A 922,746-nucleotide genomic window follows, 5' to 3' on the forward strand; every position below is an offset into this window, starting at 1 on the left:
AAACCTGTGAAAATGGGAAAGCTTAGCGAATTTATTAATCTTGGATAATGGGAAGTCTAAAATAAACAAAACATGAAAATTGGATTAGTATTATCAGGAGGGGGAGCACGAGGGTTTGTGCATTTAGGAGTATTAAAAGCCATGAACGAACTCCACATAGCTCCAAATCTAATTTCGGGCTCAAGTGCTGGGGCTCTGATAGGTGCATTGTACGCTGCCGGATATAGCCCCGAATATATTTATGATTTGATATTACAAAAAGGAATAAAAGGAAACCTAAGATTTGCACTCAACAGATTTGGGCTTTTTTCTATGACAAAGATCGAAAAGCTACTGACCGAATATATCCCCCACAATTCATTTGAACAATTAAAAGTTAAACTAACGGTTTGTGCTACAGATATAAAAAGAGGCGAGCCCAAATATTTCAATTCAGGCGAGCTAAATAAAGTGGTTTTAGCATCTTGTAGCATTCCTGGAGTATTTGCACCTATTATAATTGATGGAAAAACTTATATTGACGGCGGTGTTACAAACAATCTTCCACTAGAACCCATTGAAGAAGAATCCGACTTTTTGATCGGTGTAAATGTGATGCCACCCGAAAAAAACATGCCCATCTCTTCTGCAAAAGACATTTTGGTTAAGTGCTTATTATTATCAGTTGGACAGCAGGCTCTTGCCAAGGTAGACAAATTTGACATAATGATTCAACCCAAAGGTATTAGCCATTTTGATGGCCTCAGCCTTTCTAAATCTCAACAACTGTTTGACATTGGTTATAAAACCGCCAAAGAACAACTGCTTTGGGGCATAGAAAAACTAAACTAACACTTCGTTTTTACCATATTTTTGTTCTAATTTTGATTTTTGCCTAATCCCTAATAAAAAAACTGGCACTAAATTAGATAATTAAAGGTAAATCATCCGTTTTAAGGGTGTACCTAAAACCATCAATTACAAGTGAAATTTCTTTCTATTATTAGTACTTTCATCTTAATATGCACATCTTGCTCGCAATACTCAAATAGCCCAACGAGTAAAGCTTGGCATAATATGAATGCAAAATATAATGCTTTGCTGATAGCCAAAGATGAATACAAATTGTCAAAAGAAATAATTCGAAACATTAACAAAGATAACTTCGGCACTATTTTACCGATTTACTACAAAATAGATTCAACAAAGTTAGACTCCGCAAACCTTTTCTTAGTAGACGCCATCAAAAAATCCTCGATTGTAGCAGAGAGGCACTCAAATTCTAGATATTTAGATGAAGCCTATTTGGTTTTAGCAGATGCTCGCTTGCTCAAACAAGAATTTTATAATGCGATAGAAACCTACAAATACGTAAATACAACTGCTAAGACTAATACCGCTAAAAACTCCGCATTAATCGGACTTTTAAGAGCATACACCGAAAACGAAGACTACATTACGGCCAATCAAGTAGCTGGAATATTGAAAGGCCAAAAATTAAATAAAGAAAACAAAGCTCGCTTTTTGATTAATAAAGCATATTATCATCAAAAACTTAAAGAAGATGCCTTAGCTGTGGTATTTTTAGAAGAAGGAATTAAATATCTAAAAAAAGGCAACGAAAAAGCGAGACTACATTATATAGTGGGTCAATATTATGACAAACTAAATCAACCAGTTATGGCTAGAAAAAATTACATTTCTAGTAAAAAAAATAAACCTGGATATGATATTGAATTTAATGCCAATTTAGGGTTGCTTATGAATCAGTCTTTGGCTAAAAATACCGTGGTAGAGTTCGAAACCATGCTTTCGGATAGGAAAAACCAAGATCTGAAAGATAAGATTTATTTTAAAATGGGTGAATTAGAAGCTCAAAAGAGAAATTATTCCAAAGCGTTTGAATATTATGCAGCATCTGTATATAATGCAAATGACGACAAAGTACAAAAGGCATTTGCCTATAAGGCTATTGCAGACATCTATTTTGATCAATTAAATGACTTCGAAACTGCCGCAGTTTATTACGACAGTACGCTCATCACTATTCCAAAAGAGTTTGAGGACTATAAGAGCATAAGCCAGCGAGCACTTTCTTTAAATGACTTTATTCGTTACAAAAAATCTCTTGAACTCGAAGACAGCCTCCAGTATTTAGCCTCATTGAACCCACTAGAACTGGATTATAAAATAGAAAAGTATGTCGTAGAGAAACACCAAAAAGAGAAGCAAGTTCAGAATGCAAACGCTATACAGGCAAATGCCAACAGCTCGAGCTACAATGCATCTGGAGGCAAACGATGGACGTTATATGATCCACTAGAAATTGTAAAGCAAAAAAATGACTTTGTAAGAACTTGGGGGAGTAGACCCTTAGAAGACAACTGGAGAAGGGCAGAGAAAGAATTAGGCAGTTTTAGCCTAAAAATAGAGAGAGAGACTATCACAAATGCAAACCCTGAAGAGAAACCCAAAACTGAGGTAAAAGAAGAAGATTCGCCTGAGATAAAGGAAATGGAAAGGGAAAAACAAGAAATAATTCAGAAAATCCCTAAAACTCCTATCCAAATAGCGGCTTCAAAAAGAAAGCAAGAAGAGTCGTATTTTCAACTTGCAAAAATATATAAGCTGCAGTTTAATGAAAATGAAAAATCGGCTGCTACATTTAAAACTCTTATAGAAAAATTCCCTAACTCTGTATTTGAACCTGAAGCATTATATTTTTTAACCATACTAGAACCAAATGTAAGCTCATACTCTGCTAAATTGCTCGAAAAATACCCGTATTCATCGTTTTCAAGACAAATAAAGAAAGGGTCAACAAAAATAACAGCGAGCGGTGAAATAGAAGCGAATGCCTTATACAGCAACGCATTTAAAGTTTATGAAAGCGGACGATACAACGAAACCCTTAAAGCTTTAGACAACGGCCTTAATAACTTTTTGGGAAGCCAAATAGAAGACAAAATGGCATTTTTACGTATATTAACACTTAGCAAACTCAGCCTTAAAGACCAATACTTAATATCCTTAAACGATTTTGTTAGAAGTTACCCAACTTCGGACTTATTACCCAAAGCCAAAAAACTATTAGAAACATTAAATTAATGGATGAAAACAACCCTAATATCGACGAAAAACCGCCTTTTTTAAAAACTTGGAAGCGTGTATACTTTATGATTGTGCTTTTCTTAATTAGTCTTATTTGTTTGTTTTATTTTTTAACAAAATATTTCTCATGACACAAATAGACTGGATTTTATTATCAATTACCCTACTTTCAATCATTTGTTTCGGAATATTTAAAAACCGAAAAGATACCAATATCGATGGCTATTTACTTGGAAACAAATCGTTACCGTGGTACCACGTAGGTTTTTCGCTTATGGCCACCCAGGCGAGTGCCATTACTTTCTTATCGGCACCCGGCCAAGGCTTTACCGATGGTATGCGTTTCGTTCAGTTTTACTTCGGACTTCCGCTTGCCATGATAGTGCTAAGTATTACCTTTATTCCGATATTCCATAGATTAAAAGTATACACTGCATACGAGTATCTTGAGTCACGTTTTGATTCCAAAGTTAGAATATTTACCGCCATCTTGTTTTTAGTATCAAGAGGCTTAGCAACTGGAATCTCAATATATGCACCTTCTATAATCCTTTCTACTATTTTTGGTTGGAACATTACGGTTACAAACATTATCATGGGAGGCATAGTGCTAACCTATACGGTCATTGGTGGTACAAAGGCCATTTCCTACACGCATTTGCAACAAATGGTATTCGTTACGTTTGCCATGTTTTTTGCAGGGTATATGGTTGTAAAACTCCTACCAGGAGATATTAGTACCTTAGACGCTCTTAAAATTGCGGGTAAATCAAACCGACTAAACATTATTGATTTAGAATTTAACCCAAAAGAAAGGTATAATTTATGGTCAGGTCTAATCGGAGGTTTTTTCTTACAACTTTCGTATTTTGGTACGGATCAGTCGCAAGTAGGAAGGTATCTTACTGGAAAGTCAATAAAAGAGAGTAGAATTGGCCTCTTGCTAAATGGGGTAATCAAAATTCCAATGCAGTTTGGAATCCTACTTATTGGGGTACTGGTTTTTGTTTTTTATTCATTTAACCCTACACCGGTATTCTTTAATAAAGTAGAAACCGAAAAGATTCAGAACAGTAAATATGCTTCGGAATTTGAAATTATTGAAAAGAAAAACGAAGAAGTAAATTTCGAAAAATCAAAAGAAACTAGAGCTCTTATAACTGCAATAGACGCCAAAGATGAAGCCGAAATAACAAGAAGCCAAGGAAAGATTAAAGAGATATTAGAAGAGCAGAAAGACTTAAAAGTAGAAGTTTCTTCTCTTATTAAAAAAAATAACCCAAGTGGTGACACCAACGACGTTAATTATATTTTCTTAAGATTTATTCTCGATCACCTTCCGCATGGTTTTATAGGATTATTGGTGGCCATCATTTTTTCTGCTTCTATGGGCTCAGTGGCTTCTGCCTATAATTCGCTAGCAGCCACTACATTAATAGACGTAATAAGCAAAACCAAGTTTAAACCTGCAGATAAGCAGAAAGAACTAAAACTATCAAAGTATCTCACTATTTTTTGGGGTTTATTTTGTATTTTAGTAGCATCATTTGCCCAAAAACTAGGCAGCAGCATGATAGAACTTGTCAATATTCTAGGTTCTTGGTTTTATGGTGTCATATTAGGGATTTTCTTAGTCGCCTTTTATGTTCCCAAAATCAAAGCGAAATCGATTTTGATTGGGTCTATTTTAAGTGAAATCTTGATAATCATAATTTGGTACAACGAATGGGTTGCGTTTTTATGGTTAAACTTAATAGGCGTAGTTCTTGTCTTTATATTGAGTTGGCTGTTTCAAGCGATTCTAAAAAACAACACGATTAATGCAGAGCAATAAAAATATATTAATAATAGAAGATGACCTTCGTATAGCCCAAAACATCAGTAAAGGCTTGCAAGAAAAAGGTTATACCACAGAAGTGGCTTACGACGGCAAAATAGGCTTAAAACTCGCCTTAGGCAATGATTACGATTTGATCTTATTAGACTTAAACCTTCCCGGTTTAAACGGCTACGAAGTTTGTGAAGAAGTAAGAAAAAAGAAAAGCTCAACGCCCATAATAATGCTTACGGCATTGGGAGAAACTGAAGACAAAATTGAAGGATTTGAAAAAGGAGCGGATGATTATTTAGTAAAACCATTTGATTTTCGAGAGCTGTTAGCTCGTATCAATGTTTTTATAAAACGAAACGGAAATATTGCTCCTGAAAACCGAAATACTTTAAAGGTGGCCAATCTAGAATTAGATCCTGATTCAAAAATAGTAACGCGAAACGGTCAAAACATAGAACTCACACCAAAAGAATTCCTTTTGTTGGAGTTTTTATTGAAAAATAAAGGTAAAATTATTTCTAAAGCAGAAATCTCAGATAGCCTTTGGGAATCAAATGCTCAACAGAGCTTAAATGTGGTGGAAGTGTATATTAATTTCCTCCGTAAAAAAATAGACAAAGATTATATCCCCAAATTGATTCACACCAAAACCGGTATGGGGTATGTTTTAAAAGAAGATTCTAACAGTTAATTATGAAAATTCGGACTAAAATAGCCCTTCAATTTACTTTGATAGTGGCTACTATCTTGGTGATATTTTCAGTGTCACTGTATTATTTATTGGAGTCTTACACCAGAAAAGAATTCAATAACTACCTGGTAGATAGAGCTAAAACTACCGCCCAACTTTTAATCAAGGAAAAAAATATAGATAATAAACTACTCAAAATTTTCGATAGAAACACCCTCTCTACCCTCTATGCAGCTGATGTATTGGTTTTTAATGATAACAACGAAGTAGCCTATTCTAATTATGAAGCAGATACGATTTATTATAACCCGCAACTTCTTGAAAAAGTAAGGAAAGAGAAATTCTATGAGTCTACTTACAAAGACAAAGAAGTAGTTGGTTTAATGTATAAAAACGAAGAAAGTCAAAATTATTTGATTTTGGCTCAATCAGAGGATGTTTATGGAAAGCAAAAGCTCGAAAATATTCGAGATGCCATGACAATTGGATTACTTTCAGCTATATTATTAACCATTGTTTTCGGATTTATATTTTCGGGGCAATCGCTAAAGCCAATTTCGAGAATTAATCAGGAAGTATCAAAAATTACGGCATATAACCTTACTAAAAAGCTAAGTACCAGCAATAACAAAGACGAGATAGCCCAACTAGCGAGAAACTTCAACGAAATGCTTTCCAGAATTGAAAGATCGTTTGAGCTTCAAAAAAGTTTTGTAAGTAATGCCTCCCACGAACTTAGAACCCCACTCGCTGCCATCAAATCTGAGATTCAGGTGGCATTAGAAAAAGAAAGAAATAGCACAGAATATCAGAACATTTTAAAAACTCTGTATATTGACAACCAAAGGTTGATTCAGTTGACCAATGGGTTACTTCAGCTTGCAAAGTCAGAAAAAGGCGATGAATCAGTACAGTTGAGTCCAATCAGAATAGATGAAGTATTATTTGAAGTTCAAGATGAACTAATGCATCAACATACCAATTATCAGATTGCGATTGATTTTGAGGAAATTCCAGAAGATGACAATTGGGTGACGGTTTTGGGCAATAAACCTCTCTTAAAGACGGTTTTTAACAATCTTTTTGATAATGCTTGTAAATATTCTGAAGATAAATTAGCAACGGTAAACATTCGATTTAATCGCAGAAATTGTATAGTAATGGTTTCTGACAAAGGTATCGGAATCCCGAATGACGAATTAGATAAAGTTTTTGAGCCCTTTTACAGAACCAAAAATGCCTCAAGTTTTAAAGGCCACGGCATAGGCCTTTCGATCTGTAAGCGGATAATAGACATGCATAAAGGTAGAATAGTGGTCAAAAGTGAAGTAGGGGAAGGGAGCACGTTTAATATTATTCTTCCTCATATCTAATAATTGCATCTAACTAAGCCCTTTCATTAGGAATTAAAAGTGCATGCTCTGTTTTCCTTTTCCACACTTCTATTAGATTTGCCCTCTACATTTCTGAAAAAACTCGAAATTTAAAACACGTTCTATATTTACTTTTGAGCTATTTTTAGAAAGGATTTAATCAAGTAAATTAAACATACATAATACTGATTATCCGAGTTTTAAATAAAAAATCTAGTAAAATAATTCGCTAGATAATTGATTATTTCGGGAAAATTTTGGCACAAAAAAAAGTGCCTTAAAATAAGACACTTAATTGAGTAGCGGGAAGGGGAATCGAACCCCTGACCTCCGGGTTATGAATCCGACGCTCTAACCATCTGAGCTACCCCGCCGACTAATGAGGGTGCAAAACTATGAAACCTTTTCATAACTTCCAAAAACTTTTCGAAACTTATTAAAAAAATAAATAAATATTTTTTTTTACTTGTTTTAATTGAGCGAATCCTTTAAATCGTAAGAAAAAGTTCAAGCATATGCCAAAACATAAATATACCCAAGAATTCCCTTTTAAAACTTCGCCTAAAGTTTTATTTAACTATATAAGCACTCCTGGTGGTTTACAGCAGTGGTTTTCAGACAAAGTGGTTGTAGATAGTAATCACCTTTATAACTTTTATTGGGATGAAGAAAAACACTCGGCTGAACTAACGTCTTCTAGGCTAAATAAATCTACAAGATTCGACTTTACTGGAGAAGACGAAGGTAATTTTTTAGAATTCAAATTAATCACTTCGGAAATTGACAATTCTACTTATTTAAAAATAACGGACTGCTCAGACAATGACGACGAAGAAGATTTAGAATATCTTTGGAAAGGACTAATAGCAGATTTGAAAGAAATAGTAGGTGGCTAATTTCTTAATTAATCTTAAAGAATTTTGATTCATAGTTTTTGATATCGACTTTTGTAATTGAAAATTATTTTAATGAAGAAAATCGATAAACTTTTCGTAAAAGCATTTATAGGGCCTTTCGTATTAACCACAGCTATTGTGGTTTTTATTTTTTTGCTTAGGTTTTTGATGATGTATTTCGAAGATTTTATAGGAAAAGACCTTGGCCTTGATGTATTCGGTAAGCTTTTCTTATATTTTTCTTTAATTACCGTACCTACCGCACTTCCTTTAGCTACGCTGCTCGCCACTTTAATGTGTTTTGGCAATATGGGCGAACACTCCGAACTCACTGCTATGAAATCAGCAGGAATTCCACTAAGTAGACTAATTTTACCCACTCTGTATTTTTCAATAGTTGTCAGTATTTTTTCTTTTTTTTATAACAACTACGTTAATCCTTGGGCTAACCTGAAAGGATACTCCCTTCTTTGGGATGTAAAAAATGCGAAATTGACATTAAATATTCAGCCGGGCATATTCTACAAAGAACTACCCGGGTATCGTTTAAAGGTTCAAGAGAAGATGCCAGATGGCAATTCTATGAAAAATGTTATTATCTATGACCACACCTCTAACAATGGAAACAGAAACGTAACAATCGCAGATTCAGGTCGAATGTATTTCATGAATAATGGCTATTATTTGGTGTTTGAGCTTTTTAATGGCAAAAACTACGTAGAAAACCAGAATAATTTTAACAAATATGATGAATCGCAATTTGTAAGAAATAGCTTCAAAAAAAATAAAATAGTGTTTTCGATGGAAACCTTCGGAATTAAAAGAACAAACGAAGACCAGTTTAAATACCATGAATACATGAAAAACACGAGCGAACTATCTGCTCAAATTGATACTGTAAGAAGAGATATTCGTGCAAAAACCAAAGATCAGACGAGGCAACTGAAAAGCCAAAACGCATATTTGTTCCGAACAAACTATGGTAAAGTAGATTCAACTAAAAAAGCAGTACCCATAAAAGCAGGTAATTGGATTCAAGAAAAATTGAAGGCCTCGGAAACAAGCTATAGAGAAATGGAAATTTTAGAAACTTCTATTTCGCAGTTGAAAAATTTTATATCGACTCTAGAAACCGACAGAACTATCATTTTAAATAGGAATAAAGAGGTTTGGAGAGCAGACATAGAGCGTTGGCACAAAATAACTATGGCTTTCTCATGCATGGTCATGTTTCTAATCGGTTCGTCATTGGGCTCCATCATTAAAAAAGGGGGATTCGGAATGCCAGTTTTGGTTTCCATCAGTTTCTTTATTTTACTATATGTACTCATGCAGCTTGGAGACAAATATGCCAAAGAAGGCATAATTCCTGTGCTAGTAGGGGTTTGGATACCTAATACGGTTTTGTTACTTATAGGCATTTACCTTATGAGTAAGGCTTCTAATGACTCACGTTTATTTGAAAACGATACTTTTGTGAAATTCCAAAATACACTCTCTAATCTAAAAAGCATTTTTAGAAAGAAAAAAGCAAACACACACACCGTGTAATAATATTTTTTTGAATATTTAAATAATTTATTTTAAAATATAAGTTATCTTTGCATCTGTTTTATTTTTTAACAATTAATCTAGGTTACAATACATGTATTTAACTCCGGAAAAGAAAGAAGAAATTTTTTCAGAAAAAGGTCTTCTTAGAAAAGCAAGCGATACAGGTTCTGCGGAATCACAAATCGCATTATTTACTTATAGAATCGCTCATTTAACTGAGCATCTAAAAGCCCACAAACACGATTACTCTACACGTTCTGGACTACTTAAATTAGTAGGAAAGCGTCGTAGATTGTTGGATTACTTAGTAAAAGTTGACATCAATCGTTACAGAGCAATTATTGCCGAGCTTGGAATTCGTAAATAAATTAAATGGGAATCTAACTATGTTAGATTCCCGTTTTTGTGTGTTTTAAATTAGCAAATTATAATAAACATCCCCGCGGAATTAAAGGATTTACAAGTTGTATAGAAAGCGGAAATACAACACAAATACATTTAAATGTTTAATATTCATTCACAAACCATCCAAATGCCGGATGGTCTAGAGATATCTCTAGAAACAGGCAAATTAGCTCGCCAAGCAGATGGTTCAATTGTCTTGAGATGTGGCAATTTAGTAATGTTAGCTACTGTTTGTGCAGCAAAAGAACACAGAGAAGGTACTGACTTTTTACCTTTATCAGTTGATTACCAAGAAAAATTCGCATCAGCCGGAAAAATCCCAGGAAGTTTTCAAAGAAGAGAAGGAAGACTTTCAGACAATGAGATCTTAATCTCACGTCTAATAGACAGAGCTTTAAGACCAATATTTCCTGAAGATTACCATGCAGAGGTTCAAGTAATGGTAACTTTACAATCAGCAGACGAAAATATCCAACCAGATGCTTTAGCTGCTCTTGCCGCTTCAGCTGCAATCATGGTTTCTGATATTCCTTTTAATGGACCAATCTCCGAAGTTCGAGTATGTAAAATTGGTGGTAAATATGTAATAAACCCTCCAGTTGATCAATTAGACACCGCTGACCTTGATCTAATTATTGCAGGTTCTGCAGAAAGCATCATCATGGTAGAAGGTGAATCAAACGAGGTTTCTGAATTAGAAATGATTGAGGCTATTAAAGTAGCCCACGATGCTATAAAACTACAAGTGGCAGCTCAGAAAGAGCTAGAAGCCAAAGTAGGTAAAACAGAAAAAAGAACATACTGTCACGAAATTCATGACGAAGATCTTAAGAAAAAGATGTACGATGCACTTTTTGAAAAGGTTTATGCAGTATGTTTAGAAGGAAATGACAACAAGAGCGTAAGAAGCGAAGGCTTCTCAGCTATCTTAATAGAATATAAGGAAAGTCTTCCAGAAGAAGAAAGAGAGAATGCTCTTTTCAAAGTATATTTTGGAGATATCCAATACGATGCTTCTAGAAAAATGGTGCTTGAAGAAAGCAAAAGACTAGATGGTAGAAAACTTAACGAAATCAGACCAATCACGTGTGAGGTAAATTATTTACCTTCAGCTCACGGCTCTGCTTTGTTTACAAGAGGCGAAACACAATCGTTGTCAACTACTACTTTAGGAACAAAACTTGACGAGCAAATTGTAGATCAACCGATGTACAAAGGTTTCTCTAAGTTTTATTTACACTACAACTTCCCTGGTTTCTCTACTGGCGAGGTTAGACCAAACAGAGGTGTAGGTAGAAGAGAGGTAGGTCACGGAAACTTGGCTCAGCGTACGCTTAAAAAAGTAATGCCGAAAGAAGAAGAGAATCCATATACTATCAGAATAGTTAGTGATATTCTTGAATCTAACGGTTCATCTTCTATGGCCACTGTTTGTGCGGGTTGTTTGTCACTAATGGATGCCGGTATCCAAATCAAAGCTCCAGTTTCTGGAATCGCGATGGGATTAATCACCGATACTACTACTGGAAAATACGCGGTACTTTCAGATATATTAGGAGACGAAGATCACCTTGGAGACATGGACTTTAAAGTTACAGGTACAGCAAAAGGTATTGTCGCTTGTCAAATGGACATCAAAATAGGTGGTTTATCGTACGAAATACTTGAAAAAGCATTAATTCAAGCAAAAGAAGGACGTTTACATATCCTTTCTAAAATGACTGAAGTTTTAGATAAACCTAAAGATGAGCTTAAGCCATTTGCTCCAAGAGCACACACCATTATTATCGACAGAGAACTAATAGGTGCGGTTATAGGACCAGGCGGTAAAGTAGTTCAAGAGATTCAAAGGGAGTCAGGAGCAACTGTAAACATCGAAGAGAAAGACAATAAAGGTTATATCTCGATTTTCGCTACAAATGGTGAAAGCATGAGTGCAGCAAGAAAAAGAATAGAAGGAATAGTGAAGATGCCTGACGTAGGTGAAGTATACGAAGCCAAAGTAAAATCTATTCAAGCATTTGGGGCATTCTGCGAATTTTTACCAGGAAAAGAAGGATTACTTCATATCTCTGAAATCAGCTGGGATAGACTTCCTAGTATGGACGGAGTACTTCAAGAAGGTGAAGTTATTCAGGTGAAATTAACAGAAATAGATAAGAAAACAGGAAAATATAGACTGTCTAGAAAAATATTATTACCAAGACCTCCGAGAGAAGAAAAACCAACACAAGAACAATAATTAACAATTTTTTGTTGTTTATTAGTACCTTGTAATATCCCTTTAGTCAGGTCATTATTATTTTAGAATCTATCTTAAAAAAAGCAATATGAGACAACTCAAAATAAGTAAACAAATCACCAATAGAGAGAGTCAATCTCTAGATAAATATCTTCAGGAAATAGGTAAAGTTGACCTATTAACTCCGGATGAAGAGGTGATTTTGGCACAAAAAATTCGTGATGGAGACCAGTTATCATTAGAAAGACTTACGAAAGCCAATTTAAGATTTGTGGTCTCAGTAGCTAAACAATATCAAAACCAAGGCCTTTCGCTAGGTGACCTTATAAATGAAGGAAATCTAGGTTTGATCAAAGCCGCTCAAAGGTTTGACGAAACAAGAGGATTTAAATTTATCTCATATGCGGTTTGGTGGATACGTCAAAGTATACTTCAAGCATTGGCTGAGCAGTCTAGAATAGTAAGACTACCTCTTAACAGAGTAGGTTCACTAAACAAGATTTCCAAAACATTTTCTGAGCTTGAGCAAAAGTTTGAAAGAGAGCCATCTCCAGAAGAACTTGCTGAAGTACTTGAGATATCAGCAAACGAGGTCGTAGATACCATGAAAATATCGGGTAGACACGTATCTGTTGATGCTCCGTTTGTACAAGGTGAAGAAAACAGCCTTTTGGATGTATTGGAAAACGATACAGAAATCAGACCCGATCAGGAGTTAATGAATGACTCACTAAGAAGAGAAGTTCTTAGAGCACTTTCTACGCTAACTCAAAGAGAAGCTGAAGTAATTATGTTTTACTTTGGACTAAACGGAGAGCAAGCAATGACGCTTGAAGAAATAGGTGAGAAGTTTAACCTGACAAGAGAAAGAGTAAGACAAATTAAAGAAAAAGCGATACGAAGGCTAAGACAAACCTCCCGTAGTAAAGCTTTAAAAGCATATTTAGGATAACAGAAAAGAGGTTCAAAAATTTGAACCTCTTTTTTTTTGTTCCGTGAAACTTTTTCGTGGAACATTAATTTGAAGTTTGAAAGTTTTAAACCAAATTTGTATTTATTATAAATTATGGCAAAAAAGATAGGAATATATAGTTTGGAAGTTAGTTCAGGTAAAACCATTACCACAGCATTTTTAGCAGAAGCTTTGACCACATTAGGCAAAAAAGTATTGTGTGTAGATTTGTCTCCCAATCAGAATTTAGGAAAATATTTAAATTTGACAATTAACGATTTATTGAGTTTAGATAATTCTAGGCCTGCTGAAAGAGTTAAAAAAATTACCCAAGGTCAGTTTTCGTGGGATTACCTCAGCATTAGTACTTCAGATAATATAGAAGGAAGCTTAGGTGTTTTTGAAGGTTATAATTACGTTTTATTAGACTTCCCTAGTTTTAATACTGAAACGTCATTAGTATATTTAGAAAAAATTGACAGTGTAATTGTTCCAATAGAAAGTGAATTTTATGGTCTAGACAAAGTAAGTGAAACACTTGAATCAGTCATTAAAAATAACCTGCTAATAGATGGTTTGCTGCTTACAAAGTATGACACAAACAATGAACTTTTACAAAAATTTGAAATTCAAATAAGAGAGAACTTTAAAGACATGGTTTTCGATTCTATCATCAATAGAAGTTATTATTTGGGATTAGAAAAATTTAATATTGAAAGTTTAAATCAGGCTTCCACACATTTTGGGTTTACTGATTATTTAAAATTAGCCAACGAATTAGTTTAAAAAGTAAAAATGAGTAAGAAAAGAATGGGTCTGGGAAGAGGGTTAGGTGCATTATTGTCAGACAATAATGAGGAATCTATCGTGGTTTCCCAAAATCTAGATACAAAAGAAGAGTTCAATGAAATTTTCATTGAAAATATTGAAACAAACCCTTTCCAACCAAGAACTAGTTTTGATCCTGTAAGTTTAAATGAACTAAAAGAATCGATTCAAACTCAAGGGATTATTCAGCCGATAACGGTAAGAAGGATTTCGGGAGGATATCAACTTATTTCTGGAGAAAGAAGGTTACAAGCTTCAAAATTAGCCGGTTTAACGAGTATACCTGCCTATATAATTGAAGCTACCGACACTCAGATGTTGGAAATGGGTCTCATTGAAAATATTCAAAGAGAAAACCTAAACCCAATTGAAGTTGCATTGGCGTATCAAAGGCTAATTACTGACTGTAATCTTAAACATGAAGAGCTAGGTGGCAGAGTGGGGAAAGATAGAAGTACGGTAAATAACTACTTGAGGTTGCTTAACCTTCCGAGTCAAGTTCAAGATGGCGTTAAAGAAAAGAAAATTAGTATGGGGCATGCTAGAGCACTCCTGGGTTTGCCGTCACAAGAGTTAATGATCAAGGTATTTGGCGATGTGGTGGCTCAAGAACTTTCGGTTAGAAAAGTAGAAGAAATTGTTAGAAATTATTCAGCTGATTCAAAACCAAAACAGAAGAAAACATCTGCTGCTGAACCGAAACAAATTATTTTTCCACTACAAGAGTCGCTGAGCCAATATTTTGGAAAAAAAGTAGCTGTTACAGCAAATGACAAAAGCAAAGGAGAAATAAAAATACCATTTGCAAGTAAAATTGAACTTGAAGAAATATTAGATAAACTCAAGAAATAAGTTGAAAAACCAAAGTATTGTAATTTTACTTATTTTCCTTTTTAAACTTTCTATATCAAATGCTCAGGATAGTTTAAAAGTGAAGTTGGACTCCTTAAAAGTACCAAGCGAATCTAAGTTTGATACCTTACGAGGTCAAAAGCTTAAATCGACGCTTAGTTCTACAAAAAAAACGCTTGGTCAAGCTTTTGGAACAATTGATACAAAGCCTGAAGAAGTGCCAAAGATTGCATTTGTAAGGTCACTACTTTTGCCTGGATGGGGACAAATAACCAATAAGCAATATTATAAGTTGCCTTTTATATATGGAAGTGCAGCAGCTGGTATTTATTTTATTCATACAAATAACCAAAAGTTCAAAGAATTTAAGGGTTATCTAGTTACAATGAATGACTCAAAAACTACCGAAATACTTATAAATGAAAGGGGGCCTTATTCGTATTCGATTGTAAATACAGCAGCAAAACAATATCGACGATGGAAACAAGGCACTGTGATTGGATTTTCTTTGGGTTGGTTATTGTTTGCTGTAGAATCTAACGTGTCGGCACATTTGAAAACTTTTGATATTTCAGATGATATATCACTAAAAATGAAACCTACAGTTTTTTCTGTGGGCGGTAAAAACGCATTGGGACTAAATTTAAATATAAATATTAAATAATGAAGATCACCTTACTTGGCTATGGGAAAATGGGAAAAGCCATAGAAAAAGTTGCTTTAGAAAGAGGCCATGAAATAGTAAATACTATTGATTTAAACAATATTGCAGACCGTGAGAAAATTGGCGAGTCAGAAGCTGAAGTTGTGATTGAATTCAGTTCACCGCATGCCGCCTACGAAAACCTAAAGTCTTGTATGGCTCAGGGAGTAAAAACAGTTTCTGGCACTACCGGCTGGTTAGACCACAAAGAAGAAATAGAAAAACTTTGCGTAGAGAATGACGCGGCGTTCTTTTATGCAAGTAATTACAGCATTGGCGTAAATTTATTTTTTAAATTAAACGAAGTTTTGGCAAAAATGATGTCGAAACACAAGCAATACGAAATATTTACGAGTGAAATTCATCACACAGAAAAGCTAGATTCGCCAAGTGGAACAGCCATAACACTGGCTGAAGGAATTATGAATAACAACATTCAAAAAAGTAAGTGGGTAAACAATGAAATTCCAAAAGAAGATGAAGTGGCGATTTGGTCATCGAGAGAAGGAAAAGTACCTGGGACGCATAATGTAAAATATATTTCAGAAATCGACGAAATCGAAATCAAACATACTGCCTATAGCAGACTGGGCTTTGCTCAAGGAGCCGTGATAGCTGCAGAATGGTTGGTTGATAAAAAAGGAGTACTTGGCATGGACGATATGCTAAAACTCTAAATAATTAAGCTCATAATAAAAATGCCTTGCTGATCAATTTGACTAGCAAGGCATTTTATTTTTCCGGTGCTTATATTTATTTCTTAACGCTGTACGGAATAACTAATTTCTCACCTCTAGATGCCATGTTCTTAGTTTTACCATTTGCAGACATAAGCAAATCTACCGAAACATTATATTTTTCACCAACTACTCGCAATATATCGCCAGGTCCTACGGTGTGATAACCTTGAATCGGTATAGTGATTTTGGTTACGCCAACTTTAATTCCATTCGGATCAACTCCAGGATTTAGCTTCTTTAGGGTAGCCGCAGTTACATTAAACTTATTTCCTATTCCAAAAAATGTCTCACCTTCTTTAACTGTGTGAACGACACTCTCTCCTGAAAGCTTTACAGGCTCTGCAGCTTTAGTTTCTGCAGGTTTTGGCGTTTCAACCTTAATTTCAGGTTCTGGCGTAGGCGTAGCAGTGGCAACTTCAGTTTCTACTGGCATTTCAGTTTGTTGAGCATATTCCATGTTTTGACTAGAGTCTGCTTCTAAATATTCCTTACCATCAATACCTTCTGAGGTTGCTTCTTTTAAGTCTCCCACTTTAGAGGCATCGTCTGACATCATGTGCCAGCCAGCATATAAAAGAAGACAAATGATTCCTATTAAAATAAAAAGAACTACAGTGGGCAATCCACTGGTTTTTTCTTCAGGTTTGGGGTTTCTTTCTTCAAATTCCATTTTAATTCTGCACGTTTTTTAGTTCAATACTCATTTTATTTACTTTATCAATCAACTCGCTTTTGTAAGCGTGTAATTTTTGATTTATTTCTTTATCTGCTGTTCCTAAAATCTGAATCGCTAACAATCCAGCATTTAAAGACGCATTTAGGGCCACAGTAGCTACAGGAACACCGTTAGGCATTTGTAAAATAGACAAAACCGAATCCCATCCATCTATAGAATTGCTTGACTTTACTGGAACGCCAATAACAGGCAATACCGTACAAGAGGCAACCATTCCTGGTAAATGAGCGGCACCACCTGCACCGGCTATTATCACTTTTATTCCTCTGCTTTCGGCACCAGACGCATAATCCATCATTTTTTGAGGTGTTCTATGAGCCGAAACAATGTCGGTTTCCACCGAAACCCCAAACTCCTTCAATATATCTATAGCTCCTTGCATCACTTTCAAATCTGAGATGCTTCCCATTATGATTCCAACCATTTACTTTATTTTGAAATTACTTTTAAATTTTCTTTTACAAAATTGACCTTTTCTGTCAATTTATCAAAATCTGAATCTAAAATAGTTACATGTCCCATTTTTCTATATGGCTTGGTTATTTTTTTTCCATAAAAGAAAGGAAAAATATTTTCAACGCTTAGAATACGCTCAAGCCCTTTGTATTTCACCACACCCTCATAACCTGCTTCGCCCAAAAGATTAACCATGGCAGAAGGCATTATATTTTGTGTATTTCCAAAAGGTAAATCTAAAATGGCTCTCAGGTGTTGGTCAAACTGCGAAGTAAAGTTTCCTTTTTGAGTTTGGTGGCCACTATTATGAGGTCGAGGAGCTACTTCATTTACCAATACTTCGCCATCTTTTGTTAAAAACAACTCCACAGCTAACAAACCCACAATACCGATTTTTTCGGCGGTCATTTTAGCTAATTCTATTGCTTTAGTTTCTATTTCTGGAGAAATACTAGCAGGTGAAAATAAATACTCAACCAAATTTGCCTCTGGATGAAACACCATTTCTACTACTGGGAAAGCACTGATTTTGCCGGATTCGCTACGTGCAATTATCACAGCAAGCTCTTTTTCAAAATCAATTAGTTTTTCTAAAATCCCTCTGCCTTCAAAACCCTTTTCGATATCGGCTTCGTTTCTCAAAATCTGAACTCCTTTTCCATCATATCCGCCTACACCAAGCTTATTTACAGCGGGTAAAAATGAAATATGATTCGAGATTTCTGTATGATTATTTACTATTACAAAATCAGCCGTAGCAATACCGTTATCTTTGAAAAACTGTTTTTGAATAACTTTATCCTTAATAATTTCGATAACCTCAGGTTGAGGAAAAATCTTTTTACCTAGTTTTTGTAGGTCATGAAGAGCTTCTACGCTCACATTCTCAATTTCGATCGTAATTACATCAAGGTCTTTGCCCCAATTATAAACCGTTTGATAGTCCGTTATGCTTCCTTGTGTAAAATAGTGTGCGATTTTACTACATGGGCTTTCACCGTCGCCATCTAAACTGTGGATTTCAAGGTCTAAGTCTAGTGCTGACTGAATCAACATTTTCCCCAATTGGCCACCACCTAATATCCCTATTTTTAGGGAGTTATCAAATTCCGTCATTATTTAATTTCGAAGTCTTTTTCTTTAATTCCTTTATTAATTTTTACTGATTGCAATTCCGAAACAATCTCACCCATTTGTGTTCCTTGTTTTTTTATGGCAGGAAACAAAATTTCAGAGCCTTTAAATGTTTTGTAGTTTTCATACAGCACATTAGATTCCATTTTTCCTCTTGGGCTCTCATTTACAAAAGATGATTTTACTTTAAATCCTGTTTTAACATCAAAATAGTCTTTCCAAGTTTTTTGATTTTCATCCGTAAGTTGTACCACGTATACATCCATGTCTCCGATTTTTTCAGAAGGTAGGAGCGAAGAGGTAATATTTGCTTTTGCATATTCTAGTTCAAGAAAAGGGTGCATCCTTATGGCTTCGTTGTAGGCTTCTTTGCCAACTTTAGGCTCTTGGTTGCCATTTCCACCAAAGGAACTCTTTCTTTTTAACTTTTCTCCATCATAAATCATCCCCATTATTTCCATTCCGTTGCTGAAAACGCCCATGCTTACTTTGTAAGGAAACGCAAATTTCATCTCGGTTTCTGCCACGCCTCTTTGCGACTCAGAAGTGTAGCTCAAAACAATATCTTTGATATCCGGTGCCAAGGTTTTTATTTTAGTAACTTCCAAATATTTGTCAATTACTTGAGCAGATTCGGTAAATTCTTGGCCAAAAGAAACCTTTGTTAATAATACTGAGATAAGTATTAGATATTTTTTCATTTTTTTGTGATTTTTAAACATAAAAACATATCTCAAAGTTAAACTAAAAATACTTATTTATGAAACAACCCATTTCCATATTTTGGTTTAGAAGAGATTTAAGAATTGAGGATAACGCAGGTTTATTTCATGCCTTAAAATCAGAATATCCAACACTACCCATTTTTATTTTTGATACTGAAATACTAAGCAAGCTTCCTTCTAAACAAGATCGTAGAGTAGACTTTATTCATCAGGCTATATTAAGAATTGATAGTCAACTTTCTAAATCAGATTCTGGTGTAGAAGTGCACATCGGTAAGCCATCAGAAATATTCAAATCCCTCTTTGAAAAATATGAAATCAAAGAAATATTTACCAACAAAGACTATGAAAAATATGGGATAAAAAGAGACGAAGAAATAGCAGAATTTGCCAAGATCCATGGAGCGAAATTTCATTCATTTAAAGACCAAACCATTTTTGAGAAAAATGAAATACTGAGTGGTGCAGGAACCCCATATACGGTTTTTACGCCCTACTCTAGAAAATGGAAAGAAAAGCTTAATGATTTCTATGTAAAAGCATACCCCACCGAAAAATATTTTAAAAATTTATTATGCTTCAAATCCGAAATTCCAAGCCTTGAAAGGGTTGGCTTTGAGAAAACTGATTTAATATTTGACAAACCCGATTATAATTTAAAAATAATAGAAAACTATACTGAAAAAAGAGATTTCCCAGCGATTAATGGTACAACAAAACTAAGCATCCATCTCAGATTTGGAACGCTGAGTATAAGAGAGGCCGTAAAAGTAGCCATGCAGCATAACGACACTTGGCTCAATGAGTTGATTTGGAGAGATTTTTACATGAATATACTTGCGAATTTTCCCCAAATCGGAGAAAACAGGTCTTTCAGGCCTGAATACGACAATATAAAGTGGAGAAATAACGAGGCTGAATTTGAAAAATGGTGTAGTGGCAATACAGGTTTCCCAATTGTTGATGCCGGAATGCGAGAATTAAATGAGACAGGATTTATGCACAACAGAGTTAGAATGATAGTAGCGAGTTTTCTGTGTAAAGACTTGCTGATAGACTGGCGATGGGGCGAAGCATATTTTGCCCAAAAACTCAACGATTACGATTTTTCAGCAAATAACGGAGGTTGGCAATGGGCCTCGGGTAGCGGCTGCGATGCTGCTCCCTATTTCAGAGTTTTCAACCCTGACGCACAAGCCCTTAAGTTTGATAAGGAATTAAAATACATAAAAAAATGGATTCCAGAATTGAACTCTTTTTCGTATCCAAAGCCTATGTTAGACCACAAAATGGCCAGAGAAAGAGCTTTGAAAGTTTACAAAGAAGGACTCGCGAAAATATAAAATTTTAGATTTGGAAGTTTTGATGTTAGTTTTAGCTATTAATATAATAGTATGGATTCATTCTTAAAACTAGCATCAAAACAAATTTTCGACAGCCACAACTTAGAAGACCTTCGAAAGGTTCAGGTGATATTACCTTCACGAAGAGCAGTGTATTTTTTCAAAAAATCTCTTTCTGAAAACTCAGATAGGCCGTTTCTTTCGCCCTCGGTTATTTCTATTGATGACTTTGTGTTAGGTTTATCCAAACTTACGCCTTTAGACTCCATTGACCTGTATTACCGAATATTTGAGATATTTAAGAGACTCGACGAAAAAGCGAGTTTTGATAATTTTGTATCTATTGCACCCGTAATCCTAAATGATTTTGAGAATATTGATCAAGCATTAATTGAGCATCCACACGAGCTATTTAGATATATGAGCGAAGCCGAAGCCATAGCCCGCTGGAACCTTGAAGAAGATTTTAACTTTACCGAAAATGCACAAAGTTATTTTAGTTTTTTTGACAAAGTGGCTTTGGTTTATGAAATGCTCGGCAAAGAACTACTTGACGAAGCCAACTGCTACAAAGGCATGGCCTACAGAATAGTGGCCAACCAAGTTTTAGATTTGGTAGATACCAATTTTAATAAGATATATTTCGTTGGCTTAAATGCCCTTTCCAAAGCTGAAGAAAAAATAGTTTCTACTTTGGTTAAAAGTAATGCTGCGGTTACTCTTTGGGACACTGACAATTACTATATGGAATCCGACAATAAGGCGGGTAAAAAACTTCGTTCTTATAAAAAATCTGGAAAATATGGTGAGTGGAATTTTCAAAGTAATTTACTAAAAGAAAGTACCAAAAATGTAAATATTATTGCCGTAAATAATGAATCAGAACAAGCTAGGCTAGTTTCTACACTAATTCAAACACAAAGCGATGATCATGTTATTGTGGTATTAAACGAGAGAATGTTTCTGCCGCTTTATCTGAACCTACCAAAAGTAACGGCTTCCTATAACATAACGATGGGCCTCAAAATAAACCGTTCGGTGTTTTATGGCCTAATAGAAATACTTTTTGATAACCAAATCTCATCTTTCGGAGACAATAATGGCAACCTGAAACTTCATAATAAACGTTTTTTGAAAATAATAGAACATCCATTTATTTCTCAAATTCTGAAAAATGAATCAAAAGATGAGCTGATTATTGAAAAAATGAAAAATGAAATAAATTCTAAAAATATTGTTTTCGTAAGCCTAGCTAACCTGAATAGGATTGGTTATTCAAGTACATTTTTACATTTATTCTTTGTAGATTTCACGAATGACGTATTTCGTTTTTTTGAAATAATAGAAAAGATAAAGTCCAAAATTCATGCAGAAGTAGAGTTGCAAAGCCTTGAATATGAGTTTTTAGAAGCGTTAAATACAAAAACACTTATTCTAAAAACTATCGCGAGCAAAATCACGGATGTTACAGTAAAAAACTTGATGTACTTGTTTAAAGAGCTATTTAAGTCTGAAAGCATTCCTTTTTCGGGAAGTCCAGAAGCCTCGATTCAGATAATGAGTATGCTAGAGACCCGATGTCTGGATTACAAAAACGTAACTTTTTTAAACCTTAATGAGGGGGAGTTGCCCTCTAGCAGCAAAAACAAAACATTTATTCCTCTAGACGCAGCCGTTTATTTTGGCTTACCCATTTATTCTGACCAAGACGCCATCATGGCCTATCACTTTTTTAGAATAATGCAGCGGGCCGAAAACATCAACCTCATATATTTGACAAGTGGCAAAAGTAGCATAGGTTCAACAGAAAAAAGTAGGTTTATTACCCAAATAGAAGAAGAGCTAAGCACTTACAACAAAAACTTGGTTTTGAAGTACCCTGAGGTTATCCAAGATACGGATGAGCATATCATTGACCATGAAATCGAAATTGAAAAGTCAGATGAAACGATTGCCGATATAAAAAACTATTTGTCTAACAAAGGTCTTTATCCTTCTTCTATCAACGATTTCTTTGAATGCCAGCTAAGATTCTATTGGGCTAAAATAAAAGACATAAGAAAGCAAAATGAAATAAATGATAAGTTTGGAAATGATGTGTTTGGAACGCTCGTGCACGAAACTTTGGAGACAATTTTTAAACCTTTTCAGAAAAACAAACAAAAACTCTTTGCTGATGATTTCAAAGAAATAAAAAGTACACTGCCTGTAATAATTGAGAGCCTATTGATTGATAAATATGCAGGCTATGAAACCAAAACAGGCTTAAACTCAGTATTAAAAAAAGTAGCAGAGCGGATTTTAGAGCAATATTTTGATTCATTAGTAGAAAGTAACAGTAGTTTCGAAATAGTAGGGCTAGAAATTTTCTTAACGAACGAATTCTACGTAAACGTTAATCAAGAAGAAGTAAATGTAAAACTGTCTGGAATAGCAGATAATATTTCACTTAAAAATGACATTTTAGAGATTATAGATTATAAAACAGGAAAAGTAACGAGTGGTGATATTTCAAACACTATAAAAAACAACGAAGACCCACTGCTAAAGCCTGAAAAAGGAAAGTTAAGACAATTACTAATTTATAAATACCTTTTAGAAAAAAGCATCTCCAATAAAAAAATAGAAATTGGAAATTACAAGGGCCAAGAAGTGGTACCGAGAATAGTTTCTTTCAAAAACCTCGGAGAAAACCTTTCCTTAAATCATATTAGCGAAAATACAGAGACCATCATTAAAGAATTGACCACAGAAATAGTAGGGGACCTACTTAATAAAAATAAAAAAATAGTAAAAACACAAGATCTACTCTTGTGCACCTACTGCGATTTTAAAGAAATCTGTGGTCGTTAGATTTTTTTTCAGTCTTAAAATCTAATTTTTCAAAACCAAGGACCGAACAGACAAAAAAAGTTAGATTTTTTTTTCGAATTTACTTATCTGATAATAAAGGAGTTTGAAATTTTATTAAAAAATAAATGAGGAAAGTTTGAAATTAAACTTGACAACTAAAAAAAAGCTAGTATATTTGCATCCGAATTAAGGCCGAACATACAGAGAGATGGCAGAGCGGTCGAATGCGGCGGTCTTGAAAACCGTTGACTGTCAAAGGTCCGGGGGTTCGAATCCCTCTCTCTCTGCAAAAACCCAGATTATTCTGGGTTTTTTTTTTACCAAAATTTCAACTTAAAACTAATCAACTGAATATCAATATGTTAATAATATGTGGAAATTAGATTAGTTAAACACTTCCATATTTATCATTTAGAAAGCCACAAAACAGGATAAAAACTTCTCAATTATCTGATTATATTTATTTATGGCTAAAAAAATAATGATTACTTTTATTTTACTAATTAAAAGATATTAACAATTTGATTTTCAATAATTTGTAGACCTTGGCCTATTTCTCAACATAGAAATATACTCTTTCGGAAAAACATCATCTTTTCTATTTCCCCTTTTAATCACATAAGAAACTATAAAAGGAGACACGAAGGCTAGAAGAATTATAAAGATTATCATACTTAAATTTGGTTAGATTGAATAGCTAATTAACTAATTATAAAATAGTTGATAAAAAATATCAAAATTATTTTATTTTTTATTTTTACATTAATCGTAAATCTTGAAAAATGTCACTTGTTTTAGTACCAACACCCATAGGAAACCTCAGAGACATCACGCTTAGAGCACTTGATGAACTCAAAGCTGCCGACCTCATTTTGGCAGAAGACACCCGAAATACGGGGCTATTACTTAAGCACTTAGAGATATCAAAACCACTACAAAGTCATCATATCTTTAATGAACATAAGACTATTTTAAGGATTATTGATCAGCTAAAAGAAGGCAAAAAAATAGTTTTGGTATCAGATGCTGGTACTCCGGCTATTTCAGACCCTGGATATTTGTTGGTTAGAGAAGCCATAAAAAACGACATAGAAATTACGTGCTTGCCAGGTGCTACTGCATTTGTGCCAGCTTTGGTGGTTTCAGGACTCCCAACCGAAAGTTTTGTATTTGAGGGTTTCTTGCCAGTGAAAAAAGGCAGACAAACCAAATTAAAAGAACTCCAAGAAGAAACCAGAACCATGATTTTTTATGAATCGCCACATAGAGTACTTCGTACACTAGAGGATTTTAAAAACAATTTTGGCGAAAACAGAAGAGTTTCGGTTTCAAGAGAAATTTCTAAGCTATATGAAGAAACCCTGAGGGGCGAATTATCAGAAATTCTTACTATTTTTGCCACCAAGCTAATAAAAGGCGAATTTGTAATCATTTTAGAAGGAAAATCTAATAAGAAATTAAAGGATGAAAAATAAAAACGTATTAATCACAGGTGCATCGAGAGGTATTGGAAAGGCCATTGCCGAAGAATTTGCGAAAGCAGGGGCAAACGTAGCCTTTACCTATTTATCATCAGTAGAAAAAGGTACAGCCTTAGAAACTGAACTCTCGGCATTTGGTACAAAAATAAAAGGATATAGGTCTGATGCTTCAGATTACACAGCCGCCGAAGAGCTGATTAATCAAGTTGTGGCTGATTTCGGTAGTATCGAAGTATTAATAAATAATGCAGGCATAACCAAAGACACGCTTTTGATGAGAATGTCAGAAGAGCAGTGGGACGACGTATTGAGAATAAACTTAAAATCAATATTCAACCTAACAAAAGCCGCTACAAAACCAATGATGCGAGCAAAAACAGGCTCAATCATTAATATCTCTTCGGTAGTAGGATTGATGGGAAATGCCGGCCAAGCAAATTATGCGGCATCAAAAGCAGGTATGATTGGTTTTTCTAAGTCGATAGCGAAAGAACTAGGCTCTAGAAATATAAGATGCAACGTGGTAGCTCCAGGATTTATAGAAACCGAAATGACAGGAGAGTTAAACGAGGAGCAACTAAAAGAGTGGACCAAGTCTATTCCACTAAAAAGAGCGGGCCAAGGTAAAGATATTGCCGATGCATGTTTATTCTTAGGATCTGATAACTCAGCCTATATTACAGGCCAAGTCTTGGTAGTAGATGGCGGAATGTTAATGTAAAATAAATTCACAACTAATAAATGGCACCTGAAATCGTATTTCAAACTCCCGTTGGATATTTCTTCCTTTGTTTACTAACTGGTTTAGTTTTTTCGGGAATTTTTTATTTCAGAACCACTACATTTAACAAGAATCAAAAGGTATTATTAGCGATAATTAGAGGGGCATTGGTTACAACCATTGCCTTTTTATTGTTAAATCCCCTCCTAAAGACCATCAATAGCATCATACTAAAACCGAAGGTAGTATTGGTTTTAGATAATTCAACTTCGATGCTTTCGGCAGGCAAAAAAAATGCCGAGGAGCTTTTAAATAGCATCAAAGCACTTTCTAAGTCTCTAACCGACAAGGGCTTTGAGATGGAAGTCAATACCTTAGACGGCACCACATTAGCCAACGACATAGATTTCAACACCCAAATATTTAATCAGAAAAAAACCAACTTCTCCAATTCAATTTCAGAAATAGAAAATAACTATGAGGGCCAAAACCTAACGGACTTGATTTTGGTTTCTGATGGAATCATAAATGACGGTATTACGCCAAAACTTAGAAATGCCAATTTTAGAATTCACACCGTTGGCTTTGGTGACTCCACTATCAAAAAAGATGTTCGAATTTATGGCCTTACAGCCAATAAGTTAGCGTACTTAGGCAATAAATTTACCGTTTCAGCAGATATAAGTGCATTTGAGTTTAGTGGAAAAACAACTTCAGTTTCTATTAAAAACGGAGCAGGAAAAATCTTGAACAAGCAAAACATTACATTTAAAAGTAAAGACGATTTTCAGACCATAAATTTTGAAATTCAAGCAGACAAAATAGGAAAACAAAGATATACCGTAGAAATAGCGAGCCTTGAAGGAGAATTTACAACCAAAAATAACCGTCGCGATTTTGTAATAGAAGTTATCAACGGTAAAGAAAAGGTATTGTTTTTTGCTTTTGCCCCACATCCAGATATAAAAGCTCTGAAAGATATTATCGAGAAAAATGACCTTTTCGAGGTTAAAGTCGAGATTTTACAATCAATGGAGCCAAGCAAAATCGGTCTTGAGCCATTTGATATTCTGATTTTACACCAAGTGCCAGACGTTTATGGCTCTTCGGCCGGAATAGTAAGTACTTTACTTGCTAAACAAAAACCTACTTTCTTTTTTGTAGGGGGCAAAACCAACTTGCCTACTTTTAATGGCATGCAAAACGTAATGGGAGTGAGTTCAGATTTAAATAGATTGGATAAAGCAAACGCTTATATCAATACCTCATTTAATAGATTTACTATCGATGAGCAGTTTAAAGATGTGATAGAAAAATTACCGCCTCTATCGCTTCCTTTTGGCGATTATAAAAACCAGGTAGGTTCAGAAACGATCCTTTTCCAAAGTCTTTCAAACATCAAAACACCAAGACCTTTATTAGCACTAAACCTCAATGGCCCAAGAAAATCTGCGGTTTGGGTAGGCGAAGGCATTTTTCAATGGCGTATGGAAGAATTTGCACTTTCCGGAGCACATTTTTACGTAGATGAAGTTTTCACCAAGACTTTACAGCTAATATCTATCAAAGAAGACAAAAACAAACTTCGGGTATATCCGCTGAGTGATACTTACGGCATCGATGAAAAAGTGAGTTTTGAGGCAGAAGCTTACAATGATATTTTCGAGAAAATTTATGACCAAAAAGTTACTTTAAATATCATTGATGAAGAAAAAAAGGTAAAAACCTATAATTTCGAAATCACGAAAGATAGAAGTAGAATCGAAATTTCAGGTCTTAAAGGTGGTCTGTATACCTATAATGCCACAAGTAATATACAAGGTAAAAACCAAACGAGCTCTGGTCAGTTTTTGGTTACCGAACAAGACCTTGAAAGTTTAAATACAGTAGCAGATTTCAATTTTCTTAGAACACTCTCAAACGACCATAACGGTAAGTTTTTTAAAAACTCTGAAATTCTAGAAATAAGAAATCATCTTAAAAAAGATAATTTAGTAGATAAAATAATAAGTAACGAGGATCTTAAAGATTTCATAAACCTTAGATGGTTATTGGCTCTATTGGTGCTTTTGGCAGCCGCTGAATGGATTATTAGAAAATACTTAGGCTCGTACTAAAAAAAATGGCTGAACATTACGCTCAGCCATTTTTCTTCTTTCATTTTTTACTTATACTTTCTCAGCCTTTCTTAGTTCTTTTGGGCTAAATGCCTTTTTGACTTTCTCTCTATCAAGTTTTCCTTGAGCCTCTAATATAGTCATGGCCAAGTTCATGTTCTCAAGAAGGTTATCAATGTCCGCATACGTAATAAACCTCGACAAAGTCATTCGTAATCCCGTGTTTTTCATCGGTACGCTCGGATATGAGCACACATTAACAAACGATCCGGTTTCAATCAAATGAGCGGCTATGTTTATGATGTTTTCGGTAGTTCCGGCACCGATAAAAAATATAGGCGTTTTAAAATTACCACTTATAGGTAAGTTAAGCTGTGTGGCTTTTTTCCAGAAATATTCTATTTTCCTTTTTAAATCTAATTGTAAATCAGCAAACTGCGGCCGCATTTGAATTTCCGCAGCTTTTATTGCAGACATAACCACACTTGGGTGGGGTGGACCCGAAAAAATCATGGTTTTTCCTAAGTTCTTCACCAGCTCCTTAGTTTCTTTGTCAGGGTAAATCATAAGACCACCACCGATCCCAAAACCTTTTGACATAGATAAGCCCATAAATAATTTTGCATGATATTTGATTTCGTTCATCACATATCCAGAGCCATTTTTGCCTGTCCAGCTGGTGCCGTGGGCGTCGTCAGCATACACATAAAACTGCTCGTATGTATTCATCAATTGTTCCAATTCTTTCATTGGTGCTCCGTCGCCCATCATAGAATAAACACCATCTATCATGTACCAAATTCTATGGTGCGTTTCTTTCAAGGCTTTAATTCTATCTTCAAGCAAATCTAATCTACTGTGTCTAATTATTTCAGTGTGAATACCATCTGCGGTGCAGATCTTAAGTGCAGTTTGTAAGCTACTGTGCACCAAATGGTCGATGATAACGACATCTTTTTTACCTATCAATAAAGGCAAATTAGAGATATGTGCGAAAGTAGTGGATGTAGTTACATTGACAGGTTGCTCAAACATCTGCTCAAGTTTCTCCTCCATTTGTTCGAAAATGTCAAGTCCCATAAAAGACCTTGAAGATGAAAAATAGCAGCCGTACTTGTCAATTGCATCTTTTGCTGCTTGCCTCACTTCCATATCTTGGTCAAGGCCCATGTAGCTACAATTGCCAAAAAAGACTACTTCTTTGCCATTTAAAACTAGCTTATGTCCATCATAAGACCCATCTTCAGCTACTGCTTTAAATACACCAGATGATTTAGCAGTATTAAAGGTATCATTTACCCATTCTAATTCTTTACTAATCTCAAACATGTTAATTATAGTTTATTTTACCAATAATTAATCAATTGGCATACCACATTTTAAGAAAAACCTAGAAATTGACTTACATCAATGAAATACCCCCTTTAGTTCTTTTTTTAATTTAAATTAATATTTTTTACGAAATTGAAAATGTTAACTCCTTTTTTGACAAATAATTAACAATTGAAGAGGGAATAAATCCTTAATTTTGTAGTTAGTATTTATTGAAATAAACAAAGCAAAAAAATTGAAAAAGAATCTGATATTTTTTATCCTTTACATGGCCTTTTTTAAGGTTTCAGCTCAAAAAAAAGGGGATTATGCGGTAGAACAAAGCTATAAAACCGAGCACGTGGTTTTTGAAAAAAAACCTTCTATTATAAGTATTCCTTTTGACATTTCGATAGATGATATCCAGAAACAAATAAATCAAAATATGCCCGATTTGATTTATGAAGACAAAAGTTTTGAGGATAATAATAATGACGAATTTAAAGTAAAAGTGTGGCGAAAAGGAAACCTAGAGTTCACCGGAATTCAGAATAACGTACTCTCTTATGAAGTTCCTTTAAAAATTTGGGCTCAAAAAAGGATTTCAGCATTTGGAGTATCGCAGGCACCCGATACCCAGTTTGAAATTAAACTGAGATTCTCATCTAAGTTTTTTGTCAATAACGACTACGCCATTCAAACTTCTACAAATTCTACAGGTTTTGAGTGGATTACCAAACCTGTTATGAAAGCCGGTTTTTTAGAAATACCAGTAGCACCTATCATCGGAAAACTGATAGCAAACAACCAAACGATGTTTGCAAATCAAATAGATCAAGCCATTAATTCAAGTTTTAGCCTTAAACCATATATTTTAGAAGCGTGGAATACCACCAGAAAACCATTTATAGCCTCAGAAGAATATAATACTTGGGTAAAAATTGAGCCGCAAGAAGTTTTTTTGACCCCATTTAAAACAAATGGGAAAAGCTTAAAAGCTACAGTTGGTATCAAAATAGTAGCCGAAACCTTGGTAGGAGTAATAGACCAACAGTTTGAGGAAACCAAAAGTATACCAAAACTTAAAATTGTAGAGAGTATTCCAGAGATTTTCGAACTGTCTTTATATAATGTAATAACCTACGCTGAAGCTACCAAAATAAGCAAATCAATGCTGGTAGGTGAAAAATTTGAATTTAAGAAAGGGAAATACAAAATAGAACTTACCGATATGGACATTTACGGTGCAGAGGAAAATTTAGTACTAAAAATAACTACCAAAGGAAGTTTCAAAGGTGATATTTATGTAAAAGGCATACCTTATTATGACCAAGACAAGAAAATGGTTCTTTTGAAAAACACCGATTTAGACATAAAAACTAAGAACTTTTTACACAAAGCAGGAGCTTGGCTTTTAGAAGGTACTCTAGAGAAAAAAATTGAACAAGACTTTGGTTTACCTGTAGAAGACATAATAACTGCCGCTAAAGAAAGTACGCTAAAGGCACTAAACACAGAAGTTACCAAAGGAGTAATGATGAAAGCCGAAATATTGGCAATAGAACCGAAAGAGATATTTGTAAACCCACTTGGCTTGCTTGCAGTAGTAAATACCAAAGCCAAAGTAGAGCTAAATGTAAAAGGCCTTTAATTTTTAATTACCTTTGCAAAAGAAATAAGCTAACCTATCGCTGTATTGTAAAATGCAGAGGAAAGTCCGAACAGCACAGAGCATCATGCTACTTAACGGGTAGGGGAACTTCGGTTCTACAGCAAGTGCCACAGAAAATTACCGCCAAGGGCAACTTTGGTAAGGGTGAAAAGGAGGTGTAAGAGACCACCGCTTGTGCAGCAATGTATCAGGGTCAAGGTAAACCTCATGAGCTGAAAGACCAAATATACTGGCGATTAGAACTGCTCGTTCGATGCCAGAGGGTAGGTTGAAAGATGTTTTGAGCGATCAAAACACGAGATAAATGATAGGTTAGATACAGAATTCGGCTTATTAGCTTATTTCTTTTTTTAAGGAAAATGCATTATTTGCTTTTTTAGAGAAAAAAGTATAATTTTGCACTCCAATTTTTTAAAACCAGGGACGGGTTCCCTAAAACAAATTTTTAACAATGGCTGTAAAAATCAGATTAGCAAGAAAGGGTCGTAACAAAATGCCAATTTACGACATCGTAGTTGCAGATGCTAGAGCACCACGTGATGGTAAATTCATCGAAAAACTAGGGCAGTACAATCCTCACGCTACACCAGCAATCATCACTCTGAAAGATGATAGAGCATTATACTGGCTACAAGTAGGGGCTCAACCTACAGACACCACTAGAAAAATATTATCTGTAAAAGGAGTAATGTTCAAAAAACACCTTCAAATTGGTGTTGACAAAGGAGCAGTTACACAAGAACAAGCAGATGCTAGATTTGAAAGCTGGTTGGCTGAAAAAGCACAAGCTAGAGAGCAAAAAATTGCGAAATTGAATTCAGCGGCATCTTCTGTTAAATCTGCAGCGTTAGATGCAGAGCGTAAGAAAAAAGAAGATAAAGAAGCTGCAAGAAAGAAGATTGAAGATGACCTTATCGCGGCGGCTACTGCTGCTGATGAGGCTGCTGCAGCTCCGGCTGAAGAATCGGCTCCTGAAGCTGAAGTAGAAGCAGATACTACATCTGAAGCTCCTGCAGTTGAATCAACTGAAGAATAATTTTAATTCATTCTAAAGAAATCCTCGCTTAATGAGCGGGGATTTTTTGTATAAAAAGCATGCAAAAATCAGATTGTTATTTTTTAGGAAAAATCACTAAACCTCATGCACTCAAAGGCGAGGTTATTATATGGTTGGATGTAGACAATCCCGAGGACTACACCAATATGGATTCTGTTTTTGTGGAAATCAAAAACGAACTCGTACCTTTTATGATAGAAGAAATTCAAATAAGGGGTAAGAAATCAATTGCTAAATTTGAAGATATCAACACTATAGAAGCCACTGAACCCTTCATTGGCCTTGATTTATATCTACCTACCTCAGTATTACCAAAACTAAAAGGAACTCAGTTTTATTATCACGAAATAATAGGCTATACACTTTTTGACCAAACTTCACAGAAAGTAATTGGTGAAATTTTGGCGGTGTATGATAGTACAGGAAACGACCTATTTGCAGTAATGGTAAATGAAATAGAGGTACTTATACCCATAGTTGACGATTTTATCGTAGAACTCAAAAGAGAAGAAAAACAAATCATATTGAGACTTCCAGACGGATTAGTAGAGGTTTACACCAATCCTTAAAACTATGAGAATCGACATTATTACTTGCCAACCAGGACTAGTGGATGGTTTTTTGTCTCAGTCAATTGTAAAAAGAGCAATTGACAATAAACATGTAGAAATAAACCTGCACGATATAAAAGAGCAAGGCAAAGGAAAATACAGACAAATAGACGATTACCCTTTTGGAGGAGGAGCTGGCATGGTACTCATGATAGAACCAATCTCAAATATCATAAAAATCCTTCAAGCTGAACGAAAATACGACGAGGTAATCTACCTTACTCCAGACGGCACAACTTTAAAACAAGGGCTCGTAAATACACTTTCATTAAAGCAAAATTTAATCTTAATCTGTGGCCACTATAAAGGCATAGATGAACGCATAAGAGAGAAATACGTAACCCTAGAAATCTCAATAGGTGACTATGTATTATCTGGCGGAGAAATAGCCGCAGCCGTATTAACAGATGCTTTGGTTCGTCTAATACCTGGCGTCTTAAACGACGAAACCTCAGCACTTACAGATTCTTTTCAAGACAATCTTTTAGCCCCCCCAGTTTATTCTCGCCCAGCCGAGTTTGAAGGAATGAAAGTTCCTGATGTATTACTGTCTGGTAATGAGAAACTTATAAACGATTGGAGGCTAGAAAAATCGATAGAAAGAACCGAAAAAAGACGCCCTGATTTATTAAAAAAATGATTTGAATCATTTCTAATAATTTTGTATTTTTGTTAAAAAATAAATAACCTTATTACTCAAAATATTTAGAGAAATCTTCACTATAGTATGGCAGAAGAAAACGAAAATCTTGATCTTAGTTCTCCAAACAGAGGAACAATTATCCCAATAAACATAGAAGATGAAATGAGAAGTGCTTACATTGATTATTCAATGTCAGTGATTGTCTCAAGAGCATTACCAGATGTACGAGATGGTTTTAAACCCGTACACAGAAGAGTACTTTATGGTATGTCAGAATTAGGCGTTTACCATAACCGTGCTCACAAAAAATCGGCTCGTATAGTAGGAGAGGTCTTAGGTAAGTATCACCCACACGGTGATTCTTCAGTATACGATACCATGGTTAGAATGGCCCAAGAGTGGTCTTTGAGATATCCATTAGTAGATGGCCAAGGTAACTTTGGGTCTATTGACGGTGACTCACCTGCAGCCATGAGGTATACAGAAGCAAGACTGAAGCGTATAGCAGAAGAAATGCTTGCTGATATTAACAAAGAAACGGTTGATTTCCAACCCAACTTTGATGATTCATTAAATGAGCCTTCAGTTCTTCCGGCCAGAATCCCAAACCTTTTACTTAACGGTACTTCAGGAATTGCAGTAGGTATGGCCACTAACATGGCCCCTCACAATTTGACCGAAGTAGTTGACGGAATCACCGCATACATCGCAAATCCAGAAATTGAGATTGACGAACTAATGCAACATATTAAAGCTCCCGATTTTCCTACAGGAGGAATTATCTATGGGTATAGTGGTGTTAAAGCTGCTTTTGAAACTGGTAGAGGGAGGATAGTTTTAAGGTCTGTTGCAAATTTTGAAGTTTCTAAAACAGGAAAAGAGCAGATTGTAGTTACCGAAATTCCATATATGGTCAACAAGGCCAATATGATTGAAAAAACTGCTGGTTTAATCAATGAGAAAAAAATTGAAGGAATCTCTGATTTAAGAGACGAATCAGATAGAGACGGATTAAGAATTGTATATGATCTTAAAAGAGACGCAGTTCCTAATGTAGTTCTTAACAACTTATATAAATATACGCAACTTCAGTCTTCGTTTAGTATCAATAACGTAGCCTTGGTAAAAGGTAGACCATTGACCCTAAACCTTAAAGAACTTATCAAATACTATGTTGAGCATAGAATTGAAGTTATTACCAGAAAAACACAATTCGAACTTAAAGAAGCAGAAAAAAGAGCTCACATACTAGAAGGTTTACTTATCGCGTTAGACCACCTAGATGAGGTTATTGCATTAATCAGAGGCTCTAAAGACCCTGAGGAAGCTAAGCTAGGTTTGATTACTAAATTCGAACTTTCGGAACTTCAAGCAAGAGCCATCCTCGACATGAGACTTCAGCGATTAACTGGTCTTGAAAGAGACAAGATAGTAGCTGAATACAAAGAGCTAATGGCATTAATCGAAGAACTAAATTCAATATTAGCTTCCGAAGAAAAGAAAAAAGAAATAATAAAAGCAGACCTTCAAGATCTAAAAACCAAATATGGTGACGAAAGAAGATCTAAAATAGAAATGGTAGGAGCAGAGTTTAACATCGAGGATATGATCCCAGATGACGAAATGCTCGTGACAGTTTCTAACCAGGGTTATATAAAACGAACCAACTTAGCTGAATATAGAGCTCAATCTAGAGGTGGTACTGGCTCAAGAGGTGTAAAAACCAAAGATGAAGATTACACAGAGCATCTATTTATGGCTACTAACCATAACTACCTGTTGTTCTTTACTGAAAAAGGCAGATTGTATTGGTTAAGAGTATTTGAAGTTCCTGAGGGCAACAAAACTTCTAAAGGAAGAGCTATTCAAAACCTAATTAATATAGAATCAGATGATAATGTTAAAGCGGTGCTCAATGTTAAAACTTTAGTAGACGAAGACTATATCAAGAATAACTATATCGTAATGTGTACCAAAAATGGTACTGTTAAGAAAACACTTCTTGAGTTATATTCTAGACCAAGAGTTAACGGTATCATAGCAATCAACATCAACGAAGGAGATACTCTAATAGATGTAGCCCTAACAAATGGTGATGATTACATAATAATTGCAGCTAACCAAGGAAAAGCCGTAAGATTCCATGAATCTGGAATCAGGCCAATGGGTAGGGGAGCTACAGGAGTCAGAGGAATAAACTTGGCTGAATCAGATCATGTAATAGGTATGATTTGTGTTAATAGGGAAGATGCTCAACTTTTAGTGGTAACCGAAAAAGGATATGGTAAACGCTCAGATATAGGCGATTACAGAATTACCTCAAGAGGAGCCAAAGGTGTTAAGTCATTAAATATTACAGATAAAATCGGTAATCTAGTTGCAATCAAAGAAGTTACGGATGATGATGATTTAATGATTATCACCACAAGAGGAATCTTGATTAGAATGCACGTTGCAGACTTAAGAATAATGGGAAGAAACACACAAGGTGTTAAACTTATTAAATTGAGCGACAAAGACGGCATTGCTTCTGTAACCAGAATAGTAAGAGACGAAGAAGAAGAGGCATTAGAAGGAGCAGAGCTAGTAGAGGGTGCAGTGGCAATAGAGCCTAACACCGAAACTACAAGTGAAACTACTGAGCCATCGGTTGACACTGAAGAAACACCAGAAGAAGACACCGATTCTAATGAAGACGAATCTTAATAAAATGTTAAAGTATTCAAAATAAGTAAACCAATAATAAATTATCAGTCTAATAATTAAATCAATCAAAAAAAACCTCAAATGAAGAAATTATTTGTATTGGCCATTTTAGGAGCATATACCTTAAACGCCAACGCCCAAACAGACCCAATAAAAGAACTAGCATGTAAAGGATTTACAGATGCAGTTTCTAAAGCAGAATCAAATACCCAGCATGCCAAAAAAGGCCTTAAAAGTGCTACATGGGTAAGTTTAGCAGATGCATACATCGACCATGCAGGTAAATGTGGTAGCGACTCAACGGCATCTATCAAAGCGTATGAAACTCTAAAGAAAGCTTTAGAAATAGAAAACGCTGCTGGTGGAAAAAAATCTAAGTCAATCGAAGAAGAATTAGTAAGTGATAAACTATACAGTGCTTTAATGAGCCAAGGAGCTACACACTATAACACTAAAAACTTAAAGTTGGCAAGTGAAATGTTTGAATTAAGCGGTAAAGTAAAGCCAGCTGATTCAACTTCTCAATTGTATGCAGGTATTGTAAACCAATCTCTTGGTAACAATGACGGAGCAATAGAAAACTTCAAAAAGTATTTAGATAACAAAGGACAAGATCCTGCGGTGTTTTATTCTTTAGCTCAGATTTATAAAATCGAAAAGAAATACGACAAAGCGATAGAAGTACTTAGAAAAGGAACAGCTATTCACCCAAATGATAAAGACTTAAAGTCAGAAATCATCAACACATATTTGACATCAAATAACCTAGATGCCGCTATTGTTGATTTGGAAAAAATGACAATTTCTGATCCTAAAAATGTAACTAACTTAAGCAACTTAGGCCTTCTTTATGATAATAAAGCTCAAGAGTTTACTAACGAAATTTCAGACATCAAAGAAGAAGTTGAGAAAAACAACATTCAAGATTTCCAGAAAAAACTTTCTAACGAAAAAGAGAAATTAGCAATTTTTGAGAATGAACTTCAGAATCTTACCAATAACTTGAAGAAGTATCCAAAAAATGCTACTGAAACTAAGAGAAGAATAGCAGATGTAACAAGCCAAAAAATAGCTCAAGAAGAAGCTGTAGCTGAAGCAGCTAAGTCTCTTGCAAAAAAAGAAGCAGCACAAAATGGTTTAGCTGCTAAAAAAGAAAAAATGAATGAGCTAATTGCTAAACAAAAGGGTTACAAAGCGAAGGCGTTTGAATCATACAAAAAAGTTCTAGCATTAGACCCTGACAATTATGACGTTAACTTTAACATGGCCGTTATTCATTTTAACGAGGCAGTTGAAACTAAGAAAGTAATTGATGCAATGGATATGCAAGAATACCAAAAATCAGGTAAAGACATTGAGAAAAAAGCTTGTGCTCAATTCAATGTAGCGAAACCGTTTTTTGATAAGTGTAAAAGCTTAAATCCAAATGACGAGGTTGTATTAGAAAACCTTGTTAACCTTGAGAGAATATTAGAGCAGTGTAAAAACTAATCATAATAAGATATCAGAGTAAAGCCATTCCAAACAGAATGGCTTTACTTTTGAACATCTTATTTAACATAATATAAATTATACAACAAAAGGATTTCTTAATATTTTCAGAAAAAAATGAAAGTTAATTACTGTAATTGGGGAATATAGAATAGTAACTTGAGAAAAAAATCTTGTATTAAAATATAGCATTAAATTATTTCAAAGTTATTGTTGGGAAAATCCGATGAAATGAAAAACTCATAAACTAAATTACTATATGTATGCAGAGAAAATTTTTGTCAAAAGAATTCTATGATTCAAATTAACTAGTTGGGTTAAATTGCTCGAAGGTATTATCCGAATAAAAAACCAATATTTTCTGTATAGTCTTTGTTTTTCCTTGATTTGATTCAGCCTGAGAATTGTTTTTTTCCTTACCATTGCTAACAGAATTATTTTCATCCAATTCTCGAGCGTTATGAGAACCAGAGAAAAGGTAGCTAAACTCCTCTTTATGTGAAAGTTGTTCTACCACATCCATATCCAAATCTTCGTCGTCTGAGATCCAATTATAGCCCAATTCAGGAAACTTTGCCACAATCTTCTGAATAATCTCCAAGCTAGGCTTATTTCTACCTGTAAGTATATGACTTATAATAGGCCTATTAACCTCTATATAATCCGCAAAGCGTGTAGAGGTTAAACCCAAGCCAAGAATTAACTTTTCTATTTTATTATTCAATACATTAGTCACAATTGTAAACAGTAAGATTTATCTATTCACAAATGTAATTACAACTATTTACATTTGCAAATTATCTTAAAATAACAAATGTTAACTTGTAACTAATTGTAAATGTGAAAGATACAGACTACTTGGATTATTCTAAGTTTTGAAAATTTGATGAAAAAAATCTTAAAAAAATATTTAAAGAAAAATTTGGAGAAACAAAATAAAGGTGTTTACATTTGTGACAGACTTATGTGCCTTCTATAATATATCGACTCACCAAGAGTGAATCAAAAAAGAAAAGAGCCAGGATTAATATCTTGGCTCTTTTTGCATTTAAAACTATACTTATACACTAACCCAACTGACCTTTTAAATCAATAAAGATGCATTTGCTGAGAAGCCTAATTTTTAAAAGATAAGTCCTTATACCTGCAAATCTATAAATTGCTTTAAAGAGCATAAACATAAATCTTTTTCTAAATCTCCCAAAAATGATAAATTTTAAATTAATCAAATTGATATTTTTAAGGTTTCAAACAAAAAAATCATGGTAGACCTTCAGGTTGAATCTTTTATATACTGAATATTTTAGAACTTACATAAAAAACTCAAATTGGATATCCTCCTCAATGCGGATTTCTAGGTTTCAACTTTAGATTAAAATGCACAAAAAAACAGCAAAGATTTACATCAATGCTGCTAATTTGTCTTTAAAAATAAACGGGATTTAAGATTAAAACCTTAAATCAAAACACGAAAGTTACACTGTAACATTATTTTCTCTTAAAGCTTCATTTAGAGAAGTCTTTAAATCTGTAGATGCTTTTCTTTTACCAATTATTAAGGCACATGGTACGCCATATTCACCAGCAGGGAAACTTTTTGTCAATGTACCTGGAATAACTACCGAGTTTGCAGGTACTTTACCAATATATTGGATAGGTTCTGGACCTGTCACATCTATTATTTTTGAGCTTCCTGTGATCGTTACACCGGCCCCCAAAACCGCTCTTTCTCCGATATGAGCACCTTCAACCACAATACACCTTGAACCGATAAATGCACCGTCTTCGATAATTACTGGCGAGGCTTGAGCAGGCTCTAAAACTCCTCCTATGCCAACGCCACCGCTAAGGTGTACATTCTTGCCAATTTGAGCACAACTTCCTACTGTAGCCCATGTATCTACCATAGTACCTTCATCTACATAAGCACCAATATTTACGTAACTAGGCATTAAGATAACTCCTGGAGCTAAATATGCTCCAAATCTGGCAACCGCTGGAGGAACAACCCTAACACCTATTTTATCGTAATTATTTTTTAATTGCATTTTATCGTGAAACTGGAATATTCCAACTTCTTCTACAATCATTTTTCTCAAAGGGAAATATAATATAATCGCTTTCTTAATCCATTCGTTAGTAACCCACTCTCCGTTGCTACTCTTATTAGCAACACGTAATACTCCATCGTTTACTAATGAGATTATTTCATTTATTGTTTCAACTGTTTTAGCATCTTTTAGCAATTCTCTGTTTTCCCATGCTGCTAAAATTAACTCTTCTTTTTCTTTCATTTGCAATTAACTTATATATTTACAATTAACTATTACTTTTTTAATTAACCATTAAATAACTGATTTACAACTTAGTTATGTTATTAAAACCATTAAAGATTCCTAATTCGTAAATTATGTTATTTAAAGCCGAATATTATTTGGCTCGAATACTGCAATACAAAATTACTACATTTTAAGTAGTAATCAATTAGTATTTCGGGTTAAATTATGCTACTTATCTTAGTATTTAAGCGGAATTATGCTATTTTTATTAGTATTGTTTTTAATGAGGTATCCACTATTTACTAATGCATTTATTTGGAATTTCATAATTTGGCTTTAAAATTCATATCGCCTGAGAATTGAATATTTGAAACCATTCTGACCTTTGATAGGAAATATTGAAATTTCAGACGTAATAGAATTTGTAAATTATTGCCTACTAAATTGTTTATAGCCTTAATTATTTTTAATTTTGCATTTCAAATACAAATAAATATAACGCATGAAAGACATTAAAGTTGCTATTAATGGTTTCGGCCGTATCGGTCGCTTAGTTTATCGTCAAATCTACAATATGGAAGGTATTGATATTGTAGCCATCAATGATTTGACAGATCCAAAAACTTTAGCACACCTGCTTAAGTATGACACTGCTCAAGGAAGATTCGAGGAGAAAGTAGAATCTACTGAAAACTCAATTATCGTTAATGGTGATGTAATTAACATCTATGCACAAAGAGACCCTTCTCAAATTCCATGGGGAAGTCATGATGTTGATGTAGTATTAGAATGTACAGGATTTTTTGCTGATAAAGAAAAAGCTTCAGCTCATATTACTGCGGGTGCCAAGAAAGTTGTAATTTCTGCTCCTGCTACTGGTGACCTTAAGACTATCGTGTTTAATGTAAACCACGAAATTCTTGACGGTACTGAAACAATTGTTAGTGCAGCATCTTGTACTACAAACTGTTTAGCTCCAATGGCTCAAGTATTAGAGAATGAGTTTGAGATTATCAACGGTTTGATGACAACCGTTCACGCTTATACAAATGATCAAAACACACAAGATGCTCCTCACGCTAAAAGTGATTTAAGAAGAGCTAGAGCTGCTGCTCAAAATATTGTGCCGAATAGTACTGGTGCTGCAAAAGCTATTGGCTTAGTATTACCAAGCTTAAAAGGTAAATTAGATGGTTCAGCTCAACGTGTACCTACATTGACTGGTTCATTAACTGAAGTTACGGCTATCTTAGGAAAGAAAACTACAGTTGAAGAAATTAACGCAGCAATGAAAAAAGCTTCAAACGAAAGTTTCGGTTATACTGAAGATGAAATCGTAAGTAGCGACGTAATCGGTATCAGCTATGGTTCACTTTTTGATGCAACTCAAACGAAAGTTCAAAACGTTGGAGATTCTCAATTAGTAAGAGTAGTTAGCTGGTATGATAACGAAATGTCATACGTTTCTCAATTGGTTAGAACTGTAAAACATTTCGCTTCTCTTATTAAATAAGAATTGCAAAATACTAATAACAAAAAAAGCTCCTTTTTCAAGGAGCTTTTTTTATGTGTTTTGCTTTTATGTAGTGGATAGTACTGCCCTTTTCTACAAAGAGTTTTTCATAATGTGTCTTAATTTCAAAGTGCTCCTCATTTAGAGGGGAATTATATAAATCGTCTGTATAATCTAAAATTTCAAGAGCTGGATCATTCTTGATTACTTCTAAAGAGTATTCATATAAAAACGCAGAATCTGTTTTTAGGTGAAACATCCCTTCGTTTTTTAAGTAAATTTTATATATATCCAGAAACCTTTGATTGGTTAATCTTCTTTTCTCTTCTTTGTCTCTTGGTTGAGGATCAGGGTGAATCAGCCAAATTTCGTCAACTTCATCAACTTCAAAAAACTCATCTAAGAACTGAATTCCGGTCCTTAAAAAGGCGACATTTGTTAAATTTAAATTCTCGGCATTCTTACTACCTCTCGCAATACGATCGCCTTTAATATCAATCCCAATAAAATTTTTATCCGGAAAATTTTTACCTAGCCCTACAGTATATTCTCCTTTTCCGCAAGCAAGTTCTAATACCAATGGATTTTGATTTTGGAAAAATACGCTATTCCATTTCCCTTTTATTTGGGTGTATAATTCTTTACCCCTTTCTATTACATTATGGGCATTTTGATTATGTTCGAACCTATGTAATTTTTTTCTTGACAATTTTATAATTTTTTTAATTCTGCTACTAAATACGTGCTTCCACCAATAAAAATGAAATCCTCGGCTGATGCATTTTTTAATGCTGATTCTAAAGCCTCATTTACATCTTCAAAAATAGCTGCATTTAAATTATTTTCTTGGGAAAGCGTCTCCAGCTCTGAAACGTTAAGCGATCTAAAAGAATCAAAGGTGCACAAAATGTACTTGGCGTTTCTTGGAAAGTAACTTAAAATTGCTTTGGAATCTTTGTCTTTTACAAAACCCAAAATAAAAACTTTCTCTCTAGCATTTTGTGCTAATATCCTTTTGGAGGTAATTGCTATCGCGTGCTCATTGTGACCCGTATCGCAAATTACTAAAGGTTTTGAGTTCAAAGACTGCCATCTGCCTTTCAAATTAGTATTTTGAATGACACACTTAACTCCTACTAATATGTCATTTTTTGTTATCTCCCAACCTTGTTTCTGTAATTCCAAAACTGTCAAAATTACGCCTTGAATATTATGAATTTGATATTCCCCTATTAAGCCTGAATCGATATTAAAAACTTCTTTTGTTGAATTTAAAGACAAAGAAAACTTTAAGCTATCAGGTTGCATATCAATAGATTGAACTGATAATTCTTGACTTACAAATTGAATATTTGCGTTTTTCAGTTCGGCTTCTTTAATAAAAACATCTTTGGTTTCTGGATGATATTCAGAGATTATTACGGGTGTATTTTCTTTGATAATCCCTGCTTTTTCAAAGGCTATTTTTGCTAAAGTATCACCTAAAATATCCTGATGATCAAATCCAATATTTGTAATTAAACAGACCTCAGGCAAAATTACATTAGTAGAATCATATCTTCCACCCAACCCTACTTCAATAACCGCAATATCGACTTTTTCAACTGCAAAATAGCTAAACGCCAAAGCAACCGTCATCTCGAAAAACGAAGGTTTGATTTCTTCTAGTAAAGGTTTGATTTTTTCTACAAAGTCAATTACGTATGATTCGCTTACATCGAGACCGTTTATCTTAAATCTCTCTCTAAAATCTCTCAAATGAGGCGAGGTATACAAACCTACCTTGTAGCCGCTTTGCTGCAATACAGAGGCTAATAAATGTGAACTACTACCCTTTCCGTTAGTACCGGCTACATGTATTGTTTTAAAACTTTTTTGGGGATTATCTAGCCTCTCACAAAGCTCAATAATGTTGGTCATTTTGGGCTTAAGTGCCTTAGACCCAATTTTTTGAAATGCAGGAAGTTTAGAATATAGAAATTCTATAGTTTCAGCGTAAGTCATCGGTGATTAAGCTCCTCTGGTAATATTGATTGTAATGGTACCGTTAGATCGAGGCGGCGGCGTACCTTCAGGCACAAGGTTTGATTTTAACTGCCTTGTAATCTGACTTTTATAATAATTTGTAACCGAAGGACTTACTGAGGTTTCTAAAACGTCAATTTTTACTACATCGCCGTAATCGTCTATAACCACTTTAAATCTGATACGTCCAGTCTCGTTTGAATTATCTTTTGGAATATTTAATGGTCCTCTATTTTTCCAGCCCGAAATACTTACCGAAGCTCCACTGCTACCACCACCTTTACCTGGGTTCCCATAAAGGCTTTTTCCATCTAAAGTTCCTCTTGGGTCACCTTTGTCACCAACTTCACCAGGCTTTCCGTCTCCATTGTTATTTCCGCCAACTCCACTCCTAGTTCCTACAGTTCCATTAGAACTTGAACCTGAGTTTGAGCTTTTCTTAAAAATAGAGCCTTGGTCCACAGTTGGTTGTGGCTTTGGAGGTGTAGGCGTAGGACTTGATTTCGTTGAATTTGAAGAATTCGAAGTAGTTTTGGCTGGCTCAGTGGCTTTCTTATACGTAACCTTTGTGTCCTCATCAGAAGTAAGTACTGCTGCAGGTTTAGATACCGACTTTTGAGGTGTTGGTCTGCTAACTTCTGGTTTAGTATATTGGGCTTTCTGAGGTTTTGTCTCTGGTGTTTTTTCAGCTGGTTTTACATCGTAATTGTTTTTTGAGGCATTGGCTTTATTCAAGGTTTGAATATCCCCTGACCCAACTAGGTCAACTCCATAATTAAGGTCTACACCCAATGCAATCGGTTCCTCAACAGGCTCGTAAGCAATTTTAATAAAATATAATGCAGCCAAAAAAGCAGCATATATCGAAAGGCTAATTATCCAAGCCTTGGGTTTGTGATCTTTGATTTCGCTATTTTGAGAAACAGTCATTTATTGTTTTTATTTTTCAAAATCTGGCCTTACTCCTGTTAGAGCCTCAATTTTATCCATGTATTCAATTGCTTGGCTTTCAGATTTAGCATTTAAATACACTTTATACTTTCCTTTGGTAATTTCCACTTTAGCGGGCATTCCGTTTTCTGTTAAAAAAGAAGTCAGATTGTCCACATTTTCTTTATTTTTAAAAACGCCTATTTTTACTAAATATTGAGCGTTCTTAATATTATCTGAATATTTTTCAACCGGTGCTGCCTCTTTTTTTGGTGCTTTAACTTCAGGCTTTATTTCTTTTAAAGGCTCAGCTTGGCTCTCTACCTTAGGTTCTGGTATTGACTGGGCTTTGCTAGGTGTATAGTCCTGAGCTTTAGTTACCACCTCCGGCTTTTCGGTTTCTGGCAAAATATCCATATCTAACTGCACTTGGTTCAATGAATCTATTTCAGCAAAAACATCTGACGATTGATTATCGCTTGTAGCTGAATTAAGAAAAATGAGATAATATAAAGCCGCGGATAAAATCAACACCGGACTTAAATAAAGTATGGTTTTAAACAAACCTCTTTTATTGCTATACTGAATTTTTGAATATTGAGATTTAAAATCTTCTTCAATTTCAGGTTCTATTACTTCTTCGTCGTTACCCACAAAAGTAGTTGTATACGCTAGTTTTGAGGCTTCAATTACCTGAGGCTTAAAGGGTTCTACTGTTTTAGGTCTTCTTTTTTCTTCAAAAAACTGAAGTTCTTGGTCATTTTTATTGAAAAACAAACCCAAACCATCCCAGTCATACTTTTTCTGAACAATCAGAGCTTCTTTAACTTCTTTAAAAAGTTCCTTGTATTCGAGGTGAATCAGTTCTATAGGATGCCCAAGCTTTTGTGATAGAAGTTTAAAAAGCTTACCATCTATGTCTTTTTTAAACAAGCCAATAAATTCAATGCTTTTGGTCGCCTCGACTATGTCTCCATTTTTGCCAAAATGAGGCATAGAGTAGTTAGTTTGAAACGCACCCAAACCAGGGAGGACGATAAAATCCACCGAATATATGATTTGACTTATTTCATTCTTGAGGTTAATCATTAAATTTTTAGAAGTTATAGGGCCACATTTATTCCAGCTACAAAATTAAGCCCCATTTGCGGATAATTATAATATCTTTGATAATTTTGACCAAATATATTATTTAATTTAACAAAAGCAGAGAATTGTGGACTAAATAAATAAGTTATTTCTGCATTTAAGTCAGCGATATCCTTTAATTTCTTTGGCTCACCAAACTCAATGGCTTGAGCATAAATGCCCCCCATGTAATAGAAGTCGAGGCTTGACACTAATTTATTAGTCACCAAAAAAGTATTTCCCCATCTACCAGTAAATGCCGGCTTGTGATATGGTTTTGCGTATTTAATAGTTTGATAATAGTTGTAATCCATTTTGATATTTGGCTTCCAACTTTCAAAATTCATATAGCTAAATTCCGTTGAAACATTAAAGAAGTTAGTCTGAACTCCGTCATTCTCATATGAAATCGCATATTTCGTGGTATTAATTGGCTTCCCTGCTGAAGAAAGTGGCGTACCATCATAAGGCGTAAAGAAATACAAATTCTGATATTTACCGTAGCTAAACTTGGCATTATATTTTACTCCATTAAACATATCTCCACGGCTACCAATATAAAAATCTTGGTTTTTATATGTATTTCTTAAATTTACAATGTCACCCAAATATGGATTTTCATTAACAAAAGAATACAAGGTATTCCTGATCATGTCTCCATCAAAACCAGCAAAGAAGTAAATCATAGAAGGCAACTTATAAGATAAATTCACCGTCGGATAGCCTTTGGTTTCATTTATCTGTTGTTGCTGATCATATTGGTTAACTGCTTTAAATCCAACTTTTGCAGAGAATTGCTGAATATCAAACCTAAACATAGGCTCAACTCTAAAAAGATTACGCTTCACTATCTGATTTTCTCTAAAGCTGTCGTCCCACTGTGTCAAATACGATTCTGCATTTAAAATAGCCGTTACTTTATCTTCTATTATTGGGAAGAAAGCAGTGAAAGTTGTTCCCCAGTCTAATTCATAGGCACGGTAATAATCATCCATTTTTCTGATGCCCGTCACTAATTTGTAGTCAACCTTAGGTTTTGGTTTGGTGTTTTCAAACGTCGCATTGAAATTATAGATATTTATCAACTGTCTCAAATCCGCCTGACTATATTCGCCTTTAAATTGGGCCGTGTCATACCCATAAAAATAATAGTTACGTCTTTCGTAACCCATATCTAGTTTTAGCTCGTAATTTTCTTGGTGGTACTTTCCGTCAAGCTTAATTTTATTTAAACTCGAAGCAGAATTTTCCCCTTCTACAGGACCTCTTTTTGTAGAGTTATGAAGGCCCGATATGCCCCAAACCAGTTTGCTGTCTTGATTTGAGTTTATGAAAGTTTCAGCATAGAATCTACCAAAATTTCCAACTCCAATTTTAAAATAATTTTTATAACCTACCAAATCGTCCATACTCGATTTTTTAGAAACCGGGCTGACCACATTTGGCTCAAACTTGGTTTCTTCTACGGCCGTTGGTTTTCTGTCATAAAACGAATACGTCATTTTTTTGTCTGACTTTTCATTTATAACGGGAGGTATTTTATCAAAAATCCTATTGGCTTTCTGAAGTTCTATCTGTCTTTCTTTTGTAATATTTATTTCTTCGTTTACCACTTCTTTTTGTGCCAAAGCATTTGTAGCGATGGTCGAAAGGGCCGCTAAAATAATCTGTTTTTTTATGCTCATTACTTAATTCCTTTTAATTTTTGCTTAGCTGCTTCTACAGTTTGTGGGTTATCCGAATTTTCTATTATTGAATTCAATGTCGCTTTTGCCATGAAAATATCTTTTTTTGCGATATAATTATCTACAATCAACATAAAGCTTTTCTCATACCAATACACAAAGTCTGAAAAATCATTAGCAAGGCTTTGAAGAGTTTTAATAGACTCGTCATAAGCACCAGACTTATATTCCATGTCTGCAATAAAATACTTTGCTTCGGCACCATTTACGTCTTTGGCCATACTTATCACTTTCTCAAATTCCTCTTTGGCCTTTACATTATTTTTCTTTTGCATGTATGACTTTCCGATGTAAAGCGTAGCCCTATTCGCCGCACCTATTACGGTGCTTCCGCCTTCGGTTTTTATCTTTTCGGCGTATTCTATGCACTTATCATAGTTTCCAGTGAAATAATACGACTTAACCAAACCTTCCCATGCCAACAAAATCTCTCTTTGATTTGAGGTAGAACTCAACACGTTCAAGTAGTTTTTGATTGCGTCATTATATTGTTCATTTTCAACTTGAATACCTGCAGACCTTGCAGCTGATTTTGATAAATAATCAATCTGATTATTTTCAATAATAATTTGATAATACTTTAAGGCTTCATTTAGGTTTTTCAAAATATAATTAGACTCCGCTATCAAGAAGTTTGCCTCTGGAAGGTTTGATGAAGTTGGGTATGTTTTGATATAGTTTTTAAATGCCGAAATAGCCTTTTCGTATTTTTCAGCATAATAAAGGTCTTTTGCCGAGTCAAACTGCAGGTTCACAACAGAATTGGCACCCGGGTTACTTTTTCTAAACTGCTCTGCAATCTCAAAAAACTCTTCACTCCTATTTTCAGAATTCAAAGATTCTCTTAGTCCCAATAGTGCTTCTTCGGCATAACTGGTGTTGCTAAACTTGTTGATAATCAATTTGTAGTCGCCAATGGCCCTGTCGTTACTGCCTACATTGGCAAAAGATAAAGCCCTTTTAAGCAATACTTGAGGCACTAATGGGCTATTTGGCTTTTTACGAAGCAAATCTGTTAAAATGGCAATCGCATTCTCATATTTGCTTTTGTCCATTTCCATCACTGCGTTTTGGTATAAAGCATCATCTATTAGTCTTGATGAGCCATATTGTTTTACAAACTGCTCAAAAACTGCCTGTGCTTCGCTGTCTCTATCCAAATACTTTAAACAAAGGCCTTTTTGGTATAAAGCATAATCTTTGTCCGTTTTGTTTTGGCTCAACGCTTGGTTGTAATATTTCAAAGCGAGCGTGTAATCTTTTTCTATTAGGGCACAGTCGGCAAGCCTTACTAAAGCATCTTCACTATTTTGTCTTAATTTTGAATAAGAACTACTTGCAGTTATAAATTCTTGAAAATATGTCCTTGCTTTTTTATAATTCTTTTGGTTGTAAAACAAATACCCTAGGTTATATTGACTTTTAAGACGATATTCTGTATTTGAAGAACCTAGCAATTCTCTATATAGCTCTTCAGTCTCAGGTTTTTCTAATTGATAAGATGCTTCAGCTTTCCAAAATTTAGCATCTTGTTCAAGTGATTTGTCTAACGGTTTATTAATTGACTTATTGAAATAATTGATCGCACTTTCAAACTTTTCAGTATTAAAATCTACCACACCTTGGTTAAACGTAAGTTTTTGGTAGGCTGCTTCTATTTTGGGTGTTCTACGATTCAGCCCTTCTATGTATGTAATAGCTGAGAGGTAATTATTAGTTTCAAACAAAATCTCTGACAAAAGTTCGTTTGACTCATCTACGTATTTGCCTGAAGGGTATTTTTTCAAATACGCTTGAAGTTCTAATATTGCTTGTTGATTATTGGCTTTTTCCACTAAAACCTTTATTAAGTTATAAGCAGCTTCTTCTTGTATGTCTTTATCGAATTCTAGTTTTTTTGCAACCTCAAACGCAGCTAAAGCAGAGTTTAAGTCAGCACTACGCAATGATGCAATTCCCAGATAATAAGCAGATTGCTGACCTAATTCAGAGTTTTGGGAAGCAATTAGCTTAAACAACTCGGCCGACTTTGTGTAGCTTTCAACTTTATATAAACTGTATGCATGTCTAAATGTAACTTGGTCAGAAACCGACCCTCTTCTAAAACCTTTAAACTTTTCGTAATAGGCAGCTGCTCTTTCAAATCTATTTTCAAAGAAATTAACTTCTGCGGTTAATAATGTAAGCTCGTCTATCTTTCTACCATTTGGATTGGCGATAATAGGCTCAGTGTATTCCAATAAATCCGCGTATTTTTTCTGACGATACAAAATCTGTGCTATCCAGTTGGGCACCTCAATTTTGTATGGGTTTACATTTTCTACTCTTTTTAGGTCAGAAAGGGCTACATCATAGTTTTCGTTTTGAAAATTTATAACTGCCGAATAATAGGCCGCATTAATGGAGTTTGGAGCTACAGTAGACTTTACATAATCAAATTCTTTAAGGGCTTTTTTGAAATCATTGCTTAAATAATAAGCCAAACCTAACTGATACCTAAGTTCGTAAGTGTCTATGTTATCATTTCTAAACTGAAGCGACTTTTCATAATACTTGATGGCATTTGCGTAGTCTTTTTTATCAAAAAAACTTTGAGCTAAATCAGCAAAAATCAATTGTGATTTGGGATGATCGGGATTTTTTATAACAAACCTCTCTACTTCTATGTCCGCATCTTTTGATTTTGAATACAAAGAAGACAAAGCCGAGTAATACTCCGCATTGGCAATATTAAATTTGTTGGGGTTAAGAGATTTCTCTGATTTAGAGATATAATCCCTAAACTCCTTTCTGGATGCAGCGTAGGCCTTTTTTTCAAACAATTCCACACCATTGTTATAATATGCTTCGAGAGCCGTATAACTGAGGGTGTTTTGAGAAAATGATAAAAAAGGGAGAAAAACTAGGTGTAAGATTAATATTTTGATTTTCATATAAGTCTTAAGAAAGAAAAATTTCTCAAATTTAGAAAAATGTCCGGTTTTTATCCCAAACAATGAGGTGTATTTACTGTTAAAGATATTTTTTTGCTTGAAAACGTCCTATTTAAAGAAAAATTGTAGTTTTGTGCTAAATCAATAAACTTATCAAATATGAGATCAACCCCCAAAATTTTAGTTTTAATCACGGCCATTTTCCTATTCACCGGATGTGCCGTAAACAAAGTAAAAAGCCAAATGAGCACGCATCCTCTCACTTACACACTTTCAATGTCAAACCCAAACACCCACCTGTTTGAGGTTAAAATGAATTTGGATTTAAACCTAACCAAGCCCGGTCAAATAAAAAATGACTACATTGATGTCAAAATGGCAGCTTGGACTCCTGGCTCGTATTTAATGAGAGAATACGCAAAAAACGTAGAAGGATTCAGTGCAAAAGGAGCAAATGGTGCTCTGAAAAGCAAGAAAATTTCAAAAAACACTTGGAGAATAGAATTAAATGGCCAAAAGAAAGTAGAAGTAAACTATGAAGTTTATGCCTATGAGCTTACCGTTAGAACTTCGCATTTAGACGATTCGCATGGGTATGTAAACGGAGCCGCCGTCTTTATGTTTATTTCAGAACTTATGAACGAAGCCTCTACCTTAAAAATAGAACCTCACAAAAGCTTCAAAACTGTTTCTACGGCACTTCCCGAAACTACCAAAAACACCTATATTGTTGAAGATTTTGACACATTGGTAGACAGTCCAATAGAAATTGGCAACCAAGAGATTCTAAACTTTGAAGCCGAAGGCGTTAAATACACAATTGCAAACTATTCGCTTGACAGATTGGATTACAACAGAGAAAAAGTAATCGAAGATTATAAAAAAGTGGTTACCAATGCTCACAAAGTTATTGGAGGCACGCACCCTTGCAAAGAATACTTATTTATTGTTCACCACTTACCAAACATTGGCGGTGGTTTGGAGCATTTGTATTCAACTACTTGCCAGACAAGTCCTGAAACCTACACCAATCCGGCGAGATATCAGGGCTTTTTGGGTCTTTTGGCTCATGAATATTTCCACCTTTGGAACGTAAAAAGAATCAGACCAGAAGCACTTGGGCCATTTGACTATGAAGTAGAAAACTACACCAACATGCTTTGGGTTTCAGAAGGCTTTACGAGTTTTTATCAGGACGATATTTTGAGAAGAGCAGGTTTAATAGACGAAGAAACTTTCTTGAAATCGTGCCAAAACAGAATTGGAACCATCGAAAACTTACCTGGCAATTCGGTTCAGTCGGTTACGGAGTCGTCGTGGGATGCTTGGATAAAATATTACAGACCTAACGAAAATTCAAACAATTCAACTGTTTCTTACTATACCAAAGGGGGCGTTTTGGGCAGTGTTTTAAATCTAATTATAATAGGTGAAACTAAAGGCGAAAAGTCATTAGATGATGTAATGAGCTCACTTTACAATAATATTTATCTGAAAGAAAACAGAGGATATTCTGATGAGGAATTTAGAAAAACTTGTGAAAAAATATCGGGAGTTGACCTAAGTTCATTCTTTGAAAATCAAATATATGGTGTTCAACCAATAGACTATGCTAAGTATTTTGATAAAGCAGGAATCACTTTTACTGTAGAAGAAGACGCAAACGCAGGCCCATGGATGGGTGTAAGCACTAGAGGAAACCGAGTTACACGTGTAGAAAAAGGCTCTGGTGCATATTTACAAGGGATATATGTAACAGACGAAATATTGACCGTAAATGGCAAAAAGTTTACTTCTGATGATGATTTTACCGATGGTAAAAAAGTTGGAGACAAAATAAAAGTAGGCCTACTTAGATCTGGAAAGACTTTTGAATACGAAATAGATTTGGTTAAAAACCCAAAACTAAGACGGACATTAGTAAAAAGAGATAAGCTAAGCGAGGTAGAAACTAAGTGCTACAATAAGTTTATGCACTTATAAGCCTATCGCCTTGGAACAAAAAAAACTCTAGTTTACACTGGAGTTTTTTTTGTATTGTGGTTAATTTAAATATTATCTCCACATATATAATAGCATTACAAAAATGGCTACAATAGCCAATATTATATTTAAAACTAGGTTTTTTCGCTCACTTTTAAAAGTAGATATAATTGCCAAACATATCAAAGATAGCATTAAACAAAATACTCTTACACTGTTTCTGAGACTGTAAGAGGGGATTTGATAAGCAAAAAACAAAGCAAAAAAAACAGATAAAACCAGAATGGTAATTATTATTGTTTTTTTATTCCTACTAATCATATTTATTGTTGGTTATCTTCTTTCGTTGATTCATCTTCTTCTCCAATGACTTCATCTGTAAGTTCTTTTACTATTTCATCATCCATTGGTTTCATTTCTAAAAAACTCTTTTGAAATAATAAAATAGCTACTACACCACAGAATATACAAGCATCAGCAAAGTTAAATATCGGTGTTGAGTGATAGTTTCCACCAATAATTGGAATCCAATTTGGCCAAAACCCATCTGCAAAATAGAAGTAAAACATATCGATTACCTGCCCATGAAACCAAGGATAAGGAGCATCAAAAGGAGCGTTTCCTTCTATAAAAACCCCATAAAATATACTGTCAATCACATTTCCAATAGCTCCAGCTAAAATAGCTGCAATGGCCCATAACAAGCCGTTGCTTGGAGCCTTGTTAGCCTGATAGTTTAAATACCACGCGATGGCCACCATGGCTACAAGCCTAAAGGATGTCAACAATAATTTTCCGTAATCACCTCCAAGTTCTATACCAAAGGCCATGCCTTTGTTTGTCACATAATGCAGTTTAAATACTCCATTTATAATGTCAATATTGCCAAAATGCTGAGGTACAACTACATAATGCATCCAAAGCTTAATAATTTGGTCAATTATGATTAAAAGCAATGCGAATAAAAAATACTTATAGGATTTGCTCATTTACGTCTTCTTCTTTTTAATTCTTTTTTTATTAATAAAAACTCCCTACTGCTTTGACCAGCCATTGCAGTGTTTTCTTGAGCACGCCTAAACAAGTATGGCATCACGGACTCAATCGGGCCATATGGTACATATTTGGCCACATTATAATTTTCTTTTGCCAAATTAAACGAAATATTGTCACTCATACCCAATAATTGAGCAAAGTAAATACGTGAGTCGTCAACATCCAAACCTTTTTTGTTCATTTGAATTAAACATTTATTGCAGCTGAGCTCATTATGTGTACCTAAACAAAAATGCACAGTATCGATATTTTCAATACAAAACTCCATAGCGGCATCAAATTCATCGTCGGTTATTTGCTTAGTAGCATTTATTGGGCTTTCATAATTTTCGCTAAGTGCTCTTTTACGCTCTTTTTCCATATATGCACCTCTAACTAGCTTCGCTCCTATTTTAAAGCCTTGGCTTTGGGCAATCTCCACGTGATTTTTCAAAATCCCCAAAGCTGCCACTCGGTATAATTGATAAGTGTTGTGTATGATAGCAAGGTCGCCAAAATTATATTTTCGCATCATATCCAGACATAACTCGTCAATTATATCCTGAATCCAAGTTTCTTCTGCATCAAAAAATAATCTTACTTTTTTTTCATTAGCTGCTTCGCAAAGATCTTCCAATCTTGCTTTAATTCTTTCAAAGGCCTCAAGCTCTGCCACAGTAAGGCTATTAGGATTTTTCTGATATTTTTCAAGCAAATCAACAGAACCTAAGCCTGAAACTTTAAATACACAAAATGGGATTTTTTCCTCTTGTTTATCTGAATAAATAACCGTTCTAATCAATTCTTCCTTAGTTTTATCAAAATCTACCTCCGAATCTTCTCCTTCCACCGAGTAATCAAGAATGGTACCTACCTTAAAATGATAAAGCTCATTCATAGTATTTTCACAGTCATCAATGTCCTCGCCGCCACAAAAGTGTTGAAAAATAGTACCTTTGATAATTTTTTTTACGGGTAGATTTAAATTTAAAGCCATTTTAATTAAAAAAGTACCTATCTTTACGACCCAATTTAGGTTCATCAGAGCAAAAATAGCGTAAGTCTTTTTTAACCGATTGGAATCATAATGTTTAAAGGCTATTTCGGTGTTAGAAAAGTCCAAGGCTTTGTGACTTTTATTTGTTGACATATATTAATGAAGTTTTGTTTGTTAATGAGAGCACAAATTTAAGGTAAACTGATTGAGATTTTATAATGTTTAGGGATATAGTTGGGTTTTTACATACCCAGGTTTAATTAATTTAAAAATGAAAGCAAATTTAGATGTTTTACCCTTAAATAATTGGGTTGAAACCAATGGAAAACCGCTAATAATAGCTGGACCATGTAGTGCGGAGTCTGAAGAGCAGGTTCTAGAAACAGCAAGAGGCATAGCTCAAAATGGATATGCACATGTGCTAAGGGCTGGAGTATGGAAACCAAGAACTAGACCAGGTAGTTTTGAAGGAAAAGGCGAAGAAGCTCTGCCTTGGCTACAAAAAGCTAAAGCTGAAACGGGTCTTAAAACCGCCGTAGAAGTAGCAACTCCTCAACATGTTGAGCTTGCACTTAAATACGGAGTAGATATACTTTGGATTGGTGCTAGAACTACTGTTAACCCTTTTAACGTACAAGACCTTGCAGATTCACTTAAAGGTGTAGATGTACCTGTATTGATTAAAAACCCTGTAAATCCCGACCTTGCACTATGGGTAGGTGCATTTGAAAGAATAGCGGGTGCAGGTATAAACAAAATGGGAGCTATCCACAGAGGGTTCTCAAATGCTCAAGAGACAAAATATAGAAATTCGCCAATGTGGCAATTAGCGGTTGAGTTTAAAACACTCTTCCCTCAAATACCAATGATAGGTGACCCAAGTCACATGGCCGGTAAGCGTGCATACCTTGCAGAACTTACGCAAAGAGCGATGGACTTAAATTACGATGGACTTATCATAGAATCTCACCGCAATCCTGACGAAGCATGGTCTGACGCTTCGCAGCAGCTTACACCAGATGCTTTAGGCGAAATGCTTAAAAATATCGAAGTAAGAAAAGCGACTTACGGAACAGACTTCCAAAATCAATTAGACAACCTTAGAGGACGTTTAGACAATCTCGATAGAGAACTTCTTGAGGTTTTGGCTAGCAGAATGTCTGTAGTAGAGCAACTAGGCGAATACAAAAGAGACAATAACGTAGCTGTACTTCAATTAGACAGATGGAAGCAAGTTCACAATTCTCGTGCGGATTGGGCAAAAAGCTTAAACCTTTACCCAGAAGTGGTAGAAGAATTATTTAAATTGATCCACATGGAATCAATCAGAAAACAAACAGAAGTAATGAATCAGCAAAATGCTTAAATTCAGATTCTTATAAATTAAAACACCTGTTATGAAAATTTCAGGTGTTTTTTTTGTGCCAAGTTTAATTTAACTTAGTCACTTATTCAATTTTAAAAAATAAAGGACGTACCAAATTATATGCAAAAAGAGCTCGAATTCTACGAAAACAAATTTAAACATCTTTTTGAAAAAGAGCTACTTGTAGAAATGCAAGCACACGGAAACTACATGGAGATAGAGCCAGGCGGATACTTAATGCGACCGGGGGGATATATTAGATATGTGCCCATAATACTAGAAGGTAGTGTAAAAATAATGCGACAAGACAAAGACGGTAAAGAAATGCTTCTGTATTATTTGGGAGGAATGGATTCTTGTGCTATGTCTTTGACTTGCTGTTTACAGTCCAAAATCTCAGATATTTCAGCTTATGTTGAAGATAAAACCAAAGTGATCTCTATACCTTTCGAAAAGGTGGACGAATGGATGTGTAAATACACTTCATGGAAACAATATGTGTTTCAAACCTACCAAAAACGTTTTGAAGATTTATTAGAAACCATAGACTGTATTGCATTTAACAAACTAGACCAAAGACTATTATCTTTAATTAAGAAAAAAATAGCGGCATCAGGAGGCACCAAAAATTTGTATACGACTCACGAAGAACTCGCAAATGAATTGGCTACCTCGCGAGAAGTGGTCTCTAGGTTGCTAAAACAATTAGAAAAAATTGGCAAATTGAATCTTTCAAGAAATAAAATTGAGCTGATTTAAAATTTCGGAAATTGATTTTCGGCCAAAATAGCCTGCTATATTGCAAAATTTTATAAAAATAATTATACCAAATACCCGTATTCTATAAATTTTGTAACCAATATCACATACCTATATAGGGATTTAATCTTAACTTTAATTTTTAAGGTTTAAACAAAATAAATGGATATAACAAAAATACTCGCCAGGTCAATAAAATTGATATATGTTCTTTTAGGACTTTCTATAGTTACTATACTTCTTTTTCTTTTTCCTTCAATTACCGGATTGTTCACCTCTGAAAATATCAAAATAGATCCAGAAACAGAGCAAGCGAAGCAAACATTGGACTCGGCATTTACCAACCTTTGGACTGCCCCTGCTGAATGGAGACTATCTACTAAGCCAAACAAAGCTGAAATATTATACGGAAAAGAATTGATTGCTCATACTGCTCGATACTTAGGTCCAAACGGAAGTGTAATGTCTATCTCAAACGGTTTAAACTGTCAGAATTGTCACTTAGATGCGGGTTCAAAACCTTTTGGTAATAACTATTTTGCAGTAAATTCTACTTATCCAAAAATGAGAGCCCGCTCAGGTAAAATAGAAGATAAAGTAAAAAGAATAAACGATTGCTTCGAGAGGAGCTTAAATGGAAGTGGATTGGCGGCCGATTCAAAAGAAATGAAAGCCATGATAGCCTATATTGATTATTTGGGCGAAGATGTACCTAAAAAGGAGAAACCAAGAGGTACAGGTTTGTTCAAAATAAAAGAACTTAATAGAGCATTGAGTAAAACCAATGGAGAGAAAATCTACTTAGAAAAATGTCAGAGTTGCCATGGAGCTGAGGGTCAAGGAGTATTAACTGCAGACGGCAAAGAATATACTTACCCGCCATTGTGGGGAGCACATAGCTATAACGACGGTGCAGGACTATACAGAATGTCAAATTTCGCATCCTATGTAAAATATAACATGCCATTTGGCGTAAGTTATGAAAACCCACAGCTTACTGACGAAGAAGCTTGGGACTTAGCTGGATATGTAAATCAAATGCCACGACCAAGTAAAGATTTAAGCCAAGACTGGCCAGACATCAGCAAAAAGCCGTTTGATCATCCATTTGGACCGTATAAAGATCCATTTCCTGAAACTCAACATAAAATAGGACCATACAAACCAATTAAAGATTGGTACAAAAATAATTCAAAATGACAAATTCAATAAACATGAAAAAAATCGTATTTCTATTCGCATTCTTACTAAGTCTAAGTACTGTTTTTGGTCAAACAAAAACACACAAAATTGTATTTCAACTTGCAACCGGCGATACGCTGGTGCACAAAGGACTGATTAGACAGCTTAACAATGTGTTAGAATACTGGCCCACGGCCAAAATCGAAGTAGTAATACACAACGACGCCATTGGCTTTATGAGAAATACCGAAAGTGTGGTGGCCAAAGAAGTAAAAGAAATGCAGGAAAGAGGAATCACTTTTGCCGTCTGTAAAAACACGATGAAAAGAAAGAAATTAACGGAAGCCGATATATTGCCAGCGGCAGTATTTGTACCAGTTGGGATAGCCGAAATTGTTGAAAAACAAGAAGACGGTTACGCCTATATAAAGGCAGGATATTAAAAAAATCAACAAAACCCCTTAAATATGAATACTAGAAGAGATTTTATTCAAAAAACTATAGCTTCAATGACCGCAGTAGCGGTGCCTTTCGAAGAAAAAAGTATTTTTAAAGAAACGGAGAGTCAAACTGATAAACCGACTACTTCTGGTACACTTACACTTTTACAAACTACTGATATTCACTGCCAAATACACCCTCATGATGAGCTTTTTTGGGAGAATGAACAAATAACTTTTCGTAAAACTGGCGGCTATCCACAAATAGCCACTTACATTAAAAAGGAAAAAAAGAAAAACCCCAACACCATCGCCATTGACACCGGCGACATGTTTCAGGGAAGTGAGCTTTCAGTAAAAACCCAAGGGGAGGCCTTAGTTCCGATTTTAAATTACATAGACTACGACCTCTACACACCCGGAAACTGGGAAGTATTTTTCTATAAAAAAGGAATGCAACAACTATTGGGATCGCTAAATGCACCTAAAGTATGTGCAAATTTATTTCACCAAAATGAAGACGGCAGTAGAGGCGAATTGGTATTCCAACCTTATGCTATAATTAACCGCCTGGGTGTCAAAATTGGCTTTTTAGGTTACACAGACCACTTAGTACCACGAAGACAACCACCGGCACTCTCAAAGGGTTTGATGTATACAAAACCCGATGAAAACCTGAAATACTATGTAAACTTGCTTAAATCTCAAGAAAAGTGTGATTTCATAATCTTACTTTCACATTTGGGGCTTTCTCAGCAGCTAGCCCTTGGAAATAACCCCGACATAGAAGGTGTCGATTATATTTTTGGAGGTGATACCCATGAACGAGTTAGAAAACCAATCCAAACGAAGTACTGTAAAGTAGTTGAGCCTGGAGCGTTCGGTTCATTTATTGGCCGTCTAGATTTAGATATAAAAGACGGCAAAATAGTTTCGGAATCATATAAATTAATAGAAGTTGACCCAGATAAGATTAAACCAGACGCGGTAGTTTCGAAATTGATAACGGAATCTGAAAAACCGTACAGAGCTCATCTAGACAAGGTTTTGGGGTATTCTAAACTGCCTTTATACAGGTATTTTGTAGTAGAAAACACCATTGATACACTCATTGTGGACGCACTTAAGTGGAAAGTAAAAACTGACATTATAATCAGTAATGGATTCAGATTTTGCCCTCCTAAAAACATAGAGAAAAATGGCCTCGCTCCTATTACAGAGGGCTATTTATATGACATGCTTCCTATTGATGCCCTAGTAAGAACCGGTGAAGTAACGGGTGAGCAGATTTTGGCTTGGCTTGAAAGAGAATTAGAAAATGTATTTGCCAAAGAAGCCGCTAAAAGATTTGGAGGTTGGCTTATTAGGTTTAAAGGTATGGAAATAGCGTTTAAAGCTTTCGCTCCAGAGGGAGAAAAACTACAAAAAGCGACCATAAATGGCCAACCAATCGATATTAATCGAACCTATACTATCGCTGCGTGCGAAAGAGAAGGCGATCCTGAAGATGTTATTTGCAGACTAAAAGGCGTTAAAAACCCAAATTCATTAGATTTTACCTTACATCAAGCGGTTACCGACTATTTAAAAGAATTTTCTCCTGTAAATCCGGCTCCAAGACAATCAGCTAAAATACTTGATGGTCCACAAACTTTACTTTCGCAAGTGTGGGGCATTGACTATCAGTTCGTTTAAAGTAGATACACTATTTGCTGTGACAAATATCACAGTAATTCGAGACTCAAGGGTGTAAATTTGTGTTAGAACAAATAATATCCTTAAGTTGAGAAAAGTATTCCTTATCGCTTTCTTATTTATTATAAATGTAGGTTTTGGGCAATCTCAAAAAGATTCAGTCAAAACATATACCTCTATAAAATCGTATTTTCAATCTGGAAAATTTTCAGGTAGAAGCAGGCTATATTTTATGGCCACAGATAATCAAAAAGGTCTTTCAGATTATCAAGGGTTAGGCTATGGAGCAGGTTTGAATTACGAAAGCCCTGAAATCAAAGGATTTTCGTTAAAAATGGGCGGATATTTTATATTAAATCTGTTAGGAAAAGATGTAACTAAAATTGACTCAACCACTTTAAGTCCGAGTAGATATGAACTTGGCTTATTTGACATTGAAAATCCCAGTAACCCAAATCTGGTAAGGTTAGAAAATTTAAGTATCAAATATAGATACAAAAACAGCAGTGCTGAGTTGGGTCAGTTTACACCAAATTTTGCTTTTTTAAATGGACAAGATGGTCGAATGACGCCAACTATGGTAAAGGGATTGAGCATTAACACAAAGCCCGCAAAAGGCTTAAATCTTGGTCTAAATATGATAACCAAAATATCTCCACGCTCAAGTTTAAAATGGTACAGCATTGGAGAATCTATGTCATTGTATCCACAAGGTAGAAACGAAGAAGGCACCAAAAGCAATTATGTCGCAAGTATCACCTCTAAAAACTTATTAATCGTAAATGCTGATTATTCGTTTCGAAATAAAATCAATATTTCAGCAGAAAATTACTATGCCAAAAGCTTAATGAACTTAGCTCACTTAAAAGCCGAGTATAAAGACAATAGTTGGTTTTTGGGAAGTATGATTTCCTTCGAAAAAAGCTTACAACCTAATGTTACAGGCTCCTATATTCGTCATAATGCCTTGGCTTGGTCTAGTCAAATCTCAAAGAATTTCAGCAAAAATAACCTGAGTTTAAGTTATACTAATATAGGAAAACAAGGCCGCTTTCTGTTTCCGCGAGAATGGGGACGCGAACCCTTTTATACGTTTATGCCAAGAGAGCGTGTGGAAGGGAATGGTGATGTAAAAGCCATAAAAATAGGGTTAGCTAGAAGCTTAAATAAATATCAAGATCTAGACTTTTCATACGGAAGGTTCTATTTAACTTCGCCTTCTAACCCAATTCTAAACAAATATGGAATGCCGAGTTATGACCAACTAAATATTAGCTATAAACAAAAACTGCATGGTGTTTTGGATGGTTTTGATTATCAAATCCTATTTGTTAGGAAAAACAACATCTCAGGTGAAACCTTGGAGGCCAGGTATATCTTTAACAAAGTGAACTTAAACCTCCTCAATGTGATTATTAATTTCAAGTTTTAACGTAAATATCAACAATGAATTTTATCGAGTTAATTAAAAACCCATGGCCCTGGTATGTAGCTGGTCCATTTATCGGACTTACAGTTCCTGCATTATTAATTTTAGGGAACAAATCTTTCGGAATTTCATCGTCTTTAAGGCATATTTGCTCAATGTGCATGCCCGCAAATATTCCTTTTTTCAACTACAACTGGAGAAAAGAAATGTGGAATTTAGTGTTTGTATTAGGTGTTACTATTGGCGGATTTTTAGCCACATTTTTTTTAACCAACCCAAATGAAATAGAGATTTCGGAGGCTACCATTAATGACCTTAAAGGCTTAGGACTTCATAATTTTTCAGGTTTAATGCCAGTAGAGTTGTTTAGTTTTGATGCACTACTTTCCATCAAAGGACTTATCTTTTTTGTAATAGGAGGTTTATTAGTTGGTTTTGGAACAAGATACGGAGGCGGATGTACCTCTGGCCACGCAATCATGGGAATATCCAGCCTTCAATGGCCTTCTTTGGTTGCAACCTGTTGTTTTATGTTAGGCGGCTTTTTTATGACGCACCTACTTTTCCCAATTATCTTTAAATTATTTTAAATCATGGTAGAAAAAACAAATAATCAAAATTATATAGAGCCATTAGAGTGTGTGGCTCCTAATTCTCAAAAGTCTACAGAATCACCTTTGGGATATTCAAAATATCTTATTTTAGGTATATTATTCGGAATTATATTCGTAAAAGCCGAAATTATATCTTGGTTTAGAATCCAGGAGATGTTTAGATTCCAAAGTTTTCATATGTATGGTGTCATCGGAAGTGCCATCTTAACTGCAATGATTTCTATTCAAATCATTAAAAGATTCGGAATTAAATCAATAAGTGGCGAAAAAATAGTAATTCCAACTAAAGAGTTCCACAAAGGGAATGTGTATGGAGGATTTATTTTTGGATTAGGCTGGGCCATTACTGGAGCATGTCCAGGTCCATTGTTCGCTCAAATCGGCAGTGGATTCTTAACTATTATCGTAACTTTTTTGAGTGCGGTAGCAGGAACTTGGCTTTATGGATTTTTTAGAGAAAAATTACCTCATTAAGTAGTTTTGAGGTAACATTTATCACAGACAAGAGCAAACAATAACCCTAAATTTGTATAAAAAAAAGAGTAGATGACAGAGATAGTAGGTTACATTTTTTCGATCTTAATTGGAGTTAGTTTAGGACTAATAGGTGGTGGTGGAAGTATACTCACCCTTCCGGTTTTAGTGTATTTATTAGGTATTAGTCCCGTGCTTTCTACAGCATATTCATTGTTTATTGTAGGTTCCACCTCATTGGTTGGTTCATTTAGCTACATGAAAAAAGGACTAGTGAATTACAAAGCCGCCGTTATTTTTGCGATTCCTTCGTTTGTGGCAGTTTTCTTAACCAGAAAATATTTGGTACCTTCCATACCAGACCACATCATGAGTTTTGGCACGTTTGATTTGACTAAAAATATTGCCATCATGGTATTTTTTGCGGTCATAATGCTTGCGGCTTCTTATTCAATGATAAAAGACAAGAAAAAAGAAGTTGAAACTAATGAAGGTTTAAAGTTTAATTTTCCATTAATCGCTTTAGAAGGATTAGTGGTAGGAACTTTAACAGGTTTAGTTGGTGCGGGCGGCGGATTTTTAATTATTCCGGCTTTGGTCCTACTGGTTAAATTACCAATGAAAATGGCAGTCGGAACTTCATTGCTGATTATTGCAGCAAAATCACTCGTTGGATTTTTGGGCGACGTGGCCAATCAACCGATAGATTGGATGTTTTTAACAAAATTCACAGCGTTCTCTATATTGGGTATTTTTATAGGCTCATATTTGACTAAATATATACCAGGAGAAAAATTAAAAAAATCATTTGGCTGGTTTGTATTGGCCATGGCAGTATACATAATAATAAAAGAAATCGTATTGTAACATGAAAATCGAACAAATTTATACAGGATGTTTAGCACAAGGTGCTTATTTTATCCAAAGCAAAGGAGAAGCAGTAGTAATAGACCCACTGAGAGAAGTTGGTCCTTACCTAGAAAAAGCTCAAAAAGAAAGTGTGAAAATCAAATATGTATTTGAAACTCACTTTCATGCAGACTTCGTTTCAGGTCACTTGGACTTATCTTCAAAATCAGGTGCTCCAATAGTTTATGGACCAAATGCCGTAACGGGCTTTGATGCAATCATTGCCGAAGACGGACAAATATTTGAAGTTGGTGATATCAAAATCAAAGTTTTGCACACACCGGGTCACACTATGGAGTCTACATGTTTTTTACTTTTTGATGAAAATGGCAAAGAAAACGCTCTTTTCAGTGGCGATACCCTATTTATAGGTGATGTAGGTAGACCAGACCTTGCTCAAAAATCAGACATTACGATGGACGACCTTGCCGGTTTCTTATACGATTCATTAAGAAATAAAATTATGACTTTGCCAGATGATGTTACCGTTTATCCGGCACACGGTGCAGGTTCGGCTTGTGGCAAAAACATGAGTAAAGAGACCACTGACAGCCTCGGAAACCAGAAAGCAACAAACTATGCATTGAGAGCCGACATGACTAAGGAGGAGTTCATTAAAGAGGTTACTGATGGACTTGCTCCACCACCAAATTATTTCCCTCAAAACGTAATGATGAACAAGCAGGGCTATGAAAGTTTTGATGAAGTTATGGCCAGAGGTGCCCAAGCTTTGAGCCCAATTGCATTTGAAGCTGCCGCAAACGAAACAGGTGCCATAATGTTAGATACCAGAAACCCACAGGTTTTTGCCAAAGGATTTGTACCAAATTCAATCAATATTGGCTTGAATGGTCAATTTGCCCCTTGGGTTGGAGCTTTAATTCCGGATTTGAAACAAGAAATTTTACTTATTACCGAAGAAGGACAAGAAGAAGAAACTATCACAAGATTAGCCAGAGTGGGTTATGACAACTCTATCGGCTATCTAAAAGGGGGAATTGACGCTTGGAAAAACGCTGGAAACGAACTTGACACCATCGAGTCGATTTCGCCAGAAGAACTAAGCGAAAGAATGAAAAAAGACCCTGAAATGCATGTAATAGATGTAAGAAAGCCAGGTGAATACATTTCTGAGCACGTAGAAAACGTTCCTAATTTTCCTTTAGATTTTATAAATGAAAATTTTGCAGAAATAAATAAAGCAAATACCTATACTATTCATTGTGCAGGTGGCTATAGATCAATGATAGCGGCTTCAATTCTTAAGTCAAGAGGAATTGACGTAGTTGATGTAAACGGTGGATTTGCGGCTATTAAAAGCTCTGAGAAATTCACTTTGACAGACTATGTTTGTCCGAGTACAATCAAATAATTACTACTTATTGCTCTTTCGAAAAGGTTATCTTATTTTTAGGATAACCTTTTTTGTTTATATAGACCGCCGATATAGTCTAAGTCCTCCGAAATTTTATTAATTTTGAGAAATTTCAAATTTTAAGAATGGAAAACGAATTCATACCCAAAATAGGGATTACGATAGGAGATGTAAATGGAATAGGCCCTGAGGTACTACTAAAAGCCTTAGCTACAGGAAGAGTAAACAAAATTTGTATTCCGATCATATATGGTTCCGGAAAGCATCTAAGTAAATATAAGCACTTTGTGGACCAAGCCCAATGGCAATACACAGGCATAAATGACCCAAAGACAGCACTTCAGAAAAACTCAAATCTGATTAACTGCCTAAAAGGAGAGTATTTTGAAATGGAATTGGGTACTTCTGACAAAAAAGCGGGAGAATTAGCTTTTAACTCTTTAGAAAAGGCGGTAGCTGATCTAAAAGAAGGATTAATAGATGCCTTGGTAACGGCACCTATTTCGAAAGATAACATTCAATCTGAAAACTTTAAATTTCCAGGTCATACTGAATATTTAGCAGCAGCATATGATAAAAAAGACGTGCTAATGTTTATGATTTCGGAAGGACTACGCGTAGGCGTGGTTACAGGACATATTCCTTTAGAAGAAGTAAAATCAAAGTTAAGCAAAGAGATAATCACCTCTAAACTTAACATCATGATAGAATCTTTAAAAATTGATTTCGGAATTAAAAAACCCAAAATAGCGGTTTTAGGACTAAATCCTCATGCGGGTGAAAATGGTTTACTTGGGAAAGAAGAGAAAGAAATAATAGAGCCTGTTTTAGAAAAATTTAAAAACAAAGGCGAATTGGTGTTCGGTCCATTTCCTACGGATGGCTTTTTTGCAAACGGACAGTTTAAAAACTATGATGGCATATTGGCCATGTATCATGACCAAGGCTTGACACCTTTCAAGCTTTTGGCTTTCGAAACTGGTGTAAACTTTACAGCTGGACTGATGGGAATTAGGACTTCGCCCGATCATGGTACAGGATATAACATTGCGGGCAAAAACGAAGCAGACCCCACCTCAATGTTGCACGCAATTTACGCTGCTGTAGATATTTCAAAAACAAGAAATGAATACATAGAGCTTGAGAAAAACTCTATTAAGCATCAAAAAATAGATATTGATAGTTTAAGAAAAGAGAAACATTAAAGTGGAATTTCTAAATCTAATTTTTCCAGAGGAGAAATTATTTGTTCTGTTTTAATTTTCACAAACTGGTTATAAACCGAAGTCGTCTGGATATTTGTATGCCCCAACATTTGTTGAAGTATATGAATATCCAGTCCCATTTCTAAGCTATGTACTGCAAAACTGTGCCTTAGCGTGTTAAGTGTGGCTTGCTTATTTAAGCCCGACTCAGTTAATGCTTTCTGAAAAAACATCTGAATATTTCGAGAAGAATAAAAACCTTCGCCACCTGACCCAGGAAAAAGCACATCTACAGGTTCGTATTTTTTAATATATTTTTCTATAAAAACTACAATATTAGGAGACAATCTCAGCAACCTGTCTTTCTTTGAGTTTTTATGTTTTAGAGTAATCGTATATTTTTTAAAATCAATATCCGAAATCCTTAGTTTTATAACCTCGCTTATCTTCATTCCAGAATTGTATACCAAAATAAGTAAAGCCTTGTGTTTGATATTTTTTACAGTATCTATCAAAAGCTTTATCTCGGTCTGAGACAAAACATCGATAGTCTGAATCTCTTTTTCCTTGCCTGTGGCTTTTATGCTAAGCTTTCTATTGAAAATTACTTCATAAAATAATTTAATGGCCTTTCCAGCCTGAATAACCTCATGTCTCGACGATTTTTTTTCGTCTAAAAGTTTCAAATATTCAGCGATAAGCTCATCGGTAATTTTGCTTTGGGGGTAATCTCTAAAGTGGTTGTAAAACACAAAAATATCGTTTCGATACGAAGCGATAGTTGCAGAATTATATTTTCCTTTTTTTAAAAATTCAGTAAATCTTTCAATAAGATGGGTCACGGCGATAAATAGAGTTAAATAAAATCTTATTTTTGGTCTCCAAATCTACAATATTTTTTAGAGATATAAGCGTTAAATTACCGCATGTTAGTATTTTTTATCTGTATTTATCTACTTATTACCATTTTGATAGGCTGGTTCTCTTCAAAACTGGTAAAATCCTCTATAGATTATGTATTAGCAGGAAGAAAAATGCCCGTTTATATGGTTGCCTCTGGTTTGTTTGCCACTTGGTTTGGCTCCGAAACTATCCTTGGGGCTTCTTCAGAATTTTTAGAGGGGGGCATTTTAGGTATCATCGAAGACCCATTTGGAGCGGCACTTTGTTTGTTTTTAATAGGGTTATTTTACGCCAAACCACTTTACAAACTTAACCTCTATACTTTCTCAGACTATTTCAGAATCAGATTTGGCAAAAAAGTTGAATTCATTTCTGTTCTTTTTATGGTTCCCTCCTATTTTGGTTGGATTGCGGCCCAATTGGTGGCTATGGCGGTTATTTTGCAAAGTATCGCGGCTATTCCTTTCACCATAGGCATTGTGTTTTGTGGAGCTATCGTTTTGTTTTATACGTACCTGGGCGGCATGTGGTCTATTTCTATTACAGATACTATTCAAACGGTTTTGATTATTGTCGGTTTGGCTTATATTGCCTTTCAGCTATGGTCGGCTATCCCTGACCCAAATAAACTAATTTCGGATCTGCCAGCTGGCTTTTTTGATTTTACTCCAAAAAACAAAACAGGAATAGACTGGATGATATATTTTGGTGCTTGGATTACAATTGGCTTAGGTTCTATACCGCAACAAGATGTTTTCCAGCGTGTACTTTCGGCCGAATCGGAAAAAACTGCGGTACGAGGCTCCTTCATTTCGGCGTTTATGTATTTAACCGTGGCTATTTTCCCTCTAATTATCGTGCTTTGCGGAGTCTATTTATATCCCGAGGTCAAAACTGGCGACCTACAAATGATGATACCAAAGCTTATATTGACACACAGCAGCCTTTTTGTTCAAGTTATTTTCTTTGGAGCTTTGCTATCTGCCATCATGAGTACTTGTAGTGCAGCTATTTTGGCTCCATCTACAGTTATTGCTGAAAACTTAATAAAGCCATTGTTTAAAAATGAGCTTTCAGATGCCTCTCTATTACGCATTATGCGTTATTCTACTGTTTTGATTACAGTAGCTGCGATAGTGCTTTCGCTAAACCAAAGAGACATTTACGAACTTGTAGGAAGCTCATCGGTTTTAAGTTTGGTTGCGTTATTTGTTCCGCTCACTGCCGGTTTATTTCTAAAGAAAGCAAATAGCACCGGAGCCATATTGTCTATGATTTTAGGAACCGCGGTATGGATAATATGTGAATATTTTGAAACCGAATATCCAGCAAATGTTTTGGGTCTTTTGGCCTCATCTTTTGGATTAGTCCTAGGATATATTTTTCCTAATTTGATTGAAAATTCTTTTGATAAAAAGTAGTTCGTTTTTCTCTAATCAAAGTAGCCAACTCTTTTATTTCAGAAGGATAATTGCCAAACTCAAACGTAACTCTCTTTTTGGTATCATTTGCAAATACTATCTCAATCCATTCAGAACCGCCGTCTGCACAGTCTGGACAGCCATATACGTCATTGAGTTTCTTAAATGAATCAATGTTTAGCAAAGAGTTAATTTTTTGGGCATCTACTGCATCAAGCATTTCCTCGAAATTATACTCTTTATCCGCTTCGTTTGACCCTCTATTTCCTCTTTCTATTACCAAAAGCTTCATTTTATTATCAATAAACGTTAGTTCTCGATAACATTTACCTATACAAAAACCAAAACTTTGCCCACCACTGATGCTCTTTATATCGTTGCTCAATTGTTGTGGCTCAGTTTCAATTTTACTACATGAGCTTAAACCAAAGGTGTTTATTGAAATTATCACTATTACGAACTTAAATAGATAATTTTCTACATTTTTTTTAATATTATTTCTCATATCTGTAAGCATTTCTTGAAATATTTATTTTAAAAAATAGAAGCTTTTTTTTACCCTTTTTAAGGTTTTTCTTCTGATTTTTGTATCAATAAGACTACAAAAAAAACTAAAAGGTTGGAAATGACTTCGAAACAATTACAAATAATAGCTCAGACTTTAAATATTTCTCAAAATCAAGTAAAAAACACTGCTCAGCTACTGACCGAAGGTGCTACGGTTCCTTTTGTGGCTAGGTATAGAAAAGAAGTCACTGGCAGTTTGGATGAAGTGCAGATTTTAGACATAAAAAAAAGCCTTGAAAAGTTTATTGAAGCCGATAAGCGTAGAGAAGCAATCATAAAATCGATAGAAGAACAAGGCAAGATGACGCCCGAGTTAAATCAGAAACTTCAAAACGCCATGTTTTTGGCAGAATTGGAAGATTTGTATTTACCTTATAAACAAAAAAGAAAAACTCGAGCAAGTATAGCCATAGAACTTGGTTTAGAGCCTTTGGCACAGTTACTATTTAAGCAGTCTGAGAAGTCAATAGAGCCTTTAGCGGCGAAATTTATTACAGACAAAGTACACAACATAGAAGAAGCATTAGCGGGTGCTAGAGATATAATAGCCGAATGGATTAATGAAGACTTGGAAGCTAGAAATAAAGTAAGGGCTATATTTCAAAGAGAGTCGGTAGTTGAGTGCAAAGTAAAAAAAGGAAAAGAAAAAGAAGGTGAAAAATTCAAAGATTACTTTGAACATAATGAATCTTTAAAAAACATGCCCTCCCATCGCTTTTTAGCTATAAAACGAGGAGAAGACGAAGGTTTCCTTCAAGTGAAAATTGATATAGATACAGACAGAGCATATGATAGCCTAGAAAGAATTTATTTAAAAGGATTTAATGAACCGAAAGAACAAGTAGGTTTAGCCATAAAAGATTGCCTAAAAAGGCTATTGATTCCGAGTGTGGAAAAAGAATTTAATAATTCAGCAAAAGAAAAAGCCGATTTAGCCGCGATAGAGATATTTTCTACCAATTTAAGACAACTTTTGTTGGCCTCGCCTTTGGGCCAAAAACGTATACTTGCACTTGATCCAGGGTTTAGAACTGGGTGTAAAACAGTCGTATTAGACGAAACAGGCACACTTTTGAAAGATACCGTAGTGTACCCGACTTTTAAAGTTCAGGAAGCTGAGGCTACAGTTAGGCAGCTTTTAGAAAAATACAAAATAGAAGCAGTAGCTATTGGAAACGGAACGGCAAGTAGAGAAACCGAAAGTTTCATAAAGTCTACTATTGGCAGTATGCCCGAATATAAAAGTATTCCTGTTTTTGTAGTTTCAGAGCAAGGTGCTTCTATTTATTCGGCGAGCGAAATAGCCAGAGAAGAGTTTCCAGACAAAGACATCACGGTCAGAGGTGCAGTTTCAATCGGCAGACGTTTGATGGATCCATTGGCGGAATTAGTAAAACTAGACCCGAAGTCTATAGGTGTAGGGCAATATCAGCACGATGTAGACCAGAAACTACTTAAAGAAACTTTAGATGCTACAGTGGAGCTTTGCGTAAACTCTGTAGGGGTAGAAATAAATACCTCAAGCAAACATTTGCTTTCTTATGTTTCGGGCATTGGGCCTTCCATAGCCGCCAATATTGTAGCGTATAGAAACCAAAATGGCAAAATAAAAACCAGAAACGAACTTAAAAAAATACCACGACTTGGAGACAAAGCATTTGAGCAAGCAGCAGGTTTTTTAAGAATCAGAGGAGCCAAAAACCCTTTGGATAACACGGCCGTACACCCAGAAAGCTATGAAATAGTGGAACTTATGGCCAAAGATTTAGGCGTGAGTTTAGCAGAATTAATAGAAAAAAAAGAACTTAGAAAAAGTATAAATATCCAAAAATACGTAACAGCTAAAGTGGGAATACCGACGCTAAAAGACATTTTGGAAGAACTAGAAAAACCAGGTCGTGACCCAAGAGAAACCATTGAGCAGTTTGAATTTGGCAACGTAAACAGCATAGAAGACTTACGAGAAGGAATGGAATTACTAGGAATCGTGACAAATATCACTGCTTTTGGTTGTTTTGTAGACATTGGCGTTCATCAAGACGGCTTGGTGCACGTATCTCAGCTAGCCAACAAATTTGTAAAAGACCCTAACGAAATAGTTAAGGTCCACCAAAAAGTTAAAGTGCGTGTTGTGGAAATTGAAAGTAGCAGAAAAAGGATTGCTCTTAGTATGAAATTCTAATTATTAAAGAAAAAACTGAACGCCCATATATAAGTTTCTGAGGCTGACGATTATTACTAAAATACCAACAATAAGAAACATGGGCTTAATAGGAATTTTGCTGACTATGTAGGCCGCTATTGGAGCGGCTACCACTCCCCCTAACACTAGGCCTAAGATAACTTGCCAATGCGAAAAGCCTAAGAATATTATGAATGTGATAGAACTAGCGAAAGAAACAAAAAACTCGGTTAAGTTAACCGAACCTACGGTATAAATGGGATTTCGGCCATTGGCTATTAAAGTTGAACTCACAATTGGGCCCCAACCTCCCCCGCCGATGGAGTCCAAAAAACCACCTGTAGCTGCCAAGAGACCCAACTTTTTAATGGGTTTCTTTCTGATTATTTTGCCTAAACATTTTTGTAGAATTCTAATACCAAGATATAAGGTATAAGCTGCTACCACAGGTTTTATGTATACATTGTATTGCTCAAAAGATGAAAGAACATAAGCCCCTGTTATAGCCCCAAGCACACCAGGAATCAATAAAGTCTTGAAGAGCTTTTTGTTTACATTACCAAACTTTAAGTGACTCAAACCTGACACCCCACTAGTGAAGATCTCAGAAGCATGCACGCTGGCACTAGCAGCAGCGGGCGAAATACCAAATGAAAGCAAAAAAGAGGTAGCACTGACGCCATAGGCCATCCCTAGGGCACCATCGATAAGTTGTGCAATGAAGCCCGCAGCCATAAAAATAAGTATTTCGGAGTCTAGCGATGCAAATAACACTTGTGCTTGATTTCCAAAATACCTTAGAGGTAAAAAGCTAAACAATATGTAACCAGCCACCATCCATGCCAATCTACTTAGCCCAAAATAGAGATAGTTTCTAATTTTCATAGTGGTAGAGACCGCTCCAATGTCTTCCGTGGCTATGATTTTCTCTTCTATTACCGTGTCCTCTATCTTCATTTGCATTAATTTGCCTCAAAGATATAAAAGTTAATTACTCTACCAAATAGATAGACTTTGTATTTTTAATATTTTAGCATAAAAAAAAGGCGAAATTCACATTTCGCCTTTAAATATTTACATTTAATAGATTTTAATCATCCGAAAATTCACCTAAACCTTCTCTCACGAGCTCCACTTGGTCATTATCTGTACAAGCTATTACCGTAGAAGGTATAATGCCACACCAACCGCTGTCAATTATTATATCGACTTTATCTTGATTTTGATCAAAAATAACCTCAATCTCGTTTGGGTATTCCTGAATATCATCAATATCATCTTTTAAGGAAGTCGTGATAATGGGGCTACCGAGTGCTTTCACTATTTGCTGCGGAATATTATGATCAGGCACTCTAATTCCTATAGTTTTCCTATTTGTTTGCAATATTTTGGGCAAGTCGCCGGTGGTAGGAAGAATAAAAGTATAAGGCCCGGGAAGTAGCTTTTTCATTAATCTAAAGGCCACATTGGGTACTTTGGCATAAACCGAAATATCAGATAAGTCTGAACAGACAATAGAAAAGCGATTTTGGGAGGGCTTTACATTCTTCAATTTACATAGTTTCTCCACCGCCTTTACGTTTCTAGAGTCGCACCCCATAGAATAAACTGTATCTGTAGGATATATAATTACTCCCCCGTTTTTAAGGCAATCCACCACTTGTTGGATTTTCCTATCGTCGGGATTATCTGGAAATATTTCGATTATCTCTGCTTTCATTTACTTTTTTTGCCTTTTTTAGCTGATTTTGTATCTATTGGCTGGCTCATGTTTCCATAATCTACCACCATATTAGACAACGTTTTTACTCCTAATACAAATCCTGTTTCATCCAAATAAAAATCTGGTGTATGGTGCGGTGCTACTTGAGAAGGAGATTTCTTTGGATCCATTCCTCCTAAAAAGAAAAACACACCTGGCACTTTTTCTTGAAAATAACTAAAATCTTCAGCACCCATAGTTGGCGGCACTTCTACAATATTAGCCTTGCCGGCAGACATTTCTAAAGTTGGAAGCATTTGCTTCGTCAAATTCACATCATTTATGGTAACAGGATATCCATTTACAATCTCAACGTCTACATCAACACCAAGGGCCTTGCCTGTGTTTTCGGCTATTTCTTTGATTCTCCTATGAACCATTACACGTTGCTCTTTTCCTAATGTACGAATAGTTCCTATCATTTTCACCTCTTCCGGAATAATATTATGTCTTATTCCTCCATGAATTGCCCCAACTGTTACTACTGCGGGTGCTTCTGTAAGTTTTACATTTCGCGAAACTATCGTTTGTAAGCTTGTCACAATCTGACTTGCCGCCACTATTGGGTCAGCTCCTTCCCAAGGATATGCCCCATGGGTTTGTTTACCTTTAATCACGAAATTCATTTCGTCTACTGCCGCCATTATCGGGCCTGCTTTGTATGCGATTACACCTGAAGGCGTTTGCGAATTTATGTGTAAGCCAAAAATTACATCTACCTTTGGATTTTCCAATGCTCCGGCCTTTATCATACCGTCAGCACCAAAAGCTTGTCCTTTATCTGAAACACCCTCTTCAGCCGGTTGGAAAATAAACTTAACGGTACCCTGTAGTTCGTTTTTCATACCAGCAAGCACTTCTGCTACACCCATCAATATAGCTACGTGACTGTCATGTCCACAAGCATGCATTACACCCGTTTCTTGCTCATTGTATACGGTTCTCACTTTAGATTTAAACGGAACATCTACTCGTTCAGTAACAGGCAAACCGTCCATATCTGCTCTAAGAGCTATCACAGGACCCGGTTTTCCACCTTTTAAAACCCCTACCACACCCGTAAAGGAAACTTTTTCTTGAACTTCTATTCCGAGACTTCTTAAATGGTTAGCTATAATACCAGCAGTTCTCACTTCTTGATTTCCCAGCTCTGGATGTTCGTGAAAATCACGTCTCCAAGAAATAACTTTACTCTCAATTTTTTTTGACTCATCCTCAATTTTTTGATGCAAATCAGTTTGAGAAAAGGAAGCAGTTGAAACACCCAAAAGCAAGGCCGTCAAATACAGATTTTTTTTCATAGTTTGTTTTTTAGTTCGGTTAGAAAATATCCTTAAATATAAGCTTATTTCTTAAATATCCTTTAAACTATTGTTTGATTTCCTTATAAACATCAAAAGGCCTGTCAGTAGCAAAAATATCAACTCCTAATGAAGCCCAGGTAGTATAAAGCGTATTATTAGCGGCTTCTGCTTTTTTATCTAAATTGCCCAATACACCCAAAATTGTCTTGATATTTTTAGTATGTAAAAAATCAATCAATTCTTTTTTGGGCTCTCTAGTACCAATAAATGCCACCATGTTTTTATCGGGAATTCCGGCTCCGTGCAATCGTTCGTAATCTGCAACCTGCATTAAACTGACAGAAATCAACACTTTAGGATCTAACTTGTAAACCTCAACGGCTTCTTTGAGATTATAAGTGATTACAGCTGCGTAGCTGTATGCGTTTTTTTCCTTGATTTGGGCAGTCACCATTCTAAATGGCGTAGTTTTTTTTACATCTAAAGTGTAAATCACATTGTTTTTCCCCCAAGTCAAAATCGCATTTAGAGTCGGTATTTTATAAGTTGTAATATTGCCGAAATTGTCTTTAAGCGAATAGTTCAATAGATTTTTATATTCCAAAGCACTTACTTTACCTTTTCCGGTAGAAGTTCTATCTAATGTCTGATCATGCATCAATACCAAAACACTGTCTTTGCTCATTTCAATGTCACATTCAATTATACATGGCATTTTTGAGGAAACATACTGAAATGATTCTAAACAGTTCTCCGGCCACATAGGCATGTAACCTCCCCCACGGTGTACCGAAACCCTTGGCAATTTGTACTCCGGTTTTGAAAATTGATCTACCAAAGATTCCTTAGAGTTGCCTTTATTCTGATTGACAGACTTGCATGAAAACGCAAAAGAAAGAGCAATTACGCCCAAAACATATTTTTTCATTCGTATATTTGTTGATGACTTTATTGAAATGACAAAGGTGCATTTTTTGGAGAATATTGGCGAAACTGAATTGTTATTTTTTTTCGAATGTGCGTTTTTTTTAGTAAAAAAAACAAATAATCACATAAAATGAACTTAAAATCAAACCCAAGTCACTTTTTTAAGTTTTTTTCTATTAAATATTTGCATAAAGAATAGAAATACCTATCTTTGCAACCCGAATCAGAAACATAGAATTTTAGACAATATTTATATCAATGGCAAATCATAAGTCAGCGTTAAAAAGAATCAGATCAAACGAGGCAAAACGTTTGAGAAATCGTTATCAGCATAAAACTGCAAGAACTGCGATTAGAAAATTGCGTTCTCTTAAAGATGTAACAGAAGCATCTGAATTACTTAAAACTATCTCATCTATGGTAGACAAACTTGCTCGCAAGAATGTAATTCACAAAAACAAAGCTTCAAACCTTAAGTCTTCATTGACTAAGTTTGTTACTTCGTTAGCTGCATAATTATTACAATTATAATATTTTAGGCTGAACCCAAAAGGTTCAGCCTTTTTTAGTATATTCATATTTGTGATTATATTGCAAACAAAACCCATATGAACTACGACATCAAATCCAACATAAAATCTTGGGCAGAAGAAGACAGGCCAAGAGAAAAACTTCTATTAAAAGGGAAAGGCCAACTTACAGATGCCGAACATTTGGCGATTCTGATAGGATCAGGCACAAAAGAACTCTCCGCGGTTGACCTATCTAAACTCATACTCAGTCACGCAGGAAATAATTTAAATAACCTGGCAAAGCTCAGCATAAAAGACCTGATGAAATTTAAAGGAATAGGCGAAGCAAAAGCCATAACAATAGTTTCAGCTTTGGAACTCGGCAGGAGAAGAAAAGAAAGTGAAGAAGAAAAGCGTACTAAAATAACCTCTAGCTATGTGGCTTACCAATATTTTTCCAAATATCTATTGGATCTCGATCATGAAGAATTCTGGATTTTACTTTTAAATCGAAACCTCGAAATTATTAAGCCTATTCAAATTAGTACTGGCGGCGTTTCAGGAACTGTGGCAGACCCTAAAATAATTTTCAAAAACGCTATAGAGCACTTGGCAAGTGCGGTAATTTTAACTCATAATCATCCCTCAGGAAATCTTAATCCAAGTAACGCAGACATTCAGCTTACAAAACGAATAGTAGAATTAGGCACAATGCTAGAAATTACTATTTCTGACCATATTATCTTTACGAATAACGGTTTTTACAGCTTTGCAGACGACAACAAACTATGAGTGAATTAAAAGAAATAAGTATTAAGGAATTGCCTGAGTTTTTAAAACAAGACGAATGTCAACTTATTGATATTAGAGAAGTAGAAGAATTTGCTGATTTTAATATTGGAGGAATAAATGTGCCAAGTCACAAGCTAAAAGAGTTCTATGAAGATCTTTCAAAATTTAAGACCCTAATAGTTGCTTGTTCAAACGGAACTAGAAGCTATATAATAGCAAAGGTATTAGAAAAGAAGCTTCCTAATACCTTAATTTTGCACCTTCGAGAAGGAATATTTTAAATTCGAATTACTTTTTAATTATTCCTTTGTAATTTTTATCGTTTTTAACTAACCATCTGCCAACAATAGCAGCAGTAACTAGCAAAATAACAAAAAAAGCGATTGGCAAGTAAGTAGGAAATTGATGTCCGAACATTTTGTTTTGATTTAATTTTACGCAAATTTATTATAATTGACTTTAGAAACCTTATTTTTTCAGAAAACTTTTAATTTATTAAGCTTAAAACAGCAAAAATCAACAATCCAGCTACCAAAAACCATCCCAAATAGTAATAAATACTTGCTAATTTAAAATCTCCCACTATCGTCGGCCTCCTACTTGCCACCAAAACAAGCGACAAAGCGAAGGGAAGTATGAAACCATTGATATATCCAGCAAATACTAATAACCAAACCGGCTTACCAAAAGCATACAAGATTATAGCTGAGCATATTACAAATAATAAAGGAAGCACATTTGGATTTTTAAACTTAAATATCTGAAAATTCTTCACAAAACTAACGGAGGTAAATGTTGCTCCTAAAACAGATGAAAATGATGCAACCCAAATAATAATACCGAACATGATTTTCCCATACTTTCCGAAAACCGTCTCAAAAACAGAAGAGGTAGGGTTGTTTTCGTTTAAAATAGCCCCACTAAGTATCACACCAAGAATGCTAATAAAAAACATATAGCGAAAAATACCTGTAACTAATATTCCCGAATATGCACTTTTTGTTACTTTTTTGAGATTCTCAATTCCATTAATATTACTCTCTAGAAGTCTGTGTGCACCAGCAAAACTAATGTACCCTCCTACCGTGCCGCCCACCAATGTTATTGTAGATTTAAAGTCTATTTGATCTGGCATAAAAGTGCCGAATGCTAATTTATCCGTAGGTAACTTCACATTAAATGCCATATATACAATACAAAAAACCATGACAATCGCGAGAATTTTAACTAAAAAGTCAATGATTTTTAAATTTTGATTAGAAATAAAAATTATGGCTACTATTAGCCCTGAAATTAAACCTCCAAAGGAAACTTCAATTCCGAAAATTGCATTTAGGCCAAGCCCTGCTCCTGCCAAATTTCCAATATTAAAAACCAGTCCGCCAATAAAAACCACCAATGATAATATTACACCGGCACCTTTAAAAACTTCATCGGCTAACTCATGGGCACGTTTGTTGCTTACTGTTAATACCTGCCAAATGCTAATCTGAGCTACCAAATCCATTAGGATGGAAAGTACGATAACGAAGCCAAAATTGAACAATAATTGGTTGGTAAAAACAGTAGTTTGCGTTAAAAATCCGGGCCCAATAGCAGATGTTGCCATCAACAATGCAGCGGCCCAAAAATTCGATTTATTTTTTTGCATTTGATATAGGATATTTCGGTCAAAAATAGGTGTATTAAACTACATTTGAATAACAATTTCGATGTTTTTGAGTTAATTTGCCTAGGTTTCTTAAATATAGAATTTTGTCTATTCAATTCATAGTGTCATCCATTAGGGTGAACCATATAGGGCTTAAAAGTATTATTTTCATGTATTATTATTAAATAAACCTCAACAAACACATGCGTCCATTAATTATTGCGGGAATTATTTTGGTAGGTCTGATTTTAGGGAAGATTTTCTTCTGGAGCAATGACCCTGCTGATGGTTCTAAAGGTGGGGATTCAAAAGACCCAAAAGGAGCCCAAAATGCCAAGCCGATTCCAGTAAATACAATTTTGGTAGGAATCGACCAATCAAATCAAATCGTTTTTTCTTCTGGTAGTACGGTTGCCAACGAAGAAGTAGAAATAAAAAGTGAGATTTCGGGAAAAATAGTAAAACTTGTTATCCCAGAAGGAGCAGTAGTTTCTAAAGGAACTTTGATAGCTAAAATAAAGGATGATGATATTTTAGCCCAATTGAAAAAAATAGAAATCGAAGAAAAATTAGCAAATCAGATAGAAGCTAGACAAAAGAAGCTTCTTGACATCAATGCTATTTCGAGAGAAGAATACGAAATTTCTCAGAACAAGGTCTTCACACTAAATGCAGATAAAGAAATATTAAAAGTTCAGCTTTCGAGAACAGAAATAAGAGCTCCATTCTCAGGAAAGTTAGGATTAAAAAATATATCACTTGGTGCATATGTAACTCCTGCAAATGTGATTACAACTTTAGTGCAATACAATCCGATTAAAATAGATTTTTCTGTTCCTGAAAAATATTTACCTCAAATAAAACCAGGAAGAAACATCGAGTTTCAAATAGATGGCGAAAATGACAAATTCAGTGCTAGAATTTTGGCCATTGACCCACAAATAGACAACAAACTAAGAACGCTTACCGTTAGGGCTATCGCTCCAAATGCAAGTAACAGGTTATTGCCAGGTATGTTTATCAAAGTATTACTTAACCTTGGCAGCCAACAATCGATAATGATACCAAGTGAAACCGTTATACCTACTATGGAAGGTAAAAAGGTTTTTGTGAAAAGAAATGGCAAAGCCGAAGAAGTAAATGTAGTTTCTGGCCTAAGAAACGAAAGTAAATTACAGATTTTATCAGGTTTAAATGTAGGTGACTCACTTATTACGAGTGGATTAATGACTTTGAAAACAGGTACAAGCGTATTTACTAAACCCAAATAAAAATTATGTCAATTTCAACTTTATCAATAAAAAGACCCGTATTAGCAATCGTAATGAATTTGCTGATACTCCTTTTCGGGTTTATTGGATTTCAGTTTTTAGGTGTTAGGGAATACCCTTCTATTGACCCACCAATAGTTAGTGTAAGCACAAGCTATCCTGGTGCCAATGCCGACATCGTGGAATCTCAGATTACGGAGCCTCTAGAAAAAGCACTTAATAGTGTTGAAGGTATTCGTTCGATAAACTCATCGTCAAACCAAGGAAATTCAAGCATATCCATCGAATTTAATATCGGTGTTGATATGGAAAAAGCTGCTAACGACGTAAGAGACAAAGTTTCTACGGCGGTTTCTCAACTTCCGAAAGACATCGACGGCCTTCCTACGGTAAGAAAAGCAGATGCAAACGCCGAAACCATTATTTCTCTATCGCTACAAAGTGATACCAGAAGTATCTTAGAGGTGTCAGATTATGCAGAAAATGTAATTTCACCTCGTATGGAAACCATTGAGGGCGTCAGTGAAATCAGAATTTGGGGTTTTAAAAGATACTCAATGCGACTTTGGATGGATCCTGAGAAGATGGTTTCTCTTAGTGTTACCACTCAAGACGTAAAAACAGCTCTAGATAGAGAAAATGTTGAATTGCCTTCTGGAAAACTTCAAGGCGATAATACAGAGTTAGTAGTTAAAACCATCGGTAGGTTTACAAATGCCGAAGACTTTAACAACATGATTGTTAGAAACGTGGGCGAACAAATCGTTAGATTTAAAGATGTGGGTTATGCCGAGATTGAATCTGAAAATCAAGAGACTATATTACGCTGGAATGGAATTCCGATGTGTGGAATCGCGATACAACCACAACCAGGAGCCAATTATTTAGATATTGCAAAAGAAGTTTACATCAGAAAAGCAGAGATAGAAAAAACTCTTCCTCCTGATTATAAACTAGGTACTATTTTAGATTACACGGTATTTGTGAAACAATCGGTTGAAGAAGTAGCGGAAACACTAATTATAGCAATTATCCTGGTAGTAATCATCATCTTCTTATTCTTCAGAGACTGGATAGTGGCTTTCAGACCACTTATTGATATTCCGGTTTCGTTAGTAGGTACATTTTTTATCATGTATCTATTTGGATTCTCCATAAATGTATTGACACTATTGGCTATAGTTTTGGCTACAGGACTAGTGGTGGATGACGGTATAGTTGTAACTGAAAACATTTATAAAAAAATAGAAGAAGGTATGAATCCTATTGAAGCAGCTGTAAAAGGCTCGAATGAGATCATATTTGCAGTTCTTTCTACTTCCATTACACTAGCGGCGGTGTTTTTACCCGTAATCTTTATGGAAGGTTTCGTTGGTAAATTATTTAGAGAGTTTGGTGTGGTATTATCTGCTGCGGTTTTGATTTCAGCATTTGTTTCTCTTACGTTAACACCTATGCTAAATGCTTATTTAAATAGAAAAACAACCAAGAAAACCAAGTTTTATATCGCTACGGAGCCATTTTTCGAAAAAATGGAATCAAGCTATATGAATAGTTTAAAAAACTTCATTTCTAAAAAATGGCTGGTTGCACCTATTTTGGTAGTAGTATTTGGTATGGTTTATTATTTTGGTTCTGAATTAAAATCAGAGTTAGCACCTTTAGACGACAGGAGTAACCTCCAAATAAGCTTTTTAGGGCCAGAGGGCTCTTCATACGAGTATATGGATAACTATATTCAGAAAGCCGCTAAGATAACCACTGACTCCGTTCCTGAACTAAACGGTATGCTTACAGTAACTGCTCCTGGTTTTGCAGGTTCTGGCGGTGCCAATACGGGTTTTGGTAGAGTTACCCTAAAACCAAAAGACAAAAGAAAAAGATCTCAAGAGGAAGTAGCCGATTATATGACAGGTTTACTGAAAAAACTGCCTGAAGCAAGAGCATTTGTAAACCAACAACAAACTATTGCCGTAAACAAAAGAGGTGGCTTACCAGTAGGCTATGTTATTCAAGCTCCAGATTTTGCAAAACTTAGAGAATACCTTCCAAAATTTGTAGAAGAAGTTCAAAAAAACCCAACTTTTACTATTTCAGATGTGAATCTAAAATTCAGCAAACCTGAACTTTCTATTCAAATTGACAGAGAAAAAGCAAAAAGTATGGGCGTGGCTGTTGCAGACGTAGCACAAACCATGCAATTAGCCTTTGCAGGTCAACGATTTAGTTATTTCACAATGAATGGAAGACAATATCAGGTTATCGGTCAGTTTGCAAGAAACGACCGAAATGAGCCTTTTGACTTAAAAAGTATGTCCGTTAAAAACAATGTTGGCGAACTAGTGCAATTAGATAACATTGTGACAGTTGTAGAAAACAGTAGCCCACCTCAGCTTTATCACTTTGATAGATATATGAGTGCCACAGTTTCTGCCGGATTAGCTCCTGGAAAAACCATCTCAGACGGAATAGACGCAATGAATAGCATTAGAGACAAACTTAACGACGAAAAAATAAAGACGGCGTTAACAGGCTCTTCAAGAGACTTTGCTGAGAGTTCTTCAAATACCTTATTCTCTTTTGGATTAGCCCTGATTTTGGTATTTTTAATTTTGGCAGCACAGTTTGAAAGCTTCGTAGATCCATTTATAATCATGATTACGGTTCCATTAGCCATTGCAGGTGCATTGTTATCGCTTTGGTTATTTGACCAAACACTTAATATATTCAGTCAAATTGGGATGATTATGTTAATTGGCTTGGTTACTAAAAACGGTATCTTGATTGTAGAGTTTGCAAACCAACTTCGCGAAAAAGGCTTGGAAAAAGTAGACGCGGCCATAGAAGCGGCAACGCTTCGTCTTCGTCCTATTTTGATGACTACCCTTGCTACCACATTTGGTGCAATGCCTATCGCACTAGCTTTGGGGGCTGCAGGTTCAAGCAGACGCTCAATGGGAATCGTGGTGATTGGCGGGTTGTTATTATCCTTAATATTGACCCTTTACGTGATACCAGCCATGTATATTTATTTAAGTAAAAAGAAAAACTTTGAAAGAATGAAAGCCATAGACGAAATGGTGGAAATATAAGATAAACCCAAATGAAAAAAATACCTATTTTAATTATATTATTACTGAATAGTCCACTCATTTTTTCTCAGACTATGCTTTCTTTAGAGGAAGCACAGTCTATCGCAATGGAAAACAACTGGGGACTAAAAGTTTCGCAAAAACAAATAGAAGCAGCAGATAACCGAATATTTAAAGCAAATGCTGGCTATTCGCCGGTCATAGACTGGAATACAAGTTACAGTGGCTCCTTTAATCAGGTAAACCAAAAGTTCTTTGATGGCCGAAGTGTTCAAAGATTTGGTACCTCCATTACACCGAACACTAATTTGAGCTTAGCCTGGACTTTATATGATGGTAGAAGAATGCAAGCAGTGTATTCGAGATTAAACTCTCAGGGCCAACAAAGTAGAATTCAGAATCAACTATTGGTTCAAAATACGCTTAGTAATGTTATGCAAGCCTATTACGATATTCAAAGACTTCAGCAGTCCAAATCATATTTAGAAGTAATAATCGGATATTACGAAGAAAGGCTAAAAATAACGGAGGAGCGTTGGCAAATTGGTAGAGGGTCTAAGTTAGACTTTTTACAATCCAAAACTGATTATAGCACCCAAAAAGCGAATTTGGTAAATACGCTTAATGAATTAAAAGGAGCTAAAATCCGATTGAACGGTTTGTTGGCAAGAGACCCAAAAACAGAATTTGAAGTAAATGATCTTTCGGGATACACGAATTCAGATAACCTAGAAATTCTACTTGAAAATGCTCGTATGAAAAATCAAGAGTATTTATTATTAAAGAAAAGCGAAGAAATCAATTTATTGAACCAGAAAGAAGCAAAGTCATTTAAACTTCCAAGAGTCGGTCTTACTTCTTCGTTTGGATATAATTTTAATACCAACAACGCAGGCTTAATCACTTTTAATCAAAGTGTTGGGCTTAATACTGGTATAACGGCAACTTGGCGGGTATTTGATGGGCAATTGAATAATCGGAACATTCAATTGGCAAAAATCAATGGTGAAATTATTAAAGTTCAAAAAGAAGAATGGTTAAATAATATTGAGATGGACATAACAACTGCATATTATCAAAACCAAAACGATGAAACTTTACTTAAACTTGAACTTGAAAACAAGGCACTAGCTGAAGAAAACTTAGAAATATCGCTTGAAAAGTTTAAACTTGGAGCATCTACCATTTTAGAATTGAACGATGCTCAAACCAGGTTTAACAACGCCCTAAGTAGACTTGTAAACGCACAATATAACGTAAAAATATCAGCACTAGAATTGCTTAGACTAAGTGGTCAACTGGCCCAATAATTAGTTTTTTAGGGTTTGCCATATAACTTTGGCAAACTCTAAAGCATTTGGCGTATCTCCATGAATGCACAAAGTATCTACATTAAGTTTTATTTTTTGACCAGTTAAACTAATAACTGAGCTCTCATTTTTCAAAAGCAAAATCTGCTTTTTCAATTTTTCTTCAGATTCAATTACAGCTCCCTTAATATGCCTTGGAGACAAATTTCCATCAGACAAATAAGTTCTATCTGCGAAACCTTCTTGACAAACAGTTAGGCCCATATTTTGAGCTATCGAAACACTCAAACTTCCGCTTAAAGTAAACAGTTTCAGTTTTGGATTTATCGAAAGCAAAGCCTCGCATATGGCTTCGGAATAATCCACTCTATTTGCGGCCATGTTATACAATGCACCGTGAGGTTTTACGTGATTTACAACTAAACCTTGATTTTCTACCACCTCTTGCAAAGTCAATACTTGTTTTTTGACCAAATCGAAAACTGCTTTCTTTGAAAGTTCCATATTTTTTCTTCCAAAATTCGCTTTGTCTTCAAATCCAGGATGTGCCCCTATTTTTAGGCCTTTCATACCGGCTTTTTTTACTATTTCGGTCATTATGTGGGCATCACCTGCATGTCCGCCACAGGCTACGTTAATCACGTCTACAAATTCCATTAACTCAAAATCCAAACCTGAATTTAGAGCTTCAATATTTTCTCCTAAGTCGCAGTTTATTTCTATCATTTCACATTAATTTTCAAACTAGCTTCTACTTGCTTCAAAAAAAGATTTTGATCATTTATTAAATCAAATGCCTGATCTAAAGTTATTATCTCAAAATAAAAGCTTTGACCAGAACCCATCTGAGCTAAGTAAGGTAAATCAGCTTGTGCCACAAAACCAATTACTGGATAACCGCCTGTGGTTTGAGAATCCGCCATTAATACGATCAGTTGCCCATTAGGAAGGCATTGAATAGAACCAAAACCTACCCCAAACGAAATTTTTTCCTTTAGATTTAAAAAACTAAGCGATGGCCCAGAAAGCTTATATCCCATTCTATTGCTTTCGTTTTGAATTACAAAATTATTCTTACAAAAAACAGCTTCTAAACTATTATTTGATATTGATTCAGCAAGCACAATTCTAATTATTTTTCTAAAGAAAGAATCATTTCTAAAAATACCTAAATTACTATTTTTTCTACTATCATGCTTATTTAGCAAAATCGCCGATTCCATTTTTTGAAATCCAATTTGTAAATTAGTGGCTGCAGAATTTTGCCATTTAGGCAAATCAAAACCACCTTTTACACCCAAATAGCATCTTTGACCAAAACTCCACTTCGAAAAACTTAAAACATCTCCCTTTTGAGCACCATATTGTTTTAAATGTAAAATCTCTTTCCCATTGAGTAAACAACCAAAATCAGCTCCAGAGATAGCAAAAACACATGTTTCTTCAAATTCAAAGACTGGAGCAGGAAAATGCATTTCTATAGCCGTCTCATTCTCGGTATTTTGTAAAATCAGATTTAATAACTTAAAACTATACACATCCATTGCTCCACCCACATTTACACCTTTTGACCTAGAATTTGCCCTTCCTAGATCTTGAAATGTAGATAAAACTCCTTTTTTAATGACTTTCATACCCTATTTGCAACAAATGTTAGCGTATCTCCTACTTCCAATACAGCCGGGTTTTCAAATGAAAAAAGCTCAAAGTCGGTATGACCAATAATTTGCCACCCACCCGGACTATTATGTGGATAAATACCCGTTTGGTAGCCACCAATGCCAACACTTCCTTTATTTATGATAGTTGGCACAGTGCTTTTTCGAGGCACAAAAAGGCGAGTATCCATTCCTAACAAATATGGAAAACCCGGTAAAAAACCGATTGCAGCAACTGTGTAAATGGGCTTTGTATGAAATTCTATTATCTGTTGGATAGACAATTTGGTGTAGGCAGAAACAAACTTTAAATCATCCCCTCTATAGTCCACTAATACTGAATGATGTTTGGTTTTACTTACTGCTTCGGAATGGTTTATATTTCCCCAAATTTCCTTTAAATAATTCTGAATAGCTAAAAGGTCATTTTTTGTTTGAATAAACTCTTTTTTTAAATAAAAACTAATCGAATTATAAGAAACAACCGTATCTCTTAGCCATTTTGGCTTTAATTCTTGAATACTTTGGTGGAAACCAATTACCTTTTTATGGGTTTCTAAGTCTAATTTCTCTTCAAAAAACACCCCAAAACTATACTCAGATAAAATTAAAAACGTAAAAGGCTCAGTTTGAAAATCCATGGCTATTTCAAAATTAGTTTTTTTGTCTGCCTTTTAGTGTTGTTTAATATTTCAACTATAAGCAGTTGACTATTCTGATTTTTCTCAAGGTAAATGGTCTTCTCTAATTCTTTTACCTTTATTTGCTGATTTTCAGAATACATCGTTTTTCCATCCACCGTTTTTATTGAAATTTCTAAATTCCCAGACTCCAAATTGCTTAGAGATAAATTAATTAGCCCTTCACTTGGATTAGGATAAACTTGCAGTGTTTCAGGTTCTTTTTCTGTAGCTGTGGCTAAGTTTACATCATACATACACATATAAATCTCATAGCCTTTCAGCGAAATTTCCTTTGAAAAATTATTATAATTCATTTTCAGAGTTACCACATCGTCTGCTGATTTGGCATGGGGATTTTGTGCAGCTACTAGCATTTTGCCATCTTTATAAACTCCCCTCCAAATTGGTAATTTGTTTTCGTTATAATCACGAGCCGAAATAGCCTCAACTAGCTGATAATTGCCTTCAAACATCTGTTTGTATTGCGAAACTCTGTAAAGGCCTTTCGTGAAATATTCATAATTGGAAAGATCTTCTTTTTCGGTTAAAATTCCGGTTTGCTCCCATAACCAAATGCCTTTAGCACCTCCAAAAAATGGAAAAATACCACAAGCCTCAGCCATCCATGGTTTTATGGGTTTATGAATAAAGTCTTTGTTATAGCTATATTTCAGCCAAACAAAAAGTATCAATTCTTTATCTGTCCATGCCCTGTTAGCTTCACATTGAAACAAAAGGTAAGACAAATATTCAGGAGCAAATATATGCGGATAATCATAGTAAAAATATGCCGAAGGCGTCATGTGTGTTTGCAAATTATACACCTCACCTCCTATTTTATTATTGGCAAAATCAAAAGTTAAATAATTAGTCTCTGCTATTTCAGTTTTCCATTCTTCCCACGAGTTTCCTTGAATATTTATAAATGTATTCAATATTGGGCTATCCGTATACGAACTTATTATTGAGGTATTTGCCGATAATTCTTTAGTGGCATATCTCATGGCTTCCGCGTATCGGTTTTGAAGCTCTTTTTTATATGCTAAAATAAAGTTCTGATCGCTAAGTGCTTTTATATCAGCAGGAATGGTGCTACTTGTTTTTAAAAGTAAAATAGAGTCATTTGATTTTATTTGCCTTTCTATATCAAAAACAAGCATATCAGTCTCTATTTTATCTGGACTTTGAGTATCCGATCTCATTTTGCCCAAATTCCAATCCCAGTGGTTTTTATATACTTGCAAATCATTCCCCCACGGATTCTTTTGTGTTTCCCAAGGCTGATTATTACCCGGAAAAGCGACTCCATAGTAAATATATGCCCTGTTTTTGACAGGCAAAAGCCATAGGTAATTTGGATTTGAAAAATGCGTGTATCCCCTTTTTAACATTGTCTGGTAGTCAGAAAACTGAGGTCCGCCACCATAAATCACTTTAAAAGGTAAAGTAAACTCCGGAAATTGTTTCCAATTAATATATCCCAATTGGCTCGGAGTTTGAAAAATAAAGTCGGGGTTTGGCCCACAAATTTGTGAATTTGCTAACTTCGAAGAAAAAATAAAAAAAGTGGCAATGAGAATCACATTAAAAATCATTCCTGAGCTAAACTTTCTTATTTTTGCAATCATATTATATATTCTTAAGCGTTAGATACAAAAATAATTTATTATTAATGAAAAATATCATCCTTATATTGTGTATTTCGGTTTTCATATTTTCTTGCAAAGACAAATCTGGTGTTACACCTACCAAAACCACTGCCGAAGTTTTAGTACAAAACAGCTGGCAATTAGATAGATATTCAGATGAAAATGGAAAAACGATCTCAAATTCGTCTTTGAATATTCAGGCTTTAGCACTTTATGGTCTTATTTTCGAATTTAGGGCCAATCAGGAAACTAGAGCGTCGGATAAACTGACCAAAAATATAGTTAACAAAGGCACTTGGGCGTTAAATGCTGACAGCACTCAAATGAAAATCAATATCGATGGCTTTAATGGTAACTTTGGAATAGTGTCTGCTGTTCAGGGAAAGTTAATTTTAAATTCTGGAACTGATGGTTTTTTAAGTGGTGTAGGCTCAAATATTAGATTAGAGTTTTCAGAATCTAAGTAATTTGAAATAGTTTTCAGTCCAAAAGAAAAAAACATTTTGTAGTGGTTTCGAAAAGGTTCATTTTTCGAGTAAAATTTCAGTATATTTATACCTAAATTGTTGAATAAAATACTTAATGAGCCTTAATACCGACCATATAAAATTAATTTTTGGACTAAAACTTAAACAACTTAGACAAGAAAAAGAACTATCTCTTAATGACTTATCTCAAAAATCGGGGCTTTCAATATCCTATATAAATGAGATAGAAAAAGGGAAAAAGTACCCAAAAGCAGATAAAATCTCAGCATTAGCAGATGCATTAGAAATTGAGTACGATAGTCTTGTTTCACTTAAGCTTAGCCGAAAACTTGAGCCAATTTCAAATCTTCTAAAATCAAATTTCTTGACCGAAATACCGTTTGATTTTTTTGGAATTGACCCTGCAAATCTATTAGAAATGTTATCTGATGCACCCACCAAATTGAGTGCATTCATAAATACCATCATTAAGATAGGAAGAAGTTACAGCATGAGTGTTGAGCAATTCTATTTTGCTGTGATGCGTTCGTACCAGGAAATGTACAATAACTATTTCCCCGAATTAGAAGAAATAGCCGAACGGTTTTTAGCAGAAAACAGCATACAATCTGATATTCAAATAGATGAATTTTATTTAAGCAACTATCTTTCAGACAAATACGGAATCACTATTGAGTATTTTGACGAGATTGACAATCCTACTTTGGCTACGATAAGGTCTATTTATATTCCTAAAACAAAAAAGATAAAAATCAACAAAAGGATCTCGTCTGACCAAAGGGCGTTTACTTTGGCACGCGAACTTGGATTTTTATATATGGGTATTAAAGAAAGACCATTGACTTCTTCTTGGATTCAGGTAAACTCATTTGACGAAGTATTTAATAACTTTCAGGCTTCGTATTTTGCAGGAGCCATCTTAATCAGAAAAGATAGACTAATTGAAAAGTTAACCAAGTTCTTTGCGTCTGAGACTTTTGAGTCTAAAACGCTAAAAGAAATGATTGATGGATTTCAAACTACTCCAGAAACACTTTTACATCGAATATTCAGTCTTTTACCTGAGCATTTCGGAATAGACAAACTATTTTTCTTACGTTTTGAAGCCCCTATTGGCTCAAAAAACTATAGCCTCACAAAAGAGCTACACTTAACCAAGCAACACGACCCGCAAGAAAGTAAAAACGAAAACTATTGTAGACGCTGGATTTCATTGAATATCCTAAATTCACTTTCGCTTATACAAAAGCCAGGCGAATTAGATAAACTCTTGATTGAATCTCAAATATCAAACTACATAGACGCTGGTAATCAATACTTTGTATTATCCATTGCAAGGCCAATAAATATTTTAGAAAATACAAATGTGAGTATCACAATTGGTTTTGAGATTGACGAAACGCTGAAATCAAAGATTAGATTTTTGAACGATCCAAAACTAAAAACTAGAGACGTAAATCAGACATGCGAAAAATGCTCGCTTTTTGATTGTAAAGATAGAGTTGCTGCACCAGTTATAATGCAGCAAAGAAGACATACGCAAGCAATGATAAAAGCAATAGAGGAGTTTAGTTAAACTCCTTCTGCTTCTACAAGTTTTACTTCGGGTATCATATTTGTCAGGAGACGCTCAATTCCGTCTTTGAGAGTTACAGTAGCAGATGGGCACCCACTGCATGAACCTTGTAAAAATACTTTTACTTTTCCGGTTTCCTCATCAAATGATGCGAAGTTAATAGCACCTCCATCAGATTCTACAGCCGGTCTGACGTATTGATCCAATGCTGACTTAATCTTAGAAACTATAGGACCATCGTTTTCATCTACAATTAATGTATTTGCTGTTATGGTTTTTTCTTCAAAAACCGGATGATTTTCATCAAAGTAGATTTTTATAAATTTTTTAAAATCAAAAAGCACCTCTTCCCATTCAGTATCGTCGGATTTTGTTATAGTCACAAAATTTGAAGAAATAAATACCCTTTGTACAAAAGGAAATTGAAAACAATCAGCCGCAAGTGGTGATGCTTTTCCTTCTTGTAAGGCTGAATTCATATCAGGGTAATCAAAAGACAAACCGTCAGGAACAATTTCAAAATTAAGAACGAATTTCATTGAGTTGGGATTTGGGCTCAACTCTGTATATATCATTGTATTTCTCTTCAGCATGTTATTTTCTCTTGTTTGTTTTAAAACAATATACAAATACTTTAAGTTTGGATAAATCAAAAAAAAAGAGGCAAATGCCTCTTTTAATTTTCTTTACTGTATTAAATCTTAAGCTTCAGCAGCTTCAGGCAATACGTGAACGAAAGATTTTCCATCACGACCTTTTTTGAAAGTTACAACACCAGGCTGCATAGCAAACAAAGTGTGATCACGTCCAACACCTACATTTAAACCTGGATTATGCTTAGTTCCACGCTGACGAACAATAATGTTTCCAGCAATTGCAACCTGACCTCCAAATAATTTAACTCCCAATCGCTTACTTTCCGACTCACGACCGTTTCTAGAACTACCTACACCTTTCTTATGTGCCATCGTTATGAAATTTTAAGTTTTTTCTAAATAAATAATTTAATTAAGCAACAATCTCTTCGATTTGGATTTTAGTCAATGCTTGACGGTGTCCGTTTTGCTTTTGGTAACCTTTACGTCTTTTCTTTTTAAAGACGATTACTTTCTCACCTTTAAGGTGCTCAAGTATAGTAACTTTTACAGAAGCACCAGCCACTGTAGGAGCCCCTATAGAAACTGTACCTTCATTATCAACAAGGAGCACCTTGTCAAATACAAGCTCAGCGTTCGCTTCACCAGCCAAACGGTTGGTATAAATGAAACGACCCTTTTCAACTTTAAATTGCTGGCCTGCTATCTCTACGATTGCATACATGGTTTTTGAATTTTAATTTTATTCCTAAAAAATTGGAGTGCAAAAGTAACAAATTAAAATTATTTTTAAAAGCTATGATTGAAAATTTATTTATTATACAAACATATATTTAAATGCTAATTCTAAAGAGTCCTTTTTTTTGAACCGCTAATGCGTTAAATTTGCATAAAAAAAATTAAATGTCTCCATTTAATAATCATTTAGAAGTTGCTGGATTTGAAAAAATCTTACTCCTAAAGTTTTCCATTTGTGTCCTCTTTTCAGTAGGAGTTTGGGTGATTTACACTCAAAAAGCGAGATTATCATCAATTCCTAACTCGAAAAAAGCATTATTTTTCCTGTTATCATTTATAATATTACGCATTCTCCCCTTCCTTATTATTTATGTCATTTTAGATTTCTCAGCCAGATCAGATGTGCGGATGTTTTACGACTCGGCTTTAGGAGCATTAAAACTAGGTTTTGTATATAGAGATTTTGAAACAGCCTACTCTCCTATTTTTCCTTATTTGACTGCACTGCCACTTTTAATTTGGGACTCCGCAAAAGCGATAGTATTAGAGATGGTATTAGTAGAAGGAATTATACTTTGGTTTACATATAAATATTATAAAAACTCCCTTGGTAACTATTATCTACTCTTATACCTCATGCTTCCTGCTCCTTTTGTTTTCTCTATATTAGGAGGGCAAGAAGACATTTGGATGTGGGCTTTTGTGCTTTGGACATGTTTTATATTAAGAAAAAACAGCAATTGGCTGCTTGCTGGATTAATAATGGGTCTGGGTCTATTGACCACCAAGGCATTGCTTGTGTTATATTTACCCGCACTTTTTATTTTTGCTAAAAAGCCATGGCAGTTTATGCTAGGTTTATTGATAGTAGGTATACCAAGTTTAGCGTTTATGTATTACCACAGCGAACTCTTGTTTTTATCACCAATTCAGCAAGCAAACGACCCCCGAACTCCAAATATCTGGTCGGTACTACATCCATTAACCAACGGCTTTGTGCCAATCGGTCCGAAAATATTGAACTGGGTAGGCTTGGTAAGCATTCAGGCTTTGGGGATATTTTTTGCCATCAAATCAAAAAAAACAAGCAAACCGCACTATTTTTTAGTATTTCTGTTTTTGATAATCTCTGTTTGGCTCATGATTATCCAACAAAGCTCACTATCTAATTATGCCTATGTATTTTTAATGCCTATGGTGTTTTTCTTTGGTGAACAAACTAACAAAAAATGGTTGATACTATTGCTTTTACTCAACCTGTTTGTGGTCATTCAACCGCCTATTTGGTGGGGAATAGGTATGCCAATATTTCATAGTCTTTCAGATCTAAATAGTGGATATAAAGTTTTAGAATACATCACTGAAATAGGCGTTGTGGTACTTCTATTTGCTTTTTTGAGAATAATTATTAAAAATTTTAAAACTACTAACAATAGTAACGTATGATTAATGTAGGAATGGTAGGATATGGTTATTGGGGAAATAACCTTTTGAGAAATTTCATGAATACACCCGGGTGTACATTGAAAACCGTGTGTGACTTAAGATTAGAAAGATTAAAAATTGCTCAAAAACAATTTCCTAGTATTGAAATTACGGATAAAATAGAAGACTTAATTAATGATGCTAAGATTGATGCCGTTATAGTAGCTACACCTGTTTTTTTACATTTCAAATTTGCAAAAATGGCCCTTTTAGCGGGCAAGCACGTATTGGTTGAAAAACCTCTTACGGCGTCTGTAGATGAAGCAACGGAACTCGTGAATTTAGCGAAAGATAAAAACTTAATTTTAGCAGTAGATCATACTTTTTTGTTTACAGGATCGGTTCAGAAAATCAAAAGTATGGTAGATGAAGGCTCTTTTGGTAAACTTCAATATTTTGACTCAACCAGAATAAATTTGGGATTATTTCAACCAGACATAAATGTAATTTGGGATTTGGCACCTCATGATATTTCGATATTGAACTATTTGATAGACGAAAAACCTGTGAGTGTTTCTTGTACTGGTCAATCGCATACCTCAAATAAACTTGAGAATATCGCTTACTTAACGCTGCAATACCAATCAGACTTTATCGCTCATTTTAGTTGTTCATGGGTTTCTCCTGTTAAAATCAGAAGAATATTGATAGGTGGCGACCAAAAAATGTGTTTGTACGACGATGTAGAACCAACGGAAAAAGTAAAAATTTATGATACCGGTTTTGATGTTAAAAACGAAGAAGAAAAGCATAAAATGCTAATTGACTACAGGGCTGGTGATATTTATATTCCAAAAATTGCTCAAAAAGAGGCACTTTCAGAAATGGCTAAAGACTTCATAAATGCAATTGATAAAAATCAAAGACCTTTGGTAGATGGGGAATCTGGATTAGAGGTGGTAAAAATCTTAGATGCGGCACAAAAATCTATCAATAACAAAGGCCAAGAGATAAAACTTTAAAATGTTTTAGAGCGAATTCACTTTCGACTGAGTTATATATTGAAATAATCCCTAATTTTGGGCTGAATAATTAACATTGCATGCAAATATTGACCGTAGATTCTCCAAAACAATCCCTTAATCAGGTGAAAGTGGGTGAAAATGTAAAAATTTATGACTTTGTAAATGCTTACCACTGTAGCATAGACGATGGTTCAAAAGTAGGAACATTTGTAGAAATACAGAAAGGGGTAACAATAGGTAAAAACTGTAAAATCTCTAGCCACAGTTTTATCTGCGAAGGCGTAGTAATAGAAGATGAAGTCTTTATTGGTCATAATGTCACATTCATAAACGATAGATTTCCAAGAGCAACCAATGCTGACGGCAGTTCACAAACTGAAGCTGACTGGAAATTGGAATTAACTACTATCAAAAAAAGAGCGTCTATTGGTTCAAGCGTAACCATTTTATGCGGGGTCACTGTAGGTGAAGGAGCAATTATTGGAGCTGGATCGGTAGTAACCAAAGATGTAGCTCCACACACAATAGTGGCAGGAAATCCAGCGAAATTTATTAAAAACTGTAACGAAATCTAATGGAAAATAGCATCAACATCCCTTGTCTGGATTTAAAAAAGCAATACTTAACAATCAAAGACGAAGTTCTTAAAATAACAGAGGAAGTATTTAGTCAAACGGCTTTTTCAGGAGGGCCTTTCGTTGAAAAATTTGAGAATAGTTTTGCTACTTTTTGCGATACAAAATATGCTTTAGGTTGCAATAACGGAACTACAGCTTTACACTTGGCTATGTTAGCCTTGGATATTAAACCAGGCGACGAAGTTATCATACCAGCCAATACATTTATAGCAACAGCTTGGGGTGTATCCTATGTAGGAGCTACGCCAGTTTTTGTTGATTGTGACCCAAATACTTGGGAAATAGATGTTAAAGCAGCCGAGAAGGCAATTACGCCAAAAACTAAAGCCATCATTGGCGTACATTTGTATGGCCAACCATTTGACATTGCCCCTTTAAAGGCAATATGTGACAAACACAAAATATTTTTAGTAGAAGATGCTGCTCAAGCCCAAGGAGCAAAATATAACGGAAAGCCCGTTGGAGGATTCGGAGAACTTGCCACTTTTAGTTTTTATCCAGGTAAAAACCTTGGAGCATTTGGAGAAGCCGGCGGATTAACTACAAATAATGAAGCATATCTAAAACATATGCAGAGGCTTAGAAACCACGGCATGACAGTTAGGTACTATCACGAAGAAATCGGTTATAACTACAGAATGGATGGTCTTCAAGGTGGTATTCTTGAATTTAAGCTTGGTAAACTTGAAGGCTGGAATAACCGCAGGAGAGAAATTGCAAAAATGTACCAAAACGGAATCAAAAACGAAAAAATAAAACTTCAGACACAGCCCGAAAACACCGAATCTATTTACCATTTATTTGTAGTAACCACAGAAGACAGAGACGGTTTTATGAGTTATTTGAATTCGAAAAATATATTCCCTGGACTTCATTATCCGGTTCCTTGTCACTTACAAGATGCATATAAATACTTGGGTTACAAAAAAGGGGATTTCCCGCATACAGAATACCTTTCAGAGCATTGTCTGTCATTACCGATGTTTCCTGAGCTAACAGACGAGGAAGTTAACATCGTAATAGATGCAGTAAATCTATACTAATTTAGATATAAATGACTGATAATAAACAGAGTTGGAGTATCGTAGTTTTTTGTTATAACGAAGAAGGTTCGGTTCAAAAAGTACTTTCTGATGTAGAAAATACCCTATCTCAAATGGATATCGCAGCTTATGAAGTTGTGGTAGTAGACGATGGTAGTTCGGACGGTTCTCAAACCAAAATTCAAGAATATATAAAAGGAAAAAGCCACTTTAGCTTTTTGCCTCATAGTGTAAATAAAGGCATTGGTCAAGCACTAAGAACGGGTTATTTCAATTCAAAATTCGAAAACATTTGTGCAGTTCCGGCCGATGGCCAATTCGATATTTCAGAGCTGCTTCCCTTCTCTTTTGTTCCTGATAAGACCTTTGTTTCGTTCTACAGAAAAGAAAATACAACTTATTCGATAGCCCGAAATATCCTTTCACAGGCAAATAAAGTAATCAATAAAGTCTTTAATGGCTTTTATATGTTGGATGTCAATTGGGTGAAAATCTACAAACGAAAAGCGATAGTAAACCTAAACTTAGAACTTCAAAGTTCTTTGGTAGAAAGCGAAATTTGTGCTAAGCTGATACTTTCTGGGCATGAATGTAAAGAAGTAGTTTCAAAATACTTAAGTAGAACATCGGGCGTAAGCAAAGGTGCTAGTGGTAAAATAGTAATTCAAGCAGTAAAAGACACCTATCAACTTTATAAAGTCCTAAGAAAGTTCAGAAAGAAACTTTAATTTTTTTTGTAAAGCTTCAGCATCTCTGAAAATATTTTCTTAGGAACATATTCCTTTTCCAACATTTTTTGGGCGTTTGAATTCATTATTTGGGCACTTTTTGAATTAGTCAAAATATCTATTATGGCATTTTTGATATCCATAATGTCTAATTTTACCACCTTACCAGCCTTATATTTATTTATCATTTCATCAATTCGAGTTTGATCAGAAACGACCACGGGCAAATTAGCTTCTATAGCCTCTAAAACTGCCATAGGGAAACCCTCAGAATAAGATGTAAGGCAGAACATGTCAGAAGCTTCATAAAGGGCCTTTTTGACACTCCCAGATACAGACCCGGTAAATATAATTTGATCATTAATGCCTAATTGATTAATAATAGTTTGCAGTTCCTCCTGATAATGTTCATCTGGCCCGGCAATTATTAGTTTTATAGGCACTGTTATTTCTTTAAGCACCAAAGCAAAAGCTTTAACTAAAAGATCTAAGCCTTTCTTTTTATGAATTCTTGATAAAAAAAGTATTTTTTTAGAATCATCATTTAATCCAAACTTATCCTTTACAAACTTTATCTCTTTAGGAGAAGCGGGGAGTGTTTTTTCAATGGTGTTGGGAATCACCATTATTTTTTTTGGATTTACTTTTTGGTAATCCAACACCTCTTGCTTTTCGGCTTCGGTCAAAGCAACTATTCCCGCAGCATTTTTAAGGGCCTTATTTTGAATTAAAAAACCAAAAATCTTCTTTTTTAAAGAACCTTGCTGAAGGGTCCATTTGGCCAACATGCCGTGTATTGTGATGTATTTTCGAGGTTTTTTATTAAAAATAAACGGTGCCACACTTCCCCAAAACCAAATACCGTGTACATGGATAACATCAAAAGTGTCTCCTTTTAGTTTCAGATAATCATTTAATTCAGTTGAGAAATTAGAAACATATTTAGACAAAAAGTGAGGCTTTACTAATATCAACTTCACTCCTTCTGGTGTAGGATAAACCTCCTCGCCCGGGAACTCCAAAGACAATATGGTCACTTTGTGTCCATGATGGGTTTGATAGCCAGAATGGTCAAAAACTACTTTTGCGGTTCCGCCTCTTTCGACCGTATATCCTGTAATATGTAATATTTTCATAAATTCATAAACCCATTTAAAACACGTGCACCAACATTTTCAACCTTAAATTCCGAAATAACCTCTAAAGAATTTAAGCCACATTTTTCTCTAAAGTCCGCATCTCTTGCCATCTTTTCTAAATGAGCCTCTAACGTATTTTCATCTCCAGATTGAAATATTAAACCATTATTTTTCAATAAATCACTTGAGCAGCCACATTTGTCAGAAATAATAATTGGCAAGCCACAAATCATGGCTTCGTTTACCACTAAACCCCAGGTTTCTGACTTACTTGGCAAAACAAAAACATCAGCTAAGGTGAAATATTTAGGAACCTCTTCCCACGAAACAGAAGGTAAAAAATAAACATCCGAAATATGTTTATCTGCAACATACTTTTGAAAACCCACTTTTAATTCGCCATCTCCAAGTATTATCAAACCCCAATCGTCAAATTGGATATTGTTTCTTTTAAAACTATCGAATGAATTAAAAAGCGAACCTAAATTCTTTTCTTCGATTATTCTTCCTACATAAATAAAATTCTTGGAAGTTTTAATATCTGAAACTGCAAAGTTATTTCTTTTTGCTTCTTCAAACGATTCGAGAATACGAATATCATCTACAACCGCTGCCTTATCTTCTATAATTTGGTATGGTTTTGCTCCTAGTTGAATCATATAATCTTTGGCTAATTTACCAAAACATATAAATCCACTTGAGCTTTTTACCAATATCTTTTTTATGGTTTCTTTTATGAAATTATTATTCGATTCTAAGGCTGTAGATTCATTTGAAATTACGACTTTAATACCCAATAAACGACAAAAAAGAATTATAAAAGTTATGGAAATATCCGCAGCATAACCCGTGGCATTAACTAAATCGGGTTTAAACTTCAAGATAAAACTAGCGAGGGCTTTGAACTTCTTAAATGTGCTAAGATTATCAATATAATCATCAAACAAAACTTTAAAATTATACGAATAAGGAAACTCCGTGGTTTCCATATTTTTTCTTGAAAGCTCATTCTTGGCAATTTGTAGCACCAAAACTTCATCCTCTTTGCCGGCGGCTTTTTCAATCTGCTCAAACAAAGCAGATTTATAATGAGCCCACAAAATATTATGTATAATTAAAATCTTCATTTTTCTTTTTAGGTGCCAAAATGCTTGGCAAATTTACCAATTATGATTTTTAAACTTGAATAACCTTTAAATAATAATTCGTTTTTTAATTAATAATTGGAGCAATATCTCAAAATGAAGCTTATTTTTGTGCGAATTGAAAAATATGAACATCACCGCCCTAATATTAACCTTCAACGAGTCTCAGCATATAGAACGCTGCATAAAAAGCCTTTTGCCTTTTTGTGATCGGATTTGTGTAGTAGATAGCTTTTCAACTGATGATACAGTAGAAAAAGTAAAAGCACTAGGTGCTGAAGTTTTCTCAAATAAATGGGAGAATAATTACGCCAAACAATTAAACTGGGGTCTACAAAACTGCAACATTTCGACTGATTGGACCATGCGAATTGATGCAGATGAATATATTCTGCCAGAACTTCAACAAGAAATTACTGAAAAGTTAGACAGTATACCTGAAAACGTGAGTGGCATTGAGCTCAAACGCAGGATGATTTTTAAAGGAAAATGGGTCAAAAGAGGTGGGTATTATCCAATAAGACTACTACGGATATTTAGAACTGGGATGGGAATTTGTGAGGAAAGGCTCATGGATGAGCACATCGTATTAGAAAGTGGAGACGTGATTCAGTTTGACCATGATGTGGTGGATGAGAACCTAAACTCAATTCATTGGTGGGTAGCCAAACACAATAATTATGCAAGAAGAGAAGCCACTGACATATTAAATCAAAAATATGACTTGGTATATTCAACCGACATTAATAGCACTTCTAGCGTGAAACAGGCTGTTTTAAAACGAAAAATCAAAAATAACTTCTACAACAACCTTCCACTTGGCGTACGACCTATATTATATTTTACCATTAGAATGATCCCACTTTTAGGCATTTTGGATGGTCCAAGAGGATGGATTTTTCACTTTATGCAAGGGCTATGGTACAGAATGTTGGTAGACATTAACGTGATGGAAATGGAGGAAAAATGTAAAGGAGATAAAGCTTTGATGACGGACATCATCAAAAATGATTGGAAAATAGAGTTTTAAACACCTATTATTTGTGGTTCGCTGTCTGTTTTCTTAGTTTCTACTTTTGATTTCACATAGAGCAAGCCTCCAGGTATAAACCGGGCAACTACTGCATAATAGCCCCATCGAGTATAATCCATCACGTATCCTCCTGTGAGATTGAGTATCATAAAATAAATATATCCATAAGCGATAAATTCAGCCGCTATGGAACTCGGATTTCTCATTTCGAGAATGCAGATTTTTGTGAGATAAAAATAAATGACCATGTAGAAAATGAACATAATGATACCAAAAGAGTCTAAAACCTCAAAAATAGGCACATCAACGTATAAGTTTTTATATCCATTTCCCCAAAAAACATAGCGAAGTTTACCATCCTCTACGTTTTCGGTTAAATTTTCAAAAACAGCAGAAATCAAGGATACACGCATACTAGCTGAAACGTCCACGTCCTTTTCTTTGGTAGATTCTTCTCCTGAAAGAGCACCAGTTAAAGTTCCAATTAGTTTTTCCACCCTATTAGATACAAAAATGGTCACTGGAGCAAGTGCGTCTTCATTTTCATTTATTAACACCACCACTTTATAAACTCCAAAACCTAAAACTAACAACACATACCACTTTGTCAGTAAGCTTCTTACTGATTTAAAAAGTGACTTAAAACTAAAATTAAAGATGAAGAATAACCAAAGGAAAATCGCTGAGGTTATAAAGGTTATCATGGTTTGAGTAAGAAACAAAACCACAATAAAAAGAAGCATTGTAGCTAAAGTAAATATCATTCCGGTTTTATACTTTTTTTGATATTTAAGCAACATTGTACTTAGAATTAAACCAAAAAAAGCCACTTTAGAAAAAATATGTGGATTCCCAGTATTGCCTTCTTCTTCCTCACGAAATTTGATTGCAGCCCGCTGCCCTATCACATATAGTGGGTCTTTGTAAACCGAATAAATCAACAATAAAGAACCAATTATACAAATAGTGAGTGCTATTGGCAGAAAATTATTATTGAGCGAGTCGGCACTCATCATCACGAATGCGTAGAAAATGAAAAATATAAAGGAATAAGAAAGAAGTTCATACGTACCACTAATGGGAGAGTATTTATCTCTAAAAAGTAGATATAGAAAAGTAATGATAACAAACCACATCGTAAGAAAATAAGCGAGTGGATTGGGCACATAAAGTTTTTTTAGATTTTTAAAAGGGATCGTCATAATCAAAGGCCCCAATGCACCTGCAACCGTAAAAGCTGCACTGTTTGGAGCTAATTTTAGACCATCCCTAAAAAAGTAAACGATAGGCAAGCCGCAGAATAGCATAGCCACAGCGAAAACGTCTCTATAATCTAAAAATTTCCTTATTAAAAATCTCATTCCTGTACTTTAGGATTCAAAGTTACAATATTCTTGAATTATTAAAGTACACTTGGCACCAAAATCCATTTATCTATTTAATTTCAATATCAAAATCGATATTTACATCGTCGCTTCCTGGAGTAATAGTGCCGTTTTTACTGATCATTCCATTGATAGGTGGCTGATGTCTAAGTTGCACTTTTAATTTTCCCGAACCAGCTGTAGCCAAAGTTTCAAAAGTCCCTTTTAAACCAATATTGAAACCATTTTTATCTTTATCACTGTACGTATACTTTCCTAAAGTACTAGGAGTTAATGTAAAAGCAACCAAATGTTCGTCAGCTGCATCTAAAATTTCGTCGGTAATATTAAGTACTGGCGACTTTGATTCATCGAAAAACTCAAGGGTTAAATTATACGTTTTACTTTTATCCAGCACTATCTTATCTAAAGTGGGTGATGCTCCCCCGTCTCCGTCTGGATCTTTAAAAGAAAAAGTCTTAACCACTCCCCCATTCTCAAAATTCATTTTTACGGTTGTAATCAACTCATTTTCTTCTAAAGGCTCTACGCTGGTTTTACATGACCAAGCAAACACCACTACTACAAGCAATATTTTTTTCATTAAATTTAAATATTAGTTTCTAAATGCAACAACGTTGCAAATATAAAACAAATTCTGATTTAAAAGAAAAATTGTGTCCTTAAAATGACGTTTCGACCGATTTCGTCGGCATAATACCTAAATCTATTTAAATAGTCTCGATATGCGGTATTAAGTACGTTTTTACATTCTAAGCCAAGGTTTAGCGACTTCCCTTTTTTAAACAAAAACGTTTTTTGAGAACTAATATTGAAAGTATGGTAGGCCAATGGAGTTGGTGCATAATCTCCACCGATTAGCGTAATATCTGAGGTTTGGCCTTCTAAGCTAAATACTGATTTGTCTGGCGTCCTGTTTTGCCGTGCTACATATTGCCATTCAAATTTTATTTCATCAAAAAATAGTTTCTTGTTGGCAATTAGCATTGCGTTGGTGGTTCTATTGGCAGGTATAAAAATCAAAGGTTGTTTAAAAACTAAATCATTTGCTCTAAGTAGAGAAACTTGGCTATTAAGCGTAATAAACCTGTTAAAATGTAACGATTGGCTATAATCTACTCCTGAAAACAGAGCGTTTGTCTGGGTATATCTAAACTCAGGAAATGCACCTCGAACACTCAAAACACTTAGTCCTGTAGGAGCTGCGTAGATATAATTATTAATTCTATTTAAGTAAAATTGTAAGTCAACATCTATCATTTTATGATTAAAAGCTAAACCCAAACTATTGTTTAGAGCTTTTTCTATCGTCAAGTTTTCGTCACCGACTTCATAACTAGCTGCACCGTGGTGCACTCCGTCGCTGTATAGTTCGTTTACTGTTGGTGGTTTCCAAGCCGTGGCTATATTGTATGTTATTTTAGTGGATTTGCTCAGTGTTTTTTCAAAACCTAAAGAGCCTGAAAAGTTAAAGTTTTCTTTAACGTTGTTTTTTATTTCATTCGGACTTAAAAGCCTGTAAACTGAAAGTTTTCGATAGTCTATTCTAACACCAAACTCAAAGTCTCCCCAAGAATTTAAAAGTCTTTCAACCAAAAATACCCCATTTGTGAAATTTGAAAAATTAGGGATAAGAACTTTAGAGCGTATGGGATTGAGGATAGTTCCTGTGGCTATATTTTGTTGAACAAGTCCATTAGAGCCAACATAGCCCGTTATTCTATCGAAAATAGGCAAGTGATTATAAAGCAACTCGTAGGTTTCTGAGTGAATCTTAAATACTTGGGAGGTGTTTCTATCCCCACGCAAAACATCTACTTCAGACCTGAAATTGTATTGATAACCCAACTTGGCTTCAAGTGAAGAATTGTTTTTTAGCCTTAATTTCCCTTTGTAAGAAGTCAAATTATGTTGAATATCTTGGTAAGGCCGGCCAATTTCGTAGGTAAATGCTTCCGGAGTATAAATACTCAATGGGCGTTCTGCTTCAATGGCTTTTTTAAGATCGGTGGTATTGCCAATATGAGAACCTGAAAAAATCCCAATTTTAGAGTTTACTTGTGAAAACAAAATTTTATGTTCTATTCTGTTGAGAATTACCGCCATTTCTAAAGAAAAATTAAATTCCTGAAAACCGGTATTGGCTAAATTATAGTTAGGTGTAGACAAGTTTCCTGCCTTTTTACCGGTCATTTGGGCTCTCCAACCAATTTTATTGCCTAAACCACCTTCTACAATTGCCGAAAGGGCAACATTGCGACCATTAGTCATAATGGTTTGATTTATTTCAGTTGAAATACTGTCTTTGGGAGCCAAAGGATTACTTTCTACCATTATGACACCGCCTATTGCATCTGAGCCATACCTAACGCCTTTGGCACCTTTTATTACACTTACTTTTTTGGCCATAAATGGGTCAATCTCAGGAGCATGCTCGTTTCCCCATTGTTGCCCTTCGTGTCTAACGCCGTTGTTCAAAATCAAAATCCTATTGGAATGTAAACCATGAATAACAGGCTTAGAAATAGTAGCTCCGTTTTGGAGCATCGTGAGTCCATTTATTTGACTAAGGCTAGATGCCAAAGATTCGCCTGACTTACTAAATATCGCTTTATCAGATAGTTCTTCTTTCTTGTCGCCTATGCTCTCTATTTTTTTAGCTGTAACATTTACTTCTTTGAGGTGCAATTGATTTTCATTTAAAGAAAAATCATGTTCTGTTTCATGCGTAAGGTCAATATCTATGATTTGTTCAGAATAACCCAATATCGTAACCTTCATTTTAAACTTACCCTCACACAATCCGGTGATTTTATAATTTCCATTTTCATCAGAAAAAATAGCCTTATTTTGTTCTGGTATCAATATTAATGCACCCGGAATCCCTTCTTTAGAAGTATTGTCTTTGATTATTCCTTTCACGAAACATCCACAATTCGTTTTTTGAGCGAATGCGATATTTTGAAAAATAGAAAAAACGATGAGAAGTATTATTTTAGTTTTCAATTTGTTTCCTTTTTGCAACATTATTGCAAAAGTAAAAAAAAAGCCCCTTTAAAAAATTTTAAAGGGGCTTTTTGCGAAAATTTAACGACTTATCTTAGTTGAGCCATATGGTCTTCATAAATCTTCTTATATTTTTCGGCCAAAGGTTTGTCATGTTGCTCAGCAGCTGTGTATAACAACTGAATAAGCCTCATGTCAGACTGAATGATATTTTCTATGTTTCTATCACCCCACTGCTTATCACCTTGAACTTTATTTTTCTTTATAAAATACTTCAATTCTTCATCTGCTCTGTTTACTATCACTTCCGAAATCGCCTTGGCTTTTTCTTTATTTCCTATTTCATAATAGAAAATCGGATAGTTAGCAACCAATTGATCAAATGGTATCGACTTGTCAGGCATTAGTGCCAAAGATTTGTCCAAAATAGCTTCTGCTTCTTCTTTTTTACCTTCTCTAACTAACTGATCAGCTAAACGAATAAACGCAAAACGAGCTGTTATAATAGGTACTTTAAGGTAAGTTTCGCTATCATAGTAGATATTTGCATTATCTAAACCGGTCCAAGACATTTTATTCAACAATCTGTCTTTCATTAAGTCCGTATTAGCAAAACCATCTCTTGCTCCTTCTACTTTAAACGGCATCAATCTGTACGCATAGCCTTCTAATTGGCAGTATTCTTTGAGGTTCATATATGAACTTGGAGACAACGTGCCAGAGAAATAAATTGGTCTCTTCCAGTCATTTTGTGCAATTATATCTAAAACCAAAAGGTCATTTTTCAAGATATCACGCTCTCCAAAATTCCACTCAAATCTATTTTTTATTAATGGCTTATATTGCTCGGGAATGTAAGACATTTTGCTTACTGCCTCAGCATCCATATCCAAATAGAAGTTAGCTGAAGGTAAGACATTAATCATATCACCCGAACTCACTTGCATCTGAATAGCAGGATCATTTTTTCTAACCAAATTCAAGTACTCTTTTAAGTTAATACCTGCCTGTACTTGAGGATTTGGATTTTTAACAAAAGGAATTTGATCGTTTATCCCTTTGTTATAAGAATTCATATCAAATGAAATCGGCAAAGGACTAGACTCGTAGGTTTTACGTTTCATTTGGTCGATATACCATTCGGTACCCAACAAGCTCAAATTACATACTCTTACGTCAGTTCTGAACCCTTCCACTTCTTGAACATACCAAAGTGGGAAGGTATCGTTATCTCCACCAGTAAATAATATGGCGTCTTTATCGCAAGAGTTAAGCAAGTTTTTGGCAAAGTCCATTTGGTGAACTCTTTCTGATCTGTCATGACCCGCCCAAGCTTGTTTGGCCATTATTATGGGAACTATTAAACCTAAAGCGGTAGCCAATGCAGAATTTACGGTATTGTTTTTAATAAACTTAAACACATAGTCTGTCAGAGCCATAACACCCAAACCAACCCACATGGCAAAGAAATAAAAGGATCCCACATAAATGTAGTCTCTTTCACGCGGTTCTATTGGAGGAGAGTTAAGGTAAATCACCAAACCTAAACCCGTGAAGAAAAACAGCAAGAACATTACAAATGCATCTCTTTCGCTTTTCATGTATAGATAAAACAAACCTAAGATTCCTAAAATAATAGGCAAACCATAGTAGTTTGTTCTTCCTTTGTTTGAAGCGTATAATTGCGGCAGGTCAGAAGTTTTTTCGAAAATATTAGTGGCCTTTGCCCCTTCTATATCTGAGGCTCTTCCCCAGAAATTCCAGATGAAATACCTCCAATACATATGCCCAAACTGATGTGAAAACATAAACGAAAGGTTATCGCCTAAACTAGGTCTTTGGCCTTCAGCAATATTAAGTTTGCTTCTGTAAAGCGAAATATGATTCGGATCTTGCGACCAAACCCTTGGTAACAACATTTTGCCGGCATTGTCCCACACATACTCAGGGCTGTAATCGTATATTTCGTAGCTATTTGGACCTATTTTATAGTTAGGCTCTCCTTTATTTATCGCAGTAAGCTGAGCGGTATAAATCGGACCATAAAGCAACGGTCTACTTCCGTACTGCTCTCTTTTAAGATAGTAAGTAAAGTTCATTACATTACTCGGGTTGTTCTCGTTAATCGGTGGATTGTAGTTAGAACGAATCAACGCGATTGTGTATGTAGAATAACCAATAAGAACGAAAGCAAACGATAATAAAACCGTGTTTAAAACTTCTTTCTGATGTTTTTGAGAATAATAAATACCATAAACCAATGCACCGATAAGTAAAATTACAAAGAATATCATACCTGATGAGAATGGCAATCCAAATGTATTTACGAACAGTTTATCAAAACCAAAACCAAGCGTAGGAAGTCCAGTAATAAGGCCCACCATGATAATTCCCAATACCACTAAGCCTCCCAAAAAGGCAATAAAGCCACCTTTGAAAGTAATATTTTTTGATTTTTTGAAATAATATAAAAGTGCCAAAGCTGGTAAAGCTACCAAGTTTAATAAATGGACCCCTATAGAAAGACCTACTAAGTATGCTATGAAAATCAACCATTTATTTTGAGCTGCTCCGTCTTCGATGACTTCCCATCTGAACGCCGCCCAAACTACTATTGCAGTAAAAAACGATGACATACCATAAACCTCAGCTTCGACTGCCGAAAACCAGAATGAATCTGAAAAAGTATATACCAAAGAACCCACCATAGCAGCTCCCAAAATTTTAATGGTATCCGCTAATTCAAGGTTTTCATCTTTAACTTTTACTATTTTTCTGGCTACCAAAGTGATGGTCCAAAACATAAATAGAATGGTAAAAGCACTTGCAAGTACTGAAACCATATTGACCATTAAAGCCACTTTGGTAACATCAGAACCTGCAAAAAGAGAGGCTATTCTACCAATAAGTAAGAAAAATGGTGCACCTGATGGGTGAGGTACTTCAAGTTTGTATGCACAAGCAATAAACTCGCCACAGTCCCAGAAACTTGCCGTAGGTTCTACTGTGAGCGTGTAGGTCACCAAAGCAATTAAGAAAGCGAGCCAGCCTCCAATGTTGTTTAAACTTTTAAATTTCATAAATTTTTATTAATCAGTTATATATGTGTTTATTGTTTGGGATAATTTTTAAATTCTACGTCAAAATAACAAAATTCGATTCAAAGCATTGTAATTTAAAATTATAAATAAAGTTAAATCTTCAATTGCTTCCCTATGTTTACCTGCTTTTCAAGGGTATTTCTTATAAAATCAAAGTCTTCGGGGTTTTTAACGAAGTCAATATCGTTGACATCAATCTCAATGAACTTACCGTGGTTATATTGATTTTTAAAGTCTTCATAAAGACCATTAAGGCTCACCAAATACTGCGGATCTATATTTTGCTCAAAGCCTCTATTTCTAAGTTTTATTTGCTTAACCAGTTTATTTACATCCGCTTTTAAATATATCATTAGGTCTGGCGGCGAAATAGCTTTCATGATAGTATTGAACAAACTATGATAGGTATTAAAGTCTATTTCATTCATTTTTCCACTCTCATACAAGTTTTTTGCGAATATATACGCATCTTCATAGATAGTACGATCTTGGATAATAGTGAGCTCTTGCTGCTCCTGAATTTTGAGAACTTGCTCAAATCTGCTGTTAAGAAAATAAATTTGGAGGTGAAACGACCATTGCTCCATATCGTCATAAAAAGGAGCCAAATAAGGGTTACCATCTACTGCTTCGTAAAATACCTCCCAACCATAGTAAGCGGCTAGTTTTTCGGCTAAAGTGGTTTTCCCTGCTCCTATGTTGCCCGTGATGGCGATGTGCATGCTTGTTTTTTTTTATTTAATTGGGCAAAAATAGTAGATATTGAAGCAAAAAACACAATTTTATTTAGCAGGTTTCGTAATTTTGCACGAAAGTTATAAAGTAGGCTTTAAATCGAATCTAAAAAAAGCAATGAACTTAATCCTTAATAGGTTTTGTTTTCAAAAATACTTCTTACAAAAATGAACGCATACTCAGTACTCTTATATTACATCTATAGCCCAATTGATAATGTCCTAGAATACAGAGACATCCATCACGAATATTGTGTTAAAAACAATCTGTTAGGAAGAATAATTATCTCTCCAGAAGGTCTAAATGGAACCGTTTCGGGAACGGTAGAAGCATGTGAAAATTACATGAAATGGGTAAAATCTGACCCTAGATTTCAATCGATAGACTTTAAAGTAGAAACCTATGACAAAGTAGCATTTAATAAACTTTATGTTAAAATAAAGAAAGAAATCGTGCATTCGGAGTTACCAGTAGACCCTTTGGTAAAAACAGGTAAGCATCTTGAGCCGCAACAGCTGAAAGAGATGCTCAATGACCCAAATGTAGTTTTGGTAGACATGCGGTCAAATTATGAACATGCGGTTGGCAAGTTTAAAGGTGCTGTTACCTTTGATATGGAAAACCTGAGAGATTTACCCAAACACGTATCTGAAATAGCCCATTTAAAAGATAAAACTATAGTAACCTACTGCACAGGTGGGATCAAATGCGAAAAAGCAAGTGCGTATTTATTAGATCAAGGTTTTACCGATGTGTATCAATTACATGGCGGTATCATCAAATACGGACTTGAAGTAGGTGGCGAAAATTTTGACGGGAAATGCTACGTTTTTGATGGAAGAGTTACTACTGATGTAAATAAAGTTAACCCAGAAGTGATTTCAAAATGCCATATTTGCGAAACCCCTTCTGACAGAATGGTAAACTGCTCAAATCCCGTTTGTAATGCACACTTGGCTATTTGTGAGGCATGTGGCACCGAATATGAAGGAGCATGCTCCACAGCATGTAAAGTGCACCCAAAAAAGCGTCCTTATGATGGAACGGGTGCTTATTCTAAACCCAAAGACGGATATAGACCTGACTTAGCTTTTAAAACCCGATTAAATACTAAAAAACTTGAGATTGTTGAAAATCTCGGACTTTGTGAATAACACTAAAAACTATTACTTAAATATAAATAATGAGCAAACCACTTATAGTAGTAACAAACGATGACGGTATAACTTCGAAAGGCATACGGGTTTTAATAGAAGAAATGGAAAAAATCGGGGAAGTATTTGTTGTAGCTCCTGATAGTCCAAACTCAGGAATGGGGCATGCCATAACCGTAGACTCTACCATTCATATTAAAAAATCGCCTATTTTTGGTGATATCCAATCTTACGAATGCTCAGGCACGCCCGCTGATTGTGTAAAATTAGCAAAACATGAACTATTAAAAGGAAAAACCATAGACCTTGTGGTAAGTGGCATTAACCATGGAAACAATGCATCGATCTCTGTAATATACTCTGGTACAATGTCAGCAGCCATAGAAGGTGCCATAGAAGGCATCCCTGCAGTAGGGTTTTCATTAAATGATTTTAGATACGATGCTGATTTTGAACACACAAGACCGTTTATTCAAAAAATAGTTAAAGAGGTGTTAGCTAAGGGTTTACCTAAACATGTGGCACTGAACGTTAATTTTCCAGCGGTTTCTGATAAACCTTTGGCTGGGATAAAAGTAACACGCCAAACTAATGGCTACTGGAAAGAAGAATTTGATTCGAGAAAAGACCCCCACGGAAGGCCGTATTTTTGGATGGGAGGAGCATTTGTAAATCGAGAGCCCGAATCTATGGATAACGATATAGCTCAGTTAGATCAAAACTTTGTAACTGTGGTACCTTGTAAATATGATTTAACTGACTATGAGGCATTAGAAACAATTATGAAGTGGGATTTAAACTAATTGTAAGGCATACATACGTTCTTATTTTCTAAATAATTAATAGATATGGCAGTACTTAGTAATGTTCTCAAAGGTAGTGTGAAAATTACCAGTAGAATTAAGAAATTAAATATAACAAAACCCCAAAATCAGCAAAAAAGAGTTCTAATAAAACTGTTGACTAAAGCTAGGTCTACCAAGTTTGGTGAAGCCTATGGTTTTGATGATATTTTGAATCAATTACTTTTTGAAAAGGGCAACAATCGTTTTTCGGCATTTAAAGAAAATGTACCAATTTTCGATTATAATTCCTTATATGAGCAATGGTGGCAAAGATGCCACAAAGGCGAAGAAAACATCTGCTGGCCCGGTAAAATCAAGTATTTTGCTTTAAGTTCTGGAACATCAGGAAGTCCTTCGAAGCATATTCCGGTTTCTAAGGAAATGATAAAAGCTATAAACCGAGCAGGAGTAAATCAAATAATAGCATTGGGCAATTATGACAATTTACCAGAAAACTTGTTTGACAAAAGCTACTTAATGCTCGGCGGCAGTACACAACTTGCCGAATCCGAAGGCAGATTTGAGGGCGACCTAAGTGGAATAACCACAGGAAACATACCTTTTTGGTTTGAAAACTTCTTTAAACCAGGCAGAGAAATAGCTCAGGTTAAAGATTGGGAACAAAAACTTCAAGAAATCACAAATAATGCTCCAAATTGGGATATTGGCTTTTTGGCTGGTGTACCTGCTTGGATTCAAATATTGTGCGAACGCGTTATTGAGAAATATAACTTGAAGAATATTCACGAAATATGGCCAAACTTATCAGTTTATGGCTGGGGAGGAGTTTCTTTTGAACCCTATAAAAACGGTTTTGAAAAATTGATGGGAAAACCCATGATTTACATAGAAACATATTTGGCTTCTGAAGGTTTTATTGCGTATCAGGCAAGACCTAATGCAAACCTTCAATTAATTCTAAACAATGGAATTTTCTTTGAATTTGTACCTTTTAACGAAGATAATTTTGATGAAAACGGAGATATTAAGCAAGACGCCCAAACCCTATTAATAACTGAAGTAGAACCTGATGTAGATTATGCCCTATTAATATCGACTTGCTCGGGTGCTTGGAGGTACCTTATTGGAGATACCGTTAAGTTTACAGATGTGGCTAAATGTGAGATCAAAATTACGGGTAGAACCAAACAATTCCTTAGCCTTTGTGGCGAGCACATTTCGGTAGATAACCTTAATAATGCTGTAGATGCAGCGTCTAAGCATTTTAATATTACGATTAAAGAGTTTACTGTGACGGGAATCCCACATTCGCCGCTTTTTGCACATCAATGGTACATCGGCACTGATGATGAGATTGACGAAAACGAACTAGGAAGGTTTATCGATAAAAAACTCCATGAACTAAACGACGATTATGCCGTGGAGCGTAGACATGCACTAAAAAACGTATTCTGCAAAGTATTGCCTACTGCTTCATTTTTAGACTATATGAAATCTAAAGGAAAAGTAGGTGGGCAAAACAAGTTTCCTCGTGTGTTAAAAGGTGCTCGCCAAGCAGAATGGGAAAGTTATATTTTTGAAAAAACTCTTTTAGTTTAAAAGAGTTTTTTCAATACCCCTACTTTTAGCAAACCTGCTACAGATATTGAGTCCGTTATTTTGTTTTCCATCACCATTTTTATGGCGTCTTTGATGTGTACTTTCTTTACTTGAAGGTCTTCAGTTTCTTCGGGTTTAGCTTCTGTAAATTCTAAGTCTTCGGCCAAAAAGATAAACCCTACCTCATTACAAACAGAATTAGAAGTATGAATCTTCGAAATCATCGTCCATTTTTTTGCCAAAATGCCCGCCTCTTCTTGTAATTCTCTTTTGGCAGCAACCAAAACATCCTCTGTAAACGGACAACCACCCTCTGGTATTTCCCACGAATATTCATCTAATGGAAATCTGTGCTGACCAATTAACCAGGTAAAACCATCCTTATCGAGCGGAATAATGCCCGTTGCAATGTTTTTAAAGTTAACTTGACCATAAATCCCTTCTCCTCCAGATGGATTAATCACATCGTGGTGCTCAACTTTTATCCATGGGTTTTCGTAAGCAACTTCTGTTTTAACCTTTATCCAATTCTTTTTATTTGAACTCATTTTCTATATAAATACAAAAAAATGACCTCAATAAATGAGGCCATTTCTATTTATTAATAATTTTGATAACTGCTATATGCTTTTACACTTACCATAGAATCGTAAAGCTTAATTTCGGTATCTTTGTCGCTCAAGTTTTCAAGTGAAACCCCACTTTTATTTACTTTTACTTCTAATAAAACACCGTTTATACCTATTCTAAATGCTAGTCCCTCCCAATTTGCAGGCAATTTCGGGTTTAAATGAAGTTGAGTATCTTCTACTCGCATTCCACCAAAACCCTTCACTACAGACATCCAAGTTCCTGCCATAGAAGTAATGTGTAACCCATCTTCAGTGTCGTTATTATAATCGTCGAGATCAAGTCTGGCCGTACGCACATACATTTCGTATGCCTTCTCGATTTTATCTAATTTGCAAGCCAAAATAGTATGCACACATGGCGAAAGCGATGATTCATGAACGGTCATTGGCTCATAAAAATCAAAGTTTCTTCTGTGGGCGTCGAGATCAAAGTCATTTTCGAAAAAGTAAAAACCTTGCAAAACATCCGCTTGCTTTATAAAACACGAACGTAATATTCTATCCCACGACCATTTTTGGTTGATAGGTCTATGTTCGGTAATCTGATCAACAGAAAGCAACTCTTTGTCTAAAAAACCATCTTGCTGTAAATAAACGCCTCTTTCTGAATCATACGGAAAGTACATTTTTTCAATAATATCGTTCCATAGCTTTGTTTCTTCCTCAAAATCAAAACTTAATTTGTTCGAAATTTCGGCAAATCTACTTGCGTTTTCTTTACAATATTGGATAGACTCTAACGTATATTTTAACGTCCAAACCGCCAAATAGTTGGTATAAAAATTATTATTTACATTGTTTTCGTACTCGTTTGGACCTGTTACGCCAAGCATCACATACTTATTCAAGTTTGCTGACCAATTTACCCTTTGTGCCCAGAACCTCGAAATAGAAATCAATACATCCAGCCCAAACTCATTTAGGTAGTTTTTATCTCCAGTGTAGTTTATATAATCAAAGATTGCATAGGCTATTGCACCGTTTCGGTGAATTTCTTCAAACGTAATTTCCCACTCATTATGGCATTCTTCACCATTCATGGTTACCATCGGATATAAAGCTGCACCGTTGCTAAATCCGAGCTTTTGAGCATTTTCTATGGCTTTTTGCAAATGATTATGTCTGTATACCAACAGATTGCGAGAAACTTCTGGCTCAGCTACTGACAAGTAAAAAGGCAAGCAATAGGCTTCTGTATCCCAATAGGTTACACCCCCATACTTTTCTCCTGTAAATCCTTTAGGTCCAATATTTAGTCTAGCATCTTTGCCCGTATAGGTTTGCTGCAAGTGAAATATGTTGAATCTAATACCTTGCTGAGCAGCTTTGTCACCTTCTATTTTTATGTCATTTCTGTTCCATTTTTCGGCCCAAACTTCTTTATGAAGGGTAAGCATCTTTTCAAAACCAATTTCAGAAATGTTTTTAATATAATTTTTAGCCTCTTTGGTTAATAGTGAGGTGGCGTAGTTTTCAGAAGAAATATTTACTGCATATTTGATTAAGGTAAGGGTTTCTCCCAAAATCACATGCGATTTGATTTCAGCACCGATAAACTTCTCTGCTTTTAGAGGCAAAGCTGTTACTTCTTCAGGTAGCCCATTTTTTATAACTTCATACTTCATACCCGTACAAACCTGAAAAGTAGGCACGCTCTCCCAAGTAGATTTTTTAGTTTCCATGGTCAAATATGCCTCGCCAAAAGTACTTTCTTTGGCTAATTCGTTCCAAAACACTTCTCCGTGGTTTGCATCTTTGTTTTTCACGTCGCCATCCAAAGCCGGCTTTATGCATATTTCACCCGAAAAGTTAACCGGTGTAATCGTCATTTTAAGTGCCCCAGACTCGTCATGAGCCATGCTACAAAACCTTAGTGAAGTTACTTTTACAATATTTCCAGATGGAAACTCCACCTCGCATTCGCGGCTAAGTGTACCTTCTTTCATATTAAGTACTCTTCTGAAGTTCAAAATTTTGACCTTCGCCAAATCGAACTCCTCTCCTTCCACATTAATTTCTACACTTGTCCAATCACAGGCATTTATTACTTTGGCAAAATAGTCCGGATAGCCGTTTTTCCACCAACCCACTCGTGTTTTGTCAGGAAACCATACGCCTGCTACGTAGTTACCTTGCAAGCTTTTACCTGAATAGTTCTCTTCAAAATTACCACGCTGACCCATACGGCCGTTTCCAAGGCTCATTAAGCTTTCGGTAATTTCGTTATGTTCGCTATGAAATTTGTCTTCTATAACGCACCATTCGTCGTGCACTAAATAATCTTTCATTGATTTTGTATTTATAAAAAAAGGATAAAGTATTACAATTTGGCTATCAATTCTTTGGGGTCAATCCCCACTAAGTTTTCAAAAATAATATCGGCATTTGGCAAAGCATCTGATTTACCAATTCCAACTGCTTTCATATTGGCTGCGTGAGCAGCTTCTATTCCTGCAAATGCATCTTCAAAAACCAAGCAAGTTTCTGGCTCAACATTTAAGGCTGTAGCACCATTTAAAAACACCTCCGGGTGTGGTTTGCTTTTAGAAACCTTATTTCCATCTACTATTGCATCAAAAAAGTGCATCAAATTTATTTTCTCTAAAATAATTCCAGCGTTTTTACTTGCCGAACCCAAGGCTATTTTAATACCTGCATTTCTTGTATTTTCTAAAAAATCTAAAACCCCAGGCAGGATGTCTTTCTCGGTCATTTGATTCACAAACTCCAAATACCAAACATTCTTTAGAGCCGCTAGCTCATTCTTTTTCTCATCGCTGAGTTCAACTCCTCCTTTCTCAAGAATTCTGTTTAATGAATCTACCCTACTTATGCCTTTTAAAGTTTCATTAAATTCATGGTCTATATCAAACCCAAGGGTTTGGCTCAACTTTCTCCAAGCTTGAAAGTGATATACTGCAGTGTCTACAATGACACCATCTAAGTCAAATAAAAATGCGTTTATCATTTTTTTAGGTTAATTATAAATGTTTCTTTGGTTCTTATTTTTAGTTCTTTGGCTTCTTTAAATTCTATATTTTTAACGATTTCTGTACCAGACAGGCTATTACCAATAATTTCGCTAAATCTATCCAAATTAATCGTTTTGTCAACTTTCGAGGTATTTGCAGCCACCATAACCACTTCTTTATCCGATATTCTGAAATATACATAAACACCTTCATCAAATGGTAAAAACTGTACAAGCTTTCCAAATTTTATAGCTTCTGAGTTTTTTCTAAAATTAGCTACTTTTTTAACGAAATTAAAGGCTTCATTCTCTTTTTCTGTTCTGCCTGCGGCAACAAACTTGTTTACTGAATCTCCTTCAAAACCACCTGGAAAGTCTTTTCTGACCTCAGCATCAGTCGGGTTTTTAAAGTTTTTCATCAAAAACTCAGTTCCGTAATACAACTGAGGAATACCTCTTGTCGTCAAAAGCCAAGCCAAACCCATTTTATAATTATCAAAATCTTCGCCAATTACAGAATAATACCGGTCCATATCATGATTATCCAAAAACGTCACCAACTTACTTGCGTCTTCGTATAAATAATCCTGACCAAGTACCTGATATAGTTTTTGAACACCTTCATTCCAACCATAACTTTCATTTAAAGCGGCGTTCATTGCAAATTCTAACTGAAAATCTACAGTGCCGGGCTGATTACACTTAAAAGGAACCTCAAGCTTGTTTCTTGTAAAATAAGCTTGATTTGGCACAGAATTAACCCACGATTCTCCAAAAATATGAATGTTTGGATATTCATCTAAAATGGCTTGATTACAACGATTCATAAACTCCAAATCGTTATATATATAAGTATCTATTCGCCAAGCATCCAATTTAAAATACTCGGTAAGCCAAAGTGCATTTTGGATTAAATAATTGGCCACGTATTCGTTTTGCTGGTTTAAGTCTGGCAAAAATGGCACAAACCATCCGTTTTGAACCATCTTATAATCGTATGCTGAAGCATGAGGATCAAGTAAAGGCTGGTCTTTATACGAAGTATTGGTGTAGGAGTCCCATTGATTTAACCACGATTTCATAGGTAAATCTTTTAAAATCCAATGATTAACCCCAACATGATTATATACTGCGTCGTGAATGATTTTTAAATTATTCTTATGCGACTCTTCTACTAAATCTAGGTATGCTTTATTGCCACCTAAACGTTTGTCTACTTCATAGTGGTTTGTGATTCCATAACCGTGGTACGCACTTCTCATTTGACCTCCCTCATCCGTTAGTGGCTGGTTATTTTCTAAAACCGGATTAAGCCAAAGAGCTGTAACTCCTAATTCTTTGAAATAATCTAAATGATTCTGAATGCCTTTTAAATCGCCACCGTGTCTTTGCCATGGGTTTTTCCTATCCGAATTTGGGTCCGCCATATCATCAAACTTATCATTTGAAGGGTCTCCATTCGCAAACCTGTCTGGCATTAGCAAGTATATAAAATCACTCGAATTTACCCCAGCGGTTTGATATCCTGATTTTTCTTTGATTTCAAAAGGTTGCTCAAAGGCCCCTTTGTCATTAGAAAATATTAGATTTATGTTTCCTGGCTTAGTTTTAGAACTAATAGTGAGGTCTAAAAATAGGTAATTGGGGTTTTCAACTTTGTTAATTTTTGAAAGCTTTACTCCTTTGTATTTTTTTAGTCTAACATCAGATTTAGAAATATTAGGACCGTAGACTAACAATTGGAGTTTACCACCATTCATGCCAATGTACCAGTGACTTGGCTCAAGTCTTTGGATTTCAATGTTTTGACAAAAAGCAAATGAGCTTAAGCTAAGGTATACAAACAGTACACCCAAAATACGTAAAGGAAGTTTCATTAGGTTTAAAGTATTTATTGATACAAAATAAAGCATTAAGAGTGTTTTTTCATAAAAAAAACCTATTTACCTTTGAAAACCTATACTTTAAACCTATGAATAAGATTCTTCTTATTATTTTATCTATAACTTTAGTAATGAACAAAAGCCAAGCTCAAAAAACCAAAGAGGACAAAATTGCAATTTATCAATTATTTACCCGAATTTTCGCCAACCAAAACACCACTAATAAGTTTAATGGTACTAAGGAAGAAAACGGAGTTACCAAGTTTAATGATATCAACAATGCCGCTCTAAAGTCTATAAAGTCATTGGGAATTACCCATGTGTGGTACACCGGCGTAATAGAACACGCCACCATGACCGACTACTCGGCTTTTGGAATAAAAAAAGACCATCCAGAAACTGTGAAAGGAATAGCGGGCTCTCCATACGCCATCAAAGACTATTATGATGTAAATCCTGATTATGCCGTAAATGTGGAAAACCGAATGGCGGAATTTGAGGCTTTACTGGAGCGTACGCACAAACAAAAAATGAAAGTGCTCATTGATTTCATTCCGAATCATGTAGCGAGAGAATACAATTCTGATGCTAAGCCAAAAGGTGTTAAAGACTTTGGGGCAAAAGACCAAAAAGACGGTTCTTTTCAAAATCAAAATAACTTTTACTACATAGCAAACTCAAGTTTTAAAATACCAGAGGGTGTAAAAGTGCCCATAAGTTTTGAGGGGGAATATATCGAAACACCGGCAAAGGCTACTGGAAATGATGTTTTCAATGCCAATCCAAGTATTAATGACTGGTTTGAAACTATAAAACTAAATTATGGAGTCGATTATTTAAATGGCAAAAACAAAGTCTTTGAGCCTTTGCCAGACACTTGGAAGAAAATGACGGACATCTTGTTGTTTTGGTCCGCAAAAGGTGTGGATGGTTTTAGGTGTGACATGGCCGAAATGGTGCCCGTAGAGTTTTGGGCTTACGCCATTCCGAAAGTAAAGGCTAAGTATCCCGAAGTGATATTTATTGCCGAAGTTTATAATCCTGCCGAATACAGAAATTATATATTTAATGGAAAATTTGACTACTTGTACGATAAAGTTGGCCTCTATGATGCACTTAGAAGACTAATAGAAGGACATGGAAATGCGATGGATATCTCAAGGGTTTGGCAAAATGAATCGGGAGATTTCAGTAATCACATGCTTCGTTTTTTAGAAAACCACGACGAACAAAGAATAGCTTCAGAACCTTTTGGTAAAACACCAGAAAGTGCTTTTGCGGCAATGATGCTTTCCGCTACCTTACATACGGGCCCCATTATGGTTTATTATGGACAGGAATTAGGTGTGAAACCAGTAATGGCAGAAGGATTCCAAGGAAATGACGGTAGAACTACTATTTTTGATTATTGGGGATTACCCGAATTACAAAACTGGATAAAAGGTGGAGAATTTAATGTTAAAAATTTAAGCAATGAGGAGCTGAAAATACGTTCGTTTTATGAGGCCACTTTAAAGTTTGCCCAAAAACAAGAGGCTATAAAGAATGGTGGTTTCCATGATTTACAATATCTAAATTTTGAATCTCAAGGATATGACACTACTAAATGCTACAGTTATTTAAGGTTTTCGGGGAAAGAAGTCTTACTTTTTGTGTATAATTTTGATTTACAAAACAATACCTTTTTAAAGGTAAAACTTCCTGAAAGCGTATTAAATGAAGTTCTAAACAAAAAATCTGACAAAGTACTAACCGCAGAAGAGGCGTTTGAAGGAAATGAGAAATTCAAAATTTCGGTTTCTGGAATCGTGAATGAAGGACTTCCGCTTGAAGTAAATCCAAACTCTTTTAGAATATTTAGAATAAAGTAATTTAACCTATAAATATAAAAAAATGGCCAATTCAGGTGGAATGAGTACTCAAAGTAGTACTTCAAAACCAAACTTATCCAATATCTCGATTTGGAATATGAGTTTAGGATTTCTTGGAATCCAAATGGGGTTCGCACTTCAAAACGGTAACGCAAGTCGGATTTTAATGAATTTTGGAGCAGACGTGCATGAACTTTCATGGTTTTGGATAGTAGCACCACTAACCGGAATGATTGTGCAACCGATTATCGGTAAAATGAGCGACAATACTTGGACTAAACTCGGACGAAGAAGGCCGTTTTTTCTAGTGGGAGCCATACTCGCAGCTATTGGACTTTTCTTAATGCCAAATGCAGGAAGTTTTACTGCATATTTACCAGCATTGTGGGTTGGTGCAGGCTTCCTAATGATTATGGATGCATCGTTTAATGTAGCTATGGAGCCGTTTAGGGCCTTAGTTGGCGATAAACTAAACTCAGACCAGCGTACCAAAGGTTTTGCGATTCAAACTGTATTAATAGGAATAGGTGCTGTAATTGGTTCTTGGCTACCTTATATTTTGGCCGAATGGTTTGGAATAAGCAAATCAGCTGAGGCAGGAAGTGTGCCCATGAATGTTATTTTATCATTTATTATAGGAGGCGTGACTTTATTGGTAACTATTATTTGGACCATTACTACTACGCCTGAGTACAGCCCTGAAGTGCTAAAGTCTTTCGAAACTGAAACGGTAATAGAAGAGAAAACCAATATCCTGCATGACATAGTCAATATGCCCAAAACCATGAAGCAACTTGGCTTGGTACAGTTCTTTTCTTGGTTTGCGTTGTTTTCTATGTGGGTGTATACCACTTCTGCCGTAGCTCAGCACATTTATGGACTTGACCCAACTGACAATTCTTCGGATAAATTTAACGAAGCCAGCAACTGGGTAGGCATTATTTTTGGGGTTTATAATGCCGTATCGGCCGTTTATGCATTTTTGCTTCCAAAAATCTCAAAAGCAATTGGCAGAAAAAAGACCCACGCTTTTTCGCTTCTTTGTGGTGCAGCTGGTTTAATTTCAATCTACTTTATTACAAACCCTAACTACTTAATATTTTCAATGGTGGGCGTAGGAATTGCTTGGGGAAGTATACTTGCCATGCCATACGCAATACTTGGTGGAGCTATTGCTCCAAACAAAATGGGGGTTTATATGGGGATTTTCAACCTATTCATAACCATTCCTCAAATATTCAATGCCTTAGTTGGAGGTTTATTTGTAAGGTACTTTTTTAATGACAATACAGTTTACAGTTTGATTCTTGGCGGTATTTGTTTCATTTTAGCAGCAATTTTCGTGAATTTCGTGGATGACAAAGACGAACTAATATCCGCTTAAAAACTATGTCTGAAATATGCTATCAAATTGAACCAAACCTAACAGTTGAAGAATTTAAAGAAGTTTTAATAAAATCAACTTTGGGAGAAAGAAGACCCATTGACGATGAGAATATACTCTTGAAAATGCTCGCAGGGGCTCAGTTAATTTATACAGCAAGACACAATCAGACATTGGTAGGTGTGGCTAGAAGTATCTCAGACGGGGCTTATTGTACTTATTTATCTGATTTGGCTGTGGACGAAGAATTTCAACACCGAGGAATTGGCAAAGAACTGATACGATTGTCAAAACTTGCGTTCCCTACTGCTAATTTGATTTTACTATCAGCACCAAAAGCTGTTGATTATTACCCAAAAATAGGCATGACAAGGCATGAACATGCTTTTATGTTAAAAAATACCGATGATTTAATTTAGAAAAACGATAAGAACTCTTTAACTTTTAAATTGTTCTTCCAAATAATAGAAAATAGAAATACAAAAAAAAGAGAAGTATAAAATAAGGAGTGAAATAGCGGTAAGATATTTTTTCATTCAACATGCAGTTCAAATGCCTTATATTTCTCATTTTTGTAAATATTTATGAAAACATGAATTTATTAGAAAAAATAACTGAAAATTTAGATACTGTATTTAGAGGAGATGCTTGGCATGGACCTTCAGTAATGGAGATCCTTAACAGTATTCCTGCTGAAAAAGTAGCTCAAAAGCATCAACTTTCAAAACAAACCATTACCCAGCATGTTTACCACCTTACCGCTTGGAGAAAATTTGCTCTTGAAAAACTAAACGACAACATTCACTACAGCCTCGAAACCGAGGATGATAATTGGGGAAAAGACTCGGAAACCACTCCGGAATGTTTTCCAAAATTAGTAGACGACTTAAAGAAATATCACGGTTTGTTGCTCGACGAACTTGAAAAATACAACGACGACTTGTTAACCAAACAAGTACCTGGAGAATATTATGATTACTATAAACTATTGAATGGCATAATACAACACGACACTTATCACTTAGGAATGATTTGGGTTATTTGGGAATAAACTATTATAAAAATGGCAAAAAAAGCAACTGAAAATTTATTAGTAGAGCGTATTAAGGACTTATTAAATGCTTCATTTCATGGAGGTGCATGGCATGGACCTTCGGTTTTAGAACTCACCAAAGGTATATCGGCAAAAGAAGCCGCTTTTAAAGTAGCGGATGCCCATACTATTGCAGAATTAATTTATCACATCACAAGTTGGAGAATCTTTGTATTGAAGCGTCTTCAAGGAGATTCTACTTACAATATTGAAGATGATAAGAAAAACTGGGGAAACTTTGACAAAATAGACCAGTTTGAGCTTGAAACCTTGATGATGGAAATGACCCTCAGCCAAGATGAACTAATCAAAGAACTAGAATCTAAGACCGATGCATTCTTAGAAGAGATAGTGCCAGGAAGTGAATACACATACTATACGTTAATTCACGGTATTATTCACCACGACTTATACCACAGCGGTCAAATTGCGATATTAAAGAAAATTGCAAAAAAGAGCAGAAATGATGACGATGATTTTGAAGGAAGTAGATATTTTGAAGATGGCTTCGGAGATAATCTTATCTGAAGCTATGGTCTAAAAAAGGCAAAAGCCGATGTTAATCGGCTTTTGTAAATTTTGAAGTTCTTCCAATCAAGGAAATCCCTATATATCCCCTTACGTTTAATTGTTTCGAATTTACAAGTGTCATTTCACTCGAGTATGTTTTCCCATTTTTAGGATCATAGATTTCTCCATCTTCCCACTTATTTTCTCCATCTTTTTCAAAGCCTTTTAAAAACACAAGACCCATAAGTGGGTTATTTTTTAGCTTTGCGTTTGGATTAAATTCATCCGTTCTAGGTTTTCCATCTTTTAATGGATCTTTGAGCCAAACTATTTTACCATAGATTTTATTGCCTTGCTCGTAAAATTGCACGCGGGCTGTTTTTTCTTCATTATACCAAGTTCCGCTCGTTATAGATTGAGCTTTGGCGGCTAAGGTTAATACAAAAAGTGATAATACTAAAAATACTTTCTTATTCATATATATTTAATTGGTTAATAGATTTGTTTGCGATAAATATAACTAAATAACTTAAAAAGCACCCAATTATTGCTCCGAAAAATATATCTAAAGGATAATGCACACCCACATAAATCCTACTATATGCTACAATAAAGGCCCAAATCCACAAAAAAACATTTAGCAAACGGTATTTTTTTATTAAAGCCGTAAAACTAAAAGCTAAAGCAAATGAAGTAGAGGCATGAGAAGAAACAAAACCAAATTGCCCACCACAGTCTTTGACCATATGCATTTGTATACTAACCAAAGGTTCGTAACACGGCCTCAAACGCATAAAGAAGGGTTTCATAATACCTGAAGCCACAAAGTCAGCCAAGCCAACCGAAATCAAGATAACAACCACCAGCCAAAGACCTGTTTTCACCTTGTTATTTTTAAAAATAATATAAATTAAAAACAGGTAAAAAGGTATCCAAGTACGTGAAGTGGTAATCAACAGCATGATTTTATCCCAAAATGGGCTATGAATACCATTTAAGAACAAAAAAAACTTTTGGTCGATATCTATAAAGTACTCTATCAAGGTTAATATTTATGAAAAGCCCAATAATTTTCTAGCATTTGCAATCGTCTCTTCAGCCACTACCCTAGCCTTTTTCTCACCTATAAGTAGCTTTTCTTCCAAGGCATCATTGTTATTCATATAAAAATTAAATACCTCACGCTGCTTTTCATATTTATTCCATAAAACATCAAACAGGTCTTTTTTAGCATGCCCATATCCATATCCGCCATCCAAATATTTTTTTCTTAAATCTGCAATTTGAGATTCAGTGGCCACAAGGGCATACAATTTAAACACCAAACACGTGTCTGGATTTTTGGGCTCCTCGAGCGGCGTAGCGTCTGTAACTATTTTTTTTACTTGTTTCAAAAGTTCTTTTTCACCTAAAAAAACATCAATATAGTTATTATACGACTTTGACATCTTATTTCCATCCACACCCGGAATCACCATAAGCGACTCATTAATCATAGGCTCTGGTAATACAAAACAATCTCCATAAGTACGATTAAACGCCGCCCCAATATCTTTGGACATTTCGAGGTGCTGTTTTTGATCTTTTCCGACTGGGACCAAATTAGCCTGATAAAGTAAAATGTCAGCTGCCTGAAGCACCGGATAAGTAAATAGACCCGCATTTACATCCGAAAGCTTGTCTGACTTGTCTTTAAATGAGTGTGCGTTTGCAAGCATTGGATAAGGCGTAAGGCATGATAAGTACCAAAGTAACTCCGTATGTAAACCTGCCAAACGAGACTGACGGTAGAAAAAATTACTATCCGTATCAAAACCACAAGCTAGCCATGCAGAGGCAACAGCTTTGGTATTTTCAACCAAAACCTCGGTGTTTTTTATGGTGGTCATTGAATGTAAATCTGCAATGAACAGAAATGATTCGTTTTCTTTTTTTTGTGATAACGCTACTGCGGGCTCAATAGCCCCCAAAATATTTCCTAAGTGAGGTCTTCCGCTTGCTTGTATGCCGGTTAAGATTCTTGCCATATATTTGATGAAAATTTAATCTTTACAAAATTAGGCATTAAAAGATGATACAAGAAACTACATTTCAATTTTTACGGAATTTAGAAAAAAACAATACCCGAGAATGGTTTAATGATAACAAAAACACGTACGAATATGAAAAAGCAAATTTCGTGGATTTTTGTAGCGAGCTTTTAGAAGGCCTGAAACTCATTCAAGAAAACCTATTATATACAGATGTAAAAAGTTGTATTTTCAGAATAAACCGAGACATTCGTTTTTCGAAAGACAAAAGTCCTTACAAAACCTATTTTTCGGCGGCTTTTGGACCAGGTGGAAGGAGTTCTGGACAAATAGACTTCTATATTCAACTACAAGACAACGAAACCATGCTTGGCGGTGGCATGTGGCAGCCCACTGCAGAAAACTTAGGAAAATTTAGACAAGAAATAGACTATAACCCCGAAGAACTTAAAAATATCATAAACTCTGATAATTTCAGAAATCATTTCCCGGAGGTTCATGGGCAAGAGTTAGTAACTAGTCCTAAAGGATACTCAAAAGACCATCCTGAAATAGAATTACTCAGAAAAAAAGAAATGTTCTTTGTTAAGAAATTTACCAATGGAGAAGTGCTAAAAAAAGACTTTACAGAAATAATGCTAACACACTGTAAAGTTTTAAAACCTTACCTTGATTATTTAAATGAGCTATTTGAGCCAACAAAATAAAATTTTGAATAATACAAGAATTGCAAAATATCTTAACAAAAACACAAAAAACTCATTTTTTAGAGAAAAGAGAGAAAAACGAACACCTATAAAAGCTATTTTCTACAATTATTTCTAAAATGACAAAAATACTTATTGTACTATTCTAATTTTTTTCTTTAATCTTCTAATTTAAACACATTTATAAACTTCTTTTTTTCATTTTAATCAAAATTATATTCTGATTTATTTGACAATTACAAAATAAGCATGTTATATTTGTCTTAATAAAACGAACAACAAAATGAGAAATAGCATAGACAAGCAAACTTACAGATGGTTATTTAACATACTTCACTTTTTCGGTGCTGTATTAATTCTAATTACTGGTTTATTAATGATTGACTTGAAAGGTTTTGCTCCAGTTACTTTAACTGTAACTTCAGTGCTACTTTTAATGTTACTTGCTACATATGTTTGGTTAAAAATTGACTACGCAAAACAATTCAAAAGAAAAACTTCTACCATTGGAGATTTAGCATCTGCTAAGTAATTAGAGGTCTTTGATAAGAGATATCGAAAGGAGTATTTTGCTCCTTTTTTTTGTTTTACACAATTCAAAATATTGAAAGTATCTAGACTAAATCCATAAAAAAAGGAGCTCGAAGCTCCTTTTTTTATTTATGACAAATATTATTAGTTTGAACCATTAATGGCTTGCTTAAAATCTTCGATTATATCCTCAATATCCTCTAAACCTACCGAAATACGCATTGACCCTTCAAAAATACCCAAAAGTTCTTTGTCTTGCTTTGAGACTTTAGCGTGCGTGGTGGTATCCGGATTTGTAATAGTGGTTCTACTATCGCCCAAATTTGAAGTCAAAGATGGGATGGTCAAAAGTTTCGTAAACTTAATTACTCTTTCAAATCCACCTTCTAACTCTATAGTTACCAAAGCTCCACCAGCCGACATTTGCTTTTTAGCAAGATCATACTGTGGATGCGAAGGCAAAAATGGATAATTTACTTTTTTAACGCCAGGCAGACCTTCTAATGCCAAGGCAAGTTTTTCGGCATTTTCGCAATGTTTGTCTACACGAAGCGTAAGCGTTTCAAGACTTTTAGATAGTACCCAAGCATTAAATGGAGAAAGCGATGGACCCGTTTGTCTACAAAAAAACCTTACCGGTTCTATCATCTCTTTAGTACCAACTATTATTCCACCTAAAACACGACCTTGCCCGTCCATAAACTTTGTAGCTGAATGTACCACTAAGTTGGCTCCATACGTAGCCGGCACCTGAAGCACAGGCGTGGCAAAACAATTGTCTACAAAGTATATTAAATTATGAGCTTTGGCTATTTGACCGGCCATTTCCATGTCTACTAACTCCAAACCTGGGTTTGAGGGAGTTTCAAGGTAAATCATTTTGGTATTTGGCTGGATAGCCGCTTCCCAAACCTCTTTGGGCTCACTGGCATTTACATAGGTATGGCTTATACCCCACTTGGGCAATATTTGCGTAATAATCTGATGGGCAGAACCAAAAAGAGCTTTTGAAGAAACTATATGGTCGCCGCTTTGAAGATGAGCAGCAAAACCCGCATATACTGCCGCCATACCTGTAGAGGTAGCTATACCGTCTTCCATTTCTTCGAGCATGCAAACTTTATCCACAAACTCCTGAACCGTAGGATTTGAAAATCTTGAATAAATATTTCCCTCAAGAGAATTGTCAAATAAGTCTTTTCCCATTTGGGCGTCTTCAAAACAAAAACTACTGGTCATATAAAGAGGCGTAGAATGCTCTCTAAACTGTGTTTTTTCGGTTTGAATACGAATAAGCTTGGTCTGTTTTTTCATTAAATATCAACAATTAAAAAAAACTCAATTGCGTAATTGGCTCTTTTATTATACCTTAAAAATAAAGCACAAAGGTAATGAAAATTGATATGAAACTGATAATGCGAAGGATACGAAAGTTAAAAAACTTGAATTAAAATTTCCCCGCTTTATAATTTTTAATCCAGTCTTTTTGCGGACCTTGAATTTTATCAAAGAAGTTAACGAAATATTTCTGCATATCGGCCTCAAAATCGCCAGAGGGGATAAAAGGCTCGCCTATTACCACTACTTTTCTTTTTAAATCAAAGCCAACCCTCACTATCGGGATTTGGGCCCCATTTGCCATAAAGTAAAAACCTGAACGCAATTTATCCACGTTTTTACGAGTTCCTTCAGGAGCTAAGGCAAACAGCATTTCATCTTTAGATTTAATAGCTGCCACATAGCTATCTACCATATTGTTTGAGCTCGTTCTGTAAGCAGGAGTGCCACCGAGCCACCTAAAAATAAAGCCAAACGGAGGCTTAAACAGTTCAGCTTTTCCTATATAGCCAATATTCATTCCCATTTTTGCTCGAAGGCCCAATCCTACAAAGAAATCTTTCCACGTATTGTGTGGACAAACCACAAAAGCCGCCTTTGAAAGATGGGTAGGTACATTACCTTCGATTTTCCAGCCTGAGATATCGAAAAAAAACTTAAAAATAGCGTTCATATTATATTATGGGGTTGGGCGAAAAACATAGCACAAAAATCACCAGTGCTAACCACCCAAGAATTTTCCGGGTCAAATTTAAGGGTTTGTTGTCTTCCACAGGTGGGTGATACACGCCCAATATACGACCAATTAAGAAACCAAATGCAAGAAATCCTGAATATCCTTCGATAGTAGGAAAAAACTTACTGAGTAGCAATTGGGTGAAAACCACAAAAAGAGCTAAAATCCAGTTATTCCGCTTATCATCAAATATTTTAGAAAAACAGAGATAGTTGAAGTAAATGAAAAGACCGAAGTTTAAAATTAAGGTAGTTTGTTCTTCTTGATAAACCGAAAATTCGGCAACTTTAAATAAGCCTAATCCCGAATAAAATACCAAAATCACCAATAAAACAGGCGACACTATATCAAAAGCTTTTTTGCCGATTAGTGCAAAAAGTATATGACCTCCGTCTAGCTGACCAATCGGAATAAGATTTAAGCTTGTAAATAACAAGCCCAAAAAACCCGCCACTATAATTGGATAATGCGTTAATTCGTAAGGATGAGGAATACGACTTGGATCAGCAAAAGTGGTTTCAAAAAACGAATAGAGTAAACTTTTACCCAAAACCACCACTTCGCCTGAGTTTGAAACTGTATTTAGATAATCTCTATAGTTACCTTTAAAATTGGCATATTCGGGGTGAATAGTAAAAATATATTCGTCGCCGGGTAGTGCATAAAAACCATATGCCAAAACCACACAAGCTACCACAAAACCAGCCAAAGGCCCAGCAATACCAATATCGAAATAATCAAACTTGGTTTTTATTTTTTCTTTAATTCGAATAAAAGCACCAAACGTACCGATGGTAGTGAAAACAACCAGCCAAACCGGTATATAATAAGGAAGAGAAACATCAATTTTACGGAGTTTTGCCATAAAATAATGACCAAACTCATGCGTAGTCAAAAAAGCTAAGAAGGGTATAGAAAAATAAAACCCTTGTTTAAACTCCTCAAACCCCATGGAGTCATGATGAAAGAAAAATGACCTCCCAAAAACCCACTCGGCACCTGCTACAGTGGTTGTGAGCAAGGTCAATAAAAACAGCCAAATGTGGATATAAGGAGATTTAAACATCTAAATATATTTTAGAGAGAACGTCAGTGAAACATTCGGGTGGGTTTATCTTGATAGTTTGAATACCCAAGTCACTCGCTGCTTGAATATTATCGGCATTGTCATCTAAAAAAAGCACCTCAGAAGCGTCAAGTTTTATAGATTTCAATACGTAATCATAAATTTTATAATCCGGTTTCCAAAGCTCAATTTCATAAGAAAGAAAGCTCTCTCTAAAAAGCTGTGTAAAATCAGAAATACCAAATTTAAGCCTGAAATAGCTTTTGCACTTTTTAATATGGATGCTATTGGTATTACTCAGCAAATAGATGGGCATTTTGGTTCGCAAACGCTCTAAATAATCGAACCTGTGCGAAGGAACTTCTAATAAGAGACTATTCCATGCCAAATCTATTTCATTGTCATTTAGTGGAAACCCTAATATTTGTCTAACTACATCTCTAAACTCATTCTCGTCAAAATGCCCGGTTTCAAATTTTTCAAAAAGGCTATTCTCTTCAAAAATAGCCTTTATTTTCTCCGGTTTTTTAAACGTTAGTTCAGCAAACTTTTTATAGGTAAGATTTAAATCAATATCGATTATTACATTTCCAAAATCAAAAACAATGGCCTTATAGTTATTTTCCATAATTATGAATTACTCAACCACAACACCCATTGAACAAAACTTCTCTATTCTACTATTAATCCTATCATGTGCTGATATTTTCTTAAGAGCAGTTATCTCTGATATAATCGTATTTTTTAGTTTAAGAGACATTTTGTCCCAATCTAAATGTGCTCCGCCCATAGGCTCTGCAATAATATCATCAACTAATCCATTGCCTTTCATATCTAGGGCAGTTAGTTTTAATGCTTCTGCAGCTTGCTCTTTATATTCCCAAGTTCTCCAAAGGATAGTAGAACAGTTTTCTGGTGAAATTACCGAATACCACGAATTTTCTAACATAAGTACACGGTCACCAATACCGATACCCAATGCTCCGCCTGAAGCACCTTCACCTATAATGACACAGATTACAGGAACTTTCAACCGCATCATTTCCCTAAGATTTCTTGCAATTGCTTCTCCTTGGCCTCTTTCTTCCGCTTCTAAACCAGGAAACGCACCAGGAGTATCAATAAGTGTAACGATTGGCATTCCAAATTTCTCTGCCATTTTCATTAAACGCAAAGCTTTACGGTATCCTTCAGGATTTGGCATTCCAAAGTTGCGGTATTGCCTTTCTTTGGTTTTTCTACCTTTTTGTTGCCCAATAACCATTACAGGTTGGCCATCTATATTGGCTATGCCGCCTACAATTGCTGGATCGTCTTTTACTGTTCGGTCTCCGTGAAGTTCGTGAAACTCCGAGCAAATTCTTTCTATATAATCTAACGTATACGGTCTATCTGGATGTCTTGATAGCTGAACTCTTTGCCATCTCGTCAAATTAGAAAATGTTTCTTTTCTAAGTGTTTCAATTGCCGAACTTAAGTTTCTTACTGCATCACTTACGTCCACATTGTTCTCATTAGCTAGATCTTTCATGTCTTGAAGTTTAGCTTCTAGTTCAGCAATTGGTTTTTCAAATTCTAATAAAGTTCTCATTTAAAATTGTTTACAATTCAAAAGTTTGATTTTCTTTAGGCATTTCCACATTAGGAAAACCTTTTTCGGTCAAAATATTTTTAAAATTAAGCATTGCATCCTTATCTCCGTGCACCAAAAATAGATTTTTTAATTTTTGTTTGCTTTGATTTTCTGCAAAATTTAATAAATCATCCAAATCTCCATGTCCCGAAAACACATCTATTTTCTTTAAATTTGCCCTAACTTGGAGGTTTTTGTTATTAATTTTTAGCTCTTTAACATCACCAGAAAGCAGTTTTGAACCAAGCGAATCTTCGGTTGCATACCCAATCATCAAAATGGTGGCATAGGTATTTTCTATGTTTTTTTCGATATGATGCTCTACCCTACCACCCTTGACCATGCCCGACGAAGAAATGATAATACAAGGCTCTGAATGATTGGAGACCGCCTTTGAAGCTAAATCTGACTCTAAATAATACAGATTTTCGAAGTCAAACAACGTATCGGTTTCTTCGTAAAACTCTTTTGCTTCTTTATTTAACAGTGACTTGTATTTTTCATACACTTTAGTACTTGCTCGGGCTAATGGACTATCCGTAAATACTTTGATTGGCTTAACGTTGTAGTTTTCATATAGCCTATTTAGCATATAAAGCATACACTGCGTCCTTCCCACACTAAATGCGGGAACAATCAGCCTACCAGACTTATTTACACAGGCTTCTTCTATTATCTCTTTTAAAAGTTCCTCGGGAGTTTCAGTATTGTAGTGTTTTCTGTTTCCATAGGTTGACTCCATCACCAGGTAGTCGACTTGAGGCAGAGGCTCAGGATCAACCAAAAGTGGGAAGTTTTTGCGGCCAATGTCACCCGAAAAGGCAATTTTCTTCATTTCGCCTTTGTCCATAACTTCTACCACAATGTGAGCAGCACCCAAAAGGTGGCCCGCTGGGTAAAAAGTAACATACCCATTTTCTTTGAACTTAAACCTGTGATTGAAGCTAATCGGCACAAAATTAGACAAGGCCTCGTCTACTTGTTTTCTCAAATAAAGACCCTGGGTTTCTATCGATTTCCACTTTTTAGACCTTTTGTAGCTTTTTTCAATACGCTTTATTTGTCTGGCATTCAAAGACGCAGAGTCATGTAAAAGCAAATCTGCAAGCTCTAAGGTTGGGCTTGTGCAAAGTACCTGGCCTTCAAAGCCATCTAAATATAAATTGGGTATTTGACCCGAATGATCAATGTGTGCATGTGTTAATAATACTAGGTTTATCAATGAAGCGTCGAATGGAAAATTTCCATACGGTGAGCTATGGTCTTCGGTTTTAGAACCGTCTAATACCGAACCACAGTCGATTAGAATTTTATATTCATCCTCTAATTCTAAAACTATCTTGCTTCCTGTAACTTTCTGAGCGGCTCCGTAAAAGGTAATCCTCATTAAATTTTGTATTTTTGGATAAAATTTTCAAAAGGACCACAAAGATAGCACAAAGTCCATACTATTGACCCAAATAGATAAATACTCATGAAATTATTTTGTTTTATACTTCTCCAAGTTCAAAGTTTATACTCTAATTCTTTGCAAAGTTTCGTTTCTGATTTTCAGAAAAATATGCACCCTGAGGTCCAAATTAGTGTTTTCGTGAAGAAAACATCCAACGACAGCACTATGTTTTCATATAATTCAGACTTGAATCTGCCTCCTGCTTCCACACTAAAACTTTTGAGCACCGGTTTGGCCTTTCAAAAACTAGGATCTCAATTTAGATTTAAATCAAACATTATACTTAACGGGCAATTAAATGAGGGGATTTTCACCGGCAAAATTATTATCGACACCCAAAGCGACCCAAGTTTTGGTTCGAAGAGGTTTAACCTGAATCCAGAAAGAGAAATAATTTTAGCTTTAAAAAACAAAGAAATAAAAGCCGTCAAAGGCGATATAGAAATAATTACCGACAACAATACTTTTAAGGTACCCTTATCGTGGCAAATTGGAGATATTGGCAACTATTTTGGGGCATTTCCTATGCGGTTTAATTTCGATGAAAACATCGTCAGCTATTATTTTGATGCCAAAAATATGGAAGGCCAGTCCGCCGATTTAGTTAAAACAGAGCCTTTGGCCTCAAACTGGGAAATAATAAATCAAGTAAAAATAGGGCCTAGAAATAGTGGTGACCAAGTAAATGTCATCAGCATTCCTGGTAATAATACTATAATTTTAATCGGCTCGATTCCAGCGGGAGCTCGTTCTTTCAAAATAAAAGGGGCAAATCCCACCCCAGCTTTAACCTTTAAAGAAAACCTAAAAACGGAGCTTCTAAAAAATCAGATTAGCTTCAATCAAGAAATCCCAAACGATTCTTTACTTTCAAAATTTGACACTTTAACGGTTTTAGAATCTCCAAAATTAGAGGATATAATAACCGAGTGTAATCACAAAAGCGTGAATTTTTTCGCTGATGGTTTGGGTGTTTATTTGACAGAATTAGAAAATTCAGATTTCGAATCATTTTATAGGTTAAAAGCCAAAGAAAGGGATATTAATTTTTCTAAAACTCATCTTATAGACGGAAGTGGCCTTTCGGCCTCAAATCTGATTTCTACTAGGAATATGTGTGATTTTTTACAAAAACTATCCACGATGTCAGACTTTAATTCTTTTTTGAAAACTATACCTATTGTGGGAAAGTCAGGAACCGTAAAATACCTAGATCCACGGAATAAAACGAATGGAAAAATCTATGCAAAGAGTGGCACTATTTCAGGGGTAAAGAACTATTCAGGCTATTTTTTTGACGACAAAAACGAAATTTATTCTTTTGCTTTTTATTGCTCGGGTATAAATGATACCGCACAATCAGATTTGAGAAATTTTACCAAAGATTTCTTTTCAAAATTGGTAGAAATAAAATAGATATTAGTTTTATTTGTGTTGATCATTATTTGTCCCAAAAAATAATAATTAAGACGTTCCGATGCTTTTTGCCCTTTTAATTTAAGTATTAAAAGGCTGAAAATCTTATGTGAAAATTTATAAAGAAGCTCTATGGTTTTATTTAACTTAAACAAAATAACTCCATGGCAAAATCTATTTTTGACAAAATTAAAGAAAACAAAAGCCCACTTGGGGCAGTGTCTGGCGTAGGCCATCATTATTTTACGTTTCCTGTGCTAGAGGGTGAAACAGGTCCATACATGAAATTTAATGGAAAAACCGTATTAAACTGGTCGTTAAACAACTATTTGGGCTTATCAAACCACCCGGAAGTTAGAGAGGCTGACGCAAACGCCATTATTAATTATGGTTTAAGCTACCCTATGGGCTCACGTATGATGAGTGCTAACTCGTACCAACACGAAGAATTTGAAAGGCAACTCGCCGATTTTTCTGAAAAAGAAGCTGCATTTTTAATGAATTTTGGCTACCAAGGAATCATGTCAGTGATAGAATCCGTAGTAGATCATAGAGACGTAATTGTTTACGATGCTGAATCGCATGCATGTTTAATAGACGGCATCCGACTTCATAAAGCAAAAGGTGGAATATACTACAAGTACAATCACAATGACATGGCTAGCCTAGAGCTAAATCTGAAAAGAGCAAGCAAATATGTGTCACAAACTGGAGGCGGAATATTGGTTATTACCGAAGGCGTTTTTGGTATGACAGGCCAAGTTGGTAAACTAGATGAGATAGCAAACCTGAAAGAATCGTATAATTTTAGCCTATTAGTAGACGATGCTCACGGTTTTGGAGTTTTAGGACCGAATGGCAAAGGAACTGGCGAGTTTTTTGATGTACAAGATAAGATAGATATTTACTTTGCTACTTTTACAAAAGCAATGTCTTCGATGGGAGCCTTTGTAGGTGCTAAAGAGGAAGTAATTTTATATTTAAAATACAGTGCTCGTTCTCAAATTTATGCAAAAGCCCTACCGATGGGTTATGTATTAGGCGGTATGAAAAGATTAGAAATGATCAGAACTCAGCCACATTTGAGAGAAAAATTATGGAATATTGCGAATAAGTTACAAGCAGGACTAATAAAAGAAGGGTTTAACCTCGAAACTACCAACTGTCATGTAACTCCGGTATATTTCCATCAAAATTTCACTCGTGACGAGGTTTGTAATATGGTGATTGACTTAAGAGAAAACATGAACATTTTTTGTTCGGTGGTAATTTACCCCGTAGTGGCAAAAGGCGTAATAATGTTAAGATTGATACCCACTGCAACCCATTCAGAAGCTGATGTGGAATACACTATTTTATGTTTTAAAAAGATAAGATCTAAATTAAACGCAGGATTGTATAATCATGAAATACCTTCTAGAGAGGTTTTTGCTTAAACAAAATTTTTAAAAATGCCATTTCTCGATTTAAAAAACGCTAATTATTATTACGAAACACACGGTTCAGGTTCTACCACGTTTGTACTGACGCACTGTTTGTTATGGAACAGTTTTATGTTTAAAGACCTCGTAGAATATTATAAAAATAAGTACAAAGTCATCATTTTTGATTTTCCTGGTCACGGTAAGTCTGTGTCTAAAACTGGAAAATACGACATGGAAACGCTGACTGAAGACACTATCGAAATAATAGAGACCTTAACTGACACAAATGTGATTTTGCTTGGCGTAGCTATGGGTGGCAATGTGTGCTTGAGAGTGGCAGCAAGAATGCCAGAAAAAGTAGAGAAAATGTTTATTTTGGGCACTTCTATTATGGAAGAAACCCCCGAAGATAAACTAAGGTTTAAGATGCTAAACAACCTGGCTAGAACTGTCGGTTTTTGGCCTGTTGAAAAAAACATCATGGATATGATGTTTGGAAAGACATTTCTCGAAAACAAAGAGCGAAAAGCTGACTACGACTACTTTTTAAAAAAATTGAGAGAAAACGATAGATTTAGCATAGTAAAAGCTACAGAAGGTTTAATAATGCGTGAACCTATACCAGAAGACTTAAAAAAGATAACTTGCAAAACACTAGTTATAGCTGGCGACGAAGATAAAACTTCGCCCATAGCTATATCACAGGAATTGGCAGACGACCTTGCTCATGGAGAGCTGGTGGTACTTGAAAAAACCGGACTATCTGGCATATTGGAATCCCCAGATAAATATATCCATGAGATAGATATGTTTTTAGAAGCCTAAGTTTTATTTTTGTTAAAAAAAATGTTCGGCCTTTGTTTATTTTATGTAAACAAAGGCTTTATTTATTCTTTAATGTTTTTGAGGCAAATAAAATCTCTGTTTTCGTGGTTATACCTGGCTAGTTTTCACGTTGTGTTGGCTGTTTCGGTCTGTACAATCGCTTTTTTCAAACTTCCTGATGGCCACGCTCCTATCAATTGGTGGCTGGTTTTGTTAACCTCAAACTCGGCTTGGATCATCTATATTTTAGACAGAATAATAGATAACTATTCGGCTGAAACCCAAAACACCAATCGGCATGTTTTTCATCAAAAACATCAGTATACCCTTCAAACTGCAGTTGTTTCCTTAATTATTATCAATATTTCTGTCTTGTTTTTTGTTTCTTTCGAAATAATAAAACTAGGAATTGGTACCTTACTTTTGGTAGGCTTTTACTTTTTGATTGTTCAAAAAACCAAGAAAGGAAAGTACTACAAAGAATTTATGATGCCAATTGTCTTTTGTGTGGCAATTTGTGGCGTTCCTTTTACCAATAGCTCTAGTATCAATTTGAGTTCTTGGTACTTAGCTTTTATGTTTTTTCTGATAGTAATTCAAAATTTACTGGCATTTTCATATTTTGAAAACATTGAAAATCCTGAAATTGATAACGTAACGAAAGTGATTTCACCTCAAAAAGTGAGAAAATACATTTTCAGACTTAGTGGAATCATTATTTTTATAAGTATAATCTTTTTTACGGGAGGCATTGAGTATTCAAATAAGATGGCCTTGATACTCGCTTCAATCTCGATATTGGTTTCAATAATAGTTTCAAACCCAAAATATTTTTCTTTAAACGAAAGATACCGATGGGTGATAGACTTTACTTTATTTCTTTTTCTTCTCATTTTTTGAGTCTTTCTTTTCAGAATCCTCATTCATTTTCTGAAGCCCTCTTCTGTAGGTATAATACAGAAACCCACTCACCGAAAACATTAAAAAAAAATAACTGTCTTTGAGGTCTACTCCTTTATAGATAAACTGATCAACCCACATTACCAATAAGCCGAGACTAGCAAAAAGTATTAGCGTATTTACGATTTTCATTTAAATTATATATTTTTAACGAAGTTTTCCTACAATTTCAAATTTCTCAAAAACCTTTTCAGTATGTGGAGCATCTTTAAGTTCATCGCTAAGGTCCTGCCCTGCCCAATGCTCGTAGTGTTTCCCGTTTTTCCAAAGTCTGGAAGCTGACACATCATAAATGACGCCATTTAGTGCCACCCAAATCTCCTCTTTGTCTGTACCGTTTCGCAAGGCCAATTGATTTTTGGAATATAATTTCTCATCCATAAAGGTGCTACACTTGTTATTTTAAAAAAACAAAAATACGAATAGATAGTTTTATTTTTGCTTTAGCCTAGTTTAAAAACACGTATCCATTGTAATTAAGTTATAGATATTTAAAGAAAATTATGGCATTTTTTTTGTCTTATACAACGAACTGAGATATATTCGCGTTATTATATAAAAAGAAAAATCTAATGAACAAAAAAGTCCTAACCTTTTCCTTTGCAACTCTATTAGCTCTAGTTGTTACAAGCTGCGGAACTAAAGTTGCTCCTGTTTCAGAAAGAATAGCTAAAATCTGGACTGCTTCATCTGTCAAAGAAAACAGTGTTGAAGTTTATAAATTAGGAGGAAATAGTAACACAAAACCCGGATACGCTACTTACAAACTTGATCTTTCTACACCTCCTACGGTTATATTGAGAGAAGTAGATGGTGGTACTTATACCGGTAAATATAGTATTTCGGGTGATACCAAATTGTCAATAACGGGTTTAATACCTGAGCCAACTGGAACTGGCGGAACGCTTGATTTCACCATAACCTCAATCGGTGACACCGAATTAGTTTTAACAGCAAACCAGAGCTACCCTAAAACTGGAAACACCAAAAACGTATACACATTAGCTTCTGCGAATTAATTTCTCAGAAACAACTTATTAATATTTAAGCGAGCATTGGCTCGCTTTTTTTGTTTATCCTTATTCTAAATACTACTTTTGCGAAATGGAAACACTACAAGACCTAGGGGAGTTTGGTTTGATTAACAGAATCAAGAACAACACCCAAATAAAACAAGCAAGCACTGTATATGGCATCGGAGACGATGCGGCGGTATTTGACATGGGAAGAAACTACGGTTTGATCTCAACCGACATGCTGCTTGAAGGAATTCACTTTGACTTGACGTACTGCCCGCTCAGGCACCTAGGCTACAAAGCAGTGGCCGTAAACGTGTCTGACATAGCCGCAATGAATGGAATTCCAAAGCAAATAACCGTCAGTATTGGTGTATCTAGCAAGTTTGATTTACCCGCCATAGACGAACTTTATGAAGGAATAAAAGCAGCTTGCGAGGCATATAACATCGACCTAATTGGAGGCGATACTTGCAGCAGCAGACAGGGGCTAATTATTTCTATCTCGGTACTGGGCGAAGTTGAAAAAGACAAAATTGCGTATCGGTCTGGTGCAAAGCCAAATGATATTTTATGCGTAACAGGTGACCTTGGAGCAGCTTATTTAGGTTTACAGATTTTGGAGAGAGAAAAAAGAGAATTTCTTGAAAATCCAAATATGCAGCCGAAAATTGAAGACAAAAATTACATAATTGGTCGTCAACTAAAACCTGAAGGACGAACAGACATTATCCATGATTTGAGAGAAATAAATGTGGTGCCGACATCGATGATAGACATTTCAGACGGCTTGGCATCTGAAGTTTTACATTTAAGTGCCAATTCGGGTATGGGATTCAATCTGTTCTTTGATAATATCCCGGTAGAAAATCAGACTCTTGAAACCTCTGCAGAGTTTAACCTGAATCCGATCAACTGCGTAATGAATGGCGGCGAAGACTATGAGCTTCTGATGACTTTTAGTCAGCAAGATTTTGAAAAAGTAAAAGGTATTACGGAAATCACACCGATTGGTTTTGTAACACAAGAAAAAAACAATATTTTAGTTCTTAATTCGGGCGAAAGAACTAACATTACAGCTCAAGGCTGGAACCATATAAATAAATCATGAAAAGCAAAATCCTAATTTCTTTTAGTTTACTATTATTAATTAGGATTTCTGTTTTTTCACAGAGTCAAAATATCCTCTATAAAGTAAAATCTGAGTTTGCCCCTGATAGCCGAACTGCTATTTTCGAAATAAAATATGACTCAGTTTCTGGTACTTTAAAAGGTAAAACAAATATCATAAAAGCCAAAGAGAAGTTGATTTTTGAATTTTCGAAAGCAAGCGTCAACCTTATAGATTCTGTTGAAACACTTCCAAATAAAACACTTTCAGACAATCGTTTTGGAATAGTAAATGTGTCGGTAGCAAACCTTAGAACCACGCCAAACGAATCAGCAGAACTTGCTTCACAACTGCTGCTCGGCATGCCACTCCGCCTTTTAGAAAAACACCGAGGTTGGTATCGAGTTCAATCTCCCGACCAATACATAGGTTGGGTAGACGGCAGCACAATAGAAGTATTTACTCAAAAAGCTTTCGAAAATCAGACGTCAATTCCAAAAGTAGTTTATGTACAGACATCGGGGTTCGCTCTTTCAGACTCTTTAAATTCAAATTCTCGCATTAGAGATCTATCATTTGGCAATCTTAATTCTTACAAAAAAGTTGGAGCAAACTATACTGAATTAATACTTCCTGATGGCAAGTTGGGCTTTGTAAAAAATGCAGATGTTGTTGATTCAAAACTTTGGTTAAAAAACCTCAATTCAGACATTACAAACATTAAAGAAATTACGAATACTTTTTTAGGAATCCCCTATCTATGGGGTGGCACTTCTTATAAAGGCGTAGATTGTAGTGGTTTTACCAGAATGGCGTATTTTTCGAAAGGCCTATTACTTCCCAGAGATGCCTCTCAACAGGTTTTGTTGGGAAAAGAGATTTCTATTGAAAACAATTTCAAAAACTTACAAGAAGGCGATTTACTATTTTTTGGAAATACTACCACTAAAAAAGTAACGCACGTGGCTATATGGCTAGGAGACTTAAAATTTGTACATTCGTCAGGAATGGTTAAAATCAATAGTTTCGATAAAAACGATCCTGACTTTGACTCTTATAATTTAGAAAGACTAATTGTAGTAAAACGCCTTTCAGAAAATTTACCTAAATTAGGCTGCAACAACCTATATATTTTGGATTAAATTCCAAAAAAACTATTCAACCCCTTATGAAAAAAATAATTATACTTTGCCTAAGCATAACTTTTGGCTTTATTTCAGACCAAAATCTTAGTGTAGAAGCGTATAACAAACTCAGCGAAGCCGAAAAAAGAGATCCTTCACACGCCATTGATGGACTTGACCTGCTTGACCCTGAATTAGAAATTACGCTTTTTGCGTCAGAACCTATGATGTCAAATCCAACAAACATGGATATCGACGACAAAGGCCGAATTTGGATTTGTGAAGCTTACAACTATCGAAATGCCCTTAATCCAAGAAATCCATATAACAAAAAAGGCGATAGGATTTTAATACTAGAAGACACAGATCACGATGGTAAGGCAGACAAGAGCACAGTATTTTATCAAGGAGAAGACATAAATGCAGCTCTGGGAATAGCTGTGTTAGGAAATAAAGTATATGTATCGTGCAGTCCGAATGTTTTAGTTTTTACAGATGAAAACCAAGATGATGTACCAGACTCAAAAGAAGTGATGTTTACAGGAATTGGCGGTATTCAACACGACCATGGCATGCATGCGTTTGTTTTTGGACCTGATGGAAAACTATACTTCAATTACGGTAACGAAGGTAAAGGCCTATTAACTCGTAATAAAGAACCACTAAAAGATGAATTAGGAAATATAATAAAAGGTGATGGAAAACCATATAGAGAAGGAATGGTGTACCGTTCAGAACTTGATGGAAGCAATGTTGAAATTTTAGCTTGGAATTTTAGAAACAATTATGAATTAACCTTGGATTCATACGGTACTATGTGGCAGTCTGACAATGACGATGATGGAAACCGAAGTACCCGCATAAACTATGTAATGCCACATGGCAATTACGGTTACAAAGACGAGATGACAGGAGCAGATTGGCGAGTAAGGAGAACAAACTTAGAAGATTCAGTTTATCAGCAGCATTGGCACCTAAATGACCCTGGAGTTGTACCTAATTTATTACAAACTTATGCGGGCTCACCTACCGGAATAGTATTATACGAAGGTAACCTTTTGCCTCAAATGTACCGAAATCAAATTATTCATTGTGACGCCGGCCCAAACATAGTTCGAGCATATCCTGCACAGAAAAGTGGTGCGGGTTATAAGGCCGAAATTCTTCCAATAGTAGATGGATCGAAAAAAGACAAATGGTTTAGACCTTCTGATGTAACCGTGGCTCCCGATGGCTCAATTTATATTTCGGATTGGTATGACCCCGGTGTGGGTGGACACGCCATGGGAGACTCACTTAGAGGCCGAGTTTTTAGAATTGCTCCCAAAAATCATCGCCCTACTGTTCCTAATTTCATTTACTCAGATCCGTCAGAAGCTATTGTGGCTTTACAAAATCCAAATCAGGCTGTGAGGTTCAAGGCTTTTATGGCATTGAAAAGTTTAGGCAAAGCAGCTGAAAACAATCTGAAAGAATTAGCCAAAAATCAAAACCCACGTATGGCAGCAAGAGCCTATTGGCTATTGGCACAGATAGACAATAAATACATAACTGAAGCCTCAAATAGCAAAAATGAAGACGTAAGAATACAAGCAATAAGGATGGCTTCTGAATTGATAAAAAACCCGCATGCATTTTATTTGAAAATGAGCAACGATGCCTCCATTCAGGTAAAAAGAGAAATAGCTGTTGAAATTAGACACAAAAAGTATTCGGACGTATGGTTAAAATTGGCAGAAGCTTATGATGGTGGTGACCGTTGGTATTTAGAAGCTTTAGGAATTGGAGCCGATTTAGACTGGGATAATTGTTTGAAATTATTAAAAGAAAATAACGAATCCAATTGGTTAAAAACTGACAAAACCAAAGACTTGGTATGGAGAAGTAGAGGATTAAAAACAAAGGTACTTTTGGCAGAAATAATCAAAAATAGTCCAGAAAGCCAAAAAGGAAAATATTATCGAGCTTTTGACTTTCAAGACAATACAGACAAAAATGATATTTTACTCGGTTTAATAAAAAATGCCAAAAGCACAGAAGAAAAAGTAACGATTTTCAAGCATTTCGACCAGGCTACTATACATGGCAACCCTACTTTTAATAAAGAATTACCGCTTCTGATGGCAGGAATAAAAAGTGAATTAGATTTTTTAGAAATAGTAGATAAATACAGTATTAAAAGTCAATATAGCAGACTACATAAATTAGCGATGACAAATTCAAACTCTAACATATCTACCTCTGCTGCTACCATTTGTGTGAAAAATCACGGTACTTTAGGACTTGAAACAGAACTAAAAAACAAAACAAACGCAAAAAAAGCAATTGATGTATACGGGGAAGTAGACAAGGCTAATGTTACGGCTATTTTGATTAAAACATTTACAAACAAAAAACTTAGTCATTCTTTAAGAGAGCAAGCCATTGAAGAAATGATTGGGTGGGAAAGTGAAGAAACACTATGGAAATTGACACAAGCTGGCAAAATTCCTAATGAGTTTTTACCTATAGTTGAAAACATTTTAAAACAAACCTGGCATTCGGACATACGTGTGGCGGCTTCCAAGTATTTTGTAAATGGTGAGGAGGAACAAAAAATAAACACCACCAATGTTCTCAGCCAAAGTGGAAATTTGAGCTCAGGAAAACAACTTTTTGAAACTTATTGTACCACCTGCCATGTAGCCAATAATAAGGGCACGGACTTTGGTCCGGGCTTAAGCCAAATTGGCAAAAAACTAAGTAAAGAGGGTTTGCTTAATGCGATAATAAATCCAAGTGAAGGTATTAGTTTTGGATATGAGGGTCAAAACATTACGCTTTTTGACGGCTCCATGTATCAAGGAATATTAACGTCAAAAACTGAAAATGATTTTATGATTAAATATCCGGGACAAAGCAAAGTTAATATTGTAAAAAGAAAAGATGTGAAGCAGATTTTGGCAATGGAAGAGTCAATAATGCCAAAATTTCCTTTAAAAGAGCAAGAATTAGCAGATTTGGTTGGATATCTAGAAACTCTAAAATAATAAAATTAGGTGAAAAAATTTAAGATAACGGTGGAATACTGCCCCAAATGCAAATGGATGCTGAGAGCAGCTTGGATAGCCCAAGAGTTATTGATAACTTTCGAAGAAGAGATAGACGAAATCAGTTTAAAACCCTCTGGCATTTCTGGTATTTTTAGACTTTATGTAGACGATAAAGTTGCATTTGATAGGAAAGAAAATGGCGGTTTTGCAGAACCGAAAAGATACAAACAACTAATTAGAGACCACGTAAACCCTTTGAAATCATTGGGACACAGTGAACACTAAAACTTAATAGGCTTGGAAAAATACAATTTTGATACTTTTGCTCATTTTTGGAATACTAAAGTAAAAAACCTAAGTATTGTAAAAAAAATATCAAAAAAAATACCTCAAAAATACATCGCTCGCTTTTCTGGTGAAGCTCTGCCTTTAATTGTGGGTTCAGTTTTAGTCGGTCTAATTTCTGTTTTATATGAAGAACTTTTTAAGCACGTAGAAGGCTGGTCTATTAATTTATTCAATTATTCTCCTTATTACTTTTTCATTCTATCGCCTTTGTGTTTTTTCTTGACACAATTTATCGTTACAAAATATTCAAAATACGCAAGTGGAAGCGGTATTCCGCAACTTTTAGCTGCCATAGAAATATCGGAGACCTCATTCGGCAACAAGGTGATGCACAAACTTTTGGGAATAAAAATTATCCTTTTCAAAATTCTCTCCAGCTTAATTTTGCTGTTTGGAGGTGGAAGTATAGGTAGAGAGGGGCCTACCTTGCATATTTCTGGGTCTATTTTTAAAATTATCAGTGATTTTATGCCCAAAACTAGAGCAAAAATCACGCAACAAACACTATTGATAACAGGTGGTGCTTCTGGGCTTGCGGCTGCTTTTAATACACCTTTGGGCGGAATAGTTTATGTAGTAGAGGAGCTTACCAAAGCTCACATTAACAAACTCAGAACCCCTATCTTTTCTGCGGTTATTATTGCGGGTTTCACAGCTCAGTTTTTCACGGGCTCATATCTATTTTTAGGGTTTCCAAAAATTAAAAGCTTACCCTATAACTTAATACCGATGGCAATATTAGTGTCGGTTTTAGGGGGACTTATGGCAGGTGTGTTTTGTAAAGTTGTTTTGGCGGTTATTGCTTATAGAAAAACCATCAAAAACAAAAACCTTTTTGCAATTGGGTTAGGACTAGCTTTCGCCACACTTTTATTTTTTACGGACAGTTATAGCATTGGCTCGGGCAAGCCTCTCATTAATAAAATTCTTTTTGACAAAACCGAAGCTCTCTCTTACTATTCGTTCCCGGCGAGGTTTTTCGGTAGTATACTTTCGTTTGTGACCGGAGGTGCCGGAGGTATTTTTGCTACCTCGCTTGCTTCAGGAGCCGCTTTGGGCCAGTTTGTATTGAGCTTTTTTGAATTCGCGGAAGTCCATCAAAATCTTTTGATACTTATGACCATGATTGCCTTTTTGACTGGAGTAACCCGTACCCCTTTTACCTCTGCAGTTTTGGTATTAGAGATGACAGACAGACATTCGGCTATATTTTATTTTCTAATGGCAGGTATTATTGCTCAATATTTGAGCGAATATATCCAAAAGAAACCTATCTACGAAGTCATAAAAGATGACATAATGGAGGAATTAAAAGCGAAACCTAAAACCCAAGATCCAGCCTAGACTGTTTGTCATTATTTGGAAATGCTAAGCCAGAAGGCAGCGACTTTGGTGCATACCTCTCAAGATCATGATCGTAGAGTCCATTTTTTATAAAAGCCTCTAATGCTAGTATTTCATCATCTGAAAGATTGAGCGGCTTAAATTTATCCGAAATTTTGTTGGCAGGAACTTTAACGTTTTGAGGTACTCCCTTATTTTTATAATCTAAAACCTCCTTTATGTTTGTAAAACTTGCACCATGCCCATAAAAAGGCGAGTCCTTAAGGTTATATAGTTGCGGTACTTTAAATCTGTACAAATCCTCTTGCCTTCCCGTAAAACCGCCTCTACCTTTGTGCTCAGGGTTAGCATCCGAAATATTTTGTACAGTATTGGCTCCGTAGCTTCCATTTTTAAGATCATTCATACCAAGTGCATGAAACTCCATATTGGCCAAAGATGGCCCATTATGACAACTGTAACAATTCCCTTTCGAAAAAAACACTTTAGCTCCTTCTTTCTCTTGATCAGTCATAGCATTTGCATTTCCCCTTAACCATTGCTGAAATGGCGATCTATTGGCAAGTAAAGTTCGTTCATAAGCCGCTATAGCCAAGGCTCCATTAAGAGCAAGAAGTTTGGGATTATTAAACGACTCAGCACCAAAGGCTTTTTCATACATACTTTTGTAAGTAGAAAAATGACTCATAAAAATTCGATCTATTAACAACCTGTGCACATCTCTACCCGCAATGGCCTGAGTTTCTACACCCGAATACCCAAGTTCATTTACAGCTTTGGGGGTTCCTTTTGTCCAGTTACTTTCAGTACCGATATTAAGATCTTTTCCTCCAAATTGACCATTCCAAAGTATGTTTGACTGATAAGCGATATTAAGAGCCGATGGCGTTCGGATTGGTTGAACATCTATCTGAGCTGTTTTATATAGTATATCTACAATTCTTTTTTCACCTTGAATTCCATACCCAATCCCTCCTTCACCTATCCCTTGAGGCACACAAGCCTGAAAACCCGCTTTAGCATGGTGACAACTAGCACAAGAGTAAGTTTGTACACTAGAAGAAATTATGGGATTTTGACCTAAGCCAGTTTCATGAAACAAGAGTTTACCTAACTCTACCTTTTCGACTGTTAAGGGATTTTTTAAATCTTGAGGGATTTTCTGAAAATCAGTCTCATCGGGTAAAATATAATATTCAAAACCTTTACCACCAGAGGCTTCGGCAAGGAGGTTTTGTAGTTCTAAGTCAGAATCAGAAAAAGCGGGGAGGTCTGTATTTTTGTTACAAGAACTTAAAAAATAGCAAAAACCACCAACTACCGTTAGCTTAAGTAAAATTTTTAGATTCATATTCGACAAAATTAGCATTCAAAGGAAACCACAAATCAATAAAAAAAGTGTGGAACCAAAAATGACACAAATCAATTTTTAGGTCTTTAATTTTTTCTTTTTAGCAGCAGGAAATAGCACATTATTAAGTATTAACCTATACCCAGCTGAGTTTGGATGCAGATTTAAATCTGTTGGCTCTTCATTTACAAAATGCTGGTAATCTTCGGGATCGTGGCCACCGTAATACGTCCAAAACCCTTTTCCCATAGTTCCATGTATGTACCTAGCCTCATTTGAAAGTCTATTTTCTGCTAAAACAATAACTTCTGGCTTAACCAACTCTTTTTTAAAGGCGGTAGTTTGACCCAAGAAACCCTTAATCAAATTTTGATGATTTTGAGTTAACATAGTTGGTATTGGGTCATATTTGGCCGAAAACTCAAACAATGTAAAATAATCATTTGATTCATTAACCCCTCTTTCGTTTGGCTGATTGTCTATGTTAGAAAATTCAACTTCATAGGGATCATTAACTAGCGTAAAGTCTTTAAAAGCAAATGCATTATCATAGTTTAGTTTACTTTGGGCATTTGGATCGCTTCCATCTCCGTCATAAATAGCCTCTACTATATCTACACCTTGGGCAGCCATAGAAATATCGAAGGTATCAGTAGCATTACACATAGCAAACATATAACCTCCTCCAATCACAAAATCACTTATTTTTTTGGCTACTGCACCTTTTAATTCTGAAGCCTTGGTAAACCCATATTTTCGAGCTATTACCTCCACCTCTCTTTTTTGTTCCTGATACCAAGCCGAACTTTTCATTCTGATAAACTTACCATATTGGCCTGTAAAGTCTTCGTGGTGCAGGTGTAACCAATCATACTCAGGCAGTTTGCCTTCCATCACTTCATCATCGTAAACTTTATCAAACTCTATCTCGGCATAGGTAAGTGCTAACGTAACGGCATCGTCCCATGGCATCGCACTTTTGGGTGTATACACCGCTATTTTAGGAGCTTTTTGTAGTTTAACGGCATCCATGTTCGCATCTGGATTTTTCACCAAAGTCAATATACTGGCAGCAGATGCATCCGAAATAACCTCGTAACTTATTCCTCTAATCACGCATTCGTTAATAAATGTTTGATTTACAGGAATCAAAAAACTTCCTCCCTTATAATTTAATAGCCAATCAATTTCGGTATCGTATTTTTTTAAAACCCAATAAGCCAATCCATATGCTTTTAGATGATTCTTTTGGGTTTCATCCATAGTTATTAGCAGTTGATTTGCTCTAGTTTTTAGGCATAAAGCAAAAAAAATGATAAACGGCAAAATGACCTTCTTCATTGGTTTGTTTGATTAAGATTGTATCCTCAAATTTGTATTAGAAACAAAAATACCCATAAATTATTGTATTTAATGATATATTGGGAGCTATATGGAGTAATTATATGCAAAAATGATTCCATTTTTATAACTAAAGGAGAAACATGAATTTAAAAGAAAATATACTTGAAGGACTAAGGTCTATAAAATCAAATCTACTGAGAACTGTACTTACGGCCACCATTATCATGTTTGGTATAACTGCTTTGGTAGGAATACTGACGGCCATAGAAGGCATGCAAGGTTCTGTAAACAAAAGTTTTGAAGGCCTAGGGGCAAATTCCTTCGACATAAAAATAGAAGAACAAAATGGAAGACGAATGCGGGGTTTACAAGCCAAAAGACAAAACCCAATCTATTTTAGACAAGCCATTAAGTTTAAAGATAATTTCTCAGAAAAAAATAATGCGATTGTAAGTATTTACACCTATGCTTCGCAAAATGAAACTATAAAATTTGAATCGCAAAAATCTAACCCAAATATAGTAGTAACCGGAATTGACGAAAATTTTTTAGGGCTAAAAGGTTATAAACTATTAAATGGCCGAAACATTTCTAAAATAGATAGGAACTATTCAAATCGAGTAGTGATAATAGGAAATGAAGTGGCACAGAAGTTTTTCCCAAATTCGTCTCCAGAGGGAAACATATTAACCTTAATGGGAGAAAAATATAAAATTGTAGGCGTTTTAGACAAAAAAGGAAGTATTACAGGCGGTGGCGACGACCGAGTAGTTTTAATCCCTCTGGAATCGGCCAGAAATTACGACACGCAAGGAAGATTTTCTTATGAAATATCTACTTCGGTTCCAGACGCCACAGATCTAGAGTATATAATAGGAGAAGCTACCTCTATAATGAGGGGAGTTAGAGAAGACAAAGTGACAGATGATAATTCATTTAAAATTGAACGCTCTGATGCATTATTGAAAGACCTAGAAGAAGTTACAGGCTATTTGAGAATTGGAGGCTTCGGAATTTCTTTTGTTACATTATTGGGTGCGTCTATCGCATTAATGAATATCATGATGGTATCAGTAACAGAGCGAACCCGGGAAATAGGAGTTAGAAAAGCATTAGGGGCCTCTCCTACTAAAATCAGACTTCAGTTTTTGATTGAAGCCATTGTAATCTGTCTTTTAGGCGGAATTGCAGGAATCATTTTGGGAATTGGAGCTGGTAATGTAGTATCTTACTTTTTCTCAGACGGCAAGGGCTCTTTTGTTATTCCATGGAACTGGATAAGCTTAGGTTTTTCTGTCTGTGTGATTGTAGGCCTTTTTTCGGGATATTACCCTGCTTATAAGGCTTCAAAATTTGATCCGATAGAATCTTTGAGATATGAATAATAATTAATATTCTAGTATTCAATACTTTACTGAAAATATTAAAAAAAAGTAAAAAAAATGCTTGTAGCAAAGGCAATCTTATCATACTTTTGCACTCCCAACACGAAAGAACGCCCGGATGGCGGAATTGGTAGACGCGTTGGTCTCAAACACCAATGAGGTTACACTCGTGCCGGTTCGACTCCGGCTCCGGGTACAAAGAGTTCTCCTAACAGAGAGCTCTTTTTTTATGCCTAAAAATTAGATTTTGGGCAAAAAAAAAGGACTGGAATAAAATACTCCAGCCTTTCCCGCTACTAAATCCACACAACTTTTATCTTTGATGCCTTTTGAAAGGCGAATCTTCCTTATCGATTACAATACAAAAATACGGCTGATTTTTGAATTAATAAAATTTTTCGGAGAGTTTTTTTTAAAAAAAATTATTAACTCAATTTCTCTTACCTACTTTAAATTTCCTTATTGACTAATAATTAGACAATAGCATTAAAATGAAATCCTAAATGAAAGATTAAAAGTTTGAAACTTTCTTAAACCTAACCTTCAAATAATATTGACTTAACATTGGCTTAACATTGGGTTGGTAATTTTGCATCGAAATAAAAATAACCAATTTAATGAACAAGTTTAAAATTACTTTATTACTAATCTTAATAGGCCTTGCGAGTTATGCTCAATCAGGAGCAATCAAAGGAAATGTTAAAGAAAAAACTACAAACGAAGGAGCAATCGGTGCTACTGTAAAGATTTTTGGAACCACTACCGCTGTAATGACCGACATAGAAGGTAACTTCGAAATACCCCGTGTTGCGGCAGGAAGTTACAAAATTATTATTACAAGTATCGGATTTGCTGTAAAAGAAATAGAAAACGTTAGAGTTGAAGCTGACAAATCAACACTAATCAATGTAACATTAGAGGAAGACTCAAAAATGTTAGAAGGAGTTGTGATTAAAGCTCAAAGAATGACAGGAACTGAAGTTTCGGTTATTTCAGAAATCAAGCAAGTGCAAAACATTGCAGTGGGTGTTTCGTCGCAACAAATTACCAAAACACAAGACAGAGACGCATCTCAAGTAGTAAGAAGAGTACCTGGTGTTTCTATTTTTGACGATAGATTCATAATAATCAGAGGCCTTAATGAAAGATACAATACTGTATTGTTAAATGACATTATCACACCTTCTACAGAAGTAGATGTAAAATCTTTCTCTTTTGACCTAATTCCTAGTAGTGCTATAGACAGAATGATGGTGTACAAATCGCCTTCATCTGACCTTCCAGGAGATATAGCGGGTGGAGCAATCAAAATTTACACGAAAACTGTTCCAGACGGGAAAAATATCTCTGTAGGTTTTGGAGTAGGATATAGAGCCAACGCTACTGGAACTCAAACAAATGACTACTCTGGTAGCTCAATGGATGTATTAGGGTTTGGAGCTGGTTTCAGAAGTTTACCTTCTAATTTTCCCTCTACAAAAACTGTAATTAACAATGCAAGTTCAGACGGAGTTATCAATAGTTTTAAAAGCTTAAATGACTACTACCCTGCAACTGTGAAAACGGTTAATCCTGACTACAGAGGAAATATCAATTATTCAAACCGTTTTTATATTGGTTCAAAAGAGCTGACAAACATCAGTTACATAAACTATTCAAACACCAACACTTCATTTGAATCAGATCAGTTCCGTTACCTATATGATGGTTCTGTTCAAAACGATTTTCATGATGTTAGCTATTCAAACAATATCAGATTGGGAGCTATGTCAAACTGGGCATTGATTCTTAATCCGAAAAACAAAATAGAATTTAGAAATTTATTTAACCAAATAGCTTCTAAAGAAACAGTAGTAAGAAGAGGCAGACTTTACGAAAACAATCTTGAGACTTCGAATGAGTCATTTAGATATGAGCAAAAGAGTATCTTATCGAGTCAACTTGGCGGAACTCACGAGCTAACAGAAACCTCAAAACTTAAGTGGATTGCAGGATTAGGTTATACAGTAAGAAAAGAGCCTGATTACAGAAGATTTACATCATCAAGAGTATTGGGATCTAATGACCCTTTCAAAATGGACCTTCAGCAGTTTGAGTCTCCTACCCTTACACAAGCAGCGAGATTTTTCTCTAACATGGACGAATACGTTTTAACAGGTTCGGTTAACTACGAAAGAGCTTTCGGAAAAATAAACAAAGAAAAATCAGAGCTTAACAAAGTATTTAAAGTAGGAGCATATACAGAATATAAAGATAGGTATTTTGCAGCAAGATGGTTTGGAGTTGTAAACCCTAATAGAGTTACTAATGAAGTACTTAATCTTTCTCCAAGTAAGTTTTTTGATACTGCCAATTTAGCAGCCGACAAAGTGTACTACAGCGAAGGAACCAACACAGATGATAAATACGCAGCTCAAAACTTCTTAACTGCAGGTTATGTAAACTTTAACCTTCCATTTGGAGAGAAGTTTTTAGTAAACGTAGGTATCAGAGAAGAGTTTAACCGTCAGCAACTACAAAGCCAAGAGCGTGGTGGTGGAGCACCGGTAACTGTTGACAATCCTGTATTGAGCACATTGCCTTCATTAAACTCTTACTATAAGTTCAACAACAAAAATATAATCAGATTTGCGTTTGGTTCAACTGTAAATAGACCTGAATTTAGAGAACTTGCTCCATTTACATACTATGACTTCGTGTTTGATGTATCTAAAAGAGGTGAGAAAAATATCAAGACTGCCACTATTCAAAACTTAGATTTGAGATATGACTATTACCCTTCTGAAGGCGAAATAATCACTTTTGGAGCATTTTACAAAAGCTTTAAAAACCCTATAGAATCTTCAATATTTTATAACGGTAGTGCTTTAGCCTTTACTGTTGCTAATGCAAAATCAGCTTTCTCTACAGGTATTGAGTTTGAATTTAGAAAAGAAATCTCAAGAAGTTTAATGGCCATATTTAACGCTTCACTTATTAACTCAAGTGTAACCGTAAGTGGACTCTCTGACCAATCGAGATACTTACAAGGACAGTCGCCTTACTTAATTAATGCTGGTTTATTCTACAACCACAGCAAGTCGGGTATACAAGCAAACTTACTTTATAACACAGTTGGAAAGCGTATTTATGTAATCGGTGATAACGTATTGAGTTCAAATGTTTACGAAATGCCAAGACAAATTGTAGACATGAACGTTCAGAAGTCATTTGGTAAAATAGAATGCAAACTAGGTGTACAAGATATCTTAAATCAAGCATTTAGATTGATTCAAGATACAAACAGAGATAATAAGATCACAAGTGCAGACGGTATGTTCCAGACGTACAAAAGAGGATCAAATTATACAGCGTCAGTAATTTACAAATTTTAATATACTTTTTTTACTTAAACTAAATTTTTATGAAAACGCCTTTTAGGTTAATCGTACTACTTACCCTCTCTTTAGGAATTACTATTACAAGTTGCGACAGAACAACAACAACTGAAGATCCTACACCAGTTGGCACAAGTAAAACAATCAAAGGGTCAATTACAACCAATACTACTTGGAGAGCAATTGACAAAAATCTATTAGAAGGATTTGTATATGTAGAAGCTGGTGCAACTTTGACCATAGAGCCAGGTACAATTATTAAAGGTGACAAAGCGTCTAAAGCTACTCTTATTGTGAAGCCAGGTGCTAAAATTATCGCTGAAGGAACTGTGGACAAGCCTATCGTATTTACTTCAAACCAACCAAAAGGTTCAAGAAATTACGGTGACTGGGGTGGTGTAGTTATACTTGGTAAAGCACCGGTAAACAAAACTCCCGCTACAGTAGAAGGAGAAAATGTTTCTACTTTTGGAGGAACTGACGTAAACGATAATTCAGGAATTTTGAAATATGTAAGAATTGAATTTGGTGGAATTGCATTTGAAACTGACAAAGAAATTAACGGTTTGACACTTGGTGGAGTTGGTGCTGGTACCCAAATTGATTACGTACAAGTTTCATACAGTGGAGATGACTCTTACGAGTGGTTTGGTGGTACAGTAAATATGAAACACCTAATTGCTTACAAAGGTCTTGACGATGATTTTGATACAGACTGGGGATATGCTGGAAACGTTCAATATGGATACGCTTTAAGAGACCCTAAAGTTGCCGATCAGTGTTCGTGCTCTGATTCAAACGGTTTCGAATCAGATAACGACGGAACTGGATCTGACGCTACGCCTCAAACATCAGCTAAGTTCGCAAACATTTCAATCATAATCGGAAATGGTACGCCAGATGCTAAATATAGATCAGGTTTTAGATTAAGAAGAAATTCTGCACTTTCAGCTTATAACTCTTTAGTTGTAGGAGCTTATCCAAAAGGTGGTTTTGAACTAGGTGATGCTGCTACTCAAGCAAACTTTGTAAGTGGAAAAAGTGAATTTAAAGGTTTAATTTTCGCAGGTATGTCAAAAGGAATAGTAGCTGGAGATGAAGCTAAACTTAATGACGTATCAAGAAAAAATAAATTTGGAGTTGACCCAAGTACATTAGGATTAAACTCTGTTTATAATGGAATCACTGGAAAGCCTGGTTTACTTCCTGCCACAGGTTCTATTTTATTGACAAGCGGGGCTACTCTTCCTTCTGGTTTAGAAAACACTGCTTATGTAGGTGCATTCAGCTCTACTGACTGGACAGACAAATGGGCAAATTTTGACCCTCAAAACACAGAATATTAAGATTTTGAATTTCAAGTAAAAACTTGATTCATATTGGTTAAATCACATAAAAACCGAAGCGATGCTTCGGTTTTTTGTTTTTTTATTGTTTCTTTACTAAATCCATTAAAACAAATGTATTTTTATGAAGATAGCCCTACACTGGAAAATATTGATCGGATTAGTACTTGGATTACTTTTTGGTTTTTTAATGAAATCACTCAATGCCCAAGTTTTCGTAGTTGATTGGATAAAACCCTTTGGTACTATTTTCATAAACTTACTCAAAATGATTGCGGTACCACTGATTGTGGTTTCACTCATTACTGGCCTTGCAGACCTTCAAGACATTTCCAAACTGTCTAAACTTGGCGGAAGGACAGTAGCTCTTTATCTTTTCACCACATTTATGGCTGTCTCCACAGGTTTAATTTTAGCCAATATCATTAGTCCAGGAAAATACATTAAAGAAGAATCGAGAATAGCTTTATTAGAAAATTTCGCTGGTGAAGCTAGTCAAAAAATTCAAATAGCGGAATCACAAAAAAACCTTGGTCCGCTACAACCACTATTAGATTTAGTACCCGACAATATATTTGGAGCCCTATCAAACAATGGCTCTATGCTGCAAGTAATATTATTTGTAATCTTGATAGGTATTGGGCTGATTTTGATAGAACCACACAAAGCAAAACCGGTGGTAGATTTCTTTAAAGGAATGAATGATGTAATACTTAAAATCATTGACCTAATAATGCTTATGGCCCCTATTGGAGTATTCGCACTCATGGCGGCTTTGATAGTGGAAATACCAGACTTTACAGTTTTGCAAGCCCTTTTAGTTTATGCTTTTACAGTAGTATTGGGCCTAGGCTTAATGACATTAGTGGTATACCCTACTTTGTTAAAAATATTTACAAAAATCTCTATCAAAAACTTTTTCAAAGCTTTATCTCCAGCACAAATACTTGCCTTTTCAACTAGTTCAAGTGCAGCCACTTTGCCCGTAACCATGGAACGCGTTATAGAGCACGTGGGGGTTGAAGAAGAAGTAGCAAGTTTTGTTTTGCCTTTAGGAGCAACTGTTAATATGGATGGCACCAGCCTTTACCAAGCGGTGGCAGCTATTTTTATAGCCCAAGCTTTTTCAATGGATCTCAGTTTTGGTCAGCAAGCCATGATCGTACTTACAGCCACTATGGCGTCTATAGGTACCGCAGCTGTGCCAAGTGCAGGCATGGTGATGCTAGTTATTATATTAGGACAAGCCGGTATTCCTGAAGCAGGCTTAGCGTTAATATTTGCTATTGACAGACCATTAGATATGTTTAGGACTATTACCAATGTAACTTCTGATGCTACTGTGGCTACTATAGTCGCAAATTCGGTTGGAAAGCTACACGACCCAAAACCCGTAGATTGGGATGAAAGCTATAAGCATTAAGCTATCACTATTTCGTCCCCAATTTTGATTAATCCGGTTTTGTGGACCACCACATTTTGACCAAATAAAATCTTGTTGCCTACTTTTCTATAAGTTGAAAGCGTTTTAAGCGGCTCAGCTGTTTTTACTAAATCATCTGGATTTATAGTAGTAACGATACACCTGGCACACGGTTTTACTCCATATAGTTCTACCGAACCAATAGAAAAACCTTTTAGATCATCTTCAAAGTGCGGAGTTTGTTCATCAATGACGATATTTGGCCTAAAACGCTCCATGACCATAGTTTCGGGACAATGCTCATTTAGTTTATTTAAGCTTCCTTGACTTATTATCAATATCGGATAGCCATCAGAAAGGCTCGTTTCTTCGGTTTGGTTAACTGCATATTTAAAATCAATTGGACGAATAGATACTTCAGGTTGAAAAAAAAGCCTAACCTCCATACCTGTTTCTTTACTAAACCAATCATTAAAAAATGCCCCCATATTTAAAGCATTGATTTCATCATTCCAAATTTTGATTATTTCAGAATCGCTAACTGTTGGAGATTTCGGAATTTCAATTTCGTTGTTAGTCTTTTTATTTTTAACCAAAAAACTAGTTTCTAATTCTTTGACTAAAAAGTTACCTAAAACTGGCACTGTTCTTTGAGAAAGAAAGACATTATCAGGCCCTACCAAAGTCCACCTTCTATCAAAAGCTAAGCCTTTCATACCTACCTCTGCACTATTTTTCGAAATTCCCCCTAAAGATTTAATAGGATAAATAAATAAATTAGTAATTTTCATTTCGGATTTTAACTCTTGGTTTTAGAGATTTTGATAGTGAAAGTAATTCGGTAAATATAAATATTAAAAATATGATAAACTGGGAAGATTTCGAAAAAATTGACATGCGAGTGGGCACCATTCAAAAGGCGGAGGTTTTTGAAAAAGCGAGAAAACCCGCTTATAAACTATGGATTGATTTTGGAAATGAAATAGGCGTAAAAAAAACGTCCGCCCAAATAACCAACCTTTATTCTCCCGAAGAATTAATAAACAAACAGATTATTGCAGTTGTTAATTTTCCTCCAAAACAAATTGCGGATTTTATGAGCGAGTGCCTTGTGATGGGAGTTTATAACAAAAATGGAGACGTAATTTTGATAAATCCCAACCTGCCGACAGAAAATGGAAACAAAATTGGGTAGAAAACTCGCCCATTTACTTAAATATTGATATATTAACCAATAAAAGCACCTACATACCATTTTAGGTTAAAAATAGATTTCGCAAATTAAGATTCTGATGCTATTTTTGTGGGGATTTTGAATTATATAAAAATTAAAAAAGATATAAGCCAATAATAATGAGAGAAATTCAATTTAGAGATGCTGTAAAAGAAGCCATGTCGGAAGAAATGCGTCGTGATGAGACAATATTTTTGATGGGCGAAGAAGTGGCAGAGTATAATGGTGCTTACAAAGCCAGCCAAGGAATGTTGGATGAGTTTGGACCAAAAAGAGTTATTGACACCCCAATCGCAGAATTAGGTTTTGCAGGTATTGGTGTTGGTGCAGCTATAAACGGCTGTAGACCAATTATTGAATTTATGACTTTCAATTTCTCATTAGTAGCTATTGACCAAATCATAAACAGTGCAGCCAAAATAATGGCAATGTCTGCAGGACAATACTCATGTCCGATAGTATTTAGAGGACCGACTGGTAATGCTGGTCAATTAGGTGCTCAGCACTCACAAAACTTCGAAAACTGGTTTGCTAACACACCTGGACTTAAAGTGGTGGTTCCATCTAGTCCATACGAGTGTAAAGGTTTATTGAAATCTTCGATTCGTGACAATGACCCTGTGATCTTTATGGAGTCTGAGCAAATGTATGGCGACAAAGGTATGGTTCCAGATGGTGAGTACATTATTCCGTTGGGACAAGCCAATGTAATACAAGAAGGAACGGATGTTACGATAGTTTCTTTCGGAAAAATGATTCCAAGAGTGGTATTGCCTGCTATTGAAGAATTGACTAAGCAAGGAATAAGCGTTGAGCTAATCGACCTTAGAACCGTTAGACCGATCGATTACAAAACTGTAGTGGAGTCTGTAAAGAAAACCAACAGATGTGTGGTAGTAGAGGAAGCATGGCCACTAGCCGCTATTTCTTCTGAAATTACATATCACCTCCAAAGAAATGCATTTGACTATTTAGATGCACCTGTTATTCGTGTAAACAACATGGATATACCATTGCACTATGCTCCTTCACTAATTGAAGTTACTTTGCCAAGTGTGGCTCGTACTATCAGTGCAGTAAAGGAAGTGATGTACAAAAAATAATAGATACAATAAGATCTGTGTAATAAAAAAGGAGCCCAAAAGCTCCTTTTTTTTATATCTAATATCTTAATTTATTAACCTTTCTTTGGGCTAAAAATCAAATCTTTGTAATCATCCATTGATTTTTTGATAACTACTTTTGCCATTTCTTTACCATACTCGTAGGCAATCTCACAGTGCTGAGGTTCACCGGGTAGGTTTTTGTAAGTCAAAAAGTAATGCTTCAGTCTTTCTACAACTGCCTCTGGCATTTCCGAAATATCATTAAACTTACCATAGATTTGGTCTCCTAACAATACCGCGATGATTTTATCATCAGCTTCGCCTTTGTCGATAAAGCAAAAACCTCCTATTGGTCTGGCTTGAAGTAAAATATCACCATGAGAAATATGATGGCTTGAAAGCACACAAATATCTAAAGGATCGCCGTCTCCACACTCAACTTTATCAGCACCGTTTTCTCTTGCAAATGTTGCCACAGATTCACCGCAGTACGTTTGTGGAATAAACCCATAAAGAGAAGGGATAATGTTAGAATATTTTTGTGGTCTATCTATTTTAAGAAAACCTGAATCTTTGTCTATTTCATATTTTATTGTGTCAGAAGGCACAATTTCAATGAAAGTGGTAATGATATCTGGGGCATCCTCTCCAACTGGAATTCCATGCCAAGGGTGTGCTTTATAAACTGGTTTCATTCTATATTTTTATTTCGAGTGGCAAATATAATGGTAGAAATGTTAAGTTGACATTTTCACAATAATTCATAGTTCTTATTCTAATTTTGTATTGGTATACTTATGTTTTTTATTCTAATTATTAAATTATTTTTTAAGTAATTCTCAATAAATCTTTACAATATTTTTAAACTAAAAGACCAAAACGTGTGTTACGAGCATGATTGAAAAAAAAATATTCAGTTTTATTACAATTTTAATATCTTTCGCACGATTTTAGTAATACCAATAAACGAAAGACAAAACACTTAATAACATGAGCAAACCAAAGGTTATAAAAGACTACGAAAAACTTACTGAAGAACTTCAAGAAAGAATAAAATTATTTTATCCAAACGGCTTTGCAGATAATCTTATAAGATTTACTGACAAAGACGGAAAATATGTAAGTGCTTTGCCTTTTGAAGATGAGGATAAATATTATCTTTTGAGAATGACCAACGCTCAGGCTGATAAAATAATCAAAGATGATACTGACTATGACGACGATGGCAACTTGAGAGACGAAATTAAAGACGACTACGAAGACAAATACAACGACCTAGATAGTATGCATATAGGCGGAGACAAAAAAGATGACGACGATGATGAGGACTACGATTAATGTTAATTAAACGTTAAGCAAGCTTCTGAATTTAGTTTTTAACAGTTTAGAACGTTAGAATTAGAATTACAAACAATAAATAAATAGATGAAAAAATTTCTTTTTTTGTTCCTTCTTGGACTTTCTTTTATTTCCAAAGGACAACAAACAGGTATAGAGTTTGAACATACGTCTTGGAATCAGATTATTCAAAAAGCAAAGGCAGAGAAAAAATTAATATTCATGGATGCATATACAAGCTGGTGTGGGCCTTGCAAGTCTATGACGGCAAGAGTTTTCCCTGACCCTAAAGTTGGTGAGTTTTTTAACGCCAATTTTGTAAATGCCAAAATAGACATGGAACAAGGCGAAGGTCCGGCTCTCGGCTCAAAATACCCAGTGAGAGGATACCCGACATTGATGTTTATTGACCCAAATACTGGTAAAATTGTAAACCAAGCCTTGGGATACCGAACAGCGGAGCAATTGCTACAGATTGGTGAGCAAACTGCCAAGAAGAAATCTTCTTCGATATAAAATATCAGAACCTAGGAATACGTAAGAGTAGGTTGAATTACATCAACCTACTTTTTTTTGTTCTTAGTGTTCAAAAATATCTTTCTTTTTAATAAACCTCCACGCTCCCACTTGTAAATTATCAATAGAAACACCACCCATTCTTATTCGTTTCAAAACCTTCACTTCATAACCTAGCTTATAGCACATTCGCCTTATTTGGCGATTCAAGCCTTGAACCAGTATTATTTTAAACCAAAAATCACTTTCAATATGCACTTTACAAGGCAATGTTTTTTTACCCATAATGGTAATGCCATTTTGCATATTTTCCACAAAATCTGAATCAATACACTTATCAACTTTAACTAAATATTCTTTCTCAGTTTTAAATTCCTTTCGAAGGGTTTTATCATATAGCCTACCATCGTCTGTGAGTAGCATTAGTCCCTCTGAAGCCTTGTCGAGCCTTCCTACTGGGAAGATGCCTTCGAAAGGCAACAAGCTTTTTAAACTATCGGCAATGTCCTCATTGAGTGTAGTTTCTATTCCCGCAGGTTTATAAAAAGCGATATATTTAAATTCTTTTGATGCCTGAATAATAGTATTATCAAGCATAACTTCGTCTTCGGGCTCAATCGCCACATTTGCCGAGGTCACTTTCCCATTGACTTTAATTCTTTTGGCTATCAAAAGCTCCATCACTTCCTTATTAGAAATGCCTAGTTTTTTAACTAAAAAATGGGGTAATTTATTCCTAAAGCTCAAACCAAAATATGTTTACAAAATTCAAATATTACGAAACAGCAAATGTTGAAAACGCAGTTTTTCTATTAATCAAATGCAAAATTAGAGAATTATCAACCAATAACTAACCAAGACTTTTTTGTAATGATTAAGCCAAAAATGGCGTACCCGAAAGTGCCTGAAGCAATGTAAAGCTAATAAAAGCAAAGTATGCGATTGCAAATAGCCAAACCCATAATTTTGCTGAACTAATGCCTTTTTTACTAATCAAATACCCGAAAAGGGGAATTATCTGTAATGAGTGGATTCCAAAAAAATGAGCCACTCTGATATCTCCATACAAAACACTCCAATTGACAACAGGTAGCCCCTTCTCTCCTATTTGACCGCCCACTTGATGCGAGTTAATCACACTCATATAGCCACCCAAAAAGCTAAATATCACAAAAAATACAAGACCCAACTGAATAGAAAGAGAAAAAGAAGAAGAAATATCGTATTTTTTTTGAGCAATAAACCTTACGGCCAAAACCAAAGTTGCAGTGGTAAGCCATACTATCATGATTCCCATAATGCTATAGAGGATACCTCCCACAAGCTCAGTTTGGTTAAAATGCGACAACTTGCCTCGGAATGCCTGAACTGAAATAACCGCGTTTTCGTATAGCATCACCACCATGGCCAAGTACGTATAGCTTCTCACTTTTTTTTGATATTCAACAAAAGAAAGTAGATACGCCATGCTCCAAGCATATATCCAAGTACTGAGGGCAAACTTTAGAGGTTTTATCATGGAGTTTATCCCTAAAACCTCTTGAGAATTAAATGGTATGTAGAATATCAAAAGTAATGAAAACGCTAAAAATACAGTACCTAAATTGGCGAATAGTCGATTTTTAACATAAATGACTCTTAGAAATTCCAGGTTTTCGTCTTTATGGTTTTAACAATAAGGAAAATCAAATAACCCATTGGCCCGAACATAAAAGTAAACGGCAAAGCCAAACTATACAACCACCTTGAAATACCTAACGCTTTGCTTTTTCTGACGATATAAGCCCCCACAAACAGGTCGAAAGCCAAATAATGAATCCAACCAAGAGCCACGGCTTGGTCTTCGCTAAAAAGCCTCTTTACGTTTTCTAGTGTACTGAAACTATCTAAGCTAAAACTTCCGAGCCCACTAATGAGCACAAATGCATAAATGATAGATAAAACAAATACCACTCCACCTAGCACTATGGTTTGTGTATGTTTCCAATTTGGAATGGCCAATAACAATATCCAGCCGATTAAGACGAAAGAATTTCCGAAGGAGAAAATAGCAGAAGGATTCATATAAAAAGGGTTTAGTTTAAAGGTTAATTTCTTACATAAAAGTAAGCATAAGCCTATGATATAAAAAACCCGAATCGGTGAGTGGACGAATACTGCCGTTAAACTAGTCCATTTTGTAAGGCAAGCCTAATGGCTTCATTTGCAGAGTTTACGTGAAGTTTCTTGTATATATTTTTGAGGTGGAAGTTAACAGTCGGAAAACTAACCGAAAGCTCGGCAGCTATTAGTTTATAGCTGTAGCCTTTTACCAATAAGTCCAATACTTTTTTTTCGCTTGGCGTTAATTCCACAAAATCTTTGATTGCCACATTTTGATTTTGAAACATCTGCAGTACTTTCCGAGCTATCCCTGGCGACATAGGCGAACCTCCCTGAAAAGTATCTACTATGGCATTTATGTATTTTTCGGGAGAAGATGCTTTTAATATATAACCATTTGCTCCAGCACAAATAGCCGCAAAAATCCGCTCGTTGTCTTCAAAAACTGTTTGAATGCAAATTTCAACCAAAGGGTATTTTTGTTTAATCAGAATCACAGCTTCTATTCCCGAAATTCCGGGCATTTGAATATCCATCAAAACCACATTGGGTTTATCTTTTCTTACGTCTTCTAAAATGTTATTGGCGTTCGAATATGCATTTACAAATAGCAAATCCTCGGCAGACTTTACGGTATCCACCAAAAGCTCCCTGATATCTGCCACATCTTCATAAATACTTACTCGAATCATCTTTTCTTTTTTTACAAATCTCAGTTAAAATTAAGAAACCGCTACCTACTAATATTAATAGGTTTACCATTTAAGTGTTATTTCTGTGCCTTTTTCAGTTTCCAAAATAAAATCAGCCTGAATTTTAGCAGCCCTGTCTTTTATGTTTCGAATACCGTTGCCATCTTCTTCTGGGGTTGTCATAAACCCAATGCCATCGTCTTTTAGACTTATTATTAGCTTTCCATCTTTCTTGTGGGCAAATAAAACTACGGTATTGGCTTCTGAATACTTCGCAGCATTGTTCATGGCTTCCTTAAAAATCAAAAATATATCTCGTCTAAACTGGGGTGGAATTTTATTCGCATTAAAATCATCGGAGACTTCCGCTCTAAAATCAATGTTTTTTATTTCAAAAATCTCTCTCCCAAAAGCCACAACCCGCTCAAACCATGCATTGTCTTCATCGTTTTTAGGATTAATATCATACACGGCTTCTCTAACTTTAGAAAGTATATCGCGAGCCCTTAGTGCAACCACATCAAACCTTTCTATTAAATCTTCTTTGGTGTTTTTTCGCTTACTTAGTTCCGAATACATCGTCAAACTACTTAGGGAAGCCGCCAAATCGTCATGTAAGTTACTTGAAATCTCATTTCTCAACTTTTGTTGTCTTTCTTTCTCCAAATAATTCACCCTAAACTTATAGCCCAATGCAAGCGAGAAAAATACGATTTCCAACATGGAACCTACCATTATAATGTATTCTTGATAGTTTGAACCAATAATACCTGTATTTTGAATACTGACAATAAAAGTTGAAAGTGTTAAAAAAGAAATGGATATCAAATAAATGAGAAAGAGTTGGGAGCGATTTTTTAAATAGGCTAAAAGAATAAAAACAAAACAAAGAGTAAACAAAAAACCAGTAAAAATAGCCACATAATTAAGCAAAAAGTGCATATAAAACAAAGAGACTAATACGAAAAAAGTGCACCAAATCACCAAGCCGAGTTTAATCCGTTTCCAAGCTTTTTTCCATGCATTTGTGAAATCTAAAAAGCGGTCTGTGAAGAATAAAAGGAAAATATTTGAAACAAACAAAAACACTAAAAAGGCCCGCTCGTTAAATGCATTATTTGACCAAAAATACTCGTACCCAAACCCATAAACGGTAGTTTGGAATAAACCGAAAAACAGAATATACAGCGAATAATACAAATACATGATGTCTTTTATGGTAGTCCATAAAAAGATATTAAAAAGGCTTATTAATATCACAAAACCAAAATAAATCCCCCAAATGAGTTTTCGGTCACTCAGGTGTTTGATTAAGACAGATTCTTCCCAGAGAGAAATAGGCACTTTAAGGTCGCGGCTGGTGCTGGCACGCATATAAAGATCATAATCTTGATTTTCTATTAAGTCTAATTTAAAAACTGGATTGGCATTCCTTATCTCAGAAATACTCAATGGAAGCCCGTCGCCCGATTTCTTGTGCCACACAAGTTGATTCCTTTCGTATAGCCACAGGTCTAAGTCTTTTATCCGCGGATTTTCAACCTCCAAATACCATTTCCCGTTTGATAGATTCCTAAGCGGAACTCTCACCCAAATTGCATTTTCGCCGTATCCAAAATTGGGAACATTGCCATTAAATGACCTAAACTTGGCATTAAACTTTTCATTCCGCTTTTCAGGCTTTTTGTATTCATCTTTCAGTTTTTCCTCAAATGCATACTGAACCTTTGGTCTAAAAGTTAAATCATTACTCCTAATGGTATTTGATACAGAGTTTGCTAATGTGTAAATTTGATTGGGCACAAAGTAGTTCAAGCCGTTTATTCCGCCAAAAAACAATCTCCCCTCGTGATCTCTCCACGAACTATAACCGTTAAACTCAAGACCTTGCAAACCGTCGTTTAAATTAAACGGAAATACATTGCCACTCTTTGGTTCATATTTTACGATTCCCTTATTCGTGCTCATCCATACGTTGTGCTCTTTGTCTAGTTCTAAAGCATAAATAAAGTTATTCGGCAGGCCGTCTTCATTGTCAATCCAAGTATAAGAAAAATCTATAATATTTAACCTCACCAAACCTCTAGAAGTGCCAATCCACAATAAATCGCCTTGTTTTTGACTCGAAATGGGAATAGCATTAGGAAAAACTAACTTAGACTTAAAGGTTTTAAAACCATCATTTGAGGATAAAACTTGTAAGCCTTCGTTATATACCCCAACCAACATTTTATTTTCAGATAAAAAACGAATCATTGATATCCTTTTACCCGGAAGAATGACTTTCGAAGAAAAAGATTTAGTTTTTTTATCGACTTCAAAAACTCCATCTTCAGTACCTACATATATTTTTTTATTGAGCTCCGAAATAACCCGAATGAAGTTTCCTAAGGCTTGTTGTTTTGATACTTTATTTATGACTTTTTCAAACTTAGCACCATTCAATATTGCGAGACCTTCGGTGGTTCCTACCCAGAGTTTTTGCTCCGAATCATTAAATAAAAACCGTATGGTATTTGACGGCAATTCTCCGCTATAAAACCCTTGTTTAACATCAAAAGTGTTGGCGTCTAGCCTCCAAAGGCCTGTTTGCTGCGTACCTAGCCATAACTCATTTTTGATCGAATCTCCAATAATACACCGAATAGAAGAATTTATCATATCGGCACTAAAGTCATTGGATTGGTTTAGTTTAAAATAACCGAAATTTTCAGGCAATACCTGTATTTTATCAATGCCATAAGGATCCACGTTGGCCCAAATAATATCGTTATTGTCTATATAAATTTGACTGACCTCATTTACGGTAATAGTATGTGTAGAAAAATTATTAGTTTTCGAAATTTGGTTAAAAGACTGGTCTGTTGGGTTGAAAATCAGGATACCGTTTTTCTCTGTTGCAAGCCACACTTGGCCTTTTGAGTCCACATCAATGTCATAAATAAGGCCTATTTTTTTATTTTTATTAAAAAACGCCCATTCTTTTATCTCTCCCGAACTTGGATTTAAAAGAATCAACTTGTCAATACTTGCCAGCCAAATTTTATTATTAACACTCAGTACTTTTATGATTTCAATTGGTTTTCCGGCTATATTATTAGGCTGATTAGAAAAAAAATACCTAAGCTTTTTTGTTTTTAAATTATACTGAATTAGAAATGCATTGTTGTGTATCCAAATATTGTCGTTTTTGTCTATTTGGGTTGAGTTAATGTTGCTAAAATAATTGGTTTTTAAACCGTCAAAAGAAAGAATTATTCGTTGGGTATTTTTTAAAACATCGTAAGAAACCAAACCCACACCGCCTATCCAAACCAACAAGCTATCACCTGCTAATTTCAACGGAAAAACCTCCGACTTAATGACGCGACTTTTTTTGTCTCTAAAAAATATTTTATGGAAAGTTTCGCTGCTGTAATCGTATTTATTTAGACAAGTTTCAGTCCCTATCCACAGCGTCTCATTTTTATCCGAATAAATTTTCTTTATCTCAATGCCCCCAATATGTCCTTTTTTGTTTTTTGATGGCCTAAAGACCTTCATCGTTTGACCATTCCATCGGTTAAGTCCGTCTTGTGTGCCAAACCACATAAAACCTTTGGCATCGCTGTGCATCGCATAAACCGAACCTTGAGAAAGTCCATTTTCGGTGCCAATATGGGTGATACGGTACTTTAAATTTTGAGCATTAGTGGTGAAACTAGTGTAAAAGACCAGTAAAAAAAGTACGTAGGTGTGTCGTGTTTTCATTCTTAATTTACTTTCAAAGTGACACTTTGTCAGAATTTATGTCAATGGTCTAAAAATTGTAAACAAATCTAAGAAAAAAAATAAGACAAGTACTATGGCAGATAATAAGGATATGTTAGAAGAAGAACCACAAAATGAGGCACAAAACGAAGTAACCGAAGAAGTAAAAGGCGAAAACGTGGAACCACAAGAAGTTGAGCCAGAACTTTCGGAGCTTGACAAATTAAAAAAAGAAGTAGCTGAGTCAAAAGATAAGTACATCAGACTTTACTCTGAGTTTGAAAACTTCAGACGCAGAACTGCTAAAGAAAAGATAGAAACTATCATGAATGCCTCAGAAGGCCTTATTAAGGATCTAATACCAGTTCTTGATGATTTTGAAAGAGCTCAAAAATCTATAGAAACTACGGAAGATGTAAGTGCAATTAAAGAAGGCATTGATTTGATTTTTAACAAATTCCAGAAAACACTAGTTTCTAAAGGATTAAAAGCTATGGAATCGAAAGGTGAAGTCTTTGATGTTGAAAAACATGAGTGTATCACGCAGTTTGCAGCTGGCGATGACAAAAAAGGCCTCGTTATAGACGAAGTAGAGAAAGGATATTATCTAAACGAAAAAGTAGTTCGCTACGCCAAAGTAGTAGTAGGTTCATAATTTATTTTACCTTGATTGGTTATCCCTTAAAAAATTAAATATTGACTATCAGCACTATATAGCATGTTTCATGACATATGATAGTCTAAATTATAAGCAATGGCAAAAAAAGATTATTACGAGTTATTGGGTGTTTCGAAATCTGCAACTCCCGAAGAACTTAAAAAAGAATACCGAAAATTAGCTATCAAATATCACCCTGACAAAAACCCTGGTGATGCAGAAGCTGAAGCAAAGTTTAAAGAAATCGCTGAGGCCTATAGCGTTTTGTCAGACCCTGACAAAAAGGCAAGATATGACAGATTTGGTCATGAAGGCATGGGCGGTGCTAGCGGCTTTGGCGGTGGTGGTGTAAACATGGAAGATATCTTCAGCCAATTTGGAGATATTTTTGGTGACGGAAGCCCATTTGGCAGTTTCTTTGGTGGCGGTGGCAGAAGTGGCGGTGGCCGCAAAGCCGTTAGAAAAGGTTCAGACCTTAGAATTAAGCTCAAACTCAATATTGAAGAAATAGCCAACGGAGTTGAAAAGAAAATAAAAGTTAAGCGTTATGTTTCATGCAAGACATGCTCAGGAAATGGCTCAAAACATGGCACTTCGCTACAAACTTGTGGTACATGTAATGGCACAGGGCAGCTGAGACGTGTGCAGCAAACTATGCTTGGCCAAATGGTTACAACCAATACCTGTCATACATGTAATGGAGAAGGAAAAATAGTGATGGACCGCTGCGAAACTTGTTTCGGAGAAGGGCGTACACTAGAGGAAGATTTAATCTCAATCAAAATACCAGCAGGTGTAGCCGAAGGTATGCAACTCTCTATGTCTGGTAAAGGTAACGTGCCGAGTCGCGGAGGTGTGGCCGGTGACCTTTTAATTCAAATAGAAGAGGAAGAGCACCCAACACTAAAAAGAGATGGAAACAATATTATTTTTGACCTTCCATTAAACTTTGTAGATGCAATTCTAGGTAAAGAAGTAGAGATTCCGGTTATATCGGGAAAAGTGAAAATTAACATCAAAGCAGGTACACAGGGCGGCGAGGTGTTAAGACTCAAAGGAAAAGGCCTAAAAGACATAAATGGTTACGGCATAGGTGACCAATTGATATATGTGAACCTTTACACGCCCAAGTCTGTAAGTTCAGAAGAGAGAACAATTCTTGAGAAGTTAAGAGACTCTCCTAATTTTGAACCGAAACCAGGAAATGACTCTAAAAGTATTTTTGATAAAATGAAAGACTTCTTTAACTAAAAGTCTTTTTTAATCAAAACAAATAAAAAATGGCCCTTTTCGGGCCATTTTTGTTTACCAACGCTCCCAAGGGAATTTCTTTCGCATCTTTTTCTGCTTTCTGCTTTCTGCTCCTTCAAACTTAGCATCAGGATTTAAAGTACCTTTTTTAGAATCCCACAAAAAATGGATTCTCGGTGGGTACAAATATCTACCAGAAAATACTCCAGTAACTAAGTCGCCGTGCTGATGCTCGTGCCTTACGTGGCAGGTTTTTATTGGGCAGCGAGGTGCCCAACATGAGCTCATGCTTATTGCCAAAAAGAATCCTATTATTATTTTTTTCATAACGGTAATGCTAATCTAAAACCCGCTGTAGTGCTCAAATAGTAGCCACTTGTGCCTGGATTTCTTAGGTTTTTATTTGTCAAAAAGGAATAATGCAGAGGCATACTATCCGCCTCTAAATCTTGAGGTGCATCGCTCGAAAACTTGCCAAGACCCGCTCCAGCAAACACATCTAAAAACAAATAGCGATGTATGTGAATGTGTTTTCCAATTTTTAGGTGGACGGCCTGGGTTTTTTCAGAATATTTTACCTGATTAAACTTAGCAAAAGAAGGCAAAAATGCCCCTCCAACGCCAGTGGCCATTTGCAAATCTTTGTCAGATTGACTTTGAGCGTATTCTATTGCGTAATATCTACCAAATGGCTTTTTATCTAATACATAGAAAGGATACCAGTCAGAAAAATACATTCTAATTTCGCCGCGAATCATTTTATTCTGATTCCCACTTTGATTCTGTCTGATATATTTGCTTACATTTTGACTTCCTTTGCCTTTTCCGTAATCAAAAGAAAAACTAAACTTCCCGAAAGGAGGCACTATTTCTCCTCCGTATTGAAATACATTATTATAACCCAGCATTGCCGAAGGCGTAATTTTTAAAAGCAAAAAAGGAACATGTGTAAAAGTTACAGGATCCCTTAAAGTTTTCTCTGTAGCATCTATTTCTTCAATACCTGCATTCTTTTGTGAAAAACTGGTAATTGAAACCAAAGTCAGCACTATTAGTATTCTAAATATCTTCATGTAAAGCTCAGATTTCATTTAGTTTTTGAAACGTATAATCTGCGTTAATTTTATACTGCAGATACTTATTTTTGGCCAATATCATGAGTTTATTTTTTGACCTTATTATTTTAAAATCCTCAACTCCAATACCGCTTAACTCACTCAACTGTGAAAGGCTTCCCTCTTTTGTAATCTCAAATACTTTCAAATCGCCGTTTTGTAGCTGCATGATTAGTTTATTCTTAATCACTTCTATTTTAAGAATGGCATCAAAATTTATTTGTGAAAGATATATAAGGTCGTTTGACTTTCCCAAACTAAAAACCGAAGCGGTGTTGTTTCCTAATGAGTTACAACCGCCAGAAGTTTGCGAAACCACTACAAACGTATCCACAACCGCAATTTGGTCGCAAACAGAGAAATCAAAATTCTTAAGTTTCTTCAATGTTCCATTTTTATAAGAAACTAAACCCGCATTTGTCTGTAACACTAAAGATTCGGCTGTGCCACTTAGGTTTTCTATTTCTACCGAATCAAGATTTATAGTTTTCAGCGAAAGATTAGATACCGTAGAGTTATTTAAGAAATTGACTTTTTTCTTGGTAAAAAACAACGAAGAACCGTCATTTAGTTCTTTAAAATCATGCAGTTCTGTATTACTTCCTACTATCCTTACCGAAGCCACTTCCTCAACTTTAGAGCAAGCAAAAAGAGAGAAGCAAGCCAATATTATTAATATATTTTTCATAAAATTATCTGTAACAGTTTAGCAGTTGGGTATTGGGTTTTGTCTCCCACTTAGTTACAAATCCAACCGAATCAGGGCATTGAAAATACACATTACGTACCTCCGGATAGTTTGGAAAAGTGAAGACATTGGCTTTTCTGTTGATGATACCAAAGCTACTTGGATTAGTCAATAGCGGATCTGAAAGACTAAACCCAACATTGAGATTTACCAAACCACGAACTCTGTAAGCAATCAAGTCATTGCCATTATCACTAATTATATGGCCGTCTTCTACCCTGAAGTTTCGCATGGCAGGAATATGAATAAAAGCCAAAGGAACAGGAACTGCACCTTCTGGATTTTTAAAAACATGCACACCTTGCATTTTTTCTCCGATATATAGAAAACTAGAATCTACATAGGCATCTCCTCTTTCCTCTATGGCCTTTGGTGAATCCACAAAAATATTTCCTAATTGGGCATCAGAAATAGACGCTTTGATAAAATAGGCATCTCCTGCATAGCTCGGGTCATTTGCACGAAAATCCTCATATTTTTGACAGGACAAAAGTCCGAATAATGAAAAACAAAAAATCAGGTTATGAATACGCATGTAAAGCAGTTTGGTTTTAATATGTCAAAATCAATAAACGTTCCAAAAAGATATAATCTTATGTAGGAACACAAAAAGCCTGATTATTTCTAAACAATCAGGCTTTTTATCAAATATTTAGCAGAAATTATTTATTTCCGTAGGCATAATAATATTTCATTGCTTTATCCATGTTTTTAGACAAATCCGCAATTCTAGTAGCATCCGCAGGGTGAGTAGATAACAACTGAGGCGGCTTCTGACTGTTTTTACCAGCTTCTTCCATTCTTTGCCAAAATGCAACAGCTTCGTTAGGATTGTATCCGGCCATTGCCATAAATATCAAGCCCAATTTATCTGCCTCAGACTCTTGTTTGCGGCTATTTGGCAAAACTCCACCTAGCTGAGTTCCTATACCTAATACCTGGCCAGCAGTTTGCATCACACGCTCGTCTCCTGTGGCCACACCCGCCGCAATGGCACCCACTTGGGTAAAACCTTGGGCCAACATGGCTCTGCTCATTCGCTCTCTTCCGTGTTCGGCAATGGCGTGGGCTACTTCATGCCCCATAACTACCGCTACACCCGATTCTCCTTGGCAAATAGGAAGAATTCCGGTATAAAAACACACTTTACCTCCTGGCATACACCAAGCGTTGAGCTCTTTGTTTTCAACTGTTCTAAACTCCCATTGGTAACCGTCTAAAAGATGTCCTAGATTGTTTTGAATCAAATAGTCTTCCACCGATTTTTTAATTCTATCCCCTACTCTAGAAACCATTTGGGCATTAACGTTATTGGCGTTAAGAACTTTTACTGTATCAGTAAAACCTTTATATTGTTGAAAACTCAAAGCCATCATTTGTTCGCCCGATACTAGGCCAACCAATTGTTTTCTTCCTGTTAATGGCACACGCTGACAAGATAAGCCGGCCATTAGAATTGCCAAACCTAATGTCAATAGTTTAAGATTCTTATTCATTTTATATTATTTTTGTGAAATTGTTGCTTTAAGAAACGCTAAAGTAACCGATAGCGTTTAAAGCTTAGACTCAAATTTTAAAAAAAGTTTTAAAAATAATGAAAATAATTGCGGTAGGAAGAAATTATGTAGAGCATATTCAGGAGTTAAACAACGAAAGACCAGACCAGCCGGTCATATTTTCAAAGCCTGAAACAGCCATTTTAAAAAACAACGAACCCTTTTACATTCCTTCTTTTAGTTCGGATATTCATCACGAGGTTGAGATAGTTTTGAAAATATCAAAAATAGGTAAAAACATCGAAGAGAAGTTTGCTCATAAATACTATGACGAAATAGCCCTTGGGGTTGATTTTACGGCGAGGGATGTTCAGTCTAAACTAAAAGAAAAAGGCCTCCCATGGGATTTGGCTAAAGGGTTTGATGGATCTGCCCCTATTTCAAACTTTGTTTCAAAAACAGATTTTGACTTAACTAATCTAAATTTTTCTATGGACAAAAACGGTCAAAGACAGCAGACAGGCAATACGAGCCACATGCTGTATTCGTTTGACTATTTGGTGAGCTTTATATCTCGCTATTTTACTTTAAAAACCGGCGATCTGATTTTTACAGGTACTCCAAGTGGCGTCTCTGCTGTAAAAATTGGTGACCAGCTGACAGGTAGAATAGAAGACAAAGTGATGTTTGATTTTGAGGTGAAATAAATAATAAATGAATTCTAGATTAATTACGTTTTTTTTAATAATACTTTCCTATTCAGTTTTTGGACAAAACAAAATTCCACAAGGTTACTTCATAATGCCGATTGCTCCCGGACAAATCAGTTCGCTGTCAGGTTGCTTTGGCGATATAAGAATTAACCATTTCCATGCAGGTCTAGACGTACGCACGGGCGGAGTAGAAGGCAAACCTGTTTATGCAGCCGCCGATGGCTACATTTCGAGAATAAAAATAATGAATGGTGGCTACGGAAATGCCCTGTATGTAACCCATCCAAATGGATACACTACGGCATATGCCCATTTAAAAGTATTTTCGGAAGAAATACAAGCTTATTTGGTTAGCAAACAATACGAACAAAAAACTTGGGAAATAGATTTAAGTCTTTCGCCCAATGAACTTCCGGTTACACAAAGACAAATCATAGCACTATCGGGCAATACAGGCGGTTCTGGTGGCCCGCATTTACATTTCGAGATTAGAGATCAGGCAGAAAACGTCCTTGACCCTGCACTTTTTGGTTTTAGCGAAATAACCGACAATGTATCGCCAATCATAGAGTTTATTTCTTTGAAATGCGTGTCAAAAGACGCTTCGATAAATGGCAAATTTGGCATATTTAATTTTCCAGTCATAAAATCAAAGTCAGGTTTGTATACCGTTCCCGCTAAAATTACGGCTAAAGGCAAAATAGGCCTTGAAATTTTAACGTATGACAAGACAAGTGGCAGTCCTTTTAGGCAAGGTGTAAACCAGATAAACCTCAATGTGAACCACGAAAATGTGTATAATTTCAGGTTAGAAAAAATGGCTTTTTATAATAAGCTGGACATGAATGTACATGTTAACTACGAAAAGTTAATAACCAAAAATCAGAAAATACATAAATGCTATGTAGAACCAGGCAATACCTTCGATTTTTACAAAACGAATGAACATGGCGGAGCATTTGACATAATAGATGGCGAAAACTTAGTTGAAATCAGAGTAAATGATGTTGCAGCAAATAATACAGCACTCATATTTAACATAAACAAAGAAGCTGACCAAGACGAAAAACCAGCAGTTGGCCCCTTAGATTATGATTTAAAAGTGCTCGACAATTTTGTTTATCTCAAAATTCAAAAAGCCCCAGAGGAAATTAAAAACATAATAGTCATAAAAGAAAATGAAGAGCTTGTGCTCTCTCCAAGAGCCAATGGCGACTTTGTTTATGATTTATCAGATGGTTTACCACAAAACATCAAAGTTGGAAACGCAGAAATCAAACTTCCAATCAATTACCGTTTGACTAAAAACCAGGCAACCATCAATACGAAATATTTATCGGCAGATTTTGGAAATGCCCTTTATGGTGATGCCAATGTTAAAATAGAAGCTGACGGTTCAGTTTTAGACTTATATGAAGACATTATCCCTTTAAAAAGCCCTGCAGATATCACTTGGCAAAAATCAGGTTCGGTAGATCAAAAAGAAAAGTACAAAGTATATCTGGAAGCAGGTAAACCAAAGTTTATCGGTGGGGAATGGGACGGAAACAAAATAATATTTAAAGCAAAAGAATTTGGTAAATACCAAACCAGATATGATTTTGACGCTCCTTATATCAGTGCCCGAACTGTAAACAAAGACATGCTAAGTTTTAGAATAAGCGACGCACTTTCGGGCATTAAAGAAATCAGATGCCACGTAAACGAAGAATGGACCTTGATGAACTATGAATACAAAAGCGGCTTAATTTGGTCTGAAAAACTAGATAAAACTAAACCTTTTACAGGAAAAGTTGTTTTAGAAGTGATAGACAATTGTAATAATATTCAAACATTCGAAACCAATCTACCAGAATTATGAGACCAGAAGTAGGAATGCCAGCCCCTGATTTTTCAGCCTTAAATCAAAAAGGAGAAACTATAACTTTAAGCGGCTTAAAAGGTAAAAAAGTTGTCATTTATTTTTATCCCAAAGACAATACTCCCGGATGTACAACCCAGGCATGTAATTTGAAGGATAATTACGACGCTCTTTTGGCAAAAGGTTATGTGGTTTTGGGAGTTAGCATCGACAATGCAAAATCTCATCAAAAATTCATAGACAAGTATGAATTACCGTTTGACCTTTTAGTAGATACTGAGAAAGAATTGGTTGAGAAATATGGAGTATGGGTAGAAAAAAGTATGTACGGAAAACAATACATGGGCACGGCACGCGTGACCTTTGTAATAGATGAAAACGGAATTATAACCGACGTGATAGACAAGGTGGTTACGAAAGATCATGCTGCTCAAATAGCATAAATATATTATTTAGAAGTAAAAAAGGCGGCTTGTCCGCCTTTTTTTATGCCATAAATCTTAAGTATTAACCAAAAAATAATTTTATGGAATTTTAACTCAATATTTCTTCAGGCCTTCAATCTTCCAATTGGTTTTTTATTTAAATTCACACTTTTATTCTAAAAATTTGAATTTAAGCTTTCTTAGTGGCCTATTTTTAAGAATAAAAAGACTTAAATTAATTAGGAAATAGCCGTTTATGAATCAGAAACAACAAAAAATCCTCCTTGCACTTTTTTTACTTTCTTTCACTTTTTTATCGTCCTTGTATCTCTCGAAGCCGGGCCTACAAATGGACGAAATTCTATTTGCCAATGTCTCCTTAGGCGAAATCAGCCCGACAACCTACATTGCCAAAAAATTCGGTGGAATTACCTTTTTTGTATTGTATTACATTGGGGCCTTGAAGTCATGGATATATATCCCGATTTTTAAATTATTTGGGTTTAATTATTACAGCATTCGCTTTCCTATGATTTTGCTTACCCTGGTGAGCATTACGCTATTTTTCAAGTCATTTAGATTGGCCTTTAAGCTCAAACATTTCGCTTGGCTTGCACTTTCATGTATAGTTTTTGAAGTTACCCTAATAGGTATGATCCGAACCGACGTAGCACCTATGGCGTTCGAGTATTTTTTCAAAGCGTTATCTATTTATTTACTCTTTAAATATCTAAAAGAAGAAAAGAAACTCTACTTATTTCTAATTCCAATACCCTTATTGCTAGGCATTTTCAATAAATTCAACTTTATCTGGTATTCCAATGCCTTTATTTTCAGTGCGTTCTTATTAGCTTTTTTTAACAAAAAACTAAAAAGTAAACGTCATCTTTACACTACGTTAACAGTCTCGCTTGGCTTAGTTTTCGGAATGTTATTTTTAATTCGATATTTAAATCCAGGAATGCTGGGTTCTAAAATACTAAAAGACCCAAAGCAGTTAATCGAAAAAACGAAGATGTTTTACAGTTTCTGGAAGTCCATTTTCGATGGAAATGGATTTTACGAACTTCAATATTTAAAAACCTATTTCATCACCGACCAATCTGACTTTAGGTACTATATTGACAGTGTTTTTTCATATTTTTTCGAATTAAGTTTTGTCCTCTTTTTATTGGGTATGTTTGTTGTTTTCAAGGCATTTTTACAGAAAAAAGCAGAATCAAAACACATCTACTATTTATTTTTCCTTGGTTTAATAGTTATTCAGAGCCTCCAAGTGCTCATAGTATCTAATGCCACAAACATTTGGCATTTTTATATGATATTTCCTTTTTACAGCATTTGTGTACTGTTAGGAATTTATTTTTTAACCGAAAAAAAATACCAATCTCTGAGATTTTTGTATGTAGGTCTTTTTGTGATTTATAACTTATATGGATATTCAAAATATGTAGATGCATTTATAAACAAAAAACCAACCAACCTTTGGACCAATAAAATAGAAGACTTAGCAACATATGTTAAGCCTATAAAAGGTGAATTTATTGAGCTCGAATGGGGCATGGATTCACAATTGGTATGCTTAACTAAGCAAAACAAATTCAGATTAGGTTTTCAAATGCCAGACGGATACTATATTACCGATTTAGAAAACCCCTCAAAGCTGTTTTATGATAGATTTATTAAAGATAAAAATTTAAATGAATTGTATTTTATTGGTGTGGAATCTGTTGGAAAAAATCCAAAAATGATTGCTTTATTAAAACAATTAGAAACAGAGCGGAACTTTAAAAAGAAGGTAATCAAAGAGATTCTCGAAGATGATGGCACTGTAATATTTTCTATTTTTCAATTTGTGCCAACCAATTAAGCATTTTGAGAATTCGCTGTTAACTAACCTAAAAGTAATTGTAATCAAATAAATTCAAAACTTTATACCTTTAGTAGCATCGTTAAAATTCTATTTTTATTCCATTTTCCTTATATATTTTGGTTAATGCAATAATATTCGGAATATAATGTAGTTATTTTCAGTTATTTTGCAATTAATTTAGAATTAAGTGTAACAATGACACTAAAAATATTATTTTTGCAAATGCTTAGAAATTTATAGGCTAAGCATCAATAATTTAATAAATTTGAGCTGATTTTTTAACAAAATTTTATTTTCTAAATGCAAACCCAAGAACTTCAGGACATTGCCTCACAAGTAAGACGAGATATCGTAAGAATGGTGCACGGCTGTAAGTCTGGCCACCCAGGTGGATCGTTAGGTTGTACCGACATTGTCGTTGCCCTTTATTTTCAACACATGAAAACCAACAACCGTAAAGGTAAAGGAGGTTACATTTCATTTAAGATGGATGGCACTGACGAGGACCTTTTCTTCCTTTCTAACGGACACATCTCTCCTCTTTTTTACTCCGTATTGGCTAGAAAAGGATATTTTGGGGTAGAAGAACTTTCTACGTTTAGAAAATTAAATTCAAGATTACAAGGGCATCCTACCACGCACGAAGGCTTGCCAGGAATCAGAGTTGCCTCTGGCTCACTTGGCCAAGGAATGTCGGTTGCTATAGGAGCTGCAATGGCTAAAAAGTTAAATGGTGACAAGCAGTCTGTATATGTTTTGATGGGCGACGGCGAGCAACAAGAAGGACAGGTTTGGGAAGCAGCACAGTTTGCCCCTCACCACAAAGTAGACAATCTTATAGCTATTATTGACCTTAACGGTCAGCAGATAGACGGCTCTACTGAAGAAGTAATGTCGAACAGAGACCTTAAAGCAAAATATAAGGCTTTCGGTTGGAATGTTATGGAAATCAAAGAAGGTAATAACGTAGAAGAATGTGTGAAAGGCCTTAGAAAAGCTAAGAGACTTTCGGGTAAAGGTCAACCAATTATGATCCTACTACACACTGACATGGGTGCTGGAGTAGACTTTATGATGGGAAGCCACAAATGGCATGGAATAGCTCCTAACGACGAGCAACTTGCTGCGGCATTGGCTCAGCTTCCATCTTCATTAGGTGACTATTAATCTTTAACATTATTTTAGAAATGAAAAAATATACATATACAGAATCAAAAGATACACGTTCGGGTTTTGGCGATGCCATGACTGAACTTGGCGAAAGCCATCCAAATGTAGTAGCTTTATGTGCTGACTTAGTAGGTTCACTTAAAATAGCTCCTTTCATTAAAAATCACCCTGAGCGTTTTATCCAAGTGGGTATAGCAGAAGCTAACATGATGGGTATAGCCGCTGGTTTAACTATCGGAGGCAAAATTCCTTTTGCAAGTACGTTTGCAAACTTTGGGTCAGGAAGAGTGTATGACCAAATCCGTCAGTCGATAGCTTATTCTGACAAAAACGTTAAAATAGCTGTTTCGCATGCAGGTTTAACACTTGGAGAAGACGGTGCTACTCACCAGATACTTGAAGACCTAGCCATGATGCGTTCTATGCCAAACATGACCGTCATAAACCCATGTGACTACAACCAAACCAAAGCTGCTACAAAAGCTGTGGCTGACTATGAAGGTCCAGTTTACCTAAGATTTGGTAGACCTGTAGTTCCAGTTTTTACGGATGCTGATCAAAAGTTTGAGATTGGAAAAGCTTGGATGGTAAACGAAGGAAAAGACGTAACGATTATAGCGACTGGCCACTTGGTATGGGAAGCCATAAAAGCTGGTGAAAAACTTGAAGCTCAAGGAATTGATGCTGAAATAATAAACATACATACTATTAAGCCACTTGACACTGCTGCTATACTGAAGTCTGTTAAAAAGACGAAATGTGTGGTAACATGCGAAGAGCATCAGGCAAATGGCGGACTAGGCGATGCCGTAGCTCAAACATTATCTCAAAACTTTTTAGCTCCTCAGGAATATGTAGCTGTAAATGATTCATTTGGTGAATCAGGTACACCTGAGCAACTTATGGTTAAATATGGTCTAACATCTGACGATATTGTAGCCAAAGTGTTAAAAGTTATAGCAAGAAAATAACTCAAAACTTTAAATCTCGGTTGCGGCTTCGTAACCGAGATTTTTTTTATATGGAAGATCAACAAATTATAGAACTTTTAAAAGACCCGAGTACTTACGAACAAGCATTTAGGGGAATTCTGAAAGCGTATAAAGAAAGAATCTATTTCCAGATTCGTAAAATCGTGATTGACCATGACGATGCAGATGATGTAACGCAAGAAGCATTCATTAAAATCTGGAAAAACCTTGACAAATTTAGAGGCGACTCAAAACTCTACACTTGGCTCTATAGAATAGCCACTAATGAAGCCCTAACTTTCTTACAGAAAAAGCGAAGAGACCGCTCAGTGTCCATGGATGACAACGAAATGCTACTTAATACGTTTGAATCCTCAAAAAGTGACACCTACCTCGATGGAGAAGAAATAGAAATGAAACTCCAAAAAGCAATATTACAATTAACTGACAAGCAAAGAATAGTATTTAACCTAAAATATTTTGAGGATTTAAAATACGAGGAGATATCAGAAATAACTGAGACTACAGTAGGTGGTCTAAAAGCCACATATCATTTTGCAGTAAAGAAAATTGAAGAATTTTTAAGTAAAAGTTAAACCATTTGGATTTGAGATAGTCTAAACACAAGAGCTTAAAAATCATGAATATAGAAGAAAATAAAATAAAGCACCCGTTCAAAACTCCCGAAGGATATTTCGATAACCTGGAGGATCAAATTTTGTCTGAAATAAACCTCGCCAAGATTAGTAAAAAAGAGGTTTTCAAAACCCCCGATGACTTTTTCAGTAAGTTAGAATCTGAGATACTTTCTAAAACTGTAGAAAAGCCCACACTAACTGTTACACACAGAAATTATTCTTGGAAATATATTAGAGTTGCTGCTGCAAGTTTGGTTTTTGCGGGTATGGGCTATTTGTTTTACGCAAATACGCAAGAACCTAAAAATGACTTGGCAGAAATTAGTTCTGACGATATCGTGCTATATTTGGCTACTCAGCCTATCAGTATGACAGACATAGCTCAAAATTTAGATGACAAGACTGTAGAGAATCTAGATTTAAATATGATTCCGAATTCAATAGAAATCACAGAAAATGATTTAATATTATTAACCGATGAAAATGAAATTTAAAATTACATTAAGCATAATACTAGGGGTGTTTATAAGCCTATCGTCTCTTGCCCAAGGTCCTCAACATGGTGGAAACGAACGCCTCAGAGCAATGAAAGTGGGAATGATAACCCAAGACATTAACCTTACCGAAAGCCAAGCAGAAAAGTTTTGGCCAGTTTATAATAATTTCGAAGATGAGAGAAGTCAAATTTTCAGAAAAATAAGACAGCTTTCGAGAAAAGATGAAACACTGACAAACGAAGATTTGGTAAAAAGACAAGATCAAATAATGGCATTGAGACAGCAGGAGTTAGACTTAACAAAAAGCTATAAAGAATCCTTTCTTAAAGTAATATCGATTCAGCAATACGCTAAACTGATGGATACCGAAAGGCGATTTAATCAAATGCTCTTAGAAAAACTAAAGGAAAGAAAAGGACGAAACTAAGTAAGCAATTACTTAGTTTTTTTTTATTCCTAGTCATAAAATACATTACTTTGTTTTAGAAATACGATATTATTTGGAAAAATACCCTACAATAGATTTAAAAATAGAAGCAGCAAAAATTGCAGCACAGCACAAGGGCTACAATCACACCGAATTTGCATTAAAAAATCCGCTAAATCTCGAGAAAGAACTTTTATTATTAGTATCTAATCAACTTTTATTTTTAGAAAAGCTACCAAATAAAATGCCTCAGTGGGAAGTATTTACGGGTTTGTTAGCACCTTCACGTGTTTCGTTTGAGCAAAGCTCATCTGAGTTTACAGGAAATTTCAAAAGAAGTATTTTAAATGGTAAAAAAGGAATTGACCTAACCGGTGGTTTTGGTATTGACAGTTTTCACCTTTCTCAAAACCTCGATTCATTTCTATATATAGAACAAAACACCGAATTGTCGGAAGTTGTAGACTATAACTTCAAGCTCCTTGGATTAAAAAATATAGAAATAAAAAACACGACAGCGGAAGAATTTCTATCTTCATCGACAGGTAAGTTTGATTTCGTTTTTTTAGACCCTGCCAGAAGAAATGACCAAAATAAAAAAATGGTGGGAATAGAAGATTGCCAACCAAATCTTTTGGAAATAAAAGACCAACTTTTGTCCATTTCACCTGTAATTCTAATAAAATATTCTCCTTTGTTAGACCTGAGTATTTCTATTCATCAACTAAAAAACATACACAAAATGTTCATTTTAGCGGAAAAAAACGAAGTAAAAGAAGTTTTGTTTCTTATTAAAAACAACGAAGAATTTAATCCTGAAATAGAATGTATTAATCTAAATTCTAAAAATATAGTAGAGCGATTCAATTATTATTATGAAGAAGAAAAAACTGCCATTTCAAACTTAAGTGAACCAAAAGCTTTTTTATACGAACCCAATGCAGCTATATTAAAAGCAGGTGCTTTTAAACAAATTGGCACAAAACTAAACCTAAACAAGCTGGGTGTCCACAGTCATTTGTATACCTCTGATACCGAAATAGAAGACTTTCCTGGAAGGAGTTTCAAAATAATAAATGTTATGAATTTCGATAAAAAGAAAATAACAGAGGCACTATCTGAAGGCAAAGCAAATATCACGTGTAGGAACTTTCCACTTAAACCAGAAGAAATAAGAAAAAAGATAGGAATTAAAGATGGCGGGGACCAATATCTTTTTTTTACCGAAGAAAAAAACAAGCAAAAAGTCGTAATTTTATGTGACAAATTGCATTAAAAATAATCTCAATAATAAAAATAAAACCTATGAAAAATAAACTAAGCATATTCGTACTATTAATGATCAGTACAGTTCTGGCTTTTGGCCAAACCAAAGTATTTAAGGGAGCAAACCTTTACGAAGGAAAAGCTCAAACATCTTTTTACTTATTAAGCACAAAAAGCTCAAAAGAACTTAAACGGGATTTGGAGAAATATTTCGAAAAGTCTACCAAAATTAAAGACGTTTCAAAAGAAGTATTCAGAATAGAAGACCCAAAAGGGTTGGGGATTTCGCAAGACTTATCTTATATCGATATACATATTCCAGCTACAAAAGGGGAAGGAAAGGTGATTTTTTATTTTTTAGACAAAAATCACACTGCTATGAGCTCGTTTGAGGTAAGTGACAGACTTGCGTCAAAAATGGTAAGTGAATTTGGCGACTTTAGCAGAAATGAACTTCTGAGAGAATTAGCTGAAAAAGAAGCTGATTCGGCTAGTGACGACCTTGGAAACGCCGAAAAGGAAGTTTCTAAAATTGAAAGAAAACTTGAAAAGAACTTAAAAGAGCAAGAGAAACTAGGCAAAAAACTTGATGCAAGCCCGGAAATGTTAACCAAGGCACTTTCTGAAAAAGAAGAACTTGTGAGTCAAATTTACAATACAGACACAACAACTGTATCGACTTTAAACGAAGAAGAGCTAAAAAAAGCTTCTTTGAAGAAAGAAAAAGAGATTGCCAAAATCCAGAAAGAGAAAGACAAAAACAGCTCACGATTAGAAAAGAAAGAATCTGAATTTGATTTACTTAAAAAAGAATTATTTGACGCTAAAAACTTGGTTAAAAACCTCATAATAGTAGCCAAAGATGCATCTGAGAACTTTAAAAACTTTGAGTAAGATTAAGAAAAAGGGGCGATCAAAATGTTCGCCCCTTTATTAATTATTAAACTATTACTCCACTAAAGTCATCTTCTAGGTCTATAAAAATCCCTATCGTTTGTTTCTCTTGCAATCATTCTGTTCAAAATATCCAGATCTCTTCTCAATTCCATCGCTTCACTTTTAGATATACGGCCATTTCTTAGAAAACGATTCTCCTTACGTTCAATTTGTTCGTAAAACTTCATTAATTTATTTGCTTCCGTAGCCGTTATGGTGCCTTTGGCAATACCGAAACCAATTTTTTCGCGGGCTTCTTTTTGAAAAGAATTCACCATGCCTGCTCCCGATCTAACTTCTACTCTATTCCAATGCGAATCATACGACCAATCGTTACGAGTGGCACGGCTATTATAGTCATTGCTAGACTTAATGCTTTTTGAGTTATAGGCATAATCATTATTTCCATACTTATTACCTTGAGCATTTGCACCCAATACACTCATTCCCAACACTCCTAATACTACCATTAACTTTTTCATGATTATTAATATTTAAGTTTTAAATCCAAATTTGGTAATTAGAGTATGTTTCTATCAAAAGGTTTATAAAAGCTCATTGTTAATAATTGTTAACGTTTTTTTGAGAGTTTATGCAACAAAAAAAGCTTACAAGACGTTATAATCTTATAAATGCATTTTAGTAGTTTATTAATACTTAAGAGAAATTAAGACATTTATTATAGTGGTTTATTTTAGGGGTTAGATTAAAGCTCTCGGATTTTCCGGGAGCTTTTCTTTTAGTTACTAAATGCCTATTTTTGCGAAACATTTATTCAAAAAAAATACAAACTAATAAAAATGAGAAAATTACTCATTGCTGCCCTTTTACTTCATATTGTCAATATAGGAATAGCCCAAACAAAAGAACTCCCAAAAATTTTCATTAATTGTCAGCAAACAAGGTGCTACACAGACTATATTAAAATCGAGCTTCCTGCTTTTACATTTGTGAGAGACCTTGACCAATCTGATGTAAATATTTTAATTACTTCAAATGGAAATGCATCTGGTGGTCGTACTTATCAGTTATATTTTTCTTCTAAAACCAGACCTCAAATAAAAAAAGATACAATCTCATTTTTTGTGAGACAAGATGACACCGAAGATCTAGCCAGAAAAAAGCTTTTAAATACCATCAGTTATGGCTTACTTCCTTATTTAAAAGGAACTGAATTAGAGCAAAACACCAAAATATCTTTTGCAAAAATAAAACCTGCAGCTATTGTAGAAGAAAAAGACCAATGGAATAGGTGGATATTTGGACTTGGAGCAAACGGAAGGCTAGAAGGCGAAAGCAATAGAAAAGAAGTAAGACTTGACGCTAATGTACGAGGTGGCCAAACCACCGAAAAATCTAAGTTTAGTTTTTATACTTATTTTAGCCAGAAGTCAAACAGCGTAAATGTAGACTCGGTATTAAATACAGTAAAAACCAACAATTACGGCTTCAACTCCTTGTATGTTAGGTCATTTTCTGACCATTGGTCATTAGGTGGCTTTATGAAAGGCTACCATTCTGTTTATCAAAACATTAAATTTTCAAAGAGCATCGCCCCTGCCCTAGAGTTTTCGGTATTTCCTGTAAAAGACTTTAACAGTAAGCAACTAAGGTGGATATATCAGGCTGGAGTTTTAGACCTTGATTATATAGAAACTACTATTTATGATAAAATAGAAGAAACCCTGCCTTACCAACAAGTTACTGGCATTTTGGGTTTTACCCAGCCTTGGGGGAATTTCAGTGCTGAACTAAGTGGATTCCAATACTTACATGACCTCGAACGCTACAGATTAAGTTTGGAGCTGGATCTATCACTTCGCGTAGCTCAGGGACTTTCTGTTCGATTTTATGGCAATGGCTCTCAAATTAATAATCAAATTTCTCTTGCTAAGTCAAGTGGAGACGCCTCAAGTGTACTTTTAGGCGGGAGGCAGTTGGCCACGACATTTTCGTTTAATACCTCATTTGGCCTAAACTATACCTTTGGTTCCTTAAATAACAGCATAGTGAACCCACGTTTTTCAGGTGTAAACTAAAGCCTTTAGAATTTAATTTCCATAAATATTATTTTTTTACGTATAAGTATCTTAGCTTTTTTGGTTTTAAAACACAAATGGTTTAATTTGAATTGTGATACAACAATTTCAACTTCTAGAAACTAATACAATCAAATAATGAATAATATTCAAGAGTTAATTAAGCTTATTGAGCTTGAAAAACTCAGTGAAAATATATTTTTGGGCCAAAATTATCAAGCACCTTGGAAACGTGTATTCGGAGGACAAGTATTGGCACAATCCTTAAGTGCTGCTACCCAAACCGTAGACCCAGATAGAATGGCACACTCTATGCACGCCTACTTTCTTTTGGCAGGCGACATCTCAATTCCTATTGTTTTTGAAGTAGAAAAAATCAGAGACGGCGGTAGTTTTTCAACCAGAAGAGTGGTAGCCAAGCAAAATGGAATCGCGATATTTTTTATGTCGGTTTCCTATCAAAAAGCCCAAGAAGGCTTTGACCACCAAATAGACATGCCCAAAGTGGAAGGTCCCGAAAACCTACCTTCAGACGAAGACGTAGTCAAAAAGTACAAGCTCTTTGTGCCCAATCACCTCTTTGAAGTTATAAAAACACGGCCGTTTGAATTTAGAATGGTTGAGAAAATCAATATTTTCGACCTAAAGACTAAATTGCCATTTAGGCATTTTTGGTTTAAAGCAAACGAGGCATTTGAAGCCACTCCTGCGGTTCATCAGCAGCTGTTAACGTATGTGTCTGACTACAATCTTTTGACTACTTCCATATTGCCGCATACCAAAGGTCCATTGCCGCCTAAAGGCCTCTTTATGGCTAGCCTTGACCATGGCTTGTGGTTTCATCGAGACTTTAAAATTGACGAATGGCTCCTATATGCTATCGATAGCCCTAGTGCCTCAAATTCAAGAGGTTTTAACCGAGGCAACATATTTACTCAAGATGGCGTTTTGGTAGCCTCTGTGGTACAAGAAGGCGTAATAAGAGCTGGCAAATAATTACAATCAACCTAAAAATCAATAAAAATGAATCCTTTCGAAAATTTAAAGCTGCCTTTAGTGGTAGCACCCATGTTTCTAATTTCTGGACCCGAACTCGTTATCGAATGTTGTAAAAATGGTGTAGTGGGTACATTTCCTGCTCTAAACCAACGCTCAACCGAGGGTTTTGAAGAATGGGTAATTCAAATAAAAACAGAACTAGAAAAATTTGAAAAAGAAACAGGTAAAAAACCTGCACCGTTTGGAGTAAACTTGATAGTGCATCAAAGTAATCCACGCGTGATGGCAGACATGCAAATCATAGTAAAACATCAGGTTCCTTTAGTAATAACTTCGCTGGGAGCAGTTACGCAAGTAGTGGATGCTGTGCACAGCTATGGCGGGCTGGTTTTTCATGATGTGATAAAAAAACGTCATGCAGAAAAAGCAGCAGAAGCAGGCGTAGACGGCTTAATATTAGTAACAGCAGGTGCAGGCGGTCATGCAGGCTTGCTTAATCCTATACCGTTTATTCAAGAAGTTAGAAGCTTTTATAAGAAAACCATTTTGTTGTCAGGCTGCATGAGTAGCGGACATGACATAGCTTCTGCTATGCAAATGGGAGCCGACTTGGCTTATTTGGGAACTCGTTTTATAAATACTACCGAAGCTAGAGTAGATAAAGCCTATCAAGATATGATCAGCGATAGCGGCACCACAGACATTGTTTACACAGCCGCGGTTTCTGGAGTATATGCCAATTTCATGAAGAAAAGTCTAGAAAATAACGAGATTCCACCTGAAATGTGGGAAGGAAAAGCCAAAATTGACTTTGGAAAAGAACTAGATGCAGAAAAAGCTGAAACAAAAGCTTGGAAAACGATCTGGTCAGCTGGACAGGGTGTGGCCACTATTCATGATGTAAAACCAACTGGGGAATTAATTTCAGAAATGAAAAAAGACTTCAGACACGCAATAGAAGAGCAAGCCAAACTATTGGACAAATATTAAAAAGACAAGGCATGTTATTTTGCAAAAATAAAAGGCCTCCGAAATCGAAGGCCTTTTGTTTTTTTCCTATTCTTCTTCTCCCGAATTTACTACAAAATTAACTCCCTTAGTTACTATTTTACCTTTGAGCACTTCAGGATTTAGTATTTCTACATAGCCATTTGCAGTGCCTCCCGTTTTTAGTTCCACTTGATGAAAAACCGCTCCATCTTTGGTATCTACTTTATAAATTCCATATTTACCTTCGCTATTGATCAAAATCGCAGATTCTTTTATGGCAGTAACAGGTTTACTTTTTATAAGAATTGCTCCTGACAAAAACTGACCTGGTTTCAGTGAACTTTCATAACGTTCGTCTTCGATATGTACATGAATATTCAAAGACTTTTGTGCAACATCCACCATTTTATCAATTAAATATACTTTCCCAATCACATCTTTATTGGTCTCTTTGTCTTTAAACACCACATTTTGACCTTCTTTTACGCTGTTCATGTCATCTCCAAAAACTTTTAGTTCAACATGAACGTGCTCCGTATTAATAATTTCAAAAAGTATATCTTCGGGTCTAAAGTTTTTCCCACTTGCTACATTTACAGATTTAATGAAACCACTATTTCTGGCATAAATTTGATGCGAGGCACTTATTTTAGAAGGAGTTAAACTACTGGGATTAATTCCTAGAATTTTAAGTTTTTCTTCAAAAGACCTAATTTTTATTTGATTTAACTTAAGGTTACTTTCCACCTCTTGTAATTTCCTTTTAGCAGTGGCATCGTCAGCCAAAAGAGCCTTTTGCCTGTTATATTCTAAAACTTGAAATTCTCTTTGCGTGGTTTCATTCAGATAATTTTCTTCTAGCTGAAGTAACTCCATACTTTGAATTACGGCAAGCACCTCCCCTTTTTTTACCAATCTACCTGGCAAAAGATTATGACTAATACTTGAAATATAGCCACTTACTGGATAACTTATCATAAAAACATGGTCAGGCGGCACGTCTACAATTCCGTTTGCAACTATTTGATGATCAATAGAAACTTGTTCAAGATCACCGTATTCCACCGGAAGGTTTGCCAATTGTGTTTTAGTAAAAGTAAAACCTGAAGTTTTCTCACTTGGATTTTCTTCTTCGGCTTTTTTTTCTGTCTGACATGAAAACACAGTTCCAAGCAAAACAAAAGCTATTATATATTTTAAATTATTCATTTTCTGTCAAAAATTTTAAAAGTGAAACTCTTTGATTCAAATCACGCAAAAGTTGAATTTGCTCGGTTTTATAACCCAAAAACTGATTATAGTACAAGTACCAATCGAGGTATTCGATGGCTCCGGCTTTGTATTTTTTATTAGAAATATCCATCAAAGTTTCTGACTTTGGAAGTATCTCAGTTTCTAACTCGCTTACTTTTTCTCTGTCAGAAGCAATCCATTTTAAAGTCAAATCTACCTCGTTTTTTATTTGATTTTCTAAAGAAACATACTCAGTTTCCAGGATATCTTTTTGGATTTTAGCCCCATCTACTCTAGCCTGCATAGCTTTTCTGAAAATTGGAATTTCTACACCCGCAATACCAATAAACTGATTTCTGTAGCCAAACATACTTTGGTTTATTGCTCCAAGTTTAAGACTTGGCATAAGTTTCGATTTTTCAACCAACATATTATTTTCGGCCGTAATTACCTGTGAGTTTAATATTTCAAGTCTACTGTTTGAAATTTTTGAAGAAGCAATTGTTTTAGAAAAATCAGCATCAATAAAACTCAGTTGGGGTAAACTAGTTGTAAATGTGAGAACTTTGAGTTTGCTTTTTTGCTCTTCTTCTAACTGCTCCAAAGTCTTGATTTTAATTCCAAATTCTTTAATTTTCAAACCAATTGCCAAAACATTCGCCAAATCAGACTCTCCCTCCTCAAACCTCCGTTGATATACTTTTTCTAAATCATAGAGTTTACTGGTCTCTTGTTTATATAAGCCTTTTAACCGCTCAAAATAGCCTAATTCGAAATACGCAAGACTAATTCTGTATTTTAAGTCCGTGATTGCCAATTTGCTAAACGCTTCAGACTCACTAACCAAGGCTTGCTGGTATTGCTTTTTTAACTGATAGACTTTGGGAAGTTCAAAAAACTGAGCTGCAGACAGTGAATAATCTACGATTCCTGGATTTTGAATACTTCCGACCTGCAACTCAATGTTGGTTTTAGGAACCTCGTAGGCGGTATTTATCAAAGTTTTTTGAAGGTCTATTTTTTTAATAGAAGCTTCTATGTCTTTGTTATTTTTTATTCCAATGTCTATCAATTTTTCTAAACTAAGGTCTTGAGCCTTTAGTCCAAATGATAAACATATCAAAACTATAAGTTTACTTATTTTATACATTTTCATTTTTTTTAACGCGTTTCATGAAAATTAGATAAATGATCGGTAGCACAAAAAGAGTCAGCAAAGTAGCCGAAACCAAGCCGCCTATTACCACTGTGGCCAAGGGTTTTTGAACTTCTGCCCCTGCTGAAGTTGAAATTGCCATTGGCATAAAGCCTAATGAAGCCACAAAAGCAGTTACCAAAACAGGCCTAAACCTTGCCGAAACTCCTTCTTTTATTCGGAGTAAAAGATCAGGTTCAGTAGACTGATTAAAATAGGAAATAAGCACGAGGCCATTTAATACTGCGACACCAAAAAGTGCGATAAACCCTACTCCTGCTGAGATACTGAAAGGCATGCCGCGAATTAGCAGTGCGAAAACACCACCTATAGCAGAAAAAGGTATTGCACTAAAAACCAAAGCCGCTTGTCCGAAAGATTTTAATGAGAAATAGAGCATAAAAAAGATCAAAAGCATCGCTCCCGGCACCGCAATAATTAACCTTGCTTTGGCTCTAATAAGGTTTTCGAATGAACCACCGTATTCAAAATAATATCCAGTTGGTAATTTTACTTTTGCTTCAAGTGTTTTAGCCACTTCATTTGCATAGCTTTCTACATCTCTATCAGGCGAAATTCCCACTCCAATAATTATCCTACGGTTTGACTTTTCTCTAGAAATTTGGGGAGGTGCGTTTTGATAGCCGATATCCGCTACATCTTCAAATTTTAATAATGCCCCACTTCCTGCATGAATACTTAGGTTTTTTATATGGTCTACATCGTCTCTGTTTTCAATATTGTTCCTAACTACGATATCAAATCTTTTTTCTTTTTCAAAAACTACCCCTGCTGTTTCTCCAGCAAAAGACGACTTCAATATGAAATTTAGCTCTTCCACAGTCAATCCAAATTCAGCTAACTTATCCATTCGGTATTTCACATTTATCTGTGGCATGCCTGCTATACGCTCTACTTTCACAGACTTGGTACCTGCTATTTTTGAAAGTACTTTCTCTACTTCTTGGCCTTTTTTATTCAAAAGTTCTAAATCATTTCCGAAAATCTTAATTGCAAACTCTGATTTAGAACCAGCGATCATCTCATTGAATCGCATTTGAATAGGTTGGGTAAATTCAAAGTTGGTCCCTGGCACTTCTTCAGCAAGTACTGCCGCCATTTTTTCAGAAAGTTCGCTAGGCGAACTGGCACTTGTCCATTCGCTGTGGTCTTTGAGATTAATCATTAAATCCGACATTTCTGGCGGCATTGGGTCTGTGGGCACTTCCGAAGAGCCAATTCTACCCACAATCTGGTCTATTTCAGGGAAATTTTTCATTAAAGCTTTCTGAGCTCTGGTGGTGGCATCTATGGTGGTGCTCAATGAAGAACCTTGTGGAGTTTGAAAATCTACTGCAAAATCACCTTCATCTAAACTCGGAATAAATTCGCCTCCCATATTTAAAAACAAAAGTAAACTAACCACAAAAAGACCCAAGGCTGAAAGCAGAACAACCTTATAGTTTTTGATTGCTTTTTCGAAAGCAGGAAAATAAACTGAAAACAACTTATTGATTATAGTTGAAGATAATTTAAACTCTTTCTTCCCTTCCTTTTTTAACAATAAAGAAGTAGCAGCAGGAACATAGGTGAGCGAAAGTAAAATTGCAATAACCAACGCTATGCTGACGGTCATGGCCATTGGTTTAAACATTTTCCCTTCTATACCACCTAGAGAAAGAATTGGCAGATATACGATTAAAATGATAATACCGCCAAACAATGCAGCCGATAGCACCTTGGATGAGGATCTGTAGACTAATGAATTAAACTCATCTTCGGGGATTTTGTCTACATGATATTTTTTGTTAGAATGCATTTGAAACAAAACTGACTCAACCACTATAACTGAGCAGTCTACCAATAAACCAAAATCAATAGCACCCAGAGACATCAAATTAGCAGAGATACCAAAAACCTGCATTAGCCCAAAGGTAATTAACATGGTAATCGGAATAACGGATGCCACTATCAACCCAGCCTTGATACTTCCCATGAGTAGCACCAAAACAAAAATCACGATTAAACCACCCTCTATTAGGTTATTTCGAACTGTTTTAATTGACTTATCGATTAATTTAGTTCTATCTATAAATGGTTTTACTTCTAAACCGGCTGGCAAATTCTTATTAATTTTTTCAATTCTTGCTTTTACTTGTTTGATGGTTTTCTCTGAATCCGCACCTTTAAGCATCAGCACTATGCCACCCACGGCTTCGCCATTGCCATTTTTGGTCATCGCACCAAATCTTTTGGCATGTCCAAAGTTGACACTTGCCACATCTTTGACTAACACTGGAACTCCACCACGAGACTTCACTACGATTTGACCTAAATCTTCTAAATTGGTAGCTACGCCTTCACCTCTTATGAAATAAGTTTGGTCATTTTTTTCTATGTAGCTACCGCCCGTATTGGCATTGTTCTTACTAACTGCATCAAATACCTCTGCAATTGACAAATCTAAATTTGCAAGTTTGAGTGGATCTACCGAAACCTCATATTGTTTTACAAAACCGCCGAAGCTACTTATTTCAGTAACACCTTCAATACCAAACAATTGCTTTTTTACAATCCAATCTTGGATGGTTCTCAGCTCAGTCAAGTCATATTTTAAGGGAGAATTTACAACCGGGTCTATGGTGTATTGGTATATTTCACCGAGCCCAGTAGTAATTGGGGCTAGTTCGGGTTTACCAAAATTAGATGGAATCTTTCCTTCGGCCATCTTAATTTGCTCAGCCACTAGTTGACGAGCCAAATTGATGTCAAAATCGTCTTCAAAAACTAAGGTAATGACCGAAAGGCCTTGCCTTGAAATAGAGCGAACGTCTACTATTTTTTGAATATTAACAAACTGCATTTCTAAAGGAGCTGTGATATATTGCTCCACTTCTTGAGTAGCCAAAGTGGGCGACTGCGTAAGCACCACCACTTGGTTATTTGTAACATCGGGCACAGCATCAACAGGAAGGGTTTGTAGCGAATAACCACCTGCTATAACACTCAACCCAATTATAATACCCACAACTAACTTATTATGGATACTATATTTGATTAAACTATCAAACATAATATTAATGAGAAAATAAAATAATGAATAAAATAAACCTAAGAGACTAGGCTATTCGAGGCGGATTAAGAAGGTAACTTAGATACTGAAAATTATACAAATTGGTATAATTAAAATCAATTTTAAATTCGTTGAAATTTGGAACGGAATTGCTCAAAACCGGAGTTGCCCCATCAAAAGTTGGAATACTCAAAAAAGTAGATTGGCTTTCAACAGAAGGAAGCTTTTTGTGCTCGCTGTTTTTTTTGTGTTTTGAATCCGACGAATAATGCATCCATAAAAACTTCTCAAATGAGATACCTTTTTGGTTATGCTCTAAAAAATGGCTGTAGAGTTCTCCCATTTTTGATGCTTGTGAAATACCCATACCTTTAGGCAACAGACTCTCGAGGAGAATCGTGAAAGACAGAAAAGATATCAGTATAACTTTAAACATAATGCAAATCTAAACATTAAATGAATACCAAAATGGCAATCTTATAATTTAGAAAAATTCTAAGCTATGAGTCTTTTTTTTCAATTACTCTAAACGAATACTGCATACTTAAAAAAATATTGAATGAATTAAACATTCATAATTAATTTAATATTAAGTAATTAAAAATATTACAAAAGAAATCCAGAAAAAATTACAAAAAATACATTGATTTTTAAAATCTAAACCTCTACCTTTGCATTGCTTTTTAGGAGAAAGGGTTTCAAAACACCAATTTTTAACTAGCTACGGGCCTATAGCTCATTCGGTTAGAGCAACTGACTCATAATCAGTAGGTGCCTGGTTCGATCCCAGGTGGGCCCACAAAAAAGGAGGTTTTCCTCCTTTTTTTTTTACCCGGGTTTTACTTTTTGAGACTTTTGTTTTAATCTATATCTCAAGAAATCAAATTACAATTGTGACCAACAAACGTAAAATTTTCAATGACCCAGTTTATGGTTTCGTAACCATCCCCTCTGATTTAATTTTCGAACTGGTACAGCATCCTTATTTTCAACGACTCCGTAGAGTTAAGCAACTTGGTATGTCTGAACTTGTATACCCTGGAGCCATTCATTCGCGTTTTCAGCATGCTTTAGGTGCCATGCACCTCATGAATCAAGCACTTGATACACTTCAGTTAAAAGGTATCATGATTATGGATATTGAGCGTGAAGCTGCCCAAATAGCCATACTTTTGCACGATATAGGCCACGGACCATTTTCTCATGCTCTTGAATATTCAATATTAGACAAAGTTGACCATGAAACAATTTCTTCTTTACTGATGGAGAAATTAAATAAAGAATTTAATGGAAACCTGAGCCTGGCACTAGATATGTTTAAAGGCTCTTACCATCGAAAATTCTTCAATCAACTTATATCAAGTCAGCTTGATATGGACCGAATGGATTACTTAAACCGTGATAGTTTTTTTACGGGTGTAGCCGAAGGAACTGTGGGGGTAGATCGTATCATAAAAATGCTCAATGTAGTTGACAACGAACTCGTTGTAGAAGAAAAAGGACTATTAAGTGTAGAAAACTTCCTTGTGGCACGCAGGTTAATGTATTGGCAAGTTTATTTACACAAAACGTGTATTTCCGCCGAATGTATGTTGATTAATACCATAAAAAGAGCTCGTTTTTTAATAAAGAATAATACAAAACTTGAGGTTCCTAAGCATCTATTGCCATTTTTTGAAAAATCAGTTGGAGCTGGAGATTTCAAAAACAACCCCAATATATTAGAAGCGTTTGTCAAGTTAGATGACCATGACATATGGTACATGTTAAAATCTTGGCAATATCACCCAGACAAAATCCTATCATATTTAAGCGAAAGTATACTCAATAGAAAACTTTTCAAGATAAAAATAGGAACCAATCTAGACTTTGCGGAATTAAAACAAGAAGTATTTAATGATTTCACTAAAGCGGGAATCGATTCTTCGGACTTTGAGTTTCTATATTCACAAAATGAAATAAGTAACAGCGGGTACATACCAAAATCTTCAAATATAAAAATTTTGATGAAAAATGGTACAATTCAAGAGGTATCTGAGGCATCTGACCTACCGACCATCAAGGCTTTGGGTAATATTGTCAAAAAAAATTATTTATGTTATGCCAAAGATGTATATTTACAATTTAATTAATTCGTAGGTGCGAAGTTTATAAATGGAGTTTACGATAAAACAAATTGCTCAGTTAATAGGAGGCGAAGTTAAAGGAAACGAAAACTTAAAAATCCACAATTTTGCAAAGATTGAAGAAGGAGTACCTGGAAGTATTTCATTCTTGGCAAATCCTAAATACGAAGCATACTTATATTCTACAGAATCAAGTGCTGTAATAGTTTCGAATGATTTTGTGCCAAAAAAAGACACTAAATCTACACTGATAAGTGTTCCTAATCCTTATCTGTCTATCAGTCAATTAATGGCTGAATATCAAAAGCTGAGCAAACAAAAAAAAATAGGAAGAGAGGAGTTTGTTAAAGTTGCTGAAAATGCAATTATTGGCGACAATACTTACCTGGGGTCATTTTCATATATATCCGAAGGTGTAACTGTAGAAATCGGCTCTCAGATATATCCAAATACTTTTTTAGGAAAAAACGTAAAAATTGGAAAGAATACTATCATTTATGCAGGAGTAAAGATTTACGATGAATGTGTTATTGGTGACAATTGCATCATTCACTCTGGTGCAGTTATAGGTGCTGATGGTTTCGGTTTTGCTCCAGATGAGCACGGAATTTTCCAAGATATTCCACAGCTAGGAAACGTTGTGATAAACGACAACGTAAGTATAGGTGCAAACTGTACGATAGACAGAGCCACAATGGGCTCAACACTGATAGGAAAAGGAACCAAACTAGATAATTCGGTTCAGATTGGACATAATGTAGAAATTGGCCAAAACACCATTATTGCCTCGCAAACCGGTGTGGCGGGTTCTACTAAGATTGGAAATAACTGTATGATTGGCGGCCAAGTAGGTTTCGCGGGTCATTTAAAAATAGCCGACGGCACTAAGATTGGAGCACAGTCTGGCGTAGGAAAAAACATTATTCAAGAGAACCAAACCTTAGCAGGAAGGCCTCTTTTACCTTTAAAACAACACCTTAAGCTTTTGGTTAACCTCCGAAAATTAAGTGTTCAACAATAAACTTATCACTTTTTAGAATAGCGTGAAATGAATTTAAAGCAGCATACAATAAAAGAAGCAGTTTCTGTTTCTGGCAAAGGCTTACACACGGGAGAGGAAGTTACCATAACTTTAAAACCTGCGAATACAAATGCAGGTATCGTATTTCAAAGAATTGACCTTGAGAACAAACCGTTGATACCCGCTTTGGTAGAAAACGTTACGGATACATCTCGTAGTACAGTTATTGAGAAAGACGGTGGCCGAGTGGGTACTATTGAGCATTTGATGGCTGCTTTTGCTGGTTTACAAATAGATAATATTCTAATTGAAATAAATGGACCAGAAGTTCCAATATTAGACGGAAGTGCGTGGCCATTTGTAGAGCTTTTAGAAAAAGCCGAAGTTATAGAGCAAAATGCTTTGAGAAATTTCTTTGAAATTCCGGAAGCAGTTCATTTTAAAAACGAAGAAAAAAATATAGAGCTAGCAGCATTACCGCTTGACGATTATAGACTTACCGTAATGGTAGACTTTAACTCGAAAGTGTTAAATAGCCAACATGCACAGCTTCACGACCTTTCACTATTTAAAGAGCACATATCGCCTTGTAGAACATTTGTTTTTGTTCATGAGTTAGAGTTTTTAGCTAAAAATGGTCTTATCAAAGGTGGTGATTTAAACAATGCGGTAGTAATTTCAGAATCTGAACTTACACAAGAAAAAGTAGACACTTTAGGAGCACTATTAAACAAAAAAGTTGAAGCAACTGGCAAAGTAGGCATCATAAATGATGAGCCGCTTAAGTTTACAAACGAGCCTGCTAGGCACAAGCTGCTTGACTTAATGGGCGATCTTCTTTTGGTTGGAAGGCCACTTAAAGCTCATATTTTGGCTGCGAGACCGGGTCATGCTTCTAACGTAGAATTGGCCAAATTAATACAAAAGCAAATCACAGCAGCAAGCAAATCTGCTCCTTCTTTTGATGCCAACGCTGAGCCTGTTTTTAATGTTACAGAAATAGCAAAACTATTGCCTCATAGATATCCATTCCAGCTAGTAGACAAAATAATGACGCTTGATGGCACTACAGTAGTAGGTATTAAAAATATCACCATGAACGAGCCTCAGTTCACGGGCCATTTTCCTGAAAACCCTGTAATGCCGGGTGTATTACAAATAGAAAGTATAGCTCAAACAGGTGGTGTTTTGGTTTTAACATCCACAGGAGAACCTGAAAAATACTGGCCTTATCTTGTAGGAATAGATAATTGTAGATTTTATAAAAATGTTTTACCGGGAGACTCGTTAGTTATGAGATGCTCACTATTAGCTCCTATTAGGTTGGGAGTTGCCAAAATGCACGGAGAGGCGTGGGTTGGCAAAAACTTAGTGTGCTCTGTAGACATGACTGCTCGTTTAGTTAAGAAATCCCAATAAATAAAAAAATATGAATCAGCCATTGGCTTATGTTCATCCAGGAGCAAAAATTGCTCAGAATGTTGTAATTGAACCTTTTTCAACTATACAAAATGATGTAGAAATAGGAGAAGGAACTTGGATTGGACCCAACGTAACTATTTTTGAAGGTGCTAGAATTGGAAAAAATTGCAAGATTTTCCCTGGTGCTGTTATTTCTGCTGTACCTCAAGACCTTAAGTTTAATGGCGAATACACAACTACCGAAATTGGCGACAATTCTGTGATAAGAGAATGTGTAACCATAAACAGAGGAACTGTAGATAAAAACAAAACTGTAGTTGGTAAAAACTGTTTGATAATGGCCTACGTACACATCGCTCACGATTGTATATTAGGAGATAATGTTATTTTAGCAAATGGCGTACAGTTAGCCGGTCACATCACATTGGGTAACTTTGTCTTCATTGGAGGTACTTCTGCTGTTCATCAATTTGTTAATATCGGGCAGCACGCTATGATAGCAGGTGGGTCACTGGTAAGAAAAGACGTTCCTCCGTTTATCAAAGCTGCCAGAGAGCCTATTTCTTATGCAGGCGTAAATTCAATTGGCTTGCGAAGACGCGGTTTTTCAAATGAAAAAATCGAAGAAATACAGGAGATTTACAGAATGTTGTATTTAGGTGGCCTTAATAATGCCGCTGCAGTAGACAAAATAGAACTGGAATTGCCAGCGACTGCCGAAAGAGATGAGATTATTCATTTTGTAAGAAATTCTGAGAGAGGAATAGTTAAAACAGGAGTTTCGTCTAAATCAATAGATTAAATTTGTTACAGATAAAAGCAGAAGAAATTGGGAAGAAGTTTAAAAACGAATGGATTTTTAAAAATCTTTCTTTAGAAATGCAAACCGGGGTGCCAATTGCTATTGTTGGCCCTAACGGTTCTGGCAAATCAACTCTTATGCAATCTTTGTCGGGTATTATTCCTACTAATTCTGGAAAGGTATTCTATACCGAAAATAATCAAATTCTCGAAGAAGATAAATGGCATACTAAAATCTCATATGCCGCTCCCTACCTAGAACTTATTGAAGAATTCACGCTGATAGAAGCTTTAAAATTCCACATAAAATTTAAACCTTTCGTCAACAATCTCAGTATTGAAGAGTTTTTGGTGAATGTTGAACTTGAAAAACACAAAAATAAGCAGATTAAGAACTTTTCTTCGGGAATGAAACAAAAGCTCAAGTTAGGCTTGGTTTTCATGAGTCAATCTGACGTTTTCTTTTTGGATGAGCCAAGCTCTAATTTAGACCAAAATGCTTTTAATTGGTATTTTGAAAATGTCCAATTACATCTAAAGGATAAATTAGTTATTATTTCTTCTAACGAACCACGCGAATATTCTTTTTGTGAAAACCACATTAATATTCTAAATTACAAGTCCTAAACCACTTTGGGGCATGTTAAGATATGGTTTATTTTTACTAATCTTTTTTTCTAATTTGCTAAATACTTTTGGTGCTAATCCAGGAGTAAATTTTCTATTTATAGAAAACATAGGACAATGGCCTCAAAATATTTTTTACAGAGCCCATATACCGGGTGGCATAGCTTGGGTACATTCAGAAGGCATTTCTTATCAACTTTTCTCTAATATTAACCACGGCGAGCCTACTTCAAAAAATGCTAAAATCTCTCCTACCACACCCTTTGAGACTATACACTATAATTTTGGCAAAGCTTTTTCTAAAGCTGAAATAAATGCGAGTGATGATTCGGGTCAAATATTTAACTTTTATTTAGACAGCAATCCCAAAAACTGGAAGTCAGGAGTAAAGGCATTTAAAGAAATAAAAATAAGTAACATTTACCCTCAGGTTGATTTTAGGCTGTATAGCTCTGGTGAAAGTTTAAAATATGAATACATAATTAAACCTGGCGGTAAGCCCAATGATATAGCATTTACTTACGCAGGAATCAATAAAATAGAAGTTCAAAACAAGGAGCTATTAATTCACTCAACTCAGGGATTAATAAAAGAATTTGAGCCTTTTACTTTCCAGAAAAATGGAAACACAAAACAAAAAATCAATTCAAATTTTAAGATTGTAGACTCAAAAGTAAGGTTTGAGATTGGCAATTATGACACCTCCAAAGAACTAATAATTGATCCTGAATTGGTATTTTCCTCGTTTTCTGGCTCTGTATCAGACAATTGGTCGCATTCGGCCACTTATGACTCAAAAGGGAATTTATACGCCGGCGGCACCGTTTTTGGCGGTAACTACCCAATTGTGGGAGATGTCTTTCAGCCAAAAGTCGGGGGAACTACTGGCCCAAATGACCTTGCCTATAAAACGGACATCGTGATTACAAAATTCGCCTCTGAAGGTTCCAAAATCTTGTATTCTACTTTTTTAGGAGGAAATGGTTCAGAAGTACCTCACAGCTTAATCGTAAACTCAAAAGACGAATTGGTGATTTTTGGCACCACTTCGTCTAGCAACTTCCCGATAGGCACAAATGCCTACCAAAATACCTTTAAAGGCGGTCATTCCTTAGTCGGATATCCGATTACAACCGGAATTGGCTTCGAGGCTGGTTCTGATATTTTCGTGACAGTTTTGAGCGAAAATGGATCCAAACTTATTGGAAGTACCTACATTGGAGGTTCAGAAAATGATGGAATTCATGATTTTAGAGAGCTCCAAATCAGCAACTACGGCGATGAATTTAGAGGGGAGGTTTATGTAGACTCAAAAGACAACATTTATGTAGCTTCTGTAAGTAATTCCGACGACTTCCCTATCGTGAATTCTGACATAAAAAGAGGTGGCTCATCAGACGGCGTGGCCTTTCAGCTCAATAGCGATGCGAGTAAACTGGTTTTTAGTACGTATTTAAGTGGAAAAGCATATGATGCTGCTTACGGCATACGTGTGAATAGCATAGGTGAAATTTTCGTTTGTGGTTCCACCAAAAGTGAAGACTTCATTAAAAATGGTATTGGATTAAATAAATCGTTTCAAGGGATTTCCGATGGTTTTCTTCTAAAGTTTGTAAATTATAAATTAGTCGCCTCCACTTTTGTAGGCACCAAGGACGCCGATTTGGCCATGTTTTTGGACTTAGACAAAGAGAACAATCCTTATATTTTCGGGCTTACGGCAGGTGTGTACCCAATTACCGAATTAGTTTATGCCAATGCTAAAAGTGGACAATTCATTCACTCTTTTTCTAACGATTTAAGCAAAACTAGATTTTCGAGTATTTTCGGTACAGGAAGGCAAACTGGACGAATTGATTTAACACCTACTGCATTTTTAGTAAACGATTGTGGAAATATCTATATTAGTGGCTGGGGCGGAATAATTAATACCAAAAATGGGTTTAACCAAAATAGCACCACAAAAAACCTCCCGATAACCGAAAATGCCTATCAAAAAACCACAACTGGAAGTAATTATTACTTCGCAATTTTTGAAAAAGGAATGAAATCTTTGATTTATGCTACGTATTTTGGTTCTGCAGCACCACCAAATCCTGATAATGAAAGAGGAGACCACCTCGATGGAGGAACCTGTAGGTTTGATAAAAACGGTATCATCTATCATTCTGCTTGCGTTTGCAAAGCCTCTGGTGGTTATGTTTCTTTCCCTATAGAAAAAGCAGCCCAACCCACTAGCAACAACAGCAATTGCAATATGGCCGGCTTTAAGTTTAATTTAGACGCTCTTGTGGCCAAATTTGACTTAACAGACGGGAAGTCAATAACCAATCCCGAAGAAGTTTGTGCTCCAATAGACCTAAAGTTTAAAAATACCTCGGTGGGTGGTGATACATACAGATGGTACGTAAACGATGCCTTCCTTTCCTCTATAAAAGAACCCACATATCCATTTTTAAAAGATGGAATTGTAAAAATTACCCTAGTAGCTTATAATAGTTTAAACTGCAAAGCAGTGGACTCTACTTCCAGATTCATTAAAGTTACGGCATTTAATTATACCATTACAAACGATACTACGGTTTGCCAAGGCACCAAATTAAAGCTAAAAGCAAGTGGAGGTTTAGAATACTTTTGGACCGCTAACAGCAGTATCCTCAACCCGAAATCGGCACAAATAGAAATAGAAGCCAAAGAAAGCGATATCTATCAGGTTTTAATTTCAAATTCAAAATGCTCAATCAGAGTTCCTGTAAAAGTTACTGTTGACGAAAATTTAACTGATTTTCAGATTTCAAAAAATCAAACTATTTGTAAGGACCAAAGTATAGAACTAAAAGCTACAGCCTCCACAAGTAACATTACGTGGGCTCCTAATGGATTGTCAGGTCCTACCCAAAATAGTATTATAGTTAAACCCCAAACCTCCACAAGCTATACTGCAACGGCGATTTACACAAATGGATGCAAACCTCAGAAAACCGTAACTGTAAATATAGAACCTCAACCCGTTTTAAGCTTTGAACCAATTTATCAATATGCATGCAATACGCCTGTTTTTATTTCTTTTGAAACAAAAAGCGAAAATTTAGTCAGTTTTGAATGGAAACTAAATAATATTTCTTTGGCCAAAACTTTAAACTATGAAACCTCTGGATATACAGAAATAGCCGTAAACGAAGTAAAATTAATAGGAAAAAGCGAAGCCGGTTGCCTATACGAAACGAGTAAAACTTTGAACTTAAAATATTGGGATGGCATTATTCCGAATGTGATTACGCCAAACGGAGATTTAAAAAATGACACATTTGTGGTTGGGTATCCTGATTCTAAACTTGAAATATTTAATGCCTTCGGAAAAAAAATATTTGCTTCTGAAAAATATTTAAACGATTTTGGCGGTAACATTGAAACAGGTTCATATTATTATTCATTAACAATCCCTAATGGCCAAACCTGCAAAGGCTGGCTAGAAGTTTTAAAATAACAACAAACATGAAAAAATTAGTATTTGCAGTAGCCTTAAGTTTAACTGCCACATTTGCATTTGCACAAAAGTATGACTCTTTTGGTGAAAAAATTAAGCCTGCTGGAGCTGCAGAAGTATCTGTTCTAAACAATGTATCAGAAACAAAACAAAGCGATATAAAAGTAGAAGCTGAAGTAGAGTCTGTATGCCAAGCCAAAGGCTGCTGGATGAAAGTAAAATTAGCGGATGGAAACACCATGCGAGTAACCTTTAAGGATTATGGATTCTTTGTACCGAAAGATATTTCTGGCAAAAAAATCATATTTGAGGGTACTCCTGAAGTGACCACTACTTCTGTAGATGAGCAAAGACACTACGCTCAAGATGCTGGAAAGTCAAAAGAAGAAATCGCTAAAATAACGGAACCAAAGCGTGAGTTAACTTTTGTAGCTACAGGGGTGTTGGTGCCCAAAAAATAAGAAAACTAAGACTATATTAAATCAAAAAGAGCCAACAAAATTGGCTCTTTTTTTTATACTTTTTCCATTCGCTCTTTTATCTGATTCATCTCGTCTCTATATCGGGCAGCTTGTAAGAAATCTAAATCTGCTGCTGCTTCCTCCATTTTCTTTTGGGTTGATTTAAGCAATTCATCTAATTGGCCTTTGTTCATATATGCTACTACAGGATCTGCTGCAATATTTAGTCTCTCAGACTCCACAAAGTATCCTTTGGTAGTTGGTTTGAAATCCGCAATAGAAGTCTGCTCCATAATAGCCTCCTTACTTTTCAGAATAGTTGTTGGCGTAATTCCGTGTTCAAGGTTATATTCTATTTGCTTTTGCCTTCTTCTTGCTGTTTCGTCAATCGCTTTTTGCATAGAACCAGTAATTCTATCTGCATACATGATAACTTTTCCGTTTGAGTTTCTGGCTGCCCTACCAATTGTCTGAATCAATGATCGAATATCTCTAAGAAAACCTTCTTTGTCGGCATCCATTATAGCAACGAGCGATACTTCAGGCAAATCAAGACCTTCTCTTAATAAATTTACTCCAACCAAAACATCAAAAACACCTAGCCTCAATTCACGCAAAATCTCAACCCTTTCCATGGTTTTCACCTCCGAGTGAATGTATCTTCCTTTAATACCAACTCTGTCTAAATACTTACTTAGCTCCTCCGCCATACGCTTGGTTAAAGTCGTAATCAGAACTCGCTCATTTTTCTTAATTCTATCATTAATTTCTTCTAATAAATCATCTATTTGATTAAGAGAAGGCCTTACGTCTATTTCAGGATCGAGAAGTCCTGTTGGTCTAATGATTTGTTCTACCACAACACCGTCTGCCATGTTTAACTCATAGTCAGAAGGAGTAGCACTTACATATACTGTCTGTTTTGTGAGGGACTCATATTCTTGGAAGGTAAGTGGCCTGTTGTCCATCGCTGAAGGCAACCTAAAGCCATACTCTACTAAAGCGGTTTTACGCGATCTATCACCTCCATACATGGCCCTTATTTGCGGAATACTTACGTGGCTTTCGTCTACCACCATTAAGAAATCTTCTGGAAAATAATCAATCAAACAGAATGGTCTTTCACCAGGTTTTCTTTTGTCAAAATATCTCGAATAGTTTTCAATTCCACTACAGTAGCCTAACTCTCGCATCATTTCAAGGTCAAACTCCGTTCTTTCTTGAATTCTTTGTGCTTCTAATACTCTCCCTTCGCTTTCAAAATATTTGATTTGAGCCACCATGTCGTCTTGAATCTGTGTGATAGATTCTTTCATCACATCTTTACCAGTTACAAACAAATTGGCAGGAAAAATAACGACATTTTTTTCGTTTTGTATTTTCTTTCCCGAATTAGGATCAATCATTTGAATCTCTTCAATCTCATCTCCCCAAAAAATCAATCTATATGCAAAATCAGCATAGCCTGGAAAAATATCTACCGTGTCGCCTTTTACACGAAATGTTCCTCTTGTAAAGTCCATTTCGGTACGTGAATACAAGATTTCAACCAAACGATATAAAAACTGATTTCTACTTACAGTTTCTCCTACGTCCGCTTTTACTATGCTTTGTTTAAATTCATTGGGATTACCCGCACCATAAATACACGAAATAGAAGAAATTACAATTACGTCTCTCCTACCCGACATCAAACTAGAAACCGTATGTAGCCTCAGTTTATCAATCTCCTGATTTATCATCAGGTCTTTTTCTATATACGTATTAGTAGAAGCAATAAACGCTTCCGGCTGATAATAGTCATAGTATGAAATAAAATATTCAACCAAGTTATCCGGAAAAAACTGCTTAAACTCACCGTAAAGCTGAGCTGCCAAGGTTTTATTATGACTCAGTATTAAGGTTGGCCTATCAAGTTGTTGAATTACATTGGCAACTGTAAAGGTTTTTCCACTACCAGTAACCCCCAAAAGCACATTGGCTTTGTCTCCTTTATTAATAGAAGTAACCAATTCTTTTATGGCCTGAGGCTGATCTCCAGTTGGTTTATAATTTGATACTAGCTTAAAACTCATCTTTTCTATTTGACTATTTATTGCAATTTAAGACAAAAAACACACATCTAAATTATTTAGCTAAAAAGGCTATAATATTTAGAAATTTATAAGGCCATTATAATATTCAAATCTTAAACCACTAAATGGTAAGAATCATAATTAATCATAATTAATAGCCGTACCTTTACGTTATAAAACAAAATCCCTTAAAAAACGGTCTCTGAACATGAAAAATAAATATCTCCTTTTTTTATTATTATTTGGTGTCAAAACGGCTTTTAGTCAAGAAACCAAAAAAGAACAAATTTTCAAATTTCACCCATTTAGCCTTACTACAGGTGCATTGGGATTTAGTAATGAGTTTTTAAACGAAGAAAAAACCAGAAGTTTGGTCATATCGTATGCATTTCGTTATAAAAATAACTCAAGTGACCAAGTTGATTACAATGCCTCTGGAAGTAGTTATGAACAGTTTAACAACTGGAAAGGTTTAGCTTTGGGTATAGACAGGAGATTTTATGTACCTGCCTTCCAAACTGGCGACAAACTTGGTTTTATGCCAGACAAATCTAAACTTGGTGTTTACCTTTCTGCTGGTATTAAAGCAGAATACAACCACAATGATTTTGATAAAAGTTATTTTTCTCAAATTTACAACAATACGCAAGGAACTCCCACTTCGGTATTTATAAAAAACAAAGAGACTAATAGTTATTTGAGTGCCATGCCTAACGTAAACCTAGGTATTCAATTCACTTTATTTCAAAATCTGTATTTAGATGCATTTGCTGGTGGTGGGATACGGTTTATTTCTAAAAAACAGCTAGCTAGCGATAAATCAAATAGCTCAGTTGGAGGCTCATATTATAACTTAGGAAATGGATTAATAGAAAGCTTTACGCTAAAAGAAGGTGTTGTGCCAAATTTTGGATTTTCTTTGGGATTGAATTTTTAAAAGCTCTTGTTTCTAATCTATGGGGTTCTTAAATTTACTTTTAAGAACCCTATTTAGTTTATGCTTATAAAACTATCCGATTATTTTTATAATAATTTAAAGCCAAAGACATTGTTTGTGGCCGTAATAGCTCAACTTATTTTTGGTTTTTTCATTTTGCCACAAGCAGCTCATTTTATTGACCCATTCGACAAAAACGTAGTTTTAGACCTTCGTTTTGGCTTTAGTGTCGAAAAAGCCTACCAAGTATTGTCGTCTTATTCAGCTTCAGGAAGGAACATTTATTTATTTACTGAAATCATAATAGATACGCTCTATATTGCAGTATATACGGTAGCCTTCTCCTTTTTATTGAGCCTTTTCTTTCAAAAATCTTTTAGCAAAAATCACTATTTTCATAGGTTCAATATTTTCCCATTTTTACTTGGCATTTCTGATTTAGTGGAAAATTTTGGGATTGTGGCTATGTTAATAAAGTTTCCCGAAAAGTTGATTTGGGCGGCCAAACTGGCATCTGCCGCAAGTTTAACAAAATGGAGTTGTACACTGTTTAACCTGCTTTTACTATTCACCGGAATTATAGCTTGGGGATTACTTTCCCTTGTTCGTAAAAAGAGATAAGGCTACTTAAGTTTAAACTTCTTTCCGGGGCTTTGCACCACCAAATCTTGAAATTCTAAGTTTAGAAGAATAGAGGCCAATTTGTTAAGAGGTACCTGAGATTGCCAACTCAATTCGTCAATCATTACTTCTCCTTTTTGCATTAAAACACTCAGCACTTTACTTTCATCAAGTGTAAAAGAGGCTAAATCGATTTCTCTCTCAAGTTTTGGTGCTTTTTTACCTTCATCGTTTAAACCCCACTGCATCCAAGCGGCTAGGTCTTCTGTATTAGAAAAAATCTGAGCTTTATTGGTTTGAACCAGGTAATTTGGTCCTTCAGAAAACTTCTGATAGACCGAACCAGGAATTGCGAAAACGTCTCTGTTATAATTATTAGCAAACTCCGCGGTAACCATTGAACCGCCTTTTTTAGCAGATTCTACAACTAAAACCACATCACTCAGGCCTGCAATGATTCTGTTTCTTGATATAAAATATGCAGGAGCGAGTTTGCTCCCGTAGGGATTTTCAGACATGAGTAATCCATCTTCGAGTATTTCCTGAGCATATTTTTTGTGCATTGCTGGATAAACAGAATCCAAGCTGTTGGCCAATACGGCCACCGTAGAAACTTTATGCTTCAGAGCAGCTTTATGTGCTGCAATGTCTATCCCATATGCCAAACCAGAAATCACCTGAATATTTAACCCAGCTAAACCTTCAATTATCTCCTCTGTAACTTTTTTGCCGTAGTCGCTCGCTTCGCGGGTACCTACTATTGCTAAAGTTTTCTCATATTCAAGTTTACCATTTCCTTTGGTATAAAGTATTGGAGGAGCTTCATAGATTTGCTTGAGTCTCTTTGGATAGTCATCGTCTTTAAAAGTGATGGTTCTGATATTTTCCTTTTCAGATTTTTCTAAAATCACCTTTGCTTCGGCAAAAGCCTGGGTGTTTTGTTTTAATCTGTCATAGGTGGCTTTACCAAAATTCGGGATTTTCAATAGTTTTTGTGAACTGGCATTAAAAACTTCCTCTGCCGTACCAAACATATTGATTAATTGACGAAACATTATGCCTCCAATTCCATCTACCCTACTTAATGCTATTGTATAAAGTTTTTCCTCTTCTTGCATGAATTATTCTATATTTTCCTGAATTATGACCAAAGCTTTCCGGATATCTTTTAGTTTTTCTATTACCTCTTGATTACTTTTAGCCGTTGAGGTTTTTGATTTTAGTTTTGCTTTTGCACCTTCTATGGTGAAGCCTTCTTCGTTTAATAATTTTAGGATATCACCAATTTTCTCGAAGTCTTTATGCGAGAATTTACGCACACCACTAACCTTTTTTACGTTAATTCTAAACTCTTTTATATAGAAACCAAGTTTAGAAATAGGAATATCAAAATGGCCTGCTACTTCTTCTGTGGTGTAAAATAATTTCATTTTACTTTAATAGATTTTTTCTCCAAATCTACAATTAATTGTTCAAGTTCTGAAAGTTTATGTTCTTCACTTTCAAAAATATTAGGCGTGATATATGCCGTTTTAAGGTTATTTAGTTGTTTAATTTTAACCGGAACAGCCGTTAGGGCATTATTAGAAATATCAAGTTCTTGTAAGTTATTCAGTAAAAAAACATGCTCATTAATGCTTTCAAAAAGGTTATAACCTAAGTCAAGATGCCTTAAACTAGTTGGCAATATCGGAATATCTTGGAGCTTATTGTGATGGACATACAACTCTTCTAAGTTTTTTAGCATTTTTATTTCCTCGGGCATATTCCACAATGAATTGTATGCTAAAGCCAGAATTTTCAGGTTTTCTAGCTTAGAGATATCTTTATCTAAAAACTTAATATTATTGTGGTACAAATCTAAAATTTCTAGTTTTTTAAGGCGGCCGTATTTAGGTTTAAACTCCGAAATGTCATTTTGATATAGATTTAAAATTTTCAGATTCTTATTGGACTTAAATTTATTTACAGATTGAATGGCGTTATTGGCTAACAATATCTCCTCCAGATTCTTAGCTTTTCTAATTGATTTCGGAATAGCCTCAAAGTCGTTATCCATAAGATTGATAACTTTTAACTTTTTGTTTCGAGAAACTTTAAAAGTCTTTTCATTTAATACATTCCCAGTCAAAATAATACGTTCAAGTTTGGGAAACTGTTTCTTTGATATTTTGAGGTTTTTAATTTTGTTTTCGGATAAATCAAGTAAGGTTAAATTTTTGAAAGTAAACGCTTCAATTGGTATTTCTCTTAATCCATAATTGGATAAGTTTAATTTCGTTGCATTTTTATCAAGTCCATTCAAATATTTTGTTAACTCATCTTTGGTTTTAACAACTTTTCTTTCTGAAAAATAGCCTCTGAGTTTATACTTGGATATATTCTCTATTCGTGGTTTAAAATCAGCTAATAAAGTTTTAATGAAAGTTTCTAAAATATCGCGTTGTGTTGCATTCAACTCCTCCATTTTCGTATTCACAATCGTTTTACCTTTTACATTCGAACTGTTTAATTCCGGATAGGAAACCGAATATCGAACCGAATCTAGATTTTTAAAATTGTTATAAAAAAACTCTAATTCTATAGTCCTGGAGGGTTTTAACTGCAAAACTGGATAGGTATCATTTCTTTTGAACTGGTTTTTAATTGTCCTGTTTAACCTAAAGTTTTCAGTTGCTAACTGACTAAAATTAGCTTCATTTTGAAGTACATTTTTATTTTTAAGAGGTGCAGGCTCCTCTTTTTCCTTCAAAATTATCTTTTGAGAAAACCCAAAAAATAAGATGTTATTGAGAACTAGAATGAGTATTATCTTTTTCATGTTTATTTAGTTTTGAAATAAATATATAACTAAATACTTAGTTTAACTAAAAAATGTATTTTATTTTCAAATAGCAGTAAAAAAAACTAATTTTGCACCTCTTTTTTTGGTAAACAATTCTCCCAAAAACACGAATAACATACTAATTATGACATCGCATCAGATACGCAAATCATTTCTAGATTTTTTCATATCAAAAGGTCACCTAATTGTGCCTTCGGCACCCTTAGTTGCCAAAAACGACCCTACCTTGATGTTCAACAATTCGGGGATGGCACAGTTTAAAGACTTTTTTCTAGGAAATGGTACCCCTCCAAGCACTCGAATAGCCGATACTCAAAAGTGTTTGAGAGTAAGCGGAAAGCATAATGACCTCGAGGAAGTAGGTTTTGACACCTACCACCACACCATGTTTGAGATGTTGGGAAACTGGTCTTTTGGTGATTATTTTAAAAAAGAAGCTTTGCAGTGGTCATGGGAACTACTAACTGAGGTTTTTCAACTTCCAAAAGACAGAATCTATGTATCGGTATTTGAAGGAGACACTAAAGACAACGTACCTTTCGACCAAGAAGCATTTGATATTTGGAAAAGTATATTAGGCGATGATTCTAAGATAATTTTAGGAAACAAAAAAGACAACTTCTGGGAAATGGGAGACATTGGTCCATGTGGTCCCTGTTCTGAAATCCATATTGACCTCAGAGATCAAGCCGAAGTAGATTTAATATCGGGTAAAGAACTTGTTAATAAAGACCACCCACAAGTTGTTGAGATTTGGAACAACGTATTTATGCAGTTTGAACGCAAAGCAGATGGTTCACTCCTACCGCTTCCGTCAAAACACGTGGATACGGGTATGGGTTTTGAGCGTCTTTGTATGGCCATACAAGGCAAAAAATCAAATTACGATACTGATATTTTCCAAAACACGATTGAGGTTATTGAGAAAATGTCCAACAAAAAATATGGTGTAAACGGCACTTTAGGTTCAGACGACTACGTAGATGTAGCCATGAGGGTAATTTCAGACCACATTAGAGCCGTAAGTTTCGCTATATCAGATGGACAATTGCCATCTAATGCCAAAGCGGGTTATGTAATCAGAAGAATTCTTAGAAGAGCCGTAAGATACGGATATTCATATTTGGACTTTAGAGAGCCATTTATGTGTAAACTTGTTCCGGTTTTGGCTGAGCAGTTTAAAAATGTATTTCCAGAACTTCAAACTCAAGTAGAATTCGTAACACGAGTGGTAGAAGAAGAAGAAAAAACTTTTTTGAGAACACTAGAATTAGGACTTAAAAGATTAGACCATATTTTTGAAAACAATACAAGTAAAACTTTAGACGGCCAAACTGTCTTTGAACTTTCGGACACTTTCGGTTTTCCAGTAGATTTGACTGCATTGATTGCCAAAGAAAAAGGATTTGAAATAGACGAAGAAGGCTTTAAAGCTGCACTTGCAGAGCAAAAAGCACGTAGTAGAAAAGACGCTACTAAAGAAGCTGCAGATTGGATTGAATTGGGAGAAATAGATGGCGTAGAGTTTCTAGGCTATGATTTTTCTGAATCTGAAGCTCAATTGGTAAAATATAGAGTTGTAAAAACTAAGACTGGCCAAGAAGTTCATTTGGTTTTAGACAGAACTCCCTTCTATGCCGAAATGGGTGGGCAAGTAGGTGACCAAGGCACCATAAGTGTTTTGGACGAAAAACATCCTTTTAACATCAATATCAAAGATACTAAAAAGGAGAACGACCTTTTCATTCATATTAGTACGGATAAAAACTTGGTAGATCGACTAGAATCTTTTGATGGTCCCATAGCTGTTTTTGCTAAAATCAATACTGAAAGACACGAAAATATCAAGAAAAACCATACCGCAACTCACTTAATGTTGGCCGCAATGCGTGAAGTTTTGGGTAGCCATATTGTACAAAGAGGTTCTTATCAAAATGATGAAGTAACGCGTTTTGACTTTTCGCATTTTTCTAAAGTTACAGACGAAGAGCTTACTAAGATAGAAGATGTGGTCAATGAGAAAATCAGAGAAAACATTAAGTTAGACGAAAAACGTAATGTGCCGATAGACGAAGCTATGAGTCTTGGTGCAACAGCCACTTTCGGGGAAAAATACGGTGACTTTGTTAGAGTTATTACGTTTGACCCTAAGTTTTCGGTGGAACTTTGCGGTGGTAGTCACGTTCAAGGCACAGGCGAAATTGGATTATTTAAATTTACCTCCGAAGGCTCGGTTTCTGCAGGAGTTAGAAGAGTGGAGGCCGTAACTGGTCTAAAAGCCCTTGAGTTACTAAGAAGCCAAACAGCTACTTTAGACAAAATCAAAGAATTGCTTAAAGGAGCTATAGATTTACCAAAAGCCATAGAAAGTTTGATAGAAGAAAAATCTTCGCTTCAAAAGAAAATAGAAGCATTGGAAAACGAAAAAGTACAAGCATTAAAAGGTGATTTATTAAAATCTGTAAAATCTATAAGTGGTGTAAGTGTAATTTCGGCCAAAGTAGAAGTGCCTAATGCCGATTCTCTAAAGCAACTTGCATTTGAACTTAAAAACCAATTAGAAAACCCCTTTATTGTATTAGGGGCAATAGTTGGAGACAAACCACAGTTGGCGGTATTGATAGATGAAAACTTGGTGAAAGAGAAAAGTTTACACGCCGGAAATATTGTAAAAGAAGCCGCAAAACTAATGAAAGGTGGCGGTGGTGGTCAGCCTCACTTTGCCACCGCAGGTGGGAGCGATATTTCAGGATTGTCAGATGCGATATCAAAAGCGGAGAGTTTCCTTCAATAAATAGGATAATAAAAATTTAATATAAGGCTCAAGTAACATTGAGCCTTTTTTTTAGTTATTTTACACAGAAATATGCATTTGGTCGATTAACGCTTTGTATCAAACCGAATACTTATTATTTTTAAGTACGAGTTTTATTTTTCAACCTTTAAAAATATCAAATTGAACAGAAGAAATGCCTTACAAAGAGTAGCCTACCTTATGGGTGGAGCACTTTCAGCCCCGACATTAGTGGCCATGCTTGATGGTTGCAAATCGAGCAGTTCAGAAACTGGTTCGGTTTTCAGTTTAACCCCTGAATACAAATCTTTATTAGCCGAAATAGCCGAAGTAATTATCCCAAAAACAGATACACCAGGTGCCAAAGAAGCAGGTGTAGGCCCTTTTATAGAGTTAATGCTACGCGATTGTTATTCTGAACTTCAGCAAGCCCACTTCAAAGCTGGTCTTGACAAAGTAGAAGAAGAAGCCAAAAAAGTAGGTGGAAGCTTCGTAAGCCTAGCCGAAGACAAAAAAATAGAAGTTATAAAAATCATGCAAGGTTTGGCTAAAGCTGAAAACGAAGCTAATAACCAAAAGAAAAAAGCCAAAGAAGTAGATATCGAAAGTGGTTTGGTAAAAGAAAACCAAAAGAAAAAAGATGAAGCGGAAATACCTACACCATTTTTTACACTTGCGAAAGAACTAACCCTTTTCGGATACTTTACATCTGAGCCAGGTGCTACTCAGGCCCTTGACTTTGTGCCGATTCCAGGAAGATTTGATGCATGTATCAAAATAGAGCCGGGTACAAAAGCGTATGCAATTTAATTTTATTTAACCTATTCAATCTAGAAAAAATTCAACATGAATATACAAGCAAAAGGAAAGGAATCAGTTACGTATGACGCCATTGTCGTTGGATCTGGTATTTCGGGTGGTTGGGCCGCCAAAGAATTAACCCAAAAAGGCTTAAAAGTAGCCATGATAGAAAGAGGTAGAGATGTAGAACATATATCGGGTTATACTACTGCAATGCAAGAGTCGTGGGAATTTGAACACCGCGGAAGAGTAGATAACCAAGCACGCAAAGACTATTGGGCGGGCGTTAGAACAGGTTACACAGCAAACGAAGAGCACCGTCACTTTTTTGAGAAAGATATAGATAATCCGTATGAAGAAACACGTAGATTCGACTGGATCCGTGGATATCATACAGGAGGTAGATCATTATTATGGGGCCGTCAGTCATATAGATGGAATGAAAAAGATTTTACAGCAAACCTTGAAGACGGAATAGGCATCGATTGGCCAGTTAGATACAAAGAAATTGAGCCTTGGTATGCATACGTTGAAAAATTTGCTGGTATTTCTGGTTCAAAAGAGGGTTTAGATGTTTTGCCTGATTCTGAATTTCAACCAGCTATGGAACTAAACTGTGTAGAAAGGGAGGTAAAAAAAGGAATTGAGTCTAAATTTCCAGACCGTAAAATGATTATTGGAAGAGTGGCTCACCTAACTAATCCTACCGAGGAGCAAAAGGAGTTAGGACGCTCGCAGTGTCAGTTCAGAAACAGATGTATGAGAGGATGCCCTTACGGAGCCTATTTCAGTACACAAGCTGCAACTTTGCCAGCAGCTAAAAAAACAGGAAACCTAACGCTTATCAATGATAAAATCGTGTATCAAGTAATATTTGATGACGAAAAAAAGAAAGCAATTGGTGTAAAGGCAATCGATCAAAACACAAAAGAAGAAGTAGAGTTTTTCGCTAAGGTTATATTTTTAAATGCAAGTGCGGTTAACTCTGCTTGGATTTTAATGCAGTCTAAATCAAAAACTCATCCGAATGGATTAGGAAATGCTTCTGACCAATTGGGAAGAAACATCATGGATCACCACTTAGGAGTAGGTGCTGGTGGAAAATGGGACGGTTTTAAAGATATGTATTATTTTGGAAGAAGACCAAACGGTATATATATTCCAAGATTTACAAACTGGGGTAAAGACAAACGTGATTTCGTAAGAGGGTTTGGTTACCAAGGTGGTGCAAGCCGCGGAAGGGCTTCTTCTGACGGTTTTGGAAAAGAACTAAAAGATGCAAACACGCAGGTTGGAGACTGGGGTATAAATTTAGGTGGTTTTGGAGAAACTCTACCAGATCCATCAAACAGATTTACACTTACCGAAAACAAAGATAAATGGGGACTTCCTATCATTAACTTTGATGCAGCTTGGGGTAAAAACGAGTGGAAAATGCGTGAAGCAATGGAAGCAGAAGCTGCAAATATGTTGGAGGCTGCCGGAGTAAAAGATGTGCATACCTTCCATGATAAAGAAAAAGCTCCAGGTATTGGTATCCATGAAATGGGAACTGCAAGAATGGGACACGATCCAAAAACTTCAGTACTAAACAAACACAATCAAGTTTGGGGTGCTGAAAACGTTTATGTAACAGATGGAGCATTTATGGTTTCTTCTTCTTGCGTAAACCCATCGCTTACCTATATGGCCTTTACAGCACGTGCTGCAGACCATGCCGTAAACGAATTAAAGAAAATGAATCTGTAAGTTTCAAAGTTCATATAGTTTGAAAGCCATCCGAAAGGGTGGCTTTTTTGTTTTTTATAGCATCCTAAATCTTACAAAAAGTAGATACAACATACTTTTGTAAAATATTTTTATATCTATTAAAATATAAAAATTAAATAAATTTAAAAAATATACCTAATTGTATATAATTTTTCTATAATTTTGAAAATTATATTTAAATGAATATAAAAATGACAGAAAAAACACCTTTAATTAATTTTGTAAAAGACAAAAGGAAACTTACCGGAATAACACAGATAGAATTAGCCGAAAAAGCAGATGTAGGGTTAAAGTCGGTTAGAGACTTAGAACAAGGAAAAAAAACATTAAGAATGGACACTGTAAACAAAATACTAGCACTTTTTGGAGCCGAACTAGGCCCAATAGAAACCAAAAGGAAGAATGAATAGAATAGCTAAAATATGGTTTCATAGTGCATTAGCAGGACAGTTAGAAGAAACAGAAAGTGGATATAAATTCACGTATGACACAGATTATATATCTAGTAATGAAGCATTTCCAATAAGCCAAACACTAAAACTTCAAGTCCAACCTTATCAAAGTAAAGTTTTGTTTCCTTTTTTTGATGGATTAATACCAGAAGGCTGGCTACTAGATATAGCGATCGATAACTGGAAAGTAAAAGCAAATGATCGATTTGGATTATTGCTAGCATGCTGCAAAAATAGTATTGGAGCTGTGAGCGTAATTTCTGAAGAAAATGAAGAATTATAAAAACAAAAACCCACTTTATAAAACAACTGTTGGATTTGAAGTCCGAGAGCCGGAAACTCCATATCATAACTCTAGAAAAAGATGCCTTTACTGTTACAATAAATTAGAAGAAAAAGAAGAACTCTTTCATCAAGCTTGCAGCAAACGTTTTTTCGGCCAAGGGTATTTGCCTCGATTTGAATATAACAAAGAAGACTTGGCAAATTTGGCACAGCAATTTTTGAACGCAAACATGGCTGTTACTGGCGTTCAGGCAAAGGTAAGTTTAAGTTGGCACCGAAAACAAGAAAGAAATGCTTTGAAAAAACTGACAATAGTAGGACTATATGGCGACTACATACTAAAACCGCCTTCTGACTTTTACAGAGAATTACCTGAACTCGAAGATTGCACCATGAAAATGGCAGAAGTTTGTGGCTTAAAAGCTGTGCCTCATACGCTTTTTCCATTACTAGATGGTACATTGTGCTATTTGACCAAACGAGTAGACAGAAACAGAAAAGAAATGCGACACATGGAAGACATGTGCCAATTAACTGAAAGGTTAACCGAAGACAAATATAAAGGAAGTCACGAACAAGTTGCCAAGGCACTTTTGAAATATTCGGCCGCCCCCCTACTTGACGTCACTAACTTCTATGAATATGTGATTTTTAGTTTTTTGACTGGAAATGCCGATATGCACCTAAAGAACTTCTCGCTTTTAGAATCTGAACAAAAAGGCCAGTATATGTTAAGTCCGGCATACGATATGTTGAGCACAGCTTTAGTCAACAAAAGTGATAAAGAAGAGTTGGCTTTGACTTTAAATGGCAAAAAGAGCAATTTGAAATATAAAGATTTCTTAGCGGCATTTGAACTAGGAGGTCTCACAAAAAAGCAATTAGACAAAACTCTTGAAAACTTCTACTACTGTAGATACGAAATGCTTGAAGTAGTCCAAAAAAGTTTTTTAACCGACGAACTCAAATCAGAATTTGCAGAATTAATGAAAGAACGTTTTATGAGATTTGATTTTTATTAAAGCGAAATCTCAACTAAAGCCAACTTAAACCAGAAAAGATAGTTTTTTTAGATTTGACCAATTTTGAAACTTCAAAAATGGTACAAATAAAAACAGAAAGAGCCACCCAAAAATGAGTGGCTCTTTTTAGTATAAAATCTAAAAATCTTAAATGCTTGTATACTCTGCAGAAATCATTGAAACTGCTTTTGCTTCTAAGAATGAATACCCTTCGAGGAATTCATCTATAGCTCTCGCAGCTTCTCTACCTTCAGAGATAGCCCAAACCACAAGAGATTGCCCCCTACGCATGTCACCAGCAGCAAAAACTTTTTTCACCGAAGTGGCGTAGTTATTGGCGTCTACATTTCCTCTGCCGTCTAGCTTAACACCTAACTGCTCTAATAAACCTTCTTGTTGAGGATTCAAAAAACCAGCTGCGATAAGAGCTAACTCTGCAGGAATATCTCTTTCAGAGCCTTCTATTTCTTTCATTACCATTCTACCTTTTTCGCTCACCCATTCGATATCCACCAATCTTATGGCTTTAAGGTTACCGTTTTCATCACCGATAAATTCTTTGGTATTTACACTCCAAGCCCTCTCACACCCTTCTTCGTGCGAAGTAGAAGTACGAAGCATCATAGGCCAAAGTGGCCAAGGCGTGCTTTCAGCTCTTGTTTTTGGAGGCATAGGCATAATCTCAATTTGATTGATAGACTTAGCACCTTGACGGTTTGAAGTACCTACGCAGTCAGAGCCTGTGTCACCACCACCGATCACAAATACATTTTTTCCAGTTGCTAGCAATTCTCCATTTTCGAAAATTTGTCCGGTATGATCTTTAGAGTAATCTACAGTGACACCTTTTTGGGTAGCCACTCGTTTGTTAGACTGACTTAAAAACTCCATTGCAAAGTGTATCCCTTTTAACTCACGTCCTTTGATATTAATATCTCTCGGAACAGTGGAACCACCTGTGAGTAAAACCGCATCAAATTCGTCCATTAACTTCTCCGTTTTGTAGTTTACACCCACATTTGTAGAAGTTTTGAAAATAATACCTTCAGCTTTCATGACCTCCATTCTGCGGTCAATAATGCTTTTATCAAGTTTAAAATCAGGAATACCATATCTAACTAGACCACCAATTTGATCTGCTCTTTCGAACAAAGTCACCAAATGACCAGCTTTGTTGAGTTGTGTAGCAGCAGCAAGACCAGCAGGACCAGAACCTACCACAGCAACTTTTTTACCGGTACGCTTAAGCGGAGGCTTAGGTTGCACCCAACCGTTATCAAATGCTTTCTCTACAATCGATTTTTCGATGTACTCAATCGCAACAGGGTTTTTATTAATTCCTAGCACGCATGAAGACTCACAAGGTGCCGGGCAAATTCTACCAGTAAACTCAGGAAAATTGTTTGTTGAACTTAATAATTCAAAAGCATACTGCCAGTTTTCTTCATAAACGGCGTCATTAAATTCAGGAATAATATTACCCAATGGACAACCAGAGTGACAAAAAGGAATACCGCAATCCATGCATCTAGCTGCTTGGTTTTTGGTTTGCTCTTCCGAAAATCCTAATTCTACTTCGTTATAATCGTTTTTTCTTTCATTCACATCTCTTTTTTGAGATGCTTTTCTTTCAAATTCTAAGAAACCAGTTGGTTTTCCCATAACCTTAATCTTTATATTTTTAATCTGAAATTCTTTTAATTAAGCAGCTACCGACTCTGCATTTTTTCTCTCCATCAAAATCCTTTTGTAATCCGTAGGGAATACTTTAGCAAATTTCGAAATTTCGGTATCCCAGTTGTCTAAAATATATTTAGCAACATCGCTTTGTGTAGTTGCAAAATGCTTAGAAATCATTTCATGTAACAAATTGATGTCATCTTCTAAAAGTTCAGCTAGTTCAACCATTTCTTTGTTACACTTACTATCAAAGTCATTGTTTTGGTCATAAATGAATGCTAAACCTCCACTCATACCAGCTGCAAAGTTTTTACCAGTTTCACCTAAAACCACAACTACTCCACCTGTCATGTACTCGCAACCGTGGTCACCAATACCTTCAACCACTACACTAGCCCCTGAGTTACGCACACAAAAACGCTCTCCGGCCATACCTTTGATATATGCCTCTCCTGATGTAGCACCATAGAATGAAACGTTTCCTACAGCCATATTGTCACTGGCTTTGAAGGTAGCTTTACGATCTGGATATACGATTAACTCAGCTCCACATAATCCTTTTCCAAAGTAATCGTTTGCGTCTCCTTCTAGCTCAAATTTAAGCCCTTTTGTAGAAAAAGCTCCAAAGGACTGACCTGCAGTACCTCTAAACTTATAATGAATGGTTCCAGCCTCTAAGCCACCTCCATTATATTTCTTTGAAATCTCATTTGAGATCATTGCACCGATAGAGCGATTGAGGTTGTTTACCTCATATTCTCCAGTAACTTTTGTTCCATTATCAAGTGCCGCTTTCGCGTCTTTAATCAAAGTATGATCTAAAACACCTGCAATACCGTGGTCTTGCTCTTCTTGTTTATAAAGTGCTACTGAAGGATCTGCATCTTCTTTATATAATATTTTAGAAAGATCCAAGTGTTTGTATTTCCAATGGTTAATGTCTGGTCTTTTCTCAAGCATTTGAGCTTGACCTACCATTTCGTTTATAGTTCTAAAACCTAACTCGGCCATTATTTCTCTAACCTCCATAGCTAAATAGTAAAACATGTTTACAACGTGCTCAGGCTTCCCAGAGAACAATGCCCTTAACTCTTTATTTTGAGTGGCAATACCGACAGGGCAAGTATTTAAGTGACATTTACGCATTAAAATACAACCTGTAGCAACCAAGGCTGCTGTAGCCACACCAAATTCTTCTGCTCCAAGCAAAGTAGCAATCACGATATCTCTTCCCGTACGTATTTGACCGTCAGTTTGAAGCGTTATTCTACCTCTTAATTTATTTTTCACTAAAGTCTGGTGTGCTTCAGCCAAACCAAGCTCCCAAGGTAAACCTGCATGTCTGATAGACGAAAGCGGCGAAGCACCTGTACCTCCATCGTATCCCGCTATAAGAATAACGTCTGAGTGTGCTTTCGCTACACCCGATGCTACTGTACCAACACCAGCCTCAGAAACCAATTTCACTGAAATCCTTGACTCTCTATTCGCATTTTTTAGATCATATATAAGCTGAGCTAAATCTTCGATGGAGTAAATGTCGTGGTGAGGAGGTGGTGAAATCAAACCTACACCTGGGGTAGAATGTCTTACTCTACCTATCCAATCATCTACTTTATGCCCCGGTAACTGTCCACCTTCACCAGGCTTAGCACCTTGAGCCATTTTTATTTGAAGCTCAGTAGCATTTGTAAGGTAATATGAAGTTACCCCGAATCTACCTGAAGCTACTTGCTTGATGCTCGAGTTCAGGTTGTCTCCATTGTCTCTTACTTTAAACCTTATTTCGTCTTCGCCACCTTCACCAGAGTTTGATTTTCCGCCTATTCGGTTCATCGCTATAGCTAGTGTGGTGTGAGCCTCCCATGATATGGAGCCAAACGACATAGCACCTGTTGCGAAACGCTTCAAGATGTTTTCTACTGGCTCAACTTCATCAATAGAAATCGGGTTTCCTTCTTTAAATTTGAGTAAACCTCTCAATGTCAATGCATTTTCGGTTTGCTCATTCATCAGTTTTGAATATTTTTTGAATATTCCGAAGCCTTTAGATTGGTCTTCTACTCCAACTTTACACGATTGTTGAAGTAAATGGATTGTGTCTGGATTGAAAAGGTGTTTTTCTCCTCTTTGTTTCCATTGATAAACTCCCCCTACTTCTAGTCTTTTTACTGAATCAACTACCACTTTAGGAAAAGCCACCGAATGTCTTATGATACATTCTTTAGCAATTTCTGCAAGGCCCAAACCTTCAATACGTGAAACTGTGCCCGTAAAGAATTTATCAACAACCGATTTATTTAAACCTATACATTCGAAAATTTGAGCACCTCTGTATGACTGAAGTGTTGAAATTCCCATTTTAGAACATATTTTTAACAATTCTTTGTCAACAGCCTTCGAGTAGTTTTTATGTAATTGCTCGTCTGTAAACTCTCCGTCTATCATGCCTGAGGCATTCATATCAGAGATAGTTTCTAGGGCTATATAAGGGCAAATACCCGACGCACCGAAACCAATCAAAGTAGCAAAATGATGAGTTTCCCAAACATCGCCCGCCTCAACTAATATCCCTACTTTACCTCTAATTCCTTTTTTGATTAAATGGTGATGCACTGCTGCTACCGCCAAAAGCGAAGGAATTGGAGCGTGGTCAGAATCAATTGCTCTATCTGACAATATAATAATCTCAAATCCGTCATGGATTGCATCCACTGCATAGTTGCAAATACGCTCAAGTGCATATTCTAGCGACTTAGCCGGGTCTGGAGCGTCTGCATTGAAATATGTATTAATGGTTTTCGCTTGAAAACCTTCGTAATCCACAAAACGAAGTTTATCAAATTCCTTGATAGTAAGCACAGGCTGCTCTAACTGAACCTGACGACAATGCGACGGAGATTCTGTTAAAATATTATCTGCAGAACCCACAAACGAAATCAGTGACATAATAGAACGCTCACGGATAGAATCTATCGGTGGGTTGGTTACCTGAGCAAAAAGCTGCTTAAAGTAATAAGAGATATGCTGACTTTGGTGCGAAAGAACCGCCAAAGGCGAATCAATACCCATAGAACCTATTGCCTCTTTACCTGAAGTGGCCATTGGCCCCAATATCATACGAAGGTCCTCAGACGTAAAACCATTGGTTATCTGTCTTTTTAATAAAGACTTTTTATCATATTTGGTATAAGGTCTGATTGAATCAGGAAGGTCGTTAATTCTAATTTTATGCTCGTCGAGCCATTCTTGATAAGGTTTTCTTGAACAAATATCAGCTTTTAGTTTTTCGTCAGGAATAATCCTTCCTTGCTCCATGTCCACAACGAACATTTTTCCCGGTTGAAGTCTTCCTTTGTAAACTACTTTAGACTGATCTACATCTAAAACCCCTGCTTCAGATGCCATAATAACGGTATCGTCATTTAATACCCAATATCTTGAAGGTCTAAGTCCATTTCTATCGAGTGTAGCCCCTACTATTTTTCCATCTGTAAATGAAATAGACGCTGGACCATCCCAGGGCTCCATAATACTAGAGTGATACTCATAAAAAGCTTTTCTAGTTGGATCCATGTCTTCGTTTCCATCCCATGCTTCAGGAATAAGCATCATCATAACGTGAGGCAACGATCTTCCAGAAAGATAAAGAAGCTCAATGGCATTGTCTAACTGGGCTGAGTCTGAATTCCCAACTTCACAGATAGGCAAAATCATTTGCATTTCTTTTTCTGTAAAAAACTCAGAATAGAATGTGCTTTCTGCTGCTCTAATCCAGTTTACGTTTCCTTTTACAGTGTTTATCTCTCCATTGTGAGCGATATATCTAAAAGGCTGAGCCAATTCCCACGAAGGAAATGTGTTGGTAGAAAAACGAGAGTGAACAATAGCAAATGCTGAAACAACATTTGGATTGGTCAAATCAGGAAAATAATATTTTAGTTGATCAGTAGTAAGCTGACCTTTATATGAAACCGTGCTAGATGAAAGCGAACTAAAATAGAAGTGCTTTCTGGCTCCAGCTACTGATTCTTTTATGATTCTTGAGGCAAATTGTCTTAAAACGTAAAGTTTTCTTTCAAATGTTATATTACTTTGAGTTTCGTCAGTTTTTTCTATAAATACTTGCTCTACCCATGGCTCTACAGAACCCGACCCTTCTCCTAAAGTATCGTTTTGAGTAGGAACTTTACGGTATCCAATAAGTTTAAATCCAAGTAAGGCGATTTTTCTATTAAGAATTTCTTTACATTCTTCACGTTCCTCTTGGTCAAAAGGGAAGAAAATCATACCTAAGCCATAGTTACCAAGTGAAGGCAACTTAAAACCTAAGTCTAGACATTCGGCAAATAAAAACTCATGAGGAATTTGCAATAATAAACCAGCACCATCACCGGTGTTAGGATCGCATCCACATGCCCCTCTATGATCCATACGTTCTAACATGGTAATTGCATCAGCAACTATTTGATGAGACTTACGTCCTTTCAAGTGTGCTCGGAAACCGATTCCACACGCATCATGTTCAAACTCAGGAAGATAAAGGCCTTGATTTTGATTTTTTACAGTCATTTCTTAATAGATGTTGTTATTGTACTCTCACTCTATGCTATATTCAATAAGAAAAAACACAGAATGTACGATAAAATAAAAGGAATACTATTGCTGTTTTTATAGTATATTATAAAAGCAGCTACGCAATTTAATAAATAGATAATATGCAAAAGACACATTTTGCCAAATTTTATAAACCTTCACTAAAGTTGTAATTTAATTACTAGATTCTATTGAAATTATACAATTTGGCAGAAACTAAAAAAGACTACCAAAATGATAGTCTTTTAAAATTTACCCCTAAACTTAATTTTTCTTAGATCATAAAGCCTACACCTACTGTTCCGTTTGATTGCTCATCTATCAAAATAAACGCTCCGTTTGGAGGATTTACTTCAAATGGATCTGCAAATATTGGATTTGCTAACTTAAAGCTTACTACCCCAATTTGATTCAATTTGATATTTTCAGGCAGCTCTTCTTCTTCAAAATTATTGATACTCAACACACTCTGAATACCTGTTACTTTGGTTTTTTGACGATTAACTCCATGCTGAAGCAAATAGGTCTTTCCATTCTGTAGAGGTGTAGTATCCATCCAACAAACGCGTGCTTTTAACTCTTTAGATAATTCAGGTTGTTCACCTACTTTAACTAGCATATTTCCTCTAGAGATATCGATATCGTCTTCTAAAGTTATCGTAACTGAATCGTTTTTGGATGCCACTTCTACGCTATCCTGGGCTCTATAAATAGCACTTATTTTACCTATTTGCTTGCTTGGTAGTGCTTCAATCATGTCCCCAACCTTGATAGATCCCGAAGAAACTCTACCCGCGTAGCCTCTGAAATCATGAAACTCCTCCGTTTTGGGTCTGATCACCAACTGAACAGGTAACCTAAACAGCGACTTATCATCTTTTTGGTCTTCTATTTCGATATTTTCTAAAAGCTGAAGCAATGTTAAAGAATCGTACCAAGGCATTTTGTCCGATTTCTCAACTATGTTTTCACCATAAAGAGATGAGATTGGAATAAATGAAATTTTTTGTTTTGGCTTTTTTACTTGCTCAGATATTTCATTAAAATCTTGTTGAATTTTCTCAAAAACAGACTGGTCATAATTAGCCAAATCCATTTTATTTATGGCCACTATTACATTTTTTATTTCTAAAAGCGAAGCTATATAAAAGTGTCTTCTAGTTTGCTCTCCTACTCCATTTCTGGCATCTACTAATATTATAGAAACCGAGGCATTAGAAGCACCCGTAACCATATTTCGTGTATATTCAAAGTGACCGGGAGTGTCGGCTATTATGTATTTACGGTTTGGTGTATTGAAATAAATATTGGCCACATCAATTGTGATACCTTGCTCTCTTTCGGCTATGAGGCCGTCAGTTAATAAAGAGAGGTCTACAAAGTCAAGTCCTTTACGCTGCGAAGCGGCTTTAAGGGCTTCTATTTTATCTTTTGTGATAGATTGAGTTTCGAACAATAATCTACCTATTAGGGTGCTTTTGCCGTCGTCTACCGATCCTGCTGTTGCTATTCTTAATATATCCATTTTACGTTTTTAAAGTTTTTTTGAAAGAGAACAATACTCGTTTTTTGATAGAATATTCAAAAATACCCTTGCTGCTTACGTTTTTCCATGGCAGCTTCTGAACGTTTATCATCTATTCGAGCTCCTCTTTCCGATATCTCAGCCTCTAATATTTCTTCGATAATCTGATCTATATGGCTTGCAGTCGATGAAACTGCGGCAGTACAAGTCATATCACCTACTGTTCTAAACCTAACGATGGTTTTATAAGGCACTTCGTCTTCTGATTTATTAATAAATTCAGAATCTGACCAAATCATACCGTCTCTGTCAAAGACTTCTCTTTCGTGGGCAAAATATATAGAAGGTATTTCAAGATTTTCTTCTTTTATGTAATTCCAAACGTCAAGTTCGGTCCAGTTTGAAATTGGAAAAACTCGCACGTTTTCGCCCAATTCTATTTTACCATTTAGCATTTCAAACAACTCAGGGCGTTGTTTTTTCGAATCCCATTCACCAAAATCATTTCTTACTGAAAATATACGTTCTTTGGCCCTTGCTTTTTCTTCGTCTCTACGAGCACCTCCAATACAGGCATCAAACTTAAACTCCTCGATAGTGTCAAGCAAAGTAACGGTCTGTAGAGCATTTCTACTCGCATATTTACCCGTTTCTTCTTTTGCTTTACCTGCTTTGATAGAGTCTTCTACATTTCTTACTATAAGCTCCACACCCAGCTCTTTCGCCAATTGATCTCTGAATGAAATAGTTTCAGGGAAATTATGACCAGTATCTACATGAACCAATGGAAAAGGGATTTTACCTGGATAAAATGCCTTTTGAGCTAACCTCACTAATGTAATAGAATCTTTTCCACCAGAAAACAATAACGCTGGACGTTCAAACTGTGCCGCTACTTCTCTAAGAATATAAATTGCCTCGTCTTCGAGTTGTTTTGGAAAATGCTTGTTAATATTCAATTTTATAAAAATTTAAGTTCCGAATTCTTTTTCAATTATTTGACTGCATGAAGGCCACATTCTTTTTGAGAAACCTCCCACCACCATCTCCCCGCTCGCGGGTCTTCACCTTTTGATATCGCTCTGGTACAAGGCTGACAGCCTATGCTAACAAAACCTTTGCTGTGAAGTGTATTTTGTGGTACATTATGCTCTTTTAAATAAGCCTCAACTTCTTCTAAAGTCCATTTTAATAAGGGATTAAATTTATAGACATTATTTGCCTCGTCGTTTTCCCAAATTGGCATATCGGCTCTGTTGGCTGACTGTTCCGCTCTTAGTCCGGTAATCCAAACTTCTGCTCCTTTTAATGCCCTCTGCAAAGGTACTATTTTACGAATATTGCAGCAGGCTTTTCTATTCTCTACAGATTCATAAAATGAATTAAAGCCTTTTTTTTCTACAAATTCTTCTATATCTATAGCATTAGGAAAATATGTTTTAAAGCTTTTCTTATACCTATTTTTTGTTTTATCCATCAGCTCATAGGTTTCTGGAAATAACCTCCCCGTGTCTAATGTAAAAATTTCAATTGGTAAATCGTTTTTAAAAATTGCATCTGTAATTACCTGATCTTCTTGACCAAATGACGATGAAAATACTACTTTACCTTGAAAGTTTTTAGAAACAAATTCTAAACCTTCAATCAAACTCATTCCACCCAATTTCTCGTTTAAATCTACCATTTTAGTATTCTTCTAAAAAAAATATTTTTATTATATAAATAACTAACTACAAATATGTTAACACCAAAACACAAAATTAACTTTACCGTAAAATAAAAAAAACTGCACGGCATTTTTATGTTTTGTAATTTTGAGTATTAAAAACATTTTAAGCCTACAAAATCCTACTTTAAAGGCCTTGGAACTCTTCCGAGGCCATATTTTTTGTTCCAATTTTAGGTTCTTTAAACCTATCGAAATACCGAACTACATCACCCACTACCACAATAGCTGGGTTTTTTAACTGATTTTGTTCCGCAATATCCAATAAGTCTTTTACTTTACCAACAGCCTTTTTTTCATTGGGTTTACTTGCGTTTTGAATTATACAAACAGCAACTTCTCCTTTATTTTCGTCTAAAAAAGCCTCTTGAATATTCTGTAGTTTAGACATAGACATCAAAAAAACGAGTGTCGCGTTTGATTTGGCAGCCAAACTCAGGTCTAGACTAAAACTTTTGTCTGACTTATGACCCGTTATGACCCAAAAACCATCTGAATATCTCCTGTCTGTAAGTGGCACAAAATGATTTCCGGTAGTGAAAACAGAAGAAATACCAGGTACGTAGTTTACCTCCAAACCTCTTTCGTGTGCGTATTCTACTTCTTCTATTCCTCTTCCAAACACAAATGGGTCTCCACCTTTAAGTCTTACCACATGGCCTCTTTCGTAGGCTTTTTCTACAATCAAAAAATTGATACTGTCTTGCGTTATACCCTTTTCATGCCCTCGTTTGCCCACATAAATTTTTTCGCAAAGTGGATGACAATATTCTAATAATTGCTCATTAACCAGAGCGTCGTACAAAACAACATCTGCAACTCTCAAAGTATTAATAGCTTTTAAAGTAATTAACTCTGGATCTCCAGGACCACCACCTACTACGCTTAACTTTGGAATATTTTTAGTATTATCTAACATACCTTTATTCAGCTTTTAATTCAGCTCTCTTTTGAGGAGCGGCTTTACAAAATGCCTCTGCAGCTTGAATATAATCAATAGCAAAAGTCTCAGTAGGTTCGTTTTTGTTTATTTGTAAAACAGACGATTCAAAATTGGCATCAAACTTTTCGCTGTAAGCCGTTATAACTTTTGTTTGTGTACTGCAATTGACATCAATATCAAGTAACAAGGCCTTCGCAGCATTTATTTGAGCCGAATAAGCATGATAAATGGCATCAGCATAGGCTTTTTGTTCAAAAGCTTCTTTTGCTAGGCTTATTTTTTCGTCTGCTTCTAAAAACAAAATTCCAATTAAATCAATCATTACTGCTGCACATTCTCCTACTCCAATAGCTGTTTCAAAAGAATCTGTTTGACCCCAATCTATAAAATCACTTTGTTGTAAATTATCTAAAACAGCCAAAGGTTTTAGTAAATCAAAGAAATAAATTTTCCCCTGTCTGTCGTAATAGTCATTGAAATACTCACCATCTGTACTATTTGAAATATAATCTTCAAAAATATGACGTAACACTTGTGGCCCTCTTTTTGAAGGGACTTTTATTACTTTTTCAGCTGCTCTGCCTTCGCCATTGCCGATTGTTCCACCACCTAAAAGCACCTGTAAAGCAGGAAGCACTTTTTTGTCAGCCGATTTTAATGAACTCCCATGAAATCCAATGTTTGCCATACCGTGCTGTCCACAAGAGTTCATGCAACCTGATATTTTAATTTTAATATCTTGATTTTTAACTAAATCTGGGTATTCTTCTTGGATAACTTTCTCAAATTCTAAAGTGATAGCTGTACTATCTGATATTGCCAAATTACATGTATCTGTACCTGGGCAAGCCGTTATATTGGCTATACTATTGGCTCCCGCTGCTGCGTATCCTACTTCTTTGAGAACAGTAAAAACATAAGAAAGATTTTGAGTAGGTACATTCCTAAAAAACAGACCTTGGTTTATGGTTACCCTAACATCGTCTCCGATATAACCCTCTAGTTTAGAAATTAATTGACGTGACTCTTCACTTGAAATATTACCAAGTGGAATTTTCACATAAATACCATGAAGCCCTTTTTCCGGCTGAGAAATAACATTGGTTGATTTCCACAATATATATTCTTTAGAATCTAATTCTTGTCCGTCATAATACTTTGTTGCCTTTGATTCTGCAACAGAAGTATATTCAACTTTAACACTTTGGTTTTTTAGGGCTAATTTTTCAGCTTCCACCAATTCCATAAAAGCATCAAACCCTATTTTAGCCAAAAGAAACTTCATTCTAGCTTTACTACGCGAATTACGCTCTCCATTTCTATCGAAAACACGTAAAACTGCTTCAGTAAATGGAATTAACTTATCTTCCTCAATAAATTCTGTGGCAACGTCCGCCATTCTTGGCTGTGCTCCTAAACCACCACCAACTACTATTTTAAACCCTCGTTTTCCATCTTTTATTTTTGGAATAAAACCTAAATCATGAATAAACGCTAAGGCTGTATCTTCTTCTGTATTTGAAAATGCAATTTTTATTTTTCTTCCCATTTCTTGACAAATAGGATTACGCAAAAAGTACTCAAACATGGCGTGGGCATAAGGCGTAACGTCAAATAACTCCTTAGCATCAATACCGGCAGTAACAGATGCTGTTATATTTCTAACCGTATTACCACAAGCCTCCCGCATTGTAACATTATCCTGCTCAAGTTTTGCCCACAATTCTGGAGTTTTATCAAGGCTCACAAAGTGAATCTGAACATCCTGACGTGTGGTTAGGTGTAAATTTCCAGTAGAATATTCATCCGAAATTTCAGAAATCCTGTGCCATTGCTTAAATGTCATTTTACCATAAGGAAGCTTAATCCTTACCATCTGAACGCCATGTTGCCTTTGGCCATATACGCCTCTTGCAAGTCTAAGACTACGAAATTTATCTTCATGGATACCTCCCTCATGAAAAAGTCTAATCTTTTTTTCAAGGTCAATAATATCTTTCTCTACTAGCGGATTTTCTAACTCAGTTCTGAAGCTTAACATGCCTAATGTCTTTTGTTTTATAAAAAATAGTAGGCAAATATATTTATTAATCTACTATTCTCATAGACTTTATAGATTTATTTAAAACTAGAATAATTCGACTTAGAAATAATTATATTTTTTAGTTAAATTATATAATTATCACCCTCTTTTGAGAGATTAACGGCATCAAAATGAATATTTGCTTCTTGTAAGTGAGAATCGGTGGTTTTGTACCGGGACGAATAATGGCCAATAATTAACTGTTTAGCGTTCGCTAAATTTGCAATTTGAGCCGCTTGAGAGGCTGTAGAATGAAACGTTTGTTGTGCACGCTGCTCATGTTCGTCTAAAAATGTGGCTTCATGATAAACCAAATCAGCGTTTTTAATGTATTCGACTATCCCGGTATCAAAAATAGTATCCGAACAGTACGCTATCTTTTTTTCGGGTTCGCCATCTACAGTGTGATTCTTATTTAAGAAAACCTCGCCTGTTAACTCATTCGTTACATCAAGGCCGTCTTTTAGGAGTTTATAATATGGTAAAGGGAAGTTTTCGGGTAAACTTTCTCTGATGACTTTTCTTTTAGACGCTTTTTTTGTGATTAAAAAACCAGTACATGGTACTCTATGCTTTAATGGAAAACTCTCAATTTTAAAAGTTTCAGTATCTAAAACCAGATTAAAAGTATCACTCTGAGTCTCAATAAAACTAAGTTCGAAATTTAATATTGTATTTGAATACTTGAACTGAAGTATCAAAATTTCATTAAGTCCTTTAGGGCCAATAATAGTCAAGGGGTCTTTTCTCTTATTTAGATTTAAAGAAGAAATAAGCCCCACAAGACCAAAATAATGATCGCCATGAAGGTGACTTATCATTATATACTTTAGTCTACTAACTTTTATTTTATGTTCTAATATCCTGAATTGAGTACCCTCGCCGCAATCTATCAAAAATAATACTTGATCGATTGTTAAGAAAAAAGCAGAAGGATTTCTATCTAACTGGGGAGTGGCAGAACCTGTACCTAATATTTTAAATTCCAATATATTATTTTTGATTAATAATCTGATTCGGCTTCAAAACCAAAATCATCTTCTTGTTCGTCTTTAAAATCATTTTCTAATTCATTCATAAAAACGGCGTCGATGGCTTCTTCCACACTAGGAAGTATCAAAATAAACTCTTGAGATCTATTTGCGATATCATCCATTAAGCTATCGTCTTGAGAAACCAACACCCACAGTCCTGATTCGTCTTTTGTGATTTTTTGAACTTTCTGCAGAAGTTTAATGCCAGCATCTGAAATGGAAGTTACATTCTTTAAGTCCAATATAAAATTTATCATGCCTGTGGTAGCATATAATACTGCAATACTTTTCTCCATTTGAGCCCCAATATTTTCGTCAAGAACTGCCGAATTAGGAGTATAGATTACATATTTTTCGTTTTTCGTAATTTCCATTTGAAATATTAGATTGATGAAAGGAACAAATTCCTGAAATATTTTTTTCACAAAAGTAAGGGATAGTATTCATATCTACGAGAATGACTTAAAAAAGGTGTTGTAAAAACCATGAATACCTACATTAAACTACATAGTAATTAGACATGTTTATATTTTTTCTAAAAAAAACATAAACATTAATGTAAAAAATATAAAATAGATGAGATAATTCTTATTTTTGAGCATAATGAAATTATAAAAAATTCGCTAACCTATATGAGCAAAAATAAACTAACAGAAAAACCTACTGAATTTCAAAATGTTGAGGCTTATTCATTACTGTCCGATTTTGATATTGGCCTATTTATGTCTGGAAAACATTATAAGCTATATGAAAAACTCGGCTCGCATGTAGTTAAAAACCAAGAGGTTCTAGGAACTTATTTTGCTGTTTGGGCCCCTAATGCCGAAACCGTTAGCGTAATAGGAGATTTTAATGGATGGAATAAAACCTCCCACCAACTATTTCCTAGGTGGGATTCTTCGGGAATTTGGGAAGGGTGGATTTCTAACATCGGAAATGGCGAGGTATATAAATATGCAATAAAATCAAAAATAGGTGGCCAAGAACTTGAAAAAGGGGATCCTTTTGCTTTAAGATGGGAAGAATCACCAAAAACGGCATCGGTTGTTTGGGATACTTGGTACGAATGGGACGATAGCGACTGGATGTCTAAACGTAAAAAGGCAAATAGTCTTGACGCCCCAATGTCAGTTTATGAGATTCACCTGGGTTCATGGAAAAGAGACCCTTCAAATAATGATAGAAGACTTGGATATAGAGAAATAGCAGACACATTGGTGCCATATATAAAGGAAATGGGCTTTACACATGTAGAGTTTATGCCTATAATGCAACACCCTTATGAGCCATCATGGGGCTATCAAATCACTGGATACTTTGCAGCGAGTAGTCGTTTTGGCACTCCTCAGGACTTTATGTATTTGGTAGAACAACTACACAAAAACGACATTGGAGTATTGTTAGATTGGGTACCTTCGCATTATCCCGGCGATGCCAACGGCATTTATAGGTTTGATGGTTCGGCCCTTTATGAGCACGAAGACCCAAGAGAAGGGTATCATCCAGATTGGAAATCATATATCTTTAATTATGGTAGATATGAGGTTCGGTCATTTTTGATTTCTAATGCTTTGTTTTGGTTAGATAGATTCCACGCAGATGGTTTAAGAGTAGATGCAGTGGCTTCTATGCTTTATAGAGATTATTCTAGAAACGATGGCGAATGGATACCAAATATGTTTGGTGGCAGAGAAAACTTAGAGGTAATTTCTTTATTTAAAGAATTGAATGAAGAGATTTACAAAAACTACCCCGATGTACAAACTATAGCTGAGGAATCAACGGCGTTTCCGGGAGTAACTAAGCCTACCTATTTGAATGGCTTAGGTTTTGGCATGAAATGGATGATGGGCTGGATGAACGATACTTTGAGGTATTTTGCTAAAGACCCCATGCACAGAAAATGGCACCAAGATGATTTGACATTCTCAACAGTATATGCATTCTCGGAAAACTTTATGCTTCCGCTTTCTCACGATGAAGTGGTTTATGGTAAAAACTCGCTTTTAAATAAAATGCCGGGCGATGAATGGCAAAAATTTGCGAACCTTAGACTTTTATATACATACATGTTTACACACCCCGGCACTAAACTGCTATTTATGGGAGGAGAATTTGGTCAGGCTGAGGAATGGAATTTTTTAAACAGTCTAGATTGGCATTTATTAGAATATGACAACCACAAAGGTATAAGTAATTTGGTGAAAGAAATAAACCATATTTATAAATCAGAGCCGGCCCTTTATGACAAACAATTTAGCCCAGAAGGTTTTGCGTGGTTAGATACCACAGATAGAGAAAACTGCGTGGTTTACTACCAAAGAAAAGGTTTAGATGAAAATGTTTTGATAATTCTAAACTTGACGCCAGTACCAAGACCTGGATATAGAATTGGGGTTCCAGAAAATAAAACTTACAAAGAAATTTTCAATTCAGACAAATCAGAATTCTGGGGTTCAGGAATTTCGAATACAAAAATAAAAACTGAAAAAATCACTTCTCATGGACAAGCACAATCTATCGAGATTTCGCTTCCACCACTCGGTGCTATCATATTGAAATAAACAAAAAAGGAGAGCTTAGCTCTCCTTTTTTTATATTAAATTCTGTAGTAAATATTCTTTAAATTCATCGTAGGAAGCTTTTATTTCTGAAGAGCTTTTTTCTAAGCCAATTAGATCGCTTAGCCTTTTTGGAATTTGAGGGGTGTATCCCAATACCTTTTCCATATCAGGTAAAAACTTTGCAAAGTGAGCAGTAGATAGAAATACGCCTATACTCCCACTATTCTCCGTTGAATATTTCTTAAGTCCTAAATAAGCAATAGCTGTATGTGGGCAAGCTAAATAATCAAATTTCTCTTTGAGTTCTTTGATACCATCTTTGGTCTCCCCGTCTGTAAAATAACACCCCTTTATAGAACTACGAAATTGATTGATATCATTATTAAATATCGACTCCATTCTTGGGAAATTACTCGGATTACCAACATCCATAGCATTTGAAATAGTTGAAATAGAAGGAGAGATTGGTAAATACTCCCCAGATTCAATAAAACTAGGAACCACTTTATTAACATTGGTAGCCGCAATAAATGTCTTCACTGGCATTCTCATTTTTTGAGCAATAAGCCCAGCAGTTAAATTACCAAAGTTACCCGATGGTACTGAAAATACTATATCTTTTCCTAAGCCTTTTAGCCTTGAATAAGCATAAACATAATAAAATGACTGTGGAATTAACCTAGCTATGTTAATTGAGTTTGCAGAAGCAAGGCCAAACTTACTCTTTAAATCTAAATCTAAAAAGGCTTGTTTAACCAAAGCCTGACAATCGTCAAAAGTGCCATCCACTTCTAATGCAGAAATATTTCCTCCTAAAGTAGTCAATTGCTTTTCTTGAATTTCACTTACTTTTCCTTTCGGATATAGAATGGTTACTGAAATATTTGCCTTATTATAAAATCCTTGAGCCACAGCACCTCCAGTATCGCCAGAAGTAGCTACCAAAATATTTAATTTTTGATCAGATTTCCTTAAAAAATATGACATAATAGATGCCATAAACCTTGCTCCAAAGTCTTTAAAAGCCATTGATGAACCATGGAACAGTTCTAAACAAAATAGGCTTTCGTTTAACTTTGCTAATGGTGCATCAAAAGTTATCGCTTCATCAATTATCTGTTGAATCACATCGTCAGACAAATCATCTTTAAAAAATGCTTTCGTAATTTCAAATGCAATTTTTTGAATCGACATCCCCTCTACTTTATCCCAAAACTCACTAGATAAAACAGGAATAGATTCCGGCATATATAAGCCATTATCAGGAGGCAAACCTTGAAATATTGCTTCTTCAAAAGTAACTAAAGGACTTGCTTTTTTTGTACTGAATAATTTCATTTCTAATTACATCATACTTACAAACTGATCAAACAAATAAACCGAATCGTGAGGACCAGGAGCCGCTTCTGGGTGATATTGCACAGAAAAAGCTGGTTTATTTAACAATCTTATACCTTCAATTGTATTGTCATTAAGGTTGATATGCGTAACCTCAACTTCAGGATTATTTTGAGCATCCTCAGGTATTACTGCAAAACCATGATTCTGTGATGTAATTTCGCATTTCCCTGTAACTAAGTTTTTAACAGGATGATTTAACCCTCTATGCCCATTGTGCATTTTGTAAGTCCCGATACCTACTGATCTACCCAAAAGTTGATGGCCTAAACAAATACCAAACAAAGGCTTATTTGTCTCTAACAACTCCTTAATAGTATCAACTGCATAATCCATAGCACTAGGATCACCAGGGCCATTGGAAATAAAATATCCATTGGCATTCCAATCTAATATTTCAGAAACTGGGGTTTTTGCATTAAAAACTTTTACATAACAATCTCTGTCAACAAAATTTCTTAGAATATTTCTTTTACAACCATAATCAATAACAGCTAACCGTTTTGTGGCAGTTTCTTCTCCTAAAAAATATGGTTCCTCAGTACTCACAAGTGAACTTAACTCTAGGCCTTCCATAGAAGGACATTCGTTTAATTGTTTCTGAAGAGCATCAATATCAAAATTCTCTGAAGAGATTAAACAGTTCATAACACCAGCATCTCTAATGTGTCTAACGATTTCTCGTGTATCTACATCAGAAATACCGACTATTCCAGCATTAACAAAATAATCTTGAAGAGAAGAGTCTGCGGTAAATCTAGAATAATTTTTATCTGCAAATTCATTACAGATCATACCTTTGATTTTGATACTTGACGATTCTTCTTCAGTATCAAACTTAACTCCATAGTTTCCTATATGAGCAGTAGTATTGATTACAATTTGGCCAAAATAAGATGGATCTGTATAGATCTCTTGGTAACCGGTCATACCAGTATTAAAACAGATTTCACCTGTGGTAGTACCAATTTTACCTAAAGCTTTGCCTTTGAAAACAGTGCCATCTTGAAGTAATAAAATGGCGTCTTGAGAAGATAGATTCATGAAGAGTTTTATTTTCCGATTACAAATGATTATCGGAGCACAAAGTTAGGCTATTTTTATTAGCATCCACATAATAATTTAAAAATGATGTTTATTATTGTCTGAAATTAAAAAAAGCCCTATTAAAATATTGAAAAAACACTCTTAGTCAAAATAAACACTTTAATCCAAAATATTATTATTTTCAAAAAAAAGAACATAAAAAAAGGGGCTAAAGCCCCTTTTTTTCTAAGATTTTCAGAAATTATTTAGTTTCTTCTTCGCCTTCAGCTGGTGTTTCAGTTTCAGGAGCAACCTCTTCAGTTGCAACTTCTTCTACTACTTCAACTGCAGATTCGCCTTCGTTAACTACTTCAGAAACAGTTTTCTTAGACTTACTTCTTCTAGATCTTTTAGCATTTCCTTCTTCTTCAGTTGGAGCAGAAGCCAATAGATTTTCGTTGAAATCAACAAGTTCAATTAACGCCATTTCAGCATTATCTCCTTGTCTTTGACCTAATTTAATGATTCTAGTGTAACCACCGTTACGCTCAGCCACTTTTTCAGCAATTTCACCAAAAAGAGATTTGATACTCTCTTTGTCTTGAAGATATGAAAAGACAACTCTTCTAGAGTGTGTATTATCTAATTTAGCCTTTGTAATAAGAGGCTCAACATACATTCTTAAAGCTTTCGCTTTAGCTACTGTAGTTTCAATTCTCTTAAATTTTACCAAAGAATTTGCTAAATTCGATAACAAAGCATCTCTGTGAGATTTTGTTCTTCCTAAATGATTTACTTTTTTTCCGTGTCTCATGTTTGTAAAATTCGTAAGTAACGGTTAAGACTTCTTCCGCACAAAAGTGCCTCACCTATTACGATTAAAAAATATTAATAATTATTTATGCGATTATCTTAAACTCAATCTTCGTCTAGCTTGTATTTAGCTACATCCATTCCAAAATGAAGTTGCTTATCAGCTATCAGCTGCTCAAGTTCTGTAAGAGATTTCTTACCGAAGTTTCTAAATTTCATCATATCTGCAACTTCTAGTCTTGCAAGATCACCCAACGTTCTGATATCCGCAGATTTCAGACAGTTATAGGCTCTCACTGAAAGATCTAGATCTTGAAGAGAAGTTTTTAGAAGTTTTCTCATGTGTAAGAACTCTTCATCAACCATATTATCTTCCTCATCTTTCTTAGAGTCAAACACCATGTTTTCATCTGTAAATTTAAGGAAGTGTTGAATTAAAATATGAGAAGCTTCTTGCAAAGCCTTCTCAGGGTGGATAGACCCGTCTGTTTTAATTTCTAAAAGTAATTTCTCGTAATCAGTTCTCTGTTCAACTCTAGTGTTTTCTACACTGAATTTAACATTTTTAACTGGTGTATATATTGAATCAATAGAAATAAAACCAATAGGAAGATCACCTACTTTGTGCTCTTCGCTTGGAACATATCCTCTACCTTTATCAACTATAATCTCGAACTCAATTTCTTTCTTAGAATCTAATCTGGCGATGACCAAATCAGGATTTAAAACCTCAAAACATGAAGTGAACTTACTGATTTCACCAGCAGTTAATTCTGTTTGATTTTTTACTTTAACGGTAATCTTATTATCAACATAATCCGAAATTTTCTTAAATCTAACTTGCTTTAAATTTAAAACTATTTCAGTTACGTCATCCACAACACCTTCAATCGAAGAAAATTCGTGAAGAACACCAGGAAACCTTACCGCAGTAATAGCAAAACCTTCTAAAGAAGAAAGCAATATACGACGAAGAGCATTACCTATAGTTACTCCATATCCTTTTTCGAGGGGTTTAAACTCAAAAAATCCATGAAAGTCGTCCGCTTTTTCCATCACGACTTTATCGGGCATTTGAAATGCTAAAATTGACATACTGTGCTGTATATTTTCGTTAACGAAATAACTCTGGGATTATCCCAAAAGTATATATGTGAAATACCACTCTCGAAAACGAGAGTGGTAAAGTATTTATTTGTTATACAATTCGACGATTGCCTGATCATTAAAGTTCTCAGGAACTTGATCTCTATCTGGGTAATTTACAAAAACACCCGTCATATCAGCATTGTTAAATTCTATCCAAGCGTACTTTTTAGATGAATTAGCACCTACACTGGTGATAACTGCTTCAAGAGCTTTTGACTTCTCTCTAACACCTACAGTTTGACCTGGCTTAATCAGTATTGAAGGAATATTAACTATTTCTCCATCTACAGTTATATGTTTGTGGGTTGCAAGTTGTCTTGCAGCTCTTCTTGTAGGAGCAATACCCATTCTATACACTATGTTGTCTAATCTAGACTCACATAATTGTATTAAGTTTTCACCAGTTTGACCTGGCCTTACAGAAGCTAATTGGAAAATTCTTGCGAATTGACGCTCTAGCATTCCATAAGTATATTTCATTTTCTGCTTCTCTTGAAGTTGCAGAGCATATTCAGATTTTTTACCTCTTCTACCTCTTCCGTGTTGACCAGGAGGATAGTTTTTCTTTTGTAATGCTTTGCTTGGTCCCATTACTGGTTCTCCAAACTTTCTTGAAATCTTCGATCTCGGACCTGTGTATCTTGCCATTATTAATAAATAAAAAATTAAAACAAATCGTTAGCCCCAATGTCCAAACTAAGATTTGTATAAAAATATAAAATTATACTCTTCTTCTTTTAGGAGGTCTACATCCATTATGAGGAAGTGGAGTAACATCAAAAATATTACCTACTTCAATTCCTACATTTTGAACAGTTCTCATAGCACTTTCTCTACCAGAACCAGGACCTTTAACAAAAATATCTGCTTTACGCATTCCTAAATCATATGCTACTTGACATGCACTTTGTGCTGCCATCTGAGCTGCATATGGAGTGTTCTTTTTAGAGCCTCTAAAACCCATTTTACCAGCAGATCCCCAAGAAATAACTTGTCCAGAACTGTTAGTTACAGAGATAATGATATTGTTGAATGAAGCTTTGATATGAACATGTCCATATGATTCAACAACTACTACTCTTTTTTTTGCTTTGTCTTTTCTTTTAGCTTGAGCCATTTTTACAAAAATTCTTTGATTAAGGCGGTTTAACAAATATTAAACCCTGATCAGTAAATCAATTACTTAGTAGCTTTTTTCTTGTTAGCTATAGTCTTACGTTTACCTTTTCTTGTTCTTGAGTTATTTTTAGTTCTTTGACCACGAAGAGGAAGACCTTTTCTGTGTCTCAAACCACGGTAGCAACCGATATCCATAAGACGTTTGATGCTTAATTGCACCTCTGATCTTAAAGCACCTTCTACCTTAACTTCATTTGTAATGACAGCACGAATTGCATTCGCTTCATCATCTGACCACTCTCCAGCTTTTTTGTCTAGAGAAATGTTAGCTTCTTGCAAAATTTTTCTTGCAGTGCTACGACCTATACCGTAAATATAGGTAAGAGAAATTTCACCTCTCTTTTTGTCCGGAATATCAACACCTGAGATCCTCATAAATATTAACCTTGTCTTTGTTTAAATTTAGGATTTTTCTTATTAATGACGTAAATTTTACCATTACGTCTGATAACTTTACAGTCTACACTACGTTTTTTAACTGATGCTTTAACTTTCATTTTAATTAGTATTAAATATTAACAACCGATTATTTATATCGGTAAGTAATTCTTGCTTTTGACAAATCATATGGAGACATTTCAAGTTTAACTTTATCTCCAGGCAAAATTCTAATATAGTTCATTCTCATCTTACCTGAAATATGAGCAATAACTTCATGCTTATTTTCTAATTCTACTCTAAACATAGCATTAGAAAGGGCTTCCACTATAATTCCGTCAACTTGTATATTTGCTTGCTTAGCCATTTTTATAAAACTTCTTGGTTATTATTTACCAAAACTTCTTCAATATATTCAAAAGTTGTTAAAACTTCACAACCATTCTTTGAAACAATAACTGTATGCTCAAAATGGGCCGCAGGTAAACGATCTTCTGTTCTTATAGTCCAATTATCATCTTCTTGAACAACAAAACGCTTTCCTAATGTTATCATAGGTTCAATGGCTATTACCATTCCTGTTTGAAGCTTCGGACCATTACCTCTTCTACCAAAATTAGGAACTTCAGGAGCTTCATGAAGACTTCGGCCAACACCATGACCTACTAATTCTCTTACTACACCATAACCTAAATTTTCTGTAAAGTTTTGAATCGCATAACTTACGTCACCAATTCTATTACCTGGTTTTACCATTTCAATCCCTTTGTAAAGAGAGGCCTTAGTATCCTTAAGCAATTTATTAACTTTAGGATCTACATTACCTATCATGTAGGTATATGCACTATCGGCATGATAACCGTTTTTATAAACTCCACAATCTATAGAAATAACATCACCATCTTTGAGCTCTCTATTGCTAGGAATACCGTGAACAACAACTTCGTTAACTGAAATACAAAGAGTAGCCGGAAAACCGTTGTAATTTTTAAAAGATGGTTTACCACCACAATCTAAAATATATTGTTCTGCGATTTTATCAAGATCTTTAGTTTTAACACCAGGCTTCAAAACTTTAGCAACTTCTGCATGAGCTTTACCCAATATTACACCATTATCCTTAATAATTTGAGCATCGTCTTCAGACTTTAGATAAATGATTCTTTTTTCAGACATTCCTTATTAGTTTCCTACTACTGAAGTTTGACGACCCTCTATCCTACCTGATTCCATCAATCCTTCATACTTCTTCATTAATAAATAACTTTCAACTTGTTGAAGTGTATCTAAAACAACACCTACTAAAATCAAAAGTGAAGTACCTCCAAAGAATGATGCAAACATTTGAGTCATTCCAAATAAACTAGCAATAGCTGGGAAAATTGCAATTGCAGCTAAAAGAAAACTACCCGGTAAAGTTATTCTATCTAATATTTGAGCTACATAATCCGAGGTAGGCTGACCAGGTTTTATACCAGGTATGAAACCACCACCACGTTTCATATCATCCGCAATTTGATTAGGATTGATAGAGATTGCAGTATAGAAAAATGTAAATGCTATAATTAATACAAGATATAACAAATTGTATTGCCACGAAGTTGGATCTGAAAAAATAGTATTTATATTTTGAGCAGTGTCACTTTTATCAGCAAACAACGATGCTACAAAGGCGGGAATAAACATTAATGCTTGACCGAAAATTATCGGCATAACACCTGAAATATTCAACTTAAGTGGCAAATATTGTCTTTGACCCGTTACAGTTTTATTACCAACAATTTGTTTTGCATATTGAACAGGAACACGTCTGACAGCTTGGGTCATTGCTACTGCAAAGATTATTACTAGGAACAAAGCAACTAATTCAAGGATGAAAAATAATATCTCACCATTTGAACCTCTTGCATTTCCTTCACCGATAATCGCACCAGGAAACCTAGAAACGATACCAATCATAATAATCATCGAGATACCGTTACCTATACCCTTTTCGGTAATACGCTCACCCAACCACATACTCATCATAGTACCGGCTACCAACATAATAACACCAGATATGTAAAACAAGGGTTGGTTAATTGTTATTGCATCTGTAGGAATTGTAGTTTTTAAGTAAGTAAAACCTTGCGTCGCAGTAACGGCAATAGTTAACCATCTTGTAATTTGATTCAATTTTCTTCTACCTGATTCACCTTCTTTCTGTAATTTAGAAAAATATGGTAAAGCTAAACCTAATAACTGAATCGCAATGGAAGCAGAGATATATGGCATGATACCTAGAGCCATGATGGAAGCATTACTAAATGCTCCACCGACTAAGGTATCTAAAAGGCCAAGTAAACCATTTCCACTCGTTAAATCTTGAAGCTTTGAAGGGTCAACACCAGGTAAAACAATATAAGATCCTAATCTAAAAATAGCAATAATTGATATAGTGGCCAGAATACGATTTCTAAGCTCCTCTATGGACCAAATATTTTTTAAAGTGTTTATTAATTTCTTCATTTTTTAAATAGGAATGTTAATTATTACTCTGGACGACCTCCGTTAAGCTTGTCTTGTAGTTCTTTTAACTCATCCCATTTTCCATCAGCAGCTAACTGAGCTTGTTGGCCCCAAGTTGCAGGATTATGAGAAGCAAAATTACTACCCGCCTCAGCTAAAATATCAGAGATACTTTGAGCCTCAGTAACAGCAAGTTTAGCAAAAGTATCAATTCCAGCAGATATTAACAAATCTGCTATTTTAGGACCAACACCTTCAATTAATTTTAAATCATCACCTTTGGCAGCCTTTTTAACAGCCTTAGGTTTGGCAGTTTCAGTTGTAGTTTCAGAAACCTCTATAGATTTAGTTCCTTTTTCAAAAACAATTGCTTTACCACCTGCTTTCTCGATTGCCTCAACAGCAGTTTTAGAGAATGCATTTACTTGTACAGTAACAGCAGAAGAAATTTCTCCTCTACCTAATATCTTAACTAAATCAAACTTAGCGATAAGTCCGTTTTTATTTAAGAAATCTAAAGTAATTGTGTTAGCTCCAGTTTTTTCAACTAAAGCTTGTAAAGTGTCAAGGTTAATACCTTTATACTCTACTCTATTGATATTATTAAAACCAAACTTAGGAACACGACGTTGTAAAGGCATTTGACCACCTTCAAAACCTCTTTTGCTACTATATCCAGATCTAGATTTAGCACCCTTGTGACCTCTTTTAGCAGTACCACCGCCTCCAGAACCTTGACCTCTACCTAATCTATCGTTATTTCTTACCGCACCGGCGGCCGGTCTCAAATTTTCTAATTTCATTGTAATTTATTTTTTCGCAGCTTTCGCCACTCGGGTTACCCTATTAACAATTTTCTACTTTAACCAAATGGCTGATTTTTCTAACCATACCTTCGATAGCAGGATTAACATCCTTTTCTACAGATTTACCTATTTTAGTTAGACCCAATGCTTCCATTGTAAGTTTTTGTCTTTTTGGTCTATCAATTAGGCTTCTAACTTGCGTAATTTTAATTTTTGACATTGTATTAAATTAATGCTACAATTAGCCGTTAAAAACTTTATTTAATTTGATACCTCTTTGCATAGAAACTTCATGCGGTGCTCTCATTTTAACTAAAGCGTCAATAGTTGCTTTAACCACGTTATGTGGATTAGAAGAACCTTTTGACTTAGCTAATACATTGTGAACTCCAGCAGCCTCAAGAACAGCACGCATCGCACCACCTGCGATAACACCTGTACCGGCAGCAGCTGGTTTTACAAATACAAAACCACCTGAATATTTACCTTCCATTTCGTGAGGAACCGTACCATTTATGATCGGAACGTTCACAAGATTTTTACGAGCATCTTCAATTGCTTTCGCTATTGCGTCAGTAACTTCATTTGCTTTACCTAAACCTTGACCAACAGCCCCTTGTCCGTCTCCTAAAACCACTATCGCTGAAAAGCTAAATCTACGTCCACCTTTCACCACTTTAGCAACTCTATTAATAGCTACAACTCTTTCTTTGAGTTCTGATTCGTTTACTTTTATTGCTTTCATTTAAAAAAAATTAAAAGTTAAGTCCAGCTGATCTTGCACCATCTGCTAAAGCCTTAACATTGCCATGATATAGATAACCATTTCTATCAAAAACACATGCTGTAATTCCAGCTTCAAGAGCTTTTTTACCAATACCCTCTCCAACTGATTTAGAATTGTTAACATTTAATGTATTCAAACCTAACTCTAAACTAGACATTGCAGCTAAAGTTTTACCTGATAAATCATCTATCAATTGAGCATATATACCTGAGTTACTACGGAATACAGTTAATCTTGGACGCTCTGCAGTGCCCTTAACTTTCTTCCTAACTCTCCATTTTATTTTTTGTCTTCTTAGAGACTTAACATTTGACATAATGAATAATGTTATAATTTTCTTAATTATTTCTTACCAGCAGTCTTACCAGCTTTTCTTCTGATAACCTCACCCACAAACTTAATACCTTTACCTTTATATGGCTCAGATTTACGTAGTGATTTAAGCTTAGCAGCTACTAAACCAATTAGTTGCTTATCTATTCCTTGTAAAGTAACAATAGGATTCTTACCTTTCTCCATTTTAGTCTCTACCTTAATTTCGGCAGGAACTACAAAGAATATATTGTGTGAATAACCTAAAGACAAATCAATAACATTACCGTTATTAGTGGCTTTGTAACCCACACCGACAAGTTCTAAATCTTTTTTATACCCAGTATGAACTCCTTCTATAAGATTGCTAAGAAGTGTTCTAGATAACCCATGAAGAGCTTTGTGTCTTTTTTGCTCTGATGGTCTTGTTACAGTTAGTATACCATCTTCAACTGTGATTCCTAATTCAGAATCAATTTTTTGTGATAGTTTCCCTAAAGAACCCGTTGCTGTAACTAAATTGTTTTTACCAATCTCAATTGAAACTCCAGCTGGTAGAGTGATTGGCTTTTTACCTATTCTTGACATTATTATACGTTTAAGGCTCTTAACGAGCGGTCAACAAAAAAAAATTAATAAACAAAACAAAGAACCTCACCACCAACGTTTAGAGTTCTTGCTTCTTTATCTGTTATCACTCCTTTAGAAGTAGATAAAATAGCAATACCTAATCCATTAAGTACTCTTGGTAATTCAGTGTTTTTAACATACTTCCTAAGACCAGGCTTAGAAACCCTTGTTAAACTAACTATTGCCGATTTCTTTGTAAGAGAATTATACTTCAAAGCAATTTTGATGATACCTTGGGTAGCATTGTCTTCGAATTTATAACTGGCAATATAGCCTTTCTCATATAACAAAACGGTAAGCTCTTTCTTCAAGTTTGAAGCTGGAATTTCGACAACTCTGTGTCTTGCGTTAATAGCATTTCTGATTCTTGTTAAAAAATCTGCTATTGGATCCGTTGTAATCATCTTAAAATTTTAATATATTTTGGATACCTTAAGCCAACATTGAACAGTATCACAGGCGTGACTTACTCAACTGGGCTGCAAAGATAGTAATTCTAAATTAGAAAAAAAAATAAATTACCAAGAAGATTTGGTAACACCTGGAATATAACCTGAATTTGCCATTTCTCTGAAGGTAACACGGTTAATTCCAAACTTTCTCATATATCCCTTAGGTCTTCCAGTCAATTTACATCTATTATGTAATCTAACTGCTGAAGAGTTTTTAGGAAGGGCATCTAAACCTTTCCAGTCTTGAGCTTCTTTTAATGCTGCTCTTTTATCAGCATATCTCGCCACAAGTCTTTCTCTTTTTCTTTCTCTAGCTTTAATCGACTCTTTTGCCATCGCTCTATTTTATTGCTTGATTATTTATTTTTATTTACAAAAGGCATACCTAAAGCTTTTAAAAGCTCGTAGCTTTCGGCATCAGTTTTTGCATTTGTTACAAAAGTGATGTCCATACCTTGAATCTTACTGATCTTGTCAATTGAAATTTCAGGGAAAATGATTTGCTCAGTCACACCAAATGTGTAATTTCCTCTACCATCAAAACCTTTATCTGAAATACCTTTGAAGTCACGAACACGCGGAAGAGCAACAGTAGTCAATCTATCCATAAATTCGTACATAATCTCAGAACGAAGTGTAACTTTAGCACCAATAGGCATTCCTTCTCTTAACTTAAAATTTGAGACTGCTTTCTTAGATATGGTAGCTACTGCTCTTTGTCCTGTAATAGTTGAAAGTTCTTCTACACTGCTATCAACAAGTTTCTTGTCGCCTGTTGCAGCTCCAACTCCTCTGTTAACAACAATCTTTAATAACTTAGGTACCTGCATGATAGATTTGTATTGACCTTTTTCCATCAATGCCGGTATAATTTCTTTATTGTATTTTTCTTTTAACCTTGCCATTGTAATAAAGTGGATTACCGACCCACATTTAAATTATTTATAAAAACTTACCTGAAGCTTTAGAAAATCTTTGAAGCTTACCAGCCTCGTTTAATTTTCTACCAATTCTAGATGCTTTACCTGTAGATGGATCTACAACCATAACATTAGAAATATGAATTGTTCCCTCAGTTTCTTTGATTTCTCCTTGTGGGTTTTGAGCACTAGGTTTGATATGTTTCTTTATCATACTTGCACCTTCAACAATCACGCGGTTTTTCTTAACCAAAACCTCAAGAACTTTACCTGTTTTACCTTTTGAATTTCCAGCGATAACTTGTACAGTATCACCCGACTTCACGTGTAATTTAGGTTGTTTGTTAAATTTCCTTTCCATTATTCTATTTAATTAAAATATCGCTATTCTTAGAGTACTTCCGGAGCAAGCGATACAATTTTCATGAATTGTTTTTCTCTAAGCTCTCTTGCCACAGGCCCAAAAATCCTGGTACCTCTTGGCTCATTTTGGTTGTTTAATAAAACTACTGCGTTTTCCTCAAAACGAATATAAGAACCATCTTTTCTTCTTACTTCTTTTTTCGTTCTAACCACAACTGCTTTTGAAACTGTACCTTTCTTCATATTTGAAGACGAGAGAGCCTGCTTAACTGTTACTACTACCTTATCTCCGATAGAAGCATATCTTTTTTTTGTACCACCCAATACTCGGATTACCAAAACCTCTTTGGCTCCACTATTGTCGGCAACGTTTGCTCTTGATTCTTGCTGTAACATTATACTTTGCTATTAACTTTTTGTTAAACTATGATCAGATTATTTGGCTCTTTCTAGAACTTCTACCAATCTCCAATTCTTATTCTTACTTAAAGGTCTTGTTTCGCTGATTTTTACAGTATCACCAATACCTGCATCGTTGTTCTCATCATGAAACATAAACTTTTTAGTTTTAAGCATGAATTTACCATACTTAGGGTGTTTCACTTTACGAACAACTTGAATTACACCAGATTTGTCCATCTTGTTGCTGGTAACAACTCCTATTCGTTCTTTTCTTACTTGTCTTTCCATTTGGATAAATATTAATGGTTTAAAACCATACAATTTGGTAATGAGATTTTACTATCTGCAATTTATTTCAGTTGAAAGTCTTGCGATATTTTTCCTAGTTTCAGTGATTCTTTTAGGATTTTCAATAGGTGTAATCGCATGAGCAAATTTCAATTTTACCAATCTATCTTTTTCCTCAGAAATCTGTTGCTTTAACTGCTCCACAGTAAAACTACTTAAATCATTTTTTTTCATCTTCTTATCTAATTTGAAGTGTTTTAAAATCTATGCTTCAAAGTCTCTACGCACTACAAACTTTGTTTTAACTGGCAATTTTTGTGCAGCAAGTCTAAGAGCTTCTTTAGCTACTTCAAGTGAAACACCTGTAGCTTCAAACAATACTGTACCGGGATAAATATTTGCAACCCAATATTCAGGAGCACCTTTACCTTTACCCATCCTTACTTCTAAAGGCTTTTTTGTAATAGGATTATCAGGGAAAATACGAATCCAAACTTGGCCTTCACGTTTCATAGCACGTGTAACACCAATACGGGCTGCTTCTATTTGTCTTGCAGTAATTCTACCTGGTTCTAAACTTTTTATTGCAAATGAACCAAAGGCAATTTCGTGACCTCTACTCGCAATTCCTTTTATTCTTCCCTTCTGCTTTTTACGAAATTTCGTTCTTTTCGGTTGTAACATAATTAAAACGTTTAAGGCATAATGCCATTAAAATTAATTCTTTCTTTGGCCACCTGGTTTACCACCATTGCCTCTCTTTCTTTTGTTTCTGTCACCATCTTCTTCTCTGCGTCCTTTACCGAAGCCTCCACCAGAAGGTTTCTTGCTATCTGCAGATTCTGTGGCTAAAGCCGCGACAGATGTAAGATCTCTTTTTCCATAGACTTCGCCTTTGAAAATCCAAACCTTAATACCGATAAGTCCGTAAACAGTTAACGACTCTGATACAGCGTAATCAATATCAGCTCTTAATGTATGAAGTGGAATTCTACCTTCTTTGTACATTTCAGAACGAGCCATCTCAGCTCCACCCAAACGACCTGACAACTTAATCTTGATTCCTTGAGCACCTACACGCATAGCACTTTGAATTGCTTGCTTCATTGCTCTACGGAAGGCAATTCTAGCTCTCAATTGTTGAGCGATAGTTTCACCGACTAATTTGGCATCTATTTCAGGTCTTTTTATTTCAAATATATTAATTTGAACATCTTTTTTTGTAAGTTTTTTAAGCTCTTCTCTTAGCTTATCAACTTCGCTACCCGCTTTACCTATCACAACTCCCGGTCTTGCGGTGTGTATAGTAAGGGTAATTCTTTTTAAGGTTCTTTCGATTACAACTCTAGAAACCGAACCTTTAGGGATACGAGCACCGATATACTTTCTGATTTTATCATCTTCAACAAGTTTATCTGCAAAGCTTTTACCGCCGTACCAATTCGATTCCCAGCCTCTAATATAGCCTAATCTAAAACCTACAGGATTTACTTTTTGTCCCATTTTATCTAATTAAAATATTATTCAATTTTTGATTTCCGATAAGTATTACTACTTAATTAATCTTGAGCTTTAACTTCTTGTTCTAGGCTATCTACAACTACCACGATATGCTGAGAGCGTTTTCTAACTCTATATGCTCTACCTTGAGGTGCAGGACGAAGTCTTTTTAGCATACGACCACCATTAATCATGATCGTTTTAACATACAAGTCTGCTTCTTCAATTTTGGCGTCTTCGTTTTTGTTCTGCCAGTTTGCTATAGCTGACATAAGCACCTTTTTAATAACTGGTGCCGCCTGCTGAGGCTGAAAAGAGAGTATTCCTAAGGCTTGATTAACCTTTTTACCTCTGATCAAATCGGCCACCAATCTTGCTTTTCTTGGCGACGTCGGAAAATCATTTAATTTTGCTACTGCTTCCATTTTATTTCTTATTACAAGAGAGATCCTCTCTGAAGATTATCTTTTACCTTTATCTTTTTTGTTAACGTGGCCTCTGAAGTTTCTAGTGGGTGCAAATTCACCCAACTTGTGACCTACCATGTTATCTGTTACATAAACAGGAATAAATTTATTTCCGTTGTGAACAGCAAATGTATGTCCAATAAACTCAGGGATTATCATCGATCTACGAGACCAAGTCTTGATAACAGATTTCTTACCTGAATCTTCCATTACAACGACCTTATTTTCAAGTCTAAAGTCTACGTAAGGTCCTTTTTTTAGCGAACGAGCCATTTATAAATTTATTTAGTTCTACGTGATACAATTAATCTATTTGAATACTTTTTCTTCGATCTTGTTTTCTTGCCTTTTGCAATTAAACCATTTCTAGATCTTGGATGACCTCCAGATGCACGGCCTTCCCCTCCACCCATAGGGTGATCAACTGGGTTCATAGCTACACCTCTTACTCTTGGAGTAACACCTAACCATCTCTTTCTACCTGCTTTACCAAGTCTAACGTTCATGTGATCTGGATTGGATACAGAACCAACTGTAGCAATACAAACTCCAAGAATCATTCTCATTTCGCCAGAAGGCATCTTAAGGGTAACGTATTTCACATCTTTCGCCAATACCTGAGCATAAGTTCCAGCAGAACGTGCTAATTGAGCACCTTTACCAGGAGTTAGTTCGATATTGTGAATGATAGTACCAAGAGGCATGTTTTTCAACATAAGTGCATTTCCAACTTCTGGAGCAACTTTCTCACCCGAAACTATTTTAGCACCTACCTGAAGACCTTGAGGAGCGATAATATATCTTTTCTCTCCATCTTCGTATTTAACAAGTGCAATTCTAGAGGTACGGTTTGGATCGTATTCGATTGTTTGTACTTCAGCAGACATATCAAATTTATCTCTCTTGAAATCAATAATACGGTACCTTCTTTTGTGACCACCACCAATATATCTGGCTGTACGGTGACCTTCGTTGTTTCTACCACCGGTTTTCTTGATAGACGTCGTCAAACTTTTCTCCGGTTTTGATGCCGTAATATCTGAAAAGTCTGGAGCTATTCGGTGTCTTGTCCCTGGCGTAACAGGGTTTAACTTTTTAACTGCCATTTCTAACTAATTTGCAGCCACCTAATGTGGCTATACTTTATAAATTTTTAATTTATTTTACAATTCTGCGTAGAAATCAATCATTTCGCCTGATTTAAGCGATACAATAGCTTTCTTAAAAGTGCTGGTTCTTCCTGAACTCAATTTAGTTTTAGTCATTCTTGACTTTTTCTTACCAAACTGAGTGATAGTAGAAACTTTGTCTACACTTACTCCATACATTTTCTCAATAGCAGCAGCTATTTGAATCTTGTTGGCATCACGCGAAACCTCAAAGGTATATTTACCTTTTGGGTTCATACCTTGTGATTTTTCTGTAATTATTGGTCTTTTTAAAACGATCATTTCCTTAAATTATTAATCTTTCAAAATAGTTTCAAGATGTGATATTGTACTTTCAGCCAATAAGATGGTTTCAGCATTAATCAAATCGTATGTGTTTACTGAGTCCTTCTCAACAACTTTAGTCTTAGGGATATTTCTGCTTGAAAGATAAAGATTGTTTTCATTACCATCAACAACAAAAAGAGTCTTAGATCCACCTAAATTCAAAGCACCTAAAAACTCGATGTAACTCTTAGTTTTTGGAGATTCAAAGCCGAAATCTTCAACAACTACTATCTTACCTTCAGCCGCACGAGCAGAAAGAACAGACATACGAGCTAGCGTTTTAACTTTTTTGTTTAGTTTGAAATCATAATCTCTTGGACGAGGACCGAACACTCTACCACCACCTACATAAATAGGTGCTTTTGCAGAACCGTGTCTAGCACCACCAGAACCTTTTTGACGAAGAAGCTTTTTTGTTGATTTAGAGATCTCAGCTCTTTCTTTCGACTTGTGAGTACCTTGACGCTGATTAGCTAGGTAATGTTTCACATCTAACCATACAACATGTTGGTTAGGCTCAATTGCAAAGATTTCGTCATTAAGCTCTACGCTTTTGCCAGTCTCTTTACCTTCTTTGTTTACTACTTTTAACTTCATTTTAATTAACTATTTTTTCGATGTCGTTAGTTTTCGACCTTTTTTTATTTGTGTAATGTAACTAAAGCGTTTTTAGGACCAGGTACTGAACCTGATACAACGATTAAGTTTTTGTCAGCAAAAACTTTCATCACTTTAAGGTTTTGAATAGTAACATTAGTATTGCCCATTCTACCACCCATTTTAATTCCTTTGAATACTCTTGCAGGATAAGAACACGCACCAATTGATCCTGGGTGTCTTCCTCTATTGTGCTGACCGTGAGTAGACTGTCCTACACCGGCAAACCCATGTCTTTTAACAACACCTTGAAAACCTTTTCCTTTTGTTTTTCCGCTTACATCCAAAAATTCGCCTTCAACAAAAACCTCCTCAACTCGAACTGTGTCGCCAAGAGTGAATTGCTTTTCGAATTCTTTGAACTCTACTAATTTTCTTTTTGGAGTAGTGTTAGCCTTTTTGAAGTGACCCATTAAGGCTTTTGTAGTTCTTTTTTCTTTTTTCTCACCGTATCCTAACTGTACGGCAGAATAACCATCATTTTCTTCTGTCCTGATTTGTGTTACTACACAAGGACCAGCCTCGATAAGTGTACAAGGCACCGCTTCACCATTACTGTAAATGGTAGTCATTCCGATTTTTTTTCCAATAATTCCAGACATAGTCTTTTCTTTAATATAGTCGCTAAATTTAACCAAACTTGAATTGGGCTGCGAAATTACTTATAATCAAGCAGTAATCCAAATTTTAAAACATTATTTTACTAAACACCAGAGGTTGATAAACGAACCAACATGACAAACACTATGAACCCGAAGGTAAGGCTAATTATTTTTTTTGTAGGAATATGCCTTGTTACCTCTTAGTGAACCTATAAAACAAATGCGAATCGAGACTGCCTAAATATTTTTCTCACAGTCAAAATTAAAAGGTTTCGCTATGAAAACGACTACTTTTAATTTATAATTTTGAGATACCTCTGTCGAATCGAGGTGCAAAGATATAAAAAAAACTTATAATAAAAGTTTTTACTTTAATTATTTTGTCAGAATTATTCATTCTAGGAAAAATACTATGTAGTTTTCTTTTTGAGTTTCGAAATATTGAATAAAAACCAACTGGTAAATCTCAAATATTAACACAAAAAAAAAACAGTCGAATTTCGACTGTTTTTAGACTTATCATTTATTCAACCACTCTTATAAAAACCCTTAGGTTTAAAATAGAGACTCTTTAGTCTTGTTTAAATAGAATTGAGACAGATTACTACTTTTAATTTTAGTACCAAATACAAAAGTAATTGTTTTTTTAGAATCGAAAAAACCAAAAAACAAATTATTTTTGCATATTGAAAATAAAGACACGAAATATTCACTTATGATTAATCCAAAAGAGGAAGGCTTTTACTTTCCAGCCGAATGGCATAAACACGAGGCTACCTGGTTAAGTTTTCCAAAAAATACAGATACCTGGGAAGACAGATTTGAAAAGATATACCCCTCCTATTTTAAACTTATAAAGACAATAAGCGAAAGTGAGCAAGTTAGGATAAATGCACATGACTTTGACCTTATTAAACTTATAGAAGAAAAACTAGACTTATATAGTATTGATAGAACTAAAGTAGAATTATTTGCTCATCCTACTAATGATTCTTGGTGCAGAGATCATGGCCCGGCCTTTCTGCTAAATAAAAATGATTCGAGACAATTAATAGTCGATTGGGAATATAACGCATGGGGTGGCAAATATCCACCTTATAATAATGACAATGCTATTCCCGCCGCTATTTCTAAAGCATTGGGTATACCAAGTGTGAAAGCCGGTATCGTAATGGAAGGAGGTTCTGTTGAGTTTAATGGAGTAGGCACAGTTATGACAAGTAAGTCATGTCTGCTAAATAAAAATAGAAATCCACAGCTGAAGCAACAAGAGATAGAAAAATATTTGTGCGATTTTTACGGTGTAGATCAAGTCCTTTGGATTGAAGATGGAATTGTTGGGGATGATACTGATGGCCATATTGACGATACAGTAAGATTTGTAAACAACAATACTGTTTTAACAATGATAGAAAAAGACAGGCTTGATGCAAACTACAATATTCTAAATGAAAATTTAGAAATTCTAAAGAAAATGAAACTCCTAAACGGGGAATCGTTAAATATTGTAGAAATACAAATGCCTGATGCAGTTTATGATCAAGGTGAGCGTTTGCCGGCCAGTTATGCTAACTTTTGTATGACAAATGCCAACGTGATAGTACCCACTTATCGATCAAAATATGATGATGAAGCATTGAATAAAATTCAAATGTGTTTTCCTGAAAGAAAAGTGGTAGGAATAGATTCTACAGATATTATATGGGGGCTTGGAAGCTTTCACTGTTTATCGCAGCAACAGCCTACCAATAAACTTGCTTAAAATTTTAAATAAATTGATTAGTTTTACTGTTAATAGTAAATAGGAGATTTTTGAATTTTCCGAACCATTTAAATTTAAGATTCATTTAGTATTAGAAATGAATCTTATTTGTATTAGTGCTAAATGATTGAAATCATTTTGAAGCATGAATATTGAGAAACACCATGATTAAAAACATATATATAGTTACAGTTCTTTCTTTAACATTACTTTCTTGCGACTTAATAAAAAAAACAACGAGCTTAAAAACTAAAAAAGAGCCTGTTGCAGTTGTACAAGAAACAATTAAAGCTCCGGAACCTGCAATTCAAATTAGCGACCTAGCACTGTTTACAGAAGACCTAGAGTCTGAGTTAAAACGTTCCCCAAATCTTGATTCGGCAGAAAGCCATGACATTATAGATGCCTACATCCAAAGAAAACTTTTGGTAAAGGAAGCTGAAAGTTTAGGCTATTTGGCCGACCCTGAGTTTGAAGAGGAAATTAACACATATAAAAAAATAATTCTTTCAGAATCTCTAATAAATGAGGATTTATTGACGAAACTTCAGAATGAGAGTTTTGAAAATTACAAATATGAGATTAATGCATCTCATATTTTTGTTCCCCTATCCGAGTTTGCATCTGCTGCAGACACACTAGTGCTTTATAATGAACTTTTGAATCTAAAAAAATATGCCAAAGAAAAAGGCAATTTTGAGGTTTTGGCCCAAGAATGGTCAAAAGATTTAAAGACTAGTTCAAAAGGTGGAAATTTAGGTTGGTTTACATCAATGCGGTTGATATACCCGATTGAGAAAGCAGCATTTAGTACCGCAGTAGACTCAATTTCAAACCCGGTAAGATCTGAACTCGGATATCATTTAATTAAAGTAAACGCTAAAAGGCCCAATAGTGGTTTTGTTAAAGTTCAACAAATATTAAAATTCTTGCCTACTTCTAATGAAAAGTCTACCTATGATAGTTTGTATCATTTTATGGACTCGCTTAAAGTCGAAATAGAAAAAGGAAGTAACTTCAATGAAATGTGTTTGAGGTATTCGGATGATTTAAATTCAAAAGAAACTTTTGGAGAACTGCCTGTTTTTGGCATTGGAACCAGAAATGAATCTAATTTTGAGGAAGCTTCATTTGATTTAAAACCAGGGCAGGTATCACCTGTGGTTAGGTCTGCCAGTGCCCTTCATTTAATAAAGTTAATTCAAAAATATCCAGCCTTAAGCAAAGATGAGTTTTTGAAGTCTTTTGAAGAAAAATTCACAACTGACTCAAGAGGTGAGTTTTTGAAAAATAAAAGTTTAGAAAAAATAGCAAAAGACTTAAAACTTAATGTGAATAAAGAGATATTGGAACAATGCCTTACTTATGCTGACAATAATATCTTAACCAGAAACTGGGTTTACAATGGAAGTGAATTGGATAAATTTGTTATTCTTAAAATAGGAAACAAAAACTACTTTGTAAAAGACTTTTTTGATTATGTAATGGACAAGCAAGGGTTTGAGCGATATGCTCCTACCCAAACCGCTTCTCAAGTTTTTAGGATGTTTTTTGATCAGTTTAAAAAGAAAAACTTGATAGAACAAAACGGAAAATCCATCACACAAAACAACAGTGAAATAAATACTTTATTTAATCTTCAAAAAGAAAACCTCCTGATTTCAAAACTTAGAAATGACTTAATTATTACGAAGTCATTAAATGACACTTTAGGGCGAAGGATGTTTTACTTAGCGAATGAAAAAGATTTCGTAAATGAAGAAATGGGTAAAATAAATGTTTTGTCTTTTGCTGACTCTAGTACATATTTACAGTTTGAAAATTACAAAACCACCGAAAAGCCATATAAACTTTTTAGAGGCATTAGGCCCCTATATTTTATCAAAAACGAATACGTATTGAATAATGAAGCCAAAAGAAAGTTGGTTGGGCTGATTTCCATTCTAAATAAAAAACCATATTACAAAGTCGAGATAGGTGGTCACTCAGACATTAATGAAGAAGAACAGATATCTCAGCTAAGAATAAAGGAAATCGTAAACTATTTAGTAGAAAATGGATTACCTTTGACCCGAATTTTGGAGGTTGACTACAAATCAAGCAAATTGGCCGACAGGTTTGACTGGAGTAAAAACCAACGTGTAAGCTTTCAGTTTTTTAGTGATGCCGAAGAGGACCTAGCTCAAATTTTTAACGAAAAGATTCCTGGCTCGATAATTATCATCAAAAACCAAATCAGCAAAAAAGATTTCACTAAGGCTTACCAACAAAATTGGGCAACGCAAGAGTTTACAAAAAACATAGGAGGGCGAATAGAACAAGTAAGTTTAACTTTGATAAAAAAGAACAACTCTAAAAAACCATCAAGTGCAGAAGTGATAGAAGCATACCAGAAATTCTTAGAAAAGGAACTTATAGAAAAATTAAAGACAAAATATTCCGTTAAAGTTGACGAAGATATTACCAACAAAATAATAGAGAAGATAAAAAACTAACATGATGTTTAAAAAGATTTGGATTTTAATATTACTGCCTTTTTGCAGTTTCGCCCAAAATACGAATGTCAATATTGACAAAATAGTAGCTAAAATAGACAACTACTATATTTTAAAATCAGAAGTGGAGACTTTAGTAGAAAGAGGAAAAGCTGATAACGACCCTATAGATAGATGCCAAGCACTGGAGTCATTAGCCATACAAAAATTATTAGTTGCAAAAGCGGAGATAGATTCTGTAATAGTAGAAGATGCAATGCTAGTTGAGCAACTCAATGCCAGAATGCAAGAAATGGTGAGAGCTTATGGAAGTGAGAAAAACATTGTGCAACAGTTTAATAAGTCAATTGAGACCCTTAAGTCTGAATTAAAAAATCAGGTTAAAGAGCAAATGACCGCACAAAAAATGCAAGCCACAATCACTGAAAAATCAAACATTACCCCTCATGAGGTAAAGGCATTTTTTAATAGAATTCCGAAAGACAGTTTGCCTATTATTCCTACCGAAGTAATAATTGCACAGATAGTCAGACTAGCAAAAGTAACTAAAACTCAGAAAGCGGAATTGATAGAAAGATTGACCGATATAAAGAGAAGAGTAGAACTGGGTGAAAATTTTGCGGAATTGGCCAAAGAATACTCAGAAGACCAAGGTTCAAAAATATACGGAGGTGACCTTGGTTGGTCAAAAAGAGGTCAAATGGTGCCGGAATTTGAGGCAGCAGCAATGCAACTTGACTCAGGAAAGTTATCTGATATAGTAGAATCTGACTTTGGTTTTCACCTAATTCAAACCTTAGAATTAAGAGGCCAAGAGTTTCATGCGAGACATATATTATTAAGACCTGATTATAGCAGACTCGATTTGGATGAACCCAAGCATTTTTTAGATAGCTTAAAGAAGCAAATTGAAATTGATAGTATAACATTTGCGAAAGCGATAAAACTACACTCAGAGGATAAGCAAACAGTAGATGCGGGCGGTATTATAATAGACCCACAAACTGGTAGTGATAAATTGCCTTTAGATGTAAGTATGGAGCCTAATTTATATTTTACGGTAGAACCAATGAAGCTTGGAAACATTAGTGCTCCTATGAACTACCGTACGCCAGACGGAAAAACTGGTATGAGAATTGTACTACTGAAGAAAAAAATAGAAGCCCACAAAGCAAACCTTACGGATGATTATGAAAAGCTGAAAAGTTTTGCTTTAAATAACAAACAAAGTGAGATCGTAGAGAAGTGGTTTAGAGAAGCAATAAACGAAGTATACATAAATATTGACGCTGAATACCAAGTTTGTAAATTATTTGGACAATAAAAAAAACGAGTCGTGCAAGAAGAATTCAAATCAGATGTAGAGGCAGCAGATGCCTTAAAAAATAAATTTCAAGAACTTACCACAGAAATAGGGAAAGTAATAGTTGGACAAGACGAAACCGTAAAATTACTTCTAACCGCTATATTTTGTCAAGGGCACTGCTTGCTAGTAGGTGTACCTGGCCTTGCCAAAACACTTTTGGTACAAACTATTGCCTCGGCACTTAACCTTGATTTTAATAGGATACAGTTTACGCCAGACTTAATGCCTTCTGACATTGTAGGTTCAGAAACTTTAGATAAGGACAGAAATTTCAAATTTGTAAAAGGACCTGTTTTTGCCAATATTATTTTGGCCGATGAGATTAACCGTACACCTCCAAAAACACAGTCTGCACTGCTTGAGTCTATGCAAGAGTACTCTGTGACTGTGGCGGGAGAAAGACACAATCTGGAGAAACCTTTCTTTGTATTGGCTACTCAAAACCCCATAGAACAGGAAGGTACGTATCCCCTACCTGAAGCTCAGCTTGACCGTTTTATGTTTATGGTTAGTTTAGACTATCCTACTTTCGAACAAGAAATGGCAATTGTAAAAAATACTACAGCCGATAAAAAAACGGTAGTTAATAAAGTTTTAAGTGCAGCCCAGATTTTGGAATTCCAGAAGTTGGTTAGAAAAGTACCTGTGGCAGACAATGTGGTTGAATACGCAGTGCGATTAGTTCATAAAACTAGACCAAACATTGCAAATGCTTCAGAAGAGTCAAAAAAATATTTAGAATGGGGAGCAGGTCCTAGAGCCTCTCAAAACCTAATATTAGCAGCTAAGTGTAATGCCTTGATTAAAGGAAAATATTCGCCAGATATCGAAGATGTTAAAGACGTAGCTTTTTCAGTATTAAGACATCGAATAGTACGAAACTTTAAAGCTGAAGCCGAAGGAGTTAGCATAGAGCATATCATTCAAAGCATGTTATAAAAACAAAAAATAGGGCCTCAGGGCCCTATTTTTTGTTAAACACTTTCATCACTTCTGCATACGATTTACAGTTTAAAGTCATTTCAGAACTTAACCCTGCTTTTCTTGCCACTTTTACACCATAATGCATATCGAGTAAGCCGTGCATGGTATGAGCATCTGGATTAATTGAAATCATTACGCCTTTATTAAGGCAAGCTTCTATATACCTCCAATCGATATCCAACCTATATGGGCTGGCGTTTAGCTCCATCACTACATTGTTAGCAGCACAGGCATCAATTATTTTTTGATAATGCAACGGATAGCCTTCTCGTGAAAGTAAAAGCCTTCCGCTTAAATGCCCCAAAATAGACGTGTACGGATTTTCTATTGCTTTTATTAACCTTTGGGTAGCACGATCAATATCCATGTTTAAAACCGAATGAACGGAAGCCACCACATAGTCAAACGAAGCGAGCACATCATTTTCATAATCAAGATCGCCATTAGGCAAAATATCAGATTCAATTCCCTTAATAATCTTAAAATCTGAATATTGAGCATTTAAAAGACTAATCTCCTCATGCTGCTTCAAAACAGTTTCGGGCTTAAGACCTGAGGCATAAGTAGCCGTTTGCGAATGATCGGCTATACCAAAATAGGTCAAACCGATCTCTTTGGCATAATCTGCCATTTGTTTTAACGTATTTTTACCGTCAGAATAAGTAGAATGATTATGCAATGTTCCTTTAAGGCTATCCCAAGTCACTATCTGCTCATTTTTATTTGACTTAATCCAATCTAACTCGGTAAATCCTTCACGCATTTCAGGAATTATATAAAAACTACCGAAGGCTTCGTAAATTTCTGATTCTGAACTTAGTTTAGAATTTTGGACAAATTGTAACAAATGTTCTCCTTTTTCATTTTTTAGCTTAAGATGCTCATCAGCAGAATTCCTCAGCATACGTTTCCAAACCAAATCTTTAGAAGCTACTTTTTCAACTTCAATCTTAATTTGATTTTTATTAAACGTACCTCTCCACATACTTGGCGATGATTCTTTTACATCTATTTCAAAAGGCTCAGGTAACTTAAGTGATCCAAACCCATCTTTAGGAACTATAAACTGCAATAAATCAACAGTCTGAGTGGCTCTAATCACCTGCCCTACCTCCTCAACACCTTCATATATAGAACTAAGTACGGCTAATATTTCTTGGCTTAAAACCAATGCCTTATCCATGCGAAGTTTGCCTTGTTGTGCTTGCAAAAATGCCAAAGATTCTAAAATAGAATCTTGCGTTTTTTGTCCAAAGCCCTTTTGTAAAGCTATTTTACCATTTTCGCACGCAATTTTCAGGTCGTTTATATTGTCAAGTCCAAGCTCATTCCAAAGCACTTTTATCTTTTTTACACCTAAACCCTTTACTTTAAAAATATCAAAAATACCTTGGGGAGTAAGAGCAACTAGCTCTGTCAACTCTTGCAATGTTCCTGTTTGCAAAATCTCTTCGATATTTTTTGTCATTAGCTTCCCAAAACCCCTAATCGCTGATATTTCAGATGATTGCATCGTAGATAAATCAGTCTCTAGTCTTTCTAGCGTAAAAACACTGGACAAATAAGTTTTTGACCGCATTTCGTCTTTGTCATGTAAGTCAAGTAGTTTTCCTGTTAATTCAATTATATCCGCGATTTCAGAATTACTCATATTATCTAAAAAAAATATTTAAGAATACTAAAGTTTAAAATTAAGAAAGCGAAACCCAAGAACAAAAAAAAAGACACCTTGAGGTGTCTTTTAATATTCTTAAGTTTATAAGTCTTATTTTGCAGGAGCTGCAGGCGTAGCTTCTACTGGTGCTGCTGGAGCAGGAGTAGTTGGCAAAGCAGAAGGCAATGCTGCCGGAGCAGTTGTTGATCTTTCTACATTTACATCGCTATCCGTTTGAGATGAGCTTCCATTTAATTTTGAAAGAATACCAGTTCCTAATGCCGCTACGATAATAAAAGCAAAAAATCCCCAAGTTAATTGTTCTAAAATATCACCTGTTTTCTGAACACCAAACATTTGAGTTGCTCCTCCACCAAATTCTGATGACAATCCCCCTCCTTTCGGATTTTGAATTAAAATTACAACAATCAGTAAGATTGCTACGATTACCATTAGAACTAAAATAGTTGTTATCATATCTGTATAAAAATTTATATTTCTTTAAAAAGAAATGCAAAGGTAGTAAAAATTAAATTAGGTTGTTTTTTTTAGGAAAATAAAAACTCATTTATTTTTCTTAATAAAAAGCTCCAAATACTTGGCTTGTTTTTCTAATCTCTCTGCTTTCGATTGGCATAACCAATGGCGTTGAGGCTTGGCAAACTCGGCATCCAAATCTTTCTCTGAATAAAAGCAATCTGAAATTTCTTTAAACTCATCCTTATATTGTTTGGCTTTATTCCAAAACTCAATATTGAAAATATCAGGTGGATACTGATTAAGTAAAACAAACAAAGGTTTTTGGTCAGAGAACTTATGGCAGAGTCTTACCAAAGCAGAAACTTCAATGGACTCTTTCTGTTTCTTTTTATTTAGTATTTTATGTAAAACCTCTAATGAATTCATTACCAATCTGCAGCTGTAGCTGTAAAAATATTCAATACCAACTGATCAAGGATTTTGGGTACCAAGGCTGGCTCTGCTTGCGACAAAGATTGCTCTTGAGAGAAATCTTGAAAAAAAGAAAAATCGCGTTCAAAGTTTTTACTCTCATCTATTTTGTTCACCAGCCTTACTTCTACGGTTATGGTTAGGCGGTTCATGGCGGCCTTGTCTCCAGCAGTGGCCGAAACAGGCGTCAACTCATAACCAACTATGGTGCCTTCTAAGTGTAGGTCTCCGTCCAAGTTTTTAAACTTTAGACTTGTATTTCTTTGATAATACTCTTTCAGTTTTTCATTAAAACTCAACGATAGGTTTTGTGGCCCTCCGGCGGTAGACATCGTAAAATTTTGAATAGAAAAAGTCTTTAAATTGCTATCTAATTTAGATGGTGAAAAAGAATAAACGCCACAAGACGACAAACTCAACAAAAGCCCAATAAAAAGGCTAAAATACTTTACAGATTTTAACTTATCAATTTTCATCCTCAATGTCATACTGTTTAATTTTTCTATAAAGGGTTCTTTCTGAAATCCCCAACATTTGAGCAGCATATTTTCTTTTAAAGTTATTTTTTCTCAATGCCTTAATTATCATTTCTTTCTCATTCTTCTCAAGTGATAACGACTCCTCTTCGGTTTCATGCGAAATATCCTCTACATTTTCTCTTGGTTTACCCGCATCGTCTATCATTACATAGTTTTCAGACATCGAGTGATCGTAAACCGGGTAAATAGGATCAGCACTCTGCGTAGGGCTGTTAGGAAGAGAAAGCGAACTCTCTTGTTTTAAATCATTAAATAAAGATTCTTTGGCTGCTACATCTGAAGAATCGTACGAGTTGCCTGACATTAAACTATATACCAATTTTTTGAGATCGGTTACATCTTTTTTCAAATCAAACATAACCTTATATAGAATCTCTCTTTCAGAAAAATCCTTCATAGCGTTATAATCTTTACCTGCCAAAAGTGCAGGCAAACCCGAGGCTTGGTCTTTAGGTAAATACTTTTCTAGGGTTTGAGCATTTATCAATCTGTCCTGTTCTAAGATTGTAATTTGCTCAGCAATGTTTTTTAGTTGCCTGATATTACCAGGAAAACGAAATGCTCGTAATAAAGCTCGAGCTTCGTCAGTTAATTCGACAGGATAAATCCTGTTTTTTTCTGCAAAATCGCTGGTAAACTTTATAAAGAGTAATTCGATATCAAAACCCCTATCTCGAAGAGGCGGCACCATAATAGGCACCGTGTTTAATCTATAGTAAAGGTCCTCTCTAAACTCCCCTTTTTCTATGGCATTTTGAAGGTTGACATTTGTAGCCGCCACCACCCTGACATTTGTACTTTTCATTTTAGAAGAACCTACGGGAATGTATTCTCCGTTTTCGAGAACCCGCAACAGCCTCGCCTGTGTACCGAGTGGCATTTCTGCAATCTCATCAAGAAAAATGGTACCACCATTGGTGGTTTCAAAATACCCTTTACGGTCATCTATGGCACCGGTAAACGAACCCTTTACATGACCAAATAACTCGGAATCAATAGTTCCTTCCGGAATTGCACCACAGTTAATGGCGATAAACGTTCCGTGTTTTCTTGCACTTAACCCATGGATTATCTTCGAAAAGGATTCTTTTCCGCTCCCACTTTCTCCATTGATGAGCACCGTTAGGTCAGTGGGGGCTACTTGAATGGCGATATTTAGTGCATAGTTAAGCGAAGGTGCATTTCCTATTATTCCAAACCTATTTTTAACGCTTTGTAAATCAAGTGAATTTGTCATATTACTGTTCCAATTAACGTACCGGTTGAACATGAATTTACCATAACGTTAACGTATTCTCCAATTTTGTGATTTTCCTTTGGAAACACTATTACCTTATTTTGGTCGTTTCGACCTCTCAGTTCTTCATTTGATTTTCGCGAATAACCTTCAATCAATACACGGTGTATTTTACCAACAGCTTCGTTATTGCGTATTCCCGAATGTTCTCTTTGTTTTTCTATTATATCGTTTAGCCTACTTTTTTTAACTTCTTCGGGCACATCATCTTTATATTTTTTTGCAGCCGGAGTTCCTGGTCTTTCAGAGTAATAAAACATATATCCAAAGTCAAATATCACTTCGTCCATGAGCGAAAGTGTCATTTGGTGGTCCTCATCTGTTTCAGTACAAAATCCTGCAATCATATCGTGAGAAATGCCACAATCTTCTCCAAAAATCTCTTTAATCTTAGAAATTCGCTCTAAATACCACTCTCTATCGTACGTTCTATTCATCATTTCTAAAATTCTAGAACTGCCACTTTGTGCAGGCAAATGAATGTAGTTACAAATATTATCGTATTTTTTGATGGTATACAAAACCTCGTCTGTTATGTCTTTTGGATGGGAAGTAGAAAACCTAACTCTTAGTTCAGGATTTATCAACGCGATACGCTCAAGCAGGTTTGCAAAGTTTTCTTTTTGCTCTGTTTCACCGCTTGTCCAGTTGTATGAATCTACATTTTGCCCTAAAAGCGTAACTTCTCTGTAGCCCTTCTCAAACAAGTCTCGGGCTTCATTTTCGATAGAAAAAGGATCTCTACTTCTCTCTCTACCTCGGGTCAAAGGCACCACGCAAAAGCTACACATATTATTGCAACCACGCATAATAGAAATAAATGCACTTACACCATTTGAGTCTAATCTTAGTGGCGAAATATCAGCGTATGTTTCTTCTTTCGAAAGAAAAACGTTTACCGCTTTATAGCCATCTTCTACTTCTTCTAATAACTTAGGTAGATCTCTATACGCGTCTGGACCAACTACCAAATCAACCATTTTTTCTTCTTCCAAAAACTTCTGCTTGAGTCTTTCGGCCATGCAGCCCAAAACGCCAATTTTCATTTTTGGTTTTTTCTTTTTGGCTATATTTAGGGTATGAAGTCTATTTCTAACTTTTTGCTCGGCATTATCTCTGATAGCACACGTATTTATCAAAATTAAATCTGCATCAGTAATAACCGAGGTGGTTGAATATCCATCTTCTTTGAGTATTGATGCTACCACTTCGCTATCAGCAAAGTTCATGGCACATCCGTAACTCTCAATGTAGAGTTTTTTAGAACCCAAGATTTCTTGATTTACTGATATTTTTGGCACATCAAGCTCCGCAAGTTCAGTTGGAGAAAGAGCTTTTTTAGTGTCACCAATATTGTCCATTACTTTTGTTTTTAGTTTGAAATACAAAGGTAACAAATATGACAATATGTCAGTATGTTTTTAGATATATAAAAGAAGAGAAGTCTGAAACTTTTAAAAAGGATACCCAATACCAAAGTTCCAGTTTAGACCGTATCGTTGTTTACGTTGAAGGGTAAACTCGTCTAAAACAAACCTGTCACCTTCTGCCCTACTTGGGTCAAAAACCTTGATACCCCAATCAAACCTAAACAAGAAGTAAGAAAGGTCCCATCTGATACCCACTCCGGCACCCAAAGCGATTTCTTTATAGAATCTTTTTAAATCAAAATTAGCCCTATTTACTTTTTCGGCAGCTAAACTTGGGTACCATTTCCAGACATTACCTGCATCCAAAAATGCAGCTATTTGAATGTCTCCGGCAAATCTGAATACTTTTTTTCGATATTCTATACTTGACTCAAGCAATATATCGCCAGGCTGCGGAATGGTATTTCCAGCTGCAGTGGTATCTGCAGGCGACGAGCCAGTACCCAAAGTACGCGGAGCCCAAGCCCTTACACTGTTACTACCTCCAATAAAGAAGTTTTTGTCGTATGGAAGCGAGCGGTTGGCACCGTACGGGTTAGTTACCCCCACATTAAACCTATACGCATAGCTACTTTTTTGAGAAATGTTAATATTTCTACGATAATCAGCATTGATTTTTACAAATCTAAAATATGCCCTTACGCTGTCAGGCGAATTTTGAGAAGTTTTTAAAGGGAAAAGTTTTTCTACCAAACCAATTTGATTTTTATCATTGAGCAGATTGAGCAAAGTTCCGCCGCTTTCTACAAACAGCCTAAAAAACTTAGAGCTAGAAAATACCTTGCTCAAATTTTGATTATTGTAAACGTAATTGGCATTAAAGCTCGACACAAACTGCGGGTCAAATGTTACCTTTAAGTTGTTTCCTTGTGCTTGCAGTTCTACCAGTCTGTTGTAAAATTCCTGCCCCGACGAGTTGTTTGCGTAGGAAGTATTGATCAGGTTTGCGTCTAGCATTGACAAATAAAGCACAGAGTTTTTATTTACCTGAATAGAGAAATTTGTACTCAGCTTAAAATTTAATCTTTTACCCCAAAACGGCTCCGAGTAGTTATACCCTAAACCGAGTATAGTACGTGGATTTTTTAGGTCTAGATTGGTAAGGTTATTTTTCAAAAAGAAGATATTGGGCAGCGTAACATTTAGATTTACCCCAAGTTCTAAACTTCCCCTTATGGGTTTGTCTTGCACGTTAATAGGCGATGGCTGACCCTCATAGGAAGCTCTAAAGCTCGCTTCTATGATCTCAAGTTTCTTGAAGTTATTTCGAGCAGTTAACGAAACTGGAACACCAAACCCAAAAAACGTACTACCGTCATTGTAAATATTATTTACACCGGGACTAATACCAAAAGTATACTTCTCAAGCAAAGGAGCAAAGTATTCTACCGAGAGCTTATTTTGTGAAAGTGTTTTTATTTGAGAGCTCACAAAAGCAAACTGATTGAAAAGTCCAATCTGCCTTTGGGTTTCCAAAACGTCGTTCATTCTGTAAGTAGTAGAAGGAACCGAAAGTATTCTTCCTCTAACAAGTCCCAAAGGGATTCCTTTGTCAAGCCGAATGAATTTTACTCCGTTGTAATAAACGGTGTCAGGTTTTTGAAATGCCTTTTCTACGTTTGGGTCAAATGCTTTAAAAACGACCTCTTCAAAAACAAATTTATCATGACTCTCTTTGTTATCAGGATTTAGGATTTCAAATTTCAAATAACCTCTTTTTGATTTCAAAAATATCTTCTCGTCCTCTTCTTTATTCGTTGCCGAATGCACGATGTATTTATTATTGAAATTATAATAGCCCTCGTTTTTAAGCAATTGCTCAATCCTAAGTTTTTCGGCTTCTACCAATCTTAAGTCGTATAAATCTCCACGTTTTACTTTGGCTTGTTTAATACTAAAGTTTATTAAACTGTCTATTGACGTATCGCTGATATCATAAATCACCGAATCTATTTTATACCCAATATTCTCTTCGATTTTATAGGTAACAACTAATTTTTTCGACCTTTTTAAAGTATCTATTACATAGCCTACATCTGCGTCTCTATATCCGATATCGAATAAAAACTTTTTTAATTTCTGCGAAGTCTCTAAAACCTGAGATTCGTTTATTACAACTTGTTTTTCACCAATATTTCTCCACAACCAACCCGAGTTTGCATCTAAGTTTTCTTGAACTCTGTCTAGCTTTTTTTCTATTTTTTGAACTTTCCTAACCGATATTCCTTCTGAGTTTTTTAAACTTTCTAACTCCTTCAAAAAAACTTGCTGCTTTCTCGCTTGCTTTTCCTTTTTGTAATGAGTCTGTCCGAAGTTATACCACCAAACTCTTGGCGTAATAGGCAAACCAAACGGTTTTGTATTTTCTTTTTGTGCAAAAGGAATTATGGAACGAAACTCCTCTTCATTTACCTTTTGGTTTCCTTTAAAATTATATTTCCATAAAATATAGTTTTCGGAACCAGCAGGTACAGTATTTTTGCATGAGCTCAATATTTGTATTAAAAAAAGAACTCTAAGAAAATATTTTAGGTTATTTATCAAACTTTTGGTATTCAATGATTTCAAAGCAACAGCAAAAATACGTTCAATCTCTTCATAATAAAAAATACAGAAATGAATTTAAGAAATTTTTAGTAGAAGGAGAAAAAGGAATCTTAGAACTAGTAGGCAGCGATTTTGAAATAGAAAAAATTTACTGTACCGAAGATTTAGGTAATAAACTTCATACGATAAACCCCCAAGTAAGATTTGAATTAGCAAAAGAAAACGAAATAGAACAGATTTCTACTCTAAGAACTAATAAGGGTGGAGTGGCAATTGTTAATCAAAAATCGGGCAATTTAAGCTACAATACTAAAAAGCTTACCTTGGTCTTAGATGACATCAAAGACCCAGGCAATTTAGGTACCATAATAAGACTGGCCGATTGGTATGGCGTTTCTGATATTATTTGCTCTCCAGAAACTGTAGAATTTTATAATCCGAAAGTAATAATGGCCACTATGGGCTCTTTTTCAAGAGTAAGCTGTCACTACATTTCTTTGGTTGAATATTTTAAAAATAACACATTACCCGTATATGGGGCATTTCTTGAGGGCGAAAATGTACACGTAGCGAATAAAACTCTGCCGGGCATTCTTGTAATTGGCAGCGAATCTCACGGAATTGGAGCTGAAATAGAAACTTATATTTCTCAAAAACTCACGATTCCCAGACTTGGTCATGCCGAATCTCTCAATGCCGGAGTAGCCACAGGAATCCTCCTTGATAATTTTTTTAGAGATAGATGACCTCTTAACCAGTCAGACTCTAAAAGTTACCTTCCAAAACATAATCTCATAATAGATTCATTTAATAAAGTTTTTTTCCGAATTTTGCGGAAAATTTAATCAAACAGAAAATCCAAGTAATGGAAAAATTCGACAAAAATTATATAATTGGCTTTATTTTACTATTTGTAATGTATGTCACATACATGTATTTTTATCAGCCGGCAGAAGTGCCTCAGGTTACTGAAACAAGCATAAGTAAAGATAGTGTTGGTGTTTCTAAAAATCAGGTTCAGCCATTAGCTGCTCCAGTTTCGGCATTTGCTGACAGTTCGGTTGCTAGTTTTGCAGAAAAAACTATAGAAGTAGAAAACGAAAACATCAAAGCAAGCTTTACTACAAACGGAGGTATTTTAAGTAAAGTGGTTTTAAAAGATTACAAAACTTATGCTGAGTTTGAGGCAAAGTCTAAAAACGCAATGGTGATTTTTGATAATACAAAATCAAGAATAGATTTAGATATCGCAACAACTTTAGGTGTAATAAACCTAAACAGCTTGCCTTACACCACTGCATCACAAAATGCGGTGATTAAAGAAGGAGCCAATTCTGAAATAACACTTGAAAGCACCCTAAAAGGCGGAGAGAAAATTCAGAAAATATTTAAAATAGATGGTAAAGGATATGTAATCAATGAAAACATAAAGCTTGTTGGTTTTGAAGGGAAACTTTTAAAACAACCGGCTCAGTTCTCTTGGACGAACAACATTCAAGCTCTTGAAAACGATATCAAAGAAAACCGAAAGGCTGCTCAAATAAACTATTACGACAAAGAAGAAAATTTTGAAGACTTAGGTTTAGGCTCAGAAGGTGACAACGACGAGAAAGCGGATTTACCCGTTAAGTGGTTCTCATTCAAACAAAAGTATTTTACTTCTGGAGTAGTATCAGAGAATGGTTTTTTTGAGAACTCCACATTTGCATTAAAAACTCCAATAGAGTCTAATGACATTGTAAAAACCGGAATTGTGAAAGGGCAAATGCCAATAGATGAACTAACATCAGGCAAAGCGAACTTAAAATATTACTTCGGACCAAACGAATTGTCGGAACTAAAACCAGTAACTGAAGGATTCCAACAAAACCTATATTTAGGATATGACGTAGTTAAACCTATAAACAGATATGTATTCGTTCCTTTGTTTAGATGGGTTGAGTCTTTTGTATCTAATTATGGTCTTCTGATTATTTTAGTAGTTTTAATTATCAAAATTACGCTTACTCCACTTATCTACAAATCTTATGTTAGTTCTGCCAAAATGAGATTATTGGCTCCAGAAATAGCTGACATTAAAGAAAAAGTAGGTGACGATGCGGTTAAGGTACAACAAGAAACCATGAAACTCTACCAACAAGTAGGCGTTAGTCCATTGAGTGGCTGTGTTCCTTTGGTATTGCAAATGCCAATCTTAATGTCAGTTTTCTTCTTGTTTCCAAACATGATCATGTTTAGACAGAAGTCTTTCTTATGGTCAAATGACCTTTCTACATTTGATGCACCTATCAGCTGGGCTACCAATATTCCAATAATTGGTAATCACATCAGTTTATTTGTGGTATTGATGACACTTTCGAGTTTAGCGTTTACCTATTATAACAACCAAGTTACGCCAGACCAACCGGGACCTATTGATATGAAAAAGATTTCATACATATTCCCATTGGTGTTTTTCTTTGTACTAAATAGCTTCCCCGCTGCACTAAGTTTTTACTATTTAGTGTCAAACCTTGTGACTATAGCTCAGCAATTAATCGTAAGGAAATTTATCGACGAAGATAAAATAATGGGTATTCTTGAAAAAAATAGGAAGAATTATGCTACCAAGCCCCAAAAGAAAAGTAAATTCGGTGACTTCATTCAGAAACAGCTTCAAGCTTCGGAAGAAATGAAAAAACAAAGCGAAGAGCTCAAAAAAAAGGGAAAAAAGAAATAAATGAATGAAAAGTGCTCTACAATAATTAAATTTGTAGAGCACTTTTTTTTAAACTATATGTCAAAAACCTTCATTCTCGAAATGACAAAAGGAACCTTATTATTTTTAGTTTTAGTTTTCCAATCGGCCTTCGCCCAACTCGACGACCAAAAATATCTATTAGAATACAAAAAAGGGGTTCAGTTATTCGCAAACAATCAGTTTGCAGAAGCTCAGACTAAGTTTTCGAGTTTAGCTACTAGAAACTACGACAACCCTGTAGTGCCCTACGCCTATTTTTATAATGCCCTCTCGGCAAAAGAAAAAGGAAATTTATACCAAAGCAGAGTTTTGTTTAGACAGTTGTTTGAGCGATTTTATGATTGGGATAAAATAGATGACGCACGAATAATTTACACAGAACTAAATTTTGCTGAAAACTACTATGAGGAAGCACTCAAAAACCTAGAGATAATTCAAGACCCAAGTTTTGATGGTTTAAAAAATGAGATGCTTAAAAAATATATCCCAAAACTTAGAACCATTTCTAACCTCAAAGACCTGTATAACAAATTCCCTACTCAAAAGATTATAGCTCAGGAGTTAGTTTCTAAAATTCAAAGTAACAAATATAACCTCAAAGAAGACTTGGAATTGTCTGACCTATTGACAAATAGATTTGGGCTTAAAGATAAAAAAACTGGTAATGAAGCAGAAGAAAATAAAGAATCTTATAAAAGTCATACTTTAAAATTTGCTATTTTATTGCCTTTTGAACTTAGTGCAGAGCAATCCCTAATTACCGAAAATCAATATGTGTATGATTTATACGCAGGAATTCAGATTGCAAAAGACGAATTAAAACGCAAAGATATTCCGGTGGAAGTTTATGCATTTGATGTAAAAAAGTCTAAAAGTGATTTTATTAATATTGAAAAATCGGGAAATCTAAAAAGTATGGATGTGTTTGTTGGACCTTTATATCCAAACCCAAATGAGGAGGCCACGAGTTTTATTAGCACACATAATATTATACAGGTTCATCCATTGTCAAATAACTTATCACTAATTTCTGAATCAAAAAATATATTTTTAACCCAACCCTCATATACCCAACAAACCAAAAAAACGTTGGAATACATAGAGCAGCGGAATTTAGAAAAAAGCGTTAGTATTTATTATGGAGCTTCAAGGAAAGACTCAGTTTTTGCGGCGACTTATAGAAGAGAAGCTTTAAAACTGGGATATAAAATAAATGCTTTTAAACAGTTTTCGGGTAATTACACTAAACTTTTTAATGAAAAAGGCCATGTGTTCTTTACCGGAGATGAGCTAGGAGCAAAACTGATTAGAATTTTAAAAGGTCAAAAAATAGACTGTGAAGTAATAATGTCGGCAACTTCATTCAACTGGACAAACCTAAACCCTAATATCTTCACTGAAAACATTTCCTTAATTTACCCAGAGTTTATTGACCAAGAAAAAAACACTGTGGCTAATTTCAATAAAACCTATTTTGAAAAATTCGGCTCAGCACCATCTTATTATTCATGCGTAGGGCACGATATTTTATTGTATTTTTCTAAAATGTTAAAAGACGGAAAAGAAATTTTTAAACTAAATATGGAAGCAGGAGCTTATACAGACGATTATTTGCTCGGCGGATTTGATTACAGTCATCGCAAAAATGAAAACGAGATTGTTCCAATTGTAAAATACAACGGTAGTATTTTCACTGAACAACATAGATAAAATATGAAAAACAAACTAAGCACTAAGCTTTTTGAAGAAGCACAAAATTATATTCCTGGAGGCGTAAACTCTCCAGTTAGAGCATTTAAATCAGTAGGAGGAAATCCTATATTTATAAAAAGAGCCAAAGGAGCTTATCTCTACGACGAAGACTCCAACAAATACATTGACATGATAAATTCATGGGGACCCATGATTTTAGGTCATGCATTTGGGCCCATAGAAAACCAAGTCAGAAAAGCCATAAAAGATTCTTTCTCATTTGGAGCACCTACTAGAAAAGAGGTAGAAATGGCTAAAACAATCTGCAACATAGTGCCATCGATCGAAATGGTCAGAATGGTAAGTTCGGGTACAGAAGCCACCATGTCTGCCATTAGATTAGCCAGAGCATATACAGCCAAAGACAAGATAATTAAGTTTGAAGGATGTTATCACGGTCATGGCGATTCGTTTTTAATTTCGGCCGGTAGCGGAGCCATGAGCCACGGAACTCCCGATAGCCCTGGTGTAACCAAAGCGACAATAAAAGATACGCTCTTGGTTCCATATAATGACATAGCGGCTTTAAACAAAACGATAGAAGCAAACAAAGGCAAAATAGCGGGATTGATCATAGAACCTGTGGTGGGTAATATGGGTTGTGTACTCCCTAACGAAGGGTATCTAAAAGCTATTAGAGAAATATGTACGGCCAATGAAATTGTTTTGATATTTGATGAGGTTATGACTGGCTTCAGACTAGCATTAGGAGGTGCCCAAGAAAGATTTGACGTAACACCAGACCTAACCACCTTGGGTAAAATAATAGGTGGCGGTATGCCAGTTGGTGCTTATGGTGGTAAAAAAGAAATAATGAAAATGGTGTCTCCGTCTGGTCCAATGTATCAGGCAGGAACATTGTCAGGTAACCCGATAGCCATGTCGGCGGGCTTAACGATGCTTAAGCACTTAAAAAATCATCCAGAAATATACGCCAATTTAGACGCCGCTGGAGAAGAAATAGCACACGGACTACGTAAGTCTATAAAAGAAATAGGAATGGACTGTACAGTAAACCAAGTGGGCTCAATGTATACCTTGTTTTTTACAAAAGAGCAGGTTACAGATTACACCACAGCCAAAACATGTGACACAGCTTTGTTTGGAAAATATTTCCACAAAATGCTAGAGAAAGGCGTTTATTTAGGCCCATCTCAATTTGAGTCTTTGTTTATTTCTGATAAAATTGACAAAAAACTAATCAAAAAAATATTAAAAGCAAATCATTCTTCTTTAGAAGAACTTGCTAAAGAACATGCGTAAGTTTTCTGTAATTATACCAATTTACAATAGACCTGACGAGCTTCAGGAGCTTTTAGAAAGTCTAACGCAACAGAGTTACACAAATTTTGAGATTATAGTCATAGAAGACGGCTCAATGTTAAAGTGTGACACTGTGTGTGAATTCTATAAAGATAAATTAGACATTAAGTACTTCTACAAAGAAAACGGAGGACAAGGTTTCGCACGAAATTTTGGTTTCGAAAAAGCCAGTGGTGATTATTTTGTACAGTTAGACTCAGACGCTATTGTACCTGACACTTATTTTGAAATTGTTAATACCGAAATTGACAAACACGGCTTAGATGCCTATGGCGGACCTGATGCGGCTCATGTGAGCTTTACTCCTACTCAAAAAGCTATAAACTACGCCATGACCTCGTTTTTGACCACAGGAGGAACCCGAGGTAAGTCAAAAAACTTAGGTGGCAAATTTCATCCGAGAAGCTTCAATTTTGGTTTATCAAGAAAAGTTTGGGAAAAAGTGGGCGGTTATAAAATAACCAGAATGGGCGAAGACATAGAATTTAGCATTAGAATAATAGAAGCTGGATTTAAAGTAGAGCTGATTCCTGCTGCATTTATTTATCATAAAAGAAGAACAAGTTTAAGTCAGTTTTATAAGCAATTGTTCTTTTTTGGAAGAGCGAGGGTAAATATTTGGAGGTTTTTTCCGAAAGAATTAAAAATGGTACATTTGTTTCCTGTGGCTTTCACGCTATTTATATGGAGTTTGGCTTTCCAATACCTAATGTTCCCAATATTATTTTATCTATCTTTTGCTCTTTTGTTGATATTTGTTTTAGCAAATTTCGTTAAGGCTTCAATTGAAAACAAAAGCCTTAAAGTAGGAATACTAGCCATTCCGGCTTCTTTGATTCAACTTTTTGCTTACGGAATGGGTTTTATAAAAGAAATGTTTTTGAGCTCTGAAAAAAACTAAGCGTTTACCTCAATCGTATTGAGGTCTAGCTCTAGTTTGAGTACATTTATATTTATCTCAATTTCATTATACCAATCGGTATGAAGCGAAATCTTCATACAATTCTTATTTTGACAATCTGTAAATTCATGTTGATAGTTACAGTTTGGACATAAGGCCGTATTTTGAAAATGATTAAAGCTATGACCACAAAAACAGCTCCATGTAGATTGACTAGAGGGCGTAGTTTGGCAAGACGGGCAAGCGTTTTTCATTAGGTTTTCTCAATAGTAAAAGGTAAACAAAAATACATTTTTTTTTAGTTTATTCAGTCAAAAGCAGGTTTAAAAACCAAAAGTTGAATTATTAAAATTTTTAAATATTTATGGCTGAAAATTCAGATCAAAAAATAGTTGACTTTCAGATACTTAAGAGACTCTTCTCTTTCATTGGACCTTATAAAATCCGGTTTATCTTTTTGATATTTTTAATTTTAATAGGGGCAGCACTCTCTCCTGCTTTGCCTTTATTAATTCAATATACCATAGATGGCCCAATTTCGGAAGGTAATTTCCAAAAGCTAAATACGGCATTAATGCTTATGGTTGGCCTTTTGGTATTAAACTCATTGGTGTCATTCTCTAATACTTACCAAGCAGGCTGGATTAGCCAAAGAATCATTCATGATATCAGAAATGAGGTTTTCAAAAAAATAATAAACTTAAGGTTAAAGTTTTTTGATAATACACCAATAGGAAAGTTAGTTACCCGAACCATTTCAGACGTAGAAACCCTATCCGATGTTTTCAGTTCTGGCTTTGCGGCCATTGCAGGTGACATACTTCAACTGGTATTGATTATCTCGGTTATGTTTTATCTCAATTGGCAACTTACCCTAATTAGTATTTCCACTATACCATTATTATTAATAAGTACCTATGTATTTAAAGAAAAAGTAAAGAAGTCATTTGGATGGGTGAGAAATGCAGTGGCCAATTTAAACTCTTTTGTTCAAGAGCATATTTCGGGAATGAGTCTAATTCAGATTTTTAATGTTCAAGACCAAGAATTTAAAAAATTTGAAGAATTAAATAAAGCCCATAGAAATGCCAACATAAAATCAATTCTGTACTATTCGGTTTATTTTCCTGTAGCAGACGTTATCTCTGCTTTGGGAGTTGGCTTAATCGTTTGGTACGGTTCTAAAGGTATGATTCAGCATACCGTAAGTTTTGGTACCATTACGGCATTCATAATGTTTACCAATCAATTCTTCAGACCTATTAGAATGATAGCTGACCGAATCAATACTTTGCAGATGGGAGTAGTGAGTGTATCACGTATAATAGAGATATTAGATGATGATGAGTTTATAGAAACCTCTGGAAATTATAAAAACAAAGTAAAAGGAGATATCTCCTTTGAAAACGTGGACTTTAGCTATAATGAAGGCCAACCGATATTAAAAAACATAAATTTTAAGGTTTCAGAAGGAGAATCTCTAGCGTTTGTGGGTGCTACAGGAGCTGGGAAGACCTCTATTATTAATTTAATCACCAAGTTTTACCCGATTCAATCTGGCGAAATTAAAGTAGACGGTGTAAACATTGACCTCTACGACCAGAAAAGCTTGCGAAATCAAATTGGAATGGTGCTGCAAGATGTATTTCTATTTTCAGGTAGCATAGCAGATAACCTTAGAATGGGCGATGAAACTATCCGTATAGATAAAATCATAGATGCATCTAAAATGGTAGGTATCCACGACTTTATAATGCAACTTCCGGGCGGATATGATTATAAAGTAATGGAACGTGGAGCTACTTTATCAGTTGGTCAACGTCAATTACTATCATTTGTGCGTGCTATTATTCAAGACCCTAAAATCATTATTTTAGATGAAGCTACCTCTTCTGTAGACAGTGAGTCGGAGGCAATGATACAGGTTGCGATAGATAAATTGATGAAAGGAAGGACGTCGATTATCATTGCACACAGATTAAGTACCATAAAAAAGGCCACAAAAATTATAGTTTTAGACAAAGGAAGGATCATGGAAGAAGGCTCACATGATATTTTGTTGGAAAAAAATGGTTTTTATTCAAAGTTATATCAGATGCAGTTCGAGAATGCCGTTCAATAATCCGCTTGTCAAAAGTTATGCCACACTGTGGCTATTCCAAAAGTTTTGTATTTTTCCAAAATTTGGACACTGTTTTTTAAAAATTATCAAGCGGATGCATACCAAGGATTTCAAAAATAACTTTTTTTATAGGTCCAAAAAACTAATAAAAACTACCTTAATTTCTTAAAAAACGGGCATATTATCTTCCGTTAAATAATTTTCGTAATACTTATTGGTTATTTGGCATGAGATTTGGAGTTGTTAAAATATAATTAACAATTACCCCCCATGAGTCGAATCAATATTAAAACTAAACTATCATTACTTACCGTAATCTGCCTGTTAGGCTTTTCGGTATTTTCGCAATCAAAAAATAATTTTAATGCTGGGTTTAAATACTCAAATGGTTTTTCTAAAATTTCTATAGCAGGAAAATTTGGATACATCAACAAAGATGGTTCTTTGGCCATTCCTTGTGTATTTGATTACTCAAACGACTTCCAGGAGGGTTTTGCTGTTGTTAAGAAAAATAAAAAATATGCTGTAATAGCCAACACGGGCTTGATGCTTACCGACTACAAATACGATTACATAGAAAGTTTTTCCGAGGGTTTAGCCTTATTTAAACAAGGAAATAAATTTGGATACATCAACACTAAAGGTGTTGAAATAATACCCGCTACTTACGACTTTGCCATGAGTTTTTCCGAAGATTTAGCTCCAGTAGAAATAGACGGAAAGTTTGGATTCATCGATAATAAAGGAAATTTAAAAATATCTCCTAACTACGAATTTGTTTCTCCTTTCAAAAATGGAATGGCCACAGTAAAAGTAAACGGAAAGTATGGCTATGTAAATTCGAAAGGTAAATTAGTAATTCCTGCTCAATATGATATGGCTTCAATTTTTTCTGAAGGTTTAGCCACAGTTAAGCTTAACGGAAAAACTGCCCTAATAAACGAGAATAACAAAGAAATTACCAAGTTTGAATATGAAAACATTGGTGAATTTAAAGGCGGAAACGCAATATTTATCAAAGACGGCAAATTTGGAATGATGAACACCAAAGGATTTGAAATTATCAAAGACTTTGAATTCATAGAGGAGCAGTCAGAGGGAATGTTAGGATTTAAGAAATTCGGATTATGGGGTTTCATGAACACTAAAGGTGAGGTAGTTGTAGATCCAATTTTTGAAAGTGTTAGAGGCTATTCGGGTGGAATGGCCGTCGTAAGTGTAAACAAAAGATTCGGATATTTAGATAACAAAGGAAAGCTAGCGGTTCCGATCATTTATGACCGTGCTTCAGACTTTTCAGAAGGATTTGGTGCGGTAAAATATGGTGACTCATTTATCTTTATTGACAAAGGCTCTAAAGAAAGAATTGAGCTAACGTTAGACAATACCAACAAGGACCAAATCATTGTCAAAGTATTGCCAACCCACGAAAACTCTGACGTAATGATATCAAGCATTGGCTTAGAATAAGAAAACAATAATTGTTATATATAGTTAAAACCGAGTAGCTTCTACTCGGTTTTTTTTTGTTCTTCCCTGTATGCCTCCGGTGTGAATCACCACTATTTTTGCACCTTTTCTAAAGTAACCATTTTTTATTTTATCGTAAATACCATAAAAAAGCTTAGCCGTATAAACTTGTTCAATTAAAAAGCCATGCTTTGATTCAAATTCATACATAAAACTTAAAAGTTCAGAGGTAGTTTTTGCATAGCCACCAAAATCATAGTCTCCCCAAAAATCAAATCTCTCTAAATCTAAATTTGCATCTAGTTTTTTAATATCATCTAGTAAAAAAGCTCCATTTTTTAAAACCGATACTCCTATTGCACGTCCTTTAAAACGTGGATTAGAAAGCACTCCCGCTGCTGTGCCACCTGTACCCATTGCTAAGGCTATATAGTCTACATTTGAAATTTCATTTTGTATTTCATCTACCATTTCTGAGACACCCTCTAAAGCTAAAAAATTAGAGCCACCTTCTGGAATACAATAGTAGCAATGATCAGAAATAAACTGGTTTTTGTCTCTATATGCTGTTCTTGAAACAAATTGAAACACCATACCCTGTTTTGCACAAAAACTTAATGTCGGACTGCTATTTTCGCTTAACTCGTCTCCTCTAATTATCGCTTTTGATTCAAAACCCAATGCTTTAGCGGCATATGCCACAGCTGCAATATGGTTAGAATATGCTCCGCCAAAAGTTAAGATCTTAGTGAAATGTTTATTTTCCGCCTCTCTAAAATTATATTTTAATTTTCGAAATTTATTCCCGGAAACAAACGAATGTGTAAGATCATCCCGCTTTACATAGACTTCTACCTTATTTTCTATAAAAAGCACATCTTTAAGTTGTACTAATGGAGTAGGAATATCTATAAAGCTTTCTAATTCAATCATATTTTACGAAATTTGCACATATTATAAAATTATGAACCAAAATACAGAGATATTTGAAGACGACGACGATGAATTAATAGAATATTATAAAATTTCTGTTGATCCAGGTCAGACACCGATGCGAATCGATAAATATTTATCCCACCATTTAAAAAATATTTCTAGAAACAGAATTCAAGATGCAATTGAAACTGAGTCTGTAAAAGTAAATGAACAAGGCATAAAACCTAGCTATAAAGTTAAGCCGCTTGATTTAATTACCATTTCACTTGCTCATGCTCCAAGAGAACCTACAGAAGTACTTCCAGAAGATATTCCTTTAAATATCGTATACGAAGACGACGACCTGATGATAATTAACAAAGCACCCGAAATGGTGGTTCACCCGGGACATGGAAACTGGACAGGTACGTTAGTTAATGCATTAGTACATCATTTTGCACATTTACCTACGGGCAAAAATGGCAAAATACGACCAGGTCTTGTACATAGAATTGACAAAGGTACCTCTGGACTTTTGGTTATTGCCAAAACTGAATATGCCATGCAGTTTTTAGCAAAACAATTTGCAGATCATACTACTGAAAGAACATATAATGCATTAATTTGGGGTGAACCAAAAGAAGCAAAAGGAACAATAAATGCAAATATTGGTAGAGGATTTAAAGATAGAAGAGTCTCAGATGTTTTTCCAGAAGGGGATTTCGGGAAGGTGGCAATAACTCATTATGAGGTGCTAAAACATATGCGTTACGTATCTTTAATACAATGTAAGCTAGAAACTGGTAGAACACACCAAATCAGAGCTCACATGAAGTATATCGGCCACCCGCTGTTTAACGATGCCAGTTATGGTGGCGACCGCGTGTTGCGTGGTGATATGTTTTCAAAGTATAAGCAGTTTGTAGACAATTGTTTTGAAGTAATACCGAGACAAGCACTTCATGCTAAGTCTTTGGGTTTTATACACCCAACTACCAAAGAATGGATGCAATTTGACTCAGAACTTCCAGAAGATTTTCAGGCTGTGTTAGCCAAATGGGATCACTATTTACAGTTTAAATAAAATGATACAACTAAGAAAAGCACTAGCTACAGATATACCCGAAATGCTACGATTAGTAATGGAGCTGGCTATTTATGAGAAAGCTCCTGAGCAAGTTACCAACACAGAAGCCCGAATGTTAGAGGAAGGCTTTGGTGAAAATCCAGCTTTTGGATGCATTTTGGCAGAAGAAGATACTAAAATAGTAGGTTTGGCCATATATTACTACCGCTATTCTACTTGGAAAGGTAAACGAATTTATTTGGAAGACCTTATTGTGACAGAGTCGCAACGAGGAAAAGGAACAGGCAAATTGCTTTTTGATACCGTTATAGAAATAGGTAAAGAGACAAATTGCAGCGGAATGATGTGGCAGGTACTAGACTGGAACGAACCTGCTATAAACTTTTACAAAAACTACCCTACTCGCTTTGACGAAGGATGGCTAAACGCTCATTTAGATTTTTAATAAAATGAACCCACAGATAGGAAAATACTTAATTGGCTTTGGTCTTTTAATCCTAATTGTGGGTTTAATTATTTTTTTCTTTGGAGAAAAATTAAGCTGGATGGGTAAACTCCCCGGCGATATTATTATAAACAAGCCAAATTTAAAAATCTACTTTCCGGTGGCTACAATGATTCTTTTAAGTTTGGGAATAAACTTAATTATTTGGTTAATTCGGAAGTTTTTCTAAGTTCAGGAACCTGATAGGTTAACCTAGAAACATAAAAATAAACCTTACTTAGATATCCCCCGTCATTCTTTTGAGATTTTTCACCGAATGCTAAATACTTTTGACCATACCAAGCTGACAGTTCAACAGAAATATCTGAAACCACTTTTTCACCATCTATATACCGCATATCTAGAGTATTATTCTCAAGTACCTCGTTATTTCTAGAAACGGTCATTGACTTTATCAGCTCATCTTTTGGAAAAGCCACCATATAGTTTTCGCCTATTTTGGTTAGCTGAATCTTCTCATTCAAGATAGAACTTTCAAGATTTCCCATATCAAAGCTAAAATCCCATGCTTTTTTGCCTTCAAAATCAAAAACACATAACAATGCATGCGTAAACTTATAATTGTTATACTCTTTATAAAAAGGCATATTGTTTCTTAGGTCATATAGATTAGTTCTTACAATATTCGTATTAGACTTATATTCAGGATAATACACTTCAGCCACAAGGTCAATCTCGTTATTGTCTACAATTGGCTCATGCATGTTTAACCTATATTTCAAATTGTCTTTCTTACCCTTACTTCTTCGTTTTTCTAATCTGCTAAGAACCTTACTTTTTCGTTTTTCAGGCAAATAAGAAAAGAAATTCTGAAGATCCGAGAACTTATAATATTGGATTCCACCCACGCCCAAAAGTGGATAAAAATAAAACCCTGATGAATAAGCAGAACATGAAGTGGCGAAATTCCCAGCAAGAAACAGTTCCCCAGTTTTAATTTTAAGTACTTTCCCATTTAAAATGGAACGATCTTTATCTCCTAATTCTTCGGTTTTTATCAACTTCCCTTCGTAATCATACACCGAAAAAATAAAAGAACACTTCTTTTCATCTCTAAGCATCACATACAATTCCTTGGTGGCTTCATTAACTTCTATACCAGAAATGGCTACATAGTTAGAGTGTACATGTGGCAGCACTTTGGCGTTTCCATCGAATAATCGACAGAGCTCAACTACAGGCCTGTTGTTGTATGAGCCTCCTATCACTATTTTATTGTCGATAGCCGTAAAAAAGTTAATGTCCATTCTGGTAAGCATTTTTGCCTCCGATATAACTCCAAAACCTGTATTAAGATCGATTTTAAGTATCTTAATGTTTTCTTTGTCTACTTCTTTAAAAAGACAATAAAAGTGAGTTTCCCCAATAAAATATTTTTCAAGATTAAAGTTATCGCCAGGTTCAAAAGTAGTTTTCCAAACAAAATTCAAGGTAGAATCATATTTAAAAACATTAATGAGCGATTTTCTTGAATAAAATGTTTTTTGAGAATTTAAGATAATGACGCCATCTTCTTTTAAAGCATGCACGCTAAAGTCGTCTATTTTATCTATGTCAATGGGGATTTTTATTTCTTTGTCTTGAATAAGCTGTGCACAGACTTTTTTTGAGCTTAAAGAAAAGCACAGAAGCACTAATATTAACACAGTATTCAAGTAGTATTTCATCTTTTTCCTAATTCATTTACTTCTAAATTAACAACCTTTCCATCGTGCAATTCCATTTTCATAAGTGTTCGTACATGGTGAAAGCCATGCTTTCCGGCAGCCCCAGGATTAATATAAACTAAGCCTACCGTATTAGGATCTTTAATCACTTTCAAAATATGAGAATGGCCACACAAAAACAAATTAGGCGTGTGCTTTTTTAATAAAGCTTTAATTTTAGGATTATACCTAGGTGGAATAGCCCCAATATGAATAAGCATTACTTTTAAACCCTCTAAGTCAAAAACATCTACTTCAGGTAAAGTTTTTTGTAGATAAGGCGTATCAATATTACCATAAACTACCCGTAAAGGTTTAAAATTTTGTAATTCTGTGATGATACTTTCAGAGCCAATGTCTCCGAGATGCCATATCTCATCACAGTTTTCGAAATAATCAAAAACTAGTGGGTCTAAGTAAGAATGCGTATCCGAAATTAAGCCTATACGCGTCATAAATTAGTATTTAACTTTAATACCGTGGTACACGGCTTGCTCCTGATAGTCTTTTCGGAGCGGATGGCCTTCCCAGTCTGAGGGGAGCAATATTCTTCTAAGGTCAGTATGGTTTTCAAATTTAAGGCCAAACAAGTCAAAAATTTCTCGCTCATGCCAGTCAGCGGATTTCCAAATAGCTGAAATGCTATCTACAGAAATATTATTATTTAATTCTCTTGAAACTACAATTTTTAAGTGAACACTAATCTCAAAAGGAATAGATGTAAGTGTATATATTAAATCAAACGTGCCAGCTTCTACGCCATTGTCAATACAGGTAATGCTGTTCAAAAAATCAAAATACAATTTTAGCTCTTTGTATAAATATCCACATACAAGTACCAACTGATCTGCCGGAATCTCTATTTGATTTTGTAGTTCTGAGTCTTCCGAAAGTTTTAATTCCAATTTTGGAAATCGCTCTAAAATCAGAGCCGCTATTTCTTCTGTTTTTCCAAAATTCATTTTTTATTAATTGTTTTGAGATAAAAGATACAATACCGCCATTCTAACTGCAACTCCGTTTTCTACCTGATCCAGAATTATAGAATGCTCAGAATCTGCAGCATCAGAACTCAACTCCACACCACGGTTAATTGGCCCAGGGTGCATTAAGACTATTTTTTTATCTAGCTTATCTAGTTTAGCTTTATTTATTCCAAAATAGAGAGCATATTCTCTTAAAGAAGGAAAATATTTTAACTGCTGTCTCTCAAGTTGAATTCTTAAGACATTGGCCACATCGCACCAATTTAGAGCATCTTCTACCTTGTCAAATATTTTAACACCCAATTCGGGTAAATATTTAGGAATTAAAGTTTTAGGACCACAAACTCTAACATCTGCTCCGAGTTTTTGTAAGCAAAAAATATTAGAAAGTGCTACTCTAGAATGTAATATATCTCCAATAATTGCGATTTTCTTCCCTGCCAAATCCCCTATTTTTTCCTGCATTGAAAATGCATCTAGCAATGCTTGGGTAGGATGCTCATGCGTGCCATCTCCAGCATTTACGATATTGGCTTTGATTTTATTTGAAAGAAAATGCGGAGCACCCGGGCTGCTGTGTCTCATCACAATCATGTCTACTTTCATAGACAGAATATTATTTACGGTATCTAAAAGAGTCTCCCCTTTTTTGACAGAACTTCCTGCAGAAGAAAAATTGATAGTATCGGCTGAAAGTCGTTTTTCGGCTAATTCAAAAGATAGTCGAGTTCGGGTACTGTTTTCAAAAAACACATTGGCGATAGTGATATCTCTTAAAGAAGGTACTTTTTTGATTGGCCTATTGATAACCTCTTTAAATTCCTTGGCAGTATCTAAAATAAGGGAAATATCATTTTGAGTGATGTCTTTTATACCTAATAAGTGGCGAGTGCTAAGTGCTTGCATCAATTAGAAAGAAAGTTTTACAAAAATAGTAAATTTAAGGACACCGAAAATAAAAAATGATAATTCGCTTAGTTAAAAAAAGCTAGTTTGCACTTTATCAATACTTAAGTTCTGTAATTAGTTTATCGAAAACCAGAGATTTCGTTCCGAATATCTTAGCTTTTTCTCCCATTGGAGACACTAAAATTTGCAAATCTTTTTTGAAGTCTGTCAAGCAAAACTTATTAATGGCTTGTTGCAAAGTTGAAAGAATAAGCTCGCCGGCTTTGGTTAATATTCCATCTATGATAATCACCTCCGGATTAAACATATGAATAGCAATTGACAGTCCTTTGCCCAACTCTCTGCCAATATCAAAAATAAGGTCTATCGAATATTCGTCGCCTTTGAGTGCGGCTTCTATTACATCTTCTAAGCTTAACTGTCCTTGAATCAAACTTAAAGTTGAAGTTTTACCTTCTTTTATACCTTTTTGGGCCCTATTTATAAGAGTTTGTGCAGATGCCACGGTTTCTAAGCAGCCTTTTTTGCCACAATGACAAAGTTCACCTTCGGGGTCTACTTGTATATGCCCTAGCTCACCCGCAAATCCATTTTGCCCTTTAATAATTTGTCCGTTGCTCAAAATACCCAAGCCAATTCCCCAGTCTAGGTTTATTAGCAACACATTGTTTTTCCCTCTAGCCAAACCAAAATGATGCTCGCCAATCATAGATGCTTGCGTGTCATGAGCGATAAACGTTGGTATTTTTAAATGTGATTCCATAATCATAGCAATAGAGTCTTGGCCTTTGTTGTGATTCGGATATGTAAAGTTTATCCCCGAGTCTCTCCCCAATAGTCCTGGAGAGATCACTCCTACTGCACCAACCTCTTTATTCGCAATAAACTCACCAGCTTTCTTCTTGAAAATTTCAATGATATCTTCATCTCCAATATTAACCTCTAAAATAGCATGAGCCGAAATCTCATTTCTAAGATTTAGTACATAAAAGTTAGTTTGATAAACATTAATATCAATAATCAAAAACTTGATTTTGTCAGGATTTAGATCAAACAAACTGGGTCTTCTTCCTGATTTTGTTTTAGAAGAACCTACTTCAAATAACCATTTATTTGAAATTAATTCATTTATATAAACTGTAATAGAGGGTACACTAGTATGGAGTTTTTTTGCCAGTTGAGCTATGGTAATTGCTCCGCTGTCGTAGATTTCTTTTAAGATATCAACAATGTATTTGTTCTTTTTTATTTCGACTACCGAAGTCGCTGAAATATCGTCAATTTGCTGATTCATTGATGTTCTTTTTAGATTGGTTATGGTTAAGTTAAAAAGTGGGACTGCTTTTTAATAAAAATAAAGCGTTAAATATATCTTATTTTTTTCAAAACCTCTTTAAAAAGCACTATAAAATGAAATTGAAGAATCAAATTTGACCTCAAAAGTCTTCGATTACTTTCAAATAATGAATTCCTGTTTCCGTAAATATTCGGTTTGACTGTTTCTCTAACTTTGGAGTAGAACCCGAAACATTAAATTTGAAGAAATCAATACTTCCAAAGTTTTTGCCAAAATTAAGATTTTCAAATATACTCACTGCTGCATTTTGACCATTTTTATCAAAAACAATACTGCTTGGGAGCATGCCCTCTGCATCTACAGTGGCTTTAGTTGTAATATTACCACCAGAGTTAAGGTTTAAAACAGAAATAGAATACTGGTTAGACTTAATTGAAACCGGGTAATCACTCGAGCCTTTTGCGTTTGCAACCAACACCCAATTTCCGTCAGGATGAATCGCCATAGCAGTAGGGTTTTCTTGAACCTCAACTTTAGATATAAAAAAATGATTGGCCTGATCTTCTAGGTTAAATTTTATTACGAAAACCTCCCCTTTTTTTGCATTGTCTTTCGTATTTATTTCTTGTTTTTTATCCAGAAGCAAGTAGTATTTACCATCTGCAGTAAACTGCCCACTTTGTGGTAAGCCTTCCATTTTAAGGGTATTGCCATGTGTTTCTAGTCTCACTATCTTTTTAGTAGGTCCATCTCTCACTACTTTTATCAAGCCCACTTCTTTGGTTTCTTGTTTTATGTAAACCAAAAAATCACCCGATGGATGCCAGGTTATATCAGAAATCTTACCATTGCCAAATAGATTGGGTTTTGAGATAATCCTGATGGGTTTACCAAACTCATTCAACTCCAAAACCTGAAGTTCTTGGTTGTAAGCTTCGCTACTAACTGCTAGGTATTGGTCATCTTTACTTAATGAAATAGCCGTTGGATTTAAACCCACTGGAAACCTATAGTCTGGCTTAAGTTTTGAAAGATTCGATATTTCTACCACACTTACATAATTCCCTTCCGGCAAATCTTTTACATTATTTTGAGCTTCTAGATAATCCCTTTTTATGCCCCCTTTTGATTCTAAAACATAGCATATTCTACCATCTGATCGCACTGCTATGGCTTTTTGGTTATAAAAAACTGAATTAGAAACTGACTCTTCGCTTATTTCTTTTGCAGACTCATATTTGAGAGGAAACAAAACTGCCCCTATTTTATCAATATTATTTCGTGATTTTACTATTTGGCCCGAAGTGCCCGAATAATAATTAAAATCTGAATCTTGGAGAAACAATAAACCCTTGGCATTAAAATTAATTTGTTGACCAAAAGAAACTTGACACACAAAAAGTAGCAATAAAGATTTTCTCAAAATAAAAAACGTTTAATAGTAAGAATTAACAAGCGTCATAAACTTGCACTTTTTCCCAAAATGAAGAACAAGCATCTATAAATTTATAATGATCAGGATGAATTTGATAAGCATCTTGGTCCGCCTTATTTTTAAAAACAAAAGTAATACTGAAATCATACGAGCTATCGATAACCTCACGATTTGTATCTGCGGGTTTTCCAATATAAGCCGATTCAATAAGATCAATCTGTCCCAACTTTAATAATTCAGCCTGCATAATGCTTTTCTGCTCTTGGTTATTTTTTTCTTTAAACCAAAAATACACGGTGTGTACAAAACGATTTTCAACAATTGCCATTTTCTAATTTTTATATTTATTAAACAAATCTAAGGTTCCTAACAAAAATGTACTGATACTTGAACCGTGGTTTCCACCGTCTATAGGCACTAGGGTAACATTTGCCGCTCCTCTTTTAATCATTGCATCATATGCAGTTTTAGAATTCAAATACGGCACGTACGTATCACTCGTACCGTGATACAACCTCAAAACAGCGGTTGGTTTCCAGTCGTAAATATCGTTATCAAGAACGGCATTTAAAAACGGAGTATCTGTTTTTTGGACTAAACCTTTCACAAAAGTAGGGTTCAAAATTTCATCAAAGCTTTTAGAAATATTGGCTAAATAGCTGTCTTTCGTAACTTGACTTAAATAGGGCTCCACATAATATGAACTCAAAGGTCTATTTAGTTTATAAATACGATCATAAGTATTCAAAACCCACATATACGACCTATTATTACCCGCTTCACCACTGGTTTTTTCGGTTAAAAAAGACTCCAACGTTTTGGTTTTATTGTAAGCACCTGCACCCGAGCTCACCGCTTTTACATTAAGCTCTGACTTGTATTTCTCTTCCAGCATTTTAAAAGTGGCCATAGTAGCATACCCGCCCTCAGAATAACCTCCTAGAAGTAAGTTATTATTCCAATTTACTTTTTGGTTAGTCAAGAATTCCTTTACGGCTAAAATGAAATCAACTGATGGCTGAGCCAAACCTTCTCTATGTTCGTAAGGGTGTTTTTGTTCTTTTGAGGCACCATATCCTACATAATCAGGCATGCAAGTGATGTAACCAGTAGAAGCCAAAAAGGCTCCAATACCAAACTCTGTAGTAAGTCCAAAATAAGAAGGTGCGTCGGTTTCATTAAAAATGGTTCCGTGTTGGTAACTGGCCAAAGCCAAACTTTCCTGGTTAAGGTCTGTTGGTAAAATCAGAGCCCCAGAAGCCGAAATTTGATCGCCATTGGTATTTTTTGTTTTGTAGGTGATTTTGTAAAATTTTACTCCAGTCCTTATAAATAAGGCAACCTGACTTGAGGAAGCACCTAAAGATGTACCAAGTTGACTTGCAAGTTCAGTTTTTGAAAACTGCCCGCCTTCCTTGGCTTCGACTAAATATATATTTACGGGATCTACCTCAGTTTTGCCACAAGACAAAATCCAAAAGGACAACAGAACAAGTAGAAAGGGCCTAAAAGTACTAATTTTCATATTTTTTATCTTAATTTTCGTTGACTAACAAACGTTAAACTACCTTTCTTTATTGAACCTTTTTTCTCATTTTATCGAGTAGTTCATTGAGCGTATCGAACTCCTCATCCGTCAAAGGAGACATTTTATCTTCATTCAAATTCATATCCGTCTTCACTTCTTCTAAAAACAACTTTCCTTTTTCAGTTAAAATCACATCACATGCACGTCTATTTCCTTGACGCTGCTCTCTGCTCACCAAACCTTTTGCTAATAATTTATCTACCAAACGAGACGCATTAGACATTTTATCTAACATTCGCTCTATAATCTCATTGATAGTAATTGGCTTCCCATTTTGTCCGTTAAGAATACGTAAAACATTATATTGCTGATTACTAATGTCGTATTTCTTTAGATTTTTACTGTAATTCAGAAATATCCAATTGTTAGTATATATGATATTTACAATGGCTTTTTCTTTTTTGCTCGAAAAAGGCCTCGTTTGTTTTATTTCCTTTTCTAAACTCATACTTTTGCTAATCAAATATTATATAATATGTTATCACATTTAATACAAATGTAATATTTAATGAAAGAACCGCCAAAACAAAGATATGATTCAAAATAAAAAAATAATTCTAGCATCTGGCTCACCAAGAAGGCAAGAAATTTTAGCACAAGCGGGATTTAAGTTTGAGATTATAGTACGACCTACAACCGAGCATTTCTCTGAAAATGAACTACTTGAAAAAGTACCCGAAATACTAGCCAAAGAAAAAGCGGAACAGTTTCCTGAAATTGGAGAAGATACGATCGTAATAAGTGCAGACACCGTTGTAATAGCTAACCAGACCATTCTAAACAAACCCCAAAACAGACAAGAAGCAATAGAAATGCTTACTTTATTACAAAATAACACCCACAAAGTGGTAACTGGAGTTTGTATAAAAAATGGGGATAATTTCGATGTTTTCTCTGATACAACCGAGGTAAGGTTTTCGCCTATTTCAAATGCAGAAATAGAATATTATGTAGATGCATACAAACCTTTTGACAAAGCAGGAGCTTATGGTGTACAAGAGTTTATTGGAATGATAGGCATCGACAAAATAGAAGGATCGTTTTACACAGTTATGGGTTTGCCCATTCACAAAGTATATCAAAAACTAAAGCCATTTATCTCAATATGAAAAAGGACGAAATTACCATATTTTTAAACGAACAAGACGACAAAGTTTATGTAAGAGTTCCTGAGGGTTTTGACACTCATTTTCAACTTCAAAATTTATCGGGTAGAATTTTGCAAGAAGACAGACACGACAAATCACTTCATGACTTTGATTTGACGGGGCTGCCCGATGGGAACTATTTTGTAATAGTAGACCAAAATGACGTGATTAGGTCTAAGAAAATAACGATTGGATATCATCCTTAACTTATGAAAAAACGGATTTTAGTAGACATGGACGATGTGCTTGCAGATGCAAGTGAAAGAATTTTAGAAATTCTAAATCAAAAAAATAACCTTAGCTTAAGCAAAGACTTTTTTGAGGATAAAGACTTCTATGACTACGTAAAGTCAAATAACCTCAAATCTTATAGAGATGAACTAAATGCCCCTGGTTTTTTCGGAAATTTGAATGTGATACCGGATTCTCAAGAAGTTTTAGCTGAACTTTCAGAAAAACATGAAGTATTTATCGTTTCCGCAGCCATGGAATTTCCTAACTCTTTAAAAGAAAAGTACGATTGGATGCAGACTCACTTTCCATTTATATCTTGGAAGAACATTATGCTCTGTGGTGACAAGTCAATTGTAAAAGGTGACATTTTGATAGATGATCACGAAAAAAACCTTATCCACTTTGACGGTGAAACCATACTTTTTGATGCCATTCACAACAAAAAAATCAATAACTACAACCGAATAAGTAATTGGCTAGATATTAAAAAACATATTTTAGGATGAAGATAAATTTCAAATCAATCAGTATTGCATATTTCATACTTTTAGTGATAGAAATTTGGCTTAGCGAAAATCAAATAAAACTAGGGATTTACTTTACGAAACCACTTCTAATGCCATTTCTAATGTTTTTAGGAATGAGGCACCAACTAAAAAACAAAATCCTTTATTTGGCACTTTTCTTTTCATTTTTAGGAGACGTTTTCTTGATGTTTGACAAAGAGATTTTCTTCCTTTTGGGGCTAAGTAGTTTCTTATTAGCTCAACTTTCATATATCAAGTTGTTCGGATTGCACAAAAACCTGAAAATTATCCCTTCCCTAATATTTGCAGTGTACTCAGTTACTTATATATCAATTTTAAAACCGGCTCTTCCTAACGGAATGCTAATCCCTGTAGTTTTATACTGCATTTCATTGACACTAATGGGTATTTCGGCATTGAATAGAAACATACTTTCGAAAGGTTACTTTGCAGTATTAATTGGTGCAATTTTATTCATCATTTCTGATTCCATTATTGCCTACACCAAGTTTTTAAACCCTATTGCATTTAGCAGTTTTTGGGTAATGTCTACATATGGAATAGCTCAATGGTTAATAGTAAAAGGATGGCTAGATTATGAACTAGACCAAGAATTGAAAAGTACAAAAATGATGATTTTTTAAAGTAAATTTGTTTTGAGAAGCTTAATGGCAATTGCAATTAATATCAAACCAAAAACTTTCTGAAGCACTTCTACTGTTCCTGGTTCAATTTTCTTTTCTAACCAAGAAGAAGACTTTAATACGGCGTAAACCAATAGAAGGTTTGCCAATATGCCGACTATGATATTTTCTTGGTAATATGCAGCCTTAAGCGAAAGTAAAGAAGTCATGGTGCCAGCACCTGCTATAATCGGAAAAGCTAAAGGTACCACACTACTCCCTTTGCCTTGGTTAAGGTCATTGTGTTTAAATATTTCCCTTCCCAAAATCATTTCGAAACCAATAATCAATAATATTAATGCCCCTGCTACGGCAAATGACTCTACATCTACACCAAAGAGTTGCAGGATTTTTGATCCTAAAAACAAATATCCAAGCATCAAACCTCCAGAAATCAAAGTGATTCTTCCTGCATGAATGTTCCCTACTTTTTTTCTTAAATTTAATATTATGGGTATTGAACCTAAAATATCTATTATAGAAAACAAAATGATGGTTACTGAAAATATCTCTTTGAGGCTGAAATGCATAATTGGTTTTGATTATAGGGCGAATCTACTAAAAACTCTTTAATGATTTAAGCAATAAATCAAAGTCTGCATCAGGTATTGAAGGAAAATTAGCTATTCTGAATGAACTGGATTTCCATTCTCCATATCCTTTCCCTACTATAATATCTTTTTCTGATAGATATTTATGCAGCTCGGCAACCCTTTCCGAAGTGAAAGCCAAAACCGTATCTGATCGGGATTGAAGATTAGTAACCAAGGGTTCACAAAAACTAAATTGGCTCATTTCATTATACAAATGCTTGGCTCTAGTTTTTAAATGCGAATCAATTTCTGAAATGTGTGGTCTATTTTTAATCACCTCAGAAAACAAGAAAATACCTAAAGTGTTAGGCGTATAGTGGGTTTGATTTTTTTGGAAATTTTCTGAAATATTCAATAAACTGTTGTAATGATTCCTTTCATTTATTTCTTTAGCTTTTTCTATAGCTTTAGGAGAAACAATCATTATTCCGAGACCCGAGGGAAGCCCAAAGCACTTTTGAGAAGAGCCAAACCAAACATCTGCCAAAGAAATATCGTGAGCCATTCCTCCTAAAGAAGAAGTAGCATCGACTAAAATAAGGCTCTCAGTAGACATTTTTGCCTTTAAGTCCCGAATAGTTTGATTGCTAATCTGAGTCCCATTTGAAGTTTCGGAAGAAACGATACACAAACAGCTATTTTCTGCATCAATTTCCACTTCGTCTGCGGTTTGGTCCACAAAAAAACGAGTGCCTCTAATTGAGCTTTTAGCTTTATTTAATTCAGAAATTGCTTGTGGATTTATGACGGAATATTTAAACCATTTTTTACCAAAAGCTCCCGAATATAAAAACTGAACTTTATTGTGAAGTAAAGATTGAACGGTAATTTCCCAACACTCTGTGGCCGATGAAGTAAAAAACACTTCGTAGTTATTAGGAATAGCAAGCTTTACTTTAGTATTTTGAATGGTTTCATTCAAGAAATCCATAAAAAATGAACTCCTGTGATTGGCTTCAAGCAAACCAGAATTGTATGCGTTTTGTAAATACACATCAATGTTGGGTGCAAGCTTAGATGGACCCGGATAAAAATTACACTTTGAATTCATTTTTACTTGTTTTTAGTGAAACTTTTATCAGAAGAATTTTGATTAAGGTCTGTATTTATTACCACCAAAATCGCTTATTGACCCTGTTTTAAGTGTAATATTTGAAACTTTCCCAATTTTTTTGAGAACCGGTTTTGTATATAATTTCTTGCTCATTTATGAAGATTTTTGACAAAAAATGTCTTATATTTTTAATAATTTGTATGAATATAGCTTGCCAGTAGACGCATATACTCGTATGATATAATATTGACTCTGAAGTTCATTAATTGGCATAGTATCGAAATTGTCATTAAAAACTTTCAATATCTTACCTTGAATATCAGAAACCGTCACTTGTGAAATCTCTTTCAAATTTATGTTATTCAATTTTACAAAATCAGAACTCGGATTTGGATATAAAACCACATTTAGTTCAGACGCAAAATTAATACTATTGATTTTAGAATACTCTATTTTTCCATCAAGATCCACCATTTTAAGTCTATAATAATTTACTCCAGGTGCCGGTTGGTTATCGACAAAGATATATATGGAAGATAACCCTTTATTACTTGAAACTTTTCCTACACTTTCGAAACCTACTGCATCTTTGCTTTTTTGAATTTCAAAGTGAGAAAAATTAAGTTCTTCAGAGGTTTTCCAATCTAATATTGCAGACTCCCCATATTTAGCTACATCTAAATAAACCAACTTAACGGGAAAAGAAGTTGAGTTTGATGGCCTAACTGTGTTTAGTGCTGCTGAAGTAGTACTTACAAAATCCGCAGAATTATTATCTGTATCAACCCCATCATTTTTTCTAACAATTGAAGATGTTGAAGAGGTACTTGGTGCTGGGCTTCCTTCAGAAACATCTATTCCGGAACCATAACCTACAAAATCAACAGGGCTTGTTGGTGTTGTTGCAGTTATCAAAGTAGTTGATGACATTAAAGCTAACTTACCAGTGTTTTGATTAAGACCACTACTACCCAGTGGCCAAACTAAATCTGGAGTTGGGAGGTCTATTCCGTTTGAACCTGTACCACTAGAAGCATTTAAGTTAATAGCAATGAGATAAAATCCTTTGGCAGGAACAGAACCAGTTAAATTTATCGAAGTCCAGTTATCTGAAGGAGGAGTAGCGGACAATGGGGCATATTGCAATGAATAGCCTGAAAGCGAAACTGCCGATGAACCATCATTATAAAGGACAACGAAGTCTCGATTGTAAATAGCACTAGAATTTCCTCCTCCTCCATAAATCTGATATATTCTGAGATCATTAGCTGCAAACGAGCTGTAAGCAACCAGAAGAAATAAAATTGTACGGAAGTATTTTTTTCTCATATACATGAAATTTAATCGTACAAAAATAATAGCATTTTTTTATTATTTAAGACAATGTTGATTAAAATAAGTCACTTATTTATTGATTTAACGGTATCCTGAACCTCGGCTTTTCTGCTATTGAGTCATTTTTAAACTGATTCATCCAAAGCAATATATCGTCAAACTGCTGTAAATTAATACTATACAGCATATATTGCCCTTTCTTTTTAAACCTGACCAGTTCCGCTTGTTTCAATAAATCCAAATGATGCGAAATACTGGGTTTTGACATGTTAAATTGCTCGCTTATATCTCCCGCTGTAAGATCGCTATGTTTAAGTAATTCTAAGATATTTCTTCTGGTCTTGTCATTTAGTGCTTTAAACTGAATGTCCATAAATTAAATTTTCTATTTAGGTAATTAGACAAGAAACTAATTATCTATTTAATATCAAAATAAATCGAACGTTATTCGGCACTTTTCACAACATTTTAACAAAAAAGCAGTGATAGGGCACAAAAATTAATATCTTTGCGAATAAACCCTTTTAGAACTGAAATGTTTTAGAAGGGTTTTTAATAAAAGTCTATTTTTAAACAAATTTTAGTAATTCAGCTACATGAGAATCCTCAAATTTGGTGGCACTTCGGTGGGAACAGTGGAAAGTATAGAGCAGGTTGTAAAAATCATTGGCTCTAAAAAAGAAAACAATCAGGTTTTAGGAGTGGTTTTTTCGGCAATGGGTGGAGTCACCAATAAACTTATTGAAATAGGTGCATTGGCTTCGAAAGGTGATGTAGAATATCTCAATATTTTGAAAACCATCGAAGAGAGGCATATTTCGGCTGTTAAAAGTTTAATTGCGGTTAAAAACCAATCTGCAACAACTGCAAAAATCAAAGGACTTTTTAACGAAATAGAAGACTTATTAAAAGGAATCACATATATAAAAGAGATTTCGAACCGAACAATGGATTTACTCCTAAGTTTTGGTGAAAGGCTTTCAACTCAAATCGTAACCAGCACGCTCAATGACCGCGGAATTAAGGCGAGTTTTATTGACGGCCGAGACATTATTAAAACTGACAGTACTTTTGGTTTTGCAGAAGTTGATTTTAATAAAACAAACTCCGCTATTAATGACACCTTAAATAATGCCGACTTAATTTATTGCGTAACCGGATTTATAGGTTCTGACCAAAACCAAGTAACTACCACTTTAGGCAGAGGAGGAAGTGACTATACAGCTTCTATATTGGGTGGAGCTCTCAATGCTGAGGTTATAGAAATATGGACAGACGTAAACGGCATGATGACCGCAGACCCACGAAAAGTCAAAAACGCATTTACTATTCCAGAGATATCTTATGCAGAAGCTATGGAGCTTTCGCATTTTGGAGCTAAAGTAATTTATCCTCCAAGTTTGATTCCTGCCTTTCAAAAAAATATCCCAATTCGTATTCTTAATACATTTGATATAACTGACAAAGGAACAACGGTCTCAAAAGAAACGATTCAAAAATCATATTCAATCACTGGAATTTCTTCTATAGATGACATCTCACTTGTTAATTTACAAGGAAATGGGATGATTGGAGTTGCAGGTGTATCGGCTAAATTGTTTACGATTTTAGCTGACCATAAAATTTCAGTTATACTAATCTCTCAAGCATCATCGGAGCACTCTATCTGCTTTGCGGTAGACCCTAAGTCTTCTGAAATTGTAAAAGAAATTTTAGAGGATGGTTTCAAATTGGAAATTCAAAATGGAGAAATAGAACAAATCTCAGTTCAGCACAATTTATCTATTATAGCAGTTGTGGGTGAAGGCATGAAGGCAAGTTCTGGCACTTCGGGTAAGCTTTTTTCTGTTTTAGGAAAAAATGGAATAAACGTAATAGCAACTGCTCAGGGCTCATCAGAGTTAAATATTTCGGTTGTTATTGGCAAAAAGGATATAAGCAAGGCTCTAAACGCCATACATGAAACATTTTTCCAGATAGATGGACTTACTTTAAATCTATTCATTTTAGGTCCTACTGGTTTAATCGGAAAAACCCTTTTAAATCAAATAGAAAAGCAAAAAGAGCATCTAAAAAAACAAAAGAATCTTAATCTTAAAATCACAGGAATAGCCAATACACGAAAAATGATTTTAAATCCAGACGGAGTTTCACTTCAAAACTGGGAAGAAAATCTGATACAAAACGGAGAATTAGTAAACTTAAGTGAATTTATTGATGATATTCAAGCACTTAACTTACCCAACAGTATATTTATAGATTGCACTGCAAACAAAGACATTGTGCAATATTATGCTCCACTTTTAAATAGTAACATTTCGATAGTAACCCCAAACAAAGTTGCTAACTCAAGTTCTTTTGCAGAATATGAAACTTTGAGAAACATTACCACAAAGCGAAACGTCAAGTTCTTATACGAGACAAATGTGGGAGCTGGTTTACCAGTAATTAATACACTCCAAGGACTCATAAACTCAGGCGACACTATTATTAAAATTGAAGCGGTGCTTTCTGGGACTTTGTCTTTTATTTTCAACACTTTTGATGTAGGGCAAAAATTTGTGGATGTTGTGAAAGACGCCAAAGCTCAAGGATATACAGAGCCAGACCCAAGAGAAGACTTGAGCGGTATGGATGTAGCTAGAAAAATCCTGATTTTGGCAAGAGAGACAGGTATAAATTTAGAGATTCAAGATGTAACCATAAATCCACTACTAAGTGATGAGGCAATGCAAGCTGCCAATGTAGAAGAGTTTTATAAAGTTTTAGAAAAAGAAAATCCATTATTTGAGGCACTTATTGAAAATGCACAAAAAAATGGCGAAAAACTAAGATTTATCGCCAAACTTGAAAACGGAAAAGCAAGTATAGGATTAGACAAAGTGGACAAAAATCACCCTTTCTATAGTTTATCCGGCTCTGAAAACATAGTTTCATATACAACAGAACGTTATTTCCACAACCCACTGGTGGTTAAAGGTCCCGGTGCGGGTGCCGAGGTTACGGCAATGGGTGTGTTTGCCGATATTATTAGTTTAAGTAGTTTTTTAGCATAAAAAATAAAAAGTGGAATCAATAAAAGTTTTTGCTCCAGCCACAGTGGCCAATGTTGCTTGTGGTTTTGATATTTTTGGTCTAGCAGTCGATAATCCGGGAGACGAAGTTATCGTAACTAAGAGACAGGACGATCAAATTGTGATCCAGCAAATCACCGGAGATGATGGAAAATTAACGTTTGATATCCAGAAAAATACGGTAACAGTTCCGATTTTAAAATATTTAAGCCATTTAGATATAAAACACGGATTTGATATTATTCTAAACAAAAAAATGCCCCTTGGAAGTGGACTTGGAAGTAGCTCAGCAAGCTCGGTAGCGGGTGTTTTTGCCGTAAATCAACTTTTAAACAAACCGCTTAATACAGAAGAACTACTGCCATTCGCAATGGAAGGTGAAAGAATAGCTTGCGGTTCTGCACACGCAGATAATGTTGCCCCTGCCCTATTGGGAGGCTTCGTGATTATCAGGTCATATTCGCCTTTAGATTTCTTTAAAATAAATACACCTGCCGATCTGTATGTTTCAATCGTACACCCCGATGTAGAAGTAAATACCAAAGACGCAAGGCACATATTGAAAAATGAAGTTTCTATGAATAAAACCATTTCTCAAATGGGAAATGTAGCTGGAATGGTAGCAGGCTTAATTAGTGAAAACTACGATTTAATAGGCAGATCTATGGTAGATTATATCATTGAGCCCATTCGTTCTATACTTATACCTCAATTTTTTGAGGTACAAATGGCAGCAAAAGAAAATGGTGCCCTTGGTTGTAGTATTTCAGGAGCTGGCCCATCCATATTTGCATTTTCGAGAGGTAAAGAAACCGCTGAAAAAGTAGGCCTCGCTATGCAAAAAGAATTTACGAAAGTAAATATCCAATCAAACTTATTCGTTTCATCAATCAATCAGTCTGGTCCAAAAATATTAGACTAAAAAGACTATAAGATTCCATTCTAATGAAAGCAGAACAAATAAATAATTTATTTAAAGAAGCGATCAAGCTATACCACGTTTCAGACCATGTGGATAGTCCAATGCCCGATATTCAGTCAAAATCTCAGTTTGAGCAATTATTATTTCACAAAAATTGGATTGACACCGTGCAGTGGCACCTTGAAGACCTAATAAGGGACCCAAAAATAGCACCTGAAACTATTGTAGCACTAAAAAGGAGAATAGATGCATCAAATCAACACAGAACCGACAAAGTTGAGGAAATAGATGAGTATCTATATAAGTCCATAGAAGGAGTTACCTTAAATCCAAATGCAAGATTAAACTCTGAAACTCCTGCCTGGTTACTAGATAGAATGTCAATTTTACAGTTAAAAATTTATCACTTTCAAGAGCAACTAAACAGGTCAGAAATCGACGAAAATCATAAGATTTCCGTTACCACAAAGCTCTCAATTTTGTTAATTCAAGAGCAAGATTTGGCTCAAAGTTACGATGAACTGATTGAAGACTTAGAAGCGGGTAAAAAATATATGAAACTGTATAAACAGATGAAAATGTATAACGACCCGAACTTAAACCCGGTGCTTTATAAAAAAAATGATTAAGGATAAGAACATACTTATTTTTAGATTTTCGGCAATGGGAGACGTTGCCCTTGCTGCAGCAGCAATGAAAGAAGTGGTGCATCAAAACCCAAATAACACCTACTGGATAGTAACAAGACCTAAATTTTCTATTTTTTTTAAGAATATTCCTTTTGTAAAACTACTAGCCGTAGATTTAGAAAAAGAATTTATGGGTGCCAAAGGAATACTCAAACTTTACAGAAAAGTGGCCTCCGTAAATCCCGATATCATAATTGACCTGCATGAAAACCTTAGAACAAGGATTTTAAAGTTATTTTTTTCAATAAAAAAAACACCATTTTTAGTTTTTGACAAAGGAAGAACCGAAAAAAAATCATTAGTAAAAAACAAAAGCTTCAAGCAACTCAAACATACTACAGAGCGGTATTTGGATGTTTTCAAAAGAGCAAATATCATTACAGAAACAGAAATAAGTACTGATGTTTATCCAATTCTAGATTTCAAAAAAAAGAATGGGTTAGAAGTTTTTGAAAATAAAAAACTAATTGGAATTGCACCATTTGCTCAACACATAAACAAAATGTGGCCTTTGGGAAAGTATAAAGAACTTAGTGTAAAGATTCAAAATGAATTTCCAGGCTATGAACTTATATTTTTTGGTGGAGGGAAAAAGGAATTTGAGTTGATTGAAAGCTTTACGACCAATAATTCCAAATGGCACAATGTAATCGGAAAATTTGATTTAGAAACAGAATTGAGTTTGATTGCAAACTTGTCTGTAATGGTTTGTGGCGATTCTTCAAATATGCATTTTGCCGCACTTTCGGGTATTCCTGTAGTTTCAATTTGGGGAAGTACACACCATTTTGCAGGATTTGGACCTCTTTTTCAAAACCCAGAAAATATTGTGGAGATTAACAAAAAAGAGCTTGAATGTAGACCATGCTCTGTATATGGAAATAAACCATGTGCTCGAGGAGACTTAGCCTGCCTCGAACACATAAGTTCGGATATGGTCTTGAGCAAACTCAAAACCATATTATTTTAAGGTTATTTATCTTTTTTCAATTTACCTTTTAAATTCCCTAATAAGCCACCCCATTTTTTAGATTTTGGAGCTGTTTCAATCTCAGGGAATGTTTCTTCTACAGGTAATGCAAGTATTTCAGCACTTAAGGTATTTAAATCAGTGCCACCAAAGGTACCTGAAGACATTAAAAGTAAATTGGTTTGAAACCAATTAATTTCACCTAAAAACTTCCTTAATCCCTCACTGTCAGTAATTACTTTTAGATCTGACCTACCAAAATATTTCACAATTTCTTCTTCCGAAATCTCAGGCATATTTTTCATTTTCAGCGTATGCGGGCTATAAAAAACTACCGCTACATCGGCATCCTGAAGTTTTTGATCATACTGAGGCAAAAAATCTTTGTTTAAACTCGAAAAAGTGTGCAACTCATAGCAAGCTACCAGTTTACGAGCCCCATATAGTTCTTTTGTGGCTTGTGTAGTAGCACCTACCTTAGAAGGTGCGTGTGCAAAATCTCTGTATATGTGTGTGTTTGCATTTTGCCCTAAAGTTTCGAGCCTTTTAGAAGCACCTTTAAAGGTTTGGATAGCTTCATAAAATTGTTCTTCAGTGATACCTAATCTTTCCAAAATATGCTTTGCCCCCATGAGGTTCTTCATATTATGTTCTCCAAAGATTTTAAGTTCTACGTTTCCATTTTTTGTTTTCAAAAACACTTTACCATTATCGACCAAATAAGGATGTGCAGCGTAAGGAACTTTAACTATATCCGCTCTGTCTTTCTCTCCGATAACTTTAACTATGTCGTCAGTTTCATCGAAAACGATAACTCCAGCCTTATCCATACCATCGGCAAGTTCTTCAAATGCTCCTACATATTTATCAAAGGTTGGGAAAACATTGAAATGATCCCAAGCCACACCACTTAGTAGCATAATGTGTGGGTGATAGAATAAAAACTTCGATTTCATTTCTATTGCAGAAGACAAATATTCGTCTCCTTCAATAATCACAATTGGGGCGTCTTCAGTAAGTTTAACCATTAAGTCAAACCCTTCGATTTGAGCACCAACCAAATAATCAAAATTACGGTTATAATAAGCCAATACGTGTAGAATTATACTGGTTATTGAAGTCTTTCCGTGACTACCAGCAATAACCACTCTTTGTTTATTTTTGGTTTGTTCGTACACATACTCAGGAAACGAATACACCTTCAAACCTAATTCTATTGCTTTTGCTAATTCCGGATTATCTTTTTTTGCATGCATTCCCAAGATAATTGCATCCAAATCGGCCGTTATTTTTTCAGGAAACCAACCATTTTCTGCTGGTAAAATACCCGCGTTGGCTAATCTTGTTTTAGCTGGCTCATAAATTTCATCATCAGAACCTGTTACCAAAAAACCTTTTTTTGACAATGCCAGGGCTAAATTGTGCATTACAGCACCACCCACAGCAATAAAATGAACTTTAGTTTGTTTATTTAACATTATTGTCGTTTTTATCTAAAATTAATACTTTAAAGATTAAATAAGTTTTAAGTCTTTAAGTAAGCGTATACTTGCAAAGTTCTAAAAATTATGTCAATTTTGCACCATCTTTTTTTCAATTAAAAACCTTTAGAGTTAGCAACTTCAAAATAAATGAAGAGATACATAGACTTGATTCAGCAAACTTTTGAATTCCCTACTAGAGAATTCGGAGTTGATGCTAAAAACAATCTTCAATTTAATAACGTGCCTTTGATGGAGGTTATTAAAAAATACGGAACTCCGCTTAGAATAACGTATCTTCCTAAAATTGGGGAGCATATAGAACATTCTAAGTTGCTCTTCAAAAATGCAATGAAGAAGTATAACTTCAAAGGAAGCTACACGTATTGTTATTGCACAAAATCTTCGCACTTTAAATTTATAGTAGACGAAGCCCTTAAGCATAACATTCACCTTGAGACCTCTTCAGCTTTTGACATGCCTTTGGTTAATACATTGTTCGAAGAAGGAAAAATATCAAAAGAGACATATATAATCTGTAATGGGCACAAGCAACCCCAATATCTAGAATATATTTCACAGTTTTTAAATGATGGCTTTACTAATTGTATTCCTGTTTTAGACAACCTAAGAGAAATAGACCATTATCTAAACACAGTAACTGCTGAAAATGTAAATATAGGTATAAGAATAGCTACAGACGAAGAACCTAATTTTTCATTCTATACATCAAGACTTGGAATTAGATACAAAGATGTGGATGAGCTTTACTTGACTAAAATTAAACCCAATAAAAGGTTTAACTTAAAAATGCTCCATTTCTTTATTAATTCAGGAATAAAAGATTCAGCATATTATTGGTCAGAACTTACAAGGTTCATGTTTAAATACTGTGAAATCAAGAAGCTTTGCCCAGAACTAGATTCCATAGATATTGGTGGTGGAATGCCTATCCAGACTTCAATTGTCTACAACTTTGATTATCAGGCAATGGTTGATGAAATCATTGAAAACATTCAGTGGATTTGCCATAAAAACAATGTACCAGTTCCAAATATATTTACAGAATTTGGAAGTTACACAGTTGGAGAGAGTGGTGCAATTCTTTATAAAATAATAGACAGAAAACAACAAAACGATCGCGAGCTTTGGTATATGATTGACGGTTCGTTTATCACTCAGTTACCTGACGCTTGGGGTATCGGACAAAAATATATCATGTTGCCAATCAATAATTGGGACGCACCATATACAAAAGTTAACCTTGGTGGCCTAACTTGCGACTCAGCGGATTATTACAACACAGAATCTCATTCAGAAGACTTATATATGCCTATGCTCGACGAAACTAACGACGAAGAGCAGTACATCGGATTTTTCCATACCGGAGCCTACCAAGAGTCATTAGGCGGCTATGGCGGTATTCAGCATTGTTTGATTCCTGCACCAAAGCATGTCTTGATAGATTTAGACGAAAACGGAAACATTACAACAGAACTTTTCGCTGATCAACAAAATGCAGAATCAATGTTAAAAATCTTGGGATATCGCTCAAAAAGAAAAAAAACAGAGCGTTTAATCCTTGAAGATGAAAGTGTTGAGTTTCAAAACGAAGAAGAAAAATAAAATAATTTAAAACGTATAGCGTTTCTAATAAAAATTCTAGATTAAAATAATGAAAGTTAAAATAGTATTTGCTCTCCTAATTTGTTCATTTGTGTTTGCTTCATGTAGAAAACAGCCTTGTCCAGCATACGGAAAAAAGCAAACTAATACAGATTCAAGAGTTAATTCTTAGTTAAGATAAATTGTTTTTTAAAGGTCATGTTTGCACATGACCTTTTTGAGTTTATGGACATTTCTAAATTTTAAGCTTACCTTATAATCAAAATATCTTAAACTACATTGAATTTATAGGGTTACAGATTATCTTTGAGAAAACTATGACCCTAAAAGTTAATGGCTGTATTAATAAAGCTAAAATCTATAGAATCGCACGAAGGTATTTTATCTGTTTTTGAACAATTACTACCTGGACATATAGAAAGAGTATATTTCATTTATGGAGTTCAAACCGAAAGCATTCGAGGCGGACATAGGCATAAAGAAACTTGGCAAGGACTAATTTGCCTAAACGGCTCATGCAAAATTTATGTTCAAGATGGACACATTGAAGAAACATTTGAATTAGACAGTCCAGAGAAGTGCCTTTTATTAAAACCTACAGATTGGCATCAAATGTATGATTTTTCTATTAACTCAACATTGCTTGTCTTGGCAAACAAAAACTATGATCCCGAAGATTACATTGATGAGCCGTATATTCCTGAAAATATAATACATTGAGTTAAGATGCCGATACCTTTTTTGAACTTAAAAAAAATAAATCAAAATCTTAATTCAGAACTACAGGGAGCTTTTTTGAAATTCCTCGATTCAGGCCAATATATTTTAGGCTCTGAGGTTGCTGATTTTGAAACTAACTTTGCAAACTATTGTGAATCAAACTACTGTGTAGGTTTAGCAAATGGCTTAGATGCCTTAATCTTAGGTTTGCAAAGCTTAGACTTACCTACAAACTCAGAAATATTAGTACCTGCAAACACGTATTATGCCTCCATATTATCAATATTAAAAGCAGGGTATAAACCTGTTTTGGTTGAACCAAATATTGAAACCTATAATATTGATTCTTCAAAAATTGAATCTCATATTACTAATAACACTTCTGCTATATTGGCTGTAAACCTTTATGGAAAAATGTGTGATTTCGAAGCACTTAATCGAATTTGTAAAGACCACGATCTGAAACTTATAGTAGATGCTGCACAGAGCCATGGAGGAATATATGATGGCTCAAAAAAATGTATAGGAGCTGATGTAACCGCTTACAGCTTTTATCCCTCTAAAAACCTCGGAGCCTTATCTGATGGTGGGGCAATAGTAACTGACGATGCACAGATTTACAATAAGATAAAATCACTTCGAAATTACGGTTCAAGTATAAAATATCAATTTGAATATCAGGGAATTAATAGCAGACTAAGTGAAGTTCAAGCTAGTTTTTTAAAACTAAAACTTCGATATTTAGATGAAGAACTATTAAAAAGACGACAAATAGCACGAATATACTTAACAGAGATAAAAAACAAACTTATAAGTTTACCTAGCAAAACAAGTATTGACACAGATGCTTGGCATTTATTCGTAATCAGAACAAGCTACAGAGAAAGACTAATAAAACATTTAACAGAAAAAGAAATTGGTTTTGAGATTCATTACCCAACTCCACCACACAAACAAAAAGCATTAAAAGACTTTAACTATCTATCTTTGCCTATCACTGAAAAAATCCACGATGAAGTATTAAGTATCCCACTAAATTCAACTTTAACTAATAGTGAGTTAGCCTATATTATTGATACCATTAACAGTTTTAGAATATGATAGAATTTTCGGTAGTTATACCAGTTTATAACGGCTCAAGTAGTATTGAAAGACTAGTGGAAAGCCTAAAAGAAAATTTAAAAGGGTTTAAATTTGAAACCGTTTTGGTAAACGATGGAAGCAAGGACAATTCTGGCGAAATATGCAAAAAAATAGCCTTAAGCACTGAAAATGTAAAGTTTATAAATCTCAGAAAAAACTTTGGTGAGTTTAATGCCGTTATGTGTGGCCTTAATCACGTGCAAGGCAAATACACTGTTATCATTGACGATGACTTTCAAAATCCTCCTTCAGAAATACTAAAACTGTTAAAGACTGCAAAAGAAAATGATTTCGATGTAGTTTACAGTTATTATGAATCAAAAAAGCACCATTGGTTCAGAAATCTTGGTAGCAGTTTAGTAAATTACTTAACCACGTTTTTACTTAAAAAACCCAAAGATTTGTACTTGAGTAGTTTTAAATTAATTCATGAAGATGTGGTTAAAGAAATAATCAAATACAAAGGACCCCATCCGTATATTGACGGCATACTTTTTCAAATTACAGACAATATTGGAAAGCAAAAGGTAGATCATTTAAAAAGAGAAAACGGTGTTTCAAATTATTCATTCAGAAAACTCCTTTCTTTGTTTTTAACCATACTTTTTGGTTATTCATTGCTTCCGCTAAGGTTAACATTTTTAGCTGGAATATGCTCCATCATTTTCTCATTAATTTACATGTTGCTTTATGCAACTAACATCATTCCTGAGTGGGGATCGCCTATTGTGATATTTATGTGTGGAACTATTTTGTGTTCTATTTCTCTCGTAGGAGAGTATATTGGAAACAACTTTATGATACAAACTGGGAAGCCCCAGTTTGTAACCAAAGATATTATTTCGAAGCCTAAGGATTTATAGAAGAAACAGCTTTTTTTATTCTATTTATAGCTTCTTCAAGGTTGCTTTTTTGTGTTGCAAAATTAAGTCTAAAATAGCTTTTACCCCCAAAAATACTAGCATCTTGAACGCCAACGCCGTGCTTTTCTAATATTTCAACAAAGTTAAAGGACCCAGTCTTTTCGTAACTTATCCAAGCCAGGTAAGTGGCCTCCAATGGCTTCATTTCCAAGCCTTCTATTTTATTTATTTCATTTAATAGAAAGGCATGGTTTGCTTGTAAATATGCAATCATTTCTTTTCGCCATGGCTCACCAAATTTGTAAGCGGCCAATGCCGACTCAAAAGCAAATGCAGATAACATAGGCATCATCCCATATTTTGCCTTTTCAAAACTCGCCCTTAATTCTGCATTTGGAATTATGGCCATAGAACAACCCAATCCTGCAATATTAAATGTTTTAGACGGAGCAAGAAGGGTAATAGACCTTTGCTCGATTTCTTTGTTTAAAGTCGCTATGCTTATGTGTTTTTTGGTTTCATCCAAAATCAGATCGCAATGAATTTCGTCAGAACAAATAATCAAATCATTTTTCAAGCAAAAATCTGCAAGATGAGTAAGTTCTTCTTTTGAAAAAACTCTTCCGTTAGGATTATGAGGATTACACAATAAATAAAGCTTTGTGCTCGGATTTACAGACTTTTCCATCTCTTCAAAATCCATTTCCCATCTTTCATTTTTCCAAACAAAAGGAATATCAGATAGTCTCCTTTTTCCAAAATCTGCGGCTTCTAAAAAAGGCCTATAAACAGGAGACGAAGTCATAACAGCGAAAAAATCATCTGAGATACTTCTAGTAGCGGTGTGAATACCTGGCACCAAACCTGGCAGCCATACAATCCACTCTTTTTTAATTTCCCAATTGTGAAGCTTCTTTAACCTATCCACTACCACAGTTTCTAATTGCTCTGGAACATGCGAATAACCGATAATACCATGATCAACTATTCGGCTTAAAGCCTCCTTGATTTCAGGAATTACTTCAAAGTCCATATCTGCCACCCAAAGCGGTAACACTCCATCTGGGTACTTATCCCACTTATAACTATTCGTATTTTTTCTGTCTACTATTTTATCAAAATCAAACATAGTTCAAAATTATATTTTATTATATCAAAGTTCCTCCATCTACTTCATAAATGGTACCAGTAGTGTAAGAAGACGCCGAAGACGCTAAATACAATACCAAAGAAGCTATTTCTTCTACTGAACCCATTCTTGCAATTGGAAGGTTTCTTGTAAAATGATCTAACATTTTCGGGTTTTCCCAAAGGGCTTGACTAAACTTAGTCTTTATAAGTCCCGGGCACACTGCATTAACTCGAATGTTATCTTTGCCCCATTCTTTTGCTAATACTTTAGTGAGCATATTTAAAGCGGCTTTACTGACGCTGTACATGCCAAGCCCTGGGTCTGGAGAAAGTCCGGCTATAGAACTAATATTAACCACGCTCCCTCCTCCTCTACTCACAAAAACTGGATGAAGCAACTTAGCAAACTCAAACGGGGCCTTCACATTTACGGCCATGATTTTATCAAAAGCCTCACCACTGCAGTCAAGTGAAGGTCCAAAAACAGGATTAGTGGCGGCGTTATTAACCAAAATATCTGCCCCACCGAAAGCTTCTATGGTTTTGTCTAACAATGCCTTAAGTTGCTCAATATCTCCAGCGTGGGCCTGAACGGGCAATACCTCCGAGCCTGACTCTTTTCTAATATCCGCAGCTAAAACTTCTAAATCTTCTTGTTTTCTACTACTAATTACTACTTTGGCACCATAAGAGGCCAAAAAACGAGCGATAGACTCACCAATACCTTTACTTGCACCTGTTACTATCGCCACTTTACCAGTTAGCGAAAATGCGTTTTTATATTCCATAATTTTAATTTTGTTTATTGGGCAGATAATCCACCATCTAAAATAATGCTTTGACCCGTCATAAAACTCGATTCGTCAGAAGCTAAAAATAGTATTGCAGAAGCAATCTCAGAAGATTCTCCAAAGCGTTTCATTGGAGTTATAAACTTCAAAGTTTCCAAATAATCAGGCTCAGTGTCAGCACTTGAAAGCATTGCAGTTTGTGTAAATCCAGGACAAACGGCATTTACTCTAATATTATATTTGGCTACTTCCAAGGCAGCGGTTTTAGTCATGCCCATTACGGCATGCTTACTTGCAGAATAGGCTATGTGGCCCACCATTCCAAAGTGGCCGGCTACCGAAGCCGTATTTACAATTACCCCTTTTTTATGAGCAATGAATACTTTGAGTGTGGCTTTCATAAAATAAAAGACTCCTTTTACGTTTACGTCAATTACGTTATCAAAATCCTCATCCGAATATTCTACAACTTTTTTCCTGGGGCCTAATATGCCAGCATTGTTTATCAGGATGTCAATTACCACTCCATCAGATTCAAATGCTTGGAATAGCCCATTGACTTTAGCTGAATCGCTAACATCACACTGAAAGTACTGAAAATCCACTCCTAATGATTTCAGTTTCAATTTTAAATCGTCATTTATTTCAGGTGAAATATCGACAGCTAAAATTTTGGATTTATGTTTGGCAAAAAGCAAACATGAAGAAAAGCCTATGCCGGAATTTGCTCCGGTAATAAGGACATTTTTGTTAATTAAGGTCATTTAGTTTTTAAGGTTGGATGAAGCCCTAATATCTAAGGAAAAAAAGTTATTTCCTACAAAAATATACTATTTCGTCTTTTGGAAGTGCATATTTATTTACCGTTTCTACTGGCATTTGTTTTACAAAATCATCCTCTAAAACCTCAAAGCCAGCTCTTTTTAGTTCTTCGCCATAATTTTGACCAAATAATCTTAAATGGTCTGACTGTAAAAATACACGTTCTCTTTCTCTTGGGTCAGTTATAGTAGGGTCTTCTATAGTTTTAGGCAGTCTCATGTCTTGCGGTGACTGCATGATAGCCCAACCGCCTGGCTTTAATACTCGGTAAAGTTCGCTTGTGGCTTTGTCGAAATCATTGACATGCTCTAACACATGATTACAAAATATAACATCAAAAGTATTGTCTTCGTATTGGATTTTTTCGATATCCATTTTAACTTTGGCCAATGGTGATTCTATATCGGCAGTTAAATATTGCAGGTTTTTAAGCTTTTCGAACCTATCTATGAAGCAATATTCAGGGGCGATGTGCAAAACATACAAATCATCTTTAAAAAAATTTGTCTTTTCTTTTAAATAAAGATACATTAGGCGGTGCCTCTCTAAGGCCAAACAATTTGGACAAAGTGCATTTTCTCTTGGGTTAAGCCTTCCATATGGCAGGAATTTGGTAAAACCTTGCTCACATACTGGGCATTCTACAGCATCCCCTTTCATAAAAAATGCGTACATTTTCAATGGAATATGACTTACCAATTGAAGATACTTACGAGGTACAAAGCGTATTAAAAAGCTGATTATATTTTTCATTCGGCAAAAATAGTAACAAAAAACAATTAAATTTGTAATGGATGAAAAATAGTAAAATGGAAAACCATAAAACTATTTAAACATATAAAAATTAGAACTTAAATGATTATCAAACCAGAAGAAGCTCCCGGACAAAAAATTATAAAAAAACTACCCCTTGAAACCAAATGGATGCTGTGTAGTGCTGCTGGATTAGCATTGATAGGATTAGGCTTATGCCTTTTTAGTGAAATAGCGTATTTAAAACATCAAGGTGCTCAAACATCTACTTGGGTGATATTTGGCACATTTAGCTTGGTGATTATAAACTCAGGTATTGCTATATTTGGAAAAGCCGTAGTTTACAAAACCGAAATCAGAAGCAGAGATGCTTACCGAGAAAGACAAAAAGATATGAAGAATAGAAGAAATAAAAAGAAGACAGAGCATAAAAAAACCCTCAAAAAAGAGGGTTAATATTATTTCGCAAATTCTGCTTTGATTTCTTCAGCTGTAACCTTCTTAATTGTAGGCTTGCTTGTAAGTCTTTTAATAGTGTCCATTTTGTTATTAGCAACGGCTCTGTTTTTGCGACTTTTTCTTTTTAATTGAGTAACTCCCATTTCGAATTTATATTTTTATTTATCTGAAATCATTAAACGAGGTGCAAAGGTAAGAAAATTTCTTTTTCTTAATAATTCAATATTACTTTTTTTTCAAATAACTCTACTTTTTTTTTATCCTCCAATTACTCTACGACAAATAATATAGTTTTCAGCACGCTATTTAAAACTTAATATCCTTATTTTTGCATTTCAATTTCAAAATAAGGAAAAAACTATTATGTCAAAACCAAGTTTGGCAAGAGGCACCAGAGACTTTGGGCCAGAAACCATGGTGAAAAGGAATTTTATTTTTGACCAAATAAAAAAAGTCTATCAAAAATTTGGGTTCCAACCGTTGGAAACTCCTGCAATAGAAAACCTATCAGTTTTAATGGGTAAATACGGTGAAGAGGGTGATCAGCTGCTATTTAAAATTTTAAACTCTGGTGATTTTGCAAAAGACCTCACTTCAGATGACCTAAGTGCTGGCTCAAAAAGTATGCTTAGGAAAGTATCAGAAAAAGGTTTAAAATATGACCTCACAGTGCCTTTTGCAAGGTATGTGGTTATGAACCGACATGCACTTGCTATGCCATTTAAACGTTATCAGATACAGCCCGTATGGCGTGCTGACAGACCACAGAAAGGTCGCTACAGAGAATTTTATCAATGTGACGCCGATGTGGTAGGAACAGACTCATTGTTATGTGAGGCTGAAATAGTGGCCATGCTGCATGAGATTTTCGAAAATTTGGGTTTAAAAGAATTCACCATAAAAATAAACAACAGAAAAATACTAAGCGGAATAACCGAAACTATCGGTGCCAAAGGCAAAGAAGTAGAACTTTGTGTTGCAATAGACAAACTTGACAAAATAGGGAAAGAAAAAGTTGAAGAGGAATTGCTCCAAAGAGGCTTTACAGCCGAAAACATAAAAGAACTTCAACCGCTATTTAGTTTATCAGTAAGTCAAACAGAACTCTTTGAAAATCTAAAAACATGGTTAAAAGACTCAGAAATAGGAATATTGGGTGTAAATGAACTTGAAGCCATCTGGCAACTTGTGGATAGCCTAGGAGTTGAAAACCCAAAAATAGCTTTTGATCCATCCTTGGCAAGAGGCTTAAGTTATTATACTGGTGCTATTTTTGAAGTAAAAGCTTTGGGTGTAAGTATAGGTAGTATTTCTGGTGGTGGCCGATATGACAACCTTACGGGCACTTTCGGTATGCCAGGCCTTTCTGGCGTTGGAATTTCTTTAGGTGTAGATCGAATTTTTGATGTGATGGAGGAACTAAACATTTTCCCTACGGAGATATCGGGTTCTAGAACTAAAGTTATGGTAACCAATTTTGGGCCAGACACTTTAGCTAAAAGTTTAGAGATACTTACCCTACTCAGAAAAGAAAATATTAACGCGGAGATTTATCCAGAAGATTCTAAAATAAAAAAACAATTTGAATACGCGGACAAAAAACAAATCCCGTTTGTTATTATACTCGGTTCAGAAGAAATAGAAAAAGAAATTTATAACCTGAAAGACATGAAAACAGGTGAACAGGTTTCGATTAACAAAACTCAATTATTAGAAAAATTACATGTTTAAAAACAGAAAGGTCCTTGTTTATTTGTTAGTGATTGTGTCCACTTTGGCGGCTACATTTACTTTTTATTTTTGGCAATTGGCCAATAGTCCGAACCTCAATGTACAGGGTGAAAAGACATTTGTGCTTTATATTCCAAAAAACGCTACGTATGACACCGTTTTGGATAGCCTTAGAGCCCACAAAATGATCACCGACGAAGTATCGTTTGGCTTTTTATCGAAAAGAATGAGCTACCGTGAAAACATTAACTCAGGTAGATATGAAATACCTGCGAGCTCGTCTAATAAAGAGATATTGAGTAAACTAAAAAATGGGGAGCAAGATCCGGTTAAACTTACATTTAATAACATCAGAACCAAAGCAGATCTAATAAAAAAGCTAGGTTCGAAAATGGCTTTTAACCCCGATGAACTTTACAAAAAGCTAAATGACGAGGCGGTTTGTGAAAAATATGGTTTTACCAAAGAAACCATTATGTCAATGTTTTTGCCTGATACCTATTTTATCTATTGGGACTTACCGGTAGATGGCTTTTTAGACAGAATGAAAAGCGAATATAAGACATTTTGGAACAAAGACCGTTTGCAAAAAGCTCAGAATATTAATATGACACCAAGTCAAGTGGCTACTATGGCTTCGATAGTGCAAAGCGAGACAAACAAAACAGACGAAATGCCGAAAGTAGCTGGCGTATACGTAAACCGAATAGCTACTGGAATGCCCTTGCAAGCGGACCCAACGGTAAAATTTGCCGTGGGCGACTTCTCTATTAAAAGAATTCTTTCGAAGCACCTTTCAGTAGACTCACCTTATAATACGTATAAATATCAAGGTTTGCCTCCTGGGCCAATAGCCCTGCCAGAAAGAAAAGCGATAGATGCAGTTTTGAATTATCAAAAACACGATTTCACGTATTTCTGTGCAAAAGAAGATTTTTCAGGGTATCATAATTTTGCGGTTAATTATACAGAGCATCTTCAAAATGCCAATAAATATCAAAAAGCCCTAAACGAAAGAGGGATAATGAAATAATTATGTTTTCAGCGGAGTTTCCATACAGAGTAAGATATGCGGATGTAGACCAAATGGGCTACATGTACTATGGCAATTATGCCAAATTGTATGAAATTGGCAGAGTAGAAGCCCTCAGAAGTTTAGGGGTGCGTTATCGTGACTTAGAAGACATGGGCATTTGGATGCCCGTTTATGAAAACAAATCTAAATACATAGAACCTGCCAAATACGATGATTTGATTACCATTCGGATTTCTTTGAAAGAAATGCCGAAGTTGAGAATTGTATTCGAGGTTGCTATTTTGAACGAAGACCAAAAAATAATACACACTGGCGAAACCACGCTTGTGTTTATAGCTTCTGACACAAAGAAACTCTGTAGATGCCCAAAAGAAATAACTGAAAAGCTTAGTCCGTTTTTTGAAAAAGCATGACCAACAAAAAAAAATATCACGATATAGTAAGTCAAATTAAAGAAAGGCTTGACAATATTTATATTCTAAATACAACGGTTTCATTTTACCTGTTTTTTGTAATTCTATACAAGAAACTAATCAATTTCGATTTAGACCAAAGGGCAGCGGCTGTTTCTTTTAGTTTTTTACTAGCTGTTTTTCCAGGAATACTATTTTTATTTACCCTGATACCGTATATCCCGATTCATAATTTGGATATTCAAATCATGGGTTTCATGAAGGCCATAATGCCAGATGCCCTATTTGACAATGTGGAATCTACCATTTCCGAAATCATCAGTAGGCCGCGGATGGATATCTTATCTTTTGGTTTCTTTTTTGCTTTTTTTGCAGCTACAAATGGTATGATGTCACTCATGAGGGCGTTTAACATGGCTTTGAGACAAAGAGAAAAACGCAATTTTTTCAAGGCAAGGTGGATTGCTTTTTTACTTACGGTTATCTTGATTATAGTTTTATTAGTAGCTATCGGCGTTCTTATTATTGCCAAAATTACACTTAGCTATCTGGTCACAAAAGGCTTTTTAGCAGAGGGGTTTAACTATATTGGAATAAAGTTCATCGGTTACTTAACCGTGTTTTTAATCTTCTTTTTCGGAATTTCCTGCATTTATTATTTTGCCCCGGCCATCCACAGAAAACTGAAGTTTTTTAACTTCGGATCTATCCTATCCTCTATTTTGTGTATTGTAAGCACAAACTTATTTTCTTATTATATAGAAAACTTCAATTCATATAACAAACTATATGGCTCAATTGGAACGCTGATAGCCCTAATGGTTTGGACATATCTTATTGCATTGATACTTATACTAGGCTTTGAGGTTAACATTAGCTTCAGAAGTGCCATGTCTAGAGAATACAAAAAAACACCGTAGCAATCTGGTGCTGCGGTGTTTGTTAATAAACCTTAACCCATAAAAAAAACTCTAAAGTCATTTTGGTTATTAGGTTCCAAGTATTATGCCATCCCCTATTTTTATTTCATTTAGTTATTTAATGGTCACGTTTATATTTTTTCAAGAAAAAAAGCAGGAGTTAGGTAATGGACTATTTGAAAAACTGAGGTTAAAAAATTGATTTCACAGTTAATAAGACTAGCTATTTAGTTTATCACAATTTTAAATTATCTTGTGTGTTTAAAATTCAATCTTTTTAAAATGAAACAATCAAGAAGAAACTTTTTATTAAAAACTGGCTTATTTGCAGTTTCTGCCCCGATTTTAGGACAGTCACTATTATCATGTACTTCTGCTACCAAAACTACCGAAGTCGCAGACACTTTAAGTGGAACTGGGATAGACAAATTCGGAATTCAGCTTTGGACCGTTAAAGAAGACATGGCGAAAGACCCTTTGGCTACTCTAAAGGCACTTTCGTCAGATGGATACAAACAAATAGAAAGTTTTGGAGGTGATAAAGGTATATTTTGGGGTTATACGCCTACCGAATTCAAAAAGATACTTGACGATTTAGGTTTAGAAATAGTGAGTTCGCATGTTAACCCCGCCTACACTACTGATTTAAGTTTAGAAGAAGAATTTAAAAAACTAAGTGCTGATGCAGCGAGTATCGGCGTTAGATACCTAATAAATCCATTTCCGGGAGAACTAAAAACGGATGCCGAATGGCAAAAAGTGGCTGAAGGCCTAAACAGACAAGGACAAATCACAAAAGCAGCTGGACTAAAAACAGGGTATCACAATCACCATATTGAATTTTTACCTACTGCCGAAGGAAGTATTCCAGAGGAACTATTACTAAAAGGAACAGACAAAGACTTGGTGGATTTCGAGCTTGATTTATATTGGAATATTAAAGCAGGTCAGCAGCCAGCGGACTGGTTTACCAATTACGCCGATCGATATAAATTAGTTCATGTTAAAGACCTATATAAAGCTGAAAAAGTAGCAGAGATAGAGGCTGCAGAAAAAGCAGAAGGATTTTGGCCAGCGGGTGCTTCTACAACAATAGGAAATGGTAGAATTGATTTTCCTTCGATTTTAAAAGATGCTAAAAATCACGGAGTGGAATATTTCATCGTAGAACAAGAACGTTTCGACGACTCTACGCCACTTCAAGATGTTAAAAAAGACGCGGAATACATGAAATCGTTTAAGTTTGCTTAAAGTAACAAAGCCCTCAGAAATGAGGGCTTATTTTATATGAAAAAAATCTTTACTAACCTTACATTCTGGGTATTAACAGCAATCACTTCTGGTGCTTTGTTGGGCCATTTTGCACCCGATAAAGCAATTGAGTTTAAATGGCTTGGCACAAGATTTATCGATTTGGTAAAACTTTTTATTAACCCCATTATTTTTCTAACTATATCGCTGGGTATCAGCGGAATGGGAGACTTAAAAAAGGTAGGAAAAGTAGGAGGAAAAGCATTACTCTATTTTGAAATAGTAACTACTTTTGCTTTAATCATCGGTATTTTTGTGGCCAATATTATTCAGCCAGGCGACGGTGTGGTGACTACCGCTATAGATAGCACACAAGACATAAGCACCTACACCAGTCAATCTCAGAGTTTTAGTTGGCTAAAATTTTTAAAAGATAACATCACCATTCAGGTTCTTTTGTTTTCTATCATTTTCGGTATTTTTCTAAGCAAATTTAAAAGAAAAGAAAAAACACTTAGCGTACTTAATTTATTATCGAAATATGTTTTTAAGGCATTACACTTCGTCATGTTTTTAGCACCTCTTGGAGCATTCGGCGGAATGGCATTTACGATCGGTAAATACGGAATTAAAACACTTTTACCATTGGGTAAACTTATGATTTCGGTTTATGCTACTATGGCAATTTTCATATTTGTGATATTAAATATGATTTTGAGATATTACAAAATAAGCATCTTTAAGTTCTTGAGATACATCAGCGAAGAACTGCTAATAGTTTTAGGTACATCTTCTTCTGAAGCTGCCTTGCCTTCGCTAATGGAAAAACTTGAACGCATGGGTTGCTCAAAACCCGTAGTGGGGCTAGTTGTGCCTGCTGGATATTCATTTAACCTTGACGGCACCACTATTTACCTCTCAATGGCCACGTTGTTTTTAGCCCAAGTATATGGAATACAGCTTTCGCTCGAACAAGTTTTGACCGTTATTGGTGTTTTGATGATTACCTCAAAAGGAGCTGCTGGCGTTACGGGAAGCGGATTTGTGGTTTTAGCCTCTACCCTATCGGCCATAAAAGTAATACCCGTTGAAGGCTTGGCTTTGTTGCTCGGAGTGGACAGGTTTATGTCTGAGGCAAGAGCCATCACTAATTTTATAGGTAACGGCGTAGCCACAATTTGGATTTCGAGAAATGAGAATGAATTAGATATGGAAAAAATGGAATATGCATTTTCTCATGTCGAAGATTCTGAAAATATTTTAAAAGATAATTTCGGAATAGAATAAAACACCAAACCATGAAAAGGATAAAAATATACGCATTATTGGCTTTAATTTTAGTTTTTTGGAAAGTTTTTGACACCCTTAAAGCGGCAGGGTATTTTATAGAAATAACACCCTCTCAAAACCTAAGTGAGGAAATAATCAAAACACCACCAGGCATAGAAGACATCACCATAGACTCCGAAACATCGTTTGCCTACTTAAGCTCTCAAGATAGAAGAAATAGAGAAAAAACAGGCGATATATACTTGATGGACTTAAATAAGCCCACGGATAGCTTAATAAATTTGACCCAAAAGTTTAATTTAAAGCAATTTCGTCCACACGGTATTTCATTTATCAAATTAGGAAATGGACTGAAGTTTTTGTTTGTAATATCGCATGCTGACGCCAAACACGAAGTCCTGAAGTTTGAGATTCTCGGCGATAGCTTAAAGCTTGAAAATAAATATAGAAGCACCGAGTTTTTGTCACCAAATGATATTTTGGCTGTTGGTGAAAACCAGTTTTATCTTACAAACGACCATAAACTAAAGCCTGGAATATTAAGATCACTCGCAGACTTTGGAAGAATTGCCAATGGCAATGTGGTCTATTATGACGGAGAGCGAGCAAAGCCCGTTTCAGAAAGTATAGCCTACCCTAATGGTATCAATATTTCAGCTGACCATCGCTACATTTTTGTAGCCAGTACTTTAGATCGAAAGATATACACGTATGCTCCAGATCCAGAAACCTTTAAGTTAAACCTACTCGGGGAGTCTCCTACTAGTTATGGTCCAGACAATATTGAAATAGATTTTGACGGAAACCTATGGGTGGGTTGCCATCCTAAAATGCTTGATTTTTTAAAGCATGCTAAAAACGAAAAGGCACTTTCGCCTTCGGCCGTGATAAAGATGGATTTCAACCCCGCAGCTTCGCCAATGTTATCAGAAAACTTGGTGTACATAAATAAAGGAGAGGAAATTTCAGGCTCAAGTGTTGCGGCTCCTTACCATTTAAATACCAAGTTTTTAGTAGGAAGTGTCTTTGAATCCAAGATTTTAAGAATAAATATGATTCTTTCTGAAAAAAAATAATATTTGGTTAAGGTATTTTATTCCAAAATTCTCTAACGCATTTCAAATAAAATCTTTATATTAAATCTTAGAATTTCAATATTTCTATTTATTTAACTCGTTAACCAATTCTTATCCAAGATTTTTTATTTCAAATAAAACCTTAGTTAAATCTATTTGATGATTAGATTAGCGGTTTGAATCAACTATGATTTTATATGTCAAAAAATAACAATTTAAAAGAAGAAGCATTAAACTATCACGCTAAAGGAAGACCCGGCAAAATAGAGGTAATTCCTTCAAAAGAATACGCAAATCAAAGAGACCTATCTTTGGCTTACAGCCCAGGTGTAGCAGAGCCTTGTTTGGCTATTCAGGCAAATCCAGACGATGCCTACAAATATACCGCTAAGGGAAACCTAGTGGCCGTAATTAGTAATGGTACTGCTGTACTTGGACTTGGCGACATTGGAGCTATGGCCGGAAAACCGGTAATGGAAGGTAAGGGATTACTGTTTAAAATTTATGCAGATATCGATGTATTTGATATTGAACTAAATACCAAAGACGTCGACGAGTTTGTAAGAACTGTCAAAATAATGGAGCCTACTTTCGGAGGAATAAATCTTGAGGATATTTCTGCCCCTGAGTGTTTCGAAATAGAAGAGCGACTAAAGAAGGAGTTGAACATTCCGGTAATGCACGATGACCAGCACGGAACAGCAATTATTTCTGCTGCTTCGCTTTTAAATGCACTTTCGCTCGTTGAAAAAGACATCGAAAAAGTTAAGATAATAATAAATGGTGCAGGAGCTTCGGCGATATCGTGTACCAGGTTATATTCGGCTTTAGGAGCAAAAAGAGAAAACATTTTCATGTTTGACTCAAAAGGCCTGATTCATCCATCAAGAACAAACTTAGATGGGAAAAAAATAGAATTTGCAAACGATAAACTAGACGCAAGCACTACTCTGGCAGAAGCCATGGCAGGTGCAGATGTATTCATAGGTTTGTCAAAAGGAAATATATTGACACAAGACATGGTAAGAGCCATGGCTAAAGATTGTATTGTTTTCGCACTTGCCAACCCTACTCCTGAAATATCGTATGAGCTTGCTATGGAAGCAAGACCAGACATAATAATGGCGACAGGTAGATCAGACTATCCCAACCAAGTTAATAACGTTTTAGGGTTTCCGTATATATTTAGAGGAGCTTTAGATGTACGTTCGAGCGAAATAAATGAAGAGATGAAGCTTGCTGCCGTAAGGGCACTTGCCGATTTAGCAAAAAAACCTGTGCCAGATATCGTAAATATGGCCTATGGTGAAAACAATTTGACTTTTGGGAAAACCTACATTATTCCAAAACCTGTAGATCCACGTTTACTTACAACTGTGGCACCTGCTGTAGCAAAAGCTGCAATGGAAACTGGTGTAGCCAAATACGAAATAAAAGATTGGGATGCTTATGAATTGCAGCTTTCTAAGCGACTTGGACAAGACAACACCTTGACAAAGGTGATTATGACCAAAGCAAAAAAAAGCCCTAAACGCGTAGTTTTTGCTGATGCAGAAAACCTATCGGTGCTTAAGGCAGTACAACAAGTCTTGGAAGAGAAAATAGCATTCCCGATTCTTTTAGGTAACAAAGAAAAAATCAAACAAATACTTGAGTTAAATAGTATAGAGTTACCTGAAAGTGTAGAAGTTATAGACCCTAGAAACTACGCCAATGATGAAGAGAAAAAGAGAGCTGAAAGCTTTGGCGAGCTATTTTTTGACAAAAGGAAAAGAAAAGGTTTGACCAAGTCAGAAGCCTACAATCTGGTTTCAAGAAGAAGTTATTATGGCTCACTAATGGTAGAAACCGGCATGGCAGATACTATGATTGGCGGTCTTTCTAATAGTTACCCAGATACAATCAGGCCCGCCATTCAAGTTATTGGCCCAGGAGATGGAGTTCGAAGAATATCAGGTATGTATATTTTGATGACTAAAAAAGGGCCTTTATTTTTAGCCGATACAACCATTAATTTTGACCCTACAGTAGAAGAGTTGGTTGAAATAACTGAATTGGCTGCAAAAGAAGTGGAAAAATTCAACATCAAACCTCGAATTGCCTTACTTACGTATTCAAACTTTGGATCAGTACCAAACGGTCCGGCCGCAATGAAAATGAGACAGGCGGTTGATATATTGAAAAAGAAACATCCAAAGATGATAGTGGACGGTGAAATGCAAGCTCACTTAGCATTTGACACAGAATTGTTAAAAGAAAACCATCCGTTTAGCGACTTGGCTGATGGAGCTGCAAATACATTGATTTTCCCAAATCTATCTTCTGCTAACATAGCCTACAACCTTGTTAAAGAAGTTGGAGGAATAGAGAAAATAGGACCAATAATGTTAGGACTTAAAAAACCGGTACAAGTGCTACAACTTGGAGCCTCGGTAAGAGAAATAGTAAACATGGTGGCTATTTCTGTAGTAGATTCAGAAAAAAAATAATTCGTTTTGAAATGGGAGAGTAAAGTAATTACTCTCCTATTTTATCTACTAAGTCTTTTACCACTTGCGAAAAATAAACGCCATTTTGGTTACCATACCAAGCCATCGTGGTTGATTCATACAAATCTTCATCAAATCGTTTTTCATCGGTTACGTATCCCATATAACCTCCGTTAAAACTCGTTACAATCAGGTTATATCCTTTCGATTTGGCGTAATCGTCTAGTTCATTCATCATTTCTCCAGAAAAATCACAAGGCATACCTATCAGTATTACATTTCCTATCCGTGTTGCTTTTACATTGACCGGATAGTCTCCGAAAAACTTTTTGAACATCCACGGGCGTAGTCCCCAGTTCTTAAATATTTTAGGATTTGGTTCTCTAAGCGGCAGAGGAAGCAAATATGATTCTACTATTTTCTTTTCATTGAAAACTGGCTGCCACAGAATATCCGTAATATGAGAAAAAACGCCACCCGACTGGTGTTTCAATTCTTCAAAATCATCTTTTCCGTTTTCTACGGGTCCCATACTTCCTACAGCACCCGCCATGTACATAGCAAACTCATAGTTATGATGCTCCAATGAATCTACCAACATACCCGAATAATCGCGTGAGAGCGAAATGTTTTTAGAATCCATCACCGTAGAATGTGCCCCATAGGTAACTAAAATCGCTTTTTTACCGTCCGTTCTATTAAAAGTCAATGCTCTTATTTCAGGGTCGACTTCGGGGTTTGGCACCTCTCCCAGCCTATTTCTAATATCAAATATATCATTTATTTCACCATAACTAATAGATCCTTCCATTAGGTCTTCTTTAGCTGCTAGTACAGCCTCCGTAAATTTGGCGGCAAGTGTAATTTCCATTTCAGGATTATATTTTCCTGCGAAAAGCTCTCCAGTTAAGCTACTACCCCAAGTACCGATACTGTTATGCGAATGAATCGCCGAGATATGAACTTGAGAAGAATCAATACCTATTTTATTAAGATTTGCATAAAATAACTTCGTGACATTTGGGGGCACTATCAGCATATCAGCTGATAGTAAGAAAGTGCTCTGACTGGCATGCTCAATAGCCACTACCCTAACATACACCGAGTCTTGAACTTTGTCGTAAGACTTACCTTGCCTTTTACCATAGCCCGCTAAAGCTATCGGTTGAGGCGGCGTAATATTCACTTTTGCCCAAGCTACTTTTATTGAACTTTGACTTTCAATAGCATTAGATTTGAAGGCCGTCTTGATTTCTTGCCACTTTTTAAAATGAGCGGTTTGTTCCAAAGGTGTATCATCTAACTTTTGAAAACAAACAAGAAATATAACAAGCACTAAGCCAAGTAAAGTGCCGACAGTTATCAGTAAAATTTTAAATATTTTTTTCATTTTGACAAAACTACAAGGTAATAAAACGATTAAGAAAATAATAAGAGAATATTATCTTATTTGACTTATGCGATATAAATCATAATAAATTTTGGATTTTAGTGGTATAATTCTTAGTAAAATCAACAATTGTCACAACAATGTTTTAAAGTTCGAAATTTTAGTTATATTTTAGATAAATATATACCTATAATAAATGACCCATTCAGATAAAAGAGCTTATTTCTTTAAAATTGACTCTACAATTAAGAAGATAAGAAACTTCATGCAAAAGAACTTAACCGAAGGTAAAATAGACTTAACAGTAGACCAATGGGTGGTTTTAGACCATATAAAACCAAACCCAGGTATCACCCAAAACGAACTTGGAAACATAATTTATAAAGACGCCCCCACCATTACGCGTATATTAGACCTCTTGGTAAAAAAGAACTTAATAGAGCGTAATATGAGTAAACAAGACCGCAGAAAGTTCACTTTGAACCTGACAACTGAGGGCCTTGAACTACACAAAAAGGCTCATAGCATAATTGCATCTTCGAGAAAAAAATCTTGGGAAAAACTTAGTGACCAAGATTATGACGAGCTCGTAAGAATTATGGATACTATTTATGCAAATGTCGATTAACCTTTACCAGGACCGACTTTGCCCTTGACCTTATTCCGGCAGAAAGATGCCCTTCTTTTTCTAGTATTTCAGAAAGTACTAACTTTAACTCCTCCAATAATTCTGGATAATTGATGGCTATATTAAAACAGGTCGTCATCGAAAAAACACGCTCGGCTATACTTCTACTACTATTGATTAATTTCCCAAAACACAATTTATAACACTGCGACATATATTCTTCTGGAATAATGATATTTGAAAGTATCGCGGTTCCGTTTCTTTGGATTCCATCGTTTTTTTTAAATAAACTCATTACTTTCAAAATAGAATTAACATGAATCTCTAACAATTTGGGAGATTCTTCGGAAACCCCTTTTAAAACCCAAAAAAGATTATATACAAAAGGCAGATCCTCAGAATCTGCCTTTTGCAATAACATATCAATATCGCTCGGATTTTCTATTAATTTCATTTCAAAAGCTTCTTTCTCGAGTTTTGAAATTCTTCCAGAAAATACTTTTACATCAATATCAGAGCCCAATTTCATATTTTTCAACAAGGGCATCTACTAATTTCTCGTTACTTCTATATAAGGTTTGGTAAACTTCTTCAAAAACCTCATCACCTTCGTAGTACGGGTCTTGCACTTCATTTACTCCTCTTACAGTTGGATCATAGTCTCTTATTAAAAAAAGCTTATCAGCTGGAGGTGGAGTACCCATCTGCTCATAGTAAAAGGTATGTACGTCTTCAAAGTTCTTCTCGTCCATTACCGCAATATGTTCAAAGTTAGTCAAGTCTTCTTTCGAAAGTTTTCTACCTACATGGGTAATTTCTATTCCGTGATTTTCAGCGGTTTTTATAGCCCTTGGGTCTGCTTTTTTCCCTACATGCCAACCCATTATTCCAGCTGAATCACCTTGAAGTTCCTGCTCTAAACCTCTTTCGCTGATAATTTTATTAAAAGTGGCCTCACCTAACGGCGATCGGCAAATATTTCCCAAACACACAAACAACACTTTTTTCATAATTACTCTTCTTTTATAGGTTCATTATCTTCATCTACCAACACAAATACCGTTTCACCTTCTTTTTTCATGAGATACTTCTCTCTCGCAAATTTTTCTAATGAATTCATATCACCCAAAATCGCTTTTTCTTCTTTTTTTATAGATTCTAATTCTGATTCATAAAAAGCTTTTTCTTTAGCTAAGTTTTTAAGATCCATGGCCAAGTCTATTTGCGTAAGCAGGCTAGAACGGTCAAAGAAAACCAACCAAACTATAAACAGCCCAGCAGAAATAATGTAGAACTGATAGTCTTTAAATCGAGAAGATATTATTTTTTTCATTTTAGGATAGCATTTATATATTTCACTAAACAAATATATAATAATGTATAGAAACAAAAAAAGCGTTGGTAGTTTAATTTACCAACGCTTCTAAAAATTTAAAATTATCTTTTTATTAGAATTTTAAACCAGGGAAATAAGCGGCATCTCCTAGCTCTTCTTCAATTCTTAATAATTGGTTATACTTCGCCATTCTGTCTGAACGAGAAGCCGAACCAGTTTTTATTTGACCTGTGTTTAAAGCTACAGCTAAGTCAGCAATTGTAGCATCTTCAGTTTCACCAGAACGGTGAGACATTACACTCTTATATTTGTTTCTGTGAGCAAGGTTTACTGCATCGATAGTTTCAGTAAGTGAACCAATTTGGTTTACTTTAACCAATATAGCGTTAGCAATATTCTTGTCGATACCTTCTTGTAGACGCTTCACGTTTGTTACAAACAAATCGTCACCTACTAGTTGGATTTTATGACCCGAAAGTTTTGTCAATTCAGCCCATCCAGCCCAATCGTCTTCAGCCATACCGTCTTCGATTGACATAATCGGATATTTGTCAGCCCACTCATTCCAGTAAGCAGCCATCTCCATAGAATTCAATTGCTTTCCACTTGATTTCTTGAAAGTATAAAGACCAGTTTTGGTATCATAAAACTCAGAAGCAGCAGCATCCATCGCAATGAAAACATCTTCACCTGGCTTGTAACCTGCTTTTTCAATCGAAGTTAAAACTATTTCAATAGCCTCTTCGTTTGAACCGATATTTGGAGCAAAACCACCTTCGTCACCAACGTTAGTTGAATATCCTTTTGATTTTAAAACTTTCTTAAGATTATGGAAAATCTCAGTACCCATTCTCAATGAATCAGAAAATGTATCTGCTTTTGCAGGCATTACCATAAATTCTTGAAAATCGATAGAGTTGTCCGCATGTGAACCACCATTAAGGATGTTCATCATTGGCACAGGAAGCGTACTGGCGTTTACACCTCCAATATATCTGTAAAGTGGTAAACCAGCTTCTTGACATGCCGCTTTGGCTACTGCCATAGAAACTCCCAAAATAGCGTTAGCACCTAATTTACCTTTGTTTGCAGTTCCGTCCAAATCAATCATAACTTGATCGATAAAACTTTGTTCGAAAACATCAACTCCTAAAAGTTCGGCAGCGATTTCTTCGTTTACATTTTTAACTGCTTTCAGGACACCTTTGCCCATAAAAACTTTATCATCATCGTCGCGTAATTCTACGGCTTCGTGAATACCAGTAGAAGCTCCAGAAGGAACTGCGGCACGACCTAAATATCCATTTTCGGTTAATACATCTACTTCAACAGTTGGATTTCCTCTGGAATCTAAAATCTGTCTAGCATGAACTTTAACAATTTGACTCATTTTATAAAAATTAATTTGAAAATTTGGCTTAATTATAATTTATGTGAGAATAATACAATTCTACCATAAATCACCGTAAATCAATTACAAAGTAACGGATTATTTTGCTGAAAGTCATAATTCTAATTTCAAATTTTGCAATTATTTAAAACTACCAAACTCAGTTAGTGGTATTTATCAAAATATATCCATATAATTAAGTTGAAAATCAGAATCTTAAATATTTATATAAATAATGTGATACCTATTTATTAAGATTTTCGTTAGACAGTAAGCACATATTTTAATCCAAGATCTCTATATTTGATTTTAAAAAACCGCTATTCTTATATGCAAAAACTAATATACCCGCTTTTGTTTCTAATCTCATTTAATATTTCGGCACAGGTAAGTAAACTTGGCCCTCAAGGTTTTTATTTAGAACTAAAAAAATATTCAAATCCACAGTTATTAGATATTAGATCAAGCGACCTTTTTGAAAAAGGACATTTAAAAAAAGCGTATAACATTGACCTCGCTTCCGAAGAATTTGAAAGCTTGCTTTTGCAGTATTACGACGTAAATAAACCTCTTTTTATTTACTGCCAAACTGGCAAAAGCAGCTTACAGTCTGAAAAGTATTTTGAGGAAATGGGTTATAAAGACATCAAAATATTAGTGGGTGGCTTTGAAAAATGGACCGTTAGCTCAAAACCTTATGTTTCAAGCCAAAACACTACACGGCCATTGGCTTATATGACCATTCAAAACCTCAACGAAACTATTAAAACCAATGAATGGGTCTTGGTAGATTTTTATGCCGATTGGTGTGGCCCGTGTAAAAAAATGGAGCCTATTCTTCAGAAAATTAAAAGTGAAAACAAAAATCTTACCTTGCTAAAAATAGACTCTGACAAAAACGCTTCGATAGTAGAAAAATACGAAGTAGAAGAAATTCCGACATTTTTGATTTTTCATAATGGAAAACAAGTATGGAGAAGAACAGGCTTGCTCACAGAAAATGAAATCAAATCTTACCTTTTTTAGTCATTAATCTGTTTTTTTGGCTTAAATTTGATACTTAAACCCAATACTCAACTTAATCAGAAATACAGTTTAAAAGCTATTTTTAGATTTTTGATAAGAAGAAAACAAAAAATATGATTGCATACTTAAAAGGTAAACTCATAGAAAAAGAACCCACACATGTGGTGCTCGATGTGGCCGGTGTAGGATATTTTGTAAAGATTTCTCTCCAAACGTTTAGTGCATTAAATGTTACAGATGAGCTAGTTACCCTTCATACTATATTAATAGTTAGAGAAGACTCACATACACTTTTTGGTTTTTTCACAAAAGACGAAAGAGAACTTTTTGAGCATTTAATTAGCGTTTCGGGAATTGGGCCTAGCATTGCCTTGGTGTTTTTGTCGTCACTAAGTTCTATTGAAATCAAACAAGCAATTGTTTCTGAAGACATCAAAACCATTCAAAACATAAAGGGCATTGGAGCCAAAACCGCACAGAGGGCTGTTTTGGAACTTAAAGATAAAATAAACAAAGAAATATTGGCTGATGGTCAAAACCCAACCATGTTTGCTTCTGTAAATCATAGACTTCGCTCAGAAGCTTTGCAAGCCCTCACAACATTAGGTATAGCCAAAGCTACCGCCGAGAAGAGTATAGACACCATATTAAAACGGACGGCTGGAGACGTAACACTCGAAGAACTCATAAAACTTTCATTGAGATAGGATTATCGTTTAATAAAATTTTGCTTTTATAAAGAATAATGGCAGGATTTTAGACGTTTAGACCTAATATACTCTATAAATGCATTTCTATTGCTCTTTATGCAAAATAGTACAAAACTTAAATTTTATTTAATTCTCATAACCGTTCTTTCTTCAGGTACGCTTTTTGGACAAATTGTTGAAGAAGATACGCTTGAAAGAAAAAAGCAGAATACGTATTTCCTAAATTGGAAAGATAGTTATCTGTCGAGATTTAACTATAGGCCACTACCACTTTTAGATCTTAATCCGAGCAAATTAAATACCTCTGTTCTCTACAATTCCACAAACGGCAATTTTAGTCTTACCGAAAAACTAGATCAAAAAATAGATTTTAAACTACCTCAAAGTTTAACATTTAACGAATACTCGAGCCTTCAAAATGCCATGATACGGCAGAGCATCGTGCGAGATATAGAACGAGCACAAGATGGAAACAGCTCCACGTCTGGAAAAAGGGCAAATCCGCTTTTGGAGAAAAACCCGATAATGGACAGGCTATTTGGTGATAAGGTCCCTGAGTTTACACCAAATGGATTTGTGAGCATCGATTTACGAGCAGGAACTCAATTCATTAACAATCCACTAACTCCAATCGCCCTCAGAAGGCAACCTGTATTTGATTTTGACCAACAGATTGCCATAAACTTCAATAACCTGTTTTCTGGAGGCGGAAACTCAGCAGATGACTTTGATAAACCCAATCCAAGTTCTAACTCAAAAGTATCTGACTTAAGCAATATTTTAAAAAAAGCAGGGCAGGCTAAAGAGAAAATGAACATTCTCGGAAACTTTGATACAAAGTCTTCTTTTGGTTTTGAAAATAAATTTAAATTAAATTTTAAAAACGAACCCGAAGATATTCTCCAAAAAGTAGAACTAGGAAATGTAAGTATGCCTGTCAGAAGTCAGCTGATTCCGGGAGTTCAAAACCTATTTGGTTTTAAAGCCGGCTTGAGATTTGGCAAATTAGATATCACGACCGTAATAGCCCAACAAAGGTCAAGAACAGAGTCAATCATCATAAATGGCGGAAACCAAAGCCGTCCTTTTGAAATTAGATGTGATAATTATGATGAAAACAGACACTTCTTTGTTTCTCACTTTTTTAGAGACAAATATGAAAAGGCCCTTAAAAACCTCCCGGTAGTTACCTCTGGTGTAAGAATTACCCGTATTGAGGTTTACGTTACAAACCGAACCAACAATTTTTCTTCGATGAGAAACTTGGTTGGTTTAACTGACATAGGAGAAAACAATCCGTTTAAACCCGAAATAAATATTCCAAATGGAAGTATTGTGGCAGCTGATAACCGAGCGAATAATCTTTTTGGTAAACTAGAAAACAACAACGATTTCAGAAGAATAGACAACACTACGAATACCCTTACAAGTTTATCTTTAAAAAACGGGGAAGACTTTGAGATTTTGAGAGGAGCAAAAAGACTAACTGAAAGAGAATTTGAATTTCAACCTGAGTTGGGATATATCTCACTATTGACACCCTTAAGAAACGACGAAATATTAGCCGTAGCCTACGAATACACCTATCAAGGCAGAGCCTACAAAGTTGGGGAGCTAACCGAAGACTATGTAAACAGACGCGAAGACGAGGTGATTATGCTGAAGCTTTTGAAATCATCCACCATCAGAAACAGGCTTTCGAACCCGATGTGGGACCTGATGATGAAAAACGTCTACACTTTAGCACAAGGTCAGATTTCGAAAGAAGGATTTCAGCTGAGAATAGTTTACAAAGATGACCAAACAGGTATGGATACACCAAACCTGCAAGAAGGTCAAAACCTTAAAAACCGCCCTTTGATAGAGGCTTTGGGACTAGACAAACTAAACTATAACAATGACCCGCTAAAAGACGGAAACTTCGACTATGTAAGTGGAGTTACGATAAATGAAAAATACGGCAAAATTATATTTCCTACTTTAGAACCGTTTGGCTCTAGTTTAGAAAAGCTATTTGAACCTTCGGAAACAGCCCTGAAGCAAAAATATGTGTTTGATGAGCTCTACCGTAAAACTTTGATGGATGCTCAACAAGTTACACTCAAAAATAAGTTTTTCATATCGGGAAGTGTACAATTTGGAAGTTCAGAAATAGCTCTTCCATTGGGTGCATCAGGCAGTTCGGTAAGAATTTACGCAGGTGGCTCGGAACTACAGCAAGGAGCCGATTATACGGTAGATTCTCAGATGGGAAGAATCATAATAACCAACCAAAGTATACTGAGTTCGGGCAGACAAATTAGAGTTGATTATGAAAAGCCCGACTTATTTACTTCTCAAATTCGCCGATTATTTGGTTTAAGACTTGACTACACCGTAGGCCGATACCTTCGCTTGGGAGCCACCTTAATGAGTTTAAGAGAAAATACACCCGGTTTTATTACCAGAACTTCAATAGGAAACGAACCGGTTAATAACACCCTATGGGGCTTAGATGTAAACCTAAAGAAAGACTTTTATGGCCTCACAAAAGCACTTGATGCTTTGCCAGGTATTCAAACCAAAGAGATGTCGAGTGTTTTGCTTAATGCCGAATTTGCCCAACTTAGACCTGGCGTAAATGACAAGCGAGTAAACGGAAGCTCAATGATAGATGATTTTGAGTTTGCCAGAAACATAAATGACCTAAGCAGACAACCTACAAAGTGGCGACTAGGCTCTACTCCTGGCGAAGAACTAGAAAAAATTCCAGATTTATTTACTAATCCATATAAGTATAACTACAATAGAGCTAAGATCTCGGTTTATTCGGTAGATCCGTCGGTATATTTAAGTGCTGGCTTTGGTAGTGGTGGAAACGTAGTTCCGGACAATATAAGGGCCGATGCTGAAAGTAATATTTATGAAAAAGGATACCAGATTCAAGATATTTTCCCAGGAAGATCAAGACCTGTTTTTGGACAACAGTTACCTTCCGCTATTTTAGATATTTCGTATTTTCCACAAGAGCCCGGCATGTATAACTACAACGGAGACTTAAATTCAGAAGGGCTCCTTAAAAACCCTAAGAGTAATTTTGGATCGGTTATGCGTGGTATCACATTTGACGCTGATTTTGACAATTCAAACGTGGAGTATTACGAATTTTGGCTATTAGATCCTTTTGCCGACTTTGTAAGAGATGGAAGTTTAAACGGAAATAAAAAGAATATTACGGGTGGTAAACTTAAAATTCAGTTAGGAGATGTTTCTGAAGACGTTATTCCTGACAGCAGATATAATTTTGAGAATGGAATTAAAACATCATCCACAGGAAACTCTGACCCTGTTAGCACCAAATGGGGTTTGGCACCGCGTACACAGTTTATAACAGATGCTTTTGATAATGTAGAAAGCACAAGAGAAAAACAAGATGTAGGATTGGATGGACTATCAAACACCGATGAAAAAACTTTCCCTCATATAGAAAACTATCTAAAAGAAGTAAACTCCAAAGTAACCAATCAAGCCGCAAAAGACAGAATATTTGACGATCCATCGAAAGATGATTTTAAGTTTTTCTTAGATCCTATTTTTACAAATAGAAATGCAAGTTTCTTAGAAAGGTTTAAAGATTACTTGGGAATGGAAAACAATGCTCCATCTATAAATGCAAACCAAAATATAGCCAACAATAGCACGCAGGCCTCAACCAACCTGGCAGACAAAGAAGATATTAACCAAGACAATACCATAAACGAAATAGAAGATTATTTTGAATATGAGATAGACCTTAAACCAAACGCTTTAGACATAGGCAAAGGCTACATAGTAGACAAAGTAACTTCTGGAAATGCCACGTGGTACCTTCACAGAATTCCGATCAGAAAACCCACTAGAAGTTACCCCGCAGGAAAACAAGGCTTTAAATCTATCCGATTTGTAAGATTGGTGACCACAGAATGGGAACAGCCGGTGGTTTTGCGTTTTGCCTCTATGCAGTTGGTTTCAAACCAATATAGAGTTTACGAAAACAGCCTCTCTGACACCAGCCCAGTAGAAATACCAGAAACCGACAATACGGTAATTTTTAAAACGGCATCGGTAAATATCGAAGAAAACGGTTGCTCTGAAAATGGCGATTGTAATGTAAAAGATGGCTCCACTGCCTATGTAGTACCTCCGGGTTTTATAAGAGATAGAGACAGAACTTCACAAGCTGTAATGCAATTTAACGAGCAGTCGCTAAGCCTTTCAGTAGAAAACCTAAAAGGTGGCCAAAGCCGAGCGGTATTTAAAAACACAAAACTAGACCTCAACATGTATAAACGCCTTAAAATGTTTATTCATGCTCAAAATAAATTTAACGAAGACAAAGTGGCATCGGTGTTTTTAAGAATAGGTACGGATTTAAAAAACAACTACTATGAAATAGAGATTCCAAACCTAAAAACAACCACAAATGGCTCTTCTGATCCATTTACAGTTTGGCCCAAAGAAAACGAACTAGATATTCCTTTTGAAGTTTTAAGAAATGTTAAACTTGAGCGTAACCGTACATCATTTCCATTAACTCAAAAATATGGCGGCGATAAACTCATCGACATAATAGGTACAGCATCAGGCACAGGTACTACTTCTATCAACGACGAAGAAGTTATAACTAGACAATATAAAATATCAGTAATAGGTAATCCTGACTTAAGTAATGTACTGACGATGATGATGGGTGTTAAAAACAACGACACCATAAACAAAAACATCGGGCGTGACTTTACTGTATGGATGGATGAGATGCGAGCCTTTAAGTTTGACGAAGAAGCGGGTGAAGCGGGGATTTTATCAGCAGATATAAAACTAGCCGATGTGGCAACCGTAATGATAAACGGTAGTTTTAAAAACTACGGCTTTGGCGGCGTTCAAGACCGAATATCTTCACGATCGAGAGAGGTATCACAAGGCTTTGGAATAGCTTCAAATATACTTATCGATAAGTTTTTCCCAATGAAATGGGGCTTAAGTATTCCGCTATTTGTAAATTATGATCATCAAAAAATCACGCCTACATTTAACCCCCTTGACCCTGACATTAAACTTGCAGACGCCTTAGCAAACAAAGGACTCTTTCAACAAAACCTTACCAAAGAAATAGTAGAGGAAGATGCGGTAACCAAAGGTTTCAATTTTACGAATGTTAGAAAAATGAGAACAAAAGTAGGTGGCAAAACCCACTTTTATGATATTGAAAATTTCACTTTTTCATATTCTCAAAATCAAACAACTCGTAGAAATGTCGTAATTCAGGAATACCTTCAAACACAAAACAGAGCTTCGCTTGGATATCAATACCAGCCAAAAGGATTTACATGGGAGCCATTTAAAAATTCTAAAAAACTCAGTAAGCCAACCACCAGGTGGATCAAAGACTTCAATCTTTCGCCAGTGCCTACTTTGTTGGCGTTTAGAACAGACTATGACAGATCATACATAAAAACACAATACAGAAACTCAGACTTAGGTATAAGTGATATTTCGCCTAACGTTATTAAGTATTTCTTAGGTAATAGAGCCTACGACGCCCAATGGAATTTGACAAAAGCTGTGGTATTTACCTACAACGCTCAAATGAGCTCAATTCAAGACGACATCAATGAAATCACGAATGAAGAAATTAGATTTATTGACGGATTGACGACTTTGGGTAGAGCCAAAAATTACAAGCAAAAAATGCAAGCCACCTATCGATTACCATTCGATAAGTTTTTCCTTTTAGATTGGATAAAAGCAGATGCCAGATTTAATAATAACTATGGTTATACGGCAGGTTCATTCCAAATAAAAGACGAAAACGGAGCTGCATTTGGTAACATGTTAGAAAACGGACGTGAAACGTCTATTGCCGGACAAGTGGACTTGGTTAGGCTTTATAACAAACTTAAATTTTTGAGATTTGCCAATTCTCCCAATCCGCCTGTTCAGCGATTTACTAGAGCTCCAGGGGTTGAGGATGAAATAAAACTTCAGTCTACCAGCGTTACCAAAACCCTTACGAGAGTTTTGATGACCGTTAGAGGTATAAACTTTAATTACAGTCTTTTTGAGACCACACTTTTACCGGGTTTCTTGCCCTCTCCTACTTTCTTTGGTTTAGATTCTAAAAATGGTTTCGCTCCTGGTTTAGAGTTTGTGATGGGAAGCCAGAATAGGAATATTCACAAACAAGCCGCCCAGCGAAATTGGCTTTCAGAAAGTATTATTCAGAATAATCCGTTTACCCAAACACGTGGTGTAAAGTTTGACTTTGGCACAAGCCTTGAGCCATTTAAAGGCTTCAGGATGCAGATAAAAGGACATTTGAGTAGAGGTGATAGCTATCAAGAAATGTACCGTCCTGAAACTGTCGGAGGGGCATTCACTACGCTCAATCCAGTGAGAAACGGTAACTTCTCTATGTCATTCTGGTCGTTTAAAACTGGTTTTAAGAAAATGAGCAATGACTCACTTACACTTTACCAATACGATATATTTGACAACATGGTGGCAAATAGACAGAAAGTATTAGACCGACTAAACAAACTAAATCAAACGCCAGAAGGTCAGCTTTTAGGAAAATATGATTTAAATTCACAAGATGTACTGATACCGGCGTTTTTCTCAGCATACAGTGGGCAGTCACTCGATAAGATTTTCGAGAAATCAGCAAAAAGAGGTTCTAATACTTTCAATCCATTTTTAGCATTTCCTATGCCAAACTGGCGAATTGACTATCAAGGATTAGAGAAATTGCCTGTCTTTAAGCGTTTATTTAATTCCATAACCTTGAGTCACCAATACTTTTCAACGTATAGTGTTGGAAACTTCACATCCTCTTTAGAATATGGCTCGCAAGTGCTTAATTTGTTAATAAGAGATTATCCGCTTGGAAACAAAACCGTTCAAAACTACGGTACAATTCCGTATTTAGGCAGTACCTCGTTGTTTGCTCCCACGTTTATCATGAGTACTATCAGTATGGAAGAGAAATTTTCACCCCTTTTGGGAATGCAGTTTACCACAAAAAGAAACTTCACGGGTTCATTTAACTGGAACAAAGAAAGAAGAGCGGCCCTAAACCTATCAAACGCGATGGTGGCTGAATACAACTCAAACGACTACGTATTTGGTGTAGGCTATAAAAAGAATAATGTAAAACTTCCTCTCCGTAAAAAAGACGGCAATTTTATAGTACTAAAAAATGATCTAAACTTTAGATTAGACTTTACAAGCAGAGACATAAAAGCCTTACAAAGAAGGCTAGACGGTGATGTCGTACCTATTCAAGGAAACTACAACTTGCAGATCAGACCGCAGGTGCAATACCAAATTAACAAAAGAATTAACATGGGTATGTATTGGGAAAAAATGGTCAACTCGCCTTTTACCTCCCTTTCATTCGAAAGGAGTTCGGCTATATTCGGAGTTAACGCCAAATTCAACTTATCCGATTAATGATTTAATATCGAATTACGTTTTTCAAGGATATTTAAATGCTTAAAAATAAACGTTATCCTTTAAAATAGGTTGGGCTTTGAAACTAGAAACTGTAGATTAGGCATAAAAAAAGAATTGAGTGAGCTCAATCCTTTTTTTGTGGAGTTTAATTAATACTTATCTGATTTCATCTGAAACATGATTTGATTTCTTAGCAACTCCTTTATTATTAATTGCTGAATACGCCTGGTATTTAACCTCTCCTGAGTAGCTTCCTGTTATTTTCTTACCGCCACTTTCGGTCAAATCAAATGTGATTTCATAACTTGTGCCGCTTGTTTTTACAGATACTTTACCGCCCGAAATATCAAAAACAGAACCATTTCCATTATTTAAATCAAAATTTAAACCAACTAGTCCAAAATCAAATGTATTAGATAGGTAAGTTTGATTTGCATCATATATATAGTCTCCTTTCTCTAAAAGGTCTTTTATATTTGAAAATAATTCAAGATAAACTACAGTACCACTACCAGATAATGAATCTATTTTATTAGGGTTAGCTCCAATAACGTTTATACCTTCAGAAAAAAAATATGCATCAATAAGGTATCCCTCATTTGGTTGATCTTGGCCATACCCTTCAAAATAGGCCTTAGTCAGTGGATATTCTACCCCATCATAAGCGATAAAATTTTTCTTTTCTACAGCGTCTTTTGAACAAGACACAAACAAGGAACTCACAGCAAAAGTGAATAAAAGCGATTTTAGAAATTTATGCATAAAAAAAAGTTTATGTCTTTTAGTAAAAAGACGGATTAAAAAAATTCACACTTTTACTGCAAAAAATTGAAATAAAGCGGGAAGGATATTTTGAAAATAATAATTCAATATTACATAATTATTTGAATATACGGAAAAAGAGAATGAAACGAATGTCAGTGAATTAAAATAAGATTAAGTTTATTCTCTTAAAATCAAATAGAAGTGTTTTTGTTTTATTTTTCTGAAAATTGTGTTGGTTATATTAAACTACGTTTACCTTTTGCTAAACCCGAAGGCAAACGTAGTCTTTAAGTTTTTATCAATATTTAGGCATTCTTACGAAGCTCTTTCATTGTCTGTCTTTTGTCAAGCGTCATTAAGAAACAAGGCAACAAAATAAGATTAGAAACCATACCAATCAACAACGTAATAGAAACCAATAAGCCTAAAAATACGGTTCCTTTGAAGCCTGAAGCAACAAATATACCAAAACCGAAGAACAAGATTATGGCCGTATAAAACATACTGATTCCCGTAAACTTAATGGTATTCGAAACCGATTCTGATATGGTATGTCCTTTTTCGATCTCTTCTTTATATTTAGTTAGGAAATAAATAGTTCCGTCTGAGGCTATTCCAAATGCTATACTGAAAATCAAGGTAGTGGAAGGCTTAAGCGGAATTCCAAAATATCCCATAATACCAGCAGTAATTATCAATGGAATTATACTCGGAATTGTTGAAATCAAGACGGTTCGGTAACTCAAAAACTGGGTGGCCATAACCAAGGAAACTAATAGAATGGCCAGAATAGTACTGTCTCTCAAGTTACCCAATAAATAGTCATTGCCCTTTGTAAATACCACTCCATTTCCTGTCAATTTTACATCCACTTGCTTTTCGGTAGGCTTCCATTCGTTTGATGATTTATCAAAATTAAAAATGGTATCTGCTTTTGCTTGTAAGGCTGTAAACATTTCTCGCATACGAACCGTACCCACATCGGTACTTTGGAAACTTACTCGCGTATATCTTTTTGTAGAGTCAATAAAGGCTGAAAACATATTCTCTTTGCCTTTCACATCTTGGGTGTATTCGGCAAGTTTTTGCAGCTCCAAAGCAGGCGGAACTCTATAATATTTGGGATCTCCTCCCCTATATCCTTGGTAGATAAACTTTAGACCTTCTACAATAGAAAGTGGCTTAGTAAATTCAGGATATTTGGCGAACTCTCTCTGAAGCAGACGAATTTGAGTTAATAATTTCGGATTGAAAACACCATCTTTTTCTTTTGAATCAATGCTAACCTCAAAAGGCACTACGCCATGAAAATTATCTTCGATAAATTTCAAATCAGTATAAATAGGGTCTTTTTCTGGAAGATCATCTACAACATAGCCAATAGCGTTTATTTTAAATGCACCTATCACGGCTACTACTACCAAAGCAAATACAACAGTATATACTAGGTTGCGTTTATGGTGAACTACATAGTCCACTTTTTGTAAAAAATTGGAAATTTTCTTATTTTCTAGGTGTCTTACATGCTTTTCCTTCGGCTCTGAAACGTAACTAAAAATGGTCGGAATTAAAATGAGGGAAATGGCCCATGTTGCCATAACACAAACAGCCGCTACCAAACCAAACTCTAAAAGTAAAGGACTACCAGTGAAGTAAAACACAAAAAATCCGATAAACGTGGTCAAGTTGGCAATAAAGGTCGTTTTTCCGATTTTTTCTATCGAAATGCTTAGAGCTTTTACTTTGTTTTTAACTTTCAGATATTCTTCTTGATATTTGTTTATAAGAAATATAGAGTTTGGAATACCGATTACAATAATCAATGGTGGAATAAGACCTGTAAGAATAGAGATTTTATAGCCAAACAGGGCTATGAACCCTACAGACCAAAGCACCGAAATAAGCACCACCATAGTGGCATAAAACACCACTCTGAATGATCTGAAAAATAAATAAAGTATAAACGTGGTCACCAAAAAAGCCAAAACCATAAACATGCTCAGCTCATCTCTAACTTTAGACATGAAATTCGTTCTGATATAAGGCATGCCCGAATAGTGCATTTTAATTTGCTGCTTTTCTCCAAACCTTTCGCCAGCCTCTTTTACCTTGATACTCAGCGTAATTCTATCCTTACTGTTGAGCATGGTTTGGTCAAATGTAACCGCCATAAGTTGAGCGTCTAAGTTATAAACGAACCCATCATAAAATGGCAATCGGCTTATTTTCTTAAAAATGGAATCTAGTTCTACCTGAGTTTTTGGCATTTCGGCCACAACTGGCTTAAAATCAAACTTTTTAACAGAATCATTTTTAACTACTTCAAAAAGGTTGGCAATCGAAAGTACATTTTTAATTCCTTTGATACCTTTTATTTCTTTCGAAAGTGAATACCAGGCATTGTAGGTAGCTAAATCATTTACTTTTTTCGATTTAAAAGCAATCACCATTACGTTTCCGTCTTCTCCATAACGGGCCTTAAAGTCTTCGTATAATTGAAAACTTTCGTCGTTTTGAGGCAAAATTTTAGGAAGTTCGTAAGAGAGTTCTAACTGCGTAATTTGATAGCCCATAAAAAGCGTAATTATTCCAATTCCGCTTAGCCATTTAATTCTATGATTGAGGATAAGTTCTGCAATATTCTTCCAAAAATTACTGAATCTTTTTGTTTTTTTAGACATTTAGAGGGTCATTATTTTTAAAACACAAAAATAATCAATTTATTCTTAATCATTAGGAAGTAAAGCCCTCTGATTTATTCTGTAAATGTTAAATTAGTTAAATTAGAAGACGAATCACACGATTAAAATCTTTCAAAACAGAATTTAAATAATAGATATAAGTTGTAAAACGAAACCGGTTTAAATAAGGATACAAAAACTTAATTATGTAAGAGTTGCACCTTGTTTTAAACTTGTTATTTTTTAATAAAGTCCAATATGGATTGGGCAGCCTCCATAGGTCCCACTTTCAAACTTAAAATATCCTTTTCAAAATCTGAAATTAGTTTTTGTAGTTCTGTATTATTTAAATAATATTCCAATATTTTGGTCTCCGTTAGCCTCCTAAACCAAGCTTTTTGTTGATTATTTCTATTTTCTTTAAAATATCCCAAAGCCTCTGTTTTAGATTTATATTTTTCCAATTCCTCGTAAATCGAATCAAAGCCTGTTTTATTTAAAGCCGAGCACGTAAAAGCTCCAACTGTAAAGTTAGAATCTTTGGCCGGAAAAAGATGTAAGGCGTAATTAATATTGGAAATTAAACGAGACAGTTCTTTCTCTGAAACCTGATCGGACTTGTTGATAACCACCATGTCTATCATTTCCATGATGCCTCGTTTTATTCCTTGAAGTTCGTCACCAGCACCCGAAATTGTCAAAAACATCATATAATCGGTAATGTCTTTCACGATAGTTTCGGATTGACCTACCCCTACTGTTTCTACTATCACAAAATCAAAGCCAGCTGCCTCACATAGCAAAAGCGTCTCGAGGGTATTTTGTGCCACTCCTCCAAGCGAATCTCCTGCTGGACTTGGCCTTATAAACGCTCGTTTATCATTTGCAAGGCTTTCCATCCGAGTTTTATCACCCAAAATGCTTCCACCAGACACTTTACTTGAAGGATCAATAGCCAAGACTGCGAGTTTTTTACCTTGAGATAAAATATGTGAGCCAAAGCCATCTATAAATGTGCTTTTGCCCACGCCAGGTGCACCTGTGATGCCCAATCTGAAACTATTTCCAGTTAGTGGCAATATCTCGGTAATGAGCTTTTGAGCTAAAAGTCTATCCGAAACATTCTTACTTTCAATCAAAGTTATAGCCCTACCGAGTATGGTTCTATCATGGTTTTTGATACCAGCTACATATTCAGACAGAGCTAATCGTTTCATTTAATATAGGTCGGTTTTTAAAAAAGGAATTAAAGCTAGAATAACGGCTTGCACATAATATGAGGTTCTATCTATGGCATTATCTGTAAGTAAACCTGTGGAGCCCATGGCTTGTTTTGTGTTTTTTAAACCAAAAACAATCTCGTCTGCATCACCCAGTTCATACCCTTGATTTATGAGGGAAATAGTCTTTAGTGGCAAATAAAACCCAGCGGTTCTAGCTTTTCCTACTTTATGATTATCCAAAACCACTACCCATGCCATTGCTTCCATTTCAGTTTCAGAATGTTTAATATTTCCACCTTCTATGCCTATCCAAAAATCTGCATTAGGGAAATCTATTCTGGCATTGGTAGCTCTATTAAAAGCTCCTAAAAAAGTCTCCTCAGAACCCATCGGCTGATCACTTACGCCAGACGGAATACTTTTGCCTTCTACCTCAAAAGTTATGTTTTTAAACATCTGCTCAAAACCCTCTTTGGCGGCATTTACTTTAACTGGATTTTTGGAGGCTACTATTACTTTTTTGGATATCATATTTAGGTTAAAGTTTTTTTTTAAAAAGTCATTAAAAACTCCGCCAAAGCGATGTCTTCCGGTGTAGTGATTTTAATATTGGAATAATCACCTTCTACCAAATGTATGGTTTTACCGAAGTCTTCAAAAACACTCGCATCGTCTGTAAAAGTGCTCTTTTCTTCCAAAAGATAAGCTTCTTTTAAGAGTTTAAGGTCAAACGTTTGCGGTGTTTGAATAATTTTAATTTTTGATCTATCTACTGCTTCGTTACCATTTGTGGTTAGCATTCTGATGGAGTCTTTCGAATCTACATACACAACTGCCGACTGTAATTGCAGTGCGGTCTCAAATGTCTTTTCGATAGTCTCAACGGATACAAAAGGCCTAACGGCATCGTGAACAGCCACCAAACCATCATCAGCTGTAATAGCTTTTAGTCCATTTTTAACTGACTGAAATCGGGTTTTGCCTCCTTCTACCACCTGAACGTTTTGAATATCTTTACTAAAACCGCTTTTCAGATTCTCCCAATAATCAAATAAATTTTTGGGTAAAACCAAAATGACGGTATTGTCTTTTACACTTAAAAATTTCTCAAGCGTGATGATGATTATTGGCTTGCCAGCAATACTGAGAAACTGCTTCGGCATGTCGGATTTCATTCTACTACCAGACCCACCTGCTACTATTATGGAATATTTCATAAAAAAAGTGTCGGGCTTTTGACCCGACACTCCAAATATAATTTCTAAAATCTGTATTTTAAAGTATTACCGCAAAACCTTAGATGATTAACATTACATCGCCATAGGTGAAAAACTTGTATTTTTCTTTAATAGCCACTTGGTAAGCTTCTGTGATAGTCTCATATCCACCAAATGCACAAGTGGTCATAAGCAAGATAGACTCAGGCAAATGGAAGTTAGTAAGAAGAGCATTGGTGATTTTGAAATCGTATGGAGGGAAAATAAACTTATCCGTCCAAGAATTATCAATCGCTTTTAGTCTATCTCCAGCAGAAACCGAAGATTCCATTGCTCTTAATGCAGTACTACCGATTGCACAGATTCTTTTGTTGTTATCTAAAGCCTGATTAACTACTGTACAAGTTTCTTCAGGAATAAAGAAATTCTCCGAGTCAGTCTTGTGTTTCGTTAAATCTTCAACCTCTACTTGTCTAAAAGTACCGATACCAATATGCATTGTAATTGGAGCGAAATCAACACCGTTAATTTCCATTCTTCTTACAATATTTTTTGTAAAGTGAATCCCCGCAGTTGGTGCAGCAACAGCACCTTCATTTTCAGCGAAAATAGTCTGAAAACGCTCAGCGTCAGCGTCAACAACTTCTCTTTGAAGCACGTCTTTAGGTATTGGCGTTTCTCCAAGTTCGTAAATAGCCTCCATCATTTCTTCGTGATTTCCATCAAATAAGAAACGGATGGTTCTACCTCTTGAAGTAGTGTTATCGATTACTTCAGCTACAAGGTCGCTGTCTCCAAAATATAATTTATTTCCAACTCTGATTTTACGAGCAGGATCAACCAATACGTCCCAAAGACGCATTTCACGGTTTAATTCTCTAAGTAAAAAGACTTCGATTTTGGCTCCTGTTTTCTCTTTTGAGCCATATAGTCTAGCAGGAAAAACTTTTGTATTATTTGCCACCATTACATCGTCTTCACCAAAATAGTCTACGATGTCGGTAAACATTTTATGTTCAATCTTACCTGTTTTACGGTGTAAAACCATCATTCTAGCACCATCTCGTTCTTCAGAAGGGTATTGGGCTATTAAACTATGGGGTAAATCAAACTTGAATGCAGATAATTTCATAAAGAGAATTTATAGAATACGTGATAAAATATTTCTCCGAAAAGAATAGTCTAAAACATTAGAATATTCTAAAAAATAATAAGGTGGTTGGTCTATATTATGTTTGCCGGGATGCAAAGGTACAACATCCGCATAGCGGATGTCAAGTATTTTGCAAAATAACTTAAAAAAAATGACTGAAAATCAACAAATTGTAGTTATGGTGTTTCAAAAACACACTTCCCCTTTCAAATAAAGATTGGCAAATCCACCAATTAACACTCTATTGCCTTTTAGTTCGCATGAAAGTTGCCCGCCTCTTGCCGAAACTTGCAAGGCTTCGAGCTTAGATTTTCCTAACTCTGTGGCCCAATAGGGTATCAAGTTTGTGTGTGCTGAACCGGTTACTGGGTCTTCATTGATACCTACTCGCGGAGCAAAAAAACGAGATACAAAATCAACGTTAAACTTAGAAGATTCGGCTGTAACAATTATTCCTCTCGCCTCTAACGATTTAAGCTTTTCGAAATCTGGATTTAGACTTAAAATAGTTTCTTCGCTATCAAACACTAACAGATAATCTGTTTTACCTTTAAACCAAGCGATCGGAGATTTTTTCAACCCAGACTCCATTTCAAAAATGGGTTCACACGGACTTATTTCGGCAGCTGGAAAATCTAAATTAATTTTATCTTTTTGTTTGAAAACAGTCAAAAGCCCACTTCTTGATTCAAAGTGAATTTCTTCTTTTTCTATACCTTTTATATTAAATAAATAATAGGCTGTAGCTAAAGTAGCATGCCCGCAAAGGTCAACTTCTACTTTTGGTGTAAACCACCTGATATGAAAACCATCAGAAGTAGGCACAAAAAAAGCCGTTTCAGAAAGGTTATTCTGCTCGGCTAATTTATGTAAGATCTCATCTGGCAACCATTCCTCTAGTGGCATTACAGCTGCCGGATTTCCACCAAATGCTTTTTCTGAAAACGCATTTATCTCATAAATAGGGTATGTTTTCATTGTCTTTTTCTGTTTAGACTGTTATATGTCATAAAGATAAAAACAAAACTGAAACTTAATAAATAAATAAGATTTCTTGAATCTAATAATCCTTTACCCAAGGCATCAAAATGAAAATCTAAACTAAAATAAGAAAGGAAATATCCGAATGAACCACTAAAAAGCGAGGCTAACTGAGCAAAACCATCAAAGGCAAAATAACACAATATGGCAGCTGAAATAAAGGCAATAACTTGATTTTTGGTAATAGAAGAAGTGAAAATTCCGATGGCAGCAAATGCTGCAGCAAGCAAAATTAAACCAAAATACGAACCTACTACAGATGCCGAATCGATATTTCCTTTTGGATTACCTAAATAATAAATAGAAAAATAGTACACTAAAGTGGGGGCTATAGCCAAAACTATGATCCACAATGCAGCGAAATACTTGCCTAAAATAATATCGATAAGCTTTACAGGTTTGGTTAATAACAACTCCAAGGTCCCTGATTTTTCTTCTTCTGAAAACATCCGCATGGTTATGGCCGATACCAAAAATATGAGTATATATGGACAATAGTTAAAGAAAACGTCCATTTCTGCAAAGCCATAATCCATAATGTTGGTATCTGGGTAAATCCAAACTACCAAGCTTGTAAGCAATAAAAAAACGGCGATTACGATGTAGCCTATTAAAGAATTAAAGAAAGTGGAAACTTCTTTTTTGAAAATGCTTAACATAAAATATTTTTTAAGAAAAAACTGGTTTGTCTTTTTTCATAACTGCAGACATAATAAGTGAGCATAAAAACCCAAAAAGAACGATAAATAGCATACCACCAATAAAAGTTAAGCCCGAATTGTTCATCGACTCTACTCTTTGCATGGCTGCGTCTATTTGCTCTTCCGACATCCCCATTTTCTCGTATTGTTCCAAAATCATTTCGTTTTGAAGATTGAGGATATTGGTATCGATGAATTTTTTATAAAAGAAATCAAAGAATAAACTAATGATCCCTCCCGCTGTAATAGTTAGTGTGCCTAAGCCCAAACCTTCCTTAAATGACATAAAACCGCCATTTAGGGTTCTAAATTCTTTCATTGACAAATACAACACACCGAAGAAAAACAAGGTGCTCAATAAAAATGATAGGGTTTTGTTTTGCCAAAGCTCCGTATTGTACAAAATAGTAGTTAAAACTATACTTACTATTCCATAAATAACGCCCCACTTAAGGGCAATTCTAGCTGATGATACTTTTTCCATAATTTTATAAGGGTTAATTAGTTAGATAATTTCCGCAAAGCCATACTTAGTAAACTTATTGGCACTATAGCTATTTGTTTAAACATCAGGTCATCCAAGATAATCTGATATGGTTTTAAACTATCAAAAGACAACATTTGCTTTCTGAAGGTCTCATCGTTTAATATTTTACTGAAGGTTTCTTTCTCTTTGAGCATTAACGCCTTACCTTCTATTACCCACGTAGTAAAAGGCGTATAATCATAAAATTCAATAAATAAATAAACCAATACCCCTGAAACAAATGCTCCTATAATATTTGTCAAAAAACCAATCGAAAAGCCTTCGTAAAAGTGGATGAAACCTCCATGATTTCTTTTGAAATACCAGATAGCAGCCCAAATAAGTATAATATTGATTCCAATACTTGGCCTAGTAAAACTCAAGGGATTAAACTTGATATTGTACATGCCAATAAAAAACAAAAAACAACCAATACCGGCTAAACTTCCAAATATTAAGGAATAGATAATAATCTCTTTTTTCATTTATTTATTTTTAAAAGCTTGCTTGTTATTAAGTACACCAAGTGCTTTTCCTTTAAGTTCTTTCTCTATAAAAGGACTATTTTTACTCAAAGATACAATATCTTTTTCTTTAAAAACATAATTCAAAGTTGGGTCAAAAACCGTTAGGTTCGCTTTTTGGCCTACTTCGATGTTCGGCAAAGGCTGCCTCAATAGTTTTCTATTGCTAACCGTAAGCTTTTCTATTAAAGTCGAAAGCCCTAATTCGCTATGCGTATTAATTGCTCCAAATGCCGTTTGCAATCCGATAGCCCCAAAGTCTGCCAAATCAAACTCCAAGTTTTTCAACTCTTCATTTAGCGGGTTATGGTCCGTGCAAATAGTATCTATGGTTCCGTCTGCTAAGCCTGCTTTTAGAGCCTCTCTGTCAGAGGCGGCTCTGTATGGTGGTTTAGATTTTAGGTTAGTATCAAACCCTGCAAGGTCAGTATCTAAAAAAGCCAATTGATTGGCTGATATATCACAGCTAACTGGTAGTCCGTCTGCCTTTGCTTTTCTGATAAGCTCAACTGACTCGGCCGTAGATATCGTAGAAAAATGCAGTATTGGCGTTTCTGAGCTTAGATTTGCATATTTTAATAATTTCAAATCACGCATAATCATGATTTCTTCTGAAGCTGAAGGTATTCCTTTAAGTCCCAAAAGTGTACTTTGAAGGCCTTCATGCATTTGACCAAACATACTCAAGTATTTGTCTTCGGGCTTGGTAACCAAAAGAGTGTTTAGAGCATGCAAATATTGAAGTGATTTCAGCAAGATATCGGCATTTTGCAAAGCGTGATTGCCATCACTAAAGCCCACCGCACCATGATGATGTAGGTCCATCATGTCAGTAAAGTCATTGCCTTCACAGTTTTTGGTGATGGCCGCAAAATTATGAATCTGCAATAAATTTCGATCCGAAAAATTCTTAAAATACCCCATAGACTCCTTGGTCTGGATTACGGGATGGGTGTTAGGAAAACCAACAACCTCCGTAAAGCCACCCGCTAAAGCAGCAGACTGCATAGAATCTAAGGTTTCTAACCACTCGGTACCGGGGTCTTTTAGGTGTAAACTAAAGTCTAACCAACCAATAGAAACATGAGAATTATTAAACTCCCAAATCTCAGTTTCTGAGTCCGAATCTATATTTTCAGAAATATTTGCAATAATTCCATCCGACACCAAAATGTCCATCGTTTTGTTGTTAAACGAGGAGTGGGCACAGATAATAAGAGCTTTTTTAATTAAAATTTTCATTATTTATCCAAAAAAAAAGCCCATAAGGGCTATAAATATTATTGACTTAAAACGTAACGGTGTTTCTTAAATATTTAAAATTAAAACTTAATGACAGCGTTGTTTTCATTTTCAATGACCTATCAAAGTTTTGTATGCATCTACTGATAACAAACCGTCTAAGTCTGCGATATTAGCAACTTCCATTTTGATCATCCAACCTTCATTATACGGGTCGTTGTTAACCAATTCTGGCTCGTCTGCCAATTTGGTGTTAACTTCTAAAACTTTACCCGCTACTGGCAAAAACAAGTCAGAAACAGTTTTAACGGCTTCAACTGAACCAAAAATTTCATTTTCAGCTAGTTCTTCACCTTCTGTTTCTATTTCCACAAAAACGATATCACCTAATTCACTTTGAGCAAAATCTGTAACTCCTATCAAGGCGATATTGCCTTCCACTACTTTAATCCATTCGTGCTCTGCGGTATACTTTAGGTCTGCTGGAAAATTCATTTTTTGTCCGGTTTTTAGTTTGTATTAAAAAATATGATGCAAGTTAATGCAAATGATTTATATCTCAAAAATGGTAATGTATAAAAAACAAAAGTAAATAAGTAAAGGTGGCCACAATGCAACCACCTTTATCTGAAAGAGTATTATAACTCTACTTGATTGGAATCGCTTTTCAGCTTCTTTGATTTTTTTTTACCTTCTCAGTGGGTTCATTGTCCATTAAGATTCGGACAGCTGGCGAAAATGTATCGTCAAACTGACCGTCTTTTGTAGCCCAGAAAAACGCTACCAAAAAACTACCCGCCACAGCAATGGCCAATATTACTAATAAGATTATTACTTCCATTTTAAATCATTTTTTTTGTTTTGGCCAACAATAGCGTCAAACCAACTGCAAACAAAACCACAGACATGCTACTCAAAGGCATAAAGATAGCAGCCACCACAGGACTTAGATTTCCGGTCACAGCCCAAGATATGCCCATGATGTTATATACCACCGAAAGTAAAAAGCTAATTTTTACAATCTTAATGGCTTGTTTACTAAAATCTATGTATTTCCCGATATTCACAAATTCTTTGGCGTCTAAAATTGCATCACAAGCAGGCGAAAAAGCCTGAACGTCCTCAGTAAGAGCAATGCCAACTTGTGCTTCTCTGAGTGCTCCTGCATCATTAAGTCCATCTCCAACCATCAGCACTTTATGCCCTTCTGATTTCAGGGTTCTAACATAATCTAACTTTTGCTGTGGCTTTTGTTCAAATTTCATATTATCAGCAAAATATGGCTTTAACACAGCTTTACTTTGGTCAGAATCGCCAGTTAAAAGATGAATATTAAAACTACTTTTTAGTGTAGTCAAAAGCTGCTCCCATTTATTTCTAAACACCGCCACGAGGCTAAAATACCCCAACAATTCTCCATTTATGGCTACAAATACTTTGGTTTCTTTCGGAGAATTATCTTGAATATCTAAAAAGTCAGCACTTCCTATTTTAATGTTATTTTGATTTACAATTCCTTCTATTCCTTTACCTTTTACTTCGAAAAAATAATCAACTTCCACTTTTCCAACGCCATTTAAATGCTTTGCAATTGCTTTGCTCAAAGGGTGAACGGAGGCATTACACAATCCAAATATCATTTTCTTTTGTGAGGTACTTAAAGCTGTGCCTTTAAACAAAATCTGTTCTTTTCCACTTTCGGTCAAGGTACCCGTTTTATCAAAAACTATAGAATCAATTTCAGTTAAAAGGGGTATAACTTGTTGATTTTTAACGAAGAATTTATTTTTCCCAAAAATACTCATAGTGGTACTCATGGTAAACGGCAACGAAAGCGTAAGTGCACATGGACAAGCCACCATTAAAACTGCGGTGATGGTAGGCCACACTAAACTTGGGTCGTGTAACTGCCAATAAACACCCGCCAAAGCACTAATAGTTATGGTTACAATAGTGAAATATTTACTAAAAGCATCTGCCAATGCCGTAGTTTTTAGATTTTTCTCTTTAATAAAACTTTCGTTGTTCCACAGCTGGGTTAGGTAACTTGTAGAAACTGGCTTGATAACCTCTAAACTAATTTGTTCAGACATTTGACGCCCACCAGCATAAATCAAATCTCCTTGATGTTTTCTTACGGGCGTTGACTCTCCAGTCACAAAACTGTAATCCAACCAGGCATTTCCTGAAATCAAAATTGAGTCTGCCGGCACTAATTCTTGGTGATGCGTCACATAAGAATCTCCTTTTTTTAGGTCTTTGACATTTTTAAATGAATCGTCTTTCATTTTAACTGCCAATGGGAAATATGACTTATAATTTCTATCAAATGAAAGGTAACTAAACGTGGTTTGCTGCACCCATTTGCCCAAAAGCAAAAACAGCACTAAACCAGCAAGGCTGTCCCAGTAGCCGGCAGTGTGCGGAATAAATGTTTCGTAAGTGCTTCTTACAAAAAGAGCCACAACACCCATAGCAATGGGAATATCAACACTCAAAACGCTACTTTTATCAGATATCTTTTCTTTTATTGACCTGTAGGCACCTTTTAGGTAATCTTCAGCTCCATACAAAAACACGGGTATGGCAAGCAAAAAATTTAAATAAAGAAAAAAACGCTGATAGCCAGCATCTACTACATTTTCAAGATTTAAACTAAAATATTCGGGAAAGCTCAAAAGCATAATATTCCCAGAACAAAAACCTACGACTCCTATTTTGAGTAATAAACGATGCGTTTCTGGATCAATTTTCTTTTTCTTAGTGCTGCTGTCTAAATTGATATTTGGCTCATAGCCCAATGTGGCCAATAGCTCTACTATTTCTTTTAAATTAACTTCTTTGGGATCAAAATCTATTGCGAGTTCTTTCTTTACAAAATTTAGCCGTGAAGAATATACCCCTGACCTAATTTTATGGAAGTTTTCGAGCAGCCAAACACATGAACTACAGTGAATGGAAGGAATATGGAAAATTACTTTGGCGAGGCCTTCGTCCTCGTAATCTAGTATTTCGTTAACAACCGATTTTTCATTTAAATAATCAAACTTGCCTTTAAATGATTTTGCTTTTAGGCTAACTCCCGCATTTTGATTTAAATCATAATATCCACAAAGCTGGTTGTCTTCCAAGATTTCGAAGACCGTCAAACAGCCGTTACAGCAAAAATGCTTGTCTGAAACGACAATATCTTGCTCATTGCAGTCATTGCCACAATGGTAACATGAAACTTTGGTGTCTTGAACTATCAAATCAGACATTAACTTCGGATTTTACTAGCACAAAGTTGATTTTAAATGGAGGATATAAAAACGAAGCATATCATTAAAAAACATGATATAAGTCAGTTTTCTATTTTTGAAAGGGGAAATTTCCTCCTTATATTATTGATATGAAATTTCTTCTGTAAAGTAAAACTATCGGGATGGACTTGATCAAACAAGGTTTTCCAATCAAGAAAAATCGCTTTTTCAGAAGCGGAAAAAGTCTCTTCGTTTATTTTTTTTTGTAACAAATACGCACTAAAACTAAGCTCTTCCATATCTTAATCTATATAATCAATGAATTTTTTATAGCCCAAATATGGAATAAAACTGTTATACCTTCTTGTACTTAAAACCATAAAAAGGATAAATAGACTTATAAAAAACCCTTGAAGGAACACTATAAAAAACGCTAAAATAAGGCTGGAAGCCCAACCAGGTGTAGCTTGGTTTAATATAAATTTATAATACAAAACAATGCAGGAACCCACCACCGAAGAGAAAATCATGATACTTGCGAATATTAAAATTCGGACCGCTGTGAAATCTAAAAATACAGATATAGCACTCATGCCATGTAGAACCAAAGATGTAAAATTCATCTTAGATTTCCCTGCCAAACGCGTACCTCTATCAAGCGGAATAGAGTCAAAAACCAACCGAGAGCGGATAACGCCTCCAGGGTAATTATTCCAAATTTCTGAAACGTGAGCGAGTTTTTTAATATATGCTTTGGGTATTAAACTAAAGTTACCAAACGTAATAATATTACCAGTTAAGGTCTTGAAAACCATTTTGTAAATGGCATAAAAAAGCTTAAACAAAAACGACTCTGAACGCTTACTTCTTCTTGCAAATATAATTTTATTGGGCTCCTGCTCCGACTTTGAAATCAAATCTAAAATATGCTCGGGCTGATCTTCTCCATCAGAATCCATCACCACCGCTAGGTCATAATCTTCTTTGTCTGCCACATACGAAATACCGATAGCTATGGCCCTTTGGTGACTCAAATTGCTAATCAAATGCACCACTTCTATATCGAAATCTCTAAAATCTTCGGCAATATAGGGCAAACTTGAGCAATCATTGACCACCACAAACGAAAGCGTATGATTTTTATCTTTAAAAACCTGCATTGTCTTTTGCATGAGAAGTTTGAGGGCTTCCCAGTCATTAAATACAGGCGTAATAATTTTTATATTCATCAATATCTGAATTTTAATCCTTCCAAATCTGCGAGTAGCACTTTGTCTCCGTTTTCTTTTTTAATAAAAAACTTATTTGGTTCTGAAGGGTCAACCCTCTCTATGATTTTGGAATCTTTGGGCAAATATAAATTTAAATATTGGGCATCGGTATAAGTAACCGTATTTTTAAGACCAAAAGTAGTGGAATATACATCTCCGTTAAAAGATGGAATAAGTACCGTATCGCCTTTGGCGTATACTTTTTCTAAATTTTCTGCTATCCTTTTGTAGGGATTCTTAATTCTTTCTGGTACAAAAAAGGCGTAGTTATTTGACCGATCCTTGTAAAAATCGCCAATCACTCTCACTAAATTAGGGATTTGCAACAAAAAAACAATACTAATAAAAACAAAGGCTCTTTTATTGGCCACGAGTAATTCCGAAAGCCCAAAGGCAATTAAAATAGCCACAAACGGTGATGCCACTCCAATATATCTGTGAGTTAAACTAGTGGTATGACCGTTTTTGAAGGCATCATAAATCACAAAAAATATGGGTAAAAAGAGCATCAAAAGGCATACGAACACTAAGCTTGTTTTGATTACGGGTTCTTTGAAGTTCAGGTTTTTAATAACGTATTTAAAACCAAAATATAAGGCATAATAAAACACCGAGGTTATTAAAAACGAAAACGCCAAAGTGTTAAAATAAACCAGTAAGCTGAAAGCTAAAAACATGAAAGAGAATGCGACTTGCTTTTTGTTTTTTTCGTAAAAAATAAACGAAAAGCCCAACACTAAAGCAAAAAACAGCGAAATGAGCATGTTTTTAACTCCATTAAAATTTTGATAAATGCCGTTTGTGAGGGTATTTGAGTCCAGAAATAAGCTAATTGTTTTTTTAATGACAACTTCGGGCGAACTAAGCTGAATGGCACTCCCAAGTGGGTTGTCTTTCATTTGGGCCATGGCTAAATGCTTTTCGTTTTTATCTTTCAAAAAACTCATCGAAAGGTGACCTCCACCACTGGTAAACCACCACCACATAAGCACACAAGAAAAAACTCCGGCAGAGATAAAGCCTGTCCATAGTTTTTTGTCTTTTCTTGCAAACAAAAACACGATAGCGTGACTGAGAGGCACTAAGAAATTCAAATAGTGATTTAATAAACTTGCTCCTATTAAAGCTGCATATAAAAAAAATAAAAGCGTTTTCCGTTTTGTGCGAAAGTCAAGAAGTCTTAAAAATATATCTGTGGCTAAAATTACCAACAAGAATGAAAGTGTATAACTTCTTGCTATATGACTTTGTGCTATATTAAGCGGCTCTAAAGCCAACAGAAACACTGAGATAAGTGCGGGAACTTCGGACTTAAAGACTCTTTTGACAAGGCGGTAAACCACAAAAAGCATCAGAAGGTTAAACAAAACAGAGAGTAAACGAATGGCAAAGTCTGAATTTCCAAAAACAGTCATCCAAACATGGATTACGCCATTATAAATTATATGTGTACCAAAATCAGAATGAGCAATAGCCTCAAAGTAGTCATTTATTCCTTTTGATGTCCAGAAGTCTGCTGGCGTAAAATATGTTTTAGAGGTTATTTCCTCCTGATTGGCAGCACCTACCCAAAACCCGTTTGCGTTTAAGAGGGTGAATTTCTCATCTGTAAATGGACCTCTTTCGTCTAGTTTATACACTCTCAAAAAAGTGGCAAGTATCAGAATAATAAAAAGTACTATGCGACTGTTCATTTCACTTCCCTCCTATTTTTTTCTCAATAATATACCTTGGTCTGCCTTTTACTTCTTGGTAGATTTTCCCGACATATTCGCCTATCAAACCAATTGCAATCATATTAGAACCACTAAAAAATGCCATTGGCAGCACGATGGACGTCCAACCCGCAACGGTATGACCCAATGACTTAGAAATCAACACATAAAGACCAATAGCTACAGCTACAAAAAAGTTGATTATTCCGAACCAAAGCACAATTTTCATAGGAACAGTAGAAAACGAGGTGATGCCATTCCATGCAAAAACCACCATTTTTTTAAGTGGATATTTTGACTCGCCAGCTTCGCGTTCTAATCGTTTGTAATATACTTTTTCGGAGTGAAAACCAATGGTGGGAATTACACCACGAATAAACATATTTACCTCATTATATTTCTCAAATTCGTTTAGAACCTGATTATCTATCAATCTAAAATCAGCATGATTAAAAACAACGGGCACACCCAATTTTTGCATTATTTTATAAAATGCTTCCGCCGAAAACCTTTTGAAGAAACTATCTGCAGACCGGTCGTCTCTAACTCCATATACTACAGCAGCACCTTCTTTGTATTTGGCCACCATTCCGCCTATGGCATTTATGTCATCTTGGAGGTCAGCGTCTATGGTTACATAGCAGTCATATTCGTCTTTAAAAGAAAACAAACCTGCAAGTAAAGCATTTTGATGTCCGAAATTTTTGGATAATTTTATGCCTAATATTCGTGGATTTTTGGCAGAAAGTTCCTCTATTAAGTGCCATGTTTTATCTTTACTTCCGTCATTTACATAGCAAATTTTGCTTTCAGTACTAATCTCTCCTGCATCAGAAAGTTCCTGCAAATAGGCATTTAGTCTAGAATTGGTAAGTTGAAGAATTTCTTCTTCATTGTAGCATGGAACAACTAAAAGTAAACGAATAGGCATAAATGATTTTTATATTTCTGAAGGGATACACAAAGCTAACTACATTTTGGTTATAGTAAACTCCACTCTCCTATTTTTCTTTCGGGCTTCTTCTGATGAATTTCTGACCACGGGCTTGTATGGCCCCCACGATTTTATAGCGATTCTGTCTTTCGAGATTAGGTTATCTTTGGTTAAATAATCTTTTACGGCTAAAACTCTATTTTCAGCCAATTTAATATTCAACAACATATCACCCTGATTATCAGTGTGTCCCTCAAGAAGTATTTCCATATTTGGATTGGACATCATCAGATTTTTTATTTTCTCTAGCTCCTCAAAGGACTCATCCTTAATTTTATATTTACCTTGATCAAAAAACAAATTATTCAAAACCATTTTTTGACCCTTAATAAGCGGCATCAATTCATAAACTTTTTTAAATTCTCTGTAAACTGTTTCTTTTTTGAGATCAATGGTTTGTTTAAACTCCCCGTAGTTTTCTATGGTGGCCGTTAACATATACGACTTCCCTGCGGTAAGAATACTCTTAAATTCCTCTAGTTCTTCATCATAGGACCACACGATATTCTCTACAGAGTCTTTTGAGACTCCTGCATTTAAATTTTGTAAGGTAATTTTTGGATTAAGACCTTTACCAGAGATTTTGTCTTTGAACTGAAAATCAAACAAGGCCACCACTTGCGGCTTTATAGAAGGGAATAGTTTGACTTTAAAAATATCATCTGACCCCAAAGAGTTTTTTAAAGAACTGAAATAAGCGTATTCGCCCGAAGCTGGAATTGTAATATATCCGTCCCACTCCAATGAGTTTATTTTGGGACCCAAATTTATCGGCTGCGACCAGTTTGTCCATGAATCGTCGAGTCTTGTAGACACATAAATATCAGCATCGCCATAACCTGGATGACCATTTGAATTAAAATAAAGGGTGTAATTGTCTGCTGCCAAAAATGGTGAGCCTTCGTTTCCTGCTGAATTTATTATAGAACCTAGGTTTATTGGTTTCCCATACGTGCCGTCGCCTTTCTTTTTAGAAACATACAAGTCTTTATCTCCATAAGATTCGGTTCTTCTCAGTCCCATAACCAAAAAACTTTCGTCGGAGCTAATGGCGTATTCGGTAACTGTTTTTTTAGACTTCAGTTTTTCATCATAAACTTCTAAAGCCTGAAAATCTTCAATGACGATTTGCTTAGGAAGTTCCCATTTTTTTCCTTTCAGGGTAGACTTTGACAATCCTGCTACGTATTTACCATTTGGCAAATACACATTTAAAACATAGAGACTTTTTCCATCAGCAGAAATAGTAGCTGCGGCATTGTTTGAAGCATTATTGATGGGTTCTCCAATATTTTCTGCGGGTTCCCAAAATCCAGACTTACTTAATTTAGAAAACCACACATCTTGAGCTATCTCATTGGTTTTATCGTTTTTTGAGCCCCTTTCTTTTATATTATCAGGATGATTAAGTCGAGTGAAATACAAAAACTTACCATCAGGAGAGACGATAGGTGCTACTTCGCCAAATTTAGAATTGATGTTTGGCCCTAAGTTTTCTTTCTCTAAATCAGCAGGAATATTTTCGGCCAAATTTATTTTGGCTACAAATGGGGAATTTGAATTTGAAATTCCGATGGCATCATATTCTTTAATGCCTTTATTGAGCGAATGTACAATTAACAGCTTTACCGCCACAATTTCCTCTGAGGTTTCGGGTATCATTACATTCCAAAGTCTACCACTCAAACGCGGAATCCCTTCGGTGTTTTCGTATAAGAGAATCTCTTGGTTAGATTTTGTATAACCAAATATACGACCAATAGCCCCAGGTGTAACGGTTTCACCAATAACTACTTGCTTAACTTTTAAGGGTTTTTCGAATCCAACTTTTATGTAATCTTCCCCAAAACTTGAACCTGTTGGCCTCCATGAGCAGGGCGATGAAATGGTTTGAGGAAGCACATTCGGCTTTCCTAAAATTTGAACCGCACGGTGTTTGGGTGAATATATTTCGTCTACAGTTTCAGATGACTTCTCAAGTATTTTACTTGCCCATATTACTTCTTGAGCAGAAGCCAAGTGGGCGAACAGCAAATAAACACATACTCGAATTATTATCTTCATTTTTACTTAAAACAACTTTCTGGTAGTAGACTGCAATATAACTAATTAGGATTTTATACTTTTAGTGAAAGTATAAAAATGCACATTAATTTTATTTATCAAAACGAACAATACAGATAAAATCTTATTAAATGATTTAAAAATCCACAAAAAAACCTCCACAAAGGAGGTTTTTTTATGCTATTTCGAATTCATTTACATTGCTTTTACAGCAGCCGTAAGTTTCGGTAATACGTCAAATACGTCACCCACAATTCCATAATCTGCGGCTTTAAAGAAAGGTGCTTCTGGGTCTTTGTTTATCACCACGATAACTTTAGATGAGTTAACACCAGCCAAATGCTGAATAGCACCCGATATACCACAAGCGATATAAAGATTTGGGGCCACTTTTACGCCAGTTTGACCCACGTGCTCGTGGTGAGGTCTCCAGTCAAGATCCGATACTGGCTTAGAACATGCAGTAGCAGCTCCAAGAGCCTCCGCTAGGTCTAATAATGGCTGCCAGCTGTCAGGGCCTTTCATTCCTCTTCCGCCCGAAACCACAAGGTCAGCTTCAGGAAGCGAAACCGCTCCACTCGCTTTGATAGTTTCGGTCACTTTAGAACTCGCCAAAGCCGAAGCCACGTCTGCACTAAATGACTCTACGCCACAAGGAGCTCCGTTTTCTTCTGGAGTAACCACGTTTTTCTTTATTGCTAAAAACTTAATATCACTTGAAATGGTGGTTTGAGCGAAAGCTTTTCCCGTAAAAATACTTCTCTTTACGCTAAAACCTGCCGATGTGTCTGGCAACTCAACTACGTTACTTACTAGTCCAGCTTTTAGTGCTCCTGCCGCACGTGCTGTAACTGCATCCCCCAAAGAAGATTTAGCCGAAACCACTACTGTTGCACCTGAGGCTTTTACGGCTGCTACTACCAATTGGCCATACGCCATAATGTTTTGCTGGCCAAGGTCTGCTCCACTTGCATGAAGTACCGAAGTAGCTCCAAATGTACCTGCAGTGGCTAATGCATCAGCTGTAGCCTCGCCGATTGCCAATACTTTAGCATCAACTCCAAGTTGCTTTGCCACCTGAGCACCATAATAAATAGCCTCGATGGATGTTTTCTTATATTGTCCTTCAGACAATTCTGTATATATTAAAACTGACATTTTTTTAAGATTTTTAAGGTTTTACAATACTTTCGCTTCTGTTTGTAGCAATTTAATTAAGCTACCGGCATCATCGGCATCAATCATTTTACAAGCACCTTTCGCTGGTGGCAACTCGTAGTTGGCTACCGAAGTAAGAATTTCTCCAGAAGCTGGAATAACACTTAAAGGTTTTGTTCGGGCTGACATGATACCACGCATGTTTGGAATTTTCCATTCGGCGATAGGCTCTTGACATCCAAAAACCGCAGGGAGCGTAGTTTCTATTTTTTCTTTCCCACCTTCTATTTCTCTCGACATTTTAACAGCCGAACCGTCAACGGTTAGTTCCATAACTGGTGAAAACGAAGGTAAACCCAACATTTCTCCCACCATGCCATGCACTACTCCTGAGTTATAGTCGGTAGTTTCTCTCCCCATTAATATCAGGTCAAAACCTTTATCTTTCGCATAATTGGCTATTTCTGAAGCCACAAAATATGAATCTGTAGGCTCTGCATCTATTCTTACGGCATCGTCAGCACCTATTGCTAGTGCTTTTCTTATTTGTGGTTCAGCATCAGCTCCTCCTACGTTCAAAACCGTAACAGTGCCACCATTGGCTTCTTTAAGTTCAACAGCTCTGGCAAGTGCGTAATCATCGTATGGTCCGATAATATACTGAACGCCTGCTTTGTTAAACACGGTATTGTCTGCTTCGAAAGATACTTTAGATGTGGTGTCTGGTACACTTGATATACAAACTAGTATTTTCATAAACGAATTAAATTAATATGATTACTTTTGATTTCTTTAACGCTTTTTAAAGCAATATTGTTATGCATGCATAACAATTACAAATGTAGAAACTACCAGTTTAGTATGCAAGCAGAGAGAATAAAATTTTTAATAGAAGAAATAGCACAGAACCCAGAAGACCCATTTAATCACTATGCACTGGGTTTAGAATATCAAAAAACAAAACCGCAAGAAGCCAAAGAACTTTTCGAAAAAGTTTTGCACGCATTTCCTGATTATTTGCCCGTTTATTACACAGCCGCTAATCATTTTTTTTCTTTGAATGAAAATGAAAAAGCCGATCAAACTTTTAAGAAAGGAATAGCTTTGGCAATCAAGCAAAATAACCAAAAAGCAGAAAGAGAGCTAAAAGGCTCGTATACATTATTTTTAGACGAAATCGATGACTAAGTATCCCATTCTAAATATAAATGCTGCTGAAACCAATGCGGCTAAAGTACTTATTATTTACACCGGCGGAACCTTGGGGATGGTCTTTGACCATAAAATTGGCAGTTTGGTACCTTTCAAATTTGAACAAATACTAAATGACCTTCCTGAGTTAAAACGCCTTGGCTTGAATCTTTCATTTTTGGCATTACCAGAACCTATCGATTCTTCAAATGTGTCTCCTGAGGTTTGGACCGAGCTAACCAACATAATTGAAAATTACTATAACGACTACCAAGGTTTTGTAATCTTACACGGTACAGACACAATGGCCTACACGGCGTCGGCATTGAGTTTTATGATCCAAAACCTCACGAAATCTATCGTGATTACGGGTGCACAATTGCCAATCGGAATACCCAGAACAGATGCTCGTGAAAATCTGATTACATCAATTGAAATCGCGGGATTCCAAGAGAATGGAGTAAGTAAAGTACCCGAAGTTTGTATTTATTTTAATGGGAAACTACTAAGAGGAAACCGTTCAAAAAAGCACGAAAGCAGTCAGTTTGATGCATTTGAATCAGAAAACTACCCCTACCTAGGAAACATTGGAGTTTTAGCGGAATTTAATTCAACGGCGATATTAAAGATAAAAGAAAATACAAGTCCTGTTTTTTACAAAAAACTAAATGCTTCAGTTGGGATTTTAAAACTATTCCCTGGCATAAACGAAGCATCCGTTAAGCATTTTTTATCTCAAAAAGGCCTAAAAGGAGTTGTTTTGGAAACATACGGTGCAGGAAATGCTCCATCAACCGACTGGTTTGTTTCGTTAATAGAGGAAGCTATAAAATCTGGAAAAGCGATCCTCAACGTATCGCAATGTGTGGGAGGAAAAGTCTTGATGGGAAAATATGAAACGAGCCGAAAACTAGCCGATATGGGCGTGATTTCAGGAAGCGATATGTCTACCGAAGCGGCGATAACCAAATTGATGTGGGTTTTAGAAAAAACTCAAAACCATGAAGAAATAAAGCAGTTATTAGAATCAAATATCTCAGGAGAATTAAGCTCTGACAATTAAACTTGAGTCACAGTATTAAATTAACCAAAAAGAATAGATATTTGCATCCCGAAAAGATACAGAGAGGTGTCCGAGTGGTTTAAGGAGCACGCTTGGAAAGCGTGTGTGTCGCAAGGCACCGAGGGTTCGAATCCCTTCCTCTCTGCAAAAAGGCTTCATATTTAAGTTTTTTTTTAGAACAAAGTCTGTTATTTCTATTTTATGATTGCCCCTAGGTAAAAGTAGAGGCCAATTATCATACCATTTTCCGAATACTTTTAAATCTCTTTTTTATTTATTTTAAAACTCTGTAATCCGGCAGTTTAAGACCTTACTGTCAAATAGGATTTTAAAATACTTTCTTCATCTTATAAGATTAAAATTTCATGTATCAATCTTTGGTCAAGTACATTTAAATTTAATGTTGAGTAAAGTCCCCCCCCTTCCCCCACAACCCCCACAACCCATTACATATAAAATTCAAAATCTAAGTATATAGTTATTAATGTTTAACTGTGAAACCTCTACTTGCAATACGTATTTGAAATAGTAAAATCAAGTAACTACTTTGTCATAATTTCATTAGAACAATAAGGACTAACTTATAGAAAAAATATACCTAGGAGGGGTCAACGTTGATTATGCTTTTGTTTTTATTCGGTTGCTAAAACTCCTCTATCCAGTTACGGAAACGCCAAGGAAATGTAATTCAAAGCCTCCGGCTTCAATATTTTAACATTTTCAGATTTAATTACTTATTAATATAACTTTGTGTCCAAGCTTACTAAATCTCTCTTGAAATACTCGGAATTGTATCAAATCCAAAACATATTGTTCGAAACTGAAAACTTTGGGTTGTAGAATATTATTAACTTTGGAGATATGTAAACGTAGACTTAGAATGAGGTTAAGTAGAATTTTTATTTGTGTCTTTGTCTTTTTGCTTTCTTGCACGGAGGGTAAAAAGCATCGAAAAAAAATCGGATTTTCACAAAATACTACAAAAGATAGTTGGCGAAAAAGTCAAGGTGAAGCAATGCAGCGTGAGCTGATGTTTCACCCTGAATTAGATTTTGAATTGCGTGATGCTGACGGCAGCATTGAAAAACAAAACAGAGATATTCAGCATTTTTTAGATCAAAAAGTTGACTTACTGATAGTATCTCCAATGGTTTTTGAAGCCAATACCGCCATAATTTCGAAAGTTTATGATGCTGACATTCCTGTTGTAATTTTGGATCGCAAAACATCCTCTGATAAGTATACGGCATTTGTTGGAGCCGAAAATTATCTTGTTGGTCAAAACGCGGGAGAATACACGCATTTGATACTTAAAAATGGAGGAAAAGTTACTGATTTAATCGCTGGACCAGAAAGTTCTCCCTCTATCGGTCGTCATAAGGGCTTTATTGAATCATGTCAGAAATATGCTAATCTAGATATATTAACTCCCATTATATCTGGCGATTATGACAGTCTTTACTTAAAGTCCGAGATTCAAAAAATCCCCCAAATAGACCTTATTTTTGCACACAATGATCGTTTGGCTTATACTGCCTACAAAGTTTGTAAATCTCTCAAACGCTCTACCAAAATCATAGGTGTAGACGGCTTATTTGGTCCTAACGAAGGAATTGAAATGGTTGAAAAAGGTATATTAGCTGCCACGATTTTGTATCCAACAGGCGGTGAAGAGGCCATTCGAATTGCTGCTAATATTCTAAATGGACGGACATATAATAAAGAGAATCAACTTTTTACTACGGTCATAAATCCTGAAAATGTGCGGATTATGAAACAGCAATCGCACAAAATAGAGGAACAACAGCAAAATATTGTAAGGCAATCGGATAAACTTAATAGTTTGAATAAAACCTATTCCTCACAAAAAAACACATTGTACACCACTGTTTTTTTACTCACACTTGTGATCTCTTTTGGTAGCGTTCTACTATTTCTATTTAGAGAAAAGCAACGTTCGAATAAAGTTTTGGCAGATCAAAATCTGGCCATAAAAGAACAAAAAATAGAAATCGAAAGAGTATCAACTCAGGCATTACAAGCAACAGAAGAAAAACTCAGATTCTACTCATATATTTCTCATGAATTTAAAACTCCCCTAAGTTTAATTTTAACCCCTACCGAGGATTTAATTCACAGAAACGTATTTGATAAAACTGAAGTTAAAAACACCTTAAATTTAATACAAAAAAATACCTATCGTCTATTACGATTGGTTGACCAACTATTAGATTTAAGAAAACTCGATGCGGGAAAAATGACATTGAGAACTGAATCATGCGATTTGGTACTTTTTCTGAAAGACATTATCCAAGATTTTTCGCCAACTGCTCACAAGAGAAATATTGATTTGCAATTTATTTGCCCATTCGCTGAAATAATCATGGAATTTGACCCCGAAAAACTAGACAAAGTGTTTTTCAATTTGATATCAAACGCCTTCAAATATACACCCAATGATGGCAGAATTCATATTTCTTTGCTCAAAAACATGGATTTTGTTGAAATCGTATTTTCTGATAATGGTTTTGGAATGAACCAACAAGACCGCGACCACGCTTTTGACCTTTTTTACCGTGGTAAGCAAAATGTTTCTTTAGGAACAGGATTGGGGCTTGCACTATCACACGAATTTGTGACACTTCATGAAGGCGAAATTGGTGTAGAATCTACAGAAAATAAAGGCACTACTTTCCGGGTCAAATTACCTCTGAAAGTTGATTTAACTTCTGAATTAAAAGAAAATCAAATTCATACTCCACATTTTGTAGAAGAAGATATTGTAGTAAAAAAAGAAGAGGAAAACGCTACTCTGGAGTTTGAAAATAGTATTGTTATAATAGAAGATAACGTAGAGCTATTAACATTTCTAAAAAATCGACTTTCAACCAAATACCAGGTTTTTGGAGAAGAATCTGCAGAAAAAGGATGGGAAACAATTTTAAAGAATATTCCTGACATAGTAGTGAGCGATGTAATGCTACCAGGTAATGATGGATTTTGGCTAACTAATCGATTAAAATCAGATTTCCGGACCTCACATATTCCGATAATTTTACTTACGGCAAAGGGCCAAATTGAAAGTCAAATTGAAGGGGCAAAAGCAGGTGCAGATGCCTACATTGCCAAACCTTTCAATCAACAGCTTTTAGAAGAAAAAATTAATGGGATGATTGAAAACAACCGTCGGATGAGACTTCGGTTTTCTAATGAAATCACCGATCCGCACGACGTTGAAAAAGTAGAAAGAAAGTTTTTACTAGATTTTGAATTGTTGATAGAAAAAGGTTTAAAAAACAGTACACTCTCAGTCGAAAACTTAAGCCAAGAAATGGGAATGTCTCGGGTGCAGCTTTATCGTAAAATTACTGCATTGACCGATAAAAATGTGAATGATTATATATCAGAATATAAGATAAAAAAATCAAAACAATTGCTTCAAGACCCTACGAAAAACATTAGCGAAATCGCCTATGAATTAGGCTTTAACAACCCTGGCTACTTTACTACATTTTTTAAACAAAGAACCAAACAGACGCCTTCAGAATGGAGAAATTCTTAAGGTATCAAATCTATAATAATTGTAACAAATTTTATAATAAATAAACATTACTCTTCATAACACACTAAAAAACAATCACTTAACTTTTGTAACAATTTTAAACTTCTTTGAATGAAAATTAAAAGTTAGTCCTTTAGATATATCTCACCTTTGTTGAGTAAAATCATAACAAAGGTACTATGAATCAAAACTTTAAAATTTTCTTTTGGTCGCTTTCAGCAGCATTGGGAGGCTTTCTATTTGGCTTCGACACTGCTGTAATATCAGGAGCAGAACAACACCTGCAAGAACTTTGGAATTCTTCGGCCTTTGAGCATGGACTTACTGTTTCAATAGCTCTTATTGGAACTGTTTTTGGAGCACTGTTTGGAGGCATCCCTGTAGATAAATATGGAAGACGTGCAAGCTTATATCTAGTAGGTTTACTTTATTTAATTTCTTCAATTGGATCTGCATATGCATTTGATTGGTCAACATTCTTGATTTTTAGATTTTTGGGTGGCCTGGGTGTAGGTATATCGTCTGTGGTGGCTCCCATGTATATATCTGAAATAGCCCCACCTTCCAAACGAGGCAAACTGGTAGCTCTTTTTCAATTCAATGTTGTATTGGGGATTTTGATTTCCTATATCTCGAATTACTTTTTACAAGATATTGGCGAAAATGCTTGGCGTTGGATGCTTGGCATAGAAGCAATTCCGGCCGTATTATTTTTACTTACAATTTTGGGCATCCCTGAAAGCCCTCGTTGGCTTATTTTGAATAAAGGCGAAATCGAATCTGCAAAGGCTATTTTATCCATAATAGATCCTTCAAATGTGAATCAAGTTTTAGATGATATTTTGAAAAGTAAATTAGCTAACCAAAGCAGTAGTAGCTTCACCTACTTGTTTAGACCGATCTACAAAAAGCCTGTAAAACTTGCCGTACTATTTGCCCTTTTTAATCAACTTTCGGGTATAAATGCCATTATTTATTATGCACCTAGAGTATTTGAAATGGCAGGCTTAGGCAAAGAATCTGCATTGCTTTCATCAGCCGGAATTGGTTTAGTGAATCTTATTTTCACACTTTTAGGCTTAACATTAATAGATAAATTTGGTAGAAAGTTTTTAATGAAAATTGGTTCTTTTGGCCTAATTGCCTCCCTTGGCTTAGTCGCATATGCATTTTATAGCGATTCCCTTGGAGGCATAAATGTTCCTTTCTACCTGTTTATATACATAGCGTTTTTCGCAATGTCACAAGGTGCGGTTATATGGGTATTTATTTCAGAAATTTTCCCTAATGAAATCAGAGCTTATGGGCAATCACTTGGCAGTTTTACACATTGGATAGCTGCGGCAATAATCTCATTTATTTTTCCTTTCATCGCCCAGACTTTTGGTGGCGGAAACACTTTCTTATTTTTCACTTCAATGATGGTTCTTCAGCTTGTTTTTGTACTCAAAATGATGCCTGAAACAAAAGGGACTTCCTTAGAAAATGCGAACGAAAAAACTAATGCTTAATATATGAAACAGTACAAAATGATATGTTTTGGAGAAGTATTGTGGGATATGCTCCCTACAGGTAAAATGCCTGGAGGAGCACCTATGAATGTAGGTTTTCACCTCAATAAATTCGATTTCCAAACTTCAATAATCAGCAGAATTGGAACTGATGACCTTGGCAACGAAATACTGAGTTTTATGAATAAATCAGGCTTAAACACTGAATTTGTTCAAAGGGGACAAACGCATCTTACAGGTGTTGTAAAAGTAAATTTAGATGATAGTAATGAAGTGTCTTATAAGATTGTACAACCAGTGGCGTGGGATTATATAAAGGTGGACCCTAAAGTCCTAGATTCAGTTAAAAAGTGTGACGCTTTTGTTTTTGGAACTTTAGCTGCTAGGTCAGAAGAAACATTGCATACGCTTAAGGAATACCTTAAAATAGCTCCTTTCAAAGTACTGGATGTAAACCTTAGACCACCCTACTACAACCAAGAAACACTTAGCTATTTATTAGACAAAGCGGATGTTGTAAAAATGAACCATCACGAATTAGAAGAAATTTCAGCATGGTATTTTGAAGCAACTAGTACGAATCAAAGAATAGAAATGCTATCCAAAACTTTCGATATCCCTACTATATGCGTCACACTTGGAGCCGATGGAGCTCTACTTTTTACTAAAGGCAAATTTACTCAATGCAGCGGAATACCTGTAGAAGTAGTTGACACAATTGGAAGCGGAGATTCTTTTTTAGCTGCTCTAATAAAAGGCTTAATTCAAAAACAAGACGAGACTGAGTGCTTAAATTTTGCTTGTGCCACGGGTGCATACGTAGCCACTCAAAAGGGAGCTACGCCCATAATTTCTGAAACCCAAATAAAAGCTTGGGCTAAACCTTAAACTTGGATTTCATATTCTAAACCATATTTTTCTAATATTATTTTTTAAACCAAAACAAATACTTTCTATGAAGAATTATTTATTTTTATTTCTAGCACAGCTATTTTCAATGCAGGTTGCATTGGCCCAAACCGCAGTTTCGGGCACGGTGCTGGGAGTCGACAACAACGAACCGCTTATTGGTGCGAGTGTTCTAGCAAAAGGAACACAGATTGGAACAACTACAGATGTAGATGGGCATTTTAGCTTTTCTGTACCAGCCAAAACTACCACCTTGATTTTTTCTTTTGTAGGATATACATCAAAAGAGGTAGAAATTAATGGAAAAACAAACTTTACAGTTTCGTTAGAAGCTGGCGAAGCTCTAAGCGAAGTTGTGGTGATTGGGTATACCTCTCAGCGAAAAGAAGACCTTACAGGGTCAGTAGCTGTAGTAGAAATGAAACCTATTAAAAACAACAGCTCAGGTAATGTTATGCAGGCCATGCAAGGTAGAGTACCTGGTCTATATATCGAAAAAGATGGATCTCCCAATGGCTCGAACTCTAGAATTTTAATCAGGGGAGCCAATACTTTAGGAAACAATGACCCGCTTTATATAATTGATGGTATTCCTACTACCAGACCAGAGGTATTCCAAAACATGAACCCCGCTAACATAGCATCCGTACAAGTATTAAAAGATGCATCGGCTGTTTCAATTTATGGTTCAAGAGCCTCTAACGGGGTAATAATTGTAACCACTAAAAACGGTGGCGATACAAACGGAAAAGTTGCTTTTCAGTTTAATAGCAGCATAGCGGCACAAACTGAAAAATCTATGCGATTTACAATGTTAAACGCTGTTGATAGAGGAAAAGCACTTTGGCAAGCATCTGTAAATGACGGCCAAGATCCAGCAGCAGGTTATGGTGATATATATAACTTTAATTGGAACAATGACTTTACCAATCCTGTTTTGACTGGTGTTACTTTAAAACCATTTGTTGGAGGTGACCCCAATACTCCCGTTGGAGATACAGACTGGCAATCGGTTTTATTCAAAACTGGTATTATTACTCAAAACGATTTGACCGCTTCTTATGGTAATAAAAATTCTTCAGTAGAGATTAATTTTGGTCACCTTAAAAATACGGGGATGCTTCGTTACACAGGATACGAGAGACTAAGTGGAAGCATCAATGCTCTTACGAGAGCCTTTAATGACAAGGTGAGATTTGGAACAAACCTTAGAGTAGCTAACTCAAATGAAACGCTTACAGCAAGAGATTTGGGTGGAGCTTCTACGACATTCTTGGCCGTCACTTTGGCACCTACCATTCCAGTTTATCAAGCAGACGGTGTTTCATTTGCCGGTGCCTCGGGTGGTGGATATTCTGATAGAAATAACCCGCTTCACATGCAGAATATTGCTAGATGGAACAATGCCAATCGATTAAGTGCATTTGGAAATGCCTTTTTAGAAATTCAGCCAATTAAAAATTTGTTTTTCAAATCAAATATTGGTGCTGACAATGCTACTTATCTAAATAAAATTATCACACCGACTTTCTCAGAAGGTGCTTTTAATAGAACTACAAATAGTCTTTCTTTTGATCAAAACAAATACCTAAGTACCACTTGGTCTAATACATTAAGATATGACTGGACGCTTGATACCAAAAACAATTTGAAATTTTTGGTAGGAACTGAATTTATCAAAACGGACTTTGATTTTCAGTTTACTAAAAAAGAAGGATATGCACTTCAAACAGAAGAGTATTTTACTTTAAATGCAGGTACTGGAAATACAACAGTAACTGGTGGATCTAATGGAAATAGACTTTTCTCACAATTTACAAGAATTGACTATAACCATGGGGATAAATATTTAGCTGCCGTTACATTACGTAGAGATGGTTCTTCAAGATTTGGTCAAGATAACCGCTATGGTATTTTTCCAGCAGTATCATTGGGTTGGAGACTTGACAATGAAAACTTTATGCAAAATGCCTCAATTTTTGACGAGTTAAAATTAAGAGCAGGTATTGGAAGAGTAGGAAATCAACAGATTGGTGATTTGGCTAGATTTGGTTTATTTGATACACGTTATGGCACCACTCAAGCACAATTGGTAGGTGGTTTCTGGGAGCAATACATGAACATTGGTACTGCCTATTCGCTTTCGGGAGCAAACACGGGTACACTTCCTTCAGGTTTTGTACAAACACAAGCTGCTAACTCAGGCCTGAAATGGGAGACTACAGATGAGATTAATGTCGGGATTGACGTAGCACTTTTAAACAATAAAGTATTCGGATCATTTGATTATTTTACGCGTAAAACCTCTGGAATCTTAATTACTCCACCAGTAGCAGCTACATTAGGCGAGGGTCAAACAAAAGCAGTAAACGGTGCGTCTAAATCAAATAAAGGATGGGAGTTTATTGCTGGATATAGAGGCAATTCAGATATTGGATTGAAATACAATATCACTGCGAATATTACACATTTCAGAGATAAAATCACAGAACTTCCTGAAAATGTGCGTCCTGCTTATGCTGGTAATATAGACAATACAATTATTGGTCATTCACAATTCGACATATTTGGATACAAAACGGATGGGCTGTTTCAATCCCAAGCTGAAGTAGATGCAGCTCCTACGCAAATTGGTGCAGGCCCGGGTAGAATCAAATATGTTGATTTAAATAACGACGGCGTTATCAATTCTTTAGATCAAGATTGGATAGGCACTACTTTACCAGCTGCTGAATATGGTTTAAGAGTGGACTTGACTTACAAAAAATTCGATTTTAGTGTATTCGGAGCCGGAGTTGTTGGACGTGAAGGTTTTGATGTTTATACGGTATTTAACAAGTTAATGAAAGGACGCGAAAATGTTGGCCCTGGCGTATTTGATGCTTGGACTCCTCAAAATACTGGAACTAGCGTTCCTGCACTTACACTTAAAGATAACAACGGAGAAGGACGTACTTCTGATTATTTCATAGTGAATACTTCTTATTTCAAATTAAGAAATACACAATTAGGATATAACATTACGCCTAAATCAGTATTTACAAATCTTAGAGTTTATGGAATGGCTGATAACTTATTTTGGATTAAAAGCAAAAGCTATCTAAGCCCAGATCCAGAGCGTATTGACTTAGACCCTGTTCCAATTCCTAAGACCTTTACTTTTGGAATTAATGCATCATTTTAAATCTTAAATTTTAGAAATCAATCATGAAAAAAAATATTATATTAAGCTTTTTGACAGTAGGTGTATTGGCTGTTACATCTTGTGATAAAGCCCTCGAATATACACCTACAGGTGTTCTGTCTTCTTCTGATCTTACCTCTAACAGTGCTATTGAAGGTTTGGTAACTGCGGCATACGCTGCAATTGGTAATGGCGATATGATCGGGCCAATCTATAGTAATTGGGTATACGGCAGCGTTCGCTCTGACGATACTTACAAAGGTGGTGGCGGTACTGGCGATGTAGGAGAAATAGACGCCCTTGAGCATTATAACCTTGTGCAACCTACAATGGATGCTTTTGTGACAAGAACATGGAGAAACTTGTTTAAGTCTATCTCAAGATGTAATGTTGCTTTACGTGCGGTAAATGGTTTAAATGAAACTTCTTACCCACAGAAAAAAACGCGACTAGCTGAACTGCGTTTTTTACGTGCACATAGTTATTTTACTATGAAATTGTTATACAAAAACATACCTATTTTTGATGAAAATGCCACCCAAGAAGAGATATTACAGATATCGAATGATTTAACTAATGATGCTTCTTGGAATAAAATTGGGGAAGATTTTCAATTCGCAATTGACAATTTACCTGTAAACCAACCAGAAAAGGCTAGAGCAAATAAAACTGCAGCACAAGCCTATCTGGCCAAACTTAGATTGTATCAAGCCTATGAGCAAGATGCGAGTCATAAAGTAACAAATATCAATAAAACTAGGTTACAAGAAGTAGTTATCTTGGCACAGGCAGTAGTAAATTCTGGTAAATATAGTTTGGCCGCTGATATAGCCGACAACTTTATACCTGAAACAGAAAACGGTTCAGAGTCAGTTTTTGCAATACAATTTACAATAAATGATGGCACTACTGCTGGAAGAATGAGCTATGAAGATGGCTTAAACTATCCTCATGGAGCTCCTCAATATGGATGTTGTGGATTTCATGCAGGAAGTCAGAATCTTGTAAATGCACATACAACTGACGAAAATGGTTGGCCGAAGTTTGATACTTTTAATAATCAAATAGCTGACTTGGCTACTGCTACTGTAGATCCAAGATTAGATCACACCGTGGGCATAGATGGGCACCCTTATAAATACAATAACAGCCTTCCTTTTAGTAATAGCTGGGTACGTGATGCAGGAGTTTATGGTAATTTCCATACTATGAGGTTCCAACAGTTAGCTTCAAGCAGCTCGTATTTTAAGTTAGGCCCATTTATGGGAACTGCAAAAAACTACGACATTCTTAGATATGATGATGTTTTATTGATATTAGCTGAGGCGTATATTCAACTGGGTCAACAAGACTTAGCTCTTCCAATTATCAACCAAATTAGATTACGTGCGGCAAATAGTACAGCCAAACTGAAGAAAGCTGATGGAACATTCGCATCAAAATATAATGTAAAACCATACAGTAGCACCGGATGGACACAGAGTTTCGCCCTAAAAGCATTGCAATGGGAACGAAGATTGGAGTTTGCAACAGAAGGGTCTAGGTTTTTTGACTTAGTAAGATGGGGTATTGCTGAACCTGTACTAAATGATTACATCAATAAAGAAAAAGCAAGAAGAACCTATTTAAGTACTGCTAAGTTTTCTGCCGGTCGTGACGAGTATCTACCTATCCCTCAGGCTGAAATCACGTTTACAAATGGTTTATACAAACAAAATCCAGGATACTAGATTAATATATAAAATGGAAAATATTTTATCAATGGTTAATTGATATATTGCCAAATATGATGGCGGAGTTTTCCGCCATCATTATTTAATATTATAGTTTCAAACTAAAGTTTATATCATGAGAAAAATCGCAATTGTGTTTATTTGGGCATTGATGGCGGCATGTAGCAAAAAGTCAACTTCTGATAATCAGGCTCTCAAAGTAACCGAAAAATACCGACCTGAATATCACTTTACGCCTAAAAGTGGTTGGATGAACGATCCTAACGGACTAACCTTTTTTGAAGGTGAATATCACCTTTTTTATCAGCATTATCCGGATAGTACGGTTTGGGGGCCTATGCATTGGGGCCATGCGGTTTCAAAAGATTTAAACCATTGGGAGGAATTGCCCATTGCCCTTTACCCCGATAGTCTCGGATATATTTTTAGTGGAAGTGCCGTTATTGACTATAACAACACCTCGGGTTTTGGCACAAAAGACATGCCCGCTATGGTAGCCATTTTTACTTACCACAACATGAAAGGCGAAAAGGCTAATAAAATTGATTTTCAAACCCAAGGAATTGCTTATAGTCTAGACAAAGGAAGAACTTGGACTAAATATGAGGGTAACCCTGTATTGAAAAATCCCGGTATAAAAGATTTTAGAGACCCAAAAGTCTCGTGGTATGCAGCCGAAAACAAATGGGTAATGGTGCTAGCCGTAAAAAGTCAAGCCAATATTTATTCATCAAAAGATTTGAAAAACTGGACATTAGAAAGTGAGTTCGGCAAAACCATCGGTTCGCACGAAGGCGTTTGGGAGTGCCCCGACCTATTTCCATTGAAAGACCAAAACGGTCTTGAAAAATGGGTAATGTTGGTCAGCATTAATCCAAATGGACCGCAGGGTGGGTCTGCTACACAGTATTTTGTAGGAGATTTTGATGGAAAAACGTTTACGCCTGCTGACACCACCACACGTTGGATGGACTATGGGGCAGACAACTACGCAGGAGTAACTTTTAGTAATGTCCCTGGAAAAGATGGTCGAAGAATTCTGATTGGTTGGATGAGCAATTGGCAGTATGCAAACGTAGTACCTACCGAAAAATGGAGAAGTGCCACTACTATACCGAGAGAGTTGTCGATAGAAAAAACACCTGGACACGGATTCCGACTAAACTCCACTCCTATTAAAGAAACTATCGACTGTTTTGATAAAGGGAAAACCCAAACAGAGAATAGTTTTGAATCTGAAAAAGGAAACTATTTACTTGAGCTTTCGGGAATTGGAGATGCTGCAGGCACCCTTGAGATTAGCAATGAAAAAGGGGAGCGTTTTAGCGTTAAATTTGATAAAAGTCAATTGATAACCGACCGAACTATGGCAGGAGTAAGTAGCTTTAGTAAAGAATTTGCGGCAATTCACAAGGCCCCATTACATGGAATAATAGTGAACAAAATACAAGTCTTTGTAGATGCATCTTCGGTAGAAATATTCATAAACGACGGCGAATTGGTAATGACAGAACTCATTTTCCCAAATGAACCTTTAACCAAAATTAAGTTTATGGGAAACACTCAAGATAAAAAGATTTATTACCTAAAATAATCGGTTCAAAAGTCAATTTTTAAAATAAAAATGGAGCTTGGATTTGTATATAATTCCAAGCTCTTTTTTTGTGTGTTTATAAATAGAAATAGTACCTAAATTTTAAATAAAGGTGTTTGTTTTTTTTTATTCAAAAGAGATTAATCCTCGTAGGTAACCAAAATTACAATTGGTTTATAACTAATATCGGCTCCATTAGGCAAAGTGGCATTCTTCACTGTAATTTTGGAGTTATCATAGGTATACATAAACTGTATAGTTGAAGAGGCATATTGATAATTTGGCCCTACCCAGCTGTATCCGCTATAATTAACGTGGATATCAATCGCTAAAATTTTAGCAGCCGAACTAATTCCATGTAAAATATCTACACTATCGCCTGGACCTGGACCAGTAAGTCCAGTAAGTTTTTTCATTTTTATATTAGGAGCCGTAGATCCTAATCGCGAATAACCTGCAACTGCAAAACCAGCCGGATTTGAAGTTGTACCAACAACAACAGACCCATTTGAAAGGTCATTTAAGAATAAATTAGAGCTTGCATTACCATTAAACGAGTTAATTCTACTATTATCCAAAATTAGGTGCTTGTTTTCCAATTGTCCAATTGCAGCTGCTCCAGTATTATAGCTAGTTGAATTAGTATTACTGTTAATATGAAATGGAAGTATGGGATTACTATTTAATATCCCCACATTTCCATCACCTCTTAGAGTTAAAATATTTGCCCCACTATTTTGAAAATGAAGTTTATCTTCTGATGTATTTGCACCATTTGCGAAACCGGCAACATCCCAAAAACGAGCCCCTCTAACATAAAGTAAGGGTGCTGTAGGATAACTTGGATTACTACTAACTGCATAAGATTGCCTAAATCTAAGTCGGGCAAAATCACCAGCTTGATATTCATCCAGAATTAATTGTGGCCCACCACTTGATTCATTTGAGGTGGTCGAATTATGCCTAATATGCAGCTTTCCGTCGTTTATATATGATGATGGGACAGAAAAAGTAGGAGTAAACATAGTTCCGATACCTACATTTCGGGTATAATTTAAACCAACTGGCAAAAAATTAAGTGTATTGCCATCTGCCCCAATTCCCATTTTTTTTTCTTCGCTAGTTACACTTGCTTCATCCACAGTATTGGCTGGTTTTATAACTATTTGCGAAAAAACAGCCTGTGAAAAACTTAAAAATAAGAATAGTGTTTTTGTGAGATTTTTCATGATAAATATATTTTAATTGTTTTATTTAATGGTCAATTAAAAAATACCTATTTGGAATAAGAAGACTATTTTATTATGTGGAAAAAACTTTTTTATTCGGTCACTTTTTCACGTATAAATACCCTAAAGAAAATATAATATGCCATTTTTTTTGCACCAAATCTTTCTTTTAGTAATACTTAAAACCTAAATCAACCCAAATGAAATCATCGCTTTTCAAACCTAAAAAAAGCAAAACAAAGGAAACTAGAAAATGCAGTTAACACATGCCAAATAGCGTGACCTTGCAGCAGGCCCTTAGGGTCACAATTAAGTTTTTGCACATCGTCAGTTCTTATTTTTATTGCCCACAAAACACAGGCAAAACTTAACAAAGCGATACTTAGAAAACGTTTTTTGGGTTGCTTCGCAAATACAATTATCATCCCGGCAAACTGCGTAAGAATAAGTATTGGAATCAATATTTTACTTGAAACCAAGGGTGCCAATGCATAAAAGCCGAATATTAAAGCTATCAAACCTACGATTAGGTAATTTTTTGTTTTTTTAGAAAGGCCTTTTGTGGCAAATAAATGAAATAAAACAATCGCGACTAATAAAAACGTAAGGCCATAGGTTCCGTTCATGTCTACACGCTGCCCAATAAGCGTAAGCGAGCCATGAAAAAACGAACTTCCGAAACACAAATAAACAAAACAAGCCCCAAGCAGAAACCCGAGCTCAGGGAAGTTTTTAAGGCTTATTTCTCCCGAAGCTATCTGATTATCTTTATCAAATTTACTGATGGTTAACACCAACACACCAAAGAAAAAGTAAGCAAGATTTGAGTAAGTATTTATTTTTTGATGAAAAAAACTATCGGGATTGTTATACTCGCAATATTCTACATTTACGGCGGATTGACTCAAAGCAAGGCCATTCCAAATGGCTCCTGGAATAAAACTATTGGCCAACAAATAAACCACATACATACCAAAAGTAGCCACTAAAGAAGTGAGAAATATAGTTTTTATATTATTGAAATTCATAAGTAGGACAGTTTTATTTAAAGGAATTTAAATATAGGTACTAATCCTTAATTTCTAAATAAAACTAACCAAAACCCAGAACCCCAAATTAAAAAAAAACGACCCCAAAGGGCCGTCTTTTTCTTATTCTGTTTACAATTATTTCCTAATGAGCGTAATTGTAATTGGTACACAAATTTTGGTAGGGCAACTTGAACAATTGGCAGGAGGAGCCACACTCGTAGTTAAGGTACATCCATTTGCATCGGTTATTATTATAGTTTTAGAGCCCGTGGATATCAATCCAGCATTTATAAATGGACTAGCCCCTCCATAAGTATAGGTGGCTCCTGTAGAAACTCCATCAACAGTTACTGTATATGTCGTGCCACTTCCACCTGAAGGATTTAAAACAATGTCAAACGTATCGTCAGTTGCCGAACTGGTGGTACCGGCATCGTTACAATAAGTCACCGCATTTGCTGACAAAATAGACGGATTCACATTTACTACTACCGTATCGTAGTTTACACAACCCGCGGCATTGGTTAACGAAACTATATACGTGGTGGTGGTCGTTGGAGAAACCGAAATACTGGAGGTTGTTTCGCCCGTGTTCCATAAGAAAGTTCCAGTTCCTGTGGCGGTTAAAGCTACTGCTGTGCCTGAGCACGTGATCCTGTCTACGCCTGCACTTACCACTGGCAGTGCATTTACATTGACGGTTATTGGGCAACAATTACCCAACAAACACCCAGCCGTAGAAGTGAAATTTACAGTATAATTTCCACTTTCACCCACTATTAAGTCGGCACTGGTAGCCCCCACAATCGCTATGTCATCTTTATACCATTGGTAAGTTGGTGCCACAGTTGACGACGTTAGTTTAATCGAATCTCCTAAACAAATTTGAATGGGCACCGAAACACAAACACTAGCTACGTCATCCTCAGTTGTAGATCCATTATTATATGGCGAATCTGTATCGGTTTCGTTTGCTGCTATTATTTCAGCAAAATTGGTCAATATACCTACTGAGTCTACCTTGGCTGTTATGGCAAGCGATAGGCTCGTAGTAGTTCCTCCCAACGCACTCCCAATATTCCATATACCCGACAAAGGAGTATAAAAAGTACCCGTAGGTGCCGTATGAGACACATAAGTTAAGCCCGAAGGAAGCAAATCTTTAATTTGTAAACCTGTGGCATTTAGGGTGGCGGCATCTCTGGTAGCTGTAATTGTAAAATTAACATTTGAGCCCATTGAAGGAGCTGAATTACTTACCGTCTTGGCAACTGAAATATCAATGGTATTAGAATCACACGCGTCTGGATATCCGTCTCCATCGGTATCGATCAAATCATTTCCTGTACATCTGTCCATGCAATCTGGTATTCCGTCTAAATCGGTATCGAGTTTTACATATGCGTAATAAACATCATAAGAAGCTCCCAAACCTAATGAAACCAAGCCTTGAGCTACTATTCTTATTTTATTAAATGTTTTTGTGGTTTTAAACCCAACTTGATATACCGGCGAGGAGCCATTTAATGCTAAAGCTGAGAGCAAAGAACTACCCGAAACACTTTCTTGAAGTGTACTGCCAAGATATGTTTCTACAGTTAGGCCACCAAGTAAGTTAAGCCCTAACAAACCCGAATTATCTGAAACGGCAAAACCAGCGAATGTCCCAATCGGGTAAGTAGCGGTAGTAGAAACTTCAAGATACCTAGAGCAGGCTACCCCTAACAATGGAACAGCCAAATTAGCTGCTGCTGTGGTGTCTCCTATAACATTATTTGCATTTGTGACGCCACCTCCTACACAAATTCCCGACGAACCTGTGCTTGGATTACCCGTTACTTCTGTACCTGTAAGAGCGTTTACGCAATCTTTCGGACATATAGTGGGCCCTTCAAAAGCCCCATAAACTCTTAAAGACGTTAATGCCCCCACAACCCCAACCGATACTAATCTTATTTCATCAAAATCTTTGGTTGTAACAAAACTTAATATTTGCTTTCCGCCTGATACTCCTTGCAGCACAGACAGATTTAATAAACTTCCACCGCCACTAAAAGCACCGGATTCTTGTAAAATACCGTTTCTAAAAGTTTGAACTTGAAGATTACTTAATATACTGGCGGAGAGTAGACCACCATTTGGCCCAACAATAAAACCGGCTTCATTTCCTGCAGGATAATACTGAAGTGAATCTTTGATAGCGATAATGGGAGTACCGCTTAACAAACTTACCGGAAGCGAGGCAACCACATAATTACTTTGATCCGCATCAATGACATTGGATGCCCCAACCACGCCGCAAAGTAGACAAACTCCAGCACCGCCCGAACCAGTACCCAAATAAACACCCCTGCCCGAGATAGGGTCCATACAAATCTTATTATCCTCAATAGTTTGCTGAGCACTGCCTTGAAAATAACTTATCATAAAAATGATAAAAAGGAAAGTTTTAGTTTTTGTTCTCATGTTGCGATTAGTTTAAATATTAATAATAATATGAAAATTATTAATCAAGTGACATGCCATATAAAACACTGTTTTTCATGTGATTGAGAGCAATAAAAACGGAACACTTTCGATTTTAGAATTAGATTTATACAGAACACGAAGGAAATGCAATCTTTAAATAGTTATGTATTAAATTGACATAATTATATTTTCTAACCTCATTTTAATCAAAAAATTATCAAGCGGTACCACCTATTTTTTGGCATAAAATGTGTACCAGAATTTGGTTATCGCAAAAGTTCGAAAATCGGCGAAAACAGCTCTCATTTACTCTGAATCACATTTTTTAAAATTAAGAAAAGTAGCAGAGTAGCCTTTGTGGAAAAAAAAGAGAGCCATTCAAAAGAAATTTACCGTCGTGTTTTCAATCTATTTCATTCAAAAAATGGGAAAACTCAAAACAATCCACCTTTCCTTTTTTAATAAATCCCTTCTAAAAAAATTAAATGAATAGATGACGAAAAAGCTTTCTAAATCACCCTTTTTGGAAGCTTAAAAAAGAAATACAAACCTTAACTAATCTACATAATTCCAATAAGCTAAACGTACCAAAAAATGACATTCTACACTCCTGCAAACCTGTAGCAAAATTTCCCCAAAGTGTAGAAATCGTCTTCAATTTACTGCGGAACAATATTCTATTCATATAGGAAAACAGATGGAATATGAAGAATATATTTATAGCTTTGAAATTGAGCATCGTTAACTTTTTCGATTACAAAATCCAAAAGAAAGCCGCCTCTTTGGCCTATTACACCTCTTTTGCCATTGCCCCTATTTTTTATTTTATTATAAAACTGGGGAGTATATTTTTCGGTAAAGAAATAATCAACGGACAGCTTTTTCTTAAACTTCAGACTTTCTTAGGCTTTGAAATAGCCGAAATGCTACAAAACATTTTAAGCAAAACTATTATAGAAGGGCAATCGGTAGTGGCCACAGTTGTAGGTTTGGGTGCTTTGCTTTTTGCGGCAACGGGAGTTTTTATAGAAATGCAAGACTCTATCAATGACATTTGGAAAGTTGAGGTCAATCCCAATAATAATATCTTAAGTTTTTTCAAAAATCGGCTTTTGAGTTTTTCAATAGTAGTAACTATGGGATTCTTGTTTTTGGTTGCTATGATTATCAACTCGGCTATAGAAATTCTACTCGATTCCATAAACCTTCAGCTAACAAATTTTTCCATAATATTCACCACCATTTTTAATTATCTGGTAATGACATTCATCATCAGTGTGCTTTTCTTTTTGATATTCAAAGTTTTACCTGATGTAAAGTATAACACCAAAGTCTCGTTTTCGGGTGCAGTGGTCACCACCGTATTATTTTTATTGGGAAGGTTCGGAATTGGTTTTTATCTCTCAAACTCCAATATGAATTCTGTTTTTGGGGCAGCAGGAGCATTTGTCATTTTGCTTTCTTGGGTATATTATACGTCTATTATCCTGTATTTTGGGGCAGCATATACCATGAATTTAGCCAACACAATAAAGTGTAAAATAACGACTAACGATTACGCTAAAAAGGTAAAAACCACCAAATAAAAAGGTCAATTATAAAATAAAGAGCCATGTTAGAAATAGAAATAAATATAGAAATGCCTACCGATACCAAAGGGACAAATCCAGTGCTAAACCAAGTGGTAGAGGACTGTGGCGTAAGCTGTCACACCATAAACCGCGATACATTTGCCGGAAATATAACCTCTTTTAAAACCAACGACGATATCAATACGATTATCCTGAATTTTGAGGTACATCAAGACTTCACCCTAAATCTGACAAACCCGCGAGGAATAAAAAGGACTTTCAATGCAATTTATAATTTTGCAGATCATTGTAACCTTCAATGTCCAATATTCAAATCTCCAAAAAATATAGAAGCTAATAAACTGCACGTTTGTATTCCGAACACAAACACATCATTTTCAATGAGTTTCAAGGCAAACACTCGTATAAAAGGCATGATAATTAGTTCTGATTTTGAAGCTTTAATTCAGCAAAACTTTTGTGACAAAAACAGCATCCCAAAACCATACGTAAATGCTCTAAATGGCATGTATGCCGATATTTTACAGAAAAAAGATTTTAGTATTCAAATGAAAAACTTGGTGGAGAAGTCTATTCATAATCAGCAAACGGGCCTTGAAAAAAGAATGAGCTTGGAGGCACATTGTAAAGAACTAACTTCATTGGCAATAAGCACACTTGGGAAAGTCAGTAAAACATTAGCCAAAAGTGAAACTAACATCAATCAGAATGTGAGATTTAAAGTAAATCAGGCGGCCACATACATAGAGGAGCACTATGCAGAGAACCATACCCAAGAAGAGCTTGCCAAAAAAGTAGGTTTAAATTTGACTACGCTTGCGTCTTCGTTTAAGAAAATACATGGCGTAACGCTAAATAAGTATAAACTAAAAATAAGATTAGAAAAGGCCAAAACCTATTTGATTAGTACTGAAGAGCCTGTCGTATCTGAAGCCGCCAATTTAGTAGGATTTAACAATGTGGGATATTTTATTAAAAAATTCAAAGTAGAATTCCAAAAATACCCGACTGAAGTAGCAAGTAAATAATCAGTCAGCTACACTCAAAATATTTGTCAATGATTCAACCAAACCATTAAAATTTACCGGTTTTATGAGGTAATCATGAGCACCCAAAGCCTTGGTTTTGTTGATGTCGTTGATATTAGAACTGGTAGAATAGATGATTACTTTAATACTATTTTTAAAACTAAGCTCCGAAAGCATTTTTAAGCACTCTAAGCCATTGATTTTGGGCATATTTAAATCCAGAAAAAGAAATTCTGGCTTCTTTTCTAAACTCGTCAATTGTTCTATACCAGTTGATACGTTGCTAAAGCAACACAGGTTTGCATTTATGCCAGTTTCTTCCAATGCCATCTCAAAAATCTCTTGATCCTCGAGGTCGTCATCTATCAAATAAATATTAAGTCTTGGCGATTCCAGCATTGGCAATAGTTGAATTTTCGAACAAATGTCGTGATTAAATTCTTTTTTCAATAATCCAAAATAGTATATAAATGGCACAATTCAACAATTCCACAAATATTTGAGGAAATACGGCTACACAATTCCCCATTTTAATAAAAATGATAACATTTTGATAATTATCAATTAGAAGCAGTTTTTCAATTTTTATAAAAAAAAGTACTTTTTAAATATTCTTTAAAACTAAATAAAGACCTAAGTTTTATTGTTGAAAAGGGGATTGAAATTATCTGTGATTTTAGTCCTAAAAGAGGAGATTTTGGAGAGAAAAACGCCTTAATTAACTCTTCTATTCATATTTTTTGCCTCTAAAAAAGGGAACAGGTTTTTATTTCATATTAAAAAAATAAACTTTTAATAATATGAATAAAGAAGATTTCGAAAACGCACCGAACGGAGTTTCTAAAACTAAAACTTCAGAAATTATTTTTAAAGTTTGGGCTCCACACGCAAAGTCAGTAAGACTAACCGGAACATTTAATAATTGGGACGAATCAAGTCTAAAACTTGAGGCAATTGATAACGGCCACTGGGCGATTTTGGTCAGTGACATTAAAGATGGTGACGCGTATAAATATGTGATAGAAACCCAAAACGGAACGTTGCTAAAACGAAATGACCCCCACGCAAAAAAAGTAACCAATAGCATAGGAAACAGTGTGGTTTACTTAGAAGATTTTGATTGGGACGGCACAGACCAATTTACATTAGAAAGCCATAACCAACTGGTTATTTATGAATTACACATTGGAACATTTAACAAAAAAGAAGGTCAGGAAGTAGGAGATTTTTATTCCGCCATAGAAAAGTTAGACTACCTCGTAGACTTAGGCATAAATACCATAGAGGTAATGCCGATATGTGAGTTTTCAGGTGACTTTTCGTGGGGATATAACCCTGCTCACCCCTATGCGGTAGAGAGCATTTACGGCGGCCCCGAAGGTTTTAAAATATTTGTAAAAGAAGCCCATAAACGTGGTTTAGGTGTAATTTTAGATGTGGTATATAATCATTTTGGACCAAGTGACATGGACCTTTGGCAGTTTGATGGATGGAGCGAGCATGATAAAGGAGGCATTTATTTTTATAACGATTGGAAATCTAAAACCCCATGGGGAGACACTAGGCCTGACTATGGACGTGGCGAAGTGAGAAACTACATTTTTCAGAATGCCATGATGTGGTTGGAGGAGTATAAATGTGATGGATTAAGAATGGACATGATTCCATACATGAGAAATGTGAATGCTGACGAAAGTGCCGCTAATGATATAGAAGAAGGGAAAACGTTGATTCAGTGGATTAATAAAGAAATTCACTCAAAATATCCCAACAAAATATTAATAGCCGAAGACCTCCACATGATAAATGACATTACGGCCAAGGTAGAAAACGGTGGGCTGGGATACAGCAGCCAATGGTGTGCGGCATTTGTTCATCCGGTAAGAGAAGTAATAACGACGGTAGACGATGACTCCCGCGATCTGCTAAAAATAGAACATGCACTTACCAAAAAATATAATATTGATGCTTTCGAACGAATAGTATATACGGAGTCACACGATGAAGTGGCAAACGGTAAGGCCAGAATTGTAGAGGAAATTGCGGTAGACGATGTTAATAATTATTTTTCAAAAAAAAGAGCACAAATAGCCGCCGCTCTGATATTTACCGCTCCGGGCATACCCATGATTTTTCAAGGACAAGAATTACTCGAAGATGGATATTTTGATGACGGCGACCCTATTGATTGGAAAAACCTGGATACTTATAAAAACTATGTGCATTTCTTTAAAGACCTAATAGCACTCCGAAGAAACTTAGAAGGCAACACCAAAGGATTGCAGTCGCAGCACATAGCAATTCAACATTTAGATAATAATTCCAAGATATTAGCCTTTCACAGGTTTGACAAGGGCGGCAGCCAAGACAGCGTATTTGTTCTTATAAATTTTGCCAATCGATATTTGGAAAATTATCAAGTAGAGTTTCCATCCGAAGGAAATTGGACCCTAAGACTAAACTCAGATACAACTTATTATGACCCTAAAAACAAAAACCGGGATATAAATTTGAGCATGGAAGGAAGTAAGGGACAATTAAACATCGCTGAATATCAAATATTAATATTCACTTTAGATTGACATTTACCCAAGTTTTAAAACTACAGAAACCTGGCTATCAAAGACCTACAGACACAGTAGGTCTTTTTTTTGGTACAAATCTCCACAACTTTTATACGATTTGAGGATATTTTTCCCCACAATAAGGATTTGAACAATCTTTTGATTAGCGGAATAACTTTTTTATTGTATTAAGTATTAAACATTAAAATTATGACGATTTCAGTAATGCTAATTGGTTTATTAATAATTGCTTTTTTTACTATTTACTTAGTAATAGAGTTTGTATTTGTTAGTCCGAATTCATTGAATTCAAAGAGTCAAAACAAATACCAAAACGATGGAGAATTAAGAAAGAAATTTAGCGAACTAAAACGTAAAAGTTCGTTGATAAAAATATAATATAGTTTAGGTTAGTTAAAGTTTAAAGATCGAAAAAAAGCAGCATTATGTGCTGTTTTTTTTTGTCCAAAAAATGGAGTCCATAAATAAACACAAACTTAAAAAAGTGTAGAAAATAGTATACAAATAACCTCAAAAAATATCCCAAAAGCTGGGTAACAAATACCCCAAAACCGTATAAAACCCCATGGAACACCAATTTAAGTATAACAGTATATTTTAAAATCAAAACAATACTATAATGAAAAAACTAAGCTATTTATTAATGTTTACTGCAATGGGATTCACTTTTGCATCATGTAAAACATCAAACTCAACTCCGAAAATCGCAAACTCGATTCCATCAGTTGATGTGGCTACTGTAAAAAACTATCCGTTGGCTGACACCGTTCTGAAATATTCGATGAAAGGAATTACCCATTTAAACCTTACCGAAAAAATGGGCGAACTGGGCAACGAAATCGCATCAAACATAGGGGGTAGTGCGAGCGTATTTCAATTGGGCGAAGGCGTAGTGGTATCGCTTGATAGAGGAAATGTTTTTGAAATAGGAAAGGCAGATTTAAACTCAAATACCAAGGCTATATTGGGTGGTTTGGCTTATAATTTAATGCAAAACCCAGATAACTACGTAGTAGTATTCGGAAGAACGGATAACTCGGGTTCTAAAGGATTAAACGAAAAATTAGGATATCTAAGAGGTGCAACGGTGGCCAATCATATGGCGGGATCGGGAATACCTCAAGACAGATTTTTCATACAAACTCTAGGAGAAACCTACCCAGATTTCTTTAACAATAGCAAAATGGGAAGAAACAAAAACAGAAGAGTTGATATCTTGATTATCCCCTCTAACGAACTGAGAACAAGCTTATAATTCATCAACAATACGATAACTGGTTGCCTCGGCGACCAGTTATTTTTTTGACCAAAATTTAGTAATTCAATCGGTATTTTATATTTAACTAACTACAAATAAATACTTTATACTTACCCCACCGTGACTTTTTTTATAAAGTAATAATTGAACAATCATAGATTAAAACAACAGAACAATGAGCACAGAAAATTTAAAACAAACAGAAGCAATCCTAAAATTAAAAGAACTTGCAGAAGATATCAAATTTGCATTGATGGCCACAGACCTACAAGCTAAGCCTGCACATGTGATACCCATGACCACCAAAGAAGTAGACGAGGATGGGAACATCTGGTTTTTGAGCGATAAAAACAGTACACATAATCAAAATATATTGACTGAAGGTTTTGCCCATTTGTTTTATTCCAAAGGTACTTCAATGGAGTTTCTTTCGGTATATGGACAGGCGAGCATCGTAACTGAACCTGCAATAATAGAAAAACTATACAACAAAGCTGACGATGTCTGGTTTGAGGGAGTTAATGACCCAAACATATCGGCAATAAAGATTTCGCCACTTCAGTCCCATTATTGGGATACCAAAAATGGCATAATTACTACTTTATTTAATTTAGGCTTAAATATTATTACCGGAGAAAAAAGAGACCTGGGTGCTCAAGGAGAATTGCATATTTAATACAATCTGAAACCGTAATAAAACCTAAAGAGGGTAAATATCAGCTAGATAACTACCCTCTTTTTTTTTACCAAAAAATAAAAAAATCAAGTTGAATATTTCTAGATAATAGCCTTTAAATTTCAAATGTAACCACCAAAGGCAAATGATCGCTGCCGATGTTTTCTAAGAGATTCATCTCTACTAACTTAAGATTAGGCGAACAAAAAACTTGGTCAATGGGGATTTTGAAAGGCGAAGAAGCGGGAAATGTTGAAAAGAATCCTCGGCCTACACGTGGGTCTTTCATGTTTGTGAGTTTTTTGAATATTCGAGACGATTTACTCCACGCCACGTCGTTAAGGTCGCCTACTAAAAGGCAGTTTTGATCTGCAAAATTTTTAACTATTTTTCTTGCAGTTCGTATCAACTCTTTGTCTTTGTTGGTGGCGTATTCGGCCTCACCAGGCACTGGAGGCTTAGGATGAAGCCCAAAAACTCGTAATGGGTTTCCATGAATATTCAAAAGCACCTCAGCAGAAGGAATGTTTTTACTCACAAAATAATTTATTTGAGATTCTTCAAAAGGCAATTTACTCATCATCAAAAGTCCATAGGTATCTTCTCGTATGGCTTTTACTTGATATTGATAGGTATTTTCTAACACAGACATGGCCTTCTCCCATTTTGAACATGTTTCTAGCAGAAGTACCAAATCAGGCTTGTGCTTAATAATGGCATTTATAGCATCAGCATAACGCTCATTATACTGGTAGACATTAAAAATGAAGATTTTAAGGTTACGCTCATCTTCTGCTTGCCTTTTAGATTTAGAAACCGATTTAGGCCAAAAAATAGTAAATGGCATAAACACTATAAAACTATAAATTGCTCCGCAAATAAGCAAAGACATTAAACCATAATCTGGTATACTAAGGTCTGAAAAAACAAATATTAAAACTGAAAACAAAACTGCAAAAAACGCATAAAACGTCTTGAAATAGTCTTGGCCTCTAATGAGCCAATAGTCATTATCTGTTTCGGGAACCAAGATACCTGCCAAAATCAAAACCGACAGAATATAAATCGCAATCATACTATTTTAGGGTTTGATATGCACTCACAATCAATTAGTTAAATATATTTAAGCCTTAAAACTTATTCTAATTCGGTAAAGAAGGTTTTAGCTTCTACTTTTTTTAGAAAAGCTTTACGGTAAGCGTTGCTTAGTGAACTAAAAAATATAGGCCAAAACGAAGTCTGCACTTTGTCTATGTTTCCTTTTATCGGAATTCTGCTTGCTACCTGATTCTTTTTAAAGTTCGTCAACGCTATCTTGCCTAATTCTACGCCCAGTTCCTTAACATATCGCTTAGGTGAGCGTTTTTCGTCTTCCTTAAATTTAAAAACTTTTACGCCATTTCCTATGGGTTTGAAGTACCCCAAAATCTGCTGGTCTTTAATAGCAAGCTCACTCACTAAAGATATTTTCCCTTTTTCGAAGTTTATGTCTCCGTAATATTCCGCCATCGGATTTAGCTTTACAGCCTCCATGTCCAATATTTTCAGGTCATATTCTAAATCAGGTATTTCCTTTAAAAGCTGCATATTGGCATTTAAAACCATGTTTCCGCCTAGCCCTTCAAGATCGGCCGTGGCCCTTACAGGGGAGGGTAGTTTTACGTTTTTGTCTATTACATTTCTGATATTTTCTATGGTTGCATTAAAATTGGTGAATTTCACGTCAGTGCTAGGTTCCGAAATACCATTTATGAGGTTAACAGTTCCTTTTGCTACCTCAAAACGGTTGATTTTTATTGGGAGCAATTCCTTGATCAAATTCGTCCAATCTTCCTCGGTGCCGTCTTGAGTTTTCGTGTCAGAATTAGCAAAAGCAAAGTTCACAATCGGGTTTAAACATATAACCTCCCCTACTATGGAGCCTTTAAAAACTGATTTCCATTGGATAGAGAGGTCGGTCTTTTTGATGGAAATAAACGGCAGTTTCTTTTCCCCGTTTATTTTAAAAATATTTAGATCCTTGATCACATAGGCACCTCTATACAATGCCAGGTCGATATCGTTCACATGGCCGGTGTATGACTCCATGTTTTGCAGCGTTTTATTCACATAAACTTTTACTACATACGGCAACGCGATTCTAAGCCCTACCAAAAGCACAATTATGGATATAGCTATTTTCTTTTTCATTTTCTTTTCATTATTTCATTTACATTGCCAGAAATATTCGTTTCAAAATGGCAGCCATCTATCATTGGATTTTCGGTTAAAATAATTGCTTTGAGGTTTATAAAAAGCATGGTATTTTTCTTATTGCCAACAAAAGCAGGCAGTTTCAAAATGGCTTTCTTAACATCTACGTGCATGGGAACAGGGTAAACCCTCGCAGATTTTTGATTTATTACAATAGTTTCTGAAATAAGCCCCGTTACCACATTTTGCGTGTCGTCTACTTTAATATTAAACTTCGGATGCTTGATTTTAATGGCATTTGTATTAAAATTTGTAATTTTTAAATACGCAATAAAATTTGTATTCTTATTGCCTTTTACACGTTCCAAACGCTCAAATTCAACTTTCGGAAACTTAAAAGTAGGGAGTTTTTCGGTGTGCGAAAACTCTAGCGATTTTGGTAAATACCATGCAGGCTTATTATATATGATAGTCTCAAAAACGTACTCAGTCTCTTCGCTTGTTGTTAAATTTACATTTTTAGACTTTTCTTTGATGGCCGGTACATTAAGCTTAATCGGAAGTTTTATTTTACTACTTGATTTAGCATTTAGACTAAATGGAGCCTTATCGATGGTTTGCAGCAAAATTGTATCTTCTGTACCTATTTTAAGGGAAATTCCGTTAAAAGACATTCCGAAAGGTAGCCTGTTTTCAACCGTAACCTCAACGTTCATTTTTACGGTTTTGAGGTTTACTTGGTTATACTGCAAAATATTCACCCCCACTTTTGGGTAAAAACGAGCGAGTAAAACGCTATTATTAAAGAACAAAATTGTGGTCAAAAGTGCAAAAAGTACACCTCCAATAATCCAAGGTTTTTTATTTTTCATGGTCTGCTATTATTATTCTTATTGAGAAATCTCTGATAGCAGTTTCTCAAAATATTTATTTGAGTGTATCTTTTCCTGGTTCTATATAAAGTGAGTCACTTTTGTCGCTTTCTACTACCGAGTCTGAACTTCTGACATCTCCAAATGAGATCCAACCCGACACAAATGCGATAACCATTAATACAAGCCCGATTCCGATCGTATACATAAATATTCTCTTTAAGGGCATTAGTTGTTTTTCATTATTCTTGTCATTCATGATATACTTAGTTTTAGTTTTTCAATAATTGATTTAGACTTACTTTTCTTTTTGTTTTTCTCAGGGAACTCGCCTATCAAGTAGGCATAATGCTGCAGTTTGGGTATATTTTTACATATTTCTTTTAAAACAGCCGCAATAGGAATAGCCACCACCAAGCCCACAATCCCCCATATTTTTCCGGCCAAAAGCAAAAACACCAGAACTATAAATGAGTTAATTTTTATTTCATCGCCCACTATTTTGGGCGTAATAATATTTCCTTCTAAAAACTGTACAAATGACATCCAGCCGATAACACCCACAGCATACCAAGCACTGTCCTTGGTGATTAACGCTATAAAAGCCGGCAGCAGCGAGCCCACCAACACGCCTACATAAGGCACAATGTTAAGCAGAGAAGCCAATGCACTATAAAAAATGGCGTTTTCTATACCCAAAGCCAATAAACCGATAGAATTTAAAATGGTAAGTATGAGTATTACCTTAAAAAATCCGACAAAATAGGACTGCAAAGATTTTCTGCAAGCTGATATTATTTCTTTGATTTCAAATTTGTCATTGGGATCCACAATTTTGCTGACCGCATTAAAAAAGAAATCGGGATGCATCAAAAAGAAAAACATGTAAATCGGTAGTAAAGTAAGACTTATAAAGAAATCTACCGAGGTGTTTAGTGTGCCCATGAGTTTTTCGAGGCCCGAACTCATGTAGCCTTCTAGATTAAGGTTGCCTTTTATCATCCCTAAAAGCTTTTCTCCATTTCTGGTTTGCTTTATCGAAGCAAACATAGATTCTTTATAATCTGTAAACTTTTGCATGATTTGAGTTTGCTTATCTGCCAAATCACCAAATTCTAATAAAATAACGTATACAAAAGTCCCAAAAACAGCAATAATGGTAACGATAGATATAAAAACTGAAAGCGTCTGTGGTACTTTTTTCTTAATCAAAAAATCCACGATTGGCCTCACAATAACCGCCAAAAGAATGGAAATAAAAATGGGTGCTAGTATGGATTTTAGGTAAATCATACTGAAAATAGATACAATACCAAAAATGATGAATTCAGGTAAGCGGTTGGTTTTTATTGATGTATCTTTCATTATTAAAGGTGTTATTTTTGACCAAAATTCAAAATCTGATTTATTTCATTTAATCTAAATGGTTTTTTCAGGAAATAATCGACGCCGTTTTCTATGGCGGTGTTTTTAACGGATGTCATGGCCGAGAGCATGATAATAAACGTATTGGGCGACTGAGACTTAATTTTTTTTATGCTCGAAACCCCCAACCCATCTGGTAAGTTGTTGTCTAAAATCAAATAATCGGGCGACGTTTTTCCGAGATTTTGTAGGCCATCTTTGAGAGAACACGCATAGTTCACCTCAAAATTATTCTTCTGGAGATACGCCTTCAGCATCATACAAATGTCAATCTCGTCGTCTATTATTAGTACCTTTTTCATTTCATCATTGTCTTAGGGTCACAGGGCATAGTTTTTAATAAAAAAATCATGCCCCGTTTTGTAAATTGGTAATTCAAGAATAAAACTACTGAATTCTCTAATTTTTGCGGATTATTTAGAAAAAGTGTAGAAAAATCTCCACAAAACCTTTATGCCACAGTTTGTCTAAATCGCATGGTTGCCAGTCTGATTTGTGACTTCACGGTACCAATAGGCATCTTTAGTTCTTTCGAAATTTCCTTTACTGTCAAGTCTTCAAAGTAATACAGCTTTACTGATTTGGTTGAGGGTCTGTTTTCTAAATCCTTGTTAAATAATTCTTTTAGTAAATCACTGTGCGTTTGTTTTTCCGAATTGAAAGTTTGATCTCTCAATACATTCTCGTAGCCTTCTAAGCCCAAAACCGACACTTTTTTGTTTTTTCTTAGCCAATCTATACAAAGGTTCGAGGTCATTTTTTTTATCCAGGCGTAAATACCGCCTTTGTCGCTCTCGAAAGTGCTGATCTTATTAAAAACTTTAATCCATATCTCTTGCATCAGATCTTCTTTGTCTTGGCCGTTAATATTAAATTTTGAAACTACTAAACCTATTGCATTCTCGTAGTTTTTGATCAAATAAGAAAAATGAGCTTCTGATTTTTGCTTCAGTCCTTTTATTAATAATTCTTCTGAGTATGTTTGGGTCATTTGTACCATGTCAGTATTTGTTAAGTTTGATATAGATAAATAAAAAACCTTACCTAAAAACCCAAAACATACAAGAAAACCACTTAAATCACACAAATACAGACACTTACACAGAAGATACACAGTTTTACATAAGCTTATTTACCTCGAAAAGTGTAGAATTTATTACCCAAAATGTCTTTTTTTGCCCAAAGCATTTCAAAAAATCCACAGTTTTAATTCTTTTAAAAGCTAAAAATGAACGGAATAATGTTTTTTGAATAACAGCAAACAAACACAAATTTTAATTATGAATAATTCAGAAAAAATCAAGAGTTTACAAACTTTAGCAGAATTAAATGTAGACCGTGCGTCGGGTTACATGAAACTATCAGAAGAGACAAAAACATTAGACTTGGGCATCAAGGCCATGTTTGTGAGAATGTCTCATCAAAGCGATGACTACCGTAAAGAATTAGATGCTCACATAACCAAACTAGGAGGCGAAAAAGTAGAAATAGAAAATTCATTTCTATCTGATGTGCACCAAGCTTGGATAAAAATCAAAGCCGAAGTTAGCTCAAACGATCCTGAGACTCTTTTGTCGAGCTGTAAGTTTGGTGAGAACATCATTATTGGGGCCTACGAGTCTGTGCTTGGCGATAGCGAAATGAAAGACCTGGAAATTAGAGCTTTGCTAGAAAAACAAATAGCAGGCCTAAAAACCTCAATGTCTGTAGTGAAAGTAGTAGACGAAGTGGTGTAAAATCCACAAAAGAGAAAGATAAAGGGCCTTGAGCTCTTTATCTTTTATTTTTTTTCCAAATAAATATTAAAGATGATGGCAAAACAAAAAGAGGAAAAATCGAAAGGAAAGGTTTGGGACATAAATAATGACCCCAAAGAAAACGAAGAAGACAACGGCATTAAAGAGAAAAAAGGAAAAGGGAAAGCTCTGAAAATTAATGATGAAGACTAAGCAAAAAAACTACTATTGGGTAATATGAATCGATTTTTTGAATCATAGCATAGTAGTTTTTTATTTTTAGTTACTGTTAAACGGGTAACTTTTATTTTTAAAGAAAACATAGCTTAAACCTATCATTGAAGCCATTTTTTAACCATTTTGAAAAACACCCCCCTTTCATTTACTGGGTCGCCTGCCAGCGGGGCCTCCATTTTTTTTCGAAAAAAAACGGAGCAAAAAAAACTGCACCCTGCAAACTCGCACAATTAAAATTCTTATTGTCAATGTTCTAATAAAAATATACTTCCCAAAAGAATTTTAACAGTGCTCAAACAGTGCAGGGCGATGTAAAGATTTATTTTCTATTTTTTTACCCGTTTGATAGTAATTTTTAGTTTTAAAGTGAAGGCAAATTTAATATAAATGCCGCTCCTGCTCCCGTGTCTGAGTCTAGTTCAAGCACAATTTTATGTAGTTTCAATATATTTATACAACTCGCCAACCCTAACCCAATCCCGTTTGATTTTTTTGTAAAATATGGTTCAAATATTAAGCTTTGATCGGCTTTGGAAATGCCCGGTCCGTTATCGATAATATAAATTTTGTTGTCACTTATTTTAACTTCAATAATGGCCTCCGCCACTCCGTCTAAAGCCTCCACGGCATTTACCAAAATATTAGAAATAGCCAAAGCAAACTGCTCCTCGTTGAGATTTATCACGATATCCTCTTCGGGAAAAGAGGTAATTAACTTTATTCCTTTCAGATGAATTTTATCTTCAATAGTTTTCAAAACTTGCTTGGTTTGCTCCACTACATTGCCTTTGCTAAACATTTTATGCTCTATTTGTGAGCTATTTAGTACTTTAGTAATAATATCATCTATCCGATATGAATTCCGCTTTATTATTGGAAAATACGGCGAAGAATCCTCTGGGTCAGCCTCTGACTCCATTCCTTCTAGTGCCAAAAAAATATTAGAGAGTGGATTTCTAACTTCATGGGCAAGGGTACGCATAAAGCGAGCGGTGGCATCTAATTTTTCAAAAACCAATCGCGATTGCTCGGCTTTAATCTCCTCAGTTTTGTCAATAATAACTCCATGAACAAACTCAGCATACGGATAGCTCTCCTGAAAATTACAGGTAATAACGGCAGTTCTAACTTCGTTTGACTTGTTCAAAAGACTAAACTGAAGGTTATACACACTCTTTTGGTTTAAAATCGCTTTTTCTATAATCTGTCGTTTGTCTTCTTCTATAATGAGATCTAACAAACGAAACTTTTTTACTTCAGCAATAGCATAACCTGTAGAATTAGCCACCGAATCACTTATACTTAGGATATTAAAACTAAGGTCAGCTATAAAAATAATGTCTTTTGATTGTTTGAGCACCGCCTTGTATTTGGACTCACTCACCTTCAGGGCCGACAATATTTCGGCCTGCTTTATGGAGTATCGGATACTTCTTTCTAGGTGTATGGCGTTTATTTCACTTTTAACGATAAAATCGCTAATTCCCATATCAGAGGCCTTATTATCTATCTCCCGATTTCCTTTTCCGGTCAATAATATAATAGGAGCACTGTCGTTGGCAGATTTAATAATTTTGCATACATCCAGACCCGAATACGCCCCCAGCAGGTAGTCTACAATATAAATATCAAAAACGTTTTGCTCGGATTGGAGAATTTCGATGGCCTTTTTGTAAGAGTTGGCCCAGGTAATATCAAATTCGCGTGAATCAATTTCATTGAGATAATCTTCAAACAGTTCGAAGTCTTCTTCGTCGTCTTCAATGAGTAAAATCTTGATTTGATTCATAAAAATTTAAATAGGTAAATATATGTTAAAAACCGCCCCTTTGCCCTCTTCAGACAAGGCCACGATGGCTCCGTTGTGGTTGTCTACCACTTTTTTGCATATGGCTAACCCTATGCCAGTACCTTTAAACTCAGACCTTCCGTAAAGTCTTTTGAATGGCTCAAAAATAACATCTGCAAACTTACTTTCGAAACCAATGCCGTTGTCTTTGACCGTTATACAATAATATTCCTGAAAAATCTTTAAGTTATTATTTTGCTTGGTTACATTATCAACCAAAGCATAACTGAGCTCAATATGCGGGTTTACGCCCTCCAGTCTAAACTTAATGGCATTGCCAATCAAGTTTTGGAAAAGTTGGTACAATTGCGTTTTCACTCCGCTTACTTTTGGCAAATCGTAATCAATCGTAGTATTGGTTTCTTTAATACTAATTTCATAATCCCCTATTATTTCACCAATTACATCGTTAAGTTCAATAACCGAGGTCTCTTGGTTAGAAGCACTCAGACGCGAAAGCTTTAAGATATCGTTTATCAAGTCACTCATTCGTTGGGTAGCCCCTATAAGTTTTTCTGTGTATTTGGTAGTTTGCTCGTTTACGTTTTCACCCAGCGATTTCACGAGTCTGTTGGTGTAGGCCTCAATTTTACGAAGCGGCTCTTGCAGGTCATGGGAGGCATTGTGAGCAAATTCAGAAAGAGCTGAATTAGACTTATTTAAATCTTTCAAAAAATTGGCCTTGGCTACTTCTATGCTTCGCTCTTCGGTTACATCTTGCGACAGCCCAACCACTCTCGACACCTTGCCCTCCACGTGTTCTATCAAAATAGACTCTGATTTTATGTACTTAATGGTCTTGTTTGAAACCACAATTCTATATTCCAGGTCTTTGATGTGCTTGCTTTCGTTTATCAAATCGCCAATGGCTTTGGCAACTTTTTCCACGTCTTCGGGGTGCAGAAATTTATAAAAATCATCTGTCGTGATATATTCGTCTTCTTTGATTTGGTTTTCATAATCAAAAATCTGAAAGATATTTTTTGACCAATACACGATAGATTCCTGAGTATGAAAAAACCAAGAACCAAAATTATTGTCGCCTTTTTCGGAGGTGTTTAAATCTTTTAGTTTGGGAAAAATATTGGTAAACTCAGTCTGATACGTACATCTGTAATAATCTACGCCGTCGTAGTTTATCTTTTCCACAAAAAAACCATCGATGGAGTGTATTTTTCCTTCGGGAAGTTTGGACAGTTCGTTCTTTAATATTTGACCAATCTTGAGTGACCTATCTGTTTCAAATAGTTTGTTGTAAATTTTATTTTTAAAAATCACTTCTGAAAAATCAGCAGAGAAAAATAAAATCGGGTTATTTATAAAATCGTAAAATTTAAAATTTGTCATGTCAAACAGTTTATAAATTATAATATTTCAGCTTATTATAAAGTGTTTTTCTATCGATATTCAATTTCTGAGCGGCTTTACTTTTATTGTAATTCACCTCCTTCAGTGTCTTTATAATAAGCTCAGCCTCTGCTTCTTTGGCTGCTTCTTTTAAATCAAAATTTGGTTTTGCAACAGGTTCGTTTGGTTTTTCAGCGTTCGAATTGGCGTTTTGGTTTACACTCAAAAACTGGGCTTGTGAGGCATTGCTATCAGAATCTGAGAAAAACACATGGTTGTGATTTACTAGTTCATACGGCAGGTTGCCACCTTTATAATCTCGGCTTGGCTCAAAAGTGCCGCTCGCCTCACCACGTTTTTTAGTTCCCTTATGTTACCGTGCCACGGGTAGCTTTTAAAAACCTCCACCACCTCATCACTAAACCCTTTGATGTCTTTGTCTAAGTCCACATTTACATTTTCTAACATAAACTCGGCATACATCATGATATCGTTTTCACGATCTCTCAGCGGCGGTACTTCTATCTCAAATTCATTGAATCTGTAATAAAGATCCTCTCTAAACTTGCCCTCTTTGGCGGCATTGATTAGTTTGGTATTACTCGCCACTATTATCCTTACATCTACATCTTTTTCTTTGTTGCCTCCTATTTTCTTAATTCTACGCTCCTGCACCACACGTAGCAACGAAACTTGAATGTCGTACGGCAGGTTTCCTACCTCATCTAAAAAAAGCGTTCCGCCATCTGCGAGTTCAAACAAGCCCACTTTGTCATTTATGGCTCCTGTAAACGAGCCCTTTTCGTGACCAAAGAGTTCGCTTCCTGCCAATTCTTTGCTCACCGCACCGCAATCCATCGCCACAAAAGGCTTATTTTTCCGCTTACTTTGCAGGTGTATTTCATTGGCCACAGCCTCTTTTCCTGAGCCACTTTCGCCATAAATAATCACACTAAAGTCTGTGGGAGCCACTACGTTTATTTGGTTCACGAGGTTCTTACTCGCGAAACTCTTACCGAAAATATACTTAGGCTTATCTTTTTTAGTTTTCTTAGATTTCTCTGTTTCCACTTTTTCTTCTTTGGCTTCAGTTTTTACCGAACCCGAAACCGACTTCAAGGCTTTTTTGATGGTATCTAAAATCTCATCAGGAAAAAGCGGTTTGGTGACATAATCAAATGCTCCGTTTTTGAGCACCTCTATAGCTACCTTTATATCAGAATATCCGGTTATGATGATAACCGGAAGATTTGGAAATTTAGATTTGACATTGGTCAGCAAGTCTGCCCCGTTCATGTCTCCGAGTTTAAAGTCAGACAGTATCAAGTCGGGCTTGAAGGCCATTAGCTTTTCCATGCCTAGTTTGCCTGAGCTCGCTACTTCTACCTCATACGATTGCCTCTTAAGAAACCTGTCTAATAGCAAGCATACATCGGCGTCGTCGTCTATAATTAATATTTTTTCCATTCTTTATTTTTTCTAAAAGGCCAAAAGGTTTGAGTGGTCTTTATGATATTTTTCTTAGTTTCGAAGCCGGTATTTGACCTAAATTTCTATATTTTGTTATAGTTCTACGCGTCAATTCTATTCTTTCTTTTCTTAATATTTTCTGAATATCCAAGTCACTCAATGGATTGTGCTTGTCTTCATTTTTGACTATTTCTATCACCAAGTCTTGAATTTCTTTGTTACTTTTTCTTTCGCCACTGCTCAAGTATATGGCTTCGGTAAACAGTTCTTTTAGGTTAATTAAACCCAAAGGCGTTATAGCGTATTTGTTACTCGTGACTCTACTTACGGTAGACACATTCATGTCTATATAAGTAGCAATATCCTTCAATATCATCGGCTTAAGCGTGTTGCTATTTCCGGACAAAAAATAATCAGCCTGCAAATACACGATGGCATTGATCACCTTGGTCATGGTGTCTTCTCGCTGCTGAATAGCATCTATAATCCAATTGGCAGACTTCAGCTTTTCGGCAATATATGAATTTGTGCCGTTACGTGAATCAGTTTTTAAGCTATTTGCATAATTTGTGTTCACATTTAACGGATATGGCTTCTGGTTTATCAACTCCCCTTTTAGCTCATTGTTTACAATACTAATCTGATATTCAGGAATTATATACTCGGTATTCTCTACAATTCCATTTTCAAAACCAACTGTAGGATACATGTTTTTATTTAAAAAATAAGCAAATACATCTTCCAATTCCTTTTCGTCAATATTAAGATTTTCTTTAAAAAAGCTTTTATCTTGTATTAAAAATTTATCAAAATCTAATTGAATAACCTGAAGCAGCTTCTCTCTAAAGTCTGCACTGATTTTGGCATCGGTAGTAATCAAAATTGAAAGATAGTCTTGCATATCAAATGCCCCAAAACCTATCGGGCTGCATTGATTAATTAGAGTTTTAGCTTTCTGAATTTCCTCTTCTCCATAAAATTTCCCTTTGGCAAAGCAGATTTCATCTGTAATCGTCATCAGGTCACGGTCTAAAAAACCCGCGTCATTTGTAGAATAAACCAAGAAATGCACAATATCCAATGTCTCTTGGTCTTCCACTATATATTTTAGCTGATCAAAAACCGTGTCTCTAATGTCTTGTTGCTCTTGGATTCTTTCCATCTGTAAATCATACATAGTAGAATCTGAACTAATTTGAGCCACATATTCTTTGTAATCGCTTTGGTCGCTTTCTAGTTCGTCTTGTCCATACACTTCTTCGGCACGCATATCTCCTAAAATATCGTCAGCAAAATCTGATTCAAAATCATCTCCTTCCGAATCTGACACCGTATTTAACTCTAGAAATGGATTTTCAAGCATCTCTTGATTTACATATTGGTCTAACTCCTGTTGGTTAAGATAAAGGAAATTCAAAAACTGAATTTGCTTAATATTGACTTTTTGCCCTTGATTTAATATTTGATTTTGTGACGTATTCATATAAAAAATGTTTAAGGTGTATGCCAAGAAATAGACAATATGTATTCCAATTTCGTTAAATTGCACTACGAGGTTTTTATTTCTTTATTAAAGATTGATATTTAGCTAGTTAGAATTGAAAATATATTTTCAAAAAAAATAGACTAAAAAAAGCCAAAAATTAACTGTGGAATCGTGGGGAAACAATTCCCCAATTCGAGCAAAAAAAGCTACTATTACATGAAAACTAACTGGTTGAAATTTTTATTTGGATTATCTTTTTTAATTATTTCATACATATTATTTCTGACCTTCAACTATTTTTTTAAATCAAAAGAATACAACGAGCTCGTGGATCATACCTTCGAGGTGAGGAACATTATATCTGAAATCAGAAGCGAAATGAGATCCGAAGTGGCCCTACAAAGGTCATTTATTATTACCAAAGATTCGTCTTTTTTGATCAAATATCAAGACAGAATAAAGAGGATGGATGATAGAATGAAGGATTTGCGTGCCAACATCACCGATAATGAGGTTCAAATAAAAAACTTTGAAAAACTTGACAGCCTAATAAAGCAACGCAACCTGATATTAGAAATGGAAGTGAACAATTCTGGAGATATAGAATTGATTAAAAAAAGCATCGTTTCTACCATAAATGAGGCGGTGACCACCCTAAATCAGTTTACGCTTATGGACGAAATAGAAGCGAAACTTCTAGAAAATAGATACCAAAAACAAAAAAGCGGATATAATAACTTGCCGATTGCTCTTACGCTTTTGGGTATAATTTCACTGGCGTTGTTATATTTTATTTATACCAAACAGAAAAACGATATAGCAGAAAAACTGGTGACCATCAAAAACAAAAAAATGATAATGGATCGCTTAGTAGATTCAAACGTGAAACTAGAAAAATTTGCCAATCTAGCCTCGCACGATATGCAGGAACCGCTACGCAAAATCCAGATGTTTGTAGACACTGCACGTATAGCGTATGAAAAAAACAACAACATGGATTTTGAAAAATATCTGTCTAAAATAGAAAAAACCTCTTTAGAGGCTATAGAAACCGTAAAGAGGATTTTAGATGAAGCTCAACTTAAAGCCACAACCGGCGAAATGGCCATGTTGCGGATCTCGAGTTTGATATATGAAGTGGTGGCAGAAAATAAACTGCCAAATAACCTTAAAATTGATATCGATAAAAACCAGGACGACTTCATGCTTTTAAACAAAGAAGAGCTTAAAATCTTGTTTGAAAAAATCATCATTTTCTTAAGTTCAAAAGCCAAAGCCAACGAAGTTATTATAATAGAACAGCAACAAATTAAGGCCAAATACGAATCGTTTATAAGACTTGGGTTTTATGTAAGGCCTGAGACTTCTAAAGTGAAACCTGACCTTATTAAAGCCATAGACGGAAATATTAAACTACTGAAAGACAAAGCCTTAAAGCCTAGCGAGTATTTTGAACTTGAGCTTTTCGACTCAATCTTAAGTAAGCACAACGGCTACTTTACCTCTAATGAATCAGAAAACGGCAACAGCCTATTTATACTCGGATTTTCGGTATTGTAAAAAATACATTTTAAGGATTTGCGAGGTCTTCTAGTTCGGCCGCGAGTATAAGTGCTTCTTCGTAAGCCGATAGCTTGGTTTTCTTATTTAACCACTTAAGACCTTCTTTTAAATTAGAAACTGCCATTTTTTGATTTTCAGGTGTGTTTAGCTGCGAAAGCACAAACTCCGCCGGAAATGGCAACATAGAAGTTAACTGGGAAATAGGCATATTTACACTGTTTTTCTTACCTGAACTCGGCAATAATGTTTTAGATGAAATTACACTTCCGACTGCTTTTTTAAGTAATCCGGCACCTAAAAAGTTTTCAGAAATGGCGTTTTCTAAACGCTCTATTTTCAATTTCACATTTTCTATTTTTTGATCTATTTCAGACTTTTTAGTCTCAATTTCTGTGTAACTTATATCAGTCGTATTCATCGTAAAAAATGTTTAAAAGTGTTTCGCCAATGTAGTTTAAGAAAAGATTTTTGCCTTTTAAAAATATTAAAATTGATAGGATTAAAAAGAACCCCGAAACTATAAAGTAGCCGGCGTAGCTATTTTGGAAATAATCATTTAAAATACCAGAAACGCCTACTGCCGAAAACATTAAAGCAAGGATACCGAATATTACAAAGCTTAATCTAACTGCCAGGTTTGCAAGTATTTTAGAGGCTTTTTTTGAGGAATTTAGTATAAACAAATCTTTCCGCAATTCAATGTAATCCTCTACTTTGTCTTTCAAGGAAGATTTTTCGTGTATAGAATTCATGATAAAAAAAGTTTAAAAAAAAGGGTGGGCAAGTCGCAACTCACCCACCCTTCCTTTTGGTATGTTTTATTAGTTGCTCGCTACTTCTTTGTTGTTTGTAATTTTCGAAGTTATGCTTTCGAAGGCTTTCTTTGTTTGATCTGTAAAATCGTCCACTTTTTTGATGGCCAACTCTTTTTGCTTAAGAGCCAGTTCTTTTACTTCTTCGGTAAGTGCCAAGGTATCTTCCTTTAGATCTTCTAACTTTCCTTTGATCTTTCTTCTAGTCTTAGTTCCTTTATGTGGTGCAAAGGCTACTCCTACTGCTACTCCTACTGCCGTTGCTGCTACTAATCCTGCTATTACTTTTATTGTCTTACTCATAGTTAATAAATTTTAATTGATAAATTGGTTTCTGTATATATAACCATACTACTAAAAATATAATTCCATAGACTATTAATCTATTTTATTTAATTTTTGTAGAACACATTACTCATTATGTGGAATTTCTACAGCATAAATGCTTAAACCTCCACACTAAGTTTGGTTTCTAACTTCTCTAGTTCATCTATAGCTTTCATAGAAATATCGTTGATTGCTTTCTTTGCTTTTAGGCGAGTAATTGATCCTTTGTGAGGTGCGAATAACACACCACCTATAAATCCGAAAACTCCCGCTACTAAATATGATTTAAAATTTTTCATGTAATGTAAATTGTTTAATACCATATTAACATAAATAACCATTCCTCAAAATTTCTTTTAAAAAAATCTCATTTGGTCACCTCAGCTTACTTTTAAGTTTAGCCCGATAAATCTTATATAAAAGCGGGTATATATATTGAAGCGTATACATATAATGTATAGATCGAGTATCCAAAGACCCAAAGCTTGCAAACTGAAATTTGACTTAATGCCACATTCCCCAAAAATTGGGGAATTATATCCACAAAAAGTGTAGAACTACACACCACACTTTTCATTCTAACTTACTCAGAAAAACACCTAACTTCCTTACTATAAATACTTTAAAACATTTACCCAAAGAATAGAATGATATTTTTTAAGTAAAAGAAAATAAACAATAATAATAACGATTATGAAAACTTTAAGAAAATCAATTTTGATGCTTTTTGTAGGAACCACCATGTTTTCTATGACAAGCTGCAAAAGTTTCAAAAAACTAACGAAGCAAGAAAAAGGAATACTTATAGGTGCAGCGGGTGGAGCAGCCGCTGGTGGGGCAATCGGGTCTAAGTCTAAAAACCCTGCAGTATATGCTATAATAGGCTCAGCTGTGGGTGGCGTAGCCGGAGCAGTGATTGGAAAATATATGGACAAACAAGCCGATGAGCTAAACAAAAAATTAGGTTCAGTAGCACAGGTAGAACGTATAGAAGAAGGAATTAAAGTTACAATGTCTTCAGGTATTCTTTTTGGGTTTGATTCGCACAAGCTTTCGGAGACTTCAAAAGATAACCTTAGCAAACTGGCTACGATCTTAAAGGACTACAAAGAAACCAATATTGTAATAAATGGATACACAGACAATGTGGGTTCAGACCGATATAATAAAAATCTTTCGGTAAAGAGAGCCAAAGAGGTTTCGGATTATATGGGTCAAATGGGCATAGATTCTAAACGATTTACAGTAGTGGGCTATGGAGAAGAATTTCCTGTTGCTGACAACGAAACAGAGCAAAACAGATTAAAAAACAGAAGAGTGGAGTTGGCGATTATGGCCAATGACAACTTAAAAAATGATGCGGCTAAAGCTGGTGCATCAACAAAAAAATAATTTTCAAAAAAAAACATAAAACAAACAAAATAATGAAAAAATCAATCATAATAACCATTCTGGGCGTATTTGTAAGTACTGCCATATTTGCTCAGGCCTTTGAAATAGGCGTAAAAGGTGGCGTAAGTTTATCACAGATAAAAGGCGAAGGAAGCGGCTCTTCAAGTAACTTTTGGAACAACGAAGGCTCCAGAGCCACAGGTTTTACGGGTGGTATTTATACCAAATTTGGTAACAAATTATTCCTTCAACCCGAATTTTTAATCACCCAAAAAGGTGGATCATACAATAACGTTTTGGGCGTAAAACAATCTTTCAAACAAACCTATTTTGACATCCCGGTTTTGGTGGGATTTCAAGCAACCGAAAACGTACGCCTAATGGCTGGGCCAGTGGCTACATTTTTGGTAAACAAAGACGATTCGTTTTTGAGCAACTTAGGGCTTGCGAGCAATCAAAACGAAGGCTTTAGAAAAGCACTTTTGGGTTTTCAGACCGGCGTAGGGTTTGACATAAGTAAAATCAGATTAGACCTTAGGTATGAAGGAAACATCAACGATGTATTTAATATTGATTACAAAGATTCACAAACAGAAAACCAATTTAAAGGAAAAGGAAACGCATTTTCAGCAACTATCGGATATAAATTTTAAATGTAAAAACACATGGAAGCAAACATCGGATTAACACAAAAAGACACAAAAGAAGTAGTAGGTATTTTGAATACGCTCCTCTCAGATCAGCACATTTTGTATATGAAACTGAGAAACTATCACTGGAATATAGAAGGAGCTTCTTTTTTAGAATTACATACTTTTTTCGAAAAACTGTATAATGAACTAGAAGGAATTATAGACCTAACAGCGGAACGAATCAGAAAATTGGGTAAAAAGCCATTGGGATCATTCAAAGAGTTTTTAGAAAACGCCAATTTAAAAGAAGCGAAATCGGGCGTAAGCGATTCCAAAACAATTTTAGAAGACCTCCTTAACTCGTACGAGTCAACTATCATCTGGATGAGAGAAAATATAGAAACTGTGTCTGAAGAAAAAGATTATGGAACAGAAGATATGTTGGTAGGCATAATGAAAAGCTGCGAGGAAGCCGCCTGGATGTTACGGGCATATTTATCTAAGTAAAATCATTTTTTCAACATTAAAACAAATACAAATATGTTACGATGGTCAGTCACTTTTTTAGTAATCGCTTTGATAGCGGGAGTTTTAGGATTTGCAGGTATAGCGGCTAGTGCCGCAGGAATAGCAAAAATACTTTTCTTTGTATTTATTGTACTGTTTATTATATCGCTCATTCTCGGAAAACGAAAAGTATAAAACAAGCAGGAATCTGCTAAAAGTGAGCAACATGTTGCTCACTTTTTTTTTCTAATTAAACCTCAAACCTTATGGAGAACTTCATAAAAGATATCATACTCAAAATCAAAAGCTATTATGGCTTTTTGGTGGCAATTATGCCAAAGCTAATATTGGCCATTATTGTATTGACCATTTTCCTCACTGCCATGTATTATATAAGAAGAGTGGTGATAAAAGGGATTTGTAAAAACACCCGAGACGAACTCCTTTCTGATTTTTTAAATAAGATTTTTAGAACGATCAATATCTTACTTGGCCTTACTATTTTTTCATACATACTGGGCGGAACCGGCATCGCAGCAGGATTTTTCGGAGCGGCTGGAATATCAGCTTTTGTGATTGGTTTTGCATTTAAAGACATCGGCGAAAACTTCCTTGCAGGAATCATAATGGCTATTAACCGTCCTTTTAGTATTGGCGACATAGTGAGTAGTCAGAATATAGAAGGAAAGATAATAGGCCTAACACTTCGCGAAACCATATTATAAACCTCTGACGGAAAAGACGTATATATTCCTAATGCTCAAATCCTGAAAACGGCATTTTTTAATCATACAGTGAATGGCTATTTGAGACAAGATTTTGAGCTAATAACAGACCTAAACATTGACATAAAAGCGGCTATTGCTATTATGATAGCTGAAATATCCTCCACAGAAGGGGTGTTAAATTCGTACAAAAAACCGAGTGTTACCATAAAAAAATTAAACATTGACAGTATAGAATTCAAATGTAATTTTTGGATAGACATTCATGATAAAAGTGTGTCAACAGGAGAAATAAAAAACAGTATAATTGAGCGTATATTCGCATCATTTAGAGAAAAATCAGTGTATTCGTACTTAAATCAAACTCCCAAAATATTTGAGGACATTTCGGGCGAACAAAACTCTACACAAAAACAAGATCATGATGTGGAATAAGTCATTCGCCTAACTTTTAAATTGGGTTAATAATTCTACACTTTTACACACTTAGAGCATTTCACGCAAAAGCCTTAAAGAGGAATGATAATTTTAGAAAAATATATAAACAATAAAACATTTAATAATCATGAAAAAGAAAATTTTAACGATAGGTGCGTGTATCGCCCTTGGAGCAATTTTGATGGTGGGTGTATCTTCATGTAGCCAAACCACAAAAGATTCGGCAGAAGAAACCATGGAAAACGCCAAGGACGACATGGACGACAAAGTAGACGAGGCATATGCTGAAATAGACGATGCCAAAGAAAAGATTTCGGACCAAGGCGACGAAACCAAACGTGAACTAGAAGACGCCATGGCGAAGGTAGATGCTAAAATAGAAAAGCTACAAGCCAACATTGATAAGAACAGTAAAAAGCTCGACAAAAAGTCTGAAGAAGCTATAGCGGACCTTAACAAAGAAAAAGCTGAAATGCAGGCCAATCTTGATGAAATAAAAAATGATATGGTGAAAGATTGGAGCTCTTTTAAACAAAAAGTGGCTGATGGACTTAAAAGAACAGCCAAAAAAATCGAGGATTAATTACCGCAACTCATATGTTTTCTTGAAAAAAACTTCTCATTTGAGGAGTTTTTTTTGTGCTTTATAATTTCAAATAATACTATTCCCCTTTAAAAATTTCATATTCCTAAAATAGAAATATCCATTACTTATTTTAGAAAAAACTGAAGATATATTCAAAAGAAAAAATATACTATTCCATTCATTTTTTGGGGCAAAAAAAAGACCCCGAAAATAAATTCTGGGTCAAAAAAAAAATAATTACTATGCTGATAATCAACCATTATCCGCAAATTCGGGATAGAGCATCATGCCGCCATCAATGTAGGTAGTTTCTCCTATAATATAATCACTTTCGCTACTGGCTAGCCAACATGCCGCTTTGGCTACATCTTCTGGCTGACCTATTCTTTTATAAGGAATTAAATCCAATAGCTTCTCCATATTTTCAGAGTCGCTCCAAGCAGATTTATTTATGTTTGTTTGAATAGCCCCCGGCGATATTGCGTTTACTCTAATACCCAATGGAGCCAACTCTTGAGCTACTGACTTCATGAGCATCAAAACTCCGCCTTTTGAAGCCGCATAATTTACATGACCCGCCCAAGGAATCATGTCGTGTACCGAACTTATTGCTATTATATTCCCTCGGATTTGGCCTTTTACAGTTTCTTGTTTCATAAACTGTTTAGCGGCTAAATTCATGGCAATAAACTGCCCTGTAAGGTTTACATCTATTACTTTTTGCCATTGCGTGAGGTCCATTTTCAAAAACGGCGAATCAACCTGAATGCCGGCATTACAGACCATAATATCGAGCCTGCCAAAGTTATCAATTGTGACATCAATCAGATTTTGCATGTCAGACTCAGAGGCTACATTTGCTTTTATGGCAATTCCATCCGAATACTTTTTTATTTCTTCCACAGCCTCCAAAGCCTCCTCCTCAGAAGAAGAGTAATTCACCACCACCTTGGCCCCTTTTTGAGCCATCGCGATAGCTATGGCCTTGCCAATGCCGCCACTGCTACCTGTCACTACTGCTATTTTGTCTTTTAACATAGTCTTATTTTTCGTTTGAGTTTTCTTTATCTTTTTTCTTAAAATACCTTCTAAAAAATATATTATGCTGCAAGGCCTCCATGTTTTCGCTCAGTTTTGACGAGCTAGACGCTAAGTTACTAATCGTGTTTCGGATATTTTCAGCAGCCTTATCGTCTTTGGTTACTACACCCAAGGGACTGTTTTGGTCTGATAATAAGTTATTGATATTTTTATTCAAATCCTTTATCATGGCATTGGTTTCATCCGCAGTTTGTTTAAAAGATGCACTGGTTTCCACCAGTTTACTTGATGTCTGCGTCAGCTGCGGCATTATAGTGGTATTTCTGGTAAGTTGATATGGCAGGGTATTTTTATCAGTAAGCCCTTTGCTAAACTCGGTCATGTTATTGGCCATTACGCCAACTTGGCTAGCTGAAGCGTTGAGTTTAGCAAGTGTTTGGTCTAGGTTTTCATAGATTTTTTCGTCTTTCAATATTTTACCCAAACTCCCTTTCCCGTTTTTAATTTCATCCACTATCACCTTAACATCTGACGTTATGGCCAAAATGTTCTTATTGCTCTCTTGGAAGGTCTTTAGCATATCTTGCTGAGAATCTTCTTTGCTCACACTAAATATATGACCATCTGCAATAGCTCCCCTTTGTGGACTTCCGCCGGTGATCACCAAAAGCGGGTTACCAATTAAACCATCTGTACTTACTTTAATGATGGCATCTTTGTAGATAAACTCCTGCGAATTTTCGGTTATTCCAAATGTAACTTTTACTCCTTGATTTGGCGTGAAACTTAGTGATTCTACGGTTCCCACCTTTACACCCGCGTAGGTCACATTGTTTCCTTTAGATAATCCCGAAACATCATTAAAAGTGGCTGTGGCCTGTATTTTGGGAACAAATAACTTCCGCATACTTCCGATCAAAACCAAGCCACTAGAAAATATCAAAAGACCTATTAAGACAAATAAGCCCACTTTTGCACCTTTATTTTTCATACTCTTATTTTATAAAATTATAATTGTAAAATTCCTTTATTTCGTTATTGGCTTCTTCATTAAAAACCTCGTCAAACTTTCCTGTCTTCTTAAAATATCCGTCTAACAAAACCGAGATTCTGTCAGAGGTGTGTTTGGCACATGTCAGGTCGTGGGTAATGATAATGGCACTGGTATCGTATTCATGTTTTATTCTTAAAATCAACTCATTAACCTCCACACAGGTTATGGGGTCAAGGCCAGATGTGGGTTCATCATACAGTATTATTTCGGGATTCATCACCACGGTTCTGGCTATTCCGATTCGCTTTTTTTGACCTCCCGATAACTCGCTCGGCATTTGGTTTTTACTCCTCAAAAGCCCAACGGCCTCCAGCACTTGATCGGCTTTTTTTTGCATTTCGGCTGGCGTATCCGTTTTGAGGGCATACTTAAGCGGAAACAAGATATTTTCGTTGATAGTCATGCTATCATACAAAGCACTGTTTTGAAAACAAAAGCCCAATTTTAGCCTAAGCTGCTCAAGTTCTTTTTTTGATATATGCTCCAAGTTTTTGCCTAAAACCTCCACATGACCCTTGTCTGGCGATATTAAACCTGCAATGATCTTAATCAAAACCGATTTTCCGCTTCCTGATTTTCCAAGAACAGCCAAGTTTTCTTTGGGTTCTAGGTTTAATTCTACCCCTTTCAGCACATCGAGGGTTCCAAATGACTTGAAAAGGTCTTTTATATATATTACTGACATATTTATCTAAATGAATTTGTGATTTGGACTATAAACATTTCAAGTATAAAAATTATAAAAATCGATTTCACCACCGAAGTATTGGCTGCTTTTCCGACTCCTAAAGTGCCTTTCTCCGCATGAAAACCTGCGTAGCAACTCACCATGCCAATAGTAAAACCAAAAGAAATGGCTTTAATAAGTGCCGAGCTGATATCTAAAAAACCAATGGACTCAAATGCGGAATACAAATAAGAAATGAGGTTGGTGCTTTCGTTGGCATAAACATTAAGAAACGAACCTGTTAGAGCCACCAGTGCCGCATAAAAAGATAAAATGGGAATACAAATAGTTGTAGCCAAAACCCGATTGATAACCAGGTAATTATACGGATTTACGGCCGAAACCTCCATGGCGTCTATTTGCTCGGTTACTTTCATACTACCGAGCTCTGCACCGATATTTGACCCTACCCTGCCGGCAGCAATAATAGCCGTAACTAAGGTTGCCAAAGCACGAACTATGGCTATGGCTACCAAACTGGGCAACCATGAGGTAGCACCAAAGTCTTGAAGTGATGGCCGCGACTGCATGGTAAAAACAAACCCTGTAACAAATCCGGTGAGACTTATCAATGGAAGGGTTTTTAGGCCTATTTGGTAACATTGATTAATGAACTCGCTAAAAACCAACTTTTCGAAAGAAAAATCAGTAAAAAAACGAATTCCAAAACTGTAACCATTGTAGATTTTTATCAGCCAACTGTCAACTTTAGTAGAAATGAAAGGGTCTTCATTTGTCATCATTATAGTTTTTAATTTTTTGTCAGAATCGCATTTCATTCTTTGATAAAAACCGAAGTTTCATTTCAGAATGAATCAAAAATACCTTAACTCCACAAAGCTCATTCTTTGCGAATTCTCAATATTTCTTTTTCTCTAAATATTTAATAAAAATGCGTTCCAAAGGAAACAAATCGCTCTCAAATGAAATTGGAGCCTTCAAATCAAGCGGGAAATAAAAAGTGGGGAAATATTTCTACAGTTTGTATTGTCGTAATATTTTTATAATTCAAAATACCAAAATCGGCTTAAAGTGGAAGATAGATTTTAAAAGAGGAACCTTTTTTTTGCTCACTTTCTACCTCGATATATCCTTTGTGTGCGAGCACTATTTTTTTGACGATAGACAGCCCGATACCCGTACCGTTATACTCGGTATTTTTATGAAGCCTTTGGAAAAAATCAAAGATTTTGTCTTTGTATTTGAGGTCGAAACCTATTCCATTATCAGTTATCGAAATACAATAATAGTTTTGTTTTTGATTATCAATATCAGCTGAAATTTGCTTTGCATTTAATACAACTTCGCCCTTTATTTCGAGCCTAGGTTGGTTCATGTTGTATTTTATAGAATTAGAAATAAGGTTTTGAAACAATTGAAAAAACTGACTCGCATCTCCTTTAATTTTTCCTAACTTTTCTACAATTATTTCTGCTTTGCTATCTCTAATATTTTCAACCAAACTCTCTTTAACATCCTCTATGATAGCGTTTAAGTCGAGGGTTTTATATTTCTTTTTATCCTCATGAATAGACGCATAACTCAGTATGTCATTCACCAGCAAATGAGCACGGTCTGCACTTGATTGAATCTTATTTATTAAACTAATATCAACCGAACTTTCCGTGCTTTTTTTGATTAAAAGGTCGCTGTATAGTTTAATTTTCCGGATGGGCTCTTTGAGGTCATGGCTTGCAATGTATACGAGCTGCTCCACTTCTTCGTTTTTAGCTTTTAGTTTCTCGTTAGTAAGGATTAACTCTTTGGTTCTTTGTTTTACCTTTTTTTCTAAATTTTTCTTTATTTCCTTCCCTTTTTTCTCAGCTTCTGCATGAAAACGATGGAGCTCAAGCAACTTCATGACCTGCTTACCTAACATTTTTAAGGCTTTCTTCTGAAAATCTGTCAGATTGTGCGGCTCCATATGAAAAACACACAATGTACCCAGTGCAAAACCACTCTGATCTTTTAAAGGAACGCCGGCATAAAACTTTACTTTAGGCTCTTGGTCTACCAATGGATTATCAAAAAAACGATTGTCTTTCTCTAAATTTTCAATTTCAAAAACCTCGTCGTCGCTCACGATGGCGTGCGAACAAAAAGAGATATTTCGTGGAGATTCATAGATTTCGATGCCCGTAGAAGCCTTAAACCAGTTGCGGTCTTTGTCCAAAAAAGCTATCAGAGCCACTGGTGTATTACAAATAAGACTAGCCAAGTCGCTGATTTCGCTAAATTGAGTTTCTCTCTCCGTATCCAGAATTTGATACTCTTTTAAAACTTTTAATCTCGCTTTTTCATTTTTTGGCTCTTGAGCAAAAATCATATTGATTTATAATAATTAGGGACAAATAAAAGGTTCACACTTTAACCTGAATAGCTTAAAATATAAAATTATAAAGAATAAGCCAGTTAATTGGATTAAAGTGAATTCATTTAGTTAAATCCACTTCTTTTAATCAAACATTAGCTCACAAAATAACTATTAATTACAAGTAATTTCAAAATACTTTGTCATTCTTATATTAATTGACTTTAATCATTTTAATACTTTTTTGAATTTAATTATTTACAAAATGAAGCTAATATTGATTCGGAATAGCAAAAAATAGCATTATTTTTACCGAAATTAAAACAACCTTACTTATAATTCTAGCCAAAATGAAAAACTACCTCGCTCTTGGAATTTTGTGGATGACCCAAAACTTTGTTTTCGGACAAAGTTGGGAAGACCTAAAAACCGAAAATACGTGTACAAACAGACATGAAAATTCACTAGTTGCAATCGAAAACAATATACTATTAGTTGGTGGCCGCGGTATAAAACCCGTAGAAAGCCTCAATTTAAAGACGAACACTTGGACAAAACTAGCCGAAACGCCTTTAGAAATTAATCATTTTCAGGCGATATCATACAAAAACGAGCTTTGGGTACTCGGTGCATTCACAGGAAAATATCCGCACGAAACTCCGATTGACCATATTTTGATATTTAATCCAAAAGAAAACAAATGGAGAGATGGACCAGAAATACCTGCTGATAGAAACAGAGGTTCGGCTGGAGTTTTTGTTTATAAAAACAAAATTTACATGGTTTGCGGAATCCAAGATGGCCACTGGGACGGACACGTAGCATGGTTAGATGAATATAACCCAAAAACCAACACTTGGCGTAAGTTACCTGACGCACCACATGCAAGAGATCACTCGCAGGCAGTAGTAATTGACAACAAAATATATGTAGCAGGAGGTAGACAGTCAAGCGGAAAGATAAACCAGGTTTTCCAACTTACAGAAGCTGCGGTAGATGTCTTTGACTTTAAAACGCAAACGTGGTCTACCCTACCCGAAATCCAAAATATTCCGACTCAAAGAGCGGGTACCTCTTCTGTGGTGATAAATAAAAAATTAATAGTAATAGGTGGCGAAAGTGGCTCACAAAAGAGCTCACACAGCGAAGTGGAAGCACTAAACACCAAAACCATGACTTGGGAAAAGCTGCCATCGCTTAAGCAAGGCAGACACGGAACTTCAGCAGCCGTAGTAAATAGAAGCATATACACTGCCGCAGGGTCAGGAAATATGGGCGGCGGACCAGAACTAAATTCGGTGGAAGTTTTAAAATAAACAAAGCCTACAAAAAAAACGTACTCCAATTCTAATTTTGATATAAAAAACAAACGGCGTTAAGTTTTAAAACTTAACGCTATTTTATTAAATGGGCATTCTAAGCTTATAATGAATTCTTATTAAGAGTATCGGTTTTTACTTTTGGGGCAAAAACACACTAAAACTACTTTTAGCTTGAGTAATTTTATCCAAATGCCCCATAAAGGTATAATCGTCACTTATAAAATGTACATGCACCAAACTGCTTTTAGAAGTAAATACGCCTTGATGCTTGTTTGAGAAGAAGCCAATAAGCTCCCCGTCTTGGTCAATATTGTTATAATCTGCTTGTTTTTTACCTTCAACATATCCTTTAATGTCATTGCTTCGCGGCATCACCACATGCGTAACTATTTCATCAAAATGTCCTTTTATTCGAAATGAAAAAGGTGTGTTTAAATCGAACCCATTTTTGATAGCTAGGTCAGTTATGAGTTTCTGTATTTCAACTTCCGAATTCAAGGCTACAGAAACCTTAATTTCTTTCCACTTTGGCACATTGGCAGATACAAAAAACGGCGACTCTATTTTCCAGCTTGCGGCATTAATGGCATCACCGACCTCATTTACAGAGCTATAAAAAGGTTTGCCGTCTACTATGGTAATTTCTCCTTGCATCCGATTATAAGGCCCCATGCCGTACAAATGCTTTTTATTAGCGATGGTGTCAAGTTTTATGTGTGGGGCAAAATTCTCTTTTCCCATTTCCGACATCGAACCCACTACTTTTACTTTTTGGGCTTTCAAAAATAAGGGAGCCAATATAGCTACCCACAATAATTCAAATTTCATTTTTTTGATTTTTATTAATTTATTAAGAACCGTATTTATTAATAATCGCGATTTGGCCAGCGTGATATGCCGTGTGAGAAACTATCCTACCAAAGGCCTCAGCCTTAGTTTTTAGTCCAAATTCTTTGGTTTCTACACTTTCGACCCAATTGGCATCCGTTTGTTTTTCTATAATAGATTTGAGAGCATTAAACGATAAATCACAGTAATCCACCAATTCTTTTAGGTTGGTCCACTCGCCTGTGTCATGTTTTGCTATCACGGTTTTGGCAGAAACATTTAGGTCTTTTAAACCAAAGACATTTTTGGCAAAAAGTAACTCCACATCTCCAATATGTCGGATTAAAAACCCTACTGAATTAACAGAAGGAGTGAGTTTTTTCAATAAATCTTTTTCGGTGATTTGGGGCAATTGATTGGTAAATCTGGTGCGAGATTCTATCCAAAGTTCTAAAAATAATTCTGTTTGAGTTTTCATATTTTACGGTTATTTACTGCTTTGGAATCCTTTAATGTTTCATTTAAAAACAATTGCAAAAACCGAAATAAAAACGGTAAACACTATGATATATGTCACTGAAATATGAATTGTCCTAGATTGTAGAATTGTTTTTTTACGCTTAAGAAATTAGAAATATTCAGAAGAAATCAAAAATTCAGGTCTCTGTTATAGTGTTCTTTTAGTTTAGATAAACTAAAAATAGCTAATAAACATAAAATGGTAAGAATTAAAAAACAGGTTTTTTTATAGTCACTAAAAAAAAAATCTACCTTAGGAATTAATAAAGAAAATAGAAAAACTGAAGATCTACCCAACCCATAAACCAAGGTTGTTGCGAAAGCCCTCATTTGAGTACTGAAACTCTCAATTGAAAATAATAAAAGTTCAAATTGATATGTACCAAAAAGGCCAAATAAAAAACTAAAGAAGAGATGGAATCTAGGGGTCATTTCAACATAAAAAAAGGCAACAAATGTAACGAATAAAAGAACAATATTAAATAAAATAACCCCTTTACGACTTCTAAGTTTTTTACTGAAAACTGCAGAAAAAACTATACAAGAAATCCCACCTAAAGCGAAGTATTGAACTGAGTCTGAAATATTTAATTTTATGTCTTTAAAATACGATACACTTATAAAATTGGCACTGGCAGACATGAAATAGATTGGCAGAATCGTCAATACTAAATAGAAAAGTCCTTTAAAGTTTTTAGTTTCAAAAAAAAGGAACTCCCTTTTTGGAGACTTTTTGAATTTAATAAATATATCAGATTCAAATGTGGAAAATCTAAAAATCATTATGAATAGGCTAACCAATCCTCCAAAAATATATAGATTTTGCCATTCAACATGTTTTGCTAAAAAAGCAACTAAAAACATGGCCAAATATCCGAATATAGCCACAAAAGCAACGTAATAAGAGCGAATTTTGTTTCCATATTTTTCCACTACTATCACTAAACCTATGCCAAATTCAGAAGCTATACCAAATCCGGTTATGAATTTTAAAACCAAAAACAACTTAAAATTAGTGACAATGCCAATTAAAAAAGTACTGACTGCAAACAAAAAAACAGAAAAAAATAGAATTTTCATTCTTCCTTTTCGGTCTGCTAAAAAACCAAATACCAAAACCCCAATTAACATTCCACTATGCTGAGCTATTAAACTTTGGCTGTTTGCATGCACCATTTCTAATTCAGAAATTCTAAAAAAATCGAAAGGCCCTTTTTTTAAAACATAAGCCAAATTCACAATAAATACATTGGAGAAATAGGCACAGCAAACTGTTAAAAGTGTTATGTTTTTTTTAATAAGGTCAATTAAATTTCTAACTTTCATGGTATAGTTTACTTCTTATTGTAAAAAAATATTATTTCTCAAATTATTACACATTCAAAACGCTACAAACTTAAGCGACATATCTTTGTTTTATTTTTTCGGTATTTCTAAAATCTTTTGAAGTGCAGGTTTGGCCGTAAAATCTCTATTCCAAAGAAGCGGATAGTTCGTCCTATTTGCTATTGGATAATCATTTTTCCAGTTCATGCCATCGTGAACACCCCAAAAGGTTACGCGGTCTATCTTATCTCTTTTGTTATAAAATATTTGGAAAAGCTCCTCGTATCTGTTGGTTAACTTTTGCTGAATATCAGCCGGCAAACCTTTGGTATACGGGTCTAAGTATTCTTTAAACTCTTCTAACTGAAACTGAGGATGCAGCATTCCTTGTCCGATAATCTGCCCTTCACGCGTAAGTGGCAAAACGTCCACGTCAAGCTCAGTAATCATCACCTTTATGCCACACGCAGCATAGGCATCTATAGCTTCCTCTATGTAAGTATTCTTAGGATAATTTAGTCCCCAGTGCCCTTGTATCCCTACGCCATCTATTCTGATTCCTGCCTTTTGAAGCATTTTAACCATTCTTATAATTCCATCTCTTTTTTCTGGTCGCCAAGCGTTAAAGTCGTTATAATAAAGTTCTGTGTTTTGAGCATATTTAGCCGCATACGTAAATGCCAACCTCATCAATTCATCGCCATCGCCTATGCCATTTACCCAAGAAGTAGGTCGATAGTTTCCATCTTCTCCTATTTGCTCATTGACCACGTCCCAGGCATCTACTTTTCCGGCATATCTGCCAGCTACAAGTTTTATGTGGTCGTGCAAACGTTGTTTTACAGCCTCTTTAGCATGAAGATTCCCTTTTTCGTCTTTAAAAAACCACTCAGGGGTTTGATTGTGCCAAACCAATGTATGGCCAATAATAAACATGTTATTCGCCTTTCCGAACTGTACGTATTCGTCTGCCGGACCAAAGTTATAAACCCCAGGCTCGGGATTTATTAATGCAGCTTTCATTACATTTTCTACCGTAATGGCATTAAAATGCTCTTTTACAATCGCTTGAGACTGCTTATCAATTCCCGAAACTATCTCTGGATTTACGGCTACTCCTACTTTAAAGGTATTTTTGTAGGACTCTTTTAGCGATTTATTTTGTCCAAAACTCAAAAAACTAGACAGTAATAAAACGGCCGAACATATGATTTTTTTCATCATTTATAACAATTTTGAATAAGGTTTAAAAAATAGAACAATTATAAAATTACAGAAAAAAATATTCTGATATTTGAATTACTTAAATCCTTGGATTGGAATTAAAAAAAAATAACAAAACTAAATAAAACCTTAAAAAACTAAGAAATAAGAAATGAGGCACTTATTTTTGAATAATATATAAAAATAAACCCTATTTAATGAATTTTATAAATAATAAGAAAATCTGGAATGCATGGTCTATGTATGACTGGGCAAATTCGGTTCATAATTTGGTGATTACAACCGTCATTTTTCCTATATATTACCACGCCACAGCAGTCAATGCCCAAGGCGGCGACCTTATCGATTTTCTCGGTTTTCAGGTAAACAACGACGTTTTATATTCATACACTCTTTCTGTTGCTTCAATATTTTTGGTGATTCTCAATCCGATCTTAACAGGCATTGCGGATTATTCGGGAAGAAAAAAGATGTTTATGAAAATATTCTGCTATTTGGGCTCTGCGTCTTGTGCATATTTTTATTTTTTCACAAAAGACAATGTAACATCTGCCATAATCGCTTTTGGCTTCTCGATAATCGGTTGGGGAGGCAGTATCGTTTTCTATAACGCATTTATCCCGCAAATAGCCACCGAAGAAAACTACGACAAACTAAGTGCAAGAGGTTTTGTATTCGGATACATAGGAAGCGTTATCTTATTGATTTTTAACCTAGTAATGATTATAAAACCCGAGTTTGTGGGTTTAACCGAAGCCGACTCTAAATCTGGTTTTACCTCACGTTTAGCTTTCTTGACCGTGGGTATTTGGTGGGCAGGTTTTGCTCAAATTCCATTTTATTTTTTACCAAAAGATGAAAGCAAGTCTTTCCAGAAAAAGTGGTTAAAAAATGGTTTCTTACAACTTAAGCATGTGTTTTTAGAGACTCAAAAACAAAAATACCTGAAGCGTTTTCTAGCAGCATTTTTTATTTACGACATGGGCGTGATGACCGTTATCTACGTAGCCACCATTTTTGCAGACAAAGAACTTCAGATTCCGAGAGATGGTCTAATTGCCACACTCCTACTCATTCAGTTGGTCGCGATTCCAGGATCATATTTAGCCTCTTTTTTATCTTCTAAATACGGAAATACCATTGCACTTCGAATAGAAATAATAGTTTGGTCTGTGGTGCCTGTAGCAGCATATTTTACAACAGAAGCTACCCAATTTTATGTTATCGCAGCTATTGTAGGTTTGGTTATGGGTGGTATCCAAGCACTTTCTCGTTCTACATTTGCCAAGTTAATCCCTGATAATGAACCAAATACAGCAGCTTATTTTGCTTTTTATGACATCACTGAAAAAATGGCGATTGCCTTGGGTACATTTATTTTTGGTTTTATAATTCAGTTAACCGGAAACATGCGATATTCTATTTTATTTCTAATCGTACTTTTTGCGGTTGGTTTTATTCTTTTGACCCGAATCCCGTCTAAAAATATCTATAGAGACTAAATGAATGTTTTAATTACGGACTTAAATATTGCCCTAGACGGCCATAAACTTGGATTTGTTCAAAATACGATAAACTATATAAGCCAAAATAAGAATAAGCATAGGTTTTATATTTTGGTGAATAACAGCTCTACGTTTAAACTTTCTGACCCTGGCAAAGAATGGATTTCTATTGAATACTTAAGCACAGAAGAGCAAGGGACTATAGATTCGCAAACTGGTTTTTTGAAAAAAGCTGCGGCTCAATGGAAGTGTATCAAGTCTTTTGCGAAGCAACACAACATCAAACATTTGGTATTGTTGGAACTTGACCCTTACCAACTCGAAATTGGGAAGGCTAAAACACCTTTTACCATTGGCGGTATCTGGTTTAGGCCTTATGCCAGAATGCTCCCTGAAACAAATACTTTTAAGGCAAGACAAAAAAACAGAATAATAAGACTTCAAAAGGCTGCTACCATGAAGTTTGCACTTTCTAATTCTAAGTTAAAGCAGGTTTTTATCCTTAATGATGAAAACATGCCAAATTGGTTAAATGGCTCAAAGAAACGCTTCTTTCACCTGCCAGACCCGTGGTTTGCGTACCAAAAACTTGAGGATTATAAGCTCCGAGAATCATTTGATATTCCGGAAGACAATGTAGTTTTCCTTCAATTTGGATTTATTGACGAAAGAAAGAATACCGAAAATATCATATCTGCCCTTAACAGCCTACCAGCTGAAGTTGCAAAAAAAGTAAGCCTTTTAATAGTAGGTAAGTTTAAACCAGATTACGAAAAAGAGCTAAAAAGTCTAAAAAAAACCACCTCTAAATACCAACTTAAAACCAAAAATGAATTTGTATCAGATGAAGAAATGGAGGCAATTTTTAGCCAAAGTGACGTCATCATTCGGATGAATTTAAACTTCTATGGCTCTAGTGGCATTGTGGGCATTGCGGCGGTGCATCATAAACCTGTGATAGTTTCAGACAAAGGCGTAATGGCGGAGCAAGTAGAAAAATACAAGCTTGGAAAACTAGCAAACCCAGTAAATACAAATGAAATAGCTCAGGTAATTAGCGAATTTGTAAATGAACCTAAGCTGAGAGAAATATCGGGTAAAGGATATTTAGATAGCCATACTGTGGCGAAGTTTGCAGAAACCTTACTTCAGATTCCGTAGAAGGCCATTTACTTTGTCGAGCCAAATGTACTTGCCTTTACAGTTCCAGTGAGTATCTCCTACATCGTAAACAGAGGCCCCACCTTTCTCAAATTCAGAAATAATACTGATGATGGGAAATTGAAGATTAGGGTGATTTTCTACCCTTTTTATCAAGTCATTGTAAACGCCCAAGTCTCTACCCAAAATACTCGACTTGTTGGGAATAACACTCAAATACACTTCATCAAAGCCGAGTGATTTATAGTAAGCATACGTTTGGTTTGCATGCTGAACCAAAGTATCTATTTCGCCGTCAGAAACCGGCACAAAGCCTGAACTGATACCCGGATCAACATCTAAATAGTATAGCAAATGCTGCCCATCAGCAGATAAACGCACTTTTTCATCTGTTTTGTTAAACACATTCAGGTTAATCCATGCTTTTATTTCTTTAAAAAACAACATAAAATCAGAACCAAAAAATATGGTCTCTTCCAATTCTGCATTGTACGGCATGTCGTAGTTCATGACTTCGTCTACTAACGGCACATCTACATTAGGCACGTGCAAGGTGTCCCACCCACGCCAAGGCTGAGCAAAACGCTCTCTTAAATGACGCTCTACAGTCTCTACAATCAAGACATTTTGGGTTTGTTTGTCTAGTTCTAGAGCTTGATTTGGTTGAGCCACAAAACCTCTAGTGTAGGATTTTGAAACGAAATTTTCATTCGAAATTCTACCTTCTTCTGTAAAACTATCACCGGCTAAAAATAAATGGATTGGCTTTTTGTCTGTAATTTCTTTTTGCTCACAAACGTCTACGGGTACTCTAAATTTTCGGAGATTTGAGAGGCGGTATAAGTCGCCATATCTATAGTCGTCTTTTAATATTTTTTTGTCAAAGAGATATTTCGATGCGTCTTTAGAGCAACCTAAAAACCACAAAACAGCAAAAAATACAATGACGATATATTTGATAATTTGATTCATCAAAACTGGAAATAAATGAACTGGTTAGAGGTAAAAATACCTAAAAAATAACACGCTACTGCTAAGCCGATAAACTTCACATAAAACCCTGAGGTATTAGTGGTAGAAATTTGCCTAACATAAATGTCTTTTAGAAATAAAACTGCAATTAATATCCAGCAAAAAATAAACTCTGGGCTTGTAAATGGCATTTTGAAATCTGTATAATTTGCGGTAGGAATTAACATTTTCTTTAAAATCACTAAGGCATTGTGTAAGCCTTTTGCCCTAAAAAACACCCACGCAAGCATAACTAATCCAAATGTAGAAAGCATAGAAAGAAAAGGAATACTCGGTAATTTATTCTTAAAAATCTTATTTTTCAAATCCCCTACTACTTGAAAAAATCCGTGTAAACCTCCCCAAATAATGAACGTCCAAGCTGCCCCATGCCAAAACCCTGAAATCAAAAACACAATAAAGTAATTGAAGTATTTTCTGACATCCGAAACGCGGCTTCCACCCAAAGGGATGTAAAGGTAGTCTTTAAACCACGTAGAAAGCGAAATGTGCCACCTTCGCCAAAACTCTCCAATGCTTTTTGAAAGGTAAGGAGCATCAAAATTGTTCATCAGTTTAAAACCCATCAATCGGGCCGCACCTATGGCGATGTCAGAATAACCAGAGAAGTCGCAGTAAATCTGAATAGAGAAAAATATAGACGCCACCAAAAGCGTGAGCCCCGAATGTGCCTGTGGCTGATCGTAGCAATAATCCACCATTTGAGACAGTCGGTCAGCTATCACCACTTTTTTAAACATTCCCCAAGCCATCAGCATAAGGCCGGCTTTTATATTTTCAAAATCATATTTAAAATAGGTATGAAACTGCGGAAGTAAGTTCTGTGGCCTTTCGATAGGCCCAGCCACCAGCTGCGGATAAAACATGACATAAAGCGAATATATGACAAAATCTTTTTCTGGTTTTTGATTGCCCCTATACACCTCTATGGTATAACTCATGGCCTGAAATGTATGAAACGAAAGCCCGATTGGGAGCAAATATTCATAAAATGGCAACGGATTTTGAATCTGAAAGACACCTAAAAGTGCAGATAAATTGCCATTCAAAAAGTTGAAATATTTGAAAAAACCCAAGAAACCAATATTGGTTATTAAGCTGAGCACCAATAATAAGAGGCGTTTTTTGCCTTGGGCCTTCCCTATCCAAATACCCGCAAAATAATCAACCAAAATGGTGATGAGCAAGATAAAAATATAGATGGGCTTAAACGCCAAATAAAAATAGCAACTACCCAAAAGTAATAGCCAGATTCTGCCTCTATGGTTAAGGGAATAGTAAAGCAGACTTACTATTACGAAAAATATCAAAAACTGAAGTGAATTAAAAAGCATATTTGGGTTTACGAGGTAGCCTATTTAAAAGCCAAAAATAAGATATAAATAAACAATTTCAATTAAGACTAGAGATATTTACCAAAAAACCAGTTGAAAGCATTAATTTTGAAGAAAAAAAGCCTTGGATTTTAAAGAAACAATTTGTGCATTAGCCACCCCGCAAGGTGTAGGAGCACTAGCCATTGTGAGAGTGGCCGGACCAAATACTTTTGAGATTGTAAACAAAATCTTTAAAGGAAAAAACCTTTTAAAAGTAAAACCAAATACCGTTCATTTTGGAAGAATAATGGACGGCGAGGTCACGCTAGACGAGGTTTTGGTGAGTGTATTTAAAGCTCCACATTCGTTCACAAAAGAAGACGCCATCGAGATTTCGACACACGGCAGCGACTATATCGTAAGGCGACTGCTTCGCGTTTTGATAAAAAATGGCTGCCAAATGGCACAGCCAGGTGAGTTTACCCAACGGGCGTTTCTTAACGGACAGCTAGACTTAGCACAGGCTGAGGCTGTGGCAGATCTAATAGCGGCAGACTCAGAAGCGGCTCACCAAATAGCGATAAATCAACTAAGAGGAGGTTTTTCTAAAAAATTAGAAATACTGAGAGAAGAACTAATAAATTTTGCAAGTTTAGTAGAATTAGAACTCGACTTTGGCGAAGAAGACGTGGAATTTGCTGATAGAGACGATTTAAAGTCGCTCATAATAAAAATCCAAGGACAAATAAATCCACTCATTGACTCTTTTGAGCATGGAAATGCTATAAAAGAAGGCGTTCCGGTTGCGATTATAGGTGCTCCAAATGCGGGAAAATCTACTTTATTAAATACGCTACTTAACGAAGAAAAAGCGATAGTAACTGACATAGCCGGCACCACTCGAGATGTGATAGAAGACACGGTGATTATAGAAGGCCGAAAGTTTAGATTTATTGACACTGCCGGCATCAGAGAAACCACTGACGTGATAGAATCTATGGGCATAGAGCGTTCTATAAAAGCCATGCAGGCGGCCCAAATCATAGTATTTTTGTTTGATACTGAAGAAAATAGGTTGTTTTTAGAAAAACTGTTGGTGCAATATCCGGGTTCAAAATCTATCCTTTGGGTTCAAAACAAAATTGACATTTTGCCTGAAGAAGAAATTAGGAAAGATGCGATCGCCATTTCTGCCAAAAACCAAACCGGCATAGAAGCACTTAGCAAAGCCTTGATAGAAACTACCAAACAGCTAAGCTCACAAGATACCACCATTACAAACCTCCGCCATTTTGAGCACCTCACTAAAGCCAACGAGGCACTGACCGAAGTTTTGGAAGGACTAGACATGGGCATCACCGGCGATTTCTTGGCACAAGACATCAGACTTTCGCTGCATCACCTTGGTGAGATAACGGGGCAAATTACCACAAACGACCTTTTGGCGAACATTTTCGGGAAGTTTTGTATCGGAAAGTAAAAAAAATACCTATGCTTAACCAAATAGATAAAAAATTAATTCGAGCAGTAATAATTACCACACCCATTATATCGGTTTTGGTAGTTACACCTATTTATTTGGTCGCCCAAAATTTACATATTAATTATTTTTCGGCATGCGGGGCAGTAATGGTAGGGGTTCTGTTTTTTTGGTTGACCCAAATCATCATAAAAAAAATAGTAGAGGAAAGAAACCTCCACAAAAACATATACCTATTTTCGCTTTTGGCTATAATTTTAAGCATAGGATTAATCCAAAAATCTTACTTTACAGACGATAATTACCTTGAAAACTTCACAAATACCAAAATATTTTTTCTTCGAACGGCCAGCTTAGTTTCTGCCAATTGGATAATTTATATTTTAGTGAATTTTATATATTCACAGGAAAACGAACTAAACTTGAACAAAGAAAACTCAGAATTAAAATTTAATATATTAGAGTCTGAATATAAGCTTCTCAAAGAACAAATAAACCCTCATTTCATATTTAATGCACTCAGTATTTCTAAGTCATTAATAAAAAACCAACCCGCTCAAGCCGAGAGATACATCGTTCAGCTTTCTGATTTCCTTAGAGCCTCGTTTAATAATGAACAAAATGTAAATACGCTTGAAAAAGAGCTTATTATGTGTAATTCATACATAGAACTACAGAAAGTACGTTTCGGTGAATTGATTCAAATACATATTAACTGCAGTCCTAAAAAATATAATTTCAACTTGCCGTTTTTTACAATCATCACTCTACTAGAAAACGCCATAAAACACAATGGGTTTAGTGAAGATGAGCCATTAATAATCCAAATAACTACTTTAGATAACTACCTGGAGGTCAAAAATATGTTAAAGCCAATCAATGAAATGGTTTCAACCAAAACCGGTCTAAATAATCTAAACCTAAGAAGTAAACTACTCTCGGGAGAAGAAATTCAGATAATAAAATCAGAAACGGAGTTTGCTGTAAAAGTAAAATTGATAGCCGAATGAAAGTTGTAATTATAGAAGACGAAAAAATTACGGCAGAGGACCTTGTTAGCTGTATTGCTGAAGTTAGAAAGGATTATGAAGTGGTCAAAATATTGGGTTCTGTAAAAACCGCCACTAAATATTTCGAAGAAAATACTGATTTTGATTTGATTTTTTCAGATATTCAACTTAGTGACGGTGTGAGTTTCGAAATTTACAAAAATCTACAGATACAAGTGCCGGTAATATTCTGCACAGCATACGATAACTTTTCCCTTGAAGCTTTCAAAACCAATGGCATTGCGTATGTACTAAAACCCTTCTCAACACCAAACATAGCAGAAGCCATAGATAAGTTTGAACTTCTGACTAAGAAAAAAGATAACTCTTTGAATGACTTATTGGCTTATTTTGAAAATAACAATCCGAATTCAAGTATTGCAAAGTCGATATTGATTCATCAAAACGACAAAATAATTCCGCTTAACATTGATAAAATCGGGCTCATAAATCTCGAAAATGGAATTATAAAACTACACACTATAGCAGGTAAAATATTCGTTTCCTCCCAAACGCTGGAGGAGTTTGAAAAAATGAACTTACCTTATTTTTATAGAGTGAATAGGCAAATAATACTTAACAGAAACATCATAAAAGATGTATCCCAGTACTTTAATAGAAAACTGCTCATCAATATTTCTTTAGAATTTTCGGAACATATATTAGTGTCTAAGGAGAAAAGTCCCGCTTTTTTGTCCTGGCTCGCTAATTCTTAAATAATACTTTGTCCGTTTCATCCTTCATTTTGTCTGTTTCACATATTCTTTCCATATCTGATGTGTTTTTAAGTGCTTGTTTTGCACAAATATTCAAAAACACAAATGCGACAATTAACATATTTTATTTTATTACTTAGTCTGCCTACCGCACTTTCGGCACAGACTGTTTACTCCCTCAAAGAGAGCATTGCCTTCAGTTTAGAGCATCACCCATCTTTGGGCATATATCAAAATCAGGTTGAGATTGCGAATCAAAAGGCCAAGCAAAGTCTTTCAGGATACTTGCCACAAGTAACCTCATCAGCTACTATAATTGACAACCTTAATCTGCAGAAAACCATTATTCCGGCAGGAGTTTTTGGGCCAGAAGCTACTGTGGTACAGTTTGGCACTCAGTTTAACACTCAAGCAGTAGTGGATATTAACCAAACTATATTCGATATGTCTAAGATGCAGGGCATAAAAGCAAGCAAGCCCTACGCGGAGTTAAATGAACTTCAAAAAGAACAAAATAAAGAAGCAATTATCTATAATACCTCAGTAGCGTATTTTCAGGTGTTAATTATGAGAGAACAACTAAAAAATCTAGAAATAAATAAAGCCAAGTCGGTAGAGCTTCTGGAAATATTGAAAAATCAGCTTAAAAATGGTTTGATTTTAGAAAAAGATTTAGACCGAATTAAGGTTTCATTAAATAGCACCAACTACCAGATTGAAGATGCCAAAGTAAAAGAAAAAATGGCCTTAAATAATCTAAAAAACTCTATGGGTATTTCAATAGAAAACACCATAGACATTAACGTAGATATCGATTTTTCGAAATATATTCTTAAAAGCCTAAACGATAATCTTTCGGTACATCAATTGGTAGAAAACAAAATAAGTGAAACCAACTATATGCTCCAAAAAATAAGTTTAAAGAGCACACAGTCCTCATTTTTACCAACAGTATCGGCAGTGGCCAAAATTGGAACCCAAGCCCTAAACAATAGTTTTTCAACGGCATTTTCTAATTGGAATAATTTCTCTTACGTAGGTGTATCTATCAATTTACCACTTTCAACTGGTTTTAAAAGATACAGCCAAATGAAAGAACAGCAGCTCGTTTTAAACAACGCCAAACGCAACGACGAGATAAATAAAGAAAACTTAAAACTTAAGTTCGAAAACGCTAAAACAAGCATATCTACAGCATATAGCAACTACTTAAGCAGTAAAGAAAATATGGATTTGGCAAGGAAAATCGGAGACGTGAGTGAGTTTCAATATGGCAAAGGAACTGCAAATCTGTCAGACTATTTAAACGACGATACCGCTTACAAAAACGCCCAAAGTAACTATCTCAGCAGTATTTATAATTTAATGATTAGCAATCTAAATTACCAAAAATCACAAGGTACCATTACCTCATATATATCAGAATTAAATTAAAAAAGAAAATGAAAGAAAATAATAAAACTTCAAGAAAGAAGCTAATTTTTCCAATAGGAATTATGGCTGTATTGCTGTTTGGAATGGCATTTACCCTATATTCAAACAAACAAAAAATAAACGAAAGCAAAAAACCAGTTGACCGCACACAAGTACCCGTATCGGTAAATGTAACAACGGTAACCTTAGGTGTTTTGTCGCAAAACCAAAGTTTCCCGGCACTTTTAAAGCCTTTTGAAGAAGCCAATTTAACTTCTCAATCTAGTGGAATAATTAAAGGCCTTAAAATAAACTTGGGTGACAAGGTCACAAAAGGCCAAGTTCTTGGCCAAATAGACGCTGAATTGCTAAAAATAAACTTAAAGTCAGCTTTAGTAAACTTAAAAACTGCAGAAGTAAACAAACGATCAGCAGAAATAAATACTAAAAAACTGCTAACCGATTATGAAAGGGCACAAGACTTATTCGTCAATAAAGCAGGTTTAGAAACCAATATGCTTAACGCCAAAAACTCCTATGAAAACAGTATAAATACACTCGAAAACGCCAAAAACACATTCGAAGCCGCACAAGTACAAATAGATTTAATAAAACAACAGATTGCGAATATGCAGATAGTGGCACCAATTAGTGGCACTATATCTAACAAAAAACTAAACGCTGGTGAATTTACCAACCCCGGAGTGCTGATAGCTACGATTACAAACATAAATACAATGAAAGCCACAGCCTATGTAAACCAAAGTGTGGCCTATAAACTAAAACTGGGTCAAACTGCTAAAATAAGTTCAGCTGTTTTTCCAGAAATGGCATTAATAGGTAAAGTGATTTTCATAAGCCCAAATTCAGACATAAATCACAACTACCAAATTGATTTCTTAATAACACAAAATCAAGGCTCGGCTTTAAAAGCAGGTACAGATGTAGCCATTTCCTTTAAAGCGAATGCAGACAGAGATGCTCTAATAATACCAAAATCAGCCTTAGTGGTAGACCGTGCTGAACCTTTTGTATATGTAAACCAAAACGGTAAAGCGAAAGGAAAAGCTATACAAATAGGTACCATTTCAAACGATCAAGTGGAAGTACTAAGCGGCATTTCCGCTGGAGAATCAGTCATAATTAACGGCCAAATAAACCTCAAAGAAGGTAGTATTATTAACATCGTAAAATAATTAGCCATGTCATTAACAGAAATTTCAATAAAACGCCCACTCCTTATTATCACGGCCTTTGTGGCTTTGATACTGTTTGGAGTAATAGGATATAATAACCTTAACTACAACTTATTACCTTCGTTTTCGGCAGGAGTTATTAACATCCAGACCGTATACCCTGGTGCTTCACCAGACGAGATTCAAACCAAAGTAACCAAACCCATAGAGGACGCCATAAGCACAGTAGAAGGTATTGATATAATTACTTCAAGTTCTTTACAAAACGCCTCCTCTATTGTAGTAGTTTTAAAATCTGGTGTTGACGACATATTGGCTCAGCAAGACATTGAACGAAAAATAAATCAGATTAAAAGCACTTTGCCTATTGATGTAAACGACCCAATTGTAAACAGATTTAGTACAGACAATATCGCAATTTTAAATATTTCGGCAACAGCCAAACTCTCTGATGCGGATCTTTATCAACTCATTGATAAAGAAATAAAACCTAAACTGAGTAATCAAAAAGGTGTGGGACAAATAAATATCATTGGTGGCCAACCTAAAGAGATAAAGATTTTGTTGAACAACGACATGTTACAGGCATATAAACTTTCGCCCAAACAAGTTTACCAAATCATAGCTTTAAACAATATCTCTTTTCCAGCTGGAGATGTAGAAAGCTTAAACGAGAGACTGGCGATATCGCTCGATGCTAATTTTTCGGATATAAAAACATTACCAAACATAGTTATTAGAGACAACGGTCAAGGAAGCCGAATTTTGCTTTCTGACGTAGCAACTATTGGCGAAGCCCAAGGTGAAATAAGCACTTTGAACCGAATAAATGGTGTACAAGGTATAGGCATACAAATCTTTAAGACCAACGATGCCAATGCTGTAGAAGTAAGTAAACTTGTAAAGGAAGAACTAGCTAACCTAAAAACTACCTATTCTTCAAGTGGGTTCGACTACCAAATTGCTTCTGACCAGTCAGTGTATACCCTTAATTCGGCAGATTCGGTTATTCACGACTTACTCTTATCTATCCTGATAGTTGGCTTTGTAATGCTGCTTTTCTTACACAGTATTCGAAGTTCATTTTTCGTACTTATCGCTTTGCCTTCGGCTATGATTCCTACATTTATTATCATGTATATATTGGGTTATTCACTCAATCTGATGACTCTAATGGCACTTTCGTTAGTAGTAGGTATTTTGGTAGATGACAGTATAGTGGTTTTAGAAAATATATTTAGGCACCTCGAAATGGGTAAAACCAAGGAGCAAGCGGCCCTCGATGGACGTAACGAAATAGGCTTTACAGCTGTGGCCATTACTTTGGTAGACGTTGTGGTTTTCTTGCCTATGGCTTTTGCTGGTGGCCTTATTGGACACATTCTTGAAGAATTTGCAGTAGTAGTCGTAGTTTCTACCCTTATGAGCCTTTTGGTTGCATTTACGCTTACCCCACTTTTAGCCGCTAAGTTTGCAAAATTGACACACCTTACCAATTCAAACCTTTGGGGAAGAATAATTTTAGGATTCGAACAAGTGCTGAATAGTGTAAAAGAAAGATATGGGAAACTTCTAAGATGGGTACTTTCTAACAAAAGATACTTATTAATATTAGTAGTATCACTTTTATTTGCGGCTATTTCATTAGTCCCTAATGGATTTATTGGGGCATCCTTTGCTGGTAGCAGCGACCGAGGCGAACTTACAATTCAGTTAGAAACACAAGCCGACATGCCTTTATACCAAACTAACTTATTAGTAAAGCAAGCCGAAGAATTTCTACTTTCAAAACCCGAAGTAAAAAGAATATATACCTTAGTAGGAACTCAAACCGGTGCCAAAGGCAATGCCTCTAACCTTGCAGAAATAAGTGTAAGTTTGGTAGATAAAAACGAAAGAAAGCTTAATACGGATATGTTTGGGGTGTTTGCTAGAAATGAAATAGAAAAAATACCCGGCTTACAAGCAACTTCATTACCAACAGGAATAACCGGAAACGTGAGCTCCCCTATTCAGCTTGTAGTTAAAGGCTTAAACATTGACAGTGTATACAAAGCATCCGTGGCCGTAAAAAATGCTATGACAAAAACAGCCGGAACCGACTATATACGTTTTAGTACGAAAGGTGCTATAAAGCAAATAAAAGTTAGCCCAAACAGAGACAAAATCTCTGACTTAGGACTTACTCTTCCAGATGTAGCACAGTCTATACAGTTGGCATTTAGTGGAAACAACACAATCGAATTTTCGGAAGGAGAAGACACATATAACATTGAAGTAGCACTCAAAAACTCAGACAAACAAGACCTTGATGCTATAAAAAATCTTTCTATCACCAGCACAAAAGGCGAGATATACAAACTAAGCCAAGTGGCAACGGTGGAGACCGTTTTAAGTCAAAATATTTTGGAAAGAACCAACAGACAAAACTCCATTACGATATCTTCAGCAGCCGTAGGTAGACCTTCTGGGGATATAGTAACAGATATAAAAACCGAAATATCAAAGCTAAAGTTACCACAAGGAGTAGAAATAACTTTTCAGGGTGAAGCAAAAAACCAAGGTGATGCTTTTAGCAGTTTAGGGTTTGCTTTGCTAATAGGTGTAGTATTGGTTTATATGATCATGGTGGCACTTTACGAAAGCCTCGTATATCCTTTTGTCGTAATTTTCTCTATTCCAGTAGCTTTAATCGGGGCACTTTTAGCTTTGGCATTAACCATGAACCAACTCACTATATTCAGTATCATTGGTATGATCATGCTGCTGGGTCTCGTAACCAAAAACGGAATATTGATTGTAGATTTTGCAAATCAGTTAAAAAATGAAGGTAGAAACGTTACAGAGGCACTAATAGAAGCTGGGAAAGAAAGATTGAGACCCATCATCATGACCACTTTTGCTATGGTGTTAGGAATGCTGCCTTTGGCATTGTCTAGCAGTTCGGGTTCAGAATTTAAAAATGGCATGGCATGGGTACTTATTGGAGGTTTACTTTCTTCGTTTTTACTCACCTTGTTTTTGGTACCTACTGTTTATTTAATAGTAGACAAAATTCAAAATAAGATCTCAGGTAAAAAGAAAATGAAAGCGGAGAAAAAGAGAACCAACGAAGCCCTAACCGCTGAAATAACATTGAATTAAGGATAGAATGGGAGAATTCGAAGTTCTCCCATTTTATAAAAATAAAGTTAAAACTATAGTCAAATACTACTATGTCAGATCAATTGAGCAAACATATCATTAAGCTTGTTCCTTCTTTAGAAGAAGAAATAGAAGAAATAATGTCTTTTTTTGAACTCGAATATTTCGAGGAAAGAGCTCAAATATTAGAAGAAGGACACAACGTCAGCAAGTATTATTTTGTAAATAAAGGTTGTCTACATTTGTATTTCAATGACGTTTACCAAAACCAAAATACGATTTTTTATGCTTTAAAAAGGTGGTGGATAACTGAATACCACGCTTTTTTAGATAATTCGAAAGCGGAATTTGGTATTTCGGCCATTGAGCCAAGTGAGGTTTTAAGTATCACAAAATCAAATTTTGAAAAACTTTTGGTAAATCACCCATTAATGGGAATCTATTTTAATACCATACACATGCGTGCTTACGCAGAGGCGGTATTTAATTGAACTTCCATTTCTTTTTTTTAGAAGATTCTAATTTTAAAATTTACTTATCCATGAAAGGGAATTGTTTTTTTTAAATTTGATAGAATCTTCTTTTTTTTGTCCAATGAAACTAAGCTAGCTTTAATTCTTTGCATTCCTAATTAATTTGTAAGAGTCTTCGAAGGTATTTTTTTGGTTCAAAGCAGAATTTAATATTTTAATACAATAATATTGAATTACCTCAAAATGCATAAAAAAGGAATTCCCTCATTTCTTTTATTCTTAAAAATTTCACATATTCACTATTATTGACCTAATTGAGGTTTAAAGCTAATCATTGTTACATAAATTATAACTGCCGTAATACCATTGGTAATTGCTTAAAATATCATTAAAAATAAACTATCCCCTGTTTTAAACAAACAAGGATGAAAAACTATGGAGCTAAATCAAGTCAAAAAATTCGGTACTGCCCCAGTTTTTTTTACCGCTATTTCTACCATTTTAGGTGCCGTTATGTTCCTTAGGTTTGGATATGCAGTAGGCACAGTTGGGCTTTGGGGCACCATTATCTTAATCATTATTGGGCACGCGGTAACCATTCCTACTGCCATGGCGATTGCCGAAATAGCCACCAACTCAAAAGTAGAAGGAGGAGGCGAGTATTACATAATTTCCCGATCATTTGGCTTGGTAATTGGCTCCACAATCGGAGTAGCACTTTATCTTTCACAAGGCATTAGCGTAGCTTTTTACATTATAGCATTTACAGAAGCCTTTAAGCCTGTTTTTAATTATCTCTTTGAGCATTACAACTTTGTACCTTGGGCCGAATGGCTCCTTAACCAAAAGCAATTAATCGCAATTCCTGCACTAGTTATGCTTACTGCTATAGTACTTTGGAAAGGTGCTGAACTAGGTGTAAAAGCCCTCTACATAGTGGTGGCAACTTTAATTGTGGCCATGGTGGCGTTTTTTATGGGAAGTCCGGTTTCTGCCGAAATAACAAAAATAGAGCACCCTCCTCTTGATAACGTTTCACTTTTTACGGTCTTTGCCATCATTTTTCCAGCATTTACGGGTATGACCGCCGGAGTCGGACTCTCGGGCGACCTAAAAAATCCGGGTAAATCTATTCCACTCGGTACCCTATCTGCGACTGTAATCGGGATGATCATCTATATTTTCATCGCCATAAAACTGGACGCTTCGGCTTCACATGAGGTTTTGGCAGATACCTCCAGACTGGTGATGTCTGACATCGCCGTGCAAGGTTGGTGGTTAATTCCTATCGGCCTAGCAGCGGCTACTATTTCATCAGCCCTTGGCTCTATCATGGTGGCTCCACGGACCTTACAGGCCATAGCGAGAGACAACATGATTCCATTCAAAAAGCTAAACCATTGGCTATCTATAGGACGTGGCAAAGAAGACGAACCCTTTAATGCAACTTTGATAACGGTAATTTTAGCTTTAGGATTTATTATGGCAGGTGCTTTAGATGCCGTAGCCGAAATTATTTCCATGTTTTTTATGGTGACCTATGGTTCTTTGTGTTTGATCTCATTTTTGCAGCATTTTGCGGGCGATCCATCTTATAGACCGAGGTTTAAGTCGAAGTGGTTTATTTCGCTCTTTGGTGCTGTAGCCTGTTTTGGGCTCATGTTTTTCATGAATCCCGCTTACGCACTCATGTCTATATTGTTTATTGTGGCTTTATATTTTGCAATAGACTATTCTAACAAAGACAAGAAAAACATGGCGATTATATTCCAAGGAGTGATTTTCCAGCTGACGAGGAGGCTTCACGTTTTTCTACAAAAAACCGAAAAAGAAGACAGCAAAAGTTGGAGACCATCAGCAGTATGTTTAAGTTCAAATTCGTTTACTCGAATAGATAGTTTCAACCTGATAAAGTGGGTTTCTGACAAATATGGTTTCGGTACCTTTATCCACCACGTAGACGGTTATCTTTCAAAAATAGCCAATGACGAAACACAAGTGCTGCACAAACGCCTAATAAAAATGGCGAATGACAGCAGAAGCAAAGTATATGTAGACACGCTGATTAACAGAAAATTTGAGCATTCGATAAATGCCGTCATACAACTTCCGAGTATCTCAGGAACAGAAAACAACTTGCTTATTTTTGAAAACACACCCTCAAAGCCGCATGAAATAGCGAGTGTTATAGAAAACCTGAAAATCATAAAATCAGCTAAGCTGGATGTTTGCATTCTGAATCTTTCAGAAAAACAATATGGCTTCATGCGAGAAATTCACGTTTGGATTACTAAAAGTGACTTCACCAATGCCAATCTGATGATATTGATGGCCTACATTATTTCGGGTCACAGCGATTGGAAAAACGGGCACATAAAGGTGTATTCTTTGGTACCACAAGAAAGCATGATAGAAGACAGACGTAAATTTGAAGAACTGATAGAAAACGGACAGTTACCTATCTCGATGAACAATGTGGAGTTTATTTCGAGAGACTCAGACAAAGACACCCGAACCCACATAAACGAGCGATCGCAAGGTGCGGATTTGATTATACTTGGATTTATAGAAGAAGCTGTGAAGCGTTTCGGAATTGAGACCTTCCAAGGTTACGAGAATCTTTCAAATGTACTATTTGTAAATACAGTTGAAGAAAAACAGATAAAATAGAATACTCCAATAAATAGTATTTTTATAGAAAGGCAGATTCGAAAGAGTTTGCCCTTTCTTTTTCAAGCCACGTCATTAACACAAATTAACACACTCATTAACAAGCAATTAACACACACACCTTTGTATTCTAATCAACTTTGGGTTTTAGAAAACTAAACCAATTTGATATGAAAACAATTATCCTTTTATTATTCCCCTTTTTTGTATTTTCGCAAACAGCCCCTAAGCTTTTAGGTCAAACCACCATAAGTAAGCTTAGTGAGGCACCATTTGGTGAATGGTTTAATGCCGCCCATGAAAAATACGTTCCAAACGCTGCTACAATAGAACAATTAAAGCAAATACCGAAGAAAAAAGTATCGGTTCAGATTTTTATGGGGACTTGGTGCAGAGATACCCAAAGGGAGCTGCCGAGATTTATCAAAACATTAGAAACCGCCGGTTTTAAGTCCACCCAAATAGAAATAATAGCCGTAGACAATGCCCCCGAAACCTACAAACAAAGCCCCGAACATCAAGAAATAGGGAAAGGGATATACAGGGTGGCAACTTTTATTATTTTAAAAGACGGAAAAGAGCTAAACAGGATCGTAGAGTTCCCCGTGGTTTCTTTAGAAAAAGACTTATTACAAATTTTAAAAAATAAAGCATATTCTCCAAACTATGCGGCATTTAGCCAAGTAGACCAATGGTTTAAAGAAGGAATTCTGACTGACCCAAACGTATCATTTAGAGGATTAGCTAACGTACTAAAAGGTATCTCAAAAGCTGAAGGAGAATTAAACGCGATGGGTTATATTTTTTTAGGGAGAAATCAGATAAAAGAGGCCATTTCTATCCTTTCTATTAATGTTTACTTGTATCCTGAGTCGTCAAACTGTTACGACAGCTTGGCAGAGGCCTATCTCAAAAACAATCAAAAAGAAACGGCCATACACTACTACGAAGTAGCTCTAAAACTTAACCCAAAAAGCGAGACTCTAGCCAAAACCATAGCAGACTTGAAGGCGTCTCTTTGATATTACAATGACAAAAAAATAAACCTTTTACCTTAACAAAATTGAAGGTCCGATTTTCTCAAATACCTGTTCGCGATATTGCATGCCTATGGGTATTTGAGTTTGGTTATTTGTTTCAATCATATTGCCTTTTATGGACAATATTCTATTGATATTCACAAAATAAGATTTATGAATTCGAATAAAACACGATTTTGGAAAAGTATCTTCTATTTTTTTGAGTGTTAAGTAACTTACGATTGTTTTAGTGGTGGTAAAAATCTTCACATAGTCTTTCATGCCTTCAATATACACAATATCCTCGTACATAACTTTCACAAAATTACCATCTTCTTTTACAAAAACGTAATTCTCTAAATCGCCTTTTTCTACATGTTGAGTTTCACTTTTCATTTCTGAAAATCTCTGAATATTTATGTCTTTAATTTTCCGGATAGCTCTCAAAAAACGCTCAAAAGCGATAGGCTTCAATAAATAATCTATAACGTCTAAGTCGAAACCCTCCAAGGCATATTCGTTAAATGCAGTGGTTATTATCACTTGCGGGCGATTAGGCAGAGAACGCAAAAATTCAATACCAGACACTAGCGGCATTTGAATGTCACAAAATATGAGGTCAATCTGGTGTTCTGCAAGTTTTTCATAAGCCTCAAAAGCCGTATATGCCTGTCCCACAAGCTGCAAAAATGGCACTTTGGCTATGTAAGATTCCAGTACTTGGTGAGCAAGTGGCTCGTCTTCAACTATTAAGCATTTGTAGGTTTTCATTGTGAAAATATTGTGGTTTATTAAAATCTACTACCAAATTGATATGCCTTTTATCATTCTCTTCCGAAAACTGAAAAACAAAATTGTTTCCAAATTCTTTAATTAAAACTATGTCAAAATCCGAAAGTTGGTTTCCTTCTCTTAAATCAAAAGAAATCCTCAGTGTAAGCAAATGGTTTTCTAAAAATATATTTAGATCCACAAAACTGTTGGCTTTTTCTATAACCTCACTTAATAGTGGATACAATGCCAAGGACTTCATAATGTGTTGATTATTACCTGATTTTTTTATTTTATAATCTATGGCAACTTGACCTGCAAGAGCGTGTTCAGCTATTTCTAAGAAATTTACTAAGAAGTCTAGTTCAGCTTCAATAGTATTTACATTTTTCTGAGATTCGTACAGCAAATACCTTAAAAAGGAAGATAATCGGAGCACCATTTGTTGTGCCAATTCAGAGGATTCTGACTTAATATAATCAAATGCTTTGTTAACTATTTGCGGGTTAACTTTTGATTTTAGAAGTTTCAGTTTTAAAGCATTGTTTTCTGATTCTGCATTAATAAGGTCATTACTCGCATTTTTTATCCATAATATCATGTAAAAAGATATTGGTAAAATATGAAATTGGACGAAAAATGTACTTCTGCTTTTTATTTTATTTAGGACTTCATGAAATATTTCGGAATAAGAATTATTAATAAAATAAGGATCCATATAATAAGTTTCCCTGTTGCCTAAGTCTAAATTATGTAGTGCGTAATTAATTGAAAACATGCCTACAAATTTTGCAAGATTTCCTCCTAAAAATATTATAAATAATAAAGCTATGGCTTTCAACCAAAAATCAAATTCCAATTTAAAGACAATCAATATCAGGTTACACTCCAAAAAAATAAATAAACTGTAACAAAATGAAACAAACAGAAACCCAGTTTTAAAAATGTTTTCAGAATCTGCCCAAAATTTCAAATGAAAAAAATAATATAATATCCAAAATGTTACTTTTAAGAGTAAATTATAATTGTAATACAATTTCTGCTTCATAAGAATCTAGATTATTTTTAAAAATTAAGGTCGAGTTAGGATAAAGTATTTCTAAGCGTCTTTTTAAAGTTTTCAAACCTAAACCGCCTTCAATATTTTTCCTAATTGAAACACTTTTACTTTTGGAATTCACTACATTAAATTTTATGGTATTTCCATTTCTACTTAAATTTATATAAAGCTTAGATTGGCTCAATTCGTCGCTAAAGCCATGTTTAATTGCATTTTCAATCAAAGTAAAAAAAAGAAAAGGTGCAACTTCCAAATTTTCAATATTGCTATTTTCGATTTCAACAATGATCGGAATTTTTCTCCTTAAATTTTCTAATTCTATATAATTTACTATATATTTCAATTCATCTGAAAGAGGTATTTTTTCTTTAGAAATATTATCAAAGGAAAAGTTAAAAAGACTTTGAAGTTGTGTTACAAATTCTTTTGAAGTCGAATCGTTTTTTATTAATAATCCGTAAATATTGTTTAGACCATTAAAAAGGAAATGAGGACTAATTTGGTTATTTAATATTTTCATTTCCAATTTATTAGAAATTCTTTTTACCTCTATTTTTTTAGTATTTTCTTTAATCATTAGATAACAAAATAATATAAACAAAGGGAAAGCATACACCATTATAAATTCGAAAATAGAATAGTATAATGTATAACCATTTACAATCGGAGCAAAGAAATTATCTGATTCGTAAGAATCTTTTACTTCGCACTCAACTGCAACTTGACCTTTTGCTTTTAATTTAATAGATTGTTCATTTTGCACACAGAATTCTAAACAATCCAAATAAACACTATAGCTATGAAGCGTAAAAAACCATGCAATAAATGTTATAAGTAGTAATTTGAATTTTCGATTTTGAAAAAGTCTAAAAAAAATAAAATAAATTAAAAAGTATCCCAGCAACCATAAACTATCTTTTAGAAGGGAAAACTTAAAACTTGATTCTCCTGTATAGTAGTTTTTATTATTTAGTAGAAAGAATAAATAAAATTGAAAAACTAAAAACATTATTAAAATCAACACCACCTGCATCCACAGCCGCTTTCTTACAAAATCTATACATTTTGAAAGTCGCGTAAAAAAAACTAATCGTTGGTCGAGCATTGGGATATGTTGGTCTAATTTTCTTTGCAAAGTTCTGTATTAAAAGTACATTCTTAACACATGATTTCAATACAATTTCAAAATAATATTGGCAACAAATAGCTTTTTTAAATTAATATTGGAAGTTAAATGAAATTCCACCAATTTATATTTCATCTAAAAAAAACGTGCGTTGGTATAAATATTTTTAAACCATAAAATGCATGTCACAATTTTGATTCACAAAAACATATACTAAATGAAAAACACGATCCCACTTTTGGTTTATTTTTTACTTACACTCACATTTTCTGCCTTAGGCCAAGGAACTATTAAAGGCAAAGTATCTGAAACAAATACCGAAAAATCTGTGCCATTTGCCACCGTTACGCTACATATAAGTGCTGACTCTTCACTCTACAAAGCCGCTTTGAGCGATAGTGTCGGTTTGTTTGAAATTAAAGGTGTAGAGGCTGGTACTTATTTCCTTAAAATAACTTCTTTGGGCTACCAAAACCTACAGAAAAATGAAATCAACTTCGAAAACGCAGACTTAAACCTTGGTAAATTTTTTCTAAACAATGACGAAAAACAATTAGGTGAGGTAGTGGTAAAAGCAGACAAGCAGGTTTTTGAACAAAAACTTGGCATGACAATCGTAAATGTGGATTCCAAAATGTTTAAAACCTCTCAGCATGCACTCGACGTATTGAAAAGATCTCCCGGTTTGCTTGTTGACAACGCTGGAAATATAAAATTTAGAGGTACTAGCCCAAAGATTCTAATTGATGGAAAAGACCTACAAATGAGCGAAATGCAACAAAAAAACTACCTAAAAACCTTAAGCCCAGAAATGATAGAAACGATAGAGTTAATATCAAATCCATCTGTAAAATACGAGTCTGCTTTTAATACAGTTATCAATATTAAACTAAAAAGAGACAAAACCCTGGGCCTAAAAGGATCGGCATTTGTCTATTATGAAAACAATGGTTTTTTGAACCAAAATGTTGGCGGAAACTTAAGCTTTAAAACTAAAAAGTTTGGTTTCACGACTCAGGTGAGCGAATATGACAACTTTTGGTATCAATATTTGTTTCAGGACCGAACCATAAACAATGGAGACACAAAAGACGCATACAAACTCAATAGTTTCCTCAATTCACCTCAAAAAGGAGTTTCATATAACTTCGGGGTTGAATATTTGATTTCGAAAAAACAGACAATAGACCTACGACTTTCGGGAGATCAATCTGTTTCAGATGGCGTGCAAACCTCAGATGTGGAATTTAGTTTAGCAGGTAAACCACAACCTTTTTCATTTTCAAACACCACCACCTATGAAAAATCAAATGTGAATACCGTAGTGATGGGTTATAAATACAAAACCGATGTGTCTGAACTAGTGGTTGAAATGGGTCTTTCTAAGAAAACCAAACCTGGCATCGTGCATTTGCTGACCGAATATAAAAATGAGGAAAATTTGCTGCCATATGTTTCCGCTCAAAAAAACGATAATTATTCGGGGTCTAACTTTAAAACCGTAAACCTGCTTTGGAGTACCACCAAAATTGAGCATTGGAAAATAGAAGCGGGAGGAAAAATTAACTTAATAACAAATAGTGCCAAAATATCGTATGACACACTCATAGCCAAAATGACTAAAGCCGAGTCTATGGTCAGTGAAAACTATAAGAAAGACTACGAAAGGTCAAATGACTTTGCATTTGATGAAAACATCCGAATGGGCTTTGTGCAAGCAAGCAGAAGTTTTGAGAAATTAAGTTTTGAGGCAGGCCTAAGAATAGAAAACACCCAAACAGTTGGCAAGTCTTTGCAGTCAGATTCAGCAGTAAATAGAAATTACTACAACTGGCTGCCAAGCATAAACTTTAGCTATCCAATCAATGAAAAAAACAGCCTGAGTTTTGGAATCTCTCGAAAACTTGGCCGTCCCACAGTTTGGGAACTTAATCCTTTTCCATATGTGATTGACCCTTACACCTATGCAATCGGCAATCCATTTCTATATCCCCGAATTAGAAACAAAGCTGAGCTAAACTATTCCTATAAAAACAAATTTCAAATAGCTTTTACTTCAGCTTATATCCAAAACATGACCTCTCAGATAACGATTTACAACCCCGTTTATAAATCTGTAGGTTGGGTTCAAGTAAACCTAAATGGTACCAATACGGGCTTGGATATCTCGTATACAGACAAGGTCACCAAATGGTGGAATTACTTGGCTAACTTAAACCTAAACGTAGGTTCGGAGACATATTCAAACAATGGAAAACCCATAAAACAATCAGGAAGAGACGGTTACGTTTATGGACAAAATACCTTCAGTTTACCCAAAGGATTAATATTAGAACTGACGGGTTTTTATTCTTTTGGCTCTAATTCTGGTCTATTTGTTTCAAAACCTACCAAAAGTTTAAATGCAAATGCACAAAAGAGCTTTCTTGATGGCAAATGGAACATTGTGCTAAATATGAACGACATATTCTTCACAAACATTAGTCAGTTTAATTTAAAAATAAACGAGACCAATATGAAAGTAATAAACAAGCAAGGCAGCAGAGCTTTCTCGACGAGAATTACATACAATTTTGGTAAGTCAACTTACAAAGGCCAAAACAGAAAATCAAGTGTTACAGAAGATTCTAAACGATTATAAACTAAATAAAACAATGAAAAAATTAACTTTTACCTTATTTTTATTGCTTTCAATAAGCATAAAAACCATCGCACAAGTAGAAATACTCGTATTTGGCACAGCACATCAAAATTCTAGTAATAAATGGGATTCAGAAATAGCTAAACTCAAGAAATTTAACCCCGACAGAGTTTTCGGAGAAAATATACCGAGTTACGATTTCCTTAAGTTGCCGAGCTCTTATCTCGAAAATGACCCATTTTATAAAACAAGGGCATTTTTAATGAATCGCTATAAGGTTAAAAACATTCCTAAAAATCTAGATACCAAAATAGCCAAAGCCGAATACGCTTTGCTAGAAAACCCTAATTTGCACTCAGTAAGGATAGCCCTAACTAAGAATTATATAATTAAAGGAGATAGAGCCAATGCCGAATATCAGATATGGGAGTTTAAGACTCACAGATATAAATCTTTAGGGCCAAGCGAAATAAAGAAATTCAATGAAGCTTTTGTGAGTATTGATAGCCTTAAACCAATGAATCTTTACCGACCAATTTCGGAGTATACCAAAATTATTTTCCCTGTTATTTATCACCAAAAACACCAGCAAATGTATTCTATGGATTGCCAAAAATATGATGAGCCATGGAACAAAGCTTGGGAATTAACAGAAGCGAAATTTGAAAAGTTAAAGAATGAAGCGAAAGAAGACGCAACATCTGAATCTGGTGTATTAGTTGCTAATATGGATTCTTATTTTGATAGTTTAAGCACTATTTTAGAAAACTCAAAAATGGAGTTTTATGATATGATGAACCAGTCTAAAACTTATTTTGAAGCAGACGAAGCGACTAATTTTTATGGAGGAAAGCATTTTTATGGCGTAAAAAACTATCCAACAGAAGAAGTAAAAGAGATGTACAAATATTGGTTACTAAGAAATGAAGGAATGGCTAAAAACATATTGGATAGAGTTGACTTAAACTCTAAGCAAAGGATTTTAGTAGTTGTTGGATCTTCACACAAAGATATTTTAGACAAAATATTGGCTAAAAACCCAAAAGTTAAGATTATTAATTGGGAAGAATTATAAAAAACCTGTTCTTAATTTTAGAGTCCATAAAAATAAAAAAAAAGCAAAATGGAAATTTTGAAAAATATAATCGGAATTATTCATACACTAGCTGCCAGTGTCTCTATTATTGCTGGAGCATATGTATTATTAAAGATCAAAGGTGATATCAAACACAAAAAATGGGGAAAATGTTATTTCTATGCCATGCTCCTAAATAACCTTTCTGCTTTGTTAATTTTCCGCTCATTTGGATATTGGTTTTTCCCTCATTCACTAGCGGTTGTGGCTTTGGCTTTTCTGATTCCTGGGTATTTTGTGTTACGCATAAAAAACTTTCGAGCGGGTATTTTCGTGCATATTTTTTGCTTCGTGATTAGTTACTACTTGCTAATTGGCGGAGCCGTAAACGAAGCTTTTCTAAGAATTCCATCTTTACAAAAACACGACGTAGGCTCACCTGTAAACGGAATGACGCATTTTGCTGCTATGCTATATTTTATAATCCTGCTAATTTTTTATTTAGTTAAATATCGCAAATTTAAGCTGAATAGTTAATTTGTCAAAAATGGTTCTTTCCTTAAATAGGAACGAATATTAAAAAAAAATGCAGCCGCTGGATAGTGACTGCATTTTTTATTAATAATTTAAAGTATAACCCAAATTTACGGAAGTGACCCAAAAGTATTGCCCGGGGTCAAAAATACTTTCTTGATGCATGATAGAGGCTCCTATTCCAATTACGGTTTTATTGCTTTTAACCTTAAAGTTATTTACTAAACTTAATTTTTGTGATTTTAAACTCACTATTGGCTGGTTGATGGCGTCTAACCCAAACCTATTCACTTCTGGAGAGAAACCCAAACCTACGGCTACTCCAAAAAACTGCTCTTCGTTAGCACCGTATTTTCTATAGGTAAATGTAGCGGACTTACTCAAACCTTCCTCACTTGGAATCAAATACGGCACAACAAATACAAATGAGTTTCCGAAATATTTGCCAACTGATCCGGTGTAGATATTGGTATAATTTTCGCCAAACTTTAAAGAGCGAAAACCAACAGAAGCCTCAAATCCTCTGGGCAACGATTTGTACACTTGAGCACCACATCTGAACCCAGGAAAAATCGAAGATTTCGAATACCCTACATTGAGGTAGCCATACATGCCATTGGTTATACTTGGATATGCATCTATTTCAAATTGAGAACCGTAGGTATCAAACTTTTGATTTAAATTATATCTACCAATCACACTTCCGTACTTAGTTTCTTTGCCGAATTGAATATTGTAATAGTGCATCTGCCCGTAGATTTGTGAGAAATAATCTCGCGAAGCTGCTATCGAAATACTATTTGTGGCGGTAGTTTCTTTCAAGTCTTTTTTAAACTTTAGAGCTGCCTCATCTTTTGGGAAACGACCTAAATAATCATCTATGGTTTTAAATGCTGTGGCAATATCCTGATTATTTCGCTCTGCTGAAGCTTTCAAAATGGTGATTTCAACATCATCGGGCAAAATAGCTAAGCCGTCTTTAGCAAGCTCAATGGCCGTTCTATTTTGATCCGCCCACATTTCATTTTTTATATATCCTACCCAATATTCCTTTGAGGTTTTATCTTTTTGAATTAAAATTTGAAACTCTTTTCTGGCCAACTTATACTTTTCGTCCCAACCATAAACAGTTGCCAAAAACAGCCTAACTTCGTCATAATTTGGATACTTGGCCACCACTTTATTTAACAATTGCTCCGCTTCAGTTTTTTTTCCGTCAAAAGCCAAAGTACGTGCTTCTTTAAAGGCCTCGTCAGGGTCAAAGCTCTGAGCCGAGGCATTTCCAAAAAAAATGCATGTTGTTAGAATTAGGAAAGTTATTTTTTTGCACATCATATTCTCTTATTTATTGACTACTAGAGCCTCAGACTCTGCCACCTCGGTATCTTTTTCGATGACGTATTTTTTAAATCTGCCCATATCAGTAGCTACCAACTGCTGAAATTTCTTGTTATTGGGCACATTTTTCAAGGCCACCTTCGAAATCTCAACTGCCTTTCTATATTCGTCATTCCACCAATACAAATCCAAAATAGCACTGTAGGCGTCTTCGTAAAGTGGGCTTCTTTCTATCACATACGTCAATTCTCTCTCTGCGTTTACTTTGTCTTTTTCCCAACCATACATTCTCCCTTTAAGTATTCTGGCATCAAACTGATTGGGGTTTTTACTTATTATATAATCGCACAATAGATGAGCCACTTCGTATTGTTTGTTATGTGCCAAATCTCGGGCTTTAAAAAACATCTCTGTAGGGTTCATTCCTTTGAGATTTTCATCTATTATTTCTTTTTGCTCAGCCGTAAACTTCACTTCTTTTACATGATTTATAACCATGTTTTGAGGTATTATCTTGTTATTATGCGTCACATACCCGTTTATTTTTTTCTGACGATTGTACTGCTCTTTTAGCGTAGACAGCTGATTTTTATCTCCATCAGCCGAAATGCTAAGATTATCTGAAACCTTATAAAGTTCATTATTACTCAAATAAGATTTCCCTGAAACAAAATCTTTAAAACCGCCCTTGTACTGCATAAGCGGAATCTGCCTATCTCCCTCAAATGTTTCTGAAGAGCTCAAGCCCTTCCCCAACCAAGGTAAAGTTTCGGCTATAGGAGCTGCATAGTTTTTTTTCAAAAGTGAAACTAAACTTGGTGTAACATCAAAATGAGAACTAATACCCTTAAACTCTTTTGGTGCTTTTAGCATTGGGCTGTAAACCAGCAAAGGCACATGGTATCGTGTCAAAGCATCTTTTTGAGGAACAGGTATTAACCTATGATCACCTGTGATAATAAAGATAGTATTGGCATAGTTCGGATTTGATTTATAGGCTTCCATAAATGACTGAATGGACCTGTCGGTGTATATCAAACTCGCAAACACTTCTTTATACTCCGAAACGGTTTCTTTGTCGCTATTCGAATAATTCAGACCATCGGCTATTTTATTTGTTTGCCCAAGATATTTTTCTTTGTCAGGAAAACTAAACGGCTCATGGTTTGAGATAGTCATTATCATATCAAAACGCGGTTTCTCAGTAGGAACCATAAGCGTTAGTGTTTTCCTAAAAATCTCAGAATCAGGATATCCCCACGAAAAACCAGCTTCGCCTTGGGCTTTGGTGTAACCGGGTCCAAAGTTATTTTGATCCAACATATAATCGATGCCTTCTCTGTTTAGATATCTTATTTTATTATCAAAATCAGAATCTCCACCTTCAAAATAGGAGGTTTGGTAATTGTTGTTTTTCAAAATACTCAACAATGACATGTGATCAGGCAGGTCTTCAAGGTCTAAAAAACCCTTGTCGCCAAATGGTAAAGACCCCAAAATACTGGGCAAAGCACCAAACGAACGACCAGTATTACTCAAAAAATTAGACCAATATAGACTTTGTTTCGAAAGCGAATCGAGATATGGCGTGAAGCCTCCATATTGTGCATTTTGACCCATAAAATCGCTCCCAAGGCCTTCTACTACTATTAATACGATGTTTGGTTTTACATTCAAATTCAAATTAAGGTTATCTCCTAGCACGTCGTTTTCTAGTGAGTTTTTATGCAAAAGAGGGAATTTATTATCTTCCACCCACTCACCTTTAGCTGTAAGCGTGTCGCTTCTGTAAGAGATACTTTCATTGATAAAATACGTGAGGTTCGTCAATGAACCATTGCCCATAAAAACACTTCCACAAAAAACACACAGACCTACAAAAAGCGGCACAATGTTATATTCACTTTTCCCAAATTCTTTTTTCGAGAAAAAATAAATCAAGAAGAAAAACAAGGGAAGAATTAAAAACGAAAGATTTGATTTGATACTAAAATCTGCCGAAGTATTTATAATCATCTGAATATCTGAAAGCGAATATCCATACAAATCACTTCCTAACGAAAGATTAGTGGTAGCATAATATTTATTTAGCAACAAATTGGCTATAAGTACAATAGCCGCCAAAATGATTGCTAAGCCATTGGCTACATAGATGTGCAATTTACTCAACAAAAAATAAGGCAAGAGCAGGACTAAAACCACGAGTGCGGCTATTCCAAAATCGAAAAATATGACTTGGATACTTTCTAATATACTGCCCCCTATTGGTTCAGATTTGTATTTAAAAATAAAGTTAGTCAGCACGTCATTGAGCGAAAGTAAAACACCCAGAATTACTCCAAGCTTAATGATAAAATTAAATTTGGGATGGAAGGAAAGTCTTTTCATTTTATTATTTTATGTTGTTTTCATACCCTTTCTAGTCATTTCGCCCCACGAGTTATTGCCTCTCCAATAATCGTAATGGCCTTTCATGGCCGACCAAACTAAAAAAGGGTGGTATATAAGAGGTTCTAGCAAAGCACTGCCAACGAGTTTAATAATGTCAGTATATTCCTTGTATTGATAATAGGTTTTTTCTTCAGCCAAAATGGCAAACATGTTTATCATAAACACAAAACAGTAGATAAACAGTGAAACCACCACAAAAAATGGCCAGTTTACAATGCCCAATGCGGCTGCTACAAAGAGCCAAATAATTCCTAAAAACTCAATGATAGGGGCAAGAAATTCAAAGAAAAACCAATAAGGAAAACTTAATAATCCCAACACTCCGAACTTCGGATTAAAGAGCATTTTTCGGTGTGCCCAAAGAGTCTCTATAGTGCCTCGCGTCCAGCGGTTTCGCTGCCTGCCCAATATCTGTTTGCTCTCTGGGGCTTCTGTCCAACAGAGCGGATCTGGAATAAACTCAACTTTATATGGCAATTTATGCTCTATCATGTAACGGCTCATTCTCACCACTAATTCCATGTCTTCGCCCACTGTGGTAGTCAAATACCCCCTGCTTTTTTGACTATATCTTTGTCAAACATGCCAAATGCACCCGAAATAAGCAACAAGCCGTTTATTCTTCCCCAAGCCATACGGCCAAGTAAAAACGCCCTTAAATATTCCAACACTTGCATTCTGGCTATCCAATTGTCAGGTACTTTTACTTTGGTGATGGTACCGTTTTTTATTTCACACGAGTTTATGATTCTGATAACTCCACCTGTGGCAATTACACGGGTTTCTTTGTCCATAAAGGGTTTTACCAGTTTCAGAATAGAGTCTTGCTCGAGTATACAGTCCACGTCTATACATGCCACATATTTGCTCGATGACACATTTATGCCCACATTGAGGGCGTCAGCCTTTCCACCGTTTTCTTTGTCTACCAACAGCAAATTTCTAAAAGCTGGCAAGGTAGACTTATAGATATTCCTGATTTTTTTTGTTTTAATTTCTTCGTTAAAAATCATATCAACTGGCACCATTTTGTAAGCCTCCACTGCTTTTGACAGCGTATCGTCTTTACTTCCGTCGTTTACGATAATCACTTCAAAATTAGAATAATGCAAAGACACCAAAGACCGAATATTTTCTACTATATTGAGCCCTTCATTGTATGCAGGAGCTATCAGCGATACACTCGGCGAAAGAAACGAAGGCAGCAAATAATTGTATTTGGCATGCTTGCTTTCTCTCAAATATCTTTTTAAAGCAAAAAGCGAAACCAAACCCAACAGCACATAGGAAAACATGAGGACAATTGCATAAAACAAAAGTCCGGTTTGTATGAATTCGGATATGTATGAGCCTATTTGATCCATTAATTAATTCTTTCTTCTGTGAGCAAAAGCTCTTCTAATTTCGATATTTCGAGGTATTCTCCGTTTGATTGCATAATAAAATCTATGGCCTGTAGTGCCATTAATTTCTCCTCTTTATTAGTGGTTTTTATACATTTTAAGAAGAAAGGTATGTTGTTGGTTTTTCTGAAAATCTTTAACGTCTTTAATATTTCTTCTTTTACTGGGTCTGATTCGCCAAAATATATGCCAATAAGGGTATCATTAACTGACTCCGCCTCTAAAATACCCAAGGTTCTGATGGCTTCAATTTTAAGTGCGTCGTTTTTACAACTTAGCAATTCTACCAAAACAGGAATCTCTTGATGTGATTTTGAAAAAGCCACCAACCTACATCCAAAAATTGCCAATGAACCTCCTTTTTCAATCCATTTTTCTAATGGCGGATGGCTGGTATACATCAGTTCGTCTAAAATTTTGATAATTTTTAATTGATACCAGTCAGACAAATAGGTCTTTAAATTCAATAATAATTCTATGCCGTATTTCACATCAAGTTTAATAATGGCAACCACCAGCTCGTTGTTAAGCTCTGGATCTTTGGTTTTGTTAAATAGCAAATAAATGCTCCTAAGGCCACTCTTAAAGTTCATTTCAAGGTATTCCGAAAGGCCTTTTAGAATAACATCTTTCTTTTTAGAACTTATCTTCTTTACCGTTTCGCTACACAATTTGCTCTCCACATAATACTCTTCCAGTTTTAAAGCAAGTTCACCTTGTAAGTTAGCATGGAGTTTTATTATTTCACCCAAAAGAATATTCCTCCTAAAACTATTATAAAATAACAAACGCTTTAATCGTAACCCTTCTTTTGAAAGTTCTTCTTCAAAAATCAATTCTGAAATAAAAACCTGACTCTGTGCTTCTATTTTACCAATTCTAATTTTCGATGCTTTTTTATTGTTTCTACTGATGAAAACCAAAATCAAAGAACCTATCCCAAACACCATAAAAATACCACACAGTGCCAATAGCACCTCCGTATTTTCAAAATTAGAATATAGCTCAAAGAGTTGCTTCATCGAAACATTTAGGCATTAATACGAGATCGCATCGTTAATTTTTTAATTCTCATGATGAGTTCATTTGGGCTAAATGGTTTAGAAATAAAATCATCAGCACCAAGCTCAAAAGCCTCAAGAACCACTTTTTCTAGTCCTGCAGCACTTAGTACTATAATGATAACATTGCTCATCATTTCGTTTCTAACCATACTGATAATTTCGAGGCCATTTACAAAAGGCATCATAATATCTGTCACAATTAAGTCTGGGATATCGTTTTTCAAAGACTCAAGAGCATCATAGCCGTTTTTGGCGATTTCTACTTCAAAACCTTCTTTTTTTAATTTAAACTCGAGGGTTTTTAATAACAAAAGGTCATCTTCTATAAGTAATACTTTCATATATTTAGCTATTAATATTTTGTTCGTTATAATTTTCTTCTAGCTCTTTTTTGAGCAAAACCAAGGACTCATCAAAAATTTGACGGAGTCTTTCTGCAAACTGGTCTAAAACGTTACTATCTAAGGAAGAATTAGTGTCGAGCTGCTCAAGTATAGTTTCATGATTAATGCCTACTACATTAAAAGATGATTTTAACTTATGAGCCTTAGCTTTTATATCGGGGTAGTTTCTTGTGCTTATTGCTTTAAACAATAAATCTAACTCAGTAGGCAGATATTGCAAAGAAGTTTCCAAAATCTCTTTTTCAAAGTCCTTACTTCCGCCTGAAACCATCCTTAAATATGATAAATCAATTGTCATTATTGTCTTTTTTAGTGTATTCTAAAATTTTACTATGTAATAGATTTGGGTCAAACGGTTTAGGCAAATAGTCGTTCATTCCTATGTCCAAACATTTTGCTTTTTCACCTACTATTGAATGGGCCGTCATGGCAATAATCGGCGTTTGTAATTTCATCTCATTGCGAATATATGTGGTAGCCTGATATCCATCCATTTCGGGCATTTGCAAATCCATCAAAATCAAATCATATGTTTTAGTTTTTAAAATCTCTACAGCTTCAGCACCATTTTCAGCCAAGTCAGCAAGGAATCCGCGTTTTTGCAATACCCTCAGTGCTAGTTTTTGATTCAATAAATTGTCTTCGACCAACAGTATTTTGGTATCATATAGGCCAGTCTCAGGTTCTACTAATTTGATTTCGCTTTCTTCAACCTCCACCGGATTTTCAAACAAAAGATTAAAGCTAAAAGTAGAGCCTCTACCTTCTTCACTAGCTACTATTAGCTCACCACCCAATAACTCTGCCAAAGATTTAGAAATACTTAAACCTAAGCCAGTTCCGCCATATTTTCTTGTAGTATTTGTGTTTGCCTGAGTAAATCTATCAAAAATAACCTCCAATTTGTCTGGAGCAATACCTATCCCCGAATCGTTAATTTCAAACTTCACCTCCGTCTTGTTCTCAAGTTTTTTGACTACTTCAACCCTCAGCTCTACAAAACCTTCTTCAGTAAATTTTATTGCGTTGTTTAACAGATTAACCATCACCTGATTTAAACGTGTTGGGTCGCCCATAACCATGTCCGGAAGCTTTTCATCAAAGTAATATTTAAATTCAAGGTTTTTTATTTGAGCATTAAATGTTAAAATTTTCCTAACATTTTGGATTTGCTCCTTGAGGCTAAACTTAATATGCTCCATTACGATTTGTCCCGATTCTATTTTAGAAAAATCAAGGATATCATTTATGATATTCAATAAATTAGTAGACGCAATATTTATAGAATTGGTGTATTCTGCCTGCTCATTGTCAAGTTTAGTTGAGGCTAACAACCTACCAAAACCAGTGATGGCGTTCATAGGAGTTCTGATTTCGTGACTCATGTTAGATAAGAACAAGTCCTTCATCTTGGCATTCTTTTCCGCTATTTTTTTAGCTTCATGCAAGTCATTCTCCAGTTCTATTCTATCGGTTATATCCATCACATTACCAATCACGTAACGAGTGCCGTCTGCCAGTTCGGTCACTACGTTATTGTACATCCAAGTGATTCGTTTTCCCTTTTTATCCAAAATCTGCATCAAACCTTTTGACTTTCCGTTTACTTCTAACTCTTTCAAGTACTCAGGAAATTCTGATTTCGATTCAAAAGGTATGATATCAACGATATTCCTGTTTTCTATTTCATGTTTTTGGTAACCCAAAAGATAGGCTCCAACGGCATTTATTGTAATAAAATTACCCTCCATATCGTGGGTATACATAACAACTTGTGAACTATCGAAAAATATTCTCAACCTTTTTTCACTATCGAGAATTTTTAATTCTTGGCGTTTCTTTTCGGTTATATCATTAGCGATAAATAAAAATCCTAAGATATCGCCCATTTCATTGTTAATCGGAGAAATAGAAATTTCAACATCGATTTTATTTCCATCTTTTTGTACATACAAAAACTCACCTTTCTCCGACTCTCCGAGCATAGTCCTAAACGTAAACGCCTCAAAATCAGTCTTAAACGTACTACCGTATTCCTTGTAAATATTTTGATGGAGCCTATCGATATTACTTTGATCAATAAAGTGCAACAAATTCAACTTTCCCACCACCTCTTGAGCCTCATAGCCTAAAAGGTTTTCAGCACCCGTATTAAAATTGGTAATTACACCCTTCAAATCAGTTGCTATTATAGAAGTTTCAGTGCTGGCATTGAGTATTGTTTTAAGATGCCTATTGGTTTCTTCCAATGCTAGGCTACTTTGTTTGTCTTTCTCGATATCTTGAAAAGTACCGATCACCCTAACACAAGAGCCATCTAAAAATTTAGGTTTACCTATCGCCCTTATCCATTTTTCTTTACCACTTTTTGTAACAATTTGAAGTTCGGTGTCGAATGATTCATTTTGAGTAATAGCCTTGTAAATCAGATTTGAGATTTTCATTCGATTTTTGCCTTCTTTGTAAAAGTTAATCGCCTGATCTAACTCAATGACTTCATCTTGTGAAATTTCATGAATTTCTCTTGTAACCGAAGTCCAATATAGTTTATTGGCAAGTACGTCTAAGTTCCACCCTCCTATTAGTGCCACTCTATTCGTCTCTTCAAGCATTTCTTTTGCCTGAAAGAGCTCGTGCTTAGTTTCTTCAAACTGCGTAATATCTCTACCGATGGCATAAAATAGTTTATTTCCTAAATCTGCCGAAACTACCCACTCCAGTAGCCTATAATTGTTGTTTTTTGCTCTAAATCTTAGTCTAAAATTGATATTTTTAGTGCTAATATTTATTTTTTTAAATTCAGTTTCTACCAAATGAATATCATCAGGATGAATAAAAAAATTGACTTCATTTTCTAAGAGATCATTTTCGCCCCAAAGTAAGGTTCTGCGGAAAGCCGGATTGACAGACTTAAAAAAGCCGTCAGTGCCAATTACACAAATTAAATCAGAAGAAATCTTGAAAATGTTCTCGTAATGTGACCTTTCTTTCTGATCATATTTGACTGTCAGTAGATTTCCCAGCTCAGCCAGTTCTTTTTCGATGGCACAGTTTTTAAAATCAACCTCACATTGAGTTTTAAACAAGACAATGTGCCCCATGTTTTGCTTGCTTCGGTTGTCAATCGAAATGTGCTGAATAATCCGAATTTCGGGGTGGTCATTGGCCCAAGCAAAGTTTTCGAATATCTCAGAATCTTTTTCTCTCTCAAACCTAAAAGATTCGATTTTTCCTTTAATATATTTTTGTATTCTTTTGTCACTAAAGCTCGTTGTATCGTACCCTTTAGGGCTATACAGCCACCTATTAAAAGAAAAGTCACGGCAAATCAAAACCACCTCGCTATTGGACTTTAAAGCTATCTTTTTAGAAAGCCTTAAAATAGAATTATCAAGTCTCTTATTGGTTACTTTAAAACCTTTTCTTGAGTCTCTTTTTCTAGTAGATATATCTTTTGATTGCTCCATATTATCTAAAACCGGCGAGCTATATTGGGTATTGTTCATGGTTTAACTATTTCCAATTCTAATCCAATATTTGTACCATTAAAGGCATTCGAAAAGACTATTTACCCCTAAACTTATTAAGAGGATACATTCGCATTAAAGATTTAATTTCTACAGTAAAAGTTAAAGTTTTTCGGAATGAATTTGGTTTAAAATTGCATCAAATTGAAATATTATTTACTCAGAAGTTTGAGTAAAAACAGGATAAAACAAGCTGTTTTAATAGAGTGTAAATTTGATTTCCGAGGGAGTATTTTAGGTGAGATTTAATATTGAAAATTAGAAAAAAAATGTTTAATGAAATATCCTACAAATAACAATAGGTATTTCTACCTGTTTTTTAAATCAGGTAAAAATACCGTTTTATCATATTGGCGTAATAATAAACTTTGTGAAAATTTATATCATCAAAGAAACCACTACCAATAAATTATTTTATAAAAATATAAATATGATGATTTAAAGAACGTCCTGGAGCAACTAACGTATTAAAAAATACTACGCCACAGCAACCCATTAAAATAAATCTACTAAATCATACACATACTTTTAAACCGTAGAATAATTCACTCAATAAAAAAATACGAAAAATACAGAATTTTAGAAAACTCATTATTAATTTTACAAAATAAGATATCACTAATTTATTTAATATGAATAATATCGACTACAACTACACACATTCTCTAAGTAACAATCACAATCAAAGAAAGTCAAACAAAATAGGAAACAACCGTCAGGCATCTCCATTTAACCCTATTTATTTATCTGCCTATTTTTGTATTTTTTTAAGTTTGATGACTACCAAATTTGAAGAATATTCTTGGCTTAGCCCTGTCTTATTTGCTTCATTAGGCTACCACCTTTTTTTAATATTCAAAAAGCAGAACCAAACCGGATATTTTCCTTTTTTTATTAGCCTTTCCGGTGCAGGCATTATGCTCCTAAGTATTTTTTCAACAAACGAAAAGTCAATTATTTCTTTTATTGGAATCTCGTTATTGATCATAGGTGTAACCCTTAACCTATTCGGAAGAGGTCACAAAAAATCTATTTAAATGTTAACAATTGAGTGTAAGCAAAAAGCTTACATGAGTGTGGCCGGATCTATCAGGTTGTTTTTGATCGAAAATACAACTAAACCTGCGGTGTTTTTCATGCCTGTTTTCTCAAGTAAATTATTCCTGTGACCATCTACGGTGCGGGTACTAATAAATAGTTTTTCGCCTATTTCTTGTGCGGTATATTGTTTACAAATTAAATCAAGTACTTCTAGTTCTCGTTGAGAAAGTAAAGTAGGAATAATATCCTGAAGCATTAATCGGGTTTTCTTACCCGATATTCGCTTTTGCATAGCAGACAAAAACGCTTCATTGAAATAAAAATCTTTTTCTACTACTGTCTTTATCGCACGCTCGACTTCTTCAGGCTCTACATTTTTTATTAAATAGGCATTTACCCCTATTTCCATGAGGTGCGTCACGAACCTGTCTTCACTAAAAACCGAGAGAATGATGATTTTTACATCCGGATATTTTTCATGTAAAATTTTTGTGGTGTCTATTCCGTTTAGGACCGGCATCGACAAATCTAAAATAGCAATGTCTGGAATTTCCTCTGCTTTTTCAAAAAGATCTAGTAACTCTTGCCCATCCGATGCCTCAAAAACTATCTCAATGTTTTCAAAACTGTTAATAATCCCGATAATTCCTTTTCTAAACAGAATCTGATCATCTGCTATCGCTATTTTTATTGTTTTCATGCATTTTTAATTTAAAGGTAGTTTTATAAACACCTTCAAGCCTTCATTATCACTTGTCTGAAATTCAGTTTCGCCATGAATCATTTTGGCTCTAACCTGAATATTCTTCAAACCCAAACTTCTCTTTTGATAAGCTTCGTCAAAATCAAAACCGATTCCATTGTCCTCAAATTTAAACAAAAACTCAGTATCATTTTGAATAAAATCAATACTGATTTGAGTTGCCGCTGAATGTTTAACAGAATTATTCAAAAGTTCCTGCACAATCCGATACATAGTCAATGACTTTTGGTTTGATAATTTCTCTTTTAATTTGATATTAAGCGTTATATTAATATCAGTTATGTCTACCACACTTTCGCACAAGCCCTCTATGGCATAGGCAATTCCAAATTCTTCTAAACCAGGTGGCAGCAGGTCATTTGAAATTCTCCTTACCTCTAAAATCGTATTATCAATCGTTTGCTTGTTTTTCGAAATCAGCTCTTTAATTTTTTCCTGGTTGTTGGTATCGCGTCCTATTTCATTCATTTGGAGTTTTATGGCCGACAGCGAAGCCCCAACCACATCGTGAAGGTCTCTAGCGAGCCTATTCCGCTCGTTTTCGGTGGCATTTAGGTTACCTAAAAAAAGCTCCTCGCTAAACTTTACCTCGGCTTCTTTTAAGGCCAAATCCTTTTTAATTATTCTTTTTTGATAATGTAGTGAAAATGTTATAACACCCACTGCTAACGTCAACATGGTGAAAGTACCACTAAACAAAAGGAGGTATAAATCTATTGACGACGAAGCTGCCATAAACCAAGTGAGATGAAACAATACATAATGGCAAGTAATATAGCATGAATTCCCCATGCTACCAATAATAAGTTGTTATCGCTTAAGAAATAATTGCTAAGAATAAACACTACCATGCTACCAGCAAAATAAAATAAATACCCAGCATTTATCCAAAAAACTGGGTGATAGGTGGGTTCTCTATTGTCAAGCTCAGCCAACAGCTTGTTAAATGCAAAAATGGTCAATACAATAACACCAATACTCTCTAAACCTCTAGCGTAGGTATTAAAAGTGTCAAGTTTTTGGATAAAGGCGGAGTTTAAAATAGCCAATATTACAAAAGTAACCCATACGCCTATCATGACTTTTTGGGAGTAAAAGTTTTTAAAAAAACGGTAGTAGAACCACCAAATAAAGGAAAATTCTAAAATAGTATATAAATGCAGTAGTGGCAGTGTGTTTTTAAATTTCAAGTAGCCTAAAAATCGTGAAACAAATTCGAAGAAAACGCTAAGGAGTAAAAAGTAAAAGATAACTTTCAATTCAAAGTTTAGTTTTTTAAACATAAGAATCGAAACAAAAACAGGTAAAATCAAAAAATATTGGACATAGTCTAAAAACCAGACCAAAAAATCATTCATCATAAAGAGCTTAATTAAATTAAGAAGCAAAGTGCAAAAAAACACCTTGCTTCTCAAATTTTTTTTATTCTTCTGTTGGCGGATATGGAGGAATCGGCCTGCTAAAGTCATAAATACTCGAAGAATCATCAGCAGCATCTAAGTCTATATCAGGAATAATAATATCCGAACTCGTCATCATAACACACCCAAACAGTTTTTTACCATATTTTTCAGGGTCAACTTCCTTCATACCTAGAGTGAATTTAATGTACTCCTTATCCACATTTTGATCCAAAACAATTTGGATCTCATCTCTATGAAAGTAAAATCCCTCAAAATCAGAAGGCTTGAAGTTTTTGTTTTTTAAATAATTGTCAACATAACCTTGTGCTTGTTCAGGACTAATTGGCTTGTCGTAAATTGGCTCTTTTGGTTTTTTTTCCATAGTTTTCATTTTATTAGTTTATCAAATGTACCAAATAATAAAAACTCACAATGGGTATAATTACCTGTTTTACAACCACCCCGCCTTTTTTTAAATCAAAAGTATCTTTTAAATATACCTTTAAACTAAATTTAAGTGCTCTTCTAAAGATGCGATGCACCTATCCACTACCAAATGATAAAACACATCTGGATTATTGTTTATTTGAACTTCTTGCAAGGCATTATAGTACTGAATACGCGACTCAGGATCTCCTTTTAAAATAGAAATGGTAAAACCATTTTGCAAAAGAATAAAATTCATAATAAGCCTAGATGTCCTTCCGTTTCCATCTAAAAATGGATGAATACTAACCAACCTTTCGTGCATCTCTGCAGCTAAAATGGCTGGATGCATTAGCTTTCTTTGCCTACGATAATGGATAAAGTAATCTTCCATTAGTTTTTCTAAAAGAAAAGGCTGCGGTGGCATATACTCAGAACCACCAATAGAAACCGGCACTTTCCGATATCGGCCGGCATTTTCGGGATCAATACTCTTTAAAACTAAGCGATGTAAATCCAAAAGTGACCTACTATTTAGCTCTTCTTTTTCGGTAATTAACTGCTCCAAAAAATCTATCGCTTCGGAGTGATTAATGGCTTCTAAGTGCTCTTTCATAGACTTTCCGCTTATAGTCACACCTTCCGAAACCACCAACTGTGTCTCTTGAAAACTCAAAGTGTTTCCTTCTATCCTATTGCTATCATAGGTATATTTCATAGCAAAATACCCTTTTAACTTAGTCAGCTGGGTTTTATTTAAAGGCCTGTTTTCTTGCCATTTTGCTTTTAAGGTATCCAGATGATCCAACTTTATTTTTAATGAAGAGCTAATTTCTGGAATCTCAAAAGCATTATTTGAACTCAAATAAACTGCCCGCGACTCCGCAACCACAAAAAGCTCGTGTATATTTTCCTCGTATTTGACAAGCTCTGCTATTTTCTCAATAATCATTTCTCTGCGAAGCTCACTCAATGGAATTTTGTATCCATCGGCAATCGCTAAAAGATGATTCTCAGATGGATTTCTTTTCCCTGACTCATATTTAGAAATTAAGGCTTGATCTATTCCAGTAATTGCTGACATTTCCTGAACTTTTAGCCCTAATTTTACTCGCTGATTTTTTAATATTGTATTCATAATAATATATGACATTTTTTGTCATGTCAAATTTAGTCATTTTTTTGTAGTTTTAAAATTTTTTTTTATGTTTCATCCCGACAAACAAATTTTAATAGAAATAGTAAAAACCAGAATGCCATTTGGCAAGTATAAAGATTCGCTTTTATGCGACCTACCTGTGAGTTATTTAGAATGGTTTCAGCGTAAAGGGGGCTTCCCTCCTGGCAAATTAGGCATGCAACTTGCCACCGTTTTTGAAATAAAATCAAACGGACTAGAAGAAATAATATATAAATTAAAAAAAATGAACCTAAGAGGTTAATTTCTAAATTGCGAAATGCTTCTTTATGGTTTGTTCGGCTGGTTTGCCTTGTGGCGAAAACATGTCTTTATGTCGTGGGTTTTTAGACATCACCGGAAACCATTTCCATAAAAAACCACCTGCCATCCAAGGTTCGTTCCAAACAGAAGTAAACAAAACCTCATAAGCCCTGTCTTGAAGTTGATGATTATCAGGCAGTGAAAAGTCTGTATCCCATGGCTTTTGAGTAGAAAAATCGCAACTACGGTACCCAAACTCTGTAAACAAGATGGGCTTTTGGTATTTCGAAGCTTGTTTTTTTAAACCTTTAAGGTGCTTTTCCCAACCTTTTTTAAGCTCTTTGACATCCGGGTTTTTATGGTCCGATAACGGAAAATAACCATCTACACCAATATAATCCAGTTCATTCCAAAAAGGAACTTCTTCAAAACTATCCCAATTTTCAGCATAGGTTAGCTTTCCCGAATAAACTTTTTTAACGTCAGCAATCAATTTATGCCAAAACTCAGGGCGAACTTCCACGTGCTTTTCCATTTCGGTAGCAATACAAAACAGCTCCACTCCTTCCTCTTCTGAGAGCTTCGCAAAACCTAAAATGTAGGTGGAAAATGTTTTTTCAAACTCCTCCCATTCTTTTTCCGATTTAAAAGTCATGTGCCCTGTAAACTCACCCCACCTTAACCAAATGTGCGGTTTCATCATCACTTTTAACCCTTGACCCTTTGCCAGCCTTATGCATTGCCTTACACCATTGGGAGTTTCGCCCCACCATTGGTGATTTCCTTGTGTGCTATCTTTTTCTAAACTAAAAATCAGCGTAGAGGTATTTTCTCTAACAAAACCATAAGGCATCAACGAAACCCAACCCGCATTAATATTTGTTATAGCTTTAAAGCAACTATCGCCAATGGGTTTAAAAGGAGCCACAAAAGAAACACCTTTAAGTTTTTGACCTCCATATACGTAAGTTTCGGTAGTTTGAGAACTCAAAAAATAAAAACCCACCCCAAAAAGAAATAGAAAGCCAGTAGTAAGTAGTTTTGTACCCATTATTACATTAATAAATGAAAGAAACACTCGAACAGTCACATAAATTTAACCTTTGGAAGAAAAACATCCTAAGTAATGGACTAAAAATAAACAATATTGAAGAAGTTTATTCTCGCCATAGATACAACGGAGAAGTGCTTTTTTCATTGCTGATGCTTGATGCCACTACCCCTGAAGGCGACAAAATCCCTCCTATTTGTTTTCTAAAAGGAGAAGTAGTTTGTGTAGCGATCATTTTAATAGACGAGCAAACTTCAGAGAAATATTTATTACTCGTAAAACAAAGAAGAATATCAGAAGGTGGGTACACATTTGAACACCCCGCAGGAATGGTAGACGGAACAGTAAGTCCGCTTGATATAGCGGTTCAAGAAGTAAAAGAAGAAACTGGAATCATAATAACGCCGGCCGATTTGATAAATCTTTCGCCGGAAAAAAGACTTTTCCCGAGCACCGGAACAAGCGACGAAGCCATGTATTTTTATTATTGTGAAATCACATTACCAAAAGATAAAATTGAGAGTTTCGAAAACAAAGAAATGGGAACAGAATATGAATTTGAAAGAATTAGCACCCATGTTTACCCATTTATAGCGGGACATAAATTGATAAATAATACAAACGGCTTATTGCTAAACTACTTGTATCTCAATGCCGTCAAAGATTTTGAATTAATGTCGAAACTAAAAATCTAATACCATGAGCTTACCTTCTATTTCGGAGTTTAAACCTTCTGATATAACCACACACACCGACATGTTGGAGAGTTTGATTACTCAAATAAACAAGGATCTCAACATGTTTGGTATAACTATCAATTCAGAAATAGATAAAAAAACGGCTTATGAACAACTCTTAAAAGAAATCTCACAAAACATTGAGTATTTATTAAAAACAGATTCAGGGAAAGTGGTGGCCATTTTATATCGGGTTGATATATCGGAGAAAGAACTTCTAGTGGCTGGTGTAGATTTGACCAATTATAGCCACCCTGAGATAGTGGCTCATTCTATAATCAAAAGAGAATTTAAGAAAGTACTTTTAAGAAAATATTACAAAGGAGCCTAAAAACTCCTTTGTAATATTAATATTTATGCGATACTCATATTCAAAATATCTTCAACAGCTTCAGGCGTAATGTCTTTATTTTCGCCATAAACCACCCCTCTTTCCGTAAACCTCGTCTTGATTTCTTTAATTGTATCCAAATTTATACCGTAAACAGACCCTTTGGTAGGAATACCCAATGACTCATAAAAATTAATGGTATTTGTAATCGCTTTCTCTACCAAATCATCGTCTGTGCCGGTTTCGTTCCATACATTTTTAGCGTATTGAATCAATTTACCTCTTTTATTTTCTTTTTTGTAACGCATTAGGTGAGGCAAAACCACCGCCAAGGTACGAGCATGGTCTACCCCATGAAGAGCCGTAAGCTCATGACCAATTTGATGTGTAGCCCAGTCGCTCGGTACACCCAATGAAATCCAACCATTAAGAGCCACTGTAGCCGCCCACATAAGATTTGACATTGTATCGTAATCCGTTTGATTTTCAAGAGCTTTTGGACCTACACTAATTAAAGTTCGCAACACAGACTCAGCAAACTGATCTTGAATCATGGCTCCTATCGGATATGTCATATACTGCTCCATCACGTGCGTGAACGCATCTGCGGCTCCGTTTGCTATTTGTTTTTTTGGAAGAGAAAAAGTAGTCTCTGGATCTAAAACCGAAAACTTAGGAAATAAAAGTGGGCTACTCATCGCAAACTTCTCTTTAGTTTCTGCTTTTGATATCACCGCTCCTGAGTTCATTTCAGAACCTGTGGCAGGCAAAGTCAGAACAGCCCCGAGAGGAATGGCTGCTTTTATTCTTTTCGCTTTTACAATATTTTCCCACTCATTACCTTCCGAAAAAGGTATAGCAGCCGAAATAAACTTAGTGCCATCTAAAACCGAACCTCCACCAACAGAAAGTATAAAATCTATCTTTTCGATTCTTCCAAGCTCTACCGCTTTCATAAGCGTTTCATAAGTTGGGTTTGGCTCAATACCTCCAAACTCCACCACTTCAAAACTTGTCAAAGCAACCTTAACTTGGTCATAAACACCATTTTTAAATATACTACCACCGCCGTAAGTAATCATTACTTTGGCGTCAGTAGGAATATTTTTTGCTATAAGTGCTATGGTTTCTTTTCCAAAAATTACCTTTACCGGATTGTAATACGTGAAATTGTTTATCATTGTTATTAGTTTGTTTTCTATCTTAGTAAACATACTTTTTATCTAAATGATTTAATTTTTAAAAAAAATACCCAAATAATGAGCTATTGTACTTTCTGTAAAACTCTTCCACTAGATAACCATCACCGTATCTATCACGACAAGCACTATGGCTTTACGATTAGCTCAGACAATATACTTTTTGAACGCCTTGTTTTTGAGATAAACCAAGCTGGCCTTTCGTGGGATTTGATTCTTAAAAAACAGGACAACTTTAGAGAGGCTTTTGATTTTTTCGAAATAAATAAAGTAGCACTTTATGACGAAGAAAAAATAGCGGAGCTCCTCCAAAACCCAGGAATAATACGAAATAAACTCAAAGTAAATGCGGCCATACATAATGCCAACGTGATTTTAGACCTTCAAAAACAACACGGCTCATTTAAAAACTGGATAGAACACCACCATCCCAAAACCAAGGAAGAATGGGTTAAAATATTTAAAAAGACATTTAAGTTTACAGGAGGAGAAATAGTAAATGAATTTTTGATGAGCACCGGATATTTGCCAGGAGCACATGACCCTGACTGCGAGGTGGGCTTATTTTTAAAACAAAAAGAGGTAAACCAATAGCTTACCTCTTTTTATAAAATTCAAAAAAACAATTATATCAACTTCCAGCCTTCACGATAGTTTCTTGCTACAAACTGATTGGCATCATCGTAATTCGTGATTTTCATATTTGCTCCATCCCAAAGTAACTTCTTACGACCTTCAAAATCAAGACCATTTCCAGATGCTCTTTGTTTGCCTAAACCGTAGCTTCTAATCGCAAGATTTCCCATTAGCACAGTTTCTGTTAATGGACCCGAATAATCAAACGAAGATGTCAAGGCCTTATGCTTTTTGCTTCCATAACCATCTTTTATGGCATCGCACCACGACACATGATGTCCATATTCAGGCAATTTCTCATTCGGATTTTTAGTTTTATAATCCTTCGGCATAGTAATAACGTCGCCGTTATTTTTATATACCTTGGGGTTCAATCCATACGTACCGCAAGTCATAATTCCTTTGCTACCGATCATCATAACACCGTTACCACTTCCATCTTCCCCAATAGAATCATTGGCTGGAATCAAGTCAGGGTGAAAAGGTCTTATACCTCCATCCGTCCATATCATCTTAATGTCTTTCTTGTTTTTCTTAGTGGCAGGAAACTTCAACTGCACATTGGCAGACGGCGGGCAACCTTCCGGAATATATTCAGGTACCCAGTCTTTTAAAAACACCTGCCCAACCGAACATTCTACTTCTGTCGGATATCCAAGTTCCAAAACTCTAAATGGAGGGTCAATTAGGTGACAGCCCATATCTCCAAGTGCTCCTGTACCGAAGTTCCACCAGCCTCTCCACTTAAATGGATGATATAGTGGGTGATAATCTACATAATCAGCGGGTCCAATAAAGACGTCCCAATTGGCTTTGCTCATTGTGTCTGGCAAGGCTGGCTTGGTGGTCGGAACCGGGATTCCCTGAGGCCAAACGGGTCTATTGGTCCATACATATACTGTATCCACGGTACCAATCATTCCTTTTTCAAACCAATCTATCATCTGTTGCTGACCGGGGTTCGAAGCCCCCTGATTTCCCATCTGAGAAACCATCTTATATTTACGAGCGGCTTCAGTTAGCATACGCGTTTCATAAATATTGTGCGTCAAAGGCTTTTGAACATATACATGCTTACCCATTTGCATAGCCGTCATAGCCGCCACACCATGTATGTGATCGGGAGCTGAAATAGTTACTGCATCTATCTCCCCTTTCATTTGCTCCATCATTACCCTAAAATCGGTATATAACTTCGCCTTCGGAAACTTCTCAATGGCACGTTTGCACTGGCCCGGATCTACATCACAAAGAGCTACAATATTTTCAGCACCATTGTTATAAGTATTGTTCAAATCACTCCAGCCTTTTCCTCCTGCACCTATAGATGCAATATTAAGTTTATCGCTTGGCGAAATAAAGCCTTTTCCTAAAACATGCCTAGGAACTATAAAAAAAGACCCAGCTGCAGCAAGGCCGGTTTTGAGGAATTGCCTCCTGCCGTTATCATTAGTTTTTATTGACATAAGATTATGATTGAATAGTGTACTACAATAATAATATTTTTTATTAATTAAACCCTTACCAAGTCCATATTATTTTTTGGTTAAACTAACCCTCTTTTAAACCTTTCCTAAACTTATTTTTCCAAATATCTATTTGTTTAAAGAGTCTAAAAATAATTTCATAATTTTAGTGTCATAAAATCAGAAGAACAGTATGTCTAAGAAAAAAATAGAAAAAGAAGATTTACCAAAAGTCCACAAAGACTTAGATGGGTTTGATATCAAAGTAAATTCATTTGGCGAGATTCAGATGTCGTATGATATCGAAAAAATAAATGCATTTTTAAACACAAAAGTAGAAGATAAAAAACTAAAACACTTGAAAGACGATGAGAAGTCATGAAATTGATTACAAGATAATTGGAGAAGATATCCAAGTAGTAGAAATAGAGCTAGACCCACAAGAAACCGTGGTGGCCGAGGCAGGCTCTATGCTATTTATGGAAGATGGAATCGCATTTGAAACCAAAATGGGCGATGGCTCAAACACTAGCGAAAGCTTAATGGGGAAGATTTTCAAGGCTGGCTCTAGGGTATTGATGGGCGAGTCACTATTTATGACTCACTTTACCAACCGTTCTAACATTAAGCGTCAAGTGGCTTTTGCGGCTCCCTACCCAGGTACTATCAAAGCAGTAGACTTAGCTACTATTTCTCAAAACACCCTGATTGTTCAAAAAGACGCGTTCCTTTGTGCAGCTATGGGTACCAGTATCTCTATTCATTTTAACAAGCGATTTGGGGCAGGACTTTTTGGTGGAGAGGGTTTTATTCTTGAAAAAATACAAGGAGACGGCATGGCCTTTATCCACTCGGGTGGTGTGGTAATGGAGCGTACGCTGCAAAACGAAACTTTACGAATAGACACAGGCTGTATTGTGGCTTTTGAGCCGCAACTCCACTTTGACATACAGTCAGCAGGCGGACTAAAATCGATGATATTTGGAGGAGAAGGCATGTTTTTGGCTACATTGAGTGGCACCGGAAAAGTCTGGATTCAGTCATTACCGATATCTAAACTTATCCAAAGACTTTCTCCTTATGGAGGAAACTCGAGAAAAGAAAGCGGTTCAATTTTAGGAGGACTTAGCGATATGTTTGAAGGATAAATAGAACTTTTCTTTTTTTAATACCAAAAATGAGAAACTCAGTAAAATAAAATATTTATTTTTCTTGATACCTTCCAATCAATATTAAAACACTTATAAATGAGGCAAAAACAAAGTTTTTTGTCTCTTTTTTTTTATTTGAGGTTTATTAAATTTTCTTTTTTAATTTTAAACAAAACAAGGCATATTTTTTGACAAGAAATCAAATGTTGAAAAACTAAATTTCTAGCACATTACAAATACAAAAAATACGCATGAAAAAACTTCTCCTCCCTGCTCTCATCATTTTAAATCTAACAGCATTTTCGCAAGTACCTAACATCAAATTTGGCGTTATTTCTTCAGAAGAAATCAAACAAAAAACGTATGCTATAGACACCTCGGCTGAGGCTGTGGTATTGTATGAAAAATCTGACGTTTCGTTTGGCTATGATGACAATTACGGTTTTTACATTGACTCATATTTGCACATCAGAAAAAAAGTATTAAAAAAATCAGGAATGGACCGAGGTGAAATTGTAATTCCATTTTACAGGTCATCGGCTGGAAAAGAGCAATATATTACCGATATAGACGGTGCCACTTACAACATAGAAAACGGCAGTATGGTAAAAAACGAACTAAAGAAACAATCTATTTTCTCAGAAAAAATAACCAACACCAACTATAAAATAAAAGTCAGCATGCCCAATGTGCGTGAAGGAAGCATAATAGAATACAAATACAAAAAACGCTCCTTTTTATCGGTCAAAGACAAACCTGACACTTGGTATTTCCAAGGAAATGACCCCACGCTTTGGAGTATTTATGACATCACAATTCCTTCATACTTATACTACCAGATGATTTCGGGCGGCTACTTGCCTCTAAATATTAATACCCAAGAGACGGTTTCGATAAACATGGGGCATTCAAAACTAAATGCTTCGGGACTACATTATATATTTGGGGTTAAGGACGCTCCTGCTTTCAAAAAAGAGCCTTACTTGACTTCGAGAGAAGATTACATTTCGAAAATAGAATTTGAGCTGTCTCAAACCATGATTCCGGAGCAACTTACAAAAATTTACTCCACCACATGGCCAGACCTTGACAACACCCTCAATCAACATGAGTATTTTGGCAAAAGACTAAAAAAGCAAAAGTACTTGAGCGATTTGGTAGATGCATTTAAAGTTATAGCAGACAAAAAAGAAAGGCTACAAAAAGTATACGATTATATGTCCAGAAACTTCAGTGCCGACGATAGCTACAATAGTATATATGCCGAAGACTTAAAAAAGGTATTTACTAACAAAAAGGGCTCCCCTACTGAACTAAATCTAATGCTGGTGGCACTGCTGAGAGAACTAGATTTTAATGCAAATCCAGTAATTACAAGTACCAGAGATAACGGCAGAATAAATGAATTCTTTCCATTGATTGATAGATTTAACTATACGTACTGCCAAGTAAACCTCAACGACGAAACCATCAATCTAGACCTTAGTAGTCCATTTTTGTATTTCGGAATGATACCCGAACATTGCCTAAATAGTACAGGTAGATTAATCACCGAAAAAGGAGGAGAATTTGTAAAAATTGCACCTACACACAGGTATAATACTTTGGAAGAATTTAAGGTTGAATTGCTGCCAATGGATAATAAAGCAAAAGGCACCTATAACATAAGTGGTGGCGGATATTATGCAGCCGATGTACGAACAGATTTTTTCAAAAAAGGAGAAAAGACGTATAACGAAAACCTAATTTCAGATAACAGCGAACTTAAAATAAGTAAACTGGTTAACGAAAAAATGGACAATAAAAACGAGGCCATAAAAACAAACTTCGAATTTGAATATGAAGACGGCGGAATAATGGAGGATATGATCTACTTAAATCCAAACCTGAAAGGCAGATACAAAACTAACCCGTTTAAACTTGAAGAAAGAAAATATCCGGTAGACTTTGCCTATTCACAAGACCATACCTACAAATGCGAAATTGCCATTCCAAAAGGCTTCGAAGTGGTTTCATTGCCAGCATCTATGAGCACTATAATATCTGGAAAGGCCGCTTCATTTGTCTACAATTGTGTTAAAGACGAGTCAAAAAATTCTATTATGGTGGTATCGAGATTAGTTATAAAAGATCCTATAATTAGCCCTGACTTATACCCTGACTTAAAACTGTTCTTTGACAAAGTGGTCAATAAACAAGACGAACAAATTGTTTTAAAACACAAATAATAATTCACATGAAAAAACTTATAATTGGCTTATTACTAATTGGATGTGAACCATTGGTTGCCCAAACCTCATTGGCGATTTATGCCATTCCGGCAAACTTAAAACAGAACGCCAATGCCGTAATAAGGTTCGACAATACCGATTTTTATATAGAAAGCATTGGCTCTTCGGTAACCAAAAGACATTGGGCAGTTACGATTTTCAATGAAAAAGGAGAAGAAGACTACGCATACTTTGAGGCACATTATGATGATTTTTCTAAAATAAAAAAAATAGAAGGGGAGCTATTTGATGAGTTTGGAAAATCATTGAAAAAACTAAAATCAAGCGATATAAGAGATATTGGTTATGGTAGATTTACAAATGACGTAACCGATGGTAGAATGAAAGTAGCTGAATTTAGCAAAAAGTATTATCCGTATCCTTACACAGTAGAGTTTAGTTTTGAAGAAGAAAGCAACAACATGATGTTTTATCCGAGTTGGCAACCCATTACTGAAGAAAATGTAGGAATAGAAAGCTCAAGTTTTAATGTTTACAGTCTAAACAACATCCCCTATCGAAAAATAGAAAGAAGCCTAAGCAACACATCCATAAAATCTCACGCAGATAAATACGCACTTGAATCTTGGAGCATTAAAAATGTAGAACCGCTTAAATTTGAAGAGTTTTCTCTGCATGAAACCTTACCTTTCGTGCAACTTGCCCCATCTGAGTTTAAAGTTAAAAACTACCAAGGCACTATGCGAACTTGGGAAGATATCTCAAAGTTTTACTACATTTTAAACAAAGACCGAGACCAAGTAGATCCGGAAACTATCGCTAAACTAAAAAAATATATAGGGGCAGAAAAAGACGAAATAAAACGAATAAAGTTAACCTATGAGTTTATGCAGTCCATGACCCGCTATGTGAGTATTCAATTAGGCATTGGCGGCTGGCAAACATTATTGGCTTCAGAGGTAGCCACCAAAGGCTACGGCGATTGCAAGGCTTTAACAAATTTTACAATAGCACTCCTCAAAACAGAAGGTATAAAAGCATATCCAGCACTTATAAAAGCAGGCGAACGTGAGCATTTTAAAAATGAAGAATTTCCAAGTATGCGTTTTAACCATGTTATAGCTTGTGTACCAGTCAAAAATGACACCATTTGGTTAGAATGCACCAGCCAAACCGGAGCTTTTGGTTATCAGGGAGATTTTACGGGAAACAGAAAAGCTCTTTTAATAAAAAACGACGGAGGAAGATTGGTAAATACCAAAGCGTATTTGCCAACTGACAACCTACAAATCAGGAAAATAAAAGCAGAAATTGATGTAAATGGCGATGCCAAAATTATTTCGAAAACAGTTTACACGGGAATTCAGCACGAAACTAGAGCAAATCTGTATGAAACTAAAAATGTAGAAGACCAAAAAACATGGCTTCAAAAAAGCATCACCTTGGGCACCTTTGACTTAACCAATTTTGAGGGCAAAAGAATTAAAAACAGGATTCCTGAGTTACACGAAAACATAGAAATATCAGCTAAAAAACTGGCAAGTACCAGCGGTCCTCGGATGCTCATAAAAGCAAACCTTTTGAGTGGCTTCATAGAGCCAGATCCGCAGGTTGGCCCAAGGAAAAACATGCTCTTTTTAAACCCAAATTCGTACAGCTTCTGCGACATTGATACCATTGCATTCAATCTACCTGCGGGTTATAAACCTGAGCACTTAGGAAAAACCACACATTTAGAAGAACCTTTTGGTAGCTATCACTCAGAAATCAAACAAGAAAACGAACAGATTTTTCTTTACAGAAGCCTATGTATAAAAGGCGGTTTGTATAAAAAAGAAAACTTCGAAACATGGCTAGAATTCTGCAAAACGGTAAATAAGATAGATAAACAAAAGATGGTTTTAATAAAAACCCAATAAAGTTTTAGAAAAACCTAAAAAAAACGATGGTCGATTAAAAAGGCTAAATGGTAGCATAAAATCTTTGCTTTAATAGATATGCCTCCCAAAACTAATTCTGTAAAGATTAGATTTGCAAGTCATTTATTCAACCATGAAAACGCTATAAGCCCGAAATAGTCTTTCTTTTCGGGCTTTTTTTTGTCTAAAAATGCTAAATTTTATATTAAAACTTTTTTTTACACTTCTACACTATCCTGCAACTTACTAATATTTAGAGTTTTAATATTTCGGAAAGAAAAACAGCTTGAAAAAGCAAGATTCAGATTCTAATTTTCTTTTATATATTTGTGACATGGAAAACTTCGTAGTTTCAGCTAGAAAATATAGGCCTATCACATTTGATTCTGTGGTGGGGCAGTCGCATATTACTACTACTTTACGTAATGCCATCAAATCTAACCAGTTAGCACAAGCCTTCCTTTTTACTGGACCTAGGGGTGTTGGTAAAACCACTTGTGCCCGAATATTGGCCAAGACCATAAATTGTCAAAATGTAAGCGAACAAATAGAGCCATGTAATGCATGTACTTCTTGTAAGAATTTTGACCAAAATGCTTCATTTAATATTCATGAACTCGATGCTGCTTCAAATAACTCAGTAGAAGACATCAGAAACCTGATAGACCAAGTAAGGTTCCCACCTCAAGACGGGAAATACAAGGTTTATATCATTGATGAGGTTCACATGCTCTCTCAGGCTGCATTTAACGCATTCCTGAAAACCTTAGAGGAGCCGCCTTCGTATGCCATATTTATATTGGCTACCACAGAAAAACACAAAATTCTCCCGACCATTTTGAGTAGATGTCAAATATTTGATTTCAACAGAATTCAGATAAAAGACATGGCGTCTCATTTGGCTAAAATATCAGAGAAAGAAAACATTGCAGCCGAACCTGAAGCCTTGGAGCTTATAGCTCAAAAAGCAGACGGAGGTCTCAGAGATGCACTTTCTATGTTTGACCTAAACGTTACGTTTTCGTCAAATCGTAGTTTAACATATGCCGAAGTATTAGAAAACCTCCATATTTTAGACTACGATTACTATTTAAGAATGCTTGATAGCCTTTACGCTGGAAACATATCAGAGACGCTCTTAATTTTCAACGAAATACTTGCCAAAGGTTTTGATGCTCACCAGTTTATAGCTGGTTTAAATGAGCATTTTAGAAATATTTTAGTGTGCAAAGACCCTCAGACGGTAGAACTACTAGACGTTTCCGAAAGCACCAAACAGAAGTTTTTGACTCAATCAAAAGAAACTTCAATGAGTTTCTTAATGTCAGCACTGAGTGTAGGTTCTCAATTGGACTTAAACTTTAAGGCCGCAAAAAACCAAAGGCTTCATGTTGAAATTGGTCTTTTAAAGCTTTCACAGATAAACGCAGTTCTTAGTTTAGCCAACTTGGGATCTGACGAAGGTGAAAAAAAAAAGTTGATGGTGGCTTAGAAAAGCCCTCTCAAACCAGCTCTGACAACAATTCTCAAACAGCTAACACAGGTACAGCTGCACCTTCCGCAGCTAGCAATCCAATTCCTAAACCACCGAAAAAATCTGGATTTAAGTCTTTAAAATCCATAAAAGATTTAGAAGAGGAAGTATCTCAAAGTAGCAATTCAAACTCAAACCCCTTAGTAGATTCAAGTAACAATGGATTATCGAAATCTTTTTCGAAAGGACAAGCCATAGGTGTTTTAATGGAATTTTCAGAGTTAAAATCATCCCAAACTCAAAAGATGGTTTTTACTAGCGAATTTGATTTAGAAGGCACAGCGTTTACATTTAAACTAGCCAACAAGGTAAAATTTGACATTTTTTATGAGCTTCGCCAAGACTTATTAGATTTCCTTCGGAAAAAACTTGAGAACGGCACTATTACCGCCGAAGCGATTATAACAGCAGAGCAAACCAAAGCAAAACCAAGAACCGAGCAGGAAAAATTTGAATCTATGGCAAATAAAAATCCAGCTATTTGGAAACTCAAAGAAGCCCTCGATTTAGACTTATTATTTTGATATAAACACAAAAAAAAACACCTCCGAAAAGGTGTTTTTTTTGTGTTCGAAACTTCTCTTTAAATCAAAAGTTAGGTTGTAATAAATATTTATTATAAAAATCTTCTATTACTTTAATGGCATCTTCGGCTGTGTCTACCAACTGAATCAAATTTAAGTCTTCGGCATTGATATTCATCTCGTCAAGCATTGTGGTCTTAATCCAAGTCATTAGCCCACCCCAATATTCAGAACCTACCAAAACAATCGGGAACCTCCCAATTTTCTTGGTTTGAATCAATGTTAAAGCTTCAAAAAGTTCATCGAGCGTACCGAAACCACCTGGCATTACTATAAAACCTTGGGAATATTTGATAAAACAAACCTTACGAGCAAAGAAATAATCAAAATTGATACTTTTATCTACATCTACGTAAGGATTTGGGACTTGTTCAAAAGGCAAAACTATATTTAAGCCTATTGACTTTCCTCCTTTTTCTTTGGCACCTTTGTTTCCTGCCTCCATTATACCAGGCCCACCACCTGTGATAACACCGTACCCTTTCTCCACTAATTTAGAAGCAATGGCCTCACCTAGTTTATAATATTTATTGTCTGGTTTAGTTCTTGCCGAACCAAAAATAGACACAGACGGTCCTATTTTGGCTAATTTATCGTATCCTTCTACAAACTCCGATATGGCTTTAAATATTTGCCAAGAGTCTTGACTTTGAATTTCATTCCAGTTTCTTTCTTGAAAAGCTTCTTTAATTTTAACTTCTTCGTTTTTATCGCTCATATTTATTCAGTTTTTCTGCTTGTGTTAATTTTTAAAATTGTTTGTCAATTTAAGGTCTTAAACAACGTATATTTGCAAAAATAAGTTTAATTTTTTTTTGAATCATGGCATTACGAATAGCAATTGGCGGAGACCACGCAGGATTTGAACACAAACAATTCATCCTTAAGTATTTACAAGAAAAAAACTACGGCACTTCAGATTTTGGGCCATACACTACGGAATCAATGGATTACCCAGATTCTACCCATCCTTTGGCAGCAGCAGTAGAAAATAAAGAATTTGATTTCGGAATTTTGATCTGTGGAAGCGGAAATGGCGTATGTATGACAGCAAACAAACACCAAGGCATACGAGCAGGTTTAGTTTGGAACGAAGACGTGGTGAAATTAATTAGACAACATAACGATGCCAACATAATGTGTATACCGGCAAGATTTGTTTCTAAAGAAGAAGCGTTAGCGTTCGTAAAGTTGTTTTTATCGACTGATTTTGAGGGTGGTAGACATGCAAACCGAGCAGCTAAAATACCTTGTTAATGCCTTGATTTGGAATGATTTTTGTCAAATTATATTAAAATTTAATTAATTTTCATTTTTCAGGCAACCTTTTGGGTGTTTTTGTCGTCTAATAGATTAAATATTGTATTTTTATATATATTTTTGTTTAATAAATAAAAGGAAAGCTTATACGCAAATAATTTTACCGAAGTTACATATGAAGTTCACTAATCAAATAATTGTCATTTTTATTGTAGCATTCACTACAGTATCGGCAGTATTTGGCCAAGTGTCAAGTAACAAGTCGAGACTTAATGTGGGCCAAAACCCTAAAAAAGCCAGCTTTACGCCTCCTTCAAACAGTATCTTTGATAAAGCCAATGCGGTAAAAAATCTTAATGTTGACTCAAAGTCATCAATCAATTTATTCTATAGAAATTTATTAATCAATAATACTTCCTCTAACAAGACTTCTAGTACCTCTGCAGCTAATAGCTCCATAGATAATTCAGATAAGTTATTTAAGAACGAAAAAATATCCATTTCCAATATATATCCAAACCCAGCAAACGACTACGCATTTTTAGATTATAAAATTTTAGGCAACTTCGATACTGGTAACGTATCTTTTTTCAATTTATTGGGTAAGCAAATAGCAGAATATGAAATTGGAAGAACTACGGAGAGGCTAAAAGTAAATACTTCTTCATGGGAATCAGGAATCTACATGTACCAACTAGTGATAGATGGCAAGAAAATAGCCACCAAAAAACTACTTGTACGTCACAATTAATATTTAATCTCTCTTTTTCCAATTTTTTCTACCATCACTACGTTATTATCCCTTTACATTCGTAATTTTGTTTCATGAAATTAAAGCAATCTAGATTTTTACTAATCGTTTTAGGAATAAGCGTATTATCGATATCCTGCTCAAAAAAATTCAATCAGCTGATTAAAAAAGGCACTGTAGATCAAAAATACAATGCAGCTATTGAATATTATAAAAAAGCGGATTACTATAAAGCAGGAGTGCTTTTAGAAGAAATTTCACCTTTACTTAAAGGAGACAGCACAGCAGAGCGAGCTCAGTTTTACAATGCGTATTGTAATTACTATCAAGGCCAGTTTCAGATGAGTTCATATATGTTTAAAACATTTTATGCAACGTATTCAAACAGTCCTTTTGCCGAAGAAGCCTACTATATGTACGCCTATTCGATGTTTAAAGATTCTCCTCCTCACAACCTTGATCAAACTAGTACCTTAACTGCCATAGATGCCCTTCAGACATTTATAAATACCTACCCAGACAGTAAGTATGCCGATAACTGTACCAAAGACCTTAAGGACTTAAGATTCAGACTAGAACTTAAAGCTTACGAAAAAGCCAAATTATACTTCAAAACCCGTGAGCCATCGTTTTTAGGAAGAAGTAATTATAAAGCTACGGTAGTAAGTGTTGATAATTTCAGAAAAGATTTTCCAGATTCTCAGTTCAATGAGGAATTAAGTTACATCCAAATTATTGCTCAAACTGAACTTGCAGACGTAAGCTTTTTCTTGAAACAAAGAGAAAGATATAATACGGCTATATCTTTTTACGAAAAATTCATTGACAAATACCCTTCTAGTAAATATTTAAAAGACCTTCAGAAGTTTTATGACAAATGTTTGAAAGGTTTAGAAAATGTTGCTAAAACAGAAAAAGAGATAGAAGAAGCCAAAAAGAAGGCCGAGTTAGAGAACTCGAAGTAAACAAAATCCTCAAAAATAACATTTTATGGTTTTTTTGAATTAATTTTGCAAATAATTTTAGAACAAGTAATTAAAAAATATAAGATATGGCTATTAATGCTTCAATAGTAACTAGAGATACAGACGTTTTAGCAAGTAAAACAGGAAATATTTATGAGTCTGTTTTTGTTGTATCAAAAAGAGCTCAGCAAATTGCTATCAAAACAAAAGAAGAGCTAACTCAAAAACTTAGCGAATTTGCTTCAAGCGTAGATAATTTAGAAGAAATTTTTGAAAACAGAGAGCAAATCGAAATCTCTAAGTTTTATGAAAGACAACCTAAGCCTACAAGTGTAGCTTTAGAAGAATTTTTAAATGACCAATTGGTTGTAAAATATAAAGAGACAGAAGCATAAGTTGTTTTGGTCTTGTTTTTAAGAAGCCTCAAAGTTAATTTCTTTGAGGCTTTTTTATTTCCAATTTTACCTACCCAATTCTTCGTTATAGCTAAAAACTAGACCCTCACCATACAAACCATCAATTATATCTATTTAATGATATAAATATTTTTGGGAATACTATATTTGTACTAAACCTTTAAAAATTAAAATGTTAAAATTATTCAACCTCCTTGTTCTAATTTCTATAAGTACGTATTGCTCTTACTCTCAAGAAAACAAAGTACTCGTTTTTTCTAAAACGCAAGGATTTAGACATGCCTCAATTAAAGAAGGTAAAGCTTTCTTTGAAAAAATCGGAAAAGAAGAAAACATCAGAATGACGTTTTCTGAAAACAGCGATGACTTCAATGAAGAAAACCTTAAACAGTTTAAATGTGTAGTTTTCCTTAGTACCACAGGAGACATTCTGACACCTGCTCAGCAACTTGACTTTGAAAGGTATATTCAAGCAGGCGGCGGCTACATGGGTATTCATGCGGCATCTGACACCGAATACAACTGGCCATGGTACAACAAACTTATGGGAGGGTATTTTGCAAGCCACCCGGGTGGCGACGTATCAAATGTTCAAACTGGTAAAATGACTGTGGTAAACTCAAATCACCCTTCCACGTCTCATATGCCTGCTACTTTTGATAAAAAAGATGAATTTTATGATTTCAAATCGCTACAAAAAGACATTCTAAATTTCTTAATTACAGTAGATGAGTCAACTTATAAGAAAGGCAAAATGGGCGACTTTCACCCGATGGCATGGTTTCACGAATTTGATGGAGGAAAATCATTCTATACTAACTTTGGCCACACACCCGAAACCTTCGAAGAACCATTAATGGTTAAGCACTTTACGGAAGGATTAAAATGGGCAATGGCAAACAAACTGGACTACACCAAGGCAAAGTCAAAAAGAGCCCCAGAAGAGAATAGATTTGTAAAGACTAATCTAATGAAAAATTTAGATGAGCCTACTGAATTGGTAGCAATGCCTAACGGAAAGGTAGTATTTACTGAAAGAAAAGGAGCCATCAAAATGTTTAACACCATCACCGGAAAGTCAAAAGTGGTTGGTAACTTAAACGTTTATAAGAAATTTGAATATGGCTTGATGGGTGTAGGTATAGACCCAAACTTTGAAAAAAACAACTGGATTTACTTTTATTATTCGCCAGAAACCGACCAACATACCGACCAGTTTTTATCGAGATTTACCTATGACCAACAAAAAGACACTATCCTATATGATACTGAAAAAGTAATACTTAGAGTAACTACAAAGCGAATTGAGTGTTGCCACACAGGAGGTTCAATAGATTGGGATAGCAAAGGTAACTTGTTTCTGTCTACTGGAGACGATACCAACCCATTTGCCTCAGACGGTTATGCCCCAATAGATTTTAGAGAAGACAGAAAAGGCTGGGATGCTTTACATACCTCAGGAAATACAAACGACTTAAGAGGTAAGATTTTAAGGATTACTCCACAAGCAGATGGTACATATACAATACCTGCAGGCAACTTATTCCCGGTAGGAATGGAAAAAACTAGACCTGAGATTTTTGTAATGGGAAATAGAAACCCATACAGAATATCGGTAGATAAAAAGAATGACTTTTTGTATTGGGGCGAAATAGGTCCCGATGCTGGAAAAACAAGTCCTGACCGTGGACCTGAAGGCCTTGTGGAATTTAATCAGGCTCGCAAAGCTGGCAATTACGGTTGGCCATTATTTGCAGGAAATTCTACACCATATCGTGCTTATGATTTTGAAACTAAAGTTTCGGGAGATTATTTTGACCCTTTAAAGCCAGTTAATCTTTCGCCTCATAACTCGGGTTTAACTAACCTACCTCCTACCCAAAAACCTATGATTTGGTATGGCTATGGAGAATCTAAGGAGTTTCCATTGTTGGAAAAAGGCGGTGCAAACCCAATGGGTGGGCCGGTCTATAATTTTTCAGAATATAAAAACTCAAAAGGCAAATTTCCAGCATACTATGATAACAAACTTTTTATATATGAATGGATGAGAGATTGGATTATTACCGTAGATTTAGACGAAAACGGCAATTATACGGGTATGGAGAAATTTATGCCATCTACTACCTTCTACCACCCAATGGACATGACATTTGATATCAACGGCAAAATGTACCTTTTGGAATATGGTATGAATTGGTTCTCTCAAAACGAAGAAGCTATGCTTTCATGTATTGAGTTTAACGAAGGAAACCGAAAACCTTCAGTAAAAATTGCTGCAAATATTACAGAAGGAGCATCTCCATTACTTGTAAAATTCAGTTCGGAAGGAACCGTAGATTTCGATAAAGATGCTATGACTTACACGTGGAATTTCGGGAAAGGTATACCTATTTCAAAACTTGCCAATCCGCAGACAACATTTAAAAATCCTGGTATTTATGACGTGAAAATAACTGTAAAAGATGCCGTTGGAAACCAAACTACGGAGGAAATTAGAATAAAAGTTGGAAACGCTAGCCCAGAGGTAAACATTGAATTGGTAGGAAACAAAACCTTCTTTTTTGATGATAAAATAGATTACCAAGTAAAAGTTAAAGACAAAGAAGACGGCACATTAAATAAAGGAATTAGCCCAGAAGATGTCAACGTAACCATTAACTACTTGGAGGGGTACGACAAGACCATGCTTGAGCAAGGCCACAAATCAAACGAAAGTTTTATGTTAGGAAAAAGGTTGATAGAACTTAGTGACTGTGCGGCGTGCCACTCAAAAGACAAAAAATCTATAGGGCCAGCCTACGTAGAAATAGCAGGAAAATACAAAAAAGGCTCTACTAACATCAGTAAATTAGCAAACAAAATAATTACGGGTGGCGGTGGTGTTTGGGGTGAGCAAGCCATGGCGGCCCATCCTCAGTTAAGTCTTAACGATGCCAGAGAAATGGCCGATTACATTCTCTCTATCAATGACCCGAAGCCTAGCTCTAAGCCGCTATCGGGAGTTTACCAAGTAAGTGATCATATTGGCAAAAAGAGTGGAGCTTATCTTGTACAAGCATCTTATACAGACAAAGGAGCAAATGAAATAGGACCAATCACAAGCAACAAAACAATAGCACTTAAAAGTCCAGTAGTCAGTGCAGTTTCGGCAGATCAAATTAAAGGAACAAGCACTTATGATGCTCCAGGAATAGGCAACTTACTTATTGCAAATGACAACTCATGGGCAAAGTTTACAGCCATAGACCTAACTGGAATCAAGGCATTAAAAATAAATGCATTCAGTGATGGAAAGCAATCAATAGGCGGAAAAATAGAATTGCGTTTAGGAGGGATTTCCGGTGAAAAAATAGGTGAAGCCGAAGTTTCAAGTGCAAACATGAAACCTCTGGTTATTGCTTTTAACAAATCATATTTAAAACCCGAGGACTTGTATTTTATATTTAAGAATTCAAGTGCAGACGGAAAGCCACTTTTCGGAATATCTAGTGTTGAGTTTACGAAATAAAGTTAACCTACAAGCAAAAAATCCCTATCTATTTTTTTAGATAGGGATTTTTTTTTGATATTTATGACTTAGAAAAACCACCCATATGAACTTTTTTATACAATTTTTAAGAGAAAAGTTAGACCTTACTTTTAATGAATCAAAATCTGCGTTTTATTCATTTTTGATAATTTTCATTTCTGTTACTGCCACATTTATATACAGCAGTTATAATTCTGACAAAAAAAGTCAAATTGTAATAGAAAAATATGGAGAGTTAACTGTCCCCGAGGCTGAGGAAAAAGATCCTTACACCAAATCAGAATATTCCAAATATTCTAAATATCCCAAATACAAAAAAACAGAAAGTAACATAGAAATTAAGCACTTTAGGTTCAACCCCAACACTGCCAGCAAAAAAGACCTTTTGACATTGGGTTTTTCGGGCAAGGCAGCCAATATTCTGGAAAACTATTTAGAAAAAGGTGGTAAACTTAATTACAAAGAAGACCTTAAAAAAATATACGGTGTAGACGAAGAACTTTATATATCGTTGGTAGATTTCATAGATTTGCCCGAAAAACAAACATACAGCAAAACAGATATTTCTGACTTAACATATACAGATAAACCTGAGGAAAAAACTCAGAAATATACCAAAAAAGTTATAGCTAAATTTGATATTAATACGGCAGATACTGCTACTTTAAAGCAAATCAATGGAATTGGCGAAGTTTTTGCAAGTAGAATAATAAGTTTCAGAGAAAAACTTGGTGGCTTTAATGATTTAGATCAAGTAAGTCAAACCTACGGTATTCCTTTAGAAGTGTTGCCAGAGTTAAAAAAGTATGCTTTTATTGAAAAACCAGTCTCTAAAATAAAGATTAACACAGTAAAAACTATCAGACACCCATATCTAAAATACAACCAGTCTAAAGCAATTATAGCGTATAGAAACCAACACGGAGACTATAATAATGCTGATGATTTGGGAAAAATAAAGATTTTGGACAATGAGACCATAGAAAAAATTAAGCCATATTTAGAATTTTAAAAATGAAAAAAGTAGTACTTTTAGTAGCGTTAGCATCAGTTGTTTGGTCATGTAGTAAAACCGAGGATGTGGTTGAAATAGTACCAGACCCACCCAAAGAATTAGCACTTGATAATACAATCGCCATAAAATGGGCCGAAGCCACCTTATATCATATAAAACATCAGCCAAACAATAGCCCGACCTATTTGAGCAGGGCACTGGGTTATGTAGGCTTAACTATGTACGAAAGCATAGCACCAGGCAGCATTGAATACAAATCAATAGCAACAGAACTTAACGGTCTTGGAGCACTTCCGATGCCTGCCGATGCAAAAAAAATAGACTGGGAAACTTCGCTAAACGCGGGCCAAGCCTACATTATCAAAAAAATGTGGTTTAACTCTCATTCCATTTATAATACTAGAATTGACTCTTTAGAGACAGCTATAGAAAAAGAAAGACTCTTGGCAGTGAAAGACTCTAGCATTATTACTAATTCAAAGAAATACGGAATAAGTATAGCCGAAAAGATTTACCAATGGTCTGTTAACGATGGTGGACATCAAGGGAATCTGAATGTCCAAGACATGAACTATATGTACCCTCAAGGTCTTGGTTTTTGGTCGCCACCTTTTGGTGGTCAGGCGGCACTTCCTTACCCAATGCATCCAAAATGGGGGCAAAATCGAACTTTCATTAAAGCTAGCTCCGAAATTCCAGTTCCTGAAGCATTAAAATATTCAACTGATAAGTCCTCAGCGTATTATAAAGAATTTAAAGAAGTTTATGACATCACATTGGGCTTAACTCAAGAACAAAAAGAGATAGCCCTTTGGTGGGGAGACGACCCCGCTGTTTCAGCCGCTCCTCCAGGGCACTCATATAACCTTGGAAAACTTTTAATAGCACAGCAAAAGGTGAATCTATTTAAAGCTGCTGAAACATTTGCAAAGGTAGGTATGTCAGTAGCCGATGCGTTTATTTGTTGTTTCAAAGTAAAATATACCTATCACTCAGAAAGACCTACAGGTTACATCAGAAGAAACATCAACGGTTCTTTTAATCAATTTTGGCCTGAACCTCCTTTTCCAGCATTTACATCTGGCCATTCTACTCAAGCAGCAGCCAACGCCACGGTGCTAATTTCCGTATTTGGTAATGAGGTGACGTTTGAAGATAACACGCACGTAGGAAGGCCAAAAGACGAATTCAGAAATGTGGAATTCAAAAAAAGAACATTTACTAAAATATGGGATACTGCGTTAGAATGTGGGATTTCAAGACTTTATGGAGGCATACACACCAGCCAAGACAATACTTTAGGCCTAGAAATGGGAAAAACCATAGGTGAGTCTATCAATAAACTTAGCTGGAAAGTTAAATAATCATAATTTTATACCAATTAAAGGTTCTTTAACTTGTTTTTTTTGTTTATTTGAGGAGTATTTCCATGTACCAAACATCGCACATGCCTAATTAAAATATAAAACCTTATAACATTATGAAACGTACAAATATTTCTTCTTCATCACCTTGGGAAGAGAAAGTAGGATACTCTAGAGCAGTAAAAGTTGGTAGAACGATTGAAGTTAGTGGAACTGTTTCTACAGATAATAGCGGGGAAGTTGTGGGGTTAAATAATGCATATCTTCAGACCAAATTTATCCTTCTAAAACTAGAAAATACGCTTAAGCAACTTGGAGCTGAGCTTAGTCATGTAGTCAGAACCAGAATATACGTAACGGATATAAGCAAATGGGAAGAGGTAGGAAAGGCCCACGCCGAAATGTTCCTAGAAATAAAACCTGCTACTACAATGGTAGAGGTTTCCAAACTGATTGATCCAAAGTTTATGGTTGAAATAGAGGCAACTGCAATAATGAAAGAGTAAGATTGGTTACTCAACTAATCCATTCTTAATAGCATAAGCCACTAGCTTTGCGGTGTTTTTCACGCCGAGTTTTTCCATAATTCTTAGGCGATGACCTTCTACTGTACGTGGGCTAATGCAAACTTTATCTGCTATTTCGCTGGTGGTCATGCCTTCGCAAATATGGTTTAGGATTTCTAATTCTCTTTGAGAAAGGTCTGTCTTAAAATTAAATATTTTGCTTTTTGTGGTTGGGGCTTTGCTCATTTTTCTAAACATAAGCCTACTTACAAACTCAGAAAAATAAACACCCGAATCGTACACTTTCCTAATGGCAGACAGTACTTCGTCGGTATCGGTATCTTTCAGTAAATATCCGTGTGCTCCTAGCTCCATTAGATGCAGTATAAACTGATCTTCATCGTGCATAGAAAGAATTATTATCTTTAGGTCATTGTCTTTTTCTCTGATACGTTTAGTAGTTTCTATTCCATCTAAAACTGGCATTTGAATATCCAAAAGCACCAAATCAATATTCCCATATTGTTCGTGATTTAAAAATTCCATACCATTAGTAGCCTCAAAAACGATTTCTATATCATCTGATTGACTTAAAATAGAAGACAAGCCTTTTCTAAACAAGGTGTGGTCGTCGACTAAAGCAATTCTTATTTTCTTCATTTTTCTCTTGGTTTTAAAAGCTGCGAGCGTAGATTGAGCATAGTTGTCAAAGTTTATTAGACTTTCGTACTTCTCACTTAAATTTTTCATGACATTTCGATAAAATTAATAAAATTTAACCACAAACAAATCACACCATACTTACATCTTTTAAAATTGCTTCAAACTTCATTCCTTGACCCTCCACTGAGGAAATCTCTACTTCGCCTTTAATCAAAGAAAGCCTACTTTGAATATTTCTTAAACCCAATCCACCTGAAGGCGAATTCAACTCCTTTTTAAAGTCAAAACCTACGCCATTGTCTTCGAAAACTATGAAAAGTTGGTTTTTTGAATAATTTATGAAAAGTTCAATTTCTGTAGCTTGAGAGTGCTTAATGGCGTTATTAAACAATTCTTGTAGTACTCTATAAACAGCCAATTCTAGATTCACCCCAAAACGGTTAGACGCTGAAAGGTTTTCATAATTAAAATCAACCTGGATATTTGAGTTTTTATTAATCTTATTAATAAACTCTTCGATGGCATAAACCAGCCCAAAATTTTCCAAAGTTTGAGGAACCAAATCTTTCGAAATACTCCTGACTATATTTATTGATTCTTCTATTAATTCGGTATTATTTTGAACTAACAACTTTAATTTTTCAGTAATTTCAGTTGATTTATACAACTGATTATTACCCATTTTTAAAACAGACAGAATAGCACCTACTTCGTCGTGTAGATTTTTTGCCAACTTTCTTCGCTCCTGCTCTTGAACCTCCATTGAGTTTTCTAGGAGCTTTTTTTGGTATTGTAATTCTATCTTCTGTCTTTCTAAGTTTTGGCTGATCTGAAGTTTAAATTGTTTTCGCTGATAGTATACCACAAACGCAATGATTAAAATACCCAAGAAAAGTAAAATCACTGTGCCTACAACCACAAAAACCGTAGGATGAATGTTCATTTTATTTTTGACTTAAAATTCCGCTTTGAAACTACAAATGCGATGGAAATAAACAAAAATAAGGAAATATTAAGTAATTCTAAGATATTGGTAAAAAGCCTGAAATCATTTTCAGCAGAATCCATCCCTATAGTTAGGTGGTTAAATAAACTGATAAATATTGAGCTTATCGCATATATTAAAACGCCAGAGTTAAACCAAAAGAATGGAAAAAACAGAATATCATTGACTTTGAGGTCAGCCAAAAGTACATAAAAGTAGCTAATGGCGATAAATGCCGTCAATAATCTAGAAATCCACAATAAATTAGCTGCCAAGGCATGTGGCATAAACTGGCAAAACATTAGCACTATCATCACACTGAAAGTAAACCAATAAATAGATTGCCTAAATTTATTTTTACGTAAGCCGATGGCATAAACCAAAACAAGTAGAGCAAAAATTAAAGAGTCTCGAAAAGAATAATAAACGATGTTACTCATTTTTAAACCTGCAGTTACCCACAATGGAATATCTGTTAGCACAAAAACCACACAAAAAAGTGTGATGGCTTTAAGGGCTTTCCCGAAATATTTTTTATAATAATATGACAAAATAATCGGAACCAGGGGAGACAAGCTCCCTATGGCTACGATTGGGTGTGAAATAGCAATTTTAAGTATTTTTTCAAACATTCAGAATATAAATTATTGGGCACAGTCACGCGGACAAATTGGTCCTCCTGCCAGATAGTCTCCCGGCTCTCCATCCTTAAGACCCGTTTTGTCTACACCTAGTACATTCAGATCTTCGTCAGCTGCTGCCAATACAAGCGAAGGTAAACTATTACCGTCGTGTCCGTATATGATTTTAAGACCTTTACAATTAGGCTTCGAAAGTAAAGCTAAAAGTTTTTCTTTCCCAAAAAACTGAGATTTAATAGGGTCACTTTCTTTCAAAACATCTTTACGATGCTTTAAGTGTTTCTCTTGACGAATAGATGCTTCTTTTAAGGTAATATACTCACCTTCATTTCCTTTTACTTTCATGGTGTTTGTTTTTAAGTAAATTTAGTTTTTATTAGAAGTAAAGCAAAACTAACAATTTTACCAAAATCACATAAAAGACTAACATTTAATAGTTTACAAATAAACACATCCTTTAAATAGCGTATAAATACCTATTGAAACCCGTATTTTTACCGGATGAAAATCTTAAAAATTTAAATCAAATTTGAGTTACACTTTTGAATGAATTAAATTGCACTAAAAAAAAAGCACATGCAAATTATAGAAGCCAACATAGTTAACATTTTTGACAACACAGTTTTTCATGGAGAAATAAGTATTCATGAAGGCCGAATCTATCAAATAAAGAAATTAGGGGATACAAAAGAACATTTACAATACGCTATGCCTGGCTTTATTGACGCACATGTGCATGTAGAAAGCTCAATGTTAACTCCTTCACAATTTGGAAAACTTGCTGTAGTGCATGGTACAGTAGGAACGGTTTCTGACCCACACGAAATAGCCAATGTATTAGGCAAAGAAGGAGTTAAATTTATGATAGAAAACGGCAAAACCATCCCTTTTAAGTTTTGTTTCGGTGCTCCATCTTGCGTACCTGCCACAAGTTTTGAAACTGCGGGTGCCCAAATAACTTCGGAAGACATCGCCGATCTACTGGCCTCTGAAGACATCGGGTATTTGGCCGAAATGATGAATTACCCTGGTGCTATTCACGAAGACCCTGAGGTGATGTCCAAAATTGCAATTGCAAAAAAATACTTTAAGCCCATCGACGGCCACGCCCCTGGCCTGAGAGGAGAAGACGCCGTCAAATACTTTAGTCACGGAATCAGCACCGACCACGAATGTTTTACATTTGAAGAAGCAGAGGAAAAGCTAAACCTTGGTGTTAAAATATTAATTAGAGAAGGCAGTGCAGCCAAAAACTTTGATGCATTGATTGGCTTAGCCGAAAACAAGTCATCTGAAATGATGTTTTGCTCAGACGACAAACATCCCGACGACTTGGTAGAAGGCCATATAAACCTATTGGTAAAAAGAGCGGTCGCAAAAGGATTAAACCTATTTAAGGCACTCAGAATGGCCAGTTTAAACCCCGTTAGGCATTATAACCTTAAAATTGGCTTACTAAGAGAAGGCGAAGCGGCGGATTTTATAATGGTAGATAACTTAGAGGATTTAAATGTAACGCAAACCTATATTGACGGAAAACTTGTGGCTCAGGATGGGGTTTCAATGATTGAAAACATAACCTCAAAAACACCTAACCAATTTAATGCTAAAAAAATAGAGATTGGGCAGCTGGCTATGAAGTTTGAAGAAAATACAAGATCAATTAGAGTAATTCAAGTAAATGAAGGCCAGCTCGTTACCGATGAGTTTTTATTTGAAATAAATCCAAATGCCATTGGTTTCAGAGAAGATTTAAGAAAAGCAGATATACTTAAAATAGTGGTTTATAACAGATACACCAACGCCGAACCCGCAATCGGGTATATCAAGGGTTTTGGATTACGAACTGGAGCCATTGCATCTTCGGTTGCTCATGATTCTCATAATATTATCGCTGTAGGTGTAGACGATAAAGCCATAATGGATGCCATAAATTTGGTTGTCAGAGAAAAAGGTGGAATTTCAGCAGTGGGCATCGATACGATGGGAGTTTTACCACTTCCGGTGGCGGGTATCATGAGCAATAAAGACGGTTATGAAGTAGCCAAAGACTATACTCAAATAGATCAGTTTGCAAAAGACGAAATCGGTTGTGTATTAAAATCACCATTCATGAGTTTATCATTTATGGCCCTATTAGTCATACCATCGCTTAAATTGTCAGATAAAGGGCTTTTTGACGGTAACAAATTTGAGTTTGTTTCACTTGCACAATAACAAAAAAGCGAGCGATAAAACTGAATTTATCGCTCGCTTTCTTATTTAAAACTTACAAATTTTAATTCTTTCCACTTCCACCAACTGCACCAGCTTGATTTTTCAAAGCTTCTTGCATTGGGTTTGTGGCCGGAGCCGGTCTATTTTGCTTCATCAGCTGAAATTTAGTTGGCTTTTCTGGCTCTCTCGGAAATACATTATCCGAAGTATCGATATCAGGAATTTCGAAATAAGGATCTAATTTAAACTTCTCCACTTTTTTAGTGGTACTTATTGTTTTGCTTATTTCTTTGTTGTTTAATCTCCATATTTCGGCAGGGAAACGAAAATCTTGTGTAGTGCCGTCTTCAAACTGAGCTTGAATGATAATTGGCATTACCAAGCCGCCTTTGTTTTTCAACTTTAAAACATAGAAATTTTTAGTTTCGTCTAACCACTTTTTCTCATCGGCACTTAGCGTTTGTAAATATGCCTCTTGTTTTGCCTTATCTTTCTCAGTTACCTTATATGGGTCATATGAGTTATAAAAATCACGCATAGTTGGGTCAGCCTCCACTACAGACTGAGGAATATCCGTACGGTTTCTTATCGTGCTGATAGTTTCTTTTTTGCTCATATCAGAAGCCTTCTTTTCGGCCATAGCGACAGCCGGGTCTTGCTTATCTACAGCATACCACTCTACTTCTGCTATCGCTTGATCTGCCGCTTCTACACCATAAAACCATCCTTTCCAAAACCAGTCAAGGTCTACACCAGAGGCGTCTTCCATAGTTCTAAAAAAGTCAGCGGGAGTTGGGTGTTTAAAAGCCCATCTTTTGGCGTATTCTTTAAATGCATAATCAAACAGCTCTCTTCCCATCACTGTTTCTCTCAAAATATTTAGTCCAGTAGCTGGCTTGGAATAAGCATTTGGTCCAAATGTATTCGGCAAAATATTATCGCTGCTTGACATAATTGGATTTTGCTTGTCAGCATCTGACTTCATGTATGGCACTATGTATTGTGGTTCTATACCTGTAGCCGGAAAATCTCTATCCCACTCTCTACATACCACACCTTCTAAAAATGAGTTTAAGCCTTCGTCCATCCACGACCACTGACGCTCGTCTGAGTTGACTATCATCGGGAAGAAATTGTGACCTACTTCGTGAATTATAACCAAAATCAAAAAGTTTTTCACGCCTTCTGAATACGTTCCGTCTGCTTGAGGTCTCGCACCGTTAAAGCTCATCATCGGATATTCCATCCCTCCTACTGGTCCATGCACTGAGTATGCCACTGGATATGGATAGGCGATTGTTCTTTTCGAATATTGCGTCAGCGTATGAGCTACCAATCTAGTAGAATATTGTCCCCAAAGCGGATTTCCTTCTTTTGGATAAAGTGACATCGCCCAAGTTTTGGTACCTTCTACGTTTACACGCATAGCATCCCAAATAAACTTCCTCGACGCTGCAAATGCAAAGTCTCGAACATTTTTAGCAGAATACTTCCACGTTTTTTTACCCGTAGGTTTTCCTTTTTCTGCTTGGATAGCATCATCTTGAGTTACAATTACAACCGGCGTGCTTGAGTTTTCAGCGTCTTTAAGTCTTTGCTTTTGCGTAGCACTTAACACGTCACTTGGATTTTGAAGCTCACCTGTAGCACCCACTACCATGTCATTTGGTACCGTAATTTCTACATTATAATCTCCAAACGCCAAAGCAAACTCACCTTGACCAATAAACTGCTTATTTTGCCATCCGGTTACATCGTCATATACACACATACGTGGAAACCACTGTGCCATTTCATAAATATAGTTTCCGTCTTTTTCAAAAAACTCATATCCACTTCTTGCACGTGTAGCATTGGCATCTACAATGTTAAAATCCCAATCAATATTAAATGAAACACTTTGTTTTGACTGAAGTTTAGTTGGCAAATCAACTCGCATCATGGTACCGTTGATCACATAATGTAAAGCCTTACCAGACGCATCGGTTACTTTTCTAATCTTATGCCCGTAGTCTTTTGGCGTTTTTCCTTCCACGCTTTTTAGCTGACCTGCGGAAACACCACGCTCGGTATTTAAGGCTCCCGGTCTTGAAGTTGCAGCTATCGAACCTTCTGAAAAGTTGTTTTGATCCAACTGTAACCATAAATAACTCAAAGCATCAGGAGAAAGGTTATTATAGGTTATTTTTTCACTACCTATTATTCTTTGATTTTGATCATCAAGTTCTACTTTGATTTGATAGTCGGCTTTTTGTTGCCAATAGTCTTTGCCAGGTGCTCCGCTTGCTGACCTGTAGGTATTTGGTGTGGGCAATGCCGCTCCCAATTGCTCAAATACCGAATTGGCATTATAAGGAGAAGGTTGTTGTGCTTGGGCATAAAAACCCAGAAGCATTAATAAAAAGAGTTTCTTCATAAAGAGTACAGTTTATTTGATGAAAATTAAAAAATCCATTTGTCAACGATCAAAGTAAAGGTTATTCCTGCGAGGAATGCCGAGAGAATTTTAACAAAACTCACTTTTTGAACTTTAATAATTTTTATAAATATATAGTTAATTAATAAGAATACTAAAACTATTAATATTTGGCCAAATTCTAAACCTAAGTTAAAAGCCAACAATTCTGAAACTATAGAGTTTGAATTCCCCAAAAGGCTTCTCAAATAGTTAGAAAAGCCCAGCCCATGAATAAGTCCAAAAAACAAAGTAGTGGGATATCTTAAACTAAAAATAGCTGATTGCTTTTTTCCTTTATTCAAAAATAAATTACCTATGCAGGTTATCATTATAGTAACTGGAATCAAAAATTCGATAAGGTCAGTTGAAAAGTGAACCAGATTTAAAACCGAAAGTGCCAAAGTTATGGAGTGACCAACGGTGAAAGCCGTAATAGAAACCAAAACTTTTTTCCAATCATTAAGATCATAAATAGCACAAAGTGCCACTATAAATAATAAGTGATCGTATCCATTTAGGTCAGTAATGTGGTCGAAACCTAGTTTCAAAAATATTATAAATTCTTCCATGAAAATTAAATTATAAAAAATAGCCCATAGCTAAACCAACCAGTATTAGCAGATAAGAAGGCATTATTTCGTTTAACAAGATTAAAAGTGTTACAAAAACGGTAACTACGCTCGTAGTGTTGTTCATCATTGGTTGAAACAAAATAAAACCTGCGGCGATAGTCAAGCCCGTAGAAGTTGCATTTACACCTTCGAGCGATGCCCGTATGCCACGGTATTGTTTGAGTTGATCCCAAAAACGAATCACAAAAAATATTAAAAATATACCGGGTAAAAAAATACCAAAAGAAGCAACGAACGAACCCAATATTTGACCAGAAACTCCCCAGTCTCGCATTGAAAGCGAGCCAACATAAGAGGCTATAGAAAATGTAGGCCCAGGCACCATTTCGGCAAACGCTAAGCCAGAGAGGTATTCGTCAGGAGTTAAATAGTTTTTAAACTCGACAAACTCATTGAATAAGAGTGGTTTAAGAATATGCCCACCTCCAAAGGCCAAACTTCCATTTCTATAAAAATTCTCAAAAAGGCGAATAGGTAGAGATTGTGTAATTTTACCTAAAACCGCGATTCCGATAAAAACACCAGCCCAAAGTATGAAATTAGCCCACTGAATTTTAATCGGGTTTTTGGGTAACTTTTCTTGTTTGTTATATTTCAAAGAAGAAACTACACCACCCAAAAATATCCAAATTGGTGTAATGTAAGGGGAACGAAAATAAAAACCGCCTAAAGTGGCAATCAAGAGTAATGTGATGGAGGTTTTGGAGCTTATTACTTTTTTACCAATACTATACGCAGCAAATAGTATAAAACCCACCGCCATAGGTTTTATAAATTGGGTAAATTGAATTAAAGCTTGCTTGTCAATAAAAGAGATAGCTAATGCCATGCCTCCCATAAACACAGTAGCGGGTAAAATCCAAACCAATAAAGTTAAGTATGCCAAAGTAGGGCCTCCAAGCCTAAACCCTATGGCCGTGATAGTTTGTGTAGATGTAGGTCCAGGTAAAAATTGGCAGAGCGATTGGAGTTCCATTAGCTCTGCCTCTGTTATGTATCGATGTTTTTTTACTAATCGCTGAATAAACAAGGCCAAATGTGCCTGTGCTCCTCCAAAGCAAGTAATGGAAAGAAGGAAAATATCTTTTAGAAAAATAAAGTATCTAATTTTCTTAGTTTCCAAGCTTTTACGTTTTCTTAAAAATTTAAGTTTATTTTTTAAAGCCGAGTTCTCTTAACCTTTCGTCTAAAAACTCACCTGCAGTCATATCTGTATAAAGCTTTGGATATTCAGCAGAAACACAAGAATCCAGACATTTAAGGTCCATTTCACCTCTAGGATGCATAAAAAATGGAATTGAGAATCGCGATGTTCCCATTTTTTCTCTCGGCGGATTCACTACGCGGTGTATCGTAGACTTAAGCTTATGATTAGTTAGTCTATCTAACATGTCACCCACGTTAATGATAATTTGGTCAGGCAAAGCCGTTACGGCAATCCATTTTCCATCCACTCTCAATACCTCTAAACCTTCCGCTGAGGCACCCATTAGCAATGTAATAAGGTTAATATCTCCATGAGCGGCGGCTCTAACAGCACCTTCTTCTAGGGCATCAGGATTTAGAATCGGGAAATAATGTAATGCCCTCAAAATGCTATCTCCTTGATAAACCTTCGCCTCAAAATAATCTTCGGGTAGTTCAAGGTATAACGCGATAGCTCTAAGCAAAGTCTTTCCGGTATTCTCAAATATTCTATATGTTTCAGAAGTTAAAGTTTCAAACTCGGGGACTTCTTCTGGAAAAACGTTGCGAGCCATATCTTCACGTGGATTAAGTTGACCCACATGATAAAATTCTTTTAAATCTGGTTTTTTAAACCCTTTTGCTGTTTCTTTATTTTTTCCAATATATCCTCTTTGACCAGAAAGTTCTTCAAACTCATATTTACTTTTTACTTCATCAGGCAAAAAGAAAAACTTTTGGATAGTTTCGTAAAGTTTCAACCTAAGCTCCTCTGTAAGGCCGTGATTTTTAACCGCTACAAAACCAATATTATTAAAGGCTTTTCCTATTTCGGCAACAAAGTTTGCCTTTCGTTTTTCGTCTCCTGAAGTGAAATCTGCTAGATCCAACGAAGGGATTTCATCTAGCAAGTCTAATGTTTCCATTTTTTAATTTAATATTATCCTTTACAATTTTTCTCTACTTGCTCCCAGTTCACCAAATTCCAAAAAGCTTTCACATAGTCCGCTCTTTTGTTTTGATACTTCAGGTAGTACGCATGTTCCCACACATCTATACCTAAAACTGGAGTCCCTTTTTGTTCCGCAATATCCATCAAAGGGTTATCTTGATTTGGCGTTGAACATATTTTCAGTTTGCCATTCTGTAAAATTACCCAAGCCCATCCTGAACCAAATCTACTTCCTGCGGCAGCGTTAAACTCAGTTTGCATTTTATCTAAACTGCCAAAGTCTCTCACAATCATGCTCTGAAGCTTATCAGAAGGAGTAGTTGCTTTTGGAGAAAGTATTTTCCAGAAAAAACTATGATTCCAATGTCCACCGCCATTATTTCTAATGGCTGTGTTATACTTACTGATATTTTTAACTAAGCTCTCAAGCGATTTGCCGGCAGCCGAAGAGTTTTCACTAACAGCTTTATTTAGATTATTTACATATCCCTGGTGATGGCGACTATGGTGAATTTCCATAGTCATGGCATCTATATTTGGCTCAAGGTCAGTATACTTATACGGAAGTTCAGGAAGTGTAAATGCGTCGGCAGGCAAAATAAAAGATTTAGCTTGTGAAACATCTAATTTTGAAGCGAAAGCTCCAACTAAAATCGATTTTAAAAAATTATTTCTGTTCATAGTTACGTTGAATATTATATTCTTTTAATTAAACTCAATTTAGTTTTTTTAAGCAGCATAAACAAAAGAAATCGTCTATAATAGGGTTTAGAAATTAACCCGACTCACAATACTCCTTCCGAGAGTGATTTCGTCTGTATATTCCAAGTCCCCACCTATCGGAATACCCCTAGCTATGGTACTTACTTTTAGATTATACTCGCTCAGTTTTTTGCTTATATAAAATGCAGTGGTGTCGCCTTCCATAGTTGGGCTTAAGGCCAATATAATTTCCTTAATTTCTGGGTTATTCCTAACTCTTTCTACCAAACTTTCTATGTTAAGGTCATTTGGTCCAATACCTTGAATGGGTGAAATTATTCCTCCCAAAATATGATATTTGCCCGTGTATTGACCCGTATTCTCAATCGCTAACACGTCTCTAGTGTCTTGCACTATGGCCAAAATAGAATCATCACGCTTGAAAGAGCCACAGATTTGGCATATATCTCCATCGGAAATATTATGGCAAATGGTACAAAACGTGGTTTTTTCTCTGAGATTAAGCAATGCATCAGTGAGCCTATGGGTAACCCCAAGGTCCGACTTTAATAAATGGAGAGCAAGTCTCAATGCACTTTTTTTGCCAATACCGGGCAGCTTGGCTATTTCTAATACGGCTTCTTCAACTAATCTAGAAGGGTAATTCAATATCTTTTTAGTTTATCTTAATAAAATCTCAGCCGAAATGCCTCTTTTACAAATAGCATTTCTTATTGGGGTCAATTCGTCAAGGTCTCCATTTTTTACGGCACACTTTCCTTTAAAATGAATAATTAAAGTGCATTGCTCAGCTTGCTCTTTTGAATGCTCACATAGCTCCATCAAAGTGGCGATTACATGATCAAAAGAATTAACGTCATCATTAAAAACTACTATGGCGTAAAGTTTAACTTGGTCCACATCAATGTCTACCTCTTCTAAAACTTCTACGTCTGTATCTGGTGCGTACTTCATATTATTATAAAACAAACTGTTTGTGTTTACAAATTTATAAGGTTTTTAATATAACCTATCAATAAAAACCTCAAATCTTTGCTTCGGGTTTCAGAATTGATGATTAAAATTCTAAAATTTAAAATTTAGGTTTTTAAAATAATTGATTGATATTTGCTATTAGGAAACCAAATAACAAATATGACCCCCTATTTAGCCTTAAGTATACTACTGATTTACTTCATCATATTGATTGCCATATCAATCAAAACATCAAAAGGAGCAGATACAAATTCATTTTTTACCGCTAACAAATCAGTGCCATGGTATTTGGTCGCATTCGGGATGATAGGCACAAGTTTGTCAGGCGTTACATTCATTTCGGTGCCCGGAGCTGTTGGCACAAAGGCCTTTTCATATTTCCAGATGGTCTTGGGTTACACAGTAGGCTATTTCTTTATAGCAACCGTTTTGATGCCACTTTACTACAAACTTAATCTAATCTCAATTTATCAATACCTCAAAACAAGGTTTGGGTTTTGGTCATACAAAACTGGCTCAGCATTCTTTTTGCTTTCAAGAACCCTAGGCTCAGCTGTTAGGCTTTATATTGCAGCCAAGGTACTTCAAATAGCCATCTACGACCCCCTTGGTGTGCCTTTTGAAGTCTCAGTAGTGATAACAATAATGCTAATTTGGGTATACACTTACAAAGGTGGCATAAAAACAATCGTGATAACAGATACTTTGCAAACTGTATTTTTAATAACGGCAGTTGCCTTGACCATTTATTTGATTTCGAAAGAGCTTAATTTTGGTTTTGGAGAAATGATAACAAGTATCAAAGACAGTTCATATTCTGAAATTTTCTTCTTTGACGGAGGCTGGGCTGATAGTAAAAACTTCTTTAAGCAATTTATTTCTGGTGCCTTTATAGCAATCGTAATGACGGGCTTAGATCAAGATTTAATGCAAAAAAATCTTACGTGTAAAAACATTGGCGAAGCACAAAAAAACATGTTCTGGTTTACGATTACCATGGTATTCGTCACTTTTATGTTTATGTGTTTAGGAGCGTTAATGTACATCTACATGAACCAAAAAGGCTTAGCAATACCTGCTTTAACGGATGACCTTTACCCTAATTTGGCTCTTAAGATATTTAGTAACCCAAGTTTAGGCTTTAGCGGGCTATTGGTCTCTATAACCTTCTTAATAGGAATTACAGCAGCAACCTACGCTAGCTCTGACTCAGCACTAACAGCCTTAACTACAGCTTTTTGTGTAGACTTCATGAATATAGAAGACAAAGGCGAGGCTCAAAGAAAGAAGATAAAAAACTACGTTCACATCGGATTTTCGGTGTTATTTATGATAGTAATTTTCATATTCAATGCCCTGAATAGCACAGACGTGATCTCTGCAACTTTCCAAATTGCTAGTTATACCTATGGTCCACTTTTGGGTTTATTTGCATTCGGAATTTATACCAAATACGAAGTGAAAGACAAGTTTGTACCTATGATTTGTGTGCTTTCGCCGATACTAACGTATGCTTTGGTTCAACTTATCGAAACTTATGGAAACTATAAGTTTGGCTTTGAAAACCTACTTCTAAATGGCTTGATAACCATGATAGGTCTGCTTTTATTCCGAAAAAACACCATTAAATAATGTCGCTGGTCTATAGAAAATTTAAATAGAACGATACGCCCATTGGTATTTTAAAAGTTATTTACTGAAGATTTGACAGAAAAATTGGCCCAAAGAAAAAGAGATTTTCGAATTGAAGCGAGGCTGATTTGGTTTCCATGATAAGTACCAGAATATCCCTCGGTATATTAGAAGAACTAACAATGATAAACCTGATACCAAATAAAAAAGGTGAATCTTTTCAGATTCACCTTTTTTAATATATCTAAACCGGAGAGCTAATTACTTAGCTACTTCGATGTTCGCTTCTCTTGCGTTGATGGTTTTACCTCTCATTCCGTCAATAACCTTACTAACGTCTCTTTGTGGTACTTCAACAAAACTAAATTTGTCGTACATATCTATCTGACCAATCACTTTACCCGGGATTCTTGCTTCAGAAGCAATAGCACCTACTATATGATTTGGAGAAACATTGTCTTTTCTTCCTAAGCTGATAAACAATCTTACCATTCCTGGCTCAGCAGCAACCGCATCTCCTGGATTAGCACCTAGAGGCCTTCTTGGTCTAGAGCTCTCGAATTGCGGCCTATTTCCTCTAGTGTTATCGCCTCTTCTTTCAAAACTTCCATTACGAGTAGACTCGCCGCCTCTTTCGAAACCTCTTCTACCAGAATTTCTATCTCCTCCTCTGTCGTTTCTTCCACCGAATCTTGACTCATTTCTTCCGCCTCTGCTATCGTCAGATAGTTCGTCGTCTCTAAAGTTAGATTTTTTAACAGTTCCTGCTTGCATTTTGATCAATGCAGAAAGAATGTTGTGTGTATAGAAACCTTCTTCTTTAAGTTGCTCAATGATTGCCTCATATTGCTCATTACTATCTTCTGTAATGTTAGCTTTGATTTTCTCTACAAGTTTAACTTGACGAGATTTCTCCATATCAGCTTGTGTAGGTATTTCACCTTGAGGAATTTGCACTTTCGTGTAATGCTCAAGATCTCTCATACGTCCACGGTCACGACGAGTAACAAATAAGAATGCACGTCCCAATTGACCTGCTCTACCCGTACGACCGATACGGTGTACATAGTACTCAAGGTCCATCGGAAGGTCAAAGTTAAATACTGCGTCAACACCCGTTACGTCAATACCTCTAGCAGCTACGTCAGTTGCCACCAATATTTTCGTATTACCGTTTCTGAACTTGTTCATCACTTGGTTACGAGCTGCTTGACGAAGATCTCCGTGAAGTCCTTCTGCTGCGTATCCTTGAGCTTGTAGGTCTTCTACTAACTCATCTACTTTAGATTTCGTGTTACAGAAAACAAGCATTAACTGAAGATCATGTTTGTCAATAAGACGAACCATTACTTCGAACTTCGCTTCTTTTTTAACCAAATAATACGTTTGGTCAATATTTACGTTTGTAATTTCGTTTTTAGTCACTTTAATAATTTCAGGATCTTTCTGAAACTTCTTAGTGATATTCAAAATGTCTTTTGACATTGTAGCAGAGAAAAGGACAGTTTGTCTTGAAGCTGGAGCAAAAGTCAAAATTTTCTCGATATCTTCTCTAAAGCCCATGTTTAACATCTCATCTGCTTCATCTAATATAAGCATAGAGATATTATCTAACTTCAAAGTCTTACGGTCAATATGATCCATAATCCTACCTGGAGTACCAACTACTATTTGCGTACCTCTTTTAAGGTTGGCAAATTGTCTTTCGTAAGACTCACCACCGTAAATGGCAGTAACCAAAAGGCCTTTTTTGAATTTAGCTAATTTGCTAATTTGTTCTTTTACTTGAAGAGCAAGTTCTCTTGTAGGACACATAATTAGTACTTGTGTACTTCTGTCTTCTACGTTTACGTGCTCGATGGCCGGAATACCAAAGGCTGCAGTTTTACCCGTACCTGTTTGTGCTTGCCCGATAACATCTTTACCTGACATAACTGCAGGAATTGCTGCTGCTTGAATTGGAGTGGTTTCGCTGAAACCCATTTCTTCTACTGCATTCAGAATAAAATCTGAAAGAGGAAGGTCTGTAAACTTTAATGTTTGCATACTGTTTTTTGCTCGGACGTTTCGCTAACGGCCGAAAATCTTAAAAAATAAAATAATTTTGAGGCGATTGCGACACGCCCTTACGTGAACATCACGGATTAATATCCGTTGCCTGCTCTGAAGGGGAAAAAACTGAAGGGTTTTTAAAACCTTTTGCCGATTGCAGAGACTCGAACGGATAGTTCGATTTTTAACGATGCAAAGGTAAGAAAACAAATCTCTAAATCAGCACGTACATACATTTATTCTTAAAATAATACCAAGAAAGGTTAGTATTACAACAAAAAGAGCGATTTGCCCTCAAAATATTACCACTACAACAAGGAATTAGTCACACTTTTTAAGGAAATAGTAATCCTACCTATCACCTACTTTAAAAATCCTCATGAGCTTAATGACTTTTTAAGAGCTTGTGTTGGGTCAATAAAAAACCACAGACTCGAAGCTACAATCAAACATCCTGAAATCAGGAATAGGGGATAGTTAAAGTTATGTGTTAAGTGAACAATGTTTCCAAATATTATGGTAATAAAAAAACCACCCATTTGCCCTGCAAAATTCATGGCCCCGGTAACTGCTCCCGAGTTTTTTTTACCAATATCTACACAAACCGCAAAAGCAACCGGAAGAGTAAGGTCTTTTAGTAAAACACAAAGTGCCAATAAATAACCTGCCATCTGATTGTCTTTTACTAGTCCAGCAAATAGAAAACATATACTTGAAAGCCCTAAGCCAGTAACTCCAACAATTCTCCTTCCTAGCTTTAAGCCTAGTTTTTTACTCAAAATATCACTGGTGAAACCTCCAATAATACAGCCGATGGCACCTAAAAAATATGAGAGTGAAATAAAGTTCTTAGTTTGATCTTCGCTCATGCCGCGTCCTTCCTGAAAATACGTAGAAGACCAATTAGTGAAAAAGTAAGATGCATAAAAAAACAAATGGCACATGAGCATCAGCATCCACACATTTTTGTTTTTCAATATGGTCTGCCAATCTAACTTCTGATGTTCTTGAGTTTCTTTTCTACCATCTAAAATCTCCGCTTTTTCTTCATCCGAAATTCCAGGAAAATCTTCTGGGCTATCTTTAAACCAAAAATACCAAGCTGTAGCCCAAATGGCACCAACAATCCCTAACAAAACAAAAGAAAAACGCCAGCCAACCAAATGCACCAAAGGGATTATTAAAAGTGGTGTTAAAGCACCACCGATTCTACCTGCTGACCAGATTACCGACTGTGCCCGGCCAACTTCTACCGCAGGAAACCACCTTGAAATAGCGATTGAAGTATTGGGGTAGGCTCCGGCCTCTCCTACCCCAAATAAAAATCTTACGATTAACAAATGTACAAACCCAAAGGCCGAACCTGTAAGTGCAGTAAAGCCAGACCACCAAAACACAACTCTAGTTAAAACTTTACGAGGACCAATCCGATCACCCAATATACCTGTTGGCATTTCGAAAAGAGCATAAGCTAAAGAAAAAGCTCCTAAAATATAGCCAAAAGACTGATTATTGAGTTCTAGGTCTTCTTTTACATATTTGCTTACCACGTTCATACAAACACGGTCCAAAAATGTAATGATTGAAAGCAAAAACAAAAAACCGAGTACCTTGTATCTGACTTTCATTTTATTAACCTATTCTATTTTTTTTAATTCTATTTTACTAGAAAAGTAGCATTAGCAAACATCAATTTACCTGAATTCCAAAAAGCTCTGAATAAGGGACTTTCTATCATATAAATCACCTTTCCTTTTCCTAAGTCTTGAACTGAAAAAACAGGCAAATCCTTCATTGTAGTTATTAAGTTTTTTCCAACAAAACCAGACATGTGATCACCTAACTTACCTACATTCCATCCATTTTTCAGATAATCGAAATCAATCTTGTTTTTTATCATAAAATATGAACTCCCCGAATAACCGTAAGCCAAAGGATGTGTATTGTCAAGATTTATTTTAAATATAGCCCCTGGTATTTGGTCAGAAATAGCATTTCGTTCTCTATCACCATATATACCTTGTGTATTTTTCTTGTCTTTTGTTTTTGAAATTAAATTAAAGCCATCTTTTCCAGCAAAAAAATCATTCGCACTTTCTAACAATATGAGCCTTCCTCCATCGCTGATCCATCTGTTAATCTCTTTGGTATCCGAAATGATTTTACCATAATTACCATTTGGCAAAATCAAAACATCAAACGACCATAAGTCTACACTCGAAAAATAACTACCGTCTATTAGTGTAACTGGATATTTAAGCTGCTGATCAAAATAGTGCCAAACGTCTCCCACGGCGGTAGGCGTAATACCAGCACCCATCAAAAGCCCTACTTTAGGTGCATTAACCACATCCACAGAACCCGCACCCACATCCGAACCAGATTCAACCAAACCCGAATACATAGGAGTAAGGTTAATATTAAACATTTTCGCTATTTCAACTACTTTAGTTTCGAAGTTCGCCCCCAAGTTTTCATTTCCTTTCCTGGTTATTAGAAGTGTTCCTCTTTTGAAATTCTTTCCTTCGGCTTTAAAAGCATTTTCTTGAACCCTTACTTTTATTTTTTCTTTGAGCAAAGAAGCCAAAAACTTAGATTCCTCAAAAGAATTAATTTCCGAAGCAAAAGCAAATACTTTTTTACCAGCAGTGACTTCACTTATTCTTGTCCCTGTTGGCTTTGCTTCATCCCCAGTTAATTTAGCTGAAGTAGCATAAGCTTCAATATCGAATGCATATGGAAGAGACCAAGCGGTAATATCATACGTGTTTGAATCTTCCAAAACAGTTTTAGGTTCAAACAAAATCTTAGTAAAAACACCTTTGGGCTGAAAAGTACTGATAATTAAATCTTTCTCATCTATCGAAAAATTATCCTCTTTGTTTGCTTGATAGTTAAAACCAAAACCCGTTGACTTTTTTCCAGCATAACCATATTTGATTTGTAACCTATCCAATTGGTCTGTTAGTGCATTTATTTTGGCTTCATTACCCGCATATTTCAAAATATACGATTTGTATTTTCCATAACCTTTGCTTTGAGCATCATTAAAATATTTCGCAAAAGCCTTTTTAGTCTCTTCAGATTTCTCAGAAATAGCCTTAAGTGTACCTAAACTAGTAGAATACGAATGAGCTATTCTGTCAGTGAGAGTTAAAGTATCACCGTCTTGACGCTTAAATGCTAATCCAGCTGGGCCGCCACCAGCTTGTTCAAAAGTCATACCGATAGCTCCATTATATGTTGGATACGTATCTCCATAACTTGGGTATAATAAATCGTAGTTTTCTTTAGTATAATACAACCAACCTTTGTCATCAAAATTTTTCTTGTTATATTCACCTAACATTACTTGGAAATCTCTTTGATAGGTATTTATGTCCTCATGAAATGGTTTAGCAGAAGGGGCAAAATAATACGTAGAATTAGGCCCCATTTCATGAAAATCTGCATGAAGTTGAGGCATCCATGAATTATAAAATGAAATACGCTGCTGGGTTTCTTTTTGAGTTTGCCATGCAATATCTCTATTTAAATCAAAAAGATAATGATTAAACCTTCCACCTGGCCAAGGTTCGTGATGCTCAACCGAAGCTCCATGCAAATCAGGAGAAGAACCAATGTAACGATTATACCAAGTACTATATCTGTCAAATCCGTCAGGATTAACACATGGATCAATAAGTACAACTGTATTTTTTAAGACACTTTTGCTTAAGTCGGATTGCCCAGCTGCCATTTCATAAATAACCTTAACCATACATTCAGAACTAACAGATTCATTTCCGTGCACATTATAAGATAACATAGCAATAACCGGAATATTTGAGTTTGGAGTGCCATCACCCATACCAATGTTTGCAAGGTTTGCTTTTCTGATACTTTCGAGGTTTTTTATATTTTCAGGCGAACCAATTGCCACAATCAATTGAGGTCTTCCTTCCGTGGTTTTTCCAAGCGGCAAAATTTTAACATTCTCAGGTTTATTTGCCGCAACGTGTTCTACATAAGAAATCAGTTGATGATGAAAGTGAAACTTAGACCCTGTAGGCTCTCCAAAAAACTTATCTGGAGAAAGTAAACCTTGAGCGTACGTATTTGTGGCAAAAAAAATCGAAATAAAGAAAAGAGTTTTTATTATTTTCATAGTTCATTGTTTGTAATGTTTTCAAAAATAAGGATTTATTTAAAGTATGCAGATAAAACCAAAATAAATATATTCATAAATACAAATTGGGTAAAGATTTAAAAAGGCCAAAAATGCTTATTTTATGTGCAAATTTTAAACTATATCAATAAACAATAAAACTTTTAAAAGAAAAATGAGATTTTATAAACTATTTTAACCCAAAGTTAGGAACGTAAAACAAAATGCTATACTTTTGCACCACGATTTGAGAGAATCAAGTCGACATAACGTCTAAAACAAGTAAGTTTTACGCTTTTTGTAACGAATTATGGGACCAGTCGGCCCGTTCGTCTAGCGGTTAGGACACGGCCCTTTCACGGCTGAAACACGGGTTCGATTCCCGTACGGGTCACAAACCTCATTCCTAACAGAGTGGGGTTTTTGATTTTTAAGGCCAGACCAAAATTACACCTCCTTTTAAAACTCTCGATTCTTAATTATTTATATATATTTCAAGAAAATATTTTTAATCCCAAAGAATAAACAAACTACTAATCAGTCAGTTAAAAAAAAATAATTTTTTATTTGAATAGAATCTAAAAAAAGGCTTGCATACTAAGAAATAAGCGTGTAGTTTTGCACCACGATTTGAGAGAATCAAGTCGACATAAAGTCTAAAACAAGTAAGTTTTCCGCTTCTTGTAGCGAATTATGGGACCAGTCGGCCCGTTCGTCTAGCGGTTAGGACACGGCCCTTTCACGGCTGAAACACGGGTTCGATTCCCGTACGGGTCACAAACCTCATTCCTCACGGAGTGGGGTTTTTGATTTTTAAGACCATGCCAAATACAGCTTTATTAAAATTCAAGGAGCTGGTAAAAAAGGGATCAAGCAAAAAAGTTGGGGGGGGGGGGGGGGGGAAAGGAATTTGAAATTTACTTTGGGTAAAAAAACTCTTTTATGACGCAAGATTTTATCCAACTATTACTTCCTGAAGGACTATTCGAATATTTTGATTTAGTTAATGTTGAAAAATTTGACAATACATATAATATTTACATAACTGAACGTAATTCAATACCCAAAGAATTTGAAGGTCAAAAATTAGAGTCGAAAGGCTATTTTGAAGAGGAAACCATTCGAGACTTTCCTTTGCGGGGGAAGCCGTGTTTTTTAAAAGTAAAACGTAGGAAATGGCTAAATCATGATACAGGAAAAACGGTTTATAGAAACTGGAATATGGTTGCAAATGGAACGCGAATGACATCGGAATTCGCGGCTTTTTTAAAAGGAGCTTTTAGATAACACTCCAATTAGTTGTAAAATCATAGGTGATCTCTGCCAATTAGATGGTAAACGTTTAGAAGAGCAATACGCATCACATTTAAGTAACTTTACTAGCTGGAAACAGCTTGAGCATGCTCAAGCTTGGATTCTTTACCCAGATAATTTAGGGGAATTCCTTTCGATAGATGAAACTTGCCTTTCAAATGGAGAACTTTATACTATCTTAACTAACAAAGCTGCTAAAGGTCGAAAAGGAGCTTTAGTAGCAATGGTAAAAGGTGCTGTTAGCGAAAAGGTAATAGAAGTATTACATAAAATCCCCTTTAGTAAGAGGAAGAAAGTTACTGAAGTAACGTTAGACTTAGCTCCAACTATGGAAAAGATAGTCAAAAGTAGCTTTCCAAGAGCAAAACTTGTTCCAGATAGATTTCATATCCAGCAATTAGCATCTGAAGCTGTTCAAGAAATACGTATTAGTCACAGATGGAATGCGATTGAACAAGAAAACAAAGAAATTGAACTAGCAAAAGAATTAGGCAAACGATACATTGCCGAAATTTTAGAAAACGGTGATACCACCAAGCAATTATTAGTAAGAAGTCGGCATATACTTTTTAAAAGCATACATAATTGGTCGCCTTCACAAAACCATAGGGCAGAAATTTTATTTAGAAAGTATCCCGACCTAGAAGAAGCCTATAATATAAGCCAAAGTTTATCCCTAATTTTCTCAAAGAGTAAGGAAAGGTTAGTAGCATTTAAAAAACTAGCATTGTGGTACAATGAAGTAGAGAAATCAGGGATAAAATCCTTTCAAACAATATCAAGAACAATATAGAACAACTACGAAAATATCCTAAACTATTTTGATAATAGAAGTACTAATGCTTCAGCAGAATCTTTCAATGCGAAGATAAAAGGATTAAGAAGACAATTTAGAGGGGTTAGAGATATAAGTTTTTTCTTATTCAGACTACAAAAAATATACGCCTAACTCCCCCCAACTTTTTTGCTTGACCCATTAAAAAAAATCGCAGTAGTTTTTGGGCACAAAAAAACCCCAACATTTCTGTTGAGGTCTTTGTTCTTCAATAAATAACTGGCATCTACCTACTCTCCCGGGTTTGATCCAAGTACCATCGGCGGTGCGGGGCTTAACTGCTCTGTTCGAAATGGGAAGAGGTGTTCACCCGCCCTATTGACACCATGAAGGTCTTTAGTACCTTTCATTTCTCAATGGGAAGATGTGTTGCGATTCGTCGCACCGGCGAAACGTCGCATCGCCCTCCCTATTGACACCATGAAGGTCTTCAATAGTTTCTAAATCTCTTTAGAAGCTTTTAATATTTTTGACATTGCTCTGTACTACAATTGCTTGTAACACATTGCCAATAGAAAAGACTGAAAATTAAAAAAGTGAGAGTTTATCGGTTCATTAGTACTACTCGGCTGCATACATTACTGCACTTTCACCTGTAGCCTATCTACGTCGTCGTCTCCAACGTTCCTCTATGGAAGTCTCATCTTGAGGTGGGTTTCACACTTAGATGCTTTCAGCGTTTATCCCGTCCATACTTAGCTACTCTGCCGTGCCCTTGGCAAGACAACAGATACACCAGCGGTATGTCCAATTCGGTCCTCTCGTACTAAAATCAGAGCCCCTCAAACTTCCCACGCCCACCACAGATAGGGACCGAACTGTCTCACGACGTTCTGAACCCAGCTCGCGTGCCACTTTAATCGGCGAACAGCCGAACCCTTGGGACCTTCTCCAGCCCCAGGATGTGACGAGCCGACATCGAGGTGCCAAACCTCCCCGTCGATATGAGCTCTTGGGGGAGATCAGCCTGTTATCCCCGGAGTACCTTTTATCCTTTGAGCGATGGCCCTTCCATGCAGAACCACCGGATCACTATACCCATGTTTCCATCCTGCTCGACTTGTAGGTCTCACAGTCAAGCTCCCTTTTGCTATTGCACTCAACGCACGGTTACCAAGCGTGCTGAGGGAACCTTTGGAAGCCTCCGTTACTCTTTTGGAGGCGACCACCCCAGTCAAACTACCCACCAAGCGATGTCCCCCGTTCGGGGTTAGGAACCAGATATTCAAAGGGTGGTATTTCAACGTTGACTAAACTACGCCTGGCGACGCAGCATCGAAGTCTCCCACCTATCCTACACATCAAATATCCAGTCACAACGCTAAGCTATAGTAAAGGTTCACGGGGTCTTTCCGTCCCGTGGCGGGTAGACGGCATCTTCACCGTCACTACAATTTCGCCGAGCTCACGGCTGAGACAGTGCCCAGATCGTTACACCATTCGTGCAGGTCGGAACTTACCCGACAAGGAATTTCGCTACCTTAGGACCGTTATAGTTACGGCCGCCGTTTACTGGGGCTTCGATTCAATGCTTCTCTTGCGATGACATCCCCTCTTAACCTTCCAGCACCGGGCAGGTGTCAGGCCATATACGTCGACATTAATCTTCGCATAGCCATGTGTTTTTGTTAAACAGTCGCCTGGGCCATTTCTCTGCGACCAACATTGCTGCTGGTTCCCTTTATCCCGAAGTTACAGGGTTAATTTGCCTAGTTCCTTAGCCGTGATTCACTCGAGCACCTTAGGCTTCTCGCCTCGACTACCTGTGTCGGTTTGCGGTACGGTCAGTATATACCTATTCTTATTGGCTTTTCTTGGAACCTTATCCCCTCATTCGACTTGTCCGAAGACGCATCTCAACGCAGAATTCCGTCTCTACGTATGAAGCTTTAAAATCCGTCCCCACTTCGAAGTATACACTGGTTCAGTAATATTAAACTGATTCCCATCGGCTTCTGCTCTCGCATTATCCTTAGGGGCCGACTAACCCTCCGTTGATTGACGTAGCGGAGGAATCCTTAGTCTTTCGGTGTGAATGGTTCTCACATTCATTATCGCTACTTATTCCTACATTTGCTTTTCTGTACGCTCCAACACTCCTCAAGGAATATCTTCGCTGCATACAGAATGCTCCCCTACCCAAAGTATTGCTACTTTGACTATGCTTCGGTATTATACTTTATGCCCGCTTATTATCGATGCCCGCCCCGCTCGACCAGTGAGCTGTTACGCACTCTTTAAATGATTGCTGCTTCCAAGCAAACATCCTGGCTGTCTCGGCAGTCAGACTTCCTTTGTTCAACTTAGTATAAATTTAGAGACCTTAGCAGTAGTTCTGGGTTCTTTCCCTCTTGGACTCGGACCTTAGCACCCGAGCCCTCACTGCCGGCTATATCTTATCGCATTCGGAGTTCGTCTGAATTTGGTAGGATGTGACTCCCCCGCATCCAATCGGTAGCTCTACCTCGATAAGACTCAACGCCGACGCTGTACCTAAATACATTTCGGGGAGTACGAGCTATTTCCCAGTTTGATTAGCCTTTCACCCCTACCCACAGTTCATCCGAACACTTTTCAACGTATACCGGTGCGGTCCTCCAGTTGGTCTTACCCAACCTTCAACCTGACCATGGGTAGATCACTAGGTTTCGCGTCTACTCCATCGAACTACTCGCCCTATTCAGACTCGCTTTCGCTTCGGCTACGTTCCTTAAAAACTTAACCTCGCTCGATAAAGTAACTCGTAGGATCATTATGCAAAAGGCACGCCGTCACTACACAAAGTAGCTCCGACCGCTTGTAGGCGTACAGTTTCAGGTTCTATTTCACCCGGGTACTCCCCGTGCTTTTCACCTTTCCTTCACAGTACTAGTTCACTATCGGTGTCTCAGGAGTATTTAGCCTTGGCAGATGGTGCTGCCGAATTCAGAGGGGATTTCACCGGTCCCCACCTACTCAGGATACTGCTCGTCCTAGATTCTTTACGTTTACATGACTCTCACATTCTACGGTCAGGTTTCCCATCCTGTTCAACTTAAAATCTATTTCTAAATGCAGTCCTATAACCCCTAACATGCCGTAACATGCTAGGTTTGGGCTGGTCCGTGTTCGCTCGCCACTACTTACGGAATCACTCTTGTTTTCTTCTCCTATGGGTACTTAGATGTTTCAGTTCCCCACGTTCGCCTTTATACTTAGTATAAATTCTCATCCTTCAGATGAGAGGGTTGCCCCATTCGGAAATCTTTGGATTAACGGTTGTGTGCACCTCCCCAAAGCTTATCGCAGCTTATCACGTCCTTCTTCGCCTCTGAGACCCTAGGCATCCTCTGTACGCCCTTATCTAACTCTCGTTATTTCTTTTCTCAGTCTTTTCCATCATGTCAATGTACGTTCCTCTAGTTCGTTGTATTCCTACAAAACCACTAAAATTGTGATATAATATCGCTACTATACCAACATAACTTGTCGGTGGGAATATAAACTCTCCATTATACCTTTTTTTAGTCTTCAAGACCCTTCCTTTGTTTATTTCATCAATCTTGCGACCGATTATCTCTAAAAAGGAGGTGTTCCAGCCACACCTTCCGGTACGGCTACCTTGTTACGACTTAGCCCCAGTCGCTAGTTCTACCCTAACGAAGTCTTTTACCTTCCGCTTCAGGTCTACCCAACTCCCATGGCTTGACGGGCGGTGTGTACAAGGTCCGGGAACGTATTCACCGCATCATGGCTGATATGCGATTACTAGCGATTCCAGCTTCATAGGGTCGAGTTGCAGACCCCAATCCGAACTGTGATTGGCTTTTTGTGATTCGCTTACTATTGCTAGCTCGCTGCACTCTGTACCAACCATTGTAGCACGTGTGTCGCCCTAGGCGTAAGGGCCATGATGACCTGACGTCGTCCCCTCCTTCCTCTCTACTTGCGTAGGCAGTCTTGCCTGAGTCCCCAGCATAACCTGATGGCAACAGACAATAGGGGTTGCGTTCGTTGCGGGACTTAACCCAACACCTCACGGCACGAACTGACGACGGCCATGCAGCACCTTGTTTCGCGTCATTGCTGACTTATCCATCTCTGAATAATTCGCTCACATTCTAGCCTAGGTAAGGTTCCTCGCGTATCATCGAATTAAACCACATGCTCCACCGCTTGTGCGGACCCCCGTCAATTCCTTTGAGTTTCACCGTTGCCGGCGTACTCCCCAGGTGGATTACTTATCGGTTTCCCTTGGTCACTGAGTCCGAAAACCCAACAACTAGTAATCATCGTTTACGGCGTGGACTACCAGGGTATCTAATCCTGTTTGATCCCCACGCTTTCGTGCATCAGCGTCAGTATATTTGTAGCAACCTGCCTTCGCAATTGGTATTCCTTCCGGTATCTATGCATTTCACCGCTACACCGGAAATTCTAGCTGCCTCCAAATAACTCAAGCTCAACAGTATCGGTGGCATGTAAAATCGTTAAGCGACTACCTTTAACCACCGACTTACTAAGCCGCCTACGCACCCTTTAAACCCAATAAATCCGGATAACGCTCGCCACCTACGTATTACCGCGGCTGCTGGCACGTAGTTAGCCGTGGCTTATTCTAATGGTACCGTCATTACCCCTCGCAAGGAGCACATTCTTCCCATTCAAAAGCAGTTTACAATCCAGAGGACCGTCTTCCTGCACGCGGCATGGCTGGGTCAGAGTTGCCTCCATTGCCCAATATTCCCTACTGCTGCCTCCCGTAGGAGTCTGGCCCGTATCTCAGTGCCAGTGTGGGGGTTACTCCTCTCAGAGCCCCTAAGGATCGTCGCCTTGGTGTGCCGTTACCACTCCAACTAGCTAATCCTACGCATGCCCATCTGTATCCAATAAATCTTTCAAATAAAAATGATGCCATTCCTATTATTATGCGGTATTAATCCCAGTTTCCTAGGGCTATCCCCCTGATACAGGTAGGTTGCATACGCGTTACGCACCCGTTCGCCGGTCCTATTGCTAGGCCCTCGACTTGCATGTATTAAGCCTGCCGCTAGCGTTCATCCTGAGCCAGGATCAAACTCTCCATAGTAAATTACTTTAATACGAAAAGATCTCCTAACTTAAATTCTTAGTATAATTTCTTTGTTTATATCCCCAACAAGTTAATGAACTTTATTCCACTCTATATCGTGAACTTGTGCTATCTAATAGCTCCTTATTTTTTCCCTATCTCTCAACCGGGGTGCAAAGGTAATAACCTTTTTTTACATTCCAAATTTTAAGAGAAAAAAATTTAAGAATTATTATGAACTTTATTTCCCTCTTTCCGCTTTAACTCCAAGGCCTCTGCCGTTTTGGGAGTGCAAAGATACCACTTACTTTTCCGCATTTCCAAATTATACTTGCATATCTTTTTTACCCCTTTTATTAAACTTACTTAACCCCAATTACTTACATTTTTAAATACTTCATATCTCTATAAACCTTCTTTATTTAATCCTATTCTTTAACTCGCCACTTTTTGCGTAATATCGGATCAAACAAAAGCAGAGGGCATGAAATTTCATATTTCTTTTGAGTAAAAAAATATTTAATGATTCAAGATTTTATCCAAACTATTAACCGAAAGGACAATTCGAATATTATGATTTAGTTAGAGTTGACAATACGGATAATATTTACATAACTGAACTTAATTCAATTCCCAATGAATTTGAAGTCAAAAATTAGAGTCGAAATACAATTTTGAAGAGGAAAGCTTTCGGAATTTTGCTTTGAGGGATAAGCCATATGTTTTTTAAACATTATAATAAGGAAATGTATAAATAATAGTTCGAGAAAAACAAATTATGGTAATTGAAATACGTAAGCAAATGGAATTATAATATCATCTGAATTCAGGGACTTTTTAAAAGTAATTATTTAACATCGCTCAAATTTGTGTAAAACCCTCGGCAAATTCTAGCAATTAGAAGGTAAATATTAAGAAGAAAAATACCCAACACATTAAAGTAACTTTAATAGCTGTCAATAGATTTAGCATGCTCAATCTTGTATTTTGTGTCCAAAAAATTTAAGACAACCTCTTTCTATAGATAAAACATGTCTATTAAATGGAGAAGCATTTACTATGCTTAACTAACAACGCTGCTAAAGAACGAAAAGGTGCTTTAGTAGTAGAGGTAAAAGTTACTGTTAGCGAAAAGTTAATTAGTATATTTAAAATCCTTAATAACAAAATCAAGAATAATGAAGAACAATTAAAATAATATCTAAAGCTTTATCGATAATGAAAATATTAACACTCCAGGAGCATCTTTAAAACGAGGTGTCGGACAGTCAAGATTTAAAAAACTTAGAAGACAATTAAGGAGAGTTAGAAGTATAGGTCTTCACTTATTTAGAATACAAAAAAACGCCTAATTCTCTATTTTTTGTTTGATTGAAAAAAAAACAAAAACACTAAAAAAGAAAAAACCTCCGAAATCACGGAGGCCTTTCTCAACTTTATAGCCATGAAAACTAATACTTTTTATGCTAAAGCTAACTTCAGCTCATTCAATTTCTTTTTAACGCTAGTGTCAATTTGGGTATCTCCTACTCGTAGTACATATCCGCCTATTAAGCTCTCGTCTATATTTTCGTTCAATATAATATCTCTTTTTGTAACTTCAGCAACAATCTTCTTAAATTGTTCTTTTTGATCATTTGTCAGTTCTACTGCTGAGGTTACAGATATAACTTCTACACCCGTCTGAAGGTTATAAAGTTTTTGAAACTCTTTTGCTATTGGGTAAATAAGTTTTTCCCTGTTCTTTTTAGTTAAGACACCAAAAATCGTAAAAGTCACTTTATTTACATTATTTTCAAATATTTTTTTTAAAATATTCAATTTCTTATCATGTCTTACGATAGGATTAGCCATAACAGCAACGAAATTATCATTTTCTTTACATATTTGTTCAAAAAACGACATGTCTTCGTTAACCTCTTTAACTACTCCCTGCTCATTCGCTAAGTCAATCAATGCCTTGGCATAACGGTAAGCTACAACTGATTCTGACATATATACTTATTTTTTAATCTTTTGGATCAATTTAATTTTGCATCTGATATTAATTCAGAAACAAAAGTTTGTTGAGATTTTTTATCTGACAATTCTTTTCTCATTACTTTCTCAGCAATTTCAATAGAGAGTGTCGCAACTTCCTTTTTAACTTGACTAATCATAGCCACTCTTTCTTGAGCCAATGCCTCTCTAGCATCTTCCATTACTTTGTTACTTGCAGTAACTGCCTGACTTTTAGCTTCAGAAATCATTCTTTCAGAAGCCTCTTTAGCCTCTTTAATGATTGAATCTCTTTCTTTTCTTGCTTCAGCAACCAAAGTTTCGTTATCTGATTTAAGTTTAGCCATCTCGGCTCTAGTTTCCTCAGCCATTCTTAACGCCGATTCGATATCACCTTCACGTTCTTTTAAACCAGCGATGATACCTTTCCAAGCGAATTTCCAAAGAAGAAAAACTAACGAACCAAAAACAACTAATTGCCAAAACAAAAGACCCGGGCTCGGATTTAATAATTCCATGTTTTTTTTAAAAATATTATAGATAATAATTAGTAACTAAAGAAACCCAACATTAACACCTAATGTGAATAATGTTGGGATTTCAGATTCCTCAAATGGATTAAGCCATTTTGAATGAAATCAAAAGACAAATTACAGCAGCAAAAAGAGCTACGGCCTCAATCAAGGCAGCGATGATAATCATCATTGACTGGATTTTACCAGCAGCTTCTGGCTGACGTGCAACACCTTCCATTGCACTACCACCGATTTTACCGATACCAAGACCAGCACCGATAGCGGCTAAACCAGCTCCGATACCTGCACCCATAACTGCAAGACCTTTACCGTCTGCTACTGCTTGTAAGATAATGTTCAATAAAGACATAATATATTATTTTTTTCTTCCCTCAAGAAAATTTTAATTGTAAAGCTTCGCTACAGGGACTAGCAAAGAATATTTTTAATTAATGATCTGCGTGATGCTCTTCTATGGCACTTCCAATATACATTGAAGTCAACAGCGTAAAAATAAAGGCTTGTAAAAATGCAACCAAAAGTTCAATAGCACTCATAAATAATGCAAAAACTCCTACTGCTGGTGCTACTGCCCAATTTTTAAAAATAAATATCAAACCAAACAAACTCAACATAATGATGTGACCTGCTGTAATGTTTGCAAAAAGTCGTATCATTAACGATAATGGCTTCATCAAAACACCCACAACCTCTACTGGAATCATAATCGCCCACATCCATTTAGGAGTATCAGGAAGTAATATGTGTTTCCAATAATATTTGTTAGCAGAAAGGTTTGTAATCAAAAACGAAATTAATGCCAAAACTAAAGTAATTGCAATATTACCCGTTAAGTTAGCTCCACCTGGCAATAAACCTAAAAGGTTATTAATAAAGATGAAGAAAAACAATGTTAACAAGTAAGGGAAATACTTCCCATAATTTTTACCTATTGACGGCTTAACTACTTCGTCTCTCATATACACGATCAAAGGCTCCATGAACGACTGAATTCCTTTTGGTGCTTTTCCTTTATTAGTGGTATATCCTTTTGAAACTGCAGTAAAAATCAATAACAAAAGTAACGCTCCTATCATCAAGGTTGCTACATTCTTGGTTATCGAAAAATCCATTGGATGAACAGCCTCATTAACAGAACCGTCCTCGTTGATTCTTACAATATGCTCGTGATCATTTCTATACCCATTATAAACTTGACCATGATCTAACTTAGATGACGAGAATAATTCTAAACCTCTATCTGCCGTGTATAATATGACTGGCAATGGAAGTTTAACTGAGTGTGTAAATTCCCAACCATGTTCGTCAGATATGTGGTGCATGATCATGCTTCCAATATCAAATTTTTCTTCTTCATGAGTTTGCTCATGCGATGATTCAGTGTGAACGGCTTCTTCGTGCTGTGCAAAAGCTGGTGAGCCAAATAAAAATACCGAAACAAAAATTGTAAATATGTACTTAAACATGTTTTATTATTAAAATTCTTTAACTATTCTGTCTGTTTATCAAAAACGTCGCAATTTACGAAGTATAACTGAAATTTCAAAAAATGTAAAAAATAAATATAATACAAAAACGTTACCGACGAATAAGTTCTTCTGCTCAGGATATTGATAAAGACCAAAAGCAATAAAAATTAAGAGCAAAATAAACCTCAAAACAATGGTAGAAAGGTAAAATTGGATAAAGTTTTCTCTTTTATTGGCCATTCCTTGCTCTACTAAAATTTTTATTAAAAAATCTAGCGAAAAGAAAAAAGCGAATATCAACCACACCTGAGGATGCAACAGAAATGACAACTTTGTCTGACTAACTAAAAATAATACAACAAATGCAATAATAGAGGACAGATATTTTTTCAGTATCATATTTTTTGAAATTCAAGAACAAAATTATTCATTTTTATCTAAGTTCACATTTTTTTTATTGAACTTTTCTAAGTTTATATTTATCGATAATATTAATAGGTAACAGGCGTACTTGAACTTTTTGAAGTTTGCAGAAAACCTACAATAAAAGTTTAAAACAATAATTCATTTTTATGATTTCTAAACCACTTATTTTTTATATTTTTGTAACCCCAAAAACAAATCTGAGTCTAACATAAAAGAAATAATACTTTAATAATTTGGAAACCCTGGTTCAAAACGATGTAGTGAGTGTATGGCAGAATTGCCTTAAGGTGATACGTGAAAATATCACTGAGCAAAGTTTTAAAACTTGGTTTGAACCTATTGTACCCTATAAACTGATCAATAAAAGACTTATTATTCAGGTTCCAAGTCAGTTTTTTTATGAATGGTTAGAAGACAATTATGTTAAGGTACTAAGAAAAGCACTTGATTTCGCTATAGGGAAAGACGGACAACTTGAATATTCTATTATTATAGACCGAGGTGCACCAAAAGCACAAGTGACACCACTAAAAATTGTAGAGCCTCCCAAAAAAGAATATTACAACGGCGGTTTTAAGAATAAGCAAGACCCGCCAACTAATCTAAAAAATCCGTTTGATTTCAAGGCACTGACGGACGCCCAACACGAATCTTTTTTAAATAAAAGCTATTCATTCGAAAACTTTGTGGAAGGAGACTGTAACAGATTGGCTCGTGCAGCCAGTTATGCTGTGGCTCAAAAACCAAGTACGACATCTTTTAACCCACTTATGATATATGGTGGTGTTGGTTTAGGAAAAACCCATCTAGTACAGGCCATTGGAAACTACATAGAATCACAAAGCGAAACTCCGAAGTTTGTACTTTATGTGTCCTCTGAGAAGTTTACCAGCCAATTTATTAATTCCATTCGAGAAAATAGTCTTCAAGATTTCATGGCATTTTATATGCAAGTTGATGTTTTGATTTTAGATGACGTTCAGTTTTTATCAGGAAAAGAAAAAACACAGGAAACATTTTTCCATATTTTTAACCATTTACATCAATCGGGTAAACAAATAGTGATGACCTCTGATAGATCTCCAAGAGAACTTTCGGGTATGGAAGACAGGCTTTTGTCTCGATTTAAATGGGGTTTAACTACCGATATTCAAGCACCGGACCTTGAAACCAGAATTGCCATCATCCAAAACAAAGTGGAAGAAGAAATGGCAGAAATGGATGACGAAGTCGTGGAATATTTAGCTCATTGCATTGACTCCAATGTAAGAGAATTAGAAGGCGTAGTGATTTCGCTTATAGCCGACTCTTCGCTTACAAAGAGGAAGATTGACCTTGATATGGCCAAATTTAGGGTGAAAAGTATTGTAGAAGAAAGCCAAAAAGTGATATCTATCGATAAAATCATTGAAGAAGTAACCAGTTTTTTTGAAATCAAAATTGCCGATATCAAAGGTAAAACTAGACTTAGAGAAGTGGTATTGCCTAGGCAAGTGGCTATGTATCTAGCCAAAGAAATGACTTCTCTGTCACTGAAAGCTATTGGCTACCATTTTGGTGGAAGAGACCACAGCACGGTGATTCATGCTATTCAGACTATAAATGATTTGATTGGCGTAGATAAAGAACTTGCTGCTAATGTTAAAGCTTTGAAAACTAAGTTTAAATACTAATTCCCAAAGTACTTATTGTTTTTAAAACCTGAGGGATAAGTAGAATCTTTTCGTCATTGATTATTTCAAAATCCGAAATTTCTTTAAATTCATTTTCTGTTTTTTGCTGAGCAATAATCTTTTTGATTTGCTCCTCTCCTCTATGGGTATCTCTTTTTAAAATTCTTTTAATTCGCAACTCTTCGGGAGAAGACACCCAAATGATTTTATCAAGTCCAGACTGGCGAGACATAATTGCAGCTTCTTTAATAACAATCTCTGTTTTTTGGTTATTCGCCCAGTTTTCAAAATCAAGTTTTACGGCTGGATGAACAATTTGATTTAGCTTTAAAAGTAAGTCTGGATTTGAGAAAACCTGTTTTGAAACAAATTCTCGCTGATAAACACCATCTTGGTAAGCACCATAACCAAAAAGTGAGGTTATTTCTCCTACTATTTCAGTATTACAATTCATCAGGCTCTTCGCTCTTTGGTCTGCATCATAAGTAGGAAAACCTATATGAGAGAATATCCTACGGACGATACTTTTGCCCGAACCAATCCCTCCCGTTATACCTATTTTAATCATAATTGGTTAAACGTTTTCTTACCTTTTACAAAATAGTCCCACACGATAGACGTTTTATGTAGCTTTTTGAAACCTAAAAATGAGCCATTCCTTTTTTGAATCAAATAGGGAATCATTTTATAAAACCCAAAGTGAGCTTTAATAATCGCCCAAATATTGGCATACTCCCCAGCTTTCAGAAACTTCAGTGACGAAATTCCATCTAAAATCATTCTGGTAAACAAAATAGGAACTAACCAAACAAATGGCAAATTCTTGAAAAGCATCGCTAAGTTATTTCTAAAATTCAAATACGTTTTAAAAGGATTAGACTTATGAAGCGTTCCGCCACCTACATGATAAACCGTGGATTCTGGTGTGTAAAGAATCTCAAAGCCTTTGTTTTGAATTCGCCAGCAAAGATCTATTTCTTCCATGTGAGCAAAAAATCGTGCATCGAAACCTCTCAAATCATTAAAAACCTTGGAACGCACAAAAAAACAAGCACCTGTTGCCCAAAAAATTGGGTTTGTTTGCTCATACTGCTTTTGGTCAGTTTCAACTTCATCAAAGATTCTTCCTCTACAAAACGGATAGCCCAATACATCGAGAAATCCGCCTGCAGCACCTGCATACTCAAACTTAGATTTGTTATTAAAATCTAAAATTTTGGGTTGAACAGCCGCAACATTTGGATTTGAATCTAAAATTTGCTCTAATGGTATTAGCCAATTAGTAGTTAGTTCCACATCAGAATTGATCAATGCGAAATTTTCAGCTTCAATTTGAGCCAAACCCTGATTATAACCGCCCGCAAAACCAAAGTTCGCAGGCAATCTAATTATCTCAATTTGTGGATAATTACACTCCAAAAAATTAATGGAATTATCTGTAGAGTGATTATCTATAATAAAAACAGACCCTGAAGGACAGTTTGAACACACTGAAGGCAAAAACTGCTCAAGGAAAGCTTTTCCATTATAGTTAAGAATAACAACTGCGGTTTTTAACATGCTTATTTTTTAAACATGTCACCAAGATCAAACCCTGGAATTTTAGGAATAATACCTTCTGTAACTTTTTCCATTTCTACTTTGGCTTTTCCCTCTACTGTAGACAAAGCATTATTTACCGCTGCTACTATCAAATCTGACAACATTTTCGCATCAGCTGGATTGATTAGTTCAGGCTCGATTTCGATATTCAACAATTCTTTTTTACCATTTACCAATGCCTTAACCATACCGCCGCCTGACTCTCCTTCGGCCGTGATATCGCTTAACTTGTCTTGGGCTTCCTGCATTTTAGACTGCATTTCTTTTACTTTGCCCATCATTCCCATCATATCAAACATCGACATATCTAATCTTATTTTTTTAACAAATTTAAATCATTTTAGAATAAAAATAACATTTAAAAATTATAAACTAAAACGAACCAAGTCTTTGTTTGGCTACATTCAAAAAATGAAACTTATTTTATTCAAAAAACATTAGTAAAAGGAGGCTGAAAGCTCAAATTAAAAGAAATAAAAACTAGTAATGAAAGATAAAACATTGGTACTGGGTGCAAGTACAAAAGCCGATAGATATGCCTATAAAGCGGCAAATATGCTACTTTCAAAAGGAAATAAAATTGCATTATTGGGAAACAAAACTGGGGAAGTAGCGAATCATATGATTGAAACAGATCCAAGCAAAATATCAGATATAGACACCGTAACTTTGTATTTGAACCCAAAAAACCAAGAGCAATATTATGATTTCATAAAAAACTTAAAGCCTAGAAGAGTGATTTTTAATCCAGGAACTGAGAATCCTAAATTTGAGAAAGAATTAGAATCGGAGCAAATAGAAACTATAGAAGCCTGCACCCTGGTTATGCTTAGCACAGGTCAATATTGATTTATTTAATTTTAACATCGCCGTAGTTCGAGATTATCACAATTTTGCCTTTTTGGGTGTTTGTGCCTATTTTCCCTTGGTAAAAATTAGAAGTAGACCTACCCGTGCTTGTCTTTTTATCTTTTTCTGAATTTCGGTAGAAAATTACAGACAATGCCGGATTGATCAAAAATGTACCGTGGGTGGTTTTAATATCGAAACTCCCGTTGAATTTGTTAGAAATTGGCAAATCGAGATCCGAATAATTAGACGAAATCTCCAAATTATTAATATGCTCGTCTATATTTTTAATTATTAAATTATTAGAGAAATTTAGCTTCAACTTAACTTCGTCTTTGATATTTCCCAATAAGCCTTTCGAATAATTTAAAATACCTTCGAGATCTTCCATGGTTTTTACGTTAATGCGGCCATGGTTATTATTTAATATCATATTTTTAGCTTCAGAGATATTAATATTCATAAAATTGGAATTAATATTTCCACCAGAAATAGTACCGATATCGGCAGAGCCGTAATTTAAATTTAGGCTAGACTGCCTATTTTGAATGTTATCAGCCACGAGGGTGCAATAGTTCAAATTCAGGCTCAATGGTGCCTTAAAGTCAGGCAAAATAACCTCTCCAAACGAATTAGAAAGTTTGAGTTCTAAGTCTGCTGGCATATAAATCAAATAGTCGATTCTGAAATTTGTCGGCTTGCCTTTTGACTTGCTAGACCAACTCGAAAACGAACTCGATTTATCAATGAGGGTACTAATACGAATTTGAGACCCCACTTTTTTACCACTAATATTTATTGAGCCGAAAAGCTCTTCCAACATACTGCTGTTTGGAGCATTTGCGGTGACGGTGACATTGGTTTGCACAGCGTCTTTACTCCAAAAAACCACTTTGATGTCTCCATAATGATTTGAAATATCCAAAACATCAGTCGATTTAGCCGAAAACGAATATTTAAATTCCTTTTTTTGCTCTATCATGGCTTCATCTATTGCAAAAGCAGAGCTCTGCAATAAAATTAGCCCGAGAATTATTACTATATTTTTCATTTTTCTGAATTCTAAAACTAATTAAAGGTAAAGTTCAAACTTCTCCGCTATCTGCGTTTGTTTGTTTAAAAGGTCTATCTGCAACTTTAAATTTTCTTTCATGGCTTCCAACACTTGATCTTGATTTGGATTATTATCTAATTCTATTTTCAAATACTTAAAACTCTCTTCAAGCTGAGACAAGTCTTCCATGAAAGAGGCATAAAGCTCGGGGTCTTTTCCTTTCAAAAAATCTAACTTTTCTCTTTTTTGCTCAATTGTTTTCGAAAAAGAAACCAAAGTGGTATTAGCCGCTCTATCGGCAGTGTAATACGTGTTTTGGTTCATGTTTTTTTGTCCCAAATAATACCCAAATCCTAGGCAAATCAACAACCCAGCTGCATATCTGAATATATTTTTACTACTAAACCACAGGTTTTTTTTCGGCTTTACCTCTTTCGAAATGTTTTGCCAAAGGCCTTTTGGAAGCTCGTCTTCAAAAAGTTCTTTATTTTTTTTAATTAAATCTTCTAATTTCATAGGTTTTATACTGAAAGCGATGCTAATAATTTTTGTTTTCCCCTCAAAAACTGGCTTCGTGATGTACTCTCTTTGATTCCCATTATTTCGGCTATTTCTCCATGGTCATAGCCTTCAAAAAGATATAAACTCAAAATAAGTCGGTAGCCGTCCGGCAAATCAAAGATTCCTTTTTTGATTTTCTGAACTTGAGATACATCAAAATCTTCTTGCCCTGAATAATCTTCTTCAGATTGATTAAAATGGCTCTCATTTAATTCTTCAAAAAACTGCCTCTTTTGCTTTAGTTTACCCAATGCTTTGTTTACTACAATGGTTTTTAACCAAGCCCCAAATGTGGAATCTGCTCTAAAAGAATCCAACTTAGTAAAAGCATCTAAAAATGCTTCTTGGAGCACATCTTCGGCTTCTTCTGCAAACTTAACAATACGAAGTGCGGTATTATACATAGCTTTTGCATACAAGGAATAAAGCTCATATTGAGCCTTAGGGTTGCCTTGTTTGCAGCGTTCTACCAATTCCGTATTTTTATCTAGATAACTAATAACTAACCAGATTTAAAGGTTTCGATTTAAAGATGAAAGAAAAATGGATTAGTTGCATAACGTAGCAAAAAAAATCCTTCAGTTTATATGCTGAAGGATTTTCAAATATCTCTAAATTGTTAAATTAATTCTTTCCACTGCTTCCAACTCCTGCGTCTTTGCTTTCATTGGCAATTTGCATTGGGTTTTTAGGAGCTGTGAACGAGCGTTGTTTCATCAACTGAAACTTCGTTGGTGCTTCTGGCTCTCTTGGGAAAACGTTGTTTGAGGTATCGATATCCGCAATTTGGAAATATGGATCTAAGTTAAACTTCTTAACTTTTTTCTTGGTTGCCACAGTTTTAGAAATCTCCTTATCATTCAATCTCCAAATCTCAGCTGGATATCTAAAATCTTCTTTTGTTCCGTCTTCGTACTCCGCTTGGAATATCACAGGCATAACTAGGCCACCTTTGTTTTTGATTTTAAGGGTATAATAGTTCATGCCCGTTTCTATCAAAGTTTTTTCTTCGGGAGAAAGTGAGGCTACATAAGCTTCATATTTCTTTTTATCAGATTCTGAAACCGTGAACGGATCGTAAGAATTATAAAAATCTTTCATACTAGGATCTGCTTCTACTACAGATTGAGGGATATCCGTTTTGTTTCTAATTGTACTCATGGTCTGTTTCTTAGCTTCACTTTCTGCTTTTGCTTCTGCTTTTGATATTTCAGGATTTTGAGTATCTAAAGAGAACCATTCTACTTCTACTAAGTCTTGATCCACAGGCTCGACTGTATAAAACCACCCTTTCCAAAACCAATCCAAATCCACACTTGAGGCGTCTTCTAAAGTTCTAAAAAAGTCAGCTGGCATTGGGCTTTTAAATGCCCATCTTTGAGCGTATTCCTTGAAAGCTTTGTCAAAAAGCTCTCTTCCCATCACTGTTTCTCTCAAAATATTTAAACCAGTTGCAGGTTTAGCATACGCATTAGGGCCAAAGGCCATGATGTTATCAGATGAACTCATGATAGGCACTTGCTGACTTGGATCTGTTTTCATGTAAGAAACAATATCCTGAGGCTCTCCTCTTCTGGCCGGGTAGTCTTTGTCCCATTCTTTTTCTGCCAAATACTGGCAAAAAGTATTCAAGCCTTCGTCCATCCACGACCACTGACGCTCGTCTGTGTTTACAATCATTGGGAAAAAGTTGTGCCCCACTTCGTGGATAATAACGCCAATCATACCATATTTGGTAGCCTCTGAATATGTTCCGTCTTCTTCCGGACGACCACCGTTAAAGCTGATCATTGGATATTCCATACCACCCCTTGCTGTAGAGTGACACGAGATAGCCACTGGATATGGGTATTCGATTGTACGATTACCGTACGACTTCAAGGTATGTTCTACCACGCGAGTTGAATATTTTTCCCAAAGCGGATTTCCTTCTTTTGGATAAAATGACATACTCCAAATTTTTCTACCGTTATTATACACGTCGGTTTGCATAGCATCCCAAATAAATCTTCTTGAACTCGCAAAAGCAAAATCTCTCACATTTTGAGCTGCAAATGACCATGTTTGCTTTTTAGAACTTTTAATTTTCATTCTACTCTCTGCCTCAGCTTGGGTTGCTATAATAACCGGAGTTTTTGAACTCGCGGCATCTTTCATTCTTTGTTGCTGCGTTTTAGATAATACTTTGCTATAGTTCAAACACTCTCCTGTGGCACCTACAAGGTGGTCATCAGGCACAGTTATTTCTACCTTGTAGTCTCCAAAAGGAAGCGTAAACTCTCCTTGGCCCAAAAACTGCTTGTTTTGCCATCCGCTTACGTCGTCATACACACACATACGTGGAAACCAATGAGCGATAAAGTAGTTGTAATTTCCATCTTTTTCGAAATATTCATACCCTGATCTACCGTAATATTCTGTAATGTTATATTCCCAATCGATTTTGATAGAAACCGCCACACCTGGTTTTTGAGCAATCGGCAAATCAACTCGCATCATAGTACCATTGATTGTATACGGAAGTGGGTTCCCCTTCACGTCTTTTACAAACTTGATGTCATAACCGTACTTTTTATCTGCATTAATGGTGCTATTCACGGAACTTGGCGAATTCATTCCTTTTAATTGGTTGGCAGACATTTGGGGATTAACTCCACCAGTTTTAGACAATGCGTTAATAGAGTTTTCTTGAAAAAGGTTTTGATCTAACTGAAGCCAAAGGTAACGAAGGTCATCCCCAGAAAAGTTAGTGTAGGTAATTACCTCAGAACCCACGATTCTTTGATTTACATCATCAAGTTCGGCTTTGATGGCGTAGTCGGCTTTGTTTTGAAAATAGTCTTTACCCGGAGCCCCCGATGCTGTACGAAAGGTATTGGGAGTGGGAAGTACGCTTCCTAACTGCTCAAATCTAGTGTTGGCGTTATAAGTTGAAGCGGCTGGCCTTTGAGCATTGGCAAAAGAAATGCTACCAAAAAAGCCCAAAACCATAAATAGTTTTTTAAGCATAAGTTTATTGATTAAGATTAGAAGATATGCGAAAATAAAATTTTTTTTTAATAAAACCACCAATCCACGACTTAAACGGATTTTCAATAGATAAAATCAAAAAACATGGGATTAATCATGGATTTTGGAAGGTGAAAGTTTTATTTTTTTTAGTTTCAGAATAATTAAGCATCTCTATTTTTGTTTAAAAAAAGAATAGGAAGGCACCTTTTACAATTGAAATAGGTTATAAACTCAAGAAATAAAAAATAATACATGGCAAGCATACTCGACTTAATAGGTAACACACCTTTAGCTGAAATTCAGCATTTGAATCCAAACCCTAAGGTTAAAATTTACGCCAAACTCGAAGGAAATAACCCAGGCGGTAGTGTAAAAGACAGGCCGGCTTACAACATGATTAAAAGTGCCATAGAGCGAGGAGACATTAAACCCGGCATGAAACTCATAGAGGCCACTAGTGGAAATACAGGCATAGCCTTGGCCATGATAGCGGGCCTATATGGTATTGAAATAGAACTTATTATGCCATCAAACTCTACTAAAGAGCGAGTAACTACAATGGAGGCTTATGGTGCCAAAGTAATTTTGTTAGAAGGAATAGAAGCCTGCCGTGACTACGCTGACGAAATGTCTCAAAAGGAGGACTATTTGCAACTTAACCAATTTGCAAATCCCGATAATTTTTTGGCTCATTACAAAACTACAGGCCCTGAAATATGGAGAGATACTGACCAGAAAATCACGCATTTTGTAGCCTCAATGGGTACTACAGGTACTATAATGGGTACTTCAATGTTTTTAAAAGAACAAAATCCTGATATTCAAATAGTAGGCTGCCAACCCACGGAAGGCTCTTCAATACCTGGTATTAGAAGATGGCCAACGGAATATTTACCCAAAATATTCGATCCAAAAAGAGTAGACCGAGTTTTTGATATTTCGCAGGAAGAGTCAACTAAATATGTCCGATTGTTAGCAAAAAAAGAAGCTATTTTTGGCGGCATGAGCTCAGGAGGGCAAGCAGCAGCTGCAATTAAATTAGCCCAAGAATTAGAATCAGGGGTGATCGTATTTATATGTTGCGACAGAGGAGACCGATACCTGAGTAGCGACTTGTTTGGGTGAGAAGAAAATAACCTCACAGATATTTTTAAAAGCAAAAAAGCAAGTCCGTAGACTTGCTTTTTTAGTATATTTTCTAAATTTCCTATTTACCACTTAGCAGGATTCCTCCTCCATTTCTTCAACGATTCCACATCAGAAGGTTTTACATACTCTTGTTTTAGAGCTTCGTCTATGAGGAAGTTATAGTTGCTTAATGTGACTAACTTAAGGTTTTTTTCTGCGAAATTATCATCCGCAATTTTAAATCCATAGGTAAAAATAGCAATCATGCCCACTACTTCTATTCCTTGTGCTGTAAGTGCTTCCGCGGCTTTAATAGAACTACCTCCCGTAGAAATCAAGTCCTCTAAAACCACCACTTTTTGACCTTTCTCTATTTTTCCTTCTATCTGATTTCCCATGCCGTGCTCTTTTGGCTTCGGACGTACATAGGCAAACGGCAAGTTCATATAATCAGCCACTAGAGCTCCTTGAGCAATACCCGCAGTAGCCACACCTGCTATTAAATCCACCTCCGGAAAGTTTTTCTTAATGGCTTTGGCTAGTGCTTTTTTAATAAAAGTCCTCGCCTCTACGTCCGAAAGCGTAATTCTATTGTCACAATAGATGGGAGAATTCCATCCAGAGCTCCATTTAAAAGGTTGTTCAGGACTAAGCTTCACTGCTTTAGTTTTTAATAAAAACGAGGCGATTTTTCGTGCTGTGGTCATTTTTTTTCTTCTTCTTGGTCTTCTTCTTCTATCCTAGTTACAAGCATTTTATCGATTCTGTTTTTGTCCATATCGATAATTTCGAACTTAAAATTTTTCCATTCAAAATGGTCTCCTGTGGCAGGAATCTCTTTTAAAATATCTAAGGCAAAGCCACCCATGGTATCAAAGCCGGTATATTCTTTTCTATTAGAAAGCTCTATCTCAAATTCATTTAAGAAGTCGTCAAATGGAAGTGAAGCATCTATCAAATAACTTCCGTCTTCACGTTCAAAAATCTCAAATTCGAACTCATTGGTTTCGGATATGTCTCCTACTAATGCATCCAAAATATCATTCATGGTTACAATTCCGACCACATTTCCATATTCATCAACAATTACCCCAAAATGAATTCTTTCTTCTTGAAACTTCTCAAGGACTTGATAGGCATGGTTATTTTCAGGAATATATAGTGGCGGACGAAGATTCTTTTCAAGAATCTGAAGCTCTTCATCCATATTTTTTCCTAGAAGATCTTTGATATATAGTAAACCTCGCATGTCATTTATGCCGTCTTGACAAACAGGATAAACCGAATGTTTCTTTGTAATAATTTTAACTTTATTATCAATAAAGTCGTCGTCAATATCAAGAAATGTCACTTCGTTGATATTGGTCATCAAAGATGTAATTTTTCTATCTCCCAAATGAAAAACATTCTGAACTATCTCGTGCTCAATCTCTTCAATTGTTCCACCACTTGCACCTTCTTGCATCAGGGTTCTGATTTCTTCTTCAGTAACCGAATTGTCGTTTTCGGTAAGTCCCAAAACTTTAAAAATAAGATCTGATGTTTTACTTAAAAGCCAAATAAAAGGAGATGTGATTATTGACATCACGTTCATGGGCTTGACCGCTATCATCGCGATCTCTTCAGCTTTCGCCATTCCTATCCTTTTGGGTACTAATTCACCAAAAATCAAGGTAACGAAAGTAACCATAAGCGTGATAAAAAATACAGATACGCCCTCTGAATAAGGTTTCAAAGCATCAAACTGCTCAAAAAATGGCATAATATATCCCTTAAAAGTATCACCGGAGAAAATACCGGTTAGAATACTAATTAAAGTAATACCAATTTGAACAGTAGAGAGAAATTTACCAGGAGAGTTTGCGAGCAATAAAGCTGCATGTGCCTTTTTGTTTCCGTTTTTAGCGGCAATTTCTAATTTAGTTTTTCGGGATGATACCAAGGCTATTTCGGCCATTGAAAACATACCATTAAGTAGAATTAGAAAAAATATGAGAAATATTTCCATTAAAGATTTTGATAACTAACTTTAAGTCATCTGAACTGATTTGATTGCAAAGTAACAAATTTTTTAAAAAACAAATGGGGATGTTTGCAAAAATTAATCTTAGAAAGGTATAATTTTATTTTAATGCCTTAATTTTGTCACTTAAATTAACATTATGATTCTATTTGTAAACAATATCCCGCTTAACATCGCCGAAAACACCATTCAGATTTCTAATGACTTCGCCAAATTTGATGCCAAATTTGACCTCCACGAGGACCTAGTCGAGTTTACTGAACTTAGTGGGCAAATCCTGATTAAAAACATTGATAATAAAAACTTAATCCGTTTTATATCTTATCTTCAGAAAAACAAAATTGAAGGTTTAAGGTCAATAGTTTTTATGGTTTCGGACGAAGCAAAAACAAAAAAAGAACTTAAGAAAAATTTCATTCATATAAAAGCTGCTGGGGGAATAGCTACTAATGATAAAGACGAAAAGCTGCTAATTAAAAGACTAGGTTTTTGGGATTTACCCAAAGGAAAAGCAGATCAGGGTGAAAAATCAAAACAAACCGCCAAAAGAGAAGTAGAAGAAGAATGTGGTGTTAAAGTAAAAGTAGATAAAAAAATATGCACGACTTGGCATACCTATTCCATTAAAGGAAAAATAGCCTTGAAACAAACCAAATGGTACAGTCTGAAGTCTATTTCAGATAAAAAAATGAAGCCACAACATGACGAAGGTATAGAGGAAGTAGTTTGGATGAACAACCAAGACCTGAAAAAAGCCATGGAGAATTCGTATGCATCTATAGTACACGTAGTGAAAACCTACGAAGCAGATACTGAAGCTATCGAAATAGAAGTAGAAAACTAAAAAACAAAGGGGATGAAAAAAATACGAGTACTGGTAGTAGGATGTGGAAACATGGGAACAGCACATGCTCTTGCTTATCACCAAATGGATGAATTTGAGATATGCGGCATAGTTTCTACCGGTAAAAGCAAAGAAACGCTAAACGAAAAACTTGGAGGAAGCTACCCCCTATTTGCAGACTATGAAGTTGCCCTTGCAGAAACCAAACCAGATGCCGTATGTATTTCCACCTACCCCGATACTCACGAGGCCTTTGCACTTACAGCACTAAATGCAGACTGCCACGTATTTATAGAAAAACCATTGGCAGATACTGTAGCAGGAGCCAAAAAAGTAGCGGAAACAGCATTGCGGTTAAATAAAAAACTGGTTATTGGCTACATTTTAAGGGTCCACCCATCTTGGGAGAAATTTGTAGAAGTGGCTCAAACCATGGGAAAACCCTTGGTGATGCGAATGAACCTCAATCAGCAAAGTCACGGTGTTATGTGGAATGTACACCGTAACCTCATGAAAAGTCTTAGCCCGATTGTAGACTGTGGCGTACATTATATAGATGTCATGTGTCAGATGACACGCTCAAAACCCGTGTGGGTGAGTGCCATAGGAGCACGCTTATCCGACGATATTCCGGACGGAAACTACAATTATGGACAGCTACAAATTAGATTTGAGGATGGCTCTGTGGGCTGGTATGAAGCCGGTTGGGGACCAATGATGTCTGAAACTGCGTTTTTTGTAAAAGATGTAATCGGACCAAAAGGTTGTGTTTCAATAGTGGCCAAAGATGCCGCTAAAGCCGGGCAGTCAGACAATGTAGATGCCCACACCAAAACTGAGTCGCTAAAAGTGCACTATGCAGACATTGACGCTGCAAATAATTTCACCAGAAAAGACGAGTGGATAGATCTTACTGATGAGCCCGACCACAATGAGCTTTGCAAAAGAGAGCAAACTTATTTTTTAAACGCTATTTTAGAAGACAAAGACCTTACCGACCACATTCAAGATGCCGTAAGCAGCCTAGAAGTAGCTTTTGCTTGTGATGAATCGGTAAAAACTGGAGAAGTGGTAAGAATATAAAAATTGTATGTAAGGCTAAAATAAGAAAACCGTTTTTTTAGCTTTTCAACCTTAACCTCTCATAAACTTTACCTTTAAATCAGTATTTGATACATTTTTTGTTTTTTTTTGAGAAAATAAATAAAAACAAACTTAACTTGAATTAATATTCTTTTTAAGAGAATTATTATAAGACATTTATACAAATACCTAAACACTACTCTTACCGTACAAGCAAATATGAATAGCGAAGAAAACTACATCGAAACTCAACCACATCGTTTTTTTTTCAAAGGAAAAGGATCAGCGTACTTTTCCATTGTATTTGTTAATTTCTTATTGACGATAGTTACCCTTGGCCTATATTATCCTTGGGCCAAATGTTCGAAACTCAAATATTTATACGAAAACACCGAATTTGCGGATAGTCCGTTTGCCTTTTTAGGAAATGGCAAAGAACTCTTCAAAGGATTTATAAAACTATTGGTTGCGGCTATCGTATTTTTTGGAATTTATGCTAGTCTGGCATACAATCAGCAACTTGTTTTAGCTGTCATATTTTTATATTCAGGCTTGTTTTTATTGGTCCCAATAGCACTTCATGGCAGCTACCGCTATAGACTTTCACGTACCACTTGGCGAAACATACACTTTGGCTACCGCGGCCAAATCACCGAATTGTTTTCTGAATGGATTATTGGAAGTATCCTTTCTATCCTCACGATTGGCATCTATTCGCCTTGGTTTACTACTCGTATCAGAAAATACATGATATCAAACATCAGGTTTGGAGATGTTAAATTTGACTATGAAGGAGAGGGTTCTGAGCTGTTTGTTATACATTTGAAAGGCATCTTCCTTTCTCTAATTACCTTCGGAATTTACAGTTTTTGGTATACCAAAGACCTGTATAACTATTACATAAATAACATTACGATAGAGCAAAACGACTACCTTCACCGTGTAGAATCTAAAATGACAGGTGGCGATTTCTTCGAACTATTTATCGTTAACTATATCTTATTGGTATTCACACTTGGCTTAGCGTTTCCATTTGTACAGGTTCGTACGTTCAAATATTTGGCAGAAAAACTACTCGTTGAGGGTACTTTTAACCCCGATGCTATTGTGCAAACCGAAGAAGATTACAAAGATGCTACAGGCGAAGATTTGGCCTCGTGGTTAGATATTGACTTGATCTAAAAAAATGGAAAGAGGAGTTTATTTTGACGGGAAAACCAGCAATCCCTATCCGTGTGAATTGGCTTATGATGTCACAACTAAATCTATAATAGTCAGCCCCGACGGCTTAACTAGCCAAAGTTGGCCTGTAAATTTGGTGAGCCATTCTGAATTTAAAGGTGTGGGCAAAACCACTTTGCAGTTTGGTACCTTCCCGTTTCAAAGTATAGAATACACAGACCACACGGCATTTGCCAATCAGGTAAGCCACGCTCTTCCGAAAAGAAAAGAAGGTTTTACCGCTTTTGCAAACGAATTGGTAAACTCCGGGCTATCAGGGGCAATAGTTTTAATGATTTTGGTTTCATCAGCATTGATTAGTGTATATGTTTTTGTACTTCCCTGGATGGCAGAGCAAGCTGTGCTTTCTTTACCCATGGCGTATGAAGTTCAGTTTGGCGAAAAAGTATATGAATCCTTCATAGCCAATGAAAAAATAGATAAAAAGAAAAGTAAAGCCCTAACTCAGTTTGCCCAAAACATTGATTTTGAGACTAAATACCCACTGAAATTTACGGTTATTGATGACAACCAAGTTAATGCTTTTGCATTGCCTGGTGGGCATGTGGTGGTATACACCGAAATGTTAGACAAACTTCAAAAACCAGAACAACTAGTGGCACTTCTGGGCCATGAAGTTTCGCATATTAAAAACAAACACAGCCTCAAGAACATGGGCAGGGAATTTTCGGGAAAAATATTTTTAGGTTTAATATTTGGCGATGCAGGCGGCATGCTAGACTTCGCCTTTGACAAAGCACACAGCATTGCGGGTTTATCGTATAGTCGAAACATGGAAACCGAAGCAGACCTAAAAGGCCTAGAAGTGATGAGCCACAATAAGTTAGACAGCCAAGGCATGGTAGGTTTAATGCAAATATTACAAAAAGAAGAACAAAAAACTGGCATGAGCATACCGGCATATCTGAGTACGCACCCCATGACAAAAAAGCGATTGGCCAACATTCAAAAAGCCCCGCAGCCAATCGACACCAAGCCACTTGGTGAAGACCTACTAAAAACTTGGAATGAACTCAAAAAATAGTTCAAGCTACTAAATACTAAGCAGTTAATATCAAAAATAGACCGCTCAATAACAAAACGAAATAACTGATATAGGTAAGCAAAATTTGCTCTAATTTTGGCAAATAACCTAATTAACATGCCTACCATTAGAATAAACGACTGCGATATTTATTACGAAATACAAGGCGATGGCCCCGAAACCATCGTATTCTCTCATGGCTTACTTTGGAGCACGCACCTATTTCACAAACAAGTAGAATATTTCAAATCGGCCTACAGAATTGTATCCTTTGACCACCGCGGCCAAGGTAAATCTGAGGTGACCGAATCGGGCTATGACATGGATACCCTGGCCGACGATGCAGCCAAGTTAATAGAAACCCTAAAGCTTGGCAAAGTGCATTTTGCTGGGCTTTCCATGGGTGGTTTTGTGGCGATGCGTCTCGCTGCCCGCAGGCCCGACTTACTAAAATCGTGCATAATGTTAGAAACCTCCGCCCAAAAAGAACCGCATACGGCCAACTACAAAATATTGAACACTATAGTGAGCATTTTTGGCGTAAACGTGAGCTTCGTAATTAATGCCGTAATGAAGATTATGTTTGGCAAAACGTTTTTGAATGACCCAAAGCGAGCAGACGAAATAGAAGCTTGGAAAAATGAACTCAGAAAAAACAAAAAGACGATAGTGAGGGCTGTAAGAGGCGTGATAGAAAGACCCGGTTTTGATCACGAACTCAAAGACATTAAAGGGCCAGCACTCATCATAGTTGGCCGTGAAGACGTAGCCACCGACGCCACAAAAGCACAGTATATCCATGAAAACATACCACAATCTAAACTGGTCTATATCGAAAAAGCCGGACACTCCTCTACCATAGAAGAACCCGAGCAAGTAAACATAGCCATAGAAAGTTTTTTACTAAGCTTAAAAAACTAACTTACAGTTACTTAAAATCATAAAAACACCTTAAAATCTATTTTTCGAGGTGTTTTTTTTATGTGGATTATGGGCAAAAAAAATGCCCCCAGTATTGTAAGACGAGGGCGACTTAAATGTTTTCACAACGGAATAATCCTTATTGTGATTTGCTTTCGTGCTGTAAAGGTAAATGAAAATATTTAAAATAAAAACGCGTAGAAATACCTATTTTAATTTTTTCAATTTTATAGTAGATTGCATAAAAATCCTTAAAATATAACATGAAAAAAATCCTCGGACTTGATTTAGGAACTAACTCTATAGGTTGGGCTTTAGTAAATTTAGATTTTGACACAAAAAATGGAAATATTGAAGGCCTCGGAAGTAGAATAATTCCAATGACGCAAGATGTTTTAGGAAAATTTGATTCTGGAGTTTCCATTTCACAAACTGCTGAACGAACTGGCTATAGAGGAGTCAGAAGATTAAGACAAAGACTGCTTTTAAGAAGAGAAAGACTACATAGAGTGCTGAATATCCTCGGTTTTTTGCCTGAACATTATAAAGAAAGTATTGATTTCGAAAATAAACTCGGGAAAATAAAGCCAGAATTAGAACCCAAATTAGCCTATTCTAAAGACGATAAAGGAAATTTCACTTTTCTTTTTGAATCTTCATTTTTAGAAATGGTAAATGATTTCAAATCACAGGGCAAAGAAGATTTAAAAATACCTTATGATTGGACAATTTATTATTTAAGAAAAAAAGCTTTGACAAGAGCCATTACAAAAGAGGAATTAGCTTGGTTAATTTTAAATTTCAATCAAAAAAGAGGTTATTATCAATTAAGAGGAGAAGAAGAAGCTAATGAATCATCAGGGAAAATTGAAGAGTTTTATAAGCTTAAAGTAAAAGATGTAAGGGAAAGAGAAAAAGGTAAATCAGGAATTTGGTATGATGTGATATTAGAAAATGACTGGATTTACAAACGTGAAAGTAAAACTCCGTTAAATAGCTGGATAGGAAGCGAAAAAGAATTTATAGTAACTACTGAACTAAACGAAGACGGCTCAATAAAGCGAAATAAGGAGAATGAAGAAAAAAGAAGCTTTAGAGCTCCGAAAGAAGATGATTGGAATCTATTAAAAATCAGAACAGAAAAATCTATACTCGATACTGATAAAACTGTTGGTGCATATATTTATGATAGTTTATTAGAAAACCCAAGTCAAAAAATAAAAGGCGAACTAGTTAGAACGATTGAGCGAAAATTCTATAAAAGTGAATTTATCAAAATATTGAAATCGCAAACCCAGTTTCATCCTGAATTACAAGATGAAAAGCATTTTTCTGAGTGTGTCAATCATTTATATAAAAACAACGAAGCTCATCGAAATAATATCAAAAATAGAAACTTTGAGTATTTATTTACTTCAGATATTATATTCTATCAGCGGCCGCTAAAAAGCAAAACCTCCCTCATAAGCGACTGTAAATTAGAGTTTAGAGAATTTTCAAAAAATGGAATTTTAATAAAACAACCTTTAAAATGTGTTCCAAAATCACATCCTTTGTTTCAAGAGTTTAGACTTTGGCAGTTTATCCAAAATCTTAAAATTTTCAAAAAAGATCCAATTGACGATATTGACTTAAGCTCAGATTATTTAAATAATGAAGAAGCTTTGACTCATTTATTTGAAATATTAAATGATAAAAAAGACATTACTCAAAAGCAGTTTTTAGCTATATATAAACTCAAGGAGGATAATTTTAAATGGAATTACGTAGAAGACAAAACCTACCCATGCAATGAAACAAGAAATTTGTTTCTTAGTAAAACTTTAAAAATTGAAGGCTTCGAAAAAGCTTTCTTTACCCCTAAAGTCACAGAAGAACTTTGGCACATACTATACTCAGTTTCGGATAAAATTGAAATTGAAAGTGCTATTCATAAATTCGCCTCAAAACATGGATTAACCGAAGAATTTGAAAAAATATTTTCTAAACTACCTCCATTTAAAAATGAGTATGGGGCATATTCACTAAAGGCAATCAAAAAACTTTTGCCTTTGATGAGAACTGGTAAGTTTTGGAGCAAAGAAAATATAGCCCTCAAAACATTGAATAAAATAGAGAACGTAATAAATGGGGTTTATGACGAAAAAATAAGCCTAAGGTTTAGAGAAAAAGCAGTTAACTTCACAGAAATCGACCATTTTAGAGCTCTCCCACTTTGGTTTGCCTCATACGTAGTTTATGATAGACATTCAGAAAGTAACGATCTAAAAAAATGGAACTCCCCGAATGATATTGAGAATTACTTAAAAAAAGAATTTAGACAACATTCGCTTAGAAATCCAATAGTTGAGCAAGTTATCACTGAAACCTTAAGGGTAGTTAGAGATATATGGAATGAATACGGGAACGGCAAAGCTAATTTTTTTGACGAAATACATGTAGAATTAGGCAGAGAAATGAAAAATCCGGCTGATAAAAGAAAACAGATATCAGAACAGGTTTCAAGAAATGAGAATACAAACATTAGAATTAGGGCGATTTTAGAAGAATTAAAAAGCCAAGGTTTAAAAGATATCAGGCCATATTCGCCAAGTCAACAAGAGATATTAAAAATTTACGAAGACGGAGTATACTCGAATGAAAGCAGAAAAGATGAATTAGAAACCATTGAAAAAATCAGAAGAAACAGTAAACCCACTTCATCCGAAATTCAAAAGTATAAATTGTGGCTTGACCAGGGTTATATATCGCCATACACCGGAAATATTATAAAACTAAGCGATCTTTTTACGACCAAATATCAAATAGAGCATATCTTTCCACAATCACGTTTTTTTGATGACTCTATGACCAATAAGATTATCTGTGAAAGTGAAGTTAACGCACTGAAAGACAATCAAACTGCTATGGAGTTTATCTTAAAGCACGGTGGTGAAACAGTAACACTTAATGGCGGAAAAAATGTCAAAATATCAGAAGTAAAAAAATACGAAGAGCACGTTAAGAGCTATTTCACCAAAAATAAAACTAAGCTCAAAAACCTCTTAAGCGTAGATATACCAGAGTCTTTTATAAACAGACAGCTAAATGACAGCAGATATATAAGTAAGGTGATTAAAAACTACCTGAGCAACATAGTTAGAGCGGATAATAATGAGAAATTAGAAATTGAAGCTATTTCTAAAAACGTGGTGCCAGTTACAGGAAGTATAACTTCTCAAATGAAACAAGATTGGGGATTAAACGAAATATGGAATGAACTAATAACTCCGAGATTTGAACGGTTAAATGAAATATCAAAGTCTAATGATTTTGGACAATGGGAAAACAAGCAAGGCAAAAATATTTTTCAAATATCTGTTCCAGAAAAAATAGCCAAAGGATTTTCTAAAAAACGAATCGACCATCGCCATCATGCATTAGATGCACTAGTGATTGCATGTATCACAAAAGACCATGTAAATTATTTAAACTCTTTAAACTCTAAAAATGACAATCATGGATTAGTCTCGAAGCTTAGAAAAATAGAAGAATATACAAAAGATGGCAAAACAAGAAAAGCAGCTAAAGACTACCTTAAACCTTGGAAAAACTTTACGATTGAGGCATTAGTGCATCTTTCTAAAACTATAGTTAGCTTTAAACAAAATACCAAGGTTATAAAAAAAGCTGTAAATAAATACGAAAAAATAATAGACGGCAAAAAAACAAAAGTAACCCAAACCAAAGGTGAAAACTGGGCAATAAGAAAGCCAATGCACGCAGAAACTGTAAGTGGAAAGGTTTTATTAAAGCGAGTTAAAGAAACAAAAGTGTCAATCAGTAGCGTACTTGAAGATATTAACCTCGTTGTAGATTCTGAAATAAAAAAGATACTAAAGGAAAAAGCTACCTTTTATAATGGAAACCTTAGTGGTTTCAAAAAACACCTCAAAGAATCTCCGATTATTATAGATAAAGAAAAAATAGATAAAGTTGAAATCTTTGAATTTATTGAAGCCACTGCCACACGCAAAAAACTAGATACCACTTTTGACGAAAAACGAATTTTGAAAATTACAGACACCGATATTCAGAAAATATTATTAAATCACCTCGCCCAAGGAGAATATCAAAATGTAAGAGATGAAAAGAAAAACCTAATACCCGCACACGAACTGGCATTTAATGAGGAAGGATTAGCGGCTCTTAATCAAAATATAGTAGAACTAAATGGTGGCAAGAAGCATCAACCTATTAAAAAAGTGCGAATATTTGAAGAAGGTAGTAAGTTTGCTTTGGGCGAAACAGGAAACAAAAAAGACAAATATGTAGAAGCTGCTAAAGGCACTAATTTGTTTTTTGCAGTATACGTAAACTCGGAAGGTAAAAGAAACTTTAAAACAATACCTTTAAATGAAGTTATAGAAAGCCAAAAATTAGGATTAAACATTGCACCTGAAGAAGATGAAAATTCTAATAAACTTGTATTTACATTGTCTCCAAACGACTTGGTTTATTGCCCAACTGAAGAAGAAATGGCACAACCATTCCAATTAGAAATCCATAATGCCTCCAAAACACAATCAGAAAGAATTTACAAGCTAGTTAGTTTTTCTGGCTCTCAAGCTTTTTTTGTTCAAAATAGTATCGCAACTATGATTGCAGATAAAATAGAATTTTCTGCACTCAATAAAACCGAAAAATCAATCGATGGCATTATGATAAAATCAGTTTGCTGGAAATTAAAAATAAATCGCCTTGGAAAGTTAGAGAAATAAAATTGGCATATCATTTGTAATGGCTTTATTATAAAGCCATTACAAATATGATAAAACGCACATTATACTTCGGAAATCCATCGTATCTATCGATGCGAAACGAGCAACTGGTACTAAAATACCCTGCTGTAGAAAAAAACTCGGGCAATCAGGTTCATTATAAAAAAGAAGCAGAAACTACAGTACCGATAGAAGACATCGGGATGATCATCATAGACCACAGGCAAATTACCATTACCCATGATCTGTGTGAAAAACTAATAGAAAACAATTCGGCCATAGTTTGGTGTGATGCCAAACACCATCCTACAGGCATGACTTTGCCTTTTGCGGCTAACGATACCCTCGCAGAAAAAACGAGATATCAAATTGAATCTTCTGAACCACTAAAAAAACAGCTTTGGAAACAAACCATAGAGGCCAAAATATTAAACCAAGCGGCAGTTTTAAACCACTTTGAGCTCCCAAATGCCGACCTTGGCTTTTTAGCCACACAGGTTTTAAGTGGAGACACCGGAAATATAGAAGGAAGGGCGGCTGCAAAGTACTGGAACAAACTATTGGAACCATTTGAAACTACCCGAGGCCGATTTGACGGTCCACCAAATAACTTCCTTAACTACGGCTACGCCATACTTAGAGCCACTGTGGCTCGGAGCCTAGTTGGTAGTGGCTTATTGCCGGTATTGGGCATACATCATCGAAACAAATACAACCCCTATTGCCTAGCTGACGACATTATGGAGCCCTATAGGCCGATAGTGGACCTACACGTATTTGAATATATAAACAAAGAGGAGTTTCTGCCCGAATTGCTCGGAAAGTCTGAAAAGGCTCATATTTTAAACCTGCTAAATATAGATGTAGAAATAGAAGGCAAAAAAAGTCCTTTAATGGTTGGGGTGCAACGCACCACTTCTTCCCTAATGAAATGTTTTATGGGTGAAACTAGAAAAATCTTGTATCCAACGCTCAATTAAAATGAACTTAGACAGACTAAATCAATACAGAATTATGTGGGTAATCGTATATTTTGACCTTCCGACCGAAACCAAAAAAGATAAAAAAGCCTATCAAGAGTTCAGAAAAGGTTTACAAAGAGACGGTTTTAGAATGATGCAGTACTCGGTATATTTTAGACATTGCAACAGCCGCGAAAACGCTGAGGTGCACAAACGGAGAGTGAAAAACCAAATGCCAGCCAAAGGAAACATAATCATGTTTGAAATCACGGATGCTCAATTTGGAAGAATGGAGTTTTATGAAGGCTACAAACGAAGTGCCTCAAAAGAAAACCCACAGCAATTAGAGATGTTTTAAACCAAAAAATGCCCCAAGCCGGGGCATTTAAAGCTGATACTTATTTGATTTTTTATTTCTATTTTTCGAAATAACTAACTGACTATATGATATTTACGAACTAGTATGTTGCAATAAATATCAATAAGTCAATGTACGAAAGCAAATCACAACTCAGTTCCAAAATCAGCACCAGCTCCTCCGTTGCAATAAATATCAATAAGTCAATGTACGAAAGCAAATCACAACCACTTTTTAATTGTAGTAGGCAAAGCAACTGTTGCAATAAATATCAATAAGTCAATGTACGAAAGCAAATCACAACAGAATTATCTTTCGGAAATGTACGAAAGTAGTTGCAATAAATATCAATAAGTCAATGTACGAAAGCAAATCACAACACGGTAGGTATAGTTTTACCCGATACTACCGTTGCAATAAATATCAATAAGTCAATGTACGAAAGCAAATCACAACGAGGACTTTGAAGGATTAGCAGATCGGATTGTTGCAATAAATATCAATAAGTCAATGTACGAAAGCAAATCACAACGGGTATGGAGAAGAAAATGGTACCATATAAGTTGCAATAAATATCAATAAGTCAATGTACGAAAGCAAATCACAACTATCAAAGCCTCCGCTAATTGTTTCCGCTGGTTGCAATAAATATCAATAAGTCAATGTACGAAAGCAAATCACAACACTTCGGAAAGATTGGGAGGTGCTGAAGGAGTTGCAATAAATATCAATAAGTCAATGTACGAAAGCAAATCACAACAAGAATATGATGCATTGATACAGTCAAAAGTTGCAATAAATATCAATAAGTCAATGTACGAAAGCAAATCACAACATAATATAGAAATGTTTGAAAAATGGAAACGTTGCAATAAATATCAATAAGTCAATGTACGAAAGCAAATCACAACTTTGCAGGTGCGGCAGGTGCGGCAGCCTTAGTTGCAATAAATATCAATAAGTCAATGTACGAAAGCAAATCACAACATATCCAAAATCACCCCCTACCTGTCACAGTTGCAATAAATATCAATAAGTCAATGTACGAAAGCAAATCACAACCTACTTTTCTCTTATCAGTAACCTCACGCCGTTGCAATAAATATCAATAAGTCAATGTACGAAAGCAAATCACAACTATGCCACCTTATATTATTATGAAAAAGACGTTGCAATAAATATCAATAAGTCAATGTACGAAAGCAAATCACAACGCATAATCACACTATAAGAATGCAACAAAAGTTGCAATAAATATCAATAAGTCAATGTACGAAAGCAAATCACAACGGTGTCGTATGAGTATATAGTGAACGAGATGTTGCAATAAATATCAATAAGTCAATGTACGAAAGCAAATCACAACCCAAACATCCACACACTACGAAAAGGATAAGTTGCAATAAATATCAATAAGTCAATGTACGAAAGCAAATCACAACGATTAAAGGTATCCCTTATACTTGAAATTTGTTGCAATAAATATCAATAAGTCAATGTACGAAAGCAAATCACAACCGTCTTCTATTGAATACACCTCTAAGTCTGTTGCAATAAATATCAATAAGTCAATGTACGAAAGCAAATCACAACCCTTTTACCCATACTAAAAATAAATAAGGTGTTGCAATAAATATCAATAAGTCAATGTACGAAAGCAAATCACAACAATACACCAATCATAATGCTCGGTTAGTTTGTTGCAATAAATATCAATAAGTCAATGTACGAAAGCAAATCACAACATTTTATAATGCTTTATTACGAAATTACACGTTGCAATAAATATCAATAAGTCAATGTACGAAAGCAAATCACAACACGAAAGCGAAGACCCTAGTAAGTACGATTAGTTGCAATAAATATCAATAAGTCAATGTACGAAAGCAAATCACAACAACTATCGAACTATACAACTGCTCACCTTTGTTGCAATAAATATCAATAAGTCAATGTACGAAAGCAAATCACAACAGCAACTGCCATCTGAAGTTATGTACTTGTGTTGCAATAAATATCAATAAGTCAATGTACGAAAGCAAATCACAACGGGATATTGTTACTACTCCGACTTGTTCGGGTTGCAATAAATATCAATAAGTCAATGTACGAAAGCAAATCACAACGGTATTTATATCTTATGGCCAAAATCTCAAGTTGCAATAAATATCAATAAGTCAATGTACGAAAGCAAATCACAACATAGGCTTCGAAGGTTGTTCAGGTCGAGAAGTTGCAATAAATATCAATAAGTCAATGTACGAAAGCAAATCACAACACAAACGGCTTCGAACCTTCACAAGTTTACGTTGCAATAAATATCAATAAGTCAATGTACGAAAGCAAATCACAACATAGATTCACCTTCCTCTAATTTACCTCCGGTTGCAATAAATATCAATAAGTCAATGTACGAAAGCAAATCACAACTGTTGCTACCTGCATACTTATTTTTCTTTAGTTGCAATAAATATCAATAAGTCAATGTACGAAAGCAAATCACAACTTTAATACGATAAACCCCAGCAGGGTCATTGTTGCAATAAATATCAATAAGTCAATGTACGAAAGCAAATCACAACTTCCGACGGTTTTATCTCTGCCGTGTTCACTTGTTGCAATAAATATCAATAAGTCAATGTACGAAAGCAAATCACAACGAAGGCGTGGGATGATAGGGTTAAGTAGTGGTTGCAATAAATATCAATAAGTCAATGTACGAAAGCAAATCACAACAAGAATCAATTTTTGAACTGTAAATTTCGAGTTGCAATAAATATCAATAAGTCAATGTACGAAAGCAAATCACAACGTACTAACCGTCATATAAAAAAAATTTGTTGTTGCAATAAATATCAATAAGTCAATGTACGAAAGCAAATCACAACTTTATTGCTATTCGATTTTAATTGCTTGGCGTTGCAATAAATATCAATAAGTCAATGTACGAAAGCAAATCACAACGTGCTCGTCTGAGCCTTAAATTCTGGCATTGTTGCAATAAATATCAATAAGTCAATGTACGAAAGCAAATCACAACAACGGGCAAACCGCTTGTTATATCTCTAAGTTGCAATAAATATCAATAAGTCAATGTACGAAAGCAAATCACAACGAGATTGAGAGTGGCTTACAACAATAGCTGTTGCAATAAATATCAATAAGTCAATGTACGAAAGCAAATCACAACTCTTTTGGTGTGATGTTACCGTGAACGGAAGTTGCAATAAATATCAATAAGTCAATGTACGAAAGCAAATCACAACGTATCGGTTCAGACATTCACGACTTTTTACGTTGCAATAAATATCAATAAGTCAATGTACGAAAGCAAATCACAACTTTCAAAACGTATTCTTTCGGCTCGGTTAGGTTGCAATAAATATCAATAAGTCAATGTACGAAAGCAAATCACAACGGCGTGGAATGCAGGAGATTGACATGAGTTGTTGCAATAAATATCAATAAGTCAATGTACGAAAGCAAATCACAACAAACGGCCTTTATTACGTGTAAAAATATGAGTTGCAATAAATATCAATAAGTCAATGTACGAAAGCAAATCACAACTTATTCTTCTTTGAATATTACCAGAGGTTCGTTGCAATAAATATCAATAAGTCAATGTACGAAAGCAAATCACAACTAAGGAGTTGAGGTTTTATTAATTATGGCAGTTGCAATAAATATCAATAAGTCAATGTACGAAAGCAAATCACAACTTATTACCCTAACCAACAAACAGCATAAGGTTGCAATAAATATCAATAAGTCAATGTACGAAAGCAAATCACAACGTGTTTAGCCTGGCGATTAGGTCGAATTCTGTTGCAATAAATATCAATAAGTCAATGTACGAAAGCAAATCACAACACGCCCCGTTTGCAAATCTAACCTCCATTGTTGCAATAAATATCAATAAGTCAACCGGGGTCGCGTACGACTACGAAAGCTATTCATATTCGGTTCTCGGCTACGCTCGAACTGACTGAAGCTGCAATAAATATCAATAAGTCAACCGGGGTCGCGTCCGACTACTAAAGCAAATCACATTCGGTTCTCGGCTACGCTCGAACTGACTGAAATTGTAATAAATATAAAAATATCAAAAATCCCTCAATTGACCTCAATTACCTCCCTTACCTCCCTCCAAATATAATGCAATCTACATATTTTTTGGCTTAAATTTTTCAATATTTGCCCTCCCTCCTAAGCATATTCTAATACTCAATTTGCTAGGAAAGATATTATTTCAAATAAATATTTCGGAGATTGCATTTTTTTTCTAAAACAAATTAAAAATATAAATGGGTGTATATTCATACGCTTGGCGTTTTGCGTCGATCCTACTTTTTTGCTTTCTTACTTTTGTACAGGCTGCGGCTCAGGATTCTGACGCAGGCACTTGGAATATTATCACTTTAAAAACCATCTTCTCGCCAAAATGGAGTGCATTTGCTGAGGGGCAGCTGCGGTCGCTGAGGTTTTATAATGATTTTCATTATCACGAGTTTAAGGCAGGTGCCGTCTACAAAGCCCACCCAAATGCCACCGTGGCCCTTGCCTTTGGCAAATATGACACCTATGCCTCGGGTGGAAACTTTGAAACTCCAAAAAACAATGCCGAATACCGCCTTTGGCCCCAATTTTTCGTTACCCAAAATCTGAATAAACTCAAGTTTGAGAACCGAACTCGGGTAGAATTTAGATTTACTTCAAATGGCTATCGCAACAGATTTAGAAACAGAATAGGATTAAGTTATCCCCTCATAAAAACCAAGAAAAAGGCTCCGAAACTAGAGGTAGCGATTTATAACGAATTGTTTTTTACAAATACCGAACCCTATTTTGAAAGAAACAGGGCTTCTGTAAATCTATTTTATCACCTCAATTCTAGCAGTAACATTATGCTCGGTTATTTGCAGCAGTTTGACTACAAAATAAACGACGAAACCGGAAAAGGGTTTATTCAGATGGGATATTCGAAAACCTTAAATTTTAGTAAAAAGAAATTCTAAGGGCATTCTAATTCAATTGTAATATTATTCTAACTTGGCTGGTCTATTTTTACTTTTAAATAAAGCAAAGACTCAATGAATATTGCAGGAAAAATACTAATTGTAGAAGACGAAGACAAAGTAGCGAGTTTCATAAAAAAGGGACTACAAACCCAAAACTTCGACTCCACAATAGCCTCTACCGGCGTGCAAGCCCTTTCTTTGATAGAATCAGAAAATTTTGATTTGGTGATATTAGACATTGGTTTGCCAGATATAAATGGCATAATGCTGTGTAAAACCATCAGAGCGAGCCACGAAAACATCCCGATATTGATGCTAACGGCTTTGGGCGGGGTGAGCGATAAGCTGTCTGGTTTTGAAGCTGGAACCGACGACTACCTCGTGAAACCTTTTGACTTCATGGAGCTTTTGGTACGGGTAAAAGCACTACTAAAAAGATGCTCGGACCAAAACAATGAGAGAATAGAAAAACTAACGGTAGGCGATTTGGAGTTGGATTTAAAAGAAAAAGTAGCCCGAAGAAATAAGGATGTGATCAACTTAACCGCCAAAGAATTTAACCTTTTGGAATACTTTATGCGTAACCAAGGCCGTGTAGTATCAAAAGTAGATATAGCTGAAAAAGTATGGGAAATAAACTTTGACACAGGCACAAATATTATAGAAGTATACGTAAACTACCTCCGAAATAAAGTAGACAAAGGATATACCAACAAACTCATTCATACGGTAGTGGGAATGGGCTATATGTTAAAACAAAAATGAGCATAAGACTTCAACTTATATCGTTGTATTTGATCATCATTACGGTTTTGGTTTCGCTGTTTAGTGTCTCTATTTTTTTTCAAAGCGAAAACCACCGAAAAAACGAGTTTAAAGGCCGGCTTAAAGACGAGGCCATTATGGCGAGCACCATTTTTTTCAATAAAAATGAAATAAGCCCCGAAATTCTGAAAGTATTAGACAAAAACAAACTTACCACATTGTATGACGAAGAGGTCTTTATTTTTGATAAAAATGACCAAATCGTGTACGAATCTGGAGAAGATAAAATAGCCATAGAAAAAGCTAAAATAACCGAAGTAAGAGCCTCTCGGGAAAAATATTGGAAAAACCACACCAAAGAGTTTTTTGGGATAAAAATCAAAAACGGAAGCCAAGAGTTTATTATAATATCTTCAGCAATAGACAAATACGGCAACTTAAAACAAAAAAATCTTTTATTCACTCTATTTTTTGGTGGGCTAATCGTGCTTTTATTAAGTTCTTTGGCAGGCTGGTTTTTCGTAAAAAGAATGCTGCAGCCCATACAAAGCATTATCACAAAAATAGATAATATAAAATCGCCTCAAATGGGCCTTCGGCTTGAACTGGGCAAGTCAAACGACGAATTTACTCAACTCTCTATTCGGTTTAACAGAATGCTCGATCGCCTTCAGAATGCTTTTTTGGAGCAAAAAGCATTTGTGTCGCATGCCTCACACGAGCTACGCACTCCGCTGACGTCTATCACCGGACAAATACAGGTTTCGCTATTGGCCGACGACGATCCAGATGAACTTAAGAAAATGATAAAGTCGATTCTGGAAGATGTCCAAAACCTGAACATGCTCAGCAATAACCTACTAGACTTGAGCTCTTTAAATGCCGAAAACCAAAACCATAGCTTTAGCTTAATAAATATTTTAGACAAACTCTCACGGGTACGCAATGAAATTTTAAAGAAACAGCCCAAAGCCACTATTAACCTACATTTTGAGGAAGAAAGCGATGAAATCCCAGAGCTTTTGGCGATACCGAGTTTAGCTTATACGGCGTTTTTGAACATTATAGAAAACGGCGTTAAATACGCGACAGATAAGACCTTAGATATTTGGGTGACCAACAGTAAAAAAGAAATCACAATAGCATTTCAGAATAAAACATTGGAAATAAACGAAAATGATCTTGATAAAATATTTGAGCCATTTAGGCGTGGGCCAAATTCAAAAAACAAGTCGGGGCATGGTGTAGGTTTACCATTAGTAAAAGGAATATTGGAGCTTCATGATGGAAAAATAGAGGTTAAAATGGTTTCTAATTCTGAAATATTATTTTTGGTTACATTGCCCAAGTAGCAATCTAAGTACATTCTAATTATAGCTTAACACGAGTCTAATAGTAGGGTATTAAGTTTGTATCAAAGAAAGTCAAACTTTTAAATACAAATAAAAATGAAACCGCAAACTATCATCGCATTAGGTGCAATCGCATTTTTGAGCAGCTGCACCATTATCAGACAGGGAGAAGTAGGTGTTAAAAGGTCATTCGGTAAAATAAAACAAGAACCACTTATGGAAGGTGCAAGAGGCTTTAATCCTTTTACAACAACCATCATAAAACTGCCCACCAGAACTATGAATATGGAGGTCAGGCTACCGTTACCTTCAAAAGAAGGATTAACAGTTCAGTCAGATGTGTCGATACTTTATAGACTAGATGGGAAATATGCTCCGAAAGTAATTGAAAACTTAGGACGAAATTACGAACAGGTGGTCATTTTACCAGTTTTCAGGTCCGCGGTGGCTGATATTTCTTCACAGTATTTTGCAAAAGATATGCATACTGGGCAACGCTCAGTAATAGAAAGGTCAATTAAAGAATTGATGATGAAACAGCTGAAAGAAAGAGGGTTTGAAGTAGAGGCAGTGTTACTTAAAAGTATTGTATTGCCAGCTGGACTTACTAAAGCTATCGAAGACAAATTAGAAGCAGAGCAGGATTCGCAACGCATGCAGTTTATCCTTGATAAAGAAAAACAAGAGGCACAAAGGCTCATAATAGAGGCTGAAGGAATAAGGGATGCTCAAAAAATAGTGGCAGAAGGATTGACGCCTTTGCTGCTCAGATTTAAAACTATTGAAGCATTCAATAAACTTTCCACTTCGCCTAATACCAAAGTTATAATTACGAGTGGAGAACAGCCACTTATGATTGATTCAAATATTAAATAATTAAAAAACCTTAAATATAACAGACATGACAATGCTAGAATACACCAAAATGATACTTGAAAAAGTAAGTTTTGATAGAAATATATTTAGAAAAGAATTAAAAAAAGCGACACACTATGTAAGCAAAGAAGAATACCAACACCTGAAAGATTGGTGCAAGGAGCGGTTTAGCCACATGGTTATAAGAAAGCGAGTTTTGAGTAATAGGGTAAATATGTGATTAGTTAAGTACCTTGGAGATTTTCACCAAGGTACTTTTTTTTTACTGTCAAACGGTTAATTTTTATTTTTATAGAAAACATAGCTTAAATCTACCACTGAAGCCATTTTTTAACCATTTTGAAAAACACCCCCTTTCATTAACTGGGTCGCCTGCCAGCGGGGCCTCCATTTTTTTTCGAAAAAAAACGGAGCAAAAAAAACTGCACCCTGCAAACTCGCACAATTAAAATTCTTATTGTCAATGTTCTAATAAAAATATACTTCCCAAAAGAATTTTAACAGTGCTCAAACAGTGCAGGGCGATGTAAAGATTTATTTTCTATTTTTTTAACCGTTTGACAGTACTTTTTTTTTAAGTTTAAACCCTCTCCGATAGATAATGAGACTTCGGCTAATTGCTTTATTTCAAATAGTAAATGACTTTTCAAGTATTCCTAAGATAAATAAAAGAAAAACCACCGAAGTTCATTTTTAGATAAAATAGAACAAAATGAAGTTCATTTATAACTTTTAAAACTTCAAGTAAAAATCCGTTCGCCTCACATTTTGAATCCTTTACCTTTGTAAAAAAATAACTTATGCTGAAAGCGATATTATTTGATATGGACGGGGTTATAGTAGATACTGAGCCTTTGCACAAAAAGGCCTACTATATGATGTTTGATACTTATAATATTGAAATGACCGATAGCCTCTACGAGAGTTTTACCGGAAAATCTACCAAAAACACATGCACCATATTGGTCAATCATTTTGGACTTTCGGCTACTCCTTTGGAGCTTGAACACTGCAAAAGAAACTTTTTTAATGGCCTATTTGAAACTGACCAAAGCCTCCAATTATTAGATGGGGTGCATGACTTAATCCTTGATTTTTATAACAATGGCCTTACCCTTATATTGGCATCTTCGGCCTCTATGGGTACTATTAACAAGGTTTTCAAAAGGTTTGAGTTGGAGAAATATTTCACCGCAAAAATCAGTGGAGCAGAACTAAAAGCATCCAAACCACACCCTGAAATATTTGAAAAAGCCGCCAAACTAGCAGGTACTACACCCGAGCATTGCATCGTGATTGAAGATTCGACAAACGGAATACATGCAGCCAAAGCCGCTGGATGCTACTGCGTAGGCTATGACAGTCTACATTCTAAAAACCAAGACTATAGCCAAGCAGATTTCGTGGTGACTGACTTTAAAGATTTTTCTTATTCAAAAGCCAATCAGCTGCTGCAGAAACACTTTATTTCTTAGGCTCCAATTCGTCTATCCATGCAGTGAGTAATGCCACGCCTTCCTTGTGAATACTTACGCGGCCTATTTCTGGCATCATAACGCCTGGATGCGTGCTGTTCATTCTATATGTGATGATTGACTCTTTTCCTTTGCCAGGAAAAATGTCATATTTCAGGTTACCTGCTCCCATTCCAGCAGCCACAGGAGATTTGTAAACGCCCCAATGAAACGGGTCGTTTTCTTCTACCGTGAGGCGTAAACCCGAAGAGCCCGCTGGGCCGTTTGGATTATGACAATGTCCGCAATTACTGTCTAAATATGACCTCGCTTTGTCGCTCAAACTGGCCTTAGTGTCTGTCATATAAACCATGTTTTTAACCAAAGTCAAGTCTCCTTCTCCTTTTAGCTTACCGAGTTTCATCCAATGAGCCAATTGATTTTCTGAGCCTTCGGCATATGCGTAATCGTTATTAAGCTGCTTTACTTTTAATCCAATCGGCGAAAACGTATCGCCTTGGTTATGGCAACTTTTACACTGATTTTTGTTAGGCATCGTGTAGTCAATCGAATGCGACTCTCCGGCTTCGTTTTTAAACGTCACCGGCACTTTTCCTCCAATAGATTTATAGACCGCTTCGGTTTGCTCTTTGTTCCATACATACGGATAGGCCTCCCATTTGCCACCTTTTTTTACTAAGAGTCTAGTTTCTATTATTTGCTTTTCGGCGTCCGGTTTATTAAAATCAGCTGGATAATAGAAGTTTTTGACCAAAATAGAATGCTCGGGAAAAACAAAAGCAGCATCAGGTTTATTTAAATCAAAACTCGCAGCCGAGTCCGCCGGGATGTAAACAAAACGCTTTTTGAAAGCATAGTCTGTAAAAAGAGGCATAGCGGGGGCATAAGCCAATAAATCCTTAGTTGGGACTAATTGGCTCATCTCTCCATCATAAATTCCGTACTCAGACAAGTTTGCCAAGGGAAATTTTGCATAGTCAAGTTCGGAAATACTTGGAGCCGAACTCTTCTTAAAACACGCAAATGCAACAGCCATAGTAAACACAAAAGCACTAAGGCGAAAAGCATTGTTTTTATAAATCATAGGTTAAAATGTTTTTTTGTCAATTATAGGTTTTTCAAGGCCTCGACATCAGTTTTTACCACCGATTTACCTTTAAAGTTTTCGATATCATTCTCCACTCCTATCTCAGTAATTTTGCCACTTGCGGGAATATCCAATCTAGAGAATCTCAAATCGGGCGATTTTTCATCAATAAAAATATTCATTGGATTTTTCGAAACAGCTTTACCTCTACTGTCGTCAATAATGCCGTCATACAGTACATCTTGAGATTTAAAGCATTTGGCGGCCACTAGCTTACCCAAGTCTTTGGTTAAGTCAGGCACACCAAAAGTATGCTCGTAGGTATTGTCATGAATATAAATATCAGAGACAAATGGAGTCCAACCCGGATGGTTTGGAATAGGCAACTCCGTGATGTGATACGAAGCAACAGCAACCGCATAGGTTTTGTGATCCAAAATTTTGTTGTCATACACCTCCACGTTTTTTCCTGAAAGAATTATTACGCCACTACCCGGGGGAATCATCGAAACTGGATTTCCACCTTGTGCTATCGCAAAATTGTCGTGGTTGTTTTTCTTTATTGTATTTCTATAAATTTTACAGTTTTGACCTGCCGCTTTTGGTAAACCGGGTAAGTTAAAAACCAATATTCCCCCCGTATTATTTTCAGCCACGTTGTCGTATACTTCCGCATTGTCAGAGTTTTCTATTTCTATTCCGGCTACATTCTCAAATACGTAGTTGTTTCTCACCACAATATTTTCTGATTGCCCTACATATATGCCCGCATCTCTCGAGTGCGACACTTCACAGTTTTGAACCACCACATTCTTGCATTGCACCGGATAAATGCCGTATGTACCGCTTTTTGCCAAGTCTTGGTGCGACCACGTGGTATTTACTTTGTCAAAAATAAGTCCGTCGCAATGCTGAGTTTTGATGTCATCGCCAGGAGCATCTATTACCGTAAAAGCTTCTAAACGGATATTGTTTCCTGCTATTTTTAAGCCTTCACCACCCGAAGTAAGGGTTTTAAAGGAAAGCACAGTCTCAAACATGCCGGCTCCTTTTATGGTCACTTTGTTAACATTATCCAAAATCAACTGCGTAGGCAATTCGTGAAAACCTGCAGGTATTTCTATCAAATCCCCTTCTTTGGCATCAATAAATTTAGCTATCAATGCTTCTATCTCGGCCTCTGATGCCTTTTTAAGATTGGAAACATCGAGAGATTTACTTTCGGGAGTTTTGCTACACGATAAAATTGTGAATGCAAAAACTGAAACGAGCAAGAAGATTTTTTTCATAGTAATTTATTAAGTTAGCTAACATTTAAAGGCTAGATATCAAAATTGAGAAAAAGACTTCAAGAAGACAATCATTTGTAATATTTAAAGATTTTTTATTGACATATGTCAAAAAAAAGTACAATTACAGCCGTTTAGCTCGAAGTCTACTGAGCGTTTCATTGGAAATTCCAAGATAAGAAGCTATCATTGATAACGGAATTCGGTTAAAAGTATGAGGTTTAGCTTTCAAGAGGTTCTCGAATCTCTGTTGGGCCTGAAGGTGATGAAATTCGTAATGATAGAGTTCAGTTTCTAAAAAATATTGTTCGGTTATTTGACGGCCAATACGCTCTATTTCATGAAAATCATCGTAAAGCTCGTAAAGTTTGTTTCTATTTATTTCTATAACCGATGTGGGCTCCATAGCCACAATACTGGTAATACTAGGAGACTGAGAGATAAAACTAGAAAGCGGAACAGCAAAGTCATTTTCGAAACCAAACCAAACCGATATTTCTTCGTTTTTGGGAGAAACAAAAAACTCGGTTACGCAGCCACTAATAATAAAATAGATTTGAGAGCTCACTTGACCTGAAGAAAACAGCAATTCTTTTTTCTTAAATTTCCTGAACGAAAGTGCCTCTACAAAAGCTTTTTTAGCCTCAGCAGAAAGACCGAACTTTTGTTCTAAAATAGAAATGAAACTTTTTATATGGGCCATTGGAGCGATAAATAAACCCTAAACTACTCAAATTTATGTTTTTATGAAGAAAAACTTTACCCTATTTATTTTAACCCTATTTCATATTTGTGCATTTGGTCAAAAACCTACACAAACTATACATGGCATAATAACCGACCAACAAACCTTACAAACATTACCCGGAGCAACGGTTACCATCAGCTCACCAAACTACAAAAACTCAGTAATTAGCGACTCTGCAGGTAAGTTTACTTTAACAAAAATACCTGTCGGAAGAGTAGCAATTCAGGTGCAATACATTGGCTATGAACCTTACTCTATGCCTGACTTTTTGGTCACATCTACCAAAGTGCCCTATTTGACCATTAGCCTATCGCCGGGTGCTATAGCTACCGACGAGGTGATAATTAGTGCCTCAAAAAACGCATTTGAACCACTAAATGAACTTTCTGTGGTAAGTACAAGGTCTTTTACTGCTGAAGAAACCGAACGAATGCCAGCCGGAATAAACGACCCAGCAAGAGCAGCACTTTCGTATCCGGGTGTGCAAAGAGGGCAAGACGACACCGAAAATCAGATTGTGGTGAGAGGCAACTCGCCTATTGGCATATTGTGGCGACTCGAAGGCGTTGATATTCCCAACCCAAACCACTTTGCAATCATTGGTTCGTCAGGTGGTGGAGTATCTGTTTTCTCGGCACAGTTGATCGCAAAATCTGACTTTTCTACAGGCGGTTTCTCTGCCGAATATGGCAATGCCCTTTCGGGTGCTTTTGATATTAGATTTCGAAACGGAAACTTCGAAAATCGTGAAAATAGATTTAAACTAAGCGTATTGGGGATGGATTTTTCGACCGAAGGTCCCATAAAAAAAGGACGTTCGTCATATCTAGTAAACTATAGATATTCTACTTTGGGATTGTTGAGTAGCATGGGTATCTATTTGGTTGGCGAGCGGGTAACAAACAATTTCCAAGACTTATCTTTTAACCTAACTTTTAGGTCAAAATCTGGGAAAAGTGTACAAACTGTATTTGGATTGGGAGGACTCAGCGAAGAGCGATATTTACCAGTGAGCGACCCAAACAAAAGAATAATAGGAAGTGCAAACCAATGGGAAGACCGTGTAAAACCCGCCAATATGGGAGCCATGGGCTATACCTGGACGTATTTGCCTGACACCCGCTCTTACATAAAAGCCGTGGTAGCAGTGATGGGAAGCGATATACAACGCATGAGCGACACCCTTGACTTGCAAGACCAAAGGTTCAGATTTGAAACTCAAAAATATACCGATAAGCGTCTCGTGAGTTCGGTTACCTATCAGCGAAAACTAACAAACAAAACGGTGTTAAAAACCGGGCTAATCTTTAATCAAATATTCTTTGATTTTTATAAGAACACCATTCCCCGAACCTCCGTAAATGACATAAATCAGATTCAAAGAAAAACCTCGATTCAAGGCAGCGGACAAACTCAGCAGCTGCAGCAATATGTGTCGCTTCATCATGACATTAGCCCTAAACTCTCCGTAAATGCTGGTTATCATTTTTTGATGTTGATGACAAACAAAAGTACGTCTTTAGAACCTCGAGTTTCGCTTCAACTAAAGCCCACCGCAAACCAAAGGTTAAGTTTGGCTTATGGTCTTCACGGCAGAATATTGCCTTTGATGGCGTATTACTTTAAAGACAGTCTGGGAAACTATCCAAACTTAAACCTGAAAATGCTAAAGGCACATCACGGTGTATTGGCGTATCACCTGTATACCAAATCAAAAATGAGGTTTAGTGCAGAAACTTACGTGCAACGCCTCATAAATGTACCCATAAAACCGGACGCAACCGCCACCTACTGGATGCTCAACAATAGCAGCGACTTCCCTGAATTTGCGACTGTAAGCAAAGGAAAAGGATTAAACTATGGACTTGACCTTTCTTTAGAAAAACTCTTTTCTAATTCATATTACTTTTTGGTGACGGGCTCGCTTTTAAAATCGACATATTCTACGTTGACAGGTTTAAGTTACAATTCAAGATTTAATACGGGATTTTCAACGTCATATACCGGAGGTAAAGAATTCCCTTTAAAAAACGGTGGAATACTGCAATTAGGAATGCGATATTTGCTCAATGGCGGATTTAGATATACGCCTTTTGACCAGACCTTATCAGGAATTCAGGGTAGTTTTGTTCCTCTTGAGAACGGCGATTTTAGTCAACAAGTACCTGCATACAAACGCCTTGACGGCAGAATAGCCTATAGATATAACAGAAAAAAACTTGCCGGAAACATTAGTTTAGATGTTCAGAATATTTTGAATAGAATAAACGCTACTTCAATAAGTTACAATGCTGCCACAAACTCAACCAAAATAGAATATCGTGGCAGTGGCTTTGTGCCGGTTTTAAGTTTTCAGTTCGATTTCTAAAAATAAAAGAAGCCCTAATGACGTAAATCAAAAGGGCTTCAAATTTTATTCGGCTATAAAGCTTTTAAATATTGTTATAGATAGTCTCGCCATGCTCGTAGATGTCAAGTCCTTCTTCTTCAATTCTTTCAGGAACTCTAAGTCCAACTGTCATTTGAATACCTTTAAATAGTATAAATGAGGTAGCTAACACCCAAGCCATGGTTGAAAACACACCTATTGCCTGAATTCCCAATTGTGCAAATCCACCACCAAATAGTAGTCCACCTTCAGTAGCAAATACACCTACTAGCAAAGTACCCAACGCACCACAAACACCGTGTACAGAAATAGCACCTACAGGATCGTCCACCTTAAGGGTTCTTTCGAAAAACTCAAGAGAGAAAACCAACACTACTCCACAGATAAGTCCAATAATAACTGCACTTCCTGCTGAGACTGCTGCACAACCGGCTGTAATTCCAACCAAACCTGCCAAAGCACCGTTTAGGGTTACCGAAAGCGAAGGCTTTTTGTAACGCATCCAGCTGACCATCATAGAGGCTAATGCACCTGCCGCTGCAGCTAAGTTTGTAGTAATAAAAATGTGTGCTACTGCTATGGCGTTGTCTTTACCTGTGGCTGCAAGTTGCGAACCTGGGTTAAAACCAAACCAACCTAACCATAAAATAAACACACCCAATGAACCCAATACCAAGTTATGACCCGGTATTGCCACAGGCTTTCCTTTTACGTACTTGCCAATTCTTGGCCCTAACAATGCCGCTCCTACCAATGCTGCCCAACCTCCTACTGAGTGAACAACCGTAGAACCTGCAAAGTCAATAAAACCTAGCTCAGAGAGCCATCCGCCACCCCAAGTCCAGTGACCCGAGATCGGATATATGATAAGCGTAAGCACTATACTATATATAAAGTATGCTTGAAACTTAGTACGCTCTGCCATAGCACCCGAAACAATAGTGGCCGCGGTAGCCGCAAAAACCGTTTGGAACATAAGCGTGGTATATGGAGGCAAGCCGTCCATAGAGTCGTCGCCAAACATAAGGGTGAATTTTCCGATAAAGCCAGAAACGTCTTCACCAAACATAAGGCTATAACCGATTAACCAGAATACCAATGAACCTACGGCGTAGTCCATTAAGTTTTTCATAATGATGTTCGCACCGTTTTTGGCACGCGTAAAGCCAACTTCCACAAGGGCAAAGCCAGCCTGCATAAACATAACTAAACAAGCTGCAATAAGCACCCAAAGACTGTCAATAGATGCAGCCAAATCAGTTACTGTTGTTGATAGTTCTTCCATAGTATTTTAAAATTTTCTTTGGTTTAAATTAGATTTTCAAGTTTAGGCGTAATATTAATTTAGTGCTTCAGAACCTTCTTCTGCATTTCTTATTTTAATGGCTCTTTCTACATCTGACACAAAGATTTTCCCATCTCCGATTTCTCCAGTAGCACCCGATGCCAATATGGCCTTAATAGCAGGATCCACGTATTTGTCAGAGCAATAAAACGAAACTAATATTCGCTCGATAACGCTGGTGTCGTACACTATTCCGTGATATGACCTCTCTTCAACCGCCTTGCCTTTTCCTCTCACTTCCCAGTAGGTCATGAAATCTATGCCTGCATCGTGTAGTGCATCTTGTACAGCCACAAACTTGGTTTTTCTAATGATAGCTTCAACTCTCTTCATAATTGTTTTTCCATAGTTTATTAAGTGAAAAATAAATAAAAATTCTTTTAGGGATATATATTAGATTAATACAATATTATTATTTTCAAAAAATATATTTAATAAAACCTGAGGCATTTAACCCCGCTGATCAAATAGACAAACAAACAAAGGACTAATTGCTTAAAAAACCAAATTTAATTGCATTTTAATTAATATTTAAAGAATTTTTAATTGAGATATACAATAATACAGAATTTTATATAAAAAAAATTTATCAATAAATTAAAATAATACAATTTCTATTTATAAAGTACAATTAAACATTTTTATTAATTAAAAATTAAAATTCATTAACATAAAATATATAAATAAAGAAAAAATATATTCAATATTCGAAAAACAAACACTACTTTAAGTAATTTTTAAATAAAACTAAAGAAGTCACCTCCCACCTAAACTTAAATATATCCCCTCACCAAAATATCAATTAAATACAATAAATAATACTTCCATTTGGATGGAAAATAATAAACTTATAGTTGGACTAATTTCAAAATAGTTAGTCCAAACACTATTTTCTCGAAAGTCAAATTCTCGTATTGGTAATGTTAGCCTTTCATTTATTAATACATTCTTTCCATTGGGCTAAGATTTTACTAAAAGGCTGTTTTTATTGTATAGTTAAAACCGTATTTTTGCAAAAAAATAAAAATCTTTAAATGCAGAAAGTCCTATTTATAGACCGCGACGGTACTATTATCGTTGAACCACCTATCGATTTTCAGATAGACTCACTCGAAAAACTAGCCTTTTTACCAAAAGCAATCAGTAACCTTAGAAAAATAGCGGAAGAGACAGAGTATGAACTTTCTATGGTAACCAACCAAGACGGCCTTGGCACAGATTCATTTCCTGAGGATACTTTTTGGCCAGCACATCAAAAAATGATGGACACACTCGAAGGTGAGAACATTCTGTTTAAAGATGTTTTTATAGACAAAACATTTGAACACGAAAATGCAGACTCCAGAAAACCACGAGTTGGTCTTTTGGGCAAATATTTTACGGAGGAATACGACCTCGCAAACTCATATGTAATAGGTGACAGACTCACAGATATACAACTGGCAATAAACCTAGGTGCTAAAGCCATATTTATAGGAGAAGCACTTCCTGAAGGCACTTCGGAGGCACTTGTAGAAGCTACAGCCTTCATAAGCAAAGATTGGGACAAAATATATGAGTTCTTGAAAATGCCACCGAGAACAGCATTAGTGCAACGGACAACCAAAGAAACAGACATTTTAATTAACCTTAACTTAGACGGAAAAGGGATTTCAAAAATAGACACTGGCTTAGGTTTTTTTGATCACATGCTGGACCAGTTAGCCAAACACTCAGGAGCCGATTTAGAAATAAAAGTAAATGGCGACCTACATATAGATGAGCACCATACAATCGAAGACACGGCATTGGCACTTGGCGAGGCTTACTTAAAAGCTCTCGGAGATAAAAAAGGAATAAACAGATACGGCTTTTTGCTTCCTATGGATGAATGCCTTTCTCAAGTTGCGATTGATTTTTCGGGCCGCCCTTGGTTAGTTTGGGATGCAAGTTTTAAGAGAGAAAAGATTGGCGAAATGCCAACTGAGATGTTTATGCACTTTTTTAAGTCATTCTCTGATACCTCAAAAACAAACCTAAATATTAAGTGCGAAGGAGACAACGAGCATCATAAAATAGAGTCGATTTTTAAGGCTTGGGCCAAAGCCATCAAAATGGCTACGCAACGAAACCTGAAAGAATTAGATGCATTGCCTAGTACAAAAGGTACACTCTAAAACATTCGTATGCATATTTGATTAAAAAAGTATTAATTTGCAAAATAATACGGCCGAAAATCAGTTATTTACCCAATAATTACAATATATATTATAAACATGCTCTTCAATTTAATCCTTCAAATACCTGCAGTAACTGATTCAACCGCTGCTGCCACGGCACAAAGCATCAATTATTTCTCTTTATTGCTCAAAGGTGGATTCGTAGTTTATCCTATTTTGGCATTGTTGTTAGTTACCTTATATCTATCAGCAGAGCGATATTTGTTTATCAAAGAAAATTCAAAAATAGATTTGGGATTTTTAAGATCATTAAATGACAATATTTTGAGAGGAGACGTTAGAACTGCGGCTTCGCTTTGTAAAGGAACAAACAAACCTATTTCTAGAATTTTGGAAAAAGGGATATCGAGAATAGGAAAACCTGTAAAAGACATAGAAAGTGCTATGGAGATACAGTCTAACCTTGAAATCTCTAAAATGGAGAAAAACATGGGATACCTTGGTCTAATAGCCGGTGTGGCCCCTACCTTGGGTTTCGTTGGTACTATTTCGGGTATTATCCGAATTTTCTATGAAATCTCAGTTACAGGAAATTTCTCAATAGAAACTATTTCAAATGGTCTTTATGAAAAAATGATCTCAAGTTTCTCAGGTTTGGTAGTGGGGTTAATTGCATACGCGGTTTATCATGGAATAAACATGATGATTGACAAATTTAGCATAAACCTACAAGCTACTGTAATGGACTTTTTTGATACGCTAAACGAACCTGCAAGATAAATTATGAAGTTTAAAAGACAAAGACGATTCGAAGCAGAGGTACAAACTGCGTCTCTAAACGACATCATGTTTTTCTTGCTGTTGTTTTTCTTAATTGTATCTACGCTTGGTAGTCCAAACGTAATAAAGCTAATGCTTCCAAAGTCTGAAAAATCGACGCATGACGTTAGTAAGCAACCGATTACGCTTTCGATAACATCAGATAAAAGATATTTTTTGGATAAATCTCAGGTAAATTTCCCTGATTTAGAAGGAAGGCTAATGGAACTAACCGCCGGCATGGAAGAACCCACCGTGGTGCTTAGGGCCGAGCAAGACCTTACGATTCAAGACCTCGTAGATGTGATGGCCATAGGTGCCCGACTCAGAATACGCATGGTATTGGCAACTGAACTGAACAAATAGTTCAGTTTTTTTTTGCCCAAATTTTACTTTTTAATTTCTTGATTTTACTTTCTATTTCAAAATTGGCCGAAATAAATAGTTTAGTTTAGAGAAAAAACTAATATTTTTGGCACTCAAAAAAGGAAAACAAAACCACTATGAAAAAAACAGCATTCTTTCCCGGATCATTTGACCCATTTACAAAAGGCCATGCTGACATAGTAGAAAGAGGCCTCAAACTTTTTGACGAAATAATAATTGGCATTGGTACCAACTCCAGCAAAAAGAGATATTTCGATATTGGCCTAATAGAAGCTGTTATAAAAGGAGCTTTTAAAAACAATCCGAGAGTAAAAGTTGTCTTTTATGACAACCTTACAGCCAAAATTGCGATGGAATATGGTGCACAATTTATATTAAGAGGACTTAGAAACACCACCGATTTTGAATACGAAAACACCATATCTCAGGTAAATCGCCAATTAGAAAATAGCCTCGAGACTGTATTTTTAATTACTTCCCCAACCTTGGCCCCAATTAGCTCAACCATAGTCAGAGAACTTCACAAGTACGGTGCAGACATATCGCCATATTTACCATATCCGATGGAAAAGCTTAAAACCGTAAGTGAAACTGAATAATGCCTTTAATATTTTATAAAAGGAACTGAAAGCTCTTTCTGAGCAGAAATAGCCTTTATAAAGTATTTGCCCACCGAAAGATTAGATAGCTCAAATTCGAAGGTATTTGCACCAATATTGGTGGCATTTGAGGAGATAGAAGTTAAAGAACCTCTTGCGTCAACTAAGTAAAAAGCCAAATCAGCATTTAGCATTTCGTCAGGCACAATAACCCTTGCATCCCCAATTACTGGATTTGGATAAAGATGCAATTTTTGACTTACATTTACTGGTTCAATTGCCGTAATAACCGACAAATCATAAAAATTAACACTCCAGCCTATCTCATTCAATATTGCCAAAATAATCGGCCCCGGGAAATGATTAATTTCTGCAGCTCCAATTTGAGGACTCATGAGGGCATTTGGAGTACCTTTCGGAAATTTATTTTCATCTAAGTGCGAAATACTTCCTCCACTACGAAAAGTTGAGGGAGCGTAAATTTTGGGGAATTCCGAAATTAGCGAAAGGTCTTTAATATTGAAAAATAGATTATCAGAAGTGTAGTTTGTTTTTAAATCAGCCGATGGGTTTCCAAAAATAGCAGCATCGGTCATTTTTTGCTCTGAACCATTCTGAATAAACATGTCATATATAAACGGCGTACCAGATTGTCCGTATTGTCCTTGAAGCGTATTAGAATCTCCTATTTTCATAGTAGTGGTAAATCCCAAGCCGTGAGCTATTTCATGCAAAATAACCGTCATTAAGTCATACTTAAAGGCTTGTCTTGTGCCATCTGTAAAATAAGACCAACTGATATTTTGATTAACTGTAATATTGATATCTGCTTCCGAGCCGTTTAGCTCTTTCCCTGCTATGGCTTCTGCCAAGGCTACCGGATACCAAACGTCTTTTATGGAGTTGCCTCCAAAGTTTTTATACACCTTAGTAGCTCCCGAATTAGCCAATGTGGTGGAATTGATAGACTCCCAAGTGGCTTTTATGCGAATGGGCACCCGCGTAACCATTACTTTTTGCCAAACATTAATTGCCGCCTGAAATGCCGCTTTGGCATCTGACGGAAAACCTGAATAGGTAACTACGAAACTACTTTCGCCTGCTTGTGTTCTTAGGTTTTTATACGATGCCAGTGATGATATTGGGCCATCAAAATTTTCTCCTGCTTCGCAAACGACCATGGGGCCGTCTTGAAACTCCTGCCCAAAAATGTCAAATTGAATAACTAAAAAGAAAACGATTAATAAATATTTCAAGAGTCTTTTGTTTATTAATTAACAGCCAAGCTATTAATGTATACGTAAAAAAAACATAAAATGTTTAATTGACAACTTCAAAAAGCAAAAATTAGCCCCAAATCTTGGTTCCTTCTGTGCAGTTTTTACACATTTCTATGTTTTTCCTTCCAGAAATAAGCTTTTTCCTAAAATTAAGATAAACTTCTGAATTCCATACATCGGTAAATGTTTTTTTACTGACATCGCCCATTCTATACTCGGCGTCTTTGTCAAAACAGCACGGCACCACCAAGCCATCCCAGGTAATCACGCATGAATGCCACATTTTCCAACAGTGGTCTATAAGCTTGTTTTTTATTTGAAATTTCCCGTTTGCTAATTTCTTATATCGGGCGTATTTATCGTTTTGTGGAATAAATTCTGAGCCATTTTCATAGTCATAAATCTGTGCGGTTTTTAACCTCAACTCATCTACACCCATTTCTTTAGCTAGGGCTTTTACGTCTTCTATTTGATGTTCGTTTGGTCCAACTACCAGAAACTGAAAAATAACATGAGGTGTGGAGGAATTCAAGTCTTTTTTGGCTTGAATAATGTTTTTCGTTCCGGCAATAACTTTCTTTAAATCCCCTCCTACACGATAGGCTTTGTAAGTTTCTTGTGTAGTGCCGTCTATCGATATTATTAACCTGTCTAAGCCAGACTCAACAGTTTTTACTGCATTAGCGTAATCAAGGTAGTGAGCATTTGTTGAGGTAGATGTATACACTTTTCTTTCGGCAGCAAACTTAACCATTTCCAAAAAATCAGGATGCAGATAAGGTTCTCCCTGAAAATAAAAAGTAAGATACAGCAAAGCATCTTTGAGTTCGTCAATCGTTTTTTCAAAAAGACTTTTAGAAAGCATTCCCGTTGGTCGGGTAAAAGACCGCAAGCCACTTGGGCATTCGGGACAGCGTAAATTACACGAAGTAGTAGGTTCAAATGCCAAAGCCACTGGCAAATAACTATTTTTATTTCCTTTCGAATATTTTGACCAAATAAATCCAAATACCAACCCAAGAGCATTTTTTGCTCTTTTGAAAGTAACTTTTGATAAAAAATTTAGATAGTCTTTAAACATATTTTATGGACAGAAATACACAATTACTGCCTTTATACCCAATCTTAAATTTATTTCAACTGCTGATAATAATTTAACAACCTTTCGTCTTTTTCGGTTTCTATGGCTTCTTTCAGTGCCTTTTTGGCAGCAGGAATGTCATCGGCAAGCATAGCCAAAACCTGAGCACCCGCCACTCGCACATACCATTCAGACTCCTGCGTGGCTACGTTTCTCAAAAACGGCACCGCTTGCTCCTGAAGTTGCTTATCCGACTTTACTAAATATGCTCCAAAAATGGCTAAGTTTTGATAAATCTCAAATCCTTCCATTTTGGTTAATTTATTCATAAACCAGGTATAATGCATTGGCTCGGGATTTTCCGAGTAGTAGTTTCCAACTATACCAAAAATGGTGGCATCGTCTATGTCTTTGAAAGCTTCAATCAAAATATCTTTATCTTCTACATTGTTAGAAACCAACGCCTCCAGAGCTGCCGCATTAAGTGCATACGAACTATCTTTAAGAGCAGTTCTAAATAATATATCATTTTGAGGATTTAAGAAATTCTTTGTAGACAATATAGCCTCCGCTTTTACGGCGGTTTTGGTATCATATTGCATTATATGCTGCAATGCACGCTCTACTTCTAAGAAATCTTCACCATCGTAGTTATTGAATTTTTGAACGGCCAATTGTCTAATTCTCCAAAAATCATCTTTTAAAGCCTGCAAATAAACTTCTCTAATATTTTTCTTTTGAATTGGGCGAATACCAATTTCATCATTTTCGTTTTCAGTGATAACCAAAGACTCCAAAGCCACTATTTTAGCAAAAAAGTCTTTCGAAACCTGATATTGCGTAATAAACTCTTCGTCAGACTTTGGATGATCGATTGTTCCTAAAAAATACCCCTCTGAGTTTAAAACCGCAGCTTTGAAAGCTCCTTCAAAATCAAACTCAAACTTCTTATTAGCCGTTGAGAATTCTAGAGTTTTCGATATTTTTTTATCGCCCGAATAAATATCAAGCGGCACTTTTAAATGATAAACCTGAGCATTTGTAGAATCTATAATTTGATTAACAGTCAGCACCAATTTATTTTTCTTCACTTCTTGTTTTACCATCAACCTAGGATGCCCGGGAGTTTTAAACCATTGGTCAAAAAACCACTTCAAATCTCTCCCGGTTACTTTTTCAAATGCTAATCTAAGATTTTCAACTTCGGCAGTTTGTAAAGCATTCGTTTTTAGATATACATTTAATGCTTTAAAAAACGCCTTGTCGCCCACCTCCATTCTGAGTTGGTGCAGTACTCTTCCACCTTTTTGATAAGAATGAGCATCAAACATGTCTTCTTGACTGACATAGTCAAACCTAATGAGCGGGACTTGTTTTTGGGTAGCTTCATACAAATAATCTTGTAGGGCATTCATATATACATAGTCGCCCTCTTCTTTTCCCAAATAAAAAGTAGCCCAAAGAAACTCCGAATAGTTAGCAAAAGACTCATTAAGTGGCAACTGAGACCACGACTCGCAGGTTACATAGTCTCCAAACCAATGATGAAAAAGCTCATGAGCGATTACGCCATCGTCGTTATTGTCAATTAACTGTCTGTGATTCTTCAATACATTTCTACCATGCACGGTTGCCGTAGTGTTTTCCATTGCACCTGACACATATTTCCGTACGGGTATTTGGGCGTACTTTTGCCAAGGATATTTTACACCTAGAAGTGTTTCATAAAAACGTATCATTTTGGGTGTTCTACCAAAAATCTCGTACGCATAGTTTTTATATGCCGGCTCCACATAATACGAAACCTCAAAGTCAGCGAAAGTAGAATCAACCACTTTTTCAAACTCACCAGCTGCTATCATGGTCAAATAGACCGCATGAGGTATTTTTTGTTGCCAATGATCGGTGTGAGTTCCGTTATTGTTATCTTTTTTATTCAATAAAAGCCCGTTTGAGAGCGTCGTGAATTTATTTTCTACGGTCAGAAATATATCTTGCGTGTGGTTTTGGTTGGGAGAGTCTATTGTAGGAAACCAATGTGAATTTGATTGGGTTTCGCCTTGTGTCCAAAGTTGCCTCGGAATACCATTTGCAATCTCTGTAGGATTTATAAAAAACAAACCTTTGTCGCTCAATATAGCCTCACTGCCCGAACTGACCACTTTATTGGGCTGAGCCAAATATTTAATTGCTATTTTAAGCGTATCTGATGATGTATAGTTTCCGCCAAAATCTAAGCTTAAAATCTGATTATCGTAGGTGTACTTTGATAAAACATTATTGAGTTTTACCTCTTTTATTTCGAAGCCAACGGCATTTAGTTTTAAAATGTTTTGATCATAAAAAAAAGGCTTTAATGTCAAAACAGCCTCCCCTTCAAGAGTTTGATTGTCCCATTTAGGTGTGAGCTTTAGTTCGGTATGAAGCAAGTCAAAATCTATGGGATTTGATTCTCTGGCCGTTTCTTGAGCCAAAGTCTCTCCTGACCAAATTAGTGATATAAATAAAATTAGTTTTTTCATGTTGAGATATGGTGTAAAAAGAGAAACTGTGGCTTTTATTTTCTCTTATTAAATCGTGTTAAGTCGTTATAAAACAAAGTTTTTTGATATTTCAACGTAAACTTCTGTCCCATATTTCCATCCGAAAGCCCTTCAAATGTATACGTCATTCTAACCACAAAATCGTCAATACTCGCATATCCGCCTTTTAGGGTAAGCATCAACACATTTGTATTGGGGTTGTATTGCCAGCTACTTTCGTCTAAATCGATATCCAGAAAATCTACTCCAGCACAGGCTTCAGCATCTGCCGAAGACTGATAGTCATAAGTAAACTCACCATTGGGCAGGAAAGTCCAGATCATATTGTTGATACTCAAAAGTCGCGTATCAAACTCCGCAAACTCCAAGTCACGGCCTTTATTGACCTTCATATCAGTCACCAAAATCCAATCTTTACCCTTTACTTGCTCATAAAAATCCTGAGCGAAAAGATTTTGTATATTAAAAAAAACAAAAAAAACGATTATATATTTTATCATAACAATTTAGAACCTTCCTATATTAAACCTAAAATTTCAACATATAGTTTACCGCTCTTTTGGCTGGTATAATAGAAGCCACCACCGAAATAGAAGCTACCCAGAAAACAGACCAAAAAATGTCCATCCAAGCGATTTTGACAGGATAAGCATCCACCAAGGCATATTGCATACCTAATTTTACGAAACCATATTTCTGTTGTAAAAAACAAATTGACAAGCCAATAACCAAACCCAAGACCAAACCCACACCCGAAATGATGAATCCTTCGAACAAGAAAATCTTACTTACAAAACTTGGCTTAGCACCAATAGATGAAAGTGTTTGGATGTCGTCTTTTTTATCAATAACTAACATACTCAAGGCATAGAAAATATTGAAAGAGGCGATACCTATAATGAAAATAAGGGCAATGAAAATAAACAGTTTTTCAATTTTAATTGCTTTGAGAAGGGCCTCATTTTGCTCGTCTCTATCTTTTACTATAAGGTCTTTGTTCAGAATATCCTGAATTTGACTTTTTATGCCCTGCGGATCTACCCCATCTGCTAGGGTAATCTCTATGGCGGTTCTTTTTCCAATTTTATCCGTCAAGTTTTCTACTACCTCAAGCGGCAAATACACGTAATGATCATATTGAGCCTCCAACACAAAAACGCCACTGATTTCTAAAGCAGTAGAATTTACATTCCCTTCAGGGTTCAGCACATTTAGTTTTTGGTTTTTCGGATAAGTAAGCCCCAATGGATTTAAATAGTCATCTACCCGCAAGTCTAGTACATTATACGTACCTGAGCCCACAAAAGCCATGGGTCTATTACCATTTTTGAGGGCCATCTTACCTTCTACCACAGCAGCTTTGAGGCCTACATTTTGTTCAAACGTACTATCAACACCCTTAATAACCACAATCATTTGAGCGTCTTTTGACCTAGCCAAAGCCTTGTCTTGATACACTTCAGTCACAAACTTAACGCCCTGTATTTTCTCTATTTTTTTCTTTTGATCTAAATCAAAAAAGAAACTTTTAGATTTTGTAGAAGAAATTTTCAAATCGGGATCAAATGACTTAAAAACCTGCCTGTTAAGGTCCTCTAATCCATTAAATACAGACAATATAATAACCAAAGCCATGGTACCCACACAAATGGCAACCATGGAAATAATAGAAATAAAATTAATGAAACTTCTCTTTTTTTTCGAAAAAAAATATTTCCGAGCAATAAAAAAAGGAACGTTCATGATAGGTGGGTATTAATTAGAATCTTCCTCGTCTTCTTCAGGAGCAGGAGGAATAACTAGATTGGCAAAAAGGTCTTCGATTTTTTGGGCGTATTCGGCCGTATCGTCAATATAAAATTGAAAATTAGGAATGATACGAAGTTGGCTTTTGGCTTTATTACCAAATATGCCTCTAATTTTTTTCGTATTTTCTCTAATACTTTGCAAAATAGCTTCTCTGTCTTTGGCTTTCAGAAAACTTAAATATACTTTTCCGATACTTAAATCAGGCGTCATTTTTACGTCTGTGATGGTCACGAAAGCTCCATCAAAAAGGCTTTTGAAATCTCTCTGAAAAATCTCTCCTAGATCTTTTTGTATTTGTTTGCTGACTTGTTTTTGTCTTTTACTTTCCATTTTATCTTGCGATGTTAAATCGCTCTAATTCTACAATTTACCTTCAAAAAATCTTATTTAAATTTGCTTGAAAGGTAATAATATGAGCTTAAACTATATTTTTTACAAATATCCATACTTATTTTGGTTAAACCCTAAACGAAATTCATATTTTTGCACTTCAATACCATAATAAAACAAACGCCTTGCTTACTTTTTTTAGAATAAATTCCATTTTTCAAGTAATCACTCTATTGGTTATTTTGTTTTTATTACGTTTTCCGTACATGGGAAATGCACTGCCTCTACTCACCACTGAGTTAGAATGGATGTTGGTAGGTGAAAAACTAAACGAAGGATTGTCGCTTTACAGCGGAGTACTTACGCAGGTAGGCCCGCTTTCTGCATTCTTTTATAGAATGATGGACCTTTGGTTTGGCAAAAACCAATTTATGTATGAAACGGTGGCGGCCATTTTAGTATTGATTCAGACCTTATATTTTGTATTTATAGTAAACCGCCGAAATCTACTTACCGAAAAAAACTACATCCCCGGTTTATTTTATTTGATTTTGATGAGTTGCTCATTTGATTTTCTAAAATTATCTCCAATTTTATTAAGTCAAATTTTTATGCTTATAGCACTCAACGTGGCACTTCGCCAAATAGAAAAAAGAGACGGTGTGGGCGACGATGTTTTTGAAACGGGCCTATTCATAGGAATAGCAACTTTGTTTTATTTGCCTTCTTTTGTATTTATATTTTGGGCGATATTGGTCTTGTTCTTATACACTGGTATTAACATTCGCCAAATGTTCATGGTAATATTGGCGTTTTTGCTTCCTATATTCTTCACGTATTTATTCTTTTATTTCAATAACCTTGCAGACGACTTTTTGCATATCTGGCTGTTTAACTTCGCAAATGCTTTTAGTCTGACGCTTCTAGGAATTAGAGACATTATCATTACATATTCGCTGCCGGTAGCTTTAAGTATTTTGGGTATTATCCGTATATTTAGAATGCCGCGTTATAATAACTTCCAAAACAGAGCTCACCAGCTCCTTATCATATTCGGAATATTTAGTTTTATTAGTCTGTTTTTATCTCAAAACTTTGCACCGGCAAATCTAATGTTTCTGGTGCCTTTCTTGGCGTTTTTTATAGCGGGCTTCTTTGTTCATTATAAAAAGACCTTCGCACCTGAGGTTTTATCGCTCGCGTTTTTTGTCGTGATTTTGTTTATTACGTATTTCGGAGCAAAACCTAGTTTTGGGCCTAAGCTTTTGGTTTTGGAAAAAAATAGGATTGAAGAAGAGCCTTTTTCAGACAAATACGCCAACAAACGAATATTTGTGACTGGAGAGCATATTTATGCCTACAAAAACGCAAAAATGGCAACGGGATATTTGAGTTGGAAGTTGGCGAAAAATGACTTTAAAAATCCAAACAACTACCTAAGTTTGGTAAATATATATGCCAACTTTAAAAAAGACATGCCCGAGGTAATTTTTGACAAAGAACGAGTAATGCCAAAAATACTAAAGAACATTCCAGAACTGGCGGACAAATATACCAGTCCTGAAAAAAACGTGTACGTGCTTAAGAAATAAGCTTATTGTTTTGTCCAAATTTCTTTGATTGCGTCGCCTTTTGAGCTTTTTCCTGAATGTTCCCAAACTTTATCATCAACCTTTGCAGCAAAAGTGAGGGTGGCTCCTACTCGAGAATTGTCTCTTGAGAAGAAAATAATATGCTCTGAGTAAACCCCCTTTTCTAATGTATAAGTTCCGCCACCGGTGCCAAAAAACTCCCTACTTTGAGTATTGATAGCGAACCATTGAAAATAGCCACCCGCCATTATTTTATACGTTTTGCGTGGACTTGGAACTATCTCTTCCATTGCCCCTTCTTTGTTTGCCCTTGCGGTTATTCGCCAAAGTCCGGTTAGTTTATTATCGTCAGCACTTATTTTCTTGAATTTTGAGCCGTCAAACTCAAGACCGCGTTTTTTTATCTCCATATTGTAAGACTGCGAAGAGTTCACGATATCGGGGTTTGAAGAATGAAAGTCAACTTCGATAAAAACCTCATTTGTAACGCCTAGGGTGTATTTACCGCCCCAAGTACTCATAAACTGATTTGCCTCGAACTTACTTACCGTAATGTAGCTTTCTGTAGCAATTATTAATGTGGTTTGGTTAGCGTCTACAGCTTCCCAAGCCCCTTTTAGGCCTTGAGCTTGTATTTTAAAACTGCCTAAAATTAAAAACCCTACTAAAGATAAAAATATTTGCTTCATGTTATTAAATCGATTTCAAAGCAAATTTTATTGCTTCTTGTTCAAAAAATGTTTCTTTAAATCCCTTTTGCATAAAACCCACATGACCGCCTTGTTCGGTTAACATTAGCGATACATTTGGATTAGAATTAGCATCGCCTAAGTCAAGACATTCGGGCGTGAGAAATGGGTCATTTTTAGCTTGAATGATCAAAGACGGAACTTCGATTTCACTCAAAATAGGTTTTACACTTGCTTTTAAATAAAAATCCGTGGCGTTTTCATACCCATGAAGCGGAGCCGTAAATCTGTTGTCAAAGTCTTCAAAATTCTTAATAGAGTCGTAGCCTCTCAAGTGTAGAATCGGGTGGTTGGGAAACATTTGTTCTTTTATTTCGATTTTACGTTTAAGTTTTTTGATGAAACGATTCATATAAAATCGCTTTCCAGACTTATCTAATTCGGCAACAGAAGAAGGCAAATCTAAGGGAACCGAACTCACAATAGCCGAAGAAACGGCATTTGGCAAGTCTGCTTTATGCTCAGAAACCACCCGCATGGTTAGGCTCCCTCCCATACTAAAACCTACGAGCACTATTTCTTTATAGTTAAATTTTTGTTGGGCGTATTGGATAACATACAGCAGGTCAGAGGCGTCTCCGTGATGATAAAACCTTGGTAAGAGATTAATTTCTCCTCCGCAGCTTCGGCTGTTCCATCCTAAACCGTCGTATCCTTGATCAGCAAAAACTTTAAGAGCCCCGGTTACATAATGCCTTGTGGAGTCGCCCTCAAGACCATGGGTTACGATTACGCACTTGTCGCTACCTTGATTAACCCAGTCTAACAACAGAAAGTCACCATCAGGCAGTGTGATACGCTCTCTGCTGGTTTCTATATTTATTTTTCGAAATAAACTTGGGTATATGGTCTGAAAGTGACCATTAAACTGGTATAAAGGCGGCTTAAACATGTTTTTTATTAATATGCTGCAAAATACAATTTTGACTATTTAAATCCACGAATCGTCGCTTATTTTTAATTTAATTGCTTTTTATAAGGACAGAAACTTATATTTGGTATATCTAACAAACTAAACTTATATGAGAAACCTTCTATTTTCTACTTTACTAATCCTTTCACTTACTTCCCAGGTTTTTTGCCAGCATATGCCCGTCATTCTTAACGAACAAACACGTGCAGAAGTTATAGACGAAATATTGGAAGACCGCATGCAAAACCTATTACCAAAACTCATGCGAGCAGAAGGAATAGACATGTGGGTGATTATCTCAAGAGAATACAACGAAGACCCTGTTATGAAAACCATGCTGCCAGCCGTTTGGCTTTCGGCAAGACGAAGAACTATTTTTGTGTTTTTTGATAATGGAAAAGAAGTAGAACGGCTCGCGATAGCGAGGTACGATGTGGGGCATTTGCTAAAAGGAACTTGGGACCTAAACAATTACCCAAACCAATGGGAGGCCTTGATCAAAACAATTAAAGAGAAAAATCCGAAGAAAATTGCACTTGATTTCTCGAAAAACTACGGTCACGCAGATGGGCTTACCTATACGGAGCACACTGAGTTGATGCAAATGCTACCTGAAACTGAAAAGAAAAAAATAGTTTCTGCTGAAAATCTCGCAGTAGGCTGGTTGGAGACCAGAACACCTAAAGAAATGGAGATTTACGAGCAAATAGGCCGAATTTCGCACCAAATAATAGATGAAGCTTTTTCAGAAAAAGTGATTCAACCTGGTGTTACCAGTACCGACGATGTGGTTTGGTGGCTGAGACAAAAAGTGACAGACTTGGGACTTGAGACTTGGTTTCACCCAACAGTAGACGTCCAACGCTTTGATCCTGAAAACTTTGACCACTTGAGAGCTTTTAGTAAAAAGCCAGAAAAACAAATCATAAAAGGCGGCGACTTAATCCATTGTGACTTTGGCATTAGTTATTTACGATTAAATACAGACCATCAGCAGATTGGCTACATTTTAAAGCCAAATGAAACGGAGATTCCGGAGTTTTTGACAAAAGCTTATACACAAGGAAATAGGTTACAGGAGATTTTAACCGAAAACTTCAAGGCGGGCTTAAGCGGTAATGAAATATTAAAAAATGCTTTGGCACAAAGTAAAACCGAAGGGATAAACGGAACGATTTATACTCACCCAATAGGTGTGCATGGACATGCAGCAGGACCAACCATAGGTATGTGGGACAACCAAGGTCCAACCAAAGGACCGGGAGATTACCCACTAAAACCAAATACAGCCTATTCGATAGAGCTTAACGCTGCAGTAGAAATTACCGAATGGAAAAAGACCATACGCATTATGCTGGAAGAAAACGGCTATTTTGATGGAACTGGCTTCCGATTTATTGATGGAAGGCAACGCGAAATATTACCTATACCAAGACCATCCAAAAATTATTAAAGTTAAATGGGGACTTCGGTCCCTATTTTTTTTCATTAACCAAAAAAACAATTGCTTCATAAAATCTATATCAGATTAAAATAAAGAGTTTCTATCTTTGCATATGCAAAAAATCAAATCGTTTTTTATTGTATTATTTTTGGGCCTAACCATTAGTGCGTGTGAAGGCGAAAACACAAGTTCGGTTAAGATGTATTATGACCTTGAAGGTTGGATAAATGCCCAAGCAGAAGTACTTAACAAAGAGAAACCGGAAATTACAAAAAACTGGAAAATAGCCTCAGAAAGTGAGAGCAAAAAAGTAAAAATAGCAGATTGGAAAAAAGAACTTGATATATTTATACAAGGAGATATAAACAAAAATGCGTTTGTGAGCAGTTACGAAACCAGCCAAACCGACTCAAGTGTAACCTACACATTGAAACCCAATGAAGACTTGTTGGTAAAATCTCTAACTATCAAAAAGCTACCCAATGGTGAGATCAAAGAAGTTTTTATAAAAACCTCTACTAAAAACTATTTGTATGAAAACGACACCGACTTGACCTTGATTTGTAAAAATGGAAAACTCGCTTCATATATGGTTAATACAAATCAAAAGTTAGTTTTTAACTCGCCAAAAAAATCAAGCATAGAAGGAATAATAAATTAAAGAAAACCTTTGGCTTTCAGCATCGCTTCAGACTTTTCCCATAGCTTTTCTTGATTGTCTGTATCGTGTGCTTGAAGGTCCGCACTCGCCAATTTGGCACTTTTGTAATACCCGCCGTTTTTTAGGTTTTTTATATCTTCGGTAGCTAAAAACACCGACGTCTCCGCTCCTTTTTCTGGTGTAATCAGAAAAGGCATTTTATTAAACAAACCCAAAAGACCTGTATTGTTAGACCCAAATCCAGTTCGTACCACACCTGGGTGAACCGAAAACGCATTTAAGCCTTTACTCTGATATTTATTGGCTAATGCTTTTGCAAAAACTATATTCATGAGTTTGGTATTGCCATATTGCATCCAACCCCCAAACTTCTTTTCCCCATTCAAATTATCGATATCTATTTTACCTCTTCTGTGGTATTCCGAAGAAAGGTTAATAACACGTGATTCTGTAGATTCTAACAACAAAGGCAGCAAACGAACAGTCAACAAAAAATGCCCCAAGTGATTAACTTGAAATGCTTTCTCGAAGCCATTCATGGTAATTTCACGCTCGCTAAAAATACCCCCAGCATTGTTTATGATCACATCTAATGCTTCATATTTTGATATGATATACTTGGTACCAGAAACTATTGATTGTAAATCTTCCAAATCCATTCCAATCACATCTAAGTCATAATCAGGGTGCTCTTTTTGTAGATTTTCAACTATATCCAAAGCCTTTTCCACGTTTCTACAAATCATAATGATTTTGTGTCCTTTGGCGGCCAAAATTTTGGTTGTAGCTAAACCTACACCTGAAGATGCTCCTGTGATTAATATAGTTTTCAAAAAATAAGAATGGTTATATATTTCTTAATAAAAAATGGCCTCAATTAGTTCAATAATCGTCATTCAAACCAAAAATTCTTTTGTTTGTTTTCCATTTCCCTCTCGTAAAATCAGGAACCTCAACTGGTGAACTACCTCTGGCAATCGAAAGCTCTGACAAAGGACTTATAGCACTCCATGCAGCTGCATCATACACGTCTATCGGTGGAGCTGTTTGATTTTTAATAGCTTCTAAAAATGCTCGAATTACAAAAAAATCGATACCACCGTGTCCGGCTTTTTCAGCAGCAGCAGCATGTTTGGCCCAAACCGGATGATCGTACGCATCTTGATATTTTTGAAATGGTTCAAAAACATGGGCCTTAGGACTCACATTTTGAAGGTAAATAGAATCATTATCGTCCATCCAAATGCCTTCTGTGCCTTGTGCTCTAAAACCTAAAGAATATGGTCTTGGTGAATTAGTATCATGAATAATCACAATATTTTCTCCATTTTCACATTGAATACTAGTGGTTACAATGTCTCCTAGCTTAAACTTCACTTTTGCATTCGGGTGGTCTTCACCGCCTTTGTCGACAATATGCTTATGTAATCCACGAGCTTTAGTTGCCATAGATGTGAGGTAATTAAACTTATTCCCTCTGTTAATATCTAACCAATGGGCCACAGGACCTAATCCGTGGGTAGGATAAATATCTCCATTTCTATCTATCGAATGTTGGGTTCTCCATTTCGCTTCAGAAAAACCTTTTTCCCCAAATTCTACTCCCCCACCGTAGGCATTTTTGCCGTCATTAAACTTCACTTCTCTAAGGTCATGCTGATAGCCGCAATGGGCATAAAGCATTTCGCCAAACATACCTTTTCTTATCATGTTCAAAACAGACATTACGTCTCTTCTGTAGCATACATTTTCTAAAATCATACAGTGCGAACCCGACTCTTCAGAGGCATTTACAAGATCCCATGACTCCTGTAGGGTAACTGTGGCAGAAACCTCCACAGCAGTGTACTTTCCTGCTTTCATAGAAGCCACACTCATAGGTACATGCCACTCCCACGGAGTGGAAACCACCACACCGTCAATATCATCTCGTTTAAGCATGTTTTCATAATCTTTCTCAGATTTTCCGTAAATGGCAGGAGATTTTCTTCCATTTTTAGAAATAATATCTAAAGATCTTTTTATGGCGTCTGGATCAATATCACATAGTGCAACTACTTCTACGTCGTCTCTAAACATTACTTGACTGAGGTGGTTCCTTCCACGTAAACCTACTCCAATAAAGGCAAGCCTTACTTTATCCATTTTTGGACTGGTAAACTTTTTTACAAATGGAATGGTGGAAGTAGCTAAACCTGTGGCCAAAAAATTTCTTCGATTCATCATAAATAGGAATTGAGATTTTAAATTATTTTACTAATATAATATTTATTTAATTCTGAACAATCTATTTCGTATATTCGTTAGGTATTTATTGAAATCTCCAAAGAGTTTTTGATGTGTAGTACACAGACTTTGTACAAGACTATAAAAGCTAATTAAAATTGAATAACAAAAAAGTATCTGTTTACAGAAAGGAACATTTCAACGCAGCCCACAGATTACACAATCCTGATTGGAGCGATGAAAAAAACAGTATGATATTTGGCAAATGCAATAATCCAAATTATCACGGGCATAACTATGAACTCATAGTTAAACTTACGGGAGAAATAGACCCGGGTACAGGCTATGTTTATGATTTAGGAGTTTTAAGTAATTTAATCAAAAAGGAGGTTTTAGATGTATTTGACCATAAAAACCTAAACTTAGATGTAAGTTATTTTAAAAACTTAAACCCTACGGCCGAAAATATAGTTGTAGTTATCTATGATATTTTACGTCCAAACATTGAAGAACATTTAGAACTAAAAGTACAATTATTTGAAACTGAAAGAAATTATGTTGAATACCCAGCTTAAATCAGACATAGATCAGCAGATAGGCGATGACCACGTGCTGACAAACATAGCGACACCACTTCGTGCCGATGCTTTTGAGCTGGACGACGACGCTAAAATAGAAATTATACAGAAGCATTTCAAAGAAATCATGCATACACTTGGGCTTGACATGACGGATGAAAGCCTTCAAGGTACTCCTAAAAGGGTTGCCAAAATGTATGTAAAAGAACTTTTCTCGGGATTAAAACCTGAGAATATGCCTGCCATGACTCTTTTTGAAAATGAATACAAATATTCCGAAATGTTGGTGGAGCGTGATATTACTTTTTACTCAAACTGTGAGCACCATTTTGTGCCGATAGTTGGAAAAGTACACGTAGCTTATATTTCTTCTGGAAAAGTAATTGGTTTATCTAAATTGCACAGAATTGTAAACTTCTACGCAAGAAGACCTCAGGTGCAAGAGCGACTAACTATTCAGATAGGAAATGCACTGAAAGAAGCCTTGGGAACTGAAAATGTGGCTGTAGTAGTAGATGCAGACCACTTCTGTGTTTCGTCTAGAGGAATTGCGGATCAGAGTAGCTCAACGGTAACGTCATATTTTGAAGGCGTATTTAAAAACGCAGCCAAAAAAGAAGAGTTTTTGCAATTAGTAAAATTGAAAGATTGATTTAAACATCTTACATTAAGAGCTTTGTGTTTCACAAGGCTCTTTTTTTGTCCTCCTAAATATCGGATAAGATAATTTTTTATTTATCCGATATTTTATATCTTTGTGGAAAAGAAATTAGGCATGTGGCAATTAAAAACAGATTTTTTAGCGGAAGTAACGGAGTTTATTGAAAGAATCTCCGAAAAAAAAACCGCTATAGATAAAGCAAGGCCTTTACCAACTATGGCAATAGAAAGACTGAAAGAGGAGTTGGCTATAGAATGGACCTATAATTCAAATAGCATAGAAGGAAATACCCTATCGCTAAATGAGACCCGTGTGGTCCTTGAAGAAGGCATGACTATTGGTGGCAAGTCTCTCAGAGAGCATTTTGAAACGCTAAATCATCATAAAGCTATTGGATATATTCAGAATCTAGTTTCTCCAGAATATGAATTAAGAGCGATAGACCTTTTGAATCTACATGAAATTGTAATCAAAAACATTGATGATGATTTTTCGGGCAGAATAAGAACAGGCACAGTCAGGATAATGGGAGCTAACTTTACGCCACCCAATCCAAATCTAGTTTCTGACCTTTTAGATGAATTAATAGTTTATGTCAACTCAAATCCAGACGGCTTACATCCTACCATATTAGCCACAGTTTTTCATCATAGATTTGTTTGGATTCATCCCTTTTTTGATGGAAACGGCAGAACAGTCAGACTAGCGATGAATTTGATTTTACAAAAATTTGGTTTCCCACCGGCTATTATTCTTAAAAATGACCGTAAAAAGTATTATTCGGCATTGAATAATGCAAATAAGGGTGATTATCAAAAACTTGCCTTAATGATGCTCCAAGCCACCGAACGCTCTTTAAATATATACTTAAACTTGGTGCCGAGTGCCTACCAAAACTATGAACTCCTCTCAAATATCGTAAAAGAAGAAGAAGTACCTTACGGGATGGAGTATGTGAGTTATTTGGCTCGAAATGGAAAAATAAACGCCTACAAAGAAGGCCGAAACTGGCTAAGTACAAAAGAAGACGTTTTGGCATATGCAAAGGCCCAAAACAAAAAATAGCCCCAAGAGAATTATCTCAAGGGGCTATATTTATTTATGAAGTGTAAATTACTTAACTTCCTCGAAGTTTACATCAGTAACTCCGTCGTCAGAACCAGCATCTGCTGCCGCACCTTGATCAGTACCTGCTCCGCCTGCTGCTGAAGCTGCTTGGTCTGCGTTATATATCTCTTGGCTAGCTGCTTGCCATGCTGCATTGATTTTTTCTAAAGAAGCATCAATCGCTGCAAGATCTTTGGTACCATGAGCTGCTCTTAGTTCAGCCAATGCACCTTCAATAGCTGTTTTGTTACCATCTGACAACTTATCACCGTAATCTTTCAGTTGTTTTTCAGTTTGGAATATCATGCTATCTGCTGCATTCACTTTCTCAACTTTTTCTTTTTCTAATTTATCAGACTCTTCATTTGCTTTTGCTTCATCTCTCATTTTCTGGATTTCAGCATCTGAAAGACCGCTTGAAGCTTCAATTCTGATTTTTTGCTCTTTACCTGTACCTTTATCTTTAGCCGTTACATTTAAGATACCGTTAGCATCTACGTCAAACATAACTTCGATTTGAGGAACACCTCTTGGGGCAGGTGGAATTCCATCTAAGTGGAATCTACCTAGAGTACGGTTGGCATTAGCCAATGGTCTTTCTCCTTGAAGAACATGCATCTCTACCGAAGGCTGATTGTCAGCAGCGGTTGAGAATACCTCAGTTTTACTTGTAGGGATAGTAGTATTAGCTTCTATCATTTTAGTAAATACGCCTCCCATAGTTTCGATACCCAATGAAAGAGGAATTACGTCAAGTAATAAAATATCTTTTACTTCTCCTGTCAATACACCACCTTGAATAGCCGCTCCGATTGCCACAGCTTCGTCAGGGTTAACACCTTTCGAAGGTTTTTTACCAAAAAATGCTTCCACCTCTTCTTGTACTTTAGGAATACGAGTAGAACCACCAACCAAGATAACTTCAGAAATCTGGCTGTTTGAAATGCCTGCATTTTTCATCGCTCTCTTACATGGCTCCATCATTCTTTTCCATAGTGAATCTGCAAGTTGCTCAAACTTAGCTTTTGTCAAAGTTCTAACAAGGTGCTTAGGCACACCGTCTACAGGGAATATGTATGGCAAGTTAATTTCGGCCTGAGTTGAACTCGAAAGTTCAATTTTCGCTCTTTCAGCTGCTTCTTTTAATCTTTGAAGAGCCATTGCATCATGCATCAAGTCTACACCTTCGTCTTTTTTAAACTCAGCTGCTAACCACTCAATGATCACTTGGTCAAAGTCATCTCCACCAAGGTGCGTATCACCATCAGTAGCTTTTACTTCAAAAACGCCATCTCCTAAGTCAAGGATAGAAACGTCAAAAGTACCACCACCAAGGTCAAACACAACAACTGTCATATCTTTTCCTTGCTTATCTAAACCGTATGCAAGAGCAGCAGCAGTTGGTTCGTTAATAATTCTTTTCACATCAAGACCTGCAATCAAACCCGCTTCTTTGGTTGCTTGACGCTCAGCATCGTTAAAATATGCAGGAACAGTGATAACCGCTTCTGTGATGGTTGTACCTAAATAATCTTCAGCAGTTGCTTTCATTTTTTGAAGAATGAATGCCGATATTTCTTGGGGTGTATATTGACGGTCACCAATTTTTACCCTTGGTGTGTCATTCGTACCTTTTTCTACATCGTAAGCAATAGTTTTTAATTCGCTGCTTACTTCTGAATATTTTTTACCCATAAAACGCTTTACCGAAGCAATCGTGTTTTTAGGGTTAGTGATAGCTTGTCTCTTAGCAGGTGCCCCTACTTTCTTTTCTCCATTTTCTAAGAAAGCAACAATAGAAGGGGTTGTTCTAGCACCTTCACTGTTGGCTATTACAACTGGCTCATTTCCTTCCATTACTGCCACACATGAGTTTGTGGTTCCTAGGTCAATTCCAATAATTTTTCCCATATTATTCTGTCAGTATTTATATTAAAAATAATTCGTTGATAGCTATTGAACAATTCAAGTGCCAAGGCCGAAATGGGGCATTTTTAGTGACAAATTGTCATTTCCTTAACTGTCAATTAGGACAATTTTGGATTTTAGCGGAAAAAATGACGCCCGGCTCAATACTGAAACCTGGCTTTAATAAGATAGATTGGGCAGCATTATAGTTTATTTTTGCAGCAGGTGAAAGTGTATTTTGTGCCTCTAATGTATTTGAAGAATTAAAATAAAGTGTGCCTGGGGTATTTGATAAATTGTATTTAGGAGAAACAAGATTTAAAGCAGCATGACAATTTGGAATAGTTTTTACGATAATCTCATTCGAATAATTGTAACATTGGCTTTTACGACAAGCTGCTTTATAAGTTGTGGTGTCGCTAGGAAAGGCTTGTACCGTGGCAGTGGTAGCTGCACTAAAATTCCACCACAAAGTTGCTCCGACATCACAGGTACTTGAACTTAAAACTACCAAAGAGTCTTTATTTACCAAAGTTTTATTTGAAGTAATAGTAGGCGTATTCAATGGTGGAGAAAGGGTACCCAACACAAAACCTCCAACATATATACAATCTGGCACGTTTGCTCCAAGTGTATATTGCAAATTATATACATCGTTCAATGTCGCACTAAAAGCACCCGTTGTCGTATTTACGGTAGCCCCAACGTATGTTCCATTAAAGGCAAAAGTACCTCCATTGGGAATCATATTTTTTGGCAGATAAGTTCTTCCGCTACAAAAATAACCTCCTTCATTTCCATAATCTGCGGTAATGTTACCCGGAATGTTAATGGTTTTAGTAGCCCTTATCGACTTATTATTTTTAAAGTCGAAAGCCTCTACTCCGAAAAGGATGGACTGATTTATACCCAAACCTTTAAGATAATAAGACAAAGTTGTGGCCGATACCGAATCTATCTTTATGTTATTTTTATAAATATAATATCCAGCTACGCCAATGTCATCCGTGGAAGCTGCCCAGGTGAAATTCAAGCATGTAATTGTGGTATCTTGTGCAATCAGATTGCCAGGCGAAGTCGGTTTAGTCGTATCACCATTTGCACAAAAAATAGTGGCGTCTGCCCAAATGGCTTTATTGCAAGTTGTATTAGTTGCCACTTCCTCGGTTGTTAGTTTGAGCTCTTTGTAGGCAATAATATTCAAATCTAAGTTTATCAAGGCTGAATTTCTAAAAACTGTCGGACTGGTGTAAACCAAATTTCCATCTCCGTAAACTTTATAAACCACACCTCCAGTGTTATTACACGTGCTGGAAACCTCGTCTCCAATACCAAGTTTAGCAGTTAGTTTATAAAACTGAGTCGCAGGGAGTTTGTAAACAACTTCGGAATTTCCAGAAACCCCTAAACCTTTGTCGTATGGAATCCCTTTTAAAACTATAGAAGTACCATCACCGTCAGCCTCGCCTCCGTTTGTCTTATTAAACTCTACAGGACCTTCACCATTTAGTGCCTGATAATATTTTTGCTCAGATAAATAACCATGTGCGGTACAAGTACCCGTGACCTGCCCCATTTGAAGTACTTTCGTCACATCTATCGGATTACTGATTTGCTGATTTCCCTTAGCATCAGTTACCCAGCATCTGTATGTGCCCGATGTTTTGGTTAAAGTGTTTGTCGTTCCTTCTGAAACGTTTCCAAAATTTGAATTTCCCGAAACATCTGTCCTTATCCATTTATATGAGCTATATGACCCTACTGTGGTCATTACTGCTTGGTTTGAAGCAGAAATTGTTGCAATAATAGTTGGCGAAACAGAAGCCGGAATTGGTACTGAGTTTGTAAAAAAAGCAGGATCCAAATGATTGGACCAAGCATTTGCGAGCAAAGTTAAACCTCCGCCATTTAGCGTAAAGTGTAAATCTTGTCCGTCTCTTGAGCCTGGATATGTCGTATTGTTAATTAAATCAGTATCTGGTCCAAGAAAAGTCTGACTCAGCGTGTTTGGAATATTAGTTTGTGCCGTAGTTATGGCAGAAGAAGTATAGGGCTGAAAGGCATTTTCGTAAGAAACCCTCGCAATCACCCAAGGAAGGTTATCGTTAAAATGCGTTCTTGATTTTGAAATAATGGTTTGGAGGTTTTGTGAATATGTTGATTGCGAAACACCATAATATTTATCAGTTTCTCCTTGATGCCACAGCACCGCTCTTGCACCAAACATAGAATTATATAGATTCAGTCCTTTTCTGAAGTTCAAATAAGGCATTCCAGATGTTCCATTTGGATATTGTCCAGAATCGTATTCTTTACAAAACGGCTCTCCACTAAAAGGATGATTGGTTGCCCCACCATTAGCACTTACCACCCAGTTATCAGAACTTGATCCCGCCGCACCCGAGTTAAAAAACGCCACAGGCAGACCCGTGGTGTTCACAATATTGTCTCCCAAAGCACCATAACACCACGAATCTAAACCGGCTGTACCGGGTTTGGTGGTTGAAGTAATTTGACTTAAAGAAGGAAAGGGAATATCATTGGGAGAGCAGTACATGCCATTGTTATGAGTCACCACTTTGGGCGAACTGGCTGAAGTTCCTATATAATTGTTATTAAAATATCCTTGTGCATTTGACTGACCGGCAATCATAAAAACATCACCTACACCTACACGGTTTATTGAGGAAGTTTCCATAACCAATCCAGACTTCAAACTCCTGACTTCTAATAAATACCAACCTGCCGGCACGTTAGATAGCACGCCATAAAAATACCCTTTAGACGGATTATTGATAATGGTTTTCCAGTCAAACCCCGAAATTGGCTGACTATTATCTGGATTAATAAGTCGGGCTTGGATAGAGCTCAATACACTTGAAGAATAGGTGCCGCTAATAATTAGATTTGCTGTATTGGTGGAGCTACGCTGGTATACAGCATTGTTTAGTGGAGCCGAAATGATTAATTGTCCAAAACTAATTTTAGAAATAAAAAAAACAATAATACAGCACAAAAGTCTATTCATGGCATAAAAAAAGCGTAGACTACAAATCTACGCTTTTTTAGAACATTTATTGTGTTATTTCTTACCGAAAAGTCCTCCTAAAAGACTCCCCATCATACCACCTGCCCCTTGGTTACTTTGATTTCCACCACCAGAAGCTAAGTTTATAAGGTCATTCATATCTAATTTTCCGTCAGCCATTACGTTTGCACCTTGGCTTAAGATACTTCCAAAATCAATTCCAGAAGTTTTTCCACCTGAAAGCACATTCATAATTCCGCCCATATCGATTGAGCTATCTTGTGGATCATTTGTTTTTGAAATTAATCCTCCAAGAACTGAAGGTAGCATATTAGCTACTATTCCTGAAGCCACATTGCTGTTCATTCCAAACTTCTGCATAATGTTTCCAATAATGTTTTGAGCTATAGAAGCAACCATTGGATTACTCATTAGGCTACTGCTTTGTTGAGCATTAGCAGAGTTACCTAATAGTCCAAGAAGACTTCCAACCCCACCTTGAGCATTTGCTTGGTTAGAAAGTCCGCCCATAAGGCCACTCATAATCTCACTCATTACATTTTCGTTTTGCTCATTAGGCACTTCGTTATTTTCAACTACGGCAGACTGTCCTGCTTGCTTGATTAATCCTTGCAATATGTCTTCAAACATGATTTATTATATTTAGTTTATTTAATTAAAATTACTGAACATCTTTTGATATTCAAACATTATGACGCGAGAAAAATAATAAGTAACAAAAAAAGACGCCGAAGGGCGTCTTTTTAAGGATATAATTATCTAAAAAATAATTACTTTACTTTCTCAACGATGGCTTTGAAAGCCTCAGGGTGATTCATTGCTAAATCAGCCAACACTTTACGGTTAAGTTCGATACCGGCTTGAGATAATTTGTTGATAAATACCGAGTATGATAAACCAAATGGTCTAACACCGGCATTGATACGAACGATCCACATGCTGCGGAAACTTCTTTTCTTTTGTTTACGGCCAATATATGCATATACTAGACCTTTTTCGACAGCATTCTTCGCTACTGTCCATACATTTTTTCTTCTTCCGTAATAGCCTTTGGCTAACTTCAGAACTTTTTTACGTCTTGCTCTTGAGGCAACGTGATTGACACTACGTGGCATAATTTTTTAGTTTTTTTGACTTTAGGCGTTCTTAAACCAATAAGAAACTTTTTGGCCTTGAGCCGGGTGAAACAATTGAACCAATTGTTGAATTAACCATTCAACAAAGTTTTGATACGACCTTCATCTGAAGGGCTTACGAGCGTAGACGATGCAAGAACTCTCTTACGTTTCGTCGATTTTTTGGTTAAAATGTGACTGTGGAAAGCATGCTTACGCTTGATTTTTCCAGTTCCAGTCAATTTGAACCTTTTTTTCGCTCCTGAATTTGTTTTTTGCTTAGGCATTGTACAAAACAGATTAAGTGTTTGAAAAAGTAATTTGGGTCGCAAAAGTACGACTTTTATTCTGAACTAACAAAAGTACATCACTTTATTCTTGTTCAAAACATTAATTTTATCTGACTAATAATAAGTGAACTCCATTTTTTTTGAACAATAGTGGTACCTTGTATTGTTCCTACTAACAACATCGTTAAGAATCGCGACTCAAAAACATATTTGAGAAACCCAAAAATGATGCTTTTTAATACAATTACATGCCAAAACTCTCCGAAAAAGACCGATTTATAGATTTCTCAGACTACGGAAGACCTGCCGCCCAATTTATAGTTAGAAAGCTTATACACACCAAAATATCGGCGATTGAATATACAATTGCTTTCGGAATAGTGGGTCTTGTTGCTATTTATTGTATTTACAATTCATATTTTTACTTGGCCGCTCCCCTATTAATATTAAAATCTATATTAGATGCTGCAGACGGGGAAGTGGCCCGAGTAAAAAAAACGCCAAGCTACACGGGTAGGTATTTAGACAGCATTTTTGATATTATCCTAAACTTTATTCTTTTGGCTGTTATTGCCCATATAACACTAACTCCATATTGGGTGGCATTTTTGGCTTTTGTTTGTATCCAAATCCAAGGGACGCTTTACAACTTTTACTATGTGATTTTGAGAAACAAGTCAGAGGGAGGCGACCAAACGAGCAAAGTTTTTGAAAAGAAGGCTCCAAGGGCATTTCCGCAAGAGAGCCAAAAAACTGTTAATTTCTTATTTGGCTTGTTTACACTTCTATATGGTGTATTTGATAGGTTTGTGTATAGTCTTGACAGAAAAGCCTCAAAGTCTGACAGATTTCCGAATTGGTTTATGAGTGCCCTATCGTTTTACGGTTTAGGATTTCAGCTATTGGCTGTTGCTGTTTTTTTAGTTTTAGATTTGTCACAATATATTATTCCTTATTTTATTATGAGTACCGTTGCATTTCCTTTCTTTATTTTAGTTAGAAAAATTAAATACTAGCTTTTCCTTACAAAAAACCTATATTCTCCCTGAAATCTCCTATTTTCGTGTACAATATTACACCCATCAAATGGAATTTCATTATAGAACCTGTAACCTGTGTGAGGCAATGTGCGGACTTAAAATCTCCCACGAAAATCACCAAATCATAAAAATAGAAGGCGACAAGGAAGACGTTTTTAGTAGAGGACACATTTGTCCCAAAGCGTTTGCTTTAAAAGATATTTATGAAGACCCTGATAGATTAAAATTTCCATTGAAGAAAACCTCAGAGGGATGGGAAACCATTTCATGGGAAGAAGCATATAAACTCGCTTCGGAAAAAATAAAGGACACACAAGAGAAGTATGGCAGAGATGCCGTGGGGCTTTACCACGGAAACCCAACTATTCATAACCTGGGCACCAATTTATTTGGACCTGATTTTTTCAAAATTTTACGCACAAAAAACTTTTTCACCGCTACTTCCACCGATCAACTGCCGCATCATTTTGCTTCTTGGCTTATGTACGGCCACCCAATGCTTTTGCCCGTGCCGGATATAGACCATACAGATTATATGTTGATAATAGGCGGAAACCCATTGGCCTCAAATGGAAGTATGATGAGTGTACCTGATGTAGCACATCGACTAGAGGCTATAAAAAGTAGGGAAGGAAAATACGTGGTGCTAGACCCGAGAAAAACCGAAACTGCCAAACATGCCAATGAACATTTATTTATCAAACCCGAATCTGACGCGTGGTTTTTGATGGCATTTGCCAAAGAAATAATCAAGATAAAAACTGACTGTAAACTACCCGACTATGTAGAAGGATTAGTAGAATTTAGTAAAATAGCAAAAGAGTTTGACACTAAGAGTATAGAGCAAATCACCGGAATTTCACAAGCCAACGTAACACGATTGGCAAAAGAGTTTTGTGATGCAGAATCAGCAGTTTGTTATGGCAGAATTGGCGTTTCTACTCAGCAGTATGGCGGGCTTTGTTTGTGGTTAATCAATGTAATAAATATTATTTCTGGAAATTTAGATAAAAAGGGCGGTGCTATGTTTACACTTCCTGCTATTGATTTTGTGGGTCCGGCAAAGCCAAAAGAACGCTACGACCGCTGGAGAAGTAGAGTAAGTGACTTACCTGAGTTTTTAGGAGAACTGCCTGTATCTGTTATGGCGGAAGAAATATTAACGCCAGGTGAAGGTCAAATAAAAATGATGATTACCAACTGCGGCAACCCAGTATTATCTACTCCAAATGGAGCTCAACTTGAAAAAGCTCTTGAAAGTCTCGACTTTATGATTTCGTTTGATATTTATCTAAATGAAACCACTAAACATGCCGACCTTATATTGCCTCCTGCTACTGGCGTTGAGTGTGCTCATTACGACCTTACGTTTCATAACCTTGCGGTCAGAAACACGACCAAATATAGCCCTCCCCTATTTAACAAAGCCGAAGGAGCAAAATACGATTATGAGATATTTCAAGAACTAAAAAATGTACACCTGGGAACCGAAGAAGCGATAATAACCCCGGAACAAAAACTGGATTTAGGACTGAGATATGGCCCTTACAAGTTATCAATAAATCCTCTGATAGAAAGTGTGCATGGAATAGACCTGGGTCCGTTAAAACCGATGCTACCCGAAAGACTAAAGCAAAACATCAACCTTGTGCCGGAATTGTTTGTAAAAGATTTGGAACGCCTAAAAAGTGATGCTAAAAACTTGATGAATATGGAGGAGTTTTCATTAATCGGGAGGAGGAACTTAAGAGACAACAATTCGTGGATGCATAACTCCGACAAACTACTTAAAGGAAAAAACCGATGCACGGTATGGATGCATCCTGAAGATGCCAAAACGCTTAATTTACAAGACAATGAACTGGTAAATGTTCGCTCAAGTGTGGGGCAGATCTGCCTAGAGGTAGAGATAAGTGACGAAATAATGCCCGGAGTGGTCAGTATTCCTCATGGATATGGGCATAACCGAAAAGGCACTAAAATGAAAATAGCCGAAGCACATGCAGGCGTAAGTATAAATGATATTACGGAAGAAAAAAGAATAGACAAACTTACCGGCAATTCGGCTTTTAACGGTGTAAGAGTTAGAATATCAAAGAATTAAGGAAAATAAAATACTTTATTGTATTTTTTGAAGCCTTCGGAAAGAAGTCCTTTCTGAAGGCTTTTTTTTTAATAACTAATGCCATTCCGACTTGCGGTAGGGATAGTAACGGAGCTCTTTTGGATGCTGGCGAAGCCACATACAAAAAGCGGGAGTGGATAGCCCGATGCTGACTGATAAGGAAGCAACCGCCCAAAAATATAGTTGTCTAATAATGAGCATATTTGAGCAAAATAATATAAAATGGCACAAAACTAAATTTTAAAAAAAAGGGCTTTTGGGTTATCTTTGTCAAATACTACTTATACGTTAAGACATGAAATTTTCGCATTTGCATAACCATACGCAGTACTCTCTGCTAGATGGTGCTTCTAATATTAAAAAACTATTTGCTAAAGCTGAAGCAGACGGCATGCCTGCTATGGCCATTACGGACCACGGCAATATGTTTGGGGTGTTTGACTTTGTGGCAGCATCGGCAAAGTTTAATGTGAAGCCCGTGGTGGGTTGCGAGTTTTATGTGGTGGAAGACCATACCCGCAAACAGTTTACAAAAGAACAAAAAGACATTAGATACCATCAGCTTTTGCTTGCCAAAACGCCCGAAGGTTACAAAAACCTTACGAAACTGTGTTCTTTGGGTTTTATGGAAGGGCTTTATTCAAAGTATCCAAGGGTAACAAAAGAACTGATAGACAAATACAAAGATGGACTAATAGCAACTACGTGTTGCATAGGTGCCTCTGTGCCTAAGGTAATATTAAAAAAAGGCGAAGAAGAAGGCGAAAAGGAATTTAGATGGTGGCTCGACCGCTTTGGAGAAGACTATTATATTGAGATTCAGAGGCATGATATTCCGGAACAAAACCTGGTTAACGAGATACTTTTAAAATGGGCCAAAAGATATGATGTAAAGGTGATTGCGTCGAATGATAGCCACTACGTAGATCAGTCTGACTGGGTAGCTCACGATATTTTGCTATGTGTAAATACCAACGAAAAATTGGCCACGCCATCGGCAAAAGACTTTGCAGATGATGATACCTTGAGTGCAAAAAATACGCGTTTTGCTTTTTTTAACGATCAGTTTTATTTTAAAAGCACGGCCGAAATGACGTCATTGTTTGCGGATATTCCGCAGGCGATAGACAACACCAACGAGATAGTTGACAAAATAGAGAAGCTGGACTTGAAAAAGGACATCATGCTTCCAAACTTCCCGATACCGGAGGACTTTAAAATCCACGCTGACGATAAACTAAATCAGTGGGAATACCTCAAGCATATTACCTACGAAGGAGCAAGACAACGCTATGGCGAGATAATTAGCACCACACAAGAACGACTTGATTTTGAGTTATTTACGATTAAAACCATGGGTTTTGCAGGATATTTCTTAATCGTGATGGACTTTATAAAAGCTGGGCGTGACTTGGGCGTAATGATTGGACCCGGAAGGGGCTCGGCGGCCGGTTCGGCGGTGGCGTATTGTATCGGTATCACGAATATTGATCCTATAAAATACAACTTACTTTTTGAGCGATTCTTGAATCCCGACCGTAAGTCAATGCCCGATATTGATACGGACTTCGACGATGAAGGCCGTCAAAAGGTAATAGACTATGTAGTCCAAAAATATGGCAAAAATCAGGTAGCACAGATTATTACTTACGGTACTATGGCCACCAAGTCGGCCATAAAAGATGTAGCGAGGGTGATGGATTTGCCACTGTCTGACGCCAACTACATAGCGAAATTGATTCCTGATAAACCATCCTATGGAATGAATTTCAGTAAATTGATTCACATGCCGATGGCGGGGCCGAAGTCGTTAAACGAACTTGGACTGAGTGCTGATGAGCAAGACAATGTAAGAAAAGTACGAGAGCTTTATAATGGAAACGAGCTGGCATCCAAAGTACTTAAACAAGCCGAAAAACTAGAAGGAACAGTTAGAAACACGGGTATACACGCTGCCGGGATCATTATTGCCCCCTCAGATTTGTCTGACATAGTACCGGTATGTACATCCAAAGATTCGGACTTGCTGATTACCCAATATGAAGGAAAAGTTATTGAGGATGCTGGGGTAATCAAAATGGACTTTTTGGGTCTAAGAAACCTTTCTATTATAAAGGAGGCCTTGCGGATGATCAAGGAAAACTATGGAGTAGAGATAGACATAGACTACATTCCGCTTGATGACGAAAAGACCTTTGAGTTATTTCAACGAGGAGAAACTACGGCGATTTTTCAGTTTGAGTCTGACGGAATGAAAAAATACATGAAGGAACTTAAGCCCGATAGGTTTGATGACCTCATCGCCATGAACGCCCTTTATAGACCAGGACCGATTGCGTATATTCCTAACTTTATTGCTCGTAAACACGGAACAGAAGAAATAAAATATGACTTAGCCGAAGTAGAGGAGTTTTTGGGTGAAACTTACGGAATCACGGTATATCAAGAGCAGGTGATGCTTTTGTCCCAGAAACTGGGGAATTTTACCAAAGGTGACGCCGACGTACTGCGGAAGGCCATGGGTAAAAAGCAGATTGAGGTCTTGAACAAAATGAAGGTGAAGTTTATGGAAGGCGGAGCTGCCAACGGACACGACACCAAGATTTTGGAAAAAATATGGACCGACTGGGAGGCCTTTGCTCAGTATGCATTTAACAAGTCACACTCTACCTGTTATGCGTTTGTGGCTTATCAAACGGCCTACTTAAAAGCTCACTACACCTCTGAGTACATGGCGGGGGTATTGACCTCACAACTGGGTAACATAGACAAGATTACGTTTTTCATGGAAGAATGTAAAAACCTGGGCTTGGATGTGTTGGGACCCGACATAAATGAGTCGTCAAAAAGATTTAGCGTAAACAAGAAAAAAGAGATCAGGTTTGGTCTTGGCGGTATAAAAGGAACGGGTGATGCTGCCGTAGATGCCATTATAGAAGAGCGAGAAAACAACGGGCCGTACTCCGATATATTTGATTTCATAATGCGTGTAAACCTTAGAACGGTTAACAAAAAAACGCTGGAATCGTTGGTTTATGCTGGAGCATTTGACTGTTTTGAGGACATACACCGAGCGGAGTATTTCCATGAGTCCGAGGGAAGTACATTTATCGAGAAAATAATACGCCATGCCAACAAAGTAGCAGAAGATAAGGCCTCCGCTCAAAACTCGCTATTTGGCGACATGGCCGAGGGAGATGGTTTTGAGATACAAAAGCCAAAGACGGAAAATGTGGAACCTTGGGGAAATATAGAAAAACTGAAATACGAAAAAGACGTTGTAGGCTTTTATATTTCGGGCCATCCGCTGGATCAGTTTGCCATAGAGATGTCTATTTGTAAACCCCTTGACCAAGTACTTATACCAGAAAACGAAGGTCGCGACTTGCAGATTGGTGGCGTGATAACGTCTGTGATAGTGAAGCAGTCAAAAAATGGCAATCCGTTTGGGATATTTAAAATAGAGGACTATAGCTCTTCACTTGAACTTGCTCTTTTTGGAAAAGATTATATCGAATTTTCGAGGTATTTGGCGATGGGCTTGTTTGTCTGTATCAGAGGAAAAGTACAAACCAAATGGAACCGAGACGGCGACTACGAGTTTAAGCCACTGAGCATTGACTTACTAAATGACCTAAAAGAAAAGCGATTTAAGGAAGTAAATGTAAAAATGGATTTGGCTGACGTAAACGAAACCAACATCGCAAGACTTAAAACCATTTTGACTGAAAACCCAGGAAAATTTGATTTTAAGCTAAATGTATATGACAAAGAAGAACGCTATGACATTGCAATGTTTTCGCGTTCTTCAAAAATAGAACTTAACAAAGAGATTCAGAAAATGTTATTGGAAGTAGTCGGAGAAAACAATGTTTCTTTCGGATAATGCTAGGCCCTACTCTTCTTAACAATATTAAAACCATACGGAATGCCTTCGGGCATTTCGTGTTTCCACCTTCGGTGAGACCACAACCAATACTTTGGATACTCAAGAATGTTTCTCTCCAACATTTTAGCGTGTTGCTTCATTATTTCTCCTTCGGGCATTAAAGCGGGGTCTTCCGTGATTTCCATCAAGGTTAATGTGTATTCTCCTCTCTTTTTGACAGAAACGTGTCCAAAAACCACCGGGTAGCCAAACTGAATGGCCATTTTCTCAGTTCCCACAAAAAACGAAGTATCTTGATTTAAAAACCTGGTCCAATACGCCTTATTGGGCGGTGCCGATTGGTCATTGGCCAAACCCAAAAGTATGGGTCGTTCAAATTCTCTTCTGAGCACTTTGATGGTTTCATAAGTAGGAAAAAAAACTCCTCCAAAAGCGGATCTTGATTTTTTAAACAAAGAATCAAAAGATGGATTTGACATTTCGTGATAAGGAACTAAAAACAAGTGCTTTAGCTCTAAAGAGATACTTTTGGCAATCCACTCATAGTTACCAATGTGCCCGAGCGTTAATAAAACAGACTTATTGTTTGCATAGAACTTATCTAAAAGCTCCACATTTTTATATTTTACATGTTTAGCCAGAAATTCAGGCGAAGTACTAAAACTCTTTATGGTTTCAACAAAAAGATCGCATAAATAGTGATAAAAGTCTTTCTCTATTTTGAGCTTTTGAGCATCCGAATATTCTGGTAAGGCATTGTTTATGTTTAACCTAACAACCTTGGTTCGGTAGCCCAACATCCTATATAAAACTGGATAAAGCAAATAGTCTGACAAATAATAAAGAACTCTCAGAGGTAATCTGGAAAAAATAAAAATAAACGGATAAAGAAGAAAATAGCCGAAAGCCTGCATATTTAGTTTTTAGATTGAAGAAATTCGAAATAGTCTTGTTTGGTGTCTAAGTCAACCGAACCAAGATCAAAGTCAAAACTAATGGTGTCTTTTTTGTTTGCTTGAATAATGTTTTTGGCTCCAGCTTTCGGTTCGATATCGAGCAGTTGCTCGAAAACAGACCTTTTGAAAAGTGTAGGGATACCGACTGTACCATTATATTTCGCTGCTACTATAGTTTTTTCAGGGTGTTCCTCTGCAATTTGTATCATTTTATTTAACACCTTGGCATTTACAAAAGGCATATCTGAAGTCATGAAAATAACGGCATCGACACTTTTTTCAACCATGTAGACTCCTATTAATCCCATTTTGATAGAACTCCCCATGCCTGTGGCCCAGTTTGCATTATCAATGATTGAAATAGGCATATTGTGGAGCTCAGGGACGATTTTAGATTTGTGAGCACCCAACACCACCGTAACCGGCACACAATTAGTTTCAAATGCCTCCTCTATTAAATATTTGAGCATCGATTTTCCAAAAATGGGCAAAAGTTGCTTCGGTGCACCCATCCTCGAAGACTCTCCTGCAGCTAAAATTACAAGCCCAACGTTCATTATTTGATTTTTTTTATGCAAATTTGCAATAATTTTACGTGCTTTTAAAAGTTTTGGTGCGATGTTTTCGTTTCCTAAGCTGAATACAATAAATATTATCCAAAATGAAACTAAGAAATGCTTTCTTAAGTATCAAGGCTATCGTCTTGACATTAATCCTTGTAAGTTGTGGTGGTGGTGGTGTAAATCCGAATGGATCCATATTTGAAATTTACTTAGATTTTTGGAACACTTCCGGAAAATCTCCCATGGTCAGATTTGATGCTGCTCAAACATCAAAAGAGATTAAAATAGACTTCTCAAAAAACTTTGGTGGCGAAACCGAAGGCTCTACTTTAACAAAAGTAATTATCGATAACTTTAGAATTATTGACGAATATTCTAACAATTACAACATCGAAAACATAAAAGCTTTTGAGTATAGAAATGATACCAAAGCCTGGAAAGAAGACGTCGAATTTACGATGGATTTCAAACAGTCAGAAGACATCTCAGTAGTGCTTGTGCTAGACAGAAGTGAGTCTCTAGGTGCTGACTTTGAGACTATTAAACAATATGCCGTAGATTTTATTGAAAAAATATTTACGGATAGAAAAGTTGTTAAAATGGGAATTGTAGATTTTGCAGATACAATCAATGAATTTCCGCTTACTACCGACAAAGAGGCTTTAAAAACCTACGTGAGAGGACTAAAGCAAGGGAAATTCACAGCACTATACAACGCAGTAGACCAAGGAATCGACATGTTACAGAAATCTAATTCGCAGTCTAGGGTATTATTTACCTTTACAGATGGAACAGATAACATGGCTCCACCAAATATTAACCCTGATTATTTGATTGGGAAAATTAAGTCTGACAAAAATCAATATAAAATCACAAGCTTTTTTATTGGTTTAAACGGAAATGGTGGTGTGGACAAAACTGTATTGAATAAACTAGCAAGCAATGGCGGTACAGCAAGTTTCCCTTCTACAGTTAAAGAACTAAAAGACGTATTTACAAAGTTCGGAAGAGTGATTTCGAATGTTTATAATTTGACCTACATCAGAAACCAACAGGTTATTTCGAGTTCTAGCCCAGTAAAACTTAAGTTTCAGATTGTAACTTCTAAATAGATCTTTAAAAATATTTTATTAGGAAAGACTGTCTTTTGGACAGTCTTTTTTTTGTTTGATGGGGAATTGTGAATGCTATTTTTGATTCAATTGCGAATTTAAACGTGTTGTTTTAGATTCACAAATTGTAATAACCTAGATTCGCTGGTAGCGAATCTATACCTGGGGGATTCGATTTCCTAGATTCGGTGATTGCTATTTTATAGATTCGCTGGTAGCGAATCTCTACCGGGGGAATTGCGATTTTCTAGATTCGCTGGTAGCGAATCTCTACTGGGGGGAATTTCGATTTCCTAGATTCGCTGGTAGCGAATCTCTACCGGGATAATTTGCTGCTTTTCATACTTTTGGGTCTTTTTTCGTTTGCTATGGTTACGCCTAACAAATCTCGGATAACCACTGAGGATGCTACACCTCCAAACGCGGCAGGCATGTAAGAAATAGTGCCGTAGGCAGATTGCTTAAAATTGGAACCATCTGTCATCACTAAAGAATCTTTATCCATTTCTTCGGTAGAGAAAACGCCTTTAATTCCTTTTTGAACTTGCATTTTCTTCAATCTTTTCCGGATATAAAATGCTAGCTTGCAGGTGTGGGTATCAAAAACATCCGAGACTCTAATTTTAGTTGGGTCCATTTTGCCACCGGCACCCATAGAACTCACAGTTGGGATTCCGCTTTTGTATGCCGCTTGAAGCAAGGTAAGTTTTGGCGTTATGCTGTCGATACAGTCCATCACATAATCAAACTTTTGAGTTAGCAGCTCCTCGCACCTTTCAGGCGATAAAAACTCTTGCAAAACAGTTAGTTTTAAATCTGGATTGATGGCCAAAAGTCGCTCTTTCATCCACGTGGCCTTTGGGTAACCGTGGGTAGTAAATAGTGCCGGCAACTGACGATTCCTGTTTGTTGGATCCACCACATCACCGTCTACAATGGTCATTTCACCTACTCCAGCTCTGCAAATAAACTCAGCTGCAAATGAACCTACACCCCCAAGACCAACCACGAGCACGTGGGCATTTTGAAGTTTATCTATGCCTTCCTTTCCAACCAAAAGTTCTGACCGCGAAAGCCAACTTAAATCATTCATAAAAATAGTTCGAGGTAATTATTATATATTTTTTCTTCTAATTCATTAATACTAATGCCTAACAAAGCACTTGCTTCTTGATATATGTCTTTAACATTTAAATCGGCATCATCTGTTTCAAAAAATACACGATCTAAGTCTGTTGCCAAAAAGGCCTCTTTAACATGTTTTTGGCTAAGTAAATCCTTCCCAAATGAAAGATAAAACCCTTTTTGAAGCAAGGTATGAGCCACTTCTTTCTTTTTATTGAAGCCATGAATAATCATGGGCACCTTGGGTTTTATAAGTTTTTGAATTCCTAAAAGTTCATTAAAAGCACGGACACAATGAATAATCACGGGCTTTTTAAAGCGTTCGGCTAACCTAATTTGTTTGATAAATACTTCTTGCTGAATTTTAAAATCGGGGCCTTTTATTTTATCCAAGCCGATTTCTCCCAAAAATTTCACTTGAGCAAGACCAAGGTAGCTTTCCAAAAGTTCGTATTGTTCCTTTATTCTGTCGGTTTCGATAAACCAAGGATGAATACCCACACTGAGGTAGTCAAATGCCATTAAATCATCAGATTCGGCATTTTCACCCACAGGTAGTTTTACGATTACATTAAAATGTTTTTTAACATTTTCGCTTTTTTCAATGCTATGCGTATGTATATCTATCAATCCTTTAGTAATTTTCCGTAAAAATACGATTTTATGTACAAAACAGTAAGCAAATCATTCGAGGAATTAAGCTTAAATGAACTTTATGATATCTTAGCGGCGAGACAAGCGGTTTTTGTGGTGGAACAAAACTGTCCTTTTCTCGACACTGACCATAAAGACCAAGTGGCAACTCATTGCTTGCTTTTTGACGAAGAAAACAAACTAGGAGCCTACACGCGAATTTTCGATGTGGGGGTTTACTATCCTGGTTTTGCCTCTATTGGAAGGGTATTGAGCCTTCCGCATGGTCGCGAAAAAGGTTACGGAAGGGGCATAATGAACTACTCAATAGCACAAGTGTATGACAACTTCGGGCAGGTTCCCATCAAAATAGGAGCTCAAAAATACCTTATTAAATTTTACTCTTCATTGGGGTTTGAAGAGATCGGAGAAGATTACATGGAAGATGGAATTCCACACACTATCATGGTAAAAAAACCTTAATTGCTAACTTTCAAGAGCTTCTTGAAAATAACTTCGCCACTTGGCAATTTTATTTTCATCAAAGCTACTCCCTGAATATTAAGGTTTTGAGGAATATCTATATTCAAATAGTTTTTACCTTCAACTATTTCTAGTTTTTCCGAAAGTAGCAATTTACCTGTTTGGTCAAATAGCGTAGCCTCTCCTATTGCCTTTTCTTTGGAGGTTAATTCAATTTGAATTTTATCTAAAAATGGATTCGGAAAAACACGCCAATTTTGTTCAGGTTCGGCATTTGAAGTAATCACAAATTCCTTTGGCATGTTTTCGTCCAACCATTTCAATCTCGCCGTTAACCAAGTTTTTAGTTCTAAAACCTCCCCTTCCCAGGTAGAGGCAATCGGCTGAGGATTAGGCCAAATATAGGTTCCTAATATAGGCCACTTCTGAAAGTTTCTTACTTGAGCATCTTTTATTTCTAACGCTATTTTATCAATATCGGCTATTAAGTTTTCGGTGCTTAGCTTCCCACCTGTTTTTCTTTCTTCGAAATACACATTTCGCATTTCTCCAATAAAAGCAGGGTCGTCTAACATTCTGTCCCAAAACCTTGGTACCAACCAATAGTCTGTAGGGCATATTTGATTAAACTTATAGGCAAAAAGATCGGAACGATTTCCTTGGCAATAATCGGCGTTTCCGTAGCTGATGTCATAGTCCCAAGGCGGGCCCGCCGCAAGTTTACCACCTTTAGAGTCTCGGTCTTTATATAGAAAACTCGAGATTCTATAGCCGTCAATATTTCGAGATATTTCATTGACAACAAACATCTTAACAAACGAACCCACGTCTATTAACGGCATATAACCTTTTACTGGATCTCTAAAATCAGGGCCATATACGGCATCTTCAAATTTGGTTACATACGATTTTATGTATTGCTTTTGGATGTTATTAATTGTTTTCGGAGATTCGTAAAAATAGCTCGTGTAGTTATTGTCTCTGTTGGCATATTTTGAAGTAAAGCTACCAAGATTTGTACCTGTAGATTTATCGATTTTGATAATATAACCGCCTGTAAGTTGGTCGTCAGCTACGTCTTCTACTTTAAGATTTGAAATATCTAGTCTACCTTTATCTCTTTTTATTTTTTCCATAAAAACATAAACACCCTGATACTGATCGTTAAAAATCAATTCCACGTATCTTGTTTTGGGTGCATAAATACCCAGTTTACCGGCCATTTGAAGTGTAAATACGTTATGCATTAGACTTTTCTCGTTGTAGGAGGCAAACAAAATCCAGTCAGACTCCTTGGGCATACCCAATAATTCCTTGGGGTTTTCGGAGCCATCCGCATTTCTTAATTCAAGACCGTAGGGCTTTTTTGGAAACATCTGAGAACTTGAACCTCTAAATTCTACTCCGGCGAAAGAATCATAATGGTTTGGAGCGTCGGTTACTTTATTGGTTTTTCCTTCACCATTATATATTATTTGGAACTGAACCAAGGTTTTCGGCTCGTCCACAATAGTTTTGCCTTGCGTGTTTATGATTACAATAGGAAGATTGCTACTAGTAAGCTGGGCAAAGCCAGAATATACCCATAAACACAAAAGTGTGATTTTAATTATATTCATATTGGTTGATTGTAAAAACGAATTCCTTACGAATTCTCTCGCTTCTTTTTGTATTGCTTAGCAAAAAGGTAAAGCGAAAACCCAAATGCTAATATACCTCCAAACAGGTATAAAAAGCTAATAAAATCTCGTACTACTGCCAATAATACGATGGCTACTAAAAACAAAGTAGGGAGCTCATTTAATAACCTAAACTGAAACGAATTTAGTTTGCTAATTCCTTTTTCTTGATTGACAATCACTTTTTTACAGAAAAAATGATAGCCTACCAACACAAGCAAGAGTACTAGTTTTACTTTTATCCAAGTTTGCTCCAAAACCGCTGGATTAGTAAATAACATCAACAAACCGAATGTCCACGTAAAATACATAGCTGGTGTGGCTATTATTTTAAAAACACGCCATTGCATTAAGGTAAACTGAGCTCTCCAATCTGCACGAAGTTGCTCGGGCTTTTGATCTACTTCGGCATGGTAAACAAACATACGGACCAAATAAAACAACCCCGCAAACCAAGTAACAAATCCAATGATATGAAAAGCTTTAAAATAAATATAGAATGAGGTCATAATTATTATTAACATATATAAAAATCAAAAATAAACACAAAAGCCCATCGTTTTTAGATACGAATATAAAATGTTTCTGTTTTATTGGTTTAATTTTTGATTCAACCTTAACCAAAATGTCTTTTGATGCCAAAAAATAAATTTCTTAGTATACCAATACTACTATTTATAATAATTTCGAAAATGTCTTTTGCTCAAGACAAAAAAGCCCTTATCTATTTCGAAAAAGGCAAGAAAGATTTTATGGAGCGGAAATATGAGTCTGCCACAGAAAACTTTGAAAAGTATTTGGAGCGAGACACCTCCAAAACCGAAGCGTATTTTAGATTAGGCCAAATTTCGGAGTCGTTTAGAGATGTAAACAAAGCGAGTGAATACTATAAAAAAGTAATCAGTAGAGATAGCCTAAGCCAAGTTCCTTTTGTGCAAGCCTATATGTTTTTAGGATCAAGAGCCTTAGAAAACCACGATTTTGAAGCCGCAAAGGCTTACTTAACGGTTTCAATGGCCAATACCAACAAAAACTCGATAGTCTACAAACAATTAGAAAAGCAAGTCAAAACTATAGATTTCGGAATGCAAGCCATAGGTAACCCGATAAGTATCAAACCTGAGCCACTACCAGAAATTATCAATACCAAAGCAAAGCAATATTTCCCTGTTTTGACGGCTGACAATACTACACTGATTTTTACGGCTGTAGAAAATGGAGGAGACGAAAATATATTTAAATCAGAGCTCAAAGATGGCCAATGGCAGCAGCCAGTCTCTATTTCAAATGAAATAAACAGCCCTTTTAACGAAGGTACATGCAGCATAACCACAGACGGAAAAACAATGGTTTTCACTTCTTGCGAAGGCCGCGATAGTTTTGGTAGTTGCGATTTATATATCACGAAAAAACAAGGAGACAAATGGTCAAAACCAGAAAACCTCGGCCCTAACATCAACTCAAATTTTTGGGATTCTCAACCGTCACTTTCGTCTGATGGATCTAAACTATTTTTCGCTTCAGAGCGGCCGGGAGGATTGGGCAAAAAAGACATATGGATGAGTGTGCAAGATGCAAACGGCAGATGGACCAAGGCAGTAAACATGGGAAAAAACATAAACACCTACCAAGACGAAGTGTCACCATTTATACACGCAAACGGCTATTCTTTGTTTTTTGCATCAAATGGAAAAGTAGGGATGGGTAACTTGGATTTGTACCTTACTAACCTAAAAAACATGCAAGCAGACAGTGCCATTAACCTAGGTTACCCCATAAATACAGCAGACGACGAGCTCTCGCTTTTTATAACCGCTGACGGCAAATCGGCCTATTATTCAGTAAATAAATCAGACAAGGTGAACCTCTACAAATTTAGTATTCCAGAGGTTTTATCTAAGAAATTTAATAAAACATATTTCATTAAAGGCTTTGTTTTGGATCAAAAAACCAGCAAACCTGTGCAAGCAAGTATTGAGCTCGTAAACGTAAAAACAAAAGAAAAACTCTCAAGATTTTTATCAGATGCTATCACTGGCGACTATCTAGCTACGCTACCAGGCGAAGGCCAATATGTGCTTTATGTAGAATCTGACGGTTATTTATTTAAAAGCATAAACTTTGATTTTTCGAAAGCTTATGAAAGCAAAATACTAAATATCCCAATGGTGAAAATTGAGAAAGAGACAGTTGAGGTTTTGCAAAATATTTTCTTTGACAGTGGCTCTGCCATATTGAGAGAAGAGTCTTATTTAGAACTTGACAAACTCACTGAGCTACTAGCCAAAAACCCCAAATTAAATGTTGAGATTTCAGGACATACGGATGATGTAGGGAATATTCAAACTAACCAAGACCTTTCTTTAAAAAGAGCCCAGTCGGTAGTAAAGTACCTAGAAACCAAAGGATTGGCCACACAAAGATTCATAACCAAAGGATTTGGAGAGAGCAAACCCAAAGTTAAAAATGATTCCGACGAAAACCGCCAAATTAACCGAAGAATAGAAATGCGTTTTCTGTAAATTAATTTTAAGCCCATTTCATATTTAGACAATTGTTACACCAGATAAGGTAAATCTGAGAGATAGAATGTAACAAATGTCATGGAAATTAATGCGGAATTGGCGAACTTTGCGACTTCAAAAAGTATTATAGGTAAAACGAAATATAGATGACACAAGAAAAAGTACAAGTATTAATATTAGGATCGGGCCCAGCGGGATATACTGCAGCCATTTATGCATCAAGAGCGGGTTTAAAACCGGTAATGTATCAAGGTTCACAACCGGGTGGTCAATTGACTATCACGAATGACGTTGAGAATTTCCCTGGATATCCTGACGGTGTTCAAGGTCCCGAAATGATGGAAGATTTGCGTAAACAAGCCGAAAGGTTTGGCTTAGATAACAGATACGGAATGGCTACTTCGGTAGACTTCAGCACCCCACTAGCACACAAAGTTGTGATAGACGAAATGCATGAAATAACAGCAGAAACAGTAATTATCTCTACAGGAGCCTCTGCTAAATGGCTGGGAATACCGTCTGAAACAAGACTAAACGGTATGGGAGTTTCGGCATGTGCGGTTTGTGACGGTTTCTTTTATAGAGGGCAAGACGTGGCAATAGTTGGAGCAGGCGATACCGCTTGTGAAGAAGCACACTACTTGTCTAAACTTTGTAGAAAAGTTACTATGCTAGTTAGAAGAGACGAATTTAGAGCCTCTCAAATTATGCAAAAAAGAGTTATGAGTACTCCTAATATTGAGATTATGTTTAACACAGAAACCGAAGAAATATTAGGAGCAAATGGCGTAGAAGCAGTCCGCGTTAAAAATAACAAAACAGGTGAAACCACTGAAATTCCAATTACAGGATTCTTTGTGGCTATCGGTCATCAGCCAAATACTGGCATTTTCAAAGATTACCTAAACCTTGACGAAGCCGGTTATATATTGGTAGAAAAAGGCTCAACTAAGACGAATATTGAAGGTGTATTTGCTTGTGGAGACGCCCAAGACAAAATCTACAGACAAGCAGTAACTGCGGCCGGAACGGGTTGTATGGGTGCTTTGGATGCAGAAAGATACCTTGCAGAAAAAGAATAATAATATTTTTATTTAGGAATATTGAATGAGGATTGAGCCGTGCTTGGTCCTCATTTTTTTATGTCAATTTGCTGTGTAAACTCAGCCGTTTTATGAAAAGCATTTTCCACTTTTAGTTTTACTTTATAGGTACCTACTTTTCTGAAAATGTATTTCACTTTTTGGCCATTGAGTATCTTATTATCAATCTCCCACGAATACGTATTTTCTGAAATGCCTTTAGCTTCAAAACTTGCAACCTTAGGCAATTTACCTGTAGAAACTTGATATTCAAATCTAGCAATTGGGGCAAAATGACCGTCTTTTTCGTAACTAACTTTTGTGAGTTTACCCGAACTTAAAAGCAACAACTCCCCATTTTTGTTAAAATCAAAACTTTGGATATAATCGACAATAGGTACCACAAATGGCTCACGACTAATGACTTCGTCTGTATCGTCTTTTTGCTCTATGTAAATTTTATTTTCCTTTAATACAAAATGTTTTTTATCATAATATTTTGGCAAACCGAACATATCTAAACCTTCGAAGGTATAAACTTTATCTTTCAAATTGGGCAAAGACGAAAACACGCTAAAGGAGTCAGCCACCGCCACATCTTGATTTATATGTATTCTACTTACATTGGGTAGTTCTTCTTCGGTTTTTTTATAAAAATACACATACCCATTTGTTGCATATTCAGGGTCAATCGTAAAGGCCTCAGAGCTAACTAATGAAGGAAATTTCCCTAAAATATATTTGGTGGCATTCACCGGATTATACTTGAGAAGGCTTCCGTTTTTATCAAAAATCAAAATTTGATCATCTGACACGCTTTTCAATAAAAATGCATCCGAAAGACTATCCAGTACAGTTTCTGACTTGAATTGACTAATAGATGGCAGCAAGACTTCCTCCTTATTTTCTAAAGAATCAAGAGAAACCGGCATTACATATTTGATGGCACCAATGAGTAAATTTTGGAAATTCGAATTCTCCCATGTAGCATCTGCACCTCCAAGGGAGGTATAAAAGCAGGTATTCCCAAACGAAGTTTTGTGATACCACGCAAGCGGCTTTGCCGAAATATCCATCAAGACTTTGGCATACCCTGCTTGTTGATTGTATACTACTATCGGCGAATCGGTGAGTTTCCAGAGTGGTGGCAAACTCACCCCTTTTAGCGAAAGATTTGAAATCACATTTATATCAGAAAGTGGAGCAGTTTTTGTTTTGTTGCCAAATAAATGTTCAAACCAAAGCCATTTTGGGTTTTCTTCAAAAATATCATGAACGCCAATGACACCTCCACCGGTTTTAAAATATGACAATATGGCACTGCTCTCTTCTAGGCTTAAAGAATTGATTTTAAACTTATAAAAGAACAACGCTTTATAGCTTTTAAGATTATCAAAATTTAATGCATTTGAAGAATTTGAAATTTCGATTTTCACTCCTTGCTTTTGAGCCTCGGTTTTTAATAGTGAGAGTTTTTTTATGTCCAAAGGCGATAAGTCTGCACCTAAAACCAACACCTGAGCATTGGCAGAGAAGCCAATAGAAAACAATACGATTAAGACTAAAGACTTATATTTTTTCAATAACATATTTTATTTTTTGTTCGGTGGTCAAATGATCCGGTATCCAGTCAATTTCGAATCCTTTTTTCTCTAAACTTCTAAAGAAAGTCATCTGACGCTTGGCATATCTGTGAATTTCGGTTTCTAATTTAATACACATGGCTTCGTAATCCATGACTTTGGTCAAAAAAAGCGTGATGTATTTATACTCCAAACCATAATAAATTAGGTCTTCTGCCGAAATTCCCTGAGCTAACAAACCCTCTACTTCGGCTATCATTCCTTGTTTTTCCAACCTTTCATTTAGCCTTTTGCTTATTCGGTTTCGGCGAAGTTCAACTTCCGGATTTAATCCAAAAATTTTGTACTTCATGGTATTAAAAGGCATTTCGTTTATTGCGTTACTTTCTAAGAAAGTCTGAATCTCTATTCCCCTTATCAAACGCTTCACCGTGGATGTATCGAGGTTTAGTTTTTGGGTTTTACTCTCTGAAATCTTTACTAACTCTTCTTTTGTTAGTTCTCTTAAAGTCTCTCTCAGTTCCGGGTTCTCTGGGACCTGCGTCTGCCAAAAATCTGATAAAACTGACTGAATATAAAGCCCCGTACCTCCACAGAGTATAGGTAATTTGTGCATAGTTTCAATCTCTTTTTTAGCTTCCCAAAAATCAGCTTGAAATCGAGCAAGGTTATACTTCTCGCCAGCATTTACAATATCAATCAAATAATATGGAATAGATTTACCATCGATAATATATTCATTTAAATCCTTTCCTGTGCCAACGTCCATACCTCGGTACACTTGCCTACTATCCGCACTTATTATTGCACCATTTGTTTGTGCCGCCAAGCCTGTAGCCAAATTGGTTTTTCCTGAGGCCGTAGGTCCCAATATCACCACTAATTCATTTTTATCAGGCACTTTATACATCTTTTACAAATTTAAAACTACCCGTATTAAACACTCGGTATCCTTCATTTTTTTCTACTTTTACACGTTTGCCTGATTCATTCAAATCAAAGAAAATTTGAGGTAGAGTCTCTTTCAATTCAAATCCCATTTTATAAAAATTAGCACCCGTTGACCAATCTTTGTCTACATAGGTCATCAAATTTTCTGGGGATTTATCTAACATAAAAAACTTCAATAATTTGCTAAACGCACCTTTAACTTGAAAATCTCTAAGACTCGCAAACCTGACTATTTCGTATGAATTTTTGAAAGTGTCTCCTACGTAAATTTTCCGGGCTTGCGAAACCGTCAGAACCCCAACCAGCAGATCAGACTCAGGTAAAGTAAAGCCTTGCGGCAATAATCTAAAATAGTTTTGGGGAAGAAAAAGACCGTATTTAAACTTGGCACTCACCACGCCTTGCAAGTGATTTTCAGCAAGAAAAGCATCGCTTTGAGGTTTATCAATTCGCATGATTTTACAAACTCTCGCTGGAAGCGAAAACAGAAGGCCAAGTTGAGCTTTAATCCTTGACATTACGATTTCAGGTTTGCTTATCCATTGATCTTCCCAAATATTCAAGCTAAGCTTTTCTGAGGTTTTCTTAGGGTAATTTTCAATTTTAAATCCCATTGGGAAATACCAAATATCGAAAGTTTCGGTTTCGATAATATCAAAACCTTCATTTAAATACTGAAAACCAATATTGTTTTGAGTAAAAAAATGCTTAATAAATGGTACAAATGATTGCAAATTTTTAAATATTACCTTTAGAGTCTATTGGATACAAAAATGCATAAATTTGGATGTGATTAGAAATTTTTATTGCCTTTTTACGTTATAAATAACAATGTTGGCAACAAAATTGAATACTAAAATGAAAATAGAATTCGTTCTGAACCATATTTTTCAAAAATACTATGAAGCTTAAATCACTTATTATTATATCCGGACTGTTTTTTACTTATTTAAGTAGCTCAGCTCAGTCTAAAGATTACTTACTAAAAGACGCCGATAATTATTTCAAAACCGGAAGGTATTGGGATGCCTTTTTTTTATATAGAGATATCGCTAAAATACCCGAATTTCAAGGTAATTTTCAGGTAGAAAATCAAATAAAAAACAGCTCAAGAGCTATGTATCTTTGGAAAAAAACAGAAGATTACAGAGCTTTTAAGAAATATGAAATTGCGAAAACGCATCTCTCGGAGCTATTGGCTATTAATCCTGACGACCCCAATAGAGGGCTTTTGCCAAGACTTACGCTTGAAGAAGCCTCAAATTTACAGCGAATAGCGAGTGCAAGAAACTCTTCGCAAGAGGCTGCTGATCTTCTTAAAAAAGCCGTGCAATTATATCATTTGGCTATAGAAGAAGGACTAAAAGACGAGATGGTATTTTCTTTGATAAAGCAATGTGAGTTTGCGTTAGAGAAAAACAAATATGGAAGTGCGACGCTGCCAACCACTTATGGCATTAATTACGAAAAAGACAAAGAAAGACAGGAAAGACAAAGAAATATAGAAATAATTAAGAATGAAATTTGAGAATTTCATTCAAAAATTACATGAGACTCACCCAAATTTGGTTGAGTCTTTTTTTTGGCAAAAAAACACTCGAACTATTATTAAAAAGAGATATTTTATAACAAATTATAGAAAAGTAAGACAAATAGCGTAATTTTCGAAACGTCAAGCAAATTGACAATTCAACCATAAAAAACTATTATGCTGTTACTACTTTTATTAGGAGCTATTTTGTGTATAATTATTGGTACCACAAAACTCAAAATCCACCCATTCATTGTCTTGTTTTTTGTAGCGATAGTTTTTGGTTTATCCGCCCAAATGGAGACCTCAAAAATAATAGAATCGATAAACGATGGATTTGGAAAAACACTGGGCAGTATAGGTTTGGTGATAGTTTTTGGCGTAATAATGGGTACTTTTTTGGAAAAAACGGGTGCAGCCCTCCGCATAACCACTTCTATATTGAAACTAACCGGCCCACAGCGAGTACCTTGGGCTATGGCCTTTATGGGCTATATCATATCCATTCCCGTATTTGCAGATTCAGGCTTTGTGATACTCAATGCACTTAACAAGTCATTGAGCAAAAAAGCAAAAATATCTATGGTGAGCACCGCAGTGGCACTTTCGATGGGACTGATGGCCACCCACACCATGGTGCCACCCACGCCAGGGCCAATAGCAGCCGCCGGAATAATAGGAGCCAAAATAGGTTTTGTGATCATATTTGGACTAATAATCAGCTTATTATCTTTAATTCCGGTAGTTTTTTATTGTATTTATATTGGTAAAAAATATTATTTAGAAGCCAAAGAATCAGACGTTTCTTTGCCAGAAACACCTACAGAACAGCCTTCGTTACTAAAATCAGTTTTACCAATAGTAATTCCGCTTTTATTAATTGTCTTTAAATCCTTCGAAGAGTATTTACAGTTTTTGCCCGATGGTTTTTTAAAACAAACCGTATACTTTATTGGAACTCCAGTAGTGGCCTTGTTTGTAGGTTTATTGTTGGCTTTTTTATTGCCCAAAAAACTAGAGAAATCGATGCTTTCGTCAGATGGTTGGGTGGGTTCTTCTATCAGAGATGCATCCGAAATATTACTTATAACTGGTGCAGGAGGAATTTTCGGAAAAATATTACAAAATAGCGGCTTGGGAGATTTGATAGGCGAAACGCTGAGCCAATATCACCTGGGATTGCTTTTGCCTTTTATAATAGCTGCCACCATCAAAACTGCTCAGGGCTCCTCCACCATAGGAATCATCACGGCGGCCTCTATCGTGGCTCCACTGCTGCCGCAACTTGGCTTAGATACCGAAATCTCGAAGGCTTTGGTGGTTATCGCCATTGGTGCTGGATCGGCGGTAATCTCGCATGTAAACGACAGTTTTTTCTGGGTAGTTACACAACTCACGGGCATGTCACTCCCGGTCGGCTATCGGTCTCACAGTGCTGCATCGGCCCTTTTAGGCTTTCTTGGTTTATTTTTCTCGTATGTTTTCTTTTATGTTTTAAACTAAAAAAAATTACCCAATTTCACCGGAGGTAAATCCACGAAAAAGGGTAAGTTTAAATTAATATACGTTTTAAACCAAAAAAATATATTCTAATTTTTGGCTACAGAATTCGCCGTTTTATACGTGAGTTTATGAATAAAAACGGGCACTACTCCTATAGTGATTAGCACCACACCTAAAATAAAAATAGTAGGAATGTGAGCAAAGAAACTTCCGAACGATAAAATTCCCAGAATTAATCCAGAAGAAAATGGCAACGAAAATGCAAGGATAAGCACTGCAAACTCTAAGTTAAAAGTTCGCTTTTCTTTGGCTACTTCAAGTTTATCTTCTTTTAAGTTAAAAGCTGCCATGTGGGCAAACGGCCAAAAACTAGCCGAGCTCAAAGGCAACACCAAAGCGAGCAATATCATGACGGTGTCTTGTACATTAAAAACCATGATAATTAATGCACTAAATATTACGCTTATACCTGCTCTAAAAAACAAAAGTGAGATAATGACGCGTTTTTTACTTTGTTTAAGTTCTACCGCTAATCCTATGAAAATCAGGATCAATGGCGTCATCATGGCACTGGTTTTATCAAAAATATCCGTTACTAAAGTAGGTAGAGCTTCATAGTTGATTCCGAAAAGCAACATGCCAATAGCCACTAACAAAATAGAGTTAATGGGCTCCTTAACCATACTGATTAATAAGCTTTTAACTTTGGCCCAGAGATTAGAATCTTCGCCTTTGTTTGACGCCAAAAACATGTTTAAGGCAATGATATAAAGGAAGATTAAAACAAAGAATTTGTTCCCTACGTCTGCCATGGCCGCCATTGCAAGGCTTTTTTCGCCCAAAAACTCGGCAATAAAAGGAAAACAAGACAATCCTGGAGCCAATGAAGGCAAAAGCATGCGTATGGTTCTGCCAATAGAGCTGTCTTTTTCGATGGTGAAAAAGTTTAAAACTGGTGGCAATGCCAAATATAAAAAGAAGTTAAAGATAATGGTGATTACAGGAACTAATACAAGTGTAGAGTCAAGCGGAATCTTCATTAATGCAATGAAGATAGTAGAAGGTAAAGCAACTGTAAGAACAAGTTCTTTTAGCCCATTGGTCATTTCTTTGTTCTTAAATTTTGACTTTAAAAACAGACCAATAAGTATTAAAAATATAAGTGTTAATGATTTCTGTAATGCCTCGTTCATCCCCTCAAATGGTTAAAATTAAAAAATGGAGTGCCACCACGAGAAAACTCATGGCAACACTCTTATTATTTTTAGTACTTAACTAAGCTCAGAAAAAGCTTTTACGAAAAGCTTCATTTCGTCCATAGTTCCCATACTAACTCTACAGTAGGTTTTATCAAAAATATCAAATGACCTCACGCCTACTCCTTTGTCTGCCAACTGCTTAAGCATTGCTTTTCCGTCCATTTTAATTGGAAAGAGAACAAAATTGGTATAAGAAGGAATAAAGGTATAGCCCATTTTGGTTAACTCGCCACACACGTAAGTTTTGGCTTCGCTGTTAAGTTTAATGGTCATTTTTTGGAACTCCGTATCGTCCATAGCGGCAGTAGCACCTAAAATAGACGGCAAACTGATTCCCATTCCACCTCTTGTAATCTTATTTACTATTTCGAGGGTTTCAGGCAAAGCCGCTACATAACCCACTCTGATGCCTGCCATCCCCATCACTTTAGAAAATGTACGAGCTATAATTACGTTTTTCTTTTTACCCAAAAGCGAAACCATCGATTCGGTTTTGCCATCGGCAAGTTCTAAATAGGCCTCGTCAACAAATACGGGCACTTTTTCAGAAACTCTTGAACAGAAATCTGCTAGTTTTTTTGAATCAGTCAAACTACCTGCAGGGTTATTTGGGTTACAGATGTATACCATTTTGGTTTCGCTGTCTATCGCAGCTTCCATAGCGTCTAAGTCGTGCGACCAATCTGCTTTTACTGGTACGGGCTTCCAGGTAGCTCCTACTGATTCCGCCACTCTAATAAGCGACATATAAGTAGGGTCAGCGGATACGATGTTACCGCCGTTCATAAACATTACAATTGCAAATTTCTCTAACAAATCTGACGATCCAGGCCCCATCATAATATGATCAGCAGAAACACCTTCTTTTTTAGAGATTTTGGCAACCAAGTCATACATCTCTTTCCACGCATATCTATTTCCACCTGGCACAGCTGCTCTGATAGCATCTATAGCAGTTTGAGGAGGACCGTAAGGGTTTTCGTTTGCATTTAATTTAGCTTTTAAAACCGGTGCTAAATTGGCAGAAGAAGACAAAAAGTGCTCTCTAACAAATGGACTATGTACAATTCTGTTTTTGGCATCAATTTTTACGGGAGCACCAGAAAAAGCTCCTTCTACCAAGTGTGGGGCGATTGCTACGCCACCAAGTGTCATTAATCCGTGCTTTAAAAGATTACGTCTGTTCATGTTTATTGTTATTTAAAGTTTATTTACCACTAATACTGAAATATTTTGAAAACTGTTGGTCTTTATAAGTACCAGTAGCGATGAGCTTCACGGTAGAGCCTGTTTTTGGAGCAGTTACACCTAATGAAGCCCATGAGGTAGAAAGATTTGCCATGCCCTTACTGTCAGTTGTTACTTCTTTTACCAATGCACCTGTGCTACGCAGCTTATAGGAGATTTTAATACCCGATACTGGAATAGAGTCTATGCCTATTTTGTAATCTAAAATTCCTGATTTGTCTAGTTCAAGAATTTTGATGGTTGCACCTGCGTCTGCAGTAATTGAGGCAGGCACTGTAGGTTCGGTAGTTAGTCCACTTGCGGGTACTCCGTCTATTCCTTGTACTACCACTAGCACAGGCGACACCACTCTATCTACAAAAGGATCTGCTTTTTCACATGCTGCAAAGGCAGCACCTAGAATTACTAATACAATAAAATTTAATATCTTTTTCATCTTATAATCTATTTATAATGAATTACTTATTTCTCTGTCCACCAAAGTTTAGTTTGCATGTTATCTGTACCCAAAATGCCAATACCTGCGTCAAGTTTGGTTTTATTAAGTGAGTACTCAGTAGTAGGAAAAGGCAACCTTGTAGGTATGATTCCATTGTTTTCAAATACTGCTCTTGGGTCTTTGGCTGGCATCACAGGAAAACCTGTTCTTCTGTATTCGGTCCAAGCCTCCACGCCTTGCCCAAACAATGCAATCCATTTTTGATCAAGAATTTTTTCTTTAGAAACAGCCCCCAAAGAAGTGATATAGTCACTGGCTAAAGTAGCACCAAACTGAGCATGAGAGGCGGTTATTCCAGTTTTGAAATATGCTGCAGCATCTCCCGAGATATCTCCATCTATAGCAGCCTCTGCCAAATCAAGCATAAGTTCGCTGTAAGTCATCAATACACTTGGAGAACTCGCTTTGGTAAAATATGAACCCAAGGTAGAAGCCGAGCTCAAATAAGTAGTGGCGATAGCATCTGGCAAACCATTTGGAATACCTTCGTAAGAACCTTTTACCGAGGTTGCAAAAACAGAGAGTCTGCTATCTTTTAAGCCCAAAAGCTTATCAACCAAGGTCTTACTCATGCTCCAGTCTGTTCTACTTCCTATCACCATTACTTCGTGCCACTCGTTATTAGACGGACGCGAATCTGTGTTTTTCAAAACTGCATTATCGTCATTGGAAGTAAAAACTGGGTAAGTAGCAGCATTGCCAAGTATTTCAGCCAAAATAGCTTTAGATTCAGCTGGCTTTTTAGCCGCTTGTCTGTTTGCTAGTCTAATCCTCAAAGAGTTCGCAAACTTCTTCCATTTCAGAATATCGCCGTTATACAAAATATCGCCAGAAACTGCCGGACCACCCACTTTGAGTTTTTCGTTCGCTTCTTTTAAGTCTGCCAATATACCTGCATAAACAACCTCCTGTGAGTCGTAGGCAGGATTGTAAATTGGAGCATCTGCTGTTCCTTTTATGGCTTCTTTGTAAGGAATAGGCCCGTACAAGTCTGTTAATAAAGAGAAAGTCCACGATCTCATAACCAATGCAATACCTTCGTAATTGGTATTTGGCAATTTGCCGTCAGCTTTAGACTGAGAGATAACTCGCTGATAATTGACCAAACCATCTGTATAAAATGATTTCCAGGTATTGTTATAAAAAGTAGGCGTGATACCGTAGTTGTCGCCTTCATTTGAGTAAATGTTTCTCGACAAATACTGAATCCAAAGCATGGCACCGTCGATATTAAGACGCTCAAAACGAACATTTCCACCCCAATATCTGTCTACACTTTTTTCTATTGCATAAGGCAAAAGATACTGCGGACTAATGCTAGTCGGGTTATTTGGGTCTGTATTTAATTTATCAAAACTGTCAGTACAAGCGATTGTACCAATGGACAGTAGAGCTACAAAAGATATTATTATTTTCTTCATGATTTTCTAAGTTTAGAGATACAATTAAAATCCTAGGTTTAAGTTTACACCCATGCTTCTTGAGTTGGGCAATTCGCCGTATGAGAAACCTTGAGCATTAGCACCAAAGCGGTCTACTTCAGGATCAATGTGTGGCGTATTTTTAAACAAAATCGCTAAGTTTCTTCCTACTACTGAAAATTTAGCATTTTGGATTTTTAACTTTTTGGTCAATTTTTCCGGAATTTTGTATCCGAAAGACATCTCTCTGAGCTTTACATAAGAGCCATCAAAAATGGCTGCTTCATGGTATCTTCTTGGGTTATTGTATCCATAAAACTGATTAGCAGCTATTATTACGTCATTGGCTATATATTCTGGTTTTTCTGTAGAACCGATATTTACTACACCTTTACCTATTACGCCTTCTTCTCTACCGATGGCCGTTTCTGCATATTGTCCCGTCCATCTTGCAGTAGCTGTACCTTCATCATAGAAGTCACCACCGATTTTAACGTCTATCAAACCACTTAAAACAAATCTTTTGTAAGTGAATGTGTTGCTAAAACCACCAGTCCATTTTGGCTGAACATTTCCTAAAATTTGAGGAGTATTGTCAACTACTGGCAAACCGTCTTTATACACAATTTGACCGTCTGGAGCATGTACAAATCCGATTCCATAAAGTGTACCATAAGGCTGACCTACTTTAGCTACCGATATTAGCCCTCTTCTTTCTTGTAAAGTATAGGTATCTAATCCTTCAGCTAATTCTACTACTAAGTTTCTGTTTCTTGCATAGTTTAAGCCCACTTCCCACTTAAAGCCCGAGGCTAGGTCTACGGGAGTACCAGTCAATGAAACCTCAATCCCTTTGTTGGTGATTTTACCTGCATTAAGTATACGTTTGTCGTACCCACTCGCCTTCGAAATCTCTACTCCAAGAATCTGATTTTTTGTAGTTTGGTCATAATACGTTACATCTAATCCAACTTTATTTTTGAAGAAACGTAAATCCATTCCAAATTCTTTTCCAGTTGTAATTTCTGGTTTAAGTGTAGAATTTGAAATCGTAAGGTTTTCGTAATATTCAGGAATACTTCCATTCCATGAACCAGCCGCTCTGAAGGTTTGTGTTAACTGATAAGGGTCGGCGTCGTTTCCTACTTGAGCTAGTGAAGCTCTTAGCTTGGCAAATGAAAGCACCGAACTAGAGATAGGCAAAAGGTCAGTTAAAACAGCACTCGCCGAAACCGACGGATAGAAATATGATCGGTCAACAGATGGCAATGTACTCGACCAGTCATTTCTTGCGGTTACGTCTAAAAACAAAGCGTTTTTGTAACCCATTTGGATAGAACTATATAAACTTTGTACTTGCGAACTTGTGATTGTACTAGCTACCGTATTTTGACTCGGGTTTGAGTTTCCAAGGTTATACACCCCGTCAACCACTAATTCTCCTACATACGTATAGTTTCTTTTGTAATAGTTAGTACGAATAGCACCACCACCCGAAGCGACCAATGAGAAGTTATTACCAAACATTTTGTCATAGGTCAAAAGAAAATCGTGGTTAGTCTCTTGGCTTCTAAGCACTTCTTCCGAATATCTACCTGGCGTTTTATTCCCATTTCTTACACGCTCAAAGTTTACTATTGAGATTCTAGTGTCTGACCAAACGTCAGTACCTGTACGAAGCATTGCTTTTAGATTATCGTTTACTTTGATAGTAGCCGAAATGTTACCTAATAGTCTGTCTTTATCGTTTGTATTAGGCAAATACTCTCCTGTGTAAAAAGGGTTCGTGAAATACGTGTGCTGCCAGTTGGCTGGGTCATTGTCGGGCAACTTTCCATCTACAGCTCTTTGAATATGAACTGTTTGGTAGTCTTTATAGTTAGCCAATTGATCCCACGAAACGCTTCTGTGTGACCAGATAAACTGCTGACCTTCAGAATAATTTCTATTTCCACCTGTTTTAATGTACTCGCCAGAGGCAGCTACGTTAATAAACTTATTAATATTGTAATTTGAATTTAACTTAAAGTTATTTCTGTTAAATGTATTGAAAGCAGCAATACCTTTCTGAGCTACATTGGCATACGAAAATCTGAAACTCCCTTTATCGTTTCCTCCAGATAAAGCCAAAGAATGTGTAGCCGAAGTACCCGTTTGCCAAAACTCATCCCAGTTATTTGGTTGTGGCGTAAGCGGAGCCACGTCAGTGCCGGTCCACCATTGTCTAACCAATCTACCATCCATGGGTGCACCCCAGCTTTCGTCGGTTCCTGCTGTACCTGTGGTTTTGCCTGGCGAAACCGAGCCATAAGCATTTGCATATTGTGCATACGCATCAGGCTGAATAACACCGCTCCAACCGTCGGCGTACCAAGTGCGGTAGCCGTTACCACCACCGTAGGTATTTTGAAAATCTGGTTTTACTAGTGGTCTTTCTACAGTTAGGTTGGCATTATATTCAATACCTAAACCTTTAGAGCCTGAACCGTTTTTGGTTGTAATCAAAATAACACCATTAGCCGCTCTAGAACCATAAAGTGCCGCAGCATTTGGTCCTTTTAGTACAGACATTTCTTTGATGTTATCAGGGTTTACTTCAGATATTCCTCCACCGTAGTTTTTATCAAATTGTTGTTGCATAGGTACACCGTCAATTACGATAAGCGGCTGGTTATTACCCGATACCGAAGATGAACCTCTAATTTGGATAGTAGAACCTGAACCCGGGCCACCATTGGCACTGATTCTCACTCCGGCTACTTTACCCGAAAGAGCATTTACTACGTTAGTAGAGCGTGATTCGGTCAGGCTCTCCCCTTTTACTTCTTGTTGGGAGAACCCTAAGGACTTTTTTTCACGAGAAATTCCAAGGGCTGTGACTACAACTTCGCTAAGCAATTTTGAGTCTGTTTCTAAAATTATGTCAAGTTTGGTTTTTGAGCCTACCGCTACTTCTTTAGGAGTAAAACCTATTGCACTAAAAACTAACACTGGGTTGGCACCCGAAACTTTAATCGCAAACTTGCCGTCTGCATCAGACACTGTACCTTGAGAGGTACCTTTTACTAATACCGAAACACCCGGTAAACTTCCATCAGTAAGGGAACTTATAGTACCACTTACAGCAATTTCTTGACTCCATGCCACGAGGTTTAGGAACATGGCCACTAAAAAAATCGGTAAAACTTTTTTCATAATTCTCTTGGTTATAGTTTAAGGACACTCTAAAAAAAACCACCAAAACCCATGATCTTAATCAAGACCCCGACCGCTCAGTGTACGACATAGACACATGAGATCGGTGGCAATATTTTTTAATTGCTTCAAAAAGCAATTGACGCTCTGTTTTTTAACTTCGAAATATTTTTATGCTTGTTGTACTGGTATTTATATACCTTTTCTTAGCATTCTTTTTGGTTGAGAATCCGCTTCTATTTATATGTGTGGAGAATTATTAAGTAAGCCCTTTTTGCGGTCGGAAAGGTTTACTGAAGAAAATACCAATTGTATTTTTTTAATAATTCTTAATCAATTTTAGGAAATTCTAAATTCACTACAAACATTTTAAATATATTTTTAATATTTTTTTAATAATATACCGAAATAACATAAATTGATATGGTTTTTTTACAATTTCTATGTAAATAACCGAAAACATTACCTTTAAATAAATTTTATTTTTTAAACCTATTTTTCAACTTTTTACACTTTTTTATAAAGATTTAACCAAAATTGAAACCTAATTTTTACCCATTTTGCATTTTTTAATAAAAAACATCAAAAAAATAAACCTCATTATATTTTTTTAATAATTGTACTTATCATATATTTGCATCATACTTCTTCAACAAACGAAAAACCTACCTACCCTAAACTACGAAATGCCTTGGTCTAACAGCCAAGGTTTTTTTGTGCCCAAAAAAAGGCATAAAAAAAGCCAGACAATGCTGCCTGGCTTTATACCTTGAAAATCAAACACATGTGAGTCAAGGCAATAAAAGAAGAGCCTCGATCACTAAATTTGGGTTTTAAACCCGATTTATGAATTAGAAAATCTATTACGAACTTAAATTGCTGCAAATCAGTACGTAACCCCACTTAAATTTAATCACCATAGCAGTGTCATGCTAATTAAATTTAAGTGTCTGATTTATTGCAATTTAAGCTCTCATAACGAAGTCCTAATGCATAACCCGGGTTAAACGAATCTTTAAATTATTGTAATTTTGCTACTTTTCTAATAATTGAAGCAGTTTATGTGCTGACAAACCAAACTGTTTCATTAAAGTGTGGATGTCGCCCCAAGCCGTTTGATTTTGATAATCGCCTTGCAGTTTTACTGCCGTTATCATTAAATTTTTGGGGGTATGTTCGGAATCTATAAATTCGAAGATCTTGGCTTTGTAACCAGAAGCCTCCAAAGCCATTATTCTTATGGTGTCTGTCAATATCTCCGCTTGTCTTTCTTCTATAATACCAAATCTGGCAAAGGGGCTTAAAACACCTTCCATTTTGAGACTTTTTCGTACTTGCTTATGGCAACACGGCGAAACCATAATAACCTCAGCTCCTTGCTTGATACCCATAAAAATGGCGTCATCGGTAGCGGTATCACATGCATGAAGTGCTATCAAAATATTATACGCCGAAACTTGAGACTTCTCTATTGTGCCTTGCTCAAACCTCAATCCTCCAAAACCCGCTTTTGCGGCCAGACCGTTACAGAGATCCACCATGTCTTGCCTATACTCTACACCTACCACTTCCGCTTTTTTGTGTAAAATATTGGTGATATAGTCATACATAGCAAAAGTCAAGTATCCTTTGCCTGAGCCCATATCTACCACACTAAAGTTTTCGGTAAGTGAACTCTCCTTTAATGCCTGAGCGAAAAACTCCAGGTATTTGTTTATCTGCTTAAACTTGTCTCTTTTATCGTTTTTTAACTTTCCTTCAGCTGTAAATACGCCCAAAAGACTCAAAAAGTTAGACTGTCCTTCGGTAAGAATCGTATTTTTTGTTTTGTTATGAGCCAAATCCACTTGCCTTACATCAGCCAAAGGCCTCTTATTAAACTTTGTTTTGCCTTTTTTATCTATTAAAAGATGAAAAGACTCGGTTAACAAAAACATATCGACTTGAAGAAAATATACGCCCACTATTTGATCAAAAATAGCCTTCGCTTCAGCTAAAGAGTAGTTTTGCGTAATGTCTTTGGTAGGATATCGATATAAAAAACTTAGTTTTACTTGGTCTTTAACTTTTATGGGCTTTACAAATACCGTTTTTATTTCAGAATATTCTATATTTATATTTTTTACAATACTTTCTGAATTATTACTTATTTCAGAATTAATATTTTTTTCTAAACTATCAGAATTTACTTTCCTTTCAGTATTTATTTTATTTTTAAAACTAATAGTAATTTTAGAAATTATATTATTTTCAAAATTTTCTGAAAATACACTAATAAATGTATCGTAATTTTTATCCTTCACTTTTTTTTAATTTTTAATCCTAAGCACTTCCGAAACCTTATTAATTACAATCCGGTAGTTTTTATATAGAAATTCCTATCTACGCTTAGCTCTTTCCCTTTTATGGTTTTAGTAGCTTCAGTAGGAATCAAAAACTGTTCTTTCCCGTCTATTTGTACTTTCACGGGCATCTTAAAGCCCGGCACCACATCTTTCCAACAGTAAGAAATAGTGCCTTTTTTCTTGGTTATAGCCAACACCGGCACTTTGGTATTTCTCAAATACTGATCAAAAACCTTCGACAAGTCTATGCCCGTTTTCTCCGAAATATAGTTCTCTATTTGAGCAGTAGTAACCGTTTGGTGGTAAAAAGTCTCGTTCATCCCTCTCAGTATGCCCCTAAATTTCTCGTCGTCATTCACAATTTGACGAATGGTGTGTATCATATTGCCGCCTTTGTAATACATATCGCTTGAGCCGCTGTGATTAACATCATAAGAACCAATAATCGGCTTGTCATTTTTGATATTTGCTCGCGTACCTATTACATAGTCTTGCCCTGCTTTTTTGCCATAATGATATTCGGTAAATAGTGTTTCAGAATAATTGGTAAAGCTCTCGTGAATCCACATGTCGGCAATGTCTTTATAGGTAATATTGTTGGCAAACCACTCGTGGCCCGACTCGTGTACGATTATAAAGTCCCATTTGCTCCCCCAACCTGTGCCCGAAAGATCCCTACCCAAGTATCCATTCTTGAATTTGTTTCCGTAGGTCACACTGCTTTGATGCTCCATACCCAAGTATGGCACCTGTACCAATTTATACCCATCTTCGTAAAAAGGATACGGCCCAAACCAATGCTCAAACGCCTGCATCATACGATTGGCGTCTTTAAACTGCACTTTGGCTTTTTCAAAATCTTCGGGTAACACATAGTAGTCCATGCTGAGCGGCCCTTTTTCTCCTTTATATATTTCAGAAAAGTGTACGTAGTTTCCCACATTTACATTTACACCATAGTTATTGATTGGGTTTTTCACTTCCCATTCGGTGGTTCTGGTGCCGTCTACGTTTATACACATTTGGACCAACTTTCCATTCGAAATATCCCACAGGCTATCTGGCGTGGTAACTTTTATACGCATGCTGTCAGGCTCGTCATACATGTGATCTTTGCATGGCCACCAAATGCTGGCTCCTAGGCCTTGGCATGACGTAGCCACAAATGGCTTCCCCTCTGAGTCTTCGCTCCACGAAAAACCACCGTCCCATGGGGCACGTTTGGCCTCTTGAGGTTTACCCGAAAACTTCACCAAAATAGACTGAACAGAACCTTTAGCGGGTGCAATGTCAAAAAACACATGATATACATTGGCACTAATTTTCTCAAAACGAAGGGTATTTCCGGTTTGTGAAACCGACAAAATCTGCATGGGCGGCTGAAGATCAATCTGCATCGTCTTCTTTTCTTCTAAAACCTGATACGAAATAGTATTTTGCCCCGAAATAAACTTTTCTTTTGGGTCTATTTTTACTTCAAGTTTATAGTGTTTCAAGTCCCACCAAGCCCTTTCTGGGGTTATGGAACCTCTCAAAGAGTCTTCTTTGGTAAATGTGGTTTGAGCTTTTGCAGAAAAAACAAAAAACAGTAGCCCAAGGGTAAATAACTTTTTCATTGATAAAGGAATTGATATGTACCTAAAAGTAACAAAAAACTGATTTTAGACCAAAAAAGAAATCTTTTTAAGCTAAAATCAGTTCCGGAATTTTATTAATAAAACGAGGCGTTCAAAAATAAATCCTTTTAGAAATTAAGCCTTAAACAGCCTAAACTCTAAGGCTACTCTGCTAAGGTCTTGTTCCTCATTTACAGCCAAGCCATGAATAAGGTGTGAAGAGAAAAACAATACCTGACCGTCTTTTACTTCTGCTCTTTTGAGTTTATGACTTCCTGCCCATTCTCTAATCATTCTTACGCGGTATACGTTTCCTTGTACCACTCCCCCATCAAAAGTCCTTAAAATCTCACTTTCGGGTATTTGATGGCTCTCAGGCACAACAGGTAGCGAAGAGTTTTCAGTCACGCCTGCTATCGGAATCCAAAGATTCACGAACGGCGGAATGTAGTTATTTTGATCAAACTCCTCATATATATCTTTGTGAGGTGGATTGTAGTCATTTGACTGTGGGCGATTTATCCGTACAATTATATGTAGTTTTTCGCCGCTTTTTGGATCAACATCAGAAAGTGAAAAGCCCAAAAGTTCTTCAAACTTTGGAATGATTGCTTCTATTGGGAAATTAAAATCTCCAGGAAAAAGATCTCTCGTGCGACCAACCACCTTATAATGGTCTTTATTTTCCTTTACAAAATGATGGTATTTCTCCAAAGTAAAACCTGCTGTATCTATCCCTAACTCTTGGGTGATAATCTTCTTTACACTTTCGGTAAGTCCTGATTTTAAGGAGGCAAACTCTTCTTTGCTCATAAAGTCCTGTGCCACGTATCCTTCTTTGTACCAAGGCAAATGATACACTATATCGGTATTGGGTCCTGCTAAAATGGCGTTTTCTCCAAAATTAAACTCCGGAGATCCGTCGATAGAAACTGCATATTTTTTCCCGTTTATTTCAAAATCAGTAGTTGGCATAGATGCGAAATTGTTTTAAAGTAATTTTACAAATTTATGGTATTTTTGGCTGAGGTAAAAGTTTTTTAATAAATGCACCTTTATTACCAAACCCCAATCACCCTTTTTAATATTAAAACCCCAAATTTCAATATGATACTCAGATTTACAAATGACATAAATCAGGTATTGAAAGTTTAATTTTTGAAAAAAAATATCCTATTGCTACTATCAAATTAGTAAAAATTCGGGCTTCAAAAAATGCTTGCCAAGAAATGAAATATCAATTTTAAACTTTTAAAAAGAATATTGCGTTTCTTAATTAAATAAAAATATTTAATAATGACTCGATTCCTATTATATACGGGTGTGGTACTCTCTCTGACATCATTTAATTGCTCAGGTAAACCTATTTCGGAAATAACAATAGCCTCTGAAACAGACAGTACCATCGCTCCTGTAGAAACCAACAAACCTAACGCCGATTATAAACCTGCATTTGCAGGTCAAACCCGTGTAAATGGGGTGAAAACTACTTCCAAATATGAAGTTAAAGTAATTACCGAAAACCTAAAGTTTCCTTGGGGATTGACTTTTTTGCCTGATGGGAGGTTTTTGATAACTGAAAAAGCGGGAAACCTAAGAATAGTGAAAGCAAATGGCGAAATGAGTGAAAAAATCACGGGACTGCCAGCAGTTGACGAAAACGGACAAGGTGGCCTTTTGGGAATTACGTTGGATCCAGATTTTGCATCAAACAGAATGGTGTATTGGACATTTGCAGAAAAAGTTACAGGCGGTAACCACACTTCGGTAGCCAAAGGCAGACTAAGCAACGACGAAAGCAAAATAGAAAACGCCACAGTAATATACAGAGCTACTCCCGCTCACAAAGGAAACCTACACTTTGGCGGAAGAATAATATTTGACAAAGACGGATATTTGTTTGTAAGCACTGGAGAGCGTTCTGACAAAGTAACGCGTCCGCAAGCTCAGCAGCTAAACTCTAGCCTAGGCAAAATAATCAGAATTACGAAAGATGGTCAACCTGCCCCTGGCAACGAACTTGCCAAAGTAGCAGGTGCAAGACCCGAACTATACTCATATGGACACAGAAATGTGCAAGGCTTAAGCCTAAACCCAGTAGATAGCGAACTTTGGTCTAACGAGTTTGGCCCAAGAGGTGGCGACGAGGTAAACCACATCAGCTCAGGTAAAAACTACGGATGGCCAACAATCACGTACGGAATAGAATACGCAGGACCAAAAATTGGAGATGCAATTCAACAAAAAGCAGGCATGGAACAACCTGTATATTATTGGGACCCATCTGTGTCGCCTTCGGGAATGACATTTTTTAGCGGGGTTTCTATACCAGAGTGGCAAAACAACCTGTTTGTAGGCTGCTTAAGCGGTATGCATATTGTAAGATTGGTAATCAAAGACAACAAAGTAATCGGAGAAGAAAGACTTGTGGCTGACGAATACCAAAGATGGAGAGATGTGCAACAGGGCAAAGACGGAGCATTATACGCCGTGACCGACCAAGGCAGATTATACCGAATCGGAAAGTGATTTTACTGAAAGAAATATCAAAAAAGCCGCTGAGTCATCAGCGGCTTTTTTGATGTTTATTAGTTATGCTTTAACCTCTCTTTTTTCTTTATAAAAAACATGTAACCACATGCTACGTGAAAGTCGAAACAAAACTGGGATAAGCAAAAATGTTAAAAACACATAGCCAACCATATACCACAGACTATTTACTTTGTCTTCGAAAAAAACATAGAACGCCACTGTGGCAATAACAAAAAGGGCCACATTAAGCACATAGCTGACAAACATGGCTCCATAATAATAGCCTACTTCTGGCTCAAAATTAAAATTACATTTGGGACAATACTTATTCATGGTGGTCATCTCGCCTTTTTTGTACGGATTAGTAGATACGAACATATTTCCTTCTTCGCACTGCGGGCACCTGTTTGCCAACACATTTATTATTTTTGACATATCTTTTTATTAATCTCCAAAATCGTTTCAAAATACCTCCGCCCATTCTTTAAAATGCGACGTTGATTTATTGTCACAAAACTAGCTAATTCTATAGCAATGCAATGGTAGTTATTGTGGCTATTATGGTACTTTTGAAAAATTTAGATTGAAAGAGCGTTTAAATTCCGGATTGGAAAACTGATAGTATGAAAAATAAAAACTACACTTCGTTTGATATAAGTAGCCTAGAAACTAAAAAAATATCGAACAATCACTTTAATGTAGACCGTTTTAAGGGCTACTTAGAGAAAAATCCACATATTCAGGTTACGCACAAGCACTCATTCTACCACATGGTATTTTTCACAAAAGGAAGTGGCAAACATATACTGGATTTTGAAACGTACGACATAAAAGAAGGAATAATCTATTTTATGAAACCCAACCAAGTGCACAAATGGGAATTTGACGAGCACGTAGACGGCTATGTTCTCAACTTCACCTCCACTTTTTTAGAGCAGTTTTTCATCAATCCCGAGGTTATTGCACAGTTTCCTTTTTTTAATATATTTGAGTCGAACCAAGTCATCGAACTTGATAGTGATACCCAAATCAGAATCAATGGACTTTTTGAAGATATAATCAAAGAAGTAGAAAATCTGAGTTTTTGCACACCGCTTGTTTTATCTACCTATTTATTACAGATTTTTATTTTTTCTTCGAGGCAAATACAAAACCCAGAAAATATTCCGACAAAAAACAGTCACCATAAAATTATACTAAAAAAATATTTGGAGCTCATTGAGATACATTTTAAAACCGTTAAACTCCCAAAAGAATACGCTAAAATGCTTCACATTACGCCTAGTCAGCTAAACGCCATCACCCACGAACAAACGCATGTTTCGGCGGGACAACTCATTAGAGACCGAGTATTGTTAGAAGCCAAAAGACTACTCGTAAACTTTGATTTAAACAGTACCAGCATAGCTTTGGAACTTGACTTTCATGATACTTCTTATTTCATAAAATTCTTCAAAAAACAAACTGGACTCACACCAGAAAAATTCAGAAAACAGTATTTGAGTAATGGGTGATTTAAATTTAAAAAACTTCTTTTCGGAGATAGCTATAATTCCTACTTTTGTCTTGAATTAGCCGTATTTATGAAAACTGAATTAATTATGTCGAAGTGAAGAAATATACTTAAATTTTATTCCAAAAATTCGAATTTCTGAAGATCCAAACTAAAAAAACACCCCCTTCCTATTGAAAAAACTATATTCACTAACGCTTATATTTTTATCCTTTTTAAAGCTGAATATTGCCTTAGGGCAGGTTTGCGACGGATACTCATACATTTGCTCGAGCATAAGCTCCGAAAACTTTACTCAATATAATAACATCATAAGCCTTCCGCTGGTAGAAAATGGAAACTCATGTGAGCGAGGCACATTCGATTCTCCAATATGCGGTTCTGCCAACCTTGAAAATCAAACGTGGATAATGGCGAAAGTGCTAAATCCTACTGCATATGACTTAATATTAAATTATGCGGTTTCAAGCAATCAAAACATAAGTATCTCAGTCTACGGAAACTTCAGTTATATACCTAACAATCTGTGTGCGTATATGAAGGCATTTCCGAATTTTTGTAAACCTAAAACAAAAAATTCGAGCATTTTGATTGAACATACTTTTAATGAATCTTACATATTTATTTGTATTGTAAACGAAACCAATACCCCCGGCTATGTGACATTATGGCCCGAAAACGCCAATATGGAGTTTTATCATTTTACACCAGTAAAAGACCTAACTTGCGAGAAACCTACTGCAAAACTCACAGACGAAGACCTCTTACTTAGAGAAGAGGAAACTTTTTTATTTAGACCAAAAGTAAAATTCACGGGCACACCGCCTTTTTACTACACTTTTCCTAACGGACATACCGAAATCGCCGCTTATGGAAATGACGCTGAATTACCAACCTATCTATACAGCCCAAAATCTACCGAAATTCAACTCGGCACTGTCAGAAATACCTGTGGATATGGCACCATAGATCCCAAAATTTTAAAATATTTGATATATGACAAAGACACCAATCAGGTAACATGTTTGCCTTTTGATAATGATTACATTGACCAGCAAACGGGTACTCGTTTTATGTATACATCCGGCACATTTGTGCCCGATCAAGAAAACGCACCAAATAAAGCTATAGAATTTAACGGAACTGATGAATATTTGAAGTTTCCAGGAAGGGACCTAAAAGGCGAAAACTTCGTGATGACGCTTTGGGTAAAACCCAGCTCAAACACCAACGATATCCAAACGATACTCTCACTAGGGGGAGATATACTCAGACAAAATCAACTTAGATTTAGAAAATTTGGCGAAAACCAATATCGCTATGAATTTGAACTTTACACCCGGAATGGCGAACGGTACTTGGCTATTATACCTGCCGAAATAGACAAATGGGTACACCTAACCTTAGTAAAAACAGCAACTTTAATTTTAATAAAAGACAATAACGGCCGCTCAAACGACTATACTTTTTCGGGGTTTGATGTACCTTTATTAGGCAACAACTCTATACTTTGGTTTGCATGTGACGCACAGAAAAACAACAAGTTTAGGGGAAGAATAAATAACTTCAAATATTTTACAGGTGGCTTACCAAATGCCTATTTACAAAATTTACCGAACCAAAATGACTGCTCGTTTCAGCTTTGCGATGAAATTCCTGTGGTTACATTGCCGGGGTTTATAAATCAAATACCAGGAACCACGCTAGTAAGTCTAAGTGTTAAAATTGACTCCCAACCAAATGACACCTATAAAGTAAGAACCGATGGTTCATTGCCTTATTATTTATCTAATTTTTACTCGAACACGTTTTCATTTTTATCTTACAAAAAAGACAACACTTTCTCAATTTTCGATAAAATCAGCAATAAATGCGGAAATGGAATATACAAAGACACTTTAGTGATTTCAGAAAACCCTACATTGAAATATTGCTTCAATTTTAATCAAAGCAACCGCGAATACTTTGGCACTTTTATCGGCGAAAATAACATAAATAGCTATACAGCAGATAGAAATAACAATCCAAATAAAGCAGCAAAGTTTATCAGCAATACAAGCCTAGAAATATTAAGGCCATCTGGTTTACAATCTAATAATTATACGATGGCTTTTTGGCTCAAACCAAACGCTACATTTGCTCCCAATCAAGAATTTCAAATCTTTGAATATTTTTATTTGTCCTACGATAGACTTTCATTGAGAAAAAACAATGATTTAAGTTATACCCTTACTTTTCAAAAATACAATGAAGGTAAAACCTTCAGCATAAATTTACCAAACATTTCAGACCAATGGACGCACTTTGCGATTGTATACCAATCAGGAAACTCAACAGTGAAAGGTAATCTAAGGATATATGTAAATGGAGAAGAGCTTAAAAATACCTATATTAATGGGCTCAGCTCTGACAACACTTATGCTTATTTTCGATTGGGCTCCACAAGCAATCTCGCTAGCTCTGCGTTTGAAATAGATGATTATAAAATATACTTAGGCGGGCTAAGTAAAACCGAGGTAAATAAACTTTACAGCCAAACCAGCGAATGCTTAGCCAACACCTGCGACAATGCCCCCAACTTGGCGTTTTCTTTTTTACCTCCCATTTTTGAATATGGAGAAAAACTAAAGGTACAAGGTAAATTAACCCAATACGGACCCGTCAAATACACCATGCAGCTAAATGGCTTCACCCCTAGTTTGGAACCCGAAAAGAAAAAGAGTTTCGAAGAAGAAAACAACAACTATTCCCTTTTTAAAACAGGAGATAACTTTATGAAAATTAGCGGAATATCAAATTCTTGTATGAATAGGTTAGATACCTTAAAGTACAGTTTTTACATAAAACCGAAAGTTGTAAATTGCTTACCATTTAATTCTGCAAATTGGAATACAAATACCAATACTGAAACCTTTGAGACTGAAAATTTAACTTTAACCTCAGACAGAAAAGGGTCATCCGCCAAAGCATTGGCATTTCAATCCAACTCAAAACTCTTGGTTACTAGCAATGCCTCTAAAGGACTAAGTCATTCTATTAGCTTTTGGATAAATATTAAATCAAACTCCCCAGACTCTTTTCAGGTGTATTTTGCAGGAAATGCCACAAATAATTTTCAGGTTAAACTAAAAAAAATAAGTGGCAAATATGGTATTGTGGGCATCAGAAATGGCACATTTTTAAAATATGAAAACTACAGAAGGGTAGTTTCAGCTGCCGAAATAAATCCGGAAACCTGGTCACACATTGCAGTAAGTTTTGAAAATAGCGGTATAGCAATTTACTTAAACGGGAACCTTCTAACACAAAGGTTAGACCCTGTAAATTCCTACACTTTTGTTGGAATTCTAAACCTTGATAAACTGAATTATAGAATTGGTTCTGACATAAATAATACACAAAAAATGGTGGCTGATATAGACGACTTTAAGTTTTTTGACGGCGGACTAAATGTCCATGAAGCAAAATATTTAGCAAACAGTAGCGACTGTGACTTTAACTATTGCCCAAAAAACACAATAATCACAAATGGAATAGCCTCAAATGGCGTTTACTTTGGAGGAGAGTCTATAAAAGCCACCAATACCATAAACCAACGAACAGCCTATTTTTCGGATCAAACTATTGTTTTAGAACCTGGATTTAACACCCAAAATGAAGCGATATTTAGAGCCGAAATAAAAAATTGCGGTACGCTTAATGATTAAAACGTCAGACCAGTTTTTCTCCTATCTAGTTAAATAAACTAACCAATAGTCGACCAAAATGGAGTATCTGTCAAATAACTGTTCATACATTTGATAATATTCCCTAATTTGCCAACATGAAAATTTTATCAAATCAACCTTAGTATATAAAAATGAAAAAGAACCTATTTTCAAAGGTAATAATAGCGATATTGTTGCTGTCGATTAGTGCTGCATCTTTCGCTCAGAAAAAATCGGGCGGCATGACCCTTTACACCGTCAGAAACGAAATGGGCAAAGACCCGAAAGCTACCTTAAAAGAAGTGGCAGACCTGGGCTACAAATACATAGAAGCTGTAGATTACAAAGACGGAAAGTTTTACGGAATGGCACCTGCCGAATTCAAATCTTATCTTAAAAGTTTGGGTTTAAAGCCAATATCAGTACACATGGGCAGCATGACACTAGATAACGCCGACAAGCTTGTGGCTGACGTAAAAGCGGCAGGCTTCAAATATTTTATTGCTCCAGTGCCGCCAATGGGCATGTTTAAATTTGACCCCAAAACCAGAAAATTAGGCATGGAAGGCTCAATGGAGCAATTGGCCGAAATATTGAATACAATAGCCCACAAAGCAAAAGATGCCGGTTTAGAGTTTCTTTATCACAACCATGATTTTGAGTTTCAGGCAAACAAAGACGGCGTGGTGCCAATCGACTATTTACTAGAAAAACTAGACCCAAAATATGTGAACTTCCAAATGGATTTGTACTGGGTAACCAAAGCAGGTGCGGATCCTGTGGCCTATTTTCAAAAATACCCAGGTCGTTTTAAAATTTGGCATGTAAAAGACATGGACGGACAAGGCAGATTTGCCCCTGTTGGCCAAGGAAAGATAGATTTTGCTAGAATTTTGGCGAACAAAAAGCTTTCGGGTATGAAATATTATATCGTGGAGCAAGACATGGTATTTGACGGCATGCAGCCACTTGAAGCCTTAAAAATAAGCAAAGAAGGCCTTAACAAATTTGGTTTTAAATAAATAAAACAAGTATAATACGAGTGGCGGAGTTTTGAAAAAGACTCCGCTTTTTTTTCAAAAATATATTCCTAATGTATATTGTTTGACATTGTAGTAAAATAAAACAAACTAAGGATGAAAAAATGAAACTCGAGACGATTCAAACCCTACATCCCAACCCAGAAAAAATCAACAAAAAAATTGCCCTGGAAAAATATCTGTTGATTAGAGAAGTGATTTTAGAAATTCTCAATACGCAAGAACCTACACACATGGAGCTTATGGAGGAAATCTATGAAAAAACCAAAGGAAACTTTGAAGGCAATGCCCAATGGTATGGCGAAACGGTAAAATTAGACCTAGAAGCCAGGCAAATTATATCAAGAACAAAAACAAAGCCGGTAAGGTATGTTATGCTTAGATGACGCTCAAATCAATTACACTAATGAATCCATAGCGATGCTTTTTTGTTTTTTATTTAAATATTCAAAACAAATACCATTAACTACTTGAATATTACTGTTTTATTACTGAATTTTAATAAAAAAAATAATCTAATGAAGAATTTAATATATTTAACAATACTCACCGCTGTGGGAGTAGCTTGTAGCCCCAAAACCCAAACCACCTACCGAGCAGACGACAAAAAAGTGGTGGTTATAGAAGATAGCTACTCCAAGTCTACTGGAAGAGAAAATACAGGCTCAGCTAGCGTAGTAGACGACATGCCTGTAAACACCACCCTCGATATTTATCTGAAAAATGTGGCAGGTGTAAACGTAAACGGATCGGGCAGCAGAGCGAGCGTTACTATTCGCGGTATCTCGAGCTTTGCAGGAAGCAATGAACCCCTATTTGTGGTAGACAGCGTGCCATTTTCAGACGGCTACGCAAGTCTATTTTATACCCTAAACGCCAACGACATCAAGTCGGTTTCAGTGCTAAAAGATGCCGCCAGTACTGCCATATACGGCAGCAGAGCCTCAAACGGAGTAATTGTAATAAGTATGAAAAAAGCTCCGAAGAAGTAATACAAACTACTTTATTTAAAGTATTTAGGGTTATGGAAAAAAGTATGAATTAGTGTGTCTAAGTAGGCTTATGCTGTTAGAAATGAGTTAAAATTTTTCTCTTAGGTTTTCCAGTTTTAATATTTTTTCTTCAGTATCAAAAAACCTTTATAACAAGCAACTTATACAATAATCAATACTGCTTTTTTATTTATCAAAATCAAATTTCAGTATTGGCTTTTTCATACATCCATTAATAATTTGAATAAAGGTCATTTTAAAAAAAAGCTTTACCCTATTTTACATGAAAGTAAATTCAAAGTTATTTTCTTGAAATTGACATTTTTCTAGTTTATTTTGCCAAAAAAACCGAATCAATTGGAAACATCTTCAACACGCAACTACTGCAAGATCTTAGGCTTATTATTTATCTATTTCTTTATTTTTTCTTCAAACCTAAATGCACAAACCTTAGAACTATTAAAATGTGGTTCGGCAGAACCATCAAAAGAATATTACGAATCAAGTAAGCTTTTTCTTCAAAATTCTCCAAATCTAAGAGAGCAAATAAAAAACCCAATTTCAGTGGCTATTAGTGTAAAGATGGCTAGAAAAACTGATGGAACAGGCGGTTTAAGCATTAATTTAGTTCAATCAGCAATAGATAAACTTAATCAAAAGTTTACAGGAACTAACATCAACTTTTATCTTTATAATAATGCCATTACCTTTATAGATGACGATAGGTATTATTTATTTTCTACAGAAGATGAAGGAGAAATAACCAAAAAATACGACGTTAACTATGCCGTAAATTTATATTTAGTACATAGTTTTAAAGAGTCCATTGGTGGTTACGCTTATTTTCCAAGTACCGATAAAGTTACCAACAGAGTTTTTGCTTATTATGAAAATGTGACTGACTTAATGGACAAAGTGATTCCTCATGAGTTCGGACATTATTTTGGACTATTCCATACTTTTCAAGGTAATCAATCCTCAAATGAAGAATACGTTACTAGGACTGAATTGGCTAACTGCGATTTTGCAGGTGACTTATTATGTGATACTCCAGCTGACCCTTATGGCAAATTATATATCCTTGGCTATTTGGACTGCAGTTTTCCATATACGTTCAGCGACAAATTGTCGGAGCAATATCGTCCAGCTACTGATAATCTGATGTCTTACTATAGAGGTTGTGGAAATAATTTCACAAACGGACAGATAAACCTAATGAGCTTTGGGATTTCTGAGAGATTAGCACCAAATAATAATGTTTTGAATGGTTATAATATTAGAGGTTATTCGCCTGATTCAAATATAATTCTCACCACAAAAAATTTAAAAAAAATAAATAATGAATACGCCGGAGAAAATATCTGTATCAAAGAAAAGTATTTATTAGAATATTCAAACTCATTAAATAACAACGCCGAAGTGGATGTATATGCTCTAAGTAGCGATTACAAAGTCAGACATTTAGTAGGCAAAGGTATTAAATCCCCCATTGAAATTGATTTGAGCACTATTCCCTTACTTTATTCCGATATTAATTTTCAAGTCGTTAGTTCAGACGAAAAACACTTCGGCACATTAAGTACTACCTCATATTCTGTTCTTGACATCCCCAAAGGTACAATAAGTGGAAATTCTACTATTTTTAGTGGTGAAAACGCCATCTATTTCCTCAATGTAAATGGTGGAAAGGCAGAAGTAGAAATTGAAGATTTGCAGGGCAACATTTATAAATCTTTCAAAGATTTAAGAATTAATAAACAGCAATCTTTAAAAATAAACCAAACTACAGAATTAAGAGTAAAAAGTATAAAAAATATTTGTGGTGTTGGTTCTGTTAGTGGGCTTGCAAAAGTTACTGTATCTAGTGCACCCACGGCCAATCTTATTGTTATAAATGCGGCAGACCCCGTTTGGTGTCGAGGGCAAGAAAAAAAAATTGATATTGTGGCCAACGGAACACCACCACCAATTAAAAGCCTTAACGTTTTCTCAGTAGATAAAAATGAAAAAATTACTGGAATTAGCTACGAACATATTTTTGATAAACTTGTTTTCAAACCTATAAGTGCAAACAGTCCACTACCTAATGAAGTATATATAGAAATTGAATTTGAAAACATTCCAGAAAAAATAAAAAGCAAAACATTTTACTTTGCCGAGCCTTTAAAATATGCACTCACCAAACAAATAGAGGCAGAAAGACTACAAAATATTTCAATAAAACTTGAGGATACTTTTTTTGCTGCACCAACTGAACTCGTTTTTAATGATTTTATAACAAAAACGGTATTTGGGAAAAATCCGTCTATCGATTTTGCCTCACTCGAAAATCAAAATTTCAGCCTTAGCAAAATAGTAAACCCTTCATGTCAACTTTTAGATATTGCGATAAATGTTGATTTAAAAGTAAAAGACAACCTAAAAATAGACATAGTAAGAGAACCAAATAGCTGTACTGGTGAAAAAAAATCTGTTTCTATTAATAAGTCTGAGGCTTTTGTAAGTAATACACCAGAAATATTATTTTATGATGAATTAGACAAGAACGTGGCAATTAATACAGCTCAAATAGACGGGAATAGCCTAACATTTACGATTCCGGAAAGTATTCAAAAAGAAGGGTACCACTACTTTCGAATAAAAATGCTTGGAGGTTTTTTAAGCCAAAAAAGTAATAAGTTTTTCATCTCTACGCTTCCAAATGTCGACATAAGTGGTTTTTACAACAGTTCATATGATAAAAAGAATTTAATAAAATCTATAGAAGGTTCATTCCCAATCAGCGTAAAATTTAACAATGGCCTGGAGCAATCTATTATCAATAGAGAATTCATAATTTCAAACGAGTTTTTTGCTGACGGAAACTATCAAATAGAGAAAATGAGTAATATCTGTGGGAGCAAATCCTCAGATAAAAGTTTCATTATTTCAAAAAACACATTTGCACCAAAATGCGTCGGCTACAGAACCACTGGAGATGGGACTAGCGGAAGTGTAACACTATTTACGATTAAAGAACCCGCCGGAAAAACAATTAATAAACAAGTAGGTGATAGGTTCGGAATAAATGGATACAAAGATCTAACAAACTCAGTAATTCACGTTTCAAAATATACAAAATACGCAATCGAAGCTTCAACTTGGTCTTCCAGAACACTAACTGGAGGGGGAGGAAATGGAGAAAAGCCTGTTATTTGGATTGATTATAATCGAAATGGGACTTTTGAAGAAAATGAAAGGATTCAGAATTCAGGATACTCGTATTCTTTTACGCTGGAAATTAACGATTTGGTGATGCCCGGATACTACCTTATGCGAATTTCTACAACTAATGGGGAAACTTCTGGTATAGTAGACCCTTGCTCACCAACAGAAAAATTAATTACAACCTCAGACTATACACTGAAAATAGAAAATTATGACGCTGGAAACTTACCCCGTTTAAAAATTGATATAAATAAAAAATCATACTGTTATGGCTCTTCAATAGATTTTAGTATTTATCGTGAGGGAGCCAACCTTAATGATAAAGTAAATGTAAAACTAAAGGATAGGTGGGGAAATTTACTTCAAAATTATGGAGACCTTAACTTTGGTAGTCATAGCAAAACTATTGATTACGAAATATTTGAAAATGAATCTAATCTAACATTAGAAGTTTTTGACAGTAAATCTGGTGTCATGGTAAATTCAGACGAATTTTATATAATTAAACCAGCCAAAGTAACATTTACAGGAAGTAGTTTTGGGACTAAAGGTAAAAAAAGTTTTATAACTTATAATTTAGAAGGAGGCTCAAATATAGACATAACTTTTTCAATCAATGGAGGAGAAGAAACCATAAATACAAATTTATATGTCGATGGTGACTACCTACGCACATTTTCAAGCGTGTTCAATTATTCGCAGATTGTAAAACCAATTAGAGCAATAGACAAAGTATGTGGTGTAGCTCAAGTATCAGGCTCAACTGCGGTAGCTATCCTGCAACAAAGCCAAGCACAAGCCGAAGAATTGAGTTTTTCAGGTGGTTCTGGATATACCTCTTGTGAAAGCGAATTTAGTTTTAATTATCAAAGGAAAGACAATACCGCTTTTGGAGAAAACGATTACATTACCGCACAACTGGTAGACAACAAAGGAAACTATAAAAACACCCTAGATTATTACAAAAGCCAAAACATAATATTAAGTAGCACAAAAAAGGAGCCTCCTGGACTTTATTACGTTAAGTTAATAAGTAGCCAACCCGTTCATGAATATTACTTATACCCTCTTGAACTATATTTCAAAAATAAAGTAACTGTATCAAAGAAAAGAAAATCCTTTGAAGGAAATGTAGAATATTTAGAATTACAATCTTCAAACCAAAATACACGATTTAACCTAAACAACACTCTTTTTGAGTATGCAATGTCGTTTAATTTTAGGTTACCGCTTAATTTAGCAAAAGGTAAATCTTTAAATATTACTTCGAGTAATAGTAACTATTGTTCAAATAAGTTTCCGTCAGTAGAGTATAAAACCGACCAAGTTTCGTATGTAAAAGGTGAAATCTCAATTCTTTCACCTAAAAATGTATGTGTCGGAGGTAAAGTTGAAATCCCATACTTGATAAACAAGGAACTAGAAAACAACAATACTTTTGAATTTACTATTCTAAATCAACAAAATAGAATTGTAGATACCGGGCTGGCAATTGCCGAAAATGGCAATTTGAAAATAAGTCAAAAAAACGAATTGGACCCTACAAAAAAATATCGTATTCGAGTAAACTCAACTAACCCATATATTGAAAGTAAACCTACAGAAGAAATTAGCTTCAGCCCAAAATTGGAGGCAATATTAAACGGAAGCCCTAAAAATCAGGTATATGCAGGAAGCAAAATCCCGGTAAGTATTAATCTGCGAGGAGAAGCCCCTTATGAAATTACCTTAAATAATGGACAAGTTTTTCAAAATATTAAAGATTCCGTTTATAACTTCAACGTAATAGCAGACACACTATTTTCCAAAATATTTATAAGCAAAATAACCTCCGCCTGTGGCGAAGGCCAAACTAAAGGAGAGCTAAACCTTGAAATATTTGAAATCCCTAAAATTTCGATATCCCCCATAGACCAAGGAATTTATTGTGTAGGAAGTACTTTAGGTATAGAATATGCCACAATAAAAGGAAAGTTTATAAACGACCCAAAATTAATCTTAGAGCTCGTAAATGATAAAACTGGAGAAGCGACATTCATAAAATCCATTGACAAAATAAATGGAAGTACTGAAATGAAAATACCTAAAAGCTCAATTAGAGGGGCCACATATAGTTTGCGAATAACTAATACTGAGCCATATTTTAATTCTAAAATATCTAATTCCTTTCAAATAGAAGATATTCCATCGGCAAGTATCCTAGATGACATCACAGGTTTTGAAGGATTTAATTATAAAATAATAATCCAAATTAATTCCAATACGAAAACAAAACTGACGATAGACGGTGAGAATTTTGAAACTGACCAAGAAATATTCACTAAAAACATAGAACTTTCGAATACTCAAAATAAGTATAAGTTAGATAAAATAAGCAACTATTGTGGAGAGGGACAAATAAATAAAAATACCGCAAACATTAATATTTTGCCAAATTCAGAAGCAGCTTATTACGCTACAGTTTATCCAAATCCAATATCTAACCAAAACAGTACATTTAGTATAAAACTGAAAGAACCTTTATTATATAATCCAACTGAGATACATTTGATAACTGCAAAGGGCCAATTGGTTGAAAGTAAATCAATCTCAAATGAATTTGCCAACGAAATACGTTGGGGTTTAAGCGGGCTTTCACATGGTGTCTATTTCCTAAACTTTAAGATTAAAAATCTTCAATTTACGAAGAAAATAATAATTGAGTAATATCTCAAAAAGAAGAAAACAAGTTTTTTTTTCAATAGAATGAGTATACTCATATTTTAGCAAAATACCTTAATCTACCTTTATGAAAAATTAAACCTCTCAAAAAAAATGACAAAGTTATTCTCGCTATTGGTAAATTATTCAAATGGTATTTTCATGTTGGCCTTTTTCGGATTGGTATGCGTAGGCCTTATTGCCGCGGTATTTATGCTAATGTATGGCGACAAAAAGAAGAAGGAGTAGGCGAAGATGGGTTGGCATTATTATTTGAAGTTGAATTTTAAAATTTAAACAAAATGAGACTCCCACTTTTATTCTTAGCCCTTATTATTTTATCTTGCTCAACTACTAAACCAGACATATCGCCTACAAAGAAATGTTACCTTGAATTGGCTGACAATGGAATATCTAAACACACAGGTCACTTTTTTTTACAATTCAGAAAACCAACTCACTAAATACTCCTCTGAATATAAGAAACTAGACTTTCAGGTTACCTACAATACACAGAAAAAACCGAATGTATTTGAAATATATGATTTTAACTCTTTTGCTGTAACCTATAACGACACTAACCAATTAGTTTCTGCAAATTCTACTAGTGGTAATTTTTCATTCAAATATGATAACGATAACCTAAAAGAAGTAATAGTCAGTAATTTGAGTAATATTGTATTTGGAGCCAAAAAATGGACTTTCAGTTTTGATTCCAAAATGGCAACATCAAAAAGGTATTTTTAAGTATCGAAAATTCATTTGAAAACAAATTGATTTTTAAAGGCTTAGCCAATAACGACAAAAACTCGATTTCACCTGACGTATCTAAAAATATCGATCTAATCAGAAACCTATTAAATTTTGTAAATGGGGCAGAAACTGTAGATTTCGATTATCTAAGTAAAAATAACATCCTTTCTAAAAACACATATTATATTGGCGAAACCCTCATAAAACAGGAATTCACGTACACCTATAACACAGAAGGATATCCGACTTCAGTTGAGTATATTACAAATGGCATAAAACAAAAAGTGAATTATACGTATCGATGTGAGTGAGAGGGTGAAATACCGGATAAACAAAAAAAAAACACCCCCAACTCAAAGAGCTGAGGGTGTCCTAAATCTCACTAAAACAAAAATCAATTATATCTTAGGCGATGCTTATTTCTGGTAAATTATCGAATTTATAATGACCCGCTTCGTCAACATCTAGCACTATTATGTTGTCTTTGGTTATTTGACCGCCCAATATCAGCTTAGATAACTCGTTCATGATGTTTCGCTGAATCACTCTTTTGAGTGGTCTCGCTCCATATACCGGGTCGTAGCCTTCTTCGCCAAGTTTGTCAAGTGCCGCAACTGTTGCTTCTAGCAATATACCTTGCTCGTGAAGCCTCTGCTTAATCACGCCAAACTGTATCTCTACAATCTTCCTGATCTCGCTTCTGCCCAATGGGTCAAACAATACGACCTCGTCTATTCTATTCAAAAACTCAGGCCTTACGCTTGTCTGAAGTAACTCCATCACTTGGTCTTTGGCCTCTTCTTTGTAAAATTTGTGCCATGCGTCATCGCCTTGCTTTAAAGCCTCTAAATATTTCTCCTGTATAAAGTGAGAGCCAATATTTGAGGTCATAATGATGATGGTATTCTTAAAACTAGCCAAACGGCCTTTGTTGTCTGTCAAACGTCCGTCGTCAAGTACCTGAAGCAACACATTCCATACATCGGGGTGAGCTTTTTCTATCTCATCTAACAGTATTACACTGTATGGCTTACGTCTTACGGCTTCGGTCAGTTGTCCACCTTCGTCATACCCAACGTATCCTGGAGGAGCTCCCACAAGCCTACTTACGGTGTGTTTCTCCGAGTATTCGCTCATATCTATCCGCACCATGGCCGAGTCGTCATTAAACAGATACTGAGCCAGGGTTTTGGCCAATTCGGTTTTACCAACCCCTGTGCTTCCCAAAAACAGGAAGCTACCAATCGGCTTCTTGGGGTCTTGCATGCCCGCACGTGAGCGTCTAACGGCATCAGAAACCAACTCAATGGCCTCCTGCTGCCCCGCCACTCTTTTCTGAAGTTCGTCTTCAAGGTGCAGCAACTTTTCCCTATCGCTCTGCAGCATTTTAGAAACCGGTATACCGGTCCATTTAGCCACCACCTGAGCTATATCTTCAGAGGTCACCTCCTCGTTTATAAGGTTATCCTCTCCTACCACATGCGTTTCCGAAAGTACTTTCAGCCTATTTTCGGCCTCTGGTAAGTTACCGTATCTTATTTCGGCCACTTTACCATATTCGCCACTTCTTTCTGCTTGTTCGGCTTCCAGTCTTAGTTGTTCTATTTGCTCTTTTAAAGTCCTTATTTCGTTTACTTTGCCTTTTTCACCTTCCCATTTGGCCTTAAATTCGGTATATCTACCGTTTAAGTCCTCTATTTCTTTGCTCAGCGATGTTTCCTTTTCTTTGTCATTTTCTCTTCTAATAGCCTCACGCTCAATCTCCAATTGCATGATTCTCCTGCGAAGTTCGTCCATTTCTTCTGGCATAGAATCCATTTCTAGTCGCAGCTTTGAAGCGGCTTCGTCCATTAAGTCAATAGCCTTGTCAGGCAAAAACCTATCTGAAATATACCTGCTCGAAAGCTCCACAGCGGCTATTACGGCATCGTCTTGAATACGAACTCCATGGTGCAATTCATATTTTTCTTTGATACCTCTCAAAATCGAGATGGCATCCGGAATGTTAGGCTCGTCTACCACAATAGCTTGGAACCTACGCTCTAAGGCTTTATCTTTCTCTATATATTTTTGGTACTCTTTGAGTGTGGTTGCTCCTATTGCATGCAGCTCTCCACGAGCCAAAGCAGGCTTCAGAAGGTTGGCAGCATCCATGGCTCCTTCACCTCCACCGCCGGCACCTATCAGGGTGTGAATCTCGTCAATAAACAAGATAATCTCACCGTCAGAGTCCGTCACTTCTTTGATAACCGCTTTTAGTCTTTCCTCAAACTCGCCTTTATATTTAGCTCCAGCCACTAGCAAGCCCATATCAAGTGATATAACCACTTTTGACCTCAGGTTTTCGGGCACATCGCCTTGAACAATTCGTTGGGCAAGGCCTTCTACTATGGCGGTTTTACCCACACCAGGCTCACCCAATAGTATCGGGTTGTTTTTAGTTCTACGAGACAAAATCTGAAGAAGTCTCCTGATTTCTTCGTCACGACCAATTACGGGGTCTATTTTGCCTTGCTCAGCCATCTCATTCAGATTTTTGCTGTATCTCGCAAGGGCTTGGTATTTATTTTCTGCGTTTTGATCTTTCACTGGGTTATTTTTACCTCTAAGTTCTTCTATTGCTTTTTTAAATCCTGCTTCTTTTATTCCCAAACCTTTTAACATGTCCGCCACTTTTTCGCCTCCGGGCAAAAGCCCCAAAAGGAGAAGCTCCACACTCACAAACTCGTCGCCGAAGTCTTTGAGATAAGAAAGTGCTTTGGTTAAAACTTTAGAAAGGTCGTTTCCTAGGTAAGGTTGATTGCCACCCGAAACTTTTGGATACGAAGAAATAATGGCGTCCAATTTCTGCAGAACAGTATCAGGACTTACTTCATATTTCTTCAATAAAAACGTACTTGTATTTGGCTCCTCTTCTAAAATGGCTTTTAAAAGGTGCCCCGGCTCCACGGCCTGCTGTGTAAACCCCTGAGCAATTTGTACAGCTTGCTGTATAATCTCTTGGGCTTTGATGGTATATTGATTTAAGTTCATAGCGTTTATGTAATTTATTTAATTGTATTACATCAAATCTTGTGCTGAACCCAAAAAGCAGCCATAATTTCCGAAATCAGACTGCTTTACAGTAATTTTAGTGTCAAAATGACAGTTATTTTAATAATTCCATCCAGGAGGCGGCGTTCTTTTACGACTATATGACTCTTGACAAGGATAACACTCGGTAGTTTTGGTGAACCCTATCGAATATTCCTCCACAATAATTGGCTTTGGATTAGAAATATTTCGGTTAACATTTAAATAATATTCACTGACATCAGAAACCCCAAAATAACCCAAGACCTCTTCTTTCGGATTATCTACACTTTGAAGATTCCCTTTGATAGACTTTGGAGTGGCATCAAACAAACCACCTGAGTTTTTAGACTGCTGCCTTACGGTTTCCCAAAACTTGTAAGCACTTTCGGTCATCGAGTATTGGTTTATCTGCATATAATATTTGGTAGTATTATCAAAAGGCACGGTGCCGATAAATTGTTTTTTAATGGTATTTCCATCGGTAAAACGGTCATTGCCCAAGGCATAGCAATCTTCACACGCCACTAAGTCATAACATGGTCCGCAGCATTTGTCAACAAATGCCTGAGTTACAGACCCGCCAGAGCCATAAATATACCATTCTCTGCAATATAGCTGCTCTTTAACATGAAAAGCATCCCATCTGTAGTAGTTGGTTTGGCCAGCGGGGTCTTTGGTATCTATAAAAACATTAAATTGCCCTTTGTATTTATTTGGAGGCACCAATGCCTGAAATTCGTAATAGGCGGTCGTTATGGGCACCACTGGCAATGCCAACTCTGGTTTTGAAACATATTTTTTACCGTCTACGGTTTCTACATGCAGCGTGTAGGTTCTCCCAACCACGGCTTTAAACTTATTCACGGAGCGATAATTATACCCCGCCGAAGTCTTTATTTGGTTATTGGGAGCTATTTCATCAAAAAACTCATAGCTGTTACCTTTATCATCTGTAACCGAAACTTTGGCTTTAATCACCAAGTTCTTGAATATATTTTCTTCGGAGTTATATGCTGCATCGTAGGTCAAATATACATACTGATAGTCATCTTTGGTAGTTATCAAAGACTCAACCACCAACCTTTTGGTATCGCTGGTAAGACCCGGGTCGTAAAGTTCAACGCACGAAACCAAACTAAAAAATGCAAGTATATAAAGATATCTTAATCTCATCTTTATTTAAAATTTAAAATTGTAAGTCAATGAAGGAATAATAGTACCCAATACCGAAAGTTTGTAAATATCCACTTTAGAGTAGTATTGGTTAAATGGATTTTTTGCCCTAAAAAATACGGAGTAAGCATTTTTTCTGGCCATCACATTATATAAAGAAACATTCCAAGTGCCTCTATATCCTGAGGTTCTGTAAGGATGAGTTTCGATATTCATAGAAAGATCTAAACGGAAGTAGTTTGGAATAGCGGCTTGATTTCGGCTGTTATAATAAGGCAAACTAGCTCCATTTAAATAAAATTTAGAGGCAGGGTAAGTAATTGCCCTTCCTGAACTAAAGTTAAAATTGCTGGAGAAAGAAACCTTTTTGCTCACTTGATAAGAACCGATGGCATTAAAACTATGCGGTCTATTATATATAGGTGCAAAAGGATTACCATTGTTTATGGTTTCTTCTTCGGTAGGGCCGGCTACGGTAATTCTTGCTTGCGAATAGGTATAACTTATCCACCCTGTGAGCACGCCTAGGTTTTTCTTTAAATAAAACTCAGCTCCGTACGCATATCCATTCCCTTGTAAAATGGCAGTTTCAGGAAATTTATTAAGCAGCAAGGTCCCTCCATCCTTGTAGTCAACTACATTGTATAGTTTTTTGTAAAAAACCTCCACCGAAGATTCAGAAGATTTTTCATTAAAATTTTTGAAATAACCCAACGAAAACTGATCCGAATATTGAGGCTTAATATAAGAATCAGAAAGTTTCCATCTATCGGTTGGCAAAGCCGCTGTGGTACCCGATAGCAGCTGAATAAACTGACGCATGCGGTTGGCACTTAGCTTGATACTCGAGCTTGAGTTTACATTATAGTTCAGTGAAAAACGCGGCTCTATACTTCCATAAGACTTAACAACTTTACCTTTATCGTAGCTAACAGAATCTTTGAGCGAAAGTATTGATTTGGGCTGTCCTTCTTCATAGCTGTACACGGTAGCATTGCCGAGCGACTGATAATTCACAAAACGTACCCCAACTCCGATATTTAGTTTTTTGGTTATATCTATTTTATCATTTATAAAAAAAGCAGACTCAAGCCCCTGCTCGTTATTTAGACTGATAGCGTTTTTGTTAGAAGTTGGCAAAGTAGGCACCATTGTACCTGGACTTATGGCATAGTGGTTTACCTGAAACCCTGCTTCTATCTCTTGCTTGTCTGTGAGGTTATAGACACCCAATATCTTTCCTGACTTGTAATTAATGGCGTAGTTTAGTTTATAGGCTGTAGCAGAGTCTGCATTGATGATATTGGCATTATAACTAGAAACCACCCCGATTGCTTTAAGCGTAAACTTAGGTCCAAAATAATGCGACCATGCCAAAGTCGCATTTTGGGTAGTCCAATCGTATAGGGCCTCCCCGTTATCGTCTATGGCAGAAACCGTGTCTTTGGCCAACTGAAATTTATCAGAACCCATAAAACCCGAAAGTGAGATTCTATCTTTAGTGCTTGGCCTGAACTCTAACTTGGCCGTTAAGTCATAAAAACTCGCTTTACTACCTTCTAGTTTTTTGATTTTTAATGCTTTAACCAGCTGATCCACATAAGATATTCTTCCTGCTACAAAAAAGCTCAGTTTGTCCTGAATAATAGGAGCCTCTACCATTAATCTACTCGAAATAGTCCCCACGCCTCCATTTACAGAAAGCTTGGTGGCATTGGCATCTTTTAAGTTAACATTTAAAACCGAGGATATTCTACCGCCATACTGAGCAGGAATACCACCTCTGTAAAAATTGAAATCTCTAAATGCATCTGGGTTAAAAACCGAGAAAAAGCCCATCAAGTGAGAAGAGTTAAAAATAGGAGCCTCGTCAAGAAGAATCAGGTTTTGATCAATATTTCCTCCCCTCACATTAAACCCTGAGGCACCTTCACCTACAGAGGTTACGCCGGGAAGCGTAAATAAACTTTTGATGATATCCACTTCTCCGAGCAATGAAGGCAGCTTTTTAAGGGTGCGGACATTTAAGCTTGTTACACCTGTGCCTAATCTTTTGAGGTTTTGCTCCGAACTGTTAGCACTAATTTTTAGCTCTTCCAGTTCATTAACTTTTTCATCCAAAACAAAATCTAGGTCTGTGTTTTTTTTCAAATCAATTTTAACAAACTTCTTAAAGTAGGTTTGATGCGAAATTTCTAACAAATATTGACCGGGAGGAATTATGAGTTCGTAATAACCAGATGAGTCAGTTGAACTTCCGTAACCGTTTTGGGTGACAATAACCGTAACTCCAAAAATAGGTGCATTGGTATTGTTTTGAGTGATAATCCCTTTTACTTTGACTCTACCTTGGGCATATCCTCCAATAGCAAAAAGAGCAAAAAAGACAACAAGTAGCGTTTTCTTCATAAGTGTTGATGAAATATTTTAAATGCTTAAATAGACAAAAAATGCCCGAAATCGTCTTCTATAAAGACATTGGTCTTTGAAAGGCCGCTTTTTAGAAGAACTAAAAAATCATTTTTACTAATTTCAATGGCTCCGTAACGTTTCACATTGTCATTAATAAACTGCGTATCTAATAATACAAACTCTCTCTTTTTAAGGATTTGAATCAAATGATGAAATGCAACTTTGGAGGCATTGGGCACCGTATAAAACATGGACTCCCCAAAAAATACCGACCCTATTGCTACTCCATATAGCCCACCCACAAGTTCATGGCCTTGGTAAGCTTCTATAGAATGGGCAAAACCTCTTCTGTGTAAATCTATATAAACATCAATAATTTCCTCCGAAATCCAAGTCTCGTCACCTTCAAATCTTGGATGAGCACAACTTCTTATTGTTTTCTCAAAATTTCCATTGATTTTAATCTCAAACTCCCCTTTGTTTAAAATCGGCCTGAGCGATTTAGCAGGCCTATAGGTATCAATCGGAATAATAGCTCGTGGGTCAGGCGAATACCAGTATATCTTTCCTTCATCGGGGTCTGCCATCGGAAAAATACCATTTGTGTAACCGTATATTAAGTCGTCTGCTGTTATGTCAGCCATAAAAACCTAGTCTATTAACCAAATATTATCACTTTCATTTCCTTGTTCTTTCCATTCTACCAATACACGCTGCGAGTCTACCGTGTTTACTTTTTTACCGACATAGTCAGGCTGAATAGGCAAGTCGCGGCTATATTTTCTATTTATCAAACACAACAACTCTATTTTCTGAGGTCTTCCAAAAGCCTGCATGGCGTCTATGGCAGCACGCACCATTCTGCCTGTAGCTAATACATCATCTATAAGGATTACATTTTTATCTTCGATAATAAAATCAATGTGTGTAGAGTTAGGCGTGAGAATATTTCCTTTTCGCTTAAAGTCGTCTCTATAAAAAGTTGCGTCAAGATGCCCAAGCGGAATATCTACATTAAAGTATTCCTTAAGAAAGAATTTAATTCGCTCCGCCAAAAATATGCCACGAGGTTGAAGCCCTAACAAAACGGTGTTTTCTATAGGGTCATGATTTTCTACTATTTCTTGGCAGAGTCTTTTGAGCGTAATATCTAATAAGGGTTGTTTGAGTATTAACCGTTTTTTTTGCATCCGAGAATTTATATATCAACAAAAATATTAGTTATTTTGTAAAAAACACTAATTCAAAAAATTATAAATGAAATTTTTAATAGTTGGGTTGGGCAACATTGGCCCAGAATACGCACTTACCAGACACAATGTGGGATTTATGGTCTTAGACCGGTTGGCTGCTCGCGAAAAACTCGACTTTAAACTTGACCGACTAGCCAGCGTAGCCGAGTATAAATACAAAGGAAAGTCTATAACACTAATAAAACCCACCACCTATATGAACCTTAGCGGCAAAGCCATGCAGTATTGGATGAACCAACTCAAGGTGCCTGTAGAAAACGTTATGGTAATCGTAGATGACCTCGCTTTGCCTTTTGGAAAACTTAGACTAAAAGAGAAAGGATCGAGTGCAGGACACAACGGCTTAAAAAACATTGAGAGCATTTTAGGAAATAATATTTATCCCCGATTAAAGTTTGGAATCGGCAGTGATTTCCCGAAAGGAAGACAAGTTGATTACGTATTGGGGCAGTTTCCAGAAAACGAAATGATAGCACTTCCTGAAAGGTTAGACAAGGCCATAGATTTCATTTTGCACTTTTCTACGGTAGGAACTGAACGCACTATGAATTTTTTAAACGAATGATTGTATTTTTCCAAGATTATTCACATTTACTGAAAATAAAAATTTTCAGAATATTAATCCAATAATAACAAAATAATATTCTCCACACCCCATCCTATTTGATTTAAATATCGACCATATTCTGCATTTTGGATTTTTATCAAAATTTTATTCTGTTTCACATTCCAAATAAAATTTGGCGGTTACATTTTAACCAACCAAATTTGCATCATCATAACAGGGAATAAAAATAGAAAATAACATGAGAAAGCAATTAAGAACATTAGTAACATTTTTAGTATTAGGTACATTAACAGCAAACGCACAATCAGCTTTTGCAAACGGTGAGTCAGGTGTAACAGTAAGTAACAACAACAGCACTGAGTTTACAAATTTCGTTAACACGAAGACAAAAAAGATCGCAAGAAAGAACACGAAAGATATAGAGGTATACAACGAAGTAGTTAAGATGTATTTCAATGCTCCAATCGCATTTTACAACTTAGACGAAAACACAAAGGCGTTATTCACAAACGCTTCAATGAATTTGACGGAAAAACTTTCGAATTCGCGTAAGAAAGAAGCTCAAAAATGGGCTAAAAACGTATCTCTTAATAACAACATTTTTGAGTTTATTTGGTCAAACAAAAACGCCATCTCAAGTGAAGTTATACCTACTTCAGTTCCAAAATTGGATCTTGCAGTAACAAATTTATAAGTTAAATTAAGATTTTTCATAGTTTAATAGGTTAGGGTTGAATAGATAATACTTACCCCGTTCTCCATGAGGACGGGGTTAAGTTTTTTATAGGGCCTACCTTTTTCATTTCAATATTTTGGATTTTAATTTTCAGATTTTAAAAGTAATTTTGAATCAATTTTAAAACCTCTCATTTTAAGCATTCTACTTTGAAAAACAAGTCAATACTACTAGCAGTTACTTTTATCGTTTTAATATTATCTTCTTGTAAAAAAGAAAATCTTGATTTAGAGAAAATAGTGCTTCCTGACCCTATTTTGGCATTATCTACAGAGCAAATAGCCTTGGGAGATATAACTTCGAGCTCAAAAGGAAATTTTAGAGTTAGCAAAAAAGGAGTAGGTTCTGCAAAATTTGAAATAACAAGCGACAAAAAATGGCTGATACTTTCAAAAAACAATGCAAATTTAGATTCTACCAAAAATGCTCACTTTGATTTTACCACGGATATAGAAGCCAAAGACATTATTGAAGGAGAAAACATGGCAAAAATCAGTATCAATTCTACTATAAATGGCGTAAAGTCCACAGAGAAAGTAATATTGGTAAAAGGCACATACAAAATCACCAAATTAGCAGTAAATACAAACGCAGTAGACTTCGGAACCATAAAAGACATTAAAACTACCACCATTAGCTTATCTAAAATAGGATTAGAAAATTTAACATTTGAAGCCAAAACCTCCGCTTCTTGGATTACAATAGACAAAACTTCTGGAACTTTAACTTCAAAAACTGATATAAACATAGCGGTAGATCCGAATAATTTAACAGCAGGAAAATTTGACGGGAAAATTATAATCACGCCTAAAGTAAATGGAATAAGCAAACCAGATATAGAGGTAAGCTTAACCGGGGTTTATGACGATGTGATAACAGGTACAATATCGGCTCATACACTTGCAAAAAATGAAAAGTGGGGCGGCAATATTACTTTGACTGGAACCGTGATAGTGCCCAATGGCAAAACTTTGACTATTAATCCAGGAACAAAAATCAGTGTGGTAGCCAAGTCTGGGACAAATACCAGTAGAATTACTGCTTATGGTTCACTTATTGCAAACGGAAATGTAAACAATATTATAGAATTTAAATCTGCTGAGAACTTAAGTAATGGCGACTGGGAAGGACTGGAAGCAAATGGAGATATTGAACTCTCTTATGCATATATAAAAAATGCGGTTCATGGCCTTAGTTTCTTTCAATATTCCTCACTAAACAACCCTAAAAAAGCGGCGAGCATACACCATATATTATTTGATTACAATGTATTTGGCATTTCGAATTTCCAGTCTTATTACGATAGTAAAATAAATAATATTACATTTAAAAATATTCAGCTTTTTAGCATTTTTGTAATAAGAAATCAGAAAACTCAGATTGTGGATTGTGAATTTGCATCAAAGACGTGCTACTTAGATATCGCTTCAAGGTCAGACAATGCCGACATAAACATAGAAAATTGCAATTTTGTAACCAAAACTTCGAGTGCATTTGCTCACTTAGAAATTATAGATACTTACAAAAATAACAAGGTAAGCTCGACAAACTGTTACCAACTAAACAACTACGGTGGTTTCAATAAAGATGGCAACACCTACACCATAAAAAGCACGAACAACACTCCAAATGCAAACATCGGTTGTGGATTTGACAATCGATATGCTTCAGCCAATGGCAAAATAGCTACAGTAGGAACAGGATTAAATAAGTACTTAAAAAAATAAGCCTGAAGTTTCCTCCAGGCTTATTCTATATTTTTAATAAATTCTAATTAAATAGACTCCAATATTCTTTCCATAGAAACGGCATAGCCTATTTTCTCTTTAAGCTCCGCGATAGTTACTCGCTCTTGCTCCATGCTGTCTCTGTGTCTGATAGTTACCGTTCCATTTTCCATGGTCTCGTAGTCTACCGCTATACAGTAAGGTGTTCCTATCAAGTCCTGACGTGTATATCTTTTTCCTATCGCACCACCATCGTCATAAACTGTTCTAAACGACGATTTCAATGAATTCGCAATTTCTTGAGCTTTTTCTGCCAAGCCGTCTTTCTTAACCAGTGGCAATACCGCCGCTTTTATCGGAGCCAAAGCCGGGTGAAGTTTTAGATAGGTTCTTTCTTTTTCACCTTTTTCTACGGTATACGCATTACAGAATGCCGCAAGGAACAGCCTATCAGCACCCACCGAAGTTTCAACCACAAAAGGAATATAATTTCCGATTGCCTTACCGTCTTCTCCTAGCTCAGGGTCAAAGTATTGTTGTTTCTTTTTAGAAAGGTCTTGATGACTTTTAAGGTCAAAATCAGTACGCGAGTGAATTCCTTCTATCTCTCTAAATCCAAACGGAAATTCGAACTCAATATCAACGGCCGCGTTGGCATAATGGGCCAATTTATCGTGGTCGTGGTATCTTAATTTCTCAGTTGGTAAACCTATCGCTTTATGGAATCTTAGCCTTGTTGCTTTCCAGTTTTCGTACCATTCCATTTCGGTGCCAGGGCGAACAAAAAATTGCATCTCCATCTGTTCAAATTCACGCATTCTGAATATAAACTGACGGGCCACTATTTCATTCCTAAACGCCTTCCCTATTTGAGCAATCCCAAAAGGAACCTTCATCCTACCCGACTTTTGAACATTTAAGAAGTTCACAAAAATCCCTTGAGCTGTTTCTGGTCTTAAATAAATATTGCTAGAGTCTTCAGCCACAGATCCTACTTGGGTAGAAAACATCAAGTTAAACTGACGAACTTCAGTCCAATTGGCTGTTTTAGAAATCGGACAAACGATATTTTCTTCAATGATTAACTCTCTTACTTCGTCTAATTTTTCGGCACTTAGCAAAGCTCCCATTTTGGCAAGTAAAGCCTGAGACTTCTCAAGTTCTCCATTTTTTTCATATTCTTCGGCTTTTCCTTCCAGCAACTGATCGGCTCTGTATCTCTTTTTAGAGTCCTTGTTGTCTATCATTGGATCGTTGAAACCATCTACGTGACCAGATGCTTTCCACGTAAGCGGATGCATAAATATGGCGGCATCTATACCAACTATATTATCATGTAGCTGGGTCATGGCTTTCCACCAAACCTGCTTCAAATTATTCTTAAGTTCTACTCCATTTTGACCATAATCGTAAACAGCCTGAAGTCCATCGTAAATCTCAGACGAAGGAAAAACAAAACCGTATTCTTTGGCGTGGCCAATAATATCTTGCAAAGTGGTAGTTGGAGCTGATTCTTGGCTCATATTTTTCAGTTAAATTTAAATTACCTGCAAATTTAAAGATTCTGCAGGACAAACCTTATGCCTTTTAAAAAGAGCATACGGTTTTTGTATAATTAATTGTATTGGTTTTTCGAAGAAAAGAAAATTTAGTTTTCAGAAGGTGCTGTGGCACCATCATAAACCGATTTAATATTCGCCATTTCTTTTATTAAAAAACTCTGTAATTCTTCGTTAAAACTTTTTTTCTCACTTTCAGGAAGTTGCTCATAAAAGCTTTTTAATTCTTTATTGATTGCTAATTTTTCTTCTTCAGTAGAAGCATTAATAGCTCTTATGTGATATTTTTTAAAATCAAACTTATTCATATCGACTTTAATTTAGATTCAAATTTATTTACATCTAGGCTTAGGGTTTCACCCATTCTGATTGCAAAATTGCGATTTTCATGGCCAAATTCAAAACCAAAAGCAACCGGATACGAATACTTAGAAATATGCTCGAGTATTATTTCTTGGAAGTTTTTGCCGAAAGGCTCATCGTTTTCTTTACAATCCGAAAAATCTCCGACTACCAAACCAGCAAGTTTAGCTAATTTTTCAGCTCGGCCAAGTTGAACCAACATCCTATCAATACTATATAGATATTCCGAAATATCTTCTAAAAACAAGATTTTGCCATCAAAGCTAATATCCGACTTCGAACCCACACTATTTGCTAACAAACAGAGGTTACCGCCTATAGCTTCACCTTCTGCTTTGCCTTCTATAAAATACTCAGAATTATGGGTAAACACATAGTCCACTTTTCCTCCAAAAAGCAAGTTCTTGAGACTTTCGTTTGATGGCTCATCAAACGCCATGGTTTTGGCCATAACGCCATGAATAGCCTGAAAACCCAAAGAATTAATATGTAATAAAAGGGCCGTCAAGTCCGAAAATCCACATATCCATTTGGGAGAAAAATGCTCAAAACTTAAGCTATCTAAAATTTTAGAAACACCATAACCACCACGTGCGGCTAATATTAGATTGACAGAATCGTCCTCTAAAAAACGCTGTAACTCAGAGGCTCTTTGGGCATCAGAACCTGCAAAATCATGATAAGAGGCTCCTATGGTTTCGCCCACCACAACTTGTAAGCCCCATCTTTCTTTCAAAATATTTACAGCTATCTCCACGGCAGTTGCCTCTAACTTGCTAGCAGGTGCCGTTATAGCCACTTTGTCACCAGGTTTAAGGTATGGAGGTGCTTGAAGCATATTTATATAAACACTACGTCTTGAATTATGGCCTCGCCTATTTCGGCGTTGAGGAGTTCCATTAGTTTGGATTTGGCAAGTACGAGCTCTTGCCTAAGAGGAGAAGATGATATACGAAGAAAAAGTACGCCGTTTCTGACATAAATTTTCTCCGTACGATTTGCAATACTAGCACCCATTATTTTTTCCCAATACGTAATCAAATACGTTTCATTAAACCTAGATTTTAGATTATAGGCTTTCAGGAAAGACTCAAATGCGTCTTTCATTGGGGTTGCTTTGGTATTTCTTGCTGATATTGACAATTTATTATTTTTTCTTAGCGATTGCTGATTTTTCGAAAGTCAAACGAGCTCCACCACCTGCTGAAATAGTGATAGTATCGCCATCGTTTGAAAGTACTTTTCCGTGAAGACCACCAGCTGTAACTATATCGTCACCAGCTTTCAGTTCCTCCACCATTTTTTGTTGCTCTTTTTGCTTTTTTTGCTGTGGTCTAATCATGAAAAAATACATGACTGCAAACATACCCACCATTAAAAATAGAAAACTCATGTTTCCAGAACCACCTGCTTGTAATACTATCATTATTTTTGTTCTAAATTATTTACTATAACATCAAAACTTACTACTTCTGAACTATTCACGGCATTTGAAAGTACCGTTATGTATTTTTTATTAATCCCTGACTTACCAGCAGAGTTAAAATTTACTTTAATTTCTCCTGTTTGGCCAGCACCAATGGCTTTTTCAGGCTTTTCAGCAACTGTGCAACCGCAGGTCACATTCACATCCAAAATTTGCAAAGGCATAGAACCAATGTTTTTGAACTTATATACAGTAGAAACTACCTCGCCTTCATTTATTTCACCGAAATCGTGTGTAGGATTCTCAAACTCTATTTTCGCAGAATCGCTTACAATTCCTTCGGCTTTGTCAGATCCACTGCCCGAGCATGCCCACATAGCAGCAGAAACAGCCAAAACCAGAACAAAAAAAACTTTCTTCATATTAAGATTTTGATTTGATTTGAGTCATAAGATTTTCAACATCTTCCAGTAGTCTCTCAGCTTTTTGTCTTGCCTCATTTACCACTTTTCTACCTTCAGCTTTGGCTTGACTATCGCCTCCCGACATTTCGTCTGCTACTTCTTCGCCTCTTTCTATAAGATCAGCAATAAAACCTTGTAATTGCTCTCTATATTGAGAAAGCTTCCCAGCAAGTTTATCACGTGTAATTTCTCCTTTTTCGGGTGCGTACAATATTCCGATTGCAGTTCCAGCAGCTACTCCCGCTAAAAAAGCAATAAATGATTTTGATGAACTATTCATAATATTTTGTGTAAAAAATGTGCTTAAAATTAACCTGAAAAAACAGTATAGTCAAATTCTTTCTGCTTTATTTATTGTCAATCATCCCCCTACCGGTCTTCTTAATAATATCTTTTGCGGTAAGATCTTTTATTAAAGAATCCAATACTCCATTGACAAATTGACCACTTTTTTGTGAACTAAAGTTTTTGGCAATTTCAATAATTTCATTGATTGTAACCTTCACCGGAATACTCGGAAAATGAATCAACTCAGCCGCCGCCATTTTTAATAAAATACGGTCAGTCTCTACAATTCTTTCAAAGTCCCAATTTCTAAGAAAAGGCACTAAATAAGACATCAGTTCTTTTTCTTCGTGAACCGATTTTGTAAACAATACTTTCAAAAACGACTTACTTTCTTCCCAAACATCATCTAAAACCTCGATATTGACGGTACTTAACTCTACAAAATCATTGAAAGTATGAAAAAGCATAGTACGTAAAATCTCTCTGTCTTCCTCCCAATACAAATTGGTCTTTTCAAAAATCTCATGACACACTTCGTGTTTAAGCAAAACATTTTTGATGACGTATTTCACGATAGCCAATTCTTCTTCAAATGTCCTATTGATTTTTTCCTCATACTCACGTACATGGAGGTTTTTCTTTAGGGCTTCATTGTAAATCTTATTGACATTTGCTCTTTCGCTTTCCCAATTTACACTTTTTCGTAAGCATTGGTATTCCAATTCTTTCGAAGCAGCCAATACCTTAATGGCTTTGTTTTTATGGAAATTAGAATCTTCCGGAAATTTTGTGGCTAACTCAACAAGCAACTGCAAAAGCATGAGATATTGTTCATATACTTTTTCAGCATCAATCTGACTCTGCAAACTTATATTGTCAAAATCTTTTTTATTTTTATTTCGGTAAAATTCTCTGGCTTTAGAAAGCACAGTTTTGATTTCGGGCGGAACCACCTCATCTTCAGGGGTTTTGTCATTTACTTCATCCAGAAATAGTGACTGAGCGAGTTTTTGTTTTCCCAAAAGCTTGGGTTTGTCTTGCTTCTCCATTGAATTTAGATCAGGAGCAAAAGACTCAGCTATCAGATCTAGTGCAAGTTGAACATTTGCTCCCCTACATTTTTCATAGGAGTATAACGCTTGCATAGCTCTGATTCGAATTAAACGACGATTAAGCATAGTGATTCAAAGAACTTTTTTATTCAGCCGCAAAGATAAATAAAAGATGTGTAATTTTAGGAGTCAATCCGACAATGAATAAACAAAATTTCAATTACCATTTATGAAACTAACCCTTAGATGCCTAATATTGACCGTTTTATCGTCAGGAATTTCATTTTTTAGTTTTTCTCAAAATAAAATAAGTACCGCAGCTCTTAAGGCAGACCTTGATTTAGTAAAGAAAACACTTATCAAACACCATATGGGATTTGGATACTATGAAGACACCATTACTTTTAATAAAAACATTGAGAAAATTCTTCAAAACTACCCAGACTCAATCAGCCAAAGGCAAGCTTACATTGAAATAACTGAGCTGATTGCAAGTATAGAAGACTTACACACTAGCACCCGAGCACCAAAAAGTTTTAGCTCAAAAAAACCAATCACCTTGCCTTTAATTTTGAGAAAATTTGACCAGAACTTCTATGTCCATTATAACATAGCCGCCGATAGTACGATTTTGAGAACTGCAGAAATATCAAAAATAGAAAACATGCCAGTTTGGGATTTATACCAAGATTTCAGGAAGATGTATGGCACTGACAATAACAACCCGGTAAGCAAAGACTACTATGCCGAGCGGGCTTTTTCGAGGTATTTATATGCTCAATATGGCCAAACTGACAGTACACTTGTAACTTTCAAAAACCCCAAAGACAGCGTTTTTAGGTCTATTTACTTAAAAAACATCACCTCGAAACAGAGTTTGAAAATATTAAAAAGTAGATACAAAAATGCCACCAGACAAAACCTCGGCTACCAGGTGGTAGACAGCACAAGGCACATTGCCAAACTCGACATTACAAGTTTTATGGAAAAGAAAGGCAAGTTTGATTTTAACCAAAGAGGTTTTAAAATAAAGCTAAAGTCGGCCTTTAAAAAAGCTGAAAGCCAAAAGATAGAGCATTTGATAGTAGACCTTAGAGCAAACGGCGGCGGCTACATTCCAAATGTGGGCAGGCTTACATCTTATGTGGCAAAAGAGCCATACGCATTGACAGATTCTATGATTTTTAAACCAAAATCTTATTTTAAAATTTTCACCCCTTAACTATTTTCGGACCAGTGGTGGGTAGGATTATGTTTAAAAAGCAAAAAAATGGCAATTACTTTTTCACTAAAAAGAAATACAAAAAACCAGCATCCAAACATCATTTTGATGGCAAACTGTATGTTATAATGGACGGTGGGTCCTACTCTGCCACCACATTTACAATTAGCCTATGGCGAGACATGAACCTCGCTACTTTTGTAGGCTCACAGCCCGGAGGAGCCAATTGGGGAAGCTTTGCCGGCACATGGAAAGTAGTGAAGCTACCAAATACCAAGTCATATATAAGGGTGCCACTATTTAAAATTGTACACAATCAACCAAATAAAACTACTCAAACGTTTTTTGTACAGCCTGATTTTGAGGTAGACCAAAGCTTCAGTGATTTTGTAAACAGAAAAGACACCCAATTGGAGTTTATTTTGGATCTTATTAAAAATAAGTAAATCAAAAAGAATAATTTCGAATTTCTTTGGGCTTAATCAAAATTCATAATATTACTATTGGCACGAAATAAATTGACCGAAGTCATGATATCCGAAGTCGAAAATTGATTAATTTTGTGGCATAATATGGAAGAAATCAAAAATCTGATTCAAAAAGACATCATTCTAGAATGGCGACAGAAATACGCATTCAATGGAATGGTGCTGTATGTAATCTCTACGGTTTTTTTGTGCTACATGAGCTTTAAGCTCAAAACCAACCAAATTGAGCCCATAACATGGAATACCTTGTTTTGGATTATCATTCTGTTCTCTGCGGTAAATTCGGTGACTAAAAGCTTTACCCAAGAAAACGCTGGCAGACATTTATATTATTATCAAATAGCCAAACCAGAGTCTATAATCATTGCCAAAATCGTCTATAATTTTATTCTGTTGTTATTTTTAGGCCTTTTGGGCATGGTAATCTACTTTGTTTTTATGGGTAATCCCGTTGAAAACATGGTGCTATATACCATTTCTATTGTGTTGGGAGCTTTAGGTTTTTCGGCCATATTCACACTAATAGCAGGCATAGCAGCCAAATCAGACAATACCTCGGGCATAATGGCAGTATTGAGCTTCCCTATCGTATTGCCCATGCTGAGTATGTTAATTAAACTTTCTAAAAACGCCTTAGACGGCCTTGCACTTTCTGCAAGTTATGACGAAATAATGGTCATTTTAGGAATTGATTTTATAGTTATTTCGTTAAGTTATTTATTGTTCCCATATCTGTGGAAAAGCTAGAATTATGAAAAAATATTGGTGGAAGATCCTAACGGTGATCATTTTGTTTTATGTGTTAATAGCCGGCCTACTTTCTGAAGTGCCAAGACAACCGATTCTAAACGAAACCATTAGAAACGTATATTTCCATGTGCCTATGTGGTTTGGCATGATGGCACTCATGATTGCCTCTGTGGTTGAATCTATCAAATATTTAAGAAAAGGAAATATTCAAAGTGATATCAAAGCAGTAGAATTTGCAAATGTGGCCATTCTGTTTGGCGTACTAGGCTTTATTACGGGCAGCATTTGGGGGAATTTTACGTGGGGAGACCCACTACCGAAAGACCCCAAGTTAATAGCGGTGGAAGTAGGAATGCTAATTTATGCAGCATACTTTGTACTTAGAGGATCTTTTGAAGACGAACAAAAGAAAGCAAGACTTTCGGCTGTGTATAACATTTTTGCGTTTGCCTCATTTATGCCCTTGGTGTGGATTTTACCTCGCCTTACCGACTCCCTACATCCTGGCAATGGCGGCAATCCAGCTTTCGGAAAATATGATATGGACAATGCAATGCGAATGGTTTTTTATCCGGCAGTTATCGGCTGGACCATGTTGGGCTTTTGGATAAGCAACCTTAGAATTAGAATTAGTAAAGTAAAATATCAAAATCAACAATGAATATTATGAGCATTTTAATTAACATTTTACTTATGCAAGATGTTACTATGGCAGATACTTTCAGAGCAGACGGAAAAATTTATGTGGTGGTTGCCATCATTTCAGTAATTTTGGCTGGGCTATTTGCCTACTTATTTAGTTTAGATAGAAAAATTTCAAAAATAGAAAAAGAAATAAAATCATGAAAAAGACCCACATTATAGCATTAGTTGTGATTGCGGTGGCAGTCATGATGATTATCTCAACTATTGGAGATGCAAGTACGTATGCCAGTTTTAAAGATGCTACCGAAATGGCAAACAATGGCGACAAAGGTAGTATTCACGTAGTAGGCGAACTGATTAAGGATGCGTCTGGCAATCCAAAAATGAACTACGAACCATCGAAAAACCCAAACAGATTTGAGTTTATGATGCGTGACTCACTTAACAATGAATCACTTGTAGTATATAGTCAGCCAAAACCTCAAGACATAGACAAGTCTGAGAAAGTGGTGGTAGTAGGTAGCATGGACTTAGAAAACAACTGCTTTAATGCTGACCAGATTCTTCTGAAGTGTCCTTCAAAATATAACAACGGCGAACTTAAAGTAGAAGACAATCAAGCTCTAGTAAAATGATTAGCGTGGGTGTGGAACATAAGGTAACTATTGAGAAACTCATTGTGAAATGTGTGGAAGCCGCGTATCCTTTTGTCATATTTAGATACCCAAACACGGAGACATTTTATTTTCTTCTTTCAAAAAACAGAGAGACCGTTAAGCAAAAAATAGATTTTGAAGAATGCCCAGCGGGCTTTGTAGTTGCTCCTTTTCATAGCACAGTAGACTTGCCTTATCTGTATGCTGCTGATATTTTCTTCGAAATTACGGATAAAATAGATTCTGAAACAGTAGAGAAGCTTTCAGAATTTTTAGATTTTAAAGAGAATCCTCCTTACGAGAAACTATATATTAAAGAGAATTTCGAAGAAAAACCTGAGGTTAGAAATACTTACCTTGAAAAGGTTAGCAGTATCGTCGAGATATTAAAAGGAACCACCACTAATAAAGTGGTTTTTTCAAGATCGAACAAAATAGGCAAACTAGGCGGAAATGATTATTTTTCGGCCTTAAAACATCTTTCTCAAAAACACCCTTCTGCATTTATTAATTTTATAAACCTTCCCTGGAAAAATCAGATTTGGATTGGAGCCTCGCCAGAGACTTTGGTACACCAAAACCCTGAAGGAAAGTTTAGCACTGTAGCACTTGCAGGCACTCAACCAAGCGTAGATTCTGAAGGAAATGAAATCCCAACAGCAAATGCTCTTTGGTCGCAAAAGGAGATAGAAGAACAGGCTTTGGTTAGCCGATATATTATCAATTGCCTTAAGAAAATACGCGTAAGGGAATACGAAGAAAAAGGCCCTCGCTCAGTAAAAGCAGGCAACTTAATTCATCTTTGCTCTACCTATACTATTGATAGTAAATCTATTAACTTCCAAAACCTAAGTTCGGTGATGTTAGACTTGCTCCACCCTACCTCAGCAGTATGCGGCATGCCCAAGCAAGAAGCACTCGAAATATTAGACCAACTAGAAGGCTACGACCGCGAACTTTACAGCGGTTACATAGGCCCAATAAACATCCAAAACGACTCACATCTTTTTGTAAATATCCGTTCTCTGAAAATTGAAAATGACGAAATCACCCTGTTTTCAGGTGGTGGTATTACGGCCGATTCTTCACCTGAAAAAGAGTGGATTGAGACCGAAATCAAACAAAAATCTATACGAGCTATCTTCGAATAAATAGCTTATTCTAAAAATAATGTAACTTTTTTTAATTTTTTTTGTCTAAATATAAAAATTAGACAAAAAACGAATATTTATTTTTAAATAATTAAAAATCAACCACTTAATAAGTTTTTAGAGTATTTAATTTTAATTTAATTTGAATATTGAAGAAATAAATACTAGCTTGAAACACTAAATATTTTTTTTTGGCACGATAAATGACAAACCATAAGAAAGTATTCCTAATAACGCGAATGATAAAACTCTACTAAAATGCAAAAACTAGCTCTAAGTCAGTCACTACAACAGAGGCTTTCGCCGCAACAAATTCAATTTATAAAATTGCTTCAGATTCCTACGGCCGAATTGAACCAAAGGATAGAAGAGGAATTAGAAATCAATCCTGCCCTTGAAGAAGGCATGGAAATGAAAGATGACGCCCAAGATGATTTATATGGAGACGACTCATCAGACGATGACTATGAATCTTTTAGTGAGTTTGAAAGCCTTGACTCTTATGGCGACTTGGACGTAAAAGAATATATTAATCAAGATGAATATTCTGGCTACAAAATGGCTAGCGATGGCTGGGGCGAAGAAGAAAAAGATTCGATGCCAGTAGTGTCTACCGACACATTGGTAGAATCATTAAATCAGCAATTGGGGTTTTTACGACTAAACGAAAGAGAAACCCAAATCGGAGAGCAACTGATAGGCTCGATAGAAGACGATGGCTACCTAAGAAGACCCCTTAGATCTATATGTAATGACTTAGCATTTGGTCAAAACGTATATGCATCAGAAGACGAAGTCCTTGCTCTTTTACAAAAAATTCAAAAATTTGAACCTGCAGGTATTGGTGCTAGGGACTTACAAGAGTGTCTTTTGCTTCAATTAGAAAAAAACAGAAACTCACTTGAAAACAATATTGCTTTAACCATCATAGAGGACTATTTTGAAGAATTCACAAAGAAACACTTTGAGAAAATTCAGAAAAAACTAAACATAGACGAAGATACCCTCAAAAGAGCACTAGGACTTATTACTCGTTTAAATCCAAAGCCGGGTAGCATGTCAAATGGAGACAACTCTGCTGCTTATTTGATGGCTGACTTTATAGTTTCGTCAGTAAATGGAAAATTAGAAATTGTACTAAATTCAAAAAATGCACCGCAACTAAGAGTGAGTAGGTCATTTTCTGAAATGTTAGAAACTTATGATAAAAGTGATAAGCAAAACAGACAGATAAAAGAAACCGTAAGCTTTGTAAAACAAAAACTAGACGCTGCCAAATGGTTTATAGACGCCATCAAACAAAGACAGCAAACGCTCTTGAAAACCATGGAAGCTATCGTTATCTATCAAAACGAGTTTTTTGAAGAAGGCGATGAAAACAAGTTGAAACCAATGATTCTGAAAGATATTGCGGAAAGAATCGAAATGGACATCTCAACAGTTTCTAGAGTTGCCAATTCTAAGTCTGTACAAACAGATTACGGAATTTATCCCCTTAAATATTTCTTCTCAGAAGGCATCGCCACAGACTCAGGCGAAGACGCTTCAAGTAGAGAAGTTAAAAATATACTGAAAGAGTTAATCGAAAATGAGCCGAAGCATTCACCACTTTCGGACGATAAATTGGAGAAACTACTCAAAAAACGAGGCTACAATATCGCCAGACGAACGGTAGCCAAGTACAGAGAACAATTGTCAATTCCGGTGGCTCGATTAAGAAAAGAAATCTAAAATCAGTAAAATTACGTTATATTTGTAACGTAATTTTTTCATTTTCTGTAAAGCAGGAACCATCAGTGACTCAAAAAATAGCTCGACTAATATCTTACATTTTCCATCCGGTATTTATCCCGGTTTTATTACTTCTCGTAATATACGGATTTGCACCTACGCCATTTTATTTTTCATTATTTAGCCTCAAAAGCTTCTTGGCACTTTGTGGCATTGTTTTGTTGTACACGGCTATTTTTCCTGGAGCGTTTATTTATTGGTTATTTAAGCGAAAAGTAATCTCTGACGTAGAACTTCCTGAGCAAACCGAAAGACCTAAAATCTACTTAATAACATCAGGTTTTTATATTGCCCTCACCTATTTTCTGTATTCAAAAGGCGGCATGCTTAGGCCCACGTCATTTTTAATTGGCATAATGTCAGTCTCAATAATAGGTCTTGGCGTATTTACATTAAAAGAAAAAATTTCAGCACATGCCACTGCAATGGGCGGATTTGTAGGAATCTTACTCATGGTTCTATTAAAATATGGCGAAGCACATATAGAATACCCACTTTTTGGCGTAATAATAATCTCAGGCATTGTACTTTCGAGTAGACTTGCCTTACAAGTTCACAGTCTCAAACAAGTTAGCCTCGGTTTTTTATGGGGTATGTGTGTAGGACTTTTAGGAATATTTTTTTTATAAAAAACGAAAATGAAGATAAAAATAGGTACAAGAGGAAGCAAACTGGCACTTTGGCAGGCAGACTACATTCAGTCGCGTCTAAAAGCCGCTGAGATAAGCTCTGAAATAATTGTAATAGAAACAAAAGGAGATAAAATACTAGACCGAGCACTTTCTAAAATTGGTAGCAAGGGCGTATTTACTGAGGAATTAGAAGATCAACTTCACTCGGGCGACATAGATATTGCGGTCCATAGTGCCAAAGATTTGCAGTCAGACCTAGGAAACGATTTAGAAATAATAGCTTTTACTGAAAGAGAGAAAACGTGTGATGTTTTGATAAGCTTGAACCAATCGCTCAAAGTTGCGACAGACAAATCTATCACCATTGGCACCTCATCTACCCGACGAGTGGCTATGTTAAAAGCATATTTTCCGAATGTAAACATTGTAGACATGCGTGGAAACTTGCAAACCAGAATCAAGAAAATGGAGTCTGGCGTGTGTGATGCACTTATGCTGGCATATGCGGGTGTACACCGTATGAAATACAATGAAATGATTGTGCATGAGTTTGATGAAAACGAAATGGTGCCGCCAGTAGGGCAAGGAACTGTGGCGATAGAAATATCAAAAAATCTTGACCCAAGCAAAGCTGAGGCAATCAGGAGTGCTTGTAATGACCCGGAAACCGAAAAATGTTTACTTACAGAAAGATCGTTTTTGAAAGAAATAAACGGTGGCTGCTCTATTCCGGTATTTGGCAATGCAGTTTTAGAAAAAGACAAAATTGTGTTTAAGGCTGGAATAATAAGCCTTAACGGCCAAGAAAAAGTTTTTGTAGAAAAAACTCAAACCAATGAAACCCCAGAAGAACTTGGCAAACTAGTTGCAGTAGAAATACTAGCAAATGGTGGAAAAGAAATTTTAGAAACCATAAAATCACAATTATAATTCAACAAAATAATGAAGTACTTATTTATCACGTTTTTTGTGCTAAGCTTTGCATTTGAATCACAAGCACAAAAAAGAAAAGATTACATTGTAACGCTCAATACTACCAAAGGAACCATGCACATGGTTCTATATGATGAAACCCCTTTACACAAAGCGAATTTCATCAATTTGGTAAAAGAAAACTTTTACGACAGTTTGCTTTTTCATAGGGTTATGGAAAATTTCATGATTCAAGGAGGAGACCCAAACTCAAAGACCGCTAAAAAAGGAGATAAACTGGGGAACGGAGGTGCGAATCTTACCAAAATACCGTATGAATTTACAAACGAGCGTGTTCACAAAAAAGGAGCACTGGCAATGGCCAGCAACGGAAACGCCGAAAAGATGTCAAGTGGATGTCAGTTTTATATAGTTCAAGGAAGAAAATACGTGGATGAAGAACTTACTAAAGTGGAGAAAGCAAACAATGTATCCTATTCTCCTAAACAAAGAGCTGACTATATGGCCGTAGGTGGCACTCCTTTTCTAGATAACAGATACACTGTTTTTGGAGAAGTTTTGGACAATTTTGGAGTTATAGATACTATCGTGGGAGTATCAAAAGATGGCAACAACAGACCTGACGAAGATATTAAAATGTCTATGACACTTAAAAAAGTGCGTAAACGAAAAATTACAAAACTTTACGGATTCACCTATCCGAAGAAAAAATAAACCGGGTTCATTTAACCTTTCTAAATGAAAAAAAGAATATTAATTACGGGCTCTAACGGCTTACTTGGTCAAAAACTCATAGAAAAGCTAAGCAATAGTACCCAATTTGAGGTATTTGCAACCTCCCGAGGTGAAAATAGGCTAAGTAACAAGATAGGCTACACCTACCAATCGCTAGACATCACTTCAAAGGAAGATATTTTGGGAACTTTAAATACCATAAAACCTCACGTGGTGATACACACAGCAGCCATGACCAATGTGGACCAATGTGAAACCGAAAAAGAAGCGTGCTGGAATCTAAATGTAAAATCGGTAGAATATCTAATTGAAGCATGTGAACTGAACAATACGTTTTTACTTCACCTATCTACAGATTTTATTTTTGATGGAAAAGAAGGCCCGTATACCGAAGAAGGCGAGGCTAATCCGGTAAGTTTTTACGGTTGGAGCAAACTAGCGGCAGAGAAATTATTGATTCATAGCTCCATAAAGTGGGCCATAGCCCGCACGGTGTTGGTTTACGGAATTGCCGAAGACATGAGCCGCTCAAATATAATTTTATGGGTTAAAAAGTCGCTTGAGAGCAACAAAAACATTAAGGTTGTTAACGACCAATGGAGAACCCCTACCCTTGCCGAAGATCTTGCAGATGGCTGTATTTTGATTTCAGAAAAAGAAGCTGAAGGTATTTTTAATATTTCGGGTAAAGATTTATTAAATCCTTACCAAATGGCAACCATGACCGCGGACTATTTTGGTTTAGACAAAGGTTTAATCGAAGAGGTAGATGGCTCTATTTTTACTCAAACAGCCAAAAGACCTGCAAAAACAGGATTCATATTAGATAAAGCTATAGCAGAATTAGGCTATTCACCCAAAAGTTTTAATGAAGGGATTGATTTCCTTGCGAAGCAAATAGCATAATATTATACTTTAAAAGATTTTTTTACAGAAATAGCATACTTCTCCAAGTGTGCTATTTTTTTTATGTAGAAATCTCTTTAATTAGTTTCACTCCGAAAAGCTCTTTTGATTTAGAATAAATATAACCCACGACTACGAGCGTCATTACCCCACCAAAGACTACCGAATTTACCGGCCCTAAAAGTTTTGCTGCTACTCCTGACTCAAATGCCCCGAGTTCGTTTGAGGTACTCACAAAAATTCCATTGACCGAGCTTACCCTACCACGCATATTGTCTGGCGGCAATATTTGTAAGATTGTAGACCTAACTACCACACTAATACTATCAAAAGCTCCAGTTAAAAACAATGCGATACAAGAAACTATAAAGTTTTCAGAAACTGCAAAAACCAAAGTAGCTACGCCAAAACCAGCAACACCGAGTAGCATATTTCGCCAGGCTTTATTAGTTGGAGGATAATAAGCCGTACCTAACATAGTCAAAACCGCACCAATGCCCGGAGCTGCACGCATAACACCAAGCCCCTCAACGCCTACATGTAAAATATCTTTGGCATAAACCGGCAGTATAGCGATTACGCCACCAAATAGCACCGAAAACATATCTAAAACTATAGAATAGTACAGTATTTTATTTGATTTCACAAAAGTTAGGCCCTCTCTAAGGCTTTCAAAAATATTGGTTTTGGTCATGGCTTCCACCGGCTTTTTGGCAATTTGAGAAGCAAAAAATATAGTAGCAACCAACAGCACCAACACCACCCAAAGCGAATTCATTAAACCTATATACGCATATAAAAAACCGCCAATTACTGGTCCCGCGATACGGCCAACCTGCCAAAACTGAGCACTCCACGAAGCGGAGTTTGAATAGTGCTCTGGCTTCACCAAAAATGGCTTTAATGAAGACCAAGCTGGATTATAAAAGCCTCTGGCGATTCCGAAAATTAGAACACCTAAATAAATTACCCAAGGCTGATGAGCTCTATCAAGATGCAAAATGGAATTATCTCCCATAAAAACCATTAAGATTACAGTTACAAGCAAAACCACGAAGAAACTGCTTAGATAGATTTTTTTCTTTTGATATTTATCAGCGAAATAGCCGCCAAACAAAGCCAAAGAAATAAAAGGAACTGCCTCAAAAAGACCTACCAAACCCAATGAAAGTGGATCGTTGGTGATTTCGTAGAGATAATACGAGATAACAATTTCTTGGATTAAGATAGAAACGGTAAACAAAAATTGAGCAAGCACAAAAAACCGAAACTCCGGATATTTTAATGCCGCGTATGGATCATTTTTGATTTTATTTTTCATAATGCAACTTTATCCACAAATCTACCATCTTTACTCATAACTATCGATTAGTAACCTTTAATATTACTCCAGATAAAAATCTATTATTGAAATATTTCAAAAAAAATCAGGTATTCAAATAAAACTAAAAACATGAAAAACATAGTAATCGTTTTCCTTTTCGTAGTATCAATTAGTTCGTGTGAAAACATATTATACAAAGACCAGGTTCCGCCTAATGGTTTTAAAACTGAAACATTCAAGCTGGAGGCTTTTGACCGCTTAGATATTAACAATGCCTTTGATGTGAAAATAATAAAATCTAACGAATCAGAAGTAAGTGTGAAAGGTGCTGAAGATGACATCAAAGACTTAGAACTAGCCGTAAGAAATGGAAAACTTGAAATAAAATATGACAAGCGAATCAGCCTTAAGAAGATTAGACGCTACAAAATGTATGTCGAAGTAAAAACAAATGCTATAACCGAAGTGATTTCAAGTTCGGCTTCGAACACCGAACTGAGTGGTTTTGGACTTTTAGAAAAACTCAGTATTCAAATAAGTGGGGCTTCAAAATTTATACTTAACAATGAAATAAAAGAACTTAATAGCGAAATATCAGGAGCATCCAATTTAACCTTAAATGAAAACGTTTCGATTTTAGATGCTCAGGTTTCAGGAGCATCAAAACTACATACTGAAAGTTCACAAATCACCAGTGCCTATTTGGATCTTTCAGGAGCCAGTAAAGCAGAGGTAACCGTAAGTGATAAACTTGATATCGTAGCAAGCGGAGCGAGTAAGGTCAGCTACAAAGGCAACCCAGTGGTTACACAAAAGCTCTCAGGAAGTAGCTCAGTAACTAAAGAGTAAAAAAAACAGCTCCAGAAATGGAGCTGCTAAATTATAAAATTTCAGATACTTTTTTGTCTTGCAATGCAAACGGCTGACTATAAAGTCGCTTGCCAGTAGCCTTAAAAATGGCATTGGCAAGTGCACCGCCCGTAGGAGGCAAAGCTGGCTCACCTAGTCCTGTGGGGTCTATTCCGTTGTCAATAAATACCGCATCTATTTCAGGAACCTCGTTATATTTGATTAACCTGTAGCTATCAAAATTATTTTGCTTAGGCTGCCCATTTTCAAAACTTAGGTTTCCGTACATCGTGTGGCCAATACCGTCTATAACTGCTCCGTAAACCTGATTTCGAGCACCGCTTTGGTTTATAACTATACCACAATCCGTAACAGCATATACCTTACTTAAGCTGTTTGTTTTATTTTTGGTGAGCACTTCGGCTATTTGAGCCACGTAAGAATTATGAGAGAAATATACACTAAATCCTTGATGTACATTTTTAGAAACTTTACCCCATTTAGCACGCTCGGCTACCGTATTTATTACTTTTTCAAACCTTTCGGGTTCATAAGTAAGTTTACCTACTGGATTTTTCTTCGCTTTATCTAACAGTTCTAACCTAAACTTTATCGGATCTTTGCCAGCAGCAAAAGCTACCTCGTCTAAAAAAGCCTGCTCAGCATACGCCAAAAAGTTTGTAATAGGAGCTCGCCAAGGCCCAGTGGTAATATCTGACTCATAATTAACCGAATCCACTAAGACATTATCAACTGCACCTACAGGAAAATTATCTTGCCGTGTACTATTTCCAGCATTTAGGCCAACGCCACGAAGCATAAAGCCAATCATGTTTCCTTTTTCGTCTAAAGCAGCTCTAAACTTGTATCGAACGGCCGGTCTGTATATTCCACCAGACATATCGTCTTCTCTGGTCCATTGCAGTTTTATGGGCACTTTAACTAAAGAAGAAATTTCGGCAGCCTCTAATGTATAATCATTATTTAATCGCCTTCCGAAACCTCCACCCATTTTGGTGAGTTCAACCGTTATATTTTCAACCGGTATATTCAAAAGTTTAGCTACTTGATTTTGCCCTGACTGTGGCGTTTGAGTTGGACCTGCCAGTCTTACACTATTTTCTCTGACATCGGCAAAGAAATTCATCGGCTCCATAGCGTTATGCGGCAAAAACGGACATTGATATTCGGCTTCTATTACTTTGCTGGCTTTTTTGAAAGCCTCCTCCACATTTCCGTCCGCTCTTCTCACTTCTGCCTTCCCATTTTTCATTAGGTCTGTAAAAATGGTGTTGTGCGTACTGTCGCTTTCCAAAGGCTTATCGTTTGAATAGGTAACTTTAACCAACTTACGGGCTTTCATCACCTCCCAATTTGATTTTCCTACAATCGCCACCTTATTTCCAAAAGAAATCACATCTTTAATCCCTGGCAAAGCTTTTGCCTCAGCGGCATCAAAACTTACGAGTTTTTGTCCAAATGACGCAGGTCTAATCACTTGTGCATACCACATTCCGGGTACTTTAAAATCTATTCCATAAACAGGATTTCCGACCAAGACATCTTTATTGTCTACACTCTTTATAGTAGTACCAATCAGATTAAAATCTGACTTACTTTTCAATGGTACTTCGGCAGGTATTTTAACCAAAGCAGCCTCAGAGACAAGTTCGCCATATGACCAAGAACGGCCGTCTGAACTTAACACTTTACCCTTTTCAGTTTTCAGCTTATCTTTAGAAACATTGTATTTGGTAGCAGCAGCTTCTATTAATGCATATCTGGCACTTGCACCTGCTACTCGCAGTCTTTGCCACGAATGTTTGATTGCACCACTTCCGCCTGTGAGTTGTCGTTCGTATTTTTTTGTATCTAAATCAGCTTGTAAAACCGTCACTTTGGCCCAATCTACATCAAGCTCTTCGGCTACTATAACAGCAAATGCAGTTTTTATACCTTGTCCTATTTCAGGATTCGGAGAAAAAATAGTTATTAAACCGTCTTTTCCAATCACTAAATATGCATTTTTCAAATCTCCTTCCTTCGAGATGTCAATTGTGGTGGCATTAGATGCCTGTATGTCGCTAAATCCAATCACTAATCCGCCCGAAGTCAGGAGCAATTTCTTTAAAAAATCTCTTCTTGAATTTTCCATAATTGTTCTTATTTAGAAAGATTGGCGGCTAATTTAACGGCTTCTTTGATTCGGTGATAGGTACCGCATCTACATATATTTCCAGACATTGCAGTACTAATTTCTTCGTCTGAAGGGTTCTTGTTTTCTGACACAAATGCCGCCGCAGTCATCATTTGACCGGCTTGACAATAGCCACATTGAGGCACATCTAACTGATCCCATGCTTTTTGTACTGGATGAGACCCATCTGCCGAAAGTCCTTCAATTGTAGTAATTTCGCTATTTCCCAAAGCCGAAACTGGAAGCACGCACGACCGCGTAGGAATTCCGTTTAGATGGACAGTGCAAGCACCACATTGTGCTATACCACAGCCATATTTGGTACCACACATATTAAGTTCGTCTCGAAGTACCCAAAGCAAGGGCGTATCATCAGAAACATCTACACTACGCGATGTTCCGTTTATTTTAAGGTCAAATAAGGCCATATCTGGTTTGTTTTTGAAATTTAAACCAAATTAAACATTATTTGTTTAAATGTATTATCTAAGAAAAGAGAGTAGACGAAATAATTAATAATCCACTATTTAAAACGAGAATTAAGCAGATTTCTTTTTACCAAAAAATGCAATCGCAAAACCTAAAATTCCCAATAAAAGTACATAGATTATCCCTTGCATTGTGTGTAGAAAAGTCGCAAGATTTATTCCTTCTTCGTTAGATAAACCATAGAGCACCATGATTTTACCTACTAATAGATGGTACGAACCGATACCACCAATTGTAGGTGCGGCCATGCCTATTGAGCCCATTACTAAAATAGTAAGTACGGCCAAAGGCGTAACGTTTTGCCCCAAAGGCACAGCCATGCAAAGTATATAAGTAGAGAGGTAATACATGCTCCATATCAAAACTGTATGAAACACAAACATACCTGGCTTTTCCATTTTAAGAACGCTGCTGAAGCCCGCCCATAAACCCGCTAAAAAAGTAGTAATTTTCTGAAAAATCGCAAACGCCAAAATACGTTTTTTGTATTTTTTATAAATGAATACTAGGATAGAAAATAAAACAACCGCTACTATTAAAAGTAAAAGAAGAGCGTTTGTGTTTTTTAACTTGTCGCCCAAAAGCTCCATTACGAGATCCTTTATTCGATCAAATTCTAACAAAATATTTAAAACTAACAAACACAAAAGCACCAAAACATCTATTACTCTTTCGGCCAAAACAGCACCAAAAGATTTCTCAAAAGGCACCTCTTCGGTGTTTTGCAAACTTACCGAACGAGCCAATTCGCCTGCACGTGGCAATACCAAATTGGTCATATACCCTATCAAAACCCCGGCAGTGGCATTAAGAGATGAAACTTTATAGCCCATAGGCTCAAGCATGAGTTTCCACCTAACTCCCCTACTAGCATGGGCTACAAATGCAACAAACAACCCAATGCTTACCAAGAAATAGTTGGCATCTTTAAAGTTCTGGACGATACTCATCAAGTCCATGTCTTTGAAAACCCAATAAAACAAACCGAGGCCTAAAGCGATTGGGAGCAGATATTTCAGTATTTTTTTCAATATATTAGGCTACCACCTGGTTATTCTCGTCTGGAAAAACTACGATTGGTTTGTGGCTTGCTGCCTGCTCTGGGGTCATCCATGCATATGAAATGATGATAACGATGTCTCCCGGCTGAGCTTTACGGGCTGCTGCTCCGTTTAGGCAGATTATACCCGAGCCTCTTTTGCCTTTAATGGCGTATGTTTCTATACGTTCACCGTTATTATTGTTTACTATTTGTACTCTTTCGTTTTCCATAATACCGGCTGCCTCCAGCAATGCTTCGTCGATAGTGATGCTACCCACATAATTTAATTCTGCTTGCGTAACTTTTACTCGGTGTATTTTGGACTTGAAAATATTAACTAACATTAAATCTTTTTTTTATGCAAAAATACAAACCAATAATGAAATATCAATTTAAAATAAAGATTGCCAATTTAAAATGCCGCTTTTTATTAATTAACTTTGCATTTTCAAAAATCTGATTCTTATGCCAAGACCACTTTCTTATTTTACTGCCGGACCAGCAGAACTTTATCCAAAATTTGAGGAGTATCTCCAAGAGTTCGTTGATTTACAATTGGGTTCTATTTCGCACCGAAGTGGCCAATTCAAAAAAATATATCAGCATACAGACGAAAACTTGCGTCAATTGCTAAATATACCAGCTGAGCATGCCATAATGTTCACAGGCTCTGCTTCAGAAATTTGGGAAAAATTAATCCTTAGCACTGTTGAACATGAGTCATTCCATTTGGTAAATGGTTCTTTTTCAGAGAAGTTTTACAAATATTCAAAAAGCCTTAAAAAGACTGCCACTGCGTTTACAAAAGAACTAGGTGAAGGTTTTTCTTATGGAGAAATCACCGTTCCTGAATACGCTGAGCTAATATGTACCACTCAAAACGAGACCAGCACCGGTGTGCAAATGAGAGAGGCGGACATTCATAAGTTAAAAAGAAGTAATCAAAATAAAATAGTGGCCGTAGACATGGTTTCGTCTGCCCCACATCCAAATTTAGATTTTTCGGTGATAGACACCGCGTTTTTCTCTGTTCAAAAATCTTTTGGTTTACCTGCGGGTCTTGGCGTTTGGATTGCAAACGAAAAATGCCTTGAAAAAGCAACTGAATTAAAAACCAAAGGTGTAAACATTGGTGCTCACCACGACTTGCCAACACTTTGGAAAAACAGTAAAGAATTTCAAAACCCAGCTACACCAAATGTTATGGGAATATTCCTATTGGGTAAAGTAGCAGAGGATATGAACAAAACTGGCATTGAGGTTTTAAGGAAAAACACAGAAGACAAAGCTAAAAAACTATACAAGTTTTTTGAGAACCATGCCGACTATTCGCTATCTGTAGAAAACCCAGACCACCGATCAAGAACAGTGGCTGTAATCAACACCAACAGACCTTCAGCTGAAATTATTAAAATTATGAGTGAGAAAAATTTAATAATAGGCTCTGGATATGGACCAAAAAAGGACTCTCAAATACGTATATCGAACTTTATTTCAAACACTTCGGACCAAATTGATAATTTGCTTAAGGAATTTGAAAATATTTTTTGAAACCAATTTATTTATTCATAAATTTGCAGCCCGATTGAGATAGTTAAAGATTAATTTTAATAGATAGAAATGAAAAAAGACATTCATCCAAATTATAGACAGGTAGTATTCTGGGATTTAACTTCAGACTACAAGTTTTTGACACGTTCATGTGTAGAAACAAAAGAAACAATCGTTTTTGAAGACGGCGTAGAATACCCGGTTTGCAAAGTCGAGGTTAGTTCTGAGTCTCACCCGTTTTACACAGGTAAAAACGTATTACTTGATACTGCAGGTCGTGTTGATAAATTCAACAAGAGATACGGAAGAAAATAATCTTCTTTACGTATTAAGAAATTTTAAACCTCTTCAGAAATGGAGAGGTTTTTCTGTTTGAGGAAGGGCTGAACGAATATTGAACCTATCACCAGGAAAGCTCCGATATAAAACTCCAGCGACATCTTTTCCTTTTCTCCAAAAATCAAATACGCCATCACGATACCGTAAATAGGCTCCATGTTTAAACTCAGATTTATCGTAAATACTGGAATTTTACGAAGTAAACTAATCATTTGTGTATATGGATAGACCGTACACACCAAACTCAAAATCAGAATCCAAAGCAGATCGTTACTTTTAATCATAAAATCGACGTTAGTCACAACGCTAAACCCCACAAAAAATGGCAAAGAAATGAGGATAGTTAAAAATGCCCCGCCCAACTCATAAAAACCAATAACACTACTCGAAAACCTAGTGGTGAGATTAGAATTATAAATAGAAAACAAGGCCGCCAAAAAAGCACCCAAAACACCTATTAAAATCGCAGCCTTATAATCAGTTTCGAACTTAAATATCAGCCCCACACCTACTATTGCAATTAGACCCAAGAGCAAATCTGTATAGTTAATCCTAGTTTTTTTAATGAATGGCTCCAACACACTTGTAAAAAATGAGGTTGTAGAAAAACAGACCAAACTCACCGATACCGTAGAAAGCCTGGCAGAACCAAAAAAGCACAACCAGTGAATTCCTAAAAGGAAACCCACAAAAAGCAACATCTTAACATCAGCAAAGGGCAGCTTTATGCTTACTTTTTTATATTTTAAAAACAAAAACAAAGATACAGAAGCTATTAATGTTCTAAAAAACACCACACTAATGGGCGAAACCGAAATCAGGTTTCCTAAAATGGCAGTAAAGCCTAGCACAAAAACTATAAGATGCAGCTTAATGTAATCTTTATTCATTTTGAATTTTATCATAAATCTAATTCGAAATATAAACAAAAAGCCCGCAGTTACAATAACCACGAGCTTCTCTATTTTAATCTATAAGTCCTTTTATATTTTTCAGTGCTCTAACAACTCCATTTTCTTCTTCGCTGTCATCTCTACTTTTTTTTTACGTTTTTCTTCTCTGTGTAGCAATATTCGCTGCTTCACGCTCATCCACCGCTCATAAACCTTTGATTCTTTCAAAAAATCCCAGAATTCAGGCTTCTTGCCTTGCTTGGCCAATAGACTCACCTCTTGAGGGTCATATTTCATACCCGTGCACAAGCAATGGTTTCTGTTTGTTCTATTCAAGATATCGTAATTGACACAGCTGGAGCACCCTTTCCAGAAATCATCCCCTTTGGGTAATTCAGAAAATGGCACAGGAATATAACCAAGCTCCGAATTTATTTTCATAACTGCCATGCTGGTAGTTAGTCCAATAATTTTAGCATCGGGATATTTTGATCTTGAAAGATTAAATGCCTTCGTTTTGATAGCAGTAGCTATACCACTTTTTCTATGGTCAGGATGCACGATTAAACCCGAGTTGGCCACAAACTTACCATGATCCCAGGTTTCAATATAACAAAAGCCAACCCACTCTCCACTACTTGTGGTAGCGATTACGGCTTTGCCCTCCTCCATTTTTTTCATGAGGTAATCAGGAGACCGCTTAGCGATACCCGTGCCTCTAGCTTTGGCACTAAGCTCCATCTCATTGCAGATTTGCTCTGCATATGAATAATGTATTTCGCTGGCTACTTGCACAACGTAATTGCCGATAATAGTCTTTTGTAATGTATTCATCGTCGTTTGCTAAGGACTTGCCTTTTAGGAGACGGTGTATCCGTGATTTTAGGTAAAAAAATATTTAAGAGAAAATAAGATAAAGGAAGTTTACGAATTAGTAAACACCCTTCTTATTGGGTCCTTGCGGACCTAAGTCGTCGGAATGGCGATATTGGAAGGTTTATATTTCTCATTTGTTATTAAAAACGATACAAATATAGGGCTTAGTTCATTTATCCTACCATTTCTCAATATTATTTTTGTTAATAAAGTGTTAGGGAATAGTAAAATACTAAAATTCAGGCACTTCAGGAGTAAAAAAGCGACCTCAACGCCTATTGTCGTGATTGTCAAACATACTCAAATAGCTCATATAACGCGTTTCAGAGATTTCACCAGCCTCTACAGCATCTTTAACTGCACACTTGGGCTCGTTTATATGTAGGCAATTGTGAAACTTACATTCGCCCAGCAAGTCCCTAAATTCTGGAAAATAATGTGCTAACTCGGACTGACTAACATCCATCAGTCCCAATTCTTTAATACCAGGAGAATCAATAATATATGAATTGGCCTTGATTTCATACATCTCAGCAAAAGTGGTTGTGTGTACGCCTTTGTTTGCAAAAGTCGAAATCTCGTTAGTGGCTAAATCTAATTCTGGATCTAGGATATTTATCAAGGTAGACTTCCCCACCCCAGAATGGCCTGATACCAAAGAAATTTTATTTTCTAAAGCTGCCATGAGGTCGTCAGTACCTTGTAAGGTTGTAGCAGAAGTAACCAAACAACCATAACCCAATGAGGTATATAAGTCAATAAGTACATCCTGATACTCTATTCCCTCTTTAGGCAAAAGGTCTATTTTATTAAAAACTATCAATACCGGAATCCGGAAGGTTTCAGCGGTGACCAACATTCTATCTATAAAGCCTAGTGAAGTTTTGGGGTTAGCCAATGTTACGATAAGTACCAACTGGTCTAAATTGCAGGCAAGCAAGTGTCCGTGGGCAGTTTTATGTACAGACTTTCGTATGATATAATTTTTTCGAGGAGAAATTTCAAAGATTACACCTGTACCTTCTTCGCCATCTTCTATAAAAAATGACACCTCATCTCCTACTGCGAGCGGATTGGTGACCTTCAGATCTTTTATCTTAAACTTACCTTTTAGACGGCAAGAAAAGAAATCACCATTGGCGTCTCTGACTTCATACCAACTTCCGGTTGACCTATATACTAATCCCTTTTTTTCTAGCAAAATTCGCCTCTTTTTGAGGCACAAAATTAATCTAAATAATCCTTAAAATAAAATTTCAAAATTTTAATAAACTCTTAAGACTATTTTAAGCTGCTTTTAATGCGTTTGGACTAATATTTGTATTATTATTTCAATATAAAAAATTAGAAAAGTGATTTTTACCGTTAAATAATATTTTAAGAAAATTTTAAGGTGATGATGTAACTTTTTATACATTTACAACGTATATACATAAAACAATTAAACATTTACAAAAATGAAAAAAGGCGTATTATTTGGATTAGCGGCAGTAGCCATGGGAGTAGTAGTTTATACCATTGGTGGAAAAAAAACAAAACCAACAACCTACCCACAAAAACCTATATATAAGTAATTTAGCAATATTTTGAAAGAAATAAATGGGATACCTATTAACTAGGACAACATATACTTGACTAATACAAAATTAATCAAGCTGGAAATCTATGGCCTTTACATTCCACTCCGCAGTTTTACTTAAAATCCACATTCCAATAAAATCCATTTTCTTAATTTTTTCTTAAAAAAAGTACCTGCCTTATTTTAAGTTTAAATGAATCCTCGTCATCCGCTCTTTCCTCCTTTAGTTTTACTTTAAAATATTTTCTTTTTTGATTTAGGATAAAACTTCTAATAATGTTAATTTTAGAGTTAATACAATTCAACAAAATCATACTTCAAAAAACCAAAAAATATGTTTGAAACTATTATTTACAAAACCGAAGGGCCGAAAGCTTACATTACGCTCAACAGACCGGAGGTTTTTAATGCATTGAATGGCAAAATACTTGAGGAACTTCATCAAGCATTTAATAAATGTGCAGAAGACGAAACTGTCCGTGTAGTCACACTTTCGGGAGGCAACAGCAAGGCGTTTTGTTCGGGAGCGGACCTAAAAGCCGGACTTGCAGACCCAAACTTGGGCAATATTCTACTTTCGCACTATAATCCTTTGATATTGGGGATGAGAAACCTACCCAAGCCTATTATTTGTAAATTAAATGGCGTAGCCGCTGGTGCGGGAATGTCGCTTGCTCTTGCCTGTGATATCATAATAGCCAATGAAGAAACTTACCTAACTGAGCTTTTTGTGGGTATTGGGTTAATGCCAGATGCTGGATCTATGTATTTTTTACCACGTATAATAGGCAGCCAAAAAACTTTTGAGCTTTGTAGTACAGGTCGTAAGGTATTTATACCGGAAGCTGTGCAGCTTGGTATAGTATCCAAAGCAGTAAAAGCGGATGATTTAGAAGCAGAAGCAGAAAAACTTGCCGATCAATATGCTACTGCTGCTACCAAATCTATAGGTCAGATGAAAAGTGTGCTTAATAGAACGTTTGAAAACAACCTAGAAACAGTTTTGGGTTTTGAAGCAGAGGCTCAAACCAAATGTGGAAAGTCAGAAGACTTTGCAGAAGGCGTAATGGCATTTCTTCAAAAAAGACCGACTGCTTTTAAAGGAAAATAACCTTTTGCCATAAATAATTCTACTTTGAAAGTATTTTTTAGGACTTAACTAAGTTAATTTATTATTAAGAAAAAAGCACATTTTTAATCCATTAGAATTAAACTATTTTAGCTTTTTGGTACAACAACAATTACTATGTCAGAGACGGTTAAAGAAAAAGGATTGAATTTTATAGAGGAAATAATAGAAGGCGACATAAAGTCTGGAAAGCATAACGGACGTCTGCTCACAAGGTTCCCTCCAGAACCCAATGGATATTTACACATTGGGCATGCAAAATCTATTTGTTTAAATTTTGGCTTAGCCGAAAAATATAATGGAGGCACAAACCTTCGATTTGACGATACCAATCCAGTAACAGAAGATACTGAATACGTAGACGCCATAAAGCACGACCTCAAATGGCTGGGCTTTAATTGGGTTAATGAAATGTATGCTTCTGACTACTTTGACCAGTTATTTAAATATGCAAAAAAACTGATTTCGAAAGGATTAGCCTACGTAGACGACAGCAGTGCAGCCGAAATGGCAGAACTGAAAGGCACGCCCACTCAAGAAGGTAAACCAAGTCCATACAGAGACAGAACGGTAGAAGAAAACCTGAGTCTTTTTGAAGGAATGGCTAACGGCGATTTTGAAGAAGGATCAAGAGCTTTGCGTGCCAAAATAGACATGAGTTCAAATAATATGCTCATGCGTGATCCTATTATTTACAGAATAAAATACGCCAATCACCACCGGACTGGAAACAAATGGTGCATATATCCTATGTACGATTTTGCTCATGGACAGTCAGACTCTCTAGAAGGCATCACACACTCTATTTGTACCTTAGAGTTTGTAGCTCACAGAGAACTTTACGATTGGTTTATAGAAAAACTTGAGATTTTCCCTTCAAAACAATACGAATTTGCAAGACTAAACCTTACCTATACGGTAATGAGCAAGCGTAAATTGCTTCAACTTGTAAACGAAAACATCGTAGAAGGTTGGGATGACCCACGTATGCCTACTATATCGGGAATGCGAAGAAGGGGATATACGCCGAAGTCGATTGTAGATTTTTGCGATAGAATAGGTATTCAAAAAAGAGACAACCTAATAGACGTAAGTTTACTTGAGTTTTTTGTGAGAGAAGAACTTAACAAAACTTCCACTAGGGTAATGGCGGTTTTTAACCCACTGAAAGTGGTGATTACTAACTTTGAAGAAGGTCATCTAGAGCCATGTACAATGGACAACAACCCCGAAGATCCTGAAAGCGGAAGCAGAATAATAAACTTTGGTAAAGAAATCTATATCGAAAGAGATGATTTCATGGAAAACCCACCGAATAAATACTTTAGACTTTCGCCAGGCAAAATGGTGAGACTTAAAGGTGCATACATTATTCAGTGCGAAGAAGTTATAAAAGACGAAGCGGGAGAAATAATCGAACTTAGATGTACGTATGTGCCTACTTCGAAAAGTGGAAAAGACGAAAGCGGCCTAAAGGTAAAAGGTGTTTTACATTGGGTTACCATTTCTGAATCACTTGAGGCTGAAGTTAGGATATACGACAGACTATTTAAGGTAGAAGATCCAAGCAGTCAAGACGGAGATTTTAAGGAATTCATTAACGAAGATTCATTAACTATAGTAAAAGCATTTGTAGAGCCTTCATTGGCAAACGCCACTGCCGAAGATAAATTTCAATTTATTAGAAACGGATATTTTGTTCCTGATTTAAATTCAAGCCGTGAGAAATTAGTGTTTAACAAAACGGTGGGTTTAAAAGAAGGTTTTAAAGTTTCGAAATAAAAAAAATACGTATGGCAACCAATGAGGTAGAGTTTCTGGATGGACCAAGGTCAAGATGGCAAGAATTTAAATTTGCTCTTAGTGTATTTAAAGAGTTTATTGTAGGTTTTAGAGCACTCCATTTTATGGGGCCTGCCGTTACTGTTTTTGGTTCAGCCAGATTTAAAGAAGACAACCCCCATTATATACAAGCCAGAGCTCTAAGTGCCGAAATAGCCAAAATGGGCTTTACGATTTTGACCGGAGGTGGCCCTGGAATAATGGAAGCCGCAAACCGTGGAGCCAAAGACGTAAACGGCAAATCAGTAGGTTGTAATATTGTATTGCCTCACGAGCAAAACCCAAACCCATATTTAGATAAGTGGGTTGATTTTAATTACTTCTTTGTTAGAAAAACACTTCTTATCAAATACTCGCAGGCATTTATTATTTGCCCGGGAGGATTTGGCACACTCGATGAATTCTTTGAAGCAATAACACTAATTCAAACTAAGAAAATAGAATCATTCCCAGTGGTAATTTTTGGAGAAGACTTCCACACCTATATATTGGAACATATAGAGAAAATGGTGAACGAAAAAACCATTTCTCCTACAGACAAAAACCTCTACTTAGTAACTAACAATATTAGTGAAGCCTGTGATTTTATTAAATCAAAAACGGCTGCAGGTTTAGGTATAAAACACACACCAATGCCATTTTTGGGCGAAAAAAGGTAGTCATTCGAGCCTTCAAAATTCTTCTAAAAAAGATATTTCATATAAAGATTTTAAAAGCTAAATTTTTAATTAGTTTTATGTAAATCTTTATATGCTCTCATGAACCTTCAAGGAAAAACCACCAAAGAAAACACGTACGACGCCATTGTAGTAGGCTCCGGAATTTCTGGAGGCTGGGCCGCAAAAGAACTTACAGAAAAGGGTTTGAAAGTACTATTACTCGACCGAGGAAGAAACATAGAACACGTTACTGATTATGATACTGCCCTGAAAAACCCTTGGGAGTTTCCGCATCATAATGTCAAAGTAAGTAACGAAGTCAAAGCCGTTTTTCCGGTACATATTCGCTCGGGAAATACAATAACCGAAGCCACCAAAGATTTCTTTGCAAACGACACCGACCATCCCTACTTAGAAGACAAACGATTTGATTGGATACGCAGCTACCAAGTAGGAGGCAAAAGCCTTACATGGGGAAGAGTGGCATTGAGAATGAGCGACATAGACTTTGAAGCAAACATCAAAGAAGGTGTTGGAGCTGACTGGCCTATCCGCTACAAAGACATAGCTCCTTGGTATGATTATGTAGAAAAATTTGCAGGAATATCAGGTAGCTACGAAGGCCTTCCGCACTTGCCAGACGGTATTTTCCAAAAGCCATTTGAGCTAACATGCGTAGAGCAAGATTTAAAAAAGAAAGTTGCGACCAAGTTTGCAGGGAGAATAATAATGCCTCCCAGACAAGCCCACCTAACCGAGCCCACAGAGGAGCAACTTGCCTTAGGTAGAGCAAAGTGCCAAGCCAGAAACATGTGTGCTAGAGGCTGTCCATTTGGAGCATATTTTAGTACCCAAGCGGCAACATTGCCAGCAGCAAAAAATACTGGCAACCTGACCGTCAGACCGCATAGTGTGGTCAGTGAGGTAATCTATGATGAGACCAAAGCTAAAGCCAAAGGTGTAAGAGTGATAGACCAAAACACGCTTGAAGAAATTGAGTTTTATGCTAAAATAATCTTCCTAAATGCCTCTGCCATGGCCACAACCGCCATACTGATGAACTCTAAGTCATCTAGATTTCCGAACGGACTAGGGAATGACAGTGGAGTTTTGGGGCATTATTTGATGGACCACCACTTTAGAGCAGGAGCCACTGCAGACGTAGAAGGCTTTGAGGATTCCTATTATTTTGGAAGAAGACCAAACGGTTTTTATGTGCCTCGTTATAGGAACATTGGTGCCGATAAAAGAAACTATCTACGAGGCTTTGGATACGAGGGGAATAGCCAAAGGTCGCACAAATTAAATACGGACGATTTTGGAAAAGACCTTAAAAATAAAATCACAAAGCCCGGCCCGTGGAATATTAAATTAGATGGTTTTGCGGAAACGCTCCCTTATTTTGAAAACAAACTTTGGTTAGAAAATAGCCAAAAAGACAAATGGGGTTTGCCCCTGATTAAGTTTTCGGCAGAAATAAAAGAAAATGAAAAGCTGATGCGTGTAGACATGATAAATGATGCCGCAGAAATGCTGGAAGCGAGTGGCTATAAAAACGTAAAAACTTTTGATACCTATGTAGGCTTTGGCAGGTGTATTCACGAGATGGGAACCGCCAGAATGGGACATAGTCCGAAAGACTCGATACTTAACAAACATAACCAAGTATGGGGAGCCGAAAACGTGTACGTAACAGACGGAGCTTGTATGGTTTCAAACAGCTGTGCGAATCCATCATTGACCTACATGGCACTTACAGCGAGAGCTTGTGACCACGCAGTTTCAGAAATAAAAAAAGGAAACCTTTAAACCCGATTTATGCATTTGAAAATCTATTACGACCTTAAATTATTGAAAATCAACACTTAAACCCCTTGAATTTTATCATAATAGACCTGCTATGCTAATTAAATTTAAGTGTCCGATTTATTGCAATTTAAGTCCTCATTACGAAGTCCAAATACATAAACCGGGTTAAAAAACAAAAAGCTGATTTTTCAATCAGCTTTTTGTTTTATTATTTTTTTTTTAGTAGTCGCCGCTGGCTCCACCGCCACCGAAGCCACCACCTCCGAAGCCACCAAAGCCGCCGCCACCTCCGCCGCCCCAGCTAGAGCCACCTCCACCCCAGTTGCCAGACTGTCGCCCCCAACCTGAATAAGTAGAATATGGAATACCGGAGTCGCCAAATAGGCCGCCGCCACCTCTGTTGTTTTTATTTCTTCCTATTAACCAGAAAATAAAAATTATGATCAACACAAAAATAATCATGGTCATTACTCCGCCATCATCTTCTTGTGGGTCAGCTTGATACTCGCCAGATGCGTATTTCATGATCTCATCCACGCCCTGATCCAATCCTTCGTAATAGCGAAGCTCTTTAAAGTTTGGCCCGATTACATTGGTAATGATTCTTTTTGCATAGATATCTGGGAGCACGCCCTCCATACCGTTTCCGGTTTGGATGTTGACTTTTCTATCGCCGGGTGCCCACAGTAAAACCACTCCGTTATTCTTTCCTTTCTGCCCTACCCCCCATTTTACACCTAGCTGATAGGCATATTGAGAAATCTCTAAAGGCTGAACAGTTTTTACAATAACCACTACTATCTGAGTAGATGTGGAGTCATTGTAGGCTACGAGTTTATTTTCTAAAGATTGAATTTGGTCTTTGCTCAGCAAACCACCCACAAAGTCGTTGACTAATCTGGGAGGATTAGGTGCATCCGGAATATCTTGTCCAAATGCCACTAGTGAACAAAAAACAAATATAAAACTTAATATTTTTGACATTTTTTAGCGATTATTAACCAAAACTAATTTCATCTGAAATCTCGTTGGTATCATTGCTTTGGTAAGGAAAGTATTTTTTCAGTTGAAACCCAGCCTCTTCTATGGCACTGCAAAAACCCAATTCGAAATCTCCTTTCTTGAAGTTTTGAACCATGAGTTCTTTGGTAGAATCCCAAAAAGTTTGACCTACTTTTTCGTTTATGCCTTTATCGCCAATAACGGCAAACCTTTTATCTTCAAAGGCCAAATAAAATAGGACGCCATTGTGAAGGGCAGTTTTGTCAAGCAGCAAAAACTTGAATACTTCTTGAGCACGTTTATAGGGATCACCACCTTGGCAATGAGGCTCTATATGTACTTTAATTTCGCCCGAGGTTCTTGCCTCAGCTAATTTTATCTCTTGTATTATTTTTTGCTGCTGACTTTCTGAAAAAAACTGCATATGTTTTTATGTTGGCTAAATAATTAGCTCTTATTTTTTACCGAAATCGAAATTAATATCTGGTGCATTTTGAGATGCAGCAGTAGCTTCAAAGAATGCTTTTTCAGCAAATCCGAAAATCTTAGCCATAATATTAGTAGGGAAAGTTTTCACCGAAAGGTTGTAATCTTTCACTCCCGTGTTAAAGTTATCTCTCGCTACCGAAATTCTATTTTCAGTACCTTCTAATTGAGCCTGAAGCTCCAAAAAGTTCTGATTGGCTTTCAGCTGCGGATATTGCTCAACCGAAACCAACAATCGGCTAAGTGAGCCGCTCAACTGGTCTTGAGCTGCTTGATATTTTGCCATATTTTCTGGCGTAAGGTCATTTGCATCTAATTTTATTTGAGTTGCAGCCGATCTTGCTTGAATCACTTCAGTCAGTGTGCTTTTCTCAAAATCTGCAGCACCTTGTACGGTTTTTACTAAGTTTCCGATTAAGTCTGCTCTTCTTTGATATTGGGTTTGAACTTTTGCCCAAAGGTCTTGTACCGTGGTTTCTTTACCTACAAGGCCGTTATACGAATTGCAACCGTAAACACCGAACAAAAGAAAAAGTGCTACAATAGCTAGTGTACCTTTTTTCATAATTAGTTATTTTTTCATTAATTGATTAACCAAATATATAGAAAAGCCCTCCATAATAAAAAAATATTTTACAGGAGGGCTTAAAAGTATAAGGTCGGTTTATTTATGTGCTAGACTCTTTTGGGTTTTGAGATTGGCATTTTTGGATAATCTAAATCCTCGCTAAGGCTATCGCCTAGCGTCATAAATTCTATCAAGTTTTCGTTGTCAATCTGAGATAACTCTGGCAGCCAAAGCTTCATGTAGGCCGCCTCAGGGTCATATTTGCGGGCCTGATTTACCGGATTAAAATATCGATCTTCTCGTGGGTCGGTGCCTATACCGGCTATGTAATTCCAGTTTCCCCAGTTGCTACATACTTCGTAGTCTATCAAATAACTCTCAAAATACATAGCTCCCCACCACCATTCTATGGCCATGTCTTTTGAAAAATAACTTGCGGCTATTTGCCTTCCACGGTTAGATAGGTATCCGGTTTGTTTTAGCTCTTGCATGGCCGCATCTACAATAGGCACGCCGGTCTTTCCATCAATCCAGCGTTTGAAGTGATCTTTATTCCTTCTCCATTTTTTGGTAAAATCATGTTTGATACCGCAACGTTTAAATAAGCGAATACCAAACTTAAGGGCTATAAAGTGAAAATAATCTCTCCATAGAAGTTCAAAAATCAACCAATAGGTAGAATCATTGGCTCCATTTTTCTCTTCGTATTTTTTTACTTCATAATAAACGGTTCGAGGCGAAAGTGCCCCCAAACTTAGCCATGGCGAAAGCTTCGATGAATAATCTTTGCCTATCATCCCATTTCTGGTCTCTTTGTAAGTGGCAATTAGATTACTTTCCCAAATGTAGGCGTTAAGTCTTTTAAAACCATTTTGTTCGCCACCCACAAACTGATTATCATCTCTTGGGTCGATCTCAAATTCTTCAAAACCTAAATCTGCAAGTGTAGGAATGGGCCCAACTTTAATGTCGGGCATTGTGCCTAAACTCTTGGGCGTTTCATATAAAGGACGTACTTTCCATTGCCCTTCTATTCTTTTTCTGAAATCTGTAAAAATATCTGGCAAAAAATGAATTTGAAAAGGAAGGTCACGCACGTGAATCAAAGTATTCCCCCAGAAAAGGTCAATGTCGATATTAAGAGGCTTAAGTGAATATGAAAATAGCGACTCAATGCTAGTTTCCTCTTGGGTTACCTCCTTAGAAGCCACCACATGGTCAACTTCGTATTTATTGGCAATCAAAATAAGCTCCAATTCCGGAATACCAACTTTAACTATTAAATCTGAGCCGATACTTTGGAGACTCGACTTTAAGTCTTGTAAAGTTTCTAACAAAAACTTAGCTCTAAATTTCTCGGTTCGCTTAAAACCGAAACTTGTATTTTCAAACTGTCTTTCGTCTATGATGTAAACGGGTATTACATCTCCTAATTCGGCTGCTTTGATCAAAGCCTCATTATCATGAAGTCTAAGATCATTTCTAAACCAAAATAGTACTTTTTTCATATTTTTATTTTTGCATTAAAACACAAAATTGGACAAACCTTCTGAGTAATAGAAATCTTATTTTAAAAAATCGAATTAAAGTTTTCCGTTAAGTGCCCAATCGTAGGTTTTGTACGAGATGGAAGCGTTTTTATCCGCTTTTACTTTTGCATATTTATTAACCCAGTCTATTTTACTCATTCCTTTAAAGTCACCGCCATACCAATCAAACAGTTTTGACAATTCCATAGAATTTTTAGAAACTTCATTTTTGTTGGCATCGTTAATAAAATCACGCCCTTGGTCATCAAGTTGGCTGTTTAAGTTAGCTCCTGTGTAAGCCTCATTTCTCAGTGGTGGACAAGATTTGGCAGCACATACCAAAGCAAAATGAATACGTGGGTCATTGAATTGTTTTCTGATGATTCCGTGCTCGATATTGTTTAGGTCATATTTTTTACCGCCAATTTGAATAAACTTTACATCCCACGGTGTATTCACAAAAGGAATTTTTATTTTCGAACCAATATCTTTGATACTCGTAAGATTTTGATCGGCGTTGTCTAATATTAACTGAATGGTAAAGGCATTGTAGGCGTTAATCCAATACGCTAATTTATCGTTTTTGCTCCAGGATGAAGCTGGGGCGTTGCTTGAAAGCAAATCTTGGTATTTTTTAAATTCTTTTTGCTCTGCTTTAAAACCTCCATAATTTACGAAACCAGTGGAGCTTACATATTTTTTTAGTAGCTTATCAAATATTTCGTGAGAAACTGGAGCGGCATTTGACTCAGGTGTGTCTACTGCAAAACAGCTTTGAAAAAAGAAAGCAACTAATATAAAACTTAATATATTCTTCATGAGTTTATTTTTGGTATTTGTATGGCTTAATTACGAAAATATGAGCCAAATAGTTTAAAAAAACTACATATTTAACAAAAAGTTACCAATGTTTGTAAGTATTACAGTAGCAAGATATTCAAAACTAAAATTAGTATTTGGAATACTTTCTATGGCAATTTTCAATATCTATTATTTCGTTTTTCGAGCGAAAAGACCTTCTTTTTATAAACTAATGGGTACTGGCAAAAACGGCACCTTCGATATTTACCCTGACTTTGGGCAGTGGGCATACCTGAGTATTTGGGATACGGAAGAAACGAAGTACAAATCTGAGGGTAAGTTTGTGAAATGGTATATATCAAAATTTTCAAAAAGCAGCTACACAATTCGTTTAAATCCTACTAAGTCGCATGGGCTTTGGGATGGGGAAAACCCGTTTATAAAAGATAGTAAACAAACGGCCACTTCTAATAAAAATGAAAATCAAACCATGCAATTGGTAGGCGTATTGACTCGAGCGAGTATCCGATTGTCCAAGGCGTCGCAGTTTTGGCAAAATGTGCCAGAAGTTTCAAAAAAGATGCTAGAAGCAAAAGGCTATCTGTATTCTATTGGAATTGGCGAGGTGCCTTTTCTGAAACAGTCTACTTTCTCTATTTGGGAAACAGAGGCAGACATGGTGAATTTTGCATACAAACAGCGGGAACACGCAGAGGTTATCAAGAAAACAAAAAAGCTTGACTGGTACTCTGAAGAGCTATTTGCGAGGTTTGAGATAGTGAAACTAAATGGTGATTTACCTGAAAAATTAATGGAAATTAGTACTATTTTATGATTAAAATCAGATTAATTGCACATTAAAAACTACTAAAACAGTAGACTTCAATGACTTACGCTCCCTTAACAATTTCTTAATTTACCTTTACTCATATTTTACTGTAATATTTTAAGTTATAAGGATTTAGCCTCTAAGTCACCTTTTTTTCATGTAAAAATTCCGTTACTTTTGCGGCATTAGAATTTTACTAAGTTTTTAGTTAATTATTACTAACAAATCAAAAACCAAATCATTTCATTTATGAATCAAAAAACTACTTTTTTAAGAAATGCTGGAATGCTTCTTTTAGGGTTAGTTATGACGTTTACTGCATTTTCGCAAGTAACATCATCATCTATTTCAGGTATCGTTACCGACGGTGCTGGAGAAAGCCTTCCGGGGGCTACAGTAGTAGCTGTTCACATTCCGTCTGGTTCGAAATATGGAACTATGACTGACATCAACGGTAAGTACGTAATGCCTTCGGTGAGAGTTGGGGGTCCTTATAAAGTTACCGTATCTTTTGTAGGATTTAAAGATCAGACAAAAGAGGGGATTATTGCTAACTTGGGTACTACAGCCAATGTTAATTTTAAATTATCTGACAATAGTGCATCTTTAGACGAAGTAGTGGTAAGATCTACTCGCTCTGATGTATTTAGTTCTGATAGAACAGGTGCTGCTACCACAATTGGAAAAGAAGCTATCAACGCTTTACCTACAATTGGCCGTACTATTAACGACTTTACAAGACTTACTCCACAAGCAAACGGAAAATCGTTTGGTGGTCAAGATTCGAGATTAAACAACATTACCATAGACGGTGCTGTGTTTAACAACGGATTTGGATTAGGTGATCAGCCGGGTGCTAGAACGGGTATCGCTCCTATTTCATTAGATGCTATCGAAGAAGTTCAAGTTAACGTAGCTCCATTTGACGTTCGTCAGACAGGTTTTACAGGTGCTGGCGTTAATGCCGTTACTAAATCTGGTAATAATAGATTTGAGGGTTCATTGTTTATGCTAACTAGAAATGACAAAAAAGCATTTATAGGTAGAAAAGCTAACGGAGAAGATGTTGCAATTTCTAACTTTGACAAAAAAGTTTATGGTTTTAGATTAGGTGGACCAATAATCAAGGATAAATTATTTTTCTTTGCAAACGCTGAATTCGAAAAGCAAACTTCTCCAGGAACCACTTGGTTAGCAAACCGTGGTCAATCTGGATCAAATGTTACAAGAGTAACTGCTTCAGATCTTGATTTAGTTTCAGCACAAATGGCAAAATTAGGGTTCATAACAGGACCATACGAAGGATTTAACCTAAATACAATCGGTAATAAATTCTTGGCAAGAATTGACTGGAACATCAATAATAAGAATAAATTTAACATTCGTTACTCTAAATTAGACGGAGGATCAGATAACTTGATCTCTAACTCTAACTCTGCTGGTATCGGACCAAGAAGAACAAATGCTGATGCTATGTCGTATTTGAACTCTGGCTATATCTTAAATGAAGATTTAAATTCGGTTATTGCAGAATTGAATACAACAATCAGCAACAACTTAGCCAATAACATAATTTTAGGATATACCGTTAACAACGAAGATAGAGCTTACTTAGGTGGCTCAGGTGTGATACCTACTATCGATATTCAAGAAGGTGGAAAAACTTATATTTCTGCTGGTTTTGACCCGTTCACTCCTAATAACCTTTTGAATTATAATACGCTTCAGTTTTTTGATAACCTAACTTACTACAAAGGCAAGCATACTATTACTGCTGGTTTAGCTGTAGAGAGATTTAGATCAAATAACTCATTCTACTCAGCTTCAAACGGTGTTTACGTTTATAACTCAGTTGCTGATTTTATTAAAGCAACAGATGCATATTTAGCAAATCCTTCAAATCCTGCTGCAGTAGTTTCTACAAGAAGATTTGAATACAGATATGACTTTAGTGGAAGTGCAGTACCGCCACTTCAAAAAGTAGAAGCTTGGACTCCTGGAGTTTACTTACAAGACGAATTCCAAATTAAGCCAAACTTCAAACTAAGCCTTGGTTTACGTGTTGATGTTCCAATACTGACACAAACTGCACTTGAAAATACCTATATCTCAGGTGTTTCTTACAAAGACGAGAGCGGTGCTACTGTTAAGTATAATACCGGTGTTATGCCATCAGGAAATCCTCTTTGGTCTCCAAGAGTAGGTTTTAACTGGGATGTAAAAAGCGACAAGACTTTCCAAATACGTGGTGGATCAGGAGTATTTACTGGACGTCCTCCTTATGTATGGTTGTCTAACCAAGTGGGTAACAACGGTGTATTAAGTGGATTTACAAGAACAGACAATGCAACAAACATTCCGTTTACACTTGATCCTACAAGATTCCGTCCGTCTACAGTTGATCCTTATGCTGCAGGTACTACTTTCGATATTGCAGTAGCAGATCCAAGTTATAAATTCCCTCAAGTTTGGAAAACAAATATTGCAGCAGATTACAAACTTCCTGGTGGAATAATCGCTACGGGTGAATTTATCTTCAACCAAAACATAAATGCTGTTTATTATATCAACGCTAACTTAAAAGACCCTGCTGGAAAACTAACAGGTGTTGATAACAGATTATTATATAACGGTTCTTCAACTGCTAACAGACTTGATACAAGAACTGTAAGAAACATTGTTTTGAAATCAACTAATCAAGGGTACTCTTACTCGGCAACTGCTAAATTGGAAAAGCCATTTGCAAATGGACTTTATGCAATGATAGCATACAACCACGGTGTATCTAAAGACCTAACAAGTGCTGGATCAATTGCTTCTGGTTCTTATGAAGGAAATGCTACCGTAAATGGAAACAACAAGCCGGAAATAGCATTTTCTGACAATGACCTTAGACACAGAGTGATTGGATCAGTAAGCTACAAAAAAGCATACGGTGGTCAGTTTGGTGGATCTACTCAAGTTAGTTTATTCTACGAAGGAAGAACTCAAGGACGTTACTCTTATGTAGCTGCTGGTGATTTAAATTTAGATGGAATTAGCAACAATGATTTGATATTCATCCCTAAAAATGCAACTGATATAAACTTTGCTCCTCTTACTGCTGGTGGAAAAACATTTACAGCAGCTGAGCAAGCAGCAGCATTTGACAAATTTATTGAGCAAGATGCTTATTTAAGTAAAAATAGAGGATCATATGCACAGAGAAATGGAGCATTATTACCATTCTATAATAGCGTGGATTTAGGTATTGTTCAAGAATTTTTTGTTAAAGCAGGCGATGTAAGAAATACTTTCCAAGTTCGTTTTGACATTTTAAATGTTGGTAACTTATTAAACAATAAGTGGGGTGTTTTGGACAGAATCGTTCAAAACCGTCCGCTAACTGTTAGAAGCGTTACAAATGGAGTTCCGACTTACTCATTGTCAACTCAGACTATCGACGGACAAACTGCTCTTTTACTTGATTCATTTGCTCCGAACTTATCTACAAGTTCAGTTTGGGGTGCTCAACTTGGTTTAAGATATATCTTTAACTAAGAACTGGATTACCAAAAATTATAAAAGTCCCGCTTCGAAAGAGGCGGGACTTTTGTTTTGATATGATTATCGTGTAACTTTATATCTATGACAGAAAACAAAATCAACAAAGACCTTTTACTAAGGGAAAATCTGGCTTTGCAACGTACCACACTTGCAAACCAAGCCACGTTTTTGTCTTTCCTTAGAACATCTCTATATTTTGCAATTGCAGCCCTTAGTGCTGAAAACTTGTTAAAAATAGAGCATCATCTATATGTTGAAATCCTTTTGTTTTCGATATCATTATTTATTTTTATTTATGGCATAGCCAACTATTACGTGCATAGAAAAAGAATAATCCAAAGCAGAATCCATGTGGGAGATTATAAAACCGAATATTTGAAATGAAAAACAACCTCAAAAATATAAATGCGTTTGTAGGCGGTAGCTCAAAAGGCATAGGATGGGCCACAGCTGACGAACTCGCTCAACTTGGTGCCAATGTAACTTTGGTAGGCAGAAACGAGCAAACGCTAAAGGAAAAACTTGCCTTACTGACAAAAACAGATGAGCAAACCCATGATTATATAGTTTTGGATTATACCCAAAAAGACGAACTAAGCAACTCGCTTAAAACTATCACAAAGCCGTATCAAATACTAATAAACAACTCAGGCGGACCAGCCGGAGGAAACATAGCAGAAGAAGATCCTGAAAAGTTTGAAGCCGTTTTTTCACAGCATTTGGTAATAAATCAGATGCTGGTTCAAAAGTTCTTGCCCGATATGCAAGCGGCAGGTTTTGGGAGGATAGTAAATATAATTTCAGTATCGGTAAAGCAACCCATTGTGGGACTCGGGGTTTCCAACACCATCAGATGGGCGGTAGCTTCTTGGGCCAAAACGCTGTCGAAGGAGATAGCTAAATTTGGAATAACGGTAAACAATGTATTGCCAGGATATACTTCAACAGGAAGACTAAACGAGGTTTTGGAATCAAAAGTACAAGCTACTGGCTCAAGTCGCACAGAGGTAGAAAATGCGATATTAAAAGATATTCCCACAGGAAAATTTGCTACACCTGAGCAAGTTGCAGCCGCAGTAACGTTTTTATGCTTACCTATATCGGCCTCTATAAATGGAATTAACTTACCCGTTGATGGTGGTTTATCTATGTCTTTGTAGATATTCTAATGATTACTTAATTTTAGCTTGTAAACTTTTTTAAGAATACTTGCGTTAAACTTTTAAAACAACAATAAATTTTTCAAACATGAAGAAAACACTTTTACTAGCCCTTTCTTTAATTTCGATGGGAGCTTTTGCACAAGGAATTAAAACTCCAGCTCCAAGCCCAACTCAAACTATCAAACAAGATTTTGGTCTTTCAAATGTAGAAATCACATATTCTCGTCCAAGCAAAAAAGGAAGAGCAGTATTTGGTGACTTAGTTCCTTACGGCAAAATGTGGAGAACAGGTGCTAACGGACAAACAGTTATTACTTTTGGAGAAGATGTTTCAGTAGCAGGTAAAAGCCTTAAAGCTGGAAAATATTCATTACTTACAATACCAAATAAAAATACGTGGGAAGTAGTTTTCTGCACACCAGAAGCTTCAGTATTTAATTACAAGCCAGAAAACGAAGTATTAAGAGTTTCAGCTAAATCTCAAACACTTCCGTTTGAAATCGAAACTTTCATGATAATGTTTGGAGATCAAACAGCTAACTCGGTAAACATCGACTTAGGATGGTCTAATCAAATGGTAACTATTCCGGTTACTGTAGATATCGACACAAAAATCATGTCTGACATTGACAGAGTAATGACTGCAGATAGCCGTCCTTATTTCCAAGCGGCTGCTTATTACTTCGATAATAACAAAGACAACAAAAAAGCATTGGAATGGGTAAACAAAGCAGTTGACGCTCAACCAGAGGCATATTGGGTAGCTCACCTAAAAGCTAAAATCCAAGCTAAAGCTGGAGACAAAGCAGGTGCGATAGCTACTGCAAAAACTTCAATGGAGTTGGCTAAAAAAGGCGGAAACGCTGATTACGTAGCTTTAAACGAGAAACTTATTGCAAGTTTAAAATAATATTTAGAAACTCAGTTTCTATCGAGGGAGGCCATCGGTCTCCCTTTTTTTATGCTTAAAAACCTAAACCGGTTTAATTTTATTGGGGAATATTAAGAATAACTTTGGTACCAAGCGGTTGTTGATTAGAATCATACAAATCTTCAAACACCAAAAGCATCTCTCCTTTATTGTTTTTGGCAAAATTAGCCAGTCGCTCTCGCGTTAGTTCAATGCCAATAGACTTCTGTTTTGACACCTTAGAAGCCTTTATTTCCTGTGCTTTTACCCTTCCTATTCCGTTATCAATTATTTCTATCACAATGTTATTTTCAAACCCATGTTTAATGTTTACTTGAATCTGTTTATTGCTTTCCCTGTTGCTCAAGCCGTGCCAAATAGAATTTTCGATAAAAGGCTGTAGCAGCAAAGACGGAATCTTGATTTGATTGGGATTAATTCCATTCTCAACTTTTACCGAATAGGCTATTTTGTCAGTAAAACGGATATTTTCAATATTGAGATAGAGCTCCGTGGTGTCGAGTTCTTCTTGTAAACTAATTTCTTTTTCTTGAGAATTGGTAAGAATAGTCCGGATGAGCTTCGAAAACTTATTTAGATAATAAACCGCTTTCTCTTTATCGTTATTGATGATATAAAGCTTTATGGAGTTTAGTGAATTAAACAAAAAGTGAGGGTTCATTTGAGAACGCATCATCTGCTGCTCCAGTTTAAGCATACTTTTTTCGGTGTTAAGCTCTCGCTGACGATACCAAATAAACGCCAAAATAGCCAAAAGCGAAAACAGCACTCCCGCAAAAATCAAGATACGTTGGTTTTGATTTAGCTTAATTTTCACTATTTCATTTTCTTTTTCTAGCAAAGCTATCTGACTTTCTTTTTTCTCATTGTCGTATTTTACAATTAAATCAGCCGTGTATCTCAGGTTTTCTTCATTCAAGACTTTATCCGCATATTCTTGTTTGTCTTTTAAGTATTGAAGCGAAGTTTTGTAGTCTCCTTTCATTTCAAACAAAGCAGACAAATGACTGTATGTCTCTGAAATAGAGGACTTAAAATCATTCTCCAAGTTAATTTGCAAACCTTCTTTGAGATTCTTTTCTGCATTCTCAAAATCCCGAAGTTTACTTTGTGCCCAACCCGCGTTCACCTTCGCCATTCCGATATAATACTTATCTCCGAGTTTTTCGGCAGCTGGCAGCGAAGACAAAATCAAATTAAGGCCTTCTTGCGTTTTGTTTTGTTTTATTAAAATCTGAGCGATACTGTTCTGACAAATGATATTCCCTATGGTAGAATTAATTTCGTGGTTGTATTTCAATGACCTTTTATAAAAAAACAAGGCAGAATCTAATTTCTGTTTGGCTTCGGCAATAAATCCTAGGTTTTGGTAATTGATAGCCAAACCGAGCTTATTGTTTACTTTCTCTTCGATTTTAAGCGATTGCTCAAATTGCTTTCCGGCTAAATCGTATTGTTTTAAGACCAAGTAAATATTCCCAATGCTGTTGAGCGAAACCGCTTTGCTTTTCAAAATACTCACCGATACGGGCCTGACTTTCTCGGCTATACTTAGTGCCTGTTTGTGATACTCTAAAGCCAGCCTAACCTCGTCTAAACGTCTATAAGCCACTCCAATCATGTTGAGGCTCGACACCTCCAAGTCTTTGCTTTGTATTTCTTGGGCTATATCTAAGGCTTTTTGGTGAAGAGCAATGGCAGATTTAAAATCAGACTTATTTCGGGCATTCATGCCTAAAACATTTAGTGCGAAACTTTGAGCCATCGGATTTTTATTGGAATCACTCAAAGTTTTAATAAAAACCGAGTCTTTTCTTAAAGGCTGAATAAGATGCTCAAGTGAATCGTAGGAAATGGTTTTCCCATTCTCTAAAATAGAAAGCACAGCCTCAGGAGTTTGTCCCCAAACTGAATTGACCACCAATAGCAACCCAATTAAAATACAATATGTAGTGCCTTTTCTTTTCATCATTTATCTAAAAAAAAGCCTTTTTTATTTCTTGAAACCGGAATCGACTTACCATTTGTAAGTACCACAAAACCTTCATTTTTTTGATATTCACGCACTTTATTTAGGTTTATTACATAGGAATTATGCACCCGATAAAAGATTTCTTTAGGGAGTTTTTCTTCAATACTTTTCAAAATATGCGTTATAAACAAACGCTGCCCGTTGTCGAGGTGAACCGAACAATAGTTGCCGTCGCTTTCGCAATACAGAATCTCCGAAGGCTCTAAAAAGTAGATTTTCCCATCGCACGAGATATTGATTTTTTTCTGCACCATGCTTCCTTGTCGGTTGATATTTACAAGGGCATCTTCCAGTATATCTTTTAGGTTTGTTTCTGATTTAAGGCTTTCTATTTTGTCCAAAGCCTTTATTAAATCATCCGAATCGATGGGTTTTAAGAGATAATCAATCGCTTGCTTTTTTAGTGCCTGAATGGCGTATTGATCGTAGGCGGTGGTGATAATAACCGAAAACTGTCGCTTCGGGAAGAAATCTAAAAAGCTAAAACCGTCCATTTGAGGCATTTCGATATCTAAGAAGATACAATCTATCGAGTTACCCAAAATAAAATCTCGGGCATCTAACGGATTCGTAAATGTCTTTACGATGTTTACGTTTGGGCAAAAGGTCTTGATTTCCCACTCCAAACTTTGTATGGCTTTTGACTCGTCGTCAAGTATGATTACGTTTAACATAATGGTCAGTTATTGAACTAAATATAAGCAATAGAAAAACCAAAAAGTAGAAAAATGTGTGAATGGCTAAATAAAATGTATAATCAGTAAGCAGTGACCAATAAACAGAAATCGTAAATTCAGAATTTTGGGCACAAAAAAAGCCCTCCGATTGGAAGGCTTTATATATATTTTTCGTAGAAAAATTACTTTCTTTTTCTGTGCACTTTGATCATATCAGCATCAGCCAATATACGTCCACAGTGCTCACAGATGATGATTTTTTGTTTCTCCATGATATCTGCTTGTCTTTGAGGAGGAACTACGTTAAAGCATCCACCACAAGCACCTCTATCAACAGCAACTACGGCAAGACCATTTTTGGCACCGCCTCTGATTCTGTTATAGGCTTTCAAAAGTCTTTCTTCAACTTTTTTGCTTTGCTTCTCGCTTTGCTTTAGCAATTTCTCTTCTTCGTCTTGGCTATCGCTAATTAGTTTCTCAAGTTCCTGGCGTTTTTGTTCTAAAACCTCAGCTCTTTTAGTTTTAACAGCGATTGCATCTTCAACTTCTTGGTTTTTCAAAGAAATTTTATACTCAGCCTCTCTAATTCTCTTGTCAGAAAGTTGAATTTCTAACTCCTGAAGTTCAAGTTCTTTTGAAATAGCATCAAACTCTCTGTTATTTCTAACATTCATTTGTTGGTCTTTGTATTTCAAAATTAGCTTATCTGCTTCTTTTTTATTCTGAATGTGTTGAGCTATTTCTTCTGAAAAAGCTGCTGCCTCGGCTTGGAATTTTCCGATTCTGGTTTCAACTCCAATAACCTCATCTTCTAGGTCTTTTACTTCTTCGGGAAGATCTCCGCGTAGTTTTCTTAATTGATCTAGTCTTGAATCTATCTCTTGCAATTCGAGTAGTGTAACCAGTTTGTCTGCAATTGTAATCTCCATATATGTAAAAATGTAAAAAGAACCTTTTATTCAGGTAAACTTTTAATAATAATATTTAATCGGATTGGTATCTATCTCTGATAAATAGGTCGCAAAATTAGTAAATTTTTTTGATATTTTTTCTACTAATAAATCTTTTGTATACTGTTCACTTTCAAAATGTCCAATATCAGCAATAATTATCTGTTTTTCGGCATCAAAAAACTCGTGATACTTGTAATCTGCTGTAACAAAGATATCTGCACCTGCCTGTTTGGCAGCACCTAACAAAAAACTACCCACACCTCCACAAACCGCCACGGTTTTTATTTCTGAGGTATGAAATTCGGTATGACGAATCACCTGGGCTTTCATTTTATCTTTTAAATGAGCCAAAAAATCTTGCGTGGCCATGGACTCCTCTAAAACCCCTACCGCACCCGAACCCACAAATTGATTCTGGTTTTGGAGCAGTTCTAAAAAATAAGATATTTCTTCATAGGTATGCCCAGCTCGCATACCTGCTAATACTTTTGCCTTTAAGAAAACCGGAAAAATAACCTCTATCCTATTCTCCTCTACCTGTTCATATCTTCCAGGAGTGCCTACCCAAGGCGTCGCTTTTTCGTTTGGCTTAAAAGTCCCCTTACCTTCGGTTCTGAAGCTGCAATTGCTATAGTTGCCGATTTCGCCAGCACCTGCCGCATAAAGTGCGTCGAGCATTTGACCGGAATATTCTTTGGGTACAAAAACCGTGAGCTTCATCAGCTGCTCCTCTTTGGGTGCCAATACTTTAATGTTTTTGAGGCCAAGCGTTTCGGCTATTTTGAAGTTGACGCCATCAGCCACATTGTCTAAGTTGGTATGAATGGCATACAAAGCGATATCGTTTTTGATAGCACTGATGACAGTTTTCTCTATGTAGTTTTTGCCGTTTATTTTTTTTAAGCCCTTAAAAATCACCGGATGGTGAGCCACCACCACATTGCACCCTTTGGCCACGGCCTCCGCCACTACTTCGGGCGTAATATCTAGACTGACTAATACATTTGTTATTTCCCAACTTGGGTCACCTACCAACAGTCCGCAGTTATCATAACTTTCTTGATACGACAGTGGAGCTATAGTTTCTAAGTAATTTGTGAGGTCTTTTATTATCATATTAAAAGCTTACTTTTTTTGATTTGTAAATTTATCAGATTTTAACCAAAAAAAATCAAAATACAGCATTTGGTTTATTGCGAAGGTTAGTTTTTGATGGTTTTAAGTTAAAACGCTGGGCTACAACTTAAAGTTTGTTTCGAGATTTCTTAATCTTACTAAGAGTCTCCCATACGGGATTTTGAATATGCAACAATGTGTACGGTAATCTACAGAGTCCTTGCCGGAGAATCTGCTTGAGCTCAAGGTATTTTGCAATTTAACAAAAATATTCTTCTATTATATCTTGCGGTCTGGAGAACGGTAGACACTCTTAATAATTTCTCTTTTAAAAGTTATTCATAAAAATATTTGAAGGAAGAAATCACTTCTTTTATCTTTTTATCTATTGTGCTTTTTGAAACTAACCTATTTTTCTTGTCATAGAAAAAAGACATTTCAATTACTCTCGTTTTTTTTTCTTTACTAAATAAAACAAATTTGGTTAGCAGTCCTCTTGTAAGATAGATCTCAATTTTATTTACCGTTCCTAATATGACACAATCTGTCATATAGCGACTATTTGTAATACTAAAATCTAAATTCCTTAATACAACTTTCTCTGTTTTACCTGTATTTGGGAGAATAATTCCCATGGAATTCTATAGACATAATTCACTTTCAATAAGGTTATAATTATCAAATTTGTAATACTTTTCATCACAAAGCCAATCTCTCACATAATTTTCGGAGAAAATCATATCAAAGTATCGTCCATTTTCATCAAAAAAGTAAACTGCAGAATCACTTTCAATACCATTATCTTCAAATTTTGAAAAATTATATTGAATATGCTTAACTAATTTATTGTTTTTATCATACCTAAAGCTTTCAAAACCATTCAAATAGTTAATTCTTGTTAATGAATTATCCACAAAAATTTTCTCGATACTACTATTATTAATTACATCAAATTGAATTACTTTTACATTTTGTCCAATACTTTGTATTGAAACCAAAATAAAACAAATTAAAATTTTCATTTTTTTGATTTTTTGGAATATCACCTTCGGCTGTGCAAACACTCCAACCTCCGCACCTGCCAATTTCGGTTTTTAACCAAAGAAAAACAACCGGCTTCCACCTATCATTTGATCCGAAATATGATACCCAATTTAAATGTTAGCTAATGCCATAAAAACTAAAAGTAGAACATAGCAAAGCCTCATATTTCTCCTCAAATAAGAAAAACTACAAAATCTTTTATCTGAATATTTTTATTTTAAAAGTCTGTAAACTAACAAAGCGGACCTTTGAACCAGAAGTGGATATTCTTTTATGTTCATGGTTTCGTCAGGGCTGTGTGCTCCATTTCCTGAGGCTCCAAGTCCGTCAAGGCAGTCTAAATAATCGGCGATGTACGAGATATCTCCCGCCCCTCTTGAGCCCGGGTCGCCTTCGTGTACGGCTCCCATGCCGAGGTCTTGGCTGGCTTGACTTAACACTTTCATAACATTGCGGTTTCCTTCAGTAGGTGGCATCGAGGGTATGCCATCCGAAAACTTGATGCTGGCGTAGGTTTCATTTAAGCTTTGCTTAACTATTGTTTTCATGGTTTCTCTGGCTTTGTTTTTTTGATCTTCGGTCAAAAAACGCAAGTCACCCGTTACAAAACAGCTTTTGGCCACAATGTTGGTTTTACCCAGTGAAATCCCTTTGGCCTCGGTGTCATTATAGGTTATAAACGAACCGCCCACTATTTGGCCGGGGTTAAATGTCAAATATTTTTCGGTAGAAAGTTGCTCTCTAAATTCATTCAAAATTCGGGCTGCTTCATAAATGGCTCCATAGCCAACTTTGTCAGAGAAAACCCCTGAAGAGTGGGCCTGTTTGCCAGAAACTGATAACTCCCATCCGCTGGCACCTCTACGGGCAGTAGTGGCTATACTAAAACCCGAGGTGGTTTCGTAGGCCAATGCAACATCACATGTTTTGGCTTTTTCTATAAAGTCAGAGCGGCTTATTGACGTCGGTTTCCCTGAAGATTCCTCGTCGCCGGTGAAATACACCACTATGTGTCTGTCTTTCAATAAATCTAGCTCATGCAAAGCCTTTAGCGAAGCCAAAATCATGACATCGCCGCCTTTCATATCGTTTACTCCTTGGCCAGAAGCGGTAGAATCGTTAATAACCGTAAATGGACTAAAAGGCATAGATTTCTCAAAAACGGTATCTAAGTGCCCTATAAAAAACAATTTTTTGCCTTTGGTACCCGCGTGTGTGGCCACAAAATGCCCGGCTCTATTTAACGAATCCGGCAAAGAAACCCATTCGGTTTTAAACCCTATTTTCTCAAATTCCCTTCTAAAAACCGCCCCTACTGCTTTTACGCCTTCATGATTTAGCGTTCCTGAGTTAATATTTACAACTTCGGTGAGCAAACGCATGGTTTCGGCATGGTTCTCCTGAATTTTCTTAATTAGCTTTTGTTCGGTCGCGTCTAATTTTTGAGCAAAAGAAAAACTTAAACTAAATATTAAAAAAAGGCTTAGCAGGAACTGTTTTTTCATGGGTTTTACTATTTATAACAGGGTAATTGAATTTTCTTCTATGCTTATTTTTTTGTCTTTGTATAAACTCCCAATCGCTTTTTTAAATGCTTTTTTACTCATTTCGAGCATTTCCATTATGGCAATCGGATCTGAGCTGTCTGAAAGGTGAAGCACCCCTCCTACTGCTTTGAGTTTATCCATTATCTTCTGTGAGTTTGGCTCAAGGGTATTCAAAAAACCAATCGGCTGTAGCGAAACATCTATTTTTCCATCTTCTCTAAGGGTCTTGATGTAACCTTTGGTGGTGTCGCCCCAGGCCAGTCTTTGAAAAACTTCGTTTTCGTAAACCAACCCTTTGTATTTGTTATTGATGACTACGTTTAGTCCCAAATCTGTTTTTTCAAAAACCAAAAGATCTACTTCTTGGCCTTCTTTGAGGTCTTCAGGTATAACACCTTCTTCGTTTTTAAAATATTTATTGACTTTGGCAGAAGCCACCAAACGATCGGTTTGCTCATCTAGATATAAATAAACCGGCACCCACTGCCCTTCCTGCAGTTTATGATTTTGCTCTCTAAAAGGCACAAACAGGTCTTTTTCAAGACCCCAGTCTATAAATGCCCCTATCTGAGAAGTAGCCACAACCTCTAAAACCGCAAATTGATTAAGTAACACAAACGGCTTTAAATTGGTAGCAATCAGCCTATCTTCTGAATCTCTATATATAAAAACCTCTAGTTGCTGACCTATCTCGGCAGACTCATCTACGTATTTGTGAGGCAAAAGCACATCATTGCCTTCCTCGTCTCCCAAATACATCCCTACACTTGTGCCTCTGAGTATGGTCAAAGTATTAAATTCTCCTACTTTCATTTATTGTTTTTTGTAAAATAAAATTAACATATTATGGCTTAAAAGCCTTATTGTATCACAAAAATTAGTTGATAAATATTAAAATACCACCTAAAAAGGTCAAGGCAAGTATCATTCGTCTGAATAAAACTTCGTTGATTTTGCCCACTAACTTAACGCCTATAAAAAATCCTACAATTAATGCCGGAATAAGGTAGAGGTCAATGCTCAAGGTGCTGACGTCGATGTTTTTCCAAGTGAATATCTGAAAAGGCACTTTTGAGAGGTTAATCACTAAAAATACCCAAGCGGCAGTACCTATAAAGTCGTTTTTGGACATACGGAGAGCCAAAAAATAAATATTAGAAAACGCACCGGCCAAGTTGCCTAACATGGTAGCCACACCCGATACCAAGCCCATAAAAGTAGAAAACTTATATCCTTTGGGCACTTTTAGGTCTTTGGCTTTTTCTAAAACTAACATGATAATCACCGTCAGGACTATAATGACAGCCATTATTTTTTTAAAAACGCGTTCATCCACGTCTTTTCCTATATAAACACCCAGCACCACACCTACAAACATGGGCGGCAGGAGTTTCCAGAAATGCTCCCACTGTACGTGTCTTTTGTAATAAAAAATCGCAAAAATATCGGCTAAGCACAAAAGCGGCAACACTACGCCCGTAGAAGCTTTCCCCCCGAAAACCAGGGCCATGAGGGTTACGTTGAGCATATCGATGCCTTTTATGCCTGCTTTTGACATACCAATAACGGCCGTGCCGCCAAGCATCATGAGCCACTGCAAAGCAGAAAAATCAATTTGAGAAAACATGAAAACCTTTTTTTTTGGCAAAGGTAGGCCAAAATATGCCTAAAACTAAAAAACCTCTGCTTTTGGGCAGAGGTTCTGATTTATTGATTCCAATCTATGAGAATTATCTAAGCGACACCCAACTTCCGGCATCGTATATTTCTTCAATTCCGTTTTTGGTCAAAACTCGCTTGGCGTTGGCACTTCTCATACCTGATGCACAGCACACGATTACGGGTTTCTTATACCCTTTTATTTTTGCAATGTTACTTTGCAATTTATCCAAAGGTATATTGACTGCTCCTTTGGCATGACCACCCGAAAACTCACCTGGCGTTCTTACATCTACTATTACAGCACCTTTGGCTATTATCTCTTTCAAATCTACTTTGGGGCCACCGCCACCAAAAAGGTTACTAAAAAATCCCATATCTTTATATTTATTGTTATCGTTTTTGAATGAGACAAAGGTACCAAACTATAAAAGGATAATCTGTAAGAATTGTTACATTGAAAAAGCGAATTGAAAATTATGATCTCAGAAAACTAAAAATCCTTTAGCTTATTAAAAACTAGGCAAATACCAATTAAAGCGATCGTTTTAGTATAAAAATAAACTTAAATTTATATTTTTGCATAAAAAATTAATTACCTCTAAAAACACAGATAAAAGTGAAAGGAAAAATATTTTTAATCGTAACCATACTTATTCTAGGATTAGTAGCATGGTATATCAGCATGGGTTATTTCTCATCTGGTAAAAGAGCAGGAACCATATCGAAACTTAGCGAAAGAGGCTATATTTTCAAAACATACGAAGGTGTACTTAACGAAGGGGGCTACTCAGGCGAAACGGGTACACTAACTCCAAGATATTGGGATTTTTCAGCAGCAGAAGACAGCGTAATCACTAAGCTTAACGAAGCCCTTTCTACAGGTGAAAGAGTTACTTTGGTATACCACGAAAAATTCATTAAACTTCCTTGGAACGGAGATACCAAATATTTCATAGTGGATGTATTGTTTATACCCAAACTTCGTCAACCGGAAATTGAAAGACTTCCAATGCCAGAAATGACGCAACCTGAGGCAGCTACAGTGCCAATTGACACGATAATCTAAGGAAATCAAACTATTCTATATAAAAAAAGCGAGGCCTCGGTCTCGCTTTTTTTATACTTATAATTTTTATATCCTACTGCATTTTACACTCTACTGCGGGTTTTTCGTTAGGAGCTGTGTACAGGTTTTTAATATCAAACCCGAAGCCTTTCCAAATCAACCAAACCGCCACTACCAAATAAGTAGCAGGTATAAGGTTTTTGAAGTTTTTTGAAATAAACAACCGCAAACTACTAAAGCCCAAACTCACCGGCAACATAAGCGGAATGGTTCCCAAGCCAAAGGCTGCCATATACAAGCCGGCATCGTACCAATTGGTCATGAGAAACGCACCAGAAAGTGCCGCATAGATTAATCCACAAGGCAAAAGCCCATTTACTAAGCCAAAAGAAAACTGAGAAAGTAGCTTATTTGACCCAAATAAAAAACCGAAAAAGCCTTTAACTTTGGTTAAATAAGAGTTTGCTATTTTAAGATTAGCAAGTTTATTTTTTATTTTTTCTGGAAGTAAAAAATATAAAATGATAGCAAAACCGAGCGTAAGTGAAAGTGTTTTTTGGGAAACAAAAAAGCTCGCACTTTCTCCAAAAAAACCAACCGTAAAACCCAATAACGTATAAGTAAAAACTCTGCCAGAATTATACAACACGCGTCCAAAATAATACCTAAAACTAGATGAACCCTTTGGAGCGAGCATGAGCGTAAGTGGTCCACACATACCCACACAGTGTAAACTCCCCATAAGTCCTATCAAAAAAGCGGCATAAAACATGACTTAGATTTGTATTTTTTGCTCTTTATAATAGGTTTTCCCTTCGCTAGTCCAAAGTATTTTTGCTACCCAAAGGCCTTTCTGAACACCGTCAGTTAGCATCACTATTTCACCATTTGAGTCTGCCACTAGGTTCTTTTTAAAATCCAGTTTTGGATCTGAAGGCCTATACATAGACACCTCACAGTTGGTACCCGCCGACTTGGCCGTCAGTTCTATTTTAAGGCTATCTGAATTTGTAGAGGTATAAATATTCACTTCCTCAGCCAAGCCACTTGTATTACGCATTTGCGTTAGCTTTTGCTCGTATTTCAGCTCTTGTGTATAGTAGTCTTCGCTCACAAGGTCTATGTCTTTTTGTTTCATGCATAACGTAACTAACGTTACCATAAATATCACGAAAGCCAGATAAACCAATCCTATTTTATGTCCCCAATTCATATTATTAATAATTTATATTTAAAAAAATTATGCGTTCAAGAATCAATTTGGCCCCATAAAGTTAGTCTTTACAGTTTCTATGATCTCTTTATTTTCTTTAACGTCTATTTCTATTTTTGTTTTTCTACTTTTTATACGATCCTCCGGATATTCCACAAAAAACACCACTTCGGCTTTCATACCGGGCTTTATGGTTACTTCCTGTGAATTCCCTACAATCTTCAGTGTGCCACCCTTTTCGTTTAATCCCAAAGTCACTACTTTGACATCGTTGGTTTTGTTAACCAGCTGAGCATTATACAGGTTACTGATGCCGGTTGGCGTCTCTTGGAAAAGCTGCCCAGGCACACGCATTACAGTGGTTTCTATTTCGGCTCTATTCCATAACAGAAGTCCCTCTACACCTAATAGGCCAGTCAAAACAACCGTATAGGCCAAAATTCTTACATTAAACTTAAATGGAACACCTTTTTTAATGGTATCAACTGAAGCATATTTTATTAGACCCGTAGGTTTTCCTACCTTTATCATAACCTCGTCACAAGCGTCAATACATGCGGTACAATTTACGCACTCAAGCTGTATACCGTTTCGAATGTCTATTCCGGTAGGACACACTTGCACACAAAGTTTACAGTCTACGCAGTCGCCTTTTACTTCTGTTTCTTTAGGATCAGCATTTTTCGAAATTCTTCCCCTTGGCTCTCCCCTAACGTCATCGTAAATGATGTTCATGGTGTCATTATTAACCAAAACACCTTGTAACCTTCCGTACGGACAAATGGCGATACAAACCTGCTCTCTAAGCTTAGTAAATACAAAATAAAACATGCCTGTAAATACCACGAGACCCGTGAAGCCGGCCATATTTTCAGAAGGCGGACTGGTAATAAGTTCTTGTACTCTTTCTATACCAATCAAATAAGCCATAGTTACGTGGGCTATGATGATAGAAAAAGCGATATAAATTGTATGTTTTAGCGTTTTTCTCCAGATTTTATTAAAATTCCATGGAGACTCATCAAATTTCTTTTGTGTGCGGCCGTCGCCTTCTAACCAATTTTCAATGGGTCTAAAGATCATTTCCATAAAAACCGTCTGTGGACAAAACCACCCACACCAAATACGGCCAAATGAAACAGTAAATAAAATGATAAAGACCACGAAAATGATCATTCCTAGTCCAAAAATGACAAAGTCCTGAGGTAAAAACAACTTACCTAAAATAATGAATTTTCGTTCGAAAATATTCATCATGATTAAAGGCAATCCATTTATTTTAACCAAAGGACCAGCAAAAAACAAAGCCAAGAAAACGATAGTGGCTAATATTCTTTTATTAAAAAACGAACCTGAAGGTTTTTTGGGATAAAGCCAAATTCTTTTTCCTTCGCTGTCTACTGTGGCGAGCGAGTTTCTAAACTCATCTTCTTCGCTATCAGCGTAATCGTATAAGTTGTTTATATTTTCCATTTTTATAAAGATTCCAATCTTTTTTTTATCGAATTAAAAACGGTGGCAAATCCATTTTACGCAATTTGCCACCCTATTGAAGTTTACATTTTTGTAGTTTCTGCTGTTGCAGCCGCATCAGCTGTAGTAGCGTCACCTCCACCTTCGTACTTCTCGCCTTGAGGGGCTTTCGGGTTACTTGGGTTGGTACCTTTTAATGTGATGATGTAATTTGCGACATCTTGAATTTGCTTAGGTTTTAGGGTAGCTTTCCACGAAATCATCCCTTTTTCAGGAACACCGTGCTTGATTACCCCAAAAATATCGTTGATAGAGCCCCCGTGAAGCCAATATTCGTCCGTTAAGTTTGGACCTACACCGCCTTCGCCGTTAGCACCGTGGCATGCCACACATTTTTCCGAAAAGATTATTTTACCTTCTGCAATAGCCTTTGGCGAAGCATCAACTTTAGCTGATTTCTCGTCAATACTATCTCCAAGTTTTGCTTGGTATGCTTCTACTTCGGCTTTGGCCTCGGTCATAGACAACTCATACTCTTCAGTTTGAAGTGGGCTCCATTGCCAAACGTGGTAATTTAAAATGTAGATAATACCAAAAACTATACTTCCGTAAAACAAACCCAGCCACCAAGGTGGTAAGTGGTTGTCAAGTTCTTTGATGCCGTCGTAGTCGTGGTGTAACAATACACTGTCTTCTTTATCAAGCGGAACGGCATTGGTAAGGCTACTCCAAAAGCTTCTTTCTGGCTCTGCATCTGCTGCATTGGCAGCTTCACCTTTATTAATGCGTTTCAAGATCATGAAGATATTGACTACCACTCCCAAAAGAATAAGGGTAAACAATAAGAGAATCACAATTATAAAAAACTGAAACAACTCTTCTCCGGTTTTAAATGATATATTCATAATTATTAATATTTTGCTTTAGAAAAATCTCTACCTTTTAATCTTCATTTAAAGGCATTTCTTCCATGTGTTTGATATATTTTTTGTCTGCTTTAAAAACCATTACACCAAGCATCACAAAAAACGAAACGAAGATTAACATAGAAATGATGGGAAAAATGGCCACATCAGAAATCGAGGATAAACTATTTTTAATCATAATTTTATTTTTTTTAAAGGGAAAGGCTCAACACCTTCCCCAATTTTATTTATTTCATTGCCGATTGCTCGTTTTTAATATCGGTTCCAAGTCTTTGGAGATAGGCTATCAAGGCTACGATCTCTTTGTTCTTATCCACTTTTATTTTAGCATCTTGCAGATTTTTCGAAATCTGCTCTGCTTGAGCTTCTAAATCAGCCACTGCTTGCTGGTCATACCCTTCTTCATAAGGCACTCCCAAAGTTTGCATTGCTCTGATTTTTTTCGGTGTAACTTCTTTGTTTACTTCGTCGTCAAACAACCATGGGTACGCTGGCATAATAGAACCAGGAGACATAGTGGTTGGGTCTAACATGTGGTTATAGTGCCACGAGTCTGGGTATTTGGTTCCTTCGCGGTGAAGGTCTGGCCCGGTACGTTTAGAACCCCAAAGGAATGGGTGATCGTACACAAACTCACCAGCTTTTGAGTACTCGCCATAACGCTCAGTTTCAGATCTAAACGGACGAATCATTTGCGAGTGACAGTTATTACAACCTTCTCTGATATAGATGTCTCTTCCTTCTAACTCAAGGGGAGTATATGGTTTTACAGAAGCTATGGTAGGCACATTAGACTCGATTAACCAAGTAGGTAAGAACTCAATAGCTCCACCGATAAATACCGCTACGAAAGCTAACACTGTAAACAATACTGGTTTTCTTTCTAATACTGAGTGCCATCCTTCTCCAACAATGTTTGGATTTTTGCTCAGTGCAGGAGCCTCATCATATTCTTTGGCTAAGAATGTACCTGTTTTGGCAGTTTTGATTAGGTTATAAATCATTACAAAAGTACCAATCAAATATAAAGTACCTCCAAATGCACGCGACATATACATTGGCAAAATCTGAGTTACAGTTTCTAGGAAGTTAGGATAAGACAAGAAACCGTCATTAGTGAATTCTTTCCACATTAAACTCTGTGTAAAACCAGCCCAGTATAATGGTAAGGCATAAAATATAATACCCAAAGTACCTAACCAGAAGTGCATGTTGGCAAGTTTAGTAGAGTAAAGGTTGGTCTTCCACATTTTTGGTATCAAATAATAAAACATACCAAAGGTCATGAAACCATTCCATCCAAGACCACCAATGTGTACGTGAGCGATGGTCCAGTCTGTGTAGTGAGAGATTGCGTTTACGTTTTTAAGCGAAAGCATAGGTCCTTCGAACGTAGACATACCATAACAAGTTACAGCCACAACGAAGAACTTAAGAACTGGATTTTCTCTTACTCTATCCCAAGCACCTCTAAGTGTTAGAAGTCCGTTTAACATACCTCCCCATGATGGAGCAATAAGCATGATAGAGAATACTGTACCTAAACTTTGTGCCCAGTCAGGAAGTGAGGTATATAGCAAGTGGTGAGGACCAGCCCAGATATAAATAAATATCAAGGACCAGAAGTGAATTATCGAAAGTTTGTAAGAGTAAACTGGTCTGTTTGCTGCTTTAGGCAAGAAATAATACATCAAACCTAAAATAGGTGTAGTCAAGAAAAATGCAACCGCGTTGTGCCCATACCACCATTGTACAAGTGCGTCTTGCACACCAGCGAAAGCTGAATAACTTTTAAATGCTGTTACCGGAATCTCTAATGAATTAACTACGTGTAATAATGCAATAGTAACGGCAGTAGCGATGTAAAACCAGATAGCCACATACATGTGTCTTTCTCTTCTTTTTACAATTGTTAAGATTAAATTAAGTGTAAACACCACCCAAACCACAGCAATAGCGATATCAATTGGCCACTCAAGTTCTGCATACTCTTTTGAGGTAGTAAAACCCAAAGGCAAGGTAATCGCAGCAGATAGAATGATTAATTGCCATCCCCAAAAGTGGAACCAGCTCATAAACGAACTGTACATTGGGGTTTTAAGCAAACGCTGTGTTGAGTAATAAATACCTGCAAACATACCATTACCTACAAAGGCAAATATGATGGCATTGGTGTGAAGTGGCCTTACTCTACCAAATGTGGTATAAGGAAGGTCCATGTTGGCTGCTGGCCAAAACAGCTGAGTGGCTGCTGTAAGTCCAGCTAGCATACCCACAACTCCGAAAATTATGGTCACAATAATGAATGCTTTCACAATCTTATTGTCATAATAGAAACCCTCTAGGCCTCCCGAAGATTGGGATGTGTCTGAACTAAATAGTGGTTTAAAATTTAATCGCATAGCTTATAAATGATTTTTGTAAACTTTTTAACGACCCAAAACTAAGGCTCCAAAAAAAAATAAAACATGATATACTAAGCTACAAAACATGATATCCATCAGTTTTTTAAACAAAATCTACTTAAGCGTTTAACTGAGAGCCATAAATCAAAAAGCAAAAATGATATTTATTTTAATTGAGCTGAATACCTTCAAAAAGTTGCAAGTCAAGATTTCCTAGAATAATTTTACAAATGAGAAATACTTTTGTGGTTTTATTAAAATAAACACCCTTTTTAAAACTTATTTCTTAAAAAATTGGTCAATTACTCGAAAAGATAAAATTTATTTTGAGCTCATATATTTATATCAAAAAAGCAGATTACCCCATTTAAGAATGCAAAGAAATAGCCAGTTAGAAAAACTAAAAACGGAGAATTTTGATATATGTATAATAGGTGCAGGTGCTAGCGGTGCCGGAGTGGCACTAGATGCTATTTTGAGAGGCTACTCAGTGGCAATGATTGAGAAAGTTGACTTTAGTTCTGAAACCTCATCGAAGTCTACCAAGCTGATTCATGGTGGAGTTAGGTACTTAGAACAAGCATTTAAAAAACTAGAACCCAGCTCTCTAAAGCAAGTAAAACACGGACTTGCCGAGCGTCAGTATTTATTGGCAAACGCACCACACTTGGCCAAGCCTTTGGGCATAATCACCCCCGTATTTAGCTGGATAGAAGGCCTTTACTACACCATTGGCTTAAAACTATATGGCTTATTTGCTAAAAACGACCATTTACCCAAAGCCGAATGGTTGTCTAAAAGCGAAACTTTAAGGCTTGCTCCGAGTCTTAATCCAAAGATAAATTCAGGCGTAATCTATTATGATGGACAACTCGATGACGCCCGCTATGTGATGGCACTCGTGCAGGCCGCACACGCCAAAGGCACCGTAGTAGCAAACTACGTAGAGGCTCAAAGTTTTGTTAAAAACGAAGCTGGAAAGCTAACGGAGCTTTTAGTAAAAGACACCGTAAATAACCAATCATTCGCGATAAAAAGTAAGGTTTTCATAAACTGCACAGGGCCATTTTCTGACCATATTAGACTAATGGCCAATCCGGCCGAAGAAACCAGAATAAAACCTGCCAAAGGAGTTCACATCATGCTGCCTAAAGAATTTTTCGATAGCGAAAAGGCCATGTTGATTCCAAAAACCAAAGACGGCAGACTCGTATTTGTAATTCCATTTAAATCTGAGGTGATGGTAGGTACTACAGATACACCTTATAAAAACCTTGAAAAAGAGCCACTTTTGATAAAAGAAGAGGTTAACTTTTTATTAGAAACCCTCACTCCTTTCTTGAGAAAAATGCCTACTGAAGACGACATCAAATCGGGCTTTGGAGGCGTGAGACCACTGCTTTCGGCAAAAACCAATAACCAAAACGAAACAAAAGGATTACTGAGAGACCACGAGGTAGAAATAGATGAAGCATCAGGCTTGATAAGTTTGTTAGGAGGCAAATGGACCACTTACCGACTGATGGCCGAAGATACAGTAAACAAAGTAGGTGCTATTTTGAAAAACAACAAAGAGTCTTCTACGCATTTTCATAAACTTTGGGGAGCACAAAATCAGCAGCTTAACAAAGAAAGCTTTTTGAAGTCGAACTCAAATATCGAAACGGAAACTTTGGAGCATCTATGGTCAACCTATGGCGACCAAGCCACTGAGGTTTTAAAAATAGCAGCTTCTGACAAAGCATTAGGAGAAAAAATAATAGAGGGCTACCCCTATCTCAAAGCCGAAGTTACCTACGGAAGTAGATATGAAATGGTAGAGAAGCCAAGAGACTATTTGGCGAGAAGAATCCGCGTTGAAATATTAGATTGGAACCTGACCAAGACCATGACACCCACCGTTGCCCAACTAATAGGAACAGAGTTGGAATGGACTTCTGAAAAAATAGAAAAAGAAAAAAACGAATATGAATCTTTGATTGAAGGTTTCATTTCTGCTAAAAATAAATTCGAATAAAATATACGTTACCATGCTTTTAAAATCTGGGCCTATAACACCCCATGCCCAAATAATTTTGACCGACAGTAGATTTTTATCTGATCCTTCAAATAGTATTTTTGTGGCTATTAAGGGAGAAAGACACGACGGGCACAATTTCATACAAGACCTTTACGAAAAAGGAATAAGAGAGTTTATAATTGAGAAAAACTCATTTGAAACCAACGAACCGCTTAAAGCTTTTTTAGAAAGTACGGATGCCGAAATATGGGTGGTTCAAAATGCCATAAAGGCTTTGCAAAACCTAGCTGCTACCAAAAGAAAGCAACACAAATACCCGGTTGTGGGCATAACCGGTAGCAATGGAAAAACCATAGTAAAAGAGTGGTTGAGCTTTTTATTGGAGCCGTATTTTGAAATCATTAAGTCGCCACGAAGCTATAATTCTCAGATTGGAGTAGCACTTTCGGTATGGGAAATGAGTAAAAAGCACAATCTTGGGATTTTTGAGGCGGGTATTTCGATGCAAAACGAAATGCAAAACCTCGAAGAAATAATAAAACCAGAGATTGGCATTTTTACAAACATTGGCTCAGCACATAACGAAGGATTTAGATCTTTAAAACAAAAAATAACAGAAAAATTAAGGCTTTTCAAAAAAAGCAAAGTATTGGTTTTCTGTAAAGACTACCAAGAAATAAGCGAAGAACTGAGTATTTTTTTGATGGCAGTAAATCCAAAAATAAAACTTTTGGGCTGGAGCAGCACCGCAGTTGGACCCAACTGTGTAGAAACTATCCAAAACTCTTTTGGAACCTCTGTAACATTATATTACAGCGGCGAATCTTTCGCTTTCGACTTACCGTTTAATGACCATGCCTCTGTAGAAAACGCCATTCATTGTGCCTATACAGCACTATACATGCACTTTGAAGGACATTTAGAAATAGACATCCCGGAGTTTTTAGAAAGGTTTAAACAACTAAAACCCGTAGCAATGCGATTAGAACTTAAACAAGGTTCTAACAATAACTACGTGATAGACGACACCTACAACAACGACTTAGGTGGTTTAAAAATGGCTCTAAACTTTATGAGTCAGCACCAAACCCGCAGAGACAAAACCTTGATAATAAGCGACATTCTCCAAACAGGAATACCTGAGAAAGAATTATACAAAAACCTAGCTGACTTATTAAAATCACAGCATCTAAATAGGTTAATAGCGGTAGGTACTACGATATCGAAGCACAAAAAACTCTTTGATAAAATAAGCACACAACCTGCTCAGTTTTATACAAGCACAGACGATTTTTTAAATCTGTTTGACTTCGAAAGCTTACAGAGCAATTTGATACTTGTGAAAGGTGCTCGTCCGTTTGCATTCGAAAGAATCGTGAACAAACTGGTCATGAAGGTACATGGCACTGTGTTTGAAGTTAACCTCGATGCCCTGACTCATAACCTGAATTTTTACCGAAATAAAATAGGCTCATCTACCAAAATAATGGTGATGGTGAAGGCTTTTGCCTACGGAAGCGGAAGCACCGAAGTAGCCAGTTGGCTGCAATATCACCGTGTAGACTACCTAGCTGTGGCCTATACAGACGAAGGCGTAAGCCTAAGACAAAACGGCATAAAATTGCCCATAATGGTGCTTAATGCCGAGCCAGAGACCTTTCATAAGCTTTTTGAATATGACCTTGAGCCAGAGATATATAGCATAAAATTGTTGCAGGCATTTTTGAAATTTAAGCAAAACGCATTTCCAAAAACCAAAAAGACAATCCACCTGAAGATTGACACAGGTATGCACAGGCTTGGATTTATTGAGCAAGACTTAACAGAACTCCAAGGCTTATTAAACCAGGATTTGGACCTAAAGGTAGGCAGTATATTTAGTCACCTAGTAGGAGCTGATGAAGCCGAACATGTTTCGTTTTCTAAATCTCAGATTCAGAAGTTCACCGAACTATCCGACCGCATTATTGCCAACTTGGGATACCAACCACTCCGCCACATTTGCAACTCTGCGGGTATTATCCGATATCCAGAAGCTAAGTTTGACATGGTAAGACTAGGCATTGGACTTTATGGCGTGGAGTCATCGGGAATGGAACAAAACGCACTTGAAGTAGTGGGAACACTCAAAACCACAATTTCGCAAATAAAAACGCTTTCAGCGGGTGATACCGTAGGCTATGGCAGAAGAGGTGTGATAGAAAAAGAAACCAAAATTGCGACTATTGCGATTGGTTATGCAGACGGTTTTGACCGTGGATTTAGCAGAGGAGCAGGCAAAGTAATGGTTAACGGCGTACTATGTCCGGTGGTAGGAAATGTATGCATGGACATGACCATGGTAGACGTAACCGAAGCCAAATGCCAAGAAGGTGACCAAGTGGTTATTTTTGGAAAGTCTCCTACCATATTTGAGCTTTCTGAGACTATCGAAACTATTCCTTACGAAATATTGACAAGCGTGAGCGAACGTGTAAAACGCGTATTTTATCACGAATAAATAAAGTGAGGTGTAAAATCTAATTTGGTTTTTGGAATCAAATTAGGTTTTACATTTATCTCAAATGACTCAAGAAAAGTCTGAAAAATAATTCACATTTAACCACAACCCTATTTACTTTCACAATATTTTCAAAAAAACTCTTACTAGCTTTTTGACTTTTCTAGTTCCGAGATTTTACCTTCAAGTCTTTCTTTTCATGTATTGTATTTCTTGAAATATCTCCTCATTTCATTTATTATTAAAAAACTTTTTGCTTTTTTTTAGGGTAAAATAAAGACTACTTTTTGCCGCAGTCGTAGTAATACTTTTCATCATAAAATGTATTAATTTGATGGTTCAAAAAGAACATTTGTCCCACAATGTATAAACCTATTAATAGAAAGAAAAGCTCAATTATAGCTATCTACAGGAATATATTGATACTTTTATTAGCCTTTTTGGGCAGTTAAATAAAATAGCCTCGCCTACTTAAAACTCAAACCACTTACTATCAAGCCTTTCAATGAAAAGCTATAAATTTAAGATTCTAAATTAAGAGATTTCACCCCTCTTTTTTTGAAAATACTTTTTCACCTCTGTTACTTTTCCATTTTATGCCGTATCAATAGTGATTAAAAACTTTAATCATTTTTAACTTTCAAAAAAATAAACACTTTATAAAAATGGCATTTAACATTCTTGATTTAGCAAAAGGGTATTTGACAGACGCAGTAATTTCTAAAGTAGCAGGAAGCATTAACGAGGACTCTTCTTTAGTGAGCAAAGCAATCGGAACTGCCCTTCCGGCTTTGATGGGCGGAATCCTTCAAAAAGGATCGAGTGATTCAGGTCTTTCGAGCTTAATGGGACTTTTAACCAACAACACAAACACTAGCGTATTAGACAATTTGGGAAGCGTACTGGGCGACAAAAACCAATCTGAAGACCTAATGGTGGGTGGTTCATCTTTGATTTCAAGTCTACTTGGCAACAACTCAAATTCAATAATGAATGCCGTGGGTAGTTTTGTGGGTATGAAAAACACTTCTACTGCTTCAATTTTTAGTTTTTTGGCACCCGTAGTTATGGGAATTTTAGGCAAAAAAGTAAAATCTGAAGGATTGGGATTATCTGGCTTATCGAGTTTATTAAGTAGCCAAAAAGACATCGTTTCATCTGCATTGCCAACTGGCCTTGCTTCTACTTTAGGTTTTGGAAATATGCTTTCTTCGGGAGCAAGTAAAGTTTCTGCAGCAGCAAATTCGGTAGAAAGTGAAGTGAAATCAAAAAACTGGATGCCACTTATACTTGGAGCATTAGCGATATTGGCGGCGTTGTTTTTCTGGAGAAGCTGTAGCAGCGATGTAAAAGAAGCAGCAACAGACGCAAAGAATTCGGCAATAGCAGTAACTGACTCGGCTACAAGTGTAGTAGAAAACTCAGCATCTGCAGTTCAAGACGGGCTTGCTTCATTAGGAGCGTTTTTCAAAAGAAAACTACCTAATGGAATGGAATTAAACATACCTGAAATGGGAGTTGAAAATAAACTAATCAAGTTTTTGGACGACGCTTCGGCCCCGATATCAACTGACAAATGGTTAAATTTTGACAGAATAAACTTTGCAACAGGAAGCTCTAACTTAACTGAAGAATCAATGGAGCAAGTGAGCAATATCTCAGAAATATTGAAGGCTTATCCAAACGTAAAAATGAAAATCGGTGGATATACAGACAATACTGGAAATGCACAAGGTAACCTAAAACTATCAGACAGCAGAGCAAAAGCAGTAATGGCGGCTATAGTAGCTAAGGGAATTGCGGCTTCGAGATTATCAGCTGAAGGATATGGTGACCAACACCCAGTGGCCTCAAACGATACAGAAGAAGGAAGAGCTCAAAACAGAAGAATAGCTGTTAGAGTAGACGCGAAATAATACTACATGATAATTTCCCCATCTCTTTTATAATAAAAAAACCGCCTCGGCGGTTTTTTTGCTTTTAATTCCTATTCTAAATCTTTTCAATAATCATCCATGAATGGATTCTGATTTGCCATAGTTGGCAATTATTTCAGCCTCAAAAGCAATCCATTCTCTCCAGCGTTTTTCTACATCTATTCCTTTTCCGTATTTGCGGGCATAGGTTATAAATGTGGTATAATGTCCGGCTTCACTTTCCATTAGTTCTCTGTAAAACTTGGCTAACTCTTCATCTTGAATATTTTCCGAAAGTACCTTAAATCTTTCACAACTTCGAGCTTCTATCATGGCTGAAAAAAGCAAACGCTCTACCAAACCTGACACACGCGTGCCATCGCTGCTTCTTTTCATGTATTGAGCCAACTCGCCCACATAATGGTCTTTACGCTCTCTTGAAAGCGTCAAGCCCCTTTTCTTGATGATTTCATGTACCATCTGAAAATGCTCTATCTCTTCTTTGGCCAAAGCCAACAAATCCGTAACCAAGTCCGGAAATTCAGAATTATTAGTTACAATAGTGATCGCATTGGTAGCTGCTTTTTGCTCGCACCAAGCATGATCAGAGAGAATCTCTTCAATATTTTTCTCTACAATATTTACCCAACGAGGGTCAGTAGGCAGCTGTAAGCGTAAAACGGACATGATGTATATATTTGACAATATTTAGTTCTGCTAAAATCTTAAACCTTAGAGAACCCAACTGTATTTATTTTTTGATTAAAAAAAACTACAACAACCTAAAACTCTTTAAAGAAGCCTCTACGATAGGCAAATAGTAGTCATAGTTTTTGGCTTCTGAGGCAAATGTTACGATAAACACTTTGCTGTTTTTTACGTAATAATATTGCTTCCAAGTCTGATTGAAATTGCTTTTTTCTCCGGTATATTCAATCAAGTACACGTTTGATTTCAATTTCTTCTTAGAAATAAGTTTAAAGCCTTTCACTACTTTTGGCAAATACGAAATAGAATAACTCGCATATTTATCAACCGTATAACTTGCACTTGGTAGTTTATTTACGGTAATGTTGATATTTTCTGTAAATCTATCAAAATAAGAAAGTGTATCTGCTGGAGAAAGCAAACTGCACAATTCGTCTTTGCAGCCATCTTGCACACGCCATCCTTTGGGCAGTTCCATTTTGTATGTTTTTCGGATTAACTCAGCTGGCACTTCTACTTTTACAGAATCTATACCACCCACCTGAGCAGAAACTTGATTCATTATTCCTAAAAAAACTATACAAAACAAAAACCTCTTCATCTTAATCTAAATTTTCTATTTCCACTATTTTACTCATATCCTCCCAAAAACTCGGGTAAGACTTGGCCACCACACCCGGCTCTTCAATGATTACGTCTTGCTGCATTACCAACGGGGCAAAAGCCATGGCCATGCGGTGATCGTCATAGGTATCTATAATCGGAACCGCCGATAGGTCTCTTGGAGCAACTCTTTGCACTTCGTATCTTACTTTAGCCTCTACTTCTATTAGGTCAGAACCTATCTTTTTCAATTCATTTTGTAGAGCAAGCACACGGTCCGTTTCTTTAATTTTAAGGCTTTCTAAACCCGTAAAACTCGATTTGATATCTAAAGCAGCTACTACCACAGCCACGGTTTGGGCCAAGTCCGGACAGTTAGTAAAGTCCCACGAAATATGGCTTTCAGCTGGAATCTTAGTTAGCACCACACCAGTAGCATTAAAGGTACTTTTAACGCCTAATTGCTCCATTATGGCCACTATTGCACTATCGCCTTGCAAAGAGTTCTCTTTCAAGCCCAACAGGTCTATAACGGTATTGGGATCTTGAGCCAAAGCCACCACACTGTACCAATATGACGCCCCAGACCAATCAGATTCTATCTGATACGCCGTAGTTTTATAGGTTTGGGGCTTTACGCTTAGCTTTTTATTATCCCAGTCTTCGGTAACCTCCACACCAAATGCCTCCATTTGTCGGATAGTCATCTGAATGTATGGAATAGAGCCAATTTCGCCCGTTAGGTTTATCACCAAACCATTTGGTAGCAATGGCCCAATCATGAGCATTGCAGAAATAAACTGACTGCTGACGTCACCTCTTATCGAAATTTCGTCTGATTTTTGGGTTCCAAAACCTTTAATATTTAAAGGCGGATAGCCCTCTTTATTTACATATTCTATCTCCACACCAATGGTTCTAAGTGCATCTACCAAAATCCCAATCGGACGCTCACACATACGTGGGGTACCTGTCATGGTTTTGGTTTGATTAGTAACCGAAAAATACGCCGTCAGAAACCGCATAGTAGTACCCGCATCTAGCACGTCAGCCACAGCGTCTTCTGACTTCAGCAGCCTAATCATGGTTTGGGTGTCTCTTGCTGAGGCTAAATTTTGAAGATCTCCATTTCCACCCGAAAGGGCATTTATAATTAACGCACGGTTACTTTCGCTTTTTGACGCCGCCAGTTTAATGGTTTCTTTTATTTCTCTTTGGTTGTTTTTCAGTAGAATCTTTTGCATGCAGGCAATTTTTGAATTGAATCGCAAAGATAATTCAAAGACTAGCAAATCGATAAGCTTTTTTGAAAAAGCACAAAATGAAAGCCCTTTTTAAAATCTTAAACAAAAAAAAGAACTTTAACGTCCTTTAAAAATCTTTAGTTGGGTGTTTTCGTTGAATCGCTTCCCGTTAAAATATCGGTTTCTATTCATGATTAAAATATTGGCAGCTTGTATAAGCGGAATCCCAATCAACGCACCTCGGTTTTGAGCTGGAGGAACTTTATAGTAGATCCAGTCGTAAGCCAGTGGCACAAACGCCCCTAAACTTCCCCAAGAAAGCCCCCAACGAAATTTTTCACCGTGGGTTCTTTTGTAATATTTGGTTATCTCATCGGGTCTAAAAGTAAATGTTTTGAGGTGGCGATCCATTTGGTCATAATAATATATAGAGAAAGTAGAATCTGTTATCTCAGATATTTCCTCTTGAAAAACTATGCCTGTATTTGTTTTAAATCTAAAAACATCGCCTTCATATAGTCGTGTTCTTTTGTGAGCGGTGAGTCTATCTATCACTAAATAGTTCGCTTTTTTTTGAATAGCTTGATATTGATTGGGGTTATGAACTTCTAAAAGTTCATCCACACTTTTGGCTTTTTTCTGATGTGGTTCTTGAGCAAAAGCAACGCCAAGCGTCAAGAAAAAGAATGCTAAAATTATTTTCATGTTAATTATTTTCACTAAATGATACGCCTCCCGACACTATGATTTTCATAACCTCGGCACTCGAAAGATTCAAAAGCTGCACTTGGTCCCTCGGCACTATAAACATATCGCCCGAAAACGCGTAACTATGGGGGCAATATACAGAAACCATATCGGGCAAATCTATCATATTTAGGTTTTCTTGAGTCAAAAAACCCATTTTTTTTATGCTATTTTCTTTATTTAAAGTAACCAAAACCCCTTGCTTAAACTTTTTCTTATCTCCTACAAAAGCCGAAATTAGGTCTTTGAAAGCTGAATAAAAGATTTTTACGAGAGGTAAATTTTTTATACCGTTTTCTAGCCAGTTTTGAATGGTCTGAGGAAGTAAAACCGTAAATACAAAACCGATTAAAGCAGTACCCGCAATCACTATTACGAAACCTAAACCTGGTATAAAAAATTCTTGACGAGTGGCAGGATCAAGGCTAAACTTAATTCTGACTAAGCTATCTACAAAATCGAAGGCACTGTACAAAATAAGCATAGTAAAACCCACCGGAGCCACAAAGAGCAGCCCACGCACAAAAAATCCTAAAAACTTATTCAACAACCTCCTTAGTCTGGCTTCCATTATTCTTATAAATTATTAATTCTTTTATCCTTCGGATATTTCACTGTGTAACCAAATTCTATTTCTTTACTTGCTCCAGGTGCCAAGTTTATTGTCCATTTCAGTTTTCCGGTAGCGGCGTCAAGCGTTGCTCCCTCGCTTCCATCAAAACTGACTTCTATATCACTGTCTTGAGATACGGGCACTTGATCTTCCACGATTAAATCAACGGCAACATTCTTAGTGTTTTTAATTGTGATTTTATAACCAAACGATTCTTTTACATTCGATCCGAAAGTCTTTCTAGACTTATACTTTTCTAATTCTTCTCTTTTGGTATTAATGCCATTGTCTCTGCCCAAGCTTACTGTTAACTTATTATCTACGCTACTTTCGTTTATGTATGTTTTACCCAAAAACTTTTCCATAAAATATACATTGGCTTCGCCCGAAAGCAACTTCAATTTTTCCCATTCTAAAATATCCGCAGTCAAAAAACTTGCATTATCGTATTTGGGAGCTGCGATATTATTGTATGCCGCATTGGCCGTATAATTTCTAACTTCTACTAGCTCTGGACCAACTCCACTCAATATATTGTATGGTACTTGAATTTGAAAATTTACGCTCATAGAAGTTTCAACCATTTCCACGATATTGGCTGCAGTGGCCATATCTGCGATTGGTGCTGACTCTAGAGCCATTGCTACTCCTTCTTCAGACTTTCTCATAGCACGCATCATATTGGGCTGATAAAAACTTAAATATTGCGGATAAACCTCAGGCTTTTGACCTGACTGAGACGGATTTGAGGTAGAAAGCGAAAGCTTCACGTTTTTCCAATCAATACCCGTATTTTGGTATACACTGGCCTTATAAGTCAAATTAACTGGGCTATTTGTGTCTTTTACTCGAATATCGTAGTTGGGCGACCAACCAGCATTTCGGGCAATGTATGTTATCGATATCTTGGCATTAGTATTTTTAACTGCTGAAACCGAAAGTTCAATTTGTCCCAAAGGCATTCTCAAAGAAGGGTCTTGGCTAAGCTGTTTTTCTAAGCGTGCTTTTTTGTCTTTAAGCGGCTCTATTTGTCTTGTAATCTGAAGTTTTCTTGCTCCAACTTCCGTAAGTTTTGTTCTAAAAAATTCAATCATTTCTTTCAAATCTTCGGGTAAAACCCCATCTTTTTCACTTTTGATGCTGGCATTCGCCATAATCATACGTTCCTCGTTTAAGGCCACATTTAGCAGCATATCCAGGTTTTCTATGTCCGACTTTACCATATCTATTGAGTCTTTCAAAACGGAAGCTTTTGCGTTAAGAAAATTCGGTTTGTATTTCACACCCAAAAGCGTAAAATCACCTTGCCCGCCCACCTGAATACTATTTGGGTCAATGGTATTGGCAATATTATCTAAAACTATTTTGGTACTGCCGGCCGTTAAATTCCCAGCGTACGAACTTTCTATTTGTGCTTGGTTTAAAAACACGGTAACGCGTTCAATATTGGGAGTCGCATTTTTTTGATATTGTGCAAAAGAAAAAGTGTGTAAGCTCGAAAGCAGAGCAATTGAAAATAATAATTTCATAAACGTATATTTTTAAACAAATAACGTTAAAAACCAAAAAAATGCATCAATTAGCCGTAATCTTTTTGCCCATTTTAGCTACTTACTTTTTAATTTAATAATTTTGTCACACAAAATCAGACAGGATGTTCGCTTCAGAAAAAGTAAGAAAATTTACAGAGAAAATATTTAAATCGTTGGGCTGCAGTACCAAAGACGCAAAGTTGGCTGCCGATGTACTCATTAATGCCGACCTAAACGGTGTGGATTCACACGGTGTAGCTCGCCTTGCGGGTTATGTGAGACTATATGACCACGGCCGCCTAAACCCTACTCCAAACATAAAAATAATACACGAAACACCCAGCACAGCCACTATTGACGGCGACCGCGGACTTGGGCTAGTAGTGGCTCCGTATGCTATGCAAGTGGCCAAAAAGAAAGCCAAAAAAGTAGGTAGCGGGTGGGTTTCGGTCCAAAACTCCAACCATTTTGGCATTGCAGGTTATCATGCCGCATTGGCAGTTTCTGACGATATGATTGGCTGGGCCATGACGCACTCGGCTCCATTGGTTGTACCTACTTTTTCGAAAGAAAAACTTTTGGGCACAAACCCAATAGCAGTAGCCATACCTGCCGACAAAGAGCCGTTTTTCTTGGCTGACTTTGCTACCACAGCCGTAGCCTACGGCAAAATGGAAATATTACAAAGACAAGGCAAAAAAGCACCTATAGGCTGGGTGCAAGACGAAAATGGCGACCCAACAGATAACGCAAATGCAGTAAAAGAAGGCGGCGGACTTTTGCCTCTTGGTGGAGACAGAGAACACGGGAGCCACAAAGGCTACGGCTTAGGAGCAGTAGTAGACATACTTTCGGGTGTACTTTCAGGTGCCAATTTTGGACCGTGGGTTCCGCCATTTGCCACTGCGGGTTTTCATGATGTAACTGCCCAAGAAGTGGGCAAAGGCACAGGCCATTTTTTGGGAGCGATGCGAATTGACGGATTTAGGCCTAAAGAAGATTTTAAACAAAATATGGATATTTGGATAAACAGATTTAGGTCTGCCAAACATATTGACGATAACCCCGTTCAGATTCCGGGAGATCAAGAGCGAAACTTTAAGGCCGAAAGAGAAATAAGTGGTTTGCCACTAAACGAAAAAGTGGTAGAGAGTCTGCTTGAACTTGGAGAAAGATTTAAAGTTAAATTTTGAACAAAAAAACATGACAATGAAAGATATTAATATAGGTTTGGTACAAATGAGCTGTGACTCAGATGTGCAACAAAATAAAGACAAGGCAATTTTGAAAATCAAAGAAGCCGCTGCGAAGGGTGCTCAAATAATTTGCCTGCAAGAGTTATTTACCTCGCTGTATTTTTGTGATGTAGAAGACCATGAGAATTTCAAATTAGGAGAGGCTATCCCAGGGCCAACTACGGACCTTTTACAGCCTTTAGCCAAAGAACTTGGGGTAGTTATTATTGCCTCTTTATTTGAAAAAAGAGCACAGGGACTTTACCATAACACCACTGCGGTAATTGACGCCGACGGTGAATATCTTGGAAAATACCGTAAAATGCACATTCCAGACGATCCGGGGTATTTTGAAAAATTTTATTTCACTCCGGGCGATTTAGGTTATAAGGTTTTTGAAACAAAGTTTGCCAAAATAGGCGTGCTTATCTGCTGGGATCAATGGTACCCCGAGGCGGCAAGAATCACCTCTTTGATGGGTGCTGAAATTCTATTTTTTCCAACTGCCATCGGCTGGGATATGGACGAAAAAGACCCCGTAATAAATCAGGAGCAATATGAGGCTTGGCAGACCATACAACGCTCACACGCTGTGGCAAATGGCGTTTATGTGGTATCTGTAAACCGTGTAGGCGTAGAAGCCAATCAGCAGTTTTGGGGTGGCTCGTTTGTAGCAAATCCGCATGGAAGGCTCCTGTATTTGGCATCGCACGATAAGGAAGAAACCCACGTGGAGAAGATAGATATTTCAAAAACCGAATACTACAGAACCACTTGGCCTTTTTTGAGAGATCGCCGCATAGACAGCTATCAGCCAATCGTAAAAAGATTTATAGATTAAAATTATAAATCATCTTTTTGGTTAAAAATAAAAATAGGCCTCTGATTTCTCGGAGGCCTATTATGTTTTAATGATTTTTTTATTTCAAATTTCTTCTACAATTAGCTTAATTCCATCTATTTTTCGAATAACCACTTTCGCGTTTGCGGCTATTGCTTTTCCGTTTTTTTCGAGGGCAATCCAATCGGTACCTCTGTAAAAAACCTTACCTTCTGAATCTGCACCAATCTCTAAAGAAACTATGGCGTGCTCGTCTACAAATTCAGTAAATGTTTGTCCTTTTTTTAGGAATGCATCCATGAATTTTTCTCTAAAAAGATATAAACTCAGCAGCGATACCAATCCAAAAACGCCCACTTGTGTAGGCAAGTCGTCGAAGACGCCCATATAAGTCAAAAGCCCAACGATGATTGCTGCTATTCCGAAAAAGACCGAGTAAAATGAAACTGAAATAATTTCAATTATGAGTAATATTACTCCCAACACTACCCAAGTACTTGCGGCAGACATATCCATATTATTTGCTATTTTCTTGTTTAATCACATTCATTGCTGTGGCAATAACCCCAGCCATATCGGCCATATTGGAAGGCAAAATCATTGTATTTGAAGCTTTCGCTATTTTTCCAAATTGCTCAATATAGTTTTCGGCTACTTTAAGTTGAATCGCCTCTAAACCACCTTTAGTTTGAATAGAATCTGCTACCAAACGAATAGAATCTGCAGTTGCTTCTGCTACCGCTCTCAAAGCTTGAGCCTCACCTTCTGCCCTATTTATTTGCAAAAGTTTTTGACCTTCTGACTCCAACACTACGCGTTCTTTTTCTCCTTGAGCCATGTTGATAGCCGACTGTTTTTTACCTTCTGATTCCAAAATCACAGATCTTTTCTCTCTTTCGGCTTGCATCTGTTTTTCCATGGCCTGTAAAACCGTAGCGGGAGGCGAAATATTCTTTATTTCATATCGAAGTACTTTTACTCCCCAACCTATAGCAGCCTCGTCAATAGCGGCTACCACGGCCGTGTTGATGATCATACGCTCCACAAAAGTCTTATCCAGGTCTATTTTTCCTATTTCGCTACGCATAGTGGTTTGAGCCAACTGCGTTACCGCAAAAACGTAATCGTTAATACCATACGAGGCTTTTTGAGGGTCTACTACTTGTAAAAAAATCACACCGTCTACACGTACTTGCACGTTATCACGTGTTATACAAATTTGTTCATGAATATCATATGCTTGTTCTTTTAATGAATGTTTATACGCCACTCTGTCTAAAAAAGGCATGATAAAAGTAATGCCCGGCTGCAAAACGCCGTTAAACTTTCCGAGTCGCTCTATAATATAAGCTCTTTGCTGGGGCACAACTTTAACTGACATGGTGATTACCACCACAATCAATAGGGTTACGGCTAAAATTGAATACATGTTATTAGTGATTTAATTGAATGAATAATATTTTTTTTATCAAAGTTAAGGTTTCGTGGGCCACCCGAAAGTGAATTCGGATAAATATCAATCTTTCACGTAAGATAGGCTACCCGAATGGACAAACGGTAAGTATTTGTATATTTTCTCTATTTAATTGTATTTCAATCTTTAACCAAACAAAATAATAAGCAAATAAGGCATAAATCGCTGATTTTAAATTAAATTGCAAGCTTAAATACAGTAGTGATATTGCAAAGAAAATGAAAGACAAACCATTCGGAAGAAAAAACCTATCAGGAGGTTCAAGCAAACCTGACAGTAAAAGGCCTAGGAAATTTGACAGCGACAATACTAGGAAAGTCTCTGATAAACCCCAAAGGTTTGAGGGAAGCAGAGACGACAGACCTTCAAAGTTTGACGGTAACAGAGGTGGTTCAGATAGAAAACCATCGGGAGACAGACCTTCTCGTTTTGACTCTGACAGAAAACCATCGGGAGATAGACCTTCACGTTTTGATTCTGACAGAAAACCATCTGGAGACAGACCTTCTCGTTTTGACTCTAACAGACCCAAAGGCAGAGACGAAGGCAGATCGCCAAGATACGGCGGAAACAACGACAGATCATTTGACAAAAAACCTTCGAGCGATAGATTCTCTAATGATTTTAGATCTGACTCAAACGACAGACCAAAGAGATTTGAAGGATCAAACGACAGAAAGCCAAGCAGCGACCGTCCGTCAAGATTTGATGGAAAAGGACCTACGAGCGGATTTAAAAGAGATGAATCGCGAGGAGATTTCAAAAGAGACGACTCAAGAGGAGGCTTTAAAAGAGAAGAAGCTAGAGGGAATTTTAAAAGAGACAGCAGCAGAGGCGATTTTAAAAGAGACGAAAAAGGCGAATTTAGAAGAGTAGACGAAAGAGGGAATTTTAAAAGAAATTATCCATCTACAGGAAGATACGATTCTGATAAAAAACCTGGTTTTGATAAAGAATTTTCGAAAAACCAAGGCCTTAAAGCCAAATGGGAAGACCGCCAAGTAGGCCCTAAAAGGGCTCCAAACTACAGCGAAGAAAGACTAAAGTCGCATTTACCTCCAAAAGTGAGACAAAAAGTAGAAAAAAACGAATCTAAAGTAGATTCAATCAGACTTAACAGATACATAGCAAATGCAGGATTGTGCTCAAGAAGAGAAGCAGATGAATTTATAGCTTCGGGGCAAATCACGGTAAACGGCAAAACCATTTCAGAAATGGGCTACCAAGTGCAGCCTTCTGACGTAGTAAAATATGGACGTAAGATACTTAACAGAGAAAAACTGATGTATCTTTTGCTAAACAAACCAAAAGATTTTATAACCACTACTGACGATCCCGAAGGAAGACGCACAGTTATGGAACTGGTTAACAATGCTTGCGAAGAGCGTATTTACCCAGTTGGAAGACTAGACAGGGCAACCACAGGGCTCCTTTTGATGACTAACGATGGAGAACTTGCCGATAAGCTGTCGCACCCTACTAACGATATCAAAAAAATATATCAAGTAGAATTAGACAAACCTTTAACCAACGAGCATTTTGACCAAATCTTGCTTGGAGTTGAGCTAGAAGACGGTATTGTGAAAGCAGACGAGCTTTCTGCGGTTACCCCTGACGCTGAGGTTATTGGGATAGAGATTCACAGTGGTAAAAACAGAATTGTTAGAAGAATATTTGAAAGCCTTGGTTATGAAGTTTTAAAACTTGACAGAACTACATATGCAGGTTTAACTAAAAAAGATTTACCTAGAGGAAAATGGAGATTTTTGTCTGAAAAAGAGGTAATTAGATTAAAATATTTAATCTAAAGTTTTGTATTTTTGTAATAAAACAAATCAAATCAAATGGAAGAAAACAAAAAAGACCTTACCGATCAAGCCGCTGATATGGCATCGAAAGCAAAAGAAGTAGCCTCTGAAAAACTTTCAGAAGCAAAAGAAGAAGCAGCTGAATTAATATCTGATATTAAAGAAGAAACAGCAGAGAAATTTGCTGAAGCAAAAGAAAAAGCATCTGAGCTGGCTGAAGATGCTTCTGAGGCATTTAATGCTGCCAAAGAAAAGGTTTCGGGAATGGTAGATACGGATAAAATCAAAGCTGAAGCTACTGAAAAGTTTACAGAAGCAAAAGCGAAGGCTTCTGAGCTAGCGGATGAAGCCACTGAGGCATTTAATTCAGCAAAAGCAAAAGTTTCTGAAGTGGTTAATTCTGAAAAAATGAATGAACTAAAAAATGAAGCTTCTGAAAAATTTGAAGACTTAAAAGAAGACGCTGAAGAAGCTCTTAACAAAGCAAAAAACAAAGCAGGCGAACTAGCTCACGAGGCAGAAGAGGCTGTAGAAGAAGTTACAAAAAAAGCGAAAGGATTTTTCGCTAAGCTTTTTGGAAAGTAATTTTCAAAAAATATGGTTAACAAAAAAAACACTTGGCTTGCCAAGTGTTTTTTTTATGATTTAGTCTCACAATATATCTGTTTTGCATTTGGCGGAACCTCTGAAATCTTATCTTCAAACGTGAAGTCGAGCAGGCCACCAAACAAAAGCACAAAAAACTTAACGACCATATTCTTGGCTGAGTTGTAGACTTTTTCTAAGATCCCTTCTTTTTTTTCAGAATTAGAATCTTTTAAAAAATCTCTATCATCGCCAGCTTGAATCTTTTTCTTTTTAGATTCAATCCGCAAATGATTACTATTTTCAATTAACCCGATGGCTTGAACCTCTCCAATTCCTAAAAATAACACGAGCATTAAAAATAGTTTTTTCATAGCTTTTCTGTTTGATAAAACAAATATAAAAAACATATAGTAATATGCAATACAAAGTACTGAAATTTTTATTCAATTTTGATTTTCTTTGTTTGTCCATCTTCACCTTGAGCCACTATAACCACATAAGTTCCCTTAGCTCCTTTTTTAAGCTTTAACTGCCCCACATACTCACCTTTAAAGTTTTTGGCGGTGGTTTTAGCTTCTACATTCCCTTTTAAGTCCAAAACGGTTATGCTTACATCGCCTTCGCCTGGAGCATAGAATCTTACATTTAAAACATCCGTATCAGGTCTATTTGTAAAAACATCAAGCGAACGAATGGTGGCAGCATCATTAAATTTAAAAATATGATCGTCTAATTCATAAAGTCTCGCACCTTTTAACTTATTCGGCAAATCGGCCATTTTATCGTGAAGCCTTTCCATTTCAAATTCAAACTCCCCTTTTCTTCTGTTGTAATTTTCCTTTCTACTTCTCGCATAATCTCTTGATCCGTACCATCTTGGAGAGTCCCCATCGTTGTCTTCTTCCCACTCAAAATCCCTTTCGTCACTGTCTTTTATTATTACTCTGACTTGCTTCTCTCCTTTTATATCATGAATAAGCGTGTCTTGTATGTCTTCTATAAATGTCAAACTTTGGCCATTCTCAATATCTTTCGCGTCGATTTCTTTTTCAATAATCTCCACTTTGCCGTTGATGCTTTTTTCTATTCTTACACGTTTTTTCCCTGGAGTAGAGCCCTCTGTTATTTCTACTTGGGTTTTAATTTCTTTTTTTTGTTCTTTTTGAGCATTTGCAATTCCAAAAATGGATACCAAAAGGCCCATTAATATTACTTTTTTCATAACTTTAAATTTATTTTAGTTTAGTATATAGATGGTTTTATTTTACGAAGGTTGCATTTTATTGCTGATTTTTCTTTCAAAAACTCTTAATAAAAGTTAAATGTGTTTTCACAATTCTATCAACACCGACAAACAAAGTCTGGAGAAAAAATACAAAGCCAAACTGAAAGGTGAGCAGAAGCCAATATTTCATGCCAACGCATTTGAATATCAGAAATGGCCAATAATCCCTATCAAAAGTGAGTTTATAGAACAAATGAATTGGGGCCTAATACCGAGTTGGGCAGATTCGCCTTCTAAAATTCAAGAGATTAGAAGCAAAACACTGAATGCCCGCATAGAAACTATTTCTGAAAAACCTTCCTTTAAAAACGCTAAGAAATGTATTGTGCCTTCTACAGGTTTCTTTGAATGGCAACTTGTGGGCAATACCAAAATCCCCTATTTTATATTTGTACCCGAAATGCCCATTTTTTCTATGGCGGGCCTATTTGATTCGCATGTAAACACCCAAGGAGAACTTGTGAATACATTTAGTATATTGACCACAGAGGCCAATAGCTTGATGGCAGAAATACACAACACAAAAAAAAGAATGCCTGTACTTTTGGATCAAAAACAAGAACAACTTTGGCTAAATGATGAGCTTGCCGCCGAAGAGCTTTACGTGCCTTTTGATTCAAAAAAAATGAAAGCTTATACCATCGGAAATACCATTAGTTCTAAAAATCACAACAGCAAAGAAGTGAATGCACCTAAGGTGATACAAGTAAGTGAGCAACTTAATTTATTTTAAAATAAAAATGATTACAAGAATAGTTAAACTCACATTTGACCCTACCAAAGTTTCGGAGTTTCTTAGTTTTTTAGAGGAATTCAAAACCCAAATCAGGAATTTTCCCGGCTGTGAAATGTTAGAATTTCTACAAGAAGTAAACAAACCAAATGTGATTATGACGCACAGCCAATGGCAGTCAGAAAAAGATTTGGAAGCCTATAGAAATTCTGAATTTTTTAAACATGTTTGGGCCAATACAAAAATCCATTTTATAGAAAAACCCGAAGCAATCACATTAAATATCTTAGACAAACTATAGTGGCACATTTTTCGTTAGAAGATTAACGAATCATTAGTTTCATAATCATTATGCGTATCAAAAGCCTATTTATTTTATTTTTTTTAGTATTAAACATTTCAGCTTTTGCGGGCGAAAACCGCTCTTTTTCCGAAAATAAAGAAGTCAGCATTTTTGAAAAAGGCAAAAAAAACAAGAATGGCCGGTACAAAAAAAGAAAGCATCGCTTAAAAAAACTTCTTATGGGAAAGCGATATTGTGATTGTCCAAAACATTAATTCTTAGCCCAAACTAAACGTATCTCCCTCATTTTTGCTTAAATTGGCTTTCCAAAATCATTAGTCAATTTTATGGCCCCTTATTTTAGATTTACCTTTATTTTTCTTTTCGCTTTTTCGGCATTCGCCCAAAAAACAGACATAGCGAATTACGACATCCAAGCTAAATTAAATCCTGAAACTAAGACCATTATAGGTGAAGAGACCATAACGTGGACAAACACCACCAATACTCCTACCCAAGAGCTACAATTCCATCTCTATCTAAATGCCTTCAGGGACGAAAACTCTACATTTATGAAAGAGTCTGGTGGACAACTCAGAGGAGACAAAATAGACACCACCTCAAGAAAAAACTATGGAAACATATACCTGAGCAGCATAAGAATAGGCCAAAGTTCAAATCTTGTTTCTAAAATCAGGTACATTCAGCCTGATGACTTGAATTCAAAAGACCGAACAGTTATAAGCCTCGCTTTAGCAAAACCTATTTTGCCTGGAAAAACCATTCAAGTTCAAATAGGATTCAAATCCTTACTTCCTAAAATATTTGCACGAACAGGCTGGGCGAACAACGATTATTTTATGGTTGGGCAATGGTTCCCTAAAATCGGCGTATTTGAATCAAAAAACAACCAAGCTGCTCAATGGAATTGCCACCAGTTTCATGCTCATTCTGAATTTTATGCAGACTTTGGCACCTACAGAGTAAACATTAACATCCCGAAAGAATTTAAAGTTGCCGCTACTGGAGCACTAAAATCAGAGACAAACAATAAAGATAAAACCAAAAATTTGTTTTTTGAAGCAAGTAAAGTTCATGACTTTGCTTTTGCGGCATCGCCACATTTTAAAGTTTTCAAAACCTCACATTTGGGCACAGGTATTCAAGCATTTATGCAGCCTGAGCACGCCTATCAAGTAGAAAGGTATTTTTCATCTGTAAAAAATGCCATGGACTATATGGCGAAAAACGTGGGTGCATATCCACATAAAACACTTTCTTTAATAGATCCTTCACTTTCTGGTTCTGGCTCAGGCGGCATGGAGTACCCAACACTAATCACCTGCGGATCGTATTGGGGTATAGGCCAATGGGGCAAATACGCAGAAGTGGTTACCATACATGAGTTTGTACACCAATATTTCCAAGGTATTTTGGCCTCAAACGAGTTTGAAGAATCGTGGATGGACGAGGGCTTTACGCAGTTTCATGAAGGCAAAATTATGGATACATATTATCCCGATGGCTCTACCTTAAATCTTTTTGGATTTACCATGAATGACTTAGCTACCTCGAGAATGGCATATGTTTCGATGGACAATCCGAGCATTACCGAAATTAACCGCAAGTCATGGCAATATCCGGGCGGAACCTATGGAATAATGACATACCAAAAAACAGCAACTTGGCTTAAAAACTTAGAAGGGCTTTTGGGTGAAAAAACATTTAAAAATGTGATAAAAACCTATTTCGATACTTATAAATTTAGACATCCAAACATGCAGAACTTTGTGAACGTCACAAACGAAGTAGTTCAAAAAGAAGGAAAATATGAATCTATGGACTGGTTTTTCCAGCAAGCAGTTTATTCTGCTCCAACTTGTGACTATGCCATAACAAAGTTAAAAAATGCAGCGAGAAAGCTTACACCTAGCGGCAACTTTACCATAGAGCGTTTGGGCGACATGACCCTTCCTGTGGAAATTAAAGTAGTTTTTGATGACAACAAATCAGAAACAATCTATTGGGACGGAAAAGAACGCATCAAAGAATATGCATTTAAGAAAAGAATTAAGTATGCACAAATAGACCCAAGCTATAAAAACTATTTGGACATGTACATGATAAATAACAGTTACAGTTCAAAGTCTTCGACTGCCGTAGCAGCCAAATATGGCACCAAAATGATTTTTTGGGCACAACAGGTCTTTTTTAGTCTTTTTGGTTTGGTTTAAATTAATAGCCTAAGTTCTTAAGTTTACTATTTCTTAAGATCAATGACTTTGCCATTTTTCATCACAAAAGTTACAGTTTTAATGTCTGAGATATTCACCGTTGGGTCTCCTTCTACTGCAATAATATCAGCAAAGTAACCGGACTTTATGCTTCCAAACTCGGTGTCTATATGAAAAGCGGTGGCATTTACTGAAGTAGCGGCCTTTAATGCTTCCAGGGGTTTCATGCCGTAGTCAACTAACATTTCTAGCTCTCGGGCATTTTCGCCATGTGGAAAAACTCCTACGTCACCTCCAAAACAAATCTTAACGCCTGCATTTAAGGCCTCAGAAAAACTCTTTCTTTTGGCCTTAATTCTATCTGGTTCTGGATCTACTCCTTTTTTCCAACCTCTGTATTGTGTTATGGCATCGCCAGCGGCTAGGGTCGGACATAAATACACGTTTTTATCCGCCATCATTTTCCAAATTTCAGGAGTGCCACCATCTCCATGTTCTATGGTCTCTATTCCTGCCAATATAGCCCTTTTCATTCCTTCTGGAGTAGATGCATGAGCCACAACTGGCCTGCCACTACTATTTGCTACCTCCACTATTAGCTTTAATTCGTCTAAGGTAAATGTAGGCATAGCAGTGGAGTTTAATCCCCATCTATAATCAGCATATACTTTTATGAGGTCGGCACCTTTACCAATTTGCATACGTACGGCTTTTATCAAATCGTCATGGCCGTCAGCTTCTTCGGCACCTTGAGGCACCTCCATATCTGAGGTAAAACCTTTGGGGCCGTAACTGCCCGTAGCTATCAAAGCTTTGGTGGCGATTAACATTCTTGGTCCCAAAATCACGCCATCATTAATTGCTTTTTTTAGCCCAACATCATCATATTCGGCACCTTCTGTGCCTAAGTCTCTCACCGTTGTAAATCCGGCACGCAGGGTACTCTCGGCATGCTTTACTGCTCTGGCAGTTCTGTATGCTCGCGACTCTTTGAGCACTTGCTCGTCCCAAGGTGTTTCGTTATATGGATGTAAAAACAAGTGCGAATGCCCTTCTATCAAACCCGGCAACAAGGTTTTCCCTTTTAAAACTACGACTTGAGTATTTGCGGGCAACGCCGAATCCAGTGTCTTCATCAAGTCCACTTTTTCTATTTTATTGTCTTTTATAAGCACACCATAGCCCGTTAGGACTTTTTCTCCGTCAAAAACCCGGTCAGGTTTTAGATAAAAATGCGTTTGAGAAAAGACTTGGTTAAAAACTGCACAAGCAATTATAGAAAAGTAAATTTTTAGGTTTTTCATGGCATGAAGGATTGTCAATTGGTATTTAACTTGTTAATGAGGAGTATGTTTCATTATAAAAGCTCAAAAGGTATTTTTCACAAAAAAAGAATGGAGAAATCATTATTTTTCTAAATACCCCAAAATCTTTTTCATATCAAACTCATCTTCACCAGAAGCAATTAGATAATCAGACTTTATAATAGAAGGTTTCCCGAGTTTGAGATAAGATTTCCAGATGTGATCTATATACCACGTGGGTATATAACCCCAGCGAGAATCCATGGCTTTACGAATAATGAAAGTACGCTTTGATATTTTAATAAAAAGACGTTTTTCGTAAAGTGAATTTAGTTTTGGGTCAAAAAAAGCAAAAAAACCTTCCACTATAACCACATCAAACCTGTGTTTGAAATCTGTAACCACTTCAAGCAAAAGCTCATGATCTATGGAGGCCGGAGATTCCCAGTCCGTTTTATCTCTCACTTTCGGAATCTGAGTTTCGGGAAACACAAAATCGTCTTGGTGAAAAATAATGGCTTTCTTACCGTTTTTTCTAAAATAAGTCACCAGTAGGTTAGCTAACGTACTTTTACCAGACCTACTGGGACCGCCAATTCCTATTACCATATTATTAATTAGAACCAGCTTGTTTTCTTTTTACTTCTTGAACTCGTACTACTTATTCCCAAAGCACCTAAAAGTGAGCGGGTAATTATATTTGCAGCAGTTCTGCCTATTTGACGAGTAACCGAACTCGAAAGTATAGTATCTAAAGTTGACTTTTCAGCTTTTCCAGACTTAGCTGCTGGCTTTTCGGCCTCTTCTTGCTCGTTTACTAGGTCTATTTTTTTATTTAAAATCTCATATGCACTCTCACGGTCTACAAGCTCGTTGTATTTTTTTGCTATTTTTGACTGAGCCACCAATTGGTCTATTTCCGAATCGGTCAATACATCCATACGGCTTCTCGGAGGCAACATATAACTAACTGCCAATGGCGTCGGAATCCCTTTTTCGTTAAGACAAGTCACTAGAGCTTCTCCAATTCCCATTGAAGTCAATACTTCTTCAGTTTTGTAAAAATCTGTTTCAGGGTAGTTATTGGCAGCTTCTTTTATAGTTTTTCTATCATTTGCTGTAAATGCCCTTAAGGCATGTTGTACTTTTAGACCAAGCTGACTAAGCACCGAAGCGGGCACATCTTGTGGATTTTGAGTCACAAAATATATCCCCACGCCTTTTGAACGAATAAGTTTAACTACCGTTTCTATTTGTTGTAGCAAAGCTTTTGATGCCTCTTGGAAAACCAAGTGGGCTTCATCTATAAATATCACCAATTTAGGCCTATCTTCATCGCCAGCCTCTGGTAATCCTGCGTAAAGTTCAGCCAAAAGACTCAACATAAACGTTGAGAAAAGCTTGGGTCTATCCATTAAATCTAACACTCTCAAAACAGAAATAATACCTCTGCCTTGGTTGTCAATTCGCATAAGGTCGTCTACATCAAACGAAGTTTCTCCAAAAAACACATCGGCTCCTTGGTGCTGAAGTTCAATCACTTTACGCATGATGGTGCCTACAGAGGCTGAAGACATTTTGCCATACGCACTCTCAAATTCTTCCTTGCCATCTTCGCCTACATATTGCAATACTTTAATGAAGTCTTTAAGATCAAGTAATGGAAGGCCATTATCGTCACAATACTTAAACACTACAGAGACAATTCCTTCCTGTGTGTCATTTAAACCTAAAATTTTTGAAAGAAGAATAGGCCCAAACTCAGAAACTGTGGCACGAAGCCTAGTTCCTTTTTGATCCGAAAGTGTCAATAATTCTACCGGAAAACCAGATGGATTGTAGGTAATACCGGCTGCATCTGCTCTTTCTGTAATGAAAGACTTGGCTTCGCCTGGCATAGCGATTCCGCTTAAGTCACCTTTAATATCCATTAACAATACCGGAATACTGGCATCGCTCATGGCTTCTGCCAATCCTTGTAAACTTTTCGTTTTTCCTGTACCTGTGGCACCTGCTATTAGCCCGTGCCTGTTTAAAGTAGAAAGTGGTATTTTTATTTGAGTCCCAGGTACCACTTGATCATCAAGCTTAGCCGCTCCTAATATTATTGAGTCACCTTTAAAAGTGTAACCCTTGTTTATTTCTTCTTTAAACTGATCTATTTTTGACATTTTTATAGGTATTATTTTAACGCTTTATCGCAATTTCTGAAATATTGATCGATTTTTAAAATATTAAATCAATTATCGTTTTTTTGACTACTATTATAAATAAAGTAACAGTCCTAAAAATCATTTTTAAACCAATCTATTAAGTTTGCACTTATATAACCTTAAGACATAAAAAAAAATGAGATGAAAGACATTTTAAATAAAATGGGATGGGCTTTAATAGGCTTTGGGGCTTTTATGATTTGCATATTGTTTATTTTAAACTTTACAAACCTTACTGAGCAAAGGGGTGAATCAAAGGCTTTACCATTTTATTATGTAATAATGTTTGTGATGATAATATGTGGTGCTCTTTTAAGGGTTTTGAGTAACAAAATCTAAAAAAAAACAGCTTGCCTAAATCTAATTCTTTGCACAGGTCAAGCCACGGTTGCAAAATCACTTACCTATATAAATTATAGATTCCCGTTAGTCGTGGGCTACAAGTGAGGCTAATTTTCTAAAATTTTGGAATAAAACAAAATTATTTCTTAAAAATTAGAAATATGAGATTAAAAAAAACGTAAATTGGTATGTCTCAATAGAACAAATAAAGGTAAATGGCCGTTTAAGTAAAAATGGCATTTCGCATAATTCAGGTAAAGCAAATGACGAATCAAACAAAAATAATATTCCTTTCATTATTAATAAGTTCTTTTTCAGCTTTTTCACAAAAAGAAGACGAAAAAAAGCTTGAAGACACCAAAACCTTGGCTTACGGAGTTACAACCAATAACTACAGCAGTTTACTAGGTGGTGTAGTCATAAGGTCCTCTACTCCATTCAAAATAAATAAAAACAAGGCGATCAATAGATATTTGGCACTTGAGGCAGTAAACCTTAAAAACCCGAGAGAAAAAGGCATTATCAGTGCATACGGCACCAAATTTATTTTCGGCAAAACCAATTACCTCTTTTCGCTAAGACCTGAGTATGGTAGAGAGTTCTATATTTTTGATAAAGCAGGAGAAAATAGCATCGGCTTTAGTGCTATTTTAGCTGCAGGACCTTCTTTTGGTTTACAAAAACCCTATTATATAAAATATATCAATGGCAGAGGCGAATCTCCTCAAACAGTGCCTTTTAATGCAGACATTCATACTGATATTGGAAAAATAGTAGGTGCGGGAAATATACTGCAAGGTTTTTTTAACGGTTTAAAAGTTATTCCAGGAGCACACGTAAAAGCTGCTGCAAATCTCGATATGAACTCATTTAATAACAACGTCACTGGTTTTGAAATCGGTACAGTTTTAGAGTTTTTCGTTAAAGAACCCGAGATTATCGCAAGTAAATTCTCCAAAAATCCTCAGGCCTTTACCACAGTTTATTTAACTTTGTATTTTGGAAACAAAAAACTCCTAAAAAACAAAAAGATATGACAGAAGAGCTACCAGCAGTAGCAGCTGAAAATGCCAGACCTAAAAGACCAGACTGGCTTAGAGTTAAACTACCCATAGGCGAAAACTACCGTAAGGTTAGAGAAGTAGTCGACAAAAATAAGTTACATACCATTTGTCAGAGCGGAAACTGCCCTAATATGGGCGAGTGCTGGGGTGAGGGCACGGCCACATTTATGATATTGGGAAATGTCTGCACACGTAGCTGCACTTTTTGTGCGGTAGCAACGGGAAGGCCCACCGAATATGATACTGACGAGCCGCAACGAGTAGCAGAAGCGATTGCCACAATGGGTGTAAAACACGCGGTTTTGACCTCTGTAAATAGAGATGAGTTAAAAGACAAAGGTGCCGAAATATGGTACCAGACCGTAATTTTGACTAAACAATTATCTCCAAAAACTACAATAGAAACGCTAATTCCTGACACAAAAGGTAATTGGGAAGCGTTATATAGAATGATTTCTGCAGGTCAAGAGGTGGTTTCGCATAATATGGAAACTGTAGAGAGACTTTACAGGCCTGTAAGACCACAAGCGAAATATGAAAGATCGCTTGAGCAAATTCGGAGAACCAAAGAATATGGCAAAAGAACCAAAACTGGTATAATGCTTGGTTTGGGCGAAACCCAAGATGAAGTTTACAAAGCCATGGACGACCTTGCAGAAAACGGATGTGACATACTTACACTTGGTCAGTATTTACAACCAACCAAAATGCACCACGAGGTGATTGAATTTATTCACCCTGACATGTTTGATTTGTACAGAGAAGAAGGCCTAAAAAGAGGCCTAAAATATGTAGAATCTGGTCCTTTGGTAAGATCAAGCTATCACTCAGAAAGACACGTAAACGTCTAAAAAATAACACATTAGATGGAAAGCTCAGATATCATCAACTACGATTATATAATTTGTGGTGGTGGAATGTCTGGGCTTTCTTTGGCTTATCACCTTTCAAATTCGAAATTGTCGGATAAGAAAATTCTCATAATAGAGCCCGAAACCAAAAACCAAAACGACCGAACCTGGGCCTTTTGGGAACAAGGAACAAATCCGTTTGATGAAATATTGGCTGCCAATTGGCAAAACATTTTCATCACCGATAGCTCCGGAGTTAAAAAGAAAATCCCACTAAAATCTTATGCTTATAAACTAATAAGAGGAATAGATTTTTATGAATTCGTGAATGCTCACCTTGCTAAGTTTCCTAATATCACCTTCAAAAAAGATCGAGTTTTAGATATTTTAGATTTGAACTCTAGCGTTACCGTAAAAACCGAAAAAGGCAATTTTAAAGCACTACATGTTTTTGACAGCACCTTCAAATTAGACATTAATAATCCAAAAAACATTAACTTACTTCAGCATTTCAAAGGTTATGTAGTAAAATCAGATAAAGAAGTCTTTGATCTTAATACACCCGACATGATGGATTTTAGTATTCCTCAAAAAAGCCATGAAGGAAGGTTTATGTATATTTTACCTCTATCTAAAAACAAAGCCTTAGTAGAGTTTACCGTATTTTCAGAACGTCTTTTAGAGCAAAATACGTACACAAATGAGTTAGAGTGTTTTTTAACGGAGAGGTATCCCAACATAATTTTTGAGATAGAAGAAGAAGAATTTGGAGTGATTCCGATGTCAGACGTCGCTACAGCAGAATTTCCATCCAAAAACGTGAGTAGAATTGGCACCGCAGCCGGATACACAAACCCAGCCACTGGTTATACCTTTGCAAACACACAAAGAAAGCTTTTAGCGATAGTACAAAAACTAGAAAAAGGAAAACTACCCTCGGAAAAGCAAGTTTCTTGGTTTGAAAAAAGACATGAACTTTATGCGTCTACCCTACTTTATGTAATAGCCGAAGACCTTTATCCAATGTCCGAAAGTTTCAAGAGGATTTTCAACAAAAATGACATTGAATCCGTATTTCGTTTTTTAGACCAAAAGTCAAGTTTGTGGGACGAAATTAAGATAATGTGGTCTACTCCCAAATTAATTTTCGGAAAAGCATTTTTGCTCGTAGTATTTAAAAAACTAAAAGGAGCGTTTCTGTAGATTTTTTCTATTCTAGCTACCTTTAAAATATTATCATTTCAGTAATTTTCTCTACGAATAAGCAAATTTATAGATTTATTCACTATAATTTTTAATTATCACCAAAAAGCCTCAATTTTGCATTACATCAAGAGTTTCTCTCGAAAAAGAGAAAACCAACCGAGTATTTTTTTGAAACGCCGCGGTGGTAAAATAGATGTGGGTCGCCCGACCAAAATAGTTTCGGCAAAGCACCTTACAGACATTACTCTTGCATTATTTTATTAATATTTTAAATTTATAAAAAATGCCGTATTTATTTACCTCAGAATCAGTTTCTGAAGGACACCCAGACAAGGTCGCTGACCAAATCTCAGACTCACTTATCGATCACTTTTTGGCGTTTGACCCAAACTCAAAAGTAGCTTGTGAAACACTTGTTACTACTGGACTTGTGGTTTTGGCCGGAGAAGTAAACACAAAAACGTATTTAGACGTACAAACTATCGCGAGAGATGTAATCAAGAAAATTGGTTATACTAAGGCTGAATATATGTTTGAGGCTAATTCGTGTGGAATTATCTCTGCCATTCACGAGCAATCTTCTGATATCAATCAAGGAGTTGACCGTGTAGCAGCTGAAGATTTCGAAGCAAAAGCTAATGCTCAAGGTGCTGGAGACCAAGGTATGATGTTTGGTTATGCAACCAAAGAGACCGACAACTACATGCCACTTGCATTAGACCTATCTCACAAAATACTTGAAGAACTAGCAGCTTTCAGAAAAGAAGGTGATGTTATTGATTACCTTAGGCCGGATTCTAAGTCGCAGGTAACTATTGAGTATTCTGACGATAACCAACCTATCAGAATTGACACAATTGTGATCTCAACGCAACACGACGATTTCGCTGATGACGAATCTATGCTTGCTAAAATTAAAGCAGACATGGTTAATATCGTGATTCCAAGAGTGAAATCTAAGTTAAAAGCTGAAATCCAAGCCTTATTTACAGACGATATCCTGTATCACATTAACCCAACAGGTAAGTTTGTAATTGGTGGACCTCACGGAGACACTGGCCTTACGGGTCGTAAAATCATCGTAGATACTTACGGTGGTAAAGGTGCACACGGTGGTGGAGCATTTTCAGGAAAAGATCCATCTAAAGTGGATAGATCTGCAGCATATGCCACCAGACACATCGCTAAAAACTTAGTAGCGGCGGGTCTTTGTGACGAAGTGTTGGTTCAGGTTTCTTATGCAATTGGTGTTGCTACGCCTTGTGGAATTTTTGTAGATACAAAAGGCACAGCCAAAGTTGAGCTTTCAGATGGCGAAATCGCTAGAAAAGTTGAGGCTATCTTTGACATGAGACCTTATGCTATCGAGCAAAGACTTAAACTAAGAACACCTATCTATTCTGAAACTGCGGCTTATGGTCACATGGGTAGAGAATCAAAAGTAGTTACGAAGGTTTTCGAAAACGCAGGTCAAAGAGCAGAGATGGAAGTTGAACTATTTACTTGGGAAAAATTAGACTACGTAGATAAAGTAAAGGCTGAATTTGGCTTGTAAAAGTTAATTTTAGACGTTAAAATGGTACGAAGTGAGTAATTATACGTACTTTTTTATACTTTTCTAAAAAACATATTTACCTAAAAGCCTAATCTACAAAAGATTAGGCTTTTTTGAGTTAAATTTAAAACAAACTTTTTTGTATTTTTCTAATTTGAAAGGTACTTTTGGGAAAGATTTCAAGATTTAGAAATAAAATAAATAAAAGAGGTCAGTAAAGGCTTTAAATTCATAAAAATGAGCATTCTAGTAAACAAAAATTCCAAAGTAATCGTACAAGGATTCACAGGTTCAGAAGGATCTTTTCATGCCAGCCAAATGATTGAGTACGGCACAAATGTAGTAGGTGGAGTTACACCAGGAAAAGGTGGCCAAACACACCTAGACCGTCCAGTATTCAACACAGTAGAAGAAGCTGTGGTACAAGCTGGAGCTGATGTTTCTATTATTTTTGTTCCACCAGGGTTCGCAGCTGATGCTATCATGGAAGCAGCTGATGCAGGTATCAAAGTGATCGTTTGTATCACCGAAGGTATTCCTACAAAAGACATGATTAAAGCAAAAAACTACCTTGAAGGAAAAGATGTAACTTTAGTTGGACCAAACTGCCCAGGAATTATCACAGCTGAAGAGTGTAAAGTAGGTATTATGCCAGGCTTTATTTTCAAAAAAGGCACAATCGGAGTTGTTTCTAAATCAGGTACTTTAACTTACGAGGCAGTAGACCAATTGACTAAAGCAGGTTTAGGTCAAACTACAGCTATTGGTATCGGTGGAGATCCGATTATCGGAACTACTACTAAGCAAGCAGTAGAAATGTTTATGAACGACCCTGAGACTGAAGGAATCGTAATGATAGGTGAAATTGGTGGTGGAATGGAAGCTGAAGCTGCTCATTACATCCAATCAACTGGAAACAAGAAGCCAGTTGTAGGTTTCATAGCAGGTCAAACTGCACCTAAAGGAAGAAGAATGGGTCACGCTGGTGCTATCATCGGTGGTGCTGACGATACAGCTGCTGCTAAAATGGCAATTATGCGTTCATGTGGTATCCATGTAGTAGATTCTCCTGCTGAAATAGGCGTGACAATGTTGAAAGCTTTAGGAAAAGCATAAAATATTTTATAAAGTATCATAGTTTGGTACAATTTTTAGGACCTTTAGATAGACAAGACTATCAAAGGTCCTTTTTTTTGTTTTTCAAATACTAAAAACTATGTGCAATGAAAAAACTACTGATCGCCTCCGCTACCCTTTTCGCCTTAAACTCATGCGAAAAAATTGAAATAGAAAAACCAGAAACTCCTACACAAATCAAGGTAGAGGGAATAGACCTACTTACAGATGGAGATTTGAAGAAATGGTCGTTGGTTATTTATACTGAAAATAACATCAGCAAATTTGACTCCTGTGCAGCCGACGATATATTCACTTTTTCGAAATCAAAAAAAGAATACAGCTGGTTAAAAAACAACACCCCGTGTTTTGATGGGGACGTAGACCAAGTCTTCTCTTTTGAGCTAATGCCCGGAGATTCTATTTTGAAGATAAATGATTTTAACTATGCGGTTAGAAAACTAACCAAAGACTCATTAATAATAGATACCGAATTGCATAATCTGGTAGTAAAAGTTGGATACAAAGCAAAAAAATAAGGGCTAAGAAAAATCTTAACCCTTAAAGTTTTACAGATTAACTCTAAAAAAATTAAAGAGCGTCGTTCATTGCTCTTACTGCAGCAGCTGATTTTTCAAATGCCGCTTTTTCTGCGTTAGTCAATCTAAGGTTTATTATTTTCTCCCATCCATTTCTTCCGATTGTTACAGGTACTCCCATGCAAATATCTTTTTGACCATACTCGCCATTAAGATATACGCTTGAAGGAATAATTTTCTTTTCGTCTCTAAGGATAGACTCTACAATTTGGCCAATAGCCGCACCTGGAGCATACCAAGCTGAAGTTCCTAACAGACCTGTAAGTGTAGCACCACCAACCATAGTTTTAGCCGCTACATCGTCCATTTTAGCTCCGCTCAAGAATCTACTTACTGGAATACCATTCCAAGTAGCCATTCTAGTCAAAGGAATCATAGTGGTGTCACCGTGACCACCTATTACCATTCCGCTTAAATCGCTTTGAGCTACTTCCATAGCTTCAGCCAATCTATATCTGAAACGAGCAGAATCTAATGCTCCACCCATACCAATTACTTTTTTCTTAGAAATGCCCATCTCAGCTGCAATTTTGTAGGTAAGATAAGTCATTGTATCCATAGGGTTAGAAACAATGATAATAACTGCTTTTGGAGAAACAGCTAGAGCATTTGTAACTACAGTTTTCACGATTCCGGCGTTAATTCCGATAAGTTCCTCTCTCGTCATACCTGGCTTACGAGGTAAACCCGAAGTAACAACTATTACGTCAGACTTTGCAGTTCTAGCATAATCATTTGTAACTCCTACGATTTTAGTATCAAAACCTTCGATAGAGGCGGTCTGCATCAAGTCCATTGCCTTACCTTCTGCAAAACCTTCTTTGATATCCAAAATAACTACCTCAGAAGCGATTTCTTTTCTTGCGATGTTGTCAGCGGCTGTTGCTCCTACTGCACCCGCACCAATAACTGTAACTTTCATAATATTAAACTATTTCGAGATTAAACTACTTAATGATAAAATTTATAAGCAAAAATATTGTATATTTTTAATATATACCAATGAATTGAATCCGTATTTTGGTATTATTTGAATTAATAGTAATTTTAAGCAATAAATAAATGCAGAAGCGTATAAACTGCCCCAATAAAAACAAAAATGAACGAAAAAAGCCTAATAGAAAAAATCATAAATTCTATATTTTATTCAAAATCAATGTCAAAAGCCAGCAAACTGTCCAACAACACTGCTGGGATTTTAAATGTATTAAAAAAGGCTTTAAATAAAATTCAGGAGCAAGGCAAAGGGCCCATAATAGATCAAATACGAAATAAATTATTGATTTTTGGTGGTTTAATAAAGTCATACGCAACAGGAGAATATCGCGACATAGAACTTAAGAACCTGGTGATTATTTTGGGGTCAATGATTTACTTTATTTCACCCATAGATTTTATTCCAGATATACTGCCGATGGTAGGTTTTGCAGACGATATTGCACTCTTAACATTTGCATACAACTCAGTAGCAAGCGAAATAGAGAAATACGAACTTTGGTTACTAAATAAAAATTTAAATTCTTGAGAACTAGAGTTCTACCCCTAACTCAAAGTTTTAGACCAAAAAGGATTCAAATATTACAATAATTCCTTTTAATTTGGAGTTTAATTATTAAATTTGTCTTATCATTTATAAAGCACTTTACTCATGGAAATAGCAACATTATTATTTTTAGGTAATTTAGGAGGAACAGAAATCTTCGTTATCGTATTTGTTATATTATTATTTTTTGGAGCGAAAAAATTACCTGAGCTTGCACGTGGATTAGGAAAAGGAATCCGTGAGTTCAAAGACGCTACAAAGGAAGTAAAAGACAATATCGAAAAAGCTACCAACATAGAAGACTAATTTAAGTCTTTCTTTAGTCATCATTTTATAACAACAGTTTCAAATTAATACTTTGGTCCTGTTGTTTTTTATTTTTAAACCAAACGCTACAGTGGCCATTTTTTCATATTTCGACTATCGAAACCAGCTCATAAATAAAAAAACTTCCGCTTTAGAAACTGTCCAATATTTCCTTAAAAGAATTAAAGAAAACGCTGATTTAAATGTTTTTCTTGAAGTTTACGAAGAAGAGGCCATAGAAAAAGCTAAAGAAATTGACAAAAAAATAGCGAATGGACAAGGTGGTAAACTAGCCGGAATGGTCATTGGCGTTAAAGATGTTTTGGCACATAAAGATCACGGGCTGCAGGCATCTAGCAAGATTTTAGAAGGCTTTAAGTCCCAATTTACTGCAACGGCCATTCAGCGTCTGATAGACGAAGATGTTATCATTATCGGTCGCCAAAACTGCGATGAATTTGCGATGGGTTCATCCAATGAAAATTCCGCATTTGGACCAACCAAAAACTTTGCTGACAAAACCAGGGTTCCAGGAGGTTCTTCAGGTGCTTCGGCAGTAGCTGTTCAAGCAGATTTGTGCCACGCATCTATAGGTTCAGACACAGGCGGTTCGGTTAGACAACCCGCTAGTTTTTGTGGTGTTGTGGGCTTCAAACCAAGTTATGGTAGAATTTCGAGATGGGGACTAGCTGCATATGCTTCTTCATTTGACTGTATTGGACCAATCACACATAGTGTAGACGATGCCGCTTTGCTATTAGAAATAATGGCAGGGCAAGATGAATTTGACAGCACCGTTTCTACATTAGAAGTACCTAAATATTCAGAAAACCTTACCGATTCAAAAACATACAAAATCGGTTATTTTAAAGATGCTTTAGACTCAGAAGGACTTGATAATGAAACCAAAGCTGCAACTTTAGCGAAACTTGAAGAGCTGAAAAACGCAGGACATACCTTGGTAGAACTTAAGTTTCCTCAAATGAAATATTTGCTACCAACGTATTATATTCTTACAATGGCTGAAGCCAGCTCAAACCTTTCAAGGTATGACGGCATTAGGTTTGGACACAGAAATACAGAAGCAAAAAACCTAGAGGAACTTTACAAAAAAACGAGAGGGGAAGGTTTTGGTGCGGAAGTAAAAAAACGTATTATGTTGGGGAGTTTTATATTGAGTGCTGACTATTACGATGCCTACTACACCAAAGCCCAAAGGGTTAGAAGAAAGATAAAAGAACAGACCCAAGGATTCTTTGATGAGGTAGATTTTATAGTTTCGCCTACGACTCCATCTCCGGCATTCAAAATAGGTGAAAAATCTGATAATCAGATACAAATGTTTTTGGCAGACATTTTTACAGTACATGCAAATGTCATTGGATATCCATGTATCTCTATTCCAAATTCAAAAAACAAAGAAGGCTTACCTATTGGTTTTCAAATACTTGGAATGGAATTTAAAGAAGAAAAACTATTAAATTTCGCTAAACACATTCACAACTTTCAATAAATTCAATAAATTAAGGTTTTTCTGATTAAAGTATCTTTTTTTTCTAAAAATAAAACATTAGATTTGAACGTTGCTTTCTTAGTATTCCGATTAACATTTAAACACCAAGTGAAAACTTATTTTATATCATGAAAATCTCAAAATTATTTTTGACCTTTTCCCTTGCCCTTTGCTGCTCAATTTCTTTTCAAACCTACGCCCAAACCGTTGAGGAAGAATCGCAAGTAGTTTCTGAAGAAGTTGAGGAGGTTGTCGAAGAATCTAAAATCCAATATCCATTTACCCTTCAAGTTACCGACTCTAGAGATGGAAAGGTTTACCAAATTATAATGGAAGACCCAGCTCTGATAGAAAAGAGACTTCAGGAAATTCAACAAACTATGCCTTTGGTTTATAACGAAAGTGTAAAACAATGGTTAGATTTCTTTATGTTGAAAAGACCAAGTTTCACTCAGGAGATGATGGAAAAGAAAGATTTTTACTTTCCTACATTTGAAAAATACCTAAAGGCAAACAACATGCCTGAGGAGCTTAAATATCTTGCACTTTTAGAATCAGGTCTAAATCCGAAGGCAGTTTCAAGAAGTAAAGCCGTAGGTCTATGGCAGTTTATGTCATTTACAGGTAAAGAAATGGGCTTAACTATCAATGACTATGTAGATGAGAGAATGCATATCGATAAATCTACAGACGCTGCCTGTAAATATCTAAGAACATTATACAGAATGTTTGATGACTGGGATTTGGCTTTGGCATCTTACAACACTGGCCCAGGAAGAATCAGAAGAACAATAAAATCAACTGGACTTAATAACTATTGGGATTTACATCCACATATTCACAGAGACACTAGAGCATATGTGCCACAGTTTATTGCTTTAAATTATTTGATGCATTATGGAAACGATCACGGAATTTATCCTAGCAAAAAACTAGAATTTGTAGATGTAGAAAAAATACCGACTTCTGGTTATATGGACTTAAAGACTTTAGCGAATTTGAGCTGTATAGATATGGAAGAAATTAAAGCACTTAATCCGCATATTAAAACCACCTATTTGCCGGAGAGTTTTAGAGGATATGAAATCTCACTTCCAGCTAAAAAGTTAGCCTACTTTAATGCTAACAGAGCATACATACTAGACTCTGCATCTAGACAATTTAATAAAGTAGAACCAGTAATCCAGGAAGAAAACCCAACTATTTTGGCATCGAATCAAGATGACTTAAATGATGGAACGATTGTAATTGGAAGAAAAACTTTTGTGCCTGAATTGGTAGTAAACAAAAACACTTCTAATTCTTACACGAAGATAACAAAAACAGTAAAAAAATATCACAAGGTAAGAAAAGGCGAGTTTTTATCTAAAATTGCTTCAAAATATGGTGTTACTATGAGTGAAGTAAAAAAATGGAATCACATGAGATCATCTAAAGTTTTGGCTGGTGAAAGATTGGTGATTTACGTAACTGAAACTCAAAAAGTAAAATCAAACAGCTTGGCGGCTAAATCGCCATCTGAAAACATTAAGACAAATTATCACACTGTAAAGCATGGTGATACCCTTTGGAATATTTCTCAAAGATACGATGGCGTAACTATCGACGATATCAAAAAATGGAATAACATGTCTGGCAATACAGTGAAAGTAGGACAGAAAATAAAAATAAAAAGCTAATTATTAAAGCTCAATAGAAGAGGCCTCTGGCCTCTTTTTTTTTGCTTTACATATTTTCCATACTTTGATTTATTATAAAATATCATTGTTTTTTAGTAGTATTGAATTCTATTCTAAACCCTAAGCAAAATCTCAAACCATATTCAGATTTGAATTCGAGATTTTCGAAATAAATGAAAACTCTATGCCATTAGTTCTTACCCTATTAGCCATTTTGTGTTTAATAATCCTAATTTTATGGATCAAACTCGACACTTTTATTTCCTTCATTCTTGTTTCCATTGGTTTAGGCTTGATAAGTAACTTAAAAATTGAAACCATAACCAAAGCCATCCAATCAGGCGTTGGTGGCACTTTAGGAGAATTGACGCTAATAATAGGTTTTGGAGCCATGCTAGGGAAAATGGTAGCAGTAAGTGGGGCAGCTCACAAAATCACAACCAAGTTAATCAGTGTATTTGGAGAAAAATATTTACTCTGGGGGTTAGCACTTGCAGGGTTTATAATTGGAATTCCACTTTTTTACAATGCCGGTTTTGTAATCGTTGTTCCACTAATATTCAGTATCGCGGCAACAACTCGATTACCTATATTGTATTTAGCGATACCTATGTTATCTGCTTTGTCTGTGGCTCACGGCTACTTACCCCCTCACCCATCACCGGCCGCAATAGCAAGTTTACTGCACGCAAACTTAGGAAAAACATTAATGTATGGCATATTGGTGGCTATTCCGGCCATTGCTATTGCTGGACCTATATTTGGCAAAACTCTTAAAAAATATAAGCCAACAATAAACACAAACTTATTTACAGACCAAGAAGTACCCGAAGCAGAACAACCTAGTTTATTTAGAAGTATGTTTGTAGCCTTATTGCCTGTGGTATTGCTAACCGTAATGTCATTTATAAAACCTTATTTTTTAGATAATAAATTTATTCAGCTTTTTGCAGAGCCATACATTGGTATGTTGGTTTCTGTCCTTGTAGCTGTTTATTTGTTAGGGGTAAAACAAGGCAAAACCATAGGTCAGTGTAGCAAGTTGTTAGAGGAATCGTTTAAAGGCGTGGCCCCTATTTTGTTAATAATAGCGGGATCAGGAGCCTTAAAGCAAATATTTATAGAGAGCGGCACTAGTGAATACGTTGGAGAAATACTAATTCAATCAAACCTTAACCTTTTGTTTTTAGGCTGGGCCATAGCCGCATTTATTCGGGTATGCATCGGTTCGGCTACTATAGCCGGGCTTACAGCTGTAAACATATTGCTACCACTTATTCAGTCGCAAACTGGCACTTCACCTGAACTTATGGTATTGGCAATTGGAGCAGGAAGTTTAATGTTTTCGCACATTAACGATGGCGGTTTTTGGTTGTTTAAAGAATATTTCAACTTATCAATAAACGACACCTTAAAAACCTGGAGTGTAATGGAAACACTAGTTTCGGTGGTAGGCTTAGTGGGTGTCTTAATTTTACAATTCTTCATTTAAAAAAAACGATGACAGCAGATATCATTTTAGAAAAATATGCAAAGGAACTACCTCATGCTCCCAAACCGGCTGGCGTATACATTCCTTTGCTTCAAGTTGGAAACTTAATATATGTTTCTGGTCATGGGCCTAATAAAGCAGACGGCTCGCAGTTTGTGGGTAGAGTAGGAAGCGAAGTGGACCAAGAGTTTGGGAAACTTGCTGCTCGACAAGTAGGCCTAACCATATTGGCTACTTTAAAAGAAAACTTGGGAAGCCTGAACAGAGTAAAAAGAGTCATTAAAGTTTTGGGAATGGTAAATGCTGCTGACGATTTTAAAACTCACCCTTTTGTAATCAATGGCTGTAGCGAATTATTTGCCGAAATTTGGGGATCTGAAAATGGAATCGGTGTTAGAAGTGCCGTAGGAATGGGCTCTCTACCAGGAAATATCTCGGTAGAAATCGAAGCCATTTTTGAGCTTCATTGACATTAAAAAGTCAAAATACAAAGCCGCAAAAATCACACCACTACACCCTGATATTTTAAGAAAGTTATTGGGAGGTCACAGCAAATTTCGCAGAAATTTAAATTTAAAAAAATTAGTAAACGGTGGTATTTTTATTGAGCGGTAACACTTGAACTCTATATCTTACTTTTTGATCAAAAAAGACGTTTAAATGTAATAGGGGAAGTTTTTCAAAAAAAATGACCGAAGTATTGGCATGGAATTTTCATAAAATATAGTGGGACATCTTAACGATCATGCCTACTTTCCCCGAGATGAGAATTATGCTTTCCTTTTAATCTGGACCGATTCTCATTGAGGGGCAAGCAAGGCGTGCGGCCCACGCTTCAAATCAAAATAAAATTTTAGTAAAGTTTTCACTCAATAGCAATCGGCAAATGAGGGTGAGTTTTTCACCCTTATTTCTTTTATATGCAGTCTTTTCGTTGTGCGAAAGACCAAGATTTAACTTGGCGTTTTGTTTTATTTATAGATTCACTCAATAGCACTTTTCAGCACTTTCTTTTTTTTCAATATTTTCACTCAGAAATTCCCTCTTTAAATTTAGAAGTTTTTTCATTCAATAATCAATACGGCATTCCTCTGTCAAAAACAAGACAGATTTGTTGATTACCTATTTTTTCCATTGAATAGCAGCCAGCAAATGTGGTAGAAACGGGAGAAGTATATTTTTTTTGAACGTTAGTTTTGGTAGTATGTATTTTTCCAGTTGTTTTAGAAATAGTTACTTGCATAATGCTAAAGTTATAATGTTGTTGTTTTTTATAAATTGATTTATATCAATGCACAAATGTACACTAAAGTAGTGTTACAAAACAAATTTTAATTTAATAAGAATTGACATAAATCAATCTTGAAAACTTCGAACAAAATATTAATAATCAGTACTTTAAGACAAAAAAATCTACCTTTAAATGATTTTATGAGCAAAATCAGAAAATTATTTAACGGATACAATTTAGAATTTTCAAACAAGTGGCTTATTGGAAATTTTATATTTATTATAAAAATTAACATACAATACTTTTTTAGCTACAAAAAAACAGGTCAAATATTGGGCAGGGATTTAAAACATTTGGAGTATTTTTGTTTCAAATTCAGATTAAAATGAAACTATTAAAAACAGGAGCAGTAGCACTAAACCAAACTCCATTAGATTGGATTGGGAATAAAAATAACATCATAAAATCCATAGAAAAAGCAAAAGAAACTGACATTCAGCTACTTTGCTTACCAGAGCTTTGTATTTCTGGATATGGATGCGAAGACGCCTTCTATTCGCCAGACACGGCAAGGATTAGTCTAGAGATACTTCTCGATATAGTGGACTATACTCAAAACATTGCCGTTTGTATTGGTTTACCTATTTGGGTGAATAACAAAATATACAATGCAGCTTGCTTAGTAGCCAATAGACAAATTTTGGGTTTTGTTTGTAAACAAAATTTACCCAACTACGGCTTATTTTATGAAGATAGATGGTTTCAAAGATGGAAACCAGAGCATATAGATGAAATCAGTATAAATGACTTTAAATATCCGGTTGGAGATATCATTTTTGATTTCAAAGGTGTAAAAGTGGGTATGGAAATATGTGAAGACGCTTGGGTTAATAATCGTCCTGCACCAAGACTTTTTGACCGAGGGGTTGATATTATCCTAAACCCGAGTGCAAGTCCTTTTGCCTTTCACAAATACAAAATAAGAGAACAACTTGTAGCCGACGCCTCGCGTGCTTTTGGCTGTGGATACATTTATGCCAATTTATTAGGCAATGAGTCTGGGAGACTAATATTTGATGGTGATGCTTTGATAGCTTCTGGAGGCGATATAATTGCATCAAGCGATAGATTCTCTTATGCCGACTACACCTTAACTACCGCAATAATAGACATTGACACAAATAGAATAGAGCAGTCAAAAACCAAAAGCACGCCGTTAATTGGAAAAAAGACAGTAGTCTCTAATCTAGAATTTGATTTTAGTGAAACCCCGCAAATCGAACCTTTTAAACAAGAGGCATTTGAAATAGGCGGCTATATAAAGGAAGAAGAGTTTGCAAGAGCCGTCTGCTTAGCACTTTTTGATTATCTCAGAAAATCTCGCTCATACGGCTTCACTATTTCGCTTTCTGGCGGTGCCGACTCGTGTGCATGTACAGCTTTGTGCGGCTTAATGCTAAAACTAGGCGACGAAAGCATAGGTATTGAAAACTTAAAAGAAAGACTTTCTCACATTCCTGAAATTAAGGATGCAAAAACTGAAGAAGAGTTAGCAAAAAAACTAATTCTAACCGTATATCAGGGCACAGAGAATAGTTCAAAAAACACCCTAGAATCGGCAGAAGAGCTAGCAAAATCTATTGGAGCAACATTTTATAATGTAAATATTAATGGCCTTGTAGAAAATTACACCGCTATGATAGAAAGTCAAATAGGACGAGATTTGACTTGGCAAACCGACGATATCACCCTGCAAAACATTCAAGCAAGGGTACGGGCCCCAGGAGTTTGGATGTTAGCTAACCTAAACAATCATTTGCTTATTGCTACCTCAAACCGATCTGAAGTGGCGGTAGGGTACTGCACCATGGATGGAGACACCGCGGGTAGCATAAGTCCAATAGCAGGCATAGATAAATCATGGCTAAGAACTTGGCTGATTTGGTTAGAAAAAACAGGATGTGAAGTAAAGCAAAAACACATAAAAATAGAAGGTCTAAAATACGTAAATGCATTACAACCTACAGCGGAGTTAAGGCCAGCCGAAAACAAACAAACCGACGAAAAAGATTTGATGCCATATGCGTTTTTAAATCGTCTAGAAATCTTGGCCGTGAGGGAGAAAAAGTCGCCTATGGAGTGCTTTAAATATGTAGAGCATATATGTAAAGAGGAGTATGACCGAAACGATATGTATAACTGGACGGTAAGATTTTTCAAACTTTGGAGTAGAAACCAATGGAAACGTGAAAGATACGCACCAGGTTTTCATTTGGATCAACATAACCTCGACTCAAGAAGCTGGACGAGATTCCCGATTTTGAATGGTGGATATACGTATGAGTTAGAAAAACTCAAGGAATATTTTGAAGGAAATCAACAAAGAAAAAGAAGGGGCATCGGTTTTTAATCTTATTTGATTATATACCATGCTTTTACCGGATAATGGTCTGAAAAAGGCACATTACTTAAAGTTCTAAAATTAAGAATCTCTATTTTTTGATCATCAAAAAACTGATTGTCAATTCGTAAGAAACTCAAAATCTTATGATAGGTAAATCCAAAACCAAAACCTTTTTCTTCAAAAGAGTTTTTGAGTTTCGCTCTGAGTCTTCCATATGCATAGCCATATGGAAGCTCATTTAAATCTCCAGCCAATATCACCGGATACGGACTTTCGTCAATCCAGTTTTCTAACTGATTAACTTGCACTCCCCTACTTTCAAAGCCATCTTTGAGCAAACCCAAAATATTTTTGGTCTCTTCTTTATCAATTATATTATTGGCTTTCAAAATCTTCCTGATTCTAATCCCCATTGATTTTAGCTGAAAATTAATAACACGAAGGGTGTCTTTTTCTACCACAATATCTGCCGAAAGCAATCCATTGTTATTTGGCTTCCAATACAATTCTTTTTTTGAAATAATGGGAAATCTAGAAAATATAGCCAAACCGATAGCCCCTTGTCCTTTGTTATTCATATCATTAGAATGCATGTAAACATAGTAAGGGTTTTTCTTTGAAATCTTTTTTATCATGTTAAACTCCGGATATTTTTTGGTGTTGTACATTTCCTGAAAACACAAAATATCAGAGTGCAGGGTGTCCAAAGTATTGATAATACCTTTAGGGTTTTCGTTTTTATTATTGGTCAAAAAATTATGGTAGTCGCTATACATCAAATTATAGCTAGTTAGCGAAAATGAGAATCTTTCTTGAGGTGAAACCGAAGGGGGGACAATCTTTATAGTGCGGTCGGCAATTGAGTAAGTTAAAGCCAAAAGCAAAGCAGAAACCAAAAACTTATAAGAACGAACCATTAACCATGAAATCATAAAGAAAAGGTTAACAGCCAAAACTACAGGAAATGAAAGCATTAAAAATCCAGCAAGCCAATGTTTGATATTAGCCGCAAACACTATTTGGAAAACCAAAAGCGAATACAAGCCAAACAAAATATTGATTAGAAAAAAAAACTTTCGAACGAAATTAATGATTTTCAAAAGATATGGCTTAAGTTGATTTTAGGATACAATGATACGGATTTTGGGTAATTTTTTTCAAAAAAACACAGCATCATTTTTAATATTTATATTGTAAACATTTATTATCACATTATATTCTTAGTTTTTTATACTTTTTTTAAGAAAAATAAAATAAATAAGCTAATTTTGCAACATTGAAAATGAATGAGGGGGTATACAACCTCCTTTTTTGTTGTATTACACTTTAGTTCTAATATCATTTACATGCCATTAATTGACAGCATCAGAGAAATCGTCGAGAGGATTATCGCCGAAAGCGATACCTACTTGGTAGATGTGCTCGTAAGCGAATCAAAAATTCGAAAAAAAATCACTGTGTTTGTAGACAGTGATGCTGGAATATTGGTTGAAGAATGCAGCCGAATTAGCCAACAATTAGGTGTAGAACTAGATGAAATTATTGAAATAGCTTATGTTTTAGAAGTATCTTCGCCTGGTGCTGATACTCCATTAAAACTCGAGAGACAATATAGAAAAAACATAGGTAGGAGCCTTAAAGTGACTACACTTGATGGAGAGGAGTTCAAAGGTGAACTTACAGAAGTAGGTGCTGGCGAATTCGTGATTCAACCAGAAAAAAAGAAAAAAATAATACAAGAACCCAAAGCTTTTAAATATTCAGACATAAAAGAAGCTAAGGTAATCATATCATTTAAATAAATAATAGGACAGATATGCATAGTGGAGATTTAATTGAATCGTTTGCAGAATTTGCAAGAGAGAAAAACATCGACAGACCAACCATGATTGCCATCTTGGAAGATGTACTTCGCACCATGATTAGAAAGGCATATGGAGATGATCACAATTTTGACATTATATTAAATGCCGAAAGTGGAGACCTTGAAATGTGGCGTACTCGAGAAATCGTAGACGACAACTCAGAAGATATTTGGGATACAGATAAAATTCCGCTTTCTGAAGCAAAAAAAATAGAAAAAGATTTTGAAATCGGCGAAGAAGTGGCCGAAGAAGTAAAAATAGAAGACTTTGGTAGAAGAATAGTTCAAACTGCTAGACAAACCCTAATTCAAAAAGTTAAGGATTTGGAGAAAGAGATGCTATTTAATCAATATAAAGACCAAGTAGGTGAGCTAGTTACCGTAGAAGTTTACCAAATTCTTAGTAGAGAAGTAATATGTATCGATGAGGAAGGAAATGAATTATCGCTACCTAAGATAGAACAAATACCAAAAGATAGATTTAGAAAAGGAGTTAGCATAAGAGCCGTAATCCATAAAGTGGAAATAAATAACGGAAATCCAAAACTTACGCTTTCAAGAACTTCTCCCGTTTTCTTAGAAAGACTATTTGAATTAGAGATTCCTGAAATTCAAGACGGAATTATCTCTATACGTAAAATAGTAAGAGAGCCAGGCGAAAGAGCTAAAGTAGCGGTAGAATCATTCGATGATAGAATAGATCCAGTAGGTGCTTGTGTTGGTATGAAAGGGTCTCGTATTCACTCTATAGTAAGAGAATTAGAAAACGAGAACATTGACGTAATCCAATATACTGAAAACCTGAATTTGCTGATTTCAAGATCATTAAGTCCGGCTAAAATTAGTAATGTAAGAATAGACGAAAACACAGACAGAGTTTCGGTGTTTTTAAAGCCAGACCAAGTTTCCTTAGCTATTGGTAAAGGAGGTCTAAACATTAAATTGGCAAGTAAGCTAATCGGAATGGAAATCGATGTTTTCAGAGATATCGAAGGTATCGTAGAAGAAGAAGATGTAGACTTGATGGAGTTTACAGATGAAATAGAAGAATGGATATTGTTAGAATTCCGTAAGATTGGTTTAGATACAGCAAAATCTGTAATTAATGTTGGAAAAGCAGATTTAGTGAGACGAACTGAACTTGAAGAAGAAACTGTAGATGAAGTTATAGAAGTTTTAAGAAAAGAATTTGAATAATTTCAAGATTTCTATAAAAATCTAAACACATACTAACCTTAAAAAAATAAACAAGAGAAAAATCAGGCAAAATTCGTAATTTTGTTTTTTATAATATTTAGAATAATTTATGGCAGAAGAAAAAATGATGCGACTAAGCCAAGCGGCACGGAAACTTAATGTAAGTATCGTTACTATCACTGAGATTCTGAGCTCTCATGGACATCGCGTTGACAATAATCCTAACGCCAAACTTGCTTTTGACCAGCTGGAAGTGTTAGCGAAAGAACTTAACACCCCCGATCTTTTGGGTGAATCTAAGGCTGCACCCTCAAGCCAAGCTGCTACTCAATCTGAGGAAGCTCCAGAAGGAATACTATATTTCAGAGACGAGCCAGAAAAAACTGAGAAGCCTAAGCAAGTTGAACCCGAAAGAATTAATTTTCAACACAACTTAAACGGCCCAACCGTTTTAGGAAAAATTGAATTAGATGCAAAAGGGAACCCTAAGCCGGCTCCAAAACCTATAGCCAAACCAGAACCTGTAGTTGAGGAAACTCCAGAAATTCCAGTCGAGAAAACTCCAGAACCAGTTGTAGAGGCAATTAAAGAAGAATCAAAAGTGGTTGCTCCAGCCCCTACTCCAACACCTGAGCCAGTCGTAGAAAAACCAGCCGATGTACCTGTAAAAGCTCCTGAACCAGTTGTAGAAACTCCAGCTCCGGTTGTAGAGAAAGCTCCTGAACCAGTAGAAGCACCCAAAGAGGTTAAGTTTGAAGCTGTAAAGCCAATCGAACACAATAAACCTAAGGTGCAAGAAGCTCCAAAACAAGAGGCTCCCAAAGTAGAAAAGAAAGAGGAAGTTAAAAAAGATACCGAAATAGAAAAAGAAGAAGTAGCTCCACCGAAGCTTATTAAAGCCCAAGGAGACAAATTACAAGGACTTAAAGTTCTTGGTAAAATAGAGCTTCCAGCTGAAAGAAAACAGCTTACTAAAGAAGAACTCAAACAAAAGCGTAAGCGTAAGAGAGTTATTGTTGGTGGCGAAAAAGTTGGAGACACTTCGAGGTCAGGTTTTGACAACCAAAGAGACAAGCGTTTCAATCCTAATGCTCCAAAACCAGCAGCAGGTGCAAGTGCAGGTACAGCGGCTCCAGCCACAAGCACACCTAATGCAACAAGACCGGCGGATACTAGAAACGCTAACAAAAAAGGAAGAGGTAAAGATAGAAGAGAAACAGTTTCTGCTGAAGATGTAAAAGATAACATCAAAAGCACAATGTCTCGTTTACAAAACAAAACTTCTGATTTTGGTGGAAAATATAGAAAAGAAAAGAGAAGAAGTAGAGCTGAGCAACAAGATGCTTTAGATCAACAAGAAATAGAAGAAAGCAGCACAATCAAGGTAACTGAATTTATTTCAGCTGCTGAATTGGCGTCTCTTATGGACGTATCGGTTAACGAGGTAATCGCTAGCTGTATGAAAATGGGAATCTTTGCTTCAATAAACCAAAGATTAGATGCTGAAACCATCCAATTAATTGGTATGGAGTTCAACTTTGATATTGAATTTATCTCTGCTGAAGAAGAGATTTCGAGCGAATCACTTGAAATTGAAGATGCTGAGGAAGATTTAGTACACAGAGCACCAATCGTGACCATAATGGGACACGTTGACCACGGTAAAACATCCTTACTAGATTATATCAGAAGATCAAAGGTAGTATCTGGAGAAGCCGGAGGAATAACGCAGCACATTGGAGCTTATACAGCTAAAATCAGAGAAGGAGCAAACAAAGGTAAAACGCTTACATTCTTAGATACCCCAGGTCACGAAGCATTTACAGCCATGAGAGCCAGAGGAGCTAAAGTAACCGACGTTGTTATTATTGTAATATCAGCTGACGACAGTGTGATGCCTCAAACAAGAGAAGCAATAAACCACGCACAAAACGCGGGAGTTCCGATAGTATTTGCTTTAAACAAAATAGACAAACCAAACGCCAATCCTGCCAAAATCAGAGAAGATTTATCGAAAGAGAATATCTTAGTTGAAAGCTGGGGCGGTAAATTCCAAGAGCAAGAGGTTTCGGCCAAAAGCGGACTTGGTATAGATGAACTTTTAGAAAAAGTGCTTTTAGAAGCTGAGCTTCTTGAACTAAAAGCTAACCCTAACAGAAATGCAATGGGTACGGTTATAGAAGCCTCACTAGATAAAGGAAGAGGATATGTTTCTACCATTTTGGTACAAACAGGAACTCTTAAGATTGGAGATATTGTATTAGCTGGTCAATATTATGGTAGAGTAAGGGCCATGGTCAATGACCTTGGTGAGAGAATCGAAGCTGCTGGACCATCAGAGCCAGTTCAAATCCTAGGTTTGCCAGGTGCACCACAAGCAGGAGATAAGTTTAACGTAATGGAGACTGACCGTGAAGCAAGAGAAATTGCAAACAAACGTGAGCAGTTAAATCGTGAGCAAAGTATCAGAGCTAAGAAACACATTACGCTTGATGAAATTGGTAGAAGAAAAGCAATTGGATCATTTAAAGAACTTAACATCATTGTTAAAGGTGACGTGGATGGATCAGTTGAAGCCCTATCAGATTCATTATTGAAACTATCAACTGAAGAAGTTCAAGTAAGAATTATTCACAAAGCGGTTGGACAAATCTCTGAGTCTGATGTTACGTTAGCTTCTGCTGCAGATGCGATCGTAATTGGATTCCAAGTTAGACCATCTAATAATGCAAGAAAAATTGCTGAGAACGAAGAAATCGAAATCAGACTTTACTCAATCATCTATGATGCTATCAATGAGATAAAAGCTGCGATGGAAGGTTTACTTGCTCCGAAAGAAGAAGAAGTAATAACAGGTAATATTCAAGTTAGAGAAGTATTCAAGATTTCTAAACTTGGTACTGTAGCCGGATGTTATGTTACTGATGGTTACATAAAACGTAATAATAAAGTTAGAATTATCAGAGAAGGTATTGTAGTTCATGAAGGTGAAATAGCTCAATTGAAACGATTCAAAGACGATGTATCCGAGGTTAAAAACGGTTACGAGTGTGGTCTAAGTATCAAAAACTTCAATGATATTGTAATGGATGACGTTATTGAAAGTTACGAAATAAGAGAACTTAAGAGGACTTTATAATCCTTTTGAAAATAGTACCCTTCGAGGGTATTATTTTTATATATAAATTTCAATATTTTCTGAAAATATTATTTAAATAATAAATTTGGAATTTACAAAATATTATTTTTATTTTTGCATATATTAACTTAATAAAAGTATATTATCGAAGGAGTAGATTCATATTGTGCAGACCACAGCGACGGCGAACCAAAGGCACTAAAAGAGGTTAGTAGAGACACTTTTGCTAATGTTTTAAAACCCCGTATGCTCTCAGGGCATTTTCAAGGGAGGCTATTATCGTTAATATCTAGTTTGGTAAACCCTACGAACATCCTTGAGATAGGGACCTACACTGGATATTCGGCTATTTGTATGGCAGAAGGTTTAGCTGAGAATGGAAAACTTGTAACCATAGAAGCAAACGAAGAATATGAAGATCGAATTCTTAATAATTTCAGAACCGCTGGAGTTTCCGAAAAAATAGAACTGATAATTGGAAATGCTTTGGAAGAAATTCCGAAATTAGACCAAAAATTTGATTTAGTATTTATAGATGCTGATAAGCTTAACTATATTGCATACTATGACATGATATTCGAAAAAGTTAACATTGGCGGTGTAATATTATCTGACAATGTACTTTGGGATGGAAAAGTTTTAGATAACACAAAAAAAGATAAAACAACGGAGCTTTTAAGGGAATTTAACATTCACCTTAAAAATGACGCAAGAACACAAAAAGTGCTTTTACCCATAAGAGACGGACTGTTCGTTTCAAGAAAAATTAAAGAAATATGAGAAAATTGCTTAGCTTACTAGTAGCTATTTTAACCACAATTAGCCTACAGGCACAGGTACAATTAAGTATACCTGAAGCACCACAGAAAGTAGAATTCGCAAATGTACTTGTGGAATTAAGTCCAAGCGTACAAACAAAAGTAAACGAGGAAATTACCAAGTTACTTACGCCTCAAAACAAATTTTTGGAGCAAAAATTAGAGCGAATGCAATGGTACTTTCCAATAATCGAAAAAGTATTGGAAGAAGAGGATGTGCCCGAAGATTTTAAATATATAGCGGTTTTAGAGAGCTCACTCCTACCCGAAGCCATCTCAAGCTCAAATGCAGTCGGTTTTTGGCAGTTTAAAGAAGCTACAGCCAAAGAAATAGGATTACGCGTAGATAACAATGTGGATGAACGTAAAAATATTTATGAATCAACCCGTGCTGCCGCTATTTATATGAAAAGAAATAATATCCTGTATAAAAACTGGATATCATGTATGATGGCGTATAAAGAAGGTCCTACAGGAGCTCAAGCTCATGTGCCGGTGGAATGGTCTTTTGCGAGTGAAATAAAATTTGATGACAATACTCACCCTTATTTAATATCGGCGATTGCTAATAGGATTGCCTATGAGCATAGACTAAATAGACTAAAGGATTCTTCAAAGAAATTTGTAGAGTATCCAACAAGATCAAAATCTTTCGCTGAAATAGCGGTTGAATTGACGGTTGACATTAACGATTTAAGAAAATTCAACCCTTGGTTATACGCTCCAAACCTTCCTGAAGACAAAGAATCAAAGGTATTGATCCTGTCACGAGTAGAAGAAACTGAGGAGATATTAAGCAAAATTCAGAAAAGACTCGATGTAAATACTCTAGATTTGGGATACCCGCAACTGAAGCGAATCACAATGGTGTCTACTTCGCCAGATGCTCCTATATTTTATGAAATAAACGGAAAGAAAGGTATACTAGCTCAGCCTGGTGACGAAGTAGCTCAGATGGCTTCAAAATCGAAAGTGAAAATATCGAAGTTCTTGAAATATAACGACATGGGTGATCGTGACATTTCGAAAGAAGGCCAAGTATATTATCTTCAAAGCAAAAGCAAAAAAGCTAATGTACCTTTTCATACCGTAATGAGCGACCAAACCATGTGGGATGTATCTCAAATGTATGGAATTCAGCTTAAAAGACTCTACAAATACAATCGAATGAAATCTTCAGATAGACTTCAGACTGGGCGTGTATTGTGGATGCAAAAAACTAGACCTAAAAACAAAGCTATAGAGATTATTCAAGACGCTAATCCTGACAGAGGCAAGTTACCTATCAAAGAAGAGTATATTCCTACTAAAGAATCTGAAATAGCAAAAAACAAGGAAATGCCTGCTAAAGATAGATTTGAAGATTTAGAAAAAAATACGACTAGACCAAGTTCTACTAAACCTGTAGAGAAAAAAGCAGAGACAACTGTACTTAAGAAACCTACAGAAGTAGTAAGTTCAACTCCAAAACCTACTACAACTCCACCAAATAAAAACATACCATCAGAAGGAATGGATTTAAATGACCCTATATTTAATTCCAATGGTAAAACAACCCCTAAAAAGGAGGTTATAGTAGAAAAACCAAAAAATACAGCGTATGCCAAAACACATACGGTAAAGCAAGGAGAAACTTTATTTTCTATTGCTAACAAATATGACTTGAGTGTAGATCAGTTGAGAAGACTAAACGCAATGACTGCAAACGACGTTTTGCAATATAATCAGGTATTGGTTGTTAGTACTGATTTAGTTAACCCACCAAAAGTAGAACCAAAAGCAGAACCAGCTAAAGTGGTAACGGCTAAACCAGAGCGATCTGTAGAAATAGAAAAGAAGGTTATTTCAGGAAAAACTCATACTGTGAGCCTAGGAGAAACCATGTATTCAATCTCTAAAACATACGGTATCAAAGTTAAAGATATCCAGGAATGGAACGGAATCGCTGATTATTCTATTTCGGTTGGTCAGGAGCTAATTGTCTCTAATGCAACTACCGCAGCAAAACCATCTACCCAAAGTGGTTCTGCCATTAAATACCACAAAGTAGCCATAGGAGAAACACTTTATAGCATTTCAAAAAAATATGGTGTTACGGTTACCAATATAAAAAACTGGAACAATTTATCTGATAACAGCATAAAAGTAGGGGAAAACCTTATAGTTAATAAATAGTAGTTCATGATTCTAATAGATGATACCTGTGTAAGTGAGGATGTGGCAGACAAGTTTTTTGTTTGTAATTTAGATAAATGTAAAGGAGCATGCTGTGTAGAAGGTGACCTAGGTGCCCCTTTAGAAGATGCCGAACTACAAATTTTAGAAGACATCTATGAAAAAGTAAAACCTTACCTATCACCTGAGGGAATTGCGGCTATAGAAGCACAAGGCAAATACATAAAAGACTGGGAAGGAGACTATTCTACCACCACCATTGATGAAAAAGAGTGTGCCTACGCTATTTATGACGAAAAGGGAATACTTAAGTGCGGCATAGAGCAAGCCTACAATGACAAAGTAATTGATTTTAAAAAGCCGATTTCTTGTCACCTCTATCCTATCAGAATTACTAAATACGATAACTTTCATGCCATAAATTATGAGCGATGGTCCATCTGCTCAGATGCGTGTGATTTGGGAGAAAAACTAGGCGTGCCAGTTTATCAGTTTTTAAAAGACCCATTAGTAAGAGCATACGGTGAAGCTTGGTATAAGCAATTAGAATCAGAAATAAAAGATGCAAAGCTTTGAAGAAATATATGAAGTAGTAAAGCTTATTCCACGGGGTAGAGTTACGTCATATGGAGCCATAGCGAAATACCTTAGTACCGGAGCTCGGTTAGTTGGTTGGGCTATGAATGGCTCGCATGGACTCGGAATACCCGCTCATAGAGTAGTAAATTTCAAAGGTGTACTTACAGGCAAAAATCATTTCGAAGACCCTACTCAAATGCAAACACTCCTAGAAGCGGAGGGTATTGAAATAGAAAATGATCAAATAAAAAACTTCAAAAAATACAATTGGGATCCCAATATCGAACTTTTATAACTTTCGCTTTTTGTTTATTTTAACAAAATAAAATATAATTATTTTTATAGTAAAAGTGATTTTTCAAATTCAAAATAAAAAATTCAAGCATTTATTTGGAATCAATTTTAAAACTTTTATAAAATTATAATTTAAAATATTACCTTTGAGCCAAATAATATTTCGAAATCAACAAATATACAAAAAATGGCAATTGGCAAACTAGACGTAATAGACCATAAACTTTTAGAGATTCTTCAGAGTAACGGAAAAATAACAAATGCTCAACTTTCTAAAGAAATTGGTTTATCTCCCGCACCTACTTTGGAGCGAGTAAAAAAATTAGAAAATACAGGAATAATAGAGAGCTACCATGCTCAAATAGACCGTGAAAAAGTAGGTTTAGGCGTAATGACTTTCGTACAAGTTACATTGTCAGGTCACAGAAAATCTATAACAGAGGCTTTTGTAAAAACAATAGAAAATGTTTCTGAAATAATTGAATGTCACCACGTTACAGGCTCATGTGATTTCTTGTTGAAAGTTATAGCAAAAGACATAGCCTCATATCAAGAGTTGATTATGTCAACTATAAATGAAATAGAAGTTGTGGCTAACACTCAAACTATGGTAATCCTTTCTACTTTCAAAAACTCAAAGGTTTTACCTATACCTTGAAAATCATAATTTTTTTTATAATGAAAAAGGAAAGTCTCAACGCTTTCCTTTTTTCTTTTTCATGAGTTTGGTAATATCTTGCAATCGCTTTTTAGCGGTTTCGTATGAACTTGACTTTTTCTCCGCATTTTTAAGCACAATGCCATAATACTCCACTGCCGTTTTATAATCTTCTTCGGTTTCAGCAATTTTCCCAAGTGCCATATTCGACGCTAAAAAATACCCCGAATCTTGGGAATCATTATTTACCGCGTAATTGATACAAGCCACATAGTGAAACTTCGCCATTGCCAAATCATGCTTGTAGTTTTCGTTTACATAGGCCAAAATATAAGATGCATATCTGCCGTCATTATCGCCATAACCATATTTATGATCTTTCAGATTCTGCAAAAGCTCTTCTGCATAAACTTCGGCTTCGGCCAACCTGCCCAATGCAAATGAGTTTCGGGCCACATATCTATGAAAAAAAGAATTATTGGGATACAAAGCATGCATTTGCCTCGATAGCAATAACGACTTTGCCGTTTGATTTTCCATTGCATAAATTTGAACCAAAAAGTACCTCGCTTCCATTCTAGAGTAAAAAGCATTATTGGCTACATTTTCTAATTGCTTAATCCCTAAATTTTTATCTCCTTTTTTGAAAAAAGAAAGCAATGGTTTCAAAGATTTATAATTTTCATGTATCCATTTTGAATAATAATTATAAACACCGTCGCCAAAAAGCAACTCGGGATTTATGTTTTCTTCTCCTCTGCTATAATCTAAGTATTTCAAGGCCTGTTTGCCAGCCCATGCGGCTTTTACCCATTTTTCACGTTCAGCATATAGTCTACCTTTGATGGCATATGATGCACAGATAAAAAATGCCGCCTCTTTGTTTTTTTTGTTTTTATCAAAAAGATTTTCTGCTTTGTCAATCGCCTGATCCATGTACATATGGCATAGGTCGTCGTAGTTTGATTTTTTTGTATCTGGAATAATTTTCCACCACTCATTTAAACCCAACAAAAAATCGCCCAATGGATGATCTGGATATTTAACTTTTAGCCATTTGAATTCACGCTCGGCGGCATCGAAATTAAAATTATACATGTTATTTACGGCGGCGGTTGTTTCTATCTGAATACCTCGATCCATTAAAAGCAACTCGGGAGTTTCAGTTTCTTTTTTATTTCCAAACAAAGAAAAAAACTGTGCGTCTGCCGAAAAAAACGTGGCAAAAAATATTATGATTAATAGATTGAATGTCAACCTCATTTATGTACGTGATATTGATTTAAAACGTAAAATTAGATAATAAAACACCTATTGAACCTTAAAAATTGTGGAATTAACAAATTATTATTTTATTTTTCGGAAAAATATAAAATATGGTTCGAATACAGGATTTGACATTTGAAGAATACATTTCAGAAGAAAGAATATTTGCAAGAACTAGTCAGTTAGCAAAAAAAATCAATGTTGACTTCGAAGGTAAAAATCCAATATTCCTTGGAATCTTAAACGGTTCTTTCATGTTTTTGTCGGAATTATTTAAACAAATAACTATTGAATGCGAGGTGAGCTTCCTTAAAGTGAGTTCGTATGAAAACCAAACTTCTACTGGAAAAGTAAGGGAACTTATAGGATTAAACAAATCCATAGACAATCGTCCGGTTATCATAGTAGAAGATATAGTAGACACGGGTCATACCTTAGCATTTATCAAAGACAAAATCAGTTCATTTTCTCCTTCTAAAGTAAGCGTAATGACCTTACTTCACAAAGTAGCGGCCACCAAAATTCCCCATGAATTAGACTATGTAGGTTTCGAAATTGATAATATTTTTGTTGTAGGATTTGGGCTTGATTACAATGAACTAGGTAGAAACCATAGGTGTATTTTAGCTAAAAGTTAATTTATTTTAAAATCAAATAACCTTCAAAATCCAAACTAATGGCAGTTTCACTTTCTATTTTAATTTCTGATTTAAAATAATAAGCAGAATCAGGGTCATTTTCAATAGAAAACCAGATTTCAAAATGACTTCCTTTAAATATAGAATGCTTTACTCTTGCAGCTATTTTGCCTGTATTTTTAAAAAAAATATGTTCTGGTCGTAAAAGGATTTTGGAAGCTTCATTTATGTGAAGCTTTTCTAAAAGAGAGACATTATTTATAATGAAACCGTCACTAGTTAATAAGCCAACGTATTCTGACTTAGGCGAAAAGTAAATTTCTTCTGAACTTCCTTTTTGAACGATTTTTCCATTTTTCAAAATCACCAAACTATTTACTAAGCCAAGGGCATCTGTAATTTCGTGAGTCACAAAAACACAGGCTATATTTTGTTTCGAAATTATGTCTTTTAGTTCAAATAAAATCTTCTTTTTTATAATAGAATCAAGGTTGCTAAAAGGCTCATCAAGTAAAAGTACTTTGGGTTCATCCGAAATTGCTTTTGCTATTAAGACACGTTGAATTTCTCCTCCCGATAACTCTCTTGGATATTTTGAAAGCAGGTGTTTAATCTTTACTAAGTCTGCCAAGCTTTTAAGTTTTTCTTCTTGATAGCTTTTTTGATAATATCGCAGTTCATACTTAATATTTTCTGCAATAGAAATATTTGGAAAAAGTGTATTATTCTGAGTTACCGTTTTTATTTCTTTATGCCCGGGAACCAACTTTTCAGAAGCTTTTAAAATTTCTTCATTTTCAAACAAAATCTGCCCTGAATCTTGACTAAGAAGGCCTGAGAGTATCTTCAGCAAGGTAGATTTACCTGAGCCACTTTCACCAATTAAACCAAGAATTTCACCATTTTTTACCCTAAGATTGATATTTTTTAGTGCGAAATTTTTAGAATAAGAAAAATTTATTTTTTTTGCTTCTATCATACTGAAGCAAAATTAGAATGAAATATTCATTTTTTATTTATTAATTTGCAAAAAACCACTATATGTTAAATTTATATCAGCAGCAAACAAAGATTTTAGTAGCACTCGATTCCATAATTTTTGGATTTGATGGTTCTGAATTGAAGCTATTATTGGTAAAACGAGGATTGGAAGAAGACGCCAATACTTGGTCGCTAATGGGTGGCTGGCTACAGCCAGATGAGAGCTTAAGCGAGGCTGCAAATAGGATACTATTTGAACACACCGGTCTCAAAGGAGTATATCTTGAACAGTTGGCCACTTTTGGAAATCCAAATAGAGACCCTGTTAGTAGAACTGTTTCGGTTACTTTTAAAGCTTTGGTCAATATTGCAGATTACGACGAAAAGATTTCGAAGACACTAACCACGAAATGGTTTTCTTTAAATCAGCTACCTCCTCTTTTATTTGACCATGCCGAAATGGTACATGTAGCGATTGAAAGATTAAGAACTAACGCTTCGATGCATCCTATTGGTTTTGAGTTATTGCCTGAAAAATTTACCCTGCCTCAGCTTCAAACACTTTATGAGGCGATTTTCGACACCAAGTTCGATAAAAGAAATTTTAGTAGAAAAATATTAGGTACAGGATATTTTATAAAATCAGTAGAAAAGCAAAAAGGTTTCTCAAAAAAGGGTGCTTTTTATTATACACTAAACAAAGAAAAACTCACCGAGCCAACTTCATTTAACTTTCAATTCATTCCTAATTTTGAAAAGATATTGTAAGCTTTTGACTTACAATATCTTTTTTTATTTGCTCTTATTTTGACTTCTTGATATTAATCGGAATCCAAACATCACTCTTACATACACACTGAATATTTACAAATTCTACTGTATAGTCTTTAAAGCAGCCGTTGTTATTCCAAATTCTAACGGTATACTCTTGCGTAGTAATTGGGTTAGCTACATCTCTCAGTAATACACCGTCTGCTGGTATTGCTGCAATTGTGCTTGCTGAACTTTCATTAAACACCGCCCCTTTCGAAACCTGGAACTTGGTATTTGCAGGGTAGTTAGTAACCCTGATTTTACCATTATGCAATGAAGAGTCACCCACACAACCTGAGTTTATAGCTTCTAACGTAGCAATCGGTTTTGGATCTACAATCACTCGAAGTAGTGAGGTCACATTACAGCCTAAAGCGTTAGTTACTGACAATCTGTAGATTCCTCCATTTGAAATACTAACCGTGTCGATGACTAAGTCTTTCACAAGGGAAGTATAACCATTTGGTCCAACCCATGCGTATGATACGCCACCGAAAGGTTGAACGTCTAGTTTTCCACCTTCACATATAGTAACTGTATCTGGAATGGTTACCGGTAGCACACAAACTATAGCTTCGTCATCTTCTTTCACAGTTCCCGTAAAGTTAAACACTTTACTATCAGTATCTAACTGATCCAGTGCTGTGATTTCAGCTTCATTTTTATAAATCGTTGTGTCACTAGGTGCATTAACCGTTGCCTCAAATGTCAATACTAACGAATCGTTTACAGCTAACATTGGAATATTCCAAACGATTTTGTTATTCACTAATACTCCACCATTAGAAATATTCGTGAAGTTAGAATATCCATTTTGGAGGTAATCTGTAACTGCCACGTTAGTAGCGGTATCAGCACCTGCGTTAGAAACCGTAACGGTAAACTTGATTTTTTGACCAATAGCTGGATTTACAATATTCACCACTTTGGTTAAACTCAAGTCAGCTACTTGTAAATAAACTCTTGCATCATCGCCATCATCTTCATCAGCTAGATCCTTAGTGTCGTCATTATCTTGACTACCAATTCCACCCGAATTATTAGTATCAGCACCGTTGTTTGGTTTACTGTCTGGATCAAACTGATCAGCATATGTTATTTCAGCCAAGTTGATATAATTGGTTCCGTTACTCGGAGCAAGCACTTTAGCTTTATATGTCAACACTATGCTATCACCAACTGGAATATTTAAACCAGACCAAGTTAATGTATCGTTAGTCAAAATTCCAGCGTTCGAAATATTTGTGATGTTAGAATATCCATTCGGAATATAATTTCCAACTTTCGCATTGGTGGCATTTGTAGGACCGTCGTTTTTAACCACAACTGTAAATGTTACGGTGTCGCCAACAACTACGTTTGCTTTATCCACTCTTAACACCAAGTTAAGATCAGCTTCTTGATATCTAATTACGATTTTCGCAGTGTCTGACAATCCAGATGCATTTTCGATTAATACATAATCGATTGGTGTAGGCTGACCATAGAATGTTACTTCTGGGGTAAACTTAACGTTGCCTGTTATCGGGTTGTAAACGAATGTTCCTTGACCGGCTACTACTAGGGTATCTTGGATTCCTGGTAATGCTGGGTTTAGGTCTACCGTTATCTTCGTGATGTCTACAATCGGACTGCCATCGCTCAAGCTGTCGTTGCTGATGATTGGCAAGGTCACTGTGGTTCCTACCACGTTGTTTAGTGAGCTGTCGTTCACTGCTACTGGTGGCTCTTCTACATACGTGATCACAATCGTCGCCGTACTGTCTAGACCTGTTGCGTTTTCAATTAACGTGTAATTGATTGGGCTTGGGTCAGTCGTAAACCCTACTTCTGGCGTAAACTTAACGTTGCCTGTGATCGGGTTGTATACGAATGTTCCTTGGCCGGCTACTACTAGGGTATCTTGGATTCCTGGTAATGCTGGGTTTAGGTCTACCGTTATCTTCGTGATGTCTACAATTGGACTGCCATCGCTCAAGCTGTCGTTGCTGATGATTGGCAAGGTCACTGTGGTTCCTACCACGTTGTTTAGTGAGCTGTCGTTCACCGCTACTGGTGGCTCTTCTACATACGTGATCACAATCGTAGCCGTGCTGTCTAGACCTGTTGCATTTTCAATTAGCGTGTAATTGATTGGGCTTGGGTCAGTCGTAAACCCTACTTCTGGCGTAAACTTAACGTTGCCTGTGATCGGGTTGTAAACGAATGTTCCCTGGCCGGCTACTACTAAGGTATCTTGGATTCCTGGTAATGCTGGGTTTAGGTCTACCGTTATCTTCGTGATGTCTACAATTGGACTGCCATCGCTCAAGCTGTCGTTGCTGATGATTGGCAAGGTCACTGTGGTTCCTACCACGTTGTTTAGTGAGCTGTCGTTCACTGCAATCGGTGGCTCTTCTACATACGTGATCACAATCGTCGCCGTACTGTCTAGACCTGTTGCGTTTTCAATTAGCGTGTAATTGATTGGGCTTGGGTCGGTCGTAAACCCTACTTCTGGGGTAAACTTAACGTTGCCTGTGATCGGGTTGTAAACGAATGTTCCTTGGCCGGCTACTACTAGGGTATCTTGGATTCCTGGTAATGCTGGGTTTAGGTCTACCGTTATCTTCGTGATGTCTACAATTGGACTGCCATCGCTCAAGCTGTCGTTGCTGATGATTGGCAAGGTCACTGTGGTTCCTACCACGTTGTTTAGTGAGCTGTCGTTCACCGCTATTGGTGGCTCTTCTACATACGTGATCACAATCGTCGCCGTGCTGTCTAGACCTGTTGCGTTTTCAATTAGCGTGTAATTGATTGGGCTTGGGTCAGTCGTAAACCCTACTTCTGGGGTAAACTTAACGTTGCCTGTGATCGGGTTGTAAACGAATGTTCCTTGGCCGGCTACTACTAGGGTATCTTGGATTCCTGGTAATGCTGGGTTTAGGTCTACCGTTATCTTCGTGATGTCTACAATTGGACTGCCATCGCTCAAGCTGTCGTTGCTGATGATTGGCAAGGTCACTGTGGTTCCTACCACGTTGTTTAGTGAGCTGTCGTTCACCGCAATCGGTGGCTCTTCTACATACGTGATTACGATTGTCGCCGTACTGTCTAGACCTGTTGCATTTTCAATTAGCGTGTAATTGATTGGGCTTGGGTCGGTCGTAAACCCTACTTCTGGGGTAAACTTAACGTTGCCTGTGATCGGGTTGTAAACGAATGTTCCTTGGCCGGCTACTACTAAGGTATCTTGGATTCCTGGTAATGCTGGGTTTAGGTCTACCGTTATCTTCGTGATGTCTACAATTGGGCTGCCATCGCTCAAGCTGTCGTTGCTGATGATTGGCAAGGTCACTGTGGTTCCTACCACATTGTTTAGTGAGCTGTCGTTCACCGCTACTGGCGGTTCTTCTACATACGTGATCACAATCGTCGCCGTGCTGTCTAGACCTGTTGCGTTTTCAATTAGCGTGTAATTGATTGGGCTTGGGTCAGTCGTAAACCCTACTTCTGGGGTAAACTTAACGTTGCCTGTGATCGGGTTGTAAACGAATGTTCCTTGGCCGGCTACTACTAGGGTATCTTGGATTCCTGGTAATGCTGGGTTTAGGTCTACCGTTATCTTCGTGATGTCTACAATTGGACTGCCATCGCTCAAGCTGTCGTTGCTGATGATTGGCAAGGTCACTGTGGTTCCTACCACGTTGTTTAGTGAGCTGTCGTTCACCGCTATTGGTGGCTCTTCTACATACGTGATCACAATCGTCGCCGTGCTGTCTAGACCTGTTGCGTTTTCAATTAGCGTGTAATTGATTGGGCTTGGGTCAGTCGTAAACCCTACTTCTGGGGTAAACTTAACGTTGCCTGTTATCGGGTTGTATACGAATGCTCCTTGGCCGGCTACTACTAGGGTATCTTGGATTCCTGGTAATGCTGGGTTTAGGTCTACCGTTATCTTCGTGATGTCTACAATCGGGCTGCCATCGCTCAAGCTGTCGTTGCTGATGATTGGCAAGGTCACTGTAGTTCCTACCACGTTGTTTAGTGAGCTGTCGTTCACCGCTACTGGTGGCTCTTCTACATACGTGATCACAATCGTAGCCGTGCTGTCTAGACCTGTTGCATTTTCAATTAGGGTGTAATTGATTGGGCTTGGGTCAGTCGTAAACCCTACTTCTGGCGTAAACTTAACGTTGCCTGTGATCGGGTTGTAAACGAATGTTCCTTGGCCGGCTACTACTAAGGTATCTTGGATTCCTGGTAATGCTGGGTTTAGGTCTACCGTTATCTTCGTGATGTCTACAATCGGACTGCCATCGCTCAAGCTGTCGTTGCTGATGATTGGCAAGGTCACTGTGGTTCCTACCACGTTGTTTAGTGAGCTGTCGTTCACCGCTACTGGTGGCTCTTCTACATACGTGATCACAATCGTCGCCGTGCTGTCTAGACCTGTTGCATTTTCAATTAGGGTGTAATTGATTGGGCTTGGGTCGGTCGTAAACCCTACTTCTGGCGTAAACTTAACATTGCCTGTGATCGGGTTGTAAACGAATGTTCCTTGGCCGGCTACTACTAGGGTATCTTGGATTCCTGGTAATGCTGGGTTTAGGTCTACTGTTATCTTCGTGATGTCTACAATTGGGCTGCCATCGCTCAAGCTATCGTTGCTGATGATTGGCAAGATCACTGTGGTTCCTACCACGTTGTTTAGTGAACTGTCGTTCACTGCTACTGGAGGCTCTTCTACATACGTGATCACGATTGTCGCCGTACTGTCTAGACCTGTTGCGTTTTCAATTAAAGTGTAATTGATTGGGCTTGGGTCAGTCGTAAAGCCTACTTCTGGCGTAAACTTAACGTTGCCTGTGATCGGGTTGTATACGAATGTTCCTTGGCCGGCTACTACTAAGGTATCTTGGATTCCTAGTAATGCTGGGTTTAGGTCTACCGTTATCTTCGTGATGTCTACAATTGGGCTGCCATCGCTCAAGCTGTCGTTGCTGATGATTGGCAAGGTCACTGTGGTTCCCACCACGTTGTTTAGTGAGCTGTCGTTCACTGCTACTGGCGGTTCTTCTACATACGTGATCACAATCGTCGCCGTGCTGTCTAGACCCGTTGCGTTTTCAATTAAAGTGTAATTGATTGGACTTGGGTCGGTCGTAAACCCTACTTCTGGGGTAAACTTAACATTGCCTGTGATCGGGTTGTATACGAATGTTCCTTGACCGGCTACTACTAAGGTATCTTGGATTCCTGGTAATGCTGGGTTTAGGTCTACCGTTATCTTCGTGATGTCTACAATTGGGCTGCCATCGCTCAAGCTGTCGTTGCTGATGATTGGCAAGGTAACCGTTGTTCCTACCACGTTGTTTAGTGAGCTATCGTTCACCGCAATCGGTGGCTCTTCTACATAGGTGATTACGATTGTCGCCGTGCTGTCTAGACCTGTTGCATTTTCAATTAGCGTGTAATTGATTGGGCTTGGGTCAGTCGTAAAGCCTACTTCTGGCGTAAACTTAACGTTGCCTGTGATCGGGTTGTATACGAATGTTCCCTGGCCGGCTACTACTAAGGTATCTTGGATTCCTGGTAATGCTGGGTTTAGGTCTACCGTTATCTTCGTGATGTCTACAATTGGACTGCCATCACTCAAGCTGTCGTTGCTGATGATTGGCAAGGTCACTGTGGTTCCTACCACGTTGTTTAGTGAGCTGTCGTTCACTGCTACTGGTGGCTCTTCTACATACGTGATCACGATTGTCGCCGTACTGTCTAGACCTGTTGCGTTTTCAATTAGCGTGTAATTGATTGGGCTTGGATCGGTTGTAAACCCTACTTCTGGGGTAAACTTAACGTTGCCTGTTATCGGGTTGTATACGAATGTTCCTTGGCCGGCTACTACTAAGGTATCTTGGATTCCTGGTAATGCTGGGTTTAGGTCTACCGTTATCTTCGTGATGTCTACAATCGGACTGCCATCACTCAAGCTGTCGTTGCTGATGATTGGCAAGGTCACTGTTGTTCCTACCACGTTGTTTAGTGAGCTGTCGTTCACCGCAATCGGTGGCTCTTCTACATATGTGATTACGATTGTCGCCGTGCTATCTAGACCTGTTGCATTTTCAATTAACGTGTAATTGATTGGGCTTGGGTCGGTCGTAAACCCTACTTCTGGGGTAAACTTAACATTGCCTGTAACTGGGTTGTATACGAATGTTCCTTGACCGGCTACTACTAGGGTATCTTGGATTCCTGGTAATGCTGGGTTTAGGTCTACGGTTATCTTCGTGATGTCTACAATCGGACTGCCATCGCTCAAGCTGTCGTTGCTGATGATTGGCAAGGTCACTGTTGTTCCTACCACGTTGTTTAATGAGCTGTCGTTCACTGCTACTGGTGGTTCTTCTACATACGTGATCACAATCGTCGCCGTACTGTCTAGGCCTGTTGCATTTTCAATTAGCGTGTAATTGATCGGGCTTGGGTCAGTCGTAAACCCTACTTCTGGGGTAAACTTAACGTTGCCTGTGATCGGGTTGTAAACGAATGTTCCTTGACCCGCTACTACTAAGGTATCTTGGATTCCTGGTAATGCTGGGTTTAGGTCTACCGTTATCTTCGTGATGTCTACAATTGGACTGCCATCACTCAAGCTGTCGTTGCTGATGATTGGCAAGATCACTGTGGTTCCTACCACGTTGTTTAGTGAGCTGTCGTTCACTGCTACTGGAGGCTCTTCTACATACGTGATCACGATTGTCGCCGTACTGTCTAGACCTGTTGCGTTTTCAATTAAAGTGTAATTGATTGGGCTTGGGTCAGTCGTAAAGCCTACTTCTGGCGTAAACTTAACGTTGCCTGTGATCGGGTTGTATACGAATGTTCCCTGGCCGGCTACTACTAAGGTATCTTGGATTCCAGGTAATGCTGGGTTTAGGTCTACCGTTATCTTCGTGATGTCTACAATTGGACTGCCATCGCTCAAGCTGTCGTTGCTGATGATTGGCAAGGTCACTGTGGTTCCTACCACGTTGTTTAGTGAGCTGTCGTTCACTGCAATCGGTGGCTCTTCTACATACGTGATTACGATTGTCGCCGTGCTGTCTAGACCCGTTGCATTTTCAATTAGCGTGTAATTGATTGGGCTTGGGTCGGTCGTAAACCCTACTTCTGGCGTAAACTTAACGTTGCCTGTGATCGGGTTGTAAACGAATGTTCCTTGGCCGGCTACTACTAGGGTATCTTGGATTCCTGGTAATGCTGGGTTTAGGTCTACCGTTATCTTCGTGATGTCTACAATTGGACTGCCATCGCTCAAGCTGTCGTTGCTGATGATTGGCAAGGTCACTGTGGTTCCTACCACGTTGTTTAGTGAGCTGTCGTTCACCGCTATTGGTGGCTCTTCTACATACGTGATCACAATCGTAGCCGTGCTGTCTAGACCTGTTGCATTTTCAATTAGCGTGTAATTGATTGGGCTTGGGTCAGTCGTAAACCCTACTTCTGGGGTAAACTTAACGTTGCCTGTGATCGGGTTGTAAACGAATGTTCCTTGACCGGCTACTACTAAGGTATCTTGGATTCCTGGTAATGCTGGGTTTAGGTCTACCGTTATCTTCGTGATGTCTACAATCGGACTGCCATCGCTCAAGCTGTCGTTGCTGATGATTGGCAAGGTCACTGTGGTTCCTACCACGTTGTTTAGTGAGCTGTCGTTCACCGCTATTGGTGGCTCTTCTACATACGTGATCACAATCGTAGCCGTGCTGTCTAGACCTGTTGCATTTTCAATTAGCGTGTAATTGATTGGGCTTGGGTCGGTCGTAAACCCTACTTCTGGGTAAACTTAACGTTGCCTGTGATCGGGTTGTAAACGAATGTTCCTTGGCCGGCTACTACTAAGGTATCTTGGATTCCTGGTAATGCTGGGTTTAGGTCTACCGTTATCTTCGTGATGTCTACAATTGGGCTGCCATCGCTCAAGCTGTCGTTGCTGATGATTGGCAAGGTCACTGTGGTTCCTACCACATTGTTTAGTGAGCTGTCGTTCACCGCTACTGGCGGTTCTTCTACATACGTGATCACAATCGTCGCTGTGCTGTCTAGACCTGTTGCATTTTCAATTAGCGTGTAATTGATTGGGCTTGGGTCAGTCGTAAACCCTACTTCTGGCGTAAACTTAACGTTGCCTGTGATCGGGTTGTAAACGAATGTTCCTTGGCCGGCTACTACTAAGGTATCTTGGATTCCTGGTAATGCTGGGTTTAGGTCTACTGTTATCTTCGTGATGTCTACAATTGGGCTGCCATCGCTCAAGCTGTCGTTGCTGATGATTGGCAAGGTCACTGTGGTTCCTACCACATTGTTTAGTGAGCTGTCGTTCACCGCTACTGGCGGTTCTTCTACATACGTGATCACAATCGTCGCTGTGCTGTCTAGACCTGTTGCATTTTCAATTAGCGTGTAATTGATTGGGCTTGGGTCGGTCGTAAACCCTACTTCTGGGGTAAACTTAACGTTGCCTGTGATCGGGTTGTAAACGAATGTTCCTTGGCCGGCTACTACTAAGGTATCTTGGATTCCTGGTAATGCTGGGTTTAGGTCTACCGTTATCTTCGTGATGTCTACAATTGGGCTACCATCGCTCAAGCTGTCGTTGCTGATGATTGGCAAGGTCACTGTGGTTCCTACCACATTGTTTAGTGAGCTGTCGTTCACCGCTACTGGCGGTTCTTCTACATACGTGATCACAATCGTCGCTGTGCTGTCTAGACCTGTTGCATTTTCAATTAGCGTGTAATTGATTGGGCTTGGGTCAGTCGTAAACCCTACTTCTGGCGTAAACTTAACGTTGCCTGTGATCGGGTTGTAAACGAATGTTCCTTGGCCGGCTACTACTAAGGTATCTTGGATTCCTGGTAATGCTGGGTTTAGGTCTACCGTTATCTTCGTGATGTCTACAATTGGGCTGCCATCGCTCAAGCTGTCGTTGCTGATGATTGGCAAGGTCACTGTGGTTCCTACCACATTGTTTAGTGAGCTGTCGTTCACCGCTACTGGCGGTTCTTCTACATACGTGATCACAATCGTCGCTGTGCTGTCTAGACCTGTTGCATTTTCAATTAGCGTGTAATTGATTGGGCTTGGGTCAGTCGTAAACCCTACTTCTGGCGTAAACTTAACGTTGCCTGTGATCGGGTTGTAAACGAATGTTCCTTGACCCGCTACTACTAAGGTATCTTGGATTCCTGGTAATGCTGGGTTTAGATCTACCGTTATCTTCGTGATGTCTACAATCGGACTACCATCGCTCAAGCTGTCGTTGCTGATGATTGGCAAGGTCACTGTGGTTCCTACCACGTTGTTTAGTGAGCTATCGTTCACTGCTATTGGTGGCTCTTCTACATACGTGATTACGATTGTCGCCGTACTGTCTAGACCCGTTGCATTCTCAATTAGCGTGTAATTGATTGGGCTTGGGTCGGTCGTAAACCCTACTTCTGGGGTAAACTTAACGTTGCCTGTGATCGGGTTGTATACGAATGTTCCTTGGCCGGCCACTACTAGGGTATCTTGGATTCCTGGTAATGCTGGGTTTAGGTCTACCGTTATCTTCGTGATGTCTAAAATCGGACTGCCATCGCTCAAGCTGTCGTTGCTGATGATTGGCAAGGTCACTGTGGTTCCTACCACGTTGTTTAGTGAGCTGTCGTTCACCGCAATCGGTGGCTCTTCTACATACGTGATCACAATCGTAGCCGTACTGTCTAGACCTGTTGCATTCTCAATTAGCGTGTAATTGATTGGGCTTGGGTCAATCGTAAACCCTACTTCTGGGGTAAACTTAACGTTGCCTGTGATCGGGTTGTAAACGAATGTTCCTTGGCCGGCTACTACTAGGGTATCTTGGATTCCTGGTAATGCTGGGTTTAGGTCTACCGTTATCTTCGTGATGTCTACAATTGGACTGCCATCGCTCAAGCTGTCGTTGCTGATGATTGGCAAGGTCACTGTGGTTCCTACCACGTTGTTTAGTGAGCTGTCGTTCACCGCTACTGGCGGTTCTTCTACATACGTGATCACAATCGTCGCTGTGCTGTCTAGACCTGTTGCATTTTCAATTAGCGTGTAATTGATTGGGCTTGGGTCAGTCGTAAACCCTACTTCTGGCGTAAACTTAACGTTGCCTGTGATCGGGTTGTAAACGAATGTTCCTTGACCCGCTACTACTAAGGTATCTTGGATTCCTGGTAATGCTGGGTTTAGATCTACCGTAATTTCAGTAGGAATTGGATTATTCCCATTCGATAAACTATCATTTGAAATAATATTTAATGTAACTGCAGTTCCAACTACATTATTCAAAAGACTATCGTTAACTGCAACCACTAATTCACCTACTTCAAGTGATTCATTTGCGGTTGGATCCACCAATGTACCTCCTACTGGCTTACCAGTTGCTGTTGCTGTATTTAGGATATTTTTATTTGCGACAATATCTTCTCTTGCAATAATATATTCTGAAGTCCAAACTGCTGTTTGACCAGGATATAATGAATCAACTATATTATCAAGAGCATTGTCAATTCCTGTGGTACTAATTAAAGTAATTATTCCTAGAGGGTTTACACCTAAATGAACATCAGAAACTTTAACATCTTTGATTAATACATTACCTGTATTTACAACTGTATATGTATAAGTAATTTTTTGTCCTTCATATACAAGAGTGGTATCATCAGCAATTTTAGTTAAACTTAAATTTGGCAATTGTCTAACTCCTGTTGCCGCGGTATCTGTTTTAACGATTGGCGTCTCCGTGGTTTTTACCGTCGCAATGTTTACTAAAGTATTGCCTGCGTCTATGTCTGCTTGGGTTACCGCATAGCTGATCGTATACGTGAACGTCTCACCTACTTCTAGGATGTTGTTGTTCGTGATACTTTCATTTGTTTTTACTAGCGTGCCAATTGTTCCGTTTGGTAAGGTATCGCTTACGGCTACGTTCGTTAGGCTTTGGTTTCCGGTGTTTACTACCACTACTTCGTAGTTGATTGTGCCCGGTGTCGTCACTGGGTTTTGGCCGCCTACTTGTGTTTTTGTGATCGTTAAGCTTGGTGCCTGGCCTACTGGCGTTGCCGCGGTATCGGTTTTAACAATTGGCGTCTCCGTTGTTTTTACCGTTGCAATGTTTACTAAAGTATTGCCTGCGTCTATGTCTGCTTGGGTTACCGCATAGCTGATCGTATACGTGAACGTCTCACCTACTTCTAGGATGTTGTTGTTCGTGATACTTTCATTTGTTTTTACTAGCGTGCCAATTGTTCCGTTTGGAAGCGTATCGCTTACGGCTACGTTCGTTAGGCTTTGGTTTCCGGTGTTTACTACCACTACTTCGTAGTTGATTGTGCCCGGTGTCGTCACTGGGTTTTGGCCGCCTACTTGTGTTTTCGTGATCGTTAAGCTTGGTGCCTGACTTACTGGCGTTGCCGCTGTATCGGTTTTAACAATTGGCGTCTCCGTTGTTTTTACCGTTGCAATGTTTACTAAAGTATTGCCTGCGTCTATGTCTGCTTGGGTTACCGCATAGCTGATCGTATACGTGAACGTCTCACCTACTTCTAGGATGTTGTTGTTCGTGATACTTTCATTTGTTTTTACTAGCGTGCCAATTGTTCCGTTTGGTAAGGTATCGCTTACGGCTACGTTTGTTAGGCTTTGGTTTCCGGTGTTTACTACCACTACTTCGTAGTTGATTGTGCCCGGTGTCGTCACTGGGTTTTGGCCGCCTACTTGTGTTTTCGTATCGTTAGCTTGGCGTTTGACTTACTGGTGTTGCCGCTGTATCGTTTTAACAATCGGCGTCTCCGTTGTTTTTACGGTCGCAATGTTTACTAAAGTATTGCCTGCGTCTATGTCTGCTTGGGTTACCGCATAGCTGATCGTATACGTGAACGTCTCGCCTACTTCTAGGATGTTGTTGTTCGTGATACTTTCGTTGTTTTTACTAGCGTGCCAATTGTTCCGTTTGGAAGCGTATCGCTTACGGCTACGTTCGTTAGGCTTTGGTTTCCGGTGTTTACTACCACTACTTCGTAGTTGATTGTGCCCGGTGTCGTCACTGGGTTTTGGCCGCCTACTTGTGTTTTCGTGATCGTTAAGCTTGGTGCCTGACTTACTGGCGTTGCCGCGGTATCGGTTTTAACAATTGGCGTCTCCGTTGTTTTTACCGTTGCAATGTTTACTAAAGTATTGCCTGCGTCTATGTCTGCTTGGGTTACGCATAGTTGATCGTATACGTGAACGTCTCACCTACTTCTAGGATGTTGTTGTTCGTGATACTTTCATTTGTTTTTACTAGCGTGCCAATTGTTCCGTTTGGAAGCGTATCGCTTACGGCTACGTTCGTTAGGCTTTGGTTTCCGGTGTTTACTACCACTACTTCGTAGTTGATTGTGCCCGGTGTCGTCACTGGGTTTTGGCCGCCTACTTGTGTTTTCGTGATCGTTAAGCTTGGTGCCTGACTTACTGGCGTTGCCGCGGTATCGGTTTTAACAATTGGCGTCTCCGTTGTTTTTACCGTTGCAATGTTTACTAAAGTATTGCCTGCGTCTATGTCTGCTTGGGTTACCGCATAGCTGATCGTATACGTGAACGTCTCACCTACTTCTAGGATGTTGTTGTTCGTGATACTTTCATTTGTTTTTACTAGCGTGCCAATTGTTCCGTTTGGAAGCGTATCGCTTACGGCTACGTTCGTTAGGCTTTGGTTTCCGGTGTTTACTACCACTACTTCGTAGTTGATTGTGCCCGGTGTCGTCACTGGGTTTTGGCCGCCTACTTGTGTTTTCGTGATCGTTAAGCTTGGTGCCTGACTTACTGGCGTTGCCGCGGTATCGGTTTTAACAATTGGCGTCTCCGTTGTTTTTACCGTTGCAATGTTTACTAAAGTATTGCCTGCGTCTATGTCTGCTTGGGTTACCGCATAGCTGATCGTATACGTGAACGTCTCACCTACTTCTAGGATGTTGTTGTTCGTGATACTTTCATTTGTTTTTACTAGCGTGCCAATTGTTCCGTTTGGTAAGGTATCGCTTACCGCTACGTTCGTTAGGCTTTGGTTTCCGGTGTTTACTACCACTACTTCGTAGTTGATTGTGCCCGGTGTCGTCACTGGGTTTTGGCCGCCTACTTGTGTTTTCGTGATCGTTAAGCTTGGTGCCTGACTTACTGGCGTTGCCGCGGTATCGGTTTTAACAATTGGCGTCTCCGTTGTTTTTACCGTTGCAATGTTTACTAAAGTATTGCCTGCGTCTATGTCTGCTTGGGTTACCGCATAGCTGATCGTATACGTGAACGTCTCACCTACTTCTAGGATGTTGTTGTTCGTGATACTTTCATTTGTTTTTACTAGCGTGCCAATTGTTCCGTTTGGAAGCGTATCGCTTACGGCTACGTTCGTTAGGCTTTGGTTTCCGGTGTTTACTACCACTACTTCGTAGTTGATTGTGCCCGGTGTCGTCACTGGGTTTTGGCCGCCTACTTGTGTTTTCGTGATCGTTAAGCTTGGTGCCTGACTTACTGGCGTTGCCGCTGTATCGGTTTTAACAATTGGCGTCTCCGTTGTTTTTACCGTTGCAATGTTTACTAAAGTATTGCCTGCGTCTATGTCTGCTTGGGTTACCGCATAGCTGATCGTATACGTGAACGTCTCACCTACTTCTAGGATGTTGTTGTTCGTGATACTTTCGTTTGTTTTTACTAGCGTGCCAATTGTTCCGTTTGGAAGCGTATCGCTTACGGCTACGTTCGTTAGGCTTTGGTTTCCGGTGTTTACTACCACTACTTCGTAGTTGATTGTGCCCGGTGTCGTCACTGGGTTTTGGCCGCCTACTTGTGTTTTCGTGATCGTTAAGCTTGGTGCCTGCCTACTGGTGTTGCGCTGTATCGGTTTTAACGATTGGCGTTTCCGTTGTTTTTACCGTTGCAATGTTGACTAAAGTATTGCCTGCGTCTATGTCTGCTTGGGTTACCGCATAGCTGATCGTATACGTGAACGTCTCACCTACTTCTAGGATGTTGTTGTTCGTGATACTTTCGTTGGTTTTTACTAGCGTGCCAATTGTTCCGTTTGGTAAGGTGTCGCTTACGCTACGTTCGTTAGGCTTTGGTTTCCGGTGTTTACTACCACTACTTCGTAGTTGATTGTGCCCGGTGTCGTCACTGGGTTTTGGCCGCCTACTTGTGTTTTCGTGATCGTTAAGCTTGGTGCCTGACCTACTGGCGTTGCTGCTGTATCGGTTTTAACGATCGGCGTTTCCGTGTTTTTACCGTTGCAATGTTGACTAAAGTATTGCCTGCGTCTATGTCTGCTTGGTTACGCATAGCTGATCGTATACGTGAACGTCTCTCCTACTTCTAGGATGTTGTTGTTCGTGATACTTTCGTTGTTTTTACTAGCGTGCCAATTGTTCCGTTTGGTAAGGTGTCGCTTACCGCTACGTTCGTTAGGCTTTGGTTTCCGGTGTTTACTACCACTACTTCGTAGTTGATTGTGCCCGGTGTCGTCACTGGGTTTTGGCCGCCTACTTGTGTTTTCGTGATCGTTAAGCTTGGTGCCTGACCTACTGGCGTTGCTGCTGTATCGGTTTTAACAATTGGCGTTTCCGTGTTTTTACCGTTGCAATTTGACTAGTTGTTCCTGCGTCTATGTCTGCTTGGGTTACCGCATAGCTGATCGTATACGTGAACGTCTCACCTACTTCTAGGATGTTGTTGTTCGTGATACTTTCATTTGTTTTTACTAGCGTGCCAATTGTTCCGTTTGGTAAGGTGTCGCTTACCGCTACGTTCGTTAGGCTTTGGTTTCCGGTGTTTACTACCACTACTTCGTAGTTGATTGTGCCCGGTGTCGTCACTGGGTTTTGGCCGCCTACTTGTGTTTTCGTGATCGTTAAGCTTGGTGCCTGACCTACTGGCGTTGCTGCTGTATCGGTTTTAACGATCGGCGTTTCCGTGGTTTTTACCGTTGCAATGTTGACTAAAGTATTGCCTGCGTCTATGTCTGCTTGGGTACCGCATAGTTGATCGTATACGTGAACGTCTCTCCTACTTCTAGGATGTTGTTGTTCGTGATACTTTCATTGTTTTTACTAGCGTGCCAATTGTTCCGTTTGGTAAGGTGTCGCTTACGCTACGTTCGTTAGGCTTTGGTTTCCGGTGTTTACTACCACTACTTCGTAGTTGATTGTGCCCGGTGTCGTCACTGGGTTTTGGCCGCCTACTTGTGTTTTCGTGATCGTTAAGCTTGGTGCCTGACTTACTGGCGTTGCCGCGGTATCGGTTTTAACGATCGGTGTTTCGTTGTTTTTACCGTTGCAATGTTTACTAAAGTATTGCCTGCGTCTATGTCTGCTTGGGTTACCGCATAGTTGATCGTATACGTGAACGTCTCGCCTACTTCTAGGATGTTGTTGTTCGTGATACTTTCATTTGTTTTTACTAGCGTGCCAATTGTTCCGTTTGGTAAGGTGTCGCTTACGGCTACGTTCGTTAGGCTTTGGTTTCCGGTGTTTACTACCACTACTTCGTAGTTGATTGTGCCCGGTGTCGTCACTGGGTTTTGGCCGCCTACTTGTGTTTTCGTGATCGTTAAGCTTGGTGCCTGACCTACTGGCGTTGCCGCTGTATCGGTTTTAACAATCGGTGTTTCGTTGTTTTTACGGTCGCAATGTTGACTAAAGTATTGCCTGCGTCTATGTCTGCTTGGGTTACCGCATAGCTGATCGTATACGTGAACGTCTCACCTACTTCTAGGATGTTGTTGTTCGTGATACTTTCATTTGTTTTTACTAGCGTGCCAATTGTTCCGTTTGGTAAGGTATCGCTTACGGCTACGTTCGTTAGGCTTTGGTTTCCGGTGTTTACTACCACTACTTCGTAGTTGATTGTGCCCGGTGTCGTCACTGGGTTTTGGCCGCCTACTTGTGTTTTCGTGATCGTTAGCTTGGCGTTGACTTACTGGTGTTGCCGCTGTATCGTTTTAACAATTGGCGTCTCCGTTGTTTTTACGGTCGCAATGTTTACTAAAGTATTGCCTGCGTCTATGTCTGCTTGGGTTACCGCATAGCTGATCGTATACGTGAACGTCTCACCTACTTCTAGGATGTTGTTGTTCGTGATACTTTCATTTGTTTTTACTAGCGTGCCAATTGTTCCGTTTGGAAGCGTATCGCTTACGGCTACGTTCGTTAGGCTTTGGTTTCCGGTGTTTACTACCACTACTTCGTAGTTGATTGTGCCCGGTGTCGTCACTGGGTTTTGGCCGCCTACTTGTGTTTTCGTGATCGTTAAGCTTGGTGCCTGACTTACTGGCGTTGCCGCTGTATCGGTTTTAACAATTGGCGTCTCCGTTGTTTTTACCGTTGCAATGTTTACTAAAGTATTGCCTGCGTCTATGTCTGCTTGGGTTACCGCATAGCTGATCGTATACGTGAACGTCTCACCTACTTCTAGGATGTTGTTGTTCGTGATACTTTCGTTTGTTTTTACTAGCGTGCCAATTGTTCCGTTTGGAAGCGTATCGCTTACGGCTACGTTCGTTAGGCTTTGGTTTCCGGTGTTTACTACCACTACTTCGTAGTTGATTGTGCCCGGTGTCGTCACTGGGTTTTGGCCGCCTACTTGTGTTTTCGTGATCGTTAAGCTTGGTGCCTGGCCTACTGGTGTTGCGGCTGTATCGGTTTTAACGATTGGGTTTCCGTTGTTTTTACCGTTGCAATGTTGACTAAAGTATTGCCTGCGTCTATGTCTGCTTGGGTTACCGCATAGCTGATCGTATACGTGAACGTCTCACCTACTTCTAGGATGTTGTTGTTCGTGATACTTTCGTTTGTTTTTACTAGCGTGCCAATTGTTCCGTTTGGTAAGGTATCGCTTACGGCTACGTTCGTTAGGCTTTGGTTTCCGGTGTTTACTACCACTACTTCGTAGTTGATTGTGCCCGGTGTCGTCACTGGGTTTTGGCCGCCTACTTGTGTTTTCGTGATCGTTAAGCTTGGTGCCTGGCCTACTGGTGTTGCGGCTGTATCGGTTTTAACGATTGGGTTTCCGTTGTTTTTACCGTTGCAATGTTTACTAAAGTATTGCCTGCGTCTATGTCTGCTTGGGTTACCGCATAGCTGATCGTATACGTGAACGTCTCACCTACTTCTAGGATGTTGTTGTTCGTGATACTTTCATTTGTTTTTACTAGCGTGCCAATTGTTCCGTTTGGTAAGGTATCGCTTACGGCTACGTTCGTTAGGCTTTGGTTTCCGGTGTTTACTACCACTACTTCGTAGTTGATTGTGCCCGGTGTCGTCACTGGGTTTTGGCCGCCTACTTGTGTTTTCGTGATCGTTAAGCTTGGTGCCTGACCTACTGGCGTTGCCGCGGTATCGGTTTTAACAATTGGCGTCTCCGTTGTTTTTACCGTTGCAATGTTTACTAAAGTATTGCCTGCGTCTATGTCTGCTTGGTTACCGCATAGCTGATCGTATACGTGAACGTCTCGCCTACTTCTAGGATGTTGTTGTTCGTGATACTTTCATTTGTTTTTACTAGCGTGCCAATTGTTCCGTTTGGAAGCGTGTCGCTTACGGCTACGTTCGTTAGGCTTTGGTTTCCGTGTTTACTACCACTACTTCGTAGTTGATTGTGCCCGGTGTCGTCACTGGGTTTTGGCCGCCTACTTGTGTTTTCGTGATCGTTAAGCTTGGTGCCTGACCTACTGGTGTTGCCGCGGTATCGGTTTTAACAATCGGCGTCTCCGTTGTTTTTACGGTCGCAATGTTTACTAAAGTATTGCCTGCGTCTATGTCTGCTTGGGTTACCGCATAGCTGATCGTATACGTGAACGTCTCACCTACTTCTAGGATGTTGTTGTTCGTGATACTTTCATTTGTTTTTACTAGCGTGCCAATTGTTCCGTTTGGTAAGGTATCGCTTACGGCTACGTTCGTTAGGCTTTGGTTTCCGGTGTTTACTACCACTACTTCGTAGTTGATTGTGCCCGGTGTCGTCACTGGGTTTTGGCCGCCTACTTGTGTTTTTGTGATCGTTAAGCTTGGTGCCTGGCCTACTGGCGTTGCCGCGGTATCGGTTTTAACAATTGGCGTCTCCGTTGTTTTTACCGTTGCAATGTTTACTAAAGTATTGCCTGCGTCTATGTCTGCTTGGGTTACCGCATAGCTGATCGTATACGTGAACGTCTCACCTACTTCTAGGATGTTGTTGTTCGTGATACTTTCATTTGTTTTTACTAGCGTGCCAATTGTTCCGTTTGGAAGCGTATCGCTTACGGCTACGTTCGTTAGGCTTTGGTTTCCGGTGTTTACTACCACTACTTCGTAGTTGATTGTGCCCGGTGTCGTCACTGGGTTTTGGCCGCCTACTTGTGTTTTCGTGATCGTTAAGCTTGGTGCCTGACTTACTGGCGTTGCCGCTGTATCGGTTTTAACAATTGGCGTCTCCGTTGTTTTTACCGTTGCAATGTTTACTAAAGTATTGCCTGCGTCTATGTCTGCTTGGGTTACCGCATAGCTGATCGTATACGTGAACGTCTCACCTACTTCTAGGATGTTGTTGTTCGTGATACTTTCATTTGTTTTTACTAGCGTGCCAATTGTTCCGTTTGGTAAGGTATCGCTTACGGCTACGTTCGTTAGGCTTTGGTTTCCGGTGTTTACTACCACTACTTCGTAGTTGATTGTGCCCGGTGTCGTCACTGGGTTTTGGCCGCCTACTTGTGTTTTCGTGATCGTTAAGCTTGGTGACTTACTGGTGTTGCCGCTGTATCGGTTTTAACAATCGGCGTCTCCGTTGTTTTTACGGTCGCAATGTTTACTAAAGTATTGCCTGCGTCTATGTCTGCTTGGGTTACCGCATAGCTGATCGTATACGTGAACGTCTCGCCTACTTCTAGGATGTTGTTGTTCGTGATACTTTCGTTGTTTTTACTAGCGTGCCAATTGTTCCGTTTGGAAGCGTATCGCTTACGGCTACGTTCGTTAGGCTTTGGTTTCCGGTGTTTACTACCACTACTTCGTAGTTGATTGTGCCCGGTGTCGTCACTGGGTTTTGGCCGCCTACTTGTGTTTTCGTGATCGTTAAGCTTGGTGCCTGACTTACTGGCGTTGCCGCGGTATCGGTTTTAACAATTGGCGTCTCCGTTGTTTTTACCGTTGCAATGTTTACTAAAGTATTGCCTGCGTCTATGTCTGCTTGGTTACCGCATAGCTGATCGTATACGTGAACGTCTCACCTACTTCTAGGATGTTGTTGTTCGTGATACTTTCATTTGTTTTTACTAGCGTGCCAATTGTTCCGTTTGGAAGCGTATCGCTTACGGCTACGTTCGTTAGGCTTTGGTTTCCGGTGTTTACTACCACTACTTCGTAGTTGATTGTGCCCGGTGTCGTCACTGGGTTTTGGCCGCCTACTTGTGTTTTCGTGATCGTTAAGCTTGGTGCCTGACTTACTGGCGTTGCCGCGGTATCGGTTTTAACAATTGGCGTCTCCGTTGTTTTTACCGTTGCAATGTTTACTAAAGTATTGCCTGCGTCTATGTCTGCTTGGGTTACCGCATAGCTGATCGTATACGTGAACGTCTCACCTACTTCTAGGATGTTGTTGTTCGTGATACTTTCATTTGTTTTTACTAGCGTGCCAATTGTTCCGTTTGGAAGCGTATCGCTTACGGCTACGTTCGTTAGGCTTTGGTTTCCGGTGTTTACTACCACTACTTCGTAGTTGATTGTGCCCGGTGTCGTCACTGGGTTTTGGCCGCCTACTTGTGTTTTCGTGATCGTTAAGCTTGGTGCCTGACTTACTGGCGTTGCCGCGGTATCGGTTTTAACAATTGGCGTCTCCGTTGTTTTTACCGTTGCAATGTTTACTAAAGTATTGCCTGCGTCTATGTCTGCTTGGGTTACCGCATAGCTGATCGTATACGTGAACGTCTCACCTACTTCTAGGATGTTGTTGTTCGTGATACTTTCATTTGTTTTTACTAGCGTGCCAATTGTTCCGTTTGGTAAGGTATCGCTTACGCTACGTTCGTTAGGCTTTGGTTTCCGGTGTTTACTACCACTACTTCGTAGTTGATTGTGCCCGGTGTCGTCACTGGGTTTTGGCCGCCTACTTGTGTTTTCGTGATCGTTAGCTTGGTGCCTGACTTACTGGCGTTGCCGCGGTATCGGTTTTAACAATTGGCGTCTCCGTTGTTTTTACGGTCGCAATGTTTACTAAAGTATTGCCTGCGTCTATGTCTGCTTGGGTTACCGCATAGCTGATCGTATACGTGAACGTCTCGCCTACTTCTAGGATGTTGTTGTTCGTGATACTTTCGTTGTTTTTACTAGCGTGCCAATTGTTCCGTTTGGTAAGGTGTCGCTTACGCTACGTTCGTTAGGCTTTGGTTTCCGGTGTTTACTACCACTACTTCGTAGTTGATTGTGCCCGGTGTCGTCACTGGGTTTTGGCCGCCTACTTGTGTTTTCGTGATCGTTAAGCTTGGTGCCTGACCTACTGGCGTTGCGCTGTATCGGTTTTAACGATCGGCGTTTCCGTGTTTTTACCGTTGCAATGTTGACTAAAGTATTGCCTGCGTCTATGTCTGCTTGGTTACGCATAGCTGATCGTATACGTGAACGTCTCTCCTACTTCTAGGATGTTGTTGTTCGTGATACTTTCGTTGTTTTTACTAGCGTGCCAATTGTTCCGTTTGGTAAGGTGTCGCTTACCGCTACGTTCGTTAGGCTTTGGTTTCCGGTGTTTACTACCACTACTTCGTAGTTGATTGTGCCCGGTGTCGTCACTGGGTTTTGGCCGCCTACTTGTGTTTTCGTGATCGTTAAGCTTGGTGCCTGACCTACTGGCGTTGCTGCTGTATCGGTTTTAACAATTGGCGTTTCCGTGTTTTTACCGTTGCAATGTTGACTAGTATTGCCTGCGTCTATGTCTGCTTGGGTTACCGCATAGCTGATCGTATACGTGAACGTCTCACCTACTTCTAGGATGTTGTTGTTCGTGATACTTTCATTTGTTTTTACTAGCGTGCCAATTGTTCCGTTTGGTAAGGTGTCGCTTACCGCTACGTTCGTTAGGCTTTGGTTTCCGGTGTTTACTACCACTACTTCGTAGTTGATTGTGCCCGGTGTCGTCACTGGGTTTTGGCCGCCTACTTGTGTTTTCGTGATCGTTAAGCTTGGTGCCTGACCTACTGGCGTTGCGCTGTATCGGTTTTAACGATCGGCGTTTCCGTGTTTTTACCGTTGCAATGTTGACTAAAGTATTGCCTGCGTCTATGTCTGCTTGGGTACCGCATAGTGATCGTATACGTGAACGTCTCTCCTACTTCTAGGATGTTGTTGTTCGTGATACTTTCATTGTTTTTACTAGCGTGCCAATTGTTCCGTTTGGTAAGGTGTCGCTTACGCTACGTTCGTTAGGCTTTGGTTTCCGGTGTTTACTACCACTACTTCGTAGTTGATTGTGCCCGGTGTCGTCACTGGGTTTTGGCCGCCTACTTGTGTTTTCGTGATCGTTAAGCTTGGTGCCTGACCTACTGGTGTTGCCGCGGTATCGGTTTTAACAATCGGCGTCTCCGTTGTTTTTACGTCGCAATGTTTACTAAAGTATTGCCTGCGTCTATGTCTGCTTGGGTTACCGCATAGCTGATCGTATACGTGAACGTCTCGCCTACTTCTAGGATGTTGTTGTTCGTGATACTTTCGTTGGTTTTTACTAGCGTGCCAATTGTTCCGTTTGGAAGCGTATCGCTTACGGCTACGTTCGTTAGGCTTTGGTTTCCGGTGTTTACTACCACTACTTCGTAGTTGATTGTGCCCGGTGTCGTCACTGGGTTTTGGCCGCCTACTTGTGTTTTCGTGATCGTTAAGCTTGGTGCCTGACTTACTGGCGTTGCCGCGGTATCGGTTTTAACAATTGGCGTCTCCGTTGTTTTTACCGTTGCAATGTTTACTAAAGTATTGCCTGCGTCTATGTCTGCTTGGTTACGCATAGCTGATCGTATACGTGAACGTCTCTCCTACTTCTAGGATGTTGTTGTTCGTGATACTTTCGTTGGTTTTTACTAGCGTGCCAATTGTTCCGTTTGGTAAGGTGTCGCTTACGCTACGTTCGTTAGGCTTTGGTTTCCGGTGTTTACTACCACTACTTCGTAGTTGATTGTGCCCGGTGTCGTCACTGGGTTTTGGCCGCCTACTTGTGTTTTCGTGATCGTTAAGCTTGGTGCCTGACTTACTGGCGTTGCGCTGTATCGGTTTTAACAATTGGCGTTTCCGTGTTTTTACCGTTGCAATATTGACTAGTTGTTCCTGCGTCTATGTCTGCTTGGGTTACCGCATAGCTGATCGTATACGTGAACGTCTCACCTACTTCTAGGATGTTGTTGTTCGTGATACTTTCATTTGTTTTTACTAGCGTGCCAATTGTTCCGTTTGGTAAGGTGTCGCTTACCGCTACGTTCGTTAGGCTTTGGTTTCCGGTGTTTACTACCACTACTTCGTAGTTGATTGTGCCCGGTGTCGTCACTGGGTTTTGGCCGCCTACTTGTGTTTTCGTGATCGTTAAGCTTGGTGCCTGACCTACTGGCGTTGCTGCTGTATCGGTTTTAACGATCGGCGTTTCCGTGTTTTTACCGTTGCAATGTTGACTAAAGTATTGCCTGCGTCTATGTCTGCTTGGGTAACCGCATAGTTGATCGTATACGTGAACGTCTCTCCTACTTCTAGGATGTTGTTGTTCGTGATACTTTCATTGTTTTTACTAGCGTGCCAATTGTTCCGTTTGGTAAGGTGTCGCTTACGCTACGTTCGTTAGGCTTTGGTTTCCGGTGTTTACTACCACTACTTCGTAGTTGATTGTGCCCGGTGTCGTCACTGGGTTTTGGCCGCCTACTTGTGTTTTCGTGATCGTTAAGCTTGGTGCCTGACTTACTGGCGTTGCCGCGGTATCGGTTTTAACGATCGGTGTTTCGTTGTTTTTACCGTTGCAATGTTTACTAAAGTATTGCCTGCGTCTATGTCTGCTTGGGTAACCGCATAGTTGATCGTATACGTGAACGTCTCGCCTACTTCTAGGATGTTGTTGTTCGTGATACTTTCATTTGTTTTTACTAGCGTGCCAATTGTTCCGTTTGGTAAGGTGTCGCTTACGGCTACGTTCGTTAGGCTTTGGTTTCCGGTGTTTACTACCACTACTTCGTAGTTGATTGTGCCCGGTGTCGTCACTGGGTTTTGGCCGCCTACTTGTGTTTTCGTGATCGTTAAGCTTGGTGCCTGACCTACTGGCGTTGCCGCTGTATCGGTTTTAACAATCGGTGTTTCGTTGTTTTTACGGTCGCAATGTTGACTAGTTTTCCTGCGTCTATGTCTGCTTGGGTTACCGCATAGCTGATCGTATACGTGAACGTCTCACCTACTTCTAGGATGTTGTTGTTCGTGATACTTTCATTTGTTTTTACTAGCGTGCCAATTGTTCCGTTTGGTAAGGTATCGCTTACGGCTACGTTCGTTAGGCTTTGGTTTCCGGTGTTTACTACCACTACTTCGTAGTTGATTGTGCCCGGTGTCGTCACTGGGTTTTGGCCGCCTACTTGTGTTTTCGTGATCGTTAACTTGGCGTTGACTTACTGGTGTTGCCGCTGTATCGGTTTTAACAATTGGCGTCTCCGTTGTTTTTACGTCGCAATGTTTACTAAAGTATTGCCTGCGTCTATGTCTGCTTGGGTTACCGCATAGCTGATCGTATACGTGAACGTCTCACCTACTTCTAGGATGTTGTTGTTCGTGATACTTTCATTTGTTTTTACTAGCGTGCCAATTGTTCCGTTTGGAAGCGTATCGCTTACGGCTACGTTCGTTAGGCTTTGGTTTCCGGTGTTTACTACCACTACTTCGTAGTTGATTGTGCCCGGTGTCGTCACTGGGTTTTGGCCGCCTACTTGTGTTTTCGTGATCGTTAAGCTTGGTGCCTGACTTACTGGCGTTGCCGCTGTATCGGTTTTAACAATTGGCGTCTCCGTTGTTTTTACCGTTGCAATGTTTACTAAAGTATTGCCTGCGTCTATGTCTGCTTGGGTTACCGCATAGCTGATCGTATACGTGAACGTCTCACCTACTTCTAGGATGTTGTTGTTCGTGATACTTTCATTTGTTTTTACTAGCGTGCCAATTGTTCCGTTTGGAAGCGTATCGCTTACGGCTACGTTCGTTAGGCTTTGGTTTCCGGTGTTTACTACCACTACTTCGTAGTTGATTGTGCCCGGTGTCGTCACTGGGTTTTGGCCGCCTACTTGTGTTTTCGTGATCGTTAAGCTTGGTGCCTGCCTACTGGTGTTGCGCTGTATCGGTTTTAACGATTGGGTTTCCGTTGTTTTTACCGTTGCAATGTTGACTAAAGTATTGCCTGCGTCTATGTCTGCTTGGGTTACCGCATAGCTGATCGTATACGTGAACGTCTCACCTACTTCTAGGATGTTGTTGTTCGTGATACTTTCGTTTGTTTTTACTAGCGTGCCAATTGTTCCGTTTGGTAAGGTATCGCTTACGGCTACGTTCGTTAGGCTTTGGTTTCCGGTGTTTACTACCACTACTTCGTAGTTGATTGTGCCCGGTGTCGTCACTGGGTTTTGGCCGCCTACTTGTGTTTTTGTGATCGTTAAGCTTGGTGCCTGGCCTACTGGTGTTGCGGCTGTATCGGTTTTAACGATTGGGTTTCCGTTGTTTTTACCGTTGCAATGTTTACTAAAGTATTGCCTGCGTCTATGTCTGCTTGGGTTACCGCATAGCTGATCGTATACGTGAACGTCTCACCTACTTCTAGGATGTTGTTGTTCGTGATACTTTCATTTGTTTTTACTAGCGTGCCAATTGTTCCGTTTGGTAAGGTATCGCTTACGGCTACGTTCGTTAGGCTTTGGTTTCCGGTGTTTACTACCACTACTTCGTAGTTGATTGTGCCCGGTGTCGTCACTGGGTTTTGGCCGCCTACTTGTGTTTTCGTGATCGTTAAGCTTGGTGCCTGACCTACTGGCGTTGCCGCGGTATCGGTTTTAACAATTGGCGTCTCCGTTGTTTTTACGTCGCAATGTTTACTAAAGTATTGCCTGCGTCTATGTCTGCTTGGTTACCGCATAGCTGATCGTATACGTGAACGTCTCACCTACTTCTAGGATGTTGTTGTTCGTGATACTTTCATTTGTTTTTACTAGCGTGCCAATTGTTCCGTTTGGAAGCGTGTCGCTTACGGCTACGTTCGTTAGGCTTTGGTTTCCGGTGTTTACTACCACTACTTCGTAGTTGATTGTGCCCGGTGTCGTCACTGGGTTTTGGCCGCCTACTTGTGTTTTCGTGATCGTTAAGCTTGGTGCCTGCCTACTGGTGTTGCCGCGGTATCGGTTTTAACAATCGGCGTCTCCGTTGTTTTTACGTCGCAATGTTTACTAAAGTATTGCCTGCGTCTATGTCTGCTTGGGTTACCGCATAGCTGATCGTATACGTGAACGTCTCGCCTACTTCTAGGATGTTGTTGTTCGTGATACTTTCATTTGTTTTTACTAGCGTGCCAATTGTTCCGTTTGGTAAGGTATCGCTTACGGCTACGTTCGTTAGGCTTTGGTTTCCGGTGTTTACTACCACTACTTCGTAGTTGATTGTGCCCGGTGTCGTCACTGGGTTTTGGCCGCCTACTTGTGTTTTCGTGATCGTTAGCTTGGCGTGACTTACTGGTGTTGCCGCTGTATCGGTTTTAACAATCGGCGTCTCCGTTGTTTTTACGGTCGCAATGTTTACTAAAGTATTGCCTGCGTCTATGTCTGCTTGGGTTACCGCATAGCTGATCGTATACGTGAACGTCTCGCCTACTTCTAGGATGTTGTTGTTCGTGATACTTTCGTTGTTTTTACTAGCGTGCCAATTGTTCCGTTTGGAAGCGTATCGCTTACGGCTACGTTCGTTAGGCTTTGGTTTCCGGTGTTTACTACCACTACTTCGTAGTTGATTGTGCCCGGTGTCGTCACTGGGTTTTGGCCGCCTACTTGTGTTTTCGTGATCGTTAAGCTTGGTGCCTGACTTACTGGCGTTGCCGCGGTATCGGTTTTAACAATTGGCGTCTCCGTTGTTTTTACCGTTGCAATGTTTACTAAAGTATTGCCTGCGTCTATGTCTGCTTGGTTACGCATAGCTGATCGTATACGTGAACGTCTCACCTACTTCTAGGATGTTGTTGTTCGTGATACTTTCATTTGTTTTTACTAGCGTGCCAATTGTTCCGTTTGGAAGCGTATCGCTTACGGCTACGTTCGTTAGGCTTTGGTTTCCGGTGTTTACTACCACTACTTCGTAGTTGATTGTGCCCGGTGTCGTCACTGGGTTTTGGCCGCCTACTTGTGTTTTCGTGATCGTTAAGCTTGGTGCCTGACTTACTGGCGTTGCCGCGGTATCGGTTTTAACAATTGGCGTCTCCGTTGTTTTTACCGTTGCAATGTTTACTAAAGTATTGCCTGCGTCTATGTCTGCTTGGGTTACCGCATAGCTGATCGTATACGTGAACGTCTCACCTACTTCTAGGATGTTGTTGTTCGTGATACTTTCATTTGTTTTTACTAGCGTGCCAATTGTTCCGTTTGGAAGCGTATCGCTTACGGCTACGTTCGTTAGGCTTTGGTTTCCGGTGTTTACTACCACTACTTCGTAGTTGATTGTGCCCGGTGTCGTCACTGGGTTTTGGCCGCCTACTTGTGTTTTCGTGATCGTTAAGCTTGGTGCCTGACTTACTGGCGTTGCCGCGGTATCGGTTTTAACAATTGGCGTCTCCGTTGTTTTTACCGTTGCAATGTTTACTAAAGTATTGCCTGCGTCTATGTCTGCTTGGGTTACCGCATAGCTGATCGTATACGTGAACGTCTCACCTACTTCTAGGATGTTGTTGTTCGTGATACTTTCATTTGTTTTTACTAGCGTGCCAATTGTTCCGTTTGGTAAGGTATCGCTTACGCTACGTTCGTTAGGCTTTGGTTTCCGGTGTTTACTACCACTACTTCGTAGTTGATTGTGCCCGGTGTCGTCACTGGGTTTTGGCCGCCTACTTGTGTTTTCGTGATCGTTAGCTTGGCGTTTGACTTACTGGTGTTGCCGCTGTATCGGTTTTAACAATTGGCGTCTCCGTTGTTTTTACGGTCGCAATGTTTACTAAAGTATTGCCTGCGTCTATGTCTGCTTGGGTTACCGCATAGCTGATCGTATACGTGAACGTCTCACCTACTTCTAGGATGTTGTTGTTCGTGATACTTTCATTTGTTTTTACTAGCGTGCCAATTGTTCCGTTTGGAAGCGTATCGCTTACGGCTACGTTCGTTAGGCTTTGGTTTCCGGTGTTTACTACCACTACTTCGTAGTTGATTGTGCCCGGTGTCGTCACTGGGTTTTGGCCGCCTACTTGTGTTTTCGTGATCGTTAAGCTTGGTGCCTGACTTACTGGCGTTGCCGCTGTATCGGTTTTAACAATTGGCGTCTCCGTTGTTTTTACCGTTGCAATGTTTACTAAAGTATTGCCTGCGTCTATGTCTGCTTGGGTTACCGCATAGCTGATCGTATACGTGAACGTCTCACCTACTTCTAGGATGTTGTTGTTCGTGATACTTTCGTTTGTTTTTACTAGCGTGCCAATTGTTCCGTTTGGAAGCGTATCGCTTACGGCTACGTTCGTTAGGCTTTGGTTTCCGGTGTTTACTACCACTACTTCGTAGTTGATTGTGCCCGGTGTCGTCACTGGGTTTTGGCCGCCTACTTGTGTTTTCGTGATCGTTAAGCTTGGTGCCTGCCTACTGGTGTTGCGGCTGTATCGGTTTTAACGATTGGGTTTCCGTTGTTTTTACCGTTGCAATGTTTACTAAAGTATTGCCTGCGTCTATGTCTGCTTGGGTAACCGCATAGCTGATCGTATACGTGAACGTCTCACCTACTTCTAGGATGTTGTTGTTCGTGATACTTTCGTTTGTTTTTACTAGCGTGCCAATTGTTCCGTTTGGTAAGGTATCGCTTACGGCTACGTTCGTTAGGCTTTGGTTTCCGGTGTTTACTACCACTACTTCGTAGTTGATTGTGCCCGGTGTCGTCACTGGGTTTTGGCCGCCTACTTGTGTTTTGTGATCGTTAAGCTTGGTGCCTGGCCTACTGGTGTTGCGGCTGTATCGGTTTTAACGATTGGGTTTCCGTTGTTTTTACCGTTGCAATGTTTACTAAAGTATTGCCTGCGTCTATGTCTGCTTGGGTTACCGCATAGCTGATCGTATACGTGAACGTCTCACCTACTTCTAGGATGTTGTTGTTCGTGATACTTTCATTTGTTTTTACTAGCGTGCCAATTGTTCCGTTTGGAAGCGTATCGCTTACGGCTACGTTCGTTAGGCTTTGGTTTCCGGTGTTTACTACCACTACTTCGTAGTTGATTGTGCCCGGTGTCGTCACTGGGTTTTGGCCGCCTACTTGTGTTTTTGTGATCGTTAAGCTTGGTGCCTGGCCTACTGGTGTTGCGGCTGTATCGGTTTTAACGATTGGGTTTCCGTTGTTTTTACCGTTGCAATGTTGACTAAAGTATTGCCTGCGTCTATGTCTGCTTGGGTAACCGCATAGCTGATCGTATACGTGAACGTCTCACCTACTTCTAGGATGTTGTTGTTCGTGATACTTTCGTTTGTTTTTACTAGCGTGCCTAATGTTCCGTTTGGTAAGGTATCGCTTACGGCTACGTTCGTTAGGCTTTGGTTTCCGGTGTTTACTACCACTACTTCGTAGTTGATTGTGCCCGGTGTCGTCACTGGGTTTTGGCCGCCTACTTGTGTTTTTGTGATCGTTAAGCTTGGTGCCTGACTTACTGGCGTTGCCGCGGTATCGGTTTTAACAATTGGCGTCTCCGTTGTTTTTACCGTTGCAATGTTTACTAAAGTATTGCCTGCGTCTATGTCTGCTTGGTTACGCATAGCTGATCGTATACGTGAACGTCTCGCCTACTTCTAGGATGTTGTTGTTCGTGATACTTTCATTTGTTTTTACTAGCGTGCCAATGTTCCGTTTGGTAAGGTATCGCTTACGCTACGTTCGTTAGGCTTTGGTTTCCGGTGTTTACTACCACTACTTCGTAGTTGATTGTGCCCGGTGTCGTCACTGGGTTTTGGCCGCCTACTTGTGTTTTTGTGATCGTTAGCTTGGTGCCTGACTTACTGGCGTTGCTGCTGTATCGGTTTTAACGATTGGCGTTTCCGTTGTTTTTACGTCGCAATGTTTACTAAAGTATTGCCTGCGTCTATGTCTGCTTGGGTTACCGCATAGCTGATCGTATACGTGAACGTCTCACCTACTTCTAGGATGTTGTTGTTCGTGATACTTTCATTTGTTTTTACTAGCGTGCCAATTGTTCCGTTTGGTAAGGTATCGCTTACGGCTACGTTCGTTAGGCTTTGGTTTCCGGTGTTTACTACCACTACTTCGTAGTTGATTGTGCCCGGTGTCGTCACTGGGTTTTGGCCGCCTACTTGTGTTTTCGTGATCGTTAAGCTTGGTGCCTGACCTACTGGCGTTGCCGCGGTATCGGTTTTAACAATTGGCGTCTCCGTTGTTTTTACCGTTGCAATGTTTACTAAAGTATTGCCTGCGTCTATGTCTGCTTGGGTTACGCATAGCTGATCGTATACGTGAACGTCTCGCCTACTTCTAGGATGTTGTTGTTCGTGATACTTTCATTTGTTTTTACTAGCGTGCCAATTGTTCCGTTTGGAAGCGTGTCGCTTACGGCTACGTTCGTTAGGCTTTGGTTTCCGTGTTACTACCACTACTTCGTAGTTGATTGTGCCCGGTGTCGTCACTGGGTTTTGGCCGCCTACTTGTGTTTTCGTGATCGTTAAGCTTGGTGCCTGACCTACTGGTGTTGCCGCGGTATCGGTTTTAACAATCGGCGTCTCCGTTGTTTTTACGTCGCAATGTTTACTAAAGTATTGCCTGCGTCTATGTCTGCTTGGGTTACCGCATAGCTGATCGTATACGTGAACGTCTCGCCTACTTCTAGGATGTTGTTGTTCGTGATACTTTCGTTGGTTTTTACTAGCGTGCCAATTGTTCCGTTTGGAAGCGTATCGCTTACGGCTACGTTCGTTAGGCTTTGGTTTCCGGTGTTTACTACCACTACTTCGTAGTTGATTGTGCCCGGTGTCGTCACTGGGTTTTGGCCGCCTACTTGTGTTTTCGTGATCGTTAAGCTTGGTGCCTGACTTACTGGCGTTGCCGCGGTATCGGTTTTAACAATTGGCGTCTCCGTTGTTTTTACCGTTGCAATGTTTACTAAAGTATTGCCTGCGTCTATGTCTGCTTGGGTTACCGCATAGCTGATCGTATACGTGAACGTCTCACCTACTTCTAGGATGTTGTTGTTCGTGATACTTTCATTTGTTTTTACTAGCGTGCCAATTGTTCCGTTTGGAAGCGTATCGCTTACGGCTACGTTCGTTAGGCTTTGGTTTCCGGTGTTTACTACCACTACTTCGTAGTTGATTGTGCCCGGTGTCGTCACTGGGTTTTGGCCGCCTACTTGTGTTTTCGTGATCGTTAAGCTTGGTGCCTGACTTACTGGCGTTGCCGCGGTATCGGTTTTAACAATTGGCGTCTCCGTTGTTTTTACCGTTGCAATGTTTACTAAAGTATTGCCTGCGTCTATGTCTGCTTGGGTTACCGCATAGCTGATCGTATACGTGAACGTCTCACCTACTTCTAGGATGTTGTTGTTCGTGATACTTTCATTTGTTTTTACTAGCGTGCCAATTGTTCCGTTTGGAAGCGTATCGCTTACGGCTACGTTCGTTAGGCTTTGGTTTCCGGTGTTTACTACCACTACTTCGTAGTTGATTGTGCCCGGTGTCGTCACTGGGTTTTGCCGCCTACTTGTGTTTTCGTGATCGTTAAGCTTGGTGCCTGACTTACTGGCGTTGCCGCGGTATCGGTTTTAACAATTGGCGTCTCCGTTGTTTTTACCGTTGCAATGTTTACTAAAGTATTGCCTGCGTCTATGTCTGCTTGGGTAACCGCATAGCTGATCGTATACGTGAACGTCTCACCTACTTCTAGGATGTTGTTGTTCGTGATACTTTCGTTTGTTTTTACTAGCGTGCCAATTGTTCCGTTTGGTAAGGTATCGCTTACGGCTACGTTCGTTAGGCTTTGGTTTCCGGTGTTTACTACCACTACTTCGTAGTTGATTGTGCCCGGTGTCGTCACTGGGTTTTGGCCGCCTACTTGTGTTTTTGTGATCGTTAAGCTTGGTGCCTGGCCTACTGGTGTTGCGGCTGTATCGGTTTTAACGATTGGGTTTCCGTTGTTTTTACGGTCGCAATGTTTACTAAAGTATTGCCTGCGTCTATGTCTGCTTGGGTTACCGCATAGCTGATCGTATACGTGAACGTCTCACCTACTTCTAGGATGTTGTTGTTCGTGATACTTTCATTTGTTTTTACTAGCGTGCCAATTGTTCCGTTTGGTAAGGTATCGCTTACGGCTACGTTCGTTAGGCTTTGGTTTCCGGTGTTTACTACCACTACTTCGTAGTTGATTGTGCCCGGTGTCGTCACTGGGTTTTGGCCGCCTACTTGTGTTTTCGTGATCGTTAAGCTTGGTGCCTGACCTACTGGCGTTGCCGCGGTATCGGTTTTAACAATTGGCGTCTCCGTTGTTTTTACCGTTGCAATGTTTACTAAAGTATTGCCTGCGTCTATGTCTGCTTGGGTTACCGCATAGCTGATCGTATACGTGAACGTCTCACCTACTTCTAGGATGTTGTTGTTCGTGATACTTTCATTTGTTTTTACTAGCGTGCCAATTGTTCCGTTTGGTAAGGTATCGCTTACGGCTACGTTCGTTAGGCTTTGGTTTCCGGTGTTTACTACCACTACTTCGTAGTTGATTGTGCCCGGTGTCGTCACTGGGTTTTGGCCGCCTACTTGTGTTTTTGTGATCGTTAAGCTTGGTGCCTGGCCTACTGGTGTTGCGGCTGTATCGGTTTTAACGATTGGGGTTTCCGTTGTTTTTACCGTTGCAATGTTTACTAAAGTATTGCCTGCGTCTATGTCTGCTTGGGTAACCGCATAGCTGATCGTATACGTGAACATCTCACCTACTTCTAGGATGTTGTTGTTCGTGATACTTTCGTTTGTTTTTACTAGCGTTCCTAATGTTCCGTTTGGAAGCGTATCGCTTACGGCTACGTTCGTTAGGCTTTGGTTTCCGGTGTTTACTACCACTACTTCGTAGTTGATTGTGCCCGGTGTCGTCACTGGGTTTTGGCCGCCTACTTGTGTTTTCGTGATCGTTAAGCTTGGTGTTTGCGTTATTGTTGTAGTAGCATTGTCTATATTTGGGCCTGGTACTTCTGTCGTTACAACGCTTGCAGTATTTACTAAAGCTGTACCTGCATCGATATCGCTTTGTGTTGCAGTATAAGTTGCCTGATATACCCACGTCTCTCCTACATTTAAAACTCCGGAATCTGCAACATCTCCACTTTGCAACGTTGCACTTCCAGCTAAGTCATCACTTAAAACGACGTTAGTCAAGTTCACATTACCTGTATTTTTAACAGTAATCGAATACGTTAGTAATCCAGGAGAATTAATATTTGTTTTATCTACAATTTTATTAATAGTCAAATTTGGACTTTGAGAAATAGTAGAAACAGCCGAATCTGAGGTAGGCCCAGGATACTCTGTTGTCACTACAGTTGCTGTATTCACTATATCATCTCCAGCATCAATATCTTCTTGAGTAACATTATAGGTAGCTTGGTATACCCACGTTTCACCTACATTTAAAATATTAGGATCAGTATTGTCTCCACTTTGTAAAGTGGCTGCACCAGCTAAATCATCAGTTAAAACAACATTGGTTAAATTAATATTTCCTGTATTTACAACAGTGATAGTGTATGTTAAAATACCAGGTACAATAGTGCTTTCTTTATCAACAATTTTATCTATTGTTAAACTTGGACAAGCAGTAAATATAATTTCTGCAGAAGTGGTTGAGGTACAACCATTGCTCCCCTTTACTATGACAGTATAAATCCCTGGACCTACACCAATTAGATTTTTTGTATCGTTAAAATCTCCGGTTCCATCATTGTCCCAATCAAAAACAAAAGGAGAAGTACCTCCAGAAACTGTTAAAATAATATCTCCTGTTGGGTCAAAACAAGCTAAAGTTTCGCCAGTTGCAGAAATAGTTGGTGCTGTGATGTCTTGTGTTACCGAAGTAGTTGCACTTGTGGTACAACCGTTTGTTGTATTCGTTACCGTTACTGAATAGGTTCCAGGAGCACTTGGGTTTATGGCTGCTGTTGTCGCACTAAATGCTGAAGGACCTGACCATGCGTAGGTTCCACCACCCGTTGCCGTTCTATTTACAGTAGTTGTCGTACATGTTAAGTTTGCAGTTCCAGTTATCGTTACCGTTGGTGCTGTAATATTTTGAGTTACCGAAGTAGTTGCACTTGTGGTACAACCATTTGTCGTATTCGTTACTGTTACAGAATAGGTTCCTGGTACACTTGGGTTAATTGCTGCCGTTGTTGCACTAAAGGCCGAAGGGCCTGACCATGCGTAGGTTCCACCACCCGTTGCGGTTCTATTTACAGTAGTTGTCGTACATGTTAAGTTCGCTGTTCCTGTGATTGTTACCGTTGGTGCTGTAATGTCTTGTGTAATTGACGTAGTTGCACTTGTGGTACAACCGTTCGTCGTATTTGTTACTGTTACTGAATACGTTCCTGGCACACTTGGATTAATTGCTGCCGTTGTCGCACTAAATGCCGAAGGGCCTGACCATGCGTATGTTCCACCACCTGTTGCCGTTCTGTTTACAGTGGTTGTCGTACATGTTAAGTTCGCCGTTCCTGTAATTGTTACTGTAGGAGCTGTAATATTTTGAGTTACCGAAGTAGTGGCACTTGCAGTACAACCGTTTGTCGTATTCGTTACTGTTACTGAATAGGTTCCAGGTACGCTTGGGTTAATTGCCGCCGTTGTCGCATTAAATGCTGAAGGACCTGACCATGCGTATGTGTCACCACCTGTTGCCGTTCTATTTACGGTAGTTGTCGTACATGTTAAGTTCGCAGTTCCTGTGATTGTTACCGTTGGTGCTGTAATGTCTTGTGTTACCGAAGTAGTTGCACTTGTGGTACAACCGTTTGTCGTATTCGTTACTGTTACTGAATACGTTCCAGGTAAACTTGGGTTAATAGCCGCTGTTGTGGCACTAAATGCCGAAGGGCCTGACCATGCGTAGGTGCCACCTCCTGTTGCCGTTCTATTTACGGTAGTTGTCGTACATGTTAAGTTCGCCGTTCCTGTAATTGTTACTGTAGGAGCTGTAATATTTTGAGTTACCGAAGTAGTGGCACTTGCAGTACAACCGTTTGTCGTATTCGTTACTGTTACTGAATAGGTTCCAGGTACGCTTGGATTAATTGCTGCCGTTGACGCACTAAATGCTGAAGGACCTGACCATGCGTAGGTTCCACCACCTGTTGCCGTTCTGTTTACGGTAGTTGTCGTACATGTTAAGTTCGCAGTTCCTGTGATTGTTACTGTAGGAGCTGTGATGTCTTGTGTTACCGAAGTAGTTGCACTTGTGGTACAACCGTTTGTCGTATTCGTTACCGTTACAGAATAGGTTCCAGGTACACTTGGGTTTATCGCTGCCGTTGTGGCACTAAAGGCCGAAGGACCTGACCATGCGTAGGTTCCACCACCTGTTGCCGTTCTATTTACGGTAGTTGTCGTACACGTTAAGTTCGCAGTTCCTGTGATCGTTACCGTTGGTGCTGTAATGTCTTGTGTAATTGACGTAGTTGCACTTGTGGTACAACCGTTCGTCGTATTTGTTACTGTTACTGAATACGTTCCTGGCACACTTGGATTAATTGCTGCCGTTGTTGCACTGAAGGCCGAAGGACCTGACCATGCGTAGGTTCCACCACCTGTGGCTGTTCTATTTACAGTAGTTGTCGTACAAGTTAGGTTCGCAGTTCCAGTTATCGTTACTATTGGTGCTGTGATGTCTTGTGTTACCGAAGTTGTTGCACTTGTGGTACAACCATTTGTCGTATTCGTTACTGTTACTGAATATGTTCCAGGTACGCTTGGGTTTATTGCCGCTGTTGTGGCACTAAATGCCGAAGGGCCTGACCATGCGTAGGTGCCACCTCCTGTTGCCGTTCTATTTACGGTAGTTGTCGTACATGTTAAGTTCGCCGTTCCTGTAATTGTTACTGTAGGAGCTGTAATATTTTGAGTTACCGAAGTAGTGGCACTTGCAGTACAACCGTTTGTCGTATTCGTTACTGTTACTGAATAGGTTCCAGGTACGCTTGGATTAATTGCTGCCGTTGACGCACTAAATGCTGAAGGACCTGACCATGCGTAGGTTCCACCACCTGTTGCCGTTCTGTTTACGGTAGTTGTCGTACATGTTAAGTTCGCAGTTCCTGTGATTGTTACTGTAGGAGCTGTGATGTCTTGTGTTACCGAAGTAGTTGCACTTGTGGTACAACCGTTTGTCGTATTCGTTACCGTTACAGAATAGGTTCCAGGTACACTTGGGTTTATCGCTGCCGTTGTGGCACTAAAGGCCGAAGGACCTGACCATGCGTAGGTTCCACCACCTGTTGCCGTTCTATTTACGGTAGTTGTCGTACACGTTAAGTTCGCAGTTCCTGTGATCGTTACCGTTGGTGCTGTAATGTCTTGTGTAATTGACGTAGTTGCACTTGTGGTACAACCGTTCGTCGTATTTGTTACTGTTACTGAATACGTTCCTGGCACACTTGGATTAATTGCTGCCGTTGTTGCACTGAAGGCCGAAGGACCTGACCATGCGTAGGTTCCACCACCTGTGGCTGTTCTATTTACAGTAGTTGTCGTACAAGTTAGGTTCGCAGTTCCAGTTATCGTTACTATTGGTGCTGTGATGTCTTGTGTTACCGAAGTTGTTGCACTTGTGGTACAACCATTTGTCGTATTCGTTACTGTTACTGAATATGTTCCAGGTACGCTTGGGTTTATTGCCGCTGTTGTGGCACTAAAGGCCGAAGGGCCTGACCATGCGTAGGTTCCACCACCTGTTGCCGTTCTATTTACGGTAGTTGTCGTACATGTTAAGTTCGCAGTTCCTGTTATCGTTACCGTTGGTGCTGTGATGTCTTGTGTTACCGAAGTAGTTGCACTTGTGGTACATCCGTTTGTTGTATTCGTTACTGTTACAGAATATGTTCCCGGCACACTTGGATTAATTGCCGCTGTTGTGGCACTGAAGGCCGAAGGGCCTGACCATGCGTAGGTTCCACCACCCGTTGCCGTTCTATTTACAGTAGTTGTCGTACATGTTAAGTTCGCAGTTCCAGTTATCGTTACCGTTGGTGCTGTAATATTTTGTGTTACCGAAGTAGTTGCACTTGTGGTACAACCGTTCGTGGTATTCGTTACTGTTACAGAATAGGTTCCAGGTACGCTTGGGTTTATGGCTGCTGTTGTAGCACTAAATGCCGAAGGACCTGACCATGCGTATGTGCCACCACCTGTGGCTGTTCTATTAACAGAAGTAGTCGTACATGTTAGGTTTGCTGTTCCTGTGATCGTTACCGTTGGTGCTGTAATGTCTTGTGTAATTGACGTAGTTGCACTTGTGGTACAACCATTTGTCGTATTCGTTACTGTTACAGAATATGTTCCCGGAACACTTGGATTTATTGCCGCCGTTGTCGCACTGAAGCTCGAAGGGCCTGACCATGCGTATGTTCCACCTCCTGTTGCGGTTCTTGCTACACTTGTTGTCGTACATGTTAAGTTCGCAGTTCCTGTGATCGTTACCGTTGGTGCTGTAATGTCTTGTGTAATTGACGTAGTTGCACTTGTGGTACAACCGTTTGTCGTATTCGTTACCGTTACAGAATAGGTTCCAGGTACACTTGGGTTTATCGCTGCCGTTGTGGCACTTAAGGCCGAAGGACCTGACCATGCGTAGGTTCCACCACCTGTTGCCGTTCTATTTACGGTAGTTGTCGTACATGTTAGGTTTGCAGTTCCTGTGATCGTTACCGTTGGTGCTGTAATGTCTTGTGTAATTGACGTAGTTGCACTTGTGGTACAACCGTTCGTCGTATTTGTTACTGTTACTGAATACGTTCCTGGCACACTTGGATTAATTGCTGCCGTTGTTGCACTGAAGGCCGAAGGACCTGACCATGCGTAGGTTCCACCACCTGTGGCTGTTCTATTTACAGTAGTTGTCGTACAAGTTAGGTTCGCAGTTCCAGTTATCGTTACTATTGGTGCTGTGATGTCTTGTGTTACCGAAGTTGTTGCACTTGTGGTACAACCGTTCGTCGTATTTGTTACTGTTACTGAATACGTTCCTGGCACACTTGGATTAATTGCTGCCGTTGTCGCACTAAATGCCGAAGGGCCTGACCATGCGTATGTTCCACCACCTGTTGCCGTTCTGTTTACAGTGGTGGTTGTCGTACATGTTAAGTTCGCCGTTCCTGTAATTGTTACTGTAGGAGCTGTAATATTTTGAGTTACCGAAGTAGTGGCACTTGCAGTACAACCGTTTGTCGTATTCGTTACTGTTACTGAATAGGTTCCAGGTACGCTTGGGTTAATTGCCGCCGTTGTCGCATTAAATGCTGAAGGACCTGACCATGCGTATGTGTCACCACCTGTTGCCGTTCTATTTACGGTAGTTGTCGTACATGTTAAGTTCGCAGTTCCTGTGATTGTTACCGTTGGTGCTGTAATGTCTTGTGTTACCGAAGTAGTTGCACTTGTGGTACAACCGTTTGTCGTATTCGTTACTGTTACTGAATACGTTCCAGGTAAACTTGGGTTAATAGCCGCTGTTGTGGCACTAAATGCCGAAGGGCCTGACCATGCGTAGGTGCCACCTCCTGTTGCCGTTCTATTTACGGTAGTTGTCGTACATGTTAAGTTCGCCGTTCCTGTAATTGTTACTGTAGGAGCTGTAATATTTTGAGTTACCGAAGTAGTGGCACTTGCAGTACAACCGTTTGTCGTATTCGTTACTGTTACTGAATAGGTTCCAGGTACGCTTGGATTAATTGCTGCCGTTGACGCACTAAATGCTGAAGGACCTGACCATGCGTAGGTTCCACCACCTGTTGCCGTTCTATTTACAGTAGTTGTCGTACACGTTAAGTTCGCAGTTCCTGTGATCGTTACCGTTGGTGCTGTAATGTCTTGTGTAATTGACGTAGTTGCACTTGTGGTACAACCGTTCGTCGTATTTGTTACTGTTACTGAATACGTTCCTGGCACACTTGGATTAATTGCCGCCGTTGTTGCACTGAAGGCCGAAGGGCCTGACCATGCGTAGGTTCCACCACCTGTGGCTGTTCTATTAACAGAAGTAGTCGTACATGTTAGGTTTGCTGTTCCTGTGATCGTTACCGTTGGTGCTGTAATGTCTTGTGTAATTGACGTAGTTGCACTTGTGGTACAACCGTTCGTCGTATTTGTTACTGTTACTGAATACGTTCCAGGCACACTTGGGTTAATAGCCGCCGTTGTGGCACTAAAGGCCGAAGGACCTGACCATGCGTAGGTTCCACCACCTGTGGCTGTTCTATTAACAGTAGTAGTCGTACACGTTAAGTTCGCAGTTCCGGTGATCGTTACCGTTGGTGCTGTAATGTCTTGTGTAATTGACGTAGTTGCACTTGTGGTACAACCGTTCGTGGTATTCGTTACTGTTACAGAATAGGTTCCAGGTACGCTTGGGTTTATGGCTGCTGTTGTAGCACTAAAGGCCGAAGGACCTGACCATGCGTAGGTTCCACCACCTGTGGCTGTTCTATTAACAGTAGTAGTCGTACACGTTAAGTTCGCAGTTCCGGTGATCGTTACCGTTGGTGGAGTGATATTTTGTGTTACCGAAGTAGTTGCACTTGTGGTACAACCGTTCGTGGTATTCGTTACTGTTACAGAATAGGTTCCAGGTACGCTTGGGTTTATGGCTGCTGTTGTAGCACTAAATGCCGAAGGACCTGACCATGCGTATGTGCCACCACCTGTGGCTGTTCTATTAACAGAAGTAGTCGTACATGTTAGGTTTGCTGTTCCTGTGATCGTTACCGTTGGTGCTGTAATGTCTTGTGTAATTGACGTAGTTGCACTTGTGGTACAACCGTTCGTCGTATTTGTTACTGTTACTGAATACGTTCCTGGCACACTTGGGTTAATGGCTGCCGTTGTTGCACTAAATGCCGAAGGGCCTGACCATGCGTAGGTTCCACCTCCTGTTGCGGTTCTTGCTACACTTGTTGTCGTACATGTTAAGTTCGCAGTTCCAGTTATCGTTACTATTGGTGCTGTGATGTCTTGTGTTACCGAAGTTGTTGCACTTGTGGTACAACCATTTGTCGTATTCGTTACCGTTACAGAATAGGTTCCAGGTACACTTGGGTTTATCGCTGCCGTTGTGGCACTAAAGGCCGAAGGACCTGACCATGCGTAGGTTCCACCACCTGTTGCCGTTCTATTTACGGTAGTTGTCGTACACGTTAAGTTCGCAGTTCCGGTGATCGTTACCGTTGGTGCTGTAATGTCTTGTGTAATTGACGTAGTTGCACTTGTGGTACAACCGTTCGTCGTATTTGTTACTGTTACTGAATACGTTCCTGGCACACTTGGATTAATTGCTGCCGTTGTTGCACTGAAGGCCGAAGGACCTGACCATGCGTAGGTTCCACCACCTGTGGCTGTTCTATTTACAGTAGTTGTCGTACAAGTTAGGTTCGCAGTTCCAGTTATCGTTACTATTGGTGCTGTGATGTCTTGTGTTACCGAAGTTGTTGCACTTGTGGTACAACCATTTGTCGTATTCGTTACTGTTACTGAATATGTTCCAGGTACGCTTGGGTTTATTGCCGCTGTTGTGGCACTAAAGGCCGAAGGGCCTGACCATGCGTAGGTTCCACCACCTGTTGCCGTTCTATTTACGGTAGTTGTCGTACATGTTAAGTTCGCAGTTCCTGTTATCGTTACCGTTGGTGCTGTGATGTCTTGTGTAATTGACGTAGTTGCACTTGTGGTACAACCGTTCGTCGTATTTGTTACTGTTACTGAATACGTTCCCGGCACACTTGGATTAATTGCCGCTGTTGTGGCACTGAAGCTCGAAGGGCCTGACCATGCGTATGTTCCACCTCCTGTTGCGGTTCTTGCTACACTTGTTGTCGTACATGTTAAGTTCGCAGTTCCTGTGATTGTTACTGTAGGAGCTGTGATGTCTTGTGTTACCGAAGTAGTTGCACTTGTGGTACAACCGTTTGTCGTATTCGTTACCGTTACAGAATAGGTTCCAGGTACACTTGGGTTTATCGCTGCCGTTGTGGCACTTAAGGCCGAAGGACCTGACCATGCGTAGGTTCCACCACCTGTGGCTGTTCTATTAACAGAAGTAGTCGTACATGTTAGGTTTGCTGTTCCTGTGATCGTTACCGTTGGTGCTGTAATGTCTTGTGTTACCGAAGTAGTTGCACTTGTGGTACAACCGTTGGTAGTATTCGTTACTGTTACTGAATACGTTCCCGGAACACTTGGATTAATTGCAGCTGTTGTCGCACTAAATGCTGAAGGACCTGACCATGCGTAGGTTCCACCACCTGTTGCGGTTCTATTTACAGATGTTGTCGAACATGTTAAGTTCGCAGTTCCTGTGATCGTTACCGTTGGTGCTGTAATATTTTGAGTTACCGAAGTAGTTGCACTTGTTGTACATCCGTTTGTTGTATTCGTTACTGTTACAGAATATGTTCCCGGCACACTTGGATTAATTGCCGCTGTTGTGGCACTGAAGGCCGAAGGGCCTGACCATGCGTAGGTTCCACCACCCGTTGCCGTTCTATTTACAGTAGTTGTCGTACATGTTAAGTTCGCAGTTCCTGTTATCGTTACCGTTGGTGCTGTAATATTTTGAGTTACCGAAGTAGTTGCACTTGTTGTACATCCGTTTGTTGTATTCGTTACTGTTACAGAATATGTTCCCGGCACACTTGGATTAATTGCCGCTGTTGTGGCACTGAAGGCCGAAGGGCCTGACCATGCGTAGGTTCCACCACCCGTTGCCGTTCTATTTACAGTAGTTGTCGTACATGTTAAGTTCGCAGTTCCTGTTATCGTTACCGTTGGTGCTGTAATATTTTGAGTTACCGAAGTAGTTGCACTTGTTGTACATCCGTTTGTTGTATTCGTTACTGTTACAGAATATGTTCCCGGCACACTTGGATTAATTGCCGCTGTTGTGGCACTGAAGGCCGAAGGGCCTGACCATGCGTAGGTTCCACCACCCGTTGCCGTTCTATTTACAGTAGTTGTCGTACATGTTAAGTTCGCAGTTCCTGTTATCGTTACCGTTGGTGCTGTAATGTCTTGTGTAATTGACGTAGTTGCACTTGTGGTACAACCGTTGGTAGTATTCGTTACTGTTACTGAATACGTTCCAGGAGCACTTGGATTTATTGCCGCCGTTGTCGCACTGAAGCTCGAAGGGCCTGACCATGCGTAGGTTCCACCACCTGTTGCTGTTCTATTTACACTAGTAGTTGTACAAGTTAGGTTCGCAGTTCCTGTGATCGTTACCGTAGGTGCTGTTATGTCTTGAGTTACCGAAGTAGTTGCACTTGTGGTACAACCGTTTGTCGTATTCGTTACTGTTACGGAATACGTTCCTGACACACTTGGATTAATTGCTGCCGTTGTTGCACTGAAGGCCGAAGGACCTGACCATGCGTAGGTGCCACCACCTGTCGCCGTTCTATTTACAGTAGTTGTCGTACATGTTAAGTTCGCAGTTCCTGTTATCGTTACTGTTGGAGCTGTAATATTTTGAGTTACCGAAGTAGTTGCACTTGTGGTACAACCGTTTGTCGTATTCGTTACTGTTACAGAATACGTTCCAGGAGCACTTGGGTTTATCGCCGCTGTTGATGCACTAAAGGCCGAAGGGCCTGACCATGCATAGGTTCCACCACCTGTTGCCGTTCTATTTACAGTAGTTGTCGTACACGTTAAGTTCGCAGTTCCGGTTATCGTTACCGTTGGAGCTGTAATATTTTGAGTTACCGAAGTAGTTGCACTTGTGGTACAACCGTTTGTCGTATTTGTTACCGTTACGGAATAGGTTCCAGGAGCACTTGGGTTTATCGCCGCCGTTGTCGCACTGAAGCTCGAAGGGCCTGACCATGCATAGGTTCCACCACCTGTTGCCGTTCTATTTACAGTGGTTGTCGTACACGTTAAATTCGCAGTTCCGGTTATCGTTACTGTTGGTGCTGTGATGTCTTGGGTTACCGAAGTAGTGGCACTTGCGGTACAACCGTTTGTTGTATTCGTTACCGTTACGGAATAGATTCCAAGTACGCTTGGGTTAATAGCGGCTGTTGTAGCACTAAATGCCGAAGGGCCTGACCATGCGTAGGTTCCACCACCTGTGGCTGTTCTATTTACAGTAGTTGTCGTACAAGTTAAATTTTCAGTTCCAGTTATTGTTACAGTAGGAGCTGTAATATTTTGAGTTACTGATGTTGTAGCTGTTGCAGTACACCCGTTTGCATTTGTAACTGTAACAGTATATGTTCCCGGATTACTAATCGAAGCAACTGCAGTTGTTGCACTGTAACCAGAAGGGCCAGACCATACATAAGTACCACCACCTGAGGCTGTCCTATTTACACTTGTTGTTGTACATGTTAAATTTGTTGATCCAGAAATACTCGCAGTAGGCAAAGTATTTACTACTACCGCCACAGTTGCAGTTGCCGAACAACCCGCTGTGCTTGTAACTGTAACCGAATAGGTTCCTGCCATTGCTGTTGTTGCCGAAGCTCTAGTAGCGGTTACCGTAGAAGCAGTAAATCCGCCCGGACCTGTCCAAGCATATGTACCTCCACCAGAAGCCGTCATACTAATAGTCTGTCCAACACACGTTGCACTACTTGTTGGGTTCGGTATTGGAGATGCGTTTATTACAACTGCAGTAGTTGCAGAGGCAGAACATCCAAAATTATTTGTAGCAGTAACTGTATAAGTACCTGCGTTGGCTGTTGAAACATTAGTAATGGATGGGGTTCTAGATGTGCTAGAGTAACTATTCGGACCAGACCAGCTCCATGATACTCCGTTTACACCTGTTTCTGTTAGATTTAAAGTAGTCCCTTGACATATCGGCCCATTATTACCAGGTACCGCTGTTGGTAAGCTTGTATTTCTAATACCAAAATTTGCATTCGTTACATTAACACCAGCAACAACCACACCCGTAAGAATTCCATTTACTGTACCATCGTTTCCAGTGCCAGTTCCAAATTTCTCACCTGTGTTTGCCCATCCTGAGGGCAAACTTGCCGATGGAGGCGTGTTACCTACTACTCCTTGCGTTGTACTTAGTACTACATTATATGTTAGGTTCCCAGGAATGTTGGTAATAGAATATGTACCATTTGTAGCGACTGTGGCTACCCCTATTACTCTATTTGTAGTTGGATTTACCAAATTTGCATATAATGTTGCATTAGATGGCTTTCCTTGTCCTGTTCCGTCTACCGTGTTATTTGTTAGTGCATCACAATCGTTAAAAACTGTTCCTGCTAAATCAACAACCGCAGGACAACAAAGATTAAATGTAGAAATTCGAATAGCCTGTTGAGCTGCATTTACAGCATTTGGACCGAGAACATAATTTACTGTTAAACTTTTAATTGCCAATGTACTACTAACCACAATCTGACCAGCGGCATCTCCAGGCTCTACGTTATTATTAGCACCAGATGCCCAGTTTGCAGTTGCGGTTTGGTTATTGGTACCAGATAAAGTAATTGATCCACTTGCCGCAAGAGTTATTGTAAGTGGCACATTGTTTCCGTTAATATCTACAGCGGTAACTGTTACCTGATCTTGAAATGATGATTGCCCACCTGGTGCTCTTGACACATCTGAAGCGTCAATATCATCTATATTTAAACCATTTAATATTACTGGATATTCAAAATCAAATTTTGCAGTTATAGTGGTTCCGTTCGGAATAATTGGGTTAGTTGTTGAATTACACGTAGTACAACCGTTATCTGCGTTATCCATATACAAAGTTAGATATGGCTGACCATAAGCACCGTTAGTACCGGATCTTATAGCATCATAAGCCGCATTTGCATCTTCAGTGATGGTTGTTGTAAAATTAAACGGATTTTTACTGTTTGTATTAGTACAACCGGGTATTGCACTCGTAACAGCAGCAGGTGGACCTCCAGCAGAACTTGCTGTTGGAATCACAGTGGCAGACCCAGTGGTTGCAGTTTCCCAAGTAATAGCCGTTGACCCTAATGTACATTGTGCATAAAGGTCAATTGAAAAAGTACTTAGTACTAATAAAATTATAGTGGAAAGTGATTTCATTTATTTTACTTTTCGGTTTGTCTTATTTTTTGGATTGTGGATATTAGACCTTGATTTTCTAAAAAAGTATCACATTCTTTTAATTTTCGATGTGAACAATAAAAACTATCTAACGGTAACATAAATATCACACACATACACGTATGCAAAAATTATGCCATTTTAAAATTCTATAAAAAAAGGCCCCTCAACTATTATTGAAGAACCTCTTTTATTTTTAACATTTTTTATAACAAATACTATTTTTGTACAATTTTCATCTTTGGAAAATCGCCTCCAACACCACCAGAAACAGCATCTAAACGAATTAAATCTACTCCTTTTTTTGATAACAATTTCTTGATTGCAAATGCTCTTTTTACATTTAATTTTTCATCATTTTGAGGAGAGAAACCTGTTATTTTTATTTGAATATTTTTATCATTTTTTATTATGGAATAAAGACTATCTACTGCAGGTAAAGACTCAGGCTTCAATTCAAAACTATTCTCTAAAAATACAAAACTTTTCATTTCAAATTCTTTTCCAGCAGGCTCATTTCCAGCCACATAAGCTTTCAATTCTGTTAGATCATTATTACTTACTGGCATTACCACTTCTGCAGCCAATGAGTCTTTAATTTCAAGTGTATCGCTCATATAAGCAGACTCTTCTAATACCTCAACAGGTGTTTCTTCGCTATTAAAAATTGATATCTGATCTTTATTCTGATAAATCAAATATCCAACTAAAGCGGCTACTATTACCCCTACTAAAATTAGCAATAGTTTATTAACAGACCTTGGCTCACTATCAACCTCTATTTCATAGCTATCTTTTGCAATCTCCTCTTTTTTCTCAGATACATTTTCATTTTTTTTCTGAGAAGAAAACTTCATATTCGTAAGCTCTTGAAGTCCTAAAGCTGGAATCATTTTTTCCATTAAGGCATCCGGAGCTTTCTCAAATAAAGACTCATGGTGTTGCTTGATAAAATATGACAAATCCTCCTTGGTCATTTTTTCAGCATTAATTTTCTTTCCTAATAAATCCACTAGAATAGAAGAAATCAGACCTGAAAACATTAAGGTATTATTTTTGCTAGTGTTGGCGTATTGACCAATCATACTAAGCAAAGGACTTTTATAAGCAGGAAAAATCTGACTCAATACTTTTGAACCATCTTTTACCAATTCGTCAAATGAGCTTTTGTCTTTTAATTTTTCGTCTAAAGACTTACCTGACCCAACTTTCTGATATCTCTCGTTTACTTGATTAAATAGCATCCCAGCACTCATGTCGCTGTTTGATCTTCTGATTAAACCTGCCACAAGCGTATAGAAAATGCCTTTTGATGCAATTTCAAAATCGCCCAAATTATCAGTTGTATAGGTGTTTAACTTATCTATAAAGCTATCTGCCAAAATATTATCGAAACTTTCGAACAAATTCATATTTGAATTAAATTTATTTTTTTGGTGCAAAAAAACAAAAAAAACGTTGTTTTACCTATCTTTAAGGCATTAATATTATCTAAATAGTATTCAACCAATAAAATATAATGCAAGACCAAAACACAAAAAAACTTCGTAGCCAAGATTGGTTCGGGAAAACTGGAAAAGACGGATTCATTTATCGCTCTTGGATAAAAAACCAAGGATATCCTGCTCACCAGTTTAAAGGAAAGCCAGTAATTGGAATTTGTAACACTTGGTCAGAAACTACTCCATGTAACGGGCACTTCAGAGAAATAGCCCAATTTGTAAAAAATGGAATTTATGAGGCGGGTGGTTTTCCACTCGAATTTCCGGTGATGTCTTTGGGAGAAACCATAATAAGACCCACCGCTATGCTGTACAGAAATTTAGCTTCAATGACTGTAGAAGAAAGCATAAGAGGAAACCCTTTTGACGCTGTGGTACTCCTAACCGGGTGCGACAAAACCACGCCTTCGCTCGTAATGGGAGCAGCAAGCGTGGGCTTACCTACTATAGTGGTACCTGGCGGCCCAATGCTAAACGGACGTTTCCAAGGTAAGGCAATAGGCTCAGGAACAGACGTTTGGAGATTTGCGGATGATTTCAGAACCGGCAAAATGAGTGCAGAGGAATTTGAAGAAGCAGAGGCATGCATGAGCCGCTCAGCAGGACATTGTTCTACCATGGGTACCGCTTCTACAATGGCCGTAATGTGCGAAGCACTTGGACTAACCCTTCCCGGAATTTCGGCAATACCAGCGGTAGATTCTCGCAAAAAAATGCTTGCTCACATGACAGGTATGAGAGCCGTAGAAATGGTAAAAGAAGACCTCACTATAGATAAAATATTAACCAAAGAAGCATTTGAAAATGCAATAAAAATTAATGCTGCGGTGGGAGGCTCAACAAATTTGATTTTACACCTACTTGCTATCGCAAAACGTATTGGAGTAGATTTAAACCTTGAAGATTTCGATAGACTTGGAAGTTATATACCCCTCCTACTTAACTTAATGCCTTCGGGAAAATACCTGATGGAAGACTTTTATTATGCCGGCGGATTGCCAGTAGTTATAAAAGAATTAAGTGCAGAATTACGTCCTGAAGCTATTTCAGTAAATGGAAAAAGCATAATAGAAAATTCAGCAAAAGCTAGAAACTGGAACGAAGAGGTAATTAGCCCATTAGCTAAACCTCTAAAAGATCATGCTGGCATAACGGTAGTAAAAGGAAATCTTGCCGAAAATGGAGCTGTTATCAAAATTTCTGCGGCTTCTGAGCATCTTCTAAAACATCGAGGAAAAGCAGTTGTTTTTGAGACTATTGAAGACTACCACACAAGAATTGACGACCCCAATTTAGACATAGATAAAGACAGCATAATGGTTCTTAAAAATGTAGGGCCAAAAGGATACCCAGGGATGCCAGAAGTTGGAAACATGGCACTTCCTAAAAAACTGATAGACCAAGGCGTAACTGACATGGTCAGAATATCGGATGCCCGAATGAGTGGCACTGCTTATGGCACTGTTTTCTTACACGTTTCGCCTGAGTCAGCTATTGGAGGAACCCTCGGGTTGGTAGAAAATGGCGACTATATATATGTAGACGTAAAAAACAAAATCATCAATCTAGATGTATCTGACACAGTTCTAGCAGAAAGAAGAGCCAATTGGAAACCATTAGATCTTGGCTACGGAAGAGGCCACAACCAAATGTATATTCAGCATGTAAACCAAGCACACGAAGGTGCTGACTTTGATTTCCTTGTTGGAAACTCAGGCAGTAAAGTTTCTAGAGAATCTCATTAATATTTATGTACTTCAAAACTGATATTGAACCTAGACTAAGTGAATTTCCGATTAAATTTGGAGATAAAATACTTACTTTGGGTTCATGTTTTTCAGAGGTAATTGGTAGTTTTTTTAATAAAAACAAATTCAATTGTCTAACCAATCCTTTCGGAAATATTTACAACTTCAAGTCGCTTTTAAATGTATTAGAAGTTACATTAAAAATCAAAGAGTTAGATGTTTCTAAAATTATCGAAAGAGAGAACACTTTTTACCACTTAGATTATCATTCGGAGGTTTGTGGACTCTCAAAAGATGACTTAATTTTGCACATTAAAGAAATAAACAATGCTGTTTTTGAGCAATTAAAAAGCACAGACTACTTATTTATTACGCTTGGAACCTCCTGGGTTTATAAGCAAATAGCCACAAATCAAACGGTTTCAAATTGCCATAAATTACCTGCTAATATATTTACTAAAGAAATATTAGATCTTGAGGAACAAAAAAGTGTTTTCAAAAAACTGCATTACATCTTATCTGAAGTAAACCCCAGTCTCAAAATTATCATAACCGTTAGCCCAGTTAGGCACATTAAAGATAAAATTGAGCAAAACAGTGTAAGCAAGGCAATTCTTAGATTAGTATGCGATTTTGCTTGTAAAGAATTCCAAAATGTGGAATATTTTCCATCTTATGAAATCATGATGGACGACCTTCGAGATTACAGATATTATAAGGCAGACCTAATTCATCCAAACGAAATAGCCGAAACTTACATCATAGAAAAATTTAAAGAGCGATACTTTAATGAAAACGATTTGCTTTTATTAAAAAAATGGGACAACATAAGAAGCGGACTAAATCACAGGCCATTTAACCCAAAAAGTAATTCTCATCAAACTTTCCTTAAAAACTTAATGATTAAGCTCGAAAGCTTCGAAACATATTTTGATGTTAGTGCAGAAAAAGAAATTATACAAAATCAACTTTTGAGCGAAGCATAAAAGAACTTAAAAAAAAACATTCTTGTTAGAAAACAGAAGCAATAAAACCTAAATGGGAGAATTTAACATAAATAAAGAAAAAGTTTTAGCGGCTCTATCTACAGTAGAGGAACCAGATTTGAAGAAAGATTTGGTAACGCTAAACATGATCAAAGACATAGAAGTAGGTGTAAATCAGATTACTTTCACTGTAATATTAACCACCCCAGCTTGTCCATTAAAAGAGCTAATTAAACAGCGTTGTTTAGATGCCATCCACAGAGATTTAAGTCCTGATATAGAGGTCACTATAAATATGACATCTGATGTCACTACTAATTTAAACAAAAGTGTGGCATTGCCGGGTGTTAAAAACATCATTGCGGTTTCGTCTGGAAAAGGTGGTGTAGGAAAATCTACACTTACTGTAAACCTAGCGATGGCTTTAAAACAATCAGGTGCCAAAGTCGGAATCATCGACGCGGATATTTCGGGGCCATCTATTCCGATAATGTTTGGTGCTCAAGACATGCAACCTTTGGTGACTGTAAAAGACGGGAAAAACTACATAAATCCAATTTTACAATACGGAATCAAAATGATTTCGATTGGATTTTTAACTCCGCCAGACTCCGCAGTGGTTTGGAGAGGCCCAATGGCCAGTCAAGCTCTCAAGCAGTTTTTTAACGATGTAGATTGGGGCGAGTTAGACTACCTACTCCTTGATATGCCTCCGGGCACGGGCGACATTCACCTTACGTTGGTTCAGAGTGTGCCAGTTACGGGTGCTATCATTATTACTACGCCTCAAAAAGTAGCTCTAGCTGATGCAACCAAAGGCGGTTCTATGTTTGTACAGCCGAACATCAATGTACCTATTTTGGGTGTTATAGAGAACATGTCATACTTCACTCCAGAAGAATTGCCTGAAAACAAATATTACATTTTTGGTCAAGGCGGGGGTGAGCAAATCGCCAAGAAATTCAACGTTCCGGTTTTAGGGAATATTCCGATTGTGCAAAAAATCAGAGAAGGTGGCGATGAAGGTAGACCAATTATGATGGACGAAAATGCGATTATCTCGAAAGCATTTAAGTCAGCTGCAGAAAACTTAGCCCAGCAGATTGCAATCAGAAACGCCAATATGCCAAAAACAGAAACCGTAAAAGTAGGCGTTAACTAAGTTTACTATTGTCTTATATCACATTTAATGCTCTGAAATTCATTTATTTCAGAGCATTTTTATTTTAATGTACTTCCTATTTTTTGGAATAATTATTGCACTTCTATTTTTCTCTAAAACAGAATTAAATGCGTAAATATTTCGGACTAGCACTTCTATTTTTAATTATTTCTTGTCAAAAAAACAAGGAAGAAGTTAAAACCAAAAACTTAGTAAACAAAGATGAAGTACTGGCTGCTGTAAATAAAATCAGAAAAGCAGGCTGTAAATGTGGCGAAGTAACCTACGCTCCTACCGGACAAGTCACATGGAATCAAAACTTAGAGGACGCCGCCCTTTACCACAGCGAAGACATGAGCCAAAACAATTATTTTGCACATGTGGCACCCAATGGCGAAACACCTGCCGATAGAGTAACAAAATTTGGTTATCAATATCTGGGCTTTGGCGAAAACCTATATGCAGCATTTGGGTTTAGCCCAACTGCCACTGAAGTTGTAGAAAACTGGAAAAACAGTCAAACTCACTGCACAAACCTCATGAATCCGAAATTTAAAGAGATGGGCGTAGCTAATTTTAATAACTATTGGACGCAAATTTTAGGCTACAAATGAACATTTTGTGTCAAATCGGTGTATATTTGTAAAGAACATTTCATTCTCAAGCATGCAAGATTTACATTCGAAAATAGAAGCCGCCCTTGACACCGTTAGGCCTTACCTGATTGCAGATGGAGGAAACGTAAAAGTCTTGGAAGTTACTTCTGACCAAACATTAATTTTAGAATTTACCGGTTCTTGCGGCTCCTGCCCCATGTCTTCCATGACATTTAAAGCAGGTATAGAGGAAGCAATTTTGAAAAATGTACCCGAGATAAAAAAAGTAGAGGCCACAAATATACAAATGAGTCAAGCCTACTAATAAAAAAATATTTTTTTACTTTGCCATTTGATTCTATCAAATGGCATTTTTTTTTAAATTGCGAACTTAAAGTATCCGTTAACCCTGTAAGTCATGGACAAGAAACTTAAAGTAGGTATTTTTTTTGGTGGCCCTTCTAGAGAAAGAGAAATCTCTTTTTTAGGAGGTCGAACTGCTTATGAACATCTTGACAAAAGGTATTTTGAACCTGTGGCTATATTTGTTGACAGTATAGGAAACTTTATAAAAGTTGACCCAGAGGAGATTCTTTACCAATCTGATATTAGAAGTTTTTATCCTTCAAAAAACCAAAACAACGGCTACAAAATATATATTGAGTCTCTAGGACCGCTGAAAGACACGCAGTTATATAAATTGATCTACAAAATAGGCTCACAAGTAAAAATTGAAGACCTTAAAAACCACATGGACTTTGCGTTTGTGGTTATGCACGGGCCATATGCCGAAGACGGAAATATACAAGGATTGTTAGAGTGGGTAGGAATTCCGTACATGGGACCTGGCATTTTAGCCTCAGGAATTGGAATTGACAAATCATTTCAAAATAAGTTATTGGCGGCAGCCACTGGACAAACCAAAAAATTCAAGACAATTTCAAAACAAGAATGGGATTCTGCTGACAAATCTAAGCTTTTCTCAAATCTTATCTCGGAATTTGGATTTCCATTAGTCATCAAAGCACCTCATCAGGGTTCATCTATTGGTGTTTCTATAATTAAAAAACGTAGTTTAGAAGAATTTTCAAAAGGCATGAGCCAATGCTTCTTTGAGACACATTTTTATGCCAAAGAATGGAATAAACTAACGACAAGACAGAAGAAAAACCAAATGGAAAAACTCTCAAACCTCGACGAGGGCATTGGGTTTCCGGCGGTATTGAATAATCAAATTATCTATCACCCGGCAGTATTGCTTAAAGAATTAGATAAACATCTAAAAACAGAAGAAGTAGCCGTTATAAGCTCTACAAACTCTGAAGACCACGTATTAATAGAAGAGTTTACTACTGGGCAAGAGTTTTCGTGTGGTGTGATACAAGACGACAGCGGCAAAGCAATTGCCTTGCCACCCTCTGAAGTTTATGGCGACATACAAACATTTGATTTTAAGTCAAAATACAAATCTACAGCAAGTAAAAAAAGAATCCCTGTAGATACCAAGCATGAAAACTTAGTTAATATTCATAAAAAGATATTAGCTGGTTTTGAAATGACCAACATGAATGTCATTAGTAGAATCGATGGTTTTTTAACTGAAGACGACGAGGTGATCTTACACGACCCAAATACGATTCCAGGCATGTCTCCTGCCTCTTTTATTTTCAAACAAATGGCTGAGATTGGTTTTTCAATCACAAACTCAATCACGTATTTGATTAGGCAGTCAATAAGAGAAAGAATTAGGTCTGGAAAAAATGTATTTCAGCTAAAACAATTGCTGCAAAAAATTGATGATTTAATAGCAGAAAGTAAAAAGAAACCAAGACAAAAACTAGCCATTCTTTTTGGAGAAAATGACGAAGAATATCGCATTGCTCAAAAGAAATTTGGCCATTTTGGAGGCGATGAACGCTTTGAACCAATACCAATTTGTGCTGCAAAAAATGGTAATAGATATATTATTCCCCTAAATTTGATGTTTAAGCCAGACATAAATGAGTTTGGAACATCAATTGGCAAAACTACGCACCCATTTATTCAAGAAAACATAGCAAACACCGCCGCTATTCGTGAGTTTTATATTGGAGATGTAAATTTTAAAGTATCTAAAATCTCCGAGATGGAGTTTGATTCAATATTTAAGGCTACCTACAATTGTGCCTTAGACCAGCTGGAAGAAGTATAAATGGCCAAAAAAAACAAATACTATGTGGTTTGGAATGGCCGCGAAAAAGGAATTTTCAGGTCATGGGATGAATGCAAAGCTCAAGTAGATGGCTTTGAAGGGGCACAATACAAGTCTTTTGAATCTCAAAAAGAAGCAGAAGCTGCTTTTAAGCAAAATTTCTATAAGGTAGTGGGTGCTTCTCAAAAAGTAACCCAAACCAAACTAACAAATGTAGGTTCTCCCATAAAAGGTTCAGTGGTAGTTGATGCGGCTTGGAACACCCGAAGCGGCGACATGGAATATCAAGGCTTTGACTTTAGCAACGGAAACCTTTTGTTTAAAAAAGGCCCATTTTTTGATGGTACTAACAATGTAGGCGAATTTTTAGCCATTGTGCATGCTTTGGCACACCTCAAAAAACACAACTTAGACACACCGATATATTCTGACTCAAAAACCGCAATTAGTTGGGTTAAAAAGAAAAAAGCCAACACTAAACTAGATCAAACGCCTAGAAATGCTGAGCTTTTTGAATTAATGGAAAGGGCAGAAAAATGGTTAAAAGACAATAATTACAAGAACCCAATCCTGAAATGGGAAACCAAAGCTTGGGGAGAGAATCCAGCAGACTTTGGAAGAAAATAATGTTTCGATTTAAGCAATTTACGGTTATTCAGGACAAAGCAGCCATGAAAGTCTGCACAGACTCTTGTTTATTCGGGAGTTTGATAAATGCGAATGAATGCCACTCAATACTAGATATTGGCTCAGGTACAGGTCTTTTGAGTTTAATGTTGGCACAAAAGTACCCAAAAGCAAAAATAACTGCAGTAGAGATTGACCCAGAAGCAAGTATTAATGCCAGAGAAAACATTGAAAATGCTTTGCCTTTATCTAAAAACATTTCGTTTGTAGAGGCAGACATCAAGACTTTTAAGGAAGACCACTTACAGAAATATGACCTTATTATTTCGAACCCACCGTTTTATCAACAATATCTAAAGTCGCCCAAGGACAAAAAAAACATTGCCCATCATAATGAACTCCTCACTTTTTCAGATTTAATAGATGCTATATTGAAGTTACTAGCTCCAAATGGCCAAGTGTGGATTTTGCTTCCGCCTTTCGAAATGAGTAGATTTGAAAGTATTTGTCTTTTAAAGGGGCTTTTGGCACAAGAAATGTTTAGTATAAAACATAACTCTGAAAAACCTCCAATTCGGATGGTGGCGAGATTTAGTGAGCAAAAAAATACCGTTGTTACCACCGAAGTGATTAACATACACGAAAAAGACAATAAAACGTATTCAGAAAGATTTATGAATTTACTAAGAGATTATTACTTGATTTTTTAGAGATTTGTAAAAATATATCACGTGCATATGGAAAAAATAGAAATTTCAGTACTAATACCACTTTACAACGAAGACGAATCATTGTCTGAATTACATGATTGGATCAAAAAAGTAATGGAAGAACATGACTTTTCATATGAAATTTTGTTTGTAGACGACGGAAGCACAGACGACTCGTGGAATGTAATAAAAGGCCTTCAAGCGAAAAACCCAAAGGTAAGAGGATTTAAATTCAGAAGAAATCAGGGTAAAACTGCGGCACTTCAGACGGGCTTTAATGCCTCTAATGGCGATGTAGTAATCACCATGGATGCTGACTTACAAGATAGCCCTGAGGAAATTCCGGAATTGTATAGAATGATTACCAAAGACGGTTACGACTTGGTATCGGGTTGGAAACAAAAACGTTATGACCCAATCACGAAGACATTGCCTACCAAACTATTTAACGCAGTAACTCGCTCAATATCTGACATTTATCTACACGATTTCAACTGTGGACTAAAAGCATATAAATCAGAAGTGGTAAAAAACATTACCATTTATGGCGAAATGCACAGATATGTGCCTGTAATAGCAAAATGGAATGGCTTCGGAAAAATAGGTGAAAAAGTAGTACAACACCAATCAAGAAAATATGGACATACAAAATTTGGTTTGGAGCGTTTTATCAACGGTTTCCTAGATTTACTTTCTATCACCTTTGTCAATAAATTTGGAAGAAGACCGATGCACTTTTTTGGTTCATTTGGTTTCATTTCCTTTTTCTTCGGAACGCTCATTACCTTATTTTTGATTTTCGAAAAAGTATACTGCATTTATACACAAAAACCATTCAGAAACGTAACCGACAATCCCCTATTTTATTTAGCCTTAGTGGCGATCATTTTGGGTAGTCAATTATTCTTAGCTGGTTTTTTGGGTGAATTATTTGTAAAACAAAATGTAGACAAAGAAGACTACACAGTGTCAGAAGAAGTTTAATCTGAGAAATAATCGTATAAATAATAGAAAAAGCTCGATTTAAGTCGAGCTTTTTTTGTTTCTATTTTCCACTCTTATCAGACTTAAACTTTTTTTATCTAAATTCACATCATCAACCCTTAAATAATATGAACCCTTATCTTAGAAATACCTTAGCTGTAATAATCGGCTGCATAGTTGGTGGAGTAGTAAATATGGCCATTGTCTTAGCAGGTCCGCACATAATACCTCCACCAGAAGGAGTAGACATGACTACTATGGAAGGTCTACTGGCTTCTATGCATTTACTTAAACCTGTCAATTTTATTATGCCATTTTTAGCACACGCTTTAGGAACTTTGGCTGGAGCATTCCTAGCTGCTAGAATAGCCGCCACCCAAAAAACTTGGATGGCACTTTTGGTAGGTCTTGGTTTTTTAATTGGAGGAATTATGAATATACAAATGCTATCTTCGCCACTTTGGTTTAGTATTCTTGATTTGGGCTTAGCTTATTTCCCGATGGCTTTTTTAGGTGGTTTCTTAAATAAAAATCAATAGCCGTACCAGTCTTTCCACCAGGTTTGCAGCGAGCGTTTTATTTCGTTTTCTCTTGCATTTTCGCCTGGCTCATATACTTTTTGACCTTTTAACTCATCTGGCATGAAGTTTTGCTGAGCAAAATTCCCTTGATAGTTATGTGAGTATTTATAATTTTTTCCATAGCCAATCTCTTTCATTAGTTTGGTTGGAGCGTTTCTTATATCTATCGGAACTGGCAAATGAGACGTTTGCTCTGCCAACGCAATGGCCTTGTCTATGGCCACGTACGAGGCATTTGACTTTGGAGAAGTAGCCAAATATATGGCAGTTTGTGACAGAATAATTCGTCCTTCAGGATATCCGATTTTCATGATGGCATCCATACAAGAATTGGCCACCATCATGGCCGTAGGATTCGCCAAACCTACATCTTCAGAAGCTAAAATGAGCATTCTGCGGGCTATAAACTTGGGGTCTTCACCGGCCACTATCATTCGGGCCATCCAATACAAAGCCGCATTGGGATCAGAACCCCTAATTGATTTAATAAAAGCCGAAATTATGTCATAATGCTGCTCACCTGACTTGTCGTACCTGGCTAAGTTCTTTTGAACTATTTCTTCTACCAGTTCATCGCTTATCCTTATTTTTTCTAAACCCACTTGAGAATTTACGACCAACTCAAGAAGATTTAATAATTTTCGACCATCTCCTCCGCTGATTCTAAAGAGTGAATCGGTAGTGACCACCTCTATATTTTTTTCTTTTAGCCATGGATCCGTGGTTAGTGCCCTATTTAAAAGTCCAGATAATTCTTCTTTTCCAAATGCCTCTAAAATATATACCTGGGTTCGAGACAATAACGCGGAATTTACTTCAAACGAGGGGTTCTCTGTAGTAGCTCCTATCAGAGTCACTTGCCCTTTTTCTACTGCCCCCAAAAGGGCGTCTTGCTGAGACTTATTAAATCTATGTATCTCGTCTATGAAAAGAATAGGCGGAAACAAGCCAGAGGGCTTAGAGAGCACTTCTCGCAAGTCTTTGACCCCGGCACTGATTGCACTTAAACTATGAAATTGCCTTTTTGTAATTTCAGCCATCATAAGTGCCAGAGTTGTTTTGCCGACTCCTGGAGGCCCCCACAAAATCATAGAAGGTACTATGCCAGACTCAAGTGCTCGTCTGAGTGGCTTTCCTTTTCCTAAAATATGTGATTGACCTATGTAATCGTCCAAGGTTCTTGGTCTTAACCTTTCGGCCAGCGGTGCATATGATTCCAATTTGCTAATGTTTATTAATCAAAGTAAAGTTGGGCAAAGCAAAATTAAATTCAAAATGAGAATGTGTTTTAAAATGATAGAAAAGTGTTTTTTTGACAATAATAAGTAACTTTGATTATTCAATCAAAACATAAAAATGAAATTTAGAACGCTAGGAAAAACAGGTATTCAGGTATCCGAAATCAGTTTGGGGACATGGCAAGTAGGTGGCAAATGGGGAAGTGATTTTGACCACAAATTGGCTCAAAAAATCCTGAACGAAGCTGCCGACCAAGGGATTAACTTTATAGACACCGCAGACGTTTACAGCGACGGCGAATCAGAAAAAGCAATTGCTGCTTTTTTGAAAACCAGAAAAGAAAGGTTTTATGTGGCCACCAAAAGTGGTAGACAAATAAACCCACATACAAACGAAGGTTACACGCCAGCAGTATTACGCAAATATGTAGAAGATAGCCTAGGCAGGCTACAAGTGGACACCTTGGACCTTTTACAACTACATTGCCCACCTACTCAAGTGTTTTATAGACCGGAGATTTTTGAAGAATTTGATAAATTAAAACAAGAGGGTAAAGTACAAAACTTAGGCGTAAGTGTTGAGAAAATAGAAGAAGCTTTAAAGGCTATCAACTACGACAACGTTACTACGGTGCAGATCATCTTCAATATGTTTAGGCAAAGACCTGCTGAGTTGTTTTTTGAACAAGCAAAAAAGAAAAACATAGGCGTGATAGTGCGTGTACCTTTGGCGAGTGGCCTATTAACCGGGAAATTCAACTCTAAATCAACCTTTAATGCAGGCGATCATCGATCATTCAACAGAAACGGTGAAATGTTTGATAAAGGCGAAACTTTCTCTGGTATAAATTATGAAACGGGATTAAGGGCGGTAGATGAGCTAAAAGCCGTTTTCCCAAAAAGAGAAAACTTGGCAATAGTAGCCTTAAAATGGATTTTGATGTTTGACCAAGTGAGCACAGTGATTCCGGGTGCTTCGAGACCAGAACAAGTAAGTCAAAACTTACAGGTCTTAAATGAGCCGCCACTAACCGAAAGCGAGATGGAAGCAGTCAAAAATATCTATCAAAAATATTTCAGCAAAACCATTGAACACTGGTGGTAATACAAAAAAAATTAGCCGAGCAATCGGCTAATTTTTTTGCTTAGGAGCAATTATTACTATTAATCTTTTTCCTTCCAATTTGGGCGGTGCCTCAGGCTTGCCTAATTCTTCGAGGTTCTTAACAAACTTATCAAGTAACTCAAACCCTTGGTTTTTGAAGACTATTTGTCTACCAATAAACTGTACGTAAGCTTTTACTTTTGAATTTTCTTTCAAAAAGTTTTCAGCATGTTTAAGTTTAAAGTCGAAATCATGATCATCTGTTTGAGGACCAAATCTGATTTCTTTGATAACAGTTTTAGACTGTTTCGCCTTTAACTCTTTTTGCTTTTTCTTAATTTCATACTTAAACTTAGAATAATCCACTACTCTACAAACCGGTGGTTTAGAGTTAGGCACTATCTCAACAAGATCTAAATTCTGATCTTTGGCTATCTGAAGGGCTTGTGCAAAAGTAAAAACGCCTTGCTCTACGTTATCACCGACAAGTCTTACTTCTGCTAAACCTCTAATCTTTTCATTAATTCTATGTTCGTCTTCTTTTCTAACCGGTGGACGATACGGTCTTCTCATGTTTTTTGCCATTAAAAATATTTAAAAGTGAGATGTTGCGATATCAAAATACCGTCAAATTTATTATTAAGTTTTTAATTATTCCCAAATTTAGGAATATTTTTATTTATTTCATTCTTAGCGAATTCCACAAATTCTGCAATTGTGAAACTCCCTAAATCTCCTTCTCCTTTTTTCCTTAGCGAAACTTTACCTTCTTCTTGTTCTTTTTCACCAACGATTAACATCAAAGGTACTTTATTTACTTCCGCATCACGAATTTTTCTTCCGATTTTTTCTGCTCTATGATCTACATATCCCCTAATGTCGTGCTCTTGCAATTCTAAAAATACTTCGTTGCAATAATCTTCAAATTTTTCAGAGATAGGCAATATCGCGATTTGCTCGGGCGACAACCAGAACGGGAAGTTACCCGCCGTGTTCTCAATCAAAATAGCAATAAAACGCTCCATAGAACCAAACGGTGCTCTGTGTATCATCACAGGTCTATGCTTGGCATTATCAGCTCCGTTATATTCTAACTCGAATCGGTTTGGCAACTGATAATCTACCTGAATAGTTCCTAACTGCCATTTACGACCCAAGGCGTCTTTTACCATAAAGTCTAACTTAGGGCCATAAAACGCGGCTTCGCCGTATTCTACAACTGTATCTAAGCCTTTGTCTGCTGCAGCATTAATAATCGCAGCCTCAGCTTTGTCCCAATCTGCATCAGAACCAATGTATTTTGATCTATTTTCTTTGCTTCTAAGCGATATCTGAGCACTATAATTTTCAAAACCTAATGATTTAAATACATAAAGCACTAAATCAATTACTTTTTTAAACTCAGCCTCTACTTGGTCGTTGGCACAGAAAATATGGGCGTCGTCTTGTGTAAAGCCTCTTACACGAGTTAAACCATGCAATTCGCCACTTTGTTCATATCTATATACAGTACCAAACTCAGCAAGTCTCAAAGGCAAGTCCCTGTAACTACGCGGGCGAGCCTTGAAAATCTCACAGTGATGAGGGCAGTTCATTGGTTTTAACATAAACTCCTCTCCTTCTTCTGGTGTTCTGATCGGCTGAAACGAATCCTCACCGTACTTTTCCCAGTGACCTGAAGTGATATAAAGCTGCTTGCTACCAATATGTGGTGTAACCACGGGCTGATAGCCAGATCGCAACTGAGCTTTTTTAAGGAAGTTTTCTAATCTTTCTCTGAGCATTGCACCTTTGGGCAACCATAGCGGCAATCCTTTCCCTACTTTATCCGAAAAAGTAAATAGATCTAACTCCGCTCCAAGCTTACGATGGTCACGGCGTTTGGCTTCTTCGAGCATAGTCAAATACTCATCCAATTCTTTTGCTTTTGGAAAAGTAATACCATACACACGAGTCATCATTTTGTTGTTTTGATCACCCTTAAAATATGCCGCAGACACGTTCATTATTTTTGCAGCCTTTATGTAACTCGTGTTCGGAATGTGCGGCCCTCTACATAAGTCGGTAAAGTTACCTTGTTTGTAAAGTGTAATTTGACCATCCTCTAAACCAGACAAAAGGTCTAATTTATATTCGTCGCCTTTTTCTTCAAAATAAGCTACAGCGTCTGCTTTCGAAATTGGAATACGCTCAAACGCACTTTTGGTACGAGCCAACTCCAACATTTTGTCTTCTATTTTTTTAAAATCATCAGATGAAATAGTTTCACCAGCGGTATCTATATCGTAGTAAAAACCATTTTCTACCGGAGGTCCAACCCAAAACTTAACTCCTGGATAGATAGCCTCCAATGCCTCAGCCATAAGGTGAGCCGATGAGTGCCAAAACGTAGATTTACCGTCGAGGTCGTTCCAAGTTAGTAACTGAACCGTGGCATCCGCCGTAATCGGGGTATTTGAGTCTTTTACTTCCCCATTTATTTTAGCTGCCAACACATTTCTGGCTAAACCTTCGCTTATAGAAAGGGCCACGTCCATAGGACTTGCACCACTTTCAAACTCTCTAACACTTCCGTCCGGTAAGGTAATTTTAATCATCTTCTATTAATTTCTTGTACTGTCTTTTCCTATTATAACCGTTGTTCTTTTCTGAATTTTCTCAATATTTCCAATTGAGCCACCAAATATTCTTCTTTCAGGCTCTGGCTTTTCTTTCAAATTAGCATTTTGGTCATTTTCTTCTTTATATTTCCTGTTTAACCTATATTGGTTTTGAGCCTCATATATCCTTGCGAGCTCATCGAGCTTATAATTATACCTATTCAAATCATATACCAAAGTCTTATTATTCGGTTCAATTTTAATAGCTTTTTCTATATTTTCTTTGGCCGCATTAAAATTATCTTGTGCTTCGTAAACTGCCGCTAATTTTTGCAAAGGTTCAATGTTTTCAGGTTCTACATTTGACCATTTATTAAAAATAGCCTGAGCACCCGAATAATTTTTTGTTTTAAAGTAAAGCATCCCTATTTTGCCCAAAACATCATTCCGATTTGGTTCTAATTTAAAAAACGCCTCAAATACATGCCTTGCAGAATCTAAAGCACCCGCTTTTTCAAGTATTAGTGCTTTGTTGTAAACCATTTCTTTTTTCTTCGGGAAGTTTTTTATCACTTGCTCATTGAGCACCAAAGCAGAGTCTATCTTATTTATACCCGTATAAATCTTAATCAGCTGATCGTAGGTTTCAAAGTTGTTCTTTTGATACGTGAGCGATTTATTTAAATTCATAATGGCAGATAAGGTATCTCCTTGCCTTGCAAGATTCTTCCCTTTTACCAAAAATATATCGTAGTTATATGGATATGTTTCATGGGCCTTTTTCAAATACTCGTCTGCTTTCGCAAAGTTTTTATTTCTACTATAAAGTTCCGCTATTAAAACATCAAGTTCAGGCTGTTCAAAATTCTGATTTTCGGCAGCAAGAGCATTTTCTAAAGCTTCTTTTTTATAGAGCTTACTTTGAATTTTTGCTTTTTCAAATAAATAAAGACCCGAATTTGGATTTAGACGCTCGGCTCTGTTTATGTCTACCAAAGCATCGGCATAGTTTTCTATTTTTTCGTGCAGCATAGCACGCTTATAATAATTAACCGGGTTGCTCGGATTGTTTTTGATCGCATCTGAAAGTATACTCAAAGCCGCCAAGTGCTGATTTTCATCGCTTTCAAGGGTAGAAGTAGGCAAAGCGAATTTGTCTCTCCCATCACTTGAGCAAGAAATAAGAAAACCTAAACACAAAAAAGTAAGAAAAAATAAACGCATCAGTGCTTTTTTACCATACAAAACACAAAAATCCGAATTTTTTAACAAATGATACACATCGAACGGATATATTATTAAAAAAAATAGAAGAAACTCTTATAAACTAAAAATTCAAGAGCCTGAAGCCACTTTTGTAAGGTAAATCGTCCTTCGGATTTGCGTATACGTATTATTTGACTTTTTAGGCTTCCTTCTTTTAGGTTTATCGTTTTCTATAGGTTTTAAAGAAATGGCCTCGACTTTATTTTTACTTCCTTCAGCCAAAAAATAATCGCCGTACCAATAATTAACGTAGTCGTAAGAAGGCAAGTAAAGTTTAGTTTTGTCTGTTATTTTCTCTTCGGTGAGTTTATATAAAATGGGTTTAGTGCCAATATTGAAATTTTGAGTAGCCAAGTTTCCTTGTGCACAATACCCAACAGAGCCATTTTGATTAAAACTGATGGTTGAGCCCAACTGCGTATTTAACAAATTGATATCTATCCTGTGTTTTTCTACCAAATCGCCTGTTTGACTGGTTATCAGCATAACTCCCGAAAGGTAATTGTAACCCGCAAAAACCGACCTAGACTGACTTCGGTTGTTACGGCCAAACAAACCGCCAACGCCGAAACTGTTTTGATTGTTGTACGCAGGATTATTATACGAACTGCTGATATTGGAATACTCTGGTTTAAAAAACACACCTCCTGAAATTATACTTTCATGGTGAACAATGGGCGTGTGAACCAAAAAACTAAATTGCGACATTATCTTTTTTATGTCATCGGCTTTAAACTGAGGTGTTCCTTCTAAAAGTTTAGTGAATGAATTGTAAGACCCTTCTCCTTTCTTGTTTAAATTTTTATCTAAGAAACTTATATAAAGGCCTTTATCACCAGTATTTGACTGATAAACTCCACTTAGCACAAACTCGCCATTGTCTTTCTCTCCTACTTTTACGGTAATCGGAAAACGTCCTTTGCTTTGCGTAATCCTAGTGGTTTTCAGGGTATCTAAATTCAAATCATATACACTTGCCACCAAAAAAGCGTCTTTGGTAAATTCTCCTTTCTTTTTCCTTTCATTTGCATACCCCACAGTTTTCACTGCCCAAAAAGCCCTGATTTTCTTTTCTTCTTCAATATATTTTATCCCTTGATTGTTAACTTTACCCAGTATTTTTCCAGAAACTAAACTTCCTTTTTCAGTTTCAAAATCGTAGATATAAAAAGCCGCTCCTTCTTGATTGCTTCCCGCCAAATATATTTTTTTATCTACCATCACAAAATCCTGATCTAAGAAATAATCTCTCAGTTCAAACCCTTTATTATAAGACTGTCCGGAATTTAAATCAAAAACAAATACTTGATAATAAAGGCCTTGGGTTTCTCTAAAAAGAAAAGTTATTTTTTCTTTATCTATAAAATACGAAGTTGATTTTCGCTCTACATCCAAAAAAACATCGGTGGCCCACTGCTGTTTTAGGTTTTCGTCAAACTTATAAATACGGGCTCGGGTAATATCTGTTTTTACAAATAATAGCACGCCTTTGTCTCCTAGCGAAATAGTCTGCTGCCATGACGGCTTGCCCACCACTTCCAATTGAACATTGTTAATCAATTGAGCATTTGCGAACGAGCCAACCAAGAAAAACAGAAGAAAAAAACGCATACTAATAGGCTATTTTTTGAATAAAGCAGTTCATTTTAAAAGAATTGCTTCCACTAGGATTTTTAACTACCCCCCAATTTAGAAAATAATTGCCGTACCAGTGTTCGAAATTGTCGAGGTCAGCTTTGCGTTTACCAACCATAGCTTCATCCAATTCTTTGGTTATAGTAGAATTCTTAATTTCGTCTCCCTGGTTATTGAGTTCTTTTACCAAAAGTTTGTCTTGACTGATATAAGACATCACCGGTTTATTGTCGTTTTCAGAAACTTTTAGGTGTGCTTTTAAATCATAATACTTTAAGTTTTTGTAAGTCACGGACTTGTCCCAAACTATATTCCCCTCGTTATTTATACTCAAAGACAAACCCTCAATATATCTGAAACCATCAAAAAACTGGCCGTTGCGAGTGTTATATCCCGACATCATGGCGTTATTGTAAAAATAATTATTTCTCAAATACTGCCTACCCCAAATAGAAGATTGATAATAAAGTGGATTACCGAAAAACGGTGACCCGTAATTATTTGAGCGATACTCGGGCACAAAAACCTCTGCCGAGATAACCAAGTTTTCGTTTATTTTCAATAATTCATTGATATGTAGACGGTAGCTAAACCGATACTCTCCCCCTTTCTTTTTTCTTTTGGCTACCTGCTTTGTGATTTTCTCTTGTTGTTTTTCACTCAAAAAGTTAAAAAAACTACTCAGTTGGTCAAAACTGTAGTACCGCGTACTAAAACCTTTTGTGGTATTGGTGATATACAAACCTTGCGAATTATTGGAATCATCTCGCGAGCTATTTGCTAAACCATAATTTCCAACTAAGAATTTTTGTCCTTCAAGTTCAAAATATTTCGTACTTAAAAACTCGAAACCATCTTTGGCTTGTAGATTTTTTGAGGCCAATAGTTTTCCCATAAAACTATAGGTTCTGACAATCAGCTCTGTTTTTTTCCGAGATTTATTTAAAAACGAAACTTGAACCGCGTCTTTGTCAATCACAATGTCTTGCACCACAGTTTGTCCCTTCAGATTGGCAGAAATGTACCTCACAGAATTGGTTGAGGGTTCGTAAAATATTAAAATGGGTTCATTTTTGACATTGCCTGATATACAAATCAAATCATCAGAGGCTTTAAAATCATTTACTTCAAGACCTTGAAGGGCTTTGATATTGAACTTTTGACTAGCTGCAAATGAGGTGGAAACTTTTATTACATTTAATGTATTTGAAGATCTGGAATCAAGCAGCAGATACATAAACTTGTCGTCAACAAATTCTTCTAAAAAATCAGCTCTATTGGGCAAGTCTGTGTCTATATCCCACAAAATGGAAAGGTTTTTGTCAAATTTCCGCATAACCAAACGGCCATCGGGTGCTTTGTCTAATACAATAAGCCCTTTTTCTTTTAAGTTAACCACCCGAACCAAATTCGAGCTTCCACTTATTCCTACTTGAACCATGTTTTGACCAAAACTTATTGTGGCCAAAAACAACATAAACACGAGTGCTTTAAACTTCATTTGCTAAATACATTATTCTATCGAACTCCTCTGGCTTTATGGGCATTACAGAAAGTCGTGATTGTTTCAAAAGCGAAATATCGCTTAGGTTTGGGTCTGTTTTTATTTTAGTTAAAGATACCGGTTCTGCAAGTTTTTTAACTGGAGCTAACTCCACCACCACCCAACGCGGATCTTCGGTGGTTGGGTCTTGGTAGCTTTCTTTTACTACTTTAGCCAGGCCTACTATTTCCATTCCTTTGTTAGAATGATAAAAAAACACCAAGTCGTTTTCTGACATGGCCTTTAGGTTATTGCGAGCCTGATAATTTCGCACTCCATCCCAAATATCTCTGCCTTTACTAACGAAAAAATCCCACGAATATGTATCTGGTTCAGATTTTACTAGCCAATAATTCATAAATATTAAAGATCAATGAGGTCCTCTTGGTTGGTTTCGTTTAAAAAGTCAACAGACCAGGTGTGGTCTGCCAGCAAAAACACTTTCGCTAAAAAGCTATTGTACGGAAACTTCCGCCCCCACTCGGTAGGCGAAACCATAGAAAGCACATCGGAGCCGTCAAGTTTTTCATATAGATAATAGGTATGATTTACAATAGGCTCAAAGCTCATTTGAGCATCATATATCCTTTCTGATACTTCTATTCGGTCGTTAATTTCTTTTGCCTGCAAACCCAAAAGCTCTATCTGTCTGTAGAGTTTCTTAAGTTGATCTTGCGTTTGTTGCCTCATGGCCATTTGGGCTTTACCTTTTACTTTACCCATGTCTTCGGGTCTAATAACGGCACTACCAGCTGTGTGTGCATAACCCAACAAGCCTGGGTTTTGGGCAACATTTAAATCTTTTAATGAATCAGTCACTTTTGTATTTGTTTTATTAGGTTCAACAATAAAACGCCTTTCTTGGTTATTTTTTGGTAAAAATAAAAAATCTTTTATGTAGAATACGCTTTCAGGCTATCTAAAAAAAATGTTCCTTTTTTTTGATGCATGATTTTAGATTACCATAATATTTTTCGTAATTCGTGAAATAATCTTCTTCTCAGAATATTATGAATAACAAACCTAAGAATATAAAAATATTATCTACGAAAAAAATGGAAATACCTAACAACACCATTGAACGTAAAGATTTCCTAAAACAAGTAGGACTCGGCTTTGGGGCAATAATGTTAATGAACTGTCTACAAGGATGCGGCGAAACCGAAATACCAGACCCAAACCCGGGAAGCAACACGGGCAAAGTAGATTTTACGATAGACATTTCAAATCCTACCTATGGTAACCTTCAAACAAAAGGAGGTTTTGTAATTGTAGCCAATCAAAAAGTAATCATTGCACGTACGCAAGCTGATAGCTGGATAGCGGTATCTTCGGTCTGCACACATGAAGGAACTCCGATAGGCTATAGAGCCGCTACGAATGATTTTCGTTGTCCAAACCATGGTGCGGAATTTACAGCTACTGGAGCAGTACAGAAAGGCCCTGCAGCAACTGCATTAAAGAAATACAACGTAACATTTACAGCCAATACTAATACCTTAAGGGTTTTTGAATAAAATACAATGCTTTTTATATCAGCTAAAGGAGATACTATAAATACTGCCCCGGATAATCCTTATTTCGATAAGGTCTTTGATCTTGTGGCGTATTGGAGTTCGAAATCAGAAATGATAGAACTGCAAACTTCAGGTTCAACGGGAAAACCTAAAACTATCATAGTGCAGCGGTCGCAAATAGAAGCTTCTATAAACATGACCAAAGAAGTTTTTAATTTAAGTGAAAACGACCTCTTTTTTTGTTGCTTAAATGTAAACTATATAGCGGGCATGATGATGGTTTTTAGAGCACTTGAAATTGGGGCTGACCTAATAGTAGTAGAGCCAACTTCAAACCCTTTTGAAAATCTTGGAAACCAGGAGCATTTGGTTTCAAAAAACCGAGGAAAAAACTTTTTCTCATTTGTGCCTCTTCAGCTTCAAACCATCATTGAGTCAGAAAAACACTTACCCCTGCTAAAAGCTTGCAAAGCTACGATAGTAGGCGGAGCTGCTCTAAACCCAAGGTTAGAAGCAAAATGCCAAGAGCTAAATATTCCGATTTATGCTACCTATGGCATGACCGAAACCATGAGTCATATAGCCATCAGAGACCTCAGAAATGAAGGTCAAACCTTTGAAGTTATCAAGGGTGTGGCAATAGAAGTAAACACAAACGACTGCCTAAGAATATGCTCGCCATCAACAAAAGATGAGTGGATTCAAACCAACGATGTAGTTGAATTGATTGACAGAAAGCACTTTAACTTAAAAGGCAGAATAGACAATGTAATAAATAGTGGCGGCCTAAAAATCCAGCTCGAACAAATAGAGTGGAAGATAGCCGAAAAGTTAGATTTACAGGAACGCTACTTCTGCTATGGATTAAAAGATGAACGTCTTGGACAAAAACTAATTTTGGTTATAGAATCAGAGGAAATAGTAGTAACGAATGAACAAATGCAAGGGATATTTGGTAAATTTGAAACTCCAAAAGAAATCTATCACCTGCCTATGTTCTTAGAAACACAGACAGCCAAGATAGACAAAAATAAAACTGTTAATGAATTTATTCGAAATTAGGTTTCAAACCTCTGAGCTTATCCCTCCTCCTTATGCACATGCTATTGAAATATTAGCCCAGAATGACCCTAAAGGTGGTTTTTCATATATTTTCGAAATTAGCTATTTAGACCGTGAGTCGCTTACCGAAGATGAAATTTTAGAAGAAGGCTTTAGCCTAAACGATGACCTGCAGCTAAAAGGCACTTTGCCTTTGGCTTGGAAATCTGCATTTGATGCACTTTTAGAAAAAACCAAAAAAACTTATCCGACTGAAATAGAAGACAAAGAAGATTTTTGGGAGATATTGACAGTAGATGAACCATTTTATCCAAAAAATACCAGAGAATGGAAGATTTTTTTGGAAGAAATGAGACAAGCAATAACTGAGCAAAATAAATTAGAATTACCGTTAAATTTTCAAATTAAACGAATAGATCAAGAGCTTACAGAGGATTATTTGGTGGAAGGAAAGTTTGAAGAACGCGTATTCCAAATCACCAAAAAAGATGGTAAAACCAAAGAATTGGAATGGATTAAGCTTAATAATTTCTTGAAAGATATTTTTTCAGGCGAGTTTGTTTACGAAAAAACCTCCACCAAAATGCCTAAACGCACGGGGTTATTCCTAAACCTTGGCGATGAAATATGGTATGAAGTGGGAAAATCTTTACTTACGCAGCCATCAAAAATCACAAAGTGGCTTGCCTATTAACCAAATCATCAATTTGGTTTTTCAAATCCGAGATTTTAGATTGAATGTCATTTAAGGGCAGTTGGGGTGAAGGGAGGCTTTTAGAAAAGTATCCTTTCACAAACCAAAGCTCCAAAATATCTGATTTTAAAAATTCAGCACTGCCTATGCTGGCTTTGTCAGCACTGGTAAGAATAGTGCCTTTTACTGAAAGCTGATTAAAAACTCTGCGATAAACCATTCCCTGACTTTTAGTAAAAATCAAGTGATTCTCCCCGTTTTTTATCAAGTCAAAGTTCTCAACTTTTTCTCCTACTATTATACTTTCTGTAATCGGAAAATCAGTATTTGATTCAAATGCTCGTAAATAACCTTTAGGAAAAAAAGGTAAAGAAAGCACCGGGTAATCTTCTAAAGACTTTTTAAGGTCTATGTCAGACAAATACTGTTTCTGAACCTCCTTAGCTATATATCTTATTTTTGTATCGGCTCCTGCTGTTTTATTTATAGCTGTTTCCTCACTTTTTGCCGAAAATAAATCAGACTGAAATGTAGCTGTTTTTTTGTTTTCTAAAAACGATGGTTTTTCTATTTTTAAATCCTCAAAAACATGCTTGGGAACATCCACCTCTCTTGCTTCTTCTATAGCTTTAGAAGCCTGCTGAATATCCGCTAGAGGAAAATCTATAAAGCTATGATTGAGCAATTGATCTAGCGAAATATCAAAGACCTGAGCCAGTTTAGCTAAGTTCTCTGCTGGAGGAACCGCCCTACCCTCTTCATAAGCACCTATTAACGAACGTTTCACACCCAAGAGCGTTGCAAACTTCTCTTGCGTAAGTCCCATTCGTTTCCTAAGAAATCTTATGTTTTGGTTTACGGTTATCATTTCTATTTTTTACAATCCAAATATACTAAAATCAGGTTGAGAAAACACACCTAAAGTGTTTCTATCATTAAGTTATGATTGGTATAAATACAAATATCAGCTGCAATGTTTAGGCCTTCTCTGACAATTTCTTCGGCGGTCATGTGCGGGGCGTGTTTTTTCATAGCCAAGGCAGCCGACTGAGCATACATACTTCCTGAACCGATTGCCGCAATCTGATTATCCGGCTCTATCACGTCACCCGTTCCTGAGATTATCAATAGTTCATCTGCATTAGCAACAATCATCATTGCTTCTAATTTCCTCAAATACCTGTCCGTTCTCCAGTCTTTGGCAAGCTCGATGGCCGAACGTTTCATATTTCCGCCATAAGAATTTAACTTTTCTTCGAACTTCTCTATGAGCGTAAAGGCATCTGCCGTGCTTCCTGCAAACCCCGCAAGAATTTTACCCCCTGCCAGTATACGCACTTTTTTTACATTTGACTTGGCTACGGTATTTCCCAAAGTGGCCTGACCGTCAGCACCTAAGGCTATTTGTCCATTATGAAAAACACCTAAAACTGTGGTTGATCTTATTTTTGTCATTTTTTTATTTCTTTTAAAAAGAAAACCCTCCGAAGGTTCACTTGGAGGGGTTTCAAATATTTCTTTAAAAACTACTAAATCAGAAGTTTGTACGGTTCTTCTAGCAACTCTTTCAAAGTTACTAAGAAAGCAGCCCCAGTGGCCCCGTCTACTACACGGTGGTCACAAGTTAAGGTAACTTTCATTACATTGGTGGCATAAAACTGACCGCCTTTTACTGCAACTATTTCTTTGATTCCACCTACCGAAAGTATACACGATTCGTTTTTAGGGTTATTGATGATTGAGTTAAACTGCTCAATTCCAAACATACCTAAGTTACTTACCGTAAATGTATTTCCTTCCCAGTCGCTTGGTTGCAATTTACCACCTTTAGCTTTTCCGCCAAGGTCTTTGGTAGTAGCAGCCAAAACTGATAATGGAAGGGTATCTGCAAATCTGATAACCGGAACTATCAAACCTTCGGCGATAGCCACCGCCATACCGATATGTACATGTTGATTTTTTCTGATGCTATCTCCTCTCCACGATGCGTTTACGTTTGGATGCTTACGAAGAGCAACACCACACGCTTTAAGCACCATGTCATTAAACGAAATTTTGACAGGAGAACTTTCGTTCATTACGCCACGAGCTTCAATTGACTTATCCATGTTAATTTCCATTGTAAGAGAGAAATCAACTGCATTTGTTTGAGAATCAGCTAGGCTTCTTGCAATTGCTTTTCTCATTTGAGTCAACGGAACTTCTTCGAAACTCTCTACACCACTTGGAGCAGCTAAAGTTACGCTTGAAGCAGCAGGAGCAGCAGTTTTTGCTGAAGGAACATAATTATCCACATCAGCTTTTACTATCCTTCCACCTTCGCCACTTCCTTTTACGTCAGCAAGCGAAATACCTTTATCTTTTGCAATGCTTTTGGCCAATGGCGAAGCTAAAATTCTACCATTTGAATTTGTAGTTTCTACTGGAGCAGCGGCAGCAGGAGCAGCAGGCGTTTCAGCTTTTGCCACAGGAGCAGCTTCAGCGGCCTTTGGAGCTTCAGCAGCAGCAGGAGCGGCAGAACCTGCAGCATGAGCTTTCAATAAAGTCTCAAAGTCTGCACCTTTTTCACCAATAATGGCAATAACAGAATTAACTGGAGCAGCTTCGCCGGCTTTAACGCCAACATAAAGCAATACACCTTCGTCGTAAGCTTCTATTTCCATAGTAGCTTTATCTGTTTCTATTTCTGCAAGCATGTCTCCTGACTTAACGGTATCGCCTACATTTTTAAGCCAAGCATGAATCACACCTTCTGTCATGGTGTCGCTCAATAATGGCATTGTAACTAAATTAGCTTTGATGTTTGAGGTATCTATAGTCTCAGCAGCAGGAGCTTTGACTTCGGCAGCGGCAGGAGCAGCTGGAGTGGCAGCTGGTGCCGGAGCAGCAGAACCTGATAATAAAGCCGAATAATCTTCGCCTTTTTCGCCAATAACTGCGATAATTGAATCAATAGGAACAGCTTGACCTTTTTCTACTCCGATATACAAAATAGTCCCTTCGTAATACGACTCCATGTCCATTGTAGCCTTGTCAGTCTCAACTTCTGCAAGTATATCTCCTGATTTAACAACATCCCCTACTTTAACATTCCATGCGGCTATTACGCCTTCTTCCATGGTATCGCTCATTTTGGGCATTCTGATAACTTCTGCCATAGTATTATATTTTTGCTTAGAATTTTTTTCGCTCCAAAAATAATAGAAACGAAGTTAAATATTAAATATTAATCACTTTAAAATCTAAAAACCAAGATAAAAAGCTTGGGATTTTCAAAATTGTATTATTCCTCAAAATAAAAGAAGAACAATATTAGCCATTTATTTTTAAAACCGCCATAAATGCTTCTTGAGGCACCTCTACGTTTCCGATTTGTCTCATACGTTTTTTACCTTTCTTTTGCTTTTCAAGAAGCTTACGCTTACGGCTAATATCACCACCATAACATTTGGCAGTAACGTCTTTTCTCATTGCTTTAACGGTTTCTCTTGCAATAATTTTCGCTCCAATGGCTGCTTGAATCGCGATTTCGAACTGTTGTCTAGGCAATAACTCTTTTAGTTTTTCACATAGTTTTTTACCCCACTCGTAGGCTTTGTCTCTGTGTACTATCGCCGAAAGTGCATCTACAGGATCACCATTTAGCAACACATCTAGTTTTACTAGTTCAGACGCTCGGTATCCGATTAATGAATAGTCAAGTGATGCATAACCTCTTGAAATAGTCTTTAATCTATCGAAAAAGTCAAAAACTACCTCCGAAAGAGGCATTTCGAAAGTTAACTCAACTCTAGTAGCTGTTAAGTAAACTTGGTTTTTTACTATTCCTCTTTTGTCCATACAGAGCTTCATGATACCGCCTACATAATCTGAGGCGGTAATTATCTGAGCGTTAATATATGGTTCTTCTATCGCGTTTATCAGGTTTGGGTCTGGCATTTCTGAAGGTGCCGAAACCTGAATCACCTCGTCTCTTTTAGTATGTACAATAAACCTTACAGAAGGAACTGTGGTAATAACCGTCATTGCAAATTCTCTTTCGAGACGCTCCTGTACAATTTCCATGTGTAGCATTCCTAAGAAACCACATCTGAAACCAAAGCCAAGGGCAGCAGAAGTTTCGGGTTCCCAAACAAGCGAGGCGTCGTTAAGTTGAAGTTTCTCCATAGACTCACGAAGTTCTTCAAAGTCAGTGGTTTCAACTGGGTAAATACCCGCAAAAACCATAGGTTTAACTTCTTGGAATCCGGTGATAATTTCTTGCGTAGGTTTATCTACGTGCGTGATAGTATCCCCTACTTTAACTTCTTTGGCAACTTTGATACCTGAAATCAGGTAACCCACATCACCACATTCTATAACATCTTTGGGTAGTTTTTTTAATTTCAAAGAACCAATCTCGTCTGCTATATATTCTTTGCCTGTGGCCACAAACTTTACTTTGTCTCCTTTTCTAACTCTACCGTTTTTAACTCTAAAAATTACCTCGATTCCTCTGTATGAATTAAATACTGAGTCAAAGATCAAACCTTGAAGTCTACCTTCTGGGTCTCCTTTTGGAGCAGGCACACGGTTAATAATAGCCGAAAGGATGTCGTCAATACCGATTCCTTCTTTGGCAGAAGCCAAGACAATATCATCAGGATCAACTCCAATGAGATCCACGATTTGGTCTTTAACCTCCTCAATCATGGCCCCTGGTAAATCTATTTTGTTGATAACCGGAATAATCTCCAGATTATTTTCTAAAGCTAAAAAAAGGTTACTAATAGTCTGTGCTTCAATTCCTTGAGCAGCGTCAACAATCAAAAGTGCACCTTCGCAGGCAGCTATGGAGCGAGACACCTCATAACTAAAATCTACGTGGCCGGGAGTATCTATCAAGTTTAGGGTATATTTTTCACCATTAAAAACATAATCCATTTGGATGGCGTGACTCTTAATAGTAATACCTCGCTCACGTTCCAAATCCATGTCATCAAGCAATTGGGCCTGCATTTCTCTGGCTGTAACGGTACCCGTAAATTCTAAAAGACGGTCGGCAAGGGTACTTTTTCCGTGGTCAATATGGGCAATAATACAGAAATTACGAATATTTTTCACCTAAAAAATTATTATATTTTGAAACCTAAAACGGTTATTTTAGTCCTTAATTTAAAAATTGCAAAATTAGCACAAAAACAGCAATTTTTCGTGTTTATGTTACCAAATATTTAAAGACAAGGATTTATGTTTTTTTGATTAACTTTTTAATACTGGAAAAAAGAAATTATTTACGATTAAAAAAGGAAATTATCTTTTCAAACAAGATAACAAAAAGAGAGGGTGAGTGTTTTACAATTTCATGGATTCTGCTGCTTAACTCTTAGTGGACTTTAGCCCCTATTCCCAAAAACGCTTAAATGTAACTGAAAAACCGTAGTTATCATTTATTAGATCGCCTTGCTCAATGCCGATACCAACATTTATTAAGCCTTTCATTTTTACTGCAGGAATGCTCGCTTTTACGGCAAAAGAAGTCTGGTCGGCAGTACCAAATTGCTCAAATCTCGGCGAACCGAAGTTTCTACTGAGTGACATTTTAAACTCTAAATCTACCGAATTTAGTTTTGTATGCACACCCGTGTAAAGTGCTTTTATCCGATTGTTATTCACCAAGAAATTATCCCAAGGGGTTCTTTTTTCACTTCTAATCTCAGGGTCCGGAATCATGAATGGCGTGCCGATAGTTTGATCATTATATGACCAACCGTCTAAATACTGCCCATGGTTAAAATAAAAATTCTGATTGGTGCCGTAATGCTTGCCATAAAAACCAATCAATCGCAAAAGTCCCGCTCTGTAAATACCTTGATTGGTGGTATGAAGAAACTCGAATACTACTTTTTTAAATATTGGATTCTCTTTTTTATTTTCAAACGAAAGGCCGTAAAGGCCGTCGTCAATATTAGTGAGACTACTAAAAGTCTGCCCAGTTTCAAAAATTATTTGTTTGTAACCCAAAATCTTAAGATTCTTAAAATTTAGCTCCCCACCCATATCTATTTGGCCTAGGTGGTTTCCAAATCTATTTTCGTAATCATATCTGCTGTAGCCCGAAGTGCTGTCGTAACCAGGATTTATCAATGGGAAAACGATATTTCTAAATGCTACCCAATCTTTGGCGAAGCCACCCTCTATGTATCTAGGATCATCTACTGGCACGGTATATTTTGGAGTGCCTCCCCACTGTGCATTATGCAAAATACCTCCATAGAGTTTTAGCTTCGAATTTGGCTTTCCGATACGAGCATACAGACTTTTTTGATGTAAAAAATAATTTTTCACATAATCTTGATTTCCAAACCAACCGTGAGAAAAATGCCCCTTAACTGCAAACCAATCAAAAAACAATCGTCTATATTCTGGAATGGAGATTTTAATTTCTGGAATAGGAAGAGCATTTCCCGACCATGAAATTGACCCACTACTGAGGGTACTGTCTACCAAACCATAAATTTGCTTTTTACGACCCGCAGTTATGGCCACTTTGCCCAAATCTATCCTGTAATATGCCTCCGGAATAATAATTTTAGCCTGTGCTCCCACTACCGTAACCATGTCGAAACAAAAGTTCTTTTTAAAAAACTTATTGCTAGTATCTAACTTAGATTCAATACTTTGCCTAAAAAGAACGGTATTGTCAGCCGTAGGAATAGCACCATATTGGTTGCTTCTTAGCCAGAAAGGGATCTTATTGTTTGTGGAGTAATACCCACCTACCTCTACCGCGTACTTAAATGTATTGTTTTGGGCATACGAATTCCCACAGCTCAATATAAAAATGAACAGTAGGAGATGTGTATTTATTTTTTTAGTAAAATTTCCCATACGGTGATGGGAATAAAATATCAAAAATCAAGCCAAGACCCAACGAATCAGTAAAGCAGTAAGATAGCCACCATATGTACCCACCGAATAACCTAGCACCGAAAAGATAACACCCACCGATACTAAAGTAGGATGAAAGGCCCCAGCTACCACTGACGCAGAAGCAGCACCGCCAATATTAGCTTGAGAACCCACTGCCATTACAAAGTATGGCACCTTAAGAATTTTAGCCGCAGTTAATACAAAAATTACGTGAATGAAAATCCAAATAATCCCTACTAAAAACAATCCTAGATTTTGAGATATAGCCAATAGATCCATTTGCATACCAATAGAAGCCACCAAAATATAAAGAATAAGTGTAGCGATTTTGGAAGCCCCCACATTTTCAAGTTCTCTGACTTTGGTTTGTGAAAGAAAAATACCAAGAGCCGTAGTAATAAAAACTACCCAAAAGAAAACAGAGGTAAGACTAAACTTGCTCCAAGAAGGATGATTGGCAGAAATATACGGAACTATGAGGTCTGCGAAAAAATACGCAATACCCATGCAAACAAAACCAACCGACAAAATAGTCAGATAGTCCATGAACTCAGGAATTCGTTCATTTTTTGTTTTATAGTCGTGAAGCTTGGCTTTCATGTCTGCCACCAAAGATTGGTCTGCCCCTAGCCAATTATCTATGCGTTTGGTATACCCTACGCCAATCAATAAAACGGCCAACCAAGTTTCAGCCACAAGTACGTCTACAGCTACACACTGAGAAAACACATAAGCTGATGGCTTCACTATCTCTTTTATGGCGGTTTGGTTAGCTCCTCCACCTATCCAACTTCCTGCAATAGTACCCAAACCTCTCCAAAGCTCGCCCCCTTCTTTTCCTGTAAAAACCTCTGGCATAATTACAGAAACTACTTTTGCCGCCAATGGCCCACCCAAAATAACACCTAACGTGCCAGCCAAAAACACCAATACAGACTTAAGGCCTAACTTTTTGAGCATATCAATATCTAAACTCAAAGTAAAGAGTAGTAAACAAACCGGAAGTAAGTATTTTGAAACAAATGGATAAATCCCTGAATGTTGACCCGAGAAAAAACCTACAGAATTAAGCACTCCTGGAATGAAATAACAAAGGAGTATAGGAGGGAATATTTTGAAAAAAGAAACTAAAAAACGGTTTGTGCTTTCGGCTAGTTTAAAAATTCCGAAAAGGATTAGAAAAAGAATACCTAGAACAACGGCGTCATTTTCGATTAGAACTTGATTGGGCATTAAAGTTTTTTTTCAAATATATAGGTTGGGAAATCTAAAAAAAAGGAAAGGGATTAAAAACAAAACACACAACCCGCAAAATGGGATTGTGTGTCGCAATTACACTTCATCAACAAACTAAAAACCAAATAATGTTTTTTGCTATACAAATATGCAAAAAAAATAGGCATGAAAAAAACAATCTCTAAAAAAATTCTTTTCACGCCTATAATGGCTGTAGGAGGGGGAGTCGAACCGCCCACGGTGCAGTTAGCCAAAAAGCAAAATTTGGTGGTCAACCCCAGTCGGAACTGAAAAACCCGTTCGGCTTTACTTTATGTTTATCCTGTTACCACCACCCCCGAGACAGGAGGGCACGGCTGCCAATTTCGTCATCCTACAGTATATTTTTGAACGCTACGCAATATCCTTTGTCTCATTATTGCTCTGCAAAGTTAAGAGGTTTTATTTTAATTATAAAAATTATTTAAAAAAAAATTGAAATATTTTGCAAACATTTAGCAATTCATTAAATTAGCTAAAGAATATTCAGAAAACTTACAAAAATTAGGATACTTACTAAACGATATATAGATGAACAAAGAACTAGTAGACGAAATAGATTTAAAAATACTCAGAATACTCAGTGATGACGCCAAAGCCTCTTACTCTGATATTGGAGAAAAGGTATTTTTAACACAAGGGGCCGTACATACCCGTGTAAAAAAAATGGAAGCCTCGGGTGTAATAATAGGCTCAGGCATAAAAATAGACACTAAAAAGTTGGGTTGGGACATATCGGCGTTTTTGGGCATTTACCTCGACAAGAGCGAAATGTATGACGAAGTGGCTAAACAAATAAAAGAGATATCAGAAATAGTGAGCATAAACTACACCACTGGAAATTATAGTATATTTGTGAAGTTAATGTGTAGAGACACCGCCCACCTGAGAAGTGTGTTGCACGATAAAATTCAAAAAGTTCAGGGAATTCAACGAACGGAGACATTTATTTCGTTAGAAGAAAGTCTATTTAGATCAGCACCCATATTTTAGTATGAAGTATTTATTTTATTTTATTTTCGGAGTTTCGTTGACTGCAAATGCTCAGTTTAACCAAAAACTTATTAGTGAGAAACTTACCCTACCTCCACAAACCAAAATAGAGGAAACCATCTGTCAGATTGGGAAGTCTTTTTTAGGAACCCCATATGAAGGCGGCACGCTAGAAGGTCCCGAAGAGAAACTAGTTTGTAAACTCGATGCTTTTGACTGCTATACCTTTGTTGAAAATGTTTTAGCCATAAGCTTAACCAAACACAGTCAAAACCCAACTTTTGAAAACTATATAGACAAACTCATCAGGCTGAGATATCGAAATGGAAATATAGATGGTTACACTTCGCGTATTCATTATTTTGCTGAATGGGCAAAACTAGCACAAGCTCAAAAGATTTTAGTGGATATGACTCCAGCTTTCGGCGAGAAAATGATTAAGCCTATAAACTTTATGGGAACCCACCGTGCCTATTACCCGTCATTTAAAACCGATAATAAAATTCACGCAGAAGTGCTTCAGATGGAGAAAAAACTGGAGAAGTATACTTTTTATTATATCAAAAAAGAAAATTTTTCTACTTACGAGGCAGGTATAAAAAATGGCGACATTATAGCATTTACTTCTAATGTGGCTGGGCTAGACGTAAACCACGAAGGGTTTGCTATTTGGCAAAACGGAAAACTAAAACTTATGCACGCATCGCTTGAACAAAAGAAAGTTATCATTTCGGATGAAACTCTTTTGGAATACATGAACCGAATAAAAAAACACAGCGGCGTAATGGTTTTACGTGTAAATCAGCCGCTTGGCTAATTACTCCGTTTTCCAACGAACCTCTACTATCCTGTTTTTTCCTACTAAAGTGGTATACTTTATATCTTTTGGCCGTTTGAGAAATGCATTCTTTTGGGGTTTTTCGCGGTAGTTTTGATCTATAACCACTTTGTCAGATATTTTATGAAATATCAAAAGCTCCTCTGAGAAGTATTCTGAAAGGTTAACTTCTTCTACACCTTCTATGTTGACTACAGCCTTGGGTTTATAGTCTCCCGAAAACACATTCGCAATTTGAATTACGTCCGGATAACCCGCTCCTATATAAGTATTTGGGACCCCAGAAAGAATTCCAGAAGATTTCAAAATGATTTTAAGTTCGTCAGAGGTTAGGTCCGGTTTAATTCCAAGCAAAGCAGCTGCTAAACCTGTAATGACAGGAGCAGAAAGCGAAGTGCCAAATTCTGAATAGGCGGTCACATCCGGTTTCACAAATGAAACAGCAGGGTTTCCTTTGGAGCTGTACCCCATTTTTAAGCCTTGCTTGTCATTTGCCCCAACAGAAAGCACCTCTTCCACATCTCCGGGCGAAGCCACTATACCTCCCCATTTTTTGTTTTCTCCTTCGTTTCCGGCGGCTACTACCAATATCATCCCTTTTTCTTTTACCGCTATTTGAGCCCCTTTGGCTATTAGGGTGGTTTTTCCGTCCATTTGGTCTGGACTATAGCTTTCAGCTGGATTTGTAAAACCCATGGTATATCCCAATGAAGAATTGGCCAAACGAACTCCTAAACTGTCCAGCCATTCTATGGCCGCAATCCAGCTATCTTCTTCTATTCTTGCCTCTTGTTTTCCAGACTCCGTTCTAGCCAAATAAAAATTAGCTTCAGTAGCTAAACCTGTATAAAGCGACCTCGAACTGTCTTTTCCGGCAATGAGCTGCCACACCGCAGTACCGTGAAAATCTCCGTCCGATTCTTTTGTGTTAAAAAAGTCTATTTTATCAGGATACAAAAAATCACGATACGCTTTTACCTTTTTTTTATCAAAAATATGTTTGAGTAAATAATTGTCAGGAGCTTCAAAAAAGCCACCATCAATAATCCCTACATCTACTTTTTGAGCTAAAAAACCTCCACGAATTAGTTCCTGCCCGTTCATTTGGGTAATGGCAAAAGGAGCTTGAAAATTTTCTATTTTAATCGATTTATTACTTTCGGAGTTATAACTCAAGTATCCAGATGAGATTGGCTCAATACTTTTTATTTCTGGTAAAAAACGTAACGAATTTGCCTGAGTGGGAGTTAGATATGCAGAAACGGCATTAAACCATCGGGAGATATTGACCGTCTCGATGTTTAGCTTTTTCAATACTTCTAAACTTTGTTTTTTGGGGCCAAAATCTGTGACTTGGTTTACCTCCAAACCCAGCATACGTCTATTTTCGACGGTTTTGGGAGAAATAACTGGATGAGAGTTTAAGTCTCTTTCATTTAAATAGACCCAATATTTTTGTTGGCCAAAAGAAAGAGATGAATATAAAAGGCAAAATAAAAGTGTTAATCTGCTCAAAATGGACTGAATTAATTAATATTGCAATATAGACCAATAATAACGAAAATGAGGTACGAAAAAATACCTAAAACCTTATTTATAAAAAACCGAGAGCGGTTCGCTCAAAAAATCAGACCGGGCTCTTTGGCTTTTTTTACATCTAACGAAACCATGCCTACCAACCGCGACGGCGTGATGGGTTTTATCCAAAACAGTAATTTATTTTATTTTTCGGGAATAGATCAAGAAGACACGCACCTGCTAATAGGCAAGCCTATAAACAGTGAACAAGTTGAAGAAATTTTGTTTATTAGAGAAACCAACGAGACCATCAAGATTTGGGAAGGTGACAAGCTTTCTATGCACAAGGCAAATGATAATTCAGGCATAGCACGCATACATTGGAGCAAAGATTTTTGGTTACAACTGGAGCAAATTTCGAAAAACTATAACCGTTTTTTGTTTTATGACGATACGGCCTCACAGGCTGAATTATGCTTTATTTCGAGAGAAACTGAATTCCAAAAACAGATAAAGAAAAGATTTCCTCATTATAAATATCAAAAAACAAACAGCATAGTTGACGCTCTCCGGGAAATAAAACAGCCCGAGGAAATAAAATTAGTAAAGCAAGCGATAGAAATAACAAGAAAAGCGTTTGAAAACATTGCGGTTATTTTGAGGCCTCAGATTCAAGAGTACGAAATAGAAGCTGAAATTAGTTATGTTTTTTTATGTAATAAATCTCGCCGCCATGCTTTTCAACCCATAGTGGCTTCGGGCAAAAACGCTTGTGTGCTACATTATGTAGAAAATAAAAAACAGTGCCTTGAAAATGAGTTGGTACTGATAGACTTTGGGGCCGAATATGGCAATTATAATGCCGACATGACCCGCACGCTGCCTGTAAACGGATTCTTTACGCCCAGACAAAAAGAAATCTATGACGCAGTTTTGCGAGTATTAGTAGCTACAAAATCAAGGATGATACCGGGTAATACGCTCGAAAATCTAAACAAAGAAGCCAAGGCCTTCATGGGACAAGAACTTATAAACGTAGGACTAATAACCGCCGAACAACTGGAAGAAGAACCTAAAATAGTTTCTACTTATTTTCCGCACAGCGTTTCTCATTTTTTGGGACTAGATGTGCATGACGTAGGCAATAAAAAACACAAGTTTGAACCCGGCATGTTACTTACCTGTGAGCCAGGAATTTATATAAAAGAAGAAAACATTGGTATCCGACTCGAAAACGACATCTTGATTACAGAAGATGGGCACCTAGATTTGATGGCACACATACCGATTACAAGTGAAGAAATAGAAAACCTTTTAGATCAATAACAATGACGCAAACATCAAAAATTACGTATTTAGGAAACCTATCGACCGAAGCAGAACATCTTAAGTCTGGGCAAAAAATAATAACAGATGCACCTACCGATAACAACGGCAGAGGCGAAGCCTTCTCTCCTACTGACTTAGCAGCCACTTCGCTTGGCAGCTGTGCTATCACGGTGATTGGCATTGCCGCTCAAAAAGAAGAGCATGAGTTTAAAAACACTGAAGTGGCCATTACTAAAATAATGAGTACGGATTCGCCAAGAAGAATTTCAAAAATAAAAGTAGAATTTAGCTTTACATGTGAACCAGCACTTACTGACGAACAAAAAAGACGCTACGAGCGAGTAGCACATACGTGTCCTGTGGCCTTGAGTTTACACCCAGACATAGAACAAGAAATGATATTTACATGGTTAAATTAATAAGAAATGGATTGGTCTTTTGAATTAAATGGCTTTAAAAACTTTTTGAAATTAGAGCGAGGCTTGGCCGAAAATTCGGTTGAAGCGTATTTGAGAGACACCCAAAAATTATTTCAATTTTCGGAGTTAAAACAACTATCGAAAAAACCAGGAGAGTTAAAAACAGATGATATTCATCTGTTTTTAGTTTTTTTAAACGAACTAGGGCTAGAAGCAAATTCGCAAGCACGGATACTGAGCGGCATAAAAGCTTTCTATGAATTTTTGAATATAGAAAAACTCGCCCAGCACGACCCCACCCAACTCATAGATAGCCCTAAAATCACACGTAAACTCCCCGAGACATTACATTATCATGAAATAGAGCAAATGCTAGGCTTGATAGACCTCAGCAAACCAGAAGGCCCAAGAAACAAGGCCATGATAGAAGTGATTTACAGTTGTGGACTTCGTGTGTCAGAACTAGTCGGTCTAAAGATTTCAGACTGTAGATTCAAAGAAGGCTTTGTAATAGTGACAGGAAAAGGAAGCAAAACCAGACTAGTACCAATTGGTCAGCAAGCCATTAAATATGCCAATATTTATTTAAACGAAATCAGGCCACAGGTAGACATCCAAAGTGGCTATGAAGATATTTTGTTTTTAAACAGAAGAGGAAAAATGCTAACACGCGTGATGGTTTTTATAATCATCAAAGACTTGGCAGAAGCAGCCGGAATCAGGAAACAAATATCTCCGCATACTTTTAGGCATAGTTTTGCCACGCACATGGTTGAGGGCGGTGCAGACCTTCGTGCCGTGCAAGAAATGCTCGGGCATGAATCTATTACCACAACTGAAATTTACACGCACTTAGACAGAGCTTTTCTGCAACAAACGCTACGGGAGTTTCATCCGAGAGGAGGAAAAATTTAGCTTAAAGCCCAATAGACAGCCAAGGCAGAAACATAAGCCAAAACACTCATGTAGGCCAACTGAATCATCGGCCATTTCCACGACTTTGTTTCCCGATAGACTACGGCTATGGTGCTCATACACATCATGGCAAAGGCATAAAATATCAATAAAGAATATGAAGTAGCAACTGAGAAAACCGGCAATCCTGTATCTGGATTTTTCTCTTTTTTCAAACGTGATTTTATGGTAGCTTCGTCAGCATCATCAGCACCTATGCTGTATATGGTAGAGATTGTTCCTACAAAAACCTCACGAGCAGCAAAAGATGTTATCAGAGCGATTCCTATTTTCCAGTCATAACCAAGCGGCTTAATGGCTGGCTCAATAAACCTACCAAATATGCCGGCATACGAGTTTTGAAGCTTTTGCGAAGCCACTTTTCTTTCCAATTCGTGGGTACTCATGGTTGGGTTTTCTTGCTTCACGTGCTCTTCTACTTTTGAGAAGTTTTCGCCTGGACCATAAGAAGAAAGCACCCAAAGTACAATCGATATAGCCACAATAACTTTTCCGGCTTCAAAAACGAAGGTCTTTACTTTTTCTAAAATTGTATAAAAAACTTGCGTCCACCTCGGTTTTTTGTAGGTAGGTAACTCCATTACGAAGTAACTCTTCTCGCTTGTTTTTAGGAAATACTTCATCATCCAACCGGCCAAAAGTGCTGAAAAGAAACCCAATAAATATAAACCCATTAGAGCCAAACCTTGATAGCCAAATATCCCGAATAGTTTTTGATCAGGCACTACAAGTGCAATTAGAATGGTATAAATAGGCAGACGAGCAGAGCAACTCATAAGCGGTGTAACCATGATTGTAATCAGTCTGTCTTTCCAGTTTCCTATAGTTCGGGCAGACATGATAGCAGGCACCGCACATGCCATACTGGAAATAAGCGGCACTACACTTTTTCCACTCAAACCAAACCTACGGATAACCCTATCCATTAAAACTACCACACGTGCCATATAACCCGATTCTTCTAAAACAGATATAAAGGCAAACAAAAATGCGATTTGAGGAATAAAAATTAATACGCCGCCAATACCGGCAATCAGTCCGTCGGTGAGTAGGTCTGTTAATTTACTTTGAGGCAGTTCATCTTTTAAGAAATTATTTAAATCTGCGATTCCGCTATCGATCAAATCCATCGGATAACCTGCTAACGAAAATACAGACTGGAAAATGAGGAATAAAATCCCCAGAAATATGACATAACCCCAAACTCGGTGAATAAGGATGTTATCTATTTTTTGAGAAAGTGTAAGCACATCGTGCTTTTCGTGCTCAACCTCCACTACTTTATCTAGCGAGGTATCTATATCTTTATATCTTTCAATTACTTCGTCTGCCTGAAATTTATCGCCATCAAAATTTATTTCTTTAGATTTTTGAAGCAAATAATCAACATCCTCGGTACTCAAGAAACTAAGTTTTGCGTTTTGTCCCAAAAACTGCATGGCTGCATATTTGGTTTTCAAGCCAAACTTGTCTTTAATTTCGGTTGCAATTTCTTGATATTCCTCCCCTACTATTTCAGGATTTACGTGAACTTTAAGGTTTGTTAAAGTCTTAAAAATCGTCAATTTTAAGCCTTCTAGTCCAATCCCTTCCCGGGCATTAACCTCTAAAACCGGTACTCCCAATATTTTTTCTAACTTGGGCGTATTTATAGTAATTCCCACCTCATTGGCCACATCAAGCATATTTAAAGCCAATATACTCGGTATACCTAAGTCATTAACTTGCTCAAAAAGCAGCAAATTGCGTTTTAGGTTGGAAGCATCTGCTACCACTACAGCGAGGTCAGGAAAATCTGGATTATTTTTATTTGAGAGAACTTCTAAAACCACCTGCTCGTCAAGCGAATTTGGGTAAATACTGTAAGTACCAGGAAGGTCTATAACTTCTATGTCGCTTCCTTTGTGGATTTTGCAAAAGCCTACTTTTTTATCAACAGTCACGCCCGGAAAATTTCCGATTTTTTGACGGAGGCCTGTAAGGTGGTTAAAAAGTGATGATTTTCCGCAATTGGGGTTTCCTATAAGAGCAACTTTCATTTAAAACAAATTAACTAAGCAAAATGGTTATGGCCTCAGATTTCCGAAGTGAAAGCTGATAATTATCTCCAACAGTTATACAATACGGACAGCCCAAGGGAGCCTTATGGTCGAGCTTAATAACTGTGCCCGGCAAACAACCCATTTCCAATAGCTTTAAAGCCAATTTCGTATCCTGAAATGACGCTATCTTCCCCTTCTCTCCCTCTTTTAAATCTGCTACTGTCATCTCCTGAGTATAATAAATTAGACTGATTATAAATAAGAACACAAACATACGTGATTTTGTTCTTTACCATATTTTAATTTTCAAAAAATTGATGAGAATCATGTTTTTAATTAATTCTACAATCAATATATCAATAGAAATAAGAACATTTTTTTTATTCAAAAAATCTCACCACTCCCCTTTCAGTAGCTAATAAAATCTTACTTTTGCATAAAAAAATACGCCTAGATGATTATTGAGACGCATGCCCATATATACGACGAACAGTTTGACTTAGACCGAGACCAAATGCTGCAGAGGGCTTTTGACCTTGGCGTAGAGCAAATTTGGATGCCAAACTGTGACTCAAATACCATACCTGGCATGCTGGCTTTAGAAAGACAATATCCTGGAAAATGTATCCCGATGATGGGCCTGCACCCATGCTACGTGGCCGAAAACCCTGAAAGCGAAATGATAGTAGTGGAACAATGGCTTTCTGAAAGACCTTTTGCAATGATTGGCGAAATTGGTTTGGATTATTTTTGGGACCTTAGTTTTGTATTACAGCAAGAGTCCGTTTTTAAAAGACATCTTGAACTTGCAAAAAAATATAACCTGCCGATTTGTATCCACAGTAGAAACTCAAAAGACAACAGCCAAAATGCTATAATTCGCTGCTGCGAACTGATAGAAGAGTTTGGATGGAAAGACCTCCGCGGAATTTTTCATTGCTTTAGTGGAAATCAGCAAGAAGCCGAGCGTATTATTTCCCTAAATTTCCTTTTGGGCATAGGAGGCGTTGTAACTTTCAAAAACGGAGGCTTAGATGGTTTTCTACCAGAAATTGGCTTAGAACATTTGGTCTTAGAAACTGACGCTCCATATTTGGCTCCAGTGCCTTTCAGAGGAAAACGAAACGAGGTAAGTTATCTAGACAAAATCATAGAAAAAATAGCTCTTCTAAAAAACACCACTGAAGAAGAAGTCAGAAGACAAACTACCGAAAATGCTAAAAAGCTAATCAAGCAAAATGCTTAAAAAAATCACCCCAAGTGGCCAGTTTATTATTCTGGGCATTGTGTTCGCTATGTTTTGGTCATCAGCTTCGGTGGCAGCCAAAATCGGTGTGAGAACGATGGAGCCTCTGATGCTATTTCAGTTCAGGTTTTTTTTGGCCGGCATATTACTTCTAACTTATTCTTTCTTTTTTGAGAAATGGCGAATGCCCAACCGAACCGAATTTAAGGCCTTAGCTATTTTTGGCTTTCTAAATATCACGCTTTACTTGAGCTTGTTTGTGTTGGCTATTAAAGAAGTGGCTGCTGGCATCGGAAGTTTATCGGTTTCTTTGGGACCACTCTTAATGTCTATTATTGGAGGTTTAGTTTTGGGTAAAAAAATAAAGTTTACGCACGTTTTAGGTCTATTTCTCGGCCTACTTGGTGTATTTTTTGCAGTTTGGCCTTTACTTCAAAACAGCTTTGCGACGGTTAGAGGTCTCATTTATTTATTGATAAGTATGATGAGTTACAGTGTAGCCGCCATATATTTTTCCGAAAAAACTTGGACATTGCCACGCTTCGCTATTAATGGTTGGCAAGTGCTAATAGGCGGAATTTTCATGCTCCCATTTACTTTATACTTAAAAGAAAAACCTATTGAAATTACCCTAACTTCGTTTTTCTCAATTCTTTGGTTAGTAATTCCCGTTTCAGTTTTATCCGTAAATCTTTGGTTAAGGCTCCTAAAAATAGATTCACTCAAAGCATCTTTTTTCCTTTTTTTAAGTCCAATATTCGGCTTTATATTTTCATCTTTCATCCTGAATGAGCCTTTTACATGGCATACATTACTTGGTTTGGTGTTCGTACTTTTTGGTTTGTTTTTAGGACAAAAAAAATAGTGCGTTTTTTTTAATATCTAAGCCTTAACCAAAAACGTAACGCGACTTTTCAAGTCGCAAAGAAAAGTAATCTCAAAATATTACGCTAGCCAATAACGTAACGCGACTTTTCAAGTCGCAGAGAAAAATAACTTTCAAGTTACAATAAACCACGATTTGCAAAATCGTGATACGTTAAATTGTCTTATGACTTTGCTAGTAGCAGAGAAAAAAAACTCGAAATAACCCTAAACAATAACGTATCGCGACTTTTCAAGTCGCAGAGAAAAACAACTTTCAAAATAACAAACCACAATTTACAAAATCGTGATACGTTAAATTGTTTTACGACTTTGCTAGTAGCATGAAAATCCTTAAAACAACTCTAAACTATAACGTAATGCGACTTTTCAAGTCGCAAAGAAAAACAACTTTCAGAATAGTATTTACCACGATTTGAAAAATCGTGATACGTTAAATTGTCTTGTGACTTTGCAAGTCATATAAAAATCCTTAAAACAACGCTAGCTAAAACGTAACGCGACTTTTCAAGTCGCAGAGAAAAGAATGGCTTCTCTTTATTGCTAACCACGATTTACAAAAACGTGTTACTAAAATTTTTGGAACGCAAATGGTAAAGTCAAAAAACCTTTTTTACCGTTAAATAACTTCTTAAAAATAAAAGCTTTGTTTGCTCCGTTACACAGCTACTATAAACTTTTACGACTAAATGAAAAAACTCACACAACTAGTGGCGACTTGCCTCTTGGTAAATTTTAGTGTCCATGCCCAGCATACCATCAGTGGCTTTGTTAGAGAACAAAAGTCAAAGGAACAGCTTATTGGCGTAAATATTTACCAAAAAAATACTACTCGCGGCGTAAACTCAAATTCATATGGATATTATTCGCTTTCGCTTCCAGCTTCAGATAGCGTGACCCTTGTTTTTTCAATGGTAGGATACAAGAAAAAGTCAATTACAATTCCTTTTCAAAAAAACCAAAAGATTGATATTGAACTTGAAGACGAAAATTATTTAGAGGAAGTGGTGGTATCCTCAAAATCAGAAAAAAACAAGTTGAGTGACTCACCCAATATGTCTAAAATAGATTTACCGGTTGATCAAATCAAAAACATCCCAACGCTTTTGGGTGAAAAAGACGTACTAAAAGTTATTCAACTTTTGCCCGGAGTACAAAAAGGCTCTGAAGGCCAGTCGGGCATATATGTGCGAGGCGGCGGACCTGATCAAAATTTGATAATCCTCGACGATGCAGTGGTTTATAATGCTAGCCATTTATTTGGTTTTTTCTCCACTTTTAATGGTGACGCCCTCAAAAGCGTGGAACTAACAAAAGGCGGTTTCCCGGCGAGGTATGGTGGTAGGCTTTCGTCGGTGATAGATTTAACCATGAAAGACGGCAACAAACAAAAGCTATCAGGCGAAGGCGGGATTGGCCTTATCAGTTCGAGGCTGATGTTAGAAGGGCCGTTGCGTATTAATAATTCGAAACCGGCCAAGGGCTCATTTTTGGTTTCAGGCCGAAGAACATATGTGGACATTGTGGTGCGGCCATTTATAAAAGCTCAAAATTCAGGAAATTCAAACAATGAGAAAACAGGATATTATTTTTATGATTTAAACTCAAAGTTTAATTATGATATTAATTCCAAAAATAAAATATACTTAAGCACCTACATGGGAAAAGACAAATTCTATGACTCCTATGATTCTGAAATCAAAACATACTCAAATGGACTAAACTGGGGTAACCTGACTGGCACCTTACGTTGGAATCATCTTTTTGGAGAAAAAACTTTTGGCAATGCCTCCATAATTTACAGCAAATACAACTTCAATATTTTCTCAAATGAAACAAGTATTGACCGCACTAAACCGAATGATTTTAAGCTAAATTACAACTCAGGAATCGAAGATTTTTCATTTAAATATGACATTGACTATTTTTTAAAACCCTCCTTAAGTTTTAGGTTTGGAGCACTTGCTATTCACCATAAGTTTACGCCAGAAGCGGTTGTTGTTAAAGACCAAAATGCAAGTGTAGATATTAATAATCAAAACGCATATAAAGTCTGGGAAAATGCTCTTTATGCCGAAAATGTATGGTCTCCTACAGCAAACTTAAAGATAAATTCAGGTTTAAGACTAAGCCAATACCTAATTAAAGACGCACCTACATTAAAATTAGAGCCTAGGATTTCAGCAGCCTACAAGCTCAAAAACGCCATGGCCATTAAGGCTTCTTATGCAGTTATGAACCAATATTTGCACCTGTTAACCAACACAGGTATTGGCCTCCCTACGGATCTTTGGGTACCCGCCACCGCCAAAGTAGCACCGCAACAATCCAGTCAGTTTGCTGTTGGCATAGTGAAAGACATTGACCCCGAAAAGGGCATTTCGCTGAGTATAGAAGCATATAATAAAAAAATGAGTAATATCTTAAGTTATAAAGAAGGCTCAAGTTTTTTATCTATCGAAGACCCAAGCAACACAGATAATGGCAGTTGGGAAAACAAAGTAACAAGCGGAAATGGCACCTCTTATGGAATAGAGTTTTTGCTACAAAAAAAAGTAGGTAAGTTTTCGGGTTGGGCGGGTTATACTTGGTCAAAAACCGAATGGATATTTCCAGAGTTAAATTTTGGAAAGAAGTTTTTCCCAAAATACGACAGACGGCATGACATTTCATTAGTTGGAATATATAAGCTAAATCCGAAAATCACTTTTTCAGCAGTATGGGTCTACGGTACAGGCAATGCACTTACTATCCCAACCTCTTCGTATTCGGCTTACCAGAGTAACATAAACAAAGATTTCTATCAAAACGGAGAATTGGGCTGGTGGTCGTATAAAGTCAAAGAATACGGCCAAAGAAATAGCTTCAGGGCAGAGCCTTACCACAGGCTAGATGTAGGAATAAAAATACGCACTCAAAAAAAACGATTCGAAGGTACTTGGGACGTCAGCGTGTATAATGCTTACAGTCGAAAAAATCCATTCTTTTATACAGTGGAGTCACAGAATAACTTTACACAATCTCCTAATAGCTTTAGTACCCCTTCAAACAAACTGGTACTAAAGCGATATTCCTTGTTCCCAATTATTCCGGCCGTTACTTACAACTTTAAATTTTAATAAGATGAAAACTTCAGTTAAAACACTCGCACTTATAGCTCTCACTTATAGCCTTATATCATGTGAAACTTTGGTAGACGACCTGCCTTTATTGAGATTTCCAGAGCTCAAAGAAAAGCTGGTCTTGACGAGTTTCATTAGTCCGCAAGACACTGTTATTTTTGTGAGTTTAAACAAGTCTGTGCCACTATTTGAATCCCAAAAACTAGATACCACCAAAATTAAACTGCCAAATGGAGACTCAACTTTTTATTTGCGATTTACAGACATCGTAAAAAACGCAGAAGTATATATTTCAGACGGAGTAAAAACCGAAGTTTTGAAATTTGATGACAACCTAAGTTTTTATAAAATTTCGGCACTAAAGTTCCCAATTATTGCTGGAAAAACATACACTATTACTGCTCGTAGCGAAGGATTAGAAGTTTCTGGAACTACCACAATTCCAATTAAAAAAGTAGATATAAAAAACTTGGTGCTTTCTGAAAAGTTAGATATCAGAGATAGTTTTTATGGGAAAGATAGTATTTTAAGTTTTCAAATAGATTTTTCGTGGAAAGATGTGCCAAATGAAAATAACTATTACAAAATAAATGGAGAACTAAGCTATTTAAGCATTGATCCGATTTCAACATATGTAGAAAATAAAGTTAAAGTGGAGTATGTAGAAAAAGTTAAATACACGTATTTGGCAACAAATAACACATATGGAGCTAGTAGAGGCCAATACTACACGGATAAAAATGCCGACGGAAATGATTTTAAAATATCGAATGCAACATTAACTCAATATCCAACCCTCGCAATCTCAAACAATGAGGTATTCAAATCTAAACCAGCAAAAAATGCCAATAAAACCATAAAGCTTCAGCTTTTAAACATCAGCAAAGAGTTTTATGAGTATCAGATTTCGCTTTTTGATTTTTTTCAAGCAGAAAATAACCCATTCTCAGAGCCCGCTCCAGTATATACCAACATAAAAAATGGACTAGGATGTGTGGCAGGTTTTAATACGAATGAAGTGATAATGAAAAAATAAGGAAAAACGACATTTCGACAAAACTAAAACGTAACGCGACTTTTCAAGTCGCATAGAAAAGCAACCTTCAAAACAATAACCTAACGCGACTTTTCAAGTCGCAGAGAAAAATATGGCTTCTCTTTATTGCTAACCACGATTTACAAAATCGTGATACGTTAAATTGTTTTACAACTTTGCAAGTCGCATGAAAATCCTTAAAACAACCCTAAACAATAACGTAACGCGACTTTTCAAGTCGCATAAAAAAAATGGCTTCTCTTTATTGCTAACCACGATTTACAAAATCGTGATACGTTAAATTGTCTTGTGACTTTGCTATTAACAGAGAAAAAAAACACAAAATAACCCTAAACAATAACGTAACGCGACTTTTCAAGTCGCAGAGAAAAACAACTTTCAAGTTACAATAAACCACGATTTACAAATCGTGATACGTTAAACTGTTTTATGACTTTGCAAGTCGCATGAAAAAACTCGAAATAACCCTAAACAATAACGTAATGCGACTTTTTAAGTCGCAAAGAAAAGTATAGCTTCTCTGTAATTGCTAACCACGATTTACAAAATCGTGATACGTTAAATTGTCTTGTGACTTTGCTAGTAGCAGAGAAAAAAAACTCGAAATAACCCTAAACATTAACGTAACGGGACTTTTTAAGTCGCAGAGAAAAAACCTTCAACATGCAATAACCAAAAATTTACAAAAGCATACCACAAAAAAAGCAGAAGCTCAGTGATGAGCTCTGCTTTTTTGAAATTATTTTTTATCTGTTTTATCTTGCTCCTGCGGCACAGTTTTCTTTTAAGTATTTGGTAAACAAACCCCTAAGGTGTTCGATTGTGCCTTCGCCTTCGTTTATGCTATGCGTGCGATTTGGATAGGCCATCATGCTAAATTGTTTTTTATTTTTGATCAGTTCATTTATTAGCATCTCAGCATTTTGGTAGTGTACATTATCATCACCAGTTCCGTGAATGTAAAGTAAATTACCTTTCAGATTTTTGGCATGTGTCACAGGTGATCCTTTCACAAAAAACTCTTTGTCGCCTTCGTCTATTAGGCCCATATAACGCTCCTGATAGATATTATCGTACGTCAACTGATTAGCAACTGCCGCTACTGCGATGCCCGTTTGGTAAAGGTTTGGATACTGAAATAACAAATTACACGTACTAGAACCTCCACCACTCCAACCGTGCACAGCCACGCGAGAAGCATCTATAAAAGGAAACATCTCCATCATTTTTTTAAGGCCATTGGCTTGGTCTTGGATGTTTAGCTGTCCTATGTTTTTGTAAATCGCTTTTCTCCAAGCCGCCCCTTTTGGTGCTGGGGTGCCCCTATTATCTATCGAAGCATAGATATAGCCATCCGCGGCCATATTTCCATCATAAAGTCTATTCATTCCCGTTCCCCATCTATCTACCACGGTTTGTGCTGCAGGTTCACCATACACACTCATCACGATCGGATATTTTTTATTTGGGTCAAAATTAGCAGGCTTCACCATCCAAGCGTCTAAGCTGGTGCCGTCATCTAGTTTAATAGTGAAGAAACTCAAGTCTTGTCCTTCTTCTTTTTTGAGCTGAGAGGTAATATCTTTCCCCATGGCTTTTCCTGTTTCTAAGTTCAAAAACTCATATACATACCTTTGGTCATGGCTTGAATAAATATGAAATGCAAACTTCCCGTCTTTCGAAATATTGTACATATGCGTACCCGGTTGGTTCATTGGTGTTACACGCTTAGCATCCTCATTTTCAGAGATATTTACACTATATAAGTATTTTTGAGTGGCGTTTTCTGGCGAAGCGTAAAAATATAAAATCCCACGCTCCTTATCTATACCAGCGGGTTCCATCACATCAAAGTTTCCTTTTGTAATTAAGGTTTCTTTTCCATTTTCTTCTTTAAATATATGTCTGTAGCCATCTTTCTCCGATATCCACATGAAACCATTTTCTTGCAATAACCATCCCGACGGCTTCTCTTCGTCCCACTTGGTATTTACATCTACCCAAGTCGTATTTTTTTCCTCTAAAATTACTTTGGCTTGTGCCGACTTGGGATCAACCTCATATACCTTAGAATGGTTTTGCCTACGGTTTAGTTGTTGAACAATTAGTTTTGAGCCATTCCAATCCATTCTTGGCAAATAGTTTTGTGTAGTCTCTCCCGGAATCTGCATCCAAGTATTCTTTCCAGATTTGATATCTACCACGCCAATTTTAGCTCCCGAAGGTGCTTGCCCTACTTTTGGGTACTCAACAGGCACATTGTATGAATAAATAGAATCGGTATTGTTTATCATCATAAAATCGCGGATGGTACTCGCATCTATCTGCCAAAACGCAATGCATTTGCTGTCCGGACTCCATCTGAAGCCGTCTCTACAGTCAAATTCTTCTTCATACACCCAGTCAAAGGTTCCGTTTATTATTCTTTTGTTTTTAGAATTATCCGTTAGCTTTTTTATTTTCCCAGAAGAAAGTTGCTCCACGTACACATTATGCTCACTAACGTATGCCACGTGCTGTCCATCAGGAGAAAACTTGGCAAACATTAATGACGAAGCAGGTAGACCAATTCCGATTTGTTTCAAAGCCTTGGTTTTGGTATCAAAAAACCAATAGTCGCCTCGGGTTTCATAACGCCAAACTTTTTTGCTATTGGTGTAGACCAAAGCCATGTCTTCGTTTTCAGAAAGTACGAAATCTTTTATTTCAAGTTTTTTATCCAAAAATCCGGTGAACCAATCTAAGTTCTGTCCACTAGATAAATCTGTTTTTAAAATTTTGTTTTCTTGAATTTCATAAAAAGCTTTTTGTTTAGCGGACCATTTGATATCAAACTGGCTAAAAGTCAGATTACTTAATAAAACTAGAAAAACGAGCAGTTTAAATTTCATAAAATTTGGTATTTTGAGTGATTGACAAAAGAATCTAGTATAATTTTTCCTAATATTGATAATATTTCAGCAACAGGATACTATTTATACGCAATATTTATATTTTTGCCGAAATAAACAAACCACTTTATTCTACTATATTATGAAGATTGGAGTACTAAAAGAAACAAAAGGACATGAAACCCGCGTGGCACTAACGCCAGATGTGGTAAAACAGGTCATAAAAAAAGGATTCGAAGTCTGTGTGGAAACAGGAGCGGGAGACTTAGCGGCTATTTCAGACGCTGATTTCCAAGCGGCCGGTGCACAGGTGTGTTCGAAAGCCGAAGCAAGCCAAAGCGATGTGGTTTTAAAAGTAAATTCATTTACGGAAGAAGAAGTTGCTGGACTCAAAGAGGGCAGTATCTGTATTTCGTTTATGTATGCGTATACCATTCCTTCGGTTATCGATGCCCTTAATGCTAAGAAAATCTCGGCATTTTCTATGGATGCTGTTCCGAGAATCTCTCGAGCACAAAAAATGGATGCCCTAAGTTCACAAGCCAACCTAGCCGGTTACAAAACCGTCATATTAGGAGCAAATGCTTTGGGAAAAATATTTCCATTAATGATGACCGCAGCCGGAACCATCACTCCTACAAGGGTTTTGATATTTGGTGCTGGAGTAGCAGGTTTGCAAGCTGTAGCTACCGCAAAGCGTTTGGGTGCAGTGGTAGAAGTAACTGACGTTAGACCCGAAACCAAAGAACAAGTGGAGTCATTGGGCGGAAGGTTTTTGACTGTAGAAGGCGTAGAAGGTGTAAAAGTAGAAGGAGGATATGCCAAAGAGGTATCTGCCGAATTTTTACAAAAACAAAAAGAACTAGTAGAAGCTAAAATTAAAGACGCAGACTTGGTAATTACCACAGCTCTCGTAATTGGCAAAAAAGCTCCAGTTTTAGTAAGTGAAGACATGGTTAAATCTATGAAAGCGGGTTCAGTTATAGTAGACATGGCCGTAGAGTCTGGTGGAAACTGTGCGGTTTCGGAAATAAACAAAACGGTAGTAAAACACGGCGTTACCATCATTGGAGAGTCTAATTTGCCTGCCTTGTTGCCCGTAAATGCGAGTCAACTTTATGCGACCAATATCAGCACTTTATTGTTTCACTTGGCTGACAAAGAAGGCTTTAAATGGGAAATGGAAGAAGAAATCACCAAGGGATCTTTAATCACGCATCAGGGAGCATTGGTACATGAATTTACAAAAACCATCTTAAACAAATAAATCATGAATGCAGAAGGATTAATCATACTATTATATGTGTTGGTTTTGGCCAGCTATTTGGGTTTTGAACTTATTGCTAAAGTTCCACCTACCTTGCACACGCCGCTTATGTCGGGTTCAAATGCAATCTCAGGCATCACGATTGTGGGGGCGATATTGGCAACAAACGAACTTGGATATACGCAACTAAGCAAATGGCTGGGCATGTTGGCTTTAATATTGGCCGCTATAAACGTAGCTGGTGGCTACGCTGTGACTGACAGGATGTTGAAAATGTTTAAAAAGAAATAAATTATGAATATTTATATACAAATCGCCTATTTGGTGGCCTCGATTCTTTTTATAGCAGGTATAAAAATGATGAACAAAACCAAAGAAGCAAGAAAAGGAAACTTGGTTTCTTCGGTAGGTATGTTAATTGCCATTTTGGCAACGGTGGTGCAGGTTCAAGCCATCACGCTTGTAGACATTTTGGGATGTATGGTAGTGGGTTCTGCCATCGGTTTGTATTTTGCTTACAAAGTAGAAATGACCGAAATACCTGAAATGGTAGCACTTTTTAACGGTTTTGGAGGTTTAGCTTCAGTAGCTGTTGCTCTTTCTGACTATTGGTTAAAAACTCAAGAACAAGCTATAAATGTAGACGCTATAACAGCAGTGAGTGTTGCTTTATCCATTTTTATTGGCGGCATTACGTTCACGGGTTCTATTGTAGCTTATCTAAAACTTGGAGGAAAAATATCTGGAAAGCCAATTATGTTTGGTGGACAGCATATGGTAAACCTTCTGTTGCTAATTGCAGCTATTGGCTTAACGGTGGTTTCTATCATGAACCAAGCTGACCCAATTTTTATCTTAATTCTGGTTGCAGTTTCTTTGCTATTGGGTATTTTGACCGTTATTCCGATTGGAGGAGCAGACATGCCCGTAGTAATTTCATTGCTAAACTCATACTCAGGTATGGCGGCATGTACCACAGGTTTTGTGTTGAATAACAACGTATTGATAGTAGCAGGTGCTTTGGTAGGTGCTTCAGGAATAATCTTAACACAGATTATGTGTAAAGCCATGAACCGCTCGCTTGTCAATGTACTTTTAGGAGGCTTCGGTCAAACTGCTTCTGCTGCCGCTGCTGATGGCCCAGAAATAACGGTAAAAGAAGTTGGGGTCGAAGAAGCTGCAATGCTATTTGATTCAGCTACTTCGGTTATTGTGGTGCCGGGTTACGGTATGGCGGTTGCTCAGGCTCAGCACGTTATCAGAGAACTTTCTGAGCAATGCGAAAAGCGTAATATCGACTTCAGATTTGCGATTCACCCTGTGGCTGGCCGTATGCCAGGTCACATGAATGTGTTGTTAGCAGAAGCAAACATTTCGTACGACAAACTTATAGAAATGGACGATATAAACGACGATTTCTCAAACACTGATCTTGTGTTTGTGGTAGGTGCCAATGACGTAGTTAACCCTGCGGCTCGCACTAATCCACAGAGTCCGATTTTTGGTATGCCGATACTTAATGCCGACAAAGCCCGTACGGTTATCGTGAGTAAGCGAAGTATGGGGAAAGGATATGCAGGTGTAGAAAACGAACTATTCGGCTATCCGAACTGTCTGATGCTATTTGGTGATGCTAAACAGACCATCACCAAAGTGGTAAATGAAATGAAAGAGATGTAAAAAATCTTTCTATAATAAAACAACTAAAAAGAGTGGTGAATGTAAAAGTTCATCACTCTTTTAGGTTAAATACACATCTCAACACTATTTTTATCCAGTCGTAAAATCCCAACACCATTTATCCCAAAAAAAACTTCCTACAGAACCCTGTAACCTATTTCGTTGTTTTTAGTCTAAAGTTTTGTTTAATTTGGAACATAAAATTTAAATCACAAGAAAAATGATATTTGTAATCGGAATTGCGTTTATGCTAATCGGAATGTTTGTTTCAAGCAGACTAAAAAGCAAATTTGCCGAATATTCTAAAATCGGATTGGCCAACGGACTTTCAGGGGCTGAAATAGCAGAAAAAATGTTGCACGACAACAATATATATGATGTAAAAATCACCCACGTGGAAGGACAACTGACCGACCACTACAATCCCGCAAACAAAACTGTAAACCTGAGCACTGACGTGTATCACGGTAGAAGTGCAGCAGCCGCAGCTGTTGCGGCTCACGAGTGTGGCCACGCAGTTCAGCATGCCACTGCTTATGCAGCTTTACGTATGCGATCGGCCATGGTGCCAGCGGTAAATGTAGCCTCTAAAATGATGGGGATGCTAAACATGTTTTTAATGTTTGGTGGTATTTATATGCTTTCGCAAGGAAGTGCAATTGGCAACATCCTACTGATAGTTTTAATAGCAGCCAATGCGGCCATCGCTGCTTTTGCTACCATTACCTTGCCGGTAGAATTTGACGCAAGTAACCGTGCTCTAAAATGGATGGAAACGAGAAATATAGTGAACCAACGTGAACACGCTATGGCAAAAGACGCACTTAAGTGGGCAGCCATGACTTACGTGGTAGGAGCTTTAGCGGCAATCGCCAACTTAATGTACTATGTAATGATATTTTTAGGAAGAAGAGACGACTAATCTCTAATCTTAAAACTTCTTAAAGCCTTGACAGTGAAAACTTTCAAGGCTTTTTTTATAACTATTTTGGAGAATAAAAAAAAGATGCACCTATCAAAAAGTACATCCTCTATATTATTTCCTACAAAAAACTTAAGCTAAACTAACGGTCAAAATAACTGTAGCCTTCATTAATTTCGATATAGGGCAAATCTCTTTCGCATTGTTGGCAATTTCTTCAAACTCATCAATCGTGATATTTGGAATTGTACCTGTTAGTATTAATTCGATAGAAGGAATGGCTCCGTCTTCAAAATTTACCTTTGCTTTGGTGTCCAAATTAGTAGCCACAAAGCCCGCTTCGTTTAATAAAAAACTCAACTGCATAGTGAAACAACCCGCATGAGCTGCACCTATTAATTCCTCAGGATTGGTACCTACGCCATCCTCAAATCTTGTTTTAAATGAATATTGTGTATTATCCAAAACTGTACTTTGCGTACTTACAGTTCCCATTCCGTTTTTACCTGTTCCTTTCCAGTTTGCACTGGCCATTCTGCTAAATTTCATAATTTCTTTTTTTATTAATTAATTAAATGATTCCAAATTTTACCTCTTTCAAATTTAAGACTTTGTGCCGTGTTTTTAAAACATTTACCCATTTACTATTTTTCAAAATTTTGATAAAAAATTAATATCTCTTTTTCGAGGTTTTAAAGTAAATTGAGTAATTATTAATATTCAACCCTCATACACGCATGAAAAAGAACTTTTCCTTTTTATTCTTACTCTTATTATTGCCATTTTTGGCCATTTCACAAGGTCAACCCGAAATCCCTTTCTCGGCAGATTGGCTTCAAAAAATAGCCAAAACTGCTCCACAAAAAACGCATTTTCCGAGTTCAAAAAAACACAAAATTTTAATCTTTTCGTTGCATACGGGATTTAAACACTGGGTGATTCCCCACACAGAAGCCATAATGCAAACCATGGCCACGCAAACTGGTGATTTTGAAGTAACGGTAACCAAAGATATCGCTGCTTTTGAAAAGAAATCATTGGCTCAATATGATGCGGTAATTTTAAACAACACCTGTAGCATCGGCGATAAACGTGACATATTTTGGGATGTGCTTAAGGTAAAATATCCGAACGACAGTCTTTTGGCTAAAAAAGAAGCAAAAGTATTGGAACAAAACTTATTGAATTATGTAAAAAAAGGAGGCGGCTTGATGCTCCTGCATGGCGGCATAGTGATGCAAAATAAGTCTTTGGCTTTTGGAGAAATGGCGGGTGGGAATTTCTTTTATCACCCAAAACAACAAGAAATTACCCTGAGAATGGTAGATGAAAGCCATCCTTTGGTTAGGGCCTTTGAAGGGAAAACATTTGTGCATATAGACGAACCTTATTTGTTTAATAATGCATACGATTCAAAGAATTTTAAGCCCTTACTATACTTTAATGCTTCTGAAATAGAAGGCATAAAAGAAAAAGATGGAGACGCCATTCGATATGTGTCGTGGATAAGAAAACATGGAAAAGGCCGTGTGTTTTATTCATCGCCGAGTCACAATGCCCAAAGCTACGATGACCCTCGCCTACTGGCTTTTTTGCTTGACGGATTGCAGTTTGTGGTGGGCGATATAGCCTGCGACTTTAGCCCTATTGGCAAGTAATATGCGTTTATACTTGGACTGGCTTAAAAATTAGTCCAAGTTTTTTCTGCTCTTTGACTAACATTTTGTGTAATTTTACAGCAGAAACCCCATTTAATATTCAAAACTGATTGATGCAAAGACTAAACGGTGTAGACTTATTTCGATTCATTGCCGCATTTTTTATTCTGATTCTACATACCAACTATGGTCCACTTGAAGACACATTAGGCGTTTACGCAAAACTTTCTGCTCGCTGGGCGGTGCCTTTTTTCTTTCTTTGCAGTGGTTATTTTTTACAAAAAAAACTAGAAAAGTCAGAGCATTTCACATTTGATGTGATTCAAAAAAACGTCATCTCACTTATTTCTATTTTACTGGTTTCTTCGCTTATTTATGGCATAATAGATACAATCAGAGGCAACTACGAATTTCAGATACCGCATGTTTTAGTGGGTGCATACTTTCATCTTTGGTATATCGGAGCCATGATTTTAGCCTTTATAACCATTTGGTATTTGCACGAAGTTAAACTCCAATTTATACTTCCATATCTTTCTATACTATTGTTAGGTGGCCTTTTCCTATCAGACAATTACGATTTCTTGTTCCAAAAAGATTATAGCTTCGAAGTCTATAGATTCATGCAAGCCATACCCTTTATATATATCGGAATGAGGGTTTGTAAAATAAAAACCATAGACCATATAAAAACCGCAGGATGGTTAACGCTCATTGGCGGAATTGTCTTTTTGATACTCGAAGTCAAATTATTCAAATGGGTTATGCCTTTACTTGACTTGGTTCATGAACAAAGTATCGGAATTAGCATTATCGCCATTGGGGCATTTTTAGTAAGCCTATCGATAGATATAGACACTAATTTCTTCACAAAATTTGGACAGAAATATTCGCTATTCAGCTACCTCTATCACCCATTATTATACATGGGTTTCAGTGTTTTATTCCCTATTTTCTTACCCGAAAATGGCTTCTCGAAGCTCCTCTACCCTATTTTGGGGTATAGTTTAATCTTGGGTATTGCTTATGTTTTAGATACAAAAGCAAAGCCCGTTTTCAATTTTTTGAACGGGAAAATCAAATAATACGTAATTACGTTTATTGATCGTTTAAAAGAGGCTTGGCATATTCAAACTTTTCTTTGATGAGGTCGAGGTATTCTACCCAGTTACCACCAAATGGCAGCCAATCTAATATTTTGGAAATTACACTAGGAGCAAAAACCTCCACGTAGGCGTAAAAATGATTTTCTTTCATCCAGCTTTCGGGAAAAGTAATGGGTGTTTTAGAAAGCAGCCAAATAAATACGCTCATCACAAACATGACCGTAAAACCGCCTAAAAGTGCTCCCAAGGCTCCGTCTAAAGTACCCAAAAACGTCATTCGGAGGGCTTTACGCATTAGCCAACCGACTTTTCTAATCATAAAAATTGTGAGGAAAATTATCACCAAAAAACTCATGTATGGCGAAATACCTTTCAAGGTATCGTTGCTGATAAAAGAAGAGAGTAATTCGGTGCCAAGGCTCAAAAATTTGAAGCCAATGACAATGGCTACCACAAAAGCCGATATGCCGATGATTTCCATCAACAAGCCCTTGCGGTAGCCATTAAACGCTCCCATAAGTATAGGAACTAATAATATGAGGTCTATTATTGCCAATTTACAATTTGGCTAAAAGTGACTTCACCATTTCGCTAACTGCTCTACCTTCTGCTTTTCCAGCTACTTCTTTTGAGGCCATACCCATCACTTTGCCCATATCTGCAGGACCTTTGGCTCCTACTTTAGTGATAATGCCAGAAATGACCGTTTCAAGTTCTTCTGCTGACATAGCCGCCGGAAGATAAACTTCAATAATCGCGATTTCAGCAAGTTCTTTTTCAAGCAAATCAGGTCTGTTTTGCGTTTTAAAAATCTCCGCTGAATCTTTCCTTTGTTTTACAGCTTTTTGCAAAATCTTCATTCCTTCCTCTTCCGAAAGTTCTCCTGAACCACCCGCTTTGGTCTCTTCTATTAATATACCTTTTTTGATATCTCTAAGTGCCAAAAGTTTTACTTGGTCACGTGCTAACATCGCAGCTTTAATATCTGCATCTATCTTAGATTTTAATGACATTTTTATGTTTTTTTCAGTTTAAAATAATAATTCTAGACCTTTGCTCCGAAAAAAAATGATAATTTTGGAGATATATTCTAAAATACAAAAATGACAAAATTATCGGTCAATATCAATAAAATCGCCACTTTAAGAAATTCGAGAGGCGGAAACATGCCAAACCTTGTGCAAACCGCTATCGATTGCGAAATTTTCGGAGCTCAGGGTATCACTATTCACCCTAGGCCTGACGAGCGTCACATAAAGTATCAAGATGTTTTTGATTTAAAAAAAATAGTTAAAAACGAATATAACATAGAAGGAAACCCCACAGAAGGGCGTTTTCAAGAAGTAGTTTTGGCCGTAAAACCTGAACAAGTTACCTTAGTGCCAGATACTTTAGGAGCACTGACTTCTAACGCAGGCTGGGATACCATCACCCACAAAGCCAAGTTAAAAGAGTTGGTAAATATTTACAGATCAGAAGGAATTAGGGTTTCTATTTTTGTGGATGCCAACCCCGAGATGGTAGAAGCCGCCGCCGAGACAGGTACCGACAGAATAGAACTTTACACAGAAGCGTACGCAAAAGACTATACAGAAAGCCCCGAAAAGGCAATCTCGGCATTTGTGGCAGCAGCCGAAATGGCTCAAAAAGTAGGATTAGGCATAAACGCGGGCCACGACTTGAGTTTAGAAAACTTGGCATATTTCCACAAAAACATACCAGGTTTACTTGAGGTTTCTATCGGTCACGCCTTAATCTGCGATGCTCTTTACTATGGACTAGAAAATACGATTCAGCTGTATTTGAGACAGCTGAAAGATTAAGTTACGATGTATTTTATATCTTTTTTTATCATTGTTTCGACTCTTTACTTTATAGCACTGATTTCCATTCGAGTTCTATTTAAAATTATTAAAAGCCTATTTAAAAGACCTTGGAAATTCCCTAACCTAAGTTTTGACTTTATATTTTCTTTTTTTTGGTCTTTTTTGTTTTTGATAATATCATTTTTTCTAAGCATTAATGCTTATTTTCAAATGGGAGTTATTGACCATTATGATGTAAAAAAAGGATCTTTGAAATGGTACTTAATCATGGATGATAATACCATTTCGAACTTTCCGGTGTATAACTATACTAAAGAACCTATTTACAATCATATTGGAGGTGATTCTCCAAATATTAGTGCAGGTTATGAAATCTTATACGAAAGTAAGCTTAGCTTTAATCAGCTCTATCCAAAAATTGAAAATTATTTAAAATCTAATAATTATACCTTGAGAAAGAAAAATAAACCAGAATGTTATCATTTATACTTACAGGAATTTTCAGATGCACAAATTTACACTTCAACTGGGGAAGGATGTTTAGATCTAATTTTCACTAAAAAGTCAAACGATATCACTGAAATCAGGGCATCAATAATTTATTAAATATATCTCAGACTACAGCAAAAAAGAAATTTCAGGTCTTAGAAATGTAATCCAAGAGCCACATGTGTCCAAAATTAACTATTCCACAATCCGAAGTTTAGCGAAACTTAGCAACAGCGTCTTTTCACCTTCGCTTTTAAAGTGTATAATGGCTTTTGAAGTATTACCTTGAGCCTCCACTTTTTTGACATCGCCAAAGCCAAACTTTGGGTGTTCCACTTTGTCACCTGCTTTGAGGTTAGAAGTGTCAGATGGTTTAAAATCCTGGGTAGCTACATGAGCGGGTGCAGGCTTCGCTTGGTTCACAGGTTTAAGATGAGATATCACTTGCGAACGCGTATTGCCGGGCCTAACCGGTATCTCAGGCTTTTTGAAGGCCGGCTTCACTTGTGGTGGCGGGTTTCTTGATGTTAGGTCATAAGAAGTAGAGGCTGTAGTGATACCTACTCGTTCGTCAGACTTCAAAAACTTAGCGTCAATTTCATCTATAAAACGGCTCTTTTCGCAAAACGTCAGTTTACCCCAATTGTAGCGTTGTTCGGCATAACTCAAGGTAAGTTTTTTCTCAGCACGGGTAATGGCCACATAAAAAAGCCTACGCTCTTCCTCTAAGTCATCCCGATTTTTGAGCATCATTTGTGAAGGGAAAAGGTTCTCTTCCATACCCACCACAAATACATGGTTAAACTCAAGACCTTTAGCTCCGTGAATAGTCATCATGGTTACTTTATCAGGGTCGCCGTCTTCGTCTTGGTCGGCATTGGTTAGCAATGACACCGTCTGCAAAAACGTCCCCAAAGACACATCTTCGTTTTCAGGGTTATCGACAAACTGCTTTACGGAGTTCAAAAGCTCCTGAACGTTTTCGTGTCTGGCCATACCTTCCACGGTTTTATCCACGTAAAGTTCGTGCAAAAGCCCCGAAGTTTTGGCAATATGCATGGCCATAGTATGAGCGTCTTTGTCTTCTTCAAGCAGAATCATGTAACTCTTTATGAGCGTAGCAAAAGTATCGATGGCGTTTGTAGCTCGCCCCTCCATATACTTGTGAATATCGCCCACCACATCCCAAATAGAGAGGTTATTTTCATTAGCTGTCACTATTATTTTGGCCACAGTGGTATCGCCTATTCCTCTTTTGGGCAAGTTTATAATTCTTTTAAATGCCTCCTCGTCTTGCTGATTTACTGTAAAACGTAGGTACGCAATCAAGTCTTTGATTTCTTTCCTTTGGTAAAACGAAAGCCCACCTATAATCCTATATTTGATGTTCAGTTTACGCAAAGCTTCCTCAAAAGCCCTCGACTGAGCGTTTGTTCGGTACAAAATCGCAAAATCCTGATTTTTAAGATTTTGATTGAGTTTAGTTTCAAAAATATTATTTGCTATAATTCGACCTTCTTCATTGTCAGAATGTGCCTTTATTACCTCTATTTTATCTCCTTCTTCATTGTCTGAGAACGTATTTTTTTCGAACTGATTTTTGTTTTTCTTTATCAATGAATTGGCAGCATCTACAATCATTTTGGTAGACCTATAGTTCTGTTCCAGTTTCACGACTTTCAGTTCGGGATAATCTTTTTTGAAATTCAAGATATTCTGAATATTGGCCCCACGAAAGGCATAGATACTTTGAGCGTCATCTCCCACCACACAGATATTTTGGTGTACTGCCGAAAGCTTACGTGTAATCAGATACTGCGAAATGTTTGTATCCTGAAACTCATCCACCATTACATGCTTAAACTTGTGCTGGTATTTGTTCAAAACATCGAGGTGATCTCTAAAAAGAATATTTGTGTTAAATAGCAAATCGTCAAAATCCATGGCATTGGCAGAAAAACAACGCATAGAATACGTTCTGTATATTCGGCCAATTTCGGGCATTTGAGCGGCAGCGTCTTCTCCTCCGAAAATCGGATTTTCAAGATAGGCCTGCCATGAAATCAAGTTGTTTTTTGCTCCAGAAATCCGGTTTAATATAAAATTCGGCTTATACGTTTTATCGTCAAGTTTCATTTCTTTTACGATTGTACGAATAAGCGACTTTGAGTCGTCAGAGTCATAAATGGTAAAATTTGGCGTGTAGCCAAGCCTTCCACCTTCTATTCTTAATATTTTAGCAAAAACCGAGTGAAAGGTACCCATCCATAAATTGCGAGCCTCAGAACCGATAATTTTTTCGATACGATGACGCATTTCGCCAGCGGCCTTATTGGTAAATGTCAAGGACAAGATATTAAATGCATCTACGCCTTGGCCCATCAAGTGGGCGATTCGGTACGTTAATACACGCGTTTTACCTGAGCCGGCACCGGCTATAATCATCAATGGGCCGTTTTCGTGTGTTACAGCTTGATATTGGGGTTCGTTTAGTTCTGCTAAGTAGTCTTTCACCTGATCCGAATTATTTTTACAAAGATAAGCAATAGAGCCCGAAGCTACAGAAAGATATAGCCACAGAAAATTGTTTTTTCCTGCAAAGTGTCCACTTTTTTTGTTTTAATTTGAATTAATAAAGATAACTGAATTGGCCTATTTTAGTTTAAAACATTCTTTTTCAGAGCAAAACTCAGACAAAACAATTGATTCTGAAACTATTACTTATGGACCAAACCAAGACCAAATATTAGAACAACACACATCAGATTTTTTATTTTTCGGAATACATCCAAAGTTAAAAATTAAGATTCAAGCAGAGGCTTTTCAACTCACCGACACTCCTGATTTTGAGTTAAACAGTGCTGCTTATGCATTTATATTTTTTGATAAAAAAAAGAATACCATTAAACTCTACCGCGATTTTTTTGGAACGTTGCCCTTATTTTTTTCGGTAAAAAACAAAACTCTTTTCGTTAGTAATTCACTTAGAAAAGTGGCTACATGGTCGGGTTTAAAAATAAACGAAAATCAAATAGCCAAATACTTTAATGCTGATTTTGAAGATAATCCGATAGATAGCGACACATTTTTCGAGAATGTATTTCGTGTGCTTCCTGGGCATTTATGTTTGATTTCAGAAAATGAAATTAAGCAACAAAAGCACTCCGAAGTAGTAATTGGAGATACGAGAAACTTCAAGAGTATATTTTTTGACAAAATAAACAAATTCAAACAGTCAGAGCAAAAACTAGGAGCTCACCTCAGCGGCGGCCTAGACTCCTCGAGCATAGTGTCGATTTTAAAAACCGAAAAGCCCGAGACTTTTTATTTTGATCCAGGAAAAGAAAACATAAATGAACACAAAATAGCCAAATGGGTGGCCGCCAAATTGGAAGTAAACTTGAATGAAATAAAATTCAAAACTGAATATTTGGACTATGCAAAGAGAAGCTGCGAGATAACTTTCCAGCCCGAGCAAATGGTGATTCCAAGTGCTACATTTTTGAAAATCCTTGAAAAAGCCCAAGACTTAGGTGTACAGCAAATGATATCGGGACATGGCGGTGACGCAATTGTGGGTTACGGATTTGAGTATTTGAATGCCCTTTTTGAACAAAAAAAATATAGCCTTTACAAAAAAGAACTAAAGAAGTATGTAAAAATTCAAAATGAGAACCAACAAAAAACAGAGATTGAAGGAAAACTAACGGTAGAGAAATTAATGGCTCAGGCCTTTTTAAAGAAACTAAAGAAGAATCTTTTAAATGGAAATGTCAAAACCGTATTTGAGTTATGCTACACATTCTTGTTTAAACTTAATGTAGGCGTATTCCCTATTTTGAAGGTAATCACAAGTCGGTTTGATAAAATTAAAGAAATACCACTTGGTAAAAAACTCAAAATAAAATCGACAAAAAAAAATGACGTGACACCACAAAGTGAAAGGCTAAACTTTGATGGAAACAAATACCAAAAGTCGCTTCTGGATTCTAATTTCGTAACGCTTTCAGCTGTAGCTCTAGAGGCCTTGTATGACCTACACCAAGCGTATGAAGTTACACCCAAATATCCTTTTCTAAACAAAGAATTGCTGGAGTCAAGTTTAAACACTCCACTTAGCAAAAAGTTTTTTGATGGTTATGGCCGAGGAGATTTGCGAGCGGCAATACAAGGAAATCTGCCAGACAAAGTAAGGTTAAGGACTAGCAAAGGGGCATTTAACAACTATCACTTGGAGCATCTCCAAATACTACATGTACAGACCGAATATGACTTAAAAACTACACATAAAGTATGGCAGTATATAAACAAAAATACATTTGAGCGTGCTATATCTATTGTTTTAAATCCTAACTTTACGAGCAAACAAAAAAATAATCAAATATGGTTTTGTTCAAAAACTATTTCTCTCGCAATCTGGCTAGACACATTGGATTCTGCGGTTTAGTAATCACTATTTTCGCTTGCCAAACTGACTCTATAGAAACCAGAAAAGACTATTTCCCGCTTAATGAAAGCTTAGTAAGAATTTACGAAGTAACCGAAAATACGTATACCGTAACAGGTGAGCCAACGCAAAAAAAATATTTCCTAAAAGAGCAAATAAGCAATATCACAAGCAGCGACGGTATTAGTTCAGATTTTATTTTACAGCGATACACACGAAATACTGCTACAGAAACTTGGGCGTTAGGAAGTATACAAAAAGGCACATTAAAGCCAGATCGCTTGACTTTTGAAGAAAATGGAGAGATAAAACCTAAGCTATTTTTTCCGCTTTATGACAAAGCTTCCTGGACTATTCCACAAAGTAATGCTAGCTCAGAACCGCTAAAAGTTACAGTAACCAAACAAAATGAATCACTAACAATAGGCAATGAGAATATTGAAGACATATTTGTGGTACAATTCAGAAACGATTCTACACTTATAGATCTTCGGCGAGAATTAGAAACTTATGCACCCAACATTGGTTTGGTTTCAGCTGAATATACGAGTTTTGACTATTGCCAGTCCACTCCAAGTTGCATCGGAAAAGGGATTATTAACTTTGGTACAAGCAAAAAAATGAAGTTAATTTCCTACTCAAAAGAATAAATCTATTCTAAAATACCAAAACCCTGCTTTTTAAAACTTCCGTTTGACCATCGGCGTGAGAAACTGTAACTTGAATAATGTAGCTACCCGCCCCCCATTTTTGTTTTAATCCCAAATAGTACTCATTTAAACCAACTGTGGCACTTGGGCTTTGGCTTTCGATGAGTTTACCATTTAGGTCATACACCATCACATTTATCGCAGACGGATTTCGGTTATCATTTACCAATAAACTTACCTTAGCAAAGTCTTGCGTTGGGTTTGGGCTTACCTTTATTTTACTCGCAGAATTACCCTTCAAAATCTCGAAATCAATCTGCTGAAGTGGCCCCGAAACATTTCCCACCATATCTTTTGCTCTCACATAAATGGAATATTTACCCGCTTGCAAATCAAGATTAGGCAAACTTAAGGTAATATCATTTGAAGTATTTCTAGTAAAAACCGCACTTTGTAAGTCTACCGTTTGTATTTCACAAGTCTCACATTTTTTAAGATACACCTCCACCAAAGATTTTTGTAAATCTAAACTTCGGTCATCCAATAGTTTTAATTTAAAACGAGCATCTAATGCCACCAAGTCTGCATTTTGGAGGATTTTGTCCCCAACGTAAAGTGTAAGTTTAGGTGAAACCTTATCAGGCAAAATACCTTCAGGAAACAACGTAAAATTCAATAACTTGTCCCAAGCCGTTTCCCCTTTAAAACTTAATTTCACTTCGTTATTTAGCTCGTTGTATTCTTCTATTTTATTGTCAGCATCTAGCTTTAGGGCTATTTCTTCTATGGTAACATCTCTTTTAAACGGCACAAAGAGCGTATCAGTAGTTTGATTTGACTTAAACTCAAAAGTTTTCGTTTGTTCTTTACCACCCGCATATTTAAGTGTAAAAGCACCCTTTATTATTTGATTAGCAGAAAGCCTACCTAGATTTTTCATAAAAACACCAAAAAGTAAACTATCAGAGGCCCCAATGGTAGTCAAACCTTGGGCAGATTGTAGAAAAACTTTATTATTTTCTACCGAGAAGTCAGGTTTTTCTATTGGAAAAAGCTTTAAAGCCGGATCACCTTGGAAGACCATTTGATGCATTTCTGCTCGTATGTAATCGCTGCCGCTTTCATTTACTAAAGCTTGGTTAACCGCCTTATGAACCTCCCCTATGGTAAGTTTTGAAAGCTCCGGGTCTACAAAAAGCTTATCGTAAAGTACCTCTAAATATCTTTGAGTAGGATACAAATAACTCCAATATGAATTTGCAAAAACGCCGATAGCCCCTTTGTTTGGAGTCACAATCCAGTCTGTGCTGAGTGTGTTGTATCTATAAAAAACATTACCAACGCCACATCCATTAAAAAACATCAATGGATATTTGCCTTTGTTGCTATAGTTTCGCTGTGGACTTGAGCTATAACCAATGTTTAAGTCAATCACATCGGTGCTTCCATGGCCAGCAAAAGACAGCATGCCAACACCTTGGTTTACTTCTTTTGAAATGTCAATCTCCTCTACTTCTGCGTCTGTTGCTTTTACTTTTGCGGTTACGCTTCCACCATACAGACCTCCAGCAACTTTTGGTGTAATAGCATTTAACAAAAACCGCAAAGAGTTTATTTCAAAGACATTTTGACCGCCGCTCAGATGCAAAAAGTTTTTTTTCCATTCTTGGGCTACTCCTGCTGCTTCAGACTCTTTTACTTTATCCAAATAAGCCAAAACTTCTTCGTTTTTAGTTGCATTTAGTCGACCTGTTGGCACGGCTTGCACATCCATACTGCCGCCCCAAAGGCCTGCTGAAAGCAGCACATCCGAACCCGGATATCCAAATGAAGGAACGGTTTCGGTTGAGTTTTTCATGGCGTCTGGAAAAGTAACCGCCTTTCCCATAAGCAACAAAAATTTCCGTGGCGAATCCTTCAAAACATCTTCAAGAAAATAAGATATCGCCTTCGGATTCTTCTCCCCATAAAAATACGCATTGTAGATATCGTCCGTATAAACCACCGCTACTTTATACTTTCCTCCTGCATCAGAGGCCCTGTAATCTGCATATTTTAAGGCAGACTCTTTTAGTGTAGGCGTTGTAATTATTACAAATTCAGGCTTGCTTGTATTTTTAGTCAAATTAAGAATTTGAGTTTTCTTAGGGCTAAGCGTCTCCGAAAAAACAAAAACTTTTTGGCTATTTGCAGTTCTATCTATAGAAAAACTTAGGCCCAAACTTGTATTGACACTACCTAACTCATTCGCTTGACTTGGGTCTGAAATCTCCCAAACTCTTGTTTTATCATTTTTTATATTCCCAAAAACATAGGTTTCTTTGGTGCCAATAGGGTTTAGCAAACTGATAGTTCTAGCTGTTTCGGATAAACTGGCATTTGACCGTGAATAAACAAACTCAAAAAACGTGGGCGAATACCAGTCGTATTGCACATTGGCATTTCTAGTTTTTAATTCTAGGTTTAGACTTGGAGCACTCTCAAATTCCGAAATATCGTAGGAATTACTATATGAATCAAATGGCCCAAATGACGCACTGCTTTCTATTTTAGTATTATTTAAAAAGAAATCTAGAGAATGACATACGCGAGACCTGCCGTTTAACTTCAGTTTTAGTATTGTATTAAAACTTGTTTTCACAAACCCAGGAAGTGTAAAAACATATTTTGAAGATGAGTCGGAAGCACTCACAAACTTACTTGTCCAGCCCTCTCCCGGTTGATAATAACTTTGCATTAACTCGGGCAAAAGTCCAATATTATTATTGAAAGAATATTGGGTGTTTGGAGCCCAAACAAATGTTTCTCGGAAATTGTTTTGAGTAGTTCCAGGGCTAGTTAAACTATTTTTTACTCGCAAAGGATTTGTATTATCTGCACACAAAAAATATGCAGAAACATCTGAAAACAAACTTTGATATGGATTGTTTCTAGCCCAAGTGGGTCTATAAACCAATGAATCTAAACTTCCCTTATTTTTCTCACCAAAAAACTCAATATACCCGCCTGCTTTGAGTTCACCATTGACTTCTCCTACTGTTTTTATGGCCATCGGCTTACCGTGATACCACAAACCAAGGTTGGTAAACCTACTGAGACCAGACTTGCTAAGTTCTTCAAAACTAATACGATACACACCATCCTTCTCAACCTCAATTTTAAGATATGATTTATTAAAATCAATCCATGAAGAAGTATTCTGGCTTTGTGCCAAGACTGAAAAACTTAAACCAATATTTAGTACAAAAAGAAGTTGAATGAGACGCATCGAAGTTTTTTTTTCAAAAATAACAAAACTCAAGATTAAAATGTTGATTAGCCATAGAATATCCTACAAATTCGCAGATTCTGATATTAGGAAATAAAAGAAAAAAGATAGAACTTTGTAAGGTATGAGCATTATGCTTTTCAACAAAACCCAGTTATGCAGAAAATTAAATTTATTAATAAATCAGAGGCTACATTTTTCACAACGCTACGCTCAAAAGTAGACAACTACTTTAAAGAAAACAACTACAGCAAAAGCGGTGGCAGTCAAATACTTACGAAAGCTATCATTATGCTTTCAATTTATTTCATACCGTATTTTATAATTCTTTTCGCTGGTCTAAATAATATCCAAAATCTTATATTGTGTGTGGTAATGGGAATTGGAGTAGCCGGCACAGGTATGAGCGTAATGCACGATGCCATCCACGGTTCATTTTCGGAAAATAAGTTAATGAATAAAATATTTGGTTCCAGCATTTATTTCCTTGGAGGCAATGCCTATAACTGGGAAGTGCAGCACAATCAACTTCATCACACCTATACAAACATACATGACCTTGACGAAGATATTACGGGTAAGTTTTTGTTGCGATTAAATGTAGAAGAAAAAAAGAAGCCGATTCACAGATTTCAACATGCATATGCTTTTTTGTTGTATAGCTTGATGACTATATCGTTTTTGTGGAAAGATTTCAAAGAAATTAAATTATTTAACTCCTTGGCCAAAGACGGAATTGTAAAATCATTTCCTACAAAAGAACTTATTATACTTATCGCCACTAAAATATTATACATCGTATTTATTATGGTGATACCTATGTTGGTTCTTCACATAGGGTTTGGCACTTGGTTTTTAGGATTTATGGCCATGCACATGACTTCTGGCTTGATTTTAAGTACTATATTCCAACTGGCTCACGTGGTAGAAGACGCCGCTCAACCTATTCCAGACGAAAACGCATGTGTGCAAAATGCTTGGGCTGTGCATCAGCTAAGAACTACCGCAAATTTTTCTGGAAAAAGCAAATTGCTATCGTGGTACATTGGGGGGCTAGATTACCAAATTGAACACCATTTGTTTCCGAAAATTTCGCATATATACTACAAGGATCTTTCTAAAATAGTAGCTGAAACAGCCAAAGAGTTTAATTTAATGTATAACTCAAAAGGAAGTTTCATGAATGCTCTTCACTCTCATATTCAAATGTTGAAAAAACTAGGCACCGCCGAAACTATTTAGTCACTCAGTGGTTTCTAAATTAAAGTATATATAAACGCTTTAAATATTTTTCAAATATGAAAACTGCTTTACTTGTTGGTGGAGTACTTGCTTTGGCTGCATTTTTTAAAAGAAATACAATTTCAAATTTGCTCAGCGACAAAAATCAAATAAAAACTTCTACTGGAAATATGGAATACCTAGGCTCTTTCTACGATTTTAAAATCAAATCGTTAGACAACAATGATTTAGATTTATCTCGATACAGAGGCAAAAAAGTAGTTTTGGTAAATGTAGCTTCAAAATGCGGATTTACACCTCAGTATGCCGATTGGGAGAAATTTCACGAAACTTATGGAGACAAAATAGTAGTAATCGGAATTCCTGCAAACAATTTTATGTCACAAGAACCCGGTTCTAATTCAGAAATTGCAGAATTTTGTCAAAAAAACTACGGTGTTAATTTTCAAATGACCGAAAAAGTTGAAGTTATTGGAGAAAAACAACATCCGCTTTATCAATGGTTAAGTAAGAAAAATCAGAACGGATGGAACGACCAAGCTCCGACTTGGAATTTTTGTAAATATGTAATCAACGAAGAGGGAAAGGTAACACACTTTTTTGCCTCTAAAATATTGCCTACAAGCGAAGAATTCAAAAAAGCAGTAGGAATCTAAATATGAAACATTGGATAGAAGCGGCTAGACCACGAACATTGCCTTTGGCTTTATCAAGTATAATTCTAGGGAGTTTTTTGGCTTATCACTCAGGTAATTTCCATTGGAAAATTTTTGGACTTGCTGTTCTAACTACTACGCTTTTACAAATACTCTCAAATTTTGCAAACGATTATGGCGACTCTCAAAACGGGGCAGACTCTAGCGATAGAGTTGGGCCAAGCCGAGCGGTGCAATCTGGTGTAATATCGCCAGCTAAAATGTTTAAAGCCGTGGTTATTTTTGCTTTTCTATCCATAATCAGTGGTGTGTTATTACTCTATGTTTCTTTCGGAAGTTTTGCTGACCCTGCCTTTCTTCGCTTTTTTGGATTAGGATTAGTCTGTATTTTAGCCGCATACTTTTATACAGCCGGTAAAAAACCTTATGGATATTCCGGATTTGGAGACATTTCAGTTTTTCTATTTTTCGGTCTGGTTGGCGTTTTAGGAAGCAATTTCCTGTTCACACATGTTTTAGATTTCAAACTATTTTTGCCCGCTTCGGCGTGTGGATTATTAGCAACAGGTGTCTTAAACCTGAACAACATAAGAGACATAGAATCTGACAAAAAAACTGGGAAAATAACTATCCCTGTTAGGTTAGGCAAAAAGAAAGCGATACTCTATCACTTTTCCCTTTTGGGTTTAGCTTTATTTTTAACAGTAATATTTTTATCAAAAATAGGTTTCTCAAACTACATTTTTTTGATTCCATTTCCTTTGATTTTGCTAAATGGTTTTCAATTATTAAAACTAGAAAACCCCGACCCACTTTTAAAGCGACTTGCATTGAGCACCCTAGTTTTTGTTATTTGTCTAGGCTTAAGCCTATAAATCTCCCCTTTTTCCTCATAAATTCTGTTTTTTGTTTGAATAGCATTTGAATTTCCTGATAAATATTATTGAAATGTTTATCTTTGAAAGTTTAATAATCTTATTTAAATGAAAAAAATATTTATCGTACTTCTCCTTCAGCTAGGAGCATTTGTATCATTTGGTCAGCAAACAGCCTCTGAACATTTCGAATTAGGCGTTTCTAAAAGTAAAGCAGGTGATTTTATTGGGGCCTTGGCTTCGTTTAGCACCGCTATTTCAATGAATCCTGAAAACCCACAGTGTTACTTTAACAGAGGCTTGGCCAAACAAGCCCTTAAAGATAACCGAGGTGCTATCTTAGATTTTGATAGATCAATTGACCTTAGTCCAAGAGACGCCATGTCGTTTTTATACAGAGGCCTAAGCAAATCATACCAAGATGACAATAGAGCCGCTCTGCAAGACTTTAACAGAGCGATTGAACTTGCCCCAGAAGATTCATATTCGTATTTACAGCGTGGATTTATTAGAGCAAAACTAAATGATTACACGAAAGCCATTCAAGACTTTTCAAAGGTAATAGAGCTCAATGCAGATAACTCTGAAAAATACCAAGCGTATTATTCAAGAGGTCTTTGCAAATCAACACTTGAAGATTACAACGGAAGTATCGCTGATTTTACGAAGTCGATAAGCATAAATCCGAAAAGAGCCCAAACATATGCTGAAAGAGGTAAAAACAGAATAAAAGTAAATGCATATACGGATGCCGTTTTAGACTTCGACGAAGCTTTAAAATTAGACATTCAAGATGCGGAGTCGTTTTATTATAGAGGATTTGCGAAAGCAAAACTTGAAGAGTACAATTCAGCTAAACTTGATTTAGATAAATGTATCCAACTTAAAAACGATTATAGAGCAGCCTACTACGCGAGAGGTTTTGTTCAATCAAAATTAAATAACTCTAAAGCCGCAATTTCAGACTTAAGTAAGGCGGTAGAAGACATTACTGAATCAAAAAAAGGGAAAGATGCTTATGTGGGTCCTATGCCTAAAAATGTAATGGAGGACTTAAAAAAGAAAGTAAGCGAAAAATCAAACATTGTGGATTTCACAAGCGACCGCTCTGAGGTTTTTTACGCAAGAGGAATGGCCGCATTTAAAGCAAACGACTATAAAGATGCTTTGGGCGACCTTAACAAATCGATTGAACTTAACCCAACTTATGCAGAAGCACATTTTGGTAGAGGACTAGTGAGATCAGGAATGGGTGACCAAAACGAAGCGGTTGTCGACTGCGGAAATGCAATCAAAATCAACCCAAAATATGCAGAGGCGTACTATGTAAGAGGATTGATTAAACTTGCCACAGGCGACCGCAACGGTGGCTGCTATGACCTTAGCAAATCAGGTGAGTTAGGTAACTCAAGTTCGTATGGAATAATAAAAGATTATTGCAACTAATAATCGACAATGGATAACATGAAAAAAGCCCTTGAAATTTAATTTCAAGGGCTTTTTTATTTTATGACTTCTGATCTTCAAACCTAAGGTGCTTAACAGACTCTCCAGAATTGGCGAGTTCATCTAATGCCTCTATACCAATTTGGATATGTTTCTCTACAAAGTTATTGGTTACTTTTTTATCACTGGCTTCAGTTTTAACTCCGTCTGGTTCCATCGGGTTGTCAGAAACAAGTAACAAGGCACCGTGAGGTATAGAGTTAACAAAACCGACTATAAATATTGTGGCAGTTTCCATATCGATACCCAAGGCTCTTATTTCTCTCAAATAAGCCTTGAATTTTTCGTCATGCTCCCAAACCCTGCGGTTAGTGGTATATACCGTACCCGTCCAGTAGTCCATGTTATGTTTAATAATCATCTCCGAAACCGAACGTTGCAATCTAAAGGAAGGCAAAGCAGGTATTTCGGGTCTAGCGTAATCGTCTGATGTACCTTCACCCCTTATAGCCGCAATAGGCAATATGAAATCTCCCAGTGCTGTAATTTTCTTTAAACCTCCACATTTACCTAAAAACAAAACCGCTTTAGGCTCGATTGCAGTTAATAAATCCATCACTGTGGCGGCCATGGCACTACCCATCCCGAAGTTAATGATGGTGATATTTCCAGCAGAAGCAGTTTGCATGGCATTACCTTTTCCTTTTACTTCTACTCCAAATTTATCCGCAAAAATCTGCACATAGTTACCAAAATTTGTCAATAATATATACGGCTTAAACTCTTCAAGTTTTGTACCTGTGTATCTGGGTAGCCAGTTCTTTACAATTTCTTCTTTACTTTGCATATAATTCTTACGTTTTTAAATATTGTAGGGATAAACCACTAATAGTTGAAAATAATTCCAACAAATAAAAAAAATGACTAACAATCTGGAATCGCGATTCAAATTTAAGGAAATTGAAGGCAAACAGCACATTTATGATACATTAAGAAATAAATACATTTTACTCACTCCTGAAGAATGGGTGCGTCAAAACATGCTGTGGTCGCTGATAAATGAACTTAAATATCCAAAATCATTAATAAAACTAGAAGGTGGTTTGAATTACAACAAACTTCAGAAAAGAACAGATATTGTAGTTTTTGACAGAACTGGGAAACCTTTTTTATTAGTTGAATGTAAAGCTCAAGAGGTGCCTATTGACCAAAAAGTAGTGGAACAAGCGAGTAGATATAACTTAATTCACAAGGCTCCATACATTTGTGTTACGAATGGCGTGAAAACATTTTGCTTTCATATAGATTTTGAAAACAATAAAACTACACAATTGAAACAGCTACCTGACTTTTAAAAAATCACATATCATTTAACCACTCCAAAAACTCCGACTTCCTTCTTCTCGAAACTGGAATCTCAACATTTAAGTCTGTCAAGATAGTGCCTCCTTCTCCTTTTGTATATTTTTTTATGTATTTTTTATTGACTAAAAACGAATGATGAATTCTAAAAAAATCATACGTTTCTAAAAGCTCCTCAAAGTCCTTGATACTTTTGGTGACTATTTTTTTTGTACCATCCTGAAGAAAAACATGCGTATAATCTTCGTCCGCTTCACAATATACGATATGATCAATCTGCACTAATTCGAGTCCATTTAGCACAGGCAAAGGTATCTTGTTTGTAGAATTTTTTGTTTTCTTGAGGGTATCTAAAAATATCTTAAAATTGCTTTTATAGTCTGCATTTTCAATATTTACAATGGCTTTATCTACTGCCATTTTGAGTTCGGCAATATTGATGGGCTTCAGTAAATAATCCAATGCACTAAATTTAATAGCAGTAATGGCATATTGATCAAAACCTGTTGTGAAAATAACCTGGAAGTCTATCTCGTCAAATCGCTCCAGCAAATCAAAGCCTGAGCCAAAAGGCATTTCAATATCTAAAAATATTACGTCAGGCTTCTTGTTTTTAATCAGCGGATAGGCATCATCAATATTATTAGCTGTAGCAAGGATCTCAAGTTTATCCTCACAATAGGTAGTAACTATTTTGCTTAAAGTTTCTACGCTTCTGTTTTCGTCATCAATGATTATACAAGTATACATCTGCCAATTTTAGTTTATAGGAAATAATATTTCTACAAGTGTGCCTTTATCTTCTTTGTCCGGATATAAGTCTTCTATCTTAAAATCAATATTACTCATATTGAGTTTATTATAATTCTCTAAGCGTTGGGTTGTTATTTTTAAGCCTTGCGATTTATAGCCTTGGTTTGTTTTCTTTCTAATCACGTCAGATTTTGCCCTACCTACACCGTCGTCTTTGATCGTAACTTTTACGTAATCCGAAATGTTTTTAAACTCAACTGTCAAACTCCCTTTTTCTTTTTTGTATCTCAAGCCGTGGTTAATCGAGTTTTCGATAAAAGGCTGAAGTAACATTGTTGGAATTTCAGCAAATATATTGATAGCTGGGTCAACTATAAAAATAACTTCAAACTTATTTTCAAACCTTAGTTTTTCGAGGTCTGCGTATAGTTTAAGCATCTTTATTTCTTCGCTGATAGAAATATACTTACTTCTCGATGAATCTAAAAATAATCTTATAAGTGAAGCAAATTTCGACAAATAAATATTAGCAAACTCCTCTTCTTTATTAATTATATAGCTCTGAATTGCATTTAAGGCATTAAAAATAAAATGTGGGTTCATTTGCATTTGCAAAGCCCTAAGTTCTAGTTCGGCGAAAGCACTTTCTGCTTGTTGTTTTTCAAGGATTGATTCTTTCGCAAATTTTTCAGCTTCTTTTATTTTAGTAATATCAGAAATCACCCCGATAAGTAACCGTTTATTTGTTTCGCTGTCGTGAATAATTTTAGTGTTAGACTTCAGCCACTTTATGGCACCACTCCTTGTTTTAATCCTATAATTACCTTGCGATTCGTTATTAATATCTAATTCCGCATAAATATTTTTCAAAACCTCTTTGTCTTCTGGTATAACCGCCTTTAAGGTAGATTTGATGTCACTTCTCCATTCTTCAGTTGATATTTCATAGATTTCACTTATCGAATTACTCACAAAAACAGGCTCTAAATCTGGGTATGTTAGGGCCCAAACCATTTCGTCGAGAGAGTTTAAAATTAAGTTTAAATGTTTTTGACTTTGACTTAAAGCCAACTCCATTTTTTTCCTTGAGTCTATATTCCTAATCACTAAAATGACCGACTCCAAAGAATCATCTTCATTGTAAAGAATATTAGGAACTATCTCATACCATTGGTATTCACCTTTAAAATTTCTTAATTTAGTTTGAAACTCAAGCACCTTTCCTCTTTCTTCTACCGACTTATTTACAAGCCCCATCACTTTAAGTTTCTCTTTTTCTTCCACATAGTCAAAAAGAGAGACACTTGGATTACCGACTATATCATCCACTTTAAATCCAAATATTCGTTCACATGAAGCTGAATAATGTTGAATTCTGGAATTTTTTATAACAATAAACCCGTCTGAGGTATTATCTGTAATAAACCTCAAACTCCTTTCGCTGTTTGAAATAAGTAACTCAGCTTGTTTACGTTTCGTTATATTATTGACGATTGAAATATATTGGATAATCTGACCTTGCTCATTTTTCACAACTGACCAAGCTACGCTAATCCATACGATTTCTCCATTTTTATCTACAAATTCTATTTCGTCATAATTATTTATTGAATTATCTTTGGTAAAATTGACACTTTTGTTAATTCCCCTTGACTTTAAAAGTTGCGATATTTTCTTACCGACTACTCTGTCAAATTGTGTTTTAAAAAGTTTAATAAAAGCATTATTGACCCAAGTTACGGTACCATCTGGATCAGAAATCAACACCGAATTGTAAATCTTCTGAGTTACGGTAGAAAGTAGTGCAACTTCCTTATTAATTTTTATTTGTTCGGTTACATCCACACTTACGCCGCTCACTTTTATGACTTCGCCATTTTCACCTAAAATAGGGAAAGTCTTCTCTGAAATATGGCGTACTTCGCCGTCAGGCCTTTTAATTCTATAGGTAATTTCACAAACTTGATTGTTTTTGTGTTTCCATTTTCTTTCTTTTATCAAATGAAAGTCTTCGCGAAGAACATTTTCTTCAACTATCTCTGGGTTTTTATTATAATCATTTTCATCGTAACCAAATACCTCCTTGCAGGCTTTACTCACGAATAAAAACTTTTTATTTGGAACATCAAAAAGCCAAAAAACATCTTTAACAGTATCACTTATTAGTTGAAGATTAAAATGATTTTCAGCGATAAGCTTTGTGTTTTCTGATCTTTCTATCGCAGCCGAAATATTTGAGGCCAAAGTTTGTAAAAATAAAAATGAATCTTCATCCCAATCATCATTACTTATTCTTCTATCAAAACCTATAACTGAGTTTAGTTTATCATTGATAAATATTGGAATAAGAACCATGGTCTTTATTCCAAATGAATGCAACAATTCTCTTACCTCTTCATTTTCTATGGTTCTCTCTTCATAAACCTGGAGTTTCTTTAGTTTTAATTTTTCAACTAAAAACTCAAAATGTGAAGGCGGAAATTCTGTCATATATGGCAGCTCAATATCCTCAGCTTCGTTTTTATCCCATAAAGCAATAGTCTCAGTAGAATTTATTTCAAAAAGCAGATTAAAATAATAAGCTCTGCATACATTTGTGGACTTACCCAAAACCTCAACTATTTGATGAATACAATCTTTTAAGTTATCATTTTTGTATAAAAGTTGCGTTATTTTTTCTACCCCTTCTAAAATCCGGCTTTTAGCTAATAGCTTATTCTCTGCTTTTCGTTTTGCATGAAATTCATATGAAGCCAAAAAGTAATTTCCAATATGCTGCCCAAACAAAATTTCTTCGTGTTTCCACTCTCTTATTTCGCTTGTTGCACAGCACAGTCCACCTATTAAATTACTTCCAATCCTTAGCGGAATATCTACTTTAGACTTAATATTTTTATTCTCAAAATAGGCCTTAATGGCAGGATTTTTAAATGGAATCTTAGACGTATCTGAAACTTCCACAACCAGTTTATCATTAAACTGCATCATGTATTCAAGCCATTCATCGAGATTCAATACTTCGGGTTCCGAAATGTCAACAATGTTGTTTTTTTCGTAAAAATATACCTTTATCTCGTTATTAGTAAGCAACCAAACCGCACCTGAGTCTAATTCTAAACCCTGAATCAAACTTTCAGATATTTTTTTTGTCACATCAAAGACACTGTCCGATTCTAAAAAGTCTAAAAATGTTAAACCAAAGGTTATATTATTTAATTTGTCTGCTAATAAAGCCTTCTCTTTAAGTTGAATATTATTTTTAACTTCATCTGTAATATCCCTGGCAAACACCAATACACAGGTGCCCTCCTCTCCCGGAATTTCAAGAGGCACTTTACTCGTTTGAAAATACCCCAAAGTACCATCACCCCGTATACCAGGCTCGTTTTCAATAAAAAGAGACTTACCCGTACTTATTACTTTTTCATCCTCAACTCTATACTTATTAATAATCTCTTGATCGTCCACTAACTCTGCATCTGTTTTTCCAATTATATCTTCAAGTTTTACCTTAAAATCATTTACAACGGCATCATTTACAAACAAAAACTCGCCTTTGCTATTTTTACAAAAGACATAGCCGTTAAAATAATTAAACAGATATTCTTTGAGAATTTCAATGTATGACAATCGAGATTTAAGGTTTTCAAACTCGGTTTCATCTCTGGTAAATATGATAGTCCTCGTGAGTTTTCCTGCTTGATTATACAGAAAAAACAGTGCGTCTTTTCGGTATGAAGTTGATTCGCTATCTACAGCTTTAAACTTTAGCTCGAGGTAGGTTTGTTTTCGCTCCAATGCCTTCTCTACACTTTCTTGCACCATAACTTTGTCAGCTTCGCTAACAAGCGAATACAAATTTTCGAGTCTGATAAGCTTAGTATTTTCAAGATAAGGCGAATATCTCTTGTATAAGTTTGCAGAAACATACACCAAAACCCAGTTTTCAATCACAAAAATTCCGTCTTTTGAACTAGACTCAAAAACAACATCTGAGTTTATCTCAAGAATATTTGGGTCAAAGGGTTTGACTTTTTGGTTAGTGTTTTTTTCAGAACGAGGTTCAATTTCCTCATCCACCAAAAAACCAGGGGCGTCGTTTAGTTCTTTTTTTAATTTTTCAAATTTATTTCTTTGAATAACTAATGCTAAAACTAGACCTCCGATTAAAAGTAATAATATGAGTAAAAAAACCATCATTGCTTTATTGGGTATGGGTTATGTAATGGGGAATCTAACTTCTACCACTGTTCCAATATCTTTTTCTGAAGTATCATTTTTTGAATATAAATCTTTAATAGAAAAGACTATGTTCGTATCGTTTATTTTGTTGTAAGTTTCAAGTCTTTCCGAGGTGATTTTCAAACCCTGAGACTTATATCCTTTCCGGGTGTTGCTTTGTACCTCTTTAGCCACTGCCCTACCCACTCCATTGTCTTCTAACCTACAGATTAAGTAATTGTTTTCTACAAAAAAAGTGATTTTCATAAAACCCATTTCGGATTTATACCGCAAACCATGGTTAATTGAGTTTTCTACAAATGGCTGAAGGATCATGGTCGGAATCTCAAAATACTTGTTTACCTCTGGGCTAACTTCAATGGTGTATTCAAACTTTCCTTCAAAACGAAGTTTTTCCATTTCTACGTACAGGTTTAACATCCTAACTTCTTCTTGGAGCGATATGTATTTACTTCTAGAGGAATCCAAAAACATGCGAATTAAATGGGCGAATTTTGAAAGATAGTTGTTAGCCGTGAGTGCATCGTGCGTCATTACATACGACTGAATAGAATTTAAGGCATTAAAAATAAAATGGGGATTCATTTGCAACTGCAGGGTTCTCAACTCCAGCTCCACTATTTGCCTGTGGTGTCGTTGCTCTTCGTCAGCCCAAAACTTCAGGAAACGCTCTCTGCCATAAAAAAGCCCAAATAATGAAACAAAGCTTGCACCCCAAAACCACCATGTACGCCACCATGGTCTTTTTACTATAACATCAAAACATGTCACCTTAGATTCTTTACCCGATTTGGTAATATATTTGACTGATATGGCATAATTGCCCGAAATAAGATCCGTGAATTTAAAGCTATTTTTGGGGGATAAAATCCAATTTGAACTGCTGTCTACAAATAAACTTTTCCTGTCTAGTTTATATGCAAAAGAAGAGATAGCCTCATTGAGCTTTGGTGGGGCTACCTCTACTTTTATTGTTCTTTCGTAATAATTTAAACTATAACTCGCCTGAAATTTATTGTCATTACCAGCAGTTTCTACATTTACTATTTTCAATGCCGGCAATTCACCCTTGGGTGCAGCATTAACCTCTCCTGAAACAAATTCAAGAAAAACGATTAATATTAAAAACGAGTTACGTAAACCAATTATTTTCAACTTAATTTTAATTCAATAGCAATATTTTGAACTTTAGATTTTAATAACTCCAAGGTTTCGTCAAACTCTTCTTTTGACTTAAGTTTTGATTTAACACCGATATAAAACTTGATTTTAGGCTCGGTGCCTGAAGGTCTACACGTAAACTTGGTGCCATCAGCTGTAAAAAACTGAAGCACATTTGAGGTTTCTATACCGAGTTTTCCTGAAGGAATATCTTCCGTTAAACCCGTTTTAAAATCTGTACGCTTAAGTAAGCCATAGTCATCCATTCTGATAACTTTAGAACCTGATATGGTTTTCGGAGGACTCGTTCTAAAATCAGTCATCAATTGCTGAATTTCTTCTGCACCTGACTTTCCTTTTTTGGTAACCGAAACTAAGCCTTCGTAATAAAATCCAAATTGCTTATACATATCGGCCAGAAAATCAAAAAGACTCAAACCCTTATGTTTCGCATAGGCTGTTAATTCAGCAATAATAGCACAGCTCGCAATAGCATCTTTATCTCTTACTTTATCTCCAATTAGATAACCGTAGCTTTCTTCTCCGCCACCTATAAAGGTCTCTTTACCTTCTAATTCTCTAATTACCTGAGCTATATATTTAAAGCCAGTTAAGGTATTGTAACATTTAACGCCGGCTTTTTCAGCCATAGCGTCTATTAAGTCAGTAGTCACGATGGTCTTACATACAAATTCGCTGCCTGTTAGTTTTTTAGCGTTTTTCCATGCTTTTAGCAAGTAGTAAATAATCAAACTTGCGGCTTGATTACCGTTTAATAACTGCCACTCGCCTTTTGGATTTTTTACAGCCATACCTACTCTGTCTGCGTCTGGATCAGTAGCTATTACCAAGTCTGCGTCTATTTCTTTTGCTTTTTTAAGCGACAAAGTCATTGCCTCTTTTTCCTCTGGATTAGGATAAACCACCGTAGGAAAATTGCCATCTGGCGTAGCTTGTTCTTCTACAATAGTTACGTTTTCAAAACCTAACTGAGCAAGTGCCAGGGGCACCATGGTTATACCAGTACCGTGAATTGGACTAAATACAATTTTGAGATCTTTCTGTTTTTTGATAATCCTTGGTGCCACCGCAATACTTTTTACGGCTTTTAGGTATTTTTTATCCAAAACCTCACCTATCATTTTAATACGTTTTTTAACGCCTTTAAACTTAATGTCTTTTACATTAGTAATGGCATTAACCTCCGCCACGATATTTTTATCGTGAGGAGCAACTACTTGAGAACCGTCGTTCCAATATACTTTGTATCCGTTATATTCTCTTGGGTTATGAGAAGCCGTGATAACTATACCTGACTGACAGCCCAACTCACGCACAGTAAATGACAATTGTGGTGTAGGTCTTAGCTCTTTATATAAATAAACCAATATGCCGTTTGCAGATAGAATATTAGCGGCTATTTGAGCAAATTCAGGAGAGAAGTTTCTACTATCATAAGCAATTGCAACTTTAATCTCTTGTCCTTCAAAACACTTGTTCAGATAATTTGCCAGACCTTGAGTGGCAGCACCTATTGTATATTGGTTCATTCTGTTTGAACCGACACCTATTTCGCCACGCATACCACCTGTGCCAAATTCCAAATTTTTGTAAAACGAATCTGTTAGCAAAGTTGCGTTTTCTTCTGCTATAAGTTTATTTATCTGAGCTTTGGTATCATCGTCATATTTGCCTTTCAACCATTTATTAATATTTTTTTCTACTGTGCTTTCCAGTTTCATTTTGCGACTTTTTAATAAGTTAATATTGTAGTAAACAAATAAAGCGATAATAATAAAATTTATCAAAAAAAATGCCGCAAATAATATTTTTGCTACCGTTTAATAAACTTTTTAGACTTATTTGAGGTGCAGAATTACAAAAAAAAAATCGTTGAGTGGGATAAAAAAAAACTCGAATAACAACATATTTGTGGTTACCCGAGTTTAAACAATGCGTATTTATAAAAAAATAAGCTAAACTTTTACGAATTAATGCTCGTGAAGATTTTCACTGTCATAACCAGATGCAAAAATACCGATCATAATAAGCGAGCCTACTATAAACGTGAACATATCTGTGAATACACCCAAAATCACTAAAATAAGTAAAAATATGGCGATCATTAACCAAGATGGAACTTTCTTTATTGCGTTTGACATGATAAATTTTTCGATTTTTTATGCAATATTAATACTTTTGTAAACAACCAAAAAATAGATTGCAAAATATTTAATCAAAATAGTAAAGCCTTGAAAAAAAATATCCTGCTAATTTTCTATTTTAGTTTATGTTCCATGTTCACATTTGGACAAGAATCACCTTATTATCAACTCCCCAAAAACCGAAAAACAGACGCAGAAGCTTTAACTTTCCCTAACCTAAAGCCTTTTGTTCTTAAATATTACATTTCAGCATCAGGAGGCTTTAAAAAAAACCTTACAAAACTCAAAACTAATGATGACAGTCCAAACATAGACACTAACAGCCCACTTTTGCTAAACTGGGAAATGGCCATAGGGCAAAACAGAAACAACGACTATTTTTGGGAAATTGGCTTGGTACAAAATTATACAAAACTCACCACTTCATTCCAAAATGTATATATTAACAGATCCCCACTTTCGTTTACTTCCGACATAAACTCCTACTACATACCTTTGAGAGTTAAGAAAAGGCTATTTTACATTGATAAAGTTGCCCGAACCACAATGTTAAATATAGGCACAGGAGTGATACTGCCCTTTGCCACCAAAAAAATAACAACGAGATCGAACGATATAAACTTTAATCCTACGAGAAACCCTACACCAGACGAAATCATACGCCTTAAATACAACATTAACCCATATTTATCAAAAGTGGGATTTGAAGCTCAATTAGATTTAAGAGGAAAAGTGACCGAACGTTTAGAGGTCAGTCTAAATAGTAAATATGTCTTTATTCCGCAGAATAAATTTTATCATGAAATACTAATTGGTAACTACGACGGTACTCAAAATGAATATAAACATATCCTGAAAAACTCGATTTTCCAGTTTGGAGTGCAAGTTCAGCTTAACTCTCCGATGTTTATAAAATATACCGACGATATTGCTGAAAAATAAAAAATGATTAATACTTATTTGTTTGGAAATGAGAATATTAAAATTTAATTTTATTAGTTACATTTTAAAAAATCCTTAATTTTATTACTATGAGTAAATTTAATGAATGTGTTGAACTTTATAAAAAGCAAAATGCAGAACTCAACCTTGGTTTAGACGAAGCACTTCTTATCGGAGTAGCAAAAGGACTAGGCCCTTCAATTTACAACAATGATTCATCAAAAGTGTCTGGTTCTGACCAAAAGGAGCTTGATACCGTAAAAAACAACTTCCTTATCAAAAAGCTTGGATTACCTGATGGTCCAAATCTTCAAGCGGCTATAGATGAAGTAATGGTACAAATGGGAACTAGCAACAAGAGCAAACACAGAGCTGTGGTTTATGCTTTGTTGGCTAAAAAATTCGGTAAAGAAGGAATGTACATTAAGTAAGGTATTTAAGACTTCTTCTATATTTAAAAATCCAGTTTCAGCTGGATTTTTTTTTGTTACACATACAGAATAAAAAATGGTATTTATAAAATAAAGCAACTAAAAACAGAACTTTGTTGGACTTTTTCAATAAATAAAGTTATTATTTGTATACTGCACAATATTCACCAATCAGATAAAAATCTAAGTTCTTATTTTAGCGAAAAAATAAAAAAATCAGAATTGTGGTAACAACTAACGAAAGAAAAATTTTTGTAATAGATTTTGACAGCACTGTAACTCAGGTAGAAGGACTTGACGAACTTGCAGCTATCGCTCTAAAAGGGCAAGCTGATGGAGCTGAAGTTGTAAAAAAAATAAAAGCACTCACAGACGCAGGTATGAGTGGTGAAATTTCTTTCTCAGAAGCACTAAAAAGTAGAATAGAGCTACTAAAAGCTAACAAATCCCACATTGAAATTTTAATTGACTTCTTAAAAACTAAAATTTCAGACTCATTTTTAAGAAACAAAAGCTTCTTAAAAGAATATAATGCAGATATATACATTGTATCGAGCGGTTTTAAAGAGTTTATTTTACCTATAACTCAGAGCCTTGGCCTAAAAGACGAAAATGTATACGCTAACACGTTTACATTTGACAAGGAAGGAAACATAACGGGAGTTGACCAAAGCAATGTTTTAGCTCAAACTGGAGGCAAAATAAAACTAATGGAAAGTCTTAAGTTTGAAGGTCACGTTTCTGTGATTGGAGACGGATACACTGACTTCGAAATAAAAAAAGCAGGCTTTGCTGATAGATTTTATGCCTTTACCGAAAATGTAGAACGTCCCAAAGTAGTAGCAGAAGCAGACTTCGCCATCAAATCTTTAGATGAGTTTTTGTTTTATAACCAGCTACCAAGAGGACAATCATATCCTAAAAGTTTAATAAAGGTACTTTTACTAGAAAACGTACACCAAGCTGCTGTGGAAGCTTTCGAAAGCCAAGGTTTCGATGTAGAGTTTCATAAAGGGGCCATGGACGAGGATGAGCTTATCGAAAAAATTAAAGATGTTTCGATTATTGGAATTCGCTCAAAAACAAACTTAACGAAAAAAGTCCTTGAAAATGCCGATAAGCTAATGGCTATTGGAGCGTTTTGTATTGGGACAAACCAAATAGACCTGAAAACCGCTACCCAAAAAGGTATCGCAGTTTTTAATGCTCCTTACAGTAACACCCGCTCTGTGGTTGAATTGGCCATTGGTGAGATGATTATGCTAATCAGAAAGATTTTCCCCAAAAGCGAAGCTATGCATAAAGGTATTTGGGACAAATCTGCTATTAATAGCTTTGAGGTGAGAGGCAAAAAACTAGGAATGATTGGTTATGGCCACATAGGTACCCAACTTTCGGTTATTGGAGAAGCACTAGGAATGGAAATTTATTTCTACGATATCGTAGATAAAATGCCAATTGGTAATGCTAAAAAATGCAAAACCATGCAGGAGGTTTTCGAAACTGCGGATGTGGTAAGCTTACATATTGACGGAAGAAAAGAAAATACAAACCTAATCGGGGCAAAGGAATTTGCTCAGATGAAAGACGGCGTTATATTTATGAACTTGGCGAGAGGCCCAGTGGTTAATATTCCTGATCTAGTGGCAGCTATAAAATCAGGCAAAATAGAAGGTGCTGGAATAGACGTATTCCCGGAGGAGCCAAAGACCAACAGCGACCCGTTTGTATCAGAACTAATGGGACTAAGCAATGTAATCTTGAGCCCGCACATCGGGGGAAGTACGGAAGAAGCTCAACAAGGAATAGGAACGTATGTACCAGAGAGGCTATTAGAATACATAAATAACGGAAGTACAACAGGAAGTGTAAACTGCCCTGAGGTTCAGCTTCCATTGCTTCAAGACTCTCATAGAATACTACACATACACAGAAATGTACCGGGTATTATGGCAAAGCTTAACAATATTTTTGCCAAGCACCATATCAATATCACGGGTCAATATCTTAAAACAAACGAGACCGTAGGATACGTTATCGTGGATATTCAGAAAGCATATTCGCGTGAATTTGTTCAAGAAATAAAAGCAATAGAAGAGACTATTAAATTTAGAATGTTATTCTAAAAATACCTTTTTTAAAATTAATAAAGGGCTGCTCAAATAGAGACAGCCCTTTATTTTTTATTCACCAATTAGAAAATACCCTTTATTTTAGAATTACTTTTTCTACATAAGTCTCCCCGCTTTCGCTAACCATCTGCACATATATCAATCCTGACTTACTTGCTTGTAATTTCTTTAAGCTGAGATCAAATAAATGCTCGCCTTCGCTTAGGTCATACGATTTCTCTTGCGAAAGATTCCTTCCGAGTTCATCCGTTATTATTAAAATATACTTAGCCGAAATCGGAGTATAAAACTTGACTTTCACGTCAGTTTCAGCTGGGTTTGGAAAAACAGACAACTGTTTTAGTTTATTAGGCTCATTGGCCAATATTATTACTTTAGGTTTTTCTTGAACCAAAAGCTTGCTAGACACTTTGGCTTCGCACCCTTTATACTTTACCGTTACCGAATAACTCCCTTCGTTTTCTTTAGAAACTTCTTTTAAAGTCAATTGGCTGGAATTATTTTCTATGGGTCCTTTTGGTCCTTCCCAAATATATTTTGCATTTGCAATAGTCGATGTATTCACAACCACATTAGAGCCAAAAGGCACTGCTGCTGTACCAAAATCAAAGGTGTTGACCTGAAAAGGCTTAACTTTTACAACAAAATCGTCTTTCAAACACCCTTTTGAGTCTTTTACCGAAAAACTGCTATTGGTATTCAAACTGTCTAATTTTAATATTTTCGTTTTAATAGCCCCGCCATTCCAAATAAAATCAGAAGGCCACGAAGCAGCTAAGCTCAATGTATCGCCACAAGCAACTTCAAATTCTTTCGTTTTATTCACGTTTTTTAACATGGTAAACTGATCGGCGATTTTACCAGTTTCTAACAAATATTTAGCCTCAAGTTTATTATTTTCTACTTTAAGTAGAAGTGCTCCTGCATCTGTCGAGTTAGAATATGCCATGGCATTGTGCGGATACCCTTCTGAAACATACCCAACCCAGCCTCCTGTACCTGCCACTACATATACAGAGCCTGAATCTTTTTTGATATAAGGGCAAGAGTCCACTGAGCCGTCATATCTCCCATTTGAGGTAGAAACTCCGTATTTTTTAATATCAAACTCCTCGTCTTTACCTCTAAAATTTGACATAAAATAAGAACGCTCATAGTTATGGCTGTGACCATTTAGCACCAAGTCTACTTTATAGTCATTTAAGATTTTAACTAAATTTAACCTAATGGCAGTTAAGTCAGTTTCAATATCTGAATTGTGAGTACCTTTTGAGAAAGGTGGATGGTGAAAATAAACCACTGTCCACATTTGCTTATTGGCAGCTAAGTCTTTTTTGAGCCAATTAACTTGAGCACTAAGTGTATCGGCCATGTTTCGGCCATCTTCAAGAGCATATGAGTCTAAAGACACAAAATGCACATTGGCATAGTCATATGAGTAGTAGGCCTCACTTTTAGAAGCCACACCTCCACACTCTGCTTGGGTAGGCATAGTAAATGCCTCGAAATAGTAGGCTTTCGCACCATAATCATTTGGCCAAATTGTCCTTCCACCATAATCGTGATTTCCGGGTGATGGCCACAATACCGTATTTTTCAAGAAACTATTCTTATATATGTCAAAAAAATTTGTACGATATTGATCTTTAAAACCGTCATTATATGCATTGTCGCCAAGCAAAAGCCACCCATCAATTGGCCTATTACCAAAATATCCATTAATAGCTTTTTCTACATTTTTTTGGCCATCGGTACCTGTACCACAGTCACCTAAAATCACCATTTCAAAAGACTCCGTGCTGCCAGTTTTAGGAGAAGTTATGAAATAATTTTTATCACCACTTTCTAGTACTACATCTTTATAACCTACTTTGTACAAGTATTTGGTTTTGGGCAAAAGATTTTTAACTCTAATTTCATGCAGTGTTTTGGGCATAGAATCTACAATAGTTTTTGTTTCCATGCTTGCAGCATTTTGATACGTAAGTTTAGATTCTGTAGGTATATCAGTTTCCCACCTTATGGTCATTTGAGACTCATTAGCCATTTGCAAGTATGGGCTTCTGCTAAGTTTTTGAGAAAAAACATGGTGCAAAACACCAAAAACAAAAACTAAAAGTGTAAAATATTTTTTAGAAAAAACGCTCATCAATTATTATTTTTTTACAAAATTACGACCTGAAAATCAAGATACTGTTAGTCTATTCCAATATTCTTTTATTTAAATTTATAAACGAACAAATCGTGGTTTTGGTTGAAAACAATAAATGGATTTTATTTCAAGTTCAAATACCTTTCTTTTATTACATTGGCGTGGTGCAGGCCATGCCCCATAATCACAAAGCCCAATGAAAGTGGTGATAAGCGAATATGATTAGCTGTTCCTTTTCGAAGTAGCATTTTTTTGTTAAAGCTTTCAAACATTAAAATATTTGATTTTCTAACAATACCAAATTCTTCCATCAGATCTTCCACAGTTCTATTTTCTAAATTGGTATTTTTAGCATATTCACCTTCATCGAAACCAGGCATCATATTTTCATCAAACCTTGCGAAGCACAATGCCCGGTATACCATTATTCTTTCAGTATCAATACAATGCTGTAGAATATCTTTTATGGTCCATTTTCCGGGAGCATATATTTTATCTTTGAGTGCGGCTAATGCATCTGTGGATGGAAATACATTATGTGGTGCATAATGATTCAAACCTTCAATCAGGTCTACATCGTCAGTAATAGAAATGTATCTATCAAAAAACTTTGGCAATTCGCCTATGTCACTTTTTTTTATCATTTCTTTGGATTTAAATTTTTCGAAAATAAACCAATAAAATTAAACATTCCAACGTATCATTAAAATATTCCTTTGGTCATATTTTGTATTATTTTAGGAGATATGTATGTAAAATTGCTTATAATTTAAAAAAAACCGATAATTTTGCACAAACTGATAGGCGGAAATGGAATTTGAAGAAGAAGAAGAATTAGAATCGAAACCGAGATATAGCCCCGAGGAGCAGTATCGCGTGTTTGACAAAGAGTTTATGCCACACATAGACTCCATGTATAACTTTGCATTTCGCTTAACTAACGACGAGGACGATGCAAATGACCTTGTTCAGGACACCTACTTAAAAGCTTACAGGTTTATTAACTCATTTCAAGAAGGAACTAACGCCAAAGCTTGGCTATTCAGAATCCTCAAGAACAGTTTTATTAACGACTACAGGAAAAAAAGCAAGGAGCCATCTAAAGTTGATTATCAAGAAGTAGAAGCGGTTTACAACTCAAATGAGGATGCTGAATTTGAAAGCACATCGGATTTAAGGATAGAAGCGGTTCAAGACTTAATTGGCGATGAAGTAGCTATGGCCCTTAATGGACTTCCAGTCGATTTCAGGACAGTTATCATATTATGTGATATCGAAGGCTTCACGTATGAGGAAATGGCTAAGATATTAGACATACCAATAGGAACTGTAAGATCAAGATTACACAGAGCTCGGAACTTATTGAAGGAGAAATTGCGTTCTTATGCTATATCAATGGGATATAAAGAATTGCGTTGAAAATTTTTACTTATTTAATAAACTTTTGAAATGTCCGAGTGCTCAAATAAAGGTGTAATGAAAGAAAAGTGTGAAAACCACTCAAACTGTATGAAGCTCATTCAAGCAGTTTTAGATGGCTCTGCTTCAAACGAAGAGATTGAGCATTTCAAGACTAATATAGAACAATGTATACCTTGTATAGAAGGTTACGAACTCGAAAAAACTATTAAAGAATCACTGAATACTAAAGTAGATAAAAAATGTTGTCCTAAATCAACTTTAGAAGCAATCAAGTCTAAAATTGGGATATCAATGGGTGTTATTTTAGTTATACTGATTGAAGTTAAATTATTCCATTTGTTTTTTAGTTAAGACTATTATTGATTTTAAATCACATTAAATATACCCACTGGAGTTCTTTCCGGTGGATTTTTTTTTATGGCAAAAGGCAAAACCATTATTTTCTGTGCACCTTCAGGTTCGGGTAAAACCACCTTAGTGAAGCACTTATTAGCCACAAACGAAAACCTCGGATTTTCAATATCGGCTTGCACTAGAGACAAAAGAGGTCGAAACGAAGAGCACGGAAAAGACTATTACTTTTTAAGTATAGATGAGTTTAAAAGCAAAATAAAAGAAAAAGCCTTTATAGAATGGGAGGAAGTTTACCCAGGAGGCTATTATGGCACCTTGAAATCTGAAATAGACAGGCTTTGGGATCAAGGAAAAAATGTAATTTTTGACGTAGACGTAAAAGGAGGCCTAAAACTTAAAGAATATTTTGGTGACGACGCCTTGGCTATATTTGTAAAAGTACCCTCGATGGAGGAACTTGAGAAAAGACTAATAAATAGAGGTACAGAAAGCGAAGAAAGTTTATCTAAAAGGTTGTATAAGGTTCAGTTTGAAATGGCCTTCCAAGATCAATTTGATGTAGTTTTACTCAATGACGACTTGGAAAAGTCTTTTGTAAAAGCTCAAAAGCTATACGATGAATTTACTTCAGGAATTCTAAAACTTGACTCGAAACCTTTAAACTATTAAAACCTTCTCTTTAAATGAAAATCGGCTTATTTTTTGGTTCGTTTAATCCTATACATGTTGGGCATTTAATAATAGCCAACAGTATGGCCAACCACACGGACCTCGAACAAGTTTGGTTTGTGGTTTCCCCCCAAAATCCTTTCAAAAAAAACAATTCCTTGCTACACGAATTTGACAGGTTTACGATGGTAGAAAGAGCAATAGCCGAAAACTTTAAGCTTAAAGCCACTGACATAGAATTTAACCTACCGAAGCCAAGCTACACCATTGACACTTTGGTGGTTTTAGCTGAAAAATACCCACAGCATGAGTTTGTATTAATAATGGGTGAAGACAACCTCGTTCAATTTGAAAACTGGAAAAACTATCAGCAGATATTAGACTATTACGCACTTTACGTATATCCTAGACCAAACACCGCACCTCATAATTTCAAGAATCATCCCAAAGTTAAGTTTGTAGAGGCTCCACTTCTTGATATTTCTGCAACTTTCATAAGAAAACTACTTCAAGAAAACAAAAGTATCAAATACTTGGTAACCGAACCGGTAGAAGATTACATCAAAATCAAAAATTTTTATAGGTAAGCGTTTCCGTACATCAAGAGCCCCTTTTGGGTAAGCTCTCTATCAATTACATCAAAAAGTGGGAAAATACCTGTCAATACCGAAGATAAACCACCGGTACCGACAACCGTAACATCCTCCCCTATTTCCGTTTTTATTTTACTGATCAATTCTTTTACAAGACCCTCGTAACCAATCAAAATACCAGATTGAATACTGTGCATTGAGTTTTTACCAATTACTTTTTCAGGAATCTCTAGTTTTACTTGTGGCAAAAGTGAAGTATCAGAAAACAACGATTTAATGGCAGTTTTTATGCCCGGCACTATGTTCACGCCCAATATCTCACCTTTTGAATTTACTGAAGTAAAAGTTAATGCAGTACCAAAATCAACCACAATACACGCTTTTTGATGGATTGTGTAAGCGGCCAATGCGTTTACAAATAAGTCAGCCCCCAGCTCCTCTGGATTATCAATATTGATTTTCATTAGTTTAGAAATCCCAGGATTGACCAAAATTGGGTCAAAATCTAAAAATTTATTACAAAATTCAACAAAATAAGGAGTTAGTGAAGGCACTACACTGCTAACCACACCTTTGGTATAGTCAGTTTTTGAAATACCTTTCTCCAGCATAAAATTCAATATTCGATATTCGAAATATAAAGCATTTTCATTTTTAAGAGACTTTATCCTAAGTGAATATTTGAGTATATTTGCGTCAAAAAAACCTACTACCACATCCGAATTCCCTATATCAAAAACTATCACCTTAGACATACTTTTTTAAATTAAACCATAAAGAAATGTATAATTCGGGAATTAATAAAACTAAATAGTGCATATCTAGCTAAATATTAACTCAAAAGTTTTTCTTATCAAAAAAAGGGCGTAAATTTGCAACCTTTCTGTAAAAAAGTGAATAAAGTTATAAGTAGTTTTGAGATAAATATTCATGGTTTAGAAAACAAAACCTATGAATTTGAATTTGAAGGAGGAAATACTTTCTTCGAAGCCTTTGAGCAAGACATCGTTTCAGATGGAAAGTTCAAAGTCAGGGTTACATTAGAAAAAACAGATTCATTAATTAGGCTTTTTATAAATATAGATGCCTATATTGACATGGTTTGTGACAGAAGCCTAGATGAGTTTACAGAAAATTTTAAAATTGAAGAAAAGTATATATATAAATTTGGAGAAGAAGCCAAGGAACTTTCAGAAGAAATGGAAGTAATTCCATTTGGTACTCCAAAAATAAATATCGCAAATCTTATATTTGATTTCATCAGTTTACAAATTCCAATGAAAAAGTTACATCCTCGCTTTAGAAATGAAGAAGACGATGATTCTGAAGGAGTTATGGTTTACACTGATGAAAATTTAGATATAGTAAAAGAAAAAAGTGAAGACAGTGTAGACCCAAGATGGGCGGCATTATTGAAACTTAAAAATCAAATCAAGTAAGCAAGAAAAATTTAATTATTTATTGTAATGGCACATCCTAAACGGAAAATTTCGAAAACAAGAAGAGACAAGCGTAGAACTCATGATTCATTGACATTGAAGCAATTGTCAGTAGATGCAACAACAGGAGAGATACATTTACGTCACAATGCTCACGTAAGCGAAGGAAATCTATACTATCGTGGAAAATTGGTAGTTGAAAACTATCAATAGAATTTTTAGACAATCTCGTTTTTTTAATATTATTACTCTCCGATGAAAAAAATTGCCATAGACGCAATGGGTGGCGATTTTGCCCCCAATGCAATAGTAAAAGGTGCTGTTCAGGCTGCATCATTATTACCAGATGACTATCAAATTGTACTTATCGGAAAGAAGGATGAAATGCTAAACTGTTTGCATGACTTGGAGTACCCTGCTTCAAAGATTGAAATGGTTTTTGCTACTGATGTAATAGAAATGCATGAGCATCCTACAAGAGCATTCTCTCAAAAACCCAATTCTAGTATCGGAGTTGGGTTTAAGCTTTTAAAAGAAGGTCAAGTTCAAGCTTTTTGTAGTGCGGGTAATACCGGTGCTATGATGGTAGGCTCTCTTTTTACCTTAAGAACAGTAGGTAATCTTCAAAGACCTCCAATAGTGGGATATTTCCCTCTAAAAAATGGTGGTTACAGCCTTATGTTAGACATAGGAGCCAACGCAGATTGTAAACCTGAGGTTCTTATGCAATTTGCCGAGTTAGGCAGTTTGTATGGTAAATTTGCCTTGAACATGGAAAACCCGAAAGTGGGTCTTCTGAATATCGGTCACGAGGAAGAAAAAGGAAATACAACGGCCCAGGCCACGTTTCAACTTCTTAAAAACAACAAAAAAATAAACTTTGTTGGAAATATAGAAGGAAGAGACCTTTTTGACGGATTGGCAGATATTATCGTAACGGATGGTTTTACAGGAAACATCCTTTACAAAATGGGCGAAGCCCTTTATGAATATTCAGCTACAAAGAATATTAACGACCCACTTATTAACAAAATGAACTACGAAGTAGTGGGTGGTAGTCCTATAATTGGGGTTAATGGAAACGTAATAGTTGGACACGGCATCTCTACGCCTCTTGCTATTAAAAACATGATTTTACTTGCCCAAAAGCAAATTGAATCAAAAGTTACTGAGAAAATAAAAGAAGTATTTAATAACTAGAATTGGCCCAAAGCCATCCAAATCTTTTTTTTATGAGTTTAAAAGCTGCAATCACTGGAGTACACGGTTACCTACCAGAAGATGTGATTACAAATGCCGATTTAGAAAAATTTGTTGATACAAATGACGAATGGATAACCTCCAGAACCGGAATTAAAGAAAGAAGAATACTGAAAGGCGAAGGTTTGGGAACATCTTACATGGCAGCTGAAGCAGTAAGAGGACTTCTAGAAAAAACAAATACAGACCCGAAAGATATTGACTTGGTAATCTGTGCTACAGTAACGCCAGACTACATGTTTCCAAGTACAGCCAATTTAGTTTGTACGCAAGTTGGAATACCGAATATTTGTAGTTTCGATATCCTAGCAGCATGCTCTGGATTCATATATGCTCTAAGCACTGGAGCCCAGTTTATCGAATCAGGAAGATTTAAAAAAGTAATCGTTATAGGAGCAGATAAAATGTCTGCAATTGTAGATTACACAGACCGTACTACTTGCGTATTATTTGGTGACGGAGCTGGAGCTGTATTGTTGGAACCTACCACTGAAAACGAAGGCTTGATTGACTTCGTACTACATTCTGACGGCACTGGCGAAAATCATTTGATCATGAAAGGTGGTGGAAGTAAATACCCTGCAAGCCATGAAACAATCGACCAAAAACTTCATTACATTCACCAAGAAGGACCCTCTGTGTTTAAATTTGCGGTTACTAATATGGCAGATGCTGCTGCGGATATTATGAAACGAAATAACCTCACAGGTGATGACATTAGCTGGTTAGTACCACATCAAGCGAATAAAAGAATTATTGATGCAACCGCAAACAGAATGGGCATTGGACAAGATAAGGTAATGCTTAATATTCAGAAATACGGAAATACTACAGCTGCAACTATACCATTGTGCCTTTTTGATTATGAATCTCAACTCAAAAAAGGAGACAACCTAGTGCTAGCGGCATTTGGAGGTGGTTTTACTTGGGGATCAGTTTATATTAAGTGGGCATATTAATTCCATTTTATGATAAAATTTCTAAAAGTAATATTATTGAGTTTTATCGCTTTGAATCTAAAAGGTCAAACAATCAAGGTTTATAATCAACATAGTGTTGGATTTTCCTTTTCGGATTATTCCTCTGTTGGGTCTTTTGGCATTGGGGAAATCCTTCAAGTAAATAAAAGAATACCTTTTCGGATATTGGCCAAAACTAACTATTCAGCTAATTTGTTGAAGCCAAACATTTATCATTCTACAGATAAAATTAAAGCAAACGATTTTGTATTAGAAAAAAGCTATTTCCATTCTAACATAGATTTGATGTTAGGCGGGGAGGTTTTTTATAAAAATTATGGTTTTGGAATTAGCAGCGAATTAGCGAGTTTTTCATTTGGAAAATCAATCTCTGACACCAAATACTCTGATTCAAAAATTCTGGAAGTTAATCCTATAAAATTCACCCATATTTTTTCAAATAAAGAGCAAAGAAACCTTCGGACAACCCTATATTTCGTTTATACGGTCTCGGAGTCATTTTCGGTAAAATTAGGAGCAACAAATCAAAAAAATATTCTTAAATTAACAAATATTGACAATCAAAATAGGTATGTATCTGGCGGCACTTTGGCTCCATTTATAAGCCTTAGATTCAATCTAGAAAAATAAAAATATGGCATCTACAGCAGATTTTAGAAACGGATTATGTCTAGTATGGAACAACGATCTTTATACGATAGTAGAGTTCCAACACGTTAAACCCGGTAAAGGTGGAGCATTTGTGAGAACAAAGCTTAGGAACATCAAGACTGGAAGGGTTTTAGATAACACTTTTACAGCAGGAGAAAAAGTAACTACTGCAAGAATTGAGAAAAGACCTTATCAGTTTTTATATAAAGACGAAATGGGCTACAATTTCATGAGCAATGAAACTTTCGAGCAAATTAGTCTATCAGAAGAAATGGTTCCTACCGCCGATTTGATGAAAGAAGGGACTATGATTGATATTTTGGTTCATTCAGAAACAGAAACTCCCCTTTCGGTAGAAATGCCAGCTTATGTAGAGCTAAGAATTTCCTATACTGAGCCAGGCCTAAAAGGCGATACAGCCACCAATGCATCAAAACCAGCAACTGTAGAAACTGGGGCCACCATTAAAGTGCCGCTTTTTATAAACAATGACGAACTCATTAAAGTAAACACTTCTACCTACGAATACGATTCGAGAGTAAAAGAGAAATAAACTTAATTTTTTATTAAACTGGGTGGGGTATTATTTTTACTTTTGTACTTAACCCTTTATAACCTTTTAACTTTTATGGATACTAGAGAAATTCAAAAACTTATAGATTTTATTTCAAAGTCTGACCTAAATGAGGTTAACATTGAAACAGCAGAACTAAAGCTTTCTATAAAAAGAAATGCTAATGTAGGCGTGCAATATGTTCAACAACCAGTAGTAGAGCATTCATTGCCAGCTGCTCCACAAGTTCAAACAGCAACTGCACCTTCAGCAGCACCGGCTGTGGTGGTTGAAGCGGCACCCGTAACTAACGGAAACCTAATAGAGATCAAGTCTCCAATGATTGGTACATTTTATAGATCAGCGGGTCCAGATAAACCAAACTTCATAGAAGTTGGTGACGATATCAGTTCAGGTCAAACAATTTGTATTGTAGAAGCAATGAAGCTTTTCAATGAGATTGAATCAGAAATTTCAGGTAAAATAGTTAAAGTTTTAGTTGCTGACGCTACTCCAGTAGAGTTTGACCAACCGTTATTTTTAGTGGACCCATCTTGAATGTAATTAAATATGATACATTCATTTAATGACTCGCTTATGTTTAAAAAAATATTAATTGCCAATAGAGGAGAGATTGCTCTTAGAGTAATAAGGACTTGTAAAGAAATGGGCATAAAAACTGTGGCAGTTTACTCTACTGCAGATAAAGAAAGTTTACATGTAAGATTTGCAGACGAAGCGGTTTGTATCGGACCTCCTTCGAGCAAGTTATCGTACCTTAATATTCCAAGTATTATTTCAGCAGCCGAAATAACAAATGCGGATGCCATTCACCCAGGTTATGGTTTTCTTTCTGAAAATGCTGAATTTTCGCGTATATGTGAAGATTACAAAATAAAGTTTATCGGAGCTACTGCTGACCAAATAAACCTTATGGGAGATAAGTCAACGGCTAAAGATACCATGAAAAAAGCCGGAGTTCCTGTAATTCCTGGCTCGGAAGGCTTATTGACATCAGTAGAAGAGGGAATAAGACTCTCTGAAGCTATGGGCTACCCTGTAATCATCAAAGCTACGGCCGGTGGTGGTGGAAAAGGTATGCGGATAATTCGTAAAAGTGAAGAGTTCCAAAAAATGTGGGACGATGCCAAAATGGAATCTAGTGCTTCATTTGGAAATGACGGATTATACCTTGAGAAATTCATTGAAGAACCAAGACACATTGAAATTCAAATAGTTGGAGATCAATTCGGCAAAGTTTGTCACCTTTCGGAAAGAGACTGCTCGATCCAAAGAAGACACCAAAAATTAGTTGAAGAAACACCTTCACCTGTAGTTAGCGACGAACTTAGAGAGCGTATGGGTGCAGCGGCTATTGCTGGTGCTGAAGCCATCAAATACGAAGGTGCCGGTACAGTTGAGTTTTTGGTTGACAAACACGGAGACTTTTATTTCATGGAAATGAATACCCGAATACAGGTAGAACACCCGATTACCGAAGAGGTTACAGATTTTGACTTAATAAAAGAGCAAATAAAAGTAGCTGCAGGAGTTCCTATTTCGGGCACAAACTACTTCCCGAAAATGTATTCAATGGAATGTAGAATAAATGCCGAGGACCCAAGACAAAACTTTAGACCCTCTCCAGGTACTATCAAACAAATGAATATTCCGGGTGGTCATGGCGTGAGAGTAGACTCACACGTATATGCAGGATATACCATTCCTCCCAACTACGACTCTATGATTGCCAAACTAATAGTAACAGCAAGAAGCAGAGAGGAAGTTATCGTAAGAATGAAAAGAGCACTTCAAGAGTTTATAATAGAGGGTATAAAGACCACTATTCCATTCCATTTAAAACTAATGGATGATGAAACATTCAAGTCAGGAAAGTTTAATACTGGATTCTTAGACAATTTTGATTTTTCAGATTTATAAATAAAAAAGTCGAGTTTAGAGCTCGACTTTTTTTTTGCATAATTTTTATTGAATTAAAGATTTAATAAGAATCATAAAATCTTTTTATTCGAGAAGTAAACTGATCATAAATTGGCTTGCTAAACTCAATAAACAACTGCTGCGGAGCTGGCGGCAGTTCCTCCACTTTCTTAGTCTCTTTAATATCCTGAGGCCTTAGAGCTCGCTCGTCGCCGTTATACGTTGCCCAAGTGTTTGTCCATAGAAACTCACCCGGCAATTCTTCTCTCAAAAGGTTCTTTTTGGTTTTGTAGTCGTAAATTTCCATTGACAAAATACCTCTGGAGCGAACTGTCTTTACATTTTTTATGACTGTGGCATCTACCAAACCCCAAACATCTACTTTTTTGCCGGCTATTTTTGCCTCTCCTACTTTCACGCTATCTTTTGAAGTTACCTTTTCTTTCTCTGATTTAATAAAGGTCTCCCCTACCACAAAATCTATAAATTCTAGCCTAACCACATGATCAGGGTTTAATTTGAGTTGCTTAGCCTCTTCAGGTTGATAAAATATAATGAACTTATTTAGCCTCTTATTTTTTTGCAAAAACTCATCAATCTTTGAAACAAAGAATTCGTTAGAATATTGATATAGTTTTGAATTTACAACTGGTGGCTCTAAAACCACATGATAAGAACCCGAAAAAAGCGATTCATCGAGTTTTTCACGAGCATCTTTATAATTGGGTGCATAAGAAAGAAGTATATCGAAATTTTGAAATGCTGCTCTAGCAGATTCAATTGTGCCTTTATTTAAAAGATTAACAGCAAAAGCATACCTTTCATCTGCTGCATTTAAGGTAGCACTTTCTAATTCGGAAAAATAAGCATCAGGCTCCACAATATTGCGACAAGGCACACACGTCACAATTTTATCATGAAGGTTATTCAGTTTTTTATAATCATTAACCACTCGCTCATATTTAAACTGAGCATTTGATTTTCTGGCGTTTGATATATCTTTTAGTAAGTCTTCAGAGGCATATTTATAAGCTTTGGGCAAAACTTCCAAAGCTTTAGAATTATCACTGTCTTTTTTTAACTTATCAACCGCCTGAATAACTGCATTATAATATTCACCAGATTCGAGGGCTTTAAGACCCGATTTTGAACACGAAACACCTACCAAAAATGTAAGTATGAGTGTACATGCAATTCTTATAGTTTTCATTTTTAAATAATTAGGGATACTTTATATAGGGCAAGTTTAAAACCAAATCGCAATATTATCAAAAAATAAACCAAGCATTAACAAAACCTTATCATAAAGAAAACGAGGATTTTATCCAATGGTATATTTCCAGCAGATTAGAACTAAAACAAGGCAAACTATTGTTTTATTTATGTAAATAATAAATATCATGAAAAACTGGGGCGTTTTAAGAATCTCACATTTAATCGTATCTATCATTTTAATTGGTGCGGCATTTTACTTCGACCAAAATATATTTTTATATATTCTTGGTGCAGGTTTTTTATTCCAAAGCTTAACTAACACGGGTTGTAGCAACGGTCAATGCGACAACCGTGACCAAATTAGAGCCAAATACAGAAGAAGGCACTAATCAATGAAAGAAAATGTAAGACACAAAAATGGCTGTGATAACACCCACCAAGTCTGCTAAAAGGCCAGCTACTAATGTGTAACGTGTATGCTTTATACTTACAGAACCAAAATATAGGGCTAAAATGTAAAGAATAGTATCTGAAGAAGCTTGAAAGACGCACGAAAGCCTTCCAATAAACGAATCTGCACCGAAAGTTTTCATAGAGTCAATCATCATAGCTCGAGAGCCACTTCCACTCAAAGGATGCATAAGTGCTGTAGGAAGTGCATCTGTAAAATCGGTATTTAATCCAGTAAAACTAAAAGCAAACTTAAAGCCGTCCACCACATAATCTAACGCCCCTGAATTTCGGAAAGCACTGATGGCCACCAACATTCCTACTAGGTATGGAATGACCTTTACTGATGTTTCAAAACCACTTTTTGCTCCATCAATAAAAGCCGAAAACACATCCACTTTTTTGTAAACTGCCCCACCGATGAAACCAACTATAAATAACATAAGAATGAGGTTGCTGACTACTTTAGAGGTAGTTTCTATTTCTTCTTTGGGTAAACCCGCAAAATACCACAATACAAAACCTATAAAACCCGAAATACCCAAAAGCCAAAGAAAAAGGGTCTTCTCAAAAAAGTTAATTTTTTGCTTAATACCGACAAATAAAAGCCCCGTAAAAGTGGCCATATAAACAGAAATAAGAGCAGGAATAAATATATCTGAAGGATCGGCGGCATTATAAATAGCTCGCTGAGCCATAATAGAAATCGGAATCAAAACAGGACCCGCAGAGTGCAGGACCATAAACATTATCTGTGAGTTTGAGGCAGTATCTTTACTCGGATTTAGTTCTTGTAGACTTTGCATAGCTTTCAAGCCAAAAGGTGTAGCAGCATTATCAAGACCCAACATGTTCGCCGAAAAATTCATAATCATCTGACCATTTGCGGGGTGATCTTTGGGAACTTCAGGAAACAATCTACTAAAAAATGGAGAAATAACTTTTGCCAATTTTCTGATAACACCGGCTTCTTCTCCGATTTTCAAAATACCCAAGAAGAAAGTCATTACACCAGCCAAAGGAAGGGCCAAATTCATCACCGCCGATTCGGCAGATTCAAACATACCATCTATTATCAATTTGAATATTTCGGTATCGCCAAAGAAGATTAGCTTAAACAATGCCACAATAAAGGCCACTAAAAAAAAACCTACCCAAATATAATTTAAAGCCATAAACCTTTTGTTGATTGAAAAATTTCACCAAATTATGTTTTTTATCGTAAATTTAGATGTGTATTTGGTTTAATTTTTAAAATAAAAACAATGTCAGGAACAAGGCATCCCATTTTTAATAGTTTTAAAACCCTTATCATTCACTCGTTTTGCGTATCGTCTATTTGTTTGATGGTATCTTGTAATAATGCTAAAGAAAACGAAAGCTGGGCAGAAACAGCAAAAGAGTTACCAGAAGAAGTAAAAATGCCAATTTCGGAATATGAAACTTCGATGATTAACCAAGGCTTAGTGAACTTGAAGAGCTTAGACTCTACATTAATTATAGATTTAAAATATAGCACCGAAGACAATTTTTTTGGCCAAGATGTATATGGCACCTTTGCAAACGCCTACATGCAAAAAGACCCAGCCAGTGCATTGGTACTAGCAAATAAAAACCTCAAACAAACTAATCCAAACTTACGCCTTGTGATTTATGATGCCGCCCGTCCTCACCGAATTCAGCAAATTCTTTGGGATAAACTAGACAGTATTCCACCTAAGCGACGAAAAGACTTCGTGGCAGACCCTGAAGAAGGTTCTATTCATAATTATGGCTGTGCTGTGGACCTAAGCATTTTTGATTTAACTCAAAATCAAGCATTAGATATGGGAACCAAATATGATTACTTTGGAGATTTAGCTTATCCTAGATTAGAAGAAAAACTGTTGAGTGAGGGCAAACTAACTTCAGAGCAAGTTGAAAATCGAAAAATACTCAGAAATGCCATGGAGAAAGCCGGCTATCAACCGATTTCTTCCGAATGGTGGCATTTTAATTTTTATTCGAGAAAAACCGCAAAAGCTAAATATGAAATAGTGGATTAGTTTACTAACCCTACTTTTTCGACTACCTCTTTCAGTTTCCGTCTGGAAATACTAACTTTTTCACCAAATTTTAAAAGTACAGTTGACTTACCGCCATTCAGAATTACACCTTCCGCAAAGTTGCTATTAATAAGGTGGCTTTTGTGAACCCTTACAAAGGATTTTGTTGCAAGTTTTTCTGTGTAATGCTTTAAAGTACGCGATGAAAGGTACTTTTTGCCAGATCCTGTAAATATCAGACTATAGTTTACATTTGCTTCAAATCTTACAATTTGCTCTACAGGTAAGGTAACAAAAACGTTGTTATAATGAAATGTTATGTAGTTACTTCTAGGGTTTTTATTGGGTTTATTCATGGTCTCAAATATTATTTTGTTACCCTAAATTAGGGGGTATTTACCATTAAATAAATTTCTAGCGAATTGCCATAATTCAACAAGTAACTGATTATCAGAAATATAACAAATTAACCTACCGTTAAATCAAGTATTATCCCCTTACAAAACAGGTAGAAATACCTAATTGATCAAAAACAGCATAATTTGAGATAATTTGTTTTAATTATTTCAATTTTAAGCTTTATCATATTCCTATTTTAGCAATTTTCGGTTTCAAAATATTATATTTGCGTTCTAAAAATTAACTAAGAGTGTTAGAACGTATTAATGCATTAATAAAAGAGGCGGTAGCTTACGAAGCTAAAACCAAAGAAGATATTGAAAACTTCCGTTTGAAGTACCTGAGTAGAAAAGGGCTATTAAACGAGTTATTCGATGAATTCAAGCTCGTTCCGAATGAAATGAAAAAATCGATCGGAAAGGAAATTAATACATTGAAGGTTACCCTAGAAGAAAAACTAGCTTTTCTACAAAATAGTGCTGGGTCAAATTCTAATACAGATACCGTTGATTCCACTTTAGACCTAACACTTCCAGAAATCCCTCAGGGATTAGGAAGTCTTCACCCGCTAACTATTGTTAGAAAACGTATCGTCGAGATATTTGCACGTATGGGTTTTAACACCGAAGAGGGCCCCGAAGTAGAATCTGACTGGTACAATTTCTCAGCTCTAAACTTTGCAGAAAACCATCCTGCTAGAGAAATGCAAGACACTTTTTTTGTGGATAAGGCCAAAATCCAAAAAGATGATATGCTCCTCCGTACGCACACCTCAAATGTGCAAACTAGGCTAATGGAATATAAAAAACCTCCTATTAGGTCAATAATGGCAGGTAGAGTATACAGAAATGAAGCAATTTCGGCCAGAGCCCACTGTCAATTTCATCAGGTAGAAGGCCTTTATGTTGATAAAAACGTAAGTTTCAAAGACCTAAAAGATACTTTGCTACATTTCGCAAAAGAAATGTTTGGAAAAGACACTCAAATAAGGCTTCGCCCAAGTTATTTTCCTTTTACTGAGCCAAGTGCCGAGATAGACATCTCTTGTTTTATTTGCCATGGTGAAGGTTGTAACATTTGTAAGCATTCGGGATGGGTAGAAATAGCCGGCTCGGGCATGGTTGACCCAAATGTTTTAGAAAATTGCGGAATAGATTCTGAAGAATATACCGGTTTTGCTTTCGGAATGGGAATAGAGAGAATAACGATGTTAAAATATGGAATTAATGATTTAAGACTGTTTTTTGAGAATGATGTAAGGTTTTTAAAACAATTTACTGGAGCATAAACTAAATCATTCACTATTTTTAAATACTTCATGGAATTTAAAATAAATAAATATTCAACTTTTCTAGTAACCCTTGGTCTTTTACTGTTTCTAAATACCAGGCTACTAGCACAAATAACGATAGATTTTCCTGTTGAAAGAGCTGTATTTCAGAGAGATAATAACAATAAAGGAAACATACTGATTTCAGGAAAACTGCAACAAGAAACTGACCGAGTAGAAGCAAGATTAACCCCAAGAGTTACCGGACAAGGCACTGCTACTGACTGGGTAACTATAGACAACCAGATTGATGGATTGTCTTACACAGGCAAAATAGAAGGTTTAGGGGGCTGGTACAAACTCGAGGTTAGGGCTATGAGCAATAACGTAGCTGTTTTTTCTCAAACTATACAACGTGTAGGTATTGGGGAGGTTTTTGTGATTGCTGGCCAATCTAATGCTCAAGGCGATGGCAACAACGCTAATCCAAACTCAGCTAAAGACGACAGAGTGAATGGCTTCAGTCGAAATTATTTCAATCACCAAACCTACAATTTTGTAAACTTTCCTAGTGTACTTCCGGTAGATCTTTTTAATCAAATCGAGGCCAATACAGGCGTTGGCCCAATAGGGTACACAGCTTGGTGTTGGGGCGACCTGGGAGACCAACTAGTTAGTAAACTAAATGTGCCCGTAATGTTTTTTAATGCTGCGGTATCGGGAACTTCCACCCAAAACTACATAGATGCCATCAATAATAGGCTTACTTATCACAAATACACCGTTTTTCCTTTTGATTTAGGAATGCCATATAATGCATTGAAGACTACACTTCAAAGTATGCTAAAGACATATGGAATGCGGGCTATATTATGGCATCAAGGTGAGTTTGACTTAGATGTGAGCGAAGGCACCCATGTAAACAATTTAAAATCTATAATAGCCACTACCCGAGATAATACTGGCGTAAAGATACCTTGGGTTGTGTCGAGAGTATCAAGATTAAATGGTACAAATTATTCACAAGTAATAGCAGCACAAAATAGAGTGATTGCAGAAACAGAAATGGCCTTTGCAGGGCCATCTACTGATGATATCCAACCTAACAGGCCTGATGGAGCTCACTTTGCAAATACAAACTCGGAAAAAGGGCTTACGCTTTTGGCAAATTCTTGGAATTCATCACTGAATAGCACTTTCTTTGCTAACTCTACTCCTCTATTGGCCCCAGACATTGTTGAGATTAAATACAATTGCTTATCGCAAACTTCGGTTTCTTTAAAGTTAGATAAAACCTATACTTCGTATCAATGGAATACGGGTTGGACTGGAAATACAATACAAACGAGTTCGGGTGAATATAGCGTTATTGTAAGAGATGGTTTTGGTAACTATCAATTTTCCAATGCTATTAATGCAGCCAATGTTTTCCCTAAATTTAATCCGGTTGTCAGCCCTACCGTATCACTTACTGCCTGTGTGGGCAATAGTGTGGAACTACAATCTACCACCTCAAAATACGATGTAAATTGGAACAATGGAACTATAGGCTCAAAACTGATAGTCAGCAACACAAGCCCATATTTTGCATATTTTAGAAGTGCTCAAGGTTGTCTGTCTGGTGCTTCTAACCAACTTAGAGCAAATTTTGTAGACCCTCCAGCCAAACCTAACACCACCTTATTAAATTCTGATGGATATGTGTGTGAAGGAGGCGAAATAAACCTAAAAGTTGAAAACCCGAATGGATTTGAGGTTTTGTGGAGCACAGGTGAAAAGTCAAACAACATAAAGTTACTTAGCAATTTGCCGGCACCACTCAAAGTGAAATTATTCAGTAATTTTGACTGCCCATCTCCAGAATCAAATGCGGTTTCTTATAATTTTATTAAGAACCCAACATTACCTTCAATTACAAAAACCGGCCCGTTTAGCATAAAAGCAGAAACAGAAAAAACACCGAGTAAATTTGAATGGTATTTTAATAACAGTTTAATAAGTAACCAAACGGCACAAGAAATTTCAATTTCACAAAACGGAATTTATGGAGTAAAAGCCATTGAATCTTTTACAACACCTGCGGGCAGAATACTTAATTGTATTTCGCCACTATCTACCCAAACAGACTTTACTATAAACCGTGAGCTATTCGGAATAAGTGCATATCCCAATCCGGTAAAGGATGGTATATTTTATTTAACTTCTGACCAAAACATTGAAAACATTACGGTCAAAATATATAACTCCATTGGACAAATAGTGGAGGAACGTTTTGTTGCAAATCTTTCATTACCGGTAAAATTTAGTATTAGAACCAATAAGGTTATTGGAAAGTATTTTGTCCAACTAAACTACAAGGGACTTTCGAGAACCTTTCCGTTAATTTTCGAATAAAAATCCCAAATTAATATGCCGGCCGAAACACTTACATTCAGTGAGTGTTTTGTGCCATATTGTGGAATTTCAATCACTTGATCAGACAAGGCAATAATTTCTTCGTTTACCCCAAAAACCTCATTACCTAATACCACCGCATACTTTTCTTCTGCTTTTGGCAAAAACTCGTTAAGCATAACACTTTTGTCTGCTTGTTCCAGACTAAGGATTATGAAGCCTTCAGATTTTAATTCCTTGATTAATTCAAGCACATTTTCATGATATGACCATGCAACAGACTCTGTAGCACCAATTGCTGTTTTCTCTATTTCGCGGTGAGGCGGTTGAGCTGTTATTCCACACAAGTGGATTTTTTCAACTAAAAATGCATCCGAAGTTCTAAAAACAGAACCAATGTTTGACATACTTCTAATATCATCTAAAACCAGTCTAAGCTTTGATTTCTTAGCTTCTTTAAACTCAACCACACTTTTTCTTTGGAGTTCCTCCATCGATAATTTCTTCATCTCTTATTTTGATTTTAACCCATATACCCTTACATAATCTATTATCATTTCTTGAGGAAAAATAGCATCGTCCACACCTTTTTGGCCACCCCAAGCACCACCAACTGCTAGATTAAGTAACAAATGTTGTTTTTTGTCAAAAGGCCATTGTTGCCATTGATAATCTTTTTCTTTTAAAAACTTAAAATATTCGGTTCCGTTTATTTCAAAAATAATACTATCTGGATACCAGTTTATAGCATAAATATTAAATTTTTCAGAAGCATTTGGTACCGTTATTTTATTGCCTTTATTAGTCCCAATCACGTGGTTAAATGCCTTGGTGTGTACATTGCCATGGACCACATCTTGGTCATATCCAACGTGTTCCATTATGTCTATCTCCCCATTATCTGGCCAATAAGACTCTCCATAGCTATTATCAGTACCTAACATCCATATAGCGGGCCATGTGCCAATGCCAACTGGCAACTTGGCTTTTACCTCCACTCTTCCATACAAAATATCTTTTTTGTTTTTTGTCACCAATCGGCCTGAAGAATATGCATTTTCTCCTGTTTTTTCTTTAATAGCCTTTATGTGCAACTTGCCGTTTTTTACCTCAGCATTTTTTATTTCATTGGTATAGTTTTGAAGCTCCGCATTGCCCCATCCGTTTCCTCCAAGATCATAAGACCAAATTTCAGCATTCGGCTTTCCATCTTTGTCAAATTCATCCGCCCAAATTGGCTTACTCAAATCTATTTCAAAGTCATTAACTGAATTTGAAGCAACTTTTGACTCCTTCAACTTGATTTTGGAAGTTTGACAACTGCTCAAAAATGTGGTCAGAGCAAGTGCAACCAGAAACACAATGCTTTTTATATTATTCATATTTAGGTTTTAAGGTTAAAATTTAGTTATAAATTTGAGCTGCAAATCTAAAAAATTAAAAACACGAAATGGAGACATCAAGAAGAAATGCAATAAAAAAGCTAGTAACTGCCGCTGCTATTGGCAGTTTAAGCGAAACAGCAAGTGCTGCAACTCCACACAAAGGCTTTTTGCCAAACGGAAATATTTCACAATCGGTTTGCCGATGGTGCTATGAAAGCACGCCCTATGAAGATTTTTTGAAAGAAATTAAGAATATAGGGTACACAGCGGTAGACTTAGTAGATGTAAAAGACTTTCCATTAATAAAAAAACACGGCCTCACATGCTCAATGGTAAGTATTTCTAGCTCCGAATGGGGAATTACAAAAGGCTGGAACAAAGTAGAAAACCACGCGGGACTTATTAAATGGTATACTTATTTAATAGATCAGGCGGCTTTGGCAGGCTACAAAAATGTAATTTGTTTTTCTGGAAACAGAGACGAAAGCATGAATGATGACGAAGGCTTAGAAAACTGCATTGAAGGACTTTCAAAGATTTTGGCTTATGCTACGAAAAAGAAAGTAACCCTGGTTATGGAACTTCTAAACAGCAAAGTAAACCACAAAGGCTACATGTGCGACTCTACTGATTGGGGAACGGAACTCGTGAGAATGCTCGATTCAGAACGTTTTAAACTTCTCTATGACATATACCACATGCAAATCATGGAAGGCGATATTATTAGAACTATCGAAGAGAATCATATGTATTTTGGACACTATCACACCGGAGGAAACCCAGGAAGAGCCGAAATAGACGAAACACAAGAGTTAAACTATCCAGCCATAATGAAAGCCATTGCGAAGACAGGATTTAAAGGTTTTGTGGGGCAAGAATTCATTCCAAAGAATCCAGATAAAATGGGTTCGCTGAAAAAAGCCTTTGAGCTTTGCGATGTTTAATGAAATAATGGAACATTCCTTTTTGAAACTTAGTTTTAATATTACAAGACGTATCTTTGTATAAACAAACATAAAAATCAATGGATAAAATCAGACTAGACACCATAGAATCTGCGATAGAAGATATAAAAAATGGTAAGGTTATAGTGGTGGTAGATGATGAAGATAGAGAAAACGAAGGTGATTTTATTTGTGCTGCAGAAAAAATCACTCCCGAGCTCGTTAACTTTATGGTGAAAGAAGGAAGAGGGCTAATGTGTGCTCCTTTGACCAAAGAAAGATGTGAAGAATTAGAACTAAATATGATGGTTCGCAACAATACCGCTGAGCACGAAACCGCATTTACAGTTTCGGTTGACTTACTTGGATATGGTTGCACCACAGGTATATCGGCCTCTGATAGAGCGAGTACCATAAAAGCTTTGGTTAACCCAAACACAAAGCCCTCTGAACTAGGCAGACCCGGGCATATATTTCCATTGGTAGCGGCCGAAGGCGGCGTACTAAGAAGAACGGGCCATACCGAAGCAGCTATTGATTTTGCAAAGCTTGCAGGATTACAACCAGCTGGAGTTTTAATAGAAATACTGAATGAAGACGGCACTATGTCTCGTTTGGCTGAATGTAGACAAATAGCAGACAAGTTTGATCTAAAACTAGTAACTATCAAAGACTTGATAGCTTACAGACTTCATAAAGAGAGTTTAATTAAGAGAGAAATTGGAGTAAATATGCCTACGGCGTATGGCGACTTTGAGCTAATTGCTTTCAGACAGAAAAATAATAATCAGCTTCATTTGGCGTTAATTAAAGGCAGTTGGGATGCTGACGAGCCAGTTATGGTACGAGTGCATTCTTCATGTGTAACGGGCGATATTTTTGGAAGCTGTAGATGTGACTGTGGAAATCAGCTACACACCGCCATGGAAATGGTAAATAAAGAAGGAAAAGGTGTGATAGTTTATATGAACCAAGAAGGAAGAGGCATTGGATTATTAAATAAACTGAAAGCTTACAAACTTCAAGAGCAAGGCAAAGACACAGTGGAGGCCAATATCGAACTTGGTTTTCAAGCAGACGAAAGAGACTACGGCGTTGGAGCTCAAATACTTAGAGACTTAGGTGTTTCAAAAATCAGATTGATTTCTAATAATCCTAAAAAAAGAGTAGGTTTGATGGGCTACGGTCTTGAAATCGTTGATTCTATTCCGATAGAGATAGAGGCAAACGAGCATAATGAGGGATATTTAAAAACAAAAAGAGATAAAATGGGGCACACCATATTGAAAGGATAATATTCAATTTGCGAAAGCTTCACTACGTTCGAAAAAACTTTTTAAGGAGAATTATTTATTATTAATAATTCTCCTTTATATTGTTAGAGCTTCCTGATGCACAACTATTTAATTCAACAAATAATATTTAACAACCGATCCTAATATAAAATGAAAAAGATATTTTTATTGCTTCTTTTAGTTCAATTTGCTTTTGGGCAAGAAACCATTTCGATTATTCCTAAACCTCAGAAATTAAGTGTTGGCAAAGGGAAGTTTCAGCTAAAAAAAGAAACTAAAATCGTAATCGAAGCAAACAACAATGGCCTGTCGGCAATAGCCGAACAATTAGCCCTAAAAATAAAAGTCACTACAGACTTAAACCCAACTATCACTTCGGTTTCAAGCAACAGTGACGCCATTGTTTTTAAAACAAACAAAAATCTCCCCAATGAAGGCTATACAGTTAAAATAACAAATAAATTAGCGGTAATAGAAGCCGCCAATTCTGTCGGACATTTTTATGGACTTCAAACCTTATTGCAATTATTTCCAACAGAAATATTTAGCTCTTCTTTTCAAGAAAAACTAACATTAAGCTTACCCGAGTGTAGTATTGAAGATTTTCCTAGGTTCAAATATCGCGGCATTATGCTGGATGTAAGCAGACATTATTTTCCAGTAGGTTTTATCAAAAAACTAATTGACGAAATAGCCTTTCACAAAATGAATACGTTGCATTGGCATTTAACAGATGACCAAGGCTGGAGAATCGAAATCAAAAAATACCCAAAACTTGCTGGTTTAGGCTCTATCAGGAAGGAATCAATGGTGGGCCACTACCGCGACCAAAAATTTGACGGACAACCGTATGGTGGCTATTATACGCAAGACGAGGTAAAAGAAATAGTAGAATACGCTAGCAGCAAATACGTTACGGTAATTCCTGAAATAGAAATGCCTGGACATTCATTGGCGGCATTGGCGGCGTATCCTGAACTTGGCTGCACCGGTGGGCCCTACAAAGTAGGCACAAAGTGGGGCGTAGAAGATCAAGTCCTTTGCCCAAGCGAATATACGTTTACTTTTTTACAGAATGTTTTAACCGAAGTAATGGAAATGTTTCCTAGCCAATATATACACATTGGAGGCGATGAATGTCCGAAAACCACGTGGGAAAAATCGGAACTTTGTCAAAACATAATCAAGAAAGAAGGACTTAAAGACGAACACGAACTTCAAAGCTATTTTATAAAAAGAATAGACACATTTGTCACAAGTAAAGGAAGAAAAATAATCGGTTGGGATGAAATTTTGGAGGGCGGCCTTTCGCCCAATGCAGCAGTGATGTCTTGGAGAGGCACCGAAGGCGGCATAACAGCAGCCAAACTAAAACACGAAGTGGTGATGTCACCTAACAGCTTTATGTATTTTGACTACTACCAATCTAGTCCAAGCACCGAAACTTTGGCTATTGGCGGTTACTTACCTTTAGAAAAAACATATTCATACGAACCTTTAGCTCCTGAACTTACAACCGAAGAGGCTAAATACATAATTGGTGTTCAAGCCAACCTATGGACCGAATACATAGGAACTCCAGAATACGCCGAATATATGCTTTTTCCGAGGGCATTGGCTACTGCAGAAGTGGCCTGGTCAAGTAAAGAAAAATCCTATACGGACTTCAAAAAAAGAGTAGTAAAGCACCTAGAAAGATTAAATCTTTTGGGTATTAATTATTCAAAAGCGATATATGATATAAAATTTAGTACAAGTACCAACGCATTGGGTACTCCTGTAGTTGATTTGATTTCAGACGATAAGAAAAACATAATCAGGTATACTTTAGACGGAACCGAACCTAACGAGAAGTCATTTGAATACAAAACAAATGTCAAAATTCCGATTGAAGACGACCGAACGTTAGCTGCGGCCTTGTTTTCACCAGATGGCAAAATGTTAGGCAAAGCCACTTCAAAGTCATTTTTTATATCTAAATCAACAGGTAAGTCTTATACGCTAGGAAATGAAGTCAATGAAAAATATACGGGCGGAAGCAAAAATGCACTTACAGACGGAATTAGGGGCAACCAAAACTCTAATGATTCTTGGGTAGGTTTTGCGGGAAAAGATTTGGATTTTACTATTGATTTAAAACAAGTAAGTTCAATCTCCAGGTTATCCATATCTTTTTTGAGTGCTTACACTTCATGGATTCTCCCTCCTACCGAAATAGAAATTTGGGTTTCGAAAGATGGGAAAACATTTAACTCTGTAAAAAAAATGCCACTAGGCGACAAAGCCAATAAAGAAAGTTTTGTGCAGCAAATGAACATTGACCTTGGCAATCAAACGGCCAAATATGTTAAAGTTTTAGCTAAAAACTACGGCAACTTACCAAGCGGCCACCCAGGCGAAGGAAAACCAGCCTGGCTTTTTGTAGATGAAATAATTATAAAATAATAGATAGCTAAATGCTCCATTTAAATGTGGAGCATTTATTTTTTAAAAACATACAATCACACACAAAAACAGAACAATACACCCCTAAAAGAGGTTAAAATACAAATATCAATCACATGAAAATACTCATTACAGGCGGCACAGGCTTGATCGGAACTTTATTAAGCGAAAAGCTAATCAACTCAGGACATAGCGTTAGAATTTTATCAAGATCAAAACAAGATATACCCAACATTGAGGTTTTCGAATGGAATACCTCTAAAAACTACATAGAAAAAGGTGCGTTAGAGGGAATAGACGCAATCGTACATTTGGCGGGTGCAGGCATAGCAGACAAACGATGGACAGATGCCCGCAAAAGAGAAATTATAGACAGCAGAGTGGAATCTCTAAAATGTATCATAGCCAATTTGCCAAAAAACCATAACATAAAAACAGTGGTTGGCGGCTCTGCAATCGGGTATTATGGAGGAAATACGGGAGAAAACTTAATGGATGAAAATTCGGCAGCGGGAAAAGATTTTCTAGCCAAATGCACAATTCTTTGGGAAAAAGAAGAAGAAAAACTTGCAGAAGTATTGGAAGCCAGGTTGGTAAAAATCAGAACGGGCGTGGTGTTTAGTACCAGAGACGGAGCTTTCCCTAAATTAATAGCTCCCGTAAAATTAAACTTAGGTGCAGCATTAGGAAGCGGCAAACAATGGATTTCTTGGATTCACGAAGACGACCTAGTTGCGATGTTTGAAAAAGCAATTACAAACAACAATATAGAAGGTGTGTATAATGGAGTTGCCCCTGAACCTGTAAGAAATGATGTTTTGAACCAAATGGCGGCAAAAATATTGAACAAAGCCTATTTTTTGCCAAAAGTACCAGGCTTCGTTTTAAAACTCGCTCTAGGCGAAATGTCTGTGGTAGTGCTTGGTAGTAGTAAAGTAGAAAACAAAAGGAAGATTTTAGATCGATTTAAATATCCTACATTGCCAATGGCACTTGAAAACTTACTCAAATAGCATCGAATCTTTTTTTGCATAATATTTAAAACCTCATTAATAAAAACATGAGAAACCTGAATAATTGAAGATAAAAAAAAGATTTATTGGGGTTTCTAAAAAAAGAAGTTTTAATTTTGCACCACTTTTTAATAATCTCAAAATTAGTTTTTTATCAATGTCAATATTGAATTCTTCACCTGAAAGGGACGCCCAAATTTTTGATTTAATTCAGAAAGAACACGAGAGACAATTACACGGAATAGAGCTTATTGCCTCTGAAAACTTTGTATCGCCTCAAGTGATGGAAGCTGCCGGAAGTGTTTTAACCAACAAATATGCAGAAGGCCTACCGGGCAAAAGATACTATGGTGGCTGCGAAGTAGTAGACCAAGTAGAGCAAATTGCGATAGATCGCTTAAAGCAACTATTCAATTTGACATGGGCCAATGTGCAGCCTCACTCAGGTGCACAAGCAAACATGGCGGTATTTGTGGCTTGTCTGCAGCCTGGTGATAAAATTCTAGGTTTTGACCTTTCTCACGGTGGTCACTTATCACATGGTTCGCCTGTAAATATCTCTGGAAAGTATTTTCAGCCGTTTTTTTATGGTGTAGAAAAAGAAACAGGACTAATTAACTGGGATAAAGTTGAAGAAACTGCTTTAAGAGAAAAACCAAAAATGATCATCTGTGGTGCTTCTGCATACTCTAGAGATTGGGATTATCCAAGATTAAGAAACATCGCTGATAAAGTGGGAGCAATTTTACTTGCTGACATATCTCACCCAGCCGGTCTTATAGCAAAAGGATTACTTGCTGACCCTTTTGACCACTGCCATATCGTAACTACTACTACTCACAAGACCCTTAGAGGTACAAGAGGTGGAGTTATCATGATGAGAAATGATTTCGAAAATCCATTCGGAATTACTACTCAAAAAGGGAAAATTAGATCTATGGCTTCACTTTTAGACTCTGGGGTTTTCCCGGGTACGCAAGGCGGTCCATTAGAGCACATCATTGCGGCTAAAGCAGTAGCTTTTGGCGAGGCATTAACTGATTCTTTCGGAAACTATGCGGTGCAGGTTCAGAAAAACGCAAAAATAATGGCTCAGACATTTATGGACAAAGGCTACCAAGTAATATCTGGCGGAACTGACAACCACTTGGCACTAATTGACCTTAGACCAAAAGGCCTTAACGGTAAAGTAGCGGAAAATGCACTTATCAAAGCTGATATTACGGTAAACAAAAACATGGTTCCATTTGACGATGCATCTGCAATGACCACTTCGGGTATCAGAGTAGGTACAGCAGCCATGACTACAAGAGGCCTTGTTGAGTCGGATTTTGTAAGAGTAGTTGAATTAGTTGATAAGGTTTTGATGAACCATGACAATGAAACTATCATTACCGATGTAAGAAATGAAGTAAATGAGTGGATGAAATGGTTCCCACTCTTTAAATAAGAATATATTTTTATTAGAAAAACCTCATAGTTAAATAAACTGTGAGGTTTTCTTTTTTTATACCTACATCGTGTGCCTTAAATTACTAAATTTGTCTTTAGTTAAAATAAAATTAGAATATGGCCTTGGACCAAACTCCTTATATAGATTATGACGACGACGACGAGTCGGCTTCTGGTGAAAAAGAAATGACATTTATTGAGCATCTTGAGGAATTAAGATGGCACATAATAAGATCGGTAGCGGCTATTTTGGTTTTTATGATAGTAGCATGGGTCATGATGGGAAAAATCTTTAATTCAATTATTCTAGCACCATCTCGACCAGACTTTTGGACCTATAGAAAACTTTGTGAATTAGGAAATGCAGTAGGTATTCCGAGCTTATGTGTAGACAAGCTTAATTTCTCATTGATGAGTAGAGAGGTTTCCGGCCAATTTATGATGCAGCTTACCGCCTCAGCTATTGTAGGTTTATTGGTTGCGTTCCCATATGTTTTTTGGGAAATTTGGCGATTTATTAAGCCAGGCCTTAAAGTCTCCGAAAAAAGTGCTGCAACAGGCTCTGTATTTTTTGTAACACTCCTATTTTTTATGGGTATAATGTTTGGCTACTATGTTGTGGCTCCTTTTGCTATTAACTTTTTAGTTAACTTCACCATAGATCCAAGTATCGTAAATCAGTTTGATATCCAATCTTATATTTCGGTACTTGCTACGCTAACTTTAGCTTGTGGGGTTACATTTCAGTTACCCATGGCCATATTGGTGTTAACCAAAATCGGAGTTATTACACCTAAGTTTTTACAAGTATATAGAAAACATGCGGTTGTTGTCATATTAATAGTGGCGGCTATTATCACACCATCTCCAGACATGATCAGCCAAATTTTGGTGGCTATTCCTTTATATATCTTATACGAAATCAGTATTTTGGTTTCAATAAGAATCTATAGAAAAAAACAAGCTGAGGTAAAGAATGATTAAATTAAAAGACACTTCGCGGATACAAAACTTGGCGGCATCATTAATTGTGATAGCCTTGATAATCTATGCGTTAAGTGTCTTGAAAGATATTTTAGTTCCTTTAATTTTCGCGGGTATACTTTCATTTTTTTTACTTCCGATTTGTGAGTTTTTAGAGAAAAGAAAATTCCCAAGGGTATTGGCGATCATACTTGCTATTTTATTAGCAGCACTGATATTAAGTACTTTTATTTATTTCTCTTATACTCAGATAATTCAACTCGAAAGCCTAATTCCGGTAATGATAGAAAAAGGAACCATTCTTCTAACACATATAGAAGAAATTGGTCATAAAACTTTTAAACTTAATAAATTTGAACTTTTACAAAAAGGGCAACAATATTTAACAGAAATACTAAAAAATGCTCCTGTATTGTTGGGGAATACTTTGGGCACTACTTCTAATTTTTTATTAAATTTTTCTATTCTTCCGTTGTACATTTTCCTTTTTCTATTGTATCGAGATTTTCTTAAAGCATTTGTTTTTAAGGTATTTAAGAACGGTAACAAACACAAAATATCGGTTGTTCTAGAAAAAATAAATGACGTGGTGAGAAATTACCTAGTGGGTCTTTTACTTGTCATTATAATAATTGGAGCTTTAAATACAATTTCGCTACTAGCATTAGGTATAGAGCATGCTATATTTTTAGGTTTTTTTGCGGGTATTCTAGTTTTAATTCCTTACATCGGAATTGCTATCGGTGCCACTATTCCCATTTTTGTGGCTCTAATCACCAAAGATTCCTACTGGTATCCATTGGGTGTTGCAATAGCCTTTGCGGCCATTCAATTTTTAGAAGGCAACTTCATAACACCGTATATAGTAGGCTCTAAAGTAAGTATTAACTCACTAGCAGCTATTATCGTATTGTTGCTATTTAGCAGCCTTTGGGGAGTAGCAGGACTAGTTTTAGCCTTGCCACTGACTGCCATTTTAAAAGTTATATTTGATTCAAATGAAGACCTCAAAGCTTGGGGGTTCTTATTGGGAGACTCCGACAAATTAGACTAACAAAAGCCTAAACTATTTGGACTTTTCTAACTGATTTACCAAGACTTCAAAATCATGTGCGTATGGAGCAGTTACTTCTATCACGCTTTCATCCAAGTCTCTAAATCTAATAATATGGGCGTGTAAAGCAACTCTCTTTATTAAAGGCAGCTCTTCTGTTTCACTTTTCAGATTAAACTTTCTCTTTATTTGAGACAAAAATATCATATCACCACCGTAAGTAGGGTCACAAACGATTGGAGCCTTTAGGCATTGCAAATGAACCCTTATCTGATGCATACGTCCAGTTATAGGGATACATCTTACCAAACTGTGTTTTGAATACGACTTAACGGTAAAAAATATAGTCTCTGCCATTTTACCTTTTAGCTTATCTATTCGTACTGCAGTGCCGTCTTTTAGTGGAGCAATGGGCAAAAACACCGAGATACTATCAAAATCATGAACACCATTTACCACAGCGTGATATTCTTTTTGTACTTCGCGATGTTCAAACTGCATAGCAAGGTTTCGATAAGCGGCTGGATTTTTGGCTAACACTAAAGCACCTGAAGTTTCCTTGTCAAGTCTATGGCAAAGCTGAATATCGCCATATTTTTCACGAGCTATTTTTAATATTGATACGGACTTATCTGGGGTTCGCTCGTCAAGCGAAGGTACAAATGCGGGTTTATTGATCACGACATAATTTTCATTTTCGAAAATTATAAGGTCGTCTAAACTAATATTTCGGGGTGCTTTCTTAAATCTACTTAAATCCATGCTTGGTTTGCCTTTGAGCGGGCAAAGTTACGCAATTTCCTTTGGTGCTTTTGCCAAATGGAAAGTAAATCTTGTTCCTTTGTCTATTTTAGAAGAAACACTTATGCTGGAATCGTGAGCGTTAAGAATATGCTTAACAATGGCAAGGCCTAATCCTGTGCCTCCGGTCTCACGAGAGCGAGATTTATCAACCCTATAAAACCTCTCAAATATTCGAGGAAGTTGGTCTTGCGGAATACCTGGGCCATCATCTTCTATAGAAACCCACACCTTTTTGTCTTCCTCGGTTATGGCAACTTGAACTTTACCATTTTCTTTTCCGTATTTTATGGCGTTTTCTATCAGGTTAATTAGCACCTGAGATATCCGCTGTGGATCGGCCAATACCAAAACCTTTTCGAGCGACTTGGGCTTTAAAGACAACTTTGTGCCTCTTTTTTTTGCTTTAGTTTCTAATTGTTCAAAAATCTCATTGACTATTTCAATCAAATTTATCAATGCCAAATGCATTTTAAGGTCTCCGCTTTCAACCTGAGTAAGCACCACTAAGTCACGCACCAAAATATCTAAACCATCTAAACTTTTTGCCGCTTTTTTCAAAAACCTTTGGGCCACGTCAGGGTCTTCTATGGCTCCGTCCATCAGTGTATGCACAAAGCCTTGAGCTGCAAAAATTGGCGTTTTTAATTCGTGAGACACATCAGCCAAAAACTCTCTTCTGAAAGTCTCCATTTTTTTGAGCTCATTTATTTCTTCTTGTTTTTTACTAACGTAGTTATAAATTTCTCGGTTGAGCTTAGATAGCGGGTTAATGCTCTTAATAATTGTTTTTTTAGCAATATCAAAATCTTGGATTTTTAGCTTTTTAATAGTCGTATAAATCTTATTCACCTCACGAAAAACAAGGGTGTCAATTACATAATATATAAAGAAAAAAGAACTAATAAAGCAGCTTATGCCACCTACAAACATGATATCAGCAGATGTCTGGGGAACAAAACTTATGAAAACCACCGTGATGGTGGTAATTAACGCTGCACATAAAAGTGCAATCCACCTTGGGGAAAGAAACATATTTTTCTGAAATAAATAAAAAAGGAAAGGCCCTTTGAAGTAAAAATTGCATTTTTTTTCTCAAATATCAAATCCAAGAAAAAAAATGCATCCTGCTAGTTGTCTGTTTTAAACATATACCCCACACCTTTGAGTGTAGAAATATAGTCCTCTCCTACTTTTTCGCGTACCTTACGAATGTGAACATCAATGGTTCTTTCAACCACAAAAATGTCTGCACCCCATATTTTTTGAAGTAAACTTTCTCTTGACTGTACCTTGTTTGGATGTGAGGCTAAGTAAAATAAAATTTCAAATTCTTTTTTGGGCAAAATAACCACCGAACCGTCTCCTTTGGTTACTGAATAGTTCTCTTTGTTGATAATCAAATCAGAGATTTCAAGAACTCCGTCTTCTTGTTTTTTACCTGTCTCTTTTCTAAAAAAAGCATTTATCCTACTCAATAAAGCTCTTGGCTTAATAGGCTTGGTTAGATAATCATCCGCTCCGATTTCGAAAGCTGCTACTTCTGAGTACTCCTCGGCTCTGGCAGTTAGATACACCACATGCATGTGCTTAAGTTTCTCCGAAGTTTTGATAATTTTCCCTGCCTCTATTCCATCCATAACGGGCATCATGATATCCATCAGAATGAGGTCTGGCATGTATGTTTTGGCTAATTCTACACCTTCTAAGCCGTTTACTGCGGACTTAACTTCATAACCTTCTTTGGCCAAGTTGTAGGTCAACAATTCTAGAATATCCTCATCGTCGTCAATTACAAGTATTTTTTTAGACATTTTATTAAATTGTTATTAAACCTTTAATTTTCGATGGCAAAATTAACCTAAGATTACCGGAGGGCTGTTAAGCCAATGTTAAATTTCAATTTGATAGATTTTCCCCTGTTCGTTTGAAAAAATAATTTTATGATCGTTTTCAAACACCACAGCCTCTGTTTGGTTTTTACCAATTTTAAAACATGTTAAAGGCTCACCAAAATTTATTTTACCATTTTTTATTCCATACAAAAACAATTTGCCATAGGTTATAAGTACGTATTTAGTACCATCGGGACTAATATCTGCACCCGTAACTTGGCTTTTCAGCCAAACCGAATCCTGGGGTTTTAGCGTGTAATCACCTGGTTTATCAGGCATTACATATAGTTTTGAAATCTTTTTGCCTTTGGCCCAACTTTTAGTAAAAAGATAAAGTGAGTCATTGGCCCAAAAGAAAGCCTCGCAGTCAAAAGACAAATCTTTATTGTCTTTAAAGTCTTGGTCCGAATATCTAAAAGTTAATTTTTCTACGTTTAAATTCCCTTTTTTATAGATTACTAAATCTTTTCTTTTGTTATTATTATTTCCAAAATCTCCGATATAAATATTGCCTTTGGTATCTTTTGCCAAGTCTTCCCAATCCTTATTGTCGGCATTGGGAATTTCTAGAGTTTCATATATCAAACCTTCGGCGTCTACCATGTATAGCTGCGGCTTGCCTCCACCGTCATTGTGGGTCCAATATTTACCGTTCTCATTTGCCTTGATAAGCCCTGAGCTTTCATTTATAAGACTTGGAAACTCCCCTACTTTTTCAATATCTACTTTTTCTATTTCAAAATTTTCGGCACGATGCTCATAACTACATGAGCACGTGGCGGTTTTTATTGCAAATAATAAAAGGTAAAACTTATAAATGTACATACTCAGTTTGGGCCAATTTCTCCCCTTTGAAAAAAAACTTTACATTAAATTTAAGCTTTTCATTTTAATTTTTCTTCAAACAATTTTAATATTCTCTTGTATTCGTCTGTCCATGAACTTGGCTCTACAAAACCGTGATCTTCCATTGGGTATGATGCCAACTCCCAATTCTCTTTTTTAAGCTCAATTAGTCGCTGAGCCAGTCTCACTGCGTCTTGGTAATGCACATTAACATCTACCATACCGTGGCATATCAATAAATTATTTTTTAAGCCATCTGCAAAATAAATTGGCGAGCTGCGTCTGTATGCAAGGCTGTCTGTAAATGGCTCATTCAAAATATTAGCCGTATAGCCGTGATTATAAGCTGCCCAGTCAGTTACAGGCCTCAAAGCTGCCCCAGCCTTAAACACGTCTGGTGTAGTAAACAAAGCCATTAGCGTAATAAAACCGCCATAGGACCCGCCATAAATACCGATTTTGTTTTTATCGATTCCATATTTTTTAACTAAAAGACCAGCAGCATCTACATGGTCTGTTAAATCTTTGCCGCCCATGTGTCTGTAAATACCCGTTCTAACATCTCTGCCATATCCTGCTGAACCTCTGTAGTCAACGTCAAGTACCGTATAACCAAGGTCACACAAAAGGTTATGAAACATGTATTCTCTGTAATAATTACTCCACCATTTGTGAGCGTTTTGCAAATACCCTGCACCGTGCACAAACACTACGGCTTTGTTGTTTTTCTTTTTTGGCACATAAATTCTGCTAAAAACCTCTTGCCCATCGCGGGCCTTAAATGAGATCACCTCTGGGGCTCTCCACGCATAGGCGTTAAACTCAGCAGTGGTAGAAGTGGTAAGTTTTTGCATTTCAGCACCCGCTTTGTTTTCTTGTAGGTACAGTTCCCATGGTGTGTTTGAATTTGAATATCTTATGGCCAAATATTTTTCATCAGGAGAGACCGAAACATCATGAGCACCCACTTTGCTGGTTACTTGTGTTCTTTTTCCTCCATTTACAGACATGTGATAGAAATGTTGCTCACCAGGATGCACCTCATTTGTGGTCAAGAAAAACGTAGATTTATCTTTTGAAAGCTCAGCTTTGATAACTTCAAACTTACCCGAAGTTAAAGCAATTTTTTCTTTGGAAGTGATATTCATTTTATATAAATGCGAATATCCCGAAGCTTCCGACTGGAAATACACCTCGCTTTCAGAAATCCAACCAAAAGTTAAACCAAACCTTCCATAGCCTATTCCTGGTCCTGCTACCCAAGCTTCGTCTCTTTGCCTGTCTAAGGTTTCTACAGCCCCAGTTTTGGGGTCCACCTTCACAATCCAACGATCTTTGTTGTCGTCTGCTCTCACTATTCCTAACAAACTACTGCCTAGCGGAGACCACATAAACGTAGTCATACTTACCACTCTCGGTTTTTTCTTGGCTGTTGAATCTTTCTTTGGATAATCTTTCAAATAATCAGGCTCGTCAAAAATACCCTCAAGTTTGCTTAAGTTTACTTTAAGAACCGTGTCTGCAGCCACATTATATACATAGGAGATCGAACTTCCATTTGGCGAACCCACTTTAGTTCGGGCATTTAGATCTTCGGTATAACCTGACTCTGTCACATAACTCGGCACAATGGCCCTCTTTGCATTTTTAGGTGCTTCAAAAACCGTGTAGGCTACAAAATCTAAACGAGGACTAATTTCTAAATCACGAAGTGAACCACCATCTAAATATATTTTCTTTGGCTCTTTGGGTTTATAGGCAGACTTTTTAGCCAATTCTTTCTTTTCTTTTCGCTCAGCCAATACCTCAAACATAGCCAATTGGTCTTTTTCTAACCAATCTTCTTCCTCATTTTTCTTTTTGGGTTCTGTTTTTTTACCTGCGTCAAACTGGGTGTGTTGCTTTATGTCTCCGCCGTTAAGATTCACACTAAAAATGTCGGACCCTTCTTGGTATATAATACGTTGCCCATCGGCCGAAAACTTAGCATTTGATTTCCTAGCTGTGGTATTTGAAAGTCGTTTTTGAACTCCTGTGGCTACATAGTACAAAAATAAATCTCCACTTTTTGTGTATACTTTAAGGGCATTATCTAAGCTATACGCTCCAGAGAATGCCGGCAGTTCATACACTTCTTTGCCTGTTAGTTTCTCTATTTTTTTTGAGTTTAGGCTATACTTATATGTAGAATCCCCTTTATTTTTATCCGGATTCCAGCTAAAATAAATGTTATCATTTGACTCACTCCAGTTAATATCTGAAGGCGAGGTGCCCAACCATTTTGGGTCACGCATAATATATTCTACCGTAAGTTTTGAGGTTTGGGCAAAACCTGCAAAAAAGCAAAAGTTAAGAAGTAAAAGTAATTTAATTTTCATTTAAGAAGCGGTTAGTTTGTTAATTTTGACGCACCTAAATTATACAATTTGTTTCAATACTGCCAAAACTTTAAGACAAGCAAAGCAATGTTGGAGACGATTTAACACAAAAAAGCTAAATCGAATAAAAAAGAAGATAATATGAAGGTGCCAGGTAAAAAATAAACCGGGAGCAACTTGCTATTTCAGATTATTTTTCAAAATCAGTACAGACGGCTTGTTGGTGTTTTCGTTTCTAGTAAAGGCACCTAAAATAATATCTTTGTCGCCGTCGTTGTCAAAATCAGCTACGTCCATTGTGAGCCATTTTTGATCCGAAACATTCTTTTTAGATGAAACTTTATATTGATATTTTCCGGTGTTTTCAAAAAACAAAAAGCCCTCGTTAACTTCAATAGGAAAAACCGAAATAACCGCAAAATCAAGGTCGCCATCTAGGTCAAAATCATCTGTTATTACTTTAGAGGCCCCATTTATGCGATAAAAATATTTTTCTGAGAATTGATTTTTACCATCATTTTCATAAATTCTTAATCCATGAAAAGGCTTTTTGATGATAGACAGATCGGCATTATCGCCGTTTGTATATATAATATCCAAATCGCCGTCTTGGTCTATGTCTTTTAACTCAAAAAAAGTAGAACCAAAAAAAGAAGGAAACTCTAAAATAGTTTTAGGCTCAAACCGATGGTCGCCTTTGTTTTCAAATAAAACAATGCTTTCTTTTCCTTGTGAAAACAATACCAAAAGGTCTTTTTTATTGTCTTTATTAAAATCTACTTCGTAGGCAATTCTTGCACCAGGCTGCTTGGCAAGAACATATTTTTCAAGATTTTTACCATCGACCCACATTAAGTCACCCGCGTTATTGCCAAAGTTACATATCACAAAATCTTGGATGAGGTCGTTATTAAGATCTGACCTCAGTAGACTTACAGGCCTATGGAGGCCCTCCACTTTAGCTTTTCCACTAATTACCAATTTGCCTTTGGCTAAGTCAGAAGGATTCAAAATACCCGATTCCAATACAATAGAGCCTATTTTTGAATCAATTTTAAAATCTGTGATTGGGCTGCTGCTATTTGCCGAATCTATTTTTTTTCCCTTGTTATCTAAGGTGTACAACATGCTTGGGTTAGAAGTAGAAACTTTAAACTGCTTTTTAGTTGGCTCAAAAATAGTCATCACCACCTCTGAAGCTTCTATTGGCAACACATTTGAGTCAAAACTTAGCAATTCATTTTTCTTTTCTGCGGGCACATCCGTCAACTCCTCCGGAGAATTCTCTGAATAAAAAGCCACTATTTTATCCCAATCTTCTTTTGCGATAATGGGCTTCTCTCTGTATACCCCAGACTCCATAATGGCCAACATTTCTTCTTGCGAATACTTCATCATCTCGATCATATAGTCGCCATGACCAAGTCTTAGACCCATATTAGGCAACACTCTATTGACCCATACATTTCTTGGAAGACTAGCGGGTTCAGGAAACATGTGGCAACTGCCGCAATGCAAGGTTGCTAACTCTTTTCCTGACAAATCACTCGCAACTGGCGGTGTATACTCCTCGGTTTTAGGGGCTGAGGTACACGAATAAATAAATATTAACACTGAAACTCCTAAAAAAACTAAACGCATATTTTATTGAATTTTTAAAGATTTCGCTCCAGCAGGAATTACTACATATCGCGACGATTGCCCAAAATATGAGGAACCGTAATACAACTCTTTTTTGAATGTTTTGTTATTATACTGATACGAATATGATTGTGCATTGGGAGCTACTTTTTGTTTCTCCATAAATAAATTCGTATTAAATATTTTTAAACTTCCTCTATTTTGAGCTACCAAAATCTCGATTTGACCTTTAGAATTAAACGTACTTACCATAGCTTTTGCATCAAAAGGCACATAAAAACCTGAATTCTTTACGGTCTTAAACGTACAATCTCCATTTCCTTTTAAAAACACACCATTCGAGGCATCGTATCGGCCAGTAGATATTTCGGTGCCATAGTTATTCCCTGAGATTAAAATATCAGGAGAGCCATCTTTATCGAAGTCTTCAACTATGATTCCGTTAGTTTGGCTAAACTGTGCTTCTATAGGCAATACTATTACTTCAAATTTGCCTCCTGAGTTATTTTTTAAAACCACCGATGCAGTTGTAGTAAGGCTAAGGTCTTGGGCATCTTTTCTTTCATCGGCGGTTAAAAGATTGTCATACGTAGCATTTGCGAAGTCTTTGTATGTCGTGAATTTGCCTCTGGTACTATTAAGTTGCTTGTTCACATCGTCTTTGCCATTGAAAGGCACCAATTCTCTTTTTTTATTTGGGCCTTCGAAATATACGAATGGAATGGCGTCGTAATTTCCGTTCCCATCAAAATCCTTGGCAACTATTCTTACAGGTTCGGTTTTAGAAGCCTTGTAAAGGTTATTTAAACCCACATTGCCGAGCACGTAATCCATATCTCCATCTCCATCAAAATCTGCGGCGTTAACAGATGTCCATAATCCGTTTAGGTTTTCAAGACCCGTTTGAAGCACCTCTTCAAATTTCCCTTTTTTATTTTTGAAAAATCTCGGAGCCGCCCATTCACTAGCCACCATTATATCAATCCAACCGTCGTTGTCATGGTCAGTCCAAATCACATCACAAACCAAACCGAGGTCTTTAAATAAAGGCTCGTTTATAGCTGTAAACTTCGGTTTGCCCGTTTGTGAGTCATTTCTATATAAATATGAATCTACAAACTTTGGATACTCTCCGGGAACATTTCTGCCCGAAACAAACAAATCCAAGTCGCCGTCATGGTCAAAATCAGCCGCTCTCACACATGAAGTGCTGACTGCAAAATCAGGAATAGCAGAACTGCTTAAAGTAAAATTACCTTTTCCGTCATTTGTATAAAAGGCATCTTTAAACTGAGCATCGCCTTTGGTGGCTTCATTTCCTCCTCGGCAGATATACAAATCGAGGTCACCGTCTTTGTCTGCATCAAAAAACAATGGTCCGAGGTCTTCACCTTTTTTATCTAAACCTGTATTTTCGATTGGTCTTTGACTAAAACCTCCTGAGACGTTTCTTATTAAAAACATGCCACTGAAGCCCTTGCTGCCACCCACAAAAATATCTTCGAGGCCATCGCCGTTTATGTCGCCAACGGCCATACCAGGCCCTAACTCAGACAGTTTAAAAGGCAATAAATTTTGAATATTATAATCTATAAAGTCGGTTTCTTGGTGAACATAATTGAGTTTTAAACTATCGGTTACATCCTGAAATATCCCTTTTGATTTTAGTATTGTATGAATAGTTTCTTGCTTTGCATTTTTGATATTAACTTTTAAAACTTGATCTAACTTTAAATTAGTTAAAATCTCAGACTTGCCATTGTACCATTGAATTTCAAGGCTTTTTATTTTCTTTTGCCCAACACCAAAATGCACAAAAGGCTCAACACTAGAGAGATACCCACGATACGGATTGTTTTCATGGATAATTTTCTCTCCATTCTCAAAAGTTAGGATTGCTACTGTACCTATTCCATTTCTATTTTTTGCATCTCCTTCAAACTTTAATCTCAAAAAATGTGATTGCTTATCGGTGTCAAACTGAACCTGATTGTTTTTAAACACAAAAGCAGAATCGTTGATATTATTCACCACATAATCAAGATCACCGTCATTGTCTAAGTCTGCATAAACGGCCCCATTTGAATACGAAGGAATATTCATACCCCATTTTTCGGTTACATTTTCAAAACCGAGGTTACCGTTGTTTTTAAAAGCATAATTACTGATTTTAACTTCTGGAATTTCTTTCAAAATATCAGACCTTAAAGCCAGCCTCTCGTTGTTATTTCTAAAACTCACGAAGTCACGATCCGTTACATCTTTAGGAAAACCATTTGTTATTATTATATCTCTGTTTCCGTCGTTATCAAAATCAGCCAATGAGGGTGTCCAAGACCAGTCAGTTTCAGATAAGCCCGCCAGTAAACTAACCTCGCTAAACATGGGCTGAGAAGTGGAACCATCTATTCCATTATTTAGCTGCAAGGTATTTCGCATATACTGAAACGTATAGCCAAACTCCTTGTTGAAGTTATACATTTGATAATTATTGGGATTGGTCAAAACCTTTTTTCTAAGGTTGGTTTTGGCCAACATATCCACAGCAAAAATATCTAATAGTCCATCGTTATTGATGTCTACCACGTCATTGCCCATAGCTGAACTTCCGGTGTGTTTAAAGTATTCAGCCGCCATGTCTTTAAAAGTCCCGTTTTTCTGATTGATATACAAAAGGTCATCCGCCAAAAAGTCATTTGTAACAAAAATATCTTTCCAGCCATCATTGTTAATATCACAGATATTTACTCCTAAACCATACCCTTCAATGGTTATTCCTGCTTCTTTTGAGGCATTTACATACACCGGGTGATTTTTATCGGCATCCCACTCGCATCTATAAAAAGTATCCGTATTTGGGTTTGAACCATCTTTTATTTTAGGTCGGTATTGGTTCGGATATTGACTCGTGATATTATTTAAAACATACAAATCAAGGTCACCGTCATTGTCATAATCAAAAAAAGCAGCATTTTCGGAATGTGCACTATCATTAACGCCATATTCGGCGGCCATTTCTTTAAATGTTAGTTTACCATCTTTAAGGCCTTGATTTACATACAGAAGATTTTCTCTTTCTTTCGGATTCGAATTTACTGTGGCTGCAATGTACACGTCTTGCCAGCCGTCGTTATTGATATCTACCACAACTACTCCTGCACACCATTTGCCGTTTCCACCTATACCTGCTTGCTCTGATACATCCTCAAACTTAAACTCTCCTTTGTTGAGATAAAGTTTGTTACTAACCTGATTTCCGGTAAAAAAAACATCTTGGAGGCCATCGTTATTAAAATCACCTATCCCTACTCCTGCACCGTTGTACACGTATTCAAAATCAAGGATATTTATAGAATCTTTTTCTACTATACGGTTCGAAAATTTTATACCTGAATCTTCAGATTGAATCTGTTCGAACAGCGTTTTTTCCTTACATGAATAAAAAACAGTACCTATAATGAGTAAGAGATAGCCTTTAAGTTTCATTACTTTTTTACTTAACAATTTTAAAAATGTCTATTTTCTAAAATGGATTTAATAGTTTTCAATATTTTAATTTATTGAAAACTTATATGCTAAAGATGGAATTGGCGAACCAAAAATGATCAACTTGTAGGGATTTAGCACTTGGTTTTCTGCTCTATAAAATATTGAATATGCATTTTTAGCTCCGTAAAGGTTATAAACCGAAAACGCCCAATTTCCTTTAAATTTTTTCTTTGGATCCATTTTTGGGTTATAAATATTCCAAGCAAAATCTAACCTGTGATAGGCAGGAATTCGTTGATTGTTTCTATCTGAATAATACGGAAATAAGTTATTGTTGTATTGCACATATCCTTGAGGCGAGGTAAATGGTCTACCCGTAGAATATGTAAAATTAAACGAAAAGTCATGATGAAGGCCCTGCCCAATGACCAATGATGCATTAAAAGTATGCGGTCTGTCGTAGTTTGCTGGGTAATAAGCTCCATTATTAACCATTTCGCTATTTAGGTTCCCTTGTTTTACTTGATTTAGTGACCTGGCGTAGGTGTAATTTATCCAGCCGGTTGTTACTCCTTTTTCTTTAGCAGCCATCAATTCTATCCCGTATGATTTATTGACACCTTGCAGAAGTTCAGTCTCAGGGAAATTCTTCAAGAAGAAATCTGAACCCGGTTTATAATCAATAATAGCTTTGGTATTCCTTTGATATACCTCAAAACCTACCTGGAACTTACCTTCGGAAAGGTCTTTGCTAATGCCCGCAGTTAGCAATTGACTCACCTGAGGTCTAATGTTAGCATCCGAAAGTTTCCATCTTGAGGTGGGCAGTGGCGTAGTAGTATTAGAAATTTGTTGCAAATACTGTCTCGAAAGGTTATAACCAAACTTTAGATTTGTTTGCGGGTTTAGCTCATATTTTAATCCAAAACGTGGCTCAAAACCTCCATAGCTTTTTGCAACTTGATTTTTAGAAAAATTAGCTAAAGAAACTACGCTGCTCTCTGATTTTGGCAAATTAGCATCATAAGTTCTAACTTCGCTTGGCCCTAAATTCATAAAATAAGAATACCTTAAGCCTCCCGAAACTATAAGTTTTTGACCAATAGCTATTTCGTCTTGAATAAATAAACCACTCTCTAAGCCAAATTCTTTTTGGGTTTCTTTGGGTTGAATAGACGTACTTTGGTTTGGATTAAGCACTCCTGGATTAATATCATATTTAACTACATCTACCCCACCTTCGAAAGTATGATTATTTACAATCTGCCTGTAAGATGATTTAAATTGATTGTAAACTATTCCTTGTGAAATCTTAACTTTATTTTCAGAATTAACCTCAGGTAAAATAATATCTGGTTTGTAATTTGAATTTACATAAATGGTCTCTAAGAACCCTTTTTTGCCAATAGCAGAACTCCACTTGGCAGTTAGGTTTATGGTTTTATATCTAAATTGGGTTGCCGAAGAATTTATACCACTAAAAGTGCCTAACAGATCGGTTTGGAACTTATCATAACTCTGATAGTTTGAGATTGAAAATGTATTTTTATCGTTTATTTTATAAAAAAGCTTAGCCGCTACATCTCCAAAATTAGATTTCATTTCTTTGAATTTCGGAGAAATTATTGGCAATACAAAATCATTAAACGAGGCTCTTCCTGACACCATCAAGCCCAATTTATCTTTTATAATTGGAATATCAGCACTCAGCTTTTCTGAAACTACACTGATACCACCATTCATTTTAAACTTTTTAAGATCAGGATTTCTCAGCGATATATCCAGCACAGAAGCTGATCTACCACCAAACTTTGCCGGAATATTCCCTTTGTACAATTGCAGATTTGAAATACCGTCTGATGGAAATGCAGAAAACAACCCAAACATATGCGATGGGTTAAAAATAGGTGCATTGTCTAACAATATTAAGTTTTGATCGGTAGTTCCTCCTCTAATATTTAAGCCATTTGCCGCTTCGCCTACACTGCTTACCCCTGGTAGCATTTGAAGTCCTTTCAAAATGTCAGTTTCTCCAAGTGCAGTAGGAAGTTTATTAACCGTTTTGATATTTAAGGTATTTACACCCAATAGTGGCTTTTTAAAGCCTTGGCTACCTTCCAATGAATTAATTATGACCTCGTCTAATTGGCTATCTTCTTTTTCCAATAATATCTCAATTTCTTTAAGATCACTTGAAGATAAAACTCTCGTAACTTTTGTGCTGTAGCCGATGTATTTGCACGTAATACGAACATCAGACTTATTTACTGTAAGATTAAACTTTCCGTCAGCATCGCTAATTTTTGATTTTTCTCCAGAATCAAAGAGCAAGGTTGCACCCGGAAGTGCTTCTTTTGTATCTGCGTCTTTAACAACCCCTGATACCTTAAATTGACCATATGAAAAGGTACTTAACCCTATCATGATAGCGTATATAAAAAATAAACTTTTTCTCATTTTAATATTAATTTATCCAGCCTTCGGGTTGTTGGTTAGTACGGGTTAATGAATTTACACATGGTGCCAAAGGTGGGCGTGTGGTATTAGGGCCAGCAGGTTCTAGCTTAAGTTCTCTTCCTCCAAAAAGTCCGAGTGGACTTACTTTCGCTTCGTAAGCATCGGCTTTATCTAACCAATATTTAAATTTTGATTTACCCGCTACCACAAAAAAACCAGAGGTATTGATACTTGGATCTGTCAAACATTTGATATTCCCTGTTAACTGAGCCGGAGGGGTATCTGCCAAACCACCCGTTTGAACTCCCTGCTGAAGACTAAGATTTATGAAGTCATATGCTGTTCTTGAAATGGAATATTGACTCATTTCAACCAATGCTCCCGAAAAGGTGTACACCGGTATTTTTCCTACATATTGAGACTTTAGCGTGCCTCCATTATAAAATTCGTCACGGCTTATGAAAAGATCAGAAGATCTCACAATGTCCCAACAGTTACCTGTACAGTTATAGTCAAAAATATTGTTATATCTTTTCAAAATTGCATCCTCTACACAGCTGCCAAGTGGAGCTGGAGTAGTGTAATAGTATGAACCCGTACAAGTTTTACAAACACTTTGTCTTTCATAAATAGTCCACCCCCACATATACTGGTTGGCTTGACTGGCCGGGTCATCTACATCTACAAAAAGCTTATAACCAGCTCTGCCATTTCCTTGAGCGTCGGTTATTAATTTATCTACCAGTTGATGAGACACTTTCTTGATGCCAACAGCAACTGGCAGTGCCTCCTCTGTGGATTCATACATATTGCCATCAGCAGTAGTAAATTGAAGTTTATATTTTTTACCAATTTCGCCTTTAAACGTTGGGTCTAAATAGTATTCTCCCTCTGTTTTTTCATTTAAAGGTATCTTTGATTCACCATTAACTAAAAGGTTAACCACCGCCCCTTTTATGGGCAATAATCTACTACTTCCAGTTTCAGAAGGTACAGACTCTTTTAATAATATCGGTGTGGTAGCATAATCATTGGTAATTAAACCCTCAACTATTATTATATTACTCGAAGTCTTAAATGTTTTTTCATAAGGCTCTATACAAGAAACCATACCTAGCAAAATCAAGTATGCCAGTGCTTTTATTGTTTTTTTCATTAATTTTCATTTTACTATTTAACCTATGTATCCCAACTCACAAATAGCAACTTTACAATTGCTTCCCACCGTTTTTCTTATCAAAAACCAACATACTCGCGTTATTTCTTGAAATCAAAAGTTTGTCGCCAAACCAATTAGCATCCCTCACTTCACCCATTGCATTTAACCCCGAAGAATAGGCATTTACGAATCTAAATTTACCCGCTCCTTCACCCTTAAAATATCCTCCTTTAAGGCCATCGAGTCTACCAACTTCAGGTTTTAACCTGTAAAAATTCCCGCCTAAATAAAAATCTTTGATGCCATCGCCGTCAATATCAGAAACGGCAAACGTATAAACCGGCGAAAGCTGAGCCTCTAAAGGCAGTGGCATTAGATTTAAATTGCCGTTGTCATTTATCAAAACCGACGAACTAAAGTTCTCAACTGAATGCTTTACTGCTGCCTTTAGTTTAGATTCTTCAAATAAATCTTTAACCGTAAGCTTTGCAAACTCCTGATATTTAACCGTATTCTTCTTTAAGCCTGGCATCTGAGCAGTTAAATCCATTTTACTAGCAAATGGATATGCTATATCATCTTTCGAGGTATACCATTCCAAAATTGTATCTGGTCTTTTATTATCATCAAAGTCATATACGTAGGCATTAAATGGCTTTTGTGTACTAGCTTTAAACTTCATGTTTAAACCCCAGTTTCCTAACAAATAGTCAATATCACCGTCATTATCAATATCCGTGGCTTCTACTGTATTCCACCATCCTTTGCTCAAAGGCAAAATAGAAGGATTTGAAAAATACCCATTTTGATTGATAAAAACAGTTACGGGCATCCACTCTCCCACCACCATAAGGTCAGGAAACTTATCGTTATTAATATCTGACCAAACAGCATCAGACACCATTCCTATTGGCCCTGTAAATTCATTGGTGATATCTTCCCAGTTTCCACTTCCATTGTTTTTCAACACATAACTTCTTGGAATCAGACCATAGGCACCCGGTACTCCTCTTGCTCCTACAAACAAATCAAAATCTCCATCTAAATCAAAATCAGCAGGACTTATAGTACTAATTTGACCCGTTATATTGAAAGGGTTTATAGCCTTTAGAGAAAAATTTCCTTTTCCATCATTTTCATAGTATTCAGCCTTGAAGTTTTCAGGACCTTCTTTAAACTGATTCCCTCCCATTCCGACCAAAAAGTCTAAATCCTTGTCGCCATCCGCATCAAATAACGCTCCAGCAGTACTTTCTCTTTTTTTATGAAAATCAAATGCTGGTTGCGTTTTTTCTACAAAGCCATTTCCAGTATTAATAAATAATTTATCGGTATATCCATGTGATTGTAGCAAAATGAAATCTTCTTTGCCGTCGCCATTTACGTCTCCTTTCACCATTTTTGGTCCTTCAGTAGACATAGCATGCGGCATCAATCTTTCAAAGTCGAAATCTACATACGGGTTTTCTTGGTGCGTAGCCGTGTTGGGAAGCGTTTTAAAGTCGCTTTCTACTACATATTGCGTCGGCTTATTTTGTGGCAAATAACCACCCTTACTAGCTTTTGATATTTCTAAAACATGATTTTTATCCGCGGTAGGATTCAAAATTAGCTGCGAACGCATATCAGGCCAAACCACCCTTACAGAATCAATCTGCGTATTTTCTCCTAAACCAAAAGAAATCTCGGGTGCACTCGCACTTTGAAAACCTCTGGCATTCATGTTGTGCTGTACTTGCAAAGCACCGTTTTGGTAAAGCCAAATACTTGCACCAATTCCGAATCTGTTTTTATCTTCTCCTTTAAATGAAAATTTTATGTAGTGTTTTTTCTTGTTATCTAAAGCATTGTTTTTGTAGACAAAGGCCTCCATATTTACATTGCTAACCACCAAATCAAGGTCACCGTCATTGTCGAGGTCACCATAGGCTGCTCCGTTACTAAATGATTCCTGATCTAGATTTAAATCCCCTGAAAGGTTATCAAACTCTGGAATAAACGAATTGCTCTTATTAATAAAAGCATAATTCTTTTGTTTGTTTGGAGGCAAAAATTTCACGAAATCTCTAAAATCATACTTACCGCTTTTGGTAACTACTTTTTCTATTTCATCTTTATCTGCAATAAAGTCGGCAAAATCAGAATCTGTGATATCATGAAAAACGCCATTGCTAACAAAGATATCTTTTTTCCCATCAAGATTCATATCAAAAATCAGTGCTCCCCACGACCAATCAGTGGCCGCAATATTTGATATTTGAGAAGATTCAATAAATTTTCCGTCTGCTTGGTTAATCTGCAAACAGTTTTGTGTGTATTGATAATAGTAACTGTTTCTAAACTTTAAGTCGTATAAATAATATTCATCAAATTTGGTGGCTGCTTTAAGTCTGTAATTGTCCGGCGGTAGCATATCGGTACTGAAAATATCTAAAAGACCGTCGTTATTTAAATCTGCAATATCTGAACCCATACTCGCCAATGAAGTATATTCCATGGCATCTGTAAGGGACTCTTTAAATGTTCCATTTTTTTGGTTGATGTACAGATAATCTCTTTCCCAAAAGTCATTTGATATATATAAATCTGGATAAAAATCACCGTTGACATCTCCTACCGAAATCCCAAGACCAAAACCGACATCTGAGGAGTAAATACCGGCGTCTTTGGTTACATTTACAAATTTATTGTCTCTATTTTCATATAGCCTGTCGCCTCCTAATGCCTCAGCGTCAAAAGTATTTCTAGTGGATAATGTGATCCTCTCAGGGTCTTTGTAGCTGTTATTTAAAACGTAACAATCTAAATCGCCGTCAAGGTCATAATCAAAAAATGAAGCGTGTGTAGTTAGTCCATTATCATCTAATCCATATTCCGCTGCCTTTTCTGTAAATGTATTGTCTTTGTTGTTTATGTAGAGTTCGTTGCCTTTGTTTTCCTTTTTGTCATCACCTGAGTAGCATACATAAATATCTAAAAAACCATCAGCATTGACATCTGCCATGGTTACACCTGTGCACCACGAATCTTTCCCTTTTGTTTTAGACTTAACCGTAATGTCTTCAAACTTCAAATCACCTTTGTTTAGATAAAGCTTATTATCTCCCATATTAGAAGTAAAATAAACATCATCTAGCCCATCGTTATTGATATCACCAATAGCAACCCCACCTCCATTATAATAGTTTCTGTATGTAAGTACATTAAAATTTTCTCTATCCTCCACTAAGTTAACAAAATCAATACCCGACGATTTTGAATCAATTAGATCAAAACCCTCTTGGTTTGAACTATTTTTTGATTTACAAGAAATAAAAAACAAGAATAGAATGAAAACAGAAAATCTAGCAATCATATTATTGAAAGATAAAGGGCAGTTTTATAGATCAGAATTAGAACTTAAAAAAACAAGGGTAGGAATATCCTACCCTTGCATGTACAAAAATATTAAAAATAACTTCAATTAATTAATATCCGTCATTTTGTTTTAGCTTACCAGATGCTCTACTGATTTCAGTAGCTGGAATAGGGAAAGCGTAATTTTTAGCTGTTGGCTTTTGTGCTTGCAAAAGAACCGGAATAAGTTTCGCCTCTCTTACTGAATAATCAGAAATTGTTGCTTCTAAAATACCCCATCTTTGCAAGTCAAATATACGGTGACCTTCTGTAGCAAGTTCAAGCTTACGCTCTAATCTTACGGCATCACGAGCCACGTCTTTGTTTGTCCAAGCAGCATCATAGATACCTACATTGTACTTAGCCCAAGTGATTTCAGCGGCGTTCATAGCTACTTTAGGCGACGAACTACCTTGAGCACAGTTACCAGCACGTTTTCTAATTAAGTTAACATACTCTCTAGCTTTTTCTAAAGAACCAGCCTCCACTTCACATTCAGCAGCCATAAGCAATACATCTGAATAACGCATAAGCTCAACATTCAAAGCAGACAACTGAGCACCTGACCAAGAACCTGAAAGCGTAGAAGCAGTTTTGCTATGTGCATTTTTCTTTGGAGAATACCATCCCATGTATCCTTGTCCTCTAACCCAGCTATCTTTGTGTACACCCCAGTCAAGGTAAGGAACGTTAGTACGACCAATAGTATAATCTAATCTTGGGTCTACTAAATCAGTTGAAGTGTTTGTCAATCTACTTAGAGCAACACCTTTACTAGAGATAGGTAAACCTTTGCTATCTACTTTAAATGAATATGCAAGATCAAATGATGGAGTTTTGAATCCACAACATCCGTAAGGGCTATCACCATGAGGTAATGCTAAACGTTCACCAAAGTTAGAGTTACCACCGTCACCGTCACCGTCGTTTACTGAATTCTGTACCGCAAAAATTGATTCTGCGTTGTTATCTCCTTCAATAGAGAAGTTGTCATAAAAACAGTCAGACAGTTTATATTTTCCAGAAGAAATTACTGTATTAAATGCTGCTAATGCACCTGCATAGTCTTTGTTATAAAGCTTAGCTTTTCCTAAATAAGCAGTAGCTACTGTTTTATCAGCTCTACCAACAGACTCTTTGTTAGCAGGTAGTAAACCAATTGCTTTCTCTAAGTCAGCAATTATCAAAGGA

822 protein-coding genes, 7 tRNA genes, 3 rRNA genes, 1 other RNA gene, 7 pseudogenes, 1 CRISPR repeat array and 1 riboswitch (2 of these 842 running past the window's edge) are annotated in these 922,746 nt (G+C 36.5%); of the genes and pseudogenes, 397 read left to right on the plus strand and 443 right to left on the minus strand.

Annotation, left to right across the window (positions count from 1 at the left end):
• The 6 genes from ACFOOI_RS04385 to ACFOOI_RS04410 form a co-directional block, all read left to right on the plus strand.
• Window positions 1-48: the end of an MBL fold metallo-hydrolase gene (locus tag ACFOOI_RS04385; RefSeq protein ID WP_379835494.1), read on the plus strand. It extends 807 nt beyond the left edge of the window; only the last 48 of its 855 coding nucleotides appear in the window; the start codon falls outside the window, past its left edge; the stop codon is at window positions 46-48.
• 24 nt (window positions 49-72) lie between these two features.
• Window positions 73-831, plus strand: coding sequence for a patatin-like phospholipase family protein (locus ACFOOI_RS04390; RefSeq protein WP_379835496.1), 759 nt, complete (start codon window positions 73-75; stop codon window positions 829-831).
• A 132-nt stretch (window positions 832-963) separates the two neighbouring features.
• A complete protein-coding gene (gene porW / locus ACFOOI_RS04395; protein ID WP_449274514.1) occupies window positions 964-3,087 on the plus strand; it encodes a type IX secretion system periplasmic lipoprotein PorW/SprE in 2,124 nt (707 codons plus the stop codon).
• Between the two features lie 130 nt (window positions 3,088-3,217).
• The gene (locus ACFOOI_RS04400; protein WP_379835500.1) at window positions 3,218-4,924 is read left to right on the plus strand and encodes a sodium:solute symporter; all 1,707 of its coding nucleotides are present in this window, start codon (window positions 3,218-3,220) and stop codon (window positions 4,922-4,924) included.
• Entirely contained in the window at window positions 4,911-5,612 is a 702-nt protein-coding gene (locus ACFOOI_RS04405) for a response regulator transcription factor (RefSeq protein ID WP_379835502.1), read from the plus strand. The genes ACFOOI_RS04400 and ACFOOI_RS04405 overlap by 14 nt, the downstream gene beginning before the upstream one ends.
• Before the next feature lie 2 nt (window positions 5,613-5,614).
• The gene (locus ACFOOI_RS04410) at window positions 5,615-6,985 is read left to right on the plus strand and encodes a sensor histidine kinase (RefSeq protein ID WP_379835504.1); all 1,371 of its coding nucleotides are present in this window, start codon (window positions 5,615-5,617) and stop codon (window positions 6,983-6,985) included.
• A 300-nt stretch (window positions 6,986-7,285) separates the two neighbouring features.
• On the opposite strand, the gene ACFOOI_RS04415 is transcribed toward ACFOOI_RS04410, so the two are convergent.
• A tRNA-Met gene (locus ACFOOI_RS04415) sits at window positions 7,286-7,359 on the minus strand.
• Between the two features lie 141 nt (window positions 7,360-7,500).
• Between ACFOOI_RS04415 and ACFOOI_RS04420 the strand changes: the two genes are divergently transcribed.
• The 9 genes from ACFOOI_RS04420 to dapB all read left to right on the plus strand — a co-directional run bounded on the left by ACFOOI_RS04420 (window position 7,501) and on the right by dapB (window position 16,094).
• Window positions 7,501-7,881 (plus strand): START-like domain-containing protein, encoded by a 381-nt coding sequence (locus ACFOOI_RS04420; RefSeq protein ID WP_379835506.1) that lies wholly within the window; start codon window positions 7,501-7,503, stop codon window positions 7,879-7,881.
• A gap of 72 nt (window positions 7,882-7,953) precedes the next feature.
• The gene (locus ACFOOI_RS04425; RefSeq protein ID WP_379835508.1) at window positions 7,954-9,432 is read left to right on the plus strand and encodes an LptF/LptG family permease; all 1,479 of its coding nucleotides are present in this window, start codon (window positions 7,954-7,956) and stop codon (window positions 9,430-9,432) included.
• 94 nt (window positions 9,433-9,526) lie between these two features.
• A complete protein-coding gene (gene rpsO / locus ACFOOI_RS04430; protein ID WP_379835510.1) occupies window positions 9,527-9,802 on the plus strand; it encodes a 30S ribosomal protein S15 in 276 nt (91 codons plus the stop codon).
• Window positions 9,803-9,937: 135 nt separating this feature from the next.
• On the plus strand, window positions 9,938-12,082 hold the full coding sequence (gene pnp, locus ACFOOI_RS04435; RefSeq protein ID WP_379835512.1) for a polyribonucleotide nucleotidyltransferase: 2,145 nt from the start codon (window positions 9,938-9,940) through the stop codon (window positions 12,080-12,082).
• Window positions 12,083-12,170: 88 nt separating this feature from the next.
• On the plus strand, window positions 12,171-13,034 hold the full coding sequence (locus ACFOOI_RS04440; protein ID WP_255037687.1) for a sigma-70 family RNA polymerase sigma factor: 864 nt from the start codon (window positions 12,171-12,173) through the stop codon (window positions 13,032-13,034).
• Between the two features lie 114 nt (window positions 13,035-13,148).
• On the plus strand, window positions 13,149-13,820 hold the full coding sequence (locus ACFOOI_RS04445) for a ParA family protein (protein WP_379835514.1): 672 nt from the start codon (window positions 13,149-13,151) through the stop codon (window positions 13,818-13,820).
• 9 nt (window positions 13,821-13,829) lie between these two features.
• Entirely contained in the window at window positions 13,830-14,714 is an 885-nt protein-coding gene (locus ACFOOI_RS04450; RefSeq protein WP_379835516.1) for a ParB/RepB/Spo0J family partition protein, read from the plus strand.
• A 1-nt stretch (window position 14,715) separates the two neighbouring features.
• Window positions 14,716-15,378 (plus strand): DUF5683 domain-containing protein, encoded by a 663-nt coding sequence (locus ACFOOI_RS04455; protein WP_379835518.1) that lies wholly within the window; start codon window positions 14,716-14,718, stop codon window positions 15,376-15,378.
• Window positions 15,378-16,094 (plus strand): 4-hydroxy-tetrahydrodipicolinate reductase, encoded by a 717-nt coding sequence (gene dapB, locus ACFOOI_RS04460; protein WP_379835520.1) that lies wholly within the window; start codon window positions 15,378-15,380, stop codon window positions 16,092-16,094. Before ACFOOI_RS04455 ends, dapB begins: the two co-directional genes overlap by 1 nt.
• Window positions 16,095-16,170: 76 nt before the next feature.
• Here the strand turns inward: dapB and ACFOOI_RS04465 are convergent, their stop codons facing one another.
• The 4 genes from ACFOOI_RS04465 to ACFOOI_RS04480 are packed head-to-tail and all read right to left on the minus strand — an operon-like array spanning window position 16,171 to window position 19,184.
• Window positions 16,171-16,827: a LysM peptidoglycan-binding domain-containing protein gene (locus ACFOOI_RS04465; RefSeq protein WP_379835522.1), complete on the minus strand. Its 657-nt coding sequence runs from the start codon at window positions 16,825-16,827 to the stop codon at window positions 16,171-16,173.
• Between the two features lies 1 nt (window position 16,828).
• Window positions 16,829-17,317 (minus strand): 5-(carboxyamino)imidazole ribonucleotide mutase, encoded by a 489-nt coding sequence (purE, locus tag ACFOOI_RS04470; protein ID WP_379835524.1) that lies wholly within the window; start codon window positions 17,315-17,317, stop codon window positions 16,829-16,831.
• 5 nt (window positions 17,318-17,322) lie between these two features.
• Window positions 17,323-18,465, minus strand: a complete 1,143-nt coding sequence (locus ACFOOI_RS04475) for a 5-(carboxyamino)imidazole ribonucleotide synthase (RefSeq protein ID WP_379835526.1) — start codon at window positions 18,463-18,465, stop codon at window positions 17,323-17,325.
• Window positions 18,465-19,184: a hypothetical protein gene (locus ACFOOI_RS04480; RefSeq protein ID WP_379835528.1), complete on the minus strand. Its 720-nt coding sequence runs from the start codon at window positions 19,182-19,184 to the stop codon at window positions 18,465-18,467. The genes ACFOOI_RS04475 and ACFOOI_RS04480 overlap by 1 nt, the downstream gene beginning before the upstream one ends.
• A gap of 59 nt (window positions 19,185-19,243) precedes the next feature.
• Between ACFOOI_RS04480 and ACFOOI_RS04485 the strand changes: the two genes are divergently transcribed.
• The 6 genes from ACFOOI_RS04485 to ACFOOI_RS04510 all read left to right on the plus strand — a co-directional run bounded on the left by ACFOOI_RS04485 (window position 19,244) and on the right by ACFOOI_RS04510 (window position 27,723).
• On the plus strand, window positions 19,244-20,551 hold the full coding sequence (locus ACFOOI_RS04485; protein ID WP_379835530.1) for a cryptochrome/photolyase family protein: 1,308 nt from the start codon (window positions 19,244-19,246) through the stop codon (window positions 20,549-20,551).
• A 51-nt stretch (window positions 20,552-20,602) separates the two neighbouring features.
• Window positions 20,603-23,404, plus strand: a complete 2,802-nt coding sequence (locus ACFOOI_RS04490; RefSeq protein WP_379835532.1) for a PD-(D/E)XK nuclease family protein — start codon at window positions 20,603-20,605, stop codon at window positions 23,402-23,404.
• 202 nt (window positions 23,405-23,606) lie between these two features.
• Window positions 23,607-23,691: transfer RNA gene (locus tag ACFOOI_RS04495), tRNA-Ser, on the plus strand.
• A 495-nt stretch (window positions 23,692-24,186) separates the two neighbouring features.
• Entirely contained in the window at window positions 24,187-24,879 is a 693-nt protein-coding gene (gene rsmI / locus ACFOOI_RS04500; protein ID WP_379835534.1) for a 16S rRNA (cytidine(1402)-2'-O)-methyltransferase, read from the plus strand.
• Window positions 24,869-25,606 (plus strand): 3-oxoacyl-[acyl-carrier-protein] reductase, encoded by a 738-nt coding sequence (fabG, locus tag ACFOOI_RS04505; RefSeq protein WP_379835536.1) that lies wholly within the window; start codon window positions 24,869-24,871, stop codon window positions 25,604-25,606. Before rsmI ends, fabG begins: the two co-directional genes overlap by 11 nt.
• A 20-nt stretch (window positions 25,607-25,626) precedes the next feature.
• On the plus strand, window positions 25,627-27,723 hold the full coding sequence (locus ACFOOI_RS04510) for a VWA domain-containing protein (protein WP_379835538.1): 2,097 nt from the start codon (window positions 25,627-25,629) through the stop codon (window positions 27,721-27,723).
• Window positions 27,724-27,774: 51 nt separating this feature from the next.
• On the opposite strand, the gene ACFOOI_RS04515 is transcribed toward ACFOOI_RS04510, so the two are convergent.
• Window positions 27,775-29,052, minus strand: coding sequence for an aminotransferase class I/II-fold pyridoxal phosphate-dependent enzyme (locus ACFOOI_RS04515; protein ID WP_379835540.1), 1,278 nt, complete (start codon window positions 29,050-29,052; stop codon window positions 27,775-27,777).
• A gap of 238 nt (window positions 29,053-29,290) precedes the next feature.
• Between ACFOOI_RS04515 and ACFOOI_RS04520 the strand changes: the two genes are divergently transcribed.
• The 7 genes from ACFOOI_RS04520 (at window position 29,291) to ACFOOI_RS04550 (ending at window position 37,214) form a co-directional block, all read left to right on the plus strand.
• Window positions 29,291-30,685: a DUF4403 family protein gene (locus ACFOOI_RS04520; protein WP_379835542.1), complete on the plus strand. Its 1,395-nt coding sequence runs from the start codon at window positions 29,291-29,293 to the stop codon at window positions 30,683-30,685.
• A gap of 21 nt (window positions 30,686-30,706) precedes the next feature.
• An RNA gene (rnpB, locus tag ACFOOI_RS04525) (RNase P RNA component class A) lies at window positions 30,707-31,055 on the plus strand.
• 102 nt (window positions 31,056-31,157) lie between these two features.
• Window positions 31,158-31,742: a 30S ribosomal protein S16 gene (locus tag ACFOOI_RS04530; protein WP_379835544.1), complete on the plus strand. Its 585-nt coding sequence runs from the start codon at window positions 31,158-31,160 to the stop codon at window positions 31,740-31,742.
• Between the two features lie 59 nt (window positions 31,743-31,801).
• Window positions 31,802-32,332, plus strand: coding sequence for a ribosome maturation factor RimM (rimM, locus tag ACFOOI_RS04535; RefSeq protein ID WP_379835546.1), 531 nt, complete (start codon window positions 31,802-31,804; stop codon window positions 32,330-32,332).
• Between the two features lie 4 nt (window positions 32,333-32,336).
• Window positions 32,337-33,014: a tRNA (guanosine(37)-N1)-methyltransferase TrmD gene (trmD, locus tag ACFOOI_RS04540; RefSeq protein ID WP_379835548.1), complete on the plus strand. Its 678-nt coding sequence runs from the start codon at window positions 32,337-32,339 to the stop codon at window positions 33,012-33,014.
• Between the two features lie 87 nt (window positions 33,015-33,101).
• A complete protein-coding gene (gene gyrA, locus ACFOOI_RS04545) occupies window positions 33,102-35,723 on the plus strand; it encodes a DNA gyrase subunit A (RefSeq protein ID WP_379835550.1) in 2,622 nt (873 codons plus the stop codon).
• An 81-nt stretch (window positions 35,724-35,804) separates the two neighbouring features.
• Window positions 35,805-37,214 (plus strand): tetratricopeptide repeat protein, encoded by a 1,410-nt coding sequence (locus tag ACFOOI_RS04550; RefSeq protein WP_379835552.1) that lies wholly within the window; start codon window positions 35,805-35,807, stop codon window positions 37,212-37,214.
• 304 nt (window positions 37,215-37,518) lie between these two features.
• On the opposite strand, the gene ACFOOI_RS04555 is transcribed toward ACFOOI_RS04550, so the two are convergent.
• Together ACFOOI_RS04555 and ACFOOI_RS04560 are read right to left on the minus strand one after the other, a co-directional pair.
• Window positions 37,519-37,938, minus strand: coding sequence for a helix-turn-helix transcriptional regulator (locus tag ACFOOI_RS04555; protein ID WP_379835554.1), 420 nt, complete (start codon window positions 37,936-37,938; stop codon window positions 37,519-37,521).
• A gap of 751 nt (window positions 37,939-38,689) precedes the next feature.
• Window positions 38,690-39,508 carry a 2,3,4,5-tetrahydropyridine-2,6-dicarboxylate N-succinyltransferase gene (locus tag ACFOOI_RS04560; protein ID WP_379835556.1) on the minus strand — a complete coding sequence of 273 codons (819 nt, stop codon included), beginning with the start codon at window positions 39,506-39,508 and terminating at the stop codon, window positions 38,690-38,692.
• Window positions 39,509-39,995: 487 nt separating this feature from the next.
• On the opposite strand from ACFOOI_RS04560, the gene gap reads away from it, so the two are divergent.
• Entirely contained in the window at window positions 39,996-41,006 is a 1,011-nt protein-coding gene (gene gap / locus ACFOOI_RS04565) for a type I glyceraldehyde-3-phosphate dehydrogenase (RefSeq protein WP_379835558.1), read from the plus strand.
• A 37-nt stretch (window positions 41,007-41,043) separates the two neighbouring features.
• Here the strand turns inward: gap and trmB are convergent, their stop codons facing one another.
• From trmB to ACFOOI_RS04595, 6 genes are read right to left on the minus strand one after another with little or no spacing between them, the layout of a single operon-like run.
• A complete protein-coding gene (trmB, locus tag ACFOOI_RS04570; protein ID WP_379835560.1) occupies window positions 41,044-41,715 on the minus strand; it encodes a tRNA (guanosine(46)-N7)-methyltransferase TrmB in 672 nt (223 codons plus the stop codon).
• A gap of 2 nt (window positions 41,716-41,717) precedes the next feature.
• A complete protein-coding gene (locus ACFOOI_RS04575; protein WP_379835562.1) occupies window positions 41,718-43,010 on the minus strand; it encodes a bifunctional folylpolyglutamate synthase/dihydrofolate synthase in 1,293 nt (430 codons plus the stop codon).
• 6 nt (window positions 43,011-43,016) lie between these two features.
• Window positions 43,017-43,961, minus strand: a complete 945-nt coding sequence (locus ACFOOI_RS04580; protein ID WP_379835564.1) for a hypothetical protein — start codon at window positions 43,959-43,961, stop codon at window positions 43,017-43,019.
• Between the two features lie 9 nt (window positions 43,962-43,970).
• Entirely contained in the window at window positions 43,971-45,050 is a 1,080-nt protein-coding gene (locus ACFOOI_RS04585) for an SPOR domain-containing protein (protein WP_379835566.1), read from the minus strand.
• A gap of 14 nt (window positions 45,051-45,064) precedes the next feature.
• Window positions 45,065-46,774: a hypothetical protein gene (locus ACFOOI_RS04590; protein ID WP_379835568.1), complete on the minus strand. Its 1,710-nt coding sequence runs from the start codon at window positions 46,772-46,774 to the stop codon at window positions 45,065-45,067.
• On the minus strand, window positions 46,774-49,767 hold the full coding sequence (locus ACFOOI_RS04595; RefSeq protein ID WP_379835570.1) for a tetratricopeptide repeat protein: 2,994 nt from the start codon (window positions 49,765-49,767) through the stop codon (window positions 46,774-46,776). The genes ACFOOI_RS04590 and ACFOOI_RS04595 overlap by 1 nt, the downstream gene beginning before the upstream one ends.
• Window positions 49,768-49,926: 159 nt before the next feature.
• On the opposite strand from ACFOOI_RS04595, the gene ACFOOI_RS04600 reads away from it, so the two are divergent.
• The gene (locus tag ACFOOI_RS04600) at window positions 49,927-51,750 is read left to right on the plus strand and encodes a M61 family metallopeptidase (protein WP_379835571.1); all 1,824 of its coding nucleotides are present in this window, start codon (window positions 49,927-49,929) and stop codon (window positions 51,748-51,750) included.
• 323 nt (window positions 51,751-52,073) lie between these two features.
• Here ACFOOI_RS04600 and ACFOOI_RS04605 read toward each other — a convergent pair whose 3' ends face one another.
• Window positions 52,074-52,739, minus strand: a complete 666-nt coding sequence (locus ACFOOI_RS04605) for a lipoprotein signal peptidase (RefSeq protein WP_379835573.1) — start codon at window positions 52,737-52,739, stop codon at window positions 52,074-52,076.
• Window positions 52,736-53,935, minus strand: a complete 1,200-nt coding sequence (locus ACFOOI_RS04610; RefSeq protein WP_379835575.1) for a proline dehydrogenase family protein — start codon at window positions 53,933-53,935, stop codon at window positions 52,736-52,738. The genes ACFOOI_RS04605 and ACFOOI_RS04610 overlap by 4 nt, the downstream gene beginning before the upstream one ends.
• Before the next feature lie 118 nt (window positions 53,936-54,053).
• On the opposite strand from ACFOOI_RS04610, the gene ACFOOI_RS04615 reads away from it, so the two are divergent.
• From ACFOOI_RS04615 to pdxA, 11 genes are all read left to right on the plus strand, one after another.
• A complete protein-coding gene (locus tag ACFOOI_RS04615) occupies window positions 54,054-55,148 on the plus strand; it encodes a chorismate mutase (protein ID WP_379835577.1) in 1,095 nt (364 codons plus the stop codon).
• Window positions 55,149-55,268: 120 nt separating this feature from the next.
• Window positions 55,269-55,907 (plus strand): Crp/Fnr family transcriptional regulator, encoded by a 639-nt coding sequence (locus ACFOOI_RS04620; protein WP_379835579.1) that lies wholly within the window; start codon window positions 55,269-55,271, stop codon window positions 55,905-55,907.
• A 162-nt stretch (window positions 55,908-56,069) separates the two neighbouring features.
• Window positions 56,070-57,107: a c-type cytochrome gene (locus ACFOOI_RS04625; RefSeq protein ID WP_379835581.1), complete on the plus strand. Its 1,038-nt coding sequence runs from the start codon at window positions 56,070-56,072 to the stop codon at window positions 57,105-57,107.
• A gap of 14 nt (window positions 57,108-57,121) precedes the next feature.
• Complete coding sequence (locus ACFOOI_RS04630) at window positions 57,122-57,532, plus strand: DsrE family protein (RefSeq protein WP_379835583.1); 411 nt, start codon at window positions 57,122-57,124, stop codon at window positions 57,530-57,532.
• Window positions 57,533-57,556: 24 nt separating this feature from the next.
• The gene (locus tag ACFOOI_RS04635; RefSeq protein WP_379835585.1) at window positions 57,557-59,224 is read left to right on the plus strand and encodes a bifunctional metallophosphatase/5'-nucleotidase; all 1,668 of its coding nucleotides are present in this window, start codon (window positions 57,557-57,559) and stop codon (window positions 59,222-59,224) included.
• An 88-nt stretch (window positions 59,225-59,312) separates the two neighbouring features.
• Window positions 59,313-60,656, plus strand: coding sequence for an OprD family outer membrane porin (locus tag ACFOOI_RS04640; RefSeq protein ID WP_379835586.1), 1,344 nt, complete (start codon window positions 59,313-59,315; stop codon window positions 60,654-60,656).
• A 14-nt stretch (window positions 60,657-60,670) separates the two neighbouring features.
• Window positions 60,671-61,243 carry a YeeE/YedE family protein gene (locus ACFOOI_RS04645; protein ID WP_379835588.1) on the plus strand — a complete coding sequence of 191 codons (573 nt, stop codon included), beginning with the start codon at window positions 60,671-60,673 and terminating at the stop codon, window positions 61,241-61,243.
• A gap of 3 nt (window positions 61,244-61,246) precedes the next feature.
• Window positions 61,247-61,741, plus strand: a complete 495-nt coding sequence (locus tag ACFOOI_RS04650) for a DUF6691 family protein (protein WP_379835590.1) — start codon at window positions 61,247-61,249, stop codon at window positions 61,739-61,741.
• A 72-nt stretch (window positions 61,742-61,813) separates the two neighbouring features.
• A complete protein-coding gene (locus ACFOOI_RS04655) occupies window positions 61,814-62,608 on the plus strand; it encodes a sulfite exporter TauE/SafE family protein (RefSeq protein WP_379835592.1) in 795 nt (264 codons plus the stop codon).
• Window position 62,609: 1 nt separating this feature from the next.
• Window positions 62,610-64,022: an MBL fold metallo-hydrolase gene (locus ACFOOI_RS04660; protein WP_379835594.1), complete on the plus strand. Its 1,413-nt coding sequence runs from the start codon at window positions 62,610-62,612 to the stop codon at window positions 64,020-64,022.
• A gap of 128 nt (window positions 64,023-64,150) precedes the next feature.
• The gene (pdxA, locus tag ACFOOI_RS04665; protein ID WP_379835596.1) at window positions 64,151-65,230 is read left to right on the plus strand and encodes a 4-hydroxythreonine-4-phosphate dehydrogenase PdxA; all 1,080 of its coding nucleotides are present in this window, start codon (window positions 64,151-64,153) and stop codon (window positions 65,228-65,230) included.
• On the opposite strand, the gene ACFOOI_RS04670 is transcribed toward pdxA, so the two are convergent.
• Complete coding sequence (locus tag ACFOOI_RS04670) at window positions 65,227-66,072, minus strand: tyrosine-type recombinase/integrase (protein WP_379835598.1); 846 nt, start codon at window positions 66,070-66,072, stop codon at window positions 65,227-65,229. The genes pdxA and ACFOOI_RS04670 overlap by 4 nt on opposite strands.
• An 84-nt stretch (window positions 66,073-66,156) precedes the next feature.
• Between ACFOOI_RS04670 and ACFOOI_RS04675 the strand changes: the two genes are divergently transcribed.
• A complete protein-coding gene (locus ACFOOI_RS04675) occupies window positions 66,157-67,554 on the plus strand; it encodes a sodium:solute symporter family protein (protein WP_379835600.1) in 1,398 nt (465 codons plus the stop codon).
• Here ACFOOI_RS04675 and ACFOOI_RS04680 read toward each other — a convergent pair.
• Window positions 67,520-68,059, minus strand: coding sequence for a hypothetical protein (locus tag ACFOOI_RS04680; RefSeq protein ID WP_379835602.1), 540 nt, complete (start codon window positions 68,057-68,059; stop codon window positions 67,520-67,522). The two genes, ACFOOI_RS04675 and ACFOOI_RS04680, sit on opposite strands and share 35 nt — an antisense overlap.
• A 120-nt stretch (window positions 68,060-68,179) precedes the next feature.
• Between ACFOOI_RS04680 and ACFOOI_RS04685 the strand changes: the two genes are divergently transcribed.
• The gene (locus tag ACFOOI_RS04685) at window positions 68,180-70,303 is read left to right on the plus strand and encodes a Tex family protein (protein ID WP_379835604.1); all 2,124 of its coding nucleotides are present in this window, start codon (window positions 68,180-68,182) and stop codon (window positions 70,301-70,303) included.
• A gap of 3 nt (window positions 70,304-70,306) precedes the next feature.
• Here ACFOOI_RS04685 and ACFOOI_RS04690 read toward each other — a convergent pair whose 3' ends face one another.
• The 4 genes from ACFOOI_RS04690 to ACFOOI_RS04705 form a co-directional block, all read right to left on the minus strand.
• Window positions 70,307-71,260 carry a sulfite exporter TauE/SafE family protein gene (locus tag ACFOOI_RS04690; protein WP_379835606.1) on the minus strand — a complete coding sequence of 318 codons (954 nt, stop codon included), beginning with the start codon at window positions 71,258-71,260 and terminating at the stop codon, window positions 70,307-70,309.
• Window positions 71,261-71,393: 133 nt separating this feature from the next.
• Complete coding sequence (locus tag ACFOOI_RS04695) at window positions 71,394-72,023, minus strand: L-threonylcarbamoyladenylate synthase (protein WP_379835608.1); 630 nt, start codon at window positions 72,021-72,023, stop codon at window positions 71,394-71,396.
• Window positions 72,020-73,366, minus strand: coding sequence for an amidohydrolase (locus ACFOOI_RS04700; protein ID WP_379835610.1), 1,347 nt, complete (start codon window positions 73,364-73,366; stop codon window positions 72,020-72,022). The genes ACFOOI_RS04695 and ACFOOI_RS04700 overlap by 4 nt, the downstream gene beginning before the upstream one ends.
• 67 nt (window positions 73,367-73,433) lie before the next feature.
• Complete coding sequence (locus ACFOOI_RS04705; RefSeq protein WP_379835612.1) at window positions 73,434-74,297, minus strand: glycerophosphodiester phosphodiesterase family protein; 864 nt, start codon at window positions 74,295-74,297, stop codon at window positions 73,434-73,436.
• A gap of 257 nt (window positions 74,298-74,554) precedes the next feature.
• Between ACFOOI_RS04705 and rpsT the strand changes: the two genes are divergently transcribed.
• From rpsT to ACFOOI_RS04720, 3 genes are all read left to right on the plus strand, one after another.
• On the plus strand, window positions 74,555-74,812 hold the full coding sequence (gene rpsT, locus ACFOOI_RS04710) for a 30S ribosomal protein S20 (RefSeq protein ID WP_379835614.1): 258 nt from the start codon (window positions 74,555-74,557) through the stop codon (window positions 74,810-74,812).
• Between the two features lie 92 nt (window positions 74,813-74,904).
• Complete coding sequence (radC, locus tag ACFOOI_RS04715; RefSeq protein WP_379835616.1) at window positions 74,905-75,600, plus strand: RadC family protein; 696 nt, start codon at window positions 74,905-74,907, stop codon at window positions 75,598-75,600.
• Complete coding sequence (locus tag ACFOOI_RS04720) at window positions 75,597-75,881, plus strand: rhodanese-like domain-containing protein (RefSeq protein ID WP_379835618.1); 285 nt, start codon at window positions 75,597-75,599, stop codon at window positions 75,879-75,881. Before radC ends, ACFOOI_RS04720 begins: the two co-directional genes overlap by 4 nt.
• A 7-nt stretch (window positions 75,882-75,888) precedes the next feature.
• On the opposite strand, the gene ACFOOI_RS04725 is transcribed toward ACFOOI_RS04720, so the two are convergent.
• Together ACFOOI_RS04725 and ACFOOI_RS04730 are read right to left on the minus strand one after the other, a co-directional pair.
• Entirely contained in the window at window positions 75,889-76,017 is a 129-nt protein-coding gene (locus tag ACFOOI_RS04725) for a hypothetical protein (RefSeq protein WP_379835620.1), read from the minus strand.
• A 70-nt stretch (window positions 76,018-76,087) separates the two neighbouring features.
• Window positions 76,088-77,251 carry an NRAMP family divalent metal transporter gene (locus ACFOOI_RS04730; RefSeq protein WP_379835622.1) on the minus strand — a complete coding sequence of 388 codons (1,164 nt, stop codon included), beginning with the start codon at window positions 77,249-77,251 and terminating at the stop codon, window positions 76,088-76,090.
• 203 nt (window positions 77,252-77,454) lie between these two features.
• Here ACFOOI_RS04730 and ACFOOI_RS04735 point away from each other — a divergent pair, with 203 nt between their 5' ends.
• Genes ACFOOI_RS04735 through ACFOOI_RS04745 form a run of 3 tightly spaced genes read left to right on the plus strand, consistent with a single transcriptional unit; the run spans window position 77,455 to window position 82,924 of the window.
• Window positions 77,455-78,522, plus strand: a complete 1,068-nt coding sequence (locus tag ACFOOI_RS04735; protein WP_379835624.1) for an efflux RND transporter periplasmic adaptor subunit — start codon at window positions 77,455-77,457, stop codon at window positions 78,520-78,522.
• Between the two features lie 5 nt (window positions 78,523-78,527).
• Window positions 78,528-81,614, plus strand: coding sequence for an efflux RND transporter permease subunit (locus ACFOOI_RS04740; RefSeq protein ID WP_379835626.1), 3,087 nt, complete (start codon window positions 78,528-78,530; stop codon window positions 81,612-81,614).
• A gap of 11 nt (window positions 81,615-81,625) precedes the next feature.
• Entirely contained in the window at window positions 81,626-82,924 is a 1,299-nt protein-coding gene (locus ACFOOI_RS04745) for a TolC family protein (protein ID WP_379835628.1), read from the plus strand.
• Here ACFOOI_RS04745 and ACFOOI_RS04750 read toward each other — a convergent pair whose 3' ends face one another.
• From ACFOOI_RS04750 to ACFOOI_RS04765, 4 genes are read right to left on the minus strand one after another with little or no spacing between them, the layout of a single operon-like run.
• A complete protein-coding gene (locus ACFOOI_RS04750) occupies window positions 82,925-83,650 on the minus strand; it encodes a 5-oxoprolinase subunit PxpA (RefSeq protein ID WP_379835630.1) in 726 nt (241 codons plus the stop codon).
• Window positions 83,647-84,558 (minus strand): 5-oxoprolinase subunit C family protein, encoded by a 912-nt coding sequence (locus ACFOOI_RS04755; RefSeq protein WP_379835632.1) that lies wholly within the window; start codon window positions 84,556-84,558, stop codon window positions 83,647-83,649. Before ACFOOI_RS04755 ends, ACFOOI_RS04750 begins: the two co-directional genes overlap by 4 nt.
• Window positions 84,555-85,223 (minus strand): 5-oxoprolinase subunit B family protein, encoded by a 669-nt coding sequence (locus ACFOOI_RS04760; RefSeq protein ID WP_379835634.1) that lies wholly within the window; start codon window positions 85,221-85,223, stop codon window positions 84,555-84,557. The genes ACFOOI_RS04755 and ACFOOI_RS04760 overlap by 4 nt, the downstream gene beginning before the upstream one ends.
• 2 nt (window positions 85,224-85,225) lie before the next feature.
• The gene (locus ACFOOI_RS04765; protein ID WP_379835636.1) at window positions 85,226-86,893 is read right to left on the minus strand and encodes a T9SS type A sorting domain-containing protein; all 1,668 of its coding nucleotides are present in this window, start codon (window positions 86,891-86,893) and stop codon (window positions 85,226-85,228) included.
• Window positions 86,894-86,937: 44 nt separating this feature from the next.
• Between ACFOOI_RS04765 and ACFOOI_RS04770 the strand changes: the two genes are divergently transcribed.
• Window positions 86,938-87,381 (plus strand): hypothetical protein, encoded by a 444-nt coding sequence (locus ACFOOI_RS04770; RefSeq protein WP_379835638.1) that lies wholly within the window; start codon window positions 86,938-86,940, stop codon window positions 87,379-87,381.
• A gap of 115 nt (window positions 87,382-87,496) precedes the next feature.
• Window positions 87,497-88,978, plus strand: a complete 1,482-nt coding sequence (locus ACFOOI_RS04775) for a helix-turn-helix domain-containing protein (protein ID WP_379835640.1) — start codon at window positions 87,497-87,499, stop codon at window positions 88,976-88,978.
• Here ACFOOI_RS04775 and ACFOOI_RS04780 read toward each other — a convergent pair.
• From ACFOOI_RS04780 to rplU, 3 genes are all read right to left on the minus strand, one after another.
• Window positions 88,975-89,571 (minus strand): NifU family protein, encoded by a 597-nt coding sequence (locus ACFOOI_RS04780; RefSeq protein ID WP_379835642.1) that lies wholly within the window; start codon window positions 89,569-89,571, stop codon window positions 88,975-88,977. The genes ACFOOI_RS04775 and ACFOOI_RS04780 overlap by 4 nt on opposite strands.
• Window positions 89,572-89,679: 108 nt before the next feature.
• Window positions 89,680-89,946, minus strand: a complete 267-nt coding sequence (gene rpmA / locus ACFOOI_RS04785) for a 50S ribosomal protein L27 (protein WP_379835644.1) — start codon at window positions 89,944-89,946, stop codon at window positions 89,680-89,682.
• A gap of 40 nt (window positions 89,947-89,986) precedes the next feature.
• Window positions 89,987-90,298 (minus strand): 50S ribosomal protein L21, encoded by a 312-nt coding sequence (gene rplU, locus ACFOOI_RS04790; protein ID WP_379835646.1) that lies wholly within the window; start codon window positions 90,296-90,298, stop codon window positions 89,987-89,989.
• A gap of 179 nt (window positions 90,299-90,477) precedes the next feature.
• Between rplU and ACFOOI_RS04795 the strand changes: the two genes are divergently transcribed.
• From ACFOOI_RS04795 to ACFOOI_RS04815, 5 genes are all read left to right on the plus strand, one after another.
• Window positions 90,478-91,758: a hypothetical protein gene (locus ACFOOI_RS04795; RefSeq protein WP_379835648.1), complete on the plus strand. Its 1,281-nt coding sequence runs from the start codon at window positions 90,478-90,480 to the stop codon at window positions 91,756-91,758.
• Entirely contained in the window at window positions 91,755-92,759 is a 1,005-nt protein-coding gene (locus ACFOOI_RS04800) for a Gfo/Idh/MocA family protein (RefSeq protein ID WP_379835650.1), read from the plus strand. The genes ACFOOI_RS04795 and ACFOOI_RS04800 overlap by 4 nt, the downstream gene beginning before the upstream one ends.
• An 80-nt stretch (window positions 92,760-92,839) precedes the next feature.
• On the plus strand, window positions 92,840-93,337 hold the full coding sequence (locus ACFOOI_RS04805; RefSeq protein ID WP_379835652.1) for an acyltransferase: 498 nt from the start codon (window positions 92,840-92,842) through the stop codon (window positions 93,335-93,337).
• Window positions 93,337-94,443, plus strand: coding sequence for a DegT/DnrJ/EryC1/StrS family aminotransferase (locus ACFOOI_RS04810; RefSeq protein WP_379835654.1), 1,107 nt, complete (start codon window positions 93,337-93,339; stop codon window positions 94,441-94,443). Before ACFOOI_RS04805 ends, ACFOOI_RS04810 begins: the two co-directional genes overlap by 1 nt.
• A gap of 11 nt (window positions 94,444-94,454) precedes the next feature.
• Window positions 94,455-95,171 carry a glycosyltransferase family 2 protein gene (locus ACFOOI_RS04815; RefSeq protein WP_379835656.1) on the plus strand — a complete coding sequence of 239 codons (717 nt, stop codon included), beginning with the start codon at window positions 94,455-94,457 and terminating at the stop codon, window positions 95,169-95,171.
• Here ACFOOI_RS04815 and ACFOOI_RS04820 read toward each other — a convergent pair.
• Together ACFOOI_RS04820 and ACFOOI_RS04825 are read right to left on the minus strand one after the other, a co-directional pair.
• Window positions 95,168-96,307 (minus strand): glycosyltransferase, encoded by a 1,140-nt coding sequence (locus ACFOOI_RS04820; RefSeq protein ID WP_379835658.1) that lies wholly within the window; start codon window positions 96,305-96,307, stop codon window positions 95,168-95,170. The two genes, ACFOOI_RS04815 and ACFOOI_RS04820, sit on opposite strands and share 4 nt — an antisense overlap.
• Entirely contained in the window at window positions 96,304-97,437 is a 1,134-nt protein-coding gene (locus ACFOOI_RS04825) for a glycosyltransferase family 4 protein (RefSeq protein ID WP_379835660.1), read from the minus strand. The genes ACFOOI_RS04820 and ACFOOI_RS04825 overlap by 4 nt, the downstream gene beginning before the upstream one ends.
• A 145-nt stretch (window positions 97,438-97,582) precedes the next feature.
• On the opposite strand from ACFOOI_RS04825, the gene ACFOOI_RS04830 reads away from it, so the two are divergent.
• Window positions 97,583-98,485, plus strand: a complete 903-nt coding sequence (locus tag ACFOOI_RS04830) for a glycosyltransferase family 2 protein (protein ID WP_379835662.1) — start codon at window positions 97,583-97,585, stop codon at window positions 98,483-98,485.
• Here ACFOOI_RS04830 and ACFOOI_RS04835 read toward each other — a convergent pair.
• The 5 genes from ACFOOI_RS04835 to ACFOOI_RS04855 all read right to left on the minus strand — a co-directional run bounded on the left by ACFOOI_RS04835 (window position 98,482) and on the right by ACFOOI_RS04855 (window position 106,702).
• Entirely contained in the window at window positions 98,482-99,849 is a 1,368-nt protein-coding gene (locus ACFOOI_RS04835) for a hypothetical protein (RefSeq protein WP_379835664.1), read from the minus strand. The two genes, ACFOOI_RS04830 and ACFOOI_RS04835, sit on opposite strands and share 4 nt — an antisense overlap.
• Before the next feature lie 73 nt (window positions 99,850-99,922).
• A complete protein-coding gene (locus tag ACFOOI_RS04840) occupies window positions 99,923-100,456 on the minus strand; it encodes a hypothetical protein (RefSeq protein ID WP_379835666.1) in 534 nt (177 codons plus the stop codon).
• 59 nt (window positions 100,457-100,515) lie between these two features.
• Entirely contained in the window at window positions 100,516-102,879 is a 2,364-nt protein-coding gene (locus tag ACFOOI_RS04845) for a TonB-dependent receptor (RefSeq protein ID WP_379835668.1), read from the minus strand.
• Window positions 102,880-102,968: 89 nt separating this feature from the next.
• Window positions 102,969-105,959 carry a glycosyltransferase family 117 protein gene (locus tag ACFOOI_RS04850; RefSeq protein ID WP_379835670.1) on the minus strand — a complete coding sequence of 997 codons (2,991 nt, stop codon included), beginning with the start codon at window positions 105,957-105,959 and terminating at the stop codon, window positions 102,969-102,971.
• Between the two features lie 113 nt (window positions 105,960-106,072).
• Entirely contained in the window at window positions 106,073-106,702 is a 630-nt protein-coding gene (locus ACFOOI_RS04855; RefSeq protein WP_379835672.1) for a deoxynucleoside kinase, read from the minus strand.
• A gap of 180 nt (window positions 106,703-106,882) precedes the next feature.
• On the opposite strand from ACFOOI_RS04855, the gene trhO reads away from it, so the two are divergent.
• From trhO to ACFOOI_RS04870, 3 genes are read left to right on the plus strand one after another with little or no spacing between them, the layout of a single operon-like run.
• A complete protein-coding gene (gene trhO, locus ACFOOI_RS04860; protein ID WP_379835674.1) occupies window positions 106,883-107,869 on the plus strand; it encodes an oxygen-dependent tRNA uridine(34) hydroxylase TrhO in 987 nt (328 codons plus the stop codon).
• Window positions 107,870-107,898: 29 nt separating this feature from the next.
• Window positions 107,899-108,672 carry a 5'/3'-nucleotidase SurE gene (gene surE / locus ACFOOI_RS04865; RefSeq protein ID WP_379835676.1) on the plus strand — a complete coding sequence of 258 codons (774 nt, stop codon included), beginning with the start codon at window positions 107,899-107,901 and terminating at the stop codon, window positions 108,670-108,672.
• Between the two features lie 45 nt (window positions 108,673-108,717).
• Window positions 108,718-110,274: a GH3 family domain-containing protein gene (locus ACFOOI_RS04870; protein WP_379835678.1), complete on the plus strand. Its 1,557-nt coding sequence runs from the start codon at window positions 108,718-108,720 to the stop codon at window positions 110,272-110,274.
• Here the strand turns inward: ACFOOI_RS04870 and ACFOOI_RS04875 are convergent.
• The 4 genes from ACFOOI_RS04875 to ACFOOI_RS04890 are packed head-to-tail and all read right to left on the minus strand — an operon-like array spanning window position 110,271 to window position 115,754.
• Window positions 110,271-110,822: an NUDIX domain-containing protein gene (locus tag ACFOOI_RS04875; RefSeq protein ID WP_379835680.1), complete on the minus strand. Its 552-nt coding sequence runs from the start codon at window positions 110,820-110,822 to the stop codon at window positions 110,271-110,273. The genes ACFOOI_RS04870 and ACFOOI_RS04875 overlap by 4 nt on opposite strands.
• Before the next feature lie 53 nt (window positions 110,823-110,875).
• Window positions 110,876-113,194, minus strand: a complete 2,319-nt coding sequence (locus ACFOOI_RS04880; RefSeq protein ID WP_379835682.1) for a family 65 glycosyl hydrolase domain-containing protein — start codon at window positions 113,192-113,194, stop codon at window positions 110,876-110,878.
• Window positions 113,195-113,226: 32 nt separating this feature from the next.
• A complete protein-coding gene (gene pgmB, locus ACFOOI_RS04885) occupies window positions 113,227-113,874 on the minus strand; it encodes a beta-phosphoglucomutase (protein ID WP_379835684.1) in 648 nt (215 codons plus the stop codon).
• Window positions 113,871-115,754, minus strand: a complete 1,884-nt coding sequence (locus tag ACFOOI_RS04890; RefSeq protein WP_379835686.1) for a glycoside hydrolase family 13 protein — start codon at window positions 115,752-115,754, stop codon at window positions 113,871-113,873. The genes pgmB and ACFOOI_RS04890 overlap by 4 nt, the downstream gene beginning before the upstream one ends.
• A gap of 95 nt (window positions 115,755-115,849) precedes the next feature.
• Here ACFOOI_RS04890 and ACFOOI_RS04895 point away from each other — a divergent pair, with 95 nt between their 5' ends.
• The 5 genes from ACFOOI_RS04895 to ACFOOI_RS04915 all read left to right on the plus strand — a co-directional run bounded on the left by ACFOOI_RS04895 (window position 115,850) and on the right by ACFOOI_RS04915 (window position 120,636).
• Window positions 115,850-117,631 carry an alpha-amylase family glycosyl hydrolase gene (locus tag ACFOOI_RS04895; protein WP_379835688.1) on the plus strand — a complete coding sequence of 594 codons (1,782 nt, stop codon included), beginning with the start codon at window positions 115,850-115,852 and terminating at the stop codon, window positions 117,629-117,631.
• A gap of 22 nt (window positions 117,632-117,653) precedes the next feature.
• On the plus strand, window positions 117,654-119,015 hold the full coding sequence (locus ACFOOI_RS04900; RefSeq protein ID WP_379835690.1) for an MFS transporter: 1,362 nt from the start codon (window positions 117,654-117,656) through the stop codon (window positions 119,013-119,015).
• Window positions 119,016-119,020: 5 nt separating this feature from the next.
• Window positions 119,021-119,434 (plus strand): GNAT family N-acetyltransferase, encoded by a 414-nt coding sequence (locus ACFOOI_RS04905; RefSeq protein WP_379835692.1) that lies wholly within the window; start codon window positions 119,021-119,023, stop codon window positions 119,432-119,434.
• 173 nt (window positions 119,435-119,607) lie between these two features.
• A complete protein-coding gene (locus ACFOOI_RS04910; protein ID WP_379835694.1) occupies window positions 119,608-120,066 on the plus strand; it encodes a DinB family protein in 459 nt (152 codons plus the stop codon).
• A gap of 12 nt (window positions 120,067-120,078) precedes the next feature.
• Window positions 120,079-120,636: a DinB family protein gene (locus ACFOOI_RS04915; protein WP_379835696.1), complete on the plus strand. Its 558-nt coding sequence runs from the start codon at window positions 120,079-120,081 to the stop codon at window positions 120,634-120,636.
• Window positions 120,637-120,667: 31 nt separating this feature from the next.
• Here ACFOOI_RS04915 and ACFOOI_RS04920 read toward each other — a convergent pair whose 3' ends face one another.
• From ACFOOI_RS04920 to trpS, 3 genes are read right to left on the minus strand one after another with little or no spacing between them, the layout of a single operon-like run.
• A complete protein-coding gene (locus ACFOOI_RS04920) occupies window positions 120,668-121,096 on the minus strand; it encodes a DUF2147 domain-containing protein (protein ID WP_379835698.1) in 429 nt (142 codons plus the stop codon).
• Entirely contained in the window at window positions 121,089-121,661 is a 573-nt protein-coding gene (locus ACFOOI_RS04925; RefSeq protein ID WP_379835700.1) for a phosphatase PAP2 family protein, read from the minus strand. The genes ACFOOI_RS04920 and ACFOOI_RS04925 overlap by 8 nt, the downstream gene beginning before the upstream one ends.
• 9 nt (window positions 121,662-121,670) lie before the next feature.
• Window positions 121,671-122,645 (minus strand): tryptophan--tRNA ligase, encoded by a 975-nt coding sequence (trpS, locus tag ACFOOI_RS04930; RefSeq protein ID WP_379835702.1) that lies wholly within the window; start codon window positions 122,643-122,645, stop codon window positions 121,671-121,673.
• A 44-nt stretch (window positions 122,646-122,689) separates the two neighbouring features.
• On the opposite strand from trpS, the gene ACFOOI_RS04935 reads away from it, so the two are divergent.
• Together ACFOOI_RS04935 and ACFOOI_RS04940 are read left to right on the plus strand one after the other, a co-directional pair.
• Window positions 122,690-123,355 (plus strand): DUF2461 domain-containing protein, encoded by a 666-nt coding sequence (locus tag ACFOOI_RS04935; protein WP_379835704.1) that lies wholly within the window; start codon window positions 122,690-122,692, stop codon window positions 123,353-123,355.
• A 283-nt stretch (window positions 123,356-123,638) separates the two neighbouring features.
• Entirely contained in the window at window positions 123,639-123,887 is a 249-nt protein-coding gene (locus tag ACFOOI_RS04940; RefSeq protein ID WP_379835706.1) for a hypothetical protein, read from the plus strand.
• 143 nt (window positions 123,888-124,030) lie between these two features.
• On the opposite strand, the gene ACFOOI_RS04945 is transcribed toward ACFOOI_RS04940, so the two are convergent.
• The 6 genes from ACFOOI_RS04945 to ACFOOI_RS04970 form a co-directional block, all read right to left on the minus strand.
• Window positions 124,031-125,200, minus strand: a complete 1,170-nt coding sequence (locus ACFOOI_RS04945) for a trans-sulfuration enzyme family protein (RefSeq protein WP_379835708.1) — start codon at window positions 125,198-125,200, stop codon at window positions 124,031-124,033.
• Window positions 125,201-125,333: 133 nt separating this feature from the next.
• Window positions 125,334-125,897: a 1-acyl-sn-glycerol-3-phosphate acyltransferase gene (locus ACFOOI_RS04950; RefSeq protein WP_379835710.1), complete on the minus strand. Its 564-nt coding sequence runs from the start codon at window positions 125,895-125,897 to the stop codon at window positions 125,334-125,336.
• Window position 125,898: 1 nt separating this feature from the next.
• Window positions 125,899-127,026: a site-2 protease family protein gene (locus tag ACFOOI_RS04955; protein ID WP_379835712.1), complete on the minus strand. Its 1,128-nt coding sequence runs from the start codon at window positions 127,024-127,026 to the stop codon at window positions 125,899-125,901.
• A complete protein-coding gene (locus ACFOOI_RS04960) occupies window positions 127,019-127,654 on the minus strand; it encodes an HAD family hydrolase (RefSeq protein ID WP_379835714.1) in 636 nt (211 codons plus the stop codon). Before ACFOOI_RS04960 ends, ACFOOI_RS04955 begins: the two co-directional genes overlap by 8 nt.
• A gap of 9 nt (window positions 127,655-127,663) precedes the next feature.
• Window positions 127,664-128,617: an acetyl-CoA carboxylase carboxyltransferase subunit alpha gene (locus ACFOOI_RS04965; RefSeq protein WP_379835716.1), complete on the minus strand. Its 954-nt coding sequence runs from the start codon at window positions 128,615-128,617 to the stop codon at window positions 127,664-127,666.
• Between the two features lie 10 nt (window positions 128,618-128,627).
• Complete coding sequence (locus tag ACFOOI_RS04970) at window positions 128,628-130,046, minus strand: MBL fold metallo-hydrolase RNA specificity domain-containing protein (protein WP_379835718.1); 1,419 nt, start codon at window positions 130,044-130,046, stop codon at window positions 128,628-128,630.
• 174 nt (window positions 130,047-130,220) lie between these two features.
• Here ACFOOI_RS04970 and dacB point away from each other — a divergent pair, with 174 nt between their 5' ends.
• The 4 genes from dacB (at window position 130,221) to ACFOOI_RS04990 (ending at window position 134,677) form a co-directional block, all read left to right on the plus strand.
• On the plus strand, window positions 130,221-131,528 hold the full coding sequence (gene dacB / locus ACFOOI_RS04975) for a D-alanyl-D-alanine carboxypeptidase/D-alanyl-D-alanine endopeptidase (protein WP_379840177.1): 1,308 nt from the start codon (window positions 130,221-130,223) through the stop codon (window positions 131,526-131,528).
• Between the two features lie 164 nt (window positions 131,529-131,692).
• Complete coding sequence (locus tag ACFOOI_RS04980) at window positions 131,693-132,964, plus strand: aminotransferase class I/II-fold pyridoxal phosphate-dependent enzyme (protein ID WP_379835720.1); 1,272 nt, start codon at window positions 131,693-131,695, stop codon at window positions 132,962-132,964.
• A 15-nt stretch (window positions 132,965-132,979) separates the two neighbouring features.
• On the plus strand, window positions 132,980-133,777 hold the full coding sequence (locus tag ACFOOI_RS04985; RefSeq protein ID WP_379835722.1) for an alpha/beta fold hydrolase: 798 nt from the start codon (window positions 132,980-132,982) through the stop codon (window positions 133,775-133,777).
• Between the two features lie 21 nt (window positions 133,778-133,798).
• Window positions 133,799-134,677: a hypothetical protein gene (locus tag ACFOOI_RS04990; RefSeq protein ID WP_379835724.1), complete on the plus strand. Its 879-nt coding sequence runs from the start codon at window positions 133,799-133,801 to the stop codon at window positions 134,675-134,677.
• Here the strand turns inward: ACFOOI_RS04990 and ACFOOI_RS04995 are convergent.
• Complete coding sequence (locus tag ACFOOI_RS04995) at window positions 134,651-134,869, minus strand: hypothetical protein (protein ID WP_379835726.1); 219 nt, start codon at window positions 134,867-134,869, stop codon at window positions 134,651-134,653. The two genes, ACFOOI_RS04990 and ACFOOI_RS04995, sit on opposite strands and share 27 nt — an antisense overlap.
• 15 nt (window positions 134,870-134,884) lie before the next feature.
• Complete coding sequence (locus ACFOOI_RS05000; protein ID WP_379835728.1) at window positions 134,885-135,118, minus strand: cytochrome b5 domain-containing protein; 234 nt, start codon at window positions 135,116-135,118, stop codon at window positions 134,885-134,887.
• A gap of 191 nt (window positions 135,119-135,309) precedes the next feature.
• On the opposite strand from ACFOOI_RS05000, the gene ACFOOI_RS05005 reads away from it, so the two are divergent.
• The 6 genes from ACFOOI_RS05005 to ACFOOI_RS05030 all read left to right on the plus strand — a co-directional run bounded on the left by ACFOOI_RS05005 (window position 135,310) and on the right by ACFOOI_RS05030 (window position 142,712).
• Window positions 135,310-135,756, plus strand: coding sequence for a hypothetical protein (locus ACFOOI_RS05005; protein ID WP_379835730.1), 447 nt, complete (start codon window positions 135,310-135,312; stop codon window positions 135,754-135,756).
• 85 nt (window positions 135,757-135,841) lie between these two features.
• Complete coding sequence (gene thiL / locus ACFOOI_RS05010) at window positions 135,842-136,864, plus strand: thiamine-phosphate kinase (RefSeq protein WP_379835732.1); 1,023 nt, start codon at window positions 135,842-135,844, stop codon at window positions 136,862-136,864.
• Window positions 136,861-138,006 (plus strand): C40 family peptidase, encoded by a 1,146-nt coding sequence (locus ACFOOI_RS05015; RefSeq protein WP_379835734.1) that lies wholly within the window; start codon window positions 136,861-136,863, stop codon window positions 138,004-138,006. The genes thiL and ACFOOI_RS05015 overlap by 4 nt, the downstream gene beginning before the upstream one ends.
• Before the next feature lie 26 nt (window positions 138,007-138,032).
• Entirely contained in the window at window positions 138,033-141,017 is a 2,985-nt protein-coding gene (locus tag ACFOOI_RS05020; RefSeq protein WP_379835736.1) for a PVC-type heme-binding CxxCH protein, read from the plus strand.
• A gap of 9 nt (window positions 141,018-141,026) precedes the next feature.
• A complete protein-coding gene (locus tag ACFOOI_RS05025) occupies window positions 141,027-141,305 on the plus strand; it encodes a SelT/SelW/SelH family protein (protein ID WP_379835738.1) in 279 nt (92 codons plus the stop codon).
• A gap of 12 nt (window positions 141,306-141,317) precedes the next feature.
• Complete coding sequence (locus ACFOOI_RS05030) at window positions 141,318-142,712, plus strand: chloride channel protein (protein WP_379835740.1); 1,395 nt, start codon at window positions 141,318-141,320, stop codon at window positions 142,710-142,712.
• Here ACFOOI_RS05030 and ACFOOI_RS05035 read toward each other — a convergent pair.
• Both ACFOOI_RS05035 and ACFOOI_RS05040 read right to left on the minus strand, forming a co-directional pair.
• A complete protein-coding gene (locus tag ACFOOI_RS05035; protein ID WP_379835742.1) occupies window positions 142,690-144,063 on the minus strand; it encodes a cytochrome-c peroxidase in 1,374 nt (457 codons plus the stop codon). The two genes, ACFOOI_RS05030 and ACFOOI_RS05035, sit on opposite strands and share 23 nt — an antisense overlap.
• A 78-nt stretch (window positions 144,064-144,141) precedes the next feature.
• Window positions 144,142-145,404: an asparagine synthetase B gene (locus ACFOOI_RS05040; protein ID WP_379835744.1), complete on the minus strand. Its 1,263-nt coding sequence runs from the start codon at window positions 145,402-145,404 to the stop codon at window positions 144,142-144,144.
• Window positions 145,405-145,547: 143 nt separating this feature from the next.
• On the opposite strand from ACFOOI_RS05040, the gene ACFOOI_RS05045 reads away from it, so the two are divergent.
• From ACFOOI_RS05045 to ACFOOI_RS05065, 5 genes are all read left to right on the plus strand, one after another.
• Window positions 145,548-146,792 (plus strand): ABC transporter permease, encoded by a 1,245-nt coding sequence (locus ACFOOI_RS05045; protein ID WP_379835746.1) that lies wholly within the window; start codon window positions 145,548-145,550, stop codon window positions 146,790-146,792.
• 112 nt (window positions 146,793-146,904) lie between these two features.
• Window positions 146,905-146,988 (plus strand) — tRNA-Leu (locus tag ACFOOI_RS05050).
• 421 nt (window positions 146,989-147,409) lie between these two features.
• Window positions 147,410-150,166: a TonB-dependent receptor gene (locus ACFOOI_RS05055; RefSeq protein ID WP_379835748.1), complete on the plus strand. Its 2,757-nt coding sequence runs from the start codon at window positions 147,410-147,412 to the stop codon at window positions 150,164-150,166.
• A 29-nt stretch (window positions 150,167-150,195) separates the two neighbouring features.
• Window positions 150,196-151,515 carry a T9SS C-terminal target domain-containing protein gene (locus tag ACFOOI_RS05060; RefSeq protein WP_379835750.1) on the plus strand — a complete coding sequence of 440 codons (1,320 nt, stop codon included), beginning with the start codon at window positions 150,196-150,198 and terminating at the stop codon, window positions 151,513-151,515.
• A 124-nt stretch (window positions 151,516-151,639) separates the two neighbouring features.
• Window positions 151,640-152,938 carry a dicarboxylate/amino acid:cation symporter gene (locus ACFOOI_RS05065; RefSeq protein WP_379835752.1) on the plus strand — a complete coding sequence of 433 codons (1,299 nt, stop codon included), beginning with the start codon at window positions 151,640-151,642 and terminating at the stop codon, window positions 152,936-152,938.
• Here ACFOOI_RS05065 and ACFOOI_RS05070 read toward each other — a convergent pair.
• Complete coding sequence (locus ACFOOI_RS05070; protein WP_379835754.1) at window positions 152,935-153,729, minus strand: MOSC domain-containing protein; 795 nt, start codon at window positions 153,727-153,729, stop codon at window positions 152,935-152,937. The two genes, ACFOOI_RS05065 and ACFOOI_RS05070, sit on opposite strands and share 4 nt — an antisense overlap.
• Before the next feature lie 71 nt (window positions 153,730-153,800).
• Between ACFOOI_RS05070 and ACFOOI_RS05075 the strand changes: the two genes are divergently transcribed.
• Both ACFOOI_RS05075 and ACFOOI_RS05080 read left to right on the plus strand, forming a co-directional pair.
• Window positions 153,801-154,133 (plus strand): tRNA-binding protein, encoded by a 333-nt coding sequence (locus ACFOOI_RS05075; RefSeq protein WP_379835756.1) that lies wholly within the window; start codon window positions 153,801-153,803, stop codon window positions 154,131-154,133.
• 158 nt (window positions 154,134-154,291) lie between these two features.
• A complete protein-coding gene (locus ACFOOI_RS05080; RefSeq protein ID WP_379835758.1) occupies window positions 154,292-155,275 on the plus strand; it encodes a pyruvate dehydrogenase complex E1 component subunit beta in 984 nt (327 codons plus the stop codon).
• 74 nt (window positions 155,276-155,349) lie between these two features.
• Here the strand turns inward: ACFOOI_RS05080 and ACFOOI_RS05085 are convergent, their stop codons facing one another.
• Window positions 155,350-155,973 (minus strand): inorganic pyrophosphatase, encoded by a 624-nt coding sequence (locus tag ACFOOI_RS05085; RefSeq protein WP_379835760.1) that lies wholly within the window; start codon window positions 155,971-155,973, stop codon window positions 155,350-155,352.
• A 295-nt stretch (window positions 155,974-156,268) separates the two neighbouring features.
• On the opposite strand from ACFOOI_RS05085, the gene ACFOOI_RS05090 reads away from it, so the two are divergent.
• Complete coding sequence (locus ACFOOI_RS05090) at window positions 156,269-156,616, plus strand: hypothetical protein (RefSeq protein ID WP_379835762.1); 348 nt, start codon at window positions 156,269-156,271, stop codon at window positions 156,614-156,616.
• An 87-nt stretch (window positions 156,617-156,703) separates the two neighbouring features.
• Window positions 156,704-157,132 (plus strand): thioredoxin family protein, encoded by a 429-nt coding sequence (locus tag ACFOOI_RS05095; protein ID WP_379835764.1) that lies wholly within the window; start codon window positions 156,704-156,706, stop codon window positions 157,130-157,132.
• A gap of 63 nt (window positions 157,133-157,195) precedes the next feature.
• On the opposite strand, the gene ACFOOI_RS05100 is transcribed toward ACFOOI_RS05095, so the two are convergent.
• From ACFOOI_RS05100 to ACFOOI_RS05120, 5 genes are all read right to left on the minus strand, one after another.
• Window positions 157,196-157,879 carry a pseudouridine synthase gene (locus ACFOOI_RS05100; protein WP_379835766.1) on the minus strand — a complete coding sequence of 228 codons (684 nt, stop codon included), beginning with the start codon at window positions 157,877-157,879 and terminating at the stop codon, window positions 157,196-157,198.
• A 127-nt stretch (window positions 157,880-158,006) separates the two neighbouring features.
• Window positions 158,007-158,651, minus strand: coding sequence for a hypothetical protein (locus ACFOOI_RS05105; protein ID WP_379835768.1), 645 nt, complete (start codon window positions 158,649-158,651; stop codon window positions 158,007-158,009).
• 119 nt (window positions 158,652-158,770) lie between these two features.
• Window positions 158,771-159,196: an ABA4-like family protein gene (locus ACFOOI_RS05110; RefSeq protein ID WP_379835770.1), complete on the minus strand. Its 426-nt coding sequence runs from the start codon at window positions 159,194-159,196 to the stop codon at window positions 158,771-158,773.
• Window positions 159,197-159,294: 98 nt separating this feature from the next.
• On the minus strand, window positions 159,295-159,927 hold the full coding sequence (locus ACFOOI_RS05115; RefSeq protein WP_379835772.1) for a response regulator transcription factor: 633 nt from the start codon (window positions 159,925-159,927) through the stop codon (window positions 159,295-159,297).
• Between the two features lie 63 nt (window positions 159,928-159,990).
• Complete coding sequence (locus ACFOOI_RS05120; protein ID WP_379835774.1) at window positions 159,991-163,677, minus strand: 7TM diverse intracellular signaling domain-containing protein; 3,687 nt, start codon at window positions 163,675-163,677, stop codon at window positions 159,991-159,993.
• A 94-nt stretch (window positions 163,678-163,771) separates the two neighbouring features.
• Here ACFOOI_RS05120 and ACFOOI_RS05125 point away from each other — a divergent pair, with 94 nt between their 5' ends.
• Entirely contained in the window at window positions 163,772-164,332 is a 561-nt protein-coding gene (locus ACFOOI_RS05125) for a nucleotide exchange factor GrpE (RefSeq protein WP_379835776.1), read from the plus strand.
• Between the two features lie 99 nt (window positions 164,333-164,431).
• Window positions 164,432-165,586, plus strand: coding sequence for a molecular chaperone DnaJ (gene dnaJ, locus ACFOOI_RS05130; protein WP_379835778.1), 1,155 nt, complete (start codon window positions 164,432-164,434; stop codon window positions 165,584-165,586).
• Window positions 165,587-165,640: 54 nt separating this feature from the next.
• Here dnaJ and ACFOOI_RS05135 read toward each other — a convergent pair whose 3' ends face one another.
• The 5 genes from ACFOOI_RS05135 to ACFOOI_RS05155 all read right to left on the minus strand — a co-directional run bounded on the left by ACFOOI_RS05135 (window position 165,641) and on the right by ACFOOI_RS05155 (window position 168,945).
• Window positions 165,641-165,913: a hypothetical protein gene (locus ACFOOI_RS05135; protein ID WP_379835780.1), complete on the minus strand. Its 273-nt coding sequence runs from the start codon at window positions 165,911-165,913 to the stop codon at window positions 165,641-165,643.
• Window positions 165,910-166,677, minus strand: coding sequence for a hypothetical protein (locus ACFOOI_RS05140; protein ID WP_379835782.1), 768 nt, complete (start codon window positions 166,675-166,677; stop codon window positions 165,910-165,912). The genes ACFOOI_RS05135 and ACFOOI_RS05140 overlap by 4 nt, the downstream gene beginning before the upstream one ends.
• A complete protein-coding gene (locus tag ACFOOI_RS05145; protein WP_379835784.1) occupies window positions 166,667-167,389 on the minus strand; it encodes a hypothetical protein in 723 nt (240 codons plus the stop codon). The genes ACFOOI_RS05140 and ACFOOI_RS05145 overlap by 11 nt, the downstream gene beginning before the upstream one ends.
• Window positions 167,390-167,393: 4 nt before the next feature.
• Window positions 167,394-167,984 (minus strand): hypothetical protein, encoded by a 591-nt coding sequence (locus ACFOOI_RS05150; RefSeq protein ID WP_379835786.1) that lies wholly within the window; start codon window positions 167,982-167,984, stop codon window positions 167,394-167,396.
• A gap of 127 nt (window positions 167,985-168,111) precedes the next feature.
• Complete coding sequence (locus ACFOOI_RS05155) at window positions 168,112-168,945, minus strand: M48 family metallopeptidase (RefSeq protein ID WP_379835788.1); 834 nt, start codon at window positions 168,943-168,945, stop codon at window positions 168,112-168,114.
• Between the two features lie 98 nt (window positions 168,946-169,043).
• Between ACFOOI_RS05155 and ACFOOI_RS05160 the strand changes: the two genes are divergently transcribed.
• From ACFOOI_RS05160 to ACFOOI_RS05210, 11 genes are all read left to right on the plus strand, one after another.
• On the plus strand, window positions 169,044-169,652 hold the full coding sequence (locus ACFOOI_RS05160) for a fumarylacetoacetate hydrolase family protein (protein ID WP_379835790.1): 609 nt from the start codon (window positions 169,044-169,046) through the stop codon (window positions 169,650-169,652).
• A gap of 7 nt (window positions 169,653-169,659) precedes the next feature.
• Window positions 169,660-171,519, plus strand: a complete 1,860-nt coding sequence (locus tag ACFOOI_RS05165; protein ID WP_379835792.1) for a M23 family metallopeptidase — start codon at window positions 169,660-169,662, stop codon at window positions 171,517-171,519.
• Complete coding sequence (gene bcp, locus ACFOOI_RS05170; RefSeq protein ID WP_379835794.1) at window positions 171,516-171,962, plus strand: thioredoxin-dependent thiol peroxidase; 447 nt, start codon at window positions 171,516-171,518, stop codon at window positions 171,960-171,962. The genes ACFOOI_RS05165 and bcp overlap by 4 nt, the downstream gene beginning before the upstream one ends.
• Window positions 171,963-172,293: 331 nt before the next feature.
• A complete protein-coding gene (locus tag ACFOOI_RS05175) occupies window positions 172,294-173,814 on the plus strand; it encodes an ArnT family glycosyltransferase (RefSeq protein WP_379835796.1) in 1,521 nt (506 codons plus the stop codon).
• 303 nt (window positions 173,815-174,117) lie between these two features.
• Window positions 174,118-174,984, plus strand: a complete 867-nt coding sequence (locus ACFOOI_RS05180; protein ID WP_379835798.1) for a transketolase — start codon at window positions 174,118-174,120, stop codon at window positions 174,982-174,984.
• A 20-nt stretch (window positions 174,985-175,004) separates the two neighbouring features.
• A complete protein-coding gene (locus tag ACFOOI_RS05185) occupies window positions 175,005-175,958 on the plus strand; it encodes a transketolase family protein (RefSeq protein ID WP_379835800.1) in 954 nt (317 codons plus the stop codon).
• 50 nt (window positions 175,959-176,008) lie between these two features.
• Window positions 176,009-176,554 carry an RNA polymerase sigma factor gene (locus tag ACFOOI_RS05190; protein WP_379835802.1) on the plus strand — a complete coding sequence of 182 codons (546 nt, stop codon included), beginning with the start codon at window positions 176,009-176,011 and terminating at the stop codon, window positions 176,552-176,554.
• A 44-nt stretch (window positions 176,555-176,598) separates the two neighbouring features.
• A complete protein-coding gene (locus ACFOOI_RS05195; protein ID WP_379835804.1) occupies window positions 176,599-177,090 on the plus strand; it encodes a hypothetical protein in 492 nt (163 codons plus the stop codon).
• A complete protein-coding gene (locus tag ACFOOI_RS05200; protein WP_379835806.1) occupies window positions 177,080-177,520 on the plus strand; it encodes a hypothetical protein in 441 nt (146 codons plus the stop codon). Before ACFOOI_RS05195 ends, ACFOOI_RS05200 begins: the two co-directional genes overlap by 11 nt.
• A gap of 73 nt (window positions 177,521-177,593) precedes the next feature.
• Window positions 177,594-178,796 (plus strand): class I SAM-dependent methyltransferase, encoded by a 1,203-nt coding sequence (locus tag ACFOOI_RS05205; RefSeq protein WP_379835808.1) that lies wholly within the window; start codon window positions 177,594-177,596, stop codon window positions 178,794-178,796.
• 29 nt (window positions 178,797-178,825) lie between these two features.
• On the plus strand, window positions 178,826-179,680 hold the full coding sequence (locus ACFOOI_RS05210; protein ID WP_379835810.1) for a hypothetical protein: 855 nt from the start codon (window positions 178,826-178,828) through the stop codon (window positions 179,678-179,680).
• A 68-nt stretch (window positions 179,681-179,748) separates the two neighbouring features.
• Here the strand turns inward: ACFOOI_RS05210 and ACFOOI_RS05215 are convergent, their stop codons facing one another.
• A complete protein-coding gene (locus ACFOOI_RS05215; protein ID WP_379835812.1) occupies window positions 179,749-180,204 on the minus strand; it encodes a hypothetical protein in 456 nt (151 codons plus the stop codon).
• 318 nt (window positions 180,205-180,522) lie between these two features.
• On the opposite strand from ACFOOI_RS05215, the gene ACFOOI_RS05220 reads away from it, so the two are divergent.
• From ACFOOI_RS05220 to ACFOOI_RS05230, 3 genes are all read left to right on the plus strand, one after another.
• A complete protein-coding gene (locus ACFOOI_RS05220; protein ID WP_379835814.1) occupies window positions 180,523-181,761 on the plus strand; it encodes a hypothetical protein in 1,239 nt (412 codons plus the stop codon).
• Window positions 181,762-181,899: 138 nt separating this feature from the next.
• Window positions 181,900-182,757 (plus strand): acyl-CoA thioesterase, encoded by an 858-nt coding sequence (locus ACFOOI_RS05225; protein WP_449274515.1) that lies wholly within the window; start codon window positions 181,900-181,902, stop codon window positions 182,755-182,757.
• Window positions 182,758-182,784: 27 nt separating this feature from the next.
• Entirely contained in the window at window positions 182,785-183,750 is a 966-nt protein-coding gene (locus tag ACFOOI_RS05230; protein ID WP_379835816.1) for an NAD(P)H-dependent flavin oxidoreductase, read from the plus strand.
• Window positions 183,751-183,816: 66 nt separating this feature from the next.
• Here ACFOOI_RS05230 and ACFOOI_RS05235 read toward each other — a convergent pair whose 3' ends face one another.
• Genes ACFOOI_RS05235 through ACFOOI_RS05250 form a run of 4 tightly spaced genes read right to left on the minus strand, consistent with a single transcriptional unit; the run spans window position 183,817 to window position 189,687 of the window.
• Window positions 183,817-184,959, minus strand: coding sequence for an efflux RND transporter periplasmic adaptor subunit (locus ACFOOI_RS05235; protein ID WP_379835818.1), 1,143 nt, complete (start codon window positions 184,957-184,959; stop codon window positions 183,817-183,819).
• Complete coding sequence (locus tag ACFOOI_RS05240) at window positions 184,952-186,133, minus strand: TolC family protein (protein WP_379835820.1); 1,182 nt, start codon at window positions 186,131-186,133, stop codon at window positions 184,952-184,954. Before ACFOOI_RS05240 ends, ACFOOI_RS05235 begins: the two co-directional genes overlap by 8 nt.
• On the minus strand, window positions 186,126-189,251 hold the full coding sequence (locus ACFOOI_RS05245) for an efflux RND transporter permease subunit (protein WP_379835822.1): 3,126 nt from the start codon (window positions 189,249-189,251) through the stop codon (window positions 186,126-186,128). The genes ACFOOI_RS05240 and ACFOOI_RS05245 overlap by 8 nt, the downstream gene beginning before the upstream one ends.
• Before the next feature lie 46 nt (window positions 189,252-189,297).
• The gene (locus ACFOOI_RS05250; protein ID WP_379835824.1) at window positions 189,298-189,687 is read right to left on the minus strand and encodes a hypothetical protein; all 390 of its coding nucleotides are present in this window, start codon (window positions 189,685-189,687) and stop codon (window positions 189,298-189,300) included.
• Between the two features lie 289 nt (window positions 189,688-189,976).
• Between ACFOOI_RS05250 and ACFOOI_RS05255 the strand changes: the two genes are divergently transcribed.
• The 8 genes from ACFOOI_RS05255 (at window position 189,977) to ACFOOI_RS05290 (ending at window position 199,196) form a co-directional block, all read left to right on the plus strand.
• Window positions 189,977-190,050, plus strand: a tRNA-Ile gene (locus ACFOOI_RS05255).
• Between the two features lie 94 nt (window positions 190,051-190,144).
• Window positions 190,145-191,383 (plus strand): HD domain-containing protein, encoded by a 1,239-nt coding sequence (locus tag ACFOOI_RS05260; RefSeq protein WP_379835826.1) that lies wholly within the window; start codon window positions 190,145-190,147, stop codon window positions 191,381-191,383.
• Window positions 191,384-191,405: 22 nt separating this feature from the next.
• Window positions 191,406-192,398, plus strand: a complete 993-nt coding sequence (gene lpxD / locus ACFOOI_RS05265; RefSeq protein WP_379835828.1) for a UDP-3-O-(3-hydroxymyristoyl)glucosamine N-acyltransferase — start codon at window positions 191,406-191,408, stop codon at window positions 192,396-192,398.
• Window positions 192,399-192,425: 27 nt separating this feature from the next.
• Window positions 192,426-193,817, plus strand: a complete 1,392-nt coding sequence (locus ACFOOI_RS05270) for a bifunctional UDP-3-O-[3-hydroxymyristoyl] N-acetylglucosamine deacetylase/3-hydroxyacyl-ACP dehydratase (RefSeq protein WP_379835830.1) — start codon at window positions 192,426-192,428, stop codon at window positions 193,815-193,817.
• Window positions 193,818-193,827: 10 nt separating this feature from the next.
• Window positions 193,828-194,622 (plus strand): acyl-ACP--UDP-N-acetylglucosamine O-acyltransferase, encoded by a 795-nt coding sequence (gene lpxA / locus ACFOOI_RS05275; RefSeq protein WP_379835832.1) that lies wholly within the window; start codon window positions 193,828-193,830, stop codon window positions 194,620-194,622.
• 2 nt (window positions 194,623-194,624) lie between these two features.
• Window positions 194,625-195,248, plus strand: coding sequence for an ABC transporter ATP-binding protein (locus ACFOOI_RS05280; protein ID WP_379835834.1), 624 nt, complete (start codon window positions 194,625-194,627; stop codon window positions 195,246-195,248).
• A 55-nt stretch (window positions 195,249-195,303) separates the two neighbouring features.
• The gene (locus ACFOOI_RS05285) at window positions 195,304-198,735 is read left to right on the plus strand and encodes a DUF7948 domain-containing protein (protein ID WP_379835836.1); all 3,432 of its coding nucleotides are present in this window, start codon (window positions 195,304-195,306) and stop codon (window positions 198,733-198,735) included.
• Window positions 198,736-198,743: 8 nt separating this feature from the next.
• A complete protein-coding gene (locus tag ACFOOI_RS05290; RefSeq protein ID WP_379835838.1) occupies window positions 198,744-199,196 on the plus strand; it encodes a DUF4920 domain-containing protein in 453 nt (150 codons plus the stop codon).
• Window positions 199,197-199,249: 53 nt separating this feature from the next.
• Here the strand turns inward: ACFOOI_RS05290 and uvrB are convergent, their stop codons facing one another.
• Entirely contained in the window at window positions 199,250-201,271 is a 2,022-nt protein-coding gene (gene uvrB, locus ACFOOI_RS05295) for an excinuclease ABC subunit UvrB (protein WP_379835840.1), read from the minus strand.
• 208 nt (window positions 201,272-201,479) lie between these two features.
• On the opposite strand from uvrB, the gene ACFOOI_RS05300 reads away from it, so the two are divergent.
• The gene (locus ACFOOI_RS05300; RefSeq protein WP_379835842.1) at window positions 201,480-202,208 is read left to right on the plus strand and encodes a hypothetical protein; all 729 of its coding nucleotides are present in this window, start codon (window positions 201,480-201,482) and stop codon (window positions 202,206-202,208) included.
• Window positions 202,209-202,268: 60 nt separating this feature from the next.
• Complete coding sequence (locus ACFOOI_RS05305; RefSeq protein ID WP_379835844.1) at window positions 202,269-202,829, plus strand: hypothetical protein; 561 nt, start codon at window positions 202,269-202,271, stop codon at window positions 202,827-202,829.
• A gap of 2 nt (window positions 202,830-202,831) precedes the next feature.
• On the opposite strand, the gene dprA is transcribed toward ACFOOI_RS05305, so the two are convergent.
• Genes dprA through ACFOOI_RS05320 form a run of 3 tightly spaced genes read right to left on the minus strand, consistent with a single transcriptional unit; the run spans window position 202,832 to window position 205,650 of the window.
• Complete coding sequence (gene dprA / locus ACFOOI_RS05310) at window positions 202,832-203,947, minus strand: DNA-processing protein DprA (RefSeq protein WP_379835846.1); 1,116 nt, start codon at window positions 203,945-203,947, stop codon at window positions 202,832-202,834.
• A gap of 3 nt (window positions 203,948-203,950) precedes the next feature.
• A complete protein-coding gene (locus tag ACFOOI_RS05315; protein ID WP_379835848.1) occupies window positions 203,951-204,259 on the minus strand; it encodes a MerR family transcriptional regulator in 309 nt (102 codons plus the stop codon).
• A complete protein-coding gene (locus tag ACFOOI_RS05320; RefSeq protein ID WP_379835850.1) occupies window positions 204,256-205,650 on the minus strand; it encodes a leucine-rich repeat domain-containing protein in 1,395 nt (464 codons plus the stop codon). The genes ACFOOI_RS05315 and ACFOOI_RS05320 overlap by 4 nt, the downstream gene beginning before the upstream one ends.
• A 148-nt stretch (window positions 205,651-205,798) precedes the next feature.
• Here ACFOOI_RS05320 and alaS point away from each other — a divergent pair, with 148 nt between their 5' ends.
• From alaS to ACFOOI_RS05350, 6 genes are all read left to right on the plus strand, one after another.
• A complete protein-coding gene (gene alaS / locus ACFOOI_RS05325; RefSeq protein WP_379835852.1) occupies window positions 205,799-208,468 on the plus strand; it encodes an alanine--tRNA ligase in 2,670 nt (889 codons plus the stop codon).
• Between the two features lie 162 nt (window positions 208,469-208,630).
• Window positions 208,631-209,278: a gluconate 2-dehydrogenase subunit 3 family protein gene (locus tag ACFOOI_RS05330; protein WP_379835854.1), complete on the plus strand. Its 648-nt coding sequence runs from the start codon at window positions 208,631-208,633 to the stop codon at window positions 209,276-209,278.
• Between the two features lie 36 nt (window positions 209,279-209,314).
• A complete protein-coding gene (locus ACFOOI_RS05335; RefSeq protein ID WP_379835856.1) occupies window positions 209,315-211,018 on the plus strand; it encodes an FAD-dependent oxidoreductase in 1,704 nt (567 codons plus the stop codon).
• 212 nt (window positions 211,019-211,230) lie between these two features.
• Window positions 211,231-211,449 carry a helix-turn-helix domain-containing protein gene (locus ACFOOI_RS05340; protein WP_379835858.1) on the plus strand — a complete coding sequence of 73 codons (219 nt, stop codon included), beginning with the start codon at window positions 211,231-211,233 and terminating at the stop codon, window positions 211,447-211,449.
• Complete coding sequence (locus ACFOOI_RS05345; RefSeq protein WP_379835860.1) at window positions 211,442-211,774, plus strand: HipA N-terminal domain-containing protein; 333 nt, start codon at window positions 211,442-211,444, stop codon at window positions 211,772-211,774. Before ACFOOI_RS05340 ends, ACFOOI_RS05345 begins: the two co-directional genes overlap by 8 nt.
• Window positions 211,761-212,798 (plus strand): HipA domain-containing protein, encoded by a 1,038-nt coding sequence (locus tag ACFOOI_RS05350; RefSeq protein ID WP_379835862.1) that lies wholly within the window; start codon window positions 211,761-211,763, stop codon window positions 212,796-212,798. Before ACFOOI_RS05345 ends, ACFOOI_RS05350 begins: the two co-directional genes overlap by 14 nt.
• Before the next feature lie 147 nt (window positions 212,799-212,945).
• Here the strand turns inward: ACFOOI_RS05350 and ACFOOI_RS05355 are convergent, their stop codons facing one another.
• The 9 genes from ACFOOI_RS05355 to ACFOOI_RS05395 form a co-directional block, all read right to left on the minus strand.
• Window positions 212,946-214,460 carry a glutamate synthase subunit beta gene (locus ACFOOI_RS05355; protein ID WP_379835864.1) on the minus strand — a complete coding sequence of 505 codons (1,515 nt, stop codon included), beginning with the start codon at window positions 214,458-214,460 and terminating at the stop codon, window positions 212,946-212,948.
• Between the two features lie 39 nt (window positions 214,461-214,499).
• The gene (gltB, locus tag ACFOOI_RS05360; RefSeq protein WP_379835866.1) at window positions 214,500-219,050 is read right to left on the minus strand and encodes a glutamate synthase large subunit; all 4,551 of its coding nucleotides are present in this window, start codon (window positions 219,048-219,050) and stop codon (window positions 214,500-214,502) included.
• A gap of 298 nt (window positions 219,051-219,348) precedes the next feature.
• Window positions 219,349-220,599: a sulfate adenylyltransferase subunit 1 gene (locus ACFOOI_RS05365; protein ID WP_379835868.1), complete on the minus strand. Its 1,251-nt coding sequence runs from the start codon at window positions 220,597-220,599 to the stop codon at window positions 219,349-219,351.
• A 56-nt stretch (window positions 220,600-220,655) separates the two neighbouring features.
• Window positions 220,656-221,552 (minus strand): sulfate adenylyltransferase subunit CysD, encoded by an 897-nt coding sequence (gene cysD, locus ACFOOI_RS05370; RefSeq protein WP_379840179.1) that lies wholly within the window; start codon window positions 221,550-221,552, stop codon window positions 220,656-220,658.
• Window positions 221,553-221,593: 41 nt separating this feature from the next.
• Complete coding sequence (locus tag ACFOOI_RS05375; protein ID WP_379835870.1) at window positions 221,594-222,283, minus strand: phosphoadenylyl-sulfate reductase; 690 nt, start codon at window positions 222,281-222,283, stop codon at window positions 221,594-221,596.
• A gap of 169 nt (window positions 222,284-222,452) precedes the next feature.
• Window positions 222,453-223,244, minus strand: coding sequence for a uroporphyrinogen-III C-methyltransferase (gene cobA, locus ACFOOI_RS05380; RefSeq protein WP_379835872.1), 792 nt, complete (start codon window positions 223,242-223,244; stop codon window positions 222,453-222,455).
• A gap of 4 nt (window positions 223,245-223,248) precedes the next feature.
• On the minus strand, window positions 223,249-225,309 hold the full coding sequence (locus ACFOOI_RS05385) for a nitrite reductase (RefSeq protein ID WP_379835874.1): 2,061 nt from the start codon (window positions 225,307-225,309) through the stop codon (window positions 223,249-223,251).
• A 125-nt stretch (window positions 225,310-225,434) separates the two neighbouring features.
• Complete coding sequence (locus ACFOOI_RS05390) at window positions 225,435-226,340, minus strand: ribonuclease Z (RefSeq protein WP_379835876.1); 906 nt, start codon at window positions 226,338-226,340, stop codon at window positions 225,435-225,437.
• A gap of 14 nt (window positions 226,341-226,354) precedes the next feature.
• Complete coding sequence (locus tag ACFOOI_RS05395) at window positions 226,355-226,759, minus strand: STAS domain-containing protein (RefSeq protein ID WP_379835878.1); 405 nt, start codon at window positions 226,757-226,759, stop codon at window positions 226,355-226,357.
• 258 nt (window positions 226,760-227,017) lie between these two features.
• Here ACFOOI_RS05395 and glgB point away from each other — a divergent pair, with 258 nt between their 5' ends.
• A complete protein-coding gene (gene glgB, locus ACFOOI_RS05400; RefSeq protein ID WP_379835880.1) occupies window positions 227,018-228,949 on the plus strand; it encodes a 1,4-alpha-glucan branching protein GlgB in 1,932 nt (643 codons plus the stop codon).
• Between the two features lie 30 nt (window positions 228,950-228,979).
• Here the strand turns inward: glgB and thrC are convergent, their stop codons facing one another.
• The 31 genes and pseudogenes from thrC to rplC form a co-directional block, all read right to left on the minus strand.
• Window positions 228,980-230,287, minus strand: coding sequence for a threonine synthase (gene thrC, locus ACFOOI_RS05405; RefSeq protein ID WP_379835882.1), 1,308 nt, complete (start codon window positions 230,285-230,287; stop codon window positions 228,980-228,982).
• Between the two features lie 6 nt (window positions 230,288-230,293).
• Complete coding sequence (carA, locus tag ACFOOI_RS05410; RefSeq protein ID WP_379835884.1) at window positions 230,294-231,391, minus strand: glutamine-hydrolyzing carbamoyl-phosphate synthase small subunit; 1,098 nt, start codon at window positions 231,389-231,391, stop codon at window positions 230,294-230,296.
• A 244-nt stretch (window positions 231,392-231,635) separates the two neighbouring features.
• On the minus strand, window positions 231,636-232,187 hold the full coding sequence (rplQ, locus tag ACFOOI_RS05415; protein WP_379835886.1) for a 50S ribosomal protein L17: 552 nt from the start codon (window positions 232,185-232,187) through the stop codon (window positions 231,636-231,638).
• Window positions 232,188-232,291: 104 nt separating this feature from the next.
• Window positions 232,292-233,281 (minus strand): DNA-directed RNA polymerase subunit alpha, encoded by a 990-nt coding sequence (locus ACFOOI_RS05420; protein WP_379835888.1) that lies wholly within the window; start codon window positions 233,279-233,281, stop codon window positions 232,292-232,294.
• A 96-nt stretch (window positions 233,282-233,377) separates the two neighbouring features.
• A complete protein-coding gene (rpsD, locus tag ACFOOI_RS05425) occupies window positions 233,378-233,983 on the minus strand; it encodes a 30S ribosomal protein S4 (RefSeq protein ID WP_379835890.1) in 606 nt (201 codons plus the stop codon).
• 73 nt (window positions 233,984-234,056) lie between these two features.
• The gene (gene rpsK, locus ACFOOI_RS05430; protein WP_379835892.1) at window positions 234,057-234,452 is read right to left on the minus strand and encodes a 30S ribosomal protein S11; all 396 of its coding nucleotides are present in this window, start codon (window positions 234,450-234,452) and stop codon (window positions 234,057-234,059) included.
• Window positions 234,453-234,514: 62 nt separating this feature from the next.
• A complete protein-coding gene (rpsM, locus tag ACFOOI_RS05435) occupies window positions 234,515-234,889 on the minus strand; it encodes a 30S ribosomal protein S13 (RefSeq protein ID WP_379835894.1) in 375 nt (124 codons plus the stop codon).
• Window positions 234,890-234,894: 5 nt separating this feature from the next.
• A complete protein-coding gene (rpmJ, locus tag ACFOOI_RS05440) occupies window positions 234,895-235,011 on the minus strand; it encodes a 50S ribosomal protein L36 (RefSeq protein ID WP_379835896.1) in 117 nt (38 codons plus the stop codon).
• 29 nt (window positions 235,012-235,040) lie between these two features.
• Entirely contained in the window at window positions 235,041-235,259 is a 219-nt protein-coding gene (gene infA / locus ACFOOI_RS05445) for a translation initiation factor IF-1 (protein ID WP_379835898.1), read from the minus strand.
• A 2-nt stretch (window positions 235,260-235,261) separates the two neighbouring features.
• A complete protein-coding gene (map, locus tag ACFOOI_RS05450; RefSeq protein WP_379835900.1) occupies window positions 235,262-236,068 on the minus strand; it encodes a type I methionyl aminopeptidase in 807 nt (268 codons plus the stop codon).
• Between the two features lie 6 nt (window positions 236,069-236,074).
• Entirely contained in the window at window positions 236,075-237,400 is a 1,326-nt protein-coding gene (gene secY / locus ACFOOI_RS05455) for a preprotein translocase subunit SecY (RefSeq protein ID WP_379835902.1), read from the minus strand.
• A gap of 365 nt (window positions 237,401-237,765) precedes the next feature.
• Window positions 237,766-238,203: pseudogene (rplO, locus tag ACFOOI_RS05460) on the minus strand (50S ribosomal protein L15); the annotation flags it as partial.
• 43 nt (window positions 238,204-238,246) lie between these two features.
• Window positions 238,247-238,426, minus strand: a complete 180-nt coding sequence (gene rpmD, locus ACFOOI_RS05465) for a 50S ribosomal protein L30 (RefSeq protein ID WP_379835904.1) — start codon at window positions 238,424-238,426, stop codon at window positions 238,247-238,249.
• Between the two features lie 21 nt (window positions 238,427-238,447).
• A complete protein-coding gene (gene rpsE, locus ACFOOI_RS05470) occupies window positions 238,448-238,951 on the minus strand; it encodes a 30S ribosomal protein S5 (RefSeq protein ID WP_379835906.1) in 504 nt (167 codons plus the stop codon).
• A 10-nt stretch (window positions 238,952-238,961) separates the two neighbouring features.
• Complete coding sequence (gene rplR, locus ACFOOI_RS05475; RefSeq protein WP_379835908.1) at window positions 238,962-239,309, minus strand: 50S ribosomal protein L18; 348 nt, start codon at window positions 239,307-239,309, stop codon at window positions 238,962-238,964.
• Window positions 239,310-239,335: 26 nt separating this feature from the next.
• Window positions 239,336-239,893, minus strand: coding sequence for a 50S ribosomal protein L6 (gene rplF, locus ACFOOI_RS05480; RefSeq protein ID WP_379835910.1), 558 nt, complete (start codon window positions 239,891-239,893; stop codon window positions 239,336-239,338).
• Between the two features lie 44 nt (window positions 239,894-239,937).
• Window positions 239,938-240,339 (minus strand): 30S ribosomal protein S8, encoded by a 402-nt coding sequence (rpsH, locus tag ACFOOI_RS05485; protein ID WP_379835912.1) that lies wholly within the window; start codon window positions 240,337-240,339, stop codon window positions 239,938-239,940.
• A gap of 114 nt (window positions 240,340-240,453) precedes the next feature.
• Window positions 240,454-240,723, minus strand: a complete 270-nt coding sequence (rpsN, locus tag ACFOOI_RS05490) for a 30S ribosomal protein S14 (RefSeq protein ID WP_379835914.1) — start codon at window positions 240,721-240,723, stop codon at window positions 240,454-240,456.
• Between the two features lie 20 nt (window positions 240,724-240,743).
• Complete coding sequence (gene rplE, locus ACFOOI_RS05495) at window positions 240,744-241,292, minus strand: 50S ribosomal protein L5 (RefSeq protein WP_379835916.1); 549 nt, start codon at window positions 241,290-241,292, stop codon at window positions 240,744-240,746.
• A gap of 37 nt (window positions 241,293-241,329) precedes the next feature.
• Window positions 241,330-241,668, minus strand: coding sequence for a 50S ribosomal protein L24 (rplX, locus tag ACFOOI_RS05500; RefSeq protein WP_379835918.1), 339 nt, complete (start codon window positions 241,666-241,668; stop codon window positions 241,330-241,332).
• A 29-nt stretch (window positions 241,669-241,697) separates the two neighbouring features.
• Window positions 241,698-242,066, minus strand: coding sequence for a 50S ribosomal protein L14 (rplN, locus tag ACFOOI_RS05505; RefSeq protein ID WP_379835920.1), 369 nt, complete (start codon window positions 242,064-242,066; stop codon window positions 241,698-241,700).
• Window positions 242,067-242,105: 39 nt separating this feature from the next.
• Window positions 242,106-242,360, minus strand: a complete 255-nt coding sequence (rpsQ, locus tag ACFOOI_RS05510) for a 30S ribosomal protein S17 (protein WP_379835922.1) — start codon at window positions 242,358-242,360, stop codon at window positions 242,106-242,108.
• Between the two features lie 51 nt (window positions 242,361-242,411).
• A complete protein-coding gene (rpmC, locus tag ACFOOI_RS05515) occupies window positions 242,412-242,594 on the minus strand; it encodes a 50S ribosomal protein L29 (protein WP_379835924.1) in 183 nt (60 codons plus the stop codon).
• Window positions 242,595-242,624: 30 nt separating this feature from the next.
• Window positions 242,625-243,044 (minus strand): 50S ribosomal protein L16, encoded by a 420-nt coding sequence (gene rplP, locus ACFOOI_RS05520; protein WP_379835926.1) that lies wholly within the window; start codon window positions 243,042-243,044, stop codon window positions 242,625-242,627.
• A 33-nt stretch (window positions 243,045-243,077) separates the two neighbouring features.
• Window positions 243,078-243,863 carry a 30S ribosomal protein S3 gene (rpsC, locus tag ACFOOI_RS05525; protein WP_379835928.1) on the minus strand — a complete coding sequence of 262 codons (786 nt, stop codon included), beginning with the start codon at window positions 243,861-243,863 and terminating at the stop codon, window positions 243,078-243,080.
• Between the two features lie 56 nt (window positions 243,864-243,919).
• Window positions 243,920-244,285 (minus strand): 50S ribosomal protein L22, encoded by a 366-nt coding sequence (gene rplV, locus ACFOOI_RS05530; protein ID WP_379835930.1) that lies wholly within the window; start codon window positions 244,283-244,285, stop codon window positions 243,920-243,922.
• 36 nt (window positions 244,286-244,321) lie between these two features.
• Window positions 244,322-244,600 (minus strand): 30S ribosomal protein S19, encoded by a 279-nt coding sequence (gene rpsS / locus ACFOOI_RS05535; protein WP_379835932.1) that lies wholly within the window; start codon window positions 244,598-244,600, stop codon window positions 244,322-244,324.
• An 8-nt stretch (window positions 244,601-244,608) separates the two neighbouring features.
• Window positions 244,609-245,433 (minus strand): 50S ribosomal protein L2, encoded by an 825-nt coding sequence (gene rplB, locus ACFOOI_RS05540; protein ID WP_379835934.1) that lies wholly within the window; start codon window positions 245,431-245,433, stop codon window positions 244,609-244,611.
• A 57-nt stretch (window positions 245,434-245,490) separates the two neighbouring features.
• Window positions 245,491-245,778: a 50S ribosomal protein L23 gene (gene rplW / locus ACFOOI_RS05545; protein WP_379835936.1), complete on the minus strand. Its 288-nt coding sequence runs from the start codon at window positions 245,776-245,778 to the stop codon at window positions 245,491-245,493.
• Window positions 245,779-245,790: 12 nt separating this feature from the next.
• Window positions 245,791-246,420, minus strand: a complete 630-nt coding sequence (rplD, locus tag ACFOOI_RS05550) for a 50S ribosomal protein L4 (RefSeq protein WP_379835938.1) — start codon at window positions 246,418-246,420, stop codon at window positions 245,791-245,793.
• Between the two features lie 44 nt (window positions 246,421-246,464).
• Window positions 246,465-247,082 carry a 50S ribosomal protein L3 gene (rplC, locus tag ACFOOI_RS05555; RefSeq protein ID WP_379835940.1) on the minus strand — a complete coding sequence of 206 codons (618 nt, stop codon included), beginning with the start codon at window positions 247,080-247,082 and terminating at the stop codon, window positions 246,465-246,467.
• Between the two features lie 715 nt (window positions 247,083-247,797).
• Between rplC and ACFOOI_RS05560 the strand changes: the two genes are divergently transcribed.
• The 4 genes from ACFOOI_RS05560 to ACFOOI_RS05575 all read left to right on the plus strand — a co-directional run bounded on the left by ACFOOI_RS05560 (window position 247,798) and on the right by ACFOOI_RS05575 (window position 253,644).
• Window positions 247,798-248,844, plus strand: coding sequence for an agmatine deiminase family protein (locus tag ACFOOI_RS05560; RefSeq protein ID WP_379835942.1), 1,047 nt, complete (start codon window positions 247,798-247,800; stop codon window positions 248,842-248,844).
• Between the two features lie 164 nt (window positions 248,845-249,008).
• The gene (locus ACFOOI_RS05565) at window positions 249,009-251,339 is read left to right on the plus strand and encodes a peptidylprolyl isomerase (protein WP_379835944.1); all 2,331 of its coding nucleotides are present in this window, start codon (window positions 249,009-249,011) and stop codon (window positions 251,337-251,339) included.
• A gap of 1 nt (window position 251,340) precedes the next feature.
• Window positions 251,341-252,663, plus strand: coding sequence for a peptidylprolyl isomerase (locus ACFOOI_RS05570; RefSeq protein ID WP_379835946.1), 1,323 nt, complete (start codon window positions 251,341-251,343; stop codon window positions 252,661-252,663).
• A gap of 12 nt (window positions 252,664-252,675) precedes the next feature.
• Window positions 252,676-253,644 (plus strand): AAA family ATPase, encoded by a 969-nt coding sequence (locus ACFOOI_RS05575; protein ID WP_379835948.1) that lies wholly within the window; start codon window positions 252,676-252,678, stop codon window positions 253,642-253,644.
• A 25-nt stretch (window positions 253,645-253,669) separates the two neighbouring features.
• Here the strand turns inward: ACFOOI_RS05575 and ACFOOI_RS05580 are convergent, their stop codons facing one another.
• The 7 genes from ACFOOI_RS05580 to tamL form a co-directional block, all read right to left on the minus strand.
• A complete protein-coding gene (locus ACFOOI_RS05580; protein ID WP_379835950.1) occupies window positions 253,670-255,340 on the minus strand; it encodes a DNA polymerase/3'-5' exonuclease PolX in 1,671 nt (556 codons plus the stop codon).
• 114 nt (window positions 255,341-255,454) lie between these two features.
• Window positions 255,455-255,820, minus strand: a complete 366-nt coding sequence (gene secG / locus ACFOOI_RS05585; protein ID WP_379835952.1) for a preprotein translocase subunit SecG — start codon at window positions 255,818-255,820, stop codon at window positions 255,455-255,457.
• An 87-nt stretch (window positions 255,821-255,907) separates the two neighbouring features.
• Window positions 255,908-256,249 carry a hypothetical protein gene (locus ACFOOI_RS05590; RefSeq protein WP_379835954.1) on the minus strand — a complete coding sequence of 114 codons (342 nt, stop codon included), beginning with the start codon at window positions 256,247-256,249 and terminating at the stop codon, window positions 255,908-255,910.
• Window positions 256,249-256,770: an LptE family protein gene (locus ACFOOI_RS05595; RefSeq protein ID WP_379835956.1), complete on the minus strand. Its 522-nt coding sequence runs from the start codon at window positions 256,768-256,770 to the stop codon at window positions 256,249-256,251. Before ACFOOI_RS05595 ends, ACFOOI_RS05590 begins: the two co-directional genes overlap by 1 nt.
• The gene (locus ACFOOI_RS05600; protein ID WP_379835958.1) at window positions 256,760-258,070 is read right to left on the minus strand and encodes a sigma 54-interacting transcriptional regulator; all 1,311 of its coding nucleotides are present in this window, start codon (window positions 258,068-258,070) and stop codon (window positions 256,760-256,762) included. The genes ACFOOI_RS05595 and ACFOOI_RS05600 overlap by 11 nt, the downstream gene beginning before the upstream one ends.
• Window positions 258,067-259,491: a tRNA (N6-isopentenyl adenosine(37)-C2)-methylthiotransferase MiaB gene (miaB, locus tag ACFOOI_RS05605; RefSeq protein ID WP_379835960.1), complete on the minus strand. Its 1,425-nt coding sequence runs from the start codon at window positions 259,489-259,491 to the stop codon at window positions 258,067-258,069. The genes ACFOOI_RS05600 and miaB overlap by 4 nt, the downstream gene beginning before the upstream one ends.
• Before the next feature lie 93 nt (window positions 259,492-259,584).
• A complete protein-coding gene (tamL, locus tag ACFOOI_RS05610; protein WP_449274516.1) occupies window positions 259,585-262,128 on the minus strand; it encodes a translocation and assembly module lipoprotein TamL in 2,544 nt (847 codons plus the stop codon).
• Between tamL and ACFOOI_RS05615 the strand changes: the two genes are divergently transcribed.
• The 5 genes from ACFOOI_RS05615 (at window position 262,119) to ACFOOI_RS05635 (ending at window position 268,823) form a co-directional block, all read left to right on the plus strand.
• Complete coding sequence (locus tag ACFOOI_RS05615; protein WP_379835964.1) at window positions 262,119-262,853, plus strand: RNA methyltransferase; 735 nt, start codon at window positions 262,119-262,121, stop codon at window positions 262,851-262,853. The two genes, tamL and ACFOOI_RS05615, sit on opposite strands and share 10 nt — an antisense overlap.
• Before the next feature lie 119 nt (window positions 262,854-262,972).
• Entirely contained in the window at window positions 262,973-264,826 is a 1,854-nt protein-coding gene (gene yidC / locus ACFOOI_RS05620) for a membrane protein insertase YidC (RefSeq protein WP_379835966.1), read from the plus strand.
• 57 nt (window positions 264,827-264,883) lie between these two features.
• Window positions 264,884-266,557: an ABC transporter substrate-binding protein gene (locus ACFOOI_RS05625; RefSeq protein WP_379835968.1), complete on the plus strand. Its 1,674-nt coding sequence runs from the start codon at window positions 264,884-264,886 to the stop codon at window positions 266,555-266,557.
• Between the two features lie 3 nt (window positions 266,558-266,560).
• A complete protein-coding gene (gene hemL, locus ACFOOI_RS05630; protein WP_379835970.1) occupies window positions 266,561-267,862 on the plus strand; it encodes a glutamate-1-semialdehyde 2,1-aminomutase in 1,302 nt (433 codons plus the stop codon).
• Window positions 267,855-268,823, plus strand: a complete 969-nt coding sequence (locus ACFOOI_RS05635; protein WP_379835972.1) for a glycosyltransferase — start codon at window positions 267,855-267,857, stop codon at window positions 268,821-268,823. Before hemL ends, ACFOOI_RS05635 begins: the two co-directional genes overlap by 8 nt.
• Here the strand turns inward: ACFOOI_RS05635 and ACFOOI_RS05640 are convergent.
• The gene (locus ACFOOI_RS05640) at window positions 268,820-269,077 is read right to left on the minus strand and encodes a hypothetical protein (protein ID WP_379835974.1); all 258 of its coding nucleotides are present in this window, start codon (window positions 269,075-269,077) and stop codon (window positions 268,820-268,822) included. The genes ACFOOI_RS05635 and ACFOOI_RS05640 overlap by 4 nt on opposite strands.
• A 110-nt stretch (window positions 269,078-269,187) precedes the next feature.
• On the opposite strand from ACFOOI_RS05640, the gene ACFOOI_RS05645 reads away from it, so the two are divergent.
• Both ACFOOI_RS05645 and ACFOOI_RS05650 read left to right on the plus strand, forming a co-directional pair.
• Window positions 269,188-270,945 carry an ABC transporter ATP-binding protein gene (locus ACFOOI_RS05645; protein ID WP_379835976.1) on the plus strand — a complete coding sequence of 586 codons (1,758 nt, stop codon included), beginning with the start codon at window positions 269,188-269,190 and terminating at the stop codon, window positions 270,943-270,945.
• 270 nt (window positions 270,946-271,215) lie between these two features.
• On the plus strand, window positions 271,216-272,415 hold the full coding sequence (locus ACFOOI_RS05650) for a WG repeat-containing protein (RefSeq protein WP_379835978.1): 1,200 nt from the start codon (window positions 271,216-271,218) through the stop codon (window positions 272,413-272,415).
• A 24-nt stretch (window positions 272,416-272,439) separates the two neighbouring features.
• Here ACFOOI_RS05650 and ACFOOI_RS05655 read toward each other — a convergent pair whose 3' ends face one another.
• Window positions 272,440-273,348 (minus strand): 1-aminocyclopropane-1-carboxylate deaminase/D-cysteine desulfhydrase, encoded by a 909-nt coding sequence (locus ACFOOI_RS05655; protein ID WP_379835980.1) that lies wholly within the window; start codon window positions 273,346-273,348, stop codon window positions 272,440-272,442.
• 31 nt (window positions 273,349-273,379) lie between these two features.
• Between ACFOOI_RS05655 and ACFOOI_RS05660 the strand changes: the two genes are divergently transcribed.
• The 3 genes from ACFOOI_RS05660 to ACFOOI_RS05670 are packed head-to-tail and all read left to right on the plus strand — an operon-like array spanning window position 273,380 to window position 275,091.
• The gene (locus tag ACFOOI_RS05660; RefSeq protein WP_379835982.1) at window positions 273,380-274,414 is read left to right on the plus strand and encodes an RluA family pseudouridine synthase; all 1,035 of its coding nucleotides are present in this window, start codon (window positions 273,380-273,382) and stop codon (window positions 274,412-274,414) included.
• A gap of 1 nt (window position 274,415) precedes the next feature.
• A complete protein-coding gene (locus tag ACFOOI_RS05665) occupies window positions 274,416-274,862 on the plus strand; it encodes a GNAT family N-acetyltransferase (protein ID WP_379835984.1) in 447 nt (148 codons plus the stop codon).
• Between the two features lie 4 nt (window positions 274,863-274,866).
• On the plus strand, window positions 274,867-275,091 hold the full coding sequence (locus ACFOOI_RS05670) for a DUF2905 domain-containing protein (RefSeq protein WP_379835986.1): 225 nt from the start codon (window positions 274,867-274,869) through the stop codon (window positions 275,089-275,091).
• Here ACFOOI_RS05670 and ACFOOI_RS05675 read toward each other — a convergent pair.
• The 9 genes from ACFOOI_RS05675 to ACFOOI_RS05715 form a co-directional block, all read right to left on the minus strand.
• Window positions 275,063-276,589, minus strand: coding sequence for a hypothetical protein (locus ACFOOI_RS05675; protein WP_379835988.1), 1,527 nt, complete (start codon window positions 276,587-276,589; stop codon window positions 275,063-275,065). The genes ACFOOI_RS05670 and ACFOOI_RS05675 overlap by 29 nt on opposite strands.
• Window positions 276,586-277,083 carry a metallophosphoesterase family protein gene (locus ACFOOI_RS05680; protein ID WP_379835990.1) on the minus strand — a complete coding sequence of 166 codons (498 nt, stop codon included), beginning with the start codon at window positions 277,081-277,083 and terminating at the stop codon, window positions 276,586-276,588. The genes ACFOOI_RS05675 and ACFOOI_RS05680 overlap by 4 nt, the downstream gene beginning before the upstream one ends.
• Window positions 277,084-277,086: 3 nt before the next feature.
• Window positions 277,087-277,590 carry an NADH-quinone oxidoreductase subunit C gene (locus tag ACFOOI_RS05685; protein ID WP_379835992.1) on the minus strand — a complete coding sequence of 168 codons (504 nt, stop codon included), beginning with the start codon at window positions 277,588-277,590 and terminating at the stop codon, window positions 277,087-277,089.
• 6 nt (window positions 277,591-277,596) lie between these two features.
• Window positions 277,597-278,520, minus strand: coding sequence for an aspartate carbamoyltransferase catalytic subunit (locus ACFOOI_RS05690; protein ID WP_379835994.1), 924 nt, complete (start codon window positions 278,518-278,520; stop codon window positions 277,597-277,599).
• Window positions 278,521-278,617: 97 nt separating this feature from the next.
• Window positions 278,618-279,817: an ROK family transcriptional regulator gene (locus ACFOOI_RS05695; RefSeq protein WP_379835996.1), complete on the minus strand. Its 1,200-nt coding sequence runs from the start codon at window positions 279,815-279,817 to the stop codon at window positions 278,618-278,620.
• A gap of 142 nt (window positions 279,818-279,959) precedes the next feature.
• Window positions 279,960-281,243: a YncE family protein gene (locus tag ACFOOI_RS05700; protein WP_379835998.1), complete on the minus strand. Its 1,284-nt coding sequence runs from the start codon at window positions 281,241-281,243 to the stop codon at window positions 279,960-279,962.
• A 25-nt stretch (window positions 281,244-281,268) separates the two neighbouring features.
• Window positions 281,269-281,583: a Dabb family protein gene (locus ACFOOI_RS05705; RefSeq protein WP_379836000.1), complete on the minus strand. Its 315-nt coding sequence runs from the start codon at window positions 281,581-281,583 to the stop codon at window positions 281,269-281,271.
• Window positions 281,584-281,586: 3 nt separating this feature from the next.
• Complete coding sequence (locus tag ACFOOI_RS05710) at window positions 281,587-282,780, minus strand: alpha/beta hydrolase family protein (protein ID WP_379836002.1); 1,194 nt, start codon at window positions 282,778-282,780, stop codon at window positions 281,587-281,589.
• Window positions 282,781-282,829: 49 nt separating this feature from the next.
• On the minus strand, window positions 282,830-283,291 hold the full coding sequence (locus tag ACFOOI_RS05715) for a MarR family winged helix-turn-helix transcriptional regulator (RefSeq protein ID WP_379836004.1): 462 nt from the start codon (window positions 283,289-283,291) through the stop codon (window positions 282,830-282,832).
• Between the two features lie 85 nt (window positions 283,292-283,376).
• Between ACFOOI_RS05715 and ACFOOI_RS05720 the strand changes: the two genes are divergently transcribed.
• From ACFOOI_RS05720 to ACFOOI_RS05735, 4 genes are read left to right on the plus strand one after another with little or no spacing between them, the layout of a single operon-like run.
• On the plus strand, window positions 283,377-283,952 hold the full coding sequence (locus ACFOOI_RS05720; protein ID WP_379836006.1) for a Maf family protein: 576 nt from the start codon (window positions 283,377-283,379) through the stop codon (window positions 283,950-283,952).
• The gene (locus tag ACFOOI_RS05725) at window positions 283,949-284,197 is read left to right on the plus strand and encodes a T9SS type A sorting domain-containing protein (RefSeq protein WP_379836008.1); all 249 of its coding nucleotides are present in this window, start codon (window positions 283,949-283,951) and stop codon (window positions 284,195-284,197) included. Before ACFOOI_RS05720 ends, ACFOOI_RS05725 begins: the two co-directional genes overlap by 4 nt.
• 3 nt (window positions 284,198-284,200) lie before the next feature.
• Window positions 284,201-284,731, plus strand: coding sequence for a 5' nucleotidase, NT5C type (locus tag ACFOOI_RS05730; RefSeq protein ID WP_379836010.1), 531 nt, complete (start codon window positions 284,201-284,203; stop codon window positions 284,729-284,731).
• A complete protein-coding gene (locus tag ACFOOI_RS05735; protein WP_379836012.1) occupies window positions 284,728-285,396 on the plus strand; it encodes a lysoplasmalogenase in 669 nt (222 codons plus the stop codon). Before ACFOOI_RS05730 ends, ACFOOI_RS05735 begins: the two co-directional genes overlap by 4 nt.
• Here ACFOOI_RS05735 and ACFOOI_RS05740 read toward each other — a convergent pair.
• The 4 genes from ACFOOI_RS05740 to ACFOOI_RS05755 all read right to left on the minus strand — a co-directional run bounded on the left by ACFOOI_RS05740 (window position 285,393) and on the right by ACFOOI_RS05755 (window position 288,790).
• Window positions 285,393-285,965 carry a MarC family protein gene (locus tag ACFOOI_RS05740; RefSeq protein WP_379836014.1) on the minus strand — a complete coding sequence of 191 codons (573 nt, stop codon included), beginning with the start codon at window positions 285,963-285,965 and terminating at the stop codon, window positions 285,393-285,395. The genes ACFOOI_RS05735 and ACFOOI_RS05740 overlap by 4 nt on opposite strands.
• A gap of 28 nt (window positions 285,966-285,993) precedes the next feature.
• Window positions 285,994-287,079, minus strand: a complete 1,086-nt coding sequence (locus ACFOOI_RS05745; protein ID WP_379836016.1) for an aminotransferase class V-fold PLP-dependent enzyme — start codon at window positions 287,077-287,079, stop codon at window positions 285,994-285,996.
• 183 nt (window positions 287,080-287,262) lie between these two features.
• Window positions 287,263-288,411 (minus strand): lamin tail domain-containing protein, encoded by a 1,149-nt coding sequence (locus ACFOOI_RS05750; protein WP_379836018.1) that lies wholly within the window; start codon window positions 288,409-288,411, stop codon window positions 287,263-287,265.
• Between the two features lie 79 nt (window positions 288,412-288,490).
• A complete protein-coding gene (locus tag ACFOOI_RS05755; RefSeq protein WP_379836020.1) occupies window positions 288,491-288,790 on the minus strand; it encodes an autorepressor SdpR family transcription factor in 300 nt (99 codons plus the stop codon).
• A 223-nt stretch (window positions 288,791-289,013) separates the two neighbouring features.
• On the opposite strand from ACFOOI_RS05755, the gene thrA reads away from it, so the two are divergent.
• The 4 genes from thrA to ACFOOI_RS05775 are packed head-to-tail and all read left to right on the plus strand — an operon-like array spanning window position 289,014 to window position 294,072.
• Entirely contained in the window at window positions 289,014-291,473 is a 2,460-nt protein-coding gene (thrA, locus tag ACFOOI_RS05760) for a bifunctional aspartate kinase/homoserine dehydrogenase I (protein WP_379836022.1), read from the plus strand.
• 10 nt (window positions 291,474-291,483) lie between these two features.
• The gene (locus tag ACFOOI_RS05765) at window positions 291,484-292,413 is read left to right on the plus strand and encodes a homoserine kinase (protein WP_379836024.1); all 930 of its coding nucleotides are present in this window, start codon (window positions 291,484-291,486) and stop codon (window positions 292,411-292,413) included.
• 23 nt (window positions 292,414-292,436) lie between these two features.
• Window positions 292,437-293,042, plus strand: coding sequence for a DUF4254 domain-containing protein (locus tag ACFOOI_RS05770; protein ID WP_379836026.1), 606 nt, complete (start codon window positions 292,437-292,439; stop codon window positions 293,040-293,042).
• A complete protein-coding gene (locus tag ACFOOI_RS05775) occupies window positions 293,035-294,072 on the plus strand; it encodes a glycosyltransferase family 9 protein (RefSeq protein WP_379836028.1) in 1,038 nt (345 codons plus the stop codon). The genes ACFOOI_RS05770 and ACFOOI_RS05775 overlap by 8 nt, the downstream gene beginning before the upstream one ends.
• Window positions 294,073-294,074: 2 nt before the next feature.
• On the opposite strand, the gene ACFOOI_RS05780 is transcribed toward ACFOOI_RS05775, so the two are convergent.
• Window positions 294,075-295,550: a UDP-N-acetylmuramate--L-alanine ligase gene (locus ACFOOI_RS05780; protein ID WP_379836030.1), complete on the minus strand. Its 1,476-nt coding sequence runs from the start codon at window positions 295,548-295,550 to the stop codon at window positions 294,075-294,077.
• Between the two features lie 153 nt (window positions 295,551-295,703).
• On the opposite strand from ACFOOI_RS05780, the gene ACFOOI_RS05785 reads away from it, so the two are divergent.
• From ACFOOI_RS05785 to ACFOOI_RS05800, 4 genes are all read left to right on the plus strand, one after another.
• Window positions 295,704-297,179 carry an arginine decarboxylase gene (locus tag ACFOOI_RS05785; protein WP_379836032.1) on the plus strand — a complete coding sequence of 492 codons (1,476 nt, stop codon included), beginning with the start codon at window positions 295,704-295,706 and terminating at the stop codon, window positions 297,177-297,179.
• 333 nt (window positions 297,180-297,512) lie between these two features.
• Entirely contained in the window at window positions 297,513-297,899 is a 387-nt protein-coding gene (locus ACFOOI_RS05790; protein ID WP_379836034.1) for a sugar 3,4-ketoisomerase, read from the plus strand.
• Window positions 297,900-297,905: 6 nt separating this feature from the next.
• Window positions 297,906-299,000 carry a DegT/DnrJ/EryC1/StrS family aminotransferase gene (locus ACFOOI_RS05795; protein WP_379836036.1) on the plus strand — a complete coding sequence of 365 codons (1,095 nt, stop codon included), beginning with the start codon at window positions 297,906-297,908 and terminating at the stop codon, window positions 298,998-299,000.
• Complete coding sequence (locus tag ACFOOI_RS05800) at window positions 298,997-299,905, plus strand: glycosyltransferase family 2 protein (protein WP_379836038.1); 909 nt, start codon at window positions 298,997-298,999, stop codon at window positions 299,903-299,905. The genes ACFOOI_RS05795 and ACFOOI_RS05800 overlap by 4 nt, the downstream gene beginning before the upstream one ends.
• Here ACFOOI_RS05800 and ACFOOI_RS05805 read toward each other — a convergent pair.
• From ACFOOI_RS05805 to ACFOOI_RS05820, 4 genes are read right to left on the minus strand one after another with little or no spacing between them, the layout of a single operon-like run.
• Entirely contained in the window at window positions 299,892-301,034 is a 1,143-nt protein-coding gene (locus ACFOOI_RS05805; protein WP_379836040.1) for a MalY/PatB family protein, read from the minus strand. The genes ACFOOI_RS05800 and ACFOOI_RS05805 overlap by 14 nt on opposite strands.
• Window positions 301,035-301,053: 19 nt before the next feature.
• A complete protein-coding gene (locus ACFOOI_RS05810; protein ID WP_379836042.1) occupies window positions 301,054-301,824 on the minus strand; it encodes an SDR family oxidoreductase in 771 nt (256 codons plus the stop codon).
• A gap of 14 nt (window positions 301,825-301,838) precedes the next feature.
• A complete protein-coding gene (locus ACFOOI_RS05815) occupies window positions 301,839-302,591 on the minus strand; it encodes an SDR family NAD(P)-dependent oxidoreductase (RefSeq protein WP_379836044.1) in 753 nt (250 codons plus the stop codon).
• A 46-nt stretch (window positions 302,592-302,637) separates the two neighbouring features.
• Complete coding sequence (locus ACFOOI_RS05820) at window positions 302,638-303,402, minus strand: class I SAM-dependent methyltransferase (protein ID WP_379836046.1); 765 nt, start codon at window positions 303,400-303,402, stop codon at window positions 302,638-302,640.
• A gap of 102 nt (window positions 303,403-303,504) precedes the next feature.
• Between ACFOOI_RS05820 and ACFOOI_RS05825 the strand changes: the two genes are divergently transcribed.
• Entirely contained in the window at window positions 303,505-303,858 is a 354-nt protein-coding gene (locus tag ACFOOI_RS05825; protein ID WP_379836048.1) for a hypothetical protein, read from the plus strand.
• A gap of 2 nt (window positions 303,859-303,860) precedes the next feature.
• Here the strand turns inward: ACFOOI_RS05825 and ACFOOI_RS05830 are convergent, their stop codons facing one another.
• Window positions 303,861-304,004, minus strand: coding sequence for a hypothetical protein (locus tag ACFOOI_RS05830; protein WP_379836050.1), 144 nt, complete (start codon window positions 304,002-304,004; stop codon window positions 303,861-303,863).
• Between the two features lie 220 nt (window positions 304,005-304,224).
• On the opposite strand from ACFOOI_RS05830, the gene hisS reads away from it, so the two are divergent.
• The 8 genes from hisS (at window position 304,225) to ACFOOI_RS05870 (ending at window position 314,067) form a co-directional block, all read left to right on the plus strand.
• The gene (gene hisS, locus ACFOOI_RS05835) at window positions 304,225-305,592 is read left to right on the plus strand and encodes a histidine--tRNA ligase (protein WP_379836052.1); all 1,368 of its coding nucleotides are present in this window, start codon (window positions 304,225-304,227) and stop codon (window positions 305,590-305,592) included.
• Window positions 305,585-306,625, plus strand: coding sequence for an endolytic transglycosylase MltG (mltG, locus tag ACFOOI_RS05840; RefSeq protein ID WP_379836054.1), 1,041 nt, complete (start codon window positions 305,585-305,587; stop codon window positions 306,623-306,625). Before hisS ends, mltG begins: the two co-directional genes overlap by 8 nt.
• A gap of 2 nt (window positions 306,626-306,627) precedes the next feature.
• Entirely contained in the window at window positions 306,628-307,041 is a 414-nt protein-coding gene (locus tag ACFOOI_RS05845; RefSeq protein ID WP_379836056.1) for an acyl-CoA thioesterase, read from the plus strand.
• Complete coding sequence (locus ACFOOI_RS05850) at window positions 307,038-307,961, plus strand: YihY/virulence factor BrkB family protein (RefSeq protein ID WP_379836058.1); 924 nt, start codon at window positions 307,038-307,040, stop codon at window positions 307,959-307,961. The genes ACFOOI_RS05845 and ACFOOI_RS05850 overlap by 4 nt, the downstream gene beginning before the upstream one ends.
• Window positions 307,962-308,243: 282 nt before the next feature.
• A complete protein-coding gene (locus tag ACFOOI_RS05855) occupies window positions 308,244-309,212 on the plus strand; it encodes a sugar phosphate isomerase/epimerase family protein (RefSeq protein WP_379836060.1) in 969 nt (322 codons plus the stop codon).
• A gap of 36 nt (window positions 309,213-309,248) precedes the next feature.
• A complete protein-coding gene (dctA, locus tag ACFOOI_RS05860) occupies window positions 309,249-310,499 on the plus strand; it encodes a C4-dicarboxylate transporter DctA (protein WP_379836062.1) in 1,251 nt (416 codons plus the stop codon).
• Window positions 310,500-310,510: 11 nt separating this feature from the next.
• Complete coding sequence (locus ACFOOI_RS05865; protein WP_379836064.1) at window positions 310,511-311,578, plus strand: SMP-30/gluconolactonase/LRE family protein; 1,068 nt, start codon at window positions 310,511-310,513, stop codon at window positions 311,576-311,578.
• 197 nt (window positions 311,579-311,775) lie between these two features.
• The gene (locus ACFOOI_RS05870; RefSeq protein WP_379836066.1) at window positions 311,776-314,067 is read left to right on the plus strand and encodes an NADP-dependent malic enzyme; all 2,292 of its coding nucleotides are present in this window, start codon (window positions 311,776-311,778) and stop codon (window positions 314,065-314,067) included.
• A gap of 28 nt (window positions 314,068-314,095) precedes the next feature.
• Here ACFOOI_RS05870 and ACFOOI_RS05875 read toward each other — a convergent pair whose 3' ends face one another.
• Window positions 314,096-315,457, minus strand: coding sequence for a neutral/alkaline non-lysosomal ceramidase N-terminal domain-containing protein (locus ACFOOI_RS05875; protein WP_379836068.1), 1,362 nt, complete (start codon window positions 315,455-315,457; stop codon window positions 314,096-314,098).
• 196 nt (window positions 315,458-315,653) lie between these two features.
• Between ACFOOI_RS05875 and ACFOOI_RS05880 the strand changes: the two genes are divergently transcribed.
• Window positions 315,654-316,085 (plus strand): MarR family winged helix-turn-helix transcriptional regulator, encoded by a 432-nt coding sequence (locus ACFOOI_RS05880; RefSeq protein ID WP_379836070.1) that lies wholly within the window; start codon window positions 315,654-315,656, stop codon window positions 316,083-316,085.
• Here the strand turns inward: ACFOOI_RS05880 and ACFOOI_RS05885 are convergent.
• The 4 genes from ACFOOI_RS05885 to eno form a co-directional block, all read right to left on the minus strand.
• Window positions 316,063-316,614: a hypothetical protein gene (locus ACFOOI_RS05885; protein ID WP_379836072.1), complete on the minus strand. Its 552-nt coding sequence runs from the start codon at window positions 316,612-316,614 to the stop codon at window positions 316,063-316,065. The genes ACFOOI_RS05880 and ACFOOI_RS05885 overlap by 23 nt on opposite strands.
• A complete protein-coding gene (locus ACFOOI_RS05890) occupies window positions 316,598-317,095 on the minus strand; it encodes a low molecular weight protein-tyrosine-phosphatase (RefSeq protein WP_379836074.1) in 498 nt (165 codons plus the stop codon). Before ACFOOI_RS05890 ends, ACFOOI_RS05885 begins: the two co-directional genes overlap by 17 nt.
• A gap of 2 nt (window positions 317,096-317,097) precedes the next feature.
• On the minus strand, window positions 317,098-317,418 hold the full coding sequence (locus tag ACFOOI_RS05895; RefSeq protein ID WP_379836076.1) for an FtsB family cell division protein: 321 nt from the start codon (window positions 317,416-317,418) through the stop codon (window positions 317,098-317,100).
• A 115-nt stretch (window positions 317,419-317,533) separates the two neighbouring features.
• Window positions 317,534-318,811 (minus strand): phosphopyruvate hydratase, encoded by a 1,278-nt coding sequence (gene eno / locus ACFOOI_RS05900; protein WP_379836078.1) that lies wholly within the window; start codon window positions 318,809-318,811, stop codon window positions 317,534-317,536.
• 330 nt (window positions 318,812-319,141) lie between these two features.
• On the opposite strand from eno, the gene ACFOOI_RS05905 reads away from it, so the two are divergent.
• The 3 genes from ACFOOI_RS05905 (at window position 319,142) to sov (ending at window position 328,014) form a co-directional block, all read left to right on the plus strand.
• Complete coding sequence (locus tag ACFOOI_RS05905; protein WP_379836080.1) at window positions 319,142-319,837, plus strand: thioredoxin domain-containing protein; 696 nt, start codon at window positions 319,142-319,144, stop codon at window positions 319,835-319,837.
• 113 nt (window positions 319,838-319,950) lie between these two features.
• Window positions 319,951-320,544 (plus strand): Holliday junction branch migration protein RuvA, encoded by a 594-nt coding sequence (gene ruvA, locus ACFOOI_RS05910; RefSeq protein ID WP_379836082.1) that lies wholly within the window; start codon window positions 319,951-319,953, stop codon window positions 320,542-320,544.
• 99 nt (window positions 320,545-320,643) lie between these two features.
• Window positions 320,644-328,014, plus strand: a complete 7,371-nt coding sequence (gene sov, locus ACFOOI_RS05915; protein WP_379836084.1) for a T9SS outer membrane translocon Sov/SprA — start codon at window positions 320,644-320,646, stop codon at window positions 328,012-328,014.
• Between the two features lie 159 nt (window positions 328,015-328,173).
• Here sov and ACFOOI_RS05920 read toward each other — a convergent pair whose 3' ends face one another.
• From ACFOOI_RS05920 to ACFOOI_RS06020, 21 genes are all read right to left on the minus strand, one after another.
• Window positions 328,174-328,779, minus strand: a complete 606-nt coding sequence (locus ACFOOI_RS05920; RefSeq protein ID WP_379836086.1) for a hypothetical protein — start codon at window positions 328,777-328,779, stop codon at window positions 328,174-328,176.
• A 308-nt stretch (window positions 328,780-329,087) separates the two neighbouring features.
• Window positions 329,088-331,463, minus strand: coding sequence for an efflux RND transporter permease subunit (locus ACFOOI_RS05925; protein ID WP_379836088.1), 2,376 nt, complete (start codon window positions 331,461-331,463; stop codon window positions 329,088-329,090).
• 236 nt (window positions 331,464-331,699) lie between these two features.
• Window positions 331,700-332,680 carry a methylmalonyl Co-A mutase-associated GTPase MeaB gene (gene meaB, locus ACFOOI_RS05930; RefSeq protein WP_379836090.1) on the minus strand — a complete coding sequence of 327 codons (981 nt, stop codon included), beginning with the start codon at window positions 332,678-332,680 and terminating at the stop codon, window positions 331,700-331,702.
• Entirely contained in the window at window positions 332,681-333,217 is a 537-nt protein-coding gene (yjjX, locus tag ACFOOI_RS05935; RefSeq protein ID WP_379836092.1) for an inosine/xanthosine triphosphatase, read from the minus strand.
• A 20-nt stretch (window positions 333,218-333,237) separates the two neighbouring features.
• Entirely contained in the window at window positions 333,238-333,903 is a 666-nt protein-coding gene (locus tag ACFOOI_RS05940) for a 2-C-methyl-D-erythritol 4-phosphate cytidylyltransferase (RefSeq protein ID WP_379836094.1), read from the minus strand.
• A 79-nt stretch (window positions 333,904-333,982) separates the two neighbouring features.
• Window positions 333,983-335,035 (minus strand): tRNA preQ1(34) S-adenosylmethionine ribosyltransferase-isomerase QueA, encoded by a 1,053-nt coding sequence (gene queA / locus ACFOOI_RS05945; RefSeq protein WP_379836096.1) that lies wholly within the window; start codon window positions 335,033-335,035, stop codon window positions 333,983-333,985.
• A gap of 207 nt (window positions 335,036-335,242) precedes the next feature.
• A complete protein-coding gene (locus ACFOOI_RS05950) occupies window positions 335,243-336,034 on the minus strand; it encodes a PhzF family phenazine biosynthesis protein (protein ID WP_379836098.1) in 792 nt (263 codons plus the stop codon).
• Entirely contained in the window at window positions 336,031-336,756 is a 726-nt protein-coding gene (gldF, locus tag ACFOOI_RS05955; protein ID WP_379836100.1) for a gliding motility-associated ABC transporter permease subunit GldF, read from the minus strand. The genes ACFOOI_RS05950 and gldF overlap by 4 nt, the downstream gene beginning before the upstream one ends.
• Before the next feature lie 10 nt (window positions 336,757-336,766).
• The gene (locus tag ACFOOI_RS05960) at window positions 336,767-337,282 is read right to left on the minus strand and encodes a DUF4199 domain-containing protein (RefSeq protein WP_379836102.1); all 516 of its coding nucleotides are present in this window, start codon (window positions 337,280-337,282) and stop codon (window positions 336,767-336,769) included.
• 17 nt (window positions 337,283-337,299) lie between these two features.
• Window positions 337,300-337,809, minus strand: a complete 510-nt coding sequence (locus tag ACFOOI_RS05965) for a DUF4199 domain-containing protein (RefSeq protein WP_379836104.1) — start codon at window positions 337,807-337,809, stop codon at window positions 337,300-337,302.
• Entirely contained in the window at window positions 337,810-339,090 is a 1,281-nt protein-coding gene (locus ACFOOI_RS05970) for a dihydroorotase (RefSeq protein ID WP_379836106.1), read from the minus strand. It abuts the gene before it with no gap.
• A 111-nt stretch (window positions 339,091-339,201) separates the two neighbouring features.
• Window positions 339,202-339,585: a glycine cleavage system protein GcvH gene (gene gcvH, locus ACFOOI_RS05975; RefSeq protein ID WP_379836108.1), complete on the minus strand. Its 384-nt coding sequence runs from the start codon at window positions 339,583-339,585 to the stop codon at window positions 339,202-339,204.
• Window positions 339,586-339,757: 172 nt separating this feature from the next.
• Window positions 339,758-339,931, minus strand: coding sequence for a cbb3-type cytochrome oxidase assembly protein CcoS (ccoS, locus tag ACFOOI_RS05980; RefSeq protein WP_379836110.1), 174 nt, complete (start codon window positions 339,929-339,931; stop codon window positions 339,758-339,760).
• Window position 339,932: 1 nt separating this feature from the next.
• A complete protein-coding gene (locus tag ACFOOI_RS05985; protein WP_379836112.1) occupies window positions 339,933-342,350 on the minus strand; it encodes a heavy metal translocating P-type ATPase in 2,418 nt (805 codons plus the stop codon).
• Between the two features lie 83 nt (window positions 342,351-342,433).
• Window positions 342,434-342,631, minus strand: coding sequence for a hypothetical protein (locus tag ACFOOI_RS05990; protein ID WP_379836114.1), 198 nt, complete (start codon window positions 342,629-342,631; stop codon window positions 342,434-342,436).
• A gap of 3 nt (window positions 342,632-342,634) precedes the next feature.
• Window positions 342,635-343,561: a glycosyltransferase gene (locus tag ACFOOI_RS05995; RefSeq protein WP_379836116.1), complete on the minus strand. Its 927-nt coding sequence runs from the start codon at window positions 343,559-343,561 to the stop codon at window positions 342,635-342,637.
• Window positions 343,561-345,297 carry a glycosyltransferase family 39 protein gene (locus ACFOOI_RS06000; RefSeq protein ID WP_379836118.1) on the minus strand — a complete coding sequence of 579 codons (1,737 nt, stop codon included), beginning with the start codon at window positions 345,295-345,297 and terminating at the stop codon, window positions 343,561-343,563. Before ACFOOI_RS06000 ends, ACFOOI_RS05995 begins: the two co-directional genes overlap by 1 nt.
• Before the next feature lies 1 nt (window position 345,298).
• On the minus strand, window positions 345,299-346,249 hold the full coding sequence (locus ACFOOI_RS06005) for a glycosyltransferase family 2 protein (protein ID WP_379836120.1): 951 nt from the start codon (window positions 346,247-346,249) through the stop codon (window positions 345,299-345,301).
• 39 nt (window positions 346,250-346,288) lie between these two features.
• A complete protein-coding gene (locus ACFOOI_RS06010; protein ID WP_379836122.1) occupies window positions 346,289-348,376 on the minus strand; it encodes an OmpA family protein in 2,088 nt (695 codons plus the stop codon).
• A 195-nt stretch (window positions 348,377-348,571) separates the two neighbouring features.
• On the minus strand, window positions 348,572-349,534 hold the full coding sequence (locus ACFOOI_RS06015; RefSeq protein WP_379836124.1) for an electron transfer flavoprotein subunit alpha/FixB family protein: 963 nt from the start codon (window positions 349,532-349,534) through the stop codon (window positions 348,572-348,574).
• Window positions 349,535-349,555: 21 nt separating this feature from the next.
• Window positions 349,556-350,290, minus strand: coding sequence for an electron transfer flavoprotein subunit beta/FixA family protein (locus ACFOOI_RS06020; protein ID WP_379836126.1), 735 nt, complete (start codon window positions 350,288-350,290; stop codon window positions 349,556-349,558).
• Window positions 350,291-350,356: 66 nt separating this feature from the next.
• Here ACFOOI_RS06020 and ACFOOI_RS06025 point away from each other — a divergent pair, with 66 nt between their 5' ends.
• From ACFOOI_RS06025 to ACFOOI_RS06065, 9 genes are all read left to right on the plus strand, one after another.
• Complete coding sequence (locus ACFOOI_RS06025) at window positions 350,357-350,722, plus strand: tetratricopeptide repeat protein (RefSeq protein ID WP_379836128.1); 366 nt, start codon at window positions 350,357-350,359, stop codon at window positions 350,720-350,722.
• Window positions 350,715-351,788 (plus strand): asparaginase, encoded by a 1,074-nt coding sequence (locus tag ACFOOI_RS06030; RefSeq protein ID WP_379836130.1) that lies wholly within the window; start codon window positions 350,715-350,717, stop codon window positions 351,786-351,788. The genes ACFOOI_RS06025 and ACFOOI_RS06030 overlap by 8 nt, the downstream gene beginning before the upstream one ends.
• Window positions 351,789-351,848: 60 nt before the next feature.
• Window positions 351,849-351,933: transfer RNA gene (locus ACFOOI_RS06035), tRNA-Ser, on the plus strand.
• Between the two features lie 735 nt (window positions 351,934-352,668).
• The gene (locus tag ACFOOI_RS06040; protein ID WP_379836132.1) at window positions 352,669-355,350 is read left to right on the plus strand and encodes a substrate-binding domain-containing protein; all 2,682 of its coding nucleotides are present in this window, start codon (window positions 352,669-352,671) and stop codon (window positions 355,348-355,350) included.
• 179 nt (window positions 355,351-355,529) lie between these two features.
• Window positions 355,530-356,861 (plus strand): sugar porter family MFS transporter, encoded by a 1,332-nt coding sequence (locus tag ACFOOI_RS06045; protein ID WP_379836134.1) that lies wholly within the window; start codon window positions 355,530-355,532, stop codon window positions 356,859-356,861.
• A 3-nt stretch (window positions 356,862-356,864) separates the two neighbouring features.
• Entirely contained in the window at window positions 356,865-357,749 is an 885-nt protein-coding gene (locus ACFOOI_RS06050) for a carbohydrate kinase family protein (RefSeq protein WP_379836136.1), read from the plus strand.
• Between the two features lie 67 nt (window positions 357,750-357,816).
• Complete coding sequence (locus tag ACFOOI_RS06055; protein WP_379836138.1) at window positions 357,817-360,954, plus strand: SusC/RagA family TonB-linked outer membrane protein; 3,138 nt, start codon at window positions 357,817-357,819, stop codon at window positions 360,952-360,954.
• Between the two features lie 23 nt (window positions 360,955-360,977).
• On the plus strand, window positions 360,978-362,684 hold the full coding sequence (locus tag ACFOOI_RS06060) for a RagB/SusD family nutrient uptake outer membrane protein (RefSeq protein ID WP_379836140.1): 1,707 nt from the start codon (window positions 360,978-360,980) through the stop codon (window positions 362,682-362,684).
• A 118-nt stretch (window positions 362,685-362,802) separates the two neighbouring features.
• Window positions 362,803-364,281, plus strand: coding sequence for a glycoside hydrolase family 32 protein (locus ACFOOI_RS06065; RefSeq protein WP_379836142.1), 1,479 nt, complete (start codon window positions 362,803-362,805; stop codon window positions 364,279-364,281).
• A 140-nt stretch (window positions 364,282-364,421) separates the two neighbouring features.
• On the opposite strand, the gene ACFOOI_RS06070 is transcribed toward ACFOOI_RS06065, so the two are convergent.
• The 3 genes from ACFOOI_RS06070 to ACFOOI_RS06080 all read right to left on the minus strand — a co-directional run bounded on the left by ACFOOI_RS06070 (window position 364,422) and on the right by ACFOOI_RS06080 (window position 369,007).
• A complete protein-coding gene (locus tag ACFOOI_RS06070) occupies window positions 364,422-365,510 on the minus strand; it encodes a hypothetical protein (RefSeq protein WP_379836144.1) in 1,089 nt (362 codons plus the stop codon).
• A 206-nt stretch (window positions 365,511-365,716) separates the two neighbouring features.
• Complete coding sequence (locus ACFOOI_RS06075; RefSeq protein WP_379836146.1) at window positions 365,717-366,538, minus strand: ceramidase domain-containing protein; 822 nt, start codon at window positions 366,536-366,538, stop codon at window positions 365,717-365,719.
• 138 nt (window positions 366,539-366,676) lie between these two features.
• Window positions 366,677-369,007, minus strand: coding sequence for a hypothetical protein (locus tag ACFOOI_RS06080; RefSeq protein ID WP_379836148.1), 2,331 nt, complete (start codon window positions 369,005-369,007; stop codon window positions 366,677-366,679).
• A gap of 707 nt (window positions 369,008-369,714) precedes the next feature.
• Here ACFOOI_RS06080 and ACFOOI_RS06085 point away from each other — a divergent pair.
• The gene (locus tag ACFOOI_RS06085; protein ID WP_379836150.1) at window positions 369,715-370,596 is read left to right on the plus strand and encodes a YihY/virulence factor BrkB family protein; all 882 of its coding nucleotides are present in this window, start codon (window positions 369,715-369,717) and stop codon (window positions 370,594-370,596) included.
• 26 nt (window positions 370,597-370,622) lie between these two features.
• Window positions 370,623-371,630, plus strand: a complete 1,008-nt coding sequence (locus ACFOOI_RS06090) for a helix-turn-helix domain-containing protein (RefSeq protein WP_379836152.1) — start codon at window positions 370,623-370,625, stop codon at window positions 371,628-371,630.
• Here the strand turns inward: ACFOOI_RS06090 and ACFOOI_RS06095 are convergent, their stop codons facing one another.
• A complete protein-coding gene (locus tag ACFOOI_RS06095) occupies window positions 371,631-372,080 on the minus strand; it encodes a response regulator (protein ID WP_379836154.1) in 450 nt (149 codons plus the stop codon).
• 350 nt (window positions 372,081-372,430) lie between these two features.
• On the opposite strand from ACFOOI_RS06095, the gene ACFOOI_RS06100 reads away from it, so the two are divergent.
• From ACFOOI_RS06100 to ACFOOI_RS06115, 4 genes are all read left to right on the plus strand, one after another.
• On the plus strand, window positions 372,431-374,212 hold the full coding sequence (locus ACFOOI_RS06100; RefSeq protein WP_379836156.1) for an alpha-amylase family glycosyl hydrolase: 1,782 nt from the start codon (window positions 372,431-372,433) through the stop codon (window positions 374,210-374,212).
• Window positions 374,213-374,404: 192 nt separating this feature from the next.
• Window positions 374,405-374,593 (plus strand): hypothetical protein, encoded by a 189-nt coding sequence (locus ACFOOI_RS06105; protein ID WP_379836158.1) that lies wholly within the window; start codon window positions 374,405-374,407, stop codon window positions 374,591-374,593.
• A gap of 241 nt (window positions 374,594-374,834) precedes the next feature.
• On the plus strand, window positions 374,835-375,470 hold the full coding sequence (locus tag ACFOOI_RS06110; RefSeq protein ID WP_379836160.1) for an OmpA family protein: 636 nt from the start codon (window positions 374,835-374,837) through the stop codon (window positions 375,468-375,470).
• 178 nt (window positions 375,471-375,648) lie between these two features.
• Complete coding sequence (locus ACFOOI_RS06115) at window positions 375,649-376,149, plus strand: pyridoxamine 5'-phosphate oxidase family protein (RefSeq protein ID WP_379836162.1); 501 nt, start codon at window positions 375,649-375,651, stop codon at window positions 376,147-376,149.
• Between the two features lie 115 nt (window positions 376,150-376,264).
• Here ACFOOI_RS06115 and ACFOOI_RS06120 read toward each other — a convergent pair whose 3' ends face one another.
• The 7 genes from ACFOOI_RS06120 to ACFOOI_RS06150 all read right to left on the minus strand — a co-directional run bounded on the left by ACFOOI_RS06120 (window position 376,265) and on the right by ACFOOI_RS06150 (window position 381,639).
• Window positions 376,265-377,224, minus strand: coding sequence for an endonuclease/exonuclease/phosphatase family protein (locus ACFOOI_RS06120; protein ID WP_379836164.1), 960 nt, complete (start codon window positions 377,222-377,224; stop codon window positions 376,265-376,267).
• 62 nt (window positions 377,225-377,286) lie between these two features.
• Complete coding sequence (locus tag ACFOOI_RS06125) at window positions 377,287-378,339, minus strand: DUF748 domain-containing protein (protein WP_379836166.1); 1,053 nt, start codon at window positions 378,337-378,339, stop codon at window positions 377,287-377,289.
• Complete coding sequence (locus ACFOOI_RS06130; protein ID WP_379836168.1) at window positions 378,336-379,214, minus strand: hypothetical protein; 879 nt, start codon at window positions 379,212-379,214, stop codon at window positions 378,336-378,338. The genes ACFOOI_RS06125 and ACFOOI_RS06130 overlap by 4 nt, the downstream gene beginning before the upstream one ends.
• Before the next feature lie 55 nt (window positions 379,215-379,269).
• Window positions 379,270-379,473, minus strand: a complete 204-nt coding sequence (locus ACFOOI_RS06135; protein WP_379836170.1) for a hypothetical protein — start codon at window positions 379,471-379,473, stop codon at window positions 379,270-379,272.
• Window positions 379,470-380,579, minus strand: coding sequence for an AI-2E family transporter (locus tag ACFOOI_RS06140; protein ID WP_379836172.1), 1,110 nt, complete (start codon window positions 380,577-380,579; stop codon window positions 379,470-379,472). The genes ACFOOI_RS06135 and ACFOOI_RS06140 overlap by 4 nt, the downstream gene beginning before the upstream one ends.
• Window positions 380,580-380,590: 11 nt before the next feature.
• On the minus strand, window positions 380,591-380,941 hold the full coding sequence (locus ACFOOI_RS06145) for a response regulator transcription factor (protein WP_379836174.1): 351 nt from the start codon (window positions 380,939-380,941) through the stop codon (window positions 380,591-380,593).
• 149 nt (window positions 380,942-381,090) lie between these two features.
• Window positions 381,091-381,639: an RNA polymerase sigma factor gene (locus ACFOOI_RS06150; RefSeq protein WP_379836176.1), complete on the minus strand. Its 549-nt coding sequence runs from the start codon at window positions 381,637-381,639 to the stop codon at window positions 381,091-381,093.
• A gap of 280 nt (window positions 381,640-381,919) precedes the next feature.
• Between ACFOOI_RS06150 and ACFOOI_RS06155 the strand changes: the two genes are divergently transcribed.
• Window positions 381,920-382,375, plus strand: a complete 456-nt coding sequence (locus tag ACFOOI_RS06155; RefSeq protein ID WP_379836178.1) for a PA2169 family four-helix-bundle protein — start codon at window positions 381,920-381,922, stop codon at window positions 382,373-382,375.
• Window positions 382,376-382,447: 72 nt separating this feature from the next.
• Window positions 382,448-382,588, plus strand: coding sequence for a hypothetical protein (locus ACFOOI_RS06160; protein ID WP_379836180.1), 141 nt, complete (start codon window positions 382,448-382,450; stop codon window positions 382,586-382,588).
• 385 nt (window positions 382,589-382,973) lie between these two features.
• Here ACFOOI_RS06160 and ACFOOI_RS06165 read toward each other — a convergent pair whose 3' ends face one another.
• The 5 genes from ACFOOI_RS06165 to rpoN (ACFOOI_RS06185) are packed head-to-tail and all read right to left on the minus strand — an operon-like array spanning window position 382,974 to window position 388,761.
• Window positions 382,974-384,401 carry a hybrid sensor histidine kinase/response regulator gene (locus ACFOOI_RS06165; protein ID WP_379836182.1) on the minus strand — a complete coding sequence of 476 codons (1,428 nt, stop codon included), beginning with the start codon at window positions 384,399-384,401 and terminating at the stop codon, window positions 382,974-382,976.
• A 6-nt stretch (window positions 384,402-384,407) separates the two neighbouring features.
• Entirely contained in the window at window positions 384,408-385,808 is a 1,401-nt protein-coding gene (locus tag ACFOOI_RS06170) for a sensor histidine kinase (RefSeq protein WP_379836184.1), read from the minus strand.
• 10 nt (window positions 385,809-385,818) lie between these two features.
• On the minus strand, window positions 385,819-386,079 hold the full coding sequence (locus tag ACFOOI_RS06175) for a helix-turn-helix domain-containing protein (RefSeq protein ID WP_379836186.1): 261 nt from the start codon (window positions 386,077-386,079) through the stop codon (window positions 385,819-385,821).
• A 14-nt stretch (window positions 386,080-386,093) separates the two neighbouring features.
• Window positions 386,094-387,275, minus strand: a complete 1,182-nt coding sequence (locus tag ACFOOI_RS06180; protein WP_379836188.1) for a sigma-54-dependent transcriptional regulator — start codon at window positions 387,273-387,275, stop codon at window positions 386,094-386,096.
• A gap of 40 nt (window positions 387,276-387,315) precedes the next feature.
• A complete protein-coding gene (gene rpoN / locus ACFOOI_RS06185; protein ID WP_379836190.1) occupies window positions 387,316-388,761 on the minus strand; it encodes an RNA polymerase factor sigma-54 in 1,446 nt (481 codons plus the stop codon).
• Window positions 388,762-388,980: 219 nt separating this feature from the next.
• Between rpoN (ACFOOI_RS06185) and ACFOOI_RS06190 the strand changes: the two genes are divergently transcribed.
• On the plus strand, window positions 388,981-390,324 hold the full coding sequence (locus ACFOOI_RS06190) for a CHASE3 domain-containing protein (protein ID WP_379836192.1): 1,344 nt from the start codon (window positions 388,981-388,983) through the stop codon (window positions 390,322-390,324).
• Between the two features lie 10 nt (window positions 390,325-390,334).
• On the opposite strand, the gene ACFOOI_RS06195 is transcribed toward ACFOOI_RS06190, so the two are convergent.
• The 4 genes from ACFOOI_RS06195 to ACFOOI_RS06210 form a co-directional block, all read right to left on the minus strand.
• A complete protein-coding gene (locus ACFOOI_RS06195) occupies window positions 390,335-390,745 on the minus strand; it encodes a hypothetical protein (RefSeq protein WP_379836194.1) in 411 nt (136 codons plus the stop codon).
• Complete coding sequence (locus tag ACFOOI_RS06200; protein ID WP_379836196.1) at window positions 390,732-391,079, minus strand: hypothetical protein; 348 nt, start codon at window positions 391,077-391,079, stop codon at window positions 390,732-390,734. Before ACFOOI_RS06200 ends, ACFOOI_RS06195 begins: the two co-directional genes overlap by 14 nt.
• Before the next feature lie 69 nt (window positions 391,080-391,148).
• Window positions 391,149-391,442: a YtxH domain-containing protein gene (locus ACFOOI_RS06205; protein WP_379836198.1), complete on the minus strand. Its 294-nt coding sequence runs from the start codon at window positions 391,440-391,442 to the stop codon at window positions 391,149-391,151.
• A gap of 143 nt (window positions 391,443-391,585) precedes the next feature.
• Window positions 391,586-391,765, minus strand: a complete 180-nt coding sequence (locus ACFOOI_RS06210; RefSeq protein ID WP_379836200.1) for a hypothetical protein — start codon at window positions 391,763-391,765, stop codon at window positions 391,586-391,588.
• 394 nt (window positions 391,766-392,159) lie between these two features.
• On the opposite strand from ACFOOI_RS06210, the gene ACFOOI_RS06215 reads away from it, so the two are divergent.
• From ACFOOI_RS06215 to ACFOOI_RS06245, 7 genes are all read left to right on the plus strand, one after another.
• Window positions 392,160-392,858, plus strand: coding sequence for an OmpA family protein (locus tag ACFOOI_RS06215; RefSeq protein WP_379836202.1), 699 nt, complete (start codon window positions 392,160-392,162; stop codon window positions 392,856-392,858).
• Window positions 392,859-392,890: 32 nt separating this feature from the next.
• Complete coding sequence (locus tag ACFOOI_RS06220; protein WP_379836204.1) at window positions 392,891-393,511, plus strand: porin family protein; 621 nt, start codon at window positions 392,891-392,893, stop codon at window positions 393,509-393,511.
• A gap of 12 nt (window positions 393,512-393,523) precedes the next feature.
• Window positions 393,524-393,997 (plus strand): Dps family protein, encoded by a 474-nt coding sequence (locus ACFOOI_RS06225; RefSeq protein ID WP_379836206.1) that lies wholly within the window; start codon window positions 393,524-393,526, stop codon window positions 393,995-393,997.
• A gap of 33 nt (window positions 393,998-394,030) precedes the next feature.
• Window positions 394,031-394,192, plus strand: a complete 162-nt coding sequence (locus tag ACFOOI_RS06230; protein WP_379836208.1) for a DUF1328 domain-containing protein — start codon at window positions 394,031-394,033, stop codon at window positions 394,190-394,192.
• Between the two features lie 71 nt (window positions 394,193-394,263).
• Window positions 394,264-394,722 carry a mechanosensitive ion channel family protein gene (locus ACFOOI_RS06235; RefSeq protein WP_379836210.1) on the plus strand — a complete coding sequence of 153 codons (459 nt, stop codon included), beginning with the start codon at window positions 394,264-394,266 and terminating at the stop codon, window positions 394,720-394,722.
• Between the two features lie 69 nt (window positions 394,723-394,791).
• Window positions 394,792-395,157, plus strand: coding sequence for a hypothetical protein (locus ACFOOI_RS06240; RefSeq protein ID WP_379836212.1), 366 nt, complete (start codon window positions 394,792-394,794; stop codon window positions 395,155-395,157).
• Between the two features lie 130 nt (window positions 395,158-395,287).
• On the plus strand, window positions 395,288-395,743 hold the full coding sequence (locus tag ACFOOI_RS06245; protein ID WP_379836214.1) for a hypothetical protein: 456 nt from the start codon (window positions 395,288-395,290) through the stop codon (window positions 395,741-395,743).
• A 255-nt stretch (window positions 395,744-395,998) separates the two neighbouring features.
• Here ACFOOI_RS06245 and ACFOOI_RS06250 read toward each other — a convergent pair whose 3' ends face one another.
• The 5 genes from ACFOOI_RS06250 to ACFOOI_RS06270 form a co-directional block, all read right to left on the minus strand.
• Window positions 395,999-396,784 carry a glucose 1-dehydrogenase gene (locus tag ACFOOI_RS06250; RefSeq protein ID WP_379836216.1) on the minus strand — a complete coding sequence of 262 codons (786 nt, stop codon included), beginning with the start codon at window positions 396,782-396,784 and terminating at the stop codon, window positions 395,999-396,001.
• A gap of 4 nt (window positions 396,785-396,788) precedes the next feature.
• On the minus strand, window positions 396,789-397,778 hold the full coding sequence (locus tag ACFOOI_RS06255) for an MlaD family protein (RefSeq protein WP_379836218.1): 990 nt from the start codon (window positions 397,776-397,778) through the stop codon (window positions 396,789-396,791).
• Window positions 397,779-397,782: 4 nt separating this feature from the next.
• Complete coding sequence (locus tag ACFOOI_RS06260; RefSeq protein WP_379840180.1) at window positions 397,783-398,532, minus strand: ABC transporter ATP-binding protein; 750 nt, start codon at window positions 398,530-398,532, stop codon at window positions 397,783-397,785.
• Window positions 398,529-399,311, minus strand: a complete 783-nt coding sequence (locus tag ACFOOI_RS06265; RefSeq protein ID WP_379836220.1) for an MlaE family ABC transporter permease — start codon at window positions 399,309-399,311, stop codon at window positions 398,529-398,531. The genes ACFOOI_RS06260 and ACFOOI_RS06265 overlap by 4 nt, the downstream gene beginning before the upstream one ends.
• A 284-nt stretch (window positions 399,312-399,595) precedes the next feature.
• On the minus strand, window positions 399,596-400,894 hold the full coding sequence (locus ACFOOI_RS06270) for a GAF domain-containing sensor histidine kinase (protein WP_379836222.1): 1,299 nt from the start codon (window positions 400,892-400,894) through the stop codon (window positions 399,596-399,598).
• Between the two features lie 335 nt (window positions 400,895-401,229).
• On the opposite strand from ACFOOI_RS06270, the gene ACFOOI_RS06275 reads away from it, so the two are divergent.
• Window positions 401,230-402,195 carry a Kelch repeat-containing protein gene (locus ACFOOI_RS06275; protein ID WP_379836224.1) on the plus strand — a complete coding sequence of 322 codons (966 nt, stop codon included), beginning with the start codon at window positions 401,230-401,232 and terminating at the stop codon, window positions 402,193-402,195.
• Window positions 402,196-402,333: 138 nt separating this feature from the next.
• Here ACFOOI_RS06275 and ACFOOI_RS06280 read toward each other — a convergent pair whose 3' ends face one another.
• The 4 genes from ACFOOI_RS06280 to ACFOOI_RS06295 form a co-directional block, all read right to left on the minus strand.
• Window positions 402,334-403,029, minus strand: a complete 696-nt coding sequence (locus tag ACFOOI_RS06280; RefSeq protein ID WP_379836226.1) for an acetolactate decarboxylase — start codon at window positions 403,027-403,029, stop codon at window positions 402,334-402,336.
• Between the two features lie 22 nt (window positions 403,030-403,051).
• The gene (locus tag ACFOOI_RS06285) at window positions 403,052-403,507 is read right to left on the minus strand and encodes a DinB family protein (protein WP_379836228.1); all 456 of its coding nucleotides are present in this window, start codon (window positions 403,505-403,507) and stop codon (window positions 403,052-403,054) included.
• Between the two features lie 170 nt (window positions 403,508-403,677).
• Window positions 403,678-404,874 carry an MFS transporter gene (locus ACFOOI_RS06290; protein ID WP_379836230.1) on the minus strand — a complete coding sequence of 399 codons (1,197 nt, stop codon included), beginning with the start codon at window positions 404,872-404,874 and terminating at the stop codon, window positions 403,678-403,680.
• A gap of 90 nt (window positions 404,875-404,964) precedes the next feature.
• On the minus strand, window positions 404,965-406,095 hold the full coding sequence (locus ACFOOI_RS06295; protein ID WP_379836232.1) for an endo-1,4-beta-xylanase: 1,131 nt from the start codon (window positions 406,093-406,095) through the stop codon (window positions 404,965-404,967).
• 200 nt (window positions 406,096-406,295) lie between these two features.
• On the opposite strand from ACFOOI_RS06295, the gene ACFOOI_RS06300 reads away from it, so the two are divergent.
• A complete protein-coding gene (locus ACFOOI_RS06300; RefSeq protein WP_379836234.1) occupies window positions 406,296-407,600 on the plus strand; it encodes an MFS transporter in 1,305 nt (434 codons plus the stop codon).
• Window positions 407,601-408,764 (plus strand): glycosyltransferase, encoded by a 1,164-nt coding sequence (locus ACFOOI_RS06305; protein WP_379836236.1) that lies wholly within the window; start codon window positions 407,601-407,603, stop codon window positions 408,762-408,764.
• Here the strand turns inward: ACFOOI_RS06305 and ACFOOI_RS06310 are convergent.
• Together ACFOOI_RS06310 and ACFOOI_RS06315 are read right to left on the minus strand one after the other, a co-directional pair.
• Entirely contained in the window at window positions 408,747-409,736 is a 990-nt protein-coding gene (locus tag ACFOOI_RS06310) for a hypothetical protein (RefSeq protein WP_379836238.1), read from the minus strand. The two genes, ACFOOI_RS06305 and ACFOOI_RS06310, sit on opposite strands and share 18 nt — an antisense overlap.
• Window positions 409,736-411,130, minus strand: coding sequence for an MBOAT family O-acyltransferase (locus tag ACFOOI_RS06315; RefSeq protein WP_379836240.1), 1,395 nt, complete (start codon window positions 411,128-411,130; stop codon window positions 409,736-409,738). The genes ACFOOI_RS06310 and ACFOOI_RS06315 overlap by 1 nt, the downstream gene beginning before the upstream one ends.
• Before the next feature lie 124 nt (window positions 411,131-411,254).
• Between ACFOOI_RS06315 and mnmE the strand changes: the two genes are divergently transcribed.
• From mnmE to ACFOOI_RS06360, 9 genes are all read left to right on the plus strand, one after another.
• Window positions 411,255-412,592 (plus strand): tRNA uridine-5-carboxymethylaminomethyl(34) synthesis GTPase MnmE, encoded by a 1,338-nt coding sequence (gene mnmE, locus ACFOOI_RS06320; protein ID WP_379836242.1) that lies wholly within the window; start codon window positions 411,255-411,257, stop codon window positions 412,590-412,592.
• An 11-nt stretch (window positions 412,593-412,603) separates the two neighbouring features.
• On the plus strand, window positions 412,604-413,602 hold the full coding sequence (locus ACFOOI_RS06325) for a sensor histidine kinase (protein WP_379836244.1): 999 nt from the start codon (window positions 412,604-412,606) through the stop codon (window positions 413,600-413,602).
• On the plus strand, window positions 413,599-414,357 hold the full coding sequence (locus ACFOOI_RS06330) for a LytR/AlgR family response regulator transcription factor (RefSeq protein ID WP_379836246.1): 759 nt from the start codon (window positions 413,599-413,601) through the stop codon (window positions 414,355-414,357). The genes ACFOOI_RS06325 and ACFOOI_RS06330 overlap by 4 nt, the downstream gene beginning before the upstream one ends.
• Window positions 414,358-414,462: 105 nt before the next feature.
• Window positions 414,463-415,791 (plus strand): TolC family protein, encoded by a 1,329-nt coding sequence (locus ACFOOI_RS06335; RefSeq protein WP_379836248.1) that lies wholly within the window; start codon window positions 414,463-414,465, stop codon window positions 415,789-415,791.
• Window positions 415,792-415,799: 8 nt separating this feature from the next.
• Entirely contained in the window at window positions 415,800-416,966 is a 1,167-nt protein-coding gene (locus ACFOOI_RS06340; protein WP_379836250.1) for an efflux RND transporter periplasmic adaptor subunit, read from the plus strand.
• 6 nt (window positions 416,967-416,972) lie between these two features.
• Window positions 416,973-420,110, plus strand: a complete 3,138-nt coding sequence (locus tag ACFOOI_RS06345; protein ID WP_379836252.1) for an efflux RND transporter permease subunit — start codon at window positions 416,973-416,975, stop codon at window positions 420,108-420,110.
• A 71-nt stretch (window positions 420,111-420,181) separates the two neighbouring features.
• A complete protein-coding gene (locus ACFOOI_RS06350; RefSeq protein WP_379836254.1) occupies window positions 420,182-420,601 on the plus strand; it encodes a Crp/Fnr family transcriptional regulator in 420 nt (139 codons plus the stop codon).
• A gap of 417 nt (window positions 420,602-421,018) precedes the next feature.
• Window positions 421,019-423,253 (plus strand): amino acid permease, encoded by a 2,235-nt coding sequence (locus ACFOOI_RS06355; protein ID WP_379836256.1) that lies wholly within the window; start codon window positions 421,019-421,021, stop codon window positions 423,251-423,253.
• A 170-nt stretch (window positions 423,254-423,423) separates the two neighbouring features.
• Entirely contained in the window at window positions 423,424-424,275 is an 852-nt protein-coding gene (locus ACFOOI_RS06360) for a tetratricopeptide repeat protein (protein WP_379836258.1), read from the plus strand.
• Window positions 424,276-424,302: 27 nt separating this feature from the next.
• On the opposite strand, the gene ACFOOI_RS06365 is transcribed toward ACFOOI_RS06360, so the two are convergent.
• The 3 genes from ACFOOI_RS06365 to ACFOOI_RS06375 form a co-directional block, all read right to left on the minus strand.
• On the minus strand, window positions 424,303-425,043 hold the full coding sequence (locus ACFOOI_RS06365) for a LytR/AlgR family response regulator transcription factor (RefSeq protein WP_379836260.1): 741 nt from the start codon (window positions 425,041-425,043) through the stop codon (window positions 424,303-424,305).
• Window positions 425,015-425,644 (minus strand): histidine kinase, encoded by a 630-nt coding sequence (locus ACFOOI_RS06370; protein ID WP_379836262.1) that lies wholly within the window; start codon window positions 425,642-425,644, stop codon window positions 425,015-425,017. The genes ACFOOI_RS06365 and ACFOOI_RS06370 overlap by 29 nt, the downstream gene beginning before the upstream one ends.
• 418 nt (window positions 425,645-426,062) lie before the next feature.
• On the minus strand, window positions 426,063-427,238 hold the full coding sequence (locus ACFOOI_RS06375) for a sensor histidine kinase (RefSeq protein ID WP_379836264.1): 1,176 nt from the start codon (window positions 427,236-427,238) through the stop codon (window positions 426,063-426,065).
• A 208-nt stretch (window positions 427,239-427,446) separates the two neighbouring features.
• On the opposite strand from ACFOOI_RS06375, the gene ACFOOI_RS06380 reads away from it, so the two are divergent.
• From ACFOOI_RS06380 to ACFOOI_RS06390, 3 genes are read left to right on the plus strand one after another with little or no spacing between them, the layout of a single operon-like run.
• A complete protein-coding gene (locus ACFOOI_RS06380; protein WP_379836266.1) occupies window positions 427,447-429,870 on the plus strand; it encodes a TonB-dependent receptor domain-containing protein in 2,424 nt (807 codons plus the stop codon).
• A 13-nt stretch (window positions 429,871-429,883) separates the two neighbouring features.
• Window positions 429,884-430,945, plus strand: coding sequence for a DUF5694 domain-containing protein (locus ACFOOI_RS06385; RefSeq protein WP_379836268.1), 1,062 nt, complete (start codon window positions 429,884-429,886; stop codon window positions 430,943-430,945).
• 48 nt (window positions 430,946-430,993) lie between these two features.
• Window positions 430,994-431,482, plus strand: coding sequence for a DUF2306 domain-containing protein (locus ACFOOI_RS06390; RefSeq protein WP_379836270.1), 489 nt, complete (start codon window positions 430,994-430,996; stop codon window positions 431,480-431,482).
• A gap of 81 nt (window positions 431,483-431,563) precedes the next feature.
• On the opposite strand, the gene ACFOOI_RS06395 is transcribed toward ACFOOI_RS06390, so the two are convergent.
• The 8 genes from ACFOOI_RS06395 to ACFOOI_RS06430 are packed head-to-tail and all read right to left on the minus strand — an operon-like array spanning window position 431,564 to window position 441,645.
• Entirely contained in the window at window positions 431,564-432,814 is a 1,251-nt protein-coding gene (locus ACFOOI_RS06395) for a YaiO family outer membrane beta-barrel protein (protein WP_379836272.1), read from the minus strand.
• Window positions 432,815-432,820: 6 nt separating this feature from the next.
• Window positions 432,821-435,205, minus strand: a complete 2,385-nt coding sequence (locus tag ACFOOI_RS06400; protein WP_379836274.1) for a sulfatase-like hydrolase/transferase — start codon at window positions 435,203-435,205, stop codon at window positions 432,821-432,823.
• Window positions 435,206-435,214: 9 nt separating this feature from the next.
• Window positions 435,215-435,814 carry a glycosyltransferase gene (locus ACFOOI_RS06405; protein ID WP_379836276.1) on the minus strand — a complete coding sequence of 200 codons (600 nt, stop codon included), beginning with the start codon at window positions 435,812-435,814 and terminating at the stop codon, window positions 435,215-435,217.
• Entirely contained in the window at window positions 435,811-436,632 is an 822-nt protein-coding gene (locus ACFOOI_RS06410; RefSeq protein WP_379836278.1) for a glycosyltransferase family 2 protein, read from the minus strand. Before ACFOOI_RS06410 ends, ACFOOI_RS06405 begins: the two co-directional genes overlap by 4 nt.
• Window positions 436,632-437,693 (minus strand): HEAT repeat domain-containing protein, encoded by a 1,062-nt coding sequence (locus tag ACFOOI_RS06415; protein WP_379836280.1) that lies wholly within the window; start codon window positions 437,691-437,693, stop codon window positions 436,632-436,634. The genes ACFOOI_RS06410 and ACFOOI_RS06415 overlap by 1 nt, the downstream gene beginning before the upstream one ends.
• An 8-nt stretch (window positions 437,694-437,701) precedes the next feature.
• The gene (locus ACFOOI_RS06420) at window positions 437,702-438,076 is read right to left on the minus strand and encodes a response regulator transcription factor (RefSeq protein ID WP_379836282.1); all 375 of its coding nucleotides are present in this window, start codon (window positions 438,074-438,076) and stop codon (window positions 437,702-437,704) included.
• A 4-nt stretch (window positions 438,077-438,080) separates the two neighbouring features.
• Complete coding sequence (locus tag ACFOOI_RS06425) at window positions 438,081-438,437, minus strand: hypothetical protein (RefSeq protein ID WP_379836284.1); 357 nt, start codon at window positions 438,435-438,437, stop codon at window positions 438,081-438,083.
• Window positions 438,427-441,645 carry a PAS domain-containing hybrid sensor histidine kinase/response regulator gene (locus tag ACFOOI_RS06430; protein ID WP_379836286.1) on the minus strand — a complete coding sequence of 1,073 codons (3,219 nt, stop codon included), beginning with the start codon at window positions 441,643-441,645 and terminating at the stop codon, window positions 438,427-438,429. The genes ACFOOI_RS06425 and ACFOOI_RS06430 overlap by 11 nt, the downstream gene beginning before the upstream one ends.
• A 653-nt stretch (window positions 441,646-442,298) precedes the next feature.
• Between ACFOOI_RS06430 and ACFOOI_RS06435 the strand changes: the two genes are divergently transcribed.
• Window positions 442,299-442,703 carry a hypothetical protein gene (locus ACFOOI_RS06435; protein WP_379836288.1) on the plus strand — a complete coding sequence of 135 codons (405 nt, stop codon included), beginning with the start codon at window positions 442,299-442,301 and terminating at the stop codon, window positions 442,701-442,703.
• A 29-nt stretch (window positions 442,704-442,732) separates the two neighbouring features.
• On the opposite strand, the gene ACFOOI_RS06440 is transcribed toward ACFOOI_RS06435, so the two are convergent.
• From ACFOOI_RS06440 to ACFOOI_RS06460, 5 genes are all read right to left on the minus strand, one after another.
• On the minus strand, window positions 442,733-443,407 hold the full coding sequence (locus tag ACFOOI_RS06440; RefSeq protein WP_379836290.1) for a response regulator: 675 nt from the start codon (window positions 443,405-443,407) through the stop codon (window positions 442,733-442,735).
• Window positions 443,408-443,413: 6 nt separating this feature from the next.
• Window positions 443,414-444,205, minus strand: a complete 792-nt coding sequence (locus ACFOOI_RS06445; RefSeq protein ID WP_379836292.1) for a sensor histidine kinase — start codon at window positions 444,203-444,205, stop codon at window positions 443,414-443,416.
• Window positions 444,184-444,549 carry a hypothetical protein gene (locus ACFOOI_RS06450; protein WP_379836294.1) on the minus strand — a complete coding sequence of 122 codons (366 nt, stop codon included), beginning with the start codon at window positions 444,547-444,549 and terminating at the stop codon, window positions 444,184-444,186. Before ACFOOI_RS06450 ends, ACFOOI_RS06445 begins: the two co-directional genes overlap by 22 nt.
• Before the next feature lie 343 nt (window positions 444,550-444,892).
• Window positions 444,893-445,264: a hypothetical protein gene (locus ACFOOI_RS06455; protein ID WP_379836296.1), complete on the minus strand. Its 372-nt coding sequence runs from the start codon at window positions 445,262-445,264 to the stop codon at window positions 444,893-444,895.
• A 111-nt stretch (window positions 445,265-445,375) separates the two neighbouring features.
• Window positions 445,376-446,437, minus strand: coding sequence for a Fic family protein (locus tag ACFOOI_RS06460; protein WP_379836298.1), 1,062 nt, complete (start codon window positions 446,435-446,437; stop codon window positions 445,376-445,378).
• Window positions 446,438-446,504: 67 nt separating this feature from the next.
• Here ACFOOI_RS06460 and ACFOOI_RS06465 point away from each other — a divergent pair, with 67 nt between their 5' ends.
• Window positions 446,505-446,741 carry a DUF3820 family protein gene (locus ACFOOI_RS06465; protein WP_379836300.1) on the plus strand — a complete coding sequence of 79 codons (237 nt, stop codon included), beginning with the start codon at window positions 446,505-446,507 and terminating at the stop codon, window positions 446,739-446,741.
• Window positions 446,742-446,744: 3 nt separating this feature from the next.
• On the opposite strand, the gene ACFOOI_RS06470 is transcribed toward ACFOOI_RS06465, so the two are convergent.
• On the minus strand, window positions 446,745-447,791 hold the full coding sequence (locus ACFOOI_RS06470) for a glycoside hydrolase family 113 (protein WP_379836302.1): 1,047 nt from the start codon (window positions 447,789-447,791) through the stop codon (window positions 446,745-446,747).
• Window positions 447,792-447,805: 14 nt separating this feature from the next.
• Here ACFOOI_RS06470 and ACFOOI_RS06475 point away from each other — a divergent pair, with 14 nt between their 5' ends.
• A complete protein-coding gene (locus ACFOOI_RS06475) occupies window positions 447,806-448,486 on the plus strand; it encodes an NUDIX domain-containing protein (RefSeq protein ID WP_379836304.1) in 681 nt (226 codons plus the stop codon).
• A 4-nt stretch (window positions 448,487-448,490) separates the two neighbouring features.
• Window positions 448,491-448,859, plus strand: coding sequence for a hypothetical protein (locus ACFOOI_RS06480; RefSeq protein WP_379836306.1), 369 nt, complete (start codon window positions 448,491-448,493; stop codon window positions 448,857-448,859).
• 23 nt (window positions 448,860-448,882) lie between these two features.
• On the opposite strand, the gene ACFOOI_RS06485 is transcribed toward ACFOOI_RS06480, so the two are convergent.
• Window positions 448,883-450,040, minus strand: a complete 1,158-nt coding sequence (locus tag ACFOOI_RS06485; RefSeq protein WP_379836308.1) for an iron-containing alcohol dehydrogenase — start codon at window positions 450,038-450,040, stop codon at window positions 448,883-448,885.
• 78 nt (window positions 450,041-450,118) lie between these two features.
• Here ACFOOI_RS06485 and ACFOOI_RS06490 point away from each other — a divergent pair, with 78 nt between their 5' ends.
• Window positions 450,119-450,652, plus strand: a complete 534-nt coding sequence (locus tag ACFOOI_RS06490) for a DNA-3-methyladenine glycosylase I (RefSeq protein ID WP_379836310.1) — start codon at window positions 450,119-450,121, stop codon at window positions 450,650-450,652.
• A gap of 32 nt (window positions 450,653-450,684) precedes the next feature.
• Here the strand turns inward: ACFOOI_RS06490 and ACFOOI_RS06495 are convergent, their stop codons facing one another.
• The gene (locus ACFOOI_RS06495) at window positions 450,685-452,160 is read right to left on the minus strand and encodes a Gfo/Idh/MocA family protein (protein WP_379836312.1); all 1,476 of its coding nucleotides are present in this window, start codon (window positions 452,158-452,160) and stop codon (window positions 450,685-450,687) included.
• A gap of 193 nt (window positions 452,161-452,353) precedes the next feature.
• Between ACFOOI_RS06495 and ACFOOI_RS06500 the strand changes: the two genes are divergently transcribed.
• From ACFOOI_RS06500 to ACFOOI_RS06525, 6 genes and pseudogenes are all read left to right on the plus strand, one after another.
• On the plus strand, window positions 452,354-452,542 hold the full coding sequence (locus ACFOOI_RS06500) for a hypothetical protein (RefSeq protein WP_379836314.1): 189 nt from the start codon (window positions 452,354-452,356) through the stop codon (window positions 452,540-452,542).
• Window positions 452,529-453,308, plus strand: coding sequence for a TIGR00266 family protein (locus ACFOOI_RS06505; RefSeq protein WP_379836316.1), 780 nt, complete (start codon window positions 452,529-452,531; stop codon window positions 453,306-453,308). The genes ACFOOI_RS06500 and ACFOOI_RS06505 overlap by 14 nt, the downstream gene beginning before the upstream one ends.
• Before the next feature lie 254 nt (window positions 453,309-453,562).
• Entirely contained in the window at window positions 453,563-455,539 is a 1,977-nt protein-coding gene (locus tag ACFOOI_RS06510; RefSeq protein ID WP_379836318.1) for a DUF3857 domain-containing protein, read from the plus strand.
• An 8-nt stretch (window positions 455,540-455,547) separates the two neighbouring features.
• Window positions 455,548-457,461, plus strand: coding sequence for a DUF3857 domain-containing protein (locus tag ACFOOI_RS06515; protein WP_379836320.1), 1,914 nt, complete (start codon window positions 455,548-455,550; stop codon window positions 457,459-457,461).
• Between the two features lie 334 nt (window positions 457,462-457,795).
• Window positions 457,796-458,911 (plus strand): annotated as a pseudogene (locus ACFOOI_RS06520) (DNA polymerase III subunit gamma/tau); the annotation flags it as partial.
• A gap of 290 nt (window positions 458,912-459,201) precedes the next feature.
• Complete coding sequence (locus tag ACFOOI_RS06525; RefSeq protein ID WP_379836324.1) at window positions 459,202-459,519, plus strand: hypothetical protein; 318 nt, start codon at window positions 459,202-459,204, stop codon at window positions 459,517-459,519.
• A gap of 64 nt (window positions 459,520-459,583) precedes the next feature.
• Here ACFOOI_RS06525 and ACFOOI_RS06530 read toward each other — a convergent pair whose 3' ends face one another.
• Window positions 459,584-460,297, minus strand: coding sequence for an LOG family protein (locus tag ACFOOI_RS06530; RefSeq protein WP_379836326.1), 714 nt, complete (start codon window positions 460,295-460,297; stop codon window positions 459,584-459,586).
• Window positions 460,298-460,401: 104 nt separating this feature from the next.
• Between ACFOOI_RS06530 and rpiB the strand changes: the two genes are divergently transcribed.
• The 8 genes from rpiB to ACFOOI_RS06570 all read left to right on the plus strand — a co-directional run bounded on the left by rpiB (window position 460,402) and on the right by ACFOOI_RS06570 (window position 469,388).
• Window positions 460,402-460,836, plus strand: a complete 435-nt coding sequence (gene rpiB, locus ACFOOI_RS06535) for a ribose 5-phosphate isomerase B (RefSeq protein ID WP_379836328.1) — start codon at window positions 460,402-460,404, stop codon at window positions 460,834-460,836.
• A 178-nt stretch (window positions 460,837-461,014) separates the two neighbouring features.
• A complete protein-coding gene (locus tag ACFOOI_RS06540; protein ID WP_379836330.1) occupies window positions 461,015-461,590 on the plus strand; it encodes a T9SS type A sorting domain-containing protein in 576 nt (191 codons plus the stop codon).
• A 74-nt stretch (window positions 461,591-461,664) separates the two neighbouring features.
• Window positions 461,665-462,555, plus strand: coding sequence for an outer membrane protein assembly factor BamD (locus tag ACFOOI_RS06545; RefSeq protein ID WP_379836332.1), 891 nt, complete (start codon window positions 461,665-461,667; stop codon window positions 462,553-462,555).
• 86 nt (window positions 462,556-462,641) lie between these two features.
• A complete protein-coding gene (locus tag ACFOOI_RS06550) occupies window positions 462,642-462,950 on the plus strand; it encodes a DNA-directed RNA polymerase subunit omega (RefSeq protein ID WP_379836334.1) in 309 nt (102 codons plus the stop codon).
• A 193-nt stretch (window positions 462,951-463,143) separates the two neighbouring features.
• The gene (locus tag ACFOOI_RS06555; protein ID WP_379836336.1) at window positions 463,144-466,482 is read left to right on the plus strand and encodes a ThuA domain-containing protein; all 3,339 of its coding nucleotides are present in this window, start codon (window positions 463,144-463,146) and stop codon (window positions 466,480-466,482) included.
• An 85-nt stretch (window positions 466,483-466,567) separates the two neighbouring features.
• A complete protein-coding gene (locus ACFOOI_RS06560) occupies window positions 466,568-467,515 on the plus strand; it encodes a helix-hairpin-helix domain-containing protein (RefSeq protein ID WP_379836338.1) in 948 nt (315 codons plus the stop codon).
• A 2-nt stretch (window positions 467,516-467,517) separates the two neighbouring features.
• A complete protein-coding gene (locus ACFOOI_RS06565; protein ID WP_379836340.1) occupies window positions 467,518-468,882 on the plus strand; it encodes a vanadium-dependent haloperoxidase in 1,365 nt (454 codons plus the stop codon).
• Window positions 468,883-468,998: 116 nt separating this feature from the next.
• Entirely contained in the window at window positions 468,999-469,388 is a 390-nt protein-coding gene (locus tag ACFOOI_RS06570; RefSeq protein ID WP_379836341.1) for a RidA family protein, read from the plus strand.
• Window positions 469,389-469,394: 6 nt separating this feature from the next.
• On the opposite strand, the gene ACFOOI_RS06575 is transcribed toward ACFOOI_RS06570, so the two are convergent.
• From ACFOOI_RS06575 to ACFOOI_RS06590, 4 genes are read right to left on the minus strand one after another with little or no spacing between them, the layout of a single operon-like run.
• Complete coding sequence (locus ACFOOI_RS06575) at window positions 469,395-470,138, minus strand: response regulator (RefSeq protein ID WP_379836343.1); 744 nt, start codon at window positions 470,136-470,138, stop codon at window positions 469,395-469,397.
• Window positions 470,139-470,178: 40 nt separating this feature from the next.
• Complete coding sequence (locus ACFOOI_RS06580; protein WP_379836345.1) at window positions 470,179-470,994, minus strand: sensor histidine kinase; 816 nt, start codon at window positions 470,992-470,994, stop codon at window positions 470,179-470,181.
• Entirely contained in the window at window positions 470,991-471,668 is a 678-nt protein-coding gene (locus ACFOOI_RS06585) for a hypothetical protein (RefSeq protein ID WP_379836347.1), read from the minus strand. The genes ACFOOI_RS06580 and ACFOOI_RS06585 overlap by 4 nt, the downstream gene beginning before the upstream one ends.
• A gap of 12 nt (window positions 471,669-471,680) precedes the next feature.
• Complete coding sequence (locus tag ACFOOI_RS06590) at window positions 471,681-472,022, minus strand: hypothetical protein (protein ID WP_379836349.1); 342 nt, start codon at window positions 472,020-472,022, stop codon at window positions 471,681-471,683.
• A 231-nt stretch (window positions 472,023-472,253) separates the two neighbouring features.
• On the opposite strand from ACFOOI_RS06590, the gene ade reads away from it, so the two are divergent.
• Window positions 472,254-473,894, plus strand: a complete 1,641-nt coding sequence (gene ade, locus ACFOOI_RS06595) for an adenine deaminase (RefSeq protein WP_379836351.1) — start codon at window positions 472,254-472,256, stop codon at window positions 473,892-473,894.
• Window positions 473,895-473,955: 61 nt separating this feature from the next.
• Here the strand turns inward: ade and ACFOOI_RS06600 are convergent, their stop codons facing one another.
• From ACFOOI_RS06600 to ACFOOI_RS06630, 7 genes are all read right to left on the minus strand, one after another.
• Entirely contained in the window at window positions 473,956-476,310 is a 2,355-nt protein-coding gene (locus ACFOOI_RS06600; protein ID WP_379836353.1) for a M1 family metallopeptidase, read from the minus strand.
• Window positions 476,311-476,336: 26 nt separating this feature from the next.
• Window positions 476,337-476,921, minus strand: coding sequence for a HupE/UreJ family protein (locus ACFOOI_RS06605; protein WP_379836355.1), 585 nt, complete (start codon window positions 476,919-476,921; stop codon window positions 476,337-476,339).
• A gap of 10 nt (window positions 476,922-476,931) precedes the next feature.
• The gene (chrA, locus tag ACFOOI_RS06610; RefSeq protein WP_379836356.1) at window positions 476,932-478,107 is read right to left on the minus strand and encodes a chromate efflux transporter; all 1,176 of its coding nucleotides are present in this window, start codon (window positions 478,105-478,107) and stop codon (window positions 476,932-476,934) included.
• A gap of 28 nt (window positions 478,108-478,135) precedes the next feature.
• A complete protein-coding gene (locus tag ACFOOI_RS06615) occupies window positions 478,136-479,095 on the minus strand; it encodes an isopenicillin N synthase family dioxygenase (protein ID WP_379836358.1) in 960 nt (319 codons plus the stop codon).
• Window positions 479,096-479,109: 14 nt separating this feature from the next.
• Window positions 479,110-479,802 (minus strand): superoxide dismutase, encoded by a 693-nt coding sequence (locus tag ACFOOI_RS06620; RefSeq protein ID WP_379836360.1) that lies wholly within the window; start codon window positions 479,800-479,802, stop codon window positions 479,110-479,112.
• Window positions 479,803-479,889: 87 nt separating this feature from the next.
• The gene (gene recR, locus ACFOOI_RS06625) at window positions 479,890-480,492 is read right to left on the minus strand and encodes a recombination mediator RecR (RefSeq protein ID WP_379836362.1); all 603 of its coding nucleotides are present in this window, start codon (window positions 480,490-480,492) and stop codon (window positions 479,890-479,892) included.
• Between the two features lie 12 nt (window positions 480,493-480,504).
• The gene (locus ACFOOI_RS06630; protein ID WP_379836364.1) at window positions 480,505-480,798 is read right to left on the minus strand and encodes an ATP-dependent Clp protease adaptor ClpS; all 294 of its coding nucleotides are present in this window, start codon (window positions 480,796-480,798) and stop codon (window positions 480,505-480,507) included.
• 180 nt (window positions 480,799-480,978) lie between these two features.
• On the opposite strand from ACFOOI_RS06630, the gene ACFOOI_RS06635 reads away from it, so the two are divergent.
• Window positions 480,979-482,451: a sodium:solute symporter gene (locus ACFOOI_RS06635; protein ID WP_379836366.1), complete on the plus strand. Its 1,473-nt coding sequence runs from the start codon at window positions 480,979-480,981 to the stop codon at window positions 482,449-482,451.
• Between the two features lie 261 nt (window positions 482,452-482,712).
• Here ACFOOI_RS06635 and ACFOOI_RS06640 read toward each other — a convergent pair whose 3' ends face one another.
• From ACFOOI_RS06640 to ACFOOI_RS06650, 3 genes are all read right to left on the minus strand, one after another.
• Window positions 482,713-484,497 carry a DEAD/DEAH box helicase gene (locus ACFOOI_RS06640; protein WP_379836368.1) on the minus strand — a complete coding sequence of 595 codons (1,785 nt, stop codon included), beginning with the start codon at window positions 484,495-484,497 and terminating at the stop codon, window positions 482,713-482,715.
• A gap of 383 nt (window positions 484,498-484,880) precedes the next feature.
• Window positions 484,881-486,131, minus strand: a complete 1,251-nt coding sequence (locus ACFOOI_RS06645) for an MFS transporter (protein ID WP_379836370.1) — start codon at window positions 486,129-486,131, stop codon at window positions 484,881-484,883.
• 29 nt (window positions 486,132-486,160) lie between these two features.
• Window positions 486,161-488,650 (minus strand): M14 family zinc carboxypeptidase, encoded by a 2,490-nt coding sequence (locus ACFOOI_RS06650; protein WP_379836372.1) that lies wholly within the window; start codon window positions 488,648-488,650, stop codon window positions 486,161-486,163.
• Between the two features lie 322 nt (window positions 488,651-488,972).
• Here ACFOOI_RS06650 and ACFOOI_RS06655 point away from each other — a divergent pair.
• The 4 genes and pseudogenes from ACFOOI_RS06655 (at window position 488,973) to ACFOOI_RS06670 (ending at window position 490,913) form a co-directional block, all read left to right on the plus strand.
• Window positions 488,973-489,044 (plus strand) — tRNA-Glu (locus ACFOOI_RS06655).
• 311 nt (window positions 489,045-489,355) lie between these two features.
• A tRNA-Glu gene (locus tag ACFOOI_RS06660) sits at window positions 489,356-489,427 on the plus strand.
• 165 nt (window positions 489,428-489,592) lie between these two features.
• A complete protein-coding gene (locus ACFOOI_RS06665) occupies window positions 489,593-489,937 on the plus strand; it encodes an ISAon1 family transposase N-terminal region protein (RefSeq protein ID WP_379836374.1) in 345 nt (114 codons plus the stop codon).
• A gap of 22 nt (window positions 489,938-489,959) precedes the next feature.
• Window positions 489,960-490,913 (plus strand): annotated as a pseudogene (locus ACFOOI_RS06670) (ISAon1 family transposase).
• Window positions 490,914-491,016: 103 nt separating this feature from the next.
• Here the strand turns inward: ACFOOI_RS06670 and rrf are convergent.
• The 3 genes from rrf to ACFOOI_RS06685 form a co-directional block, all read right to left on the minus strand.
• Window positions 491,017-491,128: ribosomal RNA gene (rrf, locus tag ACFOOI_RS06675) — 5S ribosomal RNA — on the minus strand.
• Window positions 491,129-491,334: 206 nt separating this feature from the next.
• A 23S ribosomal RNA gene (locus ACFOOI_RS06680) occupies window positions 491,335-494,152 on the minus strand.
• 209 nt (window positions 494,153-494,361) lie between these two features.
• A 16S ribosomal RNA gene (locus tag ACFOOI_RS06685) occupies window positions 494,362-495,867 on the minus strand.
• Together the 16S, 23S and 5S rRNA genes form the textbook arrangement of a ribosomal RNA operon.
• Before the next feature lie 1,024 nt (window positions 495,868-496,891).
• Here ACFOOI_RS06685 and ACFOOI_RS06690 point away from each other — a divergent pair.
• Window positions 496,892-497,047, plus strand: coding sequence for a hypothetical protein (locus ACFOOI_RS06690; protein WP_379836376.1), 156 nt, complete (start codon window positions 496,892-496,894; stop codon window positions 497,045-497,047).
• A gap of 263 nt (window positions 497,048-497,310) precedes the next feature.
• Here ACFOOI_RS06690 and atpH read toward each other — a convergent pair whose 3' ends face one another.
• The 4 genes from atpH to atpB form a co-directional block, all read right to left on the minus strand.
• Window positions 497,311-497,844: an ATP synthase F1 subunit delta gene (gene atpH, locus ACFOOI_RS06695; protein WP_379836378.1), complete on the minus strand. Its 534-nt coding sequence runs from the start codon at window positions 497,842-497,844 to the stop codon at window positions 497,311-497,313.
• Between the two features lie 26 nt (window positions 497,845-497,870).
• Window positions 497,871-498,365: a F0F1 ATP synthase subunit B gene (gene atpF, locus ACFOOI_RS06700; RefSeq protein ID WP_379836380.1), complete on the minus strand. Its 495-nt coding sequence runs from the start codon at window positions 498,363-498,365 to the stop codon at window positions 497,871-497,873.
• 100 nt (window positions 498,366-498,465) lie between these two features.
• A complete protein-coding gene (gene atpE, locus ACFOOI_RS06705) occupies window positions 498,466-498,732 on the minus strand; it encodes an ATP synthase F0 subunit C (RefSeq protein ID WP_379836381.1) in 267 nt (88 codons plus the stop codon).
• A 79-nt stretch (window positions 498,733-498,811) separates the two neighbouring features.
• A complete protein-coding gene (gene atpB, locus ACFOOI_RS06710) occupies window positions 498,812-499,849 on the minus strand; it encodes a F0F1 ATP synthase subunit A (protein WP_379836382.1) in 1,038 nt (345 codons plus the stop codon).
• Between the two features lie 662 nt (window positions 499,850-500,511).
• Here atpB and dnaA point away from each other — a divergent pair.
• Complete coding sequence (gene dnaA / locus ACFOOI_RS06715) at window positions 500,512-501,951, plus strand: chromosomal replication initiator protein DnaA (protein WP_379836384.1); 1,440 nt, start codon at window positions 500,512-500,514, stop codon at window positions 501,949-501,951.
• Here dnaA and coaE read toward each other — a convergent pair.
• The 3 genes from coaE to ACFOOI_RS06730 are packed head-to-tail and all read right to left on the minus strand — an operon-like array spanning window position 501,941 to window position 503,852.
• Entirely contained in the window at window positions 501,941-502,519 is a 579-nt protein-coding gene (gene coaE, locus ACFOOI_RS06720) for a dephospho-CoA kinase (protein WP_379836386.1), read from the minus strand. The genes dnaA and coaE overlap by 11 nt on opposite strands.
• Window positions 502,516-503,511 (minus strand): glycosyltransferase family 2 protein, encoded by a 996-nt coding sequence (locus ACFOOI_RS06725; protein WP_379836388.1) that lies wholly within the window; start codon window positions 503,509-503,511, stop codon window positions 502,516-502,518. The genes coaE and ACFOOI_RS06725 overlap by 4 nt, the downstream gene beginning before the upstream one ends.
• A gap of 2 nt (window positions 503,512-503,513) precedes the next feature.
• Window positions 503,514-503,852 carry a YbaB/EbfC family nucleoid-associated protein gene (locus ACFOOI_RS06730; protein WP_379840181.1) on the minus strand — a complete coding sequence of 113 codons (339 nt, stop codon included), beginning with the start codon at window positions 503,850-503,852 and terminating at the stop codon, window positions 503,514-503,516.
• 187 nt (window positions 503,853-504,039) lie between these two features.
• Here ACFOOI_RS06730 and ACFOOI_RS06735 point away from each other — a divergent pair, with 187 nt between their 5' ends.
• Entirely contained in the window at window positions 504,040-504,402 is a 363-nt protein-coding gene (locus ACFOOI_RS06735) for a CoA-binding protein (protein ID WP_379836390.1), read from the plus strand.
• Between the two features lies 1 nt (window position 504,403).
• On the opposite strand, the gene ACFOOI_RS06740 is transcribed toward ACFOOI_RS06735, so the two are convergent.
• The 4 genes from ACFOOI_RS06740 to ACFOOI_RS06755 form a co-directional block, all read right to left on the minus strand.
• A complete protein-coding gene (locus ACFOOI_RS06740; protein WP_379836392.1) occupies window positions 504,404-505,453 on the minus strand; it encodes a hypothetical protein in 1,050 nt (349 codons plus the stop codon).
• A gap of 21 nt (window positions 505,454-505,474) precedes the next feature.
• Window positions 505,475-505,972 (minus strand): hypothetical protein, encoded by a 498-nt coding sequence (locus ACFOOI_RS06745; protein ID WP_379836394.1) that lies wholly within the window; start codon window positions 505,970-505,972, stop codon window positions 505,475-505,477.
• Between the two features lie 5 nt (window positions 505,973-505,977).
• Entirely contained in the window at window positions 505,978-506,490 is a 513-nt protein-coding gene (locus ACFOOI_RS06750) for an RNA polymerase sigma factor (RefSeq protein WP_379836396.1), read from the minus strand.
• 151 nt (window positions 506,491-506,641) lie between these two features.
• A complete protein-coding gene (locus ACFOOI_RS06755) occupies window positions 506,642-509,026 on the minus strand; it encodes a M1 family metallopeptidase (protein WP_379836398.1) in 2,385 nt (794 codons plus the stop codon).
• A 255-nt stretch (window positions 509,027-509,281) separates the two neighbouring features.
• On the opposite strand from ACFOOI_RS06755, the gene cysM reads away from it, so the two are divergent.
• On the plus strand, window positions 509,282-510,154 hold the full coding sequence (cysM, locus tag ACFOOI_RS06760; RefSeq protein WP_379836400.1) for a cysteine synthase CysM: 873 nt from the start codon (window positions 509,282-509,284) through the stop codon (window positions 510,152-510,154).
• An 86-nt stretch (window positions 510,155-510,240) separates the two neighbouring features.
• Here cysM and pyrE read toward each other — a convergent pair whose 3' ends face one another.
• On the minus strand, window positions 510,241-510,864 hold the full coding sequence (gene pyrE / locus ACFOOI_RS06765) for an orotate phosphoribosyltransferase (protein WP_379836402.1): 624 nt from the start codon (window positions 510,862-510,864) through the stop codon (window positions 510,241-510,243).
• Complete coding sequence (locus ACFOOI_RS06770; RefSeq protein WP_379836404.1) at window positions 510,861-512,165, minus strand: hemolysin family protein; 1,305 nt, start codon at window positions 512,163-512,165, stop codon at window positions 510,861-510,863. Before ACFOOI_RS06770 ends, pyrE begins: the two co-directional genes overlap by 4 nt.
• A gap of 154 nt (window positions 512,166-512,319) precedes the next feature.
• On the opposite strand from ACFOOI_RS06770, the gene ACFOOI_RS06775 reads away from it, so the two are divergent.
• The 14 genes from ACFOOI_RS06775 to ACFOOI_RS06840 all read left to right on the plus strand — a co-directional run bounded on the left by ACFOOI_RS06775 (window position 512,320) and on the right by ACFOOI_RS06840 (window position 532,863).
• Entirely contained in the window at window positions 512,320-513,024 is a 705-nt protein-coding gene (locus tag ACFOOI_RS06775) for an NUDIX hydrolase (protein WP_379836406.1), read from the plus strand.
• A 12-nt stretch (window positions 513,025-513,036) separates the two neighbouring features.
• A complete protein-coding gene (locus tag ACFOOI_RS06780; protein WP_379836408.1) occupies window positions 513,037-514,107 on the plus strand; it encodes a Gfo/Idh/MocA family protein in 1,071 nt (356 codons plus the stop codon).
• Window positions 514,108-514,326: 219 nt separating this feature from the next.
• Complete coding sequence (locus ACFOOI_RS06785) at window positions 514,327-515,289, plus strand: YjgN family protein (RefSeq protein ID WP_379836410.1); 963 nt, start codon at window positions 514,327-514,329, stop codon at window positions 515,287-515,289.
• 4 nt (window positions 515,290-515,293) lie between these two features.
• A complete protein-coding gene (locus ACFOOI_RS06790; protein ID WP_379836412.1) occupies window positions 515,294-516,373 on the plus strand; it encodes a M48 family metallopeptidase in 1,080 nt (359 codons plus the stop codon).
• A gap of 117 nt (window positions 516,374-516,490) precedes the next feature.
• Window positions 516,491-517,294, plus strand: coding sequence for an alpha/beta fold hydrolase (locus ACFOOI_RS06795; protein ID WP_379836414.1), 804 nt, complete (start codon window positions 516,491-516,493; stop codon window positions 517,292-517,294).
• 263 nt (window positions 517,295-517,557) lie between these two features.
• Window positions 517,558-522,054, plus strand: a complete 4,497-nt coding sequence (gene cas9 / locus ACFOOI_RS06800; protein WP_379836416.1) for a type II CRISPR RNA-guided endonuclease Cas9 — start codon at window positions 517,558-517,560, stop codon at window positions 522,052-522,054.
• 47 nt (window positions 522,055-522,101) lie between these two features.
• Window positions 522,102-523,034, plus strand: a complete 933-nt coding sequence (gene cas1, locus ACFOOI_RS06805; protein WP_379836418.1) for a type II CRISPR-associated endonuclease Cas1 — start codon at window positions 522,102-522,104, stop codon at window positions 523,032-523,034.
• 1 nt (window position 523,035) lies between these two features.
• Window positions 523,036-523,374 (plus strand): CRISPR-associated endonuclease Cas2, encoded by a 339-nt coding sequence (cas2, locus tag ACFOOI_RS06810; RefSeq protein WP_379836420.1) that lies wholly within the window; start codon window positions 523,036-523,038, stop codon window positions 523,372-523,374.
• 107 nt (window positions 523,375-523,481) lie between these two features.
• A CRISPR array of direct repeats spans window positions 523,482-527,247; the repeat unit is 46 nt; unit sequence GTTGCAATAAATATCAATAAGTCAATGTACGAAAGCAAATCACAAC.
• 434 nt (window positions 527,248-527,681) lie between these two features.
• Complete coding sequence (locus ACFOOI_RS06815) at window positions 527,682-528,392, plus strand: DUF2490 domain-containing protein (protein ID WP_379836422.1); 711 nt, start codon at window positions 527,682-527,684, stop codon at window positions 528,390-528,392.
• Between the two features lie 75 nt (window positions 528,393-528,467).
• Window positions 528,468-529,160 carry a response regulator transcription factor gene (locus tag ACFOOI_RS06820; RefSeq protein ID WP_379836424.1) on the plus strand — a complete coding sequence of 231 codons (693 nt, stop codon included), beginning with the start codon at window positions 528,468-528,470 and terminating at the stop codon, window positions 529,158-529,160.
• Window positions 529,157-530,512: a HAMP domain-containing sensor histidine kinase gene (locus ACFOOI_RS06825; RefSeq protein WP_379836426.1), complete on the plus strand. Its 1,356-nt coding sequence runs from the start codon at window positions 529,157-529,159 to the stop codon at window positions 530,510-530,512. The genes ACFOOI_RS06820 and ACFOOI_RS06825 overlap by 4 nt, the downstream gene beginning before the upstream one ends.
• 96 nt (window positions 530,513-530,608) lie before the next feature.
• Window positions 530,609-531,388 (plus strand): prohibitin family protein, encoded by a 780-nt coding sequence (locus tag ACFOOI_RS06830; protein ID WP_379836428.1) that lies wholly within the window; start codon window positions 530,609-530,611, stop codon window positions 531,386-531,388.
• Between the two features lie 25 nt (window positions 531,389-531,413).
• Entirely contained in the window at window positions 531,414-531,608 is a 195-nt protein-coding gene (locus ACFOOI_RS06835) for a hypothetical protein (RefSeq protein WP_379836430.1), read from the plus strand.
• Between the two features lie 580 nt (window positions 531,609-532,188).
• Entirely contained in the window at window positions 532,189-532,863 is a 675-nt protein-coding gene (locus ACFOOI_RS06840; RefSeq protein ID WP_379836432.1) for an HAD family hydrolase, read from the plus strand.
• Here ACFOOI_RS06840 and ACFOOI_RS06845 read toward each other — a convergent pair.
• From ACFOOI_RS06845 to ACFOOI_RS06855, 3 genes are all read right to left on the minus strand, one after another.
• Window positions 532,853-533,947: an SO2930 family diheme c-type cytochrome gene (locus tag ACFOOI_RS06845; RefSeq protein WP_379836433.1), complete on the minus strand. Its 1,095-nt coding sequence runs from the start codon at window positions 533,945-533,947 to the stop codon at window positions 532,853-532,855. The two genes, ACFOOI_RS06840 and ACFOOI_RS06845, sit on opposite strands and share 11 nt — an antisense overlap.
• Window positions 533,948-533,970: 23 nt before the next feature.
• Window positions 533,971-535,239 carry a parallel beta-helix domain-containing protein gene (locus ACFOOI_RS06850; RefSeq protein WP_379836435.1) on the minus strand — a complete coding sequence of 423 codons (1,269 nt, stop codon included), beginning with the start codon at window positions 535,237-535,239 and terminating at the stop codon, window positions 533,971-533,973.
• A 124-nt stretch (window positions 535,240-535,363) separates the two neighbouring features.
• Window positions 535,364-535,942 carry a Crp/Fnr family transcriptional regulator gene (locus ACFOOI_RS06855; RefSeq protein ID WP_379836437.1) on the minus strand — a complete coding sequence of 193 codons (579 nt, stop codon included), beginning with the start codon at window positions 535,940-535,942 and terminating at the stop codon, window positions 535,364-535,366.
• 43 nt (window positions 535,943-535,985) lie between these two features.
• Here ACFOOI_RS06855 and ACFOOI_RS06860 point away from each other — a divergent pair, with 43 nt between their 5' ends.
• The gene (locus ACFOOI_RS06860) at window positions 535,986-538,355 is read left to right on the plus strand and encodes a carboxypeptidase regulatory-like domain-containing protein (RefSeq protein WP_379836438.1); all 2,370 of its coding nucleotides are present in this window, start codon (window positions 535,986-535,988) and stop codon (window positions 538,353-538,355) included.
• A gap of 64 nt (window positions 538,356-538,419) precedes the next feature.
• On the opposite strand, the gene ACFOOI_RS06865 is transcribed toward ACFOOI_RS06860, so the two are convergent.
• Window positions 538,420-539,661, minus strand: a complete 1,242-nt coding sequence (locus ACFOOI_RS06865; protein WP_379836440.1) for an ammonium transporter — start codon at window positions 539,659-539,661, stop codon at window positions 538,420-538,422.
• Between the two features lie 54 nt (window positions 539,662-539,715).
• Window positions 539,716-540,054, minus strand: a complete 339-nt coding sequence (locus ACFOOI_RS06870; protein ID WP_379836442.1) for a P-II family nitrogen regulator — start codon at window positions 540,052-540,054, stop codon at window positions 539,716-539,718.
• Between the two features lie 701 nt (window positions 540,055-540,755).
• On the opposite strand from ACFOOI_RS06870, the gene hisB reads away from it, so the two are divergent.
• The 4 genes from hisB (at window position 540,756) to coaD (ending at window position 543,685) form a co-directional block, all read left to right on the plus strand.
• On the plus strand, window positions 540,756-541,877 hold the full coding sequence (gene hisB / locus ACFOOI_RS06875; protein WP_379836444.1) for a bifunctional histidinol-phosphatase/imidazoleglycerol-phosphate dehydratase HisB: 1,122 nt from the start codon (window positions 540,756-540,758) through the stop codon (window positions 541,875-541,877).
• A 99-nt stretch (window positions 541,878-541,976) separates the two neighbouring features.
• A complete protein-coding gene (locus ACFOOI_RS06880; protein ID WP_379836446.1) occupies window positions 541,977-542,660 on the plus strand; it encodes a MotA/TolQ/ExbB proton channel family protein in 684 nt (227 codons plus the stop codon).
• A 3-nt stretch (window positions 542,661-542,663) separates the two neighbouring features.
• On the plus strand, window positions 542,664-543,065 hold the full coding sequence (locus ACFOOI_RS06885; RefSeq protein ID WP_379836448.1) for an ExbD/TolR family protein: 402 nt from the start codon (window positions 542,664-542,666) through the stop codon (window positions 543,063-543,065).
• A 137-nt stretch (window positions 543,066-543,202) separates the two neighbouring features.
• A complete protein-coding gene (gene coaD, locus ACFOOI_RS06890) occupies window positions 543,203-543,685 on the plus strand; it encodes a pantetheine-phosphate adenylyltransferase (RefSeq protein WP_379836450.1) in 483 nt (160 codons plus the stop codon).
• Between the two features lie 5 nt (window positions 543,686-543,690).
• Here the strand turns inward: coaD and ACFOOI_RS06895 are convergent, their stop codons facing one another.
• The 6 genes from ACFOOI_RS06895 to rbfA all read right to left on the minus strand — a co-directional run bounded on the left by ACFOOI_RS06895 (window position 543,691) and on the right by rbfA (window position 550,728).
• Window positions 543,691-544,941: a hypothetical protein gene (locus ACFOOI_RS06895; protein ID WP_379836452.1), complete on the minus strand. Its 1,251-nt coding sequence runs from the start codon at window positions 544,939-544,941 to the stop codon at window positions 543,691-543,693.
• 91 nt (window positions 544,942-545,032) lie between these two features.
• Window positions 545,033-546,046: an SPASM domain-containing protein gene (locus tag ACFOOI_RS06900; protein WP_379836454.1), complete on the minus strand. Its 1,014-nt coding sequence runs from the start codon at window positions 546,044-546,046 to the stop codon at window positions 545,033-545,035.
• 50 nt (window positions 546,047-546,096) lie between these two features.
• The gene (locus ACFOOI_RS06905; protein WP_379836456.1) at window positions 546,097-548,568 is read right to left on the minus strand and encodes a M1 family metallopeptidase; all 2,472 of its coding nucleotides are present in this window, start codon (window positions 548,566-548,568) and stop codon (window positions 546,097-546,099) included.
• A 35-nt stretch (window positions 548,569-548,603) separates the two neighbouring features.
• A complete protein-coding gene (locus tag ACFOOI_RS06910; protein WP_379836458.1) occupies window positions 548,604-549,089 on the minus strand; it encodes a hypothetical protein in 486 nt (161 codons plus the stop codon).
• Window positions 549,090-549,117: 28 nt separating this feature from the next.
• Window positions 549,118-550,248, minus strand: coding sequence for an ABC transporter permease (locus ACFOOI_RS06915; RefSeq protein WP_379836460.1), 1,131 nt, complete (start codon window positions 550,246-550,248; stop codon window positions 549,118-549,120).
• A gap of 96 nt (window positions 550,249-550,344) precedes the next feature.
• A complete protein-coding gene (gene rbfA / locus ACFOOI_RS06920) occupies window positions 550,345-550,728 on the minus strand; it encodes a 30S ribosome-binding factor RbfA (protein WP_379836462.1) in 384 nt (127 codons plus the stop codon).
• 185 nt (window positions 550,729-550,913) lie between these two features.
• On the opposite strand from rbfA, the gene ACFOOI_RS06925 reads away from it, so the two are divergent.
• Complete coding sequence (locus tag ACFOOI_RS06925) at window positions 550,914-552,320, plus strand: hypothetical protein (RefSeq protein WP_379836464.1); 1,407 nt, start codon at window positions 550,914-550,916, stop codon at window positions 552,318-552,320.
• A 2-nt stretch (window positions 552,321-552,322) separates the two neighbouring features.
• On the opposite strand, the gene ACFOOI_RS06930 is transcribed toward ACFOOI_RS06925, so the two are convergent.
• Together ACFOOI_RS06930 and ACFOOI_RS06935 are read right to left on the minus strand one after the other, a co-directional pair.
• Window positions 552,323-553,009: a membrane or secreted protein gene (locus ACFOOI_RS06930; RefSeq protein ID WP_379836466.1), complete on the minus strand. Its 687-nt coding sequence runs from the start codon at window positions 553,007-553,009 to the stop codon at window positions 552,323-552,325.
• Window positions 553,010-553,013: 4 nt separating this feature from the next.
• A complete protein-coding gene (locus ACFOOI_RS06935) occupies window positions 553,014-553,961 on the minus strand; it encodes a YheT family hydrolase (protein WP_379836468.1) in 948 nt (315 codons plus the stop codon).
• A gap of 130 nt (window positions 553,962-554,091) precedes the next feature.
• On the opposite strand from ACFOOI_RS06935, the gene ACFOOI_RS06940 reads away from it, so the two are divergent.
• On the plus strand, window positions 554,092-555,435 hold the full coding sequence (locus tag ACFOOI_RS06940; RefSeq protein WP_379836469.1) for a M24 family metallopeptidase: 1,344 nt from the start codon (window positions 554,092-554,094) through the stop codon (window positions 555,433-555,435).
• A 103-nt stretch (window positions 555,436-555,538) separates the two neighbouring features.
• Complete coding sequence (locus ACFOOI_RS06945) at window positions 555,539-556,087, plus strand: hypothetical protein (protein ID WP_379836471.1); 549 nt, start codon at window positions 555,539-555,541, stop codon at window positions 556,085-556,087.
• On the opposite strand, the gene ACFOOI_RS06950 is transcribed toward ACFOOI_RS06945, so the two are convergent.
• Both ACFOOI_RS06950 and ACFOOI_RS06955 read right to left on the minus strand, forming a co-directional pair.
• Complete coding sequence (locus ACFOOI_RS06950) at window positions 556,084-556,920, minus strand: SDR family NAD(P)-dependent oxidoreductase (protein WP_379836473.1); 837 nt, start codon at window positions 556,918-556,920, stop codon at window positions 556,084-556,086. The two genes, ACFOOI_RS06945 and ACFOOI_RS06950, sit on opposite strands and share 4 nt — an antisense overlap.
• Window positions 556,921-556,969: 49 nt before the next feature.
• Window positions 556,970-558,310, minus strand: coding sequence for a Gfo/Idh/MocA family protein (locus tag ACFOOI_RS06955; protein WP_379840182.1), 1,341 nt, complete (start codon window positions 558,308-558,310; stop codon window positions 556,970-556,972).
• 161 nt (window positions 558,311-558,471) lie between these two features.
• Here ACFOOI_RS06955 and ACFOOI_RS06960 point away from each other — a divergent pair, with 161 nt between their 5' ends.
• The 3 genes from ACFOOI_RS06960 (at window position 558,472) to ACFOOI_RS06970 (ending at window position 560,617) form a co-directional block, all read left to right on the plus strand.
• Window positions 558,472-558,888, plus strand: coding sequence for a 6-pyruvoyl trahydropterin synthase family protein (locus ACFOOI_RS06960; protein ID WP_379836475.1), 417 nt, complete (start codon window positions 558,472-558,474; stop codon window positions 558,886-558,888).
• Window positions 558,869-559,543, plus strand: a complete 675-nt coding sequence (gene folE, locus ACFOOI_RS06965) for a GTP cyclohydrolase I FolE (RefSeq protein WP_379836476.1) — start codon at window positions 558,869-558,871, stop codon at window positions 559,541-559,543. Before ACFOOI_RS06960 ends, folE begins: the two co-directional genes overlap by 20 nt.
• 105 nt (window positions 559,544-559,648) lie before the next feature.
• Window positions 559,649-560,617 carry a Fic family protein gene (locus ACFOOI_RS06970; protein ID WP_379836478.1) on the plus strand — a complete coding sequence of 323 codons (969 nt, stop codon included), beginning with the start codon at window positions 559,649-559,651 and terminating at the stop codon, window positions 560,615-560,617.
• Between the two features lie 48 nt (window positions 560,618-560,665).
• Here the strand turns inward: ACFOOI_RS06970 and dnaK are convergent, their stop codons facing one another.
• The 5 genes from dnaK to rpmI all read right to left on the minus strand — a co-directional run bounded on the left by dnaK (window position 560,666) and on the right by rpmI (window position 567,018).
• Window positions 560,666-562,570 (minus strand): molecular chaperone DnaK, encoded by a 1,905-nt coding sequence (gene dnaK, locus ACFOOI_RS06975; RefSeq protein ID WP_379836480.1) that lies wholly within the window; start codon window positions 562,568-562,570, stop codon window positions 560,666-560,668.
• 112 nt (window positions 562,571-562,682) lie between these two features.
• Window positions 562,683-565,595 carry an NPCBM/NEW2 domain-containing protein gene (locus tag ACFOOI_RS06980; RefSeq protein ID WP_379836482.1) on the minus strand — a complete coding sequence of 971 codons (2,913 nt, stop codon included), beginning with the start codon at window positions 565,593-565,595 and terminating at the stop codon, window positions 562,683-562,685.
• 54 nt (window positions 565,596-565,649) lie between these two features.
• Window positions 565,650-566,246, minus strand: coding sequence for a DUF937 domain-containing protein (locus ACFOOI_RS06985; RefSeq protein WP_379836484.1), 597 nt, complete (start codon window positions 566,244-566,246; stop codon window positions 565,650-565,652).
• A 140-nt stretch (window positions 566,247-566,386) separates the two neighbouring features.
• Window positions 566,387-566,731: a 50S ribosomal protein L20 gene (gene rplT / locus ACFOOI_RS06990; RefSeq protein ID WP_379836486.1), complete on the minus strand. Its 345-nt coding sequence runs from the start codon at window positions 566,729-566,731 to the stop codon at window positions 566,387-566,389.
• Window positions 566,732-566,823: 92 nt separating this feature from the next.
• On the minus strand, window positions 566,824-567,018 hold the full coding sequence (gene rpmI, locus ACFOOI_RS06995; RefSeq protein ID WP_379836488.1) for a 50S ribosomal protein L35: 195 nt from the start codon (window positions 567,016-567,018) through the stop codon (window positions 566,824-566,826).
• 251 nt (window positions 567,019-567,269) lie between these two features.
• Here rpmI and ACFOOI_RS07000 point away from each other — a divergent pair, with 251 nt between their 5' ends.
• The 3 genes from ACFOOI_RS07000 to dnaE all read left to right on the plus strand — a co-directional run bounded on the left by ACFOOI_RS07000 (window position 567,270) and on the right by dnaE (window position 574,072).
• On the plus strand, window positions 567,270-568,037 hold the full coding sequence (locus ACFOOI_RS07000) for a CDP-alcohol phosphatidyltransferase family protein (protein WP_379836490.1): 768 nt from the start codon (window positions 567,270-567,272) through the stop codon (window positions 568,035-568,037).
• A gap of 70 nt (window positions 568,038-568,107) precedes the next feature.
• Window positions 568,108-570,165: a molybdopterin-dependent oxidoreductase gene (locus ACFOOI_RS07005; RefSeq protein ID WP_379836492.1), complete on the plus strand. Its 2,058-nt coding sequence runs from the start codon at window positions 568,108-568,110 to the stop codon at window positions 570,163-570,165.
• A 316-nt stretch (window positions 570,166-570,481) separates the two neighbouring features.
• Window positions 570,482-574,072 (plus strand): DNA polymerase III subunit alpha, encoded by a 3,591-nt coding sequence (gene dnaE / locus ACFOOI_RS07010; protein ID WP_379836494.1) that lies wholly within the window; start codon window positions 570,482-570,484, stop codon window positions 574,070-574,072.
• A gap of 2 nt (window positions 574,073-574,074) precedes the next feature.
• Here dnaE and ACFOOI_RS07015 read toward each other — a convergent pair whose 3' ends face one another.
• Together ACFOOI_RS07015 and ACFOOI_RS07020 are read right to left on the minus strand one after the other, a co-directional pair.
• Window positions 574,075-574,989 (minus strand): lysophospholipid acyltransferase family protein, encoded by a 915-nt coding sequence (locus tag ACFOOI_RS07015; RefSeq protein ID WP_379836496.1) that lies wholly within the window; start codon window positions 574,987-574,989, stop codon window positions 574,075-574,077.
• Between the two features lie 2 nt (window positions 574,990-574,991).
• Window positions 574,992-575,588, minus strand: a complete 597-nt coding sequence (locus tag ACFOOI_RS07020) for a nucleotidyltransferase family protein (protein WP_379836498.1) — start codon at window positions 575,586-575,588, stop codon at window positions 574,992-574,994.
• Between the two features lie 104 nt (window positions 575,589-575,692).
• Here ACFOOI_RS07020 and ACFOOI_RS07025 point away from each other — a divergent pair, with 104 nt between their 5' ends.
• On the plus strand, window positions 575,693-576,706 hold the full coding sequence (locus ACFOOI_RS07025; RefSeq protein ID WP_379836500.1) for a vWA domain-containing protein: 1,014 nt from the start codon (window positions 575,693-575,695) through the stop codon (window positions 576,704-576,706).
• A gap of 316 nt (window positions 576,707-577,022) precedes the next feature.
• Here ACFOOI_RS07025 and ACFOOI_RS07030 read toward each other — a convergent pair whose 3' ends face one another.
• Window positions 577,023-577,799 carry a tRNA threonylcarbamoyladenosine dehydratase gene (locus tag ACFOOI_RS07030; RefSeq protein WP_379836502.1) on the minus strand — a complete coding sequence of 259 codons (777 nt, stop codon included), beginning with the start codon at window positions 577,797-577,799 and terminating at the stop codon, window positions 577,023-577,025.
• Entirely contained in the window at window positions 577,796-578,461 is a 666-nt protein-coding gene (locus ACFOOI_RS07035; RefSeq protein WP_379836504.1) for a TatD family hydrolase, read from the minus strand. Before ACFOOI_RS07035 ends, ACFOOI_RS07030 begins: the two co-directional genes overlap by 4 nt.
• Window positions 578,462-578,494: 33 nt before the next feature.
• Here ACFOOI_RS07035 and ACFOOI_RS07040 point away from each other — a divergent pair, with 33 nt between their 5' ends.
• A complete protein-coding gene (locus ACFOOI_RS07040; protein WP_379836506.1) occupies window positions 578,495-578,947 on the plus strand; it encodes a GNAT family N-acetyltransferase in 453 nt (150 codons plus the stop codon).
• On the opposite strand, the gene ACFOOI_RS07045 is transcribed toward ACFOOI_RS07040, so the two are convergent.
• Complete coding sequence (locus tag ACFOOI_RS07045) at window positions 578,944-580,566, minus strand: CotH kinase family protein (RefSeq protein WP_379836507.1); 1,623 nt, start codon at window positions 580,564-580,566, stop codon at window positions 578,944-578,946. The two genes, ACFOOI_RS07040 and ACFOOI_RS07045, sit on opposite strands and share 4 nt — an antisense overlap.
• A gap of 26 nt (window positions 580,567-580,592) precedes the next feature.
• Window positions 580,593-581,150, minus strand: coding sequence for a protoporphyrinogen oxidase HemJ (gene hemJ, locus ACFOOI_RS07050; RefSeq protein ID WP_379836509.1), 558 nt, complete (start codon window positions 581,148-581,150; stop codon window positions 580,593-580,595).
• Window positions 581,151-581,318: 168 nt separating this feature from the next.
• On the opposite strand from hemJ, the gene ACFOOI_RS07055 reads away from it, so the two are divergent.
• Together ACFOOI_RS07055 and trxB are read left to right on the plus strand one after the other, a co-directional pair.
• Window positions 581,319-583,148: an OmpA family protein gene (locus tag ACFOOI_RS07055; protein ID WP_379836511.1), complete on the plus strand. Its 1,830-nt coding sequence runs from the start codon at window positions 581,319-581,321 to the stop codon at window positions 583,146-583,148.
• A 149-nt stretch (window positions 583,149-583,297) separates the two neighbouring features.
• The gene (gene trxB, locus ACFOOI_RS07060; protein ID WP_379836513.1) at window positions 583,298-584,233 is read left to right on the plus strand and encodes a thioredoxin-disulfide reductase; all 936 of its coding nucleotides are present in this window, start codon (window positions 583,298-583,300) and stop codon (window positions 584,231-584,233) included.
• Between the two features lie 50 nt (window positions 584,234-584,283).
• On the opposite strand, the gene ACFOOI_RS07065 is transcribed toward trxB, so the two are convergent.
• Genes ACFOOI_RS07065 through ACFOOI_RS07075 form a run of 3 tightly spaced genes read right to left on the minus strand, consistent with a single transcriptional unit; the run spans window position 584,284 to window position 587,501 of the window.
• A complete protein-coding gene (locus ACFOOI_RS07065; protein ID WP_379836515.1) occupies window positions 584,284-585,822 on the minus strand; it encodes a ThuA domain-containing protein in 1,539 nt (512 codons plus the stop codon).
• Window positions 585,803-586,726 carry a tRNA (adenosine(37)-N6)-dimethylallyltransferase MiaA gene (gene miaA, locus ACFOOI_RS07070; protein WP_379836517.1) on the minus strand — a complete coding sequence of 308 codons (924 nt, stop codon included), beginning with the start codon at window positions 586,724-586,726 and terminating at the stop codon, window positions 585,803-585,805. Before miaA ends, ACFOOI_RS07065 begins: the two co-directional genes overlap by 20 nt.
• Window positions 586,719-587,501, minus strand: a complete 783-nt coding sequence (locus ACFOOI_RS07075; RefSeq protein ID WP_379836519.1) for a hypothetical protein — start codon at window positions 587,499-587,501, stop codon at window positions 586,719-586,721. The genes miaA and ACFOOI_RS07075 overlap by 8 nt, the downstream gene beginning before the upstream one ends.
• A gap of 167 nt (window positions 587,502-587,668) precedes the next feature.
• Here ACFOOI_RS07075 and ACFOOI_RS07080 point away from each other — a divergent pair, with 167 nt between their 5' ends.
• Entirely contained in the window at window positions 587,669-588,295 is a 627-nt protein-coding gene (locus tag ACFOOI_RS07080) for a hypothetical protein (protein WP_379836521.1), read from the plus strand.
• A gap of 180 nt (window positions 588,296-588,475) precedes the next feature.
• Window positions 588,476-589,801 (plus strand): GntP family permease, encoded by a 1,326-nt coding sequence (locus tag ACFOOI_RS07085; protein ID WP_379836523.1) that lies wholly within the window; start codon window positions 588,476-588,478, stop codon window positions 589,799-589,801.
• 86 nt (window positions 589,802-589,887) lie between these two features.
• Here the strand turns inward: ACFOOI_RS07085 and ACFOOI_RS07090 are convergent, their stop codons facing one another.
• The 8 genes from ACFOOI_RS07090 to ACFOOI_RS07125 form a co-directional block, all read right to left on the minus strand.
• Window positions 589,888-590,994 carry a hypothetical protein gene (locus tag ACFOOI_RS07090; protein WP_379836524.1) on the minus strand — a complete coding sequence of 369 codons (1,107 nt, stop codon included), beginning with the start codon at window positions 590,992-590,994 and terminating at the stop codon, window positions 589,888-589,890.
• Window positions 590,995-591,072: 78 nt separating this feature from the next.
• Window positions 591,073-592,248: a pyridoxal phosphate-dependent aminotransferase gene (locus ACFOOI_RS07095; protein ID WP_379836526.1), complete on the minus strand. Its 1,176-nt coding sequence runs from the start codon at window positions 592,246-592,248 to the stop codon at window positions 591,073-591,075.
• Between the two features lie 19 nt (window positions 592,249-592,267).
• Window positions 592,268-592,744: a hypothetical protein gene (locus ACFOOI_RS07100; RefSeq protein ID WP_379836528.1), complete on the minus strand. Its 477-nt coding sequence runs from the start codon at window positions 592,742-592,744 to the stop codon at window positions 592,268-592,270.
• Window positions 592,745-592,770: 26 nt separating this feature from the next.
• Window positions 592,771-594,228, minus strand: coding sequence for a SusD/RagB family nutrient-binding outer membrane lipoprotein (locus tag ACFOOI_RS07105; protein ID WP_379836530.1), 1,458 nt, complete (start codon window positions 594,226-594,228; stop codon window positions 592,771-592,773).
• Between the two features lie 24 nt (window positions 594,229-594,252).
• Window positions 594,253-597,423: a SusC/RagA family TonB-linked outer membrane protein gene (locus ACFOOI_RS07110; RefSeq protein WP_379836532.1), complete on the minus strand. Its 3,171-nt coding sequence runs from the start codon at window positions 597,421-597,423 to the stop codon at window positions 594,253-594,255.
• A gap of 1,034 nt (window positions 597,424-598,457) precedes the next feature.
• Entirely contained in the window at window positions 598,458-599,726 is a 1,269-nt protein-coding gene (locus ACFOOI_RS07115; protein WP_379836534.1) for a class I SAM-dependent methyltransferase, read from the minus strand.
• A 44-nt stretch (window positions 599,727-599,770) separates the two neighbouring features.
• Complete coding sequence (locus tag ACFOOI_RS07120; RefSeq protein WP_379836535.1) at window positions 599,771-601,384, minus strand: M1 family metallopeptidase; 1,614 nt, start codon at window positions 601,382-601,384, stop codon at window positions 599,771-599,773.
• A 135-nt stretch (window positions 601,385-601,519) separates the two neighbouring features.
• Window positions 601,520-602,359 carry a phytanoyl-CoA dioxygenase family protein gene (locus tag ACFOOI_RS07125; RefSeq protein ID WP_379836537.1) on the minus strand — a complete coding sequence of 280 codons (840 nt, stop codon included), beginning with the start codon at window positions 602,357-602,359 and terminating at the stop codon, window positions 601,520-601,522.
• 318 nt (window positions 602,360-602,677) lie between these two features.
• On the opposite strand from ACFOOI_RS07125, the gene ACFOOI_RS07130 reads away from it, so the two are divergent.
• Complete coding sequence (locus ACFOOI_RS07130) at window positions 602,678-603,913, plus strand: PQQ-dependent sugar dehydrogenase (protein ID WP_379840183.1); 1,236 nt, start codon at window positions 602,678-602,680, stop codon at window positions 603,911-603,913.
• 63 nt (window positions 603,914-603,976) lie between these two features.
• Here the strand turns inward: ACFOOI_RS07130 and ACFOOI_RS07135 are convergent, their stop codons facing one another.
• A complete protein-coding gene (locus ACFOOI_RS07135; RefSeq protein WP_379836539.1) occupies window positions 603,977-604,351 on the minus strand; it encodes a DUF983 domain-containing protein in 375 nt (124 codons plus the stop codon).
• Between the two features lie 188 nt (window positions 604,352-604,539).
• Here ACFOOI_RS07135 and ACFOOI_RS07140 point away from each other — a divergent pair, with 188 nt between their 5' ends.
• The 9 genes from ACFOOI_RS07140 (at window position 604,540) to ACFOOI_RS07180 (ending at window position 618,139) form a co-directional block, all read left to right on the plus strand.
• The gene (locus ACFOOI_RS07140) at window positions 604,540-605,430 is read left to right on the plus strand and encodes an AraC family transcriptional regulator (protein WP_379836541.1); all 891 of its coding nucleotides are present in this window, start codon (window positions 604,540-604,542) and stop codon (window positions 605,428-605,430) included.
• A gap of 172 nt (window positions 605,431-605,602) precedes the next feature.
• Window positions 605,603-609,136, plus strand: a complete 3,534-nt coding sequence (locus ACFOOI_RS07145) for a LamG domain-containing protein (protein WP_379836543.1) — start codon at window positions 605,603-605,605, stop codon at window positions 609,134-609,136.
• 152 nt (window positions 609,137-609,288) lie between these two features.
• Window positions 609,289-610,158, plus strand: coding sequence for a sugar phosphate isomerase/epimerase family protein (locus ACFOOI_RS07150; protein ID WP_379836545.1), 870 nt, complete (start codon window positions 609,289-609,291; stop codon window positions 610,156-610,158).
• 122 nt (window positions 610,159-610,280) lie between these two features.
• On the plus strand, window positions 610,281-610,562 hold the full coding sequence (locus tag ACFOOI_RS07155; RefSeq protein WP_379836547.1) for a DUF6958 family protein: 282 nt from the start codon (window positions 610,281-610,283) through the stop codon (window positions 610,560-610,562).
• A 132-nt stretch (window positions 610,563-610,694) separates the two neighbouring features.
• Window positions 610,695-611,168 carry a TonB-dependent receptor plug domain-containing protein gene (locus ACFOOI_RS07160; protein WP_379836549.1) on the plus strand — a complete coding sequence of 158 codons (474 nt, stop codon included), beginning with the start codon at window positions 610,695-610,697 and terminating at the stop codon, window positions 611,166-611,168.
• Window positions 611,169-611,525: 357 nt separating this feature from the next.
• The gene (locus ACFOOI_RS07165; protein ID WP_379836553.1) at window positions 611,526-617,081 is read left to right on the plus strand and encodes a GEVED domain-containing protein; all 5,556 of its coding nucleotides are present in this window, start codon (window positions 611,526-611,528) and stop codon (window positions 617,079-617,081) included.
• A gap of 108 nt (window positions 617,082-617,189) precedes the next feature.
• Window positions 617,190-617,324: a hypothetical protein gene (locus tag ACFOOI_RS07170; RefSeq protein ID WP_379836555.1), complete on the plus strand. Its 135-nt coding sequence runs from the start codon at window positions 617,190-617,192 to the stop codon at window positions 617,322-617,324.
• 156 nt (window positions 617,325-617,480) lie between these two features.
• Window positions 617,481-617,822: a hypothetical protein gene (locus ACFOOI_RS07175; protein ID WP_379836557.1), complete on the plus strand. Its 342-nt coding sequence runs from the start codon at window positions 617,481-617,483 to the stop codon at window positions 617,820-617,822.
• 26 nt (window positions 617,823-617,848) lie between these two features.
• A complete protein-coding gene (locus ACFOOI_RS07180; protein ID WP_379836559.1) occupies window positions 617,849-618,139 on the plus strand; it encodes a hypothetical protein in 291 nt (96 codons plus the stop codon).
• Window positions 618,140-618,233: 94 nt separating this feature from the next.
• Here the strand turns inward: ACFOOI_RS07180 and clpB are convergent, their stop codons facing one another.
• From clpB to pyrR, 5 genes are all read right to left on the minus strand, one after another.
• The gene (clpB, locus tag ACFOOI_RS07185) at window positions 618,234-620,861 is read right to left on the minus strand and encodes an ATP-dependent chaperone ClpB (protein ID WP_379836561.1); all 2,628 of its coding nucleotides are present in this window, start codon (window positions 620,859-620,861) and stop codon (window positions 618,234-618,236) included.
• Between the two features lie 120 nt (window positions 620,862-620,981).
• Window positions 620,982-622,076: a DUF4249 domain-containing protein gene (locus ACFOOI_RS07190; protein WP_379836563.1), complete on the minus strand. Its 1,095-nt coding sequence runs from the start codon at window positions 622,074-622,076 to the stop codon at window positions 620,982-620,984.
• Between the two features lie 6 nt (window positions 622,077-622,082).
• Window positions 622,083-624,485: a TonB-dependent receptor gene (locus ACFOOI_RS07195; protein WP_379836565.1), complete on the minus strand. Its 2,403-nt coding sequence runs from the start codon at window positions 624,483-624,485 to the stop codon at window positions 622,083-622,085.
• Window positions 624,486-624,511: 26 nt separating this feature from the next.
• Window positions 624,512-625,132: a leucyl/phenylalanyl-tRNA--protein transferase gene (aat, locus tag ACFOOI_RS07200; protein WP_379836567.1), complete on the minus strand. Its 621-nt coding sequence runs from the start codon at window positions 625,130-625,132 to the stop codon at window positions 624,512-624,514.
• 6 nt (window positions 625,133-625,138) lie between these two features.
• Window positions 625,139-625,678, minus strand: coding sequence for a bifunctional pyr operon transcriptional regulator/uracil phosphoribosyltransferase PyrR (gene pyrR / locus ACFOOI_RS07205; protein ID WP_379836569.1), 540 nt, complete (start codon window positions 625,676-625,678; stop codon window positions 625,139-625,141).
• Between the two features lie 67 nt (window positions 625,679-625,745).
• Between pyrR and pth the strand changes: the two genes are divergently transcribed.
• The 3 genes from pth (at window position 625,746) to ACFOOI_RS07220 (ending at window position 628,772) form a co-directional block, all read left to right on the plus strand.
• Complete coding sequence (gene pth, locus ACFOOI_RS07210) at window positions 625,746-626,306, plus strand: aminoacyl-tRNA hydrolase (protein ID WP_379836571.1); 561 nt, start codon at window positions 625,746-625,748, stop codon at window positions 626,304-626,306.
• A 241-nt stretch (window positions 626,307-626,547) separates the two neighbouring features.
• A complete protein-coding gene (locus ACFOOI_RS07215; protein WP_379836573.1) occupies window positions 626,548-627,003 on the plus strand; it encodes a hypothetical protein in 456 nt (151 codons plus the stop codon).
• Window positions 627,004-627,194: 191 nt separating this feature from the next.
• A complete protein-coding gene (locus ACFOOI_RS07220) occupies window positions 627,195-628,772 on the plus strand; it encodes a BACON domain-containing protein (protein ID WP_379836575.1) in 1,578 nt (525 codons plus the stop codon).
• 47 nt (window positions 628,773-628,819) lie between these two features.
• Here ACFOOI_RS07220 and ACFOOI_RS07225 read toward each other — a convergent pair whose 3' ends face one another.
• The 8 genes from ACFOOI_RS07225 to nusB all read right to left on the minus strand — a co-directional run bounded on the left by ACFOOI_RS07225 (window position 628,820) and on the right by nusB (window position 634,017).
• On the minus strand, window positions 628,820-630,295 hold the full coding sequence (locus ACFOOI_RS07225; RefSeq protein WP_379836577.1) for a glycine--tRNA ligase: 1,476 nt from the start codon (window positions 630,293-630,295) through the stop codon (window positions 628,820-628,822).
• A 125-nt stretch (window positions 630,296-630,420) separates the two neighbouring features.
• A complete protein-coding gene (locus tag ACFOOI_RS07230) occupies window positions 630,421-630,639 on the minus strand; it encodes a hypothetical protein (RefSeq protein ID WP_379836579.1) in 219 nt (72 codons plus the stop codon).
• Window positions 630,636-631,532, minus strand: coding sequence for a S66 peptidase family protein (locus ACFOOI_RS07235; protein ID WP_379836581.1), 897 nt, complete (start codon window positions 631,530-631,532; stop codon window positions 630,636-630,638). The genes ACFOOI_RS07230 and ACFOOI_RS07235 overlap by 4 nt, the downstream gene beginning before the upstream one ends.
• A 2-nt stretch (window positions 631,533-631,534) precedes the next feature.
• On the minus strand, window positions 631,535-631,801 hold the full coding sequence (locus ACFOOI_RS07240) for a DUF721 domain-containing protein (protein WP_379836583.1): 267 nt from the start codon (window positions 631,799-631,801) through the stop codon (window positions 631,535-631,537).
• A 40-nt stretch (window positions 631,802-631,841) separates the two neighbouring features.
• Window positions 631,842-632,120, minus strand: a complete 279-nt coding sequence (gene yajC, locus ACFOOI_RS07245; RefSeq protein WP_379836585.1) for a preprotein translocase subunit YajC — start codon at window positions 632,118-632,120, stop codon at window positions 631,842-631,844.
• Window positions 632,120-632,542, minus strand: a complete 423-nt coding sequence (locus ACFOOI_RS07250) for a DUF1573 domain-containing protein (RefSeq protein ID WP_379836587.1) — start codon at window positions 632,540-632,542, stop codon at window positions 632,120-632,122. The genes yajC and ACFOOI_RS07250 overlap by 1 nt, the downstream gene beginning before the upstream one ends.
• A gap of 1 nt (window position 632,543) precedes the next feature.
• Window positions 632,544-632,864 (minus strand): YtxH domain-containing protein, encoded by a 321-nt coding sequence (locus ACFOOI_RS07255; protein ID WP_379836589.1) that lies wholly within the window; start codon window positions 632,862-632,864, stop codon window positions 632,544-632,546.
• 67 nt (window positions 632,865-632,931) lie between these two features.
• A complete protein-coding gene (nusB, locus tag ACFOOI_RS07260) occupies window positions 632,932-634,017 on the minus strand; it encodes a transcription antitermination factor NusB (protein ID WP_379836591.1) in 1,086 nt (361 codons plus the stop codon).
• A 136-nt stretch (window positions 634,018-634,153) separates the two neighbouring features.
• Here nusB and ACFOOI_RS07265 point away from each other — a divergent pair, with 136 nt between their 5' ends.
• The 12 genes from ACFOOI_RS07265 to ACFOOI_RS07320 all read left to right on the plus strand — a co-directional run bounded on the left by ACFOOI_RS07265 (window position 634,154) and on the right by ACFOOI_RS07320 (window position 643,833).
• Window positions 634,154-635,146: a S41 family peptidase gene (locus tag ACFOOI_RS07265; RefSeq protein ID WP_379836593.1), complete on the plus strand. Its 993-nt coding sequence runs from the start codon at window positions 634,154-634,156 to the stop codon at window positions 635,144-635,146.
• Between the two features lie 29 nt (window positions 635,147-635,175).
• A complete protein-coding gene (locus tag ACFOOI_RS07270; RefSeq protein ID WP_379836595.1) occupies window positions 635,176-635,592 on the plus strand; it encodes a S41 family peptidase in 417 nt (138 codons plus the stop codon).
• Window positions 635,593-635,718: 126 nt separating this feature from the next.
• Window positions 635,719-636,381, plus strand: coding sequence for a heme exporter protein CcmB (locus ACFOOI_RS07275; RefSeq protein WP_379836597.1), 663 nt, complete (start codon window positions 635,719-635,721; stop codon window positions 636,379-636,381).
• Between the two features lie 4 nt (window positions 636,382-636,385).
• Complete coding sequence (gene ccsA, locus ACFOOI_RS07280) at window positions 636,386-637,045, plus strand: cytochrome c biogenesis protein CcsA (protein ID WP_379836599.1); 660 nt, start codon at window positions 636,386-636,388, stop codon at window positions 637,043-637,045.
• A gap of 5 nt (window positions 637,046-637,050) precedes the next feature.
• Window positions 637,051-637,230 (plus strand): CcmD family protein, encoded by a 180-nt coding sequence (locus ACFOOI_RS07285; RefSeq protein ID WP_379836601.1) that lies wholly within the window; start codon window positions 637,051-637,053, stop codon window positions 637,228-637,230.
• Window positions 637,227-637,664, plus strand: a complete 438-nt coding sequence (locus ACFOOI_RS07290) for a cytochrome c maturation protein CcmE domain-containing protein (RefSeq protein WP_379836603.1) — start codon at window positions 637,227-637,229, stop codon at window positions 637,662-637,664. Before ACFOOI_RS07285 ends, ACFOOI_RS07290 begins: the two co-directional genes overlap by 4 nt.
• On the plus strand, window positions 637,661-638,836 hold the full coding sequence (locus tag ACFOOI_RS07295) for a chorismate-binding protein (protein ID WP_379836605.1): 1,176 nt from the start codon (window positions 637,661-637,663) through the stop codon (window positions 638,834-638,836). Before ACFOOI_RS07290 ends, ACFOOI_RS07295 begins: the two co-directional genes overlap by 4 nt.
• 258 nt (window positions 638,837-639,094) lie before the next feature.
• Window positions 639,095-640,567 (plus strand): RNA polymerase factor sigma-54, encoded by a 1,473-nt coding sequence (gene rpoN / locus ACFOOI_RS07300; RefSeq protein WP_379836607.1) that lies wholly within the window; start codon window positions 639,095-639,097, stop codon window positions 640,565-640,567.
• Window positions 640,568-640,632: 65 nt separating this feature from the next.
• Window positions 640,633-641,256, plus strand: coding sequence for a hypothetical protein (locus ACFOOI_RS07305; RefSeq protein WP_379836608.1), 624 nt, complete (start codon window positions 640,633-640,635; stop codon window positions 641,254-641,256).
• A gap of 9 nt (window positions 641,257-641,265) precedes the next feature.
• Entirely contained in the window at window positions 641,266-642,189 is a 924-nt protein-coding gene (gene hemC / locus ACFOOI_RS07310; protein WP_379836610.1) for a hydroxymethylbilane synthase, read from the plus strand.
• A 12-nt stretch (window positions 642,190-642,201) separates the two neighbouring features.
• Window positions 642,202-642,906 carry a peptidylprolyl isomerase gene (locus ACFOOI_RS07315; RefSeq protein ID WP_379836612.1) on the plus strand — a complete coding sequence of 235 codons (705 nt, stop codon included), beginning with the start codon at window positions 642,202-642,204 and terminating at the stop codon, window positions 642,904-642,906.
• Between the two features lie 24 nt (window positions 642,907-642,930).
• Entirely contained in the window at window positions 642,931-643,833 is a 903-nt protein-coding gene (locus ACFOOI_RS07320) for an SDR family oxidoreductase (RefSeq protein WP_379836614.1), read from the plus strand.
• Between the two features lie 61 nt (window positions 643,834-643,894).
• Here ACFOOI_RS07320 and ACFOOI_RS07325 read toward each other — a convergent pair whose 3' ends face one another.
• A complete protein-coding gene (locus ACFOOI_RS07325; protein WP_379836616.1) occupies window positions 643,895-645,154 on the minus strand; it encodes an MFS transporter in 1,260 nt (419 codons plus the stop codon).
• A 132-nt stretch (window positions 645,155-645,286) separates the two neighbouring features.
• Here ACFOOI_RS07325 and ACFOOI_RS07330 point away from each other — a divergent pair, with 132 nt between their 5' ends.
• The gene (locus ACFOOI_RS07330) at window positions 645,287-646,006 is read left to right on the plus strand and encodes a head GIN domain-containing protein (protein WP_379836618.1); all 720 of its coding nucleotides are present in this window, start codon (window positions 645,287-645,289) and stop codon (window positions 646,004-646,006) included.
• A gap of 31 nt (window positions 646,007-646,037) precedes the next feature.
• Here ACFOOI_RS07330 and ACFOOI_RS07335 read toward each other — a convergent pair whose 3' ends face one another.
• The 4 genes from ACFOOI_RS07335 to panD all read right to left on the minus strand — a co-directional run bounded on the left by ACFOOI_RS07335 (window position 646,038) and on the right by panD (window position 650,078).
• Entirely contained in the window at window positions 646,038-648,161 is a 2,124-nt protein-coding gene (locus ACFOOI_RS07335) for a xanthine dehydrogenase family protein molybdopterin-binding subunit (RefSeq protein ID WP_379836620.1), read from the minus strand.
• 8 nt (window positions 648,162-648,169) lie between these two features.
• Entirely contained in the window at window positions 648,170-648,631 is a 462-nt protein-coding gene (locus tag ACFOOI_RS07340; RefSeq protein WP_379836622.1) for a (2Fe-2S)-binding protein, read from the minus strand.
• Between the two features lie 111 nt (window positions 648,632-648,742).
• The gene (locus tag ACFOOI_RS07345; protein ID WP_379836624.1) at window positions 648,743-649,723 is read right to left on the minus strand and encodes a lysylphosphatidylglycerol synthase transmembrane domain-containing protein; all 981 of its coding nucleotides are present in this window, start codon (window positions 649,721-649,723) and stop codon (window positions 648,743-648,745) included.
• A 4-nt stretch (window positions 649,724-649,727) separates the two neighbouring features.
• Complete coding sequence (gene panD / locus ACFOOI_RS07350) at window positions 649,728-650,078, minus strand: aspartate 1-decarboxylase (RefSeq protein ID WP_379836626.1); 351 nt, start codon at window positions 650,076-650,078, stop codon at window positions 649,728-649,730.
• 121 nt (window positions 650,079-650,199) lie between these two features.
• Here panD and ACFOOI_RS07355 point away from each other — a divergent pair, with 121 nt between their 5' ends.
• Window positions 650,200-651,285, plus strand: a complete 1,086-nt coding sequence (locus ACFOOI_RS07355; RefSeq protein ID WP_379836628.1) for an aminotransferase class V-fold PLP-dependent enzyme — start codon at window positions 650,200-650,202, stop codon at window positions 651,283-651,285.
• A 69-nt stretch (window positions 651,286-651,354) separates the two neighbouring features.
• Window positions 651,355-651,600 carry a type B 50S ribosomal protein L31 gene (locus tag ACFOOI_RS07360; protein ID WP_379836630.1) on the plus strand — a complete coding sequence of 82 codons (246 nt, stop codon included), beginning with the start codon at window positions 651,355-651,357 and terminating at the stop codon, window positions 651,598-651,600.
• Between the two features lie 23 nt (window positions 651,601-651,623).
• Here ACFOOI_RS07360 and ACFOOI_RS07365 read toward each other — a convergent pair whose 3' ends face one another.
• The 3 genes from ACFOOI_RS07365 to rsgA form a co-directional block, all read right to left on the minus strand.
• Window positions 651,624-652,514, minus strand: coding sequence for a DMT family transporter (locus ACFOOI_RS07365; RefSeq protein ID WP_379836632.1), 891 nt, complete (start codon window positions 652,512-652,514; stop codon window positions 651,624-651,626).
• A gap of 102 nt (window positions 652,515-652,616) precedes the next feature.
• Window positions 652,617-653,351 carry a GNAT family N-acetyltransferase gene (locus ACFOOI_RS07370; protein ID WP_379836634.1) on the minus strand — a complete coding sequence of 245 codons (735 nt, stop codon included), beginning with the start codon at window positions 653,349-653,351 and terminating at the stop codon, window positions 652,617-652,619.
• A gap of 310 nt (window positions 653,352-653,661) precedes the next feature.
• Window positions 653,662-654,594 (minus strand): ribosome small subunit-dependent GTPase A, encoded by a 933-nt coding sequence (gene rsgA / locus ACFOOI_RS07375; RefSeq protein WP_379836636.1) that lies wholly within the window; start codon window positions 654,592-654,594, stop codon window positions 653,662-653,664.
• Between the two features lie 712 nt (window positions 654,595-655,306).
• Between rsgA and ACFOOI_RS07380 the strand changes: the two genes are divergently transcribed.
• The 4 genes from ACFOOI_RS07380 (at window position 655,307) to ACFOOI_RS07395 (ending at window position 660,411) form a co-directional block, all read left to right on the plus strand.
• A complete protein-coding gene (locus ACFOOI_RS07380) occupies window positions 655,307-656,083 on the plus strand; it encodes an enoyl-CoA hydratase/isomerase family protein (RefSeq protein ID WP_379836638.1) in 777 nt (258 codons plus the stop codon).
• Between the two features lie 135 nt (window positions 656,084-656,218).
• Window positions 656,219-657,883, plus strand: coding sequence for a glutamine--tRNA ligase/YqeY domain fusion protein (locus ACFOOI_RS07385; RefSeq protein ID WP_379836640.1), 1,665 nt, complete (start codon window positions 656,219-656,221; stop codon window positions 657,881-657,883).
• 11 nt (window positions 657,884-657,894) lie between these two features.
• Entirely contained in the window at window positions 657,895-658,602 is a 708-nt protein-coding gene (locus ACFOOI_RS07390; RefSeq protein ID WP_379836642.1) for an LOG family protein, read from the plus strand.
• A gap of 99 nt (window positions 658,603-658,701) precedes the next feature.
• A complete protein-coding gene (locus tag ACFOOI_RS07395; RefSeq protein ID WP_379836644.1) occupies window positions 658,702-660,411 on the plus strand; it encodes a GMC oxidoreductase in 1,710 nt (569 codons plus the stop codon).
• A gap of 219 nt (window positions 660,412-660,630) precedes the next feature.
• On the opposite strand, the gene ACFOOI_RS07400 is transcribed toward ACFOOI_RS07395, so the two are convergent.
• The 5 genes from ACFOOI_RS07400 to ACFOOI_RS07420 all read right to left on the minus strand — a co-directional run bounded on the left by ACFOOI_RS07400 (window position 660,631) and on the right by ACFOOI_RS07420 (window position 664,815).
• On the minus strand, window positions 660,631-661,395 hold the full coding sequence (locus ACFOOI_RS07400) for a TPM domain-containing protein (protein ID WP_379836646.1): 765 nt from the start codon (window positions 661,393-661,395) through the stop codon (window positions 660,631-660,633).
• A gap of 13 nt (window positions 661,396-661,408) precedes the next feature.
• Window positions 661,409-661,837 (minus strand): TPM domain-containing protein, encoded by a 429-nt coding sequence (locus tag ACFOOI_RS07405; protein ID WP_379836648.1) that lies wholly within the window; start codon window positions 661,835-661,837, stop codon window positions 661,409-661,411.
• A 30-nt stretch (window positions 661,838-661,867) separates the two neighbouring features.
• Window positions 661,868-662,464 carry a LemA family protein gene (locus ACFOOI_RS07410; RefSeq protein ID WP_379836650.1) on the minus strand — a complete coding sequence of 199 codons (597 nt, stop codon included), beginning with the start codon at window positions 662,462-662,464 and terminating at the stop codon, window positions 661,868-661,870.
• Between the two features lie 110 nt (window positions 662,465-662,574).
• A complete protein-coding gene (locus ACFOOI_RS07415; protein WP_379836652.1) occupies window positions 662,575-663,975 on the minus strand; it encodes a DASH family cryptochrome in 1,401 nt (466 codons plus the stop codon).
• A gap of 75 nt (window positions 663,976-664,050) precedes the next feature.
• The gene (locus tag ACFOOI_RS07420; RefSeq protein ID WP_379836654.1) at window positions 664,051-664,815 is read right to left on the minus strand and encodes a DUF547 domain-containing protein; all 765 of its coding nucleotides are present in this window, start codon (window positions 664,813-664,815) and stop codon (window positions 664,051-664,053) included.
• A gap of 88 nt (window positions 664,816-664,903) precedes the next feature.
• Between ACFOOI_RS07420 and ACFOOI_RS07425 the strand changes: the two genes are divergently transcribed.
• The 5 genes from ACFOOI_RS07425 (at window position 664,904) to ACFOOI_RS07445 (ending at window position 671,245) form a co-directional block, all read left to right on the plus strand.
• Window positions 664,904-665,632, plus strand: a complete 729-nt coding sequence (locus tag ACFOOI_RS07425) for a DUF3291 domain-containing protein (protein ID WP_379836656.1) — start codon at window positions 664,904-664,906, stop codon at window positions 665,630-665,632.
• A gap of 243 nt (window positions 665,633-665,875) precedes the next feature.
• Complete coding sequence (locus tag ACFOOI_RS07430; RefSeq protein WP_379836658.1) at window positions 665,876-669,166, plus strand: TonB-dependent receptor; 3,291 nt, start codon at window positions 665,876-665,878, stop codon at window positions 669,164-669,166.
• An 87-nt stretch (window positions 669,167-669,253) separates the two neighbouring features.
• Window positions 669,254-669,556, plus strand: a complete 303-nt coding sequence (locus ACFOOI_RS07435; protein ID WP_379836660.1) for a DUF202 domain-containing protein — start codon at window positions 669,254-669,256, stop codon at window positions 669,554-669,556.
• Window positions 669,553-670,332 (plus strand): SDR family oxidoreductase, encoded by a 780-nt coding sequence (locus ACFOOI_RS07440; protein ID WP_379836662.1) that lies wholly within the window; start codon window positions 669,553-669,555, stop codon window positions 670,330-670,332. Before ACFOOI_RS07435 ends, ACFOOI_RS07440 begins: the two co-directional genes overlap by 4 nt.
• A gap of 88 nt (window positions 670,333-670,420) precedes the next feature.
• Window positions 670,421-671,245, plus strand: a complete 825-nt coding sequence (locus tag ACFOOI_RS07445; protein WP_379836664.1) for a DUF2911 domain-containing protein — start codon at window positions 670,421-670,423, stop codon at window positions 671,243-671,245.
• 79 nt (window positions 671,246-671,324) lie between these two features.
• Here ACFOOI_RS07445 and ACFOOI_RS07450 read toward each other — a convergent pair whose 3' ends face one another.
• The 10 genes from ACFOOI_RS07450 to ACFOOI_RS07495 form a co-directional block, all read right to left on the minus strand.
• The gene (locus ACFOOI_RS07450) at window positions 671,325-673,238 is read right to left on the minus strand and encodes a tetratricopeptide repeat-containing sensor histidine kinase (RefSeq protein WP_379836666.1); all 1,914 of its coding nucleotides are present in this window, start codon (window positions 673,236-673,238) and stop codon (window positions 671,325-671,327) included.
• Complete coding sequence (locus tag ACFOOI_RS07455; protein ID WP_379836668.1) at window positions 673,235-673,972, minus strand: LytR/AlgR family response regulator transcription factor; 738 nt, start codon at window positions 673,970-673,972, stop codon at window positions 673,235-673,237. The genes ACFOOI_RS07450 and ACFOOI_RS07455 overlap by 4 nt, the downstream gene beginning before the upstream one ends.
• Before the next feature lie 185 nt (window positions 673,973-674,157).
• The gene (locus ACFOOI_RS07460) at window positions 674,158-674,904 is read right to left on the minus strand and encodes a zinc ribbon domain-containing protein (RefSeq protein ID WP_379836670.1); all 747 of its coding nucleotides are present in this window, start codon (window positions 674,902-674,904) and stop codon (window positions 674,158-674,160) included.
• 42 nt (window positions 674,905-674,946) lie between these two features.
• Entirely contained in the window at window positions 674,947-676,044 is a 1,098-nt protein-coding gene (locus ACFOOI_RS07465) for a Nif3-like dinuclear metal center hexameric protein (protein ID WP_379836672.1), read from the minus strand.
• Between the two features lie 335 nt (window positions 676,045-676,379).
• On the minus strand, window positions 676,380-676,679 hold the full coding sequence (locus ACFOOI_RS07470) for a hypothetical protein (RefSeq protein WP_379836674.1): 300 nt from the start codon (window positions 676,677-676,679) through the stop codon (window positions 676,380-676,382).
• A 6-nt stretch (window positions 676,680-676,685) separates the two neighbouring features.
• Window positions 676,686-677,066 carry a hypothetical protein gene (locus ACFOOI_RS07475; protein WP_379836676.1) on the minus strand — a complete coding sequence of 127 codons (381 nt, stop codon included), beginning with the start codon at window positions 677,064-677,066 and terminating at the stop codon, window positions 676,686-676,688.
• Window positions 677,067-677,300: 234 nt separating this feature from the next.
• Entirely contained in the window at window positions 677,301-678,593 is a 1,293-nt protein-coding gene (locus ACFOOI_RS07480) for a M20/M25/M40 family metallo-hydrolase (RefSeq protein WP_379836678.1), read from the minus strand.
• Window positions 678,594-678,605: 12 nt separating this feature from the next.
• Complete coding sequence (locus ACFOOI_RS07485; protein WP_379836680.1) at window positions 678,606-679,448, minus strand: CvfB family protein; 843 nt, start codon at window positions 679,446-679,448, stop codon at window positions 678,606-678,608.
• A 64-nt stretch (window positions 679,449-679,512) separates the two neighbouring features.
• A complete protein-coding gene (locus ACFOOI_RS07490; RefSeq protein WP_379836682.1) occupies window positions 679,513-680,262 on the minus strand; it encodes a sulfite exporter TauE/SafE family protein in 750 nt (249 codons plus the stop codon).
• A gap of 103 nt (window positions 680,263-680,365) precedes the next feature.
• A complete protein-coding gene (locus ACFOOI_RS07495; protein ID WP_379836684.1) occupies window positions 680,366-680,671 on the minus strand; it encodes a rhodanese-like domain-containing protein in 306 nt (101 codons plus the stop codon).
• A gap of 242 nt (window positions 680,672-680,913) precedes the next feature.
• On the opposite strand from ACFOOI_RS07495, the gene ACFOOI_RS07500 reads away from it, so the two are divergent.
• Window positions 680,914-681,363, plus strand: a complete 450-nt coding sequence (locus ACFOOI_RS07500; protein ID WP_379836686.1) for a hypothetical protein — start codon at window positions 680,914-680,916, stop codon at window positions 681,361-681,363.
• 73 nt (window positions 681,364-681,436) lie between these two features.
• Here the strand turns inward: ACFOOI_RS07500 and ACFOOI_RS07505 are convergent, their stop codons facing one another.
• The 6 genes from ACFOOI_RS07505 to ccoN form a co-directional block, all read right to left on the minus strand.
• Window positions 681,437-682,135 carry a sulfite exporter TauE/SafE family protein gene (locus tag ACFOOI_RS07505; protein ID WP_379836688.1) on the minus strand — a complete coding sequence of 233 codons (699 nt, stop codon included), beginning with the start codon at window positions 682,133-682,135 and terminating at the stop codon, window positions 681,437-681,439.
• Between the two features lie 3 nt (window positions 682,136-682,138).
• Window positions 682,139-682,576, minus strand: a complete 438-nt coding sequence (locus ACFOOI_RS07510; RefSeq protein WP_379836690.1) for a FixH family protein — start codon at window positions 682,574-682,576, stop codon at window positions 682,139-682,141.
• Window positions 682,577-682,618: 42 nt separating this feature from the next.
• Window positions 682,619-684,049, minus strand: a complete 1,431-nt coding sequence (gene ccoG / locus ACFOOI_RS07515; protein ID WP_379836692.1) for a cytochrome c oxidase accessory protein CcoG — start codon at window positions 684,047-684,049, stop codon at window positions 682,619-682,621.
• Between the two features lie 83 nt (window positions 684,050-684,132).
• Window positions 684,133-684,954, minus strand: a complete 822-nt coding sequence (locus ACFOOI_RS07520; protein WP_379836694.1) for a cbb3-type cytochrome c oxidase N-terminal domain-containing protein — start codon at window positions 684,952-684,954, stop codon at window positions 684,133-684,135.
• Between the two features lie 37 nt (window positions 684,955-684,991).
• Window positions 684,992-685,153 (minus strand): CcoQ/FixQ family Cbb3-type cytochrome c oxidase assembly chaperone, encoded by a 162-nt coding sequence (locus tag ACFOOI_RS07525; RefSeq protein ID WP_379836696.1) that lies wholly within the window; start codon window positions 685,151-685,153, stop codon window positions 684,992-684,994.
• A 49-nt stretch (window positions 685,154-685,202) separates the two neighbouring features.
• Complete coding sequence (gene ccoN, locus ACFOOI_RS07530) at window positions 685,203-687,377, minus strand: cytochrome-c oxidase, cbb3-type subunit I (protein ID WP_379836698.1); 2,175 nt, start codon at window positions 687,375-687,377, stop codon at window positions 685,203-685,205.
• Window positions 687,378-687,753: 376 nt separating this feature from the next.
• On the opposite strand from ccoN, the gene ACFOOI_RS07535 reads away from it, so the two are divergent.
• From ACFOOI_RS07535 to ACFOOI_RS07545, 3 genes are all read left to right on the plus strand, one after another.
• Window positions 687,754-689,397 carry a glycerol-3-phosphate dehydrogenase/oxidase gene (locus ACFOOI_RS07535; protein ID WP_379836700.1) on the plus strand — a complete coding sequence of 548 codons (1,644 nt, stop codon included), beginning with the start codon at window positions 687,754-687,756 and terminating at the stop codon, window positions 689,395-689,397.
• A 13-nt stretch (window positions 689,398-689,410) separates the two neighbouring features.
• A complete protein-coding gene (locus ACFOOI_RS07540) occupies window positions 689,411-691,900 on the plus strand; it encodes a bifunctional UDP-N-acetylmuramoyl-tripeptide:D-alanyl-D-alanine ligase/alanine racemase (RefSeq protein ID WP_379836702.1) in 2,490 nt (829 codons plus the stop codon).
• A 665-nt stretch (window positions 691,901-692,565) separates the two neighbouring features.
• A complete protein-coding gene (locus tag ACFOOI_RS07545) occupies window positions 692,566-693,816 on the plus strand; it encodes an OmpA family protein (protein WP_379836704.1) in 1,251 nt (416 codons plus the stop codon).
• A 93-nt stretch (window positions 693,817-693,909) separates the two neighbouring features.
• Here ACFOOI_RS07545 and miaE read toward each other — a convergent pair whose 3' ends face one another.
• The 6 genes from miaE to ACFOOI_RS07575 form a co-directional block, all read right to left on the minus strand.
• Entirely contained in the window at window positions 693,910-694,503 is a 594-nt protein-coding gene (gene miaE / locus ACFOOI_RS07550) for a tRNA-(ms[2]io[6]A)-hydroxylase (RefSeq protein WP_379836706.1), read from the minus strand.
• 85 nt (window positions 694,504-694,588) lie between these two features.
• A complete protein-coding gene (locus ACFOOI_RS07555; RefSeq protein WP_379836708.1) occupies window positions 694,589-695,086 on the minus strand; it encodes a hypothetical protein in 498 nt (165 codons plus the stop codon).
• 40 nt (window positions 695,087-695,126) lie between these two features.
• Window positions 695,127-696,371, minus strand: coding sequence for a 3-phosphoshikimate 1-carboxyvinyltransferase (locus ACFOOI_RS07560; protein ID WP_379836710.1), 1,245 nt, complete (start codon window positions 696,369-696,371; stop codon window positions 695,127-695,129).
• Between the two features lie 117 nt (window positions 696,372-696,488).
• The gene (locus tag ACFOOI_RS07565; protein ID WP_379836712.1) at window positions 696,489-697,076 is read right to left on the minus strand and encodes a hypothetical protein; all 588 of its coding nucleotides are present in this window, start codon (window positions 697,074-697,076) and stop codon (window positions 696,489-696,491) included.
• A 1-nt stretch (window position 697,077) separates the two neighbouring features.
• Window positions 697,078-697,689 (minus strand): DUF502 domain-containing protein, encoded by a 612-nt coding sequence (locus ACFOOI_RS07570; RefSeq protein ID WP_379836714.1) that lies wholly within the window; start codon window positions 697,687-697,689, stop codon window positions 697,078-697,080.
• A 5-nt stretch (window positions 697,690-697,694) separates the two neighbouring features.
• Window positions 697,695-699,260, minus strand: a complete 1,566-nt coding sequence (locus ACFOOI_RS07575) for a DUF4139 domain-containing protein (RefSeq protein ID WP_379836716.1) — start codon at window positions 699,258-699,260, stop codon at window positions 697,695-697,697.
• A 125-nt stretch (window positions 699,261-699,385) separates the two neighbouring features.
• Here ACFOOI_RS07575 and ACFOOI_RS07580 point away from each other — a divergent pair, with 125 nt between their 5' ends.
• Both ACFOOI_RS07580 and ACFOOI_RS07585 read left to right on the plus strand, forming a co-directional pair.
• Complete coding sequence (locus ACFOOI_RS07580) at window positions 699,386-700,456, plus strand: Ldh family oxidoreductase (RefSeq protein WP_379836718.1); 1,071 nt, start codon at window positions 699,386-699,388, stop codon at window positions 700,454-700,456.
• A gap of 16 nt (window positions 700,457-700,472) precedes the next feature.
• On the plus strand, window positions 700,473-701,339 hold the full coding sequence (locus tag ACFOOI_RS07585; protein WP_379836720.1) for a carbon-nitrogen hydrolase: 867 nt from the start codon (window positions 700,473-700,475) through the stop codon (window positions 701,337-701,339).
• Window positions 701,340-701,423: 84 nt separating this feature from the next.
• Here the strand turns inward: ACFOOI_RS07585 and ACFOOI_RS07590 are convergent, their stop codons facing one another.
• Together ACFOOI_RS07590 and ACFOOI_RS07595 are read right to left on the minus strand one after the other, a co-directional pair.
• Window positions 701,424-701,849: an NfeD family protein gene (locus ACFOOI_RS07590; RefSeq protein ID WP_379836722.1), complete on the minus strand. Its 426-nt coding sequence runs from the start codon at window positions 701,847-701,849 to the stop codon at window positions 701,424-701,426.
• 7 nt (window positions 701,850-701,856) lie between these two features.
• Entirely contained in the window at window positions 701,857-702,768 is a 912-nt protein-coding gene (locus tag ACFOOI_RS07595) for an SPFH domain-containing protein (protein WP_379836724.1), read from the minus strand.
• Window positions 702,769-703,031: 263 nt separating this feature from the next.
• On the opposite strand from ACFOOI_RS07595, the gene ACFOOI_RS07600 reads away from it, so the two are divergent.
• A complete protein-coding gene (locus tag ACFOOI_RS07600) occupies window positions 703,032-704,621 on the plus strand; it encodes a pseudouridine synthase (RefSeq protein WP_379836726.1) in 1,590 nt (529 codons plus the stop codon).
• Between the two features lie 36 nt (window positions 704,622-704,657).
• Entirely contained in the window at window positions 704,658-705,206 is a 549-nt protein-coding gene (locus tag ACFOOI_RS07605) for a hypothetical protein (protein WP_379836728.1), read from the plus strand.
• Between the two features lie 53 nt (window positions 705,207-705,259).
• Here ACFOOI_RS07605 and ACFOOI_RS07610 read toward each other — a convergent pair whose 3' ends face one another.
• A complete protein-coding gene (locus ACFOOI_RS07610) occupies window positions 705,260-705,580 on the minus strand; it encodes a hypothetical protein (RefSeq protein WP_379836730.1) in 321 nt (106 codons plus the stop codon).
• 68 nt (window positions 705,581-705,648) lie between these two features.
• Entirely contained in the window at window positions 705,649-706,431 is a 783-nt protein-coding gene (locus ACFOOI_RS07615) for a T9SS type A sorting domain-containing protein (RefSeq protein ID WP_379836732.1), read from the minus strand.
• Between the two features lie 100 nt (window positions 706,432-706,531).
• Here ACFOOI_RS07615 and ACFOOI_RS07620 point away from each other — a divergent pair, with 100 nt between their 5' ends.
• The 3 genes from ACFOOI_RS07620 (at window position 706,532) to ACFOOI_RS07630 (ending at window position 709,744) form a co-directional block, all read left to right on the plus strand.
• Window positions 706,532-707,227, plus strand: coding sequence for an SOS response-associated peptidase (locus ACFOOI_RS07620; protein ID WP_379836734.1), 696 nt, complete (start codon window positions 706,532-706,534; stop codon window positions 707,225-707,227).
• Window positions 707,228-707,234: 7 nt separating this feature from the next.
• Window positions 707,235-707,528, plus strand: a complete 294-nt coding sequence (locus ACFOOI_RS07625; protein WP_379836736.1) for a putative quinol monooxygenase — start codon at window positions 707,235-707,237, stop codon at window positions 707,526-707,528.
• A gap of 329 nt (window positions 707,529-707,857) precedes the next feature.
• Window positions 707,858-709,744 (plus strand): M1 family metallopeptidase, encoded by a 1,887-nt coding sequence (locus tag ACFOOI_RS07630; protein WP_379836738.1) that lies wholly within the window; start codon window positions 707,858-707,860, stop codon window positions 709,742-709,744.
• Between the two features lie 26 nt (window positions 709,745-709,770).
• Here ACFOOI_RS07630 and ACFOOI_RS07635 read toward each other — a convergent pair whose 3' ends face one another.
• The 3 genes from ACFOOI_RS07635 to ACFOOI_RS07645 form a co-directional block, all read right to left on the minus strand.
• On the minus strand, window positions 709,771-711,048 hold the full coding sequence (locus ACFOOI_RS07635) for a metal-dependent hydrolase family protein (protein WP_379836740.1): 1,278 nt from the start codon (window positions 711,046-711,048) through the stop codon (window positions 709,771-709,773).
• Window positions 711,049-711,150: 102 nt separating this feature from the next.
• Complete coding sequence (locus ACFOOI_RS07640) at window positions 711,151-711,657, minus strand: uridine kinase family protein (protein WP_379836742.1); 507 nt, start codon at window positions 711,655-711,657, stop codon at window positions 711,151-711,153.
• Between the two features lie 8 nt (window positions 711,658-711,665).
• Window positions 711,666-713,219: a helicase HerA-like domain-containing protein gene (locus tag ACFOOI_RS07645; protein WP_379836744.1), complete on the minus strand. Its 1,554-nt coding sequence runs from the start codon at window positions 713,217-713,219 to the stop codon at window positions 711,666-711,668.
• A 183-nt stretch (window positions 713,220-713,402) separates the two neighbouring features.
• Here ACFOOI_RS07645 and ACFOOI_RS07650 point away from each other — a divergent pair, with 183 nt between their 5' ends.
• The 7 genes from ACFOOI_RS07650 (at window position 713,403) to ACFOOI_RS07680 (ending at window position 719,934) form a co-directional block, all read left to right on the plus strand.
• Window positions 713,403-713,600, plus strand: coding sequence for a hypothetical protein (locus ACFOOI_RS07650; RefSeq protein WP_379836746.1), 198 nt, complete (start codon window positions 713,403-713,405; stop codon window positions 713,598-713,600).
• A 266-nt stretch (window positions 713,601-713,866) separates the two neighbouring features.
• Complete coding sequence (locus ACFOOI_RS07655) at window positions 713,867-714,640, plus strand: hypothetical protein (RefSeq protein ID WP_379836748.1); 774 nt, start codon at window positions 713,867-713,869, stop codon at window positions 714,638-714,640.
• A complete protein-coding gene (gene lipA, locus ACFOOI_RS07660) occupies window positions 714,637-715,518 on the plus strand; it encodes a lipoyl synthase (RefSeq protein ID WP_379836750.1) in 882 nt (293 codons plus the stop codon). Before ACFOOI_RS07655 ends, lipA begins: the two co-directional genes overlap by 4 nt.
• Before the next feature lie 15 nt (window positions 715,519-715,533).
• Entirely contained in the window at window positions 715,534-716,721 is a 1,188-nt protein-coding gene (locus tag ACFOOI_RS07665; RefSeq protein WP_379836752.1) for a lycopene cyclase family protein, read from the plus strand.
• A gap of 119 nt (window positions 716,722-716,840) precedes the next feature.
• Window positions 716,841-716,950: riboswitch (SAM-I-IV-variant riboswitch) on the plus strand.
• A 57-nt stretch (window positions 716,951-717,007) separates the two neighbouring features.
• A complete protein-coding gene (gene metK, locus ACFOOI_RS07670) occupies window positions 717,008-718,279 on the plus strand; it encodes a methionine adenosyltransferase (RefSeq protein ID WP_379836754.1) in 1,272 nt (423 codons plus the stop codon).
• Window positions 718,280-718,516: 237 nt separating this feature from the next.
• Window positions 718,517-719,395: a succinate--CoA ligase subunit alpha gene (gene sucD, locus ACFOOI_RS07675; protein ID WP_379836756.1), complete on the plus strand. Its 879-nt coding sequence runs from the start codon at window positions 718,517-718,519 to the stop codon at window positions 719,393-719,395.
• Window positions 719,396-719,502: 107 nt separating this feature from the next.
• Entirely contained in the window at window positions 719,503-719,934 is a 432-nt protein-coding gene (locus tag ACFOOI_RS07680) for a hypothetical protein (RefSeq protein ID WP_379836758.1), read from the plus strand.
• A gap of 52 nt (window positions 719,935-719,986) precedes the next feature.
• Here the strand turns inward: ACFOOI_RS07680 and ACFOOI_RS07685 are convergent, their stop codons facing one another.
• Window positions 719,987-720,916, minus strand: coding sequence for a malate dehydrogenase (locus ACFOOI_RS07685; RefSeq protein WP_379836760.1), 930 nt, complete (start codon window positions 720,914-720,916; stop codon window positions 719,987-719,989).
• 177 nt (window positions 720,917-721,093) lie between these two features.
• Between ACFOOI_RS07685 and ACFOOI_RS07690 the strand changes: the two genes are divergently transcribed.
• The 6 genes from ACFOOI_RS07690 to ACFOOI_RS07715 all read left to right on the plus strand — a co-directional run bounded on the left by ACFOOI_RS07690 (window position 721,094) and on the right by ACFOOI_RS07715 (window position 726,997).
• Window positions 721,094-721,519 (plus strand): YkvA family protein, encoded by a 426-nt coding sequence (locus tag ACFOOI_RS07690; protein ID WP_379836762.1) that lies wholly within the window; start codon window positions 721,094-721,096, stop codon window positions 721,517-721,519.
• A 123-nt stretch (window positions 721,520-721,642) separates the two neighbouring features.
• Window positions 721,643-721,843, plus strand: coding sequence for a Sec-independent protein translocase subunit TatA/TatB (locus ACFOOI_RS07695; protein ID WP_379836764.1), 201 nt, complete (start codon window positions 721,643-721,645; stop codon window positions 721,841-721,843).
• A gap of 97 nt (window positions 721,844-721,940) precedes the next feature.
• The gene (gene gatA, locus ACFOOI_RS07700) at window positions 721,941-723,356 is read left to right on the plus strand and encodes an Asp-tRNA(Asn)/Glu-tRNA(Gln) amidotransferase subunit GatA (protein WP_379840184.1); all 1,416 of its coding nucleotides are present in this window, start codon (window positions 721,941-721,943) and stop codon (window positions 723,354-723,356) included.
• Window positions 723,357-723,484: 128 nt separating this feature from the next.
• Window positions 723,485-725,035, plus strand: coding sequence for a lytic transglycosylase domain-containing protein (locus ACFOOI_RS07705; RefSeq protein ID WP_379836766.1), 1,551 nt, complete (start codon window positions 723,485-723,487; stop codon window positions 725,033-725,035).
• 184 nt (window positions 725,036-725,219) lie between these two features.
• Window positions 725,220-726,527, plus strand: coding sequence for a gluconate:H+ symporter (locus ACFOOI_RS07710; protein ID WP_379836768.1), 1,308 nt, complete (start codon window positions 725,220-725,222; stop codon window positions 726,525-726,527).
• A gap of 8 nt (window positions 726,528-726,535) precedes the next feature.
• Complete coding sequence (locus ACFOOI_RS07715; RefSeq protein ID WP_379836770.1) at window positions 726,536-726,997, plus strand: RidA family protein; 462 nt, start codon at window positions 726,536-726,538, stop codon at window positions 726,995-726,997.
• Between the two features lie 605 nt (window positions 726,998-727,602).
• Here ACFOOI_RS07715 and ACFOOI_RS07720 read toward each other — a convergent pair.
• Window positions 727,603-727,770, minus strand: coding sequence for a hypothetical protein (locus ACFOOI_RS07720; RefSeq protein WP_379836772.1), 168 nt, complete (start codon window positions 727,768-727,770; stop codon window positions 727,603-727,605).
• A 373-nt stretch (window positions 727,771-728,143) separates the two neighbouring features.
• On the opposite strand from ACFOOI_RS07720, the gene nadE reads away from it, so the two are divergent.
• Complete coding sequence (nadE, locus tag ACFOOI_RS07725) at window positions 728,144-730,168, plus strand: NAD(+) synthase (RefSeq protein WP_379836774.1); 2,025 nt, start codon at window positions 728,144-728,146, stop codon at window positions 730,166-730,168.
• A 2-nt stretch (window positions 730,169-730,170) separates the two neighbouring features.
• On the opposite strand, the gene ACFOOI_RS07730 is transcribed toward nadE, so the two are convergent.
• Complete coding sequence (locus ACFOOI_RS07730; RefSeq protein WP_379836776.1) at window positions 730,171-731,262, minus strand: endonuclease/exonuclease/phosphatase family protein; 1,092 nt, start codon at window positions 731,260-731,262, stop codon at window positions 730,171-730,173.
• A 246-nt stretch (window positions 731,263-731,508) separates the two neighbouring features.
• On the opposite strand from ACFOOI_RS07730, the gene ACFOOI_RS07735 reads away from it, so the two are divergent.
• The 8 genes from ACFOOI_RS07735 (at window position 731,509) to ACFOOI_RS07770 (ending at window position 740,886) form a co-directional block, all read left to right on the plus strand.
• Entirely contained in the window at window positions 731,509-731,964 is a 456-nt protein-coding gene (locus tag ACFOOI_RS07735) for a ribosome maturation factor RimP (RefSeq protein ID WP_379836778.1), read from the plus strand.
• Between the two features lie 14 nt (window positions 731,965-731,978).
• Window positions 731,979-733,223 carry a transcription termination factor NusA gene (gene nusA, locus ACFOOI_RS07740; RefSeq protein ID WP_379836780.1) on the plus strand — a complete coding sequence of 415 codons (1,245 nt, stop codon included), beginning with the start codon at window positions 731,979-731,981 and terminating at the stop codon, window positions 733,221-733,223.
• A gap of 109 nt (window positions 733,224-733,332) precedes the next feature.
• Window positions 733,333-736,362 carry a translation initiation factor IF-2 gene (infB, locus tag ACFOOI_RS07745; RefSeq protein WP_379836782.1) on the plus strand — a complete coding sequence of 1,010 codons (3,030 nt, stop codon included), beginning with the start codon at window positions 733,333-733,335 and terminating at the stop codon, window positions 736,360-736,362.
• 144 nt (window positions 736,363-736,506) lie between these two features.
• Window positions 736,507-737,142 (plus strand): O-methyltransferase, encoded by a 636-nt coding sequence (locus ACFOOI_RS07750; protein ID WP_379840185.1) that lies wholly within the window; start codon window positions 736,507-736,509, stop codon window positions 737,140-737,142.
• Complete coding sequence (locus ACFOOI_RS07755; protein WP_379836784.1) at window positions 737,139-739,355, plus strand: LysM peptidoglycan-binding domain-containing protein; 2,217 nt, start codon at window positions 737,139-737,141, stop codon at window positions 739,353-739,355. Before ACFOOI_RS07750 ends, ACFOOI_RS07755 begins: the two co-directional genes overlap by 4 nt.
• A gap of 6 nt (window positions 739,356-739,361) precedes the next feature.
• On the plus strand, window positions 739,362-739,931 hold the full coding sequence (locus ACFOOI_RS07760; protein ID WP_379836786.1) for a DUF3109 family protein: 570 nt from the start codon (window positions 739,362-739,364) through the stop codon (window positions 739,929-739,931).
• Window positions 739,918-740,229 (plus strand): MGMT family protein, encoded by a 312-nt coding sequence (locus tag ACFOOI_RS07765; protein ID WP_379836788.1) that lies wholly within the window; start codon window positions 739,918-739,920, stop codon window positions 740,227-740,229. The genes ACFOOI_RS07760 and ACFOOI_RS07765 overlap by 14 nt, the downstream gene beginning before the upstream one ends.
• 186 nt (window positions 740,230-740,415) lie before the next feature.
• Window positions 740,416-740,886 carry an Lrp/AsnC family transcriptional regulator gene (locus ACFOOI_RS07770; protein WP_379836790.1) on the plus strand — a complete coding sequence of 157 codons (471 nt, stop codon included), beginning with the start codon at window positions 740,416-740,418 and terminating at the stop codon, window positions 740,884-740,886.
• A 36-nt stretch (window positions 740,887-740,922) separates the two neighbouring features.
• Here the strand turns inward: ACFOOI_RS07770 and ACFOOI_RS07775 are convergent, their stop codons facing one another.
• Window positions 740,923-742,149, minus strand: a complete 1,227-nt coding sequence (locus ACFOOI_RS07775; protein ID WP_379836792.1) for a tetratricopeptide repeat protein — start codon at window positions 742,147-742,149, stop codon at window positions 740,923-740,925.
• A gap of 113 nt (window positions 742,150-742,262) precedes the next feature.
• Here ACFOOI_RS07775 and hpt point away from each other — a divergent pair, with 113 nt between their 5' ends.
• Entirely contained in the window at window positions 742,263-742,790 is a 528-nt protein-coding gene (hpt, locus tag ACFOOI_RS07780; protein ID WP_379836794.1) for a hypoxanthine phosphoribosyltransferase, read from the plus strand.
• 1 nt (window position 742,791) lies between these two features.
• On the opposite strand, the gene ACFOOI_RS07785 is transcribed toward hpt, so the two are convergent.
• Window positions 742,792-743,769: an ABC transporter ATP-binding protein gene (locus tag ACFOOI_RS07785; RefSeq protein ID WP_379836796.1), complete on the minus strand. Its 978-nt coding sequence runs from the start codon at window positions 743,767-743,769 to the stop codon at window positions 742,792-742,794.
• A 62-nt stretch (window positions 743,770-743,831) separates the two neighbouring features.
• Between ACFOOI_RS07785 and ACFOOI_RS07790 the strand changes: the two genes are divergently transcribed.
• Window positions 743,832-744,539: an NUDIX hydrolase gene (locus tag ACFOOI_RS07790; RefSeq protein WP_379836798.1), complete on the plus strand. Its 708-nt coding sequence runs from the start codon at window positions 743,832-743,834 to the stop codon at window positions 744,537-744,539.
• Window positions 744,540-744,573: 34 nt separating this feature from the next.
• Here ACFOOI_RS07790 and ACFOOI_RS07795 read toward each other — a convergent pair whose 3' ends face one another.
• From ACFOOI_RS07795 to ACFOOI_RS07975, 45 genes and pseudogenes are all read right to left on the minus strand, one after another.
• A complete protein-coding gene (locus ACFOOI_RS07795; protein WP_379836800.1) occupies window positions 744,574-752,325 on the minus strand; it encodes an Ig-like domain-containing protein in 7,752 nt (2,583 codons plus the stop codon).
• 77 nt (window positions 752,326-752,402) lie between these two features.
• Window positions 752,403-756,347, minus strand: coding sequence for a beta strand repeat-containing protein (locus ACFOOI_RS07800; RefSeq protein WP_379836802.1), 3,945 nt, complete (start codon window positions 756,345-756,347; stop codon window positions 752,403-752,405).
• 51 nt (window positions 756,348-756,398) lie between these two features.
• A complete protein-coding gene (locus ACFOOI_RS21975; protein ID WP_449274519.1) occupies window positions 756,399-756,563 on the minus strand; it encodes a DUF7507 domain-containing protein in 165 nt (54 codons plus the stop codon).
• Window positions 756,542-756,838, minus strand: a complete 297-nt coding sequence (locus ACFOOI_RS07805) for a DUF7507 domain-containing protein (protein WP_379840186.1) — start codon at window positions 756,836-756,838, stop codon at window positions 756,542-756,544. Before ACFOOI_RS07805 ends, ACFOOI_RS21975 begins: the two co-directional genes overlap by 22 nt.
• A gap of 11 nt (window positions 756,839-756,849) precedes the next feature.
• Complete coding sequence (locus ACFOOI_RS07810) at window positions 756,850-758,520, minus strand: beta strand repeat-containing protein (RefSeq protein WP_379840187.1); 1,671 nt, start codon at window positions 758,518-758,520, stop codon at window positions 756,850-756,852.
• The gene (locus tag ACFOOI_RS21980) at window positions 758,501-758,695 is read right to left on the minus strand and encodes a DUF7507 domain-containing protein (protein ID WP_449274520.1); all 195 of its coding nucleotides are present in this window, start codon (window positions 758,693-758,695) and stop codon (window positions 758,501-758,503) included. Before ACFOOI_RS21980 ends, ACFOOI_RS07810 begins: the two co-directional genes overlap by 20 nt.
• Window positions 758,696-758,990: 295 nt before the next feature.
• Window positions 758,991-759,230 (minus strand): DUF7507 domain-containing protein, encoded by a 240-nt coding sequence (locus tag ACFOOI_RS07815; RefSeq protein ID WP_379840188.1) that lies wholly within the window; start codon window positions 759,228-759,230, stop codon window positions 758,991-758,993.
• The gene (locus ACFOOI_RS07820; RefSeq protein WP_379840189.1) at window positions 759,197-759,634 is read right to left on the minus strand and encodes a DUF7507 domain-containing protein; all 438 of its coding nucleotides are present in this window, start codon (window positions 759,632-759,634) and stop codon (window positions 759,197-759,199) included. Before ACFOOI_RS07820 ends, ACFOOI_RS07815 begins: the two co-directional genes overlap by 34 nt.
• A gap of 257 nt (window positions 759,635-759,891) precedes the next feature.
• Window positions 759,892-760,275, minus strand: coding sequence for a DUF7507 domain-containing protein (locus ACFOOI_RS07825; protein ID WP_379840190.1), 384 nt, complete (start codon window positions 760,273-760,275; stop codon window positions 759,892-759,894).
• Window positions 760,242-760,571 carry a DUF7507 domain-containing protein gene (locus ACFOOI_RS07830; protein WP_379840191.1) on the minus strand — a complete coding sequence of 110 codons (330 nt, stop codon included), beginning with the start codon at window positions 760,569-760,571 and terminating at the stop codon, window positions 760,242-760,244. The genes ACFOOI_RS07825 and ACFOOI_RS07830 overlap by 34 nt, the downstream gene beginning before the upstream one ends.
• A gap of 18 nt (window positions 760,572-760,589) precedes the next feature.
• Window positions 760,590-761,324 carry a DUF7507 domain-containing protein gene (locus ACFOOI_RS07835; RefSeq protein WP_379840192.1) on the minus strand — a complete coding sequence of 245 codons (735 nt, stop codon included), beginning with the start codon at window positions 761,322-761,324 and terminating at the stop codon, window positions 760,590-760,592.
• On the minus strand, window positions 761,291-761,674 hold the full coding sequence (locus ACFOOI_RS07840; protein ID WP_379840193.1) for a DUF7507 domain-containing protein: 384 nt from the start codon (window positions 761,672-761,674) through the stop codon (window positions 761,291-761,293). The genes ACFOOI_RS07835 and ACFOOI_RS07840 overlap by 34 nt, the downstream gene beginning before the upstream one ends.
• The gene (locus ACFOOI_RS07845) at window positions 761,641-762,081 is read right to left on the minus strand and encodes a DUF7507 domain-containing protein (protein WP_379840194.1); all 441 of its coding nucleotides are present in this window, start codon (window positions 762,079-762,081) and stop codon (window positions 761,641-761,643) included. Before ACFOOI_RS07845 ends, ACFOOI_RS07840 begins: the two co-directional genes overlap by 34 nt.
• Before the next feature lie 142 nt (window positions 762,082-762,223).
• Window positions 762,224-763,105 carry a DUF7507 domain-containing protein gene (locus ACFOOI_RS07850; RefSeq protein WP_449274521.1) on the minus strand — a complete coding sequence of 294 codons (882 nt, stop codon included), beginning with the start codon at window positions 763,103-763,105 and terminating at the stop codon, window positions 762,224-762,226.
• Window positions 763,091-763,375 (minus strand): annotated as a pseudogene (locus ACFOOI_RS21985) (DUF7507 domain-containing protein); the annotation flags it as partial. The pseudogene ACFOOI_RS21985 and the gene ACFOOI_RS07850, both read right to left, overlap by 15 nt.
• On the minus strand, window positions 763,375-763,554 hold the full coding sequence (locus ACFOOI_RS21990) for a DUF7507 domain-containing protein (protein ID WP_449274522.1): 180 nt from the start codon (window positions 763,552-763,554) through the stop codon (window positions 763,375-763,377). The pseudogene ACFOOI_RS21985 and the gene ACFOOI_RS21990, both read right to left, overlap by 1 nt.
• Window positions 763,533-763,829, minus strand: a complete 297-nt coding sequence (locus ACFOOI_RS07855) for a DUF7507 domain-containing protein (RefSeq protein WP_379840186.1) — start codon at window positions 763,827-763,829, stop codon at window positions 763,533-763,535. Before ACFOOI_RS07855 ends, ACFOOI_RS21990 begins: the two co-directional genes overlap by 22 nt.
• Window positions 763,826-764,635: a DUF7507 domain-containing protein gene (locus ACFOOI_RS07860; protein WP_379840196.1), complete on the minus strand. Its 810-nt coding sequence runs from the start codon at window positions 764,633-764,635 to the stop codon at window positions 763,826-763,828. Before ACFOOI_RS07860 ends, ACFOOI_RS07855 begins: the two co-directional genes overlap by 4 nt.
• A 136-nt stretch (window positions 764,636-764,771) precedes the next feature.
• Entirely contained in the window at window positions 764,772-764,954 is a 183-nt protein-coding gene (locus ACFOOI_RS21995) for a DUF7507 domain-containing protein (RefSeq protein ID WP_449274523.1), read from the minus strand.
• Window positions 764,933-765,244, minus strand: coding sequence for a hypothetical protein (locus ACFOOI_RS07865; protein WP_379836804.1), 312 nt, complete (start codon window positions 765,242-765,244; stop codon window positions 764,933-764,935). The genes ACFOOI_RS21995 and ACFOOI_RS07865 overlap by 22 nt, the downstream gene beginning before the upstream one ends.
• A 33-nt stretch (window positions 765,245-765,277) precedes the next feature.
• On the minus strand, window positions 765,278-765,571 hold the full coding sequence (locus ACFOOI_RS22000; RefSeq protein ID WP_449274524.1) for a DUF7507 domain-containing protein: 294 nt from the start codon (window positions 765,569-765,571) through the stop codon (window positions 765,278-765,280).
• A pseudogene (locus ACFOOI_RS22005) lies at window positions 765,551-765,814 on the minus strand (DUF7507 domain-containing protein); the annotation flags it as partial. The pseudogene ACFOOI_RS22005 and the gene ACFOOI_RS22000, both read right to left, overlap by 21 nt.
• Window positions 765,815-766,227: 413 nt before the next feature.
• Complete coding sequence (locus tag ACFOOI_RS07875) at window positions 766,228-766,635, minus strand: DUF7507 domain-containing protein (protein ID WP_379836806.1); 408 nt, start codon at window positions 766,633-766,635, stop codon at window positions 766,228-766,230.
• Window positions 766,628-766,906 carry a hypothetical protein gene (locus ACFOOI_RS07880; protein WP_379836808.1) on the minus strand — a complete coding sequence of 93 codons (279 nt, stop codon included), beginning with the start codon at window positions 766,904-766,906 and terminating at the stop codon, window positions 766,628-766,630. The genes ACFOOI_RS07875 and ACFOOI_RS07880 overlap by 8 nt, the downstream gene beginning before the upstream one ends.
• Window positions 766,875-767,255, minus strand: a complete 381-nt coding sequence (locus ACFOOI_RS07885) for a DUF7507 domain-containing protein (protein ID WP_379840199.1) — start codon at window positions 767,253-767,255, stop codon at window positions 766,875-766,877. Before ACFOOI_RS07885 ends, ACFOOI_RS07880 begins: the two co-directional genes overlap by 32 nt.
• Window positions 767,222-767,386: a DUF7507 domain-containing protein gene (locus ACFOOI_RS22010; RefSeq protein ID WP_449274525.1), complete on the minus strand. Its 165-nt coding sequence runs from the start codon at window positions 767,384-767,386 to the stop codon at window positions 767,222-767,224. The genes ACFOOI_RS07885 and ACFOOI_RS22010 overlap by 34 nt, the downstream gene beginning before the upstream one ends.
• A gap of 183 nt (window positions 767,387-767,569) precedes the next feature.
• Window positions 767,570-767,953 carry a DUF7507 domain-containing protein gene (locus ACFOOI_RS07890; protein ID WP_379840190.1) on the minus strand — a complete coding sequence of 128 codons (384 nt, stop codon included), beginning with the start codon at window positions 767,951-767,953 and terminating at the stop codon, window positions 767,570-767,572.
• Window positions 767,920-768,246 carry a DUF7507 domain-containing protein gene (locus ACFOOI_RS07895; RefSeq protein WP_379840200.1) on the minus strand — a complete coding sequence of 109 codons (327 nt, stop codon included), beginning with the start codon at window positions 768,244-768,246 and terminating at the stop codon, window positions 767,920-767,922. The genes ACFOOI_RS07890 and ACFOOI_RS07895 overlap by 34 nt, the downstream gene beginning before the upstream one ends.
• Before the next feature lie 69 nt (window positions 768,247-768,315).
• Window positions 768,316-769,347 (minus strand): DUF7507 domain-containing protein, encoded by a 1,032-nt coding sequence (locus tag ACFOOI_RS07900; protein ID WP_379840201.1) that lies wholly within the window; start codon window positions 769,345-769,347, stop codon window positions 768,316-768,318.
• On the minus strand, window positions 769,314-769,697 hold the full coding sequence (locus tag ACFOOI_RS07905; protein ID WP_379840193.1) for a DUF7507 domain-containing protein: 384 nt from the start codon (window positions 769,695-769,697) through the stop codon (window positions 769,314-769,316). Before ACFOOI_RS07905 ends, ACFOOI_RS07900 begins: the two co-directional genes overlap by 34 nt.
• Before the next feature lie 52 nt (window positions 769,698-769,749).
• Window positions 769,750-769,995 (minus strand): annotated as a pseudogene (locus ACFOOI_RS07910) (DUF7507 domain-containing protein); the annotation flags it as partial.
• A 67-nt stretch (window positions 769,996-770,062) separates the two neighbouring features.
• Window positions 770,063-770,524, minus strand: coding sequence for a DUF7507 domain-containing protein (locus ACFOOI_RS07915; RefSeq protein ID WP_379840203.1), 462 nt, complete (start codon window positions 770,522-770,524; stop codon window positions 770,063-770,065).
• Window positions 770,503-770,817 (minus strand): DUF7507 domain-containing protein, encoded by a 315-nt coding sequence (locus ACFOOI_RS07920; RefSeq protein WP_379836810.1) that lies wholly within the window; start codon window positions 770,815-770,817, stop codon window positions 770,503-770,505. The genes ACFOOI_RS07915 and ACFOOI_RS07920 overlap by 22 nt, the downstream gene beginning before the upstream one ends.
• Window positions 770,810-771,604 carry a DUF7507 domain-containing protein gene (locus ACFOOI_RS07925; RefSeq protein WP_379840204.1) on the minus strand — a complete coding sequence of 265 codons (795 nt, stop codon included), beginning with the start codon at window positions 771,602-771,604 and terminating at the stop codon, window positions 770,810-770,812. The genes ACFOOI_RS07920 and ACFOOI_RS07925 overlap by 8 nt, the downstream gene beginning before the upstream one ends.
• A 136-nt stretch (window positions 771,605-771,740) precedes the next feature.
• Entirely contained in the window at window positions 771,741-772,172 is a 432-nt protein-coding gene (locus ACFOOI_RS22015; protein WP_449274526.1) for a DUF7507 domain-containing protein, read from the minus strand.
• Window positions 772,158-772,442, minus strand: a pseudogene (locus ACFOOI_RS22020) (DUF7507 domain-containing protein); the annotation flags it as partial. The pseudogene ACFOOI_RS22020 and the gene ACFOOI_RS22015, both read right to left, overlap by 15 nt.
• A 16-nt stretch (window positions 772,443-772,458) precedes the next feature.
• On the minus strand, window positions 772,459-772,755 hold the full coding sequence (locus ACFOOI_RS07935) for a DUF7507 domain-containing protein (RefSeq protein ID WP_379836812.1): 297 nt from the start codon (window positions 772,753-772,755) through the stop codon (window positions 772,459-772,461).
• A gap of 52 nt (window positions 772,756-772,807) precedes the next feature.
• Window positions 772,808-773,191: a DUF7507 domain-containing protein gene (locus tag ACFOOI_RS07940; protein WP_379840193.1), complete on the minus strand. Its 384-nt coding sequence runs from the start codon at window positions 773,189-773,191 to the stop codon at window positions 772,808-772,810.
• A complete protein-coding gene (locus ACFOOI_RS07945) occupies window positions 773,158-773,616 on the minus strand; it encodes a DUF7507 domain-containing protein (protein WP_379836814.1) in 459 nt (152 codons plus the stop codon). The genes ACFOOI_RS07940 and ACFOOI_RS07945 overlap by 34 nt, the downstream gene beginning before the upstream one ends.
• A 288-nt stretch (window positions 773,617-773,904) precedes the next feature.
• Window positions 773,905-774,294 carry a DUF7507 domain-containing protein gene (locus tag ACFOOI_RS07950; protein ID WP_379840207.1) on the minus strand — a complete coding sequence of 130 codons (390 nt, stop codon included), beginning with the start codon at window positions 774,292-774,294 and terminating at the stop codon, window positions 773,905-773,907.
• A gap of 78 nt (window positions 774,295-774,372) precedes the next feature.
• Entirely contained in the window at window positions 774,373-774,498 is a 126-nt protein-coding gene (locus ACFOOI_RS07955; RefSeq protein WP_379836816.1) for a hypothetical protein, read from the minus strand.
• 104 nt (window positions 774,499-774,602) lie between these two features.
• Window positions 774,603-775,550 (minus strand): DUF7507 domain-containing protein, encoded by a 948-nt coding sequence (locus ACFOOI_RS07960; protein WP_379836818.1) that lies wholly within the window; start codon window positions 775,548-775,550, stop codon window positions 774,603-774,605.
• Window positions 775,547-775,987 (minus strand): DUF7507 domain-containing protein, encoded by a 441-nt coding sequence (locus ACFOOI_RS07965; protein WP_379840208.1) that lies wholly within the window; start codon window positions 775,985-775,987, stop codon window positions 775,547-775,549. Before ACFOOI_RS07965 ends, ACFOOI_RS07960 begins: the two co-directional genes overlap by 4 nt.
• On the minus strand, window positions 775,954-789,144 hold the full coding sequence (locus ACFOOI_RS07970) for a DUF7507 domain-containing protein (protein WP_379836820.1): 13,191 nt from the start codon (window positions 789,142-789,144) through the stop codon (window positions 775,954-775,956). Before ACFOOI_RS07970 ends, ACFOOI_RS07965 begins: the two co-directional genes overlap by 34 nt.
• Window positions 789,145-789,383: 239 nt before the next feature.
• Window positions 789,384-790,577: an OmpA family protein gene (locus ACFOOI_RS07975; protein ID WP_379836822.1), complete on the minus strand. Its 1,194-nt coding sequence runs from the start codon at window positions 790,575-790,577 to the stop codon at window positions 789,384-789,386.
• 107 nt (window positions 790,578-790,684) lie between these two features.
• Between ACFOOI_RS07975 and ACFOOI_RS07980 the strand changes: the two genes are divergently transcribed.
• The 10 genes from ACFOOI_RS07980 to ACFOOI_RS08025 all read left to right on the plus strand — a co-directional run bounded on the left by ACFOOI_RS07980 (window position 790,685) and on the right by ACFOOI_RS08025 (window position 800,210).
• Window positions 790,685-792,412, plus strand: a complete 1,728-nt coding sequence (locus ACFOOI_RS07980; RefSeq protein ID WP_379836824.1) for an IlvD/Edd family dehydratase — start codon at window positions 790,685-790,687, stop codon at window positions 792,410-792,412.
• Window positions 792,413-792,417: 5 nt separating this feature from the next.
• Complete coding sequence (locus ACFOOI_RS07985; protein WP_379836826.1) at window positions 792,418-793,401, plus strand: GSCFA domain-containing protein; 984 nt, start codon at window positions 792,418-792,420, stop codon at window positions 793,399-793,401.
• A 52-nt stretch (window positions 793,402-793,453) separates the two neighbouring features.
• Window positions 793,454-794,563 (plus strand): Mrp/NBP35 family ATP-binding protein, encoded by a 1,110-nt coding sequence (locus ACFOOI_RS07990; protein WP_379836828.1) that lies wholly within the window; start codon window positions 793,454-793,456, stop codon window positions 794,561-794,563.
• A gap of 128 nt (window positions 794,564-794,691) precedes the next feature.
• Window positions 794,692-795,177 (plus strand): CAP domain-containing protein, encoded by a 486-nt coding sequence (locus ACFOOI_RS07995; RefSeq protein ID WP_379836830.1) that lies wholly within the window; start codon window positions 794,692-794,694, stop codon window positions 795,175-795,177.
• Between the two features lie 52 nt (window positions 795,178-795,229).
• Window positions 795,230-795,484 (plus strand): NifU family protein, encoded by a 255-nt coding sequence (locus ACFOOI_RS08000; RefSeq protein ID WP_379836832.1) that lies wholly within the window; start codon window positions 795,230-795,232, stop codon window positions 795,482-795,484.
• 93 nt (window positions 795,485-795,577) lie between these two features.
• The gene (locus tag ACFOOI_RS08005; RefSeq protein ID WP_379836834.1) at window positions 795,578-797,350 is read left to right on the plus strand and encodes a D-alanine--D-alanine ligase family protein; all 1,773 of its coding nucleotides are present in this window, start codon (window positions 795,578-795,580) and stop codon (window positions 797,348-797,350) included.
• Window positions 797,351-797,977 carry a ribonuclease H1 domain-containing protein gene (locus ACFOOI_RS08010; RefSeq protein WP_379836836.1) on the plus strand — a complete coding sequence of 209 codons (627 nt, stop codon included), beginning with the start codon at window positions 797,351-797,353 and terminating at the stop codon, window positions 797,975-797,977.
• On the plus strand, window positions 797,977-798,687 hold the full coding sequence (locus ACFOOI_RS08015) for a tRNA1(Val) (adenine(37)-N6)-methyltransferase (protein ID WP_379836838.1): 711 nt from the start codon (window positions 797,977-797,979) through the stop codon (window positions 798,685-798,687). The genes ACFOOI_RS08010 and ACFOOI_RS08015 overlap by 1 nt, the downstream gene beginning before the upstream one ends.
• Before the next feature lie 27 nt (window positions 798,688-798,714).
• Window positions 798,715-799,671 carry a glycosyltransferase family 2 protein gene (locus ACFOOI_RS08020; RefSeq protein ID WP_379836839.1) on the plus strand — a complete coding sequence of 319 codons (957 nt, stop codon included), beginning with the start codon at window positions 798,715-798,717 and terminating at the stop codon, window positions 799,669-799,671.
• 128 nt (window positions 799,672-799,799) lie between these two features.
• Window positions 799,800-800,210 (plus strand): hypothetical protein, encoded by a 411-nt coding sequence (locus ACFOOI_RS08025; protein ID WP_379836841.1) that lies wholly within the window; start codon window positions 799,800-799,802, stop codon window positions 800,208-800,210.
• On the opposite strand, the gene ACFOOI_RS08030 is transcribed toward ACFOOI_RS08025, so the two are convergent.
• Window positions 800,204-801,472, minus strand: coding sequence for a replication-associated recombination protein A (locus ACFOOI_RS08030; protein WP_379836843.1), 1,269 nt, complete (start codon window positions 801,470-801,472; stop codon window positions 800,204-800,206). The two genes, ACFOOI_RS08025 and ACFOOI_RS08030, sit on opposite strands and share 7 nt — an antisense overlap.
• A 136-nt stretch (window positions 801,473-801,608) precedes the next feature.
• Between ACFOOI_RS08030 and ACFOOI_RS08035 the strand changes: the two genes are divergently transcribed.
• Window positions 801,609-802,595: an aldo/keto reductase gene (locus tag ACFOOI_RS08035; protein WP_379836845.1), complete on the plus strand. Its 987-nt coding sequence runs from the start codon at window positions 801,609-801,611 to the stop codon at window positions 802,593-802,595.
• A 27-nt stretch (window positions 802,596-802,622) separates the two neighbouring features.
• Here the strand turns inward: ACFOOI_RS08035 and infC are convergent, their stop codons facing one another.
• From infC to ACFOOI_RS08070, 7 genes are all read right to left on the minus strand, one after another.
• Window positions 802,623-803,168, minus strand: coding sequence for a translation initiation factor IF-3 (gene infC / locus ACFOOI_RS08040; protein ID WP_379836847.1), 546 nt, complete (start codon window positions 803,166-803,168; stop codon window positions 802,623-802,625).
• A gap of 74 nt (window positions 803,169-803,242) precedes the next feature.
• Window positions 803,243-805,192, minus strand: a complete 1,950-nt coding sequence (thrS, locus tag ACFOOI_RS08045; RefSeq protein ID WP_379836849.1) for a threonine--tRNA ligase — start codon at window positions 805,190-805,192, stop codon at window positions 803,243-803,245.
• Between the two features lie 6 nt (window positions 805,193-805,198).
• On the minus strand, window positions 805,199-806,419 hold the full coding sequence (locus tag ACFOOI_RS08050) for a tetratricopeptide repeat protein (RefSeq protein WP_379836851.1): 1,221 nt from the start codon (window positions 806,417-806,419) through the stop codon (window positions 805,199-805,201).
• Window positions 806,420-806,530: 111 nt separating this feature from the next.
• Window positions 806,531-808,072, minus strand: coding sequence for a hypothetical protein (locus tag ACFOOI_RS08055; RefSeq protein WP_379836853.1), 1,542 nt, complete (start codon window positions 808,070-808,072; stop codon window positions 806,531-806,533).
• Between the two features lies 1 nt (window position 808,073).
• Window positions 808,074-809,597: a hypothetical protein gene (locus ACFOOI_RS08060; RefSeq protein ID WP_379836855.1), complete on the minus strand. Its 1,524-nt coding sequence runs from the start codon at window positions 809,595-809,597 to the stop codon at window positions 808,074-808,076.
• Window positions 809,587-809,997, minus strand: a complete 411-nt coding sequence (locus ACFOOI_RS08065; RefSeq protein WP_379836857.1) for an EVE domain-containing protein — start codon at window positions 809,995-809,997, stop codon at window positions 809,587-809,589. The genes ACFOOI_RS08060 and ACFOOI_RS08065 overlap by 11 nt, the downstream gene beginning before the upstream one ends.
• 5 nt (window positions 809,998-810,002) lie before the next feature.
• Window positions 810,003-810,458 (minus strand): DUF2452 domain-containing protein, encoded by a 456-nt coding sequence (locus ACFOOI_RS08070; protein WP_379836859.1) that lies wholly within the window; start codon window positions 810,456-810,458, stop codon window positions 810,003-810,005.
• A gap of 236 nt (window positions 810,459-810,694) precedes the next feature.
• On the opposite strand from ACFOOI_RS08070, the gene ACFOOI_RS08075 reads away from it, so the two are divergent.
• From ACFOOI_RS08075 to ACFOOI_RS08085, 3 genes are read left to right on the plus strand one after another with little or no spacing between them, the layout of a single operon-like run.
• Window positions 810,695-811,156, plus strand: a complete 462-nt coding sequence (locus ACFOOI_RS08075) for a QcrA and Rieske domain-containing protein (RefSeq protein ID WP_379836861.1) — start codon at window positions 810,695-810,697, stop codon at window positions 811,154-811,156.
• A 6-nt stretch (window positions 811,157-811,162) separates the two neighbouring features.
• Window positions 811,163-812,218 (plus strand): AMP-binding protein, encoded by a 1,056-nt coding sequence (locus tag ACFOOI_RS08080; RefSeq protein ID WP_379836863.1) that lies wholly within the window; start codon window positions 811,163-811,165, stop codon window positions 812,216-812,218.
• The gene (locus ACFOOI_RS08085; RefSeq protein WP_379836865.1) at window positions 812,199-812,912 is read left to right on the plus strand and encodes a hypothetical protein; all 714 of its coding nucleotides are present in this window, start codon (window positions 812,199-812,201) and stop codon (window positions 812,910-812,912) included. The genes ACFOOI_RS08080 and ACFOOI_RS08085 overlap by 20 nt, the downstream gene beginning before the upstream one ends.
• On the opposite strand, the gene ACFOOI_RS08090 is transcribed toward ACFOOI_RS08085, so the two are convergent.
• From ACFOOI_RS08090 to ACFOOI_RS08115, 6 genes are all read right to left on the minus strand, one after another.
• On the minus strand, window positions 812,890-813,780 hold the full coding sequence (locus ACFOOI_RS08090; protein WP_379836867.1) for a helix-turn-helix domain-containing protein: 891 nt from the start codon (window positions 813,778-813,780) through the stop codon (window positions 812,890-812,892). The two genes, ACFOOI_RS08085 and ACFOOI_RS08090, sit on opposite strands and share 23 nt — an antisense overlap.
• A gap of 50 nt (window positions 813,781-813,830) precedes the next feature.
• Entirely contained in the window at window positions 813,831-814,367 is a 537-nt protein-coding gene (gene hslV / locus ACFOOI_RS08095) for an ATP-dependent protease subunit HslV (protein WP_379836869.1), read from the minus strand.
• Between the two features lie 74 nt (window positions 814,368-814,441).
• A complete protein-coding gene (locus ACFOOI_RS08100; RefSeq protein WP_379836871.1) occupies window positions 814,442-816,070 on the minus strand; it encodes a 2-oxo acid dehydrogenase subunit E2 in 1,629 nt (542 codons plus the stop codon).
• Window positions 816,071-816,224: 154 nt separating this feature from the next.
• Window positions 816,225-818,015, minus strand: a complete 1,791-nt coding sequence (lepA, locus tag ACFOOI_RS08105) for a translation elongation factor 4 (protein WP_379836873.1) — start codon at window positions 818,013-818,015, stop codon at window positions 816,225-816,227.
• A 279-nt stretch (window positions 818,016-818,294) separates the two neighbouring features.
• On the minus strand, window positions 818,295-819,782 hold the full coding sequence (locus ACFOOI_RS08110) for a capsule assembly Wzi family protein (RefSeq protein WP_379836875.1): 1,488 nt from the start codon (window positions 819,780-819,782) through the stop codon (window positions 818,295-818,297).
• Window positions 819,783-819,809: 27 nt separating this feature from the next.
• Window positions 819,810-821,057 (minus strand): DUF819 family protein, encoded by a 1,248-nt coding sequence (locus ACFOOI_RS08115; RefSeq protein WP_379836877.1) that lies wholly within the window; start codon window positions 821,055-821,057, stop codon window positions 819,810-819,812.
• Window positions 821,058-821,630: 573 nt separating this feature from the next.
• On the opposite strand from ACFOOI_RS08115, the gene ACFOOI_RS08120 reads away from it, so the two are divergent.
• The gene (locus tag ACFOOI_RS08120; protein WP_379836879.1) at window positions 821,631-822,092 is read left to right on the plus strand and encodes an Lrp/AsnC family transcriptional regulator; all 462 of its coding nucleotides are present in this window, start codon (window positions 821,631-821,633) and stop codon (window positions 822,090-822,092) included.
• A gap of 1 nt (window position 822,093) precedes the next feature.
• Window positions 822,094-822,909 carry an N-acetylmuramoyl-L-alanine amidase-like domain-containing protein gene (locus ACFOOI_RS08125; protein WP_379836881.1) on the plus strand — a complete coding sequence of 272 codons (816 nt, stop codon included), beginning with the start codon at window positions 822,094-822,096 and terminating at the stop codon, window positions 822,907-822,909.
• Here the strand turns inward: ACFOOI_RS08125 and ACFOOI_RS08130 are convergent, their stop codons facing one another.
• The gene (locus ACFOOI_RS08130) at window positions 822,910-824,445 is read right to left on the minus strand and encodes a S8 family serine peptidase (protein WP_379836883.1); all 1,536 of its coding nucleotides are present in this window, start codon (window positions 824,443-824,445) and stop codon (window positions 822,910-822,912) included.
• A gap of 48 nt (window positions 824,446-824,493) precedes the next feature.
• On the opposite strand from ACFOOI_RS08130, the gene ACFOOI_RS08135 reads away from it, so the two are divergent.
• Genes ACFOOI_RS08135 through xerD form a run of 3 tightly spaced genes read left to right on the plus strand, consistent with a single transcriptional unit; the run spans window position 824,494 to window position 827,111 of the window.
• Window positions 824,494-825,774: an aminopeptidase P family protein gene (locus ACFOOI_RS08135; RefSeq protein WP_379836885.1), complete on the plus strand. Its 1,281-nt coding sequence runs from the start codon at window positions 824,494-824,496 to the stop codon at window positions 825,772-825,774.
• 2 nt (window positions 825,775-825,776) lie between these two features.
• Entirely contained in the window at window positions 825,777-826,196 is a 420-nt protein-coding gene (locus ACFOOI_RS08140; protein WP_379836887.1) for an OsmC family protein, read from the plus strand.
• A 6-nt stretch (window positions 826,197-826,202) separates the two neighbouring features.
• Window positions 826,203-827,111: a site-specific tyrosine recombinase XerD gene (xerD, locus tag ACFOOI_RS08145; protein WP_379836889.1), complete on the plus strand. Its 909-nt coding sequence runs from the start codon at window positions 826,203-826,205 to the stop codon at window positions 827,109-827,111.
• Here xerD and feoB read toward each other — a convergent pair.
• Genes feoB through ACFOOI_RS08160 form a run of 3 tightly spaced genes read right to left on the minus strand, consistent with a single transcriptional unit; the run spans window position 827,108 to window position 829,509 of the window.
• A complete protein-coding gene (gene feoB / locus ACFOOI_RS08150) occupies window positions 827,108-829,210 on the minus strand; it encodes a ferrous iron transport protein B (protein WP_379836891.1) in 2,103 nt (700 codons plus the stop codon). The genes xerD and feoB overlap by 4 nt on opposite strands.
• Window positions 829,211-829,220: 10 nt before the next feature.
• Window positions 829,221-829,400: a FeoA family protein gene (locus tag ACFOOI_RS08155; protein ID WP_379840209.1), complete on the minus strand. Its 180-nt coding sequence runs from the start codon at window positions 829,398-829,400 to the stop codon at window positions 829,221-829,223.
• Window positions 829,327-829,509: a hypothetical protein gene (locus ACFOOI_RS08160; protein WP_379840237.1), complete on the minus strand. Its 183-nt coding sequence runs from the start codon at window positions 829,507-829,509 to the stop codon at window positions 829,327-829,329. The genes ACFOOI_RS08155 and ACFOOI_RS08160 overlap by 74 nt, the downstream gene beginning before the upstream one ends.
• A gap of 158 nt (window positions 829,510-829,667) precedes the next feature.
• Here ACFOOI_RS08160 and ACFOOI_RS08165 point away from each other — a divergent pair, with 158 nt between their 5' ends.
• The 4 genes from ACFOOI_RS08165 (at window position 829,668) to ACFOOI_RS08180 (ending at window position 835,502) form a co-directional block, all read left to right on the plus strand.
• Window positions 829,668-830,459 carry a TatD family hydrolase gene (locus tag ACFOOI_RS08165; RefSeq protein WP_379836893.1) on the plus strand — a complete coding sequence of 264 codons (792 nt, stop codon included), beginning with the start codon at window positions 829,668-829,670 and terminating at the stop codon, window positions 830,457-830,459.
• Window positions 830,452-831,324, plus strand: coding sequence for a DMT family transporter (locus tag ACFOOI_RS08170; RefSeq protein WP_379836895.1), 873 nt, complete (start codon window positions 830,452-830,454; stop codon window positions 831,322-831,324). Before ACFOOI_RS08165 ends, ACFOOI_RS08170 begins: the two co-directional genes overlap by 8 nt.
• A gap of 709 nt (window positions 831,325-832,033) precedes the next feature.
• A complete protein-coding gene (locus ACFOOI_RS08175) occupies window positions 832,034-834,463 on the plus strand; it encodes a TonB-dependent receptor (RefSeq protein WP_379836897.1) in 2,430 nt (809 codons plus the stop codon).
• Between the two features lie 4 nt (window positions 834,464-834,467).
• Window positions 834,468-835,502 carry a DUF4249 domain-containing protein gene (locus ACFOOI_RS08180; protein ID WP_379836899.1) on the plus strand — a complete coding sequence of 345 codons (1,035 nt, stop codon included), beginning with the start codon at window positions 834,468-834,470 and terminating at the stop codon, window positions 835,500-835,502.
• A 776-nt stretch (window positions 835,503-836,278) separates the two neighbouring features.
• Here the strand turns inward: ACFOOI_RS08180 and ACFOOI_RS08185 are convergent.
• Entirely contained in the window at window positions 836,279-838,414 is a 2,136-nt protein-coding gene (locus ACFOOI_RS08185) for a S9 family peptidase (RefSeq protein ID WP_379836901.1), read from the minus strand.
• Window positions 838,415-838,556: 142 nt separating this feature from the next.
• On the opposite strand from ACFOOI_RS08185, the gene ACFOOI_RS08190 reads away from it, so the two are divergent.
• From ACFOOI_RS08190 to ACFOOI_RS08205, 4 genes are all read left to right on the plus strand, one after another.
• Window positions 838,557-839,681: a Re/Si-specific NAD(P)(+) transhydrogenase subunit alpha gene (locus ACFOOI_RS08190; protein WP_379836903.1), complete on the plus strand. Its 1,125-nt coding sequence runs from the start codon at window positions 838,557-838,559 to the stop codon at window positions 839,679-839,681.
• Window positions 839,682-839,684: 3 nt separating this feature from the next.
• Window positions 839,685-839,972 carry an NAD(P) transhydrogenase subunit alpha gene (locus tag ACFOOI_RS08195; protein ID WP_379836905.1) on the plus strand — a complete coding sequence of 96 codons (288 nt, stop codon included), beginning with the start codon at window positions 839,685-839,687 and terminating at the stop codon, window positions 839,970-839,972.
• Between the two features lie 3 nt (window positions 839,973-839,975).
• Window positions 839,976-841,361, plus strand: coding sequence for an NAD(P)(+) transhydrogenase (Re/Si-specific) subunit beta (locus ACFOOI_RS08200; protein ID WP_379836907.1), 1,386 nt, complete (start codon window positions 839,976-839,978; stop codon window positions 841,359-841,361).
• Between the two features lie 220 nt (window positions 841,362-841,581).
• Complete coding sequence (locus tag ACFOOI_RS08205) at window positions 841,582-842,283, plus strand: zinc metallopeptidase (protein ID WP_379836909.1); 702 nt, start codon at window positions 841,582-841,584, stop codon at window positions 842,281-842,283.
• Between the two features lie 132 nt (window positions 842,284-842,415).
• Here the strand turns inward: ACFOOI_RS08205 and ACFOOI_RS08210 are convergent, their stop codons facing one another.
• Window positions 842,416-842,832, minus strand: coding sequence for an OsmC family protein (locus ACFOOI_RS08210; protein ID WP_379836911.1), 417 nt, complete (start codon window positions 842,830-842,832; stop codon window positions 842,416-842,418).
• 188 nt (window positions 842,833-843,020) lie between these two features.
• On the opposite strand from ACFOOI_RS08210, the gene ACFOOI_RS08215 reads away from it, so the two are divergent.
• Window positions 843,021-843,941 (plus strand): ThuA domain-containing protein, encoded by a 921-nt coding sequence (locus ACFOOI_RS08215; protein ID WP_379836913.1) that lies wholly within the window; start codon window positions 843,021-843,023, stop codon window positions 843,939-843,941.
• 113 nt (window positions 843,942-844,054) lie between these two features.
• Window positions 844,055-845,026 carry an acyltransferase family protein gene (locus ACFOOI_RS08220; protein WP_379836915.1) on the plus strand — a complete coding sequence of 324 codons (972 nt, stop codon included), beginning with the start codon at window positions 844,055-844,057 and terminating at the stop codon, window positions 845,024-845,026.
• Between the two features lie 13 nt (window positions 845,027-845,039).
• Here ACFOOI_RS08220 and ACFOOI_RS08225 read toward each other — a convergent pair whose 3' ends face one another.
• Together ACFOOI_RS08225 and ACFOOI_RS08230 are read right to left on the minus strand one after the other, a co-directional pair.
• A complete protein-coding gene (locus ACFOOI_RS08225) occupies window positions 845,040-845,603 on the minus strand; it encodes a CvpA family protein (RefSeq protein WP_379836917.1) in 564 nt (187 codons plus the stop codon).
• A 1-nt stretch (window position 845,604) separates the two neighbouring features.
• Entirely contained in the window at window positions 845,605-846,060 is a 456-nt protein-coding gene (locus ACFOOI_RS08230; RefSeq protein WP_379836919.1) for a GatB/YqeY domain-containing protein, read from the minus strand.
• Between the two features lie 90 nt (window positions 846,061-846,150).
• Here ACFOOI_RS08230 and ACFOOI_RS08235 point away from each other — a divergent pair, with 90 nt between their 5' ends.
• Together ACFOOI_RS08235 and ACFOOI_RS08240 are read left to right on the plus strand one after the other, a co-directional pair.
• Window positions 846,151-846,870, plus strand: a complete 720-nt coding sequence (locus ACFOOI_RS08235; RefSeq protein ID WP_379836921.1) for a pyridoxine 5'-phosphate synthase — start codon at window positions 846,151-846,153, stop codon at window positions 846,868-846,870.
• 213 nt (window positions 846,871-847,083) lie between these two features.
• A complete protein-coding gene (locus tag ACFOOI_RS08240; RefSeq protein WP_379836923.1) occupies window positions 847,084-847,479 on the plus strand; it encodes a hypothetical protein in 396 nt (131 codons plus the stop codon).
• A gap of 78 nt (window positions 847,480-847,557) precedes the next feature.
• Here the strand turns inward: ACFOOI_RS08240 and ACFOOI_RS08245 are convergent, their stop codons facing one another.
• Window positions 847,558-849,876 (minus strand): ATP-dependent helicase, encoded by a 2,319-nt coding sequence (locus ACFOOI_RS08245; protein WP_379836925.1) that lies wholly within the window; start codon window positions 849,874-849,876, stop codon window positions 847,558-847,560.
• 133 nt (window positions 849,877-850,009) lie between these two features.
• Between ACFOOI_RS08245 and ACFOOI_RS08250 the strand changes: the two genes are divergently transcribed.
• Together ACFOOI_RS08250 and ACFOOI_RS08255 are read left to right on the plus strand one after the other, a co-directional pair.
• Window positions 850,010-851,809, plus strand: a complete 1,800-nt coding sequence (locus ACFOOI_RS08250; RefSeq protein ID WP_379836927.1) for an asparagine synthase-related protein — start codon at window positions 850,010-850,012, stop codon at window positions 851,807-851,809.
• The gene (locus ACFOOI_RS08255; protein ID WP_379836929.1) at window positions 851,746-852,459 is read left to right on the plus strand and encodes a hypothetical protein; all 714 of its coding nucleotides are present in this window, start codon (window positions 851,746-851,748) and stop codon (window positions 852,457-852,459) included. The genes ACFOOI_RS08250 and ACFOOI_RS08255 overlap by 64 nt, the downstream gene beginning before the upstream one ends.
• A 7-nt stretch (window positions 852,460-852,466) precedes the next feature.
• Here ACFOOI_RS08255 and porU2 read toward each other — a convergent pair whose 3' ends face one another.
• On the minus strand, window positions 852,467-855,727 hold the full coding sequence (porU2, locus tag ACFOOI_RS08260) for a putative type IX secretion system sortase PorU2 (RefSeq protein WP_379836931.1): 3,261 nt from the start codon (window positions 855,725-855,727) through the stop codon (window positions 852,467-852,469).
• 156 nt (window positions 855,728-855,883) lie between these two features.
• Here porU2 and ACFOOI_RS08265 point away from each other — a divergent pair, with 156 nt between their 5' ends.
• The 4 genes from ACFOOI_RS08265 (at window position 855,884) to ACFOOI_RS08280 (ending at window position 859,946) form a co-directional block, all read left to right on the plus strand.
• Window positions 855,884-856,969 carry a fatty acid desaturase family protein gene (locus ACFOOI_RS08265; protein WP_379836933.1) on the plus strand — a complete coding sequence of 362 codons (1,086 nt, stop codon included), beginning with the start codon at window positions 855,884-855,886 and terminating at the stop codon, window positions 856,967-856,969.
• A 56-nt stretch (window positions 856,970-857,025) separates the two neighbouring features.
• Window positions 857,026-857,625, plus strand: coding sequence for a glutathione peroxidase (locus tag ACFOOI_RS08270; protein ID WP_379836935.1), 600 nt, complete (start codon window positions 857,026-857,028; stop codon window positions 857,623-857,625).
• A 2-nt stretch (window positions 857,626-857,627) separates the two neighbouring features.
• On the plus strand, window positions 857,628-858,500 hold the full coding sequence (locus ACFOOI_RS08275) for a 1,4-dihydroxy-2-naphthoate polyprenyltransferase (protein ID WP_379836937.1): 873 nt from the start codon (window positions 857,628-857,630) through the stop codon (window positions 858,498-858,500).
• Between the two features lie 108 nt (window positions 858,501-858,608).
• Window positions 858,609-859,946: a tetratricopeptide repeat protein gene (locus ACFOOI_RS08280; RefSeq protein WP_379836939.1), complete on the plus strand. Its 1,338-nt coding sequence runs from the start codon at window positions 858,609-858,611 to the stop codon at window positions 859,944-859,946.
• A 61-nt stretch (window positions 859,947-860,007) separates the two neighbouring features.
• Here the strand turns inward: ACFOOI_RS08280 and ACFOOI_RS08285 are convergent, their stop codons facing one another.
• Entirely contained in the window at window positions 860,008-860,793 is a 786-nt protein-coding gene (locus tag ACFOOI_RS08285; protein ID WP_379836941.1) for an AMP nucleosidase, read from the minus strand.
• A gap of 73 nt (window positions 860,794-860,866) precedes the next feature.
• Here ACFOOI_RS08285 and ACFOOI_RS08290 point away from each other — a divergent pair, with 73 nt between their 5' ends.
• Window positions 860,867-861,301: a type I restriction enzyme HsdR N-terminal domain-containing protein gene (locus ACFOOI_RS08290; protein WP_379836943.1), complete on the plus strand. Its 435-nt coding sequence runs from the start codon at window positions 860,867-860,869 to the stop codon at window positions 861,299-861,301.
• 4 nt (window positions 861,302-861,305) lie between these two features.
• Here the strand turns inward: ACFOOI_RS08290 and ACFOOI_RS08295 are convergent, their stop codons facing one another.
• The 5 genes from ACFOOI_RS08295 to ACFOOI_RS08315 all read right to left on the minus strand — a co-directional run bounded on the left by ACFOOI_RS08295 (window position 861,306) and on the right by ACFOOI_RS08315 (window position 869,626).
• The gene (locus tag ACFOOI_RS08295) at window positions 861,306-862,058 is read right to left on the minus strand and encodes a LytR/AlgR family response regulator transcription factor (RefSeq protein WP_379836945.1); all 753 of its coding nucleotides are present in this window, start codon (window positions 862,056-862,058) and stop codon (window positions 861,306-861,308) included.
• 9 nt (window positions 862,059-862,067) lie between these two features.
• Window positions 862,068-866,261: a PAS domain S-box protein gene (locus ACFOOI_RS08300; RefSeq protein WP_379836947.1), complete on the minus strand. Its 4,194-nt coding sequence runs from the start codon at window positions 866,259-866,261 to the stop codon at window positions 862,068-862,070.
• Window positions 866,262-866,279: 18 nt separating this feature from the next.
• A complete protein-coding gene (locus ACFOOI_RS08305; RefSeq protein ID WP_379836949.1) occupies window positions 866,280-867,458 on the minus strand; it encodes a sensor histidine kinase in 1,179 nt (392 codons plus the stop codon).
• The gene (locus tag ACFOOI_RS08310) at window positions 867,455-869,206 is read right to left on the minus strand and encodes a phospho-sugar mutase (RefSeq protein ID WP_379836951.1); all 1,752 of its coding nucleotides are present in this window, start codon (window positions 869,204-869,206) and stop codon (window positions 867,455-867,457) included. The genes ACFOOI_RS08305 and ACFOOI_RS08310 overlap by 4 nt, the downstream gene beginning before the upstream one ends.
• Before the next feature lie 249 nt (window positions 869,207-869,455).
• A complete protein-coding gene (locus ACFOOI_RS08315; RefSeq protein ID WP_379836953.1) occupies window positions 869,456-869,626 on the minus strand; it encodes a hypothetical protein in 171 nt (56 codons plus the stop codon).
• 90 nt (window positions 869,627-869,716) lie between these two features.
• Here ACFOOI_RS08315 and ACFOOI_RS08320 point away from each other — a divergent pair, with 90 nt between their 5' ends.
• From ACFOOI_RS08320 to serA, 3 genes are all read left to right on the plus strand, one after another.
• The gene (locus tag ACFOOI_RS08320; RefSeq protein ID WP_379836955.1) at window positions 869,717-870,571 is read left to right on the plus strand and encodes a hypothetical protein; all 855 of its coding nucleotides are present in this window, start codon (window positions 869,717-869,719) and stop codon (window positions 870,569-870,571) included.
• A gap of 89 nt (window positions 870,572-870,660) precedes the next feature.
• Window positions 870,661-871,002: a DUF2853 family protein gene (locus ACFOOI_RS08325; RefSeq protein WP_379836957.1), complete on the plus strand. Its 342-nt coding sequence runs from the start codon at window positions 870,661-870,663 to the stop codon at window positions 871,000-871,002.
• Window positions 871,003-871,223: 221 nt separating this feature from the next.
• Window positions 871,224-873,128, plus strand: coding sequence for a phosphoglycerate dehydrogenase (serA, locus tag ACFOOI_RS08330; RefSeq protein ID WP_379840210.1), 1,905 nt, complete (start codon window positions 871,224-871,226; stop codon window positions 873,126-873,128).
• Between the two features lie 82 nt (window positions 873,129-873,210).
• Here the strand turns inward: serA and ACFOOI_RS08335 are convergent, their stop codons facing one another.
• Window positions 873,211-875,283 (minus strand): purple acid phosphatase family protein, encoded by a 2,073-nt coding sequence (locus ACFOOI_RS08335; RefSeq protein ID WP_379836959.1) that lies wholly within the window; start codon window positions 875,281-875,283, stop codon window positions 873,211-873,213.
• Window positions 875,284-875,408: 125 nt separating this feature from the next.
• Entirely contained in the window at window positions 875,409-875,930 is a 522-nt protein-coding gene (locus ACFOOI_RS08340) for a DinB family protein (protein WP_379836961.1), read from the minus strand.
• 166 nt (window positions 875,931-876,096) lie between these two features.
• Here ACFOOI_RS08340 and ACFOOI_RS08345 point away from each other — a divergent pair, with 166 nt between their 5' ends.
• The 4 genes from ACFOOI_RS08345 to nadD all read left to right on the plus strand — a co-directional run bounded on the left by ACFOOI_RS08345 (window position 876,097) and on the right by nadD (window position 878,318).
• Window positions 876,097-876,705: a sigma-70 family RNA polymerase sigma factor gene (locus ACFOOI_RS08345; RefSeq protein ID WP_379836963.1), complete on the plus strand. Its 609-nt coding sequence runs from the start codon at window positions 876,097-876,099 to the stop codon at window positions 876,703-876,705.
• Between the two features lie 57 nt (window positions 876,706-876,762).
• Window positions 876,763-877,059, plus strand: a complete 297-nt coding sequence (locus ACFOOI_RS08350) for a hypothetical protein (RefSeq protein WP_379836965.1) — start codon at window positions 876,763-876,765, stop codon at window positions 877,057-877,059.
• Between the two features lie 66 nt (window positions 877,060-877,125).
• Complete coding sequence (gene gmk / locus ACFOOI_RS08355; protein ID WP_379836967.1) at window positions 877,126-877,731, plus strand: guanylate kinase; 606 nt, start codon at window positions 877,126-877,128, stop codon at window positions 877,729-877,731.
• 14 nt (window positions 877,732-877,745) lie between these two features.
• The gene (gene nadD, locus ACFOOI_RS08360; protein ID WP_379836969.1) at window positions 877,746-878,318 is read left to right on the plus strand and encodes a nicotinate (nicotinamide) nucleotide adenylyltransferase; all 573 of its coding nucleotides are present in this window, start codon (window positions 877,746-877,748) and stop codon (window positions 878,316-878,318) included.
• Here nadD and ACFOOI_RS08365 read toward each other — a convergent pair.
• On the minus strand, window positions 878,309-879,079 hold the full coding sequence (locus tag ACFOOI_RS08365; protein ID WP_379836971.1) for a type III pantothenate kinase: 771 nt from the start codon (window positions 879,077-879,079) through the stop codon (window positions 878,309-878,311). The genes nadD and ACFOOI_RS08365 overlap by 10 nt on opposite strands.
• A gap of 138 nt (window positions 879,080-879,217) precedes the next feature.
• Between ACFOOI_RS08365 and ACFOOI_RS08370 the strand changes: the two genes are divergently transcribed.
• The 8 genes from ACFOOI_RS08370 (at window position 879,218) to accC (ending at window position 885,148) form a co-directional block, all read left to right on the plus strand.
• Window positions 879,218-879,763, plus strand: a complete 546-nt coding sequence (locus tag ACFOOI_RS08370) for a YceD family protein (RefSeq protein ID WP_379836973.1) — start codon at window positions 879,218-879,220, stop codon at window positions 879,761-879,763.
• A 27-nt stretch (window positions 879,764-879,790) separates the two neighbouring features.
• A complete protein-coding gene (gene rpmF, locus ACFOOI_RS08375) occupies window positions 879,791-879,976 on the plus strand; it encodes a 50S ribosomal protein L32 (RefSeq protein WP_379836975.1) in 186 nt (61 codons plus the stop codon).
• A 42-nt stretch (window positions 879,977-880,018) separates the two neighbouring features.
• Window positions 880,019-880,963 carry a phosphate acyltransferase PlsX gene (gene plsX, locus ACFOOI_RS08380; protein WP_379836977.1) on the plus strand — a complete coding sequence of 315 codons (945 nt, stop codon included), beginning with the start codon at window positions 880,019-880,021 and terminating at the stop codon, window positions 880,961-880,963.
• A 32-nt stretch (window positions 880,964-880,995) separates the two neighbouring features.
• Window positions 880,996-881,982 (plus strand): beta-ketoacyl-ACP synthase III, encoded by a 987-nt coding sequence (locus tag ACFOOI_RS08385; protein ID WP_379836979.1) that lies wholly within the window; start codon window positions 880,996-880,998, stop codon window positions 881,980-881,982.
• A gap of 9 nt (window positions 881,983-881,991) precedes the next feature.
• On the plus strand, window positions 881,992-882,633 hold the full coding sequence (locus ACFOOI_RS08390; RefSeq protein ID WP_379836981.1) for a hypothetical protein: 642 nt from the start codon (window positions 881,992-881,994) through the stop codon (window positions 882,631-882,633).
• Window positions 882,634-882,637: 4 nt separating this feature from the next.
• Window positions 882,638-883,207, plus strand: coding sequence for an elongation factor P (gene efp / locus ACFOOI_RS08395; protein WP_379836983.1), 570 nt, complete (start codon window positions 882,638-882,640; stop codon window positions 883,205-883,207).
• 75 nt (window positions 883,208-883,282) lie between these two features.
• Window positions 883,283-883,765, plus strand: a complete 483-nt coding sequence (gene accB / locus ACFOOI_RS08400) for an acetyl-CoA carboxylase biotin carboxyl carrier protein (protein WP_379836985.1) — start codon at window positions 883,283-883,285, stop codon at window positions 883,763-883,765.
• A gap of 39 nt (window positions 883,766-883,804) precedes the next feature.
• Window positions 883,805-885,148, plus strand: a complete 1,344-nt coding sequence (gene accC / locus ACFOOI_RS08405) for an acetyl-CoA carboxylase biotin carboxylase subunit (protein ID WP_379840212.1) — start codon at window positions 883,805-883,807, stop codon at window positions 885,146-885,148.
• A 61-nt stretch (window positions 885,149-885,209) separates the two neighbouring features.
• On the opposite strand, the gene ACFOOI_RS08410 is transcribed toward accC, so the two are convergent.
• A complete protein-coding gene (locus tag ACFOOI_RS08410) occupies window positions 885,210-886,358 on the minus strand; it encodes a hypothetical protein (RefSeq protein WP_379836987.1) in 1,149 nt (382 codons plus the stop codon).
• A gap of 190 nt (window positions 886,359-886,548) precedes the next feature.
• Here ACFOOI_RS08410 and ACFOOI_RS08415 point away from each other — a divergent pair, with 190 nt between their 5' ends.
• Window positions 886,549-886,752, plus strand: coding sequence for a hypothetical protein (locus tag ACFOOI_RS08415; protein ID WP_379836989.1), 204 nt, complete (start codon window positions 886,549-886,551; stop codon window positions 886,750-886,752).
• Here the strand turns inward: ACFOOI_RS08415 and ACFOOI_RS08420 are convergent, their stop codons facing one another.
• Window positions 886,753-887,988, minus strand: a complete 1,236-nt coding sequence (locus tag ACFOOI_RS08420; protein ID WP_379836991.1) for a nucleoside recognition domain-containing protein — start codon at window positions 887,986-887,988, stop codon at window positions 886,753-886,755. It abuts the gene before it with no gap.
• 90 nt (window positions 887,989-888,078) lie between these two features.
• On the opposite strand from ACFOOI_RS08420, the gene ACFOOI_RS08425 reads away from it, so the two are divergent.
• Window positions 888,079-888,858, plus strand: coding sequence for a M15 family metallopeptidase (locus tag ACFOOI_RS08425; protein ID WP_379836993.1), 780 nt, complete (start codon window positions 888,079-888,081; stop codon window positions 888,856-888,858).
• Here ACFOOI_RS08425 and ACFOOI_RS08430 read toward each other — a convergent pair.
• A complete protein-coding gene (locus ACFOOI_RS08430; protein WP_379836995.1) occupies window positions 888,855-889,214 on the minus strand; it encodes a LytR/AlgR family response regulator transcription factor in 360 nt (119 codons plus the stop codon). The genes ACFOOI_RS08425 and ACFOOI_RS08430 overlap by 4 nt on opposite strands.
• Before the next feature lie 293 nt (window positions 889,215-889,507).
• Between ACFOOI_RS08430 and pheS the strand changes: the two genes are divergently transcribed.
• Entirely contained in the window at window positions 889,508-890,545 is a 1,038-nt protein-coding gene (pheS, locus tag ACFOOI_RS08435; protein WP_379836997.1) for a phenylalanine--tRNA ligase subunit alpha, read from the plus strand.
• 30 nt (window positions 890,546-890,575) lie between these two features.
• Window positions 890,576-892,921, plus strand: coding sequence for a sialate O-acetylesterase (locus tag ACFOOI_RS08440; RefSeq protein WP_379836999.1), 2,346 nt, complete (start codon window positions 890,576-890,578; stop codon window positions 892,919-892,921).
• Here the strand turns inward: ACFOOI_RS08440 and ACFOOI_RS08445 are convergent.
• Window positions 892,879-893,430: an RNA methyltransferase gene (locus ACFOOI_RS08445; protein WP_379837001.1), complete on the minus strand. Its 552-nt coding sequence runs from the start codon at window positions 893,428-893,430 to the stop codon at window positions 892,879-892,881. The two genes, ACFOOI_RS08440 and ACFOOI_RS08445, sit on opposite strands and share 43 nt — an antisense overlap.
• A gap of 3 nt (window positions 893,431-893,433) precedes the next feature.
• On the minus strand, window positions 893,434-894,303 hold the full coding sequence (locus ACFOOI_RS08450; RefSeq protein ID WP_379837003.1) for a glycoside hydrolase family 16 protein: 870 nt from the start codon (window positions 894,301-894,303) through the stop codon (window positions 893,434-893,436).
• A gap of 68 nt (window positions 894,304-894,371) precedes the next feature.
• Here ACFOOI_RS08450 and ACFOOI_RS08455 point away from each other — a divergent pair, with 68 nt between their 5' ends.
• The 7 genes from ACFOOI_RS08455 (at window position 894,372) to ACFOOI_RS08485 (ending at window position 903,493) form a co-directional block, all read left to right on the plus strand.
• Window positions 894,372-895,250: a hydroxypyruvate isomerase family protein gene (locus ACFOOI_RS08455; protein ID WP_379837005.1), complete on the plus strand. Its 879-nt coding sequence runs from the start codon at window positions 894,372-894,374 to the stop codon at window positions 895,248-895,250.
• Window positions 895,251-895,330: 80 nt separating this feature from the next.
• Window positions 895,331-896,545 carry a bifunctional 3,4-dihydroxy-2-butanone-4-phosphate synthase/GTP cyclohydrolase II gene (locus ACFOOI_RS08460; protein ID WP_379837007.1) on the plus strand — a complete coding sequence of 405 codons (1,215 nt, stop codon included), beginning with the start codon at window positions 895,331-895,333 and terminating at the stop codon, window positions 896,543-896,545.
• Window positions 896,546-896,695: 150 nt separating this feature from the next.
• Window positions 896,696-898,990, plus strand: a complete 2,295-nt coding sequence (locus tag ACFOOI_RS08465; protein WP_379837009.1) for a glycoside hydrolase family 20 protein — start codon at window positions 896,696-896,698, stop codon at window positions 898,988-898,990.
• Between the two features lie 116 nt (window positions 898,991-899,106).
• Window positions 899,107-900,003: a TIGR01777 family oxidoreductase gene (locus ACFOOI_RS08470; protein WP_379837011.1), complete on the plus strand. Its 897-nt coding sequence runs from the start codon at window positions 899,107-899,109 to the stop codon at window positions 900,001-900,003.
• A 157-nt stretch (window positions 900,004-900,160) separates the two neighbouring features.
• The gene (locus ACFOOI_RS08475; protein ID WP_379837013.1) at window positions 900,161-901,453 is read left to right on the plus strand and encodes a serine hydroxymethyltransferase; all 1,293 of its coding nucleotides are present in this window, start codon (window positions 900,161-900,163) and stop codon (window positions 901,451-901,453) included.
• 119 nt (window positions 901,454-901,572) lie between these two features.
• A complete protein-coding gene (gene tatC, locus ACFOOI_RS08480; RefSeq protein ID WP_379837015.1) occupies window positions 901,573-902,439 on the plus strand; it encodes a twin-arginine translocase subunit TatC in 867 nt (288 codons plus the stop codon).
• Window positions 902,432-903,493, plus strand: a complete 1,062-nt coding sequence (locus tag ACFOOI_RS08485; RefSeq protein ID WP_379837017.1) for an AI-2E family transporter — start codon at window positions 902,432-902,434, stop codon at window positions 903,491-903,493. The genes tatC and ACFOOI_RS08485 overlap by 8 nt, the downstream gene beginning before the upstream one ends.
• A 12-nt stretch (window positions 903,494-903,505) precedes the next feature.
• Here the strand turns inward: ACFOOI_RS08485 and ACFOOI_RS08490 are convergent, their stop codons facing one another.
• The 11 genes from ACFOOI_RS08490 to ACFOOI_RS08540 all read right to left on the minus strand — a co-directional run.
• Complete coding sequence (locus tag ACFOOI_RS08490) at window positions 903,506-904,255, minus strand: RluA family pseudouridine synthase (protein WP_379837019.1); 750 nt, start codon at window positions 904,253-904,255, stop codon at window positions 903,506-903,508.
• A gap of 27 nt (window positions 904,256-904,282) precedes the next feature.
• Window positions 904,283-905,329, minus strand: coding sequence for a sensor histidine kinase (locus ACFOOI_RS08495; protein WP_379837021.1), 1,047 nt, complete (start codon window positions 905,327-905,329; stop codon window positions 904,283-904,285).
• Window positions 905,330-905,424: 95 nt separating this feature from the next.
• Window positions 905,425-906,108: a response regulator transcription factor gene (locus tag ACFOOI_RS08500; RefSeq protein ID WP_379837023.1), complete on the minus strand. Its 684-nt coding sequence runs from the start codon at window positions 906,106-906,108 to the stop codon at window positions 905,425-905,427.
• A gap of 78 nt (window positions 906,109-906,186) precedes the next feature.
• Window positions 906,187-907,014, minus strand: a complete 828-nt coding sequence (locus tag ACFOOI_RS08505) for a hypothetical protein (protein ID WP_379837025.1) — start codon at window positions 907,012-907,014, stop codon at window positions 906,187-906,189.
• A gap of 59 nt (window positions 907,015-907,073) precedes the next feature.
• On the minus strand, window positions 907,074-909,413 hold the full coding sequence (locus tag ACFOOI_RS08510) for a S9 family peptidase (protein WP_379837027.1): 2,340 nt from the start codon (window positions 909,411-909,413) through the stop codon (window positions 907,074-907,076).
• A gap of 180 nt (window positions 909,414-909,593) precedes the next feature.
• Window positions 909,594-911,054: an FG-GAP repeat domain-containing protein gene (locus tag ACFOOI_RS08515; RefSeq protein ID WP_379837029.1), complete on the minus strand. Its 1,461-nt coding sequence runs from the start codon at window positions 911,052-911,054 to the stop codon at window positions 909,594-909,596.
• A 3-nt stretch (window positions 911,055-911,057) separates the two neighbouring features.
• Window positions 911,058-914,540 carry a VCBS repeat-containing protein gene (locus ACFOOI_RS08520; RefSeq protein WP_379837031.1) on the minus strand — a complete coding sequence of 1,161 codons (3,483 nt, stop codon included), beginning with the start codon at window positions 914,538-914,540 and terminating at the stop codon, window positions 911,058-911,060.
• Window positions 914,541-914,606: 66 nt separating this feature from the next.
• Window positions 914,607-917,000, minus strand: coding sequence for a TonB-dependent receptor (locus tag ACFOOI_RS08525; protein WP_379837033.1), 2,394 nt, complete (start codon window positions 916,998-917,000; stop codon window positions 914,607-914,609).
• A 7-nt stretch (window positions 917,001-917,007) separates the two neighbouring features.
• Window positions 917,008-918,156, minus strand: coding sequence for a DUF4249 domain-containing protein (locus ACFOOI_RS08530; protein ID WP_379837035.1), 1,149 nt, complete (start codon window positions 918,154-918,156; stop codon window positions 917,008-917,010).
• Between the two features lie 52 nt (window positions 918,157-918,208).
• Entirely contained in the window at window positions 918,209-921,514 is a 3,306-nt protein-coding gene (locus ACFOOI_RS08535; RefSeq protein ID WP_379837037.1) for a VCBS repeat-containing protein, read from the minus strand.
• 112 nt (window positions 921,515-921,626) lie between these two features.
• Window positions 921,627-922,746: the 3' portion of a RagB/SusD family nutrient uptake outer membrane protein gene (locus ACFOOI_RS08540; RefSeq protein ID WP_379837039.1), read on the minus strand. The gene runs 572 nt beyond the window's last position; only the last 1,120 of its 1,692 coding nucleotides appear in the window; the start codon falls outside the window, past its right edge — the gene reads right to left on this strand; it ends in the stop codon at window positions 921,627-921,629.

Origin of the sequence: Lacihabitans lacunae (assembly GCF_042649125.1) — a bacterium.
GTDB classification, from domain to species: Bacteria; Bacteroidota; Bacteroidia; order Cytophagales; family Spirosomataceae; genus Leadbetterella; species Leadbetterella lacunae.

Coding starts and splice junctions, on each gene's coding strand:
- ACFOOI_RS04390 (WP_379835496.1), top strand. CDS start 73: ATGAAAATTGGATTAGTATTATCAGGAGGGGGAGCACGAGGGTTTGTG.
- ACFOOI_RS04400 (WP_379835500.1), top strand. CDS start 3,218: ATGACACAAATAGACTGGATTTTATTATCAATTACCCTACTTTCAATC.
- ACFOOI_RS04405 (WP_379835502.1), top strand. CDS start 4,911: ATGCAGAGCAATAAAAATATATTAATAATAGAAGATGACCTTCGTATA.
- ACFOOI_RS04410 (WP_379835504.1), top strand. CDS start 5,615: ATGAAAATTCGGACTAAAATAGCCCTTCAATTTACTTTGATAGTGGCT.
- ACFOOI_RS04420 (WP_379835506.1), top strand. CDS start 7,501: ATGCCAAAACATAAATATACCCAAGAATTCCCTTTTAAAACTTCGCCT.
- ACFOOI_RS04425 (WP_379835508.1), top strand. CDS start 7,954: ATGAAGAAAATCGATAAACTTTTCGTAAAAGCATTTATAGGGCCTTTC.
- rpsO (WP_379835510.1), top strand. CDS start 9,527: ATGTATTTAACTCCGGAAAAGAAAGAAGAAATTTTTTCAGAAAAAGGT.
- pnp (WP_379835512.1), top strand. CDS start 9,938: ATGTTTAATATTCATTCACAAACCATCCAAATGCCGGATGGTCTAGAG.
- ACFOOI_RS04440 (WP_255037687.1), top strand. CDS start 12,171: ATGAGACAACTCAAAATAAGTAAACAAATCACCAATAGAGAGAGTCAA.
- ACFOOI_RS04445 (WP_379835514.1), top strand. CDS start 13,149: ATGGCAAAAAAGATAGGAATATATAGTTTGGAAGTTAGTTCAGGTAAA.
- ACFOOI_RS04450 (WP_379835516.1), top strand. CDS start 13,830: ATGAGTAAGAAAAGAATGGGTCTGGGAAGAGGGTTAGGTGCATTATTG.
- dapB (WP_379835520.1), top strand. CDS start 15,378: ATGAAGATCACCTTACTTGGCTATGGGAAAATGGGAAAAGCCATAGAA.
- ACFOOI_RS04465 (WP_379835522.1), bottom strand. CDS start 16,827: ATGGAATTTGAAGAAAGAAACCCCAAACCTGAAGAAAAAACCAGTGGA.
- purE (WP_379835524.1), bottom strand. CDS start 17,317: ATGGTTGGAATCATAATGGGAAGCATCTCAGATTTGAAAGTGATGCAA.
- ACFOOI_RS04475 (WP_379835526.1), bottom strand. CDS start 18,465: ATGACGGAATTTGATAACTCCCTAAAAATAGGGATATTAGGTGGTGGC.
- ACFOOI_RS04480 (WP_379835528.1), bottom strand. CDS start 19,184: ATGAAAAAATATCTAATACTTATCTCAGTATTATTAACAAAGGTTTCT.
- ACFOOI_RS04485 (WP_379835530.1), top strand. CDS start 19,244: ATGAAACAACCCATTTCCATATTTTGGTTTAGAAGAGATTTAAGAATT.
- ACFOOI_RS04490 (WP_379835532.1), top strand. CDS start 20,603: ATGGATTCATTCTTAAAACTAGCATCAAAACAAATTTTCGACAGCCAC.
- rsmI (WP_379835534.1), top strand. CDS start 24,187: ATGTCACTTGTTTTAGTACCAACACCCATAGGAAACCTCAGAGACATC.
- fabG (WP_379835536.1), top strand. CDS start 24,869: ATGAAAAATAAAAACGTATTAATCACAGGTGCATCGAGAGGTATTGGA.
- ACFOOI_RS04510 (WP_379835538.1), top strand. CDS start 25,627: ATGGCACCTGAAATCGTATTTCAAACTCCCGTTGGATATTTCTTCCTT.
- ACFOOI_RS04515 (WP_379835540.1), bottom strand. CDS start 29,052: ATGTTTGAGATTAGTAAAGAATTAGAATGGGTAAATGATACCTTTAAT.
- ACFOOI_RS04530 (WP_379835544.1), top strand. CDS start 31,158: ATGGCTGTAAAAATCAGATTAGCAAGAAAGGGTCGTAACAAAATGCCA.
- rimM (WP_379835546.1), top strand. CDS start 31,802: ATGCAAAAATCAGATTGTTATTTTTTAGGAAAAATCACTAAACCTCAT.
- trmD (WP_379835548.1), top strand. CDS start 32,337: ATGAGAATCGACATTATTACTTGCCAACCAGGACTAGTGGATGGTTTT.
- gyrA (WP_379835550.1), top strand. CDS start 33,102: ATGGCAGAAGAAAACGAAAATCTTGATCTTAGTTCTCCAAACAGAGGA.
- ACFOOI_RS04550 (WP_379835552.1), top strand. CDS start 35,805: ATGAAGAAATTATTTGTATTGGCCATTTTAGGAGCATATACCTTAAAC.
- ACFOOI_RS04560 (WP_379835556.1), bottom strand. CDS start 39,508: ATGAAAGAAAAAGAAGAGTTAATTTTAGCAGCATGGGAAAACAGAGAA.
- gap (WP_379835558.1), top strand. CDS start 39,996: ATGAAAGACATTAAAGTTGCTATTAATGGTTTCGGCCGTATCGGTCGC.
- ACFOOI_RS04575 (WP_379835562.1), bottom strand. CDS start 43,010: ATGACTTACGCTGAAACTATAGAATTTCTATATTCTAAACTTCCTGCA.
- ACFOOI_RS04580 (WP_379835564.1), bottom strand. CDS start 43,961: ATGACTGTTTCTCAAAATAGCGAAATCAAAGATCACAAACCCAAGGCT.
- ACFOOI_RS04585 (WP_379835566.1), bottom strand. CDS start 45,050: ATGATTAACCTCAAGAATGAAATAAGTCAAATCATATATTCGGTGGAT.
- ACFOOI_RS04590 (WP_379835568.1), bottom strand. CDS start 46,774: ATGAGCATAAAAAAACAGATTATTTTAGCGGCCCTTTCGACCATCGCT.
- ACFOOI_RS04595 (WP_379835570.1), bottom strand. CDS start 49,767: ATGAAAATCAAAATATTAATCTTACACCTAGTTTTTCTCCCTTTTTTA.
- ACFOOI_RS04600 (WP_379835571.1), top strand. CDS start 49,927: ATGAGATCAACCCCCAAAATTTTAGTTTTAATCACGGCCATTTTCCTA.
- ACFOOI_RS04605 (WP_379835573.1), bottom strand. CDS start 52,739: ATGAGCAAATCCTATAAGTATTTTTTATTCGCATTGCTTTTAATCATA.
- ACFOOI_RS04610 (WP_379835575.1), bottom strand. CDS start 53,935: ATGTCAACAAATAAAAGTCACAAAGCCTTGGACTTTTCTAACACCGAA.
- ACFOOI_RS04615 (WP_379835577.1), top strand. CDS start 54,054: ATGAAAGCAAATTTAGATGTTTTACCCTTAAATAATTGGGTTGAAACC.
- ACFOOI_RS04620 (WP_379835579.1), top strand. CDS start 55,269: ATGCAAAAAGAGCTCGAATTCTACGAAAACAAATTTAAACATCTTTTT.
- ACFOOI_RS04625 (WP_379835581.1), top strand. CDS start 56,070: ATGGATATAACAAAAATACTCGCCAGGTCAATAAAATTGATATATGTT.
- ACFOOI_RS04630 (WP_379835583.1), top strand. CDS start 57,122: ATGAAAAAAATCGTATTTCTATTCGCATTCTTACTAAGTCTAAGTACT.
- ACFOOI_RS04635 (WP_379835585.1), top strand. CDS start 57,557: ATGAATACTAGAAGAGATTTTATTCAAAAAACTATAGCTTCAATGACC.
- ACFOOI_RS04645 (WP_379835588.1), top strand. CDS start 60,671: ATGAATTTTATCGAGTTAATTAAAAACCCATGGCCCTGGTATGTAGCT.
- ACFOOI_RS04650 (WP_379835590.1), top strand. CDS start 61,247: ATGGTAGAAAAAACAAATAATCAAAATTATATAGAGCCATTAGAGTGT.
- ACFOOI_RS04655 (WP_379835592.1), top strand. CDS start 61,814: ATGACAGAGATAGTAGGTTACATTTTTTCGATCTTAATTGGAGTTAGT.
- ACFOOI_RS04660 (WP_379835594.1), top strand. CDS start 62,610: ATGAAAATCGAACAAATTTATACAGGATGTTTAGCACAAGGTGCTTAT.
- pdxA (WP_379835596.1), top strand. CDS start 64,151: ATGGAAAACGAATTCATACCCAAAATAGGGATTACGATAGGAGATGTA.
- ACFOOI_RS04675 (WP_379835600.1), top strand. CDS start 66,157: ATGTTAGTATTTTTTATCTGTATTTATCTACTTATTACCATTTTGATA.
- ACFOOI_RS04680 (WP_379835602.1), bottom strand. CDS start 68,059: ATGAGAAATAATATTAAAAAAAATGTAGAAAATTATCTATTTAAGTTC.
- ACFOOI_RS04685 (WP_379835604.1), top strand. CDS start 68,180: ATGACTTCGAAACAATTACAAATAATAGCTCAGACTTTAAATATTTCT.
- ACFOOI_RS04690 (WP_379835606.1), bottom strand. CDS start 71,260: ATGAAGATAGAGGACACGGTAATAGAAGAGAAAATCATAGCCACGGAA.
- ACFOOI_RS04695 (WP_379835608.1), bottom strand. CDS start 72,023: ATGAAAGCAGAGATAATCGAAATATTTCCAGATAATCCCGACGATAGG.
- ACFOOI_RS04700 (WP_379835610.1), bottom strand. CDS start 73,366: ATGAAAAAAAATCTGTATTTGACGGCCTTGCTTTTGGGTGTTTCAACT.
- ACFOOI_RS04705 (WP_379835612.1), bottom strand. CDS start 74,297: ATGAAAAAATATGTTTTGGGCGTAATTGCTCTTTCTTTTGCGTTTTCA.
- rpsT (WP_379835614.1), top strand. CDS start 74,555: ATGGCAAATCATAAGTCAGCGTTAAAAAGAATCAGATCAAACGAGGCA.
- radC (WP_379835616.1), top strand. CDS start 74,905: ATGAACTACGACATCAAATCCAACATAAAATCTTGGGCAGAAGAAGAC.
- ACFOOI_RS04720 (WP_379835618.1), top strand. CDS start 75,597: ATGAGTGAATTAAAAGAAATAAGTATTAAGGAATTGCCTGAGTTTTTA.
- ACFOOI_RS04725 (WP_379835620.1), bottom strand. CDS start 76,017: ATGTTCGGACATCAATTTCCTACTTACTTGCCAATCGCTTTTTTTGTT.
- ACFOOI_RS04730 (WP_379835622.1), bottom strand. CDS start 77,251: ATGCAAAAAAATAAATCGAATTTTTGGGCCGCTGCATTGTTGATGGCA.
- ACFOOI_RS04735 (WP_379835624.1), top strand. CDS start 77,455: ATGCGTCCATTAATTATTGCGGGAATTATTTTGGTAGGTCTGATTTTA.
- ACFOOI_RS04740 (WP_379835626.1), top strand. CDS start 78,528: ATGTCAATTTCAACTTTATCAATAAAAAGACCCGTATTAGCAATCGTA.
- ACFOOI_RS04745 (WP_379835628.1), top strand. CDS start 81,626: ATGAAAAAAATACCTATTTTAATTATATTATTACTGAATAGTCCACTC.
- ACFOOI_RS04750 (WP_379835630.1), bottom strand. CDS start 83,650: ATGATAGAAATAAACTGCGACTTAGGAGAAAATATTGAAGCTCTAAAT.
- ACFOOI_RS04755 (WP_379835632.1), bottom strand. CDS start 84,558: ATGAAAGTCATTAAAAAAGGAGTTTTATCTACATTTCAAGATCTAGGA.
- ACFOOI_RS04760 (WP_379835634.1), bottom strand. CDS start 85,223: ATGGATTTTCAAACTGAGCCTTTTACGTTTTTAATTTTATCTGAGTAT.
- ACFOOI_RS04765 (WP_379835636.1), bottom strand. CDS start 86,893: ATGATTGCAAAAATAAGAAAGTTTAGCTCAGGAATGATTTTTAATGTG.
- ACFOOI_RS04770 (WP_379835638.1), top strand. CDS start 86,938: ATGAAAAATATCATCCTTATATTGTGTATTTCGGTTTTCATATTTTCT.
- ACFOOI_RS04775 (WP_379835640.1), top strand. CDS start 87,497: ATGAGCCTTAATACCGACCATATAAAATTAATTTTTGGACTAAAACTT.
- ACFOOI_RS04780 (WP_379835642.1), bottom strand. CDS start 89,571: ATGCTGAAGAGAAATACAATGATATATACAGAGTTGAGCCCAAATCCC.
- rpmA (WP_379835644.1), bottom strand. CDS start 89,946: ATGGCACATAAGAAAGGTGTAGGTAGTTCTAGAAACGGTCGTGAGTCG.
- rplU (WP_379835646.1), bottom strand. CDS start 90,298: ATGTATGCAATCGTAGAGATAGCAGGCCAGCAATTTAAAGTTGAAAAG.
- ACFOOI_RS04795 (WP_379835648.1), top strand. CDS start 90,478: ATGTCTCCATTTAATAATCATTTAGAAGTTGCTGGATTTGAAAAAATC.
- ACFOOI_RS04800 (WP_379835650.1), top strand. CDS start 91,755: ATGATTAATGTAGGAATGGTAGGATATGGTTATTGGGGAAATAACCTT.
- ACFOOI_RS04805 (WP_379835652.1), top strand. CDS start 92,840: ATGCAAATATTGACCGTAGATTCTCCAAAACAATCCCTTAATCAGGTG.
- ACFOOI_RS04810 (WP_379835654.1), top strand. CDS start 93,337: ATGGAAAATAGCATCAACATCCCTTGTCTGGATTTAAAAAAGCAATAC.
- ACFOOI_RS04815 (WP_379835656.1), top strand. CDS start 94,455: ATGACTGATAATAAACAGAGTTGGAGTATCGTAGTTTTTTGTTATAAC.
- ACFOOI_RS04820 (WP_379835658.1), bottom strand. CDS start 96,307: ATGAAAATATTACATATTACAGGATATACGGTCGAAAGAGGCGGAACC.
- ACFOOI_RS04825 (WP_379835660.1), bottom strand. CDS start 97,437: ATGAAGATTTTAATTATACATAATATTTTGTGGGCTCATTATAAATCT.
- ACFOOI_RS04830 (WP_379835662.1), top strand. CDS start 97,583: ATGAACATCACCGCCCTAATATTAACCTTCAACGAGTCTCAGCATATA.
- ACFOOI_RS04835 (WP_379835664.1), bottom strand. CDS start 99,849: ATGAGATTTTTAATAAGGAAATTTTTAGATTATAGAGACGTTTTCGCT.
- ACFOOI_RS04840 (WP_379835666.1), bottom strand. CDS start 100,456: ATGAAAAAAATATTGCTTGTAGTAGTGGTGTTTGCTTGGTCATGTAAA.
- ACFOOI_RS04850 (WP_379835670.1), bottom strand. CDS start 105,959: ATGAAATTTAAAAGTTTAAACAACATTGGAGGCTGGCTCGCTTTCTTA.
- ACFOOI_RS04855 (WP_379835672.1), bottom strand. CDS start 106,702: ATGCACATCGCCATCACGGGCAACATAGGAGCAGGGAAAACCACTTTA.
- trhO (WP_379835674.1), top strand. CDS start 106,883: ATGAACGCATACTCAGTACTCTTATATTACATCTATAGCCCAATTGAT.
- surE (WP_379835676.1), top strand. CDS start 107,899: ATGAGCAAACCACTTATAGTAGTAACAAACGATGACGGTATAACTTCG.
- ACFOOI_RS04870 (WP_379835678.1), top strand. CDS start 108,718: ATGGCAGTACTTAGTAATGTTCTCAAAGGTAGTGTGAAAATTACCAGT.
- ACFOOI_RS04875 (WP_379835680.1), bottom strand. CDS start 110,822: ATGAGTTCAAATAAAAAGAATTGGATAAAGGTTAAAACAGAAGTTGCT.
- ACFOOI_RS04880 (WP_379835682.1), bottom strand. CDS start 113,194: ATGAAAGATTATTTAGTGCACGACGAATGGTGCGTTATAGAAGACAAA.
- pgmB (WP_379835684.1), bottom strand. CDS start 113,874: ATGATAAACGCATTTTTATTTGACTTAGATGGTGTCATTGTAGACACT.
- ACFOOI_RS04890 (WP_379835686.1), bottom strand. CDS start 115,754: ATGAAACTTCCTTTACGTATTTTGGGTGTACTGTTTGTATACCTTAGC.
- ACFOOI_RS04895 (WP_379835688.1), top strand. CDS start 115,850: ATGAATAAGATTCTTCTTATTATTTTATCTATAACTTTAGTAATGAAC.
- ACFOOI_RS04900 (WP_379835690.1), top strand. CDS start 117,654: ATGGCCAATTCAGGTGGAATGAGTACTCAAAGTAGTACTTCAAAACCA.
- ACFOOI_RS04905 (WP_379835692.1), top strand. CDS start 119,021: ATGTCTGAAATATGCTATCAAATTGAACCAAACCTAACAGTTGAAGAA.
- ACFOOI_RS04910 (WP_379835694.1), top strand. CDS start 119,608: ATGAATTTATTAGAAAAAATAACTGAAAATTTAGATACTGTATTTAGA.
- ACFOOI_RS04915 (WP_379835696.1), top strand. CDS start 120,079: ATGGCAAAAAAAGCAACTGAAAATTTATTAGTAGAGCGTATTAAGGAC.
- ACFOOI_RS04920 (WP_379835698.1), bottom strand. CDS start 121,096: ATGAATAAGAAAGTATTTTTAGTATTATCACTTTTTGTATTAACCTTA.
- trpS (WP_379835702.1), bottom strand. CDS start 122,645: ATGGCAAGAATCTTAACCGGCATACAAGCAAGCGGAAGACCTCACTTA.
- ACFOOI_RS04935 (WP_379835704.1), top strand. CDS start 122,690: ATGATACAAGAAACTACATTTCAATTTTTACGGAATTTAGAAAAAAAC.
- ACFOOI_RS04940 (WP_379835706.1), top strand. CDS start 123,639: ATGAGAAATAGCATAGACAAGCAAACTTACAGATGGTTATTTAACATA.
- ACFOOI_RS04945 (WP_379835708.1), bottom strand. CDS start 125,200: ATGAAAAAACAGACCAAGCTTATTCGTATTCAAACCGAAAAAACACAG.
- ACFOOI_RS04950 (WP_379835710.1), bottom strand. CDS start 125,897: ATGAACGCTATTTTTAAGTTTTTTTTCGATATCTCAGGCTGGAAAATC.
- ACFOOI_RS04955 (WP_379835712.1), bottom strand. CDS start 127,026: ATGTTTAAATCTCCTTATATCCACATTTGGCTGTTTTTATTGACCTTG.
- ACFOOI_RS04960 (WP_379835714.1), bottom strand. CDS start 127,654: ATGGAAAATAACTATAAGGCCATTGTTTTTGATTTTGGAAATGTAATA.
- ACFOOI_RS04965 (WP_379835716.1), bottom strand. CDS start 128,617: ATGAGAACTTTATTAGAATTTGAAAAACCAATTGCTGAACTAGAAGCT.
- ACFOOI_RS04970 (WP_379835718.1), bottom strand. CDS start 130,046: ATGAGGATTACCTTTTACGGAGCCGCTCAGAAAGTTACAGGAAGCAAG.
- dacB (WP_379840177.1), top strand. CDS start 130,221: ATGCACCCTGAGGTCCAAATTAGTGTTTTCGTGAAGAAAACATCCAAC.
- ACFOOI_RS04980 (WP_379835720.1), top strand. CDS start 131,693: ATGGCAAAATCTATTTTTGACAAAATTAAAGAAAACAAAAGCCCACTT.
- ACFOOI_RS04985 (WP_379835722.1), top strand. CDS start 132,980: ATGCCATTTCTCGATTTAAAAAACGCTAATTATTATTACGAAACACAC.
- ACFOOI_RS04990 (WP_379835724.1), top strand. CDS start 133,799: ATGTTCGGCCTTTGTTTATTTTATGTAAACAAAGGCTTTATTTATTCT.
- ACFOOI_RS04995 (WP_379835726.1), bottom strand. CDS start 134,869: ATGAAAATCGTAAATACGCTAATACTTTTTGCTAGTCTCGGCTTATTG.
- ACFOOI_RS05000 (WP_379835728.1), bottom strand. CDS start 135,118: ATGGATGAGAAATTATATTCCAAAAATCAATTGGCCTTGCGAAACGGT.
- ACFOOI_RS05005 (WP_379835730.1), top strand. CDS start 135,310: ATGAACAAAAAAGTCCTAACCTTTTCCTTTGCAACTCTATTAGCTCTA.
- thiL (WP_379835732.1), top strand. CDS start 135,842: ATGGAAACACTACAAGACCTAGGGGAGTTTGGTTTGATTAACAGAATC.
- ACFOOI_RS05015 (WP_379835734.1), top strand. CDS start 136,861: ATGAAAAGCAAAATCCTAATTTCTTTTAGTTTACTATTATTAATTAGG.
- ACFOOI_RS05020 (WP_379835736.1), top strand. CDS start 138,033: ATGAAAAAAATAATTATACTTTGCCTAAGCATAACTTTTGGCTTTATT.
- ACFOOI_RS05035 (WP_379835742.1), bottom strand. CDS start 144,063: ATGAATCTAAAAATTTTACTTAAGCTAACGGTAGTTGGTGGTTTTTGC.
- ACFOOI_RS05040 (WP_379835744.1), bottom strand. CDS start 145,404: ATGAAGAAGGTCATTTTGCCGTTTATCATTTTTTTTGCTTTATGCCTA.
- ACFOOI_RS05045 (WP_379835746.1), top strand. CDS start 145,548: ATGAATTTAAAAGAAAATATACTTGAAGGACTAAGGTCTATAAAATCA.
- ACFOOI_RS05055 (WP_379835748.1), top strand. CDS start 147,410: ATGAACAAGTTTAAAATTACTTTATTACTAATCTTAATAGGCCTTGCG.
- ACFOOI_RS05060 (WP_379835750.1), top strand. CDS start 150,196: ATGAAAACGCCTTTTAGGTTAATCGTACTACTTACCCTCTCTTTAGGA.
- ACFOOI_RS05065 (WP_379835752.1), top strand. CDS start 151,640: ATGAAGATAGCCCTACACTGGAAAATATTGATCGGATTAGTACTTGGA.
- ACFOOI_RS05070 (WP_379835754.1), bottom strand. CDS start 153,729: ATGAAAATTACTAATTTATTTATTTATCCTATTAAATCTTTAGGGGGA.
- ACFOOI_RS05075 (WP_379835756.1), top strand. CDS start 153,801: ATGATAAACTGGGAAGATTTCGAAAAAATTGACATGCGAGTGGGCACC.
- ACFOOI_RS05080 (WP_379835758.1), top strand. CDS start 154,292: ATGAGAGAAATTCAATTTAGAGATGCTGTAAAAGAAGCCATGTCGGAA.
- ACFOOI_RS05085 (WP_379835760.1), bottom strand. CDS start 155,973: ATGAAACCAGTTTATAAAGCACACCCTTGGCATGGAATTCCAGTTGGA.
- ACFOOI_RS05090 (WP_379835762.1), top strand. CDS start 156,269: ATGAGCAAACCAAAGGTTATAAAAGACTACGAAAAACTTACTGAAGAA.
- ACFOOI_RS05095 (WP_379835764.1), top strand. CDS start 156,704: ATGAAAAAATTTCTTTTTTTGTTCCTTCTTGGACTTTCTTTTATTTCC.
- ACFOOI_RS05105 (WP_379835768.1), bottom strand. CDS start 158,651: ATGATAAAACCTCTAAAGTTTGCCCTCAGTACTTGGATATATGCTTGG.
- ACFOOI_RS05110 (WP_379835770.1), bottom strand. CDS start 159,196: ATGAATCCTTCTGCTATTTTCTCCTTCGGAAATTCTTTCGTCTTAATC.
- ACFOOI_RS05115 (WP_379835772.1), bottom strand. CDS start 159,927: ATGATTCGAGTAAGTATTTATGAAGATGTGGCAGATATCAGGGAGCTT.
- ACFOOI_RS05120 (WP_379835774.1), bottom strand. CDS start 163,677: ATGAAAACACGACACACCTACGTACTTTTTTTACTGGTCTTTTACACT.
- ACFOOI_RS05125 (WP_379835776.1), top strand. CDS start 163,772: ATGGCAGATAATAAGGATATGTTAGAAGAAGAACCACAAAATGAGGCA.
- dnaJ (WP_379835778.1), top strand. CDS start 164,432: ATGGCAAAAAAAGATTATTACGAGTTATTGGGTGTTTCGAAATCTGCA.
- ACFOOI_RS05135 (WP_379835780.1), bottom strand. CDS start 165,913: ATGAAAAAAATAATAATAGGATTCTTTTTGGCAATAAGCATGAGCTCA.
- ACFOOI_RS05140 (WP_379835782.1), bottom strand. CDS start 166,677: ATGAAATCTGAGCTTTACATGAAGATATTTAGAATACTAATAGTGCTG.
- ACFOOI_RS05145 (WP_379835784.1), bottom strand. CDS start 167,389: ATGAAAAATATATTAATAATATTGGCTTGCTTCTCTCTTTTTGCTTGC.
- ACFOOI_RS05150 (WP_379835786.1), bottom strand. CDS start 167,984: ATGCGTATTCATAACCTGATTTTTTGTTTTTCATTATTCGGACTTTTG.
- ACFOOI_RS05155 (WP_379835788.1), bottom strand. CDS start 168,945: ATGAATAAGAATCTTAAACTATTGACATTAGGTTTGGCAATTCTAATG.
- ACFOOI_RS05160 (WP_379835790.1), top strand. CDS start 169,044: ATGAAAATAATTGCGGTAGGAAGAAATTATGTAGAGCATATTCAGGAG.
- ACFOOI_RS05165 (WP_379835792.1), top strand. CDS start 169,660: ATGAATTCTAGATTAATTACGTTTTTTTTAATAATACTTTCCTATTCA.
- bcp (WP_379835794.1), top strand. CDS start 171,516: ATGAGACCAGAAGTAGGAATGCCAGCCCCTGATTTTTCAGCCTTAAAT.
- ACFOOI_RS05175 (WP_379835796.1), top strand. CDS start 172,294: ATGGACGAAATTCTATTTGCCAATGTCTCCTTAGGCGAAATCAGCCCG.
- ACFOOI_RS05180 (WP_379835798.1), top strand. CDS start 174,118: ATGCAAACCCAAGAACTTCAGGACATTGCCTCACAAGTAAGACGAGAT.
- ACFOOI_RS05185 (WP_379835800.1), top strand. CDS start 175,005: ATGAAAAAATATACATATACAGAATCAAAAGATACACGTTCGGGTTTT.
- ACFOOI_RS05190 (WP_379835802.1), top strand. CDS start 176,009: ATGGAAGATCAACAAATTATAGAACTTTTAAAAGACCCGAGTACTTAC.
- ACFOOI_RS05195 (WP_379835804.1), top strand. CDS start 176,599: ATGAATATAGAAGAAAATAAAATAAAGCACCCGTTCAAAACTCCCGAA.
- ACFOOI_RS05200 (WP_379835806.1), top strand. CDS start 177,080: ATGAAATTTAAAATTACATTAAGCATAATACTAGGGGTGTTTATAAGC.
- ACFOOI_RS05210 (WP_379835810.1), top strand. CDS start 178,826: ATGAAAAATAAACTAAGCATATTCGTACTATTAATGATCAGTACAGTT.
- ACFOOI_RS05215 (WP_379835812.1), bottom strand. CDS start 180,204: ATGAAAAAGTTAATGGTAGTATTAGGAGTGTTGGGAATGAGTGTATTG.
- ACFOOI_RS05220 (WP_379835814.1), top strand. CDS start 180,523: ATGAGAAAATTACTCATTGCTGCCCTTTTACTTCATATTGTCAATATA.
- ACFOOI_RS05225 (WP_449274515.1), top strand. CDS start 181,900: ATGAATAATATTCAAGAGTTAATTAAGCTTATTGAGCTTGAAAAACTC.
- ACFOOI_RS05230 (WP_379835816.1), top strand. CDS start 182,785: ATGAATCCTTTCGAAAATTTAAAGCTGCCTTTAGTGGTAGCACCCATG.
- ACFOOI_RS05235 (WP_379835818.1), bottom strand. CDS start 184,959: ATGAATAATTTAAAATATATAATAGCTTTTGTTTTGCTTGGAACTGTG.
- ACFOOI_RS05240 (WP_379835820.1), bottom strand. CDS start 186,133: ATGTATAAAATAAGTAAACTTATAGTTTTGATATGTTTATCATTTGGA.
- ACFOOI_RS05245 (WP_379835822.1), bottom strand. CDS start 189,251: ATGTTTGATAGTTTAATCAAATATAGTATCCATAATAAGTTAGTTGTG.
- ACFOOI_RS05250 (WP_379835824.1), bottom strand. CDS start 189,687: ATGTTTAAAGTTATACTGATATCTTTTCTGTCTTTCACGATTCTCCTC.
- lpxD (WP_379835828.1), top strand. CDS start 191,406: ATGGAGTTTACGATAAAACAAATTGCTCAGTTAATAGGAGGCGAAGTT.
- ACFOOI_RS05270 (WP_379835830.1), top strand. CDS start 192,426: ATGAATTTAAAGCAGCATACAATAAAAGAAGCAGTTTCTGTTTCTGGC.
- lpxA (WP_379835832.1), top strand. CDS start 193,828: ATGAATCAGCCATTGGCTTATGTTCATCCAGGAGCAAAAATTGCTCAG.
- ACFOOI_RS05290 (WP_379835838.1), top strand. CDS start 198,744: ATGAAAAAATTAGTATTTGCAGTAGCCTTAAGTTTAACTGCCACATTT.
- uvrB (WP_379835840.1), bottom strand. CDS start 201,271: ATGAGTTTTAAGCTAGTATCAAATTATAAACCAACTGGAGATCAGCCT.
- ACFOOI_RS05300 (WP_379835842.1), top strand. CDS start 201,480: ATGAAAAATAAATATCTCCTTTTTTTATTATTATTTGGTGTCAAAACG.
- ACFOOI_RS05305 (WP_379835844.1), top strand. CDS start 202,269: ATGCTTATAAAACTATCCGATTATTTTTATAATAATTTAAAGCCAAAG.
- dprA (WP_379835846.1), bottom strand. CDS start 203,947: ATGCAAGAAGAGGAAAAACTTTATACAATAGCATTAAGTAGGGTAGAT.
- ACFOOI_RS05315 (WP_379835848.1), bottom strand. CDS start 204,259: ATGAAATTATTTTACACCACAGAAGAAGTAGCAGGCCATTTTGATATT.
- ACFOOI_RS05320 (WP_379835850.1), bottom strand. CDS start 205,650: ATGAAAAAGATAATACTCATTCTAGTTCTCAATAACATCTTATTTTTT.
- alaS (WP_379835852.1), top strand. CDS start 205,799: ATGACATCGCATCAGATACGCAAATCATTTCTAGATTTTTTCATATCA.
- ACFOOI_RS05335 (WP_379835856.1), top strand. CDS start 209,315: ATGAATATACAAGCAAAAGGAAAGGAATCAGTTACGTATGACGCCATT.
- ACFOOI_RS05340 (WP_379835858.1), top strand. CDS start 211,231: ATGACAGAAAAAACACCTTTAATTAATTTTGTAAAAGACAAAAGGAAA.
- ACFOOI_RS05345 (WP_379835860.1), top strand. CDS start 211,442: ATGAATAGAATAGCTAAAATATGGTTTCATAGTGCATTAGCAGGACAG.
- ACFOOI_RS05350 (WP_379835862.1), top strand. CDS start 211,761: ATGAAGAATTATAAAAACAAAAACCCACTTTATAAAACAACTGTTGGA.
- ACFOOI_RS05355 (WP_379835864.1), bottom strand. CDS start 214,460: ATGGGAAAACCAACTGGTTTCTTAGAATTTGAAAGAAAAGCATCTCAA.
- gltB (WP_379835866.1), bottom strand. CDS start 219,050: ATGACTGTAAAAAATCAAAATCAAGGCCTTTATCTTCCTGAGTTTGAA.
- ACFOOI_RS05365 (WP_379835868.1), bottom strand. CDS start 220,599: ATGGATATATTAAGAATAGCAACAGCAGGATCGGTAGACGACGGCAAA.
- ACFOOI_RS05375 (WP_379835870.1), bottom strand. CDS start 222,283: ATGGTAGATTTAAACGAGAAATTGGGTGGAATGAGTTTGATTGAAGGT.
- cobA (WP_379835872.1), bottom strand. CDS start 223,244: ATGTTAGATAATACTAAAAATATTCCAAAGTTAAGCGTAGTAGGTGGT.
- ACFOOI_RS05385 (WP_379835874.1), bottom strand. CDS start 225,309: ATGTTAAGCTTCAGAACTGAGTTAGAAAATCCGCTAGTAGAGAAAGAT.
- ACFOOI_RS05395 (WP_379835878.1), bottom strand. CDS start 226,759: ATGGAAATTACGAAAAACGAAAAATATGTAATCTATACTCCTAATTCG.
- glgB (WP_379835880.1), top strand. CDS start 227,018: ATGAGCAAAAATAAACTAACAGAAAAACCTACTGAATTTCAAAATGTT.
- thrC (WP_379835882.1), bottom strand. CDS start 230,287: ATGAAATTATTCAGTACAAAAAAAGCAAGTCCTTTAGTTACTTTTGAA.
- carA (WP_379835884.1), bottom strand. CDS start 231,391: ATGAATCTATCTTCTCAAGACGCCATTTTATTACTTCAAGATGGCACT.
- rplQ (WP_379835886.1), bottom strand. CDS start 232,187: ATGAGACACGGAAAAAAAGTAAATCATTTAGGAAGAACAAAATCTCAC.
- ACFOOI_RS05420 (WP_379835888.1), bottom strand. CDS start 233,281: ATGTCAATTTTAGCATTTCAAATGCCCGATAAAGTCGTGATGGAAAAA.
- rpsD (WP_379835890.1), bottom strand. CDS start 233,983: ATGGCAAGATACACAGGTCCGAGATCGAAGATTTCAAGAAAGTTTGGA.
- rpsK (WP_379835892.1), bottom strand. CDS start 234,452: ATGGCTCAAGCTAAAAGAAAAGACAAAGCAAAAAAAAGAGTAGTAGTT.
- rpsM (WP_379835894.1), bottom strand. CDS start 234,889: ATGAGGATCTCAGGTGTTGATATTCCGGACAAAAAGAGAGGTGAAATT.
- rpmJ (WP_379835896.1), bottom strand. CDS start 235,011: ATGAAAGTTAAAGCATCAGTTAAAAAACGTAGTGTAGACTGTAAAGTT.
- infA (WP_379835898.1), bottom strand. CDS start 235,259: ATGGCTAAGCAAGCAAATATACAAGTTGACGGAATTATAGTGGAAGCC.
- map (WP_379835900.1), bottom strand. CDS start 236,068: ATGTCTGAAAAAAGAATCATTTATCTAAAGTCTGAAGACGATGCTCAA.
- secY (WP_379835902.1), bottom strand. CDS start 237,400: ATGAAGAAATTAATAAACACTTTAAAAAATATTTGGTCCATAGAGGAG.
- rpmD (WP_379835904.1), bottom strand. CDS start 238,426: ATGTCAAAAATTAAAATTACGCAAGTTAGAAGCCTAATTGATAGACCA.
- rpsE (WP_379835906.1), bottom strand. CDS start 238,951: ATGAAAGCAATAAAAGTAAACGAATCAGAACTCAAAGAAAGAGTTGTA.
- rplR (WP_379835908.1), bottom strand. CDS start 239,309: ATGTCAAATGTTAAGTCTCTAAGAAGACAAAAAATAAAATGGAGAGTT.
- rplF (WP_379835910.1), bottom strand. CDS start 239,893: ATGTCAAGAATAGGTAAAAAGCCAATCACTCTACCAGCTGGAGTTTCA.
- rpsH (WP_379835912.1), bottom strand. CDS start 240,339: ATGATTACAACGGATCCAATAGCAGATTTTTTAACAAGAATCAGAAAT.
- rpsN (WP_379835914.1), bottom strand. CDS start 240,723: ATGGCAAAAGAGTCGATTAAAGCTAGAGAAAGAAAAAGAGAAAGACTT.
- rplE (WP_379835916.1), bottom strand. CDS start 241,292: ATGGCAAGGTTAAAAGAAAAATACAATAAAGAAATTATACCGGCATTG.
- rplX (WP_379835918.1), bottom strand. CDS start 241,668: ATGGAAAGGAAATTTAACAAACAACCTAAATTACACGTGAAGTCGGGT.
- rplN (WP_379835920.1), bottom strand. CDS start 242,066: ATGTTACAGCAAGAATCAAGAGCAAACGTTGCCGACAATAGTGGAGCC.
- rpsQ (WP_379835922.1), bottom strand. CDS start 242,360: ATGGAAAGACAAGTAAGAAAAGAACGAATAGGAGTTGTTACCAGCAAC.
- rpmC (WP_379835924.1), bottom strand. CDS start 242,594: ATGAAAAAAAATGATTTAAGTAGTTTTACTGTGGAGCAGTTAAAGCAA.
- rplP (WP_379835926.1), bottom strand. CDS start 243,044: ATGTTACAACCGAAAAGAACGAAATTTCGTAAAAAGCAGAAGGGAAGA.
- rpsC (WP_379835928.1), bottom strand. CDS start 243,863: ATGGGACAAAAAGTAAATCCTGTAGGTTTTAGATTAGGCTATATTAGA.
- rplV (WP_379835930.1), bottom strand. CDS start 244,285: ATGGAAGCAGTAGCAAAATTAAATGATTTTCCGACGTCGCCAAGAAAA.
- rpsS (WP_379835932.1), bottom strand. CDS start 244,600: ATGGCTCGTTCGCTAAAAAAAGGACCTTACGTAGACTTTAGACTTGAA.
- rplB (WP_379835934.1), bottom strand. CDS start 245,433: ATGGCAGTTAAAAAGTTAAACCCTGTTACGCCAGGGACAAGACACCGA.
- rplW (WP_379835936.1), bottom strand. CDS start 245,778: ATGATCGTTTTAAAAAGACCAATAATTACAGAAAAATCACAAGGTATG.
- rplD (WP_379835938.1), bottom strand. CDS start 246,420: ATGAAGTTAAAAGTAGTAAACAAAGAAGGTAAAGAGACTGGCAAAAGC.
- rplC (WP_379835940.1), bottom strand. CDS start 247,082: ATGTCTGGAATTATTGGAAAAAAAATCGGAATGACTACCATTTACAGT.
- ACFOOI_RS05560 (WP_379835942.1), top strand. CDS start 247,798: ATGATTAATCCAAAAGAGGAAGGCTTTTACTTTCCAGCCGAATGGCAT.
- ACFOOI_RS05565 (WP_379835944.1), top strand. CDS start 249,009: ATGATTAAAAACATATATATAGTTACAGTTCTTTCTTTAACATTACTT.
- ACFOOI_RS05570 (WP_379835946.1), top strand. CDS start 251,341: ATGATGTTTAAAAAGATTTGGATTTTAATATTACTGCCTTTTTGCAGT.
- ACFOOI_RS05580 (WP_379835950.1), bottom strand. CDS start 255,340: ATGAGTAATTCTGAAATCGCGGATATAATTGAATTAACAGGAAAACTA.
- secG (WP_379835952.1), bottom strand. CDS start 255,820: ATGATAACAACTATTTTAGTTCTAATGGTAATCGTAGCAATCTTACTG.
- ACFOOI_RS05590 (WP_379835954.1), bottom strand. CDS start 256,249: ATGAATTCATTAGAGGTTTTACATAAAATACTAAATAAAAAGAAACAG.
- ACFOOI_RS05595 (WP_379835956.1), bottom strand. CDS start 256,770: ATGAAAATTGATAAGTTAAAATCTGTAAAGTATTTTAGCCTTTTTATT.
- ACFOOI_RS05600 (WP_379835958.1), bottom strand. CDS start 258,070: ATGACAAATTCACTTGATTTACAAAGCGTTAAAAATAGGTTTGGAATA.
- miaB (WP_379835960.1), bottom strand. CDS start 259,491: ATGGACAATATTGGTGACACTAAAAAAGCTCTTTCTCCAACTGAACTT.
- ACFOOI_RS05615 (WP_379835964.1), top strand. CDS start 262,119: ATGATTTCAAAGCAACAGCAAAAATACGTTCAATCTCTTCATAATAAA.
- yidC (WP_379835966.1), top strand. CDS start 262,973: ATGGAAAAATTCGACAAAAATTATATAATTGGCTTTATTTTACTATTT.
- ACFOOI_RS05625 (WP_379835968.1), top strand. CDS start 264,884: ATGTCAAAAACCTTCATTCTCGAAATGACAAAAGGAACCTTATTATTT.
- hemL (WP_379835970.1), top strand. CDS start 266,561: ATGAAAAACAAACTAAGCACTAAGCTTTTTGAAGAAGCACAAAATTAT.
- ACFOOI_RS05635 (WP_379835972.1), top strand. CDS start 267,855: ATGCGTAAGTTTTCTGTAATTATACCAATTTACAATAGACCTGACGAG.
- ACFOOI_RS05640 (WP_379835974.1), bottom strand. CDS start 269,077: ATGAAAAACGCTTGCCCGTCTTGCCAAACTACGCCCTCTAGTCAATCT.
- ACFOOI_RS05645 (WP_379835976.1), top strand. CDS start 269,188: ATGGCTGAAAATTCAGATCAAAAAATAGTTGACTTTCAGATACTTAAG.
- ACFOOI_RS05650 (WP_379835978.1), top strand. CDS start 271,216: ATGAGTCGAATCAATATTAAAACTAAACTATCATTACTTACCGTAATC.
- ACFOOI_RS05655 (WP_379835980.1), bottom strand. CDS start 273,348: ATGATTGAATTAGAAAGCTTTATAGATATTCCTACTCCATTAGTACAA.
- ACFOOI_RS05660 (WP_379835982.1), top strand. CDS start 273,380: ATGAACCAAAATACAGAGATATTTGAAGACGACGACGATGAATTAATA.
- ACFOOI_RS05665 (WP_379835984.1), top strand. CDS start 274,416: ATGATACAACTAAGAAAAGCACTAGCTACAGATATACCCGAAATGCTA.
- ACFOOI_RS05670 (WP_379835986.1), top strand. CDS start 274,867: ATGAACCCACAGATAGGAAAATACTTAATTGGCTTTGGTCTTTTAATC.
- ACFOOI_RS05675 (WP_379835988.1), bottom strand. CDS start 276,589: ATGAAATACTACTTGAATACTGTGTTAATATTAGTGCTTCTGTGCTTT.
- ACFOOI_RS05680 (WP_379835990.1), bottom strand. CDS start 277,083: ATGACGCGTATAGGCTTAATTTCGGATACGCATTCTTACTTAGACCCA.
- ACFOOI_RS05685 (WP_379835992.1), bottom strand. CDS start 277,590: ATGAATTTTGGAAAAACAGAAGAAATAGCGGCTCTGATTTTAGAGCGA.
- ACFOOI_RS05690 (WP_379835994.1), bottom strand. CDS start 278,520: ATGCAAGCACTTAGCACTCGCCACTTATTAGGTATAAAAGACATCACT.
- ACFOOI_RS05695 (WP_379835996.1), bottom strand. CDS start 279,817: ATGAATCAGCAAATTGACGATATTTCAGCGACTTCGGTAGTCGAAATA.
- ACFOOI_RS05705 (WP_379836000.1), bottom strand. CDS start 281,583: ATGGCAATTGTTGAAAATCGTTTTGTACACACCGTGTATTTTTGGTTT.
- ACFOOI_RS05710 (WP_379836002.1), bottom strand. CDS start 282,780: ATGAAAATTAGTACTTTTAGGCCCTTTCTACTTGTTCTGTTGTCCTTT.
- ACFOOI_RS05715 (WP_379836004.1), bottom strand. CDS start 283,291: ATGAGTTTAGAAAAGGAAATAAAACAAACGAGGCCTTTTTCGAGCAAA.
- ACFOOI_RS05720 (WP_379836006.1), top strand. CDS start 283,377: ATGATTCAAAATAAAAAAATAATTCTAGCATCTGGCTCACCAAGAAGG.
- ACFOOI_RS05725 (WP_379836008.1), top strand. CDS start 283,949: ATGAAAAAGGACGAAATTACCATATTTTTAAACGAACAAGACGACAAA.
- ACFOOI_RS05730 (WP_379836010.1), top strand. CDS start 284,201: ATGAAAAAACGGATTTTAGTAGACATGGACGATGTGCTTGCAGATGCA.
- ACFOOI_RS05735 (WP_379836012.1), top strand. CDS start 284,728: ATGAAGATAAATTTCAAATCAATCAGTATTGCATATTTCATACTTTTA.
- ACFOOI_RS05740 (WP_379836014.1), bottom strand. CDS start 285,965: ATGCATTTCAGCCTCAAAGAGATATTTTCAGTAACCATCATTTTGTTT.
- ACFOOI_RS05745 (WP_379836016.1), bottom strand. CDS start 287,079: ATGAATTCAAAGTGTAATTTTTATCCGGGTCCATCTAAGCTTGCACCC.
- ACFOOI_RS05750 (WP_379836018.1), bottom strand. CDS start 288,411: ATGAGAAAAAAATACTTCCGTACAATTTTATTTCTTCTGGTTGCTTAC.
- ACFOOI_RS05755 (WP_379836020.1), bottom strand. CDS start 288,790: ATGGACATTCAGTTTAAAGCACTAAATGACAAGACCAGAAGAAATATC.
- thrA (WP_379836022.1), top strand. CDS start 289,014: ATGAGAATCCTCAAATTTGGTGGCACTTCGGTGGGAACAGTGGAAAGT.
- ACFOOI_RS05770 (WP_379836026.1), top strand. CDS start 292,437: ATGAAAGCAGAACAAATAAATAATTTATTTAAAGAAGCGATCAAGCTA.
- ACFOOI_RS05775 (WP_379836028.1), top strand. CDS start 293,035: ATGATTAAGGATAAGAACATACTTATTTTTAGATTTTCGGCAATGGGA.
- ACFOOI_RS05780 (WP_379836030.1), bottom strand. CDS start 295,550: ATGTTAAATAAACAAACTAAAGTTCATTTTATTGCTGTGGGTGGTGCT.
- ACFOOI_RS05785 (WP_379836032.1), top strand. CDS start 295,704: ATGAAGAGATACATAGACTTGATTCAGCAAACTTTTGAATTCCCTACT.
- ACFOOI_RS05790 (WP_379836034.1), top strand. CDS start 297,513: ATGGCTGTATTAATAAAGCTAAAATCTATAGAATCGCACGAAGGTATT.
- ACFOOI_RS05795 (WP_379836036.1), top strand. CDS start 297,906: ATGCCGATACCTTTTTTGAACTTAAAAAAAATAAATCAAAATCTTAAT.
- ACFOOI_RS05800 (WP_379836038.1), top strand. CDS start 298,997: ATGATAGAATTTTCGGTAGTTATACCAGTTTATAACGGCTCAAGTAGT.
- ACFOOI_RS05805 (WP_379836040.1), bottom strand. CDS start 301,034: ATGTTTGATTTTGATAAAATAGTAGACAGAAAAAATACGAATAGTTAT.
- ACFOOI_RS05810 (WP_379836042.1), bottom strand. CDS start 301,824: ATGGAATATAAAAACGCATTTTCGCTAACTGGTAAAGTGGCGATAGTA.
- ACFOOI_RS05815 (WP_379836044.1), bottom strand. CDS start 302,591: ATGACCTTAATTAACAAAAATGTCCTTATTACCGGAGCAAATTCCGGC.
- ACFOOI_RS05820 (WP_379836046.1), bottom strand. CDS start 303,402: ATGAAAAATATAATCAGCTTTTTAATACGCTTTGTACCTCGTAAGTAT.
- ACFOOI_RS05825 (WP_379836048.1), top strand. CDS start 303,505: ATGATTATCAAACCAGAAGAAGCTCCCGGACAAAAAATTATAAAAAAA.
- ACFOOI_RS05830 (WP_379836050.1), bottom strand. CDS start 304,004: ATGGGAGTTACTCAATTAAAAAGAAAAAGTCGCAAAAACAGAGCCGTT.
- hisS (WP_379836052.1), top strand. CDS start 304,225: ATGTCAAAACCAAGTTTGGCAAGAGGCACCAGAGACTTTGGGCCAGAA.
- mltG (WP_379836054.1), top strand. CDS start 305,585: ATGTTTAAAAACAGAAAGGTCCTTGTTTATTTGTTAGTGATTGTGTCC.
- ACFOOI_RS05845 (WP_379836056.1), top strand. CDS start 306,628: ATGTTTTCAGCGGAGTTTCCATACAGAGTAAGATATGCGGATGTAGAC.
- ACFOOI_RS05850 (WP_379836058.1), top strand. CDS start 307,038: ATGACCAACAAAAAAAAATATCACGATATAGTAAGTCAAATTAAAGAA.
- ACFOOI_RS05855 (WP_379836060.1), top strand. CDS start 308,244: ATGAAACAATCAAGAAGAAACTTTTTATTAAAAACTGGCTTATTTGCA.
- dctA (WP_379836062.1), top strand. CDS start 309,249: ATGAAAAAAATCTTTACTAACCTTACATTCTGGGTATTAACAGCAATC.
- ACFOOI_RS05865 (WP_379836064.1), top strand. CDS start 310,511: ATGAAAAGGATAAAAATATACGCATTATTGGCTTTAATTTTAGTTTTT.
- ACFOOI_RS05870 (WP_379836066.1), top strand. CDS start 311,776: ATGTCAAAAAATAACAATTTAAAAGAAGAAGCATTAAACTATCACGCT.
- ACFOOI_RS05875 (WP_379836068.1), bottom strand. CDS start 315,457: ATGAAAAAAATATTTAAAATTTTACTGATAACTGTCGGCACTTTACTT.
- ACFOOI_RS05880 (WP_379836070.1), top strand. CDS start 315,654: ATGACCCATTCAGATAAAAGAGCTTATTTCTTTAAAATTGACTCTACA.
- ACFOOI_RS05885 (WP_379836072.1), bottom strand. CDS start 316,614: ATGAAATTGGGCTCTGATATTGATGTAAAAGTATTTTCTGGAAGAATT.
- ACFOOI_RS05890 (WP_379836074.1), bottom strand. CDS start 317,095: ATGAAAAAAGTGTTGTTTGTGTGTTTGGGAAATATTTGCCGATCGCCG.
- ACFOOI_RS05895 (WP_379836076.1), bottom strand. CDS start 317,418: ATGAAAAAAATAATATCTTCTCGATTTAAAGACTATCAGTTCTACATT.
- eno (WP_379836078.1), bottom strand. CDS start 318,811: ATGAGTCAAATTGTTAAAGTTCATGCTAGACAGATTTTAGATTCCAGA.
- ACFOOI_RS05905 (WP_379836080.1), top strand. CDS start 319,142: ATGCAAAAACTAATATACCCGCTTTTGTTTCTAATCTCATTTAATATT.
- ruvA (WP_379836082.1), top strand. CDS start 319,951: ATGATTGCATACTTAAAAGGTAAACTCATAGAAAAAGAACCCACACAT.
- sov (WP_379836084.1), top strand. CDS start 320,644: ATGCAAAATAGTACAAAACTTAAATTTTATTTAATTCTCATAACCGTT.
- ACFOOI_RS05920 (WP_379836086.1), bottom strand. CDS start 328,779: ATGCATAAATTTCTAAAATCGCTTTTATTCACTTTTGCTGTGAGTTCC.
- ACFOOI_RS05925 (WP_379836088.1), bottom strand. CDS start 331,463: ATGTCTAAAAAAACAAAAAGATTCAGTAATTTTTGGAAGAATATTGCA.
- meaB (WP_379836090.1), bottom strand. CDS start 332,680: ATGAAACGATTAGCTCTGTCTGAATATGTAGCTGGTATCAAAAACCAT.
- yjjX (WP_379836092.1), bottom strand. CDS start 333,217: ATGATATCCAAAAAAGTAATAGTAGCCTCCAAAAATCCAGTTAAAGTA.
- ACFOOI_RS05940 (WP_379836094.1), bottom strand. CDS start 333,903: ATGAAATATTCCATAATAGTAGCAGGTGGGTCTGGTAGTAGAATGAAA.
- queA (WP_379836096.1), bottom strand. CDS start 335,035: ATGAAATTATCTGCATTCAAGTTTGATTTACCCCATAGTTTAATAGCC.
- ACFOOI_RS05950 (WP_379836098.1), bottom strand. CDS start 336,034: ATGAAAACATACCCTATTTATGAGATAAATGCGTTTTCAGAAAAAGCA.
- gldF (WP_379836100.1), bottom strand. CDS start 336,756: ATGTTAAGCATTTTCAAAAAAGAAGTTTCCACTTTCTTTAATTCTTTA.
- ACFOOI_RS05960 (WP_379836102.1), bottom strand. CDS start 337,282: ATGGAAAAAGTATCATCAGCTAGAATTGCCCTTAAGTGGGGCGTTATT.
- ACFOOI_RS05965 (WP_379836104.1), bottom strand. CDS start 337,809: ATGAAAAAAGAGATTATTATCTATTCCTTAATATTTGGAAGTTTAGCC.
- ACFOOI_RS05970 (WP_379836106.1), bottom strand. CDS start 339,090: ATGAAAATTTTAATTAAAAAAGCTCTTATTATCTGTGCCCACTCCTCG.
- gcvH (WP_379836108.1), bottom strand. CDS start 339,585: ATGAATTTTCCAGCAGACCTAAAGTATACCGCAGAGCACGAATGGATT.
- ccoS (WP_379836110.1), bottom strand. CDS start 339,931: ATGGAAGTAATAATCTTATTAGTAATATTGGCCATTGCTGTGGCGGGT.
- ACFOOI_RS05985 (WP_379836112.1), bottom strand. CDS start 342,350: ATGTCTGATTTGATAGTTCAAGACACCAAAGTTTCATGTTACCATTGT.
- ACFOOI_RS05990 (WP_379836114.1), bottom strand. CDS start 342,631: ATGGAAGAGCTTAGTTTTAGTGCGTATTTGTTACAAAAAAAAATAAAC.
- ACFOOI_RS05995 (WP_379836116.1), bottom strand. CDS start 343,561: ATGAATATAAAAATTATTACGCCTGTATTTAATGACTGGGAAGCCCTC.
- ACFOOI_RS06000 (WP_379836118.1), bottom strand. CDS start 345,297: ATGAACAGTCGCATAGTACTTTTTATTATTCTGATACTTGCCACTTTT.
- ACFOOI_RS06005 (WP_379836120.1), bottom strand. CDS start 346,249: ATGCCTATTCGTTTACTTTTAGTTGTTCCATGCTACAATGAAGAAGAA.
- ACFOOI_RS06010 (WP_379836122.1), bottom strand. CDS start 348,376: ATGAAGATAATAATTCGAGTATGTGTTTATTTGCTGTTCGCCCACTTG.
- ACFOOI_RS06015 (WP_379836124.1), bottom strand. CDS start 349,534: ATGTCAGTTTTAATATATACAGAATTGTCTGAAGGACAATATAAGAAA.
- ACFOOI_RS06020 (WP_379836126.1), bottom strand. CDS start 350,290: ATGAAAATACTAGTTTGTATATCAAGTGTACCAGACACCACATCTAAA.
- ACFOOI_RS06025 (WP_379836128.1), top strand. CDS start 350,357: ATGCATAACAATTACAAATGTAGAAACTACCAGTTTAGTATGCAAGCA.
- ACFOOI_RS06030 (WP_379836130.1), top strand. CDS start 350,715: ATGACTAAGTATCCCATTCTAAATATAAATGCTGCTGAAACCAATGCG.
- ACFOOI_RS06040 (WP_379836132.1), top strand. CDS start 352,669: ATGAGGTTAAGTAGAATTTTTATTTGTGTCTTTGTCTTTTTGCTTTCT.
- ACFOOI_RS06045 (WP_379836134.1), top strand. CDS start 355,530: ATGAATCAAAACTTTAAAATTTTCTTTTGGTCGCTTTCAGCAGCATTG.
- ACFOOI_RS06050 (WP_379836136.1), top strand. CDS start 356,865: ATGAAACAGTACAAAATGATATGTTTTGGAGAAGTATTGTGGGATATG.
- ACFOOI_RS06055 (WP_379836138.1), top strand. CDS start 357,817: ATGAAGAATTATTTATTTTTATTTCTAGCACAGCTATTTTCAATGCAG.
- ACFOOI_RS06060 (WP_379836140.1), top strand. CDS start 360,978: ATGAAAAAAAATATTATATTAAGCTTTTTGACAGTAGGTGTATTGGCT.
- ACFOOI_RS06065 (WP_379836142.1), top strand. CDS start 362,803: ATGAGAAAAATCGCAATTGTGTTTATTTGGGCATTGATGGCGGCATGT.
- ACFOOI_RS06070 (WP_379836144.1), bottom strand. CDS start 365,510: ATGAAAAATCTCACAAAAACACTATTCTTATTTTTAAGTTTTTCACAG.
- ACFOOI_RS06075 (WP_379836146.1), bottom strand. CDS start 366,538: ATGAATTTCAATAATATAAAAACTATATTTCTCACTTCTTTAGTGGCT.
- ACFOOI_RS06080 (WP_379836148.1), bottom strand. CDS start 369,007: ATGAGAACAAAAACTAAAACTTTCCTTTTTATCATTTTTATGATAAGT.
- ACFOOI_RS06085 (WP_379836150.1), top strand. CDS start 369,715: ATGAAGAATATATTTATAGCTTTGAAATTGAGCATCGTTAACTTTTTC.
- ACFOOI_RS06090 (WP_379836152.1), top strand. CDS start 370,623: ATGTTAGAAATAGAAATAAATATAGAAATGCCTACCGATACCAAAGGG.
- ACFOOI_RS06100 (WP_379836156.1), top strand. CDS start 372,431: ATGAATAAAGAAGATTTCGAAAACGCACCGAACGGAGTTTCTAAAACT.
- ACFOOI_RS06105 (WP_379836158.1), top strand. CDS start 374,405: ATGACGATTTCAGTAATGCTAATTGGTTTATTAATAATTGCTTTTTTT.
- ACFOOI_RS06110 (WP_379836160.1), top strand. CDS start 374,835: ATGAAAAAACTAAGCTATTTATTAATGTTTACTGCAATGGGATTCACT.
- ACFOOI_RS06115 (WP_379836162.1), top strand. CDS start 375,649: ATGAGCACAGAAAATTTAAAACAAACAGAAGCAATCCTAAAATTAAAA.
- ACFOOI_RS06120 (WP_379836164.1), bottom strand. CDS start 377,224: ATGATTGCGATTTATATTCTGTCGGTTTTGATTTTGGCAGGTATCTTG.
- ACFOOI_RS06125 (WP_379836166.1), bottom strand. CDS start 378,339: ATGAAAAAGAAAATAGCTATATCCATAATTGTGCTTTTGGTAGGGCTT.
- ACFOOI_RS06130 (WP_379836168.1), bottom strand. CDS start 379,214: ATGAAAAATAAAAAACCTTGGATTATTGGAGGTGTACTTTTTGCACTT.
- ACFOOI_RS06135 (WP_379836170.1), bottom strand. CDS start 379,473: ATGAATGACAAGAATAATGAAAAACAACTAATGCCCTTAAAGAGAATA.
- ACFOOI_RS06140 (WP_379836172.1), bottom strand. CDS start 380,579: ATGAAAGATACATCAATAAAAACCAACCGCTTACCTGAATTCATCATT.
- ACFOOI_RS06145 (WP_379836174.1), bottom strand. CDS start 380,941: ATGAAAAAGGTACTAATAATAGACGACGAGATTGACATTTGTATGATG.
- ACFOOI_RS06150 (WP_379836176.1), bottom strand. CDS start 381,639: ATGGTACAAATGACCCAAACATACTCAGAAGAATTATTAATAAAAGGA.
- ACFOOI_RS06155 (WP_379836178.1), top strand. CDS start 381,920: ATGAATAATTCAGAAAAAATCAAGAGTTTACAAACTTTAGCAGAATTA.
- ACFOOI_RS06160 (WP_379836180.1), top strand. CDS start 382,448: ATGATGGCAAAACAAAAAGAGGAAAAATCGAAAGGAAAGGTTTGGGAC.
- ACFOOI_RS06165 (WP_379836182.1), bottom strand. CDS start 384,401: ATGAATCAAATCAAGATTTTACTCATTGAAGACGACGAAGAAGACTTC.
- ACFOOI_RS06170 (WP_379836184.1), bottom strand. CDS start 385,808: ATGACAAATTTTAAATTTTACGATTTTATAAATAACCCGATTTTATTT.
- ACFOOI_RS06180 (WP_379836188.1), bottom strand. CDS start 387,275: ATGGAAAAAATATTAATTATAGACGACGACGCCGATGTATGCTTGCTA.
- rpoN (WP_379836190.1), bottom strand. CDS start 388,761: ATGAATACGTCACAAAATCAAATATTAAATCAAGGGCAAAAAGTCAAT.
- ACFOOI_RS06190 (WP_379836192.1), top strand. CDS start 388,981: ATGAAAACTAACTGGTTGAAATTTTTATTTGGATTATCTTTTTTAATT.
- ACFOOI_RS06195 (WP_379836194.1), bottom strand. CDS start 390,745: ATGAATACGACTGATATAAGTTACACAGAAATTGAGACTAAAAAGTCT.
- ACFOOI_RS06200 (WP_379836196.1), bottom strand. CDS start 391,079: ATGAATTCTATACACGAAAAATCTTCCTTGAAAGACAAAGTAGAGGAT.
- ACFOOI_RS06205 (WP_379836198.1), bottom strand. CDS start 391,442: ATGAGTAAGACAATAAAAGTAATAGCAGGATTAGTAGCAGCAACGGCA.
- ACFOOI_RS06210 (WP_379836200.1), bottom strand. CDS start 391,765: ATGAAAAATTTTAAATCATATTTAGTAGCGGGAGTTTTCGGATTTATA.
- ACFOOI_RS06215 (WP_379836202.1), top strand. CDS start 392,160: ATGAAAACTTTAAGAAAATCAATTTTGATGCTTTTTGTAGGAACCACC.
- ACFOOI_RS06220 (WP_379836204.1), top strand. CDS start 392,891: ATGAAAAAATCAATCATAATAACCATTCTGGGCGTATTTGTAAGTACT.
- ACFOOI_RS06225 (WP_379836206.1), top strand. CDS start 393,524: ATGGAAGCAAACATCGGATTAACACAAAAAGACACAAAAGAAGTAGTA.
- ACFOOI_RS06230 (WP_379836208.1), top strand. CDS start 394,031: ATGTTACGATGGTCAGTCACTTTTTTAGTAATCGCTTTGATAGCGGGA.
- ACFOOI_RS06235 (WP_379836210.1), top strand. CDS start 394,264: ATGGAGAACTTCATAAAAGATATCATACTCAAAATCAAAAGCTATTAT.
- ACFOOI_RS06245 (WP_379836214.1), top strand. CDS start 395,288: ATGAAAAAGAAAATTTTAACGATAGGTGCGTGTATCGCCCTTGGAGCA.
- ACFOOI_RS06250 (WP_379836216.1), bottom strand. CDS start 396,784: ATGTTAAAAGACAAAATAGCAGTAGTGACAGGTAGCAGTGGCGGCATT.
- ACFOOI_RS06255 (WP_379836218.1), bottom strand. CDS start 397,778: ATGAAAAATAAAGGTGCAAAAGTGGGCTTATTTGTCTTAATAGGTCTT.
- ACFOOI_RS06265 (WP_379836220.1), bottom strand. CDS start 399,311: ATGATGACAAATGAAGACCCTTTCATTTCTACTAAAGTTGACAGTTGG.
- ACFOOI_RS06270 (WP_379836222.1), bottom strand. CDS start 400,894: ATGATTTTTGCTCAAGAGCCAAAAAATGAAAAAGCGAGATTAAAAGTT.
- ACFOOI_RS06275 (WP_379836224.1), top strand. CDS start 401,230: ATGAAAAACTACCTCGCTCTTGGAATTTTGTGGATGACCCAAAACTTT.
- ACFOOI_RS06280 (WP_379836226.1), bottom strand. CDS start 403,029: ATGAAATTTGAATTATTGTGGGTAGCTATATTGGCTCCCTTATTTTTG.
- ACFOOI_RS06285 (WP_379836228.1), bottom strand. CDS start 403,507: ATGAAAACTCAAACAGAATTATTTTTAGAACTTTGGATAGAATCTCGC.
- ACFOOI_RS06290 (WP_379836230.1), bottom strand. CDS start 404,874: ATGAAAGTTAGAAATTTAATTGACCTTATTAAAAAAAACATAACACTT.
- ACFOOI_RS06295 (WP_379836232.1), bottom strand. CDS start 406,095: ATGAAAAAAATCATATGTTCGGCCGTTTTATTACTGTCTAGTTTTTTG.
- ACFOOI_RS06300 (WP_379836234.1), top strand. CDS start 406,296: ATGAATTTTATAAATAATAAGAAAATCTGGAATGCATGGTCTATGTAT.
- ACFOOI_RS06305 (WP_379836236.1), top strand. CDS start 407,601: ATGAATGTTTTAATTACGGACTTAAATATTGCCCTAGACGGCCATAAA.
- ACFOOI_RS06310 (WP_379836238.1), bottom strand. CDS start 409,736: ATGAATCAAATTATCAAATATATCGTCATTGTATTTTTTGCTGTTTTG.
- ACFOOI_RS06315 (WP_379836240.1), bottom strand. CDS start 411,130: ATGCTTTTTAATTCACTTCAGTTTTTGATATTTTTCGTAATAGTAAGT.
- ACFOOI_RS06325 (WP_379836244.1), top strand. CDS start 412,604: ATGCTTAACCAAATAGATAAAAAATTAATTCGAGCAGTAATAATTACC.
- ACFOOI_RS06330 (WP_379836246.1), top strand. CDS start 413,599: ATGAAAGTTGTAATTATAGAAGACGAAAAAATTACGGCAGAGGACCTT.
- ACFOOI_RS06335 (WP_379836248.1), top strand. CDS start 414,463: ATGCGACAATTAACATATTTTATTTTATTACTTAGTCTGCCTACCGCA.
- ACFOOI_RS06340 (WP_379836250.1), top strand. CDS start 415,800: ATGAAAGAAAATAATAAAACTTCAAGAAAGAAGCTAATTTTTCCAATA.
- ACFOOI_RS06345 (WP_379836252.1), top strand. CDS start 416,973: ATGTCATTAACAGAAATTTCAATAAAACGCCCACTCCTTATTATCACG.
- ACFOOI_RS06350 (WP_379836254.1), top strand. CDS start 420,182: ATGTCAGATCAATTGAGCAAACATATCATTAAGCTTGTTCCTTCTTTA.
- ACFOOI_RS06355 (WP_379836256.1), top strand. CDS start 421,019: ATGGAGCTAAATCAAGTCAAAAAATTCGGTACTGCCCCAGTTTTTTTT.
- ACFOOI_RS06360 (WP_379836258.1), top strand. CDS start 423,424: ATGAAAACAATTATCCTTTTATTATTCCCCTTTTTTGTATTTTCGCAA.
- ACFOOI_RS06365 (WP_379836260.1), bottom strand. CDS start 425,043: ATGAAAACCTACAAATGCTTAATAGTTGAAGACGAGCCACTTGCTCAC.
- ACFOOI_RS06370 (WP_379836262.1), bottom strand. CDS start 425,644: ATGATATTATGGATAAAAAATGCGAGTAATGACCTTATTAATGCAGAA.
- ACFOOI_RS06380 (WP_379836266.1), top strand. CDS start 427,447: ATGAAAAACACGATCCCACTTTTGGTTTATTTTTTACTTACACTCACA.
- ACFOOI_RS06385 (WP_379836268.1), top strand. CDS start 429,884: ATGAAAAAATTAACTTTTACCTTATTTTTATTGCTTTCAATAAGCATA.
- ACFOOI_RS06390 (WP_379836270.1), top strand. CDS start 430,994: ATGGAAATTTTGAAAAATATAATCGGAATTATTCATACACTAGCTGCC.
- ACFOOI_RS06395 (WP_379836272.1), bottom strand. CDS start 432,814: ATGATGTGCAAAAAAATAACTTTCCTAATTCTAACAACATGCATTTTT.
- ACFOOI_RS06400 (WP_379836274.1), bottom strand. CDS start 435,205: ATGAAAAGACTTTCCTTCCATCCCAAATTTAATTTTATCATTAAGCTT.
- ACFOOI_RS06410 (WP_379836278.1), bottom strand. CDS start 436,632: ATGGATCAAATAGGCTCATACATATCCGAATTCATACAAACCGGACTT.
- ACFOOI_RS06415 (WP_379836280.1), bottom strand. CDS start 437,693: ATGAAGCAACTCTTTGAGCTATATTCTAATTTTGAAAATACGGAGGTG.
- ACFOOI_RS06420 (WP_379836282.1), bottom strand. CDS start 438,076: ATGAAAGTATTACTTATAGAAGATGACCTTTTGTTATTAAAAACCCTC.
- ACFOOI_RS06425 (WP_379836284.1), bottom strand. CDS start 438,437: ATGACAATTGATTTATCATATTTAAGGATGGTTTCAGGCGGAAGTAAG.
- ACFOOI_RS06430 (WP_379836286.1), bottom strand. CDS start 441,645: ATGAACAATACCCAATATAGCTCGCCGGTTTTAGATAATATGGAGCAA.
- ACFOOI_RS06435 (WP_379836288.1), top strand. CDS start 442,299: ATGAATAATATCGACTACAACTACACACATTCTCTAAGTAACAATCAC.
- ACFOOI_RS06440 (WP_379836290.1), bottom strand. CDS start 443,407: ATGAAAACAATAAAAATAGCGATAGCAGATGATCAGATTCTGTTTAGA.
- ACFOOI_RS06445 (WP_379836292.1), bottom strand. CDS start 444,205: ATGGCAGCTTCGTCGTCAATAGATTTATACCTCCTTTTGTTTAGTGGT.
- ACFOOI_RS06450 (WP_379836294.1), bottom strand. CDS start 444,549: ATGATAGGCGTATGGGTTACTTTTGTAATATTGGCTATTTTAAACTCC.
- ACFOOI_RS06455 (WP_379836296.1), bottom strand. CDS start 445,264: ATGAAAACTATGGAAAAAAAACCAAAAGAGCCAATTTACGACAAGCCA.
- ACFOOI_RS06460 (WP_379836298.1), bottom strand. CDS start 446,437: ATGAATACAATATTAAAAAATCAGCGAGTAAAATTAGGGCTAAAAGTT.
- ACFOOI_RS06465 (WP_379836300.1), top strand. CDS start 446,505: ATGTTTCATCCCGACAAACAAATTTTAATAGAAATAGTAAAAACCAGA.
- ACFOOI_RS06470 (WP_379836302.1), bottom strand. CDS start 447,791: ATGGGTACAAAACTACTTACTACTGGCTTTCTATTTCTTTTTGGGGTG.
- ACFOOI_RS06475 (WP_379836304.1), top strand. CDS start 447,806: ATGAAAGAAACACTCGAACAGTCACATAAATTTAACCTTTGGAAGAAA.
- ACFOOI_RS06480 (WP_379836306.1), top strand. CDS start 448,491: ATGAGCTTACCTTCTATTTCGGAGTTTAAACCTTCTGATATAACCACA.
- ACFOOI_RS06485 (WP_379836308.1), bottom strand. CDS start 450,040: ATGATAAACAATTTCACGTATTACAATCCGGTAAAGGTAATTTTTGGA.
- ACFOOI_RS06490 (WP_379836310.1), top strand. CDS start 450,119: ATGAGCTATTGTACTTTCTGTAAAACTCTTCCACTAGATAACCATCAC.
- ACFOOI_RS06495 (WP_379836312.1), bottom strand. CDS start 452,160: ATGTCAATAAAAACTAATGATAACGGCAGGAGGCAATTCCTCAAAACC.
- ACFOOI_RS06500 (WP_379836314.1), top strand. CDS start 452,354: ATGTCTAAGAAAAAAATAGAAAAAGAAGATTTACCAAAAGTCCACAAA.
- ACFOOI_RS06505 (WP_379836316.1), top strand. CDS start 452,529: ATGAGAAGTCATGAAATTGATTACAAGATAATTGGAGAAGATATCCAA.
- ACFOOI_RS06510 (WP_379836318.1), top strand. CDS start 453,563: ATGAAAAAACTTCTCCTCCCTGCTCTCATCATTTTAAATCTAACAGCA.
- ACFOOI_RS06515 (WP_379836320.1), top strand. CDS start 455,548: ATGAAAAAACTTATAATTGGCTTATTACTAATTGGATGTGAACCATTG.
- ACFOOI_RS06525 (WP_379836324.1), top strand. CDS start 459,202: ATGGAATTTTCAGAGTTAAAATCATCCCAAACTCAAAAGATGGTTTTT.
- ACFOOI_RS06530 (WP_379836326.1), bottom strand. CDS start 460,297: ATGAGCGATAAAAACGAAGAAGTTAAAATTAAAGAAGCTTTTCAAGAA.
- rpiB (WP_379836328.1), top strand. CDS start 460,402: ATGGCATTACGAATAGCAATTGGCGGAGACCACGCAGGATTTGAACAC.
- ACFOOI_RS06540 (WP_379836330.1), top strand. CDS start 461,015: ATGAAGTTCACTAATCAAATAATTGTCATTTTTATTGTAGCATTCACT.
- ACFOOI_RS06545 (WP_379836332.1), top strand. CDS start 461,665: ATGAAATTAAAGCAATCTAGATTTTTACTAATCGTTTTAGGAATAAGC.
- ACFOOI_RS06550 (WP_379836334.1), top strand. CDS start 462,642: ATGGCTATTAATGCTTCAATAGTAACTAGAGATACAGACGTTTTAGCA.
- ACFOOI_RS06555 (WP_379836336.1), top strand. CDS start 463,144: ATGTTAAAATTATTCAACCTCCTTGTTCTAATTTCTATAAGTACGTAT.
- ACFOOI_RS06560 (WP_379836338.1), top strand. CDS start 466,568: ATGAACTTTTTTATACAATTTTTAAGAGAAAAGTTAGACCTTACTTTT.
- ACFOOI_RS06565 (WP_379836340.1), top strand. CDS start 467,518: ATGAAAAAAGTAGTACTTTTAGTAGCGTTAGCATCAGTTGTTTGGTCA.
- ACFOOI_RS06570 (WP_379836341.1), top strand. CDS start 468,999: ATGAAACGTACAAATATTTCTTCTTCATCACCTTGGGAAGAGAAAGTA.
- ACFOOI_RS06575 (WP_379836343.1), bottom strand. CDS start 470,138: ATGAAAAATTTAAGTGAGAAGTACGAAAGTCTAATAAACTTTGACAAC.
- ACFOOI_RS06580 (WP_379836345.1), bottom strand. CDS start 470,994: ATGAACATTCATCCTACGGTTTTTGTGGTTGTAGGCACAGTGATTTTA.
- ACFOOI_RS06585 (WP_379836347.1), bottom strand. CDS start 471,668: ATGTTTGAAAAAATACTTAAAATTGCTATTTCACACCCAATCGTAGCC.
- ACFOOI_RS06590 (WP_379836349.1), bottom strand. CDS start 472,022: ATGAAAGTAAAAGGAAATGAAGGTGAGTATATTACCTTAAAAGAAGCA.
- ade (WP_379836351.1), top strand. CDS start 472,254: ATGCAAATTATAGAAGCCAACATAGTTAACATTTTTGACAACACAGTT.
- ACFOOI_RS06600 (WP_379836353.1), bottom strand. CDS start 476,310: ATGAAGAAACTCTTTTTATTAATGCTTCTGGGTTTTTATGCCCAAGCA.
- ACFOOI_RS06605 (WP_379836355.1), bottom strand. CDS start 476,921: ATGGAAGAATTTATAATATTTTTGAAACTAGGTTTCGACCACATTACT.
- ACFOOI_RS06615 (WP_379836358.1), bottom strand. CDS start 479,095: ATGGAAACATTAGACTTGCTAGATGAAATCCCTTCGTTGGATCTAGCA.
- ACFOOI_RS06620 (WP_379836360.1), bottom strand. CDS start 479,802: ATGAACAGAAATAATTTTTTAAAATCGATTTTAGTTGGAGCTTTCGCT.
- ACFOOI_RS06630 (WP_379836364.1), bottom strand. CDS start 480,798: ATGAAGTACGCACCAGATACAGACGTAGAAGTTTTAGAAGAGGTAGAC.
- ACFOOI_RS06635 (WP_379836366.1), top strand. CDS start 480,979: ATGACCCCCTATTTAGCCTTAAGTATACTACTGATTTACTTCATCATA.
- ACFOOI_RS06640 (WP_379836368.1), bottom strand. CDS start 484,497: ATGCAAACATTAAAGTTTACAGACCTTCCTCTTTCAGATTTTATTCTG.
- ACFOOI_RS06645 (WP_379836370.1), bottom strand. CDS start 486,131: ATGAAAGTCAGATACAAGGTACTCGGTTTTTTGTTTTTGCTTTCAATC.
- ACFOOI_RS06650 (WP_379836372.1), bottom strand. CDS start 488,650: ATGAAAATAATAAAAACTCTTTTCTTTATTTCGATTTTTTTTGCCACA.
- ACFOOI_RS06665 (WP_379836374.1), top strand. CDS start 489,593: ATGACGCAAGATTTTATCCAACTATTACTTCCTGAAGGACTATTCGAA.
- ACFOOI_RS06690 (WP_379836376.1), top strand. CDS start 496,892: ATGGAGAAGCATTTACTATGCTTAACTAACAACGCTGCTAAAGAACGA.
- atpH (WP_379836378.1), bottom strand. CDS start 497,844: ATGTCAGAATCAGTTGTAGCTTACCGTTATGCCAAGGCATTGATTGAC.
- atpF (WP_379836380.1), bottom strand. CDS start 498,365: ATGGAATTATTAAATCCGAGCCCGGGTCTTTTGTTTTGGCAATTAGTT.
- atpE (WP_379836381.1), bottom strand. CDS start 498,732: ATGTCTTTATTGAACATTATCTTACAAGCAGTAGCAGACGGTAAAGGT.
- atpB (WP_379836382.1), bottom strand. CDS start 499,849: ATGTTTAAGTACATATTTACAATTTTTGTTTCGGTATTTTTATTTGGC.
- coaE (WP_379836386.1), bottom strand. CDS start 502,519: ATGATTAAAATAGGTATAACGGGAGGGATTGGTTCGGGCAAAAGTATC.
- ACFOOI_RS06725 (WP_379836388.1), bottom strand. CDS start 503,511: ATGTTAAAAACCGCAGTTGTTATTCTTAACTATAATGGAAAAGCTTTC.
- ACFOOI_RS06730 (WP_379840181.1), bottom strand. CDS start 503,852: ATGTTTGATATGATGGGAATGATGGGCAAAGTAAAAGAAATGCAGTCT.
- ACFOOI_RS06735 (WP_379836390.1), top strand. CDS start 504,040: ATGAAAGATAAAACATTGGTACTGGGTGCAAGTACAAAAGCCGATAGA.
- ACFOOI_RS06740 (WP_379836392.1), bottom strand. CDS start 505,453: ATGAAAAATATAGTAATAATTCTCGGGCTAATTTTATTGCAGAGCTCT.
- ACFOOI_RS06745 (WP_379836394.1), bottom strand. CDS start 505,972: ATGAAATTAGAAGATTTAATTAAAAAAAATAAAGAACTTTTTGAAGAC.
- ACFOOI_RS06755 (WP_379836398.1), bottom strand. CDS start 509,026: ATGCTTAAAAAACTATTTATGGTTTTGGGCTTTTTTGGTAGCATTTCT.
- cysM (WP_379836400.1), top strand. CDS start 509,282: ATGGCAAGCATACTCGACTTAATAGGTAACACACCTTTAGCTGAAATT.
- pyrE (WP_379836402.1), bottom strand. CDS start 510,864: ATGACCACAGCACGAAAAATCGCCTCGTTTTTATTAAAAACTAAAGCA.
- ACFOOI_RS06770 (WP_379836404.1), bottom strand. CDS start 512,165: ATGGAAATATTTCTCATATTTTTTCTAATTCTACTTAATGGTATGTTT.
- ACFOOI_RS06775 (WP_379836406.1), top strand. CDS start 512,320: ATGATTCTATTTGTAAACAATATCCCGCTTAACATCGCCGAAAACACC.
- ACFOOI_RS06780 (WP_379836408.1), top strand. CDS start 513,037: ATGAAAAAAATACGAGTACTGGTAGTAGGATGTGGAAACATGGGAACA.
- ACFOOI_RS06785 (WP_379836410.1), top strand. CDS start 514,327: ATGAATAGCGAAGAAAACTACATCGAAACTCAACCACATCGTTTTTTT.
- ACFOOI_RS06790 (WP_379836412.1), top strand. CDS start 515,294: ATGGAAAGAGGAGTTTATTTTGACGGGAAAACCAGCAATCCCTATCCG.
- ACFOOI_RS06795 (WP_379836414.1), top strand. CDS start 516,491: ATGCCTACCATTAGAATAAACGACTGCGATATTTATTACGAAATACAA.
- cas9 (WP_379836416.1), top strand. CDS start 517,558: ATGAAAAAAATCCTCGGACTTGATTTAGGAACTAACTCTATAGGTTGG.
- cas1 (WP_379836418.1), top strand. CDS start 522,102: ATGATAAAACGCACATTATACTTCGGAAATCCATCGTATCTATCGATG.
- cas2 (WP_379836420.1), top strand. CDS start 523,036: ATGAACTTAGACAGACTAAATCAATACAGAATTATGTGGGTAATCGTA.
- ACFOOI_RS06815 (WP_379836422.1), top strand. CDS start 527,682: ATGGGTGTATATTCATACGCTTGGCGTTTTGCGTCGATCCTACTTTTT.
- ACFOOI_RS06820 (WP_379836424.1), top strand. CDS start 528,468: ATGAATATTGCAGGAAAAATACTAATTGTAGAAGACGAAGACAAAGTA.
- ACFOOI_RS06825 (WP_379836426.1), top strand. CDS start 529,157: ATGAGCATAAGACTTCAACTTATATCGTTGTATTTGATCATCATTACG.
- ACFOOI_RS06830 (WP_379836428.1), top strand. CDS start 530,609: ATGAAACCGCAAACTATCATCGCATTAGGTGCAATCGCATTTTTGAGC.
- ACFOOI_RS06835 (WP_379836430.1), top strand. CDS start 531,414: ATGACAATGCTAGAATACACCAAAATGATACTTGAAAAAGTAAGTTTT.
- ACFOOI_RS06840 (WP_379836432.1), top strand. CDS start 532,189: ATGCTGAAAGCGATATTATTTGATATGGACGGGGTTATAGTAGATACT.
- ACFOOI_RS06845 (WP_379836433.1), bottom strand. CDS start 533,947: ATGATTTATAAAAACAATGCTTTTCGCCTTAGTGCTTTTGTGTTTACT.
- ACFOOI_RS06850 (WP_379836435.1), bottom strand. CDS start 535,239: ATGAAAAAAATCTTCTTGCTCGTTTCAGTTTTTGCATTCACAATTTTA.
- ACFOOI_RS06855 (WP_379836437.1), bottom strand. CDS start 535,942: ATGGCCCATATAAAAAGTTTCATTTCTATTTTAGAACAAAAGTTCGGT.
- ACFOOI_RS06860 (WP_379836438.1), top strand. CDS start 535,986: ATGAAGAAAAACTTTACCCTATTTATTTTAACCCTATTTCATATTTGT.
- ACFOOI_RS06865 (WP_379836440.1), bottom strand. CDS start 539,661: ATGGAAGAACTATCAACAACAGTAACTGATTTGGCTGCATCTATTGAC.
- ACFOOI_RS06870 (WP_379836442.1), bottom strand. CDS start 540,054: ATGAAGAGAGTTGAAGCTATCATTAGAAAAACCAAGTTTGTGGCTGTA.
- hisB (WP_379836444.1), top strand. CDS start 540,756: ATGCAGAAAGTCCTATTTATAGACCGCGACGGTACTATTATCGTTGAA.
- ACFOOI_RS06880 (WP_379836446.1), top strand. CDS start 541,977: ATGCTCTTCAATTTAATCCTTCAAATACCTGCAGTAACTGATTCAACC.
- ACFOOI_RS06885 (WP_379836448.1), top strand. CDS start 542,664: ATGAAGTTTAAAAGACAAAGACGATTCGAAGCAGAGGTACAAACTGCG.
- coaD (WP_379836450.1), top strand. CDS start 543,203: ATGAAAAAAACAGCATTCTTTCCCGGATCATTTGACCCATTTACAAAA.
- ACFOOI_RS06900 (WP_379836454.1), bottom strand. CDS start 546,046: ATGTTTAAAGACTATCTAAATTTTTTATCAAAAGTTACTTTCAAAAGA.
- ACFOOI_RS06905 (WP_379836456.1), bottom strand. CDS start 548,568: ATGAAAAAACTAATTTTATTTATATCACTAATTTGGTCAGGAGAGACT.
- ACFOOI_RS06910 (WP_379836458.1), bottom strand. CDS start 549,089: ATGATAAAATATATAATCGTTTTTTTTGTTTTTTTTAATATACAAAAT.
- ACFOOI_RS06915 (WP_379836460.1), bottom strand. CDS start 550,248: ATGGTTGCCATTTGTGTGGGTACCATGGCTTTGGTTATTATATTGTCT.
- rbfA (WP_379836462.1), bottom strand. CDS start 550,728: ATGGAAAGTAAAAGACAAAAACAAGTCAGCAAACAAATACAAAAAGAT.
- ACFOOI_RS06930 (WP_379836466.1), bottom strand. CDS start 553,009: ATGAAGCAAATATTTTTATCTTTAGTAGGGTTTTTAATTTTAGGCAGT.
- ACFOOI_RS06935 (WP_379836468.1), bottom strand. CDS start 553,961: ATGTTTAAGCCGCCTTTATACCAGTTTAATGGTCACTTTCAGACCATA.
- ACFOOI_RS06940 (WP_379836469.1), top strand. CDS start 554,092: ATGAGAAACCTTCTATTTTCTACTTTACTAATCCTTTCACTTACTTCC.
- ACFOOI_RS06945 (WP_379836471.1), top strand. CDS start 555,539: ATGCAAAAAATCAAATCGTTTTTTATTGTATTATTTTTGGGCCTAACC.
- ACFOOI_RS06955 (WP_379840182.1), bottom strand. CDS start 558,310: ATGAATCGAAGAAATTTTTTGGCCACAGGTTTAGCTACTTCCACCATT.
- folE (WP_379836476.1), top strand. CDS start 558,869: ATGTTGAATACCCAGCTTAAATCAGACATAGATCAGCAGATAGGCGAT.
- dnaK (WP_379836480.1), bottom strand. CDS start 562,570: ATGGGAAAAATTATTGGAATTGACCTAGGAACCACAAACTCATGTGTG.
- ACFOOI_RS06980 (WP_379836482.1), bottom strand. CDS start 565,595: ATGAATAGACTTTTGTGCTGTATTATTGTTTTTTTTATTTCTAAAATT.
- ACFOOI_RS06985 (WP_379836484.1), bottom strand. CDS start 566,246: ATGTTTGAAGACATATTGCAAGGATTAATCAAGCAAGCAGGACAGTCT.
- rplT (WP_379836486.1), bottom strand. CDS start 566,731: ATGCCACGTAGTGTCAATCACGTTGCCTCAAGAGCAAGACGTAAAAAA.
- rpmI (WP_379836488.1), bottom strand. CDS start 567,018: ATGCCTAAGCAAAAAACAAATTCAGGAGCGAAAAAAAGGTTCAAATTG.
- ACFOOI_RS07000 (WP_379836490.1), top strand. CDS start 567,270: ATGCCAAAACTCTCCGAAAAAGACCGATTTATAGATTTCTCAGACTAC.
- ACFOOI_RS07005 (WP_379836492.1), top strand. CDS start 568,108: ATGGAATTTCATTATAGAACCTGTAACCTGTGTGAGGCAATGTGCGGA.
- dnaE (WP_379836494.1), top strand. CDS start 570,482: ATGAAATTTTCGCATTTGCATAACCATACGCAGTACTCTCTGCTAGAT.
- ACFOOI_RS07015 (WP_379836496.1), bottom strand. CDS start 574,989: ATGCAGGCTTTCGGCTATTTTCTTCTTTATCCGTTTATTTTTATTTTT.
- ACFOOI_RS07020 (WP_379836498.1), bottom strand. CDS start 575,588: ATGAACGTTGGGCTTGTAATTTTAGCTGCAGGAGAGTCTTCGAGGATG.
- ACFOOI_RS07025 (WP_379836500.1), top strand. CDS start 575,693: ATGAAACTAAGAAATGCTTTCTTAAGTATCAAGGCTATCGTCTTGACA.
- ACFOOI_RS07030 (WP_379836502.1), bottom strand. CDS start 577,799: ATGAATGATTTAAGTTGGCTTTCGCGGTCAGAACTTTTGGTTGGAAAG.
- ACFOOI_RS07040 (WP_379836506.1), top strand. CDS start 578,495: ATGTACAAAACAGTAAGCAAATCATTCGAGGAATTAAGCTTAAATGAA.
- ACFOOI_RS07045 (WP_379836507.1), bottom strand. CDS start 580,566: ATGAATATAATTAAAATCACACTTTTGTGTTTATGGGTATATTCTGGC.
- hemJ (WP_379836509.1), bottom strand. CDS start 581,150: ATGTTAATAATAATTATGACCTCATTCTATATTTATTTTAAAGCTTTT.
- ACFOOI_RS07055 (WP_379836511.1), top strand. CDS start 581,319: ATGTCTTTTGCTCAAGACAAAAAAGCCCTTATCTATTTCGAAAAAGGC.
- trxB (WP_379836513.1), top strand. CDS start 583,298: ATGACACAAGAAAAAGTACAAGTATTAATATTAGGATCGGGCCCAGCG.
- ACFOOI_RS07065 (WP_379836515.1), bottom strand. CDS start 585,822: ATGTTATTGAAAAAATATAAGTCTTTAGTCTTAATCGTATTGTTTTCT.
- miaA (WP_379836517.1), bottom strand. CDS start 586,726: ATGTATAAAGTGCCTGATAAAAATGAATTAGTGGTGATATTGGGACCT.
- ACFOOI_RS07080 (WP_379836521.1), top strand. CDS start 587,669: ATGAAGCTTAAATCACTTATTATTATATCCGGACTGTTTTTTACTTAT.
- ACFOOI_RS07085 (WP_379836523.1), top strand. CDS start 588,476: ATGCTGTTACTACTTTTATTAGGAGCTATTTTGTGTATAATTATTGGT.
- ACFOOI_RS07090 (WP_379836524.1), bottom strand. CDS start 590,994: ATGAACGAGGCATTACAGAAATCATTAACACTTATATTTTTAATACTT.
- ACFOOI_RS07095 (WP_379836526.1), bottom strand. CDS start 592,248: ATGAACAGACGTAATCTTTTAAAGCACGGATTAATGACACTTGGTGGC.
- ACFOOI_RS07100 (WP_379836528.1), bottom strand. CDS start 592,744: ATGAAAAAGATATTAAATTTTATTGTATTAGTAATTCTAGGTGCTGCC.
- ACFOOI_RS07105 (WP_379836530.1), bottom strand. CDS start 594,228: ATGAAGAAAATAATAATATCTTTTGTAGCTCTACTGTCCATTGGTACA.
- ACFOOI_RS07110 (WP_379836532.1), bottom strand. CDS start 597,423: ATGAAAAAAGTTTTACCGATTTTTTTAGTGGCCATGTTCCTAAACCTC.
- ACFOOI_RS07120 (WP_379836535.1), bottom strand. CDS start 601,384: ATGAAAAAGTTATTTACCCTTGGGCTACTGTTTTTTGTTTTTTCTGCA.
- ACFOOI_RS07125 (WP_379836537.1), bottom strand. CDS start 602,359: ATGCCAACTACTGATTTTGAAATAAACGGGAAAAAATATGCAGTTTCT.
- ACFOOI_RS07135 (WP_379836539.1), bottom strand. CDS start 604,351: ATGTCAAAAATAATAAATGTGTTGGCAAACAGGTGCCCGCAGTGCGAA.
- ACFOOI_RS07140 (WP_379836541.1), top strand. CDS start 604,540: ATGAAAAATAAAAACTACACTTCGTTTGATATAAGTAGCCTAGAAACT.
- ACFOOI_RS07150 (WP_379836545.1), top strand. CDS start 609,289: ATGAAAAAGAACCTATTTTCAAAGGTAATAATAGCGATATTGTTGCTG.
- ACFOOI_RS07155 (WP_379836547.1), top strand. CDS start 610,281: ATGAAACTCGAGACGATTCAAACCCTACATCCCAACCCAGAAAAAATC.
- ACFOOI_RS07160 (WP_379836549.1), top strand. CDS start 610,695: ATGAAGAATTTAATATATTTAACAATACTCACCGCTGTGGGAGTAGCT.
- ACFOOI_RS07170 (WP_379836555.1), top strand. CDS start 617,190: ATGACAAAGTTATTCTCGCTATTGGTAAATTATTCAAATGGTATTTTC.
- ACFOOI_RS07175 (WP_379836557.1), top strand. CDS start 617,481: ATGGAATATCTAAACACACAGGTCACTTTTTTTTACAATTCAGAAAAC.
- clpB (WP_379836561.1), bottom strand. CDS start 620,861: ATGAACTTAAATCAATATACCATCAAAGCCCAAGAGATTATACAGCAA.
- ACFOOI_RS07190 (WP_379836563.1), bottom strand. CDS start 622,076: ATGAGATTAAGATATCTTTATATACTTGCATTTTTTAGTTTGGTTTCG.
- ACFOOI_RS07195 (WP_379836565.1), bottom strand. CDS start 624,485: ATGAAGAAAACGCTACTTGTTGTCTTTTTTGCTCTTTTTGCTATTGGA.
- aat (WP_379836567.1), bottom strand. CDS start 625,132: ATGGCTGACATAACAGCAGACGACTTAATATACGGTTACACAAATGGT.
- pyrR (WP_379836569.1), bottom strand. CDS start 625,678: ATGCAAAAAAAACGGTTAATACTCAAACAACCCTTATTAGATATTACG.
- pth (WP_379836571.1), top strand. CDS start 625,746: ATGAAATTTTTAATAGTTGGGTTGGGCAACATTGGCCCAGAATACGCA.
- ACFOOI_RS07215 (WP_379836573.1), top strand. CDS start 626,548: ATGAGAAAGCAATTAAGAACATTAGTAACATTTTTAGTATTAGGTACA.
- ACFOOI_RS07225 (WP_379836577.1), bottom strand. CDS start 630,295: ATGAGCCAAGAATCAGCTCCAACTACCACTTTGCAAGATATTATTGGC.
- ACFOOI_RS07230 (WP_379836579.1), bottom strand. CDS start 630,639: ATGAATAAGTTTGATTTTAAAAAATATCACATAAGAGCTATTAATGCT.
- ACFOOI_RS07235 (WP_379836581.1), bottom strand. CDS start 631,532: ATGCTTCAAGCACCTCCATACCTTAAACCTGGTGACAAAGTGGCTATA.
- ACFOOI_RS07240 (WP_379836583.1), bottom strand. CDS start 631,801: ATGAAAGACGCATTTGAGTCTTTCCTGAAAGCCTATAATCTAAAATCT.
- yajC (WP_379836585.1), bottom strand. CDS start 632,120: ATGATAGTATTACAAGCAGGTGGTTCTGGAAACATGAGTTTTCTATTT.
- ACFOOI_RS07250 (WP_379836587.1), bottom strand. CDS start 632,542: ATGAAGAAAGTTTTTTTTGTTCTGGTTTTGGCTGTTTCTGCTGCTATG.
- ACFOOI_RS07255 (WP_379836589.1), bottom strand. CDS start 632,864: ATGAATAGTTCATCAAAATCATTTATTGCTTTTTTAGCGGGAGTAGCT.
- nusB (WP_379836591.1), bottom strand. CDS start 634,017: ATGCAAGCGTTATACTCCTATGAAAAATGTAGGGGAGCAAATGTTCAA.
- ACFOOI_RS07265 (WP_379836593.1), top strand. CDS start 634,154: ATGAAACTAACCCTTAGATGCCTAATATTGACCGTTTTATCGTCAGGA.
- ACFOOI_RS07270 (WP_379836595.1), top strand. CDS start 635,176: ATGTTTAAAAAGCAAAAAAATGGCAATTACTTTTTCACTAAAAAGAAA.
- ACFOOI_RS07275 (WP_379836597.1), top strand. CDS start 635,719: ATGGAAGAAATCAAAAATCTGATTCAAAAAGACATCATTCTAGAATGG.
- ccsA (WP_379836599.1), top strand. CDS start 636,386: ATGAAAAAATATTGGTGGAAGATCCTAACGGTGATCATTTTGTTTTAT.
- ACFOOI_RS07285 (WP_379836601.1), top strand. CDS start 637,051: ATGAGCATTTTAATTAACATTTTACTTATGCAAGATGTTACTATGGCA.
- ACFOOI_RS07290 (WP_379836603.1), top strand. CDS start 637,227: ATGAAAAAGACCCACATTATAGCATTAGTTGTGATTGCGGTGGCAGTC.
- ACFOOI_RS07295 (WP_379836605.1), top strand. CDS start 637,661: ATGATTAGCGTGGGTGTGGAACATAAGGTAACTATTGAGAAACTCATT.
- rpoN (WP_379836607.1), top strand. CDS start 639,095: ATGCAAAAACTAGCTCTAAGTCAGTCACTACAACAGAGGCTTTCGCCG.
- hemC (WP_379836610.1), top strand. CDS start 641,266: ATGAAGATAAAAATAGGTACAAGAGGAAGCAAACTGGCACTTTGGCAG.
- ACFOOI_RS07315 (WP_379836612.1), top strand. CDS start 642,202: ATGAAGTACTTATTTATCACGTTTTTTGTGCTAAGCTTTGCATTTGAA.
- ACFOOI_RS07320 (WP_379836614.1), top strand. CDS start 642,931: ATGAAAAAAAGAATATTAATTACGGGCTCTAACGGCTTACTTGGTCAA.
- ACFOOI_RS07325 (WP_379836616.1), bottom strand. CDS start 645,154: ATGAAAAATAAAATCAAAAATGATCCATACGCGGCATTAAAATATCCG.
- ACFOOI_RS07330 (WP_379836618.1), top strand. CDS start 645,287: ATGAAAAACATAGTAATCGTTTTCCTTTTCGTAGTATCAATTAGTTCG.
- ACFOOI_RS07335 (WP_379836620.1), bottom strand. CDS start 648,161: ATGGAAAATTCAAGAAGAGATTTTTTAAAGAAATTGCTCCTGACTTCG.
- ACFOOI_RS07340 (WP_379836622.1), bottom strand. CDS start 648,631: ATGGCCTTATTTGACCTTAAAATAAACGGAACATCGCGTAGTGTAGAT.
- panD (WP_379836626.1), bottom strand. CDS start 650,078: ATGTTAGTTAATATTTTCAAGTCCAAAATACACCGAGTAAAAGTTACG.
- ACFOOI_RS07355 (WP_379836628.1), top strand. CDS start 650,200: ATGCCAAGACCACTTTCTTATTTTACTGCCGGACCAGCAGAACTTTAT.
- ACFOOI_RS07360 (WP_379836630.1), top strand. CDS start 651,355: ATGAAAAAAGACATTCATCCAAATTATAGACAGGTAGTATTCTGGGAT.
- ACFOOI_RS07365 (WP_379836632.1), bottom strand. CDS start 652,514: ATGAATAAAGATTACATTAAGCTGCATCTTATAGTTTTTGTGCTAGGC.
- ACFOOI_RS07370 (WP_379836634.1), bottom strand. CDS start 653,351: ATGAATACATTACAAAAGACTATTATCGGCAATTACGTTGTGCAAGTA.
- ACFOOI_RS07380 (WP_379836638.1), top strand. CDS start 655,307: ATGTTTGAAACTATTATTTACAAAACCGAAGGGCCGAAAGCTTACATT.
- ACFOOI_RS07385 (WP_379836640.1), top strand. CDS start 656,219: ATGTCAGAGACGGTTAAAGAAAAAGGATTGAATTTTATAGAGGAAATA.
- ACFOOI_RS07390 (WP_379836642.1), top strand. CDS start 657,895: ATGGCAACCAATGAGGTAGAGTTTCTGGATGGACCAAGGTCAAGATGG.
- ACFOOI_RS07395 (WP_379836644.1), top strand. CDS start 658,702: ATGAACCTTCAAGGAAAAACCACCAAAGAAAACACGTACGACGCCATT.
- ACFOOI_RS07400 (WP_379836646.1), bottom strand. CDS start 661,395: ATGTCAAAAATATTAAGTTTTATATTTGTTTTTTGTTCACTAGTGGCA.
- ACFOOI_RS07405 (WP_379836648.1), bottom strand. CDS start 661,837: ATGCAGTTTTTTTCAGAAAGTCAGCAGCAAAAAATAATACAAGAGATA.
- ACFOOI_RS07410 (WP_379836650.1), bottom strand. CDS start 662,464: ATGAAAAAAGGTACACTAGCTATTGTAGCACTTTTTCTTTTGTTCGGT.
- ACFOOI_RS07415 (WP_379836652.1), bottom strand. CDS start 663,975: ATGAAAAAAGTACTATTTTGGTTTAGAAATGATCTTAGACTTCATGAT.
- ACFOOI_RS07420 (WP_379836654.1), bottom strand. CDS start 664,815: ATGAAGAATATATTAAGTTTTATATTAGTTGCTTTCTTTTTTCAAAGC.
- ACFOOI_RS07425 (WP_379836656.1), top strand. CDS start 664,904: ATGTTTGTAAGTATTACAGTAGCAAGATATTCAAAACTAAAATTAGTA.
- ACFOOI_RS07430 (WP_379836658.1), top strand. CDS start 665,876: ATGAATCAAAAAACTACTTTTTTAAGAAATGCTGGAATGCTTCTTTTA.
- ACFOOI_RS07435 (WP_379836660.1), top strand. CDS start 669,254: ATGACAGAAAACAAAATCAACAAAGACCTTTTACTAAGGGAAAATCTG.
- ACFOOI_RS07440 (WP_379836662.1), top strand. CDS start 669,553: ATGAAAAACAACCTCAAAAATATAAATGCGTTTGTAGGCGGTAGCTCA.
- ACFOOI_RS07445 (WP_379836664.1), top strand. CDS start 670,421: ATGAAGAAAACACTTTTACTAGCCCTTTCTTTAATTTCGATGGGAGCT.
- ACFOOI_RS07450 (WP_379836666.1), bottom strand. CDS start 673,238: ATGATGAAAAGAAAAGGCACTACATATTGTATTTTAATTGGGTTGCTA.
- ACFOOI_RS07455 (WP_379836668.1), bottom strand. CDS start 673,972: ATGTTAAACGTAATCATACTTGACGACGAGTCAAAAGCCATACAAAGT.
- ACFOOI_RS07460 (WP_379836670.1), bottom strand. CDS start 674,904: ATGGAGATTACAATTGCAGACAAACTGGTTACACTACTCGAATTGCAA.
- ACFOOI_RS07465 (WP_379836672.1), bottom strand. CDS start 676,044: ATGATAATAAAAGACCTCACAAATTACTTAGAAACTATAGCTCCACTG.
- ACFOOI_RS07470 (WP_379836674.1), bottom strand. CDS start 676,679: ATGGGAATTATTCTCCCAAATACAGGTAAAACAGAGAAAGTTGTATTA.
- ACFOOI_RS07475 (WP_379836676.1), bottom strand. CDS start 677,066: ATGAAAATTTTAATTTGTTTTATTTTGGTTTCAATACAAAGTATTGGA.
- ACFOOI_RS07480 (WP_379836678.1), bottom strand. CDS start 678,593: ATGAAAAAACAGTTCCTGCTAAGCCTTTTTTTAATATTTAGTTTAAGT.
- ACFOOI_RS07485 (WP_379836680.1), bottom strand. CDS start 679,448: ATGAAAGTAGGAGAATTTAATACTTTGACCATACTCAGAGGCACAAGT.
- ACFOOI_RS07490 (WP_379836682.1), bottom strand. CDS start 680,262: ATGTTTTCTCAAATTGATTTTTCTGCTTTGCAGTGGCTCATGATGCTT.
- ACFOOI_RS07495 (WP_379836684.1), bottom strand. CDS start 680,671: ATGGGATTTTTTAGTAACCTTTTTGGTGGCGGTGGCCCCAAAGTAGAT.
- ACFOOI_RS07505 (WP_379836688.1), bottom strand. CDS start 682,135: ATGTTTTATGCCGCTTTTTTGATAGGACTTATGGGGAGTTTACACTGT.
- ACFOOI_RS07510 (WP_379836690.1), bottom strand. CDS start 682,576: ATGAATTGGGGACATAAAATAGGATTGGTTTATCTGGCTTTCGTGATA.
- ccoG (WP_379836692.1), bottom strand. CDS start 684,049: ATGGAAAATATAAACAACTTATACGATTACGCTGATAGCGAAGAAGAT.
- ACFOOI_RS07520 (WP_379836694.1), bottom strand. CDS start 684,954: ATGAATATATCATTTAAAACCGGAGAAGAGTTGTTTCAGTTTTTTATA.
- ACFOOI_RS07525 (WP_379836696.1), bottom strand. CDS start 685,153: ATGATTAAAAATAGTTTATCCTCGATTTCTGATGTGGCCATTTTTCCC.
- ccoN (WP_379836698.1), bottom strand. CDS start 687,377: ATGCGATTAAATTTTAAACCACTATTTAGTTCAGACACATCCCAATCT.
- ACFOOI_RS07535 (WP_379836700.1), top strand. CDS start 687,754: ATGCAAAGAAATAGCCAGTTAGAAAAACTAAAAACGGAGAATTTTGAT.
- ACFOOI_RS07540 (WP_379836702.1), top strand. CDS start 689,411: ATGCTTTTAAAATCTGGGCCTATAACACCCCATGCCCAAATAATTTTG.
- ACFOOI_RS07545 (WP_379836704.1), top strand. CDS start 692,566: ATGGCATTTAACATTCTTGATTTAGCAAAAGGGTATTTGACAGACGCA.
- miaE (WP_379836706.1), bottom strand. CDS start 694,503: ATGTCCGTTTTACGCTTACAGCTGCCTACTGACCCTCGTTGGGTAAAT.
- ACFOOI_RS07555 (WP_379836708.1), bottom strand. CDS start 695,086: ATGAATCAAGTTTCTGCTCAGGTGGGTGGTATAGATTCTGTAAAAGTA.
- ACFOOI_RS07560 (WP_379836710.1), bottom strand. CDS start 696,371: ATGCAAAAGATTCTACTGAAAAACAACCAAAGAGAAATAAAAGAAACC.
- ACFOOI_RS07565 (WP_379836712.1), bottom strand. CDS start 697,076: ATGAAAATAATTTTAGCATTCTTTTTCTTGACGCTTGGCGTTGCTTTT.
- ACFOOI_RS07570 (WP_379836714.1), bottom strand. CDS start 697,689: ATGGAAGCCAGACTAAGGAGGTTGTTGAATAAGTTTTTAGGATTTTTT.
- ACFOOI_RS07575 (WP_379836716.1), bottom strand. CDS start 699,260: ATGAAATTATTATTTTCAATTGCTCTGCTTTCGAGCTTACACACTTTT.
- ACFOOI_RS07580 (WP_379836718.1), top strand. CDS start 699,386: ATGTTCGCTTCAGAAAAAGTAAGAAAATTTACAGAGAAAATATTTAAA.
- ACFOOI_RS07585 (WP_379836720.1), top strand. CDS start 700,473: ATGAAAGATATTAATATAGGTTTGGTACAAATGAGCTGTGACTCAGAT.
- ACFOOI_RS07590 (WP_379836722.1), bottom strand. CDS start 701,849: ATGTCTGCCGCAAGTACTTGGGTAGTGTTGGGAGTAATATTACTCATA.
- ACFOOI_RS07595 (WP_379836724.1), bottom strand. CDS start 702,768: ATGTATTCAATTTTAGCCGTAACCCTATTGATTGTGGTGGTAATCACC.
- ACFOOI_RS07600 (WP_379836726.1), top strand. CDS start 703,032: ATGAAAGACAAACCATTCGGAAGAAAAAACCTATCAGGAGGTTCAAGC.
- ACFOOI_RS07605 (WP_379836728.1), top strand. CDS start 704,658: ATGGAAGAAAACAAAAAAGACCTTACCGATCAAGCCGCTGATATGGCA.
- ACFOOI_RS07610 (WP_379836730.1), bottom strand. CDS start 705,580: ATGAAAAAACTATTTTTAATGCTCGTGTTATTTTTAGGAATTGGAGAG.
- ACFOOI_RS07615 (WP_379836732.1), bottom strand. CDS start 706,431: ATGAAAAAAGTAATATTAATGGGCCTTTTGGTATCCATTTTTGGAATT.
- ACFOOI_RS07620 (WP_379836734.1), top strand. CDS start 706,532: ATGTGTTTTCACAATTCTATCAACACCGACAAACAAAGTCTGGAGAAA.
- ACFOOI_RS07625 (WP_379836736.1), top strand. CDS start 707,235: ATGATTACAAGAATAGTTAAACTCACATTTGACCCTACCAAAGTTTCG.
- ACFOOI_RS07630 (WP_379836738.1), top strand. CDS start 707,858: ATGGCCCCTTATTTTAGATTTACCTTTATTTTTCTTTTCGCTTTTTCG.
- ACFOOI_RS07635 (WP_379836740.1), bottom strand. CDS start 711,048: ATGAAAAACCTAAAAATTTACTTTTCTATAATTGCTTGTGCAGTTTTT.
- ACFOOI_RS07640 (WP_379836742.1), bottom strand. CDS start 711,657: ATGGTAATAGGAATTGGCGGTCCCAGTAGGTCTGGTAAAAGTACGTTA.
- ACFOOI_RS07645 (WP_379836744.1), bottom strand. CDS start 713,219: ATGTCAAAAATAGATCAGTTTAAAGAAGAAATAAACAAGGGTTACACT.
- ACFOOI_RS07650 (WP_379836746.1), top strand. CDS start 713,403: ATGAAAGACATTTTAAATAAAATGGGATGGGCTTTAATAGGCTTTGGG.
- ACFOOI_RS07655 (WP_379836748.1), top strand. CDS start 713,867: ATGACGAATCAAACAAAAATAATATTCCTTTCATTATTAATAAGTTCT.
- lipA (WP_379836750.1), top strand. CDS start 714,637: ATGACAGAAGAGCTACCAGCAGTAGCAGCTGAAAATGCCAGACCTAAA.
- ACFOOI_RS07665 (WP_379836752.1), top strand. CDS start 715,534: ATGGAAAGCTCAGATATCATCAACTACGATTATATAATTTGTGGTGGT.
- metK (WP_379836754.1), top strand. CDS start 717,008: ATGCCGTATTTATTTACCTCAGAATCAGTTTCTGAAGGACACCCAGAC.
- sucD (WP_379836756.1), top strand. CDS start 718,517: ATGAGCATTCTAGTAAACAAAAATTCCAAAGTAATCGTACAAGGATTC.
- ACFOOI_RS07680 (WP_379836758.1), top strand. CDS start 719,503: ATGAAAAAACTACTGATCGCCTCCGCTACCCTTTTCGCCTTAAACTCA.
- ACFOOI_RS07685 (WP_379836760.1), bottom strand. CDS start 720,916: ATGAAAGTTACAGTTATTGGTGCGGGTGCAGTAGGAGCAACAGCCGCT.
- ACFOOI_RS07690 (WP_379836762.1), top strand. CDS start 721,094: ATGAACGAAAAAAGCCTAATAGAAAAAATCATAAATTCTATATTTTAT.
- ACFOOI_RS07695 (WP_379836764.1), top strand. CDS start 721,643: ATGGAAATAGCAACATTATTATTTTTAGGTAATTTAGGAGGAACAGAA.
- ACFOOI_RS07705 (WP_379836766.1), top strand. CDS start 723,485: ATGAAAATCTCAAAATTATTTTTGACCTTTTCCCTTGCCCTTTGCTGC.
- ACFOOI_RS07710 (WP_379836768.1), top strand. CDS start 725,220: ATGCCATTAGTTCTTACCCTATTAGCCATTTTGTGTTTAATAATCCTA.
- ACFOOI_RS07715 (WP_379836770.1), top strand. CDS start 726,536: ATGACAGCAGATATCATTTTAGAAAAATATGCAAAGGAACTACCTCAT.
- ACFOOI_RS07720 (WP_379836772.1), bottom strand. CDS start 727,770: ATGCAAGTAACTATTTCTAAAACAACTGGAAAAATACATACTACCAAA.
- nadE (WP_379836774.1), top strand. CDS start 728,144: ATGAAACTATTAAAAACAGGAGCAGTAGCACTAAACCAAACTCCATTA.
- ACFOOI_RS07735 (WP_379836778.1), top strand. CDS start 731,509: ATGCCATTAATTGACAGCATCAGAGAAATCGTCGAGAGGATTATCGCC.
- nusA (WP_379836780.1), top strand. CDS start 731,979: ATGCATAGTGGAGATTTAATTGAATCGTTTGCAGAATTTGCAAGAGAG.
- infB (WP_379836782.1), top strand. CDS start 733,333: ATGGCAGAAGAAAAAATGATGCGACTAAGCCAAGCGGCACGGAAACTT.
- ACFOOI_RS07755 (WP_379836784.1), top strand. CDS start 737,139: ATGAGAAAATTGCTTAGCTTACTAGTAGCTATTTTAACCACAATTAGC.
- ACFOOI_RS07760 (WP_379836786.1), top strand. CDS start 739,362: ATGATTCTAATAGATGATACCTGTGTAAGTGAGGATGTGGCAGACAAG.
- ACFOOI_RS07765 (WP_379836788.1), top strand. CDS start 739,918: ATGCAAAGCTTTGAAGAAATATATGAAGTAGTAAAGCTTATTCCACGG.
- ACFOOI_RS07770 (WP_379836790.1), top strand. CDS start 740,416: ATGGCAATTGGCAAACTAGACGTAATAGACCATAAACTTTTAGAGATT.
- ACFOOI_RS07775 (WP_379836792.1), bottom strand. CDS start 742,149: ATGAGGTTGACATTCAATCTATTAATCATAATATTTTTTGCCACGTTT.
- hpt (WP_379836794.1), top strand. CDS start 742,263: ATGGTTCGAATACAGGATTTGACATTTGAAGAATACATTTCAGAAGAA.
- ACFOOI_RS07785 (WP_379836796.1), bottom strand. CDS start 743,769: ATGATAGAAGCAAAAAAAATAAATTTTTCTTATTCTAAAAATTTCGCA.
- ACFOOI_RS07790 (WP_379836798.1), top strand. CDS start 743,832: ATGTTAAATTTATATCAGCAGCAAACAAAGATTTTAGTAGCACTCGAT.
- ACFOOI_RS07865 (WP_379836804.1), bottom strand. CDS start 765,244: ATGCGTAACCAAGCAGACATAGACGCAGGCAATACTTTAGTCAACATT.
- ACFOOI_RS07875 (WP_379836806.1), bottom strand. CDS start 766,635: ATGCGTAACCAAGCAGACATAGACGCAGGCAATACTTTAGTAAACATT.
- ACFOOI_RS07920 (WP_379836810.1), bottom strand. CDS start 770,817: ATGCGTAACCAAGCAGACATAGACGCAGGCAATACTTTAGTAAACATT.
- ACFOOI_RS07945 (WP_379836814.1), bottom strand. CDS start 773,616: ATGCGTAACCAAGCAGACATAGACGCAGGCAATACTTTAGTAAACATT.
- ACFOOI_RS07970 (WP_379836820.1), bottom strand. CDS start 789,144: ATGAAATCACTTTCCACTATAATTTTATTAGTACTAAGTACTTTTTCA.
- ACFOOI_RS07975 (WP_379836822.1), bottom strand. CDS start 790,577: ATGAATTTGTTCGAAAGTTTCGATAATATTTTGGCAGATAGCTTTATA.
- ACFOOI_RS07980 (WP_379836824.1), top strand. CDS start 790,685: ATGCAAGACCAAAACACAAAAAAACTTCGTAGCCAAGATTGGTTCGGG.
- ACFOOI_RS07985 (WP_379836826.1), top strand. CDS start 792,418: ATGTACTTCAAAACTGATATTGAACCTAGACTAAGTGAATTTCCGATT.
- ACFOOI_RS07990 (WP_379836828.1), top strand. CDS start 793,454: ATGGGAGAATTTAACATAAATAAAGAAAAAGTTTTAGCGGCTCTATCT.
- ACFOOI_RS07995 (WP_379836830.1), top strand. CDS start 794,692: ATGCGTAAATATTTCGGACTAGCACTTCTATTTTTAATTATTTCTTGT.
- ACFOOI_RS08000 (WP_379836832.1), top strand. CDS start 795,230: ATGCAAGATTTACATTCGAAAATAGAAGCCGCCCTTGACACCGTTAGG.
- ACFOOI_RS08005 (WP_379836834.1), top strand. CDS start 795,578: ATGGACAAGAAACTTAAAGTAGGTATTTTTTTTGGTGGCCCTTCTAGA.
- ACFOOI_RS08010 (WP_379836836.1), top strand. CDS start 797,351: ATGGCCAAAAAAAACAAATACTATGTGGTTTGGAATGGCCGCGAAAAA.
- ACFOOI_RS08015 (WP_379836838.1), top strand. CDS start 797,977: ATGTTTCGATTTAAGCAATTTACGGTTATTCAGGACAAAGCAGCCATG.
- ACFOOI_RS08020 (WP_379836839.1), top strand. CDS start 798,715: ATGGAAAAAATAGAAATTTCAGTACTAATACCACTTTACAACGAAGAC.
- ACFOOI_RS08025 (WP_379836841.1), top strand. CDS start 799,800: ATGAACCCTTATCTTAGAAATACCTTAGCTGTAATAATCGGCTGCATA.
- ACFOOI_RS08035 (WP_379836845.1), top strand. CDS start 801,609: ATGAAATTTAGAACGCTAGGAAAAACAGGTATTCAGGTATCCGAAATC.
- infC (WP_379836847.1), bottom strand. CDS start 803,168: ATGAGAAGACCGTATCGTCCACCGGTTAGAAAAGAAGACGAACATAGA.
- thrS (WP_379836849.1), bottom strand. CDS start 805,192: ATGATTAAAATTACCTTACCGGACGGAAGTGTTAGAGAGTTTGAAAGT.
- ACFOOI_RS08050 (WP_379836851.1), bottom strand. CDS start 806,419: ATGCGTTTATTTTTTCTTACTTTTTTGTGTTTAGGTTTTCTTATTTCT.
- ACFOOI_RS08055 (WP_379836853.1), bottom strand. CDS start 808,072: ATGCGTTTTTTTCTTCTGTTTTTCTTGGTTGGCTCGTTCGCAAATGCT.
- ACFOOI_RS08060 (WP_379836855.1), bottom strand. CDS start 809,597: ATGAAGTTTAAAGCACTCGTGTTTATGTTGTTTTTGGCCACAATAAGT.
- ACFOOI_RS08065 (WP_379836857.1), bottom strand. CDS start 809,997: ATGAATTATTGGCTAGTAAAATCTGAACCAGATACATATTCGTGGGAT.
- ACFOOI_RS08075 (WP_379836861.1), top strand. CDS start 810,695: ATGGAAATACCTAACAACACCATTGAACGTAAAGATTTCCTAAAACAA.
- ACFOOI_RS08080 (WP_379836863.1), top strand. CDS start 811,163: ATGCTTTTTATATCAGCTAAAGGAGATACTATAAATACTGCCCCGGAT.
- ACFOOI_RS08085 (WP_379836865.1), top strand. CDS start 812,199: ATGAATTTATTCGAAATTAGGTTTCAAACCTCTGAGCTTATCCCTCCT.
- ACFOOI_RS08090 (WP_379836867.1), bottom strand. CDS start 813,780: ATGATAACCGTAAACCAAAACATAAGATTTCTTAGGAAACGAATGGGA.
- hslV (WP_379836869.1), bottom strand. CDS start 814,367: ATGACAAAAATAAGATCAACCACAGTTTTAGGTGTTTTTCATAATGGA.
- ACFOOI_RS08100 (WP_379836871.1), bottom strand. CDS start 816,070: ATGGCAGAAGTTATCAGAATGCCCAAAATGAGCGATACCATGGAAGAA.
- ACFOOI_RS08110 (WP_379836875.1), bottom strand. CDS start 819,782: ATGGGAAATTTTACTAAAAAAATAAATACACATCTCCTACTGTTCATT.
- ACFOOI_RS08115 (WP_379836877.1), bottom strand. CDS start 821,057: ATGCCCAATCAAGTTCTAATCGAAAATGACGCCGTTGTTCTAGGTATT.
- ACFOOI_RS08120 (WP_379836879.1), top strand. CDS start 821,631: ATGAACAAAGAACTAGTAGACGAAATAGATTTAAAAATACTCAGAATA.
- ACFOOI_RS08125 (WP_379836881.1), top strand. CDS start 822,094: ATGAAGTATTTATTTTATTTTATTTTCGGAGTTTCGTTGACTGCAAAT.
- ACFOOI_RS08135 (WP_379836885.1), top strand. CDS start 824,494: ATGAGGTACGAAAAAATACCTAAAACCTTATTTATAAAAAACCGAGAG.
- ACFOOI_RS08140 (WP_379836887.1), top strand. CDS start 825,777: ATGACGCAAACATCAAAAATTACGTATTTAGGAAACCTATCGACCGAA.
- xerD (WP_379836889.1), top strand. CDS start 826,203: ATGGATTGGTCTTTTGAATTAAATGGCTTTAAAAACTTTTTGAAATTA.
- feoB (WP_379836891.1), bottom strand. CDS start 829,210: ATGAAAGTTGCTCTTATAGGAAACCCCAATTGCGGAAAATCATCACTT.
- ACFOOI_RS08160 (WP_379840237.1), bottom strand. CDS start 829,509: ATGGTAAAGAACAAAATCACGTATGTTTGTGTTCTTATTTATAATCAG.
- ACFOOI_RS08165 (WP_379836893.1), top strand. CDS start 829,668: ATGATTATTGAGACGCATGCCCATATATACGACGAACAGTTTGACTTA.
- ACFOOI_RS08170 (WP_379836895.1), top strand. CDS start 830,452: ATGCTTAAAAAAATCACCCCAAGTGGCCAGTTTATTATTCTGGGCATT.
- ACFOOI_RS08175 (WP_379836897.1), top strand. CDS start 832,034: ATGAAAAAACTCACACAACTAGTGGCGACTTGCCTCTTGGTAAATTTT.
- ACFOOI_RS08180 (WP_379836899.1), top strand. CDS start 834,468: ATGAAAACTTCAGTTAAAACACTCGCACTTATAGCTCTCACTTATAGC.
- ACFOOI_RS08185 (WP_379836901.1), bottom strand. CDS start 838,414: ATGAAATTTAAACTGCTCGTTTTTCTAGTTTTATTAAGTAATCTGACT.
- ACFOOI_RS08190 (WP_379836903.1), top strand. CDS start 838,557: ATGAAGATTGGAGTACTAAAAGAAACAAAAGGACATGAAACCCGCGTG.
- ACFOOI_RS08195 (WP_379836905.1), top strand. CDS start 839,685: ATGAATGCAGAAGGATTAATCATACTATTATATGTGTTGGTTTTGGCC.
- ACFOOI_RS08200 (WP_379836907.1), top strand. CDS start 839,976: ATGAATATTTATATACAAATCGCCTATTTGGTGGCCTCGATTCTTTTT.
- ACFOOI_RS08205 (WP_379836909.1), top strand. CDS start 841,582: ATGATATTTGTAATCGGAATTGCGTTTATGCTAATCGGAATGTTTGTT.
- ACFOOI_RS08210 (WP_379836911.1), bottom strand. CDS start 842,832: ATGAAATTTAGCAGAATGGCCAGTGCAAACTGGAAAGGAACAGGTAAA.
- ACFOOI_RS08215 (WP_379836913.1), top strand. CDS start 843,021: ATGAAAAAGAACTTTTCCTTTTTATTCTTACTCTTATTATTGCCATTT.
- ACFOOI_RS08220 (WP_379836915.1), top strand. CDS start 844,055: ATGCAAAGACTAAACGGTGTAGACTTATTTCGATTCATTGCCGCATTT.
- ACFOOI_RS08230 (WP_379836919.1), bottom strand. CDS start 846,060: ATGTCATTAAAATCTAAGATAGATGCAGATATTAAAGCTGCGATGTTA.
- ACFOOI_RS08235 (WP_379836921.1), top strand. CDS start 846,151: ATGACAAAATTATCGGTCAATATCAATAAAATCGCCACTTTAAGAAAT.
- ACFOOI_RS08240 (WP_379836923.1), top strand. CDS start 847,084: ATGGGAGTTATTGACCATTATGATGTAAAAAAAGGATCTTTGAAATGG.
- ACFOOI_RS08255 (WP_379836929.1), top strand. CDS start 851,746: ATGGTTTTGTTCAAAAACTATTTCTCTCGCAATCTGGCTAGACACATT.
- porU2 (WP_379836931.1), bottom strand. CDS start 855,727: ATGCGTCTCATTCAACTTCTTTTTGTACTAAATATTGGTTTAAGTTTT.
- ACFOOI_RS08265 (WP_379836933.1), top strand. CDS start 855,884: ATGCAGAAAATTAAATTTATTAATAAATCAGAGGCTACATTTTTCACA.
- ACFOOI_RS08270 (WP_379836935.1), top strand. CDS start 857,026: ATGAAAACTGCTTTACTTGTTGGTGGAGTACTTGCTTTGGCTGCATTT.
- ACFOOI_RS08275 (WP_379836937.1), top strand. CDS start 857,628: ATGAAACATTGGATAGAAGCGGCTAGACCACGAACATTGCCTTTGGCT.
- ACFOOI_RS08280 (WP_379836939.1), top strand. CDS start 858,609: ATGAAAAAAATATTTATCGTACTTCTCCTTCAGCTAGGAGCATTTGTA.
- ACFOOI_RS08285 (WP_379836941.1), bottom strand. CDS start 860,793: ATGCAAAGTAAAGAAGAAATTGTAAAGAACTGGCTACCCAGATACACA.
- ACFOOI_RS08290 (WP_379836943.1), top strand. CDS start 860,867: ATGACTAACAATCTGGAATCGCGATTCAAATTTAAGGAAATTGAAGGC.
- ACFOOI_RS08295 (WP_379836945.1), bottom strand. CDS start 862,058: ATGTATACTTGTATAATCATTGATGACGAAAACAGAAGCGTAGAAACT.
- ACFOOI_RS08300 (WP_379836947.1), bottom strand. CDS start 866,261: ATGATGGTTTTTTTACTCATATTATTACTTTTAATCGGAGGTCTAGTT.
- ACFOOI_RS08310 (WP_379836951.1), bottom strand. CDS start 869,206: ATGAAACTGGAAAGCACAGTAGAAAAAAATATTAATAAATGGTTGAAA.
- ACFOOI_RS08315 (WP_379836953.1), bottom strand. CDS start 869,626: ATGTCAAACGCAATAAAGAAAGTTCCATCTTGGTTAATGATCGCCATA.
- ACFOOI_RS08325 (WP_379836957.1), top strand. CDS start 870,661: ATGAGTAAATTTAATGAATGTGTTGAACTTTATAAAAAGCAAAATGCA.
- ACFOOI_RS08335 (WP_379836959.1), bottom strand. CDS start 875,283: ATGAGCGTTTTTTCTAAAAAATATTTTACACTTTTAGTTTTTGTTTTT.
- ACFOOI_RS08340 (WP_379836961.1), bottom strand. CDS start 875,930: ATGATAAAAAAAAGTGACATAGGCGAATTGCCAAAGTTTTTTGATAGA.
- ACFOOI_RS08345 (WP_379836963.1), top strand. CDS start 876,097: ATGGAATTTGAAGAAGAAGAAGAATTAGAATCGAAACCGAGATATAGC.
- ACFOOI_RS08350 (WP_379836965.1), top strand. CDS start 876,763: ATGAAAGAAAAGTGTGAAAACCACTCAAACTGTATGAAGCTCATTCAA.
- gmk (WP_379836967.1), top strand. CDS start 877,126: ATGGCAAAAGGCAAAACCATTATTTTCTGTGCACCTTCAGGTTCGGGT.
- nadD (WP_379836969.1), top strand. CDS start 877,746: ATGAAAATCGGCTTATTTTTTGGTTCGTTTAATCCTATACATGTTGGG.
- ACFOOI_RS08365 (WP_379836971.1), bottom strand. CDS start 879,079: ATGTCTAAGGTGATAGTTTTTGATATAGGGAATTCGGATGTGGTAGTA.
- rpmF (WP_379836975.1), top strand. CDS start 879,791: ATGGCACATCCTAAACGGAAAATTTCGAAAACAAGAAGAGACAAGCGT.
- plsX (WP_379836977.1), top strand. CDS start 880,019: ATGAAAAAAATTGCCATAGACGCAATGGGTGGCGATTTTGCCCCCAAT.
- ACFOOI_RS08385 (WP_379836979.1), top strand. CDS start 880,996: ATGAGTTTAAAAGCTGCAATCACTGGAGTACACGGTTACCTACCAGAA.
- ACFOOI_RS08390 (WP_379836981.1), top strand. CDS start 881,992: ATGATAAAATTTCTAAAAGTAATATTATTGAGTTTTATCGCTTTGAAT.
- efp (WP_379836983.1), top strand. CDS start 882,638: ATGGCATCTACAGCAGATTTTAGAAACGGATTATGTCTAGTATGGAAC.
- accB (WP_379836985.1), top strand. CDS start 883,283: ATGGATACTAGAGAAATTCAAAAACTTATAGATTTTATTTCAAAGTCT.
- accC (WP_379840212.1), top strand. CDS start 883,805: ATGTTTAAAAAAATATTAATTGCCAATAGAGGAGAGATTGCTCTTAGA.
- ACFOOI_RS08410 (WP_379836987.1), bottom strand. CDS start 886,358: ATGAAAACTATAAGAATTGCATGTACACTCATACTTACATTTTTGGTA.
- ACFOOI_RS08415 (WP_379836989.1), top strand. CDS start 886,549: ATGAAAAACTGGGGCGTTTTAAGAATCTCACATTTAATCGTATCTATC.
- ACFOOI_RS08420 (WP_379836991.1), bottom strand. CDS start 887,988: ATGGCTTTAAATTATATTTGGGTAGGTTTTTTTTTAGTGGCCTTTATT.
- ACFOOI_RS08425 (WP_379836993.1), top strand. CDS start 888,079: ATGTCAGGAACAAGGCATCCCATTTTTAATAGTTTTAAAACCCTTATC.
- ACFOOI_RS08430 (WP_379836995.1), bottom strand. CDS start 889,214: ATGAATAAACCCAATAAAAACCCTAGAAGTAACTACATAACATTTCAT.
- ACFOOI_RS08440 (WP_379836999.1), top strand. CDS start 890,576: ATGGAATTTAAAATAAATAAATATTCAACTTTTCTAGTAACCCTTGGT.
- ACFOOI_RS08445 (WP_379837001.1), bottom strand. CDS start 893,430: ATGAAGAAATTATCGATGGAGGAACTCCAAAGAAAAAGTGTGGTTGAG.
- ACFOOI_RS08450 (WP_379837003.1), bottom strand. CDS start 894,303: ATGAATAATATAAAAAGCATTGTGTTTCTGGTTGCACTTGCTCTGACC.
- ACFOOI_RS08455 (WP_379837005.1), top strand. CDS start 894,372: ATGGAGACATCAAGAAGAAATGCAATAAAAAAGCTAGTAACTGCCGCT.
- ACFOOI_RS08460 (WP_379837007.1), top strand. CDS start 895,331: ATGGATAAAATCAGACTAGACACCATAGAATCTGCGATAGAAGATATA.
- ACFOOI_RS08465 (WP_379837009.1), top strand. CDS start 896,696: ATGAAAAAGATATTTTTATTGCTTCTTTTAGTTCAATTTGCTTTTGGG.
- ACFOOI_RS08470 (WP_379837011.1), top strand. CDS start 899,107: ATGAAAATACTCATTACAGGCGGCACAGGCTTGATCGGAACTTTATTA.
- ACFOOI_RS08475 (WP_379837013.1), top strand. CDS start 900,161: ATGTCAATATTGAATTCTTCACCTGAAAGGGACGCCCAAATTTTTGAT.
- tatC (WP_379837015.1), top strand. CDS start 901,573: ATGGCCTTGGACCAAACTCCTTATATAGATTATGACGACGACGACGAG.
- ACFOOI_RS08485 (WP_379837017.1), top strand. CDS start 902,432: ATGATTAAATTAAAAGACACTTCGCGGATACAAAACTTGGCGGCATCA.
- ACFOOI_RS08490 (WP_379837019.1), bottom strand. CDS start 904,255: ATGGATTTAAGTAGATTTAAGAAAGCACCCCGAAATATTAGTTTAGAC.
- ACFOOI_RS08495 (WP_379837021.1), bottom strand. CDS start 905,329: ATGTTTCTTTCCCCAAGGTGGATTGCACTTTTATGTGCAGCGTTAATT.
- ACFOOI_RS08500 (WP_379837023.1), bottom strand. CDS start 906,108: ATGTCTAAAAAAATACTTGTAATTGACGACGATGAGGATATTCTAGAA.
- ACFOOI_RS08505 (WP_379837025.1), bottom strand. CDS start 907,014: ATGTACATTTATAAGTTTTACCTTTTATTATTTGCAATAAAAACCGCC.
- ACFOOI_RS08510 (WP_379837027.1), bottom strand. CDS start 909,413: ATGAAAATTAAATTACTTTTACTTCTTAACTTTTGCTTTTTTGCAGGT.
- ACFOOI_RS08515 (WP_379837029.1), bottom strand. CDS start 911,054: ATGCGTTTAGTTTTTTTAGGAGTTTCAGTGTTAATATTTATTTATTCG.
- ACFOOI_RS08520 (WP_379837031.1), bottom strand. CDS start 914,540: ATGAAACTTAAAGGCTATCTCTTACTCATTATAGGTACTGTTTTTTAT.
- ACFOOI_RS08525 (WP_379837033.1), bottom strand. CDS start 917,000: ATGAGAAAAAGTTTATTTTTTATATACGCTATCATGATAGGGTTAAGT.
- ACFOOI_RS08530 (WP_379837035.1), bottom strand. CDS start 918,156: ATGAAAAAAACAATAAAAGCACTGGCATACTTGATTTTGCTAGGTATG.
- ACFOOI_RS08535 (WP_379837037.1), bottom strand. CDS start 921,514: ATGATTGCTAGATTTTCTGTTTTCATTCTATTCTTGTTTTTTATTTCT.